The sequence below is a fragment of the Denitrobaculum tricleocarpae genome (assembly GCF_007004665.1).
Taxonomy (GTDB): domain Bacteria; phylum Pseudomonadota; class Alphaproteobacteria; order Kiloniellales; family Kiloniellaceae; genus Denitrobaculum; species Denitrobaculum tricleocarpae.
The window spans coordinates 56,835-971,773 of the sequence record NZ_ML660052.1; the positions used below are offsets into that span (position 1 = coordinate 56,835).

Consider the following 914,939-nt stretch of genomic DNA (forward strand, 5'->3'; position numbering starts at 1 on the left):
GCTTGTCACATGGGCCAAACAGCGCGCCAGTTCTTCACCGCTTTCCGAGACCGACTCGTGCAACAAGGTGCCTGCGTCCGGGATCAACAGGATGGCCGGGGCCTGTTCCCTTCCGGCGAGCATCTGCTTTGGTGTTTCGCCCGGCGCGAGGGCGGTGGCCCCGGAGCCCAGAAAAATCACGTGATCCGGATAGAGCGAACCGCCGCTCGCGATCCGGCGCGAGAGAGGATCCAGGGCAACCGCGTGACTGTCGCTGTGGCGCGGCAGGCGGTACGGCAGGTCCGCTGCGATTGCCGTCAGCTTTTCATGGTTCGCAGCCGGAAGATCGCGCGTCGGGTTGCGCAAGGCTTCACTGACGGCGGCGAGCAGCTTTTCCGCTTCCGCGACAGAGTCTGCGGCAACCACCAGGCCGTGATTGGCCAGGACCAGGACCGATGTCGTCGCGCTGGTCCGTTCGGCGATGGCGCGCGAAAGCGGCAGACCGGGCCGGACATAGGGAATCCAGGCCCAGTCGAAGTCGCGCAGTTTATCCTGCAAGGCGGTCTCGCCGTCCCACCGGGCGGACCAGGCAATGGTCTCCACACAGTGGGCGTGAACCACGACCTTCTGCGGCATGGCGGCATGTAGGGTGGTTTCGATGGAAGGTCTCAGGTTTTCGGGATTTGCGTCCTCAATGACGAAGCCCTGGGCTTTTTCGGCGGCTGGGTCGTTGGCGGCAAGGGCGGTCAGCAGAGGTTTGAGCCTCACGGGCACCATGATGTTCCGCTCGAGCGCCTGGCTCAGCCAGGTGCCCGATGCTTTGATCCAAAGCACACCCTCCTGCTTGATCGAGGTGTTGCCGCCTGCGGCCTGGACCAACGCCGGGTCTTTGCCGATACGGGCGGAAAGTCTGCGCAGCGCGACCAGCTCATCCCGGTTCTCTGTCGTCTCTTGGGTCATTGTTTAACCTGCCTTTGCCATTTTGCCCGCGCACCAGGTCTCAAAGTTCCGGCGCTCCTGGGCGCTCAGATGCAGCCCGTGCTTCGTACGGCGTTCCAGAATGTCTTCGGCCGTGACGGCCCATTCTCTCTCCATCAGATAGTGCGCCTCAGCTTCATAGAGCTGAGCGCCGAAGTGTTTGCCCAGGTCTTCCAGGCTGCGCGCCGGGCCAAGCAGATCGCGCAGCCGTGTGCCGTAAAGGCGGCTGAGGTGATCGGCGAGGGATGCCGGCAGCCAGGGATAGTCCTTCGTTACGGACTGACGGAAACTGTCGAAATCCGCATCGGGAATATCGCCTCCGGGCAGACTCCCCTGCGCCGTCCAATCCGGCCCAAGATCGGGAAAATAGGGTTGGAGTTTCTGCAGCGCATGTTCCGCCAGTTTGCGGAAGGTCGTAATTTTACCCCCGAAGACGGAGAGCATCGGCGCGCCACTCTGGTCGTCGAGATCGAAGACATAGTCGCGTGTGACCGCGCTGGGATTTTCCGCCGCGTCGTCGTACAGCGGACGCACGCCGGAAAAACGATGGACGATGTCTGCTTCGCTCAGCTGCTGTTTGAAGTAGCGGTTGACGGCGCTCAGCAGGTAGTCAACTTCTGCCTGGTCGACGGCGACTTCGTCGGCGGTCCCCTCGTAGGGCACGTCCGTGGTCCCGATCAGGCAGAGGTCGTCCTCGTACGGATTGATGAAGATCACCCGCTTGTCGGTGTTCTGCACCAGGTATGCCTGCGGGCCGTCCCAGAACTTGGGCACGACCAGATGGCTGCCTTTGACCAGCCTGATGTTGCGCGAAGAATTGAAGCCGGTGACCTTGCCCAGGACCTCCTGAACCCAGGGACCGGCGGCATTGACCAGGGCTTTGCACCTCAGAACCCGGGTTTGCCCCGTCGTGCCGGATTTGAGTTCGACCCGCCAGTGACCGTCTTCCCGGCGGGCGGAGGTGCAGGTCGTGCGGGGATAGATCTTCGCGCCCCGATCCGCCGCGTCCAGCGCGTTCAGAACCACCAGCCGCGCATCGTCGACCCAGCAGTCCGAGTATTCGAAGGCCTTGTGGTAGCTGTCCCGCAGGGCTAGGCCCTCGGGAGCGCTGCGCAGATCCAGGGTCCGGGTTCCGGGCAGGCGCTTGCGGCCGCCCAGATGGTCGTAAAGGAACAGACCGAGCCGGATCAGCCAGGCCGGCCGATCCTGCGGGCTGTGCGGCAGGACGAAGCGCAGCGGCCAGATGATGTGCGGCGCGGACTCCATCAGAACTTCACGTTCGATCAGGGCCTCACGCACCAGACGGAATTCGTAGTACTCCAGGTATCGCAGGCCGCCGTGCACCAGTTTACCGGACCGCGATGATGTGCCCTGCGCAAGATCGTCTTTTTCACAGAGCACGACCGAGAGACCCCGCCCGGCGGCATCCCGGGCAATCCCGGTGCCGTTGACCCCGCCACCGATCACGCAGAGGTCCAGAAGATCGGACTCGCTTTCGGTATCTGCTGTCGGCGCGTGCGGTGCGGTTGGCGACGGTGTCATGGTTCCGGTGTTTTTGCGATGCGTCCACTCAAAGTCGAACGGCCGTTACGCCTGCTTCCTCGTTCTGGGTTTAGTTTGCGTTCTGGCTTTAGTCTGAGCCCCGGCTTTAGTCTGAGTTCTGGCTTTGCTTGGGGCCTTCCGCTTAGCCGCGACTTTTGGTTTGGCCGCTGCACTCGTTTTGCCAGCCGCTTTCGTCTTAGCCGGGGTTTTGGCTCGGGTTTTGGGCTTGGCATTGCTGTTCGCGGATTTCTTGTCCTGCAGCCCGTAGCCCTTGAAGCGTTCCATCACATTTGCGATCTCCGCGTCACTCAACAGGTTGGGGCCGCCGATCAGCAGGCTCTGGTAGTACTGCTTGGCAATGGTCTCCAGCTCGACCGCCAGCCACATGGCCTTTGCGATATTGGCGCCGGTCGCGATCATGCCGTGGTTCGCCAGGATACAGCCGGTCCGGTCCTTCAGGGCTTTTAACGCATTGGCGGAGAGTTCTTCGGTCCCGAAGGTGGCGTAATCGGCACAGCGGATCATCGGGCCGCCGAAGGCCGCGATCATGTAGTGACAGGCCGGGATCTCCTTGCCTGCGATGGAGAGGATCGTGGCGTAAGTGGAATGGGTGTGAACGATGCCGCCCACGTCGGGCCGATCGATCATGATATCCAGATGGAAGCGCCATTCGGTCGAGGGCTTAAGCGGGCCTTCCCAGGATCCGTAATCCTTGTTGATCGGCATGGTGGCCAGATCACCGGGTTTCAGGGCTTCGTAGGCGATTCCGCTGGGGGTAATGATCATCACATCTTTGTAGCGTGCGCTGAGATTACCTGAAGTGCCCTGGTTGAGACCAGTCGCGTTCATCTTCAGGCAGTTCTCAATGATCGCCTTGCGTATTTCGAGTTCCGTCATGGGTCTCTCCGTTATCCTTTCGCGCCGCTGCATTCGGGTGTCGAAGCCGCTTGCGCTCTATCTACTTGTCTTGGGCTCTTCGTCAATCTATTGCGGTCTCTTTATCAACAGGCATCAGTGGCTCAACAGGGATTGATCGGCGGCTTGCCGCTCAGGAACCTGCGCACCTCCTCCGCCGCCTGTTCCGCCGCATAGGTTACGGTGCGGACCGAGGCGCCGGCGATGTGCGGCGTCAGGGTCACATTCGGCAGCTGCAGCAGTGGCCACTCCTCCGGCGGCGGCTCGATGGCAAAGGTCTCCAGCATGGCACCGCCGAGGTGACCCGAGACCAGGGCGTCGTAGAGGGCGTCGTAATCGACCATCGGGCCGCGTGCCGTGTTCACGAAAAGGCTGCCGGGTTTCATCCTGACAAAAGCACCGGCGTCAATGAACCTGGTCGTCTCCGGCGTGACGCGGGCATGCAGGGTGACCACATCGGACTGTTCCAGAAGTGTCGGCAGGTCGACCTGCTCGACACCGGCCTTCAGGTCTTCGGCCGAGAGCTGCACATAGGGGTCGCAGACCAGTACCCGGCTGCCGAAGGCGCGCAGCAAGGGCACGACCCGGGTCCCGATATTGCCGTAGCCGATCACGCCGACGGTCATCTCGTTCAGTTCCCGGCCGGTCCGGTCGGCGCGGTAGAGATCGCCGCGCCATTCGCCCTTGCGCAGGGCTTCGTGTCCGACGCGGATCAGGCGGGTCTCCGCCAGGATGGCACCGATGGTGAATTCGGCAACCGCGCTGGCGTTGCGGCCCGGTACGTTGACGACCCGGATATCGCGTTTGCGGGCGGCCTCCATGTCGATATTGACCGGTCCGCCGCGCGAGACCGCGACGAACTTCAGGTTCGGCAATTGCGCCATCATGTCGTCCGACAGGGGCGCCAGATGCGTGACGAAAATCTCCGACTCGCCGATGAAGCGCACAACTTCATCCGGATCGCCCATGTATTCCTTGAGGCCGTCGAGACCCGGTTTGGCGTAGCCATGCTCCATGGGCTCGTCCGGCCAGGGAAACTCCAGGCTGCGGATCCGGTGTTCCCCGCCGCAGGCCTTCTCGATGGCGTCGCTGAAGGCATCCGCCATCATGAAGCGGTCACCGATGATCGTGATTTCACTCGCCATATCAGGCTCCGTTCCTCTGTGCCAGAGATCGCCAGAGAGGCGGCATGTTGCGCCGGGCTTCTTCATAGAGCGTGTAGGTCTTTCCATAGATCGCGGTCAGTTCCGCATCGGGCGCTTCGCGCGCGCCGAGATAGGGCGTGACCCATTGTTCCGCACAGTCGGCCATATCGGCGTATACGCCCAGGCAGACCGCCGCCATCATGGCGACGCCCGCTGCGCCCGCCTCAACGCGTTCGCTGGTGCGGACATCCGCGCCCAAAGCCGCGCTCAGAATGCGGCGGATCTGCGTGCTGCGTGCTGCGCCGCCGGTCAGGCGCACTTCCTTGGGCAGGTCGCCCATGGCTTCGTAGCAATCGCGCGCGGCCAGGGAGAGCCCTTCGTAAGTCGCCCGCAAAAGATCGCCGTAACCATGCCGTGTCGAGAGGCCGAGAAAGGCCGCGCTTGCGCTGGCATCCGTGAAAGGACCGCGTTCGCCCGCCGCTGAAATGTAGGGTTGATAGAGCAGATTTGCCGGTTGCGCTGCCGCGACCAGTCCGTCGGCCTTCGCCAGAAGATCCGCACGGGAACGCTCGACGCCTTCGCTGGAGAGCACACCCAAGGCCAAATCCAGCAGCCAATCGATGTTGAGGGTGCCTGCCAGGTTCGACTGCATCTGCGCGTAGCTGCCGGGCACCGGGAAGGGCATGGTATAGCCGGTGGCGTGCGGATTGATCACCACATCCTCCGCCGATTTCACGAAGCGCATATGCATGCCCGTGGAACCGACGATGGTGCAGCCCAGGTCCGAGCCGGGGTCGTAGAGTCCGGCGCCCAGCGCAGCGCAGATCACATCGACGTAACCGAGCACCACCGGCGTCCCCTGCGGCAGGCCGGTCGAACGCGCCGCCTCGTCGCTCAGGCTGCCGTGCTGCCGGGTGCCCTCGATCATTTCCGGCAACAGAGGCCGTTGCGCGCTCAGTCCGAGACTTGCGATCACCTCGTCGGAGTAGGTCCGGGTTCTGAAGTCGCCATAGGTGAAGGTCCCTTCCGAAGGATCGGTCACCCGCTCGCCACAGAGTTTGTAGTAGAGCCAGTCCTTGCAGTGAAAAGCGGTGGCGGCTTTCTCCAGCCTCTCCGGCTGATGACGTTTCATCCAGAGCAGCTGCGGACCCTGCTGACAGGCCGCCAGACCGGTGCCGGTGTGGGCGAAGCGTGCCCGGTCCTCCGGCGATTCCCGCAGCTCATCCACGATGGATGCGGCGCGGGAATCCAGCCACAGCCAGGCCGGGCCGACCGGCGCGCCGCCGGCATCAATCAGCCAGGTCCCATCGCCCTGACCCGTAACCGCAATTCCCAGTGTGCGGTGCGTGAGTTCCGGCAGCTGCGCGGCAAGCCCCGCGATGGAATCGAGCGTATCCTGCCAGGTTCGGGCGACATCCTGTTCCACCCCGCCGTCCGGCAGGCTCTCGTAACTGTTGGGCTGCGCGAAAACCGCCAGCTGCTCGCCCCTGGTCGAGAAGGCGACCGATTTAATGACGGAGGTGCCGGCATCGATGCCGATCAGGATGTCTTTCATCCGACAACCTCCCTGCCATGCAGAAGCGCTCTGCCGTCGTCCTCGGCGAAGAGGTGAACGGCCCGGGGCGGAATGGAAAAAGCGACCTCGGCGCCGAGCGCGTCGTCAACGCGGCCATAACTGACCGCCACCATGGCCTGTCCCGCCGTCTCGATCACCACATGGGTCTGGTCGCCGAGCCATTGGTTCGACACCAGCAGGCCCCGGGTGTCACCTTTGCCCAGCGCCACACTGTGCGGTCGGACGCCCAGATGTACCGATGCGCCGTCCTGAAGAGCGCTGCCGGGAGGACGGACGATTTCGCCCAGCTCCACGCTGAATCCGCTCGCGGAACCGGCCCCTTCAACCGCGACACTCACCTGGCCGTCCTGTGCGGAGAGCTTCGCCGGAAAAACGTTCATGGGCGGTTCGCCGATAAAGGTCGCGACAAAAAGGTTCGCGGGCCGGTCCTTGAGTTCGGCGGGGCTGGCGATCTGTTGCAGCACGCCGTCTTCCATCACCGCGATCCTGTCGGCGAGGGCGTTTGCCTCGGTCTGATCGTGGGTGACGAAAACCGACGTCAGGCCTTGCTCGATCAGGTAGCTCTTGATCCGCCCGCGCAGAACCGAGCGCAGTTGCGGCTCCAGCTGCGACATGGGTTCATCGAGCAGATAGAGATCAGCTTTGCGGATCAGGGCACGGGCCAGGCTGGCACGCTGCTGCTGACCGCCGGAGAGCGACGAGGGATATTTGTCCAGGATAGGCCCGATTTCCAGAAGCGCCGAGATATGATCGACCTTCCGCTTGACCTCGCTCTGTTCGAGTTTCGCTGCCTTTAGGGCAAAGGCGATGTTGTCACGGACCGTCAAGGGCGGGTAGAGCGAATAACCCTCGAAGGCCATGGCGACATTGCGCTTTGCCGGCGGCAGGCTGTCGATCCGCCGTCCGGCCAGATTGATTTCCCCCCGGCTGACGGTCTCGAAACCGGCAATCATACGCAGGGTCGAGGTCTTGCCGCAGCCGGAGGATCCCAGCAGCGCGACGATCTCGCCCTGGCCGACCTCCATGGAAAAACTCTTCACCGCGTGGACCGCCGGATTGGCCGGGTCGCCGTAGAATTTATCGACGGCATCCAGATGAAGGGCGACCGCTGCCGGAGCGTGCGCGGGCTGTTCCGGTGCCTGGTTGGCCATGTAGGTTCCTGGGGATGATGGTTTCACGGCTTCAGGGCTCACAAGGTCTGACGATTGGAGGTTTGCGGTTGAATGCGCTGTCCGCTGTCGCGCGCAAAGATCAGCAGATCAGCGGGGTAGATGCCGGCAAAGGCAGGGCCATGCTCCCGGCTGCCGGCGGCGCCTTCTTCCGGCGCCGAGGCGAAGAACTCCGTCCCGTCGGCGAGATGCAGCAGCATCACCACGCGTTCGTTCAGCGGTGTCACGGCAATCAGCTCGACCGGGAGCGCACCCTTAGTGGCTGTTTGGGAAATCGAAATGGCTTCGGGCCGGATACCGGCGTAGATCTCGCGCCCGGCGGCATGGGCGTAGCCTGGACCCAGATCGATCGGGCTGCCCGCGAGATCGGCATGTGTGCCGCCGTTCGCGGTCACGATCCTGCTGGGGATCAGATTGATGGTCGGATCACCGAAGAGCTTGGCGACCTCGATGTTGACCGGGTCGCGGTAGATGTCTTCCGGCGTGGCCACCTGCGCGAACCCGCCGTCCAGGAGCACCGCGATGCGGTCGCCAAGCGCCATGGCTTCCTTATAGTCCTGGGTTACGTAGAGTGTCGTCGACTGAAACTCCCTCAGCAGTCTGGGGAGCTCCAGGCGCATCTCGAAGCGCAGCTTGGCATCCACGTTGCGCAGCGGATCGTCCAGCAGCAGGATCTTCGGGCCCGCCACCAGCGCGCGGGCCAGGGCGGTGCGCTGCTTCTGCCCGTTCGAGAGTTCCTTGGGCCGGTGGCTCAGGACGTGATCTATCTTCAGTAACGACGCGATATCCCGCACCTTGTCGGCGATCTGCGCGGAGGTTCCGCCCCGGGCCTGCAGGGGGCTGGCGATGTTCTCGGCCGCTTCCATATGAGGGTAGAGCGCGAAGTTCTGAAAGGCCATGCCGACGCCCCGCCGTTCGGGCGCAATCCCGATCACGGAACTGCCGCTCAAGCGGATATCCCCGTCATCGGGGTCGTAGATGCCCGATATCAGGCGCAGCAATACCGTCTTGCCGGTCCCGGACGGTCCGAAAATGACGACCGTTTCGCCTTCGTCCGCTGAGAGGGAGAGTCCCGACAGGACTTCGTCGTTCTTGAAGGACTTGCTGATGCCGTTGAGTTCAAGTGCGGTCATGGCCCTATCCCTTTACCGCACCGAGGGAGAGGCCCTCAACCAGATAACGTTGCGCATAGAGCGCCAGCATCAGGGTCGGCGTGACCGAGAGCACGATGGCGGCGGCCACCTGGCCGTATTGGATGCCCGAGGCCGTCACGAAGGCCAGGGCGCCGACGGTGACCGGCTGCTTGTCGGCGGAGGCGAGGACCAGAGCGAAGACGAAGTTATTCCAGCAGAAGATAAAGGCCAGCAGGCTGGCCGCCGCGATGCCGGGCCGGGCCAGGGGAATGGCGATCTTGCGGAAGGTGGTGGCCCAGGAATGGCCGTCGATCCGGTAGGCGTTTTCGATGTCCGGGCTGATGTCTTCGAAATAGCCACGCACGATCCAGAGAATCAGCGGCAGGGCGATCAGCTGGTAAACCCAGACCAGGCCGAGGTAGGTGTCGCTCAGCCCCAGTTCGCTGAAGTAGAGCGAAAGCGGCAGCAGCACCAGCAGCGGCGGCGCAAAGCGGAAAGACAGCAGGGTGAAGGCAATGTTCTCGCCCAGACGGAACTTGAAACGCGCGAAGGCATAGGCCGCGGGCACGCCGAGGATGAGCGCCACCCCGACCGAGAGGCTGGAGAGTAGGACTGAATTCCAGAGATTGCGCATGAACGCGATGTCCAGATCGCCCGCAACCGTCGAGAGGCGTCCCGAAATCAGCGCGATGTAATTCTCCAGCGTCGGCGAGAAGAAAAGGCTGGGCGGAATGCGCAGGATGTCCTCGTTGGTCTGGAAGGACATCAGGAAGATCCAGAAGATCGGGAAGAGAAAGAACAGCAGGACCAGGGTCAGGAGAAAGCCCCGGAGGATGCGCTCGGCTGTGGACGTATGATGCATAGCCTGCGCCCCTTTAAGCGTGGCCGTGCGCGCGTTCGCGCAGCTTCAGCCAGTGTTTGACGAAAAGATTCGAGAGGATGTAAGTGATGACCCAGAGCACCATCAGTAGGGCCGCCGAGCGTCCCACATTGGTGTACTGGAAGAATTCCAGATAGCTCTGCACCTGAAACACCATCAGCTTGTCGCCCGGACCGCCCTGGGTCATGGCATAGATGATGTCGAACTGCTGGATCGAGTCCAGCAGGCGGAAGAGCGTCGCCGTGATGATGTAGGGCATCAGCATGGGCAGGGTGATCCGGAAGAAGACGAAAGACCGCGGCACGCCGTCCAGTTCCGCCGCCTCGAAGGGCTGGCGCGGCAGGGATCGCAGCCCCGCAAGCAGCAGGATCATGATGAAGGGCGTATAGACCCACATATCCACCAGCACCACGGTGAAAAGGGCCGAAGAGGGCGATGAGGCCCAGCGGAAATCGTCAAACCCGATCAGGCCGATCAGGTAGCTGAGCACCCCAAAATTCGGATTGGTCATCAGCTTCCACATCAGGGCGGCGATCGCCGGCGCGGTCATGAGCGGCAGCAGCAAAAGGATCGAGACCATGTTGTTGAAGCGCCCCGGTTTGCGTAACAGCAGGGCGATGCCAAGACCGAGCAGTAGTTCCAGCGTGACCGTCAAAAAGGTATAGAGCAGAGAGACTTCAATGGTGTTCCAGAAGGCACTGTCCGAGAGAAAGTCGGTATAGTTCTCCAGCCCGATAAAGGCCCGCGCCTGTGGAAAGGACAGATTATAGCGCTGGGTCGAGTAGTAGACCGCTGTGCCAAAGGGAATGAGAATGCCGATGCAAACCAGCAAGGCGGGCAAACTCAACATATAGGGTAAGGCGCGGCGGAACACCGAAACGACCTCCGATCGATACGCGTTGTTGTTCTATCGTTTTGTCTTCGCTCGGCGAAGGAAGCGGGGAGACCTTGGGAGAGAAGATCGCCCCGCAGGGCTCCGGGCAGTCCTGCTCCGGATTCCCTTTAACCCCTACAGGCCAGCCGACTTGAGCTGACGGTTGACGCTTTCGGCCAGCTGATCGAGCCCTTCGTCCACCGGCACCTCGCGTGTCACCATCTTCTGCAGACCTGCGGCCCACTCGGTGGTGAGCGTCGAGAACAGCGGCTGCGGCGTGAAGTAGATCTTCGCGTCGGGCGCTGATGCCTCGTACTGTTCGATGTAGCCGGGATAGCTCTTCGCGATCCGGTCCCGGAATTCCTGATCCTTCCAGACCTTGCCGCGGACCGGATTGACGAAGTCCATCTTGCGGGCGCCGAACAGACCGTGCTCGGCGCTGGAGGCCCACTGCATGAAGTACCAGGCCGCGTCCCGCTCCTTGGAGAAGTTGGACATGGCAAGGGACCAGATCCAGACGTTGGAGGTCGGGGTCGGAGCATCGGGATTGGCCTTGAAGGAGGCGTAGGCCAGATTACCGGCTTCCTTGTTGTCGCCGCCGTTCATGAAGTAACCCAGGATATCGGCGTCGTAGATCATGCCCGAGGCGCCTGCGCCCAGGTCGGTCCCGACCTGATACCAGGTGTAGGTCGCCCAGTCTTTGGGTCCGGAATCCTGGATCATCTTGACCCACTGCGCTGTAAAGGCCTTGGATTCAGCAGAGTCCATGGCTGCACGCAGCTTGCCGTCCTCCTGTTTCAGGTCCTTGCCGCCGAAGTTGGTGTAGGCGGAGAGGAAGCCCGGATGGATCGTCGCCCAGGACCGCGAGCCGCGCACGCCGATGCCATAAGGTCCGCCGGCATCGTTGGTGATCTTGGCAGCAACCTCCATCATCTCGTTCATGTTCTGCGGCGGCGCGAGCCCCAGCTTGTCGAAGATCTTGCGGTTATAGGCAATGTTGTTCAGCTCAAAGCCCCAGGGCACACACCACTGTTTTGAGTCGGCGCCGCCGAGTTCCGCACCGGGTACACCGGACCAGGCGGTCGAGGCGCGCAGGCCGGGCAGGACGTCGTCCCAGTCATAGGTCGGGCTGGTTTTCGCCGGATCGCTGATGAACTCGTTCATGTCGGCGATCCAACCGGCCGGCCCGTATTGCCAGGTCTGGTAGGCGCCGGTCATGAAGGCATCGTACTGGCTGGACTTGGACGAGAGCGCCGCGGTGACCTTGTCGAAATAGACATCCTCCGGGAAGATGTCATAAGTCACATCGACGCCGGTCAAAGACTTGAAGTTGTCGATGTTGGCGATCATGGCATCCGCGTAGGGATGCTTGTTCAGCAGCAGCTTGACCGATTTACCCTTGTGTTTCATCCAGTCGAAATCCGCCGCCATGGCCGCGGTCGAGGCGGAGTTCAACAGGAAGTTCGCGGTTCCGGCGGCGACACCGAGCTTGAGCGATTTTTCGATCAACTCACGGCGGCTCATTTTCCCGGCCGTGTAAGACTTAAAGAGGTCTCTTTCCCTATCGTACATAACGTTCCCTCCATGTAAGTGGGGCGATTTTTCCGCCTCTGTTAGCTAACCTCTGCCACGCCTTTCGATTTTTCCGTTGGGGCTGGCAGTTGGCCTGCGAGCGCGCTTGCCGTGCTCTCGTTGGTGATCAGGCCCTTCAGGAATCCGCTTTTCAGGATCGAGCGGATTGCATCGGTTTTTTCCGTTCCTCCGGCCACGGCGACCATGCGCCGATCGAGGAGTTCGTCGCGGGAGAGAGACAGCGTCCGGCTGGAGAGTTCGGTCTCTACCGCCGCGCCGGTCCGGTCGAAGAAGTGCCCGAGCAATTCTCCGCAGCCGCCCTTGCGTTTGATCTCGTTGATCTCCTTGCGCTCGATCATTCCCGTCTCCACCAGCGACGCGCCGGGTTCCGCCGTGCCGATCCCCACCAGCAGCAGGTTGGCCTGCTTGCCCAGTTCGAAGATGTCGCTGATGCCACGCTGGTTCAGCAGCACGGAACGGTCTTCAATCGAGTTTGCAAAGAAAGGAACCGGCATGACGTAGGCTTCCGCGCCGGTGCGCTCGGCCAGACGGTGGATCACGTCATGGGGGTTTGCCGCGAACTTGCGGGTCAGGCCGCCCAGCAGGGAGACGAAGCGGGTCTTTCCGGCAGAGGTTCGCGGCAGATAGTCGATACAGGCCGCCAGTGTACGGCCGTGGCCGACACCAATCAGTTGGTCTTTGTCACGTTCCAGCGCGAGCTTGAGATACTGCGCCCCCGCCATGCCCAGCGACTTCAGCGGCAGAGCAGCGCTGTCGCTCTCGCTATCGTCCAGATCTGGCACGACCTGGCAGAATTCCAATCCGTAGCGGCTGCTCAGCTTCTCTTCCAGCTGCACGCATTCGGAGATTTCACCGTCGATGTAGACCTTGATCAGGCCCTCGCGGCTGGCGCGCGCGATCAGCCGATGGGCTTTCAGGCTGGTCAGCCCCAGACGCTTCGCAACTTCGGACTGGGTCAGGCCGCCGGCGAAGTGCAGCCAGGCCGCACGGGTGGCCGTGCTCGCTTCGCTGTCCTTGAGAGCGCCGTTTGCCGATTTGCTTGCCATGGCCCGTTTCGAAAAAAATATCAACTAATGAAAATTTTTTCATACACCCGGAAAAGAGTCAAGCGGAGTTGGGGAGCAAGCCATTGGACGATCGGCCAGGCAGTCAGGAGAACATGGCGAAACTGGGCCGGGTGAATATCGGCGTCGTATGGGGGCGGGAGCTCTAGGCCGTCGAACGTTTTTGGATGGCCGGTTTGAGCCCAATCTGACCGCTCCGGCGCTACGCAAAATGGCAACGCGTCGCAGCAGACCTCAAAAGACCTCCTGAACGGGCATTCCCAATTGTCGCAGACGAGTTTTCACACTGCGCGATGGTCACTGTTCCATAGCGCTTATGTCAGGCTGACCTTTGCGCCGCGACGTGGGTGAAGGCTGAGAGTGTACAGTTTTGCCAGTGCAATCGGTTTAAAGCGACTGAATGTCCGCCACGAATTTCAGAGCGTCCGGTATGGCGCACCGCACTGTCAATTCAACGGGGCTATGCGATGTTTTTCTGGCCGTTTTTCCAAGCATTTTCATTTCGCTTTCCCAACCGGATCGCGACCATTCGCTGTAGGGAACAAATGTCGCTTCCCCTCGCACTGCGGGCTTCCGGCGTGCAAATCCAGTGTTAATGGGACTGAGTGCCACATAAGGCAGATACGCCTCAACGAGCCTCGCCGCATCGAAAGTAAGTATCATCTGCGGGCGCGGTGCGCATGCTGAACGTTGACGGTGCAGGCGTTCGATATCAAGCCAGAAGAAGACGCGCGAATTCAGATTGGCGTACCATTCGGCAGGCGTCATCCTGATCAGGCACTTCTCCAGAGCGGCGGGCGGCATGGGAGCCTGATCCCGAATTTCAATCCCACTGCGCAGTACTGTATGGCCGGGCCGATGATTGGCAATCAAGACTTTACGTTCATCTTCAGCATAGCCGGATAGCGCATACAAGAGTTCCGTTGGCAAAAGCCCATGGCGCTCAATGGAGTGCCAGTTCGTTTTCTCTACCAGATGGTAGACATGCTTGGGCAGCTTGAAGCTGGACACCTGAACGATTCACTCAAGTTTGTTGATTGGCAACTTTACGGCTCTGCCTGCTTTCAAAAGCAGATACTTCACTCATATCCAAGTCTGAGGACACTCTCCAGCAGAACTTTCTGTTGCTGTTTAGAGGTCACGCATGTGCTGGCGCATGGCCGGCTGACGGGCGACATCCTCATCTGTCCGTTTCCGGCTGCAGTTCGCATCTATCGAGCTTTCGGACCGGCAATCCCCTGGATAGTGCGCCCCAGGGCCGTGACCTGGAATTTCGGCGACTGGATCAACCGGAAACTCGGGCCAACCTTATGAGAACGGAGCGAGTGTCTCGTGATTGCATGAGGCGTTGATCGTGTTGCGCCGCTATAGCGAAGGCGGGCATTCGATCTGCAGGAACGGTTTGGTTTTCCTGTTAGGTTATAAACCTATCCGTCGGTTGGATAATTGGCTGGCCCTGCGACTTTCGCGCTCGAAAACTGCATGCCGGGTAAAAAGACTAAGCCTGCTCCAGCTCCATGCCCTGACGTCGCGTCCGGTACATGAATTCATCGTTCTGCCCATGGGAATCTTTTTCGGCCAAGGCCTCAAGCATTGCGTGGTCGGGGGAGAGGGCGCAGGCGGGGTCGACGTTGTCCGCGGAACCGGTGAGCGCGAAGGCCTGACAGCGGCAGCCGCCCCAGTCGATCTCCCGCCGTTCGCAGCCCCGGCAGGGTTCCGGCATCCAGTCCGTACCCCGGTATTTCAGAAAAGCTTCCGAGCTTTCCCAGATCTCCCGCAGGCTTTTCTCCGGGAAGCGGTCGAAGGAGAGAGAGGTGATGGATTCCGCCGCATGACAGGGCAGGACCTTGCCTGCCGGAGAGATGTTCAGGAACTGCTGACCCCAGCCGCCCATGCAGGACTTCGGGCGCTTGGCGTAGTAGTCGGGCACCACGTAGTCGATGACCAGAATGCCCTTCAGGCGCTCACGGGCTTCCTCGACAATTTCAGTGGCGCGTTCCAGCTGGTCGCGCGTCGGCATGAGGGCCGCGCGGTTGACGTAGGCCCAGCCGTAATACTGTACATGTGCGATCTCAACCCGTCGGGCGGAGAGTTTGACCGCCAGTTCCAACATGCTTTCCAGGTTGCCCAGGTTTTGCCGGTGCACAACCATGTTCGCTGTGAGCGGAATACCCAGGGCATTGACCGAATTGGCGAACGCCAGTTTCTTTTCAAAACCGCCCTTGAAGCCCCCGATCCGGTCGCATCCTGCAGCCTCACTATCCTGGAACGAGAGCTGAACGTGATCCAGTCCGGCATCGGAGAGGCTGTTCAAGCGGTCTTCGCCGACCAACACACCCGCCGTGATCAGATTGCTGTAGAGGCCCACCTCGTTGGCCTTGGCGATCAGAAGCTCCAGATCCTTGCGGCTGGTCGGTTCGCCCCCGGAAAAATGAATCTGCAAGGCGCCCAGATCCGCGGCTTCTTCGATGGCCTTCAGCCAGCTTGCCGTATCCAGTTCGGCGCTCGCTGCTTCCAGGGCCACGGGGTTCGAGCAATAGGGGCATTGCAGCGGACAGCGATGGGTCAGCTCCGCCAGGATCGCCAGCGGGAAGGAGGGCGCGGGACCTGGGGAGGGACTGTTCATGCGGTCAGTATCCGCTTGTCAGTCAGATCCTGAAGCAGCGCGATGACGTCCTTCAGGACCACGTCCTTAGGCGCGGAAAAGCTGGCGGCGAGATCCTCGGCGATGGCGTCGATATTGGCTTCACCCTTACAGCGTTTGACGATTTCCAACGCGATGTTGTCGAGCACAAAAAGGCGTTCTGGCGCCAGAAGCACCCATTGATCGCGCTGCTTGTCGAAGCGCAGTTTGACGCCGCGCGGCAGCGCCGGGACCGAAGCTTCCGTGATTTCGATCCGTTCCGCCGTCATGGTTTTGCGTCCGCGACCGCGCCGACCCTATGATGAACTTCACCGCTGTGGCCGTCGGGAACGAACGCGCCCGGCGGAATATGCCCCGGTGCCACATAGGCGTGATACAGCGCATCCAGCTGCGCCCAGAGCACGTCGGTCTTGAAGCGCAGGGCGGCCATGACCTGTTCCTGCTGTTCCCGGGTTCTGGCTTCGCGAATGACATAGGCCAGACCGAATTTCACGTCCTTCGGGGCTTCGTTCAGGCGGTTGGTAAAGTAGGCGATGGTGCGGTCGTTGGCGAAGTCGTAATGCTCCAGCAACCCGGCAATCCGTTCCTCATGGATCTTCGGTGCGAAGAGTTCGGTCAGGGACGATGCCACGGCTTCCAGCAGCGACTTTTCGCGCACGAAGCGCACGTAGGCCTCCACCGCGAACTTTGTCGCGGGCAGAATGCCCTCGGTCGAGGCCACGTAGTCGCGGTCCAGACCGACGGCCTCGGCAAGCACGAACCAGCGCTCGATCCCGCCTTCGTTGCCCGCATGCCCGTCGTGGTCCTCGATGCGCTGCCGCCATTCCCGGCGCAAATCCAGATCTTCGGCCCGTGACAGCAGGGAGGCATCCTTCAGCGGGATCCGGCTCTGATAGTAGAAGCGGTTGAGGACCCAGGCCTGCACCTGGGCATGGCTGCAGCCGCCCGAATGCAGCAGTTTGTGAAAGGGATGCAGGTTGTGATAGCGCTCCGCACCGATGCGGCGCAGGCGGCTTTCAAACGTCTCCGCATCCAGAAATTCACCGGGATCAAAACTCCGGGATGAGGGTTTCGGGGGCCTCGTGGCTTCAGCGATGGCGTTCATAGCGTGATCTCCATGCCGTCGTAAGCGACCTGCCAGCCCGCGTCTTCCACCGCCGCGCGCTCGGGCGAATCGGACAGCAGGATCGGATTGGTATTGTTGATATGAATGAGAACCTTGCGTTCGACCGGGCTCTCCGCAAAAGCCGCAAGCGTTCCTTCGGGACCGGAGAGGCTCATGTGGCCCATGCGTTGCCCGGTCTTGCTGCCGGCGCCCTGCAGCGGCATCTCGTCGTCCTGCCAGAGGGTGCCATCAAACAATAATAGGGAAGCGCCGTCGAGTTGCTTCGTGAGTGTGTCGGAGAGTTTCGCGCAAGCAGGCACGTAAAGGAAATATGTGCCGCTCTTGCGGTCCTCGACGCGCAGCGCGATGGTGTCTTCCTCGACGGTTCCGAAATTGCTGCCCGCAGACTCGTCTTCGAGATAGAGCGCGACCTTGCCGGGCACGGCAAAGGGTACGATGCGCAGGCCCGTGCCGCTGCCGTCCTTTTTTCTCGGCTCGAAGCCCTGGTTCAGCGCGATGGAGCGCCGGTCGACGAATTCCGGATTGAGCACGTTGAAAATCGAGTTGGCGCTGAGAACCTCGAGAACCCGGCCCGTTGCGTAGACGGCCAGCGGGTAGCGCTCGCGGAGGGTCAAGAGCCCGGCGACGTGGTCGACGTCACCGTTGGTCAGCACCACGGCAGCGATAGGACTGTGCCGGACGCCCCTCTGCGGGTGCATTTGGGGATTGTCGTTGATCTGCTGGCGGATATCCGGCGAGGCGTTAAAGAGCACCCAATTCTCGCCGTCGGCTGAGACCGCAATCGAGGACTGGCTGGACGGCCGCGCCGCCGGATCGCCGCGGCGGGCCCGCTGAGATGCTTCGTTATTGCTGTTCCACTGCGGAAACCCGCCACCTGCCGCAGCCCCAAGCACCAGCACGCGAAGCAAAGCAACTCTCCCTGAAACCTATGGACTCTCTTTATCAAAAAGAAAAAGCCGGGAGCGTTCAATCCGAAAGATCGGAAGCTGCACCCGGCTCTTCAAACAACGATCTGGCAGTATCGCTTCAAAGCTCCGCGCAAGCGTAGCAGTTGATTTCCATACCGACGGAGATCTCGATGACTTTTGGGGTTGCCCAGCTCATTATTTTCTCCTCAGAACAGGTTGGTCAACGGGCGGTGCTCTGGATGATCGTCTCGCGACGCAAACAAATTCCACCGCTAGAATTTGCAGTAAACCGCGAGCGGATAGCTGCAACAAGCACCATGGTAGCGAGTCGCTCGTTGCGCGCCCACCCTACTAAAGTCTTAGTCTTGAAAGATTCCAAACTACGCGCTTTTCCCCTTGGTCAAACAGGATAGAGTTTCCCGTCCTGCAAACAGAATTCAGCGCGTCGTTTTTGCCTGCAATCCAGGACCGCGACGTTACCAACAAGTGGTATCTATCTTCTTGATTTAAAGAGGTGATTGGATCTTATCACCGCGACGTGATCCGCCGCGCTCTATCGGGTTTATATTGCGTCGCAGCAATTCCGGCCCTTTGCCAACGTGCTTTATTTCTGGCCCGAGACGAGGCAGGATCAAAAGAAAATGAAGAAAAATCAGCAGTTCCCGCAGTGCGTATTCTGCTTGGAGCAGCAACGGGGAGACAGCTATGTATCCGGCGGCTCCAGGGGAGTTGGCAAAGGAGACGGCGCAGATTACCACGGGTGTGTCCTGTGCTCAGGACGCCGTGACCGCGGCACGTGAATTCTTCGAAGCGGTCAGGCATCCGGACCTCGACACGGTTCTGTTTTTCTGCTCGCCCCAATACAATCTGGCTGAGCTGGGTGCGGAGTTAAACGCTCTCTTTGGGGACGTGCATCTGGTGGGCTGCACCACTGCCGGCGAGATCACGCCGCGCGGCTATATCGAAGGCAGCATCACCGGCGTTGGATTTTCCGCGCCCGGCTTTACCGCTGTCTCCGAGGTGATCGAAAACCTCAAGGACCTGAGCATTGCGACGGTGCGCGAGGTTGTCCAGGGCGCGATTGCGCGCTTGGACCAAAAGGTCCCCGACCGCGCGCCCGGCACCACTTTCGCTTTCGTCATGATTGATGGCATGTCCCAACAGGAGGAACAGGTCGCATCGTCCGTGTTCAATGCGCTTGGGGATATTCCTCTCTTGGGAGGATCCGCGGGTGACGATCTCTCCTACGTGGCGTCCTATGTCTTTCAGAACGGCCGGTTCCACAGCGCTTCCGCGGCGCTCCTGCTGGTGCACACGAAGCATCCCTTCAAGATTTTCAAGACCGAGCACTTCAGCAGCACCGGCAAGAAGATGGTGGTGACCGCCGCGGGCAGCGACCGGCGCGTGGAGGAACTGAATGCCGTCCCGGCCGCCCGCGAGTATGCGCGGGTGATTGGCCTGCCCAAGGAGGAACTCAATCCCCTGGTTTTTGCGGCCCATCCCCTGGTGGTGCGGGTCGGCGGCGAGTATCATGTACGCTCGATCCAGCGGGTGAACGACGACGACAGTCTGAGTTTTCTCTGCGCCATCGACGAGGGCATCGTCCTGACCGTGGCCGAGAGCGGCGACATCGTCCAGGATCTGGCAAGCCAGTTCGACGAGCTTCGCTCTTCGCTCAACAACATTCAGGTGATTATCGGTTGCGACTGTATCCTGCGGCGCCTGGAGATGGAGCGGAAGGAGGTGAAATCGGCGATTTCGGAGATTCTGCTCGGCAACAAGGTGATTGGATTTAGCACTTACGGCGAACAATATCATTCGATGCATGTGAACCAGACCTTCACTGCAGTCGCGATTGGACTCGAGGCAGACTGATGTCGATTCAGGATAGCGACCCGCCCGCAGAAGCCAAACCGAAGAGAGAGTCTGACCGTCCGTCCGGTCTGACCGCCGCCAAGGTGGAATCGCTCGACCAGCGCCGCAGTCCGGCGACGCGGATCGAAGAGCTCGAGCAGCAGGTTACGCGCCTGACGAAAATCAACGATGCCCTGATGAAGCGCGTCGAGCGCAGCATCGATTACCACGGCAATTCCTTTTCGCTGTTTCAAACCGCGATCCTGCTGGAAAACCAGGTGCGCGATCGCACCGAGGAACTGAACAATGCGCTCAGCAACCTCGAACAGTCCAACGCCGCGCTCACCAACGCCAACGAAGAGGCTGAAACCGCCCGGACGCGTCTGACCGACGCCATCGACTCGCTTTCCGAGGGCTTTACGCTTTTCGACGCGGACGACCGCCTGGTTCAGTCCAACTCCAAGTTCCGGGCCTTTTATCCCGATGTGGAGCACGAGATCGTGCCGGGGATGACCTTTGAGGCTTTCCTGCGCAGCATTCTCGAACACGACGCCCTGGCAATCCCCAAAAGCGAGCACGAGACCTGGATCGAGCAACGGCTCCATCAACACCGCAATCCCAGCGATACCGTTCTCTTGTCGTTGACAAACGGCCGTTGGATCCAGGTCAGCGAGCGACCGACCAAGAACGGAACGGTGGGGATCTACACCGACGTCACGGAGATCAAGAAGGTCGAGTCCCAGCGGCGCGAGCGGGAGCTGGAAGAAAAGTCGATCCAGCTCACCGCCACGCTGGACAACCTTGCACAAGGCGTTTCGGTGTTCGACCACCACCATCAGCTTGCCTATTGGAACAAGCACTTCGCCTGGCTGACCGGCCTCTCGCCCTCGATGGTGCGCGAGGGCATGCGCTTCGATCAGATCCTGGGATCGCCCGAGGTCAAGCGGGCTTTTCCCGACACGGACATGGTCACGGACCTGATCAACTGGTTGCGCTACGAGGGCGGTGCTCAGCCTTTCCGCGCTGAATATCACCGCCGCGACGGCGTGGTGATCGAAGTGCGGCGCAATGCCATTCCGGATGGCGGCTTCGTCTCCACCTACACGGACGTCACCGAGCAGCGCCGCACCGCCAAGGTGCTGGAGGAAGCCAAGGAGACACTCGAAGTCCGGGTGCAGGAACGGACGGCCGAGCTCACCGAACTCAACGAACAGCTCACGCTCGCCAAGGCCATGGCCGAGGAGGCCAACCTCAGCAAGACCAAGTTCCTCGCCGCGGCCAGTCACGACCTGCTGCAGCCTCTTAACGCCGCCCGGCTTTTCGTATCGGCGCTGCTCGATTCCGATCCCTCCGCCGAGGTCAACCGTCTGACCGAACGGGTCTATACGGCGCTCGAATCGGTCGACGGCCTGCTGAAGGCCCTGTTCGATATTTCCAAGCTGGATACGGGAACGGTGACGCCGGAGTGGCGCGAGTTCCCGGTCGATATTCTGCTTGAGGCCCTGGCCAGCGAGTTCGCGCTTCTGGCGGAAAACAAGGGCCTCTCCTTCCGGGTTGTGCCCAGCCATGTGGTGATCAAGAGCGACATGCTGCTGCTGCGCAGGATCCTGCAGAACTTCGTCAGCAATGCGGTGCGTTACACGTCAAGCGGTCAGGTGCTGCTCGGCTGCCGGCGCAAGGCCAAGAGCCTTTCCATCGAGATCTGGGATACGGGGCCGGGCATCCGCGAGGAGCATCAGCGCGTGGTCTTCGAGGAGTTTCAGCGTTTCGTGCACCCGGATTCCGACGTTGACACCGGCTTCGGCCTGGGACTTGCGATCGCCAAGCGGTCCGCACGCATTCTGAAACATCCCCTGAAGCTAAATTCTCGGGCGGGACGGGGTTCGATGTTTGCGGTGGAAGTGCCCTACGGCAAGGCCAATGGCCTGAACACCATGGAGCTGACCCCGGCATTGCATAAGAACTACGGCCTCGGTAACGCCACGGTGATTTTTATCGAGAACGATTTAGACAATCTGGAAGCGATGGCTGCACTGCTGCAGCGCTGGTCCTGCCATGTGATCGGCGCACATGACGGTGTGGAGGCCAGCAGGATGATGGCCGATGAACAGGTTACACCGGATCTCATCATCGCTGACTACCATCTTGATGATGACCGCACGGGCATCGATGCCATCTCCGAAGTCCGCCGCCATTGCCGCGCGCCGGTGCCGGGCATCATCGTCACCGCCGACCACACCTCCGCAGTCCGGCTGGAGGTGAAAGACGCCGGTTTCGAACTGCTGCAGAAGCCTGTGAAACCGGCGGAACTCCGCTCCCTGATGTCGCACCTTCTGGCTTAGCGAGGCCAACTTTTCTATGAAGGTTGCGAATTCTCGCGCAGCCACGCAGCGAAGTCTGCTTCGGTCATCTCACTTGATGCCAGCGCTAGAACGGCTTCAGTGGCAGCCACCTCGTCTGCGGACAGCCGTGAGGCGTTTCTTCGCATAAAAACGTAGGCAGAGAGAAAAGCCGTTCGCTTGTTCCCATCCATGAAGGGATGGTTCTTCACAATACCGAAAGCGTAGGATGCGGTTAAAGCATGGAGGTCAGCCTCGCCATAGCTGTAAAGGTTTTTTGGACGGGCCAGTGCCGATTCAAGCAAACCCTCGTCGCGCAAACCTGAAGGTCCGCCGTGCTCGGCCAGTAACATGTCGTGCATGGCGTCGATGACCGCGCGCTGCAGCCAGACAGGTTCGCTCACTTGGAGAGTTCGCGCAGGGTGTTGCGATACTTGCCCATGCCCTCTCTCGCGGCACGCATCTGCTCCTCGAACTCCGGGTCATAGGGGGTGATCCGCATCGATCCGTCAGGCGCTTCCGTCAAATGAAGATGATCGCCGTCTCTGAGGTTGAGCCGTGTCAGGGTTTCCTTGGGCAGAACAAGCCCGAGGGAATTACCGACTGCGCGTACCTTTAATTTCGTCATAAGCGTGTTGTCCAAATGTTATTACAAACATTATAACACGCAGATGGCGCTAGGCAAGGTATTGGCGGCAACCGGCGGACGGATTGGAAAGGCTTCGGGCCTTAGCGGAGTTTTAGCGCCCCGCTAGCTCTCCTCGTCGGCGGCCAGAATGTTTTCGAATTCGATGTTCTGCGCCTTGATCACCGCCTGGGTGCGGCTGTAGACCTTGAGCTTACGCAGGATTGCCGAGACATGGGCTTTGACCGTGGTCTCGCCGACGCTCAGTTCATAGGCGATCTGTTTGTTCAGCTTGCCTTCGCTCAGCATCCGCAGTACCCGGAACTGCTGCGGGGTCAGGGTGGAGAGCTGCTTGGCGAGATCGCCGTTGCTGCCCGGTGCGCTCTCGGCATCTTCCCCGTCGCGCTGGTAACTCGGGGGCAGGAAAACGCCGCCGGCCAGGGTCTCCAGGATGGCTTCCTTCAGCATGGATTTGGGCGAGGATTTCGGAATGAAACCGACCACGCCGTAGCTCAGAGCCTCGGCCACGATCCGCCGGTCGTCATTGCCGGACACCACGACCACGGGCAGCTTCGGGTGCTGGGTGCGGATCGTCAGCAGGCCGTTGAAGCCTGTGGTGTCGGGAATGTTCAGATCGAGCAGAACCAGATCGATGTCGCTGTTGTCGGAGATGGCCTCGACCGTCTCCTGCAGGTTTCGCGCTTCCAGCACCTCTGCGTCATCGAAGGCCTGCCTGATCGAGCTGCAGACAGCTTCACGGAAAAGCGGATGATCGTCGACGATCAGAATTTTTTGCATAGTCTGTTCCAGCTCGGCATGCGCGCTGGTCCAATCTTGGTTTCTTGTTCCGTCCGCCCGGAATGGACCGGATCGGCAGTCGGTGAGACCTTTCAGACTAACGTTTCTCGGGTCGAATTAACGCCTCTCGGGTCGGGTTAATACCTCTCGGTGCCTCTTATCGTCGATGGGGCAATCCTTCAGCGCGTATGGCGCAAGGCCGCGCGGATCTTCGAAATTCGTGCGATCGCCCACAGATGTAAACCTGCCTGCAACTCCGCGTAAACCCATCAAACAGTTATATAAACCGCCTATGAACGTTGAAGTATGAGCAGGGCTTTTGCAACAGTCTTGCTTGCCGGAACAGTTTATCCATACCTTCGGCGATTGCCGCATAAGACTTTCGTATCACATGACTGGCGTCCGGGTTTCACGTTCAGGTCCCACTGGCGGAACCTGCCGGCAACCCCGGACAGCAGCCCTGAACCCGCTTGTTATCCGCGGTCTGCAGGCGTGTTCTGAGATGGATCCCGGTTTGGCTCGGGATCGGTTTGATTGTTGCAGACACCGAACCAGGGCGGGCGCGCGTTGGAATAGAGCGACGTAAAGACATTGTTCCGGCTCAGCCAGGCGCCCTGAACACGGTAGGCCTCCTGCTCGCGGTAGGCCCAGGACAGGCAGGCGGTCTCGGCATCGAAAGCCTGGTTTTCCTGCTGCAGATAATGCACCAGTTCATGCAGCAGGATGCCGCGGTCTTTCAGGTCCCGGATCGGATCCATGCGGTCATCGAGATAGACGATGTTGCTGCCGTAAGGATGCCAGCCGAAAACCTGGCAGGGGTTATCGCAAGCGCGCTGTTGAAGCTCGCTCTGCGGCACGAAAGCGACTTCCGGCGGACGTTCCACGGGCGCGTAACCTGTAAAGGCCTGGGCGAAGAGCATCAGCTCGGCCACGATTTCGGCCAGCCGGGTCAATCTCCGGATCCCGTCATGCTGTGACCGGTCGCAAACAGCCGCCTTGCCGCGCCCATGCCGGCCCCCCTATTGTTCATTGGCACAATTGCTCCCGTTCAGCGGTCTTGCTATCACTTTTCTACCTGTCAAAGGTGACCAGACCCTGAAAGCGGCCCGAAAGAAAGCCCGCAACGCCCGTCAAACAGCCCAGTCAAACAGCCCAGTCAAACAGCCCAGTCAAACAGCCCAGTCAAACAGCAAGGAGTCGAGATGACCAAAAGCCTGATGCCAGCCGCTCTCTCAATGATACTTCTGCTGTCCCCCGTGATGCTCTCTCCCCTGGGCGGGCAGGTGGCCCGCGCTCATGATATCACCAACGACTACAGCACCGCCACGCGGGCCGACTATGTGTTCGCCTGCATGTCGAGCAACGGCCAGAGCCGCCAGGTGCTCGAGCGCTGTTCCTGCAGCATCGACGTCATTGCCTCGCTCCTGCCTTATGAGCGTTATGTCGAGGCCGAGACCGTGCTGCGGCTTCGTCATCTGGGCGGCGAGAAAGGCACGGTCTTTCGTGCCGGCGTCGAATTCAAGAACGCAGTTTCCGACTTGAAACGCGCCCAGGCGGAAGCGGAGATCCGCTGCTTCTGAAACCTGCCCGGCCTCTCGGTTTGACAAGTCTCCTGGTTTGACGGCTTGGCCGGTCACATGATTTTGCCGGTCTTAAGATTCTGATTGCGCGGATTCGATATCCCAGGACTTGGTGAAGATCTGATCTTCCGTGTCCTCGATCACGACATTGATCTGGCTGCTGCCGTTTGGCAGGTAGTGAAAGCGGATCGAGGGATCTTCGCTGAGCGAGATGGCGCCTTCGACCGCGAGGATCACCTCGTCGCCCTGGCGCACTTCGATGTCACTGACATAGTGGGCGGGCACAAAGTAGCGGGTGAGCTGATCCATCTGCAGGCCGGAATGATTCGGATGGCGGATCATGATCTGCGCCTCGCGCAGCTCGCTGATCGCCGGTTTGGCGGCTGTTGCGCTTGCGGGCGCGGAGAACTGCCGCAGCTTCATTTTGCCCATGCTCGCCAGGGCTTCGTCCGGATCCTTGGTGGCAGGGGCCGAGCAGCCGCCCGAGGCCTTTACGAAGCGGCTGACCATATAGAGCTGCCCGTCGTTTGCCTCCGCGATGGCGCGGACATGGGAATAGGCATTGACCCTGACCCTGGTCGAGAGGGACGCGAGGCCAATGGATTTACCCAGGTGGAACACAGCCGCGACCGGCGCCGGGTTCTCGTCGATCACCAGGGTAATAGTCTTGATGAAGCGGTCTTTTTCCTGCGGGCGCAACGCGGAGATGTCGATCGGCACCACCGCGGCATCGTGAGCGCGGTAGGGGGCTTCGAGCTGCACCCAGTCCGTGCCGTCCAGAATCGGCTGGTCTCCAAAGACCTCTTCCTTGAGGTCCGGCCAGGTATCTTCGGCGGCAAAGACGGGCCGGGCCGCCAAAAGAGCGCCTGCGCCCAGCGCGAGAGACGCCACGCGCCGCCGCGTGATTTTTGCGTTTAAAGGATTAAAACCGCTCATGTCTTAGCTCCATCCGCTGGACCGCTCTCTTGCAAAGCGGTCTCTATTCTATGCCAATTCTCTTCTTTCGTCACCCTTCAGGCGTGGCCAACCGGGGTCGGATTACTCAGGGTTGCGTTATTCCCATTCCAGCTCGGCGAAGCCCGCCGTCGCGTTGCGCGTGTTGAACTCTTCGAACAGCAGCCACTTGTCTTTCTCCGACTGTCCGGCCTGCCCGGAGGCATGGCGCATGGTTTTGCCCTCCGCGATCAGGCCGCGCAGGTCCGCCGCCAGCTTGGTCAGATAGGCCCGTTGCGGCGCAAGCGCTTCGGGCCAGGGCAGGGAGACCGGGCCGTGACCGGGCACCGCGCGGGCCACCGGCAGCGCCTTGAGCTTATCCATCACTTCAAGCCAGCCTTTCAGACGGCCGTCCACCACCGGCAGATGTTTCTGAAACAGCAGGTCGCCGGTCCAGAGCGTGCCGGTGGTCTCGTCCAGGACCGTCAGGTCCGCATCGGTGTGGGCGGTTTGATAGGCGTCCAGGATCAGACGCCGTCCGCCGAGATCCAGCACGGACCGAGCCTCGACCACTTGCGAAGGCGGAATGATTTCCGTGCCGTCGAAGGCTGCGGAATCGAGCAACAGCTTGTTGGCTTCCAGGTAATGTGCGCCGCGCGCCTGCATCGCCCGCGCCAGATTGCGGTGGCCGATAAAGCCGGGCGCATCCTGCAGGAAGGCGGCATTGCCGAAAACATGATCCGGATGGACATGGGTGTTGATGACGTAACGGATCGGCAGGTCGCTGCGCAGTCTGATCGCGGCCCGCAGGCGTGCGCCGTCCAGAAAGCTGCCGCCGCTGTCGATGACCGCGATGCTCTCTCCGCCGATCACGAAGCCGATGTTGGCGATGCCCCCCGCGTTGCTTTTATCGATCAGCGCATGCACGCCCTGTCGCACGAAGGCACCCGGTGCGACCTCAATGACTTCGGCGGGAGTCACCTCGGCTGCATGCGCCGCGCTCTGCGAAAGCATCAGGAAGGCAGTGAGGATGAGGCGTATCACGCGGCGGCCCGAGGGTCTGTTGAGATTCAGGATATTGCCGAGGTTGCTCAGAGATAAAGCGAGGTTAGGAGCGAGGAGGCAGAACATGCTGGGCATATTCAACGACGAGCGACGACAACTCGCTTTATCTCTGAGCAATCCTTCCAGGACGGGTCGTATTTTGTCAGCTGTCGCGTCGCGAGCGCCTTGTGTGGGGTCCACCACACCGCGCCACTCGCTCCTAACCGCTGATAAAATATGACCCGCCACGACAACATCCTGAATCTCAACAGACCCTAGTCAAAAACCGCGTATTTCGCGTTCAGCGCCTGATCGAGATCGACGATCTGATCCACGCCCTGTGCACCGTTGAAGCGCGCGCTCTCGATGTCCGCTTTCCGGAACACCGCACCGCTGAGCTCGGCGCCCGTGAAACGCGCGCCCGCGGCCTCCACTTGCATCAGGTTCGCGCCGGTCAGTCTGGCGTTGGTGAAGTCGGCGAATTCCAGCATGCCCATGGCCAGGTCGGCGTTCTCCAGATTGGCACCGGTCAGATCCGCCTTGATCAGTGAAACCCGCATCAGGCCCATGGGCTGGTTTTTCATATCCGCCGAGAGCGTCGCGCCGGAGAGGTTGGCATTCTGAAGCTTCGCGCGTTCGAAGTTGGAGACCAGCCGTGCGCCCCGCAGGTCGCTGCCGGTCATGTCGCTCTCGGCGAAGACAGTCGAAAAGGCGCTGGCGTTCCGCAGGTCCGCGCCGACCAGACTTGCGCCCCGGAGGATCGCCAGATCCAGATTGGCGCCCGAGAGGTTTGTGCCGCTCAGATCGGCCTTCTGGGCTTCGACACCGCGCAGATTGGCGTTGGAGAGGTCACTGTCCTTGAGGCTCGTGCCGCGCAGGTTCGCCGCCTGAAAATCGAGACCGGAGAGTTTCAAGCCGGAGAGATCACGCCCTGAAAAATCCGGTTGTTTGGACTCCTTGGCGTCGGCGGCCAGTTGTGCCGCGACCTGCTCCGCGCTCATGTCCTGCCCCTGTGCCGGCGGGGCACTCAAGAGAGCGGCAGTGAGGCCGAGCGCACACAGCAAGCGCATACCGATGTCTGAAACGAGATCGGTTGTGTGGACTGCAACGGGCGTTGGCATAGGGGGCTCCAATCGCAAGGAGAAGCGCCTGCAAGGCGGCGCCTCGCCCGTTCCTGTCAGGGGAAGGGCGAGGGCCGTACGCGGCGGGAGCTTCCTGTAACGCCTGAAGACTAACGCAAAGCCGGGCGGTGCCCCAATGCTGCTATGGTATAAGGCCCGATGGTACAGACTGGGCAATCTCGCGATCGATCTGTCGCGCCAAGACTTCCGTGGCCGGGGTTATGGGCAGGCGTACTTCGGGGCTGGCGATCAGGCCGCTGCGCCAGAGCCAGTGTTTCGCCGCCGCCGGACTCGGCTCGGAAAAGAGCAAGCGCGGAATCGGCGAGAGCTGCTGCCAGGCCCTCAGCGCAGCGGGTTGATCGCCCTGCAGCAGCCGCGTCCGGATCCCTGCAAAGTCTGCGGTCATGACATGGCCTGAGGCGAGAATACCGCCATCGGCGCCTTGAACCAGCGCGCTGTAATAGAGCGCGTCCTCTCCTGTCAGCACCGCGAAACCCTCGGGCCGGTCACGCAGCAGCTCGAAGGATTGGCTGGCATCCGCGCAGCAATCCTTGAGCCCCACGATGTTCGGGTGCTCGGCCAGGCGCAGCAGGGTTTCGTTCTCCAGGTTCACGCCGGTTCTATAGGGAATGTTGTAGATCATGATCGGCTTGCTGCTGCCCTCTGCCAGGGCGGTGAAATGCTGGAACAGCCCGGCCTGCGAAGGCCGGGAGTAGTAGGGACAGGCGATCAGATAGCCCACGATGGGCCAGTCCGCTGTGCGCGCCAGGGCCTTGACCAGTTTGCGGGTATCGCTGCCCGAGAGCCCGAGGTAGAGCGGCAGGTCCCGGCCCTTTTCAGCAATGGTCTCGGCGCTGACGGCAACCAGCCGCTCGACCTCCGCTTTCTCGAGGGTCAGGCCTTCACCGGTCGTGGCTGCCAGGATCAGGCCGTCAACCGGCTCTTCCAGGTAATGGGCGACGAGCCGCCGGGTTGAAGCCTCGTCGAGAGCACCCTCCAGAAAGGGCGTGATCAACGGCAGCCACAGGCCGCTCAAGCCGGGGGAGTTGGGGTCTCTTGTCACCTTTTCCATCTGTCTCGGTCTCCTGTTGTGCCGGAGACGAGACAAAAATAAACCCCGTCCAAACCGGCGGGGTTCAATGTGATCTCGTATCTGTGCGTCAGTCAGCGCGCACAGCGATCCCTTGGCCCCGGTAGCGGGGGCCGTTTCAGCGCGAAAAGCTTCTTGCGGGCCTGGATCATGCCGGAGATGTCGCAGGGAATCGGGGCCCTTGTCAAGGCGGACGAGGAGGCTTCAAAAAAGCGGCGCGCGGATCACCAGGTCTTTTGACCTTCGGGCGGCATTGCGGGCATACTCTGCGCGTTGCATCCGGCCTCCCTTTGCCGCTACGTCGATACTTCCAGAATGAAAAGCACGAGTCATAACGGGATGAAGCACCCAGTCCATCACGCACGCGTCACGCCGGAAAAAATCGCCTATCAGATGGCGGGTTCGAAGGAGTCGATCACCTTTGCCGAGCTCGATGCCCGCTCGAACCAGGGCGCTCATGCCTTGCGTGCGCTGGGCGTGCAGGCCGGCGACCACATCGCCTTTCTGATGGAAAACTGCCTCGCCTTCATGGAGATCTGCTGGGCGGCGCAAAGATCGGGCGTCGTCTTTACGCCGATCAGCCGGTATCTGCAGCCTGAGGAAGCCGCTTACATCGTGGCCGACTGCGGTGCCAAGGTCTTCATCACTTCGCAGCGCTATGCGGAGGTGGGACAGAAGATCCGCGACATTGCGGGGCGCGATCTTAAGTATCTGATGATCGGGGCGAGGACGGAGGGCTTCGAGGATTGGAGCGCCCTGAGCGCATCCAGGCCGGAGCAGCCACTGGCCGAGCAGACCGCCGGCGCGACCATGCTTTATTCCTCGGGCACGACCGGACGCCCGAAGGGCATTCTCAAGCGCACGCAGTCGACGGCGATCGATGCGCTCAGTCCGGTTTTTCTGAAGCTGCTGGGCGAGATCGCCGAGGTCGACGAGGCGACGGTCTACCTCTCCCCCACGCCGCTCTATCACTCCGCGCCCATCGGGGCCGCCATGGTTGCCGCCGGGCTGGGGGCGACCACCATCATCATGGAGCGCTTCGACGAAGAGGCCTATCTCCAGGCCATCGAGACACACAAGGTCACCCATACCCAGGTGGTGCCGACCATGTTCGTGCGCCTGCTGAAGATGCCGGAGGACGTCCGCCTTCGTTATGACTGCAGCAGTCTGCTCTGCGCGCTGCATGTCGCTGCACCCTGTCCGGTCGATATCAAACACAGGATGATCGATTGGTGGGGCCCGATCCTGCTGGAGTATTACGCAGGAACCGAAGGGAACGGCGTGACGGCGACGACAACGCCGCAGTGGCTCGATCACGTCGGGTCCGTGGGGCGCGCACTCGTCGGCTCGCTGCGTATTCTCGACGAAGAGGGGACTGAGCTTCCGCGCGGCGAGGTGGGCAACGTCTACTTCGACAGCGGTCTGAAGTTCGCCTATCACAACGACCCGGAAAAAACCGCCGAGGCCTACACCAAGGAGGGCTGGTCGACGCTGGGCGATATCGGCTGGCTGGACGAGGACGGATTTCTCTACCTCACCGACCGAAAGTCCTACACCATCATAACCGGCGGTGTGAACGTCTATCCGCAGGAGACCGAGGATCTGATGGTCAGCCATCCGGCTGTGGCGGACGTCGCGGTTTTCGGCGTGCCCAACGAAGAACTCGGCGAGGAAGTCAAGGCGGTGGTCAGGCCGGTGGATTTTGAGGCCACCGGCCCGGAACTGGAGGCCGAGCTCATTGCCTACTGCCGTGCAAAACTCTCGGTGATCAAGACACCCAAGAGCGTCGACTTCCGCCGCGAACTTCCCCGCACCGCCACGGGCAAGCTGATCAAACGCCACCTGAAGGCGGAGTACTGGCCGTCCTAAAGCGGATTAATCGTCGAGCCGCGCCTTGATCAGGCCGGAACCGCCAAGGTGATCAAGGACCGCGCGCACGCGTGCGGTGCTGCGCAGATCGGGATGTGTCAGGAGCCAGAGATCGACGGCGACTTCGTTTACATGGGCGCCGAGTCGCTCCAGACCCTCGTCCGGTTCCGCCAGATAGGTGGGCAGGACGCTCAAACCCATCCCCGCGCGAACCGCCGCGTAAAGTCCGAGCACGCTGTCCATGGTGCAGACACAGGCTTGGTCATATCCCCGTTTTTTCATCCAGGCCTGCAGTTGGCTATATGCCATCGACGGACTTGGACCGAGCCAGGGCAACGACTGTAACTGTTTCTTATCCCTTTTGCCCGCATCGAAGCCCCGCTGGGCATAGATCGCTTGCCTGATCACGCCCAGTTTGCGCCCGATCAGATGCGGATCCGGTGTTGATACAGGCCGGATCGCAATGTCCGCTTCGCGGAGCGAAAGGTTGGAAATCTCATTTGAAACGATGAACTCAAGTGTGACTCCAGGTTCCGACTGCCTTAACCGGGCGATTTCCGGAGCGAGCAACGCAAACATAAGACTGTCGGTCGTCGCGACGCGCACCAGGCCTGTCGGCCTGAGATCGCGGCCGGCCATGCGCCGCTCCGTTTCATTTGTCAGCTCGGCGATCCGGCGGGCAACGGCCACGACTTCTTCGCCGGCGGCGGTCGGCCGATAACCGCTCCGGAACCGCTCGAACAGACGCACGCCAAGCTTTTCTTCGACAGCGTTAATCCTTCGAAACATCGTGGGGTGGCTCGAACCTGCCTGCTGTGCGGCTTTGGAAAGTGACCCGGCGTCCGCGATCTGAAGGGCGACCCTGTAGTCGTTCCAGTCAAGTTTGTTGTTCATTTATGAAATATCGCTTTGCAAATTCATCAAATTTTTTATCAGGAATGAACATAGTAGGATAGTGCCAACAAGAACACACGAAGGATAATCCCCATGCACGCGCATATCGTTCATGCCCATCCGGAGCCGACGTCCTACAACGGCGCATTGACAAGAGCTGCCCGGGAATCCCTGTCGGATCGCGGCTGCAGCGTGACGGTCAGCGATCTGCATCAAATGGATTTCGACCCGGTCGAACGGGAGGTGCACTATGCGGAACGCTTCGATGGGAACGCTTTCGCGGCATTGGCCGAGCAGCGCCATGCCTGGGAAAAGGGGACACTGTCGAAAGAGGTGCAAGACGAAATCGGCAAGCTCCAACGGGCGGACTTGGTTATCCTGCAATTCCCTTTGTGGTGGCATGGACCGCCAGCGATTCTGAAGGGCTGGATGGACCGGGTGTTCGTAAATGGTGGCCTCTACACCAGCCGGATGCGCTATGACACGGGCTACTTCAGGGGCAAACGCGCGCTGATCTCGGTTACGACAGGTGCGCCGCGCGACGCGTTCGGCCCCGGCAGTCGCGGCGGTGATTTCGACACCATGCTGTGGCCGCTTCAATACTCACTGCATTACATGGGTTTTTCGGTTCTGCCGCCTTTCGTTTCCTACGGTGTGCAGGGGCATGGCTACAGATATGAAGACGAAGAGAGCCTGCGCAGACGGCTCGGGCAAAACCTGTCCGACTGGCGCTCACACCTATCGGCTTTGGAGTGCGTTACGCCGATCGGATTCCCGGTTTGGGAAGATTGGGACGACAAGGGAAGATCCATTCGCTCTTGAAGCGTTAGCCGAGCTTCATCCCCGCCGCTGCCGTAAGCCGTTTTTCTTTCCTCCTCTTCTTCCCTCCGGGCGCGCTTTTCCTGCGCCGCCGTCCGCGACTCTCACGGCTCTTCCTGTGTTGTGCGAAGGTACAATTGCCCGCTCCAGAGGCCTTTCCTAGGATGTTTGCAAGCTGGCGTACTTGCAAAGCCCAGCCCGTCAACTTGCCGTTTATCGTGTTGGGTTTTGCGGGGCGTCAGTGATTGAAGAGCATGTTTGCAATGCTTTCGTTGGAAGACGGGAACGCAAGCTGCCGGGTACCTAAAAACGACACATCGTGTACGGCAGGTTCATGAGCTGCCGAGAAAAAATCGGTGGCAACGAACAGAGTTTTCATTCCAGAAAACTCATGTCGGCAACAAATTAGGGAGGAACCGGAGTGATAAGGACTCTCAAATATTCTGGTGTTGTCTTGGCAACGGCCTTGCTCGCGTCTGCAGCGGCCTCAGCCAGTGACGAGCTTTTGAAAATGCAGGACAACGCGGATGAATGGGTAATGCCGACCGGCAATTACGCCAACCACCGCTACAGCGAGCTCGATCAGATCAACCGGGACAACGTGGGCGACCTGAATGTTGCCTGGACATTCTCAACCGGCGTTCTGCGCGGCCATGAAGGCGGCCCGCTGATCATCGGCGATGTCATGTACGTGCATACGCCCTTCCCGAACATCGTCTACGCGCTCGACCTGAATGACAGCGGGCGGATCATCTGGAAGTACGAGCCCAAGCAGGATCCCGATACGATCCCCGTGATGTGCTGTGACACCGTCAACCGCGGTGTGGCTTATGGTGATGGCAAGATTATCCTGCACCAGGCCGATACCACGGTCGTTGCGCTCAATGCCGAAACAGGCGCCGTGGAGTGGAAAGTCGCGAACGGCGACCCCAAGGTCGGTGAAACCGGCACCTCCGCACCCATGGTCGTCAAAGACAAGGTGATGATCGGGATCTCCGGCGGCGAATTCGGCGTCCGGGGCAGCATGACGGCATACAATCTGGCCGATGGCTCGCGGGCCTGGCGCGCCTACTCCATGGGACCCGACTCCGATATCCTGGTCGATCCGGAAAAGACCACCCATCTGGGTGAGCCGGTCGGCAAGGACTCGGGCATGAACACCTGGGAAGGCGACCAGTGGAAAATCGGTGGGGGAACCACTTGGGGCTGGTATGCCTACGATCCTGAGCTGGATCTCATCTACTACGGTACCGGCAACCCCAGCACCTGGAACCCGTCTCAGCGTCCTGGTGATAACCGCTGGTCCATGGCCATCTTCGCCCGCAATCCGGACACCGGCATGGCCAAGTGGGTCTATCAGATGACGCCGCATGACGAGTGGGATTTCGACGGCGTGAACGAGATGATCCTCTCGGATCAGGAAGTCGGCGGCGAGATGCGCAAGCTGCTGGTGCACTTCGACCGGAACGGCTTCGGCTATTCCATGGACCGTGAAACCGGTCAGCTTCTGATCGCGGAAAAATTTGACCCGGTGGTCAACTGGGCGACCCATGTCGACCTGAAGACCGGACGTCCGCAGGTCGTCTCCAAGTACTCCACGGCGCAGAATGGCGAAGACGTCAACACGACGGGTATTTGCCCTGCAGCGCTTGGAACCAAGGATCAGCAGCCGGCGGCCTTCTCGCCGAAGTCCGGCCTGCACTACGTGCCGACCAACCATGTCTGCATGGACTATGAGCCCTTCCGGGTGTCCTACACGGCCGGTCAGCCCTACGTCGGTGCAACGCTTTCCATGTATCCTCCGGAAGGCAGCGACCACATGGGTAACTTCATTGCCTGGGATGCGACCAAAGGCGAAATCGTCTGGTCCAACAAGGAGAAGTTCTCGGTCTGGTCGGGTGCTCTGGCAACGGCTGGCGACGTGGTCTTCTACGGCACGCTGGAAGGCTTCCTGAAGGCGGTCGATGCCAAGACGGGTGAAGAACTCTACAAGTTCAAAACACCTTCGGGCATCATCGGTAACGTCACCACCTACGTGCATGGCGGCAAACAATATATCGCCGTGCTGTCGGGTGTCGGCGGCTGGGCTGGTATCGGTCTGGCGGCGGGTCTGACCGATCCGAATGCCGGTCTGGGGGCCGTGGGCGGTTATGCAGCCCTGAGCGACTATACGGCGCTTGGCGGACAACTGACCGTGTTCGCCGTGGACTGAGCCGAGGCTTAATCCCTGTTGCCCGCTATTGCGCTGTCTCCATCGTAATAGCGGGCATTTTTTTTCAGGCCCTCTTGTCGAAAACTTTAGCGACACATGACCCTTGATCTCACCTGAGCCAGCATAAGGAAACGAGATGAAACTTCGCCAGCCCTGGACTTTGATGTTTGTTCTGCCGCTGCTTTCCTGGAGCGTGGCCACTCATTCCGGCGAGGCCCAATCCAGCGAAATTGCCAGCTCCGAAGACGGCAAGTATTTCGACAAGGATGACAATCCCATCTACAAGATCGATGAAGACGGGACGGTGGACTGGTTCACCTACAGCGGTTTCCGGCGTTATCATTCCGAATGCCATGTCTGTCACGGTCCCGATGCCCTGGGCAGCTCTTTCGCGCCCGGTCTGACCGAATCGCTGAAAACCATGGATTACGAGGGCTTCATGGAGGTGGTGATCAATGGCCGCGAAAAGATCGGCGCCTCCGAAAACAGCAAGATGCCCTCATTCGGCCTGAACCGGAACGTCATCTGTTATCTCGATGATATTTACGTCTACGTGAAGGCCCGTTCCGACGACGCGTTGCCCCGTGGCCGTCCGAAGAAAAGGGAAGCTAAGACGGATGCAACCCGTGAATACGAGAACTCCTGCCTTGAAGACTAGCGCGTCCCTACACGCCTTTTCGCGTCTGCTGGGCCCGCTCCTGGTGGGGTTCGCGCTTTTCGCGCAAACACCGGCGCTGGCCCAGACCTCGGACCTGGTTGACCGGACCGCGCTCAGGGTCTGCGCCGATCCGGCAAATATGCCCTTCTCCAGCAAAGAGCAGACCGGCTACGAAAACAAGCTCGCCGGTCTGCTCGGCGAGAAGCTGGGTCTGCCGGTCACCTACACCTGGTTTCCGCAGGCGACGGGCTTCGTGCGCCGCACCCTGCGCCTGCGCAAGTGCGATGTCATCATGGGCTTCGCCCAGGGCCATGAACTGGTGCAGAACACCAATCACTATTTCCGCTCTACCTATGTTCTGCTGCACCGTTTCGATTCGGATCTGAAGGGCGTAGAGAACCTCGACGATCCCAGGTTGGCGGGCAAGAAAATCGGCGTGATCGCCGGGACGCCGCCGGCCACGGTGATGGCCCTGAACGGTCTGATGGGCGATGCCAAGCCCTTCCATCTTGTGGTGGACCGCCGCGTCAAATCGCCTGCCGAGGATATCGTCACCGAGATTGCCGACGGCACGCTCGACGCCGGAGTGCTCTGGGGTCCCATGGGCGGTTACTACGCCAAGCAAAATGAGACCGCGATCACCGTCGTGCCCTTGACCCAGGAGACCAAAGGCCCGCGGATGAGCTATCGCATCACCATGGGCCTGCGGCCTCTGGAGCCGGACTGGAAGCATCAGCTCAACGACTTCATCAAGAACAACCAGGCTGAAATCGACAAGATCCTGGTGGACTTCGGTGTTCCGCTGCTCGACGAAAACGATCAGCTGATCAAGCGCTGATCATGGCGGGTTCTGCGTCCTGCGCCCAGCTTCAGCGCGGGTTCCGTTTCGCGCTTTTCGTCCTTGGAACAGTTGCGGTCTTCGCCGCCGGTAGCGCGCGCGCCCAGGCGGTCGCGGAGCCGGAAGGCTACCGAATGAAAGCCTTCCGTGCGCCGGTGCCCGAGAGCCTGACCGGGGCCAGGACCGTTCAGACTAAAGAGGCCATGGATCTGCATGGGGCGGGCGAGGTCGTCTTTATCGATGTGCTTCCGCGGCCGCCCAGGCCCGCCAGGCTGGCGGATGACGTGGTCTGGCGTCCGAGACAGCGCGACAACATTCCCGGCTCGGTCTGGTTGCCCAACGTCGGTTTCGGCGCGCTCAACCCCGAGATCGAAAGCTACTTTCAGGAAAACCTGGCCCGGCTGACCAAGGGCGATAAGGAGGCGGGTATCCTGATCTACTGCCTGGCCGACTGCTGGATGTCCTGGAATGCCGCCAAGCGCGCGCTGACCTATGGCTACAGCCAGGTATACTGGTACCCGCAAGGCACCGACGGCTGGACCGGCGCCGGCGGCAAGCTAGAAGCCTCCGAACCCGTCCCCATGGCCGAGTAGTCGCCTCAGAAAGTCATCGGAAAAATCAGATGCCTCAAGCGTCGGCGTTACAATTGGCCCTTTGAGCAACATCAATCTCCCGAATGAGCAGTTTTGTCTGCTTTTCAAACGAAATCTGAGCCGTCTCGTCAGGTTCCCGTCAGGCTTCTGGGCGATAGTTCCGTTGTGAGGGTGCAGTTGTGATTGGTGCTGTACATGGGCGCTGCCACCAGTAACCTGCAGGGCACCCGCCGTGTGCGCCACCTGAGGGAAGATCGAGAACATGCGCGTCCTGTTGGTAGAGGATCACCCGCCGCTTGCTGAAGCCGTACGGGATGCTCTGCACCGCTCGGGTTTCGTCGTCGATCATGCGGGCACGGCGCAGGAGGCGGATGAGATGGCAGCTCTGGCTGATTACGCGCTCGTCCTGCTCGATCTCGGCCTTCCCGACGGCGACGGGCTGCGCCTGCTTCCAACGCTAAGCGACGGCGGGCGGGTGCCAATTATCGTGCTGACGGCGCGCAGCCGCCTCTCTGACCGTCTTGCAGGGCTCGACACGGGGGCGGACGACTACGTTGTGAAGCCGGTGGAAATGCCCGAGCTCGTCGCACGCTGCCGAGCCGTGCTCCGCCGGCCGGGCGATCGCTCCAGCACGACGCTGCAGATCGGGACGCTGGCGCTCGACACCACGGCGCGGAGCGCGAGCGTAAATGCTGTGCCGCTGCCGCTCGGTCGCCGGGAGTTGGGTGTCCTTGAGCATCTGATGCGGGCTGCCGGTCGGGTGGCGCCGCGGCGCTTGCTGGAAGAGGCAATCTACGGTTTTGACGATGAAGTCGGGCCGAATGCGCTCGAGGCGTCTGTCTCGCGGCTGCGTCGGGGTCTTGAAGCCGCCGGCTGCAAAATACCCATCGTGACCGTGCGCGGCGTGGGCTGGATGTTGCCAAGAGAGGACGAGCGGTGACCGATGCCGTTCCGTCGCTGACGCAGCTCCTGACGCGGCGGCTGGCGCTGATAGCCGTCATCGTCTTTCTACTGAACTCCCTTGCTGTCGGAATTTACTATGGCTCGGACCGTAATGCGCTCGAAAATGAGGCAATCGCGCACGAGACGCAGCGAATGCAGGACGCTCTCGTCGGGCGCAGCGTCCCGGAGGACGCAGCCGTCCGCACGCTCTACGCGGCCCATCCGGACGCCTATGCATTCGCGCTCGTGGATCGCGGCGGGAGCGTCCTTGAGGCCATGAACCCCGAGCTGATCCCGCCCGCGGCCATCAACCTTTTTGCGGACGACTGGGTCACACGCCTCGACACACCCGGCGGCTATCTTCTGGTGGCCGGTCATGAGTTCGGCGAGCAAGAGGACGGCCAGCAACAGGACGGCCAGCACCAGGACGGCGAGCACGAGCATGGACTACGGATGATATTTGTCATGGCGTCCGATCCCGCCCGTCTTCTGTGGCGCGCATTCTTGGGCGAGTTCTATAATCACGTCTGGCTTCCGATACTGCCGCTGGTGCTCCTTCTCATCGGCGCGAATATCTTCCTGATCCGCCGTGGACTCGCACCTATCGCAGCCGCTGCCGAATGGGCGCGCAGTCTCCGCCCCGGCGAACCGGCACCGCAGCCCCCCGCAGCCCAGGTGCCGGCCGAAATCGCCGATCTAATCGATGCGACGCAGCGCTCGCTTGACCGGCTGACGGAGGCGTTCGACGCCGAAAAACGCCATGCCGCCGAGGCAGCCCATGCCCTTCGAACGCCGGTCGCAGTGCTGGTCGCGCGGCTCGATGCCCTGCCACCGGGTGAGACGACGGACCGCTTGCGCGCGGACCTTTCCGCCCTCTCACGTACCGTGCAGCAGGTGTTGGCGGCATCGCGGGCGGACGTCCTGACCCTGCCGGAGAACACCACGGTGGACCTGCGCGACATGGCTGAAGCCGTCACGGCCGCGCTTGCACCCTTCGCCTACTCCAAGGGGATCGAGCTGTCTCTAACCTTGCCGGACGGCGGTGTCATGGTGCGTGCCGACCCCGAAGGCGTCGAGCTGGCGCTCTCAAATCTCGTCGAGAATGCCATACTTCACGGCTGCGCCGGCCCGGTCGAGATCTCCGTCGGTCCTGGACCCGTCCTCAGAGTACGAGATCACGGGCCAGGCCTTCCTCCGGAGGCACAGGGCCACCTCTTCGAACCCTTTTGGCGCGGCCCGGGCGCAGTGCCTGGTGGGGCGGGCCTCGGTCTTGCCATCGTCGATCGGCTCCAACGCGCACAGGCCGGTAGCGTCGAGGCCCGCCCCGCGCCTGGTGGCGGGGCCGAGTTTATCTTGTCGTTCCGCTCCTCGGTATAGCAAGTCGTCAGACTGCCGTCAGGTTCAAGCGGTAAAAGCTTCTCATCTGATCGATTAATAGCGATTTGCGTTTTTCTTGAACCAGTGCATCTCAAAATCTGCGTTCAAGATCAGCAATTTGCTGATCGAGAGGCAGCGGATTTTGTGTCTGTTTAAACGCAAATTGCTTTAGATCCCTGAAAGGAGCAAATCATGAACGAACCAAATCGAACCGACCTGCAACGCGCTGGAGATTGGCTTTCGGGCGAGATCGGGGTTCGCGTTTCCCGAAAGCTTGTTGTTGCGGCGGGTCTGGTCCTGCTCGTCCTCGTCGGAATAGCGATCGACTAAGCGATCGCCGCCTCTCTCCAAGACGACAAAATCACTTCCAGCCCCGAATTCGTCCTTCTGAAAGGATCCGTGACATGAAGATCATCGCGACCGCCACGGCCTTCGCGGCCATCCTTACAACCGCCGCTTCTGCCAGCGGGTCGATCACGCCGATCGACGACCTCCAGCGGGGCACCATGGTGACTGTGCAGGGCACTGTCGAACGCATTACAGACGAGGACGAATTCCGCCTCGCCGACGCGACCGGCAGCGTTCGCATCTATGTCGGACCGAACTGGGTGCCTGCAGATGTGGGCGAGGCCGTCACCGTCAAGGGTTTCGTCGACGACGATCTGGGCCCACTCGAAATCTATGCACGCAACCTGACCCGTGCTGACGGAAGCGTCATTACGTTCGACCGCCGCTACGAGTGACCGGGTGCCGTGGGGCCCGGCTTGCGCCGGGCCCCGAACCCGCCCCCATGGTGCAGTAGCCGTCTCGGAGTGTCGTCGTTTAATCGATGAAACGGCTCACTTGTCGGCGAGATACTTGATCCTTTGGGCAACAATGCCCTCCCTGCCGAGCAGGCTTGTCAGTCTTTCAAGCGAAGTCTGAATACGGCGTTTCCAATAACCGGTGAAGCAGCCATTCGCATCCGGGACCACTTATAGCGGCGAAGCGGACATAACTGCCGTTCACGGCGTTCTCCGGATTCCAGCACCCACGAAACTTGCGGCCGAACCCAAAACATCACGGCCAAACGGCTGCGCCCTCCAGCCCTGCGGTTTCTGGCAGGCTGCAGATCAGGTTCGCATTCTGCACGGCCTGACCAGCCGCTCCCTTGCCGAGATTGTCGACCACGCCCATCGCGATCACCAGGTTGCGCTCTGGATCGGCCGCATAGCTGACGAATGCGAGGTTCGAGCCGGTCGCCCATTTGGTCTGCGGCGGCTTCTCGGTCACGCGGACGAAAGCCCGTCCGGCATAGAAACGCCGGGCCGCGTCCAGGCACTGGTCCGTGGTGGCGTGGCCGCGGCAGTAGATGGTGACCAGTACGCCGCGGGTCATGGGAACCAGGTGTGGCGTGAACACCAGTCCGCTAGCACTGCCGCCACTCAGCCGCTCGATTGTCTCAGCCATCTCGGGCATGTGGACGTGCTTGAGCAGACCATAGGGGATCAGGTTCTCGTTGCTCTCGGCGTAGCCAAACCTGCTGTCGGATCCGCCCCGGCCAGCACCGGATATTCCGGTTTTGGCATCGATCACGATATTGGCAGGCTCGATCAGCTTATCGACCAGAAGCGGGGCCAGCGCGTTCAGCGTTGCCGCGGGGAAGCAACCGGGGTTCGCAACCCGGACCTGACCCTTGATCTGGGCTGGCCAGACGTCGGCCAGGCCATACGCCCAACCCTCGACGTGGCGGTGGTCGCCCCCGATATCAACGATTTTAACGTCCATGGGGACGCGCGCCAGCGCTCCGGCTGAGGCCCCCGTCGGCAGTGACGCAAACAGTACGTCGAGCTTCGGCAGGGTCTCAGGATCCCACTTCTCGATCACCAGCTCAGCCAGCTTGCCCGACAGGCCAGGAAACCGGTCCGCCAGCCGGCTGCCGGCGCTGCTCTCGCCGGCGGCGTAGACCAACTCGAAAGACGGGTGGTTCGCGACCAGGCGCATAACCTCGCCGCCGCCAAAACCGCTGATACCGACAATGCCAACGCGAATGCTCATGGCGGTGTCCTAACTGCTGGAGTGAGCGAACAACTCTTTTGAACCCGGACCGATCGCGGCGAACGGGCTGATTCTAACGGGCTGCATGGAGGCGTCCTTATTGACTATCCGCCTGTTCCGCGCAAGAGCATCGTGGCGGGACAGGCCGGGTAACTTGCCAGGCTCCAGACTTTTGCCGTTGACAAAAACCGGTATATCGATATATTTCGATATATGGATATCGCTAAAACCCTCGCGGCCCTCAACAACCCGGTGCGCCGGCAGATTCTTGTCTGGCTCAAGGACCGTTCCAACTTCCCGCCCGCTCTGGCGGAACATGCGGAGCTGGAGGGGGTCTGTGTTGCCTACATTCAGGCAAAAGCCGAGCTGTCGCAGTCTACGATTTCCAGCTACATGGGCCTCCTGAAGGACGCCGGGCTGGTCACCTCGGAACGCCATGGCCAGTGGACCTTCTACGCGCGGAATGAAGAAGCGATCGAAGCCGCCATGACCGCGCTCACCCGCGAGCTGACCAAGTCATGATCGAACAGCCCCTCGAACTCCCCAACGGCGTGGTCCTGAAGAACCGCATCGTCAAGTCCGCGATGTCCGAAGCACTGGCCGACGCGCGGAACAATCCGACAGCTGCTCTGATGGAGCTCTTCGAGCGATGGGGCGCGGGCGGCGCCGGACTGCTCATCACAGGCAACACCCCGATCGATCCCTGGCATCTCGAGCACGCCGGCAATTTCGTGCTCGACGCGCAGTCCGACATGGGCCGCGTGTCCGAGTTGGCGGCGCGGGCGAAGTCCGGCGGTGCGAAGGTCCTGGCGCAACTCGCCCATGCCGGCCGGCAGACCCCTGAAGCCATCAACCCGCAGCCGCTGTCGATTTCCGATCTACGTCTGAACTTATCCGGTTACGGCGCGCCCGTCGCCGCGACGGACGCGCAGCTCGAAGACGTCGCCGAAAAGTTCACGCGCTCTGCGGAGCTTGCCCAGGAGGCCGGCTTCGACGGCGTCGAGGTTCATGCCGCCCACGGCTATCTCTTGAGCTCCGCCTTATCGCCCCGCATCAACATCCGCAAAGACCGCTGGGGTGGCGCTCTGGAAAACCGCGCGCGCCTGCTTCTCTCGGTTGTCCGGGCCGTCCGCGCGCGGGTCGCACCCGGTTTTATCCTGGCGGTGAAGCTGAACTCCTCCGACTTCGAAAAGGGCGGCTTCGATCATCAGGAAAGCGCGCTGGTCGCCAAAATGCTCGAAGCCGAGGGGGTGGATTTCATCGAGATCTCGGGCGGCACCTTCGAGGCACCGACGGCCTATCAGCATAGCTCGAAAAAGCAAAGCACCATCGCGCGCGAAGGCTATTTCCTGGACTACGCCGCCGCCATCAAGTCGGCGCTGACCATCCCCTTGATGGTCACCGGCGGCTTCCGTTCAGGCGCCGTCATGAAGGCGGCCATCGCCGAGGCGAAAACCGACCTTATCGGCATGGGCCGTCCCTTTATCGTCGATCCGGACTTTCCCGCAAAACTTCTCTCGGGAGAGATCGCGGCGGCACCGTCGGTCGAACGGGAGTTTCCGCCCGCCGACGATCTGCCGCGCGGCGCGGTGCTCAACTGGTTCTGCCATCAGCTCGCGTTGCAGGGTTCGACCGGCGCAGCCGCCCTGTCGCTCCCCCTGATCGAGGGGCATGCGCGCTATCTGGCGAGCATAGAATCCGCAACCGAGCGTCTTTTGGAAGCGCGTTGCCAGGGGGGCGGGCAGGAACTTCGGTGTCACTGAAGGGTCCCAACCCCTTTTTCGATGCGGAACCCCCGCTTCAGAGTAATGCCCGGCTACTTCAGCTTGTCGTTGATCCCGTCGAAGCCGGCGGTGTAGATGCCGCCGACGATCTTTTTGGCTTCGGCTTCCTCGACCCCTGCGGGATCGAAGGTCGAGGACCATTCGATCACCGACTGACCGGCGTTGTCCCCCGGCCGTACGGTGATCTTTGAGACGTAGTTCTTCACCGGCAGCGGACCCTCGACGATGCTGTAGCTATAGGTCATGTCATCGAGGGAGTAGCTATGCAGCTTCTCCTTCAGGATCGCGCCGTCGGGCAGGGTCAGCGAGCGGTAGACCCCGTTGCCGCCGTCGCCGGAAAGTTCCAGCTTCACCACCGCCGGATGCCATTTGTCCAGGTGGCCGTATTCGCCGATGAGCGCCCAGACCTCCTCGGCCGGATGATCGATGGTGGTGGTCTTCATGACGTCCAAGGCGCCGGATGCGCCGCCCGCACCGCTTGGCGTAAGGGCCGCGTGCGAGACAAATCTGGTGAATCTCATGCTTCTCTCCTCCGTGTATTTTTTCGTTATAGAACCTCATGCGGTTCGGGGAACCGCCGGGTTTGACCGCTTTACTCCAGGTGCGTCGCCAGTTGGCGCGCCAGGGCGAAGAGGCGCTGCTCGAGCAGAACCGGCACCTCGCAGACGTAGGTCAGGGACTGCTCCCGCTCGTCAAAGACCCGCGTATCCCACAGCAGTTGCTCGTCCAGTTCCTGCGCCCGTTTCAATTCTTCCACCGTCGCGTCGCTCTTGCTTTGCAGCTTGTTGGCTTCCGCTGCCGTCTCCTTGATTCTCTTGGCAAGCGCAATCTGCCGCCGCGCGAATTTTTCAATCCCCGCAATGATGTCGGAGCGTTCGGCGTTGGTGTGACTGAGCAACCCTGTGAACAGCACCGTCAGCTTGGTCTGCTTACCGTCGCTCAATGTGTTGGCGTAACCGTCGATGCGCTCCTGGGCTTCCTCGATCGGCACCCGGCGGGACGAAAGAGTCTGCACCAGGTCACGGACTTCGCCATCCTTGCGCCAGCTCCGGTCGCTCTCGTCCACCAGCGGCCCGCCCCACATCATGCCGGCGGAGATATGCGGCACCTTGCGCTGAACGCAGGGCCAGTAGGGATTTTCCGGATCGGTGGCGAAGGCGCTGCTATGACCGATACTCCAGGCCAACGCCGTTACGGCGGCAAACAGGACGGCCGTGCGCGACAGGTTTTTGAGATTTGCTTTCACGGTTCCACGGGCTCCTAATTGTCGACAGACCCTCGGTTTTACTTCCCGCCGGGACCGCCGCGCCGGGCGATCAGTCCCTTGGAAGGATTGTATGCGAATATTGCGCCGCCGAGAAACAGGATGGTGAAGCCGGCGACGACGGCCAGCGCTTCCAGATTGAGTTGTCCGTAAAGCGCAAAGCGAATCAGTTCCACCACGTAGGTGAAGGGATTGAGCAGGCAGATCTCGTAAAGCAGGGGGCTGGTCTCCTTCATCCGCCACAGCGGGTAGAGCGCTGAAGAGGCAAAGAACATCGGAAAGATCACGAAGTTCATGATGCCCGCGAAGTTTTCCAGCTGCTTGATGCCCGATGACAGCAGCATCCCCAGCGCCCCCAGCATCAGGCCCGAGAGGATTAGCGCCGGGATCACCGCGAGATAACCCCAGAGCGGCGGCTCCACTTCCCAGAACCAGGTGATGGCGAGAAAGACCGCGACCTGCAGCAGGGAGACCGCGACCCCGGCCATCAGTTTGGAGGTCAGCAGGAACCAGCGGGGAAAGGGGCTGACGAGCAGCGTGCGCATATTGCCCATCTCCCGGTCGTAGACCATGGAAAGCGATGACTGCATGCCGTTGAAGAGCTGGATCATCGCCACCAGACCCGGCGTCACATAAACCTCGTAGAGCACGTAGGTTTCGTAGGGCGGGATGATCGAGACGCCCAGCACGGACCGAAATCCGGCGGCGAAGATAAAGAGCCAGACCAGAGGGCGCACCAGCGCGGCGATGAAGCGTTCACGCTGCTGCAGGAACCGCAAGGCCTCCCGCCAGACGATGCCGCGCAGGCAGTGCAGGTAGCCTGTCAGACTGAGGCCCCGCACTTCCTGTTCTGTTGGCGGTGTTGTCATGCGCCCGCACCCTCGAGGCTTGGTGCCTCGGTCTTGGCCTGCGTCAGCGACGCGAAGGCTGCGGCGATATCAGTGGCACCGGTAGCGGCGAGCACAGCGTCGTGGGTGCCGTCGGCCACGACCTTGCCGTGATGCAGCACCACAACCTGTTTCGCGGGCGTGACCTCGTCGATCAGGTGGGTCGCCCAGAGTACGGCGAGCTTGTCGTCCTGACAGAGCGCGGTGGTCCGTTCCACGATATCGCGGCGGGAATCGATATCCAGCCCTACGGTCGGTTCGTCCAGCAGCAGCAGTTTCGGATCGTGCAGCAGCGCGCGGGCAATTTCGACCCGGCGCATCTGACCGCCGGAAAGGCGGCGCGCTTTCTCCTTCGCCCGGTCCGCCAGCTTGACCCGCTCCAGCTGCGCCTCCGCCCGTTCGCGGGCTTCACGTGGGGTAAAGCCGTGCAGGGCCGCGTGGTAGAGCAGGTTCTGCATGACGCTCAGGTCCAGGTCCAGGGTGCGCTGCTGAAAGACCACACCCAGACGCTGCAGGGCTTCGCCGGGCGACCGCCGCACATCGTGCCCATAGACGCGGATCGCGCCGGAGGTATTGCTGTAGAGGCGCGTGATCAGCGAAAACAGCGTGGTCTTTCCGGCGCCGTTCAGCCCCAGCAAAACGCAAAACCGCGATGGCGCGATCGAGAAACTCACCTCGTCGAGCGCTTTATTCGGACCAAAGCTGTGCGTGAGGCCGGCCACTTCCAGGGCGCGCAATGTGCTCTGGCGGCCGGGCGCGGTCACCTCCTCGGGCGCTGCTTGGGACAGTGTCACGGATCGACCTCTATGCGGCGCGGCACGTCAGTGGATTGTCACTCTTGGGAGATCGCCACGCCCCAGGGGAAGCGGCCGACGCCGATCGATTTTATCACCCGCAGCTTCTCGGTGTCGATCACCGAGATGTCGTTACTGACGCCGTTCGAGGTGAAGAGCATCTTTTCATCCGGCGTGAAGGCCAGTTGCCAGACCCGCTGCCCGACCAGCAGGTACTTCTCGACCTCGTGGGTCTCGCCGTTGATCACCGCAACCCGGTTCGAGGGGCCGAGGGCAACAAAGGCGCGCGAGCCGTCTTTTGTCACCCGAAGTCCGACCGGCTGGATCGCTTCCGGCTGCACGCCCGGGACTTCGAAGGAGATTTTGGTAATCATCTTGCGGGTTTTCGCATCGATGACCGCCACGGTCCCGCCGATTTCCGAGGTCACCCAGAGCTTTTCGCCGTCTTTATTGAACTCGGCGAAGCGGGGCCGGCTGTCGACCAGGAGATTGTCGAAGATCTCGTTGGTCTCGGTGTCGATAAAATGGGCCATGTTGGTGGTCTCGGAGGTGTTCACCAGGACCTTGCCGTCCGGGCTGATTCCCATCCCCTCCGGCTCCACACCCACCGGAATTTCCGCCAGCACCTTGTTGTCGACGATGTCGACCACCGTGACCAGATTGTCGTCCTCGTTCGCGATGTAGAGTGGGTTGCCGCTCGGGTGCAGCACGAAGAGCTCCGGATCGGGCCCGGACGGCAGTTCCCGGACGACCTGTTTCGTCTCCACGTCGAAGACCTGAACCGTGTCGTCGTCGCTGGCGCAGATCAGCAGATACTTGCCGTCGTTGGTCAGCAGGATCCCGCGCGGCCGCTGGCCCACCGCAATGGTGTCGGTGACCTCCAGCGTCGTGCTGTCGATGATGCTGATGGTATTGTCTTTTTCGTTGGAGATGTAGACCGTGTAGGCCTCGGCCGAGGGCGCAAAGCCGAGACTTGCCGTCAGGCTCGCTGCGGCCAGAAACTTACCGGCCGCTAACATCTTGAGTGCCGTTTTCATATTTCCCTGTTCCTCCTGAAGTGACGGTCTTCTTTGCCGTATTCTGTGGGAGCTTCCGCTACTCGAAGCGGCACTCCGATTCCGGTTCGTCCAAACCCATGGTATCCAGCAGCGATCGTTCATGCAGGAAGCCCTGCTGCGGCGAGGTCGAGACCAGCGCCCGCGCCGCGGTCAGCAGGATCGGCTGCCGGAGCTGCCCGTTCCAGGTGCGGAAGGTCAGCTTCTGGCCTTTGAATCCCGCCAGCTCGAAATCCGGGCTGCGGATGTAACCCTCGATGTCGGCGAAAGCCGTCGACTGGGTGCGGGTTGCGCCCTCGCCGATGGTGCGGATCGCGGCCCAGACGTGATAGTCGAGCGGGGCCATGAAGCGCCCGTTTGTCTTGAGAAAGCGGCTTTGCAGCTGCGCGGCGCCCCATTGCTCGTGGGTCCGGTGCCAGGTCGTCGGTGTCAGTCCCTGCGTGCCCACGATCGGGCGCGGATCCCAGGTGCGGTAAGCCAGGTATTCGCCGAACTCTCCGATCTCGTCGGCGACTACCAGCACATCATAGTCGGCGTCCTGGGTAAAGGCGGGCACTTCGGCCTGCGCGGTGCGGCGGGCGTCGGGACCGTAGTCCCAGTTCTTTTCCGCGACGATCTTTGTGCCGAAGCGTTTTGCCGACCGCCTGATGGCCTTGGCGAAGCGGGCGTCGCTGTCCCGGCGTCCCACCACCAGGAACCAGTTGCGCCAGCGTTTCCAGGCCAGGAACTGCGCCAGTGCGTCGGCGAGCATCGCCCGGCTCGGGATGATATGGAGCACGTTGGCGCGGCAATCCGCGCCGCGCAGCCTATCGTCCCTTGCGCCCGCATTGAACAGCAGAACGTCCTGGTCCTTCGCGTGATCGGCCATTTTCAGCAGGGCGTCTGCCGGCACGTTCAGTACAAAATGCTGCAGACCTTCGGCCCGCAGCGTGTCGAAAGCAGCCACCACATCGCCGTCGGCCGGAACCTCCAGGTGCTTCAAGGCATAGGCCTGCTTCATGAAACGCCCGGTTGTATTGTTGTCCTTGATCGAGAGCAGGCCACCGGCGAGGCCTTCATCTTCCGGCGGGATATCCAGGTTGGAGAGTTTCGGCGGCCGCTCGACGATCTGGCTGATATAGGCAATCGCGACTTCTTCGCTTTCCGCCGCCGCCGTTCCCGCCATCATCGGCATCAGGCCCCCGGTTATCGGCATAAGGAAGGCAAAGAAGCCGAGTGCATTCAGCAGCTTGCGCAGAGCGGTCGCGTGCGGAGATTTTGCGCGGAAGTTGCGGCCCGGCTGTGCCAAGGCGTCGCTTGGGCAGCCTTCGTATTTCGCCAGGGTCGTGATCGGAGTCATTTCGATGCCAGCGCGCTCCCGTAGTCTAGACCGGCAAACAAAATACCACTTAGAGGCGCCACCCTAAATAGCGTTTCGGGCGATAGACCTAGTACTATTTGCCAATTGTTCCGCTCAGGTGCCTACGGAGAATCCCCTGAGGGACTCTGTTTTTTTGGGGAGGAGTACCTGAGAGACGCCTGTTCCTTGAACCGCGGGACACGAGCTAAGGGGAGTGTGACGACAGATGCGTATCTTCTTCGTTTCGGCCCTCGCTCTCTTGCTTTGCCTGGCCGCTCCGCTGCGGGCCGAGCCCGAAAAATCCCGCGCGGCGATCTTTGATTTCGAGCTGATCGATACCAGCCTGGAAGGCGCGGTGAAGGGCATCAATCAGAATGAGAGCAAGCGCCTTATCCTGATCAGTGACATCCTGCGCGAAAAGCTGTCGGACTCCGGACTCTATGAAATCGCGGATCTCTCGCATTTGAAGGCGAAGATCGACGATGCCGGTTACCTGCACAGCTGCAACGGCTGCGAGGTCAAACTTGCCGCCGAAGCTGACGCGCAGCTCGCGATTACCGGCGTGGTCCAGAAAGTCAGCAATCTCATTCTCAACATCAACGTCTATATGCGGGACGTGCAAAGCGGAGAGATGATCCGCAGCGCCTCGGCGGACATTCGCGGCAACACGGATCAGTCCTGGAGCCACGGCATTTCCTGGCTCGCGCGCAACCGCTTGCTGAAACCCTGAGGAGGGCCGATCACGTGAGAAGCTTAAGGCCCCTGTTTCGCATCTCGCGTAGAGTGGCATTGATATCCGGACTTCTGGCCTGGCTCGCCGCGGTTCCGAACTTTGCGGCTGTTGCCGAGCCTAACACGCTGAAGGTCGGGGTCCTGAAGTTCGGCACGGTGAACTGGCAGTTGGAGAGTCTGCAGTTCAATGGCTTCGACAAGGCCGCAGGCCTGGATCTCGAGGTGCTGGCTTTGGCGTCGAAGAACGGCACCAGCGTCGCGCTGCAGGCCGGTGACGTGGATATGATCGTTTCCGACTGGATCTGGGTGAACCGCCAGCGGGCCAGCGGCGAGGATTTCGTCTTCGTGCCCTACTCCACTGCCCTGGGTGCACTGGTTCTGGGTGAGGGGAGCAGCATTTCGGATCTCGCCGGCCTGAAAGGCAAGAAGATCGGAATTGCCGGCGGGCCGGTGGATAAGAACTGGCTGGTCCTGCGGGCCTGGAGCCAGAAGCTTCACGGTTTCGACATCGCCGACAGCGCAGAGGCGGTCTTCGCCGCACCGCCTCTCTTGAACGAGCAACTGCGCAGCGGACGGATCGATGCGGTTCTGACCTTCTGGCCTTACGCGGCCCGCCTGGAGGCCGCGGGCGCAAAGCGCTTGCACTCTGTCGGCGACCTGGTCACGGACCTGGGCGTCTTCAAACCTGCCGCGCTGGTGGGTTACGTGTTTCGCGAGCGCCTGCTGCAGGACCGGCCCGGTGCCGTCGAAGGCTTCTTCTCCGCGGTCGCGGCGACCAATGCCCTCCTGGAAAAATCGGACGGCGAGTGGGAACGTCTGCGTCCGGCCATGCGGGCCAGGACGGACGCGTCATTCGAGGCTCTGAAAAAGGGTTTTCGCGCCGGTGCGGCGTCGCCTTTCACACCCAGCGACCAAAAGGACGCCGCCGCGCTATTTGAGATCCTCTCGGCGACCGGCGGCGAAAAACTGGTCGGGCGGGGGGTGAGCTTTGATCCAACCACCTTCTGGACACCCAAAGCCGCCGAAGCGGGAGCCCCCAAAACCCAATGAGCAAAACCCCATGAGCGGACGGCTGTTATCTGCGGTCAACTTCATCCTGTCGCTCGGTCTTTTTCTTCTGCTCTGGCAACTGGCGGCCGCCTGGACAGACAGCCCCGCCCTGCCGTTTCCCGCGACGGTTCTCGAGACCTTTTTCCTTGCGGCCGGGACCGGTGAACTGCCCTATCACCTCGCGGTCACCCTGGCGCGCACCTTCGTGGCCTTCCTGCTCTCGATGATTATCGGTGCGAGCATCGGCCTGGTCATGGGCCGCAGCCGCCGGGTCGACCGCTTCTTCGACTCCTGGCTGATTCTTTTCCTCAATATCCCGGCGCTGGTCGTCATCATTCTCTGCTACATCTGGTTCGGCCTGACCGAGGTCGCCGCGGTTCTGGCGGTTTCCGTCAATAAGATTCCGAACGTCGCCGCGACCATGCGCGAAGGGGCGCGGGCGCTGGAGCGGCAGTATATGGATCTCGCTCTCAGCTACCGTTTCGGCGCCTGGAAAACCCTGCGGCATATCATCCTGCCCCAGCTCTCGCCTTTCTTCGCGGCGTCCGCCCGTTCGGGACTGGCGCTGGTCTGGAAGATCGTTCTGGTGGTCGAGCTGCTCGGGCGCAGCAACGGCGTCGGATTTCAACTGCACCTCTTTTTTCAGCTCTTCGACGTGCCCTCCATACTGGCCTACACCATCGCCTTCGTGGCGGTGATCCAGATGATCGAGATCTTCATCTTCAAGCCCTGGGAACGCCACGCCAACAGGTGGCGGTCATGAATTGGCTTTCGATCGATGTTGCCCGAAAGAGTTATGGGCCGAAAAGCTATGACAAGGGTGCCCGCGCGGACCGGGACGGCGCCGTGTCCGAAGCTCCGACGGCGGTTCTCGAGAACGTCGCCTTGAGCATCGAATACGGCGCGTTCGTCTGCATCCTGGGGCCATCCGGTTGCGGCAAGACGACCCTGCTCAATCTGGTGGCCGGTCTCGACAAGAATTTCGTAGGTAACATTGCGTTGCGTGCCACCCGTGCGCAGCGGGAGGCCCGGATCGGCTATGTTTTTCAGAGCCCGGCGCTGCTGCCCTGGCGGACAGTGGGCGAAAACCTGAAACTGGTCATGCGCCCGGATCAGACCGGCAGCGGCGTTGAGCGGGAACTGCTCTCGCAAATGGGTCTCGCGGACTGTTACGACGCCTATCCGCGGGATCTCTCGCTGGGTATGAGCCGCCGGGTCGCCCTGGCCCGTGCGCTGGTGATCGAGCCGGACCTGCTCCTCATGGACGAACCCTTCGTCTCGCTGGACGAAAGCAAGGCCGCCGAGCTACGGCAGCTTTTAATGCGCTTCTGGAAAGCCCGGACCATGACCGTGCTCTTCGTGACCCACGATAGCCGCGAGGCGATCCAGCTCGGCCAGCGGATCATCGTCATGGCGGGATCGCCCGCGACGGTCCAACGCGACGAAATGGTCATTCTCTCGCCGGAGCAACGCGAAGATCCGCTCTACATCGAGGCCCTTCGAAAGCAGATCCTAAATCACACCGGCCCGCAGCTTTAACCGGGGTCTTCGATGACGGCCGTGCGGAAGATTGTCTGCAGACATATCATTTTCTTCAATTTATAAGTAAGCTAATAACTCACGCGGTCTGTCCGACAGCCTCTCGCTCCGCCGGTCTGAGGAGCATCTGTATCGGACGCGCGGAGTGAGGGGTTTACTTTGGAGGGGAACAGGATGCCGAAGCTGCTGGGGAAACTGGCAACGCTCGTCGTGGTGCTGGCACTGTCAGGCTGCGCGGTCAAATTCGTTGAAGACTACGATGTGGTTCTCGATCAGGGCTTATCGGATTACCAGGGGGAAATGGCGGCCTTCATGGCCCGGATGGCCGCGTTATCGAATGCGCCGGAGGGGGAATACGACTCTGCCGGGGTTCAGGCTTTTTATGCCCGCACCTCCGCCGAACTCCAGACCTTCGTCGAACGGGCAGAGGCCATCGACAGCAGCGGCAAATGCGTCGCCGCCGATTACCTCGGGCGCGGCATCAAGGCCGTGGTCGAGCGAAGTGCCGGTTTCATCGACGCCCAGGAACTGCCGCTGGGCAAATATACCAACGTGACCGAGATCGTACGCAGCTATGGCGAAGGCGCGGACGAGGTTGCGATGGGAAACTGCACGGTGGTTATCCTGAAGGTCGTTCAGGACAACCACGGCGTGGTGCAGGAATTGCACAAAACCAACGGCTCCCTGCCCAGGGTGATCGTCGATATCGCCGGGCCGCTGCTCGATCAGTCGGTGCGGATTGCCATCAGGAATGAAGTTGCCAAGAAAAACCGGGGAGACCAGTGATGTCGGTGAATCTCAAAGCCCTCAACGTATCCACCATTTTTCCTCCGATGCTGACCGCCGCGAAAGATGTCGCCGGCTCGAGCTGGGGCGAAATCCGCTCGGTCGTCAAAATCGAATTCAAGGCGCTCGCCAAGCGGATCAAGGAAATCGGCAGGGCCTTTGCGAACGGCGAAATCAACAAAGCCACCGCCAAGATGCTCATGAAGATGGTCCGCAACAACGTGACCGCCGCCATCGCCTTGGTGACCAATCAGGTCCTGATCATGGTCGAGAAAATCGTCAACGCCGCGCTCAAGATCGTCCGCGACGTGGTCAACACGGCCTTGGGTGTTGCGATTTTGTAAGGCCTGATCCTACAGCGTCTGACGATCGCAAATTCAAGATCCCGCTTCGCGCCACTCCTTGTATTTGATGATCGCGGAGAGGCAATGCTGGGTGTAGTCGATTCGGGTCAGTGGGGTCTTGCGGTTTGCGATGAAGGCCCCCCCGAAGGCGGCCAGGTCCGGCGACGTCAGCAGGATCCCGTCCCCCAGGTCGAGCTGGGTTTGACCCGGCTGGATCTGAAAGGTCATGATTTTGCGCATCTCCCATTCAATGCGCGATTCCAGCGGCTGATAAAGTGCATCCTCGGGGCCGGTCAGGCTCAGGGCCGGGATCATCCCTTCCAGGGAATAGCAGGTGTTGGCGTTGAGGCTGCGCTTTGGCCTCAGGCTTGTGAGGTAATTCTCGGCCTGGCTTTGCGCGAAACGCTTGAGCTCTTCGCGGCCCGTATCGCGAAAGCGCCGCTCCGCCGCCATGGCGCCCCAGTGAAAGAAGCCGATGTGCGGTTCTTTTCCGTAGGCCGCCATCATGGCGCGGTCGATGTCTCTGAGTTGACGCTCCAGGCGGGCGCTCTCGAAGGTGGCAATGTAGAAGGCGAGGGCCAGCCAGACCTCGCCGTTGTAGTAGTGGGACTCTTCGGTCGAATCAGGCGCGCGCAGGAAACCGGCGCCGGGCCGGCGCAGGCCGAGCAGGCCCTGCAGCCAGGCTTCGCGCTGCTGCGCAAAGCGGCCGTCGCCGCTGTTGCGGTAATAGTAAAGCTCCGCCAGCAGCGCCAGGGCGGTCGCGCCGCCCTTGATGCCGCTGCGCTTGCCGTTGAAGGAGATCAGCTCGCCCCGATCGACCGGAATGGATTTTCCTGCCAGCGCGGCGACGGCCTTCCGCAGCGGCTCTCTCAGTTCCGCCGTCCGCTGGTGGGCGTAGGCTTCGCCCAGGGCGTAGGCCGTGCCGGCCTGGCGGACGATGTTGCTCTTGCCGGTGGGCTTGCCGCGCAGGAAGTCGAAGTCGTAGTCGAAAAAGCCGCTCTCCAACTGCGCACCGATGAGCTGTTGCTGCGCCGCTTCGATGGCCCGGTCCAGGCGTTCGGGTTGCAGGCTCGCCGCCTGGGATGACGGGAACCCGAGCGTAATGGCAAGCAGCAGGCCGGCGACCCGGGTCGAGAGACGTCTTTTCCTCCCGGGTCGAAGATTGAGGTCGGATCGGACTGTCATCTATTGCCAGCCCGAATCGAGCAGGCGGGCTTCCGCTTCGTCGTCCAGGGGCTCGTCCTTCATGATCCCGTTCAGGAAGCTTTCCAGTACGCTGTCGGTCTGCCCCGACGCCGGGCTGTAGCCGCCGCTCGCCGGGATTTCCTGAACCACCGCGATCTGCTGGGTCCAGGCGCCGTCGTCGCCGCGGCAGGCCACGCCGGTCAGGTCCTGGCTGCCGCTCACGTTGCTGCTGGTGATCCGGTACTCCCGGCAGTGGCGGTCGTTGTTGTCGACGAAGCTCAGCAGGGGCTCGATCTGGTTTTTGGTCAGACCGTCCCCGGAGACCTCTTCGAGGCTCTGCAGGCTGGGGCTGCGCTCCAGCGCGGCGTGCAGGACGGAAGACTGGGGGATCGTTCCCGCGGCGATTACGTCGGGGGCGGAGGGCGCGGTGAAATTCGACAGACCGAACCCACCGCCGATCCCGATGATCAGTGCCAGCGACGCGGCCAGGGGCAGGGCGAAGCGGCGGACCGTGCCCGGCTCTTCGATAGCTGTGACATTTGTATGTCTTTTCGTTTCCCGCGCGGCCCGGATTTGGGACAGATCGGCGATATTCGAGCTCTCTGCTGCGGGTGCCCCGGGGGCTTCCGGCGCGGCCTCTTCGGATCGGGGTTCTTCGAAGAGTTTCAGCAGGCGCTCGGGCACCTCTTCCTGCATCGGGTCGTCGAAGGCCTCACCGGCCAGACGGGCAGCCTCTTGAAATTTATGGACAATTTCCCGGGCGACCGGATCGTCTTTCAACGCGGCCTCGACCTCGGCGGCGGTCTTTTCGTCCAGTTCGCCGTCCGAGTAGGCGATCAGCGTCTCGTCATTGAGCTTAACCATTGTTCGGTTCCAGGCTTGGGATGGGAGCGATGTTCGCGGTGGTTTCGTACGCGACTTCGTAGAGTCTGCGCCGCGCGCGCGCCAGGCGGCTGGTGATAGTTCCGACTGGAACATCAAGGATTTGCGCCGCTTCCTTGTAGGATCGGCCGTCGATGGAGACCAGGGTCAGGACCAGCCGCTGCTCCTCCGGCAGCTCCTCGACCGCGCTGCGCACGCGTTTCAGCGTCAGGCGCGCTTCCATGGCGCGCTCGCCGTCTTCGCCGGCAACGTCGCCCGCGGTCTCCAGGTCGATTTTGTGGCCCCTGACTTTCTTTGCCCGCATCTGATCTATCCATATCGTCTGCATAATCCGAAACATCCAGCTATCCAGCCGGGTGCCTTTTTGCCATTGATCCAAACGGCTTAGCGCCCGCTCACAGGCGGCTTGCACCAGATCGTCCCCAAGATCCGTCGATCCCGTGAGAGCGTAGGCAAAGCGCCGTAAACGCGGCAGCATGGCCACCATTTCTTGTTTGGTCTCTTGCGTCACAGGTCAAACAATCCGGTTGTGATATTCAGACAACGGGCTAAATCCGATTTTCTTCCCGCTCCGGGAAATTTTTTTCGGATTTTTCCTCACTCTGCACTTTTGCTGCCGTAAACATCAAAAAAAATCAGACTTATGGGAAGGTTTTCTCCCGCCGGACGTTGTAGCATTGTAAGTGCTGTTTAAGCATGTCCGACGTAGCGGCCATGTTCGTCAAATTCGGTTCCATGATCGAGAAATGATGATGTCTCTTTTCAAACTCACGCGTTTTCTGATTGTCCTGCTGATTGCTTTTGCGTTGGTCGCGCCGTTACGCCCTCAATCCTTCTTGACGGACGGCGAGAGTATCCTCTTCCCCGCTGCGATGGCGGACGATGATGACGATGATGACGACGATGACGACGACGACGACGACGATGACGACGACGACGACGACGATGACGACGACGATGATGACGATGATGACGATGATGACGACGACGATGATGACGAAGATGATGATGATGGCGAAGATGACGATGAGGAAGACGAACAGTCTTCCGGCGAGACTGACGGTGAGGGATACTCTTTCGAACCTGATGAAGTTCTAGCGGTAAACTCCGATGCTCAGGACCTGCAGCGCGCAGCGGATCTCGGATTTGTCGTGCGGTCTCAGTCGATCCTGAACCGCTTTGGGCTGGTGGTCACGCGCCTTGGTTTGCCGCCGCAGACCGATGCGATCGAAGCCCGGAATCTACTGGCGAACAACGTGCCGGGCATCTACGAGCTCAATCATCTCTATCGGGTCGGTAATGACGCCCGGACGGAGTTGGCCACGCAGATCGGGGCTGAGGCCTGCGGTTCGGATCTGTGTTTGGGAAGGGCGATGATCGGCTGGAACAACGCGGCTGGCAGCTGCGGCGCCGGCGTGCGAGTCGGCATGGTGGACACCACCGTGAATCTAAATCATAAGGCTTTGCAGAACAGCAACATTACACGGCGCAGTTTCATCGAACCGGATCAGATCGTTGCGGTCGATGGTCACGGGACTGCGATTGCCGCCCTGATGGTTTCGACCGATCCGTCAGGCGTCCGCGGGCTTATGCCGGCCGCCGAGCTCTTTGCCGCCAATGCCTTTTATCAGGATGAGAAGGGAGGTTCGGCGGCGAATGTCGTCTCCCTGCTCGCCAGCCTGAACTGGCTGGCATCGCAGAATGTTGCGGTCATCAATATGAGCCTTGCCGGTCCGCCCAACATTGCATTGGGCGCGACGATCAAAAGGCTTGAGAACGCGGGTGTATTGGTCGTTGCCGCTGCGGGGAACGGAGGTCCGGCCGCACCAACGGCTTATCCTGCCGGTTACGAGACCGTTGTTGCCGTGACGGCGGTTGACAGCAGGCGGCGTCCTTATCGGCGCGCGAATCGCGGTGATTACCTCTCGCTCGCCGCGCCCGGCGTGAAGATCTGGGCGGCCAGCGACAACTCGGATGGCAAGTTCCATTACGGCACATCCTTCGCGGCGCCCTTTGTGACCGCAATTGCGGCGGGGATGATCAGTCCGGGGCAAAAGATCGACCCGGACAATCTTCGCCGGAGACTGCGTGAGGGAACGGTCGATCTGGGTGCGCGCGGGAAGGACCCGATCTTCGGTTGGGGATTGATCCAGAGCGGGGACATTTGCCCCGGTCGCTAGCAGGCCGCAGGAAATTGCGATTGCCGGGCGGACGTCCGCGCCGTCTGGGTGACCCGCGAGCTGAAACTCGGTTATGATCCCGGCCTCTCGTCCGAGTCGTCTGTCAGACACTTCATCAGTGACCTTCAAATACCGGGAAAGCCTTATGATACCCCTTATCGGATACTGCGACCGCCTGTCTGGCCGGCCTGGCGACAAGATCGAGTTCAAGGTCAGTTCCACCGAGACGGAGCCATATAAAGCGTGGCTTGTCCGGAGTGTGTCGGCGGATCCCAACCCCGCCGGACCGGGAATTATTGAGGAAGAGATTGCCGTGGATTTTGCGGGTGCCTATCCCTCGCGGATCCAGCCCTTTTTTCCAGGGTCTTACGCGCGTATTACACCCCGGCGTGCCGCGCCTGCCATCCGGAGCTTTACCGTGGCGGCCAATATCTGGCCGACTCTTCCTGGCAACGGCAGGGAGCAGGCGGTGTTTTCCTGGAACAGCGCCCGATCCGAGGATGGCTTCGTCCTGATGCTCGATGCCGACGGGCGCCCCTCGGTCCGGATTGGGGATGCCCGGGGTCATGCCGTGACGGCCTCTACGGACCGGGCGGTGAAGAACCGCGCCTGGGTCAGAATCTGGGCCAGCTTCGATGCGGATGAAAAGAGACTTGAGGTTGGTGTCGCACCACTGGAAAACGCCGCGCGCCCCGCAGAACGCAGTGCCTTGACTGTTGCGGGCTTCGAACCTGCGGCACCAGACAGCGATCTTCTGATTGCTGCCATGGCAGGCGGCGCACGGAGCGATGCTGTAACAGGCTGTTTCAACGGCAAGATTGAAGCTCCTGTCCTGTTTGGCCGTGCAGTGACGCCCGAGGAGATGGCGGGTCTTGGTGGCGGCCCGGCGGAGGGCGTGCTGGCACAGTGGGATTTCGCGCGCGGAACCACGGGAACCGGGATCGAGGACATCGGCCCATCGGGTCTGCATGGGGAACTCGTCAATCTGCCCGCGCGGGCTATGACCGGATCCAACTGGACGGCGCGTGAGATGTGCTGGCGTCACGCGCCTGCGGAATACGGCGCGATTCACTTTCATGACGACGATATCTATGACTTCGGCTGGGAAACGGATTTTACCTTCGAGATTCCCGAGACTCTCAAACCGGGCATCTACGCGGCACGGCTGAGCTGCAACGGCCAGGAAGATGCCATCCCCTTTTTCGTGCTGCCGCCAAAAGGCCGCCGCCAGGCGGATCTCTGTGTTCTGGTCTCGACCTTCACTTACTCGGTCTACGGCAATCACGCCCGTCCGGATTTTGAAGCGAGCTGGAAAGACCGCTTTGCGACCTGGAACGCCTATCCCTGGAATCCTGCAGAGCATTTGGAGTATGGACTCTCCACCTACAACTTCCACAGTGACGGCAGCGGGATCTGTCACGCCTCTCACCGGCGTCCCCTCATGAACCTGCGGCCCGGCTATGTCACTTACGGTTATGGCGAAAGCTCAGGTTTGCGACACTTTCAGGCCGATAGTCACCTGATCGCCTGGTTGGAAGCCAAGGGCCTCGACTACGACATCGTGACCGATCAGGAGCTGCATGACGAGGGAGTCTCGGCCATCGACGGCTATGCCGCCGTCACCACCGGCAGCCACCCGGAGTATCACACCCGCGAGACCTTGGACGCGCTTACGGACTACCGGGACCAGGGCGGCAAGCTGCTCTATCTCGGCGGCAACGGATTTTACTGGCGGGTTGCACTGCATGAAAGCGAACCAGGTGCCATTGAGATCCGCCGGGCAGAAGGTGGAATTCGGGCCTGGGCTGCGGAGCCCGGCGAGTATTTCAATGCTTTTGACGGTGCCTACGGGGGACTTTGGCGCCGAAGCGGACGACCGCCTCAAAAGATTGCCGGTGTCGGCTTCTCCGCCCAGGGGCAATTTGAGGGGTCCTACTACCGGCGCAATAGGAAGAACCCGCCGCCAAGCGCCGCCTGGGTCTTTGAGGGGATCGAGGATGAAATCCTCGGGGACTTCGGCCTGTCCGGAGGCGGTGCGGCGGGTTTCGAGCTCGACCGTGCCGACGTCCGTCTCGGCTCACCTGAAAACATCGAGATTCTGGCCAGCTCGGAGGGCCACAGCGACGCTTTTGTCCTGGTTCCCGAAGAGCAACTGACGCACATCACCAATTGGCCCGGAGAGCCGGTCGAGCATCTCTTGCGGGCCGACATGACCTATTTCGAGTTGCCGGGGGGTGGCGCGGTTTTCTCGACCGGGTCCATCACCTTTTGCGGGAGCCTGCCCCACAACAACTTCGAAAACAATATCTCCAGATTGCTCGAGAACGTCATTCGGCACTTCCTGAAAAAGGCTTGAAGAAGCTTTCTATCCGATTGGCCCTGCCGGTTCTCCAGAAATGGCTCTTGGGCAGGGCCACTTTACGGCTGTAGCTTGCTCATTCTTAAGCCGCGAGGAAGCCTGAGTCATGAGCAGCCAAGAGACCGTTACGACCAAGCCGTCCATTTGCCCCCTGGATTGTCCGGACACCTGTAGCCTGTCGGTCGAGACCGACGGTCATAGGGTGCTCAAGGTGCGGGGCTCCGAAGCAAATCCTTACACGGCCGGTGTTATCTGCAAGAAAGTCTCGAGTTCCTACCCGGATTTTGTTCATGGCGAACGCAGATTGACGACACCGCTGCGTCGGACCGGCCCGCGCGGTAGCGGCGAATACTGCCCGGTCTCCTGGGAAGAGGCGCTTGATCTGGTCTATGAGCGCGTTGTGCCGGTGATCGGCACTGACGGTCCGCAAGCTGTCGTGCCTTTGAATTATGCCGGACCGCACGGCCAGATCGCCGGCGGTTCCATGGACCGGCGTTTCTTCCATAAACTGGGCGCCAGCCTTGTCGATCGCGGCCCGCTTTGCGGCGGCGTGCGCGGAGCGGCTTACACCAGTGTCTTTGGGGCAGCGCCAGGAATGCCACCGGAGCAGGCGCGTCATGCGGACCTCATCGTCGTGGTCGGCAACAATGTGACGGTGTCCAATCTGCACTTTGCGCGCGCGATCAAGGCAGCCCGCCAGGAGAACGGCGCCCTGTCGATCGTCATTGATCCAAAGCGGACGAAAATCGCGGCACAGGCCGATCTTTTCCTCCAGATCAAGCCCGGGACCGACGTGGTCCTGTTCCTCGCGCTGACTGCCGAGCTTGAGCGGCGCGGCGCCTTCGATCAAGCCTTCATCGATCAATGGGTCGAGGGCGTTGACGCCTACATGGAGGAGGCGCGAAAGATCAGTCTGGCCGAGGCCTGCGATGTTTGCGGTCTCTCGATGGCCGAGGTCGAGCGTTTCATCGAGCTCTATACCGCAGCTGGTAGGGTTGCACTATCGGTCGGCAATGGACCGGAGCGAGGACACAGCGGTGGTTCGTCGATCCGGTCCGCCATGGCACTGCAAGCCCTGACCGGCCAGTTCGGCCGCCTGGGGGCGGGCGTTTTCGCTAAGCCGGGATTCGCGTTTCCCGCGACACCGGCGAAGCTGCAGCGGCCCGATCTTGTGCCGGAGGGGACGCGGACGCTCAACATCGTGGATATTCCGCGGCATCTCCTGACGGACGATATCGACCCGCCGATACGCGCCGTGTTCCTCTATAATCACAATGCGGTTTGCACCCATCCCGATCAGAACCGCCTGCGGACGGCGCTCAGCCGCGAGGAGATTTTCATTGTCGGCTGTGATGTCGAGATGAATGACAGCATGGCCTTCGCCGATGTGATCCTGCCTGCGGCCACACACTTTGAATACGACGATATCTATTCGGCCTATGGACAGGCCTACCTGCAGCGGGCCGAAGCTGTGATTCCGCCGGTCGGTCAGGCCCTGCCGAACAGTGAGATCTTCCGGCGCCTGGCTGCACGCTTCGGCTTTGACGACCCGATGTTCAAGGCAAGTGACGCGGAGTTGATGGACGACGCCTTCGATCCCGCGGATCCGCGGCTGGCGGGGCAACGGCCCAGCCAACTGCCACTCGATGGCGCCCTTGCCATGACCAGCAACGGCGGCGACGAGCTCATCATGTGCGAGAGCGTTGTGCCCGCGACGGCAAGCGGTAAGATCGAGCTCTTCTCTCAAGATCTTGAGACGCAGTTTGGCTACGGCGTGCCCAGATACGAGGCTGTACCGGCGACCTATCCTCTGGCCCTGATCTCGCCGTCTTCCTCCAAGCGCACAAATGCCACCTTCGGCGGTCAAGCCGAATCCCGGGGACCCGAGCGCCTGGAAATCCATGAGCTTGACGCCGCGGCACGCGGGATCGAACAGGGCGACAGAGTGACGATCTGGAACGATCTTGGCAAAGTCACGCTCATCGCCGAGATCAGTGATGACGTCCAGCCCGGCGTGCTCTATTCGGCGAAGGGAACCTGGCTGAGCACGAGCGAAACCGGCCAAACGGTCAACGCCCTGATTTCGGCGGACCTCAAAACCGATATCATGGACGGCGCCTGCTACAACGATACCTACGTCGAGGTGGCTGCATGCAGTGCTTGACCTCTTGCCGGCTCAAAAGGACGTCCGGGCGTAAAGACATACGCTAGGTTGAGGACTCCTATTCCTTGATGGTCTTGATCGTGTTTTGCCTGGTTTTAGGCAGGAGAGGTCTCGAAAGCGGGCCCGTAGGCCCGGTGAGAGGGCTCGACGCCCCTAGAACCAGGCAAAACACGACCCCAAAGGGGCGGCAAGATTATGAGTTCTGGGAACCACGTTCTGGGCAGCGTCGTGTCGTCAGTCCAATTCTGGCTAAGCACGATGCTACAGCATCGCTCCATTCCTAACTCCTTGCCAGAAAATATAATTTTGTCGTCAAGACCGTCAAAGAATAGGAGTTCCCAACCTAGTTCTCCACAGCAAGGCTCACCGCGTTGGTCAAGGCGCTGTGAATCTTCGCGCGGATGTTCTCTTTTTGCATGGCGCTGCGCGAGAGCAGTCCGATGGTGCGGTATGTCGGCGGCGCGCCGAATTCCAGAGTGCGCAGTCTAGGTGAGAAGGGAATCCGCATGCCGGTGTCGGGAATGATCGAAGCACCGAAGCCGGCGGCAACCATCATGCAGATCGACTCAATGGATTCGATCTCGGCCCGTGTGTCCATCGATATGCCCATTTCCTCCAGGCGATTCTCGATGAGCGGTGCCGCCCAGGCGCCCCGGTTAAAGCGGATGTAGGGGTGTGTGCCGAAGACGTCGCGAACGTCTTTTTCTGTAGAATCGGGCGGTGCGACGACAACGATTTTCTGACGTGTCACCGGTTGCCAGTCCAGATCGACCTGCAGGTTTGCGGGTTCGCTGATCAGGGCGGCGTCGATCTCGCTTTTGCGGACCTGCTCGGCCAGAGCGCCCGACAAACCCGAGATCACGTTCAGGGTCAGGCGTGGTTCGCGCTCGGTGAGAAGCATAACCGCGCGCGGGAGAATATTCGTCAGAGTTGTAGGTACAGCCCCCAGGCGGAAAACGCCGGAGTAGGGTTGGGTTTCCGCCAAGGCATCCTGAATACCATCGTAATGGCGCAGAATTTCACGCGCTTTCGCTAAAACGATCTGTCCGGACGCAGTCAGGTGCAGGGGACGGTGGCTGCGGTCAAAGAGCGCTGTCCCGAGTGTTTTTTCCAGAGCATTGACTTGCATGCTTACCGCAGATTGTGTGAGATGAAGAGCATCCGCCGCAGCGCTGAAGGAGCCGTGCTGACTGGCGGCAACCAAGGCTTTGAACTGTTTGATGGACACTTTTGATTCTCACTACAACACCAAAAAACCTGATGATAATGGAACAAAAATCCGCTTTGTAGAAGAAAAATTGCTGCTATCCTGAGGGCGTTTTTGGGCGAACTAAATCGATGAGTTGTATTTTGAATTAACAAAAAAGAAACGAAATCAGGTTGAGCCTTACCTGAGAAACAAATGGGGAGATAAACGTGATCAATAAAACAACGGCCTGTGGCCTTGCCATTGGTGCATTACTTTTTTCCGCTGCGTCTCATGGTCTTTCGGCCTCGGAATTATCTGAAAAACCGGCTGGGTTTGGGCTTCGGCCTTTGACCATGATCGTGCCCTTTGGTGCCGGCGGAGGCTCCGATCAACTGGCCCGTTCCATGGCGAAAGCCATGGAGGAAGTGGCCGGTCTGAATTTTCAGGTGGTGAATAAGCCCGGCGGCGGTGGAACGGCGGCGATTCCTGATTTTATGCTCTCGCCCGCCGATGGCTACACGGTGATGGAGCACATCGACAACGCCATTTCCGCCTACGCGAAAGGCGATATCCGTGAAAACCCGGCTGAAGACTGGACGCCGCTCTGCATGACGCAGATTACCTTCAGTCAGATCTATATCCGCGGTGACGAGGATCGTTTCACCGACTGGAAGTCTTTCATGGAGTTTGTAAAAGCCAACCCCGGTCAAGCCTCGATGGCCAACCTGGGCAAGGTCGGTTCGATGGAACTGGTCGTCATGTCGCAATTGCAGAATGCCTTGGGTGTGAAGGTCAAACAGATCGCTTTCGATAAACCGGCTGAGCGCTATGGCGCCTTGATCGGTGGGCATGTTGACGTATTGTTCGAGCAGCCCGGCGACGTACGCAGTTTCCTGGACTCCGGCCAGATGAAGCCGATTCTGACCTTTCTGGATGAACGTCCCGAGGTCTTCGCCGATACGCCAACTCATAAAGAAGTCGGAGCGGACTTCGAAGCCTTGACCCGCTTCCGCGGATTCTACGTGAAGCGCGACGTGCCGAAGGACCGCACGGAGTTCCTGGCCGCGGCCTGTAAAGCGGGCTTCGAGACGGAAGGGTTCCAGGCTTTCAACGAAAAGAAGTTCATGAACCTGATCAACAGCTATCGCGATACTGAAGGATCCGTAAAGCTGATCAATGACGCCGTGCAGACCTATCGTGCCGTCTACAAGGAACTGGGGATCGGAAAGTAACTCTCGCCGCTGCCGCTTAGTTGCGGCGAAGACAAGAACCAAGTCGCCTTTCGCCGGGAAATGTCATGCCGGGAAGTTAGCTTAAGGCTTCTCCTGGCGGAGGGAGACTTGTGTGGCCTCTACTACCTCATGGCTGACTCATGTTCACGTTCTCTGAACAGCCAGTCTTTCCCCGACAAGCGATACAGAGATGAGGGAAGTTGTGTCCTCTTCCGATCACAGACCTGATGGTCAGACCCTGACCGTTTCGATCAGCCCGCTTTTTTCAACCCCTGTGCTGGAGTGGTTGTTTTGGCTGGTGCTTGCCGGGATGGTATACGCGCTGACCGATAACTTTGATGAGCCGATTGCCGAATACCAGTTTGGGGCGTCGGGTTGGCCGCGTGTTCTCTGTGCAGCCCTGGCATTTGGTGCGACCGCACAATTGCTCTACAAACTCACCCGCCGACGCGCTGAGCGAGAAAAACCGGCTGATCCGTCTTCCGGTCAGGAGAGCAAACCGGCGCATTCAGGTTTAACGCTGGGTGCAAAGCTCCAACGCGCCGGGGTTTTTCTGGTGCCCTTCCTCTATCTCTACGTGATGCCGGAAATCGGCTTCTATGTCGCGACGCCCTTCTTCATTCTCGCCATCCTGCTGCTGTTGGAGGTGCGCAGCATTAAAGCGCTGATCAGCGTGACTGCCGTCGTCCACGGGCTCGTGCTGCTGATCTTCACGCGCTTTTTCTATGTCGCTCTGCCAGTTGGACGTGTCGAGGGTTTTTACGACCTCAACAACTGGATAATCGCGTTTGTCCGGACCGGAATGTGAGTGGGTGTCATGATTGAGTTTTTGAATGGCACCCTCACACTCTTCGGCGACCCGACAGCGGTCATGATTTTTGGTTTCGGCTTGATCGGCGGCATGCTGTTCGGCGCGATACCGGGCGTGAATATGCTCACCCTTGGCGCGGTTCTGCTGCCCTTTACCATCAACATGGACCCTAATCATGCTGTGATGCTGTTCTCCGTCATCTATTGCGCGGGTGTTTTCGGCGGCGCCATCACGGCGATTCTTTTCAACATTCCCGGTGCGCCCGAGAATGCGCCCACCTGCTTCGACGGCTACCCCATGACTGTTCAGGGCAAGTCGGGCAAAGCCATCGGCGCGGCTGTCTCCTGCTCCGCAATCGGCGGTGTCGCGTCGGCCATTATCATGATGGCGGCGACACCCTTGATCGCAGGCTGGGCAGTGCGCGCCTTCGGGCCGCAGGAGATTTTTGCCCTGATCTTTTTCGGTCTGGCGGTGTCCGCTTCGGTCGGGGCGGAAACCCTCTGGAAGGGCTGGCTCTCGGTGTTTGCGGGTTTGCTGATCGCGACTATTGGCACCGATCCTGTGGGCGGCGTGCCGCGCTTTAACGGCGGCTCTGTCATGGGCTTTGAATTTTCCTCCTACTACCTCTCGGCCGGCATTCACTTCATTCCTATGATCCTGGGCTTCTTCGCCGTATCGGAAGTCTTCGTCCAGGCCATGAGCATTGCCGAGGGAAAACGCAAGCGTCCGAAGGCAAGCCTGGAATTCCCGTCCCTCGTCGAATTCTGGTCGGTCCGCTTTACCATGCTGCGCTCCATGTTCCTGGGTTTCTTCGCCGGGATCCTTCCCGGCATCGGCGCGACACTGGCGGCCTTTCTCGGATACAGCCAGGCGGTCCGCTGGTCGAAAACGCCGGAGCGTTTCGGCAAGGGCGAACTGGCGGGCGTGGTCGCCTCCGAGACCGCGAACAATTCGGCGACCGGCGCAGCCATGATCCCGCTGCTGGCGCTCGGTCTTCCCGGCGGTGCGCTGACCGCGATGATCATGGGTATATTCCAGATTCACGGCATGGAGCCCGGGCCGCTTATTTTCATCAACTCCTCCGATCTGGTCTGGGTGACCTTTGCGGCCATGTTCTGGGCCAATCTCTTCATCGTTTTTCTCGGCTGGCTGCAGACCAAGACGGTCGTGCACATTCTGAACGTGCCGTTCCGTTGGCTGGCACCGGGCATCCTGCTGCTCGCCACCATCGGTGCGTTTGCGCTGCGTAATCTGACGATCGATGTCTGGGTGATGTTCCTGGCCGGCGCGATCGGGTTCTTCCTGCGCCGCACCGGATATTCGGCGGCCGGGATCGTACTCGGACTGATCCTCGGCAAGCTCGGGGAATCCGCCTTCGCCAAGTCCATGCAGCTGATGGATTACGACGTCTTCGGTTTCTTCTCACGCCCGATCGCGGCGGTTCTCCTGATCGCCGCTGTGCTCACGGTCGCCAGCAGCATCTGGAACGAGATTCGCGGACGTGAACTGCAAAAGGCGCTCATCGACTGAGCCTTATGAAAGAAATGCGCAGGCAACAGAGACCAATGCCCTGCGAGACACTATTGCAAGACAAGGAAGGAACAATCATGTCTGCCAAGGTAACAGCGCTTGAACCCGCAGCCGGATCTGCGGAGCTGGCGGTCGCGGACCTGATGCGGCGGGCCCACGCCGCCATGGACGCTTACGAGAACCATGATCAGGGCCGCGTTGACGAGGCCGTGACGGCTCTTGCATGGTCGATCTATAAGCCGGAAAACGCAAAACTGCTGGCGGAACTCGCGGTCGAGGACACCGGCCTTGGCAACGTTGACTCCAAGATCATCAAAAACACCCGGAAAACCTTCGGCGCGCTGCGCGACCTGCTGCGGGCAAAAACGGTCGGTGTCATCGAGGAAGACCCGGCGAAGGGCATGGTGAAGTACGGCAAGCCGGTCGGCGTGGTGGGCGCTGTCTGCCCTTCGACCAATCCCGCAGCGACGCCGGTGAACAAAGCCATGATGGCACTCAAGGGCGGCAACGCAGTCGTCATTGCACCGTCGCCCGCGGGTTACGGCACGACTGCGAGAACCGTCGAACTGATGCGCGCCGAATTGAAGAAGTGCAATCATCCGGAGGATCTGGTTCAGATCCTGCCCGCACCTGTGACCAAGGAGATGACCCAGGCCCTGATCAACAGCTGCGACCTTGCGGTGGTGACCGGGTCTCAGAACAACGTCAAGCGGGCCATGACCTCCGGCACGGTGGCCATCGGTGTCGGCGCGGGCAATGTGCCGGTAATCATCGACGACACTGCCGATCTGGATGACGCGGCGGAAAAAATCACCGCCTCGAAGATTTTCGACAATGCTACCTCTTGCTCGTCGGAGAACTCGGTGGTCATTCTCGATGCCGTGTACGACCAGGCACTGGACGCCTTGAAACGCGCCGGCGGTCATCTCTGCGATGCCGGCGAGAAATCCAAGGTCCTGGACGGCCTCTGGCAGAATGGCCATCTGAACCGGCATGTGATTGCCAAGGACATGAACGTCTTTGCGGAGGTGATTGGTCTGTCCGCCGCGGCAGCGACGGCCAAGTTCGCCATGGTGGAAGATGACCGGCCAGGCCCTGACCGGCCGCTCTCCGACGAAAAGCTTGCGTTGGTCCTGACGGTTTATCGCGCGCGCGATTTTGCCGATGCCAAACGGATCACGAACGCCATTCTCGAGGTAAAGGGCAAGGGACACTCCGTCGGGATTCATACAGCGAATCCCACGCATGCCCGCGAACTTGCCGAAGAAACAGACGTGGTTCGGGTGCTGGTCAATCAGGCCCATACCTTCGGCAATGGCGGCAGCTTCAACAACACGCTGCCGTTCACGCTCTCCATGGGCGGCGGAACCTGGGCGGGCAACAGCATCAGCGAGAACCTGAACTACCGCCATTTTATCAACATCACCCATCTGGTCACGACGATCGCCGAAGACAAACCCTCCGAAGAAGCTCTGTTCGGCGGCTACTGGTCGAAGTACGGCAAGTGATCTCTTGTTGGAGGGACGGGTTTCATGAATTTTGAAGAATACCGGGCAAAGCCGCTGCTCGCAAAGAGCGGCATTGCGGTTCCGGAAAGTGCGCTGGTCCGGGATGCCGACGCGGCGCGGGCAGCGGCCGAGAAAATCGGAAGATGCGTGGTCAAGGCCCAGGTGCCGACCGGCAAACGCGGCAAGGCGGGTGGCATCAAGCTGGCCGCGACGCCCGAGGAAGCGAAATTCCATGCCCAGGCGATCCTGGGTATGGAGATTGACGGCTACCGGGTCGAGAAGCTCTTGGTCGAGGCCCAGGTTCCAATTTCCCGGGAACTCTATGCGGCGGTTCTGAACGACGCAGGTTCCAGGAATCCGATGATCCTCTTTTCTATGATGGGCGGCATGGATGTGGAGGAGGTCGCAGAAACCGACCCGGAGGCCATGCGGAAGATCCCCGTCGATATCAGGAGAGGATTCGATCTCGCAATGGCACGGCATGCGCTTGAGGGCTGTGGCCTTGCGGAGATGGAAGGCGCGGTCGCGGAGGTGCTCGTCCAGCTGTATCAGGCTTATCGCGGCTACGATGCGGAACTGCTGGAAATCAACCCGCTGGTACTGACGAACGACAAGCGGGTGATCGCCCTGGACTGCAAGTTGACGATCGACGATTCCGCCGCTCCGCGCCAGGCCGAGCTTGCGGAGCAGGCGGCGCCGGAGCTTATGACGGCGCTGGAGGCCAAAGCCCAGCAGGCCGGCCTGAAATACATCGCGCTTGGTGGTTCCGTCGGGGTACTCGCGAACGGCGCCGGCCTGACCATGACATCCATGGATGCCATCACGCATTACGGCGGTCAGCCGGCGAACTTTCTCGAGATCGGTGGCGAGGCTTACACCAAGGCGAAGATCGCCCTCTCGATCTTGCTGGAAAACCAGGAAATCAGGAGCCTTCTGGTCAATTTCTGCGGCGCCTTCGCGCGCACGGATGTGATGACGGAGGGGTTGGTGTCGGCCTGGAAGGAACTGGCACCCGACATCCCGATCTTTTTCACCATTCACGGGACCGGTGAGGAAGAAGCCGTAAAAATCGTGCGCGCGGAGCTGGGACTGGAGCCCTTCGATCTTATGGATGACGCGGTCAAAGCCGCGGTCGCGGCAGCAGCGGAGGCGGCGTGATGATCGTCAGGAGAGAACACAAAGTCCTGGTCCAGGGGATTACCGGCAAGCAGGGCACCTTCTGGACCAAAGCCATGCAGGATTATGGCACTTCGGTTGTTGCCGGTGTGAATCCCCGGAAGGCGGGGACCGAGCATCTCGGTGTTCCCGTTTACGCCTGTGCTGTGGATGCCGCGCGGGATAGCCGGATCGATGTCTCGGTGATGTTCATCCCGCCGATGGCCGCGAAGGCCGCCGCGATCGACGCCTGTGAGGCCGGAGTGAAGCTGCTGGTCTGCCTGACCGAGCATATTCCGGCCCACGATGTCATGGAGATGCATGCAGCTGCGGCGGCCAACGGCGTGCGGATCGTCGGCCCCAATACCGCGGGGTTGGTGACGCCGGGCGAGTGTTTCGTCGGTATCATGCCGGCCTTCAATGCAAATGTGTTCCGGCCCGGGGAGATCGGCGTCATCTCCCGCTCGGGAAGCCTCGGTACCCTGGTCAGTTTAAACCTTACCCAGAGCGGTTTCGGTCAATCGGCGTTTTACGGCGTCGGCGGCGATCCCATGATCGGCACGACCTCCCGGGATGCCCTCGAGATTCTCGACGCCGATGCTGGCACAAAGGCGGTGGTTCTTTGCGGCGAGATCGGCGGATCGGCCGAGGAGAGTGCAGCGGAGTATGCGGCCGGGATGTCCAAGCCCGTCGTCGCCTTTATCGCCGGGCGGGCGTCACCACCGGGCAAGAAAATGGGGCACGCCGGGGCCATTGTCTCCGGCAGTTCCGGCGGATATGACGCAAAGCGCGCCGCGCTCGAAGCAGCCGGAGTTGCGGTTGCCGACGTCCCCAGCCAGATCCCGGTTTTGCTGAAAGAGAGTCTGGACTCAAAAGCTGCCTGATCAGAGGGATAAAAGCCTGTTCGATCATACCTGAACTGGGGTAAAACCTCCCTGTTAGAGGCAGCTTTGCGAGTGGTGATGATGCATGTCTGAGAACAAGAGAGCACCAATACCGGGATCGCGGCCGCGACCCGGAAAATGGGATCAAAACAGCGCGCGCCAGCAGTTGGTTGATTGTGTGGTTGAAAAATGCTCCTAAAGAGAGCTTTTTTCATGAAATTGCGCATTTTTGGTAATTTTTGTCTCATTTATGGTGGTTTTTGTCGGCAAACTGCCCTATTCGTTTATCCAAGCCGTTCCGCTTAATGGGGGAAACTCCGGATACCTTCAGGTGTTGCCGGTGCCTTTTCTCACCATCAGGATGCCTTGAAGTCTGTTTCGCCCAGGGCATGAGAAGAATGGGCACTAATGGCAGGTGGAAACCCTTGCCTTACTGAGGGAGAGGAATTCGCATGAGCCTGTTTGAACGTGCCCCGCTTGACCCGTCTCCAAAGGTCTCGGATGAGGTCCGCAAGACGACCTGTTACATGTGCGCCTGCCGCTGCGGCATCAATGTGCATCTGCGGGACAACAAGGTCCGCTACATCGAGGGCAACCGGGATCACCCGGTCAACCGCGGCGTTCTTTGCGCCAAGGGTTCCGCCGGGATCATGCAGCATTACTCGCCGGCGCGCCTGAAGAAACCTCTGAAACGGGTTGGTCCGCGCGGCAAGGGCGAATTCAAAGAGATCGAGTGGGAAGAAGCGCTGGAAACGGCCACGTCCTGGCTCGGGGATATTCGCGAAAACGATCCGAAACGCCTGGCATTTTTCACCGGCCGGGACCAAAGCCAGTCGCTGACCGGTTTCTGGGCCCAGGCCTATGGGACGCCGAACTATGCGGCCCACGGCGGTTTTTGCTCCGTCAACATGGCGGCGGCCGGAATCTACACCATGGGCGGCGCCTTCTGGGAGTTTGGCCAGCCGGACTGGGAGCGCTCGAAGATGTTTATGATTTTCGGGGTTGCCGAAGATCATGACTCCAACCCGATCAAACTGGGCCTGAGCCGCCTCAAGGAGCGTGGCGCCAAGATCGTCGGTGTAAACCCGGTGCGCACGGGCTACAACGCGATCGCAGATGAATGGGTAGCCATTACGCCGGGCACCGACGGCCTTTTCATTCTTTCGCTCATTCACGAACTTCTGCGCGCCGGCAAGGTCGATCTCGACTACCTGGTCCGCTACACCAATGCCCCCTGGCTGGTGATCAAGGACCCCGGGACCAAGGATCATGGCCTCTTCGCCCGGGGCGACGACGGTGAGGTTCTGATCTGGGACCGGGCCAAGAAAGCCTGCGTCTCCAACAAGACCCCGGGTGCGAAGCCGGCCTTCAAAGGCGAGGTAACCCTGCCCGATGGCCGCACCGCGGTTCCCGCTTTCGAACTTCTGGCCGCGAAGTATTTGGATGCAGCCTATGCACCTGAAGCCGTCAGCGCGCAGACCGGTGTTTCCGCGGCGCAGATCAAGCGTTTGGCCGCTGAGTTGGCGCACACGGCTTTCGAGGAAGAGATCGTCATCGATCAGCCCTGGACCGATATGAAGGGCGAACGCCACGAAAAGATGATCGGCCGTCCCGTCTCTTTTCACGCCATGCGTGGAATTTCGGCCCACTCGAACGGTTTCCAGACCTGCCGGGCCCTGCATCTTCTGCAGATTCTGCTGGGTTCGATCGAGTGTCCCGGCGGCTTCCGTTTCAAGCCGCCTTATCCGAAGCCCATGGAGGCCCATCCGAAGCCTCACGCGGAATACGCCGCGAACAGCCCGTTGCCCGGGCCGCACCTGGGCTACCCGCGCGGGCCCGAGGATCTGGCGCTGAACGGTGACGGATCGGCAAAGCGCATCGACAAGGCTTTCTCCTGGGATGCGCCCATGTCCGTCCACGGCATGATGCACATGGTGATCTCGAACGCCTACGCCGGCGATCCCTATCCGGTTGACGTGCTCTTCATGTACATGGCCAACATGTCCTGGAATTCCTCGATGAATTCGCGCGGTGTCATGGAGATGCTGGAAGCGAAAGATGAGGACGGCGAGTACGTAATTCCCAAGATCATCTACTCGGACGCCTATTCCTCCGAGATGGTGGCCTACGCAGATCTGGTTCTGCCGGATACGACCTATCTGGAGCGGCACGACTGTATCTCGCTGCTCGACCGGCCGATCTGCGAGCCGGATGCTGCCGCGGATTCAATTCGTTGGCCTGTCGTGGAGCCGGACCGCGATGTGCGCGGCTTCCAGTCAGTGATGATCGATCTCGGCGCGCGCCTTGGTTTGCCGGGTTTCGTCAAGGAAGACGGCTCGGCCAAGTACAGTGATTACGCCGATTATATGGTCAATCACGAGCGCAAACCCGGCATTGGCCCTCTGTCGGGCTGGCGCGGCGAAAACGCCGACCAGAAAGGCCGCGGCGCGCCGAACCCGGATCAGCTCGAACGCTACATCGAAAACGGTGGCTTCTGGATCGAACACATCCCGGAAGAGGCGCAGTTCTTCAAGCACGCCAACGCGGCCTATCAGGACTTTGCCGTGGGCATGGGTTTCTACGATGCTCCGCAGCCCGTCACCTTTCAGCTCTACCTGGAACCGCTGCGGAAGTTCCAACTGACCGCGGAGGGACTGGCCGAGCAGGCGCCGCCGGAACACCTCAAAGGGCGCATTCGCGATTGCTTCGATCCTTTGCCGATCTGGTACGCGCCCTTCGAAGGGACGCAGATCGACGAGAAGGAGTTCCCCCTTCACGCCATCACGCAGCGTCCCGCGGCTATGTATCACTCCTGGGGGTCGCAGAACGCATGGCTGCGGCAGATTCACGGCACCAATCCGATGTATGTGCCCGGTGATGTTTGCGACGCTCAAGGTCTCGAAGACGGCGATTGGGCCTGGGTGATTTCCCAGCATGGTCGCATCAAGGTTCCCGTGATGCGCATGGAGGCGGTGAACTCCAAAACGCTGTGGACCTGGAACGCGATCGGTAAGCGCGGTGGCGCCTGGGGCCTGTCCGAGGATGCGCCGGAAGCCAAGAAGGGCTTTCTGCTGAACCACCTGATTCACGAACTACTCCCGGGCAACGGTGATGGGTTGCGCTGGTCGAATTCCGATCCCATCACGGGCCAGGCGGCCTGGTACGACCTGCGGGTGCGCGTGGAAAAGGCCGAGGCCGGCGACGAATTGAGCGAGCCGCGTTTCGATGCTCAGAAAGGACCTGCGAAGGCCGGACCTTCCGAACTGCGCTATGGGAAGGAGTGGACGAAATGACGTCTTTGCCAACACATACCGATAAGTCGCTCGGCCTTGTTATCGATCTGGATATCTGCGTCGGTTGCCATGCCTGCGTGGTGAACTGCAAGGAATGGAACACCGGCGGCTACGGTGCGCCGCTTTCCGACCAGAATCCCTATGGTGCCGACCCGGTCGGATCATGGCTGAACCGGATCCATACCTTCGAGGTCGAGGCAAGTGACGGTTCCGGCTGTTCCAGTTCGGAGGCACAAATCCTCTCGAACGGCAAAGATGCGCGGGTTGTCCACTTTCCAAAATCCTGCCTTCACTGCGACGATGCCCCCTGCGTGACGGTTTGCCCGACCGGTGCCAGCTACAAGCGCAGCGAGGACGGTATCGTTCTGGTGAACGAGGACTGGTGTATCGGCTGCGGTCTCTGCGCCTGGTCCTGTCCTTATGGTGCGCGCGAGATGGATGCCGCGGAAGGGGTCATGAAAAAGTGCACCCTTTGTGTCGACCGGATCTACAACGAGAATATTCCGGAAGAAGACCGGGAGCCGGCCTGCGTTCGAACCTGCCCGGCCAATGCCCGCCACTTTGGCGATCTCAGCGACTCCAATTCCGATGTTTCGGTGATGGTGGCCGAGCGCGGCGGTATGGACCTGATGCCGGAGCAGGGCACCAAGCCCGTCAATAAATACCTTCCGCCACGGCCCAAGAGCAGACCCGTCCAGAGCGCGCCGAGCGATTTGGTTGCGCTGGCCGAGCCCGAAGCCAAGGGCTTCCTGGGCTGGCTCGATTCCGCTCTAGAGAAGATGGGATAAGAAAATGCATCCTGCTTCCTCCATTATCGTATTTACGACCCTGTCCGGAATGGGCTTCGGTCTGATTGCCATGCTGGGCCTTGGCGCCGCGCCGAGCGATGGTACGGCGGGTCTTGTCGCCTGCGCGCTTGCGTTCGTCCTGACCGGCATCGGTCTAGCGTCATCGACGTTCCATCTGGGGCATCCCGAGCGCGCCTGGCGGGCGCTGACGCAATGGCGGTCTTCCTGGTTGTCGCGAGAGGGCGTGCTGGCCATTGTCACCCTCGGCCTTTTCGCGATCTATGCCGCGCTATGGGTCTTGGCCGCGGATCGCGTGGCCATTGTTGGAATTTTGCTGACGCTTCTTTCGCTGGTGACGGTTTACGCCACGGCAATGATCTATGGCTCGCTGAAAACCGTGCCGCGTTGGCGCACCGGTCTGACGCCGCTTTGCTATCTCCTCTTTGCGGGCGCCGGCGGGGCCTTGCTGGCTGCGACGGTTTCGTCCCTGATGGGGAGCGGTGCGCAAAGCTCTCTCTATGCCGCGCTAATCCTGATGGTGATTGCCTGGGCGGCAAAGTTCATCTGGTGGAACCGGGCCGACCGCACGACGCTCGCTTCCATCGGCTCTTCGCCCGAGACCGCGACCGGTCTCGGCAATATCGGGAAGGTACGGTTGCTCGAAGCGCCGCATTCCTCGCCGAACTACCTGATGAAAGAGATGGTTTACCGGGTCGGGCGCAAACACGTGCAGAAGCTGAGGCTTCTGGCGGTTGTCCTGGGCGGGGCTGTTCCCGTGCTTGCACTTCTGGTCGCGGCCGTCTCAGGCGGTGGCGCAGGGTTGCTGGTGATCGCTGTTCTGTCGCATCTGATCGGCATGATGGCGGAGCGTTGGTTGTTCTTCGCGGAAGCGGAACATGCGGTGTCGCTTTACTACGGCCATAGATAATCGAGGGAAGCGCGCAGTTTCCGCTGCGCGCTGAAGCCTGGGTGAGCAGGCTCTGGAACCCCCGGTACGGCCGGCCGGGTGTGGTTGCCGGAAAGGGATCGGCGCGTGAGTTTCAGTGGTACGTTTCTGGGCAAGCTTCTGCCTTGCCTGACCTGGCTTCCCACGGTCGACAGGACGACTCTGCGCGCGGATCTTTTCGCCGGCTTCACCAACGCGACGATTGTCCTGCCGCAGGCCATCGCTTTCGCCACCATTGCCGGTTTGCCGCCGGAGTTCGGCATCTATACGGCGATGATCACACCGATCGTCGCTGCGATCTTCGGCTCGTCAATGGTCATGATCTCCGGGCCGACGACCGCCATCTCGGCGGTGGTCTTCAATGCGCTTTATCTAAAGCACGACCCCGGCTCGCCGGAGTTTATTGAATCGGCACTGATCCTGACGCTTCTGGTTGGCGCTTTTCAGCTAGCGCTTGGCCTGGCCAAACTCGGCCGTCTGGTGACCTTCGTGTCTCACTCCGTACTGGTCGGCTTCACGGCGGCAGCGGCTATTCTGATCGGCATCAGCCAGATGGGCGACGTCCTGGGCGTCGTGGTCACACGCGGCGGAACCGTCGTCGAGCGCGCTTACAATCTCTTCCTATCGGTCGATGTGGTCAATTGGCGCTCGATTGTGATCGCAGGCTTCACCCTGGCGCTGGTCGTGGTGTTCCGGCATATCTCCGAACGCCTGCCCGGCTTCATGCTTGCTATGGTGGGTGGAGGCCTTCTTGCGTGGTTACTCGATGCGCGGGATCACGGCGTGGCCATGGTGGGGGAACTGCCCTCGATCACGCCCAGCTTCTATATGCCTGATATCACTCTGGAGAGCGCCGGAGCGCTCTCGGAAAGTGCTTTCGCTATTGCCCTGATCGCGTTGCTGGAGGCGGTTTCGATCGGCCGCGCCTTCGCGACCCGGACGCATACGCGCTTTGATGCCAATCAGGAGATCATCGGGCAGGGCATGTCCAATTTCGTCGGCGGCATGTTTCAGGCTTATCCTGGTTCGGGCTCTTTTACCCGCAGCGGCGTGAATTACGAGGCTGGCGCCAAGACCCCACTGTCAGCGATCATCTCTTCGATCCTTCTGGGCGGGATGCTGTTTTTCATCGCGCCCCTGATCAGCCTGACGCCCTTGCCCGCGATGGCGGGGATCATCCTCTACGTGGCCTGGAAGCTGATTGACCGCAAGGAAATCCGGCACATCCTTCGCTCCAGCCGCTCGGACAGCGCAGTTGTTATTGCGACTCTCCTGGCCGGCCTTTTTGTGCGGCTCGAATTCGCCATCTACGTCGGTGTCATCCTGTCGCTACTGATCTTTTTGTCTAAATCGGCGCGGCCGAAACTTGCGATCAGTTCGCCGGATCCCAGCAGCACCCGCCGCAGTTTCCGCAACGTGATCGCCCACAGTCTCGTCGAATGTCCGGAGATTGTCTTCGCGCGCATCGACGGTGCCGTCTATTTCGGATCGGTGGAGACCATCGAAGCCGAGTTCCGCAAGCTCGAGCGGGATCATCCCGGCCAGCAGCATCTGGTCCTAGTGCTCAAGGGCGTTGGCGAGATCGACCTGGCCGCCGCCGATATGATTGTCGAAGAGCATCTGCGCCGCCGGGCGCGCGGCGGCGCGCTCTACATCGTCGCCCGCTATCCGCCGATGTTGAAACGCCTGCGCAAGCTGCGGGTCATGGAGACGATTGGCGCCGAGAACGTCTTCGAGAGCAAGGGAACCGCTATCGAGCAACTGGTGTCGCGGCTTGACGACGACACTTGCCGCAATTGCTCCGCCCGGGTCTTCCTCGAATGTGCCGGCCGTCCGGGCGCGCCGGAACTCGAGCCTTCGGTTGCGCAGGAAGCAGAGGCCAAGGTCATGGAAGCCCTTGCTGCTGCGCGTGAGACGGAGTCCGATCCTGCGGCAGCATCTGAAGAAGGAACGGCGCAGGTTGATGGGGATGCGGCAACTCCTGCGAGAAGTGAGTCCGGTGGTGCCGGCGGTGCGAAGCGGCCATCAGCGGCCGCCAGGGATGTATGACCCAGACTTTGCGCTTAGACCCGTGAACAGGGTTTAAGCCACCCGGTCGCCCGGCTCCCGGCCTGAAAAGACAGCATCCAGATTGTCGATCGCGCGGAAGCCCATGGCGTCGCGGGTGTCTTTGGTTGCCGAGCCGATATGGGGCAACATGAAGACGTTGTCCAGTTTGCTCAGTTCCGGATTGCCGCCCGGTTCGTCGCAGAAAACGTCGAGACCGGCGGCAAAGAGACCACCGTTTCTTAAGGCATCGATTAAGGCGTCCTCGTCGACCAGGGGACCGCGGGCCGTATTGACCAGGATTGCATCTTTCGGCAGCATCGCCAGGCGTTCCGCATTCATCAGGCTCTTGGTTTCCGGTGTGGATGGGCAGTGCAAGGACAGCACGTCGCAATGGGGTAAGAGGTCCTCGACAGTTTCATGAAAGATCGCGCCCTGTTCGGTTTCCGGCGGCAGGCGGCGGCGGTTGCTGTAGTGGATCTCCATGCCGAAGCCTCGCGCACGCTTGGCCGTGACCTGTCCTACGCGGCCCATACCGATGATTCCCATGCGCTTGCCGGTGGTTTGAACCCCCACCATGAAGGCCGGACTCCAGAAATCCCAGCGCCCTTCCCGAACCATCCGGTCGCCCTCGCTCGCCCGGCGCGCAGCACTCAACATACAAAGCATGGCAATCTCGGCCGTCGCGTCGGACAAGACATCCGGCGTGTTGGTCACGATCACGCCCTTTTTCTTTGCCGCCGCCAGGTCGACGTGGTCGACACCGACGGAGTGGTTGGCGATCACCTTCAGGCGCTCGGGCAGGGCGGCGATGACATCGGCTGAGAAGTGCTCCGAATGACAGGGAATCACGGCGTCGACGGATTGGCAGTTGGCCATCAGTTCGTCCCGGTCGAAGACCCTGTCATCCAGATTGAAGACCGGATTATAGTCTCTTTCCAGACGGGCATGGACGGCATCGGTCAATCGACGGGTCACCAGAACGGTAGGACGGTCGGGCATTGGCGTTTCTCCTGCAAAGGTCCGGGTCGCGCCTGCGGCCAGACTACGATCCTGTTCGATGACTCAGCGAATATCTGCTGTCGTCGCTGCTTTTTGTTTGTCGTGCGAATCGGCGGTGAGCGATCAGGTTACGGATTGCCCGGCTGCAGACAAGCGCCTGACCCCTGCATTTTCGTATAGCGGGATGCAGGACGCAACAACCAGCGATATTCAACTCTTCAGAGCAGAGTGGGATGCTGTTTAGCGCGAACTGGACATTTTCCGCTCATTTCTGCGGCTTTGCCATTTTATGATTGAAAATGAGAGTCATTCGCATTATTGGTTGAGCGCATGAGACTTGATGCGACAGGACGTGTGGCTTGGCCACGCGTTTCTGGACCAGAAAGAAGCAAAGCGAGGGGCGTCAAGAGGCTCCTGCGTTCCGGTCGAGCAGCTACAGACGCATAACTGCGCAAACTCTGTCGATCCGGGGATTGAGTCAGGAAGACGGATGATTGAAGGCGAGAAGGAACGCGGGCGAAGCCAACTTCGCTTGGACGGCGCTGAAGTGCCGATGCTTCCCCCGCGCGGGGTCAGGATACTTCATAGCCGGGATCTTTTCGCTGACGTCCGGGAGATCGTGATTGAACACGAAGGCGAACACTATCGTTTGCGCGCCACCAAGAAAGGAAAACTGATCCTCACGAAATAAACCACAGCAGGTCGGCGCTGGATCTGTTTTGCCGAGATGGGAGTTCACCCACGGCAAAAGACCGATCCGGTCGTCTAGACAGTGACGAACGAAGAGTCCAAGCCAGCCACCCAAAGGCCAAGCCGCTTTCGCAAGCCAGCCAGGACAACCAAAGCTTATGAGCCAAGGGGAAGCAATATATGGCTGGTTTTATGGGCCCGATACAGAGGGTCAAGGCGTTTACACTCACCACACTCGGGACCTGTTTGCTTACAGCGGCGGTTCAGGCGCAGGACGTTGTCCAGGCACAGGGATCTGACGGAACACACGACAAGATCCTGGATCCGATTTCTGTTACGGCGACCCGCAATCCGATCAAGGCCTTTGAGTATCCCGGCATGGTGACCGTGGTGGGGCGCGAGGAGATCGAGAGCCGTCAGGCTTCAACCCCCGACGATATTCTGAATTTCGTTCCCAACGTGGAATTTACCGGTGGCCCGCGGCGCACAGGCGAGGTTCCAAGTATTCGTGGTTTCGATGGCCCTGATGTCATCGTGCTGATTGACGGTGCGCGGCAGAATTTCGGCTCGGCCCATGACGGGCGCTTCTTTGTCGATCCCAGTCTGCTGAAACAGGTTGAGGTTCTGCGCGGTCCCGCGTCATCGCTTTACGGCAGCGGCGGTACGGGCGGCGTCATCGAATTTCAGACCATCGACGCCAGCGACTTCCTGGCTCCTGATGAGACCTTCGGTGCAAAAGTTTCGGCCGGCTATCAAACCGTAAACCGGGAGAGGCTTGGCACGATGACCGGTTTTGCCACGCCGGTCGAAGGCCTCGATTTCGTCGGCAGCATCACCCGGCGAGAGTCCGGCTCGATTGAACTGGGCGATGGCAGTGAATTGAACAATACCGACGACGACATCGTTTCCGGCCTGTTCAAAGGCAGTTACGAATTCGCCGACCACCACAGTATCGAGGGCTCGTTTTCCACCTTCCGCAACGATGCGCAGGAGCCCAACAACGGCCAGGCGACCACGAGCGACGTCTTCGACAAGGAAGTGCAATCGGACAACTATCGTGTCGCCTACAAATACGATAATCCGAATAACGATCTCATCAACCTGGATGTGATTGCCTATTACACGGATCAGCGTGTCGATGAAGTCGAACTGGATCCGGCGACCTTCGCGGTCACGGGTGAGCTTCTGAAACGCAATGTCGATACCTATGGGTTCCGACTCGATAACCGCTCCCGTCTCTCTCTATCCGAAGACATTGGTGTCACCTTTACCTATGGCGGTGAGTACTATGAGGACGAACAGGACGGCGCGCGCGGCTCCGGTGACCGGGACGGCGTACCGGACGCGGAGGCGAGTTTTTTCGGTGCTTTCTCCCAGGCGGAAATTACGGTTTCAGAGGCTTTCGGGGTGATCCCCGGAGATTTTCTGATCATCCCCGGACTCCGGTTCGACAGTTACGAGGTGTCCAGTTCGATCGCGGACAGCAACGAAGAGACTGCCCTCTCTCCCAGGCTCGGCGTCAGCTATCTGCCGACCGACTGGCTCCTCGTATTTGCCAACTATGCCGAGGCTTTCCGGGCCCCCACCTTCGACGAGCTCTTCACGACGGGGACGCACTTCCAGATTCCTATCGGGCCAGGCGTGGTCAACCGGTTTGTGCCCAACAGTGATCTGAGCCCACAAACCACCCAGACATTCGAGTTCGGCGGTGGCTTGACCTTTAACGAGGTAATGGAGCCGGGCGATTTGCTGCAATTCAAGGCCTCGCACTTCCTCATCTGGGGCGAAGATTTTATCGACCAGGATGTCGATCAGCCGACGCCTTTTGTCGACTGTAACCCCTTTATCCCGGGGAACTGCGACGGCACGACGACGACTTTCAACGTACCGGAAGCAAAGCTCTGGGGATCTGAAATCGAGGCTTCCTACGAAAACGACCGTTTCCTGGTCTCTCTGGGCTTTTCGCGTATCGACGGGGAGAATGAGGAAACCGGGGAAAAAATCGGCACGCTTACTCCGGATCAGGTAACGGTCAACACAGCCGTCAAACTTCCCGAAATCAACTCCCTGGTGGGGTGGCGCGTGCTCGCCGCCGACAAGTTCGACGAAGTCGATACCGAGGCCGAGGAGCGCGACGGCTACGCGGTGCACGACGTGTACTTCTCTTGGCAACCCACTGATGATCTCTTGCAGGGCATTCGTGTCGATCTTGGCGTCGACAACATTTTCGACAAGTCCTATGAGCGGGTGAACACCAACGCAAATGAGCCGGGGCGCAACTTCAAAGGCCTCGTCAGCTACTCCTTGAAATGGTGAGTAAAGACGCCGCTTCGGTGCGGGTGGCGTGGGAAAGGAAGAGAGAATTGACAGATACACTGACGGCAGAAAGTCCATCGCCGGAGACCGAAGTCGCGCTGAAACTGCGCGGTGATTTGCACGATTTACGCTCCGAACAACCTTTGCTGCGTGCGCGCGACGCCGCCGAAAAGCTGGGCGTTTCCGAGGCGGAGCTGGTGGCCTGCCGCTGCGGCGAGGGCGTTAGGCGTTTGGCCGGCCCATTCGGTGCAATCATCAAGAGTTTTCCGAGTCTTGGCGAGGTCATGGTGCTGACCCGCAACGAGCATGCCGTTCACGAGAAGGTCGGAACCTTCGCGAAAATTTCGATCTTCAAGTCCATGGGCCTGGTCCTTGACGAGGCGATCGATCTGCGGCTGTTCCTGGATCACTGGCAGAGCGGCTATGCAGTGACGGAAAACACGCGCAGCGGTGTTCGGCATAGTCTGCAGTTTTTCGGTTCAGACGGCACCGCCGTTCACAAGGTTTATCTGAGAGACGGCAGTAACCGGGAGGCTTATGAGGATCTGGTCGCTCAGAACCTGGACCCGCATCAAGGACCCGGGCAGGCAGTCGCTTCTTTGCCCGCACGCCAGCCGGACCGGCCCGACACAGAAGTCGATTCTACCTTACTGCGCAAGCGCTGGTGCGAACTGCAGGACGTTCATGACTTTCATGCGATGCTGAAGGATGTCGGCGTCGGCCGCACACAGGCCTTCCGGCTGGTGGGCGAAGACTACGCCACCCGGGTCGGACTGGAGACTTTCAAGGCTGCTTTGGAGGCGGCGGCCGAAACCGCCACCCCGATCATGATCTTCGCCGGTAATCCCGGTGTGATTCAGATTCATACCGGACCTGTCGAAAGGCTCAAAGAGCTTGGTCCCTGGTTCAACGTCCTGGACGAAGGTTTCAACCTGCACCTTCGAATGGATGCCATCGACACGGCCTGGATCATCCGGAAGCCGACCCGCGACGGCATCGTGACCTCGCTCGAAATCTATGACGCGGCGGGCGCCCAGATCGCCTGGATGTTCGGGAAGCGCAAGCCCGGTGAACTGGAACGCGAAGACTGGCGCCGCCTGGTCGCATCTCTGGAGACTGGTGGAGGGGCGGCATGACTGTAGCCTTCGCTCTGAGTCACTTTCCTTCCCGGGCAATGCTTTTCGCTGCCATGCTGCTCGCGATATTTGCGGTGGGCAACGCACAGGCGCAGCTTGTCGATGCAACCGGCCAGAGCATTCAGGTCGATGACAACTCCAGTGTGGTGTCGGTCGGTGGATCGGTGACCGAGATCCTCTACGCCCTCGGCCTGGCGGATCGCGTGATCGCCGTCGATGCCACCAGTCTATTTCCCGCCGTGGCAACCGAACTCCCAAATGTCGGCTATATGCGCCAGCTCTCGGCGGAACCAATCCTGGCCATGGCCCCCTCGCTCGTTCTCGCCATTGAAGATTCCGGTCCACCTGCGGTGCTGGATCAGCTGCGCGAAGCCGGTGTTCAGGTTGTCCTGGTCCCGGATGACCCCAGTCCGCAGGGGATTGTGAAAAAGATCGACTTGATTTCCGATGTCATGGGCGTAACGGAAAAGGGGCGTGTACTCTCCGCCCAGGTCGAGAGCAGTCTTGAAGAGCTCAGAAAAGTCGTGGCAGACGCAGGCCCGCGGCCCAGGGTTCTGTTCCTGCTTTCGATCGGTAACGGCGGGGCGCCGCTGGCGGCGGGCCGGGCGACATCGGCCGCTTCGATCATAGAACTTGCCGGCGGCGACAACGCAATCGATGCTTTCGAGGGCTACAAAGCTCTGTCTCCGGAAGCTCTGGTTGAGTCCGGGCCAGACGTTGTTCTGGTGACGGACCGGTCTCTGGGACTGCTTGGTGGTGCCGAAGCTATCCGGGAAGGTCCCGAGGTTTCCCAGACGCCGGCGGGCCGCGACGGCCGGATCGTCTCGATGGACGATCTGCTCCTGCTCGGCTTTGGCCCGCGGACACCGGAAGCTGCGGCACAGCTCGCGCAAAAACTGCATCCCGGACTGGATCTTTCGATGACGAAGGAACAATAGCGGCAAAGCGTTGTGCGTGATGACAGTGATGACCGATGACAAGAGGCAAAGGCACCATGGCTAGTGTTGCAGCCGATGATGTCCTGCCGATCGCCTTGCAGCGGCAGCAGCGCAGGCTTGTGATCCTGCTGCTTCTCGCCGGCTTGCTCGTGGTTGGCTTCGTGGTATCGGTCGGCTGGGGTGCCGTCAGCATTTCGCCGGCCCAAATTGCCGCTATCCTTCTGAAGTCTCTTGGCCTGGGAACTCTGTTCGGGGGCGATATGGCCGCAGAAGGATCCATAGAGGGATCCATCTGGGCCTTCGGACGGCGGGAGGAGACCGTGCTGCTGGCTATTCGCTTGCCCCGCGCGGTGCTCGCGATTCTGGTCGGCACGGCCCTCGCGGTCTCGGGAGCCGCGTTGCAGGGCCTCTTTCGAAATCCGCTCGCAGATCCGGGCCTGATTGGTGTATCGACGGGCGCGGCGCTGGCGGCCGCGGCGACGATCGTGCTGGGAAACAGCCTTGCAGTAGCGTTGAGCGCGCGCTTCGGTTTCGAGTTGCAGGCGAGTGGGGGCTCGTCGCTTGGCTTTTTGGCATTGCCGGTTGCGGCCTTCTGTGGCGGCCTTGTCTCTACTTTTCTGGTTTACCGTATCGCCACCCGTGCCGGGCAAACCGATGTGGCGACCCTTTTGTTGGCCGGCGTGGCCATGAATGCAATATCTGCGGCCGGAGTCGGGTTACTCGTTTTTCTGAGCGACGATCAACAGCTGCGCGATCTCAATTTCTGGATGCTTGGCAGCCTTGGTGGTGTGACCTGGACCAAAATCGGGACTGTTGCCCCCTTTGTCCTTGGGGCAAGCATCGCACTTGTACTGTTTTCCAGGCATCTCAACGCGTTGCTGTTGGGCGAGCGCGAGGCGCAGCATCTGGGGTTCCGGATCGAGTGGATCAAGCGCGCCATTGTCCTGCTGGTGGCGCTGGCCACCGGAGCCTCGGTTGCGGTGACGGGTGTGATCGGTTTTGTCGGGTTGGTGGTGCCGCATCTGGTTCGCCTCAGTCTGGGCGCGGATCACAAAACACTGCTGCCGGCTTCCATGCTGCTCGGCGCCAGTCTGTTGCTCGTCGCCGACTTAGCGGCCCGCTCTGTCGTATTGCCTGCGGAACTGCCGATCGGGATCCTGACGAGCTGCGTGGGCGGCCCCTTCTTTCTCTGGCTGCTCATGCGGGCCCGGAACAGAGGTGTTTGGTGATGCTGGAAGTCAAGAACATCCGGGTCGACCTTGGCGGCGTTAACATACTGCATGATCTGTCGCTGAAAGTTTCCGCCGGAGAAGTGGTCTCTGTCGTCGGCCCCAACGGTGCCGGCAAGTCGACGCTCTTTGCTGCGATGTCGGGTGCGCTAAAACCGCGTCTTGGCGTGGTGGAACTTGACCGCGAGGCTTTGAGCGACTGGCCGTCGCAGACGCTTGCCCGCAAACGCGCCGTTCTGCCGCAGCACTCGGAACTCACCTTCCCCTTCAGGGTACTCGAAGTGGTCCTGCTCGGCCGTTCGCCGTATGCGGGTTTCAGCTCTCACGAAATTGATCTTGCGATTGCACGGCTCGCACTGCTAGAGACAGAAACACTGCATTTGGCTGACCGGGTCTATACGACGCTGTCGGGCGGCGAGCGCCAGCGTGTGCATCTGGCGCGTGTTTTGACACAGATTGGGTTCTGTGATCTTGAGCCGGGTGCGTCTCGGTGTGATCCGGGGCCTTCGGAAGAGAATGAGCGCTTTTTGCTTCTGGATGAACCCACATCGAGTCTGGATCCCGCGCACCAGCACATGACCTTGCAAACCGCGGTGCGCGCGGCCGAGTGCCGCATCGGCGTGGTGGCGGTCCTGCATGATCTGAACCTGGCCGCCATGTATGCCGATCGGATCGTGATGCTAAAGGAAGGGCGGATTATTGCACAAGGTGCACCGGCGGAGGTGCTGACCGAAGGTCTGATCGAGGAGGTCTTCGAATTACCGGTGAGCGTCGTGCTCCATCCAAAGCGCGGCTGTCCCTACGTGATCGCCGCATGACCAGCATGGCCAGATATCAGCATATCCAACTGCACCTGTATGAACCGACGCAGAACCGGCGCTTTGCGGCGCTAAGCTGTGCCGTCTTGGCTTCGCTGGCGATCCACGGCGGCGCTCTTTTGCTGATTCCCGGCGACAAAGATGAAGGGGTGGCGAACTTCGGCTACGGCGGCATGACTGTGTCGTTGGGTCCCGCCGGTCGCGATGCGGGCGGCGAGGTCGCCACCGAACAGCCGGCTTCTGAAACCCTTGAGGACATAACTCCCCCTGAAACCGAGACCCTTGAGGCGGTTAAGCCGGTCGAGCAGCAGGTTTTGCAGGAAACTCTGCAGGAGACAGCAACCATTGAGCCTGTGGTCGTGGACGAAGTAACTGTTCCCGAACCAGAGGCTGTGTTGGCGTCAGAAGTTGCCGAAGTCCAAGAGACCGAGCCAGCACCAACTCTTCCCGAGCCTGATCTGGCACTGAATGCGGAGGTGGCCGACGTCAGCGACCTCTCAGCACCTGAGGTCGCCACCGCTGAAGCTGAGATCATCGAGGTTGAACCCGCGGAGGTGAAGCCGGTAACGCCCCTGGCCGTCGAGCCGGAGGAGGTCGTTGCGACGGAGAACGCTGCCACGCCACCGCTACCCAAACGACGTCCGGCGCCAGAGAAACGACCGTTGGTTCAAGAAGTGCAGAAAGCAGAGGTTGCTGAACCCAAAACAAGTTCTGTATCCGAAACGGCAAGTGATATCGAACCGCGTGAAGAGGCCCGCGCTGAGGTTGCTGACGGCCTTAGCAAAACCGAGACAGCCAATCAGGTCGCCGGCCAAGGCGGGAAGTCGGGGGACTCCGGGCTGAGCGAAGCAGGACAAGGCGACAACACAGCCGGCGGCGGCGCGCCCGGGACCAGCAGCGATTACTACCGCGAAGTGACGGCCTGGCTCGAAAAGCACAAACGTTACCCGCGCCGTTCCAAGCTCAGGAACGAACAGGGTGTCGTGATGCTCCGCTTTGTGGTGAATCGAGATGGTATGGTCTCGGTCTCGGCGATTGAGGAAAGTTCCGGTTACAAGCGTCTCGACAAGGAGGCCATGGGCATGATCGAGCGGGCGCAGCCCTTGCCGCCGATCCCTGAAGATATGCGCCAGGCTAACCTGGATCTGGTCATACCCGTGAAATTTAACCTTCGGTGATGTTCGGCGTTCGCTCGTTGTGGTACTGAGAGGGCTCTCCAGCACACCCGCAGTAATCCCGGACGAGAGGTCTTTGTGAGCGATTGGAACGCGGCTTCATATCTGAAATTCGAGGCGGACCGGACCCGGCCATCTATCGAGATGCTGAGCCGTGTCACTTTGGAAGCGCCGCTGCGTGTTCTCGATCTGGGTTGTGGTCCGGGCAACAGCACGGAATTGCTCGCGCGCCGGTACCCGGAAGCCGAGATTCTGGGACTGGACAGCTCACCCGATATGCTGTCCAAGGCGCGTGAGCGATTGCCGCAGGCGGTGTTCCTCGAAGCCGATATCGCCTCCTGGGCACCGGAGAAACCCTTCGATCTTGTCTTCGCCAACGCGGTCCTGCAGTGGTTGCCGGGGCATCAGACGCTGTTCCCACGTTTGCTCTCGTGGTTGTCGGCTGGCGGGTCCCTTGCCATTCAGATGCCAGACAATTTGGACGAGCCATCGCACGCTCTGATGCGGCGCGTCGCCGCGGAGGAGCTATGGCGGGAAAAATTCAAAGATATCGGGTCTGTCCGCGTGCCGATTCCGGCAATGGAGCAGTACTATGACTGGCTATCTGCGGAAGGCGCGGCGGTAGATATCTGGAAAACCACCTATTGTCATGTGATGGAGAGCTCGGGCGCTATTGTTGACTGGCTCAAGAGCACGGGGCTTCGGCCTTTTCTGGGTCGGCTGACGGCGACTGAGCAAGAGTCGTTTCTTGTGCGCTATGAAGCTGCGCTGGATGAAGCCTATCCCGCGCGGAGCGATGGCAAGCGGCTGTTGCGGTTCCCGCGCATTTTCATGGTGGCCACGCGCGGCGTCTGAGCAGCGTCGTAGGTGAACTGCGGCCCGACTTCGGACTTTGATCAATGCAGCGCGGCCACGGCCTGCGGTACAGGCTCTGTCATGGGCGGCATTGCCGGCGCGCCGCAGCGCTCGGGAAAGACCAGACCACGAGACTGCATACGCTGTGCAAGGCGGGTGGCCGCTGTGATCATTTCGTCGCTGCCATCGGGTTTGACGAGCCACTGGGCGAGTGAGCGCGCCAACCCCAATTGCCCGTTCTGACAAGCGGCGACGAGACACGCAATACTGACCTCGTCGGCCCCCAGGGCGGGGCAGCAGGGTTGATGGTAATGGATCCGCCGGCGGGCGTTGCACTGCAGGGCTTTGACCATGCAGGCAAAGCCGGATAGCGCTTCGCGCCCATCCTGACTGCCGAGTTGTCGGGCAAACTCGTTCCACACGAAGTCCCAGTGCGCAGCGGTATTTTGCTTCAGGCCAAGCACCCACCTGCGAAAAGACCAAATAACAAGGCGTTCCGACGGATCGAGCTCGTTCATGGAAGTGGGCCAGGGTTGATCTCGTTGGCCGGGCTGCGGAAAGGGCAATCTCTGCTCCTGCAATGGATTGGTCCTGGTCTGACTCTGGCATCCCGAAACAGCGGCAGGGTTGCCGGGTTGAGCGGCTGGCGAAGTCATGGAACAGGAGGGATCCACTCTACCTCTTCCGTCACGCCAAGCCTCTGTGAGCTACCATATTAAGAATGATTATCATTATCAAATACTTTTTACAGCGATCCAATGATAAATTCACGAGCAGATGCCGGTTTTGCAGGAACGGGATCGGCGGACAGGAAACATCCACATGCCTTTGTTTTGCGGGGCTTTATGCGGATCGAATGCTTGCCATGAGGTCTATCTCCGCGAAATATTAACCAAATTATGCAATTGACAATCATTCTTAGTATGATCAACTATGGATCACACGCGGAATGGGACAGCCCCAATTAGAGATTATGGGCAGCTGGATAGCCTCCCCCGCATGCGGAGAAGCGAATGTACGTTTGCCTTTGTAACGGATACCGGGATTCAGAGATCAGCGAAATCGCGCGTGACGGCGTTCGCTGTGCAAAACGCGCTTACTTCGCGATGGGAAGTGGTCCGCGCTGCGGACAGTGCCTTGATATGGCCCAAGATATCATCGACGATGTGCATGAATCGGAGAGCTCGGCCTGCTCATCCTATCCCACGGCAAACGACCGGCAGCTCGCTGCAACGGGTTTGCCCGTTGGGGGCGGTGATGCGCCTGTCACCCAGAGACCGCAGGTTTCATTTTCCAAGAGTTAAATTCTGGCAGGCGGCCCGGCCTTGTGCGAAGCGGCGCGCAGACCCGATGAAGAGTTCCGCGCGCCCGCCAATCCGCTGACTAGAGCGTTTCACATGCCTCTGGAAACGTAACGCCTCAAGATTTGCGTTCGAGATCAGCGACTTGCTGAGCGAGAGGCAGTGGATCTTGAGGCCGTTTGAGTGTGAATTGCTCCGGATCAGATCAAGTCTGGTTCGAATCGCCTAAGGCGATAACGCGTGCTTGTGAATCTGATCCAACACTATGATTTAGAGCGAAGCTACACCTCTCGGTCGAGAGTTCATGGCTATGAATTCCCGACCAAAACGTGATCCGGTCTAATCCCCGGCGGGACTGCTCTGAAGCTGGATGTAGTTTTCGATCCCCATGCGTTCGATCATGTCGAACTGGGTCTCTAGGTAGTCAACGTGCTCTTCTTCGCTGCTCAGGATGCTCCGAAACAGCTCTCGCGAGACGTAATCGTTGACCTCTTCACAATGCGCGATGGCCTCACGCAGTTCTGGTAGAGCATTCTCCTCGAGCTTGAGATCGCACTTCAGAATCTCTTCGACGTTCTCGCCGATCATGAGCTTGCCAAGCTCCTGCAGATTGGGCAGTCCTTCAAGGAAGAGGATGCGCTCGATCAGTTCGTCGGCGTGTTTCATTTCGTCGATGGATTCTTCGTACTCGTGCGCCGCGAGTTTCGTAATCCCCCAGTCTTTCAGCATTCTTGAGTGCAGGAAGTACTGATTGATCGCCGTCAGCTCGTTCTTAAGCACCGCGTTCAGGAATGCGATGACTTTTTTGTCGCCTTTCATCTCTCCACCTCTCAGTTCGAATCCGCGTTCGGCGCATAGCTCCAACTATACGCCTGAACCAGGACACCGGATTTCTTGTATTTTGTTCCGCAGCTATTGCGACAAATACCTACCGCCTATGAAGGTAGGGTTAACACCGCGCTTTGACAAGAAATATAGTGATAAATCAACAGTATAGATGAGAATGAAACGCAGTTGATTTGCGATTGCTTGTCATTGCCACATGCTGTTGGGCAGGAGCAGCGAAAGGACCGGGAAGGCAACCAGCAAGGCGAGCACGATAACATCCATGGCAAGGAACCTGAGGATCCCGGCGAAGATCTTTTCCAACGCGACCTGGGACCCGACAACACTTGAGATGACGAAGACGTTCAGGCCGACCGGCGGTGTGATCAAACCGATTTCCAGCAGTTTCACCACCACGACGCCAAACCAGATAATATCAAGGCCCATCCCTTCTACCAGCGGCACCATGAAGGGCAGGGTGAGAACCATGATGCCGAGCGGGTCGAGAAACATGCCCATGACCAGATAGATCGCGACAATTGCGGCCAGCACCAGCCAGGGGGCCAGCTGTGCCGCTTCGACCGAGGCGACAAGGGTGGGCGCGATACCGGTCAGGGCGATAAAGGCGACGAACATCTTGGCGCTCGCCGCAATGAAAAAGATCGCCGAGGTCTGAGTGACCGTCTCCCACATGGCGGTTTTGAAATCAGCGAATGACAGCCGGCGTTGCAGGACACTGACCAAAAGCGTGATGGAAAGGCTGATGGCGGCGGCTTCGGTGGCGGTGAAGATGCCACCATAGATCCCGCCTATGACGATGACGAACAGCAGAAGTGCAGGCCAGGCCTTGAGAGCCGCGCTGCTGCGTTGCCCACCCGAGACCTCGGATTCGTCCGGTGTTGGGCCGGCTGAGGGGTCGCGTTTGACCCAGATGTAGATCACCAGCACAAAACCCGCGAGCGACAGAAGTCCCGGAATAACGCCGGCCAGAAACAGCTTGTTGATGGAGGTCTCGGTAAAGATCCCATAGATGATGAAGAGGACGCTCGGCGGGATGAGGGAGCCGAGTGTGCCGCCTGCGGCGACGGAGGAGGTGGCCAGGCGCGGATCGTACTTGAAGCGCAGCATTTCGGGAACGCAGATGCGCCCCATGGCCGAGGCGCAGGCGACGCTGGAGCCTGTGATTGCCGAAAAGCCGCCGCAGCCGATCACCGAGGCCATGGCGACACCGCCGGGAACGCGTGCCAGCCAGATACGTGCCGCGTGATAGATGTCCGTGGTGATCCCCGCCCGATAGGCGACATGCCCCAGCGCAATGAAAAGCGGCACCATGCTGAGGTTATAGGAATGGATCAGCTCGAAGGTATTTGAGAACAGCAGCGTCGTCGTTGGCCGGAAGGCGCGGACCAGATCGAAGTCGCCTGATTTCGTCGCGAAAAAAATCAGAGTGCAAATGGTCGCCATGCCTGCGAGGGCGAATGCAATGGGCACGCGCAAGGCAAGGAGGACGAGAACGACGAGAAAGCCCGCCGCACCGAGAAGGATGGGATCCACGCTTTATAGTTCCTTCGCGTTATCGGCGGATCCTTCGCCATTCCAGGCGGTCCGCAGGTCGCTCGCCATCAGGAGGCTGAGTCTGAAAATGAAAAAGAACAATCCGACGAAGAACGCCAGTTTTCCCGGCCATTCCGGAAGTTCCAGATCGCCGAAGAAGTAGGTTTCCGCCTCTAGGGCATAAAGCAACTCGTTCCACGCCGCATAGAGCAGCGGCAGCAGGGTCACGAAGCCAAAGCTGGTCCCGAAAGCCATCAGGCAGAGCTGTGTACGGCGGCCCAGATGGTTATAGAGCACTTCAACCGCAATATGACTGCGACTGCTGGTGACGTAAGCCAGGGGCAGAATGATCGCCCCGATCATGAGTTCCCGCACGATGATCACGTCATCGGGGATGCTCCAGCCAAGGAGCCCGCGGGAAAGGACCGTTCCTGTGATCACGACGCAGAGGCCGATCACGCAGAGGGCCGCGACGCCGGAAAGAGCGCGTTCGAGTGTTCCGAGCATCGCGGTGTCCCCTGTGCGAAGGCTAAAAGGAAATCAGAAGCCGCCGGAAGTTACCGGGCCCATGGATAGCCTTTTTCGTCACGTTCCGCCTGATACTTGGCGATAAGCTCCTGGTATTCGGCGAGTACGGCTTCGCCCGGCATACCGCTGTCGTTGGCTTTCTCGACCCACTCCGTGACGTACTTTTTGCTGGCCTCGAGAAGTTTGGCGCGCTCTGAAGCTTCCAGCCGGATGATCTCCATCTTGCGGCCATCGATCCCGTCGCTGAAGGCCTGTTCCGCGTCTGTATTGGCGGTTGCGAGGATGGCGCCGTAGTGGTCGGCGAATTCACTGGAAACCTCACGCAGAACGGCCCGCTGCGAATCCGAGAGCGCGGCCAGGCTGTCCTTGTTGCCCAGGATGGCAAAGGCACCGATCTGACCCCAATCGAAGATGGTCAGACTGTCTGCGACTTCATACTGCTTCAGTGCGCGGTAGGCATAGGTATAGCCTTGCGAGCAATCGATCAGGCCGGTATCCAAACCCTGATAGGCCTTGTAGATGCTCATGCGCACCATGTTGGCGCCAAAGTCCTTGAAGACCTTGCCGTAGGCGCCGATGCCGCGGACTTTCTTGCCCTTGATGTCTTCGACGGTCCGGATTGCGGAGCCTCTACAGGCGATTTGGACCGCCGAGGTCGAAAAGGCTGCAACAAAGCCGACGTTGTGCTTTTCGAAGGAGGCCTTCAGCGCTTCGTTGTTCGAAGCAAGATCGTAGGTTGCCCGCATACCGACCCAGCCGTCCGGATTGCCGAGCGGCAGATCCGCAACGGCAAGTGCGTGCATCTGTCTGGGAACATAGGCTGCGATAACGGAGCCCAGATCTGCGGCCCCGTCGCCAATGCCTTTCAGCGAGGATTTGGCGTCGAAAAGCGCGCCGCCCCACTGAAATTCGATTTTCAGATCACCGTTCGAGCGTTTGGCGATCTCATCCGCGAACCAATTGAGGGCTTTGGCGCGCGCGCCGCGATTGGGTGACGCTTCAGCATAGGTCAGAACCGTCTCGGCTTTAACGCTGTCGGCCGTCGTTGCCAGTGACGCGCCGGCGACGGCTGTAATGACCGTGGCGCCTGCAAACTTCATCCATAAACTCATCGTTTTCCTCCGCCTGTGTTTCCTGTAGGCCGGTTTCTGCGAACCGTGTTGCCGATTAAGTGATCTTTTGATGCGTGTAAGATCTGGACCCTTGCGCGATCGCACTCGATCTCACTGCAGATTGGGTGAGATTTCATTCTGACACAAAAGCAAACATTCGGGCTCCAGTCTTTCCACTGCTCAGACCGGCGATCAGGCACGACTTCTTTCCTGATTGACCGGCAGAGTTCAATTCCAATATGCGGAATATGTTTCCGCATATTGACCGCAATGCTAGCGCGTGATTTTCTGTGGGGCAATCGGCAATCAACATACCACTGTACTGCAAGCGCTGTTCGGGGTGGGATGACTTGCCCGAGTGGCGCATAATCTGCGTTGGAATATACCTGTTCGCGAACTCCGGGCACAAAACCGGGAACGGACAGGGTGATGGTTTTGGGAAGGTAACGACGCAATGCGGCGGATCCACGAAATGTTGGACCAATGGCTCACGCAAAGACCGAAGGAGCAGGCCTGCATCGACTTCGACGGCCGGACATTGACCTACGAAGGCTTCGGCGAAGCGGTTTCGGATGCCGCCGACCTGCTTCGGTCTGCCGGGGTGGGGCCGGGCGACCGGGTGACGCTCGTCTCGGAGAATTCGGTGGCTTCTGCGGCGATGGTTCTGGCCTGCAGCCGCCTGGATGCCTGGGTGAATCCGCTCAACGCGCGCATGACCGACAATGAGATCGGCCGGATCCTTGCTCATTGTCAGCCTCGCGTCATGATTTTTACACACAAAGCTTCCGATGCGGCCGCCCGCCATGCGGAACGGTACGGGGCACATGAATCGGCGCCGGCGGCCTTCGGACAGGTCATGTTCTGCGAATTTCCTGAGGTTGCGGCGGAGCCGGTCTTTGAAGCTGCGGAGCAGCAGGTGGCTGCGTTGCTTTACACGACCGGAACGACAGGCGATCCTAAAGGTGTGATGTTGAGCCATCGCAACCTGCTTTACATGGCCGAGGCCTCAACGACTGTGCGCGGCCTGAGCGCCGGGGAATATCTCTACTGCGTTTTGCCTATGACGCATGTCTTCGCCTTTGCGTCCGCATTTCTGGCCTCGATCTATTCCGGCGCGATGATCCGCTATGTGGCGCGTTTTGTGCCTGCGGATGTGCTCGCTGCTTACGCCGAGGGCGTCGTCGTGATGCAGGGCGTGCCCGCAATGTACGCGCAGTTGCTGAAGTACTGCGCCGATCACGACATTACCGAGCCGAAAGCCCCGAAACTGCGGTATCTCTCCGCCGGCGGCGCGCCTCTGGATCTGGACTGGAAGCGCAAGATCGAGCGGTTTTTCGGCCTGACGCTGCACAACGGCTATGGCATGACGGAAACCTCGCCCGGGATCTCCGCGACCGTGCCCGGCTATGAGCGCAATGATGACAGCTGTGGCCCGCCCCTGCCGGGATTGGATGTCCGCATGGTCCCGCCGCCTGGCCACGACGAACTGCGCGATAGCGTTGGCGAGATTGTGGTCAAAGGGCCCAACGTGATGATGGGCTACTACAAGAATCCGGAAGCAACCGCAAAAGTCCTCGACGCCGAGGGCTACCTGCACACCGGAGATCTGGGACGTTTCGACGAGAATGGTTGGATCTATGTCGTGGGACGCTGCAAAGAGCTGATTATCCGCTCCGGCTTCAACGTCTATCCGCCTGAGGTCGAGACGGCGCTCAACTCCTTTCCCGGCGTCGTACAGTCCGCCGTTGTGGGCGAACGCCTGAAAGACGGCAATGAGGATGTCATTGCATTTGTCGAAATCCGTCCAGCTGCAAATGTGACCGAAGAGGCCTTGAGGCAGCATGTGAAGGACCGGCTTGCGCCCTACAAGGTTCCCTCGCGTATGGTCCTGACTGAAAAACTACCGGCCGCCGGAACCGGCAAGATCCTGAAGCACAAGTTGCTGGAACACTTTGCTCATTCCAAAGAGGAACTGGCGAGCTGAACCGACCACCGAACCATTTTCAATCCACCGGAAAACCTGGAATTTTCAACAATGCTCGATGCTTATATCTACGATGGTTTGCGCACTCCCTTTGGCCGTCACAGCGGCGTCCTTGCGCCTGTCAGGCCCGACGATCTGCTCGGTTATGTGATCCGGCAGGTCGTGGAGCGCGCGCCCTTCGCCAAGGAAGACTACGAGGATGTTGTCGTAGGTTGTGTCTGCCAATCCGGTGAAGACAGCCGCAATGTGGGGCGCTTTGCGGGTCTTCTGGCGGGACTGCCGGTCGAGACCGGCGGTTTGACGGTAAACCGCCTTTGCGGCTCGGGCATGTCGGCGGTGCTCGATGTGGCGCGCTCGATCACCCTGAAGGAGGCGGACCTTTATATCGCCGGCGGTACCGAGAGCATGAGCCGGGCGCCGCTGGTCATGGGCAAGTCGGAAGCGCCCTATCAGCGGACCTTCGAGATGTACGACAGCGCGATCGGCAGCCGCTTTCCGAACAAGAAGATCGCGGCGGAATTCGGGATCGAGTCCATGCCGGAAACCGCCGACAACATAGACAAAGACTATGAGATCGGCCGGGAAGCTTCGGACGTCTTTGCCTACGGCTCCCAGCAGAAGTTCGAAGCCGCCCGGGCGGCGGGCTTCTTCGAGGAAGAAATCTGTGCCACCGAAGTGCCGCAGGGCCGCAAGAAACCGCCCTTGAGCGTGGCGGCGGATGAACATCCGCGCCCCGATACCAGCCTGGAAAAAATGGCGTCTCTGCGGCCGCTCTTCGAGGGCGGTGTGGTGACGGCCGCCAACGCTTCCGGCATCAACGATGGGGCCGGTGCCTTGATCGTCGGCTCGCGCGCCGCCGGTGAAAAGGCCGGCGTCGCGCCGCGCGGGCGCGTGCTTTCCGGTGCCATTGCCGGTGTGCCGCCACGCATCATGGGGGTCGGTCCCGCCTACGCCATTCCCAAAGCGCTGGCACGGGCCGGGCTTGAGATGAAGGATATGGATCTCATTGAAATCAATGAGGCTTTTGCGACTCAGGTGCTCGGCTGCTGCAAGATTCTGGGCCTGGATGCGGAGGATCCTCGTCTCAACCCCAACGGCGGCGCAATTGCCGTCGGCCATCCGCTGGGGGCTTCGGGTGCGCGCATTGTGCTGACCGGCCTGCGTCAGCTTGAGCGGACCGGAGGCCGGTATGGCCTGCTCTCCATGTGCATCGGTGCCGGGCAGGGCATCGCCATGGTGATCGAACGGGTATAGGTTTCAGTTCCTTAGAGATCCGGCCGGTCAGAATACGATTCGATTTATTGCTGGCCGACCGGATCCACGATCCCGCCGCTGCAGCCCGGCGCGGTTCTCTCGCCTGCCTGCAAGGCGTCGGCGAAGCTTATGGGTTCCGCGAGCGGACCGCCCAGATAAATCTTCAGTTCCGTGATGAGCCGGCGGTCGCCGTCATCCCTGCAGGTCACCTGCACGCGCGTGCCGCTGCCGGGTCCGAACGCTGTCTCAAAAGCCGCGCGGATGGCCTTCGCGGAAACGTTTTGACCGACATTTGCCACAAATAGTTTCTGTACCTCCGAAGAGTTGAGCTGCGCCATCATGCGCAGTGAGTCCCGATAGTAAGTCTCCGGATCGCTCGAATAGCAGGTGCCGTGTTTCACCCATTCATGACGATGGAGGAACGACGCGGTTCCGGGCATAACTTTTTTCAGCTCGTTCCGCGTCGAGGCTTCCAGGTCGAGCAGGGGCAGCCAGTCCCAGCGCCGGTCCTTGTCGTCCCGTTTCATGCGCGCGCTGACATCGCAGTAGACATTCTCGCGCGGCTGCGGCCAGAGGCCGTGGAGTGCAAAGTGGGATGCGTCGAAGCGGTCGTTATGCTGGCTTTTGCATTCCCGCTGCCGTGGGCGGGCTTCGCAGAAGGCCGGTTGCCAGGAGACGGCCAGCAACAGCGGCGTTGCGGGCGCAGCGATCTCATCCTCGTTGCTCGGTTCACCCGGACCGGCCCGCACGACATGGACGCCGCAGTCGATCCTGACCCATCTGTCGCTGTTACCGCTTTCACCCAGGCGGACCTGATAGTGGCTGGGGTTGTCCGCCCGGTTCTGACCCCGCAGAACATAAGCCCGTCCCGGCTCCAGCTCCTGGCCGCTGGATCCCCGCAGGGACTTGGAGGCGATGCAGGCCTCCTTAGCGATCAACCAGCCTTCCAGCTTTACGGACGCCCAGGCACAGTCGTTGAAGGTGGCGAGCGCTGCGGTGAGACTTGCGAGAAGAGTAATCCGCTTCATCCGGTTTCCTGTGCGTCACGGCTGCTGTTCAAAACAGCCATATCACATTTGGCGGATGTCCGTGGAACTCATCCTATGGTCGGCGGTGGCGGAAAGCGGAAGTGGCCGGTGATGCGGTTGGAGAAGAGCATGTCGTTGCGGCGGGTGCCGAAGCCTGCGTTGTGGATGATCAGCGGGCGCTTGCCGTCCGGGCTGGCATGGGCGCTGACGATGGCGATGTGGACCCGGTTGTTTGGGAAGACATAAGTCACAATGTCGCCGGGCAAATAGTCTTCCGGTTTCTTCGACTTTTGGCGAGCGGCGCCCTGGCGGGTGAAGTAGGTCGCGAGATTAGGGACGCGCCGGTGATCGATGTTCCGGTCCGGGCCTTTGAGATTCCAGAGTTTCGGATAGGCACTGAAGTCGCTGCGCATGTCCTCGTGCACCAGGCGTTGCAGGTCCAGGGCGAAGGCGTCGCGGTAGGCGCGGATGATCACGTCGGTGCAGACGCCGCGCTCGATGGGAATGTCGCCGCTGGGATAAGCGATGCGCACATAGGCCGGGTCGTAGCTGACGGTTCTGCCGATCTGGGTTTCGGCAGCGGTGACCAGTTGGCTGTTCCAGGCGTCGGGTTCTGGCAGTGGCGCAGCCGCATAGGGTTCCGGCGGACCGGCGAGCGCCTGTTTCAGTTCCGCCTGCACCAGAGGGGCGGCGCGACCGATGCTTTTGCGTTCCAGAAAGGCCCAGCCCGAGAGCGCGGCGAGGCTCAATCCGCCAGCGAGTACGCTGCGTCGTTTGATTCCCATGGGGCGGGAGTGTCGTCAGGAATTAAGGCCCAACTGTGGAGCCATTAGGGCAATTTGCGGAAGGATTTTCCGGCGTTCTAACCTGCCGAGATCGAGTTCAGCCTTGAAGAGGCCTTGCGCATTTCCTGCTCGAAGCGGCGCACGATATCCGCCAGGGGTTCGATGGCATCGGCGAAGACCACCGACTGTCCGACCGAAAGCAGGCCACGCTTGCAATCGCCGGTCTCGTAAGCTTGTTTGCCGATCTTGCCAGACACATAAGGAATCAGATCCTGGATCGTGACCTCGTCCTGTTCCGCCTCGATCTTCGCGACGATCTCGGTGGTCTCGTTGCGCAGGGCCCGCACGGTGTTGCGTACGGACTGCATGATCATAGTGGTGTCGCGTTCGCTGGCGTCGATCAGGCGCTGCTTGTAGCCTTCGTGCGCCCATATTTCCTTGGCGATGGTAAAGCGGGTGCCGACGACCACGCCCGCCGCGCCCATGGCGAGCGCCGCGATCACCTGTGTTCCGGTGCCGACCCCGCCGCCGATCAGGTAGGGGATTTCGATCTGCTCGTCGGCCATGGCGCTCTGCACGAAGCTGCCGATGACGTCCAGACCCGGATGGCCGCCGCATTCCGCGCCGACGATGGAAACTGCATCCACGCCGACCGATTGTGCCTTGGCGGCGTAGCGTACCGCCGGAACCTTGTGGAGGACGACGACACCGGCGGCCTTCAGGGGCGGCAGATAGGGCTCCGGGTTGCGGCCCGACGTCTCGACGAACCGCACGCCCTCCCCGACGATCAGATCGAAGATCTCGTTGGTCCGCTCGCCCTGCACCAGCTTGGGCAGCATGGAGACGTTGACTCCAAAGGGCGCGCCGTCGCAGAGATCCCGGCACTTGCGGATCTCATCGCGCAGAGATGCGATGTCTGGGAAGCTGGCGGCGGTGATGAAACCGATGATTCCGGCCCGGCCCGCCGCCGAAACATAGTCGGCGTTGGCGAGCCATTGCAGACCGCCCGCGACGATGGGCAGGCGGATGCCGAAGAGCTCCGTGGCTGCGGTTTTGTAGGTCAGGGGGAGCGTGCTGTCCGGCATCAGGTGGGGTCTCCAGCCTCGTCGTCCGCCATTGGGCGAAAGCGGGGCTTGCGTTTTTCCAGAAAGGCGGCGATGCCCTCGGCGCCTTCGGCGGTGCCGAAGGAGGCGGCCATGGATTGGGCTTCTAGTTCGAGCTGCTCGTCCAGCGTTGTTGTCGCGCCGCTGTCGACCAGGTGTTTGATTCGCGCCATGGCGCCCTCCGGCCCCTGCGCGAGCCGCTGAGCAATGGCGGTGGCTTCGTCGACCGCCTGGCCCGTCTCCACGATCCGGTTGATGGTGCCCAGATCATAAAGCCGTTGCACGCCGACCCGGTCACCTGTCAGGCAAAGCTCGCTGACCAGTTGGCGCGGCAGGCTGCGCGACAGGAAGGCGGTTGCGCCACCATCCGGTGTCAGGCCGATCTTGACGTAGGCAACGGAGAAGTATGCGTCGCGCGCGGCGACGACCATGTCACAGGCCAGGGCCATGGAAACACCGGCGCCGGCCGCGCCACCCTCGATGGCGGCGACAATGGGTTTCGGGCAGGCGCGCATGGCGGTGATCAGACTGTGCAGCTTGTCGATGCCCTGGCGCCGCTCGCTCTCCTTCATGGTCGTGCGTTCCTTGAGCACGGTCAGATTGCCACCGGAGCAGAAGAAATCTCCGGCGCCGGTTAAAACAATGGCGGCAACGGAGGTGTCCCCACCCGCGTCTTCGAGCAGCTCGCGGAAACCCCTGTAGAACTCCGGTGTCAGGGCATTGCGTGTGCCCGGGTCGCTGTTGACGACGATGAGGACCGCGCCCTCTTTCCTGGTTTCGATCATGCCGTTTCTACTTCGAGCGTTTGAAGACACCGGTTGCCGTGGCGATGAGGCGGTCATCCTCGCTGCGCACCTCCGCCTCGCAAAAGAGTGTCTTGTAACCGCCGCCTGTTACGCGCCCGGTGGCACGGATGGTGCCTTCGGCGACCGGGGCGATGAAGTTTGTGGTCAGCGACATGGTGACGAAGGGAATGCCCGCGTCTTCGGCGGCGTGGCGGCTGCAGGCATAGCCGCAGGCGGAGTCCATCACGGTCACGATGATGCCGCCATGCAGAACCTCGCGCCGGTTGCGGTGCTGCGGTCCGATGGTCAGCAGAACATCGGTGTGCTCGGGATAAACCCGTGCCATGTAACCCATGGATTCCTGTGCGCCGGTGTCGTTCTGGAAAATGAGCGCGCCGTCAGCATCGCGCCGCCCGTGACTTTTGTTTTCGCTGGTCATGAAGTCTGGGCTTTACGAAGCTTGAGAGAGCGCCGCAAAACGCTCCAGATGATGATCTGCATCGCCGAAGAGATGATCGATCATGGTCAGGCGTTTGGCGAAGTGAGGCAGGGCGTACTCCCAGGTCATACCGATGCCGCCGTGCATCTGAATGGATTCCTCGGCGACCAGGCGGGCTGAGCGTCCGACCAGGTTCTTGGCGGCACTGAGGGCGGCCTCCCGCGTGGCGCGGTCCTCTTTCATGCGTCCGGCAGCCAGAATCGTTGCCGAGCGCGCCTGCTCGATCTCCAGGCACATTTCGACCATGCGGTGCTGCAGAACCTGAAACTTGCCGAGCGGCACACCGAACTGTTTGCGGGTCTGCAGGAACTCCAGGGTCATGTCCTTGGCGACATCCATGGCGCCCAAAGCCTCGGCGCAAACTGCCAGGATGCCGCGACCGATAGCTTCCTCGATCACCGGGAAGGCCTTGCCCAACTCACCAATGACTGCGTCCTCGCCGACCGCCACGTCCTCGAGAGTGATTTCCGCTGCCCGTCCGCCGTCGACCGTTGCATAGCCGCGCCGGGAAATGCCTTTTGCATCCGTGTCGATCAGGAACAGCGTCAGGCCGTCCTCGTCGTCATCGGTGCCGCTCGTCCGGGCTGAAACGATGATTTTATCCGCTGCATCCCCGTTCAGGACCACGGCTTTTTGCCCATCCAAGACCCAATCGCCATTGGTCCTTTCCGCCTGGCAAGTGATGTCCGAAAGGCTGTAGCGGCTTTGCGGTTCGCCGTGGGCGAAAGCCAGCAGCAACTCGCCGGAGATAACCTTCTCCAACAGACCCTTCTGACTGTCGGAACCCGCTTCGGCCAGGATGCCCGCGCCCAGAACGGCTGTCGGCAGCACCGGCTCGACCACGATGGCGCGGCCGAGCTCTTCCATCACGGTCATAACGTCAAAGCCTTCGCCGCCGAAGCCGCCGACCTCTTCCGGCAGCATGGCGCCGATCAGGCCCAATTCGGCCATCTGGGCCCAGAGCTCCCGGCTGAAGCCCTGTTCGGATCCGGCGATCTCGTTGCGGGTTTCGAAGCCGTAGCGGTCCTGAAGAAAGCGCGAGAGGCTTTCTTTCAGCATGCGGCGGTCGTCAGTGAGGTTAAAGTCCATGGATTACAGTCCCAGCATCATCTTCGCGACGATGTTCTTTTGTATTTCGTTCGAGCCGCCGTAAATCGAGACTTTGCGCATGTTGAAATACTGCGAGGCGACCGGGTTGGCGTAATCCGGTCCGATCGGCGGTTCGTTATAACCCTCGTCCAGGCCCTCCGGCACGAAGGGGGCCGCGTAGGGGCCGAGGGCCCGGCGCAGAAGATCGGTGATCTCCTGACGGATCTCCGTACCCTTGATCTTCAGCATGGAACTCTCGACACCGGGAACGCCACCGTGCTGCGCCGCCGAGACGGTCCGCAGGTTGAAGGTTTCCATGGCCATGAGATCGATCTCGACCTGGGCGACCCGGGAGGCAAACAACGGGTCCTGGGCCAGGGGCTTGCGGCCCTTCATCTGCCTGGCGGCGACCTGTTTCAAGTGGGCCAGGCCGTTCTTGGCGAAGGCGACACCGGCGATGCCCGTGCGCTCGTAAGTCAGCAGGTACTTGGCATAGGTCCAGCCCTTGTTTTCCTCGCCAACCAGGTTTCCGACCGGGACGCGAACGTCCTCGAAGAAAACTTCGTTGACCTCATGCTCGCCGTCCAGGGTGACAATCGGGCGGACCGTGATGCCCGGTGTCTTCATGTCGATCAGCAGGAAGGAAATGCCCTGCTGCGGCTTGCAATCGCTGTCGGTGCGGACCAGACAGAAGATCCAGTCGGCGAAGTGTCCGAGCGTGGTCCAGGTCTTCTGACCGTTCACCAAGTAGTGGTCGCCGTCCCGGACAGCCTTGGTCTTGAGCGACGCAAGGTCAGAACCGGACCCAGGTTCCGAGTAACCCTGGCACCACCAATCGTCACCGTTCAGGATGCGCGGCAGATAGTGAGCGCGCTGTTCGTCGCTGCCGAACTTGATCAGCACCGGCCCCAGCATATTAAGGCCGAAAGGTACGACACGCGGTGCGCCCGCGGCCACGCACTCTTCCTCGAAGATGTGTTTTTCAATCGGCGTCCAACCCGTCCCGCCGTGATCAACTGGCCAGTGCCAGGCAAGCCAGCCGCGTTCGTTCAGGCGCGTGTGCCAGAGTTCGTAGTCACCCTTCAGAAGGCGCTTGCCGCCCTTGACCTTGGCGGCCAGAGCCTCCGGCAGCTTGTCCTTCAGAAAACCGCGGACCTCGTCACGGAAGGCGATCTCTTCAGGCGTAAAGTTCATGTCCATGACGCTGCGCCTTTCATTTGTTGAGGCTTTCAAAATTTTCGCCGCGCTCCACCAGATCCACCAGCAGTTTGGCGGGCTGCCAGGCGAAGGCGTCTTCTTCGGCGTAGCTGCGAATGTCGGCCAGGATCTGGTCGAGACCGACCATATCGGCATACTTCATGGGGCCGCCGCGCCAACGCGGGAAGCCGTAGCCGTAGAGCAGGGTGACATCGATATCCAATGGCCGCAGGGCGATGCCTTCTTCCAGCACCTTGGCGGCCTCGTTGATCATGGCGGCCAGGTAGCGGCGCTGGATCTGCTCCGGCGTGAAGCTCTTGGGCTCGATGTCCTTCTTGGCGCGTTCCTGCACGACGATGTTTTCCACCACCGGGTCTTTGGCGCCCCGCCGGTTCCCCTCGCTGTAGAGATACCAGCCGGCACCGGACTTCTGGCCCATGCGGCCGGCTTCATAGAGGCGGTCGGCAACCTCCACGTAGCGTTCCCGGGGATCGCGGGTGGCGTCCAGGCGGCGGCGGGTCATCCAGCCGATGTCGACACCGGCCAGATCGCTGACCTGGAAGGGCCCCATGGGGAAACCGAACGCGCGGATCGCATCATCGACTTCATAGGGGCTGGCCCCGTCCTCGACCATATAGTCGATCTGCTTGCGGTAGGTGGCGAGAATACGGTTACCGATGAAACCATCGCAGACACCTGCGCGCACGCCCACCTTGCCCAGGCGTTTGGCCAGCGCGAAGCCGGTGGCGACGACTTCCGGTGCCGTCTGATCGCCCACCACGATCTCAAGCAGCTTCATGACATGAGCCGGGGAGAAGAAGTGCAGGCCGATCACGTCGGAGGGACGTGAGGTTCCGGCTGCCAAGGCGTCGACATCCAGATAGGAGGTGTTGGTGGCCAGGATCGCGCCTGCTTTTAGGACCGCATCGAGCTGCGCGAAGACGCCTTTCTTGACCTCCATGTCTTCGAAAACCGCTTCGACAACAATGTCGACATCGGAAAGCGCGGCATAGTCGGTCGAGCCGGAGAAACTCTCCGTCATCACCGCGGCCTTGCTGCCCGCGGTCAGCTTGCCGCGTTTGACAGAGGCCTCCAGGATCTTATCCACGGTCGCTTTGCCGCGGGCGAGACTTTCTTCGTCGCGCTCGATCATGATCACCTGAAGACCGGAAAGCAGCATGGAAACGGCAATACCCGCGCCCATGGTGCCGCCGCCGACAACACCGGCCGAAATCAGCGGCCGCCGCGCGGCGCCTTTCAGGCCGGGGACCTTGCCGACCTGCCGTTCGGAGAAAAAGGCGTGGATCAGACCGGCGCGTTGCGGCGATTCCACGCATTCCTGAAAGAGTTCGCGTTCCCGTTTGATGCCATCATCGAAGGGCAGCTCGACCGCCGCCTGAACCGCGTCGACGATCTTGTGGGGGGAGAAGAGGCCGCGCGCGGTTTTCTTCAGCTTCCCGCGGGCGTCGTCGAAGACATCGGACTTGCCACGGTCAGCGAGAATTTCGTCTTCGAGGTCACGCACGCGGCGCAGGGGATAGGCCTCGTCGATGGCCTTGCGGGCGAAGGCGAGACCGGCTTCGAGCGGTGTTTCGGCCTTGGAGACTTCATCGATCAGACCCAGGGACAGGGCCTTTTCCGCCGCGACGAAATCGCCGGAAAGGATCATATCAAGCGCCTTGGCGGCGCCGATCAGGCGCGGCGTGCGCTGCGTTCCGCCGGCCCCCGGCAGGATACCGAGTTTGACTTCCGGCAGCCCGACCTTCGCGCCGTCGAGCGCGACCCGGTAATGACAGCCGAGCGCGACTTCGAAACCACCGCCGAGTGCGGTGCCGTGCAGGGCGGCGATGACCGGCTTGGGGCAGGCATCCATGTCCTCGATCACTTCGGGAAGCGACGGCGGCTGCGGCGGTTTGCCGAACTCACGGATATCGGCCCCGGCGATAAAGGTTCGCTCCGCGCCGAGGATCACGATCGCACGGACCGCGTCGTCATTGGCCGCCTCGTTCAACCGCTCCTTCAGGCCCTGACGGACAGCCTGTCCCAGGGCATTGACCGGCGGGTTATCCACGACAATGGCTGCGATATCACCGTGGCGTTCGAGCCGCACCACCTCACTCATTACAGTCTCCCGGCTGCGTTTATTGTTAACTCAGAGCTACTCTAGACCAAGCCCTACCAGGCATCGACCGTCTTTCCAGGGTGGCGGTGAGCTGTGGAATTTTTCAGAGAATAGCGACCCGGTTTCGTTATTCCAATATATAAAATACTATTCCGCATATCGGAATTTCAATTTACCTTCCGGGACCTGATCAGGTTCATGCGCGTAACAGTCTCGGATGTCGAATCCTGGGGTGTGATCGGGACTGCTGTCACTCTGGCGGGAGGGGGATCTCGGGCCAGGAGCCGGTGACCTCCGGCTGCACCGGACGTTCCAGATAGGTTGACAAAACGACAAAGCTCTTGGTGCCTTTAACGCCCGGCAGGACATAAAGCTGTGACAGGAAGTGTTCCAGGGCAAGCGCGCTCTCGGTCCTTACCTTCAGGATCACGCAAGTGTCGCCCGCGACCGAGTGCATCTCTTCCACCTCCGGAAAAGCCTTCAGTTTCATCATGCGTTGGCTCTTGCCCCACCCCTCCGCATCGACGTGGATAAAGGCGAGAAAGGGCTTTCCGACCGCCGGTCCATTGATCATCGCGCTCGTCCCGGCAATGGCACCGCTTTCTTTCATGCGTTTGACCCGGTCGTGGACCGCCGGAGCTGAGAGACCTGCGCTCTGGCCGACCTGGGCGTAGGTCTGGCGGGCGTCCCGGGTCAAAGCACTTAAGATTCTTCGGTCGAAGTCGTCCAATGGGCGGCTTGACCTCAGTTTTGGCTGAACATCCTCTGCTTCTCGATTCATCTTTCAGATTGCCCCTATTTTTATAATTCATTCCGCATATCCTTATTTTAGCGAAAGGATATTCAGTATGCTCGAATCAATTATCAATCCAGCTGCGGGTATTTACCCGGCCACGGGGGACTATGTTCATGGTCTGGAGGTTCGCCGTGCGCGAAGGCAGCTTTTTGTCAGCGGGACGATGGGGCTCGATATTCATGGCAATGCTCCGCCGGCACTCGATGAGCAACTTGAGCTGATCTGGCAAAATCTACGGCGCATTCTGACCGAGGCGCAGATGACCACGGACAATATAGTGCGGGTTACGAGCTATCTCACGAAGCCTGAATTCGCCCAAAAGAATCAGGAAGCGCGCGTAAGGGCCCTGGGAAACAGGCGCGTTCCGACAACTGCGATTGTTGTGCAGACACTCGACCCGGCATGGCTGGTTGAACTGGAGATAACGGCCGTTGCGGAATGAACTCTGTTTGCCTTGCGGGAACTACGCGGTAGGATCCATTCTTAAGTGCTCTGGCCCATTCTGGCTTCCAGATCGCCGACCCGGCGGCGCAGCAGAGGCCCGACCTCCTCGGTGATGCGGGCTTCCGTGAGGTTATTGCTGAGATCGCCGCAGTTGAAGACGAAAGCCTGGGAGGCTTCGTGGCTCCGGAACGGAACCGCGACGGCATTGATGGTGTCGACCCAGCCGCCGATGGAGGTGGTGTAGCCCAGGGACAACAACTGCTGACGCGCTCTCTTGACTATGCTGTCGAAGGCGTCACCGGTCAGTTCGCCGGAGGCCACGAATTCCTGGCGCAGGCCGCGGCATTCGCGTTCCGAGGCAGAGGCAAGAAAACAGAGACCTGAAGCCGTCTTGTCGAGGGGAATCTTGCGGCCGACCTCCAGCCAGATCGTCGCCGCCGCGCGGGGCCGCCAGCAATGGGCATAGAGCATCGAGAGCTGATCGCGGACCGTGAAGGCGACCAGAGTGCCGGTCTCGTCCGCAAGCTCCTGCATGATCGGATTGGCGATCTCCAGAAACGGCAGGTTCACCCGGGCTATATTACCCAGTGCCAGCGCCGCCGGGCCGAGACGGTACTTTTCGATCGAGCGTAGGTGGTCGAGATAGCCCAGTTGGGAAAGCGTGTAGGTCATGCGCGATACGGTGGACTTGGGCAGGCCGGTGCGCTCGGAAAGCTCCTGATTGCCCAGAGGGCCGTCGGAGGTGCGGAAAGCGCGCAGGACACTTAGGCCCCGGGCCAGCGTGGTGGCGAAACGGCGGTCAGGGCCAGCTTCCTCGGGAGGGTCTTCCTCGCGGAGACCTTCGCCGCTTTCGCCTGTTTTCGATATCGGAGTCACGCCTTCGCCCTCGCCAAAATGATCAGACCGGACTACAGCAGAAACCCCGCGCAGGTCAAATGGTCCGCTCTACTTGCGCCGTGGCGCGGTCAGCTCGAGCCATTCCCTCAGGCGGGTTTCCGGGCTTTCGGCCAGAAGCACGTCGGTGACGACTGAGATGGAGTCCGCGCCCGCCTCGAAGACAGCAGGTGCGCGCTCGATGGTCAGGCCTCCGATGGCGACCAGAGGCACGTCGCCCACTTTTTCCTTCCAGCCGGTGACCTTTTCCACGCCTTGCGGCGCCCACTTCATGGCCTTGAGGATCGTGGGGTAGACGGGGCCGAGCGCGACATAATCAGGCTTCAGGGCGAGGGCGCGGTCGAGTTCCCTGTCGTCGTGGGTGCTGACCCCAAGACGCAGGCCGCCGTCCCGGATGGCCGTGACATCGGCGTCGTCCAGATCTTCCTGGCCCAGATGTACATAGTCGCAGCCCAGCTCTAATGCCAGTTGCCAGTAGTCGTTCACGATCAGCTGGCAGCCGGCTTCGGCGCAGAGGGTTTTGGCCTCGGCGATTTGCACGCGCAGTTCCGCCTCAGGCTTATCCTTGATGCGTAGCTGCACCAGTTTCAGGCCCAGCGGCAAAAACCGTGGCAGCCATTTGACGCCGTCGATGATGAGGTAAAAGGGATCGAGCATCAGTTGTTCCAAAAGGGTGTGCCTGCTACGGGCGTGGAGGGGGCAGCCATGTCGCGGGTTTCTATTGGCTCCGCCTCAAAAGCCGTCCGTCCGGCCTCGATCGCGGCGGCGAAGGCCCTGGCCATGGCGACCGGATCTCCGGCCTTGGCGACGGCGGTGTTGAGCAGGATGGCGTCGTAGCCCAGTTCCATGGCCTGGGCGGCGTGGGAGGGCAAGCCGATGCCGGCGTCCACCACCAGGGGCACCTTGGGAAAGTGCGCGCGCAGGCTGCGCAGGCCGTAGAGATTGTTCAGGCCGCGCCCGCTGCCGATCGGCGCGCCCCAGGGCATCAGCACTTCGCAGCCGGCAGCCAGCAGCTTTTCCGCGACCACCAGATCTTCGGTGGTGTAGGGAAAGACTTCGAAACCTTCGGAACAGAGAATGCGCGCGGCCTCCACCAGTCCGAAGACGTCCGGCTGCAGGGTGTCGTCCTCGCCGATCACCTCCAGCTTGACCCAGGGCGTGTCGAAAAGCTCGCGCGCCATCTGCGCCGTGGTGACCGCTTCCTTCACCGTCTTGCAGCCGGCGGTGTTGGGCAGGACACGGACGCCGGACTCCTTGATCAGCGACCAGAAGGCCTGGCCGGCACGCTCCGTACCCGACTCCCGGCGCAGGGAGACCGTCGCGATCTGCGCGCCGGAGGCCTTCAGGGACTCCAGCATGATCGCGGGCGAGGGATAGAGCGAAGTGCCGAGCAGGAGACGGGACTGAACGCTCGTGCCGTAAAAGTCGAGGCTCATGGGGTTATCCGCCCTTCATGGGGGCGATAACTTCGATCTGATCGTTTTCCGACACCGCCAGTTCCAGACGCTTGCCTTTGGGGGCGAACTCGCCGTTCAGCGCGGTCGCGACCACCGCGCCGTCGTAGTTCAGTTCGCTCAGAAGTTCGGCGAGCGTGGCCGCCGCGGTCTCATGCGGCTGACCGTTAACCGTGACCCTCATTCGTAATCTCCTCTGGTGCCGATATCCTCCGGCACCTTCCCCTCCAACAGATAGTCTGCCGCCCGGCGCGCAACGGCAGGCGCGGCCAGATAGCCGTGCCGGTACATCCCGTTGACCCGCAGCGTGCGTCCGTCCCGGCGAATCCGCGGCAGATTGTCGGGAAAGGCCGGACGGGCGTCGACGCCGATTTCGACAATTTCCGCCTCGCCGAACGCCGGGTGCAGTGCGTAGGCCGCCGAGAGCAGCTCCAGCACGGAACGCACCGTCGGGCGCTCCCGCTCTTCGCTTTCTATCATGGTCGCCCCGACCATGAACAGGCCGCCGCTACGGGGCACGATATAGAGCGGAATGCGGGGATGCAGCAAGCGGATTGGCCGGCTGAGGGAGACTTCATCGCTTTTGAGCAGCAGCATCTCACCCTTGACCCCGCGCAGATCCGGCAGCTTGTCGCGCGCCGCCAGACCCCGGCAGTCGAGGCGCCAGTCCGCGTCGGGCTCGGCTTCCAGGTGGCTGTCCGAGAGCGCTTCCTCGAAGCGGAAGGAAACCCCCAGGCTTTTCAGACGTTCGACCAGTGCCGGCAGGACTTCGCGCGGATCGAAGTGGGACTCTTCGGGAAAGAAGAGACCCGTGGCGAAGCGCTCCGCCAGATCCGGCTCCAGGGCCGCGATGCGGGCGGAATCAGCGGGCTCCCAGCCTTCCGTGACCCGTCCGAAGCGCTTGAGGTCCGGTGTGTCTCGGGCAGCGGCCACTACGAGAGTACCGTTCTTCACGGGCTTCGGATCCAACTGGTCCCAGAAGGCCATGCTCTCTGCCCCCAAGACACCGATGATGGGCTCCGCGGATTCCATTTCGCAGCCGGGCGCGAGCATGCCCCCGGCCCACCAGGAACAGCAACTCGCATCCGGTCCGGCGCTGCCCGCGACCAGGGTGACCGGACAGCCCCGCTCGGCGAAGGTGAGGGCGCAGGTCAGGCCGACGACCCCCGAGCCGACAATCTCGACCCGGGGTGCATTGGTGCTAGAGTTCGGCATTGGATTCCTTCTCCGCGACTTTGGCATCGACATAGAGATCGCCGCCCAGGCGTTTAAAGGTCTCACTCATCTGGGCCATGCCCTGTTCTTTATCGTTGAGGCGGTCAGCGAAGTCGCGGACCTCCTGGCTGATCTTCATGGAACAGAACTTGGGGCCGCACATGGAGCAGAAATGCGCGACCTTGTGGGCCTGCTTGGGCAGGGTTTCGTCATGGAACTTCTGCGAGGTTTCCGGGTCCAGGGAGAGATTGAACTGATCCTGCCAGCGGAAATCGAAGCGGGCCTTGGAGACCGCGTCGTCCCGGATCTGCGCGCCCGGATGGCCCTTGGCGAGATCGGCGGCATGGGCCGCGATCTTATAGGTGATCACGCCGACCTTCACGTCGTCCCGGTTGGGCAGCCCCAGGTGTTCCTTGGGCGTGACGTAGCAAAGCATGGCGCAGCCGAACCAGCCGATCATGGCGGCCCCGATACCAGAGGTGATGTGATCGTAACCCGGTGCGATGTCGGTGGTCAGCGGGCCGAGCGTGTAGAAGGGGGCCTCGCCGCATTCGCGCAGCTGCTTGTCCATGTTGACTTTGATCTTGTGCATGGGCACGTGGCCGGGGCCTTCGATCATCACCTGGCAGCCCTTGTCCCAGGCGACCTGTGTCAGCTCGCCCAGGGTTTCCAGCTCGGCGAACTGGGCGCGGTCGTTGGCGTCGGCAATGGAGCCGGGCCGCATGCCGTCTCCCAGGGAGAAGGAGACGTCATACTTGTTGCAGATCTCGCAGATCTCGGCGAAGTGCTCGTAGAGGAAGCTCTCCTTGTGATGGAAAAGGCACCACTTGGCCATGATCGAACCGCCGCGCGAGACGATCCCGGTGACCCGTTCGGCAGCCAGATGCACGTAGCCTAACCGCACGCCCGCATGGATCGTGAAGTAGTCGACGCCCTGTTCCGCCTGCTCGATCAGGGTGTCGCGGAAAACCTCCCAGGTCAGGTCTTCGGCCACGCCGTTCACTTTTTCCAGGGCCTGATAGATCGGCACCGTCCCGATGGGTACGGGGGAGTTGCGGATAATCCATTCGCGGGTGTTATGGATGTTCCGGCCGGTGGAGAGGTCCATGACCGTGTCCGCGCCCCAGCGGATCGCCCAGACCATCTTCTCGACCTCTTCCTCCACCGAGGAGGTCACCGCCGAATTGCCGATGTTGGCATTGATCTTCACCAGGAAGTTCCGGCCGATGATCATCGGCTCCAGTTCCGGGTGATTGATGTTGGCTGGGATGATCGCGCGTCCGGCTGCGATTTCGCTGCGCACGAACTCCGGTGTGATGAACTCGGGGATCTCCGCCCCGAAACTCTCGCCGCCGGCAAGCGTTACGGCGGCATCCGGCAGGGCCTGTTGCCGACCCAGGTTCTCTCGTTCCGCGACGTAGACCATCTCTTCGGTGATGATACCGGCGCGGGCGGCCTGGAGCTGGGTCAGGGGCTTGCCGCCCTTGCCGCGCAGCGGGCGGTGCCGGATCGGGAAGGCGCGGGCGAGGTGATCGCCGCTGACGTTGCCATTGTCCTCGGGCCGGATATCGCGGCCTTCGCAGGCTTCGACATCGCGGTCGTTCGTCCAATACAGCCGGTGGCGGGGCAGGCCCTGCTCGACATCGATCTTTACGGTCGGGTCACTGTAAGGCCCGGAGGTGTCATAGACACGGACCGGCGCTTCCGCCGGATCGCTCAGCGCGATTTCCCGAAAGGGTACGCTAAGGTCCGGTTTTGCCTCGGGATGGGTGTGAATCTTGATCGACGCGGGCAGCGGGCCCGTCGTTACCTTTGGCGTTGCGGACGCGGTTTCGGAATAGGTCGTTTCAGTCACGAAAAATCTCCCGGATAGGTTGCGAGTGAAAAGACCCGGGGAGAGCTCTGGGAAACTGTGGGTATGTATCTGTCTGTGACATTGAGACTCCACTCCCTTCGCCGGCATGACCCGGATCAGGTTCTAAGAGTCCGACGCGGCAACAGCGCCATCTCAGTCCTTTGCCAAAAGGACACCCCTAGGAATGACTAAATCGATATCACGCAAGCGCATGCAGTTCCAGAGATTTGTATGTTTGCCGTCGCGATTCAGCGGCGGTCGAAGGCCAGCTTCGCGGCGAGCCCGAGGAAGATGCAGCAGGTCAGCCAGCGATAGACGGCCATGAGTTTCGCACTCGACGCCAGTGTGCGCCCGATCCCGCCGGAGAAGCCGCCGACAACCCCGTTGATCACCGTACCACCGACGTTCAGGATCGCGCCGAAGATCAGGAACTGGAGGATTGTCGACCCGCGCGAGGGGTCCACAAACTGCGGGACGAAAGCAAGGATGAAGATCGCCACTTTGGGATTGAAGAGGTTCACGATTGCGCCGTCGCGCCAGGCGGCGAAGACACCGCCTGATCCAACCTGCGCAGCCGACAGAGGTGCATTGCGGCTGCGGACCGCCTGGATCGCCAGCCAGACCAGATAGCTCACACCGGCCCAGCGCACGATCTCGAAAGCGAAAGGATAGGCCGCGAGCAACGCGGCTAACCCGAAAGCGGCGAGCAGCGAGTGAACGAAGGAACCTGTGGCGACGCCCAGGCTCGCCGCGACGCCGGCTCGCGGTCCGGATTTCAAACCTTGTCCCAGGCAAAAGAGCATATCGCTGCCGGGCGTCATGTTGAGTGCCAGGGCGGCGGGAATGAAAATGAGAAGCTGGGCCGGATCGATCATGTCTCTGAGCCTTGCTGAGCAAATATGTTGTTACGCCAGGATCGTCTCGATCTTCTCCTGAACGCTGAGGGCCTCGGCAGGCGTCGCCAGGAGGTGCGGTTCCCGCTGCAGGCAGTTGTCCAGTTCGTTGAGCTGCCGCTGAAGACTGTCGCGCCGGGGATCGGCGGGACGTTGCAATACCTCCCTAAAGTCTTCTCCTTCCGAAGACCAGAGTTGATAGAACTCCGAGACCCGGTAACTGCGCTCCGAACCTTTGACCGTCACCTCCTGCCGGTCCGGTTGCGTGCCGCCGACCGAGCCCAGGATCGTTACAGGGACGCCCTGGGCATTCTCGAGCCGCGCCAGGACGTGGGTTTCGCAGAGGTCTCCGTCCACCGGATAACTGGGATGGGCAGCGACCAGCCTGGTCGGGCCGATCACCCGCTCACTGAAAAATACAAAGTGTGAAATGACTTCACGGGTAAAGCCGCCCTCGGCCCGGAACCGCAGCCAGTCGGCATCGACCTGCCAGGCGCGCGGCCAGGCCGGATAGGTGACGACGATATCAACGCCTTCCAGTTTACCCATTTCTCCTGCTTTCTTGGCGCGCTGGATCTCGGAAAGCGCCCGCCCGGCCGCCTGGGTGAAGTTGACGGCGGCGGGCACCATGGCTTGCTCCAGGTGCACAACCAGATCCCGGCTCTCCTCGATGTCGATCCCGAGCGGTTTTTCCAGAAAGACGGCCTTTCCGGCGGCGGCAGCGGTCAGGGCATAGGCTTTGCGCGGGACCGGCGGGCAGGCGAGGTAGACGACCTCCGCCGCGGCCATGGCTTCCTCTGCGGATCCTACGACCGGTACCTCGGGCGCTTCTTCGCGCGCCTTGTTGCAGGCTTCGCTCGAAGGGTCCCAGACCGCGACCGGCTCGAAGGCGACATGGTTGCGCAGGTTGGCCAGCAGACGCCGCCCCATGATCCCCAGGCCGATCACAGCGATTTTGTGAGTGGGTGGGGTTTTGTGTTTGGCCGACATCTGCTTTCCTTACCTTGTTTACGCTTGATCAGGGCTTCTTGCCCGCGTTGGGTTCACTTCCGGGCGGGGCCTTGGCGTTCGGCTGATGCAGCCCAGAGATTCACGCCGCCCTCGACGGCATAGCGGTCGATTTCCTTCAGTTCCTTGTCCGAGAACTCCAGATTATCGAGAGCTTCTACCGAGTTGCGGACCTGCTCGGGCTTGCTGGCACCGATCAGCGCGGTCGTCACGCGTCCGCCACGCAGGGCCCAGGCGATGGCCATCTGGGCCAGGGTCTGGCCGCGTTTTTTGGCGATCTTGTTGAGAGCGCGAATCCGGGTCAGATTGTCTTCGGTCAGGAAGGCCGGACGCAGGGCCCCGCCCTTGGCGGCGCGGCTGTCTTCCGGCACGCCCTTCAGATACTTGTCGCTCAACATGCCCTGGGCCAGCGGCGAGAAGATGATCGAGCCGATACCTTCCTCGTCCAGAGTATCGAGCAGGCCGTCTTCCTCGATCCAGCGGTTGATCATGGAGTAGCTCGGCTGGTGAATCAGGCAGGGCGTGCCCAGATCGCGCAGGATTTTGGCGGCCTCTCGGGTACGCTGGGCGTTGTAGGAGGAGATACCGGCGTAGAGCGCTTTGCCCTGGCGCACCGCGGTATCCAACGCGCCCATGGTTTCTTCCAGCGGCGTGTCGGGGTCGAAACGGTGGGAATAGAAGATATCGACGTAATCGAGCCCCATGCGCAGCAGGCTCTGGTCCAAACTGGCGAGGACATACTTGCGGCTGCCCCATTCGCCGTAAGGACCGGGCCACATGAGATAACCGGCCTTGGTCGAAATCACCATTTCGTCGCGGTAATTGGCGAAATCCGTGCGCAGCATATCGCCGAAGTTCTCTTCCGCTGAGCCCGGAGGGGGCCCGTAGTTGTTGGCGAGGTCGAAGTGGGTGATGCCGAGATCGAAGGCCGTGCGGCAGATCTCTAAAGCGTTGTCGCGCGGCGCATTGTCGCCGAAGTTGTGCCAGAGCCCGAGAGAGATCGCCGGCAGCCGCAGACCGCTTTTGCCGCAGCGATTGTAAATCATCTTCTCGTAGCGGTTTTCGGCGGGCAGGTAACTCATGTGCTTTCCTCCTGAGAGCGTCCTTTGGAACGACGCTCGATCTGACTCTCTGATTTGGCCGGAATTCTCGTCCGGCTATCGGATGTTATACCAACCCGAATTTATCCCGGCGCCGGGGCGAGTATCCGGCGAAAGGAACGATCCCGTTTCAGATGCCACTCCCGGCTCATGGCTTCCCCGCGGGTTTGATAACGCTCGGCATAGATCAGCTTCCATTGGCGGCCGCGCGTCGATTTCGCGCCGGTGCCCGCGTTGTGTCTTTCGACGCGTTTTTCGAGGTTGTTGGTCCAGCCGACGTAGGTCCGCCTGCCTTTCCCATCATCAGTTCCAATAACATAAACGAAACAGGACATCCCTTCAGAAACCCGTGAACTGCCGCTACATTTTAGTGATACGAGGGATTTTTAGTGGTCTGAAGGGGTCATGAAGCGATGGCCGAGACCGGTGTCATAGGCCAGGCCATCGGCAGTTAAGGTCGCGACCGCCATGGGGTTGTTGTTGTGGGTCAGCCCCTTGCGGGTTAGCGCCGACCAAACCGCCGGATTGGTGAGACCACTGGCATCCCGTGTCGAGATGGTGAAGTCTCCAACATGCAGATGGTTGCCGTGGGCGTGCGGCAGTTGCAGCAGGGCGGCCTCGCCGGTTGCTTCGTCCCGTTGTGCCATGCCGGGATCTCGTGCAAGAACCTGCGCCAGAGCCAGAGTCCGCAATTGCAGTTTGTTGAGTTTGAGCGGGTTTTTCTTCGGTGGCATGGCTAACCTGTCAAAGTTGGCTATCATGCAGGCATGGCAATCGTTCACGCTTGATTGAACGAAACCCGGTCACCGGGAACTAAGCCAGGCTTGCAAATCTTGAAATTCTGGTTTGTCGTGCGGACATTGTAACGGCTGCCCCGGTCAATGCAAAAAAGACTTGCGGAGCTCATCGCCGATAAATCGCCGCTCAGAGAAGGAACGAACCTTGGATCAGATTATCTTTCATGCCTATCCCCAGTCTCCGGTGTCGGAAAAGGTCCGGGTCGGCTTCGGCATCAAGAACCTGGCCTGGCGTTCCGTCGAGGTGCCGCGCATCCCGCCCAAACCGCTTCTGATGCCTCTGACCGGCGGCTATCGGCGCGCGCCTGTGATGCAGATCGGCGCCGATGTTTATTGTGACAGCCAGTGTATTCTGCGAGAGCTTGAGCGCCGTTTTCCCGAGCCGACCTTTTATCCCGGTGGCGCGGACGGCATGGTCTGGGGCGTGAGCCGCTGGACCGACGGCGTCCTCTTCGACACCACGGTCAAGCTGGTTCTGGGGGCGGCCGCCGATGAGCTGCCTGAAGCCTTCGCCAAAGACCGCGGGCGCCTGTATCTGGGCCCCAACGCGGATTTGCAGGCGGTTAAAGCCGACCTCGCACATGTCATCTCGCAGGTCAGGCCGCAGCTTGGCTGGATGGATCAACGTTTGAGCGGTGGCCGCAAATTCATGCTGGGGGATCATCCCGGCCTACCCGATGCCGTCGCCTACTACCATGTCTGGTTCATCCGCGGCCGTTGGTCCAGGGGACCGGAGTTTCTGAGCCAATTCCCCGCACTGGAAGCCTGGGAAAAACGTGTCGCGGCCTTGGGCCACGGTGAGCCAAGTGACATGACCGGCGAGGAGGCTTTAGAGATCGCAAAAGCAGCTGAGACGATCACGCCGGAGGGCGTTGATCCGCTGGACCCGCTTGAGCTTCAAGTCGGCGACAGGGTGAGTATCGTCGCGGACGTGGACGGCGGTGAGACCGGCGTCGAGGGGCCTGTGCATCTTGTCGAGCGCGACCGCATCGCGATCGACCATGAAGCAGCCGAGGTCGGCAAAATCTGTATTCACTTCCCCCGTGTCGGATATCGTGTGACGCGGGTGTGAAGCAATGAAACCCTTCATTCCACAGCGTTTCGAATCCCTTGTCTTCGGACTGTTGCTATCGGGGTTCATGTCCTGTCTGGTCACTCTGATCGCCAGTGTTCTGACGGTCGGGATCGAGCCAGGGTTGTTCGGCATCTGGATGGAGAACTGGTTTTCATCCTGGCTCGTCGCCTTCCCGGCGGTCCTGGTGGTCGCACCGCTTGTCCGGCGGATCGTCCATCGTTTGGTGATAACGGGTTGATGTAAAGAGAGATCTCATGAAAAAGCTGCTTCTGTGCTGCCTCTTTCTGCCTTTCTGGTCACTCACTCTACGCGCGGAACCCGCCGAATTGCTCACGGACCATCCTCTGGCCGGCACGCTGTGGCACGTCGGCGAGAAGCGCCAGGCCAGCCCTGAAGAACTCTTCGCCGCGGCGGCGGAAGCGCGCTGGATCCTGCTTGGAGAAAAGCACGATAACGCAGAGCATCACCGGATTCAGGCCGAGGTCGTCGGGGCTGTGGGAGAACGGGAACGCCGCCCTGCGCTTGTGTGGGAAATGGCGCAACCTGAACACGATGCGGTTTTGAAGGCGGCGACCGCTGAGCAGGTGGACGGCCTGGGTGATGCCATTCAGTGGGAACAGCGTGGCTGGCCGAGCTGGCCGGAGTATCAACCCATCGCCGAACAGGCACTGAAGTATGGGATGACCATGGCTGCGGGCGATGCCCCGCCTGCGGTCAGGCGCAACCTGGGCAAAGGCGGGTCGCTGGATGCCGATACCGCCGCGGACATAGGATGGTCGCGGGACTACAACGATGACCAGCGCCGCCGACTGATGGAGCTTCTGGCGCTTTCCCACTGCGGCATGCTGCCCGAGAAGGTCTTGCCGGCCATGGCTGATGTTCAGAGGCTGCGAGATGCCTGGATTGCAAAGGTCATGCGCGATGAAGGCGCCGAGGATGGTGCGATTCTGATTGCCGGTGCCGAGCATGTCCGCAGAGACCGCGGCGTGCCCTGGCACCTCCTGCCGCTGGAGGATGAAATGCTTGCTTTGGCCGCTGTCGAAGTGGTCCGGGACGTGGCTGATCCCGAGGCTTATCCGTCCTTCGATCCTGAGCAGTTCGACTACGTCTGGTTTACCGCCCGGGTTGACGAAAAGGATCCCTGTGAAGCCTTCCGCAAGTCCTCAACTTAGCCAAATTCGGGTCACCTCTCGTTGCGAGAACTCACAAGCAGAACAGACAGATTGGCTTGTTCAAAGCTTGAGTCCATCAGAGCCCTGCCGGTTGTCTCCGATCCCGCGAGCCAGGGACGCACTGCTCAGCATGCGCTTGAGGGTTGGATCACGATCGTAGACATGATGCTTCAACGCGGCAGCGATGTGTATGACCACAAGAGCGACGAGTGCATAGCCCGCAAACTGATGTATCCCAGAGCCGAGCGAAGCCAGCCAAGTCACTTCTGCCTGAGCGGGGATCGTAAACCAGCCGAAGACCTCCACCGGCCGACCACGAAATAAAGACGCGACGACACCCGATAGCGGCATGAGTAGAACACTAGCCAAGAGAGCCCAATGGGCGACCTTCGATGCCCTCTCCTGCCATGCGGGCATACCCGCTACGGCCGCTGGAAACCCTCTCACGACCCGCCAGAGGACGCGCCATAGGCCAAAGCCGAGCGCCAGAACCCCAATGGACTTGTGAATGGCAATCAAGTCCCCTCGTTCGTCGCGCGGTAACTCACCGTACGCGAGATAAAGGCCGAAACCCAGCATGCCGATCATCACAGCTGCAATCACCCAGTGATTGACGCGGGACGTGAAACCATATGTCGCGTTTCTTTGCATAGTTGAGATCTCCCGATGTTTGCCTTGGGAAATTAAGAAGGGCGGATATTCACGGTCGTCAGGTCAACGGACTCTTGCTTTGACGCGCATAGCCGTTCCCTAAAGTCTCGCTCCCATACCGATAGATGGATGCTGTTCTGGCCGGGAGAAGAACCATCCGGCAGTGAGTTTGTCGCCGTTTGTCACAAATTCGAGCGCTGTTACATTTTGCGACACTTTTTCGGCTGAGACTGTCGCCGTGGTGGGGTAAAGTCTTGTAATCCTGTCGAGTATTCCGACCTAAACTGCGTTAACAGTTCGAACCCGACACACTCCGCAGACCACACTGCGCTCGCAGCGCCGAGAAGAGATCGCCGCGGCGTCGTTCGAAAACCGAGAGCTCTTGGAGACCTGACTTTGAAGCTGCGCAATGCAATCGGCGGCCCTACGCGGGGTGAGAGATGATGGTCATTCTGCGTCAGATCTTGTTTGTCACAGTCCTCGCCGGCCTCGCGCTCGGCGGTTACGTCTATTACCAGCAGGCGCTTCTCGCTTCGGCGGAGTCAAAGGGCCACACGACGCAAGCTGCCACCCGGAGCATCGCTGTCGAGGTCGCGCCCGCCGAAAGCCGGAAGCTCGCCAGGATTTTGGAGGCGGTTGGAACAACGCGGGCTCTGCGCTCCATCGACATCGTCCCCGATGCCGAAGGACGCATTGTGGAGATTGATATCGTTGCTGGCCGCGAGGTTGAGGCTGGTCAGCTGCTTGCCCGGCTGGATGATGAAATCGAGCAGGCGACACTGACCGAGGCGCAAGCAACACTTGATGAAAAGTCGGCTGCCCTCGCACGCGCTGAAACGCTTTTCCAGAGCAAAACCGTCAGCCGGGCAACCATCGACCAGGTGCGCGCGGAGACGGCCATCGCGCGGGCAACGCAAGAGCGGGCGCAGCGGCGGCTCGATGATCGTGTCGTCCGTGCGCCCTTTTCCGGCGTTTTGGGGATCAAAGCAATCGATCTTGGCGCGCGTGTCGATACGGATTCCGTGCTCACCAGCCTTGATGATCTCTCCGCGGTGGAGATCGAATTCAGCCTGCCGGAAACAGTCTATGGGCAGATTGAGGAAGGTCAGGCTGTGACAGCGGTTGCCGCCGCCTTTCCAGGGCGCAGTTTTACCGGAACCGTCGTCGCGGTGGACAGCCGTATCGATCAGACGTCGCGCGCTTTTAAGCTCCGTGCCCGACTCCCCAACGAAAAGCGGGAACTGCCGGCAGGTATGTTCATGCGCCTCAGTCTTGCGATGGGCGCGCGTGATGCCGTGATCGTGCGGGAAGAGGCAATCCTGGTCCAGGGTGGAAACGCCTATCTCTTCATCGTCGAGAACGGAAAGGCAGTACAACGGCGCATTACCGCTGGTGCACGCCGGGACGGCATGGTTGAGGTGGTGTCTGGAATAGCGGCTGGGGAAGTCGTCGTTTCGCGAGGGATCCAATCCTTGCGCGACGGCATTCCCGTGGATGTTCTCGTCAGACCGCCTCCCGATGGCGGAGAGGATCTACAGCCGCCGGCCGGCGCCGCCCGTCAACCTGCCCCTTCATCCGGCACGGCAGGGCAGCGAAGCTCATGACACTCTCGGACATCGCGATCCGGCGCCCGGTTTTGGCAGCCGTTGCCAGTCTTCTCATCATCGTGTTCGGTTTCGGTGCCCTGAGTCAGCTGCCGATCCGCGAGCTGCCTGATATCGATGCCGCGGTGGTTTCGGTGCGCACGGCTTACACCGGCGCGGCTCCCGAAATCGTCGACACGGATATCACCGAGGTGCTGGAGAGTTCCATGGCCGGCATCGCCGGGGTCAAGACCATCACTTCCCGGAGCCGCCGCGGCAGCAGCAGCATTACCATCGAATTTGAAGTGGACCGCGACATCGACGAAGCGGCGAACGATGTGCGCGACGCTGTCGCACAGGTCCGTGCCGAACTCCCCGAGGATGTGGATGAACCCCGGGTCATCAAGAATGACGCCGACGACGATCCGGTCATGCGTCTTGCCGTGGTCAACCCTAATATGACCGCCGCCGAAATCACCGACTATGTGGACCGCTACATCGTCGACCGCTTGTCGACGGTGCCGGGGGTCGCCAGTGTCGATCTTTACGGCGACCGTCCCATGGCGGTCAGGATCTGGCTGGACCGCCGCGCGATGGCAGCCCGCAATCTGACCGTGGCCGACATCGAGACGGCGCTCCAGCGCGCCAATGTCGAACTTCCCGCGGGTGAACTCGAGACCGCTGCGCGTCAGCTCACCGTCCGTCTGAACAGCCGCATTCCGACGGTCGAGGCCTTCGCCAATGTGGTTATCGACCGGATTGCGGGCCATCCGATCCGCCTCGGCGACCTGGCGCGCGTGGTGGCGGGGGTCTCCGACGACAGCACCATCGTGCGCAACAACGGGGTGACGGCAGTCGGTCTCGCGGTGATCCGCCAGAGTCAGTCCAACACCATCGCCATCTCCAACGGCGTGCGCGATGCCATTGAAGCGATGTCGGACGGCCTGCCGGCGGGCATGGCGATCGAAGTGGGATCGGACGATGCCATATTTGTCGGTGCGTCGATCCAGGAAGTCCTGACGGCGCTCGGCATCTCGCTGGCTCTGGTCGTGGGTGTCATCCTTGTATTTCTGCGCTCCTGGCGGGCAACGCTGATACCCGCAATCACCATTCCCGTCGCGCTCATCGGAACGCTGGCGCTGATCGGCGCCATGGGCTTTTCCATCAACGTGCTCACATTGCTCGCGCTGCTGCTGGCCATCGGCCTGGTGGTGGATGACGCGATCGTGGTTCTCGAGAACATTCAAAGACGTCTCGACCAGGGTGAGAGCCTGCTCAAAGCAAGCGTGCTCGGCGCGCGTCAGGTTACCTTCGCGGTCATCGCCACCTCGATCACCCTGATCGCCGTGTTCGTTCCCTTGTCTTTTCTCCAGGGACAGGTTGGCCGCCTCTTTATCGAGTTCGGCTTTGTCATGGCGAGCGCGGTGCTGATCTCTACCTTCGTGGCCCTCACGGCCTGTCCGGCCCTGGCCTCGAAGCTTCTGCGCGGCCCGAAACCCGCCTCTGAAAAGGTGATGGCGCTGCCCCGGAGCACGGACGCGTCCGAACAGGAAGGAGTGTTCGTTCGTGGCTTCCGTGCAGCTGTTAGTTTTGCCGTCGGCGTCCCCATCGTCGTGATCAGTCTGGCTCTGGCGATCGCAGGGGTCGGCTTCGCTGTTTATCAGGGTCTGCCGCAAGAACTCAGCCCCAGCGAGGATCGCGGCGTGGTCTTCGTGCCTCTCTCAGCGCCGCAGGGCAGTACCGTCGGTTTCACCGACTCAGCGACGCAGCAGGTCGAGCGGATCGTCGAGCCTCTCCGCGCTTCTGGTGACATTGAGACCGTTTTTACCTATAGCGGGAGTTGGGGCAATCAGAACCGCGCCTTTGTGGTGCTCCGCCTCTCGGATTGGGCTGAGCGCGAGCGCTCCCACCGCGATGTGGCCGCGGCGATCAGCCCGAACATGCGTGAGATCACCTCCGCCCGGGGCCGCCCTATTACACCGGCGGGGCTAGGTCTGCGCGGAAGCCGCACGCCCTTGCGCATCGTGGTCAGTGGACCGGATTTCGATAGCGTAAAGACCTGGGCCAGCGATCTGCTCGCCATCGCGCAGAATAATCCCGGCCTGGAAAATATGGAGATGGACTACGAGGAGAACCAGCCGCAGATCGACATCTCCGTCGATCGCGAGCGTGCCGACGACCTGGGCATCAACGTGGATACCATCGCCTCCACACTGCAAACCCTGTTGGCCTCCAGCGAGGTCACGCAGTTCGTGGACCGGGGCCGCGAGTACCCGGTTCTCCTGCAGGCCGAAGACAGTGACCGCGTCTCGCCATCGGACATCGATTTCATCTTCATTCGCGCGGGAGACGGAACCTCCCTGGTGCCCCTCAGCGCGCTGATCGATGCGGATATGGTCGCGGCGGCAGCCGAATTGCGGCGCTATGACAGGCTGCCATCGATCCAGGTGACCGGATCGCTTGCCGAGGGCTTTACCCTGGGCGAGGCCATCGCCTTCATGGAGCAGGCCGCCGCGGACACGCTCCCCAGCGAAGCGCAAATCGGGCTTGCCGGCCAGTCGCTGCAGTTCAGGGAAACCTCCAGCGGTGCCACGACCACCTTTTTGCTCGCGCTTCTTATCGTATTTCTGGTACTCGCCGCACAGTTCGAGAGCTTTGTGCACCCGCTGGTGATTATGCTGACGGTACCACTGGGTGTCGCCGGGGCCGTTTTCTCGCTGGCGGCCACGGGGATCACGCTAAATATCTACAGTCAGATCGGCATCATCCTGTTGGTCGGACTAATGGCCAAGAACGGAATTCTGATCGTGGAATTCGCCAACCAGCTGCGTGATCAGGGGATGAGCGTGCGCGATGCGGCGCTGGAAGCCACCGTGCTGCGCCTGCGGGCCATCGTAATGACGTTGATATCCACGATTCTGGGCGCCGTTCCACTGGTTCTGGCAAGTGGCGCGGGCGCGGAAAGCCGGATGGCAATCGGCACGGTTATCGTTGGCGGACTTATGCTCTCGGGCACTCTCACCCTCTTCCTCACGCCTGTCCTCTACAACCTGCTGGCCCGCTTCACCACACCCCGCTCCCGCATCGAAAAGCTGATTGAGACCGAATTGAAGGATCTCGGTCACCCCGAAGCCGTCGCAGCCGAGTAGTCCCCCGTTTGGGCCCGTAAAGTCATCGAACGATGAGAAAGCGATTGAGGCGCCCGGCATTGAAGTGTGCCGGGCGCCTCAATCTTCGGCTATTGCCGTTGCGGCTCGATCGCCGCAGCTGATTTGGCGAGGCGCACCAGATTGATGAATTCCGCCCGGTAACCGAAGGGATCTTCGCCTTTGGCGGAGAGCGCCAGAGCGATCACGTCGTCATGGGAGAAATCGCCCGTGTAGCGGCCGCCGCGCAGGATCTGCCCAAAACCGGCAACAGCGGCGGCAAAGCGCGTGGACTGGGGCGCCTGCGCAATCGAAGAGACTTCCGCGTCCTTGGTGATGGCCGTCGAAATCAGGGTGCTGCTGTCGCTGTCCGGCAATTTGTAACGGATCTTCAGGAACCCATATTCGTCGCTCTGGTCGGTTTCCGTCTCCGCGCGGTCGGACTGGTAGCGAAGATCGTCGACCTGTTGCGCGGACGAACCGGTCGGCGTGACTTCATATAGCGCCGTCACTCTGTGGCCGGCGCCGATATCACCGGCATCAACTTTGTCATTATTGAAGTCTTCCCGGTTCAGCATGCGCGTTTCATAGCCGATCAGGCGATACTCGCTGACCATGGCCGGGTTGAACTCCAGTTGCAGCTTCACGTCCTTGGCGATGGTAAAGAGCGTGGAACCGGCCTCTTCAACCAACACCTTGCGGGCCTCACTGAGCGTGTCGATGTAAGCGGCGTTTCCATTGCCGTTCTGGGCCAGGGTCTGCATCAGTTCGTCATTGTAATTGCCATGACCGAACCCCAGGACCGAGAGGGTGACACCGGTCTTGCGCTTGCGCTCAACAAAGCTCTTCAGCTCATCCGGGTCCGAAATACCCACGTTGAAATCGCCATCGGTTGCCAGGATCACCCGGTTGACGCCGCTTTCATCGAGCTGACGCTCGGCAAGCTGATAGGCCTGCCGGATTCCTTCAGCGCCCGCCGTCGATCCGCCGGCGCTGAGGCGGTCTAGGGCCGCGAGGATCTTGTTTTTATCAGCCGCCTGCGTTGGTTCCAGAACCGTTCCGGCCGAGCCTGCATAGGCGACAATCGCCACGGTATCGTCAGGCTTGAGCGAGGACAGGAGCAGCTTGAAGGAGTTGCGCAGCAGCGGCAGCTTATCGGGCGCGTTCATCGAGCCCGAGGTATCGATCAGAAAGACCAGGTTGGCTCTCGGCGCCTCCGTCTTGGGTAACTCGTAACCCTTGATACCGATCCGCAGAAGCTTCCGGTCCAGATTCCAGGGCGACGGCATGATCGAGACATTCGCCTTGAAAGGTTCCTCGCGGCTGTCCGACGCCTGGTAATTGTAATCAAAATAGTTGATCAACTCCTCGACACGAACCGCATCTTTCTGCGGCAGCACCCCCCGGTTCAAAGCGCCGCGCACGAAGGCGTATGAGGCCGTATCCACATCAACCGAGAAGGTCGAGACCGGGTACTGGGTCACCAGCTTCAGCGGATTGGGAACGATGTTAGAGAAGCTGTCGCGACCCTGATCCTGATACTGCGGGATCACGACCTCGTTGCTCTTTCGAATGCCCTGGCTGGGCGCCTGTTGAGGGGTAAAGACAAAACGCTGCACCCTCTCTTCGATAACGGCCTGTCCAGTTGCGGGGCCGACCGTCGAGGGCGGCGGAGCACCCCTGGCCAAAGCTTCCTGACTGGCCTTAGGCTTTGATGCGGCAGGCGATGGTGCGGATTGATCAGCCAGTCCCTGGATCTCCGGCTCCGGCTCTGGCGCCAGCTCCGGTTCTAGCGTCGGCGCGTGCTCTGGCGTGGGCGCGGGCTTGGCTGCCGGTTCGGCGGCGGGCACAGCCGCCACCTTTTCCCTAGCGGCTGGGAAGCGCGCTTCATCGATTTCGTATTCCGAGGCGGTATCGATCAAGGCATGCTCGATCTGTTCGACATTCACGACGACAAAGGCCAGGACGGCAAGGCTTACGCCGCCCGCCAGGGTGTATCTCAGATTTAAATGGGCAAAGTTCATCATCGGTTTCCTCTTGAGTGCGGTCAGCAAATTCATGCTTCGCTCTCTAAGACGCGCGCCGATGCCGGTTCCTTGGCGGACCTCTGAATTATCTTTTTGAAACGCGTCCATGGCCGCGCGCAGGGCTGTCTGCCGCGCGGCGGCGTCGGGCCGGACGGACTTCTGGTGCCGGAAGGCACCTCTCATTCTTTCCAGTTCGTCGCTCATGCTTCCGCTTTCACCATGGCTTTGAGTTCTTTGCGCAACTCATGCATGCGCCAGGACACTGTCGACTCCTTGATTTCCAAAATATCCGCCGCCTCTGCATGGGTGAGGCCTTCCGCCAGAACCAGCACCGCGGTCTCCCGCAAATCCTGCCCGACCCGCTGCAAGGCATCGTAAAGCCAGTTCAACTCCCGGGCGGCGTCCGCTTCCGCGCCGCGCATCAGCTCTGACACCTCGCCGTAGGCCGCATGCAGGCGGCTGGTGGCGCCTTGCCGCCGGCGCAGATCCTGCGCCGCATTGACGACGATCCGATAGAGCCAGGTGGTAAAGCGGGCCTCGCCCTTGAAGGACCGGAGCTTGACGGCCAGAGACGTGCAGACAGCCTGCGCGATATCCTCGGCGTCCTCGCGCACGCCGGTGAAGCGGTAGGCAATGCGGTAAATGCCGTCGTAATGCCGCTCCAGCAGCACCTGAAAGGCCGCCGAATCGCCATTGCCCGCCTGCAATGCCAGCTCGCTATCGCTCGTGTTCATCCGCATATTCAGTTATTGGACGCAGGAGAACGGCAAATCCTTGGCGGAATCATGAAAAAAATGAGTCGCCGGACAACCGTCGTGCTCCGGAACCCAGAAAAATTCCGGAAATCCGCCAAAAACCGGAAAAGACCACGCCGCATAAATTTCAGTGAAACGCGGCACGAACGCCACAATACCCGCACAAGAGCCCTGGCATGAAGCATTGTGGCCAGGAACAGCTGTCACCCGGATCGCCGCTGGAGAGTGGCTCCGGGAGAGAAGAGTTCACGAAGCAGACGGCACATCCGTTATGCCGTAAGCGGAATGGCTTAAAGGATCGCAGCGGTCGAAACGCCATCCGACAGGGCACTTCGGTAAACAAGTTCCGCGGCAACGAGATCCTCCATCGCAATCCCCATAGCCTTGTAAACCGTGATTTCATCCTCTGCGGTTCGCAACGATGCCCGACCAATCAGGGCATCGCCAAGTCTTATGGCTGATCCGCGATCGATGTCCTGCAGCTCACCGCACCCGACCGGCGGCGGCTCGAAGGACGCGTCGTCCTCAACGTAGAGCGTATGATCGCGGGCAAGCGCGACGGGCAGCTCTCCCAGAGGCGGCGCATAGCCGACGGAGGTCACATGGGTGCCCGGCTGAACCCATTCCGGCTCGATAATGGGCTGGTAAGCGTGACTTGCCAGGCAGACGACGTCCGACCGGCGCACGGCTGCTTCGAGATCTTCAACGGCCTTCACACCCGGAATAAGGCGCGCCAGGACCTGGGCATCCCCGAACCGCAAAGACGAGATCATGATTTCGTCAAAGTCACGCACCAGAGGCAAGAGGCTCAAGTGCTCCCGTCCCTGGACTCCCGCACCGACGACGGTCACCACTTTCGAGTCCCTTCGAGAGAGTTCGCGGACCGAGAGGGCCGCGGCAGCAGCCGTCCGAATGCCGGTAATGTAGGTTCCATCCATGACGCAAAGCGGCTGACCCGTAATAGGATCGAAGAGGTTTATCATTGCCAGGTGATTGGGGAGATTCCGCTGCAGGTTCTCCTCGAAGACGCAGACCGTCTTGACCATCATGGACGAACCTTCGCGCCAGGCCGACATTGCAAGGAGAAAACCCTTGCCGGGAACCCTGATCTCAGGTCGCCCCGGCGCCTGAATTTCGCCACGCGCCACCGCACGAAAGCCATCGGCAAGGCCATCCAGCAGGGCCTCATGATCCAGTCTTTGCATCACGTCCGTTTCGCTAAGCGTCATAACTTTTATGTCGCCTTTGACAATTTCGGCCGCGCTTCGCAGATGAGACATAGAGTGGGGCATTGGAATAACTCTCGAATTTGGCTGTAAGTTAAATACTTGACTCTTCCGTGCCTCATAAAGACGCGTGGCGCTGCGACAAGCAAACAACTATACTTCGCAAGCTCATAATCTCAGGTAATGTTGTGCCGAAACGCCATCTCCCCCCTTTTGCGGCTTTACGCGCGTTCGAAGCTGTCGCGCGAACCCTCAGCTTTACGGGCGCGGCGCAGGAGCTCGGCGTAACGCAGGCCGCGATCAGCCGCCAGATGAGAGCGCTGGAGCAGGAACTGGGTGTCCGTCTTGTCGAACGTCACCCCACCCATAACAGCTTATCGCCGGCCGGAAGTAGGCTCTCGGTCGCCCTTCGCGAAGGCATGGATATCATGGAGGCGGGCGTCCGGGACGTTTCTTCGCAACCGGGGCAAAAAATTCTGACGGTCAGCGTAGCGCCGTTCTTCTCAGCCTCCTGGCTCACGCCGCGGATCATGGGCTTCATCGAGGCAAACCCTGGGATCGACCTGCGGCTTCACCACTCCTACGAACCGCCGGATTACCGCCGCGACCAGATTGATCTCGGCATCAACTGGGGCCACGGCCAATGGCCCGGCGTCGAGGCTGAAAAAATCCTGGATGGGTCGTTGACGCCAGTCTGCGCACCGGAATTTTTCGGCAACAGAAAACAAACGCTGAAACCAGGCGATCTTATCAAGCAACCTTTGTTCTATGAGTTCCGCAGAGAGGATTGGGCCGACTGGTTCGCAGCGTCGGGGACCACTCTCTCCGGGCTTCCGGCGGCGACAAAAATTGACGACTCCAACGCCTTGCGAAGGATCGCAATGGAGGGGCACGGCATTGCGCTCTTCTTCCGCACCCTGGTTGAGGAAGACCTCGCGGTCGGACGAATGCTGCTGCCCTTCGACGTGACCGTCGACACGGGGAATCACTACTTTCTGAACTATCCCTCCGACCGGGAACTGTCCGCCGGCGCCAGGCGCTTTCGGCGGTGGCTTCAGACGCAGATCAGCGGCTAAGATCCACCGCATTATATCGAAACGAGATTTACCAGCCAGATCATTCCCAGCACCACTGCAAGCGACAGAACCCAGGTTCCGATCACAATGAGCCACCGCCGATTAACACGCCGGCGTTTCGCAAATTTATCTGCGAATTGCGCAAGAGCCGCGAACAACCATTGGATAACCAGAAAACTTAGGAGCCGAGAATGGCCGGCATCATAAACGCCATCTGCGAGCAATGACGGCGGCGTCAGATGAGCCCAGCTAAAACAGGCGATCGCAACGCCAATGGTCGCCCAGACGATGAGAAAATATCGGTTGGTGGTAAAGGCGAGTGGCAGAAAATACACCACCGCGACAGTCAGAACAAAAATGACGAGAAGAAGCCACAAGAGGCTCGGGGTAGGCGCCATCTGGTTTAATCTCTAATAGACCCGCGCGTGAACGACACGCAATTCCTCCAGCGGCGAAATTGCCGTCGGAGCGCCGCGTTAAAAAGCAGCTGTCACGTTAGTCGGTCCTATCCGGAGAATCGTTCAATCTTTTGGAGCCGTGATGGGAACCCGGGAGAAAACCGCTCGAGAAGAAACGTTTTTTAGCGCCGCGGATAACGTTTCTTCTCCTTCGAACGCCAAGTATCCAGCCAGCGTTGCCAGCGTCCGTAGAGCCCCGAGGCCTGCTGCTTGATTTCTTCGGCACCGCTCTCGGCGGCTTCCCGGTAAGCCGCGGTATCTTCCTCGAATTGGTCAACAATCGGATCGACGTGGCGCTCGCGCAAGCGCATCAGGAACGCCAGAACAATCCATATCAGTGCGCCCAGACTGATCAGGAACACGATGTTGAACCAGGGAATCGGCGTGTAGCCGGGCCCGTCGACCTGTTCGATATCCACCGCATTGGGGAACATGGAGAAGATCTGAATCCGCCAGCCATAGTGGGTGACCACGACCCATTTGGGATTTTCCGCCGTCGAGGTCAGGTTCTGCGCCTTGGCCTGGACATTGCCGCTATCGAACTTGAAATACCAGGGAAAGCCCCAGTCGGTTTCTTCGTTGCGGTAAACCCGGGGCTTGCCGTTTTCCCAGACCGCGTTGACAAAGCGTACGTCACGGGTGTTGCGCTGGGTGTTGCCGTCGCCCTCTTCCACGAAGTCACGGCTGACCACGTCCATGCGTTTTACATCTGTGCCGACGATGCGGACCACGTCCTTCGAAGGCAGATAGAAGTTCAGAAACAGCGTCACCAGCAGAACCAGCAGGGCCAGCAGTCCGTATTTTACTAGGCGCATGGTCTCGGTCCCTTTCAGGTAAAGTCCGCGATGTAGATCAGCAGGACGACAATCCCGATGGGCAGGAGGTACACGCCCAACAGGAGCTTCTTGGTCAGGGAACTCTCATATTTTGCCATGCCGCGCGCAACGTAGCCCTCCCGGTCGTTCGCACGGACCTGACCGCTGTCAAAGCGGTCACGCAGCTCGCGCTCCCTGTTCCAGCGGAAGTACTTTGTCAGCACTACGTAGATCACCGTCAGTATGGCAAAAAGAACCACCAGCCTGATCACCAAAGCCAGCATCAATGTCTCCCTCGAGTCCGTGGCCCCCATGGACCAGCGTTTACGTTTGGGCGTGGTCGGGGCTTCGATCCGGACTGCGGCCGTGGGTTCGGCATGGGAATGGCCACCGGCTTGTCGGGCGACTCAGGCAAGGCACCCGACGATGGAACCGAGCCGCCCTCGCGCTCAATTGCGATTTCCAGATCTTCAAGACGAGTCTCGTCCGATTGCTCGACCGCATCCATGCCAGGCTCGGGCCCGAAGAGCGCGTCGCGCACGCCACGCTTGTCGATCGCGTATTCCTTGACCAGGAACTCCGTGACATAAGTACGCTTGGCATCGCCCCATTCCCGGTAGTGGAGATAAAAGCGGTCCTTGTTGCAGATAAAGAGCTGACGCACGTCCAACGGCGTGACATGGGCCAGCAGATGGTTCACCAGATCCCGGTCGGCATGCGACGCCGAGCGCAGGTGATAAAAATATGAGGGTTCTTCCGGCTTCAGGGGCGGGCGGGCACTGCCCTGATCGATCGCACGCAGGGTCGCCGCGATCTGATGGAATTCTTCCGGCAGCGCATCCAGATGACGATGAACGGCGGAGCGCAGATCGTCGCGTGTCAGCTTCTCGAGGTCACCGGTCTCACCACTCGACGCAAGGTGATCGACCAGGATAAAATCAAGCCGTTGGCGCAGCAGCCCACGCTCGTCCAGACCCCGCGCATCAAACACCGTCTCGACCAGCCTGTTGGCGCGCAGGAAGTCTGCAACCGCACCTGCATCCTGGATTGAAATCGCCGTCATATCCGCCGTCGCCGGATCGAAACCGGGATCGCAATAAACCAAAGCCGGCTGCCGCACATCCCGGAAGACATAAAGTCCGCCCAGATGGGAAGTAAAGAAATTGCCTTTCCGGTAAGTGACTTCGGTCGGGCTCAGCGGGTGGCGCGAGACATCCCCAACCCGCTCCGCCAGAGACACCATCTCATCCAGCGTATCCTCGTCCCACCAGGCATTGTCGCTCTCCAGAAACCTGCTGATCCCCAGGAGCAGGTCTTCCGCGTCGGACACCAGTCCGCGCGGTGTGTTGGCCTCGACCCGGATCGTACGGATCGCCAGAAGATCATCGACGCTCTCGATCCGGTAGACCGAGTTCACCAGTTCGCCCATGACCGCGTCGCGGGCCGTCAGCGCAAAAAGCACATCGCGGTTGTCCTCGATGAACTGCTTCAGGATTGCACGGCTGGTGGAAAACTTCGCGCCCATCAGCGGGCAAGCGGCTTGCGCGAGGGTCAGCAGAATGAACTGCCGGTTACAGCCGTTCGGATTGATGTAGTTTTCGTCTCGAAGTTCCTCTCCGATCTCCGGCGAGAAACCGGAGAGATCGATGTGAAAGGATTCCAGCGCCGTGCGGCGCCCGGTCAGCTTTTCCAGCGCCGCATTGTAACGCGCGACCTGGGTCGGCGAAGAGACCTCCACCAGGTTGCCGTACATTAGTCCGCGCTCGATCAGCCTGCGCATGACGTCAGCCCTCCTTGCCCGCGAAACGCGCACGCGCGGCGGCCATGCGGGTCATCTCCTTGACCTGCGCATCGATCGCCGCTTCGTCGGACGCGTTGCCGTAGCGGAATTCACTGTCCGCGTAGCGGTTGATCTCCTGGATCACCATCTCCGGCGTGATGGGGCGCGTCAGTTCGCGGATCATGGCCAGCTTGGTGTCGTAGTCCTTTTGCAGGAAGAGCTCGCTGTTCTCCATCCACTCGTCGGGAAGCTCGAAGTCCATGGCCCGGACCTTGACCGCATCGGTGATGTTCTTGATCGCCCGTCCGGTAAAGCGCTCGTCCGCCTCCTGGATGGCCTTCAGATATGCGCCCATCTTCTCGATGGTATCCAGTTCGCCGATGGCATCGCGTGCGCGGTCGAAGACATTTGCCAGTTGCTCTTCCTGCGGACGGCTGTGTTGCGCATAGGACGCCGCGACCGCAGACTTGATTTCCTGCGCCGCGAAGAGATCGTGGTCACCGACGGGGATGTTGTGGTTCGAGCCCAGCAGCAGATGCAGAATGTCGATGTAGTCCGCACGCGTCTGCGGGCCGTCGACCAGAAACCGGGCGCCGGCGCGCTGACGAAGCGCGTCATCCACATTCTCAGGATAGTTGGAGAACATACCGAAGGTGCAGTTGCCCCGCACCACGGTGTTGGCACCCGCGAAGCTCTCCATCAGCACCGCCGTCACTTCCTGCTGGCCCGCGGAGGACTGACGGTCGCCGCGCTTGCCCGCGATCTGGTCGATGTCGTCGATGGTCCCGAAGCCAATCACATGGGGATCCAGAACCGCGCGGATAAAGGCCTTGGCGTTCTGGCCGGATTTTCCCTGATAGCTGTCGATCGAGTCCGAGGAGAGGTTCTCGTAACGGAAGGGATAGCCGGCGTTCTGGCAGTAGTCGTTCAGCAGACCCGCGATCATCTGGATCAGGGTCGTCTTACCGGTGCCGGGCTTGCCATCCCCCATGAAGGTGAAGATAAAACCGCCCAGTTCCGCAAAGGGGTTGAGGCGCCGGTCGAAGTCGTAAGCCATGAGCATCTTCGCCAGCTTGAGCGACTGATACTTGGCGATATGATTGCCCACCACCTCGTGAGGCTTTTTGAAGGTCATGGTCAGGCTGGTGGACCGCGCCCGGGTCGCCGGGGTGAAGCCGTCGATCTGGAAGTCGTCCGCCTCGACCCGGAAGCTGGCCGCCAGGAAGGCCTCGAGCCCCGGCGCCGACTGGGCCCGGATGGAAACCTCCTCCATCAGTCGCTCCATGAAGGCGGCGACTGCCGGGATCAGATCCGCTTCCACCTTGGCCTTCTCGGCGACAACCTGGTCCAGCTCCCAGAGTGCCCCCTTGAGCGCCAGGGCCGGATTATCGGTCAGGATTTCCTTCAGGTCTTCGACCTGGACCTCGTGCTCTCCCGCCTCGCCGCTGTGTGCCGCCAGCAGAAACGCGCTCATATTTGCGAAGACATGCAGCACGATCAGCGAAGCGGCCGCGAGCAGTTCACCGAACTCGGCCTTCTTACCGGCTTCCAGACTGCCGTCGCGATTGCTGCGTTTCAAAGCGCCAAGCGGCGTCTGCTCATCGTATAGATCGCTGACCGCATGGGCCGTGGCGATCGCCCGGCGCAGGCTCGAGAGAACCGTCGCCTGGGTTGCGCTGACCAGAGGATCCCCGTCATCGGCTGCTTCGATGCGGCCGATCAGAACGACGCCCTCCTTACGGGCGGGACGGCGTGCGGCCAATCCCGGCGTTGTCGAGCGAAAGGCCCGGCGGGCCGGAATTCCACCGCGTGCAGCAGCCTCCGGAGACGTCGCCGTAACGGCCCCGGCGCGCGCCGTTCCGATCCGCGGGTGATGCTCGAAACCCTCGAGCAAGTGAAAGGCCGGCTCGTAATGGCTCCGAATATCCTGTTCTCGGATCTCCATCAGATTTTTAGCGACCGACATTTTGTCTCCCGTCGTTATTCAAGCGCCGAACTCAAGCAATGGATTCAAGCGCCGGTCATGACGCTGCCATCGGCGGCGACCACGTACTTGCGAACATTCCGCAAACTGGAAAAGTCTTTGTCGATCAGCACCTGGTAGGGCCGGTGTGGTAAAATGATCGAGCGTTCCAAATGAGTGACACCGGCTTCCTGAGAGGCCGTGTCATAGGGATCGATGTGAAAGACCTCGGTCTCGACTTTTCCGAAAATCCCGGCGGCTTTCTGCTCTGTCTTTTTGGACAGCAGGGTTTCAACCGACCATGACATGGTCCAGTCGAGACCTGGCGCCCCGGAGGCCTCGGCCAGGATCTCGCGCAGCGGCCCCTGCTGCCGGGTAAAGGTATGAGAATACATCGGGCCGACATGGACTCTGCGCAAAAACTTCGGATGAAGGTCGGGAAAGTCCTTATCGAAACCGCGGGCGATGGTCAGCAGTTTCAGATCCGACAAGGACTGCGCCAGAAGATGAGTCTGTACCTTGGGCCATCGGAATTCATCGGTTGAGAGCGCCCGGTCGCTGCTGTCCTCCATCATCATCTGATAGAGCACGGGAAGATTCTGCGAGCTGTCGTAGACCGCCCAATGGACGAAATAGCGGCGCCGCTTGGAGGTGTCGACCGGCTTGTCCTTGCCCAGCCACACCAATTGCGGATGGTTCTGCGCCAGGAACAGGTTCCGGTCGCGCAGCATCTCGTAGTAGACCCGCTGGCTCATGGCATACTGCAGATCGCGCGGCTTTTCGCGCTTCTGCAGGATGTGCTGCACCATCTCCTGCTTGAGGACATCGCGTGAGGGCAGACTGCCCAGATGATGATCGACTTGAGACAGATCGTTGGCCATCTGCAGGAGCTCGCGGAATACGGGGAAGCCCGAGTCCGTCCTGTCGATTTCCAGCGCCGAGGAGACGGCTTTTCCGAGGGTTCCGGTCAGGAGATACTTGGTGGAGAGAGCCTCGAAGCTGTTCGAGAGCGCTTTGAGATAGCCCTCGATGACATCGAGCTGCAAAGCGCCGAAACTCTCCGCGTCATCGGGACGGTCGAGCGCGGCCACGGCCCGCAGGTTCCCGACAATCCGCTCAAATTTCGCAAAGTAACGCCGGCAAGCTGCGTTGTCGCGCAATTCGAGTGTCTCACTTCCTGAGTCTGTCACAGCGTCCGTTCCCCAGCCTGCAACCTCAGAGACTCTCCTCGCCGTAGAGATTCTTATCGTGCTTTTCGACGATCTTGGCGAAGCGGCGGACGAAGCGCTCATCGGACTTCGCCTTTTCCTCGAGAACCTTCCGCGCGAAGACCATGTGATCCTCGTGGTTTTCCATCATCTCGGCCATGCGGCTCTGCGTCGCAGATCCAATGGCCGCCATTGCGGCCTGGGCCTTCTCGTCGGTTGCAACGCCGATTTCGTTGATGCGGTGCGCAACGTCCTGCTGCTGCGCGGTCTTCAACGACTTGGTCAGGGCGTCGTAGAGAACGACCCGCTGCTTGGTATCGGTCTGCAGTTTGTTGATCAGCACCATTTGAGTGGCGGCCTGGTTCTGCAGAGAGTCGACCCAGGACTTGCCCTTTTCAATATAGCGCTCCAGGGTCTGAGACCGCGCCAGCTTGACCTGCTCGCCTTGCACCAGCTCGTTATAACGGGTGTTGAGCGCAGCAAGTTCAGTCTCGAGCGCTGTACGGGCGGCCGCGTCCTGCTCCATGGAAATCCGGTTTTCGAGATCGATGATCTGAGGATCCATGGCCAGGATTTCGGCCCGCTCGGCCTCCAGTTCGGCAACCACGATCTCCCGGTCGTTCAGAGTCTCGGTCAGGTTGGTATTGACCTGCTCTTTGTGCATGTTCAGGACATCGAGCTGATCGCTCAGCATTTTGATGATGACGTCCGATTTGGAAATCAGATCCTGCAGCTTATCGTCGACGGAAGAATTGCGGATCCGCTCTTCGCGCATAGAGTCCGACTTTGCGCTGGAAAAAAAGCCGACGAACGTCTCCATGCCAGAGCGTTCGCGCATCTCGTCGAAGTCTTTTGAAAATCCGGCCGTGACCTCGTCCAGCCCCATAATCAAATCCGCGATGTTCGCATTCATCGCTTCATTGTGGGAATGAACGTCGTCCAGGGTCGCATTTTCGATATCGATGTCGATGTCTCCACCTTCCTTAAGACGCGATCGCGTCCCTTCAATCTGGCTCGAGAGGGCAGCGACCTTTGCCTTGGCCTCACGGACTTCTGCTTCTGCCGATTGAATAGCGGTGTCGAATTTCTGCATCGATGTGAAAACTCCCATAGCGAGAAGGACCTGTTCGAGAACAGCACTCTACATATCTGAGTATTCTGGGCCAGAGTTTAAAGATGAAACCAACCGGATACGCGCGTTTTACGCCGGAAGCGGGGAGAAATCCTGGATGCCTCGAAAATGCCTTAGCTATTGATATTACAAGTAAATTTTTTGTTACCCACAGGCAAAACTATACCGTTGGTTGCATACAATATCTTGCGTCCGTTAACTATTTCCCGGAGGAAACCGGTCATGAAAGTCGCATCTTGATCGTATCAGTCCAACACTAGAGCGCGTCATGTTTTAACGGAAACACTCTGTGTTTTCGCTAAAACATGTGAACCCGCTCTACATCTTATAATAAGAGCAGATTCACCGGTACGACGGATCGCCGAAGGCGATTCCAACTAAACCGGGTCTGCTCTAACGCTCGCCCAATAACCATGTCGCGCAGTCGGGCCCGAGCTCCTCTTCCGCCCGTTGCCGGTAAGCCATGTTGTCCTCAGCACTGAGGACATCACGCCAACGGCCGTTTTCACCCTTGTGCAGAAAGGTTTTGGCTCCGCCTTCCCAAAAAGCGCCGCCCATAGCGACAATCGGCGCCGCATGCTCTCTCATGTAGTCGAAGCCGCAATGCTCGAGGATGGCATCCCAGTTTTCCTTTTTGACAGGGATCTCCAAAAAGGCCGCGATGCGCCGGATTTCACCCGGCAGATCGGCTTTCATATCGGTAAAATGAACCAGCAATACATTCGGCAGGTCCCGAACCTGCCACCAGGACCTGACATTCTCCCAAAAGGGCCAGAAGGGATAGCCGTTGCTCTCAATCCAGTCATAGTAGTACTGCCGGACAGAGTGTGACGGCCGTTCGATCGGTGGACCCTCGCGGCCGGGTGTGTCGTTCAGCAAATCGTACCAGAGCTGGCTGGCATTGGCGTGGTGGTTATGCAGGCTCCAGGCGATGTCACGCCCGTCCCTGCCGACATAGATGTACTTGGCCTTGGGAGAGAACACGAGTGCATCGACCGGCAAATGCGTTTTCACAAAGCGCCGATGCTTCTGTTTCTCCAGTTCAGCCAGCTTCACTTCCTTTGGTGGCACGCGCAGATCAACCCAGGGCGAAATCTGCGCAACCGGCACCTTGGGCCTTCCCTTGAAGATTAGCTGCCCGACAATCTGCTGCAGCCAGGTTGCGCCTGACTTTGCATAAGTCGCGATAACAATGTCATCGTTCCGAAAGGCAAAGTCGTTCCAAACACTTGAGTCGATATGATGGTTATGCAGTTCTCTGGTCTTTTCCGGCCAGGTCAGATTGTCCACGGTCATGCTGCACTCCCTAAAATCTGATCGTTCTCGCCGGATAGGCGGAAAACGAACACACTTCAAAAGCGTATTAGAGAGAAACCATGACTCTAAATAATTAACAAAAACAACTCTAAATGCATTTTTCGAGAGCCTGAAAACAACTTTAATAGAGTCATCAGGATTGCATCATCACCGGCACGTCCTAGGTTGAGGACTCATATTCTTTGACGGTCTTGACGATAAAATTATGTTTTCTGGCAAGGAGTTAGGAATGGAGCGATGCTGTAGCATCGTGCTTAGCCAGAATTGGACTGACGACACGACGCTGCCCAGAACGTGGTTCCCAGAACGTGGTTCCCAGAACTCATAATCTCGCCGCCCCTTTGGGGTCTTGTTTTGCCTGGTTTTAGGGGCGTCGAGCCCTCTCACCGGGCCTACGGGCCCGCTTTCGAGACCTCTCCTGCCTAAAACCAGGCAAAACACGATCAAGACCATCAAGGAATATGAGTCCTTAACTTAGTGACGTTCCTTCATCAGTTCGGCAAGGAGCGGGTTGGGGAAGCGCCGCTCTACGGTTACACCGTAAAAAGTCTCCGTCAGATTGGAGAGCTGCGCGCTTTCTACAAGCGCGCCGCTCGCGAGTTCATCGCGCACAACAATCGGCGGCATGACCGCCAAGCCGATCCCCTCACGCGCCAGGAGACGCATCATCGCCATGTCATCGACTTCGGCAACGATCTGCGGCCGGACGCCGAGCCGGTCGACGAGGGCATCGAATCCCATTCGCAGGCCGCTGGCGGCAGTGGGCAGAATGAGGGCCGACCGGCTGAAGCGCTCAGGCAGAGTGAGATCCGGCGGACAGAGTTCCGGGACGCCGATCAGGCTAAGCGTCTGTTCATCCAGCCGCTGCACGACAAATGAGGTGAGGGCATCGGCGGGTGGTGGCTGGTTGGTCAGGACGAGATCCAGATGCAGCGCCGAGAGTGCGCTGAAGAGCTCCCCGGCGCTTCCCGAGCGCAGAATGACCTCCACGTCCGGCCGGCCCAGCACAGGGCGCAGGAAAGCCAGCTGAAAGTTCCGCGAGAGTGTGGCCAGAGAGCCGACACGCAGAGCCTGCCGCTGCTCGCCGCTCTGTTGGAGAGTGGCAATCAGCTCCCGTCCGGTCGCGAAGATGGAGTCGGCATGGTCGAGCGCGATCCGGCCGGCCTCGGTCAGGTATAGAGCGCGTCCCCGGCGCTCGAAGAGAGCCTGGCCCAAGCGCTCCTCCAGTTGTCGGATCTGGGTCGAGATAGCGGACTGAGACACGTTCAGCTGCGCCGCTGCCCGGGTCAGGTTGCCTTCGTGGGCGACGGTCTGGAAATACCGAAGATGGTGATAGTTCAATTCAGTCATAACGTTCACTTAAACAGAACAAAAACTTACAAACAATGTATTTTTCTTGAGTCAAAGAGACGCGTAGAACCTTGAGCGTTTTGAACCCTGCTGGAACGCCCCTGTTATGCTTTACAACCTGATTCCCCTGATCGCGCCTGCTGCCCTGCTTTCGGTGGCCGTTTTCGCATTGAAGCGGCAGGGAATGCGTCCGGACCTCGTCCCGAAGCTCACGGAAGCGGCTGCATTGATCGCGCTCGCAACAGCAATTGCCTCGGCTGTGCTCCTGCTGGTTCAGGGCGCCGGCAGCGGTCCGCTGCTGGGAATCGCCGGCGTGGGGATTGCGACCCGGCTCGATGTGGTGAGTGCGACGATGCTGGTTCTCGTCGCCTTCGTTGGCTGGGTGGTCGTGCGCTACTCGGCCTCCTATCTCGACGGTGACGCGCGTCAGGGCGCTTTTCTTGGTTGGATGGCGACGACACTTGCCGTGGTGCTGTTGCTGGTTCAGGCGGGCAACCTCGTCCATTTGGTCGCAGCCTGGATCGCGACCAGCCTCTGCCTGCATCGGCTCATCCTTTTTTACAGCGACCGTGTCAAAGCCGCCCGTGCGGCGCGCAAAAAGTTCATCGTCGCGCGGGTTGGCGATGCCGCTCTCGTCTTGGCGGCGGTTCTGCTTGCCTTCGGCTATGGAACCTTCGACATCCCGGCGATCCTGACCGCCGCGCGGGAGGGCGTGACGCCTGCCGTTGCGCCCTGGGCGGCGGGCCTGATTGCATTGGCCGCGATCCTCAAGTCCGCGCAGTTTCCGACCCATGGCTGGCTGACCGAAGTGATGGAGGCACCGACGCCGGTATCCGCGCTGCTCCACGCCGGTGTCATCAACGCGGGTGGTTTCGTGCTCATCCGCTTCGCCGATGTGATGCTGCTCTCCCCGGGCGTGCTCGCCGTTCTGGTGATGATCGGCGGTTTCACGGCACTGTTCGGCGGCCTCGCCATGCTGGCGCAGCCGGCCGTCAAGACATCGCTGGCCTGGTCGACGATCGCGCAGATGGGCTTCATGATCATGCAGTGCGGCCTGGCCCTGTTCCCGCTGGCGCTCCTGCACATCGTTGCCCATTCGCTCTACAAGGCCCATGCCTTCCTGGCGTCCGGCACGGCGGTGGATCTCGTGGCGGCGATCCGCCGGCCCGGCCCTATCGCGATCCCTGATAGCCGGGCGGTCGCCCGTGCCTTTGCGCTAGCACTCACCATCTATGTGGTGATCGGCTTCGCCTTTGGGTTCGACGCCAAGTCGCCGCAGGCCATTGCACTGGGTGCGATCTTGATCTTCGGCGTCGCCTATCTAATCGCGCAGGGTCTCGCCGACGCTGCGCCTCGGGTGCTGACTCAGCGCACGGCGCTCTACGCGGTCGCCGCCTCGATCAGCTACTTTGCTCTGCAGACGGCGACGGAATGGCTCACTGCCGGGACCCTTCCCGCGACCCCAGCGCCGGGGCCGCTCGAGTGGGCGTTGCTGGTCCTCGCGCTCGTCAGCTTCGGTCTTGTCGCCATTGCTCAGGCGACATTCCCGCTCTGGGCTTATCACCCGGCAGCCGCCGGCCTGCGTGTGCATCTGTCGAACGGACTCTATGCCAATGCGGTCTTTGACCGCCTGATCGGCAATGGGTCGCTCCGCCGCTCCACCACCCCGACCGATTCCTGAGAGAAGAAGAAAGCCATAACCGTGGAAATTAAAACCGAGTTACTCGATCTCTCGACCGTGAGCACCGCTGCCGACGGGGCCGCGCGCCAGATCCCGCCGGTATGGCCCCTCGCGTCCTACGTTGCGGTCAATCCCTTTTTGGGTCAGACGGAGCAGACACTTGCCCAGGTGGGAGCCCGGCTCGGGCGTATCGGCGGAACGCCGGTGGCCATGCCGCGTGACTGGTATCTGGAGCGCATCGCGGCAGGAAAAATTTCTGATGCCGACCTCGTTGCGGCCCTGGCCGCGTCGCCCCATGCGGATAAGCCCTCCGACGTGGCTGCACTGAAGGCGGCAGCGGCGAAAACACGGCCCGCGCCTGCGGCTCTGCCCACGATTGCCGATCTCGCCGCCAGAGACCATGGCGAGGACTGGCCCGGTCTGATTGCCGACTGCTTCGGAAACTGGGCCGCGGGCTATTTCGACGAAGGTCAAGCGCTCTGGGCCGCGCCGCGCGGACGGCGGGCATGGACCGCATATTTGGCTCATGCGACCCACGATTTGACGCCTGAGATCATGGGGCTCCATGACTTCGGCCGCTTTGCCGCGGATGCACCGCAGAATCCGCTTGAGGCCATTGCCCGCGCGGCTCAGCGGCTTGGGCTGAGCGAAGCTGCCCTCGACAGCTATTTTCATCAGCTTCTCTTTTCGCTCAGCGGCTGGGCGCAATATGCGCGCTACCAGCTCTGGCGTGCCGAGTTGGGAGGGGAAAGCGACACCACGATCACCGATTTTCTTGCGATCCGGCTCCTTTGGGAAGAAGCCGTGTTCATACAGCATGAGGCTGCGATCGAAGATGAGTGGGCGAAAGTGCGCGCGCAGCACCAGACCCCCATTGCCGCTGGTGAGGCTGAAATCATTGATGAGATCCTGCAGGAGGCCGCCGAACGCGCGGTACAGCGGGGTCTTGTGGAGACGCTCGCGGCGCCAACGCCTGCGGGAGATGAGACACGGCCCGCCCTGCAGGCCGCCTTCTGCATTGACGTGCGTTCGGAAGTTTTCCGCCGTGCGCTGGAGGCGGTCGATCCGGCGATCCGTACTCTGGGGTTCGCCGGTTTCTTCGGCGTTTTCGCCAAGCACCGGCGCTTTGCGTCGGACGTCGAGGAACTGCGGCTTCCTGTGCTTCTGAACCCGACCATTTCTTCGACCTCGGGCGATGCCGCAGATGAAAAAGACGATCTGGCCACGCGCTATTCCGCCCGCGCCAAGCGCGCCTGGGGTCGTTTCAAGCTGGCTGCGGTCTCCTCCTTTGCTTTTGTCGAAGCCATGGGGCCCGTCTATATCGGCAAGTTGCTGCGCGATGCGCTGGGACTGAATCCAACGCCCGTGCCGAACGATCCCGCACCGCGTTTCGACCCTGAACTTGATTTGGAAACGCGGATCGCTTCAGCTGAGACCGTCCTGCGCGCCATGTCGCTGACCAATGGTTTTGCACGGCTGGTTCTGCTCGCCGGTCACGGCGCGAATGTGGTCAACAATCCGCACGCCAGCGGCCTGCACTGCGGAGCTTGTGGCGGCTACTCGGGTGAGGTCAACGCACGCTTGCTGGCGTCGCTTTTCAACGACCCGGACGTTCGCAAAGGTTTGGTCGATCGGGGAATTACCATTCCCGAGGACACGCTGTTTGTCGGTGCCTTGCATGATACGACAACCGATGCGGTCACACTTTACGACAAGGACGCGCCGGCCTTCAATTATGCGGCGTCCGATCATGGTGCCGATCTCAAGCAGGCGCGTCAGTGGTTGGTGGCGGCGGGCAAGGTGACCCGCGGCGAGCGGGCGCTGCGCCTGCCGCGCGCCGGAGGTCAGGGTGACATTGCCGCTCGAGCCCGCGACTGGGCCGAGGTCCGTCCCGAGTGGGCTCTAGCCGGCTGTAAGGCCTTCATCGCCGCCCCACGCACCCGCACCGCGGGACGTAATCTCGAAGGCCGCGCTTTCCTGCATGACTACGACTGGAAACAGGACAGCGAGAAGGGCTTCGGTGTGCTGGAACTCATCATGACCGCTCCGGTTGTGGTTGCGAGCTGGATCAGCCTCCAGTATTACGGCTCGACCGTCGCGCCGGACACTTTCGGCTCCGGCAACAAACTGCTGCACAACGTGGTCGGCGGCATCGGAGTCTTTGAGGGGAACGGCGGGCCCTTGAGAGCCGGTCTTCCCTGGCAGTCGGTCCATGACGGCGAGAACTATATCCACGACCCGCTGCGTCTGTCCGTCTGCATTGAGGCGCCACGCGAAGCCATGACCGGCATTCTCCAGCGGCATGAGGGGGTGCGGGCACTGTTCGACAACCGCTGGCTCCATCTCTTCGCGCTTGATGACGAGGGCCGGATCGCCTATCGCTACAGCGGTGATTTGACCTGGGAAGCGGTTGAGGCAGCGATCTCCACGGAGAGCCTTGAAGCGGTTGCGTAGCGGGTAACTCAATGTCCTTCCCGACTGCGGGCTCGATTCCGGTCCGATAGGTCAATGCCGTATCGCGGGTGCGGTGGGAACTTGCTTTAATGGCTGTGCTGTTGGGAGAAAATTCAAACCCTGAGGGCTCTCGTCATTTCTTCGAAACGACTGCCGCTCGGCTGACTATTGTAGATGCTGCAGGCGTTTCGCCCTGCGAAACGCTAGTGGCGGAGGGAGAGGGATTCGAACCCTCGATACGCTATTAACGTATACACACTTTCCAGGCGTGCGCCTTCAGCCACTCGGCCACCCCTCCATCTTTTGCCGTTTTCCCGGCATCTTTCGGGATTACGACCGCGCGTATCATGCGCGGCGGGAAATTAGCCGAGCCGTTCCCAAGATGCAATGCCCGAAAGCAGAGAAAGTAAAATGCCGGTCTGCCCCGCGATAGCCTGAACAGTGCATTTGTGTGAATTGGCACAGCCCGCCAATAGCTGATATGCTTCGCGCGCTTGGGGTCAGGCCCTCGTATTTCAGAGACGGCGGTATCTAAATAAGCCGCTAAATCATAGATTTAGAGTGTGATTGCGCGCTCGGTTGCGGCTTCCGGCAGACGTTTGACGAATCAGTATTCTTGAGGCGTGAAGTGAGAGTTTTCGGTCGTTTTCTTGGATGGTTTCTGCTTGCACTTGCCTTCATTGCGCTCGGCCGGGATCTGGTTGCAGTCGCGGCCGGTGAAACCTTTCGGCTGGCTCCTCTGGGGGAAGTCTGGTTCAAACTTCATTCCGCGAGCCTGAACATGCTGCAGGCCGGTGTCGAGCGGCGGATTGCACCCGAGGTTTGGGATTCTGTCATCGCGCCGGTACTGCAATGGCCGACGGTCGCAGTCTTCGCGGTTCCGGGCCTGTTGCTAGTGCTGCTCTGTCGTGACTGGCAGGGCCAAAAACGGCGCTTTCGCTGAGACCGGGACCCAAACTGATCAAGCAGCTTTGCCCGCTTGCAGCCTATCCAACCGCAGACGGTGCCGTGCATCCGTCAAACGCCGGCCTCCGGCCAGAACCACGCCGGTTGCGCCGATAGAGGTGCCACCGGCAATCAGGAACATGACCAGAATCTGATACTTTACGGCTTCGGCTGGATCAGCACCGGCCAGGATCTGCCCGGTCATCATGCCGGGCAGGGCCACAAGACCGGTGGCGGCCATGGAATTGATGATCGGCATCATGGCTGCCTTCATGGCGGTTCGCGTCACCGGCAGCAGCGCCTCATGGCGGTCAGCGCCCAACATCAGGCGGGCTTCGACGGCGGCACGTTCGCGGGTGAGCGTCGAGGTGAGGGTGTGCAGACCAAGGCTGACGCCGGTCATGGTGTTGCCAAGAACCATTCCCAGCAGAGGGATTGCATAGCGCGGATGGTACCAGGGGTCCGGACTGACCTGGGTCGAGAGCGCGAAGATCGTCACGACACCGGCAGCGAACAGCATGCAGCCCGTTCCGAGGCCGTAGCTCCACCCTCCTGTGAGACGGCGTTCCTGTCTTGCCGTGACCTCGTGTCCCGCAAAGGCGATCATGGCGAGAGCGGCAAGACTGGTCCAGAGCGGCGACACATGGGAAAAGAGCGTCGTCAGAACCAGTCCGACCAAGGTGAGTTGAACGATCATTCGGATCGTCGAGATCAGCAACTGGCGCTCAAGGCGCAGGGAAAGGGCGAGGGAGAGTCCGCCGTTGATCACGATCAGAAGGGCCGCCAGGGCGAGATCCCAGTTGGAAAGAGCGATTGCGTTCATTGCACGGCCTTTCCCGATATCTCTGCAGAGTGGCTGGATAAAGGCGCTTCGGGCTCGCGCGGCACTGCCTCCCCGGGAAGAGGCAATGCCTGTCGAAGCCGGCCGTTTTCCAGATAGAGCCAACGATCCGCCACACGTTCGGCCTGGACAGGATCATGGGTCACCCAGATAACGCCGGTCCCGGTCTGCAGGCGTTCCGCGATCAGACCTTCCACCGCCGTGATAGCGGCCTGATCCAGACCCGATGTCGGTTCATCGAGCAACAGCACGCGCGGATTGATTGCCAGTGCCCGGCTGAGAGCAAAGCGCTGGCGTTCGCCGGTTGAAAGCCGGGCAATTGGCCAGTCCTTTCGGGCGTCTTCGAGCCCGAGGCGTTGGAAGAAGGCTGAGGCGCGGTCCCAATCGTTGAAGTGTGCGCCCAGGTCGTCTGCCCACCAACCGGCTTCGGCCGGCAGGTAACAGACCTGACGCCGCCAATCCGGCGCTGGAATGTCCTCCCGGTGAACACCATCCAAGGTGACTTCGCCCTCGTTCGGGTCAAGATCGGCGATGGCGCGCAGCAGAAGGCTCTTGCCTGAACCGGAAGCGCCGCGGATAGCGAGACACTCGCCATCGGCAAGGGTCAGGCTCGCTTCGAGCAGATCTGGACGGCGAAGGCGGCGAACGCTGAGCATATATTCTCTCTGGAGTGCCGCGGTTTTTCGTAGGTTTGAGGGAAAGCACTCCGACTGTGACGTGCAGAACTACATTTCGTTTGTGCGGCGGTACGGCTTCTCTTGAGCAGCTTTGAGCGTTATGAGCATAGACCAGATGAATAGTCTGCCGCCATAGCGTCTGCGATTACGCCGCTGCTAAAGCCTGAGGTGACATCTTTTCAGCGAGGATTTTTGGTGGAATTTCAGCGGGTTCACTTGAATACGCCAGATCTGGAGCCGCGTCTCGAGGAGGATCGGTCGAGTGCATTGGAGCTTCGGTGACGTTTATTGCTAAGGCGCGGAAATTCTTTGCGCAATTGGGCGTCGGATTGATTGGGACGCTTCTCGCGGCCACAGCAAGCGCCCGTTAACAGATGGCGGCCGCACTTTTGGAAAGGCGTTGTAATGCCGGAAGAGTGGATGCCTGTCGCCTATGCTTCGGTCATCGTCAATGGGCTGGATCTCCATACGGTTCCCGAGGAGAGGGGGATGGCGTTTTTCAATGAGAGATCGCTGTTCAATCGATTTTCCGGGTCTTGTAAGAAAATCGGTAGCCTGGGCGAGACCCTTTCGGAGGATGCCACTCAGCCTGGGTTCCGGCAGCGGCAAAGAACTCAAACTGGACAGGTTCTCAACGAGAAAGAAGATGGGGTCACCTTCGCATCCATCTTCGACGCCCGGCTTTCCGCTCTCAATACAGACGGGCGGACGGGGGTCGCGATCGGCCCCTACAGCGTTTCAGAAGACCTGAATATCCTCTTCGCGCCCGGCATCAACGCGGTCGCGTTTGATCTCTACCAAATGGCCGACGGGCTTAAAGACATTACCGTCAGCCTATTCGACATGTCCGACCATTTGATCGCGGCCAAGGAGATGAAGACCCTCCATAAGGGCGGGTTTTTCGGCGCAATTGACCACTCAAACCTGATCGGCCGTATTTCGCTGCACGCGAATTTCACGGGCCGTGCTGAAGGGAGCAAGAACGCTGCGCCGGACCTCGGTTCGATTGGGCAGGTCGCGAATGACAACCCCGAACCCGCTGTCCAGGTGCTCTTCAGCATTGCGTTGGCCAGTCTCGGCGTTGCGCGACGGTCCGGTTCAGCCGTCGCCCATCTTGAGAGCCGCTAAGAAAGCCGTCTGGGGGATCTCGACATTGCCGACCTGACGCATCCGTTTCTTACCGGCCTTCTGCTTATCCAGGAGCTTGCGTTTCCGCGAGACATCGCCGCCGTAACACTTTGCGGTGACATCCTTGCGCAAGGCAGAGATAGTCTCGCGGGCCACGACCTTACCGCCGATCGCCGCTTGAATGGCAATCTTGAAGAGCTGTCTTGGAATCAGGTCCTTCAGGCGCTCACAGAGCATCCGTCCGCGGGGTTCCGCCTGACTGCGGTGAACGATAATGGCAAGAGAATCGACCGGCTCGGAATTGACCAGAATGGCCACTTTGACCAGTTCGTTCTCAACGTAGCCGTCCAGGTGGTAGTCAAAGCTGGCGTAGCCGCGAGATACCGACTTCAGGCGGTCGTAAAAATCGAAGACAACCTCGTTGAGGGGCAGCCGGTAGACCACCATGGCCCGCGTGCCAGCGTAGGTGAGGTCGATCTGCTCGCCGCGCCGGTCTTCGCAAAGCTTGAGGACGGAGCCGAGAAACTCATCGGGTACCAGGATCGTCGCCTTGATCCAGGGTTCTTCGATCGAGCTGATCTTGACCACATCCGGGAAGTCGGCCGGGTTGTGCAGGTCGATCACCTCGCCCGAATTCATCTTGATCTTGTAGACCACGCTGGGCGCGGTGGTGATGAGGTCCAGATTGAATTCGCGCTCCAGGCGCTCCTGAATAATCTCAAGATGCAGCAGGCCCAGAAACCCGCAGCGGAAGCCGAACCCGAGGGCAGCGGAGGATTCCGGCTCGAAAAGAAAGCTGGCATCGTTCAGGGCCAGCTTGGCCAGACTGTCGCGCAGATTCTCGTAATCGGCGGCGTCAATAGGAAAGAGACCGCAGAAGACGACCGGGACGCTGGGCTTGAAGCCCGGCAGAGGCGCTTCCGCCAAGCGGCGTTCCTCGGTCAGCGTATCGCCGACGTTCGTGTCGGCGACCGATTTGATGCCCGCCGTGATAAAGCCGATCTCTCCCGGCCCCAGCTCGGTCAGATTCGTCATTTTCGGCATAAAGGCACCGACCTTGTCGATGGTATGGGTCGCGCCGCTACCCATCATGCGCACCTTCAGACCCGGTTTCAGGACGCCATCGACCACGCGAACCAGAGTGATCACCCCCAGATAGGCATCGTACCAGCTGTCGACCAGAAGTGCCTTCAAGGGCGCTTCCCGGTCGCCCTCGGGCGGTGGGACGTGCTGCACCAGTGCTTCCAGCACCTCGGGGACGCCCTTGCCGGTCTTGGCCGAAATCTCCAGGGCCTGCGAGGCATCGATACCGATGACCTCCTCGATCTGTTCCTTGATCCGCTCGGGCTCTGCCGCCGGCAGATCGACCTTATTAAGGACCGGCAGAACTTCGTGGTCGTTGTCGATGGCCAAGTAGACGTTGGCGAGAGTCTGCGCTTCGACGCCCTGGCTGGCATCGACCAGAAGGAGCGAGCCCTCGCAGGCCGCCAGGGACCGGCTGACTTCGTAGGCAAAGTCCACGTGTCCCGGGGTGTCGATCAGGTTCAGCGCGTAGGTCTCGCCGTCGGATGCCTTGTAGGTCAGGCGCACGGTCTGGGCTTTGATGGTAATCCCGCGCTCGCGCTCCAGATCCATGGAGTCGAGAACCTGCTCTTTCATCTCCCGGTCCGCCAGCGCGCCGCAGTGCTGAATCATGCGGTCGGCAAGGGTCGACTTGCCGTGATCGATGTGCGCGATGATCGCGAAGTTACGTATGTTTTTAAGCTCTGTCATGGTCTGCTGGCTATAGCATCGGCACGGCCGAACGCCAAGAGGTGATGCGCGGTGATCGGTGATTCCGGGGGGTTATATGACCGATTTTGCTGCGAAGTGTTTTCAAGCTATGGCGTGAAAGGAAGTGAAGTGTTAAGCCGTTGACTTTACCCTGATCCGTAAATGCTTCGGATCAAGGCGCTGAAGCCGGTGAAATACTGTGCAACTCTATGTTTTTGAAAAATATTTGGCAGAAAGGGCAGTTGGCTTTCAGAGTTTTGCGGTCTGTTCCGATCTGTTTCTTTACTTCTAAGGCACCACCATGGCTGGCATCTGATGATCTACCAACTGATGTATTACAGCACTGCGCGCAAGGAACAGAGCGACGCTGAACTGCGCGATATTCTCGAAGCGTCCCGGCGCGGCAACCGCCAACGGCAGATCACCGGCCTGCTGCTGTACGGGGACGGTGTTTTCTTTCAAGTCCTGGAAGGCTCGGAAGTGGACGTGAAGGCTCTTTATGACAAGATCGGGGCTGACGACCGCCATCACAGTATTCTGCATGCCGCGGCCCGTGAAGTCCCCGAGCGGAGTTTCGCCGATTGGGCCATGGGCTACACGCCGCTGAGTGGCGAACTTCAGGCCGGTGTGGACTCGCTCATGGATGTCAGCCGTCGGCAAGCGGACCCCGAGGTGAGTCTCGATTGCGATCCGCTTGTGCGTCTCCTGGTGAAGAGCTTCATAGACAACCAGCAACTGGCATGATCTTTGATGATCTCGCGCAGCAGCGTCCAGTGGTTGTATCAACTCCGGATCAATAAAATTTTATCTATCGTGACGCCTGCCTTTTATTGAAACGAGGCAGACTGCCCCCGAGTGCTATCAACCGAGCTCTCCAAAATTGAGCTCATGAGGGGACAATTTTATCATGTTAAAAGGTATCAAAACCGCGGCGCTCGCGGTCGCGCTGGGGACCGCGGCCTTTGCGTCCGGCGGTGCGAAGGACGTGGAGGCGAAAAGGCTCCTGATCACCTTCGAAAATCTGGCACAGAACGGCGGGTTCTTCTTTACGCCGGTGTATGGCGCCTTCCACGATAACTCCGGTTTCGACATCTTCAACGTCGGCGAAGCGGCGAGCCCGGTCTTCGAACGTCTCGCAGAAGATGGTACTTTCACGCAGCTGCGGGATGACCGCGTAGCCAATTTTCCGGACTCACAAGGCTTCGCGCTGAATGCCGGCGTCGGGCCGATCGGTCCGCAATCGAGCGTGTCCTTCGAAATCGACGTTGACGGCAACATCAACACCCACTTCGTCTTTGCCACCATGCTGATTCCGTCGCAGGACGCCTTTATCGGCCTGGACGACTCGGTTGAGCTCTTTGATTCGAACGGCAGTTTTATCTCGCCCTTCTCTCTGACCTTCGACCGTACCGATATTTACGATGCAGGCACCGAGGACAATGCGGACAACTCCGCCGTCGCCTTCCTGAATCAGGCGGCTCCCGACACCGGGGTGTCGGAGAACGGCGTCATCGGGCTGCACGAAGGTCTGAGCGCCGAGATCCTCGATGCTGGATTTGTAGGCCCCAATGGCGATATTCCCTTCAGCCGTGACGCAGCCGACTTCCTTCGGGACGACTTCGGCCCCTTCGCCCGGCTAACGGTGACGGCGGTCGACGTGCCGGAACCCTCGACCATCGCCATGTTCGGCTTTGGCTTGCTCGGTTTCGCAGCCCTGCGTCATCGGAGGCAGCGAAAGGCGGCCTGATTTCCTGGATCAGATCAAGTTCAGATGGAATCGCCGAAGGCGATGCATCGTGCTTGTGAATCTGATCTAACTATAAGACCAAGAACGGATACACATGTTTAGACGAAAACGCTGAGTGTTTCCGTCTAAACATGATCCGGTCTGAGGTCTAAAAAGAGAAAACGGCAGTCTCGCTGGAGGCTGCCGTTTTCTTATGGGCAGAAACCCAAAATTTTCTCGCTGTGGATAAGGCATATTAATGCTTTAGGTGTTGCGGAAAAAGAATTAATACAATCCTGATTTGAAATGAAATCTTGGTTGTGGCGATATGGATACTTCCTCCTGGAATGGGATTGGCCGCCGGGTAGCACTGCACAATTTGGCAGAACTGAAGGCGGTGCATGAAGATGCAAAACCAGCGCCGTCTTTTATGGAGGATACGCGTAGCCCCGAACTGGCCGAGACCGTGCTTCAGAAGGTTGTAAGCCTTAACGCTGAAGGACGCAGCGGCGAGGTCAGAAGGCAATATGATCCGGCGCATGCGCCCTTTATTCCTGAGTTGGAGATGGGAGGGCGCGGTTTGTCGCAGTGCGCGATTTTGGGGCCCGACGAGTTTCTCGTCTGCCAGGGCACTCCTTTCTCGGAGATGACAACCTGGCATATCAAGGATGGTTCGATTGAAGTCTGCGATCCGCTTCAGGGATTCACGTGGTCGCGGAACCGCAAGTTTTTTCTATCGATTCAACATGACGGTCGTTTGATTGTAAGCAGAGGTTTCGGCGAAACGCCACTTGTCTCGATCCCCAGCGTACCCGGATCCGCATTCATCCCAGAGGGGCTGACTGAAGAACTCAGGCTAAGACTTGAGTTCCCGCACGACTCCGCCACCTACACCCATATTTCGATCTCCGACGATGGTGAAAAGATCCTTCTGGCCGACTTTTACAGAGGCGTCATTTTATTAAGCAAAAGGCAATCTGATTGGACGCATCAGCTTCTCTTCCCTTCTTTGACGTTTGGTCTGGAAGAACAGATGCGGGAAGATTTGCTTGCTGATGAAAAGTTCAGACCATTCTTAGATATGTTGCATGCAGCGCTTTCGCCTGATGGAAGATTTGCGGCATTTGGTACTCAGACTTCAGGGCACCATGTGGTTTGCTTAGATGATCTGGAAACTCCTACCTTCTTGGCCGAATTGGGAACATACAGCGATTATCCCCACGACGTGTGCTTCAGTGATGACAGTTTATTTTTAGCGACAAATTCTTGTAGCTTTTACAATGGCGTAACCTACGTCACGAAATTAACGGATATTGAAGATCGGAGCGATAAGAAGGAGAGGGCGTCAGGTGAGGATGTAATACTAAACGATTACTTGCGCGTCTATGCTTCCGGTTATCTACCTCTATCAATGACAGCGGAGGAGACCGGAGCATTTCTGCTTGCCGGTGCAGGTTTTGCGGCCTGTGTGACTCCCGACAGAAAACTTCTCTGGGAGGTTGAGTTCGGGTCAAGTGCGGGTGACGTAGATGTATGCCCGAGTACCGGAAGAGTGCTGATTGCCAGCTACTCCGGGATGTTGCATCTCTTTGATCCTTCGAAACGACAAGAGGTGCCAATCTTCGCAGGTTATCAGGCGCCGTTGGAAGAACGCCGATGGCTTTTCTGGGATCGCCTGGAACGCCCCATTGTCTGGTAGCGTTTAACCGCTTTTAACTCCGGCTTTGGCGGGATACGGGCTAGCAATTTGATTGGCGTTTGGAAAACATGGCCATCAAGCTTTGTTACTTGACGGCCATGTTTTTTTCCAGAGGGCCTAACCCCGCAGTGTGCCGCCTGTCGCCTTGGCAACCTGAGCGACAACCTTGGCGGCGACCGCGTCGATTTCTTCGTCGGTCATGGTCTTTTGCGTCGGCTGCAAAGTTACGGAGATCGCGAGGGACTTCTTGCCCTCTTCGATGCCTTTGCCGCTGTAGACATCGAAGAGCTCCACGTCGGTGATCAGCTGCTTGTCGGCACCTTTGGCGGCGCGCAGCAGCTTCTCGGCCGGCGTGTCGGCGGCCACGACGAAGGCGAAGTCCCGCTCGACCGGCTGATAGATTGAAAGTTCGAGCGCCGGCTTAATCTTGCCCGAAGCCTTGGCCTTGGGCTGTGGAACCGCGTCAATGAAGACTTCGAAGGCCACCGCCGGTCCCTTCAGGTCCATGGCGTTCAGCACACGCGGATGCAGTTCACCGAAATACCCCATCACCTTCGGACCCAGCCGGAAGGCGCCGGAGCGACCCGGATGGTACCAGGAAGGCGCATCGGCGGAGACCTGCAGATTCGCGACCGGAGCACCGATCACCTCCAGGGCGGCCATGGCGTCGCCCTTGGCGTCGAAGGCATCGAGCAGGCGGCCCTTGGCCTCCCAGTGACGGCCTTTCGGCGCGCCGCTGCGCAGACCCGCAGCAACCAGCATCTGGCCGGTCGGGCTGTCATCGTGATATTGCGGTCCGATCTCGAAGAGCGCGTTGTCCGGGAAGCCACGGTCGCTGTTCCGCGCCGCCGAAGCCACCAGGGTCGGCAGGGCCGAAGGGCGCATCACATCCAGGTCGCTGGAGATCGGATTGACCAGAGTCAGTTCCTCCTTCGCACCGCCGAAGAGCCCGGCCTGTTTGCGCGAGATGAAGGAGAAGGTGACGCATTCTTCCAGGCCACGCCAGGCCAGGGCATTGCGTACGAAACTGCGCCGTTTCTGGCTGAGGGTCAGCACGCCTTGCGGCAGAACCCGGTCCCGGTCCAGCGGCACGACGGGAATGTTGTCGAAGCCGTGGATACGCATGATCTCCTCGACCAGGCAGGCTTCGCATTCGACGTCGTTGCGCCAGAGCGGCACGACCGCATCCAGGCCTTCTGCGGTTTCGGTGACCTCGAATTCGAGATCCTTGAGAATCCGGACCTGCTCATCGAAGGGAATTTCGATGCCACCCAGGGTTTGAACCCGGCCCTTGCGCAGCGAGAGCTTGCGTTTGACCGCAGGGTGTTCGCCCGCCGAAACCGTCTCGCTGGCTTCGCCGCCGCAGAGTTCCAGGATCAGCTTGCTGGCAACCTCGACGCCCCAGAGGGCCGAGTCCGGGTCCAGTCCGCGCTCGAAGCGGTAGCGCGCGTCGGAGAGAATGCCCAGCTTGCGGCCGGTAATGGCGACCCGCGCCGGATCGAAGAGAGCGACCTCGAGGAAAACCTCTGTGGTTTCTTCCGAGCAGCCGGAGAGCTCGCCACCCATGACGCCGCCGATCCCCTCGGGACCATTTTCGTCGGCGATGATGACCATCTCGTTGTCGAACTTGTAGGTATCTCCGTCCAGCGCCAGGATTTCCTCGCCTTCGCGGGCCAGGCGCATGGTTACGTCGCCTTTGACCTTCTGGGCGTCGAAAACGTGCAGCGGGCGGTTCAAATCGTAGGTCACATAGTTGGTGATATCGACCAGCGCCGAAATCGGACGCAGGCCGATGGCGCGCAGACGGTCCTGCAGCCAGCGGGGGCTAGGGCCGTTCTTAACGCCCCGGAAATAACGCCCGGCCACGTAGGGGCAGAGATCCTGCTGATCGGCGGGCAGATCCCGGCGCCACTTGATGGGCGATTCGAAGTCGCCCTTGGTCGAGGGGAAGGCGAGGGGCTTGAGCTTGCCCAGCCCCGCCGCCGCCAGATCCCGCGCCACACCGCGCACGCCCAGGCAGTCGCCCCGGTTCGGCGTGATGGCGATATCGATCACCGGATCGTTCAGGCCCGCGAGCTCCGCATAGGGCACGCCGATGGCCGTGCCTTGAGGCAGTTCGATGATGCCGTCATGCTCGTCGGAGATGCCCATCTCGCGCTCGGAGACCAGCATGCCGTTGGAGTCCTCGCCGCGGATGTTGCCGGGCTTGAGCACCATGTCGGTGCCGGGCACATAGCTGCCCGAGGGCGCGAAGACGCCGACCATGCCGGTGCGGGCGTTGGGCGCGCCGCAGACGACCTGAACCTCGCCGTCCTCTGTCTGCACCCGGCAGACCCGCAGGCGGTCGGCGTTGGGATGCTGTTTGGCCTCGATGACATGGGCGGATTTGAAGGGCGCGAGCGCCGCCGCGCGGTCCTCGATCTCCTCGACCTCCAGGCCGATCATGGAAAGGGCCGCGGCGATCTCGTCCAGGGAAGCCTCGGTTTCGAGGTGGTCCTTGAGCCAGCTGAGGGTGAACTTCATGAGCCTAGAGTCCTCTCACCATGCTGGGGGTCTCGAGCGGCAGGAAGCCGAAGTGCCGCAGCCACCGCAGGTCGGAATCGTAGAAGGGGCGCAGGTCGGGCATGCCGTACTTCAGCATGGCGATCCGTTCGATCCCCATCCCGAAGGCGAAGCCCTGGTACTTGGTGGCATCGATCCCGCAGTGTTCCAGCACCTTGGGATGAACCATGCCGCAGCCCAGGATTTCCAGCCAGTCGGCGCCGCCGATCTTGAGCTGGCCGCCGTCGCGGGTGCAGCCGATATCGACCTCCGCCGAGGGTTCGGTGAAGGGGAAGTAGCTGGAGCGGAAGCGCACCGGCAGGTCGTCGATGCCGAAGAAGGCCCGGCAGAACTCGATCAGGGTGCCTTTCAGATGGCCCATATGGGTCTTATCGTCGATCACGAGACCCTCGACCTGATGGAACATGGGCGAGTGGGTGGCGTCGTGATCGGCGCGGTAGGTGCGCCCCGGCACAATGATGCGGATCGGCGGCGTGGTGCTCTGCATGGTGCGGATCTGGACCGGAGAGGTATGGGTCCGCAGCACCTGCCGGCTGCCGTCCTCGCGCTCGGGCAGATAAAAGGTGTCGAATTCCTGCCGCGCGGGATGCTCTGGCGGAATGTTCAGGGCGGTGAAGTTGTGAAAGTCGTCCTCGATATCCGGACCTTCGGCCACGGAGAAGCCCATCTCGCCGAAGATGGCGATCAGTTCCTCGACGGTCTGGCTGAGCGGGTGCAGGTGGCCGAGAGTGCTGGGGCGCGCGGGCAGGGAGACGTCGATGGTCTCCTGCGCCAGACGGGCTTCCAGCTCGGCTTCCTTAAGGGTTTCGCGGCGGGCGTCGATGGCTTCGGCCAGGGCGGTCTTGACGACGTTGAGGGCCTGACCGGCTTCCCGGCGTTCGTCCGGTGACAAGCCGCCCAGCGTTTTCATCAGCTGGGTGACCTGGCCTTTTTTGCCCAGGGCCTGAACGCGGATCGTCTCCAGCGTCTCGACGTCGCCGGCGCCTGCGATCTCTGCTGTCAGGCTGTCGCGAAGGTTTTCGAGGTTCTCCATGTGCTTCCCGGTCGGAGTTGCCGGGATCCTGGAGTCTCGCCAGCGTCAGATCCGCCGGCTTTCCAGCCCCGATCTCCGCCGGTCCCTATTCGCTTTTGTTGGGGCGAGGCCTGCTCGGGCGGGAAAGACAAAACCGGGGGCCGGTTTTCGCCTGAACGCGCCAAAGGGTCTCGCGGGGTCGTCTGGTCGGCGCGGGCCGCCGCGATCCGTCGCAGCAGCCCATTGCCTTGGTCTTTAAGCGGTCTTGAGAGCGGCCTGAGCCTGATCGACAAGGCTCTTAAACGCGGCCGGCTCGTGGATCGCGAGGTCGGAAAGAACCTTGCGGTCCAGCTCGATGCCGGCGCGTTTCATACCGTTCATAAACTGCGAATAGGACAAACCGTGCTCCCGGGCGCCAGCATTGATGCGCTGGATCCACAGGCCACGGAAATTGCGTTTTTTGACCCGGCGGTCGCGGTAAGCGTACTGGAGACCCTTCTCCACCCGCTCGACGGCCACCCGGAAAACGTTTTTACCGCGTCCCCGATAGCCCTTGGCCATCTTGACGACTTTTTTATGGCGCGCACGTGCCGTGACGCCTCGACTTACTCTTGCCATCTGTCAGGTTTCCTTAAGCGTAGGGGAGGAAGTTGCGTTTGATGATCCGGGCATCGGCGTCGCACATGATGGTCGTGCCGCGCGCCTTGCGCTTCATCGACTGACTGCGGCGGCGCAGCATATGGCGTTTACCAGCCTGATTCATCACAACTTTTCCGGATCCGGTGAGCCGGAAGCGCTTCTTGGCGCCTGACTTGGTCTTCAACTTGGGCATTTTGCATTCCTTTCGTTGGAAACGAACCTTTCGTGAGCCGCTGGGCATGCCCTTTCGCCCGACCGCTCGTTTGAAGCCGCAGGTTATAGCGGCCGAAGTCACGCAATGCAAGAGATCCCGGCGCGGCGCGCAGGGATCTCCATGACTTATTCTATCTCATTGATAAGTAAGTCAATTTCAGAGCCGTTTGAGGCTCGCTCCAACCGGCGGGTACGGGCACCCGGCCGGGGGCTGGCGGTTCCGGCGGCCCTTTACATCAACGGGGCGCCAGAACCATGATCATCTGACGGCCTTCCAGCTTGGGAAACTGCTCAACCTTGGCAACTTCCTCCAGCTCGCCGCGGACCTTGTGCAGGACCTTCAGGCCCAGATCCTGGTGGACCATCTCGCGGCCCCGGAAGCGCATGGTCACCTTGACCTTGTCGCCTTCGCCGATGAAGCGGTTGGCGGCGCGCATCTTCACGTCGTAATCGTGCGAATCGATATTCGGTCGCATCTTGATCTCTTTGACGTCGATGACCTTCTGCTTCTTCCGGGCCTCGTTCTTTTTCTTCTGCGCCTCGTAGCGGAATCGCCCGTAATCCAGGATTTTACAGACGGGTGGGTCTGCATTGGGCGAAATCTCAACGAGATCCAAACCGGCGGCGAAGGCGCGCTGCAGCGCATCGCTCTTGGAAACGACCCCGACCTGCTCGCCGTTTTCATCGACGAGGCGGACCGTTGGAACGCCAATTTGTTCGTTCACACGCGGTCCATCTCGGGACGGCGTGAGATCTACGGGTGGACGTGCTATTGCTAAACTCCTCCGTTAGCCAAATAATTCTTTGAGACCGGCCGTTCCCTCTGAAGCGAAGGAAACGCCCGTCAGCCTCATCTTCTCTATAATAGAGCGCAAATCGTGTTTTGGGATGATTGATTCCGTTAAACCCGACGTCACTCTGTTCCATAACGGATGCCACCCGCGGCCGTGAAAACAGCCGGGCCGGAGAGCCGATATGGTATTTTCCCCTCTCGCCGGACCAAAAAAGTCCGGTTTTACTTCATGTTAGAGAGCTCTCGCTCTCTTTACCCTTTTATCGGAGGCTGATTCACGCACTGCCTTTCGGCGGTGCGATCAGGCTCCCTGGAGAGCTTTCGCTCTCCATACCCTTTGAATTCGGAGACTGATTCACGCGCTGCCTTTCGGCAGTGCGATCAGGCTCCCTGGAGAGCTTTCGCTCTCCATATCCTCTAAACTCGGAGGCTGATTCACGCATTGCCTTTCGGCAATGCGATCAGGCTCCGGACGGCGATGTCGCCTCTTCCCCCAACAGGGCGACGGCGTCTTCCAGGCTCAGGATCTGCTGTTCCTTGCTGCCCAGACGCCGCAGCGCCACCTTGCCTTCTTCCGCCTCGCGCCGGCCCACGACTGCGATCACAGGGACCTTGGCCAGGCTGTGTTCACGGATCTTATAATTGATCTTCTCGTTACGAAGGTCAATTTCCGTACGCAGACCCGCGGATTTTAGCGCAGCCTGCACCTTACGGCCATAGTCGTCTGCATCCGAGGTGATCGGGGCCACCGCGACCTGCACCGGCGCAAGCCAAAGCGGGAAGCGCCCGCCGAAGTGCTCGATCAGGATCGCCAGGAAGCGCTCGAAGGAACCAATGATTGCGCGATGCAGCATCACCGGGCGGTGACGCTTGTCGTCCTCACCGATATAGGTGGCGTCCAGGCGCTCCGGCAAGACGAAATCGACCTGCAGCGTACCGCACTGCCAGTCGCGGCCGATGGCGTCGCGCAGCACGAATTCCAGCTTCGGCCCGTAAAAGGCGCCCTCGCCGGGATTGAGCGAATACTCGATGCCGGTCTTCTCGACCGCCTCTTTCAGGGCCGTCTCGGCCTTGTCCCAGGTCTCGTCAGTTCCCGCGCGCACGTCCGGCCGGTCCGAGAACTTCACGACGAAGTCCTCGAAGCCCAGATCCTTGTAGATGCTGGACAGCAGCTCGCAGAAGATCACCGTCTCGCTGTTAATCTGGTCTTCCGTGCAGAAGATATGGGCGTCGTCCTGGGTAAAGGCGCGCACCCGCATCAGGCCGTGCAGCGCGCCCGAGGGCTCGTTGCGGTGGCAGTTGCCGAATTCGGCCATGCGCAGGGGCAGGTCGCGGTAGCTGGTCTGACCCTGACGGAAGATCTGGACGTGGGCCGGGCAGTTCATGGGCTTGACCGCCAGCACCCGGTCGTCGTCGCTGACCGCCGTGAACATATGCTCGCGGAACTTCTCCCAGTGGCCCGAGGCCTCCCAGAGGGAGCGGTCGATCAGCTGCGGCGTCTTGACCTCGACGTAGTCGGCGGCCTCCAGGCGCGCGCGGATGTAGCGCTCAACCGCCCGGTAAAGCTCCCAGCCCTTGGGGTGCCAGAAGACCGAGCCGACCGCCTCTTCCTGCAGGTGGAAGAGGTTCATCTCCTTGCCCAGGCGCCGGTGGTCGCGCTTTTCGGCCTCTTCCATCATGTGGAGGTAGGCTTTCAGCTGCTTTTCGCTCGCCCAGCAGGTGCCGTAGATGCGCTGCAACTGCTCGTTCTTGGAATCGCCGCGCCAGTAGGCGCCGGACACCCGCAGCAGCTTGAAGGCGTGGCCCAGCTTGCCGGTGGAGGGCAGGTGCGGCCCCGTGCAGAGGTCGAGCCAGTTGCCCTGCCGGTAGATCGAGATCTCCGCGTCGCGGGGCAGGGTCTCGATATGCTCGGCCTTGTATTTCTCGCCCATCTCCATGAAGAGGCGGATGGCGTCATCCCGGTCCCAGACCTCGCGCGTGATGGCCTCGTCGCGGTCGACGATCTCATGCATGCGCTTTTCGATGACCTCCAGGTCCTCGGTCGTGAAGGGCTCCTTGCGCGCGAAGTCGTAAAAAAAGCCGTTTTCGGTCGCGGGGCCGAAGGTCACCTGGGTCTCGGGATAGAGCTCCTGCACGGCCTCGGCCAGCACATGCGCGCAGTCGTGACGCAGCAGTTCAAGGCTGTCCTCGTGCTTGGTCGTGACGATTTCGACGGTGGTGTCCTGCTCGACAAGAAAGGCCAGATCCTTGACCGTGCCGTCAGCCTTCAGCGCCAGGGCGTCTTTCGCCAGGCGCGGGCCGATGGCGGCGGCGATTTCGGCGCCGGAAACCGCCGCTTCGAAATCGCGCCGACTTCCGTCGGGCAGATTGATTGCAACCATGAAACTTAGCTTCTTAACCTCTTGTGTCTGGACATGAAAACAACCACCGCAGCTCTGCCGCAGTGCGAAACGCGCAATGTAGAAGGATTCCAGGGACTGTCAAGAATGGTGGGGGCTTAGGACGCCATCGGGGATCAGGCTGCGGAAACGTCGCAGGTTAATCGGCATTACGCGATTGAACCGACTTCGAGCCTACGACGGCGTTCTTTCCGTCGCGTTTGAACAGATAGTGTTTTTATCAGGCAGACTATTTGTCAGGGAATTTATCTATGAAAGTCGTAAGCCAATGCCGCATCTCTTCTTTGCGTGAAGAGAGTTCTATCCCATTTCTGTCAATTTGCTGGATCGCAGCTTTGGAAATGCTTACCAGTTCACATGTGAATTCGTGGTTGCTTCGAAAATAGTCGCTTTCAGCCGAGATGACATTTGCAAGCAAATCGCCCGGATAGAAATCCCCCTCAGTGAAGGGGGCTCTCTTGAGGACATCAAGCGCTTTTGGCATCAGGTGCTTTCAGCCGATGTTCTGGCCGATCATGATTCGGAGATCCTCGACGGTGAACTCCTCTAGAGGTTTGCGCCGAAGTTCGTGGCAAGTCAGAACCAAATGAGAATCGAACTCCGGCTCTCTCCATATCTGATTTTCAAGTTCTTCAAGAGTGGCATTCAATTTGGCGGCCCACCGCTAGTCGAGTTGTTTTTTCTCGCTTTGATCGTCTAGCATTCGTGTCCTCAGCTCAACAAGTGATCCGATCGGTCCCGACTCGGTTTTTTTCAAAGATTCCATGTTTATTCACCTACCTTGACCACCAATTCCGCCGGAACCGTCCCTACGCCATTCACGCTGGTCATATCCTGCGGGCAGGCGGACATGATCGCGATGCAATCCTCCAGTGCCCGCAGCACCACATAATCCCCCGGCTTTGACACCGGGGCTGCCCAGTCATACGTCCCGTCCTTGGCGACCGGGATGTTCATCCAGATGTTGAAGGGGCAGGGCACGTGGCGCGGGGTTTCGCCGATGGCGGCGAGGCTCATGCGGAAGTTGTCGGCGCAGTTGTCGTGGTAGTCGGTACAGCCGAGTTGCTGGTAGCGGGTGTGGTCGCAGGCGGCGATCAGGATGTCGTGGACTCCGGGGGAGCTGTCTTCCGCGATCTCGATCAGGGGGCGGCGGCGGTTGGTGACCAGGCGGTCGCCTGACTTCACAAAGATGCGGCCCAAGGCGGTGCGGCAGTGCTCCATGGAGAGGAATTCCGCCGGGGAATTTGCTGTGATAGCGAAGAAATCGCAGACCTGATGGCCCTGGGGATTGGTGATCGTGAGGCGCTGGCCGCGCTTCAGGCGGACGGCCCGGCCCTGGCGGGCGGGGATGAGATAGTCCCGATCGAGCTGTGGCGTGCCGTCCGGGGCGATCGGATTGTCGGCGGTCGGATTGCTGCCGTCGGGCTGCGCGGCGCGGTAGGGGGCGGCGCCTGCTGAGGCTCGGGTGGGGCTCATGGCTTCTCCTGGCATCGTCAAATCAGGTTATTTCCCTCTCCAGTCTAGTAGAAGTCGACCGGGGTGCACATCTCGGTCAAAGCAGGTTCAAACAACCAACCCGGCATGAGAGGGAAAACGGCGTGTCGAATGAGGCTGGAGCAGAGCTCAAGGCGGCGGCCAAGAAGGCTGAGTTCAGGTCCTTGACCGAGTCTTTCAGGCGGATGTCCATCTGGGAGCGTGGGCACTTCGCCAACAGCTTCCGTCTGAACCCTGTCACGGAAATCGACATTTCAACTGAGTCTTTGCGGCTCAAGCGCAGGTATGGGGAGGACCGCAGCTATGCCTGGAGCGACATCGAAGACTCCTTTTTCATCAAAAAACGCGCGCACAAAGCCTATGGCGCGGGCACGGGCGGCACTTTCACCAAGCGAGAGCTGCATATCGTCACGCGGGACGAGACCTACAAAATCGATGTTTCGGCTAACTTTCCCGACTTCAAGCATACGCGCAAAATGCTGATGGCCCTGAAAAAGTACCTCTTCATTTTTGATCGTTGAACGCGCTGGCTGCGGGCTGGCTGGATGCGGGCAGACAGCCGACTCTCCGCGCTTCACCCAGTCTCATGTGCATCACCCGATCTTGTGGGCATCCTTGCGCATCAGCTCGTTGTAGAGCCCGAGCGTGGCGTTGCACATGCGGTCCTTGGAGAAGAGGGTCTGCACGCGGTTGATGGCGATCTGGGAGAGCTTGGCGCGCTCCTCGGTGCTGAGGGTCAGGGCCGTGCGCAGTGCTTTCGCGAAGGAGGAGGCGTCGTTGTTCTCAAACAGGAAGCCTGTGGTGCCGGGGATCACCTGCTCGCGGGCGCCGCCGTGATCGCTGGCCACCACCGGGCGGCCCATGGCCTGACCCTCGCTGACCACGCGGCCGAAGCCCTCCGGGTCGGTGGAGGCGGAGACCACCACGTCGGACAGCATGTAGGCCGCCGCCATATCGGTGCAGTTGTCGAAGATGAAGGCCTTGCCGGCCAGGTCGTTGGCGATGATCTGGCGCTCCAGCTCCTGACGGTAGCTGGTCCGGCCCTGGTCCGAACCCACCAGGGCGCAGCAGAAGTCCAAGTCGCGGAGTTCCTTCAGGGCCTCGAGCAGGATCGTCTGGCCTTTCCAGCGGGTCAGTCGGCCCGGCAGCATGACCAGCGGCACGCCGTCCGGCAGGCGCCAGTCGGTCGCCAGCTTGATCACCCGCTCGGCGCTGACCTGATCCGGGTCAAAGTGGCGCAGGTCGACGCCGCGCTGCACGACCCGCAGCTTGGTGCGCTCGACCTTGTAGTTCTCTTCGATGTGCGCCGCGATGAACTGGGAGATCGCGATGACCCGCTCGCCCTTGGTCATGATCGCGTTGTAGCGCCGCTTGAAACCGTTGCCGATGTTGTAGGGCGCGTGAAAGGTGGTTATGAAGTGCCGCCCGGTGCCCTTGGCCGCGAAGTAGGCGGACCAGGCAGGCGCCCGGGAACGGGCATGGACGATGTCCACGTCGTGCTCGAGGATGACCTTTTTCAGGCGCGTGACGTTGCGCGCCATCACCAGTGGATTCTTGGAGGCCATGGGCAGACGCAGGTGAGTCGCGCCGATCCGCTGCAGCTCGTACTCCAGGTGGCCGCCCTCGGACGCGATGATGGCCGTCCCGCCGGCCTTGGTCAGTGCGGCGGCCATATCCACGGCGCCGCGCTCCACACCGCCCGTGACCAGGCTTGGAACAACCTGCAGAACCGTCGGCGCGCCATCTTTTGTCCCGGCTGCTGGGGTGATAACCTGCGTGACAGTTGTCATTGCCAGGCCATAGGTGATTGAACGTTCATGTCTTCCGCAGAATTCCCCACAGGACCGAAGTCCTCAAGCCAAGAGCTCCCGGGTAGCCAAGTTTCCTCGGCCAGCCAGCAGCCAGATTCCCATCGGGACGCAAAGCCCGACGCTCAGTCCCCGAATCCTAAAACTTTAACACGCAAAGACGGCGCGAGCATCGCGTATCATAAGATCTCGAGCGATAAAAGCGGATCTGCGCAACCCGGTGTCGTATTTCTGGGCGGCTTCATGTCGGATATGACCGGAAGCAAGGCCTTGACGCTGGAAGAACACTGCCGTGGGCGGGGGTTGGACTTTCTCCGCTTTGACTATCTGGGTCATGGCCAGTCCTCGGGGAACTTCGCGGATGGGACGATTGGCCGCTGGGCCGAGGACGCAGTCGCTGTGCTCGATGACCTGACCGACGGGCCGCAGATTCTGGTGGGTTCCTCCATGGGCGGCTGGATCATGCTGCTGGCGGCACTGGCTAGGCGCGAGCAGATCGCGGGCCTGATCGGCATTGCCGCGGCGCCGGATTTCACCGAGGACCTGATGTGGGCGGAATTCACGCAAGAACAACGGGATCAGGTTCTGAGTACGGGCCGTTTCGAGCAGCCCAGTGAATACGGTGACGATCCTTACATTATCACGCGTGCGCTGATTGAAGACGGGCGCGAACACCTGCTACTGCGCGCGCCGCTGCCGATTCGCTGTCCCGTGCGTCTGCTGCAGGGCATGCGCGATGACGACGTACCCTGGAAGACCGCCCTGCGCCTGACCGATGCCCTGGAGAGCGAAGACGTCGAGGTGACCCTGGTCAAGAAGGGCGACCACCGGCTCTCGGAGCCCGAGGATCTCGCCCGGCTGATGCGGGTATTGGATGAATTGGTGGCAGAAGTGGGTTAGGCGCTTTTGACGGCGTGTTTTTTTTGATTAGGTTCGACGAGCGTCGAACCGGCACCACGCCTACAACAAACTCGCCAGTCCGGCTTTGTAGTCCGGGTAGCGCAGCTCCACGCCTAACTCCTCGTGCAGGCGCCTGTTCGAGACCCGCTTGTTGTCGAGCCAGAAGGTGCGGCCCATGGGCGAGAGCCCGGCTTCCTCGAAGGGCACCAGGGGCGGCGGCTCCACCCCCAGCAACGCGCAGGCATGGGCGGTGACTTCCGCCGGAGAGGCGGCCTTGTCGTCGCAGACGTTGTAGATGCGCCCCGGGTTGGGCCTGGCGATGGAGGCCTCCAGCACGCTTGCGATGTCTTCCACGTGGATGCGGCTGAAGACCTGTCCCGGCCGGTCGATGCGCTTGGCTTTCCCGGCTTTGACCGTATCCAGCAGGCTGCGGCCGGGTCCGTAGATTCCGGCCAGGCGGAAGAGGTGGACCGGGAGCGCCTGTTCGGCATAGAGGTCCAGCCATGCGCGCTCGGCGGCGACCCGGTATTCGCTGCGCGGGCTGCTGGGGCTCAAGGGCGCGTCTTCATCGACCCAGGCGCCGTCGTGATTGCCATAGACCCCTGTGGTCGAGAGGTAGCCAAGCCATTTCAGCCCGGGCATGGCCGCGATGTCGGCGGCGTGCTGATTAATCACCGAGTCTCCCTCGGCGTCCGGTCCCGCCGAAATCAGGACATGGGTGACGTCGTGGAGGGTCTGTGAAGCATCGTCCAGGCACCGATCTCGGTCGAAGATGACAACGTGATCAAAGCCCTGCTCTGCAAGGGCGTGTTTTTTCTCCGGCGTGCGGGTCGTGCCCGTGATTCTCCAGCCCTTTGCCTGCAGGCGCTTGGCGATTGTCCGGGCGGAAAAGCCCAGACCGAAGCAAAAGAGATGGTTTTGGGTTTGGCTCATAAACTCTGCTTCTGCCCTGCCTATGTGGGTTCGGGATTGATTGCGGTTATCGGCGCATGCCACCAACTTCGCACTTGATCATGGTGTCTCGACAGCCGATTTTAAGCGCCCGGTTCGAAGATATGACACCGAACAGGTCTGATTTGAAGTGATTTTGGGGTGTTGATTTGGCGTTTTCCAGGATAGCGGATGTGACCGTCGGTCTGACGGCTTTGCTGTTCGTGGTGCAGGCACTGTTGCCCGCATCCGCGCAGGAGATCGATCACGCCGAACAGTATGCCGCCTGCATGCAATTGAGCCAGATCCAGCCGGAGGAGGCGTTCGAGGCCGCGCTGGCGTGGGAATCCCAGGGCGGCGGCGATGCGGCGCGCCATTGCGGCAATGTCGCGCTGATCGGACTCGGGCAGTACAGGAAGGCGGCGGAGCGTCTGGAGGCGTTGGCACAGAACATGACCGGCTCGCCGAACGCACTGCGCGCCGACGTGCTGGCGCAGGCGGCCCAAGGCTGGTTGCTGGATGGCAACGTCGAGCGTTCCTATCAGGTGCTGACGGCGGCGCTGAAGCTCGATCCGGAAAATGTCGAGCTGCTGATCGACCGCAGCGTCTCCCTGGCGGCGGCCTCGAACTACTGGGAAGCCATCGATGATCTCAACCTGGCCGAAGAGCTGGCCCCGGAGCGCGTCGATGTGCTGATTTTCCGTGCCACGGCTTACCGCTATCTGGACGCCAACGAGTTGGCACTGGAAGATGTCAACCGTGCGCTCACATTGCGGCCCGAAAATGCCGAAGCTCTGCTTGAGCGGGGGATTCTGCGGCGTCTCGGAGGCGACGAACAGGGCGCCAGAACCGATTGGCTGACCGCCGCGCGGGTTGCCGAGGGCACGCCGACCGGCGATGCCGCCCAGAAGAACCTGGAAAAGCTCGATGTGAAGGTCGAGTAACGCTTTGCCTGGGGAGACGTCATGGCAGATCTTGAGAGACTCTTCGCGCAGCTGGATGCGCGCTATGGCGATGCCAGCGCAAGGATCGAAAGTACGGACCTAGCGGCGGAAGATCCGGTGCCGGCGTTCTGGACGCAGCTGGCGGGGCGCGGCTCGGTGCGCCGCTTCGCGCCGGCGCCGCCACCCTTGGCACAGCTTGAACTGCTCGCGGGACTTGCCCTCGCGGCGCCGACCAAGAGCGACCTGCAACAGCGCGATATCATCATCGTAACGGACGCGCAGCAGATGCGTGCCCTGAAAGATATTCTGTCCGATCAGGCATGGGTCGAGGGTGCGCCGGCGCTGATTGTTTTCTGCGGCAATCACCGGCGGCAGCGCAGTCTTCATGAATTGCGGGGTCATGCCTTTGCCAACGATCACCTCGATGCTTTCTTCAACGCCAGCGTCGATGCCGCGATTGCCCTGACGGCTTTTGTCCTCGCGGCGGAGGCCGCCGGGCTCGGCACCTGTCCCATCTCCGCGATCCGCAACCGTGCCCGGGAGGCAAGTGACCTCCTCGACTTGCCTGATCTGGTATTCCCGGTCGCGGCCTTGGCGGTCGGCCGTCCTTTGGAACCAGGCGAGCCGAGCCTACGTCTGCCGCTTTCGGCGACCATCCATCACGATCGCTTTCGCGATGAGGAAGCCGGGGAGACCATTGCCGCCTACGACCAACGGCGCGCCGAATCGCAACCCTACGAGCAGGAACGCTTCGCTTCGGAGTGTGTTCCGGTCGAGGACTATGGCTGGTCGGAAGACAAAGCGCGCCAATACAGCCGCCCGGAACGTGCCGATTTCGGCCGTTTTATCCGGCGCAAGGGTTTCCGCCTGGATTGACAGGTTGCGCGTTAAAAGTCCGGGTCGGCGTAGTGCTCGGGCGGTTTGGTGCCGACGACGTGATCGGCCAGGATCGGCCGCATGCTGGGACGGGATTTCACGCGCGCGTACCAGTCTTTTGCATCCGGATGCTTTTCCCAGGGCACGTCGCCGATGAAATCCAGGCATGAGAGCTGGGCGGCGGCGGCAATGTCGGCGAGCGAGAAGGAATCCCCCGAGAGCCAGCGGCGCCGGTCGCAGAGCCAGGCAATGTATTCAAGATGGTAGTGAATGTTGCTGTGTCCGGCTCGGATCGCCCCTGAGTCGGGCTGGCCGCTCTTATACAGGCGTTTCGTTACCTTCTGCTCGACCAGATTGGCCGTGACTTCCCGGTGAAACTTGCCCTCGAACCAGAGCACCATGCGCCGGGTCTCCGCCCGTTCCGTAGGCGTCTTGCCCAGAAACGAAGTCTCGTCGTAGGCATCTTCCAGATACTCCGCGATCACCGGTCCCCCGGAAATGGCGGTGCCGTCCGTTTCGGTCAGAACCGGGACTTCGCAGGCCGGGTTGAGCTGCAGAAAACCCTCGCGCCGCTCCCACACGGGTTCGACCTCGAGATCGAACTCAAGCTTTTTCTCGGCCAGCAGGATCCGGATTTTGCGGCATTGGGGATCGATAGGCAGATGAAAGAGGTAACGCATCACAGAAAATTACAGAACTCTTGAAAATCTGTCGGCGCCGAAGTGAATAACCCGACTTGAGCTCTCTGACACTCAAAATCTCAAAAAAATTGGGCGCTTCCATCGTGAGAAGCGCCCATTCCAGTTCTACAGCAGTTACAGGGTATGCTGCTTCGTTGTTGTCACCGGGGTGCGATCCGTCCTGATTGCAATTTCTGGATCGACGGCACCCTGGCTTTATCAGCAGCCTTTTTAAGCCCGCTTTTCACGAGAACTCGCGCCGACCGGATGTTCCAGGCGGTCGATCATTTCCTTTGGAACGATCTGCCAGAACTTGCCGCGTTCGTGCGTCCAGTCGATCAGCAGACGTTCGGCAAAGCGCGATTGGGTCTCCTTGACGTGCTCCTTCACCAGAGATTTCAGTACCTCTTCCCAGTGGTCGGTCTCGATCCGCTGGAAGATCACACTCTCATTGTTGATCCGGTCGGGCAGGGTGCCTTCCTCATCGTAGATGAAGGCCATGCCGCCGGTCATGCCCGCGCCGAAGTTGTGACCGACCTGCCCGAGGATCACGGCAGTGCCGCCGGTCATATATTCGCAGCCGTTGGAGCCGCAGCCTTCGACCACCGCAACGGCGGCGGAGTTTCGCACGCAGAAACGTTCACCGGCCTGACCTGCCGCGAAGAGGCGCCCGTCAGTCGCACCATAGAGTACGGTGTTGCCGATGATCGTGTTCTCGTTGGTGTTCAGCGGGCTGGCGGTGGTCGGGCGGACCACAATGGTGCCGCCGGAGAGGCCTTTGCCCACATAGTCGTTGGCGTCGCCAAAGACTTCCAGCTTCAGGCCCTGCACGGCGAAGGCGCCGAGGGATTGACCTGCCGAGCCACGCAAGCGCACGGTGACGTGGCCGGGTTTCAGGCCCTTCATGCCGAAGCGCCGGGTGATCATGGATGACATCTTGGTGCCGATGGCCCGGTGCGTATTGCGGATGGAATACTGCAGCTGCATTTTCTCACCCACGTCGAAAAGCGCACGGGCGTCCTCAATGATTTGTGCGTCGAGTGTCTCAGGCACTTCATTACGGCCCTTGGTGGTACAGTAGACGGGATGGCCGTCGCTTTCCGCCCGCGCGAGCAGCGGATTGAGGTCAAGGTCGTCCAGATGGGCGGCACCCCGGCTGACCTGGACCAGCAGATCGGTCCGGCCGATGATCTCCTGCAGGGAACGCACGCCCAGGGAGGCCAGTATTTCGCGAACTTCCTCCGCCATAAAGCTGAAAAGGTTCACGACCTTCTCCGGCGTGCCGGTGAACTTCTCGCGCAGCTTTTCGTCCTGCACGCAAACTCCGACCGGGCAGGTGTTCGAGTGGCACTGGCGCACCATGATACAGCCCATGGCAACCAATGAAGCCGTGCCGATGCCGTATTCCTCTGCACCCAGGATCGCGGCGATGACAACGTCGCGGCCGGTCTTGATGCCGCCGTCGGTGCGCAGGGTGACGTTGTGGCGCAGGCGGTTCAGGGTCAGGACCTGCTGAACCTCGCTGAGGCCCATTTCCCAGGGCACGCCGGCAAACTTGATCGAAGTCTGCGGCGACGCACCGGTGCCGCCGTTACCGCCGGCAATCAGGATTACGTCTGCCTTGGCTTTGGCGACACCCGCCGCGATTGTGCCGATGCCCGAGCGGGCGACCAGTTTGACGCAAACCTTTGCATCCGGGTTGATCTGTTTCAGATCGTAGATCAGCTGGGCCAGATCCTCGATCGAGTAGATGTCATGGTGCGGCGGCGGCGAAATCAGCATCACGCCCGGCGTGGCGTGACGCAGTTTCGCGATCATCTCGGTGACCTTGAAACCGGGCAGTTGTCCGCCTTCGCCGGGCTTGGCGCCCTGAGCAACTTTAATCTCGATCTCGCGACAGTTGTTCAGATACTCCGCTGTGACCCCGAAGCGGCCCGATGCGACCTGCTTGATCGCCGAATTCTCGTTGTCGCCGTTGGGCCGGGGAACGAAGCGCTCGGGCACTTCCCCGCCCTCGCCGGAATCTGACTTGGCGCCGATCCGGTTCATGGCAATGTTGAGCGTGCCGTGGGCTTCGGGGCTGAGAGCGCCCAGGGACATGCCTGGCGTCACGAAACGCTTGCGGATCGCAGTGATCGATTCGACTTCTTCGATCGCCAGAGGCTCAATCCCGTCGCGTTTGAAATCAACCAGATCGCGCAGACTGCTGGGTGGCAGATTGCGGACCCCTTCGCTGTATTTTCGGTAGGTCGAATAGGCGTCGTTGGCGACCGCCGACTGAAGCGTGTGGATCAGCCCGGCTTCCCAGGCGTGGCTCTCGCCGCCGCGCCGGTAGCGGTAAAAGCCGCCGACTGGAAGGGTGATAAAGTCTTCGCTCCAGGCCTTCTGGTGCAGATCGAGCAGTTTTTGCTGGATACCGGACATGCCGATGCCCGAGATCCGGCTGGGCATGGCGGGGAAGTACTCGTCGACCAGAGTCCGCGACAAGCCGACTGCTTCAAAGTTATAGCCGCCTCGGTAAGAGGAAATGACGGCAATGCCCATTTTCGACATGACCTTGAGCAATCCTTCATCCACCGCCTTTTTGAAGCGCCGGACACAGTCTTCAAGCGAGAGCTCGCCGAAGAGACCGCGCCGATGGCGGTCGGCAATGGATTCCTGCGCCAGGTAGGCGTTGACCGAGGTCGCGCCAACCCCGATCAGAACGGCAAAGTAGTGAACATCCATGCATTCGCCACTGCGGACGTTCAGCGAGATGAAAGTGCGCAGCTTTTGCTTGACCAGATGAGAGTGGACCGCGGCCGTCGCCAGAATCATCGGCAAGGCCGCTTTTTCTGCACCCATCTTCTCGTCGCTGAGGATCAGGTGCTCGCAGCCCTCGCGAACAGCGTTCTCCGCTTCCAACTGAATCCGGGCGACCGCGTTGCGCAAGGCGAACTCACCCTCCGCGGCGTCGAAGGTGCAGTCAATCGAGGTGACCGTGTCGCCCATATGCCGGCGCATGGCACCGAATTCGGCATTGGAGAGTACCGGCGAATCGAGCTGCAGCAGATTACACTGGGTTTCATCCTCGTCCAGGATGTTGCCCAGATTGCCGAGGCGCGTCTTCAGGGACATGACGCGGCGTTCGCGCAGGCTGTCGATCGGCGGATTGGTGACCTGGCTGAAGTTCTGCCGGAAGAAGTGGTGGAGCGCACGGTAGCTATCTGAGAGAACGGCCATGGGTGTGTCATCGCCCATGGACCCGATGGCTTCCTTTGCTTCTTCCACCATGGGGTGGAGGATCAGCTCCAGGTCTTCCATGGTCTGGCCGAAACTGAGCTGGCGACGGCGCAGTTCATCACGGTCGAATTTGGATTTTTCGCCCTTGTCGGAACTTGCACGGACCAGATCGTCGATCGCCGTGATGTTGCCGACCCATTCACCAAAAGGCTGCTGCTCCGCCAGAAAATCCTTGATGTCGCGGTCCCGGTAGAGCTTGCCCTCCTCCAGGTCGATGGCGATCATCTCGCCTGGGCCCAGGCGGCCTTTTTCGCGGATCAGGTTTTCATCCAGCCGGACCATGCCTGTCTCGGAGCCTGAAAAGAGCAGGCCGTCGTGGGTGATGGTGTATCGCATGGGGCGCAGGCCGTTCCGGTCCAGACCCGCGATCACCCAGCGCCCGCCGTAGCCGCAGATCGCCGCCGGACCATCCCAGGGCTCCATCACGGCGTTGCTGTAGCCATAGAGGTCCTTGTGGGATTGCGGCACGGCCGAATTGTTGTCCCAGGCTTCAGGGACCAGCATGATTTTTGCCATGGGCAGGCTGCGTCCCGCACGGACGACAAGTTCGAAGACAGCGTCCAGAGCGGCCGAGTCGGAACTGCCCGGCTGGATCACCGGCTTCAGTTCCTCGATGTTGTCGCCGAATGTCTCGGACGCCATACGGCATTCGTGGGCCTTCATCCAGTTGACGTTGCCGCGCACCGTATTGATTTCGCCGTTGTGGGCGACCATCCGGAAGGGTTGCGCCAGATGCCAGGTCGGAAAGGTGTTGGTCGAATAGCGCTGATGAAAGATCGCAAAGTTCGAGACGAAGCGTTCGTCGTTCAGATCCGGATAGAACTCCGCCAGGGATTCGGCCAGGAACATGCCTTTGTAAATGACCGAGCGGCAGCTCAGGGAGCAGATGTAAAAATCCTTGATTGAGTCCGTCTCGGCGGCCTTCTCGATGCGCCGGCGGATGATGTAGAGATCCGTCTCGAACTGCTCCAGCGAGACGCCCCGGCTGTTCGCAATCATGATCTGCTCGATTTCGGGCCGGTTTGCCGCAGCCTTCTCGCCGATCACCGTCGTGTCCACAGGAACCTGACGCCAGCCGTAGATCGAGTAGCCGAAATTCAGGATCTCCCGCTCTACGATTACGCGGCAGCGTTCCTGGGCCGAGAAGTCGGTGCGCGGCAGAAAGACCATGCCGACGGCGAGCTTGCCTTCGATCGGTGTATGTCCCGTCCGCTCCACATGCTCATGGAAAAAGTCCTGCGGGATCTGAACGTGAATGCCGCAGCCGTCACCGGTCTTGCCATCCGCATCCACCGCGCCACGATGCCAGACGGCCTTGAGTGCCTCGATACCGGCTTCGACGACCCTGCGGTTGGCGGAGCCGTCGATCGTGGCCACCAGACCGACGCCGCAGGACGAATGCTCGTCGGCCGGGTCGTAGAGGCCATTTTCCGTGAGGTAGCTGGCGTTATCTTCCCAGCCTTTCACGAATTCGACGCCGTTAGTGCTGGAAGGGCTCAGGCTATCGGTTGTCTTTTCCATATTCTTGCTTCCCTCAAGAGCTGTCGTTGATGCGACAACCCCTTGCTCCTCAACACGGAGCGATCTGTTTTTCGAACCCGGATGTCAGGTCCATGATGCGGCTGCGCGTCGTCAGGCGACGGCGCGCTCCCCGGTGACCGGCTTGGCGATTGCCGGTTCGGCCACCGCGTTCTTTTGGATATAGCTGTGGATCTGCTCCGCGACATCCCGGCCGTCGCGCACTGCCCAAACCACCAGCGAGGCACCGCGGACGATGTCACCGGCTCCGAAAACACCATCCAGGCTTGTCATCATGGTGCGGAAATCGACTTTCAGGGTGCCCCAGCGGGTCACTGTGAGATCTGCGGAGTCGAACATCTGCGGCAGATCCTCAGGATCGAAGCCCAGGGCCTTAATGGCAATATCGGCTTCCACCGTGAAGCTCGAGCCCTCCAGAATCTGGGGCGTCTGGCGTCCGGTCGCATCGGCGACGCCAAGATGCACCCGCGATGCACGCACGGCCTCCACTTCGGTATCGCCCATAAAAGCCTCCGGAGCGGAGAGCCAGATGAATTCGACGCCTTCTTCCTCAGCGTGCTTCACCTCGCGCTGGGAGCCGGGCATGTTCTGACGGTCCCGGCGATAAAGGCATTTGACGGACTTGGCACCCTGGCGCACCGCGGTGCGCACGCAGTCCATGGCAGTGTCGCCGCCGCCAATCACGACAACGTTCTTTCCGGCGGCGTTTAAGCTTCCGTCGTCGAATGCAGGCACATCGTCGCCCAACCCTTTGCGGTTTGAAGCGGTCAGGAAATCCAGCGCGGGCAGGATATTCTTTAGGCCGACTCCGGGCATTTTGATGTCCCGGCCCTTGTAGACACCGGTCGCGATCAGAACGGCGGCGTGTTTGGCACGCAGCTCTTCCAGCGTCGAATCTTTTCCGATTTCGAAATTCAGATGAAACGTCACGGCGGAGTCTCTCAGCAGATTTGCCCGCCGCTCGACAATGTCCTTCTCGAGCTTGAAGTTCGGGATTCCATAGATCATCAACCCGCCGACCCGGTCGTAGCGGTCGTAGACATGAACCTGATAGCCTTTGCGGCGGAGTTCTTCCGCGGCGGCAAGCCCGGCGGGGCCCGCACCGATGATGCCCACCGATTCCGTACGCTCACGCAGGGGCTTGACCGGCTTGACCCAACCTTTTTCCCAGGCCGTGTCGGTGATGTATTTTTCCACGGATCCAATGGTGACGGTGCCATGGCCCGCCTGTTCGATGACGCAGTTGCCTTCGCACAAGCGGTCCTGCGGACAGATTCTTCCACAGATCTCCGGAAAATTGTTGGTCGATTGGGAGAGCTCGTAAGCTTCTTCCAGGCGGTCTTCCGCGGTCAGCATCAGCCAATCGGGAATGTTGTTATGCAGCGGGCAATGCACCTGGCAAAAGGGTACGCCGCACTGCGAGCAACGGCTCGCCTGCTCCGCGGCGGCGGCCGGATCGTACTCCTGGTATATCTCGTCGAAATCCTGACGCCGTTTTGAGGCGTCTCGTTTCTCCGGCAGATGCTGGTCCCGGTGGACAAACTGCAGCATTTTTTTTGTCATTTTCCGACCTCGTTCCTGACGGCTCTTGAGCTGCGCCGCTTTTGTGTTTTGTCGTGTATCCAGCATCTGACCCAGCCGGGTGTCCGCCGGGCGGTGTCTCCGGAATTTAGCCGCGCCGCCAGCGCATTAGCCCGTGCAGCCGCTCACATCCGCAAGCTTTCTAGATTCCGAAATCCTCACCTCTGAAGCCTGAAGAGCTCACGCCCTTGGGCCGTTTGTTCTGGAGAAGGCATTGCGCCGCCTGGACGGCACGAAGCATCTCCTGCCCGTTTTGGAGCATCGTTTCACCAGAGCTATACCCGATCCCGCGGAAGAAGGCGACAGGAATTTGCAAAATATGTCATATATACTGACCTATTTTGATTAACGGTTCGGGGGAGATCGACGTTACGAGAAATTTCCGAGTCCCGAAATTGATATATAGTACCGAAAGTGGACTAAAATTTATCTATGTCAAAGCTTGTGTCAAAATTGCAGCGTAGTGTTATAAGGCGCACGGATAGCAATTGTTCCGAAACTCCAAAAACGCATTGCAAACCGAAAGTTAGCCGGTGGACTCGGGTCTTTGATGCCGAGTGGCGAGAACCGGATTTTTGGTTAACGAAATGTGGAGAATGTTTGAGTACATGATTGGGTGTGAAAGCAGGCGATCAGCAAAAGTCTAAGAGGAAAACGCCTTGGCGCTCCTTCATGTATTTGTCCTCGCAATCGTGCAGGGACTTACAGAATTCCTTCCTATCAGCTCGTCCGGACACCTCGTGTTGGTCTGGGGGGGCGTGGATTACCTCGGTCTGAAGGTGCCGCAAGAGACCGCGCATTCACGGCTCCTCCTGGATATCGCTGTCCACGTTGGAACCCTCCTGGCGGTTTGCCTGTACTACTACCGCGACCTGATCGCGATGCTTGGCGGCTTCTTCGCCCTGGCGACCGGGCGCATTACCCCGGGCGCGCGACTGGCGTTGCTGGTTGTGATCGCAAGCATTCCGCTGGCTCTGGTGGGGTATTTCTTTCTGGAAGAGATTGCCGGGTCTTTGCACAACATTGAGGTTGTGGCCTGGGCGACGATCATTTTCGCCCTTGTTCTCTTCGTCACGGATCGTGTCGGCATGACCTTGCGCCGGATCGAACATATGACCGTATGGGCGGCGCTTCTGATCGGTTGCTGTCAGGTGTTGGCACTTATACCGGGGGCAAGCCGCTCGGGCATCACTATGTCGGCGGCACGTCTGCTCGGCTATGAGCGGACCGAGGCCGCGCGTTTTTCGCTGCTGATGGCGATCCCGGCCATTGCCGGCCCGGGACTGCTGTTGGCGCACGATGTGACCCAAACACCGGATGTGCAGTTCGGTTATGAGGTCGTTCTGGCTGCGGGAATGTCTTTCGCAGTGGCTTTCTTGACCATCGCCCTGATGATCCGCTGGCTGCAATATGCCGGCTTCGCACCCTTCGTGGTTTACCGGCTCTTGCTGGGTGCCGCCCTTCTTTACTGGATTGCCTGATTCAAAGATCGTTGGCCAGACTAGAAATCCACTCCATCAGCGGGATGTTTTCGCACTGAAGCGGCCGCCGGCTCGATGCCGTTCCAGGTAGGTCGGGATGATGGTCTCTACGGATTTCGGCGTTATTCCCAGTTCCGCGAAGCCTTTTGCGCCCTCGGAGACGATATTGTCACTGCGCAGCATCCGCACCTGATCACGGGTCAAGGGCGGGACGGGCAGCAATTCCAGAAAGGTGGCCTGAAGGCTGGCGATTGCGAAGGGCAGGGGGAGCAGCAACCGGCGTCTGCCTATCTCCTTCAGGAGCATTTGCAGAAGCGCCTTGAAGCTGTAGACACCGGGACCTCCGAGTTCGTAGGTTTGTCCCACTAAGCCATTTTGCTCAAGGCCCATCTGGATTGCCTGGGCGACGTCACCAACATAAACCGGTTGAAAACGTGTCTTCCCGCCGCCCACTAGGGGTAGAAAGGGAGAGATGCGTGTCATGTCCGCGAAGCGATTGAAAAAGCCATCCTCGGGTCCGATCACGATGCTGGGGCGCAAGATCGTGGCATCCGGAAAAGCTTGCCGGACGGCTTCCTCTCCTTTGCCTTTTGAGCGCGCATAGTCCGCCTCCGAGTCGGGGTCCGCCCCGATCGCGGAAACCTGCACGAGACGTTTAACCTGAGCGCCGGCTGCAGCGCGGGCGATGTTTGCCGCGCCAGTCGTGTGAACGCCGTCAAAGCGTTGGTTTCCCGACTCATACAGAATGCCCGTCAGGTTCACCACGGCATCCGCACCCGCGACGACCTCGGCCACACGGGCCTCGTCCTGCACCCGTGCCGCCACAGCCGCGATTTGGCCCACATCGCCAAGGGGCTGCAGGAAGTGCGCGCGCGAGGGATGCCGTTCCGCCAGCAGGATCGACCAGCCCGTTCGTGCGAGACGGGTGACCAGGTGGCGTCCGAGAAAGCCCGATCCGCCGAAGATAGTGACTTTTTGGCGCGGCATAACGTCTCCGTTGTTTTGGAACTCTGTTTTTTTGGGTCTGACTCTCGAGGGCGCCTCGTTTCAACAACCCTACGGACAAACTGAGCCCCGTTCCGGAAAAGTCCAGGGTTAGGACGCAAGCGTCAGGGTAAAAGCAATCGTTGACGCGGACAACAGGCTTCATCCCGCCGCGCGACTTACTGCCGTTCGGCTGGAATGGTCCGTTTCAGTGCCGAACATCCATGAGGCGTAGAGCTTGACAGGCCTTCCGGCGTTGTGAGAATGCCCTCCACAGAGTTTTTACAGGCCGGTTGTGAATTTCCGGCCACTGCAAAGGTCCAACCGCGTGAACGCACCCGAGATACATTTACACCAGGACGATCTGCCAGATGCTGTCCGTTTTGGTGATTCCGTTGCCATAGATACCGAGACCATGGGGTTGAATCCGCTGCGTGACCGTTTATGTCTGGTACAGCTTTCCGCCGGTGACGGCGTTTGCCATTTGGTTCAACTGCGTGATGGCACCTTTGCCGCGCCAAATCTCAAAGCCCTGCTGACGGACCCGAAAGTAACCAAACTCTTTCACTTTGCGCGTTTCGACCTCGCGGCTTTGAAACACTATCTGGATGTGGACTGCAGCCCTGTTTACTGCACGAAGATCGCTTCAAAACTCGCACGGACCTTTACCGACCGGCACGGATTGAAAGACCTCTGCCGGGAACTGATCGGCAAGGATATGTCGAAGCAGCAGCAGTCGTCGGACTGGGGGGCTGAGACACTGACCCCCGAGCAGTTGAAGTACGCTGCGTCCGACGTGCTTTATCTGCACGAAATCCGCCGCAAGCTCGACGAAATGCTGGCGCGCGAAGGCCGTAGCGAACTGGCGAAGAGTTGTTTCGAGTTTTTGCCCACGCGTTCGGCACTCGATCTGACGGGTTGGAGCGACGTTGACATCTTCGCGCACTGATCGGGCTGATGCTCCGGCTGCCCGATCGTTTGACGTCAATCATGTCATCGGGCCCTGAAGAGGTATAGTCTGGGAACCAGGTTGAGTTCCGTGGATGACATCAGGCTGTGGTGAGGATTCGGTTCCGCGTGACTGTGATGAGAAATGAAATGAGAGCGCCGGCATGAAGCCACTAGCAACCGATTCTTCTTCCAATTCCTCTTCCCTGGCCGCGCCGAGGGACAGCGAAGGTCCGACCGGGATTGAAGCCCGGGCGGGCGACGCTTCGGCGCAGGGCGCGGGAATGGCCGATAACAGTCGTCCCGCGGTTGACACCGGCCGCGGGCTTGAATTTGGCCGCCGCGTTCTCGCGCGGGAAATCTGCGGCCTGCAGGAACTGACCGAACACCTGGACGGGAGTTTTGTCCAGGCACTCGATCTTTTGGCGTCCTTGAGGGGCCGTGCCATCATTACCGGCATGGGGAAAAGCGGCCATATTGCCCGCAAGATCGCCGCGACACTGGCCTCGACCGGCACGCCGTCCCAGTTCGTTCACCCCGGCGAGGCGAGCCACGGGGATTTGGGCATGATTGCCCGGGATGATGTGGTCCTGGCTTTGTCGAACTCCGGAAACACGACCGAGTTGACAGACATCGTCGGCTATACGCGCCGCTTCTCCATTCCCCTGATTGCCATGACCAGCCGGGCAAAGAGCGCGCTGGCCGAGGCGGCTGATGTGGCCTTGATCCTGCCGCGTGCGGCGGAAGCCTGTTCAATCACTGAAGCGCCAACGACTTCAACGACCATGGCGCTCGCTCTTGGCGATGCTCTTGCGGTTTCCCTTCTGGAATGCAAAGGCTTTTCCGCGCAGGATTTTCACGTCTTCCATCCGGGAGGAGCGCTGGGCACGAAGCTGGTGCGCGTGTCCGAGATCATGCGTGGCCGGGACGAGCTGCCGCTTTGCGAGCCCGATACGACTGTTGCCGACGCCATTCTGATTATGACTGGTGGCGGTTTCGGCTGTGTTGGAGTGGCCGATCGGACCGACAGACTGATCGGCATGGTAACCGATGGCGATCTGCGCCGGCACATGGATCCTTCACTCCTGCAACGCACCGCACGGGAGGTCATGACGCCGGCGCCGAAATCGATCAGGCCGCAAGCCCTGGCCGCGGAGGCTCTGGGAGTTATGAACGACAACAAGATCACCAGCCTTTTTGTGCTTGAAGATGACCACCCGGTGGGGATCATCAGGATGCATGACTGTCTGCACATCGGCGTCGCGTAAAGGGACCGGACGGACGTATGGCGCAGGCATTTATCACTGATGAGGTCGAAGCCGAACCCGCTGGTGAACGTCAGCCGCCGCCGCGCCTCTCCCGGCGCAGCAGCTATAGCCGGTTTGTGGGCGTTCTCAAGGTGTTGCTGCCCGCAGTAGCCGTGGGCCTGATTATTCTCGTGATCGCCTGGCCGAGGCTTGACGGAACCACACCACAGGAAATTGTGCTGCCGGAGATCGATCTGCAGGGCGGGGAAGTCAGCGTCCTGAACCCCCGCTGGAATGGCGTCGACGATGAGGACCGGCCATTCACTGTCACCGCCGATCTGGTTTCTCAATCCAAAGAAGACCGCAACCTCTACGAACTTGAGCTGCCGAAAGCCGATATTACGCTGGAGGATGAAACCTGGCTGGCCCTCACGGCCCGGGCAGGCCGTTTCTTTTACGAAGAGCAGCAGCTGCAGCTGACCGGCGACGTCGATATGTTCCACGATCAGGGTTTTGAAATCCGGACTGAATCCGCCTCTATTGACCTTAAATCAAAGGATGCCTGGGGCGAGGAAGCTGTCGAAGGCCATGGCCCGGCCGGGCGTCTGAACGCTGAGGGCTTTCGCATTACGCAGGAAGGTGCGAGAATCCTCTTTACAGGCAAAAGCCGCCTGATTGTCTATCCGGACGCGCAGGAGGCCATCCGATGACGGTGAGCGATTTCGAGCGAGGGGCGGTGTTTCAGCATTTGAGAGTGTTTCAAAATCTGAAGACTCTTGTTCTCGGCCTTGCAATTCTTGTGTTGGCAGGAACACCGGCGCTCCAGTCCCAGGGGCTCTCCGGTCTGGAAGAAGGCGATTCGCCCCTGGAGATCAATGCGGAAGACGGCATCGAATGGCGCCGTGACGAGCAAACCTATGTTGCACGCGGCAATGCAAGGGCGGCGCGCGGGGAACTCGAAGTCTTCGCGGACGTCATGATCGCCAGCTACAGGGCGAGTGAGCAATCGAGCACCGACATCTATCGGATCGATGTGCATGGCAATGTGCGGATCGTGACACCAAATGAGGTGGTCTACGGCGAGAACGGTGTCTACGACGTCGAAAACGGGATCCTGGTTCTAACGGGCAATAACTTGAAGCTGACCAGCGGACAGGACGTTCTGACGGCGCAGGATAGCCTGGAGTATTGGGAAGGCAAACAGCTTGCCGTTGCGCGCGGCAATGCCGTTGCGACCCGGGAAGATAAGCGGATCCGTGGTGACGTTCTGACTGCGCACTTCGAACAGGGTGCGGATGAACAGCTGGAACTGGCGCGAGTCGACGCTTTCGACAATGTCGAAGTGGCTACGCAGCAGGAGTTTGCGCGGGCTGATAAAGGCCAGTACTTCGTCAAGCGGGAAGTCGCGCGCCTGATTGGGAATGTTAAGATTACGCGGTGTGGCAACCAGATGAACGGAAGCGAAGCGGAGGTCAATCTGGCCACGGGCGTCAGTCGAATGCTTGCGGGGCAGGACGGCCGGGTCGATGCTCTGATCGTCGGTTCACAGGATACCTGCGCAGAGTGAAACGCGAAGCTCCAGTAGCGCAAAGCCTGCAAAATGAGAAAAGTAAGGGCGGTTTTTGACTGTTCGTGTTAACTATCAAGAAATGAAGCTGCGGTGGATTGCGGTGAGGGAATTGAGAAAGTTGCAATGCGGGAAATAAAAAGCGGTCGAACCGATGAAGCGGACGACGAACGCGGAAAACCAAGACTTGTCGCCGATAACTCCGGGCTGATGGCTGTCAACATCGGCAAGAGCTTCAAGAAGCGGCCCGTCCTGCGGGGGATCTCGATGGAACTCCAGCGTGGCGAGGCCGTAGGACTTTTGGGGCCGAACGGCGCCGGTAAAACGACCAGTTTCTATATCATCACAGGTCTGCTTTCGCCGGACTACGGCTGGGTCACCCTAGACGGAAACGACATCACCGATATGCCAATGTACCGGCGCTCGCGCATGGGAGTCGGTTACCTGCCCCAGGAAGCCTCGATTTTTCGGGGCTTGAACGTCGAGCAGAATATCCGGGGCGTGCTGGAAGTAACCGAGTCAGACCGGGAGCGGCGCGAGGTCATGCTCGAAGACCTGATGGCCGAGTTTTCGATCACGCATCTGCGGCAGACGCCCGCTATGGCGCTTTCCGGCGGCGAACGGCGCCGGGTGGAAATCGCGCGCGCGCTGGCGTCCCAGCCAAGTTTTATCCTGCTGGACGAACCCCTGGCTGGTATTGATCCGATTGCGGTCGGCGATATCCGTGATCTAGTGTCTCACCTCAAAGACAGAGGCATCGGCGTCTTGATCACGGATCACAACGTGAGGGAAACGCTGGAGATCGTGGATCGCGCTTACATTATTCACGATGGAATGGTGCTCATGGAAGGCAACCCATCCGAGATCGTCGCCCATGAAGATGTGCGGCGTGTTTACCTCGGTGAAAGGTTTAGCCTTTAAGGGTTTAACCATATGGCGGTGACCCAAAGGTTAGAACTCCGACAGGGCCAGACCCTTGTCATGACGCCGCAGCTGCAGCAGGCAATCAAACTGCTGCAACTCTCCAACGTAGAGCTTGCGGCTTTTATCGACAGGGAGCTTGAGCAGAACCCGTTGCTCGAGCGAGACGACGGTCCTGATGGCGGAGCCAGCGAGAACGCAGCACTTGATGGTGCCGCGGCACCCGAGGCTACGCTCATGAACGGTCACGACACAGGCGTTCCAGGCGAATCCGCGGCGGGCTCCGAAGCCACAGCAGAGCAAATGGCCGAAGTCTCGGCGGCAGATCTGACTGAGTCTGCGCCTGATTCCCTTGACCTTGCCAACGCGGAAAGTCTGCCCGGCGACAATGATGCGCCGCTCGACACCGATTTTGAGAATGTTTACCAGAGCAGCCCCGGCGACGACCGGGGACAGGATGACACGTCGTTTTCGAACTGGGGTGCGGGTGGAAACACGCGCTTCGAAGATAGTGACCAGTCGATCGAGAGTCAGCTGACCGAGGCGGTAACTCTTCGGCAGCACCTGCTTGACCAGCTTCAGATGGATGTGACCGACCCGGTCGACCGAATGATTGGCGTCCATTTGATCGATATGCTCGATGTCAGCGGTTACCTTGTCGGTGATCTGAACGACCTGTCCGAAACCCTTGCCTGTGATATCGGCCGGGTTGAGGCAACGCTGGCAAAAATGCAGAAGATGGAGCCGGCAGGCGTCTTTGCCCGTTCACTGCGCGAATGCCTCGCCTTGCAGTTATCGGAGCAGAACAGGCTTGATCCGGCTATTGAGCGGTTGCTCGACAATCTCGATCTGTTGGGCAAACGTCAGTTTGCCGAGTTGCGTAAGATCTGCGGAGTCGACGAAGAAGACTTCATGGAGATGATCGCCGAGATCAAAGCGCTCAACCCGCGGCCCGCGGCAACCTTCGATGATAATGCCGCAGAACCGATTATCCCGGACGTTCTCATGCGGGCGCAGCCCGATGGAACCTGGCTGGTCGAATTGAACAGCGATACCTTGCCGCGCGTGCTGGTGAATACCCGCTATTTCACTAACGTTTCCGAGCGTGTCAGGACCAAGGAAGAGCGCGAATACCTCTCGAACCAGTATCAGACCGCAAACTGGCTGGTGAAATCCCTGCATCAGCGTGCGACGACGATTCTGAAGGTGGCTGCCGAGATCGTGCGCCAGCAGGATGCGTTCTTCCGCAAGGGTGTGCAGCATATGAAACCGCTCACCCTCAGGCACATTGCGGAAGTGATCGAGATGCATGAATCGACGGTGAGCCGCGTCACATCCAACAAGTATATTGTCACCCCCCGAGGCACTTACGAACTGAAGTACTTCTTCACGGCCTCGATCGGAGGGGCTGATGGCGAAGCCCACTCGGCGGAAGCGGTGCGTTACCGGATCAAAGTCCTGATCGACGCCGAAAACGCGTCCAAGATTCTGTCCGACGATACCATAGTCGACATGCTGCGGGGCGATGGTATCGACATCGCGCGCCGGACGGTGGCTAAATATCGCGAGTCGATGCGCATTCCATCATCGGTGCAACGCCGCCGCGAGAAAGCCGCGCAACGCTGAGGCGATTGCCCCGAGTTTGAACTTTCATTGGCTGGGTGATAGCCGCGTGTCTCTCCAATAGACTGGCTTCTCATGACGCTCGTTGGCGGAGCAACACCCCGGTGCCGCAAAAAGGAGACTTCTCCGCTGAGTCAGCCGGACCTGGCCTCACTTTGGTTAATTGTGATGCGAGTATGCTGGCAAAGTGCCTTTGAAGGGTTTAGAATTCGGTTACGGTTTTGTTGAGCGTATTCACTTCCGGGGCTAGTAAATCGGGGTGCAAATCGCTAACTAAGTTATTGAACAAGAGGCTGATTCACGTAGTTTGCCGGTCCGGCAAAATACGATCAGGCTCTAGAGCTGAGGTTCGACGGAAACGGGAGTCTCATCAGTGATAGCGCTACTATTGACTCCGTCCAGGCCCGACACTAATGTGCGCCGTCCTGGGCAGAGCAGAAGCCGAAAAACTTCGAAAACCCACAGAAATCCTAGAGAAATATAGAAACATGCAGCTATCCGTAAAAGGGAAGCAGCTCGATGTCGGTGACGCAATGCGCACTCATATCGAGGACAGTCTGTCGCGAACTCTCGACAAGTATTTTGGCGATGCCATAGATGTAAACGTGACCCTCACGCGCGAGGCCCATCTCTATCACGCGACCGTCTCTGCCCATGTCGGGCGGAACATTCGCTTGCAGGCGAATGGCGCGGCGGCGGAGCCCTATCCCGCCTTTGATGTTGCGGCCGAACGTCTGTCCAAGCGGCTGCGCAGGCATAAGCGTAAGCTTCGTGATCACGGAAATTCCAACGATCATGATGTTGAGACTCAGATGGCGCAGCAGTATATTCTATCTGGAGATGCTGAAGCGCATGAAGGCGATGACAGCGAGGGAGATGGAAAGCCCTTGATCGTCGCAGAGATGGCGACGGATATCCCAAGCCTGACAGCTGGACAAGCGGTCATGCGTATGGATTTGGAGGATCTACCGGCGATGATGTTCCGAAATAGTTCTCATGGTGGTCTGAATATGATCTACCGGCGGCCCGATGGTCACATCGGCTGGGTGGATCCCCGCGGCAATCGCGGCGAATAGTCTTTCACAACCAAGATATTATCATGGAAATTGCCGATCTCATCAGCCACGGGAGTGTTGTTGCCAACTTGCGGGTGACCAGCAAGAAGCAGGCACTCCAGGAGCTCGCCAAGCGTGCTTCCGAACTGACCGGGCAACCTGAACGTGTTCTGTTCGAAGTCCTGATCGAGCGGGAGCGCTTGGGAACCACCGGAGTCGGCAATGGGATTGCCATCCCGCACGGAAAACTCTCAGGGTTGGACCGTCTCTACGGCATGTTTGCGCGCCTGGAGACGCCGATTGACTTCGATGCTATCGATGAGCAGCCTGTCGATCTCATCTGCATGCTCCTGGCGCCGGAAACGGCTGGTGCGGATCACCTGAAGGCCCTTGCGAGGGTGTCGCGTCTGCTCAGGAACCGGAGTGTTTGCGAGAAGCTTCGCGGGACGGACAGTACTGATGGCATCTACGCCCTGCTGACCGAATCGACGGCTAACGCCGCCTGATTTCCTCCGCATAGGGGAAGAGCATCTCTTCCCCTAAAAACTTATTGTTCCGCACTTTGCCGCTCATGAGACGTTCTTGGCCAGAGCGGCCCGCTTTGAAACCCCGGCGTTCTGACGACATTCATCTCACCTCGTGAGCGGGAGCGCTTTACCGCTCTCCGTCGAGAAGAGGTGCATGTGACTCGTATCGATTGTCAGCAAGATCTGTGATCCGGGCTCGATTTCAGTTTGTCCCGGACTGTGTACGGTGATGGCATCTCCATTGGGCATGGCCGCATAGATATAGGATTCGCCGCCCAGGCGCTCCACGCTCTTAACGTCGACGTGAACGGCGCCGGTATCCGCGGACGATGCCAGATGAAGACCGTTGGGACGGATTCCGAGCGTCACCGCCATGGCGTCTGAAGCCTGTGGCGTATCGTCCGGCAGTTCGATCTTGTCTCCGGTTTCCAGTACAAGCCTTGTGCCGGAGCCCTTTTCCATCACGCCCTTTAAAAAGTTCATCTTCGGTGAGCCGATAAAGCCGGCGACAAAGATGTTGTCCGGTTCATTATAGAGGTCCAGCGGTGTTCCGAACTGCTCCACTACGCCGTCCCGAAGCACGGCGATCTTGTCGGCCATGGTCATGGCCTCCACCTGGTCGTGGGTCACGTAGATCATCGTGTTCCCCAAGCGCTTGTGAAGCCGTGCGATCTCGCCCCGCATGTCCACGCGCAGTTCGGCATCCAGATTCGAGAGTGGTTCGTCGAACAGAAAAACCCGAGGTTCACGCACGACGGCCCGTCCGATAGCAACCCGTTGGCGCTGGCCACCGGAGAGATCTTTCGGCCGGCGTTGAAGGAGTTGATCAATCTGCAGCATCCGGGAAACCTCTTCGATCTTCTTGGCGATCTGCGGCTTGGGCGTATTGAGGTTTTCCAGTCCGAAAGACAGGTTTTGCTGTACCGTCATATGGGGATAGAGGGCATAGGACTGGAACACCATGGCCAGTCCCCGTTCGGCGGCGGGTATCCGGTTCACAAGCTCGTCGTCGATCAGGATGGAGCCGTCCGTAATGCTCTCAAGGCCGGAAATCATGCGCAGCAGGGTCGATTTTCCGCATCCCGATGGTCCGACAAACACACAGAATTCCCCGTGTTCTATATGCAGGTCGATCCCCCTGATGACCTTGGCCGCACCGTAAGCTTTCTCAACGTTGCGCAGCTCCAGTTTTGCCACGTAACAGACCTCCCATACTATTTTTTGCGCCCGTTTTACGACCGCCCGTTTTTTGATGTCGCTTCGCGCATCTACTTGCCGCCCGTCGATGCGATTCCGGTTGCGATGTATTTTTGCAAGAACGCGAACACCAGTGCGATCGGCAGCAGTGTGAGAACCGTCATGGCAAGCAGGCTGCTCCAATTGGTATCCATCTCGCCCTGAAAGGCGTTCAGGGCCAGTTGCAGCGTGAACTTTTCCGGCCTTGATAGGGCGATCAGGGGCCACAGGAAGTCGTTCCAGCGCCACATGATGGCCAGGATCGCGAGCACGGCGAGGGCCGGCGCGCTCAGGGGCAGGACGATCCGCCAGTATATCTTCCACTCGCTCGCCTTATCCATGCGCGCGGCGTCCAGGATCTCATCCGGGATGGTCAGCATGTACTGGCGCAACAGAAATACACCGGTGGGCGTCGCGGCACCTGGGATGATGACGCCCCAGAGACTATCCAGCATCCCCAGCTCTCGCGTAACCAGAAACAGCGGTACCAGCACGACGGTTTGCGGAACCATCAGGACGCCGATGACGAGAGCCATCACGGTGCCCCGTCCACGAAATTCGTACTTGGAGAGGGCAAAAGCGGCCATGGAGTTGACCAGCAGCATGATCAGGGTGGCCATGACCGTGATGAAGGTGCTGTTCCAGAGGAACCGCATAAAATTGAAGCGAGCGAAGAGTTCCGTGTAGTTCTTCGTTGCCAGGGAAACGCTCTCGACGGCTTGACGGTCCTTAATGCTGATCTTGATAACTTCACTCGGGTTTTCCGGGCGCACCACCTGTGCGACCAGGCCGATGCGCCTGACCTGCGCCACCCGCGCACCCGCCAGTTCACCTGTCGTTACGGTAAAAACAGGCAGGGGTTTGTCATAGCCCTCTACCTCGGTCATTTCCTGTGCGTAGGGCAGAAACCGCGGCGGGAAGCGCTCCAGTTCGGCATCGGTTTTGAAAGAGGAAAGGGTGAGCCAAAGGACGGGACCGAACATCAGAAGAACGCCCGAGAAGAGATAGCCGTAGGTAAACCAGTCGGTCCAATGCAGCCGGCCCCGGCCGCGCGTTCTGGTGAGAAACGAGATGACTCTAGCCATTCGCGTTCTTCTTCGTCGCCCAGAGTTGCAGGCCCGTCAGCACCACCAGCACCACCGCCAGGATAATCGATGCAGCCGAGGCCAGCCCGAACAGTCTGGGCGCGCCAGCAAAGCCGGTTTCATAAATGTACTGAATGATCAGTGTCGTTGCTGAGCCCGGTCCGCCGCCGGTAAAGGCGTAGACTTCATCGAAGGTCTGAACGCCCTTGATAAGAGCCAGAACCATGACGACCAGCATGGTCGGCATCAGAAGGGGGAGTGTGATGCGGTAGAAGGTACGGAACGGCGATGCCGCATCCATCACGGCAGCCTCGTAGACATCCCGCGGGATCGCCTGCAGGCCGGCGAGAAGGATCAGTGTATAAAAGCCCATGTGGGCCCAGACCGAGAGGAACACGGACCAGCCGAAGGCCCATTGGCGGTCGAGGAGCCACAGAAAACTGTCATATCCCATGCCTTCGAGACCGGCATTGAGGATGCCCTGCCGTTGCAGGATCCATTTCCATATCAGGGCGACGACAACGGGAGACAGGAGAACCGGAAAAAAGAAAACACTGCGGAAAAAACCGCGTGCCCGGATCTTTTGATTGAGAACCAGCGCGGTAATCAATGAAAAGCCAACCATGAAGCCGACCTGCAGGATCACAAATACGACCGTGTTGTGAACCGCCCGCCAGAAAAAATCCTTCTCGCAACTATTCGGGTCGAGATAGTTCTCACAAGCCGCGAGAGTGCCAAAGTTTTCCAGCCCGACAAAGGGCCGGTCACGCAACAGAATTTGATCGCTGCCGGTCAGGGCATATACGAGATTCAAAATGATGGGCAGGAAAGCGAAGAGGGCGAAGAGAAGCAAGTTGGGGGTCAGAAAAACCCAGGCCAGCTTTTGAATCCCAAACCTTCGCTGCGCAGCCAGCATCGGAACTTCGATCAGCCGCATGACGGGTGACAGCAATCCGAGCATGTCTCTTCCCCCGGGTTTGAGCGTTCGAAGGGCGCAAACGGAGAGCCGCGCCCTTCTTCAAACTCTAGTTGGCGGCAGCCGCCAGGGCCTGTTTCAAGTCGTCTTTGGCACGTTTCATCGCTTCTTCGACGCTCATCTCGCCGACGATGGCCTGTGAAACGCGTTGCAGGGTAATGTTGAACATCGCGCGATTGTTCTTGTAACCCTGATAGGCGTAAGCAACAGGGGATATGGTCGACACCTGCTGGCCCCAGGTATTCAACGCCTTCGCAGCCGTCGGGGAGGCGCCCGCATAGTCGACACCTTTCGCGGCGACAGCTGCATGAGCCGGGATGTTCAAGGACTTTGCAGTGAGGTCGGCGTAGTTCTGTTCCTGAGCGAGGAAGTCGATCAGCCTGGCCACGGTCTCAGGAGACTTCGTCGCTTTAAATCCGACGATCCCCGCACCGCCCGGCATGCCGGAACAGGCAGCCGGACCGCAGGGAGAGCCCACGACTTTCCAGTCAAAAGCATCGCCGATGCCCGTATCCATGCGCTGCACCTGCCAACTGCCCGAGTAGTAGTAAACCAACTCGCCGTTGATGAACTCCTGAGCGGCATCCTGGTAGCTGGTACCCCCGCTGCCGCCCCAGACGTCGCGTGCCATGGTGCCGTCATTGTGCCATCGGACAAATTTCTCGACGAATCCGGTAAAGCCGTCGTCGACCAGAATGGGCTCACCTTTATCGTCGAACAGCTTGGCGCCATTGGAGATAGCGGGTCCGGCGATTCTGTGGCCGGAACGGTCCATGGCCATGGGGAAGCGTGTCTCTGTTGCTTTTGCGACCTGGCGGGCGGCTTCCGCCCAGCTGTCCCAATCCGCATCTGCCGCCGGGACCGCGACACCGGCCTGCTCGAACAGGGTCTGATTGATGTAGGGGCCGGTGATCGTTAACTGCGAGTGCATGCCGTAGATGCCATCGTCATCCGGGCCGCTGCGATACCAGTTGAGGGTTTCGCCAAATGACTCTTCCCAGTAGTTGGCGTCAACGTAGGGCTTTATATCGAGGTAGTATTTGTTCAGACCTCCGAGATCCGTGACCTTCGCCAGATCCGGCCCCGTGCCCGCGGCCAGTTGCACAGGCAGGCTTTCCAGAACTGCTTTATAGGAAACCTCATCCATGATGACATCGACACCCGGGTTCTCGGCCTCGAAGCGTTTGATAATCTCCTCGATCGCAACGCACTCGTTTCCATCCGAAGAGCACATAAAACGGATCTCCTCGCCGACTGCGCTCGAGAACGCGCCGGGCGCAATCGTCAGGACTGCCGCCGTCAGCGTTGTTGCCGCCACGAGTTTTGCTTTCAACATTCGGTTCCTCCCATCTAATTTATTTTCAGTCGTTCTAGGTCTCCGTTGGAATCCAGCTTTCGTAGAGTGTGGTGCCTGCAGCCAGAGGTAATTTTACCACCTTATCAAATCTACTGGCGTGATAGATAGCGGTCACCAGTTCAATCGAACGCCGTCCGTCGGCGAGCGTTACTTCGCGGCCGCCCTGTCCCGCCAGCGAGTCCGCCAATGCCTCGAAGAAACCCGTGAAGCCGGTCTTTACCGCCGGTACCGAAGCCACCACTTCGTCAACTCGCGTCTGATCTGCGGGTTCTCTCGCTTCGAAGCGCCAGGGTCCGGTTGCCGGTGCATAGGGTTCCGGGCCGCTTTCGGCCGTCAGACCCTCGAAGCAGATACGCAGACGCGTCGTATCGCTGGCGGCGCCCAGGGTGATGGAGCTGGAGGCCACGGCCCCGTTTTCCATTTGAAAAGAGATTGCGGCGCAGTCTTCCACTTCGATTCCGTTGACCCGGGTTGTCGTCATTGCCGAGAGCCGTGCCACCGGTCCCAGGATATGCATGAGGAGATCGTGATTGTGGATCGCATGTCCGAGAACCGCGCCGCCCTGTTCCCCCGCCCAGGTGCCGCGCCAGGGCACGGCGTAGTACTCGGCATTCCGGTTCCAGTGGGTTTCCAGGCTTGCGGCATAGGGTCGTCCGGTCAGACCGGCTTCCATCAGCGCATGCAGCTGCGTGATCGCAGGGCCGTAGCGATATTGAAAGACGGGGATCAGGCTGCCTTTTGAGCCAGCTGCGACCTCGATCAGGGCATCTGCTTCTTTCAGTGAGCAGACTAAGGGCTTTTCGCAGACGACGTGTTTGCCGGCCTGCAGGGCGCGCACCGCCATCTCGAAGTGCAGGTGCGGGGGAAGGCATACATCGATCAGATCTATTTCAGGATCCGAGAGCATTCTCGCGGCGTCCGTCTCGATTCTGATGGCGTTGTCTTGGATAATCGAAGCCGCCCGGTCGCGGTCAAGATCACAGACCGCCTTTACCTCGAACCGCTCAGGCAATTGCCGGTATGCGGCGAGATGTTCACGGCCTATGCCTGCGCCCAGGATTGCGACGCGGATTGCTCCACTCATCTCGGTGCGTCCGCTACGCCCTCTGCCTTCATCTGCGCTTTCAAGGCGAGTTCCATCACCTTGAAAGCATGGGCCTGCGGCATGGCGGTTTCCGTCCGGTTTCTGATGTCGTCGGCAAGTTTCCCGAAATAAGGGAAGCCGGCGTCCGAGCAGTCGATCTTTTCGCATCTTTCGCCGTTGACGAGGTAGAGGTGATCGATGCCGTCATCCCGGGCCACGTCGACGTACTTGCGCAGTTCGATGTAGCCCTCGGTTCCCAGAATCGTGAGCCTGCCGTCGCCCCAGGTCGGCAGGGCGTCAGGCGTGTACCAGTCGACACGGATGTAGGCATGCCCCTTATCGTTGCGCAGCGCGACTTCACCAAAGTCCTGTAGACCGGGATGCTTGGGGTTTGCGTAATTCGCGACGGAACTCAGCGTGATTTCCGCGTCGTTTGAACCGGTGAAGTAGAGGAACTGGTCGATTTGGTGAGAGGCGATGTCGCAGAGAATACCGCCGTACTTCTCGCGCTCGAAAAACCAGCCGGGCCGTGTCTGCTCGTTCAATCGGTGCGGTCCGAGACCGACAGTCTGTATCACCCTTCCAATCGCGCCGGCCTGAACAAGCTCCGCTGCGCGCGTCACACTTGCAACTTCGAACCTCTCGGAAAAATCGATGGACCAGATCCGGCTGCTGCGGCTTACAGCTTCCCTGATGGCGCTCAGCTGGTCCAGGGTGGTACAGCCCGGCTTGTCGGTCATCACGTCCTTGCCATGCTCCATGGCTTCAATCGCGAGGCCGGCCCGGTCGACGGGAACCGATGCAATCAGGATCAGGTCAATCTCCGTATCCCTCAGCAGGTCGACCCTGTTTTCATATCGCGGGGCGTCCGGAAAGCGTTTTAAAAAACCGTCCAGCGTTCCGGGTGTTCCTTCAGTCCACCAACCGGCGAATTCGCCGCCGACGTCCAGCATGTTCTGGATCTGGCCGAAGATATGCCGATGATCAATTCCCAATGCGGCGAATTTCAGTGGCTTGGTCATATATTACTCCGCTGCGGGAAGGGTGACCGCGCGCTCCTCACGTGATGATTCTAGCAACGCATCGATAAGTCTGTGAACAGCAAGCGTCTCGCGGCCGGAAGCAACCGGTTGACTGTCCTCTGCAACGGCTTGTGCAAAACGCTCGATGATCTTTTGGTGCCATTCATGGGTAAAAGCCATCGGGTCGGCACCGCCGCCGGTCGCAGTTTCTTCGCCGAAGCTCTCCTGCTGTCCGTCGTGCCAGTCAACATCGAGCTTGCCGGACTCGAGCTTTACCGAAGCCTTTGTAAAGTGCAGGGCAATGGATTCGGCCCGGCCCGGATAACTCGCGGTGCTGGCAACCAGAGACCCGGCAGCGCCGTTGCCGAACTCCAGGCCTGCCGACACGAAGTCTTCGGATTCCATCTTGTGCAGTGCGCTTGTCCGCGCGAAGGCTTGTACTTTCCGGACGGGGCCTGTGAACGTGAGGGCGAGATCGAGGGTGTGAATGGCCTGTGAGATCAGGACACCGCCGCCGTCCCGGGCATAGGTCCCGCGGCCGGGTTCGTCGTAATAGGACTGTTCGCGCCACCAGGGCACAAGAATTTCGGCGACGGCGAGCTCCCCGAGCGCACCGTTGCTGAGGAGTGCCTTGAGCTTGATCGCCGATGCGCGCATCCGATGCTGAAAGACAATCCCGAGTTTGACGCCGGCCGCTTCGCATGATGTGACGATTTCCGTCGCCGCGACAGAGCTGCGTTCGATAGGTTTTTCCAGGAGGATGTGTTTGCCGCTGTTTGCAAGAATCTGCACGATCTCGGCGCGGGCGTTTGGCGGTGTGGCGACAATGACGAAGTCAATCTCAGGATCTTCCGCAATTTCCCGTGGTGTAGCGTAGGCTTTCGGAACAATGCCCAGCTCACTGGAAATGTCCTTCGCGAAGGCTGCGGCTCTACCCGCGTCGCGAGAGCAAACCCCTTGCAAGGTGATTTTGCCTTTTGTTGCGGCAATAGCGCGGACGTGGGTGCGTGCGACCATACCCAGTCCTATCAAAGCTGTCTTCATCTTCCCCCCGCACAAACGTCGAAATGCTTTTGGCTCGACCTTGAGGAGTTTTTGTAGCATACCAGTATACCGGCTGCAAATTCTCTCGTGCGGCAGCCGGGTTATCGGAAGCGGATGGATGCCGGATGCCTCAGACCGTTAGAGCCAATGCGAAGAGTTTACCGGGCCCAGACCCGGTTTCCGGTCTGCGCTTTGCGCCGCTTGATTTCACCCGTCCGGCCGGGAGTCAGATCTTCGATACGCTCAAGGCAGCGATACTAAGAATGATTTTGCCGCCCGGTTGTTTTCTCTCGGAAAGCGAAATCGCATCCAAGTTCGGAGCAAGCCGAACACCGGTACGCGAAGCTTTCATGCAACTGCGTGAAGCCGGATTGGTCACCACACTGCCAAGCCGCGGGAACTTCGTGACCAGGTTGAACCGTGAAAAGATCCTCGAGGCCCGGTTCCTCCGCGAAGCTATAGAGGTCGCGAATGTCTGCAGGCTCGTCGAGGTGGGATTGCCGCCATCATCTCAGGCCGCTCTGAGAAAAAACCTGATTGACCAGGGGCTTGCGATTACCCAGCAGGATGACCTGCGCTTTCGCCTGTTGGATGACAGGTTCCACGGTCTGCTGGCTGAGGCGACTGGTTATCCCAGGGTTGCGCACGTTCTCGAGCGGGAAAAGATGTTGCTGGACCGCCTGCGCGCGCTCTCCCTGCGCGACAAGGGCCACCAAAACAGACTTCTCTCGGAACACCGGCAGATCCTTGATGCCGTCTTGCTTCAAGATCAAGCGGCAGCGCTCGCCATCACCAAGGCGCATCTGAGTTCGATCCTCGAGACCCTCTCGAGTCTCGCCGCCAGGCACCAGGACTATTTCGATTGAAGGCGATGAGGGCACGGCGTGCCCTCAGGGTCTCAGGCCGCAAGAGCCGCCCTTCATTCCGCGACGAGCGACCTGCTGGTATCCTAGTGGATGCTGGCCGGTTCCATGTTGTTCTGGCGTACCGTTACCACCGCAACTTCGCGTTCAGGTACACGGGCCACTTCTGTCCCATCGGCGGCGTGGATGGTGTAATACACTTGGCCGTCCGACTCTTGAGGCTTGATGTAAGCGACTTCATTGATCCCGAGAACGCGAAGATCATGAGTCGAAATGCTATTCGCGAATTCCAAAGAGTTCTGCATTTTACGTTACCTCCATCCTGGATCGTACCGCCCAGATGTTAACAAGCTCCATATATGGCGGCATTTGTGTGGGATTTTCCAAGTAAGGGCGTTCAGCTCTTTGGCTCGGAGTTTTCCAAGGTTTTCATATTCACCTGCTTTTGGTCGCCACCGTTGCGGATCGCAATGGTTTTGATGGCAGGTTCGGTCAGGGGCCATTCCAGGTCGATGTGCAGCAGGCCATTGTCGAGCGCGGCACCGCTGACCTCGACTCCGTCGGCGAGCACAAAACTGCGATGAAACTGGCGTGCCGCGATGCCGCGGTGGAGGTAGACACGGCCTTGCTCGTCGTTTTGCTTGCCGTGGATGACAAGTTGATTGCTTTCAATTTGAACTTGCATATCGTCGGTCGTAAAACCCGCAACGGCGAGCGTAATCCTCAGCCGATTGTCCGCAAGTTTTTCAACGTTGTAAGGCGGATATCCGTCCGATGCAGTCTTCGAAATCCGGTCTATAGCTTGTTCGAACTGCTCGAAACCAAGCATTAACGGGCTGTTGAATAGAGACATCCGTGTCATCTACCAGCGTCCTCCTCTCCCATGAGCAAGGGCTGTGGTGTTTTTCCTTGGACCTGCCATGCAGCATCCGGTGTCATGGCGTCTGCATTCCAGCACGGCGCCTACTTCCTATTTGGGAGGTTTTTCCTCATGATCAAGCTCTGTTACTGCGGATACGCTGGCAGGTTGCCGCCGGCGCCGGCGTGAGAGATATTTCAGTTGTGTTCCTGCAATCTAAGGATTGCGGAAATTATCCCCAGTTTGGGTGCGGAATTGCTTCAATCAGAAACTATCTTTTGTTGTCATGACCTTAGCGGTCTTCAAGCTAAATTATAGTTACTGAAACCTTTCGATTAACGCTTTGTTAACCCCAGATAAGGTAGGTTAAGTGATCGAACATACTACATCTTGTGGATAAGGCTGTGGATAAGATGCTAAAGAATAAATTTAATCAATCTCTTAGTCCCTATCTCAATCGACCCCTGCGCAGCCTTCACGAGGTCCTTGGTAACCGACTTGAAACTCAGCCGGCGGGCCGAGACGAGCCCAGTGTGAATTGCACGCGGGGCGATCTCCGGAAACAGCCGGAAAACGCGCAAGACTCAGCTGTTTAGATAGCGGACGATTTTACGTTGTCGGCGCTATCGCCGGTCTGAGTTTTGGCAGTTGCATGCCCCGCATTGATCGCGTTTCGATCTGCCAGACCCCGAAACATCAGTGCTTTAGCCCGAAGTTTCGATTGCTCCCCGCGTTGTGGTCTCACGCCATCATCATAAGCACCAATACAGATGAGAGGACTCAGCCCCCTGAGGCGCGGCCCCGGGAGACGACTGGCGTTTAACCTCCGCCGATGGGGTTGCCTGTGCTTTGACGGGTTCGATAAGGGTTGTCGCGTCTGATGAGGCAAGTTAGGACATGCTTATGCGCGGCTCTCTATCTTCCCTGAAACGATTTTTTTCCGGCACCAGTGCCTCTTCCCGAGGTGGCTTTCGGGTTCCTGAGGGGCAGCGGGTTTACGCGATCGGTGACATTCACGGCCGTGCCGACTTGCTCACCGAGCTTCACAGTCAAATCCTCGACGACCATCAGGCTGCCGGAGGGCGCAACTCAGCGGTGGCCGTTTACCTGGGCGACTACATTGATCGTGGCACGGAAAGCCGGAAGGTCATAGACCTGCTGCTTGACGAACCCTTAGCAGGCCTGGAGTCGGTGCACCTCAAGGGTAACCATGAGGAGGCGATGCTCAGATTTCTCGAGCATCCTGCAATCGGCCCGCAGTGGTTCGGCTTTGGCGGAGAGGCCACGGTCATGAGTTACGGTGCTAAAGCGCCAAGGTCTCTGGATGATAAAGCCTACTACGCAGAGCTCTCTGACCAAATGCGGGCATGCGTGCCTTCGCGGCATAAAGCCTTCCTGGAAGGGCTCAAGCTACAGTATCGTGCGGGAGACTATCTTTTTGTCCACGCTGGGATCCGCCCGGGCTGTCCGTTGGAAGAACAAGATCCCGACGATCTGCTTTGGATTCGAAGCGAGTTTTTGAATTCCCGCGTCGATCACGGTGTGATGGTCGTTCACGGACATACACCGACAGCGCGTCCTGATGTACGCAGCAATCGAATCGGTATTGACACGGGGGCGTTCGCGTCTGGTGCCCTGACCTGCCTTGTTCTGGAAGGTAGCGCCAAGCGGTTCCTCTCGACATCGTTAAGGCGTTGATCTAACAAAACTTGTTGTTCCGCTCGAGATATTCGACAAAGTCCGCAACCGCTCATGAGACGGCGATGAGCGGTTACGTAAAGAATATCTTAAAGTTCGCAGTGCTAGGCCTGGACCGCCGTTATTGGGTGGCCTGGCCGATTCTTTTAACCTAAGCTGCCGATAATTATGGTGGTTTTCTGCCAAAACCGGGCAATTAATCGTTTCTCAGGGCCTCGACTGCGTAACGAGGTTGATATATACAGACAGTTGTTTACGCACGGATTCGGGTGTCTTACGCGCATCTGGGGGGTCTGATTGTTCTTAAAGGCGCAGCAGCAAACGCGGAGCATATGAGCAAAGCGATATCATCTGACCGTTGTTTGCGGTCTGTCGCTCGGGGGTTTTTGTTGGGTGGGGTCAGTGCTACGGCGTTGAGTCTGTCTTTTGGTAGCCTGGCGTCTGCAACAGAGCAGGTCACAGATCCACAGGAAAACCTTGCAAATCAAGCGGCTCAGAAACCTGCCGGCACGCTGTACGGCGGCGAAGTGGCGTCTCCTGACTATCTGATCGGGCCGGGCGACGTCGTGGAACTTCTGGTTTTGCGCAACCCTGACCTTTCCGGCGTTTATACCGTGCGCCCTGATGGCCGGGTTTCGACACCACTGATCGAGGATTTGATGGTTGTCGGGCACACCCCGACAACTCTGTCCCGAGAGCTGGAAGAGAAACTCAGCGTTTACATTCAGGACCCGGTCGTAACGGTCATCGTGCGCAGTTTCTCCGGCGACCTGCGCCAGCAGATCCGGGTTGTCGGCGAGGCCCAGCAACCTCAGGCTGTCGCCTTTCGCGACCGTATGACCGCCCTGGATGTCTTGATTGCCGTCGGTGGTCTTTCGAGCAATGCGGACGGCAACTCAGCGGTCTTGCTGCGGCGCGAGGGCGACACGCGGCGTCAGATCCCTCTGCGGCTCGATGATCTGGTCGACGACGGCGACTCGACTGCGAACATTGCCATGGCGCCGGGTGATGTCATCATCATCCCCGAGGGCTTTTTCTCCGGTGACTGGCGTGTCACGCCGACAATCTCGTTCCAGGAAACCTTTAGCGATAACGTTGACCAGGACCCCGACGGTGAAGAGGAATCAGCGTTTATCAGCACCGTCAGGCCCGGAATTACATTTTTCGCCAATGCGGCAAGAATCAACTGGGCCTTTTCAGGTAACGTCGCACTGCGCCAGCAGAACGGTGGAGATGACGAGGGCGCTGACGCGGATGTCGACTTGAACAGTTCGGGGACTGTCGAGCTCTTCAATGATCTTTTCTTCATTGATGGTAATGCATCTGTGAGTCAGGAGGTGCTGACCAGCGAAGGATCCTCTTCCGGATCCGACGACAACACTTCGAACCGTGAGACGGTCCAGAATTACCGCCTGAGCCCCTATGTGACCAACCGGCTTGGCGATTTTGCGCGGATGGAGTCCCGCTACACCTTCTCTCAGGTTTTCGTCGATTCGGACGATGCGTCCGATACCTCGACTCACGAAGGACGTTTAAGCCTGAACAGCGGACCTGACTTCACGCAGTTTTCCTGGGGACTGTCGGCCTCTGCCTCGGAAGCGATGTCATCGGATGACGACGATGTCTCACGCCGCGACGTGAACTTTTCGACGACCTATGCCGTTACGCGCTCCTTTTTCTTAATCGGATCGGTCGGCTATCAAGAGTTCGATGATGGCGATAACGACAACGAAGTCGATGATCCGACTTGGCGCACGGCCGCCCGCTGGCAGCCGAGTTCCCGTACGCAGCTGGAGGTTGGCTACGGCCAGCGCGATAACGAAGTCAGTTTTGACGGCGACCTGCGATATAACATAACGCCGCGCACGACCCTGAGCGCAAGCTACTCCGAAGTTCTGCGAACGTCCCAGGAGGCGTTGGGCCAGAATTTTGATAACATTGCATTCGATCCAGACACGGGACAGTTCGTTAATACTGAGACTGGCCAGGTGGTCAACTCGGCGAACGACGTTCCTTTTGACATAGATGATGAAACCACGCGCGTTAAAACTTTCCGTGCCGGGATCAACGGTTCGCGTGATCGCGATAGTTTCGGCCTCAATTTCCGTGCCAATCTCGAAGACAACGACAACGACGACGACGAGTCGGAATATGGGGTTGTCGCGAACTGGGGCCGCACCCTCAACAATCGCACGAGCGTCAACACGTCTGGCGAGTATGAGTACAACGATCTGGGTAACAGCATCGAGAACGAATATACTTTCCGAGCGGGCTTGAACTACAGCGTCTTCACAAACATTTCTGCGAACGTCAATTATACCTTCCGGCTTCGTGAATCCGACGAAAGCTCAAGCGATGAGTTTTTGGAAAACACCATTTCCGTTGGATTAAGCGCGACCTTCTAACAGCTCTTCCGGAGATACTTCACGCGGAATGAGCTGGCGGCGGTGTTGACGACTGTGGGTGTATTGATTTCACTGAACTGAAGTTCGAAAAAAGACAGCAGACAAGAAAACGGCCGGCCCCTTGATGCAGACGCCGGCCGTTTTTTTCGTATCCTGACCTTTGCTCGGCCTGGCAGTTTTTTAGATAACGATGTCGCTATTGGGGTCGTTGCCGACCGTCAGAGTGTCGGTGATGCCGGTCAGGGTCACAGTGAAATCCGTGGCGCCGTCGACGGTGATCACTGTGTTGCCACCATCCTCTTCCACGGTCACGCTGTCTTTGCGGTCGGCATCGTCAATACCCAGGGCATCCAGAAGAGCTTCCAGATTGACCTGATCTTCGCCGATGGTGAAATCCTGAATGATATCGTTGCCGTCGAAGTCCAACTCGTCACCGTTGTCACGGGCGCCAAACGCGAAGACGTCGTTGCCTTCACCGCCGATGAGAATATCGTCACCACCGAGCCCGATAATCAGGTCGTTTCCGGCGCCGCCGTTAAGGACGTTCTGTCCGTTGTGACCCTCGACGATGTCGAAGTCATCGCCGCCATTTGCCGCGGCATCCGTGGTCACGTCGACATTGATGTCGCCACCGACCTGTTCGCCCGACGCATCGTTGGTGACCTTCAGTGTGATGTCGTCGTCATTGTTATGGCCCTTGTCCAGTGGCGCAGAGAGAGTAACCTCCCAAATGTGTTCGCCGGTCTCGGGGTCTATATCCGGTTCGCCGATCGAGACATATCCGTTTTCGTCCCCTTCGACTTCCAGCGTCAGGTCCTGATTGATCTGATTCAGTCCTTTCTCGATGGCTTCAACAAGATCGCTGCTATCTGCCTCGAGCGGAACTCGGACACCAACCTGCAGATCTTCGATCAGATTGTCGTAGAACTCATTAATGACATCGGCACCCTCAACGCCAGGGGCGACCAAGAAGATCGGAATGATACCCGAAACCTGAAGGTTGGTCCTTAACTGCTCCATGAAAGCCGCGTTGTTTGTATCGTGCGAAGTTGCGTCCGTAAGGATAACGACGACTTTTGCGGATCCACTGCGGAAACCAAAATCAGACGAGGTTCCGCCATCATTATCTTCTGCACGCGCCGCATCTTTTGCGACTTCGTTCAAGGCGAAGAGTTGCTTTTCGGGGTTGTCGCCACCGAGCCCGGTTGCTTCGTCACTGTCAGGGTCCCCGGCAAACAGCTCGTCATATGCTGCGCCTTCACCCGCAGGTTCATTGGGATTGCCCGGTGCATCTGTCGGCACACCGTCGAGCCGTTCGCCGCCCTCGCCTGGAGCCAGGTCGAGGTGATGCCGGAACGCATACTGGCCAAGTTCAAGGGAGCCAGCGTCCCGGTCCGGATCGTCACCCTCGGTTATTTCATCACGGAAACTACCGAGACCGAACTGAACGTCGCCGGCCAAGCCCTCAACCCCGTTGACCAGATCGTCCAGCAGCCCGAGATCTCCGGCGTCACTGCTGGCATTCTGATCGCCGCGAACCTCCGGCAGGTCGTCTCGGAAAGAGCCTGAAAGATCCTGCAGCAGATAAAGGTCGAGGACGTCAGGCAAATCCGGGTCAGCGGTGACGGTAAAGGTCACGTCGCTGTTGGGGTAGAGCTCGACATTTACGTCGAAGGGATCAGTCGCTGTCCCATCTGCACCGTCTACGTCGTATGTATCGACGCCACCAACGATTTGGCTCAATAGCTCTTCGCGCAGCGGACTTGAATCCGGCACTTCGACAATGCTCTGCACACTGACGTCCTTGCCGATGGTCACATCGACGGTGGTCTGTTCACTCAAGCCATCGGGGGTCGTAACGGTGTAGGTAAACTGAACCGTTGTCTCAGTGACGCCGGCTGCCGGTGTGAAGACAATCTGGTCGTCCACGATAACGGCGGTGCCCAATGCGGGATCGAAATCAACGCTTTCAAGCGTCAGGGGCAGCCCTTCAGAATGGCTGTCGTTCGCCAGCACGTCGATAGTCACCGAGGTTTCAGGGGCGTTGGCATCGCCCTCGCGGTTTGGCCTGATATCTCCAACGTCCGGCTCGACCGTGAGCACGCCAGGAAGACCGTTCTCGAAGTCGATCGTGACAACGGCGCCGTCACTGGTCAGACCGTCAGAATCGGTTGTAAAGTAAGTAAAGCGGACACTCTCAGGGAGTTCGGGGCGTTCGGCATCGCCGCCGTTTAACGGCAGGAAGTAGCGCACCTCATTCGCTGTGGTTATTTCGGCCCGTTCGGTTCCGATATCTGCCGGGCCCAGGACAGTGTCGAAAATGCCGTCACCGTTGGTGTCGATGGCGAGGAAACCTTCTTCAGGCAGGCTGGTGATAGTGAAGTTCTCAGTGGTGCCGTCTTCCACGTCTGTGCCGCGGATATTGTCGTCGGGTGACTCCTCGAATCCGACCTGGAATTCGAAAAAGAATCCAGGCACTTCTTCTTCCAGCCCGATATCCAAAACGCCTTCAGTGACATTGGGGGCGGTCGGCGAGTTTGGGCCGAAATTGCGTTCTGCAGTCACCGAGATATCGAAATCGACCGGCGCAAATAGTTCGCTGGGCGGCGGCGGTGGCGGGGGGACGTCGTCAAGGACGTCCGACGTCAGATCAAGGGCTAATCCGGGCTCGGGATCGGGCAGACCGAAGACCAGAGCGGTTGGTGGAATGACGTCCTGCGCCAGCAGCAAGTCGATGGCGCTGCCCAGATCATCGTCATAGACATTGTTGCCGCCGCCGACCGCAACTTCCCCCGCCGCGGTCTCGAAGGGAATAGGATCGCCGTTACCCCCGCCCAGCGCGATCGTCTGGGTCACAAGCAAGCCGCTGCTGACAACCTGTCCGCCGATGACGAATTGCGGCGGGTTTTCCGAGCCGGCCTGATCGACCAGGTTCAGGAAGACCACGCGGGTGTCTATTGCACCATCACCGTCGCCATCGAAGCTCAAAACGAAGTTGGCGCCGTCGACCGCGATGAAGGTCTCATCCGCGGCCATGGTCAAGAGAACCGGTTGGCCGGCTTCCAGGCTGATCTCTTGGGTTTGCCCGGTTGCCGGCTGCGTTACGACAAGGGGTTCGGGCGCGGCAGCCTGACCAAGCGCAATTGCAGTTGCTGTGCCTGTTTCGACAGATGCATCCGTGCGCTGGCTGTCCAACTCGCTTTTCTCGGACGTTTCCGTAGACGACAGGTTCGATTGCTGCTCAGTCATGCCGATTGACCTTTCCCAGATCGCGTTGAAATCCCTTTGAACATTCAGGCTCAACAACGCTTTGGTTAACACCAGATTAACAGTGGCCAGAGTGTGGGGATGTACGCGAATGCCGTCAACGCGTTCGCAAGGTAAAGCTATATAAATATGTGTGATTTTAGTTAATGTGCTGGAGAGTATTCGGCCAAGTAAGGGATTATAAAATCATTTGTTGATAGTGAGATAGCATGCGAATCTCAGCTGCCGGGTTCAGGGACGGTCCCGGCGCTTTGCGATCGTTGAGGGAACTCAAACAGGCCTTCGGGTGCACAACCGATGATGATCCGACCGATGAGGACGACGACTCTGTGCCGACTGACAAAAGAGGCCGGACCGCTTGTGCGGCTGACGGGGGTTGGACCGTGACCGCGCGAATCATCACCGTGGCGAACCTCAAGGGGGGCGTCGGCAAATCCAACATTGCGGTCAATCTTGCCTGCGAACTGGGAGGCGGGTCACGACGGGTCGCACTGGTGGACGCGGATCCGCAAGGCACGTCCACTCACTGGATGTCCAGGGGACGCTATCCCGCGAAAATCTATACTATTCCGCTGGAGGATGAGCGCGGAGCACAACGTTGGATGACGAAGGTGCTGTCGATCGAAAGCGACTTCGTATTGATCGATTGCCCGGCGCATTCCCGTGCCGTCACCGAGACAGCCCTGGGACTCTCGCGGCTTGCGATCATTCCCCTCACGGCTTCGGGTCCGGATCTGATTGCAACCACCAATGTTCTGAACCTGATCGAGACCTCGCGATCGATCCGTGACAGCAATGACCTCAGTTTCTTGCTGGTCCCCTCGAAAATCGACCACCGCACGGGCGCGGGACGTCGGATTGGCGATGTTTTACGCCACCTGGGCGACGTCGTTGGTCCCGAGGTGCGCCAGCGCACCGCCTTTGTCGATGCTTTTGGCGAACGCAAATGGATTGGCGACTTCGCACCAAAGAGCGATGCCAGGCTTGATATTGTAAATCTGGCCAATGCGGTTTTGGCTAAACTGGAGGAGATAGAGCGCTTTTCCGAGGATAATCCGGCTGCCCGGGTGTCTTAGGTATTAAAATCCTTGACCAATTCTCTGTCTGGTCTGACTTTAACCTCATTAAACCAACGTTGATTTGCCGGCCACGGCTTTACCACCACCTCACGTTTGTAATTTGTTTGTCCCTTGACGTTTGCCGCGTTAACGGGGGATTAGAAGCTCAAACACTAAAACAATGGGTCTTCGTCCTGCTACGCCGGACGGACCGCACCGAATGTATCCGGGATTTGACACTGCTATGCTGACTTCAGAAAAGATTGCCGTTATCGGTCTGGGCTATGTTGGACTGCCATTGGCGGTCGCTTTCGCGAAACACTTCGAGACCGTCATCGGCATCGATATCGACAGCCGCCGGATCGCGGCCCTGCGTGCACACGAGGATTGGACGGGAGAGGTCACGTCTGAAAATCTGGCGGCGTCTTCCATCCGGTTCACCGACACCGCGGCTGATCTTGAAGGTGCGACGTTTTTTGCGATCACGGTCCCGACGCCGGTTGACGGCGACCGGCGCCCGGATTTAGGCGCGGTGAAAGGCGCCTGCCGAATGATTGCACCCTACTTGAAGCCAGGTGCTGTCGTCGTGCTGGAGTCAACGGTCTATCCCGGTGTGACTGAAGACATCTGCGGCCCGATCCTTGCCGAGGCCTCGAGACTGCGTCAGGGGGTCGATTTCAAGCTGGGCTACTCGCCGGAGCGGATTAATCCGGGCGATACGGAGCATGGTCTCGAGGCCATTGTGAAAGTCGTTTCGGGAGAAGACGCCGAGACTCTCGACCGGGTGGCAGCGGCTTACGGCAGCTTCGCGGCCGCCGGTGTCCATCGGGCGCCGTCGATCAAGGTCGCCGAGTCAGCCAAGGTTATCGAAAACACCCAGCGCGATCTGAATATCGCCCTGATGAACGAGCTCTCCATTATCTTCGAGCGTCTGGAAATCTCGACCAGGGATGTCCTGGCTGCTGCTGCGACCAAGTGGAATTTCCTTAAGTTCACACCTGGACTTGTCGGCGGACACTGCATCGGAGTCGATCCCTACTATCTGACGGCACGCGCAGAGGCGGTGGGTTATCATCCGGAAGTCATTTTGGCGGGGCGCCGCATTAATGACGGGATGGGGGCGTTCCTGGCGCGCAAGCTCATTAAAATGCTGCTCGCGAGCGACCGGATGTCGGCCAGCGCGCGGATCGGCATTTTAGGCCTGACCTTCAAGGAGAATGTGCCCGACATCCGCAACAGTAAGGTCCCCGACATTGTGACCGAGTTGCGGGAGTTCAGTCTCGAGCCTCTTATTTTCGACCCCTTTGTAACGCCTGAACTGGCCGAAGAGGAGTTTGGCCTGACCGTCTCCCCAGAGGGTGATCTGCGGGAACTCGATGGCCTGATCCTGGCTGTGTCGCATGAAGAGTTTTTAAACAGCGGTACGGCCGCGCTCACCGATCGCTTGAAGCCGGGCGGCATACTGATTGATGTCAAATCGGTGCTCGATGACAGTCAACTGAGGTCCGACGTTCAATACTGGGGACTGTAAGTCTGGGTTTTGCACCCGATGAGAGCTTTCCGTGGGTCGTTAAGCCAGCACCCAGCCTAGTATTGTCGTGGCCTTTTGCCTATATCTTAGGCGCTGCCAAGATGTAGGTCATTGAAAAGCTTAAGTAAGTCATGAAGTAACTTACATCTTCTGGATGGTAAGTTGCCTCTTCACGCTCTTGTGATCATAATCAGCCAGCGTGTTTCCGGGGGGGGAACGTAGTGTGCTGACAAAAAAACAATGACCGCGAGTCTCGTGTCGCGGCACTTGGGTGTAGGCGATATATTTCCGTATGTTCAACTCGAGACCGCTGACGGGCGGTCGCGGGTGCTGGCTCAATTCGCTGGCCGGCCCTTGCTTGTGCACCTTTGTGCCGCACAGCCAGTCGGGGCAGATGCGGGGAAGTCCTCATTCCTATCTTCGCTCTTTGAAATTTGTCAGGATCTGTCAAATCTGAACGTAAAGCTGATTCTAATTGCCAGGACGTCTGATCAGCCGCGCGACGCTCCGCCTCTCGGCGGTTCAAATTCAAATCCGGATTATGAGTGGCTAAAAGATGCCAACGGCTCCGTCGCTTCCGCCTTCAATCTCCGCGAAGTCGGGTCGACTCTGCTACTGAACGAAAACCAGCGCGTTGTGGGCGTGTTTGATCCTCGCGCGGATTCGCTCGAGAAAGCGGATATTCTCTCAGCGGTCCGGTCGCTGTTGCCGGAGCGGCCGGGCTTTTCAGAAGCCAGAACACATGCGCCGGTCTTGCGCGTCCCGAGCGTATTTGACCCGTCCTGCTGCAGGCATCTTATTGATATCTTCGAAAATTCTGCTCATCAGCCCTCGGGCTTCAACGAGCAAAGGCAGGATGGGACGCCACTCGTATTCGATGACAAGGTCAAGAAGCGCCGCGATTTCGTGGTTGAGAGTAAAACCGCCTTAGCCGAACAAATCAGAGTGATCTACCTGCGTCGCATCGTGCCGGAGATCGCGAAAGCCTTCCACTTCGAGGTGAAGTCGCACGAGGCTTTCAAGCTTGCGCGTTACGACGCTGAGGATAGGGGCTTTTTCCGTGCGCACCGTGATAACACCAGTAGCGTCAATGCCCATCGGCGCTTCGCCGTGTCGATCAACCTCAATACGGAGGAGCATGAGGGCGGACACCTGATCTTCCCGGAGTATTGCAATGCCGGCTACCGGCCCGCAACTGGTGAAGCGGTGGTGTTCTGTTGTTCCCTGCTTCATGAGGCGCGGCCGGTCACGAAAGGCAGCCGCTACGTTCAGCTGGCGTTTCTTTACTGATCATGCCATCTGAGCCAAGCCTCGAAGCCATTCTCCAACTCTTGCGGTCCACCCGAGAACCAAATCCGGGACAACAGCGCTCCTGTCACGGAGTTGAACGTTTCATGCTCCGATTCTTGCTGCTGGCGCGCCGCAAAGCCATATAGTTTGCTCACGCAGTTATATCTCAACGCAGTGCAGGTAAATGTCCGAACTCATAACGTCTTTCCGGCAGTTGATAGATCCGGTGCCGCCCGAAAAGTTCTTTCAAGACTATTGCCATAAGCGCCCTGTGCACATTCCGGGACAGGCGGGAAAGTTCGGCTCGGTCATGAGTTGGGATGATCTTAACGGGATCCTTGATATGGCAGTGTGGAGCGCTCGCTCGCTGCAGTTATCGCTCGACAGACAGCGTATTCCACCTGCTGCCTACTGCCGCAACACCATGGATCGTAACCAGATGCAGGTGCTGCAACCGGATGCCGACAAGCTGCTCGGGTTCCTGAAACGCGGCGCATCGTTGCTTTTGAATGAGATTGAGACTCTGCATCCGGGTGTTCGCTCGGTCATGGAGGTCATTGAGGCCGCCCACGGGGGGCGCGGAAATGCTAACCTCTATTGTTCCTGGAAGCAACGTCAGGCTTTCGATTCGCATTTTGACAGGCATGAGGTCTATGCGCTTCAAATCCTGGGCGAAAAGCGTTGGCAAATATACGAGGGACGAGCAGAAAACCCCATCGAGCATCCCGCCTTCCTGAATATGCCACAGTCGGAGTACGACCGCATGAAGGGTCGGGTCGCCGATGAGGTCGTCATGCGACCGGGCGATCTTCTCTATCTTCCGCGCGGGCAGTTCCACGATGCACTGGCCAGCAGCGACGCCTCACTTCACGTGACTTTCAGCTGTAGCGAACCGATCGGACTGGAGTGGCTGACAAAACTCTGGGAGCTCGCGGTGCGTGACCCTCTCTTTCGCGCAGACCTGCCTCAATGCAGAAACGCCGATGATGAAGAGCTCTTTGCCCAACACCTGGAACGTCTCTCGAGCCGTTTCCAGGAGATTGCTCAAGGGCCGGAGGGGGTGCAACTCGCGAGGCAACTACGCAACGGCTTTTCCGTCAAGCGCCCCAGTTTCTCTTTGCCGCAGTTTGAGCCGCCGGTCAGGTTTCAGGTCCTGCGCGACGGTTTGCGGGTGGTGCGGCGCGGGAAGCAATGGATTGCTCAGGCAGAAGGTTTCAAGTCGGTTCAGCCGGACGATGACGGCCCGCTTGTCAGCTGGATGCTGGAACAGACCCGATTCGATAAGCCCGCTCTCGAGACGGCATTCCCGGAGGTTGATGAAGTTAAGCTCGATCAACTCCTGGGGCGGCTCTGTTCCGAGAAAATTATCGAGCAACTGGCCTAAAAAGGGGCTGGTGCGGCGGGCTCGACAAGAAGTGAACTGATTCAACCCCTGATTCGCCGCGAGGAAGCGGACTCTTTGCTCGCTGCTGTGATATAGATGCTGGGGCAATAAAAATAGCAGTGCCGTTCATCCGATGTGACACGGAAACGACGCGCCGGATTGCGATTCCTCCCGACAGTTTCTGTCCATGGGCGGATCGCGATCCAGCTGAAAGAAGCAGAGGCTAAGTCATGTTTCTTCGCTGACCTGGCGGGAAACGATCGGTCTTGCAAGCGCAGATTTCGTGATCCTGACGGAAAGAGGACCAACGGCACCTAAGAGTACGGGGTGTGTGGACGTGGTGCGCAGATATAGAGCAGGTATTTCTTACTGCGGTATCCGACAGACGATCGGATGCGGTACGTGAGATCGAATCCTAAAACGGCCAATCTTGATGCGGCGGGACTGGCAAAAGCGAACCTGCCCAGCCTTGCAACGAGGCGTCGAAGGGCAAGCATAGCGCCGGATCTGGGCAGAATTCGGAGCCTTACCGCCCGTGTGATCGTGGCGGAACTTTGGCTTGCAATCGGCGTGGTTGCGTTACTCTCCAACCTGTCGGAACGGGATTTTGCTCTGGTGATTGCCGCCAGTACGCTTTTTGCGCTGCTACCCTCTCTTGTGTGGGTTTGTGATCCGGTTCGTGTCGTGGCCCGGTATGTCCTGACAGTCGGTTTCGTGGCGCAGTCGGTCCTTCTTGCCGTGATGTCACTCGAGACAGCCGGCTCGATCACCTATGGTATCTTCGCTTTTTCCCTGGTTCTCCTCGCGCAGATTGCCGGGTTTATCTGCTGGCGAAGCCTATTGGTCGCCGGGAGCCTACTGATCGCGGCTACGATCACCGTCGACTTTTGGCTAGCGAGTTCCGTAACACCCGTGGCTCTGCTTGCCGAGGGAGGTCGGACAAGCGAATTGCTGGGAGGGTTATTGCCCCTTTGGCTTCTCGTGTTGGGCGTGCTCCTGCCAATGACCTACCGCGTCGAGCGCGCTCTTGGGGAGGCGCATGCCTCTCGATTGGCAGCGCTGGAAGCGATGACCTCAGCGGTTGAGGACGCACGTTCCGTTGCATTGGACAAACGGCCCAACGCCCGCAGTACCGCCGCGGCTCTCAATCTGCGCCAAGCGGTTATCGATGCCGATATCGCAAACGGAAGCGGAGAAGAACGTTCTGTGGCCCACGATGTCTTACCGGGCGAGCAGGATCTGGCGCGGCAGTTGGCGTTTGGCCGCACTGGCAACACTGCGGCATCGCTGCAGGAAGAGGGGGATGAGGATCAGCACGGAGCGGGCAACTCCGTTCATCGCCAGCAGCAGATTTTAGCGCGGGCACTAGAGACACAGGATTCTCTGTAATCTCTCTGAATGCAGAAGCTTTCGCACAAAAGCAGGATCTCGCGCAAAAAGAGAGTTCCGCCGCTGTATCGTTTCTCCCCAGCAATGGTCGTTGATCCGCGCCCGGCGCTGTTCGCCTGGCCGAAGTGTCGGAATGCTTCGGGCGATCTGGCATATGGCGGTCAAATTTAATGAGGACGTAACTATGAGCCAGACTCTTAATGCCGACCTCTGCATCATTGGTGGTGGATCGGGCGGACTCTCGGTGGCTGCCGGTGCTGCCCAGATGGGTGCCGAGGTCGTGCTTATCGAGAAGGCCAAGATGGGCGGGGATTGCTTGAACTATGGTTGCGTACCATCCAAGTCGATCATAGCCGCCGGTCATGCAGCCGATGCCATGCGTCGAGGTGGCCGATTTGGCATTAAATCGATGGAACCGGAGGTCGACTTCCCTGCTGTCCGTGATCATATCCGAAGTGTCATTGCCGCGATCGAACCACATGACTCGGTTGAACGCTTCGAAGGACTCGGTGTCAAGGTTCTGAAGGACGCTGCCGTCTTCACCGGTCCACGCGAGGTGAAAGCCGGCGATATAAACGTTCGGGCCAAGCGCTTTGTCATTGCCACCGGCTCTTCTGCGGCGGTTCCCCCCATTCCCGGCATCCAAGATGTCCCGTTCCTGACCAACGAAACCGTCTTCGAGCTTGCCGAGCGGCCGGAGCATTTGATCGTGATTGGTGGCGGCCCGATCGGATCCGAGCTCGCGCAGGCCCACAGGCGTCTCGGCGCCAGGGTGACACTTCTGGAGATGTTCCGGGTTCTGGGAAAGGACGATCCGGAAGTGACGGAATTTGCCCGCAAACGGCTGAGCGAGGACGGGGTCACGATACGCGAAGGTATCAAGATTGCGTCGGTTTCAGCTGCGGGCGGTCATGTTGCCGTCGAGATAGAGGAGGAGGGTCAAAAGGAGACGGTGACGGGGTCGCACATCCTGGTCGCGGCCGGACGTAGCGCGAATGTCGAGGGCCTGGGGCTCGAAGCGGCAGGGGTCACCTATTCGCCCAAAGGCATTGACGTCGATGCGCGCCTTCGGACCAGCAACAAGCGGATTTTCGCTATTGGCGATGTCGCGGGTGGTCTGCAGTTTACGCATGTTGCCGGCTACCACGCGGGAATTGTGATCAGGAACGCGCTCTTCCGGCTTCCGGCAAAAGCTTCGCATGACTTTGTTCCCTGGGTGACCTTCACCGACCCCGAGATTGCCCATGTCGGCCTGACCGAAGCACAGGCCAGGGAAAGTCTCGGTGACGATGTAAAGGTTCTGCGCTGGTCGTTTGAGGAGAACGACAGAGCGCAGGCGGAGCGGGAGACGGAGGGTCTGATAAAGGTCGTGGTCGGGAAGCGGGGTAAAATCCTCGGGGCTTCGATCGGCGGCCCGCGCGCGGGTGAGTTGCTTCAGCCGTGGGTGCTTGCCTTGAGCCAGGGGCTCAAGATCGGCGCCATGGCCAATGCGATCGCGCCCTACCCGACTTTGAGCGAGGTCGGCAAACGCGTTGCCGGCAGCTACTACACCGACGCTTTGTTTGGCGAGCGGACCCGGAAGATCGTGCGCTTTCTGCTAAAGTTCGGGTGATTGCCTCCCTCTTGCCCGAAATGAAGACTATTTTCTCTTTTCTCGGCGGTTTTCACTTTGATTTTAACCATTGCCTCGCCGTTGCCCTAGTATTGTCAAAATTGCAACGATATATCGGACGGTAAACACGCCCAACCACGGTGTGCCAAATGTTTTGAAAGGGGCGGTTTCAGTGGGCCGCGCGCTAAAGTCTTTGAAATGCTCCCGGCGTATTTCCGCCGGCTTGTCAGTGACCGTTTTTGCGGTATTTCTGGGGCTGCTGTCCTGGAGTTCCAGCTGGGCCGAGGACATCAGTTTCTTTCGCATTGGAACCGGATCGACTGGGGGAACTTACTTTCCGGTCGGTGGCATCCTTGCCAATGCTATCAGTAATCCACCCGGCAGCCGTGCCTGTAACCGTGGCGGCAGCTGCGGCGTACCAGGGCTGATTGCCGTCGCGCAATCGACTGAAGGTTCTGTCGAGAATGTGAAACAGCTGGGTGCCGGGCTGCTGGACTCGGGCTTTAGCCAAGCGGATGTCTCTTTCTGGGCTTATCGGGGCGAGGGGCTTTTCAAGGAGCAGGGTGGTATTCCCGGACTTCGGGCGATCGCAAATCTCTTTCCTGAATCGGTGCACCTTGTGGTGCGCCGAAACAGTGGCATTCGCTCGGTCAGGGATCTCAAGGGACTGCGGATCTCCATTGATCTAGAGGGGTCGGGAACCCAGGTCGATGCATTGCTGATTCTGGAGGCTTACGGTATCGGTGTTGAGGATTTCGACGCGGTTTCCGTACCCTCCGGTATTGCCGCGGACATGCTGCGCGCCGAAGAGTTGGATGGGTTTTTCATCGTGGCGGGAACGCCCGTGAACGCGGTGAAGTTCTTGGCCGCAGACTCACTTGTCACACTGGTACCGATCGCCGGTAAGGAAGCTGAAACCCTGCGTCAGGCTTATCCCTTTTTTGCCCAAGAAACAGTGGCGGCGGGAACTTACTTCAATGTGCCTGCGACCAGAACCCTGTCTGTCGGTGCGCAATGGCTCGTCACCGATGCCGCGGACGAAGAGCTGATTTATCAAGTCACCCGCGCGCTTTGGCATGAGAACACGCGTAAGATGCTGATGCGCGGCCATCCCAAAGGCAGGCTCATCACCATCGACACAGCGATCAGCGGTCTGGGTGTGCCCCTGCACGATGGAGCCCGCCGCTACTATCGCGAGATCGGTGTTATTGAGTAAGAGCTTCTGCCGCGCTGTTAGTTGCCGAATTCGATAATCCAGGGCTCCGCCAGGCCGGCCTCTATCCACTCGCGCATTTCCGGCCGCGTCATGACGGCGTCACGATAGGCGCTGCATACCGGATCAAGGTCGACATCGTAGGTCACGAAGCGTGATACCACCGGTGCAAAAAACGCGTCTGCAATACCGAAGCTGCCGAAGAGGAAGTCGCCACCGGATCCGAAGTTGTCACGGCAGTCCCGCCAGATTTCCGTGATCCGCTCGATATCTTTCCGGGTCGCGTCGGAGAGTTGCCGGCCTTCATGGCGCGATCGCACGTCCATGGGACATTCGTTCCTCAGGTTTGGAAAGCTGCTGTGCATCTCGGCTGTGACTGAGCGTGCCATGGCGCGGGCCCAGGGGTCGTCCGGCCAGAGGCCAGCGGCCGGAAACCGCTCGGCCAGATACTCTGCGATGGCCAGGCTGTCCGAAACTGTGCCCTTATCTGTCTTCAAGACCGGAACCTTGCCGGCGGGCGAGGCTTCAAGCAGGCGCTCCCTGCTGTCGCTTTGGCGCAGGGGAACGATGACTTCATCGAAGTCAGCGCCGCAGAGTTTCAGGGGGAGCCACCCGCGTAGTGACCACGAAGAATAGGCTTTGTTGCCGAGGACAATGGTAAAGTCAGGCATTGCTCTCTTTCCTCATATTGGAGCGCTTACATCTTGAGGTCGGAGCTGTCGTCGGCTACCCATGAACTCTTCCGAGTTTCAGTTCCACCACACGAGTGTTTAGCCGTCTTGCCGAACGCAGAAAACAGGAAAAGCGATCCCATGACCAAATACCTGACATCACGCGCCAACGCTGAAACGCGTCCCATTCATCTGGTTAACCAGCGCGGTTTGAAGGAGTGGCTGACGGGAAAACCTGTTGCGGTCCGGCGGTGGCTTGAAGCTTCTGCCTTCGACGCCGCTCCCGGCCGTTTCACGCTGTTGCCAGACGATAAAAAGGGGATTGGCGGTGTGCTTGTGGGGGTAGACGAGACTGACATGCTCTGGGCTTGCGCGGCCCTACCGGCAGGCTTGCCCTTAGGGCGGTATCGAATCGAGACGGATCTGAGCGCAGACGACGCCACAGCCGTGGCACTCGGTTGGCTGCTCGGGACCTATCGTTTCGATCGCTACAAGAGTTTCGAGAGTGGCCTTTCGTCACTTGTTTGGCCAAAGACTGCGGATCAAAAGGCAGCTCTCGGGATGGCCGAGGGAATTTCTCTGACCCGCGATCTGATCAATACCCCGGCGGAAGACATGGGGCCCGCCGAACTGGCGGAGGCGGCCAAGGCGCTTGCAAAGGCTCATAAAGGGAAATTCAAGGCGATTGTCGGTGAGGATCTGCTCAAGAAGAATTTTCCCTCGATTCATGCCGTGGGCCGCGCAGCTGAGAAGACTCCCAGACTTATCGATCTGAAGTGGGGGACGAAAGGCCCCAGGGTTACGCTGGTGGGCAAGGGCGTTTGTTTTGATAGCGGTGGTCTCGACCTGAAACCGGCAGGGGGCATGAAGATGATGAAAAAGGACATGGGCGGATCTGCGCATGTTCTGGGACTCGCGTCCATCATTATGGCGGCGAAACTGCCCGTACGTCTTCGCGTGTTGATTCCTGCCGTGGAAAACGCTGTGTCGGGGAACGCTTTTCGCCCCCTCGACGTCCTCGATACCCGCAAGGGCCTAACCGTCGAAGTCGGCAACACGGACGCTGAAGGCCGGCTTGTGCTGAGTGATGCCCTGACCGAGGCCTGCAGTGAAAAGCCTGATCTCCTGATTGATTTCGCGACTCTGACCGGTGCCGCGCGGGTTGCTTTGGGGACTGACCTGCCGGCAATGTTCTGCAACAACGACACCGTGGCCGCAATGCTTTTGCGTCACGGAGAACTGGAGGGCGACCCCGTATGGCGGATGCCCTTGCACCAACCCTATCGTAAGCAGCTTGAAAGCAAGGTTGCGGACCTGAGCAACATTTCCAACGGGCCTTATGGCGGCGCGATTACAGCCGCGCTGTTTCTCGAGCATTTTGTGGAGGGCGCCACACCATGGGTTCATTTCGATGTTATGGCCTGGAATCTGGCCGCCCGCCCGGGCCGTCCTGAAGGTGGAGAAGCAATGGGTGTCCGTGCGACTTATGGCATGATCAAGGAATTCGTTGCGCAAGGCGGTTCTGCCTGACAGCTTTTTGCCTGCAATTGAGTTTTATCGCTCCGTTAATCGCGGGCCATCGCGCTCCGGTTTGAAAACAACGGCTTGCTTTCGCGTGTGACCTCGACAAGACTTGTTGCGTCTGCGTAACGAGCTTCCGCCCTCGTCGTTGAGATAGAGCGGATTCAAAACTTTTGGGGAGCCCGCGACTGGGGTGCCAAAAAGTGATTCGCTCTTGCAGGAGGGAGGCAAGGGTGCAGGTCGAACCAAATGATATCTTGAGCTTGTGGCACAGCGTCATGGCAACGGCGTTGCGTAAGGATCTGCCTGATTTGACCTGGCGACAGTTTACCCTGTTGTTGCAGATCTATACTTCACCGCCACCGCACACCGTCCGCGGTCTTGCCAAAGACCTGAAGATGTCCAAACCCGCCGTCACGCGCGCCCTTGACCGCCTGGAGAAACTGGAATTCCTGCGTCGCAAGATCGACGAAAACGACCGGCGTTCGATCCTTGTACAGAGAACAGTCGCCGGTTCGGTTTTCCTTCGGGAGTTTGCGGATATGGCGAGCGGGCAGGCCAAAGAACTCTGAAGTTCAACCGCAATCAGTGTGGCTGCTGTTCAATCTGGCCGGCGTTAATAACCTCGTTCGAAATCAACGACGTTTTGGAGAGGTTTACCGCTACGGGCCGCCTCGATTCCTTCGACAACCTTCGCCGCGGCAGTTGTCGGCAGTGTCACGCTGGCGCAGTGCGGGATCACCAGAACCTTGGAATGTTGCCAGAAAGGGCTGCTTTCTGGCAGGGGCTCTTCAGGGAAGACGTCCAGCGTCGCAGCGGCCAGTTGCCCGCTGTCGAGAGCGGCCAGGACATCTTCCGGGATCATATGTCCACCGCGCGCAACGTTGATCAGGCAGGCGCCCTGCGGCAGCAGGTTAAGATTCTCAGCCTTGAGAATGCCTTTCGTGCTCTCGGTCAGTGGCAAAAGGCAGACCAGGATTTCCGTGCGTCTGAGGAAAGTACGCAGGCCTTCTTCACCAGAGAAGCACTCTATGCCGGGAAGATTCTTCTGCGTTCGGCTCCAACCCGCAACGTCGAAGCCCAGGTAAGCCAGCTTCTCCGCCGCATCCGATCCCAGCACCCCGAGACCCAAAATGCCCACTTTTCGATCCGGGGCCAGGGGGGTGACAATCTGCTCCCAGCGTTTTTGACGCTGCTGAATCTCATAGTCATGGATACGCCGGTGGTGTCTTAGCACTGCCATGACGACGAATTCGGTCATACCCAGGGTCAAGCCTTCGTCGACCATGCGCACAACTGGGACATTCGCGGGGAGATCCGGATCGGAAGCCAGGTGATCGATCCCAGCGCCCATGGAAAAGATCACCTTCAGATTCGGAAGTTTGGAAAGTGCGCCCTTGGGCGGATTCCAGATCAGCGCATATTCGATGTCAGCCGGCTCGCCGATTTCCGGCCAGATTCGGAATTCCAGATCCGGCATCAGCTTCGCGATGGCATCCTGCCAGATATCAGCCCTGTCGGTATCGGATTTAAAGAGGAGCGCCATAGAATCCCGGTCACGGTTTGCGTGTTACATTGAAACGACGCCACCCTCGACGGCTTCGAGGTCGAAGGCGGCTTTAATTAATGCCTGTGTATAGGGATTTTGCGGGGCGTTAAAGATCTCTTCCGCGGTTGCCTGCTCGACGACCTTGCCGTCGCGCATCACGATAACCTCGTCCGCCAGAGCGCGCACGACCTTCAAGTCATGGCTGATAAAGAGATAGGCCAGGTTGTGTTTGGCCTGAAGGTCGCGCAGCAGATCGACGATCTGTGCCTGGACCGACATATCGAGGGCCGACGTCGGCTCATCCAGGACCACGAAGCGGGGTTTCAAAACCATGGCCCGGGCGATCGCGACGCGCTGGCGCTGGCCGCCGGAGAACTCATGGGGGTAGCGATGCCTGCTCTCAGGGTCGAGCCCGACTTCCTGCAGGGCCTCGATGATCAAGGCCTCACGTTCATCCTCGCTGCCCCCGAGTTCGTGGATCTTCAGACCTTCCTCGATGATCTGGCCGATTGAGAGGCGTGGGCTCAGGGAACCGAAGGGATCCTGGAATACGACCTGCATTTCGCGGCGCAAGGGCCGCAGTTCGCCGGAGCCGAGCCCCTGGATCTCCCGCCCATTGAAGGCGATGTTGCCGTTGCTGCCGATCAGGCGCAGCAGCGCCATGCCGAGCGTGGTCTTGCCGGAGCCGCTCTCTCCCACCACACCGATGGTGTGACCGGCGCGGACCGAGACGGAGATGCCATCTACGGCGCGGACATAATCCACGGTCCGTTTGAGCAATCCTTTCTTGATCGGGAAGTGCACCTTGATGTCGTTGCCCGACATGATAACCGGCGCCGAGAGGTCCGCGGGCAGCGGGTCTCCCTTAGGTTCGGCGGCCAGAAGCTTCTGCGTATAGGCGTGTTGCGGGTTTTCGAAGATCGCGTCGGGCGGACCCGCTTCCACAATCTCGCCCTCCGTCATGACGCAGATATGGTCGGCCATCTTGCGCACAATGCCCAGGTCGTGGGTGATCAGCAGCATGGCCATACCGAGTTTCTGCTGCAGTTCTTTCAGCAGTTTGAGGATCTGCGCTTGAATGGTGACGTCTAACGCAGTGGTCGGCTCGTCGGCGATCAGCAGATCCGGTTCATTTGCCAGGGCCATCGCGATCATGACACGCTGCCGCTGGCCACCGGAAAGTTCATGAGGATAGGCGGTCAGACGCTGTTCCGCGTCGCGAATGCCGACGAGCTCCAGGAGCTCAAGTGTTCGGTTGCGGGCGGCCGTCTTACTCATGCCTTTATGCAAAAACAAAGTTTCGTTGATCTGTTTTTCAACCGAGTGCAGCGGATTGAGCGAAGTCATCGGTTCCTGAAAGATCATGGAAATCTCGTTGCCACGCACCCGCCGAAGGGCCCGTTTGTCTGCGCCGATGAGCTCCTCGCCATTGAACTTGACCGAGCTGCCCGCCGGATGCTGTGCCAGCGGGTAGGGCAGAAGCTGCAGTATCGAGAGCGCGGTCACCGATTTGCCGGATCCGCTCTCGCCGACCAGCGCGAGGGTTTTTCCTTTTTCGATTTCAAAAGAGGTTCCGCGAACCGCGGCGGTCGCACCGCCCGCGCCCCTGAACTCCACACCCAGATTACGAACCGAAAGCAGGGGAGTGGTCATTGCGCCGCCTCCTTGGCAGGTTTCCCGGCGGGTTCTGTGACTTCCGCGGGGATCGGATCGCCGGTGAAGAGCTTACGCGGATCGAACGCGTCGCGCACTGCTTCGCCGATAAAGGTTAGAAGGCTGAGCATGATTGCGATAACGAAGAAACCTGTCAGGCCTAACCAGGGAGCCTGCAGGTTTGCCTTACCCTGGGCCAACAATTCGCCCAGTGACGCCGAGCCAGGCGGCAAACCGATGCCGAGAAAATCGAGACCGGTCAAAGCGGTCACGGAGCCGGCAAGCGTAAAAGGCATGAAGGTAAGGGTTGCCACCACGGCGTTGGGCAGGACGTGGCGGAACATGATCACGGTGTTCGAGGCGCCCAGCGCCCGCGCAGCGCGCACATAGTCGAAGTTTCTGGCGCGTAGGAACTCAGCTCTGACCACGCCGACGAAGCCCATCCAGCTGAACAGCAACAACACGCCAAGCAGCCACCAGAAATTCGGTTCGATGATGCTGGCAAGGATAATCAGGATGTAAAGGGTCGGCAGAGAGGACCAGATCTCGATAAAGCGCTGCATCAGCAGGTCGGTCCAACCCCCGAAGTAACCTTGAACGGCGCCTGCGGCGACACCGATGACCGCGGAAATCACGGTGAGCACGAAGCCGAAGATCACGGATATCCGGAAACCGTAGATCGTGCGGGCAACAACGTCCCGGGCCTGGTCGTCGGTGCCAAGCCAGTGTTCTGCATCCGGGGGCGAGGGGGCTGCGACGCCTAGATTCCAGGAGACGGTCCTGTAATTGTAGGGAATGAGCGGCATCCAGAACCAGCCCTTGGCTTCGATCATCTCACGCACGACCGGGTCGCTGTAGTCAGCCTCGGTTTCGAAGGTGCCGCCGAACGTGGTTTCCGGATAGCTTTTGAAGATTGGCGAGTATATTCCGCCATCATAATAGACAACGAAAGGCTTGTCGTTGGCGAGAAACTCCGCAAAGAGGCTGAGGAGCAACACGGCGGCGAAGATCCAGAAAGAAATATAGCCGCGCCGGTTCGATTTAAAGTTATGCAGTCGCCGCCGCGTGATGGGTGTGATCTTCATGCCGAGAAAGCGGTCTGTCGTCATGTCAGGTCTCCCGCGTCTCGAAGTCGATGCGCGGATCGATGATCATGTACATAATATCGCCGACGAGGCTCATGATCAGGCCGAGCAGCGAGAAGAAGAACAGCGTGCCGAAGATCACCGGATAGTCGCGTGCGAAGGCAGCCTCAAAGCCCAACAGTCCAAGCCCGTCGAGCGAGAAGATGATTTCGATGAACAGCGAGCCGGTGAAGAGGATACCGATGAATGCGGACGGAAAGCCTGCGATCACAATCAGCATGGCATTGCGGAAGACGTGACCGTAAAGGACCTGCCGTTCGTTCAATCCCTTGGCTCTCGCAGTGGTCACGTACTGTAGATTGATCTGATCCAGAAAGGAGTTCTTGGTCAGCATGGTCAAGGAGGCAAAGCCGCCGATGACCATCGAGGTGACCGGCAAGACGAGATGCCAGAAGTAGTCCGCAATCCGATCGGGCCAGGACAGTTCCGCCCAGTTGGTCGAGGTCAGACCGCGGAGCGGGAAGACATCGAAGTAACTGCCGCCGGCAAAGACCACGATCAGAAAGACCGCGAAGAGGAAAGCCGGGATTGCATTGCCGACTATGACGAGACCGCTGGTCCAGACATCAAAGGGCGTACCGTCGCGAACCGCTTTGGCCACGCCCAGGGGAATTGAGATAAGATAGACGAGCAGTGTGGTCCAGAGCCCAAGCGAGATCGAGACCGGCATCTTGTCGATCACCAGGTCGACGACCTTTCTGTCCCGAAAAAAGCTCTCGCCGAAATCGAACATGATGTAACTGCCGAGCATCTGAAAAAAACGCTCGTGCACAGGTTTGTCGAATCCGAACTGTTCTTCCAGCTCTTCAATGAACTTGGGATCGAGCCCCTGTGCGCCGCGGTATCTGCTCGAAGAGGCTTCGCCACCACCTCCACCTGGTACCGATTGAGAGGTATCGGTAAGGGTTTCAGCACCGCTGCCGCCTCTGGTCACGCGCTCTGTAATATCGGTGCCTGTGCCGGTGATCTGACCAATGAGCTGTTCTACCGGGCCGCCCGGTGCAAGCTGAATGATCGCGAAGTTGATCACCATAATGACGAAAAGGGTCGGGACGATCAGCAGCAGCCGGCGGATGATGTAGGCGGTCATCTTATGTCGTCCTTAGCTGCTGGGTTTTGCCATGACGCGCCGGAACACGAAAAACCCGACGAGCAGAAGACCAAGAAACACGAAGACTGTTGTGGTCAGACCGGGTGTATCGCTGTCTGCTGGCCTGCTATCGCGGGCTTCGCGTGATCTTGCTTCTCGCAATGCAGCGGCTTTTGCTTCGTCATACCACCAGTAATTTGTCGAGGTGCCACGTTTAGGGGTGACATCGGGCCGGGAGAATTTATCCCAGTAGAGAATACGGTCATACTGCAGATGCCAAGCGGGGACGACCAAGTGGCTCCATAATAGCACACGATCGAGAGCGCGGGTGCGTTGAATAAGTGACTCTCTGGTTGGTGCAGTGATGACAAGTTCAATCAATTCATCGACCACTGGATCTTTGACGCCCGTGTAATTTCTGCTGCCGGCCTGGTCCGCTGCGACGCTTCCCCAAAAGTCTCGTTGTTCATTGCCGGGCGATTCAGACTGGCCCCAACCTGTCGAGATCATGTCATAGTCTCTATTGCGGAGGCGATCGACGTATTGTGAAGTATCGACGATTCGCACTCTTATATTCATTCCGAGCCGCTCGAGATTTCGTTTGAAGGGCAAGACAATCCGTTCGAATTCCGGGCTAACAAGGAGAATTTCGAACCCGAACTGTTCGTTCGTTTCTGCGTTTACGAGCTTTAAATCGCGAACGACCCAACCGGCCTGACTCAAAAGCCGAAAGGCTTTATCCAAGTTGTCGCGAGGCCAGCCCTGACCGTCGGTCTGCGGTGCAGCGAACGTCTTTGTGAAAACTTCGTCCGGAACGCGCCCGCGATAGCGCTCGAGAATTTCGAGCTCTTCATCCTGAGGCAGGCTACTGGATGCAAGTTCCGAGTTACTGAAATAGCTCTCAGTTCGATTGTACTGGCCAAAAAAAAGTGTGGGATTGCTCCACTCGAAATCGAACGCGTAGCTGATTGCCTGTCGGACCAGCGGGTCCTGGAAAAGCTGTCGGCGCATGTTGAATACGAAGGCCTGCATCCCAGTCGGGCGCTCGTGTTTTATCTGTTCTTTTTGAAGCCAGCCCCTTCTGACGGCGGGTACCTCATAAGCCGACGCCCAGGCTTTCGCCTGGTTTTCGTTTCGATAGTCGATTGTGCCTGACTTCAGAGCTTGCCGGATGACCGTCGTATCCAGAAAAAAGTCTGTGCGCAGGCGATCGAAATTGTTTTGACCCACATTAACGGGAAGATCCTTGCCCCAGTAGTCTTCAACCCGTTCGCGGATGATATAGCGACCTGCTTCAAACCGCGAAACTTTATAGGGTCCGCTGCCTAGCGGTGGTTCCAGTGTTGTTTCGTCAAACTCCCTGTCTTCCCAGTAATGCTTGGGAAGAATTTCCAGCTGCCCCACAATGAGCGGCAGTTCCCGGTTACCCTTTTCACTGAAGACAAACTTGACCTTACGCTCACCAACCCGCTCGGCGCGTTCTACGCTGCCGTAGTAAAAACGGTAAAAGGGGTGGCCTTTTGTCTTAAGCGTTTCAAGCGTGAAAATAACATCTTCCACGGTGACAGGCATGCCGTCGTGCCACCGCGCTTCTTCGCGCAAGGTGAAGGCAACCCAGGACCGGTCCTCCGGCCATTCGATGCTCTCCGCCAAGAGGCCGTACTGGGTAAAGGGTTCGTCCGTGCTGCTGACCGTCAGGCTCTCTATGGAGCCCGTGCCTGCCGGTGTTCCTTTGGCAATGAACCGGTTAAAGCTGTCGAACGTGCCTCGTGCCGCAGTTCTAATCTCGCCGCCTTTCGGCGCATCTGGGTTCACGTAATCAAAGTGTTTGAAGTCCGCTGGATACTTCGGTTCGCCGTGCATGGCAATGGCGTGGGATTTGTAGACCACCTGTGAGGCGGGTTCCGTCGCAACATTGACCGTCGGTACGGCGGGCAGTTGCTCGGTCTGAGCCGGAACGATCGCAGATGTTGCGGGTAGGGAAAAGGCGGCTAACAGCAGAGGTGCAAGGATTCGACGCATGGACACCAGCAAATGACAGTCGGCAACGGCTGTAAAGCAATTTAAGCTACTGAGCGCTTTACGCAAGTCGACTTCACGCTTTTGTTGTCTGGCCGATCTACCTTTTTAGGGCACGCGATCTATTCATTGGCTGTGCCGAACAGCGATTAGTCGTTCCGAATCATTCTCCGGAGAGGTGTCTGAGCGCTTCCGCGTGGCAGGCAAAGTCACCCGCGGCGATGACTCTCCCGTCCGAATCGAGTTCCAGGGTCTTACCGTCCCAATCGGTGATGATGCCGCCTGCGCCTTCGATCACCGCAGCCAGAGCCATGTAGTCATAGGTTCCCAGACCCGCCTCGATCACCACATCGGTGAAGCCGCTGGCCAGGAGGCCATAGCTGAAGCAGTCGCCGCCGTACTGGGTCAATTTCGTGGCCTTTCGCACACGCTCGAAGGCCGCTTCGTTGCCACCTTCGAACATTTCTGGCGAAGTGCTGGCCAGTGCCGCCTGATCGAGTCCGCGACAGGGACGGGTCCTGGCTTCTCTGGTTCCCGTCGCATCGGTGAAGTTTGTCGGGCGGCCCTTTGCGCCGACCCAGCGTTCGCCCAGCATCGGCATATCGATCACACCCAGGATCGGCTGCCCCTTGTACAGAAGTGCGATCAGTGTGCCGAAGAGGGGGTTCCCGGTGATGAAGCGTTTCGTGCCATCGATGGGATCCAGCACCCAGATATAATCCGCGTCCGGATTGGTGGTGGCCTGTTCCTCGCCGATGACGCCGTGGTCGGGCACGCGTTCGGTCAACAGACGGCGCAGTGTCGCCTCGGTCTCCTTGTCGGCGACTGTAACCGGACTCTGGTCGGCTTTATCGTCGACGGTGACGGCTTGCCGGAAGTATCGGCGGATTACGCCGCCGGAGGCTTCGGCCAGCTCTTCCGCCAACCGGACAAACTCCGCTGGGCATGTCTCACTGGATGTGTTCGATGTCATGGTAGAACCCGGCTTTCGGCAGGAGCAGGTCCTGCAAGACGATCAGAAGTTACAAAAAGAAAAGGCGGCGCAAAACGCCGCCCTCTCGTCTGCTTTCGAAGCTCACTCCGGAAGCGGTACGGGACTGTCACTCAAACTGCGCAGATACGCGATAATGTCCGCCCGTTCATCCGCTTTTCGCAGGCCGGCAAAACTCATTTTCGTACCTGGGGCGTATTCCTTGGGCGACTTGAGGAAGGCGTCGAGCGCTTCATAAGTCCAGGGTTCTTCCGCCAGGTCCGTCAGGGCGCTGGAATAGTTGAAGCTGGCCTGGTGCGCGTGCGGGCCCATGACCACATTCCAGAGGTTCGGTCCGACCTTGTTGTTGCCACCATTCTCGACGGTATGGCAAGCTGAGCACTTCCTGAAGCTTTTCTCGCCGGCCGCGGCATCAGCCGAGGCCATAAGAACTGAAATCGGCACTTCCGCAGGTGCTTCCGCAACACTGGTTTCCTGGGTGCCGCCTTCGATCTCGATCATGAAGGCGTGTTCGGCCAGTGGTTCCTTCTGGAACAGCAATTCGGCGACGAAGCCCGAGGTCATCGCAATAACACCCGCCGTCAAGACAGCGGCACCGATTTTGTTCATCTCAAGTGAGGACATGCTTCAACTCGTTTATATCGCAGATTTCAGCGGACAAAGTTGGCGGACAATAGCCGTCGGCTCAAGCGCATTCAATAGCTCCGTTACAAATGTGCCAAATCATCGCATTCTCGAGCGATTGCTCTCATCTTTAAACCAGCTCCCGGAGGGTCGTGATCACGGGGGCTTGCAGGCATTTCACGACTGCACAGACCGGGTTTTCGCCCCGCTCGGCGTTGTCTGCATCACGCCTTTCCAGGCCTGGGACACGAGACTGCTGTAGAAATCTAAAGATCTGTATAATTTATGTTTTGCGAAAAAAAATTACTGTTTTATAATAATTTTATCGATGCACAGCGATAAAAGAGAACAAACATGTCAAATCTGAACCGCATTCGCCGGGCCGGCCGGGTAATGTCGGGACTCTGTTCGGCGATTATCGTCGTGTTACCCTTGGGACTCGCCTTGATATGGGCCAATCTTGAGACGCTGGGGCCGGCGATGGTCGGTCAGGCCGTGCCGGATCTGCGTTTCGGAAACCATGGTGCTGGCACCTTGATACTTGGATTCGCGATTTCCATGATCCCGGTTTTGGTCTTGATCTACGGACTGATCCAGCTTCGGCGGCTCTTCGGCCTCTATGGACAGGGGCGTATCTTCTCAAGCCTGCATGCGTTGTATTTGCGTCGTTTTGCCTTGGCCTCGATCCTGTCGGTTTTTGCGCAGATTGTCTCAAGCAGCCTGATTTCCGTCGTGCTGACCTTCCACAATCCTCCCGGTGCGCGTCATTTGACGGTCTCGGTCACCTCAGACCATCTGGGCACGGTGTTCCTGGGAAGCGTGTTGCTGGTGATTGCCTGGATCATGGTCGAAGGAAGCAAGATCGCCGAAGACAACGCACAGATCGTATGACGAATACTCTGCTTGGGAATCAGGGCTTGTGCCTCGGAGTCAAAGGGGCAGTGCAGGATTTGGCGGACAAAAAAGCTGTTTTGTTCCGGTAAAGCGCGGGTATGCTGCGCCCGCGCGCCGAAATAGCATGCTTTTTTGAGAGACCCTTCTGATATGTCGTTGCCGAGAAATCCCATTGTCGTGATCCCGTCCCGGATGGCCTCGACGCGCCTCCCGGATAAGCCGCTCGCGCAGATCCATGGCGAGGCGATGATTGTGCACTGCTGGCGGCGTGCTGAGGAGGCGGAAATTGGTCCGGTTATCGTTGCCTGCGCCGAGGCCGAGATTGCGGAGGTGGTTGAAGCCGCCGGTGGGAAAGCAGTATTGACAGATCCGGAGCATCCCTCCGGCTCGGATCGTATTTTCGACGCGCTTCAACAGGTTGATCCTGAGGAGAAACATGATGCGGTGATCAATGTTCAGGGTGATTTGCCGACCATCGAACCTGATGCGGTTCGGGCGGTATTCCAGCCCCTGGAAGATCCGGCGGTCGATATTTCCACGCTCGCGGCGCGGATCAGCGATCCCCGGGAGCGCTCCGAATCCAGTGTCGTGAAGGTTGCCGCTCCCTTTGCACCGGGAAAACACATCGCCCGCGCGCTTTATTTCAGCCGCGCGCCGATTCCCTGGGACGGCGGTAACGAAAACCTGCCGCTCTACCATCACATCGGTCTCTACGGCTTCCGCCGCGCCGCGCTGGCGCGTTTCGTCTCGCTGCCCAGCTCGATCCTCGAGGAACGGGAGCATCTGGAGCAACTCAGAGCCTTGGAGGCGGGGATGCGCATAGACGTGGCACGCGTTGACACCGTTCCCTTCGGTGTCGATACTCCCGCCGACCTGATCCGGGCCCGGGAGCTTCTCGCGCCCGGAAAAGACTGATATTCAAAGGAATGCTGGCGGTCCGGCCCGGGTTGGCGCGCATTGGGCGCGGCCCCGATCCTGGCTCCCCATGGAACGAGACATGACTAAGGCAAACATTCTTCGACAGGTGATCGCATTTCAAGGCGTCCACGGTGCCTATTCGGACAAAGCCTGCCGGGCGGTGTTTCCGGAACTGACGACCTTGCCGTGCGGATCCTTTGAAGACACCTTTGCGGCCGTGCGGGAGGGCAAAGCCCAACTCGCTATGATCCCGATTGAGAATTCCAGTGCCGGGCGCGTGGCCGACATTCATCACCTGTTGCCGACATCCGGCCTGCATATCATCGGCGAACACTTTCAGAAGGTCGATCACCAATTGCTCGCCCCGAAGGGCGCGACCCTGGAGAGTATCAAGCGGGTGCATAGCCATGTTCAGGCCCTTGCCCAGGTCAGGAACTTCCTGCGGGATCACGGTATTGAGCCTGTCAATCATGCGGATACCGCGGGTGCTGCCGCCGAAGTTGCCGAGATGAACGATCCTGCCCAGGGCGCTATTGCCTCGGATTTGGCCGCCGAAATCTATGGATTGGATACCATTCGCGGTGATGTCCACGATCTGGCTCACAACACGACGCGCTTCATCATCATGGCCGAAGAGCCGCTGGATCCGGATCCCAATAACGGACCGGTGGTGACCACCTTCGTCTTCCGGGTGCGTTCGGTCCCGGCTGCGCTTTACAAGGGGCTGGGCGGTTTCGCGACCAATGGCGTCAATATCACCAAGCTGGAGAGCTACATCATCGATGGTGGCTTCACGGTGGCGCAGTTCTACGCGGACATTGAGGGGCATCCGGACGAGCGATCCGTCCGGCTGGCGCTTGAAGAACTCAGCTTCTTCTCAAAAGAGGTAAAGATCCTGGGTGTCTATCCTGCCAACGGATTCCGGGACGGAAACGAGTAACGCTCGCGCCGCGCAGTTGCCGGCGGCGTTCAGGTCCCGCTGAGCCAGTCATCTACCAGGCGCCGGGCGATAGAATCCCTTCTGGGCAGCCGAAAGGTCTCGTCTTCCGGGGAATTCTGCATCTCTTCGCGGGTGTACCAGCGGGCGCTTTCCAGTTCCCGTTCATCGACCTCGATTTCGCTGGTGAGCGCGCGGGCCGAAAAACCCAGCATGATGGACGAAGGGAAGGGCCAGGGCTGGGAGGAGTGATAGGTCACCCGGTCCACCTTCAGCTTAACCTCTTCGTAGACTTCCCTGATCACCGCCTCCTCCAGGCTTTCGCCTGGTTCCACGAAGCCGGCCAGGACCGAGTGCATGCCCGGCGGCCAGAAGGGCTGGCGTCCGAGCAGGCAGCGGTCGCCGTCGTGCACCAGCATGATTACCGCGGGATCACTGCGCGGAAAGTGCGAGGCGCCGCAGTCCTCGTTGCTGCAGCGCCGGACATGGCCGCTGTTTGTGCTTTTGGTCAGATGACCGCAGCGGCCACAGAACTGGTGCGTTTTGTGCCAGTGCACCAGCCCGCGGGCATAGGCCAGGATCGAGCCTTCGTCCCGGGGCAGCAGCGGGCCGATCTCCCTCAGATCGACGAATTCACCCAGCGGGGCGAGGTCAGGATGCGCCGCCGGTTCGTCCACTGCAGAGAGATCCAGCGCGATACGGACTTCGCCGTCGCGCAAGCCCAGGAAGATCATTTCTTCCGCCAACTCTACCAAATGCGCGGCCTTCAGGCTCGGCAACCAGACCGGGCGGGGCGCTTCCCGCATTGCCGTGCGGGTTTCGATCATGTTCTTCGTCCGCCACACCGGCAACAGGCGCGTGGTCGGGTTGGCGAGTTGCGCTATTAGCCATTCAGCATCTGCGCGCAGATGTTCTGCGCGGTCCAGGCCGCTGCCGCTATAAAAATTTATCGAAGGCATGGTGTGAAACTGGCACAAGTCGCCATCAAGCGCAATTGCCCGAAATGGCAGGGTTTGATCTGGCGGGAACAGCGGCACGCTTGTCAATCGCGGAAGCATGCGCCAGTCTTTCCCGATGGATGACTTGAGGTGTCGGTTTCAAGACTTCACAGAAACTGTCAGGCAGCGCAGACCGGCGATCTGCTCGACCGCACTAGGGTGTCTGGGCTTGGCCGCGGTTTTTCTGCTGGTTCCCAACCCAGGTCTCGCGGCGGAGTGCGTTAGGTTTCCAGCCGACGGAGAGCGCCAGTTCGATATCTCCCGAAATGGCTCGCTTGTAGGCTCGCAAAGCTTCAGATTCTCGCGCCGGGATGGGCAACTTCTGGTCCGTAGCGCCATTGATATCGAAGTGACTCGCGGTTCGACACTGCTTTACCGCTATCGCCACGACGCTGAAGAAAGCTGGCTGGCTGGCCGCCTGCAGGCCTTTGTCAGCGATACCGACGACAACGGGACACGTTATCTGGTGCGCGCCGAGCGTATCGAGGGCATCTTTCGGGGGCGGGTCAATGGCCAATCCTTTACAGTGTCGGGCTTCGTTGTGCCCGCAAGTTTCTGGCACCGGGATACGCCGTCATCGCAAGTCCTCTGGGACGGTGTCGATGGCGAGGTCAAGGTTGTAAGAGGCGAAGATCAGGGGCCGGAGCGCATTGAGGTGCTGGGCGAGACAGTGGAAGCCCGCCGTTACGAGCTCGGTGGACAGATCCAGCGTGTTCTCTGGTATGATAGGCGGTGTGCATTGGTCCGGATGAGTTATTTGGCCCAGGACGGGGCCAAATTTGTCGTCCAGTTGCGTTAGCGGCTTGAGAGCGACCACCCGGCGTCAATCACGGACGATATGGAATAGAGGAGAGCTAACTTGATCGAGCCCGAGGTCTTTCAGCGCTACGCGAAGTATAATGCCTGGATGAATGGCAAGCTTTATGACGTTTGCAGCACTCTGGACGATGATCTGCGCAAGCGCGATCAGGGTGCTTTTTTCAAGTCGATTCACAGCACGCTCAACCACATCTTGTTTGGCGACCGGGCCTGGATGGGGCGTTTCACCGGTCGCGACTACGAGATCAAACCCATTGGTGTCGATCTTTACGAGGATTTCGAGGTCTTGCGCGCAGCACGGACCGAGATGGATCAGGATATTCTGGATTGGACGTCCGGACTCGGGAGGCCCTGGCTGGAGAGAAGTCTGACTTGGACCAGCGGTTCGGACGGCAAAACGCGCAGTCAGGTGACATGGCAATTGGTCCTCCATATGTTCAACCATCAGACCCATCATCGGGGTCAGCTGACGACGCTTTTCTCTCAACAGGGGCTCGATATCGGCCCGACTGACATGCCCTGGATGCCGGATACCTAATGTAGGACTGAGGGTCAGAGGCTTTGGTGTTGCCGCTGACACCCCCGTTAACCGGCCTGGAAACGAGTATTTGCAAAAATCCACATCTAAATCTCTTGCCTTGGAGGCCGAGAAGATTGATATAGTCCGACAGGGAGGTTGGCCGCGGACGGACCGCTCGCCAACCCGGTCAGGTCCGGAAGGAAGCAGCCGTAACGAGATTGGCCCGGGTCGCCGGTTCAGCCTCCCGCCTCATCAGGCAGTGCCGCAGTTTTCCGCGCAAGTAACAAGCCTGAGAGAGCATGAACGGGGAGAGCACCCGACTTTGGTGCCGCAGTTTTCGAGCGCTCAAAGATGACGGATCAACCGACAGGCGAGAATTCAACACTGGGAACTTCAGCTTCACCGGCTGATTCTCAGACAGACGGCGAGTCTGGTCCCCCTGCAAACGCTGATCCTTATCGCGTTCTCGCCCGAAAATATCGCCCTACGAATTTCGATGATCTGATTGGCCAGGAAGCGCTCGTTCGCACGCTGACCAACGCGCTCGAAACCGGCCGCATGGCACATGCTTTCATTTTGACCGGTGTGCGCGGAGTCGGGAAAACCACCACGGCCCGCATTATCGCCCGGGCCCTGAACTGTGTCGGTACGGATGGCAATGGCGGTCCGACCCCGCAACCCTGCGGGAAGTGCGAGTTCTGTGTCTCGATCGCCCAGGACCGGCATGTCGATGTGATCGAGATGGACGCCGCCAGCCGCACCGGTGTGGCGGATATCCGCGAGTTGATCGAAGGTGTGCGCTACCGCCCGGTCTCAGCGCGCATGAAAGTCTACATCATCGATGAAGTGCACATGCTCTCCAACAATGCCTTCAATGCTTTGTTGAAGACGCTGGAGGAGCCGCCTGAGCACGTCATCTTCATTTTCGCGACCACTGAGATCCGCAAAGTGCCAGTGACGGTGCTTTCGCGCTGTCAGCGGTTTGATCTGCGGCGGGTCGAACACGATATCCTCGCGGCTCACTTTTCGCGGATCGCCAAGGCCGAAAGCGTTGAAATCGACGATGAAGCGCTGGGGATGCTGGCCCGTGCCGCCGATGGCTCGGTTCGTGATGGCCTTTCGCTGCTGGATCAGGCCATCGCCCTGGGTGGGCGTAAGATCGATGCCGGCCAGGTCCGCGATATGTTGGGACTTGCCGATCGGACGCGGGTGCTGGATCTCTTCGATTCCCTCATGCGCGGCGCGACTCCTGAGGCGCTTGGAATCCTGCAGGATTTGTACGCGTCGGGGGCCGATCCGGCGGTGGTCCTGCAGGACCTGATGGATTTCACCCACTTCCTGACCCGCGCGCGCCTGACGCCGGAAAGCCTCAATGCACCCGGCGTGCCGGAAGCGGAGCGCCGGCGTGGCAAGGAGCTGGCCGAGAAGCTCTCCATGCCGGTGCTGACCCGGACCTGGCAGATCCTGCTCAAGGGCCTGGGGGAAGTGCAAAACGCGCCCAATCCTCTGCAGGCAACCGAGATGATCCTGATCCGTCTCGCGTATGCCAGCGAGCTGCCGACACCCGGTGATCTGATAAAGCAGTTGCAGTCGACGCCCCAGAATGCCGCAGCTGCCCCCGGCGGCGCGGGAGCCTCCCCGTCTGGAGCTCAGGCGGGGGCCGGCATGCGCAGCGACGCAGTTTCATCCCCGGAACAGCGTCCCCAGGATGCTGCCCAACCGGCGACAGTTGTGACCAGTCATGGAGGAACCGGCACGGCCATGCTGCGGGCCGTAGAGCCGGAAGCGCAGGAGAGCCCCGAACTGGCGGCGGAGACTTCTCCTGAAGAGCCTCAGCCGAAGGCCGCGCCGTCTCCCACAGCACCGGTCTTGCCGAGGCCCAAGTCCTTTGCGGACGTGATTGAGCTGGCCCGAAGCCGGCGTGAGGCCATTGTCGCCGCTCACTTGGTCAATGACGTGCACCTGGTCAGCTTCGCCGAGGGCGCGATCGAGTTCAGACCCAATGACGATGCGCCGCGCGATCTGGCGAACCGTCTGGGTAATCTGTTGCAGGATTGGACCGGCCGGCGCTGGATGGTCAGCGTCTCCAGTGAAGCGGGGGCGCCGTCGATCCGTAATCAACAGGATACACTGGAAGCAAACCTGACCGCCGTCGCGATGGAAGATCCGCTGGTCAAGGCGGTCATGGGCACCTTCCCTGGCGCCAAGGTGGTTGCCCGCCGCAACGGAACCATGGTTCCGCCTGAGGAGAACTTCGCGCCGCGGCGTGACGATGAAACCTCAGATCTTGACGATCTCCCGATCGACGACGATCTCTCGATCGATGAATAGGAAGTGATATGAAAAACCTCGCTCAGATGATGAAACAAGCGCAGCAGATGCAATCCAAAATGACGGAAATGCAGGAAAAGCTGGTCGAGTTGGAAGTCACGGGTGTGGCGGGCGGTGGCATGGTGCGCGTGACCCTGAACGGGAAGAGCGAGATGCGCTCCGTCAAAATCGATCCCGCGCTCATCGATCCCAATGATCCGGAGGTTCTGGAGGACCTGATTGTTGCGGCAAGCAACGACGCTAAACAAAAGGTCGAAGCCGAAGTCGCTGAAAAGATGAAGGACATGACCGGTGGATTGAACCTGCCAGAGGGCTTTAAACTGCCGTTCTGATCCCTGACTCCGGGAAGTCTTCAGCAGCCACCTCACTTGCGGCGTCCTTCATGGCACAAAACGATATCGAGCGTCTGATCCAGCTTCTGGCCCGCCTGCCGGGAATGGGGCCGCGTTCCGCACGGCGCGCCGCGCTGCATCTGATCAAGAAGCGCGAAGCTCTGATGCTGCCGTTGGGGACAGCGATTCAGCGGGCAGCTGACAACATTCAAACCTGTTCCGCCTGCGGTAATCTGGACACCAGCGATCCCTGCGCGATTTGTAATGATCCCAAGCGGGATGCAACGGTCATTTGTGTCGTTGAAGAAGTCGGCGATCTGTGGGCACTGGAGCGCAGTGGCGCTTTTAAGGGACGCTACCACGTGATCGGAGGAACGCTCTCCGCATTGGATGGACGTGGACCGGAGCAGTTGAATATCGGGTCTCTGCGCGGACGCGTGGTCGAGGGTAGCGTGACCGAGATTATCCTGGCACTCGGAGCTACGGTGGACGGCCAGACGACCGGGCATTACGTTGCCGAAACCCTGGCCGGCAGCAACGTGAAGATCTCCCGTCTGGCTCATGGCGTGCCGGTGGGCGGGGAGCTCGATTACCTCGACGACGGCACCCTGACCGCGGCACTACAGGCGCGACGTCCGGCGGGTTAATCTTCGCTTGACGCCGATTTCGCCGCGACGATCATTTTCTCATAACTGTGCCGTGCTTCTGCCACAATCCTTGCGCAGGTTCCCTCGCGAATTACAACTTTGGAGATTTTCATGACAGGCATTATGACTTCAGCACGCCGGGCCGGTATTACTGGGGCCGTGGCGGGAGTCTTGGTAACGACCCTGGCCGCGGCATCTCTCGCAGCGGAGGTGAGAGTCGGCGAGGACGCGCGCAGCACTGTATCTCTGACAGTTTACAATCAGGACCTGGCGCTGATCAGTGAAACCCGGCGCATTGACTTGCCGAGCGGGCAGAGCAAGCTGGCCGTTGTAGGCCTGCCAGCCAGTCTGCTTCCTCAAACGGCGCGGATCGGTGGCGAGGGGTTCCGGGTTCTGGAGCAAAGCTTCGATGCAAATCTCGTCTCCCAACAGAGACTTCTGGAAGCCTCGGTCGGTCAGGATGTCCGGGTCATCCGGACCCATCCAACCACCGGTGAAGAAACCCTGGTCACCGCGCGCCTGATCTCTGTTTCCCAGGGCATCGTACTTCAAATCGGCGACCGGATTGAAACCTCCGTGCCTGGACGCATTGTCTTTGACCGAATCCCAGAAGGTCTCCGGGAAAAGCCGACACTGGTGACGTCAATCGAGAGCCAGGCGGGCGGAGAGAGTGAACTGGCTTTGCGCTACCTGACCGGCGGGTTGTCCTGGAGTGCCGATTACGTCGCGGAATTGAACGAGGCGGAAGACCGGCTCGATCTCTCGGCCATGGTGACCCTCAGGAACAACACGACGTCGCGGTTCGAAGACGCCGCTCTGCGGCTGGTGGCCGGGCAGGTAAACCTGCGGACCCACGCCCCGGCGGATTCATCGCCTGCAATGATGATGAGATCTGAGGCTAAATTTGCCGGCGCTGCCGAAGCCGATATGTCTGCGCCGCAATCGGTCAGTGACCGTTACGTTTACGACCTTGCGAGACCGGTTGCGATCGGCGCCCGGGAAACCAAGCAAATCAGCCTCTTGTCCGCTGACGGGGTCGCCGTTGCCAAGAGTTATCGCTTCGACGGTCTAGCCAGTGCCCATGGGGGCGCCAATGAGATCGGACCCGTCAATGCGTCGATTACTCTGGAGATCGAAAACGGCGAGGAGACCGGTCTTGGCCTGCCCCTGCCGGCAGGTGTCGTCAGGGTCTATCAGGCGGACCGGGCTGGAAGCCTGTTTCTCGGGGAGGACAGTCTGAGCCACACGCCTAAAGGCGAGAAAGCAGAACTCCGCCTTGGCGACGCCTTCGATATCACGGCGCGCGCCAAACACACCGCCGTGGACCGCATCTCCCGGGATACCTACGAATCCGAACAGGAAATCGTCGTGGAGAACGCCAAGGGCGAGGCGGTCAGTGTTGAGGTCGCCGGGTTCTTTCCACAAGGCTGGAAGATGCTGACGGAGACCAGCCCCCACGAGAAAGAGACCGCGAACCAAGTGGTCTGGAAGCTGGAGGTTCCGGCCGGAGGCTCCACCGCCTTGACCTACCGGGTGCGTGTCAGCCGCCAGTAATACTATGCGTGGCGTGTATCGGTGACGGCGAGCAGGCCTGCAATCGCAAGGTAAAAGCCGCCTGCCACGCGGTTGAAGAACTGCTGGCGGGCGACAGACGTTTGGACTCGCGCAAGGCCGCAGCCGGTTGCCGTATAACCAGCGTAAACCGCAACAACAATTACGATCGCTGTGGGCACGACCACGAGCAATTGCGGCGCCATTGGACTGCCCGGATCGATGAATTGCGGGAAGGCCGCCATATAGCTGAGGATTGCCTTGGGATTGCTCATGGAGATGGTAAAACCACGGCGCACCAAAAGACCGGCAGGTTCCACTTCCCGCGATCCAATGGCCGATAGCTTTGCAGGCTTCCGCCAAAGTGAGATGCCTAACCAGGTCAGGTAGGCAATGCCCAGCCATTTGAGCGCGAGGTACAGTTCCGCGTAGGCCAGCAGCAGCGTGCCGAGCCCCAAGACCGCAATTGTCATGTGGGTCAGGCCCGCGATGGCGATGCCCAGCACGGTCCAAAGCGCCCGGCGCGTGCCGTTTGAGACTCCGGATGTCATGCAGTTGATGGCGTTGGGGCCGAGCGGCAAGCTCAGAACGGTCCAAATCGCCGCAAACGTCAGCCATTCCGTCAGTGTCATTCCTTCGCCCCTCTTTCATTCCCTGCTCTCACTCTGCTTGCCCGGCGTGTGCTTGTCCATCAACAACACTTCGGTTATGATCGTAGTATGATTGAAGGTCCCTACATTGCGGAGGCGGCGGCGCTGATTGGTGACCCCGCGCGTGCCAATATGCTCTCGGCGCTCATGGATGGCCGCGCGTTGACGGCGACCGAGCTCGCTCATGTCGCCGGCGTGACGCCGCAAACGGCGAGCGGTCATCTGGCGAAACTCAAGGAAGCCAACATGCTGGCTGTCGAGCGGCAGGGCCGTCATCGCTACTTTCGCCTGGCCGGTCCCGAGATCGCGCAGGCAATTGAAGCGATCTCCGTCGTTGCGCAGCAGGGCGCGCCCCGCCATCGCCCGACGGGCCCGCGTGATGAAGCCATGCGTTTTGCCCGCACCTGCTACGACCACCTTGCCGGGCAGGTCGCGGTAGCTGTTGTTGAGCGCTTCGTCGAGCTCGGTTACCTGGCCGAGGGCGATAACGACTTCGAGGTCAGCGACAGGGGGATTGCCGCTCTGGAGGATTTTGGGGTCGAGATCGAAAGCCTGCGCGGGAAGCGGCGCGCCTTCGCCCGGCGGTGTCTAGATTGGAGCGAACGGCGGGCCCATATCGGCGGCGCGCTCGGCGCGGCTTTCCTCGCGCGTTGCGAGGCGAAGGGCTGGCTTAAGACCAAGACGGGCAGCCGCAGCGTGACGATCACGGATGCAGGCCGCAAGGGGCTCTCAAAATTGTTCGGGGTGGTGTTACCGGCCTGAAGTCGGATTAATCGACGACCAATCTCGGTTGGGCCGGTGGCGGAAGTTCCGCTGCGTCGTCTTCGGCGTCCTCAAGCTGCAGTTCCTCGATCCGTTCGCCGCGCTTGGTGATCTTGTCCGCGGAGGTTCGGATGTCGCGAATATCCCGGTCCGCTTGCTGGAAATGCCGCTGCAGCTTGTCCACACGGTCATCCAGGCGTCCGACGTCCAGCATCATCTTCTGAACTTCTGACTGGATGACCCCGGCCTGCTCTCGCATGCGGACGTCTTTCAGAACGGCGCGTACGGTGTTCAGGGTCGCCATAAGTGTGGTCGGAGAGACGATCCAGACGCGCGCCCTGTAGGAATCCTCGACGACATTTCGGAAGTTGGCGTGCAGCTCGGCGTAGACCGCTTCGCTCGGAAGGAACATCAGCGCAGATTCCGCAGTTTCACCAGCGACGATGTAACGCTCGGCGATGTCTTTTACATGCTTGCGCACGTCCGCAACGAAGGTCCGGCGTGCCTGAAGCGATGCCGCGTCGTCTTTCGCCTCTTGTAGAGCCTGATAGCTTTCCAACGGAAACTTTGAGTCAATCGCGATCGATCCCGGCGGATTTGGCAGGTGCAGCAGGCAGTCGACGCGCCGGTTTTCGCCAATTGTCGCCTGAAAGCTGTAGGCTGAGGGCGGCAGGATCGAGGTGACGATATCCGAGAGCTGGACTTCGCCGAAAGCGCCGCGCGCCTGTTTATTAGCCAGGATATCCTGCAGTCCGACCACCTGAGACGAGAGTTCTGTGATGTTCTTCTGGGCCTGATCGATCACCGCGAGGCGCTCGCCCAAAGCGCCCAGGGCGGTCTGATTCCGCGTGGCATGATCCTGCAAGCGATCCCCAACCCGTTTTGTCAAGTCGCCAAGGCGTTCTTCCAGGAGTTTGCCGATGGCCCTTTCCTGAGCCTGGAAGCGGTCGGCGGTCTGGGCCTGAGTCGCTGCCAGAGTCTCGGTCAGTTGGCTGATCCGCCCGGTAAACTCGACGCCGTCGCGACCGTCTTTCTCCGCCGCTTTACGCATCGAGATCATCGCGAAAACGCAGAAACAAAGAGCAGCGACCGCCAGGGCGGCGATGACGAGAGCGACGAGAGTAAGATCCATATCCATTCCAAACGGAGTTATATCTACCAGTCTCTATGTTTCTGTTTCGTTCTGCAAGCCATTCACAGAAGGATCACACCGCAATTGATCGAATCCGGCAGCGCTCAGGTTAACACTTCCACCGCCTCCGTGGCAGGCCTGCTGTTGAAGACTTTTTATGCATTTACCTGGATAATTGGCCCTGCTGGTGGTGAGTTTCAGTGGTGAAGTGCCTTGACGCCTTTACCTCGCCGCAATACCTAAGGGTTAGTCTCAACTCGAACGACTTGATGTGAAGATCGATTATGGCTCTTTTGCCCATCATTACCGCCCCCGACCCACGGCTGAAACAGGTCTGCGCGCCCGTTGAGCAGGTGGACGATGAGGTTCGCAAACTGCTCGATGACATGCTCGAAACCATGTACAAGGCACCGGGCATTGGTCTGGCGGCTCCGCAGGTCGGAGACTTAAGGCGCGTGATCGTGGTCGACGTGTCGCATGATGACGAGGAGAAGGCACCCCTTAAGATGGTCAATCCTGAACTGACCTGGGTGTCTGACCATGACGCGAGTTATGACGAGGGCTGTCTTTCTTTACCGGAGCACTACGCCGAAGTGGTGCGTCCCGCCGAAATCAAGGTGGCATATCTGGATGAGCAGGGCCGGAATCAGGAACTCGCTGCCGAAGGCCTCCTGGCGACCTGCATTCAACACGAAATGGATCATCTCGAGGGTATTCTCTTCGTCGATCACATCTCGGCCCTGAAGCGGAACATGATCCTGCGTAAACTGCTGAAGGCCCGCAAAGCGTCCGCGCCCTCGGAGCTTGAGAAAGCCGGCTGATCATTGTGGTCTATCGGCCGGACGGCATAGCCACTATGCGGCAGCCGGGATTGCCTAGCATCGCGACTCCCTGATAAAGAAGGATCTGTCACCGCGCCTGTAAATCTGCGGCGTGGCAGGCGTTGTCTCCGTGATTCAGGGAAGAGTAATGACGCGGCTGAAACTAGCCTTCATGGGAACGCCCGACTTTGCGGTCTCGAGCCTGCGCGCTCTAGCGGATGCCGGACACGAGATTGCAGCCGTTTACTCCCAGCCACCGCGTCCTGCGGGAAGGGGCCATAAGGAGCGTCTGTCGCCGGTCCATGCCTATGCGGCCGCGCAAGGATGGCAAGTTCGAACCCCGAAAAGCCTTAAGAGCGAACAGGAGCAGGCCGACTTCGCGGCCCTGAACCTGGACGTGGCTGTCGTCGCGGCTTACGGACTCATTTTGCCCAGAGCCATTCTTGAAGCGCCGCGGCTTGGATGCCTGAATGTTCATGCGTCCCTTTTGCCTCGCTGGCGCGGCGCCGCGCCGATCCAGCGGGCGATTCTCGCCGGTGATAGGGAAAGCGGTGTGACCATCATGCAGATGGATGAAGGATTGGATACAGGTGGAATGCTTTGCAGCGAGCGCCTGCCGCTCACCGATCAAACCACGGCGTCCGACCTGCATGACCGTCTTGCCGAGCTGGGTGGCAAACTGATCGTCGGCGCCCTGCGCGGGGTCGCGGCAGGAGAACTTGAAGCGACACCGCAGCCCGACCAGGGCGTGACCTATGCCGCCAAACTGGAGAAGTCCGAAAGTCAGATCGACTGGCATCGTCCGGCCGTTGAACTGGCGCGGCAGGTGCGTGCCTTCACCCCGTGGCCCGGCGCGGTTTTCCCGCTTGGCAAAGATCGTATCAAGCTGCTCGAAGTTGAAGCGGTCGAGACGTCAGGGCCGGCAGGTTTGGTTTTGGATGACGCGCTGACTGTTGCCTGCGGTGAGGGTGCTTTACGTCTGCTCAGGCTTCAACGCCCGGGTAAGGGGGCCATGGCAGCGAAGGATTTTCTGAATGGATTTGCGCTCCCCGCCGGGACCGACTTGCTTCAAGGCAAGAGTCCATGACCCGCTATAAACTTGTCGTCGAATATCACGGCGGCGACTTCGTTGGTTGGCAGCGTCAGGACAATGGTCCCAGCGTGCAGGCCTCTATTGAGCAGGCGGTTGCAGACTTTTGCGGAGAGACGGTCGTGGCCTCGGCATCGGGGCGCACGGATGCCGGGGTTCACGCGCTGGGGCAGGTGGTGACACTGGATATTTCCAAAGACACCGATGCGAACACGGTCTGCAAAGCCCTCAACGCGCATCTGCGGGACGTGAGGGTTGCGGTTCTTCAGGCGGATGCGGTCGCGGAAGACTTTCACGCCCGGTTTTCGGCAACTGGCCGCCGTTACCGCTATCGGATCGTGAACCGGCGTGCACCGTTGGCTCTGGATGAAGGGCTGGCCTGGTTCGTGCCGGTGCCCCTGGATGCTGATGCGATGCATGTGGCGGCCCAGTGTCTGGTCGGTCACCATGATTTCAGTTCGTTCCGGGCCAGTCAGTGTCAGGCTAACTCGCCAATGAAAACTCTGGATGAGATTTCGGTCGCGCGCCATGGCGAGGATATCCACATCACAGTCGCCGCGAAGTCCTTTCTGCATCATCAGGTGCGCAACATCGTGGGGACCCTGAAGCTGGTCGGCGAGGGCAAGTGGAATAGCGACGATTTTAGAGCGGCGTTGGAGGCCTGCGACCGTTCTGCCGCCGGACCGACAGCGCCGGCCCATGGGCTCTATTTTGTCGGGGTGACATTCGAATGAAGTCTGGATTTGGGGCTGAGGCCGAATGAGCGGCTCGCGCCCGGGAGCGCCTCAGTTTGACCGCTTTACGGCGCTCATGATCCCGGTGGTCCTGATCTCGGCAAGTTTCTGCAGCGTCCTCTCAACGGATCTATATCTGCCCTCTCTGCCGTCTCTACCTGACTACTTTTCGACCAACGCCCAGAGCGTGCAGCTGACCATGAGCCTGAACCTGGCAGGTTTCGCGCTCGCGCAGTTGATCCACGGACCCTTGTCTGACCGTTTTGGCCGCCGTCCCATTCTGCTGATCGGCATGATCGGTTTTCTTCTGACGACTCTGGCCTGCGCCGGTGCGCAATCGATCGGACAGCTGGTGACCGCGCGCGCGATGCAAGGAGCTGCCGCGAGCGCCGAGGCGGTTCTGATCCTGGCAGTCATTCGCGATCTCTACGATGACACCAAGGCCGCAAAGATGCTCGGGGTCTACGGGATGTCCATATCCGTTGCGCCTGCGATCGGCCCATTGATCGGTGGCTATATTTTCGTCTGGTTCGGATGGCGGGCAAACTTTCTGCTGCTGTCCATTCTTATTGCTCTGATCACCTTCCTGATCTGGCGGTACCTTTCCGAGACGACGACTCCCGATCGCAATGCCTTGAGGCCAAGTCGGCTGTTCTACGGATACCTGGGCCTTTTGCGAAAACCGGACTACATGATTTACGTCGTCGTTTTGGCACTCTCGCTCGGCGGCCTCTTCGCCTTCATCGCCGCTGCGCCCTTTGTCCTGATCGACCGTCTTGGCGTGAAACCTCAGAACTATGGGTATTATCAGGCTATTGTCGTTGGGGCTTACTTCGTCGGGAACCTGATCGCCAACCGCATTGTCGAGAAGATCCCGAGCGAATGGCTTCTTCGGGCGAGTCTTGTTCTCATGGCATTGGGCGGCGGCCTTCTGCCGCTGCTGCTCCAGGCGAACCTGGAAACTCCGCTGGCCTTAGCAGGTGCCATGTCTTTTTTCGGGCTGGGACTTGCATTTATTTTCGTCACGGCACCGGTCCGGGCCCTCGCAGCCGCGGGAACCGGGGTGGGTCTTGCCTCTGCACTGCTCAGTGCGATCCAAATGGGAGGCGCGGCCTTGGGGGCTGCGGCGATCAATGCCTTTTACGACGGCAGCGCTTATCCCATGGCAATTACGGTTGCTGCTTGTGGTGTTGCCAGCTTGGTGATCTACGAGGTTTGGCGCTTGAGGAATTAAAATCCTGACTTCAAGTGCCCGCTGACTCAAGTTCCCGCTGACTCAAGTGCGCCGGCGCGTACTGCCGAGAATGCTGACGTTACCTCAGCCGCCGGTACCGGACATGCCACCCGTCACGGCCATGATAATGGACTGGGCCAGGGTCCATACCAGCGCGATCATCATCTCGATGACGACTGCACCAAAACCTGCGGGAAGCGAGATTTCCAGGCTCCGGCTGTAGATAAAGATTTCGTAGGCGAGAGCATAAAGCGCCAGCCCCAGGAAGACGAGCAGTAGAAGCCCGGACGGCTGGTTTGCTGCCTCACCTGGCGTGGCGAGCCCCACGGATGAGGGATCTCCTGCGTTCGCGATGATGGTGGAAAAAATAAGACCGACTGGCAAAAGAAGACAGGCGTAAAATACGCGCGTCCAATTCAGCGCGACGATACAGCCGATAAAATTCTTCTCCCATCCTATGACGTTGCATACGCCCATGAAAATCAGTGGGAAGACGAAAAGGTAGGCGATGTTGCTCATGAGCATGCTGAGAATGCTCAATAGATTGACGGGCAGTTGCGGTGCAAAGATGAAGGATACGATCGTCATGACCGGGACCCAGAAGACCGCCGCGTAGAAGGATTTCCAAAAGCCGTCGACGCTCTTGTCGAAGTAGCTCACGGCGTTCGAATCAAACCGCATAAGCCGCCAGGCGCCGTACAGCGCGGTTCCAACCTCTGTTGAAGAGGGCTTCATGCCTTGAAATAACCTTCCAGTATTCCGCCGTAGATCGCTTCCAGTTGTGTAAGGTCTGAAAGCGGAACCTGCTCGTCGACTTTATGGGCCGTGTCGTTCAAGAGCCCCAACTCGGCAACCGGGCAAAAATCCTTGATAAAGCGCGCGTCCGACGTGCCACCCGTGGTACCGAGTTCTGGTGTCTGTTGCGTGACGTTCGCGACAGAGCTGACAACAAGGTCGCTGAAGGGGCCTGGCTTGGAGAGGAAGGATTCACCCGAAACCTTGAAGTCGAGGTCGTAACGGCCGCCAACCCTGTCCAAGCGCTCACGCACCCAATCCAGCACGCCCTTGCTGCTGTAAAGATCGTTAAAGCGGACATTGAACATTGCCCTGGCATCGGCCGGAATGACGTTTGTCACCGGATTGCCGACATCGACGGATGTGATTTGCAGGCTGGTCGGCGGAAAGTGCTCGCTGCCGCCATCAAGCGGCTCCGTCGATATCGCATGCAGCATACACACGAGGCTGTGGACCGGGTTGTCGGCAAGCTGAGGATAGGCGGTGTGACCCTGTGTGCCACGCACCGTCAAGGTGCCGTTCATGCTGCCGCGCCGGCCGATCTTAATCATATCACCGAGACGAGCGTTGCTGGTGGGTTCGCCGACAAGGCAGCAATCGAGTGTTTCGCCCCGCGCGCTCATCCACCGCAGCACCTTGCGGGTGCCGTTGATGCTGACGTCTTCTTCGTCGCCTGTGATCAACAGGCTGATCGAGCCATCCAAGTCGCGGCCTCGTTTATTCAGGAAAGCGGCCAGCGCCGTGACAAAGCAGGCGATGGAGCCTTTCATGTCGACGGCACCACGTCCATACAGCACGCCGTCGATAATCTCGCCACCGAAAGGATCGACCTTCCAGGCGGCGGCGTCGCCGACCGGGACCACATCGGTGTGACCCGCGTAACAGAAGTTGGGACCGCTGCTGCCAAGACGGGCGTAGAGGTTCTCAACGTCTGGTGTGCCCTCGTCCGAGAATGTCATACGGTGACAGGTAAAGCCCAGATCCGTGAGAATTTTTTCAAGAAGAGTCAGTGCACCGCCTTCGACCGGCGTGATCGAAGGACAGCGGATCAATTGCTGGCTAAGTTCAATGACGTTGGGAGTAGCTGTCATGTCTCGCGATCTATTCTGCCTCCGATCAATCGCGCAATAGATCGTTGATGGAGGTCTTCGACCTGGTCCGCTCGTCAACCTGTTTGATGATGACCGCGCAGTAGAGGCTGGGGCCGGGCGTGCCATCGGGAAGCGGTTTGCCGGGAAGAGCGCCAGGAACGACGACCGAATAGGCCGGCACCCGGCCCATATGGATCTCGCCGGTTGTCCGATTGATAATCTTGGTCGATGCGCCGATAAAGACACCCATCGAAAGAACCGAGCCTTCTTCAACGACGACGCCTTCAACCACCTCGGAACGGGCGCCGATAAAGCAGTTGTCTTCAATAATTACAGGTCCGGCCTGAAGGGGCTCCAGGACACCACCGATTCCGGCGCCCCCCGAGAGGTGGACATTCTTGCCGATTTGGGCGCAGGAACCGACTGTGGCCCAGGTATCAACCATGGTGCCGCTATCGACGTGCGCGCCCAGATTCACGAAGCTGGGCATCAAGACGACGCCGGGCGCGATGTAGGCGGAGTGGCGGACGGTGCAGTTCGGCACCGCGCGGAAGCCTGCTTCCCGAAAGCGGTTTTCCCCCCAGCCCTCGAACTTGGATGGGACCTTGTCCCACCAGTTGGTTGCTTGTCCTGGACCGCCGGGAATCGGGCTCATGTCGTTGAGGCGGAAAGACAGCAAGACCGCTTTCTTGAGCCACTGATTGACCTGCCATCCCTCGGCGGTTTTTTCGGCGACGCGATAGGTGCCTGCATCCAGGCCGTTCAGGGCTTCACTTACGGCGTCACGGACTTCGCCGGTTGTCGTGGTCGAGATCTGGTCACGGTTGTCCCAGGCGGCATCGATGGCGGTTTGCAGGTCAGAGGCGTTCATAACAATTCCATAGCGTGAAGGTCCTAAACGACGCCGGGTCCCGGCACCTCGGTTAAGCGCCAGAATCGAGCCGTGGGAAGATGCGCGAGGGGCCCGGTTCTGTCAATGACTCTGGCGGCCGCTCCGGAGCCGAATTTCAGCGGAGAACAGGGGAAGACACTTACAGTGCTGATGCCGTCAAGCGGCTCACAATCGAGAAATTGACAGATCACTCCGCGGCCGGGTCCAGAGCGATCGAAGTCAGCCAGTCGACAAGGTCGTTTGTTCGATAGTGCACGTAGGTATTCTCCGAGCCACGCGCGCTGCCGTTACCATAGGTTTCCAGCCACACTGTTGTCATGCCCATGGCCGCAGCGGGCTCAAGATTCCGGGCTGTATCCTCGAAAAAAATCGCTTTGGACGGGTCAACCTGCAGGCTTGAAGTGAAGTCCTCATATGTCTCACGGGCCGGCTTTGGAAGGAAGTTGGCGCGTACAATATCGTAGATGTCGCTGAAATGCGTGGCAATGCCGAGCTGGTTCATGACGTTCAATGCGTGCGGCACCGAAGCATTGGTGAAGATGACCTTGCGTCCCGGTAAGCTGCCCAGGACACGATCGAGCTCGCGATTGGGAGTGATTCCGGAGACGTCGATTTCGTGCACGAACTCGAGGTAGCTCTGCGGATCTATGTCATGGAGCGTCATCAAGCCGCGCAAGGTCGTACCATGCTCGCGAAAATACTGCTTCTGAAGTGTGCGCGCGCTCACAGGGTCCAGTCCCAGAAGCTGTTCCACAAACAAACCCATCCGCCGGTCGACTTGATCGAAAAGACTGGAGGATTCCGGGTAAAGCGTGTTGTCCAGGTCGAAGATCCAGGTGTCGATGTGTGAGAGGGATACCGCATCTTTTTCGATATCGCTGTCCCGGAGGCTTGGGATGTCGGACTGGCTGATCATAACGCTCTCGTTAAACTCGGGACTGGCCATTAGAGATGGGGTCGCACGTCGGCTATAAGTAGCGCCCGCGTTCCAAAATCTCCAAGGTGTATTCGCGATAAGTCATGCCAAGCTCCCTGGCGCGCTTAATTCGCATCCGGACAACCTCGATCGGTGGCGACTTCCAGACTTCCTCCTTGGCCTTCTTCCAGCAGACTCTCGCCCATGCGTTCGATTGATCCAGCGGCGGGCCGTTGTTGTGACCTATGGGAGGAGGCGTGGGTTGTGGTCCGCGGAGGGCCTGGAGCTCTGCTTCGCGATAGCCGGAGGCGCTGCGCCGGCCGTAGGGCCAGAGTCTTCTCCGGGCTCTTGTCACGAGGAGTAACCCTTGATGCTGGCAGGTTTTGTCAATTTCAATTAGATTCCACTATCGCGCAAAAAATCTACTATAATGATGCTTTGGGATAAATGACTGAAATACTCGATGTTGCGGAGCTTGGAGACCGGATACGAAGTCTGCGTTTATCACGTGGGTTTTCTCTTCAAGACCTCTCGGGGCAGGCGTCTGTGAGCGTGAGTATGCTCTCGGCCGTGGAGCGGGGCGACAAAGTGGCTTCAATCCAGATCCTGCATCAAATTGCGCAAGCATTGAAGACATCAATCGACCGCCTGATCGAAGACGAGGCTCCACCTCGCGTGATCCTGTTGCGCCGTGTCGAGCAGGCAGTCGTAAATGATGGGTCAGGCTGGGTGCGCAGGCTGCTCTCGCCCGCCCTTCCCGGGCTCGAGTTCGAGATGACCCGTACACGCCTCGAACCCGGTGTCGAAGCAGGTGAATCTGGCCTGTGGGGTAGGGGTTTCCGGGCTTATCTCGCTGTTGAAGATGGGGCGCTTACCGTGATTCTGGACGGGCGAATTTTTCACCTAGAAACAGGCGACAGTGCTTCCTTTGCGGGTGACAGCAGGTCCGTTTTTCGCAACGATAGCAATGCGACTTGTATTTACTACTTTTGTCTGAGTTCTGTGCTTTAGTCTGTTTCGGCGTGGTCCGATAGAAAACGAAAAGTCGCATAACAGCTATTCGATATCCGCTGTGAGTCTCACAACTCATTGTTTTTAAATAATTTAAATATCCAGCATTGAATGAATTCAGGCGTGTTTTGTTTGTGCCGAAACACTGGATTTAAGTGGCTGTTAACGTGATTACGGCAGTGTTTCGAACCTGAGCTGAAGGTATCGGCTCCGGCATAAAATGTTGCACAGTTGGTTTCTCAGGATGAGCGTTCGATTATGGCGAAAACACAGCCTTTAGCGGTTTCACAGCAGCCGGCACCAGATGAGCAGGACAAACGCTCGCCCGGCAGCTTTGCCGATCTCGCTCTTTTCGCTCCTGGCGGCCCCTTCGAGAGCTATCCCGGTGCCGCCATGGTGGTCGGCCGGAATGGTTTGGTTCTGGGCGCGAATGCCGATGCTGCGGCACTTGCGGGGCTGCTGCGCAGCGATCCTCCTCAAGAACTTCTCGCGGCGATCGAGGCCGCGCTTTACGGAAAATCCGCGCAGGTGAACCCACTTCTCGTGCGCTCCCGGTCACAGTTCGGAGGCCTCGACGATGTCGAGGCCGCGGGCGGTATCTCGGCGGCCGGAGACAGTGCGACGGGCCGCCGGCAAGCATCGGGGGGCGACGCACCTGTAGAGCAGGCCTTGGATGTTGCGGTTCTGCCGTGGGTTGAAGGTGCGGCGGCTCTGCTGCTGGGCCGTGATGTCACGCTGGAACGCAGCTTGCGTGCGGCCTTGGTTGAATCGCGGCAGCGCTATAAAGATCTGGTTGAAATCTCATCCGACTTTTCCTGGGAGACGGATGCAGATGGAGACTTCACCTTTGTCTCACCCCGTGGCGCTCTTGGCTATGCGGCGTCTGAGATTGCGGGGAAGTCCGGAAGATCCTTGCTCGCTGACCCGCAAGGTCTGTCTCCCTTCAGTGTGACATCGGCGATCAGCGAGCAGGAATGCTGGGTGCGTGACGCGGACGGAGAAAATGTCTGTCTTCTGGTGACCGCCCTGCCGTTGACAACTGCAGAGGGCGCTTGGGGAGGCGCTCGCGGTCTGTGCCGGGATGTTACGGATCTGCGCAGCCAGGAAGTGGCGCGCGCCGGGGCCCATCACCGGGAACGTTTACTCGGACATATCCTCCGGATGGTGCGGGATCAGATCGAACCGGACCGTATGCTCGCGACGGCCGCCAGTTCACTCTTGCCGGCCTTGCCCGCCTCGGGCGCTGTCATTCACAGCAAAAGCGAAGATGGCGGGATGATTGCCGCTGCGGTTGCTGGTGAAGCGGTCCCTGAGGCCATGCTCGCGGCACAGGTCGAAGCAGTGCTGAAAGGGGCGGTTGAGGTCGAAACCGGAGATGAAACCGGTGTCGCCCTGTCCCTGGCCACCCAGTACGAGGGCGAGATCAACGGTGTTGCAACGGTTTGGCGGTGTGAAGGAACGCGCGCGTGGCAAGCGGAAGATCTTTTCGTCCTGCGTGAAGTCGTCACCCAGTTGGGCCTCGCCAACCGTCAGCTTGTCCGGCAGGAGGAACTGGAAAGGCTGTCCGCCACCGACCCGCTGACCGGACTGCTCAACCGTCGCAGCTTTACCGAGGCACTCGAAGCGCGCTTCGACTGGGCCAGAAAGCGTGGCAGCTCGGCGGCTTTGTTTTACATCGATCTGGATAATTTTAAGCAGGTGAACGACCGTTTCGGCCACCAGGCCGGCGATGACGTCCTCTTGCGCGTTACCGAGATCCTGCGCGCCCACATCCGCAACAGGGATGTTGCGGCGCGTCTTGGCGGTGATGAGTTCGCTTTGTTCTTCGATGACATGTCGGCTGATGCCGTGGCAGGCAAAGCCAAGGAGCTGCTCAAGGCATCCGAGCAGTTGAAGGCTCAGTCCGGTAGCCCCGAGCATCCCTTGGGTTTCTCTCTTGGGATTGCAGCATGGGATCCGGGGTCTCAGGAGAGCCTGAATTCGCTGGCGGAACGGGCCGATACCGCCATGTATGCCGCGAAGCGGCGGGGGAAGGGCGGCTTTGAAGTCGCCGCAGCAATTGGCGTGACCGAATAATGGGGAAAGCAGCAGCCGTGTCCGATCAGACACAAATATCATACGAAGAATCCAAGGAGCTTGCGAAGGATTCAAACATTTCCGTTCGGCTCGATCTTGCGCGAAGAAGTGACGTGCGCCCTGAGATCCTCTATTTCCTGGCCGAGGATCCCTCAGCGGAGGTCCGCCGTCAGATTGCTTCGAACAGCCTGACGCCGATCCAGGCTGATCTGATCCTGGCCAGGGATAGCGATGAAACTGTCCGGATCGATCTCGCTTCAAAGATCTCTGCGCTGCGTCCTGAGTTGGACAGTGACCAGCGGGAAAAGGCCGGACGTTACATCGCCGATGTTCTTGATATCCTGGCGCAGGATCAGACCACGCGAGTTCGTCAGGTCCTCGCGGACACTCTGAAAGATGCCACTTATGCACCCGTGGCGGTGATTCGGCGCCTGGCGGCGGACGTCGAAGATGTTGTCGCCAATCCGATCCTGCAGTTCTCGCCAATCCTCAGTGATGAGGATCTTCTTGAGATCATTGACGGTGGCTGCGCCAGCGGCCGCCTGTGTGCGATTTCCCAGCGGCAGGGCCTGGGGGAGGCGGTCGCCGACGCAATCGTGTCCACGGACGACCGGGGCGCGGTGACGGCATTGCTTGAAAACAAATCCGCGCAGATCCGCGAGGAGATGCTCGACAAATTGGTCGAGCAGGCGCCACAGGTTGAAGTCTGGCATAAACCTCTTGTTGAGCGTCCGCAGCTCTCGCCAAAGGCAACCCGTCGGCTTGCGACTTTCGTTGCCAAAGCCCTGCTGAAAACACTTGAGCGGCGCGCCGGGCTTGATGAAGAGACGGCCCAGATGCTCGAAGCAGAGATGACTCGCCGGCTTAAGGAGGAAGAGGGCGGCGATGATGATTCACTTAAGCGGGCGCAAGAACTCCATGCGGCAGGTAAGCTGGATGACGAGACGCTGTCGGAAGCCTTGATTTCCGGTGACCGGGGTTTGGTGCGCTGCGGACTGGCCGTTCGATCCAAGCTCTCGATGGATCAGGTGAGCGAGATTCTCGCTTCTCGTTCTGCAAAGGGGGTCACGGCCCTGGCCTGGAAGGCGGACTGTTCCATGCGCTTCGCCATGCAGATCCAGCAACAGCTCGGTGGGATTCCGCCCAAGCAATTGGTGCATGCACTGGACAACGGTGGCTATCCCATGGGTGACGAGGAACTGCAGTTCCAGTTGGAGCTCTTCCAGAAATCTTGAAGCGGGGCTAACGCGGGATGTGGCAGAAGTGACTACTGTCGGCCGATTAAGGTTCCGATGCCCCGGTCCGTGAAGATTTCCAACAGCATGGAGTGCGGCATCCGGCCATCGATGATAACCGAAGCGTCGACCCCGTTTTCCACAGCATTCACGCAAGTCTCCAGCTTCGGAAGCATGCCGCCGTAGATGGTGCCGTCGTCCCGGAGTTCACGCACCCGCTCGGTAGTAAGATCTGTCAGCAGATTACCCTCTTTATCGAGGACTCCTGCGACATCCGTCAGCAACAGCAGGCGTGACGCGCCGACGGCCGCCGCAACCGCGCCGGCCACTGTATCCGCGTTGATGTTATAGGTCTGCCCATCTGCTCCCAAGCCGATGGGGGCGATCACCGGGATCATACCGGAACGTTCCAGCGAGGTCAGAATCTGAGGGTTCACGCGACTGGGCTCCCCGACGAAGCCTAGGTCGAGAATCTTCTCGATATTTGATTCCTCGTCGCGCTTCGTCCGGCGCAGCTTGGTGGCCTGGATCAGGCCGCCGTCCTTGCCGGATAGGCCGATTGCGGTTCCACCCGCTGCGGTGATCGCGCTGACGATCTGTTTGTTGATCGAGCCGGAAAGCACCATTTCGACGATTTCGACGGTTGCGGCGTCGGTGACGCGCAATCCGTCAATGAATTCGCTCTGTACCTTGAGGCGCTCGAGCATCTGTCCAATCTGCGGCCCGCCACCATGGACGACAATCGGATTGATGCCGATCTGCTTGAGCAAAACGATGTCGCTGGCGAAGATATCCGCCAGTTCCTGGTTACCCATGGCATGCCCGCCGTACTTGATCACAAAGGTCTTGCCCGTATAGCGTCGCATGAAGGGCAGGGCCTCGGTAATGGTCCGGGCGGTTCTCAACCAGTTCTTGGTGTCGCTGAAACTCTTGCTTGTCATGGCCGAAGTCTAACGGTCTGGCGCCGGGTCTGCCAGTGTTGCGAGCATCGCCCGCAACTCGGCGATGCCTTTCGCCTTGTGTGACGAGGTGACGGCCACTTCCGGGTGAGCGGCAGGACGTTTTGCCAACTCGGTCTCGACCGACTTCAGCACGGCCGCGAGGCCTGATGCTTTGAGCTTGTCGGTCTTGGTGAGCACCACCTGATAGGATACGGCGGCAACGTCGAGTTCGGACATGATCTCGCGGTCATTTTCCTTCAGGCCGTGCCGCGAATCGATCAGAAGACAGACCCTGCGCAACTCAGTCCGGCCCTTGAGGTAGTCGCGGGTCAGTCCGGTCCAGCGTTTCACGTCGGTCTTGGCTGCCCGCGCATAGCCATAGCCAGGGAGATCCACAAGAACCAGCCGTCCGCCAAGCCCGAAGAAGTTGAGCTGTTGCGTGCGTCCCGGCGTATGTGATGTCCTGGCAAGCGTTTTCCGGCCGGTCAGCGCATTCACCAGACTGGACTTGCCAACGTTGGAGCGGCCGGCAAAGGCGATCTCAGGGAGGCCCAAGTTCGGCAATTGCCCGTCCTGGGCTGCCGCCGTCAGAAACTGACATTCCTTGGCAAAAAGCAGCCGGCCGACCTCAAGAGCTTCCTGCCGCGTGGTCTGGTCATCGCCGTCGGTGCCGAGGGGCGAACCAGGCTCGCTATCGTTTGCCATCGCGTCAGGATTACGTCTTGCTTGGAGGGGTGGGGTTTCCGATGGGAACACCTGCCCGCTTCATGATGACGGCCTGTTGAATGATCGAAAGCGTGTTGTTCCATGCCCAGTAGATCACCAGACCGGCCGGGAAGGTGGCCAGCAGGAAGGTAAACATGATCGGCATGAACAGGAAGATCTTGGCCTGGATCGGATCGGGGGGCTGCGGATTGAGTTTCTGCTGCAGGAACATGGTGATGCCCATGATCAGCGGCCACACACCCAGGTTGAGAACATTGAGCAGGCCGAGTTCCGGCACACCCCAGGGCAGGATGCCAAAGCCGTTGAGGATGGAGGTCGGATCCGGCGCGGAGAGGTCCTTGATCCACCCGAAGAACGGCGCCTGGCGCATTTCGATGGTGACAAACATCACCTTGTAGAGCGCAAAGAAGACCGGGATCTGAATAAGGATCGGCAAACACCCGGACATGGGGTTGGCACCCTCGCGCTTGTAGAGCGCCATCATTTCCTGATTCAGGCGTTGCTTGTCCTCGCCGAAGCGCTCACGCAGATCCAGCATCTCCGGCTGCAGCTTGCGCATTTTCGCCATGGCCTTGTAGGACTTGTTCGCAAGCGGGAAGAACGCCAGTTTGATGAAAACCGTCAGCACCAGGATGGCGACGCCGAAATTACCGATCTTCTCGTTGAGCCAGTGAATGGCGTAAAACAACGGCTTAGTGATGTAGTAGAACCAGCCGAAATCGACGATTTTGTCGAAATGATTGACCCCGAGCGCAGACTCGTATTCATCAATTTGGGTAACGACTTTCGCGCCCGCGAAGAGAGAGTTGCTGATTTCAACGGAACTGCCGGGGGCGACCACGACGCCATCGTTATAGAGGTAGTCGGTCTGGTAAGAAGCGACGCCGGCCAGGTTCTGGCCCGTAAAGCGCGTGGTCACCGAAACCGACTGGTCCGGAATCAGCGCCGCAGCCCAGTATTTATCCGTGATGCCAAGCCAGCCACCGTTCGAGCTCTCGCTGATGACTCCATTTTCCGCTTCGAGAACGTCGCTGTAGTCGATTTCCTGCAGGTTCTCGTTCAGAACACCCACGAGGCCTTCGTGAAGGATATAAAAACCAAGAATGTCGGGTGTTCCCGTGCGGTTGATTAAACCGTAGGGCAATGCGGTGAAGGTTTGGTCGCTATTGTTTACGACGCGCTGGTGAACCGTGAAGAGGTAGTTTTCGTCAACTTCGAAGGTCTTTTGGAACGTGAGGCCCTCGCCGTTGTCCCAGCTTAGCGTGACGGGCTGCTGCGGCGTCAGTGTGGTTTTATCCGCGGACCAGACACTCGAAGCATCCGGCGTAGTGACGGAACCGTCGCCGACCGACCAACCGAAGTTGGCGTAGTAGGGTTCGGCAGTGCCCAGCGGTGAGAGGAGAACAATGTTGGGGCTGCCCTCTTCAATCGTCTCGCGCAGTTCGGTCAGAACAAGATCGTCTAAGCGTCCGCCGTTCAAAGAGATCGAACCGCTCAGCTTTGGTGTTTCAATTTTAACCCGTGGCGACGTGGCCAGAAGATCACTGCGGGACTGTGCCGCGGAGACACCCACTGCACCCGGAATACCGGGGACGGACGGGGCTGACGCAGAACCGGTTGCTCCAGGTATGGTGGAGGGGACCGTTCCGGCCTGCCCCGGCTGTGGCGTTGGTTGTCCTATGACCTGTTCACTGCTTTGCGGTGCCTCGAGCGGCGGCTCTTGCGGCAGAAAATACTGAAAGCCCAGTAAGATAGCGAGCGAGAGAACGATCGCGAGTAAGAGGTTTCTTTGGTCCTGTTGTCCCATGGTGCCTGTTGCTCAGTGACGTTCTTGACAATGGTGATGAGATGAAATGCTTCCGCTTAACCGTTCGCCCGGCTCGGGAACCGGGTCGTAGCCCTCGCCACCCCAGGGGTGACAGCGCAGCAGTCGAACGAGTGTCAGCCAGCTTCCGCGAAGTGGGCCGTGCGTGCGCAAAGCGTCACAGGCGTAGTGCGAACAGCTTGGGTAGAACCTGCAGTGCGGGGGCATGAGGGGCGAGATGGCATACTGATAGAGCCGAACAAGACCAATCAGGCCTCCGCTTATCAGTTTCATGCTCTAGCTCCCTTTGGACGCCGGGCCAGTCGTCGGACCACGGGTGCTTCCCTTGCGGCCTTTCGACCCTCGTTTACTTCCGAAGCCCTTGCTCGTTGTCGCCCGTGCGATTGACACGCGCAAGTCTGATTTCAGGTCTTCGAAGTCACGAGTCAAGGTTGACCCGCGACCTATGACCACATAATCGTGGTCCGGACGCCCGAGTTCCGGCATGACCTCGTCCACGACGGCACGCAAACGGCGCCGCGCACGATTACGCTTTACCGCATTGCCAACCTTTCGGCTGACGGTAAAGCCAACGCGCAGACCTGTGCCGCTTTGCGCGGAATGATCGGACGATTGACCTGTCGACCCTCGCTGCAGAACCTGCAGAATTAGGCCGGGAGCTACCCACTTGCATCTCGATGCCGCGACCTTAAGAAACTCCGGACGCGTTTTCAGGCGTCCGATGGCCGGCGTCATCGGATTAGGCGGACAGCCGCTTGCGGCCTTTGGCTCGACGGGCTACCAGGACTTTGCGTCCGCCGACGGTCGCTTTGCGGGCGCGAAACCCATGGCGGCGCTTGCGGACCAGCACGCTGGGCTGAAATGTGCGCTTCACTGCAATACTCTCCGTAGTACGGATGGTTGGAAAATGACGAGGCTGTATAAGCGGGCCGCCTACGTCTGTCAACGGCCCGCTGAATCATTCTTTCATTAAGTGTCGGAAAAGCCGGATCGCCAGCAGTTTTTCACGAAAAACATCAAGAGTGTTCGTTAACGTATGTTTCGGAAAGCATTGGTAAACTACGGTTTGTTTTGGGCAATCGGGGCGGTTGCGGTTCCATCGGGCCTGCATCCGACTCACAAACATTCAAAACTTCGTGGGCCACAGAGGCTGTACTTGCCATGAAGCGGCAGACTCACAGAGAATGATTTCATGACTGAACCCAAAAAAGAGGCCGCTCCAGGCGGTTTTTCGCTCGCCCGTGTGCTTCCAGCTGTCGTCATCGTTGCGGGTTTGGCGTTAGCCATCTCGCAGGGTTGGCACAAATACCTGAGTTATGAAACTCTTCGGGACAATCGGGAGTGGTTGCTGGGGCAGGTTGACAGCCTTGGGTTGCTCGCGGGTTTGGCATTTATGGGCATTTATGCCGCCGCCACGGCCTTCTCAATTCCGGGCGGGCTTTTCCTGACGATTGGCGGCGGTTTCCTGTTCGGGACCTGGCTGGGCGGAAGTTACGTTCTTTTCGGGGCGACATTGGGGGCAACGGTCGTGTTTCTCGCCGCGCGTACAGCGCTCGGAGATGTCCTGAGAGCCAAGGCCGGGCCAGCGCTCCAGAAAATGGAAGCCGGATTTCGGGAGAACGAACTGAATTACCTTCTCGTGCTGCGGTTTATTCCTATTTTTCCGTTCTGGCTGGTCAATCTCGTACCGGCTTTTCTCGGCGTGTCATTGCGAAACTACATGATCGGAACCTTTTTCGGCATCATTCCCGGTACGTTTGTGTACACCAGCGTAGGGAGCGGCCTGGGAGCGATTTTCGATGCCAACGAGACCCCCGACCTGGGAATCATCTTCAAACCACAGGTTTTGCTGCCGATTGTTGGCCTGATTGTGCTGTCGCTGGTACCTGTGGTTTACAAGAAAATGAAGGCCCGCAAAGAGGCTCTCGATTAATCGTCGTTGAGTTTACACGAGGATTCGGGTGATTATTCGTTGAATCCGTGCCGTTTACGCGATTCTATATCTCCGATGATCGGGCGTTAAGCACAGGGCATGACAGGACACAGACTCAAACTGCCGCCGTTAGCCAGAAGTCTCTCCGCAAGACTGCTGATCTTGACCGTTGCCTTCGTCATGTTGTCCGAGGTCCTCATCTATGCTCCTTCAATCGGCCGGTTCCGGGTGTCTTTCCTTGAAGGACGCCTTGCCGCCGGTCATCTGGCCATACTCGCGCTCGAGGCAACTGACGACAAAATGGTCACCAAGGACCTGGAGCAGGAGCTTCTGGACCATGTGAACGCCTATTCTGTTGCCCTGACAAAACCCGAAGACAGCATCAAACTCATGCTGATGGTCGACAAGCCCGGTGAGGTCGATGCCGCGTTTGATCTGAGGAGAGGAACCTTTTTTGGCCTGATCGGTGATGCCTTCATGTCTCTCTGGCATACGGACAACAGGGTCTTGCGTGTGGTCGGAGTATCGCCCAAAGATCCCGGCACTCTGGTGGATGTGGTGCTCGATGAAGCCCCCATGCGTGCTGCGATGTGGGATTACTCGCAGCGAATTCTGGCGCTGTCGTTCGGCATTGCGTTCTTTACCGCTGCACTGGTCTACCTCAGTCTGCACTGGTTGATGGTGCGTCCGATGCGGCGCATCACCGGCAGCATGGTGGAATTCCGATCAGCGCCCGAAGACGCCACGATCAGCCTGCCGCATTCAGACCGTGGGGATGAAATCGGTATCGCCCAGCGCGAGCTGACGTCGATGCAGGAAGGCTTGCGCTCCGCGTTGCAGCAGAAAACACGCCTCGCTGCACTGGGAACGGCTGTCACCAAAATCAATCATGATCTCCGAAACATTCTGGCCACAGCTGTCCTGGTGTCGGATCGCCTGACCGGGAGTGATGACCCCGAGGTCCGCAGGGTAACCCCGACATTGCTCCGGGCCATCGACCGCGCGGTCAATCTCTGCGCACAGACATTGAATTTCACGCGCGAAGGGCCGCCGGTCCTGGATCTCAGTCACTTCGATCTCCGTGACCTGGTACAGGACGTTGGCGAGGAACTCCCTGAGCCGGCTGACGGTTCCTCGGTTTGGCTCAACCGCCTTGAGGCTGGAACTGATGTCGAGGCCGATAGAGATCAGCTGTTCAGGGTCCTCGCGAACCTGGGTCACAACGCGATACAAGCCGGCGCCACCGAGGTTGCGGTTACCGCGCGCCAATCCGGGGACCGCTTCGTGATTGTGGTCCAGGACAATGGCCCCGGCCTGCCGCCACGTGCCCGCGAAAAACTGTTTCAGCCCTTTGAGGGATCTGCCCGGGTCGACGGTACCGGTCTCGGTTTGGCGATCGCGCGCGATCTGATGCGTGCCCACGGTGGCGATATTGAGTTGGAGAATTCGGATGCCGATGGCACCTGCTTCTGCCTGATACTGCCGATGACACAGTCGCGGCCCAAACTGACGACCAACGGGCGTGCCGCGGCGTAACCAGCCACACTACCTAATCCAGGGCGATCAGAAGTGCCTTCAGGTAAGCGGTTTCCGGCAGCGCCGGATGAACCGGGTGGTCCGGACCCGCACCGCCGCTATAGAGAATCCTGCCCTGGCGCCCGACATCATTGAGCCCCCGTTTCACCTGTTCGGTAAAGCTGGCCGGGTCTGCATGATGTGAGCAGGAGGCCATAAAGAGCGTTCCCCCGCTGGCCACCAGGGAGGCCGCCAGGCGTGCCACCTTGCGATAGCCCTTCAGGCCCTGCGCCAGATCTTTTTTGGTCTTTACGAAGGCCGGCGGATCGGCGATCACCAGCTCAAACCTCTCTTTGTTCTTCGCGAGCTCGGCCAAGCGGGTAAAGGCATCGCCTTTGACAAATCGGCAGACCTCGGCGACGCCATTGGCGGCGGCGGCCTCTTTAGCCAGGTCGATGGCCGTTTGCGAGCGGTCCAGGGTTACGACTTCCCTTGCCCCCGCCAGGGCGGCCTGAATCGTGAATCCGCCGCTGAACGAGTAGCAGTCCAGTACCCGGTTTTCGCCGGCGAACTTGGCGGCCCAGCGGCGGTTAAGACGCTGATCGTAAAACCAGCCGGTCTTTTGTCCGCTCTCCAGATCGGCAAAGTAACGCGCATCGTTCTCGAAAACCTCTATTCGTCCGCCCAGCTGTCCGACCGGGACTTCGAATGACGGCGGGAGGCCTTCCAGTTGACGGGCGGGCGAATCGTCTCGCAAAACCACGGTTTTTGGCGCCAGCACATGATCGAGGGCTTCAAGTAAATGAGGCTTCAGGCGTTCGGCGCCTGCCGTGTTGAGCTGAGCCACCAGCACGTCGCCGAAGCGGTCGATAATCATGCCGGGCAAGCCGTCGGCTTCCGCGTGAATCAAACGGTAGTAGGGGCGCTCGAACAGACGGTCCCGGATCTTCAGCGCGCGCTCCAGGGAAGTGGCCAGGAAAGCCGTGTCAATCTGTGTCTTCGGGTCTCTGGAAAAGAGTCGCGCGGCAATGAGGGGGTGGCGGTTGAACATGGCGACGCCCAAAGCATGTCCGTCCGAGCCCTTGAGGTTCACGAGTGCGCCTGGTTCGAGCGCTTTTGCAACAGAGTCCAGTTCCAGTTCGTTGGAAAAAACCCATGGTGAACCGCGCAGGACCCGTTTGTGAGCATTGGGTTTGAGGCGGAGGTCTGGATAGGCTGACATTGGAGAATCTTGTGATGCCTGGTTTTCGGAAGGTAAGGCGGCGTGAAGCTGTGCCGTGAGACTAATCCGGTTCATTCGATTCGTGGGTTCAAACCCGACGAACGGCTATACAAGACCAGGAGACATGGCTGTGTTGCGCTGCACAAGTCCAATCGGCGCTTTCGCCGGAATTCCGTCGAATTCGGCGCGTGTTGCGGTGAAATGTGCGATCTCAAACTATTTGCGGTGCAACAGGCCAATGCATAAAGTGCAGCCGACAGAGCCGGTCGTTACCCAGCCATTTCGTAAACCCGGCGATTCCGGTCGCAAATGCCGTCCGTTGCAGGAGGACATGCCATTGAGTGCGCAGAAGCCCGCAAAGGCGGCGACGATACAAGAAATTAGGGCACGGAAGAACCAGACGCCCATCGTCGCCCTGACAGCCTACACCACGCCGATTTCACGCCTGCTCGATCCGCACGTTGATGTGCTGCTGGTGGGTGATTCTCTTGGAATGGTGATCTATGGGATGGAGACGACGCTCGGTGTCACGCTCGAGATGATGTGCGCGCACGGTAAGGCCGTCGTTCGAGGGGCGGTCTCGTCCTGTGTCGTGGTCGACATGCCCTTTGGAAGTTACCAGGAATCGCAAGAGTTGGCCTATCGCAATGCTGCGCGGATTCTCGCCGAGACGGGCTGTGCCGCCGTAAAGCTGGAGGGCGGGCAGGAAATGGCGGCCACTATCGCTTTCCTCACCGCCCGCGGAATTCCCGTGATGGGGCATGTCGGATTGCTGCCGCAATCCTTCAACAGTCAGGGCGGTTTCAGGACTCAGGGCCGCACGGCCGAGGCTGCCACGCGAATTCTGGCCGACGCGCGGGCAGTCGCGGATGCCGGTGCTTTCTCGATCGTCGTTGAAGGTGTGGTTGAGACGCTGGCTGCCGAGATCACGAACGCTGTGGTGGTGCCGACCATCGGAATTGGTGCGTCTGCGGCTTGCGACGGACAAATCCTGGTCACCGAAGACCTGCTCGGTCTGTTCTCGGACTTCACGCCCAAGTTCGTCAAGCGGTATGCAGAACTGGGATCGGAGGTATCGGTTGCGGTCGGCGCTTATGCCAAAGAAGTGCGCGCCCGCAGCTTTCCGGCGTCTGAACACTGCTTTGGCGCGGCGCCGCAGGCGAAACGGACTGAAGAGACAACGGAGAGCGACGATGTCGTCTGACCAGCAGCGCGATACGGCTGGCTCCAACCACGACGGCACTCTCCTGCCAATCGTTCGGACTGTTCCGGATTTACGGGCGCGGGTTTCCAGATGGCGTGCGCGGAAAGAGCGTGTCGCACTGGTCCCGACTATGGGGGCGCTGCACGAGGGACATCTTTCCCTGATGCGCGAAGGCCAGGCGCTCTGCGAGCGGGTTGTCGCGACCATCTTTGTCAACCCGAAGCAGTTCAATCGTGCGGAGGATCTGCAGAGCTATCCCAGCGACAACGAACGGGATATCAAGCTACTGACGGAGCTGGGCGTCGATCTCCTCTATATGCCCGAGGTCCGGGAGATCTATCCGCCGGGTTTCCAGACGGTTGTCTCCCTGCCCGCATTATCCTCTTGTCTCTGCGGCGCGCATCGGCCAGGGCATTTTGATGGCGTGAGCACGGTGGTGAGCAAGCTGCTGCTGCAGAGCTTGCCTGATATTGCAATCTTCGGCGAGAAGGACTTTCAGCAGCTTCAGATCATCCGGCGCATGGTGCGTGATCTGAACATCCCGGTCAGCATTAAAGGGGGTGCGACCATCCGTGAAGCCGATGGTCTCGCGCTGTCCTCTCGCAACCGACTTTTGAACCCCGAGGAGCGGGCCCGCGCCGTCTCTCTTTACCGCGTGCTGTCCTCGACCGTTGCAGCCATCGAGGCGGGCGACTTGCTCTCACCTGCGCTGGAGCGCGCTCGCGAGGAACTCTCGGAGGCTCACGTTACGTCCGTCGACTACCTGGAGATCAGAGAGGAACAAAGCCTGGAGCTCTTCGACGCCGAACGGTCACAGGGGCCGGCGCGCATCTTTGCCGCCATTTGGCTCGGATCGACGCGCATCATCGATAATCTGCCCGTGAAGCTCCCCGCAACTCGGGATTAAACCGAAATGGTTTTGTCTGGGCCGGGTCTGGGCCGGCTTGCGGCTCTTACCGGCTTGTGTGGATGATCGGGGGAACCGACTGCAGCTCCATATCCCACGGGAACAGGATCCAGGTATCCTGGCTGACTTCGGTGATGAAGCTATCCACCAGCGGACGCCCCGCAGGCTTGGCGTAAACCGTTGCGAAGTGGGCCTTTGGCATCATTTCCCTGACGGCCTGAGCGGTTCTGCCGGTATCGACCAGGTCGTCGATGATCAGCCAGCCGTCGCCGTCGCCAGGGACATCCTTGATGATCCGCATCTCACCCTGCGACCGGTCGTCATAGCTTGCAATACAAAGAGTGTCGATCAGGCGGAGATCCAGCTCCCGTGCGACGACTGCGGCTGGAACCAGTCCTCCCCGGGTAATCGCTGCGATGCCCTGCCACGGGCCTTCGGCAACGAGACGCCAGGCAAGGGCTTTGGCATCGCGGTGAAGTTGCTCCCAGGAAACGGGAAAGGTTTTTTGCTGCTGGTCGGATGACACGTCGGATTCTCCCTGATCTCTAACCTGTGAGAACGCGTCTGGCGTGGCCTCCTGGAGGTTTCCGCGCGTTTCTCTGAATTTCGATCGGCGGATTAAATCGAAAGCGGCCCTCTACGACAACGCCGTAGAGTCGATTTTCGGGAGAAAAGTTATGGCGAACAGTTCTAAACCGCCTGCTCAGGTGCCGGGATGATGACCACGCCATCGATGAGCCAGTTACCGTCGGGTTGCTTCACAAGACTGTAGAGCGCGATCACCGCCTGACCGTCCGGGCCGACGAAGCGGATTTCCTGCACGAGCGTGGGGCCTTCCTGATGAAGCTTACGGAATTCCGTCGCTTGCGGCCGATACACTGCGGGATAGCCGCTCCGCACCATGGACATAAACCGTTCCGGCGTGCCGAAAATCTGTTTGATGGTCGGAGAGGCGTAGGAGAATGCTGTCAGTCCGTCGTCGCGCTGGAAGGCTTCAAGCTGGGCCTCGATCACACTGCGAATGGCCGTTTGGTCGCTGGTCGGAACTGGAGCCTCTTCCGCTTTCAAAGCAGAAAAAGACGCTGTCAGAACAAACGCTACAGCTAAAAACAGTGATTTTATCATCGTTACCGGCCTCCAGCTCAGTGTGAGAAAGACTGCACCAGTACGAGACAGCCTGTGACAGATGAACTGGTGTTTTTGGCCGACTGTGACCAGTCTTGCGACTTGTTCGGTCGTGAAGTTGGATAGTTGAGAGGCGTCTTTAGTCTTTCAATATTCAACGAATTCATGCCCTTATCTGCAGTGAACGGAGATTTGGACAGGAATAAATCAGTTCATGTTTTTTGAGCTGCGGCTCACTCTATCAGTCCTTGCTTGTTCCTTGGCATAATTTCCAATAGTCATGCGAGCAGGGTAAAATTCCGTCTTTACTTCCTGGAGGAACGCATGACCGGCCTGCTGCCTAACGTCGACCCCGACGGGCTTCTCGAATATTCAGTCGTTTTCACTGACCGTTCGCTCAATCACATGTCGCAATCCTTCCAGGCCGTCATGCGGGATATCTCCGAGACGCTGAAGCAGGTCTACAATGCTCATGCCGTCGTCGTTGTTCCCGGCGGAGGAACCTATGGCATGGAAGCCGTCGCCCGGCAGTTTGCTTCCGGAAAAAAGTGCCTTGTCATCCGCAATGGTTGGTTCAGCTTCCGTTGGTCCCAGATTTTTGATGCAGGCAGTATTCCCTCCGAATCGATTGTACTGAAAGCCCGGCAGACGGGGGAAGGTCATCAGGTCCCTTTTACACCGGTTCCGGTCGAGGAGGTCGTGGCGGCCATTCATGCGGAGAAACCGGCGATGGTTTTTGCGCCTCATGTGGAGACCTCAGCTGGGATGATCCTGCCCGACGACTATATTCGCAAGGTTAGCGAAGCGGTCCATGCGGTGGGTGGGCTCTTTGTCTTGGACTGCATTGCATCCGGTACGATCTGGGTCGACATGAAGGCTGTTGGAGTCGACGTCTTGATCTCCGCGCCCCAAAAGGGCTGGAGCGCGTCGCCTTGCAGCGGACTTGTGATGCTGAGCGAATTGGCGCGCGAGAAGATCGACGGGACCGCCAGTTCCAGCTTCGCTTGTGACCTGAAAAAGTGGCTGCAGATCATGGAGGCCTATTTGAACGGCGGCCATGCCTATCACGCAACCATGCCGACCGACGCTCTTGCCGCCTTTCGCGACGCCATGAAGGAGACCGAGGCTTACGGCTTTGAGAAAGTCCGGGCTGAACAGCAGGAACTCGGTGACCGGGTCCGTGCGCTGCTCGCCGGGAAAGGCTTCAAGTCTGTCGCGGCGCCGGGCTTTGAAGCGCCGGGTGTGGTGGTCTGTTACACCGACGATGCCGAGATTCAGAACGGCAAGAAGTTTGCGGCCCAGGGAATGCAGATTGCTGCGGGAGTCCCTCTCCAGTGTGACGAGCCGGAAGATTTCCGGACCTTCCGTCTGGGCCTCTTTGGTCTGGACAAGCTTCACAACGTCGATCGGTCGGTCGCAAGCCTGGAAAAAGCCCTCGGCCAGATCCTCGACAAAACCAACCTGCGCTGAATGATAAGGGGGGAGGGCGGGCCTTCCTTCGCCGTCACCGCTGTCATTCCGGAATGGCAGGCCCCTTCAGCTCTACCGTATTCCCGTCCGGATCCTGGATGTAGAACGACGGGCCTTTTCCTTCGGCGCCGTAGCGCAAGCCTTCATCGAGAATTTCGACACCATGCGCTTCCAGGTGAGCCCGTAGTTTGGCTTCGTCGAACGGCAGGATAGCAAGACATATATGGTCGACATTGCGCCCCTCAGCGCCGGGCGCGGCTCCGCCGATCTTACCAAGTGTGCCATCCACTGGAACCAGATCAATCAGGGAGCGGCCTGCCCGTAACTGCGTCAGGCCGATTTCCGCCTGAACCCGCTCGACACTGCAGCCCAGGACCTGCTCGTAAAATGCCTGCGAGACCGCGAGGTCAGTTATTCGTAAAACAACGTGATCGAGGCCGGTTATGTCGAAGCCGGTACTCATTGCCTTTCCTTTCTTCCTGCTCGGTGGCAGCGCCTTCCGGCTAAACTTTACATACGCCGTTGCAGGGTGGAAAGGGACTGGTGGTCAGGCCTATCCGCACTTCAAAGTCTTTTCGACATGATTTCGAAGCGCCGGTCTTCTTTTTCCAATTCCTCGAGAAAATGCCACCCAAGAGGCCGGTAATAGTCGGGTATCGATGAGTAGAGAAAGAGCTCCTTGTCGCCGCGCCGGGCTGCAGCGGCCTCGATCGCTGCGACCAGGGCACGGCCAATTCCTCGCCGCTGGAACGGTCTGGCTACCACGAGGCTTGCGAGCCAGGGTTTGAGGTGGCTGTGAGATTCGAGATCGCATTCGATCAGCAACACAAAGCCTGCAGGCAGGCCGTCGCAGTGTGCGATCAAGGCCAGCTCGCCGCTGTCCTTTTCGATGATCCCGCGCAATGCGCCGGTCAACTCCTCAAGTCCCCAGTCCTCCGACGCGCCGAATTCGTTCAAATTCCAGGCCGCGCAGATTTCAACCAGTTCGGGGTAAGACGCCAGTGGTTGTATCTCGATGGAGGACATGCTGCAGCCTCTCAGAAAGCCAGGAAGACGCCGACCCGCGCAAAAAAACAGCCCTTGAAAAGTGAGACTCTCGTCTGAACATTCAAGGGCCGTTTTAGAGACGATATGCCAGCGGCCGTCGATTGCGCTACGCTGGTATCTTTAGCGGTCCGTTAGCGGACGTAAACGTGTACCTCGGAGACCCTGGCCGCTGGGCTGCTTGTCGCAGAGAGGCTCACGCGATCCGCAGCCAATCCCATGTTTGTCAGGGAGCGTAGAACACCTTCCGCGTTCCGGCGTGATGCGTTGGTCGCGAGGGCAACCTGCGCCGGATTTCCGACACCGGGGGCAACGGAAACCAGATCGAAACCTGAATTCGGTCGGCGCTCCAAAGCGCGGCTTACCGCCGTGAACAACGCCTGCTCGTAGGCTACGTCCGGGCGGTCAAAGCGAATAATGACCAGCGGCTGACGCTGTCCGACCAGGCCTGCGGCGCCGCCCTGAGGCGGTGGGGCAGGCACACCGAAGGCGCGGCTGGCGAGGCTGCCGCCGATGTATTCGCCGTTGTCGATGGCGACCTGCATCGCGGTCAGATTTGCGCGTTCGCCCGAGAAGTAGTTCTGCGAGCGGGCGACGTCATCGGTCAATTCGTTGAGCAAGCGATCGATAATGACCACGGTCTGGTTGACCTCGTCTTCCAGAACAGCGAGCTGCCGGTGATCTTCCTCCAGCGCGCCACGCAGTTCGAAAGTCGCCCGGGTCGATTCGAGCATGAAGGCGGCAAGCGCGGATGTCGACGAGGCTTCACTGGAGAGACTGTTGAGGGTTGCGATCGAATCGCCGACCTTCTCAAGCTCGCGCTGCGCCTGGTTCCACTGGTTCACCATGATGGGGTTGCCCGGGGTCGTGCCGACCTGCAAGCGGGTGTTCATTGCCCCCACGAGACCGTGATATGCACCTGCGCTTCCACGCGCCCGCGCCCGCTCGCTCTGCAGTGAATTGTTGTGGGATGTTACCCGGGTCTGCAGCCGCGAGAGATCACCGCGCAACTCCTGGATTTTTTTGCCGACATGGGTGCCGGTCGGTTCACCTGGCGTTACGCCCGGTGCTTCGAAAACAGTGGTTCCCAGGATTGGCGGGGCGCCGGAATTCGTGCTGCTCGCGGCAACGGCGGATTCGCCGGCCTGCGCAGCGGCGGTCTGCGCATCGCTTGCGGCTTCGTCAGCTGCCTGCGTTGCATTTGCTTCGGACTCTTCGGGAGAAAGTGAAGGCCACAATGTATCCTCCGAAAAGGAACATCCCCCTAACATCACGAAAGCACTGAATACGAAAGCGGCTCTGCGCGCGAGAATCGCGTCTCTTACTGCCATTGAGTAATCCGTCAAATATCTTGGGGGCAGCACTAGCCGAATCGAGACAAGAAAAGTGCAGCCCGACCCCCTCGTCGTTGGCCGATACTACTTGAAGGGCCAAAAGGGAACAAGTGGCATTTCCTAGGAGATTCAGCCTCATGCAACCATTGTTTTGCGAGATATTTTAGGCGTTTGCACGTTAAAGCAAGATTAAGATTTCAGATCATTAACCACATTTCTGTCCATCAGGCGGTGAAATTCAGGCTGTTGGATTCTCGCTTTGTGAGTGTTGTTCGCTCTCTAGCCGGTTTGCCTCTCGGGCCAGACAATCAAATTCCGAATCCAGGGATGCCGTTCAAAGAGAAGTTCGAGTCCCTTGTTCTGTAAGATTTTTCTGGATTCGCCGGCAATCGATCGCGGGACGTCGCCGAGCGCACCCTTCCGCGCAATGAGTTTCAAGCTGCGCGAAAACTGACCCCGTTTGATCGGTTCGACCCGAACCTGCTCACCGACTTTTGCGTACTCCTGCAAGAGGCAAAGCGGTGTCGTGACGCTCCATCCCGTGCCGGCCGCGACGGCTGCCAGCTGTCCGGATGCGGTGTCGAACTCCGCCGTGATTGGGAGGTTCAGACGCAGCCGGTTGATCTGCCGCTCCACCTGGCGGCCGATGGCGGACCGCAGGGAGTAGCGGATAAAACGCAAATCCGTATGTGCCTCCAAGCCTGTGGCAGGGTGCTTATAGTCTGCCGGAAAGACCAGTACGAAAGGTTCTTCCAGCAGCGGGTGGATCTCCAATCCTTCCAGCGAATCGAGTTCGTCGCTGGTCGTCACGATCATGTCCACCGCGTGGTTCATGAGCGCATCATGGTTTTCCGGTGAGATACCGGACCAGATGCGCCAGCGGCTGGCATAACGATCGAGGCTCTCCGCGAGCATAGGTCCGACAGTGTTGGCAAAACTCTCGGGCATCCCGAGCGTCAGGCTGGTCAAGCGGCGCCCCTGTTGTTCGCGCAAGGCCTGCAAGGTATCGCCCGCGGCGGCGAGGATGTCGCGGCTGTGATCGTAGAGTGTAACCCCGGTGGGGGTGAGGGCAATGGGGCGGACCGTACGGTCGAACAAAGCCGATCCGATGGCTTCTTCCAGGTTACTGATGGTTTGTGACACACTGGACTGAGTCATCTCCAACCGCTGGGCGGCCTGCGTCATACCGCCGAGCTCCACCACAAAGGTGAAGGTTCGGATCGCTTTCAAATCGAAGCCGGTAGGGAACTCCATTTAGAACGCCCAGTCGTGTTTCTGCCCAGCCCGGAGTAACAGGCATCGCATGACTTGTGACCTTTCCGCGCGCATCAGTCAAATTCCGCGTGTCTGCAAGCTGAGACCCGAGAATTATTGAACCCTTCCAGCGCGAGCGACGACTTATGAAAACGCCAAGGTGACGTCACCTCTCTTTTGGCGTGCGACGAAGCGGAACTGGAGACTATCGGCATGCCCACCTGGATCACAGTCCTGATGTTGACCCCCATGGCACTCTGGCTGGTGGTGTACGGTTTCCTCTTTTTCATTACCGATGGAGACGCCTTGATACCGGGGATAGGTGCCGGTCCGGCCTTTACCTTCGCCTTTCCTCTGTGCGGGCTTTGGATGTTGCTCGAGGGGCTGATCTCGGGGGTGAATCAGTTGACCCTCGGTGGACTGTTCGTTCTTCTTTGCATGGGCTTCATGCTGTCCGCCACCTATCTGTTCCGGCGATTCGGAGACCGGAAGAACGAATGAGCGTAGGGGACCGCGACGGGACCTCTCCTCGCTCAGAACGCAGGTGCGCTATCCCACGGGTGAGACCGGCGGTTTCTGGAACAAGAGATAGTCTCCGGCGCGGGTGCCCTGTTCGAAGAGATGCCTGCCGAGCGTAAGTTGTTGCGGCTCCCAGTTTGCCAGCGCCAGGTCCAGATCCCCTGGGGTGTCTTTGATGGCGTCCGCCAGTGCGAGAGCATTGGCGGCGGCCTTCGATGTGCTGGCAGCCGTATGCGGGCGTGGAATGAAAGCGGCGTCGCCGAGCAGAATGACCCGGCCTTTGACCATGGTCTCAATCTTGAGATCTCTGATCGCCTGCGCGAAAGGCGCTTGCGTGGCTTTGACAACGTCCCGGAACCCGGGAGGCAGCAGTTTGTCTGCCTCGGCATAGAGGTGCTCCTGCCATTTGGGTGCCAGCTTGCCCTCGGGCATTGCGAAGCCACGATTACGGCCATCGAGGTCCGTCATGATGTCGCGAAGTCTTTCGTCGTCGGCGACCCGATACCAAACCCAGTTATAAAGCCGGTGGCCTTCTCGTGCGTCGTTCTGCGCGCCGGGCACAAGATAACCAAGGATGTGAGATCCCGTGCTGTTGGCGAAACCAAAGTCACCATGCAAAGACCGGCGTGCGGTCTCGGGCATTTCATCCTCCGGGACCAGACCGCGCCAGGCGAGGTAGCCAGTGTAGCTTGGGTGCGCGTTGGGCCAGAGAAGTTGGCGCACACTTGAACCGTTGCCGTCGGCTCCGACCAAGAGGTCGCCGGTCGCCTCCGAGCCGTCTTCAAACCGGGCCGTGACGGTTTTTGCGGCTTCGTCCTGGGTGACCGCAACCAGGGTCTTGCCCCGATGATACTGCGCATCCCCAAATACCGATTTCATAGAGCTGTAGATCAGCGACCACGATGTTTGCGTCTGCGGTGCAAACTGCTGGCTGAGCAGCGAACCGTCCGGTCGGAAAACTGTCCGGTATCTCGACTTTACACCCAGATCGATGGAGGCCGTATCCAGTCCCGTTTGGCGCATGATTTCCACAACATCAGGCTGCAGAACGATTCCGCCGCCCCGGCTGTCCAGGTCATGCCTGGAGCGTTCATAGATATCGACCTCCCAGCCGGATCTTTTGAGCATGTTGCCTGCGAAGAGGCCACCAAGCGATCCACCGATGACGATGGCCTTTCGCTTTGGCGCGGATTTGCTGTTTGTCATGATTCGTACCTCGTTAAGAAACCCGGCGCAGACGGCAGGCGTTGCGCCGGAAGCAAGTCGATTGCTGCGGTATGGGAGTCAGGCATGGTGTTGCACGGAGGTATCGCGGGCCTTCCGCGTGTGAGCGTCCAGGATCGCCTGCCGCAGTTTTTCCGGCCTTTGTGCCCCCGTGACGGTGATCCCTTCGATATCGAAATGCGGGACACCTTGAACAGCCTTCGCCGTGGCGGACGCCTCCAGGGAGCGGACAGAGTCTGTACCGTCGTCGCTCTCGAGGAATTGGCGCACGCTTTTTTCGTCGAGGCCCGCCTCACATGCGATTTCAACAAGAACGTCGTGATCGCCAATGTCGCGGCCCTTGCTGAAGTAAGCGCGTAAAAGGCCCTCAATCACTTCGCGTTGCCGGCCTTCCTGTGCGGCCAGCCAGGACAGCCGGTGGGCTGCGAGGGTGTTCGGCGTGACCTCCATACGGTCATAGTCGAAGGTAATGCCGTCCGCCTTTCCGGCCGCGACGGTGTGGGCGTCGAGTGCTTGCGATTTTTCCCAGCTCCCGAACTTGAGTGAGCGGTATACCTTCCGGTTCATCCCTTCCTTTTGCATATCGGGATTGAGCTCGAACGGCAGCCACTGCACGTCTACCTCGATTCCCTCGGGAAGCATCTCGATGGCCTTAAACAAGCGGCTCTCGCCGATGAGGCACCAGGGGCAGATAAAATCCGATGTCATCTTCACTGAAATAGACATTTCGCGTCTCCTTTCTGATCAGGAAGATGGCATTGATCATCATTGATGATAATATGGCAAAAATAGCTAATATTGTTGCGTTTTATGCAAAGGTTGGTGGATGGATTTTTTTGCAGCCTGTAAGGGCTTCGTGTCGGTCGTCGAGGAGGGCGGATTTGCCAAGGCCGCGCGCGGCATGGGGATGGCCACGTCGTCCTTGACGCGTCAGGTAAACGCGTTGGAGACACATCTCGGCACCCTGCTTCTCAATCGCTCGACACGCAGTGTCACGCTGACCGATGCCGGCGCGCGCTACTTCGAACAGGCGGTTCGGATTCTTGAGGATTTGGAAGAAGCCAACCGGAGCGTCAGTGAACGGGAGGGGCCTCCGCGCGGTCTCCTTCGGATCTCGCTGCCGGTTGCTTTTGCCCGGCTTCACATCGCACCCGCGATCCCGGAGTTCTTGCGGGCCTGTCCGGACATCGAACTCGATCTGTTCTTGAGCGACGGCCTGGTGAGCCTCGTTGAGGAGCGCGTCGATCTGGCCGTCCGGATCGGCAGCCTGACCTCGTCCAGTCTCGTGGCGCGAAAGCTGGCGCCGCACCGCCGTGTGCTCTGTGCCAGCCCGGCTTACCTCGAAGAGCACGGCACACCGCGTGCGCCATCTGACCTCACGGAGCATGATTGCCTGACCTTTTCCTATAGCAAGGGTGATCAACACTGGAAATTCGCGGGTCCGTCAGGCGGACAATCGGTGCGCGTGAAAGGCCGCCTGCGGGCCAACAACTCCGAGATGTTGCGCACCGCTGCAATTGACGGCGCGGGGGTCATTCTGATGCCCAGCTGGCTGATAGGGGCTGACGTTGAAGCAGGTCGCTTGTGCAGACTCTTGGACGATTGGGAGGTAAACGCCGGCGAGTCGGTTGAGGGAATCCACGCCGTCTATTTGCCCAACCGACGCGGTTCGAAAAAGGTCAAGGCCTTCATCGACTTCCTGGCCCAGCGTTTTGGATCTCCACCCTATTGGGACAGAGCGGCTCAGACCTAGCCCGTTCAAGCCGGAGTCATCACCTCGTATCCGTATTCCAAAGCCGCGTCGGTTAGGGCTTCCCAGAAAGAGACCGCGAAACCGCGAAACACGAAGAGATCGAATGTCGTTTCGTCTTTCCTGTGCAGCGTCAGGCCCACATGGTGAAAGCTGCTTTGAGCCACCGATCCCACCGTGAAGGCCCTGATATCGAGATCGATTACGACGCCCTTGAGCAGTACGTCCGCTGCATTGCGCCCACTGATTCTGATCCCGGCCCGGGCATGACTGAGGTCGGTGAGGACACCGGTCTCGACCGCGATCTTTTCCAACAGACTCTGTGTGATATCTCCGTTATCGCTCACCAGCAGATAACGGCCCGGGGCCATCACCATGAGCGTGCCTTCTGGCGAAACAGCGGCTTGTCCGGGCGTTACGGGAACCTCGAGTTTCAGATGATCGCTCAAGATGGCCTCGAGCGCCCCTTTTGTATCCGGCCAGGCGCCGAGCTGCAGCATAGTCGCAGGGCGAAGCTCCAGCAGCTCAAGGCCCGGTCCTTCCGCACGGGACGCACCGTAAACACCCGGGCGTGCTGTTTCTGCAAGAGCATAAACCAGGCTAGACATGCATCCGGCTCCCATCTTTGTCGAAGAAGCAGGGGGAAACGACCTCAACCGGGTCATGACCGCCCCGCAGAGGGTCGGCCGCATAGAGAATGCGCTCGGCGTTGGTTTCAAGACCGCCTTCAAGCAGAGCAAGCGCAATAAACTTGTCGATTGCCGGGCTGTAGGTGGTGGAGGAGACGTGCCCGAGACTGCGGCCAGGCTGCTCCGCGGTTTTACCCTCAACCAGATGCGACCCGGCGCTCAGCGGCGTTCCATTGGATGAGATCACGCCGACCAGCCTCTGCCGGTTATCTTCGTTCAGCGCTTCGCGTTCCATCAGCGGACGGCCGATGTAATGCTTCTTGCTTGAGGTCATGCCGCCGAGCCCGAGGTCTCTCGCCGTCGTGCGGCCGTCCAGTTCCGGTCCGGCCACATGCCCCTTCTCGATGCGCAACGTGCCAAGGGCTTCGGTCCCGTAGGGCACCAGGCCGAAGGCTTCACCCGCCAATATGAGCTTTTCCCATAGCGCCGCGCCGTAGTTCGATCCGGCGTAGACTTCATAGGCGAGCTCGCCGGAGAAGGAGAGGCGGGCGACCAGTACCGGAATATCCTCCAGGGTTGCGGGGTAGACGCCCATGAAAGGCACCCCTTCATCGGAGAGATCGAGGTCTTTGATCACACTTTGCAAGAGGGCGCGGCTTTTGGGTCCGGCAACCGCTACCCCAGCCCACTGTTCAGTGACGGAGGTGACCTGGACCCGCATCTCGGGCCAGACGGTCGCGAGCAGAAACTCCAGATGCGACAAGACGCCTGCGGCGTTGGCGGTTGTTGTTGTCATCAGATATTGAGTTTCTCCAAGACACCAGGTCGTTCCGTCGTCGAAGAGGCATCCGTCTTCCCGGAGCATCAGGCCATAGCGCGCCTTGCCGACCGGGAGGCTTTTAAAGCCGTTGCTGTAGACCCGGTTGAGGAATTCCTGCGCATCCGGTCCTTGAACATCGATCTTGCCCAGGGTGGAGACGTCAACCATGCCGACACCTTCACGCACTGTCCTGGCTTCCCGGACATAAGCATCAAAGACGTCCTCTCCCGACTTGCGGTAAACCTGGGGGCGCATCCACTGACCCGCGGTGAGCATGTCCGCGCCGGCTTTGACATGCAGATCGTGCATAGGCGTGCGCCGGACCGGACTGATGTGAAAACCCGTTTCCCGTCCGGCAAGCGCACCGAGGGCGACGGGTGTGTAGGGCGGACGGAAACGTGTCGTGCCGACCTCGGGGATCGAGCGTTCGAGCGCGGCGGCCATCAGTGCAAGCCCGTTCACATTCGAGGTTTTGCCCTGATCGGCGGCCATGCCCAGGGTGGTGTAGCGCTTCAGGTGCTCGACGGACTCGAAGCCCTCGCGTTGAGCCAGCCGGACGTCTTCCGCCGTGACATCGTGTTGCAGGTCGACGAACTTTTTGCCTTTCGGTCCATTCGGGCGCGTGATCTCCCAGAGGGGATAAAGTGAGCTGCCACTGCCTGCATGTGCGGGGACCGTCACATCGAAAACGTCTGTGGTGCCGGATGCAAACCCGGCGTCCCTCGCCGCCACGGCGCCCGCATTCGCTCCGGCCGACAAGCAGTCTTCCAATGCAAAGTCACCGTTGCAAGCACCTGCGGCATGCCAGTTCTGCAGGGCTTCGCCTGGAACGAAGGAGGCGATTTCTGCGTTGAAGACCGGTTTGCCGCCTGCCTGACTTGCCAGATGGATCGTTGGAGTCCAGCCACCGGATACCGCGAGGCTGTCCGCTGCGATCCACTCCCTGGATTCACCCACGGTCTGATTTTCCGGATCGAAGGGTGCGATTTCGACTGTCTTCAGAGATTTGCTCCCCTTGGCGCCTGTGACGACGTGGCTGGCCAGCAAACGGATACCGCGCTTTTGAACGGCATCTTTTAATGGACTGGAAATATCGCCCCGCGGATCGACGATGGCGGCAATTTCGACGCCGGCGTCTTTCAGGTCCAGGGCCGCACGATAGGCCGAGTCGTTGTTGGTAAAGACGACGACCTGCCGCCCTACCGCAACGCCTTGGCGCTGCGCAAAACGACGCGCCGAATCCGCCAGCATGACGCCGGGTTTATCGTTACCGTCGAAGACAATCGGCCGCTCGATGGCCCCGGTTGCCAGGACAACCGATGCACAGCGGATGGTCCAGTGCTTCTGCCGCGCTTGATGGGCGTTCGGCGTAGCGAGATGATCGGCCACCCGTTCGACCGCGCCCAGAACGTTATGGTCGTAGTAGCCATAGACCGTGGTGCGCGGCATGATCGAGACGTCGGGCAGGGCGGCGAGTTCCGCGAGACTCTGCGCGACCCAATCCTGTGCCGGCAGACCGTCGATTGTTTCCTCTTGTTCGCTAAGCAACGCGCCACCGGCCTGTGCGTTTTCGTCCGCCAGCACCACGCGCGCGCCCGCCCGTCCTGCTGCGAGGGCGGCTGCCAGACCAGCCGGGCCGGCGCCCACCACCAGTACATCGCAGAAGAGGTTGGATTTCTCGTGCCGATCCGGGTCGGCTTCTTTCGAGGCTGCGCCCAGACCTGCCGCCTTGCGAATAAAGTGCTCGTAGAGCATCCAGGCTTTGCGGGTCGGTCCCATGAAGGTTTTATAGTAAAAACCGGCGACTAACATCGAACCGCCGATCTGGTTGATACTGAGTAGATCGTACTGCAGGTTTGGCCAGCGGTTTTGGCTACTGGCCTGGAGCCCTTCGTAGAGCTCAATCACGGTGGCTTTTGTATTAGGTTCGGAACGGCCGCCGCTGCGCAGGGTAACCAGGGCATTGGGCTCTTCCGGGCCCGCCGAATAAACACCGCGCGGCCGGTGATATTTAAAGCTGCGGCCGAAGAGCGAGACTCCATTGGCCAACAGGGCGGACGCAAGCGTGTCGCCGGAAAAGCCGCCGTAACGCTTGCCGTCGAAGGTGAAATTGAGCCGTTTGCTCCGATCGATGAGGCCGCCGTTCTCGAGACGATATCCGCTCATTCCACCGGCTCCTGTCTTTTGGTCTGCGCGTCTTTTTCCGACGGCTTCGACCAGGGGCCGACCAGTTCTGAGGCGCCAACCTGGTGCGTCAGAACGTTGCGCCGCAGCTTGATCCATGCCCGGCAGCCCCCGGTGTGTTGCCAGAATTCCAGGTGAGCACCGCGCGGATTTTCGCGGTCGTAGACGAAGCGGTTCCAGACTGCGGGATCGGTCTCGTCCATGGCCGGACGGGCGACTGTTGCATCGCCGCCATAGGTGAATTCACCGACGTCACGTTCGCCGCAGATGGGACAGGGAATACGCATTGATGAAACCTCGGGGTACGAAAAACTTGAATTAATGGAGGCGCGGCTGCGGTCCTGCGCCCCGCTCGTCGATGACCCGGCCCTGATGGAAGCGCTCCAGCGTGAAGTCCGCGTTGAGCGCGTGCGGTCGGTCTTTCGCGATGGTCCAGGCGAAACACCAGCCCGAAGCCGGGGTCGCCTTGAAGCCGCCGTAACACCAGCCCGCATTCAAATAGAGACCTTCAAGCGGTCCGGGTGTGATGATTGGGCTGCCGTCCATGGACATATCCATGATCCCGCCCCAGTGGCGCAGCAAACGCAAACGGCTCAGGTTCGGAAACATCGCGACCGCCATGGCGGCAACGTGTTCGACGATCGGCAGATTGCCGCGTTGCGCATAGGAATTATAGCCGTCGATATCGCCGCCGAACACCAGCCCGCCCTTATCTGACTGCGAGATGTAGAGGTGTCCCGCGCCAAAGGTCACAACCGTATCAATCAGGGGCTTTAAGGGTTCGGAGACGAAGGCCTGCAACACGTGGCTTTCTATCGGAAGTCTCTCGACACCTGCGGTTCTCAACACGTTGCTGGTATTGCCTGCGACTGCTATGCCGACCTTGGCGGCCTGGATATCGCCCCGCGTGGTTTTGACCCCGCTGACCCTTCCCTGATCGTCGAACAGGAAGCCGGTGGTTTCGCACTGTTCGATGATATCGACCCCGCGGTCGCTGGCTCCGCGCGCATAGCCCCACGCCACCGCGTCATGCCGTGCCGTGCCGCCGCGCGGTTGGCAGAGACCCCCGATAACCGGGAAGCGTGCGGTCTCAGAAACGTCGAGTCCCGGGACCATCCTGGCGACTTGATCCCGGTCCAGCAACTCGGCGTCGACGCCCTGCAGGCGCATGGAATTCCCACGGCGGGCGTAGGCATCTATTTGCGAAGGGGTGTGAGCGAGGTTCAGAACGCCGCGCGACGAGAACATCACATTGTAGTTGAGGTCCTGAGACAGGCCTTCCCATAGCTTCATGCTCCATTCGTAGAAGCGGGTATTGGCCGGCAGCATGTAGTTTGAGCGCACAATTGTCGTATTGCGTCCGACATTGCCGCCGCCCAGCCAGCCCTTTTCGATGACGGCCACGTTGGTAATCCCGTGTTCCTTGGCCAGATAATAGGCGGTGGCCAGACCGTGTCCGCCGCCGCCGACGATGATGACGTCATACTGCGGTTTGGGATCCGGCGAGCGCCAGGCGCGCTGCCAGTTCCTGTGACCGGTCATGGCGTTCTTGACCAGGGAAAATACGGAGTAATGACCCATCGTTATGTTGTCCCAGCTTCACGCACAGTCCAAATCGCGACCGACTGATCCGTGCCATTCTGTTCTCGGCGTCTGAAAGGCAGAAAACCACCGACCGTTTCGGGAAATCTGGATCAGACGAGGCCCGGTGAGATTATCCGGGAAAAACCGGGAGATTCGCCAGCATTAGTATTTTTGCTCTCTAGAATCGCGACTGCCGATGGTAGCACTGAAATTTCGGCGGAAATCAGCGCTTTCCCGGACAGGAATTGCACCGAAAAGACGGCGTAAATTTTCTGTCATTCTGGGGCTTGCACGAGCGGCAGGCTTAAAGTAGTGTCCGCCCCGCTTCACCAAGAAGCTGCAACTTTTGTTGCTCGGCGTGCCCGTAGCTCAACTGGATAGAGCACCTGACTACGAATCAGGAGGTTTGGGGTTCGAATCCCTACGGGCGCGCCATTTCCTTTTCAAGCCATTGATTGTGCTCAACTTGTTGTAATTTCGGCGTTTGTCGTTTCGGCAGGTTGCCTACTTCGCTACGTAGACGCAGAATGGCCATCTGCCATGACGCGATCATCTCTAATGATGCGACAGATTCTTTATATGGCTCCGTGCAACTTTTCGACAGATCCCAGATGTAGTATTCCATCCACATGCATTTGCCTGTCGCGAAAGCAAGTTCACAGAGTTCAGCAAAATACACTCTATGGTGCATAGCGTCGTAAGTTTATAAACTATCGTTTTAATTTTCTCTGTAAATACGATATAATCATATAAATGCGTTCAAATTCGGTTGCGCTTTATTAGAAATAAATATCAATAAATCAAATATTTACTGTGGGTAGAATCTTCTCTCCCGAGGTGTGTGTTTTCCCACATTGAAGCCCGGATTTGTTTGCGAGTGTCGGTTGTTGGGGAGACCGGACATGGTTGCAAATGATCATGCAGGAGGATTGACGTCGGAACAGGTCGTCGTAATGGCCGAAAGTTCCGGCGCACCGATCCTTATCGATGATGCTCATCATCTGTTTAGCGCTGAATTTGAGCGTGAGGGTGATAGTCTTGTTCTGAGTGGTGATGATGGTGCGAGCATCATCGTCGTGGACTACTTTGCGCTGGGCGTGCCTCCAGATCTCGCTTCGGACGCCGGTGCGGTGTTGTCATCCGATCTTATAGCAGCCTTGGTAGGGCCTGCTGCGCCCGGCCAGTATGCGCAGGCAGGCGCCCTGCCGACTGCGGAACCTGTTGGACAGGTAGAGACTCTGAGTGGAACCGCGCGTGCGACGCGGGCCGACGGCAGCGTTGTTGAGCTGAGCGAAGGCGCTGCGGTTTATCAAGGTGACGTCCTTCAAACGGGTCCCGATACAAGACTGAATGTCAGCTTTGTTGACGATACGGTCTTCTCCTTATCAGGTAACGCGCGGATGGTTCTCAATGAGGTCGTCTACAGTCCGGACGCCTCGGGCAATTCGATGATCATGTCGCTGATCCAGGGGGCTTTCACCTTCATCACCGGGCAAATTGCACCGACCGGCGATATGCAGGTCAATACCCCCGTCGTCAACATCGGTATACGTGGGACTACGGTCCATGTGACGTTGGGGCTGGAGGACGGCGCGGTCCAGATCTCCCTCAGCGATGGGACTGTGGAATTTTTCAATCCGCTTACAGGGGAACGTGTTGAACCTATCGGAGATACCGAAAGCCTCTTTACCTTTCGTCAACCCGGCCTGCCACCAGAGGAAACACCAAAATCACCCGATGTTCTGGAGGAGGAGCGGGAGCGTGCCATCGAAGTGAGATCCGTTCAGGCACAAGCCGAACAGCGAACGGACCTTGATGACGACGATCAGTTTGAAGATGAACTGCAGCGGGCTGAACTGTTTGAGCCAGAAGAAATATCGGATCAGACCGCGAGATCCGGCAGCTCATCGAGCACCCAACAGGGAGAGGGCGAACCCGGTGTCGGAGAAACTCAAGGTACATCGGATGGCCAGGAGACTGCAACGGACGCTACGCCTGCTGCCGCTTCCGCGGGCGGAGAGGCGTCGGAAACGGAACAAGTGCCCAGCAGCGGCCCGGATGTGGCTGAGAGGGCAGTGCCAGGTCAAACGCAAACGGCACAAGCTACAGCATCTGCCGAGGCCTCGACTCCGCAAGCTGGAGAGCTGCCTTCCAGCGGACCTGGCGGAGCTGTGCAAGACGAGAGCGCGGGTGTGGGGAATCCCGAATCTGAGTTGGCCCAAAGCGTAGAAAGTGCGCTTCTAGATGAGCCTGCGCCGCTGGTTACCGGAGCCGGGCCTGTGACGCCCGGCCAAGTCCTGCCTTCTGGTGGGATCGGTACGTTCGATGAGCCGGACTTCGGGGCGGAGAGGATTATTGGGACTGACGTGGCCTCGTCGTCCAGCAACACCACGATCACGACGAGTCCACCGCCCTCGGCCTCAAATCAGTCCGTTGCTATCGAGACTTTTCCTGCGTCTGTGAGTACTTCTTCTTCGAGATCCGAGACGTCGGTGCCAATCATTACAGAACCGGTACCTGAAACATCGCAACCCGACTCAATCCCGGTCAAGCCAGCGCCAGTGCTGGGCAACAATAGCCTGGATGTTGCCGAGGGCGGAACGGCGATCCTGAACAGTGATAACTTGAGTGCGACGGATGCCCAGACCGCGGACACGGACTTGGTCTTCAGTGTCAGCGCAGTCCAGAACGGACGATTCGAGTTTGTCGCGGCTCCTGGCTTGGCAATTACCTCTTTCACCCAAGCCGACGTGAAGGCAGGTGCGGTCCAGTTCGTGCACGACGGTGGCGAAGATCCGCCGTCCTATTCGGTGGCCATCAGCAACGGTGAGAGTGAAGCTCCCGTGGCCGTGGCCGACACTGGCGGTTACATCAATGTCAACGATGCGCCGCTGATGGACTTGAACGGAGGCGGCGGGGGGGCCGGTGCGCTAGCGGACTTCACTGCGGGCGCGCAGCCGGTCGCCATTATTCCCGCAGCGGAGATAATCGATCCCGACAGTGGTTCTTTGAAACGCGTGACCGTAACGATTGCGGACCCCAGGGATACCGGCTTTGAAGTCCTGCAGACCGATGTCACGGGTACTGGCATCAGCATTACGGGGAATGGCAGTTCCAGCCTTGTATTGTCCGGCGCGGCAAGCTTAGCCGAGTACCAGCAGGTGCTGCAGCGCATCACCTATCAGAACACGGCTGCTTCGCCGACAGCAGGTGAAAGGCAGATCGAATTGCGCGCGGATGACGGTGCCGGCGCCAACAGTTTGAGTGAGGTCGCTGCAGCCGTTGTTTCTGTCAAACCGGATACACCACCTGTCCTGATCGAAAACAGTTTAAGCTTGAACAAAGGAGAGACGGTCTTTCTCACCTCAGCGAACCTCAGTGCGACGGATGTGGAGACTGCCGATGCGGATTTAGTGTTTGCGGTGAGCGCCGTGCAGAACGGGCAGTTCGAACGGGCCGCGGCGCCAGGGCAGGCGGTCACATCCTTTACGCAGTTGGAGGTAACGCAGGGCGCAATCCTATTCGTACATGATGGGAGCACAAATCCAGCTGCCTATTCGGTTGCGGTTGGCGATGGTACAAACATCACGGTGCCCGTTCCGGCCGTGGTTGATTTCATTGCACCGAATTCGCCGCCTCTGCTCATCAACAACAATCTGACTATCGAGGAGGGTGAAACGGTCGTTCTCGGCACCGGCAGCCTCAGTGCAAGCGACATCGAAAGCGATGATGAAGATCTTGTCTTTACCGTGAGTTCGGTTGCGGGCGGCCGGTTTGAGTTGGTGGCGTCGCCGGGCATTGCCATCACTTCCTTCTCTCAAGCGCAAGTCACGGGTGGGCTCGTTCAGTTCGTCCATGACGGTGAAGAAACGGCTCCATCCTACGGCGTGTCGGTGAGCGATGGTTTCAACACTACGCCAGCGGATCCGGCGGTCGTCGACTTTAGAAAAGAGAACGACCTTCCTGAAGTTGTCGAGAACCGTTTGAAGCTGGACGAAGGCGAGACGGTTGTTCTGGACGCATCGAACCTGCGTGCGACGGACACTGAGAGCGACGACGCCGGCCTGATCTTTACGGTCAGTAACATCCAACACGGACAGTTCGAGTTAGTTGCCGCGCCTGGCGTTGCGGTCACTTCGTTCAGCCAGGCGCAGATCGCGGCGGGCGCCGTAAAATTCGTTCACGATGGCGGTGAGGTGCAGCCTTCCTATTCGGTGTCGGTGAGTGACGGCGAGGACAGCACGGCCCCGGCGGCTGCCGGCATCACTTTCCTGCCGGTCAACGATGAACCCGTCGTGGATCTAAACGGGGAGGATGGCGCAAGCTTTATTGAAGGCGGCGTGGCCCAGGTTGTCGATGCGGACCTTGTGATAAGCGATGAAGATAGTGCCAATCTTGCCGGCGCTACGGTGGTTATCGAGAATATCGTGAATCCTGGCGACGAAGTCTTGAGCGCGGTCACAACGGGCACGAACATCCTCGCAATCTACGATTCTGCAACCGGTCAACTGGATTTATCGGGGGACGATTCCCGGTCCAACTATCAGCAGGTTTTGCGCTCCATCACCTATCGGAACCTGTCGGATGATCCGACAGCAGGGGGGAACAACCAGAGGAACATCCGCTACAGCGTGAGCGACGGCGTTGCGACAAGCGTCGCGGCTGTCGCGTCGCTGCTGTTGGTTGCCGTCAACGATGTACCTCTGGCGGCGGCAGATACCGGCGAAACCGACGAAGATGCCGTACTGTCTGTGCCGGCCGACGGCGTGCTCTCGAACGACAGCGATCCCGAGTCTGGTGATGTCCTGACTGTTTCCGCCGTCGAAGGTTCTGCCGCCAATGTGGGGAACCAGGTCGCTCTGTCCTCCGGCGCGCTCGTCACCGTGAATGCAGACGGTAGTTACGACTATGATCCCAACGGTGCTTTCGACCAGCTCCAGCCTGGAGAGTCGACCACCGATAACTTCACCTACAGAGTTTCGGACGGCAATGGCGGCTCGGCCCCCGCGAGCGTTACCATCACGATCAACGGCCGGCAGAACACCACGGTCATCGACGACGCAGTAGAGAATGTCATCGGTGCAGGAGCCACGCTCTTTGCAAATGACCTGATAGTCGCTGAATTCGGAACGGCCGTTTTGTCCATTGCCGATGGCGGCGAGGTCTCTGCGGATTCAACGGTGATCGCGGCGAATGCCGGCTCTGACGGCACGGTTGACATCAATCAGGGTGGAGTTCTGACGACCCTTGTGATGGAGGTGGGTTCAGGGGGAACCGGTACTCTGTTGCTTGATGGTGTTGGCTCTATGTTGACCGTGGGGGCCGCTGACGCCATCGATCCGGGGCTCTATGTCGGCGGCTTCAACGGCGGCACTGGAGAGGTTACGGTTTCAGGCGGCGCGACACTCAACGCATTCAACTTTGATGTTGGTCGCGGGAGGACGGGTAGTCTTAGCGGCGTTGCCACCATTCAAGACCCCGGCACCGTTGTCAACATCGATAGTCGCTTCGGAGACTTTGAGGGACCGTCTGGCCTGCCCGAGAACAACGGCGGTTTCCTGCGCGCAGCACGCAATGATGGCGACGTCGGTGAATTGCACATCCTCAATGGTGCGGTCGTCAACATTGAAGCCGGATTCCAAGAGACTGAGCCTGAGTTTCAACTTGGGCGTAACCAAGGCAGCAGAGGTATGGCCGTCATCGATGCTGCAACACTGAATATCTTGCAGACTACGCCTGCTGATCCGAATCCCTCGGAGGGTTCTTTGGGTGGACCTCTTTTACGAGTGGGACGCGGGGGGCAAGGCGAGTTAACGGTTCAAAATGGCGGCCAAATCAATATGACCGGGGAAAAGTCCGCCTTATTCGTCGGTCGGTTTGCGACGGCCGATGGCACCTTTGTTGTCGATGGTCTTGGATCTCGCGTGCAGCTCTCTGGTGATAGTGCCCACTTTAGTATCGGGACCGACGGTACAGGAAGTGCGACCATCAGAAACGGCGCGTCCGTAGAAGTATCTGAAACAGGGTCGTCGGTAACGATTGCTGAGATCGCTGGTTCCACCGGTAATCTCGAGATAAGTGAAGGTGGAATGCTAACCACGCGCGCTATCGAGGTTGGACGCGGCGGTGATGGAATGCTGGTCGTTGATGGAAGTGGAACCTTCGTGACGGTCGGCGCCGAGAGTATGTTGGTCGATACGGGGATTAGGGTCGGTGGTTCCGGTGGTGGGTTCGGCAGCTTTACGGTTTCGGGTGGCGCGCTCCTGGAGTCGATGTTCGTCGATATCGGACGAGGCGCAACCGGAACTTTAAGCGGCGTTGGTATCATTCGAGATCCTGGCACTATCGTAAACTTGGACAATCGTTTCGGAAACTTTGGACCTCCTTTCGAGAACAGCGGTGGGGCCCTTCGGGTTGCGCGTGATGCCGGAGATATCGGTGAGTTGAGCATACTTAACGGTGCTGTATTGAACATAGGCGCCGGCATTCGAGAAGTAGAACCCGGCATCCAAATCGCGCGAGAAGCAGGCAGTCAAGGGGGGGTCTTGATCGACTCTTCAAACGTGAACATTACGCAGTCGGCCCCGTCGGACCCGGGCAACGACGATTTTGGTCCTTTTGTTCAAGTTGGTCGTGGAGGCACCGGCCGTTTAACTGTTCAGAATAGCGGTACGATCAGTATGATCGGTGATGACACAAGTTTTGAAGTTGGTCGGGACGCGGGGAGTGAGGGAACGCTTCTGGTCGATGGAGCAGGTTCGAAAGTTGCCTTGTCAGGGAACAGTGCTTTTTTTGCCGTGGGTGGTTCGGGTTCCGGCAACATGACGATCAGAAATTCTGCGTCCGTCGAGCTTCTTGATTCAGGTTCATATTTCGAAGTTGCAGCCAATGCTGGGTCAGCAGGGACCTTAAATATCGAACAGGGTGGATCGTTAACGACCCGCACGTTGGAGATCGGCTCCGGAGGAAATGGAACAGCGGTGCTTAATGGTTCTGGATCGACACTGACGGTAGGAGCCGCGGGTGCAGTCGATCCTGGACTCTTTGTTGGTGGTTTTGATGGCGGTTTCGGCGATTTCACTGTCTCAGGTGGAGCAACCCTGAACGCCTATAATTTCCAGATTGGCCGCGGTGCGACGGGCAGTTTGAGTGGCGTGGCAACCATCCAGGATGCAGGCACCGTCGTAAACCTCGACAACCGTTTTGGGAATTTCAACGCTCCTTTTGAAAACGATGCAGGCTTTCTTCGGGTGGCTCGGAATAATGGTGATGTCGGAGAGTTGAATATACTCAACGGCGCGGTCGTCAACATCAGCGGTGGCTTAACCGAAGTCGAGCCTGGGTTTCAGATCGCGCGGAATGAGGGAAGCCAGGGCACTGTCGTGATCGATTCGGCTACGGTCAATATGACCCAGACGACACCTTCAGACCCAGAAAATAGTGTTTTTGGTCCGTTTTTGACAATCGGGCGTGGCGGAACCGGTGCAATGACAGTCCAAAATGGCGGTCAGATCAATGTATCCGGAGATAACAGCAGTATGCAAGTCGGCCGGACCTCGACGGGCGACGGGGCGTTGTCAGTTGATGGTTTGGGGTCGAAAATCTCCATAACCGGCAAGGATACGTTTGTTTCCGTGGGGAGCGAAGGTACTGGAAATATTTCGCTGAGCAATCAAGCTGTCTTGGAGCTCTCAGGTGAAGGCGTATCGATGGAGGTTGGTAGAGAAGATGCTTCTAGTGGAACGCTCAACATCCTGAGTGGCTCACAACTTTTCATGGATGGCGGCACGGAGTTCTCGCAGCTCAGAATAGGTGATCGCGCTGGCGGTGAGGGAAGCGTTGTTGTGCAAGGAGCCGACTCTCTCGTCTCAATTGCAGGTCCGTCTGGATTTAGCACTCGAATCATAGTGGGAGGAGAGGGGCAGGGTACTTTGGAGACCCGCGACGGCGGCCGTGTTGCCGTTTCTCGAGTCGATGTTGGTAGCTTCGATACAGGCGTTGGGATAGCGCTTGTAGACAACGCCACTTGGGATATCGGTGCCGATGGAATGAACATCGGTCGAGAGAATGTCGGTTCGCTCGAAATCCGAAATGACGCTACCGTAAACGCCGAACGGGCCAGGATCGGATGGACTGGTGGTTCGAACGGCGCTGTGGAATTGGATGCAACATCGCAACTCAATGTTGGATTGATACAAGTCGGGCATGGGTTTTATGACCCCATAGGTGATCCCGATTTCGGGATAGACGCCTCTGCATTTGGTACCTTCAACCTCACTGGAGGAACTGTCAACGCAAACGAAACGCGCATTGGCAATCACGAACGCGGTATCGGTGTCGTTGTGATGGATGGCGGCACTTGGAACGATGCGACGAGGCTTGAGGTAGGCACCCAAGGGAACGGGACCCTGTTATTGCAAAATGGCGCTGTATTCACGTCTAACGGCGATTTCGGGGTCATAGCCAATGCAGGTGGTGCGACCGGGGCAGTCACTGTCGATTCGACTTCACAGCTACAGATCAACGGTTTTTTCTCCATTGGAAATGGTTTTTTTGACCCCATTAGCGATCCTGACTTCGGACAGGATGACACTGCTACCGGTTCACTTGTGATCAACGGCGGCAATGTCTCCATAGAGGACGGAGATATTGGCGGCCTCGCTCGTGGTGACGGTAACGTTTTTTTGAATGGCGGCAACTTCGATGTCGCCAGTCATCTTTCTGTCGCGCACGAGGGCACCGCAGCCCTCACCATCACCAACGGCGGCACCATCACGAGCAACAGCGCCAGCATCGGGAATACCGTGGGCAGCGATGGTAACGTTACCGTCGGAATTCTCGGTGGGGCCGGTGCGCCCGCATCCTGGAATGTGACCAACACTCTGTCCATTGGGCATGGCGACGTTGCTCAAGCAGCTGTGGCCAGCGGGTTGGTGGTCGTTGCCAAGGACAGCAGCTTGACCGCGACGAATATCAACATTGAGGAAGGCGGTACTCTCAACACGGCCGACAAAGGAACCGTCAACGGAAATATCAATCTTTTCGGCGGCACGCACATCACCGGCAACTCGCCGGGCACGGCCATCATCAATGGTGACTTCACGATGAGCAGTGGTGTGTTGGATATCGAAGCCGCCGGCTTGGGGGCAGGGCAATTCGATCTAATGGAGGTTTCCGGTGAGGCCAGCATTCTGAGCGGTCTGATCGATTTCTCCTTTATCGAAGGCTATGAAGCCGAAACCGGTGACGCAGTCGTGTTCATGAAAGCTGATGCCGGTATGACGTTTGATCAGGAAAAAACCTCCATTGCCGTATCGGGCGTAGTTCGTGATTTTATGTTCGAGCTCGTCGATGACGATCACAGTCTTGCACTGATTGCGCAATCAGACGCGATAGCAGGTGACAGCACCATCTTCATGGGGGGCAGCCTCAATGACGATTTCTTTGGCGGCGCAGGCGACGATTTGCTCAGAGGCGGAAGTGGTGCGGACAGTCTCACGGGCGGTGCGGGGGCGGATATCTTCGCCTATGCGCGCGGCGATGGCGGAAACAGTCTCAATCTGGCGGATTTGCTGACTGACTTCGAAGACGGCATCGATAAGATTGGCCTGGAGGATGGGCTGTTGTTCTCGGATCTTACGATCAGCGCCGATGCATCCGACCGCGCCGTCGTCTCAGTCGTCGACACAGGTGAATTGTTGGTGGTATTGGACGGACTCTCGTCTGACCTGGTGGATGAACAGGACTTCGTCTTGCTGGTTTAGTATTCCGAGATATGAGAATGCGGCGACAATCCAATGATTTGGGGGCAGGCGATTTGACGGGGCGGGAGCTGCGGCCGGTATGCGGTGTTGCGCCCAGGCTCGAAACCGCGTCAATGCGCGGTGACGGAGAAGGCCCAGGCCTTTATCCAGATTACTTTGCAAAACTAAAAAGAGGAGCCCGGTGCGCGTTACCTGAATGCCGCGCCAACTGCGATTCATGACGAGGCACTTGGACGCAGGCTCTCGGCAGACTCGGTGGTCCTGTGCGTAAGTGGGCCAGCCGCCTCGGCATCGGGCGCTGCATGGGATTGGCGCTCTTACTAGTGACTTTAATTGTTCGGATATGGGATCCTTTGCTTATTGAGGCGTTGCGCTTGCGATCCTTTGATCTCTTTCAGATACTTCATCCGCGTGAAGCGGTCGAACGACCAGTTATCATTGTCGACATCGACGAAGAGAGCCTTGCGGCTGTTGGTCAGTGGCCCTGGCCCAGAACCTTACTCGCAACGATGCTGGAAAACCTGTACCAGGCCGGAACTCTAGCCGTCGGGTTTGACATTGTATTCCCCGAACCTGACCGGATGTCACCGCATATATTTGGAGAGACAATCGGAGGTTTGGACCAGGAACTGCTGACGTTACTGAAACAATTGCCCAGCAATGATCGCGTTTTTGCCGAAGCGCTTGCCAAGGGGAAATCCGTTTTAGGTCAATCAGGGTATCAGAGACGGCTGGGTGAAAATGCTGGGGTCGTCAAAAGAGTGCCTGTTGCTACTGTCGGACAAGACCCGCGGCATTTCCTTGTGCAGTTTCCGGGTATTATCCGCAACACGCCAGAGCTAGAGCAGGCCGCAGCAGGATTAGCGCTTTTCACTCTCTTGCCGGAGCGAGACGGTGTGATACGGCGTGTTCCGGCGATGACAACCGTCGGCTATACCATTGTGCCAGCTCTAGCATTGGAACTGCTTCGACTTTCTGACGAGAAGCAGACCGGAGATCTCCAGCCCATACTGATCCGGACCGATGACGCGGGGGTGCGAAACATTGTGGTCGGAGAAATCGAAGTGCCGACCGACCGGCGTGGACGGATTTGGATCAACTTCTCCTCCTTTGATGAACGCCGCTACCTATCAGCGAAGGATGTGCTGGCTGGATCATTGGCACCTGGCTCTTTGGCCGGAAAACTTGTGATCATCGGTAGCTCGGCAACCGGATTGTTCGATGTCAAGGTTACACCACTCTATCCAGCTATGCCGGGGGTCGAGGTCCATGCACAGCTCATCGAAACGGTTCTGGAGGGATCCTATCTACATCGGCCTAATTATGCTTTGGGCGCAGAGATCATTCTGACTTTGGGCGCGGGTATTTTTGCGATCATACTTGTGCCGCTGCTCGGAGCTTTCTACACACTGGTTCTCGGGGCCGCTTTGTCTGCTACTCTCTTCGGTGGTTCCTGGTATCTTTATATGGATAGTGGGACACTCGTCGACGTCTCTTTCCCTATGGCGGCAAGCTTCTCTGTATTTAGTCTTATGTTATTCGTGAATTACTTCCGCGAGGAGGGAGATCGGCGGAACATACGCAATGCCTTTCGGCAGTATCTGTCTCCTGAGTTGGTCGATGAGTTGGTTCGGCACCCTGATCAGCTGGTCCTTGGAGGCGAGATCAAGCAGATGAGCTTTCTATTCTGTGACGTTCGGGGGTTCACGATGATTTCAGAGCTCTACAAAGCGGACCCACAGGGACTGACACGGCTTATGAACCGGCTCCTAACACCCTTGTCGAATGAAATCGTCCGATATCAGGGAACCATTGATAAATACATGGGCGACGCGATTATGGCATTCTGGAATGCGCCGCTCGAAGACCCAAGGCATCCATTGAACGCTTGTAATGCGGCGCTAGCGATGCTGAAACGCTTGGACATCCTGAACGAACAAAGGCGTCAGGAAGCAAAGGTTTTCAGTCAGCCCTTTCTACCGCTCCGCCTGGGTGTCGGTATCAACACAGGCGAATGCGTTGTCGGTAATTTGGGCTCCGACCTCCATTTTGATTATTCTGTTCTGGGGGACTCAGTTAACCTGGCGTCCCGTCTTGAAGGCCAGTCGAAGCTGTACGGTGTATCAATCATTGTCGGTTCGCGGACAGCATCCGCCGTTACCCGTGATTTTGCGCTTGTGGAACTTGATCTAGTGCGGGTGTTGGGGAAAATGGAGCCGGAGACAATCTTTGCTCTCGTGGGGGATAGCGTTGTGGCCGCGTCATCGGAGTTTTCATCGCTTGTCGGATTCAATAACGAAATGCTTGCCGCATATAGGAAGCGACGCTGGATGGAAGCTTTGGAAGCTCTGGAAAATTGTCGCCTATTCAGCGCTAATTTCGGACTGGAGAGCTTTTACGAGACGATCGAGACCCGCATCCGGGAATTCATTGTTGCGCCACCGCCGGATAACTGGAATGGCGTGTTTACTTCAGACGACAAGTAAGTTGGAAGTAATGAATATGCAAAAGACGAAAGCCGAGTCTATCAGCTTCACCTGCGTGTTATTGTTTCGGATGTTAGTGCGTGCTCAACTGGCGACTCATCGGACTTCTGGTTGGAGCGATGCCACTGCAGCTGGGAATTCCAGCGCTAAATCGCTATGTTCGTGAATCGCTTTTCCGGCACAGTGTCAAATCGCCGCTCTCATGGGACAAGCGCTCAGCAAGGACGACAAGTTATCCAGGCGACTCATATCTCGATTCAGTGCAGCTATGAGTGGGAAATAAACGACGTTATGTTCGTCTAAATGTAGATAGATGTTCATCGACTGAAAGTTGCCGCTGGTATAAATCTCTGGTGTAAAAGCATTATCGAGTGATTCAATAAAACATTGAAATTAAACAATTAATGGCTGCAGGCATCTAATCCCTACGGGCGCGCAATTTCCCTTCTAAGCTACTGATTGTGGTAGTCTCGGCGCTTGTCATTTCGGCGCTGGTACAAAAATGGCTATATCCATGCCGTTCAAGCACAAATCCGGGATCCTTCATTTCCGCCGGGTTGTTCCCGAGGATTGGCGCGGGGGTGTGGGTAAACGGGAGTGGAAATTATCCCTGGATATGGCGTCCCGAACCGAAGCTGAAAAGCTGATCTTGCCCCATCTGACAGAGTCCAACCAGATCATCGATGACATCCGATCTGGAACTTACCGGCGTTATTCTGGATATGATTTAGAGCACATCGCCATCATTTGTGATTTCCTGATTACAGGACAATCCTCATCCTTCAGAGTTTAGCAGCTGGCGAGGTATCGGGCAGAATGACCGACATGGTAGTCTGTGCTCTCAAATGGGTGAAGAACCGACTGTATAATTGCGAAATCTAAGGTCACGCCAATTTCAGATCAGCATGTCACCGTTCTTTTTTCGAACGGCGAAACACCCAGTCCACAGGAAACCAATGGATCCTGAACTTAGGCCCGCATTGGTTCCCAAAACCTTGACGACGGACAACCTGTGAACCTTTCTAAGGCGGGATACCCTCACAACACGACGAAAAATGTGATTGTTATCGCACTCCCAATGACAACAATTACGTGACGAAGAACGTCCACTCGCTCAACACGCCGCACGATCCTCGAGGTGAGGTATGCACCGCATATGTTCGCCATAGCCATCGGGAAAGCTGCTTTCCATTCGATCAGGTCCGCAGTCATGAATGTGACAACAGATACCGTGGACAGAATAGACGCAAGCAGATTCTTGAGCCCGTTCATTCCATGAAGGTTTCTATAGCCTTGTAGCGCGAGAGCGGCGAGCATGATGATACCAAGCCCACCGTTGAAATAACCTCCATAGGTTGTCACAAAAAGAAGGATGATGACCGCCACGCCAGTTGAAGGTATGCCGACAGCGTGGGTCTCTGACAGTTTTCGTAAACGTGGAGAAAAACCGAACAAAAGCGTTGCTGTTAGTAGAAGCCACGGAACAATCACCAGAAAAGCATCTGGAGATGTAACTATCAGCAGAATAGCACCCAACATGCCGCCGAGAGCTGCCACCGTGACGATCATTCCTAGGCTAAGCGCACCTTCGGCATGAATGTCATGACGATAGGCCCAAACACTTGCAATATAGCCGGGAACCGCCATGGTTGTCGCAGTGGCATTGGCAACGATTGGCGGAATACCTAGCCATATCAGAACTGGCAATGTAACGAATGTGCCACCGCCAGCAATAGCGTTCAAAGCCCCACATAAACATCCTGCAGAAACGATAATGAGTAACTCGAACAGGCTTAACCCTCCAAACTCTTTGGAGAGTGTTTAGCAGCTTGCTAAATTGGTATAAAAATTGGTCTAGAATTGATATGAGAAATACGAAAACGTTTAAGGTTCTTTCATTGCTCCGGGAACTTCTAAACACCGGTGAAGTTGCGGTTGGTGAAAAGCTGCCTGCTGAACGGGTGTTAGCGCTACAGTTCTCTTGTAGCCGAGAAACCGTGCGACGAGCTCTCCTCGTGCTTGAGAAAGAAAACGAGGTTTGGCGGCATGTGGGCCAAGGAACGTTTTATGGACCAAGGCCCGGCGCGATTCCGCTCAGGAAAAGTCTTCTGGTTCAAGTGACGTCCGTTGAAGAATTAGTACAGGCAAGATACCTCGTCGAACCAGCTATCGCTGCGGAAGCGGCTCGGAATGCGACGGCGCCAGATATTGCTAGGCTGAACGAATGTATCTCAGTCGGGCGTGTTGGTAATGACAGGTTCGAATGCCAACAGGCGGATGACATCTTTCACCGCACTATCGCTGAGGTGGCAAAAAATAGAATCCTGTATTCAATTCTGACTTTCCTCTCAGAAGCAAGGCGTCGATCAACTTGGCAATCTCAGTGGGATCGCACGTACAGACATATTGGCATCAATGAATTCAAAGGGTCGCACAGTGACCAGCATCAGCGCATTGTATCTGCGATCAATGATAGGGACCCCAAAGCGGCCGAAGTAGAAATGCGTGCGCATTTGCAGACAGTTATCGAGGCTCTTCAGCTAACACCCGGGTCACCACAGCTTTCAAACTTTGATAAAGGACAGGTTCTGTAATTTGGGCTCTATTGCGAATTTCTGGATGTGTCGCGACAAGGCGTTATTTCATAGTGGGTCGTTGCTTCCATGAGCGTGTTTAAGGGGCGACATTTCAGCGGAGAGGTCGTGTTGTGGGCGGTTCGCTGGTATTGCCGGTATGGGATCAGCTACCGGGACCTTGAGCAGATGATGGCCGGGCGAGGCATCCGCGCTGATCATGCCACGATCTACCGGTGGGTTCAGATCTTTGCTCCTGAGATGGAAAAACGGCTGCGCTGGCAATGGTGCCGTCGGTTTCAGGCAGTTGAGGGGCGGCTCCGGTAGGGGCAGGATCGTAAGTTAGCGTAGGTCATCTCCGATTTAGCCACCTGTACTCGCCCGTGAGGAGGATATGCGCCCATCCGAGGGACGAGATGTGCGAGAGAAGCTCTGGCTGACAAGGCAATCCGGCTTGCAACCGCTCAGTCACGGCATGTCCGATGTGTAACGTGTTCCAGTAAATCACAATCACGGCCAGCAGGTTCAACCCTGCCATGCGATAGTGCTGACCCTCGGCAGTACGATCACGGATTTCGCCCCGGCGTCCGATGCACAGGGCGTTCTTAAGAGCGTGATGCGCCTCATCCTTGTTCAGGCGATTTGAGCGCGGCGCTGCATGTCAGTATCGAGCAGCCATTCGAAGATGAACAGGGTGCGCTCGATGCGCCCGATTTCTCGGAGAGCTAGGACCAGCTCATGCTGGCGCGGGTAAGACGCGAATTTCTTCAGCAGCTGGCTGGGTGGCATAATCCCGACCGCCATTGTGGCGATGGCATGCAGGATATCCGGCCAGTTTTCAGCAATCAGCTTTTCCGTGACCTTGCAGCCGATCAAGCGTCTGGCCAGTATGCGGCAACCAAAGAAATAGCAAAAACGACCTGCACCGGACGCTTACGATCTATTAAATGCTTCCCGCAGTAGCTTGGCTGGCGGGCCAAGGGCTTGCTTGGCTTTCCACGCGACACCGACATCCATCGTGGGGACCGTTTCGACCAGATCGATCCGCTCGACCCTCCGCCCATCTAGGGTCCAAGGCCGGTAGGCAACATCGCTCAGGATGGTGACGGCCTGTCCGCATGCGACAAGGCTGCGTACCGCCTCGATAGACGAAGATGTAAACTTAACATCGGGATGGCCTGTCTGTTTGGTCCAGTGCGCGAGCCCTTGTTTATCGGCGTCATCAGATCGGAGAACGGCATAGGGGTATTGGGCCGCTTCTGCGAGTTTCACTGCTTTCCGCTTGGTCAGGGGGTGGTCCACGCTTGTCCAGAGTCGCCGTCTCGATTTATGGAATATCTTGCTCTTGAGACCGATGCCGTCGGTCAGGTTCGAGGTCAGAACCAGCGCTAAGTCAAGTTGACCATTGACAAGCTGCTCTTCCAGAGTCTCCAGTCGTTCTTCAATAAGCCTCACCTCGACTGCCGGATGCTGACGGCTGAACTGCTCGATTACCGGAATTGCGAAGTAGCTCGACAGCGTCCAGCTCATACCAAGCCGGACTATGCCGGACACCTCATCATCACCGATAGCGACGCTTTTTACTGCGGCTTCAAACGAAGCTGCAATGTCATGCGCATGATGTCGGAACTGCTGGCCGGCACGTGTCAATTTGAGGCCTGTTGACAGGCGCTCAAACAGGGCTGTTCCTAAATGTGCCTCCATGTCCTTGATAGAAAGCGTGATCGCCGATTGTGAGATGTTCAGTGCGCGCGCCGCTGCAGATACTTGGCCTGCATCGGCAACGGCGAGGAAGTATCTGATCTGCCGATGAGTCAGCATATAAATTTTTCCAATACATCATATTTGAAGTCTGAATTTTCAATATGGTGCGGCATCTGTCAATCTTCCAATAGATTGTCAGGAGACCAGCAATGAAACCTGATCGTATTGAGCCACACCACGCGGACACGCCAATCCCGCGCCTGAGTGACGAAGAGACCGATAGCAGCATCGTTGTTTATCAAGATCCCGACAACAGGACCATTCTTCAGCGTCTCTTGGCCTGGCGGCAACAGCGTTATCTATGTTCGCAGCGGCCTGTTCGCGAAGAAGCCATGATGGAGGTCGTGGAGCCGGAGTGGCGTGGACACTGGGCTATAGCGAAGTACCTCTGATACTGCATCAGCAGACTTCGAACCCATTGAAGACGGAAGACACTCGAAAACTCCGCCCCCTCATTCGCTCAGGGGACAGAAAACGGCGGTGGAGCGCTTCTACCATGCGAACGCGGATTGGCGCTGTCAGCACGATACCGATCCGAGTGGCGGCCGGGACACGTGGGCTTCCGCGCAAGTGACTTCGATAAAACGTTGCCCTAAAACCAGTTGGTTCGCGTTATCCCAAAATGACCTTTCTGAGGCCGCAAACATGCCGGCATTTCAGCAGACAGGTCGTGTTGTTGGCGTATCGGTCCAGTCTGCCCGCCCTGACGTCTGACAGAGTGCGGTCGATAGTGCCCATCGTCGATAGTGGACATCTTGATGCAGGTTATGGCTGGGAAGAAGCGGTTTTAATCGGACGATGAGAAGCGCTCGATCTGCATGAAAACGCGGACGACAGCTATTTCGCTCGCGCAATTTGCCTGACGCTATTCTATGAACGCCAGTCTGATCCACAAGTGGCTTCATGATCCGCGCTTTGCCCCTGATGGCGGCGCAGAGTGTTCGGCGCCTGAAGAAGAACCTATTTTTCTCCAGGTAGAGGTTGGGAGTGCGGTGCCCGTACCTTCGCAATCCGATACTCTGGTTTGTGCCACTGCATTGACCGGCCCAGTTTCGGCACGGCGTGTGGACATCACGCTGAACAGATTCGAAAGACTGTGAGGCTCGACGACTCAGTGGATCGAACAAGCTTTCACGATAGAACTATGCAGTATGTCCAAGCCTTTCATTAATCCAGCTTCTGAGATCGTCAATGGTGGCATAACCTTGAGAACGTTGTCATCTGCTCCACAGGTTTCAATTATTAGACCACTTTTGAAGGCTGTTTTAACCACCGTCTCAGCCAGCTCTGGCGCATTTAGCTCAAATCCGAATACCATCCCTTTTCCTCGGATTTCTTTCACCCACTGAAGTGGGATTTTCTCTGCTGTTCGTTCGAGGCTATCTCTAATAATCCGCCCCTTTTTGACTATTGAGTCAGAAAACTCACTTGATCGCCAATAGTCGAGTGCAGCCGATGCTGTGACAAAAGCGAGGTTGTTTCCTCGAAATGTTCCGTTGTGCTCACCAGGCCTCCAAATATCAAGTTTAGGTTTCAGGAGGGTAAGAGCCATCGGCAATCCATACCCTGAAATAGACTTAGATAGGCAAATTACATCTGGATCTAAGCCATGTTCTTCAAAGCTGAAAAATGTACCCGTGCGACCACAACCCATCTGGATATCATCGACAATGAGAAGTGCGCCAACTTCCCGGCACAGTCTTTGAAGACCCCTTAGCCAGTCGCCGCTAGCGACATTAATTCCCCCCTCCCCTTGAATAGTTTCAAGTAATATAGCTGCCGGAGGTTCGATACCACTCCCTTTTCCGGACAGCAAACCTTCGGCATAGATTAAACTGTCCATGTTGTGCCCGAAATACCCGTCGAACGGAAACCTCGTTACGTTGCCCAATGCACCGATCGTTGCCTCTCGATGTTTCTTGTTTGCCGTTGCTGCAAGGGCGCCCAGAGTCACTCCATGAAAGCCATTGGTAAATGCGACTACGTTGAACCGGCCGGTCACTTTTCGAGCCAGCTTCAAGGCGGCTTCAACAGAATTCGTACCGGTCGGGCCAACAAATTGCATTTTGTAGTGCATCGATCTCGGCGCGAGAATTGTTGAGTTAAACTTTGAAATGAAATCGCGTTTCGCAGATGTGAACAAATCCAAACTCATTGTTACACCGTTTGCGGAAATATAGTCTTGTAGAATTTTTTGAAGTAGCTCGTTGTTGTGCCCGTAGTTTAAAGCGCCTGCACCGGAAAGAAAGTCGATGTATTCGTTGCCGTCTTCGTCAGAAAGCGTATGCTCTTTTCCTGTAGTGAAAACTGTAGGATAACTTCGGCAATACACGCGAACTTCGGACTCTGATTCTTGAAAGTCTGAAATGTCAGCCATTTGTCACCTGCCTTTCAATTACATTGTGGTGTCGGCGCACCGGTCCAGTATCAGCGTACTTATTTGTTCTCCCTCACCGATGTTGTAGACGGTAGGTACAGTTGTAATCGTCAATCGACTCCCATCTATCTGAAAAAATCGCTTCTGATGAGTGCCAACCCAAGCTTCGTTCCACGCAACATCCACATGGTGAGTTACGGTGTTATCAGAAACGGTATAGGTGCCACTGTAGGATACCAACCTCTTGTGATGATCTATCCGATCAGCATCATTTTTTAGGGTTTCACGTGTCTCTGGAATAACAAGAGCCATCATCCTCTGCTCTCTCGTATAGATTAGATATCCCCGCGGATTCTGACCAAATACATGCTTTATTTCATTTGATTGTAAGTCCTTTCGGACGTAGCTGACGAATTTCCAAACTCCAATTAGGCGTTCATATTTTACTTGAGGGTTTCTATTTTGAGCATCTTGTGGAGTAGATGACATTACATTCTCACTCTTTTGTACTATAGCATCAGTGCATTGCAGGCCTTGGCTAGTAAGGTAGGCCAACATAGTTCTCTGCCAGAGCTGTTGATGCAGCTTTTGAAGAAAGTACATAATCAAGTTCAGACTCTCGGATTCGTTGGTCGAACCTGTTTGCTTCTGGAAATTGATGAAGCATTGTCGTCATCCACCATGCAAAACGAACGGTCTTCCAGACGCGACCTAATGCCAAGTCGGAATATGATGAAAGACCAGTTTCTGACCCTTTGCTATAAAAGTCATGAAATGCTGTGAAAAGGTAATGAACGTCGCTCGCAGCTAAGTTCAAGCCTTTTGCGCCGGTGGGCGGAACAAGGTGTGCGGCGTCACCTGCGAGGAAGAGATTGCCGGATTGCATGGGCTCGCTAACAAACGAACGTAGAGGTGTAACCGTCTTATCGAACGATGGCCCTGTGACTAAGGAGTCGCTAAATCGCTCTGGCAGCCGCAGTTTCAATTCATCCCAAAATCGCTCATCGGTCCAGTCTTCTACGCGAGTTCCGACAGGTAGTTGAAGATAATAGCGTGTTCTTGTCTTAGAACGAATAGAGCAAAGAGCAAAACCACGCGAATGCTTCGAATAGACTTGTTCATCTGAACAAGGTCGCACTTCCGCAAGAAGGCCCAGCCAACAGAACGGATAGATATGTTCGTATTGACGCAGCGTATTTGGTGGCAGTGATTGACGGCTAACTCCATGATTGCCGTCGCATCCTGCTATAAAATCACAGTCTATGCTGAATTTACTTCCGCCTTTTTCATAGGTTACGTAAGGTCGGTCATCATTTACGTCCCAGAGCTTCACATCAGACGCGTTGTAAATTGTTTGTGCGCCTGTCGACTCCCGTTTTTCCATTAAATCTCGAGTAATCTCCACCTGGCCGTAAACTGTCACGCCCGTACCACCCGTCAATTGCTCGAGGTCCAAACGTTTAATGTTTTCGCCACGTGCAACCAGTATTCCGCTATGATGGAGTGCCTCCGAATGAAGGCGTGTTGCGACACCTGCTTGGTCCAGTAGTCCTACAGTACCCTGTTCTAAGACGCCGGCTCTGACACGGCTTAGTATTCGCTGCTTGTCTGCTCGTTCGACAATCACATTGTCAATGCCGGCCTCGGTCAAAAGCGCACCCAGAAGTAAGCCAGCAGGACCTGATCCAATGATCGCGACACTTGTCTTCATTTGCAATTCTCCCGACCTGAAACGGACTATTACTCTGGTTGAGTCTTGGTCTTCATGTGGGAACAACATGTTCTTCTAGAGATTGCGCTATAGTTCCCGCCCTTATTGACAGAAGACTGAATGAACCCGCATCGCCGAACCCGTGCGAACTCTCGCACAGCCCATTGATGTAAATGGGCGGAGTTTTTGCGCCATTCAGTTTCTGTAAACGGTAGTCCCTCGTTATGGACACACCGCCATCCTCTCTGAAAACTGTAGAGTCGATCAGATTTTCCAACAGAGGATGATAGGGCTCTTGTTCAGGCCCAGTGCCGAAATTCTTAAAACCCGTTGCCAATATGACTGCGTCCAGAGTAACGGTTTGCCTTTCTAAAGAATGCCTGTCTGACAATTCCAGCATGATTTTCTTATCAGTGCTTGATGAGGAGACGTTTTCAATCTCCTTATTCTGTAACAGTACAATCTTTTCATCAGATTGAACTTTTTGTTCATACAGTTTAAAGTTTAATTCATCGATCACATCATGGTCAGCGGCGCCGTAATTGCTGCGCCATAGTTCGCGGGTCAGTGATTTTTGTGAATTTATTGATGAGCTATAAAAATAGTCGACAAACTCGGGATAATATATCTGCTCGGTAAAGGGACTGAGGTCTTTTTGTTTAAAGCCAAATCCGCGGCTGATGTTTGTTACCTTTACCCACGGAGTTCGCGAATTTATGTCTAGTATTATCTCGATCGCACTTTGGCTCCCTCCGACAACACCGATATGTAAATTCGATTGTTCAGAGGTCCACCTTTCCACCGAAGAAAGGTAGTCGGTCAAATGAATGACCCGATCTCCCATGAGTTTTGAAAACTTCTCGGGTATGTGGGGAGAACGTCCGGCCCCAAAGGAAAGCGACCGAGCTAAGTATTCCGATCCTTCACAATCACATACTCTAACTAGCGGATCATCTCCCTCCACCGGAGCAATAGACGAAACTACGCAACTCAACTTAGCATTATTTGAAAACTGCCTGGCAACCCAATCGATGTATCCGGTGTATTCGCTTCTCGGCGGAAAGGGCGCACTCAGGTTCAAGTAATCGAGAAGGCGGTCATTCTCTTTCAAATAGCACAAAAACCCGTACTTGCTCTGAGGATTTCTTAGTGTCACTAAATCTCGTAGGGGATTGTGTTGGATGTCAGTACCTGGGAGCATCATATTTGGATGCCAGGAATGGTGATCACGGGCCTCCAAAAAGAGAACGTTTTCGAGTAAGCCTCTTTCTTCCAAAGCGATAGCCAACGCAATGTTTGAGGGGCCAAACCCGATCCCGATGCAATCGTAAACGCGGTTCGTCTGGCAAACTGAAGTTTTGCTCTTCATAACTACGATTCCCGATTCTTGGATTACAAATGTCGCAGATTTGCTTCTTAGAGATGATGGGAGTTCAAGCACCCGGCAATAAGAAGAAAGAAGACATGCCCATTAGTCGAACAAGAGATTGATTTATATGTCCAAGAAGACAGTCTCTCTTGCCCCCTGCAAATAGATGTTGAATTTGTAGATGTCGCCTTCCAACTCTGCCAGCAGAGTGGAAGCTCTATGTTGGTGTTCGAGCTCTGTCAGGACAGCGTCTTCCGCGTTCGCGTCACCCTCGTCTGCGAAGTACATTCGGGTGTGCAGCCCCAGATTGATGCCGCGCGCGACAATCCAAAAGGTAATGTGAGGCGCCATTCGCGCTTCACTTCCAATTGGAACTCGGCCTGGCTTAATGGTTGAAAATGAGTAGATTCCAGTTTCCGGATCTACGGGAATGCGGCCCCAACTGAAGAAGTTTTTGTCGCATTTTCCGGAAGGGTCGAAGGGGCTGTTGTATCGTCCTTTAGCATCAGCTTGCCAAACCTCGATTATTGCATCGTTTATCGGCGAACCAACCCCATCGAAGATTTGGCCGGTCACGACTATGCGCTCTCCTTCCGTCTTGTCATTTATTAGCGCCCCTCCAAGGTCGTTTTCGTAAACACTGTGAATTCCGGTAAAATTGGGAGTTAATCCCATTTGCACAAACGGACCAGCTGTCTGAGACGGCGACTCTTTGAGTTGAGTGTGTTGGAAGGCCATCGCTTTTCCTCATTCATGGTTTTCGAAAAATGTCATTCGACGGCCCCGCAAAACGACGTCAAATCGATATGCTAACGCGTCCATCGGTGCCGAATTTTCGATGTCTGGCTTTGCAAGCAAAGTTTCGATGGCATCGGTATCAGAAATGCTCCTGACAATGGGGCATTGCCAAACAAGCGGGTCGCCTGAAAAATACATCTGGGATATGAGTCTCTGCGCAAAGGCGTAACCAAATACCGAGAAGTGTATATGTGGTGGACGCCAGGCGTTCGGGCCATTTGGCCAAGGGTAGCCGCCAGGCCTAATGGTACGAAACCAATAGTGGCCTTCATTATCGGTAATGAAGCGGCCAAACCCGCCGAAGTTTGGATCTAGTGGCACAGCTATGTTGTGGGTCTTGTGCCTATATCTGCCGCTCGCATTTGTCTGCCAGAACTCGACAAGTACACCCTTCATTGGCCGTTTGTGTTCATCGACAACTTTGCCATGAACAATGATAGGCTCACCGGTGGCGGCCTCGCCAGATCTTGCGTAATTGTGAATCAGATCATTGTCTTGTTTTCCCAAAATTTCCTTTGAGAAAACTGGCCCGGTCATTTCGGAAACCGTATTGGCCACTGAGAGTGCCGGTAACTTGGGCGCACGCGCGATCGTATATTTGTAGTCTGCTGTATAGGCCTTGGGTTGCCAATTCGGGTCCCGCGCGATGAATGGACCTTGTGTCTCTTGGCTATTGTAGTCAGCATCATGTGTCATCATTCATTTTCCTATTGACCGATACCCTGGAGGGGGTGTTGAGCAACATGGCTAAGCCGATCCATAGAAGTGGCGATACTGCTTTCTGCAGTTCGCAACGACATCGGCTTCATCTTCATCTTCGGCTTCTGCAAAACGATCTGCGTGCATGGACTTAAAATCGCTCGGTGGCGTGCCTTCGAGGATCCACGATGCCATGCCTTCGCCGATTGCCGGTGCGATCGAAAGGCCTGCGACATTGCATCCACTTGCGAAATAGAACCCGTCCAATCCGGGAGATGGACCCAGCAGGTGCCTGCCATCGGGTGTCATGGTCGGCAGTCCACCGCGTAGCGTGGCGACACCAACCTTTTCTAGGACGGGTAATTGTTCCCGCACATCCTTCGCCGCGGCTTTCATAATCGACAAGTCGAGCGAAAGATCCGCTGTGTCGAAGGAGCTATCCAAATCTTGCGAGCTCAGCGTTCTGGGGTTTTCCTCAAAAACCCCCCAGAGCAAGCCTTTGCCATAGGTGCGGGTATAAACAGCAGCGTCCATAATCCTCACCATGGGTGTCTTCGCACTCGCCCCATCTAGCGGTTCGGTTATTATTGCTTGATGACGGGTAGGTATCAGTGGCAGGTCAATTCTGCATTTGGCGGCTATCTGTCGGGACCAAGCACCAGCAGCATCGACGACATAAGGAGTGTTTATCTGGCCGCGTGGCGTTTTCACTCCAACAACTTTATTTCTGGATGTTACGATGTCTATTGCCGGTGTATTGGGAAGGAGGTGAACGCCGTGCCTGACTGCGGCGGCAGCGTATCCAGTGGCAATTTGCTGCGGCTCAAAGTAACAATCGTCGTGGATATGCAGGATCCCGGTAATTCCTTCTGGGCGCAAAAAGGGGTTCAGCCGAGCGCCTTCATCAGGACTTATGCGTTCGACATTCAACCCATTTTCGATCGCGCGCTTGAGATCCCCGTCCAAAACTGCGTCATCTTCTGGTCGACGGGCAATTTTCAAACTGCCGCTATTCTCCCACATAAGAGGTTGATCAAGATCTCTCGTGAAAGTCTCAATTTTGACGCGTGCACGCTTGATTAATCTAATCATTGATGCACTTTTTCTCAGCAGACTGACCATTCCAGCTGCTCGAGGTGACGTCTGTGATCCGGGTTGATGGGAATCTAACAGGGCTATGCTTAGGTTCGAACGAATAGCGAGGTTGTAAGCCAATGCGGTGCCGAGCGCACCGGCTCCAACAATTATGATATCAGCACTTTTCACGGTTGAACTCGCTCCATTTTAGGGTTCTTCGTTGCCTTCAGATCAGGAGATTTGGACATACGGACCACATCAAGCATCAACCGTTGGAGCTTCCGTTAATATTGATAAGTCATGATCCTTTGCACGGCGTTGCACCCACCGGCGATATTCAACGCCAAGCTTGTCGCTGCTAAGGTGGATTTCGTCACGGACGTTGACAGGGAGGGGATGAGGCCGTTGTGTTTCGACCATTCGACGATCTTGATTGAAAACCAAGTCCTGGCGCTTCAAAATCTGCTCGGTCGTCAGTTCCTCGCCAAAATTGATCGCCACAATCAGACGAACAATACATTTGTTCTGTTCGACCGGAGTGGCCATCATAAGCGTGCAGAAGCGTTCCGTGTCTCCGGTCTTTTTTTCAAAGTATGCGGTCGTTGGGCTGCTGCATGAAAAGGCGTACTTCGCTGTAACCGGTATCCCCCGGTGATCCCCGTACGGCTGAAAAACCTTTATCTCGCTTGTCGTTAATCCCTCGGGCGTAACGTTCACGTCATAGGTTTCAAGCTCATCCGGAGCATTGGGGTCGCCGTTTAGATCGGCATGTACAAATGGGAAGTGGGCAACGTCGAGGAAGTTCTCGATGGCGCGCAAAGCATTCGCCTGGTAAACGTACGGACCGGCACTTACTTTACGATAATCGTCGTCGAGCCAATTCGGAAATGCTGGAACTTCACCCTTTGGTTCCCCGATGCAGACCCAAATGTAACCGTAACGCTCCTCCGCTTTGTGCGTGTAAGCTCTGGAGCGGGGCCCGGGCGTGCGCGAAGGATGCGCCGGGTAGTGCCGACACTGTCCTTGGCCATCATATTCCCAGCCGTGATAAGGACAAACCAGTCGATCACCTTTGACCCAACCCAGGGACAGTTTGGCGCCACGATGGCGGCAATAGTCTTTCCAGGCATGGATGGCTCCGTCATGTCTCCATACGACCAGATCTTCCCCCATAAGCCGGATGGGCAAAATTTTGTCTTCTTCTACTTCACTACTCAGGCAAACAGCGTGCCAATCATTAACGATCGCTCGATAATCGATTTGAGATACGTCCCAAGTTGGTTGAACCGGCATAGTTACCGTTTTATTCATGTTCCGAACTCCCAATATCGCCTCTTGATAAGTCAGCCGTTTCTTTTCCCGTCTCTTCAGCTGGGTATTGCCAGGGCCGCCATTTTCTATATTCCAACTCGTAACTAGGTATTTGACAGAGCTATTCTTTTTATGTTGGCGTTCTTTTTGGCATCCCGTTCCATTAAGAGGCGCTTCAATGCGGCTCTTCGGTCTTTTTCTGCTTTCTCTTGAGATAGTTTGAAGCGACCCTCAAATTTACGCACGGTGATGACAAGCCGAGTAATCATCGAGCTGAGATTACGTAAATGCGGCAAACTATGATCGAGTCTCCATGGCTTCGACCCGCATTCTAACTGCGCAGCAAGGTCATCAATGTCTTTGAGAATTTCCACGCCCGGACTTGTGACAGCGGCGGTACCGTAGGCGTGGAGCCGAATGTAATTCCACGTGGGCAATTGCTGAGTTACATAGTCACTTGGTGAAATGTAGCTGTCTGGACCTGAAAAAACGGCCAGCACATCCGCGCCGTTTAACCCTAGTAGCTGGCTGTTATTATTGTCGAGATGGCCAACAAGCTGTATTGATTTGGAAGCGGTTTCTTTCCATACGAGAGGGATATGAGAACTGAAAAACTCCTCACTGTCTTTGCTAACAATCAAACTAAGCGGATAGTCTGATATAATAGTCTTAGCAAAACCGATATCATCGTTTCTGTATATGTTGCCTTGATACATAATAATCTCGTTTTGATACGCTAAGTTTCAGCAGTCTTGCCGCCACTAAGAGTTGAGATTAATCCTGCAAAACTGCAGTATACTCTCACTTGACAACTGTATTACGCCATGCGTTGTGCCTCGCCGGCTTTGAATGCCTTAAGATGGTTTTTGAGTATGGTCACCGCTTCGGCCGAGGCACATGGACCAACGCCGAACGCCCTCTCGACAATGCATGCCTCACCGAGGACATCGTTTGAGAAGTTCAAGATGCCGGCCTGGCCTTTACGCAGGGCGCGCATGACTTCGAACCCTTTGATTGTCGCATAGGCGGACTTCAGGGTCTTAAAACAGCGCATCGGTCGGATTAGTTGCTTCAGCTTGCTGTGACCGGCCTCAACGATGTTGTTGAGGTATTTGACCTGGCGATGTTTGGTTTCTTTGGGACATTTGCGATCCGCTTTCAACTCGGAATTGGCAGCGCCAAATGTTGGCGCCTTGTCGGTGTTGATTGTATGGAGCTTTGCCCAGTCTTTCAGAGCCCTCAGGGCTTTGGCCAGGAACCGCTTCGCCGCCTTGTTATTCCGGGTAGCAGAGAGATAGAAATCGATGGTGTTCCCGAACTTGTCCATGGCGCGGTAGAGATATACCCATTTGCTACGAACCTTGACGTAGGTCTCGTCAACACGCCAACTGCCTGAAACCGGACGGCACCATTGCCAGCGCAGCCGTTTTTCTATCTCAGGAGCAAAGGTCTGAACCCACCGGTAGATCGTGGCATGATCAGCGCGGATGCTTCGCCCGGCCATCATCTGTTCAAGATCCCGGTAGCTGATCCCATACCGGTAATACCAGCGAACCGCCCACAACACGACCTCTCCGCTGAAATGTCGACCTTTAAACATGCTCATGGAAGCACTGACCCACTATGAAATAACGCCTTGTCGCAATACATCCAGAAATTCGCGAAAGAGCAGACTCGCTGCTCTCCGATAGCCGATCCATCGCTCTGCAGTAATTGAAAGTCACGCTATTAGGAAAAGGCCAAAATTGACAACCTGTAAGAGTAGACAGGTGACGTGCTATCGCCTATTGATAGATCATAGCATTCAACGAGTGGTTGGAAGTTGATTTCAATTACAATCTTTGAGCATCAGAGGGCGAGAAAATAGGATTATTGTAGGGCTTTGACCTGTTTCCGCGTGAGAATTTTATCCGCACAGAGCTTGCGTTCAGTCCGAACTCGGCGAACCTATTTGCAACCGACCTAATGTTGCATTTGAAAGGCAAGTACAGCGCCATCGAGATCAAAAGTCTGGATAACCCGTAGCTCCGATGAGGTTGGAATCGATGACACAGATCGACAAGGTTGACGGCTCTTCCAAGGATTTGTTTTCGTGTATGTCGGTGTTTACGAATATCCGATCAACCGACGCTTTAGCCGCTGGTTTAGAGAAAGTTGCCAGGGTCTATGGGTTCGACTGGTATCAGCTGATATTGGGCGATTCGTCTGGTTCCGAAATGAACGTTAGTCCAATCGCGAGCAATTTGCCGCCGACATGGTGGAAGCAGTACAAAGACAAAAAGTTTTCACGTATTGATCCAGTATTTACCCATTGTCGATTGCGCTCGACACCAGTCATCTGGTGGGGAACGTCGAAAGTAACAATGGCGGTTCGTGTCTCGCCGGACAGACTTATGGCGCAGGCTGCTAGATCCGGCATCGGCAGCGGTATAAGTTTCCCCTTGCGGGGAGCAAATTCCGAATGGGGAGTGTTGAGCTTGATGTGCCGAGACGCCCTAACACACTCGCAATGCCGTATTGAAAGCGCTCTGGCTCCTGTTAGGCTTCTAGCGGACGTAGTGTTTGAGGCTGCCTGTCTGAGCAAGCGCAATTTCGTTGTTAGTGGTGCGCGTTCGATGACGAACCGAGAAGACGAATGCCTGAGTTGGTGCGCCCAGGGTAAGACAAGTTGGGAAATTGCGCAGATTCTCGGTATTAGCGAACGAACAGTTCTCTTCCATATGCAGAACGTCTCACGAAAGCTTGGCGTTGCGAATCGCGCTCAGGCAGTAGCGAAGGCGATTTCCGAATTGAATTGGTCTATTCGAAGTGATCCGCCTCCGTAGTTTCCATCTCACGAAGTTGGCGATCGCGAAAGCACCTGTTCGCCAGAGCATTTTCTGATGATTTGAAGTCGTACCCGGCGGCCCTGAAACAGTTTTCGCATTCTTTAGGCGTGAAGGTTTCGATGGCGAGTGTGATGGCGTCCCCGCGATCGTCTTTGGTGCGAGCGGCGGTCTTTTCAAGGAAAGCTCTGAGCTTTGAGAAGGCCATTTCTATTGGATTACAGTCTGGGCTGTAGAGCGGCAGGAAACGCAACACAGCAACGGTCGCTTCGATGGCCCCACGGATGGCGATAGGCTTCTGGGCGGGCAGATTTTCTATGATGACGATGTCGCCGGGCTTCAGAGTGGGGCCGAACACCTACTCCACATAGGCCAGGAAGGCGGCTCCATGCATAGCGTTGTCCAGTACCATGGGTGCAGCATTCCGCGATCTGAATCTCACGGCCTACCATGAGACAGGACAGTACAAGAACGACAGGGCGGAAAACTCGCACCAACCCGTGCGACGAAGAGAGCGAAAGATGTTGGGTTTCAAGTCTCCAGGATCAGCCCAACGATTTCTCGCTATTCGCTTTGTTGTCTAAAACCTCTTCAACACGCAGTGCCACCTCATTTCACGAAAGACCAATCAGCAGTTCCGCAGTGAAGCTCACGCTCAATGGCGGAGCGTCGCATTGGCTGCATAGCCGAAACTCGTATGAGATTTCGTGATTCAGCAGCGGTTAAGTTACCAATGCCGTGACCTGTCTCATGCCGTCAATGGGTCGATGTTAACGATAGACCCGCTGATCCCGTGTTTGGGATGCCAGCTTACGCATTGCAGGATCACGCTTCCGCCAAAGTGACGAAACTCGAGAAAATCCATCAACCACGATCCAGGAAAATTGCATTCCCTAACGCCCAGAGAGCGATAACCGGGTTCTTTGTAAGAGAGCCCTCGTAACTTACGCAGGCTGCGGTTTGACAGATTTTGGTTACCAAGAGCTGGCGTCGGCGGCTTGCCGGGCCCGTAGAATCCAGGCCGGGACCAGGTCGCGCCAGTCGGGGTGCTGGTGCCGGAAGAACTCGGACGCGACCTGCAGCGCAGCTACCGCATGATTTATTTCCAATCGGGATTGCCAGTGTCTGGGAACTTTGGCGAAGTATTCTTCAGTGAATACGCGTGCAGCGAGTTCGACATGCTCCGGCAAAGCACCAAAGCGAAGAGGCATCGCCCTCAACCGTGCCAGCATCGTGGCGACATCTAGTACAGGATCAGCTGCGCCGAAGGTGTCAAGGTCGATAAAGACAATCCGCTCGCCGTCGAGAAACATATGGTCGGGTTTGAGATCGAGATGCGCGGGTCGAAGTTGGGTTCGTGCTAGGGCCGCTGCAGCAACATCTGCAATAGCCTGCACATCGCCGAGTAACGCCGGGCAAGCCCAGGAAACATACTGACCCGCCACCTTGGTTCTGGCAATCACCGCATCTGCGGCCGCGGGCGGCTGGACGGACCAGAGATGGAATGCCGCCAGCCCATGCGCTGCTTTGCGTGATGCTGTCTCGATATCGTCGCCATCCAGGATTGCCTGCTCAAAGGAAACGCCGGGCGCTTCCTCGACAATGAGGGCGGAGAGTTCCTCGAGATATGTAACGGGCCTCGTAAAAGTGAAGGCTTGTGTCGTCGCTTGCGCCTGGGCATGCAACGTCTGCAGCAGAAGGGCTTCGCGCGCGCCTTCCCCGGCCCGCCCCACCTTGACATAAGACCTCTGCGTCTTGCGCTGGCAGTTTCGCTCCTCCAGTGCTTCGACGGAAAATCTCAAAACAGCCCCGGACAGAGCACGATAGCGTGCGGTTTGGATATCCTGTCGAGTGATCTTCCAGCCGCCTGCGCCCAGTGTCTGGACAAGTCCGGCTTCGAGCTCCGCGGCCATGCCGGAAACAATTCCTGGCAGACTCGGCAAACGACGGTCACATGGGAAGGCCTGCACCAACATATGTGGAGCTGGCAGATAAAAGGCGGGACCGAAGGCATGCCACCCTTCAGACGCCGGCTCTTCAATACAAGCGGCGAGAAGCTTTTTCAAACGGCGGCGCGGTCGCTCGTCCGGATAGATGATTCCGGTCAGCCAAACTGCCTCACACGGCCCCGTTTTCACGGAAACCAGGTCGAGCTCATAATGCACGAAACAGTGTTCCCGCGGGCGATAGCGAATACGCAAGAGGCGACATTCCCTAATCCGGTATTCAGCACCGCTCACCCGAAGCAGCTCGGCCGAGAACATGGCCTGCATTGCCGTCGGGTCGACTGCTAGAGGAATGCCGGGCATCATCGGATCATTGGGAAAAGCAGCGCGTGGCTCCGAGACAACACTGGTTTCACCGGTCTTCAATGTCTGTTCGAGCACTGTGTCCGTGCCTTTTTGCATCACGCTCTCCTACGACTGTGCTCTCGATTATGCGGTAATTCCGGCATTGGTCGTCCTCTCCTGATCTCTAGTCACGTCAGTGACGTCGATGATCTTTCCCTCGCGTAGCACCAGGGTCCGGTCGGCGTCCAACGCCCCGCGGGGATCATGAGTAATCACCAGACAGGTTTTCCGTGCGACCAATCGTTTAAGCGCTTTGCATACTTCGGCTTCGCTCGCGGTATCCAGGCCCACCATGGGTTCGTCGAGAATAATGATCGGCGCATCGCGAATCATGGCGCGTGCAATGGCGATCCGCTGCCGTTGGCCGCCTGACAGAGACGCCCCGCGTTCCCCTACAATCGTTTCGTACCCATCAGGCAGGGCTTCAATGAAATCGTGCGCATCGGCCGCTTTTGCAGCGGCGATGACTTCGCCCATCGTGGCCTCCAAGTGGCCATAAGCAATGTTGGCGCGGATTGATGCGCGAAAGAGCACGCTATCCTGCAACACGATGGCGATTTGCTTGCGCAGGGATTCCAGCGTGTAGGCGCCGACCTCGGTGCCGTCAATACAGACCCGACCCGATGAGGGCTGATAGAAGCGGAGGATCAGGTTCGCGATTGTCGACTTCCCTGAGCCGCTCTCGCCCATCAGTGCGACCGTCTCGCCGGCGGCGATCCGGAAATCGACACTCCTCAGCGCAGGACGATCGGGCCGATACCCAAACTTAACCTGATCGAACAGGATCTCACCTTTAAAGGGCGGCGCCGGTCTTGCATCGGCGTGGTCCCTGATTTCCGGCTCAAGGTCCAGAATCGACGCGACCCGCTGACCGCAGACGGTCGCTTTGGCAATGCGGCTGGATATCGACGCCAGACGCCGGATCGGCTTATACATACCGGTCAGATAGGCGGTAAAAACCAGCAGATCGCCAGGTGTGAGCGCGCCAGCCTGCACGCGCACCACGCCGTACCAGACAACGGCGCAGGTGCCGAATGCTAAAATCACCTGGACCAGTCGCTCGAGATGCGCCTCTAGCCTCGTTCCTGTGAGGCTGGCCTCAGTGCTGCCTTCAACCTGTTGTGCGAAACGCTGCTCTTCCTGTGCTTCTTGTGCATAGGCCTGGACGATCCTGATCGACGTGATGCCCTCGGTCATCACCTGCGTGATCTGGCTTTCCTTCCGGCGTTGTTTTCGCGCGGCCCCCTTGATTTGCGGAACCAGCCTGGCCGTCACGATGACCAAAGGCAGCAAGACCAGAAGCGCAACGAGCGTCAGGCGCCAGTCCATCAGCGCCATCACGATGATCGCACTAGCCACCAACAGAAGACGTCCGGCCAGAAAGAATCCGGTATCTACCAAAAGTTGACGCATCAATCCGACATCACCGGTCAGCCGGGCCATCAGATCGCCTGAGCTGCGCTCATCGTGGAAAGACTGCGACAGCCGTTGGATATGGCTGAAGAGCTGCAGACGGATGGCGGCCCCAACCCGCTGACTCACAATCGACATAAAATACGCCTGTCCGAACCCGAACACTCCTCCGAGCAGGGCAATGGCCAGGATAGAGAGTGCGGCAACAGCGAGCAGCGTCGCACCGCCCCCGGTCAAAAGTGCCAAGTCGGCGAGCCAACCGCCGTGACTGCGCTCAGGCATCAGTATCTCATCGAAAATGAGTTTGAGCGGCCAGGGGCGCGCCAGCTCCATGACCGTAACCGCCAACATGCAAAGAGCCGTTCCCACCAGGACCTTGCGGTATGGACGCAGGTGCGGAGCAAAGCGTGCAAGCAGCTGCCAAAAGCTCCGGACTTTAAAGCGCTTGTCCCGTTGTTCCGCTGGTTTGAAGGATGTCATGTCTGCGCCCCCCAGCTCCGCGGATACTCTATTGCCATGAGGACGCTCCACTTCCATCTTTACCCAATGCCGTGGAGGCGGCGAGGAGGTCATGCCAGAACTTTCGCTCCAGTGCTTCGGGCAGATCGGCGGGATCATGCACGGTCATCAAAAAGGCACCCGGGCCTCCGATCACGTTCTGCTCGAAATACGCCGGCAGATCGCGCCGGCCGCCGAAAACCACCCCGTTTATAGTTGCGCCCTGGCGGATCGCCTCGTCACGCTGCAGGTTGGGCTCGGAGCCGATGTTATCCGCGCCGTTGCTCAGAATATTGATGATCGTGCGGCGCCCCTGAAAAGGTGCGCTCCGAGCAAATCTTGAGGCGATGGCGACAGCTTGGGAAACGTCGGTTCTGCCGCCAGCGGATAGTGAAACAGGCTGCTCAGCAGCATCAGGCGCCTGATCATGACCGACATAATGCGCACGGTCTATACGTGGAGCGGTGCTGAGCTGCGCAGCTACCTCGGCAGCGTCCTCACGATCGGCAACTTCAGCCCAGGGCACGATGACCCTGACCTGCCCGCCGCTCGACCAGGTAAAAGCCATGAAGCCGATGCGCTGTGTCAGACCTTTATCGACGAGCGAGAGAAAGTGAGGATCGACAACCCCACGTGCGAGACCGGTGTATTGCAGCCACTCCTCATGACGGGTGATCGAATCCGACACGTCAACGGCGGTAATCAGGTTGACATCAGTGGAGATCAACCCGGATCTATCACCCGCAATTGCGGGACGGAGTGGTGAGACAGTATTCAGCACGACGGCAAGTGCCAGGACTCTGAATAGCATTGTTTCGCTTCCTCACAGTTTTTTTTGGGCACGACAGCGCCGGCACAGCAGCCAAAGGAGGCCACCCGGTCAAAATCCCTCATCAGGCCAGATCACATCCTCCATAAGACTTCGCAGTGTCGCCCGCCGTTCTGAGGTGAAGGAGTAGATTGCGGCAAGCCGCAGCAATGCAGCACGTGTCCAGGTCAAAATGCGGTTTGCCGGAATCGGGTCCATAGCTGTTATAATGGCGGCTTCGGCGCCAAGCCGTCTCCGGCCGCTTCTTATGCCCGCCAAGCGGAGGTGCGCGATCAGGTTACCGACGTCCAATGCCGGGTCGCTGAGCCGCAGCGTGTCAAAATCGAGCAAGCCGATGCTGTTTCCATCAACCAGAATTTGACCCTCGTGGAAATCCCGGTGACAGGGCACGGGCGGCATATGCGGCAGGCGATGAAGATCATCGCGCACCAGGTCAAAGGCCTCGGCAAAGCGGTCCGTACGGTCCGGGAAGACTTCATGTATCCGATCACACCAGGCGCGCAAAATGGTGAGTTCGTCGGTAACAGTGTGGTGTTCAACCGGAAGGTCCGGAACCCGTTGCAGGCGGCGTAAAGCTTGCGCGATCAAAGCCGGTTCACTGCCTTCGAAAGTGGGGGAAATACCAGGCAGAGCGGAGAACGACGCAGCCCCATAATTTGGGTCGAAACCGAGGGGTCGGGGCAGCTCCACAGCCCCGCGCAGCCGTTCGAAGAGGGCGACGTGCCGCTCGTATGCGCGCCGGCCCGATGTATTGGAGATCGGCCGAAGCTTCGCGAAAACTCGCTTTGGCTCGGCGTCAAAAGAATCGAACTGTAGAACGGCGCGCTTTCCCAGCCTGTGCGCCCGCAGGGTGACCGCGAGGTTGGCCGTGACCTGGCCATCAGGCATTGTGAAGCTTCTTGCTGCCTGACGATCGTGAAGCAATCGCAGACCAGGGAGCCGGCCGTCGAAGCCTGGGCGGCGCAGAACCAGACCGGACCCGGTTTCTCCCTGTAGAACGGTTTCACCCTCTAAGCAGATTTGGCCGCGCCTGGGTTTCTGGAGACGCCTTGCTTCAGCCTTGGTAAAGGACACTGCGTCCCTCCCAAGCCACTGGGCGAGCACCGTTTGCTCCATCCCATCGGGTAACGTAACCCGGTAGTGAAGGGACAGTGGCCGGGAAGCGGAAAAATACATCCGCTCCACCCAATGGGCCCTGGCATCGCAAAACCGGGCAAAGAGCTCGCGACCGTGATCCGGCTGTAACAGATCCGTGACCGTGCCCGGATCCGGTTGCACACATACCCGGGATTTCAGCGCCGACATCATCATGAGAACAGCTCCGGCGGACGCGGCCCGGCGAAGCGCCCCTCCTCAATGTTCAGATTCATCTTGAATCTGTTCTCGCACTTTCCGCTCTTCATGAGGCGATCCTTCGGACAGCATTGGCTGTGTCGAGCACAGCTTGTGCGTTCCGCTTCCAGTCATGCTTCCTACCCTCGTCCGCCGCTGCATCGGCAAGCCGGCGTGCCATTTCAGGGTCGATGCGCAGGGTCATCAGGGCTTCAACCAGGCTGTCGGCGTCGCCGGGCGGGACCAGAAAACCGTTCTTGCGATGCTGGATAACGTCTGCCGTTTGCCCGATATGGCTCGCGATGATCGGGCGTCCAACGGCCATGTATTCGAAGAGCTTCAGGGGAGAGAAATAGTGACTTTCGCTCTGCGGATAGGGCGCTGTGGTAACATCCATACGCGCAATGAGACCGGGAAGGGCGGTATGCGGCTGCCAACTCGTCATTGTGACGGAGTCCGCGAGGCCAGCCCCCTGTATGAAACCTTCGATCCAACCGCGTTTAGGTCCATCGCCGACGATCAGCAGGTGTGCCTCCGGCAGACGGAGTTTCAAATGCCGAAACGCCGACAGCAAGACGTCAACGCCGTGCCAGCGTTTCAAAGAACCGCAGAAACCGATGACGTAGGCATCATGAGGGATACCTGGAACCTCGGCAGGCACGACGCCTGGATGAAACCGTGATCCATCCACCGCATTGCCTGTGAGATGAACTCGCGCCTGCGCAGCCCCTTGCCCGACAACGTAGTCACCCAGAGGCTTTGAAACGACCATCAACCCGTCGGCGTTCGCGAAGACCTCCGCTTCGATATCGCGCGCGATTTCGTCCAACACAAGTTTACGGTATGCCATTTGCTCATCGACCAGCGGCGCATTCACCTCGACCACGCAGGTGATGCCGAGACGGCGCGCTGCGCGGACACCGGCGGCCGACCAGAGCGAGTAACGTTCGTATATCAGCTCGAACGGCCAGACCGCGTGGAGCTCGATCAATCGCTCTTCAATCCGCTTGGCGGTCTCGATATAGAGTTTTTCCTTCTCCGCGCGGCCTGACGGGCTGCCGGACCGGCTTGATCCCTGGACAGCTTCGGCGAGCGCTGCCAAGTCGTCCAGAACATCGGACCCCATGCGTGCCGTCAAAAGCCGCACATCGCAGCCAAGGCGCACGAAGGCCCGTACCATCTCCTGAATGTGGACTGATGCCCCTTTGTCGCTGAAAACGGGGATGCCATTGTCCGCATTGAGATAGACCAACTTCATGACGCTGCCTTCGCCATGGTGGCTTCCGGTGCCAAGGCGTCCTCGAATAATGCCCGCAATGAAGCGACATTCTTTTCCAGGTCAAAAAGACACTCGGCACGGATCCGGCCTGCGGCGCCCATCTCTGCGGCCCGCTCAGGGGCATCGAGCAGGCTTTCCAATGCTGCCGCAAGCGCGGAAGGATTGCCTGGCGGGCAGAGCTGTCCTGTCTCGCCATCGACCACGATTTCAGGTCCGCCGGACACTGTTGTCGTCACCACGGGCAGGCCAAGCGCCATGGCCTCGAGCAGAACGGTCGGCAATCCGTCACGATCGCCGCTTTCGCTCACGATGCAGGGCAGAGTGACCATCGCGCCGGTCTTCATTTCAGCGATCAGCCGTTCCTGGGGAAGCGCCCCGCCGAGCCGGACCTCATTCATCAGACCGAGCTGTTTGATCTGTGCCTCAAGCTCACCCCGCGTAGGTCCATCGCCAAGGATCAGGCAATCGAAGGCATGGCCACGGTCCCGCAGAATACGGCAGGCTTCGATCAGGATAGGGAAGCCCTTTTTTTCGATAAAGCGGCCGACGGAAATGATACGGCCACGACGCCGTGCCTCTCTGTCCGGCACAAACCGCGTGAGGTCGATTCCATTGTAAAGCCTGTGGACGCGATGCGCTGCTTCGGGACAAAGCTTGCGAAGGTATTTCGCGTTGTAGTCCGACACGGTCACCAGGAATTCGGCTTCCATCATTTTGGCACGGCGCATCTGCGCGTCTTTCAGCGGCGAGACATAGGTGTGATAAATGTCGCGCGCATGCGCCGTGTACGAGAAACGCCCGCCGGTCAGGCGGCTCGACAACAACGCGGCGGTGGCCGCGTCGGAACCGAAATGGGCGTGAAAGTGACGGATGCCGCGTCGATGCGCGAGAAAAGCGATAAGGCCTGCTTTCAGATGGAGCAGCGCTACATCCTGAGGCGATTTGCCGGATAAAAGCGGCGGAGAAGCTTCGAGCTCATCATAGAAATCGGGCAGGCTGCCAGCCTCCGCCTCGACTCCCGTCTTCAACGTCAGACGGGCAGCCGAGACGGAGGATGGCAGATAAGTCACCGACGCCTTCAACTCCGAAAGAAGTGCGTGGTGGTCTTCCTTGGGCGGACGGAGAAGCGAGAAGATCTCAACCTCGACCCCGGCCCGCTCAAGCGCGAGGATTTCGTTCAGAATGAATGTCTCACTGAGGCGCGGAAAGCGCTTCAGGATATATCCAATACGAAGAGGCTGTGTTTCAGGCATGGGTCTTCCTCTCATGATCGGAGGTTTCGTGCTGCATGTCCGACAGGCGCTTGGCAATCAGTGCTGCGGCCTTGTCCGCACCGTTCAGCGGCACGTCGATCTGCGGCGCAGACGTCCGTTCGAATTGGAGAAAACGCTCAGCGAGACGGGTGGGACTCAACGCTTCTTGCGATATGCTCTCGACGAGACCGAGCCGCGCCAGACACTCCGCTCTCAACCGCTGCTCGCTTGAGGGGCCGACACGCGGTATGACAATGGTTGGGCAGCGCGCGGCAATCGCTTCCGTGACAGAGTTGTAACCTCCCATGGTGACCAGAAGGTCCGCTGTATCCAGCAAGGCAGGCATGTCGGATGTGCGGTGCAGAAACCAGGCGCCAAGTTCTCTCGCCCTTTGCGCAAGTGGCGCACTCAGTTCCTCGTCCATCAGAGGCCCTGCGATCAGCGTCATATCGGGACGCTCGTCCGGCGCGATTGTCGATAGAGCCTCAAGCGACGCATGCAAAACGGGATAGGCGTCACGTCCGCCACCACCGGAAACCAGTATGTGGCGTGGCGCGGTGCCCTTTAGTTTCCGCTTTGGAGCGTCATGCGTCGAAGTAACGTAACCACAGTAGGTGACATGACCCGGCCTCAGAGTTTCGAGACCGTAATGCTCCGCAGACGGGAACACCCTTTCGTCGCCGTAAACGAAAACCGCGTCGTAGAGGTCGCGGACGGCCTGCGCTTTGCCTTGCTGTTCCCACTGGTCCCGTGTGCGCGCAGGGTCATCGAGAATATCGCGCAGTCCCAAGATCACCGACGTGCCGCCGCGAAGTCGAAGGGTTTCAAGCATTGGAATCAACTCATCCCAGACACCTGCCGGTTCGTGATCGACGAGCAGGATATCGGGGCGGAAGGCATCGGTGGCGCGCTCCAGAATGCCCATCCGGATCGAACGCGTCATGTCGGAGGAGACGCGAAGATGACTTGGCCGCCATTGGTTCCGTCCGAGTTTCGCGAGCGAAGGAAGCTTCACGAAGTCGACGCCTGGTTTTAGTTCGAACACCATACCGGCGGGGCATCCCACCATCATCAAAACGGAGGCATTCGGAACCCGTTCAACCAATGCTGCTGCAATCGAAGCATTGCGACGCATATGACCAAGACCAATGGTGTCGTGAGAATACATCATCACCGAAGGACCGTTTGGCACCGGCCCGGTTCCGGTGTTTCCCTCAGCCAGAAGAATCAGAATGAGCTCTCTCAGACGGCTCATTGCAAAAGGCTTGGACAGGAAAGCTGTTGCATCTAACCGCTCAGCCCGCAGACGGTTTGAGAGGCTGTCTTGTCCGGTCATGACGATCACCGGCACATCTGGATGATCCTGCCGCCAATCGCCCAGCATCTCTATTCCGTCGCCGTCACCCAGATTGACGTCGGCGATAACAAGATCCGGCGAAGCAGCCGCAATCAGTGCTCGTGCGACGGCGCAGGATTTAGCGACGGCAGCCTCAATGCCCATACGCGTCAAGGCTGTGGCAATGTTGCGGCCAAGCACCTCTTCATCTTCAACAATAATGACCTGGGGCATATCCAGCTTCCGGTTTAACGTTCACCGGCAAGCCTAAGTGCGACGAGTGACAGTGGTAAGCCGCCGACAGACCCGGATTTGGGGCATTTCACCCAGCGGCCGCTGCCTCAACGCCTAAACCTTTTGTCACAGCCTCAACGGCAAGGCGTTAAAGTCGAGGTGTCAACGTCGGGCGGACCAAAAGCAGAGAACATGCCTCGACTTAAAAAGTTCATAAAATGTTAATGTTGGCGTCATACTTCGTTAACGCCATTGTCAGTCGCGTCTCACCCAAGTCTGCGATGCTGACCGAATGAGACCTGTTGCTAAACGCAAAACTCTCTCCCGGCAGTATCGCCCAACAGGCCCGTCACCCCATTGGTCAGATCTCAATGGATCTGATCCCTGTATGACGACCGTCGCCTAGAGAAGAACCCTGTTTCCATCGATCCGGCGAACGCGGTCAGGCTCTAGCTGGCAACATGCTGACACGCATTATGCAAGGACACAAAAAGTGCAGAAACATACCAAAGCTGAAAAGCATCTTGTCGATCCGGCCGGATTGGTCAGCGTTTGAACAATGAACACTTCCGCAGCCTTTGGGTTCAATAAGCCGGTGTTGGAAAACGTGGCACAAAAACTGGGTCTGCCGGAGTCGTCTCACCATGTTCGCCTTGTGAGACGCTTTGTCATCCTGAGCTTTATCGCGATCGTTGCGACAAACGCCACATTGGGCTTTTTTCTCTCTGACTACCTGACCCGGCAAATGTCGCTTCAGGACGCGATTGAAGCAAGCGAGTCCCTCAATGCACTGGTTCACGCCGAGGGTGCTGCGCCCGCTTTTGGCGAAGGCTTCCATGCGGCTGAACGACCTGAGATGACTGCAATTTTCCGCTACCTTCAGGTGCTTCCGGACGTTTATCTCGCGACGGTCTACCGCGCTGACGGCACCATGATCTGGTCAACCGATCCAACACTCAACACCTTAACAGAGGAGAGAAACCTTCATCTGGCCGCAGCATTGAGCGGCGAATTGAATCCGGTTGTTCGTCCTATTTCGTTAGAAGACAGCGGCAGCCAGTCAGGTGTTCCCGATGGTACGAAAACATTCGTAACCTTCACCGTTCCGATTTGGTCACACGACCAGACCTCCGTTGTCGGCGCAATCGAAATCCGTAAGGTTCCGGAGACTCTGCTCGGGTCGATCGACCGCGTCTATTACCTCACCTGGACCAGCGAAGCCTGGGCGGGGGCGTTGCTATTCTGCTGTCTGCTGATTGTCGTCCTCTATACGACCCGGGTTCTGAAGCGGCACGAGGCGAAGCTGATGGAACGGGAACGTCTCGCCGGCATCGGCGAAATGGCCTCCTCAGTTGCCCACGGTCTGCGCAATCCCCTTGCGGCTATCCGATCCTGTGCCGAGCTGGCGCTTGATGATGACTTGCCAGAGAGCGCACGCGGTCCGGTGAAGGACATTGTCGATCAGTCTGACCGGCTGGAAAGCTGGATACGCTCATTCCTGACCTCCGCGCTTGAAGACCCGGTGCAAGTCATCAGCAATGCCAGTGTCGATCATGTCATCGCAAAATGCCTGAAGAACTTTAAATCTCAGATGGAGGATCGCGGAATTCGGGTGGAATTCGTCAAGCACGGCAGTAGCCCGCTCGTCACGGCACGGCCTGCCGAGTTGGAGCAGGTCTTGAATTCTATCCTTTCCAACAGCATTGAGGCCACGGAGTCCGGCGGAACGATCAAGATTTCCCGCGCGGCTCAACCTGACGGTCAAACACATATCCTGGTTGAGGATAACGGTTCCGGCATTCCCACCGAGATCATGCGGCGGCTGTTTCGTCCGTTCCAGACCGGCAAACCCACCGGTCTTGGCGTGGGGCTCGTCCTTGCGCGGCGGGTCCTGGAGCGGCTTGGCGGGTCGCTTGAACTGCGTAACCGTAAAAACAGAGGTGTAGAGGTCATCTGCACCATACCTACTTGCGACGGGTTTCCATGACACAATTACTGGTCATAGACGACGACGAGGTACTAGGCCGGTCGATCGCGAGCTATTTGGAACGGCGCGGCTTTTCCTGCCACCGGGCGATCGATGCGCGTTCAGGACTGATACTCTTTCAACGGGAGCAGCCGGCCTTGACCATCGTCGACTACAAACTTGGACGCGAATGCGGCCTGGATGTTCTCTGCCAAATTCGTCAGGAAAATCCTGAAGCACAGGTCGTGATTATGACCGGTCATGGCGACATTGCAGTTGCAGTCGCAGCCATGAAAATCGGCGCACGGGACTTCCTGACAAAGCCGGCGCCGCTTTCCAGCATCGCAATGATGGCATCGGAGTTGGTCGGCAACCCCTTCAGCACCACGGAGCAAGCCACAGGCGCCGGCCGAATCCTTGGCCGGTCCAGCGAGGCCATCGCCTTGAGACAGTCAATCAAGAAGCTTGCCGCCGCATCGAACGTCGAAAAGCCGCCGCACGTGCTGATCTCCGGCGAACCAGGTTTGGCAAAGGCAAAGATTGCCGCCGCGTTGCGTGAAGAAGGCCCCCGCCGCCATGCCGCGTTTGTTGTAACTGATTGCGTTTCGCTGTTGTCAGGCGATGAAGAAGATGCCTGTGCGCACGGCCTCTGGCGCTCCCTTCTCGAAAGAGCAGAGGGTGGCACCTTGTTGCTCAAGAATATCTCCGTTCTCGACGGCGCAGCTCAGGCCGGACTCCTCAATGCACTTGAGAGCGGTCTGGCGGACAACGTGTGGATTCTTGCCACGACCAATGAAGCGCGTACTCCTCTGGCCAACTCAAGCGCATTTAACCGTGATCTCCAGTATCGCATTCAGATCGGTTGGATAGATGTTCCCGCACTTCGTGAGCGGAGCGATGACATCATGCCCCTTGCCGCGGTTCTCGCCCGTGGCGTCGCACGTAAGCACGGTTTTCACAAACCCCGCTTTACCCCCAAAGCGCGGGCCAAGCTCGTGACCCACGACTGGCCGGGCAATACGATGGAGCTGCAGAATTGTATAAGGCGCGCGGTGCTCTCGGCGGGAGATCGCAGGATCGACAGCGGCGACATTCATTACCTTGCTGAAGGACCGGCGTCCCGCCAAACCGCGCCTGATCTTGACCTCAAACGGATCGAGCGTTCCGCTCTGAAATCGGCGCTTCAACATACTGGCGGGAACGTCTCAAAAGCCGCAGATCTGCTGGGGATCACGCGCGATACCTTGCGCTATCGAATCTCGAAGTTTGATCTATCGAGAGAGCAGGGGTAAGTGCTCCAAGGCAGCCATGATCTCGCTGTCTCCCCGCGCATCATGTAACTTCAGAGCTCTTCGGATAACTGCGATATCCACGTGACGCCGAAAGAGCGTCGGGTTGCAGACTTCACCCAGCTCGTCCCAGGCCTTCTGAACCTGCTCGGCCCAGAACGGCAGGCCTTCAGCCAAACGGCGTCTTCGTGTTTCCGGCCGGGTCGCGAGATGTGCCGCAAAGTTCCCCAGATCAACCTCCACTGGTCCCTGCGCCATATCATCCAGATCGACCAGCCAAAGGTTACCGGATTCATCGAGTATCATCTGGCCGCAGTGAAAATCTCCGTGAACAACGCCGTCAGCTTCAAAGGGCATGTCCTTTAAAGCCCCAAGGCGGGCTCTCAACCACTGAGGCGTCTTCGCGTTCAGGCGCACTGTAATCTTCGCAAAGGGATCAAAGGGCGGCAGTTCCGAGATCCCGGCACGCCGCAAGGGCTGTAATGGTGCCAGCAGATATGACAGCGCCACCTGGTCAATCAGTGCGACACCGCTTGCCCCCTCAATCATCGGAAAGTTTACAGCACTCCGGTCGGGACAATAGCCGGGCACCGGTGTCTTGCCTCCTGCGCGCGAGAGCTCACTGGCCCGGACGATCAAGTCTCCAGCTTCAACAGGGCCACTGACCCGCTTGTAGAATTGCCGACCGGCGCGCCATGTACGTGCGTTCATGACAAAAGCCTTAGAATACGCCGCGCGGCCTCTGCGCCGCCGGATGGCCCCAGGTTCCAGACCGGTCGCCTGGACGGCGTCTCGATCTGATATGCCAGCCAATCCAACCCCATACCCGGTGCCGCGACATTCAGATAGCAGCCCAGGCGCGGCCCCCAGAGCTCTGCGCGCGCCAGTTGATCATCGATTGAGCGGGCAATGGGTACCAACATGGTCGGAGTATCGGTGGCCGCCAATTCCAGTACAGAGTTGTAGCCCGCGGTGCTGACCACGATGTCCGCTGCGCCAAAACAGTCGTTAAGCGCCCCCCCTGGATCGAATACTCTGTCTGCCTCCTTAAGACGCGCTTGCGACGGTGCCCGCGCTGCCAGGGCCTGCTCTACTGTGAAGGCTTTGGAAATACGGCGCCGCAAAGAAGTGATCATATCGTCAATCTGCCTGCGCAGCCTGGTCGCCCCGTCCGCTTTTCCACCACCACCTGTGGCAATCAGCAGTCTGGGCGATGGTGCCGGCGGTCGAGGTAAAGCATCAGACGGCCGGTATATCCATCCCACCGCCGCAATGTCTCTCGCAAAACCTGAATCTGTATCCGGCATCCAGTGGTCTTCTGGATTGGGAACAATCACCAGATCCCAGGGCCGGCCGCCGGGCAGCCGGAATCCCTCAAGGCGGTCTTTCGGCATTTCCCGCAAAACCAGAACCAGTGGACTATCCTGCCGCTCGATACCCGGAACCAGGGCTGTATCGACGATCACCCCTGAAACGCTCTCCGCCGCAAGGCGCGAAGCCATTTGCGCCCGTTCTGCGAGTCTCACATGACTGTAGGCTGCCTGATCCCTCTCTTCCAATCCGGATACTTCGGCATTCGTCATAAGCCCGAGCACTGGTCGCGTATCGTCCTGAGCCAAATGAACCGCGATGTTGGAGATACGGCGCAGATGCCCCAGCCCACTCTTCGATGTTGCGAGGAACCAGGCGGTTCCGGGGGGCGCCGCACCCGGCGGCAGATATGAAACCGCTTTGTTCAAAAGCTGAACTCCACCTCGAAGCCGATAAAGTATGCGGTATCGGCGTCGCTCGAAAAGGCGGCCCCCGGGTCGAACAGGCCAAAGACCGCCTCGGCACTCACGTCTTCGATCTCCCGATAGCCGACGATGAGATCCAGACCGTTCCCCAATGACCGCTCTCGCCCATCAGGATCTTCATCAATCGAGACGTCACGCAGATCGTCGGATGCCTGGTGTTGCCGGTAGTGATGGTAAACCAGATCGATTGAACTTCGTTTGGTCGGACGAACGCCAACGCCTGCGGTCAGGATGAAAAGGTTACTGAGCTCGGGATCCAAGACCTCGCCGTAGTACTTGAAGCTTGTGACGCCATTGAAGCGGTCGTTGTTGTCTTGCAGGCCGGTTTGCCGAAAGTTACGGTCTTTGTTATCCGGGTCGCTGTCACCGCTGCCGAAAGCGGCGCCCAAGGTCAGGGAGGGTTCGAAGTCCACATCTAAAGTGTAGGTCGCGCCAACGTCAAATCCGTATCCGCGGATATCGGCCCCATCCTCACTGCCCCGCACGTGGGCGAACTGCGCCCAGTAATCGATATCAGAAGTCAGTTCACCTGTGGAGCTCATGCCAAGGAACACCAAATCCTCATCACTGCTGGTCCGATCGTCGCGCACCAGGAAAAAGGGGGTTAATTCAGAATCCTCGCCAAGGGCGTAACGCCCCACTAGAAAGTAGTTGTTGATGTGATCAACAGACTCTTCGTTCAGGATATCTTTATCGAGCAGTTCCTCGCGGCTGACCGAAACCTCAAGACCAAAATTTGAGTTGCGATAGAAGAGCCGCGCGGCGTCCAAATCCTCATCAAACAGCCACTCGCGCTCGTCTTTGAATTCCTGCCTTCCAACTGTTGCGGACACCCCTTGAAGGACCTCGCGGAACGTCACGTAGGCTTCCTTCACGCGAAGCCTGGTCTTCTGCGATGCCCTTCCGTCCGGCTCCTCTATCGGGAACTGCCTCTTAAGATCCAGGTTTGCAAAAGCACGGAACCACGGGGCAGGGTCGTATGAAAGCGCAACCTCCAACTCGGGCTCAAGAGTCGCGAGGTCATCGTCTTCTCCCCTATCCAGGTCGTAGTCTTGTTCGTATTCGAAACCGAGCGTAGTTTGACTTCCGTATGTGAGATCCCTGATGAGCCGATGCTTGGTATCGGGTGGATCATCAAAATCATATTTTATGGCGGCGTCGTTATCACTCTCTGACCAGGATGGCGCTGGAGCTGCAAGCAGAATTGTGATGGTGAGGGCGCTGAAGCAAAACGTCTGACCCAATGGCAAAAGCACTTGCACGACGGTCTGTAAGGGCAATCTCCGCAGCTCGCGGAGACAGGGTGAGGCACCGCAAGGCTTCACCGGATCTAAGCGACACAATAGTTCACCTCCCTGGCTTTACATAATCCCGAGATACTCTTCGGGCAGCGATAGGACTGACATCAGGCAACCATTCAAGTCCAAACTCCGGCGGACTGTAAGCATCGTTCATTACGGTCCGCCGGAATGCGTTCCGAACGTTTCTTCACGCTGCTTGTGGGGTATCTTTGAGGGCAAGTCGGGTATGATTGCAGCGTGCGGTCACCGCAAAAGCATTAGGTTGCAGTTTGGATTGACGATGCGTTCAAGATGAATGGAAAATTGCCTGGTTGGCCCTCTGTGCAGGTTAATTCATGTGGCCGAGTTTAACGCATCGACATGACATCAGGCTTTACCGGGCATGAACGCTACATGAATAAACCAAGTTAGCTGGCACCGTTTGGGTTAGACGGCGAACTGATGTTCCAAACTTCCCAACTTTCATAAGAGCGGCATGAGGCAAACCGCAATCAAGTCGACGTTACACGGGCAGTGTCAGGGAAAAGTTGTTTGAGCGTCGAAAACACGTCTCGTAGCGTCGTGAGGCGAGAAGCCCGTTCCGATGCTCTGTTCGACTGGTGGAGGCTCTGAGCTGATAGAAACCTGACGCTCAGTGATTTCGCGCGCCCGTGAGGTTTCCTTCAACAAACCTCTCAGTGCGAAGGGCCGGTCGTTCGGCGCAGCTGCCGCACAGACTTCCGTACGGACCTCAGTGATGAATTCTTCAAGAAATGCTTGTGACACTTAGTAATCCCCTGTGCCTTGCTTCTCGATTGTCCGCTTGGCCGCAATGGTTAGACTCTGGAAACAGAGCTCTGCGTCCTGCTGACGAGCAGTCATGAAACCTCGAGGACGGTCTTGCCGCTTAGCAGGTTCGCCATTTCGCGTGTCGGCACCGGTTGAATTGAATGCTCGGCCTTGATATCCAGCATTAGCCGTTGGAGGGATTGGCTGTATTCGTATTCCTTGCAAGTCCGCCACAAGAATAAGCCAGTTTGTGTAAATATATCACGGAAAAATACACCAAATAGAGATCTGTTTTTTCTTGATCTCTTTCAGTGTTTTTCTTGATGGCGTTCAATGTTAAATTTTTCGAAACGGTGCTATGTTAACCATGATGTATCAGTCTTCTGGCGCGAATGTGGCTCTCGAGGTCAACATGTCTACCTCTTCTGCGCGTCAAGTCCGACGCGGCGCCAGCACATTGAAGGCTTGAATGGTTTTGGGTTATGGACCGCAACGAACTTAACCTCTTGGACAGCATCGGCAATCCGGTATTCGTGCTGGATCTCAGGCCGTCCAATTGGCTTCAGTACATTGCCTGGAACCAGGCGGCAGTTGACAGGAGCGCTATCCCTCGGGAAGACGTGATCGGCAAGACGGCGCTTGAGGTTTACCCGGGACGTTTGGGCCGCATCGCCTATGAGCGTCACGCCATGGTGGCAAAATCGGGGAAAGCCGATAGCTACGAAATCGCGCTGCCGCTAAAAGTTGGTGAACGCACCGTGAGAACAACCCTGACGCCTTTGAGCGAGCCGGATGGTCAAGTTCGGAAATTAGTGGGCTCAACCGTTGACCTGTCGTCCGAACGCGAACAGCACCAGAACCGGATTCAGGCCTCTGCGGAGATCACAGCGCTCACCTCGGAAATGGAGCAGTTCATCTCGATGGCGGCGCATGACCTGCGCTCACCCATGCTCAATGTCCAGAATATCGCCTTTATGCTGCGTGAGGATTTTGAAGATCTCGGCGATGGCAAGCTGGAACTCATCGACCTCCTGGAGAATGTGGGGGTCCAGGCGACATCTCTGATCACCGATGTTCTGTCTTATGCCCGCGCGACGAACGCCCAGGCCCGGCAGTCGGTTTTCGGCCTTGAGGAACTTTGCGCCAATATTTTTGTGGTGCTCGACCCGCAGAACAAGCACGAGCTTTCGGCTGTTCAAGCCGAGCTCTTCTCCGATGATATTGCGCTGCAGATTATTCTCCGCAACCTCGTGGACAATGCGATCAAGCATGCCGGCAAGGAAAGTGTCGATGTCCGCATCTCGGTGCGGGAAGGCGCGGAGGAGTATCTCGAATTTGAAGTGCGCGACAATGGGCGTGGTTTCGACGACCCGGCCATTGTGTTTCTGGGTGGGGGCAAGTTCCGCGCGGAGAGCGGTTTCGGACTCCTTGGTATCCGCCGGCTCATTAATTCCCGCGGAGGCGCGATCAGCGCCGAGGCACCTGAAACCGGCGTTGGCTCGATCGTGCGTTTCACATTCCCTGGAAAGGCGGTCAGCATCGCAGCCCCAAAGAGTGATCTGGCCTCGGCTGCCACCTAGGGTCCGTACTCAATTAGGTGTTCCCCTGCGTTTTCAGGTGTGATTCGATGATCCAAGTTTCCTAAATCAGGGAGGATTGGATGGGGCGGCTTTATTGGCTTTCGGAGGAGGAGTGGGCGCGGATCGAGCCTTATCTGCCGCGCGGCCGGCGCGGGGCTCATCGTGTAGATGACCGTCGGGTGATCTCCGGGATCGTCCATATGCTCAAGATCGGAGCGCGCTGGCGCGACTGCCCGCCGGAATACGGCCCTTACACGACGATCTACAACCGCTTCAATCGCTGGAGCAAGCAGGGGGTGTGGGAGGACATTTTCTACGCCCTGACCGGCAAGAGCGTTGTCGTATCGACCACGGCGGTGGATTCCACCCACATCAAGGCGCACCGCTCGGCGGCGGGAGCAAAAGGGGGGACTTCGAACAGGCAATCGGTCGATCGCGCGGCGGACGGACGACTAAAATTCATGCCATAACCGATGCGCTGGGCCGCCCCATCGCCCTCTCGATCACGCCAGGACAGGCGCATGACCTGGTCGGCGCTGCCATGCTTCTCGAGCGCATCCCTACCCCCAAGCAGCTCCTGGCCGACCGCGCCTATGACGCCACAAAACTGCGAGACTGGTTGAGCGAACGCGGCTGCGAGACAGTCATTCCACCGAACCCAACCCGAAAGCATCCTCACGCCTACGACAAAGTCGCCTACCGGGCCCGCAACCTCGTCGAGCGCATGTTCTGCAGGCTCAAGGATTTCAGAAGAATAGCGACACGCTACGATAAGCGAGCTGACATCTTCCTCGCCACCATCTTCTTGGTCGCATCCATCACTTGGTGGCTTAATTGAGTCCCGACCCTAGAGCGGACCATGTTTTAACGGAAACACTCAGTGTTTTCGATAAAACATGTGAACCCGCTCTACATCATATAGTCAGAGCAGATTCGCCGGTACGACGGATCGCCGAAGGCGATGCCATCTAAACCGGATCTGCTCTAAAGGCATTTCGACGCTCCCGTTTGTGGAGAGCGCCGGTAAGTGAAATCTGTTTTCAGGTCATTCAGTTCTGAGAAATGGTCGGGGTGCAGTGACGTCCTAAAGCTTTTGTCGCCATTCGCTTTTGCTCTCGAGCCGGTCTTCTACAGGCGCATAGCGCATACCCTTTTTCGTCGCCATAAAGGCGCGATCCAGCTCCCGAATATGCAGCGCACTGATCTCCTTGCGCAGATCCTTCCGGATCCGGGTGGTCCAGGCAATGAGGCTGCGGGGGGCAGTTCCGGTATTTCTTTGCCACATGGTGGATTGCGCCTCCGCCGCTGGGGTTAGCGCCTGTTACGGCGCATCTATGGTCACTGGGGTCCGTATGAGGGCCATATGGAGGTCTCTGCGAGTGATATGACCCAATGAAGTTCCACGATAGAGCCGGTGCTCGCGTGAGTCGTGCCCCATATGGGTGATAATGCACCAAATGCGTGTGATTTGAAAGGTCCCGGATTGGTTTATGCCAAAGCGCGACCGTCCTGCTGGCCAAAGGTGGTCCCAGGGACTTGCAAAGGCGTTGGGAGCCAGGCAGAGAGAGTTCCGCCGGTTACCGATTTTGTATGAAAGAACACCTGAGTTCCGGAACTGATCCTGACTTCCCGCGAGTTTAAGGCTGCCTGAACCCGGATTCCCAGGGTTATTCGTGATTTCGCAAACGCTCAGATTGTGCTGCGCAGGGTTTTTTAATCAATCCAGCGTATGAATAACCGTGGTTTTCACTTAGTATCGGCGGTGTTGTGTCAAAAATGAGGCGCAATGCAGCCAGAGTCTATTCGATCTGGCGCTAACGAATTGATTTAAAAAAGTTAATGGGCAAGTCTTCTTCCATAGTGCACGGCGGCATCATGATGATTGCCGGGACGCGACCTGAGTTGATCAAGGTCGCGCCGGTTGTAAGCGAGCTCGCGCGCTATGACGATATCCGGGTTGTGATCGTCTCAACCGCCCAGCAGGCCGATTTGCTGCCGGCATTTCTTAATCTGCTCGATACCGAAGTCGACTACTGTCTCAGCGTCATGTCGGCGGGGCAGTCCTTGAACGCTTTGCTGGCCAAAACAGTTGCCGCGCTGGACCCGGTCATTGCAAAAGAACAGCCGGACCTTATCGTCGTTCAGGGTGACACCACTTCTGCCTTGGCTGGGGCGCTTGCCGGGCGGATGCGTGGGATCCCGCTCGCACATATCGAAGCCGGGCTACGGACCGGCGACGCGGATAAACCCTTTCCCGAGGAGACGAACCGCAGGCTGATCTCGCACATGGCGGCGCTGCATTGCGCGCCGACCCGGCGCAATCGTGCGGAACTGGTGCGCGAAGGTATAGCGCCACGGGATATTGTCGTAACAGGAAACCCGGTCGTTTCTTCACTACAGAATGCCTTGCGGACCGCCTCTACGTCCCTCGCGCTTGAGGGTGTATTTACCCGTCTTGAGGGGCTGAAACCAATTGTCCTGACGACCCATCGGCGCGAGAGTTTCGGTGTTACCCTGGATCGGAACCTGAGGACGTTGCGGGCCTTTGTCCTTAAGCACCCTGAGACAGCACTTATCGTCCCGATGCATCCAAACCCGAACGTAAAGGAGACCGTCGCGCGGATCCTGTCGGATACCGAGCGGGTGGCTCTCATCGATCCGCTGGACTACGCGAGCTTTCTCCAACTGATTCAGAGGGCCTGGCTGGTTGTTTCCGACTCCGGCGGGATACAGGAGGAGGTCGCAAGTCTGGGTAAGGCCTTGCTGGTTTTGCGCAGTGTGACCGAGCGTCCCGAAGCGATCGAAGCGGGTGTCGCGCGGCTTGCCGGTGAATGGCCGGGTCAATTGGAAGCCTTGCTGGAGGATTGGGATGGGCTGAAGAGCTGGGTCAAATCGGTAAAGCCGATTCCCAACCCCTTTGGTGACCAGCGCAGCGCTATGCGTATTGCTCAGGCCTTTGCCGATTACCTCAGCGCGCAGCCTCAAAGAGAGAGGGTCGCGCTATGACTGCAGAGCAAAAACCGGGCCGTAAGCACATTCTGACCGTGGTGGTCGAAGATTACTTCCAGGTTGGCGCTTTCAGTCATCTGATCCCCAACGGCTATTGGGGACGATTTGAGACCAACCTTGAGCGCCACACCGAGCGGGTCCTGTCTCTCTTCGCAGAAACCGACAGCCGCGCAACTTTTTTTACCTGTGGCTGGGTCGCCGACAACCATCCACGGATTCTGCGCAAGATTGTCGATGCCGGGCATGAGATTGCCTGCCAGAACTACTTCCATCATCCGATCGGCGAACTTTCTCACGATGATTTCGCCAAGGATATCCGGCGCTCGCGGATTGCGGTTGAAGATGCCACGGGACAAAGGGTTGAAGGCTTTCGGATCGGGCGTGGCTGGATTGGCCCGAAGGATCTCTGGGCACTCGATGCGCTGGCGGAAGCGGGTTTCAAATACGATTCGAGCCTGCATGCGCCCTTGGCTCTTCAGGGCGTGGTACATAAACACCGAGGGCCGTTCGGCAGTATCGTCGAGGTGCCGGTATCTCGTTTGTCTGTCATGGGAAGGCCACTTTTGGTCTGTGGCGGCAATTATCTGCGCCAGTTCCCGGCCTGGCTTCTTCAGAAGAGCGTTGAAGACTGGATCGCGGAAAACAACGACCCCCTGGTCCTCTATTTCCACAGTTGGGAACTCGAAGCTGATCAGCCGAAGATTGCCGCAGCCAGCTTACTCCAACGTCTGCGGCACTATCGCAATTTGGACGGCATGGCCGAAAAGGTACGGTTCTATCTGGAGCGCTACAAGTTCCAAACGATCGCGGAGCATCTCGATTTAGCGCTTCAGCCCGCTGCGCCGCGACCGCTCGATGATCTGCCGGTCGAGGCGGAGAACTGGGTTCCGGAGATCCGCAGCGACGCGGGTAAGATTCCCCTGACTCTGGTCATTCCTTGTTACAACGAAGCTGAGACTCTGCCGTATCTTGAGAAGACGCTGGCGCGTTTTGCGGAAAAGGGCGATTCCATCTTTGATCTCTACTGCATTCTTGTCGATGACGGCAGCAGTGATGAAACATGGGATCTTTTGCACAAAGCCTTCGGAACGCTGGATCGGTTTCAATTGCTGCGCCATGACGGCAACAGGGGCATTGCGGCCGCTCTGATCACTGGTCTCGGACAGGTTCAAACTGAATTTGCCGCGACGCTGGATGCCGATTGTACCTTTGCGCCAGATCAGATTTTCGAGATGATGGCGCTGATGGGAGACGACGTCGACGTCGTCGCGGCCTCGCCTGCGCACGCGCAAGGGGTCATGCACGCTGTTCCTGCCTGGCGTTCGTTTCTGTCCAGAGGTTCGGCCTTTATGTATCGCTGCGTGCTGCGGCACAAGCTGACCAGCTATACCAGTTGTTTTCGCCTCTATCGCCGCGATGCCATCGAAGGCATCACCGTTTGCGACCCCGGCTTTTGCGGCGTGACCGAGATCTTGGGACGGATGGATCTTGCCGGCCGCCGCATCGTGGAATACCCGGCGGTTCTGGAGACAAGACTGCTTGGTCAATCCAAGATCAGGGTCTTCCGAACGATTGCCGGACACCTGCGACTGGCGTTCCGTTTGGCGAAGCAGCGTTGGCTGGGGCGGCCGCTTCCTGAACCCGAGCCGATGGCTTCCGAAATGCAAACCGCGGGCGCCGACCACAACGATGGACGCTAAGGCCCCAGTTCGTGATGCCGCTCCGACGGAGAGCCGGCCAGGCCACTGGGCCGTGGTTGGTGGCGGCATGCTCGGTCTGACGCTGGCCCTCCGGCTTACTCAGAACGGTCAAAGAGTCACGGTCTTGGAGGCTGCCCCGTCACTGGGAGGCCTCGCGTCTGCCTGGCAGGTCGAGGATGTGGTCTGGGATCGCTACTACCATGTCATCATGCTTTCCGACGCCCGGCTTCGGGCACTGCTGAGCGAGCTTGAGCTGGAAGACGAAATTCGTTGGAGCGTCACAAAGACCAACTTCTTCACCGGCACATCAATGTATCCGCTGAATAATTCGTTCGACTATATCCGTTTGCCGGTCCTAAGCCTGGTCGATAAGGCGCGCCTCGGCGCGACGATTGTCTTCGGTTCACGAATAGAGAACGGCCGGCCTCTGGAGAAAGTCAGTGCTGAGTCCTGGCTCAGCCGCTGGTCCGGCCGCTCGGCCTATCGAAACCTATGGCGGCCTCTGTTGCGCTCGAAACTCGGCAGCAACCACGGCAAGGCTTCCGCCGCCTATATCTGGTCGGTAATCCGGCGTTTCTATGCGGCGCGGCGTGGCGGTTTGAAAACCGAGATGTTCGGCTACGTGCCGGGTGGCTACCGCCGGATCCTCGCGGCGCTGGCCGACCGGCTTAGGGACTCTGGTGTCACACTTGAAACCGGCAGGCCGGTTGCGTCGGTTGTTGCTTCGGGCAAAGGCTTTCAAGTCACCGCAGGTGACGAAACACGGCACTTCGACAGGGTGATCAACACCTGCGCGTCACCGATCGCAATGCGCATATGCGAGGGGCTGAAGCCTGCAGAACGGAAGCAGCATCATTCGATTCTCTATCAGGGCATCGTTTGTGCATCTCTGCTGCTCAACCGGCCCCTGGGAGGTGCTTATCTGACGTACATCACCGATGAGACGATCCCCTTCACAACCGTAATCGAGATGTCGTCGTTGATTGAGCGTTCCGAGATAGGTGGCCGGCACCTTCTGTACCTGCCAAAGTATCTTCCTGTGGATGATCCTCTGCTCGATGCGGACGATGCTGAGATTGAGGCTGCTTTCCTGCCTGCGCTACAACGCCTCTTCCCTGATCTAACGCGAGATGCGATCAAGGCATTTAAAGTGACGCGAACCCGTCACGTCCTGGCGGTATCGACATTGAATTATTCCGATAACCTGCCACCTATGGCGACCTCGATACCGGGCTTGTATATCGTGAACTCCGCACAGATCGTGAATGCGTCCCTGTCGGTGGACGAAAGCGTCAATCTTGCCAACGAAGCGGTTGCCTCGATCATGACGAGAGACCCTGTGTTCATCTCGAGGCCCGGGCAATGAATGCGGCCATAGCAAACCCGCTCCAGCGACCGCGCGCGACCCTGTCACTAGATCTAGATAACCTGTGGTGTTACCAGCGCAGCTTCGGTCTTGAGACCTGGCGCAGCTATCCGTCCTTTCTGGAGATTGCGGTTCCGAGGATTCTGGATTTTCTGGATCGTCTGAATCTCAAGGTGACATTTTTCGTTATCGGACGTGATGCTTCCGATCCTGCAAACCTCGGTCTGCTCTCTGAGATCGTGGTGCGGGGCCATGAAGTTGGAAACCATTCTTTCGATCATGAACTCGCGTTGCATCTGCAGTCGCGCGAAGAGATCGAAGATGAAATCCGGCGCGCCGCGGACGCTATCGAGACAGTGACCGGACAACGGCCGCGTGGTTTCCGCGGTCCCGCCTTTGGTCTGTCGCAGGATTTGCTCGAGGTGCTCGCGGGACTCGGGTATGATTACGATGCCTCCACCTGCCCGAACAGCTTGGGACTGTTGGCGCGGCTTTGGCATCGTAGTAAGGCTTCGAAAATCGGCAGCGATGAAAAGGTTGTCGGCGGCCTTTATGGCAGCCTGAAAGATACCGGCCAGTCGCTTAGGCCTTATCTCTGGTCCTTGAAAGATGGTGCTTTGATGGAAGTACCGGTGACGACCCTGCCGATCCTGCGGCTGCCGTTTCATGGAACCTATCTGAATTACCTTGCTGATTTTTCGCCTGCTCTTGCCCGGGGCTATTTCATGACCGCGCTGAGGCTTTGCAAGCTGCGCGCTGTGCCGCCCTCGTTCTTGCTGCATGCCAGCGATTTTTTAGGCGGTGATGATTCGGTTCCTCTCACCTACCTGCCCGGTATGAAGCGCAGTGCGGAGGAGAAAAATCAGTTCATGGCAGAGACCCTCCAAGCCTACAGCCGGATGTTTGAAGTGACTCCGATCGGCACCTTTGCCGATGAACTGAAACAACAGCAAGCACTGCCGAGCTTTTTGCCGGCTCTTGGCGCATGAGTGGGGCGCCCGTGACCTCCGAACCGCTGATACACACAAGGGCCGACTGGGTGAGGGGGATCGCCCAAGGAGGATGGCGCAAGACGGGACTCCTGTTCTGCCTCTTCGTGGCTTTCTATCTCCTCACGGCAGCCGGAAACATCAGCGAAACCGACGACGTTTATGCCTTTGCATACCGCGCCGAGAACTTTCCGGTCGATTATCTCTCCGATCCCCGCTTGATGCTCTACCACATTTCGATGCGCCTGCTCTTCCTCGCGTCGGGCCTGTTGGGATGGGATGTTTCCGCGCTCGTACTGATGCGCGGTTTCTCGGCGGTCTGTGCGGCGGCATCTTTGTTGCTGCTGATGCGGATTGTTTTTGTCGATCTGAAGTTATCAGCCGCAACGGCGGTTGTTTCCGCGGCGGTTCTCGGCTGCAGTTACGGATTTTGGCGCTATGCGGCTGAGGCGGAAGTGTACGTTCCGGCCATTTTTCTCATTCTTCTGGTATTCCATAGTCTGGTGCGGATTACGTCCGGCACACGAGATGACGTGTCAGGACTCTTCCTGTCCGCCGGATGTGGGGTCATATCCGGCATAACCGTCTTGTTTTATCAGCCAAGCGTCATTCCGCTCTTTTTTGCCTTCCCGTTTCTACTTCTCTATCGGGCGCGGCTGTTCCACCTGGGTGTTTACGGGGTCACCGGTGGTGCTGTTGTTATCTCTGGTTACCTGCTTGGCTTTTTTGCCTTCTGGCCGGAACCCTTCAGCCTCGCGGCCTTCGAGGCTTTCCTTTCACAGCGATCCAGCGAGTTTATTGTTCCGACCTTTTCTCTCAAGACACTGGTTGTTTCCATGATCCGTTCGGCCTTTGCGATCGGACACGATCTGGTGTCGATGAATTGGGTCTTCGCTTTCGATCCCGTTATTGCACTTATCCAGCAGGCCTTTTCGTACCATATTATCGACGAGGAAGTGTTTTCGGCGAGGCGGGCGGGTTTTCTGGTTTACCTGCCGATTGTCACGGTGGTCGCGCTGGCCACGGTATCGTTGCGTATCCTTGTGGTGCTTGGAATACCTTCGATCACGTTTCTCAAGCAGCGCCCATTCCTGGTGATCTTCCTTTGGACTGCAATCAATGGCGCAGTCGTTGGGCGTCTGAACCCTGGTGGCCTCGAGGCCTGGATCATGGTTTTCCCGCCTCTCATTCTTCTCTTTGCGGCGCTTGTGGTAGAACCTTGCATGCGGATGGGGCGAGGGGCCTGGGTCGTTGCCTTCGCCGTTGTTCTTTCACTGCACAACGCAGTGGGAGGTATGGCGTTGGTCAGGGATCCTGCGCACGAATACGCCCGGGTCGTCGGGGCATGGGTCATTGACGAAGCCAAATCCGAGGATCTTGTCATCGTGACGGGCGATGCCAGTCTGGGAGAGAGCTTACGCTATCTGTCCGCTGCGCAGGTGGCGTTCGTAGGGGAATTCCAGGCGCCGGTGATATCCGCGCGTTTGCTTGATGGAGACTTGAGCGACCTTGCGACACGGACCAAGGGACGTGACTTCGATGGCGTACCGCTCCATGAGCTCATCGAGACGACCTGGCGCGCCGACGGGCGTGTGATCTTTTTGGAGCGTTTCTTCGAAGTCCCCAGAGGTTTCAAGAGAGAAAACTGGCCCGAGTTCGAATTGACGAGTGTTCTGCGCGCCCAACTCGAGCAGGTTCATGATAATCCGGACGTCGGCGGGACATACCTGCTGTCTGAACCGCTTCAATGACGAAGCCAGGAGCGGTCATGTGTTCAACGGGCTCGTAAACAAAAAATCATGGTATTTGCTGCTCTTCGGCCTTGTTGTCGGCGGTGCGGCCGCCTGGCTGGTCTTTGGCAACACAGATGTCGCGGGCGTATTCGACATCCTGCAGCACGACACCGACATGACGCTGACACTCGTCGCGGCTACGACCTATGGGTTGTTTTTCCTGGGTAAAGCATTGCGCTGGCGGTACCTTCTGGAACCTGTTCTCGAGATTTCTTCGCTGCGTCTCCTGCCCTATGTCCTGATCGGCTATGCGGGAAATGTTCTTTTACCCTTTCAGGCGGGGGAGGCGGGGCGTGGATACCTGCTCTCGAAGCATCATGAAATCGGCACCGCTGCCGCACTCTCTGGGATCGCCCTGGAAAAGCTCCTCGACTTCTTTGCCCTGCTCTTGCTTCTGATCTGGGCTCTTATCGCCATGGATGCGCCTTCGCCACTGGCCGAACAGCTTGGTCTGTCGCTCGCCGGTATCCTTACTTTCGCAGCTTTATGCTTGATCGCTCTATTGCTCGAGCCGAAGGCCACGGCAGGGATCATCGACCGGGCTTTATCCTGCGGTCCGCAAAACGTCGCTTCGTGGCTGGCACCCAAACTTCACGATGCCATCCGCGGTTTGATGGCATTGCGTCAGACATCTCTGATCTTGAAACTCGTGGTTACAAGTCTGGCGACCTGGATGCTGATGTTGATCACGCTCTACCTCACCATCAACGCTGTTCAGCTGGAGGTGCCGCTTGCTGTTGCAATACTGGTTCTGGTGCTCGCTGCTGTCGGCTTGGCGTTACCGACAAGCCCCGGATTCATCGGGACGCTTCAGGCGGCGTTTGTTCTGGGCATGGTCCCGTTCGGAACAGAACAGGAAGGGGCCGTTGCCGCTTCCTTGCTCTACCAGTTTCTGACGACTCTGCCGCCGCTGGCCCTTGGGCTGATCTGTCTCGCGTTTTTGAAGCGAGGTTTCTGAGTTAACGGTATCCGAACTGCTTCGGCAGGGTGAGAACGATCTCTGGGATGAGGGTGATCAGCAGGAGCGCGATCAAAAGCGCGCAAAAGAAGGGCACAATCTCGCGGATCATGGAACGTAGCGGGATCCCGGTCGTCGCGTTGATGACGAACAGCAGAATACCATAGGGTGGCGTGATCAGGCCGATCATGGTGTTGACGACAACCACGACGCCGAAGTGAACAAGATCTATACCCAGCTCCCGGCAGGCGGGGATAAAGAGGGGAACGATCACAAGCAAAATTGTGGCGGCATCCAGGATGCAGCCCAGAATGAGTAGCAGAATATTGATAATCAGCAGGAATGCGATCGGCGAGAGGTCTATTGACTTCAGCAGTGCGGCGACACTGGCGGGAATGTTCTCACTTGCCACGATGAAATTGAAGATCAGCGCCCCGCCGATCACCAGACCGACAGCTGCCGACGAGCGTGCGCTATCGGAAAGAATTGCATAGAGAGATCGCAGCGAGAGGCTGCGGTAAAAGACGGCCGCCAGAATAAAGGCATACGCCGCGGCCACCGCGGCGGCTTCAGTTGGCGTGGTTGCGCCACCGTAAATGCCAAACAGCAGGATCACCGGCATCATCAGGGCCGGAAAGGCTTGAAGCGTCAGTTTTGGCATGGCCCGCAACGCTATTGGGGCTTCGAGGACCAAATTCTTCCGCCGGGCCAGAACCGCGATAATAATCATGAGCGAAAGGCCCATAAGAAGACCCGGTAGAATGCCGCCCAGGAAGAGGTAGCCAATTGAGGTGTCCGAGACCAGCGCGTACATCACCATGGGGATTGAAGGGGGAATGATCGGACCGATCGTTGCAGAGGCGGCAGTGATGGCCGCTGCAAAACCAGGGCTGTAACGGCCCTCCTTTGTCATCATCTGAATGATGATCTTGCCGATCCCCGCTGCGTCGGCGATCGCCGACCCCGACATTCCCGAAAAGATCAGACTGGCGACGACGTTGACGTAACCAAGACCACCCCGGAAGCGGCCCACCAGAGCGACGCAGAAGGTCAGCAACCGGTCACTGATCGTGCCTGCGTTCATGACGTTCGCCGCGACAATGAAAAGCGGTACCGCGAGCAGGATGAAGCTGTTGTAGAGACCCTGGAGAATCTGCTCCGACGCCAATCCCAGATCCTGACCGGTTACGGCCAGATAGGTGATTGCGGCGACGATCATGGAGATGGCGATCGGCGCGCCGATGGCCGAGAGACCGAAGAGGACCGCCAGGCAGATGAGAAAACCCGAACTCATTCCCGGTCACCCGTCTCAATCGTATTCTCCGGGCCGTCATTTTTGGGGCCGTCGTTGTCCTTCTCATTGAGCGTATTGCCGCGAAGAACGGCCCAGGCGCGCAATGTGTAACGGAGGATGACCGCGGTTAAGAAGACCAGATAAATCGAGAAGACATAGTCGAAACGAATGCCCAGAAGCGAGGTCTTCTCGATCTTCATAAATGCGATGAAGTCCGCCGTTGCCGGCAGCGACACCCCCAGGGCCACAACAATCGCAACTGCCGCCAGGAGTGCGAAGACTCGCCGCACCCGGGGGGCAACGGAGGAATAGAGGATATCGAATTTGACGTGATCCTTATCCTCAAGCAGGAACGCGGACCCCCAGAAGACTGTCCATAACCAGGCCAAAAGACAGGCTTCGAGTGTCCAGCCCAAGGGGTGATTGATGACGTAGCGGCTGAAGATTTGCAGGATAAAGGAAAGAAACATGGCGGTGAGAAGACCCACCGCCACGTTATCTGCCCGTGCATGGAGCCAGAGCCGAACCGCCTTCATGCCCGTAACTGCCTGTTAATTGACCGCGTTGACGCGCTCGAGCAGACCCTTGGGCCAATCCTTGGAAAAATCTGATTCGAGGTACATGCTCTGCGCACGGTTCCGAAAAGCGTCGACATCCGGCGTATAAACCTGCAGACCCTGTTCCTTAAAGAAGTCGACCAGCTGCGCCTCGTTGGCGAGGATGGTTTTGGTTATTTCGGCAGAGGCCTTTTGCGCTGACGCCATCACGGTTTCCTGCTGATCGGTAGAAAGCCCGTCCCAGGTCTTCTTGCTGAAGGCAAGAAAGTTCATATCCACCAGATGACCGGTGAGAACAATCTGCTTGGTCACTTCGTGGAACTTCTTGTCTTTATTGGTCGGCAGAGGATTGTCCTGGCCGTCGATCGCTCCCGTCTGCAGGCCTGTGTAAACCTCGGTAAAGGCCATGGGCGTCGGATTGGCACCCAGCGCCCTGCCGAGGAATTGCCATGCCTCTGTTCCAGGCATGCGCAGCTTGACGCCTTCCAGGTCGGCCGGGGTCGTGATCTTTGCGTCGGTCCGCAGATTGAGCTGACGGGTACCGAAGTACATGACCGAGAGCAGCTTGACGCCGAGTTTATCCTCGACCAGCTGATACATTTCCTTGCCGATATCACCTTCGAAGACTTTTCGTTGATGCTCTGCGTCGCGCATCAGATAGCCGGCCGTGAAGATCGACCATTCCGGAATCAGTTTTGCCAACTCCTGGGCAGATGTGATCGACATTTCCAGGTTGCCGCGTGCAATCGCGACCAATTCCGTCCCTTGCTTGAAAAGTGTGTCGTTGTAATGCGGCTCGTAGGTTGCGAATTCGCTGACACCGTCTGCGAAGACTGTTGCCAAACCTTGAGACCGGAAGTCGGTTTCCGTGGCCGGCGTGGACATGCGCAACTGGATCTTATCTGCGGCGAAAGCGGTCATCGCAGTTGATGCGGAGACCAGTGTTACAGCACCAAGCGCGGCTGACAGTGCGAGGGGTTTCATCAAATTCATGCCGTTCCTCCCAAATCAATTTTTTTGAAGCCTGCTTCGTTGCGGCTTGGAAATCCAAGAAATGACTGGACTTGATAAAAAACTGCCACGATACATCAATGCTTGCAACGCAAAATCCGCAGAGTAACATGTTAGTTCGTTGAAAGGATGTTTTGTGACGACCTCAAACACGAGATTCGGATTATCCGTTGCCCTGGCGACAGCGTTTGAGCCCTCGGGTGAGATCGCGGATACGCAACTCCTGGCGCATGCCCGGACGTGCCTCGACGGCGGGTGCGATAGCGTCACGCTTTTTGGCACCACGGGCGAGGGACCGTCGCTGGGTTGGGAGGAGCGCGTTCGGCTTCTAACTCAATTCAAGGCAGCTGGGATTACTGGTGACCAGCTTGTCTGCGGCATCTCCGCGACGGCGGTCAAGGATGCCGTGGCGCAGATTAGAGCGGCACAGGTTGTTGGGTGCAGGCGGATCCTTCTGCCGCCGCCTTACTATTTCAAGCAACCGAGCGATGAGGGTGTCGAGGCCTGGTATCGTGAAGTGCTGAGCCAGTTGGACCAGGGTTCCGTCAGCGTCATCCTCTACAACATCCCTGCCCTGACGCAGGTTGCGCTCAGCGTGGGCTTGATCGGACGTCTGCGTGAGACTCTGGGTGACGCAGTTATCGGCGTGAAGGATTCAAGCGGCGATTGGAGTTACACAGAAGCACTGCTGAATGCTCACAAGGATATTTCGATTCTGGTGGGTGAGGAGCGCCACCTGGCGGCTGCCGTTCGCCTTGGTGGCGCAGGCGCAATCTGCGGCATGGCGAATCTCGATCCCGCCGCTGTCCGGCGCATGGCATGTGATGGCAAGGAAGAGCCTTATATCAACGATCTTATTGACCTTCTCGAAAAATTCCCGCTCATACCGGCAATCAAGTCTGCGATTGCTCACCAGAGTGGCGATCCCGTCTGGTTCAACCTGCGGGCGCCTCTTGTGGGCATCGGGCAAGATGATGGCAAGCGGCTCGAGCAGGCGCTGGACCAGTTGAAGATTGCCAGGGCCGGGTGAAGCGGGAAGTCAGCGATGACATCATAGGGTTTTTCTGGGTTGAGAACGAGTGAACAGGGATAGGTAATGGCCGTAGAAAAAATGCGCGAACAGGCGTATCAGTCCTTTACGCAGCATCTGCTGGCCAGTCATGTCCGGCCCGGTCAGTTCGTCTCTCAGCGCGAGTTGGTCGAGCTGACCGGTATGACCCTGGCTGCTATCCGGGAGCTGGTGCCGCGTCTCGAGGCGGAAGGTCTGATCACCACCGTGCCGCAGCGCGGCATGCAGATCGCGGCGATTGACTTTAATCTTGTGCGTGATGCCTACCAGTTTCGCGTTATCCTCGAAAAGGAGGCTGTTGCCCATTGCACCCGGACCGCCGCCGACGCGGACCTGGAACGCCTTCGCTGCGAACATCAGAACATTCTGGATGAAGCATTGGATGCAGGGGTCTCCAGGGATCTGGATGCCAGAGCCCAGAACGTTGACTGGGGCTTCCACGATTTCCTGATCGATTCTTTGAAAAACGAAATCGCTATCAAGACCTACCGTGTGAATTCTCTGAAAATTCGTTTAATTCGGCAGGAGCTGACCAGGATTGAAGGTCATGTCGTACCGGTGATGAAGGAACACCTCGAGGTCGTCAAGGCCATGCAGGCGCGGGATGTGCAGGGCGCGGTCGATGCATTGGTTTTCCACATCGAGCATGCACGCCAGCGCGCTATGGGCTTGTCTTAGACTCCTGCGGTTCCGCGGTTAAGGCGTTGCTTCGTCGTGCCGGCCGTTGATCCGCTCGGCGGCTTTTACCGAGAGATCCTCGATATGCCATACTCTCTTTTTCAGGCAAGCGGCGTCGCTGGATGGAAGGGTTGCGTTTTCGATCGCGCTGAGGAGAGCGCTGCAGCGGTTTTCGATATCTTCCAGGACATCCCCGGTATCAGATAGAATCTGAAGCAAGCGCGTGCGGGGCGGCAGACAGTCTTCACGGTCATCAAGTTCATCGAAAAAATTCCGGCCGGTGTTTGCACCAGACAAATTCTCGACCCGTTCCAATTCGCTGTTGGGCATACTTTGATCTCACGCGAGTGATCGCAGGCGACCCTCGTCCCTCAAGTGGGGCGACCAGCCTGTCCGGCGATCGCATCACGTGAAGTTACTTCAATAATCCGGTTAAAAGGTGTGATTTCAGCGTAGCAAGGGGATGTCATTTTTATTACTAAGTTCAATTAGTTAGGGAAATTACACCAGCTATGCGGCAATCGCGCGGTTGTATGCTGTGGTTCGTGCGGCGTCGCGAATAAGGCAAAAAGGAAGGGCGTCCGGGTATGCCTGACGCCCTTTTCTTGTGTAAGAAGCTTTGCCCTTTTTGGCTTTGATCACCCGTTTTCGATACTTCGGATCGGCCAGTTCCCTGGCGGCGGGGTTCGGCCTGCGCGGCCGCTGTCGTCGTTTCATGTCATGTCTACCTTTGCTTTTTGAGCCGGAGATTTGTCTCCGGCCGCGGGTTGTATCACATCCTGAAGGTGAGGGTGATTCTTTTTAATAAAGCTTAACACGGCCGCAAAATCGTCGCGTTATGTCATACATTTGCCACAGCCTTTCCGTCTTTCCGCCTTGGGAGGGGACCAGGATCCGGCCTTTCAATCCTTGGGGGATAAGGCGATGATCATGAAACGAACTTTCGGCGGCGTTTTGATCGCCGGCGCACTCGCGCTGGCACTGGCCGGCTGCGCATCGGATACCGAGTACAGCGCGCACGGTTCCGGGCCAGGCGCCGCGCAGGCACCTGCAACCGGCGTTGCCCGCTACAAAGGAAGCAACGAATACTCCTCGACTTACGGCGGTGAGCGCTATCCGAGCCTGCCCTATCAGGGTTTTCAGCAGGTCGGGGAGCAGCCGCGCTCGACCTTCAGCGTCGATGTGGATACCGCGGCCTACGCCCATGTCAGGCGCATCCTGAAAAGCCGGCAGATGCCGCCGCGCGATGCGGTGCGCATCGAGGAGATGGTGAACTACTTCGACTACGCCTATCCGCAGCCGCGCAATCGGGAGGAGCCCTTCGCGATCGCGACCACTGTGCTGCCCAATCCCTGGAACGCGGAAACCCAGCTTTTGCATGTCGGCCTGCAGGGCTATAGCGTGCCGCGCCGCGCTCGGCCCCCGGTCAATCTGGTCTTCCTGATCGATGTGTCCGGTTCCATGAAGGGCGAGGACCGTCTCGGTCTCGCGAAACGCTCTCTCAAAGGTCTCACCAAAGGTCTGCGGGCAGACGATCAAATTGCGATCGTGACTTTCAGCGACGGCACGCGCACCGTGCTCGACCCGACCTCCGCCAGGTACAAGCACCCGATCGAGCGCGCGATCAACCGGTTGCGCGCGGGCGGCGGCACCGGTGGTGAGAAAGGGCTGGAGCATGCCTACTCCGTCGCGGATCATCACTTCAGCCCCGACGCGGTCAACCGCGTGATCCTGATCAGCGACGGCGACTTTAACCTCGGGGCCAGCGACCCGGCGGCGATGCGCAAGCTCATCACGCAAAAGCGCAAGAGCGGCGTTTATCTGACGGTGCTGACCGTCGGCGACGGCAATGTGAACGACCATATTGCGCAGGCGCTGGCCCAGGCCGGCAACGGGCAGGCGGCACATCTGGACAGCCTGATGGAAGCCCGCAAGGTGCTGGATGACGAGGTGACCGCGAACCTGATTCCCATTGCAGAGGACGTGAAGGTCCAGATCGAATTCAATCCTGACATCATCGCCGGTTACCGTCTGATCGGGTACGAAACCCGTGCCCTCAGGAGCCGCGATTTCCGCAACGACCGGGTCGATGCCGGTGACGTGGGCAGCGGCCACAGCGTCACGGCACTCTATGAGATCACCCTGGTGCCGCACTTGGCACGGGCGCGTCAGGGCTTCCGCTACCAACTGGCCTCAAAGGATCCCGATCTCAAACGCATGGTCGCGGCGGAGGACGAATACGCTTACGTCAAGCTGCGTTACAAAGCGCCGGGGACCCGGAGCAGCCACGAGCTGGGTAAGGCAATCTCGAAGTTCGAGGAAGTCGAGCTCCTGGAAGATGCATCCGAGGATGTCCGTTTCGCGGTGGCTGTCGCGGCCTTCGGTCAGATCCTGCGCGGTGAGATCGATACCGGTGAGTTCAACTACGACGACGTCCTGGACCTGGCGCACAGCGGCCGCAGCAGCGACCCCTATGGCCGCCGGGGCGAGTTTCTGCAGCTTGTAAGACAGGCGGAGGGTTTGAGCGACGGAGCCTGGTGATCCCTCAGCTTCACTGATCAAACTGCGTCTTTGACCGATCTACAGGTAGGCACTGGTCAAGGCCGGGAGGTCCCGCGCGCTGCGCGGGGCCTCCTGGTGTTTCTTGTTAACTGCCGCCCGTGTTTGAAGTTGAGAACGCGTAAATCCGCAGCGCACCCACCGCCGCTTGAGGCAGAGACTGTTCGCGCCCGTACAGCTTCCAAAATGATCCTTATCAAGGTCACTTACACTTGGGCCGTTATGATACCCGGGTTGTAGCGGCAATTCTTTTGTCGTTTCGCATGAAAGAACGGGTTTCCTGCGTCGAACAGACTGCCGCAATCGAGCATGCCGCGGGGTGTCACAGCGATGAGCTACCATATTGACGATCAGTCGCTTGGTCTGAAGTGGCTGGAGGAGCGTTTGCGAAACACGGACCTGATCCCGAGTCAGAAGCCGCTCCTTGACGGTGTTTCGAAGAAAATGCACGCGCTTGCAGAGGCGGGCGTTCAATCCCTGGGGGACTTGCGGACCGCACTGAAAACGGAGAAATCCCTGACATCGCTCTCAAGGCGCTCCGCTGTCGAGGCTGATTACCTTCAGTCCTTGAGGCGGGCGGTTAATGGATTCTTTCCAAAACCAAGAGCGTTCAAGGACATGGACTGGCTGGACGAGAAGACGGTCGCCAGCCTGGATAAGCTTGGCCTCAAGAACACACAGCAACTTTTTGAAGCTGCTTCCAGCGGAGAAGCCGGTCTGGACAAGGAGACCGACTTCGACCGGAACCAGCTGAAGAACTTCATGTCGATTTCAGATTTGTGCCGTATTCAATGGGTGAGCCCGAACTTCGCACGCGTGCTTGCAGCGGCCGGTTTCAAAACCGCCGACGCCGTTGCTCATGCAGATCCCGAAACTCTCTTTCACGCGATAGCGCGCGCCAATGAGGGGGCACGGTTTTATAAGGGCAAAGTCGGTTTAAGAGACGTGCAGCGCCTGGTGGCAGCCGCAGCATATGTGCCTTAGATCAGATCAAGATTAGATGGAATCGCCGAGGGCGATCACTCGTGCTTGTGAATCCGGTCTAACTATAAGATGTAGAACGGATTCACATGTTTTGACGGAACCAGAAAATGGTTCCGTCAAAACATGATCCGGTCTAGCAACCGTCAGGCAAAAAGGGACTGAGCAATGGCGTTTAACAGTCATGAGGAGATTCCGGTCGTTTTGGCCGGCTGCCGTGGATCGCCGGTAAGCGGCTCTTCAGAAGCGTGACGAAGTAAACATGAACCTGTGGAAGGGCAGCACTCACATCCGATCCAAGGCGGCTATCGAGGCGGAAGAACGGATCGGTCTGCGCCTCGGTGCCATCGTGCGCGCGGTGACCATGACGGTGATTGCCGTCTGGCTGTTTTTCCAGGTACCGCTCGAGGAGGTGGCCTTCTACTGGGTTTTGCTGGCCGCTTTCATCCTGACCGGGTGGCTGCCCTATCATTTTCGATTGCGTGAGGAGACCCGGAATTGGGTGTTCTATCTCTTTCCGCTCCTGGACGCCGCGTTGCTGACCTATACTCTGCTTGCGCCCAATCCGCTCGATAAGGAAAACCTGCCTGCGGCTATGCTCTTGCGACTGGGAAACGAGATCTATTTCTTTCCGATCATCGCCTCTGCAGTCTTCTATTACCGGCCGCTCATGTTGATCTGGTCGGGCGTCTGTGTCGCCGTGACCTGGACGTTGGGGACACTCTGGATCGCGTCGCAACCGGACAGCCGCCTGTTTCGCTGGCAGGAGTACAGGGCGCTCTCAAGTCAGCAGCAGGAAATAGCCTATTTCCTTGCTCCGGAGAGAGTGGACCTGAACACATTGGGCACGCAGATCATCGTCTTTATGCTGGTCGCGGGATGCTTGGCTCTTCTGGTTTCCCGTTTTCAGGGGCTGCTGATCGGACATGCCGAGGCGGAGCGCAAACGCTCGAACCTGACCAGATACTTTTCGCCGAACATTGTCGAAGAGCTTGCGGACGCCGACGAGCCTCTGGGTGAGGCGCGGAGCCAGGACGCCGCTGTCCTGTTTGCCGATGTGATCGGCTTCACACGTCTTGCCGAGATGCAATCGCCGGAAAAGGTTTTCAATCTTTTGCGTGAGTTGCTGAGTCTGATGGCTCGCGAGGTCTTTCTGCACAATGGCACCTTGGACAAATACCTCGGGGATGGTGTCATGGCGACCTTCGGTACGCCGCGCAACAACGGTCACGAGGCCCGGGATGCGCTCGCCTGCGCCCGGGCGATCCTGTCCGGTGTCGCCGAGTGGAACGAGAAGCGAGAACGCAAAGGCGAACCGCGGCTGGAGATCGGTATCGGTCTTCATTACGGGCCGGTCGTGCTTGGGAACGTGGGGGACGAGAGCCGGCTCGAGTTTGCGGTTCTGGGCGATACCGTCAATGTGGCGAGCCGTTTCGAGCGCTTAACCCGCAACCTCAATGTCAGCCTGGTTGTGAGCGGCGACCTGATCGCAGCTCTCAGCGACCAGGATCAGTCGCATGCGATGGGATTGACGCCCTGCCGGCCCGAGAAGATCCGTGGACGCGACCGGCCCGTGCCTGTCTGGACACTTTAGTCTCTTAGTCTTGCGCCAGGCGACCGCAAGTCTCCCGGAAATAGAGGGGTATGCGGCATGAAAGCCTGTTGACCTTCCTGTCCCTGGAAGCCTTAGCGTTCCAGAAATCTCACTGCTCTGGTTCGGGCTGATTATGATTCGTCCTTTCGTGATCTCGATGTCTCTGCTCATGCTGATAGCCGCGGGTGGGCTCGTTTGGCTGCTGACCCCCAAAGGTGAAACTGCACCGAGACTGCGGCCCGACGACACCGCGGTGGTTGCGCAGGGCGCGGTGGTCTATGCGGAGAATTGCGCGGCCTGCCATGGCGCCGATCTGAGCGGGGAACCGGGTTGGCCTGATTGGCGGATACGCAAGCCCGACGGTCGCTTGGCCGCGCCACCACACGATGAGAGTGGACATACCTGGCATCATCCGGATGAGGTGTTGTTTCAGATCACCAAACTGGGCACTGCCGGTGCCATAGGCGATCCGAATTATGAGAGCGATATGCCGGCCTTCGGCGAAGTTTTGTCGGATGCCGAGATAGAGGCCGTTTTGTCCTATATCAAAAGCACATGGAGAGGTCGCGCACGAGAAGCCAACGCGGAGATCAACCGTCAGGCGGGTCAAAATTAGGCACAAGCAGAACCGCGAACTGGGCGGGAAAAAGATCGATCAGGCAAACCTGTTCCAAGACAAGGTGAGAGAGTGGGGAGGAATGATACAGACTAAGTACAAGCAGCTTGTCCGCATTGCGACGGCTGTCGGGATGGCATCTGCGCTTGTCGCAGCGTCTCTGACCGCCTTCGCCCACGGCGGGGCCACGGGTGTCGTGAAACAGCGTATGGACGCCATGGAGGTCATGGGAGAAGCCATGAAGAACCTCGGCGCGATGTTCAAGGGACAGGTAGACTACGACGCCGATGCGATCCAGGCCGCTGCGGAACTGATCGGGCAGCATGCACAGGACATTCCGATGCTGTTCCCGGATAGCCATGAAAGCCGACATGGTAAAGCCACCGAAGCCTTGCCGGTGATCTGGGAGCAGAAGGAGCGGTTCGACAAGTTTGCTGCCGATATGCTGCGGGAATCCAGGGCCCTGTCCGTGATCGCCGGAGAAGGCGAGCAGCGCGCGGTTCGTCTGCAGTTCGCCAAAACGGCAAAGGTTTGCTCGGCCTGCCACACCGCGTTCCGCAAACCTGAGGATTGACACCGCAGTGCCTGTCTCGCGTTGGATTCTCCTCACTGGAACTGTTTTTCTGCTGAGTGCAAGTCTGCTCTACGTTGCGGTCTTGCCGTATCTTGGCCGCAGCGACAGCGCCAGGGATTTTACCGCTGTTACAGGAGATGCCGAGCGGGGTGCTTACGTTGTGCGCACTGCGGGCTGTATCGCCTGTCACAGTGACGTGGCGAAGACCGGTGGGACCTTTGCCGGCGGTTCGGCGCTAAAAACGCCTTTTGGAAGCTTCTACGGTCCCAACATCACGCCGGACAAGAAGCATGGGATCGGCAACTGGAGTCTGGCGCAGTTTTCGCGCGCGCTAACAGATGGCCTGTCGCCGGAAGGCGAGCACTATTTCCCGTCTTTTCCTTATACGTCCTACACAAAACTGACGGCGCAGGATATCGCCGATCTGAAGGCTTACCTCGACGGGATCGAGCCGGTTGCCAGACCGAACCGCCCCCACGATCTGGCCTGGCCTTTCTCCGACCGTAAGCTTCTGGGCGCCTGGAAGGTCCTTTACTTCATTGCGGGAGGCTTCCAGCCGGACCCGGCGCGAAGTCAGACCTGGAATCGGGGTGCCTATCTGGTAAGGGCCGCTGGGCATTGCGCCGAATGCCATACAGAGCGAAATTTTCTGGGCGGATTCCAGGGCAGTGCCCTTGCGGGGAACCGTCACGGGCCTGACGGCATCGCCGTTCCCGCCATTGACGCCCTGTACGATCATCCGCGCCAGCCCTGGAGCAGGGAAGATCTGATTCTCTCGCTTCAGACAGGTTTGCTGCCGGACGGAGACACCTTTGACGGTGCCATGGGCGAAGTTGTGGAGCATGGGACCAGCCACATGACCGACGATGACATCACCGCCATCGCGGACTATCTCTTTTCAGGGGAGCAGCGGGAATGAATGGGATGAGGTCAGTCACGGTTTTTGGGAAGGTGGTGAAGTCATGGTAAAACGCCGGAGCTTTTTGGCCGCATCCGTGGCGAGTGCCGGTCTGATGATTGCGGCGCCGTTTTGGCGGCTGGCCGCGCAGAACGATGACGGGTTTTTCGATCTTGAGGCGGGACCGGCGCGCGCGTCTTTGCTGGGAACCGAGGGGCCGCCCACCGCACTCTGGGCCTACGGCGGAAGCTCCCCCGGTCCGGTGATCCGGGCGCGCCAAGGCGAGCCGGTCCAGGTCCGGCTGCGCAACAATCTGCCCGAGCCGACCTCGACCCACTGGCACGGCATCCGCATCGCCAACGCCATGGACGGTGTGCCCGGCCTGACCCAGGAGGTAGTGCCTCCGGGCGGCTCGTTCGACTATTCCTTTATTGCGCCGGATGCAGGGACCTACTGGTATCACTCGCACAACAAAAGCTGGGAGCAGATGGCGCGTGGCCTCTACGGCCCTCTGATCATTGAGGAACACGATCCTCTGCCGGCGGACCGGGAAATGCTGCTGGTGATCGACGACTGGCGCTTGGGCGAAGACGGGCAAGTTCATGCTGAGTCTTTCGGGTCTCTGCGCGACTGGAGTCACGGCGGGCGGCTCGGCAACTGGCTGACCATCAACGGCGCCTCGGCGCCGCAGCTGGAGGTAAAGCGCGGCGAACGCTTGCGTCTGCGCCTGATCAACTGCGCCAATGCCCGGATCGTCACCTTAAAGCTCGATCAACTGGCGCCGCTGGTGATTGCGCTGGACGGTCAGCCCCTGCCTGAGGTGCGGGAGATCGGTTTCTCCGGTCGTCTGACCCTGGCGCCCGCGCAGCGCGCGGACCTTCTGCTGGATGTTTTCCTGGAGCCTGGCGATCGCGTGCAGATCCTGGAAGTCACCGGTCAGGAGGGCGTTGAGATCGGCAGCTTCCTTTGCAACGGCGTTGCTGCGGATGGCATGGCGGGCAGGGAAATGCCGCGCTTGCCGACAAACAACCTGCCGCGTCCTGATTTGTCGGACCCCCTGAAACTCGACCTTGTCATGGAAGGCGGGGCTATGGGGGCGATGCGTTCTGCAGTCTTTGACGGCCGGGAGCTCTCGATCCGGGAATTGGTGGCCGAAGGACAGGTCTGGGCGCTCAACGGCGTCGCCGGAATGACGGATATCCCCCTTGCGCGTATCCAGCGCGGGCGCAGTGTCGTCCTGGAATTCGATAATCAAACCGCCTGGCCTCATGCCATGCACATCCATGGTCACCATTTTCGTGTGATGGCGCGCAACGGACAGCCGGTCGATAATGGCGCCTGGCGGGATACGGAACTGGTGGCCGCAAATGAGAAAGTGACCGTCGCCTTCGTCGCCGATAATCCGGGCAAGTGGCTGATCCATTGCCACATGCTGGAGCATCAGGCCGCCGGGATGAAGACCTGGTTCCAGGTCACCAGGCAGGCCGGATGAGGTTTTGCCGGTGCCGACTTTTCGTTGGTGCCGGCCTGCCGGTTCGGAAGGTCTTTTAATCCGACTTATCTGGCCCCAAGCCTGACCAGCACTTCTGCAGGAATTCCGTAGTGGGCTATGGGCTCATCATGGTTTGGAAAGCCGCAAAGCTCGCGTTGGATGAAGTAGGCGTAGACGGCGTCGATGGCCGCTTGCAGGATGACGGCACGGTCGTCTTTTGGGCCTGAATAGTTCCTTAAGTGAAGCAATGCTTCCTCCGCCCGCTTTCCCGCGTGTCCGAGGGCGGCGGCCTTCTCGGCCAGAATTTCGCCATCCAGAACACTTGCACCGGTCTCAAGCTGAGAAGTCTGGAACAGGCTCTGCGGCAAACGGAGCGACATTGGATCCTCGCGTTGGTTTTTCTAGCATGAAATAGTATTTTCTGTTTGTTCTTAAAGAATAATTTTGAAATGAGCTACAGGTTTTAACGACGTGCCGGACGACACTTACATACAGATTATTTGAACCGATTTTGCCTATCGGGCGACTACCTCACGAAACCCCCGCTCTCTGGGGTTAACAAAACAAATGAGGTTTCGAATATGCCCGTTAACCTGAAAATCGCAAGCCGTGCCACCGCGGCTGCACTCGCCCTTTCGATCGTTCTGCCCGGTGTTGCCAGCGTGCAGGCCGGAAACACCCCCCAAGGTGTCGGCGGCGTCTCCGTCGGAAAGCCGGATATCACGGCAGCCGTCGGTTATCTGGCCTTAAAAAAATGGACTGACGGCGGTACCGTTATTCTGGATCACGCGGGATCCGTTCAGATGACCCAGGCCGGCCCGCAGAACAACATGTGCCGCTTCAAGCAGATGGATCTGCAGCCGAAAAACGCAGGACTCGCGGATCATGGTGCTTTCGTCACAAAAGTCTACCGCGGCAACGCACTGGTTCACACCGAAGCCTTCGCGCCTGCTTCTGTTCCGGTCGGGTATCTGACCAATTTCCGGAAGTGGAGGATCGATCTGAAGGAAGGCATGAATACGGTCAAGGTATTCATGGACGCCGAAAAACAGGTCGCCGAGATGAAGGAAAGCAACAACAACTACACGGTCAAGTTCAACGTGCAGCTGGATTGCGACGGCGACGGACATATAGGACCGGGTAAGATTAAGAACAGGACCCTCAAAAAGGATCACGGTGCCACCCGGAAAGATCCGCGGCGTCCTAAGCCCGGCTCCAAACCAAGCTCTAAGCCACGTGGCTAAAATATTTCCGAATGGATCGCCGGTGACCTTGATGAGGTTGCCGGCGATCTTTTCGTTTCATCTGCCCGGTCTCGCCGTTCGGTCTGCTGGTCGTTCAGTCTGCTGGTCTTTCAGTCTGCCGGTGTGGTCTCGAAGTCCGCAGGCAAGGTGATCTCGATCAGTTCCATATCGTCGCTATGGGCCAGCTCGCGATGCCGGATACCCGGCGGCTGGTGCACACAGGAACCGGCCTCCAAACGGACTTCGCCGACACCTTCGTATTCGAACTCGACCCAGCCCTTGGTGACGTAAACCATTTGGAATTCGAGGCTGTGACGATGCCACTGCGGTGCGGCCCCGGTTCCGGGACGAGCGCGGATGACATGGGCGCCGAACCGGCCTTTGGTCGCGGCCCGGATGCCCAGGTCCCGGTATTCGAAAAAGGCTCGCAGGCCGTCCGGCGCGAAGGGTGTATCTTTGCTGTGGCTGACTGAAAAGCCGTCCGGATACTTTTGATGATCTCCGTCCACGGGTCTTTTTCCTTCCCTGTTTGATTGACCCAACTGATTGCCCTTTTGATCCCGAGGCATACGGGTGACGTCAGATCATACCGTGCCGGGAGACATGACAGTAGAGGCCGTTTCCCGGGCGCATACTGCCCGTCCACCGGAATAAGGTTCGCACGCTTTGGAGCGATGTAACAGACGGTGCCAACTATTGCTCATGGAGGCCACAGAAATTCCATGAGTCACTCCCGACCACCGCTTCCAAATTAAAGGTGGAAAGTAAACATGGTTAATATTATTGTAAGTCTACAAATGAAACTTTAAGCCCTGGGAGATGTTATGGCACGCAAAGCAAAGACCACGTCGAAACGCAAGCCTGCAAGCAAGAGCCGGGTGTCCACGAAGTCGAGGACCTACAAGGCCAGGGCGGCGCGCGGCAGCAGCAGGTCGGTCGCTAAGTATGAGCCAGAGTATCGGAAGGACATTGCAGCCTGTGCGGTTCCCGAAGCGCCCTTGCGGCCAATCGACGACGGTATCGATCCTTTCCGTTTGTCGCTCATTCGTTCGATTGAAAAGAAATGGGTCAACGGCACGGTCTTGAACTACTACTTCTTTGATAGCCCGACCCGCTGGCGGGGGTCCGAGGCGCAAAAAGATGCAGTGCGCGCTGCCTTTGCCGAGTGGAAAAGCCATGGCATCGGCTTGGAGTTCCAGGAGACCGACGACCCGCAGGAAGCCGAGATTCGTATCGGCTTTGAGCGTGGGGCGGGGGCCTGGTCTTATGTCGGCCGCGACGCGATCGATCATGCGTCGGACCCCACCGAGCGCACCATGAATTTCGGCTGGGATGTGACCACGCCCTATGGACGCGACACGGCCCTGCACGAAATCGGTCATGCCTGCGGCTATCCGCACGAACACCAAAACCCCAATGCCGGCATTGTCTGGAACGAGCCGGCTGTGATTGATTATTTTTCGGGCCCGCCCAACAACTGGAACGAAGGGCAGATCCGCCACAATATTCTGCGCAAGATCAACCCGGCTCTGGTGGAGGGTTCGAGCTGGGACAAAGACTCGATCATGCATTATCAGTTCGCTGCCGGCTTAATCACACAACCCGAGCGCTTTCAGACTGAAAATCTGATCCCGGCGCCTGGTCTCTCAAAGGTCGACATCGACCGCGTCCGTAAATTCTATCCGCCGATCAACCGGATGCCTGCACTCAAGTCCTATCAGTCTCAGCGTCTGCGGATCGGTGCAGGGGAACAGGTCAACTATGTGATCGAACCCACGCGCAGCCGCAAATACACGATCCAGACTTTTGGTCAGATGGATACTGTGATGGTCCTGTTTGAAGAGATCAATGGCACACCGCGTTACCTGGAAGGGGACGACGACAGCGGGTCATCGCTCAATGCGAACATCCGGCAACGCCTCTTCAAGGGGCGTCGCTACATCGTGCGGGTCAGGCTCTACCATGCGCAGCAGCAGGGCGAGGGCGTGCTGATGATGTGGTAAGACCTGTGCTGGGATATAGCGAAGCGCGCGGGCAAGCGGGCGCCTAAATCATGGTGCGTACATCTCAGCGCCTACATCACGCCGAAGGTTTCGAAAGCCTCCACAGCGCCCATGCCCGCCCGGATCGCCTCGCCGACTTTGTTTTCGGCTGCGGCTTTTTCGAGCGACAGGCGGATGACCTCTTCCTCCGCTGGCTTGGGGATGGTCAAGACGCCTTCACGGTCGCCGAACAGGAGCGTGCCAGGCTCGATATAGACGCCGCCGATTTCGATACCGCAGCGGAAGTCGACGACTTTGCCGCGCGGCCCCTGGTCTTGCGCGTAAACCCCGCGGCAGAAAGCCGGGAAGCCAAGCGCCTCAATGGCGTCCGCGTCGCGCAGGTAACCATCCAGAACCGCGCCGTTGGCTTTTAGGTGCTGCGCACGCGTCGACATGAGTTCGCCCCAGAGCGCATAGCGCAGGGATGCGCCGGTGGCGACATAGATCTCTCCTGGCTTCAGGTCGTCCAGCGCCTCCAGCATCAGGCCGAAGGGCTTTCCCGAGAGGGGCCCCCGGCCCGCTTCACCCGTGCCTTTTCGATTATCCTCGAAGACATCCGCCTCCAGCACAGGCATGGCCCGGCCTGCGAGCGTCATGCCGCTCTTCAGCGGCGCGATCCCGGCCGGCAGGAATTGGTGCTGAAAGCCGAGCTTATCGAGGATGTCGCCGACCACGGCCGTGAAGAGCTCGCTACGTAAAAGTGTGAAGAGTTCGTCGTCGTTACTGTATGGGGGCATGAGGTGTCCCTGCGGTTTCCGTTTTTTGATTTGCGTCTTTATTTGCCAGGCGAGCTATCAATCAAGACTTTCAGCCTGGGGTCCGGCCTTCGTTCTGAAGCTAAGTCCCTCGTGACGATACACCTGCATATTCGGCAGCGGAAGTGCCTCTTGGTATGAGCTGGAGTGCCGCTCTTTCCTGGTGGTTCTCGGATTAACCGCGATCGCATCACAGGGTCTCATCCCGGTCCATTCCCGGCCGGTTTCCGGCCAGACCGAGGCTTACTGTTTCGTGATAGTTCTAGAGTTCACACGCAAAGGGCGTGTAAGGAGCAATGAACTCTCTCTTCATGCACGGACTTATAAAGAGAAACGTCTATTTTCTATGCAAAAATGAAGTGAAACTGAATTCATGGTTGCGTTGATATACCTCAAAAAATGGTATTTCTATTTTTTAACGGAAAAGAAATTTTAGTTTTGTTTTATCAGGAATGAAATTTACTTCTGAAATATATCGCACTTACTTGGAGTGGTGTCGTGACTGAATTAAATGACGCAAAGAGTTTAGAGGGTTCCGATCAGCCGATGTCGTTCCTGACGGTTTCGCGAAAGCTGTTTTCAGGCCTGGCTGGTTTGATCGCGCTCGGTTTTATCGCCGGCGGTGTCGGGCTGTTCTATATCGGATCGATTGAGGATACCCTCAATGGCATCACAGATGTCGCCGCGCCGACCGTCGAAACGTCCGATGACCTGATCGCCAACATCTGGGAATCGAACAAGATCGCGGAGGAGATCATCGCCGACGAGGAACTGAGCGATGTTGCCAGTCTGGCAGAGGAATTTGCCCAGATGGCGGTGGAGTTTTCAGCGACCTTCGAGGAGCTCAAGGGGCTGGTGACCGATGAAGCTCTGCTGGTGGAGCTGGATGAGGTCCTCAAGGAACACGACGAGTTCATGCAGCACGGCAATGAAATGATCCAGTTCCATACCGCGGAGCTTGAAGAGGAAATAAAATCGGATCAATTGCTCGATGCCTTCGACATCGCCGGTTCCGAGCTCGTGATCATGCTCGATGAATTCGCCGTGGAGAATGAAGAGGAAATGGCCAAGGCGGAAGACGAAGGCGACCGTCTCGAAGCCACCGGTACGGCTTCAGCCGCGGATGTCAATGCTGTGCTCGGCAATCTCTTCGAAAATGAATATCCCGCCGTTGAAGCGGCCCTGAAGCTGCAGCGGCTTGTGATCGAGATGGAGTCCCTCGCGCGGAAATACATGGCCATTGAAGATCCTACCAAACTCCAGAATTTGCTCGATAGCTTCAGCGAAACGGCAGGAAAGGCTACGCCTCATTTTGAGGTTCTCGAGCGCTTGGCCGAGTCGGAAGAGGACAAGGCGGACGCCGAAACTCTGATCAAAGCGTTCAACGTCTGGGTTTCGACCGCCAAGGAGCCGGAGCAGCTCTTTGACACGCACCGGGACATGCTTGAGGCCGAGTTCAAGGCGGACGAAGCCACGGAGCTGATGGAGAGCGATGCGGACCGGGTTGCGTCTGCGCTTGACATCGTCGCGGAAGCGGCCGACGCAATCAGTGATTCGGCCGACGAGACGGCTGCAGCCGTGGTCTCGACCGCGCAGACCGTTGTCATCGGCGTGCTCCTTCTGCTTCTTGCGGTTTCGGTTTCTCTAATGTTCGTGATCAAGAACACTGTCGTCGGTCCGATCAATCGCATGACCGGAACCATGCAGCGTCTCGCCAGCGGCGACATGGACGCCGAAGTCCCTGCTCTGGACAAGCAAGACGAAATCGGTGCTATGGCCAAGGCAGTGCAGGTCTTTAAGGAAAATGGCATCGAAACCGAGCGTCTGCGCAAAGAGCAGGCCGTGGCCGAAAAACGGGCCGAGGAAGAAAAACGCCAGGCGACCTTGAAGATGGCGGATGATCTGGAGTCCAGCGTAAAGAGCGTTGTGGATGGCGTCGGTGGTGCGGCCACCGAGATGAAGGTGACGGCACAGTCGCTTTCTGCAGCCTCCGAGCAAACGACCAGCCGGGCGGGCACTGTCGCAACGGCCTCTGAAGAGGCGACTGTTACCGCTCAAACGGTGGCCTCCGCCGCGGAAGAGCTTTCCAAATCGATCCAGGAAATCTCGCGTCAGGTCGGGGATGCCAAGAGCGTGGCATCGACCGGCAGGGGACAGGCTGAATCGACCAATGTCACGGTAAAAGGCTTGGCCGAGGGTGCGCAGAAGATCGGCGATGTGGTCAGTCTGATCAACGACATTGCCGAACAGACCAATCTGCTCGCCCTGAATGCCACTATCGAGGCGGCGCGCGCCGGGGAAGCCGGCAAGGGCTTTGCGGTTGTGGCGTCCGAAGTGAAGTCTCTGGCGAACCAAACCGCCAAGGCAACCGAGGAAATCAGCCAGCAGATCGGGACCATGCAGGAATCGACCCAGAAAACCGTGACCGAGATCGAGGCAGTGGTCGAGGCGATGGCGCGCATCAGCGAGATGACGACTGAGGTTGCTTCGTCGGTCGATGAGCAGAATGCCGCGACCCACGAGATTGCGCAGAACATCCAGCGCACGGCGACCGGTACGCAGGATGTCTCGACCAATATCGTTGAGGTCAACGCAGCGGCCCAGCAGTCAAGTGACGCGGCAAACAAGGTGGTCGACGTCGTTGGTCAACTGACCACGCAGTCCGATACGCTGCGCAGCGAACTGGAGAAGTTCCTGGCGACGCTTCGCGCAGCCTGATCCGCCCGCAGAACGGCTTTAAAAGACGGCACCCGCGCATCCATCTCAGGATCCGCAGGTGCCGTTTTCATTCAAGGGTGGCGAAACCCGATCAATTGCGCCAGCGTTGCCGATTGACCCGGCGATCCGGGTGATTTCACGCTTGGTGTCACCGCTTTGCGCAAGGGCTGCCTGATAGGGGAAAACCAGCGCAATCAAAAGTGCCGCAAAACCCAAGTTTCGAAGAAACTGCATGATCAATCTCCCTGAAAACGGAATAGCCAGTTTTAAGAGATCCTGCCTGCTCCTGAGGCCGAGGCACAGGAGGAGCCGTTCACAACTGCGTGCGGATGCGCCTTGGGCTGGAGGAAAACGATGCTACGAGGTGGAGGCTTCCAGCGGGTTGGGAGCTTCTGGCGCCGTCTTGACGATAATGGGTTCCTGCAAAATCATTTTCCGGTGCGGATAGGGGATTTCGATGCCCTGTTCCTTAAAGGCATCCCAAACTGCGAGCAACACCTCACCCTTGATGTTCACCACACCGGCCTGGGGATCCTTGATCCAGAAGCGCAGCAGGAAATCAAGTGAGCTGTCCCCAAAGCCAACAAGGTGACAGACCGGTGAAGTCTCGTCGGAGACCCGGGGCGATTTCGCGGCGGCTTCCCTGGCAACCCGGCGCACTTCATGGGGGTCGCAGCTATAGTCGACCCCAAATGGAATCTCCAGGCGGACGAGATCGTTACTGAAGGACCAGTTGACCACCCGATGGGTGATCAGGTCTTCGTTCGGGATCAGGTACTCCTTGCCGTCCCGGGTGACCACCGAGACATAACGCGCGCCCAGAGACGTGATCCAGCCGAAGGTGTCTTCGAGCTCGATGACGTCTCCGGGTTTGATCGACTTGTCCAGCAGCAGGATCACGCCGCTGATCAGGTTGGAGACCACCTTCTGCAACCCGAAACCGATGCCGACACCGATTGCGCCGGAAAAGACCGCAAGCGCCGTGAGATCGATACCGACGGAGTTCAAGGCGATCACGACCGCCAGGGTCAGCAGCGTGATCTTCAGCAGCTTGCCGAGCAGAACCTGAACCGATGGCGTCAGGTCCGGCAGGCGGTTGATGCGGGCCTCCAGAATCCGTGACAAGGCCGAGGCGCCCCACAGCAGCAGAGCCAGCGATGCCATGCCGTTGACCACCGTCAGGAGCGAAATGCGCAGGCCACCGACGTTAAAGGAGAGGGCGTCCATCACCTCAATCGCGGGGCCGAGCAGTCCGGTGATGTTCAAGGCGGCCAGGGTCCAGACCCCCAGGGTCAGGGTTTTGGCGACCACCGGATTGCGGATGAAGGTCGAGCCGAGTCTGATGACGATCCAGGCCGTCATCAGACTGGCGACAATGCGCAGCAGGTAGCTCCGGCTGGGCCAGGTCATCTCCTGCATAATGCCGATCACAAACCAGAGCAGAATTAAAAACACCACGGGTGCCAGCAGAGAAGGAAGCGCGCGGAAGAGTGCCGCCAGACCGGGTCGAACGGTCAGGCTGGCGAGGCGGGCTTCAAGAAGCGGACCGAGGCGGCGGGCGGCGAAACGGGCCAGGGGATAAAGCAGAGCGAGGAGCACGAGTTGAAGAAAGTTCCAGGGATCCGCGACATGCTCGATTAGCCATTGGTATGCGGCGCTCAGCCAATCCACCAGGGGGGCTATGTCGAAAAACTCCTGCATCCCTAAGTCTTTCTTTCTGTCTTCGGGTTAGCGCCGGCTCCTATCCATCTTAAAGGTGAGTATAGACCAAGGGAGGCAAAGGGAGCGAGTCGCAGTCCGGGACGGTAGGAAGTGGGATTTCAGGCGACGCAGCCCCGGGCTGCAACCTTACGGTCTCCTTCCAGTCTGTCGCCCCGGTGCAGCAGGATACGATCGACCATGTTGCTGACGACGCAGCAATGGTTTGGCACGATCCGCATACGCTCGCCGACTGCCAGCCCGGTTGCACCCTCTGTTGCGGTGATACAGCCGTGTTCTTCAGACAGAGATCGGACGGAAAGATCATCGCGGCCAAGCAGGTGGCCATGCCCTTCGAGGCCCAGCAGGTCCGATGTCAGAATTTTCGAGCCTGCGTCAATCACGGCACGGTCAGGGGCCGGGGTGCTGACCACGGTGGCCAACACAGTGAGTGCGCAATCCTGCCAGCTGCAGACACCGGCTTCCACGAGAGAGCGGTCGTTGTAGATGTAGGTTCCGACCCGGTATTCGGTCACGACGGGTGCATGATGTGCCGTCCACATGTCCGGCGAACCGCCGCTGGAAACGAGGGGACAGTCGAGACCGGCTTCTTTGCACAGCGCGAGCGCTTCCGTCATCCAACTCTGCACATTTTGGGTGCCGCCGACGGCAGGATAGGTCATCAGCCCGCCAAAGGAGAGGCCCGCGGCGCGCTCAACCGCCTGAGCCAGCGTGATCGCATCCGATGGTTCGGTGACACCGCAGCGCAATGCACCGGTGTCACATTCGACCAGGACGCTCAGAGGCTCGGGTGAGTCTTCAAAGCTATCGCTGAGCCCGTCGATCACGAAAAGGCTGTCGGCTGTGACCGAGAGTCTCACCTGGTTCGAGAGCGCGCGCAGCTTTGCGAGCTTCGATGCGCCCACGATGTTGTAGGTAATCAGAATATCGTCGAGGCCGGCTTCGGCCATGACCCGGGCCTCGCTGATCTTCTGACAGGTAATGCCGACCGCGCCGGCCATGACTTGCTGCCTGGCAAACTCAGGTGTTTTGTGGGTCTTGATATGCGGACGCAGGGTAAGGCCGTGTTCGTTGCAGTAGTTCTGATATCGAAGGATGTTGCGCGTGGCGACATCCAGATCGACCAGAACCGCGGGTGTTTCCAATTCGTCAAACACTAAGCGCTCTCCAGTTCGGCATGCGGGTTCTCGACGATCGGCCAGACCGGGCGTGTCAGTTTCCTGTAGCCGTTGGTCAGGGGATTGCTGGGGTAAAGACCCTCGATGGAGACATAAAGAATGTCGGAGGCAAGGGCTTCGAAAGCGCCCCGGAAGTGGTTTGTTGATTTTACGATCAGGATCTTACGGGCGCTCGGGTCGATGCCAAGATTGGAGAAGAGATCTGGCGAAAAGGCCTGACTGCGGACCGAGTTTAAGACGACTTCAATGCCGTCAACCCGGATCGCGGCGGCGTCTCCCAGGGGAACGCGGCTCTGACCGAAGCTCTGTTCCGCGTTGCGGACAAGTTTGAAGATCTCCACCTCCGCATCGATGGGTGCGCCCGCGGTTGCCGAGGTCTTGCCGCCGAAGCGCAGGAACAGACGGGCCCCTTCGCCCGCTGACATGCAAATGCGCACGGCCATGGGGTCCCAGATGCTGCCCACTGCCAGGGAGGTCATCTGCCGATCCAGCGCCAATTTTGTGAGGATTGTCGAATCCCCGGGGACACCGCCGCCCGGATTGTCCCAGATGTCCGCGATGACCACAGGACCACCAGGCGCGTTTTGAGCCTGTTCGAGAGCCTCGCCGGCGCTGAGTAACTGTGGCTTGGTCCGGCCGCGAAAATCGAAAAGCTGCATGCCGAGGTCTCTTGCCAGGTACGCACCGAGTTCGGGATGGTCATCAGTGATGACCATGATGTGGGCTCCGATATCCGGGACATCGGCGGCCATGAAGCCATGGATGATGGAAACCGAAAGGACGGAGCCGCGGCCTTCATGCGCTTTGATCTGGTCGACAAATCCGCGCATCGGCTCTGCGTTGGTGGGCATGACCTCAATCATGCGGCAGTCGAACGCAGAGAGGCGGGGTTTGATTTCACCACGGGCAGCCCGCAAGGTTAGGTCCACGCAGGATTCTGCACAATCGACGAAATCCGTGTGCGGGAATTCCTTGAAAGCGATCAGAATGTCGGCTGCCTCAAGGCGCCTCCGGGTTAGATGACTATGGGGGTCGAGCGTGGCGCCGATCACCACATCGGGTCCGGCCACCTCTCGAATGCGTGAGAGCAGATCGCCTTCGCAGTCGTCGCAGGTTTGCGCGACCATCGCACCGTGCAGTCCCAGAATAATACCATCGAGCGGCAGGGCCGCCTGCACCTGTTCCAGGATCTCATTACGCAGATATTCCCAGGTTGCTGCGTTGATCAGACCGCCAGGTTCCGCCCAGGTGGCCGTGCCCTCAATCAGAGTCCAGTTCTCCGCGCGGGCGCGGCGGCGGCAGACCGGAAAGACGGCACTGCAGAGAGTGGGTGTTTCCGGGTGTTCGCCCGGCGCGGCGTAAAAACTCTCCTCGAAGTCGGTCATATCCGTTTTCAGGGGAGAAAATGTATTGGTCTCTGTTGCCACGGAAGCGCAAAAAATGCGCATTTCAGATCCTCGTTGTCGTGAGGGTAAGGGGTTGTGCAGAGCTGCCGGAGGCCGCGCCAATGCAGACGCAACCCCCGGCCAGAATGGTCACTGCATAATGCTCACTGCATGTAGCGCTTTGCGTTGGCTTTGCTGACTTCCTCCTGGAACATCTCCAGGAGCGTCACGCCGTCTTTGCCAAGCGTTTCCTCCACGTGCTTGAGCACGACCGGCTGTGCGGCGGCCTTGAACTTGTCGCGGTCCTGGGCGGACAGGGCCGAGACCTCGATCTTATCCATCAGACCGGCGAGACCTCTATCGGAACCTTCGATGATACGGCTGAGACCCCGGCTGGCGGTGACGCAAGACTCGGCAGCATAGCGGATCGTCCGCTGCTCACTGTCGCTCAGGCCATCCCAGAAGCTTTTCGAAAGCATGAGGGTATAGGGCGAGAAGAGGTGATTGGTCAGGGTCATGTACTTCTGCACTTCAGCGAACTTGGCGAAGGAAATGATCGGGACCGGATTCATCTGCCCGTCGATCACGCCGGTCTGCAGGCCCGAATAGACCTCGCCCCAAGCCAGCGGATAGGCTTCACCGCCCAGCGATTGGATGATCTTCTGGTGCGACGGCAAGGTCATGGTGCGGATGCGCACGCCTTCGAAGTCTTCCAGGGTTTTGATCGGACGCTTGGAATTGGTGACCGCGAAGAAGCCGCCGGTATCGGGGAAACCTGCAACCACCACGTCGCCCAGCGTGGCTTCAATGTCGCGGGCCAGGGCGTTCCCGAAGGGACCGTCGAAGACATCGTAGGTGGCGGCGTTGTGGTCGAAGGCAAAGGCAAGGTTCAGGACGTCGATGCGCGGATAGTAGGATGCGATCGCACCGGTCGAAGTCAGCGTGGCCTGGATCACGTCGTCGCGCACCATCTGCACATGCTCCTTCGCGGAGCCGAGCTGATTCGAGGGGAAGACCTCGACCTTGATGGAACCGTTGGTATCGGCCTCGACAATATTGGCAAAGACCGCCGTGCAGGCGTGAGCCGGGTTCTCGAAGGGGTCTGCCTTGTTGTCGTGGCCGAATTTGAGGGTCTTGCTTTGGGCACTGGCGGTCCCGCCGGCACTCGCGAGTAGAGCTGAGGCCGCGATGGCTGCACCGAGAAACTTTAAGGCTTTCATTTCATACCTCCCGTTCAGATGTCTCTTGTTAGCGACCGTTTAAAGGTCTGGTCGCGGATGACCGGCACAAATCTTCCCGGCAGATCGTCGCCGGATGTTCGTTGCAGCAAATTTTTCCGGACCCCATCAGGCAAAGCCCAGGAGTCTCGGGATGAACAGCGCCATGTCTTCCCAGAGGGCAAAAACAAAGAGTATGGCGACCTCGGCGAGCAGGAACGGCCAAAGCTTGGCCGCTATCCGCTCAAGCCGCTCGCCCGTGACCGAAGACAGTACGAAGAGGCAGGCACCGACTGGCGGCGTCATCAGTGAGATGTTGAGCGCCAGCACAAAGACGATGCCCGCATGGATCGGGCTCATGCCGATTTGTTCCGTCAGCGGCACCAGGACCGGCGCCAGAATGATCAGGATCGCCGTGATATCCATCACCATGCCGATGATCAGCAACAGGCCGATGATTAGCGATATGATGACGTAGGGATTGTCGGCGAACAGCAGGAAGGCCTGGGCGACCTGCTGCGGGATCTGATTGAAACTGAGCCACCATCCGAGGATCGAAGCGAAGGCAATAATGACAAAGATCACACCCGTAACCCGCGCTGTACGAATCAGCATCTGGATGAAGTCTGCGACGGTGATCTTGCGGTAGACGAAGGTGCCGATGAAGAGGGCGTAGGCAACCGCGATGGAAGCGGCCTCGGTGGGAGTTACGATGCCGCCGAGAATACCGCCCAGGATAATGATCGGCATCATGAGGGCCAGGACCGACTGACGGAAGATCTGTGCGAGCTCGCGCAACTGAGCCCGTTTTTCGCTCTTCGGCAGGTCGTTGGCCGTGGCGCCGATCGCGATCACAATCATGCAGGTGGCGCAGATGATCAGGCCGGGCAGGATACCGGCCGCGAAGAGGCCGCCGATGGAAACCCCCATCAGAGAGCCGTAGACCACCATCAAGCCCGAAGGGGGGATGGTCGGGCCGATGATCGAACCGGCGGCGGTGACCGCGCAGGCGTAGTCCTTCTTGTAGCCGCGCTCAACCATCGCCGGAACCAGTGTTCTGCCAAAGGCGGCCGCATCGGCGGTGGCTGCACCGGTCAGGCCGGCGAAGAAGACCGAGGCCAGCATATTGGTGTGAGCGAGCCCCCCGCGGAAGTGCCCGACCAGGGCCTGGGCCAGATGGACCAGGCGGCTGGTGATTCCGGTGTGGTTCATTATCTCGCCGGCCAGGATGAAGAAGGGCATGGCGAGGAAGGGAAAGATATTGAGACCGTTGAAGATCTTGCTGGGGCCGAGCGCCAGGAACTTGTCGCCGCCCATCTCGAATAGGCCGATCACGCCTGCCGCCCCGATCGCGAAACCGATCGGCAGGCCGAGCAGGATAAGACCAACGAAGGCGAGGGCGACCAGCATGGTCAGGCCTCCGCCTGTCCGGTGAGGCTTTGGGTGCCGAGATCTCGAATTGCGGTCAGGACCAGCTGCAGCATGGCGAGGCCGGCGGAGACCGGAATGGCGGCGAAGGGCAGGGCGAGCGTCATGCCGAAGATCATGGCCTGCCGCGAAGCGCCGCCTCCCGCGAAGCCGATGCCGAACCAGGCGATATAGAAAAAAAGGAGAAAGGCCACGCCATCCATGCTGACCAGCACGATCCGCCGAAGGGGCCCCGGGATACGGCTGATCAGGATGGAAAGGCCGATGTGTTCGCGCCGCGCTATTCCGCAGGAGACGGCAAGTAAGGCCGCCCAGATCATAAGATAACGGGCGACCACCTCCGGCCAGGGGAGCTGCCAATGAAAGAGGTAGCGGTCGATCACGCCGAGCCAGACGTCGAGGACCAGAAGCACCATCAGAAGGGCGACGACCCGCTCGACCAGCCAATTCAGCCGTTCGCTCAAGCGGCCTGCGGTTTCGCGCATTCACCCCCTCCTTCGTATTTGTAGTTTTTCTACATTAATGGGGTTTTCATATTGATGTCTAGCCTCAAAATTGAAAATATGGATCGAAACTGAAGGGGCTCCGCTTGCTTTTCGTATCATGCATGTAGTTTAATTACATTTATGAATTGCATCGAAAATCAGGATTAAGAGTATGAGCATTGACTTTATCGGCGCGGAACGCAGTGGCGCTGGCGGCCAGTCCCTACCGTTCTCACCCGCTGTGCGGGCCGGGGACTTCGTTTTTATCTCGGGTCAGGTCGCGATGGGAGGCAACGGGGAGATCGTGCCGGGCGGGATCGAGGCACAGACGCGCCAGACCATGGAGAATGTCCAGAAGGTGCTCGCGTCGGCTGACTGTGGCCTTGATGATGTCGTAAAGGTCAATGTCTGGCTCGACGACACCCGCGACTTCTGGACTTTCAACCGAGTCTATGCATCGTACTTTCCGGAAAACAAACCGGCGCGCTCGACTGTGCGCTCGCAATTGATGGTCGATGGGAAAATCGAGATCGATGTCGTGGCTTACAAGCCCCAGACGTGAGTGGAACTCACAGGTAACGAGTGAGTGGACCTCACGGCTAAACGAAGTGGATGGCGGCGGCCATGACTGAGGAACAAGCGGCGGCGCAGGCCGGTCCGCCGATCGACATCATTCTCAGGCTTCGGAACGTTGTGGACAGTTTGTCCGCCAGCGAAAAGCAGGTTGCCGCCTTCATTCTGGATGATCTGGAGCGCGCCACGCTTGCGACGGTTTCGGGTATATCCGAGGCGGTCGGGGTCAGCGAACCGACTGTCATCCGCTTCTGCCGCAGTCTTGGCTGCGAAGGCTTCAAGGATTTCAAGATACGGCTGGCGCGCAATCTGGCAGTCAGCCTGCAGTACATCAATCCGGAGACGACCGCCGCCAATGACCGGCCCGCCTTTTCCGACCTGGTCTTCAGCTCGCTGGTCGAAACCCTCAAAGTGGCGCGCAATCAACTGGATGCCGTTGCAATCGACAAAGCGGCCAAGATGATCGACACGGCGCGTCAGGTTGCTTTTTATGGCGTCGGGGGTGGGTCTTCAATCGTCGCGCAGGACGCGGCCAACCGTTTCTTCCGGATTGGCGTCATGGCGACGGCACATTCCGACGGGTACCTGCAGCGCATGCACGCCTCGACCCTTGGCGAAGGTGACGTGGCGGTTGCGATCTCAGCGACCGGCCGGCCGGAGGAACTGATCGACAGCCTGACGATCGCCAGACAATATGGCGCCGCTACCTTGTCGCTGACAAAGCCCGGATCGCCACTGACCCGGGTTTCCGACGTCGTGATCGAGCTGGACTTGCCCGAACATCCCGAAATCTTCAAGCCAACCGCCACGCGGTTGGTCTTTCTCTGCGTGATTGATGTGCTGGCGACTCAGGTCGGCTATATGCGCGGCGAGGAAGTACGGGAAACACTCAGGCGGATTCGTTCCTCCCTTTCATCCCTGCACGAAACGATTGATCCGCAGCCTATCGGCGATTGATCTTGTCTTTCGTCTTGCAGCTGCGCCAAGCAGCATCCGTGTTTTTTTGAGGATTGCCGGAAAAAGATCTGAAGGCTGGCGAGAGTCTGTCGTAAGCTAACGACAACTCACAACCAATAAGGGAGTGCATAGGATGCCAAAAAACCGTTTGGCCGCGTTTTTTCCCCGCCTTTGTGCCGCTGTTCTGGCCGCCGCTTTCATGGCTGCGGCTTCGCTAACCGCGCCGGTCTCCGCCGCGATGCTCAATCTTCACAACGGCGGCGACCCCTCGTCCCTGGATCCGCACAAGGTCTCCGGAGACTGGGAGAACCGGATCGTTGGCGATATCTTCGAGGGCCTGACGACCGAAGACGTCGAGGCCAAGCCCATCGCCGGTCAGGCGGAAAGCTGGACCATCTCCGATGATGGCCTGGTTTATACCTTTAAACTGCGGGATAACGCCAACTGGTCGGACGGCCAGCCGGTAACCGCCGGTGATTTCGTCTTTGCGTTCCAGCGGATTATGAACCCGGCAACGGCGGCGGAATACGCCTACCTGCAGTATCCCATCAAGAATGCCGAGGCGATCAATTCGGGTGCCATTGCGGATCTCGGACAGCTCGGTGTGAAGGCGATCGACGACAAGACGCTCGAGATCACGCTTGAGCGGCCGACGCCCTTTTTTCTGGGCGCGCTGACACACTATACGGCTTATCCGGTTCCCAAACACGTGGTCGAAGCCAAGGGTAACGACTGGGTAAAGATCGAAAACATCGTGGTCAACGGTCCTTATAAGCCGGTCGAGTGGATTCCCGGCGCGCACGTAACGACGACAAAGAACGATCTCTACTACGATGTTGCCAATCTGAAGATCGACGGCGTGAAGTTCTACGTTCTGGAGGACCAGGCCGCGGCCTTAAAGCGCTACCGCGCCGGTGAGTTCGACATCCTGACCGACTTCCCGAAGGACCAGTATCAGTGGCTGCAGGAGAATCATCCGGGTGAAGCCCGGGTTGCGCCCTTTGCCGGTCTCTACTACTACGTTTTTAATCACCGCAAACCGCCTTTCGACGATGCACGGGTGCGCAAGGCGCTCTCCATGGCGATCAATCGCGAAGTGATCGGTCCGCAGGTTCTGGGGACCGGCGAGCTGCCGGCCTACTCCTGGGTGCCGCCCGGTATGGCAAACTCTGGCGAGTCCGCCGAGGTCGATTGGGCGGAGATGCCTTATCCCGAGAGAGTCGAAATGGCCAAGGCGCTGATCGCCGAAGCGGGCTACGGCAAGGATAATCCGCTGAAAGTCACCCTGCGCTACAACACCAACGATAACCACAAACGTGTCGCGGTTGCCATCACCGCCATGTGGAAGGCGCTGGGGGTCGAGGCGAAGCTGTTCAACTCCGAGCTCAAGGTGCACTACGCGGAGATCCGCAAGGGCGAGTTCGATGTGGCGCGCGCCGGATGGCTGGCCGATTACAACGATCCGGTCAACTTCCTCGATCTTCTCAAGGGCGGCACCGGCAACAATTACGGTGCCTACAGCAGTCCGGAATTCGACAAGGTCATGGATCAGGCTGCGATGGAGACCGATCAGGAAAAACGCGCGGTACTCCTGACCCAAGCGGAACGGATCGCGATGGACGATAACGCCGCCGCGCCGATCTATTTTTACCTGTCGGAGAACGTTGTCTCACCCAAGATCAAGGGTTTCAAAGACAATGCCTTCGATATTCACCGCACCCGCTGGCTCTCGAAAGAAGAGTGATCGTCTTTCGAGGGGGAGTCTGACTCGGCACTGCGCCGGGAAAGAGTCTCTTTAAGGAAAAAGGGGCTGTCTCTTGAGGGGGACTCGGGGGGCAGCCCGCCTTAAGGGGTGGTGTACATTATGCTGGGCTTTGCGCTGCGCAGGCTGCTTTCGACGATACCTGTACTCTGGATCGCGCTGACACTGTGCTTTTTCATCCTGCGGCTGGCGCCTGGGGGGCCATTCGACGCGGAACGGCAATTGCCGGAACGTATCCTGGCCAACCTCCGGGCGCACTACAATCTCGATAAACCTCTGCTCGTCCAATACTGGGATTACGTCTCCGGTGTGTTGATGGGAGATCTCGGCCCTTCCTACATCACGGACGACTTTACCGTCGTGGACCTCATCGCGATCGGACTGCCTTACACCTTTATCCTGGGTGGAGCCGCCTTCGCGCTCGCCATTCTGCTGGGTGTTTTCGCCGGGGTGATCGGGGCGCTTAATCAAAACAACAGTTCCGACTATGCCATCGCGCTTGTGGTCATGACCGGGTTGATTGTGCCGAACTTTCTTCTGGCGCCGATCCTGCAACTGGTGTTCGGGGTCTCGCTCGGTTGGCTTCCGGTCGGCGGCTGGGGCGACGGCGAACTCTCTCATCTCGTGCTTCCGGTGATCATTCTGGCGCTGCCGCATGTCGCCCGGATCTCACGGCTGATGCGCGGCTCCATGATCGAAGTGCTGGGCGCGAATTATATCCGCACGGCTCGGGCCAAAGGGATCGGCGCGCGGCTGATGATCACCCGTCACGCCATCAAGCCGGCGCTGCTGCCGGTGGTCTCCTACCTTGGGCCTGCCGCCGGTTATTTGCTGACCGGCTCGCTGGTGGTGGAGTCGATCTTCGGTCTGCCGGGGATCGGGCAGTACTTTATCAACGCCGCGCTCAATCGGGATTACGGCATGGTGTTGGGCACGGTGATTTTTTACATGGTGCTGATCATTCTGCTGAACCTGGTGGTCGACCTGGTCTATGCCTTGCTCGATCCTAAAGTGAGGGCGCGCTGATGGAAGAGATGGGCTGATGGGAGAGGTGGACTGATGCTGGGATCGGAAAAGCGCGACGCGCTGGTCGACGCCCTGGAACCTCATCACGGCGACGGCTTTGCGCCCACCGGCCGCAGCCTGACCCAGGATGCCATGCGCCGCTTCCGCCGGAACAGGGCCGCGCTGGCTTCGGTCTATGTCCTGGGGGGATTGGTTCTGGCCGCGTTGCTGGGGCCCTTCGTCATTCCCTATGGCTACGAGGATCCGGACTGGGCGGCCTTCCGCTTGCCGCCCGACTTCGCCAGCGGGCACTATTTCGGAACCGATCAGAACGGCCGGGACGTCCTGGCGCGGACCCTCTACGGCACCCGTATCTCCTTGATGGTGGCGCTGGTCGCGACCCTGGTTTCCATCGTGATCGGCGTGACCTACGGGTCGATTGCCGGTTATCTCGGCGGGCGGACCGATGCGATCATGATGCGCTTCGTCGATATTATGTATGCGCTGCCCTATATCCTCTTTGTGATCCTTCTGATGGTGATCTTCGGGCGCAACGTGATCCTGCTCTTTATCGGGATCGGCGCCGTGGAGTGGTTGACCATGGCACGGATTGTGCGCGGCCAGACGCTCTCCCTGCGCGAGCGGGAGTTTATCGAAGCCGCCAAGGCGGCGGGCCTCAAACCCTTCCAGATCATTCGGCGGCACATTGCGCCCAACCTGGTCGGTCCTGTCGTGATCTTCGCCACCCTGACCGTGCCGGAGATCATCGTGACCGAGAGCTTTCTGTCTTACCTCGGCTTCGGTGTACAAGAGCCCCTGACCTCGCTGGGCACACTGATTGCCGAGGGCGCCGATGTCATGGAGGTCATGCCCTGGTTGTTGGGTTTTCCTGCCGCGTTCCTAGTCACCATGCTGCTGAGTCTCGCCTTCATTGGTGACGGCTTGCGCGATGCTTTTGATCCGAAGGATGTCTGAAGCCATGACTGAAAGCATCTTCAAAAGCGAAGACCTGACCGTACGTTTCGACACGCCGGAGGGAGAAGTGCAGGCCGTCACCGGACTCAACCTGGATATTGCGGCCGGCGAGACGGTTGCGATTGTCGGGGAGTCCGGATCGGGCAAGAGCCAGACTTTCCTCTCGGTGATGGGACTGCTTGCCAGGAACGGACGGGCATCGGGGAAAGCCGTCCTGGAGGGTCGGGATCTGCTGAAGATGCGCCCGCGCGAGCTGGATGTTTACCGGGGCCGCGATATCTCCATGGTGTTCCAGGATCCCATGACCGGCTTGAACCCTTCGCTGCGGATTTCCCGCCAATTGACCGAAACCCTGGAAGTGCATCAAGGCTGCACACGCAAGGAGGCCGATGCCAGGGCGCTTGCAATGCTGGAAGCTGTCGGCATTCCGGATCCCAAGCGGCGCTTCAGGATGTATCCGCACGAGCTTTCCGGCGGCATGCGCCAGCGGGTGATGATCGCGATGGCTTTACTCTGCGAACCCAAACTGCTGATCGCAGACGAGCCGACGACCGCGCTGGATGTGACCATCCAGGCCCAGATCCTGGAGCTCTTCGGGCAGCTGAAAACGGCTTTCGACACTGCACTGATACTGATTACCCATGATCTGGGGGTGGTCGCCGGGCTCGCCGACCGGGTCTTTGTGATGTACGCCGGACGGGTGGTCGAGGAGGCGCCGGTCGATGATCTCTTCGAAGACCCGAAGCACCCCTACACCAAGGCCCTGCTGGCGTCCACACCAAGGATAGATACGGATCTTGAGAGCCTGGAGCCGATCCTGGGCCGCCCTCCGAACCTGCAACGCTTGCCCAAGGGCTGTGCCTTCGCGGCGCGCTGTGCCTTTGCCCAAGCGCAGTGTCATGATGTGCGGCCGCCGTTGAAATCCATCGCAAACCAGCGGACCTGCGCCTGCCTGTTGGTTGAGGCCGAAGAGAGGGAGCCGGTATGAGTGAAACGCTTCTCGAGGTTCAGGATATCAGGACCGAGTTTTCGGTCTCCGGCGGTGGCCTCTTTCAGCCGAAGAGACGACTGCGGGCGGTCAATGATGTGAGCTTCACGCTCAGGCGAGGTGAAACCCTGGGGATCGTTGGAGAGTCCGGCTGCGGAAAATCAACGCTGGGACGCAGCCTCCTGCGATTGATTGAACCCTCCGCGGGACGGGTCCTGTGGCAGGGAGAGGATATTGCCGGCCTCTCGCCCGAAAAGATGCGCCTGAAACGGCGGGACATGCAAATGATCTTTCAGGATCCTATTGCGTCCCTGGATCCTCGCATGACCATTGGCGATATCATTGCCGAGCCGCTGACCGTGTTCGAACGCAGTCTGAGCAAGGCGGAGCGGCGTGCGCGCGTGCTCGATGTCATGGATACAGTGGGGCTGTCGGGCGACATGCTCAATCGCTATCCCCATGAGTTCTCAGGCGGTCAGGCGCAACGCATCGGCATTGCCCGGGCCATCATCACCCGGCCGAAGCTGGTGGTCTGTGACGAGCCGGTCTCGGCACTGGATGTCTCGATCCAGGCCCAGATCATCAACCTCCTGCAGGAGCTCAAACGCAAGTTCGGCCTGACCATGATTTTTATCAGCCATGATCTTTCGATCATGCGCCTGATCTCCGACCGCATCATGGTCCTGTACCTCGGACGGGTGGTGGAATTGTCTGAGAAATCAATGCTCTTTGCGGACCCAAAGCATCCCTATACCCGCGCGCTGCTGTCGGCGGCCCCCGTGCCCGATCCCAAGACGGCGCGGGCGCGTCAACGGATCATGCTGCGCGGCGACCCGCCCTCACCGCTGGACCCGCCGTCGGGCTGCGCATTCCGAACCCGGTGTCCACTTGCCCAAGAGCGCTGCGCCCAGCGGGTTCAGGAACTGGAAACGGTCGCGGAAGGGCAGGAGATAGCCTGCGAGGTCGTCGCGGGCAGTCTGTGATCCCCCCTAACTTGCTTTCGTTCTATTCCGCGGCTGTGATCTGCTTGGCCTGCTGACGGCTCTCGCGCGCCTCGGTTTGCTTGTGCGCCTTTGCCACCGCCGCTTTCGCGGCTTCGGTCAGGGCGAACATCTCCAGGTCCTCGTCTTCGCCATGCTCGTCGACAGGGGTCAAGGCGATGTCCATGTAGGACTGGGTTGCCGGATCGCGTTTGATCCTTTTGGCCAGGATAAAGAGCCTGACGGCGTAGGCGGCAAAGGGGCCGTAGGTGGTGAGGATCTCCCAGGCCCGTTTCGGATAGAAGACGAGCGGGCTCTCAAGCGGCAGGCCCGATCGGCGCTGGGTGCGGAGCTTGCGGCGAAAGTAGCCGCCCTGAAGGGGGTGGACCTTTTCGTAGCGTATGCATCCGGCGAACTGCAGGGTATGCATCCAGATGCGTTCCGGTTTGTTGCCGCTGACCACCATGCGTTTCATCATGGTCGCGACGTGATCATCCGAGTAATAGAGCTCCCAGGCCTTGTTATAAATTCCCTGCCATTCCTCTTTGGACATCATGGCGTGACCTGTGCAGACATGCTCCAGGTCGTAGATGTTCATATCCGGATCCATGGGGATGCCCTGCTTGTAGAGGTTCTGATGATCTTCCGATCCGGGCAGCGGCGTGAGGCAGAAGAACTCCAGTATATCGACCGGCAGCTCGCGCTTGATGATCTCAATGTCGTTGGCGATCTTCTCCGGGGTGTCTGCCGGAAAGCCCAGGATGTAGCCCGCGAAGGTGATGATCTGTTGCTCGCGCCACATCTGAAGCATGGTCCGGTATTCGGTAATCCGGTTCTGCCGTTTTTTGGCGTGCATCAGGTTGTCCGGATTAATGTTCTCCATGCCGATAAAGACGCGCGCGACACCGGCGCGCTTGGCTTTCGAAATGAAGTTCTTGATCTTGTGACAGAGGGTGTCGACCTGGATCGTGATCGAGAAGGGTAGATCCAGTTCTTCGCGCAGGTCCCCGAGCCGGTCGAAGATGGCTTCCCAGTTTTTGTTGCGGGCGAAGTTGTCGTCGGTGATGAAGTAGCGGTAGATCCCCTGTTTCACGTTCGCGCGTACCAGCCGTTCGACGTCATCCGCTTCGCGGAAGCGGGACTTGCGGCCCTGTACGTTGATGATGGTGCAGAAGCTGCACTGGAAGGGGCAGCCGCGGCCTGCATCGAAACAGGCAATGGAGGCCCCGTATTTCCGTACCATCTTTTCCGGCAGGAAAGGCGTCGGCTCGTTGTCGATGCCCGGCAGATCGTTCATGTAGTTGTAGATCGGTTTCAGCTCACCGCGCAGGGCGTCGAGGTAAAAGTCCTGCAGGCGTCCTTCGGACTCACCTGCGTAGAGGGAAATGCCCAGATCAAGCGCTTCCTGAAGATCGGGCGGCAGTTTCGGCAGCATGGAAAGGCAGCCACTCGGATGGAAACCGCCGATCGCCACCTGCAGGCCCGCGGCCCTGAATTGACGGGCGAGGTCCATGGCACGGGGAAACTGATTGGATTGAACACCCACCAGACAGACAACCCCTCTGGCATCCTGCTGGCTTTGCCGCCGGATGATGTCCTTGACGGGGATGACGCTGTTGGTTTCGTCGTAACCTTTCAGAATCACTTCGACGTCGTCGCCAAGGGCGCGGCGCTCAATCAGGTCCATCGATATCCCGTAGATGCTTGAGAGGGTATTGGAGGGGATCCAGGCCTTGAGCCACTGGATGACGTAACCCTCGTCGTCGTAGTGTGACGGCTTGATTAACTCAACGAAGAACGTCCGTTTTTCATTCGATGTGTTCACTGGGTAGAGCCCCCCTCTAATGCCCCAATGCCGCACAGAATAAGGCATTTTTGTCTGAAAAGATAGACTCGTAAGAATGCGAACGAAATCAATTCCTTGAGTCAAACAGCTGCTGACTGCAACCCTCAGGCGCATTGGCACTTGATTTCTAAAACGGGGTTTGTTAAACACCGCGTCCCTCGCGATGAACGCGATGTGTTTCAACCAAGTGAGAACCGACGTGAAAATGTTTCGCGATAGAGATGTCGCACCGGATCTCGATTGGGTTGCCCGCCGACTGCGCTAGTTGCGCTTCCAGGCCGGTGATCCGAGACCGGCGATATCAAACAAAGAGTCGATCGAACCAGGGCTGCGAGCCTTCCTGATCAAGCCATCGGGATTCCGTCGCGCCTGTTGGTTCGATTAAGAAAGAGCCTATCGCTCATGCTGTCCCATGCCTGTTGGACGCGGCGCGCCTGCGCTTGTTTTCCGGTGATGTGATGCCTGTGCGAAAAACATGTGAAGAAAAATGGAAACCGCAAAATCGAGAGGCCTGATCGCCCGCTATATCGCCGGGTTGATGACAGGCATTGAACCGAAGTCCGCGCCCGGCAAAGTCCTGAGCGGCTGGCTGCGTGGCCAGTCACGTCTGGTAGGACTGGACTTTGATAAAGTCACGACGGTGGTTACGGCATCCGGCAAGATCCGAAAGGCCAGGGCGGGAGATAAACCTCTGTCCGCAAAGGCCTGGGGACAGCTGCGCGCTGCCCTGGAGAACGCTGACATCACCGATGCTGTTTCAACCAGGATTCCAATGGCCAATCTGCAGCACTTTGCCGATGCAATGTCGTTGCAACCCTTGGAAAGCAAGGTCTTCGCCTTTGTCTTTCACTGTAGTTGCGAGGACGCCTTCGACGCCTTGTGCGATCAACTGGTGGCAACCCGCATGATCGATTCCGTCGGGGTGATTGGCGCAGCGATCGGCGAGAGCCAGACGGAAATCTGGCAAAGCCTGACAGCGGGCCCTCTGGCCAGTCTTGGGCTGATTACCAGTTACGGACATGGGGCGGGTCAGTTCAGTTACAGCCTTCCCTATCGGCTGCGCCGGGCGCTGTTGCCGCCCAACGAGGGCATCCAGGCGATCGAGCGGGCGTTGATGGGAACCCCGTTGTCGACAGATTTGGACTGGGCGGATTTCGAGCATCTGGCGCCCCAGCGCGACTTCATGGCGCGCCTTCTGAGTGGCGCAGCAGCAACGAAGCAGCGTGGCGTCAATATCCTGTTGTACGGTCCGCCCGGCACCGGCAAGACCGAGCTGTGCAAGATGCTGACGGCGAAGGCCGGACTGTCTTTGTTCGGGATCGGCGAGAGCGATGAAGACGGCGATGAGCCCGACCGCTACGACCGGCTGGCGGACCTGCGCCTGGCGGAACGCCTGGCCATGCGCCGGGGGCAGGCAGCTTTATTATTCGACGAGATGGAGGACATTCTGCAGAACGACGTCCGCATGAGTTACGGCGGCGGGCGGTTGCGGCGCGCGGGTTCCAAGGTCTTCATGAACCGGACGCTGGAGGGGAATCGCGTCCCGGTCTTTTGGACCGCGAACAGCCTTCAGGAGTTTGATCCGGCTTTTTTACGCCGGATGTCGTTCATCGCCGAGATCAAGTTGCCGCCACTGGCAACACGCCGCCAGCTTTGGCGCAAGGCGTTGGAGGCCCATGGTGTTTCCCTGGCTCCTGAGGAGGTGACGTCGCTTTCCAGGCGACATCGGGTCGGGCCCGGCGTCATCAATACGGCGACACGGTCTGTTGCTGTGGCGGACGGCGCTTGTGCCGACATTGACTTCGTCGTGGAAGCCATGACCAAGTTGATCGATGGTGAGGGGCGGCGCAAGCGAGACTCCGAAGGCTCGGTGCGTTTCGAAGTGGAGCTGGCGAATGCGGATATCGATTTGTCGAAGCTGCAGGCGTCTCTTTCACGGGAGGAGGCGCCGCGCGATTTTTCGATCTGTTGTCACGGCCCACCGGGAACGGGCAAGAGCGCGTTCGTTCGTCAGCTTGCGGCCGAGATGGGCGTCGACGTGCTCGAGAAGCGCGGGTCTGATCTTTTGTCCAAGTGGGTCGGCGGCACTGAAGAGCTGATCGCCGAGGCTTTCGCCGAAGCGCGGGAGGATGAGCGCTTTCTGATCATCGATGAAGCGGACTCTTTGCTTTGGGGCAGGGGAGCGGCTGAACGTTCCTGGGAAGTCTCCATGGTCAATGAGCTTTTGCTGGCCATGGAAACTCATGATCAGCCCTTTGCCTGCACGACAAACCAGATGGCGCAGATCGATGCCGCGGCTTTGCGGCGCTTCACCTTCAAGGTGAAGTTCGGCTTCATGTCCAACGCTCAGGTCCGTTCTGCGTTCCTGCGCTTCTTTGGTTTCGAGGCGCCGGCGATGATCGGCAGGATTTCCAGTCTGACGCCCGGTGATTTTGCCGTCGTGGCAAAGAAACTGAAGTTCCTCACCGCGAAAGCGGATGAGGACGCGGATGCGAGCGCTGCCGCATCCAGGGCGGAGGAGATCCTGCGCCTCTTGGAGCAGGAAGTCGCGGTAAAGCCGGCGGCAGACCGCAAGATCGGATTTACGCTGACGGCGTGAATCCGAACCTGTTGCGCGCAGTGTTTGCGGCGCGAAGTGCGCAATGGTTTAGCTGATTCCGATAATAAATTATCTTTCTGTGACAATTATTTAACCCGGATTGATTCAAGTCATGGGCAATGCTTTGATAGCATGCAAAGCTGGTAAAAAGTGGTACCAGTCCCACCCTCCTGAACTTTGTTGGGCGGCAACCTCATTGTGAAACTCCAAGGAGACTCAATATGTGTGCAGCACAGGCAAAAGAATCCGCGACCAAAACCGAAGAGCCGACTTTTACGCCCTTTAGCTCCGAAGCGATTATGGAGATGAACTCGGCGAACATTCAGACCTTCACGAAGATGAGTGATGTCATGATGAAGGGCGTGGCAACCCTCAATGAAGAGATGAGCCGTTTCGCAAGCATGCGCTTTAGCGAGGACATGGAAGCGCAAAAGTCCTTCATGGCCTGCAAGTCACCGATCGAGGCGTTCAGTGTCTGCTCGAGCTTCATGCAGTCGACCATGCGCGAATACTTCGAAGAGGTCAGGACTCTGACCGGCATTGCCGCGGAAATTTCGCAGCAGAGCCTCACGCCCGTTGAGGAGCAAACCGAAGAGATACTGAAAGCAGCAAATGGGGCAACCAAGAAGAACTGAGTTTGCGCTTGCCCTCGTTCGTCATTGATCACGTTTGTTGCGCGGCCGGTTTTTTTCCGGTCGCGTTTTTTTCCGGTCGCGTTTTTTTGTCTGCGAACTCTTGTCAGGCCACCGCCTTTCTTCCCGTCTTTCAACAACGCCGGCGTGACAAGGCCAGCAAGCAAATGTAGCGTTACCGCGCATCCGATGATTACGGGTCATCCATGTCGCGGTGAGGGGAAGAAATAAAAATGAAGGTTTTGATCACTGGAGGCGCGGGCTTCCTGGGTAACAAGCTGGCCATCGCTCTGAGCGAAAAAGGAAGTTGTGCGGACGCGAGCGGGCGGCAGGCCGCGATTGACGAAATTCTTCTGTTGGATCATGTCGAGCTGCGAATCCTGCCTGCGGGCTGCAGAGCTGTCGTCGGCGACGTTGCCGACCCGGCGGTGATTGAGCGGGTGATCGATGCCGACACGGCGGTGGTATTCCATCTTGCGGCTGTTGTAAGTGGAGAGGCCGAAGAGAACTTCGATCTGGGTATGCGCGTCAATCTGGATGCCACCCGCTTGCTGCTGGAGCGTTGCCGCAGTCTTGGGACTTGCCCCAAAGTTCTTTTCGCCAGTTCGGTTGCGGCCTTCGGGCCCGAGGGTGGGCGGATCTTGAGCAGCACGCCGAACCGGCCTCTGACGTCATACGGAACCCAGAAGGCTATTGCCGAGCTGATGCTGAACGACTACGCCCGGAAGGGCTTCATTCAGGGGATCGCCTTTCGCCTGCCGACGGTGGTGGTGAGACCTGGCCGCCCGAACCGCGCCGCGTCTTCTTTCGCCAGTTCTATTTTGCGTGAGCCGTTGCAGGGCCAGGCAATGGTTTGCCCCGTGCGCAAGGACGTGGGCGTGTGGCTGACATCGCCGCGCTCCATTGTCTCGGCTTTTATTCACGGCGCCGATCTGGATTTGGAGAAGCTTGGCACATGGCGGACTCTCAATTTACCCGGCCTTACGGTTGCTCTGGAGGAGATGGTGGCGGCACTGGTGCGCAAGGGCGGTGATGCCGGTTTGATTTCCTGGGAGCTGGATCCGGCCATCCAGAAAATCGTCGACACCTGGCCCGTCTCGATCGACACGCCGGAAGCAACGGCTCTTGGTTTTGTAACTGATAGCTCGATCGACGAGGTGATCGATATTTTCCTGGAGGAAGATATCGAGCGCGCGCCTGCCTGAGAAAGAGTCCGGGGTTTTAAAGATAATCCGAGAGTGCGATTGCACTCGCTCACCGCCCGAAGTATCAGGAGATGGAACTTTCAGATCCCTTTCCGTCCGCCGCTACTTTTATGGAGCAACTGAACAGATGACACAGGCGAAGAATCGTCAAATCCTCCTGGCCGCGCGACCCAGCGGCGCACCCACGGCCGAGAATTTCGATCTGGTGGAGCGGGAGGTGCCGACGGCGGGGCCCGGCCAGATGTTGCTGAGAACCCTCTTCCTGTCGCTCGATCCTTACATGCGCGGGCGCATGAACGATGGACCCTCCTATGCGGAGCCGGTGGCGGTTGGTGGCGTCATGACGGCGGGAACCGTTTGCGAGGTCGTCGAGTCCAAGCTCGAAGGTTACACGGCGGGAGATATCGTGCTGGCCGGCAGCGGCTGGCAGGACTACGCCCTGTCGGATGGCGAGGCGGTCCGGAAGCTCGATCCGGATGCGGGGCCGCTGTCTTACGCGCTTGGAGTGCTCGGCATGCCCGGTTTTACGGCCTATATCGGCTTGCTTCACATCGGTCAGCCAAAAGCCGGCGAGACCGTCGTTGTCTCTGCAGCCTCGGGTGCCGTTGGATCTGTCGTCGGTCAGATCGCGAAACTCAAAGGTTGCCGCGTGGTCGGCGTCGCGGGCACACCGGAGAAATGCGATTATGTGACCCAGGAACTGGGTTTCGATGTCTGTGTGAACTACAAGGACGCCGATTTCGCCGATCAACTGGCCGCTGCCTGTCCGGACGGGATTGATATCTACTATGAGAATGTCGGTGGAGCAGTATTTCAGGCGGTTGTGCCCCTCTTGAACACCTGGGCCAGAATTCCGGTCTGCGGCATGATTGCACACTATAACGCAACGGCGCTGCCGGAGGGACCGGACAGGACGCCGCTGCTGATGCGTAACATCCTGACCAAGCGGCTGCTGGTCCGCGGCTTCATCATCTTTGACCACTATGCCGATTTCCCTGCTTTTTTCAGCGAGATGACCGCATGGCTCAAAGACGGATCGGTGCGCTACCGCGAAGACATGGTTGAGGGGCTTGAGACTGCGCCGGAGGCCTTCATGGGGCTCCTTGAAGGCAGGAATTTTGGCAAGCTTGTGGTGAAGGTTGCCGGGCCATCGTCCTGACTTTGCAGTCACTGCTGCCTGGAAGGGGGCAGATTGACGGGCACGTTCAATCGTTTTCGGCGATTCCGTCTGAACCTCTGATCAGGGCCCGGCCTGGTGCCCCGCGACTGTCATGCCACGACCGCCGCGCTGAGCTGCCTTGACGTGAGGCCGCGCGCGACTGTCGAACAGCCCGGGGTGTTAGATCACTGTTCAGATCATTGGGCGAGTTTCAGCCTGCTTTGCATTCTTTGCGTGCAAAACAGGCTGACTCTTATGCTTCGTCGGCCAGAGTCCGGCAGAGTTGGCTCACCGCGTTCTGGTGGCGCTCGTTCGTGATCCGCGTGAAGTTGCGGGCCAAATCGAGGCACACGCGCTGCCTGGCTGGAATCGCGGATTCACTTTCTTCCATCCCGTCGTAGAAATAGCTGACATCCACGCCAAGGACTTCAGCGATCTCATACAGGCGTCCGGCGGAGACACGGTTTGTTCCTCGCTCATACTTATGGGCCTGCTGATAGGTAACCCCGATAAGATTGGCAAGGTGTTGCTGGGTTAACCCCAGCATCGTACGCCGTGTCCGAATCCTCTGTCCGACGTGCACTTCTATTTTTCTCGTCTGGGGGGAAAATTTGCTCACTCGATTTCACCTTTGCGGGTAGTGCGGTTGAGTGTTTCGATTAATATGTTACTTATGATTGTGACACAATGGCATTGTATGAACGCAAAAACAACAGGAATTTCCAAAAAGTCGAAGCGTCAAAGCCACGGTTTTAACATCTGGTTTCCATTGTACAAAAGTCTCAAAGACAAAAAAAATAATTTTAATCAATAGCTTAGTTTGATTCGGCGTATTGTAAGGACTGATACAAATTTTTTTTCCGGGCTTGCTTCTCTGACCACATTCCTTGCCATCTTCTCTTTTCGATTGTTGACAGTCTGCGATCGGTGTTTCCTTTTGGTTGTGTCTTCGGGGCTTCTTGACGTTTTTCCGCCTCCGGCACTCATGAAACTAGGGCGATTCTGCGTGAAGTCGAGTTTCAACTGCCTATTTAACCATGGCCGGGGAGGCTTACGCCCCGGCTTACAGCTTGTCGATTGCCGCTGTTCGTCGCGATATACACTTATGGCATGAAAAATAACATATAACACACTTTTAAGGGTGCGTTTCTGCTCAAGAAACCATAGACGGCATAAAAATCCGACCGCTGTTCGCTCGCTCCGAAGCTTGCAGGCTGTCGCAAGCGGTGCGCATGAGTTGACGCTGAACCTAAGCGGGCTCGTCTGACCGGCTGCGTTTAGGCCACTGCATCTGGATGGTTCCGTTTCCGCGGTGTTTTCAGGACCCGAGCTTCTGCGCACGTTATCAAGTAAAGCAGCTGAAGCCGATTGCCGCTGTTGGCGATGGGCTGGGCGGCGAACATGCGGCGAGTATAGCGTTACAGCCGATGTCTCCCGATGACCTCGGCGGAGTGCAATTGTTGCCGAAAGACCCGAAAACCGGATGAGCAGGCGTGTTGAGAGGGTGGTTAAACGGCGACTCTCACGACTTGAGAGCTTTCACCGAAGTAGAGAGGCTCCGCGCCGGCGCGTCGATAGGCTTCGCTGGATTGACTGTAGCGATCAAGAAGCATCTGTTTTTGCGCCGTGGGAGACACAGCCACAACCTCGCCATCGTTCTGACCCATCAGGTGGGTGACAAAGCCCACATGCGCTGAGGTGTCGAGCGAGGGTTGATCGACAACCCTTGGATCCCCGTAGGCAGCTTGCATCTGGCTGTCCCGGTGGAAGCCTGCGCGCTTTTGCGGGGTATCGAGATCAGGCCTGTTTGGCGTCCGATCATCCTGATTCAGGCGATTTTCGCGCTGGCCCGTGGCTTGCTGCCGACTGTGCTCCCGTAAAAAGCCAAGCGCTGCGTCGTTGTCGAGAACAACCGGTGCAACAGCCTCGACCTCCCGTGCGCCACCATTTGACATCGCACGGCCCATCGGGCGTGCAACTGTCACCTTTGCGGTGCTGGGGTTGAGTCTGCTGAGTTCGTTCATTCTTTCCACTAAGTTCAGCGCGGTTACGAGAGCAATTCCCTGGTTCGATATTTAGGGCTATTCCCTCACTAATCTATATCTAATTTTATATAAATTGAATAAAAAAATCGTGAGTTCCGACGTTAACTATAAAAATTAACAATAAAGATCCATGTAAGTTCCCATAATGTGATGAATTACGAGCATTTAACGCGATTAAATTTTAACTTACGACAACCGCAGGTCAATAATTATTTACCTTTCATTAAGAAAAATGCCGTATTTTTTGGTGAATGTCGTATTGCTGCGCGCCATAACGACGAAATCACGCCTTTCCAAGTAGGAAAACAGGCGCTTTAAGCTAGGAGAGCATGGCCGTGACACGGTCGGAATCTACAAGGCATCTTTTAGATGAGATCGGGCGGCTGCGCTCGGCCATCGATGCATCCGGAGATATCCTCTACGACTGGGATCTCGCGGCGGATTCGATCCGTTGGACGGGGCGTTCCGACGTTATGCTCGGTCTGCCCGCAGACTCATTGCCGGTTTCCGGTGACGGCTGGAACGCTCTGCTCAGTCCGGAAGATCTGCCACAGCGCTCACGTGCGCTCAACGAGCACTTTGCAGGACGTAATGAATACGATGTCGAGTATCGGGTGCGCACCGATGGCGGCAAACTCCGCTGGGTTCATGACCGGGGCAGTGTTGAACTTTCGGCCGCGGGTGTGCCCGAACGGATGCGTGGAACCCTTAGGTGTATCGACCGCAGGAAACAGACCGAGGCGCGTCTCGAATATCTCGTCAACTATGACGAACTGACAGGTCATTTTAACAAGCTGCGCCTGCGGGAGGCGCTTCAGCAGTCCATGGCGCGCGCGGAGCGCTCCGGTAAGACCGGCGCTTTCGTCGTGATCGGCATCGATAAACTCGGCATGATCAATACCGCTTACGGCTGCGAGTCCGGGGATGCGATCCTGGTCGACGTTGCGCGCTGTCTCGATGACTGCCTGCGTATGAGTGACACCGTGGGCAGGCTGGGGGGCGACCGTTTCGGCATCGTGCTGGAAGGCCGTGACGAGGGTGACGCCGATGTCGTCGCCGACCGCGTTTTGAGCTCCATCCGAAGCCTCTTTGTCGATATCGACGCAGGTCGTCTTCATGTTTCCGCCTCCGCCGGCATTGCAAACTACCCCTCGGCGGGTCAGAACAGCCTCGATATCATCACGCACGCAGAAAGTGCTTTGCTCGATGCGAAAGCAAAGGGGCGCGACTGCGTGCACGCCTATGAAATGACCGAGGAGCAGCGGAACGAATATCGCGCTTCGGTCGGGATCGGCGCCGAGGTACGTCAGGCCATCAAGGAAGATCGTCTGACGCTCGCATATCAGCCGCTTGTTGATGCGAAAACCGGCGAAACCAACTGTTACGAGTGTTTGCTGCGCATGTACGCGCCCGACGGCAGCCTGGTTCCGGCGGGACGCTTTATTCCGGTCGTTGAAAAGCTTGGTTTGATGCGCGCTGTGGACCGCCGTGTTCTCGACCTTGTGCTGGAGGACCTTGAGCGCACGCCTGACGTGGTGCTTGCGTTCAATATATCGGGCCTGACCGTGGCTGACCGTTCTTGGCTGCGCAGCCTGCAATCCCGCCTGCGGGACAAGCGCCAGATCGCCGAACGCCTGATCCTGGAAATTACCGAGACGGCCTCGCTCTACGACAACAATGAATCCGCGAAGTTTGTCGAGGCGGTGCGGGCACTCGGCTGCCGGGTCGCGATTGATGACTTCGGTGCGGGCTATACCACCTTCCATCACCTCAAGATCCTGCCGGTGGATATCGTCAAGATCGACGGCGAGTTTGTGCGGGACATTCAATCCTCCCCGGACAATCAGCTTTTCGTGCGCAACCTCTTGTCCCTGGCCAAGACGCTGAACCTTGAAACCGTCGCGGAGTGCGTCGAGACCCGGGAGGATTCGGATTTCCTAAAGTCTGAGGGCGTCGACCTTCTGCAGGGTTATTTTTTCGGCAAACCGGACATTCTGCCCGCGTGGCGCACCGTCGATCGCATAGCGGTGGCGGGGAATGCCAAGGGTTCCGGGGAGCCTGTCAACACCGATGAGGCGGCAAATCAAGAGCCAGGGCATCAGGACTCGGCGGCAGCGTTTTTGCTTCCTCTGCCCGCGATCGGCCAGTCACGTTAGCACAAACCCTGGAGTCGGGGTGGGCCCTGTTTGAATTCTGACGAGAGAATTGCGGCACCGGCGAGCTCTGTCGTCAAGGGCGGGTTCTTCAAGGCCTGTGCGCTCGTCACGCCTTCGAAGCCATGCCTTCCAGTTTTGGTAAGCGTTAGAGAAAAGCGCGTTCGGGACGGCTGGTAATGGGCGCGGTTTCGATCAGCCAGGTTCGGAAGGTCTCCAATGCCGGATTTGCCGGCGTTGGCGAGGGTTCAACGAAGTAGACGCCACGGCCCGTATAGAGCGGGTTGGGCAGAGCCAGTCTCAAACGCCCTGCATGTAAATCCTCGGCAATGAGCGATAGATCACCCAGGGCGATGCCGTGGCCGGCTTCCGCCGCGCGCACGGCCATGTCGAGCGTTTCAAATGCCGGACCCTCGGTGCCCTGTACGGCTTTCATACCCATCTTCTTCAACCACCAGGGCCAGTCGCGCCGATCTGTCGTGGTGTGGAGCAGAACGCTCTTTCCAAGGTCGATCCGGTGATCGTGCTCCGGATCACCCCGCTCGGGGTCACTACGCCGAGGATCACCAGGCCGGGGATCAGCCGCAACGACCGGCGCCAGACACTCCTGCGAGAGGCAGGTCGACTGGGTACCGGGCCAGACGCCATCGCCATAGAGGATAGCGACATCGAAACTGTCCGTGTCGAGCTGATCGGGATGAAGCGTAATGGTGACTCTTACATCAATTGCCGGGTGGACCTGTGCGAAGTCGGGCAGGCGCGGCATCAACCACCGCACGGCATAGGTTGGCATCACTTGAAGCCGGAGGACGCTTTTGTCCGTGAGTAACACCTGAGCGGCTTGATCAAGGCTGCTCAGTGCCGCTGTGACCGAAGGCGCCAGCCGATGACCCGCATCGGTGAGGTTTAGTGAGTTCGTGCCACGCGAGAAAAGCTTCACACCAAAATAGTCTTCCAGATTTTTGACCTGACGGCTGATCGCGCCCTGAGTGACGAAGAGCTCGGCTGCGGCGCGGGTGAAGTTACCGTGACGGGATGCAGCCTCGAAAGCGCGAAGTGCGTTCAGTGGGGGCAGGTGCCGGTACATGTTCATCACGCTATGAGTTTTTATCAGTCTTAGCTTCAGCTTAAATCGCTGGAAGTCCGGTAAAACAATGATTTTACTCAAAGCGTAACAGCTTTGGCTGAATTTTTCTAAGGCAATCGCAGAACTGAAAATCTCTCGAAAGGGCGTTGATGTGACCGGGGATTCATTCGACCGCGAGACTTCGCGCAACCACAAAGTCTTTATGGAGGGGCTTTACTGGTGGGGGATTCCAACGTTGTTTCGCTGCCCCTACTCGGAAACGGCGGAGGATTGCGATATCGCGTTGGTCGGCGTGCCTCACAGCACCGGAAACGGTACGACGGAGCGTGATCAACACCTGGGACCCCGCGCCGTGCGCGATGTCTCGGCCTTGGGACGGCGTGTGCACATGAAGTTCCAACTCGATCCCTGGAAAAGCTGCCGGATCAATGATCTGGGAGATGTGCCCCTGCCGGAAGGCAACAACAATGAGCGTTCGATTGAGCACATTGCCGAGTTTTACCGGGCGATAGACACCGCGGGCGCACGCCCGGTCTCCATCGGAGGCGATCACTCGATTACCGGCGGTATTCTGCAGGCATTGAGTGGTCCGGGTTCCAGGCTTACCAGGGGTGAGAAGGTCTCGATCCTGCATTTCGATGCCCACACGGATACCTTTCAGCACATGGATCATTTCCTGGGAGCCAAGAAGTCGGCCGCCCATTGGGCCGCTTATCTCGTGCGCGACGGTCATGTCGATGCGTCGCGCAGCGTGCAGGTGGGTATACGCGGCAATCCGCGGACTTTGAACTGGCTCAAGCCGAGCGACGAACTCGGCTATGAAGTCTTAACCATGGACCGCTACGAAGCGCTCGGGTCCGACGCCTGTGTCGATCTGATTCGAGACCGTATCGGGGACCGTCCGGTCTATATCACCTTTGATCTGGATTGCCTCGACCCAACCGTGGCACCGGGAGTGGCAAATATCGAAGCGGGGTCGACCGGCTTTACGGTCGCGCAGGCAACGCGGCTGATGCATGCCGTTCGCGGCCTGAACGTAATCGGCGGGGACGTGGTCTGTCTGATGCCGACACGCGACAACCCGAACCGCATTACGTCGATGGTGGCCAACGCGGTCATGTTCGAGATGGTCTGTTTGATTGCCGACAATCAGGTGCGTGCGCGGGGAGTGGCGGTAAAAGAGACGACGTCTTGAGCCGGTTTCCTCGGCCTTCACACGCAGATGCGGTTGCGAAGAGTTCGGGTGAGATAGAGGCTGAACGGCAATCCGCTGAAGCTGCTCTTATTGAATGGAGAGGGGGTTAAAACCCCTTGGCGGACTTATCACGCGGTTCTCATAAACACGACCCGGTCCGAGAGGGACCAGGTCGTAGCCATTCGAGGCGAAGGCGGGTCAGCTCCCCTTCTTTTCCGACTTGCTGATCACCTCCAGCTGTTTCTGCAGCTCCTCGACCTTTGTCTTCAGGTCGTCGAGAGATTCTGATGAAGCCGCGTCCGAGTCCGTTTTTGTGTCCGGGGCGCCGCTTTCTTTCGCGTCATCCGATGATGCATCCGGCGCGGGCGGGGTCCAGAGCTTCATGGCGTTTTCAAACATGGCCATGTTCTGTTTGCCCATCTCCTCCAGATTGCCGAAGGGGAAAATACCGCCGAAGGTCTCCTGCATGGATTGGCGCAGCTTCTCCTGGTTTGTGGCGAAGCCTTCCATCATGTGCTCGAGATACCGTGGTACCATCCACTGCATGTTGTCGCCGTAGAAGCCGATGAGCTGACGCAGAAAGTTGATCGGCAGCAGGTTCTGTCCCTTGGCTTCTTCCTCAACAATAATCTGGGTCAGGACAGCGCGCGTGATGTCGTCGCCGGTTTTCGCGTCATAAACGACGAAATCAACGTCTTCCTGAACCATCTGGCAGAGGTGATCGAGTGTGACGTAGCTGCTGGTCGCTGTGTTGTATAAACGGCGATTAGCATACTTCTTGATTGTAATCGGCCCATCTTCGCCGTTCTTTTTCTTGGACGACACTTTTTCGCCTTTCGTTTCGGCTCCAGCGATAAATCCCGCCGAAGCTCTGAAACATCTGAGTTTTCCCGACAACTATGGTTGGATATTGCTGCGGCGCGATAAGGTCTGTCAACGTCTAGAAATTTAACCATATCCTGCAAATGACACTCGTTGCTGTTCAGCGCAGGGTTTTCCTGCTGCTGTTGAGACTTGACTGTCCTCCGGACACAAGCACCGCGGATATGGCATTCTCGCGGTCGGCGGCTTATATTGCCGCGGCATGACAGAAGAAAATGACACTGACGAATTGGCGAAACGCTTTCTCGATCTCTGGCAGGATCAGGCGCAGGCCGTCGCCGCCAACTTGTCCGCACAGGGCGACTGGGCAAAGGTCATGAGAGACTTCGGCTTTCCTGCCGCTGACCGGGAAGCCGCGGAAAGCCCTGCGGAGAACCTTGCGGCGCAATGGGCGGCGTGGCCTGCCATGATGGCGGCAGCGGCCTCCGTGGCAAAAACCGCAGGAAGCATGTCCGAAGAGTCGGCCAAGGCTGCAGATGGGAACCAGGATCAAGATGACGGCTGCAACGCGCAGGCATCCAGGAAAAACACCCCGGGAGAGCCTGCCCCGTTTGGGACCAAGGCCGCTTCCGCTTCATCTGGCGATGGCCTGCACAACCTGGACCAGCTCCTCCGCCGGCTTGACGCTATTGAAGAACGGCTGGCCGCTCTCGAATCCAAACAACCCCGCAAGCGGTAATCCGGAAAACGGACAAGCGCTTGGAATTGAAACCCTTTTAAGTCAGATTGAGGGACTCGAGGGTGACGATTTCAACAAGGCGCTGACACAGGAGGTCAGTGCTCGGCTGCGCGCTTTACTGGACGGTATCCAATCCTACAGATCACACCCTTACCGTCGTGATCTGGAGGACCCGCCTTCTGCCTGGCAGGAGGGCTCCGCCCGCTTGTTGGATTTTGGTTTGGCGAAACACCGGTCGAAGCGGCCGGGTGCCAAAAGCAAGCCTGCAGTTTTGGTCGTGCCTTCACTGATCAATCGTTCCTATGTGCTTGATCTGAGCGAGAAACGCAGTCTCTGCCGCTGGCTTGCCGGCCAGGGCTTTCGGCCTTTCCTCATGGATTGGGGAGCGCCAAATGGAACGGAGCAGCGGTTTGGTCTCTCAGATTATACCTGCGGGTATCTGGAACGCGCACTGGATCATGTTCTCTCTGTGACCGCGGGCCGGCCTCCCGTGTTGTTGGGTTACTGCATGGGCGGGCTCCTGACGCTGGCTCTGGCGCAGCGCCGTGCTGAGGACGTCTCCGGTCTTGCCCTGCTGGCGACGCCCTGGGATTTTCATGCCGGTGAAAATGCCCTGCCTGACGGCCAGTTGGCTGCCGTTTCCAGCAGCTGTCTGCCCCTGGCATCGCGGCTCGGATATCTCCCTGTCGATACACTGCAGAGTCTTTTCGCGCTTTTGGACCCGATGGCGGTCACCCGGAAATTTGTCGGCTTTTCGAAGCTCGACCCTGACAGCCAGAGCGCCAGGGAGTTTGTCGCGGTTGAGGACTGGATCAACGACGGGGTGCCGCTCGCAGCGCCTGTGGCTGGCGAATGCCTGGAGGGCTGGTACCGGCGCAATCTGACCGCGCGGGGCGAATGGGAAATCGATGGCGAGAAGGTCCGGCCGGAGCATCTGGATTTACCCTGTCTCGCGATTGTCCCCGCCCAGGACCGGATCGTTCCGCCCGGCTCCGCACTTGCGCTTTGCAAAGCACTCAGGTCCGTCGAGCTTTTGCGTCCGAGATCCGGGCACGTGGGTATGGTCGTCGGACAACAGGCACGCGAGGATACCTGGCAACCTCTGGCCGCCTGGCTGAGCGCACTGGCCACTTGAGCGCGCTTTAGCACCTGAGCGGGTTGGCCACTTGCACGCGCTGCCGGCTTGCACGCCGGGTGTGGACGTTCTTTCGGAATTTATTGCTTTTCTAACGCACGCACCACTTGCACCGGCGGTGTGGGCGTCGTTATATCTTAACAAACGTTTTGCAGTGCAGCTAAACCGTTCAGCGGCGGTCTGGCTGGCGATGGATTGGGTGTCCGGTCGATATGGCCCGTTGCGGGTAAGCGCCGGTCAGGCACCATTATGGGAGGATCTCAGATATGACTGACGTGGTGATTGCGAGCGCGGCACGGACGCCTGTGGGCTCATTCAATGGCGGACTTTCAAGCGTTCCCGCCTCTTATCTCGGAACGGTGGCGATCAAGGAAGCGATCAGCCGGGCATCGATCGCGCCCGAAGACGTCGACGAAGCAATCCTGGGACAAATTCTGACCGGCGGCGCAGGTCAGAATCCCGCGCGGCAGGCGGCCGTCAATGCGGGTATCCCAGTGGAGAAGACCGCTTATCAGGTCAACCAGCTTTGCGGATCAGGTCTGCGGACCGTGGCTCTCGGCTATCAGGCCATCAAATGCGGCGATGCCGGCATCGTGGTTGCGGGCGGTCAGGAGAGCATGAGCCAGGCACCGCACGTGGCACATCTGCGCAACGGCCAGAAAATGGGCGACCTCAAGTTTGTCGACAGCATGATCCGCGATGGCCTCTGGTGCGCTTTCAACGGTTACCACATGGGCAACACCGCCGAGAACGTCGCAAAGAAATGGCAGCTGACCCGTGACGAGCAGGACGCCTTTGCTGCTGCATCGCAGCAGAAGGCGGAAGCCGCGCAGACCTCCGGCCGATTTGAGGATGAAATCGTGCCGGTCACGATTTCGACCCGCAAGGGCGATATCGTTATCGACAAGGACGAATACCCGAAGCACGGCACCACGACCGACACCCTGGCAAAGCTGCGCCCGGCCTTCGACAAAGAAGGAACCGTGACGGCGGGGAACGCATCGGGCATCAACGACGGAGCTGCCGCAGTGGTGCTTATGTCGGCTGACGAGGCCGCAAAGCGCGGGATCAAGCCCCTGGCCCGCATCGTCTCCTGGGCAACCGAGGGTGTCGATCCTGCGATTATGGGCACAGGACCCATTCCTTCGAGCCGTAAAGCGCTCGAGAAGGCCGGCTGGTCGGTTGACGATCTGGACCTGGTCGAAGCGAACGAGGCCTTCGCGGCACAGGCTCTGGCGGTGAACAAGGACCTGGGTTGGGACACGGATAAGGTCAACGTCAACGGCGGTGCCATCGCAATCGGCCATCCGGTCGGTGCTTCGGGTGCACGGGTTTTCGTCACGCTTCTGCATGAGATGCAAAAGCGCGATGCCAAGAAAGGTCTGGCTACTCTCTGCATCGGCGGCGGCATGGGCATCGCCATGTGCGTCGAGCGCGACTAAAGCAATTTGCATTTAATCGGACTCAAAATTCGCTGCCTCTCGGTCAGCAAATTGCTGATCTTGAACGCAAGTTTTGAGATGCGATGATTTATGAAAAATGCAATCAGCTATGAGCGGCGTCTTCCGGAGCCGGGCCGAAGGTCCGGCTCGTGCGGGTGCAAAATGAAGTGCCCTCATGATGAAGTTTGAGAGCGGGCTGCCTGGTTGAGGCGGCCCGCTTTTCGTTTGCTCGGCGCCACTGCAAAAGCTGCTTTGCACCCCTGCGAGAGGCTGGGGAAAAGCGCGGTTTTTTTTCTTTCGATTCGAGCTTCTCCGGTTGGATGAATTCGAAATACATGCTTTCATACATTTAAGGTGGAATTTCCGCTTTGCGGAATTGTGCGGCGCAAAAATCGAGGCAGTAATTAGGGAGCGAAAAATATGGCGCGTGTGGCGTTGGTGACGGGCGGAACCCGAGGGATCGGGGCAGCCATTTCGATCGGACTGAAAAAGGCGGGCTACTCGGTCGCCGCGACTTATGGCGGAAATGACGAAGCCGCAGCAAAGTTCAAAGAAGAACACGGCATCCCCGTTTTCAAGTGGGACGTCTCAGACTTTGAGGCCTGCCGGGCAGGCGTCGCTGCCGTCGAGGCCGAGGTCGGTCCCGTGGATGTCCTTGTCAACAATGCCGGTATCACGCGTGATACGACCCTGCACAAGATGACGGTCGAGAAGTGGAGCGCCGTGATCAGCACCAACCTGGACTCGCTCTTCAACATGACGCGAAATGTGATCGAAGGTATGCGCGAGCGCGGCTTTGGCCGGATCATCAGCATCTCCTCGATCAATGGTCAGAAAGGTCAGTTCGGGCAGGCAAACTACTCCGCTGCTAAAGCGGGTGTTGTCGGCTTCTCGAAAGCCGTCGCGCAGGAAAACGCCGCCAAGGGCATTACGGTCAACGTGGTAGCGCCCGGCTATATCGGAACCGAGATGGTCCGCGCCGTGCCGGAAGAAGTCCTGAACACCAAAATCATTCCGCAGATTCCGGTTGGACGTCTGGGTGAACCGGAAGAGATCGCCGACTGTGTGGCCTTCCTGGCGGCCGATAATGCCGGCTTTATCACCGGCGCGACCATTACGGCGAATGGCGGACAGTACATGGCCTGATCGGGGGCCGTCGGGCTGACCCTTTTTTTGTCGGCAGAGTTTGAAAAAGCGGTGTTGCTTTGAAGCAGCGCCGCTTTTCGTTGTTCAGTAAGTGCATAAGACCTTGTTGTATGCGCGATGATCACGCCGACGAGTCTTAAGCCTCAAGCTTTGCTTGCAGGATTGTGCAGGGCTGGTCTAAGAGGGCTTTACCATGTCTCAGATCGCACCCCCAAAAGGACCAAGTTTCCAGGCCACCGCAATCGGTGGACTGGCCGTCTTGCTCTGGGCGCTGCTCGCGCTCTTCACGACCTGGGCAGGTGATATCCCGCCTTTCCAGCTCTTGGGCATGACCTTCAGCGTCGCCTTTTTCGTCAGCTGTATCTATTGGATTTGTCGTGGGCGCCGGGCGCTGGAAAACCTGAGGCAGGCGCCGAAGGTCTGGATCCTGGGTGTCGGCGGTCTGTTCGGATATCACCTCTTCTATTTTATTGCCCTGGGGAACGCGCCCGCGGTTGAAGCCAGTCTGATCGCTTACCTCTGGCCACTTCTGATCGTGGTTTTTTCATCGCTTCTGCCGGGCGAGAAGTTGAGGTGGTTCCATCTCGCCGGTGCGCTCATGGGCTTGGGCGGAGCTGCTCTCCTGGTGACGCGGGGCGGCAGCATCTCCTTTGATGCGACCTACAGCCTCGGTTACCTGGCGGCGGTGGTATGCGCGTTGATCTGGTCAGGTTATTCGGTCACCAACAGGGTCTTTGGCGCGGTTCCGACCGATGTGGTTGGCGGCTTCTGCGGGATTGTCGCCGTCCTGGGAACTTTCTGTCACCTCGTATTCGAGCAAACGGTGATCCCGGATGTGACGCAGCTGCTGGCGTGCCTGGCGCTTGGCCTCGGGCCGGTGGGGGCGGCTTTCTTCGTCTGGGATTACGGCACCAAGCACGGGAATATCCAGGTTCTGGGCGCCTTCTCCTACATGGCGCCCCTGCTGTCCACGCTGATCCTGATTGCATTCGGCCGGGCCGAGGCGACCTGGTTCGTCGGTCTTGCCTGTCTTCTGATCGTTTGCGGAGCCGTGGTGGCGTCCAGCGACATGATCAGGCGCCGCCGGACGTAACCCGCAAAGCTCCTTTAAGGCATCCGAGCGCTCAGCCGGGTCGCCAGTCCGGTGCGGCCAGTTCGAAGCCTTCGAATTGGAATGCCGGGGCCACCGTGCAGCCGACCAGGGTCCAGTCGCCAGAGGATTCCGCGCTTTGCCAGGCGTTGGCCGGAACTATGATCTGGGGTTTCTCGCCCGTGAGCAGATCACTGCCCAATCGCTCGGTCCTGGACGCGATGCCGTCTTCCGAGATTCCCAGATCGAGCGCGGCGCCGGCGTACCAGTGCCAGATCTCAACCGCATCGACCCGGTGCCAGTGTGAACGTTCCCCCGCCTTCAGGAGGTAGTAGATCGCAGTCTGATCTCCACGGGCACCATTCCGGGCGTTATGACGATAGGTCTCGACGAAGTGCCCGCCTTCCGGATGTGCCGTGAGTCCGAGATATTCAATGATATCTTGCGCGCTGGCGGTTGCGGTCATCTTTTCTGCTTTCGGCTTTTAGTCTTCAGCTTTTAGTTTTTCAGCTTTTAGTCTTCAGCTTTCCGGGGGACGCGTGTCCTGCATCGAAGGGCGGGCGCTCAGGGTTTCATACCAACTTGTCAGTCCCGGACGTCCCTCGCGCCAGTTGTCCACGGCGAACCTCAGATCCAGATAGCCGAGCGCGCAACCCACGGCGATGATGCCGAGCGTCGGTCTGTTGTCCGCAGGAACACTTGGCAGGCTTCCATCTGCAATCATGCTCTCGAAGTGGTCCAGAGTGCGGCTGATCTTGGCGCGCATCCGTTTATGATGGCCTTCCCAGCGCAGATTTTCCGGACGCATCCGCATTTCCACCATCCTGGCCAAGGCGGCATCAAGCAGCCCGTCGGCGAGCGCCTCGAGGTTCAGATCCGCGAAGCGGGCGCTGCCGGACTCCGGTGTGAACTTCTCGCCGTCGTGCAGACTGTCCAGGTACTGGCAGATCACCGGCGAATCGCAGAGTACCATGCCGTCGTCCAGGATAAGGGCGGGAACCTTCCCCAGCGGATTGATGCTGCTGAGGTCGGATCCAGGGCCCATAGGATTATCATCGTGGAGCTCAATTCGGTCGGATAGCCCGGCTTCCTGGGCGAGAACCCTGACTTTACGGGCATAGGGCGAGGTTGCGGAATGGCGCAGATGCATGGCGCTGAAAAAACTCCCGTCTTGGATGCTTCACGAAAGATGCGGTGGTGACTGCCGGGTAGCTTAAGACTGCGGACCGGTTATGCAATCCAAAAGGTTTCTGCCTCTATAATGCTCTGCAGTCCTGGGCCGGTCCTATGGCTTCTCGCAACAATTGTGGTATCTTCGCGCGCTATGTGGACAGATGTTGTTGATCTAAGAGAGTTTTACGAGTCCAGGATGGGGCACGTCGCCCGCCATATGCTGCGCCTTGGCATAAGGTCCATGTGGCCGGACCTGCGGGGGCAGTGCCTCTTGGGGCTGGGGTACTCGACGCCTTATCTGCGGGTCTTCAAGGAAGAATGCGAGCGGCTGGTCGCCTTTATGCCGGCCTCGCAAGGCGTGCATCATTGGCCACCCGAAGGACCCTGCATGGTCTCGCTGGTCGATGAGACGGAGCTGCCGTTACCGGACTACTCGGTTGACCGGGTGCTGCTGGTGCACGGTGTGGAGAGCACGGAGTATCTCCGTGACATGCTGCACGAAGTCTGGCGGGTTCTGACCGGCGAGGGGCGCCTTCTGGTGGTGGTCCCTAACCGGCGGGGTATCTGGGCACGCAGCGACCGGACCCCTTTGGGTTGGGGACATCCTTATTCGCAAGCTCAGCTCTCACGGTTGTTGCGGCAAAACCAGTTCATGCCCATGCGGACCGGGCGGTCGCTTTTTGTGCCGCCGACACGCTCCAACACCCTGTTGCGCTCGGCACCCGCCTGGGAGCGTATGGGTGGCCGTTTCTTCCCGACCTTCTCGGGCGTCGTGATGATCGAGGCGGGCAAGCAGCTCTACGCGGCCAGCCCGTCGCGACAGCGCATCAAGGTTCGCCGGCCAAGGGTCGTGCAGATGCCCCAGGTCGCGCGCCGGAACCGGGTTTAGACCTCTCGGGCCGGATCCGAGATCAGCTTTTGCGGCGCAGGAGAAAAATCGCCTGCTGGCCGATCAGGTTGGCCCACCAGAGCGAGCGTGCTGTGGTCATGCGCCCGCGCTCATCGAGGATAAGCGAGCGCTCGACCTCGACATTCAGGTCTTCGCAGAGCAGCAGGAAGTCCCTGATCGTACAGAGATGAATGTTTGGCGTTTCATACCACTGGGCCGGCAGGACCCGGGTGACCGGCATGCGTCCCTGCAGGAGCAGGCGGCGCCGAACCTTCCAATATCCGAAGTTCGGAAATGAAACGATGGTCTTGCGCCCGATCCGGGCCAGTTGCTCCAGCACGAGATGGGGCGCATGGACCGCCTGCAGGGTTTGACTGAGCACGGCGTAGTCGAAAGCATCGTCGGGATAGTTGCCCAGGTCGGTGTCCGCGTTACCCTGAATGACCGAAAGCCCGCGGGCGACACAGGCATTCACACCGGCTTGCGAGAGTTCGATCCCGCGCCCGGTAACCTGCTTCTCTCTGAAAAGATACTCCAGGAGCGCCCCGTCTTCGCAGCCGATGTCCAGGACCCGCGAGCCCTTCTCGATCATGTCCGAGATCAGCTTGAGGTCCGCGCGCAATTCGCTGCGCTCAGGGAGGTTTTCAGGGGGGGGCGCGCTCATCGCTGGCAGGCCTTGGTCGGGACTCATTGCGCGGAGATCCCCAGGCGTTCTGCGCAGCCGTTTAGGAAGCCGCGCAGCGTGTTGCGGAAGTCGGGCTCGTCCAGCAGGAAGGCGTCGTGTCCTGCGTCGCTCTCGATTTCCACGAAGCTGACATCCGCCGCCACCGCATTGAGGGCATGGACGATGTCCCGGTTTTCACTGGTGGGAAAAAGCCAGTCACTGGTGAAGGAGATGATGCAAAACCGGACCGGCGTATTCTTGAACGCGTTGGCCAGGACGCCGTCGTGCTCGCTGGCCAGATCGAAGTAATCCATGGCCCGTGTGATGTAGAGATAGGAGTTCGCGTCGAAGCGCTCGACAAAGGAGTAGCCCTGATGCCGCAAATAGCTCTCGACCTGGAAGTCGGCGTCGAAGCCGTAGGTCAGCTCCTTGCGGTCCTGCAGGCGGCGTCCGAATTTCCGGTGCAGGGCCGGCTCGGAGAGGTACGTGATGTGGGCGGTCATGCGCGCAACTGAGAGCCCGGCGCGCGGAATCTTGCCGGCTTCCTGATACTTGCCGCCATGCCATTCGGGGTCGGCCATGATCGCCTGGCGGCCAACCTCATGAAAGGCGATGTTTTGAGCCGTGTGCCGGGCCGCCGTGGCCAGCGGCACCGCCGCGTAAATCCTTTCGGGATAAGACGACGCCCATTCCAGCACCTGCATGCCGCCCATGGAGCCGCCGATGACGCAGAAAAGCTTGTCGATGCCCAGGTGGTCGATCAACTGGCGTTGTGCCCGCACCATATCGCGAATGGTAATGACCGGGAAATCGAGTCCCCAAGGCTGACCGGTCTCCGGATTGATCGATTTGGGCCCGGTTGTTCCCAGGCACCCGCCGATGACGTTGCTGCAGATCAGAAAAAAGCGATTCGTGTCGAGCACCAGTCCCGGACCGACAAGCTGCCGCCACCAGCCCGGTTTACCGGTGACCGGGTGGTCGCCGGTCATAAACTGATCGCCGGTCAGGGCGTGACATACCAGAATAGCGTTGCTGCGGTCGGCATTCAGCCGGCCGTAGGTCTGGTAGGCAACCGTAAAGGCGTTGAGCTCGACCCCGCAATCAAGCTTCAGGGGCTCGTCGTGACCCAGATCGACCCGGTGGCCGGGAAGCGCCTGCGCCGGAGCTTCAAGTGCCGGTGATGTTTCGCCCTTTATCATCTTGTCCAGTCTTGCCGCCAAGTCTTGTCTTTTCAACCCCATAGCAGGGACTGCATAGCTATTGGTGGGATGGCTCCCCTGTCAACGCTTTCTTGCACGATGTTTTCTTTGCTTTTGTGCGGCCCTGAGACTATTTCTTTTGGCTCGCCAGTCCCTTCGCCGATAGGTCTTATGTCAGATAACGCAGATACTCTGGGCAAACTTCGTGCTCAAATCGATGAAATCGATACGGAAATTCACGATCTGCTGATCCGTCGCACGGAGATTGCGGAGCAGGTCGGCAAAGCCAAAGGCAAGGGAGCCGTATACCTGCGCCCGGGCCGTGAGGCCCAGGTTTTGCGCCGTCTTGTTGAGCGCCACACGGGTGTTTTGCCCAAGGCGGCCGTGGTTCGGGTGTGGCGCGAAATTTTTTCCAGTGCGACAACCTTGCAGGGTGATCTCAGCATTGCAGTCTACGCGCCCGAGCACGACCCTGATCTCTACACGCTGGCCCGGGATCACTTTGGGGCTCTGACACCCATTTCGACCTACGGCACCGTTTCCGGCGTCATGCGGGCCGTGTCCGACCGCCGCGCGACGGCAGGGGTCTTGCCGGTGCCTCAGTCCGAGGACAGTGAGAGCTGGTGGCGCTATCTGGCGCGCGATTTCGAGGATGCGCCGCGGATTACCGCAAAGCTGCCCTTCACCAAGACCGACGCCTCCAGCCGGAACCGTATCGAAGCCCTGACCATCAGTTTCGTTCCGCAGGAGGACACCGGCGACGATCGCAGCTATGTCATTGTGGAGACCGCTGAAGAAATGTCGCGCAGCGGCATTCGCGCGCTCTTTTCGGATGTCGGGATGGAAACCGCGGATGTACAGACACCGGACCGCGAGCCCGGTTCGCCGATGCATCTGGTCGAGGTCCTGGGATACGTGGGTCCGGATGACGCGCGCCTGGTCCGGCTTAAAGAAGAAAATGAAAACAAGATTGCCTGGGTTTGGGCGGCTGGCGGTTACGCGGTGCCCATGGATTTGGGCCTCGACGGCGCTTCGGCCGCGGCGCAGACCAGCAATGACCCAAGCCTGGTGTTGAGGGCCCCTGCAGCCGGCGCGGACGAGCCCGGCCGTTCTGAGTGACTGTAAGCCGATGACGTCTCCCTTGAAGCCTCGTCCTGGAATTCTGGACATTTCGCCTTACGTCGGCGGCGATGCCTCCGTTGAAGGCGCCAACCGTGTCGTTCGCCTTGCTTCCAACGAGAACCCGCTCGGCCCCAGTCCGAAGGCGATCGAAGCCTATGAGCAGCTGAAGGGTGAACTGCACCGCTATCCGGATGGCGGATCCAACGACCTTAGAGATGCCATTGCCGACAGCGAGGGCCTTGACCGGAACCGGATCGTCTGCGGCGCGGGATCGGATGAACTGATTTCCCTGCTCGTGCGGGCTTATGCGGGGCCGGGGGATGAAGTGCTCTACAGCGAACACGGATTTTTGATGTATCCGATCTCGGCCAAGACGGTCGGTGCGACACCCGTGGCGTCGCCGGAGCATAATCTGACGACGGATGTTGACGAACTGCTCGCGCAGACCACGCCCCGAACGAAGCTGGTCTTCGTCGCAAATCCGAACAATCCGACCGGAACCTATATCTCGGCTGAAGAACTACGCCGTTTACGCCGTGGACTTCCGGAGTCGGTGTTGCTGGTGATTGACGCCGCTTACGCGGAGTATGTCGCTGCCGATGATTACAGCTCGGGAATGGAACTGGTCCCCGAGTGCGAAAATGTCGTCATGACGCGTACCTTCTCCAAGATCCACGGGCTGGCGTCGTTGCGTCTGGGCTGGGCCTATTGTCCGCCCGCGGTTGCGGATATTCTCAACCGTTTGCGCGGGCCTTTTAATGTCAGTCTCCCCGCCCAGGCGGCGGGCGTGGAGGCCATTCGGGACCAGGCTCACGTCAAACGTTCCGTCGAGCACAACGCCAAGTGGCTGGCTTGGTTCAACGAAGAGGTGGCGAAACTCGGTGCCGAGCCCGGAAACTGTGTGGGCAACTTTGCCCTGGTGCGCTTTCCGGATACGCAAGATAAATCCGCAGCTGCGGCGCTCGAGTACCTGAAATCCCGCGGTATTCTGGTGCGGGCCATGGGTGGTTACGGACTGCCGGATTATCTGCGGGTCACGATTGGAACCGAGGATGAGACCAGAAGCGTCGTCGAGGCCCTCGGAAAATTTCTGAATTAATTTGATCTTCAAAGCGCGTGCTTAGTCTTCTCCTGCCGCCGCCCGGTTTTCGGGGGCCAAGATGAAATTTGCGAGACGTGCGCAAGATAGACAGGCTTTGAAATGGTTGCTCAAGCAGATAGTGAATTCCTCTTTGAGAAGGTGGCGCTGATCGGCGTCGGCTTGATCGGCTCTTCCCTTGCCCGGGCTTTCCGGAGCCGGCGCATCGTCAGGCAGATCTCGGTCTCCGCCCGGTCCCAGGCGACGCTCGACCGGGTTTTGGAACTCGGCCTGGCCGAGAGCGCGCACAGCGACCCGGTGAAAGCCGTTGAGGGTGCGGATCTTGTGATTCTCTGCGCGCCGGTCGGAACCTATGACAGCATCGCATCGGTCATCGGCCCGCATTTGAAACCGGGCGTGATCGTAACCGACGTGGGCTCGGTCAAGCAGGCGGTGATCCGGGATGTGGATCAGTATCTCCCCGATGGCGTCCACTTTGTACCCGGGCATCCCATTGCGGGCACGGAGAAGTCCGGACCGGATGCCGGTTTCGCTGAACTCTTCGATGGCCGCTGGTGCATTCTCACGCCGCCGCCGGGTGCGGACCATCGTGCCGTCGAGGCGGTCACTGAACTCTGGCGGCGCTGCGGCAGCATGGTCGAGATCATGGAAGCCGGGCATCACGACAAGGTTCTGGCGATTACGTCGCACCTGCCTCACCTGATTGCCTACACCATTGTGGGGACCGCGACGGATCTGGAAGAGAGCGAGCGGGCGGAGGTCGTCAAATTCTCCGCCGGTGGTTTTCGCGACTTCACGCGGATCGCAGGCTCCGATCCGGTGATGTGGCGCGATGTGTTCCTGAACAACCGCGAAGCGGTGCTGGAGATGCTGCAACGCTTCAGTGAGGATATCACTGTGCTGCAGCGGGCGATCCGCTGGGGCGAGGGGGATACCCTGGAAAACCTCTTCTTCAGAACCCGCGAAATCCGCCAGGGCGTCGTCGAGGCCCATCAGGCGGGAAGCTTCGACCCGCGGGAACCTAAAGCCGACCAATGAAGTCAGTCGTCAGGCATAGCCTTGCGCTTTAAAGAACCGGTTTGAGCGAAGCAATCGGCACCGGCCCGGCGCTTAAAAGTCCGTCCTTCATGGATATAGGCAAGGCGATGTTCCTTGCGTCACCGCCGCCGAGCGACAGGAGCGCAAAGCTGAGCATGCCTGCCTGAGCGGGTTTGATCTGCCCGCGCTCGACCAGTCTGTTGATGACTTCGCTCAGGCCGGAAATGCGGGTGCCGAACTGACCTTCGGGGCGCAGGAAGGCATCCAGTTTTGCGCCGCCCTTGGCATGCAGATTGAGCGGGCCCCAGGCGACATCCGCACTGTGCACAATGGCTTCGCCGCCCGCATCACGCCAGATCGGCAGGGCTTGCCGGGCCTTTTGAGCAGGCAGAGGCCCGCGCAATGTGGCTTTGAGCGATAGGGATTCGACGAAGTTGCCAAGTGGGGTATCCCCGTCTTCAGGCAAAAGAATACTGTGCGCCGAACCGTCGAAGTCGAGCTCCTGAAGCTGCTCTCCATCCGCAGGACGCAGGGGACCCAGAACCGCATCGAGGGTCCCGATTTGCAGAAGCTGCGCATCTTGATAGAGCAACTGCATATCGGCCACCGAGGTCACGGCATGATTGAGGGTTCCATCCCAGTCGAGATGGGCCTGCAGCGATGCCTGCTGCGCGAGCCCTCTAAACTCGCCACCGTAATGAAAACCGCCAAATCGGTGCGTGCCTGAGATATCTGCGTTGATCGTGAAGGGATCCCAGAGCGCCGCGTTGCCGGTCACGGCCGGGCCCTGCCAGTAGCGGCCGTCAGGTGCCGACACCTCTGGAGACGAAAGCGAGAGATCGAGCGCGAAAGGATAGCCCGTCAGATCCACCTCGCCAAAGTTGACAACAAAGCCCCGTGCAATCTGCTGCTGCCGCCAGTTCTCCAGACCGGCCATGACTTGTCCTGCAGCCCAATGCCAGTAGGCGGTCACGAGGAGACCCAGGAGCAGCAGGCCGCCCGCAGTCATCAAGATGCGGCGGTTCCTGGAACGCGGGGCTGGAGACGGAGTATCGACGGTCATAGGGCTCGTTCATCTCAATGGGTTTTTGTAACTTCGGTGCAGCGGCCCCACTTGTCCAGCCTTTCGGCAGGGAATATGTCTCGATATGATGCATTGCGGTGCAAAGGCTGAGAGGGTTTTCCTGGGTGCGGATCGGATGAAGGATTGGAGCCAAACGCTTACGCCCCCGGAGGGCCAGGATTTTTGGGTATTTGGCTATGGCTCCTTGATCTGGAATCCCGGATTTCCCCATGTCGAGGTCAGATCCGGGTTTCTTGAGGGCTATCACCGGCACTTTTGCGTCTATTCCCATCGCTACCGCGGTACGCCGGACTGTCCGGGGCTGGTGTTGGGTCTCGACCAGGGCGGCAGTTGCGAGGGCCTGGTGTTCCGCGTGCCCGCTGCGGAAGGCGTTGAGGTTATGCAGTATCTCGACGAACGTGAAATGGTGACCGGTGTCTATCTGCCCGGCTGGCATGACGTCACGACCGAGACCGGCGTTGTCACGGCGATTACCTTCGTGGCCGATCCCGAGCATGAGCAGTATAGCGGACGTCTGCCGCGCGAAGAGTTGATCCAACTGGTGGTTCAGGGACGTGGGCAGCGCGGAACCTGCCGGGATTATCTGCAAAACACGGTACATCACCTTGAAGCGCTCGGGCTGCATGACCCCTATCTCGCGGAATTACTCCGCGAGGTCGATGCGCGTCAGGTGTCTGATCAGTAATGACCCAAGCTGCGCGCTATTCGAATATCTTTCGAATGTCGTTAAAATCGATCAGGAGAAGGGCCAGCACCGCGACGATCAGGGCCCCCAGCGGATAGGTGTACCAGGGATTGACCAGCGGGTTGTTGGCGCCGCAAGACCGGCAGATATCCTGATCAACATCCAGCGGGTCGCCACAGGATTTACAGATTCGTTGAGCCATGATCTTTCGCGTTCCCTGCTAATATGCGGCCTTATTCTTGCGTCGATTGCGTTTTTCTTCGACGCTTGCCGGCGAATCGTGGTGCACCGGAACCGGCAGTCTGGCGCAGGCCGTTTCGATCCGCTCCTCCAGGAGCGGCAAAAATTCTTTGCGGGGCAGGCCGGGCGGAATAACCGGCAGAATTTCCATCGTGATTTTACCCGGCCGTTTGGCAAAGGCACGGCGGCGCCAGAAGTAGCCTGAATTCAATGCGACGGGAACCACCGGGACTTTGAGTTGGCTATAGAGCGCGGCGACACCGGGCTGGTAGGGAATTTTTTTTGTCGGTTCGACCCGGGTGCCTTCCGGAAAGATAATGATTGGCCGTTTTTCCGCGACAGCCTTCCGAGACAGCGCAACCAGCTGTTTGAGTGCCGAAGCGCCACCGGAGCGGTTGATCCCAATTGCACCGGAGCGTGCGGTGAACCAGCCGAACAGAGGGATCCAATTCAGCTCCCGCTTCATGACGATGCAGGGATGATCGACCAGAATGCTGAACACCATGGTTTCCCAGGCGGATTGGTGTTTGGACGCGATGATAAAGGGCGGTTCGGGCAGATTTTCCAGCCCGATGATCTCGTGGTCTAGCTTGCAGATCGACTTGAGCATCGCGAAGGTCATACGGGTCCAGACCTTTCCCACCCAGGAACTCGCGCGTGGAGGCAGTATAAGAATCGGCAGGCAGATGGTCAGGTAGATGGTGCTCCAGCCAAAGAACAATGCGTTAAAGAGCGTGGAACGGAGGACGATCATTTTCATGCCGGGATAATGTAACTTCGCAGCAACGCCACAAGGTATTTATTATACTCGGTGACAATCAATCCCGCGCTTCCCGGCCAGCGCCACCAGTCATGTTGCTTGAAGTTAACGGGAAACACGGGATTGGGAATGATCTGGATCGTTGGCATAACCCGGTTGAATTCGACCAGGCTGCGCGGCATGTGGTAGGCCGCCGTGACCAACCGAAGCGACTGATAACCCTGTTGCGTCATCCACTCTTCGGTTTCCGCGGCGTTTCCGACGGTATCGACAGCACGGCCCAGAGTCATACAGCAGGTCACACCACTCGGGCTGCGCTGAAAAATCTTGAGGAGCTCCTCGACCTCGACACCCTGGTGTACGCCCGACACGAAGAGTTTCTTGGCCAGCTGTTGTTCGATCAGATCAAAACCCTGTTCCAGGCGGCCGCTGCCGCCGGTCAGAACAACGATTGCATCCGTTTTGCGCAGAGGGTCGGTCACGCTTTTCGGCAGCGTTGAGGCAAACCAGAGCAGGCCGCCCGTCCACATGAATCCAAAGGCAGCGATCAGGACGAGGCAATATAGAATCCACCGCCGCCCGCGACGATGTGCAAAACGTTTTGGTGCTCCTTTCATAACCCTCCTTCCTGGTATGTCTTCCCCGCTTATATCGCGGGATTGGGGTGTCTGGGAACCAGGTTTACGGGATGCGGGAGAGAGTTCGCAAAACCGTAAGGCGTGCGGTCACCATCGCAACCAGTGCCGAAGCGAAGGGCAGAGCCCCCAGAATGACCCACTCGAACGGTCTGAGGGACAGCGCCGGCAGAAGCGCGGTGTCCGCCTGCCCCAGGAGCCGGGTAATGCCAAAGATCGTAAGCGCGGCCAAAGCAACGCCAACAAGTCCGCCAAAAAAACCCAGTTTCAAAGAATGAGTCTGGAACTCCCGCGCGATGTAGCCGTCCTGTGCGCCGATCAGATGCAGCAACTCGACAATCTGATAGTGGACGGCGAGACCCATCCGGGTCACGAAGACAACCATGATCACCGCCGATAATCCAACCAGCAGGACGACCAGGGCAGCGACAATTTCGATCGACCGCGCCAGATTGAGGAGATTTCCCAGCCAGCGCTGATGATCGTCGATCGTCGCGCCTGGGACAATTTCGATCAGGCGCGCGGTCAGGCCCGCTGTGCTCGGCGGGTCGAGCTGGTCGATTTCAACGGCAATCAAGTCCGGTAGCGGCAGCTCCGACAGACCGGAGGTTTGGCCGAGCCAGGGCTCAAGCAGGGCGGCTGTTTCTTCCCGGCCGATATGATTGGCGGAGAGGACGCCGGGACTCTGACGCAGAAGGGTCAGCACGTCTTCCCGCCGGTTCGTGATCTCCGCTTCCGTCAGGTCGTTTTCGCTGACCGGCAGCTGTACCGTAATCTGGCCTGAAAGGCCGTGATCCCAGCGCGTGACGATCTTGCTCATCGCCATGGCGCTGACCAGGGCCAGTGCGGCCAGGTAGACCATTACCGCGACCAGCCAGGGCAGGAAGCGGCCGGTGGCGTCGCTGTTCAGGGGGACGACGGACTTGCGCAACAACATCTCAGCCTGCGCTTTCCGGATTGCCCTCTACGGGCAAGCTGGTATCTCTTGTGCCGTAATCAGCCGCTGCGCGCCCAGGCATGTCACTGGTTCGGATCAGAGTCTCCGCATGCTCAAGCCGAACCTCGCCGCGCACCAGACGGATCACCGGATAATTGAATCTGGAAATCAGGGCCTCGTTGTGGGTCGCGACGACGATTGTGGTGCCGCGCTTGTTGAGTTCTTCAAAGAGGTAGAGGAGGCGCTCGGCGATCCGGTTGTCGACATTACCGGTGGGCTCGTCGGCCAGCAAAAGGCTCGGCCGGGACACAACCGCGCGCGCGATTGCGACGCGCTGCTGCTGGCCGCCGGAGAGGGTGGCGGGCTTTGCATCCAGATGATCGGCCAGACCGACCCAGGTCAGCAGCTCCACGACATCCTTGCGGATTTCATCTGAGCGCTGACCGCTGACCTTCAGCGGCAAGGCAACGTTATCCAGTGTGCTGAGGTGATCGAGAAGCCGGAAGTCCTGAAACACGACGCCGATCCGGCGCCGGAGGAGGGCAGCGTCATGACGGCTGAGTGAGGAGACGTCGCGTCCGAACAGACTGATGCGTCCGCTGGTCGGGCGGTTGGCGAGGTACATCATCTTCAGAAGCGAAGACTTTCCCGCGCCGCTTGCGCCAATAACGAAGTGGAACGAGCCAGGTGCCAGATCCAATGACACGCGATCGAGGATTTCAGGGCCCGCCCCATAGCGCAGTGAAACGTCCTGAAAGCGAACCAAGATGCAGGCGATCCTATAACGAGATAGCGGATTCAGAAGGCCCCGCTCCTGATAAGAGCGACGCCGTCATCAGCCTTTATCTGAACAACGTCGGGAGCAAATAGCGTCCCTGAGGAGACAACTCCAGCAGGGCTCTGCTCATAAGGTGAGAATGACACAGGGGTCGCATCGAGGTAAAGCGTTGAGCGCTCCGCTTGCGTTGCCTTCGAGTGGCTCATATAAGTTTAACCGTTTTGCGCTAGACCGGTGCCTGAAATGGACCCCGGAGGTTATGACCGCAAAGCGGCAGACAAAGGCAGTATTTCGTGGCAATTCCTGAGTTCCCCGACAGAAAAGCGCAGGCCCTGAGGATCAAGGCGGTTAAATGATCGTTACCTGCCCCTCTTGCGATACCAGCTTTACCGTTGACGAGGCCCTGCTCGGAGAGCGTGGCCGAAAAGTGCGCTGCAGCGAATGCGGGCACCGCTGGCATCAACTGCCCGGGCAGCCTGAGTCCGCGGATGCGCCTGAGCTCGAGTCGCCTGAGCCCGAGTTACCAGAGCCCGAGTCGCCAGAGCCGACCGAATCGCAGGAGAGCAGTGAGCAGCCAGCCCCGCCGGCGCCGGAACCCGAAGAAGCGCCCGCCGGGACAACGCCGCCGCCAGTGCGTGGCCCCAAACTCTTCGAATCGGAAGATGAAGACGTCCTGGACGACGGCGAGCGGCGATTCGCGGTTTTGGGATGGACCATCTTTTTCGTCGTGCTGGTCTTGCTCGCCGGGGGATTCTACTTCGGCCAGAGCCAGATCGTTGCTTTCGAACCAAGATTCCAGAATCTCTATGACCTCGTGGGCATGAAAGCCCAGGAAGAGGCCGAACCCGGGCAGAAAATTCCGGGAGAAGGTCTCTCGCTGCCGGCTGAAAAGCTTCTGAAAAGCCGCAAACGCGTCGATGGCCGGCCGATGATTGTCGTCGAAGGAATCGTGGTTAACGAGACCGAGCAGAATCAGCCGATTCCCACCCTGCGGGCGACTGTCGCAAATGCCGAGGCTGAGATTCTTGCCCGCTGGTATTTCGAGGCGGAAGCTGCGGAAATCACACCGGAAGGTGAAGTGACCTTTGCAACCTCCATTGCCGACAGCTGGGGGCGCCAAGGCATTGGTATTTCAATCATTTTCGTCTCGGAAGAGACGGCGCAAAACGAGCCGAGCATTCTGCCGTAAACCCGCGCGCTGCCATGGGCTGCCATGCGGTTGCCTGCCGAGAGCCCAAGGTCTCTGAGGTGAGACTGCCTAGGTCGTTAACCTCATGTTAATCTTAATTACCCCAATATGCGCAATAGTGAGTGTGATCTACCTTGCTCGAGGTGATCGAGTGTCCGGATTTCTCTCATGTCGATAGACTAAGACTTTGATCTGTATAATTTTTATTTTTGGATGAAACGATCAAGTCTCCGCAGGATGCAGTTCAAATAACAGGTTTCAAAGCCGGCAACTGTCATTCGCGATGAATGTAAGGTGGAGTGATGGCTCGAATATTGGTGGCCGAGGACGATCGCGCGGTACAGAGTTTCGTCGCGCGGGCGTTGGCTCACAAAGGGCACACGGTGACGACATCCGATGATGGCGTACAGGCACTGGAACAGCTGAGCGTCAACAGTTTTGAGCTGCTTATCACCGACATTGTCATGCCGGAGATGGACGGTATTGCCCTGGCGCTGAAAGTGACCAAGGACTATCCGGAACTGCCCATCCTGTTGATGACCGGATACTCGGCCGAGCGGCAGCGGGCCCACAATCTGGATGAACTGATTTGCCGGGTGATCACCAAGCCTTTTACCCTGAAACAGATTTGCGCCGTCGCTGACGAGGTGATGATCGCAAAGAGAGTTCCCGGCCCGGAACAGAACCCCGCACTGACCGTTTAGTCAGGGGCTTAGTCGGGGGCGTTGCGCGCGGTTCGCGGCTCTTCATCTTCACCTAAAACTGCCGAAGCAGGCGGTCTATGTAGTCGAGTTCGCTGGCCGGGCGTTGACGCTCGCCCCGCCGCTTCCGCAATTCCTGAAGGATCTCCCGCGTGCGTACGATGTCGCCTTCGTCGGGGATCTCAACGCCGGTGCGCGAGCTGTTGATACCGCCGCGTCCGGTCTCCCGTCCGAAGGGATCCGCACTCTGACCCGGTTGCGATCCGACCGTGCCGCTGCCGCGTTCCGCCTGCTGCCCCATCTGCTGCATGAAGCTCTCCGCCATGGCCTGCATGCCCTGCTGGAGCTGATCAAGGGATCTGGACTGCGGTGGCACAGCATCCTGACCTTCCTGGCCGCTGAGCGCGTCGCGGGCGTCCCGCATGGATTGCTCCGCCCGGCCAAGGGAGCGGGGAATCTCGCCAAGCGCCTCGCCGAGCTGACGCATCATCTCGCCCAGGTCCTTGCGCAGCTGTTCCTGTGCACCTGCGTCGCTGTTGCGTTCCTGCGCGCGCTGATCACCTTCCTGGCCTTGCTGGCCATCGCCCTGTTGCTGGCGCTCAAAACTACGGTCGAGCAACTCCTGCTGCTTGCGGATCATCTCTTCCATGTCCTGCATCATGCCGTGGGCATCCTGCATGGCCTGGTTCATCTGATCCGCGAAGTTTCCGGCCTGCAGATTTTCGAGAATTTCCTGCAACTGGGACAGCAGTTCCTGGGCGGCTTCGGTCGAGCCGTTACGGGCGAGTTCCCGGGCTTTTTCTATCAAGTCCCTGAGATCACTGCTCTCCAGCCGTTCAGCGTCCGGCGGAAGAGGTTGAGGTTCCATGCCCTGTGAGAGTTGCTCGCGCATCTGTTCGGTCATGGCTTCCATGAAACGATCAAGCGCTTCCTGCAGTTTATCGAGGAGTTCTTCGATTTCAGCCTGATCGGCACCGCGGGCGAGAGCTTCCTGCAGGGCTTTCTGCAATTCCCGGATGTCTCGCTCCGCAATGGCGAGTTCACCTTCTTCCAGCCGCAGGGCCGTATCCCAGAGAAGCTGTTGGACCGACGGAATGATTTCCGTCCGGCGGTCGTGGATCAAGCGGCGCTCCGCAGTCACGACGGCCAGAGCCACGACGACATCGTGATGGAAGTGGCTCGGGCGCTTATAAATATCGCGCAGACCCTGAACGATGGAGAAACGCTCTTGCGGCGCGAGGGTCAGTTGCTTGCGAAGTTCCACCAGGGCCCTGGCGACCGGGTGATTGAAAATACGTTCCGGAAGAACGGTTCGCAGAGCTTCACTCTCACCTTTTTGTCCGAGCGCATCCTCAGCGAAGAGCGTGATTTCGACGGCAAGGCCGGCCCAGTGGTGCGGGGTAAGGTCGTGATAACTGATGGCCTCCAGCTCGCTCGCGCCCGATTTGGGAAGTGCCAGTTCGAGAAAGAAAGGAGCCGCCTCCGGCATATCCAGACGCTGAACCTGGGCCTCGATTTTTTCGATACCGTAATCGTCCTTGGCCTGATACTGCAGCCTGAGGGCGGCGCGTTCGCTGCGGCTTGGTGCTGTCAGGTAGGCAATTTCCGGCGCCCGGTCCGGGAGGACGCTCATGCGCCACTCGGCCAGGGTGTCACCGTCCTGAACAATGGCGATACGCTCGCCTGCATCAATCCGTCCCGAGAGTTTGTAGAAATCGACACCCGTGCTCTCGAAGTCAGTCGCATCGGCGCCCACCAGTAACTGCGGACTTTCGACCGGGCCCTGAAGCTGCGCCAGAACCTCACTGCCTGCGGGGACCGCCAATGCAGGGCTGGAGAGGGATGGATCCGATTGTGGTGTTGAGGCGAGAAACTGCGGGGCTTTCCGTGTGTAGGCGGGCGGGTTGATCCAGACGTCAAAGGAAACCCCCTGGCTGGATGCGGTCGCAGAGAATTCCGGCGTCACCGCCCGGGCGAGACGCTGTGTCCAATTCTCAGCACCCGAAACCACAGCGACGACCATCACCACGGCCAGGCCGCAGCGCAGTGCGAGCGGATCAAGATAGGCGAACCTGGGGCGGGGAGGCTGGGCTTTGAAGGCGCCGCTTTGTTTTACGAGGCGCGAGCGATGCAGCGCCCAGAGTGCACGCGTCGTGCCATCGCCTTTGGTCAGGCGGTCGTCGAGCGACGTGAGCGGACGGTGCTTCAGTCCGGAATCCTGTTCTAGGCGCCGCCGGGTTTCCTTGTCGTCCGGAAGCCTGAAGTTTTTTATGAAATACCAGACACCCCAGAGTGCCGAGAGCACCAGGGCCGCCAGAACAACCGTGTGCAGCCAGTTCGGCAGGGCGGGAAGAATGTCGAAGAGCGCGATTGCGAGAAAAAGGCCGGCGATTCCCACAACGGGCCAGATTGCAGGCCAGAAACGCTCCCAGAAGAGGGCAAACTTCGCCAATCCCAACTGGAGGGTCAGGCGCGACGCCAAACTCATCGCATCAGTTGCAGGTCTGCGGATGAAGGGGCTTTCGCGGCCTGCGTCTCCGCTGCCGCTCGATCCGGCCCCGGGGTCTTTTCGCTCTACCAACTGCGCGTCCTCACGTCGTTAGCGTTGTCTTCCCCTGTTTTACTTAGGCCCCGGCCCAGGTTTGTCGACCGGCTGGCCTGTCATCTGATGCGATCCTTCTGGAACCTGCTCTTTTTCTCATTGGTGCAATGAAAAACCGTGAATCAGCCTCTTTGTTCGCCCCCACCGGCCCGACCCGGCGGTCTCATCTTCGTCTCAACGCGGTTTTGGCCCTTTCAATCCGATGATCAGGCGGCGCCGCGCGGTTCCGAACTCTGCTGACTGTCATCCAGCCACTCGGGAAGCCTATCCTGCCCGATAAGCGCATCATAGTCCATTCGCGGCCGGATAACCGCATAATCCTTGCCACGGACCAGGATTTCCGGTGCCGGAGGCCTGGAATTATAGCTGGATGCCATGACAGCGCCATAGGCGCCCGATGAACAAATCGCGAGCAGGTCATCGGGAGCGACCGTGGGAAGAGACCTCTGTTCCGCGAAAATATCGCTGCTTTCGCAGATAGGGCCGACGATATCGTAGGGCTCGCGCGCCGCATCCGGGGAAAACTGCGCCACCGGCAGAATATCGTGCCAGGCATCGTAAAGGGTGGGGCGGATCAGATCGTTCATGGCCGCATCGACGATCACGAACCGCCGTGCCGTGCCGTGCTTCACGTAGACGGTTCGCGTGACCAGAAGTCCGGCATTACCCGTCAGGAAGCGCCCGGGCTCGAAGATCAGTTTGCAACCCACTCCCGCGACCGCGCCGCGCACGATCTCGGCATAGCGGGTGATGTCAGGCGCCGCGCCGTCCCGATAAGCGATGCCCAGTCCGCCCCCCATGTCGAGGCGCTCCAGGGGCCATCCCGCATCGCGGAGTTCTACGAAGAGGGCGACCAGCCGTTCAAATGCGGTGCGGTACGGATTGACGTCGGTGACCTGCGAACCGATGTGCACCGCCAGGCCTTCGACCCGGACACCGGGAAGTTCGGCGGCGGACGCCAGGAAACCCCGCAGGCTTGGGATATCGATCCCAAACTTGTTCTCTGCCTTGCCGGTGGAGATCTTGGCGTGGGTCAGTGCATCCACGTCCGGATTTATGCGCAGGGCGACCGGCGCAACGCTGCCTTTCTCCTGGGCCACGCGTGACAGGGCTTCCAGCTCCGGCAGAGATTCCACGTTGAACTGCAGGATGCCGGCATCCAGGGCTGTCGCCATCTCCGAAGGCTGCTTCCCGACACCCGCAAAAACGATCTTCTTTGCCGGTACACCCGCCGCAAGCGCGCGCCGGAGTTCACCCTCCGAAACCACATCGGCACCTGCACCAAGCTGTGCAAAGGTTTTGATCACGGCCTGGTTGGAGTTGGCCTTCAGTGCATAGCAAACGGTCGCGGGCAGATCTCCCAGGGCGGCGACGAAACTGGTATAGGCCGTCTCCATGGCGGAGGCGGAATAGCAGTAGAAAGGGGTGCCGACGCGCGCGGCGAGCTCGTCAAGCGAGACCCCTTCAATGTGCAGGCGGCCGTTCTTGTAGGGATAGAATGTCATAGCACTTCGTTTCAGTTCTTTTTGCCGCTCGTTTTCCTGCAGTCAATTTTCATAAGGAACAATGACTTAACAGGCACGAGATCAGGGGTCCGAAAAACCGCCATTGGGTCTCAGATGACACAATATGCGATTGGACCGGGGTTTTAGTAGGTTTTTGTCTTGGTACGCTCGCCTGGGAAGATCGAGATATTGTCCGGTGCCGTATTCTGGCGCGGTTTATCATCGTCCCAGCCCGGAACCTGTGAGGAAGCCTTAGGGTAGGCCCGGGGGTAGGTGTAAAGGTCTTCTTCACCCTCCGGCGGGCTGAGCTTGCCCTTTTTGCCGCAGCCGGCGAGACCCAGGGCGGAAACAAGGCCTATGACGACCCAGCGCCGTGTCGGTGGTGTGCTTCTCATTCCTGTCTCCGGGCGTGCCAACTCAGCCTGCGCCATCTGCGTTGCTGCTACGATATTGATGCACGGCCCTCTAGTCAAAGGCCCTGGCTACCCTGCTCACCGAAAGGTTACAGGAACCGCGTCCGGGCCTCTGCCGCGGCTTTTCGGACCTGCTCCGGGGCCGTGCCGCCCTGGCTGGTGCGGCTGGCGGCCGAACTTTCGACCGTGAGGACCTCGAAGATCGCGTCCGTGATACGAGGCTCGACTGCCTGCATCTCGGTGAGCGGCAGCTCGCTGATGTCGCAGCCGGCGGCTTCCGCGCGCTGAACGATCGAGCCGGTGATATGGTGCGCGTCACGGAACGGCAGGTTCAGCACCCGCACCAGCCAGTCAGCCAGATCGGTCGCGGTCAGGAAGCCTGCGGCGGTCGCGGCCTTTAAGCGTGCTTCGTTGGCGCTCAGGTCCCGCACCATGCCTGTGGTTGCCGCGACGCAGAGGGCCAGCGTATCCGTGGCATCGAACAGAGGCTCCTTGTCTTCCTGCATGTCCTTGCCGTAGGTCAGGGGCAGCCCCTTCATGACCATCATCAGGGTGTTGAGGGATCCGATGACCCGGCCTGCCTTGCCACGCACCAGCTCCGCCGCGTCGGGGTTCTTTTTCTGTGGCATGATCGAGCTGCCGGTCGTGAAGGCGTCCGAAAGATCCACGAAACGAAAGCCCTCGCTGCACCAGATCACCAGTTCTTCGGCGAAGCGCGAGAGGTGGATGGCCAGGATCGACCCGAGCGAGAGAAACTCCAGGGCGAAGTCGCGATCCGACACGGAATCGATGGAATTGGCCGTCGGGCGGTCGAAACCGAGCGCCTTGGCCGTTGCCTGCCGGTCGATGGGGAAAGAGGTGCCCGCGAGCGCCGCCGCGCCCAGGGGGCATTCGTTCAGCCGCGCACGGCAATCCCTGACCCGGCCCCGGTCGCGCCCGAGCATCTCCACGTAGCTGAGCAGGTGGTGTCCGAAGGTGACCGGCTGCGCCGCCTGAAGATGGGTATAACCCGGCATCACGCTGTCGGCATAGACTTCCGCCTTTTCGATCAGGGCTTCCTGCAGCTCGGCCAGTTTACTGTCGAGCTGATCGAGGCTGTCCCTCACCCAAAGACGCACATCGACCGCCACCTGGTCGTTGCGCGAGCGCGCGGTGTGCAGGCGGCCGGCGGCGTCGCCGATCAACTCGCGCAGCCGGGCTTCGATATTCATATGAATGTCTTCCAGCGCCGCGCTGAACTTGAAGTCGCCCGCTTCAATCTCTCGCAAAATCGTGTCTAGACCTTTCAGGATGGCGTCCCCATCTTCGTTGGACACGATGCCTTGGGCGATCAGCATGTTACAGTGCGCTTTCGACCCCTGGATGTCCTGGGCGTAGAGCCGCTGATCGAAGGAAATGGACGCGTTGATCTGTTCCATCACCTCGGCCGGGCCCATGGAAAAGCGTCCGCCCCACATCTTGTTCGCGCCATCTCCGGAGTTGGCTGGCGGCGAGAGTTCGGCGGTTTTGTCGGCTGCGGACTGATCGGCAGCTGGAGTGTTTTTTGAGGTCATGTGACTGGGTGGACCTGATTCGCTATGCATAAAAACATCGCCATAGGCGCAACGATCCGCGGTTTGGCTGCGGTGCTCTTCGGAATTGCGGTGATTGCCACCGTCCAGCCTGCCGCCGCGCAGAACAGCGAACCGCCCCTCGGAGGCGATTTCGGCGCGAACTTTACCTTCTTCGAACCGCCGATACCAGCGCCGCCGACCGCTTTTACCCGAGGCGCTGAAGAGACCGTGAGTCTGCGGGATTTCAAAGGCGAAGTCGTCCTGGTGAATTTCTGGGCCACCTGGTGCGCGCCCTGCGTTGCCGAGATGCCGGCGCTTAACCGGCTACACAGCGATCTGGCGTCTCAGGGGTTCCGGGTCATTGCGATTTCTCAGGACCGGCGTGGCCTGGGTGTGGTGCAACCTTTCTATGACGATCTCGATCTCGATGCCATGGGCATCTACCTGGACCCCAAGGGTGTCGCAGCGCGTGAATTCGAGATCAAGGGTCTGCCGACAACGCTTCTGGTGGACCGGCGCAACCGCATCATCGGCATGCTGCAAGGGCCCGCCGAGTGGGATTCAGAAGAGTCGAAGGCTTTGATGCAATTCTACCTGGATCAGCCGATCCCTGCGGGTGACGGCTGAAGTCGCCAAAATCACGTTGGGTACCCAACTCTTGAAGTGCTATTAGACTCCTCCTCCCAGAGACCGTCTAACTTCAATGAGTGCAGGTGCATGCAGAACATCGGCTTTGACGACATCGATCATAAACTGACCTGGACCGCGATTGCTGATGCGCTGGAAGCCGGTCACCGCTTCGAGAAGGCCCAGGTCGGGGACCTTTTGCTGAGGGACGGGGACCGGGCGCTGCTCAACAGAGGAGCCTGGATCAAGGGGCTGGGCCTGGCGCTGAAGTCCATGTCGGTCTTTCCCGAAAACAATGACCGCACACCACCCATGCCCTCGATCCAGGGCGCCATGCTGCTGTTCGACGGTGAAACCGGCGCGGTGAAGGCGGTGTTGGACGGGGTTTTGGTCACCAAATGGAAGACTGCTGGGGATTCGGTTCTGGGTGCCCGTTTGCTGGCGCGGCCCGACTCAAGGCGTCTGCTGGTGGTCGGAGCGGGTACGGTCGCGCGTTCCCTGATGTCGGCCTATCGTGAAATCTTTCCCGGACTTGGGGGCGTCACGATCTGGAACCGCAATCGAGAGAAGGCGGATGCTCTTGCGCGAGAGCTTGCGGACGAGGGCCTCACCATCGAAGTCGCGACCGACCTCTCCGAGGCTGCGGCGTCGGCTGACATTATCTCCTGCGCGACAATGACCAAGACGCCGATCCTGAAAGGTGAATGGATCCGGCCGGGGACTCATGTGGATCTGATCGGCGCTTACCGCCCCGACATGCGCGAGGCGGACGATGAGCTCATGCGGAAGGCCGAGGTCTTTGTCGACTCCCGCGAGACCACGATGGAGGACATCGGTGAGCTCGCAATCCCGCTGGCGGCGGGTGTTATCACCGAAGGCGACGTCCGCGGTGATTTCTACGATCTCTGCAACGGCGGCAAAGGCCGGAGCGGACAGGATGCAATCACTCTCTTCAAGAACGGCGGCGGCGCACACCTGGACCTGATGACCGGATCGGTCATCTACGAGAAATTCAACGCGGCGTAAGACGGAGCGCCGCTGCGCTGCCGGCCCGCTGATCCTGCGGGGAAGGCCGAATTAGCGCGTCGGGACCGGGGTGTCGCCGGAGTAATCGTAGAAACCGCGGCCTGCCTTCTGGCCGACCCAGCCGGCTTCCACGTACTTCACCAGAAGCGGGCAGGGGCGGTATTTGGTATCCGCGAGCCCCTCGTAAAGCACCGACATAATGGCGAGGCAGGTATCCAGACCGATAAAATCGGCCAGCTCCAGCGGACCCATCGGGTGGTTTGCCCCGAGACGCATCGCCGTGTCGATGGCGTCGACGGACCCGACGCCCTCGTAGAGGGTGTACACCGCTTCGTTGATCATCGGCAGCAGCACACGATTGACGATGAAGGCCGGGAAGTCTTCTGCCGAGGCGGTCGTTTTGCCCAGCGCCTGCGTGAGGGTCCGGATCGTGTCGAAGGTGCTTTCTTCCGTCGCAATGCCGCGAATCAGCTCCACCAGCTGCATCACGGGCACCGGATTCATGAAGTGCATGCCCATGAACTTTGCCGGGCGGTCGGTGACGGAGGCCAGCCGCGTAATGGAGATTGAAGAGGTGTTGGAGCAGAGAATGGCGTCGGCCTTCAACGCCGGGCAGAGTTCCTTGAAGATCTCGCGCTTGAGCTCTTCGTTCTCGGTCGCGGCCTCGATGACCACGTCGCAGTCCCTGAAGAGGCTGTAACTGGTCCCGGTTTCGATCCGGGCTAAAGCTGACGATACATCATCCGGATTCACCCGGCCTTTTGCGACCTGGCGCTTCATGTGATGTTCGATGGTCTTCAGCGACTCCGCGAGCGTCTCTTCGCTGATATCCGTCAGCTTGACGTCGTATCCCGCCAGGGAAAAGACCTGGGCAATACCTGCGCCCATCTGTCCGGCGCCTAAAACGCCGATGGACTTAATGTCCGTTATGTCTGCTTCTGCCATGAGCGGGTCCGGTTTTTCTATTTCAGTCGTACGGGGTCCGATGGGGATCGCGTCCAGTGCTAACGCCTTGCGTCGCGGGTTTGTACGGGTGTCGGCTCCAGTTCGAAAACCAGGGCTGACACCCGCAACTCTAGTCCCGAGGCGTTAGCCGTCAAGGGCTGCTTCAAGTTCCGGCACAGCCTGGAAGAGGTCGGCAACCAGGCCATAGTCGGCGACCTGGAAGATCGGTGCCTCTTCGTCCTTGTTAATGGCGACGATGATCTTGGAGTCTTTCATGCCCGCAAGATGCTGGATCGCGCCGGAGATACCGATCGCCAGGTAGAGGTCGGGCGCGACCACCTTGCCGGTCTGGCCGACCTGGTAATCGTTCGGCACGAAGCCGGCGTCGACTGCGGCGCGCGAGGCACCGATGGCGGCGCCCAGCTTGTCGGCGACCTTTTCGAGCATGGCGAAGTTGTCGCCGCTTTGCATGCCGCGTCCACCGGAGATAACGATCCCCGCCGTGGTCAGTTCCGGACGCTCGGACTTGGTCAGCTCCTGGCCCATGAAACGCGACAGGCCCGTGTCACCGGCTCCATCGGTGCTCTCGACGGCAGCCGATCCGCCTTCCGCTGCTGCGGCGTCGAAGGCCGTGCCACGGATGGTGATCAGTTTGACCGAGTCGGTGGAGCGCACGGTCGCCATGGCGTTACCCGCGTAGATCGGACGGATAAAGGTGTCGGCGGACTCGATGGCGGAGATGTCGGAGACCTGCTGAACGTCCAGCAGGGCCGCGGCGCGGGGCATCACGTTCTTGCCGAAGCTCGTGGCTGCGGCAATGACGTGGCTGTAGCCGGATGCCAGCTTCACGATCAAGGGGGCGAGGTTTTCCGCGAGACCATGCGCGTATGCGGCGCCGTCCGCGTGCAGGACCTTGGCGACACCGGCGACCTTGGCGGCTTCCTCGGCGACGGCGCCGGAACCTTCGCCGGCGACAAGCAGATGGACGTCACCGCCGGCATGTCCGGCAAGTTCGACAGCCGCCGTCACGGCGTTCAGGACGGCAGGCTTCAGAGCGGCGTTATCGTGCTCTGCTACAACCAGAATGCTCATCAGATTACCTTCGCTTCGTTCTTGAGTTTCTCCACCAGCTCAGCGACGCTCGCAACCTTCACACCGGCCTGGCGTGCAGGGGGCTCGCTGACCTTGACCGTCTCGACCCTCGGGGTCACGTCGACGCCCAGATCTTCCGGCGTGACGGTCTCAAGCGGTTTCTTCTTGGCCTTCATGATGTTCGGCAGCGATGCGTAGCGCGGCTCGTTGAGGCGCAGATCGACGCTGACCACAGCCGGCATGTTGAGATTGACGTTCTCAAGACCGCCGTCGACCTCACGGGTGACGTTCAGCTTGTCGCCGTCGACAGCCACTTTCGAGGCGAAAGTGGCCTGGGACCAGCCCAGCAGTGCCGAGACCATCTGGGCGGTCTGGTTGTTGTCGCCGTCGATTGCCTGTTTGCCGAGCAGCAGCAATCCGGGTTCTTCCTTGTCGACAACCGCCTTCAAGAGCTTGGCGACGGCCAGTGGTTCCAGTGGAGTGTCGGTCTGGATCAGGATCGCCCGGTCGGCGCCCATGGCCAGGCCGGTGCGCAGAGTTTCCTGAGACTGAGCGATGCCAGCGGCAACGACGATGACCTCGGACGCGGTTCCGGCCTCTTTCAGGCGAACCGCTTCTTCGACCGCAATTTCGCAAAATGGATTCATCGCCATTTTGACGTTCGTCAATTCAACACCGCTCTCATCCGCTTTGACGCGGACCTTAACGTTCGCGTCGATAACGCGTTTAATCGGAACAAGAACCTTCATTGATCACTCACGGTCGTATGTTGTTGATCCAGTGCCGGGGATTTCACGCTGAATTCCGTGCTCTCCCAAAAGGCTGCTGTGCTTATTTTTCCAGCATCCCGGCTTTTTGTGCGGCTGCACATTAAGTGTCCCCTCCATGGCTGTCAACGACCGGAAAACATCAGGTCCCGCCTAGATTTTCCAAGCATCCACCGGGGCTCTCCGCAGTGCAAATTCGGCCTCTTTTGCGACCTCTTGTTATCGATTTGCGCCCGGAACCCAAAGTACGTCGGTTGCGCCGTCGTCATTCACGTGCCGGCAAAGCACAAACAACAGATCCGAGAGGCGGTTGATGTAGCGGATTGCCTCCGGATTGACGCTGTCGTTTTCGGCCAGGGCGGTGATTTCCCGCTCGGCGCGGCGCGAGACCGTGCGCGCCAGATGCAGGTGTGCCGCCGCCGGGGAGCCGCCGGGCAGAATAAAGGATTTCAGGGGCGCCAGATTGGCATTGATGCGGTCGATTTCCTGCTCCAGCCGCTCGACCTGAGCTTCGGTGATGCGCAGCGGCGGGCATTCCGGGTTTTCGACCTCCGGCGTCGCCAGGTCAGCCCCCAGGTCGAAGAGATCGTTCTGGACCCGCGACAGCAGCTGATCGACTTCCCCCTCGGTATGCAGACGCACCATCCCGACCGTCGCGTTGGTCTCATCGACCGTGCCGTAAGCAGCCACCCGCGGATCATGCTTGTGAACACGGGTGCCGCTGCTCAGCGAGGTCTTACCCTTGTCGCCGCCTTTGGTATAGATACGCGTCAGTTGAACCACAAAAAGACTCCCGAGTAGGGCTCGCGTTTCAAAGCCAAAGCCCTGTTTTCCTTGCTGATTGCGCTGAACTTACAGCGTTACTTCCGGGTCGCGTAAATGCCGACGGCCAGGATAACGAGTGCAACGGCTTGCAGGATGACCCGCCAACGCATGAATCTATTGGCGTTCTTCTTGTTGTATTCGCCACCCCGGGCCATGGAGTAGAGGCCTCCGCCCAAAGCGCCGAGCACCGCAAGCAGCGCGAGCACCATCATGATGTTGAAGAATGTAGACATGGCCTAGATATATCCCGTGCCACTGCACTCGACCAGAGTGTCGCGAAAAAATTCAGTCCGGCGGCGTTTCCTGGCCTGTCAGCTGCTCTGGAGCCGGGCGTTGGAACTAGTTCCGGCCCGCCAGAAGGCCGCGGGCGACCACCTGGGCCTGAATTTCCGCTGCGCCCTCGAAGATGTTGAGGATGCGGGCATCACAAAGCACCCGGCTGATCTTGTACTCCTCCGCATAGCCGTTGCCGCCGTGGATCTGCAGCGCATTGTCGGCGTTCGACCAGGCAACACGCGCGCCCAGTAGCTTGGCCATGCCGGCCTCGATATCGCACCGCCGGTCGGAATCCTTCTCGCGTGCCGAGGCATAGGTCAGCTGCCGGGCGATCATGGTCTCCACGGACATCCAGGCCAGCTTGCCGGACACCCGCGGGAATTCGTAGATCGCTTTGCCGAACTGCGCACGGTCCCTGGCGTAGGCCATGCCGAGTTCCAGTGCACACTGGGCAACGCCGACCGCGCGGGCGGCGGTTTGAATTCGTGCCGACTCAAAAGTTGCCATGAGCTGCTTGAAGCCCTCGCCCTCTGCGCCGCCGAGCAGATTCTCCGCCTTGACCTCGAAGTCGTCGAACCCGAGCTCGTATTCCTTCATGCCGCGATAGCCCAGGACCTTGATCTCCCCGCCGGTCATACCGGGCGCGGGGAAGGGATTGGCGTCGTCGCCGCGCGGTTTCTCGGCAATAAACATGGAAAGGCCCTTATAGCCCTTCTCATCCGGATTGGTTCGGGCCAGCAGGGTCATGATGTCACTGCGCGCTGCGTGGGTAATCCAGGTCTTGTTACCTTTGATGCGGTAAATCTCGCCGTCGCGCACCGCCCGCGTCCGGAGCGAGCCCAGATCCGAGCCCGTGTTGGGCTCGGTAAAGACCGCCGTGGGCAGGATCTCGCCCGACGCAATCGCGGGCAGCCACTTGTTCTTCTGGTCTTCGGTGCCGCCGAGACGGATCAGTTCCGCGGCGATCTCCGAGCGGGTGCCGAGCGAACCGAGACCGATGTAGCCGCGCGAGAGCTCTTCGGTCACAACGCACATGGAAAGCTTGCCCAGGCCCAGGCCGCCGAATTCCTCCGGAACGGTCAGGCCGAAGACGCCGAGTTCCGCGAGCTGGTTCACCACGTCCAGGGGAATGAGTTCGTCCTTCAGGTGCCACTCGTGGGCCTCTTCCATATGATCGTCGGCGAACTTGTGAAACTGGTCGCGGATCATATCCAGGGTTTCGTCGCCCAGGGCAGGATTTCCGTAATCGCCGCCGGTACCGCCCTCGCTCATCATAAGGGCAAGCTGCTGACGGACCGCGGCCGTGTTACCGCCTGAAATCAGGGTGCGCACGCTTGCGGTTTCAAAATCCCGCTCGGCTTGGGGTTCCAGGCCCATGTCGGCCAGACGCAGAATCTCGACCTGGCTCAGCGCGATGCCGCCGCGGATCTGGCTCAAATACTCACCAAAGGCGGCCTGAAGCATCAGCGTTTCCAGATCCCTCAGCGCCCCCTCGGCTTCCAGGCGCTCGGCCCAGCTCAGCATTTCGCGTAGAGCTGCGGCATAGGTGCAGAGCCAGGCAAAGCCGTGGACCGCGAACTGCTCACGCTCCAGCAGGACCGGATCCGGTTTGCCGTTTGGACCCATGACCATGGACGCAACCGATGCGCGGGCCTGTTCCCGAAGGGTCTCCGCGGCCGTCAAGGCGCTGCCGCAAGTCGTCAGAAGATCCGGAAGAAATACGCTTTCCGTCTGGGGCAATTCCCGTGCGGCGGTCTGGTTCATGAGGTCTGTCCTTTTCCCGCTTCCCGTTTCGGTGCGTCCAATGGGGGCGGCGCGTCCCATGGGGCGGGTGTGAGTTTACGGCTGATGCCGGGTTGTGGAGACATAAACTGATAGCTGGTCACTCAAATGACCAGCCCCACAGTCCGGGTGTCTGATTCGGTCCCGGGTGTCTGATTCCGTCGTTTCACGCCGCGCCGCGCAAAGGAAAACCTCTGCGCGGCGCTGGCGTTTGCTCAATCTTCGACGGCGTCTTCCAGGGTCCGCGCACCGGGACGCCTGGCCTGGACCAAGACTGCCATGTTACCCGGTTTATGCTGGTTGTTCATCATCTTGGTATGGGCCCGGGGGATATCATGCCAGGAGAAAACCTCCGACATGCAGGGATCGATCCGCCGTTCAATCATCAGCTTATTGGACTGGGATGACTGCTTCAGATTGGCGAAGTGGCTGCCCTGAATACGCTTCTGGCGCATCCAGACGAAACGGGCGTCAAAGGTGATGTTGAAGCCGGTGGTGCCGGCGCAGAATACCACCATGCCGCCGCGCTTGACCACGAAGCAGCTGACCGGGAAGGTCTGCTCGCCCGGATGCTCAAACACGAAGTCGACATCGTTGCCCTTGCCGGTGATCTCCCAGATCGCCTTACCGAACTTGCGGCATTCCTTCATGTAGGCGGCGTAGGCGGCCTGATCGCCGACTTCCGGCAGCCGGCCCCAGCAATCGAAATCCTTCCGGTTGATCACACCACGGGCGCCCAGGGACAGTACGAAGTCGCGCTTGCTCTCATCCGAGATAATGCCGATGGCATTGGCGCCCGCCGCGGCGATCAGCTGGATCGCCATGGAGCCCAGACCACCCGAAGCACCCCAGACCAGGACATTGTGGCCCGGACGCAGAATGTGGGGGCGATGGCCGAAGAGCATACGGTAAGCCGTTGCCAGGGTCAGGACGTAGCAGCCGCTTTCTTCCCAGGTCAGATGCTTGGGACGGGCCATGACCTGCTGGGACTGAACCGCACAGAACTGCGCGAAGGAGCCGTCCGGCGTCTCGTAACCCCAGATCCGTTGCGTGGGCGAGTACATGGGATCGCCGCCGTTGCATTCCTCGTCGTCGCCGTCATCCTGGTTACAGTGGACGACCACCTCATCGCCGACCTTCCAGCGTGTGACCTTGGAACCAACGGCCCAGACGATGCCGGACGCATCGGAGCCGGCGATGTGATAATCGGATTTGTGCACGTCAAAGACGGAGATCGGAATGCCGAGGCCGGCCCAGACGCCGTTGTAGTTCACACCGGCCGCCATCACCATGATCAGCACTTCGTGGCTGTCGAGTTCGGGAACATCGACGACCTCGACCTGCATGGCTTCTTCCGGGTTACCATGGCGCTCGCGGCGGATCGTCCAGGCGTACATCTGTTTGGGGACATGACCGAGCGGCGGAATCTCGCCGACCTCGTAGAGATCTTTCATCTCCTGTCCGGGCTTCACTTGCATTACTTCTGCGCTGTCGGTCATGGCTCTCTCTCCCAAGTGGCTCGGAGGCTCTCTGTCCAAAGTGCTGCGGTGACATCGGTTCCAAACCTGATTTGAACGATCCGTCAGGGCCTGAAGATCGTCTGCATCGGCCGATGTGTCCCGCAGTGCTATCCGGACCGGAGTGCTCCGGTGTCGTGTTCATCTACCTCATCGTTTGCGATCATGCGGCACGCCTGATCTTCGGCGGCCCCTGTCATCGCTGTTCTGCACGTCCCGCTCTGGATTTCACGTCTTGCCCGCCTTGCGCTAACATGGCCTGCCGGGACGGCGGTTTCGCAGTTCATTTCGGCGGCGCGATACGTGAATGTGGATTTTGCCACGGATTCTCGCCAAAGGCCACCAGATACCCTTGACATTTATCGCCAGTTTCTGTCTTTTGCAATGCACAAAATATTTTATTTTTACGAATTTAGTATGATTAATGAAATTTTCTGTCGTTAACTATGTTAAAATAGACTGATGATAATGCAGCTGGAGTTGAGAGTATGACTGAGAAACGCCCCGGTCCCGCACAGGCAGCAGGTGCAGCAAAGCCCTCTTCCTCAGCTCCGGACGCATCGCCTGCGCACGGCAACGCACACAGCGGCAGTCCTCAGAGCGGCAATGCTCAGGGCGGCAGTATTCAGGGCGAACGAGACCGTCCCTGGCTGTTTCGGACCTATGCGGGACATTCGACAGCCGCCGCTTCGAATGCGCTCTACCGCAAGAATCTTGCGCGGGGGCAGACCGGTCTGTCTGTGGCCTTCGATCTGCCGACCCAGACCGGATACGATTCCGACCATGAGCTCGCGCGCGGCGAGGTCGGTAAGGTTGGCGTTCCGATCTCTCATCTCGGGGACATGCAGACGCTCTTCGCCGAGATCCCTCTGGACCGCATGAACACCTCCATGACCATCAATGCGACGGCGCCCTGGCTGCTCGCGCTCTATACGGCCTGCGCCGAGACCCAGGGCGTGGCCCGGGCGGATCTTTCCGGAACCACGCAAAACGATCTGATCAAGGAATACCTCTCGCGCGGCACCTATATCTTCCCGCCAAAGCCCTCGATGAAGCTGATCACCGATGTAATCGCCTACACCTACAAAGACTCTCCGCGCTGGAACCCCATGAATGTCTGCTCCTACCACCTGCAGGAAGCAGGGGCGACACCGGTTCAGGAGTTGGCCTTCGCGCTGGCTACGGCGATCGCGGTACTGGATGCGGTGAAGGCATCCGGCCAGGTCCCGCCGGAGGATTTTCCGAAAGTCGTGGGCCGGATCAGCTTTTTCGTAAATGCCGGAGTTCGTTTTGTGACCGAACTCTGTAAAATGCGCGCTTTCACGCGGCTCTGGGACGAGATTTGCCGCACGCGCTACGGCGTCGAAGAAGAGAAGTACCGCCGTTTCCGTTATGGGGTCCAGGTTAACTCCTTGGGTTTGACCGAGCAGCAGCCGGAGAACAACGTCTATCGGATTCTCATCGAAATGCTGGCGGTGGTGCTCTCAAAGGACGCACGAGCCCGGGCAGTGCAGCTTCCGGCCTGGAACGAGGCGCTGGGGTTGCCGCGTCCGTGGGATCAGCAGTGGTCCCTTCGGCTGCAGCAGATAGTGGCCTTCGAGACGGATCTCTTGGAGTACGAGGATCTCTTCAACGGCTCGACAGTGGTCGAGGATAAGGTCGCAGCCCTGATGGCGGAAGCCAGGGAAGAGCTGGAGCGGATCGAGGAGATGGGCGGGGCCGTAGCCGCGGTCGACAGCTCCTACATGAAGGAGCGCCTGGTCGAGAGCGCGACGGCGCGCTTCAACGCCATTGAAAGCGGCGAGCAGGCAGTGATCGGCGTGAACCGCTATACCGAATCCGAGCCTTCGCCCCTGACCGAAGGCGGCGACGGCGGCTATATGGTCAGCGACCCAGATGCGGAAGCCGGGCAGATTGCCCGCCTTCAGGAATGGCGGGCCGCCCGCGACGCCGCCGCGGTGGCGTTAAGCCTTTCCGCCTTGAAGCAGGCCGCGCGTGACGGCAGCAACATTATGGAACCTTCCATTGCCTGCGCCCACGCGGGTGTGACGACCGGTGAGTGGTCGGCGGCCTTGCGCGAAGTCTTCGGCGAATACCGCGCCCCGACGGGTGTTGGCCGGGCCGTGGCGGTTCAGGGCGGTGACAGTCTGGAGGGATTGCGCGAGCGCGTATCGGAACTCTCCGACCGTCTTGGCCGGCGCGTCAAGATGCTGGTCGGTAAGCCGGGGCTCGATGGCCATTCGAATGGCGCCGAGCAGATCGCCGTTCGCGCCCGCGATGCCGGTTTTGAGGTGGTGTACGAAGGAATCCGGCTCACACCCGCGCAGATCGTGAATGCGGCGCTGGAAGAGGGTGTCCATGTGGTCGGTTTGTCGATCCTCTCGGGATCGCATGTTCCGCTGGTCACGGGAGTCATGAAAGGCATGACCGCATCCGGTTTGAACGACGTGCCGGTCGTGGCCGGCGGAATCATTCCGCCCGAAGACGAGGCGACCCTGAAAGCGGCCGGCGTTGCGGCGGTCTACACACCCAAGGATTTTGATCTGACCGCGATCCTGTCGGACATCCTCGATATCGTCGAGCGCACCACGCGAGAAGCGGCGTAGCCTCGAAGGCGGCAGTGGTTTCCGGAAACGTTTGGGCAAATCTGCTTGTAATTGTTTCCGCAGGTGGAAAGTGTTTTTCTCACTGGCGGGCCTGAAACAGCCGTTTTAGAACAGCATGCGCCTCAATGTGCCGTGTTTGTCGATGAACTGATGCTTGATGGCCGCCCCGGCATGCACGGCTACGACGCCTAACAGGCCATAGGCGATGTAGTAGTGCAGTTCGATGGCAAGATCCCGGGCGGCGTCCGATATGCTCAGAAGGGCCGGGACCTCGAAGAGCCCGAAGAAGGTGAAGCCGCTGCCCGCAGAGGTCGAGATCGCGTAGCCGGTGACGGGAATGGCGAACATCGCCAGCAAGAGAATGCCGTGCGCCGCGCGGGCACCGAGTTTCTCCCAGGGCGCCAGTTCGCTCTGTAATCCGGGCGACCGCGAGATCAGTTTCCAGACCAGGAAGAGGCTCGCCAGCAACAGCGCGATCATACCGATAGCGCGATGCAGTTCGAGCCCCCGGTTGTACCAACTGTCATAGTAGCTGAGACCGACCATCCACCAGCCAAGGCCGGTTAAGCCCAGGATGCATCCGGCTATGAGCCAGTGAAGCAGTTTGCTCACCAGCCCATAGCCCGTGGCGGTATTGCGCAGTGCCAAAGCGGCAGCTTTCTACTGTTTGATCGCTTCAATCATCAGGTCAACCACGACGTTTTCTGCTGCCGGACCAAGGTTGTAGCCCATGCCGAAGTCCTTGCGGGCCAGGGTGTAGCTGCCCTCGAAGCCGGCGCGGTAGCCACCCCAGGGGTCGTCGCCTTCACCGAGTTTGGTGATCTCAAACGAGATGGGTTTGGTCACACCCAGCAGGGTCAGATCGCCGGAGAGCGTTCCGCCGTTTTCGTCGCCGTCGTAACCCGTGCTGACAAAGGTTGCGGTCGGGTGCTTCTCAACGTCGAAGAAGTCGGCGCTGCGCAAGTGCTTATCGCGTTCCGCGTGGTTGGTGTCCAGGCTGGCGGTGTCGATGGTAAGCTCGACTTTCTGGGCGGCGGCGCCTGCCGCCGGGTCGTAGAACATGGTGCCATCAATCGTATTGAAGCGGCCGGACAGCCAGCTCATGCCCAGATGTTTCGTCTTGAATTCGATGAAGGAGTGGGTTGGATCGATCTTGTATTCGGCTGCGCCTGCGGGCAAGGCAGCGGCCACAAGAAAAGCGGAGGCGAGCGAGAACCCGGTCAGGGTTTTGAGCGGCTGAGACTTCATCGTGGCTTCCTTATTGTTTGTACAAAAAAAAGATAGGATTGAATCTGTCGCAGCTGCGGTTGCGAACAAGTAACAGCTTTGTGATCGAACGGGCGTTCGCCTGTCTTTGCACGTTCCGGGCGTTCGTGCCGTCTTTGGAGCCTTGACCCTTCGGTCCGGCTGCGGTTAGGGTGACGAGTTATGACAAGTCACAACCTCAAGGGTTTCGCAATTCGAATTAGCGACCCGGCGCCGATAGGGCGACCGGGACCTTTCGTTATTCGCGATTCAATCTTTGAGGACGACTGTGATGTCTGCACAGCCTGTACATTCGACAGCTGATACCTATCCCGGCCCCGCCGGACGCTCTACACCCGCCCCCCGCAAAGCCGTTCACTGCTTCTCGATCCACGCTGCTGCCGAGCCGGGCGTCATGCCCAGGGTTCTGGAGCTCTTTGCCAAACGCAATCTGGTGCCCAGCCGCTGGCATAGCGATGTGATGGGGCCTTCGAACCGCGACCTCTCGATCGACCTCCAGGTCGTGGGGCTGGATAGCCTCACCGCCGACTACGTTGCGCGTTGTTTGCGGCAGGTTTACGGGGTCGAGACCGTCCTGACGTCGGAGAAGCCGGTATTCTGACCGAGTGTCCTTTCAATTCAACTTCTCTTTCAATAGGTTAGGGGGAAATTGAGTGACCGAGAGGACCAGGCGTGAGTCTGCTTGAGCGAATCAGAACCTGTCATCGCTGGGATCCGGCGGCTTATCGTCCTTTTCTCATCGATGGGATTTCCTATGGCTACATATCGGCTGCCTTGGCGGGCCGCTTGTCGGACTTTCCGGCGGTCTTCACGGTCGAGCCGGGGCAGGTCACGCTGTCAGCCGGCCTGCGGGATTTTGCCGGCCGCAGCGAAGCGGTTGCCGAGACCGTAATGCGCTTAACCGAGAGCGGTGATCTGCCCAAATGGCGCGGTGAAGACTTTCCGGTGGTACGGCGCTGGGGCGACGCGCCGGTGATGGCCATCGACAGGTGCGCTGCCGCGCCCCTCGGGATCAGGAGCTTCGGTGTCCATGTCAACGGGATTACAGAGCGCGATGGCCAGCCTCTGATGTGGATCGGCCGCCGCGCCCTGAACAAGCCCTCGGCACCGGGCAAACTCGATCACATCGTTGCGGGCGGCCAGCCCCACGGTCTGAGCATCAGGGAAAACCTGATCAAGGAGTGCGCGGAGGAGGCCGATATTCCGCGCTCTCTTGCCGAGCGTGCCAGGCCGGCCGGCGCGGTCTCGTACCTCTGCGAGTGGACGGATGGTTTGCGCGACGACGTGGCGTTTTGTTTTGACCTTGAATTGCCCGCCGACTTCACCCCGCGCAACACGGATGGCGAGGTCGAGGACTTCTATCTCTGGTCGATCGAGCAGGTCATCGAGCGCGTCCGCGAGACCGAAGACTTCAAGTTTAACGTCAATCTCGTCATCATCGATTTCCTAATCCGTCACGGATATCTCGGCCCGGACGATCCTGATTATCAGGAGATCGTCGAGGGCTTGAGTCGGGGCCAGGCCAGAAAAGCTGAGTGATTGGGCCTTGCGCCGTCAATCTTCCCAGCCCGCCATGGCCCGCACCTCCTGCGCGGACTTGCCTTGCAGCCGCAGTTGGCGCAGCGCCAGTGCGCCGTGACGCTTGGCGAGACGTTGTCCCTGTTCGTCCTCAATCAGGCCGTGATGATGCCACTGTGGAACCGGAAGTTCGAGGAGCGCCTGCAATAGACGGTGGACGTGGGTCGCCTGGAAGAGATCTTCGCCGCGGGTCACCAGGGTGATTTTCTGGAAGGCGTCGTCCAGGGTGACCGCGAGATGATAGCTGGTGCCGATATCCTTTCGCGCCAGCACAACATCGCCGAAGATCTCGGGCTGCGCGATCATCTCGCCCTTGCCCCGATCCTGCCAGCTCAGTGGTCCGGCGAGGTTCCGCGCCTTCTGCACGTCGAGCCTTAGAGCATAAGGTATGTTCGCTGCCTCTCTGTCCTCTCGTTCACCGGGCGAGAGCCTTCGGCAAAGACCGGGATAAAGCGGTCCGTCGGGACCATGAGGTGCCGCTGCCGCGCTTTCAATTTCCGCCTTGATGTCAGCGCGTGTGCAGAAACAGGGATAGAGCAAACCCATGCCGGAGAGACGGTCAAGCGCCTGCCTGTAAGCTTCGTTGCGTGTGGACTGCGCCAGAGGCGGAGCATCCCATCGAAGGCCCAGCCATGTCAGGTCTTCGATCATCTCCTGGGTGAACAGGGGGCGGCACCGCGTGGTGTCGATATCCTCGATTCGCAGCAAAAAGCGTCCACCGCTTTGTCGGGCCGCCAGCTCCGAAAAAAGCCCTGAGAAAGCGTGGCCGAGATGGAGGTGACCACTGGGTGAGGGGGCGAAGCGGGTGGTTTCCGTGCGGGCAGTCATTGGGGTTGCGCGTCGCTTTGCTGGGGTCTGTCGAAATCTTTGGGGCGGATAAATCCGGGGCGGACTTTCCAGGAGATCTTGGATAATGTCCAGTCATGAGCCAGAAGGAAACCAGCCAGGATCAAGAGGCAAAGGCGAATGTAGCGCCTGCCGACGAAGCTCTGCGCCCCGCCATGGAAGCGCTCGCGGAACGGGACCGCGACATCGCAATTGCTTATGAGGTGTGCGGCCTACCGCCGGTGCGGCGTCACGAACCGGGTTTTGCCGGACTGATCCGGATCATGGCGGCGCAACAGGTGTCGGCCCGGGCCGCGCAGGCAATTATCGGTCGTCTCGATGCTGCCTTGCAGCCGGTTACGGCTGAGGGATTCCTGGCGCTGGACGATGAAACCCAAAAGCAGATCGGACTGAGCCGGCCGAAGCAGCGGTATGGTCGGGCATTGGCGGAAGACATTCTCTCCGGCCGGATCGATCTGCAGGCGATTGCTTCACTGGATGATGAAGCTGCCGCCGCTGCCTTGATGCAGGCGAAGGGCATCGGGCGCTGGACGGCGGAGGTCTACCTGCTTTTTGCGCTGCAACGGCCGGACATCTGGCCTGCCGGTGATCTCGCGGTCCAGGTGGCCGCCCAGAAACTCAAGGGGCTTTCCGAGCGTCCGGTGGGGGATGTGATGGTTGCCCTTGCGGAAGACTGGCGGCCCTACCGCACGGCAGCCGCCAGGTTTCTCTGGCATCTCTATCGTCATCCCGGAGTGCCTGAAGGCGGGTTTTGAGGGCGCCCCGGCCTGCGAGCCGGATCGAATGACATGCCGTGCGGTGTCTGATGGCCCGATTGAATCCAAAAAGCTGCAAGCACGCGTTTGAATTCGTCACAAAAGTAAGCCCCGAAACCCTGAAAGGGTGACGGCGCGGCCCGAATCGGCTATGACGAACACTGGATTGCCGAAGGATTCCGCCAAAATGGCCGTTGCGAACAAACTTGACGGACCACGCGCAGCACCTGCTTCAGGCGGTGCGGCTGAGTATCTGGTCGTTATGCTGCACGGCCTTGGGGCCGACGGGAACGACCTCTTTGGATTGGCGCCGATCCTGGCGCAGGCTTTTCCCAGTGCGGCCTTCGTTGCGCCAAATGCTCCGGAACCCTGTGATATGGCGCCCATGGGTCATCAGTGGTTCAGCCTCGCGGACCGGGATCCCGAAAAGATACTGTCTGGCGTACGCGCGGCCGCACCGATCCTCGACGACTTTCTCGATGAAGAGCTCAAGAATCACGGTCTGACGGATGACAAGCTGGTGCTTCTCGGGTTTTCACAAGGCACCATGATGGCGCTGCATGTGGCCACGAGGCGCCCCAATAGCTGTGCGGCGGTTATCGGCTATTCCGGCGCGCTGATAGCCCCGGGATATCTTGACGACGAGTTGAAGTCCGAGCCGCGGGTTTTGCTGATCCACGGCGAAGATGACGACGTTGTGCCGCCGCAGGCCCTAGGCGCCGCTGAAAAGGCACTTATGGGTCACGGTTTGACTGTGTACTCCCAAATGATACCCGGTCTTGCCCATGGTATCGATGAAAACGGGTTGCGTATGGGGATCGGTTTCCTCATGGAAACCTTTGCATTGGCCGGCGACGAGGGCGAATCCTAGCTTTAAGACCGTCCCGCACGACGTGGCTTTTTTCAAAATAGAATGAGACCTAAGTCTCTGAAATTAAAGAAGTTGGAACGCAGCAGCGGTTCGACCCCGAATCAATGCGCCCGGCCTGCGACGTCTTGCCGTATGACAAGACGGTGAAGATCTTTACGCTTTGACCACAATATGTTGTGTATCCTCTGCAGGTCCGCTATCAAGAAGTAGAGCGTCGTCGGATTTCCGGCGAGTAAACGCGAATGCACACTATGTAGTAGTACAGAAGGAGGTGCACAGCGTGGGTAGTACAGCTAATGCTTTTCCGGCATTGGTGCTCAATGCGGATTTTCGCCCGTTGAGCTATTTTCCCTTGTCTCTTTGGTCGTGGCAGGATTCGGTCAAGGCCGCATTCCTGGGGCGCGTCAACATCATCTCGGAATATGAGCACACTGTGCGCTCACCAACTTTCGAGATGAGGCTGCCAAGCGTGATTTCCCTCAAGGAATATGTCCATCTCGACCGGAGGCCTGCCTTCACTCGCTTCAACGTGTTTCTGCGCGATGGGTTTCTCTGCCAGTATTGTGGCGACCATCTGCCGTCGGAAGAACTGACCTTTGATCACGTCATTCCCCGTTCGCGCGGCGGCCGCACGACCTGGGACAATGTGGTGACGGCCTGTCAGGACTGTAATCTCGCAAAGGGCAATCAGATGCTCGGCAACTGCGGCATGACTCTCATGCGTCCGGTCGAGGCGCCGACGACTTACGAACTGCAGCAGAATGGTCGCGCTTTTCCACCCAACTATCTCCACGAAAGCTGGAACGACTTTCTCTATTGGGATTCCGAACTGGAGTCCTGATCGGGTCAGGCGGCGTTATCTGGATGAGGTGTCCGCACTGAAGCCAGAAGGCTGCACCATGTGCATTGTCGTGCCTACACCCGTTGGGACAGCCAGATCGCGAGCCGCGAACCGGTCTTGATAGCAGCGCTCAAGACTTCGTAGCCGGGCGCCTGCGCCGCACCGTGCTCCAGCGCGGTATCCCGATGCTCAAGTTCTTCGGCCCGAAATTCCTCGATGGTGTCGCGCAGGTCGGATTCATCGTCTTCCAGGCGCGCGGATTGTTCGGCGTAGTGCTCGTCGATCACTTCTTCCACAGCCACCGTGCAGGCCATGGCGGCTTTGTCGCCCATAAGCGCCGTGGCCGCGCCCAGGGCGAAGCCTGCAACGTGCCAGATCGGCTGCAGGGCTGTAGGACGGATCCTGCGTTCGCAAACCAGCCGGTCAAAGGTTTCCAGGTGCCGAAGCTCCTGCTCGTGCATATGCTTCACAGTTGCGGCGTTCGGATGGTTCCGGCCCATGACCGCAAGCTGGCCCTCGTAGATCCGCCGGGCGCCATACTCACCGGCCTGATCCACACGGATCATGCGCGCCAGTTCTTCTTCCTTGGGCAGGTCGCCGGGCAGCCTGTGATGCGGCTTTTCCGCACTGTCGGGCGCTGCTGTTGCTTGATCTTCCTTCATTGCCGGCTCCTTCAGCTGCTTCAGGATTCAGTGACGCGGCGTGCCGCCCAGACGCAGCCCCCCGCGAAGAGGAGCGAGGCGATCACATTGAAGCCCGCGATCGAAATACCTGCAAAAGACCAGGGTATCGTGTCACAGGTTGCCGGCTGCTTGGCGAGAAGCTGTTCGCGCATCTCCGCGATCGGGGCGTTGAAATCGATGGCCGGCGCATGACAGGCTTCGGTGCCGCGCCACCAGTGTTGTTCGACCCCGACGTGGAACATGGCGATCCCGGCTCCGGTCAAAAAGGCCAGCCCTGCAAGCAGAATAACGGCTTTAAGGGCTTTTCCGCGCGGGGCGAGGACCAGGCCGATCAGACCCAAAGTCATGGCGCCGACATAGGCATAGCGCTGGTAAATGCAAAGAACGCAGGGATCCAGGCCCCCCCAATACTCTGAGGCGAGTGCACTGCCCAGCGCTCCGACGCAAACCGCCACGATCGCAGCCGGAATCAGTCGCGGATTCTCAAACAGCTGGTTTGTTTCAGCAATTGCAGACATTCAGGCTCCGGAACAGTGATCGCAACTCATACGCCTTTAGTTATAGCCCCAAGCGACGCAGTCTCCCAGTCTTCTCAAGGCGCTGCTACAAAAGGTAGCGGCGGGTGTGGAGAACGCATTCAGGCATAGCTTTCTGCGCGCCTGAGCCGGAATCTGCGCGTTTAAGCTAGAAAAGGTAACGGATCGCGAGAAAGCCGGCAAACAGCATTACGAAAAACAAAGTTGCGAGAATGGGGAGATGCTTCTCGATAAAGCTTTTGATCGGCGGCCCGAAGTACCAGAGAAGTCCGGCCAGGATGAAAAAGCGCGCGCCGCGGGAGAGCGCGGATGCGAAGGTAAAGACCGCGGGGTCGAGGCTGAGGGCGCCGCTGGCAATCGTGAAGACCTTGTAGGGAATCGGCGTGAAGCCTGCCGCGGCGACGATCCAGGCCCCCCATTCCGCGTAGAGCACCTGAAAATCCGCGTAGGCGTCGACCTTGCCGTAGAACTCCAGGATCATCTGGCCCACGCTGTCGAACAGGAAAACACCGATGCCGTAGCCGGCCAGACCACCCAGAACCGAGGTTATGGTGGCAATCAGCGCGATCTTCCAGGCCTGATCACGCGCAGCCAACACCATCGGAATGATCAGCACATCCGGTGGAATGGGAAAAAAAGAGGATTCGACGAAGGATATCGCCCCGAGGGCCCAGAGAGCATGGCGGTGGGCGGCCAGATCCATGGTCCAGTCGTAAAGACGTCGCAGCACTCTTGGTAATCCCCTCTAAATCGGATCATGCCTTGCAGGAACCGTCCTTTGGCCCCTGCAAGGAAGTGGAACAGGTTCTGTGTCCGGTTCGCGTGCGGACCCTTTAGCAGCTTGTCCGGTTACGGGCAACAGACGAGACGTGCGCATACCGCGCCTTGTCACGGTCCGATGGGTTTTGTCATGGAAGCCGTTGGGGGGCGTGGCCAAATTTGCTATGCTGTTTTCCGGATCGGGCGGTGCGATGGGGGATGACCCTGGAACAGAACGAGGTGGAGGAGACTGCGTATGAACGCCGAAGCCGAGGTACTGTTCCTGAACGAGAGCTTTTATCACGTATTCCGGCAGCGCGATCTCTCGATGATGGCGAAGCTGTGGGCAGAAAATCTGCCGGTCGCCTGTGCGCATCCCGGCTGGCCTGCGATTTCCGGCCGGGACGAAGTGCTCGGTTCCTGGGAGGCGATCCTGACCAATCCCGATGCACCCGAGGTTTCCTGCCATGGTGCGCAGGCCTTTGCCGCGGGCCAGGATACCGCTTTTGTCATTTGCTATGAAAAGGTGGGAGACAGCGTCCTGGTTGCGACCAATTATTTCGCGCGCGAGGCCGGTGAATGGCGCATGGTTCATCATCAGGCGGGACCCTGTAACGTCTCTCCGCTTGCTCTGGAGGAAGAGACCGAGACCGGTCCGTTGCAGTGAGGGAGCGCACAAAGCGCGAAAATCGGGCGGATCGCCAAAGACAGCCGCGTTCCGGTATAAAAAAAGCGCCTGCCGGCGTTCAGAGTAACCAAAGATATGCCAGGGCATGGCTTTTGCTGTCACTCGGCATCCGGCACAGTCAGGAATCTAACTGCAGTCCGATGTACAGCACTGTTTCAGCCACAGAGTCTGCCTAAACACAGCTTTACCGAGAACGCAGAAATAGGCCCTCCTACCTGGAGAGAGCATGAAACCACGCTACACGCGGTTTCCGGGAAGTGTTTGGCTTCTAGAGCAGCTCTACGCTGGAAGCCATTGGGCCTTTTTGCCCCATCCGCGTCGTCATGCGGACTCGTGCTTCAGGATCCAGGTTCATGACGCCTGCACGTTCCAGGGTCCGGGCAGACACAAAGACGTCTTTCCCGCCATTGTCCGGTGCGACGAAGCCAAAGCCTTTTTCGGCATTAAAGAACTTCACCGAGCCTTCGACGACTTCATCGTTTCCAGTATCTTCAAAGCCGCCGTAACCGCCACCACCGCCGCCGCCGCCATAATCGCCGCCACTGCTGCGCGGCGGGACGTCGGGCATTGATTCAATGTGATGTATGTGCGCCACCTGCGGACCTTTTTGGCCAGCGGAAAGATCGCAAACAAGGGTCGTGCCGTCAGGAAGATCGCGATGACCGGCGCGTTCTACGGCCGAAATGTGAAGAAACGCATCCGGAGAACCGTCGCTAAGCTGTACGAAGCCAAAGCCCTTTGTCGGATTAAACCACTTCACCACTGCACTGACTTCTCGGTGGGTCACGTCCATCCGATCAGAATTGCGATGGGTGTTCATTCTACTACACAGCTCCCATATGGGCGCTCTATTACTGGCACCCCCCATGGCTTCCCTACACGCGCTTGTTTTCCGCGAATAGAGCCCTCGGAAGGTATTTGCATTTCAATAACCAAGTAACGACCGCACTGCTTCAAGTTATAGCCATAGAGCTATCCAACCGGCACATCAGCGATTTTGCTGCCGGGTCTCAAGCTGTTTCCCTGAGGTGTTTCCGGCTAAGTCACTGAAATGCTGTAATTGTTGGACAACAATCCACAGCCTTTAGCTAAGTTGTACCTCAACTTGTGGTGCGAGAGCTACTGAAATTCTCACGAAAGCTTGTGGAGAATTACCAATTATCGAGAGTCAAGTGCGAGTCCCGTGAAGGTTTGTTCCGCACGCGGAAGGACTTCGATCAGAAATGACCAGCGATCTATTCATGGTAACGATACCATAGCACTTGACGTTACACACCACAGGACGGGACCCTCCCGCATTCGCCAGGTGCGCCGTTACGGGGGGATACGGGACCGGAACCCCGGGCTCGGGATACCAAGATAAAATCCGCTCCGGCCGCATTGGCCTATTGCCAAGCCGGATGTCATGGCTATTATCGCCGCGCACGAGCAGGGTCGTTCTTGATGAGAGCACCAAGAACGCGGGTTGGTTTCCGGTAACTTGATCCGGAAACCGGTGCGAGCGCTTTCGTTTAGCGCGATCAGGCTCTGGCCCCCGTGGCGGAATTGGTAGACGCGGCAGACTCAAAATCTGTTGCCTTCACGGGCGTGCCTGTTCGAGTCAGGCCGGGGGCACCATTCAATTCCAGGCGCTTAGGGCGTCATTCACTCAAAAACGAAAGCCGTGTCCGCCGCTTCGCCCGAGCTGCGGTTGCCTTATGTCCTGCGCGAGGCTCGACTTTTACCGCCGTTTTGACACAAGTTTGCCACCGCTGACGAAAGCCTTGGTTAATCTCCACCACGCACACTGACTGCTCATCCAAAGGCCGCCCCAGATCCGCCGAAGCCGGTTCGTTGGGGCATGAATTCAAGAGACGCAGAGAAAACGATGGCAGCAGAGATTGAGTGGGTGACCGGGGTTATTAGAGCGGGCCGGAAATTCTCCGGACATGGTGACGAGTATGATTTTTCCTGCACGGTAAACCGGCGTGGAGATTGGGCCGAACTGATCGGCGGTAATGGACAGGTGACGCCGGAGATCTGGCGGGAAGTTAAGGCGGCTCTGGTTGCGCAGGGCGTGACCCACGCCCATTGGGACCGCGTGAACAACGCCCCGCGCTCGATCGTGGCCACGGACAAAGACCAGATCTCGGTTCAGCCAGAACAGCCTTGCAGTCAGGCGCTTAACGCCTGACCCGCCACGAAGGGTGCACACATTTGCATGCGCCCCGGCTCAGGCTCAGAAATGGCTAAGATCCGGAAATGGCCCAGATGGACTGACCAGTTCAAAGCCTGATCAGACTTTTGCCGAGCGTTTCCGGCAAGACATTCGGCTGCAGCCCGATAGATCTGGTAAAGGAGCTGCGCCAGATCCGCGCCGTGCAGATAGTGGCGACTTCGAACCTGCCTGTGAAGAGCGTGGCCGAACAGCTTGGGTACGATCATCGCAGGGTCTTCCGCCGCGCTTTCAGAGCGGCTTTTGGAATACCGTCCGGTAACGACCGGGCCGCAGAACAGTCCGACCGCACGAGTTGAAGCTTTAACGCAGCTTCGCGAACCCCAAAGCCGGCTAGGCGGCGTTGGCGGCGCGGTTTTGCTTGCGCTGCGCTGCGTCGCGCGTGGCCTGCAGCCATTCGCTGATGCGGACGAAGCGCCACACGGACGCGGGCGGAATATTCAGCCGGGCGCGTGACACCTTTTGAGCACGCAGTCCGAGCTTTCCGAGCCGCCGTTGAGAGACGGGCGAGACCGGTCCGTAGGTAAACTGGATAAAGTCGCCGTTTTTGCCCAGCAGCTTGAAGCTTTCCGCCAGCAGCTGCTCCTGGAATTCCGGTGGCATCGAGAGGAGCGGCAGGCCGGAGACAACGGATCCGACTTTGCCGTGGCATTCTTCGTTGAGGACTTCGAGCGCCTGCACGGCATCCATGTTCAAAATGCGTATCTCGGGAAAGCGTGCGGCCAAAACCCGGTAAAGCCGCCGGTCGCGCTCGATCACAATCAGCCGTTCGGCGGGGAGGCCGCTATCCAGCAAAGCCTGGGTAATGTTGCCGGTGCCGCCGCCGAGCTCAACAACAAAGCGGCCGGAGTCACTGTCACTGGCCTCTGCCATGGCATTGGCCAACTCCCGGCCGCTTGGCATCACCGCGCCGATCGAAAAGGGATTGCGTAACCACTGCCTAAAAAACAGCCAGTTCGCCCTGCTGCGGGTCGGTTTCATGTCGCTCTGCGTTCCATCTCCATGACGGGCTTGAAAGCCGGCGTTGTTACGTACCGCTGAGAAGGCCTGTGGTAATTTCAATCGCTGCAAAAACAATGTACCTGCCCAAAAAAAGTTTTCTGATCAAATTGGGGCTGCCGGGCGGCGAATCGCATAATATCCAACATCTTAACTTGAATCATGCTTCGGGTATAAAAGTCCAGTATTGCTTTTGTGACGGTACCTCGTTGTGATCTGAATCTGGGGCCGTACGGACGCATTACAAGAACGTACACCTGCGTTGCGCCTATTCTAAAAGAGGCCCGGGCGAACTGTCGAGCGCAAGCGGAATGCCCCGGTTGCTAATGGACTTGCCTGTTTGCGTGGCGTGGGGAATGCTGTTTGCCTCACGCGAATCGCACCTGCCTAAAACCCCTCAAAACAAGGCTTTCTCTATGATCACTGTCTACGGTATCAAGAATTGCGACACCTGCCGCAATGCACTCAAAGCACTCAAGGCCCAGGGGCGCGAACACAGTTTTCATGACCTGCGCGCCGACGGTTTGAGTGAGGCCGAGGTCACAAGATGGTTACAGTCCGCAGGCTGGGAAAAGCTCTTAAACCGGCGTGGCACCACCTGGCGCAAACTCCCGGAAGCGGAGCGGGAGGATCTCGATGAAGGCAAGGTAAAACGTCTGATGCTGGAACAGCCGACCCTGATCAAACGCCCGGTATTTGAGGTATCGGGTGAGGTCGTCGTTGGATTTGACGCCGCGGCGAAAGAGCGCCTGGAAAAACTCTGCGCTGGCTGAAACACCCTTCGTCTCATCGGATGGGCCGTGCTCTTCGAACCGCGGGCGTAGGGTTCTGGTGCTTCAGCTGTTGAATTGAATGCAGCCGAGTTTTTGCTGCAGTGCGATGAGGTGAGTGCCGACGTGGCCCGGCAGTTGAAACGCCGCGATCCCGCCGATTGAGTCTGATGGCATGCCGGCTGCTGTGGAAAAAGGCCGCATGCCTGTCCGGGCGAGAAAACAGCCTTGAAGCGTGCCTGGACGTTGCACCGGGTGCTGAGCGGTGTCCGTCTCATGCCTCCGTTAATGGAAACCCAATCCTCAAGGGCTATTCTTATCAGACTGAGCTGCATTCCCGGTCCCTGGAGCCTGCCATCGCAATAAAATTGTGCAGGTGCGAAAAGAAGGTTGCAGTCTTGTTACCAATGGTACTAGATTGTCTTTCGTAAAGTTACGTTATGAAAAAGATTTAAGTAATAATATTTCTTTTTGTGAAAGTGCAACCTGCGTTGCCAATCTGTGGATAAAGCTATGCGAGAGAAACACGGGTACTACCTGGAAGATCTGAGCGTCGGCATGACGGCGATTTTCGCGAAGACGGTGACCGACGCCGACATCGTGATGTTTGCAGGCATTTCCGGTGACACGAACCCGGTGCATCTTGACGCGAGCTTCGCAAACAAGACCATGTTTGGGGATCGCATCGCCCACGGGATGCTGTCTGCCAGCTTCGTTTCCACCGTTTTCGGCACAAAACTGCCGGGCCCGGGTTGTATATACATGAGTCAGAACCTGCGCTTTAAAGCGGCGGTGAAAGCGGGAGACACCGTGACGGCCCGCGTGACGGTGCGTGAAATCAACGAGGCCAAATGCCGGGTCGTCTTCGATACGGTCTGCAGCGTTGAGGACAAGGTCGTTATCGACGGCGATGCCATGCTGATGGTCAGCCGCCGGGCAGATGTGGAAGCGGCGTAAAGATTCCGCCCGAGACCCCGTGTTTTTCACCTGTAGCTGAACTATCGTCGGCGCGTGAGAGCGCCGCCGGTCATTCCCTATCCTCTCCCCTCATTGCGCGTTATGGTCGGTTCTCCAGCCATTGTATTGGGTTCGGATGATGACCTGGCGCCGGACGGTGCTAAATCAGTGGCGGTTTGGGTGGGTTTGTGGCAATCCGGGGCGATAACCGGGAGCGGACAAGGCGAATGACGATATTTCACAGTTCCAGGAGTGTACCGGCGAAGGCCCGCGGTGCGGTGGTCGCAATCGGGAACTTCGACGGTGTGCATTTGGGGCACCAGGCCGTGCTGGCTCAGGCGCGCGCGGTTGCCCAGCGACTGGACGCGCCGCTTGCGGTTCTGACCTTCGAGCCGCACCCGCGTTCCGTCTTCCAACCCAATCTGCCGCCTTTTCGTCTGACCCCCCTGCCGGCAAAGGTCGAGGCCCTCAAGGCCGTGGGGGTTGATCACGTCTTTGTTCTGGACTTTACGCCGGAGTTTTCCAGGCGCAGCGCCGAGGACTTCATGACTTCTGTCCTCCAGTCTGATCTGGGCGCCCATCACATCGTGGTGGGCTGGGATTTTTGCTTCGGCCACAAGCGCAGCGGCAATGCCGCGCTCTTGACGGAGCGGGGCGCAGAGCTTGGTTTCGGCGTCACGGTTACCGAGGTGGTGAAGACGGACGATGCTGAGATTTACTCCTCTTCACGGATCCGGGAATGCTTGAAAGCCGGTGATCTGGCCGGCGCGGCAGCCCTGTTGGGGCGGCCCTGGGAGGTCGATGGCATGATCCTTCACGGCGACAAGCGGGGCCGTACCATAGGTTTCCCGACCGCCAATATTTCCATGGAAGCCTATATGCATCCCAGCCTTGGGGTCTATGCAGTGCGCGCGGGCATGCGGGAAGGCGGTGATGCGGTCGGCGATGTCTATCGCTGGGTCGATGGCATTGCGAACCTGGGGCGGCGGCCGACGGTTGACGGCAGCAGGGTCCAGCTCGAGGTTCATCTTTTCGATTTTAACGAAGATCTATACGGCCGCTTTCTCCGGGTCCAGTTGATCGAATTCCTGCGCGGGGAAAAGAAGTTTGACGGCCTGGACAGTTTAAAGGCACAAATCACCTCCGACTGCGAGCAGGCGCGCCTAAGACTGGCCGAGATCCCGGCGTAACAGCCGGAGAAGTCCGGTTAGCCGCCTGTGCCGGCAGCTACTTTTCGATGATGCAACAAGAGAGAGTCTCGCGATGAGCGTTGACTACAAATCAACCGTATTCCTGCCGCGCACGGATTTTCCGATGCGTGCCGGCTTGCCGAAACGCGAACCCGAAATCCTTGCGCGCTGGGAGGAAATTGGCCTCTTCAAGCGGCTGCGCGAGGAGTCCAAGGGGCGTGAGAAGTTCATTCTTCATGATGGACCGCCCTATGCCAACGGCCACCTCCACATGGGGCATGCCCTGAACAAGGTGCTGAAGGACATCATCAACCGCTCGCAGCAGATGCTGGGCAAGGACGCCCACTACGTGCCGGGCTGGGATTGCCACGGCCTGCCGATCGAATGGAAGATCGAAGAAGGTTACCGGGAGCGCGGGCAGGACAAGGATGAGGTTCCGGTCCTCGAATTCCGCCGGGAATGCCGGGAGTTCGCCGAAAAATGGGTCAAGATCCAGACACAGGAGTTCAAGCGGCTGGGCGTTGAAGGCGACTGGGAAGAGCCTTACACCACCATGAACTTTGCCGCCGAAGCCCAGATTGTGCGCGAAATCGGCAAGTTTCTGATGAATGGCGGCCTTTATGCCGGGGCCAAGCCGGTGCTTTGGTCGGTGGTGGAGAAGACCGCGCTGGCCGACGCCGAGGTCGAATATCACGATCACAAGTCGCCGACGATCTGGGTGCGCTTCCCGGTCGTCGAGGGCCCGGACAATCTGAAGGGCGCTTCGGTGGTCATCTGGACCACGACGCCCTGGACCATCCCCGGCAACCGCGCAGTCGCCTGTGGGCCCGAGTTCGATTACATCGGGGTCGAGGTCAAGGCTGTCGGCGAGAAGAGCCGCGCCAAGGTCGGCGAGAAGCTGTTGCTTGCCAAGGAACTCTATGCCGCCTTCGCCGAAAAGTGCGAAATCACCGAGCACGAGGTCTTCTGGCAGGGGGTTGGTTCCGAGCTTCTGGGCCTGCGCTGCGATCACCCGCTGGCGTCCGCCGGGTATGACGCGGGCGCACCGGTCCTGAATGGCGACTTCGTGACCACGGAAGCGGGCACCGGGTTTGTGCACATTGCGCCGGGTCATGGCGCGGACGACTTCGAACTGGGTAAGGCCAACGGTCTCGAAATCCCCCAGACCGTGGATGCGGACGGCAGCTTCTTTGCGCATGTCCCGCTCTTTGCCGGTTCAGTTGTCTATACTAGTGAGGGCAAGGAGGGCGACGCCAACGGCAAGGTGATCGGCGCATTGATGGAGGCCGGTTCGCTGATCGCCAAGGGCAGCCTGCGCCACAGCTATCCCCATTCCTGGCGCTCGAAAGCGCCCCTCATCTTCCGCAATACGCCGCAGTGGTTCATTTCGATGGAAACCAACGATCTGCAGAAAAATGCGGTGAAAGCCATCGAGGACACCACCTTTGTGCCTGCGTCGGGCCGAACGCGTCTGCTGTCTATGGTCGAGAACCGGCCGGACTGGTGCGTGTCCCGCCAGCGGCTCTGGGGTGTGCCTCTGCCGATCTTCGTCGAGAAGGCCAGCGGCGAACCCCTGCGTGACGCCGCCGTCGTCGAGCGGGTGGCGAAAGCCTTTGAGGAAGAGGGCGGCGATGCCTGGTTCAACAGCGATCCTTCGCGCTTCCTGGGCAACGATTACAACGCCGAGGACTACGAGCAGATCACCGACGTGGTCGAGGTCTGGTTCGATTCCGGCTGCACGCACTCTTTCGTGCTGGAAGCCCGGCCCGAACTGCAATGGCCGGCTTCGCTCTATCTCGAAGGCTCCGACCAGCATCGCGGCTGGTTCCAGTCGTCGCTGCTGGAATCTTCCGGTACGCGCGGACGCGCGCCCTACGACGCGGTCCTGACCCATGGCTTCCTGATGGATGAGAAAGGTCATAAGATGTCCAAGTCCCTCGGGAACGGCATCGATCCGCAGGATGTCATGAACGAGAGTGGCGCGGATATCATCCGCCTTTGGGTGGTGGCGTCCGATTACACGGCCGATCTGCGGGTTGGACCCAAGATCCTGCGCTATCAGGTCGACGCCTACCGCCGCCTGCGCAACACCCTTCGCTTCATGCTGGGTGCGCTGGAAGGCTTCTCCGAAGAGGAGCGCCTGCCCGCGGAAGAGATGCCCGAGCTGGAGCGCTGGGTGCTGCACAGGCTCAACGAACTGGACCGGCAGGTACGCAAGGGCTGTGAAGGCTATGATTTCCATGACCTTTACAAGAGCCTGCATAACTTCTGCGCGGTCGATCTCTCTGCCTTTTACTTCGATATCCGCAAGGACACGCTCTACTGCGACCGTCCGGATTCCCAGCAGCGCCGGGCCTGCCGTACGGTCATCGACCATGCCTTCAACTGCCTGGTGACCTGGCTGGCGCCGATCATCTGCTTCACGGCGGAAGAAGCCTGGCTGGCACGGGGAACCGGTCCCGAGGAGAGCGTGCATCTGCGGCTCTTCCCGGATGTTCCTGCCGAGTGGCACGATGCTGCGCTGGCGGAAAAATGGTATGCAATCCGCGAAGTTCGCCGTGTCGTAACCGGCGCGATCGAGCTGGAACGGGCGGGCAAGCGCCTGGGGTCAAGCCTTCAGGCCAAGCCTGTTGTGACGATTGGTCGCCCTGAACTGATGGAAGCGGTAAGTACGGTTGATATGGCAGATATCGCCATTACATCTGACCTGGCTCTGGTTGCCGGAACCCCGCCGGAAGACGCCTTTACTCTGGAAGATGTTGCCGGCGTCGGTGTGAAGGTGGAAATGGCGGAGGGCGGCAAGTGCGAGCGCTGCTGGAAGATCCTTCCCGAAGTTGGAAGCTTCGAGAGTGCGCCGGGAACCTGTGCGCGCTGCGCCGATGCGGTCCAGTATTATCGTGCGGCTGCTGAGTAGGGGCTTTCCGCGAGCTGGAGCACTGAATAGGGTTTGAGTGTTGGAATATCCCCCTGATGAGCCAGATGTATAAGCTGACCGCCATTCTGGCTGTCGTTGTGTGCGCTCTTGATCAGTTCACAAAGTGGCTGATCCTCGAAGTCGTGATGCAGCCGGTCCAGACTTTTGAAATAACGGGCTTTTTCAACATCGTTCTGGCTTTCAACCGGGGCGTCAGCTTCGGCCTCTTCGGTAATGACGCGGCCATAATGCCTTACATTCTGAGTGCTGTGGCTGCCGTTATCGTCGTTGCGCTGCTGGTTTGGCTGCGTGAACAGGATCAGAAGGCCAATGCCCTTGCCGTGGGGCTGGTGGTTGGCGGTGCGATCGGCAATGTGATTGACCGGCTTAGGATCGGCATGGTGGTGGACTTTCTGGACTTCCACCTGGCCGGCTGGCACTGGCCGGCTTTCAATGTTGCAGATACCGCGATCTTCCTGGGTGTCGCCGTCCTGATGTTTGCCAGCTTGTTTGGCGGCGTCAGTGAGGGTAAAAGGTAAGGATTAAAGCAGATTGCGTTTGATTTGACCCAGCGTTCGCAGACTCTCGATCAGCACAGAGCTGATTTCGAACGCAAACTTTTAAACCTCGTTGCTCAAGGCAAACGCAAAACGCTGTAGTGGGAGGAACGTTATGTTTCTGACAAAGTCATTTCGCATTTTCTGCCTGGCTGGCGCGGCGCTGTCGCTCACTGCCTGTGAAAATGTCCGCTCCGAACTGGGGCTGAACAAACAGTCGCCGGACGAGTTCCGCGTGGTGTCCCGTGCGCCGTTGAGCCTGCCACCGGAGTTTACGCTGCGCCCGCCTGAGCCCGGCGCTGTGCGTCCTCAGGAAGGCACTGCCACAGATCGGGCCAAACGCGCTGTCTTTCGTGCGGACAATGCCACAGGTCCGACGTTGGACGAGCGTATTCCGGCCGACGGTCGCTCCCTTGGCGAACGTTCGCTTCTGATGGCCGCCGGAGCCGACAAGGCCGAGCCGGGAATTCGTCAGATCGTGGACCGCGAAACAGGCCGCCTAAACGAGGAAAATGACAGCTTCGTCAATGATCTGGTGTTCTGGCGGGACCAGCCGCCGCCGGGTGAGGTGATCGATGCGGAAGGCGAATCTCAACGGATCCGTGAGAATGCCGCGCTGGGGCGCTCTGTAACATCAGGTGAGACCCCGACGATTGTCCGCGAAGAGAAAGCCTTCCTGGAAGGTATCTTTTAAGCGCCCAACATGCTGCCTTCCGCAGGTTAGCTGTAAAATTCCAAGGCCCGCCCGACTTTGCGTTGGGCTGGCCTTTTCTTTACGCACGGCGCAATCTCTTGATCCAATCGCGTTTTGATCTCCTGGGTATTGAGTTCCCGCAGTTTGATCTCTGGAGCTTTTAATGCAAGCCATTCGCATTGACCTGCTGGAATTCAAGCATATGTGATGCTCTGAACTCGCGCCTTTGCTTGAGGCGCTGAAAGTAAACGCCATATTAACCATAATTCGCTAACCTGATACCGGTCGACCTCGCCCTTCCATTCGCTTTTTTTCCGGGAAAGCCATGCCCCCAACTTCACGCTCGACGCCGCTCCGACTTCCCTCCTGGCTTCAAGTTCTGGCTCTGTCTTTCGCCGTTCTGGGTGCCATTGTTTGGATGGCCGGACAGGCTGCCGCCCGGGTTTTCGATCCGGAAACCTTCACTTTGGATAACGGGATGCAGGTCGTGGTGGTGCCGAACCACCGGGCACCGATCGTGACCCATATGGTTTGGTACAAGGTCGGCGCAGCGGATGAATCCGCGGGTGAGTCCGGTAATGCCCACTTCCTTGAGCATCTGCTCTTCAAAGGCACCAAGACGCTGGCGCCGGGTGAGTTCTCCGAGATCATTCAACTGAACGGCGGACGTGAGAACGCCTTTACCAGCCAGGACTACACGGCCTACTTCCAGACCATCGCGCGCGACCGCCTGGAAATCATGATGAAGCATGAGGCGGACCGGATGACCAACCTGGTTCTGACCGATGACGTCGTGGCGTCGGAGCGGGACGTGGTGATCGAGGAGCGCCGCAGCCGGACAGACAACAATCCAAGTGCCAAGCTTTTCGAGACGATGCAGGCGGCACTCTATCTGAACCATCCCTACCGTCTGCCGGTTATCGGCTGGCAGCATGAGATCGAGGCTCTGAACACCGAGACGGCTCTGGCCTTTTACCGCAAATGGTACGCGCCGAATAACGCGATCCTGATCGTCGCCGGTGATGTGACGGCCGAGGAGGTCCGGCCACTTGCGGAGAAATATTACGGCGTTATCCCGGCGCGTGATGTGCCGGAGCGGGTGCGGATTGAAGAGCCCCCGCAGACCTCGGCGCGCCGGGTGATCCATGAGAGCCCGAGGGTCCGCCAGCCCTTGCTTGCCATGACCTATCTGGCCCCCAGTTACCGCAGGGGTGAGACCGAACATGCCTATGCATTGCAGGTGCTGGATGAAGTCTTGAGCGGCGGGTCCACCAGCCGGCTCTACAAGTCTCTCGTGGTCGACAAAAAGCTCGCGGTTTCGGTCGGCAGCCGCTACAGCGCGAGCGCGCTGGATCTGAGTGACTTCAACTTTTATGCCTCACCTCAGCCGGGTGTTGAGCTTGAGGCGCTGGAAGCGGCATTGCGAGCTGAAATCGATGCTGTTCTAAAGGATGGTATCACAGCCAAGGAACTGGCGTCAGCCAAGCGCCGCAAGCGCGCCGAGTCGGTCTACGCCCGTGATAATCTGGGAACCGCGCCGCGTATCATCGGTATCTCGCTGGCCACGGGCCGGACCATCGAGGAAATCGAAAGCTGGCCGGACCTGATCGATGGCGTGACTCTCGAACAGGTGTTGGCTGCCGCCCGCGCCGTCTTCAGGGATGAAAGTTCCGTGACTGGCCTCCTTCTGCCGAAACCGACGTCGTGAAACGGGATAGATTTATGAAACTCTCAAACCTCTCGGCGTCCTCGGTGCTGCCAAGCATGGAAAAAACCCTCTCCGGACTGGCGGCTGGCTTCGCACTGGTGCTTGCCGCGGCCGCGCCGGTATCGGCCGCAGTTGAAATCGAACGGGTGGTCAGCCCGGGCGGTATCGAGGCCTGGCTGGTCCAGGATCACCGGAATCCTATCATCGCCATGGAGTTCTCGTTCAAGGGCGGTGCCGCTTTGGATCCGGCCGACAAGGCCGGGCTCTCGACTATGACGGCTGCGCTGATCGATGAAGGCGCGGGAGAACTCGACTCCCAGGGCTTTCGCGGGCTCATGGATGAAAACTCAATCGGTCTGAGCTTCAACGCGGGGCGGGACGAGTTTTCTGGATCTCTGCGCACCCTGGCGGAGACCAAGGATCTGGCCTTTAACCTGGCGCGCCTTGCCCTGACTTCGCCCCGTTTCGACGAGGAGGCTGTCGCGCGCATCCGCAGCCAGATCATGGTTGGCCTGGAACGCGAAAAGGAGTCGCCGGATGCGATCGCGGGTAAGGCGCTTCGGACGCTGTTCTTCGATGATCACCCCTATGGTCGCTCAAGCGGAGGCACCGTTGAGACCGTCCCGGCGATCACCGTCGGGGATATGCGTGCGCTGGTGCGCGAACGCTTCTCTCTGGATCGGCTGAAGATCGCTGTAATCGGTAGTGTGACGCCGGAAGAACTCGCGACTCTGCTGGACCGTACTTTCGGCGAACTTCCGGCGACCTCGGATTTGCCCGTCGTTCCCGACGTTGCGGTCGCTGGTACCGGGGATGTCATTGTGGTCGACAAGAACCTGCCGCAGAGTGTGGTCACCTTCGGGCATCAGGGCGTGAAACGTAGCGACCCGGACTACTACGCGGCCTATGTGGTGAATTACATCCTGGGTGGCGGGGGGATGTCCTCACGGCTCTATGAGGAAGTTCGCGAGAAGCGCGGTCTGGCGTACTCGGTCTACAGCTATCTTAACCCGCTGGATCATGCGGCTCTGCTGGTCGGCGGGGTTGCGACGCAAAACGCCCGGGTGTCGGAATCACTGGAGATCATTAAGGCGGAGTGGAAACGGATGGCGGAGGAGGGGCCAAGCGCCCAGGATCTTGCCGACGCCAAGACCTTTCTGACCGGATCCTTCCCGCTGCGCCTCTCCGGATCGGACCGGATCGCGGGCATGATGCTCGGTATGCAGATCCAGGGTCTCGGTATCGATTACCTCGAGCGGCGTAACAGCTACATCGAGGCGGTGACCCTGGAGCAGGCACAGCGCGTCGCGGCGGAACTCTTCAAGCCGGAGGCTCTGACCGTCGTGGTGGTGGGGCGCCCCGAGAATGTCACCGCCACCCGTGCGGCGCCGGACGGCAGTTCCTGACCCTCTGACACGAACAGTTATCTGTGCGGTAAGGGTCAGTGCTGTGAATGCGCTGGCCCTTGTTGTTTCTGAGCAGGAAACGGCTTTTTGACCGCCTGCTTCCCTGTTAGTTTTACGTTCCTCGCAGGCAAGGCGATTCGGACGCCTGCTCCAGCGTAAAGCGACGACATGACCACAGCTGACCAAGACATCAATCTGACGACCGGCCAGGGCGCAGAGGAAGGCCTGCAACGCCGGGTATTGCGCCGCCTGCCCAACACGCTGGTCAATCAGATCGCGGCGGGCGAAGTCATCGAGCGGCCGGCGGCCGCGGTCAAGGAACTGGTCGAAAACGCCATCGATGCCGGGGCGCGCCATATCGATGTGGTGATGCGCGACGGCGGACGGGCTTTTCTCTCCGTCGTGGACGACGGTTGCGGCATGACGGCGGAAGAGCTGATGCTGGCGGTCGAGCGCCACGCGACCTCGAAACTGCCTGCCGATGATCTGGTCGATATCAGGACACTGGGTTTTCGCGGCGAGGCCCTGCCTTCGATCGGCGCCGTGTCACGCATGACGGTCAGCAGCCGCCCGCCGGGCAGCGAAGAGGGTTGGAGCCTGAGCGTCGAGGGCGGCAGCGTTCTGCCCGCGGTGCCCGCGGCGCAAGCGCCGGGGACACGCATAGAAGTCCGCGAGCTCTTCTATGCGACGCCGGCACGCCTGAAGTTCCTGAAGACGGCGCGGACCGAGATCAACCACGCGCAGGATGCCATCAACCGTCTTGCCATGGCGCATCCGGAAATCGGCTTCACCCTGTCGGATGAGAACCGCCGTATCATTCGCCTGGCACCCGCCAGCGGTGACCTCTTCGAAAGCCGTTTGAAGCGGCTCTCGGCGGTAATGGGCCATGAATTCTCCGACAACGCTTTGCCGATCGAAGCGGAACGGGAAGGCGTGCGGCTTTCCGGCTACATCGGCCTGCCGACCTTGAACCGGGGGAACGCCCAGCATCAGTATCTCTTCGTGAATGGCCGGCCCGTGCGCGACAAGCTGCTGCACGGCGCGGTCCGCGGGGCCTATCAGGATTTTCTCGCGCGCGACCGCCATCCGCTTGTCGCCTTGTTCGTGGACCTGCCCGCGGAGATGGTTGACGTCAATGTGCATCCCGCGAAGACCGAAGTGCGCTTCCGGGAGGCGGGGCTGGTGCGGGGGCTGATCGTCGGGGCCTGTAAACATGCCCTGGCCGCCGCCGGGCACCGGGCCTCGACCACGGTCGCCTCGGCGGCCCTGGGATCTTTCACGCCGGGTGCCGGCGTAAGCACTGCGCCACGGCAATTCCAGGGCAATTATAGCTGGCAGGGCGCTGGTCGCTTGCCTTCAGGCATGTCGGAGGCGGTTTCCGGCTATCATGCCCCGCTGCCCGGTTTCGATGCGGCGCCCGGAGCCAATACCTCACCGCAGGCGATGCCGGACTACGAGGGGCAGGGTGGCGCCCCCGGCTTTGGTGGCGGTACTGCCGGCACAGCGGAACAGGAGGGGCTTGAAGCCTATCCCCTGGGCGCGGCGCGCGCGCAGCTTCACGGCACCTATGTCATCGCGCAGACCCGCAACGGCATTGTCATCGTCGATCAGCATGCGGCGCACGAGCGCCTGGTTTACGAGCGCATGAAGGAGCAGCTTGAGAAGACCGGCGTTGCACGCCAGATGCTGCTGATTCCCGAAGTGATCGAGTTGGAGGAAACGGCGGTCGAGCGGCTGACCGCCCGCGCGGAGGAACTGGCGGAACTCGGCCTGCATCTGGAAGCTTTCGGCCCGGGCGCCGTGGTGGTGCGGGAGGTGCCGGCGCTGCTGGGTGAAGTTGATGTTCAGGGCCTTTTGCGGGATCTGGCCGACGAACTGGCGGAACTTGGCGAAGCCCTGGCGCTGCGCGAGAAGCTGGAGCATGTCTGCGGCACCATGGCCTGCCACGGGTCGGTGCGGGCAGGCCGCAAACTCAACGGGGAGGAGATGAACGCATTGCTGCGGCAGATGGAAGCGACGCCGCATTCCGGGCAGTGCAATCACGGCCGCCCGACCTACGTCGAGCTGCAACTCGCCGACATCGAAAAACTCTTCGGGCGCCGTTAATCCCCTATGGCGCGTCTTTTTACCTGTATTTTTATCGACCTGCTCGGGTTCGGCCTGATCGTGCCGCTGCTGACCTTCATGGCCTTGCGTCTGGAGGCCTCGCCGCTCGAAGTCACGGTGATGATCGCGAGCTATTCGCTGATGCAGCTCTTCGCAGCGCCGCTCTGGGGTCGGGCGAGTGACCGCTGGGGCCGCAAACCCGTCCTGCTGATCAGCTTTGCCGCCACCACGACCGCGTTCCTGATGCTGGCGTTTGCGCAGTCCTTCTGGGTTCTGGTGGCGGCGCGCGCCCTGGCGGGTGCGCTGAGCGGCGATCTCTCCGCAGCCCCAGCCTACGTGGCGGATATCACGACGCCGGAGCGCCGGGCGAGAGGGATGGGGATCCTGGGCGCCGCTTTCGCCATGAGTTTTATCGTCGGCGCGAGCTTCGGCGGATACCTGTCGGAGCTGAACGTTACGGCCATGCTGTTCGATGAGACCGCGACCGGTCCGGATTACTTTTTTCCGCCGCTTCTTGCAGCCAGCTTCTCCATGACGGCTTTCTTTTTTGCGCTGTTTTTCCTGCCCGAATCCCACAAGATCAGCTCCAAGGCAGAGCGCGTGGCCGCCGCCGATGCGGCACGTGCATCCGCGCTGGGCCGGTCGCTGGTGGATCGGATGATTGAGTCCCTGCGTGCGCTGTACTATCCGAACCTTGCGCTGGTGACGGTTATTCTCTTTTTGGTCGGCTTTGTCTTTGCCCATATGGAATCGACCCTGGCGCTTTGGGCCGACGTTGCCTTCGGTTGGGAAGCGCGGGAAGTCGGATACCTCTTTGCTTTTGCGGGCGTGGTTGCGGTGATCTTTCAGGCTGGATTACTCGGTCCCCTGACCCGGCGCTTCGGTGAAGCGCGGCTGATCGTCTTCTCCTCGATCCTGCTGGGCGTCGGCATGGCTCTGGTGCCCAGTGCGACGACTGTGACCCAGGTTCTGCTCGCCATTGCGTGTCTCGCGGCGGGCTTCGGTCTGGGCAACCCCTCGATCCAAAGCCTGATTACGCAGCTCAGCCGGCCCGAGATTGCCGGTGTGGCCCTCGGGATGGGCCAGGCGGCCAGCAGCCTTGCCCGCGTGGTCGGTCCCCTCTGGGCCGGATTCCTGTTTCAGAAGATCGGACCAGACTGGCCCTATATCGCCGGTGCCTGCTTTATGGCGGTGGTGTTCTTTCTCGCGGAGAACTTACGGCGGCGGGTACAGACGGCGGACGACGCTGTTTGAAACACGCGTCGTCCTAAAGCTTGCGCAGAAAGATCAAGCGGGCTTTTCCGTACTTTCGATTGTCCAGTTCCTCGAAACCTTCCGGCACCTCGAAGGACTCCTGCGCCATGAGTTCCACGACCACGAGTGCAGCAGGTGCGATCCAGCCGGCGGCGTCCAGGGCCAGGATCGCGGGGCGCGGCAGGTCCTGATTGTAGGGCGGATCCATCAGGATGATCGAGCAGGCTTCACGCGCGGGCGGCGGACGCAATACATCGGCCTGCAAGACGTCGCTGGTGTTTTCCTCACCCAGGGACTTTACGTTCGCGCGGCAGGCGGTAAGCGAAGCCGCGAGGTTTTCCAGGAAGGTGACTTTGGCAGCGCCGCGGGACAGCGCCTCGAGTCCCAGCGCACCAGTGCCCGCGAAGGCATCCAGCACCTGCGCGTCGATCAGCGGATTGCCCTCTTCGGCGAGTTTACCCTGGCAGAGAATGTTGAACATGGATTCCCGGGTGCGGTCCGCAGTCGGGCGGACGGTAAGTCCGTCCGGTGCATCGATGGGCCGTCCCCTATGTCGTCCGCCGACGATTCGCATTTTTACCTCCCCGCTTCGCTGGTGCCGCAGGCGTTTTTGACGTGCGCGTGGCCGCTTTGCTGCTCAGCTTGCGGCTGTTCGTGCTGCTTTTGCGTCCTCCGCCTTTGGTTTTCCTGGTCGTGGCATCGGTGAGGTCCGTTGCGCCTTTTGGCAGGCGCGGTTTTGATTTTGCCGGCGGTCGGCCGGCGCTTGTTCGCCCCGGACTCGTTTTCGCAGTGCCTGGTTTTTCGCCGCCCGCTTTGCCTTTCAGTCCAGCCTTTACCTTGTTGCGGGCAGGCCTGGTCGTGCGGGTCGGCTTCCCATCCGGCGCTGTGGACGCAGGTGCGGCGTCTCTGCTCTCGACACCCAGCTGGTCGCGCAAAATGCGCGCCGGGATGCTCTCGATCTTGCCCGGTGCCAGGTCGCCGAGCTGAAAGGGGCCGTAGGAGACCCGGATCAGCCGGTTGACGGTCAGGCCCAGGTGTTCGCAGATCCGCCGGATTTCCCGGTTCTTTCCCTCGCGCAGGGTCATGGCAAGCCAGGCATTGCTGGCCGCCTGGTGCTCCAGCTGGGCTTGAATCGGGCCGTAATTGACACCCTCGACCGTGATGCCTTTTTCCAGCGCCTTGATCTGAGCCGGATCGACCCGGCCATGGACCCGCACCCGGTAGCGGCGGGACCAGCCGGTGGAAGGCAGTTCGAGCTTGCGCTTGAGCTCACCGTCATTGGTGAAGAGCAGAAGACCTTCTGAGTTGTAATCCAGACGCCCGACAGGCTCCAGACGCGGCAGATCGCGCGGCAGGCCGTCGAAGACCGTCGGCCGGCCTTCGGGATCTTTGCGCGTCGTCATCACGCCCCTGGGTTTGTGAAAGCGCCAGACGCGGGTCTGCTCCGGGGCGGGCAGGGGCTGGCCGTCAACGACGATCGATTGATCCGGAGTGACCACGACGGCGGCGGTGTCGAGTGTTTTGCCGTCGAGCTTCACCCGTCCCTCAGCAATCCAGCGTTCCGCATCCCGGCGGGAGCAGAGCCCGGCGCGCGCGATGATCTTCGCGATGCGCTCGCCTTTTGACGCTTTGGCGGCGTGGGGCTGGTCGTCCTTTGGTGTTTTGAAAACAGTGTTCTGCGTGCGCGGTGTTTTCTCGTACGTACTTGCCTTGGCGGGGCGTACGTTTCCGGACTTCGCACTTGGAGCCGTTGTCTTGCGGGCGTCTCGTTTCTTACCGGCCCCTTGTCTCTTGCTAGGCATGAATTGCGTGTCTTTCGTCTCGCGCACGGCTGGCGCTGATAAAGGCATTCAGGATCGCGTCGTCGCCCGGGGAAATCGAAAACTCGGGATGCCACTGCACGCCGAGGCAGAAACGATAAGCCGGGGCTTCGATGCCCTCGATCACACCGTCACCGGCCGTTGCATTGACGATGACACCCGGGCCAACCGACTTCACGGCCTGATGGTGGGCCGAGTTCACCGCGAGGATCCTGGTCTTGCAGATCTGGTGCAGGAGGCCGCCGTCGAGCAGTGTCACCTCGTGCCCGGCTTCATCGCGCGGATTGGGTTGCTCGTGGGCAAGAGGTTCCGCGATCTCATCGGGAATATGCTGAATGAGTGTGCCACCCAGGACTACGTTCAGGAGCTGCTGACCACCGCAGATTCCCAGAACCGGGATATCACGTGCAAGAGCACCGCGCGTGATCGCCAGCTCAAAGTCCGTGCGCCGGGTCTTTGTGGTCACCGTCTCATGCCGGGCGTTGGCGCCGAAGAGTGCCGGATCGACATCGAAGGCGCCGCCCGTAACGATCAGGCCGTCAAGCTGCGCAAGATAGTGTTCGGCGAGATCCGGTTCATGCGGCAGGGCGATCGGCAGGCCGCCCGCCTTCACGACTGCGGCACAGTAGTTCTGCCGCAGCGCATACCAGGGAAACTTCGACCAGCCACCGGCCTCTTCGGAATCCAGGGTAAGACCCACGACGGGCCGGTTCGGGGAGAGATTGTCGGACATGGCGCGAATGTAGGCGCGCCGGCAGGCCGGAGCAATAGCGCGCTTTGCCTCTGCTGCTTGAGAGCGTCGCGCCTTCGTCTTGACCAAGCCCGGAAAAGACTATAATTAGCATAAATGTTAATTAAGGAGACTGTTAAACAATGTCCTCGACAGATCCTCTGAGTCAGACCTTTGCGGCGCTTGCAGACCCGACACGGCGGGCTATTCTGGAACGCCTGGCCAAAGGGAAAGCGCCCGTCGGCGAACTCGCGGCGCCTTTCGACATTTCGGCGCCGGCTATTTCGCGGCATTTGAAGGTGCTCGAAAAAGCCGGTCTGGTCCGGCGCGAAACCGACGCGCAGTGGCGGCGCTGCAGCCTGCAGCCGGAACCTCTGATGTCCGTCGACAAATGGATCGGCAAGCACCGCAAGTTCTGGGAGCAGCAGTTCGGGCAGCTGGCGGGTTATCTCGATCGTGCACGGCAAATTCAGATGCGGGCCGAGCAGGCGGGTGCGAAGCCGAAAGCCATGAAGGGTCGCGATGGCGGGAAATGACAGTCCGGGACGTGACAGTCCGGGGCGCTCGGTTTGAAAAGCGATAGGTCCGTGACATGCCCCTGAAGCAAGCAGGTCCCATGCACAGGGCGTTGGCTCTGGCACGTACGGCCGCGGCGGCGGGCGAGGTCCCGGTCGGTGCCGTCCTTGTGGATGGGAAGAGCGGTGAGCTGCTCGCGGAGGGACACAATCTGGTTGAGACCCGGCATGATCCCACGGCACACGCCGAACTGCTTGTCATCCGCGAGGCCGCTGAAAAACTGGGACAGACGAGACTGGAGCAAGCCGATCTTTACGTGACACTGGAGCCCTGCCCAATGTGCGCGGCGGCGATTTCCTTTGCGCGCCTCCGACGGGTTTACTTCGGCGCCTACGACCCGAAAGGCGGCGGCGTCGATCATGGTCCCCGGATCTTCGAGCAACCGACATGTCATCACCGTCCCGAAGTGATCGGAGGGATGGAAGAAACCGCCTGCGCGGAAATTCTGCGCGATTTTTTCAAGGCGCGTCGGTAGTCTGTTCCAGACGGCTGAACCGATAAGCGTCCATTTGACAAGGAATTTGCCGCGATGATCGAGAGCTTCAATCCACCCGACGTCTGGGCGCCTTTCGGTGCCTTTTCCATGGGCGTTGTGCAGGGTGAGGGACAGACTCTTTATCTGAAGGGGCAGGTGTCGCTGGATCCCGCCGGCGAAGTGGTCGGGCAGGACGATATGCAGGCTCAGGTCGGGCAGACCCTGAGCAATATCTCAGCGGTCCTGGCCCATGTGGGCGGAACCATGGCCGATGTTGTCTCGCTCACGCAGTATGTGACGGATATCGAGGCCTTCATGGCCTCGGGCGCGGTGCGGAAGAAATTCTTCGCCGAACCCTATCCTGTGACGACGACCGTCGAGGTCTCGCGACTCTATGATCCCAGGCTGATGGTTGAGATCACGGCGATCGCAGAGATCCCAAGAGAACGGTTCCGTCACCCGAACAGGGCGTGACGAGGAAGCAGTCTAGCCGCGTTTGATGGCCCGCCAGCCGATGTCTCTGCGGCAGAAGCCGCCCGGCCAGTCGAGGCGGTCGACCGCCACATAGGCGCGTGCCTGCGCTTTCGCGATATCGGGCGCCCTCGCCGTGACATTGAGCACACGTCCGCCGTTGGCGAGGATCTCACCTGCCTCACCGGCCTTCGTACCCGCGTGGAAGATGACGACGCCCTCTTCCGCTCCGGCCTCGGTCAGACCACGGATTTCATCGCCTTTGCTGTAACTGCCGGGGTAGCCTTTGGCGGCCATGACGACGGTCAGGGCCGTTTCCTGATGCCATTGCAGCTCCGCCTGTTCGAGGGTTCCGTCATGCGTTGCGATCAGCGCTGGCAGGATATCGGATTCCAGCAGCAGCATCAGCACCTGGCACTCCGGGTCGCCGAAACGCACGTTGTATTCGATCAGCTTTGGTCCGTCCGGGGTCAGCATCAAGCCGGCATAGAGCACCCCGGTGTAGGGTTTTCCTTCCGCGCGCAGACCGTCAATCGTCGGTTTTATGATCTCGGCCAGGACCTGCCGCTCCAGATCCGGCGTCAGGACCGGCGCGGGGGCATAAGCGCCCATACCGCCGGTATTGAGTCCTGTATCGCCATCACCAACGCGTTTGTGATCCTGGGCGGAAAGGAGGGAAAGGACCGAGAGCCCATCGGTCAGAACGAAAAAGCTCGCTTCTTCCCCGGTCATAAATTCTTCGATCACCAGTTCCGCACCCGCGTCGCCAAAGACCGCGTCGGTCATGGCCGCATCGACGGCCTGCTCGGCGGCCTCGACCGTCTCGGCGATAATCACACCCTTGCCCGCGGCCAGACCGTCGGTCTTGACCACGATCGGTGCGCCTTGCTGGCGGATGAAGGCCTTGGCCGACTCCGTATCCCGGAAGCGGCCGTAGGCGGCCGTGGGCACGTCGTACTTTGCGCAGATATCCTTCATGAAGCCTTTGGATCCCTCAAGCGCGGCTGCTGCGGCGGAAGGGCCGAAAGACTTGATGCCCAGGGCGTTCAGGCGGTCGACCAATCCCAGAACCAGGGGGCCTTCGGGACCGACAACGACAAAATCGATCTTGTTTTCGCCACAATAATTGGCGATAGCCTCTACGTCCTCGGCGCCGACGGCGACGCAGGTCGCAAGCGATGCGATGCCCGCATTGCCCGGTGCGCAATACAACTCGCTGCAGAGCGGAGACTTCGCAAGAGACCAACAAAGTGCGTGCTCGCGCCCGCCCGAACCGACTACAAGAACCTTCATTGAAAATACTTTCTTCTAAACCTTCGAGTCTGATCGTTTTTCACTGTCTCAGTGAAAAACGGAGCTCAGCTCCTCCTCCACATGCTTAGAAAGCGATCCATGGTCCCAACGGCGTCAATCGGAAACAGGTGCAGTCTAAGTCGTCCTTCTAAGTCATCCTTCACTCCGCGCGGCTTTTTAGCATAGGATGCCGACGCAATGAGCGACTTTTCTACAGACGGCGGCGGGATGGTTCCAGGAGAACCGTCTAATATGCCCGAGTTCTCGGTTTCTGAAATCTCTCAGGCCGTCAAGCGGACCCTGGAGACCAGCTTCGACCGGGTCCGGGTGCGCGGTGAGATCTCCGGTTTCAAGCGCGCGGCCTCCGGCCATCTCTACATGGCTTTGAAAGACGATTCCGCGGTTCTCGACGGTGTGTGCTGGCGCGGTGTCGCCGGACGGTTGGGGATGCAGCCTGAAGACGGCATGGAAGTGATCGCCACCGGCCGCCTGACCAGCTATCCCGGGCGCTCGAAGTATCAGATTGTCATCGATCGCATGGAGCTGGCGGGCGCGGGCGCGCTTCTCAAGCTGCTCGAAGACCGCAAGAAAAAGCTCGCGGCCGAAGGCCTCTTCGAAGCAGAGAGAAAACGCGACCTGCCTTTCCTGCCGGAAGTGATCGGGGTCGTGACCTCACCCACCGGGGCGGTCATTCGCGATATCATGCATCGTCTGTCAGATCGCTTTCCGCGCCGGGTTATGGTTTGGCCTGTGGTCGTGCAGGGCGATGCGGCGGCAGGCCAGATCGCCGCGGCCATTCGGGGCTTCAACAGCCTCTCCGAAACCGGGGCCGTGCCCCGTCCCGAGGTGTTGATCGTTGCGCGTGGCGGCGGAAGCCTGGAGGATCTCTGGGCCTTTAACGAGGAAGTCGTTGTCAGGGCGGCTGCCGAATCCGACATCCCGTTGATTTCCGCGGTCGGGCATGAAACCGATACGACCCTGATCGATTTTGCTTCGGACCGGCGGGCGCCGACTCCCACGGCAGCGGCGGAGATCGCGGTCCCCGTACGCGCGGAGCTGACGGCGCAGACTCTGGATCTCGAGCGGCGTTTGCTCGCCGGGGCGGGCCGTTTCCTGACGGAGCGCCGCATGGAAGTCGAGGGTCTGGGACGCGGCCTGCCGGATCCCAGACGTTTGCTCGAGGAAAAGACTCAGCGCCTGGATGACTCCGCCGAACGGCTTGGCAATGCCATGAACAACTTCATTGGTTACCGGCGCGGCACTCTGGTTGAACTGGCAGCGCAGTTGCCGCATCCGAGACAGCAAATACGCTTGTCCCGGCAACAGCTCTCGGCGCAGAGCGAACGCTTGAAATCCCTGCGTCCGCGTCTGGTCGAACCTTTCCGTCAGGCGTATCAGCGGATTGATGCCGGACGGCGCCTTGGCGAATCAGGACGCGATCTGACCCGGGAACGGCAGCGGGTGGTCGCCGAGCTGGGCCGCATCCTCGAGAGCGTTTCGTACAAGAATGTTCTGCAGCGCGGCTTCGCGGTTGTGCGCGGTGAAAAGGGAAGCGTCGGTCGTGCGGCGGAGGTTGCCGACGGCATGAAACTGGACATTGAGTTCCATGATGGGCAGGTTTCTGTTACGGCCGGTGACGCTCCGACGCTTCGGCAACCAGATGACAAGCCGCCCGTTGTCAAAAAAACGAAACCAATAAAGTCCAAAAGTAGCAGCCCTTCCAAAGGCGACCCTCAAGGAACTTTGCTATGACATGGCAAAAGCTGAATTCTAGCTTTCTAACGTTTTTTCTCTTGTTGCCGTTGCTCGGCCCGGCTCATGCCGCGGGTGATCTGATTCTCGATGGTAATCTGATCCAGGGCGGCTTGATTATCGGGACCGTGACGCCGGGTGCCGAAGTCCAGATCGGCGACCGTGTGCTGCGGGTTTCGCCTGAGGGGCGTTTCGTGCTTGGTTTCGGGCGGGATGCGGAGGCTGAAGCGGAACTGAACGTTACCTATCCGGATGGTTCCAAGGAGGCCCGCCTTCTACCGGTCAAACCCCGGACCTACGATGTCGAATCGATTAACGGCGTGCCCCAGAAATACGTATCCCCGCCCGAGGAGGTTCAGGCGCGGATCCGGCGCGAAAATGAGGAAATCGCCCGTGTGCGCGCGATCGACCTGCCGGAACCCTGGTTCGAAAATGGATTCGTCTGGCCGGTCATCGGGCGGATCAGCGGCGTGTATGGCAGTCAGCGTATTTTTAACGGCGAGCCGCGACGGCCGCATTTCGGAGTTGATATCGCCGCCCCCAAGGGCACGCCGATCGCAGCGCCCGCGGACGGAGTTATCTCCCTTGCAGAGCCGGACCTCTATTACAGCGGCGGCACCGTCATTCTGGATCACGGACACGGCCTGACCTCGACCTTCCTGCATATGGATTCAATCTCGGTCGAGGTTGGCCAGAAGATCACGCAAGGCACCGAGATCGGAACACTGGGCAGCACCGGACGCTCCAGTGGTCCGCATCTGGACTGGCGGATGAACTGGTTCGAGGAACGCATCGATCCGCAGCTTCTGGCGGGGCCGATGCCTGCAACGAACTAGAGCGCGTCATGTTTTAACGGAAACACTCTGTGTTTTCGCTAAAACATGTGAACCCGCTCTACATCATATAATTAGAGCAGATTCACCCGTACGACGCATCGCCGTAGGCGATTCCATCTAAACCGGATCTGCTCTGGGTCTGTGGAGCCAGGCGAGACGCAAAACGTCAATCCTTGGCTTCCATCGCGTCATAGGTAGCCTTGGGCCAGCGCCGATGCAGCCAGAGCCAGTCCTCGGGCTTCTCGGTGATCCAGCCTTCCAGCAAGCGGTTGAGTTGTTCCATGGTGTCGGAAATGTCCTGTTTCCGGTTGCCGCTGTCGGGGTGTTCGATCGGCGGGAAGCAGGTCATACGGAAACGCCCCGGACCCAGCCGCTCCGTGCGGATCGGTATAATATCCGATTTGAAACGAAGACCGAGCTGCGCAGGCGCTGCCGGGGTCATGGCCGTATGACCGAAAAAGGAAACGGGAATTCCGTCGCTCATCTTCTGATCGAACAAAATCCCCAGGACACCGCCGCGTTTGAGAAGTTGCAGAGCCTGGCGTGCGCCGTCCGTGCCTTTCGAGATCCTTTGTCCGCCTGACATGCCCCGCAGCTTGTCGACGGCGGGCTGCACGTAAGGATTATTGGGCTCACGGACGATGATAGTCAGATCGACATCGTGCTGAGCTGCAACGAAAGCCATCACTTCCCAGTTGGCCAGGTGACCGGCGGCCAGGATCGCGCTGCGCTCCGAGGCGGCGCCGGCGTAAACATGTTCGGCCCCGACCAGCTCAACCCGGCCGGACTCCCTGGCGGTGATCTGGTCAAGGTGCGGGTACTCGAAGAGAACCCGGCCCAGGTTGTCCCAAACACCCAGAACAATGCGTTCTATCTCCGCGGAGCTTATTTCCGGAAAGGCCAGCCGCAGATTGCGCCGGGCCCGGTTCGACGTGGAAAGACGTGGGCCCACGGTGCGTCCGAGCCAGCCGCCGATATTCGAGGAAACATCGATCGGAAGAAGCCGGAAGACTCCCAACGCGATGAAGAGGCTGGCGGCTTCGACCGGATGTTTTACAAGTTTCTGGAAAAGCTTTTTGAAATTGGCGTCAGCCACGGGCGGAGGGTCCTTCTGTAACGGCTTCGATCAGCCGATCGATCTCCAAAGGAGTCTGCCATGACACTTCTATCGGCAAGGTGGCGATCCTGGCGCGGTGGCGGGGTGAAAGGCGCACGGCGTCCTTTTCCGTCGTGATTGCGATGGCGTTCAAGGTCTCCGCCCTTTCAAGCAGAGTGCCGATCTCGCTGTCGGTATAGGGGTGATGGTCGGCAAAGTCCCGTGTTTCTGCAATCTCGAACGATAATTCCCGCAAGGTGGCATAGAATTTTTCGGGCCGTCCGATTCCCGCAAAGGCCAGAACACGCCTGCCTGAGAGTTCATTACCGTTTTCGCGGGGTGTTAGTCTGGCCTGAATTGGAGTGATGGCCAGTTCTTCGGTCAGCGTTCTCATGAAATCGGTACTGGTTTCTCCCAGCAGAACAACGCCCTGTGCGCGGGCCAGACCCCTGGCCGCCGGTTCGCGCAGGGGACCCGCAGGCAGCACGGCGCCGTTCCCGAAGCCGAAACCGCCGTCAATGACGATCAACGACAAGTCTTTATGGAGCGAGGGGTTCTGAAAACCGTCATCCATGACGATGATCTCCGCCCCAGCCTCGGCGGCCGCGCGCGCGCCCGCCGGCCGGTCACGAGAGACCCAGGTAGGCGCTTCTTGAGCCAGCAGCAGCGCTTCATCACCAACGTCGGCGGCAGTGTGTCGTTCGGGCGATACCGCAATCGGGCCCGGCTCTTTGCCGCCATATCCGCGGGTCAGGGCATGGACCTGCAAACCGACGGCCTTCAATCGCGCGATAATGGCTAGGGCAACCGGCGTTTTTCCGGCGCCCCCGGCCACCAGGTTGCCGATGCAAATGACCGGTACCGGGGCGCGCTGGGGTTCTACGAGACGCAGGCGCAGTGCCCCGCCAAGGCTGTAAACTGCCGCAAAGGGCGACAGAAGCAGGGAAACAAGCCCTTTCCGGGACCAGAATTCAGGGGCGTGCATCGGCGGGCTCGATCGCTGTCTGGCCGAAATAACGATCGGCCTGCGCGGTGATGTCGTTCAGGCGCGCCTCCAGGAGCAGGCGGAGGGATTCCAGCTCAGCTTCGTTCGGCTCCTTGGGAACTGTGATCGGCGTCCCTACAATGATAATGCCGCGTGAAAAGGGCAGTGGCAGGCAAAAACGGTCCCAGGAGCCGAAGATCTTGCGGCGCGAAGTGTTTCCGGAGATCGGGATGATGGGAACGCCGGTCAACTGTGCGACTTTGATCGAGCCCGACTTCGCCCGCATGCGCGGACCACGCGGGCCATCCGGTGTGATGCCGACGTTGTTGCCCTCCTGCTCCAGGATCCGCTGCATGGACCGCAAGGCGGACATGCCGCCTTTCCGGCTCGACCCCTTGACCGTTGCGACGCCCAGGCGCGCGATCGCGCGCGATATCAGCACACCGTCGCTGTGCGCGGAAATCAGCACATGGATGGGGCGCTTATCGTTCCAGGCCCGGCGCATGTAAAGCATTCGCCCGTGCCAGAAGCAGGCGATAAAGGGCGCGTCCCCGAGGCGAAGGCGCCTGGATTCCTCGGATTCCTGCAGCGTCCAACGCACCGTGCGCGTCACCAGGCTCACGTAACCGGCGGCCAGCGCGGCGATGGAACCCTGCACTGCGCTGGATTTGAAGAAACGCTTGGAGAGACGCATAACCGGTGAAATCAATCCTGCGGGGCTCGGGCGATCACCTTCCTCGCAAAGGGAAGCGCCTGGTAAAAAGAGCTCTGACACCCTCTTGACGGGTCTGTTGGGGCGGTCCTTTAAGCCTGAATTCTGAATTCGCCGGAGCCATCCGAATCCCCACCTTGTTCAGCGAACTGAAGCGCGTAGAGCTTGGCATAGGCGCCGCCTTTGGCCAAGAGTTCCGCATGCCCGCCGCTTTCGATCAGGCGGCCCTTGTCCATGACATAGATGATATCCGCTTCGACGACGGTCGAGAGCCGGTGCGCGATCACCACCGTGGTTTTGCCGGTCATCAGCTTACTGAGCGCGGCCTGGACCTTGCGTTCGGACTCGCTGTCCAGGGCCGAGGTGGCTTCATCGAGCAACAGGATCGCGGCATCCCGGACCATGGCCCGCGCGATGGCGATCCGCTGACGCTGGCCGCCCGAGAGCTTACTGCCTCGGGGCCCGACCTGAGTGTCGTAGCCGTCGGGCAGGCCGAGAATAAAATCGTGTGCGCCGGCATGTTGCGCGGCGGCGATGATTTCGGCTTCACTCGCGTCCGGGCGCCCATAGGCGATGTTGGCGCGCACGCTGTCATCGAACAGCAGGACTTCCTGGCTCACCAGGGCAATGGAGCTGCGCAGGCTCTTGAGCTGCACGCCGCTGACGTCTTGCCCATCGATCGTGATGCGGCCCGCGTTCACATCGTAGAAGCGCGGAATGAGGTTGAGCAGGGTCGACTTCCCGGCCCCGGAGGCCCCGACAAGCGCGACGGTCTTGCCGGCGGGCACCTTAAGAGAGAGATCGTAAACGGCCGGGGCTTCCGGGTGGTAGCTGAAATCGACTTTGTCGAAGAGGATTTCACCACCGGAAAGGGCCAGGGCCTTGGCGCCCGGCTTCTCAACGATCGTCTCTTCTTCGTCCAGAATAGCAAAGAGCCGCTGTGCAGCTGCCATGCCTTCCTGCAGATTGACGTGCAGGCGTGCCAGTTTTTTGACCGGTTCGTAGGCCAGCAAAAGGGCGAAGATAAAGGCGAAGAAGGATCCCGGATCGCGCACATCGTCGATGACCTGATTTCCGCCGTAGATCAAGACGGCGACGATCGCCAGGCCGGAGAGAATCTCCATCACCGGCCGCAGGATCGCGCGTGTGCGCGCCGCCTTCACGTTTAGGTGGAAGACCTGATTAATCGTATGGCTGGCGCGCTTGGTTTCGTACGCTTCCATGCAATAGGCTTTGACGTAGCGGATCCCCTGGAACGCTTCGTCAAGGACAGTCGTCAGGTTGCCGACTTCGACCTGAGTGCTGCCGGAGACTTTGCGCATACGCTTGCCCACGCGCACGATCGGCAGGATTGCCGTGGGGAACGCGATCAAGGCCAGGGCCGAGAGCTGCCAGTCCTCGTAAAACATCACCGAGACCAGGCCGATGAGCGTAAAGGTGTCCTTGCCGAAAGAGGTCAGGGAGGTGGAGACGGCGGCCCGCAGCAAATTGGCGTCATTGACGAAGCGCGCGATCAGAGCCCCCGGTGCCGCGGCATGAAAAAATGCAAGAGGTGCGGTGATTAAGCGCTCGAAGAGCTGGGTCTGGATATCCGCAACGATCCTGTGCCCCACGACGCTCATCAGGACCGATTGGGCAAAGTCGGCAGCGCCTTTGGCGGCGAAGACCAGAAGGCACGCGATGGCAATCGGGATCAGGGCGGCTTCGTTTTTGCTGACGAAGATCTCATTGATGATCGGCTTGATGAGCTGCGGAAACGCGGCTGTGCAGCCGGCAACGATGACCATGAAGATAATGGCCAGGATAATCCGGGTGAGTTGAGGCCGGACATAAACGCGGATCAGGCGGCCCAGGAGTTCTTTAGTGGTTGCGTCCAGCGCCAGCTTGACTTTCGCCGGCTTCTCGGAGGCTGCAGATGTTTCGGTCAAAGTACGTCTTTTCAAGGTGAAATCCGCGCGGAGCTTACCACGCGTCGTGAGCCCTGCACTAGAGTGCTGTTATGGGGTTGACTTTGAGGTCTTGCGTTCACGAAGCGAGACATATATCCCGCTCGCGACAACGATGGCGACGCCGATCCAGCTCAAGTAGTCGGGGAAATCGCCGAAAAAGAGATAACCGACGATAGTTGCCATAACGATCTCGGAATAGCCGTAGGGTGCGAGCAGGGACGCCGGCGCCATTTGAAAGGCCTTTATGACCAGCAGGTGGCCGACCGCGGCGATCGCCCCCAGAGCTGCCATCAGGCCGATTTGTTCGAGATTTGGCGTTGTCCAGCTGAAGGGCACGATCAGCGAGAGCAGCACGGCGCCGATCAGAGCCGTATAAAAGAGCGTAATCAGCGGCGGTGCGCTGCCGGCCAGCCGACGCGTTGCGATCAGGTAGAGCGCATAGAAAGTACCTGCCGCCAGCGCGAGCAGCGCGCCGGAGCTGAACATGTCGGGACCGGGCCGGATAATGATGCAGGCGCCCAAAAACCCGACCACGACGGCGCTCCAGCGGCGCACGCCCACCGTTTCGCGCAGGAGCCAGGGTGAGAGCGCTGTCACGACAAGGGGCGAAACGAAGACGATCGCCAGGGCGTCGGCCAGCGGCATCAGGGAAATCGCCCAGAAAAAGCAGACTGTCGAGATGAGCAGGAGGCCGCCTCTGATCACCTGCAGAAAGGGCTGGCTCGGGATCAGCTGCGCGGGCCGGTGTCTGATCAGGATCAAGGGCAGAAGGATCGCGAAATGCGCGAAATACCGGGCCCAGCTCACCTGCATCACGGACATCTCCGTACTCAGGTGCTTTGCGATGCCATCCATGACAGGCACGATCGCCATGGCCGGAAGATAGAGCAGGATGCCCTTGAGCGGCGCGGACTCGACCGGGTAGGGTCCCGTCGCCGGGTATTCCGTGGCTGTCTCACGTTGCGGTATCATAGACGCTCTACTCTTGCCTGTCATGCAACACGGCAAAGCGTGCGAAATGCGATCCGGATACTAGAGGCAAGCCGGACGGAAGGTCAGCGGGAAGAAGGAAAATGCCGCTGCGTTTGCACTATGCGCCGGCGATGGTCATTCCCTCGATCCGCAGGGTTGGTGCGTTGGTGCCGAAGCGGAAAGTCAGGTCGCTGGCGGGGGTCAGATTCAGGAACATGTCCTTCAGGTTGCCCGCAATGGTCGCTTCGGAGACCGGATGTGCAATAACACCGTTTTTGATCCAGAAGCCTGCGGCGCCGCGGCTGTAGTCGCCGGTGACGCCGTTCACGCCCATGCCCATCAATTCGGTCACATAAATGCCGTCTGCAATATCGGCCATCAGCTCTTCCGGTGACTGAGATCCCGCCTCCATGTGCAGGTTCGTGGTCGAAGGGCTTGGCGGAGACGAAGTCCCGCGGGAGGCATGGCCGGTTGTCGTCAGGCCGAGCTGCCGGGAGGAGCGCAGGTCCATGATCCAGGTTGTCAGGCGCCCGTTTTCCACAATGGCGCGGCGCTTGTTCGCGACGCCCTCGCCGTCGAAGGGTTTGGAGCTGAGCCCGCGCGGACGATGCGGATCGTCGACGATGGTGATGCCCTCGGCGAAGACTGGCTGGTTGAGCTTGTCCTTCAAAAAGCTTGTGCCGCGGGCAATGCCGGCGCCGTTGATGGCGCCCGCAAGATGCCTGAGCAGACCGCCGGAGACCCTGGGATCGAAGACGACGCTGGCCTGGCCGGTCGGCGGCTTCTGCGGATTCAGACGCTTAACGGCTCTCTCGCCCGCCCGGCGCCCGATTTCTGCGGGATCTTCCAGGTCTTCCGCGAAGACCGCGCTGGAAAAATCGTAGTCTCGCTCCATCGCACTGCCCTCGCCACCTAGGACGGCGACACCCACGGAATGGCCGGAAGAGCCATAGGCGGCGGCGAATCCCGTACTGGTGGCAAGAGCGACGCGGGTCGAGCCCCAGCCGGCTTCCGCGCCCTCGGAGTTCGTGATGCCGGGCACGGCCCGGGCGGCTTCTTCGCAGCGGCGCGCCCGCTCGATCAGGGCATCGGGGCTGGGTTCCTCCGGATCGAACATCTCGATCTCGGGGATTTGGGTTGCCAGAAGTTCCGGGTCGGCGAGGCCGCAGTATTCGTCTTCGGGCACTTCGCCTGCCATGGCAACGGCGCGTTCCGCCAGGGCATTCAGGGTTTCCGGCTTCATGTCCGTGGAGGACACCATGGCCTGCCGTTTGCCCTTAAAGACCCGTAAGCCCAGATCACGGCTCTCCTCCCGCTCCATACGTTCGGTTTGACCGAGGCGTTGGGCGTGAGAAAGCGAGGCCGATTCAAAAACCAGGGCGTCTGCGGCGTCCGCGCCGAGAGCTTTGGCTTTTTTGATCAGGTCCTCGAGCAGATTGAGGGCTTCGCTGTCGGTGGTCATTGAGGAGATCCTGCGCTGAGAGAAGAGTCGCGTGATGATGCTGTCAGAAGGTCATATAGGTGCATGGGGGGCGGTAAGGCAATCTATTCGGTATTGTGAGCTGTATGAAGACGTGCCGTGGCTGTGAAGACACCAGCAGTGTCAACAGCTAGGCTGCGGTTTAAAGCCGCCAATTCGGCGGTTTTTTTCGGCTCGATGGTCGGATTTTCGCCGGTCCCGGCCGCGCGGGCAAAAAACGAGTGCGAGCAGCGCAGGTCCTTTTCGTAGCGATAAACGTCGTTTGTTCCCTGTGCTGCCGGAAAGTCTCGGGGGACTGCGCCTTCGGGACGGAACCCGGCTTTGAGCAGCACGCGCTGCGAGGCTTGGTTCTGAGCAAAGGTCTCCGCGGCGAGACGGGTGATTCCGCGATCCGCGGCAATGCGCTGGATGGCGTGAACCGCTTCAGTCGCATAGCCACAGGACCAATAGGGACGGCCCACCCAGTAACCGAGTTCCGGGACGGCTTCAGCGGTATTCAGGGCAACGGCGCCCAAAAAATTCCTGTCACGGTTTCTGAAGATACCGAAAGCCCAGGAGTCCGCCGTTGAATGCGCCTCGATCCAGTCTTGAGCGCTGCTGCGTGTGCAAGGGTGGGGCAGTCTGGCCATCATGGAGGCTGGCCTGGTGACGCCACCCAGAAGCAGGGCGAAGTTTCGGGCGTTTTCGGGTTTGAGCGGACGTAAAGTGATACGCGGCACTATTTCCTCACAGGACTCTGTCAATTCACAACCTGCATCGCTGTTTCTGCCTAGGCGCCAGTCTTCGCCGCGTTAGTTCCAGAGCCGTGCGTCGGGAGAGTGCAGCGGAGTCTGATCATCGCTTATCTCACGGATGACCACGACCAGACTCCTTTTTGACAGCACGGCTTAGTTCGTTGCCTCGTTCACCTGGTTGGCGGCGCTTGTTACTGCCAGGAGCGAAGCCTTCACGATATTCGCATGCCGTCCGACGCCCCAGACCTTGCGCCCATCGCCGGTTTTCACTTCAACGTAGGCCACAGCGGTGGCGTCCGAGCTGCTGCCTGTCGAATGCTCGTAGTAGTTCAGCACGGAGATCTCTTGATCGATTTCCTGCTTGAGCGCGTCGGTATAGGCCGCGATCGGACCATTGCCGTGACCGGTGATTTCCCGTTCTTCGCCGTTAACCTTCAAGGTCGCGGTCAGCACCCGCTGTTCCGAGGCATGGGCATCGGGCACCGAGCGGTGGTCGACGAACTCGATCGGTCCTTTGTTGGAGAGGTAGGTGTCCTGAAAGCTTTCCCAGATGTGCTCCGGGCTGATTTCCTTGCCGGTGTTGTCGGCATCTTCCTGAATACGCTGCGTGAACTCGACCTGCAGGCCGCGCGGCAGCTCCAGGTGATATTCGCTCTGCAGAATATAGGCGACGCCGCCCTTGCCGGACTGACTGTTGATGCGGATGATCGCTTCGTAGTTCCGGCCCACGTCCTGCGGATCGATCGGCAGGTAGGGCACTTCCCAAACCCCGCTGTTGCTTTGCTTCATGGCCGCCATGCCCTTTTTGATGGCGTCCTGGTGCGACCCGGAGAAGGCTGTGTAGACCAGGTCACCCGCGTAGGGGTGGCGGGGGTGAACCGGCAGCTGATTGCAGTATTCCGCGGTTTCGCGCAGTTCGTCGATATTGCTGATATCCAGGTCAGGGTCGACACCCTGGGTAAACATGTTCAGGGCGATGTTGACGATGTCGACATTGCCCGTGCGCTCGCCGTTGCCGAACAGGGTCCCTTCGATGCGGTCGGCACCTGCAACAAATCCCAGTTCTGCCGCGGCAACACCGGTTCCACGGTCGTTGTGGGGATGCAGGCTGACAATGACGCTGTCGCGGTTCTTGATGTTGCGGCTGAACCACTCGATCTGATCAGCATAGATATTGGGTGTCGACATTTCGACCGTTGCCGGCAGGTTCAGGATCACTTTCTTTTCCGGTGTCGGCTCCCAGACGTCCATGACGGCTTCGCAGACCTCAACCGCGAAGTCCATCTCGGTTCCCGTGAAGCTCTCCGGGGAGTACTGATGGATGATTTCTGTCTCCGGCACGCTTGGGATCAGGGCCTTGACCAGCTTTGCGCCCTCGACGGCGATATCGATGATGCCCTGCCGGTCCAGGCCGAAGACGACACGGCGCTGAAGGGTCGAGGTCGAGTTGTAAAGATGGACGATGACCCGCTTGGCACCTTTGATGGATTCAAACGTGCGCTCAATCAGGTGGTCCCGGGCCTGCGTGAGAACCTGGATCGTCACATCATCGGGGATAAGGTTCTCTTCTATCAGCTCCCGCACGAAGTCGAAATCGGTCTGCGAGGCCGAGGGAAAGCCGACTTCGATTTCCTTGAAGCCCATGCGGACCAGCATTTCGAACATGCGGCGCTTGCGGGCCGGATCCATGGGCTCGATCAGAGCCTGATTTCCATCCCGCAGGTCCACGCTGCACCAGATCGGCGCTTTTTCGATAACTTTGCCCGGCCATTGGCGGTCCGGCAGATTCACGGGCTGAAAGGAACGGTACTTTTCGATCGGCATGCGGTTCATGGCTTTAGTCTCTCTTCGATGGCTGGCGGCGCTCGGGCTTAGAGCGAGCTGCAACTGCCGGCGTTACATTGTGTCTTCATCTTTGGAATTGCTGTGTATTTGCGGTTGGAATCTCCAGCCACCGGGTGCCGCATCAGGCCCGGCGACCGCAAATAAGTCGTAGCTCAATCATCTGTTCCAGGAAGGAATTCGCGCGCAAAACTGCGCAGACCGGGCCTGTCGGGACGGCACTTCTGGAAGACAAATAACGAAAACTGATGTGAGCAGACATAACAACCGGGCCTATGGACAACGAACGCAACCTGTTACCGACTTGGACGAAGATCGCAAATGATCTTTCCCGGACTCCTCTAGGAGGCCGGGGTAATAAGTCGTAGGATGCTGTCCAGTCCGAAGCTTGTCATAGCTGTAACATCGCCGCCTTTTTTCGCAACGTCAAGGCCTGTATGCGGCGGCTCCTCGGCAAGCGCTGCCGAGCTATAGGTTTTCGACCGAGCGGCTGAAGAAATCGACGACAACGAAGAGCATGTTGACGGTCGCTCCGTCGGCGGAGAGCGGCATGACGATATCTTCCGACACCGAAAAGTCTTTGTTTCGGCCCTCGTAGGGAACCTCGGTGGTCATAGGAATCTTCTCGTTCACCACCGTTTCGCAGCTCGACCAAATTTTGCTCGGCGGTTTCTGATGCGGGATTTCCGACATCCATTTGCCGGTATGATCGTTGTTGAGCTGAGACGCGATCTTGGTGCCGATAAGGCGGTAGCGGAAATCCAATGGGTCGTTTGCGACGTCGATCAGCACCACATTCGGCAGGATTCGCCTGATATCGAGCGGGTCGAGATCGGCACGCGAGGGCATCATGCGTTCGCCGCGGATCCGGATCCAGTAATCCAGTGCCTGACGATTGATTTTCGAACGCAATGCCAGGGCCGCTGCGGCGGTCGGCGTGCAGTTGGCTATTCTGGTTTCGGCAATCCCGGGCTTCGCAATCAGAAAACTCTCGGTCGCCTGCTCGCTCTTCTCGCGGTCAGGTTCGGTTTTACTTGGGCCGTCCGGAGTTGAAGTTTTGGCCATCCAAATGAGTCTAGATAGTTTCGATTGAGAGCGTAATTTTTGTGCAACCAGTGCTAGCTGCCTAAAATACTGGCTTTTTGGTTAACTTGATGCAAACCCAATTTTACTTCCAGATCGATTTTCCTGAGCCTGGAAGCCCATACTCCGCCCAGCGTTCATTGACTTTTTCCACAATGTCGCTCGACATTTCTATTTCCTGACCCCATTCGCGTTTGGTCTCCGGCGGCCACTTGTCGGTCGCATCCAGACCGATCTTTGAGCCAAGGCCACTCTCCGGCGACGCGAAGTCCAGGTAGTCGATCGGGGTGTTCTCGATCAGGGTGATATCGCGTGCCGGGTCCATGCGTGTGGACATGGCCCAGATGACGTCTTTCCAGTCGCGCGCATTGATATCGTGATCCACGACGATCACCCATTTGGTGTACATGAACTGGCGCAGATAAGACCAGACACCCAGCATGACCCTCTTGGCGTGCCCGGGGTAGGCTTTCTTCATGGAGACAACCGCGACACGGTAACTGCAGCCCTCGGGCGGGAGCCAGAAATCCACGATTTCCGGGAATTGCTGCTGAAGCAGGGGAATGAAGACTTCGTTGAGGGCTTCCCCCAGCACCGACGGTTCGTCCGGTGGGCGTCCGGTAAAGGTACTCAGGTAGATCGGATTGCGCCGCCGGGTGATGGCTGTGACCGTGAAGACCGGGAAGGATTCGACAGAATTGTAATAGCCGGTGTGATCGCCGTAGGGGCCTTCGTCTCCGTAGTCGTCCAGGCTGACATAGCCCTCAAGGACGATCTCTGCCTGAGCGGGCACCTTGAGCGGGACGGTCTTGCAGTCCACCAGCTCCGCCTTCTGTCCGCGCAACAGGCCGGCGAAATGGTATTCCGACAGCGTGTCCGGCACCGGGGTCACGGCGGCAACGATCGTCCCCGGGTCCGCGCCGATCACGACAGCGGCGGGCAGGGGCTCGGTCTTCTCGTTTTTCCAGCGCTGGTGATGCTGTGCGCCGCCGCGATGCTTGAGCCAGCGCATGAGGGTCTTGTCTTTTCCGAGGACCTGCATCCGGTAGATGCCCAGATTGAAATCGTCAGTCTTGCCCTTGCCCGGCCCTTTGGTGACCACTAGCGGCCAGGTAATGAGCGGCGCAGGTTCGCCCGGCCAGCAGGATTGAATCGGAATCCGGGAAAGATCGATATCTTCGCCCTGCAGCACGACCTCCTGGCAGGGGGCCGAGGAGACCGTCTTGGGTTTCATGGCCATGACGGTCTTGAGCAGGGGGAGGGAATTCCAGGCTTCCCGGAGGCTTCCCGGAGGCTCCGGCTGTCTCAGGAACGCAAGTGTTTTCCCGACCTCGCGCAGCTGTTCGGGTTCGCGACCGATACCCCAGGCTACCCGTTCGACCGTCCCGAAGAGATTTGCCAGAACGGGCATGTCATAGGCCGTGCCATCCGCGCGCTGTACATTTTCGAAGAGGACTGCCGGACCCTCTTCAGCCAGCAGGCGGGTCTGGATTTCGGTGATTTCCAGTTCTGCGGAAACGGGGGCCGTGACGCGTTTCAGGCGGCCGCTCTGCTCAAGACGGTCAATAAAATCGCGGAGCGAAGTGTAGGGCATCGGCGTCGTAATCCTTGCGGGCGCGCTCTGACTTGAAGAAGCCGGCGAATACGGGAAACATCTGTGGTCTATCGAGTGTCATAGATCGCAGATTCTTCCGGCCATTTCAAACCGGGGCTTCTGAGGCGGATCGAAGTCTAAGAGTATGGTCCTGAACGGGCGTGTGAGCTCTTAAAAATGCGATGCCGACAGCCAGAGACAAGGGTAAAGCCGCAGGTTTCGGATTCAGGGCTAGAGCAGATCCGGTTTAGATGGAATCGCCTTCGGCGATCCGTCGTACCGGTGAATCTGCTCTACCACTATGATGTAGAGCGGGTTCACAGGTTTTAGCGAAAACACAGAGTGTTTCCGTTAAAACATGACGCCCTCTAGGGGTCGGCCTCCACCCGAAGCACGGTGCTTTCGACGGCGGTCACCCGGACTCTGCTCCCGGCAGGCAGGTCCTCGCCGCGGATTTTCCATATGACGCCGTCGATCTTCATCTTCGCGTTGCCGTTCACGATGGCTTCCTCGATGGTGAAGCTACGGTCCACATATTCGTTGCCGCGGCGGTTGAGATTGGGATCGCTGAGCACCGCCGGGTGCCGGACGCGGTAGATACGCCAGCCTGCAACCGTTGCGACCGAAAAGATGGCGAAGATCAAAAACTGAATTTCCCATCCCATGCCCGGAAACAGCAGAAGAAGGAAACCCACCAGCCCGGCCGATGCGCCCATCCATACGAAGGCTGCGCTGGGAGCGAAGACCTCGATGGCAGCGAAGGCGACAGCGGCGATCCACCAATGCCAGAATTCGATCTGGTCGAAGCCGGTCATCCTGCGCTTCCTTCGCCATCCCACGGACCGCGGCGGCGTTCTTCCTTCTTGGCTTCGCGCTCTGCCAAAGAGTCCTTTGCGATTTCGGCTATACCACCGATGGCACCGATGACGCCGGCAGCATCGACCGGGAGGAAGAAGGTCTTCTGGTTGGAAGAGTTGGCGAACTGGCCGAGGGCGTCGACATATTTCTGCGCCACGAAGTAGTTGATGGCATTCACATCGCCCTCTGAAATCGCGGACGAGACCATGGTGGTGGCTTTGGCCTCGGCCTCGGCCTCGCGTTCTCGCGCTTCCGCATCCTTGAAGGCAGCTTCGCGCCGGCCTTCGGCTTCCAGGACCGCAGCCTGCTTTGCACCCTCTGCTTTCAGGATTTGCCCCTGCCGCTCACCTTCGGCTTCCAGAATCGTCGCGCGCTTTTCACGTTCGGCTTTCATCTGCCGGGCCATGGAGTCGACCAGATCCGCCGGTGGTGTGATGTCCTTGATCTCGATCCGGGTGACCTTGACGCCCCAGGGCTCAGTCGCATCGTCGACCACGCGCAAGAGCTCGGCATTGATCTTGTCGCGCTTGGAAAGCAGCTCATCCAGATCCATCGAGCCCATGACCGTTCTCACATTGGTCATGGTCAGGTTGAGGATTGCGCGCTCAAGATTTCGAACCTGATAGGCGGCGTTGGCGGCGTCAAGAACCTGGAAAAAGACCACACCGTCAACCTGCACGACGGCGTTGTCTTTGGTGATGACCTCCTGCGAGGGCACATCCATGACTGTTTCCATCATGTTCATTTCCGCACCGATCTTGTCGATGACCGGGACGATCAGATTGAGGCCTGGCGTGAGTGTCTTGGTGTAGCGCCCAAATCGCTCCACAGTGTACTGCATGCCCTGCGGCACGGATTTGACGCCCATGAAGATAAGAATCAGGGCAAAGACCAGGACAGCGATCACGAAGATCGAGAAGGTCGATATTTCGATTGGCATATAGAAGCTTTCTAAATACGGCCCTTAAAAAAACGGGCTCTGGAAGTTCAGGTGGTTCGAGACGTATTTAATCATCCACAGTCTAATACGATACTAACGTCAACGCCGGGAGTGCGAAAGTATTAGCCTGCAATAACGCTTTGCATTCCGGGCCAGTCTTCACAGGCAACCGCCCAAAAGACGCCGTAATTCTGCCCTGATACTGCCATCTCACGGCGTAAATTAGATTTCAGACCGCCGCAATACTGGGACCGGTATTTTCTTGTGGGCGCACAAACAGCCGATCAGGCTCGGCAGTTGCCTCGAAGGTGGTCTGCCGGCCAAAAAACGCGGTTCTGATGCGGGAAGGCTACGGCGAAAAGCAATAATTGAGGTATGTTTTTTTTTCAAGGCAGAAAGATTCATGAAGAGTTTATTTGTTACTATTACAACTTTATGAATTGGAATATGATTCCATACGGTTACGGTGAGAGACGACGTTCCGCGTCGAATGAATCGGACCGGATTTAAAATGCGAAGCAACGTCTGAGAAGTAGACATGGCGCAGTTTTACGTAGTTGGTGGCGAATACGTCGATACCCACTTCCAGGATGCGGTGGGTGGCGACGAACAGTGGATCGGGCCGTTTGGAGACTATGAAGCGGCGCGGGAAGAGTGGGCAAAGCGAGCGTGGCTAACGGTCGATGACTGTGCGACACGTTATCGTATTGAACGCATCGACCCTGACGCTCCACCGCCTTGCACTGACTGAGCAGCCGGTTCTGAGTGCCCTGGCCTTTACCGAGCGGTGAGTCTGCACGACTGCAGCTTGCCAAAGGTTATCCTTACCAGGCGCCCCCAGTGTCCTACCGGTTTCGCCGGGGCGCGGCTGATCTCTCGCCGCCATCGACCTGGCCTGCTGAGTGCTTCAAGGATCGCACGCCGGTCATCGCCCACGGATCCAACCGTGCGCCCGAGCAACTGGCGCGCAAGTATCCAGGAGATCGGGAGACCGCCCTGAAGCCCCAGCGCGCAGGGGCGGATCCACAGGCCGACGAAATCCCCGTTACGCTGACCCAACTCCACGATTACGAAGTTGTCTATTCGGCCCACATGACCCGCTATGGTGCGGTTGCGGCAAATCTGCAGCATGCGCCGGGCGCCGTCGTGGAGGTTTTTATCACCTGGCTGAATGCCGCCCAGCTCCAGCGCATGCACGATACTGAGCTTGGCGCCGAGATCTATCGTTTTGGCTGTCTCGAGGATGTGACACTGGGACAGCCCGCGGGTCCCATCCCGCCTCTGGAGCGCGTTTTCGTTTACTTGAGCAGTGCCGGCTGTCTTCGGGTCGCGGACCAGCCGGCGGGGATTGCCGCCGTGCCTGCGGTTCAGCGGCGTTTTCCGGCTTTAAGCCAGTTGGAGGCTCTTGAGACGGTGCGACACAGGCTCTATCCGGACCGCGGTCTCGACGAGTTCATTCTGGCGGTGATCGCAGAAGCTGAGCTTCGGCGGAGGGTTATCGAGGCATTGCGTGCCGACGCAGTCACTTTGGCGGCACCGCATTTCCGGTCTGTGGATCCGGGCTAGCTCTGGAATTTTCACACAAGATCCGGGCCGGCTCTGGCCTGCCGGACCGTCGCGGTCCAGGCGTTAACCAGAAATGATCAGGCCTAGTATCCCGAATCTGAAATTCACGTCATTGAATTTCAGATTCAACGGGACACTACCTCATTGAATCTAGTGTGATTCAGTCTCTAAAATTCGTCGCATATTATGCGACGAACTTCAGAAACATCACACTAGGGCGCAGGCCGGCTGGTCATGACCAGGGTTTTCCGGGCAGGCCACTTCGCAAGGTCCGGGTATTTTCGCAGAAAGTGATTGCATTTCGCCGCAGTGGTCTCTATATCCGCCGCTCCTGGCATTGCCCGGGTCATCTACTGGTTGGGGAGGACGGACTTTGTCCAATGTACACGCCCTCTTCCAATTGGGGATGGACTTGGATGAGGGTTCAAGCACCACCCAAACGGAAGACGTAACTTTCGAGTGTCAGGCCAAGCCTGAAACGCAGATGCACAACAGCGATGAAGACCGCAAGGACTTCTTCATCGAACGCGATGGCGAGCGCTTCGCGGGCACGCATCTGATCATCGATCTGATGCAGGCCGAGCAGCTCGACGATCTCGCCTACGTCGAAGAAACTTTGCGCGACTGTGTCACGGCCGCCGGTGCGACCCTGTTGCATATCCACCTGCACCACTTCACGCCCAATGGCGGTGTGTCGGGTGTCGCGGTACTCGCGGAATCGCATATCAGCATTCATACCTGGCCGGAATGCGGTTACGCCGCGCTTGACGTCTTCATGTGTGGTGATGCACGGCCGCACGAGGCGGTCGAAGTCCTTCGCAAGGCCTTTAGCCCTGAACGGGTGAAGGTTGAGGAGCATCGCCGGGGGCGCGAGGTATGAGTGGTTGGGTCGAGGAGACCCTGCACGAGGATCTGCACGTCAAGCTGAAGATCGACCGGGTCCTTTTCGACAGCCAGACCGAACATCAGCATCTGGTGATTTTCGAGAACGAGACCTTCGGACGGGCGATGGCGCTGGATGGCGTCATGCAGACGACCGAGAAGGACGAGTTCATCTATCACGAGATGCTCACGCACCTGCCGATCTACGCTCACGGCTCGGTCCGGAAGGTCCTGATTATCGGCGGCGGCGATGGCGGCATGCTCGAGGAAGCCCTCAAGCATCCTTCGATCGAGAAGGTCACCATGGTCGAGATCGACCGTAGCGTCGTCGATCTCTGCACGACATACCTGCCCTCGATTTCAAACGGCGCCTTCGACGACCCGAGGGCGGATCTCGTGATCGCCGACGGGCGTGACTTCGTTGCGAACTGTGAAGACCGTTATGATCTGGTGATTATCGATTCCACCGATCCTATCGGGCCGGGCGCGGTGCTTTTCACCGAGAGCTTCTACCGCGATTGCCGATGCTGTCTTACCGAGGGCGGTATTCTCGTGACTCAAAATGGAGTGCCCTTTGTCCAGGCTGAGGAGTTGACGTCGTCGGTATCCTTTTTCCGGGCCCTGTTCAAGGATGCCACCTGCTATCTGGCGACCATTCCGACCTACGTGGGTGGTCCCATGGCCTTTGGCTGGGCGACGGATAACGCGGAACTGCGGATGACGGCACTTGCAGAGCTGCGGGCACGCTTCGATGCCGAACCGGTGGAGAGCCGTTACTACACGCCGGAGGTTCATCAAGGCGCCTTCGCGCTGCCGCCCTACGTTTCCGAGTTAATCCGCTAAAGCAGATCCGGTTTAGATGGAATCGCCCTCGGCGATCCGTCGTACCGGTGAATCTGCTCTATCTATATGATGTAGAGCGGGTTCACATGTTTTAGCGGAAACACTGAGTGTTTCCGCTAAAACATGACGCGCTCTAGATACCGTTCGAGAGCAGCAGGCCGGCGAGCAAGAGCCAGCCGACGAAGCGGTTGGATTTGAATTTCGTCAGGCAGTCCTGCGGATTGTCGGTATCGAGGGTCGTAATCTGCCAGCAGAAATGGATGGCCACAGCGGCCAATCCGAGCCAGAAGGGCCAGGGCAGGCCAAGGCTCGCCCCTGTCGCGGCGAGCAAGAGGCTGGTCAGGGCGTAGAAGAACCAGAGCCAGGTCTTGGTGGCGCTGCCGAATTTGAGTGCGGTCGACTTCACACCGATGAGCGCGTCGTCTTCCTTGTCCTGATGGGCGTAGATCGTGTCGTAGCCCAAGGTCCAGGCAATACCGGCGGCATAGAGGATCACAGCGGGCCAATCCAGGATGCCCTGAATGGTGGCCCAACCGACCAGAGCCCCCCAGTTAAAGGTCAGGCCAAGCCAGGCCTGGGGCCAGTAGGTGATTCGCTTCATGAAGGGGTAGGTGAAGACCAGCAGCAGCGAGGCTGCTCCCACCACCACGGCATACCAGTTCAGCTGCAACAGGATGATCAGGCCGACAAGCAGCTGCAGACCCAGGAATGCGACGGCCTGCTTGGTCGTAACCTGTCCGCTGGGGATGGGCCGGTCCGCCGTGCGGGCGACCTTGATGTCGAAGTCCCGGTCCACGATGTCATTGAAGGTACAGCCCGCGCCGCGCATGACAAGGGCGCCCACGGCAAACAGCAGGAAGAGCCAAGCGAAGCTGGGATCAAGGCTGTGGGCGGGAGATGCAGCGGTCGCGAGAGAGAGGCTCCACCAGCAGGGGAACAGCAGAAGCCAGGTGCCGATCGGCCTATCCAGCCGGGCGAGCTTCATGTAAGGCCAGGCTGCTTTAGGCATCAGGCGCAAGGCCCAGTGACTCTGAACGATGTCGCTTCTGAGGGTCGTATCATTCACCGTTGCGTTTCCCCGGCTGCTCATGGCCTATTCTTTACTCTCGTTACAGGCGGACGAAAAGCCCTCAGGAGGTCCGTTAGGACAATGGCCGCGAAGATTGAGACTAGACTGCACGTCGATGCGCACATCGAAGCGGGGACGACCCTGGGGCTCGACCATGCCGGTGCGCACTTCCTGCGCTCCGTATTGCGCCTGAAACCGGGTGCGATGCTGGCCGTCTTCAACGCACAAGACGGCGAGTGGCTGGCACGGATTGACGGTATCGGCAAGGGCTGGTGCTCGCTTGAAGTGACGGAACTGCGCCGCCTGCCGGAACCCGAGCCCGACCTCTGGCTGGTGTTTGCTCCCATCAAGCGGGCGCGCCTCGATTTCGTCGCCGAGAAGGCGGTTGAGTTGGGCTGCTCGCTCTTGCAGCCGGTCTTTACAGGCTACACGGACGTTTCGCGTGTGAATAGCGAGCGCCTTGCGGCAAATGCGCGCGAAGCCGCGGAACAGTGCGAGCGCCTCAGCCTGCCGCTGGTCCGTGATGTGATTTCCTTCGAAAAACTTCTGGCGGACTGGCCGACGGAACGCCGCCTCCTCCTCTGTGCCGAATCGGGGGGCGTGAAGCCCATCGGCGAGGTTCTTCAGGATATTCGCGCCGGTGACCCGCAAGCGGGCAGGGAGCCATGGGCTATAATGACCGGCCCCGAAGGAGGCTTTACTAAAGGTGAACTTGACGCCTTAACGAAACTGCCCTTTGTTACGCCTGTCGGCCTTGGACCTCGGATCCTCCGCGCCGACACGGCTGCCGTTTCGGCGCTTGCCTGCTGGCAGGCCGTACTCGGCGACTGGGAAAAACGGCCGCCTGATCGATCGGATGCTTGATCGGTGGTCCTCGCGTAACAATGTGCTGCAAGGCCGCGGGCGTCCGCGACCTGATTGACCAGCTGGGGAAGTGAATGTCCGCGCAACCTGAATCCGTCGCCACCGGCGCCGATAACCCTCCGATCTCCGGCAAGGACCAGCTTGTCGAGTACCTTGCGGCCGGCTGTAAGCCCCGCAGCGCGTGGCGAATCGGCACTGAGCACGAGAAGTTCGCGTTTCGCGTCGATGACCTGAAACCACTCCCCTACGAGGGCGAAGTCGGGATCCGCGCGCTGCTTGAGGGCCTGAGCGACAAGTTCGGCTGGAAGAAGATTTTCGAGGGCGAGAACCCGGTCGCCCTGGTCAAGGACGGCTGCAGCATTACGCTGGAGCCAGGCGGGCAGTTCGAGCTCTCCGGCGCGCCGCTTGAGAACATTCACCAGACCTGTGATGAGGTCCACACACATCTGGCCCAGGTCAAAGAAGTGGCCGAGCCCCTCGGTGTGCATATGCTGGGGGTGGGGTTTCAGCCCAAGTGGGGCCGCGAGGACATCACCTGGATGCCCAAGGGCCGCTACAAGATCATGGGCGCCTACATGCCCACGAAAGGCAATCTCGGCCTCGATATGATGCTCCGGACCTGCACCGTTCAGGTTAATCTCGATTTCGAATCCGAAGCCGACATGGTCAAAAAGTTCCGGACCAGTCTCGCGCTGCAGCCGGTTGCAACTGCGCTTTTCGCCAACTCACCCTTCACCGATGGCCGGCCCAACGGATTCCGAAGCTATCGCAGTCATATCTGGACCGATACGGACCCTGACCGTTGCGGAGTCCCGAGCTTTGTTTTCGACGAGGGCATGAGCTTTGAGCGTTATGTCGATTACGTGCTCGATGTGCCGATGTATTTCATCTACCGCGATGGAACCTACGTCGACGTCAGCGGGCTGTCTTTCCGCGACTTCATGGCGGGTAATCTGCCCGGGCGGCCGGGTGAATTGCCGACCATGGGTGACTGGGCGGATCACCTCACGACCCTCTTTCCCGAGGTGCGCTTGAAGAAGTTCATCGAGATGCGCGGCGCCGATGGCGGGCCCTGGCGCTCGCTCTGCGGCTTGCCGGCCCTCTGGGTCGGTCTGCTCTATGATCAGGAAACCCTCGATGCGGCCTGGGATATGGTCAAGGACTGGACCATGGAAGAGCACGACTATCTGCGCGCCGAGGTGCCGAGGCAGGCTTTGGCGACGCCCTTCCGGGGCGCGACGGTGCGTGAGCTGGCAGGCGAAATGGTTTCCCTGGCTGAACGGGGTTTGCGGAACCGCAAGCGCACGGACAGCAGCATGCTTGATGAAACCTCTTTCCTGAAACCGCTGAAGCAAACGGTTGAGAGTGGAAAAACCCCGGCTGACGAACAGCTGGCGCTGTTTAACGGCGAATGGGGCGGAAAGATCGATCCTCTGTTCGAAACCTACGCGTATTAAGTCTCTTGTTTGGCTAAATCTCTGATCTGGAGCAGGTTTTCGCGCGTCCGAAGAGCGGTGTGCGACCGGACCGGACAAAAAGAAAGAGAGCCGCAGTTGGGGGCTACGGCTCTCTTACAAGCGAGGGTGTATAGGAGACTATACAACCTATCTTTGGTCTCCAGATCTTAAAAAGCGGTTAAAAAACGGCGCTTAAAAGTAGAATTTCTACGCAACTATCACGCAGCCGTACCGCCCACCGTAATACCGTCAATCAAGATCGAGGGCTGTCCGACGCCGACGGGCACGCCCTGGCCTTCCTTGCCGCAGGTGCCGACACCGTCATCCAGCGCCAGATCGTTGCCGATCATGGAAATCTTCTTCATGACGTCCGGGCCGTTGCCGATCAGGGTTGCCCCTTTGACAGGTGCCCCAAGCTTCCCGTTTTCGATCAGATAGGCTTCCGTGCAGGAAAAGACGAACTTACCCGAGGTGATGTCGACCTGCCCGCCACCGAAGTTTGCCGCATAGAGGCCGTCCTTGACCGAGGACAGGATTTCCTCCGGCTCGCGCTCACCGGCCAGCATGACCGTATTGGTCATGCGGGGCATCGGAATGTGCGCGTAGCTCTGCCTGCGCCCGTTGCCCGTCGGTGCCATGCCCATCAGTCTGGCGTTTTGCCGGTCCTGCATGTAGCCCACCAGGATCCCGTCCTCGATCAGGGTGGTGGACTGGGTCGGCGTGCCTTCGTCATCGATTGTCAGGGACCCGCGCCGGTCCAGCATGGTCCCGTCGTCGACGACCGTCACGCCCGGGGCCGCGACCCGCTCGCCGATCAGTCCTGAGAAGGCTGAGGTCTTCTTTCGGTTGAAATCGCCCTCCAGTCCGTGGCCGACCGCCTCATGCAAAAGAATGCCGGGCCAGCCGGATCCCAGGACCACCTGCATCTCGCCCGCCGGCGCATCCACCGATTCCAGATTCACCAGGGCGCGGCGCAAAGCCTCGTCGACGCCACCCTGCCAGTAGGAGGGATCCAGCAGGCTCTCATACGCGAAACGCCCGCCGCCGCCGTACCCGCCACTTTCCATCCGGTCACCCTCGGCGACAACCACCGAGATGTTCAGGCGCACCAGGGGGCGGATATCGGCCATCCGGTCGCCGCCGGCCCGCAGGATCTGGATGGCTTGCCATTCGCCCGAGAGCGAGGCGCTGACCTGAACGATCCTGGGATCTTTCGCTCGGGCATAGGCATCGATTTCGGCCAGGAGCTTGACCTTGGTATCGAACGGAACGTCGTTCAGCGGATTGAGGTCGCTGTAGAGTTTGGCATTGGTTCCCTGCGGGGCCTCGGCCATGGTTCCTCCATGGCCTGAATTTACGGTTTTGACGGTTTCGGCGGCCCGCTTGATCGCGGCCTCCGAGAGTTCGCTGGCGTGAGCATATCCGGCCGCTTCACCGGAAATACCACGCAGGCCGAAACCCTGGGTAGTGTCGAAGCTTGCGCTTTTCAGTTTTCCGTCATCGAAGGCGAGCCCTTCGGACTGGCAATACTCGAGGTAGAGCTCACCGTCATCGGCACCTTTCAGGGCCTCGTCAACGATGGATTCGAGACGGCTGCGGTCCAGCCCCGCGCGGGTGTAAAAGATATCGTCCGTATCGGTTACGTGGCTCATCGAGTTACTCCATATTCGTCCTTGCCCGGCGGCGCTGCGTCTTGCGCCGGCAAGCGGCAGTGGGGACTCTGCATCCGGACCATAGACCTAGTATCGGTGTCGGCTGAAAGCCAGTGAAAACGGCTCTAACCGCCATAGATTGGGTTGTAAGCCGGCCTCGCTATGCATCTGCTTTGCGACATTACGTCGCATAGTGCCGAATCCTTAATGAACTGACTATAGACCCTCTTACGGAAAAACCGGGCTTTCTGCGACTAAAAGACCTGTTTCGAAGGCTTGTCGGGACGGACAGGCTGAGTTACTTTGCGGCCCAACAAAGCTGGGGCCGTGAGTATGGGGACAGCTTCTTTGGTGTCAGGCCCATCGCGGAGATCACGGGTAACTTACCCGACACAAGACAGGATAAAATTACATGGCGTTTTTGAAGCGTGGAGCTATCGTCGCCGGCATCTTCGCCTTGATTGCGAATGTTTCAGCGATGGTCTCGGGAGCGATGGCTCAAGACTCTGACAGCCTGAACGGTTTGAAGAACTGGGGGCTGGGCTTCCAGAATCCGACGTCGCCGAATGCGAACGAGGTTCATCTCTTTCACAACGAATTGCTGATCATCATCACGGCGATCACCGTTTTCGTTCTGGCTCTTCTGCTTTACGTCATGTTCCGCTTCTCGGAAAAACGGAATCCGACGCCGTCGAAAACAACGCACAACACGCTGATCGAGGTGATCTGGACGGCGGTGCCGGTTATTATCCTGGTCGTTATCGCCATCCCGTCGTTCCGCCTGCTGTATAACCAGGACAAGATTGACGACGCCGAGATGACCATCAAGGCGATCGGCAAGCAGTGGTACTGGAGCTACGAGTATCCGGATCACGGCAACTTCACCTTTGACGCCTACATGGTCGAAGAAGACGATCTGGAAGAAGGGCAACCCTATCTGCTGCAGACCGACAATGCGGTCGTACTTCCGGTGGATACCAAGATCCGCGTGCTCGTGACGGCAGGAGACGTTCTTCATGCTTTCGCCATGCCGACACAGCAACGCAAGATCGACGCGGTCCCCGGCCGGATTAACGAAACCGCCGTCTACTTCGACCGTACCGGTACTTTCTACGGCCAGTGCTCTGAGATTTGTGGCACGCGACACGCCTACATGCCGATCATGTTCACGATCGTATCTAAAGAAGAGTATGCAGCCTGGGTCGAAACCGCGAAGGAAGAGTTCGCGAGGGTCGACGGGCCGGCACCTTCTGTTCGGATTGCCCAGGGCGCATCCGGGGACGCCGCAGCTGACACGGATCTGAACACCAATGAACTCGGCGCCCAATAGGCCTGCCGCGCGACGAGCCCACGAAGAGGTGAATGACTATGGCTAACGAAACAACCGCGGCCCACGGCCACGATGATCATCACGATCACAAGCCCGGATTTTTTGTCCGCTGGTTCTGCTCCACGAACCATAAGGATATTGGCACACTCTATCTGCTGTTTTCGATCATTGCAGGCCTGATCGGCGGTGCGTTCTCCGTCCTGATGCGGATGGAACTCCAGAACCCCGGTCTGGATTACTTCCCCGGCCTGTCGGATGACCCCGGACAGTTCTGGAATGTGGTGATTACCGCGCATGGCCTGATCATGGTGTTTTTCGTGGTCATGCCGGCGCTGATCGGCGGGTTCGGCAACTGGTTCGTTCCGCTCATGATCGGCGCGCCCGATATGGCTTTCCCGCGGATGAACAACATCTCTTTCTGGCTCCTGGTCCCAGCCTTCTTTCTGTTGCTTGGTTCTGCTTTCGTCGATCAAGGTGCCGGAACCGGCTGGACGATTTATCCGCCGCTTTCGGGCACGCTCGGACACAGTGGTCCGTCGGTCGATATGGCGATCTTCGCGCTGCACCTGGCCGGTGCGTCCTCCATCTTGGGCGCGGTGAACTTTATCACCACCATCTTTAACATGCGCGCACCGGGCATGACGCTGCACAAGATGCCGCTCTTCGTCTGGTCCATGCTGATCACGGCATTCCTGCTTCTTCTCGCGGTGCCCGTACTTGGTGGCGCGATCACCATGCTGCTGACCGATCGTAACTTCGGCACGACCTTCTTCGATCCGGCCGGCGGCGGCGATCCGATCCTGTTCCAGCATCTCTTCTGGTTCTTTGGCCACCCCGAAGTTTATATCATGATCCTGCCGGCCTTCGGCATCATCAGCCACATCATCTCCACCTTCAGCCGTAAGCCGGTGTTCGGCTATCTCGGCATGGCCTACGCGATGGTGTCGATCGGCTTTGTCGGCTTCGTCGTCTGGGCGCACCACATGTACACGGTGGGGCTTTCCGTCGACACGCGGGCCTACTTCACAGCGGCGACTCTGGTGATTGCCGTTCCCACGGGGATTAAGATCTTTTCCTGGATTGCGACCATGTGGGGTGGCTCGCTGCGCTTCGATACACCGATGCTCTGGGCGGTCGGTTTCATCTTCCTCTTCACGGTGGGCGGAGTGACCGGTGTCGTTCTGGCAAACGCGGGCATCGATGTGGCGCTGCACGATACCTATTACGTCGTTGCACATTTCCACTATGTGTTGAGCCTGGGGGCCGTTTTCGCGATCTTCGCGGCGATGTACTACTGGCTGGGCAAGATGTCCGGGCGCCAGTATCCGGAGTGGGCAGGCAAGCTGCACTTCTGGGTGACTTTCATCGGCGTCAACCTGACCTTCTTCCCGCAGCATTTCCTGGGACTGCAGGGCATGCCGCGCCGTTACATCGATTATCCGGAAGCCTTTGCGGGCTGGAACCTGGTTTCCTCCATCGGATCCTACATCTCCTTTGCGGCCACGATCTTCTTCGTGTTCGTCCTGCTTTACACCTTGGCTGCCGGCCGGCGCGCCGCGGCCAATCCCTGGGGCGAAGGTGCGACCACTCTGGAGTGGACCGTGGAGTCTCCGCCGCCATTCCATACTTTCAACGAGCTTCCGCAAATCAAGTAAGCTCGCTATGGATCGCCGCCGGTTCTTTTTCGGAACCGGCGGCGTCGCACCACCAACGTTCCAACGCAGGTAAGTAAACGCAGTGACCGACACGTCGGCAGACATCAAAGTTGAAACAACAGGCGTCGCTCTCTCGGGCGGCGCCAGTGTTCGCGATTACATCGCGTTGTTGAAGCCGCGCGTGATGTCTCTCGTGGTGTTCTCGGGGTTTGCCGGTTTGATTGTCGCGCCGGGGTATCTGCATCCTTTGTTGGCGGCGGTCGCCGTTCTCTGCATCGCAGTCAGTGCCGGTGCGGCCGGTGCGATCAACATGTGGTACGACCGCGATATCGACGCGATCATGGAACGGACCAAGTCGCGGCCTTTGCCCAAAGGCCGGATATCTCCCGAGGAAGCCCTCAGCTTCGGTGTCACCCTGACGCTCTTCTCGACCATGCTGATGGGACTGGCGGTCAACTGGACTGCCGCGATCCTGCTGGCTTCCGCGAATGCTTTTTACGTGTTCATCTATACCATGTGGCTGAAGCGCAGTACGCCGCATAACATCGTGATCGGCGGCGCGGCGGGCGCGTTCCCGCCCATGATCGGCTGGGCGGCCGTGACGGGTTCGGTGGATCTGCAGTCGATTGTGCTTTTCCTGATTATTTTCATGTGGACACCCCCGCATTTCTGGGCGCTCGCACTGTTCCGCGAGGGCGATTACGCAAAGGCCGGCGTGCCGATGCTGCCTGTGGTTGCCGGCACAGAATCGACCAAGCGTCAGATGCTGCTGTACACATTGGTCCTTGTTCCGATTACCTTGCTGCCAAGTTTCCTGGGCACGGCAGGACCGCTCTATGGTGCGGCGGCCGTGCTTCTTGGCCTGCGGTTTATCTACCTGTCTGTGCAGGTGTTGCGCGATGACGGCGTCCGCTATGCCAAGCGGATGTTCGGCTTCTCTATCATGTATCTCTTTGCGCTCTTTGGTCTTATGATGCTCGACCGGGCGCCCGGTCTTCTCTCCCTCTTCGGGCTGACCGGGGCGGCAGGATGACGATGGCGGAAGACAACAAAGAGCGTAGCGAACTGCACCGGCGTCAGAGGGTAAAAAACTGGACCCTGCTGGCCGCGCTGGTGGCTTTTATCGTTCTCGTCTACTTCGTTTCGATTGTTCGTATGGGGATGTACAATGGCTGATCAGGAACTGCATGGAGCCCCGCGAAAGAACAGGAACGCGCGCACCGCGTTGACGCTTGCCGGCGTCGTGGTCGGCATGATCGGCTTGTCTTTCGCGTCGGTTCCGCTCTACCGCCTCTTTTGCCAAGTCACGGGCTTTGGCGGCACCACGCAGGTCGCGGAGAGCGCACCGCAGGAGGTCAGCGACCGGGTCATCGCCGTACGTTTCAATGCCGATGTGAACGGGAAGCTCCCCTGGCGCTTCGGGCCGCTTCAGCGCGAGGTAAAGGTGCAGGTTGGCGAAAACCGTCTCGTGTTCTACCAGGCTCAAAATACCAGTGAGAAGCCGGTGACCGGCACCGCGACCTTCAACGTGACGCCCCTGAAGGCGGGGCAGTACTTCAGTAAAGTGGCTTGTTTCTGTTTCACCGAGCAGCGGCTGGAGCCCGGTCAAGAGATCGATATGCCGGTGAGCTTTTTCGTTGATCCTGCGATGCTGGATGATCCCGAAATGGGCGATGTGAATACCATTACCTTGTCCTACACCTTTTTCCGCGATCTTGACGATATGGATGATCCGGCGGAAGAAGAGAGACAGACGACGGAAAACCGATTGGGGAACGGATCGCGGTCCGCGACCGACGTAAACTAGTTGAGCCAACGAAATTGCTTAACAAGCGCCGTATGTTTTGTGACGGCGTGAGGTGCTAAGAGGAAGATCATGAGCGCAGCCCACGAACCGCAACATCCCTATCACTTGGTTGATCCAAGCCCCTGGCCGTTAATCGGTTCCCTCTCGGCCGGTGTTCTGGCCGTCGGGCTGGTGCTGCTGATGCATGAAATCACGCCCTGGGTGACCGCGGTCGGCGTAGGTCTGGTGATCCTGACCATGTATGGCTGGTGGGCTGAGGTCGTGAAAGAGGCGACCTTCCAGGGACACCACACGCCGATCGTTCAGATTGGCCTGCGCTACGGCATGATCCTTTTCATCGCCTCCGAGGTGATGTTCTTCGCGGCCTTCTTCTGGGCCTTTTTCGATGCTTCGCTCTTTCCGAAAGAAGCGACCGGATTCCAGTGGCCGCCCGAAGGCATCGTAACCTTTGATGCTTTCCATCTTCCGTTCCTGAACACACTGATCCTCCTGCTCTCCGGCTGCACCGTGACCTGGGCGCATCATGCCCTCCAGCATGGTGATCGGCGGGGGCTTCTGAATGGTCTGGGATTGACCGTTATTCTGGGCGTGCTTTTCACCGCCTTGCAGGCTTTCGAGTACAGCCATGCGGCCTTCGGCTTCACCGACGGCATCTATGCTTCGACCTTCTACATGGCAACCGGGTTCCACGGATTTCACGTGATTATCGGCACGATCTTCCTGGCCGTTTGTTGGGTTCGGGCGTTTAAGGGTCACTTTACGCCTGATCACCACTTCGGTTTCGAAGCTGCGGCGTGGTACTGGCACTTTGTCGACGTCGTGTGGCTGTTCCTCTTTGCCGCAGTCTATTGGTGGGGCGGCTGATAACTGGCCGGTCTGCCAATCCGGGGCAGGGGAAGAACGCGCGGTCCCGGCCCCCGGTTGCCATATCAGCCTGCGTGCCCAAGGTGTAACACCGAGAGAGCTCAATGGCGGATCACAGAGACTACGGCTCTCCCTCGCCCTTTGCGACCGGTCTTGCCTGCCGTTGTCCCAGATGCGGCAAGGGGAAGCTCTTCGACGGGTTTTTGAGCGTCGCGAAAATCTGCTCGGTTTGCGGCACGGATCTGGAGAAGGCGGACAGCGGCGATGGCCCTGCCGTCTTCATCATTTTCATCCTGGGTGCTTTGGTCGTACCGATGGCCCTGCTGCTTGAAGCCAGGGCCGAACCCCCCATGTGGGTGCATATGGCCATCTGGCCCGCGGTGATTCTGGGCGGTTCGGTCGGGTTGCTGCGGCCGCTCAAAGGCTTGATGATCGCCCTGCAGTTCAAACACAAAGCCAGCGATTCCGGCTCTGTCGATTACGATTGAGACACTGATGTCAGCACCAGAGACACCTCTTGGCGGTAAACGCCGCTTCAAACCCACCTTCTGGGCAACGGTTGCAACCATCCCGGCCATGATCATCATGCTCGGACTTGGAACCTGGCAGGTTCAGCGCCTGGAGTGGAAACGCGATCAGATTGAGCTTCGGCAGGAGCGCTCCGTCGCGCCCGCGGTCTCCTTGGACTCAGTGCTGGACGCACCCGACGGGAAGGAATTCTTCAATGTCGGGATAACAGGCCGTTTTCTCCATGATAAAGAGCTCTATCTCGCGGCCCGTTCCTCAAACGGCAATGTGGGTCAGCAGATCATTACGCCCTTTGAAATGGCCGATGGCAGGGTCCTGCTGGTCAATCGAGGCTGGGTTCCCAGTGAAAAGCGCGACCCCGCAACCCGCAGCGAAGGGCAGATCGAGGGTGAGCAAGAGATCGAAGGACTGGTCCGTTTCGGAGGCTGGAAGGGCTACGATTTCATTCGCCCGGACAACGACCCGGTCAAGAACTTCTGGTTCTATGTGGATTTCGAAGCCATGGCGGCTGCAAGCGGCCTTGAGAACGTAATTCAGACGGCCTATCTGGACGCTGGCCCCAAAGCGAATCCGGGTGGTTTCCCGATCGGCGGACAAACCAGGGTCAAACTGCGCAATGATCACTTTGAATATGCGGTCACCTGGTACGCGCTGGCGCTCATCCTGGCGGTGATTTACTTCGTATACCACTACCGTCCTGACGAAGATTAACCCGCGTTAACCTCCGGGCTCGGGCTTCGAGGTCCCAAGTCCGGGTCCAATAGGTGAAAAAATTCAGGTCAATTCGCGTTTTTTCTCTGATTTAAAGGAAAACGTTCAGATTCTCGGTGCTATAAAACCCAACCATTAAGAGAAATTCACTACATCTGTAGCGAGAGGCCGCCGATGACCGCTTACGATACTCTTCAGAACCGCTTCCGCCGTTTGCATGCACTCAATGAGGCTGCCGGCGTGTTGCACTGGGACATGTCGACCATGATGCCGTCCGGCGGTGCACAGGCCCGCACCGAACAACTGGCGGTTCTGAGCGTGACCAGCCACGAACTTCTTGTCGATCCCCAGATGCGGGATCTTTTTGAGGCGGCGGAGCAGGAAAGCGGCCTGCAGCAGGATACCTGGAGGCAGGCGAACCTGCGCGAGATGCGCAGACGCTGGCGGCATGCCACGGCCCTGGACGCGGATCTGGTCGAGGCGACCATGAAAGCCTGTAAGAGCTGTGAGATGATCTGGCGGGAAGCCCGGCCAAAGGGGGATTTCGCTGCTGTCCTGCCGGCTCTGGGCGAGGTCCTGAAGCTGTCACGCGAGGCCGCGACGGCCAAGGCGGAGGTCTTCGACTGCTCGATGTATGACGCGCTGCTGGATCAGTACGAGCCCGGCGGGTCATCCGAGACGATCGACGATATTTTCGATGATCTGGCCGAGTTCCTGCCGCATCTACTGTCCGATGTTCTCGATTGGCAGTCGCAGAAGCCGGAGCCTCTGGCGCTGGAGGGGCCCTTTCCCCTGGATGCGCAGGAAGCCCTGGCACGCGAGATGATGCAGGCGGTCGGCTTTAACTTCGAACACGGACGTCTGGACGTCAGTCTTCATCCCTTCTGCGGCGGGGTGCCGGATGACGTCCGGATCACGACCCGGTACGACAGTGACGACTTCATGAAGGCCCTGATGGGCGTTCTTCACGAGACGGGACACGCGCTTTACGAACGGGGATTGCCTCAGGACTGGCGGTTGCAGCCGGTTGGCGAAGCACGTGGCATGGCCGTCCATGAGAGCCAGTCGCTTCTTATCGAGATGCAGGCATGCCGCAGCGCAGAATTCATGGCCTTTGCAGCACCGCTGGCGCGACAGGCCTTTGGCACCGAGGGGGCGGCCTGGACGCCTGAAAATCTGCTCGCGGTCTACAATCAGGTGAAGCCGGACTTCATCCGGGTCGATGCAGATGAAGTCACCTATCCGGCGCATGTCATCCTGCGTTACCGCCTGGAAAAGGCCCTCATCGAGGACGAGATGCCCCTGGCGGAGCTTCCCGAGGCCTGGAATGAAGGGCTTGGGGAGTTGCTCGGTATTACGCCGCCTGATGACAGCCTGGGGTGCCTTCAGGACATTCATTGGTTCGACGGCGCCTGGGGCTATTTCCCGACTTATACGCTCGGCGCCATGGCGGCAGCACAGCTCTTCGCCGCGGCAAAGGCGGCGGAACCCGATATTCCCGCAGATATCGCCAAGGGTGACTTCAGTCGCCTGATGGCTTGGCTGGGCACCAATGTGCATGCAAAAGGTTCGCTCCTGACAACCGATGAGCTTCTGGAGCAGGCGACCGGTAAATCTCTTGATGTGGAGATTTTCAAAGGCTATCTGGCGAACCGCTACCTGAACTGACCGGGCATCAAGGTGCCGGACAAACCTGCCGGCTGTGAATGATGGTTCGAGCTGCTAAATCCGATCCCGTTTTATCGGATCCATAAAATGGCGCCCCCAAAACGGGATCTGCCGCAGCGAGACTTGCTGCGAGCCCGGGCCCTGTCTAGATTACCCACCTAAATTTTGGGTAACTGCAGATGAAGTACCACTCTACCAGGGGGAATGCCCCGATCCTGACGTTCGATGAGGTCCTGCTTGCCGGCCTGGCGCGGGATGGCGGCCTCTATCTGCCGGAAAGCTGGCCGAGTTTTTCGGCAAAGGAGATCAGGTCTTTCGCGGGAATGCGTTACCCGGATCTGGCGTTTCATATTGTCCGGCCATTCGTCGGCGACTGCATCCCGGAAGAGGATTTGAAAGCGCTGATCGATGATGCCTATGCGGATTTCGGGCATGCCGCCGTCGCGCCGCTCAAGCAGCTGGACTCGGACCTCTGGCTCATGGAGCTGTTTCACGGACCGACGCTGGCCTTTAAGGACTTTGCGCTGCAACTCCTCGGCCGTTTGTTTGACTATGTTCTGACCCGCCGGGGCGAGCGGGTGACGATCGTTGGCGCAACGTCGGGTGATACGGGATCTGCGGCCATCGAAGCCTGCAGGGACCGCTCCCAGATCGATATCTTCATCCTGCACCCCCAGGGCCGGGTATCGGAGGTTCAGCGGCGTCAGATGACCACGGTGCAGGCCGCGAACGTTTACAACATCGCATTGGACGGCACCTTTGATGACTGCCAGGACGCGGTGAAGGCCATGTTCAACGATGGCGCATTCCGGGACCGGGTGTCGCTCTCGGCGGTCAATTCGATCAACTGGGCCCGCATCATGGCCCAGATTGTCTATTACTTCGCCGCGGGTGTGGCTCTCGGGGCGCCGGACCGGCCGATCGGCTTCTCGGTGCCGACCGGAAACTTCGGCAATGTCTTCGCCGCCTATGCCGCCGGACGCATGGGCCTGCCGGTTTCGCAACTGGTCGTCGGGTCGAACCGCAACGACATCCTCACGCGCTTCTTCGAGACCGGCTCGATGGATATGCTGCCGGTGGAAGCGAGCCTCTCGCCTTCCATGGACATTCAGGTCTCCAGCAATTTCGAGCGCCTGCTGTTCGATCTTCTCGACCAGGATGGCGCAGCCGTTGCCGAGACGCTGTCCAGTTTCCGCGCGACAGGCCGCTTCGCGCTCGCGCCCGAACGCCTGCAGCGCGCGCAGCGTCTCTTCGATGGCTATCGGCTGGATGACGAAACCACACTGGCCGAGATCGCCCGCCTGCAGCGCGAGACGGGCGAGGTCATCGACCCGCACTCGGCCATCGGCATCGCGGCGGCGCGCGTCAAACGCCGGGCGGACGTTCCGGTCATGATTGCCATGGCAACAGCCCATCCTGCAAAGTTTCCCGATGCCGTCGAGCGTGCCTGTGGAATCAGGCCCGCATTACCCGCCAACCTAAGTGACCTTTACGAGCGCGAGGAGCGTCTGTCCACTCTGCCCAACGATTTGAACCAGCTGATGTCTTTTGTCGAGAGTAACCGATGGCCCTCCAACCAGGGGGCCGCAGTTTCCTCGGAGCGCTCGGCATGAGCGTAGAGGTTTCGACGCTTTCCAATGGTCTGCGGGTCGCGACCGACCGGATCGATACTGTAGAGACCGCGTCTCTGGGCGCCTGGGTGGGCGTCGGCACGCGCCACGAACCGGCGGCCGTCAACGGTGTGGCCCACATGCTCGAACACATGGCCTTCAAGGGCACCAAACGCCGCTCGGCCTACGCCATCGCCGAGGAGATCGAGGCGGTCGGCGGGCACATGAACGCTTACACCAGCCGCGAGAATACGGCCTTTTATGCCAGGACCCTGGCGGAGGATGTGCCACTCGCGGTCGATATCATCGGCGACATCCTTCAGTCCTCGACCTTCGATCAGGAAGAGCTGCAACGCGAGCGCGCGGTCGTGCTGCAGGAGATCGGTCAAGCCGCGGATACGCCGGACGACGTTATATTCGATTACTTCCAGGAAACGGCATATCCATCGCAGGCACTTGGCCGGCCGGTTCTCGGGACCAGCGAGATCGTCGGGAGTTTTCAGCGCGATACCCTGCGTGACTACATGGCCAATCACTATGGTGCGGAGAACATGGTGGTGGCTGCTTCGGGCAAAGTGGAGCACCGCCAGTTCGTGGATCTGGTCGAAGCGCATTTTGGCGGGCTGTCGGCGGGTACATCGCTGGAGGAGGAAAAGGCCGACTACCGGGGGGGCGAGTACCGGGAGAAACGTGACCTGGAGCAGGTGCACTTTCTGCTGGGTTTTCACTCCGTCGACTACCACGACCCGGACTATTACGCCGGCCTGGTGATGTCGACCCTCTTCGGCGGCGGCATGTCCTCGCGTTTGTTTCAGGAAATCCGTGAAAAGCGCGGCCTGGTCTATTCCATCTACTCCTTTGCGTCGGCCTACAGCGACGATGGTGTCTTTGGCGTCTACGCCGGCACCGGCGAAGCGCAAGCCGCCGAGATGGTGCCGGTCATTTGCGAGGAAGTTCTGAAGCTGTGCGAGTCGGTCAGCGACGAAGAGGTGGCGCGCGCGGCTGCGCAGCTCAAGGCCTCGATCCTGATGAGCAGGGAAAGCAGCAGCGCCCGCTGTGAACAGCTTGCGCAGCAGCTTCTGGTCTATGGACGCCCGGTCACCTCGGCCGAGATTGTTGAGAGAATCTCCTCGATCGATGGGGCGCAGGTTGTCGCACTGGCGCGTCGGATGATTGCGTCCGCACCCACCGTTGCGACCATCGGGCCGATCGCCGGGGTCGCATCCATTGATGAAATCGGTAATCGGCTGGGGTGAAGATCGGTGCTGTTGTCGAACTTTCGTAGTCAGGATGCGAAGGCACTGCGTCTCATAAATCGACGGGTCTTTCTCCGCGCTCCGCAACCTGGGGACTGGCGGGACTGGGCCGATGTGCGCGCACAGAGCCGCGACTTTCTGACCCCCTGGGAGCCCACCTGGTCCTATGATGCTCTGACACGGGGGGCTTTTCGCCGCCGCCTGCGCCAATACGGCAGCGAATGGCGCCAGGGCGTCGGTTACAGCTTTTTCGTCTTCCGCGGCGAAGACAACGCCCTGATGGGGGGCATTACCATCTCCAACCTGCGCCGCGGTGTGGCGCAGTGTGCGAGTCTCGGTTACTGGATCGGCCGACGCTACGCCCGCCAGGGCTTCATGAGCGAGGCCCTGGTCGCCGTGCTCGACTACGGCTTCGAACAGTTGGGCCTGCATCGCTTGGAGGCGGCCTGCCTGCCCAGCAACGCGGCAAGTCAGGGGCTGCTGCAAAAGGTCGGCTTCTCTGAAGAGGGCTACGCCCGGGAATATCTGCGGATCAATGCCCAGTGGCAGGATCACCGCCTCTTCGCGGTCCTGCGCGACGACAAGCGCCCGCGGAGTTCACCGGCAGATGGCTGGAGCGGTTAAGGGCGGTTAAGGACTGAGAATAGGGTTGATGTCAGGCGTGCCCGGCGTCACCCGAGAGCATCGAAATATCGATCCCCAGTTTTGCGATCGCACGTTCCCACTTGTCGTCCAGGCTCTTGTCGAAGATCAGTTCTTCGTCCGCGGCGGCGTGCAGCCAGCCGTTGGCCTGGATCTCACCGTCGAGCTGTCCCGGCCCCCAACCCGCATAACCCAAGGCAAGGAGACTGCGGCGCGGACCGTTTCCGCTGGCCATGTCCTGCAGGATATCGATCGTTGCGGTCAGGGCCACCGAATCATTCACCTGCAGGCTGGAATCCTGAACGTACTCGCCGGAGTGCAAAACGAAACCCCTTGCGGATTCGACCGGGCCGCCGAAATGCACCTTGATTTCGTCAGAGGCATTCCCGCGCGCAACGCCGAGCTGTTCCAGGAGGTCAGGAAAGGTGATCGCGCCGACCAGACGGTTAATGACCAGTCCCATCGCGCCATTCTCGTTATGCGCGCAAACATATATGACGGTACGCGTAAAACGGGGGTCCATCATCTGCGGCATGGCGATGAGAAGTTGACCCGTCAGAGAAGTATCGTCGCTGGCTTCGCTCATTGATCCTCGAGTCTGGTCGATCTTCGTTCCATCAGAGGAGACTATCGATCGTTCTCTTCATGAAACTGTTCGGACGCGATAACACCGATGCTCCGGCATAGAATGCTCAAGGCACAATTTACTTCGTATGCGTCTGAAGTTCGCCGCCGCGAACAACTTAACAACACGATAATGTTACGCGTGCACTATCCCCCTCCGCACCTATATTATCTCACATGGTTTCATTGAGGATGTAAAGAACCTTGCCGTTAACTGCTTTGCACCGGGGATTTGCCAGGTTGGGCGCGGTTTTCGCGCTCGCGGGGACCCTTGCCGCGATGTCTTTGCAGGACGTTCAGGCGGCAGCCGGCCCCTGGGCGGAAAACGATCAGGCTGCTGTGCGTCTGATCGCTTCCGGCGCGACCACGGGCGAGAGTGGCGAGGTTCAACTCGGACTTCATTTCAGACTGTCGGATGGCTGGAAGATCTATTGGCGTTCACCGGGGGACGCCGGTTTCCCACCGACGACCGATTGGGCCGCGTCGAGCAATCTTGCAGAGGCCGCGCAGTCCTGGCCTGTGCCACACCGCTTCTCACTCTTCGGGCTGGAGACCTTTGGCTACGGAGACGAAGTCGTCTTTCCCATCAAGGCCAGGCTTGAGCGCGTTGGTGACCGTTTGAGCTTGCGCGGACAGGTCAATTATCTGGTCTGTGACGAGATCTGTATTCCCCACAACCAGGAGGTCTCGCTCGATCTCGCGGCAGGGCCGGACAGCCGCTCGCCGGAAGGTTTCCTGATCGACAGCTACAGTGCCCTTGTTCCCGATGACGGAACCCGAGCCGGCTGGACTCTGGTTTCCACATCGCTTGTGGGGGATATGGAATCCCCTTCGATTGAAGTCGTGGCGAAGGCTAAGTCGCCCTTTACAGAGCCGGATCTTCTGCTGGAAGGCCCGCCGGGCTTCACCTTCGGCAAGCCCGAGGTCGAGCTCAGCGATGGTGGCCAAACCGTGCTTTTACGGGCCGCCGTCGGCAAGAGCACGGTCGCGAAAGGCGTGATCGAGGGCAAGCAACTCACGGTGACCGTCACGGACGGGAACCAGGGGATGGAGCAGGCGGCGATCGCGCGCTTCGATAGCATGGCCGCCGGCAGCACCTCAGGCTTTGATTTGATCACCCTTTTGCCAATCCTTGGGTTGGCGTTGCTCGGGGGCTTGATTCTGAACCTCATGCCCTGCGTCCTGCCGGTCCTCTCCATCAAGCTTCTCTCCGTGGTCGAACAGGGCGGACGCAGCCGTGGCGATGTGCGCGCAGGTTTCCTGGCGTCCGCCGCAGGCATTATTACGTCCTTCCTGGCTCTGGCTGCTGTTGCCGTGGCGCTGAAGTCGGGTGGTGCGGCGGTGGGATGGGGGATTCAGTTCCAGCAACCGCTCTTCCTGACGGCGATCACGCTTCTTGTTGCTCTTTTCGCGTTCAACTTGCTGGGCTTCTTTGAAATCGGATTGCCCTCCGGCCTCGCCAATGCGCTCGGGCGCCCAACACCGCAGGGCGAGGTTCCAAAGAGCAAAGGTCGCGAGCTTGCAGGCCATTTCGGCAGCGGTGCTTTTGCCACCCTCCTGGCGACGCCCTGTTCCGCGCCTTTCCTTGGGACCGCGGTCGGTTTCGCACTGGCGCGGGGTGCGTCCGAGATCTTCCTGATTTTCACCATGCTGGGAATCGGCCTGGCGGCTCCCTTCCTTCTGGTCGCCGCTTTCCCGGGACTGGCCAGCCGTTTGCCGAAACCGGGCGGATGGATGGTGACGCTGCGCTATATCCTGGGCCTCGCCCTGATTGCGACGGCCATCTGGCTGCTGAGCGTGCTCGCAAGCCAGATTGGGACGCTGGCGACCGCAGTGGCCGCGGCCCTGCTGATCGGACTGGGTATCGTGCTCTGGCTCGGCCGTAATCCCGCGAGGGCGCGTGGCGCGCTGGCGACAGGCATTGCGCTTCTGCTCGCCCTTGGCGCTTTCGCCCTGCCCAGCAGTTTCGCTGAGGCACCTAAGGTTCAGGTCACCGAAGACAACTGGGCGCCGCTCGACGAAGCCGAGATTGCTGCTCTCGTCGACGGGGGGAACCTGGTCTTTGTCGATGTGACCGCCGATTGGTGCATTACCTGTCAGGTGAACAAGAAACTGGTGCTGGATAGCGAAGAGGTTCAGGAAATCCTGAACCTGGAAACGACAGTCGCCATGCGGGGTGATTGGACCTCGCCCGACGAGACGATCACCGCATATCTGGCGAGCTTCGGACGCTACGGGATCCCTTTTAATGCGATTTATGGCCCGGGTGCTCCCGAGGGCGTCGCACTGCCCGAGCTTCTCACGCTCGATGCTGTCCGAGAAGCTGTTGCCCGGGCGTCCGGCGATAATGGCGCCAAGTTGGCGGCGGGAGAGACTGCGCAATAGGTCGCAGCGTACTGAGCCAGTTCCTTCGCGGGTGAAGTTTCAGATCATGCAAAACGCACTACCCTCTTGGCGTTTTTATGTATTCAATAGCGGATACGTAAGCGGCGTCCTTCAAGTCTGATCAGGTCCGACGGCCCTGATGAGCGAAAACAGGGGGAGAGGTGTTTCATGATAATCTCAGCAGGCTTTATCGGTATCGGCGCCATGGGACTTCCCATGACGACGATGCTCGCAAAGAACGGCGTGCCCATGACGGTCTGGGACGCAAACCCTGAGCAATCGGCAAAGGCTGGCCAACTGGATGGCGTGCGCCTCGCTGAGAATATTGCAGAGCTTGTCGGCGCGGCCGAGGTCATCTTTACCTGTCTCCCCAACGACCAGGTTGTCGAGAGCGTTTACCTGGGGGATGGCGGCATTGTCGGAGCACTCACCCCGGGCAGGATCACGGTAGACTGCTCGACGGTCAGTTCTAAGATCACGCAGCGGGTAGCCGACGCGGCAAAGAAACAGGATTCGCAGCATATGGACGCCTCGATGCTCGGCTCCATACCCCAGGCGGAGAGCGGCGAAATCGGGTTTGTGGTCGGCGGAGATCCGGCTGCGCTCCAGAAAATTCAGCCTCTTCTCGATATACTGGGACGCTTCACCAAACATGCGGGGCCGGCCGGCTCGGCGAACCGCATCAAGATGATCCATCAGACTCTGGTGGCCGCCAATGCAGTTGCCGTTGCCGAAGCAATTGCGCTCTGCGAAGCGAGCGATACCGATCTGGATTGTTTCTACGATGTCGTATGCAACGCGGGTGGCTTTGCCTATTCGCGGTATTTTGAGAAGCGGGTCCCGCGCATGCGCGACGGCGACTTTTCGCCGCTCTTTATGCTGGATCTGATGACCAAGGATTCGAAACTCGCCCGGGACCTTGCGCGGGATGTGGGGATGAGCGCGCCGCTTCTGGATCAGGTGATTGCGCGGTTTCAGGAGGGGCAGGCGAACGGTCTGGGGGCGAAGGACTTTTCCGCGGTTGCCCGTCTTTATCAATCCGGCGGCAAAGCGTGAGCCGGGTAAGCCGCTGCGCGTAACGGCGGATCACGGCCGTTCGATGTTGCCACATGGTGAAATTGTGAAACAGCCCGCTTGGAAAAGCGCCATGGCGGCTCTATCTTGCTAATCAGATTCCAATCTCAAGCGTGTGGGTTCATTTCCAAACTGCACGTAGATGTCAGTGAAAATCCAAAGAAGGGGAGACCAACATGGCCATTCAGGTGGGCGACAGCATTCCAAGCGCGACCTTTAAGGTGAAAACCGACAGCGGCCTCGACGACGTTTCGACCGAAGATCTCTTTTCCGGCAAAAAGGTGGTTCTTTTCGCGCTTCCCGGTGCCTACACACCGACCTGTTCGGCGAAGCACTTGCCGGGCTTTATCACGAATGCCGATGCCATCAAGGCGAAGGGTGTCGACACCATCGCCTGCCTCTCAGTCAACGATGCCTTTGTCATGGGCTCCTGGGGCAAGGAGCAGGGGGCCGACGGTTCCGTTCTGATGCTTGCCGACGGCAACGGCGATTTTTCAAAGGCGATCGGCCTGGACTTTGATGCCAGCGGCTTTGGCATGGGCACCCGTTCACAGCGTTACGCCATGATCGTCGAGGATGGCAAAGTGACGACCCTGAATGTCGAACAGCCAGGGGCTTTCGAAGTTTCGAGCGCCGAAGCCGTCATGGCGGCACTCTGAAGCCAGTGACTGCCTCCGGCGCACTGCTGGATGCAAAATAAACGGCGGCCTCGCAAGGGTCGCCGTTCTCGTTTGCGGGAAGCGGTTCGCGTCGGACTGAACCGCACCCGCACAATCCTGTCTGGTTCTTGCAGCAAGATCAGATTCACAAGCAGGAGTGATCGCCTTTGGCGATTCCATCTAAACTTGATCTGATCTAACGGTTTTGCTCGACGCCCTGGCGGGCGAGCTCGTCGGCGCGTTCGTTCTCCGGATGGCCGGCGTGTCCCTTGACCCAGTGCCACTGCACGTCATGCCGTTCCAGGGCCTGTTCCAGGCGCTGCCAGAGATCCATATTTTTCACCGGCTTTTTGTCAGCGGTCTTCCAGCCGCGTTTTTTCCAGCCGTGAATCCACTTGGTGATGCCGTCCTTGACGTAACTGCTGTCCGTGGTCAGGTCGACCTTCGAGGCGCGGGTCAGGGCTTCCAGCGCTGATATCGCCGCCATCATTTCCATGCGGTTGTTGGTGGTATCGGGCGCGCCCCCGAAGATTTCCTTTTCGGTTCCCTTGTAGCGCAGGATGGCGCCCCAGCCGCCGGGACCCGGATTGCCGGAGCAGGCTCCGTCGGTGAAGATTTCGACTCTATCCATTGGGCGCGTATGCCTTTTTGTTATCTGTTAAAGATCGATCCCGTAGGCAGAAGGGCCGTTAACGCGCTGATGAAACTGGAGTTTTTTCCAGTATTCGATCGGGTCTTTCGGTTTCACGAAAGCGCCTTCGGGGTGGTTTAGCCAGTCATAGAGGCGAGTCAGCAGGAACCGCATAGCGCTTCCGCGCGCCAGGATGGGCAGCGCTTCGACCTCGGCTTCGGTGCAGGGGCGCAGCTCGCGATAGCTCTTCAGCATCATTTGAGCCTTGGTGATATTGAAGCTGGTGTCGGGCTCGAAACACCAGGCATTCAGACAGATCGCCAGGTCGTAGGCGAAGGCGTCATTGCAGGCGAAATAGAAATCAATGACACCCGAGAGATCCTGACCGAGAAAAAAGACGTTGTCGGTGAAAAGGTCGGCGTGGATCACCCCTGTGGGGAGATTCTCCGGCCAACGCGCCTCCAGGATGGTCAGCTCGCCGTCCAGCTCCTCGGCAAGGCCGGGAAGAACCTCGTGCGCACGGTCCTTGCTCAGATCGAACAGCGGGCGCCAGGATGAAATCGAGAGCGTGTTGGGACGCGACATGTCGAAGCTACCGCTCGCCAGGTGCATGCGGGCAAGCGCCGCGCCGAGCGAGCGGCAGTGGAAGGGCTGAATCCGGCGTGGCGACATGCCTTCCAGGAAAGAGATGATGGCCGCCGGACGGCCGCAGAGCTGACGCAGGCTCTTGCCATCCTTGCCATGAATGGGGAGGGGGCAGTCGAAGCCCTGTTCGCTGAGATGCTCCATCAGACCGATGAAGTAGGGCAGGTCCCTCGGATCGACGCGTTTTTCATAGAGCGTGAGAATATAGCTGCCGCTTGTCGTATGCAGCAGGAAGTTCGAGTTCTCGACACCTTCGGCGATCCCCTTCAAGGAGAGCATTTCACCAATGTCATATTCGGTGAGAAAGGCTTCGAGGTGTTCGTCCGAGACTTCGGTGTAAACGGCCATGGAGACTCCGGCTCAGGCCGTTTCGCTGTGGTCTAGGAGCGATCGCGGAACCCTGAAGATCACATCCTCTTCAGTCACCGACACCTCCTCGATGGTGACCTCGAAGCGGGCCTCGATCGCCTGGATGACCTCGTCCACCAGGATCTCGGGTGCCGATGCCCCGGCGGTGATTCCCAGGCGTGTAACGCCACTGAGCTGATCCCAGTTGATGTCTTCTGCGCGCTGAACCAGGGCCGCGCGCTCACAGCCGTGATTGAACGCGACCTCCACCAGGCGTCGGGAGTTCGATGAGTTTGGCGCGCCGACCACAAGCAGCGCGTCGCAGGATTTCGCGATCGCCTTCACCGCCAGCTGACGGTTGGTGGTCGCGTAGCAGATATCTTCTTTCCTGGGACCTTCGATCGAGGTGAAGCGCTGCCGCAGTGCCGCCACGATCTCCGCCGTATCATCGACCGAGAGGGTCGTCTGTGTGATGTAGGCGAGGTTCTCGGGATCGCGCACCTCAAGTGCCGCCACGTCGTCCAGCTTTTCGACCAGCAGCATGGAGCCCTTGGGAAGTTGCCCCATGGTACCGATGACTTCAGGATGGCCGGCATGGCCGATCAGAATGATCTGCCGGCCCGCGCGCTGATGCGTTTCGGCTTCCCGGTGCACCTTGCTGACCAGGGGGCAGGTCGCATCCACGTAGATCATGTTGCGCCGCTGGGCTTCCGCCGGCACCTCTTTGGGCACGCCATGGGCGGAGAAAATGACCGGAACGTTCTCGGGAACTTCGTCGAGTTCCTCAACAAAGACCGCGCCTTGAGACTCAAGTGTTTCAACGACATAGCGATTGTGAACAATCTCATGACGAACGTAGACCGGTGCGCCGTACTTCTCGATGGCGCGTTCGACAATATCGATTGCGCGATCCACGCCTGCGCAAAACCCGCGAGGGTTGGCGAGAAGGATATCGAGTTTTGAACGCTGGCTCATTTTCGCTCTACACGCTGGCTGAAGAGGCCTCCTTTGCGACGCGGGAAGCCTCTGAGGTTCTGGGCTTCACTTGAACATCGCCCATACCCTTGTACTTGTCCCAGCGGTTCCCTAAAGTCCAGCAAGATTTCGAGGAGTCGCCCTGAAAACCGCGTAAATCCAGATAACATCTGTTTTTTTCTGCGGCTTCCGCATGGCGGTGACTCTCTGGAAACGGCCCGCGAAAGACCGAGTGCATGAGACTGACTGAGAGGAGAATTCATGACTGATCCCGTTCCCGCCCAGAAGTCACCCTATGAAGTGACAGTCGAAGCCGGTCGCACATATTTCTGGTGTGCTTGCGGATTGAGCAAAAAGCAACCTTTCTGCGATGGGTCGCACTCGGGAACTGATATAACACCCGTGAAATTCAAGGCTGAAAAGGCTGACAACGTCTTCTTTTGCGGTTGCAAAGCAACGGAAGGCAAGCCTTTCTGCGACGGCTCTCACAACGATCTTTGATTCACTTGGTCTGATTGACTTTATGCATGTAATAGCAGCGGCCCTACGCCGCATGGGTTTGTTCCGTACCTCTGTCTTGACGCTTGCGCCGCTTTTGCTTGTGGCCTGTGCGTCGCAAGACGAAGCGCCGCCTGTCTGTCCCGAGGCTATTGTGATCAAGGATGCCGAGCGTCTCGTGAAGTTCGAGGGGCCGGGCCGTGATCTGACCGATGTCCGCTTCGAGCTGGATATCGACGGCGTTCAACTGGCCTGCGAATATGACGATGACCAGATCGAGAGCGCGCTCGGGATCCGCCTGATCGCTGCACGCGGACCTGCGGATACAGATCGGGCGGCGTCTTTCAGCTACTTCGTGGCTGTCGCAACATCCAATCGCGAGATTCTGGCGCGTGAAGAGTTCGACCTGACCATTCCCTTCGAAGGAAATCGCACGCGGGTTATCGCACTGGAAGAAGTGTTCCCCAACATCCCCCTGCGCCCCGGGCGTGATGGTGCTGATTATCTGGTCTATATCGGCCTTCAGCTGACAGCGGACGAATTGCAGTATAATCGCGAAAATCGTTGAAAAATAAGGGCTTTAGCCTGGGTCACGCTTTGGTTTCTATGCTCTGAGTTGACATTCCAACCAAAGCCGCTACTTTGACCTCAAGGTAATGACCGGCCTGGCCGGACAAGCATTGACCGTTTATCCCTAGCGGGAGAGACCGGAACGTCACTTGAGACGGCACCGGCGCCGAAGGAGCAACCGCCCCGGAAACTCTCAGGCACAGTGGACCGCTAAGGGAAGGTAACTCTGGAAAGCAAACCGTCGCATGGCGGCGGGATGCACCGAAGGAGTAAGCTCTTCCAGGGACCGTGATCCGGCCCTGGACAGGGTGAATCTCTCAGGTTCGAAGACAGAGGGGGCCATAGCTGCCGGATATTGGTGGATATGGACTTACACCCCGTGTTGAAGGACCGAACCGTGACGGATCAGGACTCTCAAAACAAGAAGACCGCGCTTTACGCGCTGCATGTGGAGCTTGGCGGCAAGATGGTGCCCTTCGCGGGCTACATGTTGCCGGTTCAATATGCCGACGCCGGAATCATGCTCGAACATCAGCGTGCCCGGGAGTCTGCCGCCCTCTTCGATGTTTCCCATATGGGGCAGGTTCGTATCACTGGCGCCGATCGTGTGGCGGCTTTGGAAGCGCTGGTTCCGGCGGATGTCGAGACTCTTGCGGTCGGCAGAACGCGCTATAGCTTTTTCACCAACGAGACCGGCGGAATTCTGGACGATCTGATGATCACCCAGGCTGAGGACGGCCTGATCCTGGTGATCAACGCGGCCTGCAAGGATGCGGATATCGCGCACCTGCGGGCCAACCTTAGTGGCGACGTAAAGCTTGAGGTGCTGGACAGCCTCTCATTGCTCGCGCTTCAGGGGCCCGGGTCCGCGGCGGTTCTCGGTCAGTGGGCGCCGGAAGCAACCACCATGCCTTTCATGTCGACCCGTGATTTCGTAATCGCCGGCATTGACTGCCGGGTGAGCCGATCGGGCTACAGCGGCGAAGATGGCTACGAGATTGCCATGGAGTCGGATCGGGCGGTCGATCTGGCCCGTGCTCTGCTTGAGCATGATGCCGTTTCGGCGTCCGGCCTGGGCGCGCGCGATTCGCTGCGTCTGGAGGCCGGGCTCTGCCTTTACGGCCATGACATCGACACGACGACGACTCCGGTCGAAGCCGGCCTGACCTGGGCGATGCAAAAGCGCAGGCGGACAGAGGGCGGTTTCCCGGGGGCTGCGGTCATTCAGAAACAATTGGCTGACGGCGCGCCGCGCCGTCTCGTAGGTTTAAAGCCCGAGGGTCGCGCACCCTGCCGGGAAGGTACCGAACTGACCGACGACAGCGGCCGCGTCATCGGGAAGATTACGTCCGGCGGTTTTGGTCCGACTGTCGGCGGGCCCGTGGCCATGGGTTACCTGGAGACGGCTTTTGCATCTGCCGGAACCACCGTTCAGGCCATGGTGCGGGGCAAACCGCGGCCGTGTGAAGTTGTGAAGATGCCCTTCGTGGCGCACAGTTTCTATCGAGGATAACTTTGTAACAGGGGAATAGACGAATGAGTGACGTTAAATTCAGTGAAGATCACGAGTGGATTCGTGTCGAGGGGGACGTCGGCACCATCGGTATCACGGTCTTTGCCCAGCAGCAGCTCGGCGACGTGGTTTACGTCGAGGTGCCTGAGGTCGGCACAAGTGTCGAAAAGGGCGGTGAAGTTGCCGTCGTTGAATCCGTCAAGGCGGCCAGCGAGCTCTTTGCGCCGATCGACGGCGAGGTTGTCGAGAGCAACAGCGGATTGGCCGATGACCCGGCGGCGGTCAACAGTGATCCGGAGGGTGAAGGCTGGTTCTTCAAGGTCAAGATATCCGATGCCGGACAGCTTGATGATTTGATGGACGAGGCGGCCTACAAGGCTTTCGTCGAAACGCAGTCGTAAGACTGAACGCGATCAACCGGATTGGCGGATGCCCGGCGCAAGCCGCTCATCCGGTTGACTGGAGATCGAGCTGCGACCGGGCGGGGGCGAGACACGGGCCCACGGCATTTTGGTGGCTGGCTTTCACGAGATGATAGAGGAAACAGGTTCATGGCTGACGCGGTAACTTCGCTGAGTGAACTCGAACAGCAGGATGAATTTCTGCGCAGGCACATCGGACCGGATGAGGCGCAGGTCGCCGAGATGCTGGGGTACCTGAAGATTGAGTCGCTGCAGAGCCTGATCGAGAAGGCCGTGCCGGATTCGATCAGGAACGACGGCCCTCTGGCCATGAACCAGAGCCGCAGCGAGACGGCCATTCTCGCGCGCATCCGTGAGATCGCGGACAAGAACAAGGTCTACAAGTCCATGATCGGAATGGGTTACCACAATACCCATACACCAACGGTCATTCTGCGCAACATCCTGGAGAACCCGGCCTGGTACACGGCTTACACGCCCTATCAGGCGGAGATTTCCCAGGGCCGACTGGAAGCCATCCTCAATTTTCAGACCATGATCGCTGATCTGACCGGGATGGAACTGGCCAATTCTTCGCTGCTGGATGAGGGCACCGCAGCCGCAGAGGCCATGACCCTCTGTCAGCGGGTCGGCAAGAGCAAAAGCAACCGCTTCCTGGTGGATTCCGACTGTCATCCGCAGACGATCGACGTGCTTCGGACCCGCTCGAGCGCTCTCGACATCGAGGTGGTGGTCGGTGATCCGCGCGGTGCTGACCGGGACGCGGAGGTTTTCGCGGTGCTGCTGCAGTATCCGGGCAGTTCGGGCGAGATTCGCGACGACCGGGATGTGATGGCGGAGTTCCAGAGCCGCGGTGCGATGGTGGCCGTGTCGGCGGATTTGCTCAGCCTGACGCTGTTAACGCCGCCGGGTGAGCTGGGCGCCGACGTCGTTGTCGGTACCTCACAGCGCTTTGGCGTGCCGCTGGGTTTCGGCGGCCCGCACGCCGGGTACATGGCGGTGCGTGACAAGCATAAGCGTTCGGTCCCGGGCCGTCTGGTCGGCGTCTCCGTGGATTCGAGCGGCCGTCCCGCGCTTCGCCTAGCCCTGCAGACCCGCGAGCAGCATATCCGCCGGGAAAAGGCCACCAGCAATATCTGTACGGCACAGGTCCTGCTTGCCGTGATCGCGAGCATGTACGCGGTCTATCACGGTCCGCAAGGTTTGAAGATCATTGCAAAGCGCGTCCATCGTCTGACGGCGATCCTGGCTGAGGGGCTGCGTCAGGGCGGCGTCGATGTCGAGACGAAACACTTCTTCGATACCATCACGCTGAAAGTTCCCGGGCGTGCGGCCGAAGTGGCCGGGAAGGCCCGTCAAAACCAGGTCAATCTGCGCGAGGTCGATGGCGATACCCTGGGTATCGCACTCGATGAGACGACGACCGCAGCCGACGTCGAACTGCTCTGGAAGATCTTCGGTGCCGAGGGATTGAGTGTCGCCCAGCTTGACGGGCAGACCGCCGATGCTCTGCCACAGACGCTGTTGCGCAGCTCGGATATCCTGACCCACGAGGTCTTCAACCGATATCACGCGGAAACCGAGATGCTGCGCTACCTGCGCAAGCTGGCTGACAAGGACATCGCGCTCGATCGGGCCATGATCCCCCTTGGCTCCTGCACCATGAAACTGAACGCGACCACCGAGATGATCCCCATCACCTGGCCGGAGTTCGGTGCGATCCATCCTTTCGTCCCCATGGACCAGGCGGAGGGATATCTCGAGCTGATCAAGGAGCTCGAGGACATGCTGGCCGAGATCACGGGCTATGATGCGGTCTCTCTGCAGCCGAACGCCGGATCGCAAGGCGAATACGCCGGTCTGCTGGCGATTAAGAAGTATCATGAGAGCCGTGGCGATCATCAGCGTGACATCTGTCTGATCCCTTCCTCCGCACACGGCACGAACCCCGCAAGCGCCGCTATGGCCGGGATGAAAGTTGTGGTGACCAATTGCGACAGTGACGGGAACGTCGACGTTGACGATCTGCGCGTGCGGGCGGAGGAGTATTCGGACCGCCTTGCCGCGTTGATGGTCACCTATCCCTCGACCCACGGCGTCTTCGAAGCCCGTATCACCGAAATCTGTGAGATCATTCATGATCACGGGGGACAGGTCTACATGGACGGCGCGAATCTCAATGCCATGGTCGGTGTTGCGAAGCCGGGCAGGTTCGGCTCGGACGTTTCGCACCTCAATCTGCACAAGACCTTCTGTATTCCGCACGGCGGCGGTGGTCCGGGTGTCGGCCCGATCGGCGTGGGCGCGCACCTGGCGCCCTTCCTGCCGAACCACTCACTGGTCGCCGAAGCCGGACCGGAAAGCGGCGTCGGCGCTGTTTCTTCCGCGCCTTGGGGCTCCGCGGGGATCTTGCCGATCTCTTGGGCTTACATCGCGCTGATGGGCGCGGACGGCCTGCGCAGGGCAACCGAGGTCGCCATTCTGAGCGCGAACTACATTGCCAGGCGTTTGGAGCAGGCTTTTCCCGTGCTCTATACCGGGGCCAACGGGATGATTGCACATGAGTGCATCATCGATCTGCGGCCGATCAAGGATCAGACCGGTGTGACCGTCGACGACGTGGCCAAGCGACTGATCGATTATGGCTTCCATGCGCCAACCATGTCGTTCCCGGTTGCGGGGACCCTGATGATCGAGCCGACGGAGTCGGAATCGAAGCAGGAGCTCGACCGCTTCTGCGACGCCATGCTTGCGATCCGCGCGGAGATCGCCGAGATCGAAAGCGGTAAGACTTCGCACGATGACAGCCCGTTGGCCCACGCGCCTCATACAGCCGAAGATCTGGTCTCTGACCAGTGGAACCGGGCCTACAGCCGGGAAGCGGCTGTCTATCCTGTCGAGTCTCTGCGCGCCGCGAAGTACTGGCCGCCGGTCGGGCGGGTCGACAACGTCTATGGTGACCGCAATCTGGCCTGTTCCTGTCCGTCGATCGAGAGTTATCGCGACGCCGCCGAGTAGGGGTCGCGCTATCACATGGAAAAGGCCCGCCGGATCCGCTTCGGCGGGCCTTTTCATTGCTAAACTCAGCTTGGAATTTCGGCTCCGTCCCAGGCGAAAACCTTGCCGCTGTCCTCAACTGTCAGACCATCGATCACGCGTAGAAGGTGATCGGCGGATAGACTGGGTGGGAAGAGCTTGCCGTCCGGCACGCCGCGCTGGAAAGGCTCGGACAAGGCGGTATCGACCGTTCCCGGATGAAGCCCTATGCAGAGCGCGGAAGCGTTCCGCCGGGCGAGTTCGATCGCTGAGCACTTGAGGAACATATTGAGGGCTGATTTGGAGGCGCGGTAGCTGTACCAGCCGCCAAGCTGATTGTCCGAGATACTGCCGACACGTGCGGAGAGCGCGGCGAAGACAGCTTTCTGATCCTTTGCCAGCAAGGGCAGGAAGTGCTTTGCGATCAGGGCCGGGCCCATGCTGTTAATCCTGAACGCTTGCTCCATCGACTCCGCTGTCAGGGCTCCCCAGGTTTTTTCCGGTTGCACTCCGCTGCCCTGATGCAACATGCCGGTCGCGACAAAGACCAGATGCAAAGGCCCGCTTGCCGCTGCGAGATCCGCCGCAGCCCGGATGCTGTCTTCTTGGGTTAAATCAAGATGACCCGGGACGATATTCGGACTGCCGGCGTGGTTCGTACTCCGTCGGGAGAAGGCAAAGACCCGCTCGATTTTAGGATGGTCCTGAAGAGCCGTGACGACCGCGTTGCCGATGCCACCTGTTGCGCCGACGACCGCGACGTTCAGACTATCGCCGAAGGATTCGAGTTTGACCATGTTTCGCCCCTGGACCGCATTTGCTTGAATTCTGGAATGGAAAGAGCCCCGCCACAGGAACTATGGCGGGGCTCTCTAAATCCAAGGCCCGATACAAACGGTCTTTATCAGGCTAGGCGGCGGAATCCGGTTTATGCAGCTGTCCGGCGCGCCTTGATCTTCTTATAGACCACCGGGATGATCGAGAGGACGGAGAGACCCACCAGGGCAACGATGACCTCGGGGGTCAGGGCATTGGCCGGCGAAAAGCTGTCACCACGATCAAAGACGCTGCCAAGACCGGCACCGATCGAGGCGAAGACGAAGGAGCCCGGAATAATCCCGATGAAGGTTGCCGCCGCGAAGGTACGCAGTTTCACACCCAGGAAGGCCGGCACCAGGTTCACTACAACGAAGGGGAAAAGCGGCACCAGGCGCAGGACCAGCAGATAGCTGAAGGCATTGTCCTGAAAACCCGCTTCCATCTTCTTCAACCAGGGGCCCGCTTTGGCCTTCAGGAAGTCGCCGAGCGCCGTGCGGGCTGCCAGGAAGATACCGACCGCGCCCAAGGTGGCGGCTAACACAATCGAGGCCGTTCCAAAAATGCTGCCGAAGAGAAAACCGCCGGCAATGCTCAGAACCGCGCCGCCGGGCAGCGAGAGGGCCGTCGCAACGGCGTAGATGGCGATAAAGAGAGCCGCCGCGGCGACAACGTTGTTTTGGGTGAAGCTCATCAGAACTTCCCGGTTCTCACGCAGCGCGTCGAAGCTGAGGTAGTCGTCGATACCGAGAGCAAAGGCCCCCGCAATGGCCGCGAGGATCGCGACAATCGGTGCAAAGCGTTTCGCCTTCTGAGCAAAACCGCGCCGCGGCTGATTGATGGTCGTCGTACTCATTGTTTCGTTCCTTGTGTTTCCCGGAGGCTGCACCCTGCTGGGAGCCCCGCCGCGTTCTATAAGCCGTCACTATCAGGAGGCTGGGGGCGGCTGCCTAAGGCAGCCGCTGCATGAGACCGACCACCGTCTTGGTGCGGTCAGAGAAGAGGGCAGGCGTGTAGTAGGCACCTGCGACGCGTTTGGAGACCTCGCCAAGCGTCGGATAGGGGGCAATGATCCCCGCCATATCAGATGCTTTGAGGCCCTTTTGCACGGCGAGTACCCAGGGCAGGATCAGTTCGCCCGCATGCCGCCCGACGATGGTGGCACCCAGGATCTTGCCCTTCTTGCCGATGACGGCCTTGATGAAGCCGTCCGTCGCGCGTTCGGCTCTGGCACGGTCGTTGCCGTCAAAGCCGAAACTGACCGCCTTGGCTTCAATTCCCTGTTCCTTGGCGGCGGCTTCGCTGAGACCCACATGCGCCAGTTCAGGGTCGGTATAGGTCACCCAGGGGACCGCCTTGACATCGACCTTTGAAGGCAGATTGAACATGGCGTTCCGGATGACGATCCCGGCGTGATAACCGGCAACGTGGGTGAACTGAAAGCTGCCGGCCACATCGCCGATGGCGAAGACCCGCTTGTTCGAGGTCCGCAGCCGTTGATCGACTTCGATACCACGCGGCGAGTAGTCGATGTCCGCCTCTTCCAGACCCAGGTTGGCGACGTTGGCCCGGCGCCCGACCGCAAGCAGCAGGTGGGAGCCATCGACGCGTTCACTCTTGCCCTCGTGGCTGACCAGAACCGACACGCCGTTGCCTTCACGGATCACGCTCTCGACCTTGGCCTGCTCGCGGATATCGATACCTTCCGCGATCAGCCGTTGCCGGACCACGTCCACGGCCTCGGGATCGTCGTTGCCCATGATCGAGAGGCCTTCGACGACCGTGACCTTGGCGCCGAGACGGCGGTGTGCCTGCGCCATCTCGATGCCGATCGGGCCGCCGCCGACGATGATCAGGTGCTCCGGACGGTCGGTCAGATTGAACACCGTTTCATTGGTCAGGTAGGGAACCTCATCCAGACCGGGGATTGGCGGGACGAAGGCCGAGGAGCCGGTCGAGACGACAAAGCGGCGGGCTTTGACGATAAAGTCACCGGCCTCGATCTCGTTCTTGCTGATGAAGCGGCCTGACGCCTGGATCACCTGAACCCCGAGACCCTCGAAGCGCTCGACCGAATCGTGCGGTGCGATACCACCAATCACGTCATGGACGTGGGCATTGACCTTGGCAAAGTCGATCGCGGGCTCATGGCCGTTGACACCGAACTTCCCGGAGGTGCGAACCATCTCGGCGGCTTCGCCTGCGGCGATCATCGCCTTGGAGGGGACACAGCCATAGTTCAGGCAGTCGCCGCCCATTTTACCCTTTTCGATCAGGACGACCTTTGCGCCCATCTGGGCGGCGCCCGCTGCGACGCTCAGTCCGCCCGACCCGGCGCCGATGATGGCGATGTCGGCTTTGATGACCTGTTTCTCTGACATTGTCGTGTCTCCTCACTCGATACGGTTATGCTGGGTCGGCCCGGAAGGGATCAGCCCTCGACGACCAGCTTGTAGTCAGGCGTCGGATTCAAGGGGCAGGAGAAGACGTACTCACCGGCCTTCAACGTAATCTCGTAATCCTTGGTGGTACCCTGGGTCAGGCCGCCGCCGGAAACGCTCGGCAGGCTGGCGCGATTGACGAGGCCGTCACCGCGCACCCAGAAACCCAGTGCATAGGGAACGTTCTCGTTCTTGACGCGGAAGATGTACTTTCCGGGCTTGAGTTTCAGGACTTCGGAATTGGCTAGGCGTTCGGCACCGGTCTTGCTGTTGATCTCGTTGCAGTCTGCCTTGCTGTTGGAGGTGTAGCCGTGGTCCTTGCTCTCGACTTCGACGAACTGGCAGGCCGTCTGGGTCAGCTCGATGACCTGGACTTCATCTGCGGCCTGTGCCGGCGCGGTGAAAGCTGTGGCCATCATGCCGGCGGCGATCAGGGAACTGGCGTAAAAACTCTTGGTCATGGTCTCTGTCTCCGATTTGTTCCGCTTTCTGCGGAGAGTGTTTTTTAAGGCTGTCGTTCAGTGACAGAACTGAGATAAGGGCGTCGAAACCAGGTTTGAAATACTGATCAGCTATATGATTCATAGCTGGCGGCTATAAAACGCCTTGAAATCGCACAAAATTTCACGATCCTGTGAGGCGCGGGCCGGTTTTCGTGAGGTTTTGGCTATGGAAATGCATCAGGTGCGCTATTTCCTCGCGGTTTGCGAGACGCAGAACTTTACGCGGGCGGCGGAATCCTGCCGTGTCGCACAGCCCTCGTTAACCAAGGCGATAAAAAAACTGGAAGAGGAACTGGGCGGCGAGCTCTTCCGGCGGGAACGCAACCAGACCCAGCTGACCGACCTCGGGCGGCTGATGAAACCCCATCTCTCGACCATTTTTTCCGCGACCACAGCCGCCAAGGCTGATGCCGATGATTTCAAGCTGAGCGAAAAGACGACGGTCAGTCTCGGCGTCATGTCCACCATCGGGCCATCGCAGATGATCGGTTTTATCAGTCAACTCAGATCAGAAGTGCCTGCGCTGGATCTGAATATCCGTGAAGCTTCGGGGTCGGCACTGGTGGAGGCTCTGTTGGAGGGTGAGATCGATATCGGGCTGATCGGCTTGCCCGAGCTTCCGGATCGCCTGCGGGCTCTGCCGCTCTATTCCGAGCGCTATACCATCGCCTTCGGCAGGGGGCACCGTTTCGAGCAGATGAATGCGATTCCCTTGAAAGAACTCGACCAGGAAGATTATCTGGTGCGGGTCCACTGCGAGTTTTCCGATCACTTCGACGCACTTGGCGGCCGGAAAGAGCATCAGGTCAAGGTGCGCTATTCCTCGGAACGTGAGGATTGGATTCAGGCGATGGTCCTGGCACGTTTAGGCTGCAGCGTCATGCCGGAGTTCTTGCCAACCATGCCGGGGATCGCTCTGCGTCCGGTCACTGAGCCGGAGGTGTCGCGCACAATCTCACTGGTCACCGTCGCCGGCCGGCGGCATGCACCTGCGGTGGAGATCATGACTCGCCTGGCGCAGCGTCATGTCTGGCCTGGTCAATAAGCACACGAAAGCGTTGCAACCGTCCCTATGTGAGAGGCAGTGACAGGACGGCCCGCAAACCGGGTGCATTGTCTTCCAGCCGCAGCGTGCCGCCATGAAGCTTGGCAACCGCTGAGACCAGACTGAGGCCGAGACCATTGCCGGGTGTGCTGCGGCTGGCCTCCAGGCGATGAAAGCGCTCCAGAACCCGCTCACGATCTGCTTCGGGAATCCCCGGGCCCTGATCGGTGACGACGATCTCGGCGTTCTTTGAGGCCGCCTCATCTGCCGTCTCATATCTGAGCGTTAAGGTGACACAGGAGTCCGCAGCGGAGAATTTCAGGGCATTGTCCGTCAGATTGGCGACCGCCTGGAACAGCAGGTTGCGGTCACCTTTGAGAAGGATGTCAGACGTAAGGTCCTGTTTCAGCTCGATCCCCTGTTCTTCCGCCAGCGGCTCGTAGAGTTCGCCGACATCCTGCAGCAGGGCTTGAAGCTCTAGAGGCTCGAACTGGGCTTCGGTTGCGCCGGCCTCGGCCTGGGCAATGTTGAGCAAGGCGTTGAAGGTCTTGAGCGTGTTGTCCGCCTCCTCGATCGCGCTTCGGATGGCATCCCGGTAGTCTTCCGGATCGGCATGCCCGATCAGGGCGGATTCGAGACCGGTGCGCAGCCGGGATATCGGTGTGCGTAAGTCATGGGCGATGTTGTCGGAAATCTCACTCATTCCGGCGAGCAGGCGCTCGATCTGATCCAGCATGGCATTCAGGTTGCCTGCCACCTCGTCGATTTCGTCACCGCGTTCGCCGATAGGGATCCTGCGGCTCAAGTCGCCGGCCATGATCTCCCGGCTGGTTTCATTTATGCTGTCGATCTGTTTCAGAAGGGATCGGCTCATTAGAACGCCGCCGACCAGAGATACGCCGATGGCGATGACGACACCCCATATCAGAGTGCCTCGAATCGACGCGGCGATCCGGCTGCGCTCTTCGATATCGTGTCCGACCAGCAGGTGAAACCGGGGACCCAGGTCGAATATCCGGGCCCGGCCGAAGTTCGTACTGCTGCCTGTGTCGTCCGGATATTCGAGACGGAAGGTAATCCAGCCCTCTGAATCGGGCTTTTCGTCAGGCCAGCGGGAGAGGTTGCCTGCAATCCGCTCGAAGGAGTCGTCGGCAAGAATGTAGAGCCCGCGGGAAGCGCCGGCCGTGGCGGCGCGGCGCTCGATTGCCTGAACCAGACCGATCAGCCCACGCTGATTGAACTGCTCTGCCAGGCCGGTGATCTCAGCATTGATGGTGCTGTCGATCTGCCGTGTGACGGATTCCGTCGCAGACCAGTAGATAAAGCCCAAAAGCCCGAGCACGGAGGCGGTGAAAAGACAAAGATAAATGACCGCGAGGCGGAAGATCCGCGAATGGAAGAGGCGGCGGTTGTAAGATCTGGTCGCAGGGCCGGTTCCGGGCACAGCGCTTAATCCGGATCGCGCAGGGAATAGCCGGCGCCCCGGATGGTGTGCAGCAGGGCAGGCTCGAAGTTCTTATCGATCTTCTGCCGCAGGCGGCTGATATGAACATCGATCACGTTGGTTTGCGGATCGAAGTGGTAGTCCCACACGTTCTCCAGCAGCATGGTGCGGGTGACGACCTGTTCGGCGTGGCGCATGAGATATTCAAGCAGCCTGAACTCCCGGGGTTGCAGTTCGATCATTTGCCCGGCGCGTTTGACCTGTCGCGCGAGTAAATCCATCTCGAGGTCGGCAACCCTCAAACTGGTTTCGACGACCCGGCTCGCCGGACGCCGCAGCAAGGCCTCTACGCGGGCCAGAAGCTCCGAAAACGCAAAGGGTTTTACCAGGTAATCATCGCCGCCACTGCGCAGGCCTTTGACCCGGTCGTTGACCCCGCCCAGAGCGCTCAGGAAAATGATGGGGGTGTCCTTCTCCGCTTTACGGAGTGTCTCGACGATGGACAAACCGTCAAGTTCCGGAAGCATGCGGTCAACAATGGCCAGATCATAGTCTTCGCCGATCGCCCGCACCAACCCATCTTTACCGTCATGAGCGACATCAACAAGATAACCCTTTTCGCCCAGACCCTTGGAGACATATGTGGCGGTCTCGCTGTCATCTTCAATAATCAGAATACGCATGGCTCTTCGATTCTTGCGGCTTTGGGTTTGACACCCTCAATCGTCCTTTCTGCGGGTCCTGCGATGCAATAGCGCTTTGGTCGCGCGCGCCGTTTGACGCGCATCAGATTTGAGGGCTTCTGTCCGGCAGTCAAGCAATTAGGGCAGTCAGCAATGTTGGGAACGTCACGCAGAGTGAGAAGCAAAAAAAATGGCGGACCCGGTTCGGGGGGTAAGACCGTCACGGGTCCGCCGACTCACCCCGGCTGGGGGGAAGTGCTATGGCCGGGGATGAGCTTGTCGCTGTCGGAGACGTTTCAAGCGTTGTCGAGACGCAAGGCCACAAAGCTCTCACGATCCGCCCGCTGCAGGCCAAGCGTGACGACCGTGACCTTTTCTTCTCTGAGCTGGTCGATCTCACCAGCTAGTTCTTCTGCCGAAGAGACCGGGTCCAGTCCGACACTCAGGATTACATCGCCCGGAAGCAGTCCCTTTTTCTCGGCTTCGCTGCCAGGTTCGACGTCAATGACCAGCACGCCATTGAGCGTATCGGCGACCGAGAAACGGTCGCGCAGATCAGGCGTCAGATTGCTGAGCGTGATGCCTGTCTCGTCAAATGCGCGCTCCGAACTGCCTGCCGCCGGATTCGGAGAGGACGCCAAGGACTCCTCGCTTGGTTGCGCGGCGGTCGTGACCCGGAGAGTCTCGGCTTTCTTGGCACGCCAGACTTCAAGTTCCAGGGTCGTGCCGACGGGGGTGAAGGCGACGGCGCGCGGCAAGTCGTTCACGGATTCTATGACGGTGTCGCCCCATTCCAGGATGACATCACCCTGCTTCAGGCCCGCCGCAGCCGCCGGACTGCCGTTCTCGACGGCTGCGACCAGCGCGCCGGTCGGCTTCTCCAGGCCGAAACCCTTGGCAATGTCGTCAGTAACACCCTGGATCCGCACGCCGAGCCAACTGCGGTCGACCTGACCGTCGTCACGCAGGTCTTCGATCACTGCCGCTGCCAGGTTCGACGGGATCGCGAAACCAATACCCACGTTTCCGCCGTTCGGCGAGAAGATCGCCGTGTTGACGCCAATGACTTCGGACTCCGAGTTAAAGGCGGGGCCACCCGAGTTGCCCGGATTGATGGGCGCATCGATCTGCATGAAATCGATCAGAGTACCGCCCGGCAGATCCCGGCCGCGCGCCGAGATGATGCCCGCCGTGACTGAACCGCCAAGACCGAAGGGGTTGCCGACCGTGAGTACCCAGTCACCCACGCGCGTCTCGTCGGAGTTACCGAACTCGACGAAAGGCAGGGGATTGTCCGCGTCGATTTTCAGAAGCGCGAGATCGGTCTTGGGATCCTGACCGATGAGTTCCGCGTCGTAGTTCCGTCCGTCGCGCAGTGTGATTTTAATACTGTTGGCCTCATCCACCACGTGGCTGTTGGTCACCACGTAACCTTCCGCGTCGATGATGAATCCCGAACCCGCGCCGCTCACCCTCTGCCGCGGCCTTTGCGGTTGCCCTGGACGGTCGCCGAACTGACGGGGCTCGAGAAATCTATCGAAGAAGTCGTTGAAGGGATGCCCCTCGGGAAAGGGCGAGCGGAAGTTCGGGGATTCTCCGCGCTCGCCACCGCCCGGACTGGCACCGGAACCCCGCTCGCTAATGGTCGCGATGTTTACCACCGCCGGTGAGACATTATCGACCAGATCGGCGAAGCTGTCGGGGGCCGACCGGGCCTGGGCAATACTTGCGGAGGCGACCAGAATGAGCGCCATGCCCCCTGCGATGGCGGTTTTCTGGCCAAACTTGGCTCGAATGAGAAAACGAGAGCAAAGAATCTCAGCGGTCGAATGGCTCATTTGCAGTCCCTCACGCTTAGGATCGAAACAGATTTACTCAGGGAGACACCGGAATGCCTCGCGTTGTCTGGTTCACTACAAGTAGGGGGGCACGCGTTACGACCGCCTTTCGCGTAGATTAAACTTTCGTAAGGTTCGTTTCATGCCCCTGCAGGCAAAGAAAAAAGCCTCCCGCCGAAGGACAGGAGGCTTTTTTGCCGGAGCGGGACTATCCGCTCAATCAGTGCAGCTTTTCGCCGAGTTCACCGATGGCGCGGTCCATGATAGCGCCTGACTGAGCCGCATCGAGGTTGGACCGCAGTAACTGTTCCGTGGCGGCTACGGCAACGTCGACGGCCTTGTCGCGCACCTCTGCCATCGCCGAGGCTTCGGCCTGAGCGATCTTCTCCATAGCGAGCTGTTCGCGGCGTGCCAGCGATGCTTCCAGATCGACCTGAGCCTGCTCCTGCAGACGTTTCGCCTCGGACTTCGCGTGGGCGATGATCTCCTCGGCTTCAGCAAGAGCGTCGCGCTGTTTACGCTTATACTCGGCCAGAGCCTTCTGAGCTTCCTCACGCAGGGTCTGCGCGTCCTCGATGTCTTTGCGGATTTTGTCTCCGCGGGCATCCAAGCTGGCCGTCACCGACTTCCAGCCCATCTTGTAGGCCAGCGCCAGGAAGAGGACCAGCGCGACCGCGACCCAAAAGGTTTCGCTTCCAAACATCAGCTGGCGTCCCCCATGGCATCGTCGACGGCCTTGCGGACCGTTGCCTCGTCAAGCTTGGCACCGATCAGGCGATCGGTTGCCGCAGCTGTCACCTCGGTGGCGACCGCTGTCAGGTTCTGTAAGGCCTCGTTCCGCGCAGTGGCGATACGCCCTTCGGCTTCCGAAATCTTGGCGGCGAGTTCCGCGCCGAAAGCCTCTTCCCGTTTGGCGGCTTCCGCAGCCATTTCGGCTGACGCTTCCTTGAGAGCGGTTGCCGCAGAGGAACGAGCGTCGGCGATTGCCTTCTCATACTCGGCGAGCACCTGCTCCGCTTCGGTTTTCAGCTTTTCAGCCTTGGCGAGGTCATCGTCGATCTTGTCCTGCCGCTCTTCCAAAACCTCTGCGATACGGGGCAGCGCGATTTTGGACATAAGCAGGTAGAGAATGACGAACATCACGACCAGCCAGAAAATCTGGCTCGAGAATGATGACGGATCAAATTGGGGCATGGGTCAACGCGCCCTAACTACCAGGTGATGGATAAAACGAATGCGCCCGACCAGCAGGCGCCTGGATCGCAAGAGGCTTCCCGTCGGGAAACCTCCGCCAAATCCGTTTCGCCTTAACCGAAGAGCACCATCAGTGCGACAAGAAGCGAGAAGAGAGCAATAGCTTCGGTCACGGCAAAGCCGATCCAGATGCTTGCGCCGATTTCGTCCTTGGCGGCCGGGTTGCGTGCAATGGCCGAGAAATAGTTGGCCCAAACGTTACCGACACCGATACCGGCACCGATCATACCAATGGTGGCCAGTCCGGCACCGATAAGTCTTGCAGCTTCTGCTTCCATGTTTCCAGCTCCCTTAACGCTGAATGAGGTTGGATTGAATTGGTTTGAATTTAACCGTGACGACTTGTGAGATCTCTCCGCCGCGCCTAGTGCATGTGAATGGCGTCGTGCAGGTAGATGCAGGTGAGGATTGTGAAGATGTAGGCCTGGAGCGCGGCAACGAGGAATTCGAGCGCCGTGATACCGACCAGAAAGGCCAGCGGCACGATCCCGAAAACACCCAGCGCGATCACAAATCCCGCGATCACTTTCAGCAGGACGTGGCCGACGACCATGTTCGCGAACAACCGGACAGACAGGCTGAGCGGGCGCGAGAGGTAGGAGACCAGTTCGATGGGTACGAGGATGACCGCCGTCCAGAGCGGAGCACCGTGCGGGAAGAACATGCGGCAATAGCCGAGCCCGTGGCGCGCAAATCCGATTGCGGTGACACCGAGGAAAATCACCGAGGCCATCACGAAGGTCACGATGACGTGGCTGGTGAAGGTGAAGGATCCCGGGATCATGCCGATGAAGTTACCGAAGAGGACGAACATGAAGATCGTGAAGATGAAGGGGAAGTATTTGCGTCCCTCGGATCCCACGTTGTCGCGCAGCATGTTGGCGACGATCTCGTAGCAGATTTCGGCACAGCTCTGCCAGCGGCCGGGTACCAGCGCGCGGCCGCGCATCGAGAACACGAGAAAAAGGGTCACAGCAGCCACGGTTGCCAACATCGCAGCTGACGAGTTGGTAAACGAGATATCGAAGCCGCCGACCATCGTCGGCTCGCCGCTCAATGGCTTGATCGTAAACTGATCGAGTGGGCTTTGCTTTTCGCCTGCCGCCACGACTTTCCCCTCTAACCCTCTTGACCGTTGCCAGCGTCCTTAGACTGCTTGGCAAGCCGCGTTTTCCTGTCGAGTTCCCGTGCAACCCGGATCAAATTCGTAAAACCCGCGCCGCATCCCAGGATGAAGAAGACGATCAACATCCAAGGTTTCGTTCCAAGCCAGTTATCGAGAAGCAAACCGATCCCGACACCAACCGCCAAGGCTGCAATCATCTCGACGGCAATTCGAAAACCCACGCCTACGTTGTTGGCCCCGCTCTTCCCGGAGTTGTCCAAACCCCGGTCCTGATCGTGACGCGTACGCGCGGCTTTCAGTCGCTCATCTAGTTGCTTCAGTGACGATCGATCGTCGGGCTCTGTCATTCGCAGGCGCCTTGTAATCCGCCATCTTCAGCTCATGCTGCACCCCGAAAGGCGCGCGAAACATACGGGGTGCTCTTGGGGGCTGTCAAGGATGAATCCCTAAGGGATTAAGACGTTGAATTACAAAGATATTGTGTGTTTGGAGATGGCCCTTTAGGCGGTCTCGCGGATGCCTTCGGCAGCTTCCAGATCCACCGAAACCAGCTGGCTGATTCCCCGCTCACTCATTGTGACCCCGAACAGGCGGTCGACACGGGCCATGGTCATGCGGTGATGGGAGATGACCAGGAAGCGGGTAGAAGAATTCTGGGTAAGTTCTTCAACCAACGAGCAAAAACGGTCCACGTTAGCGTCATCGAGCGGGGCGTCGACCTCGTCGAGAACACAGATCGGCGCCGGGTTGGTCAGGAAAACCGCAAAGAGAAGAGAGAGCGCGGTCAGAGCCTGCTCACCACCCGAAAGCAGCGACATGACCTGTAGCCGCTTACCCGGAGGGCTCGCCATAATCTCCAGACCGGCCTGCAGCGGGTCCTCCGCCTCGGTCAGTTTCAGGTGCGCCCGTCCACCGCCGAACAAACGGACAAAGAGTTCCGAGAAGTGGGCATCGACGACCTCAAAGGCCGCAAGCAGGCGTTCGCGTCCTTCTTTGTTGAGACTGGCAATACCCTGGCGCAGACGCGAAATCGCTGAAATCAGATCGTTTTTCTCGTTCTGCATCCCGGTGATCTGCTCGTCCAGCTCCTTGGCCTCGGCTTCGGCGCGCAGATTGACGGGGCCTATGTTTTCGCGCTCCCGGCTCAGGCGTTCGAGTTTGGTCTCGATGTCATTGCGGGCCGGCAAATCCTGGCTCGGGTCGAGTTCTGCGATCTCCAGCACCTCGTTCAGCCCGCAGCCCAGCCGCTCCCGGACACGCTCCGTGATGGTCTCCAGGCCCAGATTTGCCTGAGAAACGGCCGATTCGGCGCGCACGCGGTCTTCTCTTGCGGCTGCCAGCGCCTGTTCCGCTTCTTTCAGTGCCCGGTCGGCCTCGGCCTGACGGGTTTCGCCTTTGGCCAGGGCATCTGCGGCGACCTTGCGCTTTTCTTCCGCCTGTTCGATCAGGTTTATCAGGGCATCGCGTTTACCCTCCAGCTCGACAGGCTTGGCGGCCCAGACTTCGATTTCCTGCTGGGCGCGCTGCTGGCGCTGATCGAGATCGGCGATGTGTACGCCTGATTCTTCAGCCCTGCGAATCCAGGTCTTCTTCTCGTTTTCGATCGAAAGCCGCCGCTGAGCTCTTGCTTCAGCTTCCCGCAGAAGACGCTCAACCTGTGAATGCTGCGCGGCGAGGTGGCTGCGCTTCTCCGCAAGATCGGCGCGCAGTCCGGAGAGCCGGGCACGTTCGGACTCCAGATCCGGCAATTCAGCCTGGTCCTTTTGAGCCGCTGCCAGCGCCTCGGCGGCTTCCTTGAGATCGGTCTCCAGACGCTCCGCGGATTCTTCCAGAGCTGCGAGCCTAGAGGTGATGGTGGCTGATTTCTTCGCCAGATCGGCCTGCCGGGTCCGCGCCTGGTTCACGCTGTTAAAAGACGCGTTCATGGCCCTGCGGGCTTCGCGCTCACTGCCCTGTTGCTGTTCCAGTGCCGTCCGGGTCTCGTCGCGCGTGACCTTGGCCGTCTCGCTCGCCTGCGCCGCCGCGTCGTATTTGGACTTGAGCTCGCTCAGACGGTTCCGCTGTTCGAGACGCACGGCTGCCGCACTGGGGGCGTCCGCCTTTATGATCAATCCATCCCAGCGCCAGAGATCGCCTTCTGCCGTCACAAGACGTTGGCCGACGGCCAGTTCCTGCTGCCGTTTCAGCCCCTCAGCGGCATCTTTCACGATACCGATCTGTGTGAGGCGGCGCGCAAGGGGGCCGGGGTTGGTCACCTTGGCCAGCAAGGAGGCGATTCCCGCCGGGAGCTCAGGCCCTCCGCTGAGGGGCGGCAATTGCGCCCAGTGAACCGCGGCATCCTGATCGGTCGAAGCTGCCAGATCGTCGCCCAGGGATGCGCCAAAGGCTTTCTCGAAGCCGGTCGCCACCGAGACCTTATCGACAACCGGCACCCGGTTTTCGTCGTCGTCCACCGAAAGGACCGCCGAGAGCGCGGCGATCTCCGCATCCAGTTTGGTGCGGATATTCTCCTGGGTTTGGTAGTCTTCACGGGCGGCGGACTCTGCGGCTCTGGCGGCAACAAGCCGCTGCTCGCAGGCCTCGGCTTCCGCCCGGCAGGCCTTCATATGCTCCTCGGCCTCCGCAAGAGTGGCTTCGGCGATACCCAGTTCGGTGTCCGCTTCCCGCACGGCCTGCATGCTGTCGCGCTGTTTCGCGATGCTTTCGGCCTGCTGTTTCAGGCGCTCATGGCGGCCGGTCAGATCGGCGATGTTACGCCTCAGGGCATTTGCATTCGCTTCGTCACCGGCCACCCGCTGCGAGAGATCGCCCAGTTCCTGTTCGCTGAGGGTAACCTTTTCGCTGGCCAGCTGACGCTGTTGCTCAGCGGCTTCATGGGCATCCTTTTCGCCTTCTGCCGCCGCGATCAGCTCGCCGCGCTCCTGCTCCAGGCGTTCCTGGGCGTTGGCGGCGTCGCGGTCGAGCGATGCGGCCCGTTCCCGGTCCTGCTTGATCTGCTCCAGGCGCTGCTCGGCCTCGGCCTTTGCATTTTTAGCCTGATTGACCTCGCGGTCCAGGTTTTCGCGGTCGACCAGAAGCCTTTGCAGGGCCGCAGCGGCCTCTGCTTCATCCTGCCGCAGCTTCGGCATCGCCGCGACGACATCCACCTGTGCGCTGGAGCGGGCCGCGGCATTTTGCGTGGCATGACCGACCGAAAGCTCGCAGGCACGCAGCTTGGCCATGCTGTCCTCGACCTCCTGACGCGACGATTTGGCATCCAGGTGGAAAAGTATGGCTTCGTTGCGCCGGATATGATCGGCGATGTTTCGGTAGCGTGAGGCCTGGCGCGCTTGCTTTTTCAGGCTCGCGAGCTGGGCTTCAAGGGTAACGATCACATCGTCGAGGCGTTCCAGATTGGTTTCCGCCGCGCGTAGCCGAAGCTCCGCCTCATGCCGCCGGGAGTGCAGGCCGGTAATACCCGCCGCTTCTTCGAGGATCGCCCGGCGATTGGTCGGCTTGGCGTTGATGATTTCGCCGATCCGGCCCTGACTGACCAACGCCGTCGAATGGGCGCCGCTCGAGGCGTCGGCAAAGAGAAGCTGCACGTCGCGGGCTCTGACGTCTTTGCCGTTGACCCGGTAATTGGACCCGCCGCCGCGGGTGATGCGCCGGATGACCTCCAGCTCATCACTGTCGTTGAACATGGCGGGGGCTTTGCGCTCCCGGTTGTCCAGGTGCAGCGAGACTTCGGCAACGTTGCGGGCGGGGCGGGTCGAGCTGCCGGCGAAGATGACGTCATCCATCTCGCTGCCGCGCATTTTCTTGGCCGAGGTTTCGCCCATGACCCAGCGCAGCGCTTCGACGAGATTCGACTTGCCGCAGCCATTCGGGCCGACGACTCCGGTCATACCGCGCTCGATCAGCAGATCGGTCGGATCGACAAACGATTTGAAACCGCTCAGGTGGAGCTTCTTAAATTGCACCACGCCCGGAATATTCCCCCGAATTTAAGTCGTGCGGCACGAACCGGTTGGCCCGCCCGCACGTTCCCAGGCCTTAAAACTCAGGCCTCATCTTCCAATAGTCTGTTAAATGCCGTGAAATCCAGGGCACCCGTTACGAGGCGGCCGTTCACCAGGAAGCTTGGAGTCGAATTGACATCGTACTCGGTGTTGGCTTCCGCACGGCGCGCCAGAATTTTGTCCATTTCGGCTTCATCGTTGAAGCACTTTTCAAACTGTTCCTGATTGATGCCGGCCAGCGCCGAAATCTGTGCCAACGCCTTGGTCGGATCGGCGGCGCGCGCCCACTGTTGCATGGATTTCATCAGGATTTCGATGAAACCGAAATGCCTGTCCCCTTCCAGGCAGTTGCTGACTGCGGCGGCGCGTAAGCCAAGGCCGTCGAGCGGGAAGTGGCGGAAAACCAGCTTCGCTCTGCCGGTGTCGATCCACTGCTTTTTCAGTTCGGGATAGGTGTTTGCATGAAAGGATGCGCAATGCGGGCAGGTCAGCGACGCATACTCGATGATTGTAATCGGGGCATCCGGAGAGCCGACAAAGCGATCGTCGTCGTACAGCGGTACCTCGTCCGCCTTCGCCGAGGGGATCCGAAGTCCTAAAGAGCTGCCCACGGCCAGTGCCGACACAGCGGCCGTTGTCGTCAGTATCTTCCGTCTATTCATTACTCATCCACCATATGTTGTGTATGCTAGTGACGCTCATCCGATTCGACAAGCGTCCTCTTCTCGGACATCTCCGCCGTAGTCGAACGCTGCAATATGGCGGTATTTGGGCGTTCAGAGGTCATCTGTCCAGCAGAGATATGAGCCTCCCTATCACTAAATCTGGAGAACGACCAGAGTGTTTAGGTCACGCACTCGAAAAGTGAGACGGTCCTGAGGGTAAGATTTCGTTTTCTGGTATGGAGTTAGAAGCTGAGCGATACTTAAGCATCGTGACCGGCGGCATGACGCCGTTCCAGAACGTGGGAGCTTATCGCCTGAAAGGCCGCTATCTGGAGCGATTTCGAGGCGTCAAGCGCTCTCACCGGGCTCACGGGCCCGCTTTCGCACTCTTTCCTGCCGAGAACAATCCAGATAGCGATCAGGATCATCTCAGTTTCTCAATCCACCACACTAGGATTTGGGCCGGCTGAAAACGGCTGCACCCAGGTCTGAGAGCGCCTTTCTCAGGTCTTCGTCTTCCACATCGGCGAGTTTCGCTTCCAGGGCCGTTTTATCCGACGGCGCGAGGGGCCTTAGGGGGCTTCGCGTCCGCTGTGTCGGGTCGATGACCGGACCCTGGAGAAGTTTCAGCTTGGCGACGGCCCGGTACCCAAAATGGGCGTTGATCCGCTCAAGAAGCTGTTGCTCGAGATAAACCAGTTCCGTTGCGAATCCACTCTCAACCCGCAGGGTCAGAGTGCCTTCGCGCCGCTCGCTGCTGCGCTTGAAAGCCAGTTGCTTTGGGATACAGCGGCGCGCAACCTCTTCGCCGACAATGGAACTCCAATCGCTGATCAGGCTGCCTTCGGCGAGGCCGCGTTTGCCCAGGATGCGTTTAGTAATCGCCGGAAGCGCCTGTGCCAGCGCCTTTGGACTGCCGCCACGGCGTTTTGCGCGCGTGACCGCCCGCTTTGCATCCGCCTTTTTACTGTCTTTGCCTCGCGAAGCGGTCATCCCGTGTCTCTACAGCTCTGTTGCTTGCTCTGCGTTTTGGGGGAGCAGGGGTGTTTTCATCCCGCCGCCCCTCAGTATAGTGGCCGCGTTGGCAATGACCACAAGCGATCGCATATCAATGCCTCGCGGCATGAGACAGGGTGGATAAGACAATCGGGCAGGTAGAGATGACTTTGGCGCAGGCGCTGCTGCGTTGGTATGACCGGCATGCGCGCGAGCTGCCGTGGCGTGTGCCGCCCAACAGCGCCGGAAAGAGCCAAGCGGGCGATTCTGAAACCAAAGGGTGGTTGGCGGACCCCTACAGGGTTTGGCTCAGTGAAATCATGTTGCAGCAGACCACCGTGGCCGCGGTGGCGCCCTATTTCATGAATTTCACCGAGACCTGGCCCCGCGTGGAGGACCTGGCCGCGGCGAGTCTGGACGACGTGCTCACCGCCTGGGCCGGATTGGGCTACTACGCCAGGGCCCGCAATCTTCACAGGTGTGCCTGCTTCGTTGCGGACGAGCTTGGCGGCATCTTTCCCGACACCGAGGAAGGGCTCCTGGAGTTGCCCGGTGTCGGCCCCTACACGGCCGCGGCGATTGCAGCGATCGCCTTTGACCGGCCCGCGACGGTGGTCGATGGCAATATCGAACGGGTCGTTTCCCGGCTCTTTGCCCTGAGCGATCCGTTGCCCGGCGTGAAACCTGAGATAAAGCGCTGCACGGCTTCGTTGACGCCGAACGAAAGGCCCGGGGATTTCGCACAGGCGATGATGGATCTGGGGGCGACGGTTTGCGTGCCCAAGTCGCCAAAATGTATGCTCTGCCCCTTGTCCGAGCCTTGTATGGCCCGCGCCCAGGGGATTGCGGAAACCCTGCCGCGCAAGGCACCAAAGCCTGAGCGTCCGACCCGCCGGGCCATTGCCTTCTGGGTACAACGTCCCGACGGCAGCATCCTGCTGCGCCGCCGCGCGCCCAAAGGACTTTTGGGTGGGATGATGGAAATCCCATCGACTCCCTGGCGTGAGGAAGCCTGGAGCGAAGGCGAGGTCATGAGCCATCTGCCTTACCCAACGGAGTGGCGTGAGCTGCCTGGCATGGTGCGGCACACCTTCACGCATTTTCATTTTGAGATTGATGTCTGGGCGGGCCGGGTCGGCAGAGACTCTGAGGCTCTGAACGACAGCAAGTGGGTATCGATAGATGGCTTGGCGGAGGAAGCGCTGCCCAGTGTTATGCGCAAGATCGTCAAGCACGCCCTGAAGCTGACGGCGTAAACGATCCGTCCGGAAAATCTGAAGTCTATGTCCTTGGGCTCTCTGTCTGTGCACTCTGCCTGGGCTCTCTGCCTGGGCTCTCTGAACGACAGGTGAAGTGACAAATTTCGACCTTTGCCGTAGTATAGAGGTCAATTTGCGGAGAGCGGCCGCTCGCGAATGGCCGATCTGACCGCCACCCTTCTCTGATCAGCAACCCGCGTGGTTGCTCCTCTCTGACCGGCGGTCGAACCGGCCGCATCCCTGCAGCGCACCATCGCCGTTCCCGTTTGAACCCGGAACCCGGTCGTTTTTGTCCGAACCGGGGCAATTGCGTGAACCGGGCTCCCAATCTCATGGTTCGAGGTTCAGGAGCGATCAATATGGCCAAAACAGCTACGGTGCCGGATCGGGAGGCAGTCCCAGACATTCCCGTTGTTCGGACTGTTGAAGTTGCGGATCTGAAGGAAGTCCTGGTCAAGGGTCTCAGCGACTTTAAGGAAAAGCCGAGCCACATCCTCATGCTTGCACTGATCTACCCGATCGTTGGGTTGCTCTCGGCCCGGCTTGCTGCGGGCTATGATGTCCTGCCGTTGATTTTTCCGCTGGTCTCGGGTTTCGCGCTGATCGGGCCCCTTGCGGCGATCGGCCTGTACGAGCTCAGCCGCCGCAGGGAAAAGGGTCTCGAGGTCTCCTGGAAAAGTGCCTTCGAGATTCGCCATTCCCCGTCCATTGGCTCAATTGTGGCCCTTGGTGCACTTTTAATGGTGATCTTTCTGATCTGGCTTGCTGCGGCCCTGGCTATTTATGAACTGACCTTTGGTGCCGTGACGCCGTCGTCGATCGGTGAGTTCGCCACTCAGGTCTTTACGACACCAGCGGGCTGGACACTGATTCTTGTAGGCTGTGGTGTCGGATTTCTTTTTGCCGTGCTGGTTCTCGCGATCAGCGTGGTCTCTTTCCCGTTGCTGCTCGATCGGGACGTCGGGGCAGGGGTTGCGATCCGCACGTCGGTGCGGGCTGTTGCCGCCAACCCGGTGACAATGGCTGTTTGGGGCATGATCGTTGCCGGGGCTCTGGTCCTCGGTTCCATTCCGTTTTTCGTGGGGCTAGCCGTGGTGATGCCCGTACTCGGGCATGCGACCTGGCGTCTTTACCGCAAAGTCGTGATGGCCTGAGACCCAAGCACTCCGCATCGAAGCCCGCTTCATCCAGGCCCGCTTCATCCAGGGCTGTTTCTTGGCAGGTCCGGGTTCACTGACGCGCTAGAGCAGATCCGGTTTAGATGGAATCGCCTCCGGCGATGCATCGTACCGGTGAATCTGCTCTGACTATAAGATGTAGAGCGGGTTCACATATTTTAGCGAAAACACTGAGTGTTTCCGTTAAAACATGACGCGCTCTAGGCTCGGTCTCTCGGCGAGGTTTGGCTCAGTTCATTTCCGAGCGGAGCTTTTGGCGCAAGACGTCGATGGGCATGAGTTTACCCTCGACGTTGATGTTCCAGAATTGCCAGCCATTACACGCGGGCGCGCCTTGAACGTGGGCACCGACCTGGTGGATCGAGCCTTTGAAATCCCGTGTGATCAGGGTGCCGTCCGCGCGGACCTTCGCATTGAAGCGTCTGCCGGGTCCGTAAAGCATTGTGCCGGGCTCCAGCAAACCGCGCTCGACCAGCCAGCCGAAGGGAATGCGGGGCTGCTCGCGCTTGGAAGGCGTGTCGACCAGGTTCACGTCATCGACGGGTTTGACCTTGGACACGCGTTTGCGGGCCAGGCGGGCATAGGTGTCTTCGCGCTCCAGGCCGATGAAATGACGGCCAAGACGGCGTGCGACCGCACCGGTCGTGCCGCTGCCGAAGAAGGGATCGAGGACGACCTCGCCGGGTTTCGTGGACGAGAGAATAATGCGGTGCAGCAGCGCTTCCGGCTTTTGCGTCGGATGTGCTTTCTCACCCTCGTCGTCCCGCAGGCGCTCGTGCCCGGTACAGATCGGTATCAGCCAGTCACTGCGCATCTGAAGGTCGTCGTTCAGGGCCTTCATGGCTTCGTAGTTGAAGGTGTAGCGCGCGTCCTTGTCCTTTACGGCCCAGATCATGGTTTCATGAGCGTTGGTAAAGCGCCGGCCCCGGAAATTGGGCATGGGATTGGATTTGCGCCAGATCACGTCGTTGAGGATCCAGTAGTCCAGGTCCTGCAGGCTGGTGCCGACGCGAAAAATGTTGTGATAACTGCCGATGACCCAAAGCGTGCCGTTGTCCTTGAGGATCCGGCGCGCGGCGCGCAGCCACTCGCGGGTGAAACGGTCATAGATCTTGAAGCTGTCGAACTTGTCCCAGTCGTCGTCGACGGCGTCGACCTTTGAGTGATCGGGACGTACCAGGTCGCCGGCAAGCTGAAGGTTGTAGGGCGGATCGGCAAATATCATGTCGACCGAGCCTTCCGGCAGGTCGTTCATGAGCTTCACGCAATCACCGACTTTTACGACGTCCAGTTCCACCCGACCAGTTCCCCTTGCGAAAAAACGCATCCTGAGTCACCGGAGACTCCGCGTCAAGAGTCTTGAGTCTCAGAGTGTTAATTACTCTGCTTCACGAATTGGTCGAAAAGAGCGCCGATGAGCGGCCGTGATTCCCAGTTGCGCGATCCCCGCGCGATGCTCGGCCGTGCCATAGCCCTGGTTGCGTTCCCAGCCGTAGCCGGGATGGCTTTGTGCCAGTGCCGCCATCTGGCCGTCGCGCGAAACTTTCGCGATGATCGACGCCGCGGCAATGCTCAGACTGCGTCCGTCACCCTTGATCACGGGCCGGCCGGGGCAGGGCAGTTCGGGCAGTTTGTTGCCGTCAATCAGCGCCGCATCCGGTATAAAGGGCAGCCGCGCGACGGCACGGGTCATGGCGAGCAGGCTGGCCTTCAGAATGTTGAGACTGTCGATTTCCGCGACCTCCGCCTGCCCCAGCGCAAGTATGGCTTTGTCTTCGGAGGCCAGCGCCTGCAGCTGCCCGCAGATGTCCTCGCGGGCATGTTTGGAGAGCTTCTTGGAATCGTCGAGACGTCCCGACAGACTATCCGGCAGGGCATCCTGATCCAGCCAAACCGCGGCGGCAACGACGGGGCCGGCCCAGGGGCCCCGGCCCACTTCATCGACACCGACAATCCTTGGCTCCTTCAGCAGGTCGCGCAGGTCTTCGGCGAGTTCCTGCTCCAGCGAGAAATCCGGCATGGCGATCTAACTCTCGCCGAAGGGCAGGATATCAAAGGCGATACTGATCCGCGTTCCATCCGCATCGAATGGCACGGTGCGATGGTAAAAGTAGGCCGGGAACAGGACCATTAAGCCTTCTTCCGGCTGAATGTAGCGTAAGTCCGGCGTGGCGGCGCAGTTCAGGTTTGCGGAAGGTTGGCCGAACTCTATCCAACCGGCGTGTTTGTTTCCGGAGCGCGCGACAATCTCGGGAATCTGAACATAGTAGACACCGCTCAACCAGGCCGCCGGATGAATGTGAGGGATCTGATGCCCCTGGGCTTCCAGCACGACCGACCAGATATTGAGGGTCCAGTTCTTGGGCTGGCGGGCCAGGAACGGGTGGTCCGGAACTTTCGGGTGCTGTTGCATATAGCTCCGGACGGCTGCGTTAATCGCCTCCGCCAGGTCGGCAATGGGGCCCTTGGGATCGATCAGCAATTCGCCCGTATGGCGCCCGGATTTGGTCGCGTGTCCCGGCGGATCCTGCATGAGTGTCGGGTGCGACAGGATGTGGCGGGCGAGAGCTTCGTTGAATGCGGCGATGCTTTGAAAGTTGTTCGGTTTTTTAATGGACAGCGGTTGGATGAAGTTCTCCAGGTCCACGAGGGACCGTGCAGCGACGATCTTGTCGATCTCCCTGAGTGCCAGAGCCCGATAGGCAAGCGCGGTCGTTAATCCGGGATGACGCGTCAGACAGCGGTCGCAGACATCGATCGCGCCCTGCGCATCGCCGCTTTGCAGTAAGGAACGGGCGAGGCTCATGGCGAGATCGGCGGAGTCCGGCTGCTTTGCCAGGGCCAGCTTCAGGTCCGCGACGATTTCGGTTGAACGCCCCAGTTCCTCGAGGGCCAGGCCCTTCTTTGCGATGGCCTCGTGGTAATCCGGCTTAAGTTCGAGCGCCCGGTCAAAGGCATTGATGGCTTCTTCGTGGCGTCCACAGGCCGTCAGCGTTTCGCCGAGCGCGCAAAAACAGATTTCGGACTGGGGTGATCTTTCGATGGCCCGATTGTGGATCTCGATGGCTTCTTCAAAAGCGCCGGTCGCATGGAGCGCCAGGCCCAGTCTTGACTCCAGTTCCTCTGAGTCCGGCTTGAGGGTGAGTGCCCTGCGGTAATGGATGACCGCCTCTTCGTGCTGCCCGAGCCGGCTCATGCAACGGGCCAGGCTTGAGTGAGCAAGGGTCAGGTTCGGATTGATATCGGTTGCTTTCCGGAAGGCGGCGACCGCCTGTTCGATGCGCTCCGTATTCTCCAGTGCAAGGCCGAAGTTGTAGTTCAGGCCGGCGTGACTCGGCTGCAAGGCGATCGCCCGGCGATAGAGCGCGAGGGATTCGTTGAAACGCCTCAAGTCCTTCAGGGCAACGGCGCAGTTCGACAGGGCCTCGACATTGCTCGGCTGCAACTCGATCGCACGCCGATAGGCGTCCACGGCCAGATTGTGCTGATTGAGTTGCGACAGCGTAACCCCAAGCTGAAACTGCGCTGCGGCGTAGTCGGGCCGGATCGCAATCGCCCGACCGAAGGCAGCACCAGCAGCACTGAAATTACCGATTTCCTGACAGGCAACGCCGTGGTTGAAGTGGGCCTGCGGATTGGTGGGCTGTGCTTTGGCAATGCGCCCAAGCAGCTCAGCGGCCTGCTCGAAGTCCTTAAGCCCAAAGGCCGCTTCGGCGGCGAGGCTGCAGATTTCCAGATGATTCGGTGCTGCTTCGAGATACCGCTTGTAGCCCTCAAGGGCGACCTTCAGGTTCCCGCTGCGGTGCGAGGACATGGCTGAGTTCAGTTGGTCTTGCCGATGATTGCTTTCAGCCACAGAGTTCTTCCGTCTTTGCTTTCATTACCTTAACGGGGTTTTCGTTAACGTGACGTTTCGAAATCCACCAGCAGTTGCGCCCGCGGAGGTCTGTCCTGATCTTCCGAGCCCCGAACGCCACGGCAAGTTCTTGCATCAGCGAAAAATCCGGCATGGCGATTCAGCTCTCGCCGAAGGGCACGATGTCAAACGCGATACTGATCCGCGTGCCATCCGCGTCGAATGGAACAGTGCGATGATAAAAGTAGGCCGGGAACAGGACCATTAAGCCTTCTTCCGGACATATCTCACGCAGTTCGGGGGGCGCGGTGGGGTTCAGTTTTTCTGGTGGTTGACCGAATTCGATCCAACCTGCGCGGCTGTTTCCCGAGCGTCGGACCACTTCAGGAACCTTCGCGTAGTAAACACCGCTCAGCCACGCGCCCCTGTGTATGTGAGGAACCTGATGTCCGCCCGCTTCCAGGACGACTGACCAGACATTGAGAGTCCAACGTTTGGGTTGATGAGCCACAAAGGGGTGATCGGCCGAGTGCCGCAACTGTTGTTTATAGCGCACAACAGCGGCATTGATTGTTTTCTCGAAGTCATCGAATGGGCCTTTCGGCTCAATCAGGAGTTCTCCCGTATGCAGACCGCCTTTTGTAGCGTGGCCGGGCGGATCCTTCAGGAGCGTGGGGTGCTTGAGGATGTGCGATATCAATGCGGCGTTGAAGGCTTCCATCGTTTGAAAGCCTGCCGGGTGTGACGTTTTTACGGGAAGTATCAGCGCATCCAGGTCGGTGAGTGCATTCGCCTCCTCGACCCGTCCCAGCTCTCTCAAAGCCTGGGACCGAAAGGCCAGGGCTGCTGTCGAAGCAGGCTGTTTCGCAAGGCAGTCATCACATGTTTCCAGTGCGCCTGCGGCATCGCCGGTATGGAGTTGCGTCCGAGCCAGGCTTAGACGCAGATTTACGATGTCGGGATGTTTCGCGACGGCAGAGCGGAGATCGGTAATGATTTCCTTGCCGCGGCCAAGAGCTTCGAGCGCCAGAGCTTTTCTGGAATAAGCTTCATGGTGGTCAGGTTTTAGGTGAAGCGCTCTATCAAAAATCTTAATGGCGTCTTCGTGGTGCTGAGCCGCGGTCAGTGTATAGCCGTAAGCGCAAAGGTAATCGACCGAGGCCGGGTCAAGCGCAATAGCGTCCCGATGGGCGTCAATCGCGTCTTCAAACGAACCTGCTGCGTGCAAGGCGACACCCAGTTGCGATTTCAGGTTCCCGGATGATGGAGAGAGACCCAGGCCTTTTCGATAACACTCGACAGAATCCTTGTGACGGCCCAGATGTCCCATCACGCGGCCCAGGCTGGACAACGCAAGGACGAACTTCGGGTCGTTATCGATTGCCTTTTGGAACGCGGCGGCAGCGCGTTCAAACTGCTCGGTGAGTTCAAGGGCAAGACCATAGTTGTAATTGAGTCCCGGATGATCGGGTCGCTTCCCGACCGCAAGGCGATGAAATGAGAGCGATTCGTTCAAGCGTCCCATTTCTTTCAGTAAGACCGCGCAGTTCGACAACGCCTCGACATTTTCTGGATCTGAATCGATGACTTGGCGGAAGGCTTCGACCGCCGACCCTCGGTCCCCTTGCGCAGTGAGTAAGAGAGCCAGTTGAAATTGAGCCGCGCTGTAGCTTGGCTTTAGGCCAAGGGCACGGTGGAATGCTTTCTCCGCCATTTTAAGCTGGCCGCTCTCCTTGAGCGAGACACCCAGATTGAAGTGGGCTTGCGGATTGGTCGGCTGTGCTTTGGCAATACGCCCAAGCAACTCGGCGGCCTGCTCGAAGTCCTTCAGCCCGAAGGCCGCTTCGGCGGCGAGGCTGCAGATTTCCAGATGATTCGGTGCTGCTTCGAGATACCGCTTGTAGCCCTCAAGGGCGACCTTCAGGTTCCCGCTGCGGTGCGAGGACATGGCTGAGTTCAGTTGGTCTTGCCGATGATTGCTTTCAGCCACAGAGTTCTTCCGTCTTTGCTTTCATTGTCCTGTAGAAGCTTCTTTTTACGCTCTGAATGGATGCCTGGCCGCGTCTACGCGCTTGGGGGTTTGTCCTGATCTTCCGAGCTCCGGACTCCGCGGCTGCGCTCGCGCTTTGGAGTGATGTCCCGGACCCAACGCCTTGCGCTGCTGGCCAGATTGATCATCGCGTGCTCAGCCCGCCGGGTCGACTTAAAAAGCGCGAGCAGCTCTTTGCCGTAGGTCAGGCGAACGGTCTCGCGGCCGGAAGTAATGCCGAGCAGGGTAATGCGATGCAAGCGCCGCGCGGTTTCGAGCCAAAAGGGGCTGCCGAGCAGCGAGACCACGGTGACCGCGACAATGAGGCGGTGATCTTCGTCGCTCAGTGCGCCGGACCGCAGGCCGATCGCGGCAAGAATAAAGGAGAATTCGCCCAGTTGGGCCAGGATCGCGCCTGATAGAAACGCGCGCGGCCAGTTTTCGCCCAGGAACCCGATCAGAAGGATATTGAACGCGGTTTTGAAGATCGCGACAAAGGTGACGATCAGCAGCACGGTTCCGATGTTGTCGATCAGATACCTGAAGTCGATCAGAAGCCCAATCGAGAGAAAGAACACCATCAGCAGGATGCTCTGGATCGGCGCGGTATGGCGATGCAGGGTTCTGCGGCTGGTCGAGTTGCCGATGACGAGACCCGCCAGGAAGGCGCCGTAAGCCGGCGACAGTCCCATCAGACCCGAAACCGCCGCGGTTCCGAAACAGAACGCCAGGCTGGCCAGGGGTGTGAGGTCGGCATCGCCGCCGATTGATTTGACAAAGGGCAGACGCAAGCGCTGCCGGCGGCTGAGATACACGATCAGCAAGGCGAGGAACGCGATCGAGAGAACGACCTTGGCGATCGCATCAAGTCCAATGCCGTCCTCGCCCCCGAAAGATCCGACGATCAGCATCATCGGCACCACCGCGAGATCCTGGGCGACCAGAATACCGATCGTAACCTGCCCGACCCGCGTGCGCAGCTCGCCGATCTCCTCCAGCATCTTCACCGCGACTGCGGTGCTCGAGAGGGCCACAACGAAGCCGATGACGATGCTCAGCTCATACGACCATCCCAGGAATGAACCCAGCGCGAACATGCCCCCCAGGCCGACGGCGATCTGCAGGAGGGTTGTGATCAGCGCGACCTTCCACACCTCGCGAATGCCGCGCAGCGAGAGCTCCATTCCAATCGCAAACAGCAGGGTCAGTACCCCGAGCTCGGCGAGAGTCCGGATCGCATCACGGTTTTCCACGACGCCAATGACTGAGGGGCCAAGGATTGCGCCGGCCAGAATGTAGCCAAGCACCGCAGGTTGGCCGAGCCGTCGCATGCCGATGCCACAAGCCAGCGCCGCGACGGCTACGATCGCAATTCCGGTGATGTCGCCGACGTGGTCCTGCATGATCGGAGTCTAGAACATGAGCTTTTTATTTGGAATCAATTTGACGGCAGATGGCTTCAAACCGGGGAAACACATAAAACCTTGCCCTGATTTATGATGCCTGTACATGCGAACCGAGAGAGCCCGAAGTTGGGCGATGGAAAGAGTCAAGACTGTGTATTCTCCATCAAATGTATGACAAAGACCCTAATCATTTGTCTTTGACGCTAAAATAGACGATGACGCCCGGCGCAGTCTGGCACTGGCCATCGGGCGCGCGGTCATTGCGGCTGCGATGCGGCAGACATGTGCCGTTTTCTTGAGTGATGTTGGAAAGATGCAGGAATGAAGTATCTTGTTGTCGTCATCGGTCTGGCTGTTGTCGCGGCTGGCGCCACCTTTTTGCGCTACGAGAGTTTCGACCCCTGCGACTGGATCGAGGCCGACATGCTCAAGTCCTCGGACCTGCCTCTTCTGGTTGTTCAGTCGCGTATCAGTGCCTATTTCCTGTTGGACGGTATTGTGAGCCCGGATTTTGGGGAGTGCTTGCTGGGATGGTGGGAGTTCCGCCTTGATGGAATTCCGGAAGAGTGACGCGGCTCCGCCTGGTGGAAATCATCTTCCGGCCGAAGCCTTGCTGGTTTTTGAAGGGCTTCGTTCCTATATCGAAAACCTCAGGCGGTCCGGTTAACTCAAAGGTGCAAGAGGGGCTCTATCTATGCGGCTAGCTTTAGCAAATACGCGTTCCATCAAGGTGCTTTCAGCGGTTTTTACATCCGGCGCACTGGTTGCAGGAGCGGCGCTTCTGACCGATCGGGCCTCCGCAGACGTCATCAAGAGTGAAGAACATGACTTTCGGATCGTCACCCTTGCAGACAATCTCGAGCATCCCTGGGGATTGGCGTTTCTGCCCGATGGCACGATGCTGGTCACCGAACGTCCGGGACGCCTGAATATCGTTCGTGAGGGTGAAGCACCGAAACCGGTTTCCGGTGTCCCCGAAGTCGTCGAGAGCGGCCAGGGCGGGATGCTCGATGTCGTGCTCCATCCCGACTTCGAAAGCAACCAACTGATCTATCTGTCCTATTCGGGTGCGGGTGAAGGTGGTGCCGGAACGGAAGTGGTCAGAGGGCGTCTGGAGGGTGACGCCTTAACCGACGTGGAACAGATTTTTGCCGTTGAGGCCAAGTCGGGGGGCGGCCGGCACTTCGGGTCGCGCCTGATGTTTGGCGCGGATGGTATGCTCTACATCACCTCGGGAGACCGGGGAGATCCGGACCGGGCCCAGGATTTGAAGGACCATGCCGGTAAGGTGATCCGCGTGACCGCGGATGGCGAAGTGCCGGACGATAACCCCTTCAAAGACAATGCCGACGCCCACCCGGAGATCTATTCCTGGGGACACCGTAACCCTCAGGGAATGGCGTTACAGCCCGGCACCAACCGGATCTGGACGGTCGAGCATGGTCCGCGCGGCGGCGATGAGTTGAACCTGGTCGAAGCCGGCACGAACTTTGGTTGGCCGGTTATCACTTACGGACGCAGCTACGCCGGCTTTTCGATCGGCGAGGGCACAAGCAAGTCGGGAATGGCGCAACCCGTCACCTACTGGGTGCCGTCGATTTCGCCCTCGGGACTGGCCTTCTACGACGGCGAAGCCTTTCCGGAATGGGAGGGTAACCTCTTTGTCGGCGGCCTCTCCGCACGGGCCCTGATCCGCATGGAGCTGGTCGGAGAGCGCGTCGTGCACCAGGAGCAGCTGCTGGTCGATTACGATGAGCGGGTGCGCGATGTGCGCCAGGGACCGGACGGCCTGCTCTATCTGCTGATTGACGATTCCGAAGGATCGCTGATTCGTCTGGAGCCCGTATCGTAAGCGCCGGTTTGCCAGCTGCCTGTTACCGGGCCTCGTCCCGCAGGATATCTGCCGCAGCGGCCCTGTGATCGCTTAAGAGCTGCGGCAGGTCGACGCTGGTAATCTCTCCCTGATCGACCAGCACATCTCCGCCAACGACGGTGTAGCGCGCGCGGTGCGGACCGCAGAACACCAGCGCGGCCAGAGGATCGCTGCCGGCACCCGCCATGACGGCGGTTTCGGTGGAAAAGGCGGCAAAGTCACCTGCCATCCCCGGCGCAAGTGCTCCCAGGTCCTTCCGGCCGAGCGCCCGCGCGCCACCTCTGGTCGCGATGCTCAGGGCTTCGCGCGCGGACATGCCTGCAGCGCCTTCGCGCACCCGCTGCAGCAGCATGGCCTGCCGTGCCTCGCCGAGCAGATCGGCACCGTCATTGGACGCTGAACCGTCGACACCCAGACCGACGGCTATGCCGCTGTCGAGCATGCGGCGAAGCGGTGCTATGCCGGAACCCAGACGCATATTCGAGCAGGGGCAATGGGCGACCGCTGTGCCGGTCCTGGCGAAGAGCTGGATCTCGCCCTCGTCCAACTGGACGCAGTGGGCATGCCAGACGTCTTCGCCGACCCAGCCCAGTTCTTCGGCATAGGCGCCCGGTCTTTGGCCAAAGGTCTCTTCGGAGTAGACGATATCCTGGGCGTTTTCGGCCAGGTGGGTATGAAGCCTGACACCGTAGCTGCGCGCCATGACCGCGGTTTCGCGCATCAGGTCTCGGCTTACGGAAAAGGGCGAGCAGGGGGCCAGAGCGACCTGAATCCGCGCATAGTCCGCCGGGTCGTGGTAGCTCTCGACGACGCGCTGGCAGTCCCGCAGGATGTCGGCTTCCTCCTCAACCAGGAAATCCGGTGGAAGCCCGCCCTCGGACTCGCCGATGCTCATGCTGCCACGGGTGGCATGGAAGCGGATGCCGGTTTCCAGGGCGGCTTCGATGCTGTCGTCGAGCCGGGTGCCATTGGGAAAGAGATAGAGATGATCGCTGGTCGTCGTGCAGCCCGAGAGAAGCAATTCAGCGATCCCGGTTTTCGTCGCGGTTTTGAGCGCCGATGGCGTCAGGCGGCCCCAGAGCGGGTAAAGCGTCTTCAGCCAATCGAAGAGCAGGGCATCCTGCGCCGCCGGAACAACGCGTGTGAGGCTCTGATAGAGGTGGTGGTGCGTGTTGATCAAACCGGGCAGCACGACATGACCGCGCAGATCGATCACGCGCTCGGCGGTTTCGGGAAGCTCAGCCGTGGGACCGACAGCTTCGATAACGCCATCTCTGATGAAAAGCCCGCCGTCTCTTATTTCACGCTTGTCGGGGCCGAAAGTGGCCAGGAGAGCTGCGTTGCGTGCAAGAAGTGTCGCCATATCATGCTGTCTTTGTAGGACTTGCCGAACACCCGGTGTGCGCCGCAAAGTCTCTAGTGTGATGTTTCTGAAGTTCGCCGCATAATGTGCGGCGAATTTTAGAGACTGAATCACACTAGATTCAATGAGATAGTGTCCCGTTGAATCTGAAATTCAATGAAGTGAATTTCAGACTCGGGATACTAGGAAGTGTTAGGCCCGGGCTAGAAAAAAGCGCGCAAGGAAGCCGGCCCCAACCATTCGGCGCGCATGCGCCGCAGGGTTTTCGCTTGCAGGTATTCATCAACACGCCCTGCGACATGGGCGATCAGGTCCGATGTGTTGTTTTCAGCCGACCAATCCTCGGTCGAAGCAGCCGAATGCTTGTTCTCGGTTTTGCTCCGGCTTTGCACGACCCGCCATTTCGCACACCAGGTGACCGCCCGCAGCATAGTGATGCGCCGCAGCGGCAGCATCCAGGGACGTAGCGTTTCCGCGAGCTCTTCTGGAACTGTCTCCAGATAGCGCCGGTAAAAGCCTGCAACCTCATCGATGGACAGATCCGCATATACATCTGTGTCCCAGGTCGTCGAAGAGTAAATCGTCGCGTGGGCGAGGTCCGTCGCCGGAGAACCGTAGAGCGCTTTCTCGAGGTCCACGATGATGGCGCGCCCCTCTGGATCGATCAGGAAATTTCCAGGGTGAGTGTCGGTCAGAACCAGAGTTTGAGGTTGCGATTGTCCCTGGGTTTCCGCCGCGAAGGGCCGGGCCCAGGCGAGCTCGGCTTCGATCTCCTGCCGGGACTCACTGCTGAGAGCGGCTTCGTCCAGAAATTCGGCCTGCTGTTCGATTTCCTTCATGGCACCGGCCACAGGGTTCGCGTGATCCCCAAGCGGCGGTCTTTGAGTTTTGCCTGGCACCGGGAGGGCATGGACCCGCGCCATGCACTCCGCGAGGGCGCCCAGGTCCTGGGGCAGGGAGGGCGGGCGGCCGTTGATCTGTTCGACCAGGAGTGCGCCCATGGGAACGGACTCACTGGGGGCGATGACCGCCTTGAGGCTGGGGGCGTGGCCGCTCTGGCCGACCCGACGGAAACAGGCCGCCTGATAATTGAGGTTTTCCGCAGCCGCCATGGCGAACTGGCTTTGCTTGGGCACCCGCAGCAGCAGATTTCGGCCCTTCACCTCCACATGATCATGGGCGAGTCCCTTGACCTCAAGCGGTTGGAGTTCCTCCAGCGCGGTGCTGGCGAAGCCTTCGATTTCCTGAAGCGTGGCGAGGAGGGCGGACAGGTTTGCTATAACGCTCATGACTTTCCGAATTCTGACGCTGCTGGTAATCTGACTTTGGTTTTGCTTCGCGCAAACCTGCGTGGGTGGACAAGCCGCGCCCGGCAAGATAAAGCCGAAGCACCGGCAATGGCTATGTGACAAAGGCGGAATGACCGCATCTCTCTCAATTGTGATCCCGACATACAATTCGCGTGCTGTCCTGCCGCGGACTGCTTCGGCGTTGAAAAACACGGAGGGAGGGTCACTCATCCATGAAGTGATCGTGGTGGATGGCGGCTCGAAGGATGGCACGCGGGAGGTCGCCGAAACACTGGGCGCCAAAGTGATTGAGGCGCCGGCGAGCCGGGGCGGTCAACTCTCGGTAGGGGGCGCTCAGGCCACTGCGGAGTGGTTCTTGTTTCTGCATGCGGATACGCGGCTCGATGCGGCATGGCACCAGATCGTTGCAGCCTTCATCGAAGATCCCGCAAATCGCGATCATGCTGCGGTTTTTCGCTTCGCGCTGGACGATCCTGATCCGCGCGCACGCAGGGTCGAGCGCATCACCCACTGGCGCAACCGGGTTCTGGGCCTGCCTTACGGCGATCAGGGCCTGCTGATCAGCCGGGATTTCTACAAGCAGCTTGGCGGTTTCAGGCCCTTTCCGCTCATGGAAGACGTCGATTTGGTGCGGCGGATCGGGCGGCGCCGGATTTGCTGTCTGCCGGCGACGGCCACGACATCGGCAGTACGCTATCGCCGGGATGGCTGGTGGCTGCGGCCTATCCGCAATGTCGCTCTCTTGGCGCTCTTCAGCCTCGGCACGCCGCCGCGGCTGCTCACCCGGCTCTACTGACAGGCGATGGCTCGCCGAAGTCTCGGAACCCTGGTGGTTATGGGCCGCCTGCCGCAGGTCGGTGTGGGCAAGCGTCGCCTGGCCCGCGATGTCGGGGATCTCGCGGCCTGGCGATTTTACCGAAATACGCTCAAGGCACTCTTGCGACGCCTGGGTCGCGACCGCAGGTGGCAGGTTTGCTTGGCCATCACGCCGGATCAGGCCGTCTCTAAAGTCGCCGGTGTTCCGCGCGAGGTGTCTGTCGTTCCGCAAGGCCGGGGCGATCTTGGACAAAGAATGGGACGGTTTTTGCGGCGGCTTCCGCGCGGTCCGGTCGTTATCATCGGCTCGGACATTCCCGGAATCGAGCCGAGACACCTGACCCGAGCCTTTCGCGTGCTTGGCAGGAAAAGCTGGGTGTTCGGGCCGGCTGCGGATGGCGGTTACTGGCTGGTCGGCGCCGCCCGGCGACCCCGTCTGCGCATGCCGCTGCCGTTCGATCAGGTGCGCTGGTCCAGCCCGCAGACCCTTAGCGACACCCTTTCCGGGTTACGCGGGGCGTCTTACGGCCTGCTGGAGCAGCTTGACGATATCGATTCCGGCGCGGATCTCGACCGCTACCGGCGGGCTGTCAGCCGGTAGCCTTGAGGTGCTCTTTCAGCCGTGGCATTAGCTCAACCAGATTGCAGGGACGGTGCCGGGAGTCGAGCTGGAACTTCAGGATATCGCCCCAACCGTCCTTACAGGCCCCTGGCGAGCCGGGCAGTGCGAACATATAAGTTCCATCGGTCACACCGCCAAGCGCCCGGCTCTGGATCGTCGAGGTACCGATCTTTTGGTAGCTCAGCCAACGGAAGAGCTCGCCGAAACCTTCGATTTCCTTCTCCAGGACCGCCTTCATGGCCTCCGGCGTGGTGTCGCGTCCGGTCACCCCGGTTCCTCCGGTGGTGATGACCACATCGATCCCGGGGTCTGCGCTGTAACCGCGCAGCTTTGCGACGATCACGTCGTAGTCGTCGCGAATGATTTCGCGGCTGGCGACCTTGTGATTGTCGGCTTCGATCATCTCGCAGAGCACCCGGCCGGACTTATCGTCCTCCAGAGTACGGCTGTCCGAGACAGTGAGAACCGCGATGTTGACGGGGAGAAAGGGGAGTGATTCGTCGATGCGCGCCATAGCTTTTACCGGCCGCTGCGGGGATCTCCACCGCTGCTGGCCACCCTCGTACGGTTGTTGTCGAGGGATTCATACTGCGGCCAGTCGCCCGCGGCAATGGCTTCGAGTGACGGTGTCGCCTGGCCAAGCCGGGTCCGGTAAATCCAGAGGTTTGCCAGCACCCGTTCCACGAAGAGGCGGGTCTCGCGCGACGGCAGGCTTTCAATGAAGAGCAGCGGGTCGTCATTGAACTCCATTTTACGCTGCCATTTGTTGAGATTCCCTGGGCCGCCATTGTATGCCGTGGTCAGGCGGAAGAGATCGCCCTGCACGAAATTGTGCTTCAGCAGGTACCTGATGTAGCTCTGCCCGAGCTTCATGTTCAGGGTCGGCTCATAGAGCTGCCGCTTCCTTTTGCCGCGGAAGCTCTGCTTTGCGATATAGCCGGCGGTTGCCGGCATCAGCTGCAGCAAGCCTCTGGCCCCGTCCGGGCTTTTTGCGCGCGGATTAAAGGAGGATTCCTGACGCATCACCGCGTAAATCAGGGCCCGGTCCAGCTTAAAGCCGCCTTGGGGGCTCCAGGGCGGGATCGGGTAGAGTGCGGCGTCGATCGTATCATTGTCCATACCCGACGGCTGACGGCGGGCGAGTTGCGAACCCAGCTTATAGGCCAGGTTCGGCATGCCGACCAATTCGGAGAGCGTGAGAAGCTCGTCGGTCAGGTTCGGGTCGTTGGCTTTGACCAGACGCAGGAGTTCGTCCTGGGCGTCGCTCCAGCGGCCGACCTGGGCCAGGGCGAGGGCCCTCGCTCCCTCGGGGATGCTCTGCAGCTTCTCCAGCTCAGTGCTGTCGATTTCGGTCAGGTGCGAGGTGAATTCCAGGTTCAGCCCCAGTGCGCCTCTCGCCAGCAATCCGTAAAAAGTCCGCGGGTAGCGCGCCGCGATGTTCAGCCAGTGGCTCATTTCGGCGGGCTTGCGCAGCTTCAGACTGACCCGCGCGGCCCAATAGGCGCCGGAGGCTTTATTCCAACCCGATGCGCGTTCCGCGGTCGCCAGACGCGCGAAGTGCTCACCGGCCTTTTCCAGATCACCCAGCCGCCAGGCCGCCAGACCGGCGATCCAGTCGGCAATGGGGACGTACTTCCGGGAGCGTGCGGCGGCGGAACTTGCCAGATTATAGGCTCTCTGGTCGTTGCCGTAATAGAACCAGGCGGCAGCTATTTTGCTATAGCCGTCATCGATCTCAGCCCGATGGAGCAGGCGCTTCGCCTTTTTGCCGGACAGAAGTTTCTCCGTCACGCTGAGACGGGTGCGCAGGGCGTTTCTGTGGATTTGCCGCTTCAGGCTGTTTGCTGCCCGGCGATTTGCTTTGCTGAGCTTCTTGCTGGGCAGCTTGTAGAATCGTTTTTTCGGCTTCGCGGTCGTGACACTTGCCTCTGCGATGCGCGGGCCGGCCTTGCGAATTTCCGGGCGCGTCGGCATCCGGTAGTTCTTAGGGCGGCGCTTCAGCGCAAGCTTATAAAGCCGAGGAGCCTGCGGATGATCCGCATAGGCTTTCAACCAGGCGCTCAGCTCTTTGTACTTCGAGCGATAGGCGGTGGGGTGCAGATAGCGCTGGGCGAGAAGGTGGCCCATGAGACGTTGGTCACCGAGTCGGGCGATCTTTTTGTCCGCTTTCCGCCATTTTCCCGCCTTCTGCAAAGCGAAAATGTCGCGGTAGAGCTGGGCGTCAGTCTCAGAAAGCACTTTCGGCGCGGTTTGCGCCTTGGCCGGGATCGGCGCTTGTTTCGCAGCCGCGGCCGTCTGAACGACGGGTTGCTTCGCCGCATGCCCCTCCAACCGTTCGGCCGCGAGGGCCTGGGGTGCAGAGGATAGCGATGAGTCTGGAGAAATCAGCGGTGCGCCAAAGACCAACAGCGCGGCGATTGGAACGCTCTTGCCCTTGGCCAAAAATGAGCCAGCGGCGACGCCGGCGCGGCGAAGCGTCGAAACGCAAGGATTCACAGACAGATTCAAGAGACCCCCGGAGATACCGCTCAAGGTTAATCAATGCAGCGCGAGACTGCAATAAACGGCTTAAACTATATGGCTAAAGAAGGTGTTAAGGTTACTGTCTCCAGGTTGACCGGGCCGAGCTACGGCCCCGAATCGGAGACGACAGGATCTTCACCCGACTCCAGGGCCTGCGCGAGCGACAGCAGGTCCCGCCATGCCAGGCGCTTTTGAGCCGGTTGGCGCAGCAAATAGGCCGGATGCAGGGTTGCGAGCGCCGGAATCGGCCGCTCCAGGCCGGCGGGGCGATAATGACCCCACTGTCCGCGCAATTTGAGGATACCCTCCCGGCGGTCCAGCAGAGTCTTGGCCGAAATGCCCCCCACCAGCACGATATGGCTGGGATTGACCAGTTCCACATGGCGTTCGACGAAGGGCAGGCAGGAGGCAATTTCGCCCGCAGTCGGGGTCCGGTTGCCCGGTGGCCGCCAGAACAGCAGGTTGGTGATGTAGACCGAGGTCCGGTCCAGGCCGATGTAAGACAGCATCCGGTCCAGCAATTGACCGCTGGCGCCGACGAAGGGAAGCCCCTGGCGATCCTCCTGCGCGCCCGGCGCTTCCCCGATGAACATGATACGGGCTTCAGGATTGCCGTCTGCAAAACAGAGGTTCATCGCTGTCTTTTTGAGGGGGCAGCCCTCGAACGACGCAACAGCGGCCCTCAGTTCATCTACGGTCGTGGCTTCGCGGGCCTGTTTCCGCGCAGTCACCAGGGTATCTTCGGCCGAAGAGAGATTGCCGGCGCTGGGTTGCCAGAGGGGAGGCTGGGGAGCCTCCTGGAAGCGGCCCGGGTGACTGTCGCTCTGGCCTCCGGATGAAGTCACCTGCGGCGAAACGGCCTGTTTCTCCGTTCTCCGGATCGCCTGGACCGCGGTCCGGTCAGGTGCCTCGTCTCCGATAGCCTCGTCAGCACCCGCGTCGACAAGCCACTGGAGCGCGGCCAGGGCGTCCTGGTTTATCGGAGAATCTGGATCTGGAATTCTGACCATGGCGTGAAACTAACAAAACATGGCGCGTTCCGAAACGCGGAGTCTTGGAGAATATCGAATTTCTTTACTATGGGACGTCTTGCCGGCTGGAATTTGCGGGACCAGCATTAGGATAAAGATAAAAATGCTTGTGCTCGGGGACTTCGAACTGAAAAGTCTCGGGCGAAACGCAGGTCTTGCGCCCTTGGAGACTGGTGGACGGAACTCCGAGCCTGGCGATGTTCTAAGTTGACGTATACGTCAATAAAGTGACGTAATGTGTGATGTGTGCAGCCGCCATGGTGATGGCGAGGTGGTAACAGGCAGGTTGGCGAAGGTGGTGCGCCCTCGGACCTGCGCTACGGAGGATCGGGTTAATGGAACGTGAGTTCATGGAGTATGACGTTGTCATCGTAGGCGCCGGCCCCGCCGGATTGTCGGCGGCGATCAAGCTCCGTCAGTTGTCGGCTGAATCCGGCCGGGAGATTTCGGTTTGCGTGCTGGAGAAAGGCTCCGAAGTCGGCGCGCATATTCTCTCGGGGGCCGTACTGGAACCGCGCGCGCTGGACGAACTGCTTCCGGACTGGAAGGAACTGGGCGCGCCGTTGAATGTCCCGGTCGTCGAAGAGAAGTTCATGATCCTGTCCGAGAAGGGCAAGACCTCGATTCCCGTCAGTCTCCTGCCGCCGCAGCTTCATAACAATGGGAACTACATCGTCTCGCTCGGCAATGTCTGCCGTTGGCTGGGGGAACAGGCCGAAGCGCTTGGGGTGGAGATCTACCCCGGGTTCGCGGCCGCAGAGGTGGTTTGCCACGAGAACGGACGGGTGAAGGGTGTCGCGACCGGCGACATGGGTGTCGGACGCGACGGTGAGCAGAAAGCCGGTTACCAGCAGGGCATGGAGCTGCACGGCAAATACACCCTCTTCGGCGAAGGTTGCCGCGGATCCCTGACCAAAACCCTTTTCGAACGCTTCGATCTGCAGGCTGATTCCGACCCGCAAACCTACGGGATCGGCCTCAAGGAACTCTGGCAACTGGACCCCGAGAAGCATAAGCAAGGCAGCATCGTTCACACGGCGGGATGGCCGATGAACAACAGCACCTGGGGCGGCTCCTTCATCTACCACCTGGAAGACAATCAGGCTTATGTGGGTTATGTCGTCGGTCTCGACTACGATAACCCCCATCTTTCGCCCTTCGAGGAATTCCAGCGCTTCAAGACCCACCCGGCGATCCGCAGCATGCTGGAGGGCGGGAAACGCATTTCCTACGGTGCACGGGCGCTGAACGAGGGGGGGCTTCAGTCCCTGCCGCGTCTTGTGTTCCCCGGTGGCGCTTTGATCGGCTGCTCCGCCGGTTTCCTGAACGTGCCGAAGATCAAAGGCAGCCACAACGCCATGAAGAGCGGCATGCTGGCCGCGGAAGCGGCTTTCGAAGCCTTGACGGCAGTGGGCGGGGAGGAGGCTTCGGCCCCGGTTCTCGACAGCTACGTAACCAAGTTCGAGGGATCCTGGGTCTACGAGGAACTCTACAAAGCCCGCAATTTCCGGCCGGCCTTCAACAAATGGGGCCTTTATGGCTCCATGATCTACGGGGGCCTGGATTTGAAGGTTCTGGGCGGCAAGGCGCCCTGGACCTTCCACTACAAGCATGCCGATCACGAATGCCTGCGTCCGGCGTCCGAGATGCCCAAGATCGAGTATCCCAAGCCCGACGGTGTCGTGTCTTTCGACCGCCTGTCTTCGGTGTTCATTTCCAACACGAACCACGAGGAAGATCAGCCGGTTCACTTGACGCTGAAGGACGCATCGGTGCCGGTCGCGCACAACCTTGCCCTCTACGATGCGCCGGAACAGCGCTTCTGCCCGGCCGGGGTCTACGAGATCGTGCGCGAGGATGACGGTTCCAACCCGCGCCTGCAGATCAACGCCCAGAACTGCGTGCACTGTAAAACCTGCGATATCAAGGACCCGACCCAGAATATCAACTGGGTCACTCCGGAGGGCGGCGGGGGCCCGAACTATCCCAATATGTAGCCGCCTGCGGTGATCTGAATATACTCAAAATCAGAAAGAGCGTTGATGCGGGTCATCTGCGCTCTTTTTGTCTCTGCCGGTCCCGCCCGTGATTTCCTGTTCCAACGTGATTTCCTGTTCCAAGCCGACGTCGAATCTGAGATCGCAGACTTGCAAAACAAGCCGTCAAGACGATTTCCGGCATTAACCTTAAGACCCGTGGTTAAATTAACACTCTTCGTTAAAACAATAGGGGCTCGGACTCGAAATTTTTCGACCTTCTCCTATATTTTTCAGGGAACAGATCACAATTTCGAGATTAACCGTCTTTGCCTCAATATTGTCTGATATTCCTGATCTCTTAACCTTGTTTCCGGAAAAAAGACCGGTTTTTTCAGGCCAACGCCGGTATTCGCGAAAAGTCCAGCCGGAGCGGGCGGAATTGTGGTTAAAGGCCTGAATTCGGGGTTTTTGGACGGTATGGTTACCGCGCAGCCCTTGGATTCTGGGCCGTTGTGGCGGATGGCGAGTCTCAGGTACACTCCTCGTCTGTTATCTTAGGAGAGCGATTTGACGCGATACCTATTTGATTTACGCCCTGGCGCGCAGGCATCCTCAGACCGTCACGTCTGCGGAGAGACGGAGCCCGGTGCCCATTCCAAATCCAATGCGAGGTTTGCCGTGAACAGAGGTGCAAAAACCAAGCGATCTGCCAAGTCGCGGGTCAGCCGTATGTTGCAGGTTGCTGCCATGGGCTTTGTCGCGGCGGCCTGTGCCGGTGGCGAGGCATCACAGTCTCAAGCCGAGCCTCAGGGCAACACGGCCTCAAATCGCATCATCCTGGCGGCAAACTCCGGATCTGGTCAGGACGCGCTGACTCAGTCGCCATTCGTGTCGCCCTACGGCGCTTATCTGGCCGGCATCGTTGCGGGTTATGAGCGCGATGTGTCGGCAGCGACCGACTTTATGCTTTATGCACTGCGCTTCGATCCGAAAAATCCCCAGCTTCTGCGCCGGAGCTTTGCGCTGACGGCGGCAGACGGCCGGCACAAGAAAGCGACCGAACTTGCTCAGAGCCTGGTTGAGCTGGAGCCGACCCACGGTATCGCCAACCTGGTGCTGGCAGTGGATGCCGCCGAGCAAGAGGATTGGGCGCGTGCGGATCAGATTATCGCGGATCTGCCTGCGCGCGGCCTGAACACCCTGACCGGTCCCATGATCCAGGCCTGGACCCATGTGGCGCGCGGCGACCGGGAGGCGGCGCTTGCGCAGCTCGGGGCGCTCAGGGAGAACAAGGGTTTCAGTGTCCTCTACAGGCTCCATGTCGCTCTTATCAATGATGTCATGGGCGCCCAGGACGAGGCAGAAGCCGCATACCAGGACATTCTGGCAACTGTCGGCGACCCGACCCTGCGCCTGGTCTGGCTGGTGGGTAATTTCTACGAGCGTGCGGGCAAGCAGGAACAAGCGCGGGCCCTGTACCAGAATTTTATCGACAGGCGCCCCAATTCGACCTTGATGGAACCGATCCTGGCGCAGCTCGACAGCGGTGCCGCCGCCAAGCCCGAGGTAACCGGCGCTGCCGACGGTATCGCCGAGGTTCTCTTCAACATCGCCGGGCTTCTCTCACAGGAACGGGCGGAAGATGCCGCCCTGGTGCATGTGCATCAGGCCCTTCGCTTGAAGCCGGACTTCCTGGTCGCAAATGTGCTGCTGGGTGAGGTGCTCCAGTCACAGGAGCGCGGTGCCGAAGCCATCGCGGTCTATCGCGATGTTCCGAAGGATTCGCCCTTCTCCTGGACCACGCGGCTGCGTATCGCCGAGGAACTGGAGCGTCTGGGACGGGTTGACGATGCGGTCAACGAACTTGAGTCCCTGGCGTCCTACCAGCCGGAGCGTTTCGAACCTCTGTTCCGTCTGGGCAATCTCCTGCGCGGTGAAGAAAACTTTGTCGAGGCTGTGAAGGCTTATGACCGCGCCGCCAACCGGCTTGGCGATCTGGAGGCACAGCATTGGACGCTTCTGTACTTCCGCGGGATCGCGCTTGAACGTTCGAAGAACTGGCCCCGGGCCGAAGCGGACTTCCTCAAGGCTCTGGAGCTGGAGCCGGAACAGCCTTTCGTCATGAATTACCTGGCCTATTCCTGGGTCGAGCAAAAACAGAATTTTGCCGAAGCCAAGAAAATGCTGGTACGCGCCGTTGAGTTGCGGCCGCAGGACGGCTACATCGTCGACAGCTTGGGCTGGGTCCTCTACCGCATGGGCCAGTACGAGGAAGCCGTGAAATACCTCGAGCAAGCCGTGGAGCTGCGGCCGCAGGATTCGGTCATCAACGACCACCTCGGCGATGCCTACTGGCGCGTTGGACGGCAGAAGGAAGCCAGGTTCCAATGGCGCCGGGCTCTCAGTCTGAAGCCTGAAGAGGACCAGATTCCGGAATTGCAGAGCAAGGTCACCCGCGGCCTGAATGCCTCCAACGACATCTGACCTTTTGCGCGGATGACCGGGGACGCGTCTCTCGCATGGTCCCCGGTATGAGGTGCCCCAGAGCAGATCCGGTTTAGATGGAATCGCCTTCGGCGATCCGTCGTACCGGTGAATCTGCTCTAACTATATGATGCGCTCTAGTGCCGAGTTGGTAAATTATGATCACCTGCCTTGCCGCGGCAAAGGTCAACCTGGACCTTAGGGTCACCGGGCGCCGGCCCGACGGCTATCATGAGCTCGACAGCCTGGTTGTCTTCCCTGCCATCGGCGATCTCCTGACGTTTGAGCCGGCTTCGGATCTGACACTGGAGATCGATGGGCCTCGAGCGGATGTTTTGGAGGAGCTATCGCCGGAGGATAATCTGGTGATGCGGGCCGCCGAAGCTCTTCGGGCCGCTGCCGGTGTTGCGCAGGGCGCCCGGATCGGGCTGACGAAAAATCTCCCGGTTGCGGCAGGTCTCGGCGGCGGGTCCGCTGATGCGGCGGCAGCTCTTACAGGCCTTTCCCGGCTCTGGGGTCTTACGCTCGATCACAGCGAACTCTTGCGGATCGGATTGACGCTTGGCGCCGATGTCCCTGTTTGCCTGAAGGGATCCGCCTGTTATCTGACGGGTATTGGCGAAGCGATTGAAGTCCTTGAAAAACTTCCGCCTTTCTGGATTGTGCTCGTCAATCCGGGCATCGCTCTCCCGACCCCCAGGGTCTTTGCGGCGCTGGATGACCGCTTCTCAGCAGCCAGGGACCCGTCTAAAAGCTACAAAAGCGGCGGCAGCAGGGAAGCCCTGATTGCCGCGCTTTCGGCGAGTGACAACGATCTGGAGGCACCTGCGATGTCTTTGGTGCCGCAGATCGCGGCCTGTATAGAAGAGCTGGGACGGGCGCCCGGCTGCCTTCTTGCGCGCATGTCGGGCAGTGGCGCAAGCTGCTTCGGCCTCTTCAAGACGGCTGAAGCCGCCGCGGCAGCTGCAGCGGCCGTTCAGACGGCAGAACCTGCCTGGTGGGTGGCGGATGGCAAGGTGACGTAAGCTCCGCGGCTACTCGTTGGACAGAAGCTCAACCACTTCCCGCAGTTCTATCAGAAGGTCTGGGGACGCCTTTCCATCAACCGGCAGGCCTGCGATCTCCTGGTACAGCCGGATCGCCGTCGTGGTCTGATTGTCGATAACGCCGTCTGCTGGACCCGGATCGATTTGCAGACGTACCAGCAATTCCTCGATTTCCTTCAAGGTCGCATCGTTCAAGACGATGGGGACATCCGGTGCGGCAATAGGGGGCTCAGGTGCTTCCGGCGGCAGGTTTGCCGTTTGCACCTGTGTTGAATCCGATTGCGGAGCCTCAGCTTTTGCCGCGTCCTCTACTTGAACGTTCGGCGTTTCGCCGGCATTCGAATCAGCTCCGCTTTCTGCTGTCGTTTCCGGCGTGGTCGTTTGCGGTCCAGCCGTGCCTGGCGTTACGGTTTCCGGCGCTGGCGCCTGCCCGCCGGCGTTCCCGGCTCTGCTTGCTTCATTTGAAACGGCGGTATCTGAGTCCACTGCATCTTTGGCATCAGGCGTCTCGGCCGATGGCGCCGTGGCCGTTGCGGCGTCGGCACCGCTACCCTCCGGGCTTTCCGTGTTGTCGGTCTCGGACGACGCGACAACTGGAGCTTCGTCCCCTTTAAAGGCATCCAGTCCGCCATACTGTGTGAAGAAGTAATAGCCGGCCGCAACCGCGACAACCAGCAAGGCGATCAGCACAGCTGAACCGCCGCCATCCGACTTGCGCTTGCGAATGGGCGTCGTGGTGGTCAGAGCCGCCTTGCGCTCTATCGTCGGATCTCCGCCGGAGGTTATTCGTGTGCCCGGTTTTTGCTTTGACCCGACCGCGGGCTTCTTTCCGTCCGAAGAAGCTTTTGACGTTACGTCTTCCGACTTTTTCCCTACCGCACTTTTTCCTGTCCCATTTTTTCCGGCCGCTTTTTTCCCTTCGGATTTTTTGTCGTTGGGGGCTTTCCCGCGTGTCGCGGAAGCGGCGTCGGTCTTTTTATCCTCTTTCTCGCGCTCATTGGATTTTGAAACCTCGGCGCTCGCCTTGGTTTTTGAATCCTGCTTCTTGCCGGTGACATTGGCCGCCGGTTTTACAAAAGATCCGGCCAGTGGCTTCTTGGCTTTGTTCTCTGCAGGCGCTGAGCCGGCGAGAGGTGATTTGTCGCCGATTTTTGGCGCGATTGATTGTTTTTCCGGCTCTTTGGAAGGATCAGGTGCTTCGAACAGGCCCTTTTCGGTGCTTTTCGCTTTGGAACCTCGCGCGGACTGGGCCTTTGCTTTCGACGCGGTTTTGGTGTCGCTGCGTGGCAACGTGCCTTTGGATGACGGAATGTCCAGGCTGCTTTCAGACGCGCTTGAAGTGTCCGCTGTCTTCCGCGTTTCGTCAGCCGTCCCGGTCACCTCACTTTTTGAAGTTTTTGGTGTGGTCTCGCCGGTCTTGGCATCGGATGCGGAGTCGGTCGTGTTTGTCTTTGTTTCTTTGGCGGGCTTGTCTGATGGCTCGCTCATATCTCGCCGAATCAATGTGATATCCGCTTGTAGTGAAGCATAGTCCGCCGCATCTGGGCAATGCTTGAGGCGAAATACAACCTTCCGGTACCTAACGGGAGGCCGAATTTCACCTGCAGACGACACGGCTGCCCGGACTTTATCGTTAAGAGCTTCAATTGATGGTTAAAATGCGGGATTTTTGCTGAAACGAGCGTTGCGGAAGGTGAACTTCATCGTTATTTTGACCGCGAGTTGGCCAGATGGGGCGTAGCCAAGCGGTAAGGCAGCGGTTTTTGGTATCGCCATGCGCAGGTTCGAATCCTGCCGCCCCAGCCAATCTCACCTTTCTCACATGCTTCCGCTTAGATACCGCGCGCCTTTGCGATTACGGCAAGGAAACGCCCGTTTCACCTAGAGCAGATCCGGTTTAGATGGAATCGCCTTCGGCGATCCGTCGCACCGGTGAATCTGCTCTTATTATAAGATGTAGAGCGGGTTCACATGTTTTAGCGAAAACACAGAGTGTTTCCGTTAAAACATGACGCGCTCTAGTAACGAGCTGCTGATGCAATAGCTGGAAGCCGGCGGTCATCGGGTGGCGCAGATTCGCTCTAATTCTTATAGATAGATCAGCTTCATAAGCACGATGCATCGCCTTCGGCGATTTCATCCAAACTTGATCTGATCTATCGGCAAAAAAACGCAGTCCGCGACAGTACGGGGGGTGGTGTCGCGGACTGCAAATTGATCGGGCTTTTCTGTGCGGCGGGTGCCGGAGCTACCTTAATTTCATCACTCCGGTCCGCGGCACTGAAGCGCTGGTGGACAGCGATATGCACACCCTAAACCTGCCCCGCTTCAGTTTTCTTACAGTGGCCTTACTCTTCGGTGACGAGAGTCGCCATCTCCCAGACCCGCGGTCGCCAGGCCAATTCGTCCTTTTCTAGGTGTCGGCCCACATGCGTAGCAGGTTCAGGCGGCTCTTCTCGGCGATTTTGAACTGATCGGACTCGGGATGGGTCTCCGCAATCCATTTGGTGACTTCTGCGAGTTCGCCCAGAATTTCGCGTTTCGCCGGATCGCGAACCATGGATTCGATCCAGGTGACGACGGCGGCCCGCCGTCCCGAGCGCACCGGATTGACGTGGTGGACGTAGTGAGTCGGATAGACGACCGCGTCGCCTGCCTTCAATTTGTACTGCTGCTCGCCAAAGACTGTCTCCATCACCAGCTCTCCGCCCTTGTAGCTCTGCGGGTCGCTTAAAAAGATCGTCATGGAGAGGTCCGTGCGCATGCCGGGGTAAGGCCCCATCAAGGACGCATCCACGTGCGAGCCATAGTGCATGTCCTTGTCATAGATGCTGAATATGGGCGGGAGAATACGTTTGGGAATTGCGGCCACGTTAAATTCCGCGTTGGCCGAAATCTGGTTCATTACTGTCTGGACCAGCGGCTTGTAGGCAGCGTGGCTGTTCGACATTTGCGTGTTGCGCTTGATGTCCTGACCCAGAGGGCCGGCGCTCATACGTCCATCGACAAAAGGAACTGAAGCCATTTGCTGCAGTGTGGATTTAACCTGCTGCTCGTCCAAAATACTCTTGATGATCGCAACCATTCAGATCCTCTCCCTATTGATCGGAGAGGAAGGTACATCAATGCCGGAGGTTGTCCCAAGGATATTGACCGAAGCCTGCACGGTTTCGGATAGCTGTCAGTCTTCCTTGCGTTTCGGAACGGTCGGACACCGGTTCACCCGGCTTTTATGTTCTTTTCCAGATCGTCGAGAGAGGCATGAAGGTTTTCCAGGGTATTCTTGGCATCTGCCGTCAGATCGCTGGTGCTGTCTGCGGCGGCGTTCCCAGCGCCGCTGTCGAAATCACCTGCTTCGGCGCGCGCGCCCATAGTCTTGTGGCCCCTGTCGCGATCGCCGCACCAGTGCTCAATCTTCTCGAACAGCTTGGCCTTGTCGATCGGTTTTGAGAGGTAATCGTTCATGCCGGCCTGCAGGCACTTTTCCCGATCGCCCTTCATGGCATTGGCGGTCATGGCAATGATAGGAACTTCAGAGCGGGAACCGCTCAGCTTTCGGATCGCCCGCGTTGCGTCCAGGCCATCCATCTCCGGCATCATCATGTCCATCAGGATCACGTCATAAGGCCGGCTGCGGATCGCCGACAAGGCCTCCAATCCATTGTTGGCGCCGTCCGTCCTGTGACCCGCCTTGGTCAGAATGGTGGTGGCGAGCAGCAGATTGACCTGGTTGTCTTCGACGATAAGGACGCGCAGGCTGTTCGAACTCGATACATCGGTCTTGCTGTCGAGTGATGGCAGTGTGTCGGGCTGCTCCGGCCCGCCAAACAAAGCCCCGATGCAACTCGTCATGGCACCGAAGCCGAGGGGTTTCGGCATGGCAGCGTCGAATCCGAGTTCGCGGGCGCGTGAGTCCGTCACGATTTCTCCCGATGACGAGGAGAGGACGAGTTTGGTTGAACGGTATTCAGGGATATCGCGAATGCGTCTCGCCAGCTCCACGCCGTCAATATCCGGCATCATATGATCTATGATGATCGCATCAAAACCGCTCGAGTCTGCTGAATCATTGAGTCGTTTCAGAGCCGTTTCAGCATCTGCGGTGATTTCCCCGTCGATCCTCAAGGCCGCGAATTGCTTTTCGAAAACAAGCCGGTTTACTTCATTGTCATCGACAGCGAGGATGCGGCGCCCGGCAAGCAGCGATGCGGCTTTTGTTCTGGTGTCCTTTCCCTTTCCGGTTTGACGCTTCAACCGGACCGAGAACCAGAAAAGACTGCCGGAGCCGGGCTCGCTCTCCGCACCGATCTCGCCGGACATCATCGAGACCAGTTCCTTACAGATGGCCAGTCCGAGCCCCGTTCCACCGAAGCGCCGGGTCATGGAGGTGTCGGCCTGAGTGAACTTGTCAAAGAGCTGCGGCAGACTGTCCTTTGAAATTCCAATACCGGTGTCGCGCAGCTCGAAGAGGAGTTCGACGGCGTTTTCAGAGGCATTCTTGAAGGAGACCTCCAGACTGACGCCGCCTTCGTTGGTAAATTTGATCGCATTGCCTGCAAGATTCAGCAGAACCTGGCGCAGGCGTCCGGGGTCGCCCACCAGGGCGATTGGTACATCGGGTGCGATGAAGGACGCAATCTCGACGCCCTTGGCATGGGCGCGGGCCGACAGCAGTTCGAGAGTCGATTCGACGGTTGTCAGCAAATCGAAGTCGATGGCTTCGAGCTCCAGTTTACCGGCTTCGATTTTCGAGACGTCCAGGATGTCGTTGATAATGCTGAGCAGAGCCTCTCCGGAGCGATTGATCGTTTCAGCCTGCTGGCGCTGTTCGTCGTTCAGGTCGCTCTCGAGGAGAAGGCCGGTCATTCCCAGAACACCATTCATGGGTGTCCTGATCTCATGACTCATGGTCGCCAGGAACTCCGATTTCGCTCTGCTGGCGTCCTCGGCGGCATTCTTGGCGATCGCCAGGTCATAGCGGGTCGTGATCGCTGCTTTGGTCTTGTCGCGCAAGACCGACAGGGCTGTGGCGATGGTGAAGAGTTCGTCGCGGCCGGTTCTCGGGATTTCGATTTCGGTGCGCTCGTTGCTGATTGCAAAGAGGGCGGAGGAGATCTGCTTTATCTTCGTAAAGATTGACCTGTGCAGCATGTACCACCCTAAGGTCCAGGCCAGCAAAAGCGCGGTCACGGTCAATTGGAGGGTAAAGGAGGTGAGCGAGGAGACGTTGCCGTTGAAAGCGCTGATGTCCCGTCCGAACTCGGCGACCGCCCAGTCTTTTCCCTGGGAGTCTCTCAGGGTCACGGTGACGAAATTCATGTCGTCTCGGCTTGGATCGGCGTCTGGAGTGAGAGCGCTGCTATCCTCTTGTCCGTTCGCTTTTGCTGTTGGAGTCTCGATGTCTTCTCTGATCAGCGGATAGCCGCGCATGTCCCGGAACGTAAAGTGACCGGCCAGGTGTTTACCAAGGCCGCTGAGCAGATATCTGGGATCTACGACGAACTCGGCGAAAGCCCGAACCTTGAAACCGCCTATGGGCACGATGAGACTGTGTACGGGCCGGCCACTGTCCGTATTCCAATAATATCCCGTCGGCTTGCGTTGCTCGGCTTTTGGCCGCTCGAGGATCAGGCGCACTGCGCCTGGACGCGAGGCGATTGTATCACTCCCGCCCTCCAGAGATGAGCCCAGAGGCTTCAGTTCGGTCGTATGGATGACGACGTTTAACAGGCGCAACCGTTCCAGCCTGAACATCGGCACAAAGTGGACGGCATTCGCGGTTTTGATGATCTTGTTGGTGTCCTGTTCCCTGATCGCCCTGATGAGCTCGGGATTGCGCGCGAAATCGCTCACAAAGGGCCGGACTCTCTCCAGATACCCCATGCGGATACGGTCGTCGATCGCAGCGCGGACGGTGTCTTCCTGCGCATCATTCAGCGTGCTGAGGGCAAAGTGCTGGTATGTCTTGATCAGCCAGATTTCATTGGCGATGGCCCCAAGCGATAACAAAAGCGCTAGGCAAAACAATGCCTTGCGCAAAGTCCAGAATCCGGTTTTTAGAGCTTTACCGGAGACCGGTTCGCTACTTTCGCGGGTCATCGCCCGACCTCCTTGGAGAGCTTTAAGCCGGGATTGTAACCATTGGTAGGTAAATAAAGATTTATGGAGTTGACTAGAGCAGATCCGGTTTAGATGGAATCGCCTTGGGCGATCCGTCGTACCGGTGAATCTGCTCTAAATATATGATGTAGAGCGGGTTCACATGTTTTAGCGAAAACGCAGAGTGTTTCCGTTAAAACATGACGCGCTCTAGAAAGCCTGCCAAAACACGATCAAGACCATCAAGGAATAGGAGGCCTCAACCTAGCTAAACAGGATCTGCTCTAGACATCTGATTACGAGAAGTGTTTCAGCTTAAATACTTGATGTGCTTAAACTATGCTGAAAAGTGCCGGATTAGGACCGCTCATGATCTAAATCCATTTCTCGACCTGGCGATGCTAGCCTCTCCGGGAGCGCGCAGCGGGGAACTCGGCCATAAAATCGGAAGGCAGGGTGACTGCGATCCTGGAGCCCGGTTGGGTCAGCGCCTTGTACTGTAACCAGATGTTCTCGACCCAGCCCGGGTGGGCCTTTATGCCGCGTGCGTCTTGGGCTGTCGTGCCCTCCGACGTTATCATCGCGTCGTGACCGTAGGGTCCGTATCGGGAGTAGACATATCCCTTATCGACTTTTATCTCGCCCGTCAGCTCACTGTTCAGCGGTGTGACGCCTCCGGCCTGAAGCGCCTGTTCCAGCTCACTGGCGACTTCCAGCGCTTCGACATTCGACGACGGATAAATGGCGAACCATTTGCCCTGATTTTCGTCCTCGTCATTGAGGATTGGGTCGTCGCTCGCCCAGAACTTATGATTGACGTCCTTCGCCCGCAGGATCGGCATCGCGAGGTTGAGCGTTTGCTGAGCTTGCGCCTTTGAGCCAATGAATACGTGGAGCTTCCAGCCCTGACGCTTCATTGCTTGGGTGGCGAATCCCCATATTCTCCACCCTACCCCTGGAGAGTATTGGTTGTCTGGCACGCCCATGAGTTTTGTCATCACTCAATTCCTTTGCAAAGCAGGTCGGAAGTTGGGGTTTCTTACTTGCTCTCACTTCGATGATGGTGCCGTTGGCGAGGTAACTATTCAGTCGAAACTTTCCCGGTTCAGTTCGCTACAGCTCGCCGCGAATGACATACCGCAAAAGGCGAACGACCTGCTCCGGCTGTTCCGCAACCGCCATGGCGGCGCCGTCGACCTCTTTCAGGGCGTGGTTCAGCGCGGGGTCGTGAAGGGTGACGTAGGGGATCGACTGTGCAGCGGCAAAACCGGCGTCGAAGGCGGCGTTCCATTGCTTATATTTGTCGCCAAAGCGGATGACAGCGATGTCTGCGCTCTCAAGCAGGGTTCGCGTCCGCATCGCGTTCACCTTTGCGCCTTTATGATCGTGCCAGAAGGAAGAATCCTCGGCCCCCAAAATATCCGCGCCGCAGTCATCGCTGCTGGCATGATCGGTGACCGGGGATACCAGTTCGACCGGCAGGCCGGCTTCCTCGACACCCTTGGTGATTTGGTCACGCCAGTCAGTGTGGATCTCGCCGGACAGGTAAACGGTCCAGATGCGTTGGTCGGCCATAAGTTTTTCCTTGCTGGGGGATTCCTGTGCTGAAGTAGGCGGGAAAGACGTCGGCCGCAAGGGGCATTCCGCATCATGGAAGCCGCGCAAGCCTGCTCGGGGATCTTTGGTCGCCAAGCACCTCGGGCTGGCATATCCCGTCATGGGAGGCTAGATAGAACGCCGCCTCCCATGCACAATGCATCGAAGGCGGCGTCAGCCTGCGGCAGCGGTGGGTTCAGGTCACTGCCGCAGGCGACCTCGGTTGAAGAGAGTTATGAGGGTCTCAAACCGAGGCCTTGGGATGCAGGGTCTTCCGCGACGGAAGCGTCGTTGATCAAAAGCCCCTGTATGTTCGCGGTGCTTTCATCTTCAGCGATGTCCGCCTCATGAACATTCCGCATGAGGCCGACTGTCTCCTCCAAGGGTCCTGCCTTGCTGTCTCGCGGCTGTCGGCGCCGCTTATGCCGGCAAAGCATCTGTTATATTGAATTATAATCATTCTAAATATAATCTCCAATACAGTTCAGTTGGAAAATTGATAGGAAAAAGTTATCAATGGTGTCTTTTCGTCAGCTCGAGTATCTGGTTGCCGTCGCGGATCACCTGCATTTTCGCCGCGCGTCGGAGGCCTGCAACGTGTCGCAGCCGGCTTTGAGCGCACAAATCCAGCAGCTTGAGGCCGGACTTGGCGCGCAATTGCTGGAACGCAGTCAGCGGAAGGTCCTGCTGACCGCGATCGGACGCGATGTCGTGCAGCGGGCGCGCGGTGTTCTGACGGAAATGGAGTTGCTGAAAGAGTCGGTGCGTGAACAGGCGGCCCCGCTGACCGGCGCGATGAGGCTCGGAGTCATTCCCACTGTCGGACCCTACGTCCTGCCGGCGCTTCTGCCGCGAGTCAGGACGGAGTTTCCCAGGATGGAACTCTATTTGCGCGAGGAGAAAACCGCCGATCTGGTTGCACATCTGCGGGCCGGCGAGATTGACCTGGCTCTTCTGGCGCTGCCGATCACAGGCGACGACCTGCAGAGCTATCCCTTGTTTGACGACCCTTTTGTGCTCGCCATGCCGGTCGGCGATCCTCTGGTGCGACGCCGCAGGATCAAAGAGACCGAGGTAGCCGAGCGACCGCTTCTTTTGTTGGATGATGGCCATTGCTTGCGCGATCAGGCGCTTCAGATCTGCGCGGCGCACGGATCCTCAAACGTGGCGGACTTCAGTGCCACCAGCCTGAATACCCTGGTGCAAATGGTCGCCAATGGCTTGGGTGTGACCCTGATGCCGTCTCTCGCCCTGGAGATTGAGCTGCGGGCCGACAGCGGCCTCGCGTTCCGCCGTTTCGAGGATCCGCAGCCGAGCCGGCAAATCGGGCTGCTCTGGCGCCGCAGTGCGCGGCGCAAAACCGACTTCCACGCCTTTGCGGAAATGATCGGCCAGCAGGTCAGCTCCGGCGCTGTCCTCGGTGCAAAGGCTTTTTAACGCCCGGCTTTTGAGCGCCCCGGTTCTGAGCGAGGGGCTTTTGAACGCGGTCAATAGGCCGGAACGCCCGGGAACCTGCATTCATTGCGGCTGTAAACCTGCTTCACGTGGCAAACCCGGTTCATCTCGATCGCAAGGTGTCCCCGGCAGTTTTTGAAGCTGACGGTGGCATCGTATCCGATGATCCGGTTGGTGTTCTGGCCCGATTGCCGGCGGGCCAATACGGAAATTTTGTTGATGACGGATTTATTGATATTCAGCTCCGCGAGCTTCTGTTCGACCTCGGGCAGGCACTGATTAAAGCGCGCCGAAGCCGGTGAAACCAGCAGGGTCGAAAACGCGCCTGCCAGAATGATCATTGAGGTTTTTTGCAACATAAACATGCTCCCTGTTTCCTCGCTCCGCCCCCGTCAAATATATCCGCAGAGCATTCGCGCCGACCTGCGGCGGAAGCCCCCGAATAGATGTCGCTTAAAAGAGATGTGGGGACGGCCAACCTCAAACCCCGTCACCTCTTCGTGAGAGCGCGCAACTTACCATCATATCCTGTCACCCAGGTTTCTTGCGGTTGTCACGTGGTTTTCATGACGAAGCGGTACTGAAAGCCAGTACTTGACCTCTTGGGATCTCAAGATCATGGCGATCGAACCGAACTACCGTTTTCTGGCCGATAAGCTGCGGGACTTGGCGGAACGCCTGCGCCGTAACAACGACGACTCGCCGGATGAGACGGGTCGGCATAACAAGCGGGCCGACGAGATCGAGTGGTGCATCCAGGGCCTGGATGGATACTGCTCCTGAGTCAGAGCCATCAAACCGGGGTGGGCGGCGGATACCTGGCCTTTGCGTCGGTGCCGGTGCCTGTGCCTGTGAACGCGCCGACCCATGAACGCGCTCGCCCATCCTTGCCGTCCGATTGATCTCTTTTCACGATTTAACTTCCGGAATTTGACTCCGCAGACCATCCTTTTCGTGGATTTGCCCGCTTTGTGAATGCAGGCTATAGGGATGAGAAGACTGTCCGGTTTCTGCGGGAGGATGTTTGTGACCACAATTGATGCTGTGCTGGATTTTTGGTTCGCTGAAGGCATGGCGGAACGCTGGTTCGTCAAGGACCCGGCCTTTGATGCCGAGGTGCGTGCTGCGCTTGAACCCGGTTATCAGGAGGCTCGCGAGGGCCGTTTGGACGACTGGATGTCGAGCGCGCGCGGGTGTCTTGCTCTTTGCATCCTCCTGGATCAGGCGCCCAGGAACCTGTTCCGGGCAGACCCCCGCGCCTTTGCCAGCGATCCTCAGGCGCGCAGCATCGTCCGTCACGCTCTCGGCCAGGGGTTCCAAGAGAGCCTCTCTCAGATCGAGCGTTTGTTTCTCTATCTTCCGCTAGAACACAGTGAAGACCTAAAGGATCAGGAAGACTGCCTCGCGTTGACCATGGCGCTTGACGAGAATCCGTCCTGGTATGACTACGCGGTTGCGCACCGGGACATCATCGCGCGCTTTGGACGCTTTCCCCACCGGAACGAGGTTCTCGGACGAGAGGCAACACCAGAGGAAGCGGCTTTTCTGAGGGAACCCAACTCGTCCTTTTAGGTGGTTTTGCTCTTGATTGAGGGAACCGGGGATGTGAATCCTCTATCCGGCCTTATCCAAAGCTTGCGCCGGACGTCGTGATCGCCCTGGATCAGGCCCACCCAAGTTGACGTACACTCGCTGGAGGACGCTATGAACGCAGCTACTTTGCCCGGTCTTATGCTCGCCATTTTGGTATTTGCATTGGGCGCCGCCCGGCCGTCGGTCGCGAGCGAGGATGCAGAAGCGAGTTTCACCCGTTACCAGCAGGCAATAGAAGTCACCAAACAGTGTCTGCAGATTGGTTTTTCAGACGGTGAGTACGAGCGGATGGGCGAGATCATCAACGAAAAGGTCGGCCATAAGGTCGGTGCGAAGCGGCTTTCCCTTTTGCTGGCGGCCCAGAAGGATGCCAGGAATCTGGTGGAATCGGAAGGTTGCGACAGCAGTCAGGCTCAGGAGCTGATCAAAATCTACGACGCTGAACTGAAGTGACCCGGCCTTGCTCCGGCCCGTCCTAATCCAGCCCCCGTGCGACTCCGGCAGGTGTCGTTCTGTCCTGGGTTCGCCGTTGGTTTAGGGCACGAGCCAGGTCGTATCCAGCTCGCCTTCGGCCGTCCAGTCGAAGCGGGCGCGCCTGTGGCCTTCATGGCAGACGTAAAGCCATTCAAGCTTGCTGAAGCTTGCCGATACGACCGCAAACTCCTTGTAGCCTTTTTCCGACTCTTCCAGCGTGGGGTCGCGCTCTTGCAGCTCAGGCGGCAAACCCGACGTCGGCCAGGCGCTTGGCTCCCCCGGGTGTTCCGCCGCCATATACTCCCGCCGGTTGTCCAGCGTCAGCTTTTCCCAGGCGGCAGCCGTCACCTCGTCTTTGTGCGACACGGTTGCCACGGCATCGACGCGAATCTGCGTCTGCGCACCGCGGTCGTAGAACAGGAATGAAATTCTCGGATCTGCTTTCAGGTCCTGGACTTTTTTGCTCCGAATGTCGGTATGAAAGCGCAGGCAACGCGCTTCACGATCCACATGCCGCAGAACCACCGTGCGCAACGCTGCCCCGCCTGAGTCCGGCAAGGTGGCGGCGACCGGCGTATGGAATCCGTGACGCCGATCCGTGACGCCTTCTTCCAGGAGCGTCCAGATCTCATCCAAAACAACGCCAAGCCTAGGCTCGTCGTCGCTGCTCCAAATATCAAGTGGCATGGTAACCATCAAAAAAATTCCTCACTTACGGATGAAATCCGGTGAACGCCGGGTGTAAGCACACACAACAATAGCAAAAAATCTGCGACAGGTGGATTATATCGTCTGCGAACTTTTAATCGCTGATCGGATATTTTTATCCTCGAGTCAACCGGTGCCTTTACTGGCCGGGCTCCGGTGGCTGCGTGCTCGAGCGATTCGCAATCGCGTTTTCCAGCCGGTCGATGTCCTTGATATTGACGTCGCGCTGCGGGAAGGGGATCTCGATCCCGGCCTCCACGAAGGCGCGATTGATCGCGATACGCAGCTGACTGCCGACAGGGACACGCAATTCCACCTGAGCAATGAACCCGCGCGCCTCGAAGTTCAAGGAGGAGTCGGCGAAGTCCTGAAAGATGACCTGTGGCTCAGGCCAGGTCATGATTTTCTCGTGTTCCTTCAGGCAGGTCATCAGGATATCCATGACCTTGTCGACGTCCGATCCGTATGCAACGCCGACCACGACCTCGACGCGCCCGTAGCGGTCTTTGTGCGTCCAGTTGGTGACCGCGTTGGAGACAAGTTCGCTGTTGGGAATGATGATGGACGCGCGCTGGAAGGTCTCGATTTCAGTGGCGCGGACTTTGATGCTTTTGACAAAACCTTCGTTGCCGCCGATGACGATCCAGTCCCCCACCTTGATCGGCCGTTCGATGAGAAGGATCAGCCCGGAGACGAAGTTGTTCACAATATTTTGAAGACCGAAACCAATGCCGACCGAGAGGGCACCGGCGATGATCGCGATATTGGAGAGGTCCAGGCCCAGTGTTGTGATCGCGAGGGTCGCCGCAATGGTCAATCCGATGTAACCGGTGCCTGCGGTGAGCGAATTCTGAACACCTGAATCCATCCGGGTGTTGGGAAGAACCTGCTCTGAAAGCAGGCGCTGGAGGAAGCGTGTGACCAGCAGGATGACCAGAAACACGACGATCGCGACCAGGACATCGCCTGGAGAGATTGTCACGCTGCCGATCTTGACGCCTCTGAGAACACTGACCGCCACGCGGGCCACATCGCCGAAGGGCAGGCCCCAAAGCGGCGAGATCAATATAAATCCGGTGATCAGGACGATAAGATCGAAGGCGGCGCGCAGCCAGAACTTGAGCAGTTTCCGGGTGCTGTGCACCAAACCGATTTGAGTGCGAATCATCTCGGTGCGCAGCACGGCGCCGATGATTTCGCGCCCCAGTCCGCGCAGCAGGAAGAGAGCGCCGGCGATAGCGCCGCTCAGAACCAGACTGTTGATGAGCTGCGCGCCGAGAACCACGTAGCTGAAAAACGAGCTCAACAGCGTGATGGCGGCCAGGATGGCGGCCAGATAGCGCAGCATCCACCAGAGATGCCAGGGTCCCTGCGTGGCTTTTTGCACCTGTTCCGCGCTCATGCCGGGGGCGGTGGGGTCGGCGCGCCAGAGCGAGGCCCGGCAAAGAGTCAGGACACCGATCGCCTCAAGAACATTTGTGACGAAAAGGTAGAGCGAGCGCTGTTCTTCCGACGGCCGATACAAGGCGTACTGACCCAGGGCCGGCATGATTTCGACGAAGAAGGCATCGATGGCAAAAATGAGCGCGAGAACCGGTGTCACTCGGCTGATTGTGCGGGCGTTTTGCGCTGTCAGTGGCAGAAGACGCCAGTTCGGCAAATCCGGTGCCAGTACAGCCCTTGGGAGCGCGCTGGCAAGAATGACGAAGATCGCGGCCACGCAGAAGATAACGGCGACCGACTGAAATAATCCGCTGAGCAGAGACTGCTCGCCAAGCGCTTGCGGGAGGAAGGCCGCCAGGATCATCGCGGGTACCACGCCGTTGGCGAGCCCCTCGCCGATGGCACCGCTCAGGCGCCGCGCATAGGATGGGTTTTCGAGTGATGCGTCCCGGCCGAACCAGTGAAAGAGAAGACGGCGCACACCCCAACCGATCGCGATTGCAATCGTCAACTGAAAGGCAAGTTTGGCGAAGAGCGAGCCTCTGAGCTCGTTTTCGCGCAGAGACTGCCACCAGGTTACCGGCGATTCGACGATCAGGCGCAGAACCTCCAGAAACTCCGGAAGCGCCTGTTCGATTGTCTGTGGCGCGAGCGGGAAGGGGGACACCGTCATGATGTCGGCGATGCGGCGGTCGCGGATGACGGCGATCGCAGATGACTCGGCCTCGTTGACGCGGGAGAGGGCGAGTTCAATCTGCTTCAGCTTGGCTGTCTGAGCCGAAATATCCGTCATAATTTCTTCGCGCTGGACGGCAATCGCTTCCGGCTCCGGCGGTTCGCTCTCTTCCGGGCGGGGACCCAGTGCATCGAGCTTATTGCGAAGCGGCCCCAGCTCTGCGTTGGCTGCGTCACGCAGCACTTCGGCCTCGCTTCGGACCGCTGAGAGGCTGTTACGGATCTGGTCGATCCGTTCCGGCGTAATGCTGTCCTCTGCGACTTCCTGCTGGACCCGGTCCAGCAGGCGGGACCACTTGGCGATTGAGTCCTCAAAAGTCTCCTGTGCGCTCGCGGGATTTGTAAAACCCAAAACTCCGGGCACCGGAGAGAAGACCGCCGTGCCAAGAAGCAACAGGAGACCCGCTATGAAAATCCGACTTCGCACTTAGCATACCGCTCTGTGTTATTTGGCGGCAGTGTAGCTTTGACGGCGGCGTGGATACCAGCGAGATATCTGAGGCCCAAGCGGAAGTTCACTCCGATCCCGCCCGCTCAGCCCTATGCTGTCAGCACGGCGCGCTGATGGGGGGCATGAAAATCGATCTCGGGCCCCTGCGGTACGATGCCCGTGGGGTTTACGGTGGGGTGGCTGCCGAAATAGTGCTGCTTGATATGATGCAGGTTCACGGTTTCGGCAATTCCGGGTATCTGGAAGAGTTCCCGGGTGTGGCCCCAGAGGTTGGGCAACTCCGCCAATCGCCACTTGTTGCACTTGAAGTGCCCCACATAGACCGGATCGAAGCGCACCATCGTGGTAAAGAGCCGCCAATCGGCCTCGGTGATCCGATCACCGACAAGATACCGCTGCCGGGACAGGCGGTCTTCGAGCCATGCCATGGAGTCGAACAGGGCTGTGAAGGCCTCGTCGTAGGCTTCCTGCGAGGTTGCGAAACCGCACTTGTAAACGCCGTTGTTGACCGTGTGATAGACACGTTCGTTCACCGCGTCGATCTCTTCCCGCAGGGTCTCGGGATAGAAATCAGGGCCGCTGTCGGTGACCTCCGCGAAGGCAGAATTCAGCATCCGAATGATTTCGGAGGATTCGTTACTGACGATGCTGCCGGTTTTCTTGTCCCAGAGGATGGGGACCGTGACCCGTCCGCTGTAGTCGGAAACCGCGCGGGTGTAGATCTGGTGCAGGTAGCGCGCGTCGCCCAGCGTGTCGCCCGTACAGTCTTCGCCTTCGCCGAACTCCCAGCCATGTTCTCCCATGTGCCAGTGCACGACCGATACCGAGATGGCGTCCTCCAGTCCTTTGAGGGCCCGAAAGATCAGGGTGCGGTGCGCCCAGGGGCAGGCCAGAGAGACATAGAGATGGTAGCGGTCCGGCTCCGCCTTGAAGCCGCCCCGGCCGCTTGGTCCCGCCTCGCCGTCCGCGGTGACCCAGTTCCTGAAGATCGACTCGTTGCGCTTAAAGCGCCCGCCGCTCTTTGAGGTGTCATACCATTTGTCGTGCCAAACGCCGTCGACCAGAAGGCCCATTGATTTATTCCCTTGTGTGGTTTGCTGTTCGATTGAGAGCGCCGTGCCAAAGCCCTTGGCAGGCCATCACTCTATTGGCAGATCTGCCAGAAGAATCTCGGACTCTTCAGATGCTTCCAGGAGCAGGCTGTCTTCCGCGGTGATCGTCGCACCGTCCCGTGCTCCGACCGCCGTGCCGTTAACGGTGAGTGCGCCGGTCGCCGCCACGAGATAGCCCTGACGATCGCTGCCGAGGTCGTACCGAAGGCTTTGACCCTTGGATAGCGTGGCGCCCAGCAAGGCAGCATCCTGGTGGATCTTGAGGGCTCCTTCATGCTGGCGGCGGCCGGAGGCCAAGGGAACCAGGACGCCGGAACGGCCGGTCTTGGGAAAGCGGTTCTGGTCCCAACCCGGGGTCAGGTTCTGGACTGCGGGGCGGATCCAGATCTGAAACAGCGTCGTCTCTTCGTCCTCCCGGTTGAACTCCGAATGCATGATGCCCTTGCCGGCGGTCATGACCTGGACATCGCCGGCCTCGGTCCGGCCCTCGTTTCCGAGGTGGTCCTTATGCGTGATCGCGCCACTGCGGACGTAGGTGATGATTTCCATGTCGCGATGACCGTGCAGGTCGAAACCCGTGCCGGCCGCGATCGCGTCGTCATTCCAGACGATCAGCGGACCCACGCCGCTCCGCGCCGGATCGTAATAGGACCCAAAGCTGAAGTGGTGGCGTGCCGTCAGCCAGTCGTTTTCAAAGCGGCCGAGACGATCAAATGCGGCGACATCGATCATGGGTCTTCTCCTTCCTTCGATATTTAGAGCACAGTCCCGTCAAATGTCTCCGTATGATCGGAACATGCTCTAACGCTGTCGCGCGCGACCGAGAGGCGCTTACGCGACAGGCTTTCTGAACTCACTTCTATTTAGTTGGCCCTGGCTTGTTTCCCAAGATGACGTTATATCTTGTTTAGTAATTAATTTGTTTCTGTGGAGAAACGATGTGATTGATGAACTGGGCAGCATGGCGATCTTTGCCCGCGTGATCGAGACCGGCGGCTTTTCAACGGCGGCACGCGATCTCGGCGTCAGTAAGTCCCTGGTTTCCAAGGAGGTGAGCCGGCTTGAAGACCGTCTCGGCGTGCGCCTGCTTAACCGCACGACCCGGCGCCTTTCGCTGACCGAAGCCGGGGCAGCGTTCTACGAGGGCTGCCAGCGTGTTCTCAACGAAGCCGAGTCCGCGAAAGAAGCGGTGTCCCATCTGGCCTCGGCCCCACGCGGCCAACTCAAGGTCAATGCCCCTATGTCCTTTGGCATCATGCACCTGGGGCCGGCGTTGCCCGCGTTTCTGGAGCGCTTTCCCGAGCTGGATGTTCAGATGGTGCTGAACGACCGGGTGGTGGATCTGATTGACGAAGGCTTCGACGTGGGAGTGCGGATTACCCGGATGCTGGACTCCAGCCTCATCGCGCGCAGGCTGGCGCCGAACCGGCTGGTGGCCTGTGCGGCTCCGTCTTACTTGAAAAAACATGGCACGCCCCGGCGCCCCGAGGAACTGAAGCGGCACAATTGCCTGGGCTACAGCTATTCCAAGAGCCCCGGTATCTGGGAGTTTCGGTCTGAAGGCACGCGCCACAAGGTCGCGGTGAGCGGGCGCTTTACCGCAAATAACGGCGATGTCATACAGGCGGCGTTGCTCTCGGGCTTCGGCATCGCCGTTCAGCCGAGCTTCATTGCCGGAGACGATTTACGCAGCGGGCGCCTGGTCCGACTGTTCGAAGGTTATCAGATCGGCGAGGAGTCGGCCGTGCACGCGGTTTTCCCCGCGAACCGGAATCTCTCGCCAAAGGTCAGGGTTTTCGTGGATTTTCTGGTCGAACGTTTCGGAGACCTGCCTTACTGGGATGCGGAAATTTGGGACTGACGCCTCAAAAATCACTGCTGCCGATGCTGGCGGTCTCCCTGTCGGCGGTCTTGTGGGGGCTGTGGTGGATCCCCCTGCGCTGGCTGGATGACCGCGGGCTTCGGGGGGACTGGGCCAGTTTCGCAATCTTCGGCTTGGCCTCCCTGGCACTTCTGCCCCTTGTGGTCAGGCGCGGGCGTTGGAGCGCTGATCAGATCAAAGCCCTCTTGGCGATCGGCGTGCCACTCGGGATCGCGCTGGTGATGTGGAATCACGCGGTGATCCACGGCAATGTCATTAGGGTGGTCCTGCTGTTCTACCTCTCGCCGATCTGGGCCACCCTGATGGCGCGGGTCATGCTCGCCGCCCCTATTCGCCCGACGAGATGGCTTGCCATCATTCTGGGGTTCGCCGGTGCGGCGGTGATCCTGGAGGTCGATATCCTGACATCGGATAGGGTGTCTGCCGAATACTCGTCTGCGGATGTCATGGCGCTGCTGTCGGGCGTTTGTTTCGCCTTTGCCGCCACCAAGACCCGCGTCCACACCGGGGTGCGGGAGCTGGATAAGACCTTTGTCTCGGTCTTGGCGGCGGCGGGCGTGGCCTTGCTCTTCATTGTCGCCACCAAGACCCCACCGCCGTTTCAGGCTGTCGGGGGCCTTTTGGCTGTTGCTTCTGGCGTTGCGCTGTTCTTTCTCCTGCCGACCACCGCATTGTTACTCTGGGGGGCCGGACTGCTGGATCCCGGGCGGGTTGCGATCCTGCTGCTGCTCGAGGTCCTGACCGCCGCCATAAGCTCTGCGCTGCTCACATCCGAGCCCCTGGGACTCCGGCAACTGTTGGGCTGCGCCCTGATTCTGGCGGCTGGACTGATGGAATCCGCGCCCGGTTTACGGCGCCAAAAGGCTTAACATCCAGGCTTGGCCCTGACTTGAGTGCTGCGACACACCTTGATCAAAGCGCTTGGACTTTCGCAAAAGGTGTGATAATCGAAAAAAAGATACAGATTTAGGTTTGCGAGAAATGTCCCTCAGCGGAACACTCCGACGACGATGCCGACGCCAGCGCGCTTTGCGTGAAGGGTGCCGTTTTGTTGTGATTCCGCGCTAATTCCTGCGATTTCCAGCTGGAGAGCAACGAAAGACAGCGGTCCCAAACGACTGACCTTCGTTGTACAGCCGCCATATGCGGTTCAGGGATTTAGACACATGACCTTCGACAGCTTCGCCAAGCCTTCCCCGCAAACAACTGCCTTGCAATCAAACTTCAGGATTGTACCCCAGACCGCCGCTTCCGAGCCTCTGATAGACGACCTGCTCGATCGGACCTTTGGCACTGAACGTCAGGAGAGGACTGTCTACCGTCTGCGTAAGGGGCTGTCCGCGGTCGAAAGCCTTTCTTTTATGGCCGTGAGTGAAGACGGTGATCTGATCGCGTCCTTGCGGTTCTGGCCGGTGGCAATCGCCGGCAAACCCGCAATCCTGCTGGGGCCGCTCGCTGTCGAGCCGAAGCACCAGGGGCTGGGTATGGGACGTTCTCTCGTGGCGGTGGGCCTGAAGGCCGCCAAACAACAGGGCCACGCGCTTTGTCTTGTCGTGGGTGATCCTGCGTATTACGCGCCCTATGGGTTTATCCCGGCCTGCCCCAACGGCTTAATCCTGCCCGGCCCGGTCGCGCCCGAGCGGTTCCAGGCTCTGGAGCTGGTTGCCGGTGCGATCGAGGGGGTGCGTGGCCTGGTCGAGCGGGCCCCGGAAGGCAGCACGACGGAAGGCAGAAAGCCCAAGCGCTCCGTCGTCGCTTGACTTCATGTTCTTGCGATCAGTGGCCTTCTCTGAACCAGGCTGCAATAGCGCCGCCGACCAGAACGAAGAGCAGGAGGATTGCGGGCAGGAGCGGGACCTGGTTTACGCCGGTCACCACGTAGCCCCGGGCGTCTCTGATGCCGATCCAGTTTCTGCCGAACTGGTCCCGGCTCGGACTGACCTTGCGCAGACCCGGTTCGCTGTTTTTTGCCAGCCGGACCGAGGTGCCGCCGCTGTCTTTCAGCAGCGCCTGCATGGGTACGGCGCTGGAAAGCGCGTTTTCGAATTCACGCGGATTGAGCGGACCGGCCGCGGTAACGGCGGAGAGCACACCATCGGAGATCCGGTAAAGGCCGGCCTCGCTGGCATCGATCGACGCCCGGGCGACGCCGTCGTCGCCGGGTTCAAGCGTGACTTTCTGCTGCGTGCCCGAAGGCAGGACAACGTCGATTTCCGGGTTGTCCACGATCAGCGAACGGCGGGTAATCTCTAAGCGGCCGTCGACCACACTGGCGCGCAGATCTTCCTCTTCGAGCTCCGGTTCCTTCATGAGCCAGTGCGAAATCCTGCGCAGGAGCTCTGCCTGCGGCCCGCCGCCGTCAAAGCCGCGGGACCAGAGCCACATGTGGTCGCTCATGAACTGGGCGACCCGGCCTTCGCCGACCCGGTCCAGCACCAGAAGCGGCCGGTCATCCAGGCCGCTCATCACGATGGATCCGCGCAGGGAGTCGCCGCTGATATGGCGGAACCATTGACCCCATTCCGGCGGGTCGTTGGCTTTGCGGCCGCCCAGGGTCGCCGTGACCGGATGGCGTTCGCCCAGTTCGGTCACCTTGGGCCGGTAACCGGCCTCGTAAATCTCCCCCGTGGGCTCGACCGGCAGAATACGCCCCAGCGGCGTACGATAGAGCGAGAGGGGCGTGGCGAAGGTCGGGCCGACCGCTTCCAGCAACGCCCCGCCCCGTTCCACGTAGCGCGCGATGTTGTCGAGATAGATCGAGGGCAGGACACCGCGGCGGCGGTAACGGTCGAAAATGACCAGGTCGAATTCGTCGAGTTTGAGCTCGAAAAGTTCGCGCGTCGGGAAGGCGATCAGGGAGAGTTCCCGGATCGGCGTTCCGTCCTGTTTCTCCGGCGGGCGCAGGATGGTGAAGTGGACCAGATCCACCGAAGGATCGGATTTCAGGATGTTCCGCCAGGCGCGTTCGCCCGCATGAGGCTCGCCCGAGACCAGCAGAACCCGCAGGCGGTCGCGTACGCCGTCTACCGAGATGGCGGTGCGGTTATTGGCCAGAGAGAGTTCGCCGGTCAGCGGCTCCGCCTCGATTTCCAGGACGCTCGGACCCCGGCGGTCCAGCTCGAATTCGATTTCCTGCTCGACGCCAACCGGGACCCTTACAAGCCTGGGATCTTGGCCGTCCTGACGGATCTGCAGTTCCACCAGCCCGCCGCGGTCTTCGCTGCCGATATCCTCGACGATCAGCTTCAGGCTCTGGGGCTGTCCGACGATGCCGAAGCCCGGCGCCTGAACCACGGTCAGCCTGCGATCGAATTCCTTTTCCTCACCGCTCAGCAGCAGGTGCACAGGTGCTTGGATCCCCAGCGCGGCAAAATTCTCCGGCACGTCATGGATCTGGCCGTCGCTGATCACGATCACGCCCGAGACCTGTTGGCGGGAAACGCTTGAGAGGGCCTCGCCGAGCGCTGAAAAGAGTTTGGTGCCGTCCTGCTCGACACCGATGGCGTCTGCGCCGGCGCGGATGACCCGAACCTCTGTGCCCTCCAGTGCCTCCAGTCGCTCCAGGGTGTGCGCCAGGGCGTCTTGCGTCTGCTGCGACCTGGGGCCGAGTTCCTGACTTTGGCTGTCATCCACCAGAACGAAGACGATGTCGTTCAAGGCTTCCCGCTGTTCCTCGATCGCGGAGGGATTGGCGAGCGCCAACAGGAGCCCTCCCAGTGCGAGGATGCGCCAGGTTGCGCCGCGCGCCCTGCGGAAAAGCGCGAAGGCGATCAGCAGGAACGACAGCGCTCCAATGACCGCCAGAACCTCCCAGGGTAACAGGGGCGCCCAGTGTATTGAGACCGCATTCATTGTCCGAGGCGCTCCAGGATAAAGGGTATGTGGACCTGATCGGCCTTATAGTTCCCGGTCAGGGCATACATCACCAGATTGACGCCGAAGCGATAGGCCATCTCCCTCTGGGCCTCCTTGCCGGGGACCACCGGAAGGATCGGGCGTCCCAGCTCCGTGGTCGCCCAGGCGCCCGCCCAGTCGTTGCTGCCCACGATCACGCGCGCCACTCCGTCGTTGGTCTGGCTGTCGTTGGTCTCGATCCAGAGATTTCCGCCCGCGTAGCGCCCCGGGAACTCCTGCATCAGGTAAAAGGACTTGCGCAGGACGTGCTCTGTCGGAACGGGCTCCAGGGTTGGAATAGCGACATTGGCGGTCAGGCGCTGCAGCGCCAGGTTGGTTTGGCTCTGCTGTCCCTGGATTCTTGCCGTCGCGCTGGGATCGCGCAGATCGAAGAGGATCGTGCCGCCGTTGTTCAGGTAGTCGTTCAGCCTGCGCGTCGCCTCGGCGCTTGGCGTCCGCTGTTCGGCGGTGATGGGCCAGTAGAGCAGGGGAAAGAACGCGAGTTCGTCGCGCTCTATGTTGACGCCAAGCGGCGCGCCGGCTTCGACGGATGTCCGGCGCCGCAGGATTCGGGTCAGGCCCTGCAGGCCGGCTTCGCTGATGGCGTCGATCCGCTCTGTGCCGGTGATCACAAACGCCAGACGGGTTTCCAGCGTGGCCTCCAGGGCGCGGACTTCATCGATCTGGCTTTGCGCCCCCGCCTCTCCGGCATTCAGCGCAATGAACGATGTCCCCAGAGCGACGACGAGTGCGGCTGCCGCCTGTGACAGCTGCGGCCTGACCAGACCGCGCATGAAAAGCGACAGCAGCAGGTCCGCGAGCGCGAGCAGCAGAGCCGCCAAAAGCAACCAGGGCTGCAAATCGATCTCCTCGCTTTTGCTATAGGATCCGGACTCGGCACCGGTCACCGGGCCGAGCGCTTCGAGCGGTGGAAGCTGACGGACAAGATTGTGGGCGACCCGCTGCTTGACGTCTTCGCCGTAGAAACCCGGAGGACGCTCGGCGCTGACGAGATTGCTTGAAGCGTCTGCTTCCGAAGCACTTGCATCGCCCTCACCGGCCGCAGGGAGTGGCTTGACGCTGGCGCTCGGAGCGACCAGGCGACCGAAGCCGTTCATGACTTCAAGAGGCGGCAAGGGGATGCTGTTGGCGTTTCCGTCCGAAACGCCCTGGCTCACGGCGACAATGCGCCTCAGCATATCGACGAACAACCCGGAGAGGGCAAGGTTCGACCAGTCTGTGTTGGCTGTCGTATGGAACAGAATCACCCAGCCTGTCTCGCGTTGTTCTGCGGTGATCAGGGGGGTGCCGTCGCTCAAGCGCGCCCAGGTTTTTTCTCCCAGTTCGAGCGAGGGTTCGGCTAGAACCTGGCGTTCGACCGTGACGTCGCCGGTGGTGTCCAGGCCGGCAAAAGGCGTGCCTTCCGCGAAGCCCGCCAGGCTTGCCGGGCTGTCCCAGGTCAGGGCGCCACCCAAGATCCTGTCACCGCCCCGCAGCCGCACCGGCAGGAGGACGTCGTCGCTCTCCGCCGCCATGCGCGGGCCGGCAAAGCGCAATAGCAGTCCGCCGTTTTCGACCCAGCCGCTCAGCCTGTCCTCTTCCTCCGGTGTCAGGTTGCCGATATCGGGCAGGGCGAGAACCGCAAGCTGGCGCGTCAGGAGTTCATCGATACTGCCCTGCCGGACCTCGCTGTAGGGCTCGAGCGCCCGCTGCAGGTAATAGACTTCGCTCAGGAGAGGCTGCGACTGTTGGGCACCGCCCGTCGTCACCAGACCCACGGGCCGGCGCCGGGAGGATTCGTCCAGAAGATAGCGTGCGCCGGCGGTGCTCTCGTTCTCGAGGGAAAGCTGGGCCACGCGGTTGCGTAGCTCGGTGGGCAGCTGCAGGCGGAGCTCGCCCCTTTGCTCACCGGCTTCAAATGTCACCGGCTCGCGCGCCACCACCGTGCCGTCCTCGGCCAAGGCGGAGACTGTGACCGTTTCCGAGCCCCCGGAGGCGCTGCGCTCGACCGGGATGACCAGATCCAGGCCGTCGTCCTGCGGCGGTCGCACCAGCTTTGCCAGGGATCCGCTTTGATCGCGCAAGACCGTGACCCGTCCGATCCCGCGCAAGGCCCTGCCGAAGTCCTCGCTCTCGGCGTCCGCGATGCCGTCCGAGAGCCATGCGACGTGAGCTGACGTTCCCAGATCAAGATTTTGCAGGCTTTCAAGTGCGCTCATGCGTTCGACCGGCCAGGGGTGAGGCTGAATTCCCTGCGCCAGTTCCAGAGCCTCGGCCGCAGGCAGCAAAGCTGTGACATTTGTATGTCTTTCCGAAGTCGCGGCGGCCGTCGGCAGAAGTACAACCGGCCGCTCCTCGCGCTCGGCCCGCTCGATCACCTCGAGCATTGCCTCCATCTTGCTGTCCCAGTTCTTTGCGGAGGCCCAGCCGTTGTCGATCACCACGACGACCGGGCCGCTGCCGGGAAGAAGCGCCGCCGGATTGATCAAAGGCTGGGCGAGACCCAGGATGATCAGGAGGATAATCAACATTCTTAGAAGAATCAGCCAAAGCGGTGTGCGCGCTGGTGTTTCCTCGGGTGGCTCCAGCCCGAGCAGCAGTTGCACGGCCGGGAAACTCAAGGTTTTGGGGGAGGGCGGGGTGACTCTTAGAAGCAGCCAGATCAGAGGCAGACCGATAAGAGCCGCCAGCAACCAGGGCTGAGTAAACGCCATGAGGCCGAGGTCCAGCATCTTCAGCGCCCCCGGTCTTGGGTCATGGCAAGGTAAAGGGCGAGCAGGGCGGTATTGGGCGAATGATCGCTCCGATGCGCCGAATAGCCCCAACTGAGCCGTTGGGCGATCGATTGCAGCCCCTCGCGTTGCGCCTTGAAACGTTGCTGATAGGGCGCCCGGACGGATTCGACCCGGGACAGCAGCCAGGACTGCTCGCCTTCAAGCCCTTCAAAGCGTGTCCGGCCGTCGTAGGGCAACAATTCTTCGGCAGGATCGAGGATCTGAAGCAGATGTCCTTTCACGCCGCGCGAGGCGTAACCCCTTGCGACTTCTTCGATTTCTTCTATAGGAGAGAGGAAATCGCTGATCATGACGACCTGCGCAAAGCGCGGCAGCGGCAAGACCGTAGGCAGGCCGGCGCTGTCCTGTTCCCCGCGATCAATGATTTTTGCCATGCGCTCGAGCGTGGTCTTTCCGTTCGAGGGGCGGATACCCGATCCCAAAAAGGTGACGAACTCGCCGCCACGGATCAACAGAACAGCTAACGCCAACGCCAGGATATCGGCCCGACGCCGCTTTTCCGGAAGCTCCGGTGAAGAAGACCAGGCCATCGAGGCAGAGGTATCCCGCCAGATCCAGACCGATTGCGCCGCTTCCCACTCCATTTCCCGAACGAAGACGCGATCCGACTTCGCCGATTGCCGCCAGTCAATGGATTGAGGCGAATCTCCGCTCTCGTAGCGGCGGAACTGCCAGAAGGTCTCGCCCTGTCCGACCCGCCGCCTGCCGTGCACGCCTTGCGCCACGGTGGTTGCGACGTGTTCGGCTTCGACCAGGAGTGGCGGCAGGGCCGAGGCAATCTGCTCCGCCCTTTGCTGTATCGGCAGTCTCGCTTTTGGCGTTATGGCCAGCGTCGGTCTCCTCGATTAGGCGCTATAATTCTCAGGCGAAACGGGCGATCAGGCGGGCGATGACATCGTCAATCGCAACGCCGTCCGCGCGGGCGGCAAAATTGAGGCTCATACGGTGACGCAAAACCGGAGGGGCGAGCTCGACCACATCATCCATGGAAGGCGACAGGCGCCCGTCCAAAACGCAGCGTGCGCGGATCGCCAGCATCAACGCCTGACTGGCGCGGGGCCCCGGACCCCATGCGACCTGCTCCCTCAGTTCAGGTATCGACGTGGTTTCTGGCCGCCCGTCGCGCACCAGGGCCAGAACCGAGTCGACAATACCGTCGGCGACGGGCACACGGCGCACGACTCTCTGGGCTGACAGCAATTCTTCTGCGCTCATAACCACGGATGCTTCCACGCTTTCCGCGCCCGTCGTGGCCAACAGCATCTGGCGCTCCGCCTCCAGGTCGGGATACCCGACATCGATCTCCATGATGAAGCGGTCCAATTGCGCTTCCGGCAGGGGATAAGTGCCTTCCTGCTCCAGGGGGTTCTGGGTGGCGAGCACGTGGAATGGCCGGGGAAGGTCATGCGGAACACCGGCCACGGTCACCTGCCGCTCCTGCATCGCCTGCAAGAGGGCGGATTGCGTCCGCGGGCTGGCCCGGTTGATTTCGTCCGCCATGAGCAATTGGCCGAACACAGGTCCGGGAATAAAGCGAAAAGACCGTTTGCCCTGTTCATTCTCTTCCAGCACCTCGGACCCGAGAATATCCGCGGGCATGAGATCGGGCGTACACTGAACTCTCTTATCGTCCAGCCCGAAAACCGTTCCGAGGGTCTCCACCAATCGGGTCTTGGCCAGGCCCGGCACGCCGATCAGAAGCGCATGGCCACCGGCGAGCAAGGTGATCACTGTGCGATCGACCACATCCTGTTGCCCGAAAATCACGCGTCCAATAGACTCACGCGCAGACTGCAGGTGCTGCCCCAGGGTATCTATGTCTTCGGCCAATTGCTCCGCCGTCGCGATATCGGTAGGGACTGAAGGGTTGGCTGTCACTCTGAACGACTCCCATCTGGTGCTGCCCGGGTCTATGATAGCGGACATCAGGCTCTAGAGTGCGATCGTTCTTGTCGGAAACGATCAAAAACGTGAATCGCCCTCGAAATACAATATGTAGTGTCTGACCGTTTTTCACCGCATCAGTGACCAACAGGCAAACACGAGACCGCCAGGTTATGACTTCGGATCCGACACCACCAACCGACGATACTCAAAAGATAGGTGTTTCTATGGCGCATGGCCAGTCGTCTGACGCTTCAAATTCTTCCTCGAACGCACCGAACCTTCCATTCTGCGGCGATTTCGATATCCGAATCGCCAGCGACGGCACCTGGTTTCACGAGGGATCGCCGATAGGACGTAAGCCGCTGGTAAAGCTCTTTTCCTCGGTTTTGCGGCGGGAGGAAGATGGTGAATACTGGCTGGTCACGCCGGTGGAGCGCGGGCGGGTCATTGTTGACGATGCGCCTTTTACCGCCGTTGAATTTTCCGTGTCCGGCGTTGGAAAACGGCAATCCCTGCAATTTCGCACAAACCTGGACGCCTGGGTGACGTTGGATGCGGAACATCCGCTCCGGGTCGAGATCGACAGTGAAACGAACGAGCCGCGTCCTTATGTTCTCGTTCGGGACCGCCTGGAGGCATTGATTCTTCGCTCCGTTTATTATGGGCTGGCGGAACTTGCCGTTGAGGAGCCGGCGGAGGGTGGCACCCGGTTTGGTCTCTGGAGTAACGGCAGTTTCTTTCCTTTGGATGGTTCGGCGTGAACGCACAGCCCGGTAAAGCAATACTGTCTGCGGACGAGATCGTCCGGCGTTTTGAGCTCCTGGGCAGGCCCGGGCGCCGGACTTCGCCATCGGCCCCGGCGGCGGCGTCACCTGATGCGCAGGCACTGCGGCCACGGGGCGACCACGATCTCAATCCCGATATGTACGAGCCTGCCGAAAAATTGACGCCGGCCGCCGTCCTGGTGCCGATCGTCGAGCGTGCCGAGGGTTTGACCGTCCTTCTCACAAAGCGGACAGCGCATCTGCACGATCATGCCGGACAGGTTTCCTTCCCCGGCGGTAGAGTCGACCCCGGCGATAGCGGCCCCGTGTCCACGGCACTGCGGGAGACAGAAGAAGAAATTGGTTTGGCGCGGCACCATGTCCGCCTGATCGGGCAATTGGATACCTACGTGACCCGGACCGGCTTCGAGATATCCCCCTTGGTCGGATTAATCGCACCGCCGTTTGAACTCAGGCCTGATGATTTTGAGGTCGCGGAGGTCTTCGAGGTCCCGTTAGGCTTTATTCTTGATCCGGCGAGCCAGAAGCGGCAGAGCCGCATGTTCAAAGGCGCGCTCAGACATTTTTATGTTTTTCCCTACGACGACTACTATATATGGGGGGCTACCGCAGGTATGCTGGTGAACTTGACAGAGGTTTTGGGGAATGCTGACTAGAATTTTATTTGCTCTCCTTCTGTTTCTGATCCCGTTTCTGGTCTACCTGGGTTACGTCAAACTAAAACGTCGCGCCGGTGCGACCCTGGATTCCGAGGAAATCACGCCCTGGCTGATGCTGATCACGGCAGGTCTGGTGCTCGCCACAGCTGGTGTTATCGCAATAGGTGTCTTTTTTGATCATGATGCAGGTGTGGTTCTTCGTCCGCCGGCCTTTGTCGACGGTGAAATCGTACCGGGCGGGCCCGTGGAACAACCCGAATGACTGCGTCGATTGGTTCAGGCCTGAACAGCGCGCCGGATGAATCGCTGCACACAACGTGATTGATATGCAAGCGCCTGAACGGCTTCCTCTGCAGCCCTGGATGACATCCCCCGCGACAGCAGCGGTGCTCGAGGCGCTTCAGGCCGACGGAAGCGATGTGCGTTTCGTCGGTGGCTGCGTTCGGGACGCTGTGCAGGGATTTCCGATCAAGGACATTGACCTGGCCACGCCGGACCGGCCGGAAGAAGTCATGTCGTTGCTGAGGGCCGCAGGTCTGAAGGCAATTCCAACCGGCATCGATCATGGAACCGTGACGGCGGTGTCACACGGTGAAGTCTACGAGATTACCACCTTGCGCGAAGACGTCGAGACAGACGGGCGGCGCGCGAAGGTTGCCTACACGGACGATTGGGTGCAGGACGCGGCGCGGCGGGACTTAACCATGAACGCCTTGTCTTGCCGTCCGGATGGCACTTTGTTCGACCCCTTCGGCGGACTTGATGACCTGAGGAACGGCCGTGTCCGGTTCGTGGGTAATGCGCGGGAACGGATTAAGGAAGATTACCTCCGCCTCCTGCGGTTTTTCCGCTTTCACGCCTACTACGGCGTGGGCACCCTCGATCCCGAGGGGCTTGCAGCAGCCAAAGAGCTGGCACCCAATCTGTCGTCTCTCTCCGGCGAGCGTATCCGCGAGGAACTCTTGCGTTTGATGGCGGCGAAAAACCCTCTGCCGGCATTGGAGGCAATGCTCGCTGTCGGCGCGATCCGCGTGCTCCTGCCTGAAGCCCAGACAGAAACGCATATTCTCAGCACGTTGATGGAGATCGAATCCTCCCCAGACGCATTGCTCCGGCTCTCGGCCTTTCTGGTGGGAGGGCGTGAACAGGCACTGCATGTTGCCGAGCGTCTGCGGTTCTCGAGGGCGCAGGCCGACAGACTGATAACGCTTCGGACGGCAGGCCGCGAACACAGTGAGTGGCCGCCGGGGATAACAGTGGACGAACAGGCCATTCGCCAGGCGCTTTACGATCTTGGGACTGAGATGACTCGCGATCTCCTCCATCTGGATTGGGCCAGTAAAAATGCCGAAAGGGCTTCGCGGGATAAGGCATATCTGGGCGCCGCTCTCGCCGTGCTCGAGCAGTGGGAGCATCCTGCTTTTCCGCTACGCGGACGCGACGCGCTGGCGATGGGGGCGCAGAGCGGGCCGGAACTTGGGGAGGTGTTGGATCGGGTTGAGGCCTGGTGGCGGGCTGCAGATTTCAAGCCTGACCGCGATACCTGTCTATCCGAGTTGAGGCTTCGTCTATCCCAGGCATGACGAACCGTCTCTTTGTACTTCTGGTCTCTTTGTGCTTCTGGCGCGGGACAGACGCCGCTCGTAGTTTTGCAACTGGGTCCAGTGCAGCAGGGACGTTTCGGTGCTCTAGGATTGTTCATCACCGACATTCGTGATAGCTGGACGTCGATATCTGATGAGATCCGAGAAACTTAAATAAAAGATGCAGAACAGGTTTTCGATCTCGATTGGCTTGTCAGGGGAGAGGCCGTACCGTCATGCGCAGCGCGCAAATGAACAGCGCCCAAAAGACTGAGAGCGCGGTTACTTTTTTCCGGGCTGGAGACTTCCGGCGGGCGAAGGAGATCTGCGAGGCGATCCTGGCGGACAAACCCCGCCACACCCAGGCTCGGCACTTGCTGGCGGTAATCGCATTCGAACTGGGCAAGCCGGACGAGGGGATTTCCCATTTCGAGACGCTCGCTGCCATTTCGCCCGACCATCCCGGTGTTCACGCCGATCTTGCCAAGGCTCTGGCGTCGGCCGGGCGGATCGACGAAGCGATCGCGGCGTTTCGGGTGGCGCTTAGCATCGTGCCTGAAGATGTATCGCTTTTGAATAATCTGGGATCATTGCTCGCCGGACAGGGAGAGTTATCGGAGGCGGTCTCTAGTTTTGAGGCGGCTGTCGAGGCAAATGACAGGCTTCCGGTCAGTCACTACAATCTGGCGAAGGCCCTCAGGGACAGCGGTGATCCGCAGCGGGCGATCCAGCACTACAAGCGAACCCTCGAACTGGACCCGGGTTTTGCGACGGCTTGGCGGAATCTTGGAAATCTCTATTTGGATGTCGGCGAAGTCGATCTTGCGGCGGAGGCTTACGAAAAAGGAGTCCGCATCAAGTGGTCACCGGAGGCCAAAAAACCGCCCGACCAGAGCCATCTGAAAACCAGCCGCAGCAAGCTGCAGCATGATATTGAGCAGCTCGCGTTTTTGCTGGAAAACGGCAAGGTAGATCGAAAGTTTGAGCAGGTTCTGTCCGACTATCGCGCTGTGCTCGACGATCTTCCGGTTATGGAGGACGGCGGCAGTCTCGTGGCTGTTTCTGCTGAAAACCAGAAGCGGCTGGCGCCCTATTTTAACCGCCTGATCCACTGGCCACAGTCTCCCTCTCTCGCCGGCCCGGCCGTTAATCCTGACTTGGATCGCGCGGAAATCGAAACGGCTTATTTCAAGAACGCACCGGGGATCGTCCACGTTGACGATTTCCTCTCCCCCGCGGCCTTGCAAGAGATCAGGCAGTTCTGCCTCGAATCGACGATCTGGTATCGTCATCACTACAAAATGGGCTATGTCGGCGCTTTCATGGAGGACGGGTTCGTTTCTCCTCTGCTCCTGCAGATCGCAGACGAGCTCCGGAACGGCTTTCCGAGGATCTTCGGCGCTGCGACTTTACGGAAGCTGTGGGGTTTCAAATATGACAGCCGTTTGAGCGGCATTCCCGTCCACGCGGATTTCGCGGCGGTCAATGTGAACTTCTGGGTGACACCAGACGCTGCTAACAGGGACCCGCAATCCGGAGGCCTCGTCGTATGGGACAAGGAAGCGCCGCTGGACTGGGACTTTGCGACCTATAATGCGGACGAGCAGGCCATGCGGCGTTTCCTCACGGAGAGCGGAGCCAAGGCCCATAATATTCCCTACCGGGAAAACCGCATGGTGATGTTCAATTCAGATCTGATCCATGAGACGGGTGAACTGAACTTTGAAGAGGGTTACGAAAACCGCCGGGTCAACGTCACCATGCTGTACGGAAAGCGTGAAAACGCCGGCTAATGGCGTGTCCTCCGGGTCATCGCAGGCGACAGGCGCGGAAAACACCAATGCTTACGGCCAGGCTGCCTCCGGCGGCAGCGACATCAGGATCGCCTCCACATTTCCGCCCGTTTTCAATCCGAATTGTGTCCCGCGGTCATAGACGAGATTGAATTCAGCGTAACGGCCCCGGCGGAAGAGCTGGTGACGCCGCTGTTCATCGGTCCAGGGGCGCTCCATGTGCCGGCGCACGAGTCTTGGATAGATGTCAAGAAACGCCCGCCCGACATCCTTGGTAAAGGCGAAGTCGGTATCCCAGTCGCCGCTATCCAAGTAGTCGTAAAATATGCCACCCACGCCTCTCGCTTCATTGCGGTGCGGAATGAAAAAATACTCGTCGCACCATTCTTTGAAGCGTGGATAGTATTCCGGATCGTGTGCGTCACAGGCGGCTTTAAAGCTGGCGTGAAAATCGGCGGTATCCTGATCGTCGGGGTACATGGGATTCAAATCGCTGCCGCCACCGAACCAGGATTTGGTTGTCACGATAAAGCGGGTATTCATATGAACCGCCGGTACCAGGGGCGAGTGCATGTGTGCCACGAGGGAAATGCCGCTGGCCCAGAACTGCGGATTCTCTTCTGCACCGGGCATCTTGGCTCGGAACTCCCTTGAAAACTCGCCTTTGACCGTTGAGATGTTGACGCCAACCTTCTCGAACACCCGGCCACGCATCAACGACATTTCGCCACCGCCGAAATCGCCGGTTTCTCCCTCCTGTTCGCGCTCCCATTGTTTTCGCACGAAGCGACCGGGCTCCCGTTCTGCCAATTGACCTGCGTGCTCACCGACGAACGCATCTTCCAGTTCCTCGAACGCGGCGCAGATATCGTCGCGAAGCGTCCTGAACCAAACGGGGACCAGTTCCTGTCGCTCTTGGGTGGTGGAGGTCATGATAGTCCTTCTGGAAAAGGGTCGGCTGCCGATCCGCTGTTTGGAAAGCCCGCTGTCTGGCGCAGAGCTTCGCCGGCAACCATGGCGGCACTGACGGCGACGTTCAAAGACCTGAACCCCGGATTCATCGGTACGATAATTCGGGCATCTGCACGTGCGTGTACTTCTGGTGGCACGCCCGCGCTCTCACGTCTAACCAACAGGCAATCGTCCGCTGTAAAGCCAAACTCGGTGTATGGTGTGACAGCCTTCGTCGTCAAGAGAACGATGCGGCCCGGACTGTGTTCCAGAAAGCTTTGCCAGGAGCTGTGCCGCGTCAAATCGACGCCCTGAAGGTAGTCCATTCCCGCCCGGCGCAGGCGTTTGTCGTCAAGAACAAAGCCGCAAGGTTCGATAATATCGACCGCCAATCCCATGCAAGCTGCGAGTCTGAGCATAGTCCCGGTATTTTGAGGAATGTCGGGTTCGAAGATCGCTAGCCGCATTGTGCAAATATCCACTGTACCAAGCCGTCTCGGCCTTTGCCTTATGTTAGGTTTTGATCTATATCCCTGACCAGCTATGATTCGGCAGGGGCCAAGGTGCGACAGGGTGTCGCAGAGTCGCTCGGGGGCCGGAGATTAGTATTAGTGGCGTTCCCGCAGCTGAAACGCGGGATATGGCGCGTGACGCGGGCTGGATGGACAGCCCGAGGGGTGATCTTAAAGGAATATGACATGGCAGCAGACAGCGCTCATGCATCACAGCAATCGCAGGACGAAGAAACACGCCGAGACTTCCTATACCTGATGGCGACCGCCATGGGTGTGGTCGGAACCGGCGCGTTCGCCTGGCCGTTGGTAAACTCCATGAACCCATCGAAGGAAGTTCTGGCTTTGGCGTCAACCGAAGTGGATCTTTCGCCAATCGAAGTTGGTCAGAGCCTTACCGTGATGTGGCGGGGCAAACCAGTGTTCATTCGCCATCGCACAGAAGCGGAGATCGCCGAAGCTGCCGACGTTGCGCTGGATGAACTGCCAGACCAGGAAGCCGATGCGGACCGTGTCGTGAAGCCTGAATGGCTGGTCGTCGGCGGTAACTGCACGCACCTGGGCTGTGTGCCACTGGGTCAGAAGACCGGCGATGAGAAGGGCGAGTACGGCGGTTGGTTCTGCCCTTGCCACGGTTCTCACTACGATACCTCCGGACGCATCCGCAAAGGACCTGCGCCGGAGAATCTGCCCGTGCCGCCCGTCGAGTTCCTCGACGACACCACGATTAAAATTGGTTAAAGGGAGCTGAAGAAATGAGTGAGCACCTGAAAACCAACAACGCGCTCATCAAGTGGATCGACCATCGTCTTCCGGTCTTCTCCATGATGAACGAGACCTTGGTCGATTATCCGGCGCCGAAGAACCTGAATTACTGGTGGAACTTCGGTTCTCTTGCCGGGTTCGCTCTGGTCGTCATGATTGTCACCGGGATCGTTCTGGCGATGCAATACACCGCCCATGTCGACTATGCTTTCAATTCGGTCGAACGCATCATGCGCGACGTGAATGGCGGCTGGCTGGTCCGGTACATTCATATGAACATGGCGTCGTTCTTCTTCATTGTCGTGTTTATCCACATGTTCCGTGGACTTTATTACGGATCTTACAAGTCGCCGCGAGAGATCCTCTGGATGCTCGGTGTCGTTATTCTGCTCCTGATGATGGCCACCGCCTTCATGGGCTATGTGCTTCCCTGGGGGCAGATGAGCTTCTGGGGCGCAACCGTCATCACCAACCTCTTCTCGGCAATCCCGGTATTTGGCGAGAGCATCGTGGTTTGGCTGTGGGGCGGTTTCTCGGTCGACAATCCAACACTTAACCGTTTCTTCGCTTTGCACTACCTGCTGCCCTTCGTGATCGTTGGTGTGGTTGTCATGCATCTGTGGGCGCTGCACCGCTTCGGTTCGAACAACCCGATCGGTATCGAGGCCAACGGCCATCAGGATAAGATCCCGTTCCATCCTTACTACACGGTCAAGGATGCATTTGGCGTCGGTGTATTCCTGCTCGCGTTCAGTGGTTTTCTGTTCTTTGCTCCCAATTTCCTGGGGCATCCGGACAACTACATTCCGGCCAATCCGCTGGTGACGCCTGCGCACATTGTGCCCGAATGGTACTTCCTGCCTTTCTACGCGATCCTGCGTTCGATCCCGGACAAGCTTCTGGGCGTCGTGGCCATGTTCGCATCTATCGGAATCCTCTTTATCCTGCCCTGGCTCGACCGCTCGCCGGTGCGTAGCGCGAAGTTCCGCCCGGTCTACAAGTGGTTCTTCTGGCTGTTCTTCGCGAACTGCATCCTGCTCGGCTGGGTTGGACAGGAAGCCGCCGAAGGCCTGCCCTTGATCCTCGGACGTCTGGCGACAGCCTGGTACTTCATCCACTTCCTGGTGGTGCTGCCGCTGCTCGGGGTGATGGAGAGACCGAAACCATTGCCAGTCTCGATTTCGGAACCGGTCTTAAGCGGCGGTGGTGGTCTCGCCGCTGCAGCAGCAAAGCCGATGGAGAAGGCGTAATGAAAAAGTTTGTACTTACAGCCGCGGCTGCTGCGGTCTCGCTCGGTCTCGGTGTTGGTGCCGCGAGCGCTGCGGAAGCGCTCAAAGCTCCCAGCAAGACCTGGTCCTTCTCGGGCGTGTTCGGAACCTATGATCAGGCGCAGCTGCAGCGCGGGTATCAGGTTTACAAACAGGTTTGTGCCAGCTGTCACGGCATGGACCTGATCGCTTTCCGGAATCTGGCAGACCTGGGTTACAACGAAGACGAGCTGAAGGCTATCGCGGCCGAGTACGAAGTGACCGATGGTCCGGACGAGTTCGGCGACATGTTCGACCGTCCGGCCCGCCTCTCGGATTACTTCCCGTCTCCTTTCGCCAATGCACAGGCTGCCGCGGCAGCCAACGGTGGGGCAGCTCCGCCGGACCTGTCGCTGGTGGCCAAGGCACGTGTCGGCGGACCTGACTATCTCTACGCTCTGCTGACCGGCTATGAGGACGATGTTTCTGAAGAGGTGCTTCAGCAGATCTTTGAAACCGAGACTCACAAGCGTGAGGTCCAGCATGCTGCGGCCATGGAGGCTTACGAGGTCAGGCTTGCCAAATTCCAGGAGAAGGTGAAAACCGATCCGACGGCCAAGGAGCCGGCGATGCCCGAGGATCCGGGACCCGTCCAGAGCGTCGAGGATCTTGGATTGCCGGATACGGCGAGCTTTAATGCGTACTTCCCCGGCTATGGTATTGCCATGGCGCCGCCCCTGTCGGAAGACATCGTGGAGTATGCCGATGGAACGCCGGCGACGCTCTCTAATCTGAGCGCGGATGTCTCCGCTTTCATGATGTGGGCTGCAGAGCCCACCATGGATCAGCGTAAACAGATGGGTATCAAGGTGATCCTCTTCCTATTGGTCTTCACAGGCATTCTGTACGCTGCAAAGCGCAAGTGCTGGGCAGACGTTCACTAAAGGCACTCGGATCTCAGAGATCTAAAAAAGGGCCGTTCCTCTCGGGACGGCCCTTTTTCTTGTCAATGCTTCCTGACCGAACGCCTTTTCGGCGTGGCCAGACCGGCTCATGTTTTACATCTGATCTTTAGATCAGACGTTGAAGCGGAAATGGAAAATATCGCCGTCCGCGACCGGATACTCCTTACCTTCCTGTCGCATCTTGCCAGCGTCCTTTGCCCCTTGTTCACCGTTGTTGGCAACAAAGTCGGGATAGGCAATCGTTTCCGCCCGAATGAACCCACGCTCAAAATCCGTATGGATCACACCGGCGGCATTGGGGGCTTTCGCGCCCCGCGATACGGTCCAGGCGCGCGCTTCCTTCGGACCGACCGTAAAAAAGGTCAGCAGATCGAGCAATTCATAGCCGGCGCGTATGATTCGGGTCAGGCCGGTTTCCTCCAGACCGAGGGTTTCCAGAAATTCGGCTTTTTCCTCGTCGTCTGAAAGTGCCGCGACTTCGGCTTCGATGGCGGCGGATATGATGACGCTGGCACCACCTTCCTGTTCGGCGCGGGCCGCGACCTTCGCCGAGTAGTCGTTGCCGCTCGCCGCGGCCTCTTCCTCGACGTTGGAGACGTAGAGCACCGGCTTCGCGGTCAGCAGCTGAAGCTGCCTGAACACGGGCTGAAGTTCTTTGGAAACTTCGACGCTGCGGGCCGGGCGGCCGTCGCGCAGGGCTTCGGCAACCGGCCCGAGAACGGCAAGGCGGTCCTTGGCTTCCTTGTCGCCGCCCTTGGCCCGTTTGGCGCTGCTGTCCAACTGCCGCTCGACAGACTCAAGGTCGGCAAGCATGAGTTCTGTCTCGACGGTCTCTGCGTCCCGCACGGGATCGACCGAGCCGTCGACGTGCGTGACTTCGCCGTCGAAGCACCGCAGCACATGAACAATCGCATCGACCTCGCGAATGTTCGCGAGAAACTGGTTGCCCAGGCCTTCGCCCTTCGATGCCCCTTTGACCAGCCCGGCGATATCGACGAATTCGAGCTGGGTCGGAATGATCTTCGCCGACTTACCTATGGCGGCGATTTCGTCAAGCCGCGGATCAGGGACCGCAACACGGCCGACGTTCGGTTCGATCGTACAGAAGGGGTAGTTCGCCGCTTCGGCAGCTGCCGTTTCCGTCAGCGCATTAAAGAGGGTCGATTTGCCGACATTGGGCAGACCCACGATACCGCATTTAAATCCCATGATACTCGTTTCCGTTGCTTCGGGGCAGGGAACGAAGCTCTTACTCTCGTTCTCTCTGCGCGCAGCCAATCACCGTCTTAGGGCTTCGATGTTGGTTCGTTGTGTGTTTCCGGCTTCGACTGTGGCCCGTTATGCCGTTCTTCAACCCCTTCCGCTGAAGCTTCAGTGGGTTTCGGTGATATTGACGGTTTTGGCGGTTTCGGTCTGGGCGGGTTCATAACCTGGGCGACGCGGGACATGAAGCTGCCGCTCTCGCCTGCGAGTAAAAGTGAAATCTCCGCCGCCACCGCGTCGAGCAGTTTGTCACGCCAGAGCGTGTCGGCCTTGCTGAAATCACCCAGAACGTGGCTGTGAACCAGGTTCTTATCGCCCGGATGTCCGACACCCAGGCGGACGCGCCAGTAGTCCTGGCCGATGTGTGCGTCGATGCTGCGCAGGCCATTGTGTCCGCCGGCACCGCCGCCCTTTTTGACCTTGATTTTTCCGGGAACCAGATCGATTTCGTCGTAAACCACGAAAACCTGCTCGGTTTCGAGTTTGTAGAAACGGATCGCTTCGCCGACCGCCCGGCCGGATTCATTCATGAAGGTTTCCGGCTTGAGGATCAGGACCTTCTCCCGTCCGATCCGGCCTTCGCAGATTTGACCCTGAAATTTCGAGCGCCAAGGCCCAAAGGAATGGCGGCGGACCATTTCGTCCACCGCCATAAATCCTATGTTGTGCCGGTTGTTCGCATAACGCTGGCCGGGATTTCCCAGGCCCACTAACAGCAACATGGGGTCCTTCACTCTGTTTCATGCATCCAGGGGTAAGATGTCCCTGAACGTGATACGAGATGTTAGTCCTCGCTGGCGCCCTCGTCACCCGAAGCCGCTTCGCCACCTTCACCTTCGCCTTCAGCCTCGGCTTCAGCGGCTTCTGCAGCTTCCGCAGCCTCGGACTTAACGGCGCTCGGGGCGGCGATGGTCGCAACGGTGAAGTCACGATCCGTAATCGTCGGCTCTACCCCGTCCGGCAGACTGATCATCGAGAAGTGAGCCGAATCGCCGAGATCCAGGGAGCTCAGGTCGAGCTCCAGTTCCTGCGGAATGGCGTCGGCGCGGCAGTTCAGCTCGATTTCATAGCGGACCACGTTCAAGACGCCGCCTTTGGTCAGGCCGGGGCTCTGGTCTTCGTTGATGAAGTTGACCGGGACGTTGACCGTGACGGCGGTTGCTGCCGAGACGCGCAGCAGGTCGATGTGGATCGCGCGGTCTGTGACCGGGTCGAACTGGACGTCACGGGGCAGGGCGCGCTCTTTTTTGCCGTCGATTTCGACATCGAAAAGCGTGGCGAAAAAGCCGGCCTTGTTGAGCTCTTTGTTCAGGGCCTTGGGATCGAGGTTAATCATAACCGGATCCTTTTTAGCGCCATAGATCACACCGGGAATACGTCCAGCACGGCGGGCAGCACGGGCGGCCCCCTTTCCGGCCCGCTCCCTTCGTTCTGCGACGAGATTTAGTACGTCACTCATTGCATTGCTCCTTAAGCAAAATGAACGGCGGGATCATTCCCGCCGCTTAGGACCGACGCAGCCTCCAGGGGTGCTGCTGCCGGGGCCGTCCTAGATCTGTCCGGACGGCAAATCAAACAGGCTCGAAACCGAGCGTTCATCGCTGATACGCTGCATGGCGTCGCCAAGCAGCGGAGCGATCGAAATCTGGCGGATGTTCTGTGCCACCCGCACGGCCTCTGTCGCCTGGATAGAGTCTGTCATCACAAGCTCTTCCAGCGGCGAGGCGGAAACTCTGGCTACGGCACCACCTGACAGAACGCCATGGGTGACGTAGGCCGAAACCGATTCTGCACCGGAATCCATCAAGGCAACGGCGGCATTGCAAAGGGTGCCCGCCGAATCAACGATGTCGTCCACCAGGATGCAGGTGCTGTCCTTGACGTCGCCGATGATGTTCATCACCTCGGAAACGCCAGCTTTCTCGCGGCGCTTATCGACAATTGCGAGGTCAGCGTCAAGTCGTTTTGCGATGGCCCGGGCACGGACCACACCGCCGACGTCAGGTGATACAATGGTCAATTGCCGGCCGTTGTAGCGCTCCATGATGTCTTTGGTGAAGACCGGTGCGGCAAAGAGGTTATCGGTTGGAATGTCAAAAAAGCCCTGAATCTGGCCCGCGTGCAGATCCATGGTCAAAACCCGGTCTGCGCCTGCAGAGGTAATCAGGTTTGCGACCAGCTTGGCGGAAATCGGCGTTCTCGGGCCTGATTTCCGGTCCTGCCGGGCGTAACCGTAATAGGGGATCACCGCGGTCGTGCGCCGTGCGGAGCCTCGTTTCAGGGCGTCCAGGGCGACCAGCAGCTCCATCAGGTTGTCGTTTGCCGGGTAGGAGGTTGGCTGGATGACGAAGACGTCCTCGCCGCGCACGTTCTCCTGGATCTCGACAAAGACCTCCATGTCGGAGAAGCGGCGGACACTCGCCTTGGTGAGCGGCAGATTTAAGAATGCCGAAATCGCTTCGGCCAAAGGCCGATTGCTGTTGCCAGTAAGGATTTTCATTCCAATGTCCCCGGCTCGGAACGGCGATAGAGGTTATCGCCGGACGTCTTGGCCTTATCTGCTTGATCCCACCCAATAGAGCCCGATGAGTGACAGGAATTCAGCATCGAATTGCGGTCCAAACCGGGAACACCCCGAGCCGCTCCGCCGCATTTCCTGAGCCCCACATTGAGCCGAGCGGAACTTATCAACGTGCCCCGCCTCTGTAAACGGCCTTCGCGTCGCTAAATTGCAATATTCCTTGAATAAAAGCCTGTCTTGGTTAACGCGGCATTAGCACTTGTGTGGCTGTGCCGGACGGGAAGGGTTCCGGGCTTCGTTGAGGCTAGGAATCCGCCCGAAGTTGCGCCATGAGATCCAGGATTCCCTCCCGTGCGCCCCGCGCGATGTCGCCTGCCGTGGGACCCCAGAATCCGTCCAGGCTTCCGGTCGGGACGTAATTGCTCTGATCGATGACACCGAGTTCTTCATCGTCCTCCAGGCTGCGCAGACGCCAGAAGATCGTGGCTTTCTGTGTGCCGCCCTCGTCCGGACCCAGGGAAATCTCGCAAAGAAGGACCAGATCCTTGGAGGTTGCCTTTCCTGTGAGCGGAAGTTTGCTGTCGCTCAATTCAGCGAGAATGGCATTGCGAAGGCTTGTTCCGGCGTCGCCTGGCGCATCGCCGAACGGGGGGACGTGGATCCTGGCGTCGGGATAGCCCGGAATAGAGCGTGTCGGGCGGGGTTTCGTCCCCGCGAAGGCTGCCAGCTTATCGGCAGCCGCCTCAATCGAACGCTTAATGGCGGTCTCCGGTGCCCTTTTGAAAGCATCGCTTGTGAGCTCCATATCGAGGGTATGGCTGCCCGCCAGTTTGCCGTCCGCGCTATAAAGATCCCAAAGCACTGACACGGACTTTCCCCGGTTTCCCGAGCTTTCCTCGGTGATATGGCTGTAAAGATAGCGGCTTCCGGCATTCCCGTGGTTTGTGGAGGCAGGGATATCGCGGTCCCTCAGTGCCTCGGCCATGGCCTCCGCCCAACTCTCCGGGTCGGATATCAGCTCCGACTCCGGCTGCAGAACCACGATTCCCGTGCCGTCTTCCAGGGTCAGCAGGGCATTGTTCCGGCTCTTTTCCTGCTGAAACGGGCGTGGCAGCGGCCCACAAGCAGCAAGGCTCAGCGCCAGGACGGCAATAATCAGGCGGCGAAGAATGGTCATGCGGGTGGGGGGCCTATGGGGTTCTATCTATCGATATCACGGCAGGATTCCGTTACATCATGGCACAACTCGCCACCAGCCCCAGAAGGCAAAGAATGAAGAATATCATCAGGTGTGGCATCTAGTGCTTCTCAATCTTCTGTTGAGCAACAATCGCATTCTATAGCTAAGTCATGCCGAAATGAAATCCAGGGGCATGCGTGACAGGGGTTCCGCGCCTTGCGTGCCGATCAGGCTTGTTCTGCCGAGTGTCATGGCCAGGCCCTTCTCGCTGTCAAATATCACCATATGAACGAAGATGACCATCCCCGGCGCGGTTTCAACCGGATTGCCGTGGTAAAGCATGGGCCAGTCCATCCAATTGGGCGAAAAGGTTGTTCCCAGGGAATAGCCGCAGGCGTTCATCCGATGAGCTTGAAAGCCCGCGGCGTCCATGACGCGGCTGTGGGCATCAAATGCCTCACCTATTGTCGACCCAGGCCGCAAAGCGTCCTCCACAGCCAAAAGGGCGTCGTGTGCGACGTTGTGCATTTCACGCTGCCGATCGGGCACGGGTCCGACCGGGATGGTGCGCATCATTGCAGCGTGGTAGTGCCGGTAGGCGCCGGCCCATTCCAGGGTCAGTTGATCTTCGGTTCCGATCACCCTGCGCCCGGTGAAGTAGCGGCAACAGAGGGCGCCCGGACCCGAGCCGATGATGAACTCGTTGCCGGGATAATCGCCGCCGCCCTCAAAGACGGCACCTTGCATCGCTGCCAGAATATCGGCTTCGTCCCGGCCGGGAGCGGTCAGTGCGACCGCCTGATCCCAGGCATCGTCGGCGAGTTCTGCGGCACGGCGGACATACGCAATCTCGGACGGGGATTTGATGACCCGCTGTTCGCTGACCAACATCGAGGCGTCACTGAGATGACAGAGTTCCGCGAGCGCGGCATCCAGGCGTTTGCCGTTCCGGGCCGTCAGGCCATAGGCCTCGTACTCGACTCCGAGGCGTTTGCCGCGGCAGCCGTGTTCATCCAGGATTCCGCGTAAATCCTCGGCGGGCTCCGCCTCCGGTCCGTCGATCCAGATGCGGATATCGTCGATGACCGAGGTGTGTTGGGCCTGGCGAAGGTCCGGCGCGCGGGTCAGCAGGGTCATCGTGCCGTCGGCACCCAGATAGAGGCACTGAAAGAACACATAACCGAAGGTGTCGTAGCCGGTCAGGTAGAACATGCTTTCCTGGCGGAACATCAGCAGGCCGTAGAGTCCCTGCTTCTGCATGGCTTCGCAACAGCGTGCGCGACGTTCCGCGAGTTCAGCTTTGGTAAAGTGGATATGCATGCGGCTGTTCCGTAGTAAGGCCTTGAGGTCTTAGCGCACCGATTGCGCGGCTCATCTACTGCAAACGCCCGATGTCAGATTGTCAGCTTGCCAGTCTGTCAGGGCGTCAGGCAGATTGCCGAGAGGCCCCGGCCATAATCGATTTTGCCGCTGCTTCCGGTCTCGTTCCTGTGGCACGCGCGGCGATAGCTGAAAAAGCGTTCTTCCTCCGCATAGGTGTCGCAGGGCAGGGCATGGACGTCCCGCAACCCCAACTGTGCCAGCCTTCGCGCCACGTAGCCTTTTATGTCGAAAAAGAAGTGTCCGTCCCGTTGAGCCGGGCAGAAAAAAGCTTCGTTTTCCTTGTCCTGACTCAAGAACGCATCCGGAAACTCCGGACCGACCTCGTAGGAACGCTGAGCGATGGCCGGGCCGATAGCGACGGTAATTCGGCTGCTCTCTGCACCCAACCCCTGCATTGTCGAGAGCGTAGCATCGAGGACGCCTGTCAGGGCACCGCGCCAACCCGCGTGGGCCGCGCCGATCACTCCACCTTCCGTGTCCGCAAAAAGGACAGGAACGCAATCGGCGGTCAGGATTCCCAGCGCGAGATTGGGTTGGTTGGTCACCATGGCATCGGCGCGCGGGGCGTCCTGCGGCGCCCACGGCCGGTCCACAACCACGGCATCGGGCGAATGGTGTTGATAGACGGTCACCAGGTGGGTGGCACTGGGGCTGAGGTTGGCAAGCGCAGTCTGCCGATTCCCGGCGACCGTATCGGCATCATCGTCGTCCGCACCGAAGCCGCAGTTAAGTGAGGCATAGATACCCTGACTCTTTCCGCCCTGACGGGTGAAAAAGCCGTGTCGGATGCCCGGCTGTTCATTCAAGGACCCTATGGTCAGCATATCTGTAACTTGGCTCCTGACGTGATATTCGTTTCGGCTGTGCGATTTTTACAAGCGGAAGGACCGAAAGCGGCAGTCTGTAACGCGGCAGTCTATGATGCCTCTTCACTTCTGTCAGCGCTAGAAATCGGCAGACCGGCGGGGTCCGGGAGATCCGGATGGCCGAAGGCCAGGACTTTGAAAAGCTCACCCATTTCTTCCGGAGCCGTGAGGCGTTTAACACCGGCTTTAATGTCGTGGGCCTGTTTGTCCGTCGCGCTTTTCGACAGCACTTCGGCACGTTCCTGAATGCCCAGAGCGTTCAGGAAGACCGCTTGCGTGACCGGGCCCCAGGCGCGCGCGCCAGCTCTCTCCGCCGCGGCGCCGATCGAGGTGAAGTCCACGTGAACCGTGATGTCCGCCTGTCCCGGCGTCACAAGCGGTCCATGACGCTGATGGCTCTGCAAAGCCTGGAGCGACCAACCTGCTTCAGGCGTCGCGCGGCCGTAATCAACGATGAGCGCAACACCGCCGTGTTTGGACAGGCAGCCTCCCAGATCGCCGGCAACGGCCTCCATGGCGGGAGATATCTCGACAAGCGTGCCGACCGGTACGTCCTGCAGGTCGGGCGGAATCATGCCGATTAAATTCTTGGGTGCCCTGCCGGTGGTAAAGCTGAAGGCTGGCGCGCGTTCCGTTGCCACGGGCGAGAAAGTTACGAGCCTCTCAAGCCAACCCTCCTGGCTTCTCTCGAGCTGATGCACCGGCAAAGCATCGAAAAACTCATTGGCGATGACGATCATGGCGGCGTCCGGCAGGGAGGAGAGATCCTCGTGCCAGGTTACGCCGTGATCCGAGAGAGTCTCGCGCTGCCGCGCTTTCAGGCTGGGGCTTGTTTCTACCAGGTGAATGCGGATTGCCCCTTTGAAGGCCGACAGAACCGAGGCCGCGCGCAGCGCATCGGCCATGAGGGTGCCGCGTCCCGGACCCAGTTCGACCAAGTTGATTTCGTCGGGGGAGCCCATGCTTTGCCAGCACTGCGCGCACCAGAGTCCGATCAGTTCTCCAAAGATCTGGCTGATCTCCGGCGCGGTGATGAAGTCGCCTGCAGCACCGAAAGGATCGCCTGTCATATAGTAACCGGCGCCGGGTTCGGTCAGGGCCGCCGACATATAGTCGGCAATGGTCATGGGGCCGTCCCGGCGGATGCGCGCGGCCAGGATGCCTGCGAGAGGATTATCCTGTCGAGCCATCGCGCGGAACCGGTCGCGTTTGACGAAGCGACCAGATGGCTAGGCCAATGCCAAAAAGCATCATCGGCAAGGAAAGCAGTTGTCCCATGGTCGCGCCCGCGAAGAGGAAACCCAGATGGTCGTCGGGCTCCCGGAAAAACTCAACGATGATTCGTGAGAGCGCGTAGCCTGCCAGAAAGACCCCCGACAACAGGCCGCCGCGATTCAAAGCCGACGCCTGAACCATCAGGAACAGCACAACCAGGAGCACCAGACCTTCGAGCCCGGCTTCGTAGAGTTGGCTCGGATGCCGGGGCAGCTGTGTCGGATCCTGCGGGAAGACCATGCCAATCGGAGAGTCCGTGGGGCGTCCGTAAAGCTCACCATTGACGAAGTTGGCCAGCCGTCCGAGAAGCAATCCGATTGGCGCCGCACAAGCCACGATGTCGGTCAGCGCGAGGAATTTGATGCCGTTGCGCCGGGTAAAGAGATACATCGCAGCGATCACGCCCAGCAGGCCGCCGTGAAAGCTCATGCCGCCTTGCCAGATGATCAGGATCTCAGCGGGATTCCATAAAAAGTATACAGGCTTGTAAAAGAGCACATATCCCAGCCGGCCACCGATGATCACGCCGAACGTCGCCCAGAGCAGAAAGTCGTCGAAGGCCACGGCTTCCACCTGTTTCGGAGGCTTGCTCGTCAGCCAGCGGCAGTAACGCCAGGCCAGCAACAGACCGACAATGTACGCAAGGGCATACCACCGAATGACGAAGGGACCAATTTCAAAGGCGACCGGTCCGATGTCGGGATACGCGAGACCCAACATCATCGATAGGCATCCGGCGTTGCGAGGAAATCACGAACGTAGCTCTCCACGCCGGCCTCCAGCGTTGTAAAGTCCTTGGAGTATCCGGCTGAACGTAATCGTGTCATGTCTGCCTCGGTAAAATACTGGTACTTGTCGCGGATCGCCTCCGGCGTTGGTACGTAACGAATGTTCTCCGGCTTTTCGAGGGCGGCGAAGACAGCGCGGGCAAGGTCGGCGAAACTGCGCGCGGCGCCGGTGCCCAGGTTGAAGAGGCCGTTGACCTCCGGGTTGTCGAGCAGCCACATCATGACATCGACACAATCGCCCACCCAAACGAAGTCGCGGAGCTGACCTCCGTCTGCGTAATCGGGATGATGCGACTGGAACAGGGTTGCCGGTTCTCCTGCCTGCAGTTGGCGGAAGAGGTGCGCTGCGACACTTGCCTGTGCGCCCTTGTGGTATTCGTTGGGGCCGTAGACGTTGAAGAACTTCAAGCCTGCCCACTGGGGCGGTTTGGGGGCTTCCGAGCGGAGTTGCCTGGCGACCCAGCGATCGAAAAGATGCTTGCTCCAGCCATAGCCGTTCAGTGGCTGGAGGCGGGCGAGCGCGTCGATTGAGGCATCGTCCCGGAAGCCCAGGGCGCCGTCGCCGTAGGTGGCTGCCGAGGAGGCATAGATCAGCGGGATGCGCCGCGCCGCGCAGAGGTTCCAGTAAAACTTCGAGAGACGGAAATTGTTGGCCATCAGCGCATCGCCATCTTCCTCGGTGGTCGCAGAAATGGCGCCAAGATGGATGACGGCGGTCAGGGGATGCTCCAGTTCTTCGAGATATCCTGCAATTTCTTCCGGCGGGACCACGTCCTCGACCTCGGCCTTGGCGATATTGCGCCACTTATCGCCGCGCCCGAGCCAGTCGCAGACGATAATGCGCTCACCGCGTTCGGCGAGGCGTGCGACAGCGTTGGAGCCGATGAAACCGGCGCCGCCGGTGATAAGGATCATGATGGAAGCTCTTTCTCTACTGGACCATCGGCCCGCAAAAGCGCGCAATTCCTTGCGGAACAATAGCTCCTGCCTGATTTCGTTTCCCCTTATATAAGGCGAGAGCGGAGGAGAGAAGGCGCTTTTTGAGAAGTCTCCGTCCTGCGGCAAATCGCGGCATTCCTTCCGAACTATTTGATGCTGTGTGATTCTCCGCGCATAGTGGGCTTTAAATGCGAGGGACGGAGGCTTTACTTGACGTGCTTTCAAGCGTCTCGGACCCTTCGTTTCGACCGTGCGACCCACGTTTTTACTGCTGTGAGCTCGAATTATGCAGACTCAGAACCGTTTTTTGGATGACCTGGCCCGCGTGACCTCAGGAGCAATGGGGGTTGCAGCCGGTGTGCGTGGCGAAGTAGAGGCCCGGGTGCGTGAGCAGCTCGAACGCGTGTTGGCGCAGATGGATCTGGTGCCGCGTGAGGAATTCGAAGTGGTAAAGGCGATGGCCGCCAAGGCCCGCAGCGAGCAGGAAGAACTAGCTGCTCGGGTGGCACAACTTGAGGTTTTGCTCGCCGAAAAGACCTCAAAATCCAAAGCCGCCCCGGCTGCGGGGGCATCCGGTATCAAACGGACGAGGCAAAAAGCCAAGGCCAAGCCTGAATCCGCGCCCGGTTCGGCGCCCGAGTCCGGCGGATCTGCCAAAAGCTCTTAAGGCTTCCGTGACTGCAAAGTTATCCACAGAAGTCTTGCAAGTAATCGCCTGAGAGGCTCACTCAGCTATTGCACCACTGAATCGAAGATGGCACGCTACATTTGGTAGTTTGCTATCGCGTCTTAACCATATTTCGGTGACGGATCAGTGATACGGTCTACCTTGGGAAGGCAAAAAGCCGCCACCATACTAAGGGGACTGCATTGCAATGGATACGCACACAACTGTAATCGATAGTTCTCACAATCCGCTCGATATTCTCGAAGAGCTGGTCATCGCAAACGATTGGAGCTTCGACCGGCACAATGACTCGGAATTGACAGTTGAAGTCGCCGGGCGCTGGTGCGACTACCACATGTATTTCGTCTGGCAGCACGAAGTCAGTGCCGTGATCTTTACCTGCCAGTTTGACCTGCGGGTGCCGGAGACGAAAAGGCTGGCGATTTACGAGCTCATCGGCGCGGTGAACGAAAAACTCTGGCTTGGTCATTTTGATCTGCTGTCCGATGACGGAACGGCCATGTTCCGGCACACGATCCCTCTGCGCGGTCTGCAGGCGGCGAGCGTCGAACAGTTGGAAGATCTGGTCGATACGGCGGTTGTCGAATGCGAACGCTTCTATCCTGCAATCCAGATGGTGGTCTGGGGTGGCCAGACAGTGCAGAATGCCTTGTCGGCCGCGCTGATGGAGACCGTCGGCGAGGCTTAAATCGATCACTTGCCATAGAGATGTTCCCGGTGTCGTGGGCAATGGCCCCGGTTTCTTGAGTTCATTCCTGCAGGTGTAAATTTCAGTCAAAGAGCTGAAGACTATGAAAATCAATGGTTCGTTGCTGCTGATCGGATGCGGCAAAATGGGCGGGGCTCTGCTTGAGGGCTGGCTAGCGCAAGGCGTTGCACCAGAGGCGGTCACTGTAATCGAGCCCTTCGAATCGCCTGTCCTGGAGGGATTGCGTGCGCGAGGCGTCGCGGTGGTCAAGGCTGTGACCGACCTGCCGGAAGCCTGCGATCCGGCCGTCGTGGTGATCGCGATCAAACCACAGATGATGGACGCCACGATCGGCGATTACCGGCTCTTCGCGAAGGCCTCCACTGTTTTCCTCTCGATCGCTGCCGGCAAGACGCTTGCCTATTTTCAAAGCGCGCTCGGCGAAGAGGCGCCGATTGTCCGCGCCATGCCCAATACGCCCGCGGCCGTGGGGCGCGGCATGACGGTCTTATGTGCTAACGGCGCCGCTTCCGCGCCTCAGCGCGAAGCTTGCAGCTCTCTGCTTTCCGCAGTGGGCGAGACGGCCTGGGTTGAGGACGAGTCCCTGCTGGATGCCGTCACGGCTGTATCCGGAGGAGGACCGGCCTACGTTTTTCTGCTCATCGAATGTCTCGCGCAGGCGGGGATTGAAGCCGGATTGCCCTCGGACCTGGCGGAACGGCTCGCCCGCGTGACGGTGGCCGGATCCGGCGAGCTGGTTCATCAGGCCAGCGAAGCTCCCAGCCAACTTCGCAAGAATGTGACGAGCCCGGCCGGAACAACTTTGGAAGCTCTCAATGTGCTGATGGCGGAAGACGGCCTGCAGCCTCTGATGACCCGCGCGATCGCGGCCGCCACCAGGCGGAGCCGGGAACTGGGGCAGTCCGAGCCGGCCTGAGCAGACCGGCGTTCCCGCGGTTTTCTGTATCTAGGTCCTGATGGAGCGGCAACTTACATGGAATTGAAAGCCAGTACGCGTCGTGTTCAGGATGTGCTGACGGCCTCTGGCGGAAACTTCGAGGTCCGGGAATTTCCGGCGAGTACCCGAACCGCCGCGGAGGCGGCAGAGGTGATCGGTTGCGAAATCGCGCAGATTGCCAAGTCTCTCGTGTTCAGGGCCAAGGACAGCGATCGATCGGTTCTGGTCATTGCCAGTGGCGTAAACCGTGTCGATGTGAAAAAAGTACGGGCGTTGCTGGGCGAGAAAATTACCCGTGCCGATCCGGATTTCGTTCGTGAGAAGACGGGCTTTGCTATTGGCGGCGTGCCGCCGATCGCACACCGTGAGCCTCCTGTGACCTTCATTGACCGCGATCTCTTGGAGTTCGATGTCATCTGGGCAGCCGCGGGGACACCCAACGCGGTGTTCCCTCTGGGCGGGGAGGAACTGACAAAACTGACTCATGGAACTGTCGCAGATCTAAGGGCGGAGTAAGGCGCCAAACTGTGGTCTTTTGATGCTCTACCTGAAGAGCCACCGCATAATTAGGCCAAAACACTCGAAAAGCCCGTTATCGAAGACCATTTCTCTATCAGGTGCACCCTGAACTGAGGCAGGATACGAGCTAGAGGCTCATCGGAGGATCGAATGGTAAAGAAGGCGGACATTCCCAAACACATCGTCGACACGGCAATGAATCTGGCCCGGGACGAGGGCTGGCGTGATCTTTCTCTGGCGGACATTGCCGCAGCTGCGAAACTTCCTTTGTCGCAGGTTTACGGTGTTTATTCTTCCAAACAGGCTATCCTGGGGGGCTTCAACCGGATGGTCGATGCCCAGGTCATCGCGGATGAGGAGGGTGAAAGCAGCGAAGAGCCAGCGAAGGACCGTCTGTTCGATGTCGTAATGCGCCGTTTGGATGCGCTCGCACCTTACAAGGAAGCCCTGGCGGTCATCGCCCAGGACCAGATGCGCGATCCTCTCGCAGCGGCCTGCAGTGCAAAACGCCTCAGCCGCTCAATGGCCACCATGCTCGAGGCAGCTCAGTTGTCGAGCGATGGATTCCGCGGAATGGTGCGCGTGAAGGCCCTTTCCGGGGTCTATCTTGCGACTTTGAAAATCTGGTTCAAGGAAGAGGCCGAGGATCTGCCTAAAACGATGGCAGCATTAGATAAATATCTGACGAAAGTCGACGGCTGTGCCCGCCGTTTCGAGCGGAAGCGCCCTGAGGCTGCCGCCGCCTGATCTGCTTTAAGTCTTTGAGGCGATTAAGCTTTAAGATGGCCATGCTACAAGTCGCGCGATGATTTTGTTGCAGTGCAACAAATTCGCTTGACCTTTGAATTTTTATGCCTATATTCCCGTCATCGACAGATTTTGTGCAGTGCACAATAGGTGGCCGCACAATTCACCTTCTATGATAAGGAATTGGGTCAATGGCAAAAGCAGCAACAAAAACGGGGAACCCGTTCCTCGATGGTGATTTCACTGCGTTCATGGATGTTTCGAAGTTTACCGAGCAGTTCGAGGTTCCGGACTTCTCTAAGATGACAGAAAAGTTCGCTGTACCTGGCGTCGACGCTTCCGCGATCATGGAAAGTCAGAAGCGCAACATGGAAGCCATTGTGCAGGCTAACCGCCTCTCGTTCGAAGGCACGCAAGCCCTGATGCACCGCCAGGGCGAAATCGTTCGCCAGGCTGTCGAGGAAGCTTCGCGCGCTGTTCAGTCGCTTTCTTCGGCCGGTACGCCTGACGAGGTTATGTCCAAGCAGGCCGAGCTTGTGAAAGACTCCTTTGAGCGCACGCTGTCAAATGTCCGCGAGCTTGCGGAGATGGGCGCCAAGTCGAATCAGGACGCCGTCGAAGTTCTGAATAAGCGCGTATCCGAGAGCCTCGAAGAGTTGAAGTCTCAGATCAAAGCGACCGCGAAAAAGTAAGCGCGCTCTCTGAAATTCCATTTCAGTACCTGATGAAGGGCTGCTCCGAGGAGCGGCCCTTTTTCGTTTTCTGTTTGGCCGGGACGTGAAATCCGAGCGGAACCCGATTGCTCTGGGGTTTCGTCCAAGCGCATATTCCGCGCCGGTCCAACTCAGCGGCTGTCGCTCCCGCCCCCACCCTCGCGCCCGCCCCCGCCATCTCCTGAACACCGTCAGCTTGTCGATCTTTGCGCCGAGGTGTTAGCGTCGCTCCAAGGCCACAGGCAGATTGAAACGGGAGATGCTCAGATGTCGGCAGGTGATAAGAAGCAGGTGGACAGTCCCCTGGGCTATGACGAGTTCCTGCGTGTTGACGTCCGCGTCGGGACAATCATAAAAGCCGAAGCATTTCCTGAGGCACGTCAGCCCGCCTTTAAGCTGGTCGTCGATTTTGGTTCTGAGATCGGTATGAAAAAAACGTCCGCCCAAGTCACCGTGCACTACAGTTTGGAAGCGCTGCCCGGTCGTCAGGTTGCTGCGGTCGTGAACTTTCCGCCCAAACAAATCGGGAAGTTTATGTCGCAAGTGCTTGTGCTTGGGTTCCCCGATGAAAACGGCGACATCGTGCTGCTTGAGCCTGATCGGGCGATCCCCAACGGCGGGCGGATGTCATAAGGCAAATAGCAAAGCTTTGGCCCATGAGGCAGGAATTCTTTTTTGCAGCCGCAATGACATAAAATTGGCACTCCTGGAATCGATCCCTACCTTGTAAGTAACAGAGTTATTACTAACTGTTGTATGTTTTCAATAGGTCTGTGGTGATTCTTTCTTCTTTTAGCCCTATTGGACCTTTCGTTCTAAAATGTGAAAACACCACTATCTTTTTACATGACTGCGATGAATTTGTCGGATATATTGCGGCGGATTTTTGTTATCTTTAGAAATAAACGCTTTTGATATAATTTCTCTTTTTGACCGACACTTTGACTTTTAGTCTGTTACTGAAATCCTTGACGCCAATACTGTATTCGGGAGATGCGAATGTCTGAAACCGCCGAAAAGCCTGAATTGCTCAGATTAACTGCGCATATCGTTCAGTCCTATGTGGGCAATAATAGTGTCGGTAAGAACGAACTCCCCGCGCTGATCACCAGCGTTTTCGAAACGCTGAGTGGGACCGGCGTCGAACCTGAGCCTGAACGCCTCAAGCCTGCCGTTTCGATCAAGCGGTCGATCCAGCCTGATTACATTGTCTGTCTGGAAGACGGCAAAAAGTTGAAGATGCTCAAGCGGCATCTGAGCACGGCCTATGGGATGACACCCGAAGACTACCGCGAGCGTTGGAATCTGCCGGCGGACTATCCGATGGTTGCTCCCAACTATGCGAAGCGGCGGAGTAATCTGGCGAAAGAGATCGGCCTGGGTCAAAGCAACAAGCGGACCCGAAAAGCCAAACCAAAAGTTTCCTCCAAACGCTGAGGCAAATCTTGGCCGGGAGACCGTATTGCGGATCGGCGAAATCAGCCGCGAACGGGTGAAAGGCTCCACTCTAGCCGTCGAACCATTCGCGCGCTGTCCCTGTCAAATGACCCCGTGTGATCGGAATGTGCTCTAACGTTCGTCAACGATCCACGTTGCCCAAACAGTTCCAAAGAACCTCGCTCAACGACATAGTGTTGCTGAGAGATGGTCTTTTGGGGCTGTTTGTTTTTTTGGGGAGTGGAGACTTGCCTTCGGCCCAGCATCGATGGACAGGCCTGGAAGGTGGGGCCACTCGTAACCACTTGATGACAGGTGTGGCCGGCGTTTGTTGAATGAGCGCGGGCGAAATTCGAGAGGGCGGTATGTTTGCGTTTGTCGCTGAGCTATTCGGCAAAAGCCGTGAAGTCAGGGATTTGGATCGCTGTCTCCATCAAATGGGGCTGAATTCCCACGCTGTGAATGACGCGACGAAGTTTACCATCTGCAAATGGATACGAGAGATCGTTCCGGCCCAGCAGACGGTCGAAGCGAAAGACCAGCAGCGCGCGGATTTGCAGAGAGCCGCCGGCGAACTTCTGGCCTATTGCGTTTTGGGACGCGGTGACTTTGCGGACGCAAACTCGCCTGAATTGGCCGAGGCCCAGGAGGCCCGCATTTTAGAGGCGACCGAAGGGCAAAACGACTTCGACGCGGGTGTTATCATGTTGGCCCTTCATGCGAATATCGCAGATCCGGACATTGCCGCGCGGGTCGAAATCGAGAGCGAATGACCCGGCCATCTTTGCTGGAACCGGTCTTTCTCGGAACTACCTCGCCGGTATTCGGCCTTTGGGAAAGGTTAAAGCGGCAGCCGCACGATAACCCGCAATCCTCCTCCCGGGGCGGCATCCAGGCGTAACTCACCGCCGTGGCTGTGGACGACATCACGCGCAATGGTCAGGCCCAATCCGACGCCGCCGGTTTCCTGATTTCTCGATTGATCGAGCCTGAAGAAGGGTTTGAACACGTCTTTTCTGCGTCCAGCGGGAATGCCCGGTCCGTCGTCATCCACGGTGATCTCGACCGCATGGTTGCGTTGACCTGCGCGCACCGAGACATGCTCGCCGTAGCGCTGAGCGTTTGCCAGGAGGTTCGTAAAGCAGCGCCGGGTTGCCTCCTGCCGAAGCGGCAGAATGATGTCTTCTTCCGTGTGCAGGTCGATGACCCCGCCCTCTCTGCGGGTTTGCGCAACGACGTCGCGCAGCAAGGTCATGATCTCCGTGGGTTTCGGCTGCTCCGTCCCTTCGCCGCGCGCAAAGGCCAGGTAGCCTTCCACCATGCGTTCCATTTCCGTGATATCGGATTTCAAGTCTTCGACATCACCGGAGGCTTCGAACATGGCGAGTTGAAGCTTCATGCGCGTGAGCGGTGTCCTCAGATCGTGGCTGACGCCGGACAGCATGTCCGTACGCTGCTGAACCTGACGCTTGATCCGCGAGCGCATCTGCAAAAAAGCGGTCGACGCCTGCCTGACTTCCAGGGCGCCCTCCGGTTTGAAGCCTTCTACATCCCGCCCTTTACCGAAGCTCTCGGCGGCCTGCGCCAGGCGTTGAATCGGGGTTACCTGTTTGCGCATGAAGAAGACGGCAACACCAAAGAGGATGATGGAGGTTCCGACCATCCACATGATAAAGATGTAGGTGGTCGAGGAGAACAGCCGCTTTCGCGAGACCAGCACGGCCAGCACGCCATCCGGAAGCTGCACGTCGATCTTGACCTGCTCCTCCAACGATCTGGTGTCGATCACGAAGGGATAACCGAACCTTTCTTCCAGTGCTTTGTTGAGCTTGCGGTTCAGAATTCCGTAGCCGGGAGATTTGGCATCCCCGGGCAGGAATGTGCCTTTCTCGAGCGTTACGTCCAGTGCGAGCGAACGTCTCGCCAGGCGGAATACCTGGGCGCGCTGAACATCGCTTGAATCACGGTTTACCAACTCGATGACCACGGCAATATCGCCGGCCAGGCCCTGTGAGAGGCGCTTCGTGATCGTGTCGTAATGGCGGTCATAGAAAATCCAGGTCGAGACCACCTGAAGCAAGACCAGGGGAGAAACGATGATCAACAGCGAGCGGCTAAGAAGCGTGCGCGGGATGAGACGCTTGAAAGCCGAGGGTTTCGCCGGCCCCGCAGCCTTGGCAGTTGTGCGTTCGCCGGCCAGGGTCTGATCAGCTACGTCTGCTTGTGAGGTCATTTTCCGTCCAATGCCGTCGGATAGATACAATTAACCAAGTAGAAGCCTGTAAAGCCGATGCCAAGCGTCAATGTGTCTCTATACCATAGAGTTAGGTCGTTTTTCACGCTCTTGTAGCCTGCCGTCCAGGGCTCTCTTGGCACCTGGGGCACTTTGACTGCGCGATGTCGCCGGGATGACATCCCGAAGCCAGGCGACTTCTAGGTTGAGGGCTCCTATTCCTTGATGGTCTTGATCGTGTTTTGGCAGGATTTAGGCAGGAGAGGTCTCGAAAGCGGGCCTGAAGGCCCGGTAAGAGGCCTCGACGCCCCTAAGGCCTGCCAAAACACGACCCCAGAGGGGCGACAAGATTATGAGTTCTGGGAACCACGTTCTGGGAACCAAGTTCTCGACTTCGTCGTGTCATCGGTCCAATTCTGGCTAAGCACGATGCTATGGCATCGCTCCACTCTTAACTCCTTGCCAGAAAACATAATTTTATCGTCAAGGCCGTCAAGGAATAGGAGTTCCCAACCTAGTCGGGAATGAGGACGTAACCCGTACCCCGGACCGTCTGCAGATATCTCGGATACTTCGGGTCCGACTCGATCTTTCGGCGCAGTCGCGTGACCTGGACGTCAATGGTCCGGTTGTTCGCATCGACCGGACTCTCCGAGGTCAGAGCTTCCCGGCTGACCGGAACTCCCGGACTGCGTGCGAGCGCTTTTAGAAGCGAAGATTCAGCGGCCGTCAGTCGAATGTACTCATCGTCACGCCGAAGTTCCTCGCGCGACAGATCAAAACTGAAATCACCGAAACTGATTTCGCCCGTTATCGCCGGCGCCGTGCTCTCCACGCGGCGAAGGATCGCATTGATGCGCAAAACAAGCTCGCGCGGCTCAAAGGGTTTCGAGAGATAGTCGTCGGCGCCCAGTTCCAGCCCGGAAATCCGGTCTCCGGATTCCCCCATGGCGGACAGCAGAAGGATGGGAACCTTATTGGAGCTTCGCAGCCAGGCAGTCAGTTCGAGGCCGTTTTCACCCGGCATCATGATGTCCAGCACGATGATGTCGAAGGCAAAGGCCGAGAGCTTGGCCCGCGCATCTTCGGCGTCGCTGGCTGTGGTCACCCGGAACTTCTGATCGCTGAGATACTTGCGCAGCAGTTCCCGCAGCCGCTTATCGTCGTCGACGACCAGAATATGTGCAGGCTCATCCATCAGTGCGGTGTTTCCACGTGAGGCAGGATCAGGCATGGCTCCCGTCACGACGTCTAACGTCGCGCGACCGCCGGCTGCAGGGCTTCGACATGGTCGAAGCGCTTGCGGCCATCCTCATCCATAAGATTGTAAAGCACAGTGCGGAAACCTGCGACGGCATCCGCGCCTGCGATACGGTAAGCCCGGGCGATCCGCCGACGCTGGTTTTCGATCAGCTCGGACTCAAGCTTTTTACCCTTTTTGGTCAACTCCAGCAGCCTTTGCCGCCGGTCTTCGGTACCGGGCTTCTGTTCAATAAAGTCTTCGCGCACTAGCTGGCTGAGCACACGCGAGAGGCTCTGCTTCGTAATCCGCAGAATGTCCAGCAGCTCGCTCACTGTCATTGAAGGGTGGCGCCCGACGAAATAGATCACACGGTGATGTGCGCGGCCAAAGCCGTAGTGCGACAGGATCTGATCGGGCTCTGCCGTGAAATCCCGGTAGGAGAAGAACAGCAGTTCCATTGCCTGACGCAATTCTTCTTCCCGGAGGAAGAGGGGGTTAGCGCCGCTTTTTACGTCAGCCATATTGACATATATAATTGCTAATGTTACACACTGGTTCGATGTTTTGTTAGAAAGTAACAAAATGCTTGGATGTTGCGCAAAGATCTAATGATTTTAAGGTGCTTAAGCGGTTAAAGCCAGTCGGTCATCTGCCTGGGCCGCTTCTGTCCAAAACAATCAGGTCCATCTCTGCGCGAACAAGAACTTATTAGGGCGGAAACGTAATGTCCATGATCCCTTTCGATGCGCGTGAAGGTGTTATTTGGTTCAACGGTGAACTGGTGCCCTGGCAGGATGCGAAACTGCACGTTCTGACTCATGGCCTGCACTACGCGAGTGCCGTGTTCGAAGGCGAGCGGTCATACGGCGGGCATGTCTTCAAGATGACCGAGCATCACGAGCGCCTGCAGGCCTCGGCGGAGCTCTTGGGCTTCTCGCTTCCCTATTCCGTCACGGAGATCGATCGGGCTGCGAATGAAGTCTTGAAGGCAAACGGTATCGTTGACGGCTATGTCCGCCCGATCGCCTGGCGCGGCAGCGAGATGATGGGGGTCTCCGCGCAGCACAACCGGATCAATGTTGCCGTGGCAGCCTGGGAGTGGCCGGCCTATTTCTCGCCGGAGGCCCGCCTTCAAGGGATCCGCATGACCCTAGCGGATTGGCGCCGGCCTGCGCCTGACACGGCGCCGACGCGCTCTAAAGCTGCCGGACTTTACATGATCTGCACGCTCTCCAAGCATGCCGCCGAAGCCAAAGGCTTCAACGACGCCCTGATGCTCGACTACCGCGGACAGATCGCTGAAGCGACCGGAGCGAATATCTTCCTGATTCAAGAGGGAAAGCTTCACACGCCGACCCCGGATTGCTTCCTTGACGGTATCACGCGGCGTACGGTTATTGATCTTGCCCGTGAGCGCGGTTACGAGGTTATCGAGCGCGCCATCATGCCCGAGGAGCTTGCCAGGACGCAGGAAGTCTTCCTGACGGGAACCGCTGTCGAAGTGACGCCCGTTTCGGAGATCGATGACTACAAGTTCACGCCTGGAGAGATCACGCGCGATCTTCTGACGGCCTATGACGACCTGGTTCGGCAACCCGGGCTGGCGGCTAGCGCCGCCTAAAGCCTCTCCGGGGCCTGTCATTTCCCGGGTTCAATAAAGTCGGCGCTCTTGCACTTCGTGTGGGGCGCCGTTTTTTTTGGGGGGTTGGGTTGTCAGGACCCGTCGGCCTGCTTGCGCCAGCGCGCCGCGGCCTCATCATCACTGTCGCGGGCATCGACCCACTGACCGCCGTCCGGCGTATCTTCCAGTTTCCAGAAGGGGGCTTTGGTCTTAAGCCAGTCGATCAGGAAATGGCAACTCTCCAGGGCTGCTTCGCGATGGGGGCTGGCGGTCGCGACCAGGACAATCTGATCGCCGGGTTCCAGCCGTCCGTATCTGTGAATAATCAGGCTGGCATTCAGCGGCCAGCGTTCGAGAGCCTCGGCCTCAATGCGGCCCAGCATTTTCTCCGTCATGCCGGGGTAGTGTTCCAGCGTCATCGCGCCGATATTTTCGCCAGCCGCCATGTCGCGCACCAGCCCAACGAAGCTGGCGACGCCGCCGATGCCATGGTCTCCATCCGAGAGCGCCCGCAATTCGGCGCCGAGGTCAAAGTCTTCGCGCTGAACTCGTATCATGCCGGTTTCCTCAAACTAGCCTCCCGTCACGGGCGGAAAAAGAGCCACTTCGTCCCCCGCTGTCACCGGATCCGTCATCTCAGCGTATTCCTGATTTACGGCAACGCGCAACGCTTCGACGTCGGCGAGGGCGTCTTCGAAAGCCGGTCCGCGTTGTTTGAGCCATGTCAGCAGATCGGCCACGGTCTCGACCTCAGCCGGCGGCGACACCGTTTCTTCCGAAACGCCCGTCTTGGTTTTTAGCCACGCAAAATAGAGCAGTTTCATCCAATCACCTCACTGAACGGCAGATAGTCTACCAGCATTCCAGGTTCGACCTGCGTAAGATCTTCAGGCAATTCGACCAGGCCCTGAGACTCCACGAGGGACGAGAGAATGCCTGCGCCGTCGCGCGGGAATTTTTCGGCTTTCCAGCTGCCATCGCCGTTTGGCCGCAGACTTGCCCGCACCCATTCTCTGCGTTCTTTCTTTTTGCGGTAAGAGAAATCGGCGCGGACGGGAAAGCTTTGAGGGGAGGTGATATTCCCGCCCATAAGACGCAGGAGCATAGGCCTGACGAAGACCAGATAGGTGACGACCACGGCAACCGGATTGCCCGGCAGGCCCACGAAGGGGATAGCCCCGATTTGTCCGAGTGCGATCGGGCGGCCCGGCTTGATCGCCAGGCGCCAGGCGTGCATTTTGCCGAGGGTCTCGACGGCGTGCTTTACATGATCTTCTTCGCCAACCGAGACGCCGCCGGAGGTGATGACCAAATCATGGTCTTCCGTCGCTTTGTCCAGGGCCGAGATAATGGTCTCGGCGTTGTCCCGCAGGATTCCGAGGTCCGACACCTCGCAGCCAAGCGACTTCAGAAGGCCGTTCAGGGTGTAGCGGTTTGAGTCATGAATAGCGCCGGTGACGAGATCCTGACCGGGTTCCCGCAACTCATCGCCGGTCGAAAAAAGCGCGACGCGCAAGGGACGGGAGACCTGCAATTCAGATCGTCCGACGGCTGCCGCCTGACCCAGGTCTTGTGCCCGTAACCGCTGACCGCTGTGCAGAACTCTGCTCCCGGCACGCACATCCTCGCCTGCATCCCGGCGGTTTGCGCCGCGCTTGATGCCGGCGGGAATAATAACGTCTCCGTCTTCAAGCGCGCAGTCTTCCTGCATCATGACCGTGTCGGGGCCCTCCGGCATGACTGCGCCGGTAAAGATACGCAAGGCCTCACCCCGGAGTGGCGGTTCAACCGGTGTTTGACCCGCAGCCTGTCTGCCGGCAATGCGCAACCGGGTCGGACCTTCAGGTTCTAAGTCGTCAAAGTAGATCGCGTAACCGTCGACGGCGGAGTTGTCGTGAGGCGGGATGTTTCCAGGGGCGATGATATCTTCACGCAGAACCCGGCCCAGGCAGTTGCCCGTCGCAAGCGTCTCGGTCGAAGTAACGCACTCCAGTTTCTCTTTCAGCAGTTCCAAGGCCTCATCAGTCCGCATCAAGCGGCCACCATGGGCGAAACAGTCGTCTGTTAGCTGTGCCACTACGCCTCCGTCTAGATTGCCTGCGGTTTCCGGCCGCGGCCACAAGGCTGCATATAAGCTGCGCTACGCATGTGCCAAGCCGCAATGCGCAATGATGAAGTCCGCAATCCCGCCGACGTCATTGAGGTCCAGGCCGGGCAGGGGCGTGTCGCCCAGCGCTTGGTCACAGGCAATGGCGACCACATGGGGGTCGTCCGGATAGAGCAACGGCTTGCCGACCGCCGGGCGGTGGATCTCGAGCTTCGGATGCGCGGATTTTTTAAAACCTTCGATCAGCAGAAGGTCCACCGGCGACATCTTGTCGATCAGTTCTTCGACCTTGGGCTCTTCCGCTCCTCGGAGTTCATGCATCAGCGCCCAGCGGTTCCCGGACGATATCATCACCTCGCTTGCGCCGGCCTGCCGGTGTTCGTAGGAATCCTTCCCGGGCTTGTCGACGTCAAAGTTATGGTGCGCGTGTTTCAAAGTTGAGACGGATACGCCCCGCGAAACCAGCTCCGGGATCAGTTTGCAGAGCAGAGTGGTTTTGCCGCTGCCGCTCCAACCGGCAAATCCGAACACCTTCATTGTCCGGACCTCCGGCCTGTGGAAGGCGTTTTGAGATCAGCATTGAGGTTCTGCCATTCAGATCCGTGACGGCAGAGGGTTTGTGGTTTTTTTTTGAAGAAATACATAGGAAGCTCGCGCTGCCGATCCCTAGGTTGAGAACTCATATTCTTTGACGGTCTTGACGATAAGATTGTGAGTCCTCAACCTAGGCCTTGGGATGGCTTTTCATCATGTGCTTTAGTCCACTTGCCATATAGTCGTAGCCTGTGATCACGGTCAAGGCGCCCGCAATCCAAAGACCCCATTCACCGGCTTGCTGGACCGGCCAGGACGCAGGGCCGGCGTCGCCGACGATGAGAGTTCCCAGGGCAATCATCTGGATAACCGTTTTCCACTTGGCGAGCTTGCTGACCGGCATGGCAACTTTGATTTCCGCCAGATACTCCCGCAATCCCGAGACCAGCAACTCACGGCACATGATAATAATGGCCGGGATGACCACAAGCTCGCTGATGCGTCCGACAGCCGTGAGCATGATGATGACCGAAGCGATGAGCAGTTTGTCTGCAATCGGATCCAGAAAACGTCCCAGGGAGGACTCATCGTTCATGTTCCGGGCGAGATAGCCGTCGAGCCAGTCCGTTACGCAGGCAAGGGTGAAGATCCCCCAGGCGATCCAACGGTTGGTCGGTGTGTCGATGTACATCAGCGCGATCATCAGCGGAATCAAGATGATACGCGACAGTGTCAGAAGATTCGGAAGTGTGGTTAACATCGACGTAGTGCAATCCTGCTCGTATTGGGTATCCCATCATGGGTATTCTCGGCCCCAACGCACCGAATAACAATTCGACCTTGCCTAAGCTAAACGCCTAGTGCTTGAGACTAAAGAGTAATTATCCCAGGGTGTTGAAATGATCGTATATTTTTCGTGCTACGGCTTTGTTAATGCCCTCGACTCCCTCTAAATCCGAGAGCCCGGCGCGGGATACGGCACCTGCGCTGCCGAAATGAAGCAGCAGGGCCTTTTTCCGTTTGGCACCGATGCCCGGTACATCGTCCAGAACCGAGCGCAAACGGCTCTTGGAGCGTCCTTTGCGATGGGTTTCGATCGCGAAGCGGTGCGCTTCGTCCCGTAATCGTTGAATGAAGTAGAGAACCGGATCCCGCGGGCCAAGCATGAAGGAGGGTTTGTCGGGCACGAAGATGCGCTCCCGGCCGGCGTTGCGGTCCGGACCCTTGGCGACCGCGGCGATCGCGAGATCGTCAATCCCGAGTTCTTCCAGAACCTCCAGACCCACTGTAAGTTGACCCTTGCCGCCATCGAGCAGAATGAGATCGGGCCATTGCCCGCTTCGCCGCTCCGGATCCTCTTTCAAAGCGCGTGAGAGCCGGCGATGCAGGACCTCGCGCATCATAGCGTAGTCATCGCCGGGGGTGAAAGCCTCGTCGTTGGCCGCGGCGCCATCGACGGCCTGGTCGGGTTTTTCTCTCGTGGGCGAATTGACCGCGCCCCGGATTGCGAACTTTCGGTACGAGGATTTGAGGAAGCCATCAAGACCGGCGACGATCATGCCGCCGTAGGCATTGGAACCTTGTATGTGGCTGTTGTCGTAGACCTCGATCCGCTCCGGGGCCGAATCGAGCCCCAAAGCTTCGGCCAGTCCTTCCAGTAGCCGTCTTTGACTGCTGCTCTCCGCAAGACGGCGCGCCAGAGCCTGCCGCGCGTTCTGCAGGGCGTTCTCGATAATCTTGCGTTTGTCGCCGCGTTGGGGCGTCGCGATCTCCACACGGTGCTCCGACCGGAACGACAAGGCCTCGCTCAGCAGATCGAGATCTGCAGGTTTATGGCTGGTCAGAATCAGTTTGGGGATCGGTTTGTTGTCGTAAAACTGTGACAGGAAAGACGACAGGACACTGTCGATTTCAAGAGTCTTGTCGTGGCTCGGAAAATACGCCCGGTTGCCGTAGTTCCGGCCCGCGCGAAAGAAGAAGACCTGAATGCAGATCTGACCTGCGTCGGCATGGGCGGCGAAGATGTCCGCGTTGTCGATGCCCGCGACATTCACATCCTGGCGCGACTGAATATGGGCCAGAGCGCGGATCCGGTCGCGATACTCCGCGGCAACCTCGAAATCCATCGCTTCCGATGCCGCCTCCATCTGCCTGACCAGGTCCTGCTGAACGCGCTGCGACCGTCCGGACAGAAACGCACGCGCCTGCTCGACAAGCTCGCTGTAGGCCTCCGGTGAGATTCGATCGACACAGGGTGCGGAGCAGCGCTTGATTTGGTAGAGCAGGCAGGGACGCTTGCGGTTGTTGAAAACACCGTCGCTGCAGGACCGCAACAGAAAGGCCTTCTCAAGCGCGGTGATGGTCATGTTCACGGCCGTGGCGTCGGCGAAGGGACCGAAATAGTCACCGTCACGGTTCTGAGCACCCCTGTGCTTGGTGATCTGCGCGGTTTCCTTGTCACCGGTAACCAGAATGTAGGGAAAGGATTTGTCGTCGCGCAGCAACACGTTGTAACGCGGCATCAGGCGTTTGATGAGGTTGCTTTCCAACAGCAGCGCCTCGACTTCGGTATGGGTCGTGACGAACTCCATGGAGACAGTCTCGGAAACCATACGCTTGAGCCGGTAGGGAAGTTTGCCAACACCGGTGTAGGAGTTGACGCGCTTTTTCAGATTCTTTGCTTTGCCGACGTAGAGCGCATCCCCCTCTTCAGAGAGCATGCGGTATACGCCGGGCGCACCGGGCAGAGTCTTGACCGCGTTTGCGATGACCTGAGCGCCCCTTTCCAGACGTGTAAGCTGATCCTCTTCGGGCGGGGCGGGTGCTGTCGCCGGCTCCGTCTCAGACTGGGAAACGGAAGCGGGCGGGACCGGTCCGGCATCACTTTGCGGTTGCTGGCTCTCGAGAGAGGCTGGTCCGTCTGGTCCGATCCACTTGGGCGATGCCTCGGACAGACCTGAAGACGTCGATTCCCGGTCAAGGCTGTCCTGGTTGGGCATAGCCGAGCGCTTGCCGCCCTGGGACGGGTCGTTACGTCTGCGCTTACCTGACGATCTCACCATAGCTTTGTCGTACCGCAGTCACTCTCCGGACTAGGCTTCCGCGCAACGCCGTTCTCGCATCACGCCGAAACCTCATAGTGGTCACAACACACCATGATCCAGATTGTGGTGCCGTGCGCCTCTGTCCCTAGTATCCCGGATCTGAAATTCACTTCATTGAATTTCAGATTCAACGGGACACTACCTCATTGAATCTAGTGTGATTCAGCCTCCAAAATTCGCCGCAAATTATGCGGCGAACTTCAGAAACATCACACTAGTATCGCCTCTCACCGCTTGGCTTTAAAGATGATCGGGGCATAAAAAATCGGACCGGTGACCACATTCACTAAGATGACGATGTTGTGACAGCAATGTGTATCTGCTCATTCAGATGTCTACGGACAGATATTTTTGCCCTTCAAATGCCGTTAACCAACATATCCACGGAATCTGTGGATAACTCTGTGCGTATATATAGCTTGCGAGGGGTTAGCCCTAGAGGAATCAAGCTCTTGCTTGCTATGCCTAAAAAATAGGCATAAAATTTTAAGCAATTGATTTATATAAATAAAAATGAAGTCAAGCGTAAAGAAACCTTAAAGAACGAAAAAACCTCATTGACTGCCTGCAGCTGAAAACCGGTCCTGAATAGGTTGTGTAAAACTTTCGAGACCCGAGCCGATAGATTACGTTTTCGCAATGGTTTATCGGGCGCTTTTGAGTCTTTACGATGACGTTAACGATTTGTGACATCGTCACATTGTGTGATCGATGAAAGCCACCAAACCAAGTCCCGCCGACGGGTCATTCGGACTTGCGTTGGCGTTCGATTTCGATTCCGATTCCGCCAACGTCGGGATAGCGGTCGAGTTTTTCAATCCTTACACGCGCAGAGATGACGCGTTTGTCGAAGAAGCAGGTTTCCAGAATCTGATCAGCAAGTGTTTCAAGCAGCCGGACGTTGTTCTCCAGACAGGTGCGGCGGATGCGCGATACCAGATGCCCGTAGTGGACCACTTCGGCGATTTCGTCATCGCTCGGCGCAGAGGGTTGAATGTCAATTTCAAAGTTGAGTCGCAGGCGTTGGCTACGCGCACGTTCCTCGTCGCTTAAACCGATCGAGCAGGTCAGCGTCATGTCACGTATCACGACGCGTTGTGTTGTCAGCGCCGTCTGAGCGAGTGGAGAGTCTTCAGACGTTGACTCTGAGTGTTTGGATGCGGACATGAGAGTCTCTTCGAATGCTGGTTTAGATTGATTTCGATCTGTGGATTCCGTCCGGGGGCGTGCGGCTTTATCGATTCGCGTCAGTCCAAAAACTGATGGTCCTGCGGTGCTTGCGCCCAGCCGAGATGTTCACCGCCATCAAGTGCAATCATCTGACCCGTCATGGACAGCGCTGAGATTATAAAACGCGCAGCGGCGCAGATTTCCTCCGGCGATGTGCCGATGCCCAACGGCATGGCCGCGCACTGTGCGTCGAAGTCTTCCTTGCTCTGTCTCGCGTTGGCAAGTGCCGGACCCGGACCGATGCCGTTCACCCTGATCCTCGGCGCCAGTTCCAGTGCCAGGGACTTTGTCATCGCCCAGAGGCCGGCCTTGGAGAGTGCGTAACTCAAGTACTGCGGCGTAGGATTCCAGACGCGCTGATCGATCATGTTGATGACAACGCCGTTCAAGGGTGCCGGCGCCCCATCACGCGCCGGCTCGACCGCGTCTTTGAGGGCTTTCGCAAAACTCTGAGTGAGGACCAGCGGCGCCCGCAGATTGGGTTCGATGTGCTGATCCCAGCTTTCCCTGGACGCGGTCTCGATCGAATCGCGTTCGAAGGTCGAGGCGTTGTTAATGAGGCAACCCAACGGACCCACCGCCTCGACGACCGACGGGACCAGGGCTTGTACGTCGGCCTCCTGCGTCAGGTCTGCCTGAAATGCATGCGCCTTTCCACCCGTGGCAGCGATCTCTGCGATCAGAGAATCGGCCTCTGCGCTCGAACTCCTGTAGTGGGCTGCCACGGTCCAACCTTGCGCGGCAAAGTCGAGTGCGAGCGCCCGTCCAATTCGCTTGGCTGCACCCGTGATCAATACACTGCGTGGATAGTTCGCGCGGTGTCTTTTTTGCTGCTGTTTGTTCATCGGCGCGAGCATGCAGAAGCAAAAGCCCGATGACAAGTTCCGCCGCGACCTAAACTGTAGGGTCTACGCCAAATGGAGTTTTTGAACTGTCCCATACAGGCGGTCGAACTTGAAGGTCTAACGCCTGTCGACTGGATAACTGCCGCTACGCCACGACGGGAGGCAGGGTGAACTGATAGGTAATGTAAGCGCCGTACAACAATAAAAAGACAATACCGGAGAAGCGCCCGATCTGGCCGCAAATCATGATGATCGGAACCACCATCAGGGAAACCGCTGCCATGATCCAGGCATCGAAACTGAGGACCGCTGCGTCAACTTCAAAGGGAGTCACCATGGCAAGGACGCCCAGAATCAGCAGAAGGTTGAAAAGATTCGATCCAAGGGCGTTGCCCAGAGCGACCTCGGTATGCCCGCGAATTGCAGCGGTGATAGAGGTCGCGAGCTCGGGAAGTGATGTGCCGAACGCGACCAGGGTCAGGCCTATGACGGTCTCCGACACGCCCGCAGCCCTGGCAATCTGGACAGCGCCACGGACGAGTAGCTCCGATCCCAACACCAGCCCGATGATGCCGCCGATGACAAGAGCGAGCGCGATGCCCAGAGACTTTGGCGCGCTCTCAATTTCTTCCGCAACCTCGTCATCAAGGGCGCTCAGGCTGTCTTCGTCCTCGCCATCGTCGCCGTTCCGGACGGCATCGTTGCGATAGCTGTACCAGACATAGCCGATCAGGCAGGCGATCATCGCCACGCCGTGCAGGAAGGAGAGTTCGCCGTAATACGCAAAACTGACAAACAACAGGGTCGCGGCAAGAACGGCGATGCAATCGCGCAAAACAAGCTGAGGCTTGGTGACAATCGGGGAGATGACGGCGGCAACGCCGAGAATCAAAAGTATGTTGGCGATGTTGGATCCGACCACATTGCCGACACCGATGTCCGTCACGTCTTCCAGACCGGCGGTCACCGTGACGACCAGCTCAGGCATCGATGTGGCGAAGGCCACCACGGTCAGGCCAATCAGCATTGGGGAGAGCCCCAGCCTGCTGGCCACACCGATTGCGCCACGCAGAAGGACTTCGCCACCGAATGCAAGGAGCAGAAGACCGGCGCCGGTCATTAAAAAAGCCAGGGGCGTCACAGTGATCAGACCCTTTTTTCGCGCAAGATCTGGGAGCAGGCCGGAAGCAGGAACCCGCCGGTCGCGGCAGCTGTAGCAAAGGACATGGCAACCAATCTGTTGTGCGCGGCGACGTCCAAGCTCGTGCGGTCAGGACGCTTCTCGTCGCGGTGTATATTCAGGTCAATCGTGGAATGGATAGCTAAATGCGTCTTCCCCCCGGAATTTTCAATATCTATCGGATTTCCGCGGCCATGGTAAACCTTTCTATTCGCGTTTTGGCACCAAGGGCGCGCTTTCTTGAGTCGGTAAAGGCAAAAACGTCACCCTTTTCGTCAGGGCTTGCGCTTCACTCCGCAGCCTTGTCGTCCGCCTTTTTGAGGTTTAACGACGCCGAGTTCATACAGTAGCGCAGGCCGGTCGGAGCCGGTCCGTCCTCGAAAACGTGCCCCAGGTGAGCGTCGCAGCGTGCACAGAGGACCTCGGTGCGTTTCATCCAGAGTGTCCGGTCCACTTTAAGTGCGACCGCCTCTTCCGATACCGGCGCCCAAAAGGAAGGCCAGCCGGTGCCCGAATCGTACTTCTCCGCCGCGTTGAAGAGCGGCGTGTCGCAACAGATGCAGGCGTAGGTGCCTGGGTTCTTGTCGTCGTGGTAGAGGTTTTGGAAGGGCCGTTCGGTTCCGGCCTGCCGTGTTACGTGATACTGCTCCGGGCTCAGCTGCGCGCGCCATTCGGCATCGGTCTTGACGATTTTTTCGCTCATTCCCTCTCTCTCCTTCCGGGGTGCCCTTGCCGGAACCACCGGTCTTCCTCAGGCTTTGGTAGCCTTGCACACCGCTTTGCGACATGCCGGGTGCATGTTTGCATCACTGATGTGGTGACGGGAGTGCCGTTTGTCCCACTTTTATGTGGACTGGCATGACAGCATCATCAATTCGTGATTTCACTTATTGAATCGAACCTACAAGTGTTCGTTTCTCACTGGCCTTAAGTTAAGGGCTTGTTTGAAAAGCAATAAAGAAACCAGCGATCTTTTTTTATCTCTCCGGAGAGACAAAAATCTAAGATTTGTGGCGTAAAATTCTACATCACAATTCCGTTATTTATTGATGCCGGGCCTTTATTAACCATATGTGAGAAAGGCCGGAGAAAACCTGCAGCTGTCAGCGCAGCTTTTCAGCCACGCGGAAAGCCTTGGCGGTGACAGCGGGATCGGGTGTCACACCGCCGGATCGGCTTGGTGCAGGACGAAATTCCATGAGAGGTGAAGTCGGATTGGAGGATGCTATGTCGAAAATCGGTAAAGCTTTGCAGGGGGCGTTGATGTCCGGGGCTGTGGCCGCCGCGCTCACGGCGGCCTCTGCTGTTACCGCGACGGCATCCGCCCAGACAATATCCTGTGGAGAGCGCGAGGCGATCCTGGAAACGCTGAAGGAGCGTTATCACGAGGGCCGCACGGCATTCGGGATCACGGCCGACGGCCGATTGCTGGAAGTCTTTTCCGGGCCGTCAGGATCCTGGACACTGCTGATGACCCGGCCGGGCGGCCAAAGCTGCCTGATGTCGAGCGGCGAGGGCTGGCGGCACATCATAGAGGAGAAGCCGGAAGATCCGGTTGCCTGAGTTCGGGAAGCGATGACCACCTGTGCAGATGGACGCTGTCAGGCGTGAATGACTCGTTCCCGGGGCAGAGAGACCGTCACACAGCTGCCTTCGCCGACACGGCTTTGGAAAGAGATGTCGCCGTCATGAAGTTGAATCAGGCTCTTTGCGATGTAGAGCCCGAGACCGGCGCCACGCTGCAGGCTGCTGTGCTCGGGCGCTGCCTGAGTGAAGGGTTTGAAGAGGTTTGGAATGATCTCCTCCGGGACGCCAATTCCCGTGTCGGAGATATTCAGCACCAGATAATCACTCGTCTCGTTCGGCTCTACCGCCAATGTGACCGTCCCGCCGCCCGGTGAAAACTTCACGGCATTGGATATCAGATTAAGCAAGACCTGCTTCAAACGTGTGTGGTCGGCGAAAAGCTGTGTGTTGCCGTCGAAGCCCTGACGGGTGATCTTGATGTTTTTACCCTTGCAGGCCGGTTCCAGGACGGTCGTGCACTCTTCAAAGATCTCGCTGAGATTGACTTTGGATTCCTTGAGCTCCAGCCGTCCTGCCTCGATTCGGGAGGCATCTAGGAGGTCGGAGATCAGCGTAAAGAGATGAGAGCCACTCGCGCCGATGTCTCCAAGTATCTCGCTTTGTTTATCATTTAACGGACCGTATATCCCGTTGAGCAGAAGATCCGTAAAGCCGATGATCGCATTCAGGGGCGTCCTGAGTTCATGGCTCATGGTTGCGAGGAAATCGCTTTTCGCGTGGTTCGCCTGGATTGCCGCCAGCCGGGCTGTGTCGAGCTCATGGGTACGTTCCTGAACCCGCCTCTCGAGCGTTTGGTTGATGGTTTCGAGTTGCCGCTCGGCCCGTTTTCTCGCGGAAACGTCTTCCTCCGTGATGACGATCGAGCGATCGCCGGTCATCGGGTCCTTGGCGATCCGGGCGTCCAGGTGGTGCCAGCGTGCGCCCTTTGACGTACGGACTCGAAAATCACCGCTGTGCCGATGACCCCGGCGGCAGGATTTCATCAGCGCCTCCGCCGCCTGGGGTTTGACGAAGCGTTGTTCAAGCGTTCCCGATGTCGTAGGCGTCGGCCCGTTGGAGAGATTGTAGGCAAAACTGGCAGCCGGATTCTGAGCCAGAAGCTCGCCGTCCAAAGAAAAAATACTGACCATCAAGGGGGTATAGCGGGCCGCCTCCAGAATGCGCAGGGCTTCAGGCTCCCGGCGCAGATCCAGCGGTGTCGTTGCCTCAATCAGGATCGCCGGAGAGCCTTCCTCGATAGTGACGGGTTTCATGTCCAGTACAACCGTCACAGGCTGACCCTTTGGGTAGAGTGTCCATGTCTCCATGACGGAGTCGCCGTCGATGGTGTTGTCCACGATCTGTCTCAGGCGCAGGCGGACAGTCTCGGAGTCGCTGGAGTAGTCCCGTCCAATCAACTCGTCGAGCGAAGCGGCGTCCCAGAACTTCAGCGCACTTTTGTTCGCCCACCACATCGCATGGCGCTCGACATCGAACACCCAGATCGGGGTCCGGAGCGCGTCATACCGCCTGATAGCTTTGCGATCGTTAAAATGAGTGAGTTGTTGCACGTCCAAGTTTCCGGCGAAAAAAGCGCGAAGTTCCCGATTTTATGAAATGCTTGCCTGTCTCTAAATCCGTAGATACCCGTACGCGGATCAAGGCGCCGATGCCTACCCGAGGTTTAATAGAGTAAGCGTTCCGGCATTGAAATGCCTTCGCGCGGTTTGTCTGAAGCGCTTTCAAGGATCCGTATGTGTACGATCTCGCGTTTGGTTTAAGGCTGAATTAACGCCGCCGGGATTTGCCCTTGTATTTTTTGCGGCTTTTCGATGAAGCGTCGGCACGGGCGATGCGGGCGGTAAAGTCCGGTTTTCCGGATTTCGATGGTCCCGGCGACAGCTCAAGCTCACTGTTTTCCAGGTTCCGTATTTCATCGCGCAGACGAGCGGCTTCCTCGAACTCGAGATCCGCTGCTGCGGCCCGCATCCGTTTGTTGAGATCTTCTAGATGCGTCTTGAGATTGTTGCCGATCAGGTGCGGCGTGGCGTCATCGCCCGTATCGACGGTGACATGATCGCTCTCGTAAACGCTCTGAAGGATGTCGGTGATTTGTTTGCGGACGGATTCCGGTGTGATGCCGTTCGCCGCATTGTAGGCCTGTTGCTTTTCCCGCCGCCGGTCGGTTTCGCCCAGCGCCGCTTTCAGGGAATCCGTCATCACATCGGCGTAAAGAATGACCTTACCGTCGACGTTGCGCGCCGCGCGTCCGATCGTCTGAATCAGGGATGTCGTCGAGCGCAGAAAACCCTCGCGGTCTGCGTCGAGGATACAGACCCGGCCGCACTCCGGAATGTCCAGTCCCTCCCGCAGCAGGTTAATCCCGATCAGCACATCGAACACGCCCAGCCGCAGGTCACGTATGATCTCGATCCGCTCCAGGGTATCCACATCCGAATGAACGTAGCGGACTTTGATGCCGGCTTCGTACATATATTCGGTCAGGTCCTCCGCCATGCGCTTGGTCAGGGTCGTGACCAGGACCCTCAAACCTGCAGCCACGGCGGTCCTGCACTCCTCGATCAGGTCGTCAACCTGGGTCTCTGTCGGGCGGATCTCGCAGATCGGATCGATCAGTCCCGTCGGCCGGATGATCTGTTCGGCATAGACGCCGCCTGTCTGCTCAAGCTCCCACTTTCCGGGTGTTGCCGAGACATAGAGCGTCTGCGGCCGCATCGCATTCCACTCCTCGAACTTCAACGGTCGGTTGTCGATGCAGGATGGCAGCCGGAAACCATACTCCGCCAGCGTCGATTTACGCGCGAAGTCACCCCGGTACATGCCATGGAGCTGCCCGGTGGTGACGTGGCTCTCATCAACGAAGAGCACTGCGTTATCCGGCAGGTATTCAAAAAGTGTCGGCGGAGGCTCACCCGGCGCACGGCCCGTCAGATAGCGCGAATAGTTTTCGATGCCGGCGCAGGAACCGGTCGCCTCAATCATCTCGATGTCGAAGGTGGTACGTTGCTCGAGCCGTTCCGCGGGCAGCAGTTGGTCTGTCGAGCGGAAGTGCTCAAGCTGCGCCTTGAGGTCGATTTTGATCTGTTTGACGGCCTGCTGCAGTGTCGGCCGGGGCGTAACGTAGTGACTATTGGCGTAGATCTTGACCTGCTCGAGAGTATTGGTTTTGTGCCCGGTCAGGGGATCGAACTCCTGTATGTACTCGATTTCATCGCCGAAGAGACTGATACGCCAGGCGCGATCCTCATAGTGGGCCGGGAAGATCTCGATGGTATCGCCGTTGACCCTGAAGGTGCCGCGGCCGAATGCGACGTCGTTGCGGGAATAGTGCAATTCGACCAGGGAACCCAGCAGTTCCCGTCTGTCGATCATCTGGCCGGGCTGCAGAGAGATAATCATCTGGGCGTAGGTCTCGGGCGAACCTATACCGTAAATGCAGGAGACCGACGCCACGATGATGACATCGTCCCGTTCGAACAGAGCCCGGGTCGCGGAGTGACGCATCCGGTCGATCTGTTCGTTCACCGAGCTGTCTTTCTCGATGTAAGTGTCGCTGCGCGCGACATAGGCTTCGGGCTGGTAGTAGTCGTAGTAGGAGACGAAATACTCGACCGCATTATCGGGGAAAAAGGATTTCATCTCGGAATAGAGCTGCGCCGCAAGCGTCTTGTTGTGGGCCAGGACAAGCGCCGGACGCTGCAGGCGCTGTATGGTGTGCGCCATGGTAAAGGTCTTACCCGAGCCGGTGACGCCGAGCAGAACCTGATCGCGTTCACCCTTGATCAGCCCCTCGGTGATTTCTTCGATGGCCTGCGGCTGGTCTCCGGCGGGCTCATAGTCGGAATCAATCCGAAAAGGACGTGAATCAGCCTTTGAAAAGGAGTCCGGGAGGGCTTCGATTAGTGTGCTGCTCATGGGCATATATATGCCCATCGCGGAGCGCGGAGGCCAGTGCAGATTGCACTCCCAAAAGGAAAATTGAACGTTGGCCTATTCGGAAATTCGTTTTACACGCTAAGAGGGAGTTTGATAGAAAAATATATCCGTTTTGAAGAGACGGCTACGCTTTCCACACAAGTCTATCGCTTGCTTTGAGCAGCCTAACCCCAGGATTCCTGGGCACCAAGGCGCCGCGCGACTGCGGGGCGTCTCTCAGGTTGCTCAAAGACTTCGATCTCTTGCGATGGACGACCGAAATGGTAGCCTTGGGCAAACACGATGCCACTCTTCGTCAGGAACTTGCAGGTCTCATCGTCCTCGACCATCTCGGCAACGGTGTCGATACCAAGATCGACGCAGAGGTCGGCAATGGCCTTGAGGATGTGGGCGGAGGTTTTATCGTGCAGACATTCGCGCACATAGCTGCCGTCAATCTTGAGGATATCGACCTGGAATTGACGGAGATACTGGAGTGAGGCTTCGCCCACGCCGAAGTCGTCGAGACAGACCAGATGGCCGTCGTTGCGCAATGCCTGGATCGCGTTGTTGGCCACGATCGGGTTTTCCATCCGAGAGGATTCCGTGATCTCGAAGAGGATGTGTTTTCGGTTTTCGCCCAAGGCAACGAGCTGTTCCCGGAGGGTTTCGACGAACACGCTGTCGCCAATCGACTGGGCGGAGAGATTGACCGCCACCGCTCGTTGAGATGTCATCTCGCCTTGTTTGCGCAGCCAGCTGATGGCCTTTCGGCACACCGCCATGTCGAAGCCCCGAATGAGGCTCAAATCCTCCGCCGACTGAATGAAGCGGGCGGGCGATCCGATTTCCCCGTCGATGCGTGCAAGGAGTTCGTAGTGATGCGTTGCGCGGGTATCCAGTCTGACGATCGGTTGGAACACGAGTCTGAAGGACTCGTCAGCGATCACCGACCGAACCTCGGTGGCTGTTCTCTGAATCTGTGCGAGAATCTTGGGAAGCCCGTTCTGAAGATCGTTCAGTCTGATCCCATTGTCGCCACCGCGCGCAAACTGGCGGACCATGTAATCGAATGCTTGTGCAGGATTGCCGTCGCCGACGCCGGCCTCCGCCAGGATAACACTGGCCTTTTCGATTTCGACGCCCAGGCCGCTTGGATCGGCTGATTTTACCTTGGCCGAGATTTTTGAGCTCAGCTGTTCAATGTCGACTTCTGGGCGGTGGATCAAACCGAAGCGGCCCTCGCCGAATGCCGCCGCCGAATTGGCATCATCCGAGCTCGCGCGCAGGTAGCTGTTGATGGTCTCGTGCAGCTCTTCCTGAGAAGCGGTATCCAGCTGATCCAGGACCGTCGAGTAATTGCTGAGCTCAAGCAGGGTCAAGGTGTGGTCGTTTGCGGTTTCCAGGCTCCGTGAGACCACTTTGTTGAAGCTGGCGGTATCATGCATGACCGCGCCCGCCGCTTCGCGGGCTTCGGCGCCGGAACTTGCACGCGGTGCCGCAGGTATCTTGCAGGACAAGAAGTAATGACGCTGCAGATCCTCCACAAAGTAACCGGTTAACGAAAGGGTGCGCGGTGCCCCCTTGGTGTTGCGGCACATAATGTTGATCGGTTCCGGGCGCGCGCCTCCGGTCATCCCGCCGAGGGTTGCGTTCACCACGGACTGATCCTGTTCAACGATGAACTCCTGCAGCCCATGGCCCTTCATTTCGTCTGCGCTGAGCCCGAAAACGCTGCGGCAGGCCCCGCTTGCAAAAACGATTTTATGGTCCGCAGTCAGTTCCAGCAGCAGATCCGCACGGCAAAAGGCGAACGCCAGAAACCTGTCGCGTTCCTGGCGCAGTTGCTTAACCGACTGGGGTTGAGGGGTGCCGTCTGCCATAATTCTCCGCCGAAACGAGCAGGCGCCCCTCTAAGCTGAGGAATCTGCATCGGAGTCATCGAGAGAACACTGTACGAATTCTAGATTAAAACGCTGTAAAGACTTGCCCTGACTGAACTCGTCCCGGGATTGTCCAGTAAAACGCTCGTTAGTCTTCGCTTAAGTCTTTGATTTTCGGGGGTAACCAGGCGCTTTCCTGCCGTTCGTAAGCTGATACCAGGTACCGCAGCGGGCCTCCCGGCACGATTGTGTCGAAGGGATAGCAGGTGACCAGCGTCAAGGCCGCTTCACCGTTTCCTGCCGCCAGGCGGGCATATCTGGCATCTATGACCTGCCGGTCTGTCGCGGTGTAGCTGCGCCAGACCCCGTCTGGTGACTGAACGCGAATCTCCATCCCGTATTCTACCTTCTTGAGAAATGCGAAATGCGTGTCACGGTGACCGCTGAGAATACTGTGCCCGCTGGTGCCGGGCGCTGCCGTACCCTCCAGATGCGCTGGCCCGAATGCAAGAGTTCTGCCGCTTGCACCGGCCAGGACCATGAGATCGACATTCAGATCCGGGATCTGCATGCGCGCGACCGGCCAGGTATCGGCCCAGGGCCAGGGGCGCACTTCTTTTTCGCCCTTAAGGGTATCGCTCCAGGCCTCCTGAACCAGAACCTGCGCCAATTCGGCTTTCAGGTGGATGTACCCGGCTTCGCCGACTTGCCAGATGCCCAGACCGATTATTGCCGCGCCCAGGATTGCGGCGCCTTTACGGCGCAGCAACCCTGACACTTTCTTGGTCTCAGGCATGGTTTTCGTGCCCCCGGCGCGAGAGGCTGATGCCAGCGAAGACCAGGCCACCCAGGATCAGGAGAGCGATGCCGATGATGGCGTTCAGCGCTGCCGGCGTCGCGGTCTGGGGCAGGTGAACGGCCTTGCCTTTGGCCGATGGTGCCATCGCGGCCAGGGATGCAGGCAGTTTGCGGACCGGCATTGCCGTGGACTTCGTTGGGGCAGGATCTGCGGCCGGCGGGGCTTCGGATTCGATCGATCCGCCGGTGCCGAAGACCTTTTCACGGCTCCAGCCATCGGGTAGTTCGCGCGGCACTTCGTGGCTCTGCAAAGCCTCATCTCTTGGGCGGGCCGGCTGATCGTCGATGGCGACCAGGCTGGTGTAACGGGTCACCAGTTGGTGTTCCAGGGCCACTTCCAGTGCGTCAACGCGGACGGCAACCGGGTCCCGGCCCAGGAAGAGGTCATCGGTGATCTCTTCAAACTTGGACCGCCCCCAGAGCGCGGCAATACCGGCCGCTTCGCTTGGTTTTTCCAAAGACGTCCGGCGCTGCCAGTCTTCCGTTCCCTGGCGCCCGCTGATCAGCACGCTGCCAGAGAGAGACGCCACGTCCACCTCGCCGATCTTGGAGACCACCACGACCGGTTCACCCTCGTAGAGGTCGGGAACAACCGATGGATAGCTCTCAATCCTCTTTCCGGCACTGCCGGGCCAACCGAGGGAAATACTGGTCAAAGCGGGCCGCTCGAGCTTGCGCAGCAGCGCTGACATCTTGACCGACACCTCATTCGGATCGCCGATATAGGTGAATGTGCCGCGACCGGCTTCAGCCGCCTTGCGCATGAAATAGCTGTTTGGCGCGGCACCGATGCCGACTGTAAACAACCGGCTCGATGCGAGTTTCTCGGCGATCAGCTTGAAGAGTTCGGCTTCGTTTCCAACCGCGCCGTCGGTCAGAAAGACAACCTGTTGAAGGCGGTCGTCGGCGTGCTTGTCGATGATCTCGGCCTGCGCGTTCATCTGCAGCGCCTGGAGCAGGGCGGACCGCATCTCCGTGCCACCGTCCGATTCCAGGGCGTTGACATAGGCTTGCGCCCGCCGGAGCGAGTCCGCCGTGACCGGCACAATTCTCTCGAAGAGGCTGTAAGTCTTGTTGTTGAAGCGGATGACGTTGAAGCGGTCGCGCGGCTGCAGGCGGGAGATGGCGAGGGAGAGGGCGGCCCGCGCCTGCTCCAGCGACGCTCCGTGCATCGAGCCGGAGGTGTCGATCACAAAGACCACGTCGCGCGGGGGGAAGGGTTCCATGGAGGGGGCGTGCTTCAGGTTGTCCAGGTCCTCGGGGTGAGGCGCTTGAGAGGGAGGGGTCACCATCATCATCACGTAGCTCTCGCCCCCGAAGTCTTCCACGAACACGGAAGCTTGCGGCGCAGTTGCGGAGGCCAGGCGCCATTCCACCACGAAATCCTTATTGGCCTGAACCGAGCCGTCGCGGAGGGTGATCACCTTCCTGCGGTCGTCGAGGGCTTCGATATCAACCGGATGATAGAGGCTGGAAAGGCTGTCCAGCGGTGCGCCCGGATCGAGCCGGACCGTCAGGGTCACGGGATTGACGCGCTCACCCACTGGACCAAAGAGGTCGCGGTCTTCCGGGACAAAGCTGGCCGGTGTCGTGCCGGGGATTCCTTGAGGTGCGCTATCGACGGTTTGCGGCTGCTCGCGGGAACGCTCGTCGCGCGGCGTATAGCGCGGTGCGACGACCATCGGAAAGCGAAGCGAGAAGGTGCCGTCGCTGTAGAGGGCGCTATCCTGGTACTCGATATCGACGATGATTTCTTCCCCGGGTCCGATGTTGGCCAGGGACGTCACGAAGACATTCGGCCGTTCCGACGACAGCAGGCTGGCGCGCTTCCCGGAGGCTGCGGCGGCGTCATAGGCCCGTTTTGCCTGCTCTTTTTCAAGAATTTTGCCCGTGATCACCCGGCCACCCACGGACATGACCAGTCGATCGACCGCTGATTTCTCGGGCAGCGGGAAGACGTAAATGCCCTCTTGCCAGTTGTCGGAAGGATTGGTGAAGCGCTGCCGCAAGGCGACACGCGCAATCATCCCGGTGACTGAGATCCGGACGTCGCTGTCCAGCTGCGGGGCCTCAAAGGCTTCGCCGTTGGGACCGCTGGGAAAGAACAAACCCGTGAGCGGGGCCTCCGAGGCCTGGTTCGGGGCCTCCGCCGAGGGCACACCCGCTGCCCGCGCGGCAAAACTATTGGCCGGCAGCAGCACCAGCGTCGCGATCAGCATAGTGATGGCTGCAAAAAGCGACAGCAGGATGATACCAACGGCTTTGCCACAGCCTGCGGCAACGCGCGGGGGGATAATGCCCGCCGGAACCGCCAGGGCATCGGCAGAATAGAGAGGGTCGGAGGGGCGGATCGCGGGCATGGCAGCTGTCCTTCACCAGGGTTCGGAAAATCTCGACTGCGCCATGACACCGGAGATCAGGGGCGATGAGGGAGCGGGACGGCGGCGATTCCAAGGTTCTTTGTGGCATCTTTAGGGCGCGGCATGGGACCGCCCTCAGGCATGTTGTGGTCCCAAAAACCCGTCTTTGAGCGGCGGATCGCATCCGTCAGCCAGAGGGACAGGTTTCCGGGGCCGAAGGCCAATCCTGTCAGATTCCTAAATATGCTATGAAACTTTGCCTTTGAGGCTGCTTCTCGGTTGCTATGCTCCGAATGCTTTACTACGTTCGCCGGGCATTATTGTTCTTGGGGGATCGCACCCTGCGCGGCCCCCGTCATACTCAGGGAGCTACAGGTCATGGCGCAGATTGCGGACCGCCTCGCACGAATTAAACCCTCCCCCACGATTGCCGTCAGCACCAAAGCACGCGAATTGAAGGCCGCGGGACGGGATGTCATCGGCCTGGGTGCCGGGGAGCCGGATTTCGATACGCCGGATAATATCAAGGACGCGGCGATCGCGGCCATTCGGGCAGGCGATACCAAATACACCGCCGTCGATGGAACCCCGGCCCTGAAGGCAGCCATCTGCGCAAAGTTCAAGCGTGACAACGATCTGGACTACACGCCCGATCAGGTCACGGTCGGGACCGGCGGCAAGCAGGTCCTGTACAACGCCATGATGGCGACGCTGAACCCGGGTGACGAGGTCGTGATTCCCGCACCCTTCTGGGTCTCTTATCCCGATATGGTCCTCTTGGCCGAGGGCGAGCCGGTGGCCGTGCCCTGTTCGCAGAACAATGGTTTCAAGCTGCGGCCGGAAGACTTGGAGGCGGCGATTACGCCCAAGACCAAGTGGCTGATTCTGAATTCGCCGTCCAACCCGACCGGTGCGGCCTACAGTCATGACGAAATGAAGGCCTTGACCGATGTCCTGCTGCGGCATCCGCACGTCATGGTCATGACCGACGATATGTATGAGCATCTGGTCTATGACGGTTTTGAGTTCGTCACACCGGCCCAGGTTGAGCCGCAGATCAAGGACCGGACCCTGACGATCAATGGCGTTTCCAAAGCCTACGCCATGACCGGCTGGCGGATCGGCTTTGCCGCCGGACCGGTGGATCTCATCAAAGCGATGTCGAAGATTCAGTCGCAGAGCACCTCCAATCCCTCGTCGGTCAGCCAGGCCGCCGCGGTTGAAGCCTTGAGCGGGCCTCAGGACTTTATTCAGGAGCGCAATGAGGTCTTCCGGGAACGCCGCGATATGGTGGTCGAGCTCCTCAACCTCTGCCCGGGCTTGCACTGCCCCAAGCCGGAAGGCGCATTCTACGTCTATCCCTCCTGCGCGGGTGCGATCGGCAAGACAACGCCGGACGGAAAGACCATCGCGTCCGACGGTGATTTCGTGACTTACCTGTTGGAGTCGGGGGGCGTCGCGGTGGTTCAGGGCGAAGCTTTCGGCCTCTCCCCCTACTTTCGGATTTCCTATGCGACCTCGACCGAGGCCCTGCGCGAGGCCTGCGCCCGAATCAAGAAGGCCTGCGAAGCCCTGAGCTGACGCAGAAGACCGGTAAATCCCGGGCCGGAGGGTCGTCTCTCTGGCCTGAAATCTGAAAACCGCCCGTGGCCTGACTGGTTCGGGCGGTTTTTTCATGCAATCAGCGCTGTGGCAAATCCCGCCTGCGACAGATTTCTTGTTGCATGTTTCAGAGATTCTTTGGGACCATGTCAATGCAACCATAAAAATCGTGAGGGAAGTTTATCGAGCACCGTTAGTCACACATCGCGCGTACCGGTCCGATCCAAATACTTGCTTTTTTAAGCATCACGTGAAACGGCCTCTCCTTTCCAAAGCTGGGGACGCTTCAGGGCCTTGATCCTCTTAATCAAGACCGATCGTACCCTGCGGCGCCAAAGGGAGGAGAAAATGACGTCAAAGTCTGCTGAACCGGCACGTTGTGCCGTTATCGTCGGACCTTACACGAGCGGCAAGACAACGCTTATGGAGGCCCTGCTTCACGCAGCGGGGGCGATCGGACGAAAAGGTTCCGTCACCGAAGGCAACACAGTTGGAGATCCCTCAGCCGAGGCCCGTGCCCGGCTTATGGGGGTCGAGGCCAACTTCGCGCACTGCGAATATCTGGGCGAGCGCTGGTTCTTCATCGACTGTCCCGGGTCTATCGAACTTGCTTACGACAGCCAAAGCGCCCTGATGGCGGCCGATGTGGCGATCGTGGTCATCCCGCCCGAAGTCGACCGGGTCCTCGCAATGGCGCCACTCTTCAAGTTCCTGGACGACTATGAGATCCCCCACTTACTTTTTATCGGAAAGACCGACAAGTCGGCGACCCGCGTCCGTGACATCATGGAGGCTTTGCAAACGCTGTCTTCCCGGCCGCTGCTGCTGCGTCAGGTGCCGATCCGCGAGGGCGACCGGATCACCGGGTTTGTCGATCTCGTCAGCGAGCGGGCCTACAGATACAAAGAAGGCGGCCCATCGGATCTGATCGAGATCCCTGAAGATGTAAAGCCGCGGGAAGACGAAGCCCGGCAGGAACTGCTCGAATCCCTCGCCGACTTTGACGATAACCTGCTTGAACAGCTGCTTGAAGACCGTGTGCCCGGCTCCGATGAAGTCTACGGCCAATTGAGCAAGGACCTCGCCGAAGATCTGATCGTTCCGGTCTTTATGGGTTCGGGCGAACATGGCAACGGCGTCACACGCCTATTTAAGGCGCTTCGCCATGATGTGCCCCCGCCCAGTGTTGCTGCCAAGCGGCTGGGGGTTTCCATGAATGGCAGTTTCAGTGCCAGTGTGATCAAAACGCTGAATCAACAGCATACGGGAAAACTCTCGGTCGCGCGGATCTGGCACGGAGAGATCACAGAGGCAGGCCTGATCGGTGAAACCAAACCCTCGGGGCTCTATCGTTTGATGGGGGGCGAAAGTCAAAAAATCACTGTTGCGCGTGAGGGCGAGTTGGTCGCTCTGGGGCGGCTCCAGGACGCCCGGACGAGCGATCTGCTCACTTTAGCCGGACCCCTGCGCAACGAGGATTTCATTTGGCCTGAAGTGCCTAAGCCCGTGTATGCCCTGGCAATTTCGCCCCGAAACCGGCAGGACGACGTGAAACTCTCGGCGAGCCTCGCCAGACTGATCGAGGAGGATCCCACTCTTTCAGTGGAGCACAACGCCGATACGCATCAGATGCTGCTCTGGGGGCAGGGGGAGATCCATCTGAAAATTGTGATCGAGCGCCTGAAATCCAGGTACAATGTCGAAGTTGACGCGACACCGCCGCAGACCGCTTATAAGGAGACCATCAAGAGGCAGGTGAAGCAGCACTCGCGCTTCAAGCGACAGAGTGGCGGTCACGGGCAGTTTGGCGACGTTCAGATGGAGATCAAGCCGCTGCGGCGAGGCGAGGGCTTTGAATTCGTCGATAAAGTGGTCGGCGGTGCGGTGCCAAAGCAGTACATCTCGGCCGTTGAAGCCGGTGCGAAGGAGTATCTGAGCCGCGGTCCGCTGGGCTTTCCGGTGGTCGACGTCTCCGTGACCCTGGTCGACGGACAGCATCATTCGGTGGATAGTTCCGATCAGGCCTTCAAATCGGCGGCCCGTCTGGCCATGTCGGAAGGCTTGCCGCAGTGCAGCCCGGTGCTTCTTGAGCCTATCTATGAAGTGGTGATCTCGGTGCCGGCTGAGTTCACGGCCCGGGTTCACGGTCTGGTCAGCGCCAGGAGAGGGCAGATTCTGGGCTTTGAAGCTAAATCAGGCTGGGAAAGCTGGGACGAGTTCAAATGCCACATGCCGCAGGCAGAGCTGCACGATCTGATCATCGAGCTACGCTCGCTTACGATAGGCGTCGGCAGTTTCGAGTGGCAGTTCGATCATCTTCAGGAATTGACGGGAAAGCTTGCTGACCGGGTCATGGAGTCGCACCGGGCCGAACATTGAGAGCGTTTGGGAGTGATCCGGCATAACATGTGACCCTTTTCGCGGCGTCCGTGAACTGAGATTCGGTTCTTCAGCTACGTTTCCGGTCATTTCCACCGAAATGGATCGGATGCGAAGGCCGAGGCTTGTCTAAAGTGTTGAAATAATGAGGGGATTCTGAGTATTTTCTTTTTTAGAATAATTCTAAAAATAGCTTGCGATCTCTCACGTTCATGGCTATATTCACTATGAAATTAGAATCGTTCTAAAAATATCTTTAAGCGTTTGCTATTAATAGGAGAGTGAGATGGATATCAATACGGGCATACCCGAGGAAGAACGCAAAAATGTGGCTGAAGGACTGTCACGCCTCTTGGCGGACAGCTACACTCTGTATCTCAAAACGCATAACTTCCACTGGAATGTAACCGGTCCGATGTTCCAGTCGCTTCATGCCATGTTCGAAGAGCACTACACGGAGCTGGCGACCGCGGTTGATGAGATCGCGGAACGCATTCGGGCTCTCGGAGAGCCTGCGCCGGGCAGCTATGCGGCTTTTGCGCGTTTGAGCTCCATTAAGGAGTCCGAGGATGTGCCTCAGGCTGAGGAAATGGTGCGTCAGCTTGTCGAAGCGCACGAAGCGGTCGCGAAAACCGCGCGCGGTGTGCTGCCGGTCGCCGATGCCGGCGATGACGAGGTGACGATGGGTTTGCTGGCGGATCGCCTGGCAGTTCACGAGAAAACCGCCTGGATGCTGCGTAGTATGATCGCTTGACGGCACGGCAACCTAACACTCGCGAAAGAAACAGGTGTTATAGAGAAGGCCCGGCGAACGACCGGGCTTTCTTGTTTGGAAGGGGTCATTTTGCCGATGCTGCGCGAAACGGCGCTTGATCTGGCCGTTTCGAGGGGCATCTAGCTACCTAACTACAGCCTCTCCTCGCGGGTCGTTGATTTGCCCGTGAGGCGGTTTCGAACTATTTAGCTGGTTATGGTAAATTCGGAGTGCGTGTAACATGCTGATCAAGATCAAAAAGGGCTGGGAGCTGCCAGAATCGGCGGCGACGCCGGAATCCACGTTCCTGAAACGCCGAAGCCTGCTGAAAGGCTTGGCTGCCGGGCCGATCTTGGCGGCAACCGCCGGTTTGCTGTCGGGCTGTGACGGCGAGAATTCCCAGACCGCGCAGGCCGCCGACAGCGAACCTGATCCCTCTGCCGGTCTTTATCCTGTTCAGCGTAATCTGCGCTACCGCCTGGACCGCGAGATCACGTCCGAAGAGCTCGCCACGACTTACAACAACTACTATGAGTTCGGTTCGTCAAAGAACATCTGGCAAAAGGCGCAGGCCTTGCCGTTGCGGCCTTGGACCGTGCAGATCGACGGCATGGTCGAGGCGCCGATAGAGATCGGAATTGACGATCTTCTGGCGAAAATGCCGCTGGAAGAGCGCGTTTACCGCCATCGTTGTGTCGAGGCCTGGTCGATGGCCGTTCCCTACAGCGGCTTTCCTTTGAAAGCCCTTGTTGATATGGCGCGGCCGCTCGGTTCGGCCAAATACCTGAAAATGGTGACATTTAAAGATGAGTCCGTGGCCAGTGGCCAGAAAGCGAGCTGGTATCCCTGGCCCTACGTCGAAGGTCTGACCATCGAGGAAGCAAACAACGAGCTGTCCTTCATTGCCACGGGGCTCTACGGCAAGCCGATCCCCAAGCAGAACGGCGCGCCGCTTCGTCTGGCCGTTCCCTGGAAGTACGGATTCAAGCACGTGAAAGGCCTCGTTCGTTTCGAGTTTACGGATAAGCGCCCGGTATCCTTCTGGGAAGAGATTCAGGGTTCGGAATACGGGTTCTGGGCCAATGTGAACCCGGAAGTCCCCCATCCGCGCTGGAGCCAGGCCACTGAACGGCTTTTGGGCGTTGATGAACGGGTTCCGACGCTGTTGTACAACGGGTACGGCGAATTCGTTGCCGATCTTTACAGCGGTCTCCAGGGCGAACGGCTCTTTATCTAGAGCCGACTCCCGATCCAATCTCCAACCTAGCAGCCTTCTAACACGGTTTGCGTTTTTCGTGCGCCAAAGCTTCTCGGAATTTGCGATCGAAATCAGCACTTTGCTGATCGAGAGGCAGCGAATTTTGACGCAGCTTAAACGCAAACTGCTCTGAGCTTGATGTCGTGCCCTCAAGTGCAGATGATCTATTCGTCTGTGTGAGTCTCGCGGACGGCTTATGTCGTCCCAGACCGAAGTCCGGACGCATGCGGTGTTGCGCACTTGCATTTACACAAAAAAAATGCCGGGAACCGCAGTTCCCGGCAAGTTGAACAGGGAGGCTTCACGTCTGGGAGACGTGGGGTCCGAAGACCCTAGTTTCCGGACAGGGGGGTCCGGAAATCCGAGTCCACCGGGGGAGGTGGAAACTCGATGATGTTGCGACGCAACATCGATGTTTAGAACATAAGCATTCAGCCGCGAGTGTCGACGTCTATTTAGGCAGTGGAGATATGCAGCATCTGCATATCTTTTAACTAATTGTTAAATAGTAGTTTTCTGCGCCTATTCCCAATTTCTCGGGATAAAATTGATGCCTTCTCTTTCAGCGCCTCTTGAAATGCTTGGGCGCCTCCAGTCTGCAGGGTATCATCGTTTCCGAGCAGATAGCTTCAACTTAAATCTCTGATTTCGGGTCGATTTTCAGGCTGCGAGAGGTCACTCGTCGTCACATAGGTCGTTTTTGCTCTTCAGACCGGGTGAGACCGGAAACTGCCTTTCAAGCGGTTGTTTCGAGCGCCTCGGGGGAGTCTGTTGGCGCGGGCAGACGCTCCGGTGCTGGGAGCGCGCACTGAGTGTGTCTTATCGTGTCCATAGCCGGGACCAGCCCTTATCTCGAGACCAGAGACGAAAAAGGAAAACTTCGCCATGCAAGGCAGTAAGCGCGCCGCGTGTTAGCCCGAGTTCGTTCAGACAGCCAGATCCAGGGCATCCTCCTCGTTATGTTGGGGGCTTCGGCTCTATCGACCCAGGATGTCGCGATCAAGTGGCTGAGCAGCGACTATCCGCTGCACCAGGTTATCCTGGCGCGCGCCAGTATTGCCATGTTTCTGACCCTGGTCGTGGTTCATTTTGAGGGCGGGCTGCGCAGCCTCTGGACCAGGAACCTCGGTCCACTCGTCGCGCGCGGGCTTCTGCTGATCGTCGCGAACATGAGCTATTTCCTGGCCCTGGCAACGATGCAATTGGCGGAAGCGCTGGCGATTTTTTTCATCGGACCTCTTTTCATCACGATTCTGTCGGTCCCTTTTCTGGGTGAAAAGGTCGGTCTGGTCCGCTGGAGTGCCGTTCTGATGGGGTTGGCCGGAGTGATCATCATGCTTCGCCCCGGCGACGGCGTGATCCAGCTCGTGGCGTTGCTGCCGGTTCTCGCGGCCTTCTGCTATGCCTCCATGCAGATCATTACGCGCAGGATCGGCGTGATCCACAAGGCTTCCGTCCTGGCGTTCTATATCCATTTCACCTTCGTAATCGCGAGTGCCGGCATAGGTCTGATGATTGGCGATGGCCGTTTTGCCGGAAGCGGGAACGCCAGCCTGGAATTTCTGTTCCGCGCCTGGGTCGTGCCGGGGCCGCAGGATGCTCTGCTGATGCTGGCCTGCGGAACACTTGCCGCGATTGGCGGATATGCCATCTCGCAGGCTTATCGGTTGGCGGAAGCGACGGCGGTTGCGCCCTTCGAATACAGCGCCTTGCCTTTGGCGATCATTTGGGGCGTGGTGATCTGGGGCGATTTGCCCGATCTGACCTCTGTCGCAGGCATTTTGCTGATCGTCGGCGGCGGGCTCTTTGTCTTCTACCGGGAATCGATCAAAGGTCGGCCGCTCGCCGTACGCGACGCGGATGTCCCACCGAGCCGATGAAATCGCCGATCAATGCTCTGAGCCACGCATTTTCTTCGAATCCGTACAGATTTCTATCAAGGCGACGAGTTCTTGCTGCCAATCATCTTGCGCCTGCTTTCCGTCATTCGACTTTGCTGAGGTTCGGGCCGCCTCAAGTTTGAAAGCAGCGTTACAGGCTTCTACATACAGCTCTTGATGTTTCACGTTGTAGAACATTGCAACTGCGAATAACGTGACAAATGCGCCCGCAACCACTCGGCAGCTGTAGCTAAAAATCATGGGAACCGCGATTTAAGGGGCACCCAAAAGTCCTCCCGAAGATTAGCCTTAAAACGTCGAATCCGCGACCTGGCGGAGCAGGAAGTCCCGGAACACAGAGATCCGCTTGGAGGCCCGCATTTCCTCGGCATAGACGAAGTAGGCGTCGAACTGCGGCCCTTCGATTTCCGGCAGAACCTGCACCAGCTCGTTGTTGCCTTCCGGCATGAAGTCGGGCAGGGCGCCCAGACCCGCGCCGGACTGCAGCGCCTGCATGATGCCATAAACGTTGTTCACGGTCATGGCGGGGCGGCGCAACTGGCCCTGGTTGAAACCGATCCGCAGCAGCCAGTTCACGTCCGGGACGGGCGAACGGTTTTCCTCGCCATAGACGATGATCCGATGGTCATCGAGTTCCTCCGGGCTCTTGGGCATGCCGTGTTTTTTGATATAGCCGACCGAGGCATAGATGTGCATGTGGACGGTCAGCAGGTGCCGTTGCACCAGGTCGGGTTGGCGGGGCGGTGTCAGGCGCACCGCCACGTCGGCCTCGCGCATCGAGAGATCCAGTTCCCGGTCGTCGAGCAGCAGTTGCACTTCGATCTCGGGATAAACCTCCATGAACTCCCGCATACGCGGCGCCAGCCAGGTCGAGCCGAAAGCAACCGTGGTGGTGATCTTGAGCGGCCCTTTCGGCCGGTCCTTGCTCTCGGTCAGCTGCGCCTCGGTCATGGCGAGCTTGCCGAAAACATCGTGGGCTGTGCGGTAAAGTAACTCGCCCTGCTCGGTCAGGATCAGACCGCGGGCATGGCGATGGAAGAGGGCGACCTTCAGGCTGTCTTCCAGCGCGGAGATCTGACGGCTGACGGCCGATTGGCTCAGGTTCAGGAGTTCGCCGGCGTGTGTGAAGCTGCCGGCTTCCGCAACGGCATGGAAAATGCGCAGTTTGTCCCAATCCATGATCGACGCCCCCAGCGCGCTCTTCCGAGTCGATTCACCCGTCGCTGCCACAGCTGACCCCCAATTTCCTAATGGTCTTGCCGGTCTGAAAATGACCGGCTCGGACCGAGCGATTCTAACTCTTTACAATAAAAAGAAACGCAAATCTGTCTATTGCCCAATGGCTTGAGCACCGCCACCCGCCAGTCATAGCCTGAAATGCATGCCAGATCACGCATTTATAGGATTGGCGTCATGGCCTGCCGATCCCAATGTTGGCCCGAACCTCAACAGGCCCTCGTGTGATGTTTCGGAAATTCGCTGCATAACATGCGGCGAATTTCAGATTCGGGATACTAGAGGATGCTACTCCGCGGCTTCGGATTGTCCCGCCTCGTTCTCCGCCAGGAACTTTTCGGTCTGCAGGGCGGCCATGCAGCCGAGACCGGCGGCGGTCACCGCCTGCCGGTAGATTTTATCGACACAATCGCCAGCGGCGAAGACGCCCGGGACCGAGGTTTCCGTGGAATTCGGCGCCGCGAGGATGTAGCCCTCGTCGTCCATATCCAGTTGGCCGGAAAAAACCGCTGTGGCCGGATCGTGGCCGATAGCGACGAAGACACCTTCGGTCGGCAATTCGCTGGTTTCGCCGTCGATGGTGGAGCGCAGACGCACGGCATCGACACCGTCCATCGGACCATCGCCACCCAGGATCTCGTCGACAACCGCATTCCAGACCACGTCGATCTTGGGATGTTTGAACAGCCGCTCCTGCGCAATCTGCTCCGCGCGCAGGCTGTCCCGCCGATGGACCAGAGTGACCTTGGAACAGATACCGGCCAGATAAAGCGACTCCTCGACCGCGCTGTTGCCTCCGCCGACCACGACGACCGGCTTGTTGCGATAGAAAAAGCCGTCGCAGGTCGCGCAGGCGGAGACACCGCGGCCGTTAAAGTGCTGTTCGCTGGGCAGTCCCAGCCAGCGTGCCTGAGCGCCGGTCGAGATAATCACTGCGTCCGCGACGTAGCTTTCGCCGCTGTCGCCTTTGCACACAAAGGGGCGGGCGGAAAAATCGACCTCTGTTATCAGGTCGGAGATAACCTTCGTGCCGACGTGCTCCGCCTGCTTCTGCATTTGCTCCATCAGCCAGGGGCCCTGGATGACGTCAGCGAACCCCGGATAGTTCTCGACATCGGTGGTAATTGTAAGCTGTCCGCCAGGCTGCAGACCCGCGACCAGCGTAGGGCTCAGGTTCGCGCGCGCGGCGTATATCGCGGCGGTCAGCCCGGCGGCGCCGGATCCGATGATCAGAACTTTGGTTTCGTGCGTGTTCGGCATGTTTGGCTTCCGCAGGCTGGCATATGAATTCAGAGACTCCCGGCCCCCTTGGCGTTTGCGCCTCCAAATCTAGGCACAAAGCTGAAATTCCGGGTACTGGGCTTCGCCTGAAAACATAGATACGCAGACGGCGGCCCGCAAGATCAGATCGTGCGCTTTAAGCGACCTTCGGCGGTTCGACGAATCTAAGATGTCCTGACTTGATCCAGACGCGGGCTCCGCTTGGTCCTGCCTTGGCGTGAACCCTGCCGCCGATGGGCGAGCGCAGCCAGGATTGCGGCCGGAGCCGGTCGCCGCTTTCCTCGAACCCACCTTCCAGCACCAGGATCTCAGCCCCGTTTTCGCTCGCGACGTCAACTTCGGCGCCAGCGTCCCAAGTCTCGATCCGCACATTTTCCCGTTCGTCTTTATATAGCGGGGTGACCGATACACCCGGACGGTCCGGATCGGCGAGGGCTTCCATCTTGTCGAACTGCAGGCGAACATGGGTGCGGTCCGAGGGGTCGAACTGCCAGAGCTTCACGAAAATCACGCAGCCTGCCTCGGAACCCGGGGTATGGCTGGACTCCGGAGGGTTGCGGATATAGGACCCAACCGGGAAATCACCGTGTTCGTCCTGGAAAACGCCTTCCAGCACGATGAACTCCTCTCCGCCCGTATGAACATGGGGAGAGAACTGGCTCTTCTCGTCATAGCGGACAATGGTGGTGGCCCGGGCGACCTCGTCCCCGATGCGGTCGAGCATGCGCCGGCTGATCCCCTGGATCGGTGAAGTCAGCCATTCTGTCTCGTCGCCGTGCACCACGACCCTTTGGGAAAAATCAGCATTCAGTTCCATGACACGTCCTCTAAGTTGGAATCTGGTTACAAGACGACCCAATCACGAAGGATTGCAGTCTGGGTAAAAAAAGTCACCAGTCCGTCAATTGTGACTTCGGTTTCAAGACGGGCTGGCTCAAGCTGCCGCGGTTTGGTTTTACCGGCGACAGGTATCTTCAACGGGAGATGTCTCTCTTTAACCGGATATGCTGGGCCGCTGTGCGACTCTCTGACGCCAGGCGATGAGGTTCCGGCAGTCCGCAGGGATGTCGATCTCAGCAAAGTCCGCGAAGCCTAGCCCCGCGAAGGCGGTGATGTCCGCCATGGAGAATTTGTCGCCTGCGACGTAAGGACGGTCCGCCAATACGTCATCGAAGTAGTGCATGCCCTGGATGGCGCGCTCGCGCTGCTTCTCGCCCCACTCCTTGTTCTGGTAGTCCTCGACATCGGGACCCAGTCCAGGGGTTGCGTGATGGAAGTAGGCGCCGACGGCATCCAGCAGGCTAGCTTCGGCGCGACGCTGCATCATATGGATAACGGCGCGTTCCCTGGCATTTTCTCCGGTCAGCTTGGGGCCTGCGCCGGTATGATCGAGATACTCGGTGATGGCGGTGCATTCGGAGATAGTGGTGCCGTCCTCGAGTTCGAGCACCGGAACGGCAGCAGAGGGATTCTTGGCAAGAAACTCCGGACGTTTGTGCTCGCCCTTGGGCACATCGATGCTCACGAATTCGACTTGATTCGCGAGGCCCTTTTCCGAGAGGGCGATCCGCACGCGGGCAGGGTTCGGGAAACCTTCAAAATCGTAAATCTTCATCACTCTGTCCTCTCTGTTCATTCTTGGCTGGTGCAATGAAAGGCTTGATGGCCAGACAAATGCGTTCTGTGTTCGATGGTTTTAAATTACCTATCGATAGATAGATAACTCGGAGTGCGTTTGTCAAGCCGCAGAAGGTAAATCAGCTGCTAAGTCCTTTCGAATTTGAAGGTGAAAGATAGTTAGTGTTCTGAAAAATATAGAGAAAATAATTTCTGCCTATATTCAAAAAATGCTCTGGAATTTAGGGCGTGGCGTAATCGAGCTGTCGGTGAAAGTTTTGGCAAGTACGCAAATCTGAATTTTAACTATCTATCAGAAGAGAGATATTTGGAATCGCATTTGGCGTAGCCAGGAGAAGAATGACAGATGGACGACATGTGAGGGTGCCGTGCGCGTCTTTCGTTCCGATGTGTCGAACTGCAGGTGTGGTTCAGCAGGCTCATACCCGGTCCCGACGACAACTTGACCGAAAGCCGTTCGAGCGTGCTGCAGATTACACTGCGCTTCATTGCCGCAGGCGTTCGCCCTTCGGGTCAAACGGCGGTTTGGCGAGTACGATGGCCTTATGGGGACGGCCCAGAATAGCTACGCTCACCTCCTGTCCGGCGCTCACGTCCTTGACGTAACCAAGTGCCAGCGACTTCTCGACCGTGTAGCCGTAGGATCCCGAAGATACACGGCCGACCGGCGTGCCGTCCGGCTGGAAGATCGGTTCGCCGCCGGTGGCATCGGCGTTTTCGGCTTGAACTTCGATCAGCACCAGTCGCTCGCGTGGTTTGTTCCCGGCAAGCGCTTCATAGGCGGAACGGTTCAGGAAGTCGCCCTTATCCATCTTGATCAGGCGGTCCAAACCGACTTCCTGTGGCCAGTACTCAGGCGAATACTCTCGGCCCCAGCTGCCATAGCCCTTTTCCACACGCAGTGACATAAGGGCGCGGGAGCCAACGGGACCCGTATGGAAGTCCTTTCCGGCTTGCAGTAGTGCCTGATAGAGCGCCAGTTGGTCTTCCGTCGCACAGTGCAGTTCCCATCCCAGATCACCCGTAAAGGAGACACGTAATGCGACCACTTCAACACCGGCCAGTTTGATCCGCTGTGAGCGCGTGAAAGGAAAAGCGGGTGTTGACAAGTCCGCGTTGGTCAGCCGTTGCAGCAGGTCGCGGGACTTGGGACCGGCAACATTGAACCCGCACATCGTCTCGGTCATGGAGCGGAACGAGGTTCCGGCGGGCAGCGGCACGGCGTTGAAGTAGCGCTGATGATAGCGCTCCGCCATGCCGGAACCTATGACCAGGAATTCGTCCTCGGTCAAACGTGTAACCGTGAAGTCTCCCGCAATTCCGCCACGCTTGCCGATCAGAGGCGTCAGGCAAGAGCGTCCGGCCGATTGCGGCATGCGGTTCGCGAAGAGGGCGTTCAGCCAGTCTTCCGCACCGGCGCCTTTGACACTGTATTTGGCAAAGTTGGAGATATCGATGATGCCGGCGTGTTGACGCAGGCGCCGGCATTCCGCACCGACGGGCTCGAACCAGTTTTGACGGGTGAAGCCGGCCGTCTCCTCGGACTGATGAGGGCTCCCCGCATACCAAAGCGGATGCTCCCAGCCGAAGTTCAGGCCGAAAACCGCGCCCATGGATTTCTGCAGTTCGTAGACGGGCCGGGTGCGCACCGGCCGTCCGGCCTCGCGCTCTTCGTTCGGAAAGTGGATCTTGAAGCGATGGGCGTACTGGTCCCTGACCCGCTCTCTGGTGAAGTCCTTTCCGGCCCAGGCTCCATAGCGCGCGAGGTCCCAGGCGAACATATCCAGTTTGGGTTCACCTTCGATGATCCACTGCGCGGAGAGCAATCCGAGGCCTCCGGACTGGGAAAAGCCGGGAATGATGCCGTTGCAGCAAAAGTAGTTGGAAAGCTCGGGCACGGGTCCGAAAAGCGCCGCGCTGTCGGGCGACCAGATCATCGGACCGTTGATGACCCGCTTGATACCGGCCTGCTCCAAGGCGGGAACGCGTTCTATCGCGCGCATCATGTTCACTTCGATGCGCTCCAGGTCGTCGGGGAAGAGTTCGTGGCCGAAGCCCTGTGGCGTGCCGTCCTCGGCCCAGAACTTCATGTCCTTTTCGTAGGCGCCGACGAGCAGTCCCTGGACTTCCTGCCGCAAATAATACTCTCCGTCGCGGTCTGCGACCGAGGGCAGGCGCCGGTCCAGGGCCTCCAGTTCCGGAATGCTCTCCGTAACAAAGTACTGGTGCTCGGTTGGGACCAGAGGCAGTTCTATACCGGCCATGGCAGCGACTTCGCGCCCCCAAAGACCGGCGGCGTTGACCAGCCATTCGGTACGGATGTTTCCTTTAGGGGTCTCGACAAGCCAGGTCCCATCGGACTGCTGAACCGTCGCCGTGACCGGCGTGAAGCGATAAATTTCGGCCCCGTTGGCGCGGGCGCCGGCGGCATAGGCCATGGTGACGCCGGAGGGATCCACGTTCCCGCCGTCCGGTTCGAACATGATGCAGCGAATGCCGTCGTAGTTCACCAGCGGGTGCAGGCGCTCCGCCTCGTCGCGGCTTACCTCATGAAAATTCATCCCGTAATAACGGGCCTTCGCCTCCTGCAGCCGGAGCTGGTGTTCGCGCTCCTCCGTTTGCGCCAGATAGAGCGACCCGGGTTGGAAAACGCCGCAGCCCTGGCCCGTCTCCTGCTCCAACTCCTTGTAGAGCCCCATGGTGTAGTGCTGTAGCCGGGATATGTTTGTGCTGTCGTGCAAACCGTGAATGTTGGCCGCCGCATGCCAGGTCGAACCGGACGTCAATTCGTCGCGTTCGAGCATGACGACATCGGTCCAGCCCAGTTTCGTCAGGTGGTAAAGAATGGAGCAACCGACGACGCCGCCTCCAATAACGACGGCTTGTGCGTGGGATTTCATTTTGACCGCTATCCAGTTACTGTCCGGGCTCGGAGCGAGCGTTGTGATTTGGCGTTCTCATACCTTAGGCACGTCCTCCTGCTGTTCCGCTGTTCTTCAGGCGACCGGAGCTTGTCGCACCCCTCTCATCCGACCGGGGTATAATGACTTTCAGAACATTGAAGAGGCACAATGACCTGTCAGGGTTTCGCCGTTTCCGCAGGCTTTCAACAGCAAAAATTCTATGGCAATGGATGAGTTGAAATCACCTGATCTAACTGCAGCAGTCAGAAAGCGGGCAAACCTTTTGCCTTTTGCTGTGCCGATCCCTTTTGGCTGTGCGACAGGTCACTTGAGTTTCACGGATAGTGAGCAAGGGACGCAATGTGTCGCCTGCAGCCGGTCATCGGGTGACGGCCATGGAAGGTGCGTCCGGGGCAGCGGAGAGGTTTACGCAGACTTTCTGATCGTCAGGGAACTGGGGAATGAGATGATCCCGGCGTTCTTCGCTTTGACCTCTCGCGAGAGCAGCTCCGCGGCTTTCCCCGCCAGTTCTTCGACTGGAACGGCAATGCTGCTGATTCCCCCTTCAATCCATCTGTAAAACGAAGGGTCGCCGTAACCGATAAATGCAAGGTCATCCGGAAGTTTCAGGCCACGCCTTAAACAGGCGTCGAGGGCACCGTTGGAGATCTCGAAGCCGCCACAGACCAGCGCTGTCACGGCTGTATCGCCTTCCAGGATCGACAGGCACATGGCATGGCCCATCTCAAAGGATGGTGGATCGAGCCGTATTACCGCAGTGTCCGGCGAGAGCCGGTTTCTCTTCAGCGCGTCACGGAATGCCGCCTCGCGATGACGTCCGGACGAGAGCGCCGCGTGACCACCAATGTAGCCAATCCGCTGATGCCCGGCCTTGGCCAGATGATCGACCGCGGCGCCAATCGAACCGCGATCCTCAACCAGCAGCGCAGCCGAGGGGGAATGGTGATCACCTGTGCGTATCAGTTGGATGACCTGCATCTCGCTGAAGCCGCGCCCGAGGTCTGCGGCGGCGCCCGGCGCGGGCACCATGACAACGGCACTTGCCTGGACCTCACGCAGTCGCAGGATCGCGAGGTGTTCACGCGTGGCATCGTCATTGGTCAGGTGGATCATCAAATGAAGCCCCTGGTCTGCGCAGAGCAGAGCAAGGGCATTCGCGAAGACCGCATAGAATTCGTTTGCGAGATTCGGCAGGAGCAGGCCGACGATGCCCGTGCTGTCCCCGCGCATGGCGGTCGCGGCTGAGCTTTTGACGTATCCAAGTTCGGCCGCACGTTTCAGGACGGTGTCGCGGGTCTTGGGATGCACATTGGGACTGTTCGCCAGGGCGCGTGAGACCGTCATGTGCGAGATGCCCAGGTCCAATGCAATCGACTTTATGGTTACCCGGTTTGCCAAGCGTCTTCCTCCCGATTCGCGCGGAGTTTTACCTCAAGTTCCGCGCTCTGTCTTGACAGATTAAACGCGAAATCCTCAAATGTTCACGTGAACGAAAAGTGTTTGACCGGCTGGCTGGCTTATTCTCCGCTTCAGGGCCGCTCGGCCGAACCTGGTGCCGGCAGGTGTTGCTCTGGAAGAGTCGTTGCCCCCGTCATGCTGCCTGAAAGTAGTAAGAGTTGAGGGCGTTCCCCGTGCTAAGATGCGCCCGTGCAACCGTCTGGAGGCACCTACCACATCAAGAGCGATTTAAGCGTTAAACCCGAGAACCATAAGAATGAAATCAACAATGGGAGGTTTACACAATGATCGACGAGTATCTGAAGGAATCCAAAAACCGGCGTGATGTTTTCAAAGCCATTGGCGCGACCGCGCTGACGGGCGCGTTACTGGCCGAGGCCGGGTTTGATCCCGCGATGGCGCAGGACCTGAAACCATCGGGCAAACCGCTGAGGGCGGCTTTTTCCAATGCCGGGCTTAAGGCGACGTGGTGCGCACAGGGTAAACAGGCTGCCGAAGCCTGGGGCAAGCTTATGAATGTTGAGGTGACCTGGTTCGATGGGGAATTCTCCTCCACCAAGCAACGCGCCTCGATTGAAAACATGGCGACGCAGCAATGGGATTTTGTCGCGATCCAGACCTTCGGCATCGGAACTCTGGTGCAGCCGGTGCAAAAGATGATCGACAACGGCATTCCGGTGATCGCGATGGATACGCTGATCGCACCACTGGGCACGATCCCCATTCACACCTTCATCGCGCCTGACAACGAAATGATGGGGTCCGCGGTTACGTCCCAGGTGATGGCCGCGATTCAGGGCCAGGGCAATATCGTTCATACCCAGGGGTCGCTCGGCCATTCCGGTGCCCAGGGACGCGCAAAGGGTTTCGGCAGCGTCGTGGCCGACTATCCCGATGTGAAGGTCATTAACGAGGAACCTGCGGACTGGGATGTCACCAAGGTCGCGCGGATCTGGGACTCCATCCTGACCAAGCACGACGACATCAAGGCGGCCTTTTTCCACAATGACGACATGGCCCTGGCCGCTGCCAATGTCATGAAGGCGAAAAACCGGACCGATATCATTATTGCCGGCGTCGATGCCATGCCGCCGGCGGTCAATGCGGTGCTCAACGGCCACATGCTCGCCACCGTGCGCAATCCCTCGAGCCGTATCCATGGTTGGGCGGTGGCTGCCGGGGTCGCGGCTGCACAAGGCGGTGAAAAGGCCGGTAAGGAGGTTCCGGAATTCATTCTGGCCGACGGGCCCGTCATCACCAGGGAAACCGCGCCCGGCAATCTATGGCTCCAGAAGAATTTCCTGATCTGACGCGCGGTCCATGAGCGCGCAAGCACAGGGCGGGGGTGATGTTCCACCCCTGCTCGAACTCTCCGCTGTCTCAAAGTCATTCGGCGGGGTCGCCGCGATCAAGGATGTCGATTTCCGTTTGTCCGAAGGCGAGATCCACGGCCTCATCGGAGAAAACGGTGCGGGTAAATCCACCTCGATGAAGGTCATTGCCGGGGTGCACAGTGACTATGACGGCGTGATGCGCGTGGGCGGCAGGCAGGTGCGCTTTCGGAACGCGCGCGATGCCCTCGATGCCGGGATCGGTATGGTTCACCAGGAGCTCTCGACGGTTCCGGATCTGAGCGTGGCCGAGAATGTTTTTCTCGGTCAGCAGCCCCTGACACGTTTCGGCACGGTGGATTGGCGCCGGATTAACCGGGAAGCCAGGCAACTGATTGCCAGCCTTGGTCTGGATATCGATCCCACCACGACCATGGGGGCGCTGCCCGTCGGTATCCAGCAGCTTGTTGAACTCTCCAGGGTCCTCTTCTCCGGCGCGCGTATTATCATTCTCGACGAGCCGACCTCGGCGCTTTCGCCGCCGGAGGTAAAGCGGCTGTTTGATGTTCTGCGCAAGATCCGGGCGGACGGGCGTGGCATCGTCTTTATTTCCCATTTCCTCGATGACGTCCTGGAGATCTCCGACAGCGTGACGGTCTTTCGCAACGGCCGCACGGTGGCCTCGGGACCGGCCGCCGGTTTGAGCAAGGATGAGATGATCTCCAGCATGATCGGCCGGGGCTCGATCGGGATGCACATGGGGGAAAGCGCCGAACTTGCCAGCGACGATTCCAAGCCGGTGGTGATGGAAGCGGAGGCAATCGGTGACGGCAAGATGCTGCGCGATGTGTCTCTAAAACTGCGGGCCGGTGAAATCACGGGCGTCTACGGTTTCATGGGCTGCGGTCAGATCGAGTTTGCGCGGGCGGCCTTCGGTAAAATCCCCTTAAAGCAGGGGCGCATGCTGATTGATGGCCAGGAAATCTCATTCCGGTCCACTGCGGATGCAAAGAACCGTGGCATCGCCTTCGTTCCGGAAAACCGTTCGATGATGCTGTTCCGGACCGAGCCGATCTACAAGAACGTCTCGATCGCCATTCTGGAGCGCATTCACCGGCTCCTGTTGAAGCCCGATGCGGAACGCTCCATCACAAAGACCCACATCGATGACCTTCAGATCAAGACACAGGGCGCCGATATGGCGCTGGGATCGCTCTCGGGCGGTAATCAGCAGAAGGTCGCGTTGGCCAAATGGCTGACGCATTTGCCTAAGGTTCTGATCCTCTCGGAGCCCACGCGTGGGATGGATGTCGGTGCGAAGGAGGACGTCATCCGCATCATCAAGAAGCTGCGGGAGCGGGGAGTCGCCATTCTGGTGCTCTCAAGCGAACCCGAGACGATTCTGACGCTTGCCGATCGGGTCACGGTGTTGCGCAAGGGCGTGGTGGCGAGAGAATTCAGCAGCGGAATACTTCACAAGGCCGATCTTTTGTCGGCGGCATAGGGGGGAAGAATGCAGGAAGCCGGAGAGACAAAGGCCGGAGAGACAGCGGCTGGGGGGCTGAAGGCCGTGCTCACCGACCAGCTGCGCAACATTGCACCTGTCTTTACGCTGATGGTGCTTGTCATCTTCTTCTCCGCCGCGAGCCCGTCGTTTTTCACGGCAGATAACTTCATGAACATCCTCTCCCAGGTTTCGATCACGGCGATCATCGCCGTTGGCCTGACCTTCGTGATTCTCACCGCTGAAATCGATCTTTCGGTCGCTGCGATCGCCAATGCCGTGGGGATCACTCTGGCCTATTTCACCCTGCAGCCTGAGTACGTCAACATCGCCAATCTGCCGCTGAACGGCGTGATAGCCATCGTGCTGACGCTTGCTACGGCGGTTGTCTTTGGCATGGTGACCGCCTTCGGCGTAACCTGGATCGGTATTCCCTCCTTTATTATGACCCTCGCGATGATGCAGATCGCCAATGGTGTTTCAGCGCTCCTAGTGCGCGGTCAGATCGCCTATAACTATCCGGATCTGATCACCACCTTGGGAACGGAATCGGTCTTTGGTGTCCGCTGGACGATTATTGTGGCGGTGCTGTTTCTCGCGGCCGGCCACTTCGTCCTGAAGTACACACGCTACGGCCGCTACATCTACATGACCGGCGGCAACCGCGAGGCGGCGGAGTATTCCGGCGTCAATGTGAAGTTCATCATCGGCTCGGTTCTGGTGATTGGCGCGGTCTGTTCCGGCGTGGCCGGCATGCTTGCCGTCGCCTACTTCGGCTCGGCCCAGCAAAACCAGTTCGACACCTACCTGCTCGACGCCATTGCCGCCGTTGTCGTGGGCGGCACCAGCCTCTTTGGCGGGCGCGGGGGGATCGGAAACACGATTGTGGGGCTGCTGGTGCTGGGTGTGCTCAACAACGGTCTCGACCATATCCAGATCGATAGCTTCCTGAAGATCCTGATCCGCGGTCTTATTCTGCTCTCCGCGCTGATCATCAATGTCTACGCCCAGCGTTTGCGGGAGAAGGGATAGAGGTTCCGCTTATCTCTCTCCGATCGAGGCGGAACGGTTGTCGAACGCGGCCCGCATGTCGCGGGCCGACTCCTCAAGGTGCTGACGCATAGCGTTTTCGGCGGCTTGGCTGTCGCGCTTCTTGATGCAGTCGAGAATTTTCTGATGGGCGGCAATGGTGCTTTCCAGCGGCAGGCCGCGCAGCGCTTTGCCGCGACGGCTCATGAAGAAGGACCGCTCCAGGGGCACCGACATCGCCTCGATCAGAGAGGTGATGACCCGATTGCCGCTGGCCAGGGCGATGGCTTCATGAAAGCCAACGTCGCATTGGTGGAACGCACGCTCGATCGCAAGGTCACCCTCGGACTCCTCGAGCTTGCGTCCGGCGTCTCGCATGCCCTGCATCATGTTTTCGATTCCCGCAAGGGCCGGGCGGGTCGCACGCTTGGCCGCCAGGGAAACGGATTTGATCTCTAGTGACATACGGACCTCCACCAGGTCGAACATCCCTTTAGGGTCGTATTGCACAATCCAGCCCAGAAACTCCCCGAGCGCTTTGCCCGAGGGTTCGCTGACCACAGCCCGGCGTCCCCGGGAGATCTCCACCAGCCCGCGGCCGGCCAGCATCTTGATTGCCTCGCGGATCGTGACACGGCTGACGCCATAACGGGTGGCCATCTCCGCTTCGCTCGGCAGGCTGAGACCCGGGTTCATCTCCGCATAGATCAAATCGGTCAGCTGCGCGGCAACGCTTGCGACAGCGGTTTGACCTTCAACGGATTTGGCGGCAACTGACTCTGGCATAGGCAACCTTAAACTTATCATATAAGTTATGTCTGCAGACTCACGGGTGTGTGGTCAAGATCAATCTGAAAGTTTACAAAAACGATTATATTTAGCTACATTTCCAACTTCGTGATATCAGGAAAGGGTGACAAGAAAGCATATACCTTTACAAATAATGTGCAGTGAAATAGCTGTCATTGGGTTGGGTAGGCGTGCGATTCCAAAGCAATAAAAATACGCTTCCACGGGAGGAAAATATGAAATCAGATTTTGTAACAGGCGCTCTGTTCGTCGCTGCGGCGACGGTCACGGCTTTTGCCATGGCGCCCGCAACGCAGGCGGCCGACCCTGTCGAGAAATGGTGCTCGGGCGTGAAAATCGCGGCCTTCCCGGGCGGTCCCCAGGGCGGTGTCTTCGCGAACAACGTGCTCAACGGCTTCCGGCAGGCGGAGCAGGATCTCGGTCCGGACGTGACCTACTACTTCTCCGACTGGGATCCCAACAAGATGCTGCAGCAGATTCAGCAGGCCCTGACGACCAAGCCGGACGGCATTGCGACCTACGGCTTCGCCGGGGAAGCCGCGACGGCTCCTTTTGTCGAGCAGGCCTTCGCCCAGGGAACGATCTTCACGACCCTCAACACCGGACTGCCGGAAAGTCAGGCAAAGTTTGCGCCGCAGGGCTTCGGCTATGTCGGGGCGCCCAATTACAAGGCCGGCTACGCGCTCGGGTCCGAAGCCATCAAGCGGGCCGGCGTGACCAAGGGTGATACCGTCTTCGTCTGGGGCCTGAAGGGGCAGGGCGGCGATCGCGGTCAACGCACGGTCGGTGTTCTGGACGCGGTCGAAGAGGCCGGCGCCAAGCTTCTCTATCAGGAGATCGATGCCGCGACCAATGCGAACCCCAACGCGGGCACAGCGACCTTTGTCGGCCTCATTAAAGCAAATCCGGAAACCAAGCTGGTCGTCACGGACCATGGTGGTTTGACCTCGACGGTGGGGATCTATGCCGAGGCCGCGTCCCTGAAACCGGGCGACGTCTACTTCGCCGGTTTCGACATGTCTCCGAATTCCGCACAGGCGATCGAGCAGGGCTATCAGAACCTGGTGATCGATCAGCAACCCTATCTGCAGGGCTATCTGCCGATCCTGAACATCTGCATGTCCAAGAAGTACGGCATGTCGGGTCTGGATATCAACACGGCGGGTGCCTTTGTGGATGCCAGCAACGTCGCAGCCATTGCGCCGTTGGCTGCGGTGGAAATCCGCTAAGCCGTTAATCCTTGTATCGCTTCAGAACGGGGAACCTTTCAGGGTTCCCCGTCCTGGCAGAGCTTTGAGAAAACCATGAGCCAGCCTGCAATCAGTGCCGGGTCGTCACCGGTCATCGAACTCAAGAACGTCACCAAAACCTTCGGCGAAGTCCGGTCTCTGTCCGACGTCGATTTTGTTGTGCGTCCGGGCGAGATCGTCGGCCTGCTCGGCGACAATGGGGCCGGAAAGTCCACACTGGTGAAGACGGTCATGGGATTTCACCGGCCCGATCCCGGCGGCGAAATCTACTTTCACGGCGAACGGATTCACGACTGGTCCGTCGCCCGGGCGCGCGGGTTGGGGATAGAGACCGTGTATCAGGAGCGCGCGCTTTGCGAGAAGCAGCCGATCTGGCGCAACATGTTTATGGGGCGCGAGCTGCGCGGCAAGTTCGGGCTGCTTGACGTCAAGCGGATGCGGTCGGAAGCGGCGCGCCTGATGAAAGAACACATGGGCTTCACCTCATCCGCCGTGCACCCCGACAACGTTGTTGCCACCATGTCCGGCGGTGAGAAGCAGGGCGTTGCCATCACGCGCGCGCTCTACTTCGAGGCGCAGTTGGTGATCCTCGACGAGCCGACCATGGGGCTTTCACTGACCGAGACCAAGAAGACGCTGGAGTTCGTCGGCAACATCAAGAAGGCCGGCAAGTCCGCAATCTTTATCGATCACAACATCTTTCACGTCTATCCGGTGGTGGACCGCCTCTATGTGCTGGATCGCGGCAAGGTGGCCGGCGTTTATTCAAAAGATGAAATCACCATGGATGAGCTGATCGAACGGCTCTACCACGTAGCGCGTTCAGGGAAAATGGAGTAGCAGAAGCATGACGACGGAAACCGCAAACTCCGATCCCGCAAAGTCCAAACCGAAGGACAACAGCATCAAGCCGCCTTCGGCCTTCCGCCGCTACGGCAGCCAGTTCGGTATCATTGGTGTCGGCCTCGCCATGTGGTTGGTGTTTGTCGTTGCCGCACCTGCGGTCTTCACCGACATCGATATCTATGTCGCTTTCGCACAAACCACACCGCAGTTCGGTCTGATTGCGCTCGCGCTGACATTCGTTGTCATCACCGGTGAAATCGATCTTTCCTTTCCTTCGATCATGGCGCTGGGGACAGCGGCTTTCGCCCTGACCACATACCACGGCGGCATGCCTTGGTATGTGGGGTTGAGCGTGGCCTTTGCGACGGGCGGTCTCTGCGGGTTGCTCAATGGATTCCTGGTGGCCAAGCTCAACATCCCTTCACTGGTGATCACCATTGGAACATCTTTTCTCTATCGCGGCCTGGAGCTGGTCCTGATGAACGGCACCGGCGTGCCGCTGACCCGCGCAGATTATCCAGTTATGCACGCGATCTTCCGCGACCCGGTCTTCGGTTTTCCGGTCCAGACACTCTGGATGATCGGCATCGGTATTATCATGTGGCTGCTGCTCAACCGCACCCGCTTCGGCGCCCATGTCTTTCTGGTCGGCGACAATCCGACCAGCGCCCGGCTGATGGGTATCAACACCGTCTCGGTGAAGGTGCGGGCCTTCGTCCTGGTTGGCCTGGTGGCGGTCGTGTCAGGCCTGCTGACGTCCTTCTATGGCTACTATTTCTGGCCGACCACCGGCGAGGGCTTTCTCCTGAACACCATTGCCTCTGTCTTCCTGGGCGGCACGTCCGTCTTTGGTGGCACCGGATCGATGGTCGGCACCTTCGTGGCTTCCTATATCATCGGCGCGATCAACGCCGGTGTGGTCTCGGCCGGCATCAATGCCTTCTATACCCAGCTTTGCTTCGGTCTTGTGATCGTTATCTCGGTCGTACTGCAAACCATCATCGAGCGCCGGGTCAGGGGGCAGTCCGCGACCGGCCGGTAAGCCGAGCCCCTGTGCACGGGATTGACCTTGACGTGCCCGCTTGAAAGATCATAATTGTTCACGTGAACATTTTCTTGCTTTTCTGGACTGTATAGGGTGTCCGAGCCTTTTGATCTGCGTTGCGCAAAGCTGATTGCCAATCTCGGTCTTGCCGGGGAAGGCGAGGTCCTGGCTGTAAAGCCGTTGACCGGTGGTGTGGCGTCGGACATCGCCGTGGTGTCGCTTCCGGGACGCGAGATCTGCGTTAAGTTTGCCCTGCCCAAGTTGAAGGTTGCGGAGGACTGGCGGGCACCGGTGCATCGCAATAAAGCGGAGTACGCCTGGCTGATGGCGGCCGCGGCCTGTGCGCCGGAAAATGTTCCCGCGCTCTATGGCTGGTCCCCCGCCGATAACGGTTTCGCCATGGAGTACCTGACCGGCGAAAGCGTCTATCTCTGGAAGGACGCGCTGCTGAAATCCGCGCCGGACCAGGGCGAAGCCGAAGCTGTGGCGTCCGTATTGGGCCGGATTCATGCCGCCTCGACCGTGCCCGGATTTGATCAAAGTCCTTTCCGGAACCGGGATGATTTTTACGCACTCAGACTAGAACCCTATTTGAACTTCACCGCGAGCAAACATCCTGACCTTGCACCGCAGCTGTCCGGACTTGTGGACTCTCTTTATGCCGCGGACAGCGTGCTGGTTCACGGCGATGTCAGCCCGAAGAACATCCTGTTTCGGAACGGGACGCCGATTATCCTGGATGCCGAATGCGCCACCATGGGAGATGCCTCGTTCGATCTGGCCTTCTGCCTGAACCATCTGATCCTGAAGGCATTGCACCTGCCGGCATCGCGCAGGACTCTATCGGCGTCCGTATTGCGGTTCTGGGCCCGCTATGAACCTGAGATCTCCTGGGAAGACCCAACGGCGCTGGAGGCTCGGGTGACCGCGTTGCTGCCCGCGCTGATGCTGGCCCGTGTCGATGGAAAGTCACCGGTCGAATACCTGTCTGAACAGGAACGCGGTCGGGTTCGCAGATTGGCCATCCCTCTTATTGCCGGGCCCGCTCGCAACCTGACGGACCTGATCACCGTGATTGACAAGGACTGAGATTTTACAGATGACGACAGAGATAAAATCACTGCAGGCCCGGCGGGTGTGGGACAGTCGCGGTAATCCGACGGTGGAGGTGACGGTCGAATTGGAAGGGGGCGCGCGGGGCAGGGCCATCGCGCCGGCCGGCGCTTCGCGCGGAACGCGTGAAGCCGTGGATTTGCGTGACGGCGGATCCCGCCTGCGCGGCCTGGACGTGCAAGAGGCTCTGACCAACGTCAACGGGAAAATCGCGGCTGCTCTTAACGGTCTCAACGCAGAGGATCAGGCGGGTGTCGATGCGGCTCTGATCGCGCTGGATGGGACACCTCTGAAATCGGCTCTGGGCGGCAACGCGATGGTCGCGACGTCGCTTGCGGTGCTGCACGCCGCCGCGGACGCGGCCGGGGCGCCGCTCTGGAAGCATGTCGCGCAGACCTATCAAGGAACCGCGAGTATCCCCCTGCCTGAGATTCAGATCTTCGGCGGCGGCGCGCATGCCGGGCGGCGGGTCGATGTACAGGATTTCATGGTCATGGTGCCGGGCGCGGGGAGTTTCGACGAAGCCTTGGAGGTCACGGCGGAAATCTATGCCGCCGCGGGCGCGATCATGTCGCAAAAGGGGCGGAGTGTCGGTGTCGCGGACGAGGGCGGCTGGTGGCCGGTCTTCGACAGCAACGAGGAGGCGCTGGAGACCCTCGTCGCCGCCATCGAGGCCGCCGGTGAAAAGCCCGGTGAGCGGGTTGTGATCTCCCTCGATATCGCGGCGTCGGAGTTCGCCGAAGATGGCCGCTACCGGCTGGCGCTCGAGGACCGGACACTGAGTTCCGACGAGATGATCGCCATGCTGGGTAGCTGGATCAACAGTTACCCGATTGCGTCCATCGAAGATCCGCTTGCGGAGGACGACCGCGCGGGAATGTGCGCTTTCACCAAGGCCTACGGCGACCGCGTGCAGATCATCGGCGACGATTATCTGGTCACCAATGCCAAGCTGGTCGCGGCGGCTGCGGAGGATCGTGCCTGCAACGCGGTGCTGATCAAGGTCAACCAGGCGGGAACCGTGAGTGAGTCGGTCGAAACCCTGGCCGCTGCCTGGACGGCCGGTTACCGCGGCATCGTCTCCGCGCGATCGGGCGAAACCGAGGATGTCTCGATCAGTCATCTCTCGGTGGGATTGAACGCGGGTCAGTTGAAGGTCGGCTCCTTCACCCGCTCGGAACGCATGGCGAAATGGAACGAATGCCTGCGCATTCAGGATGAGCTGGGTGAGAATGCCTTTGTCGGCGGTGCGCCTCTGGTGGATACTTGGTGGGGCAAGGGCCGAACCGCCGGGGCCTGATTCGAGCTTTGGAACCTGAGGCCCGGAACCTGAGGCCAAAAAATTGACGTGGGCAGGACCACCTGTTCGGAGGGGGGAAGATGAACAAATACGATTTTTCGAACAGAGTTGTCGCGGTCACGGGCGGCGCCAACGGTATCGGCGCGGCAGTGGTCGAGCGCCTGGTCCTCTCCGGCGCCCGGGCCGCGATCTGGGATATGGATGTCGGAGCTCCCGAGGCGAAGGTCAAAGCCCTGCCGCAAGATCAGTTGCTCACCTGCAAGGTGGATGTCAGCGATTACGACTCCGTCGCCGCGGCGGTGGCCGATACAGAGGCGAAGTTCGGTTCGATCGATGTGCTGGTCAACAGCGCCGGGATCGCCGGTCCGACCCACACTCTGGCTGATTATCCTGTCGACATGTGGCGCAAGGTGCAGGCAGTGAACCTCGACGGCATCTTCCACTGCTGCAAGGCGGTCATACCGGGCATGGTCGCAAAGGACTATGGCCGCATTGTCAATATCGCTTCGATCGCCGGCAAGGAAGGCAACCCCAATGCCTCAGCCTATTCCGCGTCCAAGGCTGCCGTCATTGCTCTGACCAAGTCGCTCGGCAAGGAAATGGCCGGGCACAACATTGCCGTCAACTGCGTCACTCCGGCCACGGCAAACACGCGCATCCTGGATCAGGTGACCCAGGAGTTTATCGACTACATGCTCTCCAAGATCCCGCGCGGCCGCTTTGTCACCGTAGATGAGATCGCCTCTATGATTGCCTGGATGTGCTCGGAGGAAAATTCCTTCACCACCGGTGCCGTCTTCGATCTTTCCGGTGGCCGCGCAACCTATTAGATGCCTCTCGGTGGAACGCCGGACGGGGCGGGCTCCATGCCTGCGACCATCTCAGAAAGAGGTAGGGGGCACCCTGCATGATAGCTGATGTGGAGTGCCCCACTGGTTGACGGCCGGGCCGTGGAAGTCTCGCCCGGATAGGCTTTGGCTTTGATTCGTCTTTCCCGGGTTACAAGTTGTTCTTCGGCATGGGATTCTTGAAGCCGTCAGACTTCTTTTTGCAGGAGATTTTGACCGGCACCCAGCCTGTGTGGAAAGGCGAATTGATGACCGTCAACATGTACTTCCGGTTCACACTGTGGCCTATGGTGTAGTCTTTCTTCCAGAAAGCAGTGCCCTTTGAGCCCGAGGTCTTGGTCTTGACCGTCATGTGTGAGCCGTCTCCCCGGATGTAGTAAAACTCAATGTTTTTGCCGCCCGGCTTGTTGGTCTTGAAATTGGCCGAGACTGTCACTTTTACCGGGCACTTGCGTGAAGATCCATGATACTTCACCGAGAGCTTGGCGTCCGTCACCTTGAATTCTTCCGGCATGCAGACGAGCCTAACCGGCACAACAGCTGAGACTTGTCTCGAGGTTGCGGCATCGTTTTTGGGCTTCGCAAAGATGAACGACGTGTAGTAGAGGCGAAGATCTTTAACAATGGGTTTTACGACCTTTTTGTCTGCTTTGCCGTATTGCTCGCAAGCTTTTCGCCCTTTGGACTCAAGATGTTTCAGTTCGTTCCATCCGACCTTCAATTGAAACTGCTTATCGAGCTTTTTGAGAGAAACGGGATTGAAGCCATGATCGGCGAGCAGCGAATTCGAATAGTGTTCCTTGAGGTTCCACTTGTAGATGCGGGCTGTCAGCCTCTTTTGCGCTTTAAGCCGTATCGGTATGATATAGGACCCTTTTTTCTCTGCTTCATATTTGCCGTTCTTGGGAACGAACACCATCGCGGGCGGATTGCTCATGTTTCCCATTGAGGCCTTGAGCGATGCGTTTTTGATGTAATCGATGCCGGAAACTGCAGGTGTTGACGCGACTAAAATGCCGCCCAGCGATAACACCAATAGTGAAATTTTTGAAAACCTGAACATTGAAATCTCCTGAAAACCGCGCGTGACACCTCTGATGAGGTGCGCAACCACCCGTCAGTCGTTCGTACGCACTGAAACGTTCAAAGAGATTCGAAAGAGATATTGTGGTTGGGGTTCGGCTAATCGACTTGTGAATCCTGCGATTTGGCGTCGAGGCTTTGAAACAGAAGCGCGCCCAGCTCCGCCAGCTCGAAGTCTTTGCCGAGAAGGGGGTCTTCCGCCAGCCTGACCAGGGTTCTGGCGCCTTCCAGGCGCTCTCTTTCCGCCAGTGTTATGGCGACGACGTTCAAAAAGAGCCGCTGTTTTTTCGGATCGTCCAGTCGCCCGGAAAGCCTGACTGTGTCGGCTGGTTCCAGGTTGAGAGGCACGGTCTGTGCGGTCCGCGCGATGCGGGTAAGGTCCCACTCCGTTTCACCCGGCACCAAAAGATCCAGCCGCCTTTCCAACGTTTCCACGGCGATCCCGTTCTCGCCTGCTTCGGCCGTTGCAAACCCGAGTTTACTCAGTGCCCTGAAGCGGTCTTCAGGGTCTTCATACCAGTTGATCAGACTCTGCACCTGTTCAAACTGTTTGAGTCTGAGTCGCACTTCGATCAGATAATTCAGGACTTCGCCGGAGCCTTCCAGCTCATCCATTTCGAGTGCCGACTGCGTGGCATCCGCCAAGCGATACGGCAGGTCTTCTTGACCTTTGACGCCGATGGTAACGGCGGCCATAGTCATTAAGCCGACAAGCCTGCGGCTCTCCAATTCAATTCCATTGAGGATTTCTTCCGCCAGGCCGTAGTCTTTCCGGCTGAGCGCAATCCGGGCAAGCCTTTCCTGGGCGTTGTGTTTGTTGATTGGATTCGCAATCTGCGCAACCACCTTCAAGGCTTCATCGGTGAATCCGGATTCCATCATCGCCTGCGCCTGCCAACCCACGGACTCGACACGCAGATGAGGGTCGCTGATCTGCGACATCTCGGCGAGGTTTCTGGTAAAGAGATCTCTCGCTTTTTGCGGTTCGCCTTGCCGTGCGCGTTGAGCTGCGATCTGTGCCAGGTTGATAAGCCGGTCATACGGGTTGTCGATCCCTTCCGCCACGCGCTGTGCCGGGTCCAGTCTGTCCGAACCCTGCAACATGGGAACGATTGTGCGTCGCACGTGATCAGTATTCTCGTGCGCCGCGTCTTCAAGTCGCAAGACCGTCTCCAGTGCCTTGCTGAAGAGGCTGTCAGCTTCCTGGGTCTTTTCCAGGTTGTGAGCCAGGATGCCAAGCTGCGCGTAGACCTGTGCCTGCAGCGCCGGATCGTCTATCGCCGCGACGGTGTGCAAGACCTCTGAGAAGGCCCGCTCGCGAAGCTGTCCGAAGGCAAGCTCGGCGAGCGTGCCGTTTCGCAGACTTGGTCTGTTGATCTCCTGAACGTTCTGCCATGCCAGCTCGAAGCGTTTTTCAAGCACGAACCGATGGACCAGACTGGCCTGGAAACTATCGGACAGTGTTTCGTCGCCGACCTCCTTGACCAATAGCAAGGCCGGTTCGACTTCGCCGTCGGAAACAAAAGCTCTGACGATGGACGTCTGCAGGGTGCGCTTATGTTCCGGATCGCTTAGAAGATCCAGAGCTTCGTATGTTTTTGCATAGTCCCGCTGGTCCGCATATAGGGTGCCGAGGATCAAGAGTTTGGTGCTCTTCAGCCTGCTCTCTTTCATTGGGCGGGCTACCTTGAAGGCGCTGTCCAGGTAGCCATGCTGTATCAGCTTGTCGATCAGCGCATACTTTGGCTCTTCTTTATCGTCGTCTTGCAGTGAATCGATCCGGCTCAAGAGTTCCTTCAGGAGCGGTTCGGCACATTCGGCCGGAACCGGGGTGACATAGCAGGCCTCCGCCGGCGCCTGAGCAAAAGAGGGAGTTGCGCCGGATCCGCCGATCAGGCCGAGCGCGATCAAGAGAGCGCCATACGTTTTAGCTTGCATGCTGTATTCCCTGTCGTTGTTCCGGCTCGAGACGGAAGAGGCGTTGGCTGGCCGAAACCATTCGTTGGAAGGGCAGTTGCACTGCTCATCGGACGTGAGTCGAACCAGGCGGCTGCGGGGTTCAAAAATAGTTGTGTAGGGTCATCAGCCAGTTTTCAGCAGTGACTTCGGCTGTTTGAGGGCTCTTGCGTCCGATCGGACTCTGGGTTATCTGCAGGGCTATCGTGCTGGAGCGGATCGCGGTACAGCGGGGCGTTGATGATGCGCGTGGCAAGAAACCGAAGATAAAAATGTCGGAATTTCAATCATATAGGCTGTCCGTCGCCCCCATGATGGATTGGACGGATCGCCATTGCCGGGTCTTCCACCGATTGTTGAGTCAGCGGACCCTGCTCTATAGCGAGATGGTTCCCGCGGGCGCGATCGTGCATGGGGACCGGGATCGTTTTTTGACCTTTGATCCGAGCGAGCATCCGGTGGCGCTGCAGGTCGGCGGCTCGGATCCGGATGATCTGGAAACCTGCGCCCGCGCGGCGGCGGACTACGGCTACGACGAGATCAACCTGAACGTGGGCTGCCCGAGCGACCGGGTGCAGCGCGGGCGTTTCGGCGCCTGCCTGATGGCGGAGCCCGATCTCGTGGCGCGCTGTGTCGAGGCCATGCGCCGGGCGCCGATCGAGGTGACGGTCAAGACCAGGATCGGGATCGACGCGCAGGATTCCTACGAGGAACTGCATGATTTTGTTGGGAAACTTGCGGCGGTGGGCACCACGACGGTGATCATTCACGCGCGAAAGGCCTGGCTGAGTGGCCTCAGTCCCAAGCAAAACCGGGAAATTCCGCCGCTGCGCTACGACGTGGTCCATCGCCTGAAAGGAGATTACCCGGATTTGGCCATTGTCCTGAACGGCGGCGTGCAGGATCTGGCCCAGTCCCTCGGGCATCTGGAACGGGTGGATGGGGTCATGATCGGACGTGCGGCCTATCACGATCCCTACCTCCTGGCCGAGGCCGATCAGCGGATCTTCAGGGATGTCCGCCCGGTTGCGACGCGTCCGGAAATCGTAATGAATCTCATGCCTTACGCCGAAAAACTGGCGTCCGGGGGCGTGCCGGTCAAGCACCTGACACGCCACATCCTGGGCCTTTTCAACGGCGAGCGGGGCGCACGGCTCTGGCGGCGCTATCTCAGCGAGAACGCCCATCTGCCGGGCGCAGGACCGCAGGTCATTCTCGAGGCCCTGGAACAGGTCCGTGCCGCTCAGGACGGCCGCGCCGCCGCTTGAACCTGTTCGCCGCAGAACCGGGATTGTTCATACCGGGATTGTCCATACCGGGATTTTCCATTTCGTTTTGGCGGCTTTTATCCCCCGAAATCCCGACTTATCCCATCGTTATGACATACAAATGTCACAGCGGACGTTTTAGCGCCCTCACAGGCTGCCGCGCACGCCCTCGGGGGTCAGTTCCAGGCCGGTCAGGGTGCGGTCGAGATGCCGCGCACGCCAGGAAAGCAGCTTCTCGGCATAGCGCAGACGCGTGCCCTGGTGGGCCGGATCCCCGGCGAGATTTCTGAGCTCGGCGGGGTCGGCGGCGAGGTCGAAGAGCAGGGGCGGCAGGCCGGTGAAGTGGACGTACTTGAAGGCCGCGTCGCGGATCACGGCGAGACTGCAGTCGTCCAGCGCCAGGCCGAGGGCGTCCTGAGCTGTTCCGCTGACGACCTCGCGGAAATCAAACTCCCAGTGCACCTCGCTGCGCGCGTCGTCCGGGGTTCGGCCTTCCAGGAAGGGCTTCAGCGAGCGGCCGTCCATGGCGCGCGGAATGCGGGCGCCCAGGCAATCCAGGATGGTCGGCGTCACATCGACGGCCTCGCTGAAGGCCTCGACTTGCCGGCCCCTGACGTCGGCCGCATCGGGATGGCGGATGATCAGGGGAATGTGGTTGGCCTGGTCGAAGTAACCCAGTTTGCCGAAGAGGTGATGATCGCCCGCCATCTCGCCGTGGTCGGTGGTCAGGACAATCAGCGTCTCGTCATAGAGCCCCTTGGCCTTGAGGTGGTCGAGGACCCGCCCGATCTGGGCATCGACCTCCGAGATCAGGCCGTAGTAGCTGGCGCGGATCTGACGCCGGGCGGCATCGTCCCAGTCCCGGGTCAGACCTTCGGCGCCGGCGACGAAGCTCGACTTAGCCTGGCTCTCGAAGACATGGGCCAGGAAGGGGTGGCTCGTAGCCTCGTCCTCCAGGCTCCCGGCGCGCACGAAGTCGGGCAGGGCGTCCGGGTCGTACATGCGGTTGTAGGGCTCCGGCGCGATGAAGGGCGGATGGGGGCGCAGGAAACTGATGTGGGCGAACCAGGGCGCACTGCCCATCTCGTCGCTATAGTCCAGGAACCGCTCGGTCAGGAAGGCGGCCTCCGAGAATTCGGCGGGGTAGCGCGCCGCCGCGCCGGCGGGCGGATCGGCTGGCCCTTCCGCCGGAAGGTAGATATCGAGCCCCTTTTCCGGTACCGCCACGCCCTTGCGGCGCAGCCAGGCGAACCAGGCTTCCGAGGCTTCGTCCAGGGGCTGGCGCTGGGTAAAGCCGGGCAGCACGCCTTCGTAGGTCAGCAGGCGCGGGTCGTTCGGATCACAGGTCCGCGGGTCGACGGCGCTGTCGGTATAGCCGAAGAGCACCGGCTCGTAGCCCAGGCGCCGCGCGGCCAGGGCGATGTTGTCGTGGCGGGCGTCCAGGGGCGTGCCGTTGCGGCAGACCCGGTGGTTCATCTGATAGAGCCCGGTCAGCAGCGACGCGCGCGCGGGCGAGCAGGGCACGGCCTGGCCGAAGTGTTTGCGGAACAGTAGGCCGTCGGCGGCCAGGGCATCGATCGCCGGGGTTTTGACCAGCGGATGACCGACCGCGCCGAGGCAATCGCCCCGCCACTGGTCGGCGGTGATCAGGAGGACGTTCATGGGCATTGGGCGTGCGGACTCCGTCGCGGGGGGCGCCGGGAAATATCGGGCGCGGACCTTCGTGATTTCGCCCGCGAGTGTGGCCGAGTTTTTTCCGCTGTGCCACCGCGAATGAAGTTGCGCTCGGCCAGAGGGGCTGAATTGCCCGAAGATTTCATGGGCCTGTCACAGTTTCCAACCCGATGGTGCGTCCGATCAAGCGCAGAACGCTCAAGTAGAGAACGATCGCGAGACTCTCGAATCCGATCACCTTTTATGCGGGAAAGTCCTTTAGGCAATGCCCGAATGAGTCGTTTCTGTTACACTGCCGCGGTCCTCTCATCGCTGGAGACCTGAAATGGCGGCGAACCCCGGGGTTCTGGAAAGCATGCGTTTGGCCTATGCCGCTTACGACAGGGGCGACGCGGCGCCCTTGCTCGACCTCTTCGCTGAGGACGGGGTGATCCGCTTCACGGCGCCCGAGAGTTTCCTGCATTTCGCCGGCCCCAGCTCCGGCCCCGAGGGCGCGCGCAAGGCCCTGACCGCGATCTCCGAAATCTTCGCCTGGGAGAGTTACAAGATTTACGAAATGCTGGTGGACGGAGATTCGGTCTTCGCCGTCACCGGCGGAATGCTCCGCCACAAGGAGACGGACCAGAGGACCGAGGTTCAGCTCGGCGATCTGATCCGTTTCCAGCGCGGCCGGATCGTCGAGTTCGTGGAGTTTTTCGATTCCGCCGGCCTGCGCGCCTGGGTGAAGCGTGCCGGCACGCCCTCCAACACCGAGCTGAACGGCGGCCGGGGCGGCGGGAGTAGCGCAAGTCCCGGAGCAAGTCCCGGAGATGAAGGCGATGCCTCCGGCGAGAGCGCAACGCGGGCCGGGGCTACCTGTTCCCAATCCGCGGCGGACGCGTTGCGTCAAAGCGTTTCTGCCAACAACAAGACCGCCGCCAACAAGCATCTGCTCTCGCGCTGCTACGACGCCTACGCCGCCTGCGACCCCCAGCCCCTGGTCAGCTTGTTCGACGACGAGGCCAGTTACAATGCCGTCGCCCGCTGCGAAGACTTCAGCTTCGCCGGTCCCTGCCACGGCCGCCGCGCGGTGCTGGAGAACATCGCACGCATCCATGCCGACTACGATCTGGAAAAATACGCCGTCACCCGCATGATCGCCCAGGACGATTTGGTCGCGGTCCACGCCGATGTGGGTTTTCGCTACAAGTCCACCGGAAACCTAGTGGCGATCGACAAGGTCGATCTTTTTCGCATGCGGGACGGGAAGATTATCGAGTTCAATGAGTTTTTCGATACGGCGTCGGCGTATGACATGCGGGAGGGGGCTTGAGGTTCGGTTGGGGAGTTTTGGGCGGGGAGCGCAGAAATAAGGATCTCACTTTGATCAAGGGGATTGGCGACGAGATCTCCGGGGAAAGGAAATGCCATCGGGGGAACAGGTTCCCCCGCGCCCCCTCTGTACTTAGGAGATTTGTGCGCGTTTCGCTTCGAGTGCGTAATGAGAGTTAGAGCTCAAATTTGCGTAATTTGACCGAACTTGGTCGGAATGCTGAGCTAAAATAATGACTTGGTTGCGCATAAATTAAGACCTGACGCCACTCACAGAAGTTAGGATTGACCCGGATCATTTTGTTCGGTCCGTAAAATTCGCAACCCAATAAATTGAGTGTGGCTCCTAAGTGTCATCAATGCTGGTGACACTAGAATACTCAACTACCCAGTTTGAAATCGATCTCGAGATCACTGAACACGTTCAACGAGGTTTTGGCAGATATCTTTTCGTTTGCGTATTGCATTGGAACAGGGTTTCGAAAGACTAAATGCCCTTCCAATTCAGGGTTTTTTATATTGGTGAATTTCGCAATTTCTGCTAAATGAGCAGAACAAATTGACACGCGGTCAATATGACGCCTCAAGAGGTCAGGCTTACCTAACTCGTTCAATTCACCTCGAAATTTTGATAATTGCTCGGCAATTTCACCAGGCGTCTTCTTATACTGAACATCTTTGCACTCCATGATTAAAACTCGGCGATTTTCTGATGACCATGCCAATACATCTATGTCACCAAATCGCTTCACGTCACCAAATTTGGGGTCGTCTCCCTTCTCTAGTAGTTTAGTGACTTGCAGGTCGTGCTCTGTTTGCCATCCTAATTTCCGTAGCCTATCAGCCACCTCTTTATTAAATATTTCTCGGCTTGCGCGACTTCGACCTGTCCACTTCTTCATTTCCTTCGATTGAATCTGATAATCAGCAAAGTCTGCATCGTAGTAACTGGACACGGTATATGAGAAAGCATCCCTTATAAGTCCGGGTGCAACCAGTAGCAGAGGATCGGGGTCATCTGACAAAGCAACAATTGGTTGGCGCAAAACACTTAAGCGCCGGCGAAAGCGCCATGGTTGCCTATCGGAATCGCGATAGCCGACTGGAACCACTTTCCATGACTCCCGAGTTGTAAGGGTAAGTTTATCTATGATCGCGCTTACAGTTGCGGCTGTCAGACGATCCAATTTGCTTAGACATTCAACTAAATCAGATTTCAAAATAGAGATGTGCGCTTCTTTAAGCTCTATACAATGGTTTTCGCACATATCAATAAAGGTACGGACCTCATCAAAATCGACGCCGAACTCTGCGCTCCATGCCTGAAGAAAAACGCTTTCAAGCTTTCCTGTCACAGATTCAACTACTGTAGCCTCATCAAATAAAGATTCATATTTCTCAACTGAACGTCTAATTGTGCTTTTGCTTGCTGTCTCGCCAAAGGGATTTACCACCTGTTCGAAAAAATGATGATTGGCTTGGACATCTCCGAGTGGCGTGATTCGAATGCGAGGTTCCATCGCATTCCAGCGCATGGCGTCTGACCAACTGCCCAGCGCAAAAATTTGCATGACCATTGCCATTAACCTAGACAAGTCCAATTCTCCTGGAACATACCCTCCTGTTAGTGGGCATTCACTACCGACCATTTCTAAAATGACACGATTTGATTGAGAAACGGCATTTAGCCGGGATTCATGTTCCACAATCTTGAAAAGCGTGGCTTCTTTGTCGTCGTGTAAAGCCAAAACCGCCGCGGATGTTCGTCTCCATGACATACGATCACAATTAGCGGCTTCATGATTTTTTATCGTACATTCTGCTAGCGCCGTCCGATCTATTTTCTTAAGAAAAGCACACAGATCTTCTTCTAAGTGTTTTACAAGTGAGTTGAGAAATAACGTGCATTCAGCGACACCTTCAATTGATCCACCAAGTTTCCGTTCTCGGATTTGCCAACCCATTCCATATTTCAGAGTTGCAACATCATTGAGACTGATCTTTACAGGACTCGTTGGTAGCTTTTCTCTGACAAAATCGCGAAATTTAGTGGGTTCAAAAACGTGTGATTGTCGTGCATGCCTATCGCCCGCCACCTCTTGCAAAATGCGTGATTTCATTTTTCTTGAGGGGGCCTCGAGAAGTTCGAATAAACCATTTACGAACGCCTCAACGAGAGCTCGCTCGGAAATATTATCAGGATTAAAAAAAGCGTTCTCAAAAACGTTACCAGTCGTCACTACTACTCGATTGTCTGCAGGAACAACTTCTATATTAATCTCATCTCTAATATCATTTGGTGTTATTGTTTTCCCATTGCCAGTAGGAGAAACGTGATCTCCCATGCAATTAAGTTCCAAGATAATTTGTTTAGGAAGTTTATTTTTGAAATATTTTTCAGATATCGACGCTATTCTTGGAATCCATGTAGAGAGTAGCCGCTCTCGTTCGTAATTCTCTTTCTTTGAATAGGCGTCGGTGCTTTGTAACTTCGACCACCAGTTCGTAATTTTTCCTTCATATAATAATGGAAAACCGAGTTCCCTATTGAAGAGAGCTAAATACAGTGGTTTTTTCAAATCCTCTTCAAATATTGAATCTGACCGTTTCCATACGCGAACAAATTCACCATCGACTCCGGCAACACAGTGGAGATCATGGGACTCACAAATGCTGTGCCTTAATTCTCTCAGTCCATTTTGGTCGACCACGACCATGAGCTCACTTTCACCGTCATAGCTATCTGGTATAGAGTCATGGGGAACCAAGTGACCTTCTAGATTTTCGTTCCATGCAATAAGATTGAGCATCCCACTTAAATTTAGAAGGAGTACGTTTGAAGATGCTACTTTTTGTTCTGCTTCAAGCAGTCGCCATAAGGACAACGGCTTAAATTTGTTCATCCATCCTAAAGTATAAAAATCATGTGCGGACATGGTATCGAATTGCCAGTCATCGCTAACACCGTCGTCCATTTCAAGAGAAAACCCACGGCCTATACCACAACCTACTGCTATACTAATGCCGCTTTTAAAATTTGGTGCCTTTCTGGAGTTATGAGCTGCTTGGTCTATACTTTGGCGGATGGTTTTTGAAATCTCTTTTGAACCGGGGCTTATCCCTCCGAGTCCCGACTCTTCGAAGTTCTTGAGATTATCTAAAAACAGAATGACGTGCAGATGGAGTCCAACATCGACCTCGTAGCCTGTCTCTGCAAATAATCCATTTTTTGTCTGATGAAACTTGAACGGCGCGCCAATCCTCCCCCCCATCATTGGTGTTTCAGAGAATGTTTTAGAAAACTCATCTGCAAGTCCGCGGAGAAGACTTGAGCGCATGTTAGCTGCGTCCATTTTCTCGATTAAAAATCGGCGGATTGCTGCGCTAACTGTTGCTGGATTCATCAGGTAGATAAATCCAGCGTGAGAACATACTGGAGTACGTTCCAGCTTAGAACATGATATCGATTGTCTGAGCAATTGCTCTCTATCGTCAGGATAAAATCTAAAGGGCAAAAGGTGGTCAGCGTCAATTTTTAATCTTTTTAAATCTCCTTCAGTAAATCTTATTAATCCTCTACAGCTAGATAGAACTCTCTCCACTCGTGGAGGTAGGGTGTCCTTGGGGACATCGCTTCCAATCTGATTTCTATCTAGTTTTGCTCTATTACAAACTTCGTCAGATATCGTCAGCAATGCATAAATGCTGTTTCGAATATCATCATATCCGCCTCCGCGTGGCATACTTTCGACAACGTTCAGAACTTGTTGTAAGTAAAATCCAGCGCCTTCCCAAAGTCCTCCAAAAATTCTGAAATTTCCTTTTGGCGAAACGATGTTAGAAACAAAAACATCCTCTGCGGGGTCTTCCTGCATTGCGCAGAAACCAGCTCCAATTTCTCTGAACCAGCGAGATACTTCCTGTTTTCTCGGCTTTCTTTTTCCGTTACATGTAGCCATGGCTACATGGGCCAACGTTTCTAATCGATACGCATTACTTTGCAGCTCTGGAAAGGTCATGAGTCCTGAGATTGTTGCGACAGTTTTTATTGGGTCAAAGTCTTTGAGCTCGTCAATCAATTCTTTCTTAGAATCAGCAATTGACTGAAGCTCTGATTTATTGGCATCCACATTATAAGCCATCAATCGAAATTGCCCTCTAATTTTGACAGTATGGGCTGCCTTGTTCAGTGTTCGGGGCCTGACCCCGACGAATGAATACGCAAAGTATCGGCAGTATAGTACACAAAGTGTCGGAAAAGACACGCCATGCGCGTACATCGTGAGGACCGAACTTGGGGCCGACGTCAAGGGCGTCGAAAGGCAGCGTATGCCGGACAAGGCAGCCGCCGAACCCAGTCACAACGGCCGCAGAGGCCGCCGCAACGCCGCTGATTTCTCACCAGAGCGCCGCAACCTCGCCAGATAGATCGATGGCAATGTTTGCCTTCGCGGGCCGTTTGATCCGCAGGACGCCGCCGCCGACAAATGGTTCGATGTAGGTGTCATGGGGCGGCATCTGGTTGATGATGGTATGATAGACGCCGTTGCCTGCTTTGCCTCTGGGGTAGTTCATGCTGGGTTTCTAGTGCCCTTGGCGTCGAGTGGGTTCGATGTCATGCTGCTACCTTTGCGATAGAAGGTTGAGCATGTCTGACAAGCGGGAACAGCAGACAAAGTGGGTTATTGTATTTTGGTGCGTACTCCTCGGAGGTTTGTTCGTTTGGTATCACGGTGACTGGTTCAGGTGCTTAACGGAGCATTGGGTTTATCGGGAATTGGTCAAGTGGCAGACGGGAATCGCCGCCATTATTGGTCTCGGCGTTATTTGGCTCGGCTATCAATTCAATGCCAGTCTTAATCGGGATAACGCGTATACGATTGCGCAACTCGACCGGGAACGCGACGATCGCATTCGACTTGAAGAAGCGCGGTCTCTCGCGATCGCTCTCGCGGCGGAAGTGAAAATGAACGCTGCGGCGGTCGAGATTTTGCACAATGAAGCCAGAAAATTCGAAAAGAGAAAGGAGGTTTCTGCAGACGAATTGTTCAAAATGCAGTACTGGATGGCACGCAAGCCAAGAACCGTGACGTATCATGACATTGGAGCAAAAATGGGCCTCTTTCCCGCTTCTTTGGTTGATCAAATTGCGGAGTTTTACACGGCGCTCGAAGAAGCGGCTGAGTTCTACACGAGTGGCAAACGGCATGAAGACCGGGCCTTGGCTACGCAGACAAGCGAGCCACACTTGGTCTCGTATTTCGTAGACAAAGAACTGCTCAAAAACATGATAGATAAAACAAGCGGTTCTGTGTCGTACGGTCTCACACTCCGCACGAAACTGCATGATTTTGCGAAGGAGCATCACTTTGATAAGAGGGAAGAATCCTCTTGATGCTGACATCGCATGGGACGAACAAATCAGACTTAACCAGCGTCAGGTCCAAATTTGTGCGTCAGTTCCAGCTAGGAACTGCAGCATTTAAAACCTGCACTGAACATCCCTGTTGCGTGAAACGTAATCAGATACAATATCTCCACTCATTCGCATTGCGGTAGGATGTTTGGCATGGATGCAGCGGCAGTATCCCAGCTTGTCGAAGAAGAAATCGCTTTGATCGAGCGACCGGAGTTAGCCGAAGCAATTCGCGCAAGCCTGGTTTTGCCGAGACTGGAATCCCGCGAATGGGATTATGGCGAGGAGGGGCAGACATATCCTTGCTGGATCGTCGTGGAACATAAAGAATCCAACACAGGGATCGCTTACTGTGAGCAGGGGTTTGGCCCATCAAGCCCCTGGGGCCTGCTCGTTCTCGAAGGACCGCACAGGAACATGGGAACGGATGCGGCCTGGTTTCGCTTTCTAGGCGATGCCGTGCAGGAAAGCGCCGTCTGGAATGGTGACAGCCCGCCAGATTTTGAAGTTCGGTAATGTCTTTGAGCTCATGTCTTGATTTCTGCGCACCATATTGGACCCTGACGCAGAAAATGAAACCTAACCCAAGCGCGTAGAGGAGGCGGCGCAAGTGAGGTCGAATGAAATCGTCGTTCGTCCCGCGGATCAGAGCGAATTCAGCCTTGCCGGTGATGTCGCTGTTGCCGCCTTTTCGCGCTTGCGGCCGCTTCTGCCTGAGGGCAACTGGCCGGTCATGGCAAAGGGGATCCGTTTTACCACAGCCGAAGACAGCGTCGGGTGTTTGTTCGTTGCCGTCCTGAGCGGGGAGATTCTTGGCTCTGTGCGGTATACCGGCCCGGGGCACGGCGGCCACATCATCTACCCGGACTCCTTCGCCTATATTCGCGCGGTGGCCGTGTCGCAGGCCTATGCGAGATGCGGTGTGGGACGAAAACTCACGCAGGCCTGCATCGATGCGGCGCTGGAGGATAGGGCCGAAGCCGTAGGGCTGCATGTTGCCGTGGCGAATGAAGCCGCGAGAAATCTCTATGGGAAAATGGGGTTTGAACCCTATCGCGATGCACCAGACTACTTTGGGATTCCCTATACAGCCTACGCTATTCGCTTTCGGGAGAGTGAGTAGAGGGGGAGGTCTCGTTTTCTGCGTTCGGCTCCACCATCATGCGCGCACAACAAGACATGACCCCATTGCTCCAGGCAGTGTCAAATCCGAAGTCGTGCGTCAGCCAGTGACGTATCATTTACAAATCTGGACCTGACGCCGCTCAAATGCCTCGGGTTGCCTCTCTACACCAACTTGACCTGCACATTGGCATCGCCGTCTTTGGTGCGACGATCCCAGTCGAGTAACGATCCGTCGAAGGCCTGTTCCGAAGCCACTGCGTGCAGCACATCCCTGAATCGCAACGCTTCTATTAACCCAACAGCACATTGCCACATCGGCGTTTTGAGTGTGTCTTGTTCTTTGCCTTTGTCGTAGTTGTAGAGCGTATTCAACGCGTTACCGAGGTCGGTGCGTGTCAGGCGGATTTGACCGTTGCGATCAAGCCCCAAGGCTCCGTAGTCCGTTCCATAGCCGATCGTTCCGGTCGGGTTCACGATCCCTTGCGCCCCGATATCCTTAAAGATGAACCAATCATTGGCCTTGTTCTTAAAGCCCTGCAAATACAGGTTCTTTGCGTCGATGAGCAGTTCAATACGCTCGCCCCAAAAGGCAACGGTAACGGTGCTCCAGGCTCGAATTCCATCGTGCCCGATCGGCACCCGGCCCACTCCTTCTTTAACCACCGTCATCGCTTGCCCGATACCCACCATGATCGCCCGGTATTCATGTTTGGTCATGCAACTGCCTAGGTCATATTAATGCGTTATGAAACGGATCACGCCGTTTAGCTCCAGAAAAACGAATGACTGAAACTCAGGTTTCAGGCCTTGATTTCCGTATCTTCGATTGAAACCAAGCGGCCTTCTGCCTCCCAGTCTTTCAGAATCAAGTCAGAGGGTCGGTTGTTCAAGGCCTGCAGCATAGAGCAGATCCGCTTTAGATGGAATCGCCTTCGGCGATCCGTTGTACCGGTGAATCTGCTCTTATTATATGATGTAGAGCGGGTTCATAGGTTTTAGCGAAAACACAGAGTGTTTCCGTTGAAACATCACACTAGTCCCTCCGCGGCAAAGTGTCCTACCTGGTCGCTGAAGCGATGCGGGCGCTGCTTCCGGAGATGGCCGGCTCTTGGACCGGCGTGCTCGCGTTCGTCTCGTCACGGGTGAGGGGCGAAAACATCATGCTGCGCGCCCGCCGCAGTCACCTGCCGCCCTGATTCCCGGCCATCGGGACCACTCTGAACCTGCGCCGCACCCGGAGAGCCGTGGCGCCGATTGGAGGCCACGCCCGGCGCCACGGACCGTTGCACAGGTGTCTGCGGGCTTGGTGCAAGCATCTGTTCGAGGTGGGGGGGGGGCGGAATCTCATCTTGACGCAAGGGAGGAACGGCGGCAGATTTTTGATAATGCGTTTCATTCTCAATCATAGAGGACCGAAGATATGATCAGTTGTATGATCAGCCGTACAGGCCGGCACTTGACGCTCGCTGCGGCTCTCGCCGTCGGACTTTGCGCGGTCACTGCCGGCAGGGGTCATGCGGAGGAGCGGGTTGACCACTATGCGGCGCGTGAGCCGGCAAACCTGCAGGAAGCCGTAATGGACTTCTCCGCGTTCAACGAAAAAGTAGCAGCGGTGCTCGCACGCTCCGAGCTTGGCTCCAACGACTTCGAGGAAATACACGAGTTGACCTACACGCTGGAGAACGCTCTCGCCAGGATTCGCGGCGACTTGAAGGATCTCGCCGATACCCTGGAGGCGTTGCATTTGGCCTCCGAGGAACATCAATCGGAGGCAACCAGGGCGCACGGTACGGCCTATCTGAAGACTGCACGCACTGTGGTTCCCTGAACCGGCTGTTCCCTCCATGTCAAGCCCTCGCCGAGGGCTTGACATGGAACGCCCGCGAAAGCCCCGTAAACATGAGCAATCCTGCCCGATTAAACTGTCCGAAAAATGTGGGCTAGCTCAACCCGATCCCGTCTAACAGATCCGGGTTCGTCCACCCCGCCCCCGGCCTTACCCGCGTTCGAATCGACTGCTGTTTGATCTCAGTTCACCGTTTAAAATTTATTGCGGATAAAAAATATCCATGATAAAGCTCATGAAGCTCGCAGAGTGCGAAGCGTGTTTTTCCACCCTTGCCGCAGAGGGTTTGCAGGATCTTTCACAGAGAGGAGTCGACAGATGGTGAAGGTCGCGATCGTTTATCATTCCGGGTTCGGACATACGGAACGCCTGGCGCAGTTTGTCGCCAAGGGGGTGAGCGACGCGGGCGCGGTCTCGTCTCTGCACAATACCGATGATCTGCAGCGGCCGGACGCCGGGCCCTGGGAAATTCTCGCGTCCGCCGATGCCATCGTGTTCGGTTCGGCAACCTATATGGGAGCGGCCTCGGCCAGCTTTAAAGGCTTCGCCGATGCTTCCTCCAAGGTCTACAAGGAGCACGGCTGGAAAGATAAGCTGGCGGCGGGCTTTACCAATTCGGGGACACCTTCGGGGGATAAGGCCGCGACGCTCAATCAGTTTATCGTCCTGGCCTGCCAGCATGGCATGAACTGGGTTTCTCCCGCCTTCAAGCCCGGTTACAGCCTGACGTCCCACGATTATGATACGGCGATCAATCGTACCGGGCACTACACGGGTGTCGGAACGCAATCCTTCACGGATCACGGCCCGGAGGACTCCCCCAACAGTGCCGAGCTGGAAACCGGCCGCCTGCTGGGGGTGCGCGTGGCCGAAGCGACGCAGCGCTGGAACGGCGCGTGACGCCGTGGCCCGGCGAGCCGGCGGCAACGTCAGTCCGGGGCAGTCCGGGGCAGTCAGGGGCAGTCCGGCGCGGTGGTGCCGGGAGTCCGGGCGCAGCTATTCGATTTTTCTTTGCTCTGATTATGGATAAAAAACATCTATTATAGCGGCATCCATAGTGAGCGGGAGCAAGAGAGATGAAACTGGGCGACGGCGTGGAGCAGGCAATACACAGTGTCACCCTATTGGCCGCGCTGCCAGCGGAGGGCGTGCTGTCGGCGGCGGCCCTGGCCGAGTTCTACGGTGTTTCGACAAGCTATCTCCTGAAGCATCTGCAGGCGCTGTCCGGTGCCGGGATCGTCCATGCGGTCTCCGGCCCGAGCGGCGGTTACCGGCTGGCAAAGACGCCCGAGAAGATAACGCTCCTGGACATCGTGCTCGCCGTCGAGGGACCGGAACCCGCCTTCAGGTGCAAGGAAATCCGCCGGAACGGACCGAAGCCTCTGGCCAAGCGCTATTTCAAAGCGCCCTGCCAGGTCAATGCCGCCATGCTGCGCGCCGAGCAGGCTTACCGCCAGGCTTTGCGTGCCGTGACGGTCGCTCAGCTCATCGCCGAAGTGAAAAGCGACGATGATGGCTCCATCGCAAGACGAAGCTGCGCATTCTTCGATCAAAATATGCGCCAACCCGGCAGTAAGCCGTAAACCGAAAAGGAAAACGCGATGAAAACACGTATCGATTACATGACGGTCTCCCCGGAGTCTTTTCAGGCCGTATGGGCGCTGGAGCAGTTCGTCTCAAGAGATGCCGCTCTGGATGCCCGGCTCCTGCAGCTGGTGAAGATCCGCGCGTCGCAGATCAACGGCTGCGCCTTTTGCGTGGACATGCATGTCAAAGAGGCGCGCAAGCAGGGGATGAGCGAACAATGGATTGCATTGATCTGCACATGGCGCGAGTCCCGGCTGTACGATGACCGCGAGCGGGCGGTGCTTGGATGGACCGAAGCCCTGACCAACATCAGTTCAAGCGGTGCGCCGGACTCCGATTATGAAGCCATGCGTGCGCATTTCTCGCCGGAGGAGATCACCAAGCTGACCGTTGCGGTGGGGACCATCAACCTCTGGAACCGCATGGCCGTCGGCTTCCGCTCGCTGCACCCGATCGACCAGGGGACGCTCGACATGGCCCGTTCTGCCTGATGCTTTTGTGCAGCGGTACAGTCCTCGGGGTGTGGTGACTTTTTTTAGGTCTCAATTATGGATAAAAAATATCCGTAATTGAGACCTTTCAAGATCGGATGACGAAACTTGCCGGGTCATGATCCGTTTTTCTGCATTCGTCTTCGGGACGATCGGGTCCCATGTGATCCGGTCTAGGAGGTCACAAGGACGATCTTACCTGTTCTGCCGCCGGCCTCGATCAGCCGATGCGCTTCGGCAGCCTGTTCCAAAGGCAGCGTCTGCTCAACCCTCGGCTTTAGAAGCCCGCGGTTCGCCAATGAACCGAGACGGCTCAGGCGATCCGCGCTTGGCGACAGGAAGACGAGATGGATTTCCGCGTTGACTTCCCATCCGGCGTAAAGGCTATGCGGCTGAGGTTGATCGACGATGCTGATGACACGCCCACCGGCTGCAAGCAATTTCAGGGATCGTGCGATCGCATCACCGCCGATCAGATCGACGATCACGTCAAACCCGTCCTCACGTCGTTCGCCCAGTTCCTCCCAAGAACTCGATGCCTTGTAGTCAAGAGTGATATCGGCGCCAAGCTCATTCACTAAGCCTTGGGCGTCCTTGCGACAGGTCGTAACAACATATGCGCCGGTCAGTTTGGCGATCTGAACCGCGAACAAGCCAACACCGCCCGAGCCGCCGAGGATGAGAACCCTGTCGCCTGCTTTCAAGCGTCCGCGCTCGATAAGACAGACCCAGGCCGTGCTTGCGGCGATGGGCATCGAGGCCGCCTCTGCGAAGGAGAGTGAAGTTGGTTTCTTCGCAATGATCTTGGCCCGTTCGGTATGGTACTCGGCGTATCCGCCTTCGTTTTCCAGCACGCGGGTGCTGTAGAAGACGTCGTCGCCGGGAGCGAAACCTTCGACACCGTCACCAACAGCTTCCACCGTGCCAGAGACGTCGACGCCCAATCTGAACGGCTGAGAGACATATTCGGCATAGTCGCCGCGCCGGGTCTGAACATCGAGCGGATTGACCGAGGCCGCTTCAACCTTGACCAGGACTTCGCCGGCACCCGGGACGGGCTTCGGCATTTCTTTAAGTTTAAGAACCTCGGGATCACCGAAACCCTCAGCGACGATGGCACGCATCCGTAATTCTCCGTTTGAAAGGCGCGGTCGAGGGTGCAGATTGCCAACATGATCTGCTGACCCTGCATGCGCGTCGTTACCATGACCGCGCCTCTGTCAGGCACGCGTAAGTTGCCTGACAGAGGTGGCCGGTTTTTCGAATCAAGTGAGAAACGGGTCAGGCGGCGGCCGTCTTGTCCGCGGACCAGGCATTGGCCTGAAACACGCCATCGACGGGCGTTCCGGCAATGTGGTTCGTGTAGTTGGAGAGAACCTTCAGCCCCGTCCCCAGAATCACTTCCAGGACGTTCGCCTTGCTGTAGCCTGCGGCCAGGAAGGCCTCCACATCGGCCGGATCGACAAAACCGCGCTGCTCGACCACTTTGGCGGTGAAGACGCGCAAGGCTTCCAGCTTGGGATCGGCAAGCGCCGTGCCGGCACGCAGTGCGTCGATGATGTCCGCCGGGACCTTCTGCATCTTCGAAATGGTCGTATGCGCTGCCATGCAGTAGGTGCAGTTGTTCAGACGATTGTTGGTCATCAAGACAATCTGACGCTCCGCCGCCGTGAAGTCGCTTTTGTCAAAAATGCCGGAGAGCGCCGCATAGGCTTCAACGGCTGCGGGCGATTCAGCGAAGGTCGCCATCAGGTTGGGGAGGAAGCCATAGGCTTGCACCACAGCGTCTAAGGTTTTCTTGCTGCCTTCGGGTGCTGTTGCCTGAGTGTGGATTGTAAAGTCAGTCATGATCTTGTCTTTCTTTGGGGGTGGGGACTAATTGTTTGCGTGGGAGTCGTAGACTTTGCCGCTGATCTTCCACTGGCCGTCATGCTTGTAGAGGACAAAGAAATCCGTGAAGCGGAAGCCGGCCCAGTTGATGAATTCGACCTTTGCCGCGGCCGCCGGTCCGGAGATGTCGATCCAGGCAATGTGATGCTTCACATCGGGCGACGGACCGATGGAACTCAAGTCTGCCGCGAAGCTGTCCAGATCGGAGTTGCTGAACGCGCCGTTTACGGAGCCGACGATGTGGGCGTGATCGAAGAACGCGGTCCGGGTTTGCTTGCCGTCGCCGCTTTTGGCGCTTTCGATGTAGGGCTGCAGAGCCTCAACCACCGCCTGGTAGTCGCTAAAGCTGCGGGCTTCGTCAGCTGCGGTTTCTTTTGAAATCTCAGTCTTTGTCATGGTTCCGGTCTTCTCTGTTTGGGCTTGGGTTTGGGTTTGGGAGTGAGCGGTTGTTAGCGGGAACACGATCATTGCGGCAACCGCGAGGGTGGTGATCGCCGCCGCGGCGACCGTTGTGGTGACGCCCGTCGTCGGGAGAACGAGTCTCTTCATCGTCATTTCCTTGCGTACTTACCTATATATAAATAGGTGCTTTGGTTAAAAAAAATCAAACCTTCAGGAAGCCTTTCAAGGCATGGTGAATAATCTTCGGGTCACGCCTCAAGCGCGCGATCAGGAGGGCCCCCTCCAAGGCGCTGAGGAAACTGAGCGCCTGGAGCTTGGCGTCTTTGTAACCTGCTTCCTTGAACTGCTGTGTCAGCCAGGCTTGGAAAGCATCAAAATAAGCCTTCACCAGACTGGCAACGCGTGGGCTCACAGATTGCAGTTCCGCCGCCATCATGCCGCAGAGGCAGAATTTCTCCTCTTTTACATAGCCTTGAAAATGGGCGACTACGGCCTCCAGACGTTTCCGGGGACAAGCGATTCCCGCCTCAATCCCGCGGAAGCCTTCCGCATGCTTTGCCTGAACGCGTTCGACCAAAGCGGCGGCAAGGTCGTCCTTGACCTTGAAATAGTAGTGGACGCTTGCGGTCTTGATGCCGATCTCCTCGCCAAGATCGATGTAGCTGAAGCCATTGAAGCCTCTGGTCTGAGTCAGGTGCTCCGCAAGGTCCAGGATTTTCGTTTTCGTGTCAGTCATTTCGGGCTCGTTCTTACCTATATGTATATAGATAGGCTGAATTTCCGTTTCTGCAAGCTTTTTTTGCCGCAGCAACCCCCTCACTCCACTCGTGTGGTGTTTCTGAAATTCGGCGCATAGTGCACGGCGCATTTTAGAGACGGAATCACACGAAATCCAACGCGATACCTGAAGCGAAGACCTCTCAACTTCGTAAAGACGATGCTGCAGTGAGAGGCCGGATAGATGCCCGCAAACCCAATTTGCTTCCAATCATCAAGTGCAGTTGCAATCCGGGGGCGTTCGAAGATGCCGGTACCCGTCAAGCGTACTGTGCCACGCCATTGCCGAGCGACCAGTTTTCCTTCGAGACCTCAAGAAGGCTGATAACGACGTCCTCGGGCCGAACACCGGGGTCAGCCGTGAGGCGTTTTGCGATCTCGGCATAGAGAGCCTTTTTCTTTTCGACCGTTCGACCGGCGTTCAGGGTTATTTCTATGAACACCACATCCTCGGAGCGGTCGATGCCCGCATAGTCTCCGCTATTGTTGAAGTTTTCGGATTCGAGCTCCGTTATCGTTGCGAAGCGATCATTCTCGGGGATTTCGATGGTCTCTCGCATCGCAAGATAAACCTGTTCCATCAAAGCGCGTCGATACTTCGGCGACTTGCCTTTTTTGAGCGAAATGCGGGTGAACGGCATATAGAATTTCCCTCTCGTTTGCTTGCGACTGGCCAATCGCTTTTGGTCGTCGCGGTTCGATCACATCAGGCGCGCGAGCTTGATGGCTCGACGCCCCGGCCGGGCGGGTGACAAGCGGCTGGTCGCGGCCGCTGTCGGCCCATGTCCCGGGCGCGGATAGTTTTACCGATCCCGGGACAGGTGCCCAACACAACACCCTGTTGGAGGGCGCCGATATCAAGCCTGCAGAGCGACCTTGATGGAGCCTGCCGAGCGGCTGCGCATCAGATCGTAGCCTTTTTGGGCTTCAGCGAGCGGGAGTGTATCGGTGAAGATCACACTGGGATCGATGCGCCCGCTTTCGACCAGGGGCAGAAGCGTCTTCATGTAGGCCGCCACATTTACAATTCCGGTATGGATGGTGAGATTCCGGAACAGCGCCTCGGAGTAGGGTGCGTCCACAGGCGCAAAAAGATGGCCAAATCCCAGCACGCTGATCGAGGCGCCAGCCTGTGCCATATCGAGGGACTGCTTGATCGAGGTCTGATTGCCGATGGTATCGATGATGGAGTTGGCACCCCGACCATCGGTCAGCTCTTTTACGTATTCGACCGGGTCGGTGGTCTTGCCATTGACGCTGTGTGTTGCACCGGCCTTTTGGTGGCCGAAGTCCAGACGACCGTCGTGCCGGCCCACGAAGATGATCTGTGCGGGACCGAAGAGGCCCGACGCCATCACCGAACACTGGCCGACGGCGCCGTCGCCGATGACGACGACCGTCTCGCCCGGACGAACGTTTGAATTCAAGGCGCCATGGAAGCCGGTTGCGAAGTTGTCGGCGAGCGGGAGCGCTTTTGCATCTTCTGCGCCCGTACTGAGGCCTTCGGGCAGCGTAAAGAGCGACGAGTTCGCATAGGGGACGCGAACGAATTCGGACTGGCCGCCCTGGATGTCATTACCGCCATGTTCGACAAAGAGGGGAGAGCCGAACAAACCGCCGTGGTCGCAGGCCGACGGCAGGTCGCGTTTGCAATAGTGGCACTCGCCATCGATAAACATCGCCGAGGCGACGACACGGTCGCCCACCTTGACGTTATGCACATCCTTGCCGATCGCTTCGACAATCCCGACGAACTCATGTCCCAGACGCATGCCCTGCTGCACGCCCATCTCAGGCCCGTTCTGGGTAAAATCGAGATCCGCGCCGCAGATACCGGCCAGGGTCACGCGCACGATGGCGTCGCTGTCCAACAGCAGTTTCGGTTCCGGTAGATTGCCGACCCGCACTTCGGCGCGGTCGTGATAGTAGGTTGCCAACATGTTTTCGTCTCCTTCATAGAATTGGTTGTGTTCGCTGTGCCCTGTCTGACCAGGGCGACTGTTATGAGTCTTCGCGTCGACTCCGTGACCGCGCCTTGCCTGGCAAATTCGGAATAATATGACCGGTCGTCTTGAAATTAGATCAACGACTTCCGCTCTGCTTTTCTCTCTCTGCGGGTTTCTGGGTTAGGGGCTTTGGAGGACCAACCGGATGGAATTGCGATAGCGCTTGAGTACAGCCGGATCTCTCTCAACCTTGGCCTTCAGCTTTGCACCCTCTAGGCCTTCGATAATGAACTCGGCAAGATTCTCGGCTCTCTCGTCGCGGCGAAGTGTTCCGTCCTCTTGCCCCTCTCGAATACAGGCCGCAACTTCCGAGATCCAGACTTTGTACAGCTCGGAAAGACGAGAACGAAATTCATCGGAACCAGCGAGCTCGCTGCTGAAATTCCCGATGAGGCAACCGTTCTTGTCGTAGCCCGCTGCGGCCAGATGACGGTCGATGCGCTCAAGTGGCGCGACCCCGTCCGTCTGGAGTTCCGTTCTCGCGCTGCCACCGGCCGTCCAGTAACTCTCCAATACTTCGAGACCAAGGGCGTCCTTGCTTTTGAAGTGGTTGTAGAACGACCCCTTCGGCACGCCGGCATGATCGACGACATCCTGAACTCCAGTGGCATGAAATCCCTGTTTGTGGAAAACAGCGAGTCCGGCAGAAAGAATTTTTTCACGGTGGTTTGGCTTTGGCATAACGCGCAATATGACCAGTCGTCTTAAATCTGTCAAGAGGGCGTCATCTTCGCTCCCTGGCGCTCTCTGCTCCTGCTTCGGGCAGAGAAGTATCTCAGTCGGCCTTGAGGCCTATTTTCGTCAGGTTTTTTTCGTTGGGAGCAGTTGAAGAGCAACGCCAACTGATCTGGGATAAAAAGCACTGACAAGCTTCTCGCGCCCCCAGTGACGATCTCAAAGCCTAATTGCCGTAGTCTTCCGCCATCACTCCGTTTCGAAATCAGCCAGAAATCTTTTCACCAGGCTGTTGAGTTGTCGTTGGTCCCGTTCTGAAAGGCCTGAGACCAGTCTTTCCTGGGTTTCCACATGGGCCGTCACGGCGGCGTCGATGACCTCGAAGCCCTTACCGGTCAGGGAAATCAGGAAGCTGCGGCGGTCTTCCTCGCTTTGTGTCCGTGCGACCAGTCCCGCCTTTTCCAGTTGATCGATCCGGTTGGTCATGGTGCCGGAGGTGACCATGGTCGAGGCAATCAGTTCGGCGGGGGAGAGGGCGTAGGGCGGGCCGGCGCGGCGCAGGGTCGCCAGGACATCGAAGCTCGCGGCATTCAGGCCGTGCTCGGCCCAGGTCTCCGCCATCTCTCGCGAGATGTGCAGCGTCAGGCGTTTCAGGCGCCCGAGCAGCGCCATGGGGGCGACGTCCAGGTCGGGGCGCTCCCGGTTCCATTGCGTCACGATCCGATCGACATGATCCATGGAGAGATTTTCCTGAATTAATATCTTGACGTCAAGACAAATGAAACTATCTTGATATCAAGATAATTATCCGATGGCGCTTTACGTTCTCTCGGACCCCAGAGCCAACGCGGGGCTAACGCAGAGTTTCAGAGCCTGCGTTCGAGATCATCAGCAGGCTGATTGACAGCCCGATCTCGAACCAACGGGCCTTGAACTGGCGATCTCGAACCAGCGAACTTTGGATCACCCGAACCACAAAAGGCTTCAGGAGGGCCCTATGCCCCGCACGATTGACTTGCTTTTGACGGCACTGGCGCCCGCGATCTGGGGCAGCACCTATATCGTCACCACCGAGTTCCTGCCGGATGGCTATCCGCTGAGCGTTGCCATGCTGCGCGCCCTGCCGGCGGGCCTGCTGCTCCTGCTGATGGTTCGGCGGCTGCCGGATCCCGGCTGGTGGGGCAGGGTCTTCCTGCTGGGCGCGCTGAATTTTTCGGTGTTCTGGGCGCTGCTGTTCGTGGCCGCTTACCGTCTGCCCGGCGGGGTGGCGGCCACGGTCGGTGCGGTCCAGCCTCTGATCGTGATTTTCCTGGCGTATTTCTTCCTGCGTAAATCCATTCTGGCGCTGTCGGTGCTTGCCGCGATTGGCGGGATGGGGGGCGTGGCACTGCTGGTTCTGGGGCCCGAAGCGGCGCTCGATCCGGTTGGGATCGCGGCGGGGCTCGGCGGGGCGCTTTCCATGGCGGCCGGTACGGTCCTGAGCCGGCGGTGGCAGCCGCCCGTGTCGCCGTTGACCTTCACGGCCTGGCAACTCACGGCGGGCGGACTCCTGCTCCTGCCCCTCGCACTCTGGATCGAGCCGCCGCTGCCGGCCCTGACAGCGGAGAATGTCATGGGCCTGGCCTACCTCGGTCTTATCGGCGCGGCCTTTACCTATCTGCTGTGGTTCCGGGGCGTCAGCCGGATCGAGCCCTCGGCACTCTCGGCCTTGGGCTTTCTGAGCCCGGTCACGGCGCTTCTGCTCGGCTGGAGCGTCCTGGGGCAAGACCTTACGGTCCTGCAGATCATTGGATTCCTGACGGTGTTGACGAGTGTCTGGCTCAGCCAGATAGCGAGCCGCGGCCCATCCGCCTCCCTTCAAGGATCCGAAACTGAAAAGGCGGCGTGATGCGCCGCGAAGAAAAGGAGACCTGAAATGAAGATCATCGTATTCGGCGCAAGAGGCGACGTCGGCAGCCGTGTCGTCACCGAAGCCCTGGCGCGGGGTCACAAGGTCACGGCCGTGGTACGAAGTGAAGCGCAGGTGGACGCACTTCCGCCCCTGGTCACCGCGTGTGTGAGCGATATCTCGAACCCCGACCCTTCGCGCCCCGATCGCTCTGGCAACACGAAATTGGCCGATGTGATCGCCGGTCATGACCTGGTCATCAGCGCCGTCAGACCTCCGGACGGGCAGGAAGACTTGCTGGTGGCCCTCACGCGAGCGGTTCTGGGTGCGGCGGCGGAAGCCGGGGTTCGGGTTTTGCTGGTGGGCGGCGCGGCCAGCCTGATGCTGCCGGATCACAGCGGATACACGGTCCTGACCGCGCCGGATTTTCTGCCTGAGGCCGTTGTGCCGATCGCGCGTGCCTGTCAGGCCCAGTATGAAGTCTGCCTGACTGAGGCGCAGGCCGACTGGTCTTATCTGAGCCCGCCGGCCATGCTGACGCCGGGTGCGCGCACGGGCCGCTATCGGCTTGGCTCCGACGTTCTGCTGTGCGACGCCCAGGGCAAGGCGGCCATATCGATGGAGGATTTCGCGGTCGCTCTGCTCGATGAGGCGGAAACACCGCGCCATAAGAGGGTGCGCTTTACCGTCGCCGCCTGAGCGTCCACAGACGGGCGGGAGGAGAGTCCTTTCTCCCGCCGACGGACCTCGATCAGGACCTCACTACGCTCCGGGTACTGCGCCGCTGCGAATGTACCAGAAAAACGCAGTGAATATGAATGGTGTCCCCATAATGAAGAGCAGGATGCCGAGAAGTGTCATGGTGAAGTGTGGCAGTTTCTCGCGCTCGCCACCCATGAAAAAGCTGATCAGGGGTCTCGCAAACTGCGGAAGAGTATCCAGACTGCGGCCGTAGAGAAGACTGCACATGACGCCCATCAGGAGCTTCATGCCGAAGACCCACAACAGGAGTCCGATTGTGTTGGCAAGCACAATGGTGATGGGGATTGGATGGTCCCGGACGAATTGAACCAGCGCGATCACGCCAATGGCCCCCAGGCACCAGTAGGTGGCGGTTCTCGGATTGACTGCGATCTTAAAGGTGCGTGGTATCTGCATTTGCCCGGATGCTCTCAGCTATTTTTACGGCTCTCACACTATAGACTTGTGAGAGCCGTGAAAATCCGGGTATTCGCGTCGGACCCGGCCGCTGCACCCGGGTATCACTACAGGAGAAGACCGTGTTGATCCGGAGTTTCCAATGCCTTTCAAAGTGACGGAGAGGATTGGCGGTTTTCCGGGTTTCTTTGCGCGAGGTGAAAACCAGAGCAGATCCGGTTTAGATGGAATCGCCTTCGGCGATCCGTCGTACCGGTGAATCTGCTCTAACACTATGATGTAGAGCGGATTCACAGGTTTTAGCGAAAACACAGAGTGTTTCCATTAAAACATGAAGCGCTCTAAGCCGCAGCATGCGTTCTTTTTTTACCCGTAGCCCGCCGGGCAAGTTCTTTCTGCACCGCGCGGGCGATGATGCGTTCCTCGTCCGTGGGGATCACCATCAGGCGGGCCGGGCCTGCGCCAATGTCGCGGGCGTTGCGGTCGTTCGCGTCACGCTCGACCATAAGGCCGAGGTAGTCGAGGCCCTCGACGATCCGCTGCCGGATCACGGCGGCGTTTTCACCGATGCCGCCGCAGAAGACCAGGGCGTCGATCCCGCCCAGGATTGCGGTCATGGCCCCGATTTCCCGGCGGGCGCGGAAGACGTAGTAGTCGATGGCCTCCGCCGCTTCGGGCCGGTCCGAGGCCAGAAGGCTGCGCATGTCGCCCGAAATCCCCGATAGCCCGAGCAGCCCGCTGCGGCGGTAGAGCAGTTCGGTGACCTCGTCCGGGCTCATGCCCTCCCGTGCGATGAGATGCAGCACCGCACCCGGGTCGATCTGGCCGCAGCGCGTGCCCATGGGCAGGCCGTCCAGGGCGGAAAAGCCCATGGTCGAGCCTATGCTCCGGCCGCCCTTGACGGCACAGATGGAAGCGCCGTTGCCCAGGTGGGCGATGACGACGCGGCCCCGGTGCAGATCGGGATAGTCCCGGGCGATCACGCCGGTGATGTAGTCGTAGCTCAGGCCGTGAAAACCGTAGCGGCGGATACCCTTATCGTAATACGACCGCGGCAGGGCAAAGGTATCGTTGACCCAGGGATGACTGCGGTGGAAGGCGGTATCGAAGCACCCGACCTGGACCGCATCGGGAAATGTGGCACGCCCCATCACGACCCCGGCCAGGTTGTAGGGTTGGTGCAGCGGCGCCAGCGGATTGAGCGCCGCCAGTGCCTCGATGACCTCGGGAGTCAGGACCGCGGCCTCGGCAAAGTCCGGTCCGCCGTGCACGATGCGGTGGCCGACGCCGGAAATCGCAATCTCCTGCCTGTGCGGTTCCAGCACCTGCAGCACCGCGGCCAGGGCTTCGGGTTGCGTGGCGGCGGCAAGGGGCCGGTTGGTCTCCCGGCCGTATTCCCTCAGGATCAGCCGGGCGGTCTTGCCGATCCCGTCCACCTGTCCATGGACGAGACTCTCAGGATCTGGAGCCGGCGGTTCCAAAGCCCCATTTCCAGAGGTCTCGGGTTCCGGCTGAGCAAGTTGAGGTCGTGCCGGCCCTGGCCCTGGCCCTGGCCCCGGTCCCGGCCCCGGCCCGGGCGCGGCGCGGTAAAGGCCGAACTTCAGGGAAGAGGAGCCGGTGTTCAGGGTCAGGATCGCGCTCATGCAGGCACGGCCCCGCTGTAGAGCGCGGCGATCGCGGCGGAGGCGATGCGGGTACGGCTGCCGTCCGCGCGGCTGGTCAGGATGATCGGAACCTGGGCGCCCAGAACGACACCCGCGGACTCCGCGCCGGCCAGGTACATCAGCTGCTTGCAGACCATGTTGCCCGCTTCGAGATCCGGCACGACAAGAATGTCGGCCTGTCCCGCCACCTCGGAACGAATGCCCTTGGAAGCCGCTGCACGCGACGAGATGGCGTTGTCGAAGGCCAGTGGTCCGTCCAGGGTTCCGCCGGTGATCTGGCCGCGGTCCGCCATCTTGCAGAGCGCCCCCGCGTCGACCGTGGAGCGCAGGCGGGCGGTGATGGTCTCGACCGCCGAGAGGATCGCGACCCTGGGCGCCGCGATCCCGATCGCATGGGCGAGGTCGATGGCGTTCTGGACGATGTCGGCCTTGGTCTGCAGATCGGGGGCGATGTTGATCGCGGCATCCGTGATGAGGAGCGGTTTGGGGTAACTGGGCACATCCATGACGAAGACATGGCTCATGCGCCGCTCGCTGCGCAGTCCGCCGGTTCTCGCCACCACCGCGGACATGATTTCATCGGTGTGCAGGGCGCCCTTCATCAGGGCCTCGGCGCGTCCCTCGTGGACCAGCGCGACGGCGCGGGCGGCGGAGGCATGACTGTGGGCGCTGTCGACGACCTGCGTGTCCTTCAGATCGAGCCCGGCCTCCCCGGCGGCGGCGCGGATGCGCGCTTCGGGACCGACCAGAAGCGGCACGATCAGGTCCAGGTCGCGGGCCTGCAGCGCGCCCTCCAGCGACGCTCCGTCGCAGGGATGCACCACGGCCGTGGGGAGCGGCGCAATGGTCCGTGCCTGCGCCAGCAGGCGGTCGTGCGCCGCGCCGTGGCGGTGCAGCACCAGATCGGGCATGGTCACGCGCGGACGGCGGATCTTTTGCTCAGGCGCGATCACGACGGCTTGCCCCGCGATCACCGTCTTGCCGCCGCCGTTGGTGCAGAGACAATCCAGGGTCAGGCGTTTTCTCGCGGCGTCTTTCTCGGCCACGGTGACGCGCACGGTGACCGTGTCGCCGACGCCCACGGGCTTGAGGAATTTCAGGGACTGGCTCAGGTAGATCGTGCCCGGTCCCGGCAACTGCGTGCCCAGAGCGTTCGATATCAGGGCACCGCCCCACATACCGTGCGCGATCACCTCGTGAAAGATGTCCTGTCGGGCGAATTCGGGATCCACGTGCGCCGGATTTACATCGCCGGAGACCACTGCGAAGGCGTCGATATCCTGAAGCGTCAGGGTCCGCACCAGCTCTGCGCTGTCGCCGACGGCAATCTCGTCGAAGGGACGGTTCTCGATGAAGCCGATCGGCGGGTTCGGGTTACACGACATGGTTTCCCCCGTCGATGTAGGCGGTATTTCCGCTCACGGAGCGGGCGAAGTCCGAGACCAGGCAAGCAGCCATGGCGCCGACTTCCTCGATCGTGGTCAGGCGGTGCAGGGGCGCGCGGGCCTTGGCGTCCTCGATCAGCTCGTCGAAGTGATCGATTCCCGAGGCGGCGCGGGTTTCCAGCGGCCCCGGTGATAAGGCGTTCACGCGGATGTTCTTGGGCCCCAGCTCGACCGACAGGTAGCGGGCCGTGGATTCCAGCGCGGCCTTCACCGGTCCCATGATGTTGTAGTGATCCACGACCTTCTCCGCGCCGTGATAGGAGAGGGTCAGGAGCGTGCCGCCATTGGTCATCAGAGGCTCGGCCCGCCGCGCGAGGCGGATCAGGGAGTGGACCGAGATATCCATGGCCTGCGCGAAGCCCGCGCGGGAACAGTCGGTCACCCGGCCATGCAGATCCTCGCGCGGGCAAAAGGCGATGGAGTGCAGGAGAAAATCGAGTGTGCCCCAGTCTTCGCGGATCGTCTCGAAGAGGGCGTCCATCTGGGCGTCGTCCGTGACATCCAGCGGCAGAAGGATGTCAGCGCCGACGGAGTCCGCGACCGGCTGAACGAACTTTTGCGCCTTGTCGTTCAAGTAGGTCAGCGCGAGTTGCGCCCCGGCGGCATGAAAGGCCTGCGCGCAGCCGGCGGCGATGGAGTGGCTGTTGGCGACGCCGACGACCAGGCCCTTTTTTCCCGCCAGAAAGTCTGTGTCCGGCAGCATATCTATTCCTTTAGAACATAAGTGCCGGGGGCATCGCAGAGGCCGGCGGGCATTTTTTGGGCGGTCACGGGCGGGCCGGAGTGTTCGGCCAGCCAGACCGCCCAGCTCGGCCACCAGCTGCCGTCTTTTTCCTGCGCTCGGTCGCGCCAGTCGTCCGGAGAGAGCGTGATATCCTTGTCCCGGGTGGTGTGGATGCGGAAGTGGCGGCGCTTGTGGCCGGGTTCCGAGATCACCCCCGCGTTGTGGCCGCCATTGGTCAGAACAAAGGTGACGTCCGCGTGGCTCAGGCTGTGGATCTTGAAGACCGACTTCCAGGGCGCGATATGATCGCTCTCCGTTCCCACGCCGAAAACCGGAAGCCGGATATCGCGCAGGGAGACCGGATGACCGTCGACCGGATAGCGTCCGCAGGCCAGATCGTTGTTCAGAAACATCTGGCGCAGATACTCCGAATGCATGCGCGCGGGCATGCGGGTGGTATCGGCGTTCCAGGACATCAGGTCGTTCATGGGCGCGTCCGTCTCGCCCAGAAGATAGGCACGGACCATGCGGGACCAGACCAGATCGTTCGAGCGCAGCATCTGGAACGCCCCCATCATCTGGCTCGAATCCAGATAGCCCTGCCTGGCCATGATATCCTCAAGGACCGAGACCTGGCTTTCATTGATAAAGAGCATCAACTCGCCCGCTTCGGAGAAATCGGTCTGGGCCGTCAGGAGCGTCATGCTTGCCAGGCGGTCGTCGCCGTCGCGCGCCATGGCGGCGGCCGCGATCGACAGCAGGGTGCCGCCCAGGCAGTAGCCCGCCGTATGTACCTTCGCCGCGCCGGTTGCCGAGACAATGTGGTCCAGGGCCGCCTTGGGGCCCTGCTCGAGATAATCGGCCATGCCCAGACCGGCCTGTGCCGCATCCGGGTTTCGCCAGGAAATCATGAAAACGGTAAAGCCCTGGGCGGTCAGGTAGCGCACCATGGAGTTCTCGGGGCTGAGATCCAGGATGTAGTACTTCATGATCCAGGCCGGCAGGATCAGCAGCGGCTCGGGCCGCACTTTTTTGGTGGTGGGCGCATACCGGATCAGCTCGATCAGATCGTTGCGGAAGACCACCTTGCCCGGCGCGGTCGCCACGTCCTTGCCGACGCGTTTCGCCGGCCTGGGTTTTTGCCCCTTCACGGCAGACCGCCAGTCCTCCAGCAGAGCGAGGCTGCCGCGCTGCAGGTTGCGGCCCTTGGATTCCAGGGTGCGGGTGACGGCCTCGGGATTGGTGGCCAGATAATTCGAGGGCGCCATGGCATCCAGCATCTGACGCATCAGAAAGGTCATGGCCTGGTCGTGCGAGGGCGCGAGCCCGGGAATGTCCGATGTGGCGTAGTCGAAGAAATCCTCGGCCAGCAGAAAGGCCTGTTCCATCGCGGCGAAGGGGGCTTTGGTCCAGCCTTCGTGGCCGAAGCGGCGGTCGCCCTTCTTGGGCGAAATCGGCCGTGACCCGGGTTCCGCCGGACAGCCCTGCGCGACAAACCGCAGCCAGGCGGTCCAGTGCTTTTGCGCCTTTTGGGCCAGGGCCAGTTGCTTGTCCGGGGCGGTTGCCAGATGCAGCGACCAGTCGTTCCACATGGTCAGCATGGCCATGGGCGAGGTACCGTGCGTCTGCATCGACAGGGTCCGCCGGAGCACGCGGTCCTGGGTCATGTTTTCTGCGGGTGAGGGGCGGGCCGGAGAGGGGGCAGGGCTTTTCTGCGCGGCGGAAGGGCCGGTCATGATTCGCTACCAGTAACTTTTTCCAACCCCTTTGATATCAGCGTGTTATGACAGAAATATTATGAAAATATGAGGCCTGCCCCGGCTGTTCGGGCGTTTCAAGTCGGGCGGCGATGGGACACCGGAGGCTCTATAGCGTGAGGCCGCAGGGGCCTTCGATCCTTTTGCGGGGGTTGAGTCTAACAACCCGCTAGGCCAGTCCGTTATCCCGGTTGCGCTGCCCTGAGCGCCGCAATCAGGTCTTCGGAAACCTCTCCATCGACAGCCATGCCGTTGGCCTGTTGAAAGCTGCGTATCGCATCCGTCGTTTCCGGCGCCGGTTCACCATCGATGTACCTGGGGTCGTAGCCGAGACCTTTCAGCAGGCCTTGTGTCAGGACGAGTGGAAACTCCTCAAGCCGCCTGGTGGGCTCAAACACTCTGCCGCCCGGCGCGAGCTGGTGCGCCGCTTGCAGTTCCTGACGAGCGGCCGTTTCATCACCCAGCTGCCAGAGCGCGAAGGCACGTGAGTCCAGGAGACCGGCGTCAGTATCGGCAGCCTTCGCCTGATCGCAGTAGGGGAGAGCAAGCCCGGCCCGGCCCAGTGTTCCCAATTCCCAGCAAGCGGAATCGATCCAATCCACCCTGACGTCCTCAGGAAGCAGATCCACTGCTCGTTCAATGCTTCGGCGGGCGTCTTCGATGCGGTTTAGCCAGGCAAGCGCTAATCCTCTCGCGTAGTAGCCTTCCACGTTCCCGGGATCGATGGCCAGCGCCCGGTCGTAGTCGTCTAATGCCCGGTCATGGTCGCCTTGGTTCACCCGGACAATGCCTCTGTCGACATGGACCGACGCATTGTCAGGTTTGAGCTTCGCCGCGCGCTCAAGGTCTGCCGCTGCCCCGTCGTAGTCGCGCAATTCGATGAGTGCCAGGGCCCGGTTGTGATAGGCATCGCCGTGTTCGGGGTCGCGCTCCAATGCCGCGCCGTAGTCTGCGATTGCGCGCTCAAGATCACCGTTGTCGGCGTACATGAGGCCGCGGTTAAAATGGGCAGAAGCAAAGTCTTTGCCTGCCTCGATCAGGGCCGTGCAGGCTTCAATCCCTGCGTCGCCGCCTGGCGCTGGCTTACAGCCGAGCGCGCGACTTTCGCCCGATGCAGGGGCTGTCATGAAAAGCGGGAGGATCAAAAGTGCGGGACAAAACCTACGTGTGCCGGGCATTGAAGCATAAATCCTTGAATACACGATGACATGTGGCAGAGGTTAGAATTGAAATCTTACCAATACACTTATGTTAAGAGTGGACAGCGCGTTAACCATACTTGCGAACAGGATCAAGTCAGATGACCCGCGTTGTTATGCTCGGTGCGACCGGCGCGGTGGGGACCGAGGTGGTTCGTGCGCTGACGGCCATGGAAGAGGTTGGCGAACTGGTTCTGGTGGGGCGCAGCGCTTTTAACAGCCTGGAGCATCCCAAGATACGGGCCCACACCGCCGATGTCTTTGACCCAGCGGCCTATGCCGTGCATCTGGCCGGCGCTGAGGTTGCGATCTGCACCTTCGGGGTGGGGCAACCCTCCAAGGTCATCAGGCAGGATTTCCTCCGGATCGACCGGGACGCGGTGCTGGCCTTCGGGAGGGCCTGCAAGGAGGCGGGGGTTTCGCATTTCCAGCTGCTCTCTTCGGTGGGCGCCGACGCCAATTCGCTTTCATTCTTTCTCCGCGCCAAAGGTGAACTGGAAGAGGGGCTGCAGGCCCTGGGTTTCGATCGCCTCAGCCTTTTTCACCCCAGCATGATCCTGACTCCGACCAACCGCTACGGCTTGAGCCAGGCCCTGGTGCTGGCGCTCTGGCCCCGGCTCTCACCTGTGTTTTTCGGGCGGTTGAAAAAATACCGGGGAATCGAGGTGGAGAAGCTGGGCCGGGCGATCGCGCTGAATCTGCGGCGGAGCGGCCAGGGAAGTGACGTGCTGGAATGGCCCGAGATAATGGCGTTGGCCTCAAACGGGAAGCAGGTGCGTCCTCCGGAAACTTCGTAAATCCGGTCTGGCCTGCTTCAAAGTGGGGCGCTATTCCAACCCGAAGCAGTTTGCGTAGTAGGTCGTCGTCGCGGGCCAGTCGGAGAAGAGGCCCACGATGCCGACGTCCTTATGCAGGACGTGCATCAGTTCGAAGACGTCGCCCTCGTTGTCGATCTGATCCTTGACCGTCTGGAAGTACCAGCCGCCGCCGCCGGTCAGGAATCCCGAGCGCTCGGCGGTCCAGGAGATGATCTTGAGACCGGCCTCTTTCGCGCGCTCGGCATAGAGCGAGGGCACCATCCTATCGCCGTCGAGCTTCACCAGAACCCACAGCGGCGGCGCGATGTAGTTGACACCCATCTCCTTTAATTCGGTCATGCTGTGACGCCAGGACGTTTCACTCTCCGGGGACCAGCCGCTGTCACGGTAGGAATTATCCAGGTAGACGGCCTGCTTGCCGAACTCCGGCTCGTTCTCGATCCAGTAGAGCACGTCCTCGAGATTGAAGGACTGGGCAAAGACGTCCGAAGGCGGGACACCGGCCTCCTTGTACTCGTTGATCATCTGCTGGGCGTACATGGCCTGGGTATAGTCGCCTTCGTAGGGCATGGAGACGCTGGGCGACTTCAGTTCGGGGGTGAACTTCACGCCCAGTTCCTTGAAGAGCTCGATGGATTCGGCGTGGGTCATCAGGCTGCCTTTGCCCGCATAGAGATCGGTGCGGAACCCCGCAGTGCCGTCCATGTAAGCCTCGGGCGTCTCGGCGGTCCTGTCCGCGGCGTCCATCTTGCCGGTGAGGCTCCTGAATTCCGCCAGCGTGATGTCCGACGCGCGGCATTCAGCGTCCGCCTTTTTGCTCCCGCTGGCGGGCGTAAAGGGCGCCGTGCACTTCTGCGCCAGGGGGGTGGCCAGGATATTGGTGGTTGTGTGCAGGTCGTTCTGGGCGTGGCGGCAGACCAGCTCGCGGTCTTTGGTGAAGGTCACATCGCATTCCATGATCCCCGCGCCCATGCGTGCCGCCGCCCGGTAGGACTCTTCGGTGTGTTCCGGGAACTGCAGCGGTGCGCCCCTGTGGCCGATCGACCAGTCGGATTTCGCGAAGGGCCCCGCGCTGCAGGATTGCAGTTTCGTCTTCAGCTCGCCCGGGGCCATCTGATCCACCAGAAAGAACGGACGCGGGCCGATCTGGACCGAGCCGGAGGCGTGACCCTCCGCGCTGGCGGAACTGGAGATGGAGCTGGAAATCCCGGCCGATGTCGAGAGCAATCCGGCGAAAAGAGCGAGGAGAAGGGGCGTGCGCATGAGACCTGACTTTCGTTCATCATCGATTTTCAGATGAAGTATCATCTATCGATGACGCTATTGCGACAGTTCTCTGCTCACGCGACTCAAATAGCCCCGCCGATGCTCTAGTTTTTGAGGGAAGTGGCCAAGAGAGTGTGGGACAGGCAAAAGGCGCCGGAGAGAAACCAGAAGAGGTTGCTCAGTTCCACATAGCCGAAGTTCACCTCGATGATACTGATGACGACAACAGCAAGCCAAAGGGCGCCGAGAGCGAGGTGCGTCCATCGTTTTTGCCGGGGCGTCTCCATTTTCAGGATCAGGAAAGTGAAAAGCGCCAGCAGCAGTATCACCCAACGCACGTTCCGCTCGATCTCGACCACCTGGTCGGCGCGGAAATCCAAACGCAGGACGAACAACTCCGGCATTGCGTACATGACGCCGCCGGTGACGGCCTGGCAGACCGCAAGGGTCACGAGCAGGCTTTTGTAACGAGTCAAAGGACTGGTTTTGAGTTGAAGCACTTTGAGATGCCTTATTTGTTTGTAAAACGCCGATCTTGCTGAAGAGTGCCGTGTTAGCCCGAGCTCAGCCCGGACACGGAGAGGCCTGAGCAGGCTGGGGCACAAAGCCGGGGTTTCAGTTTTCCACTTATTTCCAATGCTATCACCGGCTGTATATGATTTAAACCTTTGCGGGTGAATGTCTTGGGGATGCTGCTTCGGTCAAGAAGCGGCAGGCGCGTGTGCGACCCTTCGCAAAAATCACCGGAAATCATAATGCAAAGGGGAATTTGCCATGTCGGGCTCGGTGTCGTTTAGAAGTCTCGCTCTCGCAATCGGGCTTCTGTCCGGGCTTGCGGTTACGCATCAGGCCGAGGCGGGGCCGCTGTTTTCGGGGTCTATTTCGGACATTCCCGGCGGAAATCAGGGGATCACCATCAACTACCACAGGTTCGAGGTGGTAACTGCCGGCAGGATCGAAATCGATGTGCTGTCGTTCGGTGTGCTGGGTGGGGATTACTTCGGCAGCTCCGGATTGAATACGGACATTCATTTGTTTGAATTCGATTCGCTCGGCGATCTTGGTATGCTGGGAAAGTGGCGTGGCGGGGACAACGATGCTTACGGCCCTACTGGCAACGACGGATCAAAACTGGCGTTTAACGACCTGAGTTTCGATTCTTTCCTGTCGCTGGATCTGGACGTGGGCAGCTATGTGATCGCCATATCCGATTGGATCCTCAGGGAAGCCGAGGCCCGCGCCGGGGAACACAGCTACTATACCGGCCGCCCGTGGACGTCGCGGGACGACGACACGCGCCTGGAGATGGTGCGGGGCACCACCGGTGACTATGAGATCCGCGTCTCGGGCGACGTCAGGCTGCCGGGCGCGGTGGCAATTCCGGAGCCCGCGAGTTTCGCGCTGCTGGGTATTGGTCTGATCGGCCTGGGCGTGATGCGCCGGCGGCGTGCAGAGGGGTTGCTTAAGCGGGGCACGTGAGCCCTCCCGTTTGCACAGCTTCCTGGCGCTAGAGCAGATCCGGTTTAGATGGAATCGCCTTGGGCGATCCGTCGTACCGGTGAATCTGCTCTACCTATAAGATGTAGAGCGGGTTCACATGTTTTAGCGAAAACACAGAGTGTTTCCGTTAAAACATGACGCGCTCTAAAGCAAAACGGCGCCTGAACCCTATGGATCAAGCACCGTTCGAAGCTGTTTCGGGAAGATTGCCGAGCCCGGACTAAGCCGCCCGGATCCCGCTCAGGAACTGTTCGATCTCGCTGCGCAGATTGTCGGACTGGCTGCTGAGTTCCCTGGCCGCATTCAGGACTTCGCCCGAAGCGCTGCCGGTCTGTCCGGCGGCTTCGGCCACTTCGGTGACGGTGCTGGCGGTTTCCTGAGTGCCGCTGGCAGCGCGTTGTGCGTTGCTGGAAATCTCGCCGGTGGCCGCGCTTTGCTCCTCGACCGCCGCGGCGATGCCGGTGGTGATTTCGTTGATCTTCTCGATCGTGCCGCCGATGCTGGAAATCGCCTCTGCGGCGCCGTTGGTGGCGTCCTGGATCGAACTGACCTGGGCACCGATCTCCTCGGTGGCGCCGGCGGTCTGGGTGGCGAGGTTCTTGACCTCGCTGGCGACCACCGCAAAGCCCTTGCCGGCCTCGCCCGCGCGGGCCGCCTCGATGGTGGCGTTCAGGGCGAGCAGGTTAGTCTGCTCTGCAATATCCTGGATGAGGGTGACCACTTCGCTGATCTTCTTGGCCATCTCGGCCAGGCCCTGCACCTTCTCGTTGGTGCCCTTGGCCTCCGAGACCGCTTCGTCCGCGATATTCTTGGACTGTGCGACCTGCCGGCTGATCTCCTGGATCGAGCTAGCGAGTTCTTCCGAGGCGGCAGCGACGGTTTGCACGTTTTCCGTGGTCTGACCCGAAGCGGAAGCTGCGGCGTGTGACTGAGACTTGGTCTGTTCGGCGACCGAGGACATACGCTGCGCCGTCTCGTCGAGGCCGCTGGCGGAGTTGGAAACCGAGCGCAGAATGTCGGAGACAGCCTGGTCGAAACCGCTGATCAGCTTTTCGATGGCCGCGGCGCGCTGTTCCTTCGCGGCGCTCTCGGCGGCGGCAGCTTCTTCGAGGCGCTGCCGTTCGATGGCGTTGTCCTTGAAGATCTGAACCGCGCCGGCCATTTGACCAATCTCGTCTTTCTGACCCCGGTTCGGAATTTCGACGCTGGTGTCTTTGTCGGCCAGACGGGTCATGACCGCGGTCAGGCCGGTCACCGGACCCGAAATGGCGCGGGCCATCAGGAAGGCGGCGCCAAGCGACATTGCAGCCCCGACAGCCAGAACCGACAGCACGATCACGAGCTGCTGAAACAGGCTCGCGCGGGCCTGGGCCTGCAGGTCTTCGGCGCGCGTCTGCATGGACTGCGCTATCTCCGCCAGGAGGGTGGAGACGTTCGTCAGCTGCGCTTCCGCATCATTCAGGTTCATGGTGGCCATGAAGAGGTCGTCACCCATTTCGTCAACCACGGAAGCCGCCGCTTTGGCGTAATCCGACAAGGCCCGGGAGACGGCTTCCAATCGAGGCGGCGCGGCTTCGGCTGTTTCTTCGCCGTCCTGCGCGACCTTCTCTTGGCTGCTTGGTGCAGGCTGGTCGGCAATCATCACATCAATGCCTTCGTGCACGCTTTGCATGGTGGCGAGGGCCTGAGATGAGACAGCGTCAATATTCTCCTGCGTTACGGAATTTGCTGTCCAGACCGTCGCCCGGAGGATTGAAGCGTGTGCCCGGTTCAGGTCTACCCTGATCGCACTGATCTTAGTTGCCTGTGTGATCGCTTTGGCAGCCTCTTCTTCAAGTGCGCTGCTGCGCTCGAAGCTCACCAGGAAGGCGGCGGTGACGGCAAGCATCGCAAGGACGGCGATGCCGGGCGCGATCAGTGATTTGATGCGGATCGAGGCGTTGCTGAGCTGGAGCATTTTTCGTTTCTACCTGAGTGACCGTGACCCCGGAACGCGCCCGCTGATGAGCGCAGAGCGGATCCGGGTTCACATGCGCGTACAAGAGTGTGACCGTCGTCTTGCTGACGGTCACACCGAGAGGCGGGAGACTTTACTGAGCGTAAGCGCCCACGCCGACAACCTTGTCGCCGACCCGCACGATGTAGCTGGTCTTTGCTTCAACCGCTTTGGTCGTGGGGTTCTGCCACTTGTAGTCAACCCAGTCTTCACCGTCGATCTTCAGGAACTCGGTGACGAAAGCCTTGCCGTCGACATCTTTCAGAGCATTGACGTTACGACCGACCAGTGTCGCCTTGGCGCCGTGCGCCATCATGGTGCCGTCGTCGCCGATGACAAAGACATAGAGGTCACGGTCGTGCCAGTCGCCACCGGGCGCCATGAAGGCTGCGATCGCGGCATCGTCGCCGTTCTGCTGCATGTATTCCGCCGCCTTGACAGCCATTGCCTTGGCTTCATCCGGGGAGGCGTTGGTGTTGGCCATGGCAGTCGTGGTGAAGCCAAGAACCAGGCTCAACAGAGCCGCAATAAACTTCGTCTTCATTTCAGTAATTCCATTCAAATAACAATGGGCGTAAGGTTACTTACAGTGGTTTAGGTTTGATTTTTTAAAAGACGGTAAATTCTAAATTGATGAAATATGAACTGCTGCGTTTCTATTGGTTCGGTCAAAACAACTTATTGGATTTTTTCGCTAATTATCCTTTTGATGTAGGGTGTTAGTATTTTTGCAGTCTTTGACTCTACAACTCTTGGTATTTATGGTTTTTTTTGCCCTTAATGCCCCCGGCGGTAGGCGTTGCTGGCGGGTTCGGGTGTACAACAGAGGCGCGCAAGATCATGGAGGGACCGGCAGGCCGAAATTGCCCAACCGGCATCAGGACTCCGACTTTGCCCGACCGCGGCAAGTCTAAAAATGGAATGACCCTGGGGTCGCTGAGCTTGCGGTGCCACGAAGCCGCCGCGCCCGGGTCAAGCGGGAAACCGTATTGGCCAAGCGCGTAGGCATCCGCCATGAACTTAAGGGCACCCTCGAAATACAGCTCCGCAGCGGTGCGGATGTGGCTAAGGCCAAGCGCTTCATCGCGGGTTAAATCCCTTCCCTACAAGAGGTCGAGGCCGAGACACCAGTTGGCGTAGGCATGGCCAGCGGCGGCGGCCTTTCGACAGAAGCTGGCCGCAGCAACGAAGTCTCGCTTGTCATAAAGAAGCTGGGATAAACGGAACATGGCTTCGACATGTCCCTGATCTGCGAGGCCGGTCAGATGCGCGAGATAGCGGGCCCTTGCCTCGTCCCCGCTTCCCGCCGGGTTTTCCAGGAGGAGGGTTTCCCGCCAGAAGACGGCATCCGGGTGCGCCGCGCTGACCAGGGGCGCGAGGAGATCGTCAATCCACTGCAAGAGGGTTGCGCGCCGACTATCGTCACTCACGTGCCAAGAGGCGTCTATCAGCGCCTTTGCCTCGGTAAGGCGTTCCTGGGCTTCATCTTCGGTCAAGTTGTTTCAAGTCCCTTTTTTGCGGCGCGGCATTGCATCACGGACGCCGTAAACCGCGCAGGGCCAGTCTATGCGTCCATGACCTTGTTCGACAAAACTTAACAATTCGAACTATTTCAGCTGATCCAGCGCGGGATCGAGCAGAGCCATGACGCGCTCCAGAACTTCGCCTTGGTCCTCCGCGTAGGCCTTGGCGGCGCTGCTCATTTCGGCGCGGGCCGCGGGTTCCCGCAGCAGCTTGACAACGGCGGCGGCGAGCGTGCCCGGGCGGTCCACAATGGGTTTCAGGGCACCGGCGGCACTCATGTCCTCGACAATACGCTGGAAATTGCCGCAGTGCGGCCCGCAGATCAGCGCGCAGCCCAGGTGGGCGGCTTCGATCGGGTTCTGGCCGCCCTTGGGCGCCAGGGTGCCGCCCATCACGGCGACCGGATTGAGCCGGAACCAGAGGCCCAGTTCGCCCAGCGTGTCGGCGACGTACATCTGGGTCTCGGGCGTGAGCGGCTTGCCCTTGCTGCGCAGGGTCACAGTCATTTCGTTGGCGCGCAGTTCCTCGGCGACAATCGGTCCGCGCTCGGGATGACGGGGCACGACCATGGTCAGGAGGTCGGGGTAGGTCCAGGCGACCCGCTGATGGGCCTGCGCCGCGATGATCTCTTCGCCCGGGTGGCTGGAATAGATCAGCCAGGTCGGGCGGTCACCGATCTCGGCCCGCAGCCGCGCGAGCTCTTCCGCGTCAGCCTGCAGGGGAGGCGCCGCGAACTTCAGGTTGCCCGGTGAGGTGCAGTCGGCGAAGCCCAAAGCCTGAAAGTGCCGCTGATCCTCCGGCGATTGCGCCTGGATGCTTGCAAAACTCTTCAGCAGTGAGCGGAACACCGGGCCGGAACGCTTCCAGCCCCGAAAGGACTTCCGGGACATGCGGCCGTTGATCAGGTGCAGGGGAATCTGTCGCTTGCGGGCTTCCAGCAGAAGATTGGGCCAGAACTCCGACTCGATCATCAGCCCGAGCTGCGGATGCCAGTGATCGAAAAAGCCTCTCACCGCTGCCGGCGTGTCGATCGGCGCGAACTGGTGAATGACACCTTCGGGCAGGCGCTGCACCATCATCTTTGCCGAGGTGACGGTGCCGGTGGTGACCAGGATCTTGAGGTCGGGACGGTCCTTTCGCAGGCGTTCGATCAAAGGCAGGGCGGAGACGGATTCTCCGACGCTTGCGCCATGGATCCAGATCAGGGTCCCTTCCGGGCGCGCGATACTGCTTCGCCCGAAGCGCTCGCCAAAGCGTTCCGCGTCCTCCTTGCCGCGCGCCAGACGCTTGTCCATGTGGCGTTCGATCAAGGGAGCGCCGAGTGTCCCGAAGCCGCGATAGAGGGCGAAGACCGTGTTGGCGATAAGGGAGCCGGCCATGGTCAGGGTCTCCCCGCTGCCGGCCCGGGAGAGGCGTTGCGGATCTGCGCAAAGCTGGCGGCAAGGCCTGCGTCCAGGTCAAAGGGCGGCGTCCAGTCGATATCGCGCTTAAGGGGTTCACTGTCCAGTTCAAGGGAGCCGGTCAGGCGCTCGATTGCCGCGCTGCGTCCGGTTACTTTCCCCGCGAGCCGGAGCAGCCAGAGCGGGCAGGGCCACAAGCGGGCGGGCCGCCCGAGGGCCGCCGCCAGCGCCCGGATCAGCTTGGGGGTCGAGACGCCCGGACCGTCCGCGATCTCGTAGCAGCGCTTCTGTCCGGCGGGCTGCTCCAGGCAGCGCCCCACCGCGTCGCAGAGATTGCCGATATAGAGAAAGGCGCGTCGGTTCCTGATCGAGGCCAAAGGCAGCGGCAGGCCCCGTTCGATCACCTTGATCAGCAGGGCAAAATTGCCGGGCGCCTCGGGCCCGTAGATCAAGGGAGGGCGCAGGCAGGTGAGGCTCATCCCGCTGTCCCCGGCAACCTCGTGCAAAGCCTGTTCCGCCTCCAGCTTGCTGATCTGATAGGGCGTGGCGTCGGGGCTGTCGTGCGCCACCCGGGCGCCGATCGAGCTGAGAAAGATGAAGTGCTTTACACCGGCCTCCAGCGCCTGACGGGCAAGGGCCCGCGTGCCTTCGACATTGACGCGCCGGAAGGCTTCCAGCGGGTCTGCTGCGGTTTCTTCCAGGATGTGGACGCGGGCCGCGCAGTGTACGACGGCATCGGCACCGCTCAGCGCAGCCCGCCAATCGCTGCGGCCGTTCAGATCTCCGGTGATGAAAGTCTCGATGTTTGAGAGCTCCAGGCGGGATTTCGCCCGCAGGGAGGCGCGGACCCGAAAGCCCTGCCCGGCGAGGTGCCGGCAGAGATTCCGGCCCACGAAGCCGTTCGCGCCTGTCACCAGGACGCGCAGGGGGACTATTTCAGCACCGGCGGCCATCGGCCTCAGAACACCCTGCGCTTCAGCAGCGCATGGCCTGCGTAGTGGGCCAGACACCAGGCGGCATAGGGCAGGGAGAGCTTTTCGATATCCCGGTAGATGCGCCAGACCCAGTAGGCGGAGCGGCGGTGCGAGCTGGAGATCGAACCGACCACGGAGCGGTAGCGGGCAAGGTCCTCCTGAAGGCAGTGTGCGGCGTGGCCCTGACGCAGCAGGGAGAGCCAGAGAATATAGTCGTGGGCGCGGTAGCCGGCTTCATTGATCCGGATCGGCCCGGTCTTGGCCGTATCGACCATCGAGGTGAGATTGGGGATTGCGGCATTCTTCAGGGCTTCACGGTATGTCTGGCTGGCCGGCGGACGGATGAGGTGCCCCAGGGTCTTGCTGTCTTCCGACAGACGGCGGTACTGGGTGTAGGAGATGGCGCAGTCCTTTAGCGTCATGAAGCTGATTTGCTTCTCGAGCTTTTCCGGCAGCCAGAGGTCGTCGCTGTCCAGAAAGGCGATGTAACGCCCGCTTGCCCGGGCCAGGGCGGCGTTGCGTGTGGCCGCAGGGCCCTGATTGCGGTCCTGCCGGAGCAACCGGATCCGCGGGTCGTCTGCGGCAAAGCCCGCCACGATCTCGCAGGTCTCGTCCGGCGAACAGTCGTCCGCGATGATCATCTCCCAGTCCTGAAGGCTCTGGGCCTGGACGGAGGCAATGGTCTCGCCGATAAAGCGGGCGGCCTTGAAAGCGGGAGTTATGACGGAAACCAGTGGCACGGAGGCGCAAACCTTACGATCGGCGAATGAGCAATAGGGGCATTGGATGAGCCCTGTAAGACTAAGGCGATCAGGCACCCCGTTGGAATGTCCCTTTGGTACCTGTAAACCCGGCCCTCTCGAGTCTTCACCCCGTGCCGACGACTTAGAGTGCGAACCTTCTAGCTTTCCCCGCGTTTTCAAGCAAGTCTTCCGCGGCAGCCGGCCTCTCATGCGCAAAGCCCCACCTTTGATCGACAGGTGAAGGGCGATGTGATCTTCTTGCATCGGCTGGCCAGAAGCGGTAACGAGCCCTTTGATGCAAGTGCACCGAAAACAGGCGGCGTATCGATGATCTCGTCAGGCGATCGGCAGCCGATCCCCATTCTTTTCGTTCTACCCAACTTTAGAGCCGGTGGTGCCGAGCGGGTCGTCTTAGCTCTCTTGAGGCTGCTTGATCGCTCGCGCTTCGCGCCGGAGCTTGTGGTGTTCGACGGACGGGGAGAATTCGCGGAGCTGTTGCCGTCCGATGTCGTACTCCATGATATCGGCGTACCGCGCCTCAGGTCTGCGGTTTGGCCGCTGCTGCGGATCATCCGGAAGCGGCGCCCGGCTGTCGTGTTTTCATCACACAGCTATGTAAGTGTTCTGCTCTTGGCGGTCCGTGCGGTTTTTCCGGCAAAAACCAGAATCATTGTCCGTGAGCCGAATACGCCCTCAAAGAGTTTGCCCGATATGTCATATGGCAAAGTGCTGGATCTGGGTTACCGCGCGCTTCTGGGACGGGCAGACGTGGTCATTTGCCTTAACAGCCTTGCGGAAAAAGAGATGCTGTCGAGGTATCGTGTCACAGCGTCGCGTTTGGTGCGGATGGCAAACCCTGTTGCCGTAAAGTCTTTAAGGCAGGCCGCAACGGAGATGATCCGCGTGCCGGGTCCCGGGCTTCGCCTTGTCGCCGCAGGACGCTTGAGTTACTCGAAGGGCTTTGACCGGCTTCTTGAAGCAATGGTGCGTATGCCTGACGAGAGTATCCTGACCCTCTACGGTGCCGGGCCGGAAGAAGAAAACCTGAAGGCGCTGGCCTCACGCTTGTCCCTGGGCTCAAAGGTCCGTTTTGCCGGTTTCGAAAGGCAGCTTGCGCCGGTTCTTGCCGGCGCAGACGCGGTCATTGTGCCGTCGAGATTCGAGGGGATGCCGAACATTGTCCTGGAGACCCTGGCCTGCGGCACCTCTGTTGTATCGACGCCTGAAGCGGGTGGCGTTATCGACCTTGTTGAAGTCCTGACCCCGGACGCCCTGGCGCTCGTTTCTTCGCAGGCAGAACTCGTCGAAGCGATGGGCGGCCTGAAGGCCGACACCCACGCCTCGGTGCGTCCAAGCCGTCTGCCGCGCCACTTCGAAGAGCAGCATGTGGTCAGTCACTTCGAAGAGATCGTTTTGCGAGCGCTCGCCGGGAAAGAAATGCCCTGCCCATAGTTTCAGGCATCGCACGAATGACGCCTATGGCTTGTTCGCGGCCAGTTTTTCCCAGGCATCGATACGTTGCCGCGCCGCCGCGGAGCTGCTGAAGTTGCTTTCAATGTGGCTTTTGGCCTTTGCGCGCAAGGCAGGCCACTCGTCCCTGTTCTCCAGGCCCGAGGACACACGGCGGGCGGCAAGTTCGATATCACCCTGCTCGACAACGAAGCCCGTCTTTTGATCGTCAATGAGTTCCTCGATTCCGATTGTGCGCGACACGACGCAGAGGCACTGCGCCTGCATCGCTTCCTTCACCGCATTGGGCAGCCGTTCCTCCGCCAGGTTCGACATCATCAGGAACACCTGCGCTTCGGAGAAGCTTCTGTAGACCTGTGAGTGGCTGACATGACCCAGGAAACGCACGGCATCGCTGAGCCCGAGTTCGGCTGTAAGCGCCTCCAGGCGTTCGCGTTCCGGTCCGTCGCCCAGTATCTCGACCGTCATATCGGGATGGGCCTGGTACACGCGCTTGAGGGCCTGGAGGGAATCGGCAGTGCACTTTTCGGGAATCAGGCGCTCCGCCAGGACAACCCGGCCCTGATGTTTCGCAACCGGAGCCTTATCCGCAGCCTCTGTGTCGATACCATGAAAGACAACAGAAATCCGCTTCGGATCGAAGCCCTGATCTGCCAGCAACGGAACGTTGGCCTCGGCCAGCGTGAAGATAAGGGGCAGGGCCCGCCCAAGTACGATGCTGGGCCCGTAACTCATGTGCAGATCGTAAGCACTGAAGGATTGTGTCACCGATACCCCGGGCAGATAGCGATGAACCAGCAACCCGGTCAGGCTGGTGTAGTGTCCCCAATAAAGATGGACGATGTCGGGCGAGTCACGCTCGATCTTTTTGAACAGCTGCAGACTTCTGGGAATGAGCCAGAGGCTTTTGGCCAGATCGACGGGGTTGTTGCCGCAGGAACTGAATATCGTCCGCAGCAGCAAAAAGGACAGTTTCGGATGGCGGAAAAACAGCCATAGACCCTGCAATAGGGATCCAAGGCTCGCATAGTCCACCTTGAGGTCTTGCAGGCCGCGCTCTCTATTGAGCTGTTCAGCGTCTTCGGGCTTGGCTTTCAGGGTCGCGATCGACAGATCGACACCCAGCGTGCGAAGGGCGCGCACCTCTACGGCAGCGAAGGTTTCCGATGGAACAGGGAACTGGACGGTGATGTAGAGAACCTGAAGGCTCACGTATCGTGCCTTTGACTTTGAAGAGTGCTGGCTGATAACCGCAAATAGACGGGAAAGTCAAAGACTCAACGAGCGGGGCGGGCATTTTACGGCCTTGAGGGGAGAAGGTCATGACGTGGGCCCGCGGTGAATCCGGCGCCGCCGGCTGGTCGGAGCCGTGAGCCTCGCCGGGACAGGATTCCTCCCGCGACGGCTTTGCGGGTTTGAGAGGGCACACGGATATGTCGTCACACGCTCCCGGGTTTCTCTTCCGCCCGAATGGAGCTATACAGCGGCCGGAACCCCGGACTGTTTCGGGGCGTTGGCTTTTGAGGGATGAAGAGCAGGTGTGCGGGATAGCTGGCTTCTGGGAAGATCCCGGGCGGAGCGATGCGGAACTGACGGCAAGCGCGCAGGTGATGGCCGAATCCATGACGCGCCGCGGCCCCGATGCGCAGATCGGCTGGGCGGACGCCAGGGCCGGCATAGGTTTGGCGCACGCCAGGCTTTCGGTGATCGATCTGTCGGATGCGGGACTGCAGCCGATGACATCCGCGTCGGGCCGCTTCGTCATGGTTTACAACGGCGAGGTCTACAACGCGCCGGAGATCCGGAGCGAACTCTGTACCGAGCTTGGAGCTGAGAGCCCCGATTTCCGGGGGCATTCGGACACGGAAGTTATTCTTGAGGCCTGCGCGCACTGGGGACTCGAAGCCACCCTCGCCAGGCTGATCGGGATGTTTGCGATCGCCCTGTGGGACCGGGAGGCCCGGGTTCTGTCGCTGGCGCGCGATCGTCTCGGGATCAAGCCGCTCTACTGGGGTCAGATCGGCCAACTGTTCCTCTTCGGGTCGGAATTGACCGCGTTGCGCGCCCACAAAGGCTGGCATGGGGAGATCAATCCGGACGCCCTCAGTTCCTATCTGCGTTTCAGTTACGTTCCCGCGCCTGACAGCATCTACAAGGGCGTGCAGAAGCTCGAAGCGGGACAGATCCTCACGCTCAAGGAGGGGGAGGCGCCGCAGATTCACAGCTATTGGAGTCTGCGCGCCGTTGCGAAGGCGGGTTTGGCGGACCCCTTGAGGGGTGATGACCGGGAGCTGACCGACAGGGTGCATGACCTGCTCATGGATGCGGTGGGCCGCCGGATGGTCGCGGACGTGCCCCTCGGCGCTTTTCTCTCCGGCGGGATCGATTCTTCCTGCGTTGTTGCCCTGATGCAGGCACAGAGTGACCGCCCGGTTCAAACCTTCTCGATCGGGATGGCCGAGGCGGGCTACAACGAAGCCGAGCAGGCCAAGGAAATCGCCCGGCACCTGGGCACGGACCACAGCGAACTTTATATCTCGGCGAAAGACGCACAGGACGTTATTCCCGATCTCGCGGACTATTACGTTGAACCCTTTGCAAACTCGTCGCAGATACCGACCTTTCTGGTCTCCAAGCTCGCGCGCGGGAGCGTTACGGTGAGTCTGTCCGGTGACGGGGGTGACGAGCTCTTCAACGGTTACAACCGGTATCTTTGGGGTGACAGGATCAATCGCCGCTGCAAGTCCCTGCCGCTTCCGCTGCGCAGCGCCGCCGCCCGGCTGATCCGCGGACTGTCGCCGGAGCGCTGGGATGCCTTTTCAAGGCGTTTGCCGGCCGCGTTGCGTGTGCCCCAGCTCGGCCAGAAAGCGCATAAAGTCTCCAGTGTCCTGGATCTGCCGGACGAGGAAGCTCTGTTCCGTGGCCTGGTCAGCGCGTGGCATGCGCCTGACAGGCTTGTAAACGGCGCCGCCGAGCCGCAGCGTCTTCTTTGGGATCAAACGCTGGCTCAGGACGTGCCGCCCTTTATGGAACGCATGCAGGTCATGGATAGCCTCACCTATCTGACCGACGACAATCTGACCAAACTCGACCGGGCGAGCATGGCGGTCAGCCTGGAGGCGCGCGTGCCGCTTCTGGACCACCGGGTGGCGGAACTGGCCTTTCACCTGCCGCGGTCGCTGCGCGTGCGCGATGGGCAGGGCAAGTGGGTTTTGCGTCAGATCCTGGCGCGCTACCTCCCCCGTGAAATGTTCGAACGGCCGAAGATGGGCTTCGGCATCCCGATCGGCCAGTGGTTGAAGGGTCCGCTGCGCGACTGGGCCGAAGAACTGCTCTCGACATCAGCCTTGGAAGCAGACGGTCTGCTGAGGGCGGCACCGATCCGGCAGGCTTGGGCGGATCATCTCGCGGGCCGGTCCAACGATGGCGTGCCGCTGTGGACGGTGCTGATGTATCAGGCCTGGCGGCAGCGTTGGACGAGAAGCTGAAGCCTTCATGGTGGCAAGCTAAGGATTACCTTCGGCCTCCTTCCAAAGAAACAGCGGCCGGTCAAAGACCGGCCGCTGCTCTTAACATCCGTGACGCTGTCGCGAAGGCTTACTACTCCGCGATGCGCAGGTTTGTCAGTTCATTGCCAATGGCCACGAAGGTTGCCCGCAACTCCTCGTTGGATGGAGAGTTATAGTATTTCTCCGGATCCGTCGCGCAGTTCCTCATGAGATTCTGCGTCGCCACGTCGTTGAGCTGAAAGGTGATGGCATAGATTACGATGCCCTCATCTTTCATGTTCTGGCACAGTCTCGACATCCGGTTGTTGATTTCAACGACCGCTGCTGCCTGGTTCGTTGTCCCCAGACGACCTTCGCTCAATCGGCCATAGGCCGAGTAGTCCGTATCCGGGTAAGTCCCTGAGAGAGGGCGCCCTGGCAGACCGTCCGGCCAATCGTAATAGACGTTCGTGCCGTCCGTCAGGATAATGGCAACCTTGTCCATGAGAGGGGCGTCATAATCCATCGGGAGGTTATCCGGAGTGTCGCCACCCCAGAGCCCGCGCCAGCGCGGGGAGATGACACGCCAGCCCCAGGCCAGACCAAGGTTTGCGTGGGTGCCACCCCGGCTCCAGGACTGCATCTCATCAATCGCTGCGAGGACTTTGGTCTTTTCGGCCGTCAGCGAGGTGATGGGTGGGCCGCAACCCAGGTTCGGGCCGGTGCCCTCGTTCCGGGCTTCATTTCTTTCGTCGATGTCGGGCCAGTCGTTGTCGCCTCTCTGATCGTCTCCGAAGTCGTTGATCGTTGACGGCCAAAAGTGTCGGGTAAAGAGTTCCACGGAAGGCGGATCGTCGGATTCGTCGAGCGGAGATGGCCGTGCTTCCACGCAACCCTTCCAGACAGTTTCGACATCTTCGTCCGCTTCCTCAAAAAACTCGACCTCGGAAAACAAGTAGATAGCCTTCTTCCGGATGTTCCCGCCTATGACGAGTCTGTGGTGGCGGTAGGCTGTTGACATGTCTATCCCGCCGGTAAAGGTCAGCGTGCGTTGGGTTGTTACGCCTCCTCGTTTAGTGAAGCTGCCCCTGCCCACGTGAAGTGTGTTCCAGGAAACGCCATCGTCCGAGCCTTGCAGCACAAAAACCATCTTGATTGCCTTCTGGCTACCGAAGGTCACGAATCCGTAGTTTGACGGGCTGGTCAGACGATAGCCCGCGACCGTTTTCGCTTCTTCGTCGTCCCATTCTTTTCCCAAAACGACGTAACGCTTATCGAATGGAGCGTTGCGAAAGATTTGCCTGTAGCCGCCGTCTTCGAAAACCTGGTTTCTGTTGCCGTCGAAAACAGCAGGCACTCCGGCCCCTCGGTCCGTGTTTCCGAAAGGTGTGCCACCTTTGATGAGCACTTTGTTCCCTTCAATCGTGGTCGTGGGTGCAAGTTCGTGCAGCCAGTCGACATGCTGGTTGCCGACATTGACAGTCGCGACAAAGGGAACCAGACCGACCCAGAAATTGTTGATGGTTTCTTTTTCACCATAGAGGATGTTGACCAAGTCGGTTGCCGCAGCCTTCATGGTGCCGATCTTGTTGCCGGACAGCATAGAACCGGTGTTGTCCATAATCAGCGCGAGCTCCAGGCCACGGACCGAGCGCTTGACCACCGAGCGGGCCGAAACTTCCATGTCATCGACGTTAACGATCCGCATGAATGTTGTCGGGATCCGGGCTGTTGCCGAAATTGTAAGCTGCTCGTTCCCTTCTCCAGCTTCGATGTCGAAATCGACCAACACAGAATCCATGTAGTCGTTCGGGAAGTTGGCCTGGAAGTATTTGCGAATTTCATCATCGCGGTAGGGCTGATTGATTGCCTTACCGCCCGCCAGCGCCGCGGCATCGACAGCCTGTCCGAGGCGAGCCTTTGCGATATACCCGCGCCCGGCATCTGTTGCCAGCCCCAGGAATCCCACAACGGCAACAACCGAGAAGCCAAAAAGGACCGAGACGGCCCCGCGACGATCTCTCCGAAATTGGGGGATCGCTGCTCGCAATCGTTCACACCATGAAGCTTCTGAACCAAGCATTGTACGCGCCTGTCGTTTTTTAAAGGACTTGCAGATTTTCAGCGAAAGATGAACAAGTCGTAAATCCATGTATCTGTTGAATATTTCTCTAATTTATGTATAAAAATTGGCATGATATTTTGCCTTTTTTCTAGATCTGTATTTTTGTCTTTCTTTTTAGGTTTTCACAGTCTGCGAGTCCGAGTGTAAGGACACCAAGCGACCATTCTGGGGAACTCGTTCTGAGTCTGGTGGAGGATTTGATCGCTTTTGATCAGGGCCGACACGATTTTTGTCGATTTGTTGCCTCGGTTTGAGAAGGATCTTGCAAACACGGTCGGCGTCGGCACTTCATACATTGTGAACATTCTGTCGATGCCGTTTTTCAAGTGATTCCTTGACGCTTTGCCGTACGAACGTCTATTCAAGCGTCGATCTTCAACGACCTTGAGCCTGGTCCGAGACTCGATGCTTGAGTGAAGACGACTGCGGCCCTGCAGGCGGGTCATCGGGTTTCCGATAAGTCCTTGAGACTGAGGGTATATTGGTGAAGGGAATGGGTTCCGTTTTTCAGATCGGTGAGATCAAAACCTTACGCTGCTTTTGGTGTGAACTGACTGGAACTGCACCTGCACACGAAACGGCCGTTGTAGGACTGCAATTGGCCTCGGCAGGTCGTATTTACGTTGTTGGAAACGGCCTTCTTTCACCTACGAAGTGTATTTGGGCAAGGATTCAGAAAACGTGATGCGAACGCTTCGGATGGTCAGGACTCTGCTCAGCGATCACGAGCAGCGGCGCGCTGTTCAAGTGTTTGCCCTGATGCTCGTCATGGCTGTGGTCGAAACCCTGGGCGTTGTATCAATCATGCCCTTTGTTCTCGTTCTGGCAAATCCGGAGGTGGTTGAAAGCAACAAGCAGCTTTCGTTTGTATACAGTTATCTTGGGTTTACCGATCCCGACCGGTTTCTGGTGCTGCTGGGGTGCATCACGATCGGTATTTTCTTGTTGTCGATGGCGATCCGGGCCGTGACCACCTATGCATTGGTTCGTTTCACGACCATGCGGCTTCACAGTATCTCCTCCCGTTTGCTCACCGCTTACCTGCGGCAGCCCTATTCATTCTTTCTGGGCCGGAATACCGCAGATCTCGGAAAATCTGTCTTGTCCGAGGTCGGCAGGGTCACGAACGGTATATTGATGCCCATGCTGCGGCTTTTGTCCGGCGCCGTCGTTGCGCTGGCCATTCTCATCCTGCTGCTTTTCATGGAACCGCTGCTCTCGCTTGCGGTTGCGCTGGTGCTCGGTGGAGCTTTCACCGCGGTCTACCTTGTGTCGCGCCGCCTTCTGCACAGAATTGGGCGGGAGAGGGTTACGGCCAACCAACTTCGGTTCGTTTTGGCAAGCGAGGCCTTGAATGGGATCAAGGAACTCCGGCTGATGGGGCGTGTGGAGACTTATCTGCAGCGCTTCCGGAAGCCGTCGGAGGATTTCGCACGCTACCAGGCAACGAGCACGCTGATCGGCGATCTGCCACAATTCGGAATCCAGGCGATCGCCTTTGGCGGAGGCTTGTTTACGGTGGTCTACCTCAAAGCGACCCGGGGCGGTCTGGACGAAGCCCTGCCGTTGATTTCACTTTATGCGCTGGCGGGTTACCGCCTGATGCCGGCATTTCAGCTGATTTTCAACAATTTAACGAAGATCCGCTTTGCCTTCCCTGCGCTGGAAGTGCTCTACGAAGATTTAACGCGCAAAGAAGCGCTTGCAGTGAAAGATGACGATCTCGAGAGTGCTCCACCTGCGCCTCTGAATGGAGCAGTTGATTTTCAGGATGTGAGCTATTCCTATCCGGAGATGGAACGTCCTGCCGTTCATGGTCTCAACCTCGCCATCCAGCGGAGTGAGAGCGTCGCTTTTGTGGGGAGTACCGGTGCGGGGAAAAGCACAGTTATCGATCTGATGCTTGGGCTGTTAAAGCCGACCGAGGGACAAATCCTGATCGATGGCCAGGTTTTGGAGGGGGCAAATCTGCGCGGTTGGCAGAGGAATATCGGCTATGTGCCGCAAGCGACCTATCTTGCCGATGATACGATCGCAGCAAACATTGCATTCGGAGTTTCACGAGATAAGGTTGACGTTGCGGCGGTGGAGCGGGCGGCGCGTGCTGCTCAAATTCATGACTTTATTGTGCGAGAATTGCCGGAAAGCTACGAAACGGTTGTTGGCGAGCGCGGGATTCGGCTGTCTGGCGGCCAACGACAACGTCTGGCGATTGCCCGGGCGCTTTATCACGATCCGGCGGTGGTGGTTTTTGACGAAGCGACCAGCGCGCTGGACAACGTGACCGAAGCGATTGTGATGGAGGCGGTCGAGACGTTGCGCGGGACCAAGACCGTCATCATTATCGCCCATCGCTTTTCGACGATTCGGCACTGCGATAAGATTTATGTGATGGAAGCTGGGCAGTTGGTCGCTGATGGGACCTACAGTCAGTTATCCGAATCGAGTGGTTACTTTAAAAAGCTTGTTCAGGCTGCGAACGCCTAACACCTGACTGTCTGGATGAAACTTAAATATGTTCAACGAGCGCAGTATTCTCATCACCGGTGGAACGGGATCGTTTGGAAGAAGATTGATCCGAACCCTGCTTGAACGCCATGATCCCAAAAAAATCATAGTCTTTTCACGGGACGAACTTAAACAGTTCGATTTGCAGCAGGAGATAGGTGAAGAGCCGCGTTTGCGGTATTTCCTCGGCGATGTCCGCGATAAGGAGCGGCTTGTTCAAGCCATGCGGGGTGTGGATATTGTCGTGCATGCTGCAGCGCTGAAGCAGGTACCTGCCGCAGAATACAATCCACATGAATGCATTAAAACGAACATCCATGGTGCTGAGAACGTCATAACTGCGGCTTTGGCCAATGATGTGAAGAAAGTGATCGCGTTGTCGACCGACAAAGCCGCAAACCCGATCAATCTCTATGGTGCGACCAAGTTGGCGTCAGACAAACTCTTTGTCGCCGCAAATAACATCGCCGGGGGTCATGAGACGGTCTTCTCTGTGGTGCGGTATGGCAATGTCGTGGGCTCCCGAGGGTCGGTTGTTCCCTATTTTCGGAAACTCCTGCGCGAGGGTGCAACGGAAATTCCGATCACTGATCCGCGCATGACACGCTTCTGGATTACCCTCGATGAAGGTGTGGCGTTCGTTATTCGAAGTTTCGAGCGTATGCGAGGAGGAGAAATTTTCGTACCGAAGATACCTTCTGTCAGAATCACCGATTTGGCGGAGGCGATGGCACCTGGTCTGCCGCACAAGTGTATTGGTATCCGCCCAGGTGAAAAGCTGCATGAGACCATGTGTCCGGCGGACGATTCGCATTTAACGCTGCGGTTCCACGATCACTACGTGATCCGCCCTGCGATTCGCTTTCACAGCCGGGACAATGACTTTAAAACGAATCAGCTTAACGAGCAGGGTATGCCGGTGGAGGAAGAGTTCGCGTACAACTCGAGTAACAATCCGAAATTTCTCTCGGTGGAAGAACTGCGCGCTTTAGATAAAACGGTGGTATAGGCGACTTGTGATTTCTCGCGGCAGCTGAAGCGACGAGCCGGCGGTGCCAGGATCAAGTCGCTTTTTGAATGTTGATACCGGACGTTCAAACGACTCAAAAGTTTGCTGAGTGCTGCGCTTTATATTGGGTCAGCCGAGCAGCGAAACCAATGCGGACAGAGGTCTAAAAGAACGATCTGCGGTGCTGGAGAAGCGGCTCAATCTGCATGATCTTGAGCCGGTTTAAAGGGTACAACGTGACTGAAAACTGGTTCGAACTATAGATGTGTTGCCCTAAAAACTTGAATAGGCGTGCCTGCGTGTGCTGAAGATTGGCGCAATCGACCGGATGGTATGAAAACGCTCGACAGTATCAGAAAGGGATATGGTGACCTCGAGTCCATCCTGGAGGTCGGAGCCAATGTCGGCATAAATCTTCGAGCATTGAGTAACCTGTGCAATGCCGAACTGACCGCTGTTGAGCCCAATGATCAAGTACGCGAGAAGTTGGTGCGTGCCGGGGTTGTTTCTGCAGAAAGAGCTGTCGCCGCCACTGGCGAATCGCTGCCCGCAGCATCAGAAACCTGGCCAGGATCAGCCTGGAAGACCTTGCCGCGACTGGAAAGAGGCGGTCGGTTCCAATCGGTTACGAAGCTGTCCAGGCTCGTGATGACGCGTTGTTGATCCGGGGCTTCAGGTGGTTGACGGCGACTTTCGACAGAGCGGAATCTGACTTTTCCCGATATGGACTATGGGATTTGTTTTGCTGGGTAGCCTTCTGCATGCGGACAAAAGAACCTGGACCTTTGCAAGGCTGCATGCCTTTCTGCGAAGAGCCTGAGGATTGAAACGACCGGAGCAGTGGGTGAGAATACGCGCATGTTGATTGTTCACATCGGCCTGGGAAAGACTGCGACAACAACGCTGCAGCGCTCGGTGTTTCCAAAGTTAAAGGATATTGTAGCGGATCTCTCCTACAACAAACCCGAGGTCATGTACCTTTGCCGGAAACACCATCTGTATGGCCTGAGCGCGGACGAGAATTCCCGGCTGAGGGCTCTTCTGAGTGAAGCGGAAACAACGCTGATCAGCGACGAAAGTCTGGTCAACTGGAACCCACGGCTTTGGGAGAAAGCGGCGAATCGCAATCTCGAACTCTTTGGGCCTGACGCGCGGATCGTGATCACGATCCGCAAGCCATTGGAATATCTGACATCTGTTTATCAGCAGATGGTGCATCAGGGAAATGTCAAAGACGCCGCCGAGTTTTTTGTCGCTTCGCAAACCTACGACAGGCTGGAGCCGGTCACGCAAGGTATGAGACTTGAGTATTTTGATGTGGATGCATTTTCCCTGGAGCGACTGCATGAAGTCTATAAATCAAGGTTTCGTCATGTTACCGTTGTTCCCTTGTCAAAAATATCGGAGTTCAGTTTTTTAGCAGAGCCACTCCATTTGTCGGGCGGTTCCGTTAGTGAGCTGCGGCGCCAGTTCGAAACGGCCCCGCGCGTGAATGTGGCGTACTCCAGCTTGGCGATGAAACTAACGTTTGCGCGGGAGCGCATCTTCGGGGTCTTTGGGGCTAAAACGGCAGGATCAAACGATCGGGCAGGATATTTCTGGTGCCGACACTATTTTGGCGACGAAAAGCCAGGCCAAAAAAAAACTGCGGTTTTGTACCGGGACCTGCCTTTCAGTCAAAAGCTGGCCCAGTTTCCCGCGCGCGTCTTTGGCAGGATGGGCTGGCGCCGGTTTGACCTGACTTGGCGGAGCTTCATGCAGAAAGTCGTCAACAACTACCTGCCGTACCGAAAGTACGCCTTGCCAGCCGATGTCCCGATCCCTGAAGCTGTCCTGCGCGCGAATGAAAACTACTTTAAAACCTGCGAGAGCGGTTCGGAGCGGGCAGAAACGGCCTCGCGCACTGCGCAGCCAGTGGCTGCGGCAGACTGAAGGTCACGGCGAGATTTTTTCCTGGCTTGATCGGGCGTTTCCCGGAGCGATGAACCGAGCGAAATCCTGACCCTATCGGAGCGCTTCACCGTTGACTCCCGATCGCCTAGTGTGGTGGGCCTGAAGTTCGTATCATTTATGATCGCTTTTGCGGTTTTCTGAGCAGGAAGCGTCTCGCTGGCGATGCCGAAGCATCGGCGAGCGGCGGTGACGCCCTTCAGAGAACCGCAAAAGCGACCTTTCCGGCGCCTTTGCAAGTCCCGCGGATGTCGTTGCGAGGACCTTGTGATGCTCCACATCACTGCAGTCCCCGCGCCTAACCGCGTAACAGGCAAAGACGTCATAAAGGACACGAACTTCAGGCCCACCACACTAGCGGTCCGGCAAGGTTCAATCGACTTGCGTTCTTTCCTGACCGGGCGCATTGAATTAGCATCTTGAGCGTGTTCAGCCGGCTCACCGGAGTCATCGCAGCGCAGCGGCGGGTCCCCGCCGCAGTTGAGGAGTAGTAGCACCATGATTCCCTATGGCCGCCAGACGATTGACGAAGACGACATCGCGGCTGTCGCCGAGGTTTTGCGGGGGGATTTTCTGACCGGGGGGCCCGCAGTCGGGCGCTTTGAAGCAGCGCTGGCCGAGACCGTACAGGCGCCCCATGCGGTGGCTTGTGCAAATGGAACGGCGGCGCTTCATCTCGCCGTTCTGGCGCTTGACCTGGGGCCTGGCGATATCGTGGTGGTTCCCTCTGTCACCTTCTTGGCGAGTGCCAACGTCGTCAGGTTCGTCGGGGCGAATGTCCTCTTCGCGGACGTCGATCCCGACAGTGGCTTGCTCACCGCCGGCACGCTGCGCGAGGCCCTGACCCGGGCGGAGGATCCACGCCGGGTTCGCGCAGCCATACCTGTGCATCTCAACGGTCAATCCTGCGACATGGAGGAGATTTCATCCCTCGCCGCAGAGTACGGTTTTGCTGTGATTGAAGATGCCTGCCATGCATTGGGTGGTGCCCACACAGCCGGCGGAGAACGAGCGCTGGTGGGGTCTGCGTCCCTGTCGAAGATGGCGTGTTTTTCCTTCCACCCAGTCAAGGCCGTCGCCATGGGCGAGGGAGGGGCGGTCACGACCCGCGATTCCGAGTTGGCCGGCCGCTTAGCGCGACTTCGCAGTCATGGTATGACGCGCGACCCGGGTGCATTCCTGCAGCAGGATGAGGCCCGGGACCCCGGGGGACAGACCAATCCCTGGTATTACGAGATGGCCGAGCCCGGCTTCAACTATCGGGCCTGCGACATGCAGTGCGCGCTCGGAGAGAGCCAGTTGCGCAAGCTGGGGGCATTCCTCGCCCGGCGCCGGGCTCTGGCGGCGCGTTATGACTCGTTGCTGGCTTCGTTGGCAAATGTGGTTAAACCCGTCCCGCGTCTGAGCTCAATGGACGATGGATGGCATCTCTATCCTGTGCTGATTGATTTCCAGGCCTTGGGTCTGTCTCGGGCAGACGTCATGATGCGTCTTAGGGACGCAGGTGTCGGCACGCAGGTCCACTATATTCCGGTTCATAGACAACCTTACTACCGAGCGCTTTACCCGGGGCTCAGCCTGCCGGGGGCCGATGCCTATTACGAACGTTGTCTTTCCCTGCCACTGTTTCCGGCGATGAATGACAATGATGTCGATACCGTCGTCAACGCGCTCGCCGGCATCCTGACCGACGCAGCCTGATGCAAGCCGTCATTGTACAGGCGCGATGCCGCGCTGGGCAAGGCGCGCTGGACTTTGGGTTATCCGGAGGACCTGACTTTCTTCCGCGCCCTTTTTAACCTTCTCCCCGCCGGCAACCGGGATTGGCGGGCTGCTCTCGCGGTTGTTCGCGCTCATCCGGAGGTCCGCGGGTTGAATGGATCGCGCCATCAAAGATAGAACGCGGGGTCTTCACTCTGTTTTTTTTTCGGAACGCCGCGTTTGTCGTTTCAGGACCTGGTGCTCTGTTGCTCTACGGTTTGCGCAGAATGCCCTGGTACTTTCCTTGATCAGCCACAACGATGGGAGTAATGCCAATCTGCTCGCAGAATTGTCGAAAGCCGTCATTATCGCCGATGTCGTCCGATATCAAGAGACCACCTGAACGGAGGGCTTTCCATAGATGATCATAGCCCCACAGCCGGCCCGGAACCGATTTATCGGAATCGTAGTGAGCGAAGTCAATAGAGCCAGAGGCACGCGTGGCCTGAGGCAAGCCTTCGCGGTCCGCGCAGCGATAAATGTGCCAATTGCTGCGAAGATCAGACGGAACAACACAACCGACCCAGTTGTCGCTTCGGAGTTTGAAGTACGGCAGATCGACGCTGAAGAGCTGGCCCTGACGCTTCTGCAATGAGAGGAGAACGGCAAGACTGGACCAGCCATAAGCGACGCCGGTTTCAATCCCGCGCGCCGCTTCCAGGCCTTCGGTCAATGAGTACAGAAGGGTTAAGTTGCCGGCGCCCCCCATTTTTATCGGGCAGTTCTCTTCGGCCCGCTTTGCACCATTGAAGACGTCCGGGTAGACATCTGCCGGATTGACGACATCGATGTTTAACTCGGCAAGGGCCTCGTCTGTTGAGACGGCTAATTGATTACACCAGCCCGATCCGTCGGAAGGCCTGTCCGGCGGGATATACTTTCCAAAACGCTTCATTATGCGCGGTCGGAGCTCGCGGCGCCATATTTCCGGCCAAACAGCGGTTTTTGTCAGGTAGGGATGATATGTCTGGAGAAAATAATTTGCGAAACTGAGGTATTTCATCACGTCCAACGTTAGCCGAATCTCGCGGAACAACGGCAGTGTTTAGGTGCTTTCGGCGCGTATGACGGCGACGTTTAGCAGACGCAAGGAACCCGTACAAGAGAGCAAGTGCGCGAAGCTGCCGCTCTCTGAATTTGGAATGGGTATAATCGCCGCTCAATTCAAACAAATTTCCTTGACGTTTGTGGTTCCAACGGTCAGTTAAGCCTCGTCTTCTGATCGGCAAAAACGTGTTTCTTTTCTTAACATGGAAGTGTGTATTGCCTGCTGTCCTGGTTGCTTGAGAGGGCGTTGGGTGTCGTGACGTAATGAGCTTGGAGTCGTTTGATTGGTGTTTAGGCGCGGTGAACTAAAGCGGTTTTTCAGCTACTTAAGTCTGGTTGTTTCGTCAAGCCTTGCCTGTCGCGGTATCGGATCGCCCGGCGCCGGGCTCTGGCGGCGCGGTATGACTCGTTGCTGGCTTCGTTGGCAAATGTGGTTAAGCCTGTCCCGCGTCTGAGCTCAGCGGACGATGGGTGGCATCTCTATCCTGTACTGATTGATTTCCAGGCCTTGGGTCTGTCTCGGGCAGACGTCATGATGCGTCTTAGGGACGCAGGTGTCGGCACGCAGGTCCACTATATTCCGGTTCATAGACAACCTTACTACCGAGCGCTTTACCCGGGGCTCAGCCTGCCGGGGGCCGATGCCTATTACGAACGTTGTCTTTCCCTGCCACTGTTTCCGGCGATGAATGACAATGATGTCGATACCGTCGTCAACGCGCTCGCCGGCATCCTGACCGACGCAGCCTGATGCAAGCCGTCATTGTACAGGCGCGATGCCGCGCTGGGCAAGGCGCGCTGGACTTTGGGTTATCCGGAGGACCTGACTTTCTTCCGCGCCCTTTTTAACCTTCTCCCCGCCGGCAACCGGGATTGGCGGGCTGCTCTCGCGGTTGTTCGCGCTCATCCGGAGGTCCGCGGGTTGAATGGATCGCGCCATCAAAGATAGAACGCGGGGTCTTCACTCTGTTTTTTTTTCGGAACGCCGCGTTTGTCGTTTCAGGACCTGGTGCTCTGTTGCTCTACGGTTTGCGCAGAATGCCCTGGTACTTTCCTTGATCAGCCACAACGATGGGAGTAATGCCAATCTGCTCGCAGAATTGTCGAAAGCCGTCATTATCGCCGATGTCGTCCGATATCAAGAGACCACCTGAACGGAGGGCTTTCCATAGATGATCATAGCCCCACAGCCGGCCCGGAACCGATTTATCGGAATCGTAGTGAGCGAAGTCAATAGAGCCAGAGGCACGCGTGGCCTGAGGCAAGCCTTCGCGGTCCGCGCAGCGATAAATGTGCCAATTGCTGCGAAGATCAGACGGAACAACACAACCGACCCAGTTGTCGCTTCGGAGTTTGAAGTACGGCAGATCGACGCTGAAGAGCTGGCCCTGACGCTTCTGCAATGAGAGGAGAACGGCAAGACTGGACCAGCCATAAGCGACGCCGGTTTCAATCCCGCGCGCCGCTTCCAGGCCTTCGGTCAATGAGTACAGAAGGGTTAAGTTGCCGGCGCCCCCCATTTTTATCGGGCAGTTCTCTTCGGCCCGCTTTGCACCATTGAAGACGTCCGGGTAGACATCTGCCGGATTGACGACATCGATGTTTAACTCGGCAAGGGCCTCGTCTGTTGAGACGGCTAATTGATTACACCAGCCCGATCCGTCGGAAGGCCTGTCCGGCGGGATATACTTTCCAAAACGCTTCATTATGCGCGGTCGGAGCTCGCGGCGCCATATTTCCGGCCAAACAGCGGTTTTTGTCAGGTAGGGATGATATGTCTGGAGAAAATAATTTGCGAAACTGAGGTATTTCATCACGTCCAACGTTAGCCGAATCTCGCGGAACAACGGCAGTGTTTAGGTGCTTTCGGCGCGTATGACGGCGACGTTTAGCAGACGCAAGGAACCCGTACAAGAGAGCAAGTGCGCGAAGCTGCCGCTCTCTGAATTTGGAATGGGTATAATCGCCGCTCAATTCAAACAAATTTCCTTGACGTTTGTGGTTCCAACGGTCAGTTAAGCCTCGTCTTCTGATCGGCAAAAACGTGTTTCTTTTCTTAACATGGAAGTGTGTATTGCCTGCTGTCCTGGTTGCTTGAGAGGGCGTTGGGTGTCGTGACGTAATGAGCTTGGAGTCGTTTGATTGGTGTTTAGGCGCGGTGAACTAAAGCGGTTTTTCAGCTACTTAAGTCTGGTTGTTTCGTCAAGCCTTGCCTGTCGCGGTATCGGATCGCCCGGCGCCGGGCGCCTGCTCACGCTCTTTCATTACCTCGATCGCGAAGATCAGCCGGTGTTTCTGTCCAATACGATCAGTGCGCTGAAGCAGCTTCGCCTGGAAAAGAGGTACAGGAAGAAAGGCATAATAAAGTCGATTGAGAACTGTATCAATCGAAATAGTGATCGCGTTTTTATTTTGGGTAGCGGACCAAGTATAAACGATCTTTCTGAGGGTGACTTCGAACATATTTCAAAGAGTGACTCCTGGGGGTTTAATTCCTGGTTCGTTCATGAATTTGTGCCGAGTGTGTATTTTACTCAAATCGAGCAGGATAAGAGACGCGGTGCCGACATCTTGGAAATAATGGACAATATTTTTTACAAAGTATCCGGGCGATATAAAAATGCCAAAATTGTAATCAAGGGAGGGGATTTATATCACGGTCGTGATTTTGCGCATACCGAGTCGTTCAGGAAGTTCGAGAAAGTCGACGGCGCGATGATCTCGGTCTTGCCCACTCTTCTTGTCCCCGACGGGGTCCATGATGATCCTGATGGTCTTTTTAGTGGGTTGCGCAGAGCCGGATTGCTCAGCCATGGCTCCGGAGTATGCTTGCCCGTGCCGCAGGTCAGGAGCACGGTGGGCCTCCTAATCGCGCTTGCTGTCCAAATGGGATACAAGGAGGTTGTCCTTTGCGGTATCGATGGTAAAAGCGATGAACACTTTTTCGATGACGAAAAATACTTGAGTGTTTTTCCTGAGTTGAGTGCGTTTCGTAAGTACTATGTAAATGAAACTCATCCACATAACGTTCCCGGGAAGAAGGGGGTTTCTCCTCTTGACTACACCGTGTTGATGGCTGACTTCTGCAAAAAGTCTTTCGGTGTCGAGGTGACGAATGCCAGCGCTCACAGTCTACTCGCGGGGAAACTGCCCCAGTACGTATTCCAAGAGTAACTTGGTGTTCTGTGGAGCGGATCAGTCTTTGCTCTGTTTGGAGTGCCGTAGTCGCGGGCCGCTGTTGAAGGCGGTCAGCAGGTCCTCTCATCGGCTGGATCTGGTAGTGAGAACGAATACTCGTCTGCGTTCCTGAGCAAGCTGGATTCTGTGTGTCGGATGGTTCAGGGGTGGTGCCAAGTCTGACGGTCAGGCAAAAATTTTAATCAATCCGGAGAAGGACAAATGTCCCGTCACATACTTCTGCTTGTTGACACCTATGTCACTGAAGGCAATTCGCCGCGCGGTGCGAAGTTTCGCGTACACCTGAGAGCCTTTCGTGAGCGCGGTCTGCATGTCGGTCTCGTAGCTTTTATGCAACGGGACTACAGTTTGCTCGACTGTTTGCGGCACGGTGGCTTCATTTGGGAAGAGAATGAATTTGGCGCTCCGATTGTCCGGGACTGCACCTTTTATGCTCTACCGGAACGCCGGCCGATTTGGCGAACAAAGTATGACGCGAGCGGTCCTATGGGATTGCGCAGCTTAAAATACTATATCCGCCGGCACGGCCGGCCTGATCTTATCCATGCTCACGGCTCGCAATGGAGTGGTGTCGCTGCAAACGCAGTTCTGAACTCACTGGGGATTCCCTACGTTGTGACGGAACACATGACCAATTATGCAAGGGGAGTCGTGGAAGAGGCTCACTTGCCGACAATGCGTAAGGTCTTTTCCGAAGCCCGGATGCGTCTGCCAATCGGTGAAAGCACCGGGCAACTGCTGGAAGACATGTTTGGTGACGATTTCCGCCCCTGGCGGGTTATACCGAATATGATTGACGACCAGCTTTTCCCTGCGCGGACAGGCCGCACTTCCCCAACCGGAACGCCGTTCGTATTCATTTCCGTGGGGCGTTTTGATCGAATCAAGGGTTTTGACGTTCTTCTCGAGGCCTTTGCGGCAGGGTTCAAGGGACGACCGGTCAATCTGCGTATCGGTGGAGGAGGTCAATTAGAGTCAGAGCTTCATGCTCTTTGCGAAGGTCTGGGGATCGGCAAGCAAGTTGAGTTCCTGGGACAACTTAGCCGGGAACGCGTTTCCGAAGAGTTGAGGCGCGCCGACGCTTACGTTTTGGCGAGCCGGCATGAAACCTTCGGTATTCCCGTTGTAGAGGCGCATGCGTCGGGTTTGCCTGTGGTGGCGACGACATGCGGGGTACATGAAAAACTGATAGATGACAGTAACGGCATCTGGGTTGAACCAAGCAACGTGAGCGCTTTGACAGAGGGGATGGAGCTTATGCTTCAAAAGCATGCTGATTTCGACCTTGACGGCATTCGTGCGCGCTGTCTGGCGAACTATGCGCCGCACGCCGTGCTCGACCAACTTGAAGAGATTTACGACAAGGCACTGAGCTCTGCCGGATCGTGATGCAGGCCGGATCGTGATGTAGGCCGGTGCGAGGTTTAGTCGCAAGCGAGCCAGACCTGCCAAATCCACTTTTTTCTGTGGTGGAGAATCTTGCCGGCACCGCTGGAGGAAGAACAGCTTTCCCCTGAAGTAGATCCGGTTTTATGTCGTTACGGGTTCCCTCCAGTGGGACGGTTCGAGTCTCTCGAGTGAGGATACCTGCCTAACGAGAAGTATCCAGTTGTAAGCGAGGGTGAAATGCTCTATCTGCCCCGGAAGACTATCCATGGAGATGTTTTGTACCTTCTGTATCCGGAAACGCTTGAGGATCAATCTGGCTCAGATATCCGCAACTTGGTTCATTTAGACCTCGTTGCCGGGTTCGATGAGCATCCGGATCCCGCCTATGCCAAGACTACGAGCTTCCGAGACCGAGCGTTCACAGGGGAGCAAATGGGGCCGGCGCAGGTCATTCTGTTTTCCGAGTGTTCAAGATACCTTGCGAGGTGCCGGGCGTTTCAAAGAAGACCTGGAAGGCTGCAGAGCAAGGTTGCAGATTGGCCGGGTGTGTTTCAGTGACTGACAGCGCTCCTTCACGTATAGGTTTTCCTTTTGTTGGCGACACGATCGGCGGCAGCCAAGTCTCGGTATTGTTGCTGATTGGTGCACTGGATCGCACCCGGTTCGAGCCGGTTATCGTACTTCACGAGGAAGGCCATTTTGCTGAGTACCTGACTGCACGCAATATAGACTATGTTTTGGCTCCTCGGATCCCATTGGTGGTCGGAGGTGGTCTGTTAATCCGGCTTCGGGCCATGCTGAAGTGCTCAGGTCGTCTCGCTGCTTTTTTACGCGAACAAAAAATTGACATCGTGCACACCAACGACGCGCGCATGCACTTGACCTGGGTGCTTGCGGCCCGGCGGGCAGGCGCGAAATTCGTTTGGCATCAGCGGACGCGGCTTAGGTTGGCGAATTCGGTGTATTTCACATTGCTGGCGCACCGTGTATTTGCCGTATCGGAGTTCATTCGAGGTGGTTACTCAAACTTGCTTCGGCCGAAAGTGCGCACGCTTTTAGATCCTGTTGTCCTGGAAACCAGCGTGCCTGCGCGTGACATTGCGAAAAAGCGGCTTTGTGAAGAACTATCGGTTCCAGAGCATACCAGGCTCATCGCTTTTGTTGGAAATCTGCGGGATCAGAAGCGTCCAATGGTCTGTGTCGAGGCCGCAAGCGCGCTTAAACAAAGGTATGGCGAGGACGTGCTGTGTCTGTTCTTTGGAGAAGAAAGGATGCCGACCGCGCAAAGGGTGCAGGAGCGTATTGCTGAACTGGACCTCTCGAAGACCTGCCGGCTGATGGGGAGCAGGTTTCCGATTGAGCCGCTGCTTGCAGGTTGCGATCTTCTCATGGCACCGGCGGTTTATGAAGGCTTTGGCCGTGTGTTGATCGAGGCTATGTTGGTGGGGACACCGGTCATTGCAAGCTCGGACGGCGGTCATCTGGAAATCGTTGATCACGGGTTAAACGGACTGCTGGTTCCAGTCGATGATTCCTCAGCATTTGCGGCGTCGGCCATTGATCTGCTTGAGGATCCGGTTCGCGCAAACGCCCTGGCAAAGGCCGCGAGAGATCCTGCGTTCAAAAGACACTCACTGAAGCGCCACGCCGAAATTGTTCAAAACTGCTATGCAAGTATGCTCCCTTTCGTGGGGTCGGATCGTCTGGAACCTGACATCACGATGTTTTTGTACGATTTAGGGGGCGGGGGTGCTCAAAGGGTCGCAGTGAATTTGATCACAGCCTGGATCGAAAAAGGCCGGCGTGTCCAACTCATTACCTGGTTACCCGAGGAGAGTGATTTTTATGTCCTGCCGTCAGAGGTTCAACGAGTCGTTATTGGCCCAAAACCATTAGACTCAGGCCGGTTGGCGGCCCATCTCTTCAATGTCAAGGCGGTCTTCAGGATTCGTCAGCATCTGCGCAGACATAAGCCAAGAGCTGTCGTTTCCTTCATAACCGTGACGAACATCTTTGTGATTCTGGCGTCGCTCGGCCTTAAATGCCGAATCATTGTGTCCGAGCGAAATGACCCTACGCGCCAGAAAGCCGGCATCTTTATCAGAAATCTGCGCCGGTTACTCTATCGTTTCGCCAGCGTTGTCACCGCCAACAGCGTGAATGCAGTTGAAGCTATGACGGGCTACGTGCCCCGCTCAAAGCTGGCGGCGGTACGCAATCCGGTCGTTATCACCGACCCGGTTCCAGACTCTGAGCGTTTGCCCGTGGTTCTGAGTGTCGGACGGCTGGTTCCACAGAAGAATCATCGCTTGATCATTGCCGCGCTGGCATGGCTTGGCGCGAAGTCCCAGGGCTGGAAGCTGGAAATCCTCGGCGCGGGGCCCGAACATGATGCGCTCACGAAACAGGCCCAATCCGGCGGTATGGCGGACCAGGTGAACCTGCCCGGACTGGTTGAGGACCCGAACCCGCATTACCGGGCTGCCGGGATTTTCGTCCTGAGTTCATTTTATGAGGGCACGCCAAACGTGTTACTCGAAGCCATGGCGTACGGTTTGCCCTGTATCGTTTCAGACTCGCTGCTGGGCGCGCTCGAGTACGTAGAAGATCACGAGTCCGGATTGGTCTTTCGCTCGGACGACGCGGAGCATCTGGGGGAGTGCTTGCAGCTGCTTATTGAGCAACCTGCGTTACGGGAGCGGTTGGGTAAGGAGGCGCGACGGCGAATGCAGGACTATTCGGTGGAAATCGTCTCCGCGCAATGGGACAGCTTGCTGTTTCCGTCGCCTGATGCGCAGCCATAAGCCGCGGGAGTCTGAGAGCCGTTTCCTGTTTGACGTTTGCCGAAAACGTTAAGAACTATATTTCTGCGATAAAAAGCCTGAAGTGCGTCGTTTTGGCCTCTCCTCTCACGCCTTACCTCACAGGAGATGCTCGGTTCTACTTCGAAGGGGAAGGGCGTGAATCCAATGTCGAAATCCTTATTGAACACTTTAAAAGCACTCTTGATCGCCTGATTGAGAATAACGTGCTTCCGGCTGCTTCTCATTCACTGTTATCGAATGGAAAGCATGCCGTGGATTGCAGTGCGCGAAGTTGCAGGTCGAAGGATTGGTTTTTTTAAGAAATTTTTTTACTATGAAGTATATTGTAGTGATCTGATTTACTTGAAAAATACATACTTGAATCATCGGAAAAGCTGCGCCCAAGGTTCTCAAGATTAAACGACGACAGGACAGCATGTGACCACAGACCAAATCGTTCTATTCGCCCTGCTTTTCGCGGTCTTCGGGCTGCTGCTGTGGGGCCGCTATCGTTATGACCTGGTGGCCTTCGCGGCGCTGGTCGTCGCGGTGGTGACGGGCAGCGTCCCCACCGAGGACGCTTTCTCCGGCTTCGGCCATCCTGCCGTTGTGATTATCGCCCTGGTCCTGATCGTCAGCCGTGGGCTCGTGCTCTCCGGCGCCATCGATCTGATCACGCGTTATCTCATCGATGGCAGCCGCAAGCTCTCAAGCCATATCGCGGTCATGAGCGGCCTGGGCGCTTTTTTCTCCGCCTTTATGAACAACGTGGGCGCGCTGGCTCTCCTGATGCCGGTCGAGCTGCAGGCCAGTGCCAAAGCCAAGCGCTCGCCGGCCTTGACCCTCATGCCGCTGTCCTTCGCGACGATTCTGGGCGGGCTGGTTACCCTGATCGGGACACCCCCCAACATCATCATCGCAGCCTTCAGGGAGAAATCCCTGGGCGAGAGCTACTCCATGTTCGATTTCGCGCCGGTCGGCCTGGCCTGCGCGGTGGCCGGTGTTGCCTTCGTCGCCCTCGTCGGCTGGCGCCTGCTTCCGGGCGAGCGCGGCAAACACGACACTGCCCAGGAACTGATGGACCTGCAGGGCTATATCGCGGAAATCAAGGTGCCGGAAGCGTCACCGGCCGTTGGCCGCAAGGTTTCCGACCTGGATGAAGAGGCCGCGGACTGCGACGCCCACATCGTGGGTCTGGTGCGCCGGGGTAAGCGGCTGCCGGGCACGGGACGGCGGGAGGAGATTTCAGCCGGTGACATCCTGGTGGTGGAGGCCGGTCCGGAGGCGATCGACAAACTGGTGGGGAGCCTGAAGCTGGAATATGCCGGCAGCGAGCGGCGCGCCAGGGTGGACGAAGGCGATCAGAAGCTGATGGAAGTCGTGGTGCCGCGCCACGCCCGGATCGATGGCCGGTCTGCGCTGGACGTGAACCTGCTCTACCGGCATGGCATTACGCTTCTGGGGGTTTCGCGCAGCGGCAAGCGGTTCCGGGAACGCCTGCGGAAACTGGTGATCTCCGCGGGCGATGTTCTGCTGCTGCTGGGACCCGCCGAGCGTCTGCCGGAAGTGGCGAGCTGGCTCGGGACCCTGCCTTTGGCGGAACGCGGTCTGGAGGTGATCCAACGGGATAAGGCGGCTATGGCCGCCGGGCTTTTCGCCGTGGCGATCATTCTGGCAAGCCTGGGCGTCATCTATCTGCCGGTCGCCCTGGCCGGAGTGGTGATCGGTTACGTTTTGCTCAAGATCATGCCCCTGCGGCAAATCTACGATTTCGTGGAATGGCCGGTCATTGTTTTGCTGGCCTGTCTCATTCCCATCGGTCAGGCGCTGGAGGCCAGCGGCGGCACGGCCCTAATCGCGAACGGTATCGTCGCGATTTCGGCGGGCTGGTCCCCGGCGGTGGTTCTGACCCTGCTCATGATCGTGACCATGACCCTGTCCGATGTTCTGAACAACACCGCGACGACGGTGATCGCGGCACCGATTGCCATCGATATCGCCGAGCGGCTGGGGGTCAGTGCCGACCCTTTCCTGATGGCGGTTGCCGTGGCCGCGAGCTGCGCCTTCCTGACACCCATCGGGCATAAGAACAACACACTCGTTATGGGCCCCGGGGGTTACGCCTTCGGCGACTACTGGCGCATGGGCCTGCCCCTGGAGATCCTGATCGTCGCGGTCGCGGTGCCGGTGATCCTGGTCGTCTGGCCTTTCTGAGCGCTGATCAGATCGGGCAGCTTCAGGCAGCGCTCACCGGCTTCAGAGCGGTGGCTTCCAAAGTCGCGGACTCCAGAGTAACGGGCTCCAAAGTGGTGTTGGGCCGCAGTGTCCGGGCAGCCGCCGGAGCAGGCGCCGCCACCTTCGGCGCGCGGGCGGTAAGCGCGCGGCCAAAGGGATGCCGGACATGTTCTTTCGGCCAGAGCATGTACCGCAGCATGATTTCACCGTAGCCGCTGAAGCGATAGCCGCCGTTGGCGGTCAGGAGCTCGCTTCGGCGGGCTTTGAATCTCGCGGGCAGTTGATACCAGGGCAGCGCGGGCTCTGCGTGGTGCAGTGCGTGCAGGTTGTTGTTCAGGAACAGCAGCGCCATGGGCCCGCGCGATTCGACGATCACGCTGCGCTGCTCCACATCCGGATGCGCCCGGTGTTCGGCAAAGGAGCGGACCAGGGAGAGCGAGACTGCTGGATAGACAAAGAGCACGAGATAGGTTGTGAGCGGGATCTGGCAAACCGCCACCACCCAACAGAGAACGGCAACGCAGGAGAGCGCATGAAGCCCCCAGGTGCCTAAATTCCGTCCGTCACCCCGGATCAGCTGCAGCGCTTCGTTCTTGTAGAGCCGCCATATACAGATGGCCGGCCCGAACAGCAAACGGCCCAGGAAGCTATTGTTGACCAGATAGAGGATCCGCGCGGCGCGGCCGGCTTCGGCCCACTGCCGGGGCGTGAGATAATAGGACTCGGGGTCTTCCAGAGGATCGGTCAAGCGGGCATCGCAATGATGCTTCAAATGGGCGCTGCGGTAGAGGCCGTAAGGAATCCAGAGCCAGAGGCTGGGGAAGACAAAGGCTTCGTTCACTCTGCGCCAGGCGGTCGGATGTCCGTGGGTGACCTCGTGCTGCAGAGATCCGTGCCAGGCGATCAGATAGATGCCGATGGCGGCCCCGAGCCACCAGGGCAGGCTGTGGTAGTGCCAAGTGAGCAGGCCGAAACCGCCGTAAATGATGAAGCCGAGGCCGAGAGTGGGCCATTCGATCGCCGTTTTCCGGCGGGCTTGCATTGTCGTCTGAGCTTTAGCGCGCTCCTGCCGGGGAGCCGTTTTAGCTGTGTCTGTTACGCCGGGCATGGAGTTCCTTTTGTTGTCTTTGCGTCTTTTTCCCGTTGCTTTTTTGTCGTTACGGCCCAGCCGTGGACCGATGTTGCAAGGTGGCTTCTTCCCCTGGGCCAATTCCCCCACGCTTATCCCCGGGGCCAGTTCCCCGCAGGGTTGCTTCGGGCAGGCCTTTTCAGTCCCCGAATTCAGAGGTGAACACGCTGCTCAAAGTCAATTCGACCCTGCTGTGACCCGAAATCGCCGTTGGTTGGCGGGGAGACCGGACGCATACTCCAAGGCATATCCGGTCCGGCCTCTGCAGCTGCTTCCCCAAAAGCAACTTTGTCCTCATAAGCAATTCTACCGCCCGGAGTGTTATGACAACAATGCGATTCAGCGCACAATGCGTTGATTGTGGTATGCAAAAGCTGCAAATGATGATAATTGTAAACAATTGGTGATAATTCGGAGGAACAAAAGTGGATCGCCGTGAAACCGTTGAGGTCTTCCGGGAACGGCTGACCGACGTGATCGAGCGTTCCGGTTTGAGCCGCTCCGCTTTTGCGACGACGGCGGGTCTCGACCGTTCGACGCTGTCGCAGCTTCTCTCCGCCAATAACGACCGCCTGCCACGGGCCGAGACCATCGCGGCTATAGCCAGCGCGCAGCAGGTCAGCGTGGACTGGCTGCTGGGGCTGAGCCAGATCGATCAGGAAGGCATCAACATCATGGGCCAGCCGCTGGAGATCGAATCCGGCGCCGGGTCTCCGGTCGATGAGCGTCTGATCCGCTGGCACGCCGAGGCTGAGGGTTATAAGGTCCGCTACGTTCCCTCGACCCTGCCGGATTTGCTCAAGACAGAAGCGGTCACGCGCTACGAATACCGGGACTATGCGCCGATCACACCCGAGCGTGGCCTGGAGCAGGCATCACATCGTCTGGAGTACAGCCGCCGGCCGGAGACAGACCTGGAGGCCTGCTCTTCCTTTCAGTCGGTGCAGGACTTTGCCAGGGGGCACGGGATCTGGGCCGATCTGCCCGCGGAGTCCCGTCACGAACAACTGCTCTCCATGATGTCTTTGATCGACGAGCTCTATCCGGCCTTTCGCTGGTTTCTGTTCGATGGCTTGCAGCGCTACTCCGTGCCGGTCACGCTCTTCGGCCGGCAGCGTGCCGCGGCTTATTTCGGCAACATGTACTTTGTGTTCAATGCGACCGAGCATATTCGGGTGCTGAACCGGCATTTCGACGAGTTGATTCGCTCCGCCGTGATTCAGCCGACCGATATCATTGGATTTCTCGAGCGGCAGTTGGCCGATGTGACGTAAAGCACTTTGGTTCTGATTTACCGATCCCCAGGGGATGGAGAAACGCGATGCGGGAAGATGTGGAAGCGATCGAAGAGAGAGACGACGAGACTCCCAGCGCGACTGGCGGCTGTTTGTGCGGCGCCGTGCGCTATCGTCTCTTCGGACCTCTGCGCGATGTGATCAACTGCCATTGCGGTCAGTGCCAGCGCACGCATGGCAACTTTGCGGCCTATACACGGGTCAAGCGCTCCGCCTTTTCCTGCGACGAACGCCAGGGCTTGCGCTGGTACAGTTCGTCGGACCGCGCGCGGCGTGGTTTCTGCAGGACCTGTGGCGCGTCCCTGTTCTGGGAACGTCTGGACGGCGACGCCATCTCCATCTCCGCCGGCAGTATCGACCCGCCCAGCGGTCTGAAGACCACGCAGGACATCTTTGTGGCGGACAAGGGGGACTATACCGAACTGGCGCCGGGCACCGTCGTAACGCTCCAAGGGCGCCGCGGCGGGAAGGCGCAGCCCGAAGTCAACGCCTACACCTCGGTCGGGCAGGGTGTGGCAGGTCTCGCCAAAGGTGAAACCGGAGAGACGGAGTGACGCAGGCCACCGGGCTTGCGAGCCTCTTCATGTATGACATGCCCGAATTCAGACCCGCGAGCGAATCCTGGTGGCAGGGTCTTGCACGGGCCATGACGGCGGAGGGCATCGAGGGGGTTCCCGATCATTTGAGCGAGGTTGCGGATCCCATGCAACACTGGGGGAAACCCGATCTCCTCTTCAGCCAGACCTGCGGTTATCCGCTGACCCATGCACTCCTGGGGAAAGTAGCTGTGGTCGCGACCCCGGCCTACGACTGCGACGGCTGCGCCGGCACGAATTACCGCAGTCTGATCCTGGTGCGCGATGAGGACCCGGCGCAGGACGTTGCGGATTTGACGGGCCGGACCGCGGTGGTGAACTCCCTGGATTCGCAGTCGGGCTTTTCATCTCTCAGGTCGGTCGTTGCCCCCTTCGCGCGGGACGGGCGGTTTTTTGCGCGCCTGGAAATTAGCGGCGGTCACCTCGCCAGCATGGACGCGGTCAGGGCCGGGCAGGCGGATGTCTGCGCCATCGACGCGGTGACTTACGGACTGGCGGCACGCTACCGCCCCCCGGCGGTGGAGGGCCTGCGCATTCTGGATCGCGGACCCGAGGCACCCGGGCTCCCCTACATCACGGCCGGCGCGGGCTCGGCAGACCTCTTGCAGCGGCTCAGGTCCGCGCTATTTGCCGCGCTCGAGGCACCGGATCTGGAAGCGACGCGCGCGGCGCTGATGATCAAGGGGGCTGAAGTATTACCGGACGGTGCTTACGACCGGATTTTGGATCTGGAACGCAAGGCGCAGATGAGGTTGCCTGAGATGGCCGGTCCCGAGAGCGACCGGCTTTAGCAAGCCTTGCGGGTTTTGCGCAGAAGCCAGCCCAGGCCCAGGACACCCATCAGCATCAAAACCAGACTATTGGGCTCGTCGACCGTGGCGGCTGCTGCCGAAGGGATGATGGCGTTCGCCAGCAGGATGTTGTCGATCCCAAAACCGTTTGCCACGGGCGCCGAAAAGGTCAGGCTGGAGATAAATTCTGCCGGTTCCAGGATAAAGCCGAAGAAACGATTGGTGATCCCGGGCACGATCGTTTTGGAGCCCGTTGCCGTTGTGTAGCTGATCACGGTGTCGCGCTGAAGAGCACGAAAGGTTGCGCCGAAGCCGATAATCGGGACATCGAAGCTCATGGTCGCGGTCGTTGTGCCTGCCGCGGAGGTTTCGAGGTAGAGCGCCGCAAAGGGCGTGTGGGAGGGGGCAATGATTTCAAATCGAAAGGGCGAGACTTCGATCTTATTCAAGCTGTTGTGGGAAGCTCCGGTTGAGGAGAGCGTAATCGGCCCGGCGTCGAGCTCTCCGTTCTGAAACAGCGCATCGCCGGCGAAGCTATTGAAATCCACGGTGTGATCGATCGTGCCAAGTGTATTTTTAAAGCCGATGGACCTGGTGAAGGTGAGCGGTCCGGCCAGAGATTCGCTTGCGCCGGCGGGCAGGGTGATGATCGCGATGACAAGCGGGATAAGAATTCTCTTGAGCATGAAAAGCTACCTTCTTTGGTTGGGAGCTTCAGCGACGCGGACGACAGATGAGCCCGTGTGCGGACTTTGCCTCGCCCGCAACTCAAACCTCAGTCCGCAGAGAACCGCCGATCCCCGGAGCTCAACAGTCAGCCTTCCTGCCGCTGTTGCCGTAATTCCATAAAAAGCATCTCGCTTTTTATCTATTAAGCTTTGTTTAGATCCTAAAAATTTAGATTCGGTTATGAGGATCGCTGGACCGCCAGAAAACAACGAAGCAGCCTTAAAACCAGAGCAGATCCGGTTTAGACGGAATCGCCTTCGGCGATCCGTCGTACCGGTGAATCTGCTCTAACTGTTTGATGTAGAGCGGGTTCACATGTTTTAGCGAAAACACAGCGTGTTTCCGTTAAAACATGACGCGCTCCAGGGAAGAGTTCGAAAAACAGGGGAGAGCCGGGAGAGGCCAAGCGAATCCAGGGTAAGGCGAATCCCAAGTAAGGCGGCGCAAGAGTGGGCTGGAAACCGGCGAAAACGCGCAGACAAGCGCCGTCGGCACTCTGCGATGGCGCTGCGAACCCCGTGGCGGGCGGTAAGAGGTGAGTGCTCGGTCTCCGGGCGCGCCTGAAAATCAGGTTTCGTCGCCCCGAATCCTAAGTGCCCAAATCAGATTGACAACCACGCCTTTGACCAGCGGCAAAAAGATCAGGGTAAGCAAGAGCGTCAGGGCCGGCCAGACCGCCATGTGAACCCAGAACTCCGGCGGCGCGGTCTGCTCGAGATACAGGATCGAAGGCACGACGATGTGGCCGACGATCAAAATCGTGAAGTAGGGCGGAATATCGTCGGCCCGAATGTGTCCCAAGGCTTCGCCGCAACTGGAGCAGCTATCGGCAACCTTGACGTAACCCTTGAAGGATTTGCCGATTCCACAGGAGGGGCAACGACGCAGAAGGCCGCGAAACAGAGACCGCAGCATGGGGCGTTTGGATTCAGATGCTGTGTATGTCATTGATGCTCTTAACTGTCCTGAGGTGTGGTGCTTTAGGATCTAAGCGATCCAAAACGTGAAGCGCTCTCATAGATATCACGATGAGAGGCTGATTCACGCTTTTCACCCAGACAGTTAAAAACGCTCAGGCTCTCGGCGTCACGACGATCTGCATGACAACGCCGTATGTAACGCCTTTGGAGAGATTTTGCATCCGATAAGATTGGCCCGCCAGAGGTCGGTGCCCTTCAACTTTGCGCCGGTCAGCACCGCGTCGCGCAGGTCCGCGTCGCTCAGATCGGCGCCGCTCAGATCTGCGCCCTGGAGATTGGCGCCCTGGAGGTTGGCGCGCACCAGGTTTGCATTCTGCAGATTTGCCTTGCCCAGATCGGCGAAGGAGAGGTCGGCCTCGGCGATATCGGCATGGGGCAGCGCGGCATGGGGGATCTTGAGACCGGCCAGGTTCAGGCGGTTCAGGTTGGCTCTGATTCCACCCTTGCCGTTCTTCAGCCAGACGTGATGATCCGCCATAATATGCAGGAGTTGCCGGGCTTTGGCGGACTTCACCGAACGGGCCTCGTTCGATTTACCGGCTTTGCCTTCGGCCGGCTTTTCGATCAGCAGGGTGTCGTCCGGCAGGCGCGTGCAGACATATTTCACTCGCAACTGGCGCTTGGCATCCGCCTCGTCCATGGCAATCACTTCGCCGGTTTCAGAGCCTTGTGCCTGGTCGAAGGTCAAGCGGTATACGAATGTCTTTTTGGCCATCGGGGGTCCCCTCACTCGAGATCGTCTCGTCGGTTTGAATCTGTGCCGCCCCTCGTGGCATCAGCAATTTCCGCGCTGTTATGACGCAGGCCAGGTCCACAGGATGCAAGGAGCGGATTTCGTTAACCATACTGCCGAGAGACTTAAAAATATTTAACGCGGCATTGAAAAAGGGCGGGAAATCATAGTGTTTACCGCTGATTGTATGAGGAGTAACGGAGAAGTGCCTTGACATAATTGAACGATCGTTCCAGATATGGCGCGGAGCAGGGCCGTTCCTGATCTGCCGGTCACTTTTGATCTGCCGGTCAGGGGCACGCGTCGCTCTCCCCCCATTTGATTCAGAGTTCGAAGGAAATCCATCATGAGCGCGATCACCCCACTGGTTCCCCGCCAAGCCGTTCCGTCACTTGAGTTGCCCACTGTCGGGGGCGGCACCTGGTCGCTTGCGGATCAGAAGCCTGAGAACTTCACGATTGTCGTCGTTTATCGCGGCCTGCATTGTCCGATCTGCTCCATGTACCTGGGCGACCTCAACCAGAAGCTTGAGAAGTTCACCGAGAAAGGTGTTTCGGTTTTTGTCGCGACGAGCGACGGCGAGGCAAGGGCGAGCGAAGCAAAAGAGAAGTGGGGCCTTGATAAGCTGACTCTCGGGTACGGCCTGAGCCTGGAAAAGGCGCGCGAGTGGGGTCTCTATGTTTCCGCCGGAATTGGAACGACCTCGATCGGCATTGAAGAGCCTGATCTCTTCGTCGAGCCGGGCATTTTCCTGATCCGCCCTGACGGAACGCTCTATTTCGGCAGTGTTCAGACCATGCCCTTCGCCCGCCCTGCGTTCGGTGATATTCTCAAGGCGTTGGATTTCGTGATCGCAAAGGGATATCCGGCGCGCGGTGAAGTGGTTGACCTGCCGGCTCAGGCTGCCGAGTAACCGACGGTCCCGCATAGCCTGCTCGAACTCTCTATTGAGACAGCTCGTGTGGTGGATCTGAAGTCTGTATTTGCATTTTTCATGCGGCAAAAAGGGCGCTCCGTTCTCGGTGGCGCCCTTTTTGCTGTTTCTTTGCGTTCTGTAGATCATGTCCAAGATGCCGCATTGTGATCGGCGCAACTCAAAAAAACAAAAACCCCGGCAGAGCTGCCGGGGTAAGGTCTTGAGCCGGTAAACAGGGGTCTGTATTGGCGGCTCAAATTAGGGGTATAGACTAAACAAGTGCGATCCTGTGCGGTTTTTTCAAGGGGCCTGGAGATCTGTCCTACCCGAAGTGGAGCTGCCGAAGCGACCGTTTGCCCTGAGGACTCGCGTTCCGCAATCCGGATGACGGGAGACGAATCGGCAAAAAATTTCTGATGGGGCTCTTAAAATCTCTTCGCAATGACTCGGCTGCGCGGGTGTTTGAAATTTTTATCGATCTTTTTTCGGCTTTCGGTCCGGGGGCTTTTCGGCCCGTGCAATCGCATACGAAAGGCCTGACGGTGACCGGTTGAATGTCTCAGGGTTGCATGTCTTGGTGACCAGGCCAGCGACGCGGACCGGCCGTGGAAAAGAGACCGCACCTCCCGAGCGGTTAAAACTTCGTTGCTCTATTCTTGCAATCGGCCCCGAGCAGGTTCCGATTACTACAGAGTTTAAAAATATAATATAAATCAATTGGTTATGGGTTTGTTTTCGCGATGTTCACGCGTGGCGAAGAGATCTTTCAAGACAGGGTTTCCTGCGAATTCAACAGGCTGTGTATCGAGTCTTTGCGTGTTTGTTGAGTTCTTTAAAGAGTACCAAATCGCGGCAGGCCGGGGCGATCGTAGTAATGAAAACCGGCAAGGGGAGAAGCCGGCAGCGTTTGTCAAATGATCCTGCGGCCCGGCAATAGTCACAATGAAAAGAAGCGTGTGCGCCTCAATGAAGCAAGATTTGAGGTAAGAAAATATTTACCAAGTGGGTTTAAACGATACGCCACCGAGGCGTGAATCGCCGAACCTTACTTCATAATTTTGAGGATTTAGAATGGTTGCGAAAAAACGGACGGCGGCGTCTTCGGCTACTGCCAAGGCCAAACCGGCAAAGAAAAAGGTTGCCGCTAAGCCGGCTGCCAAACGGACTGCAGCAGCTAAGAAGCCAGTCGCTAAAAAGACTGTCGCTAAGAAGCCTGTAGCCAAGAAGACCGCGGCGAAGAAGCCAGTCGCGAAGAAGGCAGTGGCGAAGAAGCCCGTCGCTAAAAAGACTGCGGCTAAGAAGCCCGTCGCTCGCAAGACTGCAGCCAAAAAGACTGTAGCCAAGAAGACTGCGGCCAAGAAGCCCGTCGCTCGGAAGACTGCAGCCAAAAAGACTGTAGCCAAGAAGACTGCGGCCAAGAGGCCCGTCGCTCGCAAGACTGCAGCCAAAAAGACTGTAGCCAAGAAGACTGCGGCTAAGAAGCCCGTCGCTCGCAAGACTGCAGCTAAGAAGCCTGTGGCTCGTAAGACCGCGGCTAAGAAGCCGGTCGCTCGCAAGACCGCGGCTAAGAAGCCTGTGGCTCGTAAGACCGCGGCTAAGAAGCCGGTCGCTCGCAAGACCGCGGCTAAGAAGCCTGTGGCTCGTAAGACCGCGGCTAAGAAGCCGGTGGCTCGTAAGACGGCAGCCAAGAAGCCTGTCGCTCGTAAGACCGCGGCTAAGAAGCCTGTCGCTCGTAAGACGGCGGCTAAGAAGCCTGTCGCTCGTAAGACGGCGGCTAAGAAGCCTGTCGCTCGTAAGACGGCAGCTAAGAAGCCGGTCGCTCGTAAGACGGCAGCCAAGAAGCCTGTCGCTCGTAAGACCGCGGCTAAGAAGCCGGTCGCTCGTAAGACGGCAGCTAAGAAGCCTGTCGCTCGTAAGACCGCGGCTAAGAAGCCGGTGGCTCGTAAGACGGCAGCCAAGAAGCCGGTCGCTCGCAAGACCGCAGCCAAGAAGCCGGTCGCTCGCAAGACCGCGGCTAAGAAGCCGGTCGCTCGTAAGACCGCGGCTAAGAAGCCGGTCGCTCGCAAGACCGCGGCTAAGAAGCCGGTCGCTCGTAAGACCGCGGCTAAGAAGCCGGTCGCTCGTAAGACCGCGGCCAAGAAGCCTGTCGCTCGTAAGACCGCAGCCAAGAAGCCTGTCGCTCGTAAGACCGCAGCCAAGAAGCCGGTCGCTCGTAAGACCGCAGCTAAGAAGCCGGTCGTCCGCAAGGTTGCAGCTAAGAAACCAACGGCTAAGGCCGCTGTTGCCAAGAAGCCAGTCGTGCGGAAAGCCGTCACCAAGCGTCCTGTGACGTCGAAGGTTATGGCCAAGCGTCCGGTTTCTGTGAAGCCTTTCCGCTATGTGTGGTCGAATGGTGCTGTAAGCCGGTAATCCATCGGTGACATAGCATTCGCTAACAGGAAAAGCGGGGCCTTTCGGGGTCCCGCTTTTTTTTTGTCGGTGACACAGGATTCCAGCTTTGGCAGCGGGCCGGACTGTCTCTGCTTACGGGTGTCTGAGCTGAGACCTGTCTGCGCCGAAACCTATACGGTCCTATGAACGACCCGGAACGCAAATCGCCCTCCCCCCCACAGGGGAGAGAGGGCGACCCCGGAGTCATCGTCTCGGTGAATAGACGGCGGATTCAGACCGCTTGCGCTTTACGGAAGCTAGTCTTCCCGGCGTGGATCAGGTCCTGGCAATCAGTTACGCACACCCTCGACCATAACGGTGCCATTGACAATGTGGCCGCGAAGGTCGTTCAGGCCCTGAAGCAGTTCGTCGTAGGTTTCGCGGAGCTGCCTCAGATCCTCGATGCGGCTGCTCGAGACGCTCTTTCCTTTGGAGGATTCAAGCAGAGTGGCAAGATACCTGCCCTTGGCACGGGCCACCTGCTTGACCAGGGCCGCAACCTCCGAGCGCTCGACCTTGATGACATGCTGGGTGATCTCCGCCTGGCTTTCATTGCGGATCATATCCTCGATCATGCGGTCGTATTGCCCCGCTGCCACAGTCTCGCTCTTGCCGGGACCTGGGCGGGCCTTTTTGGGCTTTATGTCCTTTTGACCGGATTGCGGCAGGCCGTCCGACGGCGCCGGCTGGGGCTTATTGGCTTGATTGAGGGTCGGCAAAGCTGACGGGGGATCGATCTCCAGTTTCAGGGGGGGCCGAGCTTCGAGATCCGCGGGGCCGGTTTGCTTCAACCAGGACCGTGCGGAGCGTAATTGCTGATTGAGATCGCCCGGTTCGATAAGAGACATGATAGTTCCTCCAAGGTCTGCGCGCTTTCACGCGCAGAGTGAAACGCCTGGCTCAGCCCTTTTCCCTTTTGGTCCGACGACGGCTTTCGTTCCCCACAGGTCCCGTTCTCCGGGTTTCCCTTCCCCTGAGTGTGGCGTAAGGAGCGATCGCGCGTGCCTTGCAGAGCTGTCCTGCTGGAGGAAAGATATGCAATTCGCGGACCAGCTTTTCCCGGCTTCGTACTCTCCGGAAAACCAAGGTTTTCCGGCGGTAAAATCCTTTGATGACGGGCTCCGCGCAGGGGGGCGGAAATAATTTCCCGGCAAGAAAAGAGACCCCGATGCATGTCCGGCCGCCGCGCACCGCTCAGCTGGGGCCGTTGTCTGATTTTTTAAGGTTCTCGCGGTGAAAGATGTAAAGACCGCTCGCCGCGATAATGATTGCGCCAACGATGGTCCAGACGTCGGGCAGTTCCCCAAAAATAAGGAATCCGTAGAGCGTCGCCCAGATCAGGCTGGAGTAGCTGAAGGGAGTGACGGCAGTGGCGGGAGCCGACTGAAAGGCCTTGATTAGAGTAAACTGACTGACACCGCCGAGAAAGCCGATCAGGATCATGATAAGCCAGCCATGGGTGTCCGGTGTCTGCCACTCGAAAGGGACCACAAAGCACATCACAACTGCGCCGACCAGCGCCGTGTAGGCCAGGGTGGTCAAGGGTTGGTCGCTGTGGCTGAGAGATCGTGTGATCACCTGATACAGGGCATAGCAGCAGGCGGCACCGAAGGGCAGCAGTGCCGCGAGCTGAACGCTGTCGCCGCCCGGACGGATAACGATCAGGGCGCCGATAAATCCGACAGCGATACTTGCCCAGCGCCGCGGACCAACCTTTTCTCCCAGCATGGGGATCGATAACGCGGTGACGAGAATAGGGGCAACGAACATGATCGCGCTGGCATCCGCGAGCGGTATCAGGCTGAGCCCGGTGAAGAACAGGACCGTCGTAATCAGCAGCAGCAGTGATCGAAAGAGCTGAATGCCAAGACGCTGCGTCCGCATCAATCCCGGAAGCCGGTGGTTCAGATAAAGTGCCAGAAGCAGCGCATGGAAAACGTAACGGGCCCAGACGACCTGCAGGACAGGATAGCTCTGAGCGAGATACTTTGCTGCCGTGTCCATACTGACGAACAGCAGCATGGTCAGAAGCATCCAGAATATGCCTCTGCTTGAACCCGATGAGAGGGTCGCGCGGACCCGAAGACCTGTCATGGAGGTGTATCCGCCATAAAGATGTATTGCTTATGTCCGTGAGTCTGCCGACGAACTGTGCCTGCGGCGCAGCGGCCTGACTTAACCATGGTGTATTTCGGCTTGAGGGATACAGGAAAACGCGGCTTTGCGGAATTCCCGGATTTGCGTGTCTGCCATGCGCGGCGCTCCCGGTGAGCGCTGCGGAGCGACCGGTATTGACGTCCTTTCGAGGATTCCGCAGTCTTGGACCGTCCGGTATTTACCGTGATCGGGTTCTCAATTTACCCGTCCAGAGAAAGCGCTTCGGTTTAAAGTGGAGTGAGCTGAAGTCGGCGCGCGAAGCCTTTCATAGAGTATTTCAGATACTGTTCTATTGAGATGACCTTAACACTTAATCTTGTTATGATGGTCCCGCATGTATCGTTTAATTGAAATGGGTTGCCGGGTTCATCTCTCCGAAACTTTGGGTCGCGAGCAACTCGTTTGTGTCAGTATGGCGCTCGACCTGTGAAATCGGGACCGACGTCGTTGCCGTACGCCTGGGTAGTTCGTCATGTTTAGCAACCTGTCCGACCAAAGACTGAACCGGCTTCTGGAGCATTACATGGAAGCGCGCGGAACGCGGGCCATGCCAAGCCGGCACGATATCGATGCCCTGCGTTTGGGGCCGGTCTTGCCGTTCATCTGGTTGAGCGACTTCGAACCGGCGCACAATACCTTTCGCTACCGCCTGGCGGGCGAGGAGGTAAATGCCGTTTTCGGAGCGCGGATCACCGGACTCTTGCTGTCGGATATGGTCAAAGGCGAACGTTTCACCGCCGTGAACAACCTCTTCTTGAGGGTGATCAACGAGGGATTGGCACTGCACGCCGAGGGCCCGGTCTATCGTTGTACCGACCGCATGACCCTTGGAGAGCGCCTCGTGCTGCCGCTTTCCAGCGATGGTGAAGTCGCCGACGGCCTCGTGGGTGTGACCGTTCGTGGGGAGTCGGTTGATTTGACGACTGCAGCAGCCAGCGCCGATCAAGTTTACAATTTCGCCGCGGTTGAACAGCTCTCGGAAAACTCGCCTGAAACAGTGCTGCAACGCGCGACAGGCGGTTGATGAACCAGAGTCTCCGCGACGACTCCTAAACTCTTAATTTCAGACGAGTTTATTCACGGGTGATTTGCGGTGTTTTTCAACTTTTTATTGTAGGACCTCTGCATGAGATGGCTGTGTGGCAGCCGCCTCTCTTTTGCATGCTCCCGACGTGCGCGTTCGATTGCAGAGCATCGCTGTTGCGCGACCTCTCTTCAGCGCTGCCCCAGGGAGGTTGAGAACCACGCTTTGTCGGATTTTTTTACGATGTGTTAAACTTGTGTTTTATATGAATATCAACGTCTTAAGGAGATGATGCCGGACTCCTATCGGAATCAGGTCGAAAAAACTGTTGGAATTTCTTACAGAGGCCTTATATCCGAATCGATAAAGGATTGAAAACAAACGAACAAGACCTGTGGCATAGAAGTTGCTTAGTGTCATGGAGCATTTATTAGCGGCCATTTGTCGAGACATATATTGTAGGGCAAGTCTGTGGCCAGGTATGGGCATGGCGGCGCGTGAAGCCGATTTTGAGGAGTGTGTCATTTATGGATCCGACGTTAAATGGCAATGAGAATGCCGGGTCTGAGGATAAGGCGCAGATGGATGAAGCGAGGAAAGCTCGGCGCCGTTTGCTGAAGCTTGGCGCTGCCTCTGCGCCGCTGGTTCTGACCTTCAAGCCGAGTTCGGCCTGGGCAGTCTCCGCAGGTTGTATTTTGCATGAGGGCAAGCGGGAGACACCCGGCAAACTCTACAAGGTCGACGGTTACATGCGGCGGATGGTGCGTCACGACAACGGCATCTACTACAAGTTCCGCTATGGTCGTTGGATGTACTGGCATGGCGGCCACCGGCGCTTTTACGATTTGAATAAGGGCCCTTATCGCAGAGTTCGCCACTACCAGGAAATCTACATGAATAAAGGGCCCGGCAGTGTCGTTCAGGCCGGGAACGTCAATCACACCAAGCTGCGGGCGTTGGTTTACAATGACAACGTGGGCTGGTCCTGTGTGAGTTCGATTATTCAGTCTTAACGCTACGTCGGTCCTGTCGTGAATTGCGGGATCGAGTGTCGAAAAGCTTGGGGAGCGGGCGCGGGCCGAATTTCGGTCGCGCCCGTTATTTCGTCATGAATGAAGCATCGCACCTCTGGTACGTTCCCGAGTCCGGCAGCCTTGTCTGGCGGTCGTTCGACTCCTATTCACTGCTCTACAACGAACGCTCGGGAAACACCCATGTTCTGGATCCGCTCTCGCGCGAGATCCTGGATCTGCTTCAAGAGTCCCCGCGCGACGAGAGGGCTCTGCTCCAGGAACTGACCAGCCTGGTGGGTGATGACGATCCGGAGGCTCTCCGCGAGGCGATCGGCGAAGCTCTCGTTGCCTTTGATTCCGCCGGCCTCATTTTTCCGGCATACCATTCTTAAACTTCGCGGTGTTATAAGAGCGCCGTGAATACACCAGATCGAATCATTTCGCCGGAGACGGGCGCGCAGGTGACGCGCGACCTCAATCGCGGCAGGCTCAAGTTCAAGGTCGGTCCCCTCGTGGCCCGCATTGGGACAAGCTATCCCCTGTTGCAGCGGGACTTTCTGGATATCTATCGCGGATATCCGTTGGCCGGGCCTGAGGAATTCGTGCATTTCAATCTGAAGGTCGACCCGGTGTCGCTGTTGCGACGCTGGATCAGACCCAAGATCATCGCGGACGGCGGCTTCATTGCGTCGCCCTTCGTGCCCTTGCGCGGCGATTTGGCCATTCTCGCTTTGGAGATGGGTTTGAACTGGCAGGTGGGCACCAGGTCCGACCAGTTTCTGATCTTTCACTCTGGCGTCGTGGCGAAAGATCCCGCGCCGGGCGAGGACGGGCCGAGCCGGGCCGTGCTCATGGCCGGAGAATCCGGCGCGGGTAAAAGCACACTGACGGCCGGGCTTGCCTATAGCGGCTGGCGGCTGTTCTCCGATGAATTCGGGCTTCTGGATACCTCCGATCTGCATCTTTATCCCTACCCACGGCCAATCTCACTGAAAAACGAATCCATCGAGGTGATGACGAAGCGTCTGGGCGAAGATGTTTTCAGCAGGCCTTTTCTCAATACGCTCAAAGGCACGATCCGTTATCTCAGGGCGCCTTCGGAAAGCCTGATCAATGGTCATAAACCGGCCCGCCTGGATCTGATCATCTTCCCTCAGTACGTCGAGGGCTCGACCGGGGGGATCAGCGAGTTCACCGGCGCGGAGGCTTTTGCCATGCTGCGGGGCGCCAGTGTGAATTGCGACCGGGTCGGGCGGTCTGCGTTTGATGCCCTGTCGGCGTTGACCGGGCGCTGCAAAGTCTACGGCTTGCAATACGGCTCGATGGATATGGCCATAGGGATGGTCGAGGCCCTGATGGAAGATGCAGCATGAAGGGCCTGCCCGAAGACCTGAAGACGCTGCTGATTGCGCCGCAGTTGGCGAGAAACTGGTCCGCCGAGCGATGGTCGCGCGCCGCTTATCTTGCGCAATCAGGCGCCGTCTTGAGCCGTGTCGCCGTCGATTTGGCCGCTCTCGATCAGGATCCTGCGGACCAGGATGCCGCGAACCAGGACGCGGGGGATCAGGATGCGGGGGATCAGGCTCCTCCCGGGGTTCCCGGACTTGACGCTTGTCTGCTCTCGGCCATGCGTAACGGTGCGCGCAGCCAGATGCGGCTGTCCTGGGAAATGGATCGTATCAAGCGCGTTTTCTGGGATCGCGACCTCAAGATCGTACTGCTGAAGGGGGCTGCCTATCTGGCGGCCGGGATTCCCTGCACCCGTGGTCGCCTGAGTTCCGACATCGATATCATGGTCGCAAAGGATGAACTTGCCGGCGTGGAAGCTGCGCTGTTGGATGCGGGTTGGGTTTCCGCCAAGGAAATGCAGGGCGAGGAAAGCGGCGGCTACGACGACGACTATTACCGCAGATGGATGCATGAATTGCCGCCGCTGGTGAACAGCGAGCGCAAAACCGTCGTTGACGTCCATCACACGATCCTGCCGCCCACGGGCCGGGTCACTGCCGACGCTGCTGAACTACTGGATCAGGCCGTCCCGGTGGAGTCCGAGGCTCATGGTCTGAAGGGTTACTTTGTCCTCTGCGATACGGACATGTTCCTGCACTCGGTGGTGCATTTGTTTCAAGACGGCGAAATCCGCGGCGGACTGCGTGACCTCGTCGATCAGACCGATATGATCCGGTATTTTGGCGCGCGCCCTGGTTTTTGGGAGCGTTTGATCACGCGCGCTGGAGACCTTGGTCTGGGACGTCCGCTCTATTACAGCCTGCGCTATAGCTCCGCGCTTCTGGATGGCCCGGTTCCTGCTTCGGCTCTACAGGACGCTCAGCGTTTTGCGCCGCCCCTGGCTGTGCGTATGCTGATGGACCTGCTGGTTCCGCGTGCCTTGTCGCCAAGCTATCTCTTCGAGTCCGATCGCGGTGCCGGCCTCGCGGGCGAACTCCTCTACATCCGCTCCCATTGGCTCCGTATGCCGCCGCTGATGCTGACGCGCCATCTCGCCATCAAAGCCTGGCGCCGGATCGGTGGCGAAAAGACCGCTTGATCCGGCGGTCCGCCGCTTGAAGCTCCGCGCATGAACCTGATCTGCTACACTCCTGCAGATCTGAGAGTCTGATGGAGTCAGGGGCGGTGATGATATCCGGTGTGGTCTCTTCCCTCACAATGGCGGTGCTGTTCGTCAATATGCCTCTGAGCGGCGAGGCCTGGCCGCCTTATCTCACCGGCGCGGATCTCGCTGCCGCCTGCGCGAGCGAGGAGCCCGCGCAACAGGGGCTTTGCCTTGGCTACATCCGCGGCGTGGCGGATGTGCTTGGCGGCCCGGGCGCGATAGTGGACGGTATCCTTGCCTGTCTTCCCGGCGGCGAGACAGGCGAGCAGGTGGTGACGCTCGTGAAGGATTATCTGGCCAAAAATCCGCAGCTCGGCAATCTCAAGGCGGACGGCCTGGTGGCCTACGCCTTGTCGCTGTCTTTCCCCTGCGAATAAGACAAGACCGCACTAATCCCTGCGCCCGCCCGCGAGCGTGATGACCCCGACGATAATGATCCCTGTCAGCAGCAGACGAATGCCGGCACTGAGACCAAAGGTGTTCAGCATGGTGACCAGCAGGAACATGAACAGGGCCGCGCCCCAAAGACCGGGCAGATTGGCGAAGCCGCCCGCAACGGAGGTGCCGCCGATCACCACCACAGCGATCGATGCCAGCAGATATTCGGCCCCCATGTTCAAGGACGCGCCGCCCGAAAAGCCCGCGAGCAGGTATCCGCAGAGCGCGGCCAGCACCGCTGACTGCACGTAGGTCGCCAGGCGAATGAAATCGACTTTGACGCCTGCCAGGGCCGCCGCGCGCGGGTTCTGTCCGATGGCGAGCACGGAGCGTCCGAACACGGTGCGGTGGAGAACGACGCTCATGATTGCGGCCAGGAGAATGACGCAGATTGCGAGCAGCGGGAAACCGGCGATCCTTGCCGTGGTGAACTCGGCCAGCAGCTCCGGCGGCTTGATCTTGAGTCCGCGCCCGTAGGCAATCGCCGAGGATTGCACCAGGAAGCTGGAGGAGAGAGTGGCGATGATTGGCGGGATGCGCAGGGCGTGAATGAGGCCGTAGTTGAAAAGGCCGACCGCCAGCCCGCAGAGCAGAGCAACGACGAGCCCCGGCAGGATCATAGCATCCTGGGTCTCCATGATCTTCATGGAGACCGCGCCGGCGAAGGTCATGGTGGCGGGGATGGAGAGGTCGACGTTGCCGGGCCCGAGGGTAATGACATACATCTGGCCGATGCCCACAATGACCGAGAAGGTCGCGAAGGAGAGGGCCGCCGAGAGGATCTGACCCGCGCCGGTCCCGCCCGTGTAGAGAATGGTCGCGATCCAGACTAAAAAGGCGCCGGCAAAGGCCCAGATCCAGGGTTTGCCGCTGATGGCCTTGATGTGTTTGCTCAGCGCCGCGGTCATTTCTTCCCCGCCCTGTTGATCAGAACCCGAAGGGCCAGAACGATGATGAGAATGGCGCCCTGTGCGCCGATCTGCCAGTCCGGCGAGATCCGCAGGAAGGAAAGGAAGGACGCCGCGAGGGTCAGGGTCATGGCCCCCAGAACCGCGCCGACCGGTGAGATCCGGCCGCCCACGAACTCGCCGCCGCCCAGAATGACCCCGGCAATTGACAGCAGGGTGTAACGCAGGGCGATGTTGGCGTCCGCCGAGGTGGTCAGGCCGATCAGCGAGATGCCGCTGAGCACACCGAAAAAGCCCGCCAGGGCGTACATGGACATCTTGGCCTTGAGGATCGACCAGCCCGCGCGTTCCACGGAGCGGGGGTTCCCGCCGACGCCGCGCACCACGGCACCGTAGGCCGAGCGCATCAGCGCAAAATGCACCAGGATTGCGACCAGCGCCGAGGCATAAATTGTGGTTGGCATGCCGGGGGCTTTAAAGGTCATGACCGCGCGCACCCACTCGGGGGCCTTGCCGCCCGGTGTCGGCAGGACCAGCAGCGCCAGGCCGAGCCAGAAAAACGACATCCCCAGCGTGACCACGATCGAGGGCAGGTTGCGCAGGTGGATCAGGGCGCCCAGGGCCGCGTAGGCGAGGATACACAACAGCAGGACGGCGATCCCCAGAACCGGGGACTCGTTCAGCCAGGTGGCGCCGACGCAGGCGACGAAACCGACGAAGGCCCCGATGCCGAGATCCAGGTCGTTGACGGCGATCACGCACATCTGCGCCAGGGTCGCGAAGGCAATCGGCAGGGCCAGGTTCAACAGCAGATTGAGGCCGAAATAGCTCATGGCCCGGGGCTGCAGATAGAAGATCGCAATCAGAATAACCGTGAGCGAGAAAGCCGGGAGCAAGCTTCGCAGCAGGCGGGCCGAAGGGACAAAGGTCATGGCGCCGCATCCTCTTTTGCTTCCGGCTCCTTTGCTTCTGGCCCCTTTGCCTCTGGCTTGCCACCCTCGGCGCCGTCCTCGAAGGAAGCGTGCAGCACGCGCTGTTCGGTCACCTCATCGCCTGCGAGATCGGCCACGATCGCGCCGTTCCGGAAGACGTAGACATGATCGCAGTGCTCGAGTTCATCCATCTCCGTGGTGTACCAAAGGAAGGTTCGCCCCAATCCGGCTTCCTCCCGGATCATTTCGTAGACCTCCTGCTTGGTGCCGATATCGACGCCGCGCATGGGATCGTCCATCAGAATGATTTCGGCGTCCGATGCCAGGGCGCGTGCAAAGAGCGCTTTTTGCTGATTGCCGCCGGAGAGCGAGAGAATGTTGTTGTTCATATCGGGAGTGCGGATGGCGATTTTCTGCCGCCAGTCTTCGCACAGGCGTGCCTCGGCCTGCGGATCGATCAGACTGCCCCGGGTCAGCTGGCGCATGGATCCGATTACGATATTCATGCCGATCGACCAGAGGGGAAAGACGCCGTCGACCTGCCGGTCACCGGGCACCAGCGCCATGGGGACCGTCTTCGCCGGGCTTTTGCTGTCGCGTCGTTTCTTCTGGTAGACATCGATCAAAGCATCCGTCTGGCCGTGTCCGCTCAAGCCTGCGAGACCGACGATCTCGCCGCTAAAGGCTTGCAGCCGCCTGCCGTCGGATTGCTGCGCCGGCCGGATCGAGACCAGCGCTTCAGTCTCCTGCTGTCTGGCTTTTGCCGCCTTGCGCGCCCCATCCTGTTCCTTCGCGACGCTGCCCATGGCTTCGACCAGCTTGCCCCGGTCGAAGTCCCGTGCCGCGCGGTCGTCGACGACGCCGCCGTCGCGCATCACCACGATCCGGTCGCTGCTTTGCAGGATCTCCTCCAAAAGGTGCGAGATCAGGATGCAGGCGCCGCCCTGATCCACAAATCCGCGCAGGTGTGTCAGCAGTTGCTGCGCGATGATGGCATCCAGTGACGAGGTCGGCTCATCCAGAATGATCAGGTGGATCGGACTGTCGACTTTGGTAAAAGCCCGTGCGATCTCCACCATCTGGCGTTTGGCAATCGAGAGGTCGCCGACTTCGTCATCGGGGTTGATTCCATGCCCCGGAAAGACTTCGTCGAGCTTATCGGAGATCAGTTTGCGGGCGCGGGCCTTCCATCCGACGCCCCTGATCGCGGGATGCAGAATGCGGGCATTCTCCGCGACGGTGAGATTGGGACAGAGCGAGAGCTCCTGGAAGACGCAGCGAATGCCGTGGGCCTGCGCCTGATCGACCTTGTAACCGGGCAGCGAAATGCCGCTTTGGGCGAAGGTAAGTTCACCGCCGGACGGCATCTGTGTCCCGGCCAGGATCGAAATGAGCGTGGATTTGCCTGCACCGTTGTGTCCGACAATTCCAAGCGCCTGACCGGCGAGAATTTTGAGGTCGACGCTTTGCAAGGCTTGGACGGCGCCGTAGTTTTTGCCGACGCCGTCCACCGTGATGAAAGGTTCCAACGCTTTGAGCACCTTGCTTCCTTAAAGTCTCAGCCGGAACCCTTCGTACCTACTTACCCGCGATGACCTTCTTGGCGTCTTCCAGCGCGTACTCAACATTTGCCACGCTGCCCTCTTCGGTGCCCGCCAGCTTTTCTTCCAGGTCGTCCTGATCAACCCGCAGGAAGGGAACCGTCAAATCCTTAGGCACATCGGCGCCGTCCAGGATCTGCTGAGCGACCCAGAAAGCGAGCGTCGAGACGCCGGGCGCGATGGAGACGGACATGGTCTTATAGCCATTCGCGTCCTTTTGCTCTTTCCACCACTTCAACTCGTCCTGGCGGTTGCCCATGATGATGAGGGGGATCGGGCGGCCTGCTGCTTTGAAAGCCTGGGCGGCGCCATAGCCATCACCGCCCTGGGTGACGACACCGGCGATGTCAGGCAGCGAGGGCAGAATACCGGCGACGGCTTTTTGCGCGACGTCCTGGGCCCAGTCGCCGTGCACCGAACCGACGATCTTGAACTGGGAATTCTCGGCCACGCCTTCATGAATGCCTGCACTGATTTCGTCGTCCACGAAGACCCCGGCCAGGCCGCGGATTTCCAGCAGGTTTCCGCCATCGGGCATGTGCTTGGCGAGATAGATCAGCTGTTCCTTGCCCATCTGCTTGAAGTCGATGGCGATGCGCCAGGCGCAGGGGGCGGTCACGATGCCGTCGAAGGAGATGACCTTGATCCCGGCGGCGCAGGCTTCCTCGACCGCGCCGTTCAAGGCATCGGGGGACGCGGCATTGATGACGATCGCATCGTAACCCTGAAGGATGAGGTTTTGGATCTGCGCAGCCTGCTCGGTGACCTGGTTCTCCGCCGTGGTGAAGGCGTCAGCGGATGCAACGACACCGTCTTTCACGGCTGCGGAGGTGATCTTTTCCCAGCTTGTCAGCATGGCCTGACGCCAGGAATTTCCCGCGTAGTTGTTGGAGAGCGCAATGCGTTTGTCCGAGGTGTCGGCGAAGGCTGAAGTCTGCGACATAGCGACCACCGCGGCTGCAGCGCCGAGGGACAGAAGCGATTTTCTGAAGTGCACCATAGTTTTCCTCCTTAACCCGGCGGAGTATGGCCGGGGGATTGATCGTTTATTGTTGAAGCAACGCTATTCTCGTATCAGACGTTAAATCACGTTGTGAGGATGCCCGGCCTTCTTCGGTCGGACCGCTGCAAACTGTTTTTAGGGATTGGCTATGGTCACGCCGTTCTGTTCTCTGCAAGTCCTGCGCGGAACGCTGCGGTGACAGATCCTCCCTCTTGTGTTCTTTTCAAACGCTCTGCGGCATTTTTTTCATATTAACCCCGGCGCCCGGCTCCGTATGCGGCGCTTGCGGGAATCTTGATTCGCGAATTCACTAACGCTGGTGCGGGTTCCCGCATTCGGCCAGTTTGTCGTGCTTTCTATTTCAATGAAGAAGTTCAAGCGCGCCCGCGCGCGCTCGAGGCGCGAACCGAACGCCAGCGGTCCAGGTCGTCTTGCAGCGCGGCAAGGCCGTTGACGTTGAGCAGGCCGCGCTCCATTGCGACCGCCACCGCGCGGGTGCGCGAGTTGAAGACCGGTCCGAACTCCGAATCTGCCTCTCGCTCATCCACGCCGAGCTTTTCGTAAAGGTGTTTCAGGCGGCTCTGCACGCCCCGTGTCGACATATTCCGGCGCGCCGCGATGGCCTTATCCATCATGCCGAGGGAGATATCCATCAGCACCTCGAATTCGGAATCGGTCAGGCCCTCGAGCATATTCTCAGCCCGCTGCTGGACGCCCCGGATCTCGCGATCGATGATACACTGGTCCTCGCGCAGGACACCGCGGAGGGCAAGCTCCAGCCGGTCCTCACTCGCCGACTTCAGAAGATATCCGTAGGCCGCGGCCTGCGGCACGATGCGCGAGACGCCGCGCACGTAAGCTTCGTCGGCGTAGTTGGACCAGAAAAGAATGCGCATCGAGGGATGACGCCGCCAGATCTGCTTCGCCGCCGTCACGCCGTTGGTGTTGGGCATCTGCAGATCCATGATGACCGCATGGATATCCCGGTCTTCCACGATCGCGATGGCGGCCTTGCCATCGTCCGCTTCAAAGACCTCGTCGCATTCAGGAAGCGCGCGCGTGACGGCCTCTTTCAGATAGGCCCTGTGAAAGGGATCGTCTTCGGTGACCAATATCTTCATGCTTGTCCTCTGCTGTGCGGCTATCGGGCTGTTATTGGGCCGCTTCTTCGCCTTGACCGTCCATTGCCGTAGAGTCTGAGGTCTTGTCGTTATCGGTTTCTTCCTGCGTGAGCTGCGCCAGGGGCAGGCTCACGATGACCCGGGTTACGCCCTCCGAAGCGGCGCGCACGAAATCGATTTTTGCCGAGATCAGACGGGCCCGGACCCGCATATTGTCGACGCCTCCGGGAGAGCGGTCCCAGGCCCCGGCGGGGCCGTCGCCGTTGTCCTCAACCGTGACGGCCAGATGGGTCGCGGAGGTGTCGATAGAGACCCTGATCTTGCGGGCGCGGCCATGCTTGACCGCATTGTTGATGGCTTCCTGCACGATGCGGAACAGGGTTTGACGCAGAGGCTCCGGGCCGATGTCCAGCAGGGAGGCGGTGTTGTCGATGACCGTCGTTCTGATCGGTGGCTGCGCGCTGGCGACGGAGCGTTCCAGCTGCGCCTCCACCGCCTGGCTGAAGCCGAAGAGCTCCAGGATACCGGGCTTGGTGTCTTCGATAATACGCCGTAGCTCTGTAATGCAGGTCGAGATTTCAACGTCCAGTTCAGCCAGATCCGAGGCCCGCAGGCTGGGCTGGCGTTGCAGGTGCGAGAGCTGACGGGACACGCGGGCGAGATCGGCCAGCGTCTGATCGTGCAGATCCATCCCGAGCCGCTTGCGCTCATTTTCCATGCCCTCGGTCAAACGCAGGGCGCCGACCCGCAGGGCCTCTTCCCGTCCGCGCGCAGCCCCTTCCGAAAGAGCAAGCTTCTTGGCTTCTTCACTGCGGATCAGGGCGTAGATGTAGGGAGCCAGCAGGTCCGCAATCTCGCGGGCCATGGCAACGTCCTGCTCGCTGTAGCGGTTCTTTTCATGGCTTGAGATATTAAGAGCGCCGTGGATCGTGCCATGAACCCGGAACGGGACGTGGAGCCTGCTGTGCAGCCGCGCTTCATAGATCGGGGCATCGAAGGCGCCGTCGAAATGGAACCGCGCGTCCTGCCAGGCGTCGCCGGTCAAAAGGTGGTCGACTTCGCCCCACAAGAGCTGGCGGATCGGGCTTTTTTCGATCGGCTTTGGCGTATTAGCCTCGCCCCAACCGGTGGTCACGCCGACCTCGTAGGCCGCGCAGCAATCCCGTGTGTCGGCGAAGATGACCGAGATGTCCATGTGATCGTAAGGAATGACCGCCCGGATCTCTCCGGCGACGCGCTGCAGAACCTGCTGAAAGTCCAACTGGCCGGCGACAGCGCGTGATATCGCCATGTAGCGGTCCAGCAGGGGATTTGTTTGATCGGTCATAGTGCGAAACTTTCCAGGGAATGAGACTAGCATGGCGTCGCGGCGCCAGCCAGATCTCTCGGTGCGGCTGCTGCGTTGTTATCCACCCGTGCCTCTGCGGATATCCGCAAAGAGACGGGATGAAAACTGCCAAGGCATTCCGTGAAGCCGGGCAGACAGCTGCCAGAAGATCGCAGTAACCTCGCGGCTCTGAAACATCGGCTCGGTCAAAGCAGGAGCCTGAGGGGAGAGTGTGATGACCGGTGAAATCATCGTGCACGACGAAGCTTTTCGATTCCTGGTCAATCCGGCTGCCGGGTTGAAAAGGCTTTGCTCGGGCATGCTCTGGGCCGAGGGCCCGGTCTACTTTCCGCAAGGCGATTACCTGCTCTGGAGCGACATTCCAAACAACCGGATGCTGCAGTGGATCGAAGGCCTCGGGATGCGGGTTTACCGGAGTGACTCGCGCAATTCCAACGGCAACACCCGGGACCGTGAGGGGCGCCTGGTCACCTGCGAGCACTTGAGCCGAAGCGTGACCCGGACCGAGCCTGACGGGTCAACGACAGTGTTGGCGGAGAGCTATGACGGTAAACGCTTGAACTCACCCAACGACGTGGTGGTTAAGTCCGATGGCTCCATCTGGTTTACCGATCCCAGCTACGGGATTCTCAGTGACTATGAAGGTAAGCAGGCACCGCAGGAGCAGGAGGGCTGTTTCGTCTTCCGGCTGGATAGCACGACGGATGAACTCACCCTTGTGGCCGATGACTTTGTGAAGCCCAACGGGCTTGCCTTTTCTCCCGACGAGTCACTGCTTTACGTCTCGGATACGGGGCTGTCGCACCAGGCGGACGGTCCCCATCACATCCGGGTTTTCGATGTCGTGGATGGTGTGACTCTCAGGAACGGACGGGTTTTTGCGCAGATCGAGAAGGGCGTTCCCGATGGTTTCCGGCTGGACCGCCAGGGCAATCTCTGGAGCAGTACGGGTGGAGGCGTTCAGTGTTTTTCGCCCGCAGGCCGACTGCTTGGAGAAATTCTGATCGACGAAGCGGTGGCCAACGTGACCTTCGGCGGCCCAAAGAACAATCGTCTTTTCATAACCGCCACAACCTCGCTTTATGCGATTTACGTCGCTGTCAGCGGCGCCGTCTAAGACCTCTTCTAACAGGTGGTTTTTAAGCAGTCGCAGGCGGCTTGATCGGCAGCCAGTTCATCGGGCCTTGCCGGCCGCACTTCTTCAGGGCGCTCCGCTTCCACGCTTTCGTAGACCTGCCCGACCAGGATCACGTCGATCGTCTCACCGTCGCGGGTCACGGGCAGGTGCAAACGCTTGGTCCAGCAATGTTCCTTGCCTTCCCATTTGAAGCGTCCCCGAGAAAACCGGCACGACCTGATCGAGCACGGTTCCGTAAAGACGGCGATTGCGGGTGCCAGCTTGCCGTCATGCCTTATGAAGTCCGGGACGCTTGCCCGATGGAAACCCCATTTGCGTCAAAGCGGTGAATGGCTTCGACGTTTGGTGTCAGAAAAAAGCTTTCGCCTGGCTGGCAGAGAGTCTCGCCCGTTGTCCGTACAGTCAGCAGGCCGTGATCTTCAATCTCGAGGTAGACGAAGGTGTCCGAACCCAGATGCTCGGCGTGACTGACCACAGCTTTCCAGCTTCCGCTGTCGCGCGAAAGCGAGATGTGTTCGGGGCGGATACCGATCTCGACTGCGCCGAATGCGGCAGCCGCATCGCCGCTGAGAAAATTCATTTTTGGGGAGCCGATGAAGCCCGCAACGAAAAGGTTGGCCGGGCGTTGGTAGAGTTCCAGGGGATGGCCGACCTGTTCGATCCGCCCTTCGTTCAGCACCACGATCTTGTCGGCGAGAGTCATGGCCTCGGTCTGATCATGCGTCACGTAGACCATGGTCGAATTCAGGGTGCGATGCAGCTTGGCGATCTCGATCCGGGTATTGACGCGCAGGGCGGCGTCCAGGTTCGAGAGCGGTTCGTCGAAGAGGAAGAGCGTCGGCTCGCGCACGATGGCGCGTCCGATGGCGACGCGCTGGCGCTGGCCGCCGGAGAGTTCCGAGGGCTTGCGGTCCAGCAGGCTTTCGAGGGACAGCATGTCGGCTGCCAGCTGAACCTGCTGCGCGATGCGGTTCCTGTCGGCGCCCGACTGCTTCAGGCCCAGGCTCATGTTTCCGCGCGCGGTCAGATGCGGGTAGAGGGCGTAGGACTGAAAGACCATGGCGATGCCGCGCTTGGAGGGCGGCAGGTGATCGACCGGTTTTTCCTCGATCAGCACCTGACCGGCGGTCTGGTCTTCCAGGCCGGCGATGATGCGCAGAAGTGTCGACTTGCCACAGCCGGAGGGGCCGACGAAAACGACGAACTCACCGCTTTCAACCTCAAGATTGATATCCTTCAGGACCTCGACCGGACCGAAGGATTTACTTATGTTTTGGAGTGTCAGCGATCCCACGAATCGGCCCTTTGTCTTTTCTTCTAAAGCTCTACCGCGCGGCCTTCGCGCACGCTCTGATCGGCGGCCAGAACGATGCGCAGGGATTGCACTGCGTCGCGCAGATGGCGCCCCAGATCCAGGTCTTCGCGGATGGCCTTGAGAACGAAAGCCTGTTCCCGGTCGCAGAGCGCCTGGTGGCCCGGCTCGTCGGCCATGGAGAGCATCTCGTCCGGCTGTGAGAAAGCGCCCGATGCGTCGAGTGCTGCGGAATGCACCTTGATCTTCGCCGTTTTGGTATGGGTATCGATATCGTCCGACTTCGCGGTTTCGTCCATGATGATGGAAACGCAGCCGCCCGGGGACATGACGTCCTTCACGAAGTAAGCGGTCTCGGAGATCATCGGACCCCAGGCCGCCTCGTACCAGCCGTTGGAGCCGTCGTCGAACAGCACCTGCAGGTGACCGTAGTTGTACATGTCGGAGGCAACCTCGTCGCTCAAGCGAACGCCCATGGCATGCACCCGGGTCGGGCGGGCGTCGGTGATCTGGCACATGACATCCACGTAGTGAACGCCGCAATCGACGATCGGCGAAGTGCTCTCCATCAGGCGTTTGTGGGTCGACCAGGTGTCGCCGCTGGACTGCTGGTTCAGGTTCATACGCATGACGTAAGGAGGACCCAGCCTGCGGGCCTGGGCGATGAATTCGACCCAGGAGGGGTGGTGGCGCAGAATGTAGCCGATGACCATTTTCCGCTTCAGCCTGAGTGCGGTCTCCACTACCCGCTCGGCATCCGCGACAGTAGCGGCGAGGGGCTTCTCGACGAAGACATGGGCGCCCGCATCCATGGCCTTGATGGCGTAGTCCACATGGCTGTCGGTGTAGGTGTTGACCGAGACGAGGTCCGGTCGGGTTTCCTTGAGGGCTGCTTCATAACTCTCGAAGAAAGGGTAGCCGCTTAAGCCTTCGGACAGTGCAACCGGGGACCGGTTGACCAATCCGACGATCTCGAAGCCTGCGTTGCGGTGATAAGCATCGGCATGACTGAGGCCCATATTGCCCAGGCCGACGACGAGAACGCGGACAGCATCCGGTGCACTCACTTGACAGCTCCCGAGGTGATGCCGGCAATGAGCTGCCGGGAGAAAATGACGTAGAGGATGAGGACCGGGACGATGGCCAAGGTGAGGGCCGCCAGCACCGCGTTCCAGTTGGTGACGAACTGTCCGATAAAGACCTGGGCACCCAGCGTGATGGTCTTGGTTTCTTCGCCCGGCGCCAGGATCAGGGGAAACCAGAGGTCATTCCAGATCGGGATCATGGTGAAGACCGCGACCGTGGCCATGGCCGGGCGCACCAGCGGCAGGACCAGGCGGTAGAAGATCACGTACTCACTCAGACCGTCGATCCGTCCCGCGTTCTTCAGATCGTCCGAGATCTGACGCATGAATTCGGACAGGATGAAGATCGCGAGGGGCAGTCCTTGCGCCGTGTAGACCAGGATCAGCGACCAGAGCGTATTCACCAGCTGCAGATCGGCCATCATCTGGAGGATCGCAACCGTACCCAGGCGGATCGGGATCATGATGCCCAGCGCCAGATAGAGACCGGTCAGCGTGTTGCCGCGGAAGCGGTATTCGGAGAGGGCGAAGGCCGCCATGGCGCCGAACAGCAGGACGAAAAACAGGGACACAACAGTAACCGTCAGGCTGTTCAAAAAGTAACCGAAAAAGTCACCCTGCTTGAGCACGGTCTCATAGCCGATCAGGCTGAAGCTGTCGGTGTCGGGAAAGGACAGGGGCGAGCGGAAGATCGCCTTGCGGCTCTTGAAGGAATTGATCGCGATCAGGATCACCGGAAAGAGCGCGATGATGGTGTAGCCGCCCAGGATCAGGTGGACCAGCGCGGAATGGGTGAGAGAGCGATGGGAAAGTCTCACGAGCCGTCCCCGCCTACATCTGATAGCGCGTGATGCGCCGCTGGATGACGAAGAGATAGAGCGCGACACCGCTCAGAATGATCAGGAACATCACGGTCGCGACCGTAGCGCCCATATGCGGATCGCCCAGCTGCAGCTGGTGTCCGAAGAAGGTCCGGTAGAGCAGGGTGCCCAGAAGGTCGGTCGAGAAATTCGGTCCGGCCAGCGCGCCCTGCATAGTGTAGATCAGATCGAAGGCGTTGAAGTTTCCGACGAAGGTCAGGATCGAGATGATGCCGATGGTCGGCAGGATCAGCGGCAGCTTGATTTTCCAGAACTGCGCGGCGCCGGTGACGCCGTCGCATTCCGCCGCTTCCATCAGTTCTTCCGGGATGGACAGCAAGGCCGCGTAGATCAGGATCATGGGCAGCCCGATGAACTGCCAGACCGAGACCAGGGCCACCGTGGTCAGGGCGTAGGCCTCCTTACCCAGCCAGGGGGCGAAGAGAAACTTAAGGCCGACAAAATCCAGCAGGGTCGGGGCGACACCCCAGAGCGGGCTCAGGATCAGTTTCCAGCCAAAGCCGACGATGACGAAGGATAGCAAGGTCGGCAGGAAAATCGCCGTGCGGTAAAAGCTGCGTCCGCGCAGGCGTGGAATACTGAGCAGGGCGGCCAGTGCAATGCCGATGGGGTTCTGCACCAGCATGTTGACGATAAAAAAGTAGATGTTGTTCCAGAGCGCGTTCCAGAACTGATCGGACCAGCGTGAGTCGAAAAAGAGATCGGCGAAGTTGGCAAGCCCGACGAAGACGGCGCTGTTGTCGACCTCGCGGAAAAGCGACAGCCGCAGGGTTTCCGCCAGCGGATAGATCATCACCAACGTATAGACCGTGGCGGCGGGCAGCAGGAACACCAGGATATGCCAGCGAAACGGTTTGCGCCCGGATTCTTGCCTATCCACGACGGAACTCCCGATCACGAAGTTTGTGAGTTGAAAGTCCTATCGGGCCGCAAGACGAAGCACCGCGGCCCGATAGGGTTCCTGCGTTTACTGTTGCGGCTTGTACCAGCTGGCGAGGCCGTCCTGCAGACTCTTCGCCGCGTCTTCGGGAGATTCGCTGCCCTTGATCACGTTTGCAGAAGCGACCCAGGTGGTGTTCTCCAGATTGGGCGTTCCGCGCGAGAGGATCTGATAGGTCGAGCGGATCGTCGACTCGCACTTGGCGCGCCAGGTGACGAATTCCTGTGCCAGAGGATCCTCCAGCTTCACGTCATGGCTGGCGAGCGGGAAGAAGCCCGGGAGCGAATTGGCGTAGATCTCGGCAAACTCGGCCGATGCCACCCATGACAGAAAGGTCTTGGCCGCTTCCGCGTTTCCGGTCTTGGCGTTCATGCCCAGGGCAATGTCCACGTGGTCGGAGATATAGCAGGTGTCGCCGGCGGTCTTGACCGGCGGCAGGAAGGCGCCCAGCTCGAAATCGGCCTGAACGTTGAAACCGCTGATCTCCCAGGATCCCGCCGGGTAGACGGCAGCGCGTCCGAGTGTAAAGAGATTCTGACTGTCCGGGTAGGACTGGGCCTCGAAGCCGTCGCCCAGATAGTCCTTCCACTTCGCGAGCACACGGTAGGGCTCGACCCAAGGGTCATCGGTGAGCTTCTGCTTGCCCTCGATCAGAGCCAGACGGCCTTCTTCGCCTTTCCAGTAGTTCGGTCCGATGTTCTGGTAGCCCATGGTCGCGGCTTCCCACTGGTCGGCGGTGCCCATGGCCATGGGAACGTAATTGCCGTCTTCCTTGATCTTGTCGAGCGCCGCGAAGAACTCCGCTTCGGTGGTTGGCGCTTCGACGCCGACTTCCTTGAAGGCCTCCTTGTTATAGATAAAGCCGTGGATGACCGATGCCATCGGCACGCAGAAGGTCGTTGCCGCGTCGTCTGTGCTCCAGCCGGACTTGGCGACCGGGCTGAAGTTTTCCATGCCCGGCACGTCGTTGACACTGGCCAGATGGCCTTTCTCGAAAAGCTGGAGCGAGGCGTCGAAGGGGCGGCAGGTGATCAGATCGCCCGCTGTGCCCGCCTGCAGCTTGGTGTTCAGGGCGGCGTTGTATTCGGCCGGCGCAGTCGGAGCGAAGACGATCTTGATCCCAGAATTCTGAGCCTCAAAGGCCGGAATGATCTTGGAGTTCCAGATTTCCAGATCGTCGTTGCGCCAGCTCTCGATTGTCAGCGTGACATCCTCGGCGCTTGCCGAAGCGGCACCTAAAGCGAAGACCGCGCCGAAAGCGGTTGCGGCAATACCCGCGGTGAAACGCGTGCCAACTTTGCAGGTGTTGTTATCCATGGCTGATTTCCTTTTTTCCCTGATCCTTGTTTGCTTCTTTCGTCTCTTCACCGCTCCGGCAGGCCACGGAGCCTTCTGTTTCTTCGGCGTTGACTTCAAGCGCCCGCCGCAGGTTGCCCTTCACGCTCGAAAGCAGTGCGTCGGCATCCCGGGCCGAGCGCACACCTGCGCCCATAAGAATGGCCGGCTTCACGGCGCCGCCCGTTTCCTCGAGATACTGTCCGGCGGTCAAGGCATCGACCCCGCTGGCCCGCGTGACGATATCCGTCGCCCGTTCCTTCAGCTTACTGTTTTCGGCCCGCAGGTTGACCATCATCCCATCGTAGACATGACCGAGCCTGATCGCGACCAGCGTAGAGAGCAGATTGAGCGCACACTTTTGGGCGGTGCCGGCATTCATGCGGGTCGAACCGGCCACCACCTCCGGTTCGCTGTCCAGCAGGACCTCGTGCATGCAGAGCTTTAGCAGGGGGGCATCCGCGTTACAGGCCATGCCAAGTGTGAGTGCCGACGCCGCGCGGGCGGCTTCCATCACGGCAAGGACATAGGGAGTCGAACCGCTGGCGGAGATGCCGATGACGGAGTCTTGCTTCGTGAGTTCAAGTGGCTCAATTGCGCTGCGGGCTTCTTCCCGGTCGTCCTCAGCACCGTTGTTCAGGCAGCGCAGAGACTCCTCGCCACCGGCAATCAGGGTCACAATCCGTTCGCTTGGAATGCCGTAGGTGCCTGGAAGTTCGAGTGCGTCGAGACGTGCAATGACTCCTGAGCTTCCAGCGCCCGCGTAGATAAGACGGCCACCGGATTCGTAACGTCCGACGATATCGGACGCCGCGGCGGAGAGAGCGGGCAGGGCGCGCTGAACCGTGGCGACGGCACTTGCCTGTCCCTGGAGCATCGCCGTCAGGATGGCATCGTCCTGCCAGGTGTCGAGCCCGCGGTAGCGGTCGCTGACCTGTTCCGTCCGCCGCAGCGGCATGCGCTTTCCCCCGAAAACCGTTTCAGCTCAAAATGCTTAACAAAGTCTTACCAAAAACAATACCAAAATAATACCATTTGTCCAGCCGCAAAAACAGAAGAATTGAATGTGCGGGCCTTTGGCTCATTCCGTCGGATTACTTGCTTGTTTTTGTTTTTAAAAAGTCCGTGATCGACTCAGAGTGAGCGCAGGCCTGTCAGGTTGCCGAAAAAGATAGACGATTGCAAGTGGACTGCTTTTGGTATTATAAAGGGGCTCGATCAGCATCGGATACAAGTGGCATGTACTTTCTGGGAGTGGACGGCGGCGGCACCAAGTGCCGGGCGCGCTTGGTCGCAGAGGACGGGCGGGTTCTCGGCGAGGGCCTGTCCCAAACAGCGAACGTTACGGCCGGGGTTGAGAAGTCTTTCAACGCGATTATGGCGTCAGTCGAGGCGGCGGTCGCAAAGGCCGGACTGGACTCACGCATCTATCCCGACTGCGTGGCCGGTTGCGGTATCGCGGGCGCAAATATACAGGATCTGAAGGCCGCGCTGACGGCAATGCCTTTTCCCTTTCGCAAGGTGAGTCTGGAGTCGGACGCCTACGCCGCCTGGCTCGGCGCACACCATCCGGATGACGGCGCGATCCTGATCGCCGGAACAGGCTCGGCAGGATTTGCCAGGATCGGCGAGCGGATCAAGACGCTGGGCGGTTGGGGCTTTGCGGTCTCCGACAGCGGCAGCGGCGCGCACATGGGGCAGAGGCTCATTCGCACGGCCCTGCTGTGTCATGAGAGGATCCGCCCCGCGTCCGAGCTGACCGAAAAGGTCATGGCGCGTTTCGGATCCGATCCCCAGGCGCTGGTGGCCTGGTCCGAGACGGCGCTGCCGCGAGACTACGCCGCTTTCGCGCCGATGGTGGTCGCTGCTGCCCAGAGAGACGACCCCGTCGGCCAGGAGATTCTCGCGGAGTCGCTGAAGGAGATCGAGGAGCTGTTGCTGGCCTTGTCGAACCTCGGCGCGCAGCGGATCTGTCTGCTTGGCGGCCTGTCGGAAATCTACGTTCCCTTGTTGTCTGCGGACATAAGAAGCCTGCTGGTCGAGCCCCGGACCGATGCCATGGGGGGCGCGATTATTATGGCGCGCGGGGCGCTGGAGGACGCGGGCAGATCAGATGCTGGCAAATTAGACGCGGGCAAATTAGACGCGGGCAAATCAGACGCGGGCGACTCTGGCGCGGGTGGCGCTTAGCATGACGGCGTTGAACGAGATATTCGACCAGGGGCGCTTGAGCGGCGACGACCCGACCCCGCTGTATCTGCGCCTGCAGGCGATGATACAGGATGCGGTGACGGGCGGCGCGCTGAAACCGCGGCAGGCCCTGCCGGCAGAACGGGAAATCGCCACCGCGCTTGGTGTCTCCCGGGTCACGGTCCGCAAGGCGATCAGCGGGCTTGTCGACGATGGAATACTGACCCAGCGCCGGGGGTCGGGCACCTTTGTTTCGAAACCCCCTCACCATGTGGAACAGCGGCTTTCGCGCCTGACCTCTTTCAGCGAGGACATGGCGGCACGGGGCTTGACCCCGGGATTTGTCTGGCTCGAGCGAAGCCAGGGCCATCCCTCGACCGAGGAGGCGATGGTGTTCGGTCTCTCGACCGGCGAAAAAGTCACCCGCCTGCATCGATTGCGCCTTGCCGACGGCGTCCCCATGGCGATCGAGCTGGCGGTGGTGCCGGCCCGCTATCTGCCGGACCCGGCTTCGGTCGATCAGTCTCTTTACAAAGTTCTCGATACCTCCGGTTTGCGTCCGACCCGTGCCCTGCAGCGTTTCAGTGCGGTCAATCTGGAGGCCGTGGACGCGGACCGCCTGAGCGTGGAAACAGGCACCGCAGCTCTTCGGACGGAGCGTATCTCCTATCTGGCAGATGGCAGTGTGGTTGAGTTCACTCGTTCCTTCTATCGCAGCGATGCCTACGATTTTGTTGCGGAACTGGCGATGACGGCTGGCGGTGAACCCTGATGGCCTTTGAGAGCGCGATGGCGCGCGAAATCGCCGAAGCGCCCGATGCGGTGGCACGGCTTCTCGACAGGGAGCGGGGGCATTTTCTGCAGCTCGGCGAGCGCCTGAGTGCCCTCGATCCGCCCGTTGTGGTGACCTGCGCGCGTGGATCATCGGATCATGCTGCCGGCTTCTTCAAGTACGGGCTCGAGATTCAACTGGGCGTGCCGGTTGCCTCCGTGGGGCCCTCCGTTGCCTCGATCTACGACGCGCCGCTGCGTTTGAAAGGCGGGGTTTTGCTGTCCATCTCCCAATCCGGACAGAGCCCGGATATCGTCGCGCTGCAGGCGTCGGCGAAACGTGCGGGGGCTCTCACGATCGCTGTGGTGAACCAGGATGACTCTCCGCTTGCCAATGAGGCGGATATCGTCGTGCCGCTCCATGCCGGGCCGGAGAAGAGTGTTGCGGCGACCAAAAGCTTTATCACATCGACGGTTGCGGTTGCCGCCATGATCGCGTCCTGGTCCGAGGATCAGTCTCTTCAGGCGGCGCTCAAAACTCTACCCCAAAGTCTCTCGGAAGCTTGCGCGCTGGATTGGAGTCCGGCCCTCACGCCTCTGGTGTCCGCCGACTCACTCTTCGTGCTGGGGCGGGGACCGAGTTATCCGATCGCGCTGGAGACCGCGCTGAAGTTCAAGGAAACCATGTCCCTGCACGCGGAGGCCTTCAGCGCCGCCGAGGTCATGCATGGCCCGCTTTCTCTGGTGCGCGCGGGCTTTCGCATCTTTGCCTTCAATCCGCCCGATGCGTCGCACGGCGAAGTCTCCGCCGTGCTGGAGCGTCTGCGCGCCGCCGGCGGCAAGGTCTTTATGGTCGGACAGGCCGGGGGAGGTGAAGGCTGTTTACCCCTGGTCACCACCGGACATATGCTGACCGATCCGCTGTCCGCCTGCCTGTCCTCCTACAGGCTGATCGAAGAGCTCGCCCGCCGGCGCGGCTTCGATCCGGACAATCCCTCCAACCTGAAGAAAGTGACGGAGACCCTTTGATGGCTGAGGCCGCTGCGGTGAAGACGAGGATTCTGCGGGGTGCCCGGCTCTTCGACGGTGAAGGCTTTCTGGACAATCATGCGTTGGTGTTGGAGAACGAGCAGATCTCGGCTGTCGTTCCGGCTCATTCGATTGACCCCACTCGGGCTACCGAGGATCTTGGCGGCGGCGTTCTGGCGCCCGGTTTCATCGACGCGCAGGTCAATGGCGGCGGCGGGGTGCTGCTCAACGAACAGCCGGATCTCGAGGGGGCCGCAACAATCGCCCGGACTCACCGGTCCTATGGCACGACGGGCCTCCTGCCCACTCTCATCACCGATGCTCCCGACATCACGGCGCGTGCGATTGCCGCCGTGCGCGAGGCCATCGCGGCCAAGGCGGCGCCCGGGGTGATCGGCCTGCACCTGGAAGGGCCTTTTCTGGCGCCCGGCCGGAAAGGCGCGCACAGCGAGGGCTTGATCCGGAAGATGGCCGACGATGATGTCGAGCAGCTTCTCTCGACCGGCCTGGAGACCCTGCTGATCACCGTCGCTCCGGATCAGGTCGAACCGAAGTTGATCCGCCGCCTTGTCGATGGCGGCGTGACGGTCAGTCTGGGGCATTCCGACGCGGACTACGAAACGCTCTGCGCCGCGGTCGATGCGGGCGCGCGCGGCGTGACCCATCTCTTCAACGCCATGAGCCCCCTCAGTCACCGGGCGCCCGGGATGGTGGGCGGTGCGCTGGATCGCGGCGAACTCTGGTGCGGCATTATCGCGGACGGACATCATGTCCATCCCGCGGTGCTCCGGGCGGCGTTACGCGCCAAAGCGGGGCCGGGCCGGCTGTTCCTGGTCACGGATGCCATGCCGACGGTCGGCTGCGCCCAGGACCAGTTCGTGCTGAACGGACGTCGCGTTTTGCGCAAAGACGGCCAGGTGACCTTGGAGGACGGAACGCTGGCCGGCTCGGACCTGGATATGGCGCAGGCCGTGCGTTTCGCCATGGATGAACTTGCGCTGCCGCCCTCCGAAGCTCTCCGGATGGCTTCGCTTTATCCTGCGCAGTTCCTGGGATTGGGGGACCGCTTTGGCGCGCTTCGGTCCGGCTATCGCGCGGATCTGGTGCTGCTCGATGACGACTGGCGGGTCAGGCGCACCTGGATCGCCGGCGACGACACAGCCGCTTAAACTGCTCTCTTAGTAAGTGTCGCTTGGTTCTTGAAATTCTCCTCTTGAAAGGTTAGTTAAATGAGACTGACTCGCATTATCACGCGATGTCAGGCGTCCGGCGAACTCCACTTACGGCGAAGGAAGTACCTCATGTTCATTGCGATGAACCGTTTCAAAGTTGCACCGGGTCACGAAGATGCCTTTGAGGAAGTCTGGCGCAGCCGGGACAGCCGTCTCGCGGACGTTCCGGGTTTCGTTGAATTCCGTCTGCTCAAGGGCGCTCCGCAGGAAGACCACACGCTCTTCGCGTCTCACACGATCTGGGCGTCTGAGCAGGATTTCGAAAACTGGACCAAGTCCGATCATTTTCGTCAGGCCCATCGCGACGCCGGCGACAACAAGCCGCTTTATCTCGGACACCCGCAGTTTGAGGGCTTCAGCGTGGTGCTCGACGCTTAGAGCGGGTCATATTTTGACGAAAGCGCTGTGCGGTTGCGACAAAAGATGTGAAATCGCCCTACTTTTAATGTCTATATCAGATCCGCAGGGTGAATGGATCGCCATAAGCGATTCCATGTAACCCGGTTCTGATCTAGCGTTCCGGACTCACTCCCGATCTGAGGCAGGCTCTTTCGTTCGGGCGGTCTCAGTCGGGACGGTATGCATCTGGGCGGATCATGCTGTAGACTTGCGCCAAAGGATTGGAAGTCCTCAACCTAGTGCGGCACTGGAGGTCGCGGCGCATTTCTATGCTTGGTAAAATTTTCCGCAGCCGCGTTTGGCTGGCGCTCCTGTTGACTCTCGCGCTGGGCCTGAGCGTTACAATCTTTCTGCGCAAGGATATTGCGGCCTGGGCTCTGACCAGCGGGCTGGAGGTGCGGGGCCTCGAGGTCAGTTCGCTGGCAGTCACCCGGTTGGGGTGGCAGCGCAGTTCTGTCAGGGCGCTGGCGGCTCAGGGGCCCGGGGTGTCGGTCGCGGTCGAGGCCATCGATCTTGACTACCGCCTTTTCGACCTCTTATCCGGCGCTTTGCCGGCGGTGTCGCTCTCCGGCGCGGACCTCTCTCTCGATCTCGACTCACCCTTGCTGAAAGGCCGCGGTGCGGATGCGGGGAGCGCGCCCGCAGAGTCTGAGTCTCCTTCAGAGTCTAAAGTCCCGGCGCAAGAGGCTGCCCCTCTGCAGGCTTTGCCGGAACTGCCTGACGTCACGATCGCCGATTCGCGCATCCGTCTGATCACGCCGATCGGACCGCTTGAAGTCGCGTTAGAGGGAGCGCTCTCGCAGATGGCGGACGGGGGTGTGCAAGGCAGCCTCAGTCTTGACGCCCAGGGCGGGCAGGGCCAGAGCAAGGCCACGGCTGAATTCGCCGTCACACCGGATCTCAGCTTACAGGCGGACCTGAAGGTCGAGGAGGGAAGCTTCGATATCGGGGAGTTGATGCTGCGGGGGATGACCGGCCGTTTCGACGTTGCCCTCGATGGTCCCAGCAGAAAGCTCGGGAAGCTCGACGCCCGACTGACTCTTGCGCAGGTGAGCGGCGGACTGTCTCCCTCAGTCGCGCTCGCACCGCTTCGGCTTTCCCTGGAGGGCGGACTCGAGCGGGAAGATGTGGTTTTTACCTTCGCAGCCACCTCTGCGGGATCTTCTGACACTGCGCTCCAGACGGCGATCCAAGGCCGCATCACACCGGGTCCCGAGGCCGTAACCCTAACTGTTTCCAGCAGTCTCAAAAGTCCCGCAAGCCTGCCGCTCTTTTCAAAGTTTCATCTGCCGTTGCCAAAAGCCGGCCAGATCGCGGGAAAGGCCGGGGTGAAGGCCGTTCTGCCACCCCTCGCTGAACTGCAGGCGTTGAAGCTGTGGTCGCAGCCGCTCCAGCGCTGGCTGCAGGCGCTTATTTCCATGGAGACCGATTTCGCCCTGCGGAGCGATGACCTTTGGCACCCGGATTATCTGGAGGGATTGACACTGGATATTGCCGGGCGGGCGGCCTTGGACGATCGAGGTTTTGCCCTCAACCTGACGACGCCCGTTTCAGCCGAGCTCTCTGCGCTCTCCGAAGAGCTTCTGAAGCAAGTCTCTTTGCCCGAGGATCTCCAGAACTGGGCGACTGGACCGCTCAAGTTGACCCTGGGCGCTGTCGAGGGTGAGCCCGTGCTGCGTGCCGCCCGTGCCGATGTTTTGACCGGACCCTATTCCACCGCCGCCGTGGTTGATCTCTCCGCGCCTGGTTTCTCCGTCTCGGCGACCTCAAACGGAGAACTGCTGCCCGGGAAGGCTGATTGGGCTTTGAGCGGGCCGATCGCCCTGGAGGCGCGAAAAATCCCACTGCGCGGTATAAGCGGCGCAAAGGGCCGCTTCGATCTGGATCTTGTGGGCGCCTTCGAGTCGACCAACGCGGGCTCGAGCGTAAGCGGGGATCTCAAGGCGGGGGCAGATGCGCTGGTCAAGGACGATACCAGAATCGCCGGCCTGCGCGTTTCAGCTCCAATACGTGGCGGACTCTCGGCAGAAGCAGTCAGGCTCGTGACGACCGGTCCGGCGGTGGCCAGCGCAAAAGGGCTCTCCACGGCGGTGGTGTCAAGCACCATGCCCTTGAAGCTGGACATTTCCGCGGCGGATATGACAGTCGATCTGATGACGGGATTGCCACGCCCCATAGTGGCTGCGCAGCTCGCGCCCGGTGCTTTCGTGTTGGGAGCTGCGGAAGAAGCCGTTCCCCTAGAGACAGAGGTGCTGGACCTGGAGGTCTCGCCGGCGACCGGTGCCAGCGGCAGGCTTCTGCTCAAGCTCGATACTGCCGGCATGTCTCTACCCGATTATGACCTGCGCGCTGCTGACATCGCGCTTCGGGCGGAGGTCTCGCCCGAAACCGGCGAAGCCGAGGGGCGCTTTACCGGTCTGCGGCTTGAGGATACGGCGGCGGCGCGGCGCTTCGATGACGTGTTTCTGGACGGCGACTTTCGGCAAGATCAGGCGGGGCGTCTTGATTTCAACATGAGCGGCAGGAGTTTTCAGGACGCGATCACCTTTGAGGCGAAGGGCAAATCGGTTCCCGGGCAGGGTCTGGCGGAGGTCACCTTGCCACCCCACGATTTTGCCCGGACCCCGCTCAGCCTGGAGGGCCTCTCCTGGATCTCAGACGCGCTGGTCGAGGAAGGGACCATGTCGGGAAGCCTAAGTGTCGAGATGTCACCGCAAGGCCCGGTGGGTTTCGCCAAACTCTCGAGCGAGGGCCTGAGCGGGACCGCACTCGGTTTTCCCTTCGCGGATCTCTCTCTGATCATGGATCTTGATGGGCTATGGCCGCCACGGACGGCGCGCCCGATCGAAATCGCGCTGGAGCGGTTCAATCCTGGCCTGCCGATCAGCGATTTGCAGGTCAAAGCCGCTTTGCCCGCCGCAGAGGCTTTCCGCCTGGATCTTAACACCGCGGCCTTCAGTCTGCTCGGGGCCCGTATCTCGGTTGACGGTGCCCGTCTGGCGCTCCTGGAAGGAACCGCGGATCTGCCGATCCGTATCACCGGCCTGGATCTGGCGGAAGTCCTTAAGGCGGCGGATCTGGCCGATGTGGATATCTCCGGGCGGCTTGCGGGTGACCTGCCGGTCAGCTTAGATGACGGCGTCGTCACCCTCCGGCAGAGCAAGCTGACCGCGACTGAGCCCGGCGTACTGCGGGTACGCTCCGAGGAGGTTGCCTCTCTGCTGACAGGCTACGGAGATGAAGTGAATTCCATGCTGCGCGCACTGGAGGACTTTTACTATGACGACCTGTCCCTGACCCTGGAAAAGACCGCCGATGACGATCTCATGCTCCTGCTCTCGATTCTCGGTAAGAACCCGGCGGTGCTGGATGGGCAGTCCTTTCGGGTCAATCTCAATCTGGAGAGCAATATCGGCCAGATTCTCGACACTCTGGGCGAAGGCCTGGAGATCTCCAAAGACCTGCTGTCGGGGCGCTATTCCCTACAGTAAACTCGCGGTGTTTTGTTGATAGGGCGTTCAGGTCCTGTTCATATAGGCCGGGTTATATGCGTTATAGGCTTGGAGCTTGTGGCCGCCTGAGCGTACACTCTCCGCAAAATCGTAACCGGTAAAAGGTGATACTTCCTTGTCCCACGCTTTGACTTCCGCTTTCGGCCCCGAAAGCGCGCCCGTGACCGGAAATCTTAGCAAACGGCGGGGTTTGCCCATTGCTTTCCGGTTCCTGGCCTTTACAGCGGCTTGTGGTTTGATCGCGGCCTGTCAGCCGACTGTCCGGGTCGAGGCACCGAAGGAGCCCATCACCATCAACCTGAATGTCAAACTCGACGCAGAAGTGCGCCTGAAGCTGGAAGAGCAGGCCCGCGAGGAAGTCGAAGCCAATCCGGAGATTTTCTGATGCGCAGCAGCGATAAGACCACGGTCTCCAGACCCGGCGGGAGAGGCGCGCCCTGCGACAGCCTGCCGGACAGCCCCTCATCGAGAACAACTGGTCAACAGCATATGACAGATAAGACTCTGACCGGCCGCCGTGCCTTCCTTTCCCTTCTTACGGCTCTTGCCCTGCTCACCGCGGGCGGCATGGGGCACTCCGCCTATGCGGCTTCGCTTGATGATCTTCGCAAGCAGGGCGCGGTTGGCGAGCGCTTTGACGGCCTGGCGGTCGCCCGTCAGGGAAGCGCCAAGGATGTGGTCAAGGACGTCAACGCGAAGCGGAGCAAAATCTATCAGCGCGAGGCGAAAAAGACCGGCGCGGACGTGACCGCAGTCGGAACGATCTTTGCCAAACAGATCATGAAGAAGGCGCCCAAGGGTACCTGGTTCCTGAATGCGGATGGCGATTGGGTGCAAAAATAGCAGCAGTTGTTATCTATTTCCGATGCCGTAACCTGAAGCATGAGTCCGGTCGTAAAGCACGATAGCGTGTTGGATGCGTCAGGTCTGCTGTGCGTTCAATCTATCTATGGATACATGCAAGACTCTTGCAATTTGGCTGCTGGAATGCCTATCTAATAGTAGATAAGCGACTGTACAAAATGGTGACGACGTGAGTGATACCATTGAAAAACTGATGGATGCGGCCGAGAGCGGCATCCGGCTGCGCGGCTATCACGCGGTCAGCTTCCGCGACCTCGCGGAAGAACTGGGCATTAAGAGTTCCAGCGTCCACTATTATTTCCGCCAAAAGGAAGACCTGGGCATTGCACTGGTCGAGCGCTATGCCGAGCGCTTTTTTGCGACGCTCGACGCCAAAACCAAAAAGGCAAAAACTCCTGAGGACCGGATACGCGTGTTTGCGCGAGTTTATCGCGATGCCCTCACAGGGTCCGACAGGATCTGCCTCTGCGGGATGCTGGGGGCGGAAAGCTGCGGCCTGCCGCCTGAGCTGTCGGAGGCTGCCGCCGGTTTTCTTCAGGCGAACATCGATTGGGTGGCCGAGTCTCTGTCCGGTACCATGAAGCCCAAGGCCCGCAAGAAGCGCGCGGCCCATGTCGTAGCGACCCTGCAGGGAGCCATGATTCTGGCCAGCAGCCTCAAGGACTACGGGCTCTACGACCATGCGGTGCAGGATCTGCTGGCGGCGTGAATCTTAAGCTAGAGAGAAAGCGTGAAGTAGGAGCGTGCGACCGCTTGACCGTTGACGATGACTTCAACGTGGTGCAGGCCGGGGTAATAGCGCCGTGTTGTTATCGGCCGGATAGCGTGTTTCTTGGCGAGTCTCGTCTGGCCGCCTGATTCGAGCGACAGGCTCTTCCATTTGAAAACCTTGGGTGAGCGCGTGCCGTCTGCCTTCACGTGGTGAACCGCATAGTCGATCATCAAATCCTGACTCGCGGTGGCGTCCGATTCCAGGGTCAGCTCAAAAAGCAGGTTCTCGCCGAGTGTAAGCGTCGGTGTATGGAGTGCGAGCTCCGCCGAGAGTTTCTTCGGCGCAGTGAAACCGAAAACCTCGAGCGCGCCCTGATGCCCCTGTTTCAGGAGTGTCCGGCAGGCATGGCGGATGAGGCGCTTCCGGCTCTCGGAGGCGTCCTTCATCCATTGCGCGGCGATGCGCGCGACCAGATCGGGATGGTCTTTGGCGATATCGTTGAGATTGTTGGCGACCGAACGGCGCACGTAGTTTTCAGGATCGTCGCGCAGTCTGGCGAGGATAGGCAGGATCGGAGCCGGGTCCTTCATCAGGGCCGGCAGGCGCATTGCCCAGGGCAGCCGCGGGCGGCATCCCTCCGAAGCCAGGCGGCGGACGTGATGGTTGCTGTTTTCGCTCCAGCGCCGCATCTGCGCCAGGGCACGAGGCTGATCTTGCAGAAGAAAATAACGGATTCCAAACTCCGAACTAAAGAGCACGGTGATCTTCTCCAGAAGATCCATCGCCGTTTCGAAGTGCCGCTGTCCGGCGCGGCCCACATAATCGTTGAGCGGCAGGATCGCCCAGCCTGAGAGGCCGGTCTTATCGCCGTCGGGCAGGCTGGCGCGCAGAATGGCGGCCGCCTCCGCGAAGTCATCCGGCAGGTGATGCTCCAGGGCAGCGACAATCTGGTTCGAGCGTTCTTTCAGTTCCAGCTTATCAAGTTCGTGGGCGGCCTCGGCGACAAAGGCTTCACGCGGAAACCGCGGCCAGGCTTTCGAGAGATGGCTTGCCATCTCGTCGACCAACGCGGCAGAGATAAAATTTTTAAAGGGTTCGGGCATCGTTGACCTTATGCATCGACTGATGACAGCAGTTTGCCGGAGGTGAAATGGGCGAGAAGTTTGAAATCCGAAATCTGTGCAAAGATCTCGGCGAACGCCGGGTCTGATTTGACCTTTTCGCCGGCGGCTTTGGCGCTTTCGTAGTCGTCCCACTCGATCAGATCCGCCATCAGGTTGAGCGGTTCCAGTCCGTTGAGGGGACGGTAAGCCCGAAATCCCGGATAGGACTTTGTCGCTTCCATGGCTTTGCGGCGTGCCGTGATAGCGCTTTCCCGGTTGGTCACCTGGTAGACGACGATTTCGTAGACGCTGCTGCTCATTCTCGATTTCCTTTTTGGGGCATGACGCCGGTGACGGGCGTCAGGGGTGAATGCGACTGTTAAACCACAACCCTACTGACAACCTTATGGCCATTGCAGTATGAGAGACTGTTGCCGATCCTGATCGAGGCCTTGATCGTCACCGCGCTGATCGTCAAGGCCCTGATTGTCGCGGCCCGATCTGCCGCGGGCGGGATCGGAGCCAAGAAGGAAAACAAGCCATGAGACCCGCCGAGCGTCTGTTCCGAATTATCCAGATTTTGCGTGCAAGCGGCCGCGTTATGACCGCGGCTGATATCGCGGAGCGTCTGGAAGTCTCGCCCCGGACCGTCTATCGGGATCTTGGGCATCTGATGGCATCCGGCGCGCCGATCGACGGTGAACGCGGCGTGGGTTATCTGCTGCGCGAGGCCTTCGATGCGCCGCCGCTCACCTTTACCTTCGAACAGCTGGAGGCGCTGGCGTTTGGGGCAAAAGCCGTCCAGGTGCTGGCCGGCGAAGACCTGGGCATCGCGGCGCGCGAGGCACTGGCCAAGATCGAGATGTCGATTCCCCCGGAGCACGCACGCCGCTTGAAGACGGCACCGCTTTTTGCCATGCGGGGGGCAAAACAACCGGCACCGCCCAAACTGCTCGGCCCCCTTCGCCGGGCGATCTCCGAGCGGCGCAGGCTGCAGATTCTCTATCGAAGCCTGGCTGATCAGGAGAGCGAGAGACTGATCCGCCCGCTCGGCCTGACCAATTTCGGTCCGGTCTGGTTGCTGACCACCTGGTGCGAGCTCCGGCAGGATTTCCGGGATTTCCGGGTCGACCGGATCCAGAGATATGAGGTTCAGGCCGGACGATTTGAGGCGGAGCCGGACAAATCGTTCGAGAGTTACATCGCAAGATACACGGATTGCTGAGGCGCAATTTCCTCGCAGCGGGAGCTTGACGAATGTGAAGATAAGTGTATATACACATAACTATGAAATCCAAACCTCACTCTGTCACGGAACTCGCCGACTGCACCTGCGCCAACCTGCGCAAGGCGGCAAGGATCGTCACTCAGGCCTACGACTTTGCCTTGCAGCCGAGCGGGCTCAAGTCGACGCAGTTCATCCTCTTGGCCAATCTTGTCGAGCAGGGGGACATGCCGCTCACCCAGCTTGCGGAGGCGCTGGTCATGGACCGCACGACCCTGACCCGAAATCTCAAGCCGCTGTTGCGGCAGGGCCTGATCCGGATTGAGCAGGAAGAGGATCTGCGGGTCCGGAAAGTCAGTCTGACAGGGGATGGGCTGCGGAGCGTCGAGGACGCGCGGCCCCTTTGGGAGGAAATTCAAGCTCGGATCGGTGAGCGTTTGGGCGATGACCGCTGGTCCGGCTTGATCGATGATCTTGGCGCCACGGTCGAGGCTTTTCAGGAGAGTTGATTTTTTTTGAGTCACTATGTGCATATACACCTAAAAATAACACCGGTCTCGTTCCCTGAGGTTCGAGCCCGATGCCGGAGACATAAAGATGCAACTTTCGATGACACCCTTTTTGTTGGCTATCGAACTGGGGTTCTGTTTCTTCCTGACGTGGCATGGCCATCGCCGAGAGCCCGGGATCGGCTCGCTGCGTCCGGCGTACGTCTTCTTTGTTTGGTTGTCGCTCTACGCTGTCACGACGTCTTTGCTCGGCTATCACGGCTGGTATCTGCGCGAGGAGGTTTTGCGCCTGCTGCCGGGCTTCTGGCTTCAGCTGGTCACGGTTGCCGCAGCCGTCATACCTGTTCTTGTCTCAAGCGCGCTGCGCCAGGACCTGCGGCAGATTGTCGACGCCACTCCATGGCAGTGGTTTGCCTGGTTCCATGCTTTGCGGATTGCCGCCCTCGGCACGGCGGTCAAGACTATGACAGGTGAGTTCCCACTCTACTTTGAAGTCTTTGTCGGCATTCCGGATCTCTTGTTCGGCATCAGCGCGCTTTGGATTGCGGTTCTGGCCGGACGCGGCGGGATCAGCCGGCGCGGCTTCCTGCTTTGGAACCTGGTCGGGGTGCTGGTTATCGTCCCGTCTGCGCCGATCCTGCTGCAGCTCGGCCTTCCAGGACCGTTCCATGTTTTCACGGATCTGCCGGATGCCCGCGCGGTTTACAGCTACCCCATGTCCATCGCGCCCATGATCGGCGTGCCGCTCTTCGTGCTGGTCAACCTCTGCGTCGCCTGGCGTCTCTGGGAACGGGGGCGTTCAGAAAGGAGAGCAGCGTTGTCTCGGCCAACGTGAAGACCGGGTCAACATCTTCACCTCGTTACATAAGGATCTCGCTTTCCCGCCCGGCTTTATCACGTTTGATCGATATCAAGGTTTCATCTTCCCTGTCCGGGTAACTTGACCGCATTGCAGCGTGGCGTCTGCAAAGGACGCGCAACAAAAACAATGCGGGGCAGGGAATGTTTCAGGTTCGAATTCACGGCCGCGGCGGCCAGGGTGTTGTGACGGCGGCGGAGATGCTGTCGATTGCCGCATTTCTGGAAGGTAAACACGCCCAGGCCTTTCCCAGCTTCGGGTCGGAGCGCATGGGCGCGCCGGTGGTGTCTTACTGCCGCATCGACGATAGAGAGATCCGTGCGCGCGAGCCGATCCTCGCGCCGGATGCCTTGATCATCCAGGATCCGACCCTGTTGCAGTCCGTCGATGTGTTTCAGGGTCTCAATCCCGAAGGTTTTATCCTGATCAACTCGCGCCGCTCCTTCGAGGATCTGGGGATCGCGGAGTTCGTGTCCGGATTTCCGGCTCATCATGTCTGCGATGTCGGGGCCACGGAACTGGCCGTCAAGCACGTTGGCCGGCCGGTCCCCAACGCGGCATTGCTCGGGGGTTTTGCCGCCATCTCCGGCCAGATCCACATGGAGTCCGTTGAGAAGGCGATCGAACAGAAGTTTCCGGGAACGATCGGCGCTGCCAACGTGGCCGCCGCACGCGAAGCTTTCGAGCTGGCCCAGGCTGCATGAAAACAAGGTCGGCATGAAACAGGGTCTGCATAAGGGAGAATTTCTATGCTGAAGCAGGTTGAAGGATCGGTCGCCGTTGCCGAGGCGGTCGCCCTCTGCCGGCCCGAAGTGGTCTGCGCCTATCCCATCACGCCGCAGACCCACATCGTCGAGGGTGTCGGCGCGCTGGTGAAATCCGGCGCACTTGAAAACTGCGAATTCATCAATGTGGAATCCGAATTCGCGGCGCTTTCGGTTGCCATCGGCGCTTCGGCGGCGGGTGCGCGGGCCTATACCGCGACGGCCAGCCAGGGCATCCTCTTCATGGCGGAGGCGGTCTATAACGCCGCTGGCCTGGGCCTGCCCATCGTCATGACGGTCGGCAACCGCGCCATCGGGGCGCCCATCAACATCTGGAACGACCATACGGATGCCATGTCCGTGAAAGACGCAGGCTGGATCCAGCTCTTTGCCGAGACCAATCAGGAGGCCGTGGATCTGCATATTCAGGCCTTCCGGCTGGCGGAGGAACTGAGCTGTCCGGTGATGGTCTGCATGGACGGCTTTATCCTGACCCATGCCTATGAGCGGGTCGATGTTCCATCCCAGGAGGAAGTGGACGCCTTCCTACCGCCCTACGATCCGGTTCAGGTGCTCGATCCGGCGGATCCCTATTCCATTGGGGCCATGGTGGGGCCCGATGCCTTCACGGAGGTGCGCTATCTCGCCCATGACAAGCAGCTTCAGGCCCTGCAGCTGATCCCCGAGATCGCCTCGGTGTTCAAGGATGTCTTTGGCCGGGAATCCGGCGGGCTGCTCCATCCCTATCGCACGGAGGGTGCCGAGACGGTCGTGGTTGCTCTGGGCTCGGTCAACGGCACCATCAAGGAGGTCGTCGATGCCATGCGCGAGGACGGGGCCGCGGTCGGGTCGGTCAGCATATGTTCGTTCCGGCCCTTCCCTCTGGCGGAGCTGAAAGCCGCGCTGGCGGGCGCCAGGAACATCGTGGTGGTGGAAAAGAGCCTCGCGCCGGGCCTCGGCGGTGTCGTTGCTTCCAATGTCCGCATGGCGATGCAGGAGACACCGCGTCCCGTCCATACCGTGATCGCGGGGCTCGGCGGGCGCCCCATCACCACCGCCTCACTCCGCAGGGTCGTGACCGAAGCGGCTTCGGGCACCTTGCCGGACGTGCATTTCCTCGACCTCGACGAGGCTGTCGTCGCACAGGAAATCGCGCGCGCCAAGAAAACCCGGCGCTCGGGTCCGGCCGCGGAGAATATCCTGAAGCACCTTGCGTCAGCGAAACCCACCGATACTGCGGGAGCCCTGCCATGACCGAAGAAAGCGCGCTGCAACGGGTCAAGTTCTACCAGACCGGCACCCATACTGTCGGGAACCGCCTGATGGACGATGCCGCCCGCAGCGTCCAGGCCTCGATGAACCGTTCGAACGCCATCACGTCGGGGCACCGCGCCTGTCAGGGCTGCGGGGAAGCGCTGGGCGCGCGCTATGCACTGGACTCCGCCATGCGGGCCGCCGAGGGGCAACTGGTCGCGGTGAACGCGACGGGATGCCTCGAGGTCTTTACCACGCCTTATCCCGAAACCTCCTGGCAGATTCCCTGGCTGCATTCGCTCTTCGGCAATGCGCCCGCCGTCGCCACCGGCGTGGCCGCGGCCATGCGGCGCAAAGGGCGCGACAAGGTGAAGGTCGTGGCCCAGGGCGGCGACGGCGGCACCACCGACATCGGCTTCGGCTGTCTCTCCGGCATGTTCGAGCGGAACGACGACGTGCTCTACATCTGCTACGACAACGAAGCCTATATGAATACCGGCGTGCAGCGCTCGTCGGCCACGCCGCCGGCTGCGCGCACAGCCACCACGCCGGCCCTCGGCGACGCGCCGGGGAATGTGTTCGGTACGGGCAAGAACATGCCGCTGATCGCCATGGCCCACAACATTCCCTACGTGGCGACGGCGAGCGTTGCCGACCTCCACGATCTTGAGGCCAAGGTCACCCGGGCCATGTCCGTTTCAGGGTCGCGCTACATCCACATCATGGTGCCATGCCCGCTCGGCTGGGGCTCCGCGCCCTGCGACACGATCCGCATCGCGCGGCTGGCGGTGGCCTGCGGCCTCTTCCCGCTCTTCGAGGCCGAACACGGCGAGGTGGTGCGGACCAGCAAGATCCGCCGCCCCGTGCCGGTGGAGGATTACCTCCGGCCACAGCGCCGTTTCGCGCACCTCTTCAAGAAGGGCCATGAAGATAAGGAGCGGATTGCCGCCCTCCAGCGCATGGCGGACAGCAACATCAGCCGCTTTGGCTTGTTCGCTGAAGGAGGCGAGTCATGAGCAAGGAACTGCCTTTCGCCATTACGCTGGACCCGGGTACCAGCTTGGCCAACGAGACCGGCTCCTGGCGCACGGAAAAGCCGGTTTATGTCGACCGGCTGCCGCCTTGCAACAATGCCTGCCCTGCAGGTGAGAACATTCAGGCCTGGCTGTTCCATGCGGAGGAAGGCGATTACGAACAGGCCTGGCAGGTGCTAATGGCGGACAATCCACTGCCCGGTGTCATGGGCCGTGTCTGCTATCACCCTTGCGAAACCGCCTGTAATCGCGCGCAGCTGGATGAGGCCGTCGGCATCCACGCGATCGAGCGCTTCCTCGGCCGCCGGGCCTGGGAGCAGAAGTGGAAGCCGAGGTTCGACGCCGAGCCCTCCGGCAAGCGGGTGCTGGTGGTTGGCGCCGGGCCCAGCGGTCTCTCCGCCGCCTACCACCTGACCCGGCTCGGCCATACGGTTACGATCCGCGAGGCCGGTCCCATGGCGGGCGGCATGATGCGCTTCGGCATTCCCAAATACCGCCTGCCGCGGGACGTTCTGGACTATGAAATCCAGCGCATCCTCGATATGGGGGTGACGCTCGAGCTGAACACCAAAGTCGAGGACATCGAGGCCGCCTTTACCTCCGAGGGTTTCGACGCGGTCTTTGTGGCGGTCGGCGCGCACTTGGCCAAACGGATCAACATCCCCGGCTACGCGGCAGGGAAAATTCTCGATGCCGTCTCGGTGCTGCGCGACATCGAAACCGGGGCGGAACCGCCGCAGCTGGGCCGGCGCGTCGTGGTCTACGGCGGCGGCAACACGGCGATGGATGTGGCGCGGACGGCGAAGCGCCTGGGCGTCGAGGAATCCATGATCGTCTACCGGCGCTCCCGAAAGGAGATGCCCGCCCACGACTTTGAGGCCACCGAGGCCGAAGAAGAGGGCGTAATGATCCACTGGCTACGCACGATCAAGCAGATCGACGAGACGGGGTTCCAGGTCGAGAAAATGGCCATCGACGAACATGGCCGCCCGCAGCCGACCGGCGAGTTCGAGACCATCGAAGCGGACACGCTGATCCTGGCACTGGGCCAGGATGTCGACACCTCTTTTCTGGGCGAAGTCCCCGGTGTTGAAATCGCCAGGGACGGCGTGGTCGAAGTCGACGGCCATATGATGACCGGTCGCGCGGGTCTCTTCGCCGGGGGCGATATGGTGCCCGCGGAACGCACCGTGACCGTCGCCGTCGGCCACGGCAAGAAAGCCGCCCGCAATATCGATGCCTGGCTCAGTGGCGGAAAGTACCGGCCCGGCGAGAAGCACGAGCTCGCGGCCTTCGACAAGCTCAATACCTGGTACTACACCGATGCGCCGCAAACCCAGCAGCCCCAGCTGGAACTGGTCCGCAGGCAATCCGGCTTCGACGAAGTCCTGCAGGGCCTGACCGAAGACAATGCGCTCTATGAGGCCAGACGCTGCCTGTCCTGCGGCAACTGCTTCGAATGCGATAATTGCTACGGAATCTGTCCAGACAACGCGGTCACGAAGCTGGGGCCGGGCAAGCGCTTCGCGTTCAATTACGACTACTGCAAAGGCTGCGGCATGTGCGCCGCCGAGTGCCCCTGCGGCGCGATCACCATGGTGCCGGAGGCGGTTTGAGGATTGCCGTTGGCACGGAGGTTTTCGCGAGCGTGTTGTGATTCGTGAGATGGTGCCCCATGACAGACTCGAACTGCCAACCCCCTGATTACAAATCAGGTGCTCTACCAGTTGAGCTAATGGGGCTCAGGGTGTGGCGGCGGTGCTGCGCGCCATCAGGTAGGTTGGGCGGAAAATAGTGCTTTCGGGGCGCGAGGGCAACCAGTCAATTTTCTGGCACAGATTTCTGTGGCCCGCTTGCGCTAAACCGCTGAAAGAATTCCAGGAATCCGTGTTTCGAGGCTGGTCTGGGCTGTGGGGTTCTCCACCGGCGTTAACCTTTTGCGAGCATATGTCACAAGATTGCGCCTACTTTGCCCCCGGTTTGACGCAACAGGTTAATGCCGGCCGCAGATATCTTCGGCTTTGGATCGAGTGCAGTGCCAAGCCGGAAGGAACCCTGATGGGGCAGATTGATCACGGATACGATATTTCGACCGTTGCCCGCCTTATGTTGCCCAGCGAAGTGGAGCGCAATTCGATCGACGTGCTTGACGTTCTGGATTGCGATCCGGAGCGTATGGAGCCGATCTTCTCGGTAAACGACCCCTCCAGCTATCAGTCGGCGATGCCGGAGCGCTGACGGCCCGAATTCGTTCCAACGCGGACCCGTTCCCGGCCGGCGCGGCGCCAGCCCGGCCGCGGTGTTCCTGGGATTTTATCGCGGCTAACCTGTGCAATGAGATACGGCCGCGGGGTGACAGCATCGAGACCCTTTTCCGCCGTCTGACCGGCAAGCGCGCCCACCGAATTCAGCTCAATGCGAAAACCGCCCCCTCCGCTGCTGCACGGCAAACATTGCGGATGCGTCTGAAGACGGCGACGCTTTGAGTTTCAGGGTCGATAGCCCCTGTGACGAGGCGCACTGCTTGTGCATGAATTTGCGGCGCCGATTCGGGTATCGGGCCTGCCTCTGTGACCGGAGCGGCATACCCGTCCATTTTCTAGCGCAAATTGTGTGCCCGCCGTATGTCTGTCGGAATCTTCTCCACTAACTCTGTTGGCCGGAAAAGACGCGCTAAACATTTCAAATACATTGGAAAAACCCGTTGATCCAGCGCTCTTGGGCGGAATCCGGGCACCGGGATGCTGCGATCTCTACTTGTCTATGCTATTTATATTTGTATATAGACGTTAGCTCTGCAAGTTAAGGGATGTGTTGATGTTTCCGCTGTCGCGCCGGAGGAAAAGCTATTTCTGATTCCGCGTCTTGGGATCTCGCCGATCAGATCGCCAAAGAGAACTTCTCACAGCTGAACCAATTGCATATCGACAACGGGGTTTCGCCCCCAAAGGTTGTGTGGCAGCCGCGCGGGCGTGATCTCCAACACGAGCAGCTCCAGTTTCTGTTGGCTTACTGGAAAAACCTGAGCGACGGAGACGGCCGAGTCGCGGCAGATGAGATCGACCCCCTGAACATGTGGCCCGCACTCGGCTTTGTCATACTGGTGGATGTTGTGGAGGGCGGTGAAGACTTCCGGGTCCGGGTCTACGGTTCTGCGATTGCCCAGTCGGTCGACGTGGATGTTACCGGCAAGCTGATATCCGAGACACCCTGGCAGGGTGTCGTCATGGATTTCTTTTATGCCGTCTACCGGGCCGTCCTGATTCGTCCCGAACCGCTCTACACCGAACACGAGCCGCCCGCCGACGTGGGCGTTAAGTTATGGCACCGCCTGATGCTGCCCCTCGGGGGCGCTGACGGTAAGATCTGCCGTGTCCTGGTCGGCAATGTGCCCGGTGAGTGGCGAAAGCCGGTCAAGGACGGCGAGGACTAAGGCTCAGGTCACGGGACCTCCCGACACGGCCACACGCCGACAGACTATGTCGTGCCCAGAGACCAGATGACACCCAGAGACCAGATGATACCCAGAGGCTACATCACGCCGAGATCTTTGGCGGTCATATCCAAAGACAGGCGCGCGCGCTTGAACAGCTCATCGATCTCCGGCTTCGACATGATCAGCGGCGGCGAGACCACAAGGGTATCGCCCACCGCCCGCATGATCAGACCGTTGCCGGTCGCATAGTCCTTGCAGAGCGCGCCGGTGGTGCCGACATCGGCGAAACGCGCGCGCGTCGCCTTGTCCTTCGCCAGTTCGATGGCGCCCAGGAAGCCGACCCCTCTGACTTCGCCGACCAGCGGATGATCCGCCAGTTCATTCAGCTTTGCCTGCAGGTAGGGACCGGTCTTGCTGCGCACCTTCTCGACGATGTTCTCTTCTTCCATCAGCCGGATGTTCGCCAGAGCCACCGCACAGCAGACCGGATGTCCGGAATAGGTGAAGCCGTGATAGAACTCGCCGCCGTCTTCGATCAGGGTGCCGGCGACACGCTCGCCGACCATGACGGCGGAAAGTGGCAGGTATCCCGAGGAAATACCCTTGGCGAGCGGCATGATGTCCGGCGAAATGCCGAAGGTCTCGCAGCCGAACCAGTTGCCGGTGCGCCCGAAGCCGCAGATCACTTCATCGGCGATCAAGAGGATGTCGTACTTCCGGCAGATTTCCTGGACCTTCGGCCAGTAACTCTCGGGTGGAATGATGACGCCGCCGGCGCCCTGGACCGGTTCCCCGATGAAGGCGGCGACATTCTGCGCACCGAGAATCAGGATCCTGTTTTCCAGTGCTTCGGCGGCCTTGAGGCCGAGCTCGTCCGGTGTCAGATCGCCGCCCAGATCGAACCAGTAGGGCTGCATGACGTGCTCGAAGCCGGGCAGGGGGAGATCGGCCTGGCCATGCATGGCCGCCATGCCGCCAAGGCTTGCCGCCGCCATGGTGCTGCCATGGTAGGCGTTATTGCGGCTGATGAAGATTTTCTTGGTCGGTTTCCGGGCCAGGTTCCAGAAGTGGCGCACCATGCGCACGATGGTGTCGTTGGCATCGGAGCCCGAGGAACCGTAGAACACATGGTTCAGGCCGTCGGGGGTGATCTTGGCCAGCTTCTCCGAGAGCTCCACCGACGGGGGTGTCGCGGTTTTGAAGAAGGTGTTGTAATAGGGCAGTTCCAGCATCTGGTCGTAGGCCGCCAGTGCCAGTTCCTTGCGGCCGTAACCCATATTGACGCACCAGAGGCCGGCCATGCCATCCAGGATCCGGTTGCCTTCGGAGTCGGTGAGCCAGACACCCTCGGCCTTGGTGATAATGCGGCTGCCCCCCTCGTTGGCCAGGCCTTTGGTGTCGGTGAAGGGATGCAGATGGTGCTTGGCGTCGGCCTCGCGCCACCAGGCGGTTTCATTGCGGGAAAGTTGGGTGCTCATAATCTCGGTTCCTCGATCTGCAGTCTTTGAACGCGGCGTCGGTAGGACGCGCGGATAAGGCTCTGGCGCCAGGCGGTGCGAGCCGTCGTTCAGGCGGTCAAGGATTGAAGCCGATACGCGCACAGAGGATCAGGAGTTCGGCCAGACGTGACGGCAGCCCGCGGCTGGCGCGGGGCAGGTCATCGCTCACATCGTGCTTTACAGGCCGCATTGGCTTCTCACAGTGGTGTCGCAGGAGCAGGATCCCTGAAGCTGAGCCGTTTCGTCAAGCTGGATCAGGGTCAAACATTCAGAAGCAGATGCTCGCGTTCCCAGGAGGAGATGACCTTCTGATAAGCCAGCAACTCGGTTTCCTTTACGATCGTGACCGCATCGATGAATTTTTCCCCCAGAACGGGCTTGATCGCCCGGGTGCCGTTAAAGCGGGTGAGCGCGTCATAGAGGGTCCGCGGCAGGGTATGGGCGAGGCGGTACGCGCTGCCCTCTACCGGGGAGCGGGGTTTGAGCTTCTGGGTCATGCCCAGGTATCCGCAGGCAAGCGAGGCGGCGATCGCCAGATAGGGGTTGGCGTCCGCGCCGGCCAGGCGGTTTTCCACCCGGCGGCCGAAGGGGTCCGAATGGGGTACGCGCAGGCCGACGGTGCGATTGTCGTAGGCCCAGTGTGTATTGATCGGCGCATCTGAATCCGGAATCAGACGGCGGTAGCTGTTCACGTTGGGTGCCAGCAGCGGCATCATGGCCGGCAGGTGTTTTTGCAGGCCCGCGATATGCTGGTGAAAGAGCTTGGTGTCCTTGCCGTTCTTCTGCGCGAAGAGGTTCTTGCCGGTTTCGCTGCTCAGCAGGCTCTGATGAATGTGCATGGAACTGCCGGGCTCGTCCTGCATGGGTTTCGCCATGAAGGTCGCATAAACCGAATGCCGCAGACCGGCCTCGCGCACCGTGCGTTTGAAGAGAAAGGCCTGATCCGCCAGCGCCATCGGTTCGCCGTGATTGAAGTTCATCTCCATCTGGGCGGCCCCGGCTTCGTGGGTGAGCGTGTCGACATCCAGATTCTGGGCTTCGCAGTAGTCGTAGACATCCTCGAAGAGGGGATCGAATTCGTTGACCGCGTCCACCCCGAAGGCTTGACGCGACGTTTCCCGCCGGCCCGAGCGTCCGATCGGCGGTTCCAGGGGGTAGTCCGGGTCGGTGTTGACGTCGACCAGGAAAAACTCCAGCTCCGGCGCGATAACCGGCGTCCAGCCTTTTTCTTCGTAGAGAGCCAGGATGCGGCGCAAAAGATGACGGGCCGCGATGTCCACGGGACTGCCGTCCATAAAGAAGGCATCGCAGATCACCTGAGCCGTCGGCTCGCTGTACCAGGGCACGACCCGGATGGTGCTGGGATCGGGCAGGAGATAAACGTCCTGGACCGCCGGGCTGATCACTGAGTCCTCGTTATCCGGGTAACGGCCGTTCACGGTCTGAACGAACACGCCCTCGGGAATCCGCAGGCCGTTGTTGCGCATGCCCTGCACGAATTTGGCCGCCGGCAGGATCTTTCCGCGTGCGATCCCGGCCATATCGGGCACCAGGCATTCGACCTCTTCAATTTCGTATTCTTTCAGAAAAGCTTCGATCGAATCCATGCTGGAACTCTTGGGCTGATGACGTTCTGCGCAGTTTTGTTTGTGGCGCCGCGACGGCGGCGGCGGGCCGGATGAAAAGCCCCGGTCTGATGACCGAACTGAGGGTTAGACTGCTTAACTATGGCTAACAAATCGCTAACACGGACACCCGGCGGCTGCAACCACACCTCGGACGGGCAAGAAAAAACGCCGGACCTCAATGGCCCGGCGTCTCGATGAAACCGCAATCCCTTTTCCGATCTGCCTGCTAGAGTCCAAGTGCCTCTTGCGGGGCGACGTAGGTCATGCCGTGCGCGTCGGCGACGGCTTTATAGGTGACCTTGCCCATGGCAACGTTCAGGCCTTCCATCAGATGCGGGTCTTCCGCAAGGGCGCGTTTGTATCCTTTATCGGCCAGAGCCAGCGTAAAGGGCAGGGTGGCGTTATTCAGGGCGAAGGTCGAGGTCCGGGCAACGGCGCCGGGCATGTTGGTCACGCAATAGTGGACCACATCCTCTTCCACGTAGGTCGGGTTGTCGTGCGTCGTTCCGCGCGAGGTCTCGAAGCAACCGCCCTGGTCGATCGCAATGTCGACAACCACCGAGCCCGGGCGCATGTTTTTCAGCATGTCGCGCGTGACCAGTTTGGGGGCGGCAGCACCGGGCACCAGCACCGCACCGATCACCAGGTCCGCACCCGCGACATGGCTTTCGATCGCATCCACGGTCGAATAGATGGTGTTCAGCGTCGGGCCGAACTGCATATCAAGCTCGTTGAGGCGCTGGAGGGAGCGGTCAATGACGGTGACCGCCGCTTCCATGCCCATGGCCATGCGGGCTGCATTGGTACCCGAGACGCCGCCGCCGATGATCACGACCTTCGAGGCTGCAACGCCGGGCACGCCCCCCAGCAGCATGCCCGAGCCACCCTGTTCCTTCTCCAGGCAGTGGGCGCCGACCTGCACCGACATACGTCCGGCGACTTCGCTCATGGGGGTCAGCAGCGGCAGGCCGCCGCGGGCCGAGGTGACGGTCTCGTAGGCGACCGCGACACAGCCGGAGTCCATAAGGCCCCTGGTCTGCGCTTCGTCCGGTGCAAGGTGCAAATAGGTGAACAGCAACTGTCCTTCGCGCAGCTGGGCGTACTCGCCGGGCTGCGGCTCCTTGACCTTCACCACCATCTCGACGCTGTCGAAAATCTCCTGCGCGGTTCCGGCTATGCTTGCGCCCGCGTTGCGGTAGTCATCGTCACTAAAGCCGACGCCGCTTCCGGCAGCCGTCTCGACGACGACCTTATGTCCGTGATGAATAAGCTCGCGGACCGAGCTGGGAATGAGGCCGACACGGTATTCGTGATTTTTGACCTCTTTCGGCACACCAATGAGCACGGGGTTCTCCTTAGAAACTCAAATAAAAAGCAAAGCGGATCGCCGGTTCGCGGATTTATCCGGTCTTGGCGACCCGGAGGTTGGGTTCGTGACAGCTATTCTTGCCGCCGATCAGTCAGTCGCCTCGAGAGCTTCTTTGATGGTCTCGAAAATCTGATCGATCTGTTCTTTTGTGACGATCAAGGGCGGCGAAACGGCCAGAGTGTCGCCGGCGATCCGGATCAGCAGGCCTTTCTCGAAGCAGTGCCGGTAGACATCGTACGCCCGCTTTGTCGGGGCGCCGGGGCGCGGCTCCAGCTCGATGGCCGCGACAAGCCCCAGATTGCGGATGTCGATGATGTGCTTACTGCCCTTGAGCGCGTGGGCCGTGTTCTCGAGATAGGGAGAGAGCTCCCTGGCGCGTTCGAACAGACCTTCTTCGCGGTAGACTTCCAGGGTTGCCAAAGCGGCCGCCGCAGCGACCGGGTGACCCGAATAGGTATAGCCGTGGAAGAGCTCGATGGTGGCGCCCGTCTCTTCGCCGTAGTCCATCATGGTTTCGTAGATACCCTTGCGGCAGATCACCGCGCCCATGGGGATCGTGCCGTTGGTCAGGCCCTTGGCGCAGGTGATCATATCGGGTTCGACGCCAAAGTACTCGGTGGCGAAGCTGTCGCCGAGACGGCCGAAGCCGGTGATGACCTCATCGTAAATCAGCAGAATGCCGTGCTTGTCGCAGATCGCGCGCAGCTTCTCGAGGTAACCCTTTGGCGGTGGCAGCACACCGGTGGAGCCGGCCATGGGTTCGACGATCACGGCGGCGATTGTCGCCGGATCATGCAGGGCGCAGATCCGCTCCAGATCCTCCGCGAGGTGTGCGCCCCACTCCGGCAGGCCACGGCTGTAGGCCTGCTCGGCATGACTGTAGGTATGTGGCAGGTGATCGACGCCGTTGAGCAAAGATCCAAAGAAATTCCGGTTCTTGACGATTCCGCCGACCGAGATCCCACCGAAGCCGGAGCCGTGATAGCCGCGTTCCCGGCCGATCAGGCGGGTCCGCTCGCCCTGGCCGCGCGCCCGGTGATAGGCCAGGGCCATCTTGAGGGCGGAATCGGCGGCTTCCGAGCCGGAGTTACAGAAGAAGACGTGATCGAATTCGCCGCTCAGCATATTGGTCAGGCGCGAGGCCAGCTCGAAGGCAAGGGGATGGCCGAACTGGAAGGTCGGCGCGAAATCGAGTTTGGCGACCTGTTCCTGAACGGCTTTAACGATCCGCTCGCGCGAATGACCGGCGTTCACGCACCAGAGACCCGCAGAACCATCGAGGATCTGGCGGCCGTCCAGCGAGGTATAGTGCATGTCTTTCGCGGCCGTGAGCAGAAGCGGGTTTTTTTTGAACTCCCGGTTCCAGGTATATGGCATCCAAAAGGATTCGAGATTGTTCGGAGACGCATCGAAGCCTCCGGAGGAATTCAGTCCGTCCATCACGACACCCCTGCGATTACGGCACCTTAGTCTGTGCCGGCGTTTTCATTGAATTGCTTGGTTGGAGATTATCAATGATTAAGAAAGTAAACAACCGCCTTGTTTTTAGGCATTTTAGGCCGTATTTTGCGTTTAAATGTTAAATATAATAGACATATAAGCATATGGCCGATAACGACGATTCAGAGAAAATTCTCAATAAAATCAATGGGGAAGGGGTGGCTGACGATGACTTCGACCTGGGGCAGCGTCTGCGGTCTCTGCGGGAGCTCCATAATCTCTCGCAACGGCAACTGGCGAAGCGGGCGGGTGTGTCAAATGCGGTCATTTCGCTGATTGAGCAAAACCGCACCAGTCCTTCGGTCGGAATGTTGAAGAAGGTGCTGGGGGGGATTCCCATGTCGATGACCGACTTCTTCGCGCTGGATGTGGCGCCGCGGGAGAAGGTGTTCTTCAAGTCCGATGAATTGACCGAAATCGCCGGGGGAAAGATCTCCTTCCGGCAAGTGGGCCGGGACCTGACCGGCAAAGCGCTGCAGATCCTGCGCGAGCGCTACCAGCCCGGCGCCGACACAGGCGATACGATGCTGCGCCATGACGGAGAGGAGTCGGGCATCGTCATCCGCGGGCGCTTCGAGGTTACGGTCGGCGAGCAGCGCCGGATACTGGGCCCGGGCGACGCCTTCTACTTCGACAGCCGCATTCCGCACCGCTTCAGGAATGTCGGTGAGGAGGAGGTCGAGGTCGTCACCGCCTGCACACCGCCCAGCTTCTGAAAAGCTGTCGAAACCGGACCCACCTCTATTTCAGCAGCTCGTAGAGAGCGACGGCGGCGGCGTTGGACACGTTCAGGGCGGAGATCGGCTCCCGGGTCGGCAGATGCACCAGTTCGTCGCAGGTTTCACGGGTCAGGCGGCGCAGGCCGCTGCCCTCGGCCCCGAGCACCAGGGCCACCGGGCCGTCGCTTTTGGCATCCGCGAGGGTCCGTTTTCCCTCGCCCGCGAGGCCAAGCGACCAGTAACCCGCCGTTTTGAGGCTCTCCAGAGCCCGCGCCAGATTGGTCACGGCGATGTAAGGGGTGTGGTCGAAGGCGCCGGATGCCGTCTTGACCAGAACCCCGCTCTCCGCGGCGGCATTGCGGCCGGTGGTGACCACCGCCTGGGCGCCGAAGGCTGCCGCGGAGCGCAGAATTGCACCGACATTCTGGGGATCGGTGACCTGATCGAGAACCAGTACGACAGGGCGTCTGGCAGTTTCCGGCAAGGGCGCGGCCAGCAGGTCCTCCAGGTGCGGTTGGGTCAGGGGCGCGCATTGCAGCGCCAGTCCCTGGTGCACCGCCGAGTCGGGCAGGGCGCTCATGAAGTCTTCGCGGTTGGCCTGATGGGCGGGTGGGGCGCCGGGCAGGGCCAGCAGCTTATCCAGAGCTTCGCCATGTCGCTGGCCGGCTTCCTTGCTAACAAGCAGACGTTCCTTGCGCCGTTTCGGATTCGCCAGAGCCGCCAGGACGGCATGGACGCCGAAGAGCCAGTGTGCCCGGTGGGCTGGGCCCGAGGGGCCTTTGGCGGAACCTCCCGGCCTTGCCGCCGGACCTGGACCGTTTCCTTCGGTTTTTGGGCGTTTCGGGCTGCCGGCATTGCTGCGCTGGCGCGAGTGGCTGCGGTCCATCCCCTTGGCGGTGGATTTTCGGCGGTTTTTCGGGTGCTTGCTTTGGGTCATAATGGCGGGTAATATGGCATCAAGAGCCTCAGGTTCTGCAAGCGTTGCCTTCAGCCAAAATAATCTTTTGGCTGCGAGGGGCGCTGTCTTTATGTTTGAAGTTGACAGGCCCGATTAAATCAACATATTTCGCATCTTCGTTGCGCCGTCGAACGGGATCCTCTGGAGGGGTGCCCGAGTGGCTAAAGGGGACGGGCTGTAAACCCGTTGGCTATGCCTACGTTGGTTCGAATCCAACCCCCTCCACCAAATCGCCGTTTCGGCAGGCTGAGCGGACGTTTCGGATAAGGTTAACCGCCTTGCCGGAAATCTGCCGAAAGCGGGAGTGCAGCGGACGAAATTGCGGGTGTAGCTCAATGGTAGAGCCCCAGCCTTCCAAGCTGGTTACGAGGGTTCGATTCCCTCCACCCGCTCCAGGTTTTACGGAGCTCCCCGGATCGCTGTGGTCTGAGGAAATTGTAACATACTCTAGCTAGTGCGCTGACGCGAGCACGGGAACAAAACAATGGCTAAGGAAAAGTTTGAGCGGAATAAGCCGCACTGCAACGTTGGTACGATTGGTCACGTTGACCATGGCAAGACGACGTTGACGGCAGCGATTACGAAGGTTTTGGCTGAGAGCGGCGGTGCGGAGTTTTCCGCGTACGACCAGATTGACAAGGCGCCTGAAGAGAAGGCGCGCGGGATCACGATTTCGACGGCACACGTTGAGTATGAGACGGATAACCGTCACTACGCGCACGTTGACTGTCCCGGTCACGCCGACTACGTGAAGAACATGATCACGGGTGCGGCGCAGATGGACGGCGCGATCCTTGTTGTTTCCGCTGCCGACGGTCCGATGCCTCAGACCCGCGAGCACATTCTGCTTGCGCGTCAGGTTGGCGTTCCCGCGATTGTGATCTTCATGAACAAGGTCGACCAGGTTGACGACGAAGAGCTTCTTGAGCTTGTCGAGCTTGAGATCCGCGAGCTTCTGTCTTCGTACGATTTCCCGGGCGACGATATTCCGATCATCAAGGGGTCTGCTCTTGCGGCTCTTGAAGACGGCGACGCCGCGATCGGTAAAGACGCGATCCTGGAGCTGATGGCTGCTGTCGACAGCTACATCCCGCAGCCTGACCGTCCAGTTGACCGTCCGTTCCTGATGCCGATCGAGGATGTTTTCTCGATTTCGGGCCGTGGTACGGTTGTTACGGGCCGTGTTGAGAGCGGTATCGTGAAGGTCGGCGACGAGATCGAGATTGTGGGTCTGAAGGAGACGAAGAAGACGACCTGCACGGGCGTTGAGATGTTCCGCAAGCTTCTGGACTCTGGCGAGGCGGGCGACAACATCGGCGCGCTTCTGCGTGGTGTCGGTCGTGAAGACGTTGAGCGTGGTCAGGTTCTTGCGAAGCCGGGTTCGATTACGCCGCACACGAATTTCAAGGCCGAAGCCTACATCCTGACGAAGGAAGAGGGCGGCCGTCATACGCCGTTTTTCACGAACTACCGTCCGCAGTTTTACTTCCGTACGACGGACGTGACGGGTGTTGTGACGCTTCCTGAAGGCACGGAGATGGTGATGCCTGGCGACAACATCGCGATGACGGTCGAGCTGATCGCGCCGATCGCGATGGACGAAGGCCTGCGTTTCGCGATCCGCGAAGGCGGCCGCACCGTCGGTGCAGGCGTCGTCGCAGGCATCGTTAAGTAAAACCGGATCATTCGGGGTGCGCGTCTCGCTGAGACGACGCGCTCCGGATCAGCTCCTCAGCCGCGTGCGATTTAGGTCGCAGGCGGCTCTGGCGTTTGAAAGCTTCGATCTCCGGATTGAGGGTAAAATCGCTGAAAACCGGGTTTTCGCGGGTTTCAGCGAGGCGATAGGAGAGTAGCTCAATTGGCAGAGCACCGGTCTCCAAAACCGGGGGTTGTGGGTTCGAGTCCCTCCTCTCCTGCCAATATAGGTTCCTTCGCCGGGAACGGGGCTTTTGCCGCAAGAGCTGCGGCATATATATGATTTAAATGTTTTCGTTGTGTTCGGCGGAAACCGTGTGGAATAAGGACGTAGTCGCAGAATGGCCAAGACCAGTCCGGGTCAATTCATTCGGGAAGTACGGCAGGAAACCTCCAAGGTGACCTGGCCGACGCGCAAAGAGACAATCGTGTCCACCATCATGGTGTTCGTGATGGTGTTCCTTGCTGCGCTCTTCTTCTTTTTCGTCGACCAGATTCTTGCTTTCGGGATCGGCCAGATCCTCGGGTTCGGGAGCTAAGTCATGGCAATGCGATGGTACGTTCTCCACGTTTATTCCGGTTTTGAGAAGAAAGTCGCAGAATCGATCCAGGATCAGGCCGTCCAGAACGGGATGGAAGACTTCTTTGAAGAGGTGCTGGTCCCGACCGAAGAAGTGGTCGAGATGCGTCGGGGCCAGAAGGTCAATTCCGAGCGCAAGTTCTTCCCTGGCTATGTATTGATCAAGATGGACCTGACGGACGAGTCCTGGCACCTGGTCAAGAACACGCCGAAAGTAACCGGCTTCCTTGGCAACAAGGGGCGTCCGCTGCCGATTTCCCAGAAAGAGGCGGAGCGGATTCAGACCCAGGTGCAGGAAGGCGTCGAACGTCCGAAACCCTCGATTACCTTCGAGATCGGGGAAACCGTGCGTGTCAGTGACGGACCGTTTACCTCCTTTAACGGTCTGGTCGAAGAAGTTGATGAGGAGCGGGCCCGCCTCAAGGTGGCCGTTTCCATCTTTGGCCGTTCGACACCTGTTGAGCTGGAATACGCTCAGGTGGAGAAGCAGTAGGCCGTTGAGTGTGATCCCGTCCGGGTTCGCCGGACGGGTATTTTAGCGCGGGAGGTTGGCCATAACCGCACCGCGCGACCCATGAACCGAAAGGGTTAATTGATGGCAAAGAAGATCGCAGGCTATATCAAGCTTGAGATTCCGGCTGGTCAGGCGAATCCCTCGCCGCCCGTCGGACCCGCGTTGGGACAGCGCGGACTGAACATTATGGAGTTCTGTAAGGCTTTTAACGCAGCCACGCAGAACACCGAGCAGGGTACCCCGACGCCGGTGATCATCACCGCTTATTCGGACCGTTCCTTCTCGTTCGAGACCAAGACGCCGCCGGCGAGCTACTTCCTGAAGAAGGCCGCGGGCCTGAAAAAGGGTGGCGCGACGCCGAGTAAGGCTGTCGCGGGCAGTGTGACCATGGATCAGGTGCGCGAGATCGCACAGACCAAGATGGTCGATCTGAACGCCAACGATATCGATGCCGCCGCCAAGATCATCATGGGCTCGGCGCGCTCGATGGGTCTCGAGGTGAAGGGATAAAGCCATGGCTGGAAAAAACAACGGAAAGCGGTTGGCGAAATCCTACGAAGGCATCGACCGCAACTCGGCTTACGGTCTTTCGGAGGCTGTCAGCCTGATCAAAGGCGGCGCGAGCGCCAAGTTTGACGAGACCATCGAGATCGCCATGAACCTGGGTGTTGACCCGCGTCATGCGGATCAGAACGTCCGCGGCGTCGTTGCGTTGCCGCACGGTACCGGTAAGACGGTCCGTGTCGCGGTCTTCGCCAAGGACGCGAAGGCGGATGAAGCCCGCGAAGCCGGCGCCGATATCGTCGGTGCCGACGACCTTGCCGCTGAAATTCAGTCCGGCAAGTTCGAGTTCGACCGCGTGATTGCAACGCCCGACATGATGGCGGTCGTTGGCCGTCTCGGTAAGATCCTCGGTCCGCGCGGCATGATGCCGAACCCGAAGCTGGGTACGGTGACGCCTGATGTCGCCGGCGCCATCAAAGCCGTCAAGGGCGGTCAGGTGGAGTTCCGGGTCGAGAAGGCCGGGATCGTTCATGCCGGTGTCGGTAAGGCCAGCTTCGGTGAAGATGCGCTGGTCGAGAACGTCCGGGCATTTGTCGAGGCCATCCAGAAGGCAAAGCCGACCGGTGCAAAGGGCACTTACGTGAAGCGGGTGGCTCTGTCCTCGACCATGGGCCCCGGTGTGAAGATTGATGTTTCCAGCCTGTCGGCTTCGGCGTAAGCCGGGCCAGCGGGCGTAGAGATTCGGCTGCGTTCTTCGGGACACAGCCGATAAGACGGAGCGGCAGCAAAATCTGCCGTTCCAACCTGTCCAAGACTGTAGGTGCCCTGACGGGTCTCCCAAGAAGCGGGAAACTTCAGGGGCTTAAGCCGCAAGGGCCTGCATAGACGGGAAGCGAGTTTGGCGGGTGCCCGTTAGGGGCCAATCAGGCTTGAACTTCCAGGACAGGCGAACCGGATTTCCGGGAGCTTTTCCGGAAATCCTCGTGCAAACCGGCTGATGGCCGCCCTGGTGGGCATCGGCTAAAAAGAGCGGAGCGATCCGTGGACCGATCACAAAAAGCAGAGTTGGTATCGGCTCTCAATGCAACGTTCGAAAGCGCGGCTCTCGTCGTGGTGACCCAGCAGTCTGGGTTGACCGTGACCGAGGTGTCGGGTCTTCGTACGCAGATGAGAGACGCTGGTGCCAGCTACAAGGTGACTAAAAATCGGCTCACGCGTCTTGCGCTTGAGGGCACGAAGTATAAGGCGCTGGAGTCAATGTTTACGGGACCGACCGCAATCGCGACGTCGGAAGATCCCGTGGCGGCGGCAAAGGTCTGCGTCGAGTTCGCCAAGAAGAACGAGAAGCTGACCATCGTCGGCGGTGCAATGGGTGAGACGATTCTTGATCCTGCCGGGATCAACGCTCTCGCCAAGTTGCCGTCGCTCGACGAATTGCGCGGAAAACTTATTGGCGTTCTGCAGGCGCCGGCAACCAAGGTTGCTGGTGTTGTACAGGCCCCGGCCGGGAAACTGGCTCGGGTGTTCAGCGCCTACGGCTCTCAAGACGAGGCGGCGTAAGCCTCTCGAGGAAACAGTTCAAGCCTAGGAGATTAAAATGGCTGATTTGGACAAATTGGTAGACGAGCTCTCGAAGCTCACTGTTATCGAAGCTGCTGAGCTGGCTTCAAAGCTCGAAGAATCCTGGGGCGTTTCCGCCGCTGCACCGGTTGCTGTTGCTGCCGTTGCCGGTGGTGGCGATGCAGGTGCTGCTGCTGAAGAGCAGACCGAGTTCGACGTTGTTCTTGCCGCTGCCGGCGAGAAGAAGATCAACGTGATTAAAGAAGTCCGCGCCATCACCGGTCTTGGTCTGAAAGAAGCCAAGGACCTGGTTGAGTCCGCACCGAAAGCCGTCAAGGAAGGTGCCAGCAAGGACGAAGCCGCAGAGCTTAAGAAGAAGCTCGAGGATGTTGGTGCGACGGTCGAGCTCAAGTAATCAGAGCCGATCGGACGTAACGCAAGGTCCGGCCGGCGTGCGTGGGAAACCGCGTACGCCGCGTCGGCCTTCTGCGTATTTTGATTTGGGCCTGTTCGCAGCAGGCCGGCCGGATGGAACCGAAGGCCTAAAACCGGGTTCCTCGGGCGGGATGCCGCTGATCGCAGAGAGTGAAACTGCTGGTCCGGTGTTTCGTGAAAAACAAAGATTCTTGGCGCACCCGCGCCAAAACCTGATGCAACGAGGACATGACTGACATGGCGAGATCGTTTACGGGCCTCAAACGTATTCGTAAGGATTTCGGACGCATTGCTGAAGTAAGCAGCATGCCGAATTTGATCGAGGTTCAGAAGACCTCCTACGATCAGTTTCTGCAGGATGGTGTGCCCCTGGCCGACCGGACCCAAACCGGCCTCCAGGAGGTTTTTGCATCGGTGTTTCCGATCAAGGACTTTTCCGATCGCGCGGAACTTCAGTTCCTGCGCTATGAGCTGGAAGAGCCGAAGTACGACGTCGAGGAATGTCAGCAGCGCGGTATTACCTTCGCAGCGCCCTTGAAAGTCACTCTGCGGCTTGTGGTCTGGGACGTCGATGAAGACACCGGATCGCGCTCGATCCGCGACATCAAGGAGCAGGACGTTTACATGGGCGATATGCCGCTCATGACCCGTCATGGCACCTTTGTCATCAACGGCACCGAGCGCGTGATCGTCTCTCAGATGCATCGCAGTCCCGGGGTCTTCTTCGATCACGACCGCGGCAAGACCCACTCCTCGGGTAAATATCTCTTCGCGGCACGGGTGATTCCCTACCGCGGCTCCTGGCTCGACTTTGAATTCGACGCCAAGGATCTGGCTTACGTGCGTATCGACCGCCGCCGGAAGCTGCCGGCTTCCACACTGCTGCTGGCACTTGATTCCGACGCGACCGAGACGCTGCGTGCCGAGCGCGCCGCGGCCGGACTGGAGATGGATCCCCATGAGGCAACCGGTCTAAGCCCTGAAGATATCCTCAACTTCTTCTACAACTCGATCGAGTACAAGCGGGCCAAGGACGGCTGGAAAACCGCGTTCGATGCGGATCGCCTGAAGGGGACGAAGCTGACCCGGGATCTGATCGACGCCAAAACCGGCGACGTCGTGGCCGAAACGGGCACGCGCATGACCCCCCGTCTGGCCAAGAAACTGATCGAGGGCGGTCTCGAGAACCAGTTCGTTCAGAGCGACGATCTGCTCGGCAACTATGTGGCCCAGGACTACATCAAGGAAGACACCGGCGAGGTTATCTGCGAGGCCGGTGATGAATTGACCGAAGCCCTGATCGCGGAGTTGGTTGAAGCGGACGTGAAGTCGCTGGTCGTTCTTGCGATCGACCACGTGAACGTCGGCCCCTACATGCGCAACACCCTGGCGATCGACAAGAACACCTCCCGCGAAGAGGCCCTGATCGATATCTACCGTGTGATGCGTCCGGGCGAGCCGCCGACCCTGGAGACGGCGGAGGCCATGTTCAATGGCCTCTTCTTCGATCCCGAGCGTTACGATCTCTCGGCTGTCGGCCGTGTGAAGATGAATTCGCGCATGGGCTTCGAGACCGACGACCAGGTCCGCACCCTGCGCAAGACGGACATTCTGGCGATCCTGAAGATCCTGATGGACCTGAAAGACGGCCGCGGCGAGATCGACGATATCGATCACCTGGGTAACCGCCGGGTTCGTTCCGTCGGCGAGCTGATGGAGAACCAGTACCGTGTCGGCCTCCTGCGCATGGAGCGCGCGATCAAGGAGCGGATGAGCTCGGTCGAGATTGATTCGGTCATGCCGCACGATCTGATCAACGCCAAGCCGGCTGCCGCCGCGGTGCGCGAGTTCTTTGGATCTTCGCAGCTGTCCCAGTTCATGGACCAGACCAACCCGCTCTCCGAGATCACCCATAAACGCCGTCTCTCGGCGCTTGGTCCGGGCGGTCTGACCCGTGAGCGTGCGGGTTTTGAGGTGCGTGACGTACATCCGACCCACTACGGCCGGATTTGCCCGATTGAGACTCCTGAAGGTCCGAACATCGGTCTGATCAACTCCCTGGCCACCTACGCCCGCGTCAACAAGTACGGTTTTATCGAGAGCCCTTACCGCACGGTCAAGGACGGGAAGGTGACGGACGAAGTGCGCTATCTCTCCGCCATGGAGGAAGGCCGCTACACCGTTGCCCAGGCCAACGCCGAACTCAACGAGAAGAACGAGTTCGTCGACGAGCTGGTGTCCTGCCGGCGCAGCGGCGACTACATCATGTCCCGCGTGGAAGACATCGATCTGATCGACGTTTCGCCCAAGCAGCTGGTCTCGGTTGCCGCGGCGCTGATCCCGTTCCTCGAGAACGACGACGCCAACCGGGCGCTGATGGGATCTAACATGCAGCGGCAGGCCGTGCCTCTCTTGAAGTCCGAGGCCCCGCTGGTCGGAACCGGCATGGAATCAACCGTTGCCCGGGACTCGGGTGTGGCGATCTCCGCTCGCCGGACCGGCATTGTCGATCAGGTCGACGCAACCCGTATCGTGATCCGGGTCAGCGAGGAGACCTCGAGCGGTGAGCAGGCGGTCGACATCTACAACCTTTTGAAGTTCCAGCGTTCCAACCAGAACACCTGTATCACGCAGCGTCCGCTGGTGAAGATGGGCGATCAGGTTTCGCGCGGCGACATCATCGCCGACGGACCCTCGACCAATCTGGGTGAGCTGGCCCTGGGCCGGAATGTGCTGGTCGCGTTCATGCCGTGGAACGGCTATAACTTCGAGGATTCGATCCTGATTTCCGAGCGCATCGTGCGGGACGACGTCTTTACGTCGATCCACATCGAAGAGTTCGAGATCATGGCCCGCGACACCAAGCTGGGTCAGGAAGAAATCACCCGTGACATTCCCAACGTTGGCGAGGACGCCCTGCGCAACCTCGACGAAGCGGGCATGGTCTACATCGGGGCCGAGGTCCTGCCGGGCGATATCCTGGTCGGCAAGGTGACGCCGAAGGGCGAATCTCCCATGACGCCGGAAGAAAAGCTCCTGCGGGCGATCTTCGGTGAAAAGGCGTCGGACGTACGCGACACCTCGCTGCGGGTACCCCCGGGCGTTGGCGGCACCGTGGTCGAGGTCCGGGTCTTCTCCCGCCGCGGCGTGGACAAGGACGAACGTGCCCTGGCCATCGAGCGGGCGGAGATCGAACGTCTTGCCAAGGACCGTGACGACGAAAAGATCATCCTGGAGCGCAGTTTCTATGGTCGTCTGAAAGACCTGCTGCTGGGCGAGGTGGCTGTTGCCGGTCCGAAGGGCCTGAAAACCGACACCAAGGTGAGCGAAGCGGTTCTCTCCGACTTCACACCGGGCCAGTGGCGTCAGTTTGCGGTCGCAGGCGACGCGCGTCAGGCTGATATCGAAGCTCTGAACAAGCAGTTCGAAGGTTCGATCGAGGAGCTGACCAAGCGTTTCGACAACAAGGTCGACAAGCTGCAACGCGGCGACGAGCTGCCCCCGGGCGTGATGAAGATGGTCAAGGTCTTCGTGGCTGTTAAGCGCAAGCTGCAGCCCGGCGACAAGATGGCCGGCCGCCACGGCAACAAGGGTGTGATTTCGCGGATCGTTCCGATCGAGGACATGCCTTACACCGAAGACGGAACGCCGGTCGATATCGTGCTGAACCCGCTCGGCGTGCCGAGCCGCATGAACGTCGGACAGATTCTCGAGACCCATCTGGGGTGGGCCTGTAGCGGTCTGGGGCGTCAGATCGGTGATCTGATGGCTTCGTCCAAGCGCAGCGGCGACTACGGCCAGGTCAAGGATCGTCTGAAGGACATCTACGGCAACGAGGTTTACGCCGAGGATATCGCCGATATGGATCAGGAAGCGCTGGTCGAGCTGGGCCAGAACCTGACCGACGGCGTTCCGATTGCGACCCCTGTATTCGATGGGGCGCGGGAAGACGATATTGTCAGGATGCTGGACCAGGCCGGTCTGGACACCTCCGGTCAGGTCCGTCTGGTCGACGGCCGCACCGGTGAGGTCTTCGAGCGCTCGGTGACGGTGGGCTACATCTATATGTTGAAGCTCCATCACCTGGTCGACGACAAGATCCATGCCCGGTCCATCGGCCCCTACAGCCTTGTCACCCAGCAGCCGCTGGGCGGTAAGGCGCAGTTCGGCGGTCAGCGTTTCGGTGAGATGGAGGTCTGGGCCCTCGAGGCTTACGGCGCCGCCTACACCCTGCAGGAAATGCTGACGGTGAAGTCGGATGACGTGTCGGGCCGGACCAAGGTCTATGAAGCAATCGTCAAGGGCGACGACAACTTCGAAGCCGGCATACCTGAGTCGTTCAACGTTCTGGTCAAGGAACTGCGGTCCCTGGGTCTGAATGTCGAGCTGAAGCAGAGCGAGTATTAAGACGAGCGGATGATCTTGCCGGCGCATTTGTAACGGATGTGCCGGCAGCGCTCGCTTTTAGAATAGTTTTCGTAATCGGGAGATACCGATGAATAACGAGTTGATGAACATCTTCGGCCAGCCAGCGGGCTTGCAAAGTTTCGATCAGATTCGCATCTCGATCGCCAGCCCGGAGCGGATCCGCTCCTGGTCGTTCGGCGAGATTAAAAAGCCGGAAACCATCAACTACCGTACCTTCAAGCCGGAGCGGGACGGCCTGTTCTGCGCGCGCATCTTTGGTCCGATCAAGGACTACGAGTGCCTCTGCGGTAAGTACAAGCGCATGAAGTATCGCGGGATCATCTGCGAGAAGTGCGGTGTGGAAGTCACGCTCTCCAAGGTGCGCCGCGAGCGTATGGGCCACATCGAGCTGGCCAGCCCGGTCGCGCATATCTGGTTCCTGAAGTCGCTGCCGAGCCGTATCGGCCTGCTGGTCGACATGACCCTGAAAGATCTCGAGCGGGTTCTCTACTTCGAGAACTTCGTCGTGATCGAGCCGGGTCTGACGCCGCTGAAAGTGAACCAGCTTCTGAGCGAAGAAGAGTTCATGGATGCCCAGGAAGAGTATGGCGACGACGCCTTTACGGCGAAGATCGGTGCCGAGGCTCTGAAAGACATGCTCTCCAGCCTGGATCTGGAAGAAGAGCGTGACTCTCTGCGGATCGACCTGCGTGAGACGAATTCGGAAGCCAAGCGTAAGAAGTACGTGAAGCGCCTGAAGCTGATCGAAGCCTTCATGGAATCAGGGGCCCGTCCCGAGTGGATGATCCTGGACGTGGTGCCGGTCATTCCGCCTGAGTTGCGCCCGCTGGTGCCGCTCGATGGCGGTCGCTTCGCGACCTCGGACCTGAACGATCTCTATCGCCGGGTCATCAACCGGAACAACCGCTTGAAGCGTCTGATCGAGCTGCGCGCGCCCGATATCATCGTGCGCAACGAAAAGCGCATGCTGCAGGAATCCGTCGACGCCCTCTTCGACAACGGCCGCCGGGGCCGGGTGATCACGGGTGCCAACAAGCGTCCGCTGAAATCCATGTCCGACATGCTTAAGGGCAAGCAGGGCCGCTTCCGTCAGAACCTGCTCGGTAAGCGCGTCGACTATTCCGGCCGTTCCGTGATCGTCGTGGGTCCGGAGCTGAAGCTGCATCAGTGCGGTTTGCCAAAGAAGATGGCGCTCGAGCTCTTCAAGCCCTTCATCTATTCCAAGCTTGAACTTTACGGCATGGCGTCCACCATCAAGGCCGCCAAGCGGATGGTCGAGAAAGAGCGTCCCGAGGTCTGGGATATCCTGGAAGAGGTGATCCGCGAGCATCCGGTCATGCTGAACCGGGCGCCGACGCTGCACCGTCTCGGCATCCAGGCTTTCGAGCCGGTGCTGATCGAAGGTAAGGCGATCCAGCTGCACCCCTTGGTCTGTACCGCGTTCAACGCCGACTTCGACGGTGACCAGATGGCCGTTCACGTGCCGCTGTCCCTGGAAGCCCAGCTTGAAGCCCGCGTGCTGATGATGTCGACCAACAACATCCTCTCGCCCGCGAACGGCAAGCCGATCATCGTGCCGTCTCAGGACATCGTGCTCGGGATCTACTATCTCTCGACCGAAGCCGACGGTGAGCCCGGCGAAGGCATGGCCTTCGCCGACATGGGCGAGCTCGAGCACGCGCTTTCCAGCGGTGCCGTCACCCTGCACGCCAAGATCAAGGCGCGCTATCACACGGTCGATGAAAACAATCAGCCTGTCACGACCATCGTCGAGACCACCCCGGGCCGCATGATTCTCTCCGAGATTCTGCCGCGGAACCCTGCGGTGAACTTCTCGATGATCAACCGCCTGCTGACCAAGAAGGAAGTGACCGATCTGATCGACGTGGTCTATCGCCACTGCGGCCAGAAAGACACGGTCATCTTCTGTGACCAGATCATGAAGCTCGGCTTCAGCTACGCCTGTAAGGCCGGTATCTCCTTCGGTAAGGACGATCTGCAGATCCCCGACGCCAAGGCGCCTCTGGTCGAAGCGGCGCAGGCCGAGGTTAAGGAATTCGAGCAGCAGTATCTGGACGGTCTGATCACCAGCGGTGAAAAGTACAACAAGGTGGTCGACGTCTGGTCGCAGTGTACGGACCGCGTTGCGGACGAGATGATGAAGGTCATCTCCGGCTTTACCGGCCGGGACGTCAACTCGGTCTACATGATGGCGCACTCCGGTGCCCGTGGTTCGGCGGCTCAGATCAAGCAGCTTGCCGGTATGCGCGGCCTGATGGCCAAGCCGTCGGGCGAGATCATCGAAACGCCGATCATCTCGAACTTTAAAGAAGGCCTGACCGTGTTGGAGTACTTCAACTCCACCCACGGCGCCCGTAAGGGACTGGCCGATACCGCACTGAAGACCGCGAACTCCGGCTATCTGACCCGCCGTCTCGTGGACGTCGCGCAGGATGCGATCATCATCGAGTACGATTGCGGCACGACCAAGGGCCTGACCTGCTCGGCGATCGTCGAGGGGGGTGAAGTCATTTCGCCGCTGGGCGAACGCCTCTTGGGCCGGACCATGCTCGAAGACGTGGTCAACCCCTTGACGGGCGATGTGATTGTTTCCGCCGGCACGATGGTCGACGAGAGCAAGACCGACGAAATCGAGCGTGCCGGTGTCGATAGCGTCATGATCCGTTCGACCCTGACCTGTGAGTCCAAGGGCGGTGTCTGCGCGGCCTGTTACGGCCGTGACCTGGCACGCGGTACCGAAGTCAACGTCGGTGAGGCGGTCGGTGTCATTGCCGCCCAGTCCATCGGCGAGCCCGGTACCCAGCTGACCATGCGGACCTTCCATATCGGCGGTGCGGCCCAGCGTGGTGCCGAGCAGTCGAACGTGGAGGCGACGCAGGAGGCCACGGTTTCAATCAAGAACCGTAACGTGGTCATGAATTCCGACGGCGTTCCTGTCGTCATGGGCCGTAACCTGGAAATCGTTCTGCGGGACGAAACCAACCGCGAGCGGGCCCGCTTCAAGGTGCCTTACGGCGCCAAGTTGCTGGTCGACGACGGATCCGAGGTGACCACCGGCCAGAAACTGGCCGAGTGGGATCCCTACACCATCCCGATCATCACCGAGAAGGAAGGTGTCGCGAGCTACGTCGACCTGGTCGAGGGTATCTCCATGCGCGAAGTCATGGACGAAACCACGGGTATCTCGAACCGCGTGGTTGTCGACTGGAAGCAGCAGCCCAAGGGCAACGAACTGAAACCGCGCATCACGCTGCGTGATGACAAGGGCGAGGTCGTGACTTTGGCCAATGGCATGGAAGCCCGTTACTTCATGTCGGTGGATGCGATCCTGTCGGTCGAGAACGGTGCCGCGATCAAGGCCGGTGACGTTCTGGCCCGTATCCCGCGGGAATCCTCGAAAACCCGTGATATTACCGGTGGTCTGCCACGGGTTGCCGAGCTCTTCGAAGCCCGGAAGCCCAAGGATTACGCGATCATCAGTGAGATCGAGGGCCGGGTCGAGTTCGGTAAGGACTACAAAACCAAGCGCCGGATCGTCGTGCGGCCCGAGGGTGAAGAGGCCGGCGAGCCCCGTGAATACCTGATTCCGAAGGGCAAGCACATCTCGGTTCAGGAAGGTGACTACGTTCAGGTCGGTGACCTGCTCATGGACGGTAACCCCGTGCCCCATGACATCCTGGATGTTCTGGGTGTCGAGGCCCTGGCCGAATACCTGGCCTATGAAATCCAGAGCGTTTACCGGCTCCAGGGTGTGAAGATCAACGATAAGCACATCGAGGTGATCGTTCGCCAGATGCTGCAGAAGGTCGAAATCTCGGACGGCGGCGACACGACCTTCCTGGTCGGGGAGCAGGTCGACCGCGAGGAGTTTGCCGAGCTGAACGATAAGGCGATTGCCGAGGGCGGCCGCGCAGCGCAGGCGCGTCCGGTTCTGCAGGGTATCACCAAGGCAAGCCTGCAGACCCGTTCCTTCATCTCCGCCGCGTCCTTCCAGGAAACCACCCGGGTTCTCACGGAAGCGGCGACCCACGGCAAGCACGACAGCCTGATCGGTCTCAAGGAGAACGTCATCGTTGGCCGCCTGATTCCGGCGGGTACCGGTGCGGTGATGAACCGCTTGAAGCGGGTTGCCTCCGAGCGGGATCAGGATCTCCTGAACGAGCAGGAAAAAGCCCAGGCCAGCATTGCCGCGGCAGCCGGTGACGCCGAGTCGGGCGGGACGGAAGAAGAGACTTCGGTCGCCTAACCGCCGACTCAGATAGATCATTGCGTTAAAGCGCCGCCGCCGGGTTCTTTTCTTTCAAGAATCCCGGCGGCGGCGTTGTCTTTTTGACCCGCAAAAAAAGGGTTTCCAAAGGCTTGACGCGGTAGGGGTGCATCAATAGTATGCGCCAACCTTGAGGGGGCTGGTGGTAGATCCAGTGCGGTTTAGACGCAGCCTCGACGGTACACGAGATGAAAAATTTAATTGCTGTTTCAGACGGCGCTGAAAGCTCCGCGGGGGTAAGGCTATTGCCCCGCCGCGGTGCTTTGCTTCGAGAGCTAGGTTTAAGGAAGTAACCTGAATGCCGACGATTAACCAATTGATCCGTAAGCCGCGTAAAGCGCCTGTCACACGGAACAAAGTACCGGCGCTGGAAGCCTGCCCGCAAAAGCGGGGGGTTTGCACGCGCGTCTATACCACCACACCGAAGAAGCCGAACTCGGCGCTGCGTAAAGTTGCGCGTGTCCGCCTGACCAACGGCTTCGAAGTCACCAGCTACATCCCGGGCGAAGGTCATAACCTTCAGGAGCACTCGGTAGTCATGCTGCGCGGCGGGCGCGTCAAGGATTTGCCCGGTGTTCGCTATCACATCATTCGCGGCACCTTGGATACACAGGGTGTCAAGGATCGCCGTCAGCGCCGTTCGAAGTACGGCGCCAAACGGCCGAAATAAGGCAGGGTATTCAAGATGTCTCGCCGTCATAGCGCCGAAAAGCGCGAAGTTCTGCCGGACCCGAAGTTCGGTGACACGATCGTCAGCAAGTTCATGAACTGCCTGATGTACGATGGAAAGAAGTCGGTGGCCGAGGGGATCGTTTATGGTGCCTTCGATCGGATTTCCGAGCGCGGAAGCGCTGATCCGGTACGGGTCTTCCACGAGGCGCTCGGCAACGTGCGCCCGCACCTTGAGGTTCGCTCGCGCCGCGTTGGTGGTGCAACTTATCAGGTGCCGGTCGAGGTTCGCCACGACCGTGCGCAGGCGCTGGCCATTCGCTGGCTGATCAACGCTTCGCGCGCCCGTTCCGAGTTCACCATGACCGATCGTCTGGCAAATGAACTCATGGATGCTTCGAATAATCGCGGTTCCGCGGTCAAGAAGCGTGAAGACACTCACCGGATGGCAGAGGCCAATAAGGCCTTCTCCCATTACCGCTGGTAACGAAGCAAGAGAGCCCGCGTCATGTCTCGCACCACTCCACTTGAGCGCTATCGCAACATCGGCATCATGGCCCACATCGATGCCGGTAAGACGACCACAACAGAGCGCGTTCTGTATTACACCGGTGTTTCCCACAAGATCGGTGAGGTCCACGATGGCAACGCCACCATGGATTGGATGGAGCAGGAGCAGGAGCGGGGTATCACCATTACCTCTGCGGCCACGACCTGTTTCTGGAACGATCACCGGATCAACATCATCGACACTCCGGGCCACGTCGACTTCACGATTGAAGTCGAGCGTTCGCTCCGGGTTCTCGACGGCGCTGTCGCGGTGTTTGACTCGGTTGCCGGTGTCGAGCCGCAGTCCGAGACGGTCTGGCGTCAGGCCGACAAGTACAACGTGCCGCGGATCTGCTTCGTCAACAAAATGGACCGTATCGGTGCCGATTTTTACCGCTGCGTAGACATGATCGTTGACCGTCTCGGCGCAACGCCGCTGGTGATGCAGCTGCCGATCGGCTCCGAGAGCGACTTCCTGGGCGTTGTCGATCTGATCAAGATGAAGGCGATCGTCTGGAAAGACGAGACCATGGGCGCGGAATATGTCGAAGAAGACATTCCGGCCGATCTTGCCGACAAGGCTGCGGAATACCGCGAGAAGCTTCTCGATCTTGCGGTTGAGCAGGACGATGCGGCGATGGAAGCCTATCTTGAAGGCAACGAGCCGGATGCCGAGACGCTGAAGCGCTGCATCCGTAAGGGAGCTTGCTCTTCTTCCTTTGTCCCGGTTCTTTGCGGAACGGCCTTTAAAAACAAGGGTGTGCAGCCGCTTCTCGATGCTGTGGTCGATTTCCTGCCGTCCCCGATCGATGTCGACTCGGTGACCGGCGTTAAGCCCGACACGGAAGAAGAGCTGGTCCGCAAGACCTCTGACGACGAGCCTGCGTCTGCGCTGGCCTTCAAGATCATGACCGACCCCTTCGTCGGCTCCCTGACCTTCGTGCGTGTCTACTCGGGCGTCTTCACCACCGGTACCCAGATCCTGAACTCGGTCAAGGGCAACCGCGAGCGTGTTGGCCGGATGCTGCAGATGCACTCCAACCACCGTGAAGACATCAAGGAAGCCCGCGCGGGCGACATCGTCGCTATTGCCGGCCTGAAGAGCACGACCACCGGTGAAACGCTGTGTGATCCGCTGAAGCCGATTATTCTGGAGCGCATGGAATTCCCCGATCCGGTGATCGAGGTCGCTGTCGAGCCGAAGACCAAGGCCGACCAGGAAAAGATGGGTGTCGCTCTGGGCCGTCTGGCGCAGGAAGATCCGTCCTTCCGGGTTTCGACCGATGTCGAGAGCGGTCAGACCGTGATCAAAGGCATGGGCGAGCTTCACCTCGACATCATCGTCGACCGCATGAAGCGCGAATTCAAAGTCGATGCGAATGTCGGTGCACCGCAGGTGGCGTATCGTGAGACTATTTCCCGCGCGGCCGAGGTCGACTACACCCACAAGAAACAGTCGGGTGGTTCCGGTCAGTTCGCACGTATCAAGCTGACCTTCGAGCCGGTCGATCCGGGCGAAGGTTATTCCTTCGACAACTCGATTTCCGGTGGTGCGGTTCCGAAAGAATTCATCCCGGGCGTTGAAAAGGGCCTGATTGCCGCGCAGGCAACGGGCGTGATGGCCGGTTTCCCGGTGATCGACTTCAAGGTCACGCTGACCGATGGCGCCAGCCATGACGTCGACTCCTCGGTTCTGGCATTCGAAATTGCGGCCCGCGCCGCCTTCCGCGAAGGCGTGCAGAAGGCCGGACCTGCTCTTCTTGAGCCGGTCATGAAGGTTGAGGTTGTGACGCCCGAAGAATACATGGGCGACATCATCGGCGATCTGAATAGCCGCCGCGGCAACGTGTCCGGTATGGACAACCGCGGCAACGCACAGGTGATCAACGCGATGGTCCCCCTTGCGAACATGTTCGGTTACGTTAACAACCTGCGCTCCATGAGCCAGGGCCGGGCACAGTACACCATGCATTTTGACCACTATGAGCGGGTGCCGCAGGCAGTCGCGGACGAGGTGGTCGCCAAGATGGCCTAACCCGCGCAGGCGTGGTTTTGATCATCCTATGGACGGAGAATAGAGAAGATGGCTAAGGAAAAGTTTGAGCGGAATAAGCCGCACTGTAACGTTGGTACGATTGGTCACGTTGACCATGGTAAGACGACGTTGACGGCAGCGATTACGAAGGTTTTGGCTGAGAGCGGCGGTGCGGAGTTTTCCGCGTACGACCAGATTGACAAGGCGCCTGAAGAGAAGGCGCGCGGGATCACGATTTCGACGGCACACGTTGAGTATGAGACGGATAACCGTCACTACGCGCACGTTGACTGTCCCGGTCACGCCGACTACGTGAAGAACATGATCACGGGTGCGGCGCAGATGGACGGCGCGATCCTTGTTGTTTCCGCTGCCGACGGTCCGATGCCTCAGACCCGCGAGCACATTCTGCTTGCGCGTCAGGTTGGCGTTCCCGCGATTGTGATCTTCATGAACAAGGTCGACCAGGTTGACGACGAAGAGCTTCTTGAGCTTGTCGAGCTTGAGATCCGCGAGCTTCTGTCTTCGTACGATTTCCCGGGCGACGATATTCCGATCATCAAGGGGTCTGCTCTTGCGGCTCTTGAAGACGGCGACGCCGCGATCGGTAAAGACGCGATCCTGGAGCTGATGGCTGCTGTCGACAGCTACATCCCGCAGCCTGACCGTCCAGTTGACCGTCCGTTCCTGATGCCGATCGAGGATGTTTTCTCGATTTCGGGCCGTGGTACGGTTGTTACGGGCCGTGTTGAGAGCGGTATCGTGAAGGTCGGCGACGAGATCGAGATTGTGGGTCTGAAGGAGACGAAGAAGACGACCTGCACGGGCGTTGAGATGTTCCGCAAGCTTCTGGACTCTGGCGAGGCGGGCGACAACATCGGCGCGCTTCTGCGTGGTGTCGGTCGTGAAGACGTTGAGCGTGGTCAGGTTCTTGCGAAGCCGGGTTCGATTACGCCGCACACGAATTTCAAGGCCGAAGCCTACATCCTGACGAAGGAAGAGGGCGGCCGTCATACGCCGTTTTTCACGAACTACCGTCCGCAGTTTTACTTCCGTACGACGGACGTGACGGGTGTTGTGACGCTTCCTGAAGGCACGGAGATGGTGATGCCTGGCGACAACATCGCGATGACGGTCGAGCTGATCGCGCCGATCGCGATGGACGAAGGCCTGCGTTTCGCGATCCGCGAAGGCGGCCGCACCGTCGGTGCAGGCGTCGTCGCAGGCATCGTTAAGTAATCCAGATTTACCTCGGGTAATTCGCGGCCGGATAACGGCCGGGTTCAAACAGTTATAGAACGCGAAAGGGGCGCCGGTATCAGGTGCGTGGCTCAACGAGCCCGAAGAGATCCTGATCACCGGCAGCCATAGGGGCTGAAAATGGACAGCCAGAATATTAGAATACGGCTTAAAGCCTTCGATCATCGGGTGCTCGACACGTCGACCGCCGAGATCGTCGGAACTGCCAAGCGGACGGGCGCACAGGTACGCGGTCCGATCCCACTGCCGACCCGCATTGAGAAGTTCACGGTTCTCCGTGGCCCTCACATCGACAAGAAGAGCCGCGAACAGTTCGAAATCCGGACTCACAAGCGTCTTCTGGACATTGTCGACCCTACACCGCAGACCGTTGACGCGCTGATGAAGCTCGACCTGGCCGCCGGTGTAGACGTCGAGATCAAGCTGAAAGGCTAAGGGATATGCGCACGGGTATGATTGCGCAGAAGCTTGGCATGACGCGCGTGTTCACCGATGAAGGTCAACACGTTCCTGTCACCGTTCTTAAGGTTGACAAGTGTCAGGTCGTTGCAGTGCGCACGAAAGAATCGGACGGCTATGCTGCCGTTCAGTTGGGTAACGGAAAGGCGAAGGTCAAACGCGTGACCAAGCCGATGCGGGGCCATTACGCGAAAGCCAAGGTCGAGCCGAAGCGCAAGCTTGGCGAGTTCCGGGTTTCCGACGACGCGCTTCTGGAAGTTGGCCAGGAGCTCTCGGTCAACCACTTCGTGGCTGGCCAGTTCGTCGACGTGACCGGGACCTCGATCGGTAAGGGTTTCGCTGGTGCCATGAAGCGCCATAACTTCGGTGGCCTGCGGGCGACCCATGGTGTCTCGGTCTCGCACCGTAGTCATGGTTCGACTGGTAACAGTCAGGATCCGGGTAAGGTCTTCAAGGGTAAGAAGATGGCCGGTCACATGGGTGATGTGCGGGTAACCACGCAGAACCTCAAGATCGTCTCGACCGACGAAGACCGTGGTCTCATCCTGGTCAAGGGTGCGGTCCCCGGCGCTGAAGGCGGCTGGGTCCGGATCAGCGATGCGGTGAAGCGCGCTCTGCCCAAGGACGTGCCTTTCCCGGCCGGGATCGTTGCGGCTGCGGTTGAAGAAGCACCTGCCGAGGCCCCTGAAGAAGCTCCGGCTGAAGCAGAAGCCCCTGCAGCAGAGGCTCCCGAAGCCGCTAGCGAAGATAAGGATCAATGACCATGAAGTGTTCGGTCACGACCCTCGAAAACAAAGCCGCCGGCGAGATTGAGTTGAACGACTCGGTCTTCGGACTTCCCGTCCGGGCGGACATTCTGGGCCGCATGGTCAACTGGCAGCTCGCGAAGCGGCGCGCCGGTAACCACAAGGTCAAGGGACGGAGTGAAGTTTCCGGTTCGACCCGGAAGATCACCAAGCAAAAAGGTGGCGGCGGTGCCCGTCACGGTAGCATCCGTGCCCCGATCTTCCGTGGCGGTGGCGTTGTCCATGGTCCGGTCGTTCGGGATCACAATCTGGACCTGCCCAAGAAGGTCCGGAAGCTGGCTCTCAAGACGGCTCTGTCGTCCAAGGCGGCTGACGGAAAGCTGATCGTTCTGGACAGCGCGGACGTCAAGGATGCCAAGACTTCGGCTCTGTCGAAGCAGTTCGGCACACTCGGCTGGGGTTCGGTGCTGGTCATCGACGGTGCGGCTGTAAACGAGGGCTTTGCCCGCGCAGCCCGCAACATTCCCGGCGTCGACGTTCTGCCGCAGCAGGGTGCCAATGTTTACGACATTCTGCGGCGCGACACTCTAGTGTTGACCAAAGATGCTGTAGAAGCGCTGGAGGCGCGACTGAAATGAGTAAGGGGCGCGCGCGCAACAAGCCGCCGGTGACGATTTCCAAGGAGCGGATGTACGAAGTGATTCGTCAGCCGGTCGTGACGGAAAAATCGACATTGGGTTCAGAGCACAACCAGGTTGCCTTCAAGGTGGCCATGGATGCGACCAAGCCGGAGATCGCTCTGGCGGTCGAAGGTCTGTTCGATGTCAAGGTGAAGGCGGTTAACACCCTTCGCCAGGCCGGCAAGACAAAGCGGTTCAAGGGTCGTCCGGGCCGCCGGGTCGAAGTCAAGAAAGCATACGTCACGTTAGAAGAGGGTCACAGCATCGACGTGACCACGGGAATCTGAAGCAATGGCGCTAAAAACTTACAGTCCGACGACGCCATCACGCCGTAATCTGGTGCTGATCGACCGTTCGGGTCTCTGGAAGGGCAAGCCGGTCAAGAAACTGACCGAGGGCCTGACCAAGAGTGGCGGACGCAACAACACCGGCCGGGTTACCGCCCGCCGGCAGGGTGGCGGTCACAAACGCAACTATCGTATTGTCGATTTCAAGCGTCGCAAGTTCGACGTGGCCGCGACGGTTCAGCGGATTGAATACGATCCGAACCGGACCGCGTTTATCGCGCTCATCGAATATGCCGATGGCGAGCTCTCCTACATCCTGGCGCCCCAGCGTCTGGCCGTGGGCGACAAGGTCATCTCCGGCGCAAAGGCCGACATCAAGCCCGGCAACGCGATGCCGCTCGGCTCGATCCCGGTCGGAACGATCGTGCACAACGTCGAGATGAAGCCGAGCAAAGGCGGCCAGATCGCCCGCTCGGCTGGCACCTATGTTCAGATCGTCGGCCGCGACGCCGGTTACGCTCTGCTGCGTCTTGGATCGGGCGAAGTCCGCATGGTCCGGTCGGAATGCATGGCGACCATCGGCGCCGTCTCGAACCCCGACGAGTCGAACCAGAAATTGGGCAAGGCCGGCCGCAAGCGCTGGATGGGCAAACGCCCATCGGTCCGCGGTGTCGCCATGAACCCGATTGACCATCCGCACGGCGGCGGCGAAGGCCGCACCTCCGGCGGTCGCCATCCGGTGACCCCCTGGGGCAAGCCGACGAAGGGCGCCAAGACGCGCCGTAACAAGAAGACGGACGGCCTCATCGTGCGCCGCCGTCACAAGAAACGCTAGGGGAAGGCCGCCATGGCTCGCTCCGTATGGAAAGGTCCGTTCGTCGATGGTTATCTGCTGAAGAAGGCAGATACAGTCAGAGGTTCCGGACGCAACGAAATCATTAAGACCTGGTCGCGCCGCTCGACGATCATGCCGCAGTTTGTCGGCCTGACCTTCGGTGTCTACAACGGCCAGAAGTTCCTGCCGGTTCTGGTGACCGAAAATATGGTCGGTCACAAGTTCGGCGAATTCTCTCCGACGCGGACCTACTACGGTCACGCCGCGGATAAGAAATCCAAGAGGGGCTAACGATGAGTAAGTCGAAAACCCCGCGCGCATTGGCTGAGAACGAAGCCAGGGCAATTGCGCTGAACATGCGGACCAGCTCTCAGAAGCTGAACCTGGTTGCTGCGAGCATTCGTGGCAAATCGGCCGAAAACGCCCTGGCGGAGCTGAGCTTCTCCAAGCGCCGGATCGCCGGTGAGGTGAAGAAGGTTCTGCAGTCGGCCATTGCCAATGCGGAGAACAACCATCAGCTCGACGTCGACCGTCTGTATGTGGCGGAAGCTTCGGTGGGCAAGAGCTTCACCATGAAGCGCTTCCGGGCCCGTGCCCGCGGCCGGGTTGGCCGGATTGTGAAACCGTGGAGCCGCCTGACCGTGGTTGTGCGCGAGCGTGAGGAGACGGCGTAATGGGTCATAAAGTTAATCCAATCGGCCTGCGCGTCGGTATCAACCGGACCTGGGACTCCCGCTGGTTCGCCGATGCGAATTATTCTGACCTGCTGCTTGAGGATCTCGAGCTGCGCAAGTTCCTGCGCAAGCGCCTGCATCAGGCCGGTATCTCCCGGATCGTGATCGAGCGTCCGGCGAAAAAGGCCCGTGTGACGATCTACACGGCCCGGCCGGGTGTGGTCATCGGTAAGAAGGGTGCGGACATCGAGAAGCTCCGCGCGGCTCTTCAGAAGCGCACCAGCAGCGAAGTTCACTTGAACATCGTTGAGGTTCGCAAGCCCGAAATCGACGCCAAGCTGGTCGCCGAGAACATCGCCAGCCAGCTGGAGCGCCGCGTGGCCTTCCGCCGGGCGATGAAGCGTTCGGTTCAGTCCGCCATGCGCCTGGGCGCCGGTGGCATCCGGATCAACTGCGCCGGCCGTCTGGGCGGTGCTGAAATCGCCCGGACCGAGTGGTACCGTGAAGGCCGCGTGCCTCTGCACACCCTTCGCGCCGATGTCGATTACGGCGAAGCGACGGCACAGACGACCTATGGCGCTTGCGGCGTAAAGGTATGGGTCTTCAAGGGAGAAATCCTGGCCCACGACCCGATGGCGCAGGACAAGCGGTCGCAGGATTTGCAGGCTGCACGTTAAGCAGTCAGGCTTGAGGAAATAGAGCAATGTTGCAACCAAAGCGGACCAAATTCCGCAAAGCCCATAAGGGCCGGATCCATGGCAAGGCGAAGGGCGGGACCTCCCTGAACTTCGGTGCCTACGGTATGAAGGCAATGACGCCCGGTCGCGTTTCGGCGCGCCAGATCGAGGCTGCCCGCCGGACCATCACCCGCCACATGAAGCGTGTCGGTAAACTCTGGATCCGCGTCTTCCCGGACGTGCCGGTTTCGAGCAAACCAGCCGAAGTCCGTCAGGGTAAGGGTAAGGGTAACCCGGAGTGGTGGGCGGCCCGGGTCAAGCCCGGCCGGGTCATGTTTGAACTCGATGGCGTTCCCATGGAGCTCGCTCGTGAAGCATTCAAGCTGGCTTCGGCCAAGCTGCCGGTGCAAACCAAGTTCATCGCCCGTGCCGGCGAGGAGGGTTAAATCATGAAAGCGAGTGATCTGCGGGTTAAGACCCAGGACGAGTTGAAAGACGAGCTGATGGGACTGCACAAAGAGCAGTTCAACCTTCGCTTCCAGAAGGCCAGTGGCCAGCTCGAAAATACGACGCGCGCACGACAGGTTCGCCGTGACATCGCGCGCATCAAAACCATCCTGCATCAAATGCAGGCCGTTTCTTAGGAGAGTATCAATGCCGCGTCGTGTGTTGCAGGGTGTGGTGGTTAGTGACAAGACCGATAAGACGGTGACCGTCTTGGTCGAGCGGCGCGTCATGCACCCCATCTACAAGAAGTTTATTAAGCGTTCGAAACGGTACCACGCCCATGATGAGACCAATGCGGTCAAAGCAGGCGAGACCGTTCGGATCCGTGAGTGCCGTCCGATTTCCAAGACCAAGAGCTGGGAAGTTTTCGACGAGACAGCCGCCAGCGCTGAAGGTTAGGGGCTCGCCATGATTCAAATGCAATCCCAGCTCGATGTCGCCGACAATTCCGGCGCCCGTCGAGTCCAGTGCATCAAGGTGCTCGGCGGATCGAAGCGTAAGACCGCAGGCGTCGGCGATGTCATCGTGGTGTCGGTGAAAGAAGCCATTCCGCGCGGACGTGTGAAGAAGGGCGATGTGCATCGCGCCGTGATCGTACGGACCGCAAAGGAAATCCGTCGTGCAGATGGCAGCTCCATCCGTTTCGACAACAACGCTGCAGTCTTGATCAACAAGCAGGGCGAGCCGATCGGAACCCGTATCTTCGGTCCGGTCACCCGCGAACTGCGTGCACGCCAGTACATGAAGATCATTTCTCTGGCGCCTGAGGTGCTGTGATGAGCAAGAAGTTTAAGATCAAAAAAGGCGACAAGGTGACGGTGATCACCGGTCGCGACAAAGGCAAGAAGGGCGAAGTGCTGCGTGTTGTGCGTGATGACGACCGTGTGGTCGTTCAGGGCGTCAACATCGTGAAGCGTCATACGCGTCCGACCGCCTCCACACCGGGTGGGATCGTCGAGCAAGAGGCGCCCCTCCATATTTCGAACGTTGCCCACATCGATCCGAAGTCCGACCAGCCAACGCGCGTCGGGTTCCGGGTGGAAGAGGGCGGTCGCAAGGTGCGCGTTTCCAAGCGCTCCGGCGAAGCCATTGATATTTAAGGCGAGGCAGGACCATGACGAAGCCGCGCTTCAAAGAGCATTACGAAACGACTGTTAAACCGGACCTGGTGAAGCAGTTTGGATACAAGAACACCATGTCGGCGCCCAAGATCGAGAAGATCGTGCTGAACATCGGTGTAGCCGGTGCCGTGCAGGACCAGAAGAAGGTCGCCGCCGCCGCAAACGAAATGGGTCTGATTGCCGGTCAGAAGCCGGTAATCACGAAGGCGAAGAAGTCGATCGCAGGTTTCAAACTGCGTGAAGGTATGCCGCTGGGCTGCAAGGTCACCCTGCGGAAGGACCGGATGTACGAATTTCTGGATCGCCTGGTGACCGTGGCTCTGCCGCGCGTCCGCGACTTCCGCGGCGTTTCGGACAAGAGCTTCGATGGCCGCGGCAACTATGCCATGGGCCTGAAGGAACAGATCGTCTTTCCCGAGATCGACTACGACGCCGTCGACGAGATCCGGGGCATGGACATCGTGATCTGCACCACTGCGAAGACCAATGAGGAAGCCAAGGCTCTCCTCGCCGGCTTCGATATGCCGTTCCAGAAATAGCGGCGGAAGGGATCGAAAAGAATGGCTAAGGTTAGCGCCATCAAGAAGAATCAGAAGCGTCGGAAGGTTGTTGCCCAGCAGGCAGCAAAACGTGCGGCACTCAAGGCTGTCGCCAACGACCGGTCTCTCTCTCCGGAGGAGCGCTTCCTGGCTCATCTCAAACTGGCAGAACTGCCCAGAGATGGTTCGAAAATTCGTGTTCGCAACCGTTGCGAATTGAGCGGACGTCCCCGTGGCGTCTATCGGAAATTTAAGCTGTCGCGTATTGCATTGCGTGACCTCGCATCGATCGGCCAGATCCCTGGCATGGTCAAGTCGAGCTGGTAGGAAAGGGTCCGCGCGATGGCGATGAGCGATCCTCTTGGGGATATGCTAACCCGCATCCGGAACGGACAGCGTGTTGGTAAGTCAAAAGTAACGGCGCCGGCTTCCCGCCTGCGTTCGAACGTGCTTGATGTTTTGAAGCGCGAAGGTTTTATCCGGGATTTCCGTACACAGGAACAGTCCACGGGTATCAGCGAGCTCGAGATCGAACTGAAGTACAATGAAGGCCAGCCGGTGATCAACGAGATCGCCCGCGTTTCGACGCCTGGCCGTCGTGTGTACTCTAAGATCAAAGAGTTGCCGCGTTATTACAACGGTCTGGGAATTACCATCCTGTCGACGCCACGCGGTGTGATGTCGGATCAGGAGGCGCGCGCTGCCAACGTGGGCGGCGAAGTTCTCTGCCGAGTATTTTAAGGAATTGGGTCAATGTCGCGCGTAGGCAAAAATCCTGTAGAGGTGCCCAGCGGCGTCGAGATTGCGGTCAAGGGCCGTTTGGTTTCGGCGAAAGGCAAGCTGGGTCAGCTCGAGTTCGAGGCAACTGATGACGTCGCGATCGAAGTCGCGGATGGCAAAGTCACGGTTACGCCGGTGAATAAGTCGAAGCAGGCCCGCGCCATGTGGGGCACCGCGCGTTCGCGGGTCCAGAACATGGTCACGGGTGTGTCCGACGGCTTCACGCGGGAACTCGAGATCAACGGTGTCGGTTATCGTGCCGCGGTTCAGGGTAAGAGCCTGAACTTGCAGCTCGGTTACAGCCACGATATCAACTTCCCGATCCCCGAAGGGATCTCGATCACCTGCTCCAAGCCGACCGCGATCACGATCTCGGGCGCCGACAAGCAGAAGGTCGGGCAGGTTGCATCCGAAATCCGCAGCTTCCGTCCGCCCGAGCCCTACAAGGGCAAGGGTGTGAAATACGCGGAAGAGACGATCCTGCGTAAAGAAGGCAAGAAGAAGTAAGGCCATGCTGAGCAGCAAACAACTTCGCGACCGCCGCACAAACCGCGTCCGCGCGCAAATCAAGCGCAGAAGCGGTACTCGTCCCCGTTTGTCGGTTTTCCGGTCGAGCAAACACATTTACGCCCAGGTTATCGACGATGTGCAGGGGGTGACCCTTGCCGCCGCATCGACGGTCGATAGCAACCTCAAGTCTAAACTGGCGAAGGGTGCCGACAAGGCAGCTGCTATCGAGGTGGGTAAACTTATTGCCGAGCGTGCTGTCGCTGCCGGCGTCAAGGAAGTGGTCTTCGACCGTGGTGGATATATCTACCATGGCCGGGTGAAGGCGCTGGCCGACGCAGCACGCGAAAACGGCCTGGCATTCTAGGAAAGCAGATCGATGGCACGAGCCCCAAGAGAATCACGATCCCAGAGAGATGACCGTCGGCCGCGCGACCGCGACGAGCCGGAGCTCATTGAGAAGCTGGTCGGTATCAACCGCGTCGCCAAGGTGGTCAAGGGTGGCCGGCGCTTCGGTTTCGCCGCGCTGGTTGTTGTCGGCGACGGCCGCGGACGCGTTGGCCATGGCCACGGCAAGGCCCGCGAGGTCCCTGAGGCGATCCGCAAGGCGACGGAATCCGCCAAGAAGTCGATGATCCGCGTCCCGCTGCGTGAAGGCCGGACCCTGCACCACGACATCAAAGGTCACTACGGTGCCGGTCGTGTTGCCCTGCGGGCCGCGCCTGCAGGTACCGGTATCATCGCCGGCGGTCCGATGCGCGCCATCTTCGAAGCCCTGGGTGTTCAGGACGTCGTTTCGAAGTCGGTCGGAACCTCGAACCCGCATAACATGATCAAGGCCACTTTCGAGGCTCTGTCGCGTTGTGCGAGCCCACGCATGGTTGCACAGCGCCGTGGCAAGAAGGTCTCCGATATTCTCGGCAACCGCACGGCGGGTGCTGCCGAGGCACGGGAGTAAGGTAGATGGCCGCTAAGAAAAAGACGCTTAAGGTCGTGCAGATCGCCAGCCCAATCGGCCGGAAGAAAGATCAGCGCGCAACACTCGTCGGCCTCGGTTTGAACAAGATCAACCGGAGCCGCGAGCTCGAAGATACGCCGTCAGTGCGCGGCATGATCAACAAAGTCAGTCACCTCGTACGGGTTGAGAGCGACGCCTAGGCGCTGCTCTTCCCGCGACTGAAGCAGGGTAAAGAGACATGAAGCTCAATCAGCTGTCCGATAACGCAGGCGCCCGCAAGGCCGCCAAGCGCGTTGGCCGCGGCATCGGCTCCGGCACCGGTAAAACGGCCGGCGCCGGTCATAAGGGCCAGAAGGCCCGCAGCGGTGTTGCGATCAAGGGTTTTGAAGGTGGTCAGATGCCTCTGCACCGCCGCCTTCCGAAGCGTGGTTTCAACAATATTTTCCGCAAAAACTTCGTTGCCGTGAACATCGGCCGCCTCCAGGCTGCCATCGATGCAGGCAAAGTTGACGCGAAATCCGAGATCAACGCCGAGACCCTGAAGGCCTCAGGCGTGGTCACAAATCCACGCGATGGCATTCGTTTGCTTGCATCCGGCGAATTGAAGACCAAAGTAAACATTGCGGTTGCGGGAGCATCCAAGGCCGCGATTGCTGCTGTCGAGAAAGCCGGCGGCACTGTGACCGTTGCTGCCGCCAAAGAGGCCGCAGCAGAGAGTTAAGAACGCCAGCGGGTTTGCGACGATGTCCTGAAAAGGGAAGTCCGCAAGCCTGCAGGCCGATTTTCGGGCCGCTTAGCCTCAGATCCCGGTTTGACCGGGGGAGAGCGAGGCAGATAGTGGGCCCAGGCATCGGCCATATGACACAACTGGGATAAAGTATATGGCCTCAGCCGCCGAACAACTTGCTGCAAATATGAACTTCGGCGCGCTTGCCAAGGCGACCGAACTCAAGAAGCGCATTTGGTTCACGCTTGGTGCTTTGGTGATTTATCGCCTGGGGACCTATATCCCGATTCCTGGTATCGACACCGCCATTTTTGCCACGATTTACCAGAATCAGGCACAGGGCGGCGTGCTCGACATTTTCAATGCCTTCTCGGGCGGTGCCCTGGAGCGCATGACGATCTTCGCGCTGAACATCATGCCGTATATTTCGGCATCGATTATCATGCAGCTGCTGACCGCCGTCTCACCGCAGATCGAAGCCTTGAAGAAAGAAGGTGAAGCCGGGCGGAAGAAGATCAACCAGTACACCCGCTACGGCACGGTTGTCTTGGCCGCTGTTCAGGCCTTCGGAATTGCCAAGGGGCTGGAAACGCTTGGAGGCACCGGCCAGTCGGCTGTCATTGAACCCGGGCTCTTCTTCCAGCTTTCGACGGTGATCACCCTGACCGGCGGCACCATCTTCCTGATGTGGCTCGGTGAACAGATCACCCAGCGCGGCGTCGGCAACGGGATCTCGCTGATCATTTTCTCGGGTATCGTGGCCAACCTGCCGATTGCTCTGGCGCAGGCCTTCTCTCTGGGACAGACCAACGCTCTGGCCATTCTGGTGCCTGTCTCCGCCGTTGCCATTATCGCATTCATCGTATTCGTAGAGCGCGCCCATCGCCGGATCATCGTTCAGTATCCGAAGCGTCAGGTCGGCAACAAGATGTTCGGCGGCGAAGCCTCGCATCTGCCGATGAAGCTGAACGTCGCGGGTGTGATCCCGCCGATCTTTGCCTCTTCCCTCCTGCTGATGCCTTTGACGGCGGCCGGCTTTTCCGGCGGCGCGGGACCTGAGTGGCTGAACTGGGTCGTCGCCAACCTCGGACGCGGATCGCCTGGTTATCTGCTGATTTTCTCGGCGCTGATTATCTTCTTCGCCTTCTTCTACACCAGCATTGTCTTCAACCCCGAAGATACCGCTGACAATCTGAAGAAGCATGGCGGCTTCATCCCTGGCATCCGTCCGGGCAAGAACACCGCCACGTACCTGGAATTTGTGCTGAACCGCCTGACCGTCGTCGGTGCCTGCTACCTCGCACTGGTCTGCCTGGTGCCTGAGATGGTCAGTGCAGAGTTCTCTGTGGTAACCTTTTATTTCGGTGGCACGTCTCTCCTGATCATTGTTTCGGTCACCATGGATACAGTGGGTCAGATACATTCTCATCTGCTGGCGCATCAATACGAAGGACTCATCAAGAAGTCCAAGCTGAAGGGACGTCGGGGGTGAACATCATTCTTTTGGGTCCGCCGGGGGCAGGTAAGGGCACTCAAGCGAAGCGATTACAAGATAAGCACGGCCTCGTGCAGCTTTCGACCGGCGAGATGCTTCGCGAGTTGAAGAATTCGGGCAGCGAGCTCGGGGCACAGGCGAAGGAAATCATGGATGCCGGCAAACTGATGCCGGATGATCTGATGATCGAGATGATTTCCCAGCGGATTGACGCGCCGGATTGCGCGACGGGGTTTATCCTCGACGGCTTTCCGCGGACGACGCCGCAAGCTGAAGGTTTGGACAAAATGCTCGCCGATAAGGGCCTGAAGCTCGATTCGGTGATCGAAATGGCGGTCGATGAAGCGGCCCTGATCGCGCGGGTGGTGGGACGCTATTCCTGTGCGAAATGCGGCGCGGGCTACCATGACACTTTCCAGAAGCCGGCCAAGGACGGCGTCTGCGACAGCTGCGGCAGTGAGGAATTCTCGCGCCGCGCGGATGATAACGAAGAGACGATGCGGAACCGCTTGGCGACGTATCATGAACAGACCGCGCCGATCCTTCCCTACTACAGGGAAAAGGGCGTTTTGAAGACGATTGACGGCATGGCCGCGATCGACGATGTGACCGGGCAGATAGAAGCGATTCTTGCCGGGGGATGACGGTTGACTTGAGGGAGCGGGTGCATATAATCCCGCATCCTTCGGCGTGACCGCGACCGGAGAGTTTTGCCTGTCCAAACGTACCGAACTTCGGGCTTTGTTGGTTCGAGGCATAAATTAACAAGCTTCCCAGGGGTTTAGGCCTGGGAATCACTGTTTTAAGGAGACCGTGGCGTGGCACGTATTGCTGGCGTCAATATCCCGACGCAAAAGCGGGTACAGATCGCTTTGACCTATATTCACGGAATTGGCCGCACCAAGGCCGTGGAAATCTGCAACACGGTGGGCATTCCTGCGGAGCGCCGGGTGAATGAACTGACCGACGACGAAGTCGTTCGGGTTCGTGAAGCCATCGACCGCGGCTACACGGTTGAAGGTGACCTTCGCCGCGAAGTGGCCATGAACATCAAACGTCTGATGGATCTGGGTTGCTATCGTGGTCTGCGGCATCGTAAGGGCCTGCCTGTTCGCGGACAGCGGACGAGCACCAACGCCAGAACCCGTAAGGGTCCGGCGAAGCCGATCGCAGGCAAGAAGAAATAACTCAGAAGATAAGATAAGGTTTTACAGGCCATGGCCAAACCTCAAGCACGTTTGCGTCGTCGCGAGCGGAAAAATATTTCTTCCGGCATCGCGCACGTCAGTGCGACGTTCAATAACACGGTGATCACCATCACCGACGTTCAAGGCAACACCATCTCCTGGTCGTCGGCTGGTGGGCAGGGCTTCAAGGGATCGCGTAAGTCGACTCCCTACGCCGCGCAGCTGGCTGCCGAAGATGCTGGCCGTAAGGCACAGGACCACGGCATGAAGACGCTGGAAGTCAACGTGAAGGGCCCTGGTTCGGGCCGCGAATCGGCTCTGCGTGCACTGCAGGCGGTCGGCTTCACGATCACCGCGATCCGTGACGTGACCCCGATTCCGCATAACGGTTGCCGGCCGCCGAAACGGCGCCGAGTTTAGACCGTTTCACGGCACCGCCGGTCTTTTGACGGCGGTAAAAACGTGGCAAGTCGGAGGCCGGTGCAGACCGGCTTTTGGCATTCAATGACAGCGGACCCGCGCAAGGCAGTCCGCAACATTATGAGGGCGCAATCGTGCTTCAGAAAAATTGGACCGAACTAATCAAGCCGAACAAGCTCGACATTCAGCCGGGACCTGACGGAACCCGGGTTGCGAAGGTCGTTGCAGAGCCTCTTGAACGGGGCTTTGGTCTGACACTTGGCAACGCGCTGCGCCGGATCCTTCTCTCGTCGCTGCAGGGTGCAGCGGTGACCTCGATCCAGGTCGACGGTGTCCTGCATGAGTTCTCCTCGATCCCCGGCGTCCGTGAGGACGTGACCGATGTGGTGTTGAACATCAAATCGATCGCGCTGCGCATGGGCGGTGACGGTCCCAAGCGGATGCGTCTGCGGGCCGAGGGTCCGGGACCTGTGTCCGCCGGTCAGATCGAAACCGGTGCCGACATCGAAGTGATGAACCCGGATCTCATTCTCTGCACCCTGGACGACGGGGCGCGGATCGACATGGAGCTCACGGTCGAAATCGGCAAGGGTTATGTGGCGGCTTCGCAGAACCGTCCCGAAGATGCACCGATCGGACTGGTTCCGGTCGATTCGATCTTCTCGCCGGTGCGCAAGGTCTCCTACAAGGTCGAGAACACGCGTGTCGGTCAGGTCACTGACTACGACATGCTGACCATGCAGGTTGAGACCAACGGCGCGGTGACCCCTGAGGACGCGGTCGCTTTGGCCGCCCGCATCCTGCAGGATCAGCTTCAGCTCTTCGTGAACTTCGACGAGCCGCAGGTCCGCGAGATCGAAGATCGTCCGAGCGAGCCGCCGTTCAACAAGAACCTGCTGCGCAAGGTCGACGAGCTCGAGCTTTCGGTCCGTTCCGCCAACTGCCTGAAGAACGACAACATCGTCTACATCGGCGATCTGGTTCAAAAGAGCGAAGGCGAGATGCTGCGGACGCCGAACTTCGGCCGGAAGTCGCTGAACGAGATCAAGGAAGTCCTCTCGACCATGGGTCTGCATCTTGGAATGGAGATCGCGGAGTGGCCGCCTGAGAACATCGAGGAACTCGCGAAGAAGCTGGAAGAGCCCTACTAAGCTCCGACTGCTTTGGCGGTAACCGGAACACTGTGTAAACCCGAGCCAGTCGGCTCAGCACGACGTACCTGGCTTCCCTGGGGAGTTTGAACCAGAAAGACATGGCGTTGTGATGCTTAATCGGTCTCGTGCGCGAGACCAGAGAGAACGGAGAGAAGACAATGCGTCACGGAATGAGCGGTCGTAAGTTAAACCGCACCAGCAGCCACCGTAAGGCTATGTTCGCCAACATGGCGGTTGCCCTGCTGAAACACGAGCAGATCAAGACGACCCTGCCGAAAGCCAAGGATCTTCGCCGGATCGTCGACAAGCTGATTACCCTCGGCAAGCGCGGTGATCTTCACGCCCGCCGTCAGGCAAACTCCGTTCTGCGCGATGACAAGATCACCGCAAAGCTGTTCGATGAGCTGGCAAGCCGCTACGAGAGCCGCGCCGGCGGGTACACCCGTGTGCTGAAAGCCGGTTTCCGTCATGGTGACATGGCGCCGATGGCGTACATCGAGCTGGTCGAGCGCAATGTCGATGCCAAGGGTCAGGACTCCGGTCCGACCCAGGATGTCGAGGACGACGAAGACGAAGATTAGGTTTTGCGGCCTGAAGCTCCAAACGGGGCTTCGGTGCACAGACTCTGCGACGAAGGCAGTCCCGTAAGGGCTGCCTTTTCTCGTTGAACATAGGGTCCGCAGCGTTTGACCTCGAGGAATCCACCTCTGAAAACCGTGATTAAGCCCCTATATTAGGTTCAGGCTGCCGATGCACGACAAGGTGATGCGCTGTGAACCAGACCATGTTTAAACTGAGAGGCTGCGACCGCGCTGATTGGCACAGCTGTAGACCGAAACTTCTTGGAGCAGATTACAGGTGAAACCGCGTCATATCCTAAGCCCAAGTTGCTGTAAGGCCTTTGTTGTCGCTCTCGCCCTGCTGGTCGGCTCCCTGCAGGCTTCTCTTTCTTGGGCGCAGACGGACAGCACGGCGGCAGGTGCCCGCGTCCCCTCATCCGAAGGTGAGATAAAGCTCTCCTTTGCACCGGTGGTCAAGGCCACCGCGCCAGCGGTGGTGAACATCTTTTCGAAACGCCAGGTCACGCAACAGCGCCGCCCGTCGCTCTTTGACGACCCCTTCTTCAAACGCTTTTTCGGCGAGCAGTTCGGCGGTCAGCGTAAGCGCGAGCGTATGGAGAGTTCGCTGGGTTCCGGCGTGATCGTCTCTGAAGACGGCCTGATCGTCACAAACCATCATGTCATCAACGGTGCTACCGAGATCAAGGTGGTTCTCTCAGACCGCCGGGAGTTCCCTGCGGAACTGATCCTGGACGACGAACGCACGGACCTTGCCGTTTTACGCGTGGACCCGGAAGGCGCCCGCCTGCCGACCATCCCGCTGCGCGACTCGGATGATGTCGAGGTGGGCGATCTGATACTGGCGATCGGCAACCCCTTCGGAGTGGGACAGACGGTGACCAGCGGGATCGTCTCCGCCCTGGCGCGCACCCAGGTCGGGATTGGCGACTTCAGCTTTTTCATTCAGACGGATGCAGCGATCAATCCGGGCAACTCGGGTGGCGCCCTGGTGACGATGGATGGCCAGCTTCTGGGCATCAACACGGCGATTTACTCGCGCAGCGGCGGCTCGGTGGGGATCGGTTTCGCGATTCCGGCCAACATGGTGCGCACGGTCATCGACTCGGCAAAGAATGGCGGTGCCCTGGTCCGGGCCTGGACCGGAATCACCGGCCAGACCCTGACCAGTGACCTGGCGATGGGCTTCGGTTTGGACCGGGCCGGCGGCGTGGTGGTCAGCCAGCTCTATGGCGGCGGGCCGGCCGACCGCGCCGGATTGAAGCCCGGCGACGTGATCCTGGCGGTCGACGGCGTGGAAATCCAGGACTACGAATCTCTTCGCTTCCGCGTGGCAACCCGTGGTCTGGGCGAGCAGGTTCCGATCGAGGTTTGGCGAGGGCGGCAGAACCTCGCGCTGAATCTCCCCATCGAGGCCGCGCCGGAGTCGCCGCCGCGCGAGGTCGTCCGCCTGCGGGGACAGCATCCACTGGCCGGCGCGCAGGTCGCCAACCTCTCGCCGGCACTGGCCGAGGAGCTTGACCTTCCCGGTGCCTGGGCCGGTGTTATCATCACCAAGATCGCCCGGGGCAGCACGGCGCAGCGGATCCGGATGCGTCCGGGCGATGTTCTGCTGGGTGTCAATGACCGGTCGATCGCGGAAGTCGCGGATATCGACGGCGCCCTGGCCAGCAGCCAATCGCGGTGGCGGATCAGGTTCAGCCGGGGCGGAAAAGTCCGCTCCATCGATATCGGTCGCTAGGTCTTGCCGGCAAGGATAAGCTCGAAGGTGTTACATGCGGTCTGAAAACGTGAGCTTTTCGGTTATGAGGTCTCCGTAATGTCCATGGGGCTCTTTGAAAGCCAGGCACCCCGGCCTCTGGCGGATCGTCTGCGTCCGCGCGCTCTGGACGAGGTCGTGGGGCAGGACCATCTGCTGAAGGACGATGCGCCGCTTGGCCGCATGGTGATGGGACACCGCCTTGCCTCCATGGTGCTCTGGGGGCCGCCCGGATGCGGCAAGACGACTATTGCCAGGTTGCTCGCCGACGTTTCCGATCTCGAGTTCGAGCCCTTGTCCGCGGTCTTCTCGGGTGTGGCGGATCTGCGCAAGGTCTTCGAGCGGGCCAAGGAGCGACGCCTGGCCGGGCGCGGGACTCTGCTGTTTATCGACGAGATTCATCGCTTCAACCGGGCGCAGCAGGATGGCTTTCTCCCCTATGTCGAGGATGGCACCGTGGTGCTGGTTGGTGCCACGACGGAAAATCCATCCTTTGAGCTGAACGCCGCGTTGCTGTCGCGCTGCCAGGTCTTCGTCCTGAAGCGTCTTGACGATACGGCGATGGATGAGCTCATGCGCCGTGCCGAGCGGGACAAGGGTAAAGCCTTGCCGCTCAAGGAGGATGCCCGCGCCGCGGTTGCCGCCATGGCGGATGGGGACGGGCGCTATCTGCTGAACCTGGTCGAGGAGCTCTTTGCCCTGGAGGTCGGGGAGCTGCTTGATTCCGCGGCGCTTGCGGTGGTGATCCAGAAGCGGGCACCGATCTACGACAAGGCGCAGGAAGGGCACTACAACCTCATTTCCGCTCTGCACAAGTCTCTGCGAGGCTCCGACTGCGACGCGGCGCTTTACTGGCTCGCGCGTATGCTCTCGGCTGGTGAAGACCCCAACTACGTGGGCCGGCGTCTTTTGCGTTTCGCGGTCGAGGACGTCGGCCTGGCGGATCCGCAGGCTCTGACCCAGACCCTCGCGGCCTGGCAGAGCTATGAACGGCTCGGCAGTCCGGAGGGCGAGCTGGCGCTGGCCCAGGCGGTTGTCTATCTGGCGACCGCGCCGAAATCCAACGCGGCCTACAAGGCCTACAAAGAGTCGGTCCGCAGCGCCAAGGAGACTGGGTCTCTGGCACCGCCGATGCATATTCTGAACGCGCCGACGTCCCTGATGAAGGACCTTGGCTACGGTAAGGGCTATGCCTACGACCACGACACGGACGAGGGCTTTTCCGGGCAGAACTACTTCCCGGATGATATGCCGCGCCGGCAGTTCTACCGGCCGGTGGAGCGCGGCTTCGAACGGGAGATTCGAAAACGGCTCGATTATTGGGCGAAGCTGAGGGGCGAACGGGGCGCGTAACGCGCGGAAAGCCGCCGGTGTTTCCATCACTGCCTAGAATTTGAGCGCATTCACGTTATGGCTGCAGTGTGAGCCCTGCGTTTCCTGCGCGTCTGCCATTCCACCTTTCGAATTGTATCTGACGCCATCAAGAGTAGGTTGCGCACACTCATTTTGCGGCTGAATAGACTCAGGTCAGAAGCACCGGGCAGAATCACTGAGCAGAATCACTGAGAAGACTGATCGCCTTTGGCGCTCAGTCAACTCCGGATCTGTATTGCGGCTCTCCCCACAGGGCTGCGCCGTCGTCAACGCCATTAAGGGATACAGGCATGCCGGACTACACGTTACCCGAGAAGCAAACCGTCGCTCTTCTGACGCTCTCCGCGCAACGCGATTTTACGCTTCCCGGGTCGCCTGTGCGGGCCGCAGGGCTGGCTCGTGCCATCCCGGCCATGAAGCGCCTGGTGGACGGCTTCCGTCAGCAGGGGGCGCCGATCTATCATTCGGTGCGCCTCTATCGCCCTGACGGCACCAATGTCGACGTCTGCCGGCGCCAGGCCGTCGAGGAAGGTCTGCGCATTCTCATGCCCGGCAGTTTTGGCTCTGAATTGATCGACGAAGTCAAACCCAAGGCCGGTATCCGCCTGGACCCGGATCTTCTCTTCGCCGGGAAGTTCCAGTCCATCGGCGAGAAAGAAGCCATCTTCTACCGCCCGCGCTGGGGTGCCTTCCACGACACCGGTCTGGAAGCGGAACTCAAGGCGCGCGGGGTGACCACCCTGGTGATCTGCGGCTTCAGCTTCGCCACCGGCACCCGGGCCACGATCTATGAGGCCAGTGCCCGCGACTTCCGTCTCGTGCTGGTGCCCGACGCGGTCTGTAACTCCACCGAAGAGGGCGTCCGCGAACTGGGCCGGATGGGCGTCTATCTGTTGAATGCCGAGAATTGCCTGACCTGGCTGACCAGTGAAGAGCGGTCAGGCGAGGCCGCCTGATTTATAAAACAGATAGTTATTAACATCTGTTAACTTTCTACCTTTAATGATCTCGGCAAAAGCCTTTCTCTGGGATGCTTTTGGGACTGTCCGTTGCGTTGGGAGGGGTGGTTTGCTAACAAGCCCAGCGCAGGATAATGCTGAGGACCGGGCCGACTAGAGCAGATCCGGTTTAGATGGAATCGCCTTCGGCGATCCGTCGTACCGGTGAATCTGCTCTACCACTATGATGTAGAGGGGGTTCACATGTTTTAGCGAAAACACAGAGTGTTTCCGTTAAAACATGACGCGCTCTAGCGTTCGATTCTGAAGCGGCGTGAAAGGTGGCAGATGCATATCCAGATTATTCTGGCGGTGGCCTTGGGCGGCGCGCTTGGCGCGGTCGGGCGCTATCTTGCCGTCAGCCAGATCAGTCACTGGATGGGCGGCAGCTTTCCCTACGGAACCCTCGCGGTCAATGTGGTCGGGTCCTTCGTCATGGCGGCATTGGTCGAGGTCTTTGCCTCTGTCTGGTCACCCTCCCAGATGATGCGGGCGTTTTTGACGGTCGGTTGCCTCGGGGCTTTCACGACCTTCTCGACTTTTTCCATGGAGACGGTGCTGCTGGTTGAGCGTGGTGAGACCGGACAGGCGGTCATCTACGCGCTGGCCTCCGTCATTCTCTCGGTGCTTGGGTTCTTTGCGGGGCTCCAGTTGTTCCGAACGATTTTAGGATAAGCCTATTATGCCTGTCGAAATGGTGACCGTAAGCAGCGAAGAATCCGGCGACCGCCTGGACCGCTGGCTAAAGCGCCGCTATGCGGACGTGACCCAGGGCCAGGTCGAGAAGCTGCTGCGGACCGGGCAGGTGCGCCTGGACGGCAAGCGCGCGAAGTCCTCGGCGCGGGTTGAAGCCGGACAGGTCGTCCGTGTGCCGCCTCTTGCGGCCGGTCCGGGCCGCTCGCCCGAAGCGGGAGCGCGCGCGGTCAGGAAGACCGCTGCCTCGAGCAAGGATATCAAGGCCTTGCAGGATGCGGTTATCTTCAAGGATGATTGGGTCCTAGCGATCAACAAACCCAGCGGGCTTGCGGTGCAGGGCGGGACCGGACAAAGCCGACATGTGGACGCCATGCTCGACGGCCTGATCTTCGACCGCAAGGACCGTCCCAAGCTCGTTCACCGGCTCGACCGGGACACCAGCGGCGTGCTGCTGCTGGCGCGTACCGGCGCGGCGGCCCGCGATCTGACCGCGGCTTTCCGCGGGAAGGACGCCCGCAAGATCTATTGGGCCGTGGTGGTCGGAAAGCCCCCCAAGGCGCGCGGTGTGATCGACATGTCGCTGGGCAAGGCGGCTTCGGAGGGGGGCATGGAGAAGGTTGCCGCCCTGGGCCCGGCAGGCAAACGCGCGCTGACGCTTTACCAGACAATTGCCACGGGGAAGGGGAAAAGCCGCGGGCTGACCTGGCTCGCGCTGATGCCTCTGACCGGGCGGACCCATCAGCTGCGCGTCCACTGCGCGGAGATGGGCATGCCGATCGTGGGTGATGGCAAGTACGGCGGCAAGCAGGCCTTCCCGGCGAAACCCGACTTTCCCAAACGCCTGATGCTCCACGCTCAGGAGATCGCCTTGCCGCATCCGGATGACGGTACGACCCTTCGGATCGCTGCGCCGCTGCCGGCGGATATGCAGGCGGCCTGGAAGGCATTCCACTTTGACATCAGGCACGGCGAAAACGTCGCGAACGATCTGGCGACCTATGCCGATGCGCTGGACCTGGAAAAGCGGAAACCGGATTCCATGGCGCGATAAGCGCCATCGACAAAGATTCCGCGATGAGCGCCATCACCAGATACGCCGGACCTTTAACGCTTCCTTGGCGCAGCCGGTCGCGGTTGCTAAGCTCGCCGTCCTTCGCGCATGGCGCCACGGTGGGTGAGCGTCCATTGATAACACTCGGACATTGCTGAAATCATTATGCCTGACCACGCGAACGCCTCGGCAATGACACCTCGTCTGATCGTCTTCGACTTCGACGGCACCCTGGTGGATAGCCAGCGGGTGATCATTGACTGCATGTCGGGCGCTTTCGCGCACCACGACCTGCCGGTGCCCACGCCGGATGCCATTCGCCGCTCCGTCGGGCTGGCCTTGGAATATGCCATCGCGTCCCTCCTGCCGGATCCCGACGACAGAGACCTCGCGGTCCGGGTCGCGGGTGCTTACCGTGAGCGCGCCTATGCGGTTCGCGAGAGCGGCAGTTACGACGAGCCTCTGTTCGAAGGCGTGCGCGAGACCATTGCAGCCCTGGACCAGCCGGAGATCTGGCTTGGCATCGCGACGGGCAAGAACCGCCGTGGCCTGCTGCACAGCCTCGAAGTTCATGGATTGCACCATCACTTTACGACCTTGAAGACAGCGGACGACGGCCCGAGCAAGCCCCATCCCGAGATCCTGCAACAGGCCATGGATGAGACCGGTGTCGCACCGGAAAATACGGTGATGATCGGTGACACCACTTATGACATGTTGCTGGCGCAGAACGCCGGCGCGCAGGGGATCGGTGTTTCCTGGGGATACCATGGCACCGAGGAACTCTCGGCCAATGGCGCGTCGCGCATTGTGCAATCTTTCAGTGAACTTCTCGACGCGCTGTCGGAGAGCGCGCGAAAGGAGTAATCTGTCGATGCGGGGGGCTCGGCGGCTGCAGGCAGATAACGGAATCGTATGAGCACTTCAAGTAGTATCAAACGCTTTTATAAAAAAGCTGAAGTTGTTTCTTCGAAAGAGGGAGAAAGTGCCGGATTTACCGTCGCTCTCGACGGCCGGATTCTGCGCACACCCAACAAAGCGGCGTTACAGCTTCCAACCCACAGCCTGGCCGAGGCGGTCGCATCCGAGTGGAACGCGCAGGGCGAAACGATCGATGCGCAGACCATGCCGATGATGACCCTGGCTTGCACCGCCATCGATTGGGTCCACCAGGAACGGGCCCACGCGGTCGAGACAACGGCGGCCTTTGCCGAACACGATCTGGTCTGCTACTGGGCCGAAGAGCCCCCCGAGCTGGTGTCGCGGCAGCAGGAACACTGGCAGCCCTTGCTGGACTGGGTGACCTTGAGTTTTGACGCGCCGCTGATCGTCATTCCGGGCATTTTGTCCAAACCCCAGCCGGCGGCGTCCGTCGAAGCTTTGCGCCATGCGATCGAAAACCTCGACGACATGGCTTTGACCGCCTTACACACGGTGGTGTCCGCAGGGGGGTCGCTGGTGATCGGACTGGCATTGCTCCAACGGCGTCTGAGTGCGGACGAGGCCTTCACCGCGGCGCTGCTCGACGAGCTTTTTCAGATCGAGTTCTGGGGCGAGGATTCCGAAGCGGCGGCCCGCCATGCGGGCCTGCGCGGCGAATTCCATGCGGCTGCAAGTTTTCTATCCCTCCTGCGCGGATAGGTGACTTTCAAACGCCGGGAACCCGGACCCGCGCGGCGCTCTCATCGGACAGCATGAAAATTTCATCGTTGTCCTGATGGGCGGTCATGGTCTCTTCCCGCGACCAGCCGCAGAGATAACCGACCAGACAGCGGTTGAGCATGCCATGGGCAACGGTGCAGATCACCGGTCCATCCGGCCGCAGGGCAGGTCGCAGGTTTTCCTCCGCGAAGCTCCTGACCCGCTGTACGACATCGGCATAGCTTTCTCCATCCGGGTACGGGCGGTTCCAGCGGTCGGCGTCCCGCCAAGCGGTTTTGCCTGGAAAGGCCACTTCGATTTCTTCCAGGGTCATGCCTTCGCAGGCGCCGAAACCGCATTCCTTAAGGCGGTCTTCGGGGCGGCGCTCCCGCCCGATAGTTTCGGCGATGGCCCCGGCGGTTTTCCAGGCGCGCTCAAGCGGGCTGGCGTAGAGCTCTTCGATCCCGGCGCTCGCCAGGAAAGCAGCGGCATTAAGGGCCTGTTGTTGACCCAGCACGCTGAGCGGGGAATCCTGCTGGCCTTGAAAGCGTGCTTCGACATTCCATTCGGTCTGGCCATGACGTACGACGTAGAGCATTCGCGCGTTCCGCGTTAGGTTTCAAATTGTGATGAGGTTTTGGGGCGCCGGTTCGATGTGCCCCGCAAATCTAGTGTGCGCCGGGAGCCTGTGCAATATGGAACAGCTGGAACTACCCAGCGACGAAGTCTGGTCCGAACGGAGGTTCTGGTTCGAGGATCTCGAGGCGACGGCCGGGCAAAGCGGCGCACCTGCGCCAAGCGAGCAGGCCTGCGCGCTGATGATCGATCTTCAGTCCAGCTTTTGCGCCGGGGCCTTTTCGGCAGTGGTGATTCTCGCCGCTGCCATTATCGAGGCGCAGGCCGAGAGGGCGCAAATAGACGATAGACAGCAAGATCCGGGGTACCGAAAGGCCCGGCGTTGGTTGCAGGACCTGCGCAACAAACTGGTCCATGAAGACCGGGAGTCGCCCGCGATCACGGTCGAGGATCACTGGCTGCGGCGCGGCGAATGGGAGACTGCGGCGCGGCGCGCTATTGTTCTGGCCTTTGCCGCGCTCTATCCCGATGCGGACTTGTCTGGCGCGCACCTGCCCGGGGCAGCACCGCACTCGCAGGAGGATCCGGCATGACCTCCTCCGTAAAGACTCTTCGCGCCGTGATTTCCGGGCGGGTTCAGGGCGTCTGGTTTCGCGGCTGGACCGAGCGGGAGGCAGGGAAGCTTGGATTGGACGGATGGGTGCGCAACTGCCCTGACGGGTCTGTCGAAGCTCTCTTTTCCGGCGAAGCTGTTGCGGTAGATGCCATGATCGAAGCCTGCTGGCGCGGCCCTCCCGCAGCAAAGGTGGTCTCGGTGGAAGTTGTCGAGGCTGAAGCGCCCGAGGAATCTGGCTTTCTTCACCTAAGACGCTAAATGCCACAGGAAGTACACGGCCTGGCTGCAGCGTTTCCCTGCTAGTATTTTCTCTTTGGTTTTCGATAGCCTGTCGTTCGCGTCTTGATCGGGAAGAACTTTGCTGCGCTGTCATCCTGAGAAGGGGATCTCCGGACCAGCCAGATATGCTCTGGCTGCCGCGTTTTCACTCGCCGTCATGCTGGCGAGCGGAGAGGCCACGAAAGCGGGCGTTATCTCGGCCAGCGCCGTGCTTGATTCAGGGCAGGAAGTGCCGCCCGGCTTCTCCGATGCCTCCGGACGGGCGGACTTCAGCTATGATAGTGACAGCGGCACCTACAGATTCGAGCTGCGGGTGTCCGGGATCACGCTCACCGATATCACTTTTCCGGATGGGAGCGGTTTGGCCTTCGGCGCCGCCGGCCCGGTCCACCTGCACAGCGCGGCTCGGGGTGCCAACGGACCCATCGTCGCGCCTTTCAACGACCGGGTGCTCTATTCCGAAGACGGAGATGGCTTCCGGCTGAGCTCGTTCGGTCCGCTGGACAGTCTCGTCACCGGTCTCACGGCGGAAGCTTTTTTGAACCAGCTCGCACTTGAGAGTCTTTACGTCAATGTTCATAGCTTCCCCAATTTCCCAGGCGGGGAGATCCGCGGGCAGCTTGTCGTCATCGCCGAACCGGCCGGTCTCGCTCTGCTGGGGTTCGGTCTGGCCCTTCTCCTTCTTGCCCGGGTGGTTCGTCGGCGCGGATTCAGCCTTCGCCGCGTAAGCCCACGCCTTATCAGCGTGGTCCGACGGAAACTTGCTCTGTCCGAGCGCCGTTAGCGCCAGTAAAAAACCTGTCTTCGAGCTATTATTTCGATAATTCTAGAAATATTGTTGACTCGGAAGAATACCTGGCCTTTAATGGCGTCATGGAAATTCTGCAAGCAGCACGCTGTCTCGACAAGCTGGGCAACCCGACCCGGCTGGAGGTCTTCCGGCTTCTGGTGAAGGCGGGCAAGGCCGGGCTCGCGGTGGGCGATCTGCAGGAACACTTGAACGTTCCGGCCTCGACACTGTCGCACCACATCTCGCATCTGGTGAATGCGGGTCTTGTGCATCAGGAGCGCGAGGGACGGGTTTTGCGCTGTCGCCCGGATTTCGCGCTCATGCAGTCGCTGATCGATTTTATGACCGAGGAATGCTGCGAAGGGCTTGGACCTGCGCAGCAGAGCAGGGATGCCGGCTGAGCGCCCTTTTTTTGACGTGAAACTTCGATGATTCTGGAATTATCGATTGTAAAACAGGAGAGTTAGGCCGTGACGGTTCTGGTCGAACGTGTAGTGGGTCTTGGGGGCCGGGTCTGGCGTCTGGACCGGGTCTGGTTGACGTTTTTTCTGCTGTTTGCGGTGCTCGCCGTCGCACTTCCCGCGCAGGCGATGGACAGCGTTTCCTTTGTCATCGATGCTTTTCTCTGGATCGCGCCTTTTCTTCTGCTCTCGGTCTTGATGGCTGCCTGGCTGAAGGCTGCCGGCGCCGACCGGCTGATCGGCGCTGTCGTTTCGCGCTCTCCCGCGATGGGTATTCTTGTGGCGGCGGCGGCCGGATCGCTCTCGCCCTTCTGTTCCTGCGGGGTCGTGCCTCTGGTTGCGGCTTTGCTGGCGGCTGGGGTTCCGCTGCCGGTGGTGGCGGCCTTCTGGCTCTCGTCCCCGCTGATGGATCCGGAGCAGTTCATCCTGCTGGGCGCGACCATTTCCATGGAGTTTGCCATGGTCAAGCTGGTGACGGCCTTTGCTCTCGGGCTCATGGCGGGATTCGCGACTCTCTGGCTACAGCGCGCGGGCGCCTTTGCCGATCCGCTCAAAGGCATTGCCACCTGCGGCGGCTGCGGCTCGAAATCCCTGACCTCGACAGAGGGCGTGCGCTGGGCCTTCTGGAAGGAGAGCGAGCGCTGGTCGGCCTTCTCGGGCGAGGCGCGCGATGTCGGTCTCTTTCTCACCAAGTGGCTGCTGCTGGCCTTCGCGATCGAAAGTCTGATGGTGGCCTGGATGCCGCCCAACCTGATTGCCTCTTCCCTGGGCGCGGATCAGGGCCTGCTGGCGATCCCGCTGGCGGCGGCCGTCGGCGTGCCCGCCTACCTCAACGGTTTTGCCGCGATCCCGTTGGTGGGCGAACTGATGTCCATGGGCATGGCCCCCGGCGCCGCCATTACCTTCCTTGTTGCGGGCGGCGCGACCTCGATCCCGGCGGCCATGGCGGTCTACGCCCTGGTGCGCAAGACCGTGTTTGCCTGGTACCTGCTGCTGGCCTTCATCGGCAGCCTGCTGGCCGGGTTCGGATACCAATTGCTGCTGTCGATGTGACCTCCTGAAATCTAGGCGCCGAGAGAAGACGCGTGCCTCGCATTATTCTTGCGACCTGTGCCAAGTATCCGCGGCTCTCTGCCTCGAATTCGGCCTATGCTGACGCTTTGCGGTCGAAGGGCTGCGATGTGCAGACGCCGGCCTGGAACGAGGCACCGATTGAGGCGTTCCTGGACAGTGACCTGATTCTCTTGAGGCAGACCTGGGACTACCAGGATGATCCCGGCGGCTTTGCCGCCTGGGTCGCACGGGTCTCGAGCTTGAAGGGCAATATTGAGAACCCACCCGAATTGGTCATCTGGAACAATGACAAACGCACCCTGAACGAGGTGACGCAGTCGGGGGTCCCGGTGCCGCCGACCTGCGGGCTGATGCCTGAGGCACCTGCGGAGATGTTTTCACGGTTGGATTCGGAAAAAATCGTTTTGAAGCCTGCTTTCGGCGGCAGCGGTACGGGTGTGCGGCTTTGCAGCGAGGCGGATTTCGAAGGCCAGCTTTGTGACGCGCGACGTGAAGCGCCCGGCCGGCCGTTCCTCGCGCAGGCGTTCCTGCCGGAAATAGCGGCGGGAGAGTGGAAGATCACCTGCATCGGCGGACGTGTGGCCTTCGCGGTGCATGCCAAGCCAAAGCCGGGCGAGTTCCGGATTAACAGTCGCTTTGATCCGACAATCAGGGTTCTTCAGCCGCCACTCGGTGCCGTCAGGGCAGCTGAAGACATTTTGGCGTGGATTCGCCGACCTTTGATCTGCTGCCGCATCGACGGTGTCATGCGCGGAGAAGATTTCATCTGCACGGAGTTGGAGTTGACCGACCCCGACCTGCATTTGGATTTGTTTGACACCGGCGCGGGGCTGCTTGCTCAAGCAACCTTGGACCATCTTGCTTCGGGCTAGGTCAGATCAAGATTAGATAGAACCGCCGAAGGCAACCTATCTCACCTATAAATCCAGTCTAGGTTGGGAACTCATATTCTTTGACGGTCTTGACGACAAAATTATGTTTTCTGGCAAGGAGTTAGGAATGGAGCGATGCCGTAGCATCGTGACTGACGACACGACGCTGCCCAGAACTCATAATCTTGCCGCCCCTCTGGGGTCGTATTTTAGCAGGCTTTAGGGGCGTCGAACCCTCTCACCGGGCCCGACAGGCCCGCTTTCGAGGCTTCTCCTGCCTAAAGCCTGTTAAAATACGATCAAGGCCATCAAGGAATAGGAGTCCTCAACCTAGTGCGCGTAGAGGTTCGCGATCTCAAGCGACAACACGACGAGGTAGCCAACAATCGCCAGCCAGCAGAAGCTGCGGGCGATCACCGCGACACGATCACAGGCCGTTGCTTTCGCTCCGGCCGGCTGGGGGGTGGCCGCCAAGGATACCCGCCGTGTCTGCGATGACCGCCGTTCGTGGAAGACACCTGACCGGTCGTCTTCTCGTCTGGTTTTGCCGTGCGGCGCTATATGTGCGCGGCGTGCAGGGTTCGAGCTGCGGCGTGAATTCGCTGGAAGCGCTTTCCTGCCGGGGGTTATGTCCGTAACCGGGAAAAACGCGGGTGCTAATGAGTTGCCCGACATCGTGCTGATCCCTCGATGAGATTTCGAATCAAGCGTTTAGTGCGCGTCGCGTTCAGTCGAACAAACCTGTTCCACGACATATCCGAGGCAGCGTTTGCGGAGCACAAGGCGTTCGGAAGAGCCGCAGAGCGCAGCTGGACGCGACATGCACTAGCTTGTCTTAAAGAAACGTAGCACTAAAAATATGAATAGAAACTGGCAAAATAAGTAGATCTGCCATACAATAATTTGCATGCTTGAGTGGGATGGACTTCGGGATTTCGCGGTTGTCGCAGAGGCGGGCAGCCTCTCTGCGGGCGCCAAACGCCTGCAGGTCAGCCAGCCTACCATCTCCCGGCGGATCGGTGCTCTTGAAGCCCATCTGAAAGCCCGGCTCTTCAATCGGGTGCCGCGCGGTTTGGAGCTGACCGAAGCCGGAGAGGATCTGCTGGAGCGGGTGCGGCGCATGGAGCTGGAGGCGCTGTCGATCGAACGCTTTACCCTTGGTGCCGATGCCGCGCCCGAGGGTGCGGTGCGGGTCTCCGTCATCGAGCTCTTCGCGGAATGGCTGGCGGAGGAGTTCGCGGCTTTCTCCCGAAGCTATCCCAAGATCCGCATTGAACTCATTGTCGATAACGCCTCGGCCAATCTGGTGCGCCGCGAAGCGGATATCGCGGTGCGCATGTTCCGGCCCGATCAACCGGATCTGGTGGCGCGGAAGGTTGGTGAGCATGGCTTGGGGTTCTTCGCATCGCCTGAATATCTCGAAAAGCATGGCACGCCCCAACGCTTCCGGGATCTCCGCGAACACGATATCGTCGGCTTCGACGAAGCGGCGATCGTCTCGGGAACGGCGAAGGCCATGGAGCGCCTCGCGCCGCGTGAACGCTACGTGTTCCGGTCTAACGGCCTGATGGTTCATGTCGCGGCTATGAAAGCTGGCCTGGGCGTCGGCGGAACCTCGGCTTTTCTGGCCGAGCGGGAAGGCGGCCTTGTCCGGGTCCTGGAGGACAAGGCCAATATCATGCAGGAAATCTGGCTGGTGACCCACGAGGATCTGCGCCGTTCCGCGCGCATTCGCGCCACGATGGATTTCCTCGCCGCGGTCTTTGAGAACAATGGTCCTGCCCTGGCCGGAGAATCGGGTGCGCGATGCGGACCTCCGTGCGAGTGAAGCGCTCGTGCTTCACATCAGGATATAGGAAACCGCTTTATCTCTGCCCGTTCGGGACGACACGGCGCTGTCCAACTCTGCTGCTGACCGAAAGTAGGGACGTAAAAGACCTAACGCTGCGGGTAAAAAAGCGATTACACTTGTCGAAATCGGATAAGAAAAACAAACGCGAAATGCTTTATCAAGGGAGGAAAGAATGCTGAGAAGACGGACTTTCGGCCGTGTGGCCGGGATGATTTTGGGCGGGTTTGCGCTGCTCGCCGCGGGCGCTGCGCAGGCGGAGTGGCCCGAACGCCCCATAACTCTGATCGTGCCCTGGGGCGCGGGCGGGGGAACCGACGCGACCGGCCGTATGATCGGCAGTCTGTTGGAGAAGGAACTGGGCCAGCCGGTCAACGTGGTCAACCGGACCGGCGGCAGCGGCGTCGTCGGGCATTCGGCCATCGCGAACGCCAAGCCGGACGGCTACACCCTGGGCGTCATCACCGTGGAAGTCGGCATGATGCACTGGGCGGGCCTGACCGACCTCGATCACATGTCATACACGCCGATCGCGCTCTACAACGCCGACCCGGCGGGCCTTCAGGTGCGGGCCGATTCGCCCTATCAGTCGGCTGCCGAGGTTATCGACGCGATCAAGGCCAACCCCGGCAAGTACAAAGGCTCGGGCACCGGGCAGGGCGGCATCTGGCATCTGGCGCTTGCCGGGATGCTGAACGACGCCGGGATCGAGCCGGCGGCTGTGCCTTGGGTTCCGTCCAAGGGGGCTGCCGCGGGCCTGCAGGAATTGGCGGCAGGTGGTGTCGACTTCGTCACCTGCTCGGTGGTCGAGGCCGCGGCTTTGATCGATGCGGGCAAAGTACGGTCTCTGGCGATCATGGGCGATGAACGGCTGGGTGCCTTTCCCGACGTGCCGACCTTGAAGGAATCCGCCGATCTGGACTGGAAGCTCGCCGCCTGGCGTGGACTGGCCGGCCCCAAAGGTCTGCCGGAAGAGGTGACAGGCAAGCTGGTGCCGGCCTTCGAGAAGGTCTGGAAATCAGCCGAGTTCCAGAAGTTCATGGAAGACCGCGGCTTCGGTCTGGTCTGGAAGCCGGAGGCCGAGTTCGCGACCTGGATGTCCGAGAGCGACGCCGGTCTCGGCTCGGTCATGAAGGCGGTCGGTCTGGCGAAGTAGCCGCTGATTTTATCGACAAGACGCGACAGCAGAGGGAACCCGGCTGACTTCGAGCCGGGTTCCGAACTGATTGACGAGCTTCCTCTATGCGCCTGAATGACGCCATTTTCGGCATTGTCCTGCTGATCTTTGCTTTTGCCGTCATTGCCTACAGCCAGACCTTTCCGGCAACCTTCGGGCAGAGCTATGGGCCGGATCTTTTCCCGGTTCTGATTGCCAGCGGACTTGCGGTCTGTGGCTTGCTTTTGACGCTTAGGGGCTGGGCCGCGCGGCGCAAAACGCCCTGGTTTGAATCCGGTGACTGGGCCAAGGACTGGCACAAGCTCGTCACCTTTGCGCTGGTTCCCCTGGCGCTGATTTTTTACATCCTCGTTTCCGAGTTTCTGGGCTTTTTGCCGACAGCGGCGCTCATTCTTTTCGTGCTGCTGCGCCGCTTCTCCGTCGGCCCCCTGGCCGCGCTCGGAATTGCCTGCGCCACCAGCCTGATCATTCATACGGTCTTTGCCCGTTTCCTTCTGGTTCCGCTGCCCTGGGGCCTGCTGCAGCCGATTGCCTGGTAGGACGTTGATATGGATGTTCTTCTCACCGCTATCGATCTGGTCTTCACGCCTTACGTTCTGATGGTCATGCTTGGGGCGGCGCTCTTCGGTCTCTTTGTCGGCTCGATTCCCGGCCTGACGGCGACCATGGCGACCGCGCTCCTGATCCCGATCACCTTTTTCATGGATCCGGTGCCTGCCATCGCAGCGATCGTGACGACTGTCGCTATGGCGATCTTCGCCGGCGACATCCCGGGCTGTCTGCTGCGCATCCCCGGCACCCCGGCCTCCGCCGCCTATGCGGACGAAGCCCACGCCCTGACCGCAAAGGGGCAGGCGGAGAAGGCCCTGGGCACGAGCCTGGTTTGCGCGGTGATCGGCGGCCTGCTCGGTACGTTGGTGCTGGCCACCACTGCACCGTTGCTGGCGGAATTCGCCATTCAGTTCAGCTCTTTCGAGTACTTCTGGCTGGCCTGCCTCGGTTTGAGCTGTGCGGTGATGATCTCCACCGGGTCTGTCCTGAAAGGCGCGGTTTCACTGTTGATCGGGCTCTTCATCTCGACCATCGGGATCGACATCACCGCCGGTCATCCGCGCTTTACCTTTGGCTCGGTGGAGATGATGGGCGGGATCTCCTTCATCCCGGCGATGATCGGCATGTTCGCGGTCTCGGAGGTTCTGCGCTACGTGGCATCCAGCCGCCAAAAGCCGCAGGTGCCTCAGCAATCGATCGGGAATGTCTTCCGGGGATTGGGGGCGATTCTGGGACGCTACAAGCTCAACCTTCTGCGCGGCGGTGCGATCGGGACGGCCATCGGGGTCCTGCCGGGGGCAGGGGCCGATATCGCCGCCTGGGTGGCCTACGCGGTCTCCAAGAGGTTCAGCCGTGAGCCGGAGAAGTTCGGCAGCGGCCATGTCGAGGGCCTGGTCGACAGCGGCAGCGCCAACAACGCCGGACTGAGCGGTGCCTGGGTGCCGGCGCTGGTGTTCGGCATCCCCGGCGACTCCATCACCGCCATCGTCATCGGGGTTCTCTACATGAAGGGAATGAACCCGGGACCGACGGTTTTTCTCAATCAGCCGGAACTGATCTATGCCGTCTTCGTGGCTTTCTTCCTGGCCAATCTGGCGCTTCTGCCGCTGGGATTTCTCGCGATCAGGCTGGCGCGGCAGGTCTTGCGCATGCCGCAGCCAATCCTGATGCCGATCATCCTGATGTTCTGCATCGTCGGTGCCTTCGCCATCAACAATACGGTCTTCGGCATCTCGATCATGCTGGTTCTGGGTCTGCTGGCCTACATTATGGAAGAAAACGGCTTTCCAATTGCGCCGACCATCCTGGGCATCGTGCTGGGGACCATGCTCGAGGACAACTTCATGTCTTCCATGATCAAAGCAGACGGCGATCTTCTGGGTTTCTTCTCGCGCCCGATCGCGTTGTTCCTTGGAATCATGACACTCTGTATCTGGTTTCTGCCGCCCGTAATCCGTGCCCTGCGCAAGCGGTCGCAGCGGTTTTCGCAGTAGCTGATGTTTAGAGAAGGCGCCTTGCGCAGCGGACAGAATTTTCGGATTCGAAAAACATCACCAATGTGTATATCTTTACTGCCACTATTTTACAGACCCTTCATAGATGAAAATCGGTCCATATGTTGAACCTGAGCCAGCGTCAGCAACGCATTCTGGAAGTCGTCCGAAAGGAGGGCTTCGTCGCGATCGAATCTCTGGCGCAGCTCTTCGACGTGACGGCGCAAACGATCCGCAGCGACGTCAACCAACTCAGCGAGATGTCGCTGCTGCGGCGTTATCACGGCGGGGTCGGTCTGTCGTCTTCGGTCGAGAACGAATCCTACGACAGCCGGCAGATCAAGAGCCTGAATGAGAAGCGGCGGATCGCGGCGGCGCTGGTCAAGCACATCCCCGCGCAGGCGTCGCTCTTTATCAACATCGGCACGACGACCGAGGAAATCGCCAAGGCACTGCTCAATCACCGTGACCTGCGGATCATCACGAACAACCTCAACGTTGCCCGGATTCTGGCGGCTAATCCCAGTTTCGAGGTGATCATCGCGGGCGGTGTGGTGCGCAGCCGGGATCAGGGAATCACCGGCGAGGCGACGATCGACTTCATCAATCAGTTCAAGGTGGATTTCGGGATTATCGGAATTTCGGGCATCGACAACGATGGGACGTTGCTCGACTTCGATTACCGCGAAGTGCGGGTGGCCAAGGCCATTATCCAGAATTCCCGCGCGGTCTTTATGGCGGCGGACACTACCAAGTTCGGCCGTAATGCCATGGTCCGCCTGGGCCATGTCTCGCAGATCGACGCCCTCTTCACCGACCGGCGCCCCGACAAGGAAATGTGTGCGATCCTGAAGGAAGCGGACGTGACTCTGCATATTGCCGACTCCGTTTAATGCGCATGGCGGATCCAGCGTGCCGCAATCTTTGAAATCGTTTTCAATAACTTTCGTTATTTTCATTTTCACTGATAAAATTTTCGATTGTCAAAATTTCTTCATCCGCGTAGGTTAACGACAAGCAAGTTTCAAGCAGCCGATCTGAACGGCGCGAAAACATAGCTCATGGGGAGAAACGGCCAGTGGCGCAAGACAAGCCACTCGATATCGTCGTTATCGGCGGTGGGGTGAACGGGACCGGGATCGCACGCGATGCCGCGGGCCGGGGCCTTTCGGTTTTGCTTTGTGAAAAGAGCGACCTTGGCAGCGGCACCTCTTCCGCCAGCACCAAGCTGATCCACGGCGGCCTGCGTTATCTCGAACAGTATGAATTCCGGCTGGTGCGCGAATCCCTGATGGAGCGCGAGGTTCTGCTGCGCGCGGCGCCGCACATTATCTGGCCCATGCGCTTTGTCCTGCCGCACAACAAATCTCTGCGCCCGGCCTGGATGATCCGGCTCGGTCTCTTTCTTTACGATCATCTCGGCGGCCGCAAACTGCTGCCTGGATCCGAGGGCGTGAAGCTGGCGGATCATCCTTCCGGCGGTCCGCTCAAGGACGATATGACCAAGGGCTTCGTCTATTCGGACTGCTGGGTCCAGGATGCGCGGCTGGTCGTGCTCAACGCGATCGACGCCCGCGAGCGCGGTGCCGAGGTTCTCACCCGCACCGAATGCGTTTCGGCCCGCCGGGTGGACGAACTCTGGGAGATCGAACTGCGGGATCTGCTCAGCGGCCAGATGCGCAAGGTCAGCGCACGGGCGCTGGTCAACGCCGCCGGTCCCTGGGTGGCTTCGGTGCTCGAACAGCGGGTCGGCTCCAACCGCGCGGCCGGACTGAGGATGATCAAAGGCAGCCACATCGTCGTGCCGGCCATGTTCGATCATGACTACTCTTACATCTTTCAGAATCCCGACGGCCGCATCGTCTTCGCCATACCCTACGAGGAGGACTACACCCTCGTCGGCACGACCGATGTGGAGTATGAGGGCGACCCGGCGCAGGTCGCCTGTTCCGAGGACGAGATCAGCTACCTCTGCAACGCGGTCAACGAGTACTTCAAGTCCGAAATCGCGCCCAAGGACGTGGTCTGGACCTACTCCGGCGTCCGGCCGCTGTACGACGACGCCTCGCAGAACGCCTCGACCATCACCCGTGACTACGTGCTCGATCTGGATGAACAGGCGGGCCGGGCACCGATGCTTTCGGTCTTCGGCGGCAAGATCACAACCTTCCGCAAACTGGCTGAGCATGCCATGGAAAAACTCTGTCCGCTGATCGCCTGCAGCGCGCCGGACTGGACCGCGACGGCCATGTTGCCCGGCGGCGATATCGGCACGCATTACGGCGATGTCGATTTCGATGCTTTCGTCGAACGCTTCAAAAAGCAGCATGCCTGGCTGCCGCAGGAGCTCGCCTGGCGTTACGCCCGCAACTACGGCGCGCGCGCCGCGATGATTCTCGGCGATGCCAAGGATCTCAGCGGTCTGGGACAGGAGCTGGGCGACGGCATTTACGAAGCGGAACTGAGTTATCTGGTCGAGCAGGAATGGTTGGTCGAGGGGGCAGACCTGCTGTGGCGGCGCTCGAAACTGGGGCTGCATGTTTCCAAGGAAACCGCCGCGCGGATCGAAAGCTGGCTGGCACAGCATGCGCTTGCCGGCCGCCGGGCCGGGTGACTTGTTTTTGAAGCCGGATTGTTTGGGTTTGAAAAACGACCGATTGGGGGCCGTCGCCTGGCATGAAAAGGGCCATGGCGGTGGAATAGAAGAGGAACTCGTTTGGTATGCTTGAGCTGATGAACGTCAGTAAACGGGTCGGAAACCAGGATCATATCAGTGATGTGAGCTTGCGTTTCGATAAGGGCTCGCTCAACGTTTTGCTCGGGCCGACCCTGTCCGGGAAAACCTCGCTGATGCGCCTGATGGCCGGTCTGGACAAGCCGACCTCCGGCGATATCCACTTTAACGGCGAGAGCGTCGTGGGCATGCCGGTTCAGAAGCGCAACGTCGCCATGGTCTATCAGCAGTTCATCAATTATCCGGCCATGACGGTCTACGAAAACATCGCTTCGCCCATGCGCGTGGCCGGTGTCGACGGGGAAACCATCGACCGCAAGGTGCGCGAGGCGGCTTCCCTGATGAAACTCTCGGACTTTCTCGACCGCACGCCGCTCAACCTCTCGGGGGGGCAGCAGCAGCGTACGGCCCTGGCGCGGGCGCTGGTCAAGGGCGCCGATCTGGTGCTGCTGGACGAACCCCTGGCCAATCTGGACTATAAGCTGCGCGAGGAGCTGCGGGTGGAGCTGCCGAAAATCTTTGCCGAGACCGGCGCGGTTTTCGTCTACGCCACAACGGAACCTCACGAGGCATTGCTGCTGGGCGGCAAGACCGCGGCGCTGTCCGAGGGGCGGGTCTCGCAATTCGGGCCGACCATCGATGTCTATAATCGTCCTGCCGACCTGATCACCGCGCAGACCTTCTCCGATCCGCCCATGAACATCGTCCCCATGACCAAGTCCGGCGCTGCCTTTGCTTTCGGCGGGGCTTCGGTTGCGGTGTCGGGTGAACTCGCGGGCCTTGCGGACGGGGCCTATAAGGTGGCCATCCGCCCGCATCACCTGATGCTGCACGCACCCGGCGGAGAAACGTTGGTGCAGGAGACCCGGGTTTCAACGACGGAGATCACCGGGTCCGAAAGCTTTATTCATGTGGAGACGGAGGGTTTGCGCTGGGTGGCGCTGACCCACGGCGTGCACCGCGTCGAGGTGGGCGACAAGGTTCCGGTCTATCTGGATCCGCACAGCTTCTTTGTTTTCGATCAACAGGACCGGCTGGTCGCCGCACCGTCTCAGGACGGTCTGCCGCACGAGGATCTGGCCAGTGCAAGCGCGGGGCACGGGTGAGACCATGGCACAGATAACACTTGATAAACTTGCTCATTCCTACTTCCCGAACCCGCAGAGCGAAGCGGATTTCGCCCTGAAGGAAATCGACTATGTCTGGGAGGACGGCGGCGCCTATGCCCTGCTCGGACCTTCGGGCTGCGGCAAGACCACGCTGCTGAACATCATCTCGGGACTTCTGGTGCCGTCGCGCGGATGCATTCTCTTCGGCGAGGAGGATGTCACGCAGTACGCGCCCGAACAGCGCAACATCGCCCAGGTCTTCCAGTTCCCGGTGATCTACGACACCATGACTGTGGCCCAGAACCTCGCCTTTCCCCTGGTCAACCGCAAGGTGCCCAGGGACGAGATCGACAAGCGTGTCGCCGACATGATCAAGGTCCTGGACCTGGGTGACAAGGCGAACCGCAAGGCGCAGGGCCTGACCGCCGACGAGAAGCAGAAGATCTCGCTCGGGCGTGGTCTGGTGCGTTACGACGTCAACGCGATCCTTTTCGACGAGCCGCTGACCGTCATCGACCCGCATCTCAAGTGGCAGCTGCGCACCAAGCTGAAAGAACTGCATCACGAGTTCGGTCACACCATGATCTACGTGACCCACGATCAGACCGAGGCGCTGACCTTCGCCGACAAGGTTGTGGTGATGTACGAAGGCGAGGTGGTGCAGATCGGCACACCGGAGGAGCTCTTCGACGAACCGGCGCACACCTTCGTCGGATATTTCATCGGCTCGCCCGGTATGAATGTGGTGCCCTGCAGCGTTGCCGGAGACCGGCTTCAGCTGGGCGGTCAGGAAATCGCCCTGCCGCGCCGCTACGCGCCGCTCGAGGGTCAGGTCGAGATGGGCGTGCGCCCCGAGTTCGTGAAGCTCTCGGCCAATGGCGAGGGGATTCCGGTTTCCATCTCAGCGGTCGAGGACATCGGCCGCTTCAAGATTGTCCGCGGCTTGCTCGAAGGCTGCAGCTTCAATGCCGTCCTGCCCGAGGGCGCCGAAGTCCCGGCCGAGGCCAGCGCGGTGATCGACCCGACGCGGATCGGCATCTATCACGACTCCCACCTTGTGCGCGGAGAGGCCTGAGCCATGAATAAGGTACAGAACAACAAAGCTTGGTTCATGGTTTTACCGGTGCTCGTGATCGTGGCACTCAACGCCGTCGTGCCTCTGATGACCGTGGTCAACTATTCGGTTCAGGATACCTTCGGCAACAACGTCTTCTTCTTCGAGGGCACGCGCTGGTTCAGCGAAGTCCTGGCCTCCGAGCGATTCCACGGGGCGCTGGGGCGGCAGTTCTCTTTGACCGCAACCATTCTCGCCATCGAGATTCCGCTGGGTGTGGCCATCGCGCTCGCCATGCCGCGCTCGGGCTTCTGGGCTTCGGTCTGTCTGGTGCTGATGGCGCTGCCGCTGCTGATCCCCTGGAACGTGGTCGGCGCCATGTGGAATATCTACGCGCTGCCCGATATCGGTCTGCTCGGCTACGGACTGAACTGGCTCGGCATTCCCTACGACTTCACGCAGCAGCCCGTTTCGGCCTGGTTCACGGTGATTCTGATGGATGTCTGGCACTGGACGTCGCTGGTGGTGTTGCTGGCCTACGCCGGTCTGCAGTCGATCGACGAGAACTATTACCGGGCGGCGCAGATCGACGGCGCCTCGCGCTGGGCGGTCTTCCGCTACATCCAGCTGCCCAAGATGAAACACGTGCTGACCATCGCCATCCTGCTGCGCTTTATGGACAGCTTCATGATCTACACCGAGCCTTTCGTTCTGACCGGCGGCGGGCCGGGCAACTCGACCACCGTGCTGTCGATCGATCTGGTCAAGGCGGCGCTGGGTGAGTTTAATCTCGGGATCGCCTCGGCCATGAGCATCATCTACTTCCTGATGACGTTGCTGGTCTGCTGGCTCTTCTACACCATCACCATGCAGGGAGAAAAATCATGACCCGTCTCCGCTGGCTGGTGCCGACCCTCTATATCGTCTTCCTGATGCTGCCCATCTACTGGCTGCTGAACATGTCCTTCAAGACCACGAACGAGATCCTCGGGGGCTTCTCCTGGTTCCCGGCGGAGTTCACGGTCGAGAGCTACGTCAAGATCTTCACCGATCCGACCTGGTACAGCGGTTACATCAATTCGATCGCCTATGTCGGGCTGAACACCGTCATCTCGGTCTCCTTCGCATTGCCGGCAGCCTATGCTTTCTCCCGCTACCGCTTCCTGGGGGACAAGCATCTGTTCTTCTGGCTGCTGACCAACCGCATGGCGCCGCCGGCGGTCTTCGCTCTGCCGTTCCTGCAGCTCTATTCCTCGATCGGTCTTTTCGATACCCATCTGGCGGTCGCCCTGGCGCACTGTCTCTTCAACATTCCGCTGGCGGTCTGGATCCTGGAAGGCTTCATGTCCGGCGTGCCCAAGGAAATCGACGAGACGGCCTATCTGGACGGCTATTCCTTCCCGCGTTTCTTCACCAAGATCTTCATGCCCTTGATCGGCAGCGGGATCGGCGTGACCGCGTTTTTCTGCTTCATGTTCTCCTGGGTCGAGATGCTGCTGGCCAAGTCGCTGACCTCGGTCGAGGCCAAGCCGATTGCCGCGGTCATGACCCGGACGGCCAGTACCTCCGGCTATGAGCTGGGACTCTTGGCGGCGGCGGGTGTGCTGACGATTATCCCGGGCGCGATCGTGATCTATTTCGTGCGGAATTATATCGCCAAGGGCTTTGCGATGGGGAGGGTTTGATCATGGGTCTCGAATGGATGGCCTGGACCTGGCAGACCGCAACCTTCTTCATCATGATCGCCGTGTTTCTGATCGGCATGAGTATTTGGGAGATGGCGCGCCCCGGCGGCGATCCGCGCACCGGAGTGCTTGGTTTGGACACGACCCGCGGCGACCGCCTGTTCATTTCGCTGCTCACCAGCGCCTACATTCATCTGGCCTGGCTGGGACTGGCGACGGGACCGCTGTGGATCGCGACCATACTTTCGGTGATTGTCGCAGTCGCGATCTTTCGCTGGGTGTAGAGAATAGTATGTGGGAATTCGCCTTCGCTCCAGGCACGCAGGTGCCGGATATGCAGAAGGGCGCTGGCGAACTTGGCTACGGGGGTGCAAGCTCTGACGTGGCGCTTTTCGGGCCCGGTTTAACGGGTGTTTAAAACCTCAAGGGAGGAGGGAAAATGAGAAAGCTAATGGCATCAGCCGCCGTTGTGGCTTTGCTGTACGGGGGCGGTCCCGCCGTCGCCGGCATGGCCGAAGCGGAGAAATGGGTTGATAACGAGTTCCAGCCATCGACACTGTCGCGTGACGAGCAGCTGTCCGAGATGGACTGGTTCATCAAAGCCGCCGAGCCTTTCAAGGGCATGGAGATCAACGTGCTGTCGGAGACGATCCCGACGCACAGCTATGAGTCGGAAACCCTGACCAAAGCCTTCGAGGAGATCACCGGGATCAAGGTGAATCACCAGCTCCTGGGCGAAGGTGAAGTCGTACAGGCGGTTCAGACCCAGATGCAGACCCGTCGTAACCTTTACGATGCCTACATCAACGACTCCGATCTGATCGGCACGCACTCGCGTCTTCAGCTCGCCTACAACCTCTCCGACTTCATGGAAGGCGAAGGCAAGGACGTGACCAATCCGGGTCTCGATCTGGACGACTTCATGGGCAAGTCCTTCACGACCGGCCCGGATGGCAAGCTCTATCAGCTGCCTGACCAGCAGTTCGCGAACCTTTACTGGTTCCGCAAAGACTGGTTCGACAAGCCCGAGCTGCAGGCCAAGTTCAAGGAGATGTACGGCTATGACCTGGGCGTTCCGGTAAACTGGTCCGCCTATGAAGACATCGCCGAGTTCTTCAGCGTTCACGTCAAGGAAATCGACGGCGTACGCATCTACGGCCACATGGACTACGGTAAGCGCGCGCCCGATCTGGGCTGGCGTATGACCGATGCCTGGCTTTCCATGGCCGGCACCGGCAACAAAGGCACGCCGAACGGTGTTCCGATCGACGAATGGGGCATCCGCATGGAAGCGGGTTCCTGTAACCCGGCCGGTGCCAGCGTCACCCGTGGTGGCGAAACCAACGGTCCGGCTTCGGTCTACGCGATCCGCAAGTGGGACGAATGGCTCCGCAAATACGCCCCTCCGGGCGCAGCCAGCTACGACTTCTATCAGTCGCTGCCGGCTCTGAGCCAGGGTAACGTTGCTCAGCAGATCTTCTGGTACACCGCTTTCACCGCGTCCATGGTTGCGCCGAAGTCCGAAGGCAACAACACTGTCGACGACGAAGGCAAGCCGCTTTGGCGGATGGCGCCGAGCCCGCACGGCCCTTATTGGCAGGAAGGCCAGAAGCTCGGCTATCAGGATGCCGGTTCCTGGACGATCCTGAAGTCGACCCCGGTCGATCGCGCGAAAGCCGCCTGGCTCTACGCCCAGTTCGTGGTTTCCAAGACTCTCGACGTGAAGAAAAGCCACGTTGGTCTGACCTTCATCCGCGACTCCACGGTCCGGCATGAAAGCTTCACCGAGCGGGCGCCGAACCTCGGTGGTCTGGTCGAGTTCTATCGCTCGCCTGACCGTGTCAACTGGTCCCCAACCGGCATCAACGTGCCCGACTATCCGAAGCTGGCACAGCTCTGGTGGCAGAACATCGGTGACGTGAACTCCGGTGCCTTCACCCCGCAGGAAGCCATGGACCGTCTCGCTGGTGAGATGGACCAGGTCATGGCCCGCATGCAGGCTGCCGATGAGCAGGCCAACGTTTATGGCGGCTGCGGCCCGCGTCTCAATGACGAGCAGGACGCATCCGCGTGGCTCGGCAAGGAGAACGGTCCGAAAGCTCAGCTCGAGAATGAGAAACCCCAGGGCGAGACCATCGCTTACGAGGAACTCATCAAGCGCTGGCAGTAAGCCTGAAGTGAGTAAGCCTGATGCCGGAGATCCCGGGATAGGGCATCCGATGACGTAACTGCGGCTTGCTGCAGTGGAGAAAAAGAGAGCCGGAGTGTTCAACACTCCGGCTCTCTTGCTTTCGGCGCTGCCGGGGTCTGCGGGCTGTGGGCGGAGTTCTCTCTGCGTTCAGGGTACGACCGCGCTTGCTTTCCGGCCGCCTGGAATGTGATCGTTCCCGCGTGAAGGTCAATTACAAACGGCATCGGAGGACGGAGTGTCCGACAAAACCCTGCATCCCATCTGTGCATTTGACATCGGTCCGGACGGTCAGGCGGTTCTGCTGGAGGAACCCTGGCCGGATGCGGCTTCAGCCATTTCGGACGGCTACCGTTGGCTGCACTTCGACCTTACCGATCCGGCGCTTGAGGCATGGACCGATGAAAAGCTCCCGCCCGTCGCAGCCTATGCGTTGCGTCAGAGCGAAACGCGTCCCCGCTGCGATGTCTTCGAGGATGGCGTCCTGCTGAATCTCCGCGGCGTCAATCTCAATCCGGGCAACGATCCGGAGGACATGGTGTCCTTGCGTCTCTGGGTGCGGCCCGGGCTGATCGTGACTGCGCGCCTCCGAAAGCTCTGGGCTGTCGATGCCCTTCGCAAGGCGATCGACGCGGGCAAGGCGCCGGTTGCTATCGCCGATTTTCTGAATCTCCTGACCTATGAGCTGAGCAAGCGGATCGAGCGGGTATCGCTGGATCTGGAGGAGGAAACCGATGCGCTCGAAGAGAAATTGCTGGGCGAGTCATCCGGGCTGAGCGGCGAGCTTGTGATTTTGCGGCAAAGCGTCATCAAGCTGCGCCGTTTTGTCCGACCGCAGTGCGAGGCCCTGAACGACCTCTCTCAATGGCAGAGTGCTTTGCTCGATCAGGGCCACAGCGACCTGTTGCGGGAGACGGCGAACCGGGCAACCCGGACGATCGAAGCCCTGGATGCCATCTCCGAACGGCTGACCGCCATGCAGGACCATCTTGAGACCCGTCATGCCTCTGCCCTGGGGCGCAACAGCTATATCCTGTCGGTCGCCGCGGCCATATTCCTGCCTCTGGGTTTCCTGACCGGGCTCTTCGGCATCAACGTAGGGGGGATGCCGGGTGTGGACTCGCCCTATGGTTTTGCGGTCGTCACCATCGCTTCCTGTGTGATCGGTGTTTTGCTTTTCGTCGTTTTCAGACTTCGCAAGTGGCTGTGACAGTTATTTAGCGACTTGAGCGGTGCTGAGAGGAATCACATCGCTGCCGATCGCGTCGAGAAAGCCTGCCGTGATCAACTTTTCCAGCGCGAAGACCTCCTTCTTCGGACAAAAAAGCGAGATGCGGAAGACCGTCCGGCCCAGATCGCTTGTGCCCAGGCTGATGCTGGCTTCCGGGCCTTGAATGTCGACGCCGAGTTTCTTCTCAGCCATCGCGTTACTGCGCTTTGCGGCTTCAAGAAAGGGCTCGCAGAGCTGATCCGACTTGGTTTGCAGCCAGTGCAGCGCCATGGCGACATTGACACGGGTTTCGAGCGTAATGTCGAAACTGTGCAGGGCGAAGGACGGCGAGAAGTTTTCGTTCCGGACCGGATGCTGCAGAAAAACGCTGTTTGGCAGAACCACGGTCCGGCCGCTGTAGCCGTCACCTTGTGAAGCGGGCGCAAGTTCCAGAAGGGTCGTCGACAGCACGCTGTGATCCGTCACTTCACCTCGAATGCCGTCGACTTCAACTCTGTCGCCAATCGAGAAGACGCTCGCCCCGGTTCGGAGCACGAAGCCGCTGATACACATCAGCAGCTCTTTGGTCGCGATGACAATGGCGACGGTTACGGCGGTCAGGGAGAGCAGCAGGTTCTGCAGCTGCCCAAGCCAGATGACCAGCAGGCCGATCACCAGAAGCGCGCTGAGAGCGCTGCGTGTGTAAAAGAGTTGGCGCCGCTGGTCTTCCTGAAGCACGTCCGCGCCCCGGCGGATCAGGCGGAACAACAACAGGCGCAGAGCCGCGACCAGCAACAACAGCGCGACCGTGACCAGTCCGCGCACAATCAGGGGATCGTTCAGGAGCGTCGTCATAGGCTCTACCTTGAGGTGTCGTCGATCTTATATGATTTCATCCTCGTCGAAGAGGGGATCTTCGTTGAGCTGTGTCGTTAGGCTGTCGATCGTCGCTCCCGCGTCGTCGTTGCGTTTGAGCCGCGCGATGTGAAAAAGGCCGTCGCCCTCGTTGGCGACAGGCAGATTGCTGCGACCGATCACCAGGCCGTCCTCCTCGGCGAAGATTTCGCTATCCAGTTCGCCGAAGGGATCGGAGATGATGCCCAGCACGTCGCCTTCTTCGACCTCGTCGCCGATAGTCTTGAAGGCGCGCAGCAGACCACCCGCCGGGGCGCGTTGCCAGAAGCTCGAGGAGGACTGGATCGGCGCGGCCTTCAGCTTCGTGATTCCGCGCGCCGGGATCATTTTCAGGTGATGCATGATGCGCAGAATGCCGGTCACCCCCGCGCGCACGGCGAATTCGTCAAAGCGCAAACCCTCGCCGGCTTCATAGAGCAGGACATCGATGCCGAGGTCCTGTGCGGCCTGGCGCAGCGAACCGGGCCGGGTCTTTGACGTCAGCACCAGGGGCGCGCCAAAGACTTCGGCCAGTTCCATGGTTTCCGGTTTCGACGGCGTCACGCGGATCTGCGGCAGGTTGGTGCGGTGGATGGCGGCGGAGTGCAGATCTATCCCCACGTCCGAGCGCCCGACGATTTCCGTCATGAAGATATGTGCAAGGCGGGAGGCGAGGGAGCCTTGCGGGCTGCCCGGGAAAACCCGGTTGAGGTCGCGGCGGTCGGGCAAGTAGCGCGAATGGTTCATGAAGCCGTAGGCGTTCACGATCGGAATGGCGAGTAACGTACCTTTCAGCTTGTCGAGGCTTGGCGCGCGTAAAAGCCGCCGGACAATCTCGACTCCGATGATTTCATCGCCATGTATCGCGGCACTGACGAAGAGCGTCGGCCCGGGGCGACGTCCATGGGCCACATGAACCGACATGGAAACCGGCGTGTGATCCGACAGAACGCTGACTGGGAGATCAACGGTTCGCCGGGTGCCCGCCGGCACCCGGTGCTTGCCGATCTGAAACGCCGATTGGTCCGGCATCAACCCTTGCCCTTGGTTTTGGTCTTACCCGGTTTGGCCTGCTTTTCCATCAGCTCAATGACCTTCCCGGCGACGTCGATGCCCGTGGCTCTCTCGACCCCCTCCAGGCCCGGTGAGGAATTGACCTCCATGACCACGGGACCGTGATTGGAGCGCAGCATATCGACACCGCAGACGTTCAGGCCCATGGCCTTCGCCGAGCGGATGGCGGTGGAGCGTTCCTCCGGCGAGATCTTGATCATCTGGGCGCTGCCGCCACGATGCAGGTTGGAGCGGAAATCACCCTCTGCGCCCTGGCGCTGCATGGCGGCCACGACCTTGCCGCCGACCACCAGCGCGCGGATGTCGGTGCCACCGGCTTCCTTGATGAACTCCTGCACCAGAATGTTGACCTTCGCGCCCCGAAAAGCCTCGATCACGGACTTGGCCGAACGATCACTGTCCGCGAGGACCACGCCGATCCCCTGGGTGCCTTCCAGGAGCTTGATCACAAGCGGGGCACCACCGGCCAGCTCCAAGACTTCCTCGGTCTGCTTTGGATCATGGGCGAAGGTCGTGACGGGCAGGCCGATGCCTTCGCGGGAGAGGATCTGCAGTGATCGCAGCTTGTCCCGCGACCGGCCGATGGCAACGGATTCGTTCAGGGGATAAACCCCCATGACCTCGAACTGGCGTAACACCGCCAGGCCATAATAGGTGACCGAAGCGCCGATCCGCGGGATGACGGCGTCGTAGTGCTGCAGCTTCTCGCCGTTGTAGTAGATCGCGGGACGGCGCGAGGCGATATTCATATAGCATCGCAGGGTATTGATGATATCCAGCTCGTGCCCGCGTTCCTCGGCCGCCTCTTTCAGGCGCCGGTGAGAATAGAGATCCGGATTTCGTGCCATCATCGCGATTTTCATTTTTTTAGCTCCCTGTCTGGAGGTGGTTTGCGCGAGACGTCTTGCGCGGTCGCGGCCGTTTGATTGCGGTGTCTGCTTTCTTGTCGGATTGATCGGGCTTGTCGGATTGATCGGGGGAGGCCCCGCCGGGCGGGCCCACCAGGAATGACTTTCCTGGATCGACCAGCAGCTTTCTTCTGCGCACGGCGGTTCGGCCCAGAATCAGGTCGAATTCCATTTTTTCCCGATCCGCAAGCGACACTTCCATATGCCAATGACGTTTCCCGAACACCAGAAGGGTCTCGATCACATAGCGGTCTTCGGGAACGCCGCTGGTGTTCTTGATTTGCCGCTCATCCACCAGACGGGCGCTGCAGCGCTCGGATCTGGGCTTGCCGGGCTGCGGAACGTGAAACTCGATCCAATGCATGCCGTCTTTCTCGAAGACGCGGAGATCAACTGCGTGCAAGGCGGATGTCCGAGCACCGGTATCGATCTTGGCCCGCAAGGCGGAGATTCCAAGCTCGGGCAGGCCCACCATCTCGCGCCAGCCGATGATCTGTCTTTCACGGGGTTTGGGTTTCTGGCGCTGCAGGTTTTTCATGGCAGGACATCTTCGTTCGCACGGCGGTAGTTCACAAAGCTATTGGCCCCCATCACCACAAAGAAACTCTCCATGTCGATGAGAACATAGCCGCGCTCGAACATCTCACGGGTCAATGTGCGAATGTCGTCTTCGTAAAGGCGGCGCCGGCCGGCGAGTTGGCGGACCAGCTTCGTGGGGATGCGGTATCTGCCCTTGGCCTTGCCGCCAAAGGACTCGCTGTAAAGCATAGCGAGCCTGTCAGCGGTGTCGGCGAACGGCGTCCGGGTCGGAGTCATTCTCATTGGACCTGTTTTGTCAAAACACTCTGTTCCGCAGGGTTGCCTCATTTCCGACCAAGAGATCCGGGGGAGGACACTTCTTGCGAAACAGCCTAAGCGGAATCGGTATGATTGGATACACTGTTATTAAAAATTTACCTATAGCAAAATTTTTTTTGCCTATTCAAATTTTTAATAGTGTTCTGAGGTTCCGGTATTAACCGAACAGGTTTGCTTCTTCGCATTCTTCCAGCTTGACGTCCGAGGCGGCTGCAATGGTCTTGAGTGTCGTTGTGAAGCCATCAATAGCCTGCGGATTCCGGGCATAAACCCCGGCCACGCAGCCGTCCACGCCGGGTAAAACGCAAGCGGCGGCGCCGTGCGACCAAAGTGTCTCCAAGGGTGCCAGCTTTTGTGTACCGATCGATGCCAGCAACTGCGCCCGCTCCGGCTCGAAGGAGATGGCGGGTGGGATCAGCAGAGCAATCTGCCCGCGTTGGCTCCAGCAAAAGCCCATCGCGTCGAACAGCCTTTCGGCTCTTGCCGCATCGCCGCTGCGAAGAAGCCAGGCATCTTGGGGCCGCCCGGTGAGGCGCCGCCAGATATTCTCTGGCCACGCCCGAAGACCGGGCGTGAGACGGCGGCTTTCGACGCCGGAAAGCTCCTCTCCGCCAAGCCAGGCGACGTCATGGCCGGAAGTCATGCTCCGGCAAAGCAGGTTTTGAACCGTTCCGGGCACCGCTTCATCTTCGCATCCGGGAATTTCGGGCCATGCGATCAACAGGCGCGGGCCGTCGATGGGCAGCTCCCACTGCTTTTCAGCGAAGTCCCTGCAGATGGAAAGACGGGTTGTCATCACGATATCCGGAAGAACAGGCGTTTGGGCGAGGCTTCGCATTGACCCTGACGCGTTGCTGCCTTGAATGCTATCCCAGTCTGTATCAGTCGTGCGGAGGGTCCGATTGGTTCATTGGGACGAGAATTAAAAATGCGGCCTCTCTCCGAAAAAGCTTTGCATCCGGCGCGAAGGTGGATTTCCCTGTTCCCGAGTCCTCAGCCTCCGATTCTTCGGCCGGAAATCAGAACGGAAACGACAGCAATGCTTCAGCTTTACTACTATCCCGGAAACGCAAGCATCACACCCCACATGCTGCTCGAGGAGCTTGGCGTTTCCTACGAGCTCAAATTCGTCGACCGGACCAAGAAGGAGCATAAGACGCCGGAATATCTGGCACTGCACCCCTCCGGCCTGATTCCCGTTCTGATCGATGGCGAGGGGGCGGACCGCCTGGTCCTGCATGAGACGGTCGCGGTCTGCCTGCATATTCTGGACCGCAATCCTGATTCAGAATGGACGCCGGCCCTGGGTTCACCTGAGCGCGCGCAGCTTTATAAATGGCTGTGCTACATGACCAATACGATCCAGTCGACCTATCTGATGTATTTTTACAGCCACCGTTACACCACTGACCAGGCCGGCAAGGATGCAGTGGCCGCGGCGGCGGAAGCGCGCCTGAACGGCAGCTTCGATATTCTGGAGGCGGCGTTGGAAGGTAAGCCCTATCTGCTGGGCGAGCAGATCAGCGTCTGCGATCTTTATCTGCTGATGCTGTCGCGTTGGGGCCGCGGGATGACACGTCCGCCGCGCAGCCTGACCAATACCGGCGCGCTCATTGAGCGGCTTCTGGAGCGTCCTGCGGTGAAGCGGACGATCGAACAGGAGGGTGTTGCGCCGCCTTTCGCCTGATCGTGCCGTCTTTTCGGGGTTTTCAGGGATGCAATCTGCCGGTCAGGCGGAATTGGCCTGCGACGTATCTTCCCGGAGCGATTTGCGCTGAACGATGCGGTTGCCGGGGAAGTGCAAGGTGACCTCGGTGCCTTTTTCCGGCTCGCTCTCGATCTTCAGGCGTCCGCCGTGCAGCTCGATCAGGGAGCGGGAGAGGGGCAGCCCCAATCCGGTGCCGTCGTATTTCCGGCTGAGCGAGCTTTCGACCTGACCGAAGGGCGTCAGGGCTTTGGTGATATTCTCGGCGGTCATGCCGATTCCCGTGTCGGCAATGATGATCCTGTAGGCATCTTTCTCCGGCTCGTTCTTCAGTGTCACGGTGATCCGGCCGCCGGCAGGGGTGAACTTCAAGGCGTTGGAGAGAATGTTCAGGAGGATCTGACGCAACATGCGCTCGTCGGTCATCAGGTAGGGAAGATCTGCGTCCGCTTCGATTCGGAAGGAAACTTCGTTGGCATGGGTCATGGCCTTCACGATATTGAGGCAACTTGACAGGACGTCGGCGACATCGGTTGGCGCGTCGATCAGTTCCAGGCGTCCGGCTTCGACTTTCGAGAGATCCAGGATGTTGTTGATGATGCCCAGCAGGTGAGTCGCGCTGGTCCGGATGTCCCGCGCGTAATCGCCGTAGCGCGAATCGCCCATTTCGCCGAACATCTGATTTTCCAGGATCTCCGCGAAACCGATGACCGCGTTCAGGGGCGTGCGCAGTTCGTGGCTCATGTTTGCCAGGAACTCGGATTTTGCCCGGTTCGCCGATTCCGCTTCTTCCTTGGCCAGTTGCAGATCTTCTTCCGCCTGTTTGCGCTCGGTCACGTCGATGCCGATGGCAACGCAATAGGCGACCTTGCCGGACTCGTCTCGCAGGGCCGTATTGGACCACTCGATCAGGCGTTGGCCGCCCTTCCGGCAGGTCCAGTAGTTGAGGTGGGTGTTCGGGTAGACCCCCATGCGCAGGCTGCTGAGCATGTTCTTGAGGCTGTCGTGGTCCTGATCGGGAATGACGAAGTCGTAGACCGGCCGGCCAATGACTTCCGACAGGCTGTAACCCGACAGGCGCTCGCAGGCTTTGTTGAAGCGTACGACCTGCCCGTCCATGTCGATCACGCAGATCAGGGCTTCGGCGGTGTCCAGCATGGCGACGACGAATTCCCGTTCGCGGCGCAGAATTTCGTTGGCCCGCCGGCGCTCGGTGATATCCATGACCGTGCCCTGATACCCGAGCACCTCGCCGTCTTCGTCGCGGATGACATAGGCGTTCTCGCTGACCCAAATGCGCTGCCCGTCGCTCAAACGGTGAACTTCTGAAATGAAGTTATCGATCCGGCCATCCCGGTTGATAAGACGGAAGAATTCCTCTCGGCGGCCCGCATCCACATACCAGGAATTGGATTCGGAGCTGACGGCGGTCAGGAGTTCCGACTCCCTGGTGAAACCGTTCAGCTTGACCATGGCGGGGTTACAGCCGATGCAGGTGCCGTCCGGCAGGCTGCGGTAGATGCCCTCGGTGGCGTTTTCGAAGAGTCCGCTGTAGCTCTCTTCGGCGGCCCAGAGTGCTTCCTGGCGCAGGGTCACCAGCCGCAGCAGATAGGCCAGGCCGATCGAAAGCAGCAGGCCCAGCACCAGGACGATTTTATCTGCGTTCATCGACTGGGCCGCGATTGAGTCCGGGCCGGGCGTCAGGGACAGGTCCCAGGTCCGGTTGAGCAGTTTGACACTGTGCGTGGTGGTGAAGGCGTCGTCCCCGGAAGCCGTTCCGCGGCTGTAGAGGGCGTGCTCGCCGTCCCGGATCGTGATCCGGTAATCGCTTCTCGCGACCTGGGCGAGCGCTTCCGTCATCAGGGATTCGACCCGGAAAACGCCGTTCAGATACCCCTCCAGCCGGCCGTCTCGAATCAGCGGATAGAAGGTTGTGAAGCCTTTGCCGCCTTGAAGCAGCATGACCGGCCGTGTTGCCATATCCCGGTTGCTCCTCAGGGTCCGTTCCATCAATTCCCCGGCGATGGGGTGTTCGGCCAGGTTGGCGCCCAAGGCGGGTCCGTTCCCTGCGACAGGGGCGACCCATTGAATGACCCCTTCCGGGTTGACCCAATTGATGGCCTGAAAACCCGAGAACTGAAGTTGAAGTGATTCGACGGTTTCCACGTAAGCATCGTGATTGTTGATCTGGCCCTTCATCCAGAGGTTACGAATGTGCTCGATGATGCTCAGGTGGTTGGCGATGTGGTCCTCAAGCTGTCCGGCAGTCTGCTGCCCGATGAGATTGGCCTCGTTGCGGATCGCGGCCGTCTGGTTATGAGAGAGAAACCAGGAAACGCCCAAAACCGCCGAGGCCAGGCATAAAAAAACAGCCAGCGGGAAATAGCGTGACAGGGTTTTGGGACGGGACATCTTCATCGTTTTACGATTTGTTGCTTTCTCTCTAACCAACTGTTTTGTGGTGTCTTTCCGGCGTTTCTCCGCGTTATCTCCTGTTAAGTGCTTGAGACGGAGCAGGTTGCTACCCTAGGTTATCCTTATTTATAAAAGACAAACTCTTTCCCGATTGATAACGCCGGTGTGATGCGCACAACTTTGTTTCAATTGACATTTGTCCGTCCGTAACCGGGGGCCTGCATTCCGCGCAGCACCCCGGTCCCGAAGACCGGCTTTGAGAGTCTCGTCCCATCCGAAGAGCGGGTTTTCCAATCCAGGGTTTATTGACTCTTTATCTATAGAACAGTTAGAACAAAACAGGAACAAATTGGAGTAACCGGGAGTTTGGCGGCGAAATGTTTCGTTCGAATGCCCCAAAGCGGGAGCCTTCCGGCGCAGCGGCTAAGAAGCTTGCGGCCCTGCGGGAAGAACTCCGCAAGATCGAACGCAGTGGTTGGAGTGAGAAAACCGGCAAGAGCGTCGCGCTTGGGCTTTCGGAGGTGGATCGTCTTTTGTCTGACGAAGCGTCGCCCGGCTTGCGGACGGGGTGCTTGCATGAATTCGCCGGCGAAGGGGCCGAAGCTTTTGCCGCGATTATCTCCGGCCGCCTGAAGGGACCGGTGCTCTGGTGTGCGGATGCTCTGGCGGGCAGCGAACTCTATCCGCCGGGCCTTTCGGCTTTTGGGTTGGATTACCGGCGTTTGATCGTCGCGCGTTGCCGCAAGCCGCGGGAAATTCTGGCAGCCATGGAAGACGGTTTGCGCTGCCGGGCCCTGGGCGCCGTGGTCGGGGAGCTGTCTGCCGGGGTTGATCTGACGGCCAGCCGCCGGCTTCAACTGGCGGCGGAGAAAAGCGGCGTGACCGGTTTTCTCGTGCAATCGGCCTGGCGGGATCAGGTTTCGAAAGCTCCGCCGGCCGGAAGACGGAAAATCGCCGGGGCCGGGCGTTCCGGCCGGGAGGTGCAGGCAAAAGCGCCCAGCGCGGCCTTCTCCCGCTGGTCGGTCGATGCCGCCAGAAACAGCGATAATGCCGCGGGCACGATGGCCTGGCGGCTTTCATTGCGCCGTTGCCGGAATGGCGGTAGCGGCGCCTGGACGGTGAAGTGGGATGCAAAGGCGTATCGTTTCTCTTTGGTTGCCGAGGCTGCCGACGGACAGGTTGATCCGCCGTCAGAGCAATCCTCAGGGCAACGCCTGGTGGGATAAGGCGCTGGCGGTGACGGCCGAGACCGGCAACCGGGTCGTCATTTCGGCCGTGACGCGGGCCGCGGAGCTGGCCGGGATCGCGCCCGGGATGGCGCTGGCCGATGCCCGGGCGGTGCTGCCGGATCTTTTCACGCTGCCAGCCGACGAGCGGGCCGACGCCGCCATGATGGAGCGCCTGGCCCGCTGGTGCGGAGCCTACACACCCTGGGTGTCCCTGGATGGCCCGGATGGTCTTTGGCTGGATGTGACCGGCTGCGCCCATCTGCGCGGCGGAGAAGAGGCTTTGCTGAATGACCTTCTGGAGCGGCTGAGCGGTTATGGTTTTAGCGTCCGCGGGGCTCTGGCCGACACGCCCGGCGGCGCCTGGGCCTTTGCCCGCTGCGGGGAAGACCGGCAGGTGATTCCCTCCGGCGGCACCAGGGCGGCTCTGGCGCCCTTGCCGGTCGCGGCCCTGCGCCTGGAGTCAGAGACCCTGTCGAAATTGTCACGCCTGGGACTTCGGCGGATCGGCGATCTCTATGGCCTGTCGCGGATCTCCCTGGCCAACCGTTTCCGGCTGGATGTGGTGCGCCGCCTGGACCAGGCCCTGGGCAGCGCGGCGGAGCCTATCACCCCGCGCGCCCATGAACGGCCCTACCGGGTACGCATGGCTTTTCCCGAACCGCTGGTACAGGCCGATGACATTGCCGAGGCGCTTAAACGCCTCCTGCAAAAGCTCTGTGCCCGGCTGCGGCAGGCGCAATACGGCTGCCGCCGTCTGGAGTTTCAGTGCCACCGGGTGGATGGCGACACCCAGCGCCTGGAGATCGGGACGGCCCGGCCCCTGCGCGACCCCAAGCAGCTGGCGCGGCTTTTCGCCGAACATCTGAGTCAACTGGATGCGGCTTTCGGTTTCGAGGCTCTGGTCCTTTCGGCCAGCGGCGTGGAACCTCTGGGGGCGCTCCAGGAAGCGATCCCCGTCGGAACGCCGGAGGGAGATGCCTCCGGTGGGGCCGCCGGCGAAAACGGCACGGCGCCTCTGATCGACCTCCTGGGCAACCGTCTGGGGTTCGAACGGATCCAAAGGCTGCAGCCGGTGGCCAGCTATCTGCCCGAACGTGCCTACCGCTCGGTCTCCGCGGCACAAAGCGATGCCCTGTCAGATATCACGTCAGATGCGACGTCAGATGCCGATGCCGCTATTGCACCTCACGGCGCGGGGGCACCCTGGCCGGCCCGACTCCTGCGCCCGGCCCGTCTTCTAAAGATGCCGGAAGCGGTCGAAACCCTGTCCCTCCTGCCGCCGGGCGAGCCGGGAACCCCGCCGGCGCTTTTCGTCTGGCGGCGGGTGCGTCACAAGGTCCGGGCGGCGGAAGGACCGGAGCGTTTGTCCCCGGAGTGGTGGCGGAGGGATCCCGCCTGGTCGAAAGGCGCGCGCGACTATTGGCGGGTCGAGGACGAGGCCGGGCGGCGCTTCTGGCTTTACCGCGAGGGACCGCTGCGCAGCGGTGTACCCGTAACCTGGTTCCTGCACGGACTCTTCGCATGAAGAGGGAAGACACCATGGAAAATTCACCCGGCTACGCCGAACTGGATGTGATGTCCAACTTCACTTTTCTGCAGGGCGCGTCTCATCCCGATGAGTTCGTGCTGCAGGCGGCGGCGCTGGGTTTGAAGGCGGTGGGCATCGCCGACGTCAACAGCCTGGCCGGGGTGGTGCGGGCGCATCTTGCAGCCAGGGAAACGGATATGAGGCTGGTGGTCGGCGCCCGCCTGCGCTTTGAGGATGGAGAGGATCTGCTGGCCTTTCCCATGGACCGGACCGCCTATGGCCGGCTCTGCCGCCTGCTGACCCTGGGCCGCCGCCGGGCCGAGAAGGGCGCGTGCCTGCTCTACCGCGAAGACCTCAGGGACTGGCACGAGGGCATGCTCTTCGTCGCCATTCCACCCGAGGAACTGGAAGCCGAGGCCCATGAAAGCAACGAGGTCTTTCCGCGCTACCGGGAGGAATTGCAAAGCTGGGGCGCGCTGCTGTCCGGACGGCTTTATCTGGCCGCGCGCTACCGTTACCGGGGCGACGATACCCGCTGGCTGTGCCGTCTCTCCGATCTGGCGCGGAGCCTGGAGATCCCGTTGCTGGCCAGCAACGGCGTCATGATGCACAGCCCGTCGCGCCGGGCGCTGGCGGATGTGCTGAGCTGCGTGCGGGAAAAATGCACCATCGACACGGCGGGCTACAGAGTGCTCGACAATGCCGAACGCCATTTGAAGTCGGCGGAAGAAATGGCGCGCCTGTTCCGGGACCATCCCGAGGCTTTGACGCGCAGCCTGGAGATCGTCGAACGCTGTTCCTTCAGCCTTGACGAACTGCGCTACGACTATCCGGACGAAACCACCCGCGAAGGCCGCAGTCCGCAGGAGGAACTGGTGCACCTGACCTGGAAGGGCGCCCGCCGGCGCTATCCGGGCCGGATTCCGGAACGGGTCAAAAAACAGGTTCAGCATGAACTGGATCTGATCGGCCAGCTTTCCTATGCACCCTACTTCCTGACCGTGCATGACCTGGTTGAGTTCGCCAGGTCCGTCGGCATCCTCTGTCAGGGGCGCGGTTCGGCGGCCAATTCGGCGGTCTGCTATTGCCTGGGGGTGACGGCGGTCGATCCGGACCGCACGGATCTGCTGTTCGAACGCTTTATCAGCAGTGAGCGGAACGAGCCGCCGGATATCGACGTGGATTTCGAGCACGAGCGCCGCGAAGAGGTCATCCAGTACATCTACGAAAAATACGGCCGCGCCCACGCGGGCATGACGGCGACCGTGATCCATTACCGCACCCGGGGGGCAATCCGCGACGTGGGCAAGGCCATGGGCCTCAGCGCGGATACCATCGCGGCGCTGGCCACCCAGGCCTCCGGCTGGTCCCGCGACGGGTTGAGCGACGAGCGGGTGCGCGAGATCGGCCTGAAGCCCGAGGAGGATCGCCTGCGTCTGGCGCTGGACCTGGCGGCGGAGATCACCGGCTTTCCCCGGCACCTTTCACAGCATGTCGGCGGCTTCGTTATGACCCGGGGGCGGCTGGACGAACTGGTGCCGGTCGAGAATGCGGCCATGGAGGACCGCACGGTGATCCAGTGGGACAAGGACGACCTGGATGCGCTTGGGATTCTGAAGGTCGATGTGCTGTCCCTGGGAATGCTGACCTGCCTGCGCAAGGGCTTCGATCTGATCCGCCGGGATTACGGTGCCAGCTTCGACCTCAGCTCCGTGCCGGGCCGGGACAGCGGCGTCTACGACATGCTCTGCCGGGCCGATGCCATCGGGGTGTTTCAGGTCGAGAGCCGGGCGCAGATGAACTTTCTGCCGCGTATGAAGCCGCGCAATTTTTACGATCTGGTGATCGAGATCGCCATCGTCCGGCCCGGCCCGATCCAGGGCGACATGGTGCATCCTTATCTGCGGCGGCGCAACGGCGAGGAGGAGGTGCATTACCCTTCCAAGGAGCTGGAGCGGGTTCTGAAAAAGACGCTCGGCGTGCCGCTGTTCCAGGAGCAGGCCATGTCCATCGCCATGGTGGCGGCGGGCTTCACCGCGAGTGAGGCCGACAAGCTGCGCCGGGCCATGGCGACCTTCCGCAACAGCGGGACCATTCATACTTTCCGGCAAAAGATGATCGACGGCATGGTCCGGCGCGGCTATGAGCAGGACTTTGCCGAACGCTGTTTCCGGCAGATCGAGGGTTTCGGCGAATACGGCTTTCCTGAAAGCCATGCGGCGAGCTTTGCCCTCCTGGCTTATGTCTCCGCCTGGATGAAGTACCGCTACCCGGCGGCCTTCGCCTGCGCTTTGTTGAACAGCCAGCCCATGGGCTTCTACGCCCCGGCGCAGATCATCCGCGATGCCCGCGAACACGGGGTCGAGGTGCGCCCGGCGGACGTCAACCATTCGGACTGGGATTCGACCCTGGAGACCGGCGGCACCACCGATAGTGCGGGGCTGAGCATGGCGCTGCGGATCGGCCTGCGGCAGATCAAGGGCTTGAACCAGGAAGACGGCGACTGGCTGGTAGCGGCGCGGGGCAACGGCTATGCCGACCCCCTGGCCATCTGGCGCCGCGCCGGATTAACGCCGCGCGCGCTCGATGTCTTGGCCCGCGCCGATGCCTTCTCCTCCATGGCTCTGGACCGGCGGCAGGCGCTCTGGCAGATCAAGGGATTGGGCGAGGCACCGCTGCCGCTCTTCGCCGCCGCTGGCGAGGAAGATCGGGGGTCTGAACCCGCCGCCGTCCTGCCGCCCCAGACTCTGGGAGAGGAGGTGGTCGAGGATTACGCCTCCCTGCGGCTGTCTCTCAAGGCGCACCCTCTGGCTTTGCTGCGGGCCCAGCATCCCGAGTTTCCCGGCATCACGCCTTCCGGCCGCCTAATGGAAATCCCGGTGGACGCGCGCATCACGGTCTGCGGCCTGGTCCTGGTGCGCCAGCGCCCGGGCAGTGCTTCGGGCGTGATCTTCATCACCCTGGAAGACGAGACCGGGGTCTGCAACGTGGTGGTCTGGCCGAAAAGCTTCGAGCGCTTCCGGCGCGCCATCGTCACGGCCCGGCTGATGCGCATCACCGGACGGATCCAGCGCGAGGGAATCGTGATCCACCTGGTGGCCGACCGCATCGAAGATCTCTCGCCCTTACTTGACCAGTTGGGCGACGGTACCAGCTTCCAGCCGGAACTCTCCCCCGCCGACGAGTTCAAGAACCCTGTGCTGCCGCGCCTCAATCCTAAGGGAGGGCCGCGCGGGGCAAAAACCAAGCCCGTGCCCCGGCCACGCCACCCGCGGGATCAGGCCAAGGTCCTCTTCCCGTCGCGGGACTTTCACTGATCGGCGGTCTTGAGGAGTTTATAGCGAATTGCGTTTTTCTTGAATCATAGCACTTCAAAATTTGCGTTCAAGATCAGCAATTTGCTGATAGAGAGGCAGCGAATTTTATGTCTGTTTAAACGCAAATTGCTTTAATTGTCAAAGCATCTCAAGGTTCCTCGTTCAGCGGCACATCGTCGCTCGGACCGCTGGCGTCGCTTCCCATGCGCAGGCGATGTCCGTCCGGATCCTCGACATTCATTTCGCGCACGCCCCAGGGAAAATTGGTCGGGGCCTGGCGGATGATCGCGCCCTTTTGCTTGTAGTCCTCATAGAGCCTGTCGACGTCCTGGACGAAGACCGAGAGCCACATGCCTGCCGCGCCCTGAGCATCCTGACAAAGAAAGATCCGCACCTGATCGCGATAGACGCAGGCGAAGGTCGCGGGCGCACCCCAGTCCCATTCCTTCTGGAAACCCAGTGTCTCCACATAGTAGGTGATGGAGGCGGGCACGTTTTTGACATTGAAAATCGGCACCGCTGATTCGAAGCGGTTAGTGCTGTGCTCCTGAGGATCGGCGCCGGCGGCAATCAGATCCGCCACGATGCGCTTATCCGTTTTGGCGGAGGCGCAGTTGAGTGGCGTGTAACCCCGGCTGTCTTTGGCGATCGGGTCGGCCCCCAACTCCAGCAGAAGCGCGACCATCTCCGGCCGGTTCTTGAAGACGGCAAAGTGCAGCGGTGTGCGGTGGTGCTCGAAGCGGCTCATCTGCCGGGAGACCAGCGACGGATCATCCCTGACAAAATCCCGGACCAGGTCGCCGCGGTCGAGCGCGATGGCCGCAAAAATCGTCGCCCTGATCCCCTGCGCCATGAGAAATTCCGCCACCTCGCGCCGCAGGTGCTGGAAATTTGTCGCCCAGCCGATGACGCCCATTTCGTGCTCATCGTCTTCGCCCCTGACCTTCGCCCCGGCTTTAACGAGGCGCTTGACGATGTCGAGGTGGCCGCCCTGCGCGGCCCAGTAGAGCGCGGAGGCCCGGTCGGAGCGATCGCGCAGATTCACGTCGAAGCCGAGCTGCAGCAGGACCTCGACACAGGCGAGATGCCCGTGCTCGGCGGCCAGGTGCAGCAGCGGTTTCTGCCATTGGCCGCCGATGATGCCGATCTTGGCCGGGTGCTCGCGGAGCAGCCGCATCAGTTCCGGGGCGTTCCCCTTCAAGGTGGCGGTAATGATCTGTCCGTCCAGGCTCAGGCCGTCGACATGTGCCTTGAGCGCACGCCAGCTCGCAAAGCCGTAGAGCCTGGCGGTCTCTAGTTGGGCGTGATGCAGCCTGAGCGCGGGGTCGTCTCTCTGGAGCTCATTCAGCCGCTGCTTGGCGGTCTTTTTCAGCCAGCCGATATCGGGACGGGGTGGGAGGGCTTTGGTCATGGAACACCTTCTCTCTCAGCGCCCGGCGTCCGCAGCTCACGGGCAGAAAGAAGATGTGGAACACATCATGATAAGAGGCGGGTTCAACCCTTTACGCGGACCGTCGGCCACCTGTCCGGCCAGGGCAACATAATGAATCCCGGATCGCCGAAGTCAAGAACAAGATGGGTTTGCATAGTGCCTCATCTTGTTCTCGCGCGGCAGCCTAGACCCACCAAGAGTCACCAACGGTAGATCAGACCGACGAGGCCCTGAAACTGGTTGGCGCTTCCTTCGTCGTCCACCAGGGGGCTGTCGGCGGCATCGCCGAGCAGGCGGGCATATTCGCCGGAAACCAGGACCGAGACATGTTCGGTGAAGGCATAGCTGAAGCTTGCGTTGAGGCCGACATCCTTGATGCCGCTCTCCGCGTCGAAGGGGCTGTAGTTGTTGCGTGACGATGCGGCCTGGGTGGGCGATATGCCAAAGGTGTTGTCCATGTACTCTTCATCCGCCCAGGTGACTGTCGGGCCGATGGCGAAGCGTCCGCGATTTTCAAACAGCATCTTGGAATACTCGGCACCCAGCGTGGCCGTCGTGCCGTCGCGGTCACCGGTCAGGTCGTGTGCAAGCTCAGCCGAGAATTCGACCGGCCCCCATTCGTAGGCGATGTTGCCGACGGCGACGGCCCCGACATCCAGATCGCCCAGGCCATCCAGTGCGTCGCTGTCGTCCTGATCCCGGCCGCCTTCATAGCGCACGCCGAGGCTCGTGGAAAAATCATCGCGCCAGCTCTTCTGCAGATAGAGGCCCGGGCCGCCACCTCTGGTGGTTGCAACAACCGTATCTTTCCAGGACAGATGGAAATAGGGCACGGCGCCCGGCTCGTATTCGTCGGACCCTTCGTACTCGGGTGAGACTGTTGCGCCCGCACCAAGCTCGAATTCCCAAACATCTTTATTTTCAGGCGATTTAACTTCTTCAGCAGTTCCCTCACTAGAGATGAGCGTCATGCATGCCGTGAGCAATGCAGCGGACACAGCTCGGTCCAAGTATATAACTCTCATAGTTGTAAAACTCTATATTTCCAATGTTGATGGGAGCAGGTTAACCGCGTAACATGAAGTGAACCTGAAACCCGCCAAGGGCTCCAAATGCGCATTCTGATTTATGAAGACGACCCCGCCATCGGTGACGCCCTGACGCGCCGCCTCCAGCAAGGGGGGTACACGGTCGATTGGGTGGAAGAGGGCGTCGCGCTGCGCTCGGCGGCCGAGTACGATGACTTTACGGTCATCATCCTCGATCTTGGTCTTCCCGGTGAGGATGGCCTGACGATTCTCAGGGGGCTGCGGGCCATGGGGGCCAACACACCTGTTCTGATTCTGACGGCGCGTGATTCCATCGAGGACCGGGTGAAGGGGCTGGACGCCTCCGCGGATGACTACCTGGTCAAGCCCTTCGTGATGGACGAATTGCTGGCGCGGGTTAGAGCATTGGCGCGCCGCAAGGCGGCCAAGGCGCAGGACATTGTCCGCTGTGGTGACATCGAGATCGAACCTGCCGGTCTGATTGTCCGGAAAAACGGCAAGGTCATCGAGTTTGCGCCCAAGCTCTTCAATCTGCTCCTGACCCTGGTGGTCAACAGTGGGCGGGTGCTGACCCGCAGCGAGCTGGACGAAAAGCTATACGGCTGGAGCGGCGAAGCCGAGAGCAACACGCTGGAGGTTTATGTTTCACAGCTGCGGCGAAAACTGGGGGCCGACCTCATCAAGACGGTGCGCGGGGTCGGTTACATCATTCCGAGAGAAGACTAGATGCCGGAACAAGAAAAGATGCCGGAAGAAGAAAAGATGCTAGAGGCGAGCTCCCGGAAAACAGTCTCGATCCGCGACATACTTTACCGCCGCCTGAACATCTACCTGGCCGCAGGTTGGGTGATCGCAACACTTTTGACCGGTCTGGCCGGGACACAGTATTTTAACGAGGGGTTGCGTGGCCGGGTGATCCACCTCGTGAACATAATTATGGCTTTCGAAACCGCCCGGGAACAGGATGCCGGGTCTGTGGGAAGAATCGATAATTTTCTGTCGGACCAAATGGATGACATCGGGGTCAACGACTATTTCATCGTCGTCATCCTCGACAACGCCGTGCGCTATTCCACAATCGATCTGCCGAGCGAGCAGCTTCTTGCGCTTCCGCTGCATGGCGAGATGTCCTACCCCTCATCTTTCCTCGGATATGAGTGGTCGGTTCCCTTTATCGACTGGCGGCTTTACGGTGTTGAAGATCCCGATCAGAGAGTCAGAGTCATTGTCGGTTTGTGGAAAGGGGAGGTCTTTTTCGGCATTCTGACGATCACGCTTTTTGTCTTCGCGGTCGGGTTGATTGTCGGTGCGGTCAGTCTGTTGCTTGCACGCAGGGTAGTGGCACAGGTTGTGCACCCCTTGGAAGATTCCGCCACAGCGGTCCTGCAGCGCAAAGAGAACGAAATGACGCCGATCCGCCTGAACACGCGCCTGCGCGAACTCACCCAGATCGAGGATGCGCTCAACGATCTCATCGCCCGGCTGGACGCGACCGTCCGGCGGGAACGGCACTTCATTGCCAACGCCGCCCATGAGCTCCGCACGCCGCTGGCGGCCGTTCGTGCGCAGGCCGAAGCTGTCGACCGGCAGGCCGTTACGCCGCAAATCCGTGGTCAGATCGACGGCATGCTCGACGCGACGGACCGTGCGTCACGCCTCATTGCACAGCTTCTGCAACTGGCCCGCTCAGAGGCTGTGGCTTCCGATGCATCCGACGCGGAGCCCATCGACCTGGTGGCGATTGCGCGTGACCTCATCGCCCAATTCACCCCGGAGATTTTGGAGAGCCGCGGCGATATCGAACTGTTTGCCCCGGATGCGGTGACACTGCCGGGCAATCGGGAACTCGTTTACGCGCTTTTGCGAAATCTGCTGGAAAATGCGGTGAAGTATGCGGGCACACCAAAACATATAGTCGTCACGGTTGCCGGCGGGCAAAACCCCGACCCATCGATTTGCATCGAGGACAATGGCCCCGGGATGAGCGAAGCCAACTTTCAGAAGGCATTCGCGAAGTTCGAACGGCTGGGGCGAAAGTCCGGTGACGGCGCCGGGCTCGGGCTCTCTATCGTTCATGACATTGCCAAACGTCAAAAGCTCAGACTGATGCGGGACCAAAGCCCTCAGTTGGGCGGCCTCAAGGTCACCGTTTCCTTCACTCGGTCACCGTCAGCTTAATCTCACCCAGGTAGCTCGCCTGCATCACGACGGCATCACCGGGCTGAAGATACTTTCCTTCGTCGCGGGCCTCTTCGATAAACCGCTCGATGACGTAGTCGAGCGGATTACCGCCGAGAAATCCAAAGGTGAAAAGCCATCTGACGCCGTTCCAGAAGATAAAACTGCGCGTGGGTCGACGGAAAACGACACCCTCCGGCGTCCCGGTCAGGACCACCTGTCCCGCGCGGATCCTGCCTTCTTCGATCAATCGAATGCGTTCTCCCCCGCGTGTCCAGCGCAGCTCCCCACCCTGTTTCAGGGACCCCAGAACGATCTCGTCCAGCTTCATGATCATATCCGCTCCGCTGGCTTCCTGACGGATCTCACCGTTCACGCTCAAGGTCATGCGGATGCCGCTCAGGAACTGCTCCCAGTCGTCCGGAACCACGGTAAAGGGGCCGACCGGAAAGCGGTCATTGCCGCTCTTCGCATCGGTGAAGCCCCGCCCCGAAGCCACATCGTCCGTATCGATCTCGCGCATGAGGGTTGCCCGGTCGGTGTAGTCGCCGCAGAGAAAGACACCCACCACCGCCGCGCTGAAATCCTGTGGAGAGGCGATGTCCCGGTCAAAACGCGCGCAGAGCTCTATTTCATAGTCCAGTAACCCGCCAGGGCGAGCCTCGACTTTCGTGACCTGTGGCGTGGGGTCTGAAAACTTGGGAAAAAGAAAGACCTCATCGACGCCCACCTCTTCACCATGTGCCGAATAGTTGGTTCCCGCCGCCACATGCGCGGAGCCGATGGCGGGTGAAATCACGAAGTCCTCGCGCGCGTAGCGTTCCAGCAGAGCGCTGCTCAGGGCCAGATCCTGTCGGATACGTGCCGGTCCCAGGGATGCAACCATCGTCAGCGGATCGTCCGGATTGCTGCCATAAAGTTTGGAGAGGTTCAGCCCCAGAACGCCATTTTTGGCATCGGGCCTGCCGGCACTTTCTGGAACCACGCCGTTCTCCGGAACCGGGGCGTTTTCCAGAACCAGGATCGTTTGAAGACCTGACGGGCTCTCGACCTGCGCCAGCGTCAAGGCCTGATCCAGCGGCGCGATGCTGTCGGCGAGGGCAGGGGAGAGGGCAGGGGAGAGGGCAGGGGAGAGGGCGGCGGCATCCAGCAGTCCTGAAGAGAGGGCCATCACCGCGAGACCCGGAAATTTGGGGGTTAGACCATGCATAGCTTCGCTCCTTGAAGTTTTGCGAAACCTATGCGGCCAATCTGAAGCCAGGCTGAACCGTGATGTCTGCGATCGAAACTGTCGTCAGTTTTTCGCGACCATGGAGGCCCGGACGATCTGAATAAAGGACTTCACCGCTTCGGAGGCCTCCGTCTTGCGGCAGGCGAGCATAATGGGGGCCAGCAGCGGCGGGTCGCACTTCACCGGGCGGTAAGCAATACCGTCCGTATGAGACGCGCAGAGTGATCCTGGAACAAAGCTGATGCCCAGTCCCGCCGCCACCAGGTTGAGCGTCGAGCCGACACGCGGCGCTTCCTGGACGATTTGCGGCGTGAAGCCGGCACCGGCGCAAGCGGTGATAATCCGGTCGTACAATCCGGGACCCGAGGACCGGCGGTAGAGGACCAGCGGCTGATCCGACAGCGCGTGAAGCTCCACCGGCTTCGCGGTCTTCTTTGCGAGAGGGTGATCCATCGGCACGGCCAGGTACATGGGTTCTTCGAGCATCTGCAGAATTTGCACCCCCTCCACATGCGATGTACTTGTGCGCACGAAGGCGGCGTCGAGTTTGTTGCGGGCAATGCTGTCGATCAGCTTGGTCGAACCGTCTTCCTCCAGCGACAAAGCCACGTCCGGGAAAGCCGCCCGAAAGGCACGGATGGCGCTTTTGGTGGCCGCATGGAAGATGACCGAGCTGGTAAAACCGATAACGATGTTGCCCTGTTCCCCGCGCGCCACCTGCCTGGTTTTCGCGATGGCGGCATCCAGATCCGCGAGCAACTCCGAGACATCTGCATGAAAGGAGGCGCCGGCATCGGTCAGTTCCACCCCTCTGGGGCGCCGATGGAACAGCTTTACGCCCAGCTCCGTCTCCAAGGCTTTGATCTGAAGACTGAGGGGCGGTTGCTGGATCGACAGCCGTTCCGCCGCCCGGGTGATATGCCCTTCCTCGGCAACGGCTTTGAAATATCTGAGATGGCGCAGTTCCATGGCATATGTTTTTCGTATGGAGATTGACTGATCCATACAATAGTTGATGGGTTCGCCAAACGCTAGACTGCGGCACTTCTTAGACTGCACGAAAGGAAGAGGGCATGGCCGCAACCGTCGACGACCGGGTCACCTCGGCCAGAACCGCATTACTGGACGCCAAAGCCACATTGACTCGCGAGATCAGGAATTATCCAACCCCGATCTCTGATTGCGATTCAGAGTTCAAACACCTCTTGGCACGACGAATCCAGATTACGGCTGCCCTCAAAGCGCTTGAACTGGAGGCGTAGGGCAGAGCCGTTTTGGCCAGTGCGTTCTGAAGCTACTCCGGCGCGGTATTGCCCCAGATGGCCAGCTTTTCGTGCAGCGACTTCGGGTCGATCGGTTTTGCCATGTAGTCGTTCATGCCCGCATCGAGGCAGAGTTTCTGATCGGCGGCCAGAGCATTGGCCGTCATGGCAATGATCGTGGTCTTGCCCTTTTCATCAGGCAGCTTGCGGATTTCCTGCGTGGCCTCCAGGCCATCCATCTCCGGCATCTGCATATCCATCAGGACAATGTCGTAGTCCTGGCCGCGGACGGCCTCGACACCCTCGCGCCCGTTCTCGGCGAGATCGACTTCGTGGCCGGCTTTGCGCAGCAGCGTCATGGCGAGCAGCTGGTTGACCTTGTTGTCCTCGACCACCAGCAAACGCAGTGTGCGGTTCTGATCCGCTTTCTCAGGTGAATTGCGATCTTCAGAGGTCAATTTCCGGGCACCTTTTTCACCGACTATCTGCGTCACCAGAGAACGACGCAATGCGTCGTAGTGTAGCGGTTTATAAAGGGTGTCGTCGACTCTGTCCTGGGTTGAGGCCAGGACCTTGCCCAGCGAGGCTTTAGGCAGAACCAGCAGCATCTTGATCCCGCGGGCGTTCGGGCAGGCTTCGATTTTTTCGCTCAGCCTTTCCACACTCTCATCGCGCGGCAAGGCGCCGATCAGCACGAGCCAATAGGCATCATCCTGAGAGGAGGCCCTCAGGGCGTCGAGCGCGCTTTCGCTGTCGTGCCTGACGTCGACCGAAAGGCCGAAGGTCTCGAGTTGTTTGCGGAAATTCTTGCTGCTGAACGCGCTCTGTTCGACCACCAGAACCCGCTGTCCGGTGAGGGCCTTGAGGTGGCCGTGCAGGGTTTCTTCTGTCCCCACGTCCCTTGCCTTGCAGGGCGGGGACCCGGCCGCCGCCAGTGCAAAGGGAAAGGTGACCGTAAAGGTGCTGCCCTGACCTTCGACGCTTTGAAGCTCAATATCGCCACCCATCAGTGTGGTGATTTCTTTACAAATCGCCAGACCCAGGCCGGTGCCGCCGTAGCGCCGGGTCGTCGAAGCATCGGCCTGCGTGAAGCGGTCAAAGAGCTTTTCATGAATTTCCGGGGGAATGCCGATCCCCGAATCCTCGACGGAAAACACCAGTTGGACAGTCGCTTGGTTTCCTTCCGCCTTCGTGGCATCTGCGTGAGCGACGCCTAAGGTGACTCCGCCCTCTTCGGTAAACTTAAGCGCGTTGCTGAGAAGATTGAGCAAAACCTGCCGCAGGCGTCCCGCATCGCCCCGCAGCTTCCTTGGAACATCCGCCGTGATCCAGGCCGCCAGATCGATGCGCCCGGGATCCGCCCGGGCATGCATCAAATCGACGACGTTCTCGATCAGGCTGTGGAGATCGAAGTCGACGGTCTCGATCTCCAGCATCCCGGCCTCGATCTTCGAGAAATCGAGAATGTCGTTCACGATTTCCAGCAAGGCATCTCCCGACTTGCGGATCGTCTCGGCATAGAGCCGCTGACTATCGCTCAACGCTGTATCCAGCAAAAGGCCGGCCATGCCCAGAACGCCGTTCATAGGGGTCCTGATCTCATGACTCATGGTGGCCAGGAATTCCGACTTCGCCCGGTTTGCGGCTTCCGCCTGGTCGCGGGCTTCGGCCAGGTCTTGCGCCAGGTTTGCAAGCTCAATCGCCTGCAGCTCCAGCTGTTTCTGCGTTTCCTTCTGGCTTTCGATCAATTCGCGCTGCCGCAGATCCTTTTGCCGCAGCTCGCGTTCCTGTTCGCGCAGGGTGGTGATGTCGGTCCCGATACTGACGATCCCGCCGTCCGAGGTGCGGACTTCGGTGATCAGGAATGCACGGCCGTCGGTCAGGCTGAGTTCCATGCTGCCGTTGGCATCACGGTGTACCTGAAGACGCTGCTGCACCCAGGCCTCGCGGTCCAGGTTATCCGGAATGACGAACCGCGCGTCGACATTCGATCGCACGACCGTCTCGAACGCGACGCCGGGCCGCAACACCTCATCGGCCCGGTCAATAATTTCCAGGTATTTTTTATTGCAGAGCACCAGGCGGTCGTCGGCGTCCCAGAGCACAAAGACTTCCAGCATGCTCTCGATGGCGTCGAGCAGCCGCTGCTCGGCCCGTTTCAACTTGGTGATATCGCTTCGGATACCGACCCGGCCGCCTTCGAGCGTCGCCCGTTCGTCGGTTTTTATCCAGCGTCCGTCCGAGAGTTTTTGCTCGACCGCTCCGCGCATCGAGTGATGAAACTCCATGCGTTCGGCGATCCAGAGTTCGCAGGCCAGTTTATCGCTCGGGTCAACCGCGTATTCACCACGCTCGACACCGTAGCGGACAATGTCCTCGAACTTTTCGCCGGTTTTCATGACGGCCGCCGATTTCGGATACATCTGACGATAGGTCTCGTTGCAGACCAGCAGGCGGTCATCCCGGTCGTAGAGCACGAAGCCCTCCGTCATGGCCTGGATGGCCTCGCTCAGGAGTGCTTCCGTCCGCCTGGACTTCTGGGCTTCGGCTTCCGACGCACTATGGTCCCACCCTACGCCACGATAACCCTGAAAGCTGCCGTCTGCCGCGTAAAGGGCTTGAGCCGACTCGCAGAGGTGACGCGTTTCGCCGCTCGGCGCGTGGTAAGTGAAGCGGGATGTGCGATAGGATTCTTGCCTGGCGAGCAGTCGAAAGTGTTCGGCGTGGCTTTCGCTGATTTCGATCCCGCGGCTCTCGAGCAGCGCTTCAACTGTCTTGCCCGCTGCCTCTCCGGCAGGAACCTCGAACAACCGCTGCCAGCCCTCCGAGACAAAGGTCAGCTTGAGATCGCCATCGCAAGCCCATACCCAGTCGGAGATGGCGCTGGCAAAGTCTAAAATACCTTCTGCGGAGTCACTGCGCGTCAAAAGTGTCCCGTTCCATCGTGCTGGTCTCAAGGTTCCGGCGGCGGTCCGGCGCAGGGCGCCACACATCCGAGTTTATTCTATTCGTAATATAATTCGATGTTTAGCACGATTTTCAATACATCGCCTGCGGCACATCTCGTGGTTTTTGCCATGAATTTCCGGGCCTATATTTGCGTCGCGGTGGTAAAGGAGTCCTAAATAACGCCATGTTCCAACTGCAATACTCCATAGAGGTTGTGCGCAGAACACCGGATTGTAAAAATAGTAGTGGTTCATCCTAATGAAGACAGGGACCGCTATGGGACGGCTTGAGGGAAAAGTGGCGTTGGTTACGGGCGCGGCATCGGGTTTGGGTGCCGCTGCCGCGGCCATGCTCGTGGAGGAAGGGGCCCGGGTTGTGGCCGGCGATCTGGAGCTGGAGAAGATGCAGACCGCCTTCGAGGCCCAAAGTGACCGGGTTCTGCCGCTGCGCCTGGACGTCACCTCCGAGAGCGACTGGGAGGCGGCCGTCGGTCGGGCGCTTCAGGAGTTCGAACGGCTGGACATTCTGGTGAACTCTGCCGGCATCCTCTTGCTGCAGGATATCGAATCCACCAGCCTGACTGACTGGCGGCGCGTGCATGCGGTCAATCTCGACGGCTGTTTTCTCGGCTGCAAGACGGCCATCGGCGCTATGAAACAGACCGGCGGCGGCTCGATCATCAATCTCTCGTCGGTTTCGGGGCTTGTCGGCGGACATAATCTCGCCGCCTACAACGCCAGCAAGGGTGGGGTCCGCCTTCTGACCAAATCCGTGGCTCTGCACTGCGCCCGCCATGGCTATGGCATCCGCTGCAATTCCATTCATCCGACCTTCATCGAGACCCCGATGCTCGACGCGCTGCTCGAGCGGGTTGAGGATCCCGATGCGGTCCGCGCCTCGCTTACCCGGCAAATACCGCTTGGCCGGCTGGGGCGCACGGAGGACGTCGGGAAGATGATCGTCTATCTTGCTTCCGACGAATCGGCGTTCGTCACCGGAACCGAGATGGTGATTGACGGCGGCGCGACGGCTTGAAGATTGAGAAGTAACCAGTGACGGCTATGACCGAAAACGATCCAGAACTGCGTGAAACCCGGGCCGACGAGCGGCTGGACCTCACGCGCCTCGAGCCCTATTTGCGCAGCCATTTGCCCGATGCCGTGGGCGGGATCTCCGTGCTGCAGTTCGGCGGCGGTCACGCGAACCTGACCTACATGATCACGATCGGTGCCCGCGAGTGGGTTCTGCGCCGTCCGCCGCTCGGACCGGTCGCCCCCGGCGCGCACGATATGAAGCGCGAGCACCGGGTTCTCTCGCGTCTCCACGAGGCCTTTCCGCTCGCGCCCCGATCCTATTTGCTGTGTGACGATCCGCGGATTCTCGGTGCCGAATTCCAGATCATGGAGCGGCGCCGCGGCATTGCCATCCGGGAGAAAGTGCCGCCGCAGTACGACGATCTGCCGGAGCTGAGGCAGCGCATCGGCGATATGCTGACCGCTAAGCTGGTGGAGTTCCATCGGGTCGATCCTGCTGCGGTCGGCCTCGATAGCTTGGGCAAACCGGAGGGCTTTCTGCAGCGCCAGTTGGGTGGCTGGGCCAAGCGCTGGCAGGCGGCGAAGGACCGGGACCTTGCGACGGTCGACAGGTTGGTCGCACGCCTGCAGGCGGATCTGCCCGCAAGTCAGGCCGCGTCGCTGGTTCACAACGACTACAAGCTCGACAATATGCTGCTGGACCCTGACGATCCGGCTGTGCCGACGGCCTTGCTCGATTGGGATATGTGCACACGCGGCGACCCCCTGAGCGATCTGGGGTTACTGCTGAACTACTGGGCCGAACCGGGCGATGACCCGGCCTGTCACAGCGTCTCGGCCATGCCGACCTGGACCGGCGGTTTCCCCAGCCGCGAAGATGCCGTCGAGCGGTACGCGCAACTCAGTGGGCTCGACCTTTCGGGTTGGCGCTGGTACCACGCCTTCGGCATTTTCAAGATGGTGGTGGTGATCCAACAGATCTATATCCGCTACCTCCGGGGTCAGACCGCCGACCCGCGTTTTGCCGGTTTCGGCGAAAAGGTGGCGGCCATGTCAGAGCACGGATTGGCGGTTGCGCAACGCTGAATCAAGCGTCTTATCGCTACCCCTTTTTGCCTTCTCCGTGGCCTTCGTGGCGTGAGGGGCAGACAGCACCACGCGATTCCCCTGTCGAGGCCGAGTTGGGCCGCCTCGACCGTGCTCTGTTTGCCCGAGATCCCGGGGAGACGCAGGTCGACCTGCGGGCTTTTGTACGCAGCCTTTTGCGAACCCGGCGGCGGCAGATCCCGCTCTTCGGCTGGCGCGATTGATCCGGCCTGCTATAAAGGGAGCTTGTGCTTCTTTTTCAGGATTCCCCGATGGCATTAAAGAGAATGGCGGTCGAGTTCGGTCTGGGCACGGACCTGCGCGGCGAGGACTATACCAAGGCGGCGGTACGCGCCCTGCGCGATGCGCTCTGGCACAACTCCCTGAACATTGCCGATGCGCTGGGCTTTCCGCGCGAGGCCATGATCGTTGAGGTCATGATCGGTGTCGCGAAACCGGATCAGGTGAACAAGGACGAGGTCGCCGCCGTCCTGCCCTACGGTTCGGCGAGGGTGAAGGTCGAAGAAGGCGGTCTCGATGTCGCCAAGGCCGACGGTTCCGGCCGCACGGTCATGGCCAACGCGGCGGCCATCGTTTACTTCGATATCGCTGAGGGGGCCTCATCATGAGCATGAAACGTCTGATCCTGGAAATGGGCACCGGCAACGACCTTTACGGCGAAGATTACACCAAGGCCGCCGTGCGCGCGGTGCAGGATGCTCTGCATCATTCCTCGCTCACCCTCTTCCGGTCGCTGAAGCTGCAGCACGACGACATGCAGGTGACCGTGAATATCGGCGTGCAGAAGCCCGAGCAGGTCGATGCGGAAGAGATCAAAAAGCAGATCCCCTTCGGCAGGGTGACCGTGCAGGCGGTCAAGGGCGGCCTCAATGTGCCTGATCCGGAGAATGACATCCTCTCCGTGGTCGCCACCGCCGGGATCGAAGCACACATCGATATTCCCGAGGGCAGGTTCAAGCTGGAAAGCGGGGCGTAAGACGATGCAGAAACGCGAACTGGGCCGGGGCGGCCCCATGGTCAGTGCGATCGGTTTGGGCTGCTGGAGCTTCGCCGGGGCCTACGGTGCGACCGACACCGTTGAATCCCACGCGACGCTCGCCAAGGCGCTCGATCTGGGCATCGATTTTCTCGACACCGCGAACGTCTACGGCAACGGCATTTCCGAGCAGGCTATCGGCTCCTTCATCAGGAATCATCCCGGGCGTTTCCGCATTGCCACCAAGGGCGGCATCAAGCGCGACCCGGAAACCAAGGTGCGCAGCTTCGACAATTCGCCCGAACACCTGCGCATGATGCTGGAACGCTCGCTGGGCTACCTCGGTGTGGATTACGTCGATCTTTACTACATCCATCGCCGCGAAGCGGAACGTCCCATTGAGGAGGTCGTGGAAACCCTGGTGAAGTTCAAGGAAGAGGGCAAGATCGGCGGCATCGGCTTTTCCGAAATCTCGCCTTCCTCCCTGCGGCGCGCCCACGCGGTGCATCCGGTGACCGCCGTCCAAAACGAGTATTCCCTCTGGTCGCGCATGCCCGACATGGGTCTGATCCAGGCCTGCAGGGAACTGGGCGTCGCCTTCGTGCCCTTCTCGCCGCTGGGCCGGGGCGTCTTCGCGCAGAAATCACCAGATCCGAAACGTTTTGCAAAAGGCGATTTCCGCGAGCATAACCCGCGCTTCCTGGAGCCGAACTACAGCTACAGCCTGAAGTACATCGAAGAGTTCAAACGCTATGCCGCCGATCGTGGCGTGACCTCCATCGCCCTGGCGCTGGCCTGGACCCTGCACCGGGGCGAGCACCTGATCCCGATCCCCGGCACCCGCTCGCCGGCTCACCTGGAAGACCTGGCCGCGGCGGCCTCAATCGCCTTGAGCGCCGAAGACCTCGCCGAAATCGAACGCATCCTGCCGGTCGGCTTCGCCCACGGCGACCGCTATTCCGATGCGCAGATCGTCGGGGCGGAGCGCTACTGCTGAGCCTTGCCGGCTCGGATCGGTCGAGAAGCAGTGTGACCGGGGGGACAAGCTCTTCTGTAAATTCGTGATCACTGCATAGGTGAATCCGGTCCTTGAGGCTATTGTGGGGCTGCAGTCAATCTGATCCGATCAACAGGGAGGACGTGCGCCATGACGGAAGCCGAAAAGCTCGAATTCGAAATCATGGAGAAGGCGAAGCAACTGGCAGCCTTGCGCCGGGCCGAACCCGACAGTCCGGTCGAGGACTACAGCTTCCGGACGGCGGAGGGTGAGATCGGCCTGTCCGGCCTCTTCGGCGACCGCTCGCGTTTGCTGGTCATTCACAACATGGGGCAGGGCTGCCGCTATTGCACACTCTGGGCCGACGGCATCAATGGCGTCCTGGAGCATCTGGAAGACGCGATGGCGGTCGTACTGGTCTCAAAAGATCCGCCCGAGGTTCAGCGGCGCATGGCGCTGGACCGTGGCTGGCGCTTCCGTTTGGCCTCGCACGGCGGCGGCACTTACATGACCCAGCAATGTGCCATGGGCGATCATCCCAACATGCCCGGCGCCTGCATCTACGAGCGAAAGGATGGCAAGGTCATACGGCGCGGCCGTACGTTCTTCGGTCCCGGCGATCTCTATTCGCCCGTCTGGCATTTTCTCGGGCTGGCGGGGTTGGAGGAAGCGGACTGGACGCCGCAATTTCACTATTGGCGCCGGCCTGAGAGCCTGGACGACGGCGGCGCGAACCTGCTTGATTAAGCGGGTTCGGGGTTGGTTTGCTCCGGCGGCGCCTTTGGGTCCCGTTTTGGCGCCGCGCTTTTTGCCTGCGCGGGTGCGGCCTGCCCAGGTGCGGCCTGCTTAGTTGCGGCCTGCTGGGGTTTGACCTGCTCGGGTGCGGCCTGCCTGGGCGTGGCCCGTTCGTGCCGTGCGCGCTCTCGTGCGGCCTGATCCAGGATCATGATCTTCTGCCAGATCTTGCGGCTGAGATTGGTCGAGAGCGTTTCCAGCTCGGTGACCGTCTCGATCACCACCGCGTCCTGGATGCTCTGGGTATAGAGCGCGGCGATTTTGCCCGAGATGGAAAGCATCTCCGAGCAGTAGTCGAGATAGCGCTGAATCTCGATCCGTCCCATGCTGCGCTTGGGCGAGCTTGCGGTGGGCTCGATGGCGTCGAGCAGAACGCCGGGGTCTTTGGTCAGCTGATGCATGTCGATCACATGGATCATCGAGCGCAGGGAATGCAGCGATGTGAGGGCCTGCTTCCTTTTCCAGCGCGCTTCCAGGTTGACGATGAAGGCGATGCCCAGGGCCATCAGGATCGCGATGTTGGCGGCGGGTTCGATGATCTGCACCAGGGTCGCAACCTCAGGCAGGGGAGAGCTGAAATGCACCTCCTTGAAGACCAGGGCAAAGAGCAGAACGCCGGCGGTGAGGATCCCGATCGTCGTCAGCCGCAGCCGCCAGTTTGGCCGCTCAAGCAGAAGGGCGTCGCCGCGCATCTGGCGGGCGACTTGTGAAAAATCCTTCGCGACCTTGACCAGACCGGCCTCGGGAAAGCGTTCGGCCACCCGCAGTGCCAGGGTGTCGGCCGTCGCGATAATCTTGTCCGCGTCGAGCGTCATTTGCATCGTTCTTGTCCCTAGAGCGCGTCATGTTTTAACGGAAACACTCTGTGTTTTCGCTAAAACATGTGAACCCGCTCTACATCATATAGATAGAACAGATTCACCGGTACGACGGATCGCCGAAGGCGATTCCATCTAAACCGGATCTGCTCTAGCGCTTCGAGGCCTGAGATCCTTTTCTCTCAAGCAGACCGATTGGTCCAGTTTCTTCGCATTTTATCGCAAAATCGTTAAGGCCTTCATCTCTCCAATGCTTGCCCTGGTCCGGCGCGGGAGGTTACGGCGCGCGCATCGGTATCGTGGGCTTTCTCCACGCCAGTTTTTGCACGGCGTCATCGAGCGGCGTACCCGCGATGGAGTTGGTGTAGTTGCTCATAAGTTTCACTGCCAGGCCGAGCACCACTTCCAATGCCTGGGTTTCGCTGTAACCCGCGTCGAAGAAGGCCTGCCGCTCCGCTTGTGAGATTTTACCGCGATTGGCGATGAGGCTGCGGGTGAACCCGCGCAGAGCCTCGAGCCTGGCATCCGGCAGCACCGCGCCGGACCGCAGGGCCTCTATAACTTCCCCCGGCATCTTCGCCTTACGGGCCAGCAGGCTGTGCCAGGGAACGCAGTAGGTGCAGTCGTTCTCGTAGTTCGCGGTCAGATAAACGACCTGACGTTCGACCGGCGTCAGACTTGTTTCATCGAAAAGATCCCAGGTCTGACTATAGCCCTGCAACAGGGCGGGCGCCGAGGCCATGACCCGCTCGAGGTTTGGAATCATCCCGAAGTTTTTTCGGGTGGCTTCCAGGGCAGGCCGGGCGGCATCGGGGGCCGTGGTTTCATCGTGGAGCGGGAAGCGCATGAGACTTTCCTTTCATGATTACGAATTCATAAATTTTCTGCAGGATTTTAAAGTGCCTTTTCGCGCGGCTTAACGGGGTCGCTGAAAGAGCAAATCGAAGACGGCGTTGAGGCTGTGCTCGGCCGCCTTCACGGCGCCCCCGCTGCGCGCATGGAGCAGCGCGCCGTCACCGGCGGCGACCAGCATCTCGCTGACCGCCATGACATCGGGACCCGTGGCAAGGTCTCCCTGTTCGCGGGCCGTGTGCAGCGCCCGGGCGAAGGCGGCAACAAGTTTCCTGCGGGCCGCTTCGATAATCTGCGCCGCCGCCGGATCCCGCGGTCCGAGTTCGCCCGCCGTCATGACCATCAGACAGCCGCGCCGTCTTTTACGCCGCGCATCCTTGAGCCAGTCATCCAGCACATGCCGAATTCCCGCCTTCGCAACGGGGCTTGATTCGAGGCCCTTGCAGACCGCTTCCACCCGTGTCTCCGCATAGCGTTTAAGAGCCGCGTGAAAGAGTGCCTGCTTGTCTCCGAAGGCGTAGACGAGGCTCTGCCGCCGCTGCCCCGTCGCCTGCTCCAGGACATCATAGGTTGCCGCGTCGAAGCCCGCGTGCCAGAAGAGCTCCATGGCCGCATCCAGGGCTCGCTCCTGGTCGAAGCTCCGTGGCCGGCCTCTGATGGATGGGTTGTTCTTCATAGTAGATTAAATGAACATGAGTTCATAAAATGCAAGAGCGTTTTTCGTAACGGAGGCAGCGTAGCGTTCGTCAGATAAGCTGCGCATACGTCGACTTTGCCTCGTCTATCCGTCTTGAATTTCCCAAAACCGGCCCGAATTTAGGGGGAGGGTGCGGGGATGTGCATCTCTCCTCACGCGCTCGTGACTGAAGTTTTCTTGAATAAGACGGCGATCAGGGTGTTCTTTATCCCGACTGGATTGGAAAGTGCTTTCGATGAAAAAATTTCTGACCGCGACGGTTTTCAGCCTGTTTCTGGCCCCGCCTGCCGCTATGGCTGCGGAGGAGACCGCTATTCTGGCCGGCGGATGCTTCTGGTGCATCGAAAGCGACTTTGAAAAGGTGCCGGGCGTCATGGACGTCGTCTCCGGCTACACCGGCGGCCAGTCGGACAATCCGACCTACAAAACCCATACCTCGGGCGGCCACCGTGAAGTCGTCCGGATCACCTACAATCCCGAAGTGATCAGCTATCCCAAAATTCTGGATATCTTCTGGCGCTCGGTCGATCCTGTCGATGCCGGCGGGCAGTTCTGCGACCGGGGCCACAGTTACACCACGGCGGTTTACGCGACCAGCCTGGAGCAGATGCAGCAGGCCGAAGCCTCAAAGGCCGAGATCGACGCGGCGAACCTGCTTCCCGAAAAGATCGTCACCCCGGTTCTGCCCGCTCAGGAGTTTTTCCTCGCCGAGGACTATCACCAGGACTATCACACGAAAAACCCGGTCCGCTACAAACTCTATCGCTACCGCTGCGGCCGTAATCAGCGCGTGGAAGAGCTCTGGAAAGACCAGGCGTACCAGGGTGTGCCGAAGGCCGACTCCTGAAGACACCGGGCTTGTTGCTTCTCTGGTGAGGGGGATGAGCTGAGGCTGCTCGAGCGAGAGACCTCCTCGGTGTTTTAGCTTTCCTCCAGCTGCCGCCCCAGCCAGACCGTTCTACTGCCCTCGGCCGGGGCCTCTGACGCCAGCGGTTCGAAGCCACGGCTTTGCCAGAAACCATAGGCCCGCGCGTTTTGCCGGTTGGAGCCGACGTGAAGGCCGGTCGCCCCATGATTCCGCGCGGCGCTGATCCAGAGTTCGAGCAGTGCCGGGCCAATACCCTGACCCTGTGCCCGGGGCAGCAGGTTCATGTGAACGTGAGAGGGATAGTGCTTCACCACGTCTTCGGGCGTCTCCCGCGGGTGGTGGATCATGTGGCAGCGGCGTTGGTCGGCGCTCCATTCGGAAGCGGGTGTGTCGCAGGGATCCGGATAGATCGATCGCAGGCCCGGCCACCAGACGCGCCTGAGCTGTTCTTCGAACGCGCGGGTATCGACGGCGCCGACGATATAGCCGGCGACCCCCTTGGCGTCGGTGGCGACGAAACAGAGTTCCGGACAAAACCTGGCGTAGGGCGCGGCATAGATCTGGCCCATGATCCGCCCGTCTTCGTGCAGGGCGGAGGCATCTTCGCCGCCTGCGCCTGTCGCCAGCGCGATGGCATAGAGGTCGTCCAGGTCTCGGTCTTTGTAGAGTCGCAGCTTGATCATAGGGGCGGATTTCCGGTAGGGCCGATTCAATTCAAAGTAAGTGTCACGAAAACATCCAGAGGTTAATAAAAGGGATGCGGCAAGTTAAATTTTGATGGCTCTGCGCTGCCCCGTTCAAGCCGGTGCAGCAGACTCCCCTGTGGCAGGAGTAACACCACCCCTCGCCATTAGAAGTATTGAATTTAGAATTCAGTATGTAGAATTTCAAATGTAATTTTTATCCTGATCGGATCGACGCCGGCCTCTCGCATCAACGCAATGCACTAACCAGGGTCTTGACATCTCTCTGTCAGAGCTAAAATATAGCGATATGGCTATACAATATCGCAATCCACTGGATCACACCTTTCATGCCCTGGGCGACGAGACCCGGCGCCGGATACTCTCCATGCTCGCGACCGGCGGTCCCTGCTCGGCGAATGAGATCAATGCGCCCTTCGACGCGGCGCAACCGACCATCTCCAAGCACCTCAAGGTTCTGGAGAAAGCCGGACTGGTGCGGCGCGAAGTGCAGGGCCGGGTCCACCGCTTTCATCTGGAGCTGGCACCCATGAAGGAAGCCGAGGACTGGATCGCCCGGCACGAGGCCTTCTGGCAGGGCACTCTGCAGCGCCTGGAAGGCTATCTGGCGGAGGTGGATGGACGGCTGGAAGACGCGGCCGGTCAACAGTCTGATCGTGATCGCAGGGATTTAACGAAAGAAAGGGAGAAAGACAGTGAGTGAATTGACCCATTCCGTGACCGTTCGCCGCCTGCTTCCGGCGCAGCCGGCACGGGTCTTCGAGGCCTTCAGTTCCGCTGAAGCTCTGGGCAGGTGGTTCACGCCACGTCCGGATATTTCGCTTGAAATTCTGGCCTTCGAATTTGTGCCGGAGGGCGCTTTCCGTTTCTGCTTTATCATGCCTGGTGATGAACGCAAGGCTGTGGCCGGGCGATACGAACGCATCATGCTGAACGACGAGATTGTCTTTTCCTGGACTTGGGAAACGCCGGACCCTCATGCCGACATACCGACCCGGGTGCGGGTCCGGTTCCGGGCGCAGGATGGCGGTACCGAAATCGTGCTGACCCATTCGCAGCTGCCCTCCGAAGAAAGCAGCAAGCGCCATGGCGAGGGCTGGACGGGCATGTTCGAACAGCTTGAGGCCGGGTTCGCGGACCCGCAGTTTCTAAGGCAGGCAGAGGCGCGACCAGAGACGCGACCAGAGACGCGAGACGCCGCGCATGCTTGAGGTCGGGGCCTTGCCGGTGACGTCGCTCCTGACGGCGGCGCTGATCGTCCAGCTGGTGATCCTGAGCTTGCTGGTTACGGCACGCCGGGCGGTCCTGGGCGGTATTCAGTTCGGCGATGCGGAGGATGTCGAGCTGCGGCACCGGATTCGCGCACACGGCAACTTCATCGAGATCGTGCCCATCGTCATTATCGCGCTTGGGGTCATGGAGCTGGCGGGCGCGCCGCGCGATCTTCTGTGGCTTCTGGCCGGCGGCTTCTTCGCCGGGCGCGTGCTTCATGCCATCCGCATGTTCGCCCGCTCCCTCTGGCCGGGCCTGATCGCCATCGTGAGCCAGCACCTCATTTGTCTTTATGCCGGGTACTGGATCTTCAGGCACTTCCTGTTCTGAATTTGGAACTTTCGAAGCGACGGCGCGCGGCGCTCAGAATTCCTCTTCCGGCAGGTTGATCAGGCTGCCCGGATCGGTGAGCGCGTTGCGGATGTACTCGGGAATCGGAATGGCTTTCAGGCCGCCGTCCTCCTGGATCTGCGCATGAATGCGCACCGCGCGGCCCTCGGTGATCACTGCGCCGTCGCTGGACTGCACCGCCTTGCAGTCCCAGTGCAGCGTCGAGGTCCCCATCTTGGCCAGCCGGATCATGGTGCGGACCTTGTCGCCGTAGGCCGCCGGACCGACGAAGCGGAAGTGCACGTCGCCCATGACAAAGGCGGTGCGGTCTTCCTTGATCAGCTTATTGGTCGGAAAGCCCAGGGCGCGCAGCAGCTCATGTTCGGTCTCGTTGAACCAGGTGAACATCATGGGATAGTAGACCAGCCCGAAGGGATCCGACTCGCCCCAGGCCACCGTCAGCTCCCGTGAATACATAATCATAGCGCGCGCTCTCCGTTTCTGTGCGTTGCGTCAACAGGGTCGTCATTCGAACGCGTTTGTCCAGATGATTGTTGCGGTGGGGGCATCGTTCCCGAACCTGCTGTCGAGCGCCGTCATTCCCTGCTAACCTCTGCGTTCTGAGCTTTTTGGGGGGCGACCTATGGCCGCTTATGTGATTTTCGATGTCGATATCCATGATGCCGTGAGTTACACGGAGTTCATGACCAAGGTGAAGCCGGCCCTGGCAGAAGCGGGTGCGCGCTATCTCGCACGCGGCGGGGAACACAAGGTCTACGAAGGCGACTGGGAGCCGCGCCGGATCGTGCTGCTGAAATTCCCTTCGGTCGAAGCCTGGGAGGGTTTTTACAACGGCCCGGTCTATCAGGGCCTGAAATCTATCCGGGACGCCTGCAGCAGCGCGCGACTGGTTGCCGTGGAGGGACTGGGTTAATGGTTGATCGCAGTGTCTGGGTCTTCTCGGGTGCCGGGAGCCGGTTTGCGTCGGGTATCTTTGCGGATAAAGACACGGCATGCGCCTGGATTTCAAAACACAAGCTCTCCGGTCTTTTGACCCGGTATCCACTGGGGGAGGGTGTCTATGACTGGGCGATAGCAGAGAATTACTTCAGCCCGAACAAACCACACGAGACGACGCCGGAGTTCATCCAAGGCTTCACCAGCGCCTCCCAGGAGCACTATCACTTCGAGGATGGAGTCTGCGGCTAGCTATCCCGAAACCCGCCGCTTCTGCTTCGAGGTCTTCCCGATTCCCGGATTGAAGGAATTGGTCGGGTCCAGTTCCTCATAGAACGCCGCCAGTTCCGGCTTGGCTTCGTAGAGATGCCCGACATTATGCTCCGCCGGGTATTCCGCGCCGCGGTCGTCCAGCAGGGCGAGCATCTTCTGCTTGATCAGCTTCGGGTCGGCGCCCTTGCGCACCACGTAGTCTTGGTGAAAGACGTGGCAGAAGAAGTGCCCGTAGTAGAGCTTGGCCAGCAGGTCCTTTTCGATATCTTCGGGCAGGCTTTCCAGCCAGTCCTTGTCGTTGCGGCGTAGGGCGATGTCCAACGCCAGGATGTCCTCGACCTCCTTGCTGTGGATTGCCTGATACCGCACGGCGGCGCCCGCGGCGGCGAAGCGGTGCAGCATGGCCTTCTTGCCTTCCGCCGCATCGCAGAGGAACCAGTTCTCCGGGCCCATGACCTCGTTCAGCAGGCTCTCGGTCTGCTGCGCGATGGCGGGGCCGACCTTCAGGATCAGGTGGTGTTCGAAGTCCTCGCGGTACTTCAGCATGCGTTTGGGCAGAGCCTCGGGCAGCAGGCCGGCGAAGAACTGCATGCTGCGGTCGACCAGGTTTTCCGGCAGGAAAGCGACCTTGTTGAGCACCGCGTCCAGGCGTCCCTTTGTCGTAAAGAAGAAGGGCAGGAAGCTCGTGCCGAGCCAGTGGATCATCAGCAGCGTGTCCTTGCCGTAGACCCGGGCGATGTCGAAGATCTCCCGGTGCAGGTACTCGCCGCTGACCGGCAGCTCCGGCAATTCCGAGAGCATGCGCCGGCGCAGGCTGGTCAGGGCGGCGGGATCGTTGGTGCCGATGTAATAGACCTTCTCGCCGCTTGCCGCAGGGAAGGTGTCCAGGCGCACGGCGAAGACGGCGAGCTTCCCGGCGCAGCCCGAGGCTTCGCGCAGGCGCGTGGGATCGGCGTTGAAGCGGGCCGGGCTTGGCACATCGACCTCCCGGACCTTTTGCGCGTAGTCCTGGTCCGAGGCCTTGCCCGCGTTGTCGTCGATGTCGGTCTCGTCGAACTTGCCGCGTTCCAGGCGCTCCAGAATTTCCTCCGGCGTCTCGCCCAGATCGATGCCCAGGTGATTGACCAGCTCCAGGCGGCCGTCAGCGTGAAGCTGCGCATAGAGGGCCAGTTCCGTATAGGCCGGACCGCGCTGCACCAGGGAACCGCCGGAATTGTTGCAGACCCCGCCGACAACCGAGGCACCGATGCAGGAGGAGCCGATCACCGAGTGCGGTTGCCGACCGAAGGGTTTGAGCAGCTTCTCCAGTTTGTAGAGCGTGCCGCCAGGATGGCTGATGATCTGCCCACCCGCGCGGATGACGTGGATCTTATCCAGTCGCAGGGTGTTGATGATCACCACCTTGCGGTCGTAGCTGCCGTTTGGGGTCGAGCCTTCGGTCAGGCCGGTGTTGGCCGCCTGCATGATCACGATGCGGTCGGCGGCGACGCAGGCCTTCAGGACCTGCCAGAGCTCGGGCAGACTGCTGGGAAAGACCACGGCTTCCGCTTCGCCGCTGCCGGAACGGAAGCCCTTGCGGTAGCGCTCCGACTTCTTGGGGTCGCTATAGACATCGCCGGCACCGACGATGGCGGCAAGTTCGTCGAGAAAGGTCGTGGCCATCGCAAGCTCCTCCGTTAGCGGCGTCCTCGGTTAAAGGTGCCCTCAGTTAAAGGCAACCGACGGCAACCAGGTCGCAAGTTCCGGGAAGCCGAAGACCAGGGCCAGGCCGGTCAACTGCAGCAGGACGAAGGGAATGACGCCTTTATAGATATCGCTCAGCTTGACCTCCGGCGGACAGACACCCTTGAGGTAAAAGAGCGCGAAGCCGACCGGCGGCGTCAGGAACGAGGTCTGTAGGGTCACGGCCACCAGGATCACGAACCACACCAATGCGGGCTCGTCGATCGCATCGAAACCGGGGATGTCCAGGCCCAGGGCATTCACGATCGGCCGCATGAGGGGCAGGACGATCAGCGTGATCTCGATCCAGTCCAGAACGAAGCCCAGCAGGAAGACGATCAGGAGGATAAAGATCACGGTGCCTTGCGGACCCAGGCCGGTGGAGTGGATCATGCTCTCGATCAGTTCGTCGCCGCCCAGCTCGCGCAGGACGTAAGAGAAGACCGTGGCGCCGATGAAGATGGCGAAGATGTAGGCCGTGGTGTTGAAGGTGGAGATGCAGACGGTGGCCAGCTTCTTCAGGTTCAGTTTTCGGTAAGCCACCGCCAGGATGGTGGCTCCGATGGCACCGACGCCCGAGGCTTCGGTGGGTGTTGTGATGCCTGCGAAGATCGAACCCAATACAGCGAAGATCAGCAGCACCGGCGGCAGCACCGCGATCAGAACCTCTTTCACCGCATGCCAGTCCGGCGCCTTGGCGTCTTTGGGCACCGGCGCGGAGGAGGGGCTGACCAGGCCCACCACCAGAATGTAAATCAGATAGAGACCGCCGATCACCAGACCCGGGAAGAGGGCGGCCATGAAGAGATCGCCGACCGACAGCGCCATCTGGTCCGCCATGATCACCAACATGATCGAAGGCGGGATCAGAATGCCCAGCGTACCCGAGGCTGCGATGGTGCCGGTGGCCAGCGGTTTGGAGTAACCCTGATTGACCATGGCGGGCAGGGAGAGAACGCCCAGCAGCACGACCGAGGCGCCGATGATGCCCGTCGAGGCCGCCAGGATGATGCCGATGGCGGTCACAGTAATGGCGAGCCCCCCGCGCACGGTTCCGAAAAGCCGCTGCATGGAGGTCATCAGGCGCTCGGCCACGCCGCTCTCGTCCAGCATCAGGCCCATGAAGATGAACATAGGCAGGGCGACCAGAACCGCGTTCGACATGGTGGCATAGACCCGGTTCACCGTGGCGCCCAGGGTCAGGTAATCCAGGCCGGTCAGGGTTTCCTCCAGCCCGGTCCAATTCATCAGGCCGTTGTCGAAAAGAAAGGCGACGCCGCAATAGAGCACGCCGACGCCGGCCAATACCCAGGCTACCGGAAAGCCGGTGAAGAGCAGGCCGATGAAGGTCATGAACATGGCGACGACGAGCTTCTCTTCCGTCGTTTCCACCAGGGTTCCCAGCACGAAGGCGACGGCGGCGAAGCTCGCCAGGATAAAGAAGATCCGCGCCCAGCCCGCGCCGATCTGATCGCGTTCCGCGGTCAGCAGCGCATGGCCGCTGTGGATCAGCCTTGCTAGCGCGGCCACGGCCAGCAGCACGAAGCTGATCGGAATAACCGCCTTGAAGGCCCAGCGTGCAGGCAGGCCCGTGGGACTGTCCGAGCGCTCGTTGACCCGGAAGGACTCGTAGAAGTAATCGTACCCCTGATCGACCATCAGGTATATGAAGGGCGCGAGCAGCAGGACGATGCCGAGGATCTCGATGGTCCGCTTGACGTTGTCGCGCAGGCTCATATGCACGATGTCGACCCGCACATGGCTGTCTTTCACCATGGCGTAGCTCAGGCCGATCATGGTGCCCAGGCCGTAGAAGTGCCACTGGATCTCGTCCAGCTTGGGATAGTTTTCGTTGAAGAGGTAGCGCAGGGAGACCTGGGCGATGATCGCGACGATCAGCGCGACGTTGGCCCACATGACCACATGGCCGATCGAGGTGACGATGCGGTCCAGCATGACGGCAAAGGCCTGCCGGTCCGGTTCTTCATGCTCCAGGATCTGCTCGTAGAGCTCGATTGGATCGGTCTGGTTTTCTTCGCTTCTGCTGGTCATGACAGGCGCCTCTTCCCATGAGAGGCCGATGCAGGTTTCTCACCGATGCGGTGAACGGCCCTCAGACTCTCTTTGAAATGTGGTGGACGCCTTGGGGCGTCTTTTTATCTGGGAGGTCCATCGTTGTCCGATGGTTTCGGGGTCGCTGGTTCCGCGACCGGTTGTTGAGCGAAGCAGGCGGCCCCCATGGATCCCGGGCGGCCGCCTGCAGTCTTCGCCTTTTTACTGGCTGCGCGGCAGGAAGGCGTTGGTCTTCCAGAGCGCGTAGCCCTCGCGGAAGCCGTTCATGTCGTCGAGGACCTTCTTGAAGAATTCGTTATTGCCGGCTTCTTCGGCAGCAACTTCTTCCCAGGTCGTGCGATAGAGGTTCAGCATCTCGTCGGACCACTGCTTCATCTGGACGCCGTGTTTTTCGACGTTCTCGATCAGCGCGGCATGCTGGATGGCCTCGCCCTCGGCGAAGCTGTCGGCCATGGAGGCCTTGCAGGCATTCTCCATGATGGCCTTGTGCTGGTCGGACATGCCGTTCCAGACGTCCTTGTTGATCAGCACTTCGAAGACCGTGGCCTGCTGATGCCAGCCGGGGAAGTAATTATACTTTACCAGCTTGTGGAAGCCGAGGCGGGCATCGATCGCGGGCATGGAAAACTCGGTGGCGTCGATCGCACCCTTTTCCAGGGCCGGGAAGATTTCGCCGCCGGGCAGCAGGGAAGTGGCCACGCCGAGCTTCTGCATGACTTTGCCGCCCAGGCCGAAGAAGCGCATCTTCAGGCCGTTCAGATCTTCAGCGGAATTGATTTCCTTCGAGAACCAGCCCGAGGTTTCCGGTGCGATGATGGCGCAGGGCAGAACCTTCACGTTGTAGCCCGCCTGGTCGTACATCTCCTGATAAAGCGTCAGGCCGTTGCCGTAATACATCCAGGCCATGTATTCGCCGGCTTCCGGTCCGAAAGGCACCGCCGAGAAAAGCGGCGAAGCGGGGATTTTACCGGCCCAGTAACCTGCCGTGGCATATCCGGAGTTGATCTTGCCGGAAGAAACGGATTCCAGAATCTCGAAGGGCGGGACCAGCTTGTGCGGCTCATAGACCTTCATGCGCAGTGTGCCGCCGGACATCAGGTTCAGCTGTTCGGCAACCCGTGGAATGGGCGAGCCCAGGCCGGGCAGGGACGTCGAGAAGGCGATCGGGGTTTTCAGCAACAGCTTGTCGGCGGCCTGTGCGCCGGATGGGGCGCCGGTTGTGGCTGCGGCCGTAAGCGCGGCGGCGGCCGCAAGTCCAATGAGAGCGTGTTTCACAATTTCCTCCACTGTGAGTCAGGTTGATCTCGGAATTGCTTTGATCCCGGGCGGCAGTGCCAGCGGCCGGATCCGTCAATTTCTTTTATTCTTGAGAGTGGTAAATATTCTTTACCACTCAGAGAGTCAAATAATTTGTTTACCTCTGGCTGCTAAAGGCGGGTGGAATGGGTCGAAAATTGCCCTGAATTCGCAAGGAAATTTCCAGTCTCTGGACCATCACAGGCTGTCTGTTAGCTTCTGTGAATCAAGGGCTTGGCGTCGTGACGTCAGATTTCTCATGACGCCGGGTTTTCAAAAATCTATAGTGGACAAAATAAATTACCTCTCACGAACGAACGTGAGGGGCAGCGGGTGAGCTGAAATGCGGGAAGCGGCGAAGTTTTTGTTCGAGCCCATCGATCATGGATCGGTCGCCGACGCGGTGGTCGAGCAGATCGAGACCCTGATTGTCGCGGGCGTCCTCAAGGAGGGCAGCAAGCTGCCGTCCGAGCGGGAGATGGCCGAACTCTTCGATGTCTCCCGGCCCAAGCTGCGTGAAGCGCTCAAGCGTCTGGAGGATCAGAATTTGATCGAGGTGCGCCACGGCGAAGGCTCGGTGATCGCGCCCCTGATCGGCAAGGCGCTTAGTCCGGCGTTGGTCGATCTCTACGCACGGCACCCGGTCGCCTTTTTCGACTATCTGGAATACCGCCGCGAGCAGGAGTCTTTCGCGGCGCGCCTGGCCGCCGAGCGCGCGACCAAAGCAGATAAAGAGATTCTGACCCGCATCATGGCTGACATGGTCGCGGCCCACGAGGCGGATGACAGCGAGGCCGCCCAGCGCGCCGACATCGGCCTCCATGTGGCCATCGCCGACGCCAGCCACAATTCAACGCTCATCCATATGATGGCCTCGGTCTACGACCTGACCAAACGCGGGGTCTTTTACAATCGGGATTTCCTGCGTGCCGTCGACGACAACGGCGCGATGCTGCTGGAACAGCACCTCGCCATCGGCAAGGCGATTGTCGGGGGCGACCCCGAAGCCGCCGCCGCCGCCGCCCGCGCCCACTTGGATTTCGTCGAGCAGTCCTTCCGCGTCGGCCAGGAAAAAATCAAACGCGAGGCCATCGCGAAGAAACGGCACAGTCTGTCGGCGTCCGGGTAGGCAGGCTGCTTTCAGTTATCACGCTTCCGCCTTGTTATTGGCGTCAAATTATCATCCGATAGGGTCGGAAAAGGATCTCATGCTCTTCGATCACCGTTAGGAAAGCCATGTCCTCTCTGACCCGCCGCCATTTCTTTCCCTGCCTGCTGTCCGGAGTCTTCACGGCTTCCCTGCTGGCCTTCAGTCCTCAAGGTTTTGGCCAGGAAGCGACCTGGGACCGTGCTCAGAACATTACCGACGCTGCCGTCGCCATTGCCGTGATTCAAAAGGAAAAGGGGTCCAGGGGCGCTTTCGAGGTTATCAAGACCTGCTATGAGACGGCCATCGAACCGGCGGAGAGCTACACGCAAGGGGTCGAACGCTGTCTGACCCAGGATATCATCAATTCCCGCATGACAGCCGCCTTCTACGGTTCACTGTCGGCGGAGGCGCGCGAACGCAACGGCGTGCCGGCGCCCGAGACGATCACCGACGCCATGGGCAAGCGGGTCAGCGCCACTTTCGCGCGGCTGGAGGTCCCACCCGCCACGGCGCGCGAGATCGTCACGGTGATCAACGGCGAGGGCGAGACCGCCTTCAGGAAGGCGCGCTTCCCGCAGCAGTGAGACCTCACGGCAGGCTCGGACGGAGCTGAGTTCGGGCCGGTTCCAGATGGGTCCCCGGGGCTGTGATAGGTCATGGACAAAGCCTCTCTAAGGTCCGATAGTTCGCGTCCCCGCGAACAGGATGTTTCTCAATGACCTACGAAGAATTCAACGCCTTCTGCGCATCGCTGCCTGCCACCACTTTTGTGGAGCAGTGGGGCGGGGCGCAGGTCTGGAAGGTCGGCGGCAAGGTCTTCGCCATCGGCGGCTGGGGCGACGATCAGCCGGGCTTCACCTTCAAGACCAGCGAGCTTTCCTACGAGATCCTGAAGGAGCAGCCGGGCCTGCGCCCCGCGCCCTATCTGGCCTCGCGCGGCATGAAGTGGATCCAGGACTACGCCCAGCCGGGCCTCTCCGACGATGACCTCAAAGATTACCTGCGCCAGTCCCACCTGATCGTCTCCCAGGGCCTCTCGAAAAAGAAACAGCGCGAGCTGGGGCTGATCGAGGCCTAGACGCTTCTTCACGAGGATACTTCGTAAGCCAGGAGCCAGTATGACCGGTATGACGCATCTACCTCCGCCCGATTCACTTGAACGCCTTTTTCAATCTCTTGCCTTGCTTGACGCGATCATGTCCCCCGAGTGGGAGTATCGATATTATTCGTTTGATGCGCATTGGGGCCCTGGCGAGACTATGGGGTCGATGCGGAATGGATCGGGTGACAGCCTGTTCGCGCTCTTCAACGACCATGGTTGTTTTCTCAAGGGCTTCAGTCATGAACATCAGGCGGATCATCTCGGGGCCGAAGCGTTTTACAAACACGTACCCGAAGATTTCGCCGTTGGTGTCGTTGAACCCGCATTCAGCCCGAATAACGTGACTTTTTGTTATTGGCGCCGTCGCAACGATGGTGAATGGAACGACTCTGGTGTCGAGTTGTCCAAAGGCGACGATCCTGACGGATCAGCGTTTCTTTTGCTGGGCCTCGATGGCAAACCCGAGACCTATCAGGCCTTCGCCTGTGAATACTATGAAGCAGAAGTGCCGCTGGACCCGGTTGCGGCGATCTTCGCTCATGGCCGTCTGACAGAAGACATCGTTCGGGCTCTCAACCCGGAGATTTCGATTGAGCGCCTCCAGGCCGACATCGCCGAAATCGGGTACGGTGTCTAGAGCGGATTCCGGATTGACGTTTCTTCTTTTTTATTTTACCAATTAGTAAATTAACTGATCGGTAATGTTCTATGCCTGTATCCCAACTCGACAGCACACTCGCGGCGCTTGCGGATCCCACCCGCCGGGCGATCCTGGCGCAGCTGGCTTCCGGCGAGCGCACGGTTACCGAGCTGGCCGAACCCTTCGAGATGACCATGCCGGCGGTCACCAAACATCTGAAGGTGCTGGAGAAGGCCGGACTGATCGAACGTGGGCGTGAAGCGCAAACGCGGCCCTGCCGTCTGCGGGCGGCACCGCTCAAGGAGGTTGCGGACTGGGTCGAGGATTACCGGCAGGCCTGGGAAGAGAGCCTGGACCGTCTGGGCGGCTATCTGCAGGACCTGCAAGCCGCGGAGAAGGGAGGGGGCCGTGCCCCAGAAAAGTAAAGACGCAATAAAACCAAACGCCGCAAATGAGTTGCTCTTCACGCGGACTTACGACGCACCGCGCGCGCTTGTCTTTGCCGCCTGGACCGATCCGGCGCATATCGGCAAGTGGTGGGGACCCGAGGGCTTCACCACCACCACCCTTGCCATGGAAGTCGAGGTCGGCGGTGTCTGGGACTACATCATGCACGGCCCGGACGGCACGGACTATCCCGGCCGGGGCGTCTTTACCGAAATCGTGAAGCCCGAGCGCCTGGCCTTTTCCCATGTCGGCGGCAAGGCGGACGACCCCCATCTGACCTGCGAATTCTGCGTGATATTCGAGGAAGTTGACGGGCAGACGAGCCTCACGCTGCGCATGATCTTCCCTTCCGCGCAGGCGGCAGAACATGCAAAGGAACTGGGTGCCGATAGCGGTGGCACCGAGAGTCTCGAACGCCTGGCCCAAGCGCTGAAAACCGCGGCAGCCTGATCTGCGCTGAGGTGCGGTTTCATCACTTCGGCGACGTAATCCACAGGGAGAAGACCATGCCCAGAGAACTCGCGATCCTGACCTTCCAGACCCTCGATGGCGTCATGCAGGCCCCCAGGTTGCCCGACGAGGACAGCTCCGGCGGCTTCACCCGGGGCGGCTGGGCCGATCCTCACTGGGACGGTGTGATGGAACAGGTCGGAAAGTTTGCCATGGCCGAGCCCTACGACCTGCTGCTCGGCCGCAAGACCTACGAGCTTTTCGCGCCGCATTTTTCGGGGGCCGGCGATACAAACCCCATGAACTCCGCGCGGAAGTATGTCGCCACCTCGACCCTGAGCCAGCTTGATTGGAACAACTCCGTGGCTCTGTCCGGCGATGTCGCTCAAGATGTCAAGGCGCTCAAGAGCCAGGATGGCCCTTTGCTCCAGGTTCATGGCAGCTGGCAACTGATTCAAACGCTCCTTGCCGAGCACCTGATCGATGAATTTCGGATCTGGAGCTTTCCGGTTCTTGTCGGTCCGGGCAAGCGCCTCTTCGGCGAGGGCGCAATGCCGCGTGCGCTGAAACTCGTTAAATCGGACACCACGTCGAGCGGTGCAGTGATGTCTATCTATCGATAGGGCTAAGGTTGTCGCTTCGGCTTTGCCTGGCGGTGGGATCGATGACCCGCTTCGCTTCGATGACCTTGCGCTCACCCTCGATACCAGCCGCCGAGTTATCAAATTCCATGCCGATGTGGCGGGACATAACTGCGTCGAGGCTGAGCAACCCCAGATGCGACGCGAATTTCAGGTTGAATTTCGCGTTTCCATCGCTGAGTCCGCTGGGTGCGGGCCCGACGGTATCGCTCTCGGTCGTCGTTCTGTCTTTGTCTTCAATCATTGTTTCTCTCCATTTCTTCGAGGGCCGGTGCGGCGGTTTGCTTTAGCCAGCCTTGCAGTTGCCCGGTGGCGAAGGGCAGGGCCACATAGACCAGCGCCGGAACCATGATGAGCGTCAGAGCCAGTGTTCTGAGCGGCATCGCGACGCCGTTCAGAACGGGATCAAGGGCGGCCAGCAGAAGGGTGATCATCGGATAGACAATAACCCAGGTCAGCAGAGCCATCTTGTGGCGATTCGGGGGTGTCATGCCGCACCTCCGTCCTTGGCGGTGGATACCAGGTCCCAGGCGCGCCAGTTGTCGTCCAGATGGACGATCGACGTGGTGCCGGGAATGACGATGATGTTGGGGGAACGCGCCAGCAGCCACGCGAGCGCCTGCTTCGGATCCAGCTTCGCGCCGGGCTGCATGGGATTGGCCCCGAGCGGCCCGTAAGGGATAAAGGCGATGCCCTGTTCGGCCGTAAACTCGACCAGATCCTGCGCGCTTGTCTCGGCCATGTTGAAGCGGTTCTGGACACTGGCGATCGGCGCGACGCTGAGCGCCCGCTCAAGATCCGCGCGCGTGACGTTGGAGAGACCGATATGGCGAATCCTGCCGTCCGCCTGCGCTTCGGCCAAAGCCCTGACCGAGGTCTCGATCGGTGTATCGGGATCCACGCGGTGAAGCTGAAAGAGGTCGATCCGGTCCCGGCGCAGGTTGATCAGCGCTTTGTCGATCTGGCGCAGCAGCGTACCGCGCGAGCCATCGACGAGAATCCTGCCGGGCTCGGGTTTGTCCACGCCGCCTTTGGTGGCGATCACGGCGTCACGGCCTCCCAGGGCTTCACCGACGATCCGGTCCGCCGTCTCCGGACCGTAGGCCCAGGCGCTATCGAAAAAAGTGACGCCGAGGTCATGAGCGCGGCGCAGCAGCGTCAGGCCCTGGTCCCATTGCGGGTAGGGACCGAAGTTCCCCGGCTGGCCGGTCAGGCGCATGGCACCGTACCCCAGGCGGTTCACCTCAAGGTTGCCGCCGATTTTGAAGCTCCGTGTGATGTTATCTCTTTGACTGGTCATTTCCGTCTCCTGGTGTTTGGTTTTCATTTCCTGAAAGACAAGATGAGACAAGATCTGCCATTCCTGTAGTCGACATAAAGGAGTAATTGTTATACGTATTACGTATGAGTAAGCCTCTCGACCGTCTGACCCTTCTGGAGTCTTTCGTGCGGATCTCCGACCGTGGCTCGATCTCGGCGGCCGCGCGGGATCTCGGTTTGTCGCAGGCTTCCGCGAGCCGCCAGTTGAAGGAGCTCGAAACCCGCCTGGGAACCCAGCTCATCCGGCGCACCACCCATTCTCTCGCGCTGACCCAGTCCGGGCAGGCCTTGCTGCGCGACGCGCGGGAGCTTCTGGCCGGGTGGGAAAATCTCCAGGAGCGGCACAGCGAGGGCGATCAGGCCGTGCGCGGGCCGCTGAAGGTGGTCGCACCGGTCGCTCTGGGCCAGCTTCAGCTGGCGGACATCGCCCTGGATTTTCAGCTCCGCTATCCACAGATCTCGCTCACCTGGGAGCTGGAGGACCAGCCCATCCGCTTCGCCGAGGTCGGCTGCGACTGCTGGATCAAGGTCGGACCGGTTCCCGATGACACCTTGATCGTGCGGGAGTTGGGCCGTGTCGAACGGATGCTCGTGGCGAGCCCCGGGCTCGTCGGCGCGCGGAGCTTCGCAAAACCCGATGAGGTCGCGGGCCTGCCTTTCGCGGCGCTGACCGCCTTCGAAGGGGCCCGCATCCCCCTGACCTCAAGCCGCGGCCGGCGTCATGAGCTGAAGCCCCGGGTGGCGATCGCCACCAACAATATCTTCGCCCTGCAGCGTGCCGCTCTCAAGGGCGTCGGCGTTGCGGTTCTGCCCCGCTGGTTCGTTCAAAAGGACCTGGACGAGGGGCGGCTGCTGGATCTTCTGCCGAAGTGGCGGGCCGCCAGGCTCACGATCAACGCGGCCTTCTTGCCTGCGCGGCGGCAACCGCAGCGGCTTTCGCTTTTCCTCGCGGCACTGGCCCGGGGCGTCGAAAGCATCCCCGGCATTGAGTGAAGCGTCTCGTTGTTTCTAAAGATTCACGGTCTTTAAGCGCCTCTCGCGTCCTTGCGGAATCTGTCCCGTTGATAACCGATCACCCGCTCGCTGATCGGCGCCCCCGCGATTTTTGAACCTGCCGCTCTTCTTTGCCGACTGATCGAAAGTAACCTGGTTTCCGGCTGGGGTTTCAGATCAGTTCTATGGAGAAGAAACCATGTCCGGAGCTATAGATTTTTCCGTTTCCGATCGAGATTTTCACCCCCCGCACCGATCAGTAAAACCAGGCGAATATCGCCGGGGGCTGCTGTCCGTCGGCGCTTTCGCCCTGGGTATGCTCGCCTCCGGCCCGGCCGCAGCCGACTGGGGGGCGGCCAGCATATCCGAACTGGATGCCGCCGTTATCGAGGTTGCCAGCGATGGTGAGACCTATACGACTGTCGAGGCCGGGTCTCCCGCCATTAAGGGACGGATACGGATGTATCTCGACACCCATGACTTCGGCCGGGTGAGATCCTGGGCTTTTTGGCCGAGCATCCAGGCTGACGGCGCACATAAGAAGCAGTTTCCGGAACTCAAGGTTTCCAAGAGCTACTCCCTTGGCGACCGGCCGAAGAAGGTAAAGCGGGACCTGCCCTTTTCCATTTCCCGGCAAGCTTACAAGTCGTACGCGGTGGAGGCCTGCAATCAACTGGCGTCCCGGCTTCGTAACGACCTTGGCCGGACGAACGAGCAGATCTTCGAAGCGGACCATCTGCTGTCGGTGCAGGTCCGCGCCGAGATCACCTGGGACATGTCGGGGCTCGCCAATGAAATTCCGCCTGCCAAGGAGCAGGTCGACCCTGATAGTATCGGTAAGCCCAAGGTAAAGGACGTCACGATCAACTGTATGAAGGTTCCGTCGCCGCCGATCGTGCCTGCGGTCACCGGGGTTGCCATGATCGTCAATGGCTACGATCCGGTCAATCGAGGCGGTCAATGCTAGATGCGGCTGAAAGGCGCGATCTCCTCGAACGTTCCCAGTCTCGACGTGACCTTCCGCTACGTCGACGGCACGGGCAAGGAGAGTGATCTGAAAACGGTCAACACCACCGCCGATCAAAGCGGCAATTTCGAGCACAGCTATCCCTTCAGTCCGGGCCACAAAACCGGCAAGGTCCGCATCGTCGGTGAGAATTTCAACTTCGCCTCGGACTGGAAAGACTACGACTTCCAGTGCGGCGAAAAACCCACCAAGGATTTCGCGACCCTCCTGCCGCCCGAAATCAAGTTTCTGGAAGTGGGCGTGATGGCGCCGCAATTCGAGAACCAGGGCTATATCTGTCCGCTAAAGGCGAAGATGGTCGGTGGTTACCGGGGCCGGGGTCCGTCTTCGGGCAAAGCCGTTCTGACCGCGAACGGACAGGTGCAAAAAATGACAACCTTCTCCATCGAAGAGGGCGAGACGAAGGTTATCGATGAAGAATTCAATCTTCCCTGGAGCCGGGTCGGCGGACCTTTCACCCAGTCCGTCAGGTATGTCTTCACCCTCTACAACGCCGAGGGCGCTGAGGTCGACCGCATAACAACGGGCGGCAGGTATTCCTGCGAGCAGATCGTCAATGCTGCGGTCTTGCAGCTCGAGCCCGACTTTACCATCCGCGCCCCGCGCAGGTTCGCCCGCAACGGCCAGATCATTCTGGTGGGTGCCAAGCCGGATCAGGTCTTCGAGCTGGCCTTCCTGCGCAAGACCAAGCGCGGGTACAAAGCCTATAAGTCGCCGCAGTTGCCCAAGCAGATGACTGGTGGCAAGGCAAGCTTCAACCCGCGGGCGCTCGAAGCCGGTGACTGGCGTCTCAAGGTCTGCGAAGTCAAGCAGATGAAGCGCACCGCAGGGTCCCACAACTGCCAGCAGTCCGACTTCAAGCTGATGAAACGAAAGGCGCCCGGCCAGAAGAAAACCTCGGTCAGGGGTGGCCGGGAGTAGAAGCGCCAGAGGACGGCGCGGGTATCGGCCGGCAACACCAGGCTGCGTCCGGTCTCGCAATGAGACCGGGCGCTGTCTGTTTGTTTCTGCCTTTACAAGCCGTTGCGCAGTTTTTGAACCTGATCTTCCTCTCCATCGACTGATCTACAGCTACTCCGGCATTAGCGCAGATTGTGTTCAATAAAACAGACGTGTTCGAAGGCAGAGCCAGAGAATGCGATTGAGTGCGATAGGCGTGGGCTGAGTTTCCATTTATTGAATCATGGAGAAGAAGCCGTGTTAAACCAAAGTAATACTCAAAGTCATTATCGCGATATTCGTCCTTCAATCCCTCCGGCCAGGCCAAGCGTCTTTCGCCGGTCGCTTTTGTCCGCTGGCGCCGTGGCTCTGGGCATGACCGTCTCCGGACAAGCCCTTGCCGACTCCGGTATCTCATACATATCGCAGTTGGATCTTGCCCTCATAGAGGTCGTCAGCGATGGCGAGAATTATACCTCGGTGCCGGGTTCGTCTCCGGCCATCAAAGGCAAGATGAAGATGTTCCTGAACGCGCATAAGTACGGCCGGGTCAAATCCTGGGCCTTATGGCCGAGTATCCAGGCGGATGATACGCCGAAGAAACAGTACCAGAACTTCAAATACTCTAAGAGCTACCCGATCGGCGACAGGCCCAAGAAGGTGGAGCGGGAGCTTCCCTTCGCCATCTACGTTCAGGCCTACAAGACTTACGCCAAAGACGCCTGCAATCAGATGGCGTCCCGCTTGCGCAATGAACAGGGTTACAGCAACGAGGAGATCTTTTCCGTCGACCGCGTGCTCTCCGTAAAGGTCCGTGCCGAGGTCAGCTGGGAAATGTCGGGCGCTGCCAACGACGACCCGCCTCCGGTACAGGTCGATGGGGGAACTCCCGGCGCGAATCCCCTGATCAAGCCGGTCTCGATCAACTGTAAGAAGGCGCCGCCGATTCCGCCGGCGGTCACCGGATCGGCCGTTGTCGTTCAGGGCTATGACCCGATCAATTTTGCCGGCAAGTGCCAGATGAAGCTCAACGGCTCGATCATCTCAAACGTTCCTGGTGTCGACGTGACCTTCCGCTACGTTGATGGCACCGGCAAAGAGAGCGACCTGAAAAGCGTTACTACCAACGCCAATCGAAGCGCCACCTTCGAGCATAAATACCCTCTCGGTCCGGGACATAAAACCGGCAAGGTCCGCATCGTCGGGCAGAATTTCAATTTCACCTCGAACTGGAAAGACTACGACTTCGAGTGCGGTGCCGAACCGACCAACGATCTCCAGACGTTCCTGCCGCCGAAAGCGACGCTGCTGCAGGTCGGGGCCATGGCTCCGGAATTCCAATACAAGGGCCACATCTGTCCGGTAAAGGCAAAGATGATCGGCGGCTACAAGGGCCGGGGAAAGGTCTCCGGTAAGGCTGTTCTGGCCGCCAAGGGGCAACCCAAGGTGATGAAGTCCTACAGCATCGAAGACAGTCAAACGAAGTACATCGATGGAGAGTTCGTCCTTCCCTGGCAAAGCGTTCAGGGCTCTCTCCAGCAGACCGTGAACTTTGAGCTGATCATCCTTAACGCGCAGGGCGCACAGGTCGACTACATGAAGAAGTCCGTCAATTTCGCCTGCACGAAAACTGCCGCCGTCGGCAAACTGGGTGTTGGCGGCGTAACCCCGCCGCCGACGCAACCCACCGGCAAAACGGTGGCCACCCAGGCGAAGCAGAAGATCGTCATCCTGGCGCCGCGCAACCGCATCCGCAATGGCAAGATCCGGCTCTCGGGCGCCAAGCCGGATCAGGTCCACAGCCTTGTCTTCCTGCGCAAGACCAAGAACGGATATAAGCTGCACACCTCCGCGCAGTTGCCCCAGCAGATGACCGGTGCGAAAGGAAGTTTCAATCTGAATGCACTGAGCGGCGGCGACTGGCAACTGAGGGTCTGTCCGCCCGGCGGCAATGGTCAGTTCACCGGTCCCCAGCAGTGCAAGCATGCGAACTTTTATCTGCCGAAAAAGACAAAACCGCTCGGCAAGGTCAAGACCCCGGGCAAACCCGGACCTGGACCTGGTCCAAAGCCAAAGGTCTATAAGATCGTGCCAGGTGCCGGCAGCTAACTATCGCCAGCTCGGTATCGCCAGCTAACGCGCGGCATCCGTCCGGTCTCGGCTCCTATGACGAGACCGGGCGGGGCAGCGGGAGCGATGTAGAAATTTCGACGCGACCGGGCAGATGCCTCGATCACAAACCAGAGGGCCTGCGAATGGTATCCGCAGTTTCTTGGGGAATTTTCTTGCCGCAGATACCCTGCCTCACTTCACTCTCTGACAATTCTTCCAAAAAAGCTCCAAGGCTTTTTGAACCCACTGCGCTTCTTTGCCGACTGATCGACAGTAACCTGGTTTCCGGCTGGGGTTTCAGATCAGTTCTATGGAGAAGAAACCATGTCCAGACCTATTGATCCGCCGAGTCCCGGCGGAGATTTCCACACCCCACATCTCTCAGCGAAACCAATTGGCCTTCGCCGCGGACTGCTATCCGCCGGTATCCTTGCTCTGAGCGTGGCTGCCGCCGACCCGGCGGTTGCTGATTTTGGATCAGCGAGCATAAAGGAGCTGGATCAAGCCACCATCGAAGTGGTCAGTGACGGTGAAAACTACACGCATGTTTTGTCATCGTCGCCCGCCATTACAGGCAGGATGACGATGTCCCTCGATGCCCTTAAGTATGGCCGGATCGTATCCTGGGCTCTTTGGCCCAGCATCAAGGCCGAGGCCGAGGCTGGGAACGGCATGCCGAAAGAGCAGTTCCAGGAACTTGGCGCCTCGAAGAGTTATCCGCTTGGCGACAGGCCGAAAAAGGTATCGCGGGATCTACCCTTTTCCATTCCGTGGCAGAAATATGCCCCTTACGCCAAACAGGCTTGTAATGAGCTGGCCTCGGAACTGCGCAGCTTCCAGGGCAAGAGCAATGAGGAGATCTTTGCGAGCGATCGTACGATCTCCCTGAAGGTCCGTGCCGAGGTCACCTGGGAAATGTCGGGAAGTGGGGCCGAATACCCACGTCGTGGCCAGGTCTCCGGTCCCGCCGTAGAGAATTCCGCGATCAAGCCGGTCGTGATCAACTGCAAGAAAACTCCAGCACCCCCGCCGCTGACGCCCGCAGTCACCGCGGCCGCAATGATTGTAAACGGCTACGATCCGGTCAACTTTGCCGGCAAATGTCAGATGAGGCTGAAAGGCGCGATCTCCTCGAATGTTCCCAATCTCGATGTCACCTTTCGTTACGTCGATGGGGAGGGCAAACAGAGCGATCTGAAAAGCATCAATACGACTGCCGACCAAAGCGGCAGCTTCGAGCACAGCTATCCCCTCAGCCCCGGTCACAAGACCGGTAAGATCCGGATCGTCGGGGAGAACTTCAACTTCACTTCGAGCTGGAAAAACTACGACTTCGAGTGCGGCGCCGAGCCGACCAACGACCTCCTGACGCTCCTGCCGCCGAGGGTGAAGTTTCTGGAAGTTCTCCCGACCGCCAAGGAAGTCAGGGTCAGGGGCCATATGTGCCCGGCTGAAGCGAAGATGATCGGGTCTTATGTCGGCCGGGGATCTACGGCCGGCAAGGCGGTTCTGAAGGTGGGCGGCTTTGCCAAGTCGCAGGAAGCCTTCGACGTGGAAGATGGCGATGTCGAATACATCGACGATGAATACGATCTTCACTGGGCGACGGTGAAAGGAAGCCTCAGACAAAAGATCGAGTTCTCGCTGGTGCTCTACAATCATCTGGGCGGAGAAGTCGACCAGATGACAAAGAAGGTGACCTTCATCTGTCGGAAGCTGGAGTCTGTCGACAACTTCGCCTCGGTCGACCCCGAGCCCAAGACCGTCAGCCTGACGGTCGGGCCCGGAAGCGGAATGCTGCTGAAGAACGGTTACAGCTGTCCGGTGCGGGTTCTGCTGACCGGCAATGTGCAAAGCAATGAGCATCCGCTCTCCGGCAAGGTCGCTTTCTTTGCCAATGGTGAAGAGTTCAAGCAGGAAGCTTTGTCGCTGGGCGGTTATTCCGGCAGCGGTTTTGCCGCGCAGCATGATCTTGACTGGAGCCCGAAAGCCGCGCCGGGGCAGACCGCCGGTAACCTGGCCGGGTCCGCGCCGACCAAACAGAAGATCGTCTACGCGATGAAGGTCTTCAATTCGCATGGCGCGGAGATCGGCAGGAAGCTGAAGACGAAGGAATTCTCCTGCGTCAAGCTGGCGAGCGTCGGCGCCATCCCGACCTCACCGCCGGGCAAGCCGGCCGGCCAGATGGCGGCTCAGCCTAAGTTCACTATTCTGGCGCCCCGCAACCGCGTCAGTAACGGCGAGATCCGCCTGTCGGGCGCCAAGTCGAACCAGCTACATACCCTCGCGTTCCTGCGCAAGACCCAGAGCGGTTACAAGCTTCTCAACTCCCCACAGCTGCCCAAGCAGATGATGGGGAACACGGGAAGCTTCAATCCCGATGCGCTGGGCGGCGGGACCTGGCGGCTGAAGGTTTGCCAGCTTCTCAATCCCGATCAGTGCAAACAGTCGGACTTCTATCTGAAGAAAAAGAAGAAGTCGCCCGGCATGCCCGAGGCCGCCGGGATCCGAAGCCGGCGCTGAAAAACGGCCGGTCCGGTCTTGGGAATTCCTGAGGCCGGACCGGCAGGCCAACGGAGCGTTCCTCGACTTCCCGAGGACATCGCGAAGAGATTCACCCGGATGGAAAGGAAACCTCTCATGAAGAACATGATTTTAAAAACCGGCCTGGCCGCGCTGATGCTGTTGCTGCCGCTCGCGACGGCCCAGGCTTCGTCGCCCCTGCATCAGCCGGAGTTTCCGGCGCATCAGGGATCCTCTGCAGCCCATCCGACCGTGGAGGCGAACCTCGACGATGGGGCAGGGCAATGGCTGGAGGTCAGCAGACAGTCTCAAAGCCCGAGAAAAGGCCCGCTGTTCGGTCTGAAGTTGAAGGAGGTAAAACTCTACAGCGTTCCGGCAAGGCCGCAGTGCGGCAAACCCGTCAAGATGATTGCCGAGTTCTACACCAACAAGCCGGGCAAGATTGACTTCTTCTATATCCGCGGTGACGGCGAGAAACAGAAAGCCAGCGTAAAGACGGTTTCGGGCGCCAAGGGGATCATGAAAAGCTGGTCGAAAACCTACAAGTTCAACGCAACGGAAAACCGCAAGTACAGAATCCACGTCAAGGATCACAAGACGGCGACCAAATGGGTTGCGCTTAAGGTCAACTGTTCCACTGGCGGGACGGGCTTGAAAAACTGATAGTGACCATGAGGCGGAGCTGGACCCGGGAGCTTTGCGCCCGGCATATGAGGTCTTTCGAAAAGCAGTATGAGCATTGTGACGAGGATGCGCGATTGTGCCGACGTGCCAAACATCCACCTGCGGAACACTCGTCAGCATCGGTCGTTGGAACGCAGCAAATAAATCCGAGTTGATGCCTCTCATCGGTGCCAGGTCTTTGTCGATGTGATACCGATGGGGGGCACCCCGCTTCCAACTCCTGCCCATTCTTGACCGATAAACTGTAAGTCTGTAGTCCGCGGAGCAGAGTCGTTTTCCCACGGGGCTCGGAGGAGGAAATAGCCAGGAATTTCGTTCATACGGATGCAAGACGAGCTCGTTTTATTCCAAACGCTCAAAATGAACCAGTAGTGGTGATGCGCTTGTTGCGTGAAGTCAGCCCCTCGAGTCATATGAAGGAGGAGAGCGGGAACGCTGCCGGGTAAGCCTCTGAGAGATATCCGAAAATTTTAAGAACCATCTTTGATTTGAATGAAAATTTATCTCGACTTTTCCATAGTTATAGATTCACCCATTCTTCACGCCTATGTCTTATCTACAACCGGTAGATGTTTGGAGGGATGTGGATGCGTGGCTTGGCTTTTGCTGTTCTGATTGGGGTGGCGGCAGTATCCGGTGATGGCCCGAAAGCTGTCGCGGAGACAAGCTCCGAACGAATTGGTGACTATTGGGTTTGGCAGAAGGTCTTTCGGCATGCGGGCAGGACCAAGACCGAACCCGAGATGGTGAAGGCTTTCGCTCCGTTCTTCACGAAGGCGGAGATGGATGGTGTCCCGGGAATTTCCGAACAGGATCATGACTTAAGAGTACAGCAACAGTCGGTCCGACAGCGGACAAATTTTGTCACGCGCCACTGGTTTCCATATGACCTCAATTCAGATCTCGTGGTTACGCGCGAAGAGATTGACCTGGTTGCGCGCTCTCGCGCCTTCAAGAGCTTTGCCCAAAAGTCTCCCCTGGTCATGCCGACGCAGGAGCAGCTCTCTCAGATCCAGAGTGAGATAGCGGCAGAGATACTCAAGTACTTCAAGGGCGCGACGGATGAAATCTCGATAAAGGACGCAAACGCCATGGGTGATCCAAATTCCCAGCCTGACTGGGCGGAGAGCCTGAAGCGGTCGTTTGTGCCGCTTGATCTGGACCTGGACGGAGATGGGATGGTCTCGCGCGCCGAGTTTGATGCGTCCGTGCGAAGAGCCTTCGCCGATATCGATCGGGACGCCGATGGCGAAATCGACGACAAAGAACTGACCGGCGCGCGCGAAAGGCTACATACCATGCAGATGGCCGGACGAAAAAAAGCGCAGAGACAGAAGAGTAGACCGATGTCGGGGCGACAGCTCGCAAACTGCCGGCTGCCGGAGATTGCTCCGGAGCAGGAGTTCCTGTTTGTCAGCGCCGGCACAGGTACTGTTTTGACAAACGTCGTGTTGGACGATCAGGAAGAAACGGCCCGCTACAAACATCTCACAATAGAACCCGGTCGGAAAAAGCTGGTTCTGGCATTGACCGGCAGCAGGGCTTTGATATGGCGGATTTCGGGTGCGACCGAGCGTGTTGCGCATGTCATCGTCGGATCCCCACCGCGCTCGAAGCGCGATCCCGACAACGTCAAGGCCGCGGGCGTCATCGGTATCGAATCCGGGAAGGTGACCTTTGCGCAGGCGCCTTACTGCGTGCCTTATGTCGCCTCGGCCGAAAAAGCGCAAGAGAAGCAGCTCGCCGCCACACTCCTGCAGCTGGCGGGACGGGAGCCCGGTCATAGCTCGTTTGACGCCGGTGCCGGAACACTGGCTCTGCCATCGATGCAGCTCGACAAAACGCAAGACACCGAGAACCTCTTGAATCTGCCGGATAACGGCGGCGCCGGCGCCCTCATGTGGGCCAGGTTTAAGGGGGAGAATCCCATGGGGGTCGTGGATGTCGATCCCGCGACCGTGGTCACGAACGGGAATGCCGACCGCCGAGACCTTCTGCCCGGTGAAGCCGGCTTAGCCCAGCTTTTAGATCAAGGTGCGATCGAGCCTGCCGCCTACAACGTCAGTTATCTTCTCGGGAACAGTCGGGTGACACGTGGAATGAAGCCCGGTTCTGCAGGGCCGGCATTCTTGTCCGACCGGGAGATCATATGGTTTCCGTCCCACTACCGGGTTCTGAAAAAATTTCGCATGCCCGCCGACCTCTGTGGCTTGGGCGGTCCGTACTTTGTCAAGACGCCTGGTGTGCCGGAACCGGACCGCGGCACCTGTCCGCAGGAACGATAGTCATGAGAAACAAGCTTGACCGGCGGCAGCCCGGGCTCGCACTGCCGCAAGCGGCGCCGGAAGCGCGTTGGGAAAATGCGAGTGGATTTGCTGCTCTGAGGAGTTGGAAGATGCGTGGTCTCGGGTTTGCGGTTCTGATTGCACTGACTTTGGTACCGGCAAGTGGGTCGAAGACCGTCGCGCAGACCGCTTCTGCGTCCAGCGGCGAAGAGCAGCTATGGCATATGGTTTATGAACAGCTCCGGCATGTGCAGAGTGAGACTGACATGGTCAAGGCGCTTGGAAATGTCTACAGGCGGTCCGAGGTTGACGGTGTCGAGGGTATTTCCGAGCAGGACTATAAACTGAGTGTAAATCTGGACGCCATTCAACAGCGTCAGAGTTTTCTGATGAAACACTGGTTGCCGTTTGACCTGAACTTCGATCTCGTGGTGACGCGTGCGGAGATTGAGCGGGTTGCACGTGCGCAAGCGCAGAAGAACTTCACGTCCAGGGGCGCCCGGATTACACCCACCGAACCGCAGCTCCTGGCGGCGCAGCGCGAGATCGTCGACCGGGTTATGACTCACTACAATTCCCGCGCCGAACGGATCACGATGGAGGATGCGAACGCTGCCGCAAATGCGCTCATCGCAGACAGCCAGCGGCAACGTCGCAATCAGCAGATGGTGCCGCTGGACCTGGACCGGGATGGCGATCGGGTCGTCTCGCGTGCGGAGTTCGACGCCGCGGTTGTCCGTGCCTTCGCGACATTCGACCGGGACGGCGACGGTAAGATCGCCGGGGAGGAGCGCGCCCTTGCGCAGCGAGCCAGCAAGGACAAAAAGCGCCAAGAGGCCAACGAGCGGAGATTTCAGGCCAAACTCAGAGAATGCAGCCTGCCCCAGGTGCCTCGTGATGTCACCTTTATGGTTTTGAACACCCATTCGCGTCCCGGCGGCGCTTTGACGAATGTCGCATTGGGTGACAAAGAGAACGTGACGCATGTCGAACAAATCCATATCGAACCGGGCCAGGGCGATATAGTGGTCGCGATTACGGATCATCCCGATACGGTCTGGCAGTTCTCCGGGGCGGTTGAGCGGATAGCGCAGGTTCTGATCGGCGGTGAGGCGTCCGGGGTAACGGGGCTGCCTGCCGAAAAGGTGATCTTTGCAAATGGCACCGATTGCCTGCCTTACTTCTCCTCCGAAGAATACCGCGCAAGAAAACAGGTCGACCGGACAATAGAACGCCTCACCGGACGCTCGCCTGACAGCGTGCTGGTCGCGGAGAGATTCGGCCGGCTCTCGCTGCCCTCGATGACGATCGAGGAGGTGCAAACCTACGCGGATCTTTTGCCCCTACCCGACAGTGGCCCCGGTGAGTCGCTGCGGCGTAAATTTGCGCGCTTCTTTCCGGGCGGCATCGTCGACATCGATCCGGCGGACATCGTCAGCAACGTCGCGGCTGAACGGCGCCGGGTTTTGCCGGGTCACGCCGGATTGGCTCAGCTTCTCGATGAAGGTGCCCTGGAGGCAACGGCCTACGCTCTGACCTATCCGGTCGGGCCTCATTTCAACACCATTCTGGAAGATGGCAAGCACATCCTTCCGAGCAATATCTCGGAAGACGATGTTCTCCGCTTTCCCGTCGCCTTCACCATCCGCAAGAAAATGCGCATGCCAGCGGGACACTGCAACGGCGTCTTTCCCAAGCTGACTCTGGCGAGCGGCGTTCCCCTGCCGGAGGTTGGAAGCTGCCATCCGAAGATCTACATCACCGATACGGGTAAGACCTTGAAGTGCAGCGGGACCGCCGTTCAGTGCCGCTACGATCATTAAGCTGATGACTGGGGAGAGGAAAGACACTGACCTGGCTTTGTTCATGGAATAGGAACAGCTATGCGCCTTCCCGCGAACCTGGCCATTTACCGGGAGCTGCGACGCGGGCGAAATCTGACTTTGACTTGAATCGAGCCCGGTCGTTCACGATCCTTTAGACAGTTCGTGCGAGATGCCGGTACATGTAGATGCCCTCTGGCGAAGGCTTGAATCCGTGCCGCCGGTAAAATGCGTGAGCGTTCTTCGTTCCCAGGTACCACTGTGGTACAGCCAAGAGGTCAGGATGCTTCAAAAGCCCCGTGAGCAGGTGTGTTCCGTAACCCTTGCCCCTGAAACCATCGAACACAAAAAAATCCTTTATGTGCGCACAGGTTGTCCGGTCTGAAACGGCACGGGCAAACGCGATTTGCGTATCGCCGGTCATGAGTGCTACGCAAGACGAATGTGCAAAAGATCCCATAATCTGAGCCTTATCGAGCTTCAAACCCCAATAGGAAGACATAACGAAATCACAGACGCGCTCCAGGTCCATTTCGTCCGGAAGGTAGGTTATCTGTGCCTGATTTTCTTCTGTGTTCATGATGCAATTCTACATGCCGGCTGAGCCGGAACAACCGGTAGCCTGGACGTGAAGTTGCCAATCCCGCTCTTGTTCAACGCGATCAACTGGCCTGACGCCCGTGATCGAAGTGCCGGACCGAACTGGATTCAAGTAAGCGGGACCGGCTCTACCGCTGCTCCAGCTCGAGAACATTTCCCTCAGGGTCGCGCAGGTAGACGCAGAGAACAGGCGACTGCGGCGTCCCCAGATCGGTAACCTCGCCTAACGGCGCTCCGCCCGCCGCGAGGATTGCGGCGGAGGTGGCATGAATATCCTCGACTTCGAAACAGAGATGTCCGAGGCCCGGCTGATTGACCGCTGGAGTTGGACGGTCTTCGAAGTTCTCATACTGCAAGACTTCCAGAAATTGGTCGTCCGCACCGGGCAGGCTCAACCAGGCCGCATAAATTTTGGAGTTGGCGACGCCGTTGCCTTTTGAGACCTGCTCGCCCGACATCGTCCAGCGCTCGACTCTGTCCTCGCACTCGAAGACCGCTGTATAAAAATCCGCAAGCCGGTCCCGGTCGCGGGCGACCAGGCTGACGTGGCTGAACTTCATCACCTGCTCCTGCGGCGCCGGGAAAAACTGCCGGAGGATAGGGGCTCGTCAGGTCTCTGTGAAGACCTCTGTGCGTGTCGCATTGCCGCAACCGGCTTCGGAAAGCGAGGTTGCAAAAGCGTGGTGCGCGCGCTGGATTGAAGGTAGAAGTCGTTCGATATTTTTGGATCATTGGATCATTGGGAAGCCGAAACTGGTGAGCAGTATCACCTTCAGGGAAAAACAAAACAACGCTCTCGGCGTTTTCTTGATCTGCGTGACCATGCTGTTTTTTGCCGTTCAGGATGCGCTCTCCAAGCATCTTGTAAGCCATCATAGCGTCTTTCTGATCACGGCCATCCGCTATTGGTTCATGGCTGCGCTGGCCGTGTTTCTGGCGAGCCGGCAGCCGGGCGGCCTTCGTCATACCATCCGCAGTTCCAGGTTGTCCCTTCAGCTTTTACGCGGCGTTCTGCTTGCGGCGGAAATCTGTCTGATCGTTACATCCTTCGTCTTGCTGGGCCTGATCGAAACCCACGCGATCTTTGCGGTTGCGCCCTTGCTGGTCGTGGCGTTTTCCGGCCCGCTGCTGGGCGAGAAAGTCGGCTGGCAGCGATGGCTCGCCATTGCCGCTGGTTTCGTCGGCGTGCTGGTCATCCTGCGACCCGGGTTCGGCGTTTTTTCACCTTACGGGCTGATTGCGGTGGCCGCCTGCCTCGTCTTTGCCGCTTACGTTCTGCTGACTCGCCTGGTGTCGCGCGACGACAGCTCGGCGACGTCGTTTTTCTGGACCAGTATCGTGGGTATGGTCGTTCTCACGCCGATCGGACTCTGGAACTGGCATCCCTTGAGCGGTCAGGAGGTCGTGGTTTTAACGTTACTCTGTATCGTTGCGGGAACGGCACACTATCTTTTCATCAGCGCCTATGCCGTGGCCGAGGCGAGTATCGTCCAACCCTTCTCATACCTGCAGCTCGTCTTCGTGACGATTTTGGCAGTGGTATTCTTCGGGGAGCAGCTTCAATTGCACACCGCGATCGGCGCGCTCGCGGTGGTCTCCTCCGGGCTCTTCGTGATTTCCCGCAAGCCCACCCGCAAGCCCAGGTAAAGTCTTGGCCTCGAATATCCGGATGGAGACCCCTGAGCCGACCCGGCGGCACTGTCGCGCTTGACCCCGCGGCAAGGGCTGTGTTGCCATGACGGCAAAGATAGGAGGCAGCGACAATGTCAAAAAACACAAAAAATCACGCTGAGCCCAAGTCAAAGAACCCGGAGGCCGGGGAGGTGAAAAAGGTCTCGAATGCCGCTTACGAAAAAGAACTGGGCCGGCAGCAAATCGAACTGGTCAAACTGCAGGAATGGGTGAGACACACCGGTCATCGTGTGGCCATCGTTTTCGAGGGCCGCGACGCGGCGGGTAAAGGCGGCACCATCAAGCGTATCACCGAAGCCTTGAACCCGCGCATCTGTCAGGTCGTGGCCTTGCCGGCGCCGACCGAACGGGAGAAAACCCAGTGGTATTTCCAACGCTATGTCCCGCACCTGCCGGCCGCCGGCGAGATCGTCATCTTCGATCGCTCCTGGTACAACCGTGCCGGTGTTGAGCACGTCATGGGCTTTTGTTCTGCCGAAGAATACAAGGAATTCATGCGCAGCTGTCCCGAGTTCGAACGCATGCTGGTGCGCGCGGGCATTCAGTTGATCAAGTACTGGTTTTCGGTCAGTGACGAAGAGCAGGAACGCCGTTTTCAAAAGCGGCTGACGGATCCGACGAAGCGCTGGAAGCTGAGCCCGATGGATTTGGAAAGCCGGAAACGCTGGGTCGACTATTCAAAGGCCAAGGACACCATGTTCGCCCATACCGACATCAAACAGGCGCCGTGGTACGTGGTGGCTTCCGACGTCAAGAAGCATGCCCGCCTCAACTGCATCAGTCACCTGCTCTCCATGATTCCATACGAGGACGTCATGCCCGAAGAGATTGAGCTGGAAGAACGGCCTGAGCAAGCCGGCTACGTACGGCCGCCAATGGACGACCAGACCTTTGTTCCGGAGATCCATCATCAGTTTGTTTAGCGCGCGGTCTGACAAGCCTGGTCAAAAGGCAAAGCTTAGAAGCAAAGCGGGTAGGTCTTACCGACTGAACACGGTTGCTCAGGTGCACGCAAAAGAAGACCTGTCCCTGTGCGCCGAATGAGAGTTCTGCGACTACACTTTTTCGAGGCAGCCTGCATTTCAGACCAATTTCCCTTGAATCTATCTGTAATTTTCGGATCTCAAAATTCACACAATCTTCATTGCCGCACTTTAAGCACAACCCTGGGAAGCAATCCGGAGGGAAAAATGCGCAAGTGCTTATTTGGGATTCTGACTGCTGTTGCCTTGATACCGGCAAATCCTACGCTTGCGGAGGATGACTTCCGCCCCATGGTCAGTGGGGAAGACTGGCTTTGGCAAAGGATATTTGCGCGCACGAAGCAGGAACCGGTCCGAAGCGCGATCCTCAAGCATATGGATGCAGTATACCGTAAGTATGAGCAGGATGGCGTGGATGGCATTTCACAAGAGGACTATGACCTGGGTCTTCAACTGGCTCGCGTAAAATACCGTAACGACTTCTTGAATAGACATTGGTTGCCTTACGATCTTGACGGTGATCAAATCGTGACGCATCAAGAAGTAGAGGCCGTTAGCCGCAATAGGGTGCTTAAAAACTTCTCCGTGGAGGGTGTTCGCATTCTGCCTACTTCTGAGCAACTTGCGGAATTAGAGCGCGAAGCTGTTGCAGATACTCTGAAAAATCTAGGTGAGATCGGCGACGGAATTGACTTCTCTGAGGCGGTAATGCTCGCTGCCAGAATGGAGGAGAAGACAGGTGTACACCGGGGTGTCTTGGGTGCAATCCGCTCGTTCATGTCGCTTGATCGGGATGATGACTTGCGTGTCTCACGTGCCGAGTTCGATGCGGCTGTTCTGGAGGCTTTCGCCAGGATCGACAGCAATGGAGATGGACTCGTTGACGCTGACGAGTTCGCAGTTGCAGAGAGAGAAAGGCGGGCGTTCAAGGCGTCGTATGATAAAGAACTCAAGGCCAGGAGAGCCGCGCGGGGGGTCCAGTACACACTCAGAAACTGTAAGCTGCCAAAGGTGTCACCGGAACATATCTTCGCTCTTGTGAGTGCCAGATACTCAAATGCCGTCGCAAATATAGTGCTCGGTGATCATGAGGATGCGGCGCTCGTTGAACAGATCGTTGTCGAACCAGGGCAGGCAAAACTGGTTCTGGCCTTGACCGGTTCTGCCAGTACGATTTGGCGTATTTCGGGTGCTGTAGACCGCGTCGAGCACATTATTGTTGGATCCGGCGTGCGGCAGCAGACGGAAACGAATGCGCTTGATTTTGAAGCCGTCGTGACGTCCGGTGTGACGGGAGTCGAAGCGAACAAGGTGACATTTGCGCAATCCCCTAGCTGCTTGCCGTTTCTTTCAAAGCCGGAAGACCGCGAGAGAAAAAAAGTCGACGCTACACTCAAGCGCTTGACGGGCAGTGCGTTGGATCACGTGTCGGTGGTCATGCAGAAGAACACCGTTTTTGTGCCCTCCTTGACGACTGAGCGAAATGCGCCTTTGGATGACAGGTTGATGTTGCCGAGCACTGGCCCTGGTGAAACGCTTCGGCAAAGATTTATGAGCCGGTACCGATCGGGCATTATAGACATCGATCCGGCAAGGGTCGTTGCAAATGGTAAAGCTCGCAGCCTTGACGTTCTTCCCAGTTATGCGGGACTTGCTCAGCTTTTGGATCAAGGCGCCTTGGAGGCCGTAAGCTATTCTCTTTCCTACTGGGTTGGAGAACGACGTTATACGATTGAAGAGGGGGGTGCGGAAGCGGTGCCGGATGACGTTCCTGCCGATAAAGTGAGCCGCTTCCCAAGCAAGTTTCTGATCAAACAGAAAATAGAAATGCCCGCCAGCCTTTGTGATGACATGGTCCCTAGGTTTTCCTTAGCACGTGGCGTGCCTCTGCCCACATTTCTGGGTTGTCACCCCAGGATCATGATCGAGGAAACAGGAGAGACCTTGATCTGTAAAAACGTCTTTCGGCTTCAGTGCCGCCCATGAGACGAACTGGCATTTATGTGAACTCAGAACAACGGTCAGCAGAATAAGGGTTAGGTCTTGGTTCGTGCGTATGTAATGTCACCGAACTGGACAGGGTTTGCGAAAATCAAAATATGACCCTGCATTCACAGGCTCCTTAAGCAGACCTTGGTCACACCACAAACCCCATGTCTTTCATGAGCCGTTTTCTGGTGTTCTCGCTCGGCGACCCGTCCTCGTTCCAATGCGGCCCGGGAATCAATTTCTCGATGCAACTGCGATGGGGATGGATCGACAGGGTGCCGCCCCCTTGCATCGTGTATTCGAAGTTGATGCCGTCCCGTTCGATGACCGGCCCGGAACAAAGATAGCAATGGCCCAGAAAGTCGTCCGGTATCTCCGGCTGTTCTTCCCTTGCCGGCGCTTTGGTGGGCGCTGACGGGGTGAGGCGCAGAAGCAGGTTCTCCAGTTCCGCTTGCCATTCGGCATCGTCTTCTTCCGACCAGAGTTCGGCCAGCTCCGACGTTTCGCGGACCCGCTGAACGATCGCTTTGGCGCTGTCCAGCAGATTGTCGGGAACTTCTTCCTTGCTGAAATCCGGCCCATCGGGCAGGTCGGCTGGCGGACGCCCGATGGCCACCGCGAGCAGATCACAGGCCGCCAGTGCGGTCGACGCTTCGTCTGCGTCCAGTTCGTCGGTATTTTTTCCGAATTTTACAAGGGTCTCGCACAGTGCCGCGAAGTCTTTGAGTTCGTCCGCAAAATCCAACGCCGTGTCGTTGCCAAAACTACCCGCGGCCCAGGTTCCCATCTCCATCTCCCGTATCTTTTGCCCGATACTGGAGAGGCGGCATTAAGGAATTGCGAAGATGAATGTGACGGAAGACTGTGGGGATTTGGTCTGACGAGGTGGCTCGCTCCTGCCTTCTGCTGCTCTTGCCGATAGTATAAGACTAAGCTCTTCTTCTGGGAAAACTGGGCGATCTCGATTTGGTTCCGGAGAGGTGTCTGTTCAAGCAGAATATGCGGGTCTATCAATTCCACGTGAGAAAGCCGGAAGATCTATGTTTACGCTCTGGTTGTTCTATGCGCTTCCGATTTTCTTGGGTGCTTTGATAATAGCGGTCTTTGTGCGTCGGCGCATTCGGTATTCAACTGCTAAAGTTTACTGCGCCGCAGTCGTCTCGGGTCTCTTCATTGCACCGATGCCGGTCGGCACCTTTTTTGGCATGGTGCCGAACGGGGTTTTGTTTTTCAGTGATCCCGGAGGCTATATTCAATACCTCACGAGGGCTTGGCCTTGGTTCTTAGTTTCGGTGCCGACAAGCACTGTCATATTTGCATTCTGTCTCGAAATAGTTTTGTCGACTCGCCAGTCGGAACATAGAAAATCCTATCAACCGCTCAAGCGCTTACTCGTTGGCGGCGTGGGTGTTTTGCTCATTGCTGGGCCACTCACTGTCTTTTGGCCAAAGGATCGTTCATGTCACAACGTGTTGCGTGACGGACTTACCTCGATCAGTCCAAAGGTAACCATCGACCTTGACCTGCCGATCGAAAACTGGCCTGACCTGGAAGCATTTTATCAAGGCTTTGCCGAAAGACATGAGCTTTCGATCCAAAAGGGGCGCAGTGAAAGCACGGACTCGGTCAAGTTGCTGTCACTCAACATGTGTCGAGAGCCCGGGGCTACTATCGCCACTGATGAGCAGCGTTGGAAGCACAACGATTTCAAGCATCAAATGCCTGGCTACGGTGTTGGAGTTCGTGTTTATCAAAACGAAGAACATGCCGATTGGGTGAGTCTGGCCCGAACCTTGATTGCCGAGTTGAGACAGACTTGGCCAGACCGGGTTCATGTGTCGGTAAAAGAAGGCGATTCCACACAGCTCCTTCCGCAAACGATGGATGACTGAAACGGCCTCAGTGCAGTGTTTTATCGTCTCAACCTCGCATCCCGCCTGTCCTTCACCGCGCTCACCAGCGGACTGAGGCCGACCCGATAGGCGATTCCGGTCACGACTCCACAGAGGTCCCCGCAGACCTCTTTTTGCCGCTTGCCGGAGCCTGGAAAATCAGATATCAGGATTATTAACGTAACGTTATAACGTTTTATATTTCCAAGCTTATCTCGACAATCAGCAGAGGTCTCATCGCATGCGGACAGCACTCACCAAGCCTATCTGCGCCCTGGCTGCGGGCGCGGTTTTTCTTTTCGCCCTGCAGGCCCAGCCGCAGAGCAGCGAAAAAGCCGACAAAGCCTCAAGCCACAACCACAGTCATGCCGAAAAGCACAGCTCCGACGATATCTACAAAGGCATATTTAAAGACAGTCAGATCGAGAGCCGGACACTGTCCGACTGGGCGGGTGATTGGCAGTCCGTCTTCCCTTATCTGCAGGACGGAACCCTGGACCCGGTCATGGAGCATAAGGCAGCGCATGGCAAAAAAACCGCGCAGGAGTATCATGCCTATTACATGACCGGCTACCAGACCGAGGTCGACCGGATCGTGATCAAGGACGACAGCGTCACTTTCTCCGAAAAGGAGGGCAGCGTCGCAGGCAAATACCTCAGCGACGGCTATGAGATCCTGACCTACAAATCCGGTAACCGCGGCGTCCGCTACATCTTCAAAAAAGCCGGCGGTGACGAGGGCGCGCCGGACTTCATCCAGTTCAGCGATCATCGCATCGCGCCCGAGGCCGCCGATCATTACCATCTCTATTGGGGTGACGACCGGGCCGCGCTTCTGAAAGAGGTGACCAACTGGCCCACCTACTATCCCTCCGCGCTGAGCGGCGAGGAGATTGTAAAGGAGATGACGGCCCACTGACCCAAGACCTGTTGAGCTGTCGCCGATGGGTTTGATCGCGATGTGCGTTCAGACCCATTGGCGCGCCTGAGGTTGAGCAGGGGCTCAAAGCGATCGCTTGAGAGAATGGTCAATTACGGTAAGCGACGCCTTTGCGGTGGGCTTGGGTTGGGAGTCTTAGATGACGTCTATTCCGGCCAATATTTTAGCATAATGCCTCTTGAATGCATGGCTGTTTTTTTCAGATGTCAAATTCACACAATCTTCACCGCTGCAGTTTATCTACAACCTCAGGAAGCAATCCGGAGGTTGAAAATGCGCAAGTGCTTGTTTGGGATTCTGACCGCCGCCGCCATGACTCCAACAAGTTCTGTGACGGCCGAAAAGTCTTCTCCCCTCGGGGTGAGCGGTGCCGATTGGGTTTGGCAAAGTGTTTATCGCCAAGTCAGGCGAGCACCGACCAAGGAGGCTCTCCTGGATGCCATGGATAACCTTTTCCGGCACTCCGAGGTTGATGGTGTGGAGGGCATTTCCGAGCAAGACTATAATCTCAGTACGCGCCTGCATTCGGCAAGACATCGCGGACTTTATCTGTCTGGTCACTGGTTCCCCTACGACCTTGATGGCGATTTGGTTGTAACCCGAGACGAGATTGAACAGGTCGCGCGCTACAAAGCTCTCAAAAGTTTTGCGGTGGACGGTGTCCCAATCACGCCGACACCTGAGCAACTTGCGAAGGTGCAGAAGAAAATATCCGAAACGATTTTGCTCAGGCTTGGTCAGGATGCCGAACGGTTCACCATGCAAGATGCAATAGCCGCATCTGCCGAGTATGAGGAACGTAAGGGTAATCAACCAAGCAAATCCGATTTTGTACCTCTGAGTCTCGATCGCGATGGCGACGCGAGAGTGTCGCGCGAAGAATTCGGTGCCGCTGTTCTCGTGGCTTTCGGACAACTCGATTCAAACGGCGATGATGTTATCGATAAGGATGAAATTGCAGTTGCCGCTGCAAAAGTTAAGCAGGCAAATGCGGAAATGATGAAGAGGCGCTCCGAGCAACGAGCTGAAGAGACATACCGCGCACAACTCCAAGCCTGTAGCTTGCCGAGAGTTACCTCGGATGAAACGCTTATTCTAATAAGCACTAACACTCATACTGGCCGCGCGCTGGCAAACATAGCGCTTGATGACGGTGAGGAAACGCTTGTTGTGGCGCAAGTCAAGATTGAGCCAGGCAAAGAAAAACTTGCTGTTGCGGTAACGGGTTTGCGCGGCACCGTCTGGAGGTTTTCAGGTGCTGTCGATCGGCTCTCTCATGTAATCGTCGGATCGCCATTTTCGATTGGAAAACGAGAAGAACGCGTGAAGATTGCGAGCGGTGTAACCGGAGTTCCTGATGAAAAAATCACATTTGCGCAAGAGCCCGAGTGTTTGCCCTACTTCACAAACCTTGACGAGCCTCGTTCAAAAAGATCTGTGCGGGCATTAACGGCGCTGACGGAACGCGCCCCGGACCATGTTGTATCAAATGCCACAGTCGGCACGATCTCCTTGCCGTCTCTGAGGATCGATAATGATGCGCCCTTCGCTAATGCCATCCCACTGACCAGTGAGGGTCCCGGTGCGCCGTTACTTCGTAAGTTCAAGAAGACCTTTCCCGGCGGAGTCGTGAATATTGATCCTGCGGCTGTCGTCACGACGGGGCATGCGGAGCGCCGCGAGACACTCCCAAGAAACGCAGGTTTTGCGCAGCTGCTCGATCAAGGGGTCCTGAAAGCCACCGGATACGATCTGACTTTTCAACTCGGCAACACATTCATTACGGTTCAGGAAAGCGATCCAAATCGCAAGCCGCCAGAAGACATGCCCAAGGATAGAATCGAGCGTTTTCCGAGCGCCTTTACTATTCTGAAGAAAACACGCCTACCCGTCGGAAACTGCCATCAATTCGCACCGAAGCTTACGCTCGCGAAAGGTGCACCTCTACCCGATTTTGGTGCTTGCTATCCTGCTATCAAGATCGAAGATTCTGGTGAAACACTCTGCAAGTTGCACCGAGGCAAGTGCCCAAAGTGAGTAGCGAGCTCATCGCGCGACGACGGTGGAACAGTGCCACAGATCTGTGTGTCAGGAACTGCAACATTCCACATCGCGCCCGTCCTTCACGGACGTCACCAGCGGATTGAACCCGATCCTATAGGCCAGTTCCGCCGGGGACTCGATGTCCCAGATGCAAAGATCCGCAACCTTACCGACCTCTAGTGTCCCCCGGCTCTCCCGCAACCCCAGCGCCTGTGCGCCGTGGCGGGTCACACCGAGCAGAGCCTCTTCCGGCGTCATACGGAAAAGAGTACAGGCCATGTTGAGCATCAGCAGCAGCGAGGTCGCGGGGGAGGAGCCGGGGTTGCTGTCGGTGGCGAGCGCGATGGGGACGCCGGCGTTGCGGAAAGCTTCGAGCGGCGGCTGCTTGGTTTCGCGCAGGAAGTAGAAGGCGCCGGGCAGCAGGACGGCGACGGTCCCGGCCTCCGCCATGGCTTGCGCGCCGGCCTCCGAAGTGTATTCCAGATGATCCGCCGAGAGCGCGCCGAACTCGGCGGCGAGCTTCGCACCCTCGAGGTCCGAGAGCTGGTCCGCGTGCAGCTTGACCGGCAGGCCGTTGTCGCGCGCCGCCTGGAAGACCCGCTTGGTCTGCTCATATGAGAAACCGATGGTCTCGCAGAAGGCATCGACCACATCCGCCAGGCCCGAGCTCGCGACCTCCGGCATCATCGCGCAGACCGCGTCGATGTAGCCGTCGCTGTCGCCCTCGAACTCCGGCGGCAGAGCATGAGCGCCCAGGAAAGTGGTGGAGACGGTGACCGGCAGGTCCTTGCCCAGACTGCGCGCGACGCGCAGTTGCTTCAGTTCGGTTTCCAGGTTCAGGCCGTAGCCGGATTTGATCTCGAGCGTGGTCACGCCTTCGGCCAGCAGACTCTTCAGACGGGGCAGGGCACCCGCGCGCAGTTCCTCCTCGCTGGCTTCGCGGGTGGCCTTGACCGTGTTGCGGATGCCGCCGCCCGCGCGGGCAATCTCCTCGTAGCTCGCGCCCTCCAGGCGCAGCTCGAACTCCCGCGCCCGGTTGCCGCCGTAAACCAGATGGGTGTGGCAGTCGATCAGTCCCGGCGTGATCCAGCGGCCTTCCAGGTCGATGACTTCCCGCGCAAGCGCGGCGGGCCTGTCCGGCAGTTCTGCCAGCGGACCCACCCAGGCGATCCTGCCATCCGCACTGGCGATGGCTCCCTTCTCGACCGCACCGTAGGCGGCGCCTTCCGTCATGGTGGCCAATCGGGCGTTGATCCAGAGCCGGTCCCACATGATTTTCTTCCTTGCCGTCACGCAGCGGTTCGTTTCGTCTTTTGATTTCAGTTGTATATACAACTTTGCAGTCGCGGTGTCTCGCTGATTGTGCCATTCTCTGCGGGCGGGTTTCCCCATAAATCTGAATTGCGGTAAATTGCCTTTCAGGTTCGCGATACGACGGCGAGATCTTTCCTTTTCATCTGGTGCTTCCCATCACAATGACCTCAGCTCCCCTTTCAGACGCGACCTCGGTCTTTGCGCCCACGGCTTTGCTGCCGGACGGCTGGGCCAATCATGTCCTCTTCGACCTCTCCGGCGAGGGCGACATCGACGGCGTGCATCGCGGCGTCATGGAGGCGGCGATCCCGGCGGGGACCCATCGCTGCAAAGGTCCGGTGATCCCGGGTATGCCGAACCTGCACAGCCATGCCTTTCAGCGCGCCATGGCGGGTCTCGCCGAACGCAGCGGGCCGAGCGACGATTCCTTCTGGACCTGGCGGCAGGTCATGTACGACTTCGTCGGACGCCTGACTCCGGAACAGGCCCAGGCCATTGCCGCCCAGCTCTATGTGGAGATGCTCAAGGCGGGCTATACGGCGGTGGGAGAGTTCCACTACCTGCATCACGGGCCGGACGGCCAGCCATACGACGACCTGGCGGAGATGTCGCGCCGGGTCATGGCTGCGGCCCGGCACACGGGGATCGGGATTACCCAGCTGCCGGTGCTCTACGGTTATGGCGGCTTCGGCGCTCAGGCGGCGGGCGAGGGGCAGCGGCGCTTTCTCAATGACCCGGAGCGCTTCCTGAAGCTGCTGGAGATCCTGTTCCAGGATGCGGCCGGCGACCCGCAGGCCCAGATCGGCTTCGCGCCCCATTCCCTGCGCGCCGTGACGCCGGAAACCCTGACGGCTGTTCTTGCGGGCGTGAAGGGCTTCGACTCCCATGCGCCGATCCACATCCACATCGCCGAACAGCTCAAGGAGGTCGAGGACTGCCTGGCCTGGTCGGGCCGCCGCCCGATCGACTGGCTCTTCGACAACTTCACGGTCGACTGCCACTGGTGCCTGATCCACGCGACCCATATGACCGCGCAGGAAACCGCGCGGCTGGCGGACTCCGGCGCGGTGGCCGGGCTCTGTCCCACCACCGAGGCCAATCTGGGCGACGGCCTCTTTCCCGCGGTCGATTACTTCGCCCAGGACGGCGCCTGGGGCATCGGTTCGGACAGCCACATCTCCATCAGCCCGGTCGAGGAACTGCGCTGGCTCGAGTACGGCCAGCGCCTGATCCACCGGGGCCGCAACCTGCTGGGTCCGCCGGGCGAGGGGCATTCGGTCGGCGCGGCGCTCTACGGCGACGCGCTCTTCGGCGGCGCGCAGGCCCTGGGCCGCAGGATCGGACACCTGGACAGCGGGTCCCGCGCGGACCTTGTGGTTCTGGATCCCGATCTGCCCTGCCTGCTCGGCAAGGAAGGCGATCTGCTGCTGGACGCGGCGGTCTTCGCCGGCAATCTCAACCCCGTCCGCGATGTTATGGTCGGCGGCCACTGGGTGGTGCAGGATGGCCGCCACCGGGACGAAGAGGCTGTCGTGCAGGGTTTCCGTGCGGCGCTTGGACTCTGAACAGGCCTCTCTTCAGACGATCCAGGGTCAAGACCCATAGACTGACGAAAAGCGTCGGATGACGGCAATGAGCCGATCTTGACCGACACATCGCATTTAAGCGCTGAGCGGTCGGGGAATAACGTAGCATATTCCGCTTGATATAGTAAAACGATCGTTTTACTATGTGGTAATGGACATCGAACAACGAATCATTTCTGCGGCTGAATTCAGCTTTGATCATAACGGTTTCACTGCCTCAGGAATGGACAAACTTACCGCCGCTGCGAACGTGTCAAGCAGAACGCTTTACAAACGCCTGGGAAATAAAAACAACCTGATGGCAGCGGTGTTGGCTCACCGGCGTCAACGGTTTTTCTCCGCCCTGGATGGCGCAAGCATTGACGAGATTTTTGCCCAATTGGCCAGTTGGTCCGAGTCGGAGGGGGCGCGAGGCTGTCTGTTCCTGCGCGCTCTGAGCGATGCGGGCACCTCCATCGACGAGGTTGCGGCCGAGGTGACAGTGTACCGCAAGGAACTGCATCTCTTGATCACGCGTCTGGTGCGGTCGGAAACCGGAGACGGCAACGCGGTGGAAGCCATGCTGGTGCTGTTCGAGGGTGCGGTCGCCGCTGCAAGCTATCGCGGAGTTGGTGCCATCCATGTGGCACGAACCGCCGCAGCAGTTCTCTTGAACGAATCGAGCGAACGGTAAGGGAACTGATCTGATGCGTCTGCTGACGGTTTTCGCCCACCCCTTCCAGACAAAGTATCCGTCCGCAGTCATGAACGCGTTCCACACTCCTCTAGTTGAGGCTGGGTATGACGTTGATATTCTCGACCTCCATCAGGAAGGGTTCGATCCCCGCTTTACCGAAGATGATCATGCGCATTTCTGGGGCGGCCCAGTTCCGCCAGAGATAGCAGCCGCCCATCAGCGCGTGAACGCGGCCGACCGACTCGCCTTCGTCTTTCCCGTCTATTGGTGGGGCATGCCGGCGCTGATGAAGGGGTGGATAGAACGGGTGTTCACGCAAGGATGGGCCTACAAGTTCGGTGACGGTGTGGAGGATCGGGGCAAGGGCGCGAAGTCGTCGTTGCTCGGCAACAAACCTACCGTACTCATTGGGATCGCGGGGTCGAAGCAGCCCACCTACGAGAAGTACGGATACGATGTAGCGATGCGTACACAGATCGACGTGGGCACCTTTGCCTACTGCGGGATTGCAGATGTGGAAAGTCATCTGATCTTTGATGTTGAAGGTGACCACAATGCTGACAAGCGTGATGCAGGTTTGAGCCAGGTACGCGAAGTTGCGACCGCGTTCATAGCGCCGAAACGCGTGCCGCGGGATGCCAAGGCTGAACATCTGCATCGCACGGTCGCGTGACGCGTTCCTCTTCCAAATGCCGGCAGTTCAGCGTACGAGGCATAGCGGCTTGGGCAAGTTCGTGTATAAAACCTAAGTGACGACCTCTCTTACAGGTTGCTACAAAGCTCACCCTTTAAGGCAAAGATGGATCGGCAACTCCATCCCGCACAGCCGACCTTGGCGGAGTGAGAGTTAATGGATCCTGACCTTAGTTGTGTTTTTTTACGCTGCTTGGCGCGGAAGGGTTAGTCGACAGATTCCGTTTCCGGACTGGAGACCCACAAGCACAAACCCGCCCCCAGTCTCCTGATCTCTTCTTCGGCCCAGCGGCATCGCGCAGGGAGTTTGCGTCCCGCCCGCGTGATCAGCCACAGCGCCTGTCGATGGGGCACCGTAAGGTCCACGATGGACAGATCCTCTGCGCGCGGGAAGGTCAGTATGCCGCTGCGGGGCAGGATCGTGTAGCCGACCCCGGCGGCGACCGAGGCGGGGATCTGGTTGATCTGATTGACAAAGCCACGCCGGCGGAGGGACCCGGCACCCTCGAACGCGGGATAATTGCCGGGCATCAACTGTTCCGCATAGGCCTGTCCGTCGGGATGATCGATGAAACCGAGCCGCTCCAGATCCATCCATCCGGGTGTGCCGGGCCCGGCAGCTGACGGCGTGATTAAACAGAGCTCTTCTTCTCCGATCTTTTGGGCCAGAAGTCTCTTCTGCTCGGGATCACTGTTGACCACGCCCAGATCGAGCGTCCCCTCCGCCACGGCCTCGATCACGCTCCGTTCCGGGGCCGCCTGCAGCGTCAGGCAAAGATCCGGGTGCTGGGCGAGGTAGGGGAGCAGCGCCGGGTAAAGCAGATTTGCGAAGCTTCCCGAAGCCGCGATGCCAACGGTCCCCGAATGAGGATCGTCACGGCCCAGAGTTTCGAGCAGGCGGGCCTCTTCCTCCCGGCGGCGCAGTCCGAACACGCGCAGATCCTCACCTGCGTCGGTCAGCAGAAAGCCCTTGCCGATACGTTGGAGCAGCGGCGCGCCGATCTGCTCCTCCAGCTTTCTGATCTGCTGCGAGACCCCGGGCTGGGTCATGTTCAGCCGCTTTGCCGTCTTCGTGAAACTCTCTTCCTCGGTGAGGGTGATGAAGCTTTCCAGCCAGTTGGCATTGATCATGGGAAGGTAAAATTATGTTATGGATATTATAACATATGATAATTTTTCATTTTGAAAAGCTTTGCCTAAATCTGGTGGGTCACTGCAACGAAAGGAGTGAAAAATGTTGCCGCAGCCCAGGAGCTTTTCCCACATAGGCCTCTCGGTTCCCGACCTCGACGCCGCCGTGAAATTCTATTCGGAGGTGTTGGGACTCTACGTCATCATGCCGCCGACCGAAGTCGTTGAAGATGACAGCGCCGTCGGCGTCATGTGCACGGATGTGCTGGGGGCGGGATGGGAGTCGCTGCGCATCGCCCATCTCTCGACAGCGGACCGTATCGGCATAGAGATATTCGAATTCACGGGCAACCGGACGCCCGAGAACAATCTGGATTACAAGAGCACCGGCCTCTTCCACTTCTGTATTCAGGATCCTGACGTCGAGGGTCTGGTCGAACGGATCGTCGCCAATGGCGGCAAACAGCGGATGCCCATACGGGAGTACTTTCCCGGAGAGAAGCCCTACCGCATGGTCTATGTCGAAGATCCCTTCGGGATTGTCTTCGAGATTTACAGTCACGGCTATGAGCTGACCTACTCCGCCGGCGCTTATCAGGCTTAAGGAGAGGCGATCCCCTGTTCCCCAGTGGAAAGGGGCCGACTTAGAAGAGGGGGTGGCCTTTGCCGTGGCAGCCTGATGCGGTCACTCCACGATGATCACCTGTCCGGTCACCACGCCCTCGACACTTTTGGCGTAGGCGCGTCCGACGCGGGCGGAAGGCACCCGCTCGTGGCCGGGAAAGAAGCTGCCGTAGCGTTCTTCGGAGACCTCCAGAAGACCCGGGCTGACCACGTTGATCCGCAGGCCGCGTGGCAACTCGACCGCCGCCCCGACCACAAAGCCGCCGAGCGCGCCGTTCGCCGTCGCGGCGCCGGTGCCCATCCGGATCGGATCGCGGTCGAGAACCCCACTCGTCAGGGTAAAGGATCCGCCATCGCTCACGTAGTCCAGGCCCCTCAGCACCAGATTGACCTGCCCCATGACCTTGTTGGTCAGACCAAGCATGAACTGCTCATGGGTGAAGTCGCTTAAGGGGCCGAAATGCACCTCGCCGGTGGTCGAGACGACCGCATCGACCTTGCCCACCTTGCGGTACATGGCCTCGATCGAGGCCGGATCTGCGATATCGACCTGAATGTCGCCGCTGCTGCGCCCCACCCTGATGATCTCGTGCCGGGCGGACAATTCGCCGCAGGCCGCACGGCCGATATCGCCCTCGGCGCCAACTGCAATGATTTTCAAGCTGTTATCTCCTTTTCAGAGGTGGACGAGGCGCTGGCGCCTGTCCGTCTGGCACCGGGTCTGCCAAGGCTATCATCTTGAAGTTACAGCGAAAAGCATCACCTGTGAGCAGGCGGTTAGACGAAAACCCGCCGATATGCTATAAAAGCGCAATGTTTGGTGGTTATCCTGCTTCCCGCAGGCGTTTTTGAGCAAAGCCGGAGGCGACGATGTTTAAAGGACCGCAGCCCTGGGGCGTCTAGCCCAAACTAACCAAAGCATGGCGTTTAAAGCGTGTGGCGTTCTATTGAGTAAGCTTATTCGAGAGCCGATCCGAGGCGGCGTTTGCGAAGCACAACGCGTTCGGATGGGATTGAGAATGCAGCTCGACGCGATATGCGTCCAGCCCAAACTAACCAAAAGCACGGCCTTTGACCCGAGTCGGGCCGCTTTGTGTTCAGCCCAAGCTAAGCAGGCTTTGGCGCTTCATCTCCCCGTTTCCGCCTCAATCCCGTAAATGATCGAAGTGCGCCTCGAACTGGCCCCGGGCCAGGCTGGCCAGCGCCGTGGCCTCCAGCATCTTTTCGATCAGATTTTCCATGGTGGCCCGCTTGCCCGCGGGGGTCATGGTCTTGAAGCTTTCGCGCTCGAAACCATCCATCTGGGCGTAGACCGATTCCAGGCAGTTGTAGAATTTCACCGTATGTCCCAGAAGCGCAGAGGGCAGCACGTGAAGCTCGCCCTTCAGGTCCTCGAAAAACCGCATGTTGCGGGCATAGACCATATGCACCGTGCGCCGGTCATCCTCCGCCAGGGCCCGCATCAGGGCTGCCGTCGAGGGGGATTTCTCCACCGCCTTGATCAGTTCCTCCTTGTTATGGCCGATCTCGGTGTAAAGCGCGTTGATCAGGCGCCGCTTGCTGTCGCGCTTGACCTTGGCGGTCACCCAGACGTCGTAAACCTTGCTGGCGGTGAAGACCGCCAGGGTCGCGACGCCGGCCACGACGGCACCCAGCACACGCGGGTCGGTGGTGACGAGGGCGAGTTCGCTGTTCAGGTCTGACATGACGGGCCGCAAACTGTTGGAGTCGGAGTGGCTCAAATTGCGGGCGAGTGTAACGGCCTTCTCAAGATCAAACGACAGTTAATCACTGTCGGGTCACCTCAATCTGGAGCGCGCCATAACTTCGCACGGCGCGCAGTTGGCTGAACAAAGCCGCGGCCAGTGAACATCCGAATGCCAGCACAACGAACAGAATACCGGCGCCCGGAGATGCCGCGCCCACGATGGCTCCGCCGGCCAGCGCGCCGAGGGGTCGCACACCGTAGATGGCGGTCTGAATCACCGCGTTGACCCGGCCGAGCATCTGCGCCGGGGTGACCAACTGGCGGATGGAGTTCTGCACGATCAGCCACATGGAGGGCCCGAAGCCGAGCAGAAAGAAGCTGGCGTAAATGGCCTCGACGGGGCCGTTCGGAGGAATGGCCAGCAAGGCAAGGATGGCCAGAACGGAGCTGCCCGGACCGAAAAGCAGGATGATGTTGGGCGAAATCCGGTGTGAAAAACGGCTCGATAACCAGGACCCGATAATGGCTGCGCCGCCGAAGGCCGAGAGGGCAATTCCGAAAACGCCGGGATCCGCACGGTAGTGGTCCAGGATCAGGGGGACCATGGCCACCAATAGGGCGGCGAAGGCCAGGTTCCAAAAGATCGCGCAGGCGGCAATCGGGCGCAGCAGAGGGTGCCGGACCACAAGCGCGCCGCCCTCCAGGACCATCTTTAACAGCTTTTCCCTTTTTTGCGGCGCTTCCGGCAACCTGGGAAGCTTCAGCGTCACGGCGAGTGCGCCGAACGCACAGAGGGCGGCGCCCCCGAAGACCAGCCGGGCGGCTTCCCCGTCGACGAGAAGACCGATGGCAAGTGGCACGGCGAAGGAGGCGACGGCGCGCGGAATCTCAATCCGCGCATTGGCCGGTGCCAGGTTTTCCGCTTTCACGACCTTCGGGATGATCGACAGGGCGACCAGCACGAAGAGCACGATACCGCAGCCGGACAGGAGGATCGTGATCGCGAAGAGAGGGAGGTTCGCCAGGGTGACACTGACTGTGACCCCGAGAAAGCCTGTCAGCGAAATCGCCGTAGCTGCGATCGCGACGGATCGCGGCTGCAGCCGGTCGACGATGATGCCGGAGGGGATCGACCCCAAGAGGTGGGCCATCGCCTGACAGGCGACCAGCACGCCGATGGTTTCGGGCGAGGCCTGAAAGACCAGGGCGGCGACCAGCGGAACGGCGACCAGCGCAATCTGGTCGGCAATATGCAGGCCATACGCGGCCTGCGTTAAGCGGTCGATGACGTTCATGAGCCGGTTCCCCTGCGAAGCGGCTCAGACGTTAACCGGCGGCTCTATTGACCCGCTATCCGATTGTTGCGGTCGAACTCGATTTAAAGAGAGAGATGAAGAAGGCGGCGGCGCAGATCTGTCAGCGATGCCCGGCGGCCTCGTCTCCCCGCCCCGAGAAACTCCGCAATAGTTTCAAATGAAACTTTCCATAGCCCTGTTCCGTGACCTTCAGGTGCGGCGCGGTCAGCGCGTGGAACTGGGCCAGCTTGTGAAAGGGAACGGCGGGGAGGGCGTGATGCTCCGCGTGGTAGGGCATGTTCCAGGCCAGAAAGCGCACCAGTGCCGAGGTGAAGGTCGTGCGGCTGTTGGCCAGCATGTCGGTGACCTGCGGGCAGCCCGTGTGTTCGGCCAGCAGATAGGCGCGCAGGAAGGGCTGCCCAACGAGGGCGGGCAGCAGCCAGACCCAGATGAGGACATCGGACTGAAGAGCCAGGGAAAGCACGGCCAACCCAGCGTACAGCGCGAGGAACAGACGGGCTTCGCGCGTGATCTTGGCGGTGCCCTTGGGCGGCACGAAGGCGTCGCGATTGCGGCCCGCCGCGTTGATCACCAGAGTCCGCAGATGCGACGCCCAGACCGGTAGGCCGGAGAGATACTGCAGATATGCGCCGAGACTGTCCGGCTTTGGCTTCGCCAGTTCCGGATCGTGTGCCGGGTCGTTGGTATAGCGGTGGTGCGCGAAATGGAAGCTGCGGAACCAGTCCGGCGGCAGGAGCAGCAGGAACCCGCTGACGGTCGCGACCAGCTTGTTCAGGGCGGGACTCTTGAAAGCGGTCTTGTGGATCGTCTCGTGCAGCGCGGTGAAGAGAAAGACGATCAGAATGCCTTGGAGCGGGATCAGCAGGGACCAGAAAGGCACTTCCAGCAGGATCAGACCACCCAAAATGAGGATCGCACCCCAATGCAACACCAACTGGCGCAGGCCCGGCAGGTCCGAGCGGGCAATGAGCTCTTTTAGCTGTGCCGGACTCAAATCGGCGATCAGGCTCTTGTGATCCTGTTGTTGCATCATCTTCATCGATTGCTGTGGCATTTGTATGTCATAACGAAAAGGAGTCTAGCACGGCGGGGCCCGTTTTGCAGGCGATGTTATAGGGAGTTCAGTGGAGAAAAACTCTGCCCAAGCCAGTGCCGTCAAATGGGGATAACCGAAGAACAAAGCGCCGCATCCGGTTAAGGCGTTGCTTCCTCCGCCGCGACCAGAGCGCCTTCGAGAAAGCCGCCCTGACGGGATGCGGCTTCCGTCGCGCAGAAGACCAGCTGTCCGTCCCAGATCTTCTGCGCCGCAGGGGGTAAACCATAACGGGGGTGACTGGTGAGCGGGGCGAGGTCATCCGCCGTGGCGGTCAGAGGATCCTCGACCCAGTCCTTTAAAAACAGTGCCTTAGGCTGTGCTGCCTCCGGTCCGAACAGCCGCTCGAACTGGGCGGTTGCGGCGGAGCGCAGAGCTTCCGGATCGATGCTCCGGCGCTGCTCGGCGGGAATGCCCAGAAAGCCGAAGAGCGCACCGGGCCCTTCCGGCGGCGAAGCGTCGTGGATCTCCATGGCCGGTCCCACATGGCTGAAAGCATGGCCCGAGAGGCCTTGCGTCCGCCAGAACGGCCGATCGTAAACGGCGACCACCTTGGCATGCCCCGCCATCCAGGTCGGGATTGCGATCAGGGCTTCGCGCAGGTTCTGGGGGAGTGCAGGGATAAGTTTTATGGACCGCAGAGCCACGCGCGGCGGCAGCGCGAGCAGAACCCGTTCTGCCTCGATGACCTGGGTTTCGCCAGCCGTTTGCAGGGAAACCTCAAGCTTTATGCCGTTTTTGGTGATTCCCGTGACCCGGCTCGAGCGCCGGAGACGCTCTGGCGGCAGGCGCCCGGTGAGCGCGTCGATCACGCGGGCCATACCTCCCGCGACCCTGAGGCTGACCGGGGTCATGCCGGGGTTTCTGAAAGTCTCCACCCCGCGCTGCGGATCTTCGTACCGCGAGGCGCCGCTGCTGAATTGTTGAAAGCTCTCGACACCCAGTTCCCGGAGCAACCGGGCCATGCGCGGCTGGTCCGGCCAGTACCAGGTCGGGCCCAGATCGAACGCCCAGGGGACATTGGATCCGTCATGGCTTTCAGGCGCCTCGGAGAGAATGCGGCCACCCATGCGATCGCGGCCCTCGACCAGCAGAAAATCCTGCTTTTGCTGAAGCAGTCGCGTGGCGGCGTAAAGGCCACTCAGACCGCCGCCGACAATCAGGGTTTCCGTCTTCATTCTCGCTCATCGCCCATTCTGCCGCTTGTCTTCAAGCCAGGGGAGGATGCAGCCATCATAACTCTGATGCTAACTCGGCTGCTTCCTGCATCCCGTTCTCCGGTTGTCGCAACTGGCTCCATACTTATATCTATCTACTAATTGATAGATATGCGACTCAAATTGGATTGGAAGGGTATATCTGTCAAGCGATATCGCGGCCAGGGCGGGTGACAACCAAGCCTTTTCCGGGGGATAAAATCCCGCAAGCAACTGATCTGTATATCAGACCGGAATGTTCCGGGTTGCGTATACAGTTCTTCCTGCTGTGCGGGATTTCCGGAAGACCCTGTTGCCGCCGCGCTGTAAGGGCGGGGGATTACTTTCCGATTGCCGCGAGGCATTCCAGGGTGCGATCGATCTCGGCTTCGGTGTTGTAGTGGGCGATCCCGATTCTGACGATCCCTTCGTCCTCCGGAATGCCGAGCTGACGGACCACCTCAAGGGCGTAGTTATGACCATCCCAGATAAAGATGTTGTTGTCGCTCAGGGTCTTGGAGACGAGGGAAGGTTTATGGCCGTTATAGCTGAAGGAAACGGTCGGCACGCGGTGATCGATCCGGTTCAGATTGGTGATGCCGTGAATGGTGACTTCGGGGAGCGCCTGGAGCCCTTCGATCAACTGGATGGCCAGCGGCCTTTCGTAGGCGTGTGCGGCTTCGAAGGCGGCAAGGATTTTTTCCCGCCGGGAGCCACTGGACCCGGTCTGGCTTCCGAGCCAGGCGAAGTAGTCCACGCTTGCCGTGAGGCCGGCCAGCAGCTCGATCTGCGGCGTGCCGGTCTCGAACTTTCCCATCAAGTCATCGCCGACGCAGCGGCATTTGTAGGCCGGAAGCCCGCGAAGAACCTCCGGGCGGCCCCAGACAATGCCGATGTGCGGACCAAAGAACTTGTAAGCGGAGCAGGCGAGAAAGTCGCAACCGATATCCTGAACGTCGATCGCCCGGTGCGGCGCCAACTGTACGGCATCGATGTAGACCAGCGCGCCTGCCTCTTTGGCCAATGCGGTTAAGGCCTTCACATCGTTGATAGATCCGGTCAGATTGCTGGCATAATTGAAGGCGATCAGGCGGGTGCGCTCGCTGAGATTGGCGGCCAGCGTTTCCGGCTCGACCTGCCAGGTTTCAGTATCGAAGGGCAGCCACTTGACCACCAGTCCCAGATCCTCGGCGATGGTCAGCCAGGGCGCGACGTTGCCTTCGTGGTCCATCCGGGTCAGCAGGATCTCGTCACCGGGCTTGAAGTCGCGGCAGATGCTGCGGGCCAGATGAAAGGTGATGCTGGTCATGTTCGCGCCGATGATGATCTCGTCCGCCGAGGCGGCGCCCAGGAAGTCCGCCATGGCGCGGTGGGCCTCTTCGACCACTTCGGCGGCGGCGAGGGTGGTCGGGAAGTAGCCGCCGAGGTTGGCATTGCTGTTGATCAGGCAGTGAGCCACGGCGTCTGCCACGCTCTGTGCAACCTGCGTTCCCGCGGGATTATCAAGGTAAATTCTAGCGCGGTTATTGTCCTCAATTGACAGGGCGGGAAAGGCCTCGCGCACGCGCTCGATGGGAAAAGACATAAACGATCGGTCCTTATCGGATCCCGAAAAGCGGGATCGCCTCTAAAGGTAGTGTGACATAGATAGACGACAACCGTCATCCGGGAACATCATCCTAAGGGATGACACGATAAACAGGGGTGGCGGAACGCTCTTGCGCCTGTCACGTTTAACTGCATTCTTGAGGTCATCCGAGAGCGTTAAATTTCTTAAAAACGCTGCCTTGGATTTCCGGCCGAAAAAAATCTTTCCGATTGAACGTGACACGAGCTCAACGCGGCGGGAGAACGCGACATGCCCGGCGTTTCCAGCGTCGCTCCAGCGCTGTTGTTCCACAAGATAGGAAGTCTACGTATTTTTTCCAGGGGCGCTTCAGGGGCTGCTGTGATTCAGAGCGAATCCCGCAGTTCGTGAACCGAAGACATGAAGAGCGCGAAGAGCTCGGCCTGAGACGAAATCTCAAGCTTCGCATAGGCATTGCGCCGATGTGATTTCACTGTGGGCAGGGCCACGCCCAGATTCAGCGCGACCGATGTCGAGGAGTGTCCCAGGAGTACCAACCGGATCACCTGACGTTCCCGTTCGCTCAGCACATCCTGCCCGAAGTTCATAAAAAGACGTTCGAGCAGTGGTGCTTCCAGTTCGGGTGCCAGGAGGTGTGATGCGACCTCCCAGTGTTTCCGGATCAGGGCGTGAAGAAAGGAGAAGACGCCTCTGAGCTCCGTGACGTTCCCCGCCGTAAAGCCGCCGCCCGCTTCCTTTTTGGAGAGGGAGACTTCGACCAGGGTTGAGGGATCGATCGGCATGACGAGCAGCAGCTCCTGCATGCCGGACGGCCAGTCCTCGGTCAGAAACCCGATTTCTTCGTAGCTGTCCACACGCAGCCGAAAATCCTGTTGCCGGTTTTCAAGGTCGCAGGGGGCAGGCATGAAATTCTTCATGAAGTAAACGCCCGGTTCCACACCCTTGCGCAGGGCCTGATAGAATGGGTTCAGGACATAGGTGTTCTTGAGATAGTTGTTCAGTCCCTTGCGGTGGCGTGCGGCGGTGATGCTGTCGTGCAGCCGCGCAGGAGCCGCGTCCTTGCGATACAGAAAAACGATCAGGAATTCGAAGTGGAGAATGTCCCCCAGGGCGCTCGATAAAAGCGCGAAAAAATCGTCACGTCCGATCGCTGAGACCAGCTCGTCGGCACGGTCTCGGATCAGTTTCGGGCTGCTGGCACCACGCGGTTTCGTAGAGTTACCCTGCGGCATAGGAAGACTTTTTTTGCAATCCCCGACGCGATGCTTTCAGAATCCGTTCGCGGCGCAGTCGGGTGAAGGTTGAGAGTAAATTTCCATATAATTCAATTAGCTGCGGTCCGAAACAGCAGTTAGGACCGGATCTCTTCTGCAATCGCAAACGACGAAAGAAATTTTCGCGCAAAGAGTTTACACGAAATCGGCCGGGCTTTAACCCTTGTCTCTTCAATCCCCCAAGGCTGGAGCGAACGCCCCCAGTGCCGCTTCGAGGTCTCTCAGCGGCAGATATCCGAAGCCGATGCGCAAGATGCGTTGATCTTCCCCAAACCAGCGGCCGTCTGATATCTGAAGGTCGTACTGAGCCTGGCTGTCGTAAAATCGCTCCACCGCGGCACCCTGCGTCATCAGCGGCTTCTCGCCATCGATGCCGCAACGTGCCCCGATGAGCGCGCGGAGCTCGGGATCGCGACGCGAGGCGCCGTATTCCAGCGGCATGGCGAGAAAGCTGTCGAGCTCTTGCGGGCCGATCAGGTCGCGTGGGTCGAGATTTTCTCCGGTGCCGCCGGCCAGGTCGTGCCGGCGGTGAAGATCCGGCAGCGACATGATGCCGTTTTCCGGAAAACGGCTCTTCGAACTTTTACCGTCGGGCATAAAAGTCTGTCTGTGGGGATGGAAACACAAGACACGGAAGGTAGTTGGCTCCACCGGGCCCTGTCATGCGGGAATTTGGCGCCTATGCCATTAGTGACAGTGCGAGGCCGAAAAGCCACCCGCAGAGGATGGCGCTCAGCACCGCCATAACCACATAGAAGAGAAATACGGGCAAGCGAACCAGCGCGAAGACCGGGATCGCGGCCCAGGCGCTGGTGATGCCGCCGGCGATCAGGAAGGCCATGGCCGGGCCCTGTCCCATGCCGCTGTCGATCAGTGCACGGATCAGCGGCAGGGCGGCATATCCGTCCAGGTAAATCGGCGCACCCACAACCGCAGCCGCCGGGACCGACCACCAGTCGTCGCCGCTCGCGAAGCGGCCGACAAAATCAGGCGGAAGAAAGAGCTGCAGGGCGTATTCCGCGATAAAGGCGGCAAAGAGCCAGGTGATCATCAGGCGGCCGTTGCCCAGGCAGGACGTCAGGAAGGTTTTGCGTCGTGCCGCCGAGTGCCAGAAACGCCAGTAGAGGTCTTGATGAGTTGCTTCACTGCATCCGCTCGCCGTACCGCAGCTCTTGCCAAGACTTTGGGAGAGCGAAGCCTTTGCCGGATGCCTGAAGCGGCCCGCGGCGATGATGACCGCGGTCACGCTACCGCCAAAGAGACCAATCACGAAGGCCGAGAGGGTTTTGCCAATTGCGAAGGAACTGCCCAGGGTACCTGCGGTAATCGCCAGCATCCCCGGGTCGGTGATCGGAGAAGAAAGCCAGAACGCCATAATAGGGGCGAGCGGGACACCGCCCGCCAGCAGTCCCGCGACCAGAGGCAGAACCGATACGCCACAGACCGGGGTCAGGGCGCCGATCAGCGCGGCCAAAAGGATCATCCGAACCGGGCGGCCCCGGAAAGCGGCCGCGATCAGCGCCATGCTGCCGCTGGCGTGTACGCCCGCCGTCAGAAACAGACCCAGCGCGATCATGGGCAGGATCAGGATAAGGTTCTTCAGCGCAAAGACCGTGGCTGCCCAGGCATGTCCCGGCCAGAGCAGGGCTGCCGTCACGACGGCTAGGAGAAATCCAAGCTTTACCAGGCTTTTTAGGGGCGGAAAACCGCGTTCCGCCGCGCGTTTTGGGAGGTCCAGACTCATGCGAGGGCTTTCCTGCTTTTGAGAGATCCGTTGCATTTTCAGAGCAGGAGGATCGCGTAGGGCTAGAAATCGCACAAACGAATAGTTACTATATTAGGTATGAATAAAAACGATCGATCTATCGCCACGCTCGACAGCGAGCTTTTGCGCAGTTTCATCGTCGTGGCACGCCGTGGGAATGTGACCCGTGCGGCGCGCGCGCTTCACAAAACACAGTCTGCACTAAGCGTTCAAATCAAACAGCTGGAGGAGCGGCTCCGGGTCACGCTTTTCGCCCGGGAAGCGCGCGGCGTTACCCTAACCGAGGCAGGGGAGACTTTGCTGCAATCCGCCGAACCGATCGTCCGTCAACTCGATCAGGTCGCGGCGTCTTTTGCGCAGACTCCCGTGACTGGTGTCGTACGGGTCGGCATTCCGGACGAATACGGTACGAGTATTCTGCCGGACGTTCTCGCAGCCTTTGCCGCCCGCCACCCGCAGGTTCAGGTTTCCGTGCGCTGCGGCTTCAGCGTCGATTTCGATACCATGGTGGATCGGGGAGAGCTCGACCTTGCGGTCACCACCAGTGATCATCTGCCTGTTGCGGTCAAGGCCAGGGTTCTGTTGGAAGAAGAAACGCTTTGGGTTTGCCGCAAAGGCTTCCCGTTCTCCTCAGGCCAAACGGTACCACTTGCGCTGTTTGAGCGGAGCTGTTGGTGGCGCGATGTGGCGGTGTCGGCGCTGCAATCGGCCGGGCGTCCCTACAGGATCGCTTATTCAAGCGACAGTGTTGCCGGGGTCAAGGCGGCCATCGCTTCGGGTCTGGCAGCCGGCATGATCGCGCGCAGTACACTCGAACCCGGAATGCAGATCCTTAAGCCGGAAGACGGCTTTCCCGAACTGCCGGTCTCGCACCTTCTGCTGCTGCGTGGCGAAGGAACCGATACAGTCGCGGTAGAGGCCATGTCCGAGGCAATTGTCTCGGCCTTCACGGACGACAGTTAGATTTTAGCCCGGTTAGGTGTTTGCTCAGGGGGTTACCAAAGCGTCTTTTGCGCGCGCGCGTCCCAGGCCTGGTCGTAGTCTTCGCCGCCAACGCGGCTTTCGGTCATGGAAGCCAGGATTTGACCGGGCGTCGGAAGAGATTTTTTATCCACGTGGTGTTCCGGATTCCAGAGTTTGGAACGCACGATGGCCCGGGCGCATTGGAAGTAAAGTTCGTCGATTTTCATCACGATCACCGAGCGCGGCGGCTTCTCCTTGACGGCGAAGGAAGCCAGGAGTTCAGGATCGGTATCAAGATGCGCACGGCCGTTCACCCGGATGCAGTTGCCGTGACCCGGGATCAGGAACAGCAGCGCCGCGCGTGGATCCCGAACGATGTTGCGCAGGGAGTCGACCCGGTTGTTGCCGCGCCGGTCAGGCATCATCAGCGTCTTTGAATCGTGAACCCTCACGAACCCGGCCAGGTCA

Annotated in this window: 841 protein-coding genes, 8 tRNA genes, 1 other RNA gene, 5 pseudogenes and 3 riboswitches (2 of these 858 cut by a window edge); of the genes and pseudogenes, 443 read left to right on the forward strand and 412 right to left on the reverse strand. The window is 59.3% G+C overall.

What is annotated here, in order from left to right:
* The 17 genes from FKG95_RS00260 to pqqA all read right to left on the reverse strand — a co-directional run.
* Positions 1-939, reverse strand: the 5' portion of a protein-coding gene (locus FKG95_RS00260; protein ID WP_142893979.1) for a class II aldolase/adducin family protein. It extends 108 nt beyond the left edge of the window; 939 of the gene's 1,047 nt are visible here — the first part of the coding sequence; its start codon is at positions 937-939; the stop codon falls past the left edge of the window.
* A 3-nt stretch (positions 940-942) separates the two neighbouring features.
* Positions 943-2,499, reverse strand: a complete 1,557-nt coding sequence (locus FKG95_RS00265) for a glycerol-3-phosphate dehydrogenase (protein ID WP_142893981.1) — start codon at positions 2,497-2,499, stop codon at positions 943-945.
* A 45-nt stretch (positions 2,500-2,544) separates the two neighbouring features.
* The gene (locus FKG95_RS00270) at positions 2,545-3,396 is read right to left on the reverse strand and encodes a class II aldolase/adducin family protein (protein WP_142893983.1); all 852 of its coding nucleotides are present in this window, start codon (positions 3,394-3,396) and stop codon (positions 2,545-2,547) included.
* A gap of 122 nt (positions 3,397-3,518) precedes the next feature.
* A complete protein-coding gene (locus FKG95_RS00275) occupies positions 3,519-4,559 on the reverse strand; it encodes a 2-hydroxyacid dehydrogenase (protein WP_142893985.1) in 1,041 nt (346 codons plus the stop codon).
* Position 4,560: 1 nt separating this feature from the next.
* A complete protein-coding gene (locus FKG95_RS00280; protein WP_142893987.1) occupies positions 4,561-6,114 on the reverse strand; it encodes an FGGY-family carbohydrate kinase in 1,554 nt (517 codons plus the stop codon).
* Positions 6,111-7,286 carry an ABC transporter ATP-binding protein gene (locus tag FKG95_RS00285; protein WP_142895145.1) on the reverse strand — a complete coding sequence of 392 codons (1,176 nt, stop codon included), beginning with the start codon at positions 7,284-7,286 and terminating at the stop codon, positions 6,111-6,113. The genes FKG95_RS00280 and FKG95_RS00285 overlap by 4 nt, the downstream gene beginning before the upstream one ends.
* Before the next feature lie 38 nt (positions 7,287-7,324).
* Positions 7,325-8,437 carry an ABC transporter ATP-binding protein gene (locus FKG95_RS00290; protein WP_142893989.1) on the reverse strand — a complete coding sequence of 371 codons (1,113 nt, stop codon included), beginning with the start codon at positions 8,435-8,437 and terminating at the stop codon, positions 7,325-7,327.
* A gap of 4 nt (positions 8,438-8,441) precedes the next feature.
* Positions 8,442-9,299 carry a carbohydrate ABC transporter permease gene (locus tag FKG95_RS00295; RefSeq protein ID WP_142893991.1) on the reverse strand — a complete coding sequence of 286 codons (858 nt, stop codon included), beginning with the start codon at positions 9,297-9,299 and terminating at the stop codon, positions 8,442-8,444.
* A 13-nt stretch (positions 9,300-9,312) separates the two neighbouring features.
* Entirely contained in the window at positions 9,313-10,191 is an 879-nt protein-coding gene (locus FKG95_RS00300) for a carbohydrate ABC transporter permease (RefSeq protein WP_246116638.1), read from the reverse strand.
* Between the two features lie 135 nt (positions 10,192-10,326).
* Positions 10,327-11,763 carry an ABC transporter substrate-binding protein gene (locus tag FKG95_RS00305; RefSeq protein WP_142893993.1) on the reverse strand — a complete coding sequence of 479 codons (1,437 nt, stop codon included), beginning with the start codon at positions 11,761-11,763 and terminating at the stop codon, positions 10,327-10,329.
* Between the two features lie 41 nt (positions 11,764-11,804).
* Positions 11,805-12,830 (reverse strand): sugar-binding transcriptional regulator, encoded by a 1,026-nt coding sequence (locus FKG95_RS00310; RefSeq protein ID WP_142893995.1) that lies wholly within the window; start codon positions 12,828-12,830, stop codon positions 11,805-11,807.
* A gap of 405 nt (positions 12,831-13,235) precedes the next feature.
* Positions 13,236-13,859, reverse strand: coding sequence for a DUF7002 family protein (locus tag FKG95_RS00315; RefSeq protein WP_142893997.1), 624 nt, complete (start codon positions 13,857-13,859; stop codon positions 13,236-13,238).
* A 487-nt stretch (positions 13,860-14,346) separates the two neighbouring features.
* Positions 14,347-15,474 carry a pyrroloquinoline quinone biosynthesis protein PqqE gene (pqqE, locus tag FKG95_RS00320; protein WP_142893999.1) on the reverse strand — a complete coding sequence of 376 codons (1,128 nt, stop codon included), beginning with the start codon at positions 15,472-15,474 and terminating at the stop codon, positions 14,347-14,349.
* Positions 15,471-15,761: a pyrroloquinoline quinone biosynthesis peptide chaperone PqqD gene (gene pqqD, locus FKG95_RS00325; protein WP_142894001.1), complete on the reverse strand. Its 291-nt coding sequence runs from the start codon at positions 15,759-15,761 to the stop codon at positions 15,471-15,473. Before pqqD ends, pqqE begins: the two co-directional genes overlap by 4 nt.
* On the reverse strand, positions 15,758-16,597 hold the full coding sequence (gene pqqC / locus FKG95_RS00330; RefSeq protein ID WP_142894003.1) for a pyrroloquinoline-quinone synthase PqqC: 840 nt from the start codon (positions 16,595-16,597) through the stop codon (positions 15,758-15,760). Before pqqC ends, pqqD begins: the two co-directional genes overlap by 4 nt.
* Entirely contained in the window at positions 16,594-17,517 is a 924-nt protein-coding gene (gene pqqB, locus FKG95_RS00335) for a pyrroloquinoline quinone biosynthesis protein PqqB (protein ID WP_425456736.1), read from the reverse strand. Before pqqB ends, pqqC begins: the two co-directional genes overlap by 4 nt.
* Before the next feature lie 127 nt (positions 17,518-17,644).
* Positions 17,645-17,722, reverse strand: coding sequence for a pyrroloquinoline quinone precursor peptide PqqA (gene pqqA / locus FKG95_RS30400; protein WP_142895147.1), 78 nt, complete (start codon positions 17,720-17,722; stop codon positions 17,645-17,647).
* On the opposite strand from pqqA, the gene FKG95_RS29480 reads away from it, so the two are divergent.
* From FKG95_RS29480 to FKG95_RS00350, 3 genes are all read left to right on the forward strand, one after another.
* Entirely contained in the window at positions 17,697-17,939 is a 243-nt protein-coding gene (locus tag FKG95_RS29480; protein WP_179953862.1) for a hypothetical protein, read from the forward strand. The two genes, pqqA and FKG95_RS29480, sit on opposite strands and share 26 nt — an antisense overlap.
* A 292-nt stretch (positions 17,940-18,231) precedes the next feature.
* Complete coding sequence (gene nosP, locus FKG95_RS00345) at positions 18,232-19,401, forward strand: nitric oxide-sensing protein NosP (RefSeq protein ID WP_142894007.1); 1,170 nt, start codon at positions 18,232-18,234, stop codon at positions 19,399-19,401.
* Entirely contained in the window at positions 19,401-21,722 is a 2,322-nt protein-coding gene (locus FKG95_RS00350) for a hybrid sensor histidine kinase/response regulator (RefSeq protein WP_142894009.1), read from the forward strand. The genes nosP and FKG95_RS00350 overlap by 1 nt, the downstream gene beginning before the upstream one ends.
* Before the next feature lie 14 nt (positions 21,723-21,736).
* Here the strand turns inward: FKG95_RS00350 and FKG95_RS00355 are convergent, their stop codons facing one another.
* The 4 genes from FKG95_RS00355 to FKG95_RS00370 form a co-directional block, all read right to left on the reverse strand.
* The gene (locus tag FKG95_RS00355) at positions 21,737-22,123 is read right to left on the reverse strand and encodes a type II toxin-antitoxin system death-on-curing family toxin (protein WP_142894011.1); all 387 of its coding nucleotides are present in this window, start codon (positions 22,121-22,123) and stop codon (positions 21,737-21,739) included.
* Positions 22,120-22,347 carry an AbrB/MazE/SpoVT family DNA-binding domain-containing protein gene (locus tag FKG95_RS00360; RefSeq protein ID WP_142894013.1) on the reverse strand — a complete coding sequence of 76 codons (228 nt, stop codon included), beginning with the start codon at positions 22,345-22,347 and terminating at the stop codon, positions 22,120-22,122. The genes FKG95_RS00355 and FKG95_RS00360 overlap by 4 nt, the downstream gene beginning before the upstream one ends.
* Positions 22,348-22,470: 123 nt before the next feature.
* A complete protein-coding gene (locus FKG95_RS00365) occupies positions 22,471-23,142 on the reverse strand; it encodes a response regulator (protein WP_142894015.1) in 672 nt (223 codons plus the stop codon).
* Positions 23,143-23,615: 473 nt separating this feature from the next.
* A complete protein-coding gene (locus FKG95_RS00370; protein WP_142894017.1) occupies positions 23,616-24,095 on the reverse strand; it encodes a hypothetical protein in 480 nt (159 codons plus the stop codon).
* 249 nt (positions 24,096-24,344) lie between these two features.
* Between FKG95_RS00370 and FKG95_RS00375 the strand changes: the two genes are divergently transcribed.
* Positions 24,345-24,722: a hypothetical protein gene (locus FKG95_RS00375; protein WP_142894019.1), complete on the forward strand. Its 378-nt coding sequence runs from the start codon at positions 24,345-24,347 to the stop codon at positions 24,720-24,722.
* A gap of 72 nt (positions 24,723-24,794) precedes the next feature.
* On the opposite strand, the gene FKG95_RS00380 is transcribed toward FKG95_RS00375, so the two are convergent.
* The 4 genes from FKG95_RS00380 to dapA all read right to left on the reverse strand — a co-directional run bounded on the left by FKG95_RS00380 (position 24,795) and on the right by dapA (position 28,892).
* Positions 24,795-25,658 carry a quinoprotein dehydrogenase-associated SoxYZ-like carrier gene (locus tag FKG95_RS00380; protein WP_142894021.1) on the reverse strand — a complete coding sequence of 288 codons (864 nt, stop codon included), beginning with the start codon at positions 25,656-25,658 and terminating at the stop codon, positions 24,795-24,797.
* 117 nt (positions 25,659-25,775) lie between these two features.
* Positions 25,776-26,699: a quinoprotein relay system zinc metallohydrolase 2 gene (locus FKG95_RS00385; protein WP_246116639.1), complete on the reverse strand. Its 924-nt coding sequence runs from the start codon at positions 26,697-26,699 to the stop codon at positions 25,776-25,778.
* 275 nt (positions 26,700-26,974) lie between these two features.
* Positions 26,975-27,820, reverse strand: coding sequence for a pentapeptide repeat-containing protein (locus FKG95_RS00390; RefSeq protein WP_142894025.1), 846 nt, complete (start codon positions 27,818-27,820; stop codon positions 26,975-26,977).
* Positions 27,821-27,962: 142 nt separating this feature from the next.
* Entirely contained in the window at positions 27,963-28,892 is a 930-nt protein-coding gene (gene dapA, locus FKG95_RS00395; protein WP_142894027.1) for a 4-hydroxy-tetrahydrodipicolinate synthase, read from the reverse strand.
* Positions 28,893-29,249: 357 nt separating this feature from the next.
* Here dapA and FKG95_RS00400 point away from each other — a divergent pair, with 357 nt between their 5' ends.
* The gene (locus FKG95_RS00400) at positions 29,250-30,779 is read left to right on the forward strand and encodes an acyl-CoA synthetase (RefSeq protein WP_142894029.1); all 1,530 of its coding nucleotides are present in this window, start codon (positions 29,250-29,252) and stop codon (positions 30,777-30,779) included.
* 6 nt (positions 30,780-30,785) lie between these two features.
* Here the strand turns inward: FKG95_RS00400 and FKG95_RS00405 are convergent, their stop codons facing one another.
* Positions 30,786-31,673, reverse strand: a complete 888-nt coding sequence (locus FKG95_RS00405; RefSeq protein ID WP_142894031.1) for a LysR family transcriptional regulator — start codon at positions 31,671-31,673, stop codon at positions 30,786-30,788.
* Positions 31,674-31,766: 93 nt separating this feature from the next.
* Here FKG95_RS00405 and FKG95_RS00410 point away from each other — a divergent pair, with 93 nt between their 5' ends.
* From FKG95_RS00410 to FKG95_RS00445, 9 genes are all read left to right on the forward strand, one after another.
* The gene (locus tag FKG95_RS00410; protein ID WP_142894033.1) at positions 31,767-32,495 is read left to right on the forward strand and encodes an NAD(P)H-dependent oxidoreductase; all 729 of its coding nucleotides are present in this window, start codon (positions 31,767-31,769) and stop codon (positions 32,493-32,495) included.
* Positions 32,496-32,913: 418 nt separating this feature from the next.
* The gene (locus FKG95_RS00415; RefSeq protein ID WP_218940021.1) at positions 32,914-34,704 is read left to right on the forward strand and encodes a methanol/ethanol family PQQ-dependent dehydrogenase; all 1,791 of its coding nucleotides are present in this window, start codon (positions 32,914-32,916) and stop codon (positions 34,702-34,704) included.
* A gap of 136 nt (positions 34,705-34,840) precedes the next feature.
* Positions 34,841-35,362, forward strand: coding sequence for a c-type cytochrome, methanol metabolism-related (locus FKG95_RS00420; protein WP_142894035.1), 522 nt, complete (start codon positions 34,841-34,843; stop codon positions 35,360-35,362).
* A complete protein-coding gene (locus tag FKG95_RS00425; protein ID WP_218940022.1) occupies positions 35,352-36,200 on the forward strand; it encodes a substrate-binding domain-containing protein in 849 nt (282 codons plus the stop codon). The genes FKG95_RS00420 and FKG95_RS00425 overlap by 11 nt, the downstream gene beginning before the upstream one ends.
* Positions 36,201-36,202: 2 nt before the next feature.
* Positions 36,203-36,793: a PQQ-dependent catabolism-associated CXXCW motif protein gene (locus tag FKG95_RS00430; protein WP_142894039.1), complete on the forward strand. Its 591-nt coding sequence runs from the start codon at positions 36,203-36,205 to the stop codon at positions 36,791-36,793.
* A 262-nt stretch (positions 36,794-37,055) separates the two neighbouring features.
* Complete coding sequence (locus FKG95_RS00435; protein ID WP_142894041.1) at positions 37,056-37,733, forward strand: response regulator transcription factor; 678 nt, start codon at positions 37,056-37,058, stop codon at positions 37,731-37,733.
* Positions 37,730-39,112, forward strand: coding sequence for a sensor histidine kinase (locus FKG95_RS00440; protein ID WP_142894043.1), 1,383 nt, complete (start codon positions 37,730-37,732; stop codon positions 39,110-39,112). Before FKG95_RS00435 ends, FKG95_RS00440 begins: the two co-directional genes overlap by 4 nt.
* A 192-nt stretch (positions 39,113-39,304) precedes the next feature.
* On the forward strand, positions 39,305-39,442 hold the full coding sequence (locus tag FKG95_RS29485; protein WP_179953863.1) for a hypothetical protein: 138 nt from the start codon (positions 39,305-39,307) through the stop codon (positions 39,440-39,442).
* 74 nt (positions 39,443-39,516) lie between these two features.
* A complete protein-coding gene (locus tag FKG95_RS00445) occupies positions 39,517-39,855 on the forward strand; it encodes a NirD/YgiW/YdeI family stress tolerance protein (protein WP_142894045.1) in 339 nt (112 codons plus the stop codon).
* A gap of 316 nt (positions 39,856-40,171) precedes the next feature.
* Here FKG95_RS00445 and argC read toward each other — a convergent pair whose 3' ends face one another.
* Entirely contained in the window at positions 40,172-41,149 is a 978-nt protein-coding gene (argC, locus tag FKG95_RS00450; RefSeq protein ID WP_142894047.1) for an N-acetyl-gamma-glutamyl-phosphate reductase, read from the reverse strand.
* Positions 41,150-41,362: 213 nt separating this feature from the next.
* On the opposite strand from argC, the gene FKG95_RS00455 reads away from it, so the two are divergent.
* Both FKG95_RS00455 and FKG95_RS00460 read left to right on the forward strand, forming a co-directional pair.
* On the forward strand, positions 41,363-41,671 hold the full coding sequence (locus tag FKG95_RS00455) for an ArsR/SmtB family transcription factor (RefSeq protein ID WP_142894049.1): 309 nt from the start codon (positions 41,363-41,365) through the stop codon (positions 41,669-41,671).
* Complete coding sequence (locus tag FKG95_RS00460; RefSeq protein WP_142894051.1) at positions 41,668-42,912, forward strand: NADH:flavin oxidoreductase/NADH oxidase family protein; 1,245 nt, start codon at positions 41,668-41,670, stop codon at positions 42,910-42,912. Before FKG95_RS00455 ends, FKG95_RS00460 begins: the two co-directional genes overlap by 4 nt.
* 53 nt (positions 42,913-42,965) lie before the next feature.
* On the opposite strand, the gene FKG95_RS00465 is transcribed toward FKG95_RS00460, so the two are convergent.
* The 6 genes from FKG95_RS00465 to FKG95_RS00490 all read right to left on the reverse strand — a co-directional run bounded on the left by FKG95_RS00465 (position 42,966) and on the right by FKG95_RS00490 (position 48,272).
* Positions 42,966-43,454 (reverse strand): SRPBCC family protein, encoded by a 489-nt coding sequence (locus FKG95_RS00465; protein ID WP_142894053.1) that lies wholly within the window; start codon positions 43,452-43,454, stop codon positions 42,966-42,968.
* 71 nt (positions 43,455-43,525) lie between these two features.
* A complete protein-coding gene (locus tag FKG95_RS00470) occupies positions 43,526-44,179 on the reverse strand; it encodes a hypothetical protein (protein ID WP_142894056.1) in 654 nt (217 codons plus the stop codon).
* Between the two features lie 38 nt (positions 44,180-44,217).
* Positions 44,218-45,066, reverse strand: a complete 849-nt coding sequence (locus tag FKG95_RS00475) for an ABC transporter permease (protein WP_142894058.1) — start codon at positions 45,064-45,066, stop codon at positions 44,218-44,220.
* A complete protein-coding gene (locus tag FKG95_RS00480) occupies positions 45,063-45,878 on the reverse strand; it encodes an ABC transporter ATP-binding protein (RefSeq protein WP_342779187.1) in 816 nt (271 codons plus the stop codon). The genes FKG95_RS00475 and FKG95_RS00480 overlap by 4 nt, the downstream gene beginning before the upstream one ends.
* Before the next feature lie 38 nt (positions 45,879-45,916).
* On the reverse strand, positions 45,917-46,915 hold the full coding sequence (locus FKG95_RS00485) for a YVTN family beta-propeller repeat protein (RefSeq protein WP_142894059.1): 999 nt from the start codon (positions 46,913-46,915) through the stop codon (positions 45,917-45,919).
* Between the two features lie 58 nt (positions 46,916-46,973).
* Positions 46,974-48,272, reverse strand: coding sequence for an ABC transporter substrate-binding protein (locus tag FKG95_RS00490; RefSeq protein ID WP_218940023.1), 1,299 nt, complete (start codon positions 48,270-48,272; stop codon positions 46,974-46,976).
* 226 nt (positions 48,273-48,498) lie between these two features.
* On the opposite strand from FKG95_RS00490, the gene FKG95_RS00495 reads away from it, so the two are divergent.
* From FKG95_RS00495 to FKG95_RS00520, 6 genes are all read left to right on the forward strand, one after another.
* Positions 48,499-49,002, forward strand: a complete 504-nt coding sequence (locus FKG95_RS00495; protein ID WP_142894061.1) for a DUF3280 domain-containing protein — start codon at positions 48,499-48,501, stop codon at positions 49,000-49,002.
* 53 nt (positions 49,003-49,055) lie between these two features.
* On the forward strand, positions 49,056-50,054 hold the full coding sequence (locus FKG95_RS00500; RefSeq protein WP_218940024.1) for an ABC transporter substrate-binding protein: 999 nt from the start codon (positions 49,056-49,058) through the stop codon (positions 50,052-50,054).
* 10 nt (positions 50,055-50,064) lie between these two features.
* On the forward strand, positions 50,065-50,817 hold the full coding sequence (locus FKG95_RS00505; RefSeq protein WP_142894063.1) for an ABC transporter permease: 753 nt from the start codon (positions 50,065-50,067) through the stop codon (positions 50,815-50,817).
* Positions 50,814-51,593: an ABC transporter ATP-binding protein gene (locus FKG95_RS00510; RefSeq protein WP_218940025.1), complete on the forward strand. Its 780-nt coding sequence runs from the start codon at positions 50,814-50,816 to the stop codon at positions 51,591-51,593. The genes FKG95_RS00505 and FKG95_RS00510 overlap by 4 nt, the downstream gene beginning before the upstream one ends.
* 174 nt (positions 51,594-51,767) lie before the next feature.
* A complete protein-coding gene (locus FKG95_RS00515; RefSeq protein ID WP_142894067.1) occupies positions 51,768-52,379 on the forward strand; it encodes a hypothetical protein in 612 nt (203 codons plus the stop codon).
* Positions 52,379-52,723 carry a hypothetical protein gene (locus FKG95_RS00520; protein WP_142894069.1) on the forward strand — a complete coding sequence of 115 codons (345 nt, stop codon included), beginning with the start codon at positions 52,379-52,381 and terminating at the stop codon, positions 52,721-52,723. Before FKG95_RS00515 ends, FKG95_RS00520 begins: the two co-directional genes overlap by 1 nt.
* Before the next feature lie 33 nt (positions 52,724-52,756).
* Here FKG95_RS00520 and FKG95_RS00525 read toward each other — a convergent pair whose 3' ends face one another.
* Genes FKG95_RS00525 through FKG95_RS00535 form a run of 3 tightly spaced genes read right to left on the reverse strand, consistent with a single transcriptional unit; the run spans position 52,757 to position 55,301 of the window.
* Positions 52,757-53,908: a hypothetical protein gene (locus tag FKG95_RS00525; RefSeq protein ID WP_142894071.1), complete on the reverse strand. Its 1,152-nt coding sequence runs from the start codon at positions 53,906-53,908 to the stop codon at positions 52,757-52,759.
* Positions 53,909-54,772 carry a hypothetical protein gene (locus FKG95_RS00530; RefSeq protein ID WP_142894073.1) on the reverse strand — a complete coding sequence of 288 codons (864 nt, stop codon included), beginning with the start codon at positions 54,770-54,772 and terminating at the stop codon, positions 53,909-53,911.
* The gene (locus FKG95_RS00535) at positions 54,765-55,301 is read right to left on the reverse strand and encodes an RNA polymerase sigma factor (protein WP_246116641.1); all 537 of its coding nucleotides are present in this window, start codon (positions 55,299-55,301) and stop codon (positions 54,765-54,767) included. The genes FKG95_RS00530 and FKG95_RS00535 overlap by 8 nt, the downstream gene beginning before the upstream one ends.
* Before the next feature lie 235 nt (positions 55,302-55,536).
* On the opposite strand from FKG95_RS00535, the gene FKG95_RS00540 reads away from it, so the two are divergent.
* The 3 genes from FKG95_RS00540 to FKG95_RS00550 all read left to right on the forward strand — a co-directional run bounded on the left by FKG95_RS00540 (position 55,537) and on the right by FKG95_RS00550 (position 61,493).
* A complete protein-coding gene (locus FKG95_RS00540) occupies positions 55,537-56,970 on the forward strand; it encodes a S8 family serine peptidase (RefSeq protein WP_142894075.1) in 1,434 nt (477 codons plus the stop codon).
* Between the two features lie 145 nt (positions 56,971-57,115).
* A complete protein-coding gene (locus tag FKG95_RS00545) occupies positions 57,116-59,326 on the forward strand; it encodes a N,N-dimethylformamidase beta subunit family domain-containing protein (RefSeq protein ID WP_142894077.1) in 2,211 nt (736 codons plus the stop codon).
* Between the two features lie 109 nt (positions 59,327-59,435).
* Positions 59,436-61,493 carry a molybdopterin-containing oxidoreductase family protein gene (locus FKG95_RS00550; protein WP_142894079.1) on the forward strand — a complete coding sequence of 686 codons (2,058 nt, stop codon included), beginning with the start codon at positions 59,436-59,438 and terminating at the stop codon, positions 61,491-61,493.
* A 343-nt stretch (positions 61,494-61,836) separates the two neighbouring features.
* Here FKG95_RS00550 and FKG95_RS00555 read toward each other — a convergent pair whose 3' ends face one another.
* The gene (locus FKG95_RS00555) at positions 61,837-62,721 is read right to left on the reverse strand and encodes a LysR family transcriptional regulator (protein ID WP_142894081.1); all 885 of its coding nucleotides are present in this window, start codon (positions 62,719-62,721) and stop codon (positions 61,837-61,839) included.
* A 188-nt stretch (positions 62,722-62,909) separates the two neighbouring features.
* Here FKG95_RS00555 and FKG95_RS00560 point away from each other — a divergent pair, with 188 nt between their 5' ends.
* The 10 genes from FKG95_RS00560 (at position 62,910) to FKG95_RS00605 (ending at position 76,878) form a co-directional block, all read left to right on the forward strand.
* Positions 62,910-63,914 carry a tripartite tricarboxylate transporter substrate binding protein gene (locus FKG95_RS00560; protein ID WP_218940026.1) on the forward strand — a complete coding sequence of 335 codons (1,005 nt, stop codon included), beginning with the start codon at positions 62,910-62,912 and terminating at the stop codon, positions 63,912-63,914.
* Positions 63,915-64,116: 202 nt separating this feature from the next.
* Positions 64,117-64,722 carry a tripartite tricarboxylate transporter TctB family protein gene (locus FKG95_RS00565; protein WP_179953864.1) on the forward strand — a complete coding sequence of 202 codons (606 nt, stop codon included), beginning with the start codon at positions 64,117-64,119 and terminating at the stop codon, positions 64,720-64,722.
* A gap of 9 nt (positions 64,723-64,731) precedes the next feature.
* Positions 64,732-66,255: a tripartite tricarboxylate transporter permease gene (locus FKG95_RS00570; RefSeq protein WP_142894085.1), complete on the forward strand. Its 1,524-nt coding sequence runs from the start codon at positions 64,732-64,734 to the stop codon at positions 66,253-66,255.
* 77 nt (positions 66,256-66,332) lie between these two features.
* Positions 66,333-67,763 carry an acylating sulfoacetaldehyde dehydrogenase gene (sauS, locus tag FKG95_RS00575; protein ID WP_142894087.1) on the forward strand — a complete coding sequence of 477 codons (1,431 nt, stop codon included), beginning with the start codon at positions 66,333-66,335 and terminating at the stop codon, positions 67,761-67,763.
* Between the two features lie 24 nt (positions 67,764-67,787).
* Entirely contained in the window at positions 67,788-68,921 is a 1,134-nt protein-coding gene (locus FKG95_RS00580; protein WP_142894089.1) for a succinate--CoA ligase subunit beta, read from the forward strand.
* Complete coding sequence (gene sucD / locus FKG95_RS00585) at positions 68,921-69,802, forward strand: succinate--CoA ligase subunit alpha (protein ID WP_142894091.1); 882 nt, start codon at positions 68,921-68,923, stop codon at positions 69,800-69,802. The genes FKG95_RS00580 and sucD overlap by 1 nt, the downstream gene beginning before the upstream one ends.
* A gap of 452 nt (positions 69,803-70,254) precedes the next feature.
* Entirely contained in the window at positions 70,255-73,095 is a 2,841-nt protein-coding gene (locus FKG95_RS00590; RefSeq protein WP_142894093.1) for a molybdopterin oxidoreductase family protein, read from the forward strand.
* A complete protein-coding gene (locus FKG95_RS00595) occupies positions 73,092-73,883 on the forward strand; it encodes a 4Fe-4S dicluster domain-containing protein (RefSeq protein WP_142894095.1) in 792 nt (263 codons plus the stop codon). The genes FKG95_RS00590 and FKG95_RS00595 overlap by 4 nt, the downstream gene beginning before the upstream one ends.
* 4 nt (positions 73,884-73,887) lie before the next feature.
* Positions 73,888-74,811, forward strand: a complete 924-nt coding sequence (locus FKG95_RS00600; protein WP_142894097.1) for a dimethyl sulfoxide reductase anchor subunit family protein — start codon at positions 73,888-73,890, stop codon at positions 74,809-74,811.
* Positions 74,812-74,916: 105 nt separating this feature from the next.
* Positions 74,917-76,878 carry a SulP family inorganic anion transporter gene (locus FKG95_RS00605; protein ID WP_179953865.1) on the forward strand — a complete coding sequence of 654 codons (1,962 nt, stop codon included), beginning with the start codon at positions 74,917-74,919 and terminating at the stop codon, positions 76,876-76,878.
* Positions 76,879-76,911: 33 nt separating this feature from the next.
* Here the strand turns inward: FKG95_RS00605 and FKG95_RS00610 are convergent, their stop codons facing one another.
* Entirely contained in the window at positions 76,912-77,877 is a 966-nt protein-coding gene (locus FKG95_RS00610) for a 2-hydroxyacid dehydrogenase (protein WP_142894101.1), read from the reverse strand.
* Between the two features lie 490 nt (positions 77,878-78,367).
* Between FKG95_RS00610 and hemP the strand changes: the two genes are divergently transcribed.
* The 8 genes from hemP (at position 78,368) to tam (ending at position 87,034) form a co-directional block, all read left to right on the forward strand.
* On the forward strand, positions 78,368-78,568 hold the full coding sequence (hemP, locus tag FKG95_RS00615; RefSeq protein WP_142894103.1) for a hemin uptake protein HemP: 201 nt from the start codon (positions 78,368-78,370) through the stop codon (positions 78,566-78,568).
* A 179-nt stretch (positions 78,569-78,747) separates the two neighbouring features.
* A complete protein-coding gene (locus tag FKG95_RS00620; protein ID WP_142894105.1) occupies positions 78,748-80,883 on the forward strand; it encodes a TonB-dependent hemoglobin/transferrin/lactoferrin family receptor in 2,136 nt (711 codons plus the stop codon).
* A gap of 47 nt (positions 80,884-80,930) precedes the next feature.
* Entirely contained in the window at positions 80,931-82,019 is a 1,089-nt protein-coding gene (locus FKG95_RS00625) for a hemin-degrading factor (protein ID WP_218940027.1), read from the forward strand.
* On the forward strand, positions 82,016-82,957 hold the full coding sequence (locus FKG95_RS00630) for a heme/hemin ABC transporter substrate-binding protein (protein ID WP_142894109.1): 942 nt from the start codon (positions 82,016-82,018) through the stop codon (positions 82,955-82,957). Before FKG95_RS00625 ends, FKG95_RS00630 begins: the two co-directional genes overlap by 4 nt.
* A 56-nt stretch (positions 82,958-83,013) precedes the next feature.
* Positions 83,014-84,186 carry a FecCD family ABC transporter permease gene (locus FKG95_RS00635; protein ID WP_246116642.1) on the forward strand — a complete coding sequence of 391 codons (1,173 nt, stop codon included), beginning with the start codon at positions 83,014-83,016 and terminating at the stop codon, positions 84,184-84,186.
* Positions 84,186-85,004 carry a heme ABC transporter ATP-binding protein gene (locus FKG95_RS00640; RefSeq protein ID WP_142894113.1) on the forward strand — a complete coding sequence of 273 codons (819 nt, stop codon included), beginning with the start codon at positions 84,186-84,188 and terminating at the stop codon, positions 85,002-85,004. Before FKG95_RS00635 ends, FKG95_RS00640 begins: the two co-directional genes overlap by 1 nt.
* Positions 85,001-86,182, forward strand: coding sequence for an energy transducer TonB (locus tag FKG95_RS00645; protein ID WP_142894115.1), 1,182 nt, complete (start codon positions 85,001-85,003; stop codon positions 86,180-86,182). Before FKG95_RS00640 ends, FKG95_RS00645 begins: the two co-directional genes overlap by 4 nt.
* 75 nt (positions 86,183-86,257) lie before the next feature.
* The gene (gene tam / locus FKG95_RS00650; protein ID WP_142894117.1) at positions 86,258-87,034 is read left to right on the forward strand and encodes a trans-aconitate 2-methyltransferase; all 777 of its coding nucleotides are present in this window, start codon (positions 86,258-86,260) and stop codon (positions 87,032-87,034) included.
* Positions 87,035-87,075: 41 nt separating this feature from the next.
* On the opposite strand, the gene FKG95_RS00655 is transcribed toward tam, so the two are convergent.
* The gene (locus FKG95_RS00655) at positions 87,076-87,600 is read right to left on the reverse strand and encodes a hypothetical protein (RefSeq protein WP_142894119.1); all 525 of its coding nucleotides are present in this window, start codon (positions 87,598-87,600) and stop codon (positions 87,076-87,078) included.
* A gap of 447 nt (positions 87,601-88,047) precedes the next feature.
* Between FKG95_RS00655 and FKG95_RS00660 the strand changes: the two genes are divergently transcribed.
* Positions 88,048-88,338, forward strand: a complete 291-nt coding sequence (locus FKG95_RS00660; RefSeq protein ID WP_142894121.1) for a (2Fe-2S)-binding protein — start codon at positions 88,048-88,050, stop codon at positions 88,336-88,338.
* Between the two features lie 336 nt (positions 88,339-88,674).
* Here FKG95_RS00660 and bfr read toward each other — a convergent pair whose 3' ends face one another.
* The 4 genes from bfr to FKG95_RS00680 all read right to left on the reverse strand — a co-directional run bounded on the left by bfr (position 88,675) and on the right by FKG95_RS00680 (position 92,342).
* The gene (gene bfr, locus FKG95_RS00665) at positions 88,675-89,154 is read right to left on the reverse strand and encodes a bacterioferritin (RefSeq protein WP_142894123.1); all 480 of its coding nucleotides are present in this window, start codon (positions 89,152-89,154) and stop codon (positions 88,675-88,677) included.
* Positions 89,155-89,367: 213 nt separating this feature from the next.
* A complete protein-coding gene (locus tag FKG95_RS00670; RefSeq protein WP_142894126.1) occupies positions 89,368-90,714 on the reverse strand; it encodes a TRAP transporter large permease in 1,347 nt (448 codons plus the stop codon).
* A gap of 3 nt (positions 90,715-90,717) precedes the next feature.
* Entirely contained in the window at positions 90,718-91,221 is a 504-nt protein-coding gene (locus tag FKG95_RS00675) for a TRAP transporter small permease (protein ID WP_142894128.1), read from the reverse strand.
* Between the two features lie 50 nt (positions 91,222-91,271).
* A complete protein-coding gene (locus FKG95_RS00680) occupies positions 91,272-92,342 on the reverse strand; it encodes a C4-dicarboxylate TRAP transporter substrate-binding protein (RefSeq protein WP_218940028.1) in 1,071 nt (356 codons plus the stop codon).
* 484 nt (positions 92,343-92,826) lie between these two features.
* Between FKG95_RS00680 and FKG95_RS00685 the strand changes: the two genes are divergently transcribed.
* Both FKG95_RS00685 and FKG95_RS00690 read left to right on the forward strand, forming a co-directional pair.
* The gene (locus FKG95_RS00685; RefSeq protein ID WP_179953866.1) at positions 92,827-94,338 is read left to right on the forward strand and encodes a class I adenylate-forming enzyme family protein; all 1,512 of its coding nucleotides are present in this window, start codon (positions 92,827-92,829) and stop codon (positions 94,336-94,338) included.
* Between the two features lie 51 nt (positions 94,339-94,389).
* Positions 94,390-95,592, forward strand: a complete 1,203-nt coding sequence (locus FKG95_RS00690; protein WP_142894136.1) for a 3-oxoadipyl-CoA thiolase — start codon at positions 94,390-94,392, stop codon at positions 95,590-95,592.
* Between the two features lie 44 nt (positions 95,593-95,636).
* On the opposite strand, the gene FKG95_RS00695 is transcribed toward FKG95_RS00690, so the two are convergent.
* The 9 genes from FKG95_RS00695 to FKG95_RS00735 form a co-directional block, all read right to left on the reverse strand.
* Positions 95,637-96,620: a ribonuclease T2 family protein gene (locus FKG95_RS00695; RefSeq protein WP_142894139.1), complete on the reverse strand. Its 984-nt coding sequence runs from the start codon at positions 96,618-96,620 to the stop codon at positions 95,637-95,639.
* Between the two features lie 68 nt (positions 96,621-96,688).
* Positions 96,689-97,405 (reverse strand): DUF1287 domain-containing protein, encoded by a 717-nt coding sequence (locus tag FKG95_RS00700; protein ID WP_142894142.1) that lies wholly within the window; start codon positions 97,403-97,405, stop codon positions 96,689-96,691.
* Between the two features lie 77 nt (positions 97,406-97,482).
* On the reverse strand, positions 97,483-98,490 hold the full coding sequence (locus FKG95_RS00705) for an NAD(P)H-dependent flavin oxidoreductase (RefSeq protein ID WP_142894146.1): 1,008 nt from the start codon (positions 98,488-98,490) through the stop codon (positions 97,483-97,485).
* Positions 98,490-99,293, reverse strand: a complete 804-nt coding sequence (locus FKG95_RS00710) for an oxepin-CoA hydrolase, alternative type (RefSeq protein ID WP_142894149.1) — start codon at positions 99,291-99,293, stop codon at positions 98,490-98,492. Before FKG95_RS00710 ends, FKG95_RS00705 begins: the two co-directional genes overlap by 1 nt.
* Before the next feature lie 7 nt (positions 99,294-99,300).
* Positions 99,301-99,732 (reverse strand): PaaI family thioesterase, encoded by a 432-nt coding sequence (locus tag FKG95_RS00715; protein WP_142894151.1) that lies wholly within the window; start codon positions 99,730-99,732, stop codon positions 99,301-99,303.
* A gap of 12 nt (positions 99,733-99,744) precedes the next feature.
* On the reverse strand, positions 99,745-100,881 hold the full coding sequence (locus FKG95_RS00720) for an acyl-CoA dehydrogenase family protein (protein ID WP_142894153.1): 1,137 nt from the start codon (positions 100,879-100,881) through the stop codon (positions 99,745-99,747).
* Positions 100,882-100,884: 3 nt separating this feature from the next.
* Positions 100,885-102,081 carry an acyl-CoA dehydrogenase family protein gene (locus FKG95_RS00725; RefSeq protein WP_142894157.1) on the reverse strand — a complete coding sequence of 399 codons (1,197 nt, stop codon included), beginning with the start codon at positions 102,079-102,081 and terminating at the stop codon, positions 100,885-100,887.
* 13 nt (positions 102,082-102,094) lie between these two features.
* The gene (locus FKG95_RS00730) at positions 102,095-104,200 is read right to left on the reverse strand and encodes a 3-hydroxyacyl-CoA dehydrogenase NAD-binding domain-containing protein (protein WP_142894161.1); all 2,106 of its coding nucleotides are present in this window, start codon (positions 104,198-104,200) and stop codon (positions 102,095-102,097) included.
* Positions 104,201-104,450: 250 nt separating this feature from the next.
* The gene (locus FKG95_RS00735; RefSeq protein ID WP_142894165.1) at positions 104,451-104,981 is read right to left on the reverse strand and encodes an Lrp/AsnC family transcriptional regulator; all 531 of its coding nucleotides are present in this window, start codon (positions 104,979-104,981) and stop codon (positions 104,451-104,453) included.
* 67 nt (positions 104,982-105,048) lie between these two features.
* Between FKG95_RS00735 and FKG95_RS00740 the strand changes: the two genes are divergently transcribed.
* A complete protein-coding gene (locus FKG95_RS00740; RefSeq protein WP_142894169.1) occupies positions 105,049-105,438 on the forward strand; it encodes a RidA family protein in 390 nt (129 codons plus the stop codon).
* Positions 105,439-105,479: 41 nt separating this feature from the next.
* Here the strand turns inward: FKG95_RS00740 and FKG95_RS00745 are convergent, their stop codons facing one another.
* The 11 genes from FKG95_RS00745 to FKG95_RS00795 all read right to left on the reverse strand — a co-directional run bounded on the left by FKG95_RS00745 (position 105,480) and on the right by FKG95_RS00795 (position 114,593).
* Complete coding sequence (locus FKG95_RS00745; protein WP_142894173.1) at positions 105,480-106,316, reverse strand: IclR family transcriptional regulator; 837 nt, start codon at positions 106,314-106,316, stop codon at positions 105,480-105,482.
* Between the two features lie 69 nt (positions 106,317-106,385).
* Complete coding sequence (locus FKG95_RS00750) at positions 106,386-106,991, reverse strand: thiamine phosphate synthase (protein ID WP_218940029.1); 606 nt, start codon at positions 106,989-106,991, stop codon at positions 106,386-106,388.
* Positions 106,991-107,770 (reverse strand): thiazole synthase, encoded by a 780-nt coding sequence (locus FKG95_RS00755; RefSeq protein ID WP_142894176.1) that lies wholly within the window; start codon positions 107,768-107,770, stop codon positions 106,991-106,993. Before FKG95_RS00755 ends, FKG95_RS00750 begins: the two co-directional genes overlap by 1 nt.
* 4 nt (positions 107,771-107,774) lie before the next feature.
* The gene (gene thiS / locus FKG95_RS00760) at positions 107,775-107,972 is read right to left on the reverse strand and encodes a sulfur carrier protein ThiS (RefSeq protein WP_142894179.1); all 198 of its coding nucleotides are present in this window, start codon (positions 107,970-107,972) and stop codon (positions 107,775-107,777) included.
* Positions 107,969-109,003, reverse strand: coding sequence for an FAD-dependent oxidoreductase (locus FKG95_RS00765; protein ID WP_142894182.1), 1,035 nt, complete (start codon positions 109,001-109,003; stop codon positions 107,969-107,971). The genes thiS and FKG95_RS00765 overlap by 4 nt, the downstream gene beginning before the upstream one ends.
* On the reverse strand, positions 108,990-110,858 hold the full coding sequence (gene thiC / locus FKG95_RS00770) for a phosphomethylpyrimidine synthase ThiC (RefSeq protein ID WP_142894184.1): 1,869 nt from the start codon (positions 110,856-110,858) through the stop codon (positions 108,990-108,992). Before thiC ends, FKG95_RS00765 begins: the two co-directional genes overlap by 14 nt.
* Positions 110,859-110,933: 75 nt before the next feature.
* Positions 110,934-111,048: riboswitch (TPP riboswitch) on the reverse strand.
* A gap of 58 nt (positions 111,049-111,106) precedes the next feature.
* The gene (locus FKG95_RS00775) at positions 111,107-111,733 is read right to left on the reverse strand and encodes a LysE family translocator (protein ID WP_142894186.1); all 627 of its coding nucleotides are present in this window, start codon (positions 111,731-111,733) and stop codon (positions 111,107-111,109) included.
* A 30-nt stretch (positions 111,734-111,763) separates the two neighbouring features.
* Positions 111,764-112,741, reverse strand: a complete 978-nt coding sequence (locus FKG95_RS00780; RefSeq protein ID WP_142894188.1) for a Gfo/Idh/MocA family protein — start codon at positions 112,739-112,741, stop codon at positions 111,764-111,766.
* A 53-nt stretch (positions 112,742-112,794) separates the two neighbouring features.
* A complete protein-coding gene (gene mgrA / locus FKG95_RS00785) occupies positions 112,795-113,841 on the reverse strand; it encodes an L-glyceraldehyde 3-phosphate reductase (protein ID WP_142894190.1) in 1,047 nt (348 codons plus the stop codon).
* A 101-nt stretch (positions 113,842-113,942) separates the two neighbouring features.
* Positions 113,943-114,194 carry a GIY-YIG nuclease family protein gene (locus FKG95_RS00790; protein ID WP_142894193.1) on the reverse strand — a complete coding sequence of 84 codons (252 nt, stop codon included), beginning with the start codon at positions 114,192-114,194 and terminating at the stop codon, positions 113,943-113,945.
* A 51-nt stretch (positions 114,195-114,245) separates the two neighbouring features.
* Positions 114,246-114,593 carry a hypothetical protein gene (locus FKG95_RS00795; RefSeq protein WP_142894194.1) on the reverse strand — a complete coding sequence of 116 codons (348 nt, stop codon included), beginning with the start codon at positions 114,591-114,593 and terminating at the stop codon, positions 114,246-114,248.
* A gap of 208 nt (positions 114,594-114,801) precedes the next feature.
* Between FKG95_RS00795 and FKG95_RS00800 the strand changes: the two genes are divergently transcribed.
* The 3 genes from FKG95_RS00800 to FKG95_RS00810 are packed head-to-tail and all read left to right on the forward strand — an operon-like array spanning position 114,802 to position 116,903.
* Entirely contained in the window at positions 114,802-115,728 is a 927-nt protein-coding gene (locus FKG95_RS00800) for a glutathione S-transferase family protein (RefSeq protein WP_218940030.1), read from the forward strand.
* 4 nt (positions 115,729-115,732) lie between these two features.
* Positions 115,733-115,969 (forward strand): DUF2798 domain-containing protein, encoded by a 237-nt coding sequence (locus FKG95_RS00805; RefSeq protein ID WP_142894196.1) that lies wholly within the window; start codon positions 115,733-115,735, stop codon positions 115,967-115,969.
* 16 nt (positions 115,970-115,985) lie between these two features.
* Positions 115,986-116,903 (forward strand): ChaN family lipoprotein, encoded by a 918-nt coding sequence (locus FKG95_RS00810; RefSeq protein WP_142894198.1) that lies wholly within the window; start codon positions 115,986-115,988, stop codon positions 116,901-116,903.
* 60 nt (positions 116,904-116,963) lie between these two features.
* Here FKG95_RS00810 and FKG95_RS00815 read toward each other — a convergent pair whose 3' ends face one another.
* Positions 116,964-117,554: a cytochrome b gene (locus tag FKG95_RS00815; RefSeq protein ID WP_142894200.1), complete on the reverse strand. Its 591-nt coding sequence runs from the start codon at positions 117,552-117,554 to the stop codon at positions 116,964-116,966.
* 440 nt (positions 117,555-117,994) lie between these two features.
* Here FKG95_RS00815 and FKG95_RS00820 point away from each other — a divergent pair, with 440 nt between their 5' ends.
* Positions 117,995-119,158 carry an efflux RND transporter periplasmic adaptor subunit gene (locus tag FKG95_RS00820; protein ID WP_218940031.1) on the forward strand — a complete coding sequence of 388 codons (1,164 nt, stop codon included), beginning with the start codon at positions 117,995-117,997 and terminating at the stop codon, positions 119,156-119,158.
* Positions 119,155-122,286 (forward strand): efflux RND transporter permease subunit, encoded by a 3,132-nt coding sequence (locus tag FKG95_RS00825; protein WP_142894203.1) that lies wholly within the window; start codon positions 119,155-119,157, stop codon positions 122,284-122,286. The genes FKG95_RS00820 and FKG95_RS00825 overlap by 4 nt, the downstream gene beginning before the upstream one ends.
* A gap of 89 nt (positions 122,287-122,375) precedes the next feature.
* Here the strand turns inward: FKG95_RS00825 and FKG95_RS00830 are convergent, their stop codons facing one another.
* The 3 genes from FKG95_RS00830 to FKG95_RS00840 form a co-directional block, all read right to left on the reverse strand.
* Positions 122,376-124,514: a vWA domain-containing protein gene (locus tag FKG95_RS00830; RefSeq protein WP_142894205.1), complete on the reverse strand. Its 2,139-nt coding sequence runs from the start codon at positions 124,512-124,514 to the stop codon at positions 122,376-122,378.
* Positions 124,511-125,044 (reverse strand): RNA polymerase sigma factor, encoded by a 534-nt coding sequence (locus FKG95_RS00835; protein WP_142894208.1) that lies wholly within the window; start codon positions 125,042-125,044, stop codon positions 124,511-124,513. The genes FKG95_RS00830 and FKG95_RS00835 overlap by 4 nt, the downstream gene beginning before the upstream one ends.
* Before the next feature lie 311 nt (positions 125,045-125,355).
* Complete coding sequence (locus FKG95_RS00840; protein ID WP_218940032.1) at positions 125,356-126,294, reverse strand: ornithine cyclodeaminase family protein; 939 nt, start codon at positions 126,292-126,294, stop codon at positions 125,356-125,358.
* Between the two features lie 185 nt (positions 126,295-126,479).
* On the opposite strand from FKG95_RS00840, the gene FKG95_RS00845 reads away from it, so the two are divergent.
* Positions 126,480-127,367 (forward strand): LysR substrate-binding domain-containing protein, encoded by an 888-nt coding sequence (locus tag FKG95_RS00845; RefSeq protein ID WP_142894210.1) that lies wholly within the window; start codon positions 126,480-126,482, stop codon positions 127,365-127,367.
* A gap of 11 nt (positions 127,368-127,378) precedes the next feature.
* Here the strand turns inward: FKG95_RS00845 and FKG95_RS00850 are convergent, their stop codons facing one another.
* From FKG95_RS00850 to FKG95_RS00890, 9 genes are all read right to left on the reverse strand, one after another.
* Positions 127,379-127,765 (reverse strand): hypothetical protein, encoded by a 387-nt coding sequence (locus tag FKG95_RS00850; RefSeq protein WP_142894212.1) that lies wholly within the window; start codon positions 127,763-127,765, stop codon positions 127,379-127,381.
* Positions 127,766-127,947: 182 nt separating this feature from the next.
* On the reverse strand, positions 127,948-128,640 hold the full coding sequence (locus tag FKG95_RS00855) for a DUF1523 family protein (protein WP_142894214.1): 693 nt from the start codon (positions 128,638-128,640) through the stop codon (positions 127,948-127,950).
* Between the two features lie 14 nt (positions 128,641-128,654).
* Positions 128,655-128,924, reverse strand: coding sequence for a hypothetical protein (locus FKG95_RS00860; protein ID WP_142894215.1), 270 nt, complete (start codon positions 128,922-128,924; stop codon positions 128,655-128,657).
* Positions 128,924-130,420 carry a DUF6638 family protein gene (locus FKG95_RS00865; protein ID WP_142894216.1) on the reverse strand — a complete coding sequence of 499 codons (1,497 nt, stop codon included), beginning with the start codon at positions 130,418-130,420 and terminating at the stop codon, positions 128,924-128,926. Before FKG95_RS00865 ends, FKG95_RS00860 begins: the two co-directional genes overlap by 1 nt.
* Positions 130,421-130,424: 4 nt before the next feature.
* Entirely contained in the window at positions 130,425-132,386 is a 1,962-nt protein-coding gene (locus tag FKG95_RS00870) for an AAA family ATPase (RefSeq protein WP_142894218.1), read from the reverse strand.
* A 44-nt stretch (positions 132,387-132,430) separates the two neighbouring features.
* Positions 132,431-133,573, reverse strand: coding sequence for a hypothetical protein (locus FKG95_RS00875; protein ID WP_142894220.1), 1,143 nt, complete (start codon positions 133,571-133,573; stop codon positions 132,431-132,433).
* 25 nt (positions 133,574-133,598) lie between these two features.
* Positions 133,599-134,684 carry a coiled-coil domain-containing protein gene (locus FKG95_RS00880; protein WP_179953868.1) on the reverse strand — a complete coding sequence of 362 codons (1,086 nt, stop codon included), beginning with the start codon at positions 134,682-134,684 and terminating at the stop codon, positions 133,599-133,601.
* A 432-nt stretch (positions 134,685-135,116) separates the two neighbouring features.
* Positions 135,117-136,019, reverse strand: coding sequence for a sulfotransferase domain-containing protein (locus FKG95_RS00885; RefSeq protein WP_179953869.1), 903 nt, complete (start codon positions 136,017-136,019; stop codon positions 135,117-135,119).
* A gap of 495 nt (positions 136,020-136,514) precedes the next feature.
* A complete protein-coding gene (locus FKG95_RS00890; protein ID WP_142894225.1) occupies positions 136,515-137,390 on the reverse strand; it encodes a LysR family transcriptional regulator in 876 nt (291 codons plus the stop codon).
* A gap of 106 nt (positions 137,391-137,496) precedes the next feature.
* Here FKG95_RS00890 and FKG95_RS00895 point away from each other — a divergent pair, with 106 nt between their 5' ends.
* A complete protein-coding gene (locus FKG95_RS00895) occupies positions 137,497-139,071 on the forward strand; it encodes a proton-conducting transporter transmembrane domain-containing protein (RefSeq protein ID WP_142894227.1) in 1,575 nt (524 codons plus the stop codon).
* A 21-nt stretch (positions 139,072-139,092) separates the two neighbouring features.
* Complete coding sequence (locus FKG95_RS00900; protein ID WP_142894229.1) at positions 139,093-141,525, forward strand: YbcC family protein; 2,433 nt, start codon at positions 139,093-139,095, stop codon at positions 141,523-141,525.
* Between the two features lie 207 nt (positions 141,526-141,732).
* Here FKG95_RS00900 and FKG95_RS00905 read toward each other — a convergent pair.
* Positions 141,733-141,823, reverse strand: a tRNA-Ser gene (locus FKG95_RS00905).
* Positions 141,824-142,153: 330 nt separating this feature from the next.
* Between FKG95_RS00905 and FKG95_RS00910 the strand changes: the two genes are divergently transcribed.
* Complete coding sequence (locus tag FKG95_RS00910) at positions 142,154-142,468, forward strand: hypothetical protein (protein ID WP_142894231.1); 315 nt, start codon at positions 142,154-142,156, stop codon at positions 142,466-142,468.
* An 18-nt stretch (positions 142,469-142,486) separates the two neighbouring features.
* Here the strand turns inward: FKG95_RS00910 and FKG95_RS00915 are convergent, their stop codons facing one another.
* Both FKG95_RS00915 and FKG95_RS00920 read right to left on the reverse strand, forming a co-directional pair.
* Positions 142,487-143,293 (reverse strand): ABC transporter permease, encoded by an 807-nt coding sequence (locus tag FKG95_RS00915; RefSeq protein WP_142894234.1) that lies wholly within the window; start codon positions 143,291-143,293, stop codon positions 142,487-142,489.
* The gene (locus FKG95_RS00920; protein ID WP_142894236.1) at positions 143,290-143,967 is read right to left on the reverse strand and encodes an ABC transporter ATP-binding protein; all 678 of its coding nucleotides are present in this window, start codon (positions 143,965-143,967) and stop codon (positions 143,290-143,292) included. Before FKG95_RS00920 ends, FKG95_RS00915 begins: the two co-directional genes overlap by 4 nt.
* Before the next feature lie 426 nt (positions 143,968-144,393).
* Here FKG95_RS00920 and FKG95_RS00925 point away from each other — a divergent pair, with 426 nt between their 5' ends.
* Positions 144,394-145,116 (forward strand): hypothetical protein, encoded by a 723-nt coding sequence (locus FKG95_RS00925; protein ID WP_142894238.1) that lies wholly within the window; start codon positions 144,394-144,396, stop codon positions 145,114-145,116.
* On the opposite strand, the gene lepA is transcribed toward FKG95_RS00925, so the two are convergent.
* Positions 145,087-146,889: a translation elongation factor 4 gene (gene lepA / locus FKG95_RS00930; protein WP_142894241.1), complete on the reverse strand. Its 1,803-nt coding sequence runs from the start codon at positions 146,887-146,889 to the stop codon at positions 145,087-145,089. The genes FKG95_RS00925 and lepA overlap by 30 nt on opposite strands.
* Positions 146,890-147,204: 315 nt before the next feature.
* On the opposite strand from lepA, the gene FKG95_RS00935 reads away from it, so the two are divergent.
* The 3 genes from FKG95_RS00935 (at position 147,205) to FKG95_RS00945 (ending at position 150,314) form a co-directional block, all read left to right on the forward strand.
* Positions 147,205-147,633: a BLUF domain-containing protein gene (locus FKG95_RS00935; protein WP_142894243.1), complete on the forward strand. Its 429-nt coding sequence runs from the start codon at positions 147,205-147,207 to the stop codon at positions 147,631-147,633.
* Positions 147,634-147,796: 163 nt separating this feature from the next.
* A complete protein-coding gene (locus tag FKG95_RS00940; protein ID WP_142894245.1) occupies positions 147,797-148,636 on the forward strand; it encodes a spondin domain-containing protein in 840 nt (279 codons plus the stop codon).
* Between the two features lie 307 nt (positions 148,637-148,943).
* On the forward strand, positions 148,944-150,314 hold the full coding sequence (locus tag FKG95_RS00945) for a WD40 repeat domain-containing protein (protein WP_142894248.1): 1,371 nt from the start codon (positions 148,944-148,946) through the stop codon (positions 150,312-150,314).
* A gap of 117 nt (positions 150,315-150,431) precedes the next feature.
* Here the strand turns inward: FKG95_RS00945 and pheT are convergent, their stop codons facing one another.
* The 8 genes and pseudogenes from pheT to FKG95_RS00980 form a co-directional block, all read right to left on the reverse strand.
* On the reverse strand, positions 150,432-152,837 hold the full coding sequence (gene pheT / locus FKG95_RS00950) for a phenylalanine--tRNA ligase subunit beta (protein WP_142894250.1): 2,406 nt from the start codon (positions 152,835-152,837) through the stop codon (positions 150,432-150,434).
* Positions 152,838-152,841: 4 nt separating this feature from the next.
* The gene (gene pheS, locus FKG95_RS00955; protein ID WP_142894252.1) at positions 152,842-153,909 is read right to left on the reverse strand and encodes a phenylalanine--tRNA ligase subunit alpha; all 1,068 of its coding nucleotides are present in this window, start codon (positions 153,907-153,909) and stop codon (positions 152,842-152,844) included.
* 234 nt (positions 153,910-154,143) lie between these two features.
* Positions 154,144-154,506: a 50S ribosomal protein L20 gene (rplT, locus tag FKG95_RS00960; protein ID WP_142894254.1), complete on the reverse strand. Its 363-nt coding sequence runs from the start codon at positions 154,504-154,506 to the stop codon at positions 154,144-154,146.
* Between the two features lie 13 nt (positions 154,507-154,519).
* On the reverse strand, positions 154,520-154,720 hold the full coding sequence (gene rpmI, locus FKG95_RS00965) for a 50S ribosomal protein L35 (RefSeq protein WP_142894256.1): 201 nt from the start codon (positions 154,718-154,720) through the stop codon (positions 154,520-154,522).
* A 256-nt stretch (positions 154,721-154,976) separates the two neighbouring features.
* Positions 154,977-155,465 carry a translation initiation factor IF-3 gene (infC, locus tag FKG95_RS00970; RefSeq protein WP_246116643.1) on the reverse strand — a complete coding sequence of 163 codons (489 nt, stop codon included), beginning with the start codon at positions 155,463-155,465 and terminating at the stop codon, positions 154,977-154,979.
* Positions 155,466-155,994: 529 nt separating this feature from the next.
* Positions 155,995-157,914, reverse strand: a complete 1,920-nt coding sequence (gene thrS, locus FKG95_RS00975; protein ID WP_142894261.1) for a threonine--tRNA ligase — start codon at positions 157,912-157,914, stop codon at positions 155,995-155,997.
* A 247-nt stretch (positions 157,915-158,161) separates the two neighbouring features.
* Positions 158,162-158,581, reverse strand: a pseudogene (locus FKG95_RS29870) (contact-dependent growth inhibition system immunity protein).
* Between the two features lie 119 nt (positions 158,582-158,700).
* A complete protein-coding gene (locus FKG95_RS00980; RefSeq protein WP_142894263.1) occupies positions 158,701-159,408 on the reverse strand; it encodes a DUF1989 domain-containing protein in 708 nt (235 codons plus the stop codon).
* A gap of 122 nt (positions 159,409-159,530) precedes the next feature.
* On the opposite strand from FKG95_RS00980, the gene FKG95_RS00985 reads away from it, so the two are divergent.
* A complete protein-coding gene (locus tag FKG95_RS00985) occupies positions 159,531-159,947 on the forward strand; it encodes a hypothetical protein (RefSeq protein ID WP_142894265.1) in 417 nt (138 codons plus the stop codon).
* A gap of 72 nt (positions 159,948-160,019) precedes the next feature.
* Here FKG95_RS00985 and FKG95_RS00990 read toward each other — a convergent pair whose 3' ends face one another.
* The gene (locus tag FKG95_RS00990; RefSeq protein WP_142894267.1) at positions 160,020-161,216 is read right to left on the reverse strand and encodes a glycosyltransferase family 4 protein; all 1,197 of its coding nucleotides are present in this window, start codon (positions 161,214-161,216) and stop codon (positions 160,020-160,022) included.
* 261 nt (positions 161,217-161,477) lie between these two features.
* On the opposite strand from FKG95_RS00990, the gene FKG95_RS00995 reads away from it, so the two are divergent.
* Positions 161,478-162,134, forward strand: coding sequence for an alpha/beta hydrolase (locus tag FKG95_RS00995; protein WP_246116644.1), 657 nt, complete (start codon positions 161,478-161,480; stop codon positions 162,132-162,134).
* A 60-nt stretch (positions 162,135-162,194) separates the two neighbouring features.
* Here FKG95_RS00995 and FKG95_RS01000 read toward each other — a convergent pair whose 3' ends face one another.
* Positions 162,195-163,067: an SDR family oxidoreductase gene (locus tag FKG95_RS01000; RefSeq protein ID WP_142894271.1), complete on the reverse strand. Its 873-nt coding sequence runs from the start codon at positions 163,065-163,067 to the stop codon at positions 162,195-162,197.
* A gap of 191 nt (positions 163,068-163,258) precedes the next feature.
* Here FKG95_RS01000 and FKG95_RS01005 point away from each other — a divergent pair, with 191 nt between their 5' ends.
* Positions 163,259-164,008, forward strand: a complete 750-nt coding sequence (locus tag FKG95_RS01005) for a tetratricopeptide repeat protein (protein ID WP_142894273.1) — start codon at positions 163,259-163,261, stop codon at positions 164,006-164,008.
* Between the two features lie 21 nt (positions 164,009-164,029).
* Positions 164,030-164,884, forward strand: coding sequence for a nitroreductase family protein (locus FKG95_RS01010; RefSeq protein WP_142894275.1), 855 nt, complete (start codon positions 164,030-164,032; stop codon positions 164,882-164,884).
* Between the two features lie 11 nt (positions 164,885-164,895).
* Here FKG95_RS01010 and FKG95_RS01015 read toward each other — a convergent pair whose 3' ends face one another.
* The 3 genes from FKG95_RS01015 to FKG95_RS01025 form a co-directional block, all read right to left on the reverse strand.
* Positions 164,896-165,564, reverse strand: coding sequence for a glutathione S-transferase family protein (locus FKG95_RS01015; protein WP_142894277.1), 669 nt, complete (start codon positions 165,562-165,564; stop codon positions 164,896-164,898).
* A gap of 231 nt (positions 165,565-165,795) precedes the next feature.
* A complete protein-coding gene (gene gltB / locus FKG95_RS01020; protein WP_142894280.1) occupies positions 165,796-170,367 on the reverse strand; it encodes a glutamate synthase large subunit in 4,572 nt (1,523 codons plus the stop codon).
* A gap of 111 nt (positions 170,368-170,478) precedes the next feature.
* A complete protein-coding gene (locus FKG95_RS01025) occupies positions 170,479-171,948 on the reverse strand; it encodes an NAD(P)-dependent oxidoreductase (RefSeq protein ID WP_142894283.1) in 1,470 nt (489 codons plus the stop codon).
* Between the two features lie 677 nt (positions 171,949-172,625).
* Here FKG95_RS01025 and FKG95_RS01030 point away from each other — a divergent pair.
* Positions 172,626-173,447, forward strand: coding sequence for an undecaprenyl-diphosphate phosphatase (locus tag FKG95_RS01030; RefSeq protein ID WP_142894285.1), 822 nt, complete (start codon positions 172,626-172,628; stop codon positions 173,445-173,447).
* Positions 173,448-173,483: 36 nt separating this feature from the next.
* Here the strand turns inward: FKG95_RS01030 and FKG95_RS01035 are convergent, their stop codons facing one another.
* On the reverse strand, positions 173,484-174,434 hold the full coding sequence (locus tag FKG95_RS01035; protein ID WP_142894287.1) for a complex I NDUFA9 subunit family protein: 951 nt from the start codon (positions 174,432-174,434) through the stop codon (positions 173,484-173,486).
* Between the two features lie 325 nt (positions 174,435-174,759).
* On the opposite strand from FKG95_RS01035, the gene FKG95_RS01040 reads away from it, so the two are divergent.
* The 8 genes from FKG95_RS01040 to ptsN all read left to right on the forward strand — a co-directional run bounded on the left by FKG95_RS01040 (position 174,760) and on the right by ptsN (position 182,298).
* Complete coding sequence (locus FKG95_RS01040; RefSeq protein WP_142894289.1) at positions 174,760-175,380, forward strand: ribonuclease D; 621 nt, start codon at positions 174,760-174,762, stop codon at positions 175,378-175,380.
* A 283-nt stretch (positions 175,381-175,663) separates the two neighbouring features.
* A complete protein-coding gene (locus tag FKG95_RS01045) occupies positions 175,664-176,647 on the forward strand; it encodes a KpsF/GutQ family sugar-phosphate isomerase (RefSeq protein ID WP_142895159.1) in 984 nt (327 codons plus the stop codon).
* Positions 176,648-176,664: 17 nt separating this feature from the next.
* Positions 176,665-177,336, forward strand: coding sequence for an LPS export ABC transporter periplasmic protein LptC (gene lptC, locus FKG95_RS01050; RefSeq protein ID WP_142894291.1), 672 nt, complete (start codon positions 176,665-176,667; stop codon positions 177,334-177,336).
* Positions 177,333-178,193, forward strand: a complete 861-nt coding sequence (locus tag FKG95_RS01055) for an LptA/OstA family protein (protein ID WP_142894293.1) — start codon at positions 177,333-177,335, stop codon at positions 178,191-178,193. Before lptC ends, FKG95_RS01055 begins: the two co-directional genes overlap by 4 nt.
* A gap of 126 nt (positions 178,194-178,319) precedes the next feature.
* Complete coding sequence (lptB, locus tag FKG95_RS01060; RefSeq protein ID WP_142894295.1) at positions 178,320-179,114, forward strand: LPS export ABC transporter ATP-binding protein; 795 nt, start codon at positions 178,320-178,322, stop codon at positions 179,112-179,114.
* A gap of 12 nt (positions 179,115-179,126) precedes the next feature.
* Positions 179,127-180,740 carry an RNA polymerase factor sigma-54 gene (gene rpoN, locus FKG95_RS01065; protein WP_142894297.1) on the forward strand — a complete coding sequence of 538 codons (1,614 nt, stop codon included), beginning with the start codon at positions 179,127-179,129 and terminating at the stop codon, positions 180,738-180,740.
* A gap of 485 nt (positions 180,741-181,225) precedes the next feature.
* Positions 181,226-181,813 carry a ribosome hibernation-promoting factor, HPF/YfiA family gene (hpf, locus tag FKG95_RS01070; protein ID WP_142894300.1) on the forward strand — a complete coding sequence of 196 codons (588 nt, stop codon included), beginning with the start codon at positions 181,226-181,228 and terminating at the stop codon, positions 181,811-181,813.
* A 23-nt stretch (positions 181,814-181,836) separates the two neighbouring features.
* The gene (gene ptsN, locus FKG95_RS01075) at positions 181,837-182,298 is read left to right on the forward strand and encodes a PTS IIA-like nitrogen regulatory protein PtsN (RefSeq protein WP_142894302.1); all 462 of its coding nucleotides are present in this window, start codon (positions 181,837-181,839) and stop codon (positions 182,296-182,298) included.
* Positions 182,299-182,424: 126 nt separating this feature from the next.
* On the opposite strand, the gene FKG95_RS01080 is transcribed toward ptsN, so the two are convergent.
* The 7 genes from FKG95_RS01080 to FKG95_RS01110 form a co-directional block, all read right to left on the reverse strand.
* The gene (locus FKG95_RS01080; protein WP_142894304.1) at positions 182,425-183,516 is read right to left on the reverse strand and encodes an ABC transporter ATP-binding protein; all 1,092 of its coding nucleotides are present in this window, start codon (positions 183,514-183,516) and stop codon (positions 182,425-182,427) included.
* A 71-nt stretch (positions 183,517-183,587) separates the two neighbouring features.
* Positions 183,588-184,640, reverse strand: coding sequence for a carbohydrate ABC transporter permease (locus tag FKG95_RS01085; protein ID WP_142894306.1), 1,053 nt, complete (start codon positions 184,638-184,640; stop codon positions 183,588-183,590).
* Positions 184,633-185,601, reverse strand: coding sequence for a carbohydrate ABC transporter permease (locus FKG95_RS01090; protein ID WP_142894308.1), 969 nt, complete (start codon positions 185,599-185,601; stop codon positions 184,633-184,635). Before FKG95_RS01090 ends, FKG95_RS01085 begins: the two co-directional genes overlap by 8 nt.
* Before the next feature lie 64 nt (positions 185,602-185,665).
* On the reverse strand, positions 185,666-186,952 hold the full coding sequence (locus FKG95_RS01095; protein WP_142894310.1) for an ABC transporter substrate-binding protein: 1,287 nt from the start codon (positions 186,950-186,952) through the stop codon (positions 185,666-185,668).
* 34 nt (positions 186,953-186,986) lie between these two features.
* Positions 186,987-188,057: a Gfo/Idh/MocA family protein gene (locus FKG95_RS01100; RefSeq protein ID WP_142894312.1), complete on the reverse strand. Its 1,071-nt coding sequence runs from the start codon at positions 188,055-188,057 to the stop codon at positions 186,987-186,989.
* On the reverse strand, positions 188,054-189,079 hold the full coding sequence (locus FKG95_RS01105; protein ID WP_142894313.1) for a Gfo/Idh/MocA family protein: 1,026 nt from the start codon (positions 189,077-189,079) through the stop codon (positions 188,054-188,056). The genes FKG95_RS01100 and FKG95_RS01105 overlap by 4 nt, the downstream gene beginning before the upstream one ends.
* Positions 189,080-189,082: 3 nt before the next feature.
* Entirely contained in the window at positions 189,083-190,123 is a 1,041-nt protein-coding gene (locus FKG95_RS01110) for a Gfo/Idh/MocA family protein (RefSeq protein WP_142894316.1), read from the reverse strand.
* Positions 190,124-190,248: 125 nt separating this feature from the next.
* On the opposite strand from FKG95_RS01110, the gene FKG95_RS01115 reads away from it, so the two are divergent.
* Entirely contained in the window at positions 190,249-190,989 is a 741-nt protein-coding gene (locus tag FKG95_RS01115; protein WP_142894319.1) for a GntR family transcriptional regulator, read from the forward strand.
* A gap of 83 nt (positions 190,990-191,072) precedes the next feature.
* Here FKG95_RS01115 and FKG95_RS01120 read toward each other — a convergent pair whose 3' ends face one another.
* Positions 191,073-191,291: a DUF1150 family protein gene (locus FKG95_RS01120; RefSeq protein ID WP_142894321.1), complete on the reverse strand. Its 219-nt coding sequence runs from the start codon at positions 191,289-191,291 to the stop codon at positions 191,073-191,075.
* Between the two features lie 92 nt (positions 191,292-191,383).
* Entirely contained in the window at positions 191,384-191,848 is a 465-nt protein-coding gene (locus tag FKG95_RS01125; RefSeq protein ID WP_142894324.1) for an Hsp20 family protein, read from the reverse strand.
* A gap of 900 nt (positions 191,849-192,748) precedes the next feature.
* Here FKG95_RS01125 and FKG95_RS01130 point away from each other — a divergent pair.
* Both FKG95_RS01130 and FKG95_RS01135 read left to right on the forward strand, forming a co-directional pair.
* A complete protein-coding gene (locus tag FKG95_RS01130) occupies positions 192,749-193,543 on the forward strand; it encodes a metallophosphoesterase family protein (RefSeq protein WP_142894326.1) in 795 nt (264 codons plus the stop codon).
* 389 nt (positions 193,544-193,932) lie between these two features.
* Positions 193,933-195,948, forward strand: a complete 2,016-nt coding sequence (locus tag FKG95_RS01135; protein ID WP_179953870.1) for an XrtA/PEP-CTERM system exopolysaccharide export protein — start codon at positions 193,933-193,935, stop codon at positions 195,946-195,948.
* A gap of 180 nt (positions 195,949-196,128) precedes the next feature.
* On the opposite strand, the gene FKG95_RS01140 is transcribed toward FKG95_RS01135, so the two are convergent.
* Positions 196,129-199,197 (reverse strand): Ig-like domain-containing protein, encoded by a 3,069-nt coding sequence (locus FKG95_RS01140; RefSeq protein ID WP_142894330.1) that lies wholly within the window; start codon positions 199,195-199,197, stop codon positions 196,129-196,131.
* A gap of 401 nt (positions 199,198-199,598) precedes the next feature.
* On the opposite strand from FKG95_RS01140, the gene FKG95_RS01145 reads away from it, so the two are divergent.
* The 7 genes from FKG95_RS01145 to FKG95_RS01175 all read left to right on the forward strand — a co-directional run bounded on the left by FKG95_RS01145 (position 199,599) and on the right by FKG95_RS01175 (position 208,695).
* Entirely contained in the window at positions 199,599-200,291 is a 693-nt protein-coding gene (locus FKG95_RS01145) for a ParA family protein (RefSeq protein WP_179953871.1), read from the forward strand.
* Between the two features lie 226 nt (positions 200,292-200,517).
* Positions 200,518-201,804, forward strand: a complete 1,287-nt coding sequence (locus FKG95_RS01150) for a nucleotide sugar dehydrogenase (RefSeq protein ID WP_142894334.1) — start codon at positions 200,518-200,520, stop codon at positions 201,802-201,804.
* A 240-nt stretch (positions 201,805-202,044) separates the two neighbouring features.
* Positions 202,045-203,094 (forward strand): 2OG-Fe(II) oxygenase, encoded by a 1,050-nt coding sequence (locus tag FKG95_RS01155; protein ID WP_142894336.1) that lies wholly within the window; start codon positions 202,045-202,047, stop codon positions 203,092-203,094.
* Positions 203,095-203,278: 184 nt separating this feature from the next.
* Positions 203,279-204,478, forward strand: coding sequence for a JmjC domain-containing protein (locus FKG95_RS01160; RefSeq protein WP_142894338.1), 1,200 nt, complete (start codon positions 203,279-203,281; stop codon positions 204,476-204,478).
* Between the two features lie 402 nt (positions 204,479-204,880).
* On the forward strand, positions 204,881-205,867 hold the full coding sequence (locus FKG95_RS01165; protein WP_142894340.1) for a hypothetical protein: 987 nt from the start codon (positions 204,881-204,883) through the stop codon (positions 205,865-205,867).
* A gap of 184 nt (positions 205,868-206,051) precedes the next feature.
* Positions 206,052-207,479, forward strand: coding sequence for a dihydrolipoyl dehydrogenase family protein (locus FKG95_RS01170; protein ID WP_142894342.1), 1,428 nt, complete (start codon positions 206,052-206,054; stop codon positions 207,477-207,479).
* Positions 207,480-207,651: 172 nt separating this feature from the next.
* The gene (locus FKG95_RS01175) at positions 207,652-208,695 is read left to right on the forward strand and encodes a TAXI family TRAP transporter solute-binding subunit (protein WP_281281415.1); all 1,044 of its coding nucleotides are present in this window, start codon (positions 207,652-207,654) and stop codon (positions 208,693-208,695) included.
* A 17-nt stretch (positions 208,696-208,712) separates the two neighbouring features.
* On the opposite strand, the gene FKG95_RS01180 is transcribed toward FKG95_RS01175, so the two are convergent.
* The gene (locus FKG95_RS01180) at positions 208,713-209,363 is read right to left on the reverse strand and encodes a glutathione S-transferase family protein (RefSeq protein WP_142894346.1); all 651 of its coding nucleotides are present in this window, start codon (positions 209,361-209,363) and stop codon (positions 208,713-208,715) included.
* A 141-nt stretch (positions 209,364-209,504) separates the two neighbouring features.
* On the opposite strand from FKG95_RS01180, the gene FKG95_RS01185 reads away from it, so the two are divergent.
* Both FKG95_RS01185 and FKG95_RS01190 read left to right on the forward strand, forming a co-directional pair.
* On the forward strand, positions 209,505-210,893 hold the full coding sequence (locus tag FKG95_RS01185; RefSeq protein WP_142894348.1) for a leucyl aminopeptidase family protein: 1,389 nt from the start codon (positions 209,505-209,507) through the stop codon (positions 210,891-210,893).
* 224 nt (positions 210,894-211,117) lie between these two features.
* Complete coding sequence (locus tag FKG95_RS01190) at positions 211,118-211,456, forward strand: MarR family transcriptional regulator (protein ID WP_342779188.1); 339 nt, start codon at positions 211,118-211,120, stop codon at positions 211,454-211,456.
* A 44-nt stretch (positions 211,457-211,500) separates the two neighbouring features.
* Here the strand turns inward: FKG95_RS01190 and FKG95_RS01195 are convergent, their stop codons facing one another.
* From FKG95_RS01195 to FKG95_RS01225, 7 genes are all read right to left on the reverse strand, one after another.
* Complete coding sequence (locus tag FKG95_RS01195) at positions 211,501-212,430, reverse strand: 2-hydroxyacid dehydrogenase (RefSeq protein ID WP_142894350.1); 930 nt, start codon at positions 212,428-212,430, stop codon at positions 211,501-211,503.
* A 24-nt stretch (positions 212,431-212,454) separates the two neighbouring features.
* Positions 212,455-214,086 (reverse strand): ABC transporter ATP-binding protein, encoded by a 1,632-nt coding sequence (locus FKG95_RS01200; protein WP_142894352.1) that lies wholly within the window; start codon positions 214,084-214,086, stop codon positions 212,455-212,457.
* Positions 214,083-215,195, reverse strand: coding sequence for an ABC transporter permease (locus FKG95_RS01205; protein WP_142894354.1), 1,113 nt, complete (start codon positions 215,193-215,195; stop codon positions 214,083-214,085). The genes FKG95_RS01200 and FKG95_RS01205 overlap by 4 nt, the downstream gene beginning before the upstream one ends.
* Before the next feature lies 1 nt (position 215,196).
* Positions 215,197-216,321 carry a microcin C ABC transporter permease YejB gene (locus FKG95_RS01210; RefSeq protein ID WP_142894356.1) on the reverse strand — a complete coding sequence of 375 codons (1,125 nt, stop codon included), beginning with the start codon at positions 216,319-216,321 and terminating at the stop codon, positions 215,197-215,199.
* A 12-nt stretch (positions 216,322-216,333) separates the two neighbouring features.
* The gene (locus FKG95_RS01215) at positions 216,334-218,409 is read right to left on the reverse strand and encodes an extracellular solute-binding protein (RefSeq protein WP_246116646.1); all 2,076 of its coding nucleotides are present in this window, start codon (positions 218,407-218,409) and stop codon (positions 216,334-216,336) included.
* Between the two features lie 94 nt (positions 218,410-218,503).
* Positions 218,504-219,313 carry a histidinol-phosphatase gene (gene hisN / locus FKG95_RS01220; protein WP_142894358.1) on the reverse strand — a complete coding sequence of 270 codons (810 nt, stop codon included), beginning with the start codon at positions 219,311-219,313 and terminating at the stop codon, positions 218,504-218,506.
* Between the two features lie 102 nt (positions 219,314-219,415).
* Complete coding sequence (locus tag FKG95_RS01225; protein WP_142894360.1) at positions 219,416-219,955, reverse strand: c-type cytochrome; 540 nt, start codon at positions 219,953-219,955, stop codon at positions 219,416-219,418.
* A gap of 354 nt (positions 219,956-220,309) precedes the next feature.
* Between FKG95_RS01225 and FKG95_RS01230 the strand changes: the two genes are divergently transcribed.
* From FKG95_RS01230 to FKG95_RS01240, 3 genes are all read left to right on the forward strand, one after another.
* Positions 220,310-220,846, forward strand: coding sequence for a DUF2975 domain-containing protein (locus tag FKG95_RS01230; RefSeq protein WP_142894362.1), 537 nt, complete (start codon positions 220,310-220,312; stop codon positions 220,844-220,846).
* Positions 220,847-220,999: 153 nt separating this feature from the next.
* Complete coding sequence (locus tag FKG95_RS01235) at positions 221,000-221,764, forward strand: 3-deoxy-manno-octulosonate cytidylyltransferase (RefSeq protein ID WP_142894363.1); 765 nt, start codon at positions 221,000-221,002, stop codon at positions 221,762-221,764.
* Between the two features lie 82 nt (positions 221,765-221,846).
* Complete coding sequence (locus tag FKG95_RS01240) at positions 221,847-222,707, forward strand: prephenate dehydratase (RefSeq protein ID WP_142894365.1); 861 nt, start codon at positions 221,847-221,849, stop codon at positions 222,705-222,707.
* Positions 222,708-222,736: 29 nt separating this feature from the next.
* On the opposite strand, the gene nudC is transcribed toward FKG95_RS01240, so the two are convergent.
* Entirely contained in the window at positions 222,737-223,663 is a 927-nt protein-coding gene (gene nudC, locus FKG95_RS01245; RefSeq protein WP_142894367.1) for an NAD(+) diphosphatase, read from the reverse strand.
* Positions 223,664-223,871: 208 nt separating this feature from the next.
* On the opposite strand from nudC, the gene FKG95_RS01250 reads away from it, so the two are divergent.
* From FKG95_RS01250 to FKG95_RS01280, 7 genes are all read left to right on the forward strand, one after another.
* Positions 223,872-224,501, forward strand: coding sequence for a DUF6134 family protein (locus tag FKG95_RS01250; RefSeq protein ID WP_142894369.1), 630 nt, complete (start codon positions 223,872-223,874; stop codon positions 224,499-224,501).
* Between the two features lie 60 nt (positions 224,502-224,561).
* On the forward strand, positions 224,562-225,059 hold the full coding sequence (locus tag FKG95_RS01255) for a DinB family protein (protein WP_142894371.1): 498 nt from the start codon (positions 224,562-224,564) through the stop codon (positions 225,057-225,059).
* A gap of 133 nt (positions 225,060-225,192) precedes the next feature.
* An RNA gene (gene ffs, locus FKG95_RS01260) (signal recognition particle sRNA small type) lies at positions 225,193-225,289 on the forward strand.
* 103 nt (positions 225,290-225,392) lie between these two features.
* On the forward strand, positions 225,393-227,372 hold the full coding sequence (locus FKG95_RS01265; protein ID WP_142894373.1) for a DNA polymerase III subunit gamma/tau: 1,980 nt from the start codon (positions 225,393-225,395) through the stop codon (positions 227,370-227,372).
* An 8-nt stretch (positions 227,373-227,380) separates the two neighbouring features.
* Entirely contained in the window at positions 227,381-227,704 is a 324-nt protein-coding gene (locus tag FKG95_RS01270; RefSeq protein ID WP_142894375.1) for a YbaB/EbfC family nucleoid-associated protein, read from the forward strand.
* A gap of 50 nt (positions 227,705-227,754) precedes the next feature.
* Positions 227,755-228,351, forward strand: a complete 597-nt coding sequence (recR, locus tag FKG95_RS01275; protein ID WP_142894377.1) for a recombination mediator RecR — start codon at positions 227,755-227,757, stop codon at positions 228,349-228,351.
* Between the two features lie 111 nt (positions 228,352-228,462).
* Positions 228,463-229,905 (forward strand): DUF4139 domain-containing protein, encoded by a 1,443-nt coding sequence (locus FKG95_RS01280; RefSeq protein WP_142894379.1) that lies wholly within the window; start codon positions 228,463-228,465, stop codon positions 229,903-229,905.
* Between the two features lie 2 nt (positions 229,906-229,907).
* On the opposite strand, the gene FKG95_RS01285 is transcribed toward FKG95_RS01280, so the two are convergent.
* On the reverse strand, positions 229,908-230,534 hold the full coding sequence (locus tag FKG95_RS01285) for a LysE family translocator (RefSeq protein WP_142894380.1): 627 nt from the start codon (positions 230,532-230,534) through the stop codon (positions 229,908-229,910).
* A gap of 87 nt (positions 230,535-230,621) precedes the next feature.
* Here FKG95_RS01285 and FKG95_RS01290 point away from each other — a divergent pair, with 87 nt between their 5' ends.
* Positions 230,622-231,314: an ArsR/SmtB family transcription factor gene (locus FKG95_RS01290; protein ID WP_142894382.1), complete on the forward strand. Its 693-nt coding sequence runs from the start codon at positions 230,622-230,624 to the stop codon at positions 231,312-231,314.
* A 7-nt stretch (positions 231,315-231,321) separates the two neighbouring features.
* Here FKG95_RS01290 and FKG95_RS01295 read toward each other — a convergent pair whose 3' ends face one another.
* Entirely contained in the window at positions 231,322-232,446 is a 1,125-nt protein-coding gene (locus FKG95_RS01295) for a DNA recombination protein RmuC (RefSeq protein WP_246116647.1), read from the reverse strand.
* Positions 232,447-232,730: 284 nt separating this feature from the next.
* Here FKG95_RS01295 and def point away from each other — a divergent pair, with 284 nt between their 5' ends.
* The 4 genes from def (at position 232,731) to FKG95_RS01315 (ending at position 236,325) form a co-directional block, all read left to right on the forward strand.
* On the forward strand, positions 232,731-233,267 hold the full coding sequence (def, locus tag FKG95_RS01300) for a peptide deformylase (protein ID WP_142894386.1): 537 nt from the start codon (positions 232,731-232,733) through the stop codon (positions 233,265-233,267).
* Between the two features lie 148 nt (positions 233,268-233,415).
* Positions 233,416-234,354 carry a methionyl-tRNA formyltransferase gene (gene fmt / locus FKG95_RS01305; RefSeq protein ID WP_142894388.1) on the forward strand — a complete coding sequence of 313 codons (939 nt, stop codon included), beginning with the start codon at positions 233,416-233,418 and terminating at the stop codon, positions 234,352-234,354.
* Positions 234,351-235,091: a tRNA pseudouridine(38-40) synthase TruA gene (truA, locus tag FKG95_RS01310; RefSeq protein ID WP_142894390.1), complete on the forward strand. Its 741-nt coding sequence runs from the start codon at positions 234,351-234,353 to the stop codon at positions 235,089-235,091. The genes fmt and truA overlap by 4 nt, the downstream gene beginning before the upstream one ends.
* Before the next feature lie 25 nt (positions 235,092-235,116).
* The gene (locus FKG95_RS01315) at positions 235,117-236,325 is read left to right on the forward strand and encodes a multidrug effflux MFS transporter (protein ID WP_142894392.1); all 1,209 of its coding nucleotides are present in this window, start codon (positions 235,117-235,119) and stop codon (positions 236,323-236,325) included.
* Between the two features lie 84 nt (positions 236,326-236,409).
* On the opposite strand, the gene FKG95_RS01320 is transcribed toward FKG95_RS01315, so the two are convergent.
* The 4 genes from FKG95_RS01320 to FKG95_RS01335 form a co-directional block, all read right to left on the reverse strand.
* Entirely contained in the window at positions 236,410-237,060 is a 651-nt protein-coding gene (locus FKG95_RS01320) for a hypothetical protein (RefSeq protein WP_142894394.1), read from the reverse strand.
* Complete coding sequence (gene dapE, locus FKG95_RS01325) at positions 237,057-238,211, reverse strand: succinyl-diaminopimelate desuccinylase (protein ID WP_142894396.1); 1,155 nt, start codon at positions 238,209-238,211, stop codon at positions 237,057-237,059. The genes FKG95_RS01320 and dapE overlap by 4 nt, the downstream gene beginning before the upstream one ends.
* A 25-nt stretch (positions 238,212-238,236) precedes the next feature.
* A complete protein-coding gene (gene dapD / locus FKG95_RS01330; RefSeq protein ID WP_142894398.1) occupies positions 238,237-239,082 on the reverse strand; it encodes a 2,3,4,5-tetrahydropyridine-2,6-dicarboxylate N-succinyltransferase in 846 nt (281 codons plus the stop codon).
* 208 nt (positions 239,083-239,290) lie between these two features.
* On the reverse strand, positions 239,291-240,019 hold the full coding sequence (locus FKG95_RS01335; RefSeq protein WP_142894400.1) for a pyrimidine 5'-nucleotidase: 729 nt from the start codon (positions 240,017-240,019) through the stop codon (positions 239,291-239,293).
* 447 nt (positions 240,020-240,466) lie between these two features.
* Here FKG95_RS01335 and FKG95_RS01345 point away from each other — a divergent pair, with 447 nt between their 5' ends.
* From FKG95_RS01345 to FKG95_RS01355, 3 genes are all read left to right on the forward strand, one after another.
* A complete protein-coding gene (locus FKG95_RS01345; protein ID WP_142894402.1) occupies positions 240,467-241,030 on the forward strand; it encodes a helix-turn-helix domain-containing protein in 564 nt (187 codons plus the stop codon).
* Between the two features lie 258 nt (positions 241,031-241,288).
* Positions 241,289-243,106, forward strand: coding sequence for a diguanylate cyclase (locus tag FKG95_RS01350; protein ID WP_142894404.1), 1,818 nt, complete (start codon positions 241,289-241,291; stop codon positions 243,104-243,106).
* Positions 243,107-243,123: 17 nt separating this feature from the next.
* Complete coding sequence (locus FKG95_RS01355) at positions 243,124-244,341, forward strand: DUF2336 domain-containing protein (protein WP_179953872.1); 1,218 nt, start codon at positions 243,124-243,126, stop codon at positions 244,339-244,341.
* Between the two features lie 32 nt (positions 244,342-244,373).
* Here FKG95_RS01355 and argB read toward each other — a convergent pair whose 3' ends face one another.
* Genes argB through rpmH form a run of 6 tightly spaced genes read right to left on the reverse strand, consistent with a single transcriptional unit; the run spans position 244,374 to position 248,707 of the window.
* The gene (gene argB, locus FKG95_RS01360) at positions 244,374-245,282 is read right to left on the reverse strand and encodes an acetylglutamate kinase (RefSeq protein WP_142894408.1); all 909 of its coding nucleotides are present in this window, start codon (positions 245,280-245,282) and stop codon (positions 244,374-244,376) included.
* Between the two features lie 9 nt (positions 245,283-245,291).
* Positions 245,292-245,987 carry a ribosome biogenesis GTP-binding protein YihA/YsxC gene (yihA, locus tag FKG95_RS01365; RefSeq protein WP_142894410.1) on the reverse strand — a complete coding sequence of 232 codons (696 nt, stop codon included), beginning with the start codon at positions 245,985-245,987 and terminating at the stop codon, positions 245,292-245,294.
* Positions 245,988-245,997: 10 nt separating this feature from the next.
* A complete protein-coding gene (yidC, locus tag FKG95_RS01370) occupies positions 245,998-247,815 on the reverse strand; it encodes a membrane protein insertase YidC (protein ID WP_142894412.1) in 1,818 nt (605 codons plus the stop codon).
* 12 nt (positions 247,816-247,827) lie between these two features.
* Positions 247,828-248,106: a membrane protein insertion efficiency factor YidD gene (gene yidD / locus FKG95_RS01375; RefSeq protein ID WP_142894414.1), complete on the reverse strand. Its 279-nt coding sequence runs from the start codon at positions 248,104-248,106 to the stop codon at positions 247,828-247,830.
* A 3-nt stretch (positions 248,107-248,109) separates the two neighbouring features.
* Positions 248,110-248,568, reverse strand: coding sequence for a ribonuclease P protein component (gene rnpA, locus FKG95_RS01380; protein WP_142894416.1), 459 nt, complete (start codon positions 248,566-248,568; stop codon positions 248,110-248,112).
* A gap of 4 nt (positions 248,569-248,572) precedes the next feature.
* Positions 248,573-248,707 carry a 50S ribosomal protein L34 gene (gene rpmH, locus FKG95_RS01385; protein WP_142894418.1) on the reverse strand — a complete coding sequence of 45 codons (135 nt, stop codon included), beginning with the start codon at positions 248,705-248,707 and terminating at the stop codon, positions 248,573-248,575.
* Between the two features lie 318 nt (positions 248,708-249,025).
* On the opposite strand from rpmH, the gene FKG95_RS01390 reads away from it, so the two are divergent.
* A complete protein-coding gene (locus FKG95_RS01390) occupies positions 249,026-249,766 on the forward strand; it encodes a TVP38/TMEM64 family protein (RefSeq protein WP_142894420.1) in 741 nt (246 codons plus the stop codon).
* A 99-nt stretch (positions 249,767-249,865) separates the two neighbouring features.
* Positions 249,866-251,302: a sensor histidine kinase gene (locus FKG95_RS01395; RefSeq protein ID WP_142894422.1), complete on the forward strand. Its 1,437-nt coding sequence runs from the start codon at positions 249,866-249,868 to the stop codon at positions 251,300-251,302.
* A 13-nt stretch (positions 251,303-251,315) separates the two neighbouring features.
* Here the strand turns inward: FKG95_RS01395 and FKG95_RS01400 are convergent, their stop codons facing one another.
* The gene (locus FKG95_RS01400; RefSeq protein WP_142894424.1) at positions 251,316-252,503 is read right to left on the reverse strand and encodes a class I SAM-dependent rRNA methyltransferase; all 1,188 of its coding nucleotides are present in this window, start codon (positions 252,501-252,503) and stop codon (positions 251,316-251,318) included.
* Positions 252,504-252,840: 337 nt separating this feature from the next.
* Between FKG95_RS01400 and panB the strand changes: the two genes are divergently transcribed.
* Both panB and panC read left to right on the forward strand, forming a co-directional pair.
* Positions 252,841-253,707: a 3-methyl-2-oxobutanoate hydroxymethyltransferase gene (gene panB / locus FKG95_RS01405; RefSeq protein ID WP_218940036.1), complete on the forward strand. Its 867-nt coding sequence runs from the start codon at positions 252,841-252,843 to the stop codon at positions 253,705-253,707.
* Entirely contained in the window at positions 253,697-254,614 is a 918-nt protein-coding gene (panC, locus tag FKG95_RS01410) for a pantoate--beta-alanine ligase (protein WP_142894428.1), read from the forward strand. The genes panB and panC overlap by 11 nt, the downstream gene beginning before the upstream one ends.
* 46 nt (positions 254,615-254,660) lie before the next feature.
* Here the strand turns inward: panC and gpt are convergent, their stop codons facing one another.
* A complete protein-coding gene (gene gpt, locus FKG95_RS01415) occupies positions 254,661-255,140 on the reverse strand; it encodes a xanthine phosphoribosyltransferase (RefSeq protein ID WP_142894430.1) in 480 nt (159 codons plus the stop codon).
* 164 nt (positions 255,141-255,304) lie between these two features.
* On the reverse strand, positions 255,305-255,739 hold the full coding sequence (locus tag FKG95_RS01420; RefSeq protein WP_142894432.1) for a DUF4864 domain-containing protein: 435 nt from the start codon (positions 255,737-255,739) through the stop codon (positions 255,305-255,307).
* Between the two features lie 324 nt (positions 255,740-256,063).
* Here FKG95_RS01420 and FKG95_RS01425 point away from each other — a divergent pair, with 324 nt between their 5' ends.
* The gene (locus FKG95_RS01425; protein ID WP_142894434.1) at positions 256,064-257,209 is read left to right on the forward strand and encodes an aminotransferase class V-fold PLP-dependent enzyme; all 1,146 of its coding nucleotides are present in this window, start codon (positions 256,064-256,066) and stop codon (positions 257,207-257,209) included.
* Between the two features lie 43 nt (positions 257,210-257,252).
* On the opposite strand, the gene FKG95_RS01430 is transcribed toward FKG95_RS01425, so the two are convergent.
* The 4 genes from FKG95_RS01430 to FKG95_RS01445 all read right to left on the reverse strand — a co-directional run bounded on the left by FKG95_RS01430 (position 257,253) and on the right by FKG95_RS01445 (position 260,841).
* The gene (locus FKG95_RS01430) at positions 257,253-257,672 is read right to left on the reverse strand and encodes a VOC family protein (RefSeq protein WP_142894436.1); all 420 of its coding nucleotides are present in this window, start codon (positions 257,670-257,672) and stop codon (positions 257,253-257,255) included.
* 101 nt (positions 257,673-257,773) lie between these two features.
* Positions 257,774-258,235, reverse strand: a complete 462-nt coding sequence (locus FKG95_RS01435; RefSeq protein ID WP_142894438.1) for a GNAT family N-acetyltransferase — start codon at positions 258,233-258,235, stop codon at positions 257,774-257,776.
* Between the two features lie 152 nt (positions 258,236-258,387).
* Positions 258,388-259,491, reverse strand: a complete 1,104-nt coding sequence (locus tag FKG95_RS01440; protein WP_246116648.1) for a hypothetical protein — start codon at positions 259,489-259,491, stop codon at positions 258,388-258,390.
* 375 nt (positions 259,492-259,866) lie between these two features.
* Positions 259,867-260,841, reverse strand: coding sequence for a LysR family transcriptional regulator (locus FKG95_RS01445; protein ID WP_142894442.1), 975 nt, complete (start codon positions 260,839-260,841; stop codon positions 259,867-259,869).
* Between the two features lie 213 nt (positions 260,842-261,054).
* On the opposite strand from FKG95_RS01445, the gene FKG95_RS01450 reads away from it, so the two are divergent.
* Positions 261,055-261,342, forward strand: coding sequence for a hypothetical protein (locus tag FKG95_RS01450; RefSeq protein WP_142894444.1), 288 nt, complete (start codon positions 261,055-261,057; stop codon positions 261,340-261,342).
* A gap of 48 nt (positions 261,343-261,390) precedes the next feature.
* Here FKG95_RS01450 and FKG95_RS01455 read toward each other — a convergent pair whose 3' ends face one another.
* Both FKG95_RS01455 and FKG95_RS01460 read right to left on the reverse strand, forming a co-directional pair.
* Entirely contained in the window at positions 261,391-262,566 is a 1,176-nt protein-coding gene (locus FKG95_RS01455) for an FAD binding domain-containing protein (protein ID WP_142894446.1), read from the reverse strand.
* 78 nt (positions 262,567-262,644) lie between these two features.
* Positions 262,645-263,310, reverse strand: coding sequence for a DsbA family oxidoreductase (locus FKG95_RS01460; RefSeq protein ID WP_142894448.1), 666 nt, complete (start codon positions 263,308-263,310; stop codon positions 262,645-262,647).
* Between the two features lie 100 nt (positions 263,311-263,410).
* On the opposite strand from FKG95_RS01460, the gene FKG95_RS01465 reads away from it, so the two are divergent.
* A complete protein-coding gene (locus FKG95_RS01465) occupies positions 263,411-264,337 on the forward strand; it encodes a LysR family transcriptional regulator (protein ID WP_142894450.1) in 927 nt (308 codons plus the stop codon).
* Positions 264,338-264,342: 5 nt separating this feature from the next.
* Here FKG95_RS01465 and FKG95_RS01470 read toward each other — a convergent pair whose 3' ends face one another.
* From FKG95_RS01470 to FKG95_RS01485, 4 genes are read right to left on the reverse strand one after another with little or no spacing between them, the layout of a single operon-like run.
* On the reverse strand, positions 264,343-264,942 hold the full coding sequence (locus FKG95_RS01470; protein WP_179953873.1) for a sarcosine oxidase subunit gamma: 600 nt from the start codon (positions 264,940-264,942) through the stop codon (positions 264,343-264,345).
* On the reverse strand, positions 264,935-267,949 hold the full coding sequence (locus tag FKG95_RS01475) for a sarcosine oxidase subunit alpha family protein (RefSeq protein WP_142894454.1): 3,015 nt from the start codon (positions 267,947-267,949) through the stop codon (positions 264,935-264,937). Before FKG95_RS01475 ends, FKG95_RS01470 begins: the two co-directional genes overlap by 8 nt.
* Positions 267,946-268,254, reverse strand: coding sequence for a sarcosine oxidase subunit delta (locus FKG95_RS01480; protein ID WP_142894456.1), 309 nt, complete (start codon positions 268,252-268,254; stop codon positions 267,946-267,948). Before FKG95_RS01480 ends, FKG95_RS01475 begins: the two co-directional genes overlap by 4 nt.
* A gap of 31 nt (positions 268,255-268,285) precedes the next feature.
* Complete coding sequence (locus FKG95_RS01485; RefSeq protein ID WP_142894458.1) at positions 268,286-269,548, reverse strand: sarcosine oxidase subunit beta family protein; 1,263 nt, start codon at positions 269,546-269,548, stop codon at positions 268,286-268,288.
* 361 nt (positions 269,549-269,909) lie between these two features.
* Here FKG95_RS01485 and FKG95_RS01490 point away from each other — a divergent pair.
* A tRNA-Arg gene (locus FKG95_RS01490) sits at positions 269,910-269,986 on the forward strand.
* On the opposite strand, the gene FKG95_RS01495 is transcribed toward FKG95_RS01490, so the two are convergent.
* The gene (locus FKG95_RS01495) at positions 269,973-270,176 is read right to left on the reverse strand and encodes a hypothetical protein (protein WP_142894460.1); all 204 of its coding nucleotides are present in this window, start codon (positions 270,174-270,176) and stop codon (positions 269,973-269,975) included. The two genes, FKG95_RS01490 and FKG95_RS01495, sit on opposite strands and share 14 nt — an antisense overlap.
* 277 nt (positions 270,177-270,453) lie before the next feature.
* Between FKG95_RS01495 and FKG95_RS01500 the strand changes: the two genes are divergently transcribed.
* The 3 genes from FKG95_RS01500 to FKG95_RS01510 all read left to right on the forward strand — a co-directional run bounded on the left by FKG95_RS01500 (position 270,454) and on the right by FKG95_RS01510 (position 282,594).
* Positions 270,454-279,315, forward strand: coding sequence for a cadherin-like domain-containing protein (locus tag FKG95_RS01500; protein ID WP_142894462.1), 8,862 nt, complete (start codon positions 270,454-270,456; stop codon positions 279,313-279,315).
* 302 nt (positions 279,316-279,617) lie between these two features.
* Positions 279,618-281,801, forward strand: coding sequence for a CHASE2 domain-containing protein (locus tag FKG95_RS01505; protein ID WP_142894464.1), 2,184 nt, complete (start codon positions 279,618-279,620; stop codon positions 281,799-281,801).
* A 514-nt stretch (positions 281,802-282,315) separates the two neighbouring features.
* Positions 282,316-282,594, forward strand: a complete 279-nt coding sequence (locus FKG95_RS01510; RefSeq protein WP_142894466.1) for a DUF6538 domain-containing protein — start codon at positions 282,316-282,318, stop codon at positions 282,592-282,594.
* Positions 282,595-282,839: 245 nt separating this feature from the next.
* Here the strand turns inward: FKG95_RS01510 and FKG95_RS01515 are convergent, their stop codons facing one another.
* A complete protein-coding gene (locus FKG95_RS01515) occupies positions 282,840-283,592 on the reverse strand; it encodes a sulfite exporter TauE/SafE family protein (RefSeq protein ID WP_142894469.1) in 753 nt (250 codons plus the stop codon).
* A 74-nt stretch (positions 283,593-283,666) separates the two neighbouring features.
* Between FKG95_RS01515 and FKG95_RS01520 the strand changes: the two genes are divergently transcribed.
* Together FKG95_RS01520 and FKG95_RS01525 are read left to right on the forward strand one after the other, a co-directional pair.
* On the forward strand, positions 283,667-284,395 hold the full coding sequence (locus tag FKG95_RS01520; protein ID WP_142894472.1) for a FadR/GntR family transcriptional regulator: 729 nt from the start codon (positions 283,667-283,669) through the stop codon (positions 284,393-284,395).
* 69 nt (positions 284,396-284,464) lie between these two features.
* Positions 284,465-284,668 (forward strand): annotated as a pseudogene (locus FKG95_RS01525) (IS6 family transposase); the annotation flags it as partial.
* A 58-nt stretch (positions 284,669-284,726) separates the two neighbouring features.
* Here FKG95_RS01525 and FKG95_RS01530 read toward each other — a convergent pair.
* Both FKG95_RS01530 and FKG95_RS01535 read right to left on the reverse strand, forming a co-directional pair.
* Positions 284,727-285,229 (reverse strand): annotated as a pseudogene (locus FKG95_RS01530) (Tn3 family transposase); the annotation flags it as partial.
* 78 nt (positions 285,230-285,307) lie between these two features.
* Positions 285,308-286,195, reverse strand: coding sequence for a LysR family transcriptional regulator (locus tag FKG95_RS01535; RefSeq protein ID WP_142894475.1), 888 nt, complete (start codon positions 286,193-286,195; stop codon positions 285,308-285,310).
* Between the two features lie 92 nt (positions 286,196-286,287).
* Between FKG95_RS01535 and FKG95_RS01540 the strand changes: the two genes are divergently transcribed.
* Entirely contained in the window at positions 286,288-286,530 is a 243-nt protein-coding gene (locus tag FKG95_RS01540) for a hypothetical protein (protein ID WP_142894477.1), read from the forward strand.
* 719 nt (positions 286,531-287,249) lie between these two features.
* On the opposite strand, the gene ectB is transcribed toward FKG95_RS01540, so the two are convergent.
* The 10 genes from ectB to FKG95_RS01590 form a co-directional block, all read right to left on the reverse strand.
* A complete protein-coding gene (gene ectB, locus FKG95_RS01545; RefSeq protein WP_142894479.1) occupies positions 287,250-288,515 on the reverse strand; it encodes a diaminobutyrate--2-oxoglutarate transaminase in 1,266 nt (421 codons plus the stop codon).
* 18 nt (positions 288,516-288,533) lie between these two features.
* The gene (locus FKG95_RS30405; protein ID WP_142894482.1) at positions 288,534-289,118 is read right to left on the reverse strand and encodes a lipocalin-like domain-containing protein; all 585 of its coding nucleotides are present in this window, start codon (positions 289,116-289,118) and stop codon (positions 288,534-288,536) included.
* Complete coding sequence (gene pobA / locus FKG95_RS01555) at positions 289,054-290,226, reverse strand: 4-hydroxybenzoate 3-monooxygenase (protein WP_142894484.1); 1,173 nt, start codon at positions 290,224-290,226, stop codon at positions 289,054-289,056. Before pobA ends, FKG95_RS30405 begins: the two co-directional genes overlap by 65 nt.
* A 52-nt stretch (positions 290,227-290,278) precedes the next feature.
* A complete protein-coding gene (locus FKG95_RS01560; RefSeq protein WP_142894487.1) occupies positions 290,279-291,595 on the reverse strand; it encodes a SidA/IucD/PvdA family monooxygenase in 1,317 nt (438 codons plus the stop codon).
* Between the two features lie 123 nt (positions 291,596-291,718).
* Positions 291,719-292,333 (reverse strand): protocatechuate 3,4-dioxygenase subunit alpha, encoded by a 615-nt coding sequence (gene pcaG, locus FKG95_RS01565; RefSeq protein ID WP_142894489.1) that lies wholly within the window; start codon positions 292,331-292,333, stop codon positions 291,719-291,721.
* 9 nt (positions 292,334-292,342) lie between these two features.
* Positions 292,343-293,092 (reverse strand): protocatechuate 3,4-dioxygenase subunit beta, encoded by a 750-nt coding sequence (pcaH, locus tag FKG95_RS01570; protein WP_246116649.1) that lies wholly within the window; start codon positions 293,090-293,092, stop codon positions 292,343-292,345.
* Between the two features lie 48 nt (positions 293,093-293,140).
* A complete protein-coding gene (locus tag FKG95_RS01575) occupies positions 293,141-294,358 on the reverse strand; it encodes an NAD(P)/FAD-dependent oxidoreductase (RefSeq protein WP_142894492.1) in 1,218 nt (405 codons plus the stop codon).
* Positions 294,359-294,427: 69 nt separating this feature from the next.
* On the reverse strand, positions 294,428-295,480 hold the full coding sequence (locus FKG95_RS01580) for an aromatic ring-hydroxylating dioxygenase subunit alpha (protein ID WP_218940038.1): 1,053 nt from the start codon (positions 295,478-295,480) through the stop codon (positions 294,428-294,430).
* A 104-nt stretch (positions 295,481-295,584) separates the two neighbouring features.
* The gene (locus FKG95_RS01585; RefSeq protein ID WP_142894494.1) at positions 295,585-296,196 is read right to left on the reverse strand and encodes an FMN-binding negative transcriptional regulator; all 612 of its coding nucleotides are present in this window, start codon (positions 296,194-296,196) and stop codon (positions 295,585-295,587) included.
* 101 nt (positions 296,197-296,297) lie between these two features.
* Positions 296,298-297,086: an IS6 family transposase gene (locus FKG95_RS01590; protein ID WP_142894496.1), complete on the reverse strand. Its 789-nt coding sequence runs from the start codon at positions 297,084-297,086 to the stop codon at positions 296,298-296,300.
* Positions 297,087-297,525: 439 nt separating this feature from the next.
* Between FKG95_RS01590 and FKG95_RS01595 the strand changes: the two genes are divergently transcribed.
* Complete coding sequence (locus tag FKG95_RS01595) at positions 297,526-298,305, forward strand: helix-turn-helix transcriptional regulator (RefSeq protein ID WP_179953875.1); 780 nt, start codon at positions 297,526-297,528, stop codon at positions 298,303-298,305.
* On the opposite strand, the gene FKG95_RS01600 is transcribed toward FKG95_RS01595, so the two are convergent.
* A complete protein-coding gene (locus FKG95_RS01600) occupies positions 298,280-298,663 on the reverse strand; it encodes a transposase (protein WP_142894500.1) in 384 nt (127 codons plus the stop codon). The genes FKG95_RS01595 and FKG95_RS01600 overlap by 26 nt on opposite strands.
* 52 nt (positions 298,664-298,715) lie before the next feature.
* On the opposite strand from FKG95_RS01600, the gene FKG95_RS30300 reads away from it, so the two are divergent.
* Entirely contained in the window at positions 298,716-298,889 is a 174-nt protein-coding gene (locus FKG95_RS30300; protein WP_425456720.1) for a DDE-type integrase/transposase/recombinase, read from the forward strand.
* A 390-nt stretch (positions 298,890-299,279) separates the two neighbouring features.
* Here the strand turns inward: FKG95_RS30300 and FKG95_RS01605 are convergent, their stop codons facing one another.
* The 7 genes from FKG95_RS01605 to FKG95_RS01635 form a co-directional block, all read right to left on the reverse strand.
* The gene (locus FKG95_RS01605; protein WP_142894502.1) at positions 299,280-300,713 is read right to left on the reverse strand and encodes a phosphotransferase; all 1,434 of its coding nucleotides are present in this window, start codon (positions 300,711-300,713) and stop codon (positions 299,280-299,282) included.
* Between the two features lie 27 nt (positions 300,714-300,740).
* Positions 300,741-302,549 (reverse strand): ABC transporter ATP-binding protein, encoded by a 1,809-nt coding sequence (locus FKG95_RS01610; RefSeq protein WP_179953876.1) that lies wholly within the window; start codon positions 302,547-302,549, stop codon positions 300,741-300,743.
* A 28-nt stretch (positions 302,550-302,577) separates the two neighbouring features.
* On the reverse strand, positions 302,578-303,294 hold the full coding sequence (locus tag FKG95_RS01615; RefSeq protein WP_179953877.1) for a DUF1194 domain-containing protein: 717 nt from the start codon (positions 303,292-303,294) through the stop codon (positions 302,578-302,580).
* 153 nt (positions 303,295-303,447) lie between these two features.
* A complete protein-coding gene (locus FKG95_RS01620) occupies positions 303,448-304,284 on the reverse strand; it encodes an aminoglycoside phosphotransferase family protein (protein ID WP_179953878.1) in 837 nt (278 codons plus the stop codon).
* A 511-nt stretch (positions 304,285-304,795) separates the two neighbouring features.
* Entirely contained in the window at positions 304,796-305,986 is a 1,191-nt protein-coding gene (locus FKG95_RS01625) for a glycosyltransferase (RefSeq protein WP_142894510.1), read from the reverse strand.
* Positions 305,983-307,260, reverse strand: a complete 1,278-nt coding sequence (locus FKG95_RS01630; protein WP_179953879.1) for a glycosyltransferase — start codon at positions 307,258-307,260, stop codon at positions 305,983-305,985. The genes FKG95_RS01625 and FKG95_RS01630 overlap by 4 nt, the downstream gene beginning before the upstream one ends.
* Positions 307,253-308,830 carry a response regulator gene (locus FKG95_RS01635; protein ID WP_142894514.1) on the reverse strand — a complete coding sequence of 526 codons (1,578 nt, stop codon included), beginning with the start codon at positions 308,828-308,830 and terminating at the stop codon, positions 307,253-307,255. Before FKG95_RS01635 ends, FKG95_RS01630 begins: the two co-directional genes overlap by 8 nt.
* A 559-nt stretch (positions 308,831-309,389) precedes the next feature.
* Between FKG95_RS01635 and FKG95_RS01640 the strand changes: the two genes are divergently transcribed.
* A complete protein-coding gene (locus FKG95_RS01640; protein ID WP_142894516.1) occupies positions 309,390-310,817 on the forward strand; it encodes a sensor histidine kinase in 1,428 nt (475 codons plus the stop codon).
* Positions 310,814-312,088: a sigma-54-dependent transcriptional regulator gene (locus FKG95_RS01645; RefSeq protein ID WP_142894518.1), complete on the forward strand. Its 1,275-nt coding sequence runs from the start codon at positions 310,814-310,816 to the stop codon at positions 312,086-312,088. Before FKG95_RS01640 ends, FKG95_RS01645 begins: the two co-directional genes overlap by 4 nt.
* Here FKG95_RS01645 and FKG95_RS01650 read toward each other — a convergent pair.
* Genes FKG95_RS01650 through FKG95_RS01660 form a run of 3 tightly spaced genes read right to left on the reverse strand, consistent with a single transcriptional unit; the run spans position 312,068 to position 315,206 of the window.
* Complete coding sequence (locus FKG95_RS01650) at positions 312,068-312,796, reverse strand: phosphotransferase family protein (protein WP_142894520.1); 729 nt, start codon at positions 312,794-312,796, stop codon at positions 312,068-312,070. The genes FKG95_RS01645 and FKG95_RS01650 overlap by 21 nt on opposite strands.
* Positions 312,793-313,824 carry a hypothetical protein gene (locus FKG95_RS01655; RefSeq protein WP_142894522.1) on the reverse strand — a complete coding sequence of 344 codons (1,032 nt, stop codon included), beginning with the start codon at positions 313,822-313,824 and terminating at the stop codon, positions 312,793-312,795. The genes FKG95_RS01650 and FKG95_RS01655 overlap by 4 nt, the downstream gene beginning before the upstream one ends.
* Positions 313,821-315,206: an alginate export family protein gene (locus FKG95_RS01660; protein WP_342779194.1), complete on the reverse strand. Its 1,386-nt coding sequence runs from the start codon at positions 315,204-315,206 to the stop codon at positions 313,821-313,823. The genes FKG95_RS01655 and FKG95_RS01660 overlap by 4 nt, the downstream gene beginning before the upstream one ends.
* 1,250 nt (positions 315,207-316,456) lie before the next feature.
* On the opposite strand from FKG95_RS01660, the gene FKG95_RS01665 reads away from it, so the two are divergent.
* Both FKG95_RS01665 and FKG95_RS01670 read left to right on the forward strand, forming a co-directional pair.
* Positions 316,457-317,530: a sensor histidine kinase gene (locus FKG95_RS01665; RefSeq protein ID WP_179953881.1), complete on the forward strand. Its 1,074-nt coding sequence runs from the start codon at positions 316,457-316,459 to the stop codon at positions 317,528-317,530.
* Between the two features lie 80 nt (positions 317,531-317,610).
* A pseudogene (locus tag FKG95_RS01670) lies at positions 317,611-318,368 on the forward strand (IS5 family transposase).
* Between the two features lie 246 nt (positions 318,369-318,614).
* On the opposite strand, the gene FKG95_RS01675 reads toward FKG95_RS01670, so the two are convergent.
* Positions 318,615-318,815 (reverse strand): hypothetical protein, encoded by a 201-nt coding sequence (locus FKG95_RS01675; RefSeq protein ID WP_142894530.1) that lies wholly within the window; start codon positions 318,813-318,815, stop codon positions 318,615-318,617.
* Between the two features lie 554 nt (positions 318,816-319,369).
* On the opposite strand from FKG95_RS01675, the gene wecB reads away from it, so the two are divergent.
* From wecB to FKG95_RS01705, 6 genes are read left to right on the forward strand one after another with little or no spacing between them, the layout of a single operon-like run.
* The gene (gene wecB / locus FKG95_RS01680; protein ID WP_142894532.1) at positions 319,370-320,536 is read left to right on the forward strand and encodes a non-hydrolyzing UDP-N-acetylglucosamine 2-epimerase; all 1,167 of its coding nucleotides are present in this window, start codon (positions 319,370-319,372) and stop codon (positions 320,534-320,536) included.
* On the forward strand, positions 320,533-322,239 hold the full coding sequence (locus tag FKG95_RS01685; RefSeq protein ID WP_142894534.1) for a glycosyltransferase: 1,707 nt from the start codon (positions 320,533-320,535) through the stop codon (positions 322,237-322,239). The genes wecB and FKG95_RS01685 overlap by 4 nt, the downstream gene beginning before the upstream one ends.
* A complete protein-coding gene (locus tag FKG95_RS01690) occupies positions 322,229-323,605 on the forward strand; it encodes an FAD-dependent oxidoreductase (protein ID WP_142894536.1) in 1,377 nt (458 codons plus the stop codon). The genes FKG95_RS01685 and FKG95_RS01690 overlap by 11 nt, the downstream gene beginning before the upstream one ends.
* Complete coding sequence (locus FKG95_RS01695; RefSeq protein WP_142894538.1) at positions 323,602-324,594, forward strand: polysaccharide deacetylase family protein; 993 nt, start codon at positions 323,602-323,604, stop codon at positions 324,592-324,594. The genes FKG95_RS01690 and FKG95_RS01695 overlap by 4 nt, the downstream gene beginning before the upstream one ends.
* Before the next feature lie 11 nt (positions 324,595-324,605).
* Positions 324,606-326,345, forward strand: a complete 1,740-nt coding sequence (locus FKG95_RS01700; protein WP_142894540.1) for a hypothetical protein — start codon at positions 324,606-324,608, stop codon at positions 326,343-326,345.
* Positions 326,293-327,345: a lysylphosphatidylglycerol synthase transmembrane domain-containing protein gene (locus FKG95_RS01705; protein WP_142894542.1), complete on the forward strand. Its 1,053-nt coding sequence runs from the start codon at positions 326,293-326,295 to the stop codon at positions 327,343-327,345. Before FKG95_RS01700 ends, FKG95_RS01705 begins: the two co-directional genes overlap by 53 nt.
* A gap of 1 nt (position 327,346) precedes the next feature.
* Here FKG95_RS01705 and FKG95_RS01710 read toward each other — a convergent pair whose 3' ends face one another.
* Genes FKG95_RS01710 through FKG95_RS01720 form a run of 3 tightly spaced genes read right to left on the reverse strand, consistent with a single transcriptional unit; the run spans position 327,347 to position 330,189 of the window.
* Positions 327,347-328,639: a TRAP transporter large permease gene (locus FKG95_RS01710; protein WP_142894544.1), complete on the reverse strand. Its 1,293-nt coding sequence runs from the start codon at positions 328,637-328,639 to the stop codon at positions 327,347-327,349.
* Positions 328,636-329,175, reverse strand: a complete 540-nt coding sequence (locus tag FKG95_RS01715) for a TRAP transporter small permease (protein ID WP_142894546.1) — start codon at positions 329,173-329,175, stop codon at positions 328,636-328,638. The genes FKG95_RS01710 and FKG95_RS01715 overlap by 4 nt, the downstream gene beginning before the upstream one ends.
* Positions 329,176-329,190: 15 nt before the next feature.
* The gene (locus FKG95_RS01720; RefSeq protein WP_218940039.1) at positions 329,191-330,189 is read right to left on the reverse strand and encodes a sialic acid TRAP transporter substrate-binding protein SiaP; all 999 of its coding nucleotides are present in this window, start codon (positions 330,187-330,189) and stop codon (positions 329,191-329,193) included.
* Positions 330,190-330,343: 154 nt separating this feature from the next.
* Between FKG95_RS01720 and FKG95_RS01725 the strand changes: the two genes are divergently transcribed.
* Complete coding sequence (locus tag FKG95_RS01725; RefSeq protein ID WP_142894548.1) at positions 330,344-331,237, forward strand: dihydrodipicolinate synthase family protein; 894 nt, start codon at positions 330,344-330,346, stop codon at positions 331,235-331,237.
* 66 nt (positions 331,238-331,303) lie between these two features.
* Entirely contained in the window at positions 331,304-331,954 is a 651-nt protein-coding gene (locus FKG95_RS01730) for a GntR family transcriptional regulator (protein WP_142894550.1), read from the forward strand.
* 18 nt (positions 331,955-331,972) lie between these two features.
* On the opposite strand, the gene FKG95_RS01735 is transcribed toward FKG95_RS01730, so the two are convergent.
* Both FKG95_RS01735 and arfA read right to left on the reverse strand, forming a co-directional pair.
* Positions 331,973-332,284 carry a hypothetical protein gene (locus FKG95_RS01735; RefSeq protein ID WP_142894552.1) on the reverse strand — a complete coding sequence of 104 codons (312 nt, stop codon included), beginning with the start codon at positions 332,282-332,284 and terminating at the stop codon, positions 331,973-331,975.
* A gap of 180 nt (positions 332,285-332,464) precedes the next feature.
* Entirely contained in the window at positions 332,465-332,671 is a 207-nt protein-coding gene (gene arfA / locus FKG95_RS30410; RefSeq protein WP_142894554.1) for an alternative ribosome rescue factor ArfA, read from the reverse strand.
* A 213-nt stretch (positions 332,672-332,884) separates the two neighbouring features.
* On the opposite strand from arfA, the gene FKG95_RS01745 reads away from it, so the two are divergent.
* The 7 genes from FKG95_RS01745 (at position 332,885) to FKG95_RS01775 (ending at position 340,668) form a co-directional block, all read left to right on the forward strand.
* On the forward strand, positions 332,885-334,495 hold the full coding sequence (locus FKG95_RS01745) for a vWA domain-containing protein (RefSeq protein ID WP_179953882.1): 1,611 nt from the start codon (positions 332,885-332,887) through the stop codon (positions 334,493-334,495).
* 348 nt (positions 334,496-334,843) lie between these two features.
* On the forward strand, positions 334,844-335,497 hold the full coding sequence (locus tag FKG95_RS01750; RefSeq protein ID WP_179953883.1) for a DUF4332 domain-containing protein: 654 nt from the start codon (positions 334,844-334,846) through the stop codon (positions 335,495-335,497).
* Positions 335,498-335,756: 259 nt separating this feature from the next.
* Entirely contained in the window at positions 335,757-337,088 is a 1,332-nt protein-coding gene (locus tag FKG95_RS01755; RefSeq protein ID WP_142894560.1) for an adenylate/guanylate cyclase domain-containing protein, read from the forward strand.
* A 133-nt stretch (positions 337,089-337,221) separates the two neighbouring features.
* A complete protein-coding gene (locus tag FKG95_RS01760; RefSeq protein WP_142894562.1) occupies positions 337,222-337,704 on the forward strand; it encodes a c-type cytochrome in 483 nt (160 codons plus the stop codon).
* 82 nt (positions 337,705-337,786) lie between these two features.
* On the forward strand, positions 337,787-338,278 hold the full coding sequence (locus tag FKG95_RS01765; RefSeq protein WP_142894564.1) for a c-type cytochrome: 492 nt from the start codon (positions 337,787-337,789) through the stop codon (positions 338,276-338,278).
* A gap of 7 nt (positions 338,279-338,285) precedes the next feature.
* Positions 338,286-339,197 carry a c-type cytochrome gene (locus FKG95_RS01770; protein WP_179953884.1) on the forward strand — a complete coding sequence of 304 codons (912 nt, stop codon included), beginning with the start codon at positions 338,286-338,288 and terminating at the stop codon, positions 339,195-339,197.
* A 43-nt stretch (positions 339,198-339,240) separates the two neighbouring features.
* Entirely contained in the window at positions 339,241-340,668 is a 1,428-nt protein-coding gene (locus FKG95_RS01775) for a multicopper oxidase family protein (RefSeq protein ID WP_142894568.1), read from the forward strand.
* Between the two features lie 65 nt (positions 340,669-340,733).
* Here the strand turns inward: FKG95_RS01775 and FKG95_RS01780 are convergent, their stop codons facing one another.
* Positions 340,734-341,048, reverse strand: coding sequence for a DUF6665 family protein (locus tag FKG95_RS01780; protein ID WP_142894570.1), 315 nt, complete (start codon positions 341,046-341,048; stop codon positions 340,734-340,736).
* A 201-nt stretch (positions 341,049-341,249) separates the two neighbouring features.
* Between FKG95_RS01780 and FKG95_RS01785 the strand changes: the two genes are divergently transcribed.
* On the forward strand, positions 341,250-341,912 hold the full coding sequence (locus tag FKG95_RS01785; RefSeq protein ID WP_142894572.1) for a CARDB domain-containing protein: 663 nt from the start codon (positions 341,250-341,252) through the stop codon (positions 341,910-341,912).
* Between the two features lie 110 nt (positions 341,913-342,022).
* Here FKG95_RS01785 and FKG95_RS01790 read toward each other — a convergent pair whose 3' ends face one another.
* Entirely contained in the window at positions 342,023-342,421 is a 399-nt protein-coding gene (locus tag FKG95_RS01790; protein WP_246116650.1) for a cupin domain-containing protein, read from the reverse strand.
* Positions 342,422-342,736: 315 nt separating this feature from the next.
* Between FKG95_RS01790 and FKG95_RS01795 the strand changes: the two genes are divergently transcribed.
* Positions 342,737-343,915 carry a M12 family metallopeptidase gene (locus tag FKG95_RS01795; RefSeq protein ID WP_142894576.1) on the forward strand — a complete coding sequence of 393 codons (1,179 nt, stop codon included), beginning with the start codon at positions 342,737-342,739 and terminating at the stop codon, positions 343,913-343,915.
* A gap of 71 nt (positions 343,916-343,986) precedes the next feature.
* Here the strand turns inward: FKG95_RS01795 and FKG95_RS01800 are convergent, their stop codons facing one another.
* Positions 343,987-344,691 (reverse strand): RraA family protein, encoded by a 705-nt coding sequence (locus FKG95_RS01800; RefSeq protein ID WP_142894578.1) that lies wholly within the window; start codon positions 344,689-344,691, stop codon positions 343,987-343,989.
* A 516-nt stretch (positions 344,692-345,207) separates the two neighbouring features.
* Between FKG95_RS01800 and FKG95_RS01805 the strand changes: the two genes are divergently transcribed.
* Entirely contained in the window at positions 345,208-347,427 is a 2,220-nt protein-coding gene (locus FKG95_RS01805) for a HAMP domain-containing methyl-accepting chemotaxis protein (RefSeq protein WP_142894580.1), read from the forward strand.
* 45 nt (positions 347,428-347,472) lie between these two features.
* Here the strand turns inward: FKG95_RS01805 and FKG95_RS01810 are convergent, their stop codons facing one another.
* The 7 genes from FKG95_RS01810 to FKG95_RS01840 all read right to left on the reverse strand — a co-directional run bounded on the left by FKG95_RS01810 (position 347,473) and on the right by FKG95_RS01840 (position 354,839).
* Positions 347,473-347,661: a hypothetical protein gene (locus FKG95_RS01810; RefSeq protein WP_142894582.1), complete on the reverse strand. Its 189-nt coding sequence runs from the start codon at positions 347,659-347,661 to the stop codon at positions 347,473-347,475.
* A 123-nt stretch (positions 347,662-347,784) separates the two neighbouring features.
* Positions 347,785-349,128 carry a mechanosensitive ion channel family protein gene (locus FKG95_RS01815; protein ID WP_142894585.1) on the reverse strand — a complete coding sequence of 448 codons (1,344 nt, stop codon included), beginning with the start codon at positions 349,126-349,128 and terminating at the stop codon, positions 347,785-347,787.
* A 119-nt stretch (positions 349,129-349,247) separates the two neighbouring features.
* A complete protein-coding gene (locus tag FKG95_RS01820; protein ID WP_142894587.1) occupies positions 349,248-350,303 on the reverse strand; it encodes a D-TA family PLP-dependent enzyme in 1,056 nt (351 codons plus the stop codon).
* On the reverse strand, positions 350,303-351,772 hold the full coding sequence (locus FKG95_RS01825) for a M81 family metallopeptidase (protein ID WP_142894589.1): 1,470 nt from the start codon (positions 351,770-351,772) through the stop codon (positions 350,303-350,305). The genes FKG95_RS01820 and FKG95_RS01825 overlap by 1 nt, the downstream gene beginning before the upstream one ends.
* Before the next feature lie 101 nt (positions 351,773-351,873).
* Entirely contained in the window at positions 351,874-352,929 is a 1,056-nt protein-coding gene (locus tag FKG95_RS01830) for a TRAP transporter substrate-binding protein (RefSeq protein ID WP_142894591.1), read from the reverse strand.
* A gap of 126 nt (positions 352,930-353,055) precedes the next feature.
* Positions 353,056-354,336, reverse strand: a complete 1,281-nt coding sequence (locus FKG95_RS01835; protein ID WP_142894593.1) for a TRAP transporter large permease — start codon at positions 354,334-354,336, stop codon at positions 353,056-353,058.
* Between the two features lie 2 nt (positions 354,337-354,338).
* Positions 354,339-354,839: a TRAP transporter small permease gene (locus tag FKG95_RS01840; protein ID WP_142894595.1), complete on the reverse strand. Its 501-nt coding sequence runs from the start codon at positions 354,837-354,839 to the stop codon at positions 354,339-354,341.
* 172 nt (positions 354,840-355,011) lie between these two features.
* Between FKG95_RS01840 and FKG95_RS01845 the strand changes: the two genes are divergently transcribed.
* From FKG95_RS01845 to FKG95_RS01875, 7 genes are all read left to right on the forward strand, one after another.
* Positions 355,012-355,401: a RidA family protein gene (locus FKG95_RS01845; RefSeq protein ID WP_142894597.1), complete on the forward strand. Its 390-nt coding sequence runs from the start codon at positions 355,012-355,014 to the stop codon at positions 355,399-355,401.
* A 62-nt stretch (positions 355,402-355,463) separates the two neighbouring features.
* A complete protein-coding gene (locus FKG95_RS01850) occupies positions 355,464-356,369 on the forward strand; it encodes a MurR/RpiR family transcriptional regulator (RefSeq protein ID WP_142894598.1) in 906 nt (301 codons plus the stop codon).
* Between the two features lie 133 nt (positions 356,370-356,502).
* Positions 356,503-358,113, forward strand: a complete 1,611-nt coding sequence (locus FKG95_RS01855; protein WP_218940040.1) for a peptide ABC transporter substrate-binding protein — start codon at positions 356,503-356,505, stop codon at positions 358,111-358,113.
* Positions 358,114-358,233: 120 nt separating this feature from the next.
* Positions 358,234-359,157, forward strand: a complete 924-nt coding sequence (locus FKG95_RS01860; RefSeq protein ID WP_142894599.1) for an ABC transporter permease subunit — start codon at positions 358,234-358,236, stop codon at positions 359,155-359,157.
* A 33-nt stretch (positions 359,158-359,190) separates the two neighbouring features.
* On the forward strand, positions 359,191-360,111 hold the full coding sequence (locus FKG95_RS01865; RefSeq protein ID WP_142894600.1) for an ABC transporter permease subunit: 921 nt from the start codon (positions 359,191-359,193) through the stop codon (positions 360,109-360,111).
* Positions 360,112-360,115: 4 nt separating this feature from the next.
* A complete protein-coding gene (locus tag FKG95_RS01870) occupies positions 360,116-361,099 on the forward strand; it encodes an ABC transporter ATP-binding protein (protein ID WP_142894602.1) in 984 nt (327 codons plus the stop codon).
* The gene (locus tag FKG95_RS01875; RefSeq protein ID WP_142894604.1) at positions 361,096-362,082 is read left to right on the forward strand and encodes an ABC transporter ATP-binding protein; all 987 of its coding nucleotides are present in this window, start codon (positions 361,096-361,098) and stop codon (positions 362,080-362,082) included. Before FKG95_RS01870 ends, FKG95_RS01875 begins: the two co-directional genes overlap by 4 nt.
* A gap of 22 nt (positions 362,083-362,104) precedes the next feature.
* Here the strand turns inward: FKG95_RS01875 and FKG95_RS01880 are convergent, their stop codons facing one another.
* Positions 362,105-363,904, reverse strand: coding sequence for a B12-binding domain-containing radical SAM protein (locus FKG95_RS01880; protein WP_218940041.1), 1,800 nt, complete (start codon positions 363,902-363,904; stop codon positions 362,105-362,107).
* A gap of 508 nt (positions 363,905-364,412) precedes the next feature.
* On the opposite strand from FKG95_RS01880, the gene FKG95_RS01885 reads away from it, so the two are divergent.
* From FKG95_RS01885 to FKG95_RS01900, 4 genes are all read left to right on the forward strand, one after another.
* Positions 364,413-366,524, forward strand: a complete 2,112-nt coding sequence (locus FKG95_RS01885; protein ID WP_142894608.1) for an AAA family ATPase — start codon at positions 364,413-364,415, stop codon at positions 366,522-366,524.
* A gap of 221 nt (positions 366,525-366,745) precedes the next feature.
* Complete coding sequence (locus tag FKG95_RS01890; protein ID WP_142894610.1) at positions 366,746-367,159, forward strand: phasin family protein; 414 nt, start codon at positions 366,746-366,748, stop codon at positions 367,157-367,159.
* A 230-nt stretch (positions 367,160-367,389) separates the two neighbouring features.
* Positions 367,390-368,361, forward strand: coding sequence for a D-erythronate dehydrogenase (gene denD / locus FKG95_RS01895; protein ID WP_142894612.1), 972 nt, complete (start codon positions 367,390-367,392; stop codon positions 368,359-368,361).
* 127 nt (positions 368,362-368,488) lie between these two features.
* Positions 368,489-369,520 carry an NADP-dependent oxidoreductase gene (locus tag FKG95_RS01900; RefSeq protein ID WP_142894614.1) on the forward strand — a complete coding sequence of 344 codons (1,032 nt, stop codon included), beginning with the start codon at positions 368,489-368,491 and terminating at the stop codon, positions 369,518-369,520.
* A gap of 253 nt (positions 369,521-369,773) precedes the next feature.
* Here the strand turns inward: FKG95_RS01900 and FKG95_RS01905 are convergent, their stop codons facing one another.
* Both FKG95_RS01905 and FKG95_RS01910 read right to left on the reverse strand, forming a co-directional pair.
* Positions 369,774-370,139 carry a helix-turn-helix domain-containing protein gene (locus tag FKG95_RS01905; RefSeq protein ID WP_281281416.1) on the reverse strand — a complete coding sequence of 122 codons (366 nt, stop codon included), beginning with the start codon at positions 370,137-370,139 and terminating at the stop codon, positions 369,774-369,776.
* 889 nt (positions 370,140-371,028) lie between these two features.
* Positions 371,029-371,544 carry a hypothetical protein gene (locus FKG95_RS01910; RefSeq protein WP_142894617.1) on the reverse strand — a complete coding sequence of 172 codons (516 nt, stop codon included), beginning with the start codon at positions 371,542-371,544 and terminating at the stop codon, positions 371,029-371,031.
* Between the two features lie 356 nt (positions 371,545-371,900).
* Here FKG95_RS01910 and FKG95_RS01915 point away from each other — a divergent pair, with 356 nt between their 5' ends.
* Complete coding sequence (locus FKG95_RS01915) at positions 371,901-373,721, forward strand: putative bifunctional diguanylate cyclase/phosphodiesterase (RefSeq protein WP_179953885.1); 1,821 nt, start codon at positions 371,901-371,903, stop codon at positions 373,719-373,721.
* Between the two features lie 145 nt (positions 373,722-373,866).
* Here the strand turns inward: FKG95_RS01915 and FKG95_RS01920 are convergent, their stop codons facing one another.
* Entirely contained in the window at positions 373,867-374,811 is a 945-nt protein-coding gene (locus FKG95_RS01920; RefSeq protein ID WP_246116681.1) for a LysR substrate-binding domain-containing protein, read from the reverse strand.
* A 145-nt stretch (positions 374,812-374,956) separates the two neighbouring features.
* Between FKG95_RS01920 and FKG95_RS01925 the strand changes: the two genes are divergently transcribed.
* On the forward strand, positions 374,957-376,000 hold the full coding sequence (locus tag FKG95_RS01925) for an arginase family protein (RefSeq protein WP_218940042.1): 1,044 nt from the start codon (positions 374,957-374,959) through the stop codon (positions 375,998-376,000).
* Between the two features lie 198 nt (positions 376,001-376,198).
* Here FKG95_RS01925 and phaR read toward each other — a convergent pair whose 3' ends face one another.
* A complete protein-coding gene (gene phaR, locus FKG95_RS01930; protein ID WP_142894620.1) occupies positions 376,199-376,825 on the reverse strand; it encodes a polyhydroxyalkanoate synthesis repressor PhaR in 627 nt (208 codons plus the stop codon).
* A gap of 259 nt (positions 376,826-377,084) precedes the next feature.
* Here phaR and FKG95_RS30085 point away from each other — a divergent pair, with 259 nt between their 5' ends.
* The 5 genes from FKG95_RS30085 (at position 377,085) to yddG (ending at position 382,377) form a co-directional block, all read left to right on the forward strand.
* Positions 377,085-377,561: a hypothetical protein gene (locus FKG95_RS30085; RefSeq protein ID WP_246116652.1), complete on the forward strand. Its 477-nt coding sequence runs from the start codon at positions 377,085-377,087 to the stop codon at positions 377,559-377,561.
* On the forward strand, positions 377,467-378,696 hold the full coding sequence (locus tag FKG95_RS01935) for an alpha/beta fold hydrolase (protein ID WP_425456721.1): 1,230 nt from the start codon (positions 377,467-377,469) through the stop codon (positions 378,694-378,696). The genes FKG95_RS30085 and FKG95_RS01935 overlap by 95 nt, the downstream gene beginning before the upstream one ends.
* A gap of 266 nt (positions 378,697-378,962) precedes the next feature.
* Positions 378,963-380,138, forward strand: coding sequence for an acetyl-CoA C-acetyltransferase (locus FKG95_RS01940; RefSeq protein ID WP_142894622.1), 1,176 nt, complete (start codon positions 378,963-378,965; stop codon positions 380,136-380,138).
* Between the two features lie 420 nt (positions 380,139-380,558).
* Complete coding sequence (gene phbB / locus FKG95_RS01945) at positions 380,559-381,284, forward strand: acetoacetyl-CoA reductase (protein ID WP_142894623.1); 726 nt, start codon at positions 380,559-380,561, stop codon at positions 381,282-381,284.
* Positions 381,285-381,477: 193 nt separating this feature from the next.
* The gene (yddG, locus tag FKG95_RS01950; RefSeq protein WP_142894624.1) at positions 381,478-382,377 is read left to right on the forward strand and encodes an aromatic amino acid exporter YddG; all 900 of its coding nucleotides are present in this window, start codon (positions 381,478-381,480) and stop codon (positions 382,375-382,377) included.
* 31 nt (positions 382,378-382,408) lie between these two features.
* Here yddG and FKG95_RS01955 read toward each other — a convergent pair whose 3' ends face one another.
* Together FKG95_RS01955 and FKG95_RS01960 are read right to left on the reverse strand one after the other, a co-directional pair.
* Positions 382,409-382,840, reverse strand: a complete 432-nt coding sequence (locus FKG95_RS01955; protein WP_142894625.1) for a cupin domain-containing protein — start codon at positions 382,838-382,840, stop codon at positions 382,409-382,411.
* Between the two features lie 54 nt (positions 382,841-382,894).
* Positions 382,895-383,524 carry a glutathione S-transferase N-terminal domain-containing protein gene (locus FKG95_RS01960; RefSeq protein WP_142894626.1) on the reverse strand — a complete coding sequence of 210 codons (630 nt, stop codon included), beginning with the start codon at positions 383,522-383,524 and terminating at the stop codon, positions 382,895-382,897.
* A gap of 219 nt (positions 383,525-383,743) precedes the next feature.
* On the opposite strand from FKG95_RS01960, the gene FKG95_RS01965 reads away from it, so the two are divergent.
* Positions 383,744-384,436 carry a methyltransferase domain-containing protein gene (locus FKG95_RS01965; RefSeq protein ID WP_246116654.1) on the forward strand — a complete coding sequence of 231 codons (693 nt, stop codon included), beginning with the start codon at positions 383,744-383,746 and terminating at the stop codon, positions 384,434-384,436.
* Between the two features lie 22 nt (positions 384,437-384,458).
* Here FKG95_RS01965 and metW read toward each other — a convergent pair whose 3' ends face one another.
* Together metW and metX are read right to left on the reverse strand one after the other, a co-directional pair.
* Complete coding sequence (gene metW, locus FKG95_RS01970) at positions 384,459-385,100, reverse strand: methionine biosynthesis protein MetW (protein ID WP_218940066.1); 642 nt, start codon at positions 385,098-385,100, stop codon at positions 384,459-384,461.
* Between the two features lie 23 nt (positions 385,101-385,123).
* Positions 385,124-386,299, reverse strand: coding sequence for a homoserine O-acetyltransferase MetX (gene metX, locus FKG95_RS01975; RefSeq protein WP_142895168.1), 1,176 nt, complete (start codon positions 386,297-386,299; stop codon positions 385,124-385,126).
* A gap of 171 nt (positions 386,300-386,470) precedes the next feature.
* Between metX and pheA the strand changes: the two genes are divergently transcribed.
* The 3 genes from pheA to FKG95_RS01990 all read left to right on the forward strand — a co-directional run bounded on the left by pheA (position 386,471) and on the right by FKG95_RS01990 (position 389,558).
* Positions 386,471-387,418, forward strand: a complete 948-nt coding sequence (pheA, locus tag FKG95_RS01980; protein WP_179953886.1) for a chorismate mutase — start codon at positions 386,471-386,473, stop codon at positions 387,416-387,418.
* A 10-nt stretch (positions 387,419-387,428) separates the two neighbouring features.
* A complete protein-coding gene (hisC, locus tag FKG95_RS01985; RefSeq protein ID WP_142894630.1) occupies positions 387,429-388,520 on the forward strand; it encodes a histidinol-phosphate transaminase in 1,092 nt (363 codons plus the stop codon).
* 102 nt (positions 388,521-388,622) lie between these two features.
* A complete protein-coding gene (locus FKG95_RS01990) occupies positions 388,623-389,558 on the forward strand; it encodes a prephenate/arogenate dehydrogenase family protein (RefSeq protein WP_142894631.1) in 936 nt (311 codons plus the stop codon).
* Between the two features lie 28 nt (positions 389,559-389,586).
* Here the strand turns inward: FKG95_RS01990 and FKG95_RS01995 are convergent, their stop codons facing one another.
* Positions 389,587-390,567 carry a DUF2125 domain-containing protein gene (locus FKG95_RS01995; RefSeq protein WP_179953887.1) on the reverse strand — a complete coding sequence of 327 codons (981 nt, stop codon included), beginning with the start codon at positions 390,565-390,567 and terminating at the stop codon, positions 389,587-389,589.
* Between the two features lie 190 nt (positions 390,568-390,757).
* On the opposite strand from FKG95_RS01995, the gene FKG95_RS02000 reads away from it, so the two are divergent.
* Positions 390,758-391,327, forward strand: coding sequence for a gamma-glutamylcyclotransferase (locus FKG95_RS02000; RefSeq protein WP_142894633.1), 570 nt, complete (start codon positions 390,758-390,760; stop codon positions 391,325-391,327).
* Positions 391,328-391,343: 16 nt separating this feature from the next.
* Here the strand turns inward: FKG95_RS02000 and FKG95_RS02005 are convergent, their stop codons facing one another.
* The 5 genes from FKG95_RS02005 to ftsE all read right to left on the reverse strand — a co-directional run bounded on the left by FKG95_RS02005 (position 391,344) and on the right by ftsE (position 394,665).
* Positions 391,344-391,529: a hypothetical protein gene (locus FKG95_RS02005; RefSeq protein WP_142894634.1), complete on the reverse strand. Its 186-nt coding sequence runs from the start codon at positions 391,527-391,529 to the stop codon at positions 391,344-391,346.
* Positions 391,530-391,547: 18 nt separating this feature from the next.
* Complete coding sequence (locus FKG95_RS02010) at positions 391,548-392,327, reverse strand: lysophospholipid acyltransferase family protein (protein WP_246116655.1); 780 nt, start codon at positions 392,325-392,327, stop codon at positions 391,548-391,550.
* Positions 392,324-392,944: a YdcF family protein gene (locus FKG95_RS02015; RefSeq protein ID WP_142894635.1), complete on the reverse strand. Its 621-nt coding sequence runs from the start codon at positions 392,942-392,944 to the stop codon at positions 392,324-392,326. Before FKG95_RS02015 ends, FKG95_RS02010 begins: the two co-directional genes overlap by 4 nt.
* A 64-nt stretch (positions 392,945-393,008) precedes the next feature.
* Entirely contained in the window at positions 393,009-393,899 is an 891-nt protein-coding gene (locus FKG95_RS02020) for a cell division protein FtsX (protein ID WP_142894636.1), read from the reverse strand.
* A 1-nt stretch (position 393,900) separates the two neighbouring features.
* On the reverse strand, positions 393,901-394,665 hold the full coding sequence (ftsE, locus tag FKG95_RS02025) for a cell division ATP-binding protein FtsE (protein WP_142894637.1): 765 nt from the start codon (positions 394,663-394,665) through the stop codon (positions 393,901-393,903).
* Positions 394,666-395,029: 364 nt separating this feature from the next.
* Between ftsE and FKG95_RS02030 the strand changes: the two genes are divergently transcribed.
* Together FKG95_RS02030 and FKG95_RS02035 are read left to right on the forward strand one after the other, a co-directional pair.
* Positions 395,030-395,866, forward strand: coding sequence for a zinc-ribbon domain-containing protein (locus tag FKG95_RS02030; protein WP_142895170.1), 837 nt, complete (start codon positions 395,030-395,032; stop codon positions 395,864-395,866).
* A gap of 302 nt (positions 395,867-396,168) precedes the next feature.
* Positions 396,169-396,570, forward strand: coding sequence for a response regulator (locus FKG95_RS02035; RefSeq protein ID WP_142894638.1), 402 nt, complete (start codon positions 396,169-396,171; stop codon positions 396,568-396,570).
* A 52-nt stretch (positions 396,571-396,622) separates the two neighbouring features.
* On the opposite strand, the gene FKG95_RS02040 is transcribed toward FKG95_RS02035, so the two are convergent.
* The 4 genes from FKG95_RS02040 to argH all read right to left on the reverse strand — a co-directional run bounded on the left by FKG95_RS02040 (position 396,623) and on the right by argH (position 402,544).
* Positions 396,623-399,148, reverse strand: a complete 2,526-nt coding sequence (locus FKG95_RS02040) for a TIGR02302 family protein (RefSeq protein WP_142894639.1) — start codon at positions 399,146-399,148, stop codon at positions 396,623-396,625.
* A gap of 227 nt (positions 399,149-399,375) precedes the next feature.
* Positions 399,376-400,674: a diaminopimelate decarboxylase gene (gene lysA, locus FKG95_RS02045; RefSeq protein ID WP_142894640.1), complete on the reverse strand. Its 1,299-nt coding sequence runs from the start codon at positions 400,672-400,674 to the stop codon at positions 399,376-399,378.
* 143 nt (positions 400,675-400,817) lie between these two features.
* Positions 400,818-401,069: a lipoprotein gene (locus tag FKG95_RS02050; RefSeq protein WP_142894641.1), complete on the reverse strand. Its 252-nt coding sequence runs from the start codon at positions 401,067-401,069 to the stop codon at positions 400,818-400,820.
* A 107-nt stretch (positions 401,070-401,176) separates the two neighbouring features.
* Positions 401,177-402,544 carry an argininosuccinate lyase gene (argH, locus tag FKG95_RS02055; RefSeq protein ID WP_246116682.1) on the reverse strand — a complete coding sequence of 456 codons (1,368 nt, stop codon included), beginning with the start codon at positions 402,542-402,544 and terminating at the stop codon, positions 401,177-401,179.
* Between the two features lie 120 nt (positions 402,545-402,664).
* On the opposite strand from argH, the gene FKG95_RS02060 reads away from it, so the two are divergent.
* Together FKG95_RS02060 and FKG95_RS02065 are read left to right on the forward strand one after the other, a co-directional pair.
* Positions 402,665-403,267 (forward strand): TlpA disulfide reductase family protein, encoded by a 603-nt coding sequence (locus FKG95_RS02060; protein ID WP_142894642.1) that lies wholly within the window; start codon positions 402,665-402,667, stop codon positions 403,265-403,267.
* 90 nt (positions 403,268-403,357) lie between these two features.
* The gene (locus FKG95_RS02065) at positions 403,358-404,293 is read left to right on the forward strand and encodes an ornithine cyclodeaminase family protein (RefSeq protein ID WP_142894643.1); all 936 of its coding nucleotides are present in this window, start codon (positions 403,358-403,360) and stop codon (positions 404,291-404,293) included.
* 51 nt (positions 404,294-404,344) lie between these two features.
* Here the strand turns inward: FKG95_RS02065 and FKG95_RS02070 are convergent, their stop codons facing one another.
* From FKG95_RS02070 to ccrA, 7 genes are all read right to left on the reverse strand, one after another.
* Positions 404,345-405,238: a 3-hydroxybutyryl-CoA dehydrogenase gene (locus FKG95_RS02070; protein ID WP_142894644.1), complete on the reverse strand. Its 894-nt coding sequence runs from the start codon at positions 405,236-405,238 to the stop codon at positions 404,345-404,347.
* 144 nt (positions 405,239-405,382) lie between these two features.
* On the reverse strand, positions 405,383-406,330 hold the full coding sequence (locus FKG95_RS02075) for an FAD-binding protein (protein ID WP_142894645.1): 948 nt from the start codon (positions 406,328-406,330) through the stop codon (positions 405,383-405,385).
* Complete coding sequence (locus FKG95_RS02080; RefSeq protein ID WP_142894646.1) at positions 406,330-407,079, reverse strand: electron transfer flavoprotein subunit beta/FixA family protein; 750 nt, start codon at positions 407,077-407,079, stop codon at positions 406,330-406,332. The genes FKG95_RS02075 and FKG95_RS02080 overlap by 1 nt, the downstream gene beginning before the upstream one ends.
* Before the next feature lie 237 nt (positions 407,080-407,316).
* Positions 407,317-407,880 carry a cob(I)yrinic acid a,c-diamide adenosyltransferase gene (locus FKG95_RS02085; protein WP_142894647.1) on the reverse strand — a complete coding sequence of 188 codons (564 nt, stop codon included), beginning with the start codon at positions 407,878-407,880 and terminating at the stop codon, positions 407,317-407,319.
* 77 nt (positions 407,881-407,957) lie between these two features.
* Complete coding sequence (locus FKG95_RS02090; protein ID WP_142894648.1) at positions 407,958-408,155, reverse strand: twin transmembrane helix small protein; 198 nt, start codon at positions 408,153-408,155, stop codon at positions 407,958-407,960.
* A gap of 106 nt (positions 408,156-408,261) precedes the next feature.
* Entirely contained in the window at positions 408,262-409,962 is a 1,701-nt protein-coding gene (locus FKG95_RS02095) for an acyl-CoA dehydrogenase family protein (RefSeq protein WP_142894649.1), read from the reverse strand.
* A gap of 233 nt (positions 409,963-410,195) precedes the next feature.
* Positions 410,196-411,479 (reverse strand): crotonyl-CoA carboxylase/reductase, encoded by a 1,284-nt coding sequence (gene ccrA / locus FKG95_RS02100; RefSeq protein WP_142894650.1) that lies wholly within the window; start codon positions 411,477-411,479, stop codon positions 410,196-410,198.
* 506 nt (positions 411,480-411,985) lie between these two features.
* Here ccrA and FKG95_RS02105 point away from each other — a divergent pair.
* The gene (locus FKG95_RS02105) at positions 411,986-414,103 is read left to right on the forward strand and encodes a protein meaA (RefSeq protein ID WP_142894651.1); all 2,118 of its coding nucleotides are present in this window, start codon (positions 411,986-411,988) and stop codon (positions 414,101-414,103) included.
* A 105-nt stretch (positions 414,104-414,208) separates the two neighbouring features.
* Here the strand turns inward: FKG95_RS02105 and FKG95_RS02110 are convergent, their stop codons facing one another.
* Together FKG95_RS02110 and FKG95_RS02115 are read right to left on the reverse strand one after the other, a co-directional pair.
* Complete coding sequence (locus FKG95_RS02110) at positions 414,209-414,751, reverse strand: cytochrome b (protein ID WP_142894652.1); 543 nt, start codon at positions 414,749-414,751, stop codon at positions 414,209-414,211.
* Positions 414,752-414,763: 12 nt separating this feature from the next.
* Positions 414,764-415,351, reverse strand: coding sequence for a YceI family protein (locus tag FKG95_RS02115; RefSeq protein WP_142894653.1), 588 nt, complete (start codon positions 415,349-415,351; stop codon positions 414,764-414,766).
* A 289-nt stretch (positions 415,352-415,640) separates the two neighbouring features.
* On the opposite strand from FKG95_RS02115, the gene FKG95_RS02120 reads away from it, so the two are divergent.
* Positions 415,641-415,970: a hypothetical protein gene (locus FKG95_RS02120; protein WP_179953888.1), complete on the forward strand. Its 330-nt coding sequence runs from the start codon at positions 415,641-415,643 to the stop codon at positions 415,968-415,970.
* Positions 415,971-416,041: 71 nt separating this feature from the next.
* The gene (locus tag FKG95_RS02125) at positions 416,042-416,908 is read left to right on the forward strand and encodes a DUF4743 domain-containing protein (RefSeq protein WP_142894654.1); all 867 of its coding nucleotides are present in this window, start codon (positions 416,042-416,044) and stop codon (positions 416,906-416,908) included.
* A 15-nt stretch (positions 416,909-416,923) separates the two neighbouring features.
* Here the strand turns inward: FKG95_RS02125 and gluQRS are convergent, their stop codons facing one another.
* On the reverse strand, positions 416,924-417,775 hold the full coding sequence (gene gluQRS / locus FKG95_RS02130) for a tRNA glutamyl-Q(34) synthetase GluQRS (RefSeq protein ID WP_142894655.1): 852 nt from the start codon (positions 417,773-417,775) through the stop codon (positions 416,924-416,926).
* Positions 417,776-417,870: 95 nt separating this feature from the next.
* Here gluQRS and FKG95_RS02135 point away from each other — a divergent pair, with 95 nt between their 5' ends.
* The 3 genes from FKG95_RS02135 to FKG95_RS02145 all read left to right on the forward strand — a co-directional run bounded on the left by FKG95_RS02135 (position 417,871) and on the right by FKG95_RS02145 (position 420,260).
* Positions 417,871-418,548, forward strand: a complete 678-nt coding sequence (locus FKG95_RS02135) for a DNA-3-methyladenine glycosylase family protein (RefSeq protein WP_142894656.1) — start codon at positions 417,871-417,873, stop codon at positions 418,546-418,548.
* A gap of 187 nt (positions 418,549-418,735) precedes the next feature.
* A complete protein-coding gene (locus FKG95_RS02140) occupies positions 418,736-419,419 on the forward strand; it encodes an alpha/beta hydrolase (RefSeq protein WP_142894657.1) in 684 nt (227 codons plus the stop codon).
* 280 nt (positions 419,420-419,699) lie between these two features.
* Positions 419,700-420,260: an HNH endonuclease gene (locus FKG95_RS02145; RefSeq protein WP_142894658.1), complete on the forward strand. Its 561-nt coding sequence runs from the start codon at positions 419,700-419,702 to the stop codon at positions 420,258-420,260.
* Positions 420,261-420,334: 74 nt separating this feature from the next.
* On the opposite strand, the gene FKG95_RS02150 is transcribed toward FKG95_RS02145, so the two are convergent.
* The 3 genes from FKG95_RS02150 to FKG95_RS02160 all read right to left on the reverse strand — a co-directional run bounded on the left by FKG95_RS02150 (position 420,335) and on the right by FKG95_RS02160 (position 422,209).
* A complete protein-coding gene (locus FKG95_RS02150; protein WP_142894659.1) occupies positions 420,335-420,922 on the reverse strand; it encodes a demethoxyubiquinone hydroxylase family protein in 588 nt (195 codons plus the stop codon).
* 20 nt (positions 420,923-420,942) lie between these two features.
* A complete protein-coding gene (locus tag FKG95_RS02155) occupies positions 420,943-421,461 on the reverse strand; it encodes a disulfide bond formation protein B (protein ID WP_142894660.1) in 519 nt (172 codons plus the stop codon).
* A gap of 166 nt (positions 421,462-421,627) precedes the next feature.
* On the reverse strand, positions 421,628-422,209 hold the full coding sequence (locus FKG95_RS02160) for a YqaA family protein (RefSeq protein ID WP_142894661.1): 582 nt from the start codon (positions 422,207-422,209) through the stop codon (positions 421,628-421,630).
* Between the two features lie 285 nt (positions 422,210-422,494).
* Here FKG95_RS02160 and FKG95_RS02165 point away from each other — a divergent pair, with 285 nt between their 5' ends.
* Positions 422,495-422,905, forward strand: a complete 411-nt coding sequence (locus FKG95_RS02165; RefSeq protein WP_142894662.1) for a nuclear transport factor 2 family protein — start codon at positions 422,495-422,497, stop codon at positions 422,903-422,905.
* A 289-nt stretch (positions 422,906-423,194) separates the two neighbouring features.
* Here FKG95_RS02165 and FKG95_RS02170 read toward each other — a convergent pair whose 3' ends face one another.
* On the reverse strand, positions 423,195-423,746 hold the full coding sequence (locus FKG95_RS02170; RefSeq protein WP_142894663.1) for a cold-shock protein: 552 nt from the start codon (positions 423,744-423,746) through the stop codon (positions 423,195-423,197).
* 710 nt (positions 423,747-424,456) lie between these two features.
* Between FKG95_RS02170 and FKG95_RS02175 the strand changes: the two genes are divergently transcribed.
* Positions 424,457-424,543 (forward strand) — tRNA-Leu (locus FKG95_RS02175).
* 250 nt (positions 424,544-424,793) lie between these two features.
* A complete protein-coding gene (locus tag FKG95_RS02180; protein ID WP_142894664.1) occupies positions 424,794-425,099 on the forward strand; it encodes a hypothetical protein in 306 nt (101 codons plus the stop codon).
* Here the strand turns inward: FKG95_RS02180 and FKG95_RS30090 are convergent.
* Complete coding sequence (locus FKG95_RS30090; protein ID WP_246116656.1) at positions 425,081-425,350, reverse strand: hypothetical protein; 270 nt, start codon at positions 425,348-425,350, stop codon at positions 425,081-425,083. The two genes, FKG95_RS02180 and FKG95_RS30090, sit on opposite strands and share 19 nt — an antisense overlap.
* Here FKG95_RS30090 and FKG95_RS30415 point away from each other — a divergent pair.
* Entirely contained in the window at positions 425,285-425,440 is a 156-nt protein-coding gene (locus tag FKG95_RS30415; RefSeq protein ID WP_425456737.1) for an AraC family transcriptional regulator, read from the forward strand. The two genes, FKG95_RS30090 and FKG95_RS30415, sit on opposite strands and share 66 nt — an antisense overlap.
* Before the next feature lie 34 nt (positions 425,441-425,474).
* Here FKG95_RS30415 and FKG95_RS02190 read toward each other — a convergent pair whose 3' ends face one another.
* On the reverse strand, positions 425,475-426,122 hold the full coding sequence (locus tag FKG95_RS02190; RefSeq protein WP_142894665.1) for a class I SAM-dependent methyltransferase: 648 nt from the start codon (positions 426,120-426,122) through the stop codon (positions 425,475-425,477).
* Between the two features lie 434 nt (positions 426,123-426,556).
* Between FKG95_RS02190 and FKG95_RS02195 the strand changes: the two genes are divergently transcribed.
* The 10 genes from FKG95_RS02195 (at position 426,557) to FKG95_RS02240 (ending at position 439,696) form a co-directional block, all read left to right on the forward strand.
* Positions 426,557-426,913, forward strand: a complete 357-nt coding sequence (locus FKG95_RS02195) for an arsenate reductase (protein ID WP_142894666.1) — start codon at positions 426,557-426,559, stop codon at positions 426,911-426,913.
* A gap of 510 nt (positions 426,914-427,423) precedes the next feature.
* A complete protein-coding gene (locus FKG95_RS02200; RefSeq protein WP_142894667.1) occupies positions 427,424-427,867 on the forward strand; it encodes a MaoC family dehydratase in 444 nt (147 codons plus the stop codon).
* Between the two features lie 227 nt (positions 427,868-428,094).
* Entirely contained in the window at positions 428,095-429,057 is a 963-nt protein-coding gene (locus FKG95_RS02205) for a bifunctional riboflavin kinase/FAD synthetase (protein WP_142894668.1), read from the forward strand.
* A 73-nt stretch (positions 429,058-429,130) separates the two neighbouring features.
* Positions 429,131-431,971, forward strand: coding sequence for an isoleucine--tRNA ligase (gene ileS / locus FKG95_RS02210; RefSeq protein WP_142894669.1), 2,841 nt, complete (start codon positions 429,131-429,133; stop codon positions 431,969-431,971).
* Positions 431,972-432,027: 56 nt separating this feature from the next.
* Complete coding sequence (lspA, locus tag FKG95_RS02215; RefSeq protein WP_342779189.1) at positions 432,028-432,510, forward strand: signal peptidase II; 483 nt, start codon at positions 432,028-432,030, stop codon at positions 432,508-432,510.
* Between the two features lie 133 nt (positions 432,511-432,643).
* Entirely contained in the window at positions 432,644-433,222 is a 579-nt protein-coding gene (locus tag FKG95_RS02220; RefSeq protein WP_142894670.1) for a DUF3035 domain-containing protein, read from the forward strand.
* Positions 433,223-433,547: 325 nt separating this feature from the next.
* On the forward strand, positions 433,548-434,930 hold the full coding sequence (locus FKG95_RS02225) for a M16 family metallopeptidase (protein WP_218940043.1): 1,383 nt from the start codon (positions 433,548-433,550) through the stop codon (positions 434,928-434,930).
* Between the two features lie 14 nt (positions 434,931-434,944).
* Positions 434,945-436,336 carry a M16 family metallopeptidase gene (locus tag FKG95_RS02230; RefSeq protein ID WP_218940044.1) on the forward strand — a complete coding sequence of 464 codons (1,392 nt, stop codon included), beginning with the start codon at positions 434,945-434,947 and terminating at the stop codon, positions 436,334-436,336.
* A gap of 168 nt (positions 436,337-436,504) precedes the next feature.
* Positions 436,505-438,442 (forward strand): DNA mismatch repair endonuclease MutL, encoded by a 1,938-nt coding sequence (gene mutL, locus FKG95_RS02235; protein WP_142894671.1) that lies wholly within the window; start codon positions 436,505-436,507, stop codon positions 438,440-438,442.
* Between the two features lie 6 nt (positions 438,443-438,448).
* Complete coding sequence (locus FKG95_RS02240; protein ID WP_142894672.1) at positions 438,449-439,696, forward strand: MFS transporter; 1,248 nt, start codon at positions 438,449-438,451, stop codon at positions 439,694-439,696.
* 13 nt (positions 439,697-439,709) lie between these two features.
* Here the strand turns inward: FKG95_RS02240 and rsmD are convergent, their stop codons facing one another.
* The 3 genes from rsmD to FKG95_RS02255 are packed head-to-tail and all read right to left on the reverse strand — an operon-like array spanning position 439,710 to position 442,249.
* Positions 439,710-440,270 (reverse strand): 16S rRNA (guanine(966)-N(2))-methyltransferase RsmD, encoded by a 561-nt coding sequence (gene rsmD, locus FKG95_RS02245; protein ID WP_142894673.1) that lies wholly within the window; start codon positions 440,268-440,270, stop codon positions 439,710-439,712.
* Positions 440,245-441,498 (reverse strand): pseudouridine synthase, encoded by a 1,254-nt coding sequence (locus tag FKG95_RS30375; RefSeq protein WP_142894674.1) that lies wholly within the window; start codon positions 441,496-441,498, stop codon positions 440,245-440,247. Before FKG95_RS30375 ends, rsmD begins: the two co-directional genes overlap by 26 nt.
* Entirely contained in the window at positions 441,491-442,249 is a 759-nt protein-coding gene (locus FKG95_RS02255; protein ID WP_142894675.1) for a gamma-glutamyl-gamma-aminobutyrate hydrolase family protein, read from the reverse strand. The genes FKG95_RS30375 and FKG95_RS02255 overlap by 8 nt, the downstream gene beginning before the upstream one ends.
* Positions 442,250-442,389: 140 nt before the next feature.
* Here FKG95_RS02255 and FKG95_RS02260 point away from each other — a divergent pair, with 140 nt between their 5' ends.
* Genes FKG95_RS02260 through FKG95_RS02270 form a run of 3 tightly spaced genes read left to right on the forward strand, consistent with a single transcriptional unit; the run spans position 442,390 to position 443,771 of the window.
* Entirely contained in the window at positions 442,390-442,782 is a 393-nt protein-coding gene (locus FKG95_RS02260) for an ArsR/SmtB family transcription factor (protein ID WP_142894676.1), read from the forward strand.
* Positions 442,783-442,838: 56 nt separating this feature from the next.
* Positions 442,839-443,297 (forward strand): nucleoside deaminase, encoded by a 459-nt coding sequence (locus FKG95_RS02265; RefSeq protein WP_246116657.1) that lies wholly within the window; start codon positions 442,839-442,841, stop codon positions 443,295-443,297.
* 54 nt (positions 443,298-443,351) lie between these two features.
* Positions 443,352-443,771: a RidA family protein gene (locus FKG95_RS02270; RefSeq protein WP_142894677.1), complete on the forward strand. Its 420-nt coding sequence runs from the start codon at positions 443,352-443,354 to the stop codon at positions 443,769-443,771.
* Positions 443,772-443,783: 12 nt separating this feature from the next.
* Here the strand turns inward: FKG95_RS02270 and purD are convergent, their stop codons facing one another.
* Complete coding sequence (purD, locus tag FKG95_RS02275) at positions 443,784-445,061, reverse strand: phosphoribosylamine--glycine ligase (RefSeq protein ID WP_142894678.1); 1,278 nt, start codon at positions 445,059-445,061, stop codon at positions 443,784-443,786.
* Positions 445,062-445,313: 252 nt separating this feature from the next.
* Between purD and xseA the strand changes: the two genes are divergently transcribed.
* The gene (gene xseA, locus FKG95_RS02280) at positions 445,314-446,813 is read left to right on the forward strand and encodes an exodeoxyribonuclease VII large subunit (protein WP_342779190.1); all 1,500 of its coding nucleotides are present in this window, start codon (positions 445,314-445,316) and stop codon (positions 446,811-446,813) included.
* Entirely contained in the window at positions 446,810-447,649 is an 840-nt protein-coding gene (locus FKG95_RS02285; RefSeq protein ID WP_142894679.1) for a M23 family metallopeptidase, read from the forward strand. The genes xseA and FKG95_RS02285 overlap by 4 nt, the downstream gene beginning before the upstream one ends.
* 166 nt (positions 447,650-447,815) lie before the next feature.
* On the opposite strand, the gene FKG95_RS02290 is transcribed toward FKG95_RS02285, so the two are convergent.
* The 12 genes from FKG95_RS02290 to FKG95_RS02345 form a co-directional block, all read right to left on the reverse strand.
* A complete protein-coding gene (locus FKG95_RS02290; protein ID WP_142894680.1) occupies positions 447,816-448,745 on the reverse strand; it encodes a lysophospholipid acyltransferase family protein in 930 nt (309 codons plus the stop codon).
* Positions 448,738-449,730 (reverse strand): tetraacyldisaccharide 4'-kinase, encoded by a 993-nt coding sequence (lpxK, locus tag FKG95_RS02295; RefSeq protein ID WP_142894681.1) that lies wholly within the window; start codon positions 449,728-449,730, stop codon positions 448,738-448,740. Before lpxK ends, FKG95_RS02290 begins: the two co-directional genes overlap by 8 nt.
* Positions 449,717-450,424, reverse strand: a complete 708-nt coding sequence (locus FKG95_RS02300; protein WP_142894682.1) for a lysophospholipid acyltransferase family protein — start codon at positions 450,422-450,424, stop codon at positions 449,717-449,719. Before FKG95_RS02300 ends, lpxK begins: the two co-directional genes overlap by 14 nt.
* Positions 450,425-450,534: 110 nt before the next feature.
* Entirely contained in the window at positions 450,535-452,370 is a 1,836-nt protein-coding gene (locus FKG95_RS02305; RefSeq protein ID WP_246116658.1) for an ABC transporter ATP-binding protein, read from the reverse strand.
* Between the two features lie 69 nt (positions 452,371-452,439).
* A complete protein-coding gene (locus tag FKG95_RS02310) occupies positions 452,440-453,363 on the reverse strand; it encodes a DMT family transporter (RefSeq protein ID WP_142894683.1) in 924 nt (307 codons plus the stop codon).
* A 118-nt stretch (positions 453,364-453,481) separates the two neighbouring features.
* On the reverse strand, positions 453,482-454,825 hold the full coding sequence (locus FKG95_RS02315) for a TldD/PmbA family protein (RefSeq protein ID WP_142894684.1): 1,344 nt from the start codon (positions 454,823-454,825) through the stop codon (positions 453,482-453,484).
* A gap of 83 nt (positions 454,826-454,908) precedes the next feature.
* A complete protein-coding gene (locus FKG95_RS02320; RefSeq protein ID WP_179953891.1) occupies positions 454,909-455,562 on the reverse strand; it encodes a GNAT family N-acetyltransferase in 654 nt (217 codons plus the stop codon).
* A gap of 168 nt (positions 455,563-455,730) precedes the next feature.
* Complete coding sequence (gene leuA, locus FKG95_RS02325; protein WP_142894686.1) at positions 455,731-457,410, reverse strand: 2-isopropylmalate synthase; 1,680 nt, start codon at positions 457,408-457,410, stop codon at positions 455,731-455,733.
* Between the two features lie 477 nt (positions 457,411-457,887).
* Positions 457,888-458,484, reverse strand: coding sequence for a PAS domain-containing protein (locus tag FKG95_RS02330; protein ID WP_142894687.1), 597 nt, complete (start codon positions 458,482-458,484; stop codon positions 457,888-457,890).
* A 103-nt stretch (positions 458,485-458,587) separates the two neighbouring features.
* The gene (locus FKG95_RS02335) at positions 458,588-460,096 is read right to left on the reverse strand and encodes a UbiD family decarboxylase (protein ID WP_142894688.1); all 1,509 of its coding nucleotides are present in this window, start codon (positions 460,094-460,096) and stop codon (positions 458,588-458,590) included.
* Between the two features lie 368 nt (positions 460,097-460,464).
* Positions 460,465-460,911 carry an NfeD family protein gene (locus FKG95_RS02340; protein WP_142894689.1) on the reverse strand — a complete coding sequence of 149 codons (447 nt, stop codon included), beginning with the start codon at positions 460,909-460,911 and terminating at the stop codon, positions 460,465-460,467.
* Positions 460,908-461,894, reverse strand: coding sequence for an SPFH domain-containing protein (locus FKG95_RS02345; protein ID WP_142894690.1), 987 nt, complete (start codon positions 461,892-461,894; stop codon positions 460,908-460,910). Before FKG95_RS02345 ends, FKG95_RS02340 begins: the two co-directional genes overlap by 4 nt.
* 538 nt (positions 461,895-462,432) lie before the next feature.
* On the opposite strand from FKG95_RS02345, the gene FKG95_RS02350 reads away from it, so the two are divergent.
* The 4 genes from FKG95_RS02350 (at position 462,433) to speE (ending at position 465,185) form a co-directional block, all read left to right on the forward strand.
* Entirely contained in the window at positions 462,433-462,645 is a 213-nt protein-coding gene (locus FKG95_RS02350) for a DUF4170 domain-containing protein (protein WP_142894691.1), read from the forward strand.
* A gap of 89 nt (positions 462,646-462,734) precedes the next feature.
* Positions 462,735-463,460: a hypothetical protein gene (locus FKG95_RS02355; protein WP_142894692.1), complete on the forward strand. Its 726-nt coding sequence runs from the start codon at positions 462,735-462,737 to the stop codon at positions 463,458-463,460.
* 373 nt (positions 463,461-463,833) lie between these two features.
* Complete coding sequence (gene speD / locus FKG95_RS02360) at positions 463,834-464,340, forward strand: adenosylmethionine decarboxylase (RefSeq protein ID WP_246116659.1); 507 nt, start codon at positions 463,834-463,836, stop codon at positions 464,338-464,340.
* Complete coding sequence (gene speE / locus FKG95_RS02365; RefSeq protein WP_142894693.1) at positions 464,337-465,185, forward strand: polyamine aminopropyltransferase; 849 nt, start codon at positions 464,337-464,339, stop codon at positions 465,183-465,185. Before speD ends, speE begins: the two co-directional genes overlap by 4 nt.
* A gap of 133 nt (positions 465,186-465,318) precedes the next feature.
* Here speE and ubiA read toward each other — a convergent pair whose 3' ends face one another.
* Entirely contained in the window at positions 465,319-466,275 is a 957-nt protein-coding gene (ubiA, locus tag FKG95_RS02370) for a 4-hydroxybenzoate octaprenyltransferase (protein WP_142894694.1), read from the reverse strand.
* A gap of 60 nt (positions 466,276-466,335) precedes the next feature.
* On the opposite strand from ubiA, the gene FKG95_RS02375 reads away from it, so the two are divergent.
* Both FKG95_RS02375 and FKG95_RS02380 read left to right on the forward strand, forming a co-directional pair.
* Positions 466,336-467,118, forward strand: a complete 783-nt coding sequence (locus FKG95_RS02375; protein ID WP_142894695.1) for a 16S rRNA (uracil(1498)-N(3))-methyltransferase — start codon at positions 466,336-466,338, stop codon at positions 467,116-467,118.
* Between the two features lie 74 nt (positions 467,119-467,192).
* Positions 467,193-468,575 (forward strand): glutamate--cysteine ligase, encoded by a 1,383-nt coding sequence (locus tag FKG95_RS02380; protein WP_142894696.1) that lies wholly within the window; start codon positions 467,193-467,195, stop codon positions 468,573-468,575.
* 218 nt (positions 468,576-468,793) lie between these two features.
* Here the strand turns inward: FKG95_RS02380 and tldD are convergent, their stop codons facing one another.
* The gene (tldD, locus tag FKG95_RS02385) at positions 468,794-470,227 is read right to left on the reverse strand and encodes a metalloprotease TldD (RefSeq protein WP_142894697.1); all 1,434 of its coding nucleotides are present in this window, start codon (positions 470,225-470,227) and stop codon (positions 468,794-468,796) included.
* Between the two features lie 412 nt (positions 470,228-470,639).
* Here tldD and coxB point away from each other — a divergent pair, with 412 nt between their 5' ends.
* The 12 genes from coxB to FKG95_RS02440 all read left to right on the forward strand — a co-directional run bounded on the left by coxB (position 470,640) and on the right by FKG95_RS02440 (position 482,280).
* Positions 470,640-471,557, forward strand: coding sequence for a cytochrome c oxidase subunit II (gene coxB / locus FKG95_RS02390; protein ID WP_142894698.1), 918 nt, complete (start codon positions 470,640-470,642; stop codon positions 471,555-471,557).
* Positions 471,558-471,595: 38 nt separating this feature from the next.
* Positions 471,596-473,212, forward strand: coding sequence for a cytochrome c oxidase subunit I (ctaD, locus tag FKG95_RS02395; RefSeq protein WP_142894699.1), 1,617 nt, complete (start codon positions 471,596-471,598; stop codon positions 473,210-473,212).
* A gap of 82 nt (positions 473,213-473,294) precedes the next feature.
* Positions 473,295-474,245, forward strand: coding sequence for a heme o synthase (gene cyoE / locus FKG95_RS02400; protein WP_142894700.1), 951 nt, complete (start codon positions 473,295-473,297; stop codon positions 474,243-474,245).
* 2 nt (positions 474,246-474,247) lie between these two features.
* Positions 474,248-474,388, forward strand: coding sequence for a hypothetical protein (locus FKG95_RS29495; protein ID WP_179953892.1), 141 nt, complete (start codon positions 474,248-474,250; stop codon positions 474,386-474,388).
* Positions 474,381-475,019 (forward strand): cytochrome c oxidase assembly protein, encoded by a 639-nt coding sequence (locus tag FKG95_RS02405; protein WP_142894701.1) that lies wholly within the window; start codon positions 474,381-474,383, stop codon positions 475,017-475,019. The genes FKG95_RS29495 and FKG95_RS02405 overlap by 8 nt, the downstream gene beginning before the upstream one ends.
* Positions 475,020-475,088: 69 nt before the next feature.
* Positions 475,089-475,883, forward strand: coding sequence for a cytochrome c oxidase subunit 3 (locus FKG95_RS02410; RefSeq protein WP_142894702.1), 795 nt, complete (start codon positions 475,089-475,091; stop codon positions 475,881-475,883).
* 104 nt (positions 475,884-475,987) lie between these two features.
* A complete protein-coding gene (locus FKG95_RS02415) occupies positions 475,988-476,371 on the forward strand; it encodes a DUF983 domain-containing protein (RefSeq protein ID WP_142894703.1) in 384 nt (127 codons plus the stop codon).
* 7 nt (positions 476,372-476,378) lie between these two features.
* Positions 476,379-477,122 (forward strand): SURF1 family protein, encoded by a 744-nt coding sequence (locus FKG95_RS02420; protein WP_142894704.1) that lies wholly within the window; start codon positions 476,379-476,381, stop codon positions 477,120-477,122.
* A gap of 174 nt (positions 477,123-477,296) precedes the next feature.
* Positions 477,297-478,790, forward strand: a complete 1,494-nt coding sequence (locus tag FKG95_RS02425) for a carboxypeptidase M32 (RefSeq protein ID WP_142894705.1) — start codon at positions 477,297-477,299, stop codon at positions 478,788-478,790.
* A 179-nt stretch (positions 478,791-478,969) separates the two neighbouring features.
* Positions 478,970-480,403: a threonine synthase gene (gene thrC, locus FKG95_RS02430; RefSeq protein WP_142894706.1), complete on the forward strand. Its 1,434-nt coding sequence runs from the start codon at positions 478,970-478,972 to the stop codon at positions 480,401-480,403.
* Complete coding sequence (locus tag FKG95_RS02435) at positions 480,400-481,656, forward strand: M16 family metallopeptidase (protein ID WP_142894707.1); 1,257 nt, start codon at positions 480,400-480,402, stop codon at positions 481,654-481,656. The genes thrC and FKG95_RS02435 overlap by 4 nt, the downstream gene beginning before the upstream one ends.
* Positions 481,657-481,662: 6 nt before the next feature.
* On the forward strand, positions 481,663-482,280 hold the full coding sequence (locus tag FKG95_RS02440; RefSeq protein WP_142894708.1) for a GNAT family N-acetyltransferase: 618 nt from the start codon (positions 481,663-481,665) through the stop codon (positions 482,278-482,280).
* Between the two features lie 31 nt (positions 482,281-482,311).
* Here FKG95_RS02440 and FKG95_RS02445 read toward each other — a convergent pair whose 3' ends face one another.
* Positions 482,312-482,884 (reverse strand): YqgE/AlgH family protein, encoded by a 573-nt coding sequence (locus tag FKG95_RS02445; protein ID WP_142894709.1) that lies wholly within the window; start codon positions 482,882-482,884, stop codon positions 482,312-482,314.
* Positions 482,885-483,126: 242 nt separating this feature from the next.
* Here FKG95_RS02445 and FKG95_RS02450 point away from each other — a divergent pair, with 242 nt between their 5' ends.
* The 3 genes from FKG95_RS02450 to FKG95_RS02460 all read left to right on the forward strand — a co-directional run bounded on the left by FKG95_RS02450 (position 483,127) and on the right by FKG95_RS02460 (position 487,040).
* Positions 483,127-485,307 carry a protein-disulfide reductase DsbD family protein gene (locus FKG95_RS02450; RefSeq protein ID WP_142894710.1) on the forward strand — a complete coding sequence of 727 codons (2,181 nt, stop codon included), beginning with the start codon at positions 483,127-483,129 and terminating at the stop codon, positions 485,305-485,307.
* Between the two features lie 168 nt (positions 485,308-485,475).
* Positions 485,476-486,363, forward strand: coding sequence for an NAD(P)-dependent oxidoreductase (locus FKG95_RS02455; RefSeq protein ID WP_142894711.1), 888 nt, complete (start codon positions 485,476-485,478; stop codon positions 486,361-486,363).
* Between the two features lie 194 nt (positions 486,364-486,557).
* Positions 486,558-487,040 carry a peroxiredoxin gene (locus FKG95_RS02460; protein ID WP_142894712.1) on the forward strand — a complete coding sequence of 161 codons (483 nt, stop codon included), beginning with the start codon at positions 486,558-486,560 and terminating at the stop codon, positions 487,038-487,040.
* 196 nt (positions 487,041-487,236) lie between these two features.
* On the opposite strand, the gene rnhA is transcribed toward FKG95_RS02460, so the two are convergent.
* From rnhA to ispH, 3 genes are read right to left on the reverse strand one after another with little or no spacing between them, the layout of a single operon-like run.
* Positions 487,237-487,671, reverse strand: coding sequence for a ribonuclease HI (rnhA, locus tag FKG95_RS02465; protein WP_142894713.1), 435 nt, complete (start codon positions 487,669-487,671; stop codon positions 487,237-487,239).
* Between the two features lie 27 nt (positions 487,672-487,698).
* The gene (locus tag FKG95_RS02470; RefSeq protein WP_142894714.1) at positions 487,699-488,664 is read right to left on the reverse strand and encodes a homoserine kinase; all 966 of its coding nucleotides are present in this window, start codon (positions 488,662-488,664) and stop codon (positions 487,699-487,701) included.
* A gap of 12 nt (positions 488,665-488,676) precedes the next feature.
* Positions 488,677-489,639: a 4-hydroxy-3-methylbut-2-enyl diphosphate reductase gene (gene ispH / locus FKG95_RS02475; protein WP_142894715.1), complete on the reverse strand. Its 963-nt coding sequence runs from the start codon at positions 489,637-489,639 to the stop codon at positions 488,677-488,679.
* Between the two features lie 261 nt (positions 489,640-489,900).
* Between ispH and FKG95_RS02480 the strand changes: the two genes are divergently transcribed.
* The 5 genes from FKG95_RS02480 to gcvP all read left to right on the forward strand — a co-directional run bounded on the left by FKG95_RS02480 (position 489,901) and on the right by gcvP (position 495,660).
* Complete coding sequence (locus FKG95_RS02480) at positions 489,901-490,140, forward strand: CDGSH iron-sulfur domain-containing protein (protein WP_142894716.1); 240 nt, start codon at positions 489,901-489,903, stop codon at positions 490,138-490,140.
* 22 nt (positions 490,141-490,162) lie between these two features.
* Positions 490,163-490,705, forward strand: a complete 543-nt coding sequence (locus FKG95_RS02485; RefSeq protein ID WP_142894717.1) for a hypothetical protein — start codon at positions 490,163-490,165, stop codon at positions 490,703-490,705.
* A 120-nt stretch (positions 490,706-490,825) separates the two neighbouring features.
* A riboswitch (glycine riboswitch) is annotated at positions 490,826-490,927 on the forward strand.
* A 1-nt stretch (position 490,928) separates the two neighbouring features.
* A riboswitch (glycine riboswitch) is annotated at positions 490,929-491,046 on the forward strand.
* A 25-nt stretch (positions 491,047-491,071) separates the two neighbouring features.
* Entirely contained in the window at positions 491,072-492,220 is a 1,149-nt protein-coding gene (gene gcvT, locus FKG95_RS02490) for a glycine cleavage system aminomethyltransferase GcvT (protein ID WP_142894718.1), read from the forward strand.
* Positions 492,221-492,243: 23 nt separating this feature from the next.
* Complete coding sequence (gcvH, locus tag FKG95_RS02495; RefSeq protein WP_142894719.1) at positions 492,244-492,621, forward strand: glycine cleavage system protein GcvH; 378 nt, start codon at positions 492,244-492,246, stop codon at positions 492,619-492,621.
* Between the two features lie 150 nt (positions 492,622-492,771).
* Positions 492,772-495,660, forward strand: a complete 2,889-nt coding sequence (gene gcvP / locus FKG95_RS02500) for an aminomethyl-transferring glycine dehydrogenase (protein ID WP_142894720.1) — start codon at positions 492,772-492,774, stop codon at positions 495,658-495,660.
* A 65-nt stretch (positions 495,661-495,725) separates the two neighbouring features.
* On the opposite strand, the gene FKG95_RS02505 is transcribed toward gcvP, so the two are convergent.
* The 4 genes from FKG95_RS02505 to FKG95_RS02520 form a co-directional block, all read right to left on the reverse strand.
* Complete coding sequence (locus FKG95_RS02505) at positions 495,726-496,475, reverse strand: SDR family NAD(P)-dependent oxidoreductase (protein WP_142894721.1); 750 nt, start codon at positions 496,473-496,475, stop codon at positions 495,726-495,728.
* Positions 496,476-496,606: 131 nt separating this feature from the next.
* Positions 496,607-497,350 (reverse strand): TVP38/TMEM64 family protein, encoded by a 744-nt coding sequence (locus tag FKG95_RS02510; RefSeq protein WP_142894722.1) that lies wholly within the window; start codon positions 497,348-497,350, stop codon positions 496,607-496,609.
* A 94-nt stretch (positions 497,351-497,444) separates the two neighbouring features.
* The gene (locus FKG95_RS02515) at positions 497,445-498,875 is read right to left on the reverse strand and encodes a dihydrolipoyl dehydrogenase family protein (protein WP_142894723.1); all 1,431 of its coding nucleotides are present in this window, start codon (positions 498,873-498,875) and stop codon (positions 497,445-497,447) included.
* Between the two features lie 50 nt (positions 498,876-498,925).
* The gene (locus tag FKG95_RS02520) at positions 498,926-499,396 is read right to left on the reverse strand and encodes a hypothetical protein (protein WP_218940045.1); all 471 of its coding nucleotides are present in this window, start codon (positions 499,394-499,396) and stop codon (positions 498,926-498,928) included.
* 208 nt (positions 499,397-499,604) lie between these two features.
* On the opposite strand from FKG95_RS02520, the gene FKG95_RS02525 reads away from it, so the two are divergent.
* Positions 499,605-500,483: a LysR family transcriptional regulator gene (locus tag FKG95_RS02525; RefSeq protein ID WP_142894724.1), complete on the forward strand. Its 879-nt coding sequence runs from the start codon at positions 499,605-499,607 to the stop codon at positions 500,481-500,483.
* Positions 500,484-500,508: 25 nt separating this feature from the next.
* On the opposite strand, the gene FKG95_RS02530 is transcribed toward FKG95_RS02525, so the two are convergent.
* The 11 genes from FKG95_RS02530 to FKG95_RS02580 all read right to left on the reverse strand — a co-directional run bounded on the left by FKG95_RS02530 (position 500,509) and on the right by FKG95_RS02580 (position 512,487).
* Positions 500,509-501,927 (reverse strand): sensor histidine kinase, encoded by a 1,419-nt coding sequence (locus FKG95_RS02530; RefSeq protein WP_218940046.1) that lies wholly within the window; start codon positions 501,925-501,927, stop codon positions 500,509-500,511.
* Between the two features lie 5 nt (positions 501,928-501,932).
* Entirely contained in the window at positions 501,933-502,610 is a 678-nt protein-coding gene (locus FKG95_RS02535) for a response regulator transcription factor (protein ID WP_142894725.1), read from the reverse strand.
* Positions 502,611-502,906: 296 nt separating this feature from the next.
* Positions 502,907-504,448 carry a DegQ family serine endoprotease gene (locus FKG95_RS02540; protein WP_142894726.1) on the reverse strand — a complete coding sequence of 514 codons (1,542 nt, stop codon included), beginning with the start codon at positions 504,446-504,448 and terminating at the stop codon, positions 502,907-502,909.
* Between the two features lie 220 nt (positions 504,449-504,668).
* The gene (gene atpF / locus FKG95_RS02545) at positions 504,669-505,151 is read right to left on the reverse strand and encodes a F0F1 ATP synthase subunit B (RefSeq protein ID WP_142894727.1); all 483 of its coding nucleotides are present in this window, start codon (positions 505,149-505,151) and stop codon (positions 504,669-504,671) included.
* A complete protein-coding gene (locus tag FKG95_RS02550; protein WP_142894728.1) occupies positions 505,151-505,642 on the reverse strand; it encodes a F0F1 ATP synthase subunit B family protein in 492 nt (163 codons plus the stop codon). Before FKG95_RS02550 ends, atpF begins: the two co-directional genes overlap by 1 nt.
* A gap of 113 nt (positions 505,643-505,755) precedes the next feature.
* Positions 505,756-505,980, reverse strand: a complete 225-nt coding sequence (locus FKG95_RS02555; RefSeq protein ID WP_142894729.1) for a F0F1 ATP synthase subunit C — start codon at positions 505,978-505,980, stop codon at positions 505,756-505,758.
* 86 nt (positions 505,981-506,066) lie between these two features.
* Positions 506,067-506,810, reverse strand: coding sequence for a F0F1 ATP synthase subunit A (locus FKG95_RS02560; protein ID WP_142894730.1), 744 nt, complete (start codon positions 506,808-506,810; stop codon positions 506,067-506,069).
* Between the two features lie 11 nt (positions 506,811-506,821).
* Positions 506,822-507,175 carry an AtpZ/AtpI family protein gene (locus tag FKG95_RS02565; protein ID WP_142894731.1) on the reverse strand — a complete coding sequence of 118 codons (354 nt, stop codon included), beginning with the start codon at positions 507,173-507,175 and terminating at the stop codon, positions 506,822-506,824.
* A gap of 153 nt (positions 507,176-507,328) precedes the next feature.
* Positions 507,329-510,793 carry a chromosome segregation protein SMC gene (gene smc, locus FKG95_RS02570; protein ID WP_246116661.1) on the reverse strand — a complete coding sequence of 1,155 codons (3,465 nt, stop codon included), beginning with the start codon at positions 510,791-510,793 and terminating at the stop codon, positions 507,329-507,331.
* Between the two features lie 77 nt (positions 510,794-510,870).
* The gene (locus FKG95_RS02575) at positions 510,871-511,491 is read right to left on the reverse strand and encodes a DsbA family protein (RefSeq protein WP_142894732.1); all 621 of its coding nucleotides are present in this window, start codon (positions 511,489-511,491) and stop codon (positions 510,871-510,873) included.
* Between the two features lie 453 nt (positions 511,492-511,944).
* Positions 511,945-512,487 (reverse strand): DUF721 domain-containing protein, encoded by a 543-nt coding sequence (locus FKG95_RS02580; protein ID WP_142894733.1) that lies wholly within the window; start codon positions 512,485-512,487, stop codon positions 511,945-511,947.
* Between the two features lie 167 nt (positions 512,488-512,654).
* On the opposite strand from FKG95_RS02580, the gene mutY reads away from it, so the two are divergent.
* Positions 512,655-513,746: an A/G-specific adenine glycosylase gene (mutY, locus tag FKG95_RS02585; protein WP_142895183.1), complete on the forward strand. Its 1,092-nt coding sequence runs from the start codon at positions 512,655-512,657 to the stop codon at positions 513,744-513,746.
* Between the two features lie 362 nt (positions 513,747-514,108).
* A complete protein-coding gene (locus FKG95_RS02590; protein ID WP_142894734.1) occupies positions 514,109-514,903 on the forward strand; it encodes a DUF2189 domain-containing protein in 795 nt (264 codons plus the stop codon).
* Between the two features lie 253 nt (positions 514,904-515,156).
* Here the strand turns inward: FKG95_RS02590 and FKG95_RS02595 are convergent, their stop codons facing one another.
* From FKG95_RS02595 to FKG95_RS02615, 5 genes are all read right to left on the reverse strand, one after another.
* Positions 515,157-516,254 (reverse strand): site-specific DNA-methyltransferase, encoded by a 1,098-nt coding sequence (locus FKG95_RS02595; RefSeq protein ID WP_142894735.1) that lies wholly within the window; start codon positions 516,252-516,254, stop codon positions 515,157-515,159.
* 51 nt (positions 516,255-516,305) lie between these two features.
* Positions 516,306-516,947, reverse strand: a complete 642-nt coding sequence (locus FKG95_RS02600) for a ribonuclease HII (protein WP_142894736.1) — start codon at positions 516,945-516,947, stop codon at positions 516,306-516,308.
* 6 nt (positions 516,948-516,953) lie between these two features.
* Complete coding sequence (locus FKG95_RS02605; protein WP_142894737.1) at positions 516,954-518,783, reverse strand: tetratricopeptide repeat protein; 1,830 nt, start codon at positions 518,781-518,783, stop codon at positions 516,954-516,956.
* Between the two features lie 160 nt (positions 518,784-518,943).
* Positions 518,944-520,773 (reverse strand): tetratricopeptide repeat protein, encoded by a 1,830-nt coding sequence (locus tag FKG95_RS02610; RefSeq protein WP_142894738.1) that lies wholly within the window; start codon positions 520,771-520,773, stop codon positions 518,944-518,946.
* Positions 520,774-520,847: 74 nt separating this feature from the next.
* Positions 520,848-522,215, reverse strand: coding sequence for a cation:proton antiporter (locus FKG95_RS02615; protein WP_142894739.1), 1,368 nt, complete (start codon positions 522,213-522,215; stop codon positions 520,848-520,850).
* A gap of 324 nt (positions 522,216-522,539) precedes the next feature.
* Here FKG95_RS02615 and FKG95_RS02620 point away from each other — a divergent pair, with 324 nt between their 5' ends.
* Together FKG95_RS02620 and FKG95_RS02625 are read left to right on the forward strand one after the other, a co-directional pair.
* Complete coding sequence (locus FKG95_RS02620; protein WP_142894740.1) at positions 522,540-522,788, forward strand: hypothetical protein; 249 nt, start codon at positions 522,540-522,542, stop codon at positions 522,786-522,788.
* 124 nt (positions 522,789-522,912) lie between these two features.
* Positions 522,913-524,070 carry a PQQ-dependent sugar dehydrogenase gene (locus tag FKG95_RS02625; RefSeq protein ID WP_142894741.1) on the forward strand — a complete coding sequence of 386 codons (1,158 nt, stop codon included), beginning with the start codon at positions 522,913-522,915 and terminating at the stop codon, positions 524,068-524,070.
* A gap of 22 nt (positions 524,071-524,092) precedes the next feature.
* Here the strand turns inward: FKG95_RS02625 and FKG95_RS02630 are convergent, their stop codons facing one another.
* Positions 524,093-525,454, reverse strand: a complete 1,362-nt coding sequence (locus FKG95_RS02630; protein ID WP_142894742.1) for an 8-oxoguanine deaminase — start codon at positions 525,452-525,454, stop codon at positions 524,093-524,095.
* A 203-nt stretch (positions 525,455-525,657) separates the two neighbouring features.
* Positions 525,658-526,743, reverse strand: coding sequence for an aminoglycoside phosphotransferase family protein (locus FKG95_RS02635; protein WP_179953893.1), 1,086 nt, complete (start codon positions 526,741-526,743; stop codon positions 525,658-525,660).
* 130 nt (positions 526,744-526,873) lie between these two features.
* Here FKG95_RS02635 and FKG95_RS02640 point away from each other — a divergent pair, with 130 nt between their 5' ends.
* Positions 526,874-527,560 carry a TIGR04283 family arsenosugar biosynthesis glycosyltransferase gene (locus tag FKG95_RS02640; protein ID WP_142894744.1) on the forward strand — a complete coding sequence of 229 codons (687 nt, stop codon included), beginning with the start codon at positions 526,874-526,876 and terminating at the stop codon, positions 527,558-527,560.
* Between the two features lie 6 nt (positions 527,561-527,566).
* Complete coding sequence (locus tag FKG95_RS02645; RefSeq protein WP_142894745.1) at positions 527,567-528,181, forward strand: TIGR04282 family arsenosugar biosynthesis glycosyltransferase; 615 nt, start codon at positions 527,567-527,569, stop codon at positions 528,179-528,181.
* Here FKG95_RS02645 and moaB read toward each other — a convergent pair.
* From moaB to FKG95_RS02660, 3 genes are all read right to left on the reverse strand, one after another.
* Positions 528,171-528,716: a molybdenum cofactor biosynthesis protein B gene (gene moaB, locus FKG95_RS02650; protein WP_142894746.1), complete on the reverse strand. Its 546-nt coding sequence runs from the start codon at positions 528,714-528,716 to the stop codon at positions 528,171-528,173. The genes FKG95_RS02645 and moaB overlap by 11 nt on opposite strands.
* Positions 528,717-528,721: 5 nt before the next feature.
* Entirely contained in the window at positions 528,722-530,698 is a 1,977-nt protein-coding gene (locus FKG95_RS02655) for a lytic transglycosylase domain-containing protein (RefSeq protein ID WP_142894747.1), read from the reverse strand.
* 131 nt (positions 530,699-530,829) lie between these two features.
* The gene (locus tag FKG95_RS02660) at positions 530,830-531,735 is read right to left on the reverse strand and encodes a uracil-DNA glycosylase (RefSeq protein ID WP_142894748.1); all 906 of its coding nucleotides are present in this window, start codon (positions 531,733-531,735) and stop codon (positions 530,830-530,832) included.
* A 356-nt stretch (positions 531,736-532,091) separates the two neighbouring features.
* On the opposite strand from FKG95_RS02660, the gene FKG95_RS02665 reads away from it, so the two are divergent.
* From FKG95_RS02665 to FKG95_RS02675, 3 genes are all read left to right on the forward strand, one after another.
* Positions 532,092-533,753, forward strand: coding sequence for an electron transfer flavoprotein-ubiquinone oxidoreductase (locus FKG95_RS02665; RefSeq protein WP_142894749.1), 1,662 nt, complete (start codon positions 532,092-532,094; stop codon positions 533,751-533,753).
* Between the two features lie 711 nt (positions 533,754-534,464).
* Entirely contained in the window at positions 534,465-536,219 is a 1,755-nt protein-coding gene (locus tag FKG95_RS02670) for a tetratricopeptide repeat protein (RefSeq protein ID WP_179953894.1), read from the forward strand.
* Between the two features lie 158 nt (positions 536,220-536,377).
* Complete coding sequence (locus tag FKG95_RS02675; RefSeq protein WP_142894751.1) at positions 536,378-537,244, forward strand: 4-(cytidine 5'-diphospho)-2-C-methyl-D-erythritol kinase; 867 nt, start codon at positions 536,378-536,380, stop codon at positions 537,242-537,244.
* A 9-nt stretch (positions 537,245-537,253) separates the two neighbouring features.
* On the opposite strand, the gene FKG95_RS29500 is transcribed toward FKG95_RS02675, so the two are convergent.
* Positions 537,254-537,955: a peptidoglycan-binding domain-containing protein gene (locus FKG95_RS29500; RefSeq protein ID WP_179953895.1), complete on the reverse strand. Its 702-nt coding sequence runs from the start codon at positions 537,953-537,955 to the stop codon at positions 537,254-537,256.
* Positions 537,956-537,989: 34 nt separating this feature from the next.
* On the opposite strand from FKG95_RS29500, the gene FKG95_RS29505 reads away from it, so the two are divergent.
* Entirely contained in the window at positions 537,990-538,796 is an 807-nt protein-coding gene (locus FKG95_RS29505) for a hypothetical protein (RefSeq protein WP_179953896.1), read from the forward strand.
* 200 nt (positions 538,797-538,996) lie between these two features.
* Positions 538,997-539,071: transfer RNA gene (locus FKG95_RS02685), tRNA-Gln, on the forward strand.
* A 607-nt stretch (positions 539,072-539,678) separates the two neighbouring features.
* Here FKG95_RS02685 and FKG95_RS02690 read toward each other — a convergent pair.
* The 4 genes from FKG95_RS02690 to FKG95_RS02705 form a co-directional block, all read right to left on the reverse strand.
* Positions 539,679-540,350 carry a Fe2+-dependent dioxygenase gene (locus FKG95_RS02690; protein ID WP_142894753.1) on the reverse strand — a complete coding sequence of 224 codons (672 nt, stop codon included), beginning with the start codon at positions 540,348-540,350 and terminating at the stop codon, positions 539,679-539,681.
* 134 nt (positions 540,351-540,484) lie between these two features.
* Entirely contained in the window at positions 540,485-543,364 is a 2,880-nt protein-coding gene (locus FKG95_RS02695) for a hybrid sensor histidine kinase/response regulator (protein ID WP_142894754.1), read from the reverse strand.
* Between the two features lie 401 nt (positions 543,365-543,765).
* Positions 543,766-544,362 (reverse strand): class III lanthionine synthetase LanKC N-terminal domain-containing protein, encoded by a 597-nt coding sequence (locus FKG95_RS02700; RefSeq protein WP_142894755.1) that lies wholly within the window; start codon positions 544,360-544,362, stop codon positions 543,766-543,768.
* A 115-nt stretch (positions 544,363-544,477) separates the two neighbouring features.
* The gene (locus tag FKG95_RS02705; protein ID WP_142894756.1) at positions 544,478-544,939 is read right to left on the reverse strand and encodes a YtoQ family protein; all 462 of its coding nucleotides are present in this window, start codon (positions 544,937-544,939) and stop codon (positions 544,478-544,480) included.
* Between the two features lie 537 nt (positions 544,940-545,476).
* Here FKG95_RS02705 and FKG95_RS02710 point away from each other — a divergent pair.
* Positions 545,477-546,397 (forward strand): LysR substrate-binding domain-containing protein, encoded by a 921-nt coding sequence (locus tag FKG95_RS02710; RefSeq protein ID WP_142894757.1) that lies wholly within the window; start codon positions 545,477-545,479, stop codon positions 546,395-546,397.
* A gap of 50 nt (positions 546,398-546,447) precedes the next feature.
* Here the strand turns inward: FKG95_RS02710 and FKG95_RS02715 are convergent, their stop codons facing one another.
* Positions 546,448-546,774, reverse strand: a complete 327-nt coding sequence (locus tag FKG95_RS02715) for a hypothetical protein (RefSeq protein WP_142894758.1) — start codon at positions 546,772-546,774, stop codon at positions 546,448-546,450.
* 235 nt (positions 546,775-547,009) lie between these two features.
* Here FKG95_RS02715 and FKG95_RS02720 point away from each other — a divergent pair, with 235 nt between their 5' ends.
* From FKG95_RS02720 to FKG95_RS02730, 3 genes are all read left to right on the forward strand, one after another.
* Complete coding sequence (locus FKG95_RS02720) at positions 547,010-547,198, forward strand: hypothetical protein (protein WP_142894759.1); 189 nt, start codon at positions 547,010-547,012, stop codon at positions 547,196-547,198.
* Positions 547,199-547,435: 237 nt separating this feature from the next.
* Positions 547,436-547,987, forward strand: a complete 552-nt coding sequence (locus tag FKG95_RS02725) for a DUF924 family protein (RefSeq protein WP_218940047.1) — start codon at positions 547,436-547,438, stop codon at positions 547,985-547,987.
* Between the two features lie 132 nt (positions 547,988-548,119).
* On the forward strand, positions 548,120-548,461 hold the full coding sequence (locus FKG95_RS02730; RefSeq protein ID WP_142894761.1) for a hypothetical protein: 342 nt from the start codon (positions 548,120-548,122) through the stop codon (positions 548,459-548,461).
* Positions 548,462-548,542: 81 nt separating this feature from the next.
* On the opposite strand, the gene FKG95_RS02735 is transcribed toward FKG95_RS02730, so the two are convergent.
* From FKG95_RS02735 to FKG95_RS02750, 4 genes are all read right to left on the reverse strand, one after another.
* Positions 548,543-549,169, reverse strand: coding sequence for a pyridoxamine 5'-phosphate oxidase family protein (locus tag FKG95_RS02735; protein WP_179953897.1), 627 nt, complete (start codon positions 549,167-549,169; stop codon positions 548,543-548,545).
* A gap of 160 nt (positions 549,170-549,329) precedes the next feature.
* Complete coding sequence (locus FKG95_RS02740) at positions 549,330-551,795, reverse strand: mechanosensitive ion channel family protein (protein WP_142894763.1); 2,466 nt, start codon at positions 551,793-551,795, stop codon at positions 549,330-549,332.
* 113 nt (positions 551,796-551,908) lie between these two features.
* Positions 551,909-552,892 carry a glutathione S-transferase family protein gene (locus FKG95_RS02745; RefSeq protein ID WP_142894764.1) on the reverse strand — a complete coding sequence of 328 codons (984 nt, stop codon included), beginning with the start codon at positions 552,890-552,892 and terminating at the stop codon, positions 551,909-551,911.
* A gap of 66 nt (positions 552,893-552,958) precedes the next feature.
* Positions 552,959-553,663, reverse strand: a complete 705-nt coding sequence (locus FKG95_RS02750; protein WP_142894765.1) for a pirin family protein — start codon at positions 553,661-553,663, stop codon at positions 552,959-552,961.
* A gap of 208 nt (positions 553,664-553,871) precedes the next feature.
* On the opposite strand from FKG95_RS02750, the gene FKG95_RS02755 reads away from it, so the two are divergent.
* The 3 genes from FKG95_RS02755 to FKG95_RS02765 all read left to right on the forward strand — a co-directional run bounded on the left by FKG95_RS02755 (position 553,872) and on the right by FKG95_RS02765 (position 556,573).
* Positions 553,872-554,792 carry a LysR family transcriptional regulator gene (locus tag FKG95_RS02755; RefSeq protein ID WP_342779191.1) on the forward strand — a complete coding sequence of 307 codons (921 nt, stop codon included), beginning with the start codon at positions 553,872-553,874 and terminating at the stop codon, positions 554,790-554,792.
* Positions 554,783-555,682: a DMT family transporter gene (locus FKG95_RS02760; protein ID WP_142894766.1), complete on the forward strand. Its 900-nt coding sequence runs from the start codon at positions 554,783-554,785 to the stop codon at positions 555,680-555,682. The genes FKG95_RS02755 and FKG95_RS02760 overlap by 10 nt, the downstream gene beginning before the upstream one ends.
* Positions 555,683-555,979: 297 nt before the next feature.
* Positions 555,980-556,573: a GNAT family N-acetyltransferase gene (locus FKG95_RS02765; RefSeq protein ID WP_142894767.1), complete on the forward strand. Its 594-nt coding sequence runs from the start codon at positions 555,980-555,982 to the stop codon at positions 556,571-556,573.
* A gap of 16 nt (positions 556,574-556,589) precedes the next feature.
* Here the strand turns inward: FKG95_RS02765 and FKG95_RS02770 are convergent, their stop codons facing one another.
* The 4 genes from FKG95_RS02770 to FKG95_RS02785 all read right to left on the reverse strand — a co-directional run bounded on the left by FKG95_RS02770 (position 556,590) and on the right by FKG95_RS02785 (position 563,428).
* Positions 556,590-558,665, reverse strand: a complete 2,076-nt coding sequence (locus FKG95_RS02770; protein WP_142894768.1) for a hypothetical protein — start codon at positions 558,663-558,665, stop codon at positions 556,590-556,592.
* Positions 558,662-561,439, reverse strand: coding sequence for a DUF4159 domain-containing protein (locus FKG95_RS02775; protein WP_142894769.1), 2,778 nt, complete (start codon positions 561,437-561,439; stop codon positions 558,662-558,664). Before FKG95_RS02775 ends, FKG95_RS02770 begins: the two co-directional genes overlap by 4 nt.
* 2 nt (positions 561,440-561,441) lie before the next feature.
* Positions 561,442-562,227 (reverse strand): DUF58 domain-containing protein, encoded by a 786-nt coding sequence (locus tag FKG95_RS02780; protein ID WP_342779192.1) that lies wholly within the window; start codon positions 562,225-562,227, stop codon positions 561,442-561,444.
* Between the two features lie 136 nt (positions 562,228-562,363).
* Positions 562,364-563,428 carry an AAA family ATPase gene (locus FKG95_RS02785; protein ID WP_142894771.1) on the reverse strand — a complete coding sequence of 355 codons (1,065 nt, stop codon included), beginning with the start codon at positions 563,426-563,428 and terminating at the stop codon, positions 562,364-562,366.
* 131 nt (positions 563,429-563,559) lie between these two features.
* Between FKG95_RS02785 and FKG95_RS02790 the strand changes: the two genes are divergently transcribed.
* From FKG95_RS02790 to FKG95_RS02810, 5 genes are all read left to right on the forward strand, one after another.
* On the forward strand, positions 563,560-564,150 hold the full coding sequence (locus tag FKG95_RS02790; RefSeq protein ID WP_246116663.1) for a DUF1285 domain-containing protein: 591 nt from the start codon (positions 563,560-563,562) through the stop codon (positions 564,148-564,150).
* A complete protein-coding gene (locus tag FKG95_RS02795; protein WP_425456723.1) occupies positions 564,147-564,830 on the forward strand; it encodes a CoA pyrophosphatase in 684 nt (227 codons plus the stop codon). Before FKG95_RS02790 ends, FKG95_RS02795 begins: the two co-directional genes overlap by 4 nt.
* A complete protein-coding gene (locus tag FKG95_RS02800) occupies positions 564,820-565,095 on the forward strand; it encodes a hypothetical protein (protein ID WP_142894772.1) in 276 nt (91 codons plus the stop codon). The genes FKG95_RS02795 and FKG95_RS02800 overlap by 11 nt, the downstream gene beginning before the upstream one ends.
* Before the next feature lie 100 nt (positions 565,096-565,195).
* Complete coding sequence (locus tag FKG95_RS02805) at positions 565,196-566,416, forward strand: CCA tRNA nucleotidyltransferase (RefSeq protein ID WP_246116664.1); 1,221 nt, start codon at positions 565,196-565,198, stop codon at positions 566,414-566,416.
* A gap of 251 nt (positions 566,417-566,667) precedes the next feature.
* Entirely contained in the window at positions 566,668-568,209 is a 1,542-nt protein-coding gene (locus FKG95_RS02810) for a tetratricopeptide repeat protein (RefSeq protein ID WP_179953898.1), read from the forward strand.
* A gap of 51 nt (positions 568,210-568,260) precedes the next feature.
* Here FKG95_RS02810 and hemF read toward each other — a convergent pair whose 3' ends face one another.
* Positions 568,261-569,142, reverse strand: a complete 882-nt coding sequence (gene hemF / locus FKG95_RS02815; RefSeq protein ID WP_142894775.1) for an oxygen-dependent coproporphyrinogen oxidase — start codon at positions 569,140-569,142, stop codon at positions 568,261-568,263.
* Positions 569,139-569,627 (reverse strand): tRNA (cytidine(34)-2'-O)-methyltransferase, encoded by a 489-nt coding sequence (locus FKG95_RS02820; RefSeq protein ID WP_142894776.1) that lies wholly within the window; start codon positions 569,625-569,627, stop codon positions 569,139-569,141. Before FKG95_RS02820 ends, hemF begins: the two co-directional genes overlap by 4 nt.
* A 231-nt stretch (positions 569,628-569,858) precedes the next feature.
* Here FKG95_RS02820 and petA point away from each other — a divergent pair, with 231 nt between their 5' ends.
* The 3 genes from petA to FKG95_RS02835 are packed head-to-tail and all read left to right on the forward strand — an operon-like array spanning position 569,859 to position 572,628.
* Positions 569,859-570,413 (forward strand): ubiquinol-cytochrome c reductase iron-sulfur subunit, encoded by a 555-nt coding sequence (gene petA / locus FKG95_RS02825; protein ID WP_142894777.1) that lies wholly within the window; start codon positions 569,859-569,861, stop codon positions 570,411-570,413.
* A 14-nt stretch (positions 570,414-570,427) separates the two neighbouring features.
* Positions 570,428-571,687 (forward strand): cytochrome b, encoded by a 1,260-nt coding sequence (locus FKG95_RS02830; RefSeq protein WP_142894778.1) that lies wholly within the window; start codon positions 570,428-570,430, stop codon positions 571,685-571,687.
* Positions 571,687-572,628, forward strand: coding sequence for a cytochrome c1 (locus FKG95_RS02835; protein WP_142894779.1), 942 nt, complete (start codon positions 571,687-571,689; stop codon positions 572,626-572,628). The genes FKG95_RS02830 and FKG95_RS02835 overlap by 1 nt, the downstream gene beginning before the upstream one ends.
* Positions 572,629-572,760: 132 nt before the next feature.
* Here the strand turns inward: FKG95_RS02835 and ychF are convergent, their stop codons facing one another.
* The 10 genes from ychF to rfaD form a co-directional block, all read right to left on the reverse strand.
* Positions 572,761-573,858 (reverse strand): redox-regulated ATPase YchF, encoded by a 1,098-nt coding sequence (gene ychF / locus FKG95_RS02840; RefSeq protein WP_142894780.1) that lies wholly within the window; start codon positions 573,856-573,858, stop codon positions 572,761-572,763.
* Between the two features lie 77 nt (positions 573,859-573,935).
* Positions 573,936-574,634 carry an aminoacyl-tRNA hydrolase gene (gene pth / locus FKG95_RS02845; RefSeq protein WP_142894781.1) on the reverse strand — a complete coding sequence of 233 codons (699 nt, stop codon included), beginning with the start codon at positions 574,632-574,634 and terminating at the stop codon, positions 573,936-573,938.
* A gap of 62 nt (positions 574,635-574,696) precedes the next feature.
* Positions 574,697-575,371, reverse strand: a complete 675-nt coding sequence (locus FKG95_RS02850) for a 50S ribosomal protein L25/general stress protein Ctc (RefSeq protein WP_142894782.1) — start codon at positions 575,369-575,371, stop codon at positions 574,697-574,699.
* Positions 575,372-575,461: 90 nt separating this feature from the next.
* A complete protein-coding gene (locus tag FKG95_RS02855) occupies positions 575,462-576,412 on the reverse strand; it encodes a ribose-phosphate pyrophosphokinase (RefSeq protein ID WP_142894783.1) in 951 nt (316 codons plus the stop codon).
* A gap of 325 nt (positions 576,413-576,737) precedes the next feature.
* The gene (locus FKG95_RS02860) at positions 576,738-577,610 is read right to left on the reverse strand and encodes a hypothetical protein (protein ID WP_142894784.1); all 873 of its coding nucleotides are present in this window, start codon (positions 577,608-577,610) and stop codon (positions 576,738-576,740) included.
* Positions 577,611-577,781: 171 nt separating this feature from the next.
* Positions 577,782-578,933 (reverse strand): M24 family metallopeptidase, encoded by a 1,152-nt coding sequence (locus tag FKG95_RS02865; RefSeq protein ID WP_142894785.1) that lies wholly within the window; start codon positions 578,931-578,933, stop codon positions 577,782-577,784.
* 98 nt (positions 578,934-579,031) lie between these two features.
* Positions 579,032-579,820 carry a peptidoglycan editing factor PgeF gene (pgeF, locus tag FKG95_RS02870; RefSeq protein WP_142894786.1) on the reverse strand — a complete coding sequence of 263 codons (789 nt, stop codon included), beginning with the start codon at positions 579,818-579,820 and terminating at the stop codon, positions 579,032-579,034.
* Between the two features lie 92 nt (positions 579,821-579,912).
* Positions 579,913-581,052, reverse strand: coding sequence for a class I SAM-dependent methyltransferase (locus tag FKG95_RS02875; RefSeq protein WP_142894787.1), 1,140 nt, complete (start codon positions 581,050-581,052; stop codon positions 579,913-579,915).
* Positions 581,036-581,860, reverse strand: coding sequence for a prolipoprotein diacylglyceryl transferase (gene lgt, locus FKG95_RS02880; RefSeq protein ID WP_142894788.1), 825 nt, complete (start codon positions 581,858-581,860; stop codon positions 581,036-581,038). Before lgt ends, FKG95_RS02875 begins: the two co-directional genes overlap by 17 nt.
* The gene (gene rfaD / locus FKG95_RS02885) at positions 581,857-582,840 is read right to left on the reverse strand and encodes an ADP-glyceromanno-heptose 6-epimerase (RefSeq protein ID WP_142894789.1); all 984 of its coding nucleotides are present in this window, start codon (positions 582,838-582,840) and stop codon (positions 581,857-581,859) included. Before rfaD ends, lgt begins: the two co-directional genes overlap by 4 nt.
* 310 nt (positions 582,841-583,150) lie before the next feature.
* On the opposite strand from rfaD, the gene FKG95_RS02890 reads away from it, so the two are divergent.
* The 9 genes from FKG95_RS02890 to FKG95_RS02930 all read left to right on the forward strand — a co-directional run bounded on the left by FKG95_RS02890 (position 583,151) and on the right by FKG95_RS02930 (position 589,387).
* Entirely contained in the window at positions 583,151-583,531 is a 381-nt protein-coding gene (locus tag FKG95_RS02890) for an accessory factor UbiK family protein (protein WP_142894790.1), read from the forward strand.
* 208 nt (positions 583,532-583,739) lie between these two features.
* The gene (locus FKG95_RS02895; protein WP_142894791.1) at positions 583,740-584,240 is read left to right on the forward strand and encodes a type III secretion system chaperone family protein; all 501 of its coding nucleotides are present in this window, start codon (positions 583,740-583,742) and stop codon (positions 584,238-584,240) included.
* Between the two features lie 103 nt (positions 584,241-584,343).
* Positions 584,344-585,177, forward strand: coding sequence for a pyrroline-5-carboxylate reductase (proC, locus tag FKG95_RS02900; RefSeq protein WP_142894792.1), 834 nt, complete (start codon positions 584,344-584,346; stop codon positions 585,175-585,177).
* A gap of 57 nt (positions 585,178-585,234) precedes the next feature.
* A complete protein-coding gene (locus FKG95_RS02905) occupies positions 585,235-585,714 on the forward strand; it encodes a YbaK/EbsC family protein (RefSeq protein WP_142894793.1) in 480 nt (159 codons plus the stop codon).
* A gap of 153 nt (positions 585,715-585,867) precedes the next feature.
* Positions 585,868-586,464 carry a TetR family transcriptional regulator gene (locus FKG95_RS02910; RefSeq protein WP_142894794.1) on the forward strand — a complete coding sequence of 199 codons (597 nt, stop codon included), beginning with the start codon at positions 585,868-585,870 and terminating at the stop codon, positions 586,462-586,464.
* 191 nt (positions 586,465-586,655) lie between these two features.
* On the forward strand, positions 586,656-587,156 hold the full coding sequence (locus FKG95_RS02915; protein WP_142894795.1) for a phasin family protein: 501 nt from the start codon (positions 586,656-586,658) through the stop codon (positions 587,154-587,156).
* Positions 587,157-587,444: 288 nt separating this feature from the next.
* On the forward strand, positions 587,445-587,810 hold the full coding sequence (locus tag FKG95_RS02920) for a tRNA-binding protein (RefSeq protein WP_142894796.1): 366 nt from the start codon (positions 587,445-587,447) through the stop codon (positions 587,808-587,810).
* 366 nt (positions 587,811-588,176) lie between these two features.
* Positions 588,177-588,614, forward strand: coding sequence for a Ros/MucR family transcriptional regulator (locus FKG95_RS02925; protein WP_142894797.1), 438 nt, complete (start codon positions 588,177-588,179; stop codon positions 588,612-588,614).
* Between the two features lie 335 nt (positions 588,615-588,949).
* On the forward strand, positions 588,950-589,387 hold the full coding sequence (locus tag FKG95_RS02930; RefSeq protein ID WP_142894798.1) for a hypothetical protein: 438 nt from the start codon (positions 588,950-588,952) through the stop codon (positions 589,385-589,387).
* A 68-nt stretch (positions 589,388-589,455) separates the two neighbouring features.
* Here the strand turns inward: FKG95_RS02930 and FKG95_RS02935 are convergent, their stop codons facing one another.
* The 3 genes from FKG95_RS02935 to FKG95_RS02945 form a co-directional block, all read right to left on the reverse strand.
* Entirely contained in the window at positions 589,456-590,847 is a 1,392-nt protein-coding gene (locus FKG95_RS02935; RefSeq protein ID WP_142894799.1) for an ATP-binding protein, read from the reverse strand.
* 514 nt (positions 590,848-591,361) lie between these two features.
* A complete protein-coding gene (locus tag FKG95_RS02940) occupies positions 591,362-592,045 on the reverse strand; it encodes a response regulator (RefSeq protein WP_142894800.1) in 684 nt (227 codons plus the stop codon).
* Positions 592,046-592,098: 53 nt separating this feature from the next.
* Positions 592,099-592,611, reverse strand: coding sequence for a MarR family winged helix-turn-helix transcriptional regulator (locus FKG95_RS02945; RefSeq protein ID WP_142894801.1), 513 nt, complete (start codon positions 592,609-592,611; stop codon positions 592,099-592,101).
* A gap of 203 nt (positions 592,612-592,814) precedes the next feature.
* Between FKG95_RS02945 and FKG95_RS02950 the strand changes: the two genes are divergently transcribed.
* Complete coding sequence (locus FKG95_RS02950; protein WP_142894802.1) at positions 592,815-593,711, forward strand: branched-chain amino acid aminotransferase; 897 nt, start codon at positions 592,815-592,817, stop codon at positions 593,709-593,711.
* A gap of 92 nt (positions 593,712-593,803) precedes the next feature.
* Here FKG95_RS02950 and FKG95_RS02955 read toward each other — a convergent pair whose 3' ends face one another.
* From FKG95_RS02955 to msrB, 10 genes are all read right to left on the reverse strand, one after another.
* Positions 593,804-594,268 carry a molybdenum cofactor biosynthesis protein MoaE gene (locus tag FKG95_RS02955; RefSeq protein ID WP_142894803.1) on the reverse strand — a complete coding sequence of 155 codons (465 nt, stop codon included), beginning with the start codon at positions 594,266-594,268 and terminating at the stop codon, positions 593,804-593,806.
* A gap of 15 nt (positions 594,269-594,283) precedes the next feature.
* Entirely contained in the window at positions 594,284-594,535 is a 252-nt protein-coding gene (moaD, locus tag FKG95_RS02960) for a molybdopterin converting factor subunit 1 (RefSeq protein ID WP_142894804.1), read from the reverse strand.
* Complete coding sequence (locus FKG95_RS02965; RefSeq protein ID WP_142894805.1) at positions 594,532-595,788, reverse strand: molybdopterin molybdotransferase MoeA; 1,257 nt, start codon at positions 595,786-595,788, stop codon at positions 594,532-594,534. The genes moaD and FKG95_RS02965 overlap by 4 nt, the downstream gene beginning before the upstream one ends.
* A 63-nt stretch (positions 595,789-595,851) precedes the next feature.
* The gene (mobB, locus tag FKG95_RS02970) at positions 595,852-596,355 is read right to left on the reverse strand and encodes a molybdopterin-guanine dinucleotide biosynthesis protein B (RefSeq protein WP_142894806.1); all 504 of its coding nucleotides are present in this window, start codon (positions 596,353-596,355) and stop codon (positions 595,852-595,854) included.
* A gap of 187 nt (positions 596,356-596,542) precedes the next feature.
* Positions 596,543-597,112, reverse strand: a complete 570-nt coding sequence (gene pgsA / locus FKG95_RS02975) for a CDP-diacylglycerol--glycerol-3-phosphate 3-phosphatidyltransferase (protein ID WP_142894807.1) — start codon at positions 597,110-597,112, stop codon at positions 596,543-596,545.
* A gap of 121 nt (positions 597,113-597,233) precedes the next feature.
* Complete coding sequence (gene uvrC / locus FKG95_RS02980) at positions 597,234-599,414, reverse strand: excinuclease ABC subunit UvrC (protein WP_246116665.1); 2,181 nt, start codon at positions 599,412-599,414, stop codon at positions 597,234-597,236.
* Between the two features lie 786 nt (positions 599,415-600,200).
* Positions 600,201-600,623 carry a dihydroneopterin aldolase gene (locus tag FKG95_RS02985; protein ID WP_142894808.1) on the reverse strand — a complete coding sequence of 141 codons (423 nt, stop codon included), beginning with the start codon at positions 600,621-600,623 and terminating at the stop codon, positions 600,201-600,203.
* Between the two features lie 80 nt (positions 600,624-600,703).
* The gene (locus FKG95_RS02990) at positions 600,704-601,531 is read right to left on the reverse strand and encodes an SDR family oxidoreductase (protein WP_142894809.1); all 828 of its coding nucleotides are present in this window, start codon (positions 601,529-601,531) and stop codon (positions 600,704-600,706) included.
* A gap of 145 nt (positions 601,532-601,676) precedes the next feature.
* Positions 601,677-602,651 (reverse strand): calcium/sodium antiporter, encoded by a 975-nt coding sequence (locus FKG95_RS02995; RefSeq protein WP_142894810.1) that lies wholly within the window; start codon positions 602,649-602,651, stop codon positions 601,677-601,679.
* Positions 602,652-603,000: 349 nt separating this feature from the next.
* On the reverse strand, positions 603,001-603,414 hold the full coding sequence (gene msrB, locus FKG95_RS03000) for a peptide-methionine (R)-S-oxide reductase MsrB (protein ID WP_142894811.1): 414 nt from the start codon (positions 603,412-603,414) through the stop codon (positions 603,001-603,003).
* Between the two features lie 524 nt (positions 603,415-603,938).
* Between msrB and FKG95_RS03005 the strand changes: the two genes are divergently transcribed.
* Positions 603,939-604,274, forward strand: a complete 336-nt coding sequence (locus tag FKG95_RS03005) for a hypothetical protein (RefSeq protein WP_142894812.1) — start codon at positions 603,939-603,941, stop codon at positions 604,272-604,274.
* A gap of 38 nt (positions 604,275-604,312) precedes the next feature.
* On the opposite strand, the gene FKG95_RS03010 is transcribed toward FKG95_RS03005, so the two are convergent.
* From FKG95_RS03010 to FKG95_RS03030, 5 genes are all read right to left on the reverse strand, one after another.
* Entirely contained in the window at positions 604,313-605,848 is a 1,536-nt protein-coding gene (locus tag FKG95_RS03010) for a PAS domain-containing sensor histidine kinase (RefSeq protein WP_142894813.1), read from the reverse strand.
* Positions 605,849-606,065: 217 nt separating this feature from the next.
* A complete protein-coding gene (gene uvrB / locus FKG95_RS03015) occupies positions 606,066-608,213 on the reverse strand; it encodes an excinuclease ABC subunit UvrB (RefSeq protein WP_142894814.1) in 2,148 nt (715 codons plus the stop codon).
* A 185-nt stretch (positions 608,214-608,398) separates the two neighbouring features.
* Entirely contained in the window at positions 608,399-610,096 is a 1,698-nt protein-coding gene (locus FKG95_RS03020; protein WP_142894815.1) for a sensor domain-containing phosphodiesterase, read from the reverse strand.
* A gap of 148 nt (positions 610,097-610,244) precedes the next feature.
* Positions 610,245-610,892 (reverse strand): class GN sortase, encoded by a 648-nt coding sequence (locus FKG95_RS03025; RefSeq protein WP_142894816.1) that lies wholly within the window; start codon positions 610,890-610,892, stop codon positions 610,245-610,247.
* A complete protein-coding gene (locus FKG95_RS03030; protein WP_142894817.1) occupies positions 610,885-613,314 on the reverse strand; it encodes a marine proteobacterial sortase target protein in 2,430 nt (809 codons plus the stop codon). Before FKG95_RS03030 ends, FKG95_RS03025 begins: the two co-directional genes overlap by 8 nt.
* A 378-nt stretch (positions 613,315-613,692) precedes the next feature.
* Between FKG95_RS03030 and FKG95_RS03035 the strand changes: the two genes are divergently transcribed.
* The 5 genes from FKG95_RS03035 to FKG95_RS03055 all read left to right on the forward strand — a co-directional run bounded on the left by FKG95_RS03035 (position 613,693) and on the right by FKG95_RS03055 (position 621,187).
* Positions 613,693-614,895 carry an aspartate transaminase gene (locus FKG95_RS03035; RefSeq protein WP_142894818.1) on the forward strand — a complete coding sequence of 401 codons (1,203 nt, stop codon included), beginning with the start codon at positions 613,693-613,695 and terminating at the stop codon, positions 614,893-614,895.
* A gap of 369 nt (positions 614,896-615,264) precedes the next feature.
* Positions 615,265-617,295: an elongation factor G gene (locus tag FKG95_RS03040; protein ID WP_142894819.1), complete on the forward strand. Its 2,031-nt coding sequence runs from the start codon at positions 615,265-615,267 to the stop codon at positions 617,293-617,295.
* A 286-nt stretch (positions 617,296-617,581) separates the two neighbouring features.
* The gene (locus FKG95_RS03045; protein WP_142894820.1) at positions 617,582-618,049 is read left to right on the forward strand and encodes a Dps family protein; all 468 of its coding nucleotides are present in this window, start codon (positions 617,582-617,584) and stop codon (positions 618,047-618,049) included.
* A 241-nt stretch (positions 618,050-618,290) separates the two neighbouring features.
* Entirely contained in the window at positions 618,291-619,286 is a 996-nt protein-coding gene (gene msrP / locus FKG95_RS03050) for a protein-methionine-sulfoxide reductase catalytic subunit MsrP (RefSeq protein WP_142894821.1), read from the forward strand.
* 929 nt (positions 619,287-620,215) lie between these two features.
* Positions 620,216-621,187, forward strand: coding sequence for a DMT family transporter (locus FKG95_RS03055; protein ID WP_218940048.1), 972 nt, complete (start codon positions 620,216-620,218; stop codon positions 621,185-621,187).
* A gap of 9 nt (positions 621,188-621,196) precedes the next feature.
* Here FKG95_RS03055 and FKG95_RS03060 read toward each other — a convergent pair whose 3' ends face one another.
* From FKG95_RS03060 to FKG95_RS03090, 7 genes are all read right to left on the reverse strand, one after another.
* Positions 621,197-621,448, reverse strand: a complete 252-nt coding sequence (locus FKG95_RS03060) for a hypothetical protein (protein ID WP_142894822.1) — start codon at positions 621,446-621,448, stop codon at positions 621,197-621,199.
* A 48-nt stretch (positions 621,449-621,496) separates the two neighbouring features.
* Entirely contained in the window at positions 621,497-622,387 is an 891-nt protein-coding gene (locus tag FKG95_RS03065) for a LysR family transcriptional regulator (RefSeq protein WP_142894823.1), read from the reverse strand.
* Positions 622,388-622,732: 345 nt separating this feature from the next.
* Positions 622,733-623,704, reverse strand: coding sequence for a thioredoxin-disulfide reductase (trxB, locus tag FKG95_RS03070; protein ID WP_142894824.1), 972 nt, complete (start codon positions 623,702-623,704; stop codon positions 622,733-622,735).
* Between the two features lie 157 nt (positions 623,705-623,861).
* On the reverse strand, positions 623,862-624,542 hold the full coding sequence (locus FKG95_RS03075; protein WP_142894825.1) for a cupin domain-containing protein: 681 nt from the start codon (positions 624,540-624,542) through the stop codon (positions 623,862-623,864).
* 177 nt (positions 624,543-624,719) lie between these two features.
* The gene (locus tag FKG95_RS03080; RefSeq protein ID WP_142894826.1) at positions 624,720-625,340 is read right to left on the reverse strand and encodes a glutathione S-transferase family protein; all 621 of its coding nucleotides are present in this window, start codon (positions 625,338-625,340) and stop codon (positions 624,720-624,722) included.
* A gap of 508 nt (positions 625,341-625,848) precedes the next feature.
* Positions 625,849-628,263, reverse strand: coding sequence for a GcvT family protein (locus FKG95_RS03085; RefSeq protein WP_142894827.1), 2,415 nt, complete (start codon positions 628,261-628,263; stop codon positions 625,849-625,851).
* A gap of 429 nt (positions 628,264-628,692) precedes the next feature.
* On the reverse strand, positions 628,693-629,685 hold the full coding sequence (locus FKG95_RS03090) for a LacI family DNA-binding transcriptional regulator (RefSeq protein ID WP_142894828.1): 993 nt from the start codon (positions 629,683-629,685) through the stop codon (positions 628,693-628,695).
* Between the two features lie 344 nt (positions 629,686-630,029).
* Here FKG95_RS03090 and FKG95_RS03095 point away from each other — a divergent pair, with 344 nt between their 5' ends.
* The 3 genes from FKG95_RS03095 to FKG95_RS03105 are packed head-to-tail and all read left to right on the forward strand — an operon-like array spanning position 630,030 to position 633,612.
* Positions 630,030-631,055 (forward strand): sugar ABC transporter substrate-binding protein, encoded by a 1,026-nt coding sequence (locus tag FKG95_RS03095; RefSeq protein ID WP_142894829.1) that lies wholly within the window; start codon positions 630,030-630,032, stop codon positions 631,053-631,055.
* A gap of 10 nt (positions 631,056-631,065) precedes the next feature.
* Positions 631,066-632,580, forward strand: coding sequence for a sugar ABC transporter ATP-binding protein (locus FKG95_RS03100; protein WP_142894830.1), 1,515 nt, complete (start codon positions 631,066-631,068; stop codon positions 632,578-632,580).
* A 9-nt stretch (positions 632,581-632,589) separates the two neighbouring features.
* Positions 632,590-633,612 carry an ABC transporter permease gene (locus tag FKG95_RS03105; RefSeq protein WP_142894831.1) on the forward strand — a complete coding sequence of 341 codons (1,023 nt, stop codon included), beginning with the start codon at positions 632,590-632,592 and terminating at the stop codon, positions 633,610-633,612.
* A 9-nt stretch (positions 633,613-633,621) separates the two neighbouring features.
* Here FKG95_RS03105 and FKG95_RS03110 read toward each other — a convergent pair whose 3' ends face one another.
* On the reverse strand, positions 633,622-634,395 hold the full coding sequence (locus FKG95_RS03110) for a FadR/GntR family transcriptional regulator (protein WP_179953899.1): 774 nt from the start codon (positions 634,393-634,395) through the stop codon (positions 633,622-633,624).
* Positions 634,396-634,634: 239 nt separating this feature from the next.
* Between FKG95_RS03110 and FKG95_RS03115 the strand changes: the two genes are divergently transcribed.
* The 6 genes from FKG95_RS03115 to FKG95_RS03140 all read left to right on the forward strand — a co-directional run bounded on the left by FKG95_RS03115 (position 634,635) and on the right by FKG95_RS03140 (position 640,803).
* Positions 634,635-635,648, forward strand: a complete 1,014-nt coding sequence (locus tag FKG95_RS03115) for a sugar ABC transporter substrate-binding protein (RefSeq protein WP_142894833.1) — start codon at positions 634,635-634,637, stop codon at positions 635,646-635,648.
* A 75-nt stretch (positions 635,649-635,723) separates the two neighbouring features.
* Entirely contained in the window at positions 635,724-636,509 is a 786-nt protein-coding gene (locus tag FKG95_RS03120; RefSeq protein ID WP_142894834.1) for an ATP-binding cassette domain-containing protein, read from the forward strand.
* 7 nt (positions 636,510-636,516) lie between these two features.
* On the forward strand, positions 636,517-637,557 hold the full coding sequence (locus FKG95_RS03125; RefSeq protein WP_142894835.1) for an ABC transporter permease: 1,041 nt from the start codon (positions 636,517-636,519) through the stop codon (positions 637,555-637,557).
* A 96-nt stretch (positions 637,558-637,653) separates the two neighbouring features.
* Entirely contained in the window at positions 637,654-638,649 is a 996-nt protein-coding gene (locus FKG95_RS03130) for a phosphotransferase family protein (protein WP_179953900.1), read from the forward strand.
* A 10-nt stretch (positions 638,650-638,659) separates the two neighbouring features.
* Complete coding sequence (gene eno, locus FKG95_RS03135) at positions 638,660-639,973, forward strand: phosphopyruvate hydratase (RefSeq protein ID WP_142894837.1); 1,314 nt, start codon at positions 638,660-638,662, stop codon at positions 639,971-639,973.
* Positions 639,974-640,053: 80 nt separating this feature from the next.
* Entirely contained in the window at positions 640,054-640,803 is a 750-nt protein-coding gene (locus FKG95_RS03140) for an SDR family NAD(P)-dependent oxidoreductase (RefSeq protein ID WP_142894838.1), read from the forward strand.
* A gap of 169 nt (positions 640,804-640,972) precedes the next feature.
* Here FKG95_RS03140 and FKG95_RS03145 read toward each other — a convergent pair whose 3' ends face one another.
* Together FKG95_RS03145 and FKG95_RS03150 are read right to left on the reverse strand one after the other, a co-directional pair.
* Positions 640,973-641,884 carry a hypothetical protein gene (locus tag FKG95_RS03145; protein ID WP_142894839.1) on the reverse strand — a complete coding sequence of 304 codons (912 nt, stop codon included), beginning with the start codon at positions 641,882-641,884 and terminating at the stop codon, positions 640,973-640,975.
* 119 nt (positions 641,885-642,003) lie between these two features.
* Positions 642,004-643,842 carry a gene transfer agent family protein gene (locus FKG95_RS03150; RefSeq protein WP_142894840.1) on the reverse strand — a complete coding sequence of 613 codons (1,839 nt, stop codon included), beginning with the start codon at positions 643,840-643,842 and terminating at the stop codon, positions 642,004-642,006.
* A gap of 290 nt (positions 643,843-644,132) precedes the next feature.
* Between FKG95_RS03150 and dusA the strand changes: the two genes are divergently transcribed.
* A complete protein-coding gene (gene dusA / locus FKG95_RS03155; protein ID WP_142894841.1) occupies positions 644,133-645,128 on the forward strand; it encodes a tRNA dihydrouridine(20/20a) synthase DusA in 996 nt (331 codons plus the stop codon).
* A gap of 147 nt (positions 645,129-645,275) precedes the next feature.
* Here dusA and FKG95_RS03160 read toward each other — a convergent pair whose 3' ends face one another.
* Positions 645,276-646,796: an alkaline phosphatase family protein gene (locus FKG95_RS03160; protein WP_142894842.1), complete on the reverse strand. Its 1,521-nt coding sequence runs from the start codon at positions 646,794-646,796 to the stop codon at positions 645,276-645,278.
* A 331-nt stretch (positions 646,797-647,127) separates the two neighbouring features.
* Between FKG95_RS03160 and FKG95_RS03165 the strand changes: the two genes are divergently transcribed.
* The gene (locus FKG95_RS03165) at positions 647,128-648,114 is read left to right on the forward strand and encodes a nuclear transport factor 2 family protein (RefSeq protein ID WP_142894843.1); all 987 of its coding nucleotides are present in this window, start codon (positions 647,128-647,130) and stop codon (positions 648,112-648,114) included.
* Positions 648,115-648,493: 379 nt separating this feature from the next.
* Here the strand turns inward: FKG95_RS03165 and FKG95_RS03170 are convergent, their stop codons facing one another.
* Together FKG95_RS03170 and FKG95_RS29510 are read right to left on the reverse strand one after the other, a co-directional pair.
* On the reverse strand, positions 648,494-652,255 hold the full coding sequence (locus FKG95_RS03170) for a hypothetical protein (RefSeq protein ID WP_142894844.1): 3,762 nt from the start codon (positions 652,253-652,255) through the stop codon (positions 648,494-648,496).
* A gap of 256 nt (positions 652,256-652,511) precedes the next feature.
* Positions 652,512-652,688 (reverse strand): hypothetical protein, encoded by a 177-nt coding sequence (locus tag FKG95_RS29510; protein WP_179953901.1) that lies wholly within the window; start codon positions 652,686-652,688, stop codon positions 652,512-652,514.
* A gap of 73 nt (positions 652,689-652,761) precedes the next feature.
* On the opposite strand from FKG95_RS29510, the gene FKG95_RS03175 reads away from it, so the two are divergent.
* From FKG95_RS03175 to FKG95_RS03185, 3 genes are all read left to right on the forward strand, one after another.
* Positions 652,762-653,508 carry a hypothetical protein gene (locus tag FKG95_RS03175; RefSeq protein WP_142894845.1) on the forward strand — a complete coding sequence of 249 codons (747 nt, stop codon included), beginning with the start codon at positions 652,762-652,764 and terminating at the stop codon, positions 653,506-653,508.
* Positions 653,509-653,682: 174 nt separating this feature from the next.
* On the forward strand, positions 653,683-654,045 hold the full coding sequence (locus tag FKG95_RS03180; protein WP_142894846.1) for a hypothetical protein: 363 nt from the start codon (positions 653,683-653,685) through the stop codon (positions 654,043-654,045).
* A 94-nt stretch (positions 654,046-654,139) separates the two neighbouring features.
* Positions 654,140-654,652: a GNAT family N-acetyltransferase gene (locus FKG95_RS03185; protein WP_142894847.1), complete on the forward strand. Its 513-nt coding sequence runs from the start codon at positions 654,140-654,142 to the stop codon at positions 654,650-654,652.
* Between the two features lie 164 nt (positions 654,653-654,816).
* Here the strand turns inward: FKG95_RS03185 and FKG95_RS03190 are convergent, their stop codons facing one another.
* Positions 654,817-655,371: a ribosome-inactivating family protein gene (locus FKG95_RS03190; RefSeq protein WP_142894848.1), complete on the reverse strand. Its 555-nt coding sequence runs from the start codon at positions 655,369-655,371 to the stop codon at positions 654,817-654,819.
* 335 nt (positions 655,372-655,706) lie between these two features.
* Here FKG95_RS03190 and FKG95_RS29515 point away from each other — a divergent pair, with 335 nt between their 5' ends.
* From FKG95_RS29515 to FKG95_RS03210, 5 genes are all read left to right on the forward strand, one after another.
* Positions 655,707-655,850, forward strand: coding sequence for a hypothetical protein (locus FKG95_RS29515; RefSeq protein WP_179953902.1), 144 nt, complete (start codon positions 655,707-655,709; stop codon positions 655,848-655,850).
* A 236-nt stretch (positions 655,851-656,086) separates the two neighbouring features.
* Positions 656,087-656,482 (forward strand): DUF6746 family protein, encoded by a 396-nt coding sequence (locus FKG95_RS03195; protein WP_142894849.1) that lies wholly within the window; start codon positions 656,087-656,089, stop codon positions 656,480-656,482.
* Between the two features lie 336 nt (positions 656,483-656,818).
* A complete protein-coding gene (locus FKG95_RS03200) occupies positions 656,819-657,400 on the forward strand; it encodes a flavodoxin family protein (RefSeq protein WP_142894850.1) in 582 nt (193 codons plus the stop codon).
* A gap of 176 nt (positions 657,401-657,576) precedes the next feature.
* Complete coding sequence (locus FKG95_RS03205; protein ID WP_142894851.1) at positions 657,577-658,083, forward strand: RrF2 family transcriptional regulator; 507 nt, start codon at positions 657,577-657,579, stop codon at positions 658,081-658,083.
* Positions 658,084-658,101: 18 nt separating this feature from the next.
* On the forward strand, positions 658,102-658,578 hold the full coding sequence (locus FKG95_RS03210) for a carboxymuconolactone decarboxylase family protein (protein WP_142894852.1): 477 nt from the start codon (positions 658,102-658,104) through the stop codon (positions 658,576-658,578).
* A 173-nt stretch (positions 658,579-658,751) separates the two neighbouring features.
* On the opposite strand, the gene FKG95_RS03215 is transcribed toward FKG95_RS03210, so the two are convergent.
* From FKG95_RS03215 to FKG95_RS03250, 8 genes are all read right to left on the reverse strand, one after another.
* Positions 658,752-659,702: an NADP-dependent oxidoreductase gene (locus FKG95_RS03215; protein ID WP_142894853.1), complete on the reverse strand. Its 951-nt coding sequence runs from the start codon at positions 659,700-659,702 to the stop codon at positions 658,752-658,754.
* Between the two features lie 157 nt (positions 659,703-659,859).
* Positions 659,860-660,426 carry a carboxymuconolactone decarboxylase family protein gene (locus FKG95_RS03220; RefSeq protein ID WP_142894854.1) on the reverse strand — a complete coding sequence of 189 codons (567 nt, stop codon included), beginning with the start codon at positions 660,424-660,426 and terminating at the stop codon, positions 659,860-659,862.
* A gap of 27 nt (positions 660,427-660,453) precedes the next feature.
* The gene (locus FKG95_RS03225) at positions 660,454-661,017 is read right to left on the reverse strand and encodes a nuclear transport factor 2 family protein (protein WP_179953903.1); all 564 of its coding nucleotides are present in this window, start codon (positions 661,015-661,017) and stop codon (positions 660,454-660,456) included.
* Between the two features lie 55 nt (positions 661,018-661,072).
* Positions 661,073-661,606, reverse strand: coding sequence for a TetR/AcrR family transcriptional regulator (locus tag FKG95_RS03230; protein WP_179953904.1), 534 nt, complete (start codon positions 661,604-661,606; stop codon positions 661,073-661,075).
* A 301-nt stretch (positions 661,607-661,907) separates the two neighbouring features.
* Positions 661,908-662,288 (reverse strand): tautomerase family protein, encoded by a 381-nt coding sequence (locus tag FKG95_RS03235; protein WP_142894857.1) that lies wholly within the window; start codon positions 662,286-662,288, stop codon positions 661,908-661,910.
* 216 nt (positions 662,289-662,504) lie between these two features.
* Positions 662,505-663,587: a zinc-dependent alcohol dehydrogenase gene (locus tag FKG95_RS03240; protein WP_142894858.1), complete on the reverse strand. Its 1,083-nt coding sequence runs from the start codon at positions 663,585-663,587 to the stop codon at positions 662,505-662,507.
* Between the two features lie 186 nt (positions 663,588-663,773).
* Positions 663,774-664,370 carry a TetR/AcrR family transcriptional regulator gene (locus FKG95_RS03245; RefSeq protein WP_142894859.1) on the reverse strand — a complete coding sequence of 199 codons (597 nt, stop codon included), beginning with the start codon at positions 664,368-664,370 and terminating at the stop codon, positions 663,774-663,776.
* A gap of 207 nt (positions 664,371-664,577) precedes the next feature.
* Positions 664,578-665,066 (reverse strand): MarR family winged helix-turn-helix transcriptional regulator, encoded by a 489-nt coding sequence (locus tag FKG95_RS03250; protein ID WP_142894860.1) that lies wholly within the window; start codon positions 665,064-665,066, stop codon positions 664,578-664,580.
* Positions 665,067-665,325: 259 nt separating this feature from the next.
* On the opposite strand from FKG95_RS03250, the gene FKG95_RS03255 reads away from it, so the two are divergent.
* Complete coding sequence (locus tag FKG95_RS03255; protein WP_142894861.1) at positions 665,326-666,216, forward strand: EamA family transporter; 891 nt, start codon at positions 665,326-665,328, stop codon at positions 666,214-666,216.
* A 27-nt stretch (positions 666,217-666,243) separates the two neighbouring features.
* The gene (locus tag FKG95_RS03260; RefSeq protein ID WP_142894862.1) at positions 666,244-666,915 is read left to right on the forward strand and encodes an NAD(P)-dependent oxidoreductase; all 672 of its coding nucleotides are present in this window, start codon (positions 666,244-666,246) and stop codon (positions 666,913-666,915) included.
* Positions 666,916-666,978: 63 nt separating this feature from the next.
* Here the strand turns inward: FKG95_RS03260 and FKG95_RS03265 are convergent, their stop codons facing one another.
* From FKG95_RS03265 to FKG95_RS03290, 6 genes are all read right to left on the reverse strand, one after another.
* A complete protein-coding gene (locus tag FKG95_RS03265; protein WP_142894863.1) occupies positions 666,979-667,374 on the reverse strand; it encodes a hypothetical protein in 396 nt (131 codons plus the stop codon).
* Positions 667,375-667,715: 341 nt separating this feature from the next.
* A complete protein-coding gene (locus tag FKG95_RS03270; RefSeq protein WP_142894864.1) occupies positions 667,716-669,017 on the reverse strand; it encodes an acetate/propionate family kinase in 1,302 nt (433 codons plus the stop codon).
* Positions 669,014-670,423, reverse strand: coding sequence for a bifunctional enoyl-CoA hydratase/phosphate acetyltransferase (locus FKG95_RS03275; protein WP_142894865.1), 1,410 nt, complete (start codon positions 670,421-670,423; stop codon positions 669,014-669,016). The genes FKG95_RS03270 and FKG95_RS03275 overlap by 4 nt, the downstream gene beginning before the upstream one ends.
* Positions 670,413-671,186 (reverse strand): enoyl-ACP reductase FabI, encoded by a 774-nt coding sequence (fabI, locus tag FKG95_RS03280; protein ID WP_142894866.1) that lies wholly within the window; start codon positions 671,184-671,186, stop codon positions 670,413-670,415. The genes FKG95_RS03275 and fabI overlap by 11 nt, the downstream gene beginning before the upstream one ends.
* 2 nt (positions 671,187-671,188) lie before the next feature.
* The gene (locus FKG95_RS03285; RefSeq protein ID WP_218940049.1) at positions 671,189-672,943 is read right to left on the reverse strand and encodes a PHA/PHB synthase family protein; all 1,755 of its coding nucleotides are present in this window, start codon (positions 672,941-672,943) and stop codon (positions 671,189-671,191) included.
* A gap of 203 nt (positions 672,944-673,146) precedes the next feature.
* Positions 673,147-674,091 (reverse strand): peptidoglycan-binding domain-containing protein, encoded by a 945-nt coding sequence (locus FKG95_RS03290; protein WP_179953905.1) that lies wholly within the window; start codon positions 674,089-674,091, stop codon positions 673,147-673,149.
* A gap of 173 nt (positions 674,092-674,264) precedes the next feature.
* Here FKG95_RS03290 and FKG95_RS03295 point away from each other — a divergent pair, with 173 nt between their 5' ends.
* A complete protein-coding gene (locus FKG95_RS03295) occupies positions 674,265-674,960 on the forward strand; it encodes an NAD(P)H-binding protein (protein ID WP_142894868.1) in 696 nt (231 codons plus the stop codon).
* A 30-nt stretch (positions 674,961-674,990) separates the two neighbouring features.
* Here the strand turns inward: FKG95_RS03295 and FKG95_RS03300 are convergent, their stop codons facing one another.
* Together FKG95_RS03300 and FKG95_RS03305 are read right to left on the reverse strand one after the other, a co-directional pair.
* Complete coding sequence (locus FKG95_RS03300) at positions 674,991-676,244, reverse strand: glycerophosphodiester phosphodiesterase family protein (RefSeq protein WP_142894869.1); 1,254 nt, start codon at positions 676,242-676,244, stop codon at positions 674,991-674,993.
* A 107-nt stretch (positions 676,245-676,351) separates the two neighbouring features.
* Entirely contained in the window at positions 676,352-676,723 is a 372-nt protein-coding gene (locus tag FKG95_RS03305) for a hypothetical protein (RefSeq protein WP_142894870.1), read from the reverse strand.
* 298 nt (positions 676,724-677,021) lie between these two features.
* Here FKG95_RS03305 and FKG95_RS29880 point away from each other — a divergent pair, with 298 nt between their 5' ends.
* Positions 677,022-677,726 carry a PEP-CTERM sorting domain-containing protein gene (locus FKG95_RS29880; protein ID WP_218940050.1) on the forward strand — a complete coding sequence of 235 codons (705 nt, stop codon included), beginning with the start codon at positions 677,022-677,024 and terminating at the stop codon, positions 677,724-677,726.
* A 241-nt stretch (positions 677,727-677,967) separates the two neighbouring features.
* Here FKG95_RS29880 and FKG95_RS03315 read toward each other — a convergent pair whose 3' ends face one another.
* From FKG95_RS03315 to FKG95_RS03340, 6 genes are all read right to left on the reverse strand, one after another.
* A complete protein-coding gene (locus FKG95_RS03315) occupies positions 677,968-679,704 on the reverse strand; it encodes a methyl-accepting chemotaxis protein (RefSeq protein ID WP_142894871.1) in 1,737 nt (578 codons plus the stop codon).
* A gap of 133 nt (positions 679,705-679,837) precedes the next feature.
* Positions 679,838-680,287 carry a cache domain-containing protein gene (locus tag FKG95_RS03320; RefSeq protein ID WP_142894872.1) on the reverse strand — a complete coding sequence of 150 codons (450 nt, stop codon included), beginning with the start codon at positions 680,285-680,287 and terminating at the stop codon, positions 679,838-679,840.
* Between the two features lie 559 nt (positions 680,288-680,846).
* Positions 680,847-681,239, reverse strand: a complete 393-nt coding sequence (locus tag FKG95_RS03325; RefSeq protein WP_142894873.1) for a hypothetical protein — start codon at positions 681,237-681,239, stop codon at positions 680,847-680,849.
* 111 nt (positions 681,240-681,350) lie between these two features.
* Positions 681,351-682,646: a 3-deoxy-D-manno-octulosonic acid transferase gene (locus tag FKG95_RS03330; RefSeq protein WP_142894874.1), complete on the reverse strand. Its 1,296-nt coding sequence runs from the start codon at positions 682,644-682,646 to the stop codon at positions 681,351-681,353.
* A gap of 2 nt (positions 682,647-682,648) precedes the next feature.
* Positions 682,649-683,620, reverse strand: a complete 972-nt coding sequence (locus tag FKG95_RS03335; protein ID WP_246116666.1) for an NAD-dependent epimerase/dehydratase family protein — start codon at positions 683,618-683,620, stop codon at positions 682,649-682,651.
* A 5-nt stretch (positions 683,621-683,625) separates the two neighbouring features.
* Complete coding sequence (locus tag FKG95_RS03340; protein WP_142894875.1) at positions 683,626-684,381, reverse strand: glycosyltransferase family 2 protein; 756 nt, start codon at positions 684,379-684,381, stop codon at positions 683,626-683,628.
* Between the two features lie 252 nt (positions 684,382-684,633).
* On the opposite strand from FKG95_RS03340, the gene FKG95_RS03345 reads away from it, so the two are divergent.
* On the forward strand, positions 684,634-685,836 hold the full coding sequence (locus FKG95_RS03345; RefSeq protein WP_142894876.1) for a glycosyltransferase: 1,203 nt from the start codon (positions 684,634-684,636) through the stop codon (positions 685,834-685,836).
* A gap of 24 nt (positions 685,837-685,860) precedes the next feature.
* Here the strand turns inward: FKG95_RS03345 and FKG95_RS03350 are convergent, their stop codons facing one another.
* Positions 685,861-687,066, reverse strand: a complete 1,206-nt coding sequence (locus tag FKG95_RS03350; RefSeq protein ID WP_142894877.1) for a glycosyltransferase — start codon at positions 687,064-687,066, stop codon at positions 685,861-685,863.
* Positions 687,067-687,392: 326 nt separating this feature from the next.
* Here FKG95_RS03350 and asnB point away from each other — a divergent pair, with 326 nt between their 5' ends.
* Positions 687,393-689,342: an asparagine synthase (glutamine-hydrolyzing) gene (gene asnB / locus FKG95_RS03355; RefSeq protein WP_142894878.1), complete on the forward strand. Its 1,950-nt coding sequence runs from the start codon at positions 687,393-687,395 to the stop codon at positions 689,340-689,342.
* 112 nt (positions 689,343-689,454) lie between these two features.
* Here the strand turns inward: asnB and FKG95_RS03360 are convergent, their stop codons facing one another.
* Positions 689,455-691,392 (reverse strand): TadE/TadG family type IV pilus assembly protein, encoded by a 1,938-nt coding sequence (locus FKG95_RS03360; protein ID WP_179953906.1) that lies wholly within the window; start codon positions 691,390-691,392, stop codon positions 689,455-689,457.
* Positions 691,393-692,151: 759 nt separating this feature from the next.
* Between FKG95_RS03360 and FKG95_RS03365 the strand changes: the two genes are divergently transcribed.
* From FKG95_RS03365 to pseC, 5 genes are all read left to right on the forward strand, one after another.
* Positions 692,152-693,954, forward strand: a complete 1,803-nt coding sequence (locus FKG95_RS03365; protein WP_218940051.1) for an ABC transporter ATP-binding protein — start codon at positions 692,152-692,154, stop codon at positions 693,952-693,954.
* Between the two features lie 28 nt (positions 693,955-693,982).
* The gene (gene pseB / locus FKG95_RS03370) at positions 693,983-694,984 is read left to right on the forward strand and encodes a UDP-N-acetylglucosamine 4,6-dehydratase (inverting) (protein ID WP_142894880.1); all 1,002 of its coding nucleotides are present in this window, start codon (positions 693,983-693,985) and stop codon (positions 694,982-694,984) included.
* Positions 694,985-695,317: 333 nt separating this feature from the next.
* Positions 695,318-695,647: a class I SAM-dependent methyltransferase gene (locus tag FKG95_RS03375; RefSeq protein WP_142894881.1), complete on the forward strand. Its 330-nt coding sequence runs from the start codon at positions 695,318-695,320 to the stop codon at positions 695,645-695,647.
* Between the two features lie 195 nt (positions 695,648-695,842).
* Positions 695,843-696,916, forward strand: a complete 1,074-nt coding sequence (locus tag FKG95_RS03380; RefSeq protein ID WP_142894882.1) for a hypothetical protein — start codon at positions 695,843-695,845, stop codon at positions 696,914-696,916.
* A gap of 516 nt (positions 696,917-697,432) precedes the next feature.
* Positions 697,433-698,635: a UDP-4-amino-4,6-dideoxy-N-acetyl-beta-L-altrosamine transaminase gene (gene pseC, locus FKG95_RS03385; protein ID WP_142894883.1), complete on the forward strand. Its 1,203-nt coding sequence runs from the start codon at positions 697,433-697,435 to the stop codon at positions 698,633-698,635.
* 271 nt (positions 698,636-698,906) lie between these two features.
* On the opposite strand, the gene FKG95_RS03390 is transcribed toward pseC, so the two are convergent.
* Complete coding sequence (locus tag FKG95_RS03390; protein WP_142894884.1) at positions 698,907-699,698, reverse strand: class I SAM-dependent methyltransferase; 792 nt, start codon at positions 699,696-699,698, stop codon at positions 698,907-698,909.
* Between the two features lie 414 nt (positions 699,699-700,112).
* Between FKG95_RS03390 and FKG95_RS03395 the strand changes: the two genes are divergently transcribed.
* Positions 700,113-700,493, forward strand: a complete 381-nt coding sequence (locus tag FKG95_RS03395) for a DegT/DnrJ/EryC1/StrS family aminotransferase (RefSeq protein ID WP_281281424.1) — start codon at positions 700,113-700,115, stop codon at positions 700,491-700,493.
* A 271-nt stretch (positions 700,494-700,764) separates the two neighbouring features.
* On the opposite strand, the gene FKG95_RS03400 is transcribed toward FKG95_RS03395, so the two are convergent.
* The gene (locus FKG95_RS03400) at positions 700,765-701,556 is read right to left on the reverse strand and encodes a class I SAM-dependent methyltransferase (protein WP_142894884.1); all 792 of its coding nucleotides are present in this window, start codon (positions 701,554-701,556) and stop codon (positions 700,765-700,767) included.
* A 328-nt stretch (positions 701,557-701,884) separates the two neighbouring features.
* On the opposite strand from FKG95_RS03400, the gene FKG95_RS03405 reads away from it, so the two are divergent.
* The 4 genes from FKG95_RS03405 to FKG95_RS03420 all read left to right on the forward strand — a co-directional run bounded on the left by FKG95_RS03405 (position 701,885) and on the right by FKG95_RS03420 (position 709,347).
* Positions 701,885-702,916 carry a hypothetical protein gene (locus tag FKG95_RS03405; protein WP_142894886.1) on the forward strand — a complete coding sequence of 344 codons (1,032 nt, stop codon included), beginning with the start codon at positions 701,885-701,887 and terminating at the stop codon, positions 702,914-702,916.
* Positions 702,917-703,141: 225 nt separating this feature from the next.
* Positions 703,142-704,329, forward strand: a complete 1,188-nt coding sequence (locus tag FKG95_RS03410) for a glycosyltransferase (protein WP_142894887.1) — start codon at positions 703,142-703,144, stop codon at positions 704,327-704,329.
* Between the two features lie 554 nt (positions 704,330-704,883).
* The gene (locus FKG95_RS03415; RefSeq protein ID WP_179953908.1) at positions 704,884-707,133 is read left to right on the forward strand and encodes a glycosyltransferase; all 2,250 of its coding nucleotides are present in this window, start codon (positions 704,884-704,886) and stop codon (positions 707,131-707,133) included.
* Between the two features lie 438 nt (positions 707,134-707,571).
* The gene (locus FKG95_RS03420) at positions 707,572-709,347 is read left to right on the forward strand and encodes an SLC13 family permease (RefSeq protein ID WP_142894889.1); all 1,776 of its coding nucleotides are present in this window, start codon (positions 707,572-707,574) and stop codon (positions 709,345-709,347) included.
* Between the two features lie 22 nt (positions 709,348-709,369).
* On the opposite strand, the gene FKG95_RS03425 is transcribed toward FKG95_RS03420, so the two are convergent.
* Positions 709,370-710,476 (reverse strand): fatty acid desaturase, encoded by a 1,107-nt coding sequence (locus tag FKG95_RS03425; RefSeq protein ID WP_142894890.1) that lies wholly within the window; start codon positions 710,474-710,476, stop codon positions 709,370-709,372.
* 446 nt (positions 710,477-710,922) lie between these two features.
* Here FKG95_RS03425 and FKG95_RS03430 point away from each other — a divergent pair, with 446 nt between their 5' ends.
* From FKG95_RS03430 to FKG95_RS03440, 3 genes are read left to right on the forward strand one after another with little or no spacing between them, the layout of a single operon-like run.
* Positions 710,923-711,771: a helix-turn-helix domain-containing protein gene (locus FKG95_RS03430; protein ID WP_142894891.1), complete on the forward strand. Its 849-nt coding sequence runs from the start codon at positions 710,923-710,925 to the stop codon at positions 711,769-711,771.
* A 47-nt stretch (positions 711,772-711,818) separates the two neighbouring features.
* The gene (locus FKG95_RS03435) at positions 711,819-712,346 is read left to right on the forward strand and encodes a GFA family protein (protein WP_142894892.1); all 528 of its coding nucleotides are present in this window, start codon (positions 711,819-711,821) and stop codon (positions 712,344-712,346) included.
* A complete protein-coding gene (locus FKG95_RS03440; RefSeq protein WP_142894893.1) occupies positions 712,343-713,179 on the forward strand; it encodes a phosphate/phosphite/phosphonate ABC transporter substrate-binding protein in 837 nt (278 codons plus the stop codon). The genes FKG95_RS03435 and FKG95_RS03440 overlap by 4 nt, the downstream gene beginning before the upstream one ends.
* Here the strand turns inward: FKG95_RS03440 and FKG95_RS03445 are convergent.
* From FKG95_RS03445 to FKG95_RS29885, 3 genes are all read right to left on the reverse strand, one after another.
* A complete protein-coding gene (locus FKG95_RS03445) occupies positions 713,176-713,865 on the reverse strand; it encodes a hypothetical protein (protein WP_142894894.1) in 690 nt (229 codons plus the stop codon). The genes FKG95_RS03440 and FKG95_RS03445 overlap by 4 nt on opposite strands.
* A 610-nt stretch (positions 713,866-714,475) precedes the next feature.
* On the reverse strand, positions 714,476-714,856 hold the full coding sequence (locus FKG95_RS03450; protein WP_142894895.1) for a DUF983 domain-containing protein: 381 nt from the start codon (positions 714,854-714,856) through the stop codon (positions 714,476-714,478).
* A gap of 138 nt (positions 714,857-714,994) precedes the next feature.
* Positions 714,995-715,603: a pentapeptide repeat-containing protein gene (locus tag FKG95_RS29885; RefSeq protein WP_218940052.1), complete on the reverse strand. Its 609-nt coding sequence runs from the start codon at positions 715,601-715,603 to the stop codon at positions 714,995-714,997.
* Positions 715,604-715,967: 364 nt separating this feature from the next.
* Here FKG95_RS29885 and FKG95_RS03460 point away from each other — a divergent pair, with 364 nt between their 5' ends.
* Together FKG95_RS03460 and FKG95_RS03465 are read left to right on the forward strand one after the other, a co-directional pair.
* Positions 715,968-716,534 (forward strand): peroxiredoxin-like family protein, encoded by a 567-nt coding sequence (locus FKG95_RS03460; RefSeq protein ID WP_142894896.1) that lies wholly within the window; start codon positions 715,968-715,970, stop codon positions 716,532-716,534.
* A gap of 1,074 nt (positions 716,535-717,608) precedes the next feature.
* Positions 717,609-718,946, forward strand: coding sequence for a histone H1-like repetitive region-containing protein (locus FKG95_RS03465; protein ID WP_142894897.1), 1,338 nt, complete (start codon positions 717,609-717,611; stop codon positions 718,944-718,946).
* 311 nt (positions 718,947-719,257) lie between these two features.
* Here the strand turns inward: FKG95_RS03465 and FKG95_RS03470 are convergent, their stop codons facing one another.
* Both FKG95_RS03470 and FKG95_RS03475 read right to left on the reverse strand, forming a co-directional pair.
* Entirely contained in the window at positions 719,258-719,815 is a 558-nt protein-coding gene (locus FKG95_RS03470; protein ID WP_142894898.1) for a hypothetical protein, read from the reverse strand.
* Positions 719,816-720,161: 346 nt separating this feature from the next.
* Positions 720,162-721,061: a DMT family transporter gene (locus FKG95_RS03475; protein WP_142894899.1), complete on the reverse strand. Its 900-nt coding sequence runs from the start codon at positions 721,059-721,061 to the stop codon at positions 720,162-720,164.
* A gap of 535 nt (positions 721,062-721,596) precedes the next feature.
* Between FKG95_RS03475 and FKG95_RS03480 the strand changes: the two genes are divergently transcribed.
* The 6 genes from FKG95_RS03480 to FKG95_RS03505 all read left to right on the forward strand — a co-directional run bounded on the left by FKG95_RS03480 (position 721,597) and on the right by FKG95_RS03505 (position 726,152).
* Complete coding sequence (locus FKG95_RS03480; RefSeq protein WP_142894900.1) at positions 721,597-722,148, forward strand: PAS domain-containing protein; 552 nt, start codon at positions 721,597-721,599, stop codon at positions 722,146-722,148.
* A gap of 527 nt (positions 722,149-722,675) precedes the next feature.
* Positions 722,676-723,161 carry a hypothetical protein gene (locus FKG95_RS03485; RefSeq protein WP_142894901.1) on the forward strand — a complete coding sequence of 162 codons (486 nt, stop codon included), beginning with the start codon at positions 722,676-722,678 and terminating at the stop codon, positions 723,159-723,161.
* Between the two features lie 95 nt (positions 723,162-723,256).
* The gene (locus FKG95_RS03490) at positions 723,257-723,553 is read left to right on the forward strand and encodes an HPr-rel-A system PqqD family peptide chaperone (protein WP_179953909.1); all 297 of its coding nucleotides are present in this window, start codon (positions 723,257-723,259) and stop codon (positions 723,551-723,553) included.
* 24 nt (positions 723,554-723,577) lie between these two features.
* Positions 723,578-724,534, forward strand: a complete 957-nt coding sequence (locus tag FKG95_RS03495; RefSeq protein ID WP_142894903.1) for an HprK-related kinase A — start codon at positions 723,578-723,580, stop codon at positions 724,532-724,534.
* Positions 724,531-725,709, forward strand: coding sequence for a nucleotidyltransferase domain-containing protein (locus FKG95_RS03500; protein WP_142894904.1), 1,179 nt, complete (start codon positions 724,531-724,533; stop codon positions 725,707-725,709). The genes FKG95_RS03495 and FKG95_RS03500 overlap by 4 nt, the downstream gene beginning before the upstream one ends.
* 71 nt (positions 725,710-725,780) lie before the next feature.
* On the forward strand, positions 725,781-726,152 hold the full coding sequence (locus tag FKG95_RS03505; RefSeq protein ID WP_142894905.1) for a Rap1a/Tai family immunity protein: 372 nt from the start codon (positions 725,781-725,783) through the stop codon (positions 726,150-726,152).
* Positions 726,153-726,164: 12 nt separating this feature from the next.
* On the opposite strand, the gene FKG95_RS03510 is transcribed toward FKG95_RS03505, so the two are convergent.
* From FKG95_RS03510 to FKG95_RS03535, 6 genes are all read right to left on the reverse strand, one after another.
* Positions 726,165-727,121: an ABC transporter permease gene (locus FKG95_RS03510; RefSeq protein ID WP_142894906.1), complete on the reverse strand. Its 957-nt coding sequence runs from the start codon at positions 727,119-727,121 to the stop codon at positions 726,165-726,167.
* On the reverse strand, positions 727,118-728,053 hold the full coding sequence (locus tag FKG95_RS03515; RefSeq protein WP_142894907.1) for an ABC transporter permease: 936 nt from the start codon (positions 728,051-728,053) through the stop codon (positions 727,118-727,120). The genes FKG95_RS03510 and FKG95_RS03515 overlap by 4 nt, the downstream gene beginning before the upstream one ends.
* Positions 728,050-729,594 (reverse strand): sugar ABC transporter ATP-binding protein, encoded by a 1,545-nt coding sequence (locus FKG95_RS03520; protein ID WP_142894908.1) that lies wholly within the window; start codon positions 729,592-729,594, stop codon positions 728,050-728,052. The genes FKG95_RS03515 and FKG95_RS03520 overlap by 4 nt, the downstream gene beginning before the upstream one ends.
* 37 nt (positions 729,595-729,631) lie before the next feature.
* Positions 729,632-730,654: an ABC transporter substrate-binding protein gene (locus FKG95_RS03525; protein ID WP_179953910.1), complete on the reverse strand. Its 1,023-nt coding sequence runs from the start codon at positions 730,652-730,654 to the stop codon at positions 729,632-729,634.
* Positions 730,655-731,031: 377 nt separating this feature from the next.
* Positions 731,032-731,778: a response regulator transcription factor gene (locus tag FKG95_RS03530; protein WP_142894909.1), complete on the reverse strand. Its 747-nt coding sequence runs from the start codon at positions 731,776-731,778 to the stop codon at positions 731,032-731,034.
* A 31-nt stretch (positions 731,779-731,809) separates the two neighbouring features.
* On the reverse strand, positions 731,810-733,105 hold the full coding sequence (locus FKG95_RS03535; protein ID WP_179953911.1) for a GAF domain-containing sensor histidine kinase: 1,296 nt from the start codon (positions 733,103-733,105) through the stop codon (positions 731,810-731,812).
* A 235-nt stretch (positions 733,106-733,340) separates the two neighbouring features.
* On the opposite strand from FKG95_RS03535, the gene FKG95_RS03540 reads away from it, so the two are divergent.
* Complete coding sequence (locus FKG95_RS03540; protein WP_142894911.1) at positions 733,341-734,243, forward strand: SMP-30/gluconolactonase/LRE family protein; 903 nt, start codon at positions 733,341-733,343, stop codon at positions 734,241-734,243.
* 8 nt (positions 734,244-734,251) lie between these two features.
* Here the strand turns inward: FKG95_RS03540 and FKG95_RS29520 are convergent, their stop codons facing one another.
* From FKG95_RS29520 to FKG95_RS03570, 7 genes are all read right to left on the reverse strand, one after another.
* On the reverse strand, positions 734,252-734,416 hold the full coding sequence (locus FKG95_RS29520; RefSeq protein WP_179953912.1) for a hypothetical protein: 165 nt from the start codon (positions 734,414-734,416) through the stop codon (positions 734,252-734,254).
* Between the two features lie 122 nt (positions 734,417-734,538).
* Positions 734,539-735,558: an ABC transporter ATP-binding protein gene (locus FKG95_RS03545; protein ID WP_142894912.1), complete on the reverse strand. Its 1,020-nt coding sequence runs from the start codon at positions 735,556-735,558 to the stop codon at positions 734,539-734,541.
* Between the two features lie 23 nt (positions 735,559-735,581).
* On the reverse strand, positions 735,582-736,643 hold the full coding sequence (locus FKG95_RS03550; RefSeq protein ID WP_246116668.1) for a Gfo/Idh/MocA family protein: 1,062 nt from the start codon (positions 736,641-736,643) through the stop codon (positions 735,582-735,584).
* The gene (locus FKG95_RS03555) at positions 736,640-737,479 is read right to left on the reverse strand and encodes a carbohydrate ABC transporter permease (protein ID WP_142894913.1); all 840 of its coding nucleotides are present in this window, start codon (positions 737,477-737,479) and stop codon (positions 736,640-736,642) included. Before FKG95_RS03555 ends, FKG95_RS03550 begins: the two co-directional genes overlap by 4 nt.
* Before the next feature lie 13 nt (positions 737,480-737,492).
* Positions 737,493-738,422: a carbohydrate ABC transporter permease gene (locus FKG95_RS03560; RefSeq protein WP_246116669.1), complete on the reverse strand. Its 930-nt coding sequence runs from the start codon at positions 738,420-738,422 to the stop codon at positions 737,493-737,495.
* Positions 738,423-738,509: 87 nt separating this feature from the next.
* Positions 738,510-739,799: an ABC transporter substrate-binding protein gene (locus FKG95_RS03565; RefSeq protein ID WP_142894914.1), complete on the reverse strand. Its 1,290-nt coding sequence runs from the start codon at positions 739,797-739,799 to the stop codon at positions 738,510-738,512.
* Positions 739,792-740,775: an N-acetylmuramic acid 6-phosphate etherase gene (locus FKG95_RS03570; RefSeq protein WP_142894915.1), complete on the reverse strand. Its 984-nt coding sequence runs from the start codon at positions 740,773-740,775 to the stop codon at positions 739,792-739,794. The genes FKG95_RS03565 and FKG95_RS03570 overlap by 8 nt, the downstream gene beginning before the upstream one ends.
* A 281-nt stretch (positions 740,776-741,056) precedes the next feature.
* Here FKG95_RS03570 and FKG95_RS03575 point away from each other — a divergent pair, with 281 nt between their 5' ends.
* The 9 genes from FKG95_RS03575 (at position 741,057) to FKG95_RS03615 (ending at position 750,523) form a co-directional block, all read left to right on the forward strand.
* Positions 741,057-742,007: a glucosamine kinase nucleotide-binding domain-containing protein gene (locus FKG95_RS03575; RefSeq protein ID WP_142894916.1), complete on the forward strand. Its 951-nt coding sequence runs from the start codon at positions 741,057-741,059 to the stop codon at positions 742,005-742,007.
* Between the two features lies 1 nt (position 742,008).
* Positions 742,009-742,779 (forward strand): GntR family transcriptional regulator, encoded by a 771-nt coding sequence (locus tag FKG95_RS03580; protein ID WP_142894917.1) that lies wholly within the window; start codon positions 742,009-742,011, stop codon positions 742,777-742,779.
* Entirely contained in the window at positions 742,779-743,807 is a 1,029-nt protein-coding gene (locus tag FKG95_RS03585; protein ID WP_218940053.1) for an SIS domain-containing protein, read from the forward strand. The genes FKG95_RS03580 and FKG95_RS03585 overlap by 1 nt, the downstream gene beginning before the upstream one ends.
* Entirely contained in the window at positions 743,807-744,976 is a 1,170-nt protein-coding gene (gene nagA, locus FKG95_RS03590) for an N-acetylglucosamine-6-phosphate deacetylase (RefSeq protein ID WP_142894918.1), read from the forward strand. Before FKG95_RS03585 ends, nagA begins: the two co-directional genes overlap by 1 nt.
* Before the next feature lie 132 nt (positions 744,977-745,108).
* Positions 745,109-745,417 (forward strand): heme-degrading protein HmuQ, encoded by a 309-nt coding sequence (hmuQ, locus tag FKG95_RS03595; protein ID WP_142894919.1) that lies wholly within the window; start codon positions 745,109-745,111, stop codon positions 745,415-745,417.
* 290 nt (positions 745,418-745,707) lie between these two features.
* On the forward strand, positions 745,708-748,929 hold the full coding sequence (locus tag FKG95_RS03600) for an intermembrane phospholipid transport protein YdbH family protein (protein WP_142894920.1): 3,222 nt from the start codon (positions 745,708-745,710) through the stop codon (positions 748,927-748,929).
* Positions 748,930-749,110: 181 nt separating this feature from the next.
* Positions 749,111-749,335, forward strand: coding sequence for a YnbE family lipoprotein (locus FKG95_RS03605; protein WP_246116670.1), 225 nt, complete (start codon positions 749,111-749,113; stop codon positions 749,333-749,335).
* The gene (locus tag FKG95_RS03610; protein WP_142894921.1) at positions 749,335-749,793 is read left to right on the forward strand and encodes a YdbL family probable chaperone protein; all 459 of its coding nucleotides are present in this window, start codon (positions 749,335-749,337) and stop codon (positions 749,791-749,793) included. The genes FKG95_RS03605 and FKG95_RS03610 overlap by 1 nt, the downstream gene beginning before the upstream one ends.
* A gap of 190 nt (positions 749,794-749,983) precedes the next feature.
* Positions 749,984-750,523, forward strand: coding sequence for a TetR/AcrR family transcriptional regulator (locus FKG95_RS03615; RefSeq protein WP_142894922.1), 540 nt, complete (start codon positions 749,984-749,986; stop codon positions 750,521-750,523).
* Between the two features lie 8 nt (positions 750,524-750,531).
* On the opposite strand, the gene FKG95_RS03620 is transcribed toward FKG95_RS03615, so the two are convergent.
* Together FKG95_RS03620 and FKG95_RS03625 are read right to left on the reverse strand one after the other, a co-directional pair.
* Positions 750,532-751,629, reverse strand: coding sequence for a DNA alkylation repair protein (locus tag FKG95_RS03620; protein ID WP_142894923.1), 1,098 nt, complete (start codon positions 751,627-751,629; stop codon positions 750,532-750,534).
* 8 nt (positions 751,630-751,637) lie between these two features.
* Positions 751,638-751,949 carry a hypothetical protein gene (locus FKG95_RS03625; RefSeq protein WP_142894924.1) on the reverse strand — a complete coding sequence of 104 codons (312 nt, stop codon included), beginning with the start codon at positions 751,947-751,949 and terminating at the stop codon, positions 751,638-751,640.
* A 221-nt stretch (positions 751,950-752,170) separates the two neighbouring features.
* Here FKG95_RS03625 and FKG95_RS03630 point away from each other — a divergent pair, with 221 nt between their 5' ends.
* The 7 genes from FKG95_RS03630 to FKG95_RS03660 all read left to right on the forward strand — a co-directional run bounded on the left by FKG95_RS03630 (position 752,171) and on the right by FKG95_RS03660 (position 758,890).
* Positions 752,171-752,854, forward strand: a complete 684-nt coding sequence (locus FKG95_RS03630) for a helix-turn-helix transcriptional regulator (protein WP_142894925.1) — start codon at positions 752,171-752,173, stop codon at positions 752,852-752,854.
* 62 nt (positions 752,855-752,916) lie between these two features.
* Positions 752,917-753,363: a MarR family winged helix-turn-helix transcriptional regulator gene (locus FKG95_RS03635; protein WP_142894926.1), complete on the forward strand. Its 447-nt coding sequence runs from the start codon at positions 752,917-752,919 to the stop codon at positions 753,361-753,363.
* Between the two features lie 88 nt (positions 753,364-753,451).
* Positions 753,452-754,198 (forward strand): hypothetical protein, encoded by a 747-nt coding sequence (locus FKG95_RS03640; RefSeq protein WP_142894927.1) that lies wholly within the window; start codon positions 753,452-753,454, stop codon positions 754,196-754,198.
* Between the two features lie 167 nt (positions 754,199-754,365).
* Entirely contained in the window at positions 754,366-754,926 is a 561-nt protein-coding gene (locus FKG95_RS03645; protein WP_142894928.1) for a 2-oxoacid:acceptor oxidoreductase family protein, read from the forward strand.
* Positions 754,927-754,971: 45 nt separating this feature from the next.
* Positions 754,972-756,240, forward strand: a complete 1,269-nt coding sequence (locus FKG95_RS03650) for a pyruvate ferredoxin oxidoreductase (RefSeq protein WP_142894929.1) — start codon at positions 754,972-754,974, stop codon at positions 756,238-756,240.
* Positions 756,237-757,256 (forward strand): thiamine pyrophosphate-dependent enzyme, encoded by a 1,020-nt coding sequence (locus FKG95_RS03655; protein WP_142894930.1) that lies wholly within the window; start codon positions 756,237-756,239, stop codon positions 757,254-757,256. Before FKG95_RS03650 ends, FKG95_RS03655 begins: the two co-directional genes overlap by 4 nt.
* Entirely contained in the window at positions 757,253-758,890 is a 1,638-nt protein-coding gene (locus tag FKG95_RS03660; RefSeq protein ID WP_142894931.1) for an NAD(P)-binding protein, read from the forward strand. The genes FKG95_RS03655 and FKG95_RS03660 overlap by 4 nt, the downstream gene beginning before the upstream one ends.
* Before the next feature lie 50 nt (positions 758,891-758,940).
* Here the strand turns inward: FKG95_RS03660 and FKG95_RS03665 are convergent.
* Positions 758,941-759,016, reverse strand: a tRNA-Thr gene (locus tag FKG95_RS03665).
* A gap of 316 nt (positions 759,017-759,332) precedes the next feature.
* On the opposite strand from FKG95_RS03665, the gene FKG95_RS03670 reads away from it, so the two are divergent.
* A complete protein-coding gene (locus tag FKG95_RS03670; RefSeq protein WP_142894932.1) occupies positions 759,333-759,512 on the forward strand; it encodes a hypothetical protein in 180 nt (59 codons plus the stop codon).
* 679 nt (positions 759,513-760,191) lie between these two features.
* On the forward strand, positions 760,192-760,707 hold the full coding sequence (locus tag FKG95_RS03675; protein WP_179953913.1) for a PAS domain-containing protein: 516 nt from the start codon (positions 760,192-760,194) through the stop codon (positions 760,705-760,707).
* 98 nt (positions 760,708-760,805) lie between these two features.
* Here the strand turns inward: FKG95_RS03675 and FKG95_RS03680 are convergent, their stop codons facing one another.
* From FKG95_RS03680 to aptA, 4 genes are all read right to left on the reverse strand, one after another.
* On the reverse strand, positions 760,806-762,188 hold the full coding sequence (locus FKG95_RS03680; RefSeq protein WP_142894934.1) for an aspartate aminotransferase family protein: 1,383 nt from the start codon (positions 762,186-762,188) through the stop codon (positions 760,806-760,808).
* Between the two features lie 281 nt (positions 762,189-762,469).
* Complete coding sequence (locus FKG95_RS03685) at positions 762,470-763,816, reverse strand: glutamine synthetase family protein (RefSeq protein WP_142894935.1); 1,347 nt, start codon at positions 763,814-763,816, stop codon at positions 762,470-762,472.
* Between the two features lie 247 nt (positions 763,817-764,063).
* Positions 764,064-765,182, reverse strand: coding sequence for an alanine dehydrogenase (gene ald / locus FKG95_RS03690; RefSeq protein WP_142894936.1), 1,119 nt, complete (start codon positions 765,180-765,182; stop codon positions 764,064-764,066).
* Between the two features lie 111 nt (positions 765,183-765,293).
* The gene (gene aptA, locus FKG95_RS03695) at positions 765,294-766,646 is read right to left on the reverse strand and encodes an omega-aminotransferase AptA (protein ID WP_142894937.1); all 1,353 of its coding nucleotides are present in this window, start codon (positions 766,644-766,646) and stop codon (positions 765,294-765,296) included.
* A 218-nt stretch (positions 766,647-766,864) separates the two neighbouring features.
* Here aptA and FKG95_RS03700 point away from each other — a divergent pair, with 218 nt between their 5' ends.
* Positions 766,865-767,422, forward strand: a complete 558-nt coding sequence (locus tag FKG95_RS03700) for a cupin domain-containing protein (protein ID WP_246116671.1) — start codon at positions 766,865-766,867, stop codon at positions 767,420-767,422.
* A 25-nt stretch (positions 767,423-767,447) separates the two neighbouring features.
* On the opposite strand, the gene rlmB is transcribed toward FKG95_RS03700, so the two are convergent.
* The gene (rlmB, locus tag FKG95_RS03705) at positions 767,448-768,362 is read right to left on the reverse strand and encodes a 23S rRNA (guanosine(2251)-2'-O)-methyltransferase RlmB (protein WP_246116672.1); all 915 of its coding nucleotides are present in this window, start codon (positions 768,360-768,362) and stop codon (positions 767,448-767,450) included.
* 164 nt (positions 768,363-768,526) lie between these two features.
* On the opposite strand from rlmB, the gene FKG95_RS03710 reads away from it, so the two are divergent.
* The 50 genes from FKG95_RS03710 (at position 768,527) to FKG95_RS03955 (ending at position 808,750) form a co-directional block, all read left to right on the forward strand.
* Positions 768,527-768,611, forward strand: a tRNA-Tyr gene (locus FKG95_RS03710).
* Positions 768,612-768,704: 93 nt separating this feature from the next.
* A tRNA-Gly gene (locus FKG95_RS03715) sits at positions 768,705-768,778 on the forward strand.
* 89 nt (positions 768,779-768,867) lie between these two features.
* Positions 768,868-770,058 carry an elongation factor Tu gene (gene tuf, locus FKG95_RS03720; RefSeq protein ID WP_142894939.1) on the forward strand — a complete coding sequence of 397 codons (1,191 nt, stop codon included), beginning with the start codon at positions 768,868-768,870 and terminating at the stop codon, positions 770,056-770,058.
* Positions 770,059-770,226: 168 nt separating this feature from the next.
* Positions 770,227-770,302: transfer RNA gene (locus tag FKG95_RS03725), tRNA-Trp, on the forward strand.
* A 117-nt stretch (positions 770,303-770,419) separates the two neighbouring features.
* Positions 770,420-770,617 carry a preprotein translocase subunit SecE gene (gene secE / locus FKG95_RS03730; protein WP_142894940.1) on the forward strand — a complete coding sequence of 66 codons (198 nt, stop codon included), beginning with the start codon at positions 770,420-770,422 and terminating at the stop codon, positions 770,615-770,617.
* A 3-nt stretch (positions 770,618-770,620) separates the two neighbouring features.
* On the forward strand, positions 770,621-771,151 hold the full coding sequence (gene nusG, locus FKG95_RS03735; protein WP_142894941.1) for a transcription termination/antitermination protein NusG: 531 nt from the start codon (positions 770,621-770,623) through the stop codon (positions 771,149-771,151).
* A 102-nt stretch (positions 771,152-771,253) separates the two neighbouring features.
* Positions 771,254-771,682 carry a 50S ribosomal protein L11 gene (gene rplK, locus FKG95_RS03740; RefSeq protein ID WP_142894942.1) on the forward strand — a complete coding sequence of 143 codons (429 nt, stop codon included), beginning with the start codon at positions 771,254-771,256 and terminating at the stop codon, positions 771,680-771,682.
* 4 nt (positions 771,683-771,686) lie between these two features.
* Complete coding sequence (gene rplA, locus FKG95_RS03745; RefSeq protein ID WP_142894943.1) at positions 771,687-772,394, forward strand: 50S ribosomal protein L1; 708 nt, start codon at positions 771,687-771,689, stop codon at positions 772,392-772,394.
* 323 nt (positions 772,395-772,717) lie between these two features.
* Positions 772,718-773,236, forward strand: coding sequence for a 50S ribosomal protein L10 (gene rplJ, locus FKG95_RS03750; RefSeq protein WP_142894944.1), 519 nt, complete (start codon positions 772,718-772,720; stop codon positions 773,234-773,236).
* Positions 773,237-773,273: 37 nt separating this feature from the next.
* Positions 773,274-773,651 (forward strand): 50S ribosomal protein L7/L12, encoded by a 378-nt coding sequence (gene rplL, locus FKG95_RS03755; protein ID WP_142894945.1) that lies wholly within the window; start codon positions 773,274-773,276, stop codon positions 773,649-773,651.
* A 257-nt stretch (positions 773,652-773,908) separates the two neighbouring features.
* A complete protein-coding gene (gene rpoB / locus FKG95_RS03760; RefSeq protein ID WP_142894946.1) occupies positions 773,909-778,078 on the forward strand; it encodes a DNA-directed RNA polymerase subunit beta in 4,170 nt (1,389 codons plus the stop codon).
* Positions 778,079-778,166: 88 nt separating this feature from the next.
* Positions 778,167-782,366: a DNA-directed RNA polymerase subunit beta' gene (rpoC, locus tag FKG95_RS03765; protein ID WP_142894947.1), complete on the forward strand. Its 4,200-nt coding sequence runs from the start codon at positions 778,167-778,169 to the stop codon at positions 782,364-782,366.
* A 319-nt stretch (positions 782,367-782,685) separates the two neighbouring features.
* Positions 782,686-783,057, forward strand: a complete 372-nt coding sequence (gene rpsL, locus FKG95_RS03770; protein ID WP_142894948.1) for a 30S ribosomal protein S12 — start codon at positions 782,686-782,688, stop codon at positions 783,055-783,057.
* A gap of 15 nt (positions 783,058-783,072) precedes the next feature.
* Entirely contained in the window at positions 783,073-783,543 is a 471-nt protein-coding gene (gene rpsG, locus FKG95_RS03775; protein WP_142894949.1) for a 30S ribosomal protein S7, read from the forward strand.
* Positions 783,544-783,564: 21 nt separating this feature from the next.
* Positions 783,565-785,640 (forward strand): elongation factor G, encoded by a 2,076-nt coding sequence (gene fusA, locus FKG95_RS03780; protein ID WP_142894950.1) that lies wholly within the window; start codon positions 783,565-783,567, stop codon positions 785,638-785,640.
* Positions 785,641-785,688: 48 nt separating this feature from the next.
* Positions 785,689-786,879, forward strand: a complete 1,191-nt coding sequence (gene tuf, locus FKG95_RS03785) for an elongation factor Tu (RefSeq protein WP_142894939.1) — start codon at positions 785,689-785,691, stop codon at positions 786,877-786,879.
* A 141-nt stretch (positions 786,880-787,020) separates the two neighbouring features.
* On the forward strand, positions 787,021-787,335 hold the full coding sequence (gene rpsJ / locus FKG95_RS03790; RefSeq protein ID WP_142894951.1) for a 30S ribosomal protein S10: 315 nt from the start codon (positions 787,021-787,023) through the stop codon (positions 787,333-787,335).
* A 5-nt stretch (positions 787,336-787,340) separates the two neighbouring features.
* A complete protein-coding gene (rplC, locus tag FKG95_RS03795; RefSeq protein WP_142894952.1) occupies positions 787,341-788,120 on the forward strand; it encodes a 50S ribosomal protein L3 in 780 nt (259 codons plus the stop codon).
* Positions 788,121-788,122: 2 nt separating this feature from the next.
* The gene (gene rplD / locus FKG95_RS03800; protein WP_142895199.1) at positions 788,123-788,743 is read left to right on the forward strand and encodes a 50S ribosomal protein L4; all 621 of its coding nucleotides are present in this window, start codon (positions 788,123-788,125) and stop codon (positions 788,741-788,743) included.
* Positions 788,740-789,072 (forward strand): 50S ribosomal protein L23, encoded by a 333-nt coding sequence (locus tag FKG95_RS03805; protein ID WP_142894953.1) that lies wholly within the window; start codon positions 788,740-788,742, stop codon positions 789,070-789,072. The genes rplD and FKG95_RS03805 overlap by 4 nt, the downstream gene beginning before the upstream one ends.
* A gap of 4 nt (positions 789,073-789,076) precedes the next feature.
* Positions 789,077-789,907 carry a 50S ribosomal protein L2 gene (gene rplB / locus FKG95_RS03810; protein WP_142894954.1) on the forward strand — a complete coding sequence of 277 codons (831 nt, stop codon included), beginning with the start codon at positions 789,077-789,079 and terminating at the stop codon, positions 789,905-789,907.
* Between the two features lie 12 nt (positions 789,908-789,919).
* The gene (gene rpsS / locus FKG95_RS03815) at positions 789,920-790,198 is read left to right on the forward strand and encodes a 30S ribosomal protein S19 (protein ID WP_142894955.1); all 279 of its coding nucleotides are present in this window, start codon (positions 789,920-789,922) and stop codon (positions 790,196-790,198) included.
* Positions 790,199-790,200: 2 nt separating this feature from the next.
* Entirely contained in the window at positions 790,201-790,581 is a 381-nt protein-coding gene (rplV, locus tag FKG95_RS03820; RefSeq protein ID WP_142894956.1) for a 50S ribosomal protein L22, read from the forward strand.
* Entirely contained in the window at positions 790,581-791,258 is a 678-nt protein-coding gene (rpsC, locus tag FKG95_RS03825) for a 30S ribosomal protein S3 (protein WP_142894957.1), read from the forward strand. The genes rplV and rpsC overlap by 1 nt, the downstream gene beginning before the upstream one ends.
* A gap of 26 nt (positions 791,259-791,284) precedes the next feature.
* On the forward strand, positions 791,285-791,704 hold the full coding sequence (rplP, locus tag FKG95_RS03830; RefSeq protein ID WP_142894958.1) for a 50S ribosomal protein L16: 420 nt from the start codon (positions 791,285-791,287) through the stop codon (positions 791,702-791,704).
* 3 nt (positions 791,705-791,707) lie between these two features.
* Positions 791,708-791,902, forward strand: a complete 195-nt coding sequence (gene rpmC, locus FKG95_RS03835) for a 50S ribosomal protein L29 (RefSeq protein ID WP_142894959.1) — start codon at positions 791,708-791,710, stop codon at positions 791,900-791,902.
* A gap of 10 nt (positions 791,903-791,912) precedes the next feature.
* A complete protein-coding gene (gene rpsQ / locus FKG95_RS03840; protein WP_142894960.1) occupies positions 791,913-792,164 on the forward strand; it encodes a 30S ribosomal protein S17 in 252 nt (83 codons plus the stop codon).
* A 9-nt stretch (positions 792,165-792,173) separates the two neighbouring features.
* The gene (gene rplN, locus FKG95_RS03845) at positions 792,174-792,542 is read left to right on the forward strand and encodes a 50S ribosomal protein L14 (RefSeq protein ID WP_142894961.1); all 369 of its coding nucleotides are present in this window, start codon (positions 792,174-792,176) and stop codon (positions 792,540-792,542) included.
* Complete coding sequence (rplX, locus tag FKG95_RS03850) at positions 792,542-792,865, forward strand: 50S ribosomal protein L24 (protein ID WP_142894962.1); 324 nt, start codon at positions 792,542-792,544, stop codon at positions 792,863-792,865. Before rplN ends, rplX begins: the two co-directional genes overlap by 1 nt.
* Positions 792,866-792,879: 14 nt before the next feature.
* On the forward strand, positions 792,880-793,425 hold the full coding sequence (gene rplE, locus FKG95_RS03855; protein ID WP_142894963.1) for a 50S ribosomal protein L5: 546 nt from the start codon (positions 792,880-792,882) through the stop codon (positions 793,423-793,425).
* A gap of 21 nt (positions 793,426-793,446) precedes the next feature.
* Positions 793,447-793,752, forward strand: a complete 306-nt coding sequence (gene rpsN, locus FKG95_RS03860; protein ID WP_142894964.1) for a 30S ribosomal protein S14 — start codon at positions 793,447-793,449, stop codon at positions 793,750-793,752.
* Between the two features lie 15 nt (positions 793,753-793,767).
* On the forward strand, positions 793,768-794,166 hold the full coding sequence (rpsH, locus tag FKG95_RS03865) for a 30S ribosomal protein S8 (RefSeq protein WP_142894965.1): 399 nt from the start codon (positions 793,768-793,770) through the stop codon (positions 794,164-794,166).
* Positions 794,167-794,178: 12 nt separating this feature from the next.
* Positions 794,179-794,712: a 50S ribosomal protein L6 gene (gene rplF / locus FKG95_RS03870; protein ID WP_142894966.1), complete on the forward strand. Its 534-nt coding sequence runs from the start codon at positions 794,179-794,181 to the stop codon at positions 794,710-794,712.
* Between the two features lie 4 nt (positions 794,713-794,716).
* Complete coding sequence (gene rplR, locus FKG95_RS03875) at positions 794,717-795,079, forward strand: 50S ribosomal protein L18 (protein WP_142894967.1); 363 nt, start codon at positions 794,717-794,719, stop codon at positions 795,077-795,079.
* A 12-nt stretch (positions 795,080-795,091) separates the two neighbouring features.
* Complete coding sequence (rpsE, locus tag FKG95_RS03880; RefSeq protein WP_142894968.1) at positions 795,092-795,670, forward strand: 30S ribosomal protein S5; 579 nt, start codon at positions 795,092-795,094, stop codon at positions 795,668-795,670.
* A 5-nt stretch (positions 795,671-795,675) separates the two neighbouring features.
* Positions 795,676-795,870 (forward strand): 50S ribosomal protein L30, encoded by a 195-nt coding sequence (rpmD, locus tag FKG95_RS03885; protein ID WP_142894969.1) that lies wholly within the window; start codon positions 795,676-795,678, stop codon positions 795,868-795,870.
* 38 nt (positions 795,871-795,908) lie between these two features.
* Positions 795,909-796,391 carry a 50S ribosomal protein L15 gene (gene rplO, locus FKG95_RS03890; RefSeq protein WP_142894970.1) on the forward strand — a complete coding sequence of 161 codons (483 nt, stop codon included), beginning with the start codon at positions 795,909-795,911 and terminating at the stop codon, positions 796,389-796,391.
* A 160-nt stretch (positions 796,392-796,551) separates the two neighbouring features.
* Complete coding sequence (gene secY / locus FKG95_RS03895; RefSeq protein ID WP_142894971.1) at positions 796,552-797,889, forward strand: preprotein translocase subunit SecY; 1,338 nt, start codon at positions 796,552-796,554, stop codon at positions 797,887-797,889.
* A complete protein-coding gene (locus tag FKG95_RS03900; RefSeq protein ID WP_142894972.1) occupies positions 797,886-798,536 on the forward strand; it encodes an adenylate kinase in 651 nt (216 codons plus the stop codon). The genes secY and FKG95_RS03900 overlap by 4 nt, the downstream gene beginning before the upstream one ends.
* A 174-nt stretch (positions 798,537-798,710) precedes the next feature.
* Positions 798,711-799,079, forward strand: a complete 369-nt coding sequence (rpsM, locus tag FKG95_RS03905; protein WP_142894973.1) for a 30S ribosomal protein S13 — start codon at positions 798,711-798,713, stop codon at positions 799,077-799,079.
* Positions 799,080-799,109: 30 nt separating this feature from the next.
* Positions 799,110-799,499, forward strand: a complete 390-nt coding sequence (gene rpsK / locus FKG95_RS03910) for a 30S ribosomal protein S11 (protein ID WP_142894974.1) — start codon at positions 799,110-799,112, stop codon at positions 799,497-799,499.
* A gap of 134 nt (positions 799,500-799,633) precedes the next feature.
* A complete protein-coding gene (locus tag FKG95_RS03915; RefSeq protein WP_142894975.1) occupies positions 799,634-800,650 on the forward strand; it encodes a DNA-directed RNA polymerase subunit alpha in 1,017 nt (338 codons plus the stop codon).
* A gap of 161 nt (positions 800,651-800,811) precedes the next feature.
* Positions 800,812-801,234, forward strand: a complete 423-nt coding sequence (gene rplQ / locus FKG95_RS03920; RefSeq protein ID WP_142894976.1) for a 50S ribosomal protein L17 — start codon at positions 800,812-800,814, stop codon at positions 801,232-801,234.
* Positions 801,235-801,511: 277 nt separating this feature from the next.
* A complete protein-coding gene (locus FKG95_RS03925) occupies positions 801,512-802,972 on the forward strand; it encodes a DegQ family serine endoprotease (RefSeq protein ID WP_179953914.1) in 1,461 nt (486 codons plus the stop codon).
* Between the two features lie 78 nt (positions 802,973-803,050).
* A complete protein-coding gene (locus FKG95_RS03930) occupies positions 803,051-804,343 on the forward strand; it encodes a replication-associated recombination protein A (RefSeq protein ID WP_142894977.1) in 1,293 nt (430 codons plus the stop codon).
* A 311-nt stretch (positions 804,344-804,654) separates the two neighbouring features.
* Positions 804,655-805,320, forward strand: a complete 666-nt coding sequence (locus FKG95_RS03935) for a cysteine hydrolase family protein (RefSeq protein ID WP_142894978.1) — start codon at positions 804,655-804,657, stop codon at positions 805,318-805,320.
* A 330-nt stretch (positions 805,321-805,650) separates the two neighbouring features.
* Positions 805,651-806,037 (forward strand): fluoride efflux transporter CrcB, encoded by a 387-nt coding sequence (crcB, locus tag FKG95_RS03940; RefSeq protein ID WP_142894979.1) that lies wholly within the window; start codon positions 805,651-805,653, stop codon positions 806,035-806,037.
* 7 nt (positions 806,038-806,044) lie between these two features.
* On the forward strand, positions 806,045-807,109 hold the full coding sequence (locus FKG95_RS03945) for an RluA family pseudouridine synthase (RefSeq protein ID WP_142894980.1): 1,065 nt from the start codon (positions 806,045-806,047) through the stop codon (positions 807,107-807,109).
* Positions 807,110-807,274: 165 nt separating this feature from the next.
* Complete coding sequence (locus tag FKG95_RS03950; RefSeq protein ID WP_218940054.1) at positions 807,275-807,976, forward strand: HAD-IA family hydrolase; 702 nt, start codon at positions 807,275-807,277, stop codon at positions 807,974-807,976.
* A 48-nt stretch (positions 807,977-808,024) separates the two neighbouring features.
* Positions 808,025-808,750: an ATP12 family chaperone protein gene (locus FKG95_RS03955; protein ID WP_246116673.1), complete on the forward strand. Its 726-nt coding sequence runs from the start codon at positions 808,025-808,027 to the stop codon at positions 808,748-808,750.
* 7 nt (positions 808,751-808,757) lie between these two features.
* Here FKG95_RS03955 and FKG95_RS03960 read toward each other — a convergent pair whose 3' ends face one another.
* Positions 808,758-809,348, reverse strand: a complete 591-nt coding sequence (locus tag FKG95_RS03960) for a histidine phosphatase family protein (protein WP_142894981.1) — start codon at positions 809,346-809,348, stop codon at positions 808,758-808,760.
* 97 nt (positions 809,349-809,445) lie between these two features.
* Between FKG95_RS03960 and FKG95_RS03965 the strand changes: the two genes are divergently transcribed.
* The 6 genes from FKG95_RS03965 to FKG95_RS03990 all read left to right on the forward strand — a co-directional run bounded on the left by FKG95_RS03965 (position 809,446) and on the right by FKG95_RS03990 (position 813,418).
* The gene (locus FKG95_RS03965) at positions 809,446-809,919 is read left to right on the forward strand and encodes a hypothetical protein (protein WP_142894982.1); all 474 of its coding nucleotides are present in this window, start codon (positions 809,446-809,448) and stop codon (positions 809,917-809,919) included.
* Positions 809,916-810,200, forward strand: a complete 285-nt coding sequence (locus FKG95_RS03970; RefSeq protein ID WP_142894983.1) for an acylphosphatase — start codon at positions 809,916-809,918, stop codon at positions 810,198-810,200. The genes FKG95_RS03965 and FKG95_RS03970 overlap by 4 nt, the downstream gene beginning before the upstream one ends.
* 100 nt (positions 810,201-810,300) lie before the next feature.
* Positions 810,301-811,005, forward strand: coding sequence for a CHRD domain-containing protein (locus FKG95_RS03975; protein ID WP_142894984.1), 705 nt, complete (start codon positions 810,301-810,303; stop codon positions 811,003-811,005).
* An 89-nt stretch (positions 811,006-811,094) separates the two neighbouring features.
* Positions 811,095-811,412, forward strand: a complete 318-nt coding sequence (locus tag FKG95_RS03980) for an ArsR/SmtB family transcription factor (protein ID WP_142894985.1) — start codon at positions 811,095-811,097, stop codon at positions 811,410-811,412.
* A 69-nt stretch (positions 811,413-811,481) separates the two neighbouring features.
* The gene (locus FKG95_RS03985) at positions 811,482-812,525 is read left to right on the forward strand and encodes a permease (RefSeq protein ID WP_218940055.1); all 1,044 of its coding nucleotides are present in this window, start codon (positions 811,482-811,484) and stop codon (positions 812,523-812,525) included.
* Positions 812,526-812,557: 32 nt separating this feature from the next.
* Positions 812,558-813,418 (forward strand): ATP-grasp domain-containing protein, encoded by an 861-nt coding sequence (locus FKG95_RS03990; RefSeq protein ID WP_142894986.1) that lies wholly within the window; start codon positions 812,558-812,560, stop codon positions 813,416-813,418.
* Between the two features lie 330 nt (positions 813,419-813,748).
* Here FKG95_RS03990 and FKG95_RS29525 read toward each other — a convergent pair whose 3' ends face one another.
* The gene (locus FKG95_RS29525) at positions 813,749-813,892 is read right to left on the reverse strand and encodes a hypothetical protein (RefSeq protein ID WP_179953915.1); all 144 of its coding nucleotides are present in this window, start codon (positions 813,890-813,892) and stop codon (positions 813,749-813,751) included.
* A 433-nt stretch (positions 813,893-814,325) separates the two neighbouring features.
* On the opposite strand from FKG95_RS29525, the gene FKG95_RS03995 reads away from it, so the two are divergent.
* The 13 genes from FKG95_RS03995 (at position 814,326) to FKG95_RS04055 (ending at position 828,469) form a co-directional block, all read left to right on the forward strand.
* Positions 814,326-815,246 (forward strand): LysR family transcriptional regulator, encoded by a 921-nt coding sequence (locus FKG95_RS03995; RefSeq protein ID WP_142894987.1) that lies wholly within the window; start codon positions 814,326-814,328, stop codon positions 815,244-815,246.
* A gap of 196 nt (positions 815,247-815,442) precedes the next feature.
* A complete protein-coding gene (locus tag FKG95_RS04000) occupies positions 815,443-816,423 on the forward strand; it encodes a tripartite tricarboxylate transporter substrate binding protein (RefSeq protein WP_142894988.1) in 981 nt (326 codons plus the stop codon).
* Positions 816,424-816,509: 86 nt separating this feature from the next.
* On the forward strand, positions 816,510-816,983 hold the full coding sequence (locus FKG95_RS04005) for a tripartite tricarboxylate transporter TctB family protein (protein WP_142894989.1): 474 nt from the start codon (positions 816,510-816,512) through the stop codon (positions 816,981-816,983).
* Positions 816,984-816,992: 9 nt separating this feature from the next.
* Positions 816,993-818,489 carry a tripartite tricarboxylate transporter permease gene (locus FKG95_RS04010; protein WP_142894990.1) on the forward strand — a complete coding sequence of 499 codons (1,497 nt, stop codon included), beginning with the start codon at positions 816,993-816,995 and terminating at the stop codon, positions 818,487-818,489.
* A gap of 122 nt (positions 818,490-818,611) precedes the next feature.
* Positions 818,612-819,382: a DeoR/GlpR family DNA-binding transcription regulator gene (locus FKG95_RS04015; RefSeq protein WP_142894991.1), complete on the forward strand. Its 771-nt coding sequence runs from the start codon at positions 818,612-818,614 to the stop codon at positions 819,380-819,382.
* A gap of 185 nt (positions 819,383-819,567) precedes the next feature.
* A complete protein-coding gene (glpD, locus tag FKG95_RS04020) occupies positions 819,568-821,103 on the forward strand; it encodes a glycerol-3-phosphate dehydrogenase (protein WP_142894992.1) in 1,536 nt (511 codons plus the stop codon).
* Positions 821,104-821,210: 107 nt separating this feature from the next.
* A complete protein-coding gene (locus tag FKG95_RS04025; protein WP_142894993.1) occupies positions 821,211-822,329 on the forward strand; it encodes an ABC transporter ATP-binding protein in 1,119 nt (372 codons plus the stop codon).
* 4 nt (positions 822,330-822,333) lie between these two features.
* On the forward strand, positions 822,334-823,407 hold the full coding sequence (locus tag FKG95_RS04030; protein WP_142894994.1) for an ABC transporter ATP-binding protein: 1,074 nt from the start codon (positions 822,334-822,336) through the stop codon (positions 823,405-823,407).
* Positions 823,408-823,410: 3 nt separating this feature from the next.
* Positions 823,411-824,274: a carbohydrate ABC transporter permease gene (locus tag FKG95_RS04035; protein ID WP_142894995.1), complete on the forward strand. Its 864-nt coding sequence runs from the start codon at positions 823,411-823,413 to the stop codon at positions 824,272-824,274.
* Entirely contained in the window at positions 824,271-825,071 is an 801-nt protein-coding gene (locus FKG95_RS04040) for a carbohydrate ABC transporter permease (protein ID WP_142894996.1), read from the forward strand. The genes FKG95_RS04035 and FKG95_RS04040 overlap by 4 nt, the downstream gene beginning before the upstream one ends.
* 2 nt (positions 825,072-825,073) lie before the next feature.
* Entirely contained in the window at positions 825,074-825,355 is a 282-nt protein-coding gene (locus FKG95_RS04045; protein WP_142894997.1) for a DUF2160 domain-containing protein, read from the forward strand.
* A gap of 155 nt (positions 825,356-825,510) precedes the next feature.
* Positions 825,511-827,241, forward strand: a complete 1,731-nt coding sequence (locus FKG95_RS04050) for an ABC transporter substrate-binding protein (protein ID WP_142894998.1) — start codon at positions 825,511-825,513, stop codon at positions 827,239-827,241.
* Positions 827,242-827,497: 256 nt separating this feature from the next.
* Positions 827,498-828,469 (forward strand): zinc transporter ZntB, encoded by a 972-nt coding sequence (locus tag FKG95_RS04055; RefSeq protein WP_142894999.1) that lies wholly within the window; start codon positions 827,498-827,500, stop codon positions 828,467-828,469.
* A gap of 3 nt (positions 828,470-828,472) precedes the next feature.
* On the opposite strand, the gene FKG95_RS04060 is transcribed toward FKG95_RS04055, so the two are convergent.
* The 6 genes from FKG95_RS04060 to FKG95_RS04085 all read right to left on the reverse strand — a co-directional run bounded on the left by FKG95_RS04060 (position 828,473) and on the right by FKG95_RS04085 (position 832,999).
* Entirely contained in the window at positions 828,473-829,324 is an 852-nt protein-coding gene (locus tag FKG95_RS04060; RefSeq protein WP_142895000.1) for a mechanosensitive ion channel domain-containing protein, read from the reverse strand.
* A gap of 27 nt (positions 829,325-829,351) precedes the next feature.
* A complete protein-coding gene (locus FKG95_RS04065) occupies positions 829,352-830,395 on the reverse strand; it encodes a succinylglutamate desuccinylase/aspartoacylase family protein (RefSeq protein WP_142895001.1) in 1,044 nt (347 codons plus the stop codon).
* A complete protein-coding gene (rimK, locus tag FKG95_RS04070) occupies positions 830,395-831,300 on the reverse strand; it encodes a 30S ribosomal protein S6--L-glutamate ligase (RefSeq protein ID WP_142895002.1) in 906 nt (301 codons plus the stop codon). Before rimK ends, FKG95_RS04065 begins: the two co-directional genes overlap by 1 nt.
* A gap of 4 nt (positions 831,301-831,304) precedes the next feature.
* A complete protein-coding gene (locus tag FKG95_RS04075) occupies positions 831,305-831,883 on the reverse strand; it encodes an ATP-dependent zinc protease family protein (protein ID WP_142895003.1) in 579 nt (192 codons plus the stop codon).
* The gene (locus FKG95_RS04080; protein WP_218940056.1) at positions 831,880-832,167 is read right to left on the reverse strand and encodes a hypothetical protein; all 288 of its coding nucleotides are present in this window, start codon (positions 832,165-832,167) and stop codon (positions 831,880-831,882) included. Before FKG95_RS04080 ends, FKG95_RS04075 begins: the two co-directional genes overlap by 4 nt.
* 193 nt (positions 832,168-832,360) lie before the next feature.
* Entirely contained in the window at positions 832,361-832,999 is a 639-nt protein-coding gene (locus tag FKG95_RS04085) for a hypothetical protein (protein WP_142895004.1), read from the reverse strand.
* Positions 833,000-833,242: 243 nt separating this feature from the next.
* On the opposite strand from FKG95_RS04085, the gene FKG95_RS04090 reads away from it, so the two are divergent.
* Entirely contained in the window at positions 833,243-833,890 is a 648-nt protein-coding gene (locus FKG95_RS04090; RefSeq protein ID WP_142895005.1) for a glutathione S-transferase family protein, read from the forward strand.
* Positions 833,891-833,932: 42 nt separating this feature from the next.
* Here the strand turns inward: FKG95_RS04090 and FKG95_RS04095 are convergent, their stop codons facing one another.
* Positions 833,933-836,320 (reverse strand): PAS domain S-box protein, encoded by a 2,388-nt coding sequence (locus FKG95_RS04095; protein ID WP_179953916.1) that lies wholly within the window; start codon positions 836,318-836,320, stop codon positions 833,933-833,935.
* A gap of 380 nt (positions 836,321-836,700) precedes the next feature.
* Between FKG95_RS04095 and FKG95_RS04100 the strand changes: the two genes are divergently transcribed.
* Genes FKG95_RS04100 through FKG95_RS04110 form a run of 3 tightly spaced genes read left to right on the forward strand, consistent with a single transcriptional unit; the run spans position 836,701 to position 842,397 of the window.
* Entirely contained in the window at positions 836,701-837,549 is an 849-nt protein-coding gene (locus tag FKG95_RS04100) for an ImuA family protein (protein WP_142895007.1), read from the forward strand.
* A complete protein-coding gene (locus FKG95_RS04105) occupies positions 837,503-839,077 on the forward strand; it encodes a Y-family DNA polymerase (protein ID WP_179953917.1) in 1,575 nt (524 codons plus the stop codon). The genes FKG95_RS04100 and FKG95_RS04105 overlap by 47 nt, the downstream gene beginning before the upstream one ends.
* 14 nt (positions 839,078-839,091) lie before the next feature.
* Positions 839,092-842,397, forward strand: a complete 3,306-nt coding sequence (locus FKG95_RS04110; RefSeq protein WP_142895009.1) for an error-prone DNA polymerase — start codon at positions 839,092-839,094, stop codon at positions 842,395-842,397.
* Positions 842,398-842,545: 148 nt separating this feature from the next.
* Here the strand turns inward: FKG95_RS04110 and FKG95_RS04115 are convergent, their stop codons facing one another.
* Together FKG95_RS04115 and FKG95_RS04120 are read right to left on the reverse strand one after the other, a co-directional pair.
* Complete coding sequence (locus FKG95_RS04115) at positions 842,546-843,808, reverse strand: ankyrin repeat domain-containing protein (RefSeq protein ID WP_142895010.1); 1,263 nt, start codon at positions 843,806-843,808, stop codon at positions 842,546-842,548.
* 221 nt (positions 843,809-844,029) lie between these two features.
* Entirely contained in the window at positions 844,030-844,800 is a 771-nt protein-coding gene (locus tag FKG95_RS04120; RefSeq protein WP_179953918.1) for a MipA/OmpV family protein, read from the reverse strand.
* 141 nt (positions 844,801-844,941) lie between these two features.
* On the opposite strand from FKG95_RS04120, the gene FKG95_RS04125 reads away from it, so the two are divergent.
* Together FKG95_RS04125 and FKG95_RS04130 are read left to right on the forward strand one after the other, a co-directional pair.
* Positions 844,942-845,604 (forward strand): response regulator transcription factor, encoded by a 663-nt coding sequence (locus tag FKG95_RS04125; RefSeq protein WP_142895012.1) that lies wholly within the window; start codon positions 844,942-844,944, stop codon positions 845,602-845,604.
* The gene (locus tag FKG95_RS04130; RefSeq protein ID WP_142895013.1) at positions 845,605-847,056 is read left to right on the forward strand and encodes a sensor histidine kinase; all 1,452 of its coding nucleotides are present in this window, start codon (positions 845,605-845,607) and stop codon (positions 847,054-847,056) included.
* Here FKG95_RS04130 and FKG95_RS04135 read toward each other — a convergent pair.
* Positions 847,034-848,266 carry a fumarylacetoacetate hydrolase family protein gene (locus FKG95_RS04135; RefSeq protein WP_142895014.1) on the reverse strand — a complete coding sequence of 411 codons (1,233 nt, stop codon included), beginning with the start codon at positions 848,264-848,266 and terminating at the stop codon, positions 847,034-847,036. The two genes, FKG95_RS04130 and FKG95_RS04135, sit on opposite strands and share 23 nt — an antisense overlap.
* A gap of 84 nt (positions 848,267-848,350) precedes the next feature.
* Positions 848,351-849,256 (reverse strand): LysR family transcriptional regulator, encoded by a 906-nt coding sequence (locus FKG95_RS04140; protein WP_142895015.1) that lies wholly within the window; start codon positions 849,254-849,256, stop codon positions 848,351-848,353.
* A 104-nt stretch (positions 849,257-849,360) separates the two neighbouring features.
* Between FKG95_RS04140 and FKG95_RS04145 the strand changes: the two genes are divergently transcribed.
* Positions 849,361-849,549 carry a hypothetical protein gene (locus FKG95_RS04145; protein ID WP_142895016.1) on the forward strand — a complete coding sequence of 63 codons (189 nt, stop codon included), beginning with the start codon at positions 849,361-849,363 and terminating at the stop codon, positions 849,547-849,549.
* Between the two features lie 32 nt (positions 849,550-849,581).
* Here the strand turns inward: FKG95_RS04145 and FKG95_RS04150 are convergent, their stop codons facing one another.
* A complete protein-coding gene (locus tag FKG95_RS04150; protein ID WP_179953919.1) occupies positions 849,582-852,476 on the reverse strand; it encodes a PAS-domain containing protein in 2,895 nt (964 codons plus the stop codon).
* A gap of 298 nt (positions 852,477-852,774) precedes the next feature.
* On the opposite strand from FKG95_RS04150, the gene FKG95_RS04155 reads away from it, so the two are divergent.
* The 6 genes from FKG95_RS04155 (at position 852,775) to FKG95_RS04180 (ending at position 857,359) form a co-directional block, all read left to right on the forward strand.
* Positions 852,775-853,533 carry a glucose 1-dehydrogenase gene (locus FKG95_RS04155; protein ID WP_142895018.1) on the forward strand — a complete coding sequence of 253 codons (759 nt, stop codon included), beginning with the start codon at positions 852,775-852,777 and terminating at the stop codon, positions 853,531-853,533.
* Positions 853,534-853,559: 26 nt separating this feature from the next.
* Positions 853,560-854,618, forward strand: a complete 1,059-nt coding sequence (locus tag FKG95_RS04160) for a phosphotransferase family protein (protein ID WP_142895019.1) — start codon at positions 853,560-853,562, stop codon at positions 854,616-854,618.
* A gap of 272 nt (positions 854,619-854,890) precedes the next feature.
* Positions 854,891-855,247 (forward strand): Lin0512 family protein, encoded by a 357-nt coding sequence (locus tag FKG95_RS04165; protein WP_142895020.1) that lies wholly within the window; start codon positions 854,891-854,893, stop codon positions 855,245-855,247.
* Complete coding sequence (locus FKG95_RS04170) at positions 855,244-855,615, forward strand: Lin0512 family protein (protein ID WP_179953920.1); 372 nt, start codon at positions 855,244-855,246, stop codon at positions 855,613-855,615. The genes FKG95_RS04165 and FKG95_RS04170 overlap by 4 nt, the downstream gene beginning before the upstream one ends.
* Positions 855,616-855,619: 4 nt before the next feature.
* Entirely contained in the window at positions 855,620-856,612 is a 993-nt protein-coding gene (locus FKG95_RS04175) for an aldo/keto reductase (protein WP_142895021.1), read from the forward strand.
* 150 nt (positions 856,613-856,762) lie between these two features.
* The gene (locus FKG95_RS04180) at positions 856,763-857,359 is read left to right on the forward strand and encodes a DUF899 family protein (protein ID WP_142895022.1); all 597 of its coding nucleotides are present in this window, start codon (positions 856,763-856,765) and stop codon (positions 857,357-857,359) included.
* Here the strand turns inward: FKG95_RS04180 and FKG95_RS04185 are convergent.
* The 3 genes from FKG95_RS04185 to FKG95_RS04195 form a co-directional block, all read right to left on the reverse strand.
* Complete coding sequence (locus FKG95_RS04185; protein ID WP_179953921.1) at positions 857,356-858,222, reverse strand: hypothetical protein; 867 nt, start codon at positions 858,220-858,222, stop codon at positions 857,356-857,358. The genes FKG95_RS04180 and FKG95_RS04185 overlap by 4 nt on opposite strands.
* A 280-nt stretch (positions 858,223-858,502) precedes the next feature.
* On the reverse strand, positions 858,503-859,072 hold the full coding sequence (locus FKG95_RS04190) for a carboxymuconolactone decarboxylase family protein (RefSeq protein WP_142895023.1): 570 nt from the start codon (positions 859,070-859,072) through the stop codon (positions 858,503-858,505).
* Positions 859,073-859,141: 69 nt separating this feature from the next.
* The gene (locus FKG95_RS04195) at positions 859,142-859,753 is read right to left on the reverse strand and encodes a TetR/AcrR family transcriptional regulator (protein WP_142895024.1); all 612 of its coding nucleotides are present in this window, start codon (positions 859,751-859,753) and stop codon (positions 859,142-859,144) included.
* 256 nt (positions 859,754-860,009) lie between these two features.
* Between FKG95_RS04195 and msrA the strand changes: the two genes are divergently transcribed.
* Entirely contained in the window at positions 860,010-860,621 is a 612-nt protein-coding gene (gene msrA, locus FKG95_RS04200; RefSeq protein ID WP_142895025.1) for a peptide-methionine (S)-S-oxide reductase MsrA, read from the forward strand.
* A 74-nt stretch (positions 860,622-860,695) separates the two neighbouring features.
* Here msrA and FKG95_RS04205 read toward each other — a convergent pair whose 3' ends face one another.
* On the reverse strand, positions 860,696-861,325 hold the full coding sequence (locus FKG95_RS04205; RefSeq protein ID WP_142895026.1) for a GNAT family N-acetyltransferase: 630 nt from the start codon (positions 861,323-861,325) through the stop codon (positions 860,696-860,698).
* 310 nt (positions 861,326-861,635) lie between these two features.
* Here FKG95_RS04205 and FKG95_RS04210 point away from each other — a divergent pair, with 310 nt between their 5' ends.
* The 3 genes from FKG95_RS04210 to FKG95_RS04220 are packed head-to-tail and all read left to right on the forward strand — an operon-like array spanning position 861,636 to position 862,948.
* Positions 861,636-862,049 carry an ArsR/SmtB family transcription factor gene (locus FKG95_RS04210; RefSeq protein WP_142895027.1) on the forward strand — a complete coding sequence of 138 codons (414 nt, stop codon included), beginning with the start codon at positions 861,636-861,638 and terminating at the stop codon, positions 862,047-862,049.
* Entirely contained in the window at positions 862,042-862,557 is a 516-nt protein-coding gene (locus FKG95_RS04215; RefSeq protein WP_142895028.1) for an SRPBCC family protein, read from the forward strand. The genes FKG95_RS04210 and FKG95_RS04215 overlap by 8 nt, the downstream gene beginning before the upstream one ends.
* Positions 862,550-862,948 (forward strand): MAPEG family protein, encoded by a 399-nt coding sequence (locus tag FKG95_RS04220; RefSeq protein WP_142895029.1) that lies wholly within the window; start codon positions 862,550-862,552, stop codon positions 862,946-862,948. The genes FKG95_RS04215 and FKG95_RS04220 overlap by 8 nt, the downstream gene beginning before the upstream one ends.
* 33 nt (positions 862,949-862,981) lie before the next feature.
* On the opposite strand, the gene FKG95_RS04225 is transcribed toward FKG95_RS04220, so the two are convergent.
* Positions 862,982-863,431, reverse strand: coding sequence for an acyl-CoA thioesterase (locus FKG95_RS04225; RefSeq protein WP_142895030.1), 450 nt, complete (start codon positions 863,429-863,431; stop codon positions 862,982-862,984).
* Between the two features lie 160 nt (positions 863,432-863,591).
* On the opposite strand from FKG95_RS04225, the gene FKG95_RS04230 reads away from it, so the two are divergent.
* Positions 863,592-863,882: a DUF1330 domain-containing protein gene (locus FKG95_RS04230; protein ID WP_142895031.1), complete on the forward strand. Its 291-nt coding sequence runs from the start codon at positions 863,592-863,594 to the stop codon at positions 863,880-863,882.
* The gene (locus tag FKG95_RS04235) at positions 863,882-864,157 is read left to right on the forward strand and encodes a DUF7710 domain-containing protein (protein ID WP_142895032.1); all 276 of its coding nucleotides are present in this window, start codon (positions 863,882-863,884) and stop codon (positions 864,155-864,157) included. The genes FKG95_RS04230 and FKG95_RS04235 overlap by 1 nt, the downstream gene beginning before the upstream one ends.
* Here the strand turns inward: FKG95_RS04235 and dld are convergent, their stop codons facing one another.
* From dld to FKG95_RS04250, 3 genes are all read right to left on the reverse strand, one after another.
* A complete protein-coding gene (gene dld, locus FKG95_RS04240; RefSeq protein ID WP_142895033.1) occupies positions 864,158-865,840 on the reverse strand; it encodes a D-lactate dehydrogenase in 1,683 nt (560 codons plus the stop codon).
* Between the two features lie 42 nt (positions 865,841-865,882).
* A complete protein-coding gene (locus FKG95_RS04245; RefSeq protein ID WP_142895034.1) occupies positions 865,883-867,952 on the reverse strand; it encodes a TRAP transporter large permease subunit in 2,070 nt (689 codons plus the stop codon).
* Between the two features lie 222 nt (positions 867,953-868,174).
* A complete protein-coding gene (locus tag FKG95_RS04250) occupies positions 868,175-869,248 on the reverse strand; it encodes a TRAP transporter substrate-binding protein (RefSeq protein WP_179953922.1) in 1,074 nt (357 codons plus the stop codon).
* Between the two features lie 364 nt (positions 869,249-869,612).
* Here FKG95_RS04250 and FKG95_RS04255 point away from each other — a divergent pair, with 364 nt between their 5' ends.
* From FKG95_RS04255 to FKG95_RS04285, 7 genes are all read left to right on the forward strand, one after another.
* Positions 869,613-870,398 carry a FadR/GntR family transcriptional regulator gene (locus FKG95_RS04255; RefSeq protein WP_142895035.1) on the forward strand — a complete coding sequence of 262 codons (786 nt, stop codon included), beginning with the start codon at positions 869,613-869,615 and terminating at the stop codon, positions 870,396-870,398.
* A gap of 107 nt (positions 870,399-870,505) precedes the next feature.
* Complete coding sequence (locus FKG95_RS04260; RefSeq protein ID WP_142895036.1) at positions 870,506-871,003, forward strand: hypothetical protein; 498 nt, start codon at positions 870,506-870,508, stop codon at positions 871,001-871,003.
* 131 nt (positions 871,004-871,134) lie between these two features.
* On the forward strand, positions 871,135-871,497 hold the full coding sequence (locus tag FKG95_RS04265; RefSeq protein ID WP_142895037.1) for an MmcQ/YjbR family DNA-binding protein: 363 nt from the start codon (positions 871,135-871,137) through the stop codon (positions 871,495-871,497).
* Positions 871,498-871,537: 40 nt separating this feature from the next.
* Entirely contained in the window at positions 871,538-872,158 is a 621-nt protein-coding gene (locus tag FKG95_RS04270; RefSeq protein WP_142895038.1) for a hypothetical protein, read from the forward strand.
* A 71-nt stretch (positions 872,159-872,229) separates the two neighbouring features.
* Positions 872,230-872,586, forward strand: a complete 357-nt coding sequence (locus FKG95_RS04275; RefSeq protein WP_142895039.1) for an ArsR/SmtB family transcription factor — start codon at positions 872,230-872,232, stop codon at positions 872,584-872,586.
* Positions 872,570-873,058 carry an SRPBCC family protein gene (locus FKG95_RS04280; protein WP_218940057.1) on the forward strand — a complete coding sequence of 163 codons (489 nt, stop codon included), beginning with the start codon at positions 872,570-872,572 and terminating at the stop codon, positions 873,056-873,058. Before FKG95_RS04275 ends, FKG95_RS04280 begins: the two co-directional genes overlap by 17 nt.
* Positions 873,059-873,114: 56 nt before the next feature.
* Complete coding sequence (locus FKG95_RS04285) at positions 873,115-873,681, forward strand: dihydrofolate reductase family protein (protein ID WP_142895040.1); 567 nt, start codon at positions 873,115-873,117, stop codon at positions 873,679-873,681.
* Here FKG95_RS04285 and FKG95_RS04290 read toward each other — a convergent pair.
* The 3 genes from FKG95_RS04290 to FKG95_RS04300 are packed head-to-tail and all read right to left on the reverse strand — an operon-like array spanning position 873,668 to position 874,999.
* A complete protein-coding gene (locus FKG95_RS04290) occupies positions 873,668-873,943 on the reverse strand; it encodes a hypothetical protein (protein ID WP_142895041.1) in 276 nt (91 codons plus the stop codon). The two genes, FKG95_RS04285 and FKG95_RS04290, sit on opposite strands and share 14 nt — an antisense overlap.
* Entirely contained in the window at positions 873,936-874,190 is a 255-nt protein-coding gene (locus tag FKG95_RS04295) for a putative antibiotic biosynthesis monooxygenase (RefSeq protein ID WP_142895042.1), read from the reverse strand. The genes FKG95_RS04290 and FKG95_RS04295 overlap by 8 nt, the downstream gene beginning before the upstream one ends.
* Positions 874,187-874,999 (reverse strand): aldo/keto reductase, encoded by an 813-nt coding sequence (locus FKG95_RS04300; protein WP_142895043.1) that lies wholly within the window; start codon positions 874,997-874,999, stop codon positions 874,187-874,189. Before FKG95_RS04300 ends, FKG95_RS04295 begins: the two co-directional genes overlap by 4 nt.
* A 104-nt stretch (positions 875,000-875,103) precedes the next feature.
* Between FKG95_RS04300 and FKG95_RS04305 the strand changes: the two genes are divergently transcribed.
* The 8 genes from FKG95_RS04305 to FKG95_RS04340 all read left to right on the forward strand — a co-directional run bounded on the left by FKG95_RS04305 (position 875,104) and on the right by FKG95_RS04340 (position 887,405).
* Entirely contained in the window at positions 875,104-876,012 is a 909-nt protein-coding gene (locus tag FKG95_RS04305) for a LysR family transcriptional regulator (protein ID WP_142895044.1), read from the forward strand.
* 199 nt (positions 876,013-876,211) lie between these two features.
* Positions 876,212-876,979, forward strand: a complete 768-nt coding sequence (locus FKG95_RS04310; RefSeq protein WP_142895045.1) for a hypothetical protein — start codon at positions 876,212-876,214, stop codon at positions 876,977-876,979.
* Positions 876,980-877,960, forward strand: a complete 981-nt coding sequence (locus FKG95_RS04315) for a hypothetical protein (protein ID WP_142895046.1) — start codon at positions 876,980-876,982, stop codon at positions 877,958-877,960.
* Between the two features lie 393 nt (positions 877,961-878,353).
* Positions 878,354-880,087, forward strand: a complete 1,734-nt coding sequence (locus FKG95_RS04320) for a hypothetical protein (RefSeq protein WP_142895047.1) — start codon at positions 878,354-878,356, stop codon at positions 880,085-880,087.
* Between the two features lie 327 nt (positions 880,088-880,414).
* Positions 880,415-882,613 (forward strand): hypothetical protein, encoded by a 2,199-nt coding sequence (locus FKG95_RS04325; RefSeq protein ID WP_142895048.1) that lies wholly within the window; start codon positions 880,415-880,417, stop codon positions 882,611-882,613.
* Between the two features lie 117 nt (positions 882,614-882,730).
* Positions 882,731-883,276 (forward strand): hypothetical protein, encoded by a 546-nt coding sequence (locus FKG95_RS04330; RefSeq protein WP_142895049.1) that lies wholly within the window; start codon positions 882,731-882,733, stop codon positions 883,274-883,276.
* Positions 883,277-883,884: 608 nt separating this feature from the next.
* Entirely contained in the window at positions 883,885-885,582 is a 1,698-nt protein-coding gene (locus tag FKG95_RS04335) for an EF-hand domain-containing protein (RefSeq protein WP_142895050.1), read from the forward strand.
* Positions 885,583-885,584: 2 nt separating this feature from the next.
* Positions 885,585-887,405, forward strand: coding sequence for an EF-hand domain-containing protein (locus FKG95_RS04340; protein WP_142895051.1), 1,821 nt, complete (start codon positions 885,585-885,587; stop codon positions 887,403-887,405).
* 154 nt (positions 887,406-887,559) lie between these two features.
* Here the strand turns inward: FKG95_RS04340 and FKG95_RS04345 are convergent, their stop codons facing one another.
* Positions 887,560-887,985, reverse strand: coding sequence for a GNAT family N-acetyltransferase (locus FKG95_RS04345; RefSeq protein ID WP_142895052.1), 426 nt, complete (start codon positions 887,983-887,985; stop codon positions 887,560-887,562).
* A 148-nt stretch (positions 887,986-888,133) separates the two neighbouring features.
* A complete protein-coding gene (locus FKG95_RS04350; protein WP_142895053.1) occupies positions 888,134-888,565 on the reverse strand; it encodes a VOC family protein in 432 nt (143 codons plus the stop codon).
* 196 nt (positions 888,566-888,761) lie between these two features.
* On the opposite strand from FKG95_RS04350, the gene FKG95_RS04355 reads away from it, so the two are divergent.
* The 3 genes from FKG95_RS04355 (at position 888,762) to FKG95_RS04365 (ending at position 892,666) form a co-directional block, all read left to right on the forward strand.
* Positions 888,762-889,652 carry a DMT family transporter gene (locus FKG95_RS04355; protein ID WP_218940058.1) on the forward strand — a complete coding sequence of 297 codons (891 nt, stop codon included), beginning with the start codon at positions 888,762-888,764 and terminating at the stop codon, positions 889,650-889,652.
* Between the two features lie 116 nt (positions 889,653-889,768).
* Positions 889,769-890,620: a polyphosphate kinase 2 gene (ppk2, locus tag FKG95_RS04360; RefSeq protein ID WP_142895054.1), complete on the forward strand. Its 852-nt coding sequence runs from the start codon at positions 889,769-889,771 to the stop codon at positions 890,618-890,620.
* 267 nt (positions 890,621-890,887) lie between these two features.
* Positions 890,888-892,666, forward strand: coding sequence for an EF-hand domain-containing protein (locus FKG95_RS04365; RefSeq protein ID WP_142895055.1), 1,779 nt, complete (start codon positions 890,888-890,890; stop codon positions 892,664-892,666).
* Between the two features lie 151 nt (positions 892,667-892,817).
* On the opposite strand, the gene FKG95_RS04370 is transcribed toward FKG95_RS04365, so the two are convergent.
* Entirely contained in the window at positions 892,818-893,456 is a 639-nt protein-coding gene (locus FKG95_RS04370) for a DUF4259 domain-containing protein (protein WP_142895056.1), read from the reverse strand.
* Between the two features lie 253 nt (positions 893,457-893,709).
* On the opposite strand from FKG95_RS04370, the gene FKG95_RS04375 reads away from it, so the two are divergent.
* The 3 genes from FKG95_RS04375 to FKG95_RS04385 all read left to right on the forward strand — a co-directional run bounded on the left by FKG95_RS04375 (position 893,710) and on the right by FKG95_RS04385 (position 897,538).
* Positions 893,710-894,561: a hypothetical protein gene (locus FKG95_RS04375; RefSeq protein ID WP_142895057.1), complete on the forward strand. Its 852-nt coding sequence runs from the start codon at positions 893,710-893,712 to the stop codon at positions 894,559-894,561.
* 241 nt (positions 894,562-894,802) lie between these two features.
* Complete coding sequence (locus FKG95_RS04380; protein WP_142895058.1) at positions 894,803-895,480, forward strand: ZinT family metal-binding protein; 678 nt, start codon at positions 894,803-894,805, stop codon at positions 895,478-895,480.
* A 294-nt stretch (positions 895,481-895,774) separates the two neighbouring features.
* Positions 895,775-897,538: an EF-hand domain-containing protein gene (locus FKG95_RS04385; RefSeq protein WP_142895059.1), complete on the forward strand. Its 1,764-nt coding sequence runs from the start codon at positions 895,775-895,777 to the stop codon at positions 897,536-897,538.
* Positions 897,539-897,589: 51 nt separating this feature from the next.
* Here FKG95_RS04385 and hutI read toward each other — a convergent pair whose 3' ends face one another.
* On the reverse strand, positions 897,590-898,816 hold the full coding sequence (gene hutI, locus FKG95_RS04390) for an imidazolonepropionase (protein WP_142895060.1): 1,227 nt from the start codon (positions 898,814-898,816) through the stop codon (positions 897,590-897,592).
* A 203-nt stretch (positions 898,817-899,019) separates the two neighbouring features.
* Between hutI and FKG95_RS04395 the strand changes: the two genes are divergently transcribed.
* The 4 genes and pseudogenes from FKG95_RS04395 (at position 899,020) to FKG95_RS04405 (ending at position 901,793) form a co-directional block, all read left to right on the forward strand.
* Positions 899,020-900,423, forward strand: coding sequence for a formimidoylglutamate deiminase (locus FKG95_RS04395; RefSeq protein WP_142895061.1), 1,404 nt, complete (start codon positions 899,020-899,022; stop codon positions 900,421-900,423).
* Between the two features lie 172 nt (positions 900,424-900,595).
* Positions 900,596-900,742, forward strand: a pseudogene (locus FKG95_RS30420) (TetR/AcrR family transcriptional regulator); the annotation flags it as partial.
* Complete coding sequence (locus tag FKG95_RS04400) at positions 900,743-901,117, forward strand: hypothetical protein (RefSeq protein ID WP_246116674.1); 375 nt, start codon at positions 900,743-900,745, stop codon at positions 901,115-901,117.
* A 13-nt stretch (positions 901,118-901,130) separates the two neighbouring features.
* Positions 901,131-901,793, forward strand: coding sequence for an NAD(P)H-dependent oxidoreductase (locus tag FKG95_RS04405; RefSeq protein WP_142895063.1), 663 nt, complete (start codon positions 901,131-901,133; stop codon positions 901,791-901,793).
* 227 nt (positions 901,794-902,020) lie between these two features.
* Here the strand turns inward: FKG95_RS04405 and FKG95_RS04410 are convergent, their stop codons facing one another.
* Positions 902,021-902,944 carry a LysR family transcriptional regulator gene (locus FKG95_RS04410; protein WP_142895064.1) on the reverse strand — a complete coding sequence of 308 codons (924 nt, stop codon included), beginning with the start codon at positions 902,942-902,944 and terminating at the stop codon, positions 902,021-902,023.
* A 103-nt stretch (positions 902,945-903,047) separates the two neighbouring features.
* On the opposite strand from FKG95_RS04410, the gene FKG95_RS04415 reads away from it, so the two are divergent.
* Complete coding sequence (locus FKG95_RS04415) at positions 903,048-903,548, forward strand: lactoylglutathione lyase family protein (protein ID WP_142895065.1); 501 nt, start codon at positions 903,048-903,050, stop codon at positions 903,546-903,548.
* An 81-nt stretch (positions 903,549-903,629) separates the two neighbouring features.
* Here the strand turns inward: FKG95_RS04415 and FKG95_RS04420 are convergent, their stop codons facing one another.
* The 9 genes from FKG95_RS04420 to FKG95_RS04460 all read right to left on the reverse strand — a co-directional run bounded on the left by FKG95_RS04420 (position 903,630) and on the right by FKG95_RS04460 (position 913,487).
* Positions 903,630-904,229 (reverse strand): short chain dehydrogenase, encoded by a 600-nt coding sequence (locus tag FKG95_RS04420; RefSeq protein WP_142895066.1) that lies wholly within the window; start codon positions 904,227-904,229, stop codon positions 903,630-903,632.
* A 484-nt stretch (positions 904,230-904,713) separates the two neighbouring features.
* The gene (locus FKG95_RS04425) at positions 904,714-905,274 is read right to left on the reverse strand and encodes a hypothetical protein (RefSeq protein ID WP_142895067.1); all 561 of its coding nucleotides are present in this window, start codon (positions 905,272-905,274) and stop codon (positions 904,714-904,716) included.
* An 82-nt stretch (positions 905,275-905,356) separates the two neighbouring features.
* The gene (locus FKG95_RS04430) at positions 905,357-906,571 is read right to left on the reverse strand and encodes an MFS transporter (protein ID WP_142895068.1); all 1,215 of its coding nucleotides are present in this window, start codon (positions 906,569-906,571) and stop codon (positions 905,357-905,359) included.
* A 121-nt stretch (positions 906,572-906,692) separates the two neighbouring features.
* Positions 906,693-907,646 (reverse strand): fatty acid desaturase, encoded by a 954-nt coding sequence (locus tag FKG95_RS04435; RefSeq protein ID WP_218940059.1) that lies wholly within the window; start codon positions 907,644-907,646, stop codon positions 906,693-906,695.
* A gap of 140 nt (positions 907,647-907,786) precedes the next feature.
* Positions 907,787-908,863: a flavin monoamine oxidase family protein gene (locus FKG95_RS04440; protein ID WP_142895069.1), complete on the reverse strand. Its 1,077-nt coding sequence runs from the start codon at positions 908,861-908,863 to the stop codon at positions 907,787-907,789.
* A 358-nt stretch (positions 908,864-909,221) separates the two neighbouring features.
* Entirely contained in the window at positions 909,222-910,466 is a 1,245-nt protein-coding gene (locus FKG95_RS04445) for a cysteine desulfurase-like protein (RefSeq protein WP_142895070.1), read from the reverse strand.
* 368 nt (positions 910,467-910,834) lie between these two features.
* Entirely contained in the window at positions 910,835-911,701 is an 867-nt protein-coding gene (locus tag FKG95_RS04450; RefSeq protein WP_142895071.1) for a helix-turn-helix domain-containing protein, read from the reverse strand.
* A gap of 213 nt (positions 911,702-911,914) precedes the next feature.
* The gene (locus FKG95_RS04455) at positions 911,915-912,340 is read right to left on the reverse strand and encodes a hypothetical protein (protein ID WP_142895072.1); all 426 of its coding nucleotides are present in this window, start codon (positions 912,338-912,340) and stop codon (positions 911,915-911,917) included.
* Between the two features lie 82 nt (positions 912,341-912,422).
* The gene (locus FKG95_RS04460) at positions 912,423-913,487 is read right to left on the reverse strand and encodes a permease (RefSeq protein WP_142895073.1); all 1,065 of its coding nucleotides are present in this window, start codon (positions 913,485-913,487) and stop codon (positions 912,423-912,425) included.
* 99 nt (positions 913,488-913,586) lie between these two features.
* On the opposite strand from FKG95_RS04460, the gene FKG95_RS04465 reads away from it, so the two are divergent.
* Positions 913,587-914,471, forward strand: coding sequence for a LysR substrate-binding domain-containing protein (locus tag FKG95_RS04465; protein ID WP_142895074.1), 885 nt, complete (start codon positions 913,587-913,589; stop codon positions 914,469-914,471).
* Positions 914,472-914,503: 32 nt separating this feature from the next.
* Here the strand turns inward: FKG95_RS04465 and FKG95_RS04470 are convergent, their stop codons facing one another.
* A protein-coding gene (locus FKG95_RS04470; RefSeq protein ID WP_142895075.1) for a pyridoxamine 5'-phosphate oxidase family protein crosses the window boundary here: on the reverse strand, positions 914,504-914,939 show its 3' portion. It continues 176 nt past the right edge of the window; the window shows 436 of its 612 coding nt (coding positions 177-612); its start codon lies off the right edge, out of view; its stop codon occupies positions 914,504-914,506.

Excerpts from the sequence above, each read along its gene's own strand:
- FKG95_RS00265 (WP_142893981.1), bottom strand. The coding sequence starts at position 2,499 with ATGACACCGTCGCCAACCGCACCGCACGCGCCGACAGCAGATACCGAA.
- FKG95_RS00270 (WP_142893983.1), bottom strand. The coding sequence starts at position 3,396 with ATGACGGAACTCGAAATACGCAAGGCGATCATTGAGAACTGCCTGAAG.
- FKG95_RS00275 (WP_142893985.1), bottom strand. The coding sequence starts at position 4,559 with ATGGCGAGTGAAATCACGATCATCGGTGACCGCTTCATGATGGCGGAT.
- FKG95_RS00280 (WP_142893987.1), bottom strand. The coding sequence starts at position 6,114 with ATGAAAGACATCCTGATCGGCATCGATGCCGGCACCTCCGTCATTAAA.
- FKG95_RS00285 (WP_142895145.1), bottom strand. The coding sequence starts at position 7,286 with ATGGCCAACCAGGCACCGGAACAGCCCGCGCACGCTCCGGCAGCGGTC.
- FKG95_RS00290 (WP_142893989.1), bottom strand. The coding sequence starts at position 8,437 with ATGACCGCACTTGAACTCAACGGCATCAGCAAGTCCTTCAAGAACGAC.
- FKG95_RS00295 (WP_142893991.1), bottom strand. The coding sequence starts at position 9,299 with ATGCATCATACGTCCACAGCCGAGCGCATCCTCCGGGGCTTTCTCCTG.
- FKG95_RS00305 (WP_142893993.1), bottom strand. The coding sequence starts at position 11,763 with ATGTACGATAGGGAAAGAGACCTCTTTAAGTCTTACACGGCCGGGAAA.
- FKG95_RS00310 (WP_142893995.1), bottom strand. The coding sequence starts at position 12,830 with ATGGCAAGCAAATCGGCAAACGGCGCTCTCAAGGACAGCGAAGCGAGC.
- pqqE (WP_142893999.1), bottom strand. The coding sequence starts at position 15,474 with ATGAACAGTCCCTCCCCAGGTCCCGCGCCCTCCTTCCCGCTGGCGATC.
- pqqD (WP_142894001.1), bottom strand. The coding sequence starts at position 15,761 with ATGACGGCGGAACGGATCGAAATCACGGAAGCTTCGGTCCCGGCGCTG.
- pqqC (WP_142894003.1), bottom strand. The coding sequence starts at position 16,597 with ATGAACGCCATCGCTGAAGCCACGAGGCCCCCGAAACCCTCATCCCGG.
- FKG95_RS29480 (WP_179953862.1), top strand. The coding sequence starts at position 17,697 with ATGACTTTTGGGGTTGCCCAGCTCATTATTTTCTCCTCAGAACAGGTT.
- pqqA (WP_142895147.1), bottom strand. The coding sequence starts at position 17,722 with ATGAGCTGGGCAACCCCAAAAGTCATCGAGATCTCCGTCGGTATGGAA.
- nosP (WP_142894007.1), top strand. The coding sequence starts at position 18,232 with ATGTATCCGGCGGCTCCAGGGGAGTTGGCAAAGGAGACGGCGCAGATT.
- FKG95_RS00350 (WP_142894009.1), top strand. The coding sequence starts at position 19,401 with ATGTCGATTCAGGATAGCGACCCGCCCGCAGAAGCCAAACCGAAGAGA.
- FKG95_RS00360 (WP_142894013.1), bottom strand. The coding sequence starts at position 22,347 with ATGACGAAATTAAAGGTACGCGCAGTCGGTAATTCCCTCGGGCTTGTT.
- FKG95_RS00365 (WP_142894015.1), bottom strand. The coding sequence starts at position 23,142 with ATGCAAAAAATTCTGATCGTCGACGATCATCCGCTTTTCCGTGAAGCT.
- FKG95_RS00375 (WP_142894019.1), top strand. The coding sequence starts at position 24,345 with ATGACCAAAAGCCTGATGCCAGCCGCTCTCTCAATGATACTTCTGCTG.
- FKG95_RS00380 (WP_142894021.1), bottom strand. The coding sequence starts at position 25,658 with ATGAGCGGTTTTAATCCTTTAAACGCAAAAATCACGCGGCGGCGCGTG.
- FKG95_RS00390 (WP_142894025.1), bottom strand. The coding sequence starts at position 27,820 with ATGCCAACGCCCGTTGCAGTCCACACAACCGATCTCGTTTCAGACATC.
- dapA (WP_142894027.1), bottom strand. The coding sequence starts at position 28,892 with ATGGAAAAGGTGACAAGAGACCCCAACTCCCCCGGCTTGAGCGGCCTG.
- FKG95_RS00400 (WP_142894029.1), top strand. The coding sequence starts at position 29,250 with ATGAAGCACCCAGTCCATCACGCACGCGTCACGCCGGAAAAAATCGCC.
- FKG95_RS00405 (WP_142894031.1), bottom strand. The coding sequence starts at position 31,673 with ATGAACAACAAACTTGACTGGAACGACTACAGGGTCGCCCTTCAGATC.
- FKG95_RS00410 (WP_142894033.1), top strand. The coding sequence starts at position 31,767 with ATGCACGCGCATATCGTTCATGCCCATCCGGAGCCGACGTCCTACAAC.
- FKG95_RS00420 (WP_142894035.1), top strand. The coding sequence starts at position 34,841 with ATGAAACTTCGCCAGCCCTGGACTTTGATGTTTGTTCTGCCGCTGCTT.
- FKG95_RS00430 (WP_142894039.1), top strand. The coding sequence starts at position 36,203 with ATGGCGGGTTCTGCGTCCTGCGCCCAGCTTCAGCGCGGGTTCCGTTTC.
- FKG95_RS00435 (WP_142894041.1), top strand. The coding sequence starts at position 37,056 with ATGCGCGTCCTGTTGGTAGAGGATCACCCGCCGCTTGCTGAAGCCGTA.
- FKG95_RS29485 (WP_179953863.1), top strand. The coding sequence starts at position 39,305 with ATGAACGAACCAAATCGAACCGACCTGCAACGCGCTGGAGATTGGCTT.
- FKG95_RS00445 (WP_142894045.1), top strand. The coding sequence starts at position 39,517 with ATGAAGATCATCGCGACCGCCACGGCCTTCGCGGCCATCCTTACAACC.
- argC (WP_142894047.1), bottom strand. The coding sequence starts at position 41,149 with ATGAGCATTCGCGTTGGCATTGTCGGTATCAGCGGTTTTGGCGGCGGC.
- FKG95_RS00455 (WP_142894049.1), top strand. The coding sequence starts at position 41,363 with ATGGATATCGCTAAAACCCTCGCGGCCCTCAACAACCCGGTGCGCCGG.
- FKG95_RS00460 (WP_142894051.1), top strand. The coding sequence starts at position 41,668 with ATGATCGAACAGCCCCTCGAACTCCCCAACGGCGTGGTCCTGAAGAAC.
- FKG95_RS00465 (WP_142894053.1), bottom strand. The coding sequence starts at position 43,454 with ATGAGATTCACCAGATTTGTCTCGCACGCGGCCCTTACGCCAAGCGGT.
- FKG95_RS00475 (WP_142894058.1), bottom strand. The coding sequence starts at position 45,066 with ATGACAACACCGCCAACAGAACAGGAAGTGCGGGGCCTCAGTCTGACA.
- FKG95_RS00485 (WP_142894059.1), bottom strand. The coding sequence starts at position 46,915 with ATGAAAACGGCACTCAAGATGTTAGCGGCCGGTAAGTTTCTGGCCGCA.
- FKG95_RS00490 (WP_218940023.1), bottom strand. The coding sequence starts at position 48,272 with ATGACTCCGATCACGACCCTGGCGAAATACGAAGGCTGCCCAAGCGAC.
- FKG95_RS00495 (WP_142894061.1), top strand. The coding sequence starts at position 48,499 with ATGCGTATCTTCTTCGTTTCGGCCCTCGCTCTCTTGCTTTGCCTGGCC.
- FKG95_RS00505 (WP_142894063.1), top strand. The coding sequence starts at position 50,065 with ATGAGCGGACGGCTGTTATCTGCGGTCAACTTCATCCTGTCGCTCGGT.
- FKG95_RS00510 (WP_218940025.1), top strand. The coding sequence starts at position 50,814 with ATGAATTGGCTTTCGATCGATGTTGCCCGAAAGAGTTATGGGCCGAAA.
- FKG95_RS00515 (WP_142894067.1), top strand. The coding sequence starts at position 51,768 with ATGCCGAAGCTGCTGGGGAAACTGGCAACGCTCGTCGTGGTGCTGGCA.
- FKG95_RS00520 (WP_142894069.1), top strand. The coding sequence starts at position 52,379 with ATGTCGGTGAATCTCAAAGCCCTCAACGTATCCACCATTTTTCCTCCG.
- FKG95_RS00525 (WP_142894071.1), bottom strand. The coding sequence starts at position 53,908 with ATGACAGTCCGATCCGACCTCAATCTTCGACCCGGGAGGAAAAGACGT.
- FKG95_RS00530 (WP_142894073.1), bottom strand. The coding sequence starts at position 54,772 with ATGGTTAAGCTCAATGACGAGACGCTGATCGCCTACTCGGACGGCGAA.
- FKG95_RS00540 (WP_142894075.1), top strand. The coding sequence starts at position 55,537 with ATGATGATGTCTCTTTTCAAACTCACGCGTTTTCTGATTGTCCTGCTG.
- FKG95_RS00545 (WP_142894077.1), top strand. The coding sequence starts at position 57,116 with ATGATACCCCTTATCGGATACTGCGACCGCCTGTCTGGCCGGCCTGGC.
- FKG95_RS00550 (WP_142894079.1), top strand. The coding sequence starts at position 59,436 with ATGAGCAGCCAAGAGACCGTTACGACCAAGCCGTCCATTTGCCCCCTG.
- FKG95_RS00570 (WP_142894085.1), top strand. The coding sequence starts at position 64,732 with ATGATTGAGTTTTTGAATGGCACCCTCACACTCTTCGGCGACCCGACA.
- sauS (WP_142894087.1), top strand. The coding sequence starts at position 66,333 with ATGTCTGCCAAGGTAACAGCGCTTGAACCCGCAGCCGGATCTGCGGAG.
- FKG95_RS00580 (WP_142894089.1), top strand. The coding sequence starts at position 67,788 with ATGAATTTTGAAGAATACCGGGCAAAGCCGCTGCTCGCAAAGAGCGGC.
- sucD (WP_142894091.1), top strand. The coding sequence starts at position 68,921 with ATGATCGTCAGGAGAGAACACAAAGTCCTGGTCCAGGGGATTACCGGC.
- FKG95_RS00590 (WP_142894093.1), top strand. The coding sequence starts at position 70,255 with ATGAGCCTGTTTGAACGTGCCCCGCTTGACCCGTCTCCAAAGGTCTCG.
- FKG95_RS00595 (WP_142894095.1), top strand. The coding sequence starts at position 73,092 with ATGACGTCTTTGCCAACACATACCGATAAGTCGCTCGGCCTTGTTATC.
- FKG95_RS00600 (WP_142894097.1), top strand. The coding sequence starts at position 73,888 with ATGCATCCTGCTTCCTCCATTATCGTATTTACGACCCTGTCCGGAATG.
- FKG95_RS00610 (WP_142894101.1), bottom strand. The coding sequence starts at position 77,877 with ATGCCCGACCGTCCTACCGTTCTGGTGACCCGTCGATTGACCGATGCC.
- hemP (WP_142894103.1), top strand. The coding sequence starts at position 78,368 with ATGATTGAAGGCGAGAAGGAACGCGGGCGAAGCCAACTTCGCTTGGAC.
- FKG95_RS00620 (WP_142894105.1), top strand. The coding sequence starts at position 78,748 with ATGGCTGGTTTTATGGGCCCGATACAGAGGGTCAAGGCGTTTACACTC.
- FKG95_RS00630 (WP_142894109.1), top strand. The coding sequence starts at position 82,016 with ATGACTGTAGCCTTCGCTCTGAGTCACTTTCCTTCCCGGGCAATGCTT.
- FKG95_RS00635 (WP_246116642.1), top strand. The coding sequence starts at position 83,014 with ATGGCTAGTGTTGCAGCCGATGATGTCCTGCCGATCGCCTTGCAGCGG.
- FKG95_RS00640 (WP_142894113.1), top strand. The coding sequence starts at position 84,186 with ATGCTGGAAGTCAAGAACATCCGGGTCGACCTTGGCGGCGTTAACATA.
- FKG95_RS00645 (WP_142894115.1), top strand. The coding sequence starts at position 85,001 with ATGACCAGCATGGCCAGATATCAGCATATCCAACTGCACCTGTATGAA.
- FKG95_RS00660 (WP_142894121.1), top strand. The coding sequence starts at position 88,048 with ATGTACGTTTGCCTTTGTAACGGATACCGGGATTCAGAGATCAGCGAA.
- bfr (WP_142894123.1), bottom strand. The coding sequence starts at position 89,154 with ATGAAAGGCGACAAAAAAGTCATCGCATTCCTGAACGCGGTGCTTAAG.
- FKG95_RS00675 (WP_142894128.1), bottom strand. The coding sequence starts at position 91,221 with ATGCTCGGAACACTCGAACGCGCTCTTTCCGGCGTCGCGGCCCTCTGC.
- FKG95_RS00680 (WP_218940028.1), bottom strand. The coding sequence starts at position 92,342 with ATGAAGTTTGCAGGCGCCACGGTCATTACAGCCGTCGCCGGCGCGTCA.
- FKG95_RS00685 (WP_179953866.1), top strand. The coding sequence starts at position 92,827 with ATGTTGGACCAATGGCTCACGCAAAGACCGAAGGAGCAGGCCTGCATC.
- FKG95_RS00690 (WP_142894136.1), top strand. The coding sequence starts at position 94,390 with ATGCTCGATGCTTATATCTACGATGGTTTGCGCACTCCCTTTGGCCGT.
- FKG95_RS00695 (WP_142894139.1), bottom strand. The coding sequence starts at position 96,620 with ATGAAGCGGATTACTCTTCTCGCAAGTCTCACCGCAGCGCTCGCCACC.
- FKG95_RS00700 (WP_142894142.1), bottom strand. The coding sequence starts at position 97,405 with ATGGGAATCAAACGACGCAGCGTACTCGCTGGCGGATTGAGCCTCGCC.
- FKG95_RS00705 (WP_142894146.1), bottom strand. The coding sequence starts at position 98,490 with ATGCCGGACAGCACGCTCCCCCTGACCTACAAAACCGCAGCCACGGAG.
- FKG95_RS00710 (WP_142894149.1), bottom strand. The coding sequence starts at position 99,293 with ATGATCGAAACCAGGAAAGAGGGCGCGGTCCTCATCGTCGTCAACAGC.
- FKG95_RS00715 (WP_142894151.1), bottom strand. The coding sequence starts at position 99,732 with ATGACCAGCGAAAACAAAAGTCACGGGCGGCGCGATGCTGACGGCGCG.
- FKG95_RS00720 (WP_142894153.1), bottom strand. The coding sequence starts at position 100,881 with ATGGACTTTAACCTCACTGACGACCGCCGCATGCTGAAAGAAAGCCTC.
- FKG95_RS00725 (WP_142894157.1), bottom strand. The coding sequence starts at position 102,081 with ATGGACATGAACTTTACGCCTGAAGAGATCGCCTTCCGTGACGAGGTC.
- FKG95_RS00730 (WP_142894161.1), bottom strand. The coding sequence starts at position 104,200 with ATGAGTGAGGTGGTGCGGCTCGAACGCCACGGTGATATCGCAGCCATT.
- FKG95_RS00735 (WP_142894165.1), bottom strand. The coding sequence starts at position 104,981 with ATGAATCGAGAAGCAGAGGATGTTCAGCCAAAACTGAGGTCAAGCCGC.
- FKG95_RS00740 (WP_142894169.1), top strand. The coding sequence starts at position 105,049 with ATGCTCGAATCAATTATCAATCCAGCTGCGGGTATTTACCCGGCCACG.
- FKG95_RS00750 (WP_218940029.1), bottom strand. The coding sequence starts at position 106,991 with ATGCTCGATCCCTTTTACCTCATCATCGACGGCGTCAAATGGCTGCCA.
- FKG95_RS00755 (WP_142894176.1), bottom strand. The coding sequence starts at position 107,770 with ATGAGCCTCGACTTTTACGGCACGAGCGTTCAGTCCCGTCTCCTGCTC.
- thiS (WP_142894179.1), bottom strand. The coding sequence starts at position 107,972 with ATGAGGGTCACGGTTAACGGTCAGCCGCATGAGACCGCGGCGGCCACG.
- FKG95_RS00765 (WP_142894182.1), bottom strand. The coding sequence starts at position 109,003 with ATGCCGAACTCTAGCACCAATGCACCCCGGGTCGAGATTGTCGGCTCG.
- FKG95_RS00775 (WP_142894186.1), bottom strand. The coding sequence starts at position 111,733 with ATGATCGATCCGGCCCAGCTTCTCATTTTCATTCCCGCCGCCCTGGCA.
- FKG95_RS00780 (WP_142894188.1), bottom strand. The coding sequence starts at position 112,741 with ATGTCGGCCAAACACAAAACCCCACCCACTCACAAAATCGCTGTGATC.
- mgrA (WP_142894190.1), bottom strand. The coding sequence starts at position 113,841 with ATGAGTTACCTGCCCGCCGAAAACCGCTACGAGAAGATGATTTACAAT.
- FKG95_RS00790 (WP_142894193.1), bottom strand. The coding sequence starts at position 114,194 with ATGTCCTGTTTCGTTTATGTTATTGGAACTGATGATGGGAAAGGCAGG.
- FKG95_RS00795 (WP_142894194.1), bottom strand. The coding sequence starts at position 114,593 with ATGCCACCGAAGAAAAACCCGCTCAAACTCAACAAACTGCAATTGCGG.
- FKG95_RS00805 (WP_142894196.1), top strand. The coding sequence starts at position 115,733 with ATGAAACCCTTCATTCCACAGCGTTTCGAATCCCTTGTCTTCGGACTG.
- FKG95_RS00810 (WP_142894198.1), top strand. The coding sequence starts at position 115,986 with ATGAAAAAGCTGCTTCTGTGCTGCCTCTTTCTGCCTTTCTGGTCACTC.
- FKG95_RS00815 (WP_142894200.1), bottom strand. The coding sequence starts at position 117,554 with ATGCAAAGAAACGCGACATATGGTTTCACGTCCCGCGTCAATCACTGG.
- FKG95_RS00820 (WP_218940031.1), top strand. The coding sequence starts at position 117,995 with ATGATGGTCATTCTGCGTCAGATCTTGTTTGTCACAGTCCTCGCCGGC.
- FKG95_RS00825 (WP_142894203.1), top strand. The coding sequence starts at position 119,155 with ATGACACTCTCGGACATCGCGATCCGGCGCCCGGTTTTGGCAGCCGTT.
- FKG95_RS00830 (WP_142894205.1), bottom strand. The coding sequence starts at position 124,514 with ATGAGCGACGAACTGGAAAGAATGAGAGGTGCCTTCCGGCACCAGAAG.
- FKG95_RS00835 (WP_142894208.1), bottom strand. The coding sequence starts at position 125,044 with ATGAACACGAGCGATAGCGAGCTGGCATTGCAGGCGGGCAATGGCGAT.
- FKG95_RS00840 (WP_218940032.1), bottom strand. The coding sequence starts at position 126,294 with ATGACGCTTAGCGAAACGGACGTGATGCAAAGACTGGATCATGAGGCC.
- FKG95_RS00850 (WP_142894212.1), bottom strand. The coding sequence starts at position 127,765 with ATGGCGCCTACCCCGAGCCTCTTGTGGCTTCTTCTCGTCATTTTTGTT.
- FKG95_RS00855 (WP_142894214.1), bottom strand. The coding sequence starts at position 128,640 with ATGCGCCTAGTAAAATACGGACTGCTGGCCCTGCTGGTTCTGCTGGTG.
- FKG95_RS00860 (WP_142894215.1), bottom strand. The coding sequence starts at position 128,924 with ATGCTGGCTTTGGTGATCAGGCTGGTGGTTCTTTTTGCCATACTGACG.
- FKG95_RS00865 (WP_142894216.1), bottom strand. The coding sequence starts at position 130,420 with ATGCGCAGGCTGATCGAGCGCGGACTAATGTACGGCAACCTGGTGGAG.
- FKG95_RS00870 (WP_142894218.1), bottom strand. The coding sequence starts at position 132,386 with ATGTCGGTCGCTAAAAATCTGATGGAGATCCGAGAACAGGATATTCGG.
- FKG95_RS00880 (WP_179953868.1), bottom strand. The coding sequence starts at position 134,684 with ATGCAGAAATTCGACACCGCTATTCAATCGGCAGAAGCAGAAGTCCGT.
- FKG95_RS00885 (WP_179953869.1), bottom strand. The coding sequence starts at position 136,019 with ATGACCGTGGACAATCTGACCTGGCCGGAAAAGACCAGAGAACTGCAT.
- FKG95_RS00890 (WP_142894225.1), bottom strand. The coding sequence starts at position 137,390 with ATGACTGAATTGAACTATCACCATCTTCGGTATTTCCAGACCGTCGCC.
- FKG95_RS00895 (WP_142894227.1), top strand. The coding sequence starts at position 137,497 with ATGCTTTACAACCTGATTCCCCTGATCGCGCCTGCTGCCCTGCTTTCG.
- FKG95_RS00915 (WP_142894234.1), bottom strand. The coding sequence starts at position 143,293 with ATGAACGCAATCGCTCTTTCCAACTGGGATCTCGCCCTGGCGGCCCTT.
- FKG95_RS00920 (WP_142894236.1), bottom strand. The coding sequence starts at position 143,967 with ATGCTCAGCGTTCGCCGCCTTCGCCGTCCAGATCTGCTCGAAGCGAGC.
- FKG95_RS00925 (WP_142894238.1), top strand. The coding sequence starts at position 144,394 with ATGCCGGAAGAGTGGATGCCTGTCGCCTATGCTTCGGTCATCGTCAAT.
- lepA (WP_142894241.1), bottom strand. The coding sequence starts at position 146,889 with ATGACAGAGCTTAAAAACATACGTAACTTCGCGATCATCGCGCACATC.
- FKG95_RS00935 (WP_142894243.1), top strand. The coding sequence starts at position 147,205 with ATGATCTACCAACTGATGTATTACAGCACTGCGCGCAAGGAACAGAGC.
- FKG95_RS00940 (WP_142894245.1), top strand. The coding sequence starts at position 147,797 with ATGTTAAAAGGTATCAAAACCGCGGCGCTCGCGGTCGCGCTGGGGACC.
- FKG95_RS00945 (WP_142894248.1), top strand. The coding sequence starts at position 148,944 with ATGGATACTTCCTCCTGGAATGGGATTGGCCGCCGGGTAGCACTGCAC.
- pheT (WP_142894250.1), bottom strand. The coding sequence starts at position 152,837 with ATGAAGTTCACCCTCAGCTGGCTCAAGGACCACCTCGAAACCGAGGCT.
- pheS (WP_142894252.1), bottom strand. The coding sequence starts at position 153,909 with ATGGAGAACCTCGAAAACCTTCGCGACAGCCTGACAGCAGAGATCGCA.
- rplT (WP_142894254.1), bottom strand. The coding sequence starts at position 154,506 with ATGGCAAGAGTAAGTCGAGGCGTCACGGCACGTGCGCGCCATAAAAAA.
- rpmI (WP_142894256.1), bottom strand. The coding sequence starts at position 154,720 with ATGCCCAAGTTGAAGACCAAGTCAGGCGCCAAGAAGCGCTTCCGGCTC.
- thrS (WP_142894261.1), bottom strand. The coding sequence starts at position 157,914 with ATGGTTGCAATCAATCTGCCCGACGGAAGTCGGCGCGATTTCGAAGCG.
- FKG95_RS00980 (WP_142894263.1), bottom strand. The coding sequence starts at position 159,408 with ATGAGCCCCACCCGAGCCTCAGCAGGCGCCGCCCCCTACCGCGCCGCG.
- FKG95_RS00990 (WP_142894267.1), bottom strand. The coding sequence starts at position 161,216 with ATGACAACTGTCACGCAGGTTATCACCCCAGCAGCCGGGACAAAAGAT.
- FKG95_RS00995 (WP_246116644.1), top strand. The coding sequence starts at position 161,478 with ATGTCGGATATGACCGGAAGCAAGGCCTTGACGCTGGAAGAACACTGC.
- FKG95_RS01000 (WP_142894271.1), bottom strand. The coding sequence starts at position 163,067 with ATGAGCCAAACCCAAAACCATCTCTTTTGCTTCGGTCTGGGCTTTTCC.
- FKG95_RS01010 (WP_142894275.1), top strand. The coding sequence starts at position 164,030 with ATGGCAGATCTTGAGAGACTCTTCGCGCAGCTGGATGCGCGCTATGGC.
- FKG95_RS01015 (WP_142894277.1), bottom strand. The coding sequence starts at position 165,564 with ATGCGTTACCTCTTTCATCTGCCTATCGATCCCCAATGCCGCAAAATC.
- gltB (WP_142894280.1), bottom strand. The coding sequence starts at position 170,367 with ATGGAAAAGACAACCGATAGCCTGAGCCCTTCCAGCACTAACGGCGTC.
- FKG95_RS01025 (WP_142894283.1), bottom strand. The coding sequence starts at position 171,948 with ATGACAAAAAAAATGCTGCAGTTTGTCCACCGGGACCAGCATCTGCCG.
- FKG95_RS01035 (WP_142894287.1), bottom strand. The coding sequence starts at position 174,434 with ATGCCGCGCCAAAAAGTCACTATCTTCGGCGGATCGGGCTTTCTCGGA.
- FKG95_RS01045 (WP_142895159.1), top strand. The coding sequence starts at position 175,664 with ATGGCCGATAACAGTCGTCCCGCGGTTGACACCGGCCGCGGGCTTGAA.
- lptC (WP_142894291.1), top strand. The coding sequence starts at position 176,665 with ATGGCGCAGGCATTTATCACTGATGAGGTCGAAGCCGAACCCGCTGGT.
- FKG95_RS01055 (WP_142894293.1), top strand. The coding sequence starts at position 177,333 with ATGACGGTGAGCGATTTCGAGCGAGGGGCGGTGTTTCAGCATTTGAGA.
- lptB (WP_142894295.1), top strand. The coding sequence starts at position 178,320 with ATGCGGGAAATAAAAAGCGGTCGAACCGATGAAGCGGACGACGAACGC.
- rpoN (WP_142894297.1), top strand. The coding sequence starts at position 179,127 with ATGGCGGTGACCCAAAGGTTAGAACTCCGACAGGGCCAGACCCTTGTC.
- hpf (WP_142894300.1), top strand. The coding sequence starts at position 181,226 with ATGCAGCTATCCGTAAAAGGGAAGCAGCTCGATGTCGGTGACGCAATG.
- ptsN (WP_142894302.1), top strand. The coding sequence starts at position 181,837 with ATGGAAATTGCCGATCTCATCAGCCACGGGAGTGTTGTTGCCAACTTG.
- FKG95_RS01085 (WP_142894306.1), bottom strand. The coding sequence starts at position 184,640 with ATGGCTAGAGTCATCTCGTTTCTCACCAGAACGCGCGGCCGGGGCCGG.
- FKG95_RS01090 (WP_142894308.1), bottom strand. The coding sequence starts at position 185,601 with ATGCTCGGATTGCTGTCACCCGTCATGCGGCTGATCGAAGTTCCGATG.
- FKG95_RS01095 (WP_142894310.1), bottom strand. The coding sequence starts at position 186,952 with ATGTTGAAAGCAAAACTCGTGGCGGCAACAACGCTGACGGCGGCAGTC.
- FKG95_RS01100 (WP_142894312.1), bottom strand. The coding sequence starts at position 188,057 with ATGAGTGGAGCAATCCGCGTCGCAATCCTGGGCGCAGGCATAGGCCGT.
- FKG95_RS01105 (WP_142894313.1), bottom strand. The coding sequence starts at position 189,079 with ATGACCAAGCCACTGAAATTCGCCGCATTGGGAATTGATCATCGGCAT.
- FKG95_RS01110 (WP_142894316.1), bottom strand. The coding sequence starts at position 190,123 with ATGAAGACAGCTTTGATAGGACTGGGTATGGTCGCACGCACCCACGTC.
- FKG95_RS01115 (WP_142894319.1), top strand. The coding sequence starts at position 190,249 with ATGCCTCAGACCGTTAGAGCCAATGCGAAGAGTTTACCGGGCCCAGAC.
- FKG95_RS01120 (WP_142894321.1), bottom strand. The coding sequence starts at position 191,291 with ATGCAGAACTCTTTGGAATTCGCGAATAGCATTTCGACTCATGATCTT.
- FKG95_RS01125 (WP_142894324.1), bottom strand. The coding sequence starts at position 191,848 with ATGACACGGATGTCTCTATTCAACAGCCCGTTAATGCTTGGTTTCGAG.
- FKG95_RS01130 (WP_142894326.1), top strand. The coding sequence starts at position 192,749 with ATGCGCGGCTCTCTATCTTCCCTGAAACGATTTTTTTCCGGCACCAGT.
- FKG95_RS01140 (WP_142894330.1), bottom strand. The coding sequence starts at position 199,197 with ATGACTGAGCAGCAATCGAACCTGTCGTCTACGGAAACGTCCGAGAAA.
- FKG95_RS01150 (WP_142894334.1), top strand. The coding sequence starts at position 200,518 with ATGCTGACTTCAGAAAAGATTGCCGTTATCGGTCTGGGCTATGTTGGA.
- FKG95_RS01155 (WP_142894336.1), top strand. The coding sequence starts at position 202,045 with ATGACCGCGAGTCTCGTGTCGCGGCACTTGGGTGTAGGCGATATATTT.
- FKG95_RS01160 (WP_142894338.1), top strand. The coding sequence starts at position 203,279 with ATGTCCGAACTCATAACGTCTTTCCGGCAGTTGATAGATCCGGTGCCG.
- FKG95_RS01170 (WP_142894342.1), top strand. The coding sequence starts at position 206,052 with ATGAGCCAGACTCTTAATGCCGACCTCTGCATCATTGGTGGTGGATCG.
- FKG95_RS01180 (WP_142894346.1), bottom strand. The coding sequence starts at position 209,363 with ATGCCTGACTTTACCATTGTCCTCGGCAACAAAGCCTATTCTTCGTGG.
- FKG95_RS01185 (WP_142894348.1), top strand. The coding sequence starts at position 209,505 with ATGACCAAATACCTGACATCACGCGCCAACGCTGAAACGCGTCCCATT.
- FKG95_RS01195 (WP_142894350.1), bottom strand. The coding sequence starts at position 212,430 with ATGGCGCTCCTCTTTAAATCCGATACCGACAGGGCTGATATCTGGCAG.
- FKG95_RS01200 (WP_142894352.1), bottom strand. The coding sequence starts at position 214,086 with ATGACCACTCCCCTGCTTTCGGTTCGTAATCTGGGTGTGGAGTTCAGG.
- FKG95_RS01205 (WP_142894354.1), bottom strand. The coding sequence starts at position 215,195 with ATGACGACAGACCGCTTTCTCGGCATGAAGATCACACCCATCACGCGG.
- FKG95_RS01210 (WP_142894356.1), bottom strand. The coding sequence starts at position 216,321 with ATGACCGCCTACATCATCCGCCGGCTGCTGCTGATCGTCCCGACCCTT.
- hisN (WP_142894358.1), bottom strand. The coding sequence starts at position 219,313 with ATGACATCGAACACATCCAGTGAGACATGCCCAGCGGAGTTTGTCCGG.
- FKG95_RS01225 (WP_142894360.1), bottom strand. The coding sequence starts at position 219,955 with ATGTCCTCACTTGAGATGAACAAAATCGGTGCCGCTGTCTTGACGGCG.
- FKG95_RS01230 (WP_142894362.1), top strand. The coding sequence starts at position 220,310 with ATGTCAAATCTGAACCGCATTCGCCGGGCCGGCCGGGTAATGTCGGGA.
- FKG95_RS01235 (WP_142894363.1), top strand. The coding sequence starts at position 221,000 with ATGTCGTTGCCGAGAAATCCCATTGTCGTGATCCCGTCCCGGATGGCC.
- FKG95_RS01240 (WP_142894365.1), top strand. The coding sequence starts at position 221,847 with ATGACTAAGGCAAACATTCTTCGACAGGTGATCGCATTTCAAGGCGTC.
- nudC (WP_142894367.1), bottom strand. The coding sequence starts at position 223,663 with ATGCCTTCGATAAATTTTTATAGCGGCAGCGGCCTGGACCGCGCAGAA.
- FKG95_RS01265 (WP_142894373.1), top strand. The coding sequence starts at position 225,393 with ATGACGGATCAACCGACAGGCGAGAATTCAACACTGGGAACTTCAGCT.
- FKG95_RS01270 (WP_142894375.1), top strand. The coding sequence starts at position 227,381 with ATGAAAAACCTCGCTCAGATGATGAAACAAGCGCAGCAGATGCAATCC.
- recR (WP_142894377.1), top strand. The coding sequence starts at position 227,755 with ATGGCACAAAACGATATCGAGCGTCTGATCCAGCTTCTGGCCCGCCTG.
- FKG95_RS01280 (WP_142894379.1), top strand. The coding sequence starts at position 228,463 with ATGACAGGCATTATGACTTCAGCACGCCGGGCCGGTATTACTGGGGCC.
- FKG95_RS01285 (WP_142894380.1), bottom strand. The coding sequence starts at position 230,534 with ATGACACTGACGGAATGGCTGACGTTTGCGGCGATTTGGACCGTTCTG.
- FKG95_RS01290 (WP_142894382.1), top strand. The coding sequence starts at position 230,622 with ATGATTGAAGGTCCCTACATTGCGGAGGCGGCGGCGCTGATTGGTGAC.
- FKG95_RS01295 (WP_246116647.1), bottom strand. The coding sequence starts at position 232,446 with ATGGATCTTACTCTCGTCGCTCTCGTCATCGCCGCCCTGGCGGTCGCT.
- def (WP_142894386.1), top strand. The coding sequence starts at position 232,731 with ATGGCTCTTTTGCCCATCATTACCGCCCCCGACCCACGGCTGAAACAG.
- fmt (WP_142894388.1), top strand. The coding sequence starts at position 233,416 with ATGACGCGGCTGAAACTAGCCTTCATGGGAACGCCCGACTTTGCGGTC.
- truA (WP_142894390.1), top strand. The coding sequence starts at position 234,351 with ATGACCCGCTATAAACTTGTCGTCGAATATCACGGCGGCGACTTCGTT.
- FKG95_RS01315 (WP_142894392.1), top strand. The coding sequence starts at position 235,117 with ATGAGCGGCTCGCGCCCGGGAGCGCCTCAGTTTGACCGCTTTACGGCG.
- FKG95_RS01320 (WP_142894394.1), bottom strand. The coding sequence starts at position 237,060 with ATGAAGCCCTCTTCAACAGAGGTTGGAACCGCGCTGTACGGCGCCTGG.
- dapE (WP_142894396.1), bottom strand. The coding sequence starts at position 238,211 with ATGACAGCTACTCCCAACGTCATTGAACTTAGCCAGCAATTGATCCGC.
- dapD (WP_142894398.1), bottom strand. The coding sequence starts at position 239,082 with ATGAACGCCTCTGACCTGCAAACCGCCATCGATGCCGCCTGGGACAAC.
- FKG95_RS01335 (WP_142894400.1), bottom strand. The coding sequence starts at position 240,019 with ATGATCAGCCAGTCCGACATCCCAAGCCTCCGGGACAGCGATATCGAA.
- FKG95_RS01345 (WP_142894402.1), top strand. The coding sequence starts at position 240,467 with ATGACTGAAATACTCGATGTTGCGGAGCTTGGAGACCGGATACGAAGT.
- FKG95_RS01350 (WP_142894404.1), top strand. The coding sequence starts at position 241,289 with ATGGCGAAAACACAGCCTTTAGCGGTTTCACAGCAGCCGGCACCAGAT.
- argB (WP_142894408.1), bottom strand. The coding sequence starts at position 245,282 with ATGACAAGCAAGAGTTTCAGCGACACCAAGAACTGGTTGAGAACCGCC.
- yihA (WP_142894410.1), bottom strand. The coding sequence starts at position 245,987 with ATGGCAAACGATAGCGAGCCTGGTTCGCCCCTCGGCACCGACGGCGAT.
- yidC (WP_142894412.1), bottom strand. The coding sequence starts at position 247,815 with ATGGGACAACAGGACCAAAGAAACCTCTTACTCGCGATCGTTCTCTCG.
- yidD (WP_142894414.1), bottom strand. The coding sequence starts at position 248,106 with ATGAAACTGATAAGCGGAGGCCTGATTGGTCTTGTTCGGCTCTATCAG.
- rnpA (WP_142894416.1), bottom strand. The coding sequence starts at position 248,568 with ATGACGCCGGCCATCGGACGCCTGAAAACGCGTCCGGAGTTTCTTAAG.
- FKG95_RS01390 (WP_142894420.1), top strand. The coding sequence starts at position 249,026 with ATGACTGAACCCAAAAAAGAGGCCGCTCCAGGCGGTTTTTCGCTCGCC.
- FKG95_RS01395 (WP_142894422.1), top strand. The coding sequence starts at position 249,866 with ATGACAGGACACAGACTCAAACTGCCGCCGTTAGCCAGAAGTCTCTCC.
- FKG95_RS01400 (WP_142894424.1), bottom strand. The coding sequence starts at position 252,503 with ATGTCAGCCTATCCAGACCTCCGCCTCAAACCCAATGCTCACAAACGG.
- panC (WP_142894428.1), top strand. The coding sequence starts at position 253,697 with ATGTCGTCTGACCAGCAGCGCGATACGGCTGGCTCCAACCACGACGGC.
- FKG95_RS01420 (WP_142894432.1), bottom strand. The coding sequence starts at position 255,739 with ATGATAAAATCACTGTTTTTAGCTGTAGCGTTTGTTCTGACAGCGTCT.
- FKG95_RS01425 (WP_142894434.1), top strand. The coding sequence starts at position 256,064 with ATGACCGGCCTGCTGCCTAACGTCGACCCCGACGGGCTTCTCGAATAT.
- FKG95_RS01430 (WP_142894436.1), bottom strand. The coding sequence starts at position 257,672 with ATGAGTACCGGCTTCGACATAACCGGCCTCGATCACGTTGTTTTACGA.
- FKG95_RS01435 (WP_142894438.1), bottom strand. The coding sequence starts at position 258,235 with ATGTCCTCCATCGAGATACAACCACTGGCGTCTTACCCCGAACTGGTT.
- FKG95_RS01445 (WP_142894442.1), bottom strand. The coding sequence starts at position 260,841 with ATGGAGTTCCCTACCGGCTTCGATTTGAAAGCGATCCGAACCTTCACC.
- FKG95_RS01450 (WP_142894444.1), top strand. The coding sequence starts at position 261,055 with ATGCCCACCTGGATCACAGTCCTGATGTTGACCCCCATGGCACTCTGG.
- FKG95_RS01455 (WP_142894446.1), bottom strand. The coding sequence starts at position 262,566 with ATGACAAACAGCAAATCCGCGCCAAAGCGAAAGGCCATCGTCATCGGT.
- FKG95_RS01460 (WP_142894448.1), bottom strand. The coding sequence starts at position 263,310 with ATGTCTATTTCAGTGAAGATGACATCGGATTTTATCTGCCCCTGGTGC.
- FKG95_RS01465 (WP_142894450.1), top strand. The coding sequence starts at position 263,411 with ATGGATTTTTTTGCAGCCTGTAAGGGCTTCGTGTCGGTCGTCGAGGAG.
- FKG95_RS01470 (WP_179953873.1), bottom strand. The coding sequence starts at position 264,942 with ATGTCTAGCCTGGTTTATGCTCTTGCAGAAACAGCACGCCCGGGTGTT.
- FKG95_RS01475 (WP_142894454.1), bottom strand. The coding sequence starts at position 267,949 with ATGAGCGGATATCGTCTCGAGAACGGCGGCCTCATCGATCGGAGCAAA.
- FKG95_RS01480 (WP_142894456.1), bottom strand. The coding sequence starts at position 268,254 with ATGCGTATTCCCTGTCCCATCTGCGGCGAACGTGACGTCGGTGAATTC.
- FKG95_RS01485 (WP_142894458.1), bottom strand. The coding sequence starts at position 269,548 with ATGGGTCATTACTCCGTATTTTCCCTGGTCAAGAACGCCATGACCGGT.
- FKG95_RS01495 (WP_142894460.1), bottom strand. The coding sequence starts at position 270,176 with ATGGAATACTACATCTGGGATCTGTCGAAAAGTTGCACGGAGCCATAT.
- FKG95_RS01500 (WP_142894462.1), top strand. The coding sequence starts at position 270,454 with ATGGTTGCAAATGATCATGCAGGAGGATTGACGTCGGAACAGGTCGTC.
- FKG95_RS01505 (WP_142894464.1), top strand. The coding sequence starts at position 279,618 with ATGGGATTGGCGCTCTTACTAGTGACTTTAATTGTTCGGATATGGGAT.
- FKG95_RS01510 (WP_142894466.1), top strand. The coding sequence starts at position 282,316 with ATGCCGTTCAAGCACAAATCCGGGATCCTTCATTTCCGCCGGGTTGTT.
- FKG95_RS01520 (WP_142894472.1), top strand. The coding sequence starts at position 283,667 with ATGAGAAATACGAAAACGTTTAAGGTTCTTTCATTGCTCCGGGAACTT.
- FKG95_RS01535 (WP_142894475.1), bottom strand. The coding sequence starts at position 286,195 with ATGCTGACTCATCGGCAGATCAGATACTTCCTCGCCGTTGCCGATGCA.
- FKG95_RS01540 (WP_142894477.1), top strand. The coding sequence starts at position 286,288 with ATGAAACCTGATCGTATTGAGCCACACCACGCGGACACGCCAATCCCG.
- ectB (WP_142894479.1), bottom strand. The coding sequence starts at position 288,515 with ATGGCTGACATTTCAGACTTTCAAGAATCAGAGTCCGAAGTTCGCGTG.
- FKG95_RS30405 (WP_142894482.1), bottom strand. The coding sequence starts at position 289,118 with ATGTACTTTCTTCAAAAGCTGCATCAACAGCTCTGGCAGAGAACTATG.
- pobA (WP_142894484.1), bottom strand. The coding sequence starts at position 290,226 with ATGAAGACAAGTGTCGCGATCATTGGATCAGGTCCTGCTGGCTTACTT.
- FKG95_RS01560 (WP_142894487.1), bottom strand. The coding sequence starts at position 291,595 with ATGAAGAGCAAAACTTCAGTTTGCCAGACGAACCGCGTTTACGATTGC.
- pcaG (WP_142894489.1), bottom strand. The coding sequence starts at position 292,333 with ATGGCCTTCCAACACACTCAACTCAAAGAGTCGCCGTCTCAGACAGCT.
- pcaH (WP_246116649.1), bottom strand. The coding sequence starts at position 293,092 with ATGATGACACATGATGCTGACTACAATAGCCAAGAGACACAAGGTCCA.
- FKG95_RS01580 (WP_218940038.1), bottom strand. The coding sequence starts at position 295,480 with ATGAATAAAACGGTAACTATGCCGGTTCAACCAACTTGGGACGTATCT.
- FKG95_RS01585 (WP_142894494.1), bottom strand. The coding sequence starts at position 296,196 with ATGTATCAAGGCAACATATACAGAAACGATGATATCGGTTTTGCTAAG.
- FKG95_RS01590 (WP_142894496.1), bottom strand. The coding sequence starts at position 297,086 with ATGAGCATGTTTAAAGGTCGACATTTCAGCGGAGAGGTCGTGTTGTGG.
- FKG95_RS01595 (WP_179953875.1), top strand. The coding sequence starts at position 297,526 with ATGACACAGATCGACAAGGTTGACGGCTCTTCCAAGGATTTGTTTTCG.
- FKG95_RS30300 (WP_425456720.1), top strand. The coding sequence starts at position 298,716 with ATGGGTGCAGCATTCCGCGATCTGAATCTCACGGCCTACCATGAGACA.
- FKG95_RS01605 (WP_142894502.1), bottom strand. The coding sequence starts at position 300,713 with ATGCAAAAAGGCACGGACACAGTGCTCGAACAGACATTGAAGACCGGT.
- FKG95_RS01610 (WP_179953876.1), bottom strand. The coding sequence starts at position 302,549 with ATGACATCCTTCAAACCAGCGGAACAACGGGACAAGCGCTTTAAAGTC.
- FKG95_RS01620 (WP_179953878.1), bottom strand. The coding sequence starts at position 304,284 with ATGCCTGATGGCCAGGTCACGGCCAACCTCGCGGTCACCCTGCGGGCG.
- FKG95_RS01625 (WP_142894510.1), bottom strand. The coding sequence starts at position 305,986 with ATGAAGTTGGTCTATCTCAATGCGGACAATGGCATCCCCGTTTTCAGC.
- FKG95_RS01630 (WP_179953879.1), bottom strand. The coding sequence starts at position 307,260 with ATGCCTGAAACACAGCCTCTTCGTATTGGATATATCCTGAAGCGCTTT.
- FKG95_RS01635 (WP_142894514.1), bottom strand. The coding sequence starts at position 308,830 with ATGCCCCAGGTCATTATTGTTGAAGATGAAGAGGTGCTTGGCCGCAAC.
- FKG95_RS01640 (WP_142894516.1), top strand. The coding sequence starts at position 309,390 with ATGAACACTTCCGCAGCCTTTGGGTTCAATAAGCCGGTGTTGGAAAAC.
- FKG95_RS01645 (WP_142894518.1), top strand. The coding sequence starts at position 310,814 with ATGACACAATTACTGGTCATAGACGACGACGAGGTACTAGGCCGGTCG.
- FKG95_RS01650 (WP_142894520.1), bottom strand. The coding sequence starts at position 312,796 with ATGAACGCACGTACATGGCGCGCCGGTCGGCAATTCTACAAGCGGGTC.
- FKG95_RS01675 (WP_142894530.1), bottom strand. The coding sequence starts at position 318,815 with ATGTGGCAAAGAAATACCGGAACTGCCCCCCGCAGCCTCATTGCCTGG.
- wecB (WP_142894532.1), top strand. The coding sequence starts at position 319,370 with ATGGGCAAGTCTTCTTCCATAGTGCACGGCGGCATCATGATGATTGCC.
- FKG95_RS01685 (WP_142894534.1), top strand. The coding sequence starts at position 320,533 with ATGACTGCAGAGCAAAAACCGGGCCGTAAGCACATTCTGACCGTGGTG.
- FKG95_RS01690 (WP_142894536.1), top strand. The coding sequence starts at position 322,229 with ATGGACGCTAAGGCCCCAGTTCGTGATGCCGCTCCGACGGAGAGCCGG.
- FKG95_RS01695 (WP_142894538.1), top strand. The coding sequence starts at position 323,602 with ATGAATGCGGCCATAGCAAACCCGCTCCAGCGACCGCGCGCGACCCTG.
- FKG95_RS01705 (WP_142894542.1), top strand. The coding sequence starts at position 326,293 with ATGATAATCCGGACGTCGGCGGGACATACCTGCTGTCTGAACCGCTTC.
- FKG95_RS01710 (WP_142894544.1), bottom strand. The coding sequence starts at position 328,639 with ATGAGTTCGGGTTTTCTCATCTGCCTGGCGGTCCTCTTCGGTCTCTCG.
- FKG95_RS01715 (WP_142894546.1), bottom strand. The coding sequence starts at position 329,175 with ATGAAGGCGGTTCGGCTCTGGCTCCATGCACGGGCAGATAACGTGGCG.
- FKG95_RS01720 (WP_218940039.1), bottom strand. The coding sequence starts at position 330,189 with ATGAATTTGATGAAACCCCTCGCACTGTCAGCCGCGCTTGGTGCTGTA.
- FKG95_RS01730 (WP_142894550.1), top strand. The coding sequence starts at position 331,304 with ATGGCCGTAGAAAAAATGCGCGAACAGGCGTATCAGTCCTTTACGCAG.
- FKG95_RS01735 (WP_142894552.1), bottom strand. The coding sequence starts at position 332,284 with ATGCCCAACAGCGAATTGGAACGGGTCGAGAATTTGTCTGGTGCAAAC.
- arfA (WP_142894554.1), bottom strand. The coding sequence starts at position 332,671 with ATGAAACGACGACAGCGGCCGCGCAGGCCGAACCCCGCCGCCAGGGAA.
- FKG95_RS01745 (WP_179953882.1), top strand. The coding sequence starts at position 332,885 with ATGAAACGAACTTTCGGCGGCGTTTTGATCGCCGGCGCACTCGCGCTG.
- FKG95_RS01750 (WP_179953883.1), top strand. The coding sequence starts at position 334,844 with ATGAGCTACCATATTGACGATCAGTCGCTTGGTCTGAAGTGGCTGGAG.
- FKG95_RS01755 (WP_142894560.1), top strand. The coding sequence starts at position 335,757 with ATGAACCTGTGGAAGGGCAGCACTCACATCCGATCCAAGGCGGCTATC.
- FKG95_RS01760 (WP_142894562.1), top strand. The coding sequence starts at position 337,222 with ATGATTCGTCCTTTCGTGATCTCGATGTCTCTGCTCATGCTGATAGCC.
- FKG95_RS01765 (WP_142894564.1), top strand. The coding sequence starts at position 337,787 with ATGATACAGACTAAGTACAAGCAGCTTGTCCGCATTGCGACGGCTGTC.
- FKG95_RS01775 (WP_142894568.1), top strand. The coding sequence starts at position 339,241 with ATGGTAAAACGCCGGAGCTTTTTGGCCGCATCCGTGGCGAGTGCCGGT.
- FKG95_RS01780 (WP_142894570.1), bottom strand. The coding sequence starts at position 341,048 with ATGTCGCTCCGTTTGCCGCAGAGCCTGTTCCAGACTTCTCAGCTTGAG.
- FKG95_RS01785 (WP_142894572.1), top strand. The coding sequence starts at position 341,250 with ATGCCCGTTAACCTGAAAATCGCAAGCCGTGCCACCGCGGCTGCACTC.
- FKG95_RS01795 (WP_142894576.1), top strand. The coding sequence starts at position 342,737 with ATGGCACGCAAAGCAAAGACCACGTCGAAACGCAAGCCTGCAAGCAAG.
- FKG95_RS01800 (WP_142894578.1), bottom strand. The coding sequence starts at position 344,691 with ATGCCCCCATACAGTAACGACGACGAACTCTTCACACTTTTACGTAGC.
- FKG95_RS01810 (WP_142894582.1), bottom strand. The coding sequence starts at position 347,661 with ATGCAGTTTCTTCGAAACTTGGGTTTTGCGGCACTTTTGATTGCGCTG.
- FKG95_RS01815 (WP_142894585.1), bottom strand. The coding sequence starts at position 349,128 with ATGCAGGAGTTTTTCGACATAGCCCCCCTGGTGGATTGGCTGAGCGCC.
- FKG95_RS01825 (WP_142894589.1), bottom strand. The coding sequence starts at position 351,772 with ATGCGCATTTTTTGCGCTTCCGTGGCAACAGAGACCAATACATTTTCT.
- FKG95_RS01830 (WP_142894591.1), bottom strand. The coding sequence starts at position 352,929 with ATGAAAGCCTTAAAGTTTCTCGGTGCAGCCATCGCGGCCTCAGCTCTA.
- FKG95_RS01835 (WP_142894593.1), bottom strand. The coding sequence starts at position 354,336 with ATGCTGGTCGCCCTCGCCTTCGTTGGTCTTATCCTGCTCGGCCTGCCG.
- FKG95_RS01840 (WP_142894595.1), bottom strand. The coding sequence starts at position 354,839 with ATGCGCGAAACCGCAGGCCGCTTGAGCGAACGGCTGAATTGGCTGGTC.
- FKG95_RS01845 (WP_142894597.1), top strand. The coding sequence starts at position 355,012 with ATGAGCATTGACTTTATCGGCGCGGAACGCAGTGGCGCTGGCGGCCAG.
- FKG95_RS01850 (WP_142894598.1), top strand. The coding sequence starts at position 355,464 with ATGACTGAGGAACAAGCGGCGGCGCAGGCCGGTCCGCCGATCGACATC.
- FKG95_RS01855 (WP_218940040.1), top strand. The coding sequence starts at position 356,503 with ATGCCAAAAAACCGTTTGGCCGCGTTTTTTCCCCGCCTTTGTGCCGCT.
- FKG95_RS01860 (WP_142894599.1), top strand. The coding sequence starts at position 358,234 with ATGCTGGGCTTTGCGCTGCGCAGGCTGCTTTCGACGATACCTGTACTC.
- FKG95_RS01865 (WP_142894600.1), top strand. The coding sequence starts at position 359,191 with ATGCTGGGATCGGAAAAGCGCGACGCGCTGGTCGACGCCCTGGAACCT.
- FKG95_RS01870 (WP_142894602.1), top strand. The coding sequence starts at position 360,116 with ATGACTGAAAGCATCTTCAAAAGCGAAGACCTGACCGTACGTTTCGAC.
- FKG95_RS01875 (WP_142894604.1), top strand. The coding sequence starts at position 361,096 with ATGAGTGAAACGCTTCTCGAGGTTCAGGATATCAGGACCGAGTTTTCG.
- FKG95_RS01885 (WP_142894608.1), top strand. The coding sequence starts at position 364,413 with ATGGAAACCGCAAAATCGAGAGGCCTGATCGCCCGCTATATCGCCGGG.
- FKG95_RS01890 (WP_142894610.1), top strand. The coding sequence starts at position 366,746 with ATGTGTGCAGCACAGGCAAAAGAATCCGCGACCAAAACCGAAGAGCCG.
- denD (WP_142894612.1), top strand. The coding sequence starts at position 367,390 with ATGAAGGTTTTGATCACTGGAGGCGCGGGCTTCCTGGGTAACAAGCTG.
- FKG95_RS01900 (WP_142894614.1), top strand. The coding sequence starts at position 368,489 with ATGACACAGGCGAAGAATCGTCAAATCCTCCTGGCCGCGCGACCCAGC.
- FKG95_RS01910 (WP_142894617.1), bottom strand. The coding sequence starts at position 371,544 with ATGAACGAACTCAGCAGACTCAACCCCAGCACCGCAAAGGTGACAGTT.
- FKG95_RS01920 (WP_246116681.1), bottom strand. The coding sequence starts at position 374,811 with ATGAACATGTACCGGCACCTGCCCCCACTGAACGCACTTCGCGCTTTC.
- FKG95_RS30085 (WP_246116652.1), top strand. The coding sequence starts at position 377,085 with ATGACAGAAGAAAATGACACTGACGAATTGGCGAAACGCTTTCTCGAT.
- FKG95_RS01935 (WP_425456721.1), top strand. The coding sequence starts at position 377,467 with ATGGCCTGCACAACCTGGACCAGCTCCTCCGCCGGCTTGACGCTATTG.
- FKG95_RS01940 (WP_142894622.1), top strand. The coding sequence starts at position 378,963 with ATGACTGACGTGGTGATTGCGAGCGCGGCACGGACGCCTGTGGGCTCA.
- phbB (WP_142894623.1), top strand. The coding sequence starts at position 380,559 with ATGGCGCGTGTGGCGTTGGTGACGGGCGGAACCCGAGGGATCGGGGCA.
- yddG (WP_142894624.1), top strand. The coding sequence starts at position 381,478 with ATGTCTCAGATCGCACCCCCAAAAGGACCAAGTTTCCAGGCCACCGCA.
- FKG95_RS01955 (WP_142894625.1), bottom strand. The coding sequence starts at position 382,840 with ATGACCGCAACCGCCAGCGCGCAAGATATCATTGAATATCTCGGACTC.
- FKG95_RS01960 (WP_142894626.1), bottom strand. The coding sequence starts at position 383,524 with ATGCATCTGCGCCATTCCGCAACCTCGCCCTATGCCCGTAAAGTCAGG.
- FKG95_RS01965 (WP_246116654.1), top strand. The coding sequence starts at position 383,744 with ATGGGGCACGTCGCCCGCCATATGCTGCGCCTTGGCATAAGGTCCATG.
- metW (WP_218940066.1), bottom strand. The coding sequence starts at position 385,100 with ATGAGCGCGCCCCCCCCTGAAAACCTCCCTGAGCGCAGCGAATTGCGC.
- metX (WP_142895168.1), bottom strand. The coding sequence starts at position 386,299 with ATGATAAAGGGCGAAACATCACCGGCACTTGAAGCTCCGGCGCAGGCG.
- pheA (WP_179953886.1), top strand. The coding sequence starts at position 386,471 with ATGTCAGATAACGCAGATACTCTGGGCAAACTTCGTGCTCAAATCGAT.
- hisC (WP_142894630.1), top strand. The coding sequence starts at position 387,429 with ATGACGTCTCCCTTGAAGCCTCGTCCTGGAATTCTGGACATTTCGCCT.
- FKG95_RS01990 (WP_142894631.1), top strand. The coding sequence starts at position 388,623 with ATGGTTGCTCAAGCAGATAGTGAATTCCTCTTTGAGAAGGTGGCGCTG.
- FKG95_RS01995 (WP_179953887.1), bottom strand. The coding sequence starts at position 390,567 with ATGACTGCGGGCGGCCTGCTGCTCCTGGGTCTCCTCGTGACCGCCTAC.
- FKG95_RS02000 (WP_142894633.1), top strand. The coding sequence starts at position 390,758 with ATGAAGGATTGGAGCCAAACGCTTACGCCCCCGGAGGGCCAGGATTTT.
- FKG95_RS02005 (WP_142894634.1), bottom strand. The coding sequence starts at position 391,529 with ATGGCTCAACGAATCTGTAAATCCTGTGGCGACCCGCTGGATGTTGAT.
- FKG95_RS02010 (WP_246116655.1), bottom strand. The coding sequence starts at position 392,327 with ATGAAAATGATCGTCCTCCGTTCCACGCTCTTTAACGCATTGTTCTTT.
- FKG95_RS02015 (WP_142894635.1), bottom strand. The coding sequence starts at position 392,944 with ATGAAAGGAGCACCAAAACGTTTTGCACATCGTCGCGGGCGGCGGTGG.
- FKG95_RS02020 (WP_142894636.1), bottom strand. The coding sequence starts at position 393,899 with ATGTTGTTGCGCAAGTCCGTCGTCCCCCTGAACAGCGACGCCACCGGC.
- FKG95_RS02030 (WP_142895170.1), top strand. The coding sequence starts at position 395,030 with ATGATCGTTACCTGCCCCTCTTGCGATACCAGCTTTACCGTTGACGAG.
- FKG95_RS02035 (WP_142894638.1), top strand. The coding sequence starts at position 396,169 with ATGGCTCGAATATTGGTGGCCGAGGACGATCGCGCGGTACAGAGTTTC.
- lysA (WP_142894640.1), bottom strand. The coding sequence starts at position 400,674 with ATGACATTCTATCCCTACAAGAACGGCCGCCTGCACATTGAAGGGGTC.
- FKG95_RS02050 (WP_142894641.1), bottom strand. The coding sequence starts at position 401,069 with ATGAGAAGCACACCACCGACACGGCGCTGGGTCGTCATAGGCCTTGTT.
- argH (WP_246116682.1), bottom strand. The coding sequence starts at position 402,544 with ATGTGGGGCGGACGCTTTTCCATGGGCCCGGCCGAGGTGATGGAACAG.
- FKG95_RS02060 (WP_142894642.1), top strand. The coding sequence starts at position 402,665 with ATGCATAAAAACATCGCCATAGGCGCAACGATCCGCGGTTTGGCTGCG.
- FKG95_RS02065 (WP_142894643.1), top strand. The coding sequence starts at position 403,358 with ATGCAGAACATCGGCTTTGACGACATCGATCATAAACTGACCTGGACC.
- FKG95_RS02070 (WP_142894644.1), bottom strand. The coding sequence starts at position 405,238 with ATGGCAGAAGCAGACATAACGGACATTAAGTCCATCGGCGTTTTAGGC.
- FKG95_RS02075 (WP_142894645.1), bottom strand. The coding sequence starts at position 406,330 with ATGAGCATTCTGGTTGTAGCAGAGCACGATAACGCCGCTCTGAAGCCT.
- FKG95_RS02080 (WP_142894646.1), bottom strand. The coding sequence starts at position 407,079 with ATGAAGGTTCTTGTTCCGATTAAACGCGTTATCGACGCGAACGTTAAG.
- FKG95_RS02090 (WP_142894648.1), bottom strand. The coding sequence starts at position 408,155 with ATGTCTACATTCTTCAACATCATGATGGTGCTCGCGCTGCTTGCGGTG.
- FKG95_RS02095 (WP_142894649.1), bottom strand. The coding sequence starts at position 409,962 with ATGAACCAGACCGCCGCACGGGAATTGCCCCAGACGGAAAGCGTATTT.
- ccrA (WP_142894650.1), bottom strand. The coding sequence starts at position 411,479 with ATGACCGACAGCGCAGAAGTAATGCAAGTGAAGCCCGGACAGGAGATG.
- FKG95_RS02105 (WP_142894651.1), top strand. The coding sequence starts at position 411,986 with ATGACTGAGAAACGCCCCGGTCCCGCACAGGCAGCAGGTGCAGCAAAG.
- FKG95_RS02115 (WP_142894653.1), bottom strand. The coding sequence starts at position 415,351 with ATGAAGTCTCAGCCGCTCAAAACCCTGACCGGGTTCTCGCTCGCCTCC.
- FKG95_RS02120 (WP_179953888.1), top strand. The coding sequence starts at position 415,641 with ATGTCTGCACAGCCTGTACATTCGACAGCTGATACCTATCCCGGCCCC.
- gluQRS (WP_142894655.1), bottom strand. The coding sequence starts at position 417,775 with ATGACTGCCCGCACGGAAACCACCCGCTTCGCCCCCTCACCCAGTGGT.
- FKG95_RS02135 (WP_142894656.1), top strand. The coding sequence starts at position 417,871 with ATGAGCCAGAAGGAAACCAGCCAGGATCAAGAGGCAAAGGCGAATGTA.
- FKG95_RS02140 (WP_142894657.1), top strand. The coding sequence starts at position 418,736 with ATGGCCGTTGCGAACAAACTTGACGGACCACGCGCAGCACCTGCTTCA.
- FKG95_RS02150 (WP_142894659.1), bottom strand. The coding sequence starts at position 420,922 with ATGAAGGAAGATCAAGCAACAGCAGCGCCCGACAGTGCGGAAAAGCCG.
- FKG95_RS02155 (WP_142894660.1), bottom strand. The coding sequence starts at position 421,461 with ATGTCTGCAATTGCTGAAACAAACCAGCTGTTTGAGAATCCGCGACTG.
- FKG95_RS02165 (WP_142894662.1), top strand. The coding sequence starts at position 422,495 with ATGAACGCCGAAGCCGAGGTACTGTTCCTGAACGAGAGCTTTTATCAC.
- FKG95_RS02170 (WP_142894663.1), bottom strand. The coding sequence starts at position 423,746 with ATGAACACCCATCGCAATTCTGATCGGATGGACGTGACCCACCGAGAA.
- FKG95_RS02180 (WP_142894664.1), top strand. The coding sequence starts at position 424,794 with ATGGCAGCAGAGATTGAGTGGGTGACCGGGGTTATTAGAGCGGGCCGG.
- FKG95_RS30090 (WP_246116656.1), bottom strand. The coding sequence starts at position 425,350 with ATGATCGTACCCAAGCTGTTCGGCCACGCTCTTCACAGGCAGGTTCGA.
- FKG95_RS02190 (WP_142894665.1), bottom strand. The coding sequence starts at position 426,122 with ATGAAACCGACCCGCAGCAGGGCGAACTGGCTGTTTTTTAGGCAGTGG.
- FKG95_RS02195 (WP_142894666.1), top strand. The coding sequence starts at position 426,557 with ATGATCACTGTCTACGGTATCAAGAATTGCGACACCTGCCGCAATGCA.
- FKG95_RS02200 (WP_142894667.1), top strand. The coding sequence starts at position 427,424 with ATGCGAGAGAAACACGGGTACTACCTGGAAGATCTGAGCGTCGGCATG.
- FKG95_RS02205 (WP_142894668.1), top strand. The coding sequence starts at position 428,095 with ATGACGATATTTCACAGTTCCAGGAGTGTACCGGCGAAGGCCCGCGGT.
- ileS (WP_142894669.1), top strand. The coding sequence starts at position 429,131 with ATGAGCGTTGACTACAAATCAACCGTATTCCTGCCGCGCACGGATTTT.
- lspA (WP_342779189.1), top strand. The coding sequence starts at position 432,028 with ATGAGCCAGATGTATAAGCTGACCGCCATTCTGGCTGTCGTTGTGTGC.
- FKG95_RS02220 (WP_142894670.1), top strand. The coding sequence starts at position 432,644 with ATGTTTCTGACAAAGTCATTTCGCATTTTCTGCCTGGCTGGCGCGGCG.
- FKG95_RS02225 (WP_218940043.1), top strand. The coding sequence starts at position 433,548 with ATGCCCCCAACTTCACGCTCGACGCCGCTCCGACTTCCCTCCTGGCTT.
- FKG95_RS02230 (WP_218940044.1), top strand. The coding sequence starts at position 434,945 with ATGAAACTCTCAAACCTCTCGGCGTCCTCGGTGCTGCCAAGCATGGAA.
- mutL (WP_142894671.1), top strand. The coding sequence starts at position 436,505 with ATGACCACAGCTGACCAAGACATCAATCTGACGACCGGCCAGGGCGCA.
- FKG95_RS02240 (WP_142894672.1), top strand. The coding sequence starts at position 438,449 with ATGGCGCGTCTTTTTACCTGTATTTTTATCGACCTGCTCGGGTTCGGC.
- rsmD (WP_142894673.1), bottom strand. The coding sequence starts at position 440,270 with ATGCGAATCGTCGGCGGACGACATAGGGGACGGCCCATCGATGCACCG.
- FKG95_RS30375 (WP_142894674.1), bottom strand. The coding sequence starts at position 441,498 with ATGCCTAGCAAGAGACAAGGGGCCGGTAAGAAACGAGACGCCCGCAAG.
- FKG95_RS02255 (WP_142894675.1), bottom strand. The coding sequence starts at position 442,249 with ATGTCCGACAATCTCTCCCCGAACCGGCCCGTCGTGGGTCTTACCCTG.
- FKG95_RS02260 (WP_142894676.1), top strand. The coding sequence starts at position 442,390 with ATGTCCTCGACAGATCCTCTGAGTCAGACCTTTGCGGCGCTTGCAGAC.
- FKG95_RS02265 (WP_246116657.1), top strand. The coding sequence starts at position 442,839 with ATGCCCCTGAAGCAAGCAGGTCCCATGCACAGGGCGTTGGCTCTGGCA.
- FKG95_RS02270 (WP_142894677.1), top strand. The coding sequence starts at position 443,352 with ATGATCGAGAGCTTCAATCCACCCGACGTCTGGGCGCCTTTCGGTGCC.
- purD (WP_142894678.1), bottom strand. The coding sequence starts at position 445,061 with ATGAAGGTTCTTGTAGTCGGTTCGGGCGGGCGCGAGCACGCACTTTGT.
- xseA (WP_342779190.1), top strand. The coding sequence starts at position 445,314 with ATGCCCGAGTTCTCGGTTTCTGAAATCTCTCAGGCCGTCAAGCGGACC.
- FKG95_RS02285 (WP_142894679.1), top strand. The coding sequence starts at position 446,810 with ATGACATGGCAAAAGCTGAATTCTAGCTTTCTAACGTTTTTTCTCTTG.
- lpxK (WP_142894681.1), bottom strand. The coding sequence starts at position 449,730 with ATGCACGCCCCTGAATTCTGGTCCCGGAAAGGGCTTGTTTCCCTGCTT.
- FKG95_RS02300 (WP_142894682.1), bottom strand. The coding sequence starts at position 450,424 with ATGCGTCTCTCCAAGCGTTTCTTCAAATCCAGCGCAGTGCAGGGTTCC.
- FKG95_RS02310 (WP_142894683.1), bottom strand. The coding sequence starts at position 453,363 with ATGATACCGCAACGTGAGACAGCCACGGAATACCCGGCGACGGGACCC.
- FKG95_RS02315 (WP_142894684.1), bottom strand. The coding sequence starts at position 454,825 with ATGACCACCGACAGCGAAGCCCTCAATCTGCTCGAGGACCTGATCAAA.
- leuA (WP_142894686.1), bottom strand. The coding sequence starts at position 457,410 with ATGAACCGCATGCCGATCGAAAAGTACCGTTCCTTTCAGCCCGTGAAT.
- FKG95_RS02330 (WP_142894687.1), bottom strand. The coding sequence starts at position 458,484 with ATGGCCAAAACTTCAACTCCGGACGGCCCAAGTAAAACCGAACCTGAC.
- FKG95_RS02335 (WP_142894688.1), bottom strand. The coding sequence starts at position 460,096 with ATGCCCTACACTTCGCTCCGCGATTTTATTGACCGTCTTGAGCAGAGC.
- FKG95_RS02340 (WP_142894689.1), bottom strand. The coding sequence starts at position 460,911 with ATGACCGGCTTCGACCAGATCGAATTCTGGCATTGGTGGATCGCCGCT.
- FKG95_RS02345 (WP_142894690.1), bottom strand. The coding sequence starts at position 461,894 with ATGCCAATCGAAATATCGACCTTCTCGATCTTCGTGATCGCTGTCCTG.
- FKG95_RS02350 (WP_142894691.1), top strand. The coding sequence starts at position 462,433 with ATGGCGCAGTTTTACGTAGTTGGTGGCGAATACGTCGATACCCACTTC.
- speE (WP_142894693.1), top strand. The coding sequence starts at position 464,337 with ATGAGTGGTTGGGTCGAGGAGACCCTGCACGAGGATCTGCACGTCAAG.
- ubiA (WP_142894694.1), bottom strand. The coding sequence starts at position 466,275 with ATGAGCAGCCGGGGAAACGCAACGGTGAATGATACGACCCTCAGAAGC.
- FKG95_RS02375 (WP_142894695.1), top strand. The coding sequence starts at position 466,336 with ATGGCCGCGAAGATTGAGACTAGACTGCACGTCGATGCGCACATCGAA.
- FKG95_RS02380 (WP_142894696.1), top strand. The coding sequence starts at position 467,193 with ATGTCCGCGCAACCTGAATCCGTCGCCACCGGCGCCGATAACCCTCCG.
- tldD (WP_142894697.1), bottom strand. The coding sequence starts at position 470,227 with ATGAGCCACGTAACCGATACGGACGATATCTTTTACACCCGCGCGGGG.
- coxB (WP_142894698.1), top strand. The coding sequence starts at position 470,640 with ATGGCGTTTTTGAAGCGTGGAGCTATCGTCGCCGGCATCTTCGCCTTG.
- ctaD (WP_142894699.1), top strand. The coding sequence starts at position 471,596 with ATGGCTAACGAAACAACCGCGGCCCACGGCCACGATGATCATCACGAT.
- FKG95_RS29495 (WP_179953892.1), top strand. The coding sequence starts at position 474,248 with ATGGCGGAAGACAACAAAGAGCGTAGCGAACTGCACCGGCGTCAGAGG.
- FKG95_RS02405 (WP_142894701.1), top strand. The coding sequence starts at position 474,381 with ATGGCTGATCAGGAACTGCATGGAGCCCCGCGAAAGAACAGGAACGCG.
- FKG95_RS02410 (WP_142894702.1), top strand. The coding sequence starts at position 475,089 with ATGAGCGCAGCCCACGAACCGCAACATCCCTATCACTTGGTTGATCCA.
- FKG95_RS02415 (WP_142894703.1), top strand. The coding sequence starts at position 475,988 with ATGGCGGATCACAGAGACTACGGCTCTCCCTCGCCCTTTGCGACCGGT.
- FKG95_RS02420 (WP_142894704.1), top strand. The coding sequence starts at position 476,379 with ATGTCAGCACCAGAGACACCTCTTGGCGGTAAACGCCGCTTCAAACCC.
- FKG95_RS02425 (WP_142894705.1), top strand. The coding sequence starts at position 477,297 with ATGACCGCTTACGATACTCTTCAGAACCGCTTCCGCCGTTTGCATGCA.
- thrC (WP_142894706.1), top strand. The coding sequence starts at position 478,970 with ATGAAGTACCACTCTACCAGGGGGAATGCCCCGATCCTGACGTTCGAT.
- FKG95_RS02435 (WP_142894707.1), top strand. The coding sequence starts at position 480,400 with ATGAGCGTAGAGGTTTCGACGCTTTCCAATGGTCTGCGGGTCGCGACC.
- FKG95_RS02445 (WP_142894709.1), bottom strand. The coding sequence starts at position 482,884 with ATGAGCGAAGCCAGCGACGATACTTCTCTGACGGGTCAACTTCTCATC.
- FKG95_RS02455 (WP_142894711.1), top strand. The coding sequence starts at position 485,476 with ATGATAATCTCAGCAGGCTTTATCGGTATCGGCGCCATGGGACTTCCC.
- FKG95_RS02460 (WP_142894712.1), top strand. The coding sequence starts at position 486,558 with ATGGCCATTCAGGTGGGCGACAGCATTCCAAGCGCGACCTTTAAGGTG.
- rnhA (WP_142894713.1), bottom strand. The coding sequence starts at position 487,671 with ATGGATAGAGTCGAAATCTTCACCGACGGAGCCTGCTCCGGCAATCCG.
- FKG95_RS02470 (WP_142894714.1), bottom strand. The coding sequence starts at position 488,664 with ATGGCCGTTTACACCGAAGTCTCGGACGAACACCTCGAAGCCTTTCTC.
- ispH (WP_142894715.1), bottom strand. The coding sequence starts at position 489,639 with ATGAGCCAGCGTTCAAAACTCGATATCCTTCTCGCCAACCCTCGCGGG.
- FKG95_RS02480 (WP_142894716.1), top strand. The coding sequence starts at position 489,901 with ATGACTGATCCCGTTCCCGCCCAGAAGTCACCCTATGAAGTGACAGTC.
- FKG95_RS02485 (WP_142894717.1), top strand. The coding sequence starts at position 490,163 with ATGCATGTAATAGCAGCGGCCCTACGCCGCATGGGTTTGTTCCGTACC.
- gcvT (WP_142894718.1), top strand. The coding sequence starts at position 491,072 with ATGGACTTACACCCCGTGTTGAAGGACCGAACCGTGACGGATCAGGAC.
- gcvH (WP_142894719.1), top strand. The coding sequence starts at position 492,244 with ATGAGTGACGTTAAATTCAGTGAAGATCACGAGTGGATTCGTGTCGAG.
- gcvP (WP_142894720.1), top strand. The coding sequence starts at position 492,772 with ATGGCTGACGCGGTAACTTCGCTGAGTGAACTCGAACAGCAGGATGAA.
- FKG95_RS02505 (WP_142894721.1), bottom strand. The coding sequence starts at position 496,475 with ATGGTCAAACTCGAATCCTTCGGCGATAGTCTGAACGTCGCGGTCGTC.
- FKG95_RS02510 (WP_142894722.1), bottom strand. The coding sequence starts at position 497,350 with ATGAGTACGACGACCATCAATCAGCCGCGGCGCGGTTTTGCTCAGAAG.
- FKG95_RS02515 (WP_142894723.1), bottom strand. The coding sequence starts at position 498,875 with ATGTCAGAGAAACAGGTCATCAAAGCCGACATCGCCATCATCGGCGCC.
- FKG95_RS02520 (WP_218940045.1), bottom strand. The coding sequence starts at position 499,396 with ATGACCAAGAGTTTTTACGCCAGTTCCCTGATCGCCGCCGGCATGATG.
- FKG95_RS02525 (WP_142894724.1), top strand. The coding sequence starts at position 499,605 with ATGGAAATGCATCAGGTGCGCTATTTCCTCGCGGTTTGCGAGACGCAG.
- FKG95_RS02535 (WP_142894725.1), bottom strand. The coding sequence starts at position 502,610 with ATGCGTATTCTGATTATTGAAGATGACAGCGAGACCGCCACATATGTC.
- FKG95_RS02540 (WP_142894726.1), bottom strand. The coding sequence starts at position 504,448 with ATGAGCCATTCGACCGCTGAGATTCTTTGCTCTCGTTTTCTCATTCGA.
- atpF (WP_142894727.1), bottom strand. The coding sequence starts at position 505,151 with ATGTTTGGAAGCGAAACCTTTTGGGTCGCGGTCGCGCTGGTCCTCTTC.
- FKG95_RS02550 (WP_142894728.1), bottom strand. The coding sequence starts at position 505,642 with ATGCCCCAATTTGATCCGTCATCATTCTCGAGCCAGATTTTCTGGCTG.
- FKG95_RS02555 (WP_142894729.1), bottom strand. The coding sequence starts at position 505,980 with ATGGAAGCAGAAGCTGCAAGACTTATCGGTGCCGGACTGGCCACCATT.
- FKG95_RS02565 (WP_142894731.1), bottom strand. The coding sequence starts at position 507,175 with ATGACAGAGCCCGACGATCGATCGTCACTGAAGCAACTAGATGAGCGA.
- FKG95_RS02575 (WP_142894732.1), bottom strand. The coding sequence starts at position 511,491 with ATGAATAGACGGAAGATACTGACGACAACGGCCGCTGTGTCGGCACTG.
- FKG95_RS02580 (WP_142894733.1), bottom strand. The coding sequence starts at position 512,487 with ATGACCGCTTCGCGAGGCAAAGACAGTAAAAAGGCGGATGCAAAGCGG.
- mutY (WP_142895183.1), top strand. The coding sequence starts at position 512,655 with ATGACTTTGGCGCAGGCGCTGCTGCGTTGGTATGACCGGCATGCGCGC.
- FKG95_RS02590 (WP_142894734.1), top strand. The coding sequence starts at position 514,109 with ATGGCCAAAACAGCTACGGTGCCGGATCGGGAGGCAGTCCCAGACATT.
- FKG95_RS02595 (WP_142894735.1), bottom strand. The coding sequence starts at position 516,254 with ATGCGTTTTTTCGCAAGGGGAACTGGTCGGGTGGAACTGGACGTCGTA.
- FKG95_RS02600 (WP_142894736.1), bottom strand. The coding sequence starts at position 516,947 with ATGCCGGATTTCTCGCTGGAGCAGGAACTCGCCGAAGACCTGCGCGAC.
- FKG95_RS02615 (WP_142894739.1), bottom strand. The coding sequence starts at position 522,215 with ATGCAGGACCACGTCGGCGACATCACCGGAATTGCGATCGTAGCCGTC.
- FKG95_RS02620 (WP_142894740.1), top strand. The coding sequence starts at position 522,540 with ATGAAGTATCTTGTTGTCGTCATCGGTCTGGCTGTTGTCGCGGCTGGC.
- FKG95_RS02625 (WP_142894741.1), top strand. The coding sequence starts at position 522,913 with ATGCGGCTAGCTTTAGCAAATACGCGTTCCATCAAGGTGCTTTCAGCG.
- FKG95_RS02630 (WP_142894742.1), bottom strand. The coding sequence starts at position 525,454 with ATGGCGACACTTCTTGCACGCAACGCAGCTCTCCTGGCCACTTTCGGC.
- FKG95_RS02635 (WP_179953893.1), bottom strand. The coding sequence starts at position 526,743 with ATGAGCGTTATAGCAAACCTGTCCGCCCTCCTCGCCACGCTTCAGGAA.
- FKG95_RS02640 (WP_142894744.1), top strand. The coding sequence starts at position 526,874 with ATGACCGCATCTCTCTCAATTGTGATCCCGACATACAATTCGCGTGCT.
- FKG95_RS02645 (WP_142894745.1), top strand. The coding sequence starts at position 527,567 with ATGGCTCGCCGAAGTCTCGGAACCCTGGTGGTTATGGGCCGCCTGCCG.
- moaB (WP_142894746.1), bottom strand. The coding sequence starts at position 528,716 with ATGGCGCGCATCGACGAATCACTCCCCTTTCTCCCCGTCAACATCGCG.
- FKG95_RS02660 (WP_142894748.1), bottom strand. The coding sequence starts at position 531,735 with ATGGTCAGAATTCCAGATCCAGATTCTCCGATAAACCAGGACGCCCTG.
- FKG95_RS02665 (WP_142894749.1), top strand. The coding sequence starts at position 532,092 with ATGGAACGTGAGTTCATGGAGTATGACGTTGTCATCGTAGGCGCCGGC.
- FKG95_RS02670 (WP_179953894.1), top strand. The coding sequence starts at position 534,465 with ATGTTGCAGGTTGCTGCCATGGGCTTTGTCGCGGCGGCCTGTGCCGGT.
- FKG95_RS02675 (WP_142894751.1), top strand. The coding sequence starts at position 536,378 with ATGATCACCTGCCTTGCCGCGGCAAAGGTCAACCTGGACCTTAGGGTC.
- FKG95_RS29505 (WP_179953896.1), top strand. The coding sequence starts at position 537,990 with ATGGGCGTCGTGGTGGTCAGAGCCGCCTTGCGCTCTATCGTCGGATCT.
- FKG95_RS02690 (WP_142894753.1), bottom strand. The coding sequence starts at position 540,350 with ATGGTTGCGATCATCAAGAGTATTTTGGACGAGCAGCAGGTTAAATCC.
- FKG95_RS02695 (WP_142894754.1), bottom strand. The coding sequence starts at position 543,364 with ATGACCCGCGAAAGTAGCGAACCGGTCTCCGGTAAAGCTCTAAAAACC.
- FKG95_RS02700 (WP_142894755.1), bottom strand. The coding sequence starts at position 544,362 with ATGACAAAACTCATGGGCGTGCCAGACAACCAATACTCTCCAGGGGTA.
- FKG95_RS02705 (WP_142894756.1), bottom strand. The coding sequence starts at position 544,939 with ATGGCCGACCAACGCATCTGGACCGTTTACCTGTCCGGCGAGATCCAC.
- FKG95_RS02710 (WP_142894757.1), top strand. The coding sequence starts at position 545,477 with ATGGTGTCTTTTCGTCAGCTCGAGTATCTGGTTGCCGTCGCGGATCAC.
- FKG95_RS02715 (WP_142894758.1), bottom strand. The coding sequence starts at position 546,774 with ATGTTGCAAAAAACCTCAATGATCATTCTGGCAGGCGCGTTTTCGACC.
- FKG95_RS02725 (WP_218940047.1), top strand. The coding sequence starts at position 547,436 with ATGTTTGTGACCACAATTGATGCTGTGCTGGATTTTTGGTTCGCTGAA.
- FKG95_RS02730 (WP_142894761.1), top strand. The coding sequence starts at position 548,120 with ATGAACGCAGCTACTTTGCCCGGTCTTATGCTCGCCATTTTGGTATTT.
- FKG95_RS02735 (WP_179953897.1), bottom strand. The coding sequence starts at position 549,169 with ATGCCACTTGATATTTGGAGCAGCGACGACGAGCCTAGGCTTGGCGTT.
- FKG95_RS02745 (WP_142894764.1), bottom strand. The coding sequence starts at position 552,892 with ATGGGCCTTCTGGTCGACGGCGTTTGGCACGACAAATGGTATGACACC.
- FKG95_RS02750 (WP_142894765.1), bottom strand. The coding sequence starts at position 553,663 with ATGATCGATGTCGCCGCATTTGATCGTCTCGGCCGCTTTGAAAACGAC.
- FKG95_RS02765 (WP_142894767.1), top strand. The coding sequence starts at position 555,980 with ATGACCTTCGACAGCTTCGCCAAGCCTTCCCCGCAAACAACTGCCTTG.
- FKG95_RS02770 (WP_142894768.1), bottom strand. The coding sequence starts at position 558,665 with ATGAATGCGGTCTCAATACACTGGGCGCCCCTGTTACCCTGGGAGGTT.
- FKG95_RS02775 (WP_142894769.1), bottom strand. The coding sequence starts at position 561,439 with ATGCTGGACCTCGGCCTCATGGCGTTTACTCAGCCCTGGTTGCTGGCG.
- FKG95_RS02785 (WP_142894771.1), bottom strand. The coding sequence starts at position 563,428 with ATGTCCGCTATCATAGACCCGGGCAGCACCAGATGGGAGTCGTTCAGA.
- FKG95_RS02790 (WP_246116663.1), top strand. The coding sequence starts at position 563,560 with ATGACTTCGGATCCGACACCACCAACCGACGATACTCAAAAGATAGGT.
- FKG95_RS02800 (WP_142894772.1), top strand. The coding sequence starts at position 564,820 with ATGCTGACTAGAATTTTATTTGCTCTCCTTCTGTTTCTGATCCCGTTT.
- FKG95_RS02805 (WP_246116664.1), top strand. The coding sequence starts at position 565,196 with ATGACATCCCCCGCGACAGCAGCGGTGCTCGAGGCGCTTCAGGCCGAC.
- FKG95_RS02810 (WP_179953898.1), top strand. The coding sequence starts at position 566,668 with ATGAACAGCGCCCAAAAGACTGAGAGCGCGGTTACTTTTTTCCGGGCT.
- hemF (WP_142894775.1), bottom strand. The coding sequence starts at position 569,142 with ATGACCTCCACCACCCAAGAGCGACAGGAACTGGTCCCCGTTTGGTTC.
- FKG95_RS02820 (WP_142894776.1), bottom strand. The coding sequence starts at position 569,627 with ATGCGGCTAGCGATCTTCGAACCCGACATTCCTCAAAATACCGGGACT.
- petA (WP_142894777.1), top strand. The coding sequence starts at position 569,859 with ATGGCAGCAGACAGCGCTCATGCATCACAGCAATCGCAGGACGAAGAA.
- FKG95_RS02830 (WP_142894778.1), top strand. The coding sequence starts at position 570,428 with ATGAGTGAGCACCTGAAAACCAACAACGCGCTCATCAAGTGGATCGAC.
- FKG95_RS02835 (WP_142894779.1), top strand. The coding sequence starts at position 571,687 with ATGAAAAAGTTTGTACTTACAGCCGCGGCTGCTGCGGTCTCGCTCGGT.
- ychF (WP_142894780.1), bottom strand. The coding sequence starts at position 573,858 with ATGGGATTTAAATGCGGTATCGTGGGTCTGCCCAATGTCGGCAAATCG.
- pth (WP_142894781.1), bottom strand. The coding sequence starts at position 574,634 with ATGTTGCTGTTAGTGGGCCTGGGAAATCCCGGCCAGCGTTATGCGAAC.
- FKG95_RS02850 (WP_142894782.1), bottom strand. The coding sequence starts at position 575,371 with ATGAGTGACGTACTAAATCTCGTCGCAGAACGAAGGGAGCGGGCCGGA.
- FKG95_RS02855 (WP_142894783.1), bottom strand. The coding sequence starts at position 576,412 with ATGAAAATCCTTACTGGCAACAGCAATCGGCCTTTGGCCGAAGCGATT.
- FKG95_RS02860 (WP_142894784.1), bottom strand. The coding sequence starts at position 577,610 with ATGACCATTCTTCGCCGCCTGATTATTGCCGTCCTGGCGCTGAGCCTT.
- FKG95_RS02865 (WP_142894785.1), bottom strand. The coding sequence starts at position 578,933 with ATGCATATCCACTTTACCAAAGCTGAACTCGCGGAACGTCGCGCACGC.
- pgeF (WP_142894786.1), bottom strand. The coding sequence starts at position 579,820 with ATGCTGACCATAGGGTCCTTGAATGAACAGCCGGGCATCCGACACGGC.
- FKG95_RS02875 (WP_142894787.1), bottom strand. The coding sequence starts at position 581,052 with ATGGCTCGACAGGATAATCCTCTCGCAGGCATCCTGGCCGCGCGCATC.
- lgt (WP_142894788.1), bottom strand. The coding sequence starts at position 581,860 with ATGATGTTGGGTCTCGCGTATCCCGACATCGGACCGGTCGCCTTTGAA.
- rfaD (WP_142894789.1), bottom strand. The coding sequence starts at position 582,840 with ATGATCCTTATCACCGGCGGCGCCGGTTTCATCGGCTCCAACGCTGTC.
- FKG95_RS02890 (WP_142894790.1), top strand. The coding sequence starts at position 583,151 with ATGCAGACTCAGAACCGTTTTTTGGATGACCTGGCCCGCGTGACCTCA.
- FKG95_RS02895 (WP_142894791.1), top strand. The coding sequence starts at position 583,740 with ATGGATACGCACACAACTGTAATCGATAGTTCTCACAATCCGCTCGAT.
- proC (WP_142894792.1), top strand. The coding sequence starts at position 584,344 with ATGAAAATCAATGGTTCGTTGCTGCTGATCGGATGCGGCAAAATGGGC.
- FKG95_RS02905 (WP_142894793.1), top strand. The coding sequence starts at position 585,235 with ATGGAATTGAAAGCCAGTACGCGTCGTGTTCAGGATGTGCTGACGGCC.
- FKG95_RS02910 (WP_142894794.1), top strand. The coding sequence starts at position 585,868 with ATGGTAAAGAAGGCGGACATTCCCAAACACATCGTCGACACGGCAATG.
- FKG95_RS02915 (WP_142894795.1), top strand. The coding sequence starts at position 586,656 with ATGGCAAAAGCAGCAACAAAAACGGGGAACCCGTTCCTCGATGGTGAT.
- FKG95_RS02920 (WP_142894796.1), top strand. The coding sequence starts at position 587,445 with ATGTCGGCAGGTGATAAGAAGCAGGTGGACAGTCCCCTGGGCTATGAC.
- FKG95_RS02925 (WP_142894797.1), top strand. The coding sequence starts at position 588,177 with ATGTCTGAAACCGCCGAAAAGCCTGAATTGCTCAGATTAACTGCGCAT.
- FKG95_RS02930 (WP_142894798.1), top strand. The coding sequence starts at position 588,950 with ATGAGCGCGGGCGAAATTCGAGAGGGCGGTATGTTTGCGTTTGTCGCT.
- FKG95_RS02935 (WP_142894799.1), bottom strand. The coding sequence starts at position 590,847 with ATGACCTCACAAGCAGACGTAGCTGATCAGACCCTGGCCGGCGAACGC.
- FKG95_RS02940 (WP_142894800.1), bottom strand. The coding sequence starts at position 592,045 with ATGGATGAGCCTGCACATATTCTGGTCGTCGACGACGATAAGCGGCTG.
- FKG95_RS02945 (WP_142894801.1), bottom strand. The coding sequence starts at position 592,611 with ATGGCTGACGTAAAAAGCGGCGCTAACCCCCTCTTCCTCCGGGAAGAA.
- FKG95_RS02950 (WP_142894802.1), top strand. The coding sequence starts at position 592,815 with ATGTCCATGATCCCTTTCGATGCGCGTGAAGGTGTTATTTGGTTCAAC.
- FKG95_RS02955 (WP_142894803.1), bottom strand. The coding sequence starts at position 594,268 with ATGATACGAGTTCAGCGCGAAGACTTTGACCTCGGCGCCGAATTGCGG.
- moaD (WP_142894804.1), bottom strand. The coding sequence starts at position 594,535 with ATGAAACTGCTCTATTTTGCGTGGCTAAAAACCAAGACGGGCGTTTCG.
- mobB (WP_142894806.1), bottom strand. The coding sequence starts at position 596,355 with ATGAAGGTGTTCGGATTTGCCGGTTGGAGCGGCAGCGGCAAAACCACT.
- pgsA (WP_142894807.1), bottom strand. The coding sequence starts at position 597,112 with ATGTTAACCACACTTCCGAATCTTCTGACACTGTCGCGTATCATCTTG.
- uvrC (WP_246116665.1), bottom strand. The coding sequence starts at position 599,414 with ATGGTGAGATCGTCAGGTAAGCGCAGACGTAACGACCCGTCCCAGGGC.
- FKG95_RS02985 (WP_142894808.1), bottom strand. The coding sequence starts at position 600,623 with ATGTCCGCATCCAAACACTCAGAGTCAACGTCTGAAGACTCTCCACTC.
- FKG95_RS02990 (WP_142894809.1), bottom strand. The coding sequence starts at position 601,531 with ATGAACAAACAGCAGCAAAAAAGACACCGCGCGAACTATCCACGCAGT.
- FKG95_RS02995 (WP_142894810.1), bottom strand. The coding sequence starts at position 602,651 with ATGACCGGCGCCGGTCTTCTGCTCCTTGCATTCGGTGGCGAAGTCCTT.
- msrB (WP_142894811.1), bottom strand. The coding sequence starts at position 603,414 with ATGAGCGAAAAAATCGTCAAGACCGATGCCGAATGGCGCGCGCAGCTG.
- FKG95_RS03005 (WP_142894812.1), top strand. The coding sequence starts at position 603,939 with ATGTCGAAAATCGGTAAAGCTTTGCAGGGGGCGTTGATGTCCGGGGCT.
- uvrB (WP_142894814.1), bottom strand. The coding sequence starts at position 608,213 with ATGAGCAGCACACTAATCGAAGCCCTCCCGGACTCCTTTTCAAAGGCT.
- FKG95_RS03020 (WP_142894815.1), bottom strand. The coding sequence starts at position 610,096 with ATGGCAGACGGCACCCCTCAACCCCAGTCGGTTAAGCAACTGCGCCAG.
- FKG95_RS03025 (WP_142894816.1), bottom strand. The coding sequence starts at position 610,892 with ATGCCTGAGACCAAGAAAGTGTCAGGGTTGCTGCGCCGTAAAGGCGCC.
- FKG95_RS03030 (WP_142894817.1), bottom strand. The coding sequence starts at position 613,314 with ATGCCCGCGATCCGCCCCTCCGACCCTCTCTATTCTGCCGATGCCCTG.
- FKG95_RS03035 (WP_142894818.1), top strand. The coding sequence starts at position 613,693 with ATGGCGCAGATTGCGGACCGCCTCGCACGAATTAAACCCTCCCCCACG.
- FKG95_RS03040 (WP_142894819.1), top strand. The coding sequence starts at position 615,265 with ATGACGTCAAAGTCTGCTGAACCGGCACGTTGTGCCGTTATCGTCGGA.
- FKG95_RS03045 (WP_142894820.1), top strand. The coding sequence starts at position 617,582 with ATGGATATCAATACGGGCATACCCGAGGAAGAACGCAAAAATGTGGCT.
- msrP (WP_142894821.1), top strand. The coding sequence starts at position 618,291 with ATGCTGATCAAGATCAAAAAGGGCTGGGAGCTGCCAGAATCGGCGGCG.
- FKG95_RS03060 (WP_142894822.1), bottom strand. The coding sequence starts at position 621,448 with ATGATTTTTAGCTACAGCTGCCGAGTGGTTGCGGGCGCATTTGTCACG.
- FKG95_RS03065 (WP_142894823.1), bottom strand. The coding sequence starts at position 622,387 with ATGGATTGGGACAAACTGCGCATTTTCCATGCCGTTGCGGAAGCCGGC.
- trxB (WP_142894824.1), bottom strand. The coding sequence starts at position 623,704 with ATGCCGAACACGCACGAAACCAAAGTTCTGATCATCGGATCCGGCGCC.
- FKG95_RS03075 (WP_142894825.1), bottom strand. The coding sequence starts at position 624,542 with ATGGAACTGAATGCTGATTTTTCCCAAAGGGTCGTGGTGCACGGCGAC.
- FKG95_RS03080 (WP_142894826.1), bottom strand. The coding sequence starts at position 625,340 with ATGAAGATTTACGATTTTGAAGGTTTCCCGAACCCTGCCCGCGTGCGG.
- FKG95_RS03085 (WP_142894827.1), bottom strand. The coding sequence starts at position 628,263 with ATGAAATCCCACGCACAAGCCGTCGTTATTGGAGGCGGCGTCGTCGGT.
- FKG95_RS03095 (WP_142894829.1), top strand. The coding sequence starts at position 630,030 with ATGATCGACGAGTATCTGAAGGAATCCAAAAACCGGCGTGATGTTTTC.
- FKG95_RS03100 (WP_142894830.1), top strand. The coding sequence starts at position 631,066 with ATGAGCGCGCAAGCACAGGGCGGGGGTGATGTTCCACCCCTGCTCGAA.
- FKG95_RS03105 (WP_142894831.1), top strand. The coding sequence starts at position 632,590 with ATGCAGGAAGCCGGAGAGACAAAGGCCGGAGAGACAGCGGCTGGGGGG.
- FKG95_RS03110 (WP_179953899.1), bottom strand. The coding sequence starts at position 634,395 with ATGCCAGAGTCAGTTGCCGCCAAATCCGTTGAAGGTCAAACCGCTGTC.
- FKG95_RS03115 (WP_142894833.1), top strand. The coding sequence starts at position 634,635 with ATGAAATCAGATTTTGTAACAGGCGCTCTGTTCGTCGCTGCGGCGACG.
- FKG95_RS03120 (WP_142894834.1), top strand. The coding sequence starts at position 635,724 with ATGAGCCAGCCTGCAATCAGTGCCGGGTCGTCACCGGTCATCGAACTC.
- FKG95_RS03125 (WP_142894835.1), top strand. The coding sequence starts at position 636,517 with ATGACGACGGAAACCGCAAACTCCGATCCCGCAAAGTCCAAACCGAAG.
- eno (WP_142894837.1), top strand. The coding sequence starts at position 638,660 with ATGACGACAGAGATAAAATCACTGCAGGCCCGGCGGGTGTGGGACAGT.
- FKG95_RS03140 (WP_142894838.1), top strand. The coding sequence starts at position 640,054 with ATGAACAAATACGATTTTTCGAACAGAGTTGTCGCGGTCACGGGCGGC.
- FKG95_RS03145 (WP_142894839.1), bottom strand. The coding sequence starts at position 641,884 with ATGTTCAGGTTTTCAAAAATTTCACTATTGGTGTTATCGCTGGGCGGC.
- FKG95_RS03150 (WP_142894840.1), bottom strand. The coding sequence starts at position 643,842 with ATGCAAGCTAAAACGTATGGCGCTCTCTTGATCGCGCTCGGCCTGATC.
- dusA (WP_142894841.1), top strand. The coding sequence starts at position 644,133 with ATGTCGGAATTTCAATCATATAGGCTGTCCGTCGCCCCCATGATGGAT.
- FKG95_RS03160 (WP_142894842.1), bottom strand. The coding sequence starts at position 646,796 with ATGCCCATGAACGTCCTCCTGATCACCGCCGACCAGTGGCGGGGCGAT.
- FKG95_RS03165 (WP_142894843.1), top strand. The coding sequence starts at position 647,128 with ATGGCGGCGAACCCCGGGGTTCTGGAAAGCATGCGTTTGGCCTATGCC.
- FKG95_RS03170 (WP_142894844.1), bottom strand. The coding sequence starts at position 652,255 with ATGGCTTATAATGTGGATGCCAATAAATCAGAGCTTCAGTCAATTGCT.
- FKG95_RS29510 (WP_179953901.1), bottom strand. The coding sequence starts at position 652,688 with ATGAACTACCCCAGAGGCAAAGCAGGCAACGGCGTCTATCATACCATC.
- FKG95_RS03175 (WP_142894845.1), top strand. The coding sequence starts at position 652,762 with ATGTCTGACAAGCGGGAACAGCAGACAAAGTGGGTTATTGTATTTTGG.
- FKG95_RS03180 (WP_142894846.1), top strand. The coding sequence starts at position 653,683 with ATGGATGCAGCGGCAGTATCCCAGCTTGTCGAAGAAGAAATCGCTTTG.
- FKG95_RS03190 (WP_142894848.1), bottom strand. The coding sequence starts at position 655,371 with ATGACCAAACATGAATACCGGGCGATCATGGTGGGTATCGGGCAAGCG.
- FKG95_RS03195 (WP_142894849.1), top strand. The coding sequence starts at position 656,087 with ATGATCAGCCGTACAGGCCGGCACTTGACGCTCGCTGCGGCTCTCGCC.
- FKG95_RS03200 (WP_142894850.1), top strand. The coding sequence starts at position 656,819 with ATGGTGAAGGTCGCGATCGTTTATCATTCCGGGTTCGGACATACGGAA.
- FKG95_RS03205 (WP_142894851.1), top strand. The coding sequence starts at position 657,577 with ATGAAACTGGGCGACGGCGTGGAGCAGGCAATACACAGTGTCACCCTA.
- FKG95_RS03210 (WP_142894852.1), top strand. The coding sequence starts at position 658,102 with ATGAAAACACGTATCGATTACATGACGGTCTCCCCGGAGTCTTTTCAG.
- FKG95_RS03215 (WP_142894853.1), bottom strand. The coding sequence starts at position 659,702 with ATGCGTGCCATCGTCGCTGAGGGTTTCGGTGATCCCGAGGTTCTTAAA.
- FKG95_RS03220 (WP_142894854.1), bottom strand. The coding sequence starts at position 660,426 with ATGACTGACTTTACAATCCACACTCAGGCAACAGCACCCGAAGGCAGC.
- FKG95_RS03225 (WP_179953903.1), bottom strand. The coding sequence starts at position 661,017 with ATGAAGAGACTCGTTCTCCCGACGACGGGCGTCACCACAACGGTCGCC.
- FKG95_RS03230 (WP_179953904.1), bottom strand. The coding sequence starts at position 661,606 with ATGACTGACACGAAAACGAAAATCCTGGACCTTGCGGAGCACCTGACT.
- FKG95_RS03235 (WP_142894857.1), bottom strand. The coding sequence starts at position 662,288 with ATGCCGTTCACCCGCATTTCGCTCAAAAAAGGCAAGTCGCCGAAGTAT.
- FKG95_RS03240 (WP_142894858.1), bottom strand. The coding sequence starts at position 663,587 with ATGTTGGCAACCTACTATCACGACCGCGCCGAAGTGCGGGTCGGCAAT.
- FKG95_RS03250 (WP_142894860.1), bottom strand. The coding sequence starts at position 665,066 with ATGGATCATGTCGATCGGATCGTGACGCAATGGAACCGGGAGCGCCCC.
- FKG95_RS03255 (WP_142894861.1), top strand. The coding sequence starts at position 665,326 with ATGCCCCGCACGATTGACTTGCTTTTGACGGCACTGGCGCCCGCGATC.
- FKG95_RS03260 (WP_142894862.1), top strand. The coding sequence starts at position 666,244 with ATGAAGATCATCGTATTCGGCGCAAGAGGCGACGTCGGCAGCCGTGTC.
- FKG95_RS03265 (WP_142894863.1), bottom strand. The coding sequence starts at position 667,374 with ATGCAGATACCACGCACCTTTAAGATCGCAGTCAATCCGAGAACCGCC.
- FKG95_RS03270 (WP_142894864.1), bottom strand. The coding sequence starts at position 669,017 with ATGAGCGCGATCCTGACCCTGAACACCGGCTCCTCTTCCCTGAAGTTC.
- FKG95_RS03275 (WP_142894865.1), bottom strand. The coding sequence starts at position 670,423 with ATGTCGTGTAACCCGAACCCGCCGATCGGCTTCATCGAGAACCGTCCC.
- fabI (WP_142894866.1), bottom strand. The coding sequence starts at position 671,186 with ATGCTGCCGGACACAGACTTTCTGGCGGGAAAAAAGGGCCTGGTCGTC.
- FKG95_RS03285 (WP_218940049.1), bottom strand. The coding sequence starts at position 672,943 with ATGACCGGCCCTTCCGCCGCGCAGAAAAGCCCTGCCCCCTCTCCGGCC.
- FKG95_RS03290 (WP_179953905.1), bottom strand. The coding sequence starts at position 674,091 with ATGACAGCCCCTGCATCGGGCGAAAGTCGCGCGCTCGGCTGTAAGCCA.
- FKG95_RS03295 (WP_142894868.1), top strand. The coding sequence starts at position 674,265 with ATGACCCGCGTTGTTATGCTCGGTGCGACCGGCGCGGTGGGGACCGAG.
- FKG95_RS03300 (WP_142894869.1), bottom strand. The coding sequence starts at position 676,244 with ATGCGCACGCCCCTTCTCCTCGCTCTTTTCGCCGGATTGCTCTCGACA.
- FKG95_RS29880 (WP_218940050.1), top strand. The coding sequence starts at position 677,022 with ATGTCGGGCTCGGTGTCGTTTAGAAGTCTCGCTCTCGCAATCGGGCTT.
- FKG95_RS03315 (WP_142894871.1), bottom strand. The coding sequence starts at position 679,704 with ATGCTCCAGCTCAGCAACGCCTCGATCCGCATCAAATCACTGATCGCG.
- FKG95_RS03320 (WP_142894872.1), bottom strand. The coding sequence starts at position 680,287 with ATGAAGACGAAGTTTATTGCGGCTCTGTTGAGCCTGGTTCTTGGCTTC.
- FKG95_RS03330 (WP_142894874.1), bottom strand. The coding sequence starts at position 682,646 with ATGGCCGGCTCCCTTATCGCCAACACGGTCTTCGCCCTCTATCGCGGC.
- FKG95_RS03335 (WP_246116666.1), bottom strand. The coding sequence starts at position 683,620 with ATGGCCGCCGGTGCTGAAATAGTCCCCCTGCGCGTCCTGGTGACAGGC.
- FKG95_RS03365 (WP_218940051.1), top strand. The coding sequence starts at position 692,152 with ATGCGAACGCTTCGGATGGTCAGGACTCTGCTCAGCGATCACGAGCAG.
- pseB (WP_142894880.1), top strand. The coding sequence starts at position 693,983 with ATGTTCAACGAGCGCAGTATTCTCATCACCGGTGGAACGGGATCGTTT.
- FKG95_RS03375 (WP_142894881.1), top strand. The coding sequence starts at position 695,318 with ATGAAAACGCTCGACAGTATCAGAAAGGGATATGGTGACCTCGAGTCC.
- FKG95_RS03380 (WP_142894882.1), top strand. The coding sequence starts at position 695,843 with ATGTTGATTGTTCACATCGGCCTGGGAAAGACTGCGACAACAACGCTG.
- pseC (WP_142894883.1), top strand. The coding sequence starts at position 697,433 with ATGATTCCCTATGGCCGCCAGACGATTGACGAAGACGACATCGCGGCT.
- FKG95_RS03390 (WP_142894884.1), bottom strand. The coding sequence starts at position 699,698 with ATGAAATACCTCAGTTTCGCAAATTATTTTCTCCAGACATATCATCCC.
- FKG95_RS03400 (WP_142894884.1), bottom strand. The coding sequence starts at position 701,556 with ATGAAATACCTCAGTTTCGCAAATTATTTTCTCCAGACATATCATCCC.
- FKG95_RS03410 (WP_142894887.1), top strand. The coding sequence starts at position 703,142 with ATGTCCCGTCACATACTTCTGCTTGTTGACACCTATGTCACTGAAGGC.
- FKG95_RS03425 (WP_142894890.1), bottom strand. The coding sequence starts at position 710,476 with ATGCCCGGCGTAACAGACACAGCTAAAACGGCTCCCCGGCAGGAGCGC.
- FKG95_RS03435 (WP_142894892.1), top strand. The coding sequence starts at position 711,819 with ATGCGGGAAGATGTGGAAGCGATCGAAGAGAGAGACGACGAGACTCCC.
- FKG95_RS03445 (WP_142894894.1), bottom strand. The coding sequence starts at position 713,865 with ATGCTCAAGAGAATTCTTATCCCGCTTGTCATCGCGATCATCACCCTG.
- FKG95_RS03450 (WP_142894895.1), bottom strand. The coding sequence starts at position 714,856 with ATGACATACACAGCATCTGAATCCAAACGCCCCATGCTGCGGTCTCTG.
- FKG95_RS29885 (WP_218940052.1), bottom strand. The coding sequence starts at position 715,603 with ATGGCCAAAAAGACATTCGTATACCGCTTGACCTTCGACCAGGCACAA.
- FKG95_RS03460 (WP_142894896.1), top strand. The coding sequence starts at position 715,968 with ATGAGCGCGATCACCCCACTGGTTCCCCGCCAAGCCGTTCCGTCACTT.
- FKG95_RS03465 (WP_142894897.1), top strand. The coding sequence starts at position 717,609 with ATGGTTGCGAAAAAACGGACGGCGGCGTCTTCGGCTACTGCCAAGGCC.
- FKG95_RS03470 (WP_142894898.1), bottom strand. The coding sequence starts at position 719,815 with ATGTCTCTTATCGAACCGGGCGATCTCAATCAGCAATTACGCTCCGCA.
- FKG95_RS03475 (WP_142894899.1), bottom strand. The coding sequence starts at position 721,061 with ATGACAGGTCTTCGGGTCCGCGCGACCCTCTCATCGGGTTCAAGCAGA.
- FKG95_RS03480 (WP_142894900.1), top strand. The coding sequence starts at position 721,597 with ATGTTTAGCAACCTGTCCGACCAAAGACTGAACCGGCTTCTGGAGCAT.
- FKG95_RS03485 (WP_142894901.1), top strand. The coding sequence starts at position 722,676 with ATGGATCCGACGTTAAATGGCAATGAGAATGCCGGGTCTGAGGATAAG.
- FKG95_RS03490 (WP_179953909.1), top strand. The coding sequence starts at position 723,257 with ATGAATGAAGCATCGCACCTCTGGTACGTTCCCGAGTCCGGCAGCCTT.
- FKG95_RS03500 (WP_142894904.1), top strand. The coding sequence starts at position 724,531 with ATGAAGGGCCTGCCCGAAGACCTGAAGACGCTGCTGATTGCGCCGCAG.
- FKG95_RS03505 (WP_142894905.1), top strand. The coding sequence starts at position 725,781 with ATGGAGTCAGGGGCGGTGATGATATCCGGTGTGGTCTCTTCCCTCACA.
- FKG95_RS03510 (WP_142894906.1), bottom strand. The coding sequence starts at position 727,121 with ATGACCGCGGCGCTGAGCAAACACATCAAGGCCATCAGCGGCAAACCC.
- FKG95_RS03515 (WP_142894907.1), bottom strand. The coding sequence starts at position 728,053 with ATGACCTTTGTCCCTTCGGCCCGCCTGCTGCGAAGCTTGCTCCCGGCT.
- FKG95_RS03525 (WP_179953910.1), bottom strand. The coding sequence starts at position 730,654 with ATGGTGCACTTCAGAAAATCGCTTCTGTCCCTCGGCGCTGCAGCCGCG.
- FKG95_RS03530 (WP_142894909.1), bottom strand. The coding sequence starts at position 731,778 with ATGAAGATATTGGTCACCGAAGACGATCCCTTTCACAGGGCCTATCTG.
- FKG95_RS03535 (WP_179953911.1), bottom strand. The coding sequence starts at position 733,105 with ATGACCGATCAAACAAATCCCCTGCTGGACCGCTACATGGCGATATCA.
- FKG95_RS03540 (WP_142894911.1), top strand. The coding sequence starts at position 733,341 with ATGACCGGTGAAATCATCGTGCACGACGAAGCTTTTCGATTCCTGGTC.
- FKG95_RS03565 (WP_142894914.1), bottom strand. The coding sequence starts at position 739,799 with ATGGATAACAACACCTGCAAAGTTGGCACGCGTTTCACCGCGGGTATT.
- FKG95_RS03570 (WP_142894915.1), bottom strand. The coding sequence starts at position 740,775 with ATGCCGCTGCGGCGGACGGAACAGGTCAGCGACCGCTACCGCGGGCTC.
- FKG95_RS03575 (WP_142894916.1), top strand. The coding sequence starts at position 741,057 with ATGTACTTTCTGGGAGTGGACGGCGGCGGCACCAAGTGCCGGGCGCGC.
- FKG95_RS03580 (WP_142894917.1), top strand. The coding sequence starts at position 742,009 with ATGACGGCGTTGAACGAGATATTCGACCAGGGGCGCTTGAGCGGCGAC.
- FKG95_RS03585 (WP_218940053.1), top strand. The coding sequence starts at position 742,779 with ATGGCCTTTGAGAGCGCGATGGCGCGCGAAATCGCCGAAGCGCCCGAT.
- nagA (WP_142894918.1), top strand. The coding sequence starts at position 743,807 with ATGGCTGAGGCCGCTGCGGTGAAGACGAGGATTCTGCGGGGTGCCCGG.
- hmuQ (WP_142894919.1), top strand. The coding sequence starts at position 745,109 with ATGTTCATTGCGATGAACCGTTTCAAAGTTGCACCGGGTCACGAAGAT.
- FKG95_RS03600 (WP_142894920.1), top strand. The coding sequence starts at position 745,708 with ATGCTTGGTAAAATTTTCCGCAGCCGCGTTTGGCTGGCGCTCCTGTTG.
- FKG95_RS03610 (WP_142894921.1), top strand. The coding sequence starts at position 749,335 with ATGCGCAGCAGCGATAAGACCACGGTCTCCAGACCCGGCGGGAGAGGC.
- FKG95_RS03620 (WP_142894923.1), bottom strand. The coding sequence starts at position 751,629 with ATGCCCGAACCCTTTAAAAATTTTATCTCTGCCGCGTTGGTCGACGAG.
- FKG95_RS03625 (WP_142894924.1), bottom strand. The coding sequence starts at position 751,949 with ATGAGCAGCAGCGTCTACGAAATCGTCGTCTACCAGGTGACCAACCGG.
- FKG95_RS03630 (WP_142894925.1), top strand. The coding sequence starts at position 752,171 with ATGAGACCCGCCGAGCGTCTGTTCCGAATTATCCAGATTTTGCGTGCA.
- FKG95_RS03635 (WP_142894926.1), top strand. The coding sequence starts at position 752,917 with ATGAAATCCAAACCTCACTCTGTCACGGAACTCGCCGACTGCACCTGC.
- FKG95_RS03640 (WP_142894927.1), top strand. The coding sequence starts at position 753,452 with ATGCAACTTTCGATGACACCCTTTTTGTTGGCTATCGAACTGGGGTTC.
- FKG95_RS03645 (WP_142894928.1), top strand. The coding sequence starts at position 754,366 with ATGTTTCAGGTTCGAATTCACGGCCGCGGCGGCCAGGGTGTTGTGACG.
- FKG95_RS03650 (WP_142894929.1), top strand. The coding sequence starts at position 754,972 with ATGCTGAAGCAGGTTGAAGGATCGGTCGCCGTTGCCGAGGCGGTCGCC.
- FKG95_RS03655 (WP_142894930.1), top strand. The coding sequence starts at position 756,237 with ATGACCGAAGAAAGCGCGCTGCAACGGGTCAAGTTCTACCAGACCGGC.
- FKG95_RS03660 (WP_142894931.1), top strand. The coding sequence starts at position 757,253 with ATGAGCAAGGAACTGCCTTTCGCCATTACGCTGGACCCGGGTACCAGC.
- FKG95_RS03670 (WP_142894932.1), top strand. The coding sequence starts at position 759,333 with ATGGGGCAGATTGATCACGGATACGATATTTCGACCGTTGCCCGCCTT.
- FKG95_RS03680 (WP_142894934.1), bottom strand. The coding sequence starts at position 762,188 with ATGAGCACCCAACTTTCCCGCAATGAAACCGCCTGGTGGCGCGAGGCC.
- FKG95_RS03685 (WP_142894935.1), bottom strand. The coding sequence starts at position 763,816 with ATGGATTCGATCGAAGCTTTTCTGAAAGAATACGAAATTGAAGAGGTC.
- aptA (WP_142894937.1), bottom strand. The coding sequence starts at position 766,646 with ATGGACGGACTGAATTCCTCCGGAGGCTTCGATGCGTCTCCGAACAAT.
- rlmB (WP_246116672.1), bottom strand. The coding sequence starts at position 768,362 with ATGACCCAAAGCAAGCACCCGAAAAACCGCCGAAAATCCACCGCCAAG.
- tuf (WP_142894939.1), top strand. The coding sequence starts at position 768,868 with ATGGCTAAGGAAAAGTTTGAGCGGAATAAGCCGCACTGCAACGTTGGT.
- secE (WP_142894940.1), top strand. The coding sequence starts at position 770,420 with ATGGCCAAGACCAGTCCGGGTCAATTCATTCGGGAAGTACGGCAGGAA.
- nusG (WP_142894941.1), top strand. The coding sequence starts at position 770,621 with ATGGCAATGCGATGGTACGTTCTCCACGTTTATTCCGGTTTTGAGAAG.
- rplK (WP_142894942.1), top strand. The coding sequence starts at position 771,254 with ATGGCAAAGAAGATCGCAGGCTATATCAAGCTTGAGATTCCGGCTGGT.
- rplA (WP_142894943.1), top strand. The coding sequence starts at position 771,687 with ATGGCTGGAAAAAACAACGGAAAGCGGTTGGCGAAATCCTACGAAGGC.
- rplL (WP_142894945.1), top strand. The coding sequence starts at position 773,274 with ATGGCTGATTTGGACAAATTGGTAGACGAGCTCTCGAAGCTCACTGTT.
- rpoB (WP_142894946.1), top strand. The coding sequence starts at position 773,909 with ATGGCGAGATCGTTTACGGGCCTCAAACGTATTCGTAAGGATTTCGGA.
- rpoC (WP_142894947.1), top strand. The coding sequence starts at position 778,167 with ATGAATAACGAGTTGATGAACATCTTCGGCCAGCCAGCGGGCTTGCAA.
- rpsL (WP_142894948.1), top strand. The coding sequence starts at position 782,686 with ATGCCGACGATTAACCAATTGATCCGTAAGCCGCGTAAAGCGCCTGTC.
- rpsG (WP_142894949.1), top strand. The coding sequence starts at position 783,073 with ATGTCTCGCCGTCATAGCGCCGAAAAGCGCGAAGTTCTGCCGGACCCG.
- fusA (WP_142894950.1), top strand. The coding sequence starts at position 783,565 with ATGTCTCGCACCACTCCACTTGAGCGCTATCGCAACATCGGCATCATG.
- tuf (WP_142894939.1), top strand. The coding sequence starts at position 785,689 with ATGGCTAAGGAAAAGTTTGAGCGGAATAAGCCGCACTGTAACGTTGGT.
- rpsJ (WP_142894951.1), top strand. The coding sequence starts at position 787,021 with ATGGACAGCCAGAATATTAGAATACGGCTTAAAGCCTTCGATCATCGG.
- rplC (WP_142894952.1), top strand. The coding sequence starts at position 787,341 with ATGCGCACGGGTATGATTGCGCAGAAGCTTGGCATGACGCGCGTGTTC.
- rplD (WP_142895199.1), top strand. The coding sequence starts at position 788,123 with ATGAAGTGTTCGGTCACGACCCTCGAAAACAAAGCCGCCGGCGAGATT.
- FKG95_RS03805 (WP_142894953.1), top strand. The coding sequence starts at position 788,740 with ATGAGTAAGGGGCGCGCGCGCAACAAGCCGCCGGTGACGATTTCCAAG.
- rplB (WP_142894954.1), top strand. The coding sequence starts at position 789,077 with ATGGCGCTAAAAACTTACAGTCCGACGACGCCATCACGCCGTAATCTG.
- rpsS (WP_142894955.1), top strand. The coding sequence starts at position 789,920 with ATGGCTCGCTCCGTATGGAAAGGTCCGTTCGTCGATGGTTATCTGCTG.
- rplV (WP_142894956.1), top strand. The coding sequence starts at position 790,201 with ATGAGTAAGTCGAAAACCCCGCGCGCATTGGCTGAGAACGAAGCCAGG.
- rpsC (WP_142894957.1), top strand. The coding sequence starts at position 790,581 with ATGGGTCATAAAGTTAATCCAATCGGCCTGCGCGTCGGTATCAACCGG.
- rplP (WP_142894958.1), top strand. The coding sequence starts at position 791,285 with ATGTTGCAACCAAAGCGGACCAAATTCCGCAAAGCCCATAAGGGCCGG.
- rpmC (WP_142894959.1), top strand. The coding sequence starts at position 791,708 with ATGAAAGCGAGTGATCTGCGGGTTAAGACCCAGGACGAGTTGAAAGAC.
- rpsQ (WP_142894960.1), top strand. The coding sequence starts at position 791,913 with ATGCCGCGTCGTGTGTTGCAGGGTGTGGTGGTTAGTGACAAGACCGAT.
- rplN (WP_142894961.1), top strand. The coding sequence starts at position 792,174 with ATGATTCAAATGCAATCCCAGCTCGATGTCGCCGACAATTCCGGCGCC.
- rplX (WP_142894962.1), top strand. The coding sequence starts at position 792,542 with ATGAGCAAGAAGTTTAAGATCAAAAAAGGCGACAAGGTGACGGTGATC.
- rplE (WP_142894963.1), top strand. The coding sequence starts at position 792,880 with ATGACGAAGCCGCGCTTCAAAGAGCATTACGAAACGACTGTTAAACCG.
- rpsN (WP_142894964.1), top strand. The coding sequence starts at position 793,447 with ATGGCTAAGGTTAGCGCCATCAAGAAGAATCAGAAGCGTCGGAAGGTT.
- rpsH (WP_142894965.1), top strand. The coding sequence starts at position 793,768 with ATGGCGATGAGCGATCCTCTTGGGGATATGCTAACCCGCATCCGGAAC.
- rplF (WP_142894966.1), top strand. The coding sequence starts at position 794,179 with ATGTCGCGCGTAGGCAAAAATCCTGTAGAGGTGCCCAGCGGCGTCGAG.
- rplR (WP_142894967.1), top strand. The coding sequence starts at position 794,717 with ATGCTGAGCAGCAAACAACTTCGCGACCGCCGCACAAACCGCGTCCGC.
- rpsE (WP_142894968.1), top strand. The coding sequence starts at position 795,092 with ATGGCACGAGCCCCAAGAGAATCACGATCCCAGAGAGATGACCGTCGG.
- rpmD (WP_142894969.1), top strand. The coding sequence starts at position 795,676 with ATGGCCGCTAAGAAAAAGACGCTTAAGGTCGTGCAGATCGCCAGCCCA.
- rplO (WP_142894970.1), top strand. The coding sequence starts at position 795,909 with ATGAAGCTCAATCAGCTGTCCGATAACGCAGGCGCCCGCAAGGCCGCC.
- secY (WP_142894971.1), top strand. The coding sequence starts at position 796,552 with ATGGCCTCAGCCGCCGAACAACTTGCTGCAAATATGAACTTCGGCGCG.
- rpsK (WP_142894974.1), top strand. The coding sequence starts at position 799,110 with ATGGCCAAACCTCAAGCACGTTTGCGTCGTCGCGAGCGGAAAAATATT.
- rplQ (WP_142894976.1), top strand. The coding sequence starts at position 800,812 with ATGCGTCACGGAATGAGCGGTCGTAAGTTAAACCGCACCAGCAGCCAC.
- FKG95_RS03930 (WP_142894977.1), top strand. The coding sequence starts at position 803,051 with ATGTCCATGGGGCTCTTTGAAAGCCAGGCACCCCGGCCTCTGGCGGAT.
- FKG95_RS03935 (WP_142894978.1), top strand. The coding sequence starts at position 804,655 with ATGCCGGACTACACGTTACCCGAGAAGCAAACCGTCGCTCTTCTGACG.
- crcB (WP_142894979.1), top strand. The coding sequence starts at position 805,651 with ATGCATATCCAGATTATTCTGGCGGTGGCCTTGGGCGGCGCGCTTGGC.
- FKG95_RS03945 (WP_142894980.1), top strand. The coding sequence starts at position 806,045 with ATGCCTGTCGAAATGGTGACCGTAAGCAGCGAAGAATCCGGCGACCGC.
- FKG95_RS03950 (WP_218940054.1), top strand. The coding sequence starts at position 807,275 with ATGCCTGACCACGCGAACGCCTCGGCAATGACACCTCGTCTGATCGTC.
- FKG95_RS03955 (WP_246116673.1), top strand. The coding sequence starts at position 808,025 with ATGAGCACTTCAAGTAGTATCAAACGCTTTTATAAAAAAGCTGAAGTT.
- FKG95_RS03960 (WP_142894981.1), bottom strand. The coding sequence starts at position 809,348 with ATGCTCTACGTCGTACGTCATGGCCAGACCGAATGGAATGTCGAAGCA.
- FKG95_RS03965 (WP_142894982.1), top strand. The coding sequence starts at position 809,446 with ATGGAACAGCTGGAACTACCCAGCGACGAAGTCTGGTCCGAACGGAGG.
- FKG95_RS03970 (WP_142894983.1), top strand. The coding sequence starts at position 809,916 with ATGACCTCCTCCGTAAAGACTCTTCGCGCCGTGATTTCCGGGCGGGTT.
- FKG95_RS03980 (WP_142894985.1), top strand. The coding sequence starts at position 811,095 with ATGGAAATTCTGCAAGCAGCACGCTGTCTCGACAAGCTGGGCAACCCG.
- FKG95_RS03995 (WP_142894987.1), top strand. The coding sequence starts at position 814,326 with ATGCTTGAGTGGGATGGACTTCGGGATTTCGCGGTTGTCGCAGAGGCG.
- FKG95_RS04000 (WP_142894988.1), top strand. The coding sequence starts at position 815,443 with ATGCTGAGAAGACGGACTTTCGGCCGTGTGGCCGGGATGATTTTGGGC.
- FKG95_RS04005 (WP_142894989.1), top strand. The coding sequence starts at position 816,510 with ATGCGCCTGAATGACGCCATTTTCGGCATTGTCCTGCTGATCTTTGCT.
- FKG95_RS04010 (WP_142894990.1), top strand. The coding sequence starts at position 816,993 with ATGGATGTTCTTCTCACCGCTATCGATCTGGTCTTCACGCCTTACGTT.
- FKG95_RS04015 (WP_142894991.1), top strand. The coding sequence starts at position 818,612 with ATGTTGAACCTGAGCCAGCGTCAGCAACGCATTCTGGAAGTCGTCCGA.
- FKG95_RS04025 (WP_142894993.1), top strand. The coding sequence starts at position 821,211 with ATGCTTGAGCTGATGAACGTCAGTAAACGGGTCGGAAACCAGGATCAT.
- FKG95_RS04030 (WP_142894994.1), top strand. The coding sequence starts at position 822,334 with ATGGCACAGATAACACTTGATAAACTTGCTCATTCCTACTTCCCGAAC.
- FKG95_RS04035 (WP_142894995.1), top strand. The coding sequence starts at position 823,411 with ATGAATAAGGTACAGAACAACAAAGCTTGGTTCATGGTTTTACCGGTG.
- FKG95_RS04040 (WP_142894996.1), top strand. The coding sequence starts at position 824,271 with ATGACCCGTCTCCGCTGGCTGGTGCCGACCCTCTATATCGTCTTCCTG.
- FKG95_RS04045 (WP_142894997.1), top strand. The coding sequence starts at position 825,074 with ATGGGTCTCGAATGGATGGCCTGGACCTGGCAGACCGCAACCTTCTTC.
- FKG95_RS04050 (WP_142894998.1), top strand. The coding sequence starts at position 825,511 with ATGAGAAAGCTAATGGCATCAGCCGCCGTTGTGGCTTTGCTGTACGGG.
- FKG95_RS04060 (WP_142895000.1), bottom strand. The coding sequence starts at position 829,324 with ATGACGACGCTCCTGAACGATCCCCTGATTGTGCGCGGACTGGTCACG.
- FKG95_RS04065 (WP_142895001.1), bottom strand. The coding sequence starts at position 830,395 with ATGCCGGACCAATCGGCGTTTCAGATCGGCAAGCACCGGGTGCCGGCG.
- rimK (WP_142895002.1), bottom strand. The coding sequence starts at position 831,300 with ATGAAAATCGCGATGATGGCACGAAATCCGGATCTCTATTCTCACCGG.
- FKG95_RS04075 (WP_142895003.1), bottom strand. The coding sequence starts at position 831,883 with ATGAAAAACCTGCAGCGCCAGAAACCCAAACCCCGTGAAAGACAGATC.
- FKG95_RS04080 (WP_218940056.1), bottom strand. The coding sequence starts at position 832,167 with ATGAGAATGACTCCGACCCGGACGCCGTTCGCCGACACCGCTGACAGG.
- FKG95_RS04085 (WP_142895004.1), bottom strand. The coding sequence starts at position 832,999 with ATGACAACCCGTCTTTCCATCTGCAGGGACTTCGCTGAAAAGCAGTGG.
- FKG95_RS04090 (WP_142895005.1), top strand. The coding sequence starts at position 833,243 with ATGCTTCAGCTTTACTACTATCCCGGAAACGCAAGCATCACACCCCAC.
- FKG95_RS04095 (WP_179953916.1), bottom strand. The coding sequence starts at position 836,320 with ATGTCCCGTCCCAAAACCCTGTCACGCTATTTCCCGCTGGCTGTTTTT.
- FKG95_RS04100 (WP_142895007.1), top strand. The coding sequence starts at position 836,701 with ATGTTTCGTTCGAATGCCCCAAAGCGGGAGCCTTCCGGCGCAGCGGCT.
- FKG95_RS04110 (WP_142895009.1), top strand. The coding sequence starts at position 839,092 with ATGGAAAATTCACCCGGCTACGCCGAACTGGATGTGATGTCCAACTTC.
- FKG95_RS04115 (WP_142895010.1), bottom strand. The coding sequence starts at position 843,808 with ATGACCAAAGCCCTCCCACCCCGTCCCGATATCGGCTGGCTGAAAAAG.
- FKG95_RS04120 (WP_179953918.1), bottom strand. The coding sequence starts at position 844,800 with ATGACGCTCATCTCTAGTGAGGGAACTGCTGAAGAAGTTAAATCGCCT.
- FKG95_RS04125 (WP_142895012.1), top strand. The coding sequence starts at position 844,942 with ATGCGCATTCTGATTTATGAAGACGACCCCGCCATCGGTGACGCCCTG.
- FKG95_RS04130 (WP_142895013.1), top strand. The coding sequence starts at position 845,605 with ATGCCGGAACAAGAAAAGATGCCGGAAGAAGAAAAGATGCTAGAGGCG.
- FKG95_RS04135 (WP_142895014.1), bottom strand. The coding sequence starts at position 848,266 with ATGCATGGTCTAACCCCCAAATTTCCGGGTCTCGCGGTGATGGCCCTC.
- FKG95_RS04140 (WP_142895015.1), bottom strand. The coding sequence starts at position 849,256 with ATGGAACTGCGCCATCTCAGATATTTCAAAGCCGTTGCCGAGGAAGGG.
- FKG95_RS04145 (WP_142895016.1), top strand. The coding sequence starts at position 849,361 with ATGGCCGCAACCGTCGACGACCGGGTCACCTCGGCCAGAACCGCATTA.
- FKG95_RS04155 (WP_142895018.1), top strand. The coding sequence starts at position 852,775 with ATGGGACGGCTTGAGGGAAAAGTGGCGTTGGTTACGGGCGCGGCATCG.
- FKG95_RS04160 (WP_142895019.1), top strand. The coding sequence starts at position 853,560 with ATGACCGAAAACGATCCAGAACTGCGTGAAACCCGGGCCGACGAGCGG.
- FKG95_RS04165 (WP_142895020.1), top strand. The coding sequence starts at position 854,891 with ATGGCATTAAAGAGAATGGCGGTCGAGTTCGGTCTGGGCACGGACCTG.
- FKG95_RS04170 (WP_179953920.1), top strand. The coding sequence starts at position 855,244 with ATGAGCATGAAACGTCTGATCCTGGAAATGGGCACCGGCAACGACCTT.
- FKG95_RS04175 (WP_142895021.1), top strand. The coding sequence starts at position 855,620 with ATGCAGAAACGCGAACTGGGCCGGGGCGGCCCCATGGTCAGTGCGATC.
- FKG95_RS04180 (WP_142895022.1), top strand. The coding sequence starts at position 856,763 with ATGACGGAAGCCGAAAAGCTCGAATTCGAAATCATGGAGAAGGCGAAG.
- FKG95_RS04185 (WP_179953921.1), bottom strand. The coding sequence starts at position 858,222 with ATGACGCTCGACGCGGACAAGATTATCGCGACGGCCGACACCCTGGCA.
- FKG95_RS04190 (WP_142895023.1), bottom strand. The coding sequence starts at position 859,072 with ATGCGCTTCCCGCTCCACGATGAAACCACGGCCCCCGATGCCGCCCGG.
- FKG95_RS04195 (WP_142895024.1), bottom strand. The coding sequence starts at position 859,753 with ATGAAGAACAACCCATCCATCAGAGGCCGGCCACGGAGCTTCGACCAG.
- msrA (WP_142895025.1), top strand. The coding sequence starts at position 860,010 with ATGAAAAAATTTCTGACCGCGACGGTTTTCAGCCTGTTTCTGGCCCCG.
- FKG95_RS04205 (WP_142895026.1), bottom strand. The coding sequence starts at position 861,325 with ATGATCAAGCTGCGACTCTACAAAGACCGAGACCTGGACGACCTCTAT.
- FKG95_RS04210 (WP_142895027.1), top strand. The coding sequence starts at position 861,636 with ATGGCTATACAATATCGCAATCCACTGGATCACACCTTTCATGCCCTG.
- FKG95_RS04220 (WP_142895029.1), top strand. The coding sequence starts at position 862,550 with ATGCTTGAGGTCGGGGCCTTGCCGGTGACGTCGCTCCTGACGGCGGCG.
- FKG95_RS04225 (WP_142895030.1), bottom strand. The coding sequence starts at position 863,431 with ATGATTATGTATTCACGGGAGCTGACGGTGGCCTGGGGCGAGTCGGAT.
- FKG95_RS04230 (WP_142895031.1), top strand. The coding sequence starts at position 863,592 with ATGGCCGCTTATGTGATTTTCGATGTCGATATCCATGATGCCGTGAGT.
- FKG95_RS04235 (WP_142895032.1), top strand. The coding sequence starts at position 863,882 with ATGGTTGATCGCAGTGTCTGGGTCTTCTCGGGTGCCGGGAGCCGGTTT.
- dld (WP_142895033.1), bottom strand. The coding sequence starts at position 865,840 with ATGGCCACGACCTTTCTCGACGAACTTGCCGCCATCGTCGGTGCCGGC.
- FKG95_RS04245 (WP_142895034.1), bottom strand. The coding sequence starts at position 867,952 with ATGACCAGCAGAAGCGAAGAAAACCAGACCGATCCAATCGAGCTCTAC.
- FKG95_RS04255 (WP_142895035.1), top strand. The coding sequence starts at position 869,613 with ATGCGGGAAGCGGCGAAGTTTTTGTTCGAGCCCATCGATCATGGATCG.
- FKG95_RS04260 (WP_142895036.1), top strand. The coding sequence starts at position 870,506 with ATGTCCTCTCTGACCCGCCGCCATTTCTTTCCCTGCCTGCTGTCCGGA.
- FKG95_RS04265 (WP_142895037.1), top strand. The coding sequence starts at position 871,135 with ATGACCTACGAAGAATTCAACGCCTTCTGCGCATCGCTGCCTGCCACC.
- FKG95_RS04270 (WP_142895038.1), top strand. The coding sequence starts at position 871,538 with ATGACCGGTATGACGCATCTACCTCCGCCCGATTCACTTGAACGCCTT.
- FKG95_RS04275 (WP_142895039.1), top strand. The coding sequence starts at position 872,230 with ATGCCTGTATCCCAACTCGACAGCACACTCGCGGCGCTTGCGGATCCC.
- FKG95_RS04285 (WP_142895040.1), top strand. The coding sequence starts at position 873,115 with ATGCCCAGAGAACTCGCGATCCTGACCTTCCAGACCCTCGATGGCGTC.
- FKG95_RS04290 (WP_142895041.1), bottom strand. The coding sequence starts at position 873,943 with ATGATTGAAGACAAAGACAGAACGACGACCGAGAGCGATACCGTCGGG.
- FKG95_RS04295 (WP_142895042.1), bottom strand. The coding sequence starts at position 874,190 with ATGACACCCCCGAATCGCCACAAGATGGCTCTGCTGACCTGGGTTATT.
- FKG95_RS04300 (WP_142895043.1), bottom strand. The coding sequence starts at position 874,999 with ATGACCAGTCAAAGAGATAACATCACACGGAGCTTCAAAATCGGCGGC.
- FKG95_RS04305 (WP_142895044.1), top strand. The coding sequence starts at position 875,104 with ATGAGTAAGCCTCTCGACCGTCTGACCCTTCTGGAGTCTTTCGTGCGG.
- FKG95_RS04310 (WP_142895045.1), top strand. The coding sequence starts at position 876,212 with ATGTCCGGAGCTATAGATTTTTCCGTTTCCGATCGAGATTTTCACCCC.
- FKG95_RS04315 (WP_142895046.1), top strand. The coding sequence starts at position 876,980 with ATGCGGCTGAAAGGCGCGATCTCCTCGAACGTTCCCAGTCTCGACGTG.
- FKG95_RS04320 (WP_142895047.1), top strand. The coding sequence starts at position 878,354 with ATGACCGTCTCCGGACAAGCCCTTGCCGACTCCGGTATCTCATACATA.
- FKG95_RS04325 (WP_142895048.1), top strand. The coding sequence starts at position 880,415 with ATGTCCAGACCTATTGATCCGCCGAGTCCCGGCGGAGATTTCCACACC.
- FKG95_RS04330 (WP_142895049.1), top strand. The coding sequence starts at position 882,731 with ATGAAGAACATGATTTTAAAAACCGGCCTGGCCGCGCTGATGCTGTTG.
- FKG95_RS04335 (WP_142895050.1), top strand. The coding sequence starts at position 883,885 with ATGCGTGGCTTGGCTTTTGCTGTTCTGATTGGGGTGGCGGCAGTATCC.
- FKG95_RS04340 (WP_142895051.1), top strand. The coding sequence starts at position 885,585 with ATGAGAAACAAGCTTGACCGGCGGCAGCCCGGGCTCGCACTGCCGCAA.
- FKG95_RS04345 (WP_142895052.1), bottom strand. The coding sequence starts at position 887,985 with ATGAACACAGAAGAAAATCAGGCACAGATAACCTACCTTCCGGACGAA.
- FKG95_RS04350 (WP_142895053.1), bottom strand. The coding sequence starts at position 888,565 with ATGAAGTTCAGCCACGTCAGCCTGGTCGCCCGCGACCGGGACCGGCTT.
- ppk2 (WP_142895054.1), top strand. The coding sequence starts at position 889,769 with ATGTCAAAAAACACAAAAAATCACGCTGAGCCCAAGTCAAAGAACCCG.
- FKG95_RS04365 (WP_142895055.1), top strand. The coding sequence starts at position 890,888 with ATGCGCAAGTGCTTATTTGGGATTCTGACTGCTGTTGCCTTGATACCG.
- FKG95_RS04370 (WP_142895056.1), bottom strand. The coding sequence starts at position 893,456 with ATGGGAACCTGGGCCGCGGGTAGTTTTGGCAACGACACGGCGTTGGAT.
- FKG95_RS04375 (WP_142895057.1), top strand. The coding sequence starts at position 893,710 with ATGTTTACGCTCTGGTTGTTCTATGCGCTTCCGATTTTCTTGGGTGCT.
- FKG95_RS04380 (WP_142895058.1), top strand. The coding sequence starts at position 894,803 with ATGCGGACAGCACTCACCAAGCCTATCTGCGCCCTGGCTGCGGGCGCG.
- FKG95_RS04385 (WP_142895059.1), top strand. The coding sequence starts at position 895,775 with ATGCGCAAGTGCTTGTTTGGGATTCTGACCGCCGCCGCCATGACTCCA.
- hutI (WP_142895060.1), bottom strand. The coding sequence starts at position 898,816 with ATGTGGGACCGGCTCTGGATCAACGCCCGATTGGCCACCATGACGGAA.
- FKG95_RS04395 (WP_142895061.1), top strand. The coding sequence starts at position 899,020 with ATGACCTCAGCTCCCCTTTCAGACGCGACCTCGGTCTTTGCGCCCACG.
- FKG95_RS04400 (WP_246116674.1), top strand. The coding sequence starts at position 900,743 with ATGGCAGCGGTGTTGGCTCACCGGCGTCAACGGTTTTTCTCCGCCCTG.
- FKG95_RS04405 (WP_142895063.1), top strand. The coding sequence starts at position 901,131 with ATGCGTCTGCTGACGGTTTTCGCCCACCCCTTCCAGACAAAGTATCCG.
- FKG95_RS04410 (WP_142895064.1), bottom strand. The coding sequence starts at position 902,944 with ATGATCAATGCCAACTGGCTGGAAAGCTTCATCACCCTCACCGAGGAA.
- FKG95_RS04415 (WP_142895065.1), top strand. The coding sequence starts at position 903,048 with ATGTTGCCGCAGCCCAGGAGCTTTTCCCACATAGGCCTCTCGGTTCCC.
- FKG95_RS04425 (WP_142895067.1), bottom strand. The coding sequence starts at position 905,274 with ATGTCAGACCTGAACAGCGAACTCGCCCTCGTCACCACCGACCCGCGT.
- FKG95_RS04430 (WP_142895068.1), bottom strand. The coding sequence starts at position 906,571 with ATGAACGTCATCGACCGCTTAACGCAGGCCGCGTATGGCCTGCATATT.
- FKG95_RS04435 (WP_218940059.1), bottom strand. The coding sequence starts at position 907,646 with ATGCCACAGCAATCGATGAAGATGATGCAACAACAGGATCACAAGAGC.
- FKG95_RS04440 (WP_142895069.1), bottom strand. The coding sequence starts at position 908,863 with ATGAAGACGGAAACCCTGATTGTCGGCGGCGGTCTGAGTGGCCTTTAC.
- FKG95_RS04445 (WP_142895070.1), bottom strand. The coding sequence starts at position 910,466 with ATGTCTTTTCCCATCGAGCGCGTGCGCGAGGCCTTTCCCGCCCTGTCA.
- FKG95_RS04450 (WP_142895071.1), bottom strand. The coding sequence starts at position 911,701 with ATGCCGCAGGGTAACTCTACGAAACCGCGTGGTGCCAGCAGCCCGAAA.
- FKG95_RS04455 (WP_142895072.1), bottom strand. The coding sequence starts at position 912,340 with ATGCCCGACGGTAAAAGTTCGAAGAGCCGTTTTCCGGAAAACGGCATC.
- FKG95_RS04460 (WP_142895073.1), bottom strand. The coding sequence starts at position 913,487 with ATGAGTCTGGACCTCCCAAAACGCGCGGCGGAACGCGGTTTTCCGCCC.
- FKG95_RS04465 (WP_142895074.1), top strand. The coding sequence starts at position 913,587 with ATGAATAAAAACGATCGATCTATCGCCACGCTCGACAGCGAGCTTTTG.